The organism is Verrucosispora sp. WMMD1129, from assembly GCF_029581255.1.
Lineage (GTDB): Bacteria > Actinomycetota > Actinomycetes > Mycobacteriales > Micromonosporaceae > Micromonospora > Micromonospora sediminimaris.
In genome coordinates, this window is record NZ_CP120741.1 from 4,233,514 (window position 1) to 5,147,313 (window position 913,800).

A 913,800-nucleotide genomic window follows, 5' to 3' on the forward strand; every position below is an offset into this window, starting at 1 on the left:
TGCCCGTGGCGGCGGCCCGGGAGGTGCTCGGACCGGCGGCGGTGCTGGGCGCCACCGCGCGGGAACCGGCAACCGCGCTCGCGGCGGTAACCGCCGGGGCGAGCTACCTGGGGGTGGGGCCGTGCCGCGCCACCGCCACAAAGGACGGGCTGCCACCGCCGATCGGTGTGGCAGGTGTCCGGGCGGTGGCCGAGGCGGTCGAGGTGCCGGTGATCGCCATCGGTGGGGTGACGGCGGCGGACGTGCCCGAGTTGCGGGCCGCCGGCGCGTACGGGGTGGCGGTGGTCGGTGCGCTCTCCGGAGCCACCGATCCCGCCCGCGCCGCCGCCGAGCTGGTTCGGGCGCTGACATGACCGGCCGCCCCGCCACCACCAACGTGGTGTCGCAGCGCCGGCCCGATGTGGCCGTCGTGGGGGGCGGGCCGATCGGGTGGGCGGTCGCCTGGCGGTGCGCGGCGCGCGGGTTGCGCGTGGTCGTGCACGATCCGGCACCCGGGTCGGGCGCCTCGCACGTGGCTGCCGGCATGCTGGCACCGGTCGCCGAGGCGTACTTCGGCGAGCGGGAGCTGACCGCCCTGCTTACCGAGTCGGCCGGCCGCTGGCCCGGGTTCGCCGCCGAACTGACCGAGGTGACCGGCACCGACATCGGCTACCGGACCGAGGGCACCCTGATGGTCGGGCTGACCGTCGACGACCTGGCCGAGGCGCGTCGGCTCTGGGCGTACCAGCAGGAGCTGGGGTTGCCGGTGACGCCGCTGCGCCCGTCGCCGCTGCGCGACCGCGAGCCGGCGCTGGCGCCCCGGGTGCGCGGCGGCGCGCTCGCCGCCACCGACCATCAGGTCGACCCGCGCCGGCTGGTACCGGCGCTGCGGCTGGCGGCGGAGCGGGCGGGAGCGGTGCTGGTCACCGAGCCGGTGCGCCGGCTGTCCGACGTCACGGCCGGCGCGACGGTGGTCGCCGCCGGCTGCGGCAGCGCGGCCCTGACCGGCCTTCCGGTCCGTCCGGTCAAGGGACAGGTGCTGCGGCTGCGCGCGCCGGATGGCGGGCCGCCAGGCTTTCGGCACGTGATCCGGGGGTACGCCGATGGCGAGCACGTCTACCTGGTGCCGCGCGACAGCGGTGAGGTGGTCGTCGGCGCGACCGTCGAGGAGCGCTCCGACCTGGACGTCTCCGCCGGAGCGGTGCTGCGGCTGCTGCGGGCCGCCGTCGATCTGCTGCCCGAGATCGCCGAGTACGACCTGGTGGAGACGCTGGCGGGGCTGCGCCCAGGCACACCGGACAATGCGCCGATCCTGGGCCCGTTGCCAGGGCACCCGGACGTCCTGGTCGCCACCGGCCACCACCGGCACGGGATCGTGCTGACCCCGGTCACCGCCGACCTGATCACCGATCTGGTCACCGGGGAGGGCAACTCCGACACACTGCTGGCGCCCTTCCGGCCGGACCGGTTCGCCGACCCGCCCGGCGGCGTGGGCGCACCGGTTGCTGGCACTTTTCCGCACTCGACGGAGGACAACTCGTGGAACTGACGGTGAACGGTGCCGGGCGCAGCCTGCCGGACGGACTGACCGTGGCCGACCTGGTCCGCGACATCACCGGCCAACAGCGCGGTGTCGCGGTGGCGGTCAACGGTGAGGTGGTGCCGCGTACCGGTTGGCCGGCGACGGTGCTGCGCGGCGGCGACCGGGTCGAGGTGCTCAGCGCCGCCCAGGGCGGGTGAGTCGGATGGACAGCGAATCGAGCGCCTTCGAGCTGGGCGGTGTGCGGTTCAACTCCCGGCTGATCCTCGGTACCGGCGGAGCGGCCAACCTGCACGTGCTGGAGCAGGCGATCCGGGCGTCCGGCACCGAGCTGGTCACCCTGGCGCTGCGCCGGGTCGAAACGGTGTCCGGCGGCTCGGGCGGTCTGCTGGACCTGCTCGACCGGTGTGGGGTGCGGCTGTTGCCCAACACCGCCGGCTGCTACACGGCGGGCGAGGCGGTGAAGGTGGCCCGGCTGGCCCGGGACGCGTTCGAGACCGACTGGGTCAAGCTGGAGGTGATCGGCGACGAGCGGACGCTGCTGCCCGACGGGGTGGAACTGCTGCGCGCCGCCGAGGAACTGGTCGACGACGGGTTCACCGTGCTGCCGTACACCTCCGACGACCCGGTGCTGGCACGGCGGCTGGCCGACGTCGGTTGCGCGGCGGTGATGCCGGCCGGCGCGCCGATCGGCTCCGGCCTGGGGATCAACAATCCGCATCACATCCGGCTCATCCGGCAGGACGTGAGCGTGCCGGTGATCCTGGACGCGGGGATCGGCACCGCCTCCGACGCGGCGCTCGCCATGGAGCTGGGCTGTGACGCGGTGCTGCTGGCCAGCGCGGTGACCCGGGCCGCCGACCCGGTGGCGATGGCCACCGCGATGCGGTACGCGATCGCCGCCGGCCGCCTCGCCCACGCCGCCGGTCGCATCCCCCGCCGCTTCCACGCCCTGCCCTCCACCCAAGACGAAGGCCGCCCCCACCTGTGACCGCACAAGCTGATCTCGTGAATCTTGGCCTGGGAGCGCCCCTCCAGGGGCCGGTTCGTACCAAGATCCAAGTGCCCTCGGGGGTCGTGCTGCTGACGGATCGGCGGGTGGCGCGGGGTGGGCTGGTTCGGGTGGTGGCGGCGGCCGTGGCCGGGGGAGTGCGCTGGGTGGTGCTGCGGGAGAGGGATCTGCCGCGCGTCGAACGCCTCGCCCTCGCCGTCGAACTGCGGTCGATCCTGACCGCGGTCGGCGGAACTCTCCTCGTCGCCGGCCCCGACCCGCTGCTGGGCGACGATCCGGGCCGCCCGGCCAGCGCCGAGAGAGCCGGCTCCCGCACCCCGGCCGGCGCCACCGGCACCGGCAGCTCCCTGACCGCGCTGCATCTGTCGGCGGCCGGGCCGTATCCACCGCCCCCCGCCGACCTGGTCGGCCGCTCCTGCCATGACCCGGCGGAACTGCGCCGGCTCACCACCGAGGACTACGTGACCCTCTCACCGGTCTTCCCCACCCGCACCAAGCCCGGCTACGGCCCACCCCTGCTCGCCGCAGGGCTGGCCGAGCTGATCCGGCTGAGCCCGGTGCCCGCGCTGGCCCTCGGCGGCATCGAAACCCCCGACCAGGTACACGCCTGCGTCCACGCCGGAGCCACCGGAGTGGCAGTCCTCGGCGCCATCATGCGCGCCAACGACCCACAGCAGACAGCAAGCACCCTGACCGCCGCCTTCCACGCCACGACCGCTCCGGAACCCGCCAAGAATCCGCCAAGCTGGCACGTTCCGGCGGGCGATGACCACGACGGGGCTGCGGCCGACCGTGCCCACGCAGGGATCAAGCCTGACCGCCCGGAGTGGGCACGGTCGGCCGCAGCCCCCAACCGCAACCACAAGACAACCCCAGACCAAGAGGAACTGCCGTGACCCCCACCACCGTGCTGACCGTCGCCGGTTCCGACTCCGGTGGCGGCGCCGGCATCCAGGCCGACCTGAAGGTCTTCGCCGCGCTCGGCGCGTACGGCACGAGCGTGCTGACGGCGGTCACCGCGCAGAACACCCGGGGCGTGGACGCGGTGCTGCCGCTGCCCCCGCGACTGGTCACCGATCAGCTGGACAGCGTGCTGTCGGACTTCGCGGTACGGGCGGTCAAGACCGGGATGCTGGGCACCCCGGCCGTGGCGGCCGCGATCGCCGACGCGGCGGCGGCCGACCGGCTACCGCAACTGGTCGTCGACCCGGTGCTGGTGGCCACCAGCGGACACCAGCTCGGCGTGGTGGAGGCGGTGGAGCGGTTGCTGCCGTACGCCCGGGTGGCCACACCGAACAGCGCGGAGGCCGCCGCCCTCACCGGGGCGGCCGTGACCGACGTGGCGGAGATGACCACGGCGGCGCGGGCCCTGGCGGCTGGCGGACCGGAGTGGGTGATCGTGACCGGCGGCGACGTGGACGCCGGTGCGGAGGCGGTGGACGTGCTGCACGGCCCGGATGGGACGACGGTGCTGCGTGCCCCGCGGGTGCCGACCCGGCACACCCACGGCACCGGTTGCTCGTTCTCGGCGGCCGTGACGGTGCGGCTGGCGCTGGGCGATCCGGTGCCGGTGGCAGTCCGGGCGGCCAAGGAGTACGTGACCCGGGCGCTGACCGGCGCGCGGGACTGGGAGCTGGGCGCGGGCCGTGGACCGATGGACCACTTCGGCTGGTCCGCCTGATCAGGGAGGCTGTCATGCAGGCACGTCGCAAGGTGTACGTCGAGGGACCACGGCCGGACGTCCGGGTGCCGTTCGCGGAGGTGGAGCTGACCGGGGACAACCCGCCGGTACGGCTCTACGACACCTCCGGACCGGGCTCGGATCCAGAGGTCGGGCTGTCGCCGTTGCGGGGACCATGGATCGCCGAGCGGGCCGACGTGGCACCGGTACGCGGTGCCGGAACTCCACTGGCCGGCTCGGACGGCAAGCGGCCGACGCAGCTCGCGTACGCCCGTGCCGGTGTCGTCACGCCGGAGATGGAGTTCGTGGCGATCCGCGAGGGGTTGGCGCCGGAATTCGTCCGGGACGAGATCGCGGCCGGGCGGGCCGTGCTGCCGCTCAACGTCAACCACCCGGAGTGCGAGCCGGCGATCATCGGCAAGGCGTTCCTGGTCAAGGTCAACGCGAACATCGGCACCTCGGCGGTGTCCTCGTCGGTGGCCGAGGAGGTGGAGAAGCTGACCTGGGCCACCCGGTGGGGTGCGGACACGGTGATGGACCTGTCCACCGGCAAGCGGATCCACGAGACGCGCGAGGCGATCGTGCGTAACTCGCCGGTGCCGATCGGCACGGTGCCGATCTACCAGGCGCTTGAGAAGGTCGGCGGTGATCCGGTGAAGCTGAGCTGGGAGGTGTTCCGGGACACCGTGATCGAGCAGGCAGAGCAGGGCGTGGACTACATGACGGTGCACGCCGGGGTGCTGCTGCCGTACGTCCCGCTGGCGGTGGACCGGGTGACCGGCATCGTGTCGCGCGGTGGCTCGATCATGGCGGCCTGGTGCCTGGCGCACCACGAGGAGAACTTCCTCTACACCAACTTCCGGGAGCTGTGCGAGATCCTGGCCCGCTACGACGTGACGTTCTCCCTCGGTGACGGCCTGCGGCCCGGGTCGATCGCGGACGCCAACGACGAGGCACAGTTCGCTGAGCTGCGTACCCTCGGCGAGCTGACGAAGATCGCCTGGGAGTACGACGTGCAGGTGATGATCGAGGGTCCGGGGCACGTGCCGATGCACAAGATCAAGGAGAACGTCGATCTTCAGCAGGAGTGGTGCCACGAGGCGCCCTTCTACACGCTCGGTCCGCTGACCACCGACATCGCGCCCGCGTACGACCACATCACCTCGGCTATCGGGGCGGCGATGATCGGCATGTTCGGCACCGCGATGCTCTGTTACGTCACGCCGAAGGAGCACCTCGGACTGCCCGACCGGGATGACGTGAAGGCCGGGGTGATCGCGTACAAGATCGCGGCGCACGCGGCCGACCTGGCGAAGGGACATCCGGGAGCGCAGGCCTGGGACGACGCGTTGTCGAAGGCGCGGTTCGAGTTCCGCTGGGAGGACCAGTTCAACCTCTCGCTGGACCCGGAGACCGCGCGGTCTTACCACGACGCGACGCTGCCCGCCGAGCCGGCGAAGACCGCACACTTCTGCTCGATGTGCGGGCCGAAGTTCTGCTCCATGAAGATCACCCAGGATCTCAAGGAGTACGCGGCCCGCGGCATGCATGACAAGTCCGACGAGTTTGTCGCCTCCGGCGGACGGGTCTACCTGCCACTGGCCTGACCGGTCGCGGCGGAGAGCGGGTAAGACTTCAGCGCCTCATGTCGGTGTGACGTGATCATGTCACTCAGACATGGGGCGCTGAAGTCTTACCGCCCCGGCAGGCACCCACGGTGAACGAGCGGTGAGCGGTGGGGTCGACGGCCGCTGGGGTGCGGGCAGGTGCTCAGTGTCGGTGGTGCCGCCCGGTCGACCGCAGGGAGCGGCGTGGTCCCTTCGGCGGTGTGGACTCGTCGTCGTCATGTGGCCGGCTGAGCCCGGCGACCCAGTCGACGTACTCCTCGTCCTGCGCCGGCAGCGGTTCGTCCTGCTCGGTCGCGGCATTCTCCGCGGACCGGGGCCGGCCGCGTCGGAACAGCCCACGCCGCGTCTTCTCCGCTTCGCCATCCGGCTGGACGTCCTCGGCCCGGACGGCGGGCGGCTTCGTGAAGGCGGCCGTGAGGTCACGGGCGGTGGCCGCCGTCTCGATGGAGACCTCCGGGGTCTCCGGGAGAGCCGCGGTGATGCCGGGTGATTCGGGCGCGGCAGGCTCGGCCGGCGCGCGACCGAGGTCGGGCAGCGCGAGCCGTTGCCGAGGCCGCGGTGCCACCTCGGGCGGTGCCTCCGCCGCCGAGCGGTCTCCGGCATCATCCGCTGGGGCCTCGGTCTCCATGGTGGTCGGTGCCGCCCGGGGCAGGTCGCTGCCATCGCCCACCGGCGCCGGATCGGTCGCCGCCTCGGGCTCCGGGGTGGTGACCGCGTGCTCGGCATCGTCGCCATCCGGAGCGCTGTCCTGGGGCGCTTCGGTGTCGGTGACTTCCGGGTCGGCCGCTGGCGCGGCCGCCGGTGGTGCGGTGACGGCGACGGCCTGGCCGGGGGGGACCGCATCGCCGGCGGTCGGCGTGGCCGCGGCGGCGGCCGGGTCGGTGTGCGCGATCGGCCAGTGCCAGTGCGGCGGTGAGCCGTCGGCAGCGGCGCGGGAACCGTCGTCGGGGCGGGTACCGCAGGTCGACCGGTCGGTCTCGGTGCCGTCGTCGATAACGACGACCTGGCCCGCCGAGGTGGCCGCCGCGTCGGCCGAGGACGTGGCCGACGCGGGTAGCGCGGGGGTCGCCGGCAACGGTTGAAGGATGGCGGTCGGCTCGATGGCGGTCCCGCTGGTGGGCGCGGCCCGGTGGGCGAGCCCGCCGGTGAGCGGCCAGGGCAGCAGGGCTGCCGCTGCCGAACCGAGCGCGCCGACCAGCACCGCGATCAGCGCCGCGTAGTAGGGGGTCAACTGGTACCGGTCACCCGTGTCACCCGGGCCGGCGGCCAGGTAGGCGAAGGCCACCAGTACCGGGCCGGCGATCCCACTGGGCCCACTGACGAGTGGAGGATGCCCCCGCCACCGGGCCGCCGCCGCGGTCGCCGCGCCAGCCAGCAGGGTCACCATCGGCAGGATCAGCAGCGCCAACTGCTGCGCGGTGCCGGCGGCGAGCCAGGCCGGCTCCAGCACGCCGAGGCGCACCGGGGTCAGCGGGCCGCTCGCCCCCAGCGACGGCAGCACGGACAGCAACGCCAGTAGCCAGACCGCTGCGGCCACCGCCGCCATGTTCCAGGCGAAGGGCGGCCGGACCAGCACAGCCAGCGCGGCACCGGCGCCGACCACCGCGCCGAGCCCGGCACAGATCGCCACGGCCCAGACCGGATCGACCGAGATGAGTTCGGCGCTGCGGGCCGGCTGCATGCACAGCGGTGCCACGACCGTGGCGCCGAGAGCGGCGCTGCCCGCCACGGCCAGTTGCCGCGGGGTGCCGGTGAGTTGCCCGCCGTGCCGGGCCAGCCGCTCGGTGAGCACGGCACCGATCACGGCGGCGTTCGTGGCGAACCAGCCGGCCCAGACGAGTTGGGCCGGCCACTGGTTGATGCTCGCGCCGGTGAAGCTTCCGGTGAGCCGCACGATGCCGAAGCCGAAGGCGAGACCGAGCTGACCGGCACCGGCCAGCAGGCTGAGGCCGAAGGCGGTGAACAGTAGTCGGCTCGATGTCCGATGGGCCATGACCGGCACGTTACGGTCCGTTTCCACCAATCGCCACCGGCACGCCGTGGACGGACGTATGACCTGCTCGCAGCGGGTCTACTTGAGCTCGACCAGCCGGGCCAGGTATGTCGTGTCGCCGACGTTTGTGAGCATGTGCACGGCTCCCGGATCGCGATAGACCACCCCGCCGGTCGGTTCGTCGGCGTCGATCCGCACACCGTCGACCGTCTGCACGAGGTTCTTCGCGCCCTGGACGGCCACCACGAGATAGGGGTGGTCGTGCCGGTGCAGCGGCTGGCGCTCACCGGGCTCCAGCCGGATGTGCCAGACCCGGACCCGGTCGTTCTCGAAGACGATCTCCTGTCCGACCGGGCCGAGCACAGGCTCGGAGCCGGACGTGGCAACCTCGGGTGGCGTCTCGGTCATCGGATTCCGTCCAGTCGGGGGAGCACCTCGGCGGCGATCAGTTCCAGGTGGTCCAGGTCGCTGAGGTCGATCAGGCGTAGATGCACCCGGGTGGTGCCGATCGCTGCGAACTCGCCGATCCGGTCGATGAGTTGCTGCGGTGAGCCGACCACCGGATCCTCGGGTGGTAGAGCGCTCTTGACGTGCAGCGGCGCCGCTCGCCGGCGGGCCTCGCTGTCGGTACGCCCAATCGCCACCACGATGCCGGCGGAGAGCGTCAACGGCCGACGTCCGGTGCCGGGGCGATCGACCCGTTGACTCGCCTCCTGGACCCGCTCGTACGCCTCACGGGCCTGTTCGACGCTGGTGAAGGGGACGTTGAACTCGTCGGCGTACCGGGCGGCAAGCTCCGGGGTGCGCTTGGGGCCCCGCCCACCGACGATCACCGGAGGGCCGGGGGTCTGCACCGGTTTGGGCAGAGCCGGCGATTCGGTGAGCCGGTAGTGGTCGCCGACGTAGCTGAAGGTCCCGCCGGACGGGGTGCGCCAGAGGCCGGTGATCACTTCGAGCTGTTCGGCGAGGCGGTCGAAGCGTTCACTGGTGCTGGGGAACGGGATGCCGTACGAGACATGCTCCCGGGCGTACCAGCCGGCACCGATGCCGAGCTCGACCCGCCCGCCACTCATCTGGTCGACCTGGGCCACCATCACGGCCAGCGGGCCGGGTAGCCGGAACGTCGCCGAGGTGACCAGGGTGCCCAGCCGGATCCGGCTGGTTTCCCGGGCGAGCGCCGCCAGGGTCAGCCAGGCGTCGGTCGGGCCGGGTAGCGCCGGTTCGTCGCCCATGGCCTGGTAGTGATCGGCTCGGAGGAAGGCGTCGAAGCCGCCCTGCTCGGCGAGCCGGGCGAAGCGGAGCTGGTCGTCGTAGGTGGCACCCCGGTGCGGCTCCGTGAAGACGGCCACCCGCATGCTCATCGCGCCACCTCGCTGCGCTCGGCGGCGCGATGAGGCACCATCGCACCGAGCCGAATGATTCCCTCGCTGCGCTCGCTCATCGCGCCACCTCGCTGCGCTCGCTCATCGTCTCCGTGCCAGCTCCCGCCGGCTGGTCGCGTTCCATCAGCAGCTCGTGCAGGTCGGCACTGACCTGGGCGACTTCGGTCAGGTGCGCGTTGCGGCCCAGGGTGCGAGGGCGGGGAATGGTCACCTCGACGACCTTGCGGACGCGGCCGGGGCGCGGGCTGAGCACCACCACCCGGTCGGCGAGCAGCACCGCCTCGTCGATGGAGTGGGTGACGAAGACGACCGTCGCGCCGCTGCGCATGTGTACCCGCTGGAGTTCGCCGGCGAGTTCCTCGCGGGTGAGCGCGTCGAGCGCGGAGAAGGGTTCGTCCATCAGCATGACCCGGGGGTCGCCGATCAGAGACCGGCACAGCGAGACCCGCTGTTGCATGCCACCGGACAGTTCGTGCGGCAGCCGCTTCTCGAAGCCGGAGAGCCCGGCCACGTCGAGCAGGGCACGGGCCCGGTCACGGTGCGCGGCCCGCTTCCAGCCGAAGACCTCCACCGGCAGCAGGACGTTGTCCAGCACGGTGCGCCAGGGCAGCAGGGCCGGCCGTTGGAACAGCATGGCGATGTCCCGGCGCGGTCCGGTGACCGGCCTGCCGTCCACGGTGACCTCGCCGGAGGTGACCGGGATCAGACCGGAGATCAGCCGCAGCAGGGTGGACTTGCCGCACCCGGAGCGGCCGAGCACAGCGACGAACTCACCCTCGGCGACGTCGAGGTTGATGCCCCGCAACGCCTCGACCCGACCGGCGCGGCCGTCGAAGGTGCGGGACACCTCGGAGATTCGGATCATCGCCGACGGGCCTCCCCTGAGTGGATAGTCAGGAACTGGCAAAGGCTATCGGCCCCGGTCCTGTATCGCACCGTCCGGGGTGGACATCACTTTGTATCCGTTCCGCAACCCGGTACGCCTGGCGTCGCAAAGGTGGGGTTCTCGTACGCTGTGCCCGCGAGAGTCCCCCTCGATACGCGGTGTCGGCTTCCATCCGGCTGCCGGTGCCGCCCCGACAACTCCCTTCCGGCGGCCCGACGCCCCGGTTGGAAAGGACAAGGTGCACTGATGAGAAGGCTGACCCGTACGGTCGCCGCGGCCACGATGGCCACCGCGCTCGCCCTGGTCTCCGCGTGCAGCAGCGGCTCGGATGACGCTGACGGCAACGACGTCGGCTCGTCCCTGGAGCAGGTGACCTACCTCACCTCGTTCGGCAACTTCGGGCGCGACGCCTACGCCTGGGTGGCCAAGGAGAAGGGCTACTTCAAGGACGCCGGCTTCGACGTCGAAATCAAGCCGGGGCAGGGCACCGGCGCCGTGATTCAGACGGTCGTCGGCGGCCAGGCGCACTTCGGCCCGATCGACCTGACCGGTGGGCTGCTCCAGCTCGGCAACGGTGACGCGAAGGACTTCGTCGCGGTGGCCGCCATCCAGCAGCGCACCATGGCGGCCATCGCCACCGTCGACGACACGGGCATCACCACCCCGAAGGACCTGGAGGGCAAGACTCTCGCCGACACCCCCGGCTCGGTGGTCCGCAACCTCTTCCCGACGTACGCCCGCATGGCCGGCATCGACTACACCAAGGTGAAGTGGGTCAACGGCGAGGCGCAGACCCTGATGGGCACGCTGGCCTCCGGTTCCGTCGACGGCATCGGGCAGTTCGTGGTCGGCCAGCCGACCATCGAGGCGGTCACCAAGAAGAAGGCCGTCCTGCTGCCGTACAGCAACGTGATGCAGGACCTCTACGGCAACGTGCTGATCACCTCCAAGCAGTACGCCAGCGAGAAGCCGGAGCAGGTCAAGCGGTTCACCGAGGCGCTGCTCAAGGGTCTGGAGTACGCCCTGGCGAACCCGCAGGAAGCCGCCGAGATCCTGGCCAAGAACGCCGAGGCGGTCGTGCCCGCCGCCGCTGCCGCCGAGCTGCAGTTGATGGCCGGCTACGTCCGCTCCAGCAACTCCGGCACCGCGCTGGGCACGCTGGACAGCGGCCGGGTCGCCAAGAGCATCGCGATCCTGCGTGGTGCCGGCGCCCTGAAGTCGGACCTCACCCCCGACCAGATCATCGACTTCAACCTGGCGCCGAAGGCCTGAGCCAGTCGGTACCGCACAGAGCACGCCGCACCGCATCGCCGGTGCGGCGTGCTCTGCTCCCCGCTCACCAGAACGCGCCGAACCGCAGGAGGATCCGATGACCGACGTCCGTCCACGGCAGCCGGAGGCCACGCTCGCCCCCGAGCAGTCCCCGGCCGTACCGCGGGGCCGACGGTGGCGAGCGGGCGGCCTGCGCTCGGGTACGACGGCCACCCTGCTACCGGCCGCCGGGCTGCTGGTCGCGCTCGGTCTCTGGTGGCTGGTGGCCCGGCTGGAGCTGATCCATCCGGCCGCCCTGCCGCCCCCCGGTGACGTGCTCACGGCATTCTCCGACCGACCGGCCCGGCTGCTGGAGCACACCGTCGCCACCACCGGTGAGATCCTGCTCGGCTTCGCACTCTCCGCGGTGGCCGGGGTGCTGATCGGCCTGGCGCTGGCGGCCTCCCGGACGGTCGAGCGGATGTTCACCCCGCTGCTGGTCGCGGTCAACGCCGTTCCGAAGATCACCCTGGGCCCGCTGCTGGTGGTGGCGCTCGGTTGGGGTCAGAAGCCGATCCTCACCATGGTCTTCCTGCTCTGCTTCTTCCCGATCGTGCTCTCCACCGCCACCGGGCTGACCACCACGCCCGCCGAACTGGCCGAACTGGTGCGGTCCTGGAACGCCTCCCGTTGGCAGACGTTCCGTAAGGTCCGCTTTCCGGCCGCGCTCCCGCAGATCTTCGTGGGGCTGAAGGTCGCCATGCCGCTGGCCGCGATCGGTGCGGTGATCGGTGAGTTCCAGGCCGGTGAGGGTGGCCTGGGCTACGTGATCCAGCAGTACGCCGGCATCGGCGACACCGCCACCGCGTGGGCCGCGATCATCCTCGTCGCCCTGGTCAGCATCCTGCTCTACGCCGCGCTGGTCCTCGTCGAGCGGCGCAGCCTGCCCTGGCTGCGGGAAACCACCTCCACCCGCTGAGGCGCCGTCGGGTGCCCTGCGGCGGTTCAGCTGGCCAGACGCCAGCGGCCGTTGCGGGCGATCAGGGTCGTCAGCGCCTGCGGCATCAGCCCGGAGTGGTTGTCCGGCGTCATCCGGATCGGACCGGACAGGCCGTCCATCTGGGACGTCTCCAGCACATCGCGGAGGCGGTCCCGGTCGACCTCGCCGACGGGTCCGCCGGCCCGCAGCTCCGCGTCGGCGATCAGCTGGATCGCGTCCGCGGCGAACGAGGCGGAGCCGTGGTAGCCGCCGTACCGGGCGGTGTAGTCCTGGAACCACTGACGGCGCGCGGCCTTCGCGGGGGTGGTCGCGATGACGTCGTCGATCACCATCGTCTGGGTGAAGACCAGGGTGGCCCGTTCCGCCGACCTGGCGGCCGAGCCGAGGAAGAGGTCGCCCGCGGCGGAGGCGTCGAGGAACAGGGAGCCGGTGTAGTCGGCCCGCTTGACCGCGCTGGAGGCGAGCATCGCCTGCTCCGGAGGGGTCCAGATGATCACGGCGTCGGGGTCTGCCGCGACCAACCTGCCGGCCTGCCCGTCCAACTCCGTGTCGGTGCCGCGGGCGGAGGCCTCGGTCAGCACCTGGATGCCGACCTTGCCGAACTCGCGGCGCAGGGCCGTTGCGCCCTCCTGGCCGTAGGCGTCGTCGCTGCGCAGGAGGCCGACCGTGTCGATGTTGCGGCGGCGCAGCTCGACGGTGAGCGCCGCAGCGTTGTCGGCGGCGTTGGGGGCCAGCTTGAACATGTAGCGGCGTTCCGCGACCGGGTTGACCACGGCGCCGGCCGCCGCGAGCGCGATGGTCGGGATCCGGTTCTCATTGACCGTACGCACCGCACCGACCGCGCATTCGTTGCAGCCACCCATGACGATGGCGGTGACCCGCTTGTCGTTGCTGAAGTCGACGATGTTCCGCAGTGACTCACTGGCGTCGGAACGGTTGTCCTTCAACAATAGTTCGACCTTACGGCCGTTGAGTGCCCCCGAGGCGTTCAACTGATCCCGCTTCAGTTCCAGGGCCTGCCGGTACGCCTTGCCGACCCCGGCCGCAGCACCGGAGAGCTCCAGGTCGGCGGCGATCACAATCGGGCTTGTGTCCTGCTCCTCCCCGCCGAACTGACAGCCGCCGAGGGTGGTGGCGAGCAGGGTCGACACGAGCGCCGTGGCGGTCGCGGAGCGGAAGGGGGTCAACTCGGTCCTCCTGATGCGGCACGGGCGGGGGCCCGGTCACCGGCGGCGCATCCGTCCTCTGTGGATAATGAGACGGCTCTGCCGTACCGTGTGCGCGAAGCCTGCAAAACCTTGCCAATGCCGGGCGCTGTGGTCAAGCGGGCCAGCGAAGACGTTTCGGGACGCCGATCCCACATACTGGCGTAACCAAATGTTTTCAAATGCTCACTGTGGCGAGTCGTATGGCCACTCTGGAGTTACATGCCCTGTTCAGGGGCGCTGTGGAAATGTAGGTATTAGTTGACCGCATCACGGGTTGCGTGCCGTCCGACCGTTTCCTGCCCTCCTGCGGCTTCCCAAACACGATCTCGTCTGATGAAATCGCGGCCGTGCCGCGCGTGGCGCCGGCCGTCGCTCCGCGTACGGGTCGGCGGTCCTGGCGGGAAGAAATCGACGGAGGCGATGTCGTGAGCACCGGACCGACGACCCTGCCCGCCCGTGGTGACGCCGCGCAGAAGGACGGCGGTTGGCTGCCCCGGCTGCGCGACGCGCGGATCCGGTCCAAGCTGGCGCTGATTCTGGTCGTTCCCGTGGCGGCGGTCATCGCGCTGGCCACGGTCCGCCTGGTCTCCGTCGGTGAGGGCGCCTACGACGCGAGTCAGTCCCGCGCACTCACGGCGTTGTCCATCGATGTCTCCGCGCTGACAAACGACCTGCACGCCGAACGGATGGCGGCGGCGGCCTACCTCGCCGCACCGCAACAGCGGGCCGACGCGTACAACCTGCGGGTTCGCGAGACCCAGCAGCGGATCGACGAGTACCGCGCGGAGCGGGACCGGGTCGGCGATGCGCCGGCGGCGGTCCGTGACCGGCTCGCGGCCATCGACGCGCACCTGGACACCCTCGACGGGACCCGGCAGGAGGTGCTCGCCCGGGAGCAGATGGAGGTCGCCGAGGCGGTGCTGCGCTACGGCGTGGTCCTCAACGACCTGGTCGCCTACGGCGACGGGCTGGCCCAGTTGCCCGGCGACGAGGAACTCGGTGACAGCCGCCGAGCGGTCGCCGCCTTCGCCCGGGCGAAGGCGGCCGTCGCCGAGGAGGAGGCGGTCACCTTCACGGCACTGAGTGGCGGCCGGCTGGACAACGAGCAGTTCTCCGCCTTCGTGGCCACCCTCACCGGGCAGCAGGAGGCGCTTGTCGCCTTCTCGCTCGCGGCCGACCCGGTGCAGCGTGCCTTGGTCGAGAGCACCGTTTCCGGTGACGCGGTGGTGCTGGCCGACCGGATCGCCACCGACATCAGCCGGTCGGTCAACCAGCGTGCGCCGTTCACCGCACAGGAAGCCACGGCGGCGATCGGCGCGGTGAACGAGCTGATGCGGTGGGCCGAGATCGAGCTGCAGAGCCGCCTGCTCGCCCAGGCCGAACAGGCCCGCTCCGACGTCATCCGGCAGGCCGTCGTCGAGACCACGTTGGTGCTGCTCACGCTGATCATCGCGGTGACCCTGGCCGTGGTGCTGGCCCGCTCGCTGAACCACTCCCTGCGCCGGCTGCGGGAGGGCGCGCTCTCCGTGGCGAACCACGACCTGCCGGAGGCGGTGCGTCGGCTACAGGGGATGGGCAACGTCAGCGACGGCAGCGTCGACGAGATCGTCCGCGAGGTACGCGACCCGATCCAGCTCAGCAACCGCGACGAGGTGGGGCAGGTCGCCTCGGCCTTCAACGTCGTCCACCGGGAGGCGGTCCGGGTCGCGGCCGAACAGGCGGCCCTGCGGACCAGCGTCTCGGCGATGTTCCTGAACCTGGCCCGACGCAGTCAGACCCTGGTCGACCGCATGATCGGCGAGCTGGACGCGATCGAGCGCGGCGAGGAGGATCCGAAGCGGCTCGCGCAGCTCTTCGAGCTCGACCACCTCGCCACCCGAATGCGCCGCAACGACGAGAACCTGCTCGTGCTGGCCGGTGCGGATTCGGCCGTACCGCGCCGCGACGACGCCCTGCTGGTGGACGTGCTGCGGGCCGCGCAGTCCGAGGTGGAGCTCTACAACCGGATCGAGTTCGGCACGGTCGACACCGACGTGTCCGTGGCGGCCCACGCGGTCAACGACGTGGTGCGGCTGGTGGCCGAGCTGCTCGACAACGCCACCCGTTTCTCGCCGCCCAACACCACGGTGGTGGCCGACGGGCGGCGGATCCGGGACTACGTGCTCATCCAGATCGAGGACCGGGGCCTCGGCCTCTCCGACGAGCAGCTGGACTCACTCAACCGGCGGCTGGCCGCACCATCCGCCGTCGACGTGGCGGCGTTCCGCCTGATGGGTCTGGCGGTGGTCAGCCGGCTGGCGGCCCGCTACGGCATCCGGGTCGAGCTGCGGCGTAACGTCGAGGGCGGCACTGTCGCGCAGGTCACCCTGCCGGCCGCCACCGTGGTGCTGCCCAGCCTGCGCGGTCGCGACCAGGCGATCACCCGACCCCGGCAGCCGCTCGCGGTCGAGCAGACGTCGCTGGCGTCGGTCGGTCTTGGCGAGGGGGCCGGGGTCACCGGCCGCGGCAACACCGCCACCCTGGTCGACCGGTGGCACAACGGGACTTCCTCCGCCCCGCACTGGCCGGCGACGGAGGCGGCTCCCGCCGACCCGCCACCGGCCCGCACGCCGCCGCCGGCCTTCAACGGATTCAACGCGGGCACGCCGACGGTCGCGCAACCCACCCTCGATCCGCTGCCGAACCGGGGTGCCGGTGACCCGGGTCAGTCCGCGGGGCCCGGCCTGCCGGTGGGGCCGGTCGCGGGTGCGGGGGTCGCCGCGCCCACCAATTTCGCCCCGGCCGCCGGTCAGCAGCCCGGTGGCGGAGATTTCGACGGCTCCGGATTCCGTGGACTGGGCGCCAGCCTGGCCGCCACCGCACCGCCCCCGACGCGTCCGATCACCGTGCCACCCGAGCAGTCTTCCGAGGCGCCGATCTTCCGGGAGATGGAGGCGGTCTGGTTCCGGTCGCACGGCAACGACGTCACCACGATCTTCAGCCGGCCACAGTTCGACGAGCCACCCCCGCAGGCGGCCGCCAGTCCACCGGCGGCTCCGGTCGAGCCGACCAGGGGACGGAGTCCGTTGCCAACGCGTACGCCGGGCGCGGCCGCCGCCGCGACACCCGCCGCGCCACCGTCGTACACTTCCTCGTCCGCCAGCACGGCTGGTCCGGCGCCGAGCGCGCCGCCGACCCCGCCCGCGCCGCCACCGCCGTCCGCGCCACCGCCGTCCACCGGGCCCGAAACCGGTCCCTCGGAGGACGACGCCTGGCGCACGGCGGCCGACGAGGGCTGGTCACGGGCCAGCCGGGCGGCCGAGCCCACCCCCGCCGGTACGACCCGGTCGGGGTTGCCCAAGCGGGTGCCCCAGGCACAGCTCGTGCCCGGTGGCATCGAGCCTCGCGGCGGGCGTGAGCACGGCCGCCGAACCCCCGACGAAGTACGCGGTCTGCTGTCGGCGTATCACCGTGGCGTCCAACGTGGTCGGACGGCCGGCGCCAGTCAGATCAGCACCTCGACCAAGGAGACGAGCCGATGAACAGGCCAGCGGCCATACAGGACATGGGTTGGCTGCTCAGCAACTTCGCCGACAGCGTGGCAGGCATCGCCCACGTGGTGGCGGTGTCCGCGGACGGGCTGTTGCTCGCCTCCTCCCGGGATCTGCCGGCGGACCGGGCGGATCAGCTCGCCGCGATCACCTCCGGCGTGGTGAGCCTGACCGAGGGCGCCGCACGCATGTTCAGCGCAGGCGGCGTGTTGCAGACAGTGATCGAGATGGACAGCGGCTACCTGTTCCTGATGTCCATCAGCGACGGATCGTCGATGGCGGTGCTCGCGGCGCGTAGCTGCGACGTCGGCCAGGTGGGCTACGAGATGGCGTTGCTTGTGGAACGGGTCGGTGCGGCGCTGGTACCGCTGCCCCGGGACGCGGTGCGGTCGTAACGGGTGCGCCGGACCGGCGGGCGGAAGGCAGAGGAGGTGATCGCGGATGGAACGGCAGCGTGACCCACGGGGTGCGCTGGTTCGGCCGTACGCGGTCACCCGGGGCCGGACCGAGCCGTTGCAGGACATCGCGCTGGAAGCGGTGTTGGTGGCCAGTCCCACCCAGATCGCCGAATCACGTTTCGCCGGGCACGACAAGCATCGCATCGCCATGGTCTGCGAGGGCCGGCCCGAGTCGCTTGCGGAAATCGCCGCGTACACCCGGCTACCGCTGGGTGTCGCCCGGGTGCTGGTCGCCGACATGGTGGCCGAGGGCCTGCTGACGCTACAGACGGCCGCTCCCGCCACAGGTTACGAGGAGCGGATGGAAATGCTGGGAAGGGTGCTGAGTGGACTTCGCGAGCTATGACCCCGCCGGGGCCCGCCAGAGCCGGGGAATCATCTCCGCGAAGATCGTCGTCGCGGGTGGCTTCGGTGTCGGCAAGACCACGCTGGTCGGTGCGATCTCCGAGATCACACCGCTGACCACCGAGGCGGTGATGACCTCGGCCGGCGTCGGCATCGACGACCCGTCCAAGGTGCCGGGCAAGGAGACCACCACGGTCGCCATGGACTTCGGCCGAATCACCATGGCACAGGATCTGATCCTGTACCTCTTCGGTACGCCTGGGCAGACCCGGTTCTGGTTCATGTGGGACGAGATCATCCGAGGCGCGGTGGGCGCTGCGGTGCTGGTGGACACCCGCCGGATCACCGACGCGTTCGCCCCGCTGGACTACTTCGAGAACCGAAACCTGCCGTACGTGGTCGCGCTCAACCGGTTCGACGGCGCGCCGCAGTACGAACTGGACGAGGTCCGCGAGGCCCTGGCCATCTCGCCGGACGTGCCGTTGGTGATGACCGACGCCCGTCAGCGCGATTCGGTCAAACGGGTCCTGGTGACAGTTGTCGAACACGCCATGGCGCGACTTCAGGCCGAGCACGACCGGGGTTTCCCGACCCCGGTCGGTTAGGCCCTGTGTCGAAGTCCCGCCGGCCCGGTGACCGCCGGGCCGGCGGGGCTCAGTCGACGCGGAGGCGGTAGCCCCGTTTGACCACCGTCTGCACGACGCGTGGCGCCTTCAGGCCGGCCCGCAGCCGGGCCACCGCCATCTCCACCGCGTGCTCGTCGGCGCCCCGCGGCAGCGTCCGCAGCAGAGCGGTACGCGACAGCACCCGGCCCGGCGTCTGCGCCAGCGCCCGCAGCACCGCCATCGGCGCCGGGGCCAGCGGACGCAGCTCGCCGTCGACCACCGCGGCGTGGCCGCGCAGGGTGAGCAGGTGGCCGGCGACCTTGATGGTCACCGTGCGGCGGGGCAGTTCGTCGACGATGGTGCGGACCAGCGCGCCGAGCCGGGCCCGGGTCGGCGCGCTCACCGGCACCCCGCGCCGGAGCAGCGGCTCGGCGGTGACCTGCCCGACGCAGCTGGCCAGCACGTCAGTGCGCAGCGCGTCCAGCACCGCGTCCGTGCGATCGCCGGAGGCCCGCAGCAGCGCCTCCACCGCCGGCGCCGAGGTGAAGGTGACCGCGTCGACCAGCCGCCCCGCCACCAGGTCGACCAGCCGGTGCAGCGGCGCAGGGTCGGTCGGTGGGGCCCAGCGGTAGACCGGGATCTCGATGACCGTGGCGCCGGCCTCCTCCAGCGCGCGGGTGCACTCGGGTTGCCGCTCGCCGTGCAGCTGCATGGCGATCACCTGACCCGACACGCCTCGCCGGCGCAGGTGATCGACCACCTCGTCGCAACTCTCCGAGGCGGGCGACCACTGGTCGAACAGGCCGGCAGCGCGGATCGCCCCACGGGCCTTGGGGCCCCGGGCCACCACGTACGCGTCGCCGAGGACCCCGCGCAGCGGCTCGGCGAGCCCCCAGCCCTCGGCTGCCTCCAGCCAACCGCGCATCCCGATGCCGGTGTTGGCCATCAGGATGTCGGGCGGCCGTTCCAGGCAGGCACGAGTGGCCTCGCGCAGCTCGGTGTCGTCCGCGAGCGGCACGATCCGCAGAGCGGGAGCGAGCACCACCCGCGCACCCCGCCGTTGGAGCAGCGCGGCGAGCTCGTCCCGCCGCCGGTCGGCGGTCACCCCGATGGTGAAGCCGGCCAGTTCCTCGCGCATCAGCCCTCCTGTCGCAGCCGCACCTCGACCATGCCGTTGTGGCAACGGATCTGGTGCCGAGCGACCGAAACGCCCGGCAGGTCGAGACAGTCCCCCGTGCGCAGGTCGTACACCTGCTTGTGCAGCGGCGACGCGACCGTCGGCACCTCGCCCCGGCTGCCCACGATGCCGCGGGAGAGGACGTACGCCCCGGAGACCGGGTCGAGGTTGTCGATCGCGTACAGCCCGTCCGCGGTCCGGAAGATCGCCACCTGCACCCCGGCGACCAGGGCGGCGACGCCCCGGTCCCGGTCCAGGCGATCCAACGGGCAGACGGTGACCCAGCTCAGTGTCGTCGCGGCGGTCATTGACGCACCTCCGGCAGGCCGAGCGCGACCGGTTGGCGGCCCTGCGCGCCGGACGGATGACCGCCGACGGGTATCGGCTGTCCGCGTTCGGTGACGAAGGTGATCGACGGGTCGGGGACCTCCGGCGCGTTGACGAACGAGGTGAACCGGCGTAGCCGGTCCGCGTCGGACAGGACGTCGCGCCACTCGTCCGAGTACGACACCACGTGCCGGGCCATCGCGGCGTCGAGTTCTTCGCAGAGGCCGAGCGAATCGTCCACGATCACCGCCCGGAGGTGGTCCAGGCCCCCGTCCATCGCCTCGATCCAGGCGGCGGTGCGTTGCAGCCGGTCGGCGGTACGGATGTAGTACATCAGGAACCTGTCGATCAGCGTGACCAGCGCCTCTGTGGACAGGTCGGTGGCGAACAGATCGGCGTGCCGGGGCCGGAAGCCGCCGTTGCCGCCGACGTAGAGGTTCCAGCCGGTCTCCGTGGCGATCACACCGAAGTCCTTGCTGCGGGCCTCGGCGCATTCCCGGGCGCAGCCGGAGACCGCCGATTTGATCTTGTGTGGGGCGCGGAGTCCCCGGTAACGCAGCTCCAGGGCGACGGCCAGGCCGACCGAGTCCTGCACGCCGTAGCGGCACCAGGTTGAGCCGACGCAGGACTTCACCGTGCGCAGCGCCTTGCCGTACGCGTGCCCGGACTCGAACCCGGCGTCCACCAGCCGACGCCAGATCTGCGGTAGCTGGTCGACCCGGGCGCCGAACAGGTCGATCCGCTGCCCACCGGTGATCTTCGTGTAGAGGTTGAAGTCGCGGGCCACCTCGCCGATGACGATCAGCTTCTCCGGGGTGATCTCCCCGCCCGGGATTCTGGGCACCACCGAGTAGCTGCCGTCGCGTTGCAGGTTCGCCAGGAAGTGGTCGTTCGTGTCCTGCAACGAAGCCTGCTCGCCGTCGAGGATGTGGCCGTTGCCGAGCGAGGCGAGGATCGAGGCGACGACCGGTTTGCAGATGTCGCAGCCCTGTCCCCGACCGTGCTCGGCGATCAGCCGGGAGAACGTCCGGATGCCGCGTACCCGGATGATGTCGAACAGCTCCTGCCGGCTGACGTCGAAGTGCTCGCAGAGCGCCTTCGACTGGACGACGCCGGCCGCGTCGAGCAGTTGTTTGAGCATTGGTACGCAGGAGCCGCAGCTCGTCCCGGCCCGGGTGCACGCCTTCAGGGAGGCCACGTCGGCGCAGCCGTCCGCGATCGCCGTGTCGATGTCCGCCCGGGTGACCGCGTTGCAGGAGCAGACCTGGGCGGTCGCGGGCAGGGCGCCGGCCGTGGCGCCCACCGCTTCGTCGCCAGCCAGCAGGGCCAGCGGTGCGGCCGGCAGCGGCCCGCCGACGCTGGCGCGCAGCGTGGGGTAGGCGCTGGCGTCGCCGACCAGCACCCCGCCGAGCAGCGTGGCGGCGTCGTCGGAGAGGACCAGTTTGGCGTACACCCGGGCGGCGGGGTCGGTCCAGGTGACGTCCAGGCACCCGGGCGTCGCGCCGTGCGCGTCGCCGAAGGAGGCGACGTCGACACCGAGCAGCTTGAGCTTGGTGGCGGTGTCCGCGCCCGGGAAGGTCGCCTCGCCGCCGACCAGCCGGTCGGCCACCACCTCGGCCATCGCGTAGCCGGGGGCGACCAGGCCGTAGCAGGTGCCGTCGACCGCCGCGCACTCGCCGACCGCGTAGATCCGCTCGTCCGTGCTCCGGCAGGCGGCGTCGACCAGGACACCGCCGCGGGGACCGATGTCGAGTCCGGCGGCCCGGGCCAGCTCGTCGCGGGGTCGGATGCCGGCGGCCACCACCACCAGGTCGGCGTCGAGCACCGCGCCGTCGGCGAGTTCCAGGGCGGCCACCGCTCCGTCCGCGTCGGGCCGCAGCGCGGTGGTCGCCACGCCCAGGTGACAGGCGACGTCCAGGTCCTCGACGTAGCGGCGGAGCATCGCGCCACCGGCGGTGTCCACCTGCACCGGCATCAGCCGCGGAGCGAACTCCACCACGCTTGTGGTCAGCCCGAGCAGGCGCAGCGCGTTCGCCGCCTCCAGGCCGAGCAGTCCGCCGCCGATCACCGCGCCGGTGCGGCGGTCCTTCGCGTACCGGCGGATGGCGGCGAGGTCGTCCAGGGTCCGGTAGACGAAGACGCCGGCCAGGTCCGACCCCGGCACCGGCGGCACGAACGGGTACGACCCGGTGGCGAACACCAGCACGTCGTACGGGTGCTCGCCGGTGGTCGTGGTCACCACCCGCCGGTCCCGGTCCACGCCGGTGGCCGGCTCGCCGAGGCGTAACTGCACCCCGTCGTGCGCGGTGTGCAGGTTCAGGTCCTCCTCGTCGGCGCCGTCGAAGTACGCCGAGAGCCGCACCCGGTCGTACGCCGGCCGGCTCTCCTCGGCGAGCACCGTGACCCGCCACCGCCCCTGTGGGTCGCGGGCCCGCAGCGCGTCCACGAACCGCTGGCCGACCATGCCGTTGCCGATGACGACCACGTTGCCGCCGGTCATCGCCCCACCTCCACGGGATCCGTTCTGGACAACCAGTCGACGATGCCGGCGACCGCGTCGCGGCAGCTGCCGCAGCCGGTGCCGGCCCGGGTCCCCGCGACCACGGCGTCGACCGTGCGGGCTCCGTCCCGCCAGCAGCGCACGAGGGCGCCCTTGCTCACCGTGTTGCACTGGCAGACAGTGGCCGCGTCCGGCATCAGCGCCGGTGACGCGGCCGGTGCCGCGACCGCCCCGCCCACTGCCCGGCCGAGCAGCAGCGCCCGCCGGTCGGTGGGCACCGGGTGACCGCGGTCGAACAGTTGGATCACGGTGCCCACCGAGGGGTTGTCGCCGAGCAGGATCGCGGCGGCCAACCGATCGTCGTGAATCCGCAGCCGGGCGTACGTCCCCCGGGCCGGGTCGGCGAAGGTCAGCTCCTCGCCGGGGCCCTCCGTGGGGTCGCCCATCGCGGCGAGATCGATGCCGGCCGCCTTGAGCCGGGTGACCACCGGTCGCGCCCGGTACCGGGCCTGCGGGTCCTGCCCGGTCACCACCTGGGCCACCACCCGGGCCTGTGCCCAGGCCGGCGCCACCAGCCCGGTGAGCGTGCCGTCGTGCTGGGCACAGTCGCCGATCGCGGAGATGCGCTGGTCGCTGGTGCGCAGCCGGTCGTCGACCAGCACCCCCCGTTCCACCTTCAGGCCGGCTGCCGCGGCGAGGTCGGTGTCGGGGCGTACTCCGCAGGCAAGCACCAGCAGGTCGGCGTCGAGCGACCGGCCGTCGGACAGCTCCAGCCGCACCCCGGTGGCGTCGGCGCGCAGCGCGGTCGGCTCCACCGCCAGGTGGGTGGTCACACCGAGATCGGCGAGCGTACCGGCGAGCATCGCCCCGGCGGCCGGGTCGAGCTGACGGTCCATCAGGTACGGCACCCGGTGCACCACGCCCACGTCGAGTCCGCGTAGCGCCAGCCCCCGGGCCGCCTCCAGGCCGAGCAGCCCGCCGCCGAGCACCAGGGCGCGCCGGGCGGCACCGGAGAGGGCGACAATGCGTCGACAGTCGTCCAGGGTGCGGAACGGGATCACCCGCTCCGGCAGGCGTGCCGGGTCGAGCCCGGGCAGGGCGGGCACCACCGCCCGGCTGCCGGTGGCGAGGACCAGGTGGTCGTAGGGGATCCGGTCGCCGTCGTCGGTGCGTACCAGCCCGCTGGCACGGTCGATCGCGCTGACCGTGACCCCGGTACGCAGGTCGACGCCGCGCCCGGCGACCTCCGCGAGCTCCACCTCCGACTCGCCGATCTTGCCGGTGAGCAGGGTGGACAGCATGATCCGGTTGTACGCGGGATGCGGTTCCGCACCCAGCACGGTGACCTTCAGGTCCTCGCCCCGGGCGTGCAGTTCAGCCGCCACCCGGGCGCCGGCCATGCCGTTGCCGACCACCACGATCCGCTCGCTGCGCCCGGTCATGCCTTCTCCACCCGTACCGCGCAGATCTTGAATTCCGGCATCCCGGAGATCGGGTCAACGGCGTCGTTGGTGACGGAGTTCGCCCGTGCCCGCCCACCCCAGTGGAACGGCGCGAAGACGGTGTCCGGCCGGATGCCCGGGCTCAGCCGGGCGGGTGCCTGGAACTCGCCGCGTCTGGAGAGCACCCGTACCGGCTCGCCGTCGGCGACGCCCAGCCGCTCGGCGAGATCCGGATGCAGCTCCACGAAAGCCTCGGGGGCGGCCCGCCGCAACGCGGCCACCCGGCGTGTCTGGGTGCCGGACTGGTACTGGGCGAGCACCCGGCCGGTGGTGAAGTGCAGCGGGTAGTCGGCGCAGACCTCCTCGGCCGCCGGCCGGTGCTCCACCGGGTGGAACCGGGCCAGCCCGTCGGGAGTGGCGAAGCGGTCGGCGAAGAGTCGGGGCGAGTCGGGCCCCTCGTCGTCGGGGCACGGCCAGAAGACGCCGTCCGCGGCGTCGATCCGGTCCCAGCTGATCCCGGCGTAGTCGGCGATGCCGCCGGCCGAGGCCCGGCGCAGCTCGGTGAAGACGACCTGCGGGTCCGATGCCTCCGCTTCGCTCGGGCGTGTGCCCGGGGTCGAGCCGGGGCCGTCTCCCGGCAGCGCGCGGAGTGAAGGTGTTCCTCGTAGCCGGGCGGAGAGGGCGGCCAGGATGTCCAGGTCGGTGCGGACACCCGACGGGGGCGGACGGAGCGCCCGTCGACGCAGCACCCGCCCTTCCAGGTTTGTCATCGTGCCGTCCTCCTCGGCCCACTGGGCGGTGGGCAGCACCACGTCGGCCAGCGCCGCCGTTTCGGAGAGCAGGAAGTCGGCGACGACCAGCAGGTCCAGGTCGCGCAGGCGGCCCTCGACCCGGGCGGCGCGAGGTGCGGAGACCACCGGGTTCGAGCCGAACACCAGCAGCGCCCGTGGCCCTCCGTCGGTGCCGAGCGAGTCGAGCAGTTGGTACGCCGGCACGCCCGGCCCGGGCAGCTCGTCGGCCGGCACCCCCCAGACCCGCGCGACGTGGGCCCGGGCCTCCAGGTCGTCGATCTTGCGATACCCGGGGAGCTGGTCGGCCTTCTGCCCGTGCTCCCGGCCACCCTGCCCGTTGCCCTGCCCGGTCAGACAGCCGTAGCCGGAGCCGGGGCGACCGGGCAGTCCGAGCGCGAGGGCGAGGTTGACGAAGCCGGTCACGGTGTCGACGCCCTTGGCGTGCTGTTCGGCGCCGCGGGCGGTCAGGATGATCGCCCGTTCGGCGGTGCCGAGCGCCCGCGCGGTCTCCTCCAGGTCGGCCACGGGCACGCCGGAGAGCGCTTCGGCGCGCGCGGGCCACCAGCCCGCCACGGTGCGTCGCACGGCGGTGAATCCGGTGGTACGGGTGGCGACGTAGTCACCGTCGACGTAGCCCTCGGTCAGGGCGATGTGCAGCAGCGCGCTGGCCACCGCCAGGTCGGTGCCGGGCAGCGGTTGCAGGTGCAGATCGGCCTGCCGGGTGGTGGCGGTCACCCGTGGGTCGATCACGATCAGCTTGCCGCCCCGCTCCCGTTGCTCGGTCAACCAGCGCACCAGCGGCGGCATGGTCTCCGCCGGGTTCGCGCCGACCAGCAGCAGAGTGTCCGCCCGACCCAGGTCGGACAGCGGGAACGGCAGCCCCCGGTCCACGCCGAAGGCGCGCATGCCGGCGGCCGCGGCGGAGGACATGCAGAACCGTCCGTTGTAGTCGATGTGCCGGGTGCGCAGCGCCACCCGCGCGAACCGGCCCAGCGCGTACGCCTTTTCGTTCGTGAGCCCGCCCCCGCCGAAGACAGCGACCGCGTCGCGGCCGTGCTTCTCCTGCACCTCGCGAAGCCCGGTGGTGATCCGGTCCAGCGCGGCCTCCCAGGTGGCCGGACGCAGCTCGCCGGTGGCCGGGTCGCGGAGCAGGGGAGTGGTCAACCGTTCCGGGTGGCTGAGCAGCTCCGGCGCGGTCCAGCCCTTCTGGCAGAGGCCGCCCCGGTTGGTGGGGAACTGGCGAGGTAGCACGCTTACCGCGTCGTCCTCCTCGCGCAGGACCATCCCGCACTGGAGGGCGCAGTACGGGCAGTGGGTCGCCACCTCCCGGGGCTCGCGCCCCGGTCGCGTCGCCGGCCGTGCACCGTCTGTCATGTCGGCAAAGCGTGCCGTTGGGCAGTTTCCGGTCCGCGTCCCGTTTGTTTCGGTCCTGTCAAGAGCCGCTCACACCGCACCTCGGCAGAGGGCCAGCTCGCACCATCTACAATGTGGGACAGATATCCTGAAATATGGGAGGTCGTCATGGGTGTGGCCGAGGCGTTCGACGCGGTGGCGGATGGCTACGATGCCGCCCGCCGCAGGCTCGTGCCCTGCTTCGACGCGTTCTACACCACCGCCGTCGAGGTGGCCGCGCCGCCGTTGCGCGCCGCCCTGGCGGCCGGGCGTACGGCCGAGGTGCTCGATCTGGGCGCCGGGACCGGCCTGCTGTCGTCGCTGATCTCCGCCGTCGTGCCCGGCGTGCGGCTGACCCTGGTGGACGGCGCGCCGCAGATGCTGGCCGTCGCCGCCGAGCAGTTGACCGGCCAGGGCGTCGCGCACCGGGTGGTGGTGGCCGACCTGGCTGACCCGCTGCCCGCCGGGCGGTACGACGCGGTGGTCAGCGCGTTGGCGATCCACCACCTCGACGACTCCGCCAAACGCGACCTCTACCGCCGGGCGGCTGCGGCGCTGGTGCCCGGCGGAGTCTTCGTCAACGCCGAACAGGTAGCCGGTCCGACCCCTGAGCTGGACCGGCGCTACCACGAAGTGTGGCTGGCACAGGTCGCGGCGCTCGGCGCCGACGCCGCCGAGATCGCCGCAGCCGAGCAGCGGATGGCCTACGACCGCCCCGCCCCGGTGGCGGAACAGTGCCGTTGGTTGACCGAGGCGGGCCTGGCGGACGTCGACTGCTTCTTCAAGGCGTGGCGTTTCGCCGTGATCGGTGGTCGGGGATGACTGGAAGTCATACCGGCGGGTAGTCTGCCGGTATGACAGCCAAGGTGACTCTGTCGTTCGCCGACGAGACGATCGCGGATGCCCGGCGGTTCGCCAAGCAGGAGGGGCTCTCGCTCTCAGCCTGGATGGACCAGGCGGCCCGGGAGAAGGCGCTGCGCGAGGTCTTCGCCGCGCACGCCGCCGCGGTCGGGCGGGCCGGGCTGGATCTGGAATCCGCCTCGCTGGCCGATGCCCAGGAGGTCGGTATGGTCGACGACCTGCTCTTCGGCGGTCCGCCGCGTGCTGCGTAGGGGCGAGGTCTGGCGGATCGAGGGGGCCCGGGAGCGCCTCGGCCTGGTGATCAGTTCCGATGTCTACAACTCGACGGCGGTGCCCATCGTGATCGTGGCCGAGGTGGTGGAGGCGGCGCTGCTGCGCGACTCACCACTGGCGGTGTCGATGGGGGAGCGGGTGGTGATGCCCGACCGGATCTCCTCGCCGATGAAGAAGTGGTTCACCGAGTGCGTGGACGTCGCCGACGCGGAGACGATACGGCGGGTGGACCGGGCGTTGCGTATCCTTCAGCAGCTCTGAGCCGACGCGCTCCTCACCGCCGCCGTCGAACGGTGGTGCGATCCACGTTGCCGATCTGACCCGAACGGCGAACGCCGCGGTAACGGCGGCTCCCTAACTTCTGCGGCATGACCACCACGAGCGAGCAGCCGACGGTAATCGAAGAGGAGAGCCTGGATCGCCGACCAGGTCGGTGGATCGGGCACTGGGCACCGGAGGATCCCGCCTTCTGGCAGCGGACCGGCCGCGGCGTCGCCCGACGCAACCTCATCTGGTCGATCTTCGCCGAGCACATCGGCTTCTCGGTGTGGCTGCTCTGGAGCATCGTCGTCGTCCGGCTCGGCGACTCCGGGTGGCAGCTCACCACCAGCCAGGCACTCTGGTTGACCGCCGTGCCCAGCGGAGTCGGCGCCCTGCTGCGACTGCCGTACACCTTCGCCGTGCCGGTTTTCGGCGGCCGCAACTGGACCGTCATCTCGGCGTTGCTGCTGATCGTGCCCTGCGCCGGACTGGCCTGGGCGGTCGAGCACCCGGAGATCGGCTTCGTGTCGCTGCTGCTGATCGCCGCCACGGCCGGATTCGGTGGCGGCAACTTCGCCTCCAGCATGGCCAACATCTCGTTCTTCTACCCGGAGCGGGAGAAGGGATGGGCGTTGGGGCTCAATGCCGCCGGCGGCAACATCGGGGTGGCCGTCGTGCAGTTCGTGGTGCCCCAGGTGATCGTGCTGGGCGGCGGGCTCGCGCTGGCCCGGGCCGGTCTGATGTACATCCCGCTGGCGGTGATCGCCGCCGTCTGCGCGTACCTGTTCATGGACAACCTGGTCGAGGCGAAGGCCGACGTGCGGCCGGTCTGGTCGTCGCTGCGGCACCGCGACACCTGGATCATGTCGCTGCTGTACATCGGCACCTTCGGCTCGTTCATCGGCTACTCGGCTGCCTTTCCCACCCTGCTCAACTCGGTGTTCGGTCGGCCGGACGTCGCGTTGGCCTGGGCGTTCCTCGGTGCGGGAGTGGGCTCGCTCTGCCGGCCGTTCGGTGGCCGCCTCTCCGACGTCGTCGGTGGGGCCCGGGTCACGGTGGCCAGCTTCGTGTTGATGGCGGTCGGTGCCCTGGGCGCACTCTGGTCGGTCGAGCAGCGCAACATGGGCCTGTTCTTCGTGGCCTTCCTGCTGCTCTTCGTGGCCACCGGCGTCGGCAACGGCTCGACCTACCGCATGATCAGCAGGATCTTTCAGATCAAGGGTGAGGAGCGGGGCGGCGCGCCGGAGGTGATGCTGGCGATGCGCCGGCAGGCCGCCGGTGCCCTGGGCATCATCTCCGCGGTCGGCGCCTTCGGCGGATTCCTGGTGCCGATCTGCTACGCCTGGGCCCGGTCGACCTACGGAGGCATCCAGCCGGCGTTGCGCTTCTACGTGGGATTCTTCCTGGTGCTGCTGGTGGTCACCTGGGCGGCGTACCTGCGTCCCGGCAGCCGGATGGCCCGCGCCGGGGTGTGACGACCGTCATGTAGGAACCCGCTCAGCCTCGCCGGCCGGACCCCGTTTTGACCGGCCGGCGGGGCTGCGGGTATCGTTGCCTGCTGTTGTACGACATCTGTGGGCGTGCCGCCTGAGGTACGCTTGGTCGTTCGTGCGCGCTGGTCCGGCTGGGATGTCCTGGTCACCTCGGCGCGCTACCCCAGACCGACGACGAGACAAGGTAGACCTGTGCGTACGTACAGCCCGAAGCCGGGTGAGATCGAGCGTCAGTGGCACGTCATCGACGCCTCTGATGTCGTGCTGGGCCGCCTGGCCACCCACGCCGCCACGCTGCTGCGGGGCAAGCACAAGCCGACTTTCGCGCCGCACGTCGACACGGGCGACTTCGTCGTCGTCGTGAACGCGGGCAAGGTAGCGCTGACCGGCAACAAGCGCCAGCAGAAGATCGCTTACCGGCACTCCGGTTACCCGGGTGGCCTGAAGCAGGTCGGCTACGAGGAGCTGCTGGCCAAGCGCCCCGAGCGGGCCATCGAGCTGGCGGTGAAGGGGATGCTCCCGCACAACAAGCTCGGCCGTCAGCTGATCAAGAAGCTGAAGGTCTACGCCGGTGCCGAGCACCCGCACGGCGCGCAGCAGCCGGTGCCGTTCGAGATCAAGCAGATCGCGCAGTGAGCGCGGGCGAAGGAAGCAGCATGACCGACATCACCGCCACCGAGGTCGCCCCTGAGGCCACCGAGGCGCCGGCGCCCGTCGCGCGCGCGCCTCGTGGTGACCGCCCGATCCAGACCGTGGGTCGGCGCAAGGAGGCCATCGTCCGGGTGCGCATCGTGCCGGGCACCGGCAAGATCACCTGCAACGGGCGTGACCTGGAGGCGTACTTCCCGAGCAAGGTGCACCAGCAGCTGATCAAGGATCCGCTGGTGACCGCCGAGAAGCCCGAGGCGTTCGACGTCATCGCCAACCTGCGTGGCGGTGGCACCACCGGCCAGGCCGGTGCGCTGCGGCTGGCCATCGCTCGGGCGCTGATCGTCAGCGAGCCCGACGACCGCCCGGCCCTGAAGAAGGCCGGCTTCCTGACCCGGGACGCCCGGGTCAAGGAGAGCAAGAAGTACGGCCTCAAGAAGGCCCGTAAGGCTCCCCAGTACTCGAAGCGCTGATCTCCAGCCGCACCTTGTACTTCTGACGGACGGCCGGTTCGCCTCCCCTCGACAGGGGGAGGTGGGCCGGCCGTTTCGTCGCCTCACGACAAGGCGTTTTTCCTCTATCGGCAGTTCATCGGAGGTTGGTGGGTATGGGCCGGTTGTTCGGCACGGACGGCGTACGCGGGCGGGCGAACGCCGATCTCACCCCGGAGTTGGCGCTCTCGGTGGCCGTCGCGGCCGCCCACACCCTCGCCGAGTCGGACCGTGGCCGCGCCCCCCTGGCCGTGGTGGGTCGGGACACCCGGGCCAGCGGCGAGATGCTTGAGGCTGCCGTGGTGGCCGGGCTGACCAGCGCGGGCGCGACGGTGATCCGGGTGGGTGTGCTGCCCACCCCGGCGGTGGCGTTCCTCACCGCAGAGGCCAAGGCGGATCTCGGCGTGATGCTGTCGGCCTCGCACAACCCGATGCCGGACAACGGGATCAAGCTGTTCGCGGCCGGTGGGCACAAGCTGCCCGACGAGATCGAGATGCGGATCGAGGCGGCCATCGAGGCCAACGCCACCACCGCCTGGAAGCGCCCGGTCGGCGCGGGAGTGGGCCGGGTACACGACCTGCTCGACGGCGCGAACCACTACGTGCAGCACGTCGCCGGAACCGCGGCGCACCGCCTCGACGGGATCAAGGTCGTGGTCGACTGCGCCAACGGCGCCGCCGCCGAGGTGGCCCCGGCGGTCTACCGCGAGGCCGGTGCCGAGGTCATCGCGATCAACGCCGAGCCGGACGGGCTCAACATCAACGACGAGTGCGGCTCCAACCACATCGAGGCGCTGCGCCAGGCGGTGGTGGAGCACGGGGCGCAACTCGGCATCGCGCACGACGGCGACGCCGACCGGTGCGTGGCCGTGACCGCCGACGGCGACGAGGTCGACGGCGACCAGGTGATGGCGATCCTGGCGCTGGCCATGCGAGAGGCCGGCACGCTGACCGGGGACACCCTGGTCGCCACCGTGATGAGCAACCTCGGCCTGCGCCTGGCCATGTCCGCGGCGGGCATCCGGCTGGTCGAGACCAAGGTCGGCGACCGGTACGTGCTGGAGGAGCTGCGTGCCTCCGGGCTGGCCCTCGGCGGCGAGCAGAGCGGGCACATCGTGATGCCGGCGTACGCGACCACAGGTGACGGGGTCCTCACCGGGCTGCACCTGATGGCCCGGATGGCGGCCACCGGTCGCTCCCTGGCGGACCTCGCCAGCGTGGTCAACAAGCTTCCCCAGGTGCTGATCAATGTGCCGGTCGGCGACCGTACCGTCGGTGCCGCCGCACCGGCGGTACGCGCCGAGGTCGAGCGGGCCGAGGCCGAGCTGGGTGAGACCGGCCGCGTGCTGCTGCGCCCGTCGGGTACCGAGCCGCTGGTCCGGGTGATGGTCGAGGCCGCCACCGAGCAGAAGGCCCGTGAGGTCGCCGAGCGGATCGCCGACCACGTCCGTACCGCCAGTCCGGCCTGACCCACACCGCCGGCTGCGATCGGCTCGGCCGAGGCCGCACCCGCGTCCCCCTACTGTGTAGCGTGCCGTGGGACGATGACCGCCGGCCGCCGTACGGGCGGACGCCACATCTTCGGGGGTGACTGTGTCCCACCCAGGTTCTCCTGGTTCCCTCGGGCAGCCCGCCGGCCAGCCGCTGGCCGAGGCCCCGTCCAGCGCACCACAGAGCTGGATCGGGGCTCACTGGGGTCGCCTGCTCATGATCGTGGTGGCGCTGGGGCTGGCTGTCGGCTCCGTGGCGGCACCGTGGTCCGAGGTGACCCTCAGGGTGCTGGGCCGCACCAGGGGTGACTCGCTCGTCCATCAGGATTCGACCGCCGGGCTCGCGGTTACCGAGATCGACGGTTGGGGATGGGCGTACCTGCTCGTGCTGGTGCCGCTGGTGCTGCTGGCAGTTGCCTCGGCGGTGCTGCCGGGCACCGCGGGGCGGGCCGCAGCTGTCGCGGCGGGCGGCGCGCTGCTGGCCATGTCGACGGTCCTGGTCGGCGCCGCCTACCACCTCTCCTCAGGACCGGACGAGGCAGCTGCCCGCTGGGCCGAGGTCGTCCGCCGGCTGGCGCCGATGCTGGACGGGGACTACGGGTCCATCTCGTACGGCTACGACAGTCCCGGTCTGACGTTCGCGGTGCTCGCCGTCTCGGCCCTCGCCATCGTGGTGCTGACCAGTTGGTGGCCGGGCTCCGGCCGGATCGTCACCGCCGCGGCCGGCTCCTTGGCGCTGCTCGCCGGCCTGGCTCTGCCCTGGTTGACCGTGTACGGCGCGACCGCTGACGAACTGGACCGGCGCAACGTCTGGTGGCCCACCTTCGGCACCGCGTCGGTGCTCACCATGGTCGGCACGCTCGCGTTCGCCGCCCTGACCTGGTGGGCCGCGCTACGCCGGTCGACCCGGGGCCGGCTGCCCCTGCTGCTGGTGACGGTGCCGGCGGCCTTCGCGCTCGTCCTCATGCACGATTACCTCGGGCTGGACCCTGAGGAATGGCAGGACGCGGCCGAGCGTGCCCGCTTCCTCGCGGTCACCGACGACATCCGGTCCGCCGCCGAGCTGGCTCAGCTCGCGCCCGTACTCTTCCTCGTCGCGATGGTGCTGGCCTGGTCGGCGGCGCGGCGGCGGGCCCGGGCCGCGCGGTCGGCGGTCGGCGCGGCGCCGGTCGACACCGGTACGGCCCCCGTGCCGAACTGACGCCGGTCCGGTCACCGGAACTCGGGCAGCCGGCGCAGCCGGGTCACCGCCTCGGCCAGCACCTCCTGGCGTTTGCAGAAGGCGAACCGGATCAGCCGCCGGCCGGCCTCGGGATCGTCGTAGAAGACCTGGGTGGGCACCGCCACCACGCCGGAGCGCTCGGGCAGCGCGCGGCAGAAGTCGACCCCGTCGGTGCCGCCGAGGTCGGTGATGTCGGCGGTGACGAAGTACGTGCCCTCGGGGGTGAGCACGTCGAACCCGGCGGCGGTCAGCCCGTCGACCAGTTGGTCACGGCGGGCCTGCAGGTCGGCCCGGAAGGCGGTGAAGTAGTCGTCGGGCAGCGCGAGCGCCACCGCCACCGCTGGTTGCAGGGGCCCGGCGTTGACGTAGGTGAGGAACTGTTTGACCCGCAGCAGCGCCGACACCAGCGTCTCCGGCCCGCTGGCCCAACCCACCTTCCAGCCGGTGCAGGAGAAGGTCTTGCCGGCCGAGGAGATCCGCAGGGTGCGCTCGCGCATCCCGGGCAGCGTGGCCAGCGGCACGTGCCCGCTGGCGGCGTCGGTGAAGGCCAGGTGCTCGTACACCTCGTCGGTGACCGCGTACGTGTCGTGCTCCTGGCACAGCTGCGCGATCAGGGTCAGCTCGTCCGACGTGAACACCTTGCCGGTCGGGTTGTGCGGAGAGTTCAGCAGCACCAGCCGGGTACGCGCGCCGAACGCGGCCCGTAGCTCCGCCGGATCGAAGGCGTACCGCCCGTCGGCGTCCGGGCGGAGTGTCACCGGTCGCCGGATCGCACCGGCCAGGGCGATCGAGGCGGCGTACGAGTCGTAGTAGGGCTCGAAGCAGACCACCTCGTCGCCGGGTTCGCAGAGGGCGAGGATGGCCGCGGCGATGGCTTCGGTGGCACCGGCGGTCACCACCACCTCGCCGTCCGGGTCGTACTCCAGCCCCCAGAAGCGGCGCTGGTGCGCGGCCACCGCCGCCCGTAGTTCGGGGACGCCAGGGCCGGGCGGGTACTGGTTGCGGCCGGCGGCCAGGGCCTCCGCCGCGGCGGCGAGCATCTCGGGCGGGCCGTCGGTGTCCGGGAAACCCTGCCCGAGGTTCACCGCGCCGGTACGCACCGCGAGGGCGGACATCTCGGCGAAGATCGTCGTCCCGAACGGGCGCATCCGGGCCACCAGCGGGTCGACATCGCTGCTCGTCACGCCCGTCAGGGTACGGGTGCGACGAGCCGAACCACCCGCCACCCGAGCGCGTGCTTTGTCGCTCCGATCGCCACCATCGCCAGATCGCTCAAATTCAGTGATTGTTTACCCCGGTTTCAAGCAGACAACGTGAGCGAAACTGGTTAGGCTCCGAGCCATGTGTGGAATCGTGGGTTACGCCGGCGCCCGACCGGCGCTCGGCATCGTGCTCGACGGATTGCGGCGGCTGGAATACCGCGGCTACGACTCGGCCGGCGTCGCCGTCGTCTGCGACGGGGCGCTGCTGACCGAGAAGAAGGCCGGCAAGCTGGCCAACCTGGAGAAGGTGCTCTCCGAGCGGGCGGCCGAGGATCCGGCCGGCTGCGGCGCCAGCCCGATCGGCATCGGCGACGGCACCACCGGCATCGGACACACCCGATGGGCCACCCACGGCGGCCCCACCGACCGCAACGCCCACCCGCACCTGTCCCCCGACGGGCGGGTCGCGGTGATCCACAACGGCATCATCGAGAACTTCGCCAAGCTCCGAGCCGAGCTGGAGGACGAGGGCGTCACCTTCACCAGCGACACCGACACCGAGTGCGCCGCCCACCTGCTCTCCGCAGCCCTGACCGAGCTGCGGGCGGCGGGCCAGCCGGACGGGCCGCAACTGCTGACCGCGGCCATGCGGGTGGTCTGCCAGCGACTGGAGGGCGCCTTCACGCTGCTCGCCGTCGACTCGGCGATTCCCGGCGCGGTGGTCGGCGCACGCCGCAACTCACCCCTGGTCGTGGGCCGCGGCGACGGAGAGAACTACCTCGCCAGCGACGTCGCCGCGTTCATCGAACACACCCGGGACGCGGTCGAGCTGGGTCAGGACCAGATCGTGCTGATCACCGCCGAGAGCATCGAGATCACCGACTTCGAGGGGCAGCCGGCCAGCGGCAAGGACTTCCACATCGACTGGGACTCCTCGGCCGCCGAGAAGGGCGGCTACGACTGGTTCATGCTCAAGGAGATCGAGGAGCAGCCGCAGGCCGTCGCCGACACGCTGCTCGGACGGTTGACCGAGAGCGGCGAGATCATGCTCGACGAGGTCCGCCTCAGCGACCAGGATCTGCGCGACGTCGACAAGATCTTCATCGTCGCCTGCGGCACCTCCTACCACGCCGGGATGGTGGCCAAGTACGCCATCGAGCACTGGACCCGGATTCCCTGCGAGGTGGAGCTGGCCAGCGAGTTCCGCTACCGCGACCCGGTGCTGGACCGGTCCACCCTGATCGTGGTGATCTCGCAGTCCGGCGAGACAATGGACACCCTGATGGCGCTGCGGCACGCCAAGGAGCAGAAGGCCCGGGTGCTGGCCATCTGCAACACCAACGGCTCCACCATCCCCCGGGAGTCCGACGCGGTGCTCTACACCCACGGCGGCCCGGAGATCGCCGTCGCCTCCACCAAGGCGTTCCTCACCCAGGTGATCGCCTGCTACCTGATCGGGCTGCACCTGGCGCAGGTGCGCGGCGTCAAGTACGCCGACGAGGTGGCGGCTGTGGTCGAGCAGCTCCACCGGGTGCCGGACAAGCTGCGCGAGCTGCTCGGGCGGATCGAGCCGGTGCGCGAGCTGGCCCGCGAGCTGCGCGCCGAGTCGACGGTGCTGTTCATCGGCCGGCACGTCGGCTACCCGGTGGCGCTGGAGGGCGCGCTGAAGCTCAAGGAGTTGGCGTACATGCACGCCGAGGGCTTCGCCGCGGGGGAGCTGAAGCACGGCCCGATCTCGCTCATCGACAAGGGCACCCCGGTGATCTGCATCGTCCCCTCTCCGGTGGGCCGGGGCATGCTGCACGACAAGGTCGTCTCGAACATCCAGGAGGTACGCGCGCGGGGCGCCCGCACCATCGTCATCGCCGAGGAGGGCGACGAATCGGTGGTCCGCTACGCCGATCACCTGATCCACGTGCCGCGTACGCCGACGCTGCTCGCACCGCTGGTGACCACCGTGCCGTTGCAGGTGTTCGCGGCCGAGATCGCCGCTGCCCGGGGACACGACGTCGACCAGCCGCGCAACCTGGCCAAGTCCGTCACCGTGGAGTAGCCGCCGGGCGGCAACCGGCGGTCGACAAGGCCGCCGGTACCGACCTCAGCGCCCCAGCATCACCCGGGCCATGCCGTCCAGCGCCGGATTGTCCGGATGCCAGTAGCCGGTGTGGCCGTACCGGCCGCTGGGGAAGGTGCGGCCGCCGAAGCCCGGCTCGGCCGGGTCGTGCCCGAACCACAGTTCGTCGCTCGGCCCGGCCAGCCAGCCGGCGATGGTGCCGACCGGCGAGGCACCGAGCACCGCCCGCCGGGCCAGTTCGTCCGGCGGGCGGGTCAGCCGGATCACGTCGTCCGGTGCGGTGCTGGCCCACACCTGCCCGGGTGGCAACCCCAGGTCGGCCGCGTGCGTCACGCCGACGCCGGGTGAGCCGACGAAGACCAGCGCGTCGGCGGCGAGGCCGTGGTCGCGAGCAGCGGTGCCCACCACCAGCGACCCGTAGCTGTGCCCGAGCACGGTCTGCCGGGCCGGCGGGCCGTCGTGGGTGGCCCGGAGACCCTCCTGGAACCGGTGCAGCGCCTCCCCGGCCGCGCGGGCCTGCCCGTCCCAGGCCGCCTCGTGCAGGAAATCCGGGGCGTCGTAACCCAGCCAGAGCACCGCCGAGGTCTGCGCAGCCGGTGCCAGCTCGGCACCCCGGGCCAGCACCCGGGCCGCCCGGCCCAACTCGCCGGTGGCGTCGTCGAGCCCGGCGGTCATCCCGGGTACGTAGGTGAGCACATCCGTGGCCCGGTCGGGGTTGCCCAGCGCCACCACCGCCCGCCCCTCGCCACCGACGTCCAGGCCCAGCAGGTACGCCCGTGGCTGCTGGGGGGACTCCAGCCGGGCGACGAGCGCGTCCAGCCCGGACAGCGCGGCCTCGGCGCTTCGCAGCCCGGCCACTTCCAGCGGGCCGCGCGGCACCCGGGCCAGCAACTGCTCCCACCGTTCGACAAGCGCCGCTCGCCGGGCCGCGAGCAGTAGCCGGTTGGCCTGGTCACGGGCATCGGCGGGCACCCCGTCGAGCCGGCCGGTCAGCTCCGGCTCGTGCACCACCAACCAGCGACGCTCGGCCGGGGTCAGCCCGGCCCACCAGCGCCGCACCAGAGCCGGCTCGGCGTTCGGCGGTGGCCGGTACGACGGTGGCCGGGCCGTCCAGCCGCTACCGGCGGCCTCGGTCAGCCGCGCCAGCCGCGTCGTGGCCTCCCCGTCGGCCGTGGCGGCCAGGTCGAGGGCCTCCCGCAGGACCGTGGCCACCTGGGCCACCGTCGCGCCGGTGCGGTCGGACGGCAGCCGGGTGGGATCGGGGCGTACGCCACCCCGGCGGTCGATCAGCACACCGCTGGCGGCGGCCAACGTCACGGCCGCCGTCAGCCGAGCGCGGGCGGCCACCAACCGGGTGGCGAACTCGGCGAGCACCTGATCGGTCTCGATCGCGGCCGGTACCAGCGCGACCAGCTCGTCGCGCAGCCCGGTCAGCCGGGCACCGGCCGACTCGGCGGCACTGCCGGACCAGCCGGTGCGCAGGGCGGCGCTGCCGTCGACGAGCTCACCGGCCCGCCGCTCGGCCACCCCGGCCAGACTCGCCCAGGCCGATCCGGTGGCCCGCCACGCCGCCGGGTCGACCATGGAGAGCCGGGCGTAACCGACAGGCCCCGGTGCGCTCATCGGGGCAGGGCGGAGAGGCGGGCGGCGGCCCTGGCGTCCACCGACTCGTACGCCCCGGCGGCGGCGCGCACCCCGTCGCCGGTCTCCGCGACCCGGGCACCGAGCCGGCCGCACCAGGCGTGCACGGCCGCCTCCAGGCCGGCGAGCGCCCCCGCCGTCGACCATTCCCCCCGGACCGGTGCGGCCAGCCCTCGCCCGGCGGCCAACCCGTGCGCCAGCCGGTAGCCGGTGTCACCCAGCGACCGCCCGACCCGGTGCAGCAGTTCCGGCCGTACGGCCAGCTTCTCCTCGGCCATCGTTCCTCCCGCCTGACGTCAGCACGAGGCAGACGCTAGGCGGTGGTGGGGCCGGTGGCCGTGCCCTGTGGACAGCCGGCGGTGGGCGTACCTCCGGTTTGTCCACAGGTGTTGCCGGGCACGCCGCCGACGGCTATCTTGCCGCCTCCACGCCGGTAGGGTTGGCCGGGTGATCGGGAAACGGGGTGCGGCATGAGACCGGTCTGGCGGGTCGCGGACGTACGCGCGGCGGAGGCCGCGCTGATGGCCACGGTGCCGCCCGGCACGCTGATGCAACGCGCCGCCGCCGGGCTGGCCCGCCGCTGCGCGCTGCTGCTCGCCGAGCGGGGCGGGGTGTACGCCGCGCCGGTGCTGCTGCTCGTCGGCTCCGGTGACAACGGCGGTGACACCCTGTACGCGGGCGCCCGGCTGGCCCGGCGCGGTGCCGCCGTGTCGGCGTTGCTGCTCACCCCGGATCGGGTGCACGGCGAAGGGCTGGCTGCGCTGCGTGCCGCCGGGGGACGGATCGTGACGCGACCGCCGGCCGTGGTCGACGTGGTGCTCGACGGGATCGTCGGCATCGGCGGTCGCGGTGGCCTGCGGGAGACCGCCGAGCAGTTGGCGGCGAGTCTGCTGCGGCACCGGGGACGGGACGGTGAGCGGGCGACGGTCGTGGCGGTGGATGTGCCCAGCGGTGTCGCGGTGGACACCGGGGCGGTGCCGTTGACGCCGTCCGGCCGTCCGAACGCGGTGCGCGCCGACGTGACGGTGGCCTTCGGCGCGCTGAAGCCGGCCCTGGCGGTCGGTCCGGCCGCCGCGTTGGCCGGCGAGGTGGAACTCGTCGACATCGGGTTGGCACCGTGGCTACGCGGCAGCCCCGCATTGCACGTCGTGGAGTGGTCGGACGTGGCCGACTGGTACCCGAGGCTCGGCCCCGGCTCGGAGAAGTACACCCGCGGGGTGGTCGGGGTGGCCACCGGCTCCGCGACGTACCCGGGTGCGGCGGTGCTCTCCGTCGGCGGCGCGCTGGCCGGCCCGACCGGCCTGGTCCGTTACGCCGGGGGTGCCCGCGACGAGGTGGTCCGCCAGCATCCCTCGGTGATCGCGACCGGCCGGGTCTCCGACGCCGGCCGGGTGCAGGCCTGGGTGTGTGGGTCGGGGCTGGGCACCGACGAGCGGGCGGCCACCGAGCTACGGACCGTGCTCGCCGCCCCGGTGCCGGTGGTGCTGGACGCCGACGCGCTGACCCTGCTGGTCGACGGTTCCCTCGCCGACCGGCTGCGCCGACGGGACGCGCCGATCGTGGTCACCCCGCACGACCGGGAGTTCACCCGGCTCTGCGGGGAGGAGCCGGGCGACGACCGGATCGCCGCCACGCTTCGACTGGCCGCCTGGATGAACGCGGTGGTGCTGCTCAAGGGGGACCGCACGGTGGTCGGCACGCCGGACGGGCGGGCGTACGTCAACCCGACCGGCACCCCCGCGCTGGCCACCGGTGGCACCGGCGATGTGCTCGCCGGACTGCTCGGTTCGTTGCTCGCGGCCGGGCTGCCGGCGGAGCGGGCCGCCGCCGCGGCGGCGTACCTGCACGGGCTGGCCGGTCGGGAAGCGGCCCGGGGCGGCCCGGTGACCGCGCCGGACGTCGCCGTCGCACTGCGTCCCGTGCTGGCCCGTCTGCCCTGAGTACCCGCCGGGGTGATCAGCCCGGAAAGTAGGGTGGGGGCATGTGGCAGGCCGAGGTACGTGTCGACCTAGACGCGATCCGGGAGAACGTGGACCGGCTGCGCGCCGGCACCAGCGCGGAACTGATGGCGGTGGTGAAGGGCGACGGTTACGGCCACGGCATGGTCCCGGCCGCCCGGGCCGCGCTCGACGCCGGGGCGGACTGGCTCGGCGTCTGCACCCTGGACGAGGCGCTGACGCTGCGCGCGGCCGGCATCGACGTCCCGGTGCTGGCCTGGCTGCTCGCCCCCGGGCTGCCGCTGCACACCGGCGTGACCGCCGGCGTCGACCTGGGAGTGGCCAGCCTGCCTCAGCTCGACGAGATGCTGGCGGCGAGCCGGACGGCCGGGCGACCCGCCCGACTGCACCTGAAGATCGACACCGGGCTGGCCCGGGGTGGCGCGACGGTCGCCGACTGGCCGGCTCTGCTCGACGCCGCCGCCAAGGCACAGGCCGACGGGCTGATCGAGGTGGTGGGGGTGTGGAGCCACTTCGTCTACGCGGACCTGCCCGGTCACCCGACCACGGACCGGCAGGTGGCGGTATTCCACGAGGGGCTGGCCATGGTCGAGCGGGCCGGGCTCCGCCCGCGCTACCGGCACCTGGCCAACTCGGCGGCCACGCTGACCCGGCCGGACACCCACTTCGACCTGGTCCGTCCGGGGCTTGCCGTCTACGGCCTCTCCCCGGTGGCGGGCGAGACGTACGGGCTGCGTCCGGCGATGACCGCCCGCGCCCGGGTGATGCTGACCAAGCGGGTGCCGGCCGGTGCTGGCGTCTCCTACGGCCACACCTACACGACCGAACGCGAGGCCAACCTGGCCGTGGTGCCGCTCGGCTACGCCGACGGGGTGCCCCGGCACGCCTCGAACTGCGGACCGGTGCAGCTCGGCGGGGTCCGCCGGACCATTTCGGGGCGGGTCTGCATGGACCAGTTCGTGCTCGACTGCGGCGACGACCCGGTGGCCGCCGGCGACGTGGCGACCCTGTTCGGCAGCGGGTCCGACGGTGAGCCCACGGCCGACGACTGGGCCGAGGCGGTCGGCACCATCAACTACGAGATCGTCACCCGGTTCGGCAGCACCCGGGTCCCGCGCGTCTACGACGGCGCTCGGACATGACCGGTTGGCAGATCCCGCGGCCCCGGACCACCGCCGGAAAGGCCGCCGGTCTGGTCGGTGCGGCGCTGGGGGTGGCCGCCGCCGGGCTGGCCGCCGGGGTCGCCACGGAACGCGCCCTGGTCCGCCGGCTGAAGTCGGACCCCACCGACCCGTACGCCGACGAGGTCTTCGGTGACCAGCGGTACGACGAGGCGTACCGGCTGGAGATGCCCGACGGCACCGACATCCACGTCGAGGTGGTCGAGCCGACCCGCCCGGTCGACGGCAACCCGACCGTGCTGCTGGTGCACGGCTTCTGCCTGGACATGGGCACCTTCCACTTCCAGCGCAAACTGCTCGCTGAGCGGGGTGAGCACCGGATCGTCGCGTACGACCAACCGGGGCACGGCCAGTCGGGGCGGCTGGAGACCGGCGAGTACGACCTGACCGCGCTCGGCCGTACGCTGCGCCGGGTGATCGACGAGGCGGCCCCGGAAGGGCCACTGGTGCTCGTCGGTCACTCGATGGGTGGCATGACCATCATGGCCCTGGCCGAGCTGTACCCGGAGATGTTCGGCGACCGGGTGGTGGGGACCGTGCTGATGGCCACGTCGGGCGGGCTGCTGGCAGAGACGAAACTGGTCGCGCCCGCCCTGCTCGGCCGGGTGGGTGCGCCGGTGCTCTACATGGCGGGCAACGTCACCCGGTACGGCGGGGCGGTCATCGACCGGGCCCGCCGCTCGACGACGAACGTGGCCTGGTTGCTGACCCGCAGGTACGGCTTCGGCACCCGTCAGCCGAGCCCCGCCCTGGTCTCATACGTGGAGGAGATGAACTCCCGCACCTCCGCCGACACGGTGACCCGTTACCTGCGTACCCTGGCGACCCACTCCCGGTTCCCGGCGCTGGCCGCGTTGGCCGGCACGCCGGTGCTGGTGATCGTGGGAGACAAGGACATGATCACACCGTTGACCCACTCGGAGGAGATCGTCCGTCGGCTGCCGCACGCCGAGTTCGTCAGGATCCCCGACAGCGGTCACGTGGTGATGCTGGAGCATGCCGACGAGGTCAACGCCGCGGTGCTCCGCTTCCTCGACACCTGCGGGCGGGAGGACTCGTGACCGAGGTGGTGCTGCCGACGGTCGCGGACACGTACGCCTTCGGACGCCGGCTGGCCGGGCTGCTGCGCGCCGGCGATCTGGTGCTGCTCACCGGCCCGCTGGGTGCCGGCAAGACCGCGCTGACCCGGGGGATCGGCGCCGGCCTGGGAGTGCTCGGTGACATCACCTCCCCGACGTTCGTGATCGCCCGGGTGCACCGCCCGGACCCGACGAGCGGGCGAGGTGTGTCGCTTGTGCACGCCGACGCGTACCGGTTGGGTGACGCGGGCGACCCCCGGGCCGAGATCGACGACCTCGACCTGGACGCTTCGGTCGACGACTCGGTGACCGTGGTCGAGTGGGGCGAAGGACTGGTCGAGCAACTGGCCGATGCGCACCTGCGGGTCCGTCTGCACCGGCACGACGACGACACCCGCACGGCGGAGCTGGAGCCGGTCGGCGGCGACTGGGCGGAGCGCCTGGCGGCCCTCGCCGCCCTGGGCTGAGCGCTGTCGTACCCGCTGCCTACAGTGCCCGGAGACGATCCGACCGGTGAGAGGTTGCCGATGCCCGACGACACCCCTGCTCTCGACCTGCTGGCGCTCCTCCCCGACGAGTGGCGGGCGGTGCTGACCCCGCATCTCGACCCGGCCCGGGTGTCCGCGTTGAGCGCGTTCGTCGCCGCGGAGTACGCCGCCGGCCCGGTCTTCCCGCCGGTCGAGGATCTGTTCTCGGCCTATCGGCTCTGTGCACCGTCGGCCTGTCGGGTGTTGATCCTCGGGCAGGATCCCTACCACCGCGCCGGCCAGGCCCACGGGCTCAGCTTCAGCGTGCGCGAGGGGGTGTCGGTGCCGCCGTCGCTGCGTAACGTCTTCAAGGAGCTGGGCGAGGATCTGGGCATGCCGAAGCCGCGCAGCGGCAACCTCGACGGCTGGGCGGCGCAGGGTGTGCTGCTGCTCAACTCGGTGCTGACCGTGCGCCAGGGCACCCCCGGGTCGCACGCCAACCGGGGCTGGGAGGAGTTCACCGACGCGACCATCCGGGCACTCGACGCGCTGGAGTCGCGGGTGGTCTTTCTCCTCTGGGGCGGGTACGCGCGCAAGAAGGCGGCGCTCGTCGGCAACCCACAGCACGTGGTGCTGGAGGCGGGCCATCCGAGCCCGATGAATCCGCGTGGTTTCCTCGGCAGCCGGCCGTTCAGCGCCGCCAACAAGGCCCTCGCCGACGCCGGCCTGTCCACCATCGACTGGGAGCGCTCGGCCGGCTGAGCCGCCGTACGCTCCCTCCACGTCGTCCGCACGTACCAGGCGGTGGTACCCGCCTGGCTGGTCGGTGGGGCCGGTCGGACGAGGGTTCTTGACTGACGTCGTAGTTGCGATAACGATATCAAAATATCGATGTCGGCTTACGTCTTCAGTCCGGGGGGTCAGCGACGACGCGAAGCAGCAGTGGAGCACCCACCCGACCGACAGTTCGGCAATTCGTACAACCATGGCGCGACATCGACGTGCGGTGACCGTCCCCTCGACCGCACGCAACCCGCCGCCTTTCAGAGGAGAAGCACACCACCATGAACGAACTCCCCACACACCGCAAGAGTCGCCGACGCGGCCGCGTCAGAATGCTGGCTGCCGCCGCCTTCGCCGCAGTGTTGGCCACCACCGGCACCGTCGCGATCTCGGCCAGCCCCGCCCAGGCCGAGGCCGACCGGCAGGTCTGCTCGAACACGGAAGGTACCCACAACGGGTTCTTCTTCTCGTTCTGGAAGGACAGCGGCGACGCCTGCATGGTGTTGCGCGAGAACGGCCGCTACTCCAGTTCGTGGAGCAGGAGCACCAACAACTGGGTCGGTGGCAAGGGCTGGAACCCGGGAACCCGCCGCACGATCAGCTACTCGGGTAGCTACAACCCGGGTAACAACAACAGCTACCTCGCCCTGTACGGCTGGACCCGTAACCCGCTGGTCGAGTACTACATCGTCGAGAACTTCGGCAGCTACAACCCGAGCAGCGGGGCCACCCGGCTGGGCAGCATCACCACCGACGGTGGCACCTACGACATCCTGCGCAGCCAGCGGGTCAACGCCCCGTCGATCGACGGCACCCAGACGTTCTACCAGTACTGGAGCGTCCGGCAGCAGAAGCGCAGCAGCGGGACCATCACCACCGCCAACCACTTCGACGCCTGGGCGCGGGTTGGCCTGAACCTCGGTAACCACTACTACCAGATCATGGCCACCGAGGGTTACCAGAGCCAGGGAAGCTCGGACATCACCCTCTCGGAAGGCGGCACCCCCGGCCCCGGCCCGACCAACCCGACCACCCCGCCGCCCACTGGCGGTAGTGGCCAGATGATCGTCGGCCAGCAGTCCGGCCGGTGCCTGGACGTGCCGAACTCCAGCACCAGCAATGGCACCCAGATCCAGTTGTATGACTGCTGGGGTGGCTCGAACCAGCGGTTCACTCACACCTCGAGCAGGCAGCTCACGGTGAACGGCAAGTGCCTGGACGCCTCGAATTCGGGCACCAGCAACGGCACAGCGGTGATCATCTACGACTGCCACGGCGGTGCGAACCAGCAGTGGAACATGAACTCCAACGGCACGATCACCGGAGTGCAGTCGGGGTTGTGCCTCGACGCCGGTGGCAGCGGTAACGGCGCGAGAATCCAGCTGTACAGCTGCTGGGGTGGAGCAAACCAGCAGTGGAGCCGCCGCAACTGATCCGCCGCAACTGATCCATCGGACAGGGGCCAGGCGCTCACGGGCCTGGCCCCTGTCTCCGCTCATCGTCATGGGCGTGGTGCGCCCGAGCGCTACGACCCGCCGGCGATGGCGGGCGGGCGTTCAAGGGCCGGAGGCGATGCGGCTAGGCTGGGTCATTGTGCTCGTACTGGTGGTGGACAGCTCGACCCCGGCGGTGACCGCGGCGCTCGTCGAGGTCACCGCGAGTGGCGTCACGACCCGGGCGCACCGGTGCACCGTCGACGCGCGGGCGCACGGCGAACTGCTCGCCCCGCAGGTCGACGCGGTGCTCGCCGACGCGGACGCCCGTCCCGCCGACCTGCACGCGATCGTCGCCGGGGTCGGCCCCGGCCCGTTCACCGGGCTGCGGGTGGGCCTGGTCACCGCCGCCACCATGTCGCAGGTGCTCGGCATTCCCGCGTACGGTGTCTGCTCGCTCGACGCGATCGGGCACCCGGCGGCGGCCGGCGAGCCGGTGCTGGCGGCGAGCGACGCGCGCCGGCGGGAGATCTACTGGGCGGTCTACGACGGCGCGGGCGAGCGTCTCCTCGGGCCGGAGGTCGGCGCTCCGGCGGTGGCCGCCGATCGGGCCCGGGAACTGGGCGCGACCGCCGCCGTCGGTGACGGTGCCCATCGCTACGCCGAGGTGCTGGGCCTGCCGCTGCGGGCCGAACCCCGCTATCCGGACGCGGGCGCGCTGGCCACCCTGGCCGCCGAGCGGATCCGGGCCGGCGCGAGCGGTGACCCGCTCACCCCGCTCTACCTGCGCCGACCGGACGCGGTGGCCGCCACCGCGCGCAAGCCGGTGCTGCCGTGAGCCGGTTGCGGCCGGCCCGGTTCCGCTGGTGGCACATCGACGAGGTGCTGCCGATCGAGGCGGATCTCTTCGGTGCCGAGCAGTGGTCCGCGGCGATGTTCTGGAACGAGTTGTCCCACGGGCATTTCTACCGGGTGGTCACCGACGACGACGGCGGGGTGCTCGGCTACGCCGGGCTCGCCGTCGCACCGCCCGACGAGGCGTGGGTGCAGAACATCGCGGTCCGGCGGGAGGCGCAGCGCCGGGGCATCGGCAAACTGCTGCTGGAGGCGCTGCTCGCCGAGGCTGGTCGGCTCGGCGTACGCGCCGTGCTGCTGGAGGTCGCCGCCGACAACGCCCCGGCCCAACGGCTCTACGCGACGTACGGGTTCGAGCCGATCGGCGTACGGCGCGGCTACTACCAACCGAGCAACACCGACGCGCTGGTGATGCAGCGCACCCAGGACTGAGAAATCCATGGCTGACGAACCACTGATCCTCGGCATCGAGACCTCGTGCGACGAGACCGGCGTCGGTGTCGTACGCGGCCACACGTTGCTCGCCGACGCGCTCGCGTCCAGTGTGGACCAGCATGCCCGGTTCGGTGGGGTGGTGCCGGAGGTGGCCAGCCGGGCGCACCTGGAGGCCATCGTGCCGACCATGCAGCGGGCACTCACCGAGGCCGGGGTGACGCTCGCCGACGTGGATGCGATCGCGGTCACCGCCGGGCCGGGCCTGGCCGGGGCGCTGCTGGTCGGGGTGGCCGCCGCGAAGGGGTACGCGATCGCCGCCGAGAAACCGGTCTACGGCGTCAACCACCTGGCCGCGCACGTCGCGGTGGACACGCTGGAGCATGGTCCGCTGCCCGAACCGGCGATCGCGCTGCTGGTCTCCGGTGGTCATTCGTCGCTGCTCCTGGTCGACGACCTGGCCCGGGGCGTGACCCCGTTGGGCGCCACCATCGACGATGCGGCCGGCGAGGCGTTCGACAAGGTGGCCCGCCTGCTCGGTCTGCCGTTCCCCGGTGGGCCGTACATCGACCGGGAGGCCCGGGCCGGTGACCCGGCGGCGATCGCCTTCCCGCGTGGACTGACCGCCGCCAAGGATCTCGTCGCGCACCGCCACGACTTCTCCTTCTCCGGGTTGAAGACCGCGGTGGCGCGGTGGGTGGAGGCTCGCCAGCGGGCCGGCGAACCGGTTCCGGTCGCGGACGTCGCCGCGTCCTTTCAGGAGGCGGTCTGCGACGTGCTGGTGAACAAGGCGCTGGACGCCTGCCGTAGCCGGGGCGTGCCGACCCTGGTGATCGGTGGGGGAGTGGCGGCCAACTCACGGTTGCGGGCGATGGCCGAGCAGCGGGCGGCCCGGCACGGCATCCGGGTCCGCGTGCCCCGGCCGGGCCTCTGCACGGACAACGGCGCGATGGTGGCGGCCCTCGGCTCGCACCTGGTCGCCTCGGGTGTCGCGCCCAGCCGGCTCGATCTGCCCGCGGATTCGGCCATGCCGCTGACCACTGTCAGCGTCTGAGGAGGACGGCGACGTGATCGTACGGATGTGGGAGGCGCGGGCGGAGCCGTACGCGCTCGCCGACCTGATCACCTGGGTCTGCGACAGCGCGCTGCCTGACTTCGAGCACGACCCGCTGCACGTGTCCAGCGAGGTCTTCTCCTCCACCGACCACCGGGTCGTGGTGATCTCCAAATGGCGCAGCAGCCCTCGACCGCTGCCCGACCCGCCGGTGATGCTGCTCGCCCGGCAGCCGCACTCCTGGGACTTCACCCAGGTCGACCGCTGAGGCGTCGCCGGGCCGGCCGCTGGTTCGACGGCGGCGTGGAGCGCGCCGATCAGCGAATCGTCACCGTGGTGGTGGCGGTGGAACGGTCGATCTCGCTGGTCCGGGCGCTGACCCGCAATGTCCAGTCACCGGCGACCGGGAAGTGGATCTCGGCGCTGCCGTGGTGCGGTTCCAGCGCGAAGACGTCGACGGTGATCGGCTCGATGCCGGCCTCCGGCAGGGCGGCGGTGACCGTCCACTCCGCCACCGGCAACTCCTTCGCCTGCGGGGTGTAGACGTACGCGTGCAGGCTGTTCGCGGTGCCGGCGACCGCCGGGTAGATGTCGAACTGCAGGGTGAACAGGTCGGTGGTGAGCGACTGCGCGACACCCTCCCGGGTCACCCCGTCGGCCGCCGTACCGACGGAACGGCCCGGCGGTGTCTGCACCAGCACCGCCGTCAGCGCCAGCACCACCGCCGTCACGGCGAGTTCCACGCCGGCCGCCCGAGCGATCCAGCGGGGCCGGGTCGCCGCGACCCGCCGCCTGATCAACCGGCGTTGCCCGGCCGCCACCGCCAGCACCCCGGCCAGCAGTGCCGCCTTGGCCAGCAGCAGGCGGCCGTAGGTGCTGCCCCACAGGGCCGAGAGGCGGCCGAGTTCGATCACGGCCTGCCCGAGCCCGGCGGCGACCAGCCAGGCCACCGCGAGGGTGGCCAGCCGGGACCAGGCCGGCAGGATCCGGGCGAGCACCCGCTCGTGCGTGCCTCGCAGCAGGAACACGGTAAGCGCGAACAGTCCACCCAACCAGGCGGTCACCCCGGCGACGTGCAGGGTGCCCAGCGCGATGCTCACCGGCGGCAACGGCGAGGCGACCGGATGCCCGGCCAGTGGCCAGGTGACGAACCCCGCCACTCCGATCACCGCCAGTGCCGCACCGCGTACCCGGCTGGCGAGGCCCCGACCTGTCGACGAGCGCTCACCAGCGCCCCGCAGCACCGCCGGCAGCAGGGCCGCCGCCAGGCCGACCAGCGCCAGCCGGGCGGCCAGCACCACTCCGACGTCGCTGTCCGCCACGGCCCGCAGGTCGGCCGGGGAGAGCTGGCCGACCGGCGCGCCGACCACCTGGGCCGCCTGTCCGACCCAGGTGCCGAGCGTGCCGGCGGCGACCAGGCCGAGCCCGCACAGCGCGGTGGCCGTGGCAGCCCGACGGGAGCGACGGCGGGGCCACATGGTGGCCACGAGCAGCGGCGGGCCGACCGCCAGGAGCAGCCCGAGATACCCGAGGTACTTGGCGGCCGGCACCAGCACCCCGGCCGGTGACTCGGACTCCGCCAGGGCCGGCTCGGGCGGGGTCGCCGACGGTGCCCCGGCGGCGAAGGTGAAGCTGCCCGCGACCGGGTGACTGTCCGCCGAGATGACGCGGTAGCTGACCAGGTAGGTGCCGAGTGGACGGTCCGAGGGTCGCAGGGCGATCCGGATGGTCCGGTCCCGGACCTCGGGTTCGCCGACGTTTATCCGCTTGCCGTCCGGGGCGAGGACCTGCACCCGGCCGGGGACCACGGCGATGGTCTCGCTGAAGGTCACCAGCACCTCGCGTGGCGCGTACCCGAGCACCTCGTCGCGCTGCGGGGTGGTGGCTACCACCACGGCGTGCGCCGCCGCTGGGCCGGCGGGACCCAGGGCGGCGCACAGTGCGGTGAGGACCAGCCCGAGCAGGGCAGCGGCTCGGGTACGAACGGTCATCGAAGCGGGTGGCGGCGGTCAGCTGCGACGGAACATGCGGTACGTGAGGAAGCCGCCGGTGCCGAGGGCACCGAGGAAGATCGCCCAGATGAGCGTGTTGCTGACCCCGATCTGCGGGCCGGTGTTGGCCTGCGCGGCGGCGAGCAGTCCGTCGTTGCCGGGGGCCGGCAGCGCGGCGGGCGGCAGTTCGGCGTACCGGACCAGGCCTGTGCTCTCCAGCATCCGCATGTGGTCACCGACGAACGTGTTGGCCGAGTTGGCCAGGTCCCGGATCACCTCGTTGCGGGTGCTGGCCCGGACCGCGCCGATCACCGGGAAGATCTTGCCGTGGGCGACCCGGAGTCGGGTGACGAAGATCTGGTCGAAGCGGGCGCCACGGGCGTCCTTCATCTCGGTGAGCCAGCCCTGCTGCTCGGCGGTCGGCGCGTTGGGGATGACGGCGCTCAGCTTGTTGGCCGCCTCCACGGTGATCCGGTCGAGCTCCTCGTGCTGCCGGGCGATTTCGGCGCCCACCTCGCGGACCACCTGCGAGCTGCCCTTCTCGGCGGCCATCTGCCCGGCCGGCATCTCCCAGAGCCCGGCCAGCCGCACCCCGTCGAGCAGGGCCTGGTCGGCGGCGGCGAGTTGCTGAGCGGCGGGCGCGGCCAGGGCCACACCGGGCAGGACGACGAGGGCTGCGACGATCGTGGTGAGCAGCACCGCCAAGCGACGGGACCGGTTGCCCTGCCGGCGACGAGCGGAATCCAGCGGTGCCATGTCTGCGACGCCTCCTCGGACGAGAACGATCGTTGAGCGATGGACGTCCGCACCCCGTCGGCCGTCCGCAACCTGGTACGGATTGTTCGGCCGATCAGTTCATCGGTTGGCGAAACCGGCTCGCGAAATACGGAACTGGAGATCAGTTGACGTCGAGCGGGTCGGCCAGCAGCCGGTCGAAGGCGAGTTCGGCCGCGCCGACCAGGGGAGCGTCCTCACCGAGCTTCGGCGTACGCAACCGGACGTGCTCAAGGCAGGCCGGCAGCCCGTTGGAGTTGAGCCGGCTGCGCACCTGGGCGGCGGCGGCCAGATAGAGGTCGCGCATGGTGCCGCCGAAGATGACCATTTCCGGGTTGAAGATGTTGACCAGGTTGGCGACGCCGAAGCCGAGCCAGTCACCGGCCTGGCGTACCGCGATCTGGGCCTGGGCGTCGCCGCGGTCGGCGGCGTCGAAGACCGCCAGCATCGCCTCCCGGCCCCGTGCGTCGGAGCGACCGGCGGCCCGGAGCAGCCCGTGCTCGCCGATCTCGGTCTCCCAGCAGCCCCGGTTGCCGCACTCGCAGCGGGCCCCGTCGCGGACCACCACCATGTGCCCCACCTCGCCGCTGTAACCGCCGTGCCCGGTCAGCCGCCGGCCTGCGGCGATGATCCCGGCACCGACGCCGACGTCGCCGTAGAGGTAGATGACGTTGTCGCAGCCCGCCGCCGCGCCACGGGCGTGCTCGGCGAAGGCCGCCACGTCGGCCACGTTCCCGACCGTGACCGGCACGTCGACCCCGAGTTCGGTGCCGAGCGCGGTGCCGATCGGTTCGTCCACCCACCCGGTGGTGGGTCCGAGCCGGACCAGGCCGTCGTCGCGACGGACCATCCCGCAGACCGCCACTCCGGCACCGACGCAGACGGCGTCCTCCGGCATCGCCTGCCGCATCTCCTTGACCGCGCCGGCCAGCAGTGGAGCGGCCTCCGCGGCGGTGAGACCGCGTGGGCGGTCCAGCTCCCGGCGGTCGAGCACCGCGCCGCCGAGCCCGACCCGCGCGGCCCGCAGCCGGTCCACCTCGATGCTGTACGCGTACGCGAAGACCCGGCCCGACTCGGGCCGGACGACAAGCGACGGTCGTCCGGCCCGGCCGGTTTCCTTCGGCGCCCCCTCAGTCACCAGGCCGGCCGCGGCGAGGTCGGCGGTGAGCGCGCCGATTGTGCTCCGGTTCAACCCCAGTGCGGTGGTCAGTTCCGCACGCGTGGTGGCACCGTGCACGTGCACGTAGCGCAACAGGGCACCGAGATTCTGCCGGCGAATCTCGTCCTGGCTCGGTCCCACGCGCATCGGTTGTGACTACCTTCGGTGCAGCGGATCAGCGGCTGCCGCTGGCGGCGGCTCGTCGGCGCGACAGCGCGTCGACGCTGGCCGCCAGGAGCAGCACCACGCCGGTGACCACGTACTTGACGCCGGAGCTGTAACCCATCAGACCCATGCCGTTGTCGATCACCGCGACCACCGCGCCACCGAGCACCGCGTCCAGCACCCGGCCCTTGCCGCCGAAGAGGCTGGTGCCACCGATCACGGCCGCGCCCACGGCGTAGAGCAGCACGTTGCTGCCGCCGGTGTTCGGGTCGACGGAGTTGGCCCGGCTGGCGGCGACGATGCCGCCGACGGCGGCCATGGTGGAGCAGATGACGAAGACCGAGATGCGGATCCGGTCCACGTTGATGCCGGCCCGGCGGGCGGCTTCCTTGTTGCCGCCGACCGCGTAGATGTGCCGCCCGTAGCTGGTGCGATGGAGCACGAAGGTGCCGATGATGAGCAGCACGGCGATGATCGGCACCACGATCGGCACGCCCTTGAGCGAGCTGATCAGCACGTTGCGGCTGCGCTCCAGGTTGAGCATGTAGACCGCGAGGCCGAGGATGACGGCCAGCCCGCCGATCCGGGCGAGCACCACCGCCATCGGGTCGGTGACCAGGCCACGTGCGGCGCGGTTGCGGTAGCGCAGCAGCTGGACGGCGGCGTACCCGGCGACGGCCACGGCGGCGAGCGCCCAGCCGAGCAGCGGTGGCAGGTTGCGGTTGGCGATCGCCACCAGCACCGAGTCGCGCACCGAGATGTTGCGGCCTTCCTCCATGAGCAGCAGCACCACGCCCTGGAAGGCCAGGAAGCCGGCCAGGGTGACCACGAAGGACGGAATGCCGATCTTGGCGACCAGGAGGCCGAGGATCGTACCGATCACCATGCCGGTGAGCACGGCGGCGGCCACCGCGACGTACCAGGGATATCCGAGCACGGTGACCACGTTTGCCAGCACCGCCGCGCAGACGCCGCTGGCGAAGCCGGCCGACAGGTCGATCTCACCCAGCAGCAGGACGAAGACCAGACCCATCGCGATCAGGGTGACCGCCGCGCCCTGGGTGAACAGGTTGGCGAAGTTCCCGGCGCTGAGGAACGAGGGCCGCAGGATCGAGAAGACCGTGCAGAGGACGAGCAGGCCGAGGACGGCGGGGAGGGCGCCGATGTCGCCACCGCGTACCCGTCGCCAGTAGTCGCGGACGTGGCTGCCGACGGAGGGCGTCGACGTGACGGCGGCCGGCCCCTCCTGCTTGACGGCGGTGGTGCTCATGAGACGCCTCCCGTGGTGCTGCCGGCCGGCGCCGCGCCGTTGCCGTTGGTGGCCGGGTCGCCGGTGAGTCCGAGCCCGCCGGAGCGACCGGCGGTGATCAGCTCGACCACCTGCGCATGAGTGATGTCGGTGGTCTTCACCTGAGCGACCATCTGGCCGAGGTAGAGCGCGGCGATCCGGTCGGAGACGGCGAAGACGTCGTTCATGTTGTGCGAGATGAGCACGACGGCCAGACCGTTGTCGGCCAGCCGCCGGACCAGTTCGAGCACCTGGGCGGTCTGCGCGACGCCGAGCGCGGCGGTCGGCTCGTCCAGGATCACCAGCTTGCTGTTCCAGAGCACGGCCTTGGCGATCGCCACCGTCTGGCGCTGGCCGCCGGAGAGGCTGGAGACGAGCTGGCGCAGCGACTTGACGGTGCGTACGGAGAGCCCGGCGAGGGTGTCGGCCGCCATCTGTTCCATCGTCGGCTCGTCGAGGACGATGCCGCTGCGCTTCTCGCGGCCGAGGAACATGTTCTGCACGATGTCGAGGTTGTCGCAGAGCGCGAGGTCCTGGTAGACGACCTCGATGCCGAGCGCCGCGGCGTCGCGTGGGCTGTGGATGTTCACCGGCCGGCCGTCGAAGACGAACTGCCCGGCGTCGGTCGGGTAGATGCCGCTGATGCACTTGACCAGGGTCGACTTGCCGGCGCCGTTGTCACCGACGAGCGCGGTGACCTCGCCCGGGTAGGCGGCGAAGGCGACATCGCGTAGAACCTGGACGGGACCGAAACTCTTGTCGATCCCGCGTAGCTCCAGCAGAGGGGTCGCGGACACGGGGTTCTCCTTTGTCACGGAGGGAGATCGGGGCCCGTCCAGCGGCGGCACGCCGCCCGGCACGGGGTTACCGTGCCGGGCGGCGCCGCCTAGGCGGGTGAGGTCAGCTGATGCCCGCTTCGGTGCAGAGCGCGGCGAAGTTGCCGGTGCAGACCTCTTCCTTGGTCACGAAACCGTCGGCGATGACGTCCTTGACGTTCTCCTTGTAGATCGCCTGCGGGGTGAGCAGGACGGCGGGGACGTCACGGTTGCCCTCGGGGTCCTTGACGGTCTGGCCGGTCTCCTTGCGCTCGCCCTTGGCCAGCGCGATGGCCAGCTCGGCGGCGGCGTCGGCCTCCTGCTTGACGGCCTTGTAGACGGTCATGCACTGGTCACCGGCGAGGATGTTCTGCAGGCCCTGCGTGGTGGCGTCCTGGCCGGTCACCGGAACCTTGCCGTTGAGCTTGTTCTTCTTCAGCACCGAGATGGCGGCGTTGCCGAGGCCGTCGTTCGCGGCCAGCACACCGTCGATCTTGCCGCCGGTCTGGGTGAGCATCTGCTCGAAGATCGTGGCGGCCTGGGCGTTGTCCCAGTCCGGCACGGACTGGTCCGGGCCCTTGACGTACTCGTTGGCGTCGAACTTGGGCTTGAGGATCGAGTCGTAGCCGTTCTTGAACAGGGTGGCGTTGTTGTCGGTCGGCGACCCGTTCAGGTACGCCACGACCGGCTTCTCCGCCTTCTGGTCGGTCAGGCACTTGGCCAGGCCCTCGCCCTGGAGCTTGCCGACGGCCTCGTTGTCGAAGCTGACGTAGTACTCCGCCGAGCCGCCGAGGGTGAGGCGGTCGTAGTCGATGGTGGCGACGCCCTGCGACTTGGCCTTGTCGAGGACGGCCTTGCCGGTGCCGGAGTCCAGGTTCACGATCATCAGCGCGGTGACGCCGCTCGTGATCATCTGGTCGGCGATGGTCTGGAACTGGGTCTTGTCACCCTGGGCGTTCTGGATGTCCGCCTTAACGCCGGCAGCATCGAAGGCGGCCTGGAGGAACTTGCGGTCGGCGCCCTCCCAACGGGCGGAGGACTTGCTGTCCGGCAGGATCACGCCGATCTTCGGGGTCACGTCGGAGCCGGCCTGGTCGCCGCCGGACTCGTCGCCACAGGCCGTCAGGCTGCCGAGGGCCAGCAGGCCCACGGTGCCGACGGCGAGGAAGCCCTTGCGCATGTGCAGGGTCCTTTCGAGGGTGGGGAAGGGGTGTCGGTGTGTTGTTTTGTTGTGTCCGGCAACGTATTGCGCGCCACACGCCAGCACAAGGGTGCGCCGGTCATGAGTTTGTTGTCAGCGGTAACAATTCAGCAACGCCCTCGACATCGCGCCGCCACCGTGCGTGTTCCGGCGCCCCGTGTCCGTTCGACTCCTGACGCGCCGAGGGGATCGGACGCAAGCGCTGCTGTCGACGGGCAAATGCTGCCGCGGGCGTGCGCCAAGTCGGTCCTGTGGCAAGCGGGAGACGCGACCCACCTCAGGGTCGAGCCGACCTACCAGGTCCGCGCGGTCTTGTTAGGGCTCGGGTGAGGGGAAGCGATGGCAGCGTCTGGTCGCAAAGCGTATCGGGGGTAGCGACCAAGCCTGACGTCGAGTACAGTCCTCATCTGTCAGATGTGAATTGACCATAGTGACGGTGGCTACTGGAAACGGATTTGGCTCTGGTCGATTCATATTCCGCACCTATATGCGCTGGGTCCCTTGCTCGGAGGCTGGAGCCTCTGGTTCTTGGGGTTTGGTGCAGGGGGAGGTCAAAGTTGCGTTTACTAAAGCGGGTAGTAGTTGCTGCATCGGTGGCTGCTGCCGTCGGGGGAGGCTCGGTGCTTGCTGCTCCTCAGCCAGCCTTCGCTGCGAGTGGCATGTCGTGCAACACCTCTAAGGATGGTAATGGGTTCTGGTTCCACTGCAGCGGGACCAAGAACCTTGCCAATACTTGGGTGAAGATCAATTGTGCCCCGATAACTCCCGGTGGTGGAAGCTTTAATGTAAAGGACACCTATCCGGGCACAAGGTACGCGCCTTGGAGCTTCGGCAAGAAGTTGGATTGCCAGAGCAGTGTTCATCGAGCCGGTAGTCCCGAGTGGGGGCCGAAGTAGGATTGAGGCGCCGAGAGGATGCTCCCGATTACCTGTTGCTCTTCAAGGAATGTTACGTCGTCAGTGGTAAAAAACTAGGTACTCGGTCCTGACAGATCAGGACCGTCGGGGTGCCTGTGAGCCGGGTGAGCACCAGGCTCGCCGGCTGGTCGCCGGCCAGCCGCAGGTCGCGCCGGAGCCGTTCGGGCTCCAGCGCGGAGCCGCGCTTGAGGATCTCCACCCGGCCGACCCGCCGTTCCCGCAGCAGCGCCCGCAGCCGCTTGAGGGAGAACGGCAGCACGTCGGTCACCTCCAGGCAGCGGGCGTACGGCGTGCGCCGGGCCGTGTCGGCGTAGAGGTAGGCGATGGTCGGGTCGGCGAGGGTGGCGTCCAGGTCGGCAGCCAGCTCGGCGATCAGGTGTGCGCGCACCACCGCCGGATCGGGGTCGTACACGAAACGCCGCACCGCCCCGACCGGCGCCTCGCGGGTGCCCGACCCCGCGAGCCGGTGCACCGACTTGCCGGTCAGCACGGTCGCGCGGCGGGAGACCTCGGCCAAATCGCCGCACCAGAGGGCCGCTTCGACCAGGTCGCCGTCGACGCTCACCCACTCCGCCTCCGCGCCGGGCGGGATCAGCGCATGGTCGATCCCCGGCGCGACCTTCACCACCGTGCGCGGCACCCGTTCGGCCAGGCCGGTCACGAAGTCCCACGGCGGTGAGTACGAGTTCGGGTCGAAGATCCGGCGGCCGGTGCCGGCCCGGCGTCGGGCCGGGTCGCAGAAGACCGCCTCTACCCCTGTCACGTCGAACGCCGTCGCGTCGCCACACTCGACGGTGACCAGGTCGGCCAGCCCGGCGGCCTGGACGTTCGCCTCGGCCAGCGCAGCGGTGAGCGGGTCGGCTTCCACCGCGTACACCCGGATGCCGGTGCGGGCGGCGGCGAGCGCGTCGGCGCCCAGTCCGCAGCCCAGGTCGGCAAGCGTGCGCACCCCGGCGGCCCGCAGCCGCCGCGCCCGCCGGTCGGCGACGACCCGGCGGGTGGCCTGTTCCAGCCCCGACCGGGTGAAGAACATGCCGGCCGCCGCCGGCCCGAACTTGCCGACCGCCCGGCGGCGCAGCTCGGCCTGGGTCAGCGCCGCCGCCGCGAGCCCGCCGGGCACCCCGGCCGAGCGCAGCGCCACCGCCGCGGCCAGCGGATCACCGCCGGCCACCCCGGCCACCCCGGCCGCCGCGTCGAGCGCGGCCGACCCCTCGGGCGTACGCAACGCGGCGAACTGCTCCAGATCCACCCGCCTATTCTTCCGCCCCGCCCCCGCCTGCCCTGCCCGAGGCCCAGGCCGGCCTCTCGCGCCGGAATGCCGGCCGCGACTTGCGGCATATCGGGCCCTCCGGTGGGCTGGAGGGCGCGGGTTGCGGCATCCTGGGCTGTCAGCTCGGCGGGAGGGCGCGTCATGCCGCAACTCGCGCGTCCCCAGCGCGCGGGAGGGCGCGCGACCGCATGGCGAGCCCAGCCGGGGTGGGGCGGACCGGGTCGGCGCAAAAGGGGGAGCGCCGGGTCGGGGTTGGTCAGCGGGTGGGGGCGTGGGGGGCGATGAAGGCGCGCCAGGCAGCGGGGGTGAAGGCGAGCGCCGGGCCGGCCGGGTCTTTGCTGTCGCGTACGGCGACCACGCCGGGCAGGTTGTCGGCGACCTCGACGCAGGCGCCGCCGTTGCTGTTGCTGCGGGAGGACTTGCGCCAGGCGGCACGGGTCAGGTCCATGACTTCGCCACTTCCTCGATCAGGCGGGCGGACTGCCGGTGTGGCAGCGCCTCACCGGCCACAGTCTCCCAACGCCGCCCCAGGGCGGCAAGGTCGTTCGGGCCGTCCACTGTGTGCCCCCGGAGCTGGTTGTCCAGGTGCGCCACCTCGGTGCCGTCGGCCAGCCGGGCCAGCACGAAGGGGCCGTTGAGTCCGACGTACCACGGGGTCTCGGCCGGGATGATCCGCACCTGGACATGCGGGCGGTCACTGACGGCCAGCAGGTGTTCCAACTGCTCGCGCATGGTCGCGCGCTCGCCGACCTGCCGGCGCAGCACCTGCTCGTCGAGCACCGCGACGAGCTGCGGTGGCTCCTCGCGGGCGAGCACCTCCTGCCGGGTCATCCGGGCCAGCACCCGCTTCTCGATCTGCTCGTCGGTCAGCGGTGGACCGGCCCGGAGCATCGCCCGTGCGTACGCCTCGGTCTGGAGCAGGCCCGGCACCACCGCCGGGTCGTACCAGCGCAGCGCGACCGCCTCCCGCTCGATCTCGCCCCACGGCCGGAACCAGTCCGGCTCGGCGTGCAGCCGGATCAGCTCCAGCATCCCGACGAAGAGGCCACCGGTCTCCAGCACCTTGTCGAACCGGGCCAGGTAGTCGGCGCTGAGCTGGTTCGGGCCGATCTCCATCGCGCTCACTGCCGACGTGGAGTAGTTGATCATCTTGCTCAGCTCCTCCTGGCTGAGCCCGCGCACCTTGCGCGCCCGGCGCAACTGGTCGCGCAGGAACCCCAGGGTTGGTACGTCCGCCATGTGCCTGCCCTCCGTGACGTGGTCGCGCCGGAGAGTAAGGGGCGGTCGCCGGGCGAGGAAGAGACTGTCGGCGTGTTGCGGTAAACGCTGGCGAACGACGCCGGAAGAGTGGGTAAAAAGTGGCGGAGGGGCGGCGACACGAGGGTGGTGGATTGGCACTCTCCTTGACGGAGTGCTAGCCGAGGAATAACCTGCGATTAGCACTCTCACCCTGAGGGTGCCAACCTTCGGGCCCTGGTGTCCGGGGGTTGAACGCCAGGCGGACCGGCACCCGCGACGACGGCCCCGCCCGGTGGCATGTGGCAGATTGACGCCGGTCGGCATGCCGATCGGCAACGAAACCAAGTACCCCAGGAGGGTATGCCCGTGACTACCGCGACCAAGGTTGCGATCAAGCCGCTCGAGGACCGCATCGTGGTCCAGGCGAACGAGGCCGAGACCACCACCGCCTCGGGCATCGTGATCCCCGACACCGCCAAGGAGAAGCCGCAGGAGGGCACCGTCCTCGCTGTCGGCCCGGGCCGGATCGACGACAAGGGCAACCGCGTGCCGATCGACGTCTCCGTCGGCGACACCGTTCTCTACTCGAAGTACGGCGGCACCGAGGTCAAGTACGCCGGCGAGGAGTACCTGGTGCTCTCCGCCCGCGACGTCCTCGCGGTCATCGAGAAGTAAGTAAGACAGACCGATCAGTGTCGTTGCCCCGGTCCGGCTCGCCGGGCCGGGGCGACGTCGCTTCGAAGGGACATTCATGGCGAAGATCCTGAGCTTCTCGGACGACGCCCGGCACCTGCTGGAGCACGGTGTCAACGCGCTCGCTGACGCGGTCAAGGTCACCCTCGGGCCGCGCGGGCGCAACGTCGTCCTCGACAAGAAATTCGGTGCGCCGACGATCACCAACGATGGCGTGACCATCGCCAAGGAGATCGAGCTCACCAACCCGTACGAGAACCTCGGCGCGCAGCTGGTCAAGGAGGTGGCGACCAAGACCAACGACGTCGCCGGCGACGGGACCACCACCGCGACCGTGCTCGCCCAGGCCATGGTCCGCGAGGGCCTGCGCAACGTCACCGCGGGCGCCAACCCGGCCGGCCTCAAGCGGGGCATCGACGCCGCCGCCACCAAGGTCTCCGAGGCGCTGCTCGGCAAGGCCGTCGAGGTCTCCGACAAGAAGTCGGTCGCGCACGTCGCGACGATCTCGGCGCAGGACGCCACCATCGGCGAGCTGATCGCCGAGGCGATGGAGAAGGTCGGCCGCGACGGTGTGATCACCGTCGAGGAAGGCTCCGCCCTGCACACCGAGCTGGACGTCACCGAGGGCCTCCAGTTCGACAAGGGCTTCATCTCGCCGAACTTCGTCACCGACGCGGAGTCGCAGGAGTCCGTCCTGGAGGACGCGTACATCCTGATCACCACGCAGAAGATCTCCGCGATCGAGGAGCTGCTGCCGCTGCTGGAGAAGGTTCTCCAGAACAACAAGCCGCTGCTCATCATCGCCGAGGACGTCGAGGGTCAGGCGCTGTCCACCCTGGTGGTCAACGCCATCCGCAAGACCATCAAGGTCTGCGCGGTCAAGGCGCCCGGTTTCGGCGACCGCCGCAAGGCGATGCTCCAGGACATGGCGATCCTCACCGGCGCCGAGCTGGTCGCTCCGGAACTGGGCTACAAGCTCGACCAGGTCGGCCTGGAGGTGCTGGGCAGCGCCCGGCGCATCGTGGTCGACAAGGAGAACACCACGATCGTCGAGGGTGGCGGCCAGGCCAGCGAGGTGACCGACCGGGTCGCGCAGATCCGCAAGGAGATCGAGGCCTCGGACTCCGAGTGGGACCGGGAGAAGCTCGCCGAGCGGCTGGCCAAGCTCTCCGGCGGTGTCGCGGTGGTCAAGGTCGGCGCGGCCACCGAGGTCGAGATGAAGGAGCGCAAGCACCGCATCGAGGACGCCATCGCCGCGACCAAGGCCGCGGTCGAGGAGGGTACGGTGCCCGGCGGCGGTGCCGCCCTGGCGCAGATCCTGTCGGTGCTCGACGACGACCTCGGCTTCACCGGCGACGAGAAGGTCGGCGTGTCGATCGTGCGTAAGGCGCTTGTCGAGCCGCTGCGCTGGATCGCCCAGAACGCCGGCCACGACGGCTACGTCGTCGTGCAGAAGGTCTCCGGCAGCGACTGGGGCCACGGCCTCGACGCCGCCGTCGGCGAGTACGTCGACCTGACCAAGGCCGGCATCATCGACCCGGTCAAGGTGACCCGCAACGCGGTCACCAACGCCGCGTCGATCGCCGGTCTGCTGCTCACCACCGAGAGCCTCGTGGTGGAGAAGCCGGCTGAGCCGGAGCCCGCCGCGGGTGGCCACGGCCACTCGCACGGCCACGGTCACAGCCACCAGCACGGCCCGGGCTTCTGAGCCTGCCGTACGCCGAACGTGGGGCGCACCGTCGACGAGACGGTGCGCCCCACGCGCATGAGCGGGACCGGCCTACCGGTGACGAGAGGTTACGGAACGCCGTCGTCGACTACCGGACCGTCGGGCGGTGGGAAACACTGGGCGGGTGAGCAGCACGACACCCCGGTTCGCGGCCCTGGCCGGCATCGCCGCCGCTGCGGCGGCCATCGGCACCGCCGAAGTGGTTGCCGCCCTGACCGGCCCCCGATCGTCGCCGCTCGTCGCGGTCGGCGGTCTCGTCGTGGACACCGCCCCCGAGCCGGTCAAGCGGTTCGGCATCGAGGTCTTCGGCACGTACGACAAGATCGCCCTGCTGGTCGGCACGGCGCTGCTGCTCGGCGGCTTCGCCGCCCTGATCGGCATGCTGGCCGCCCGGCGGCTGACGGTGGGCCTGGCCGGCATCGTCGTCTTCGGTGGGATCGGCGCGGCGGCGGCCCTGACCCGGGCCGGCGCGGACGCCGCCGACGTGCTGCCGTCGCTGCTCGGAGCGGTGGTCGGCGGGGTGGCGCTCTGGGCGTTCGTCGCCGGCCCGCTGGAACTCGACCCCTGGCCGTGGGCCCCACCGACGCCGTCCGGCAGTCCGTCGGTCCCGGGAAGCCCGCCGGCCTCCGGCGGCCCATCGGACCCCGCAGGTCCGGGGCGGCGGGTCGACCCGGACTCGCGGCGGCGGTTCCTCACCGGCGTCGGGACCGTGCTCGGGGTGGCTGCCGTCGGGGGAGTGGCGGGCCGGTGGCTGGCCGGCCGTCAGGGCGTGTCGGCCGCCCGCGAGGCGATCACGCTGCCGGCCCCGGTTTCCGCCGCACCGCCGGTGCCGGCCGGCGCTGACCTGGCCCAGCCCGGGCTGGCCAGTTACGTCACGTCGAACCGTAGCTTCTACCGGATCGACACCGCGCTCGTGGTGCCGCAGGTCGATCCCGCGACCTGGCAGTTGCGCATTCACGGCCGGGTCCGCAACCCGGTCACGCTGAGCTACGCCGATCTGCTCGCCCGGCCCATGGTGGAGCGGTACGTCACGCTGGCCTGCGTCTCGAACGAGGTCGGCGGCGACCTGATCGGCAACGCGCGCTGGCTCGGCGTGCCGATCCGGGAACTGCTCGACGAGGTGGGGCCGCTGGACGGCGCCGACCAGGTGGTCGGGCGTTCGGTGGACGGTTGGACCTGTGGCACCCCGACGGCCGCGTTGCGCGACGGGCGGGACGCCCTGCTCGCGGTCGGCATGAACGGCGAGCCGCTGCCGGTGCAGCACGGCTTCCCGGTCCGGATGGTGGTGCCGGGCCTGTACGGCTACGTGTCGGCCTGCAAGTGGATCACCGAGCTGGAGCTGACCAGTTTCGCGGACTTCGACGCGTACTGGGTGCCCCGGGGGTGGTCGGCGCAGGGGCCGATCAAGACGCAGTCGCGGATCGACACACCCCGCCCGCGCAACCGCCCGGCCGCCGGCCCGGTGACTGTCGCCGGCGTCGCCTGGGCACAGCACCGGGGCATCGAGCGCGTCGAGGTACGCGTCGACGAAGGGCCCTGGCAGGAGGCCCAACTGGCGCCGACCGTCTCGGTGGACACCTGGGTGCAGTGGTCGTGGCAGTGGCCGGCGACCCCGGGCGAGCACACCCTCCAGGTGCGGGCGACGGACAGCACCGGCGAGACGCAGACCGCCCAACGGCAGGACGTCGCCCCCGACGGCGCGACCGGCTGGCATTCCGTCACCCTCACCGTCACCTGACCCCGAGGTACCGGCGCTCCGGTACCGGCCGGGAGTGGCGGGAGTGGCGGGAGTGTGCGGACAGCGCGACGCCGCGTCCCTCTGGTCGGGACGCGGCGTCGGTGGTGCGGTCTGGTCAGGCGACGTTGCGCTGGATGGGCACCGTCGACCGGTGCGAGCTGCCCAGCCGGGCCTCCAGGCGGTTGATGTCGACGCGGGTCTGGCGGCGGTCGGCGAGATCCTCCCAGCCGACCGCGAGCAGTCGCAGCCGCTCGGACTCGCTGAAGCCGCCCCAGACGCCGTACGGCTCGCGTACCGCCAGGGCGTGCGCGGCGCACTCGGCGCGGACCGGGCAGGCCCGGCAGACGGCCTTGGCGGAGGATTCCCGGCGGAGTCGGGACGAGCCGCGCTCACCGTCGGGATGGAAGAACTGGGCGCTGTCGCGGCCCCGGCAGGCGCCGAGCCGCTGCCAGTCCCAGAGGTCGATGATGGGTCCGGGCAGTCTACGTACGTTCGACATCAGCACCCCTCCTCTCGCGCGGCACCGCGAGACAGCTTGTGGCCGGTTGTCCGGGCGGCGGGCCGCGCAGGCGCACCGTTCCCGGCCTGGCCACTCCCTACCCGGGCGTCTCTCGCCTCACACGTCTTTGATCCAAAACATCTGGCAGATTGCGGCATATGCCCTATCTGTCGGAAAAGTTGGGAGGATTGCCCGGAACCTCCTCCCGACCGGGGCTGGTCATGGTCTGCTCGTCAGCGGAGAGGAGATGCCTGTGCGTACCGTTCTCGTGTGCGTTCGAACGCCGCTCGCGGCGCAGCACCTGACCTCCGCGGCAGCGCGGTTGGGATTGTCGGGTGCCGTCCGGACGGCGGTCTCCGACCCCGAGGTGATGTTGCGGTTGGCCGAACGTCCGGCCGATGTGGTGCTCGCCGACACCGCGCTCACCCGCCCCGACAGCGTCGGCTTCGTCCGCCGGGTGCTGGCCCGCGCTCCGCAGGCCGCTGTCCTGCTGCTCGGCGCCGAGGAGTCCGAGGCGGCGGCGGCGACCATCGGTGCCGGGGCCCGCGGGCTGATCCAGGGGGTCGACCAGGATCTGACCAGCGCCGTCGCCAAGGCGCTGCTGCTGCTGGCCGCGCCCGGTCGGACCAACCGGCACCGGATCGCTGATCCGGCCCGGGACGCCGCGGCGGTCGGCAGCCCGGCCCGGCCGGCCCCCGGTGGTCGTACCGGCGGCGAGGCGCCCACCGCCTGGCCGGGTTCGGACGCGGCGGGCGGCCCGGCGGTGGTGCCGGTGCAGCGTGGCGACGACCCCGCCGAACCGGGTGCCGAGCCCGAACCGGGCAAGCCCACATCGCCACCCAGAACCAACCGGTCCGCGATCGGCCTCACCGAGCGGGAACTACAGGTGCTGCTCGGCATGGCCGAGGGCAAGAGCAACGCCGAGATCGGTCGGGAACTGTTCGTCTCCGAGGACACCGTGAAGACCCACGCCCGCCGGCTGTTCCGCAAGCTCGGTGCCCGCGATCGGGCGCACGCCGTGGCCGCCGGCTTCCGGGCCGGTCTGGTCGCGTAGCAACCCGGCCGGTTCGGCCCGGCCGATTCCGCCGGCCGGACCGGCCCGGCCGGTCGAGCCGAGCGGGCCAGTCCGCCTAGCTGCGCTTCCGGTGCCGGGTCAGCGGCCCGAGCCGGGCTCGTCCTCGGTGCCTTCGCTGAGGGTGTCGTGCACGCCGTCGGCGTAACCCCGCGCGTAGTCCCAGGTGACGTAGTGGTCGGGGTCGGGATCGTAGGCCGGCTCGTGCACCCGTGGGCGCCCGGAGCTGAGCAGGTGCCGCAGGTTTCCCCGGAGCAGGTCCCAGTCGAAGTAGTGCGGTTCCCGGCAGTCCTCACACTCGATGACCAGCCCGCGTACGCCGATCGGCGCGAGCAGGGCCTGGTAGATCTCCAGGTCGGCGAGATCCTCCAGCACGTCCTGGCGCTCGACGTCGGTCAGTGGGTCCAGCGGCGCGTCGTCGTCGGGGGCCTCCAGGTCGGCCGCCGGATCGGTCGGGTCGCCGGTGAACGGGTCGATGGGATCGTCGTGCACCCCCTCACCGTAGTCCCCTGCCACCGCTGACGCGTGTCCCCCGGTCGCGCGAGCCGTCACCGGGGCGGGCACCGCGCGGTTCAGGAGGAGAAAGCTTCAGTGGGTACGATGAGGCTGACACCCTCGCCCGGCGTTCGCCGGTGCCCCCGTGCCACCTCGCTGAAGCCCGGTTCGAGCAGCTCAGGAGAGCAATCGTGGAGAATTCGCCCCGTACCGACCTTCCCGCCGGCGTCGAGGGCGGCGAGTTGGGTGGCCATCTGCCCGAGCTGCCCGCCGGTTCGGCCCGGGTGGTGCCGCTGGGGCTGACCTTCGACGACGTGCTGCTCCAGCCGGGTGAGTCCGACGTGGTGCCGAGCCGGGTGAACACGATCACTCAGTTGACCCGTAACGTCTCGCTCTCCATCCCGCTGCTGTCCAGCGCGATGGACACGGTCACCGAGGCCCGGATGGCGATCGCGATGGCCCGCCAGGGCGGCATCGGCGTGCTGCACCGCAACCTCTCGGTGGAGGACCAGGCGCTCCAGGTCGACCTGGTCAAGCGCTCCGAGTCGGGCATGATCACCAACCCGGTGACCGCGAGCCCGGACGACACCCTCCGCGAGGTCGACCAGCTCTGCGGGCGCTACCGCATCTCGGGTGTGCCGGTGGTGGACGCCCAGGGGCAGCTGGTGGGCATCGTCACCAACCGGGACATGCGCTTCGTCTCCGACCCGGCCGTGCCGGTCCGCGAGATCATGACCAAGGCGCCGCTGGTCACCGCCCCGGTCGGGGTGAGCAAGGACGAGGCGCTCGGCCTGCTGCGCCAGCACAAGGTCGAGAAGCTGCCGATCGTCGACGGCTCGGGCAAGCTGCGCGGGTTGATCACCGTGAAGGACTTCACCAAGAGCGAGCAGTACCCGAGCGCCACCAAGGACGAGGCGGGGCGGCTGCGGGTGGCGGCGGCCATCGGTGTCGGCGAGGACGCGTACAAGCGCGCCCGGGCACTTGTCGACGCCGGCGTCGACGTCATCATCGTGGACACCGCCCACGGTCACCAGCGCGCGGTGCTGGAGATGGTCAGCCGGCTCAAGAAGGACGTCGCCGTCGACATCGTCGGCGGCAACGTGGCGACCTACGCCGGTGCGCGGGCGCTTGTCGAGGCCGGCGCCGACGGGGTGAAGGTAGGTGTCGGCCCGGGCGCGATCTGCACCACCCGGATCGTGGCGGGCGTCGGTGTTCCGCAGATCACGGCGATCATGGAGGCCACCCGGGCGGCCCGTCCGGCCGGCGTGCCGGTCATCGGTGACGGTGGCATCCAGTATTCCGGCGACATCGCCAAGGCACTTGTCGCCGGCGCGGACACGGTGATGCTCGGCAGCCTGCTGGCCGGTTGCGAGGAGAGCCCCGGTGAGCTGATCTTCGTCAACGGCAAGCAGTTCAAGACGTACCGCGGCATGGGCTCGCTCGGCGCGATGCAGTCCCGTGGGCAGGCCAAGTCGTACTCCAAGGACCGCTACTTCCAGCAGGACGTGACAAGCGACGAGAAGTTGGTCCCGGAGGGCGTCGAGGGTCAGGTGCCGTACCGTGGGCCGTTGGCCCGGGTGGCCCACCAGTTGGTCGGCGGCCTGCGGTTGGCGATGGGGTACGCGGGTGCGGAGAACATCCCCGAGCTGCACCAGCGGGGTCAGCTCATCCGGATCACCGCGGCCGGGCTCAAGGAGAGCCACCCGCACGACATCCAGATGACCGTCGAAGCCCCCAACTACCACACCCGCTGACCCCTCCCCCCACCCCCGAAGACATCTGGAGTGCCCCATGCGTGACGTGGTCGAGATCGGGCTGGGCAAGACCGCGCAGCGCGGCTACCACTTGGACGACATCGCCATCGTGCCGTCCCGCCGGACGCGGGACGTCGACGACGTCTCCACCGGGTGGCAGCTGGACGCGTACCAGTTCGGCATCCCGTGCGTCGGGCACCCCTCCGACGCGACGATGAGCCCGGCCTCGGCCGTCCGGCTCGGTCAGCTCGGCGGGCTCGGCGTACTCAACGTCGAAGGGCTGTGGACCCGTTACGAGAACCCGAGCAAGGTGCTTGAGGAACTCGGCGGCCTCGACGAGGACGCCCGCGCCACCAAACGGCTCCAGGAGGTGTACGCCGAGCCGATCCGGCCGGATCTGATCACCGAGCGGGTCCGTGAGCTGCGCGACGGTGGCGGCACCGTGGCGGTGCGCGTGTCACCGCAGCACACGCTGGCGCTGGCACCTGTCATCCTCGACGCGGGCGTCGACATCCTGGTCATCCAGGGCACCATCGTCTCGGCCGAGCACGTCTCGACCACCGACGAGCCGCTCAACCTCAAGGAGTTCATCGCCGACCTCGACCTCCCGGTCATCGTCGGCGGCTGCACCGACTACAAGACGGCCCTGCACCTGATGCGCACCGGCGCAGCCGGCGTGATCATCGGTATCGGTGGGGACGAGTGGTCCACCACCGAGTCGGTGCTCGGCATCCGGGTACCGATGGCCACCGCGATCGCTGACGCCGCCGCAGCCCGCCGCGACTACCTCGACGAGACCGGCGGGCGGTACGTGCACCTCATCGCCGACGGCGACATCCGGACCTCCGGCGACATCGCCAAGGCCCTCGGCTGCGGCGCGGACGCGGTGATGCTGGGCGAGCCGTTGTCGCTGTGCGAGGAGGCGCCGGCCGGCGGGTCCTGGTGGCACTCGGCGGCCAGCCACCCGTCGCTGCCCCGCGGCGCCTTCGAGACCGCCGGTGAGCCCCTCGGCTCGATGGAGCGTCTTCTCTTCGGCCCCGCCGACGAACCGGACGGCCAGCTCAACCTCTTCGGCGGCCTGCGTCGTGCCATGGCCAAGTGCGGCTACCGCGACCTCAAGGAGTTCCAGAAGGTCGGCCTCGTCCTGGACCGCTGAGCCGATCATGCAGTTGTGGCACCCGGTTGGTTGGGTGATGCCCGGTTCGCCACGTGCCACAACTCCATGATCGACGGACCGGGCGGCAGTAGGCTCGGGCTGGTGAGCAGCAGGGTTGGCAGGTGGTGGGGGGCCGGTGCGGCGGCGCTGGTCGCGGCCGTGGTGGCGGCGGTCGTACTGGTCAGCGGCATCGGGGGTCGGGACGCGGCGACGCCGGGCGGATTCCGGGCGGGCAGCGTCGATCTCGGCGACCCGTACGTGCCGGGCAGCGGCAACGGCGGCTACGACGTGGCCCACTACCGGCTCGTGGTGCGCTACGACCCGGCTGATGACCGGCTCACCGGCAGCGCCGAGATCACCGCGACCGCCACCCATGCGCTGTCCCGATTCAACCTGGACCTGTCCGGGCTGGAGGTCAGCTCGGTGACAGTGGACGGTGCCTCGGCCGAGCACCGGCGGGACGACGGCGAACTGGTGGTCACCCCGGCCCGGGGGCTCGACTCCGGTAGCCGGTTCACCGTGGAGGTCGACTACGGCGGTGTGCCCGAGGCGGACGCCGACGGCGTGCTGGGCAGTGGCGGCTTCCAGCACACCGACGACGGCGCGATCGCCCTCGGCCAACCGCACTCGGCGGCCACCTGGTTCCCGGTCAACGACCATCCGTCGGACAAGGCAACCTACGACCTTCAGGTGACAGTCCCGGACGGGCTCGCCGCGCTCAGCAACGGGGTGCCCGGGGAGCGGACCAGCGCCGACGGCTGGACCACCTGGCGCTGGGCCGAGCGCTCGCCGATGGCGAGCTACCTCACCACGCTGGTGATCGGCGACTACCGGGTGCAGACCGGCGAGCACGCCGGCAAGCCCATCGTCACCGCCGTACCTGACGGAGCGCGGACGACCGGGCCGGCGGCGACCTCCCTGGCCCGCACCGGCGAGATCGCCGACTTCCTGACCACCCGCTTCGGGCCGTACCCCTTCGAGTCGTACGGCGGCGTGGTGGTCTCCGACGGCCGGATCGGATACGCGCTGGAGACCCAGTCCCGGCCGGTCTACGGGCCGGGGTTCTTCCGGGGCGGCGAGCCGAACTACAGCGTGGTCGCCCACGAGCTGGCCCACCAGTGGTTCGGCAACAGTGTGGCGCTGGCCCGCTGGGGCGACATCTGGCTCAACGAGGGCTTCGCCAGCTACGCCGAGTGGCTGTGGGAGGAACACGACGGCGGGCGCAGCGCCCAGCGCCACTTCGAGATCCAGTACGCGGCCACCGACTGGTCCCGGCGTACCCTCGACCCCGGCCCCGGCCAGATGTTCAGCACCGCCGTCTACAAGCGCGGGGCGCTCACCGTGCACGCGTTGCGGCGTACCGTCGGCGACGACGCCTTCTTCGAGATGCTGCGGACGTGGACCAGCGAGCGTCGGGACGGCACCGCCACCACCGACGACTTCGTCGCCCTGGCCGAACGGGTCTCCGGCCGCGACCTGGGCCCGTTCTTCGACGCCTGGCTGACCGGCACCGCCGCACCCACCCGGCCCTGACCGGCACCGCCGCACCCGCTGTCCTGATTGGGCATCGCCGTGCGCGTCCTGCCTGACGGGCGTCTCGTCCGCCCGGCCGCCGTCGGCCGGAGAACGGCTCGCGGCCACCGCCCGAACGACGTTCTTCCAGTGATCATTCGATCGGTAGGCTGCGGCCTGCGATCGGACTGTCGGTCGCGCGGGCCGGCCGTCGGCCGGTCACGTGTCACGGGGAGGAACGAGCGATGACAGGTGTGCGGACGCACCTTCGGCGGAGCGTGGCTCTGCTGCTGGTGGGGACGTTGGGGCTGACCGGCTGTGATTCGGCCGCCCCGGAGGAGGCGGAGCCGAGCACGGCGACGCCGAGCGAGTCGGCGACACCGCCACCGGACTTCCAACCGGGTGCCGCGGGAGCCGGGGATCCGTACTTCCCGAGTTACGGCAACGGCGGCTACGACGTTGCCGGCTACACGGTGAAGGTCCGCTACGACCCGGCGAAGGACCAGCTGAGCGGCGTCACCACGGTCCAGGCGAAGGCGACGGCCGATCTGTCGTCGTTCAACCTCGACCTGGCGCACCTGAAGGTCAGCCAGGTCACCGTGGACGGTGCACCTGCGCAACACCGGCAGGAGAAGAACGAACTGGTCGTCGCTCCAGCGGATGGGCTGGTGTCCGGCCGGGACTTCACCGCCGAGATCACCTACGCGGGCAAGCCGAAGTCACTGAAGAACCAGGCGGTCGGTGAGGGTGGTTGGCTGCACACCAGCGACGGCGCGATCGCACTCGGCCAGCCCGAGTCGGCAAGCACCTGGTTCCCGGTCAACGACCACCCGTCGGACAAAGCCACCTACCGGTTCGAGATCACCGTCCCGGACGGGCTGACCGCGATCAGCAACGGCGTTCCGGGCGGCAAGACCAGCACCGCCGGCTGGACCACCTGGCGCTGGGCCGAGAACACGCCGATGGCCAGCTACCTGAGCATGGTGACGATCGGAAAGTTCCGGATCAAAGAGGGCAGCCACAAGGGACGGCCGGTGTTCAACGCGGTCACCACGAAGGTGTCCAAGGGCGCGGCGGACGCCTCGATGGCCAAGACCCTCAAGGTGGCCGACTACCTGGAAACCGTCTTCGGCCCGTACCCGGTCGAGGCGTACGGCGGTGTGGTCGTCTCGGACGAGCGGATCCGGTACGCGTTGGAGACGCAGAGCCGGTCGGTCTACTCGGCCGGCTTCTTCCGGCGGGGCGAGAACACCGGAGTGGTCGCGCACGAGGTCGCCCACCAGTGGTTCGGCAACAGCGTGGCGTTGAGCCGGTGGCAGGACATCTGGCTCAACGAGGGTCTGTCGTCGTACGCCGAATGGTTGTGGGCCGAGCACACCGACGAGTTCACCGCGAAGGAGGCGTTCGACATCCGGATGGCGCGGGTGCCGGCGGAGGTCTGGCGTACGCCGCCGGGCAAGCCGGGGGTGAAGAACATGTTCAGCGAGTCGGTCTACCAGCGCGGCGCGATGACGGTGCACGCCCTGCGGGTGTCCGTCGGCGACAAGGCGTTCTTCGAGATCCTCAAGACCTGGGCGCGGGAGAAGCGCGACGCCAACGGCACCACTGAGGACTTCGTGGCGCTGGCGGAGCGGATCTCCGGTGAGAAGCTGGACAAGCTCTTCGACGCCTGGCTCTACGGCAAGAAGAAGCCGGCCGCGCCGAAGCGTCTCTAGAACCTTTCCGCCACCGGGCGAGGCGTTCCATCGCCCGGTGGCGGGGGCCCGGTCAGCTCTTCACCTTCAGTTTCGGATTGTCGGCCAGGAAGGCGTCGGCTTTGCCAGCGCGCAGCTGGGTGAGGAAACGGCGGCCGACGGCTGTCAGCTCCTCGCCCCGGTAGGCGTTGCCCCGACCCACCGATGCTCCGGGCAGCCCGACCAGCGTGACCGCCTGCGGCGACAACGAGCCCAGGGCGTACGCGAAGTCCACGATCCGCCGGCCGCCGACGTAGAGCAGCGCGTCGTCGAGCGCCGTGACCACCTGTTCGACCCGCTCGGGCTGCCGGGCCAGATCCTGGTCGAGGATCTTCCCGATCAGCGCCCGGATCAGCTGCTGGTGGTGGCGTTGCCGGGCGTAGTCACCACCGGGCAGGTAGCGCTGGCGGGCGTAGTCGAGGGCCTGCCATCCGTTGAGGTGACGCTCGCCGGGCTCGTAGACCATCTGTGGCCCGACGTAGCCGCCCACGCCCGGGCCCGGCTTTCGGTGCTTGCCGTCGGGTTGCCGGTGCCGCGACACGACCCGCTGGTCGACGCGGATGTCCACGCCACCCAGGCTGTCGACCAGCTCGTCGAAGCCGCCGAAGGTGAGCACCGCGCCCGCGTCGATGCGCAGGCCCGTGTAGTCGCTGACCGTACGGCGCAGCAATTCGTACCCCTGGGCGGCGTCGGGTCGCTTGGGGCGGCCCGGCACCCGGCTGCCGTAGCTCATCGCATGGGTGAGCTTGGTCCGCCCGCCCGGGTAGCCGGCCGGCTTGTAGGCCGGGATGTCCACCACCAGATCGCGGGGCAGGGAGAAGAGGTACGCCTGCGACAGCCCCGCCGGCACGTGCAGCACGAGTACGGCGTCGGCGTGCGGCTCCCAGTCGGGCACACTCACCCGGGTGTCCACTCCGACCAGTAGCAGGTTGAGCGGGCCGGTGATGTCGGCACCCGGCGGCGGGCTCGGGCTCGGGCTGGGGCTCGGGCTGGGCGACTCGCTCGGGCCGCCGGTGGCGGCGGTCGGTGTCCGGCGGTCGTCGCTGCCGGTACGCGCCATCACCACGCCGATCACCGCGACCACCACAAGTGTGACCAGGCCGGCCAGCACCAACGTCAACCGTTTCCGGTCTGCTCCGAGCATCATCCCCCGCCTCCTTAGGGCGTCTGTCGAATCCCTGCCCGCCTGCGACGCCGCCTGCGACCGCCTGCGACGCCGCTCGGCTCGACGGAGAACTTCGACACCCGCCCTGGGTCGATATCGGTCCAACGCGCTGAACCGGGCTCGTGGTTGCGTCCCGAACGGGCGAGACTGACGCGGTGCGGAGCATGATCGCGCGGATTCAGGTCCTGGCGCGAGAGCTACTCGCAAGTAATGATGCGTTCATGCGGTACGACGTGGTGGTCATCGGGTCGGGCTTCGGCGGCAGCGTCGCCGCGTTGCGGCTGGCCGAGAAGGGCTACTCGGTCGGCGTACTGGAGGCGGGCCGGCGGTTCGCCGACGACGAGTTCCCGCAGACGTCGTGGCGGCTGCGTCGCTTCCTCTGGGCACCGCGGCTGGGTTGTTTCGGCCTCCAGCGCATCACCCTGCTCCGGGCAGCCCACCGGCGAGCCGGCGGCGGTGTGCTGGTGCTGTCCGGAGCCGGCGTCGGTGGTGGTTCGCTGGTGTACGCCAACACTCTCTACGAGCCCCTGGACGCCTTCTACGACGACCCGCAGTGGCGGCACCTGACCGACTGGCGGGCCGAGCTGGCCCCCCACTACGAACAGGCCAAACGGATGCTCGGGGTGACCACGTACCCGATCGCCACCGGGGCGGACCAGGCGATGCGGCAGGTCGCCGAGCGGATGGGAGTGGGGCACACCTTCCACGCCACCCCGGTCGGCGTGCACCTCGGACGGCCGGGGGAGCGGGTCGCCGATCCCTACTTCGGCGGGGCCGGCCCGGAGCGTACCGGCTGCACCCACTGCGGCGCCTGCATGACCGGCTGCCGTGTCGGCGCGAAGAACACGCTTGTCAAGAACTATCTCTGGTTGGCCGAACGGCTCGGCGTGCGGGTACATCCGCTGACCACGGTGACCTCGGTCCGGCCGGTCGACGGCGGGTACCAGGTGCACGCCGAGCGCACCGGCACCTGGCTGCGCCGCAGGTCGCAGGTGATCCACGCCGACCAGGTGATCTTCGCCGCCGGTGCGCTGGGCACCCAGCGGCTGCTGCACGAGATGCGGGAACAGCGGCACCTGCCCAACCTCTCGTCCCGGCTCGGCGAGCTGACCCGGACCAACTCGGAGGCGATCCTGGGTGCCTCCGTACCGCGCCGGCGGGCCCGGGAGCGTGGGTTGGACTTCACCGAGGGAGTGGCCATCACCAGCTCGTTCCACCCGGATCCGCAGACCCACATCGAGCCGGTCCGCTACGGCCGGGGCTCCAACGCGATGGGGCTGCTCCAGTCGGTGCTTGTCGACGGCGGGCCGCACCGGCTGCGCCGGTGGCTCGGGCAGCTGCTCCGGCAGCCCCGGGTGGCCGCCCGGCTGCTCTCCGTCCGACGCTGGTCGGAGCGTACGGTGATCGCCCTGGTGATGCAGTCGACCGACAACTCGCTGACCCTTCGGCTGCGGGGCCGCCGGCTCGTCTCCCGCCCGGGCCACGGCCGCCCCAACCCGACCTGGATCCCGGCCGGCAACGAGGCGGTCCGGCTGCTCGCCGAGGAGATCGACGGTACGCCGGGCGGCGCGCTGACCGAGCCGTTCGACATCCCGGTGACCGCGCACATCCTGGGCGGTGCGGTGATCGGCGCCACCGCCGCCGATGGCGTGATCGACCCCTACCACCGGGTGCACGGTCATCCCGGCCTGCACGTCGTCGACGGTGCCGCCGTCTCGGCCAACCTGGGCGTCAACCCGTCGCTCACCATCACCGCCCAGGCCGAGCGCGCTCTGTCCCTCTGGCCCAACAAGGGCGACCCCGACCCCCGCCCCGCCCCCGGCTCCCCGTACCGCCGCCTCGCCCCGATCGCCCCACACCACCCCGCCGTCCCCCCCACACGCCCCCGCCGCCCTCCACCACCCCTGACGGGGGTGTGTCGACGGGGGGCGGTGGGCAAGGGAGGGCGGGGTGGGGGCGGGGGGAGGGGGCGTCACGCTGGGTAGGATTGCCGGCTATGAGCCTGCCGCGTCCTGTCCTCGTGGTCGACTTCGGAGCCCAGTACGCCCAGCTGATCGCCCGCCGGGTACGCGAGGCGAAGGTCTACTCCGAGATCGTTCCGCACACCACGCCCGTGGCCGAGATGCTGGCCCGCGATCCCGCCGCGATCATCCTCTCCGGTGGCCCGGCCAGCGTCTACGAGCCGGGCGCCCCGCAGGTCGACGACGGGCTGTTCACCGCAGGCGTGCCGGTCTTCGGCATCTGCTACGGGTTCCAGGCGATGGCCCGCTCCCTCGGCGGCACGGTGGCGCGCACCGGCAGCCGCGAGTACGGCGGCACCCCGCTGCGTCCCCGCCTGCTCGAACCCGGCGTACTGCTCCGTGACCTGCCGGCCGACCTGCCGGTCTGGATGAGTCACGGCGACTGCGTGACCGAGGCCCCGGAGGGCTTCACGGTGACCGCCGAGTCGGCGGGTGCGCCGGTCGCCGCGTTCGAGGACGTCACCGGCCGACGGGCGGGCGTGCAGTTCCACCCGGAGGTGGGGCACACCGCGTACGGGCAGGAGATGCTGACCCGCTTCCTCTACGAGATCGCCGGGATCGAGCCGACCTGGACAGCCGAGAACATCATCGACGAGCAGGTGACCCGGATCCGCGATCAGGTCGGCGACAAGGAGGTCATCTGCGGCCTGAGCGGCGGGGTGGACTCAGCGGTCGCCGCCGCGCTTGTGCACAAGGCCGTCGGCGACCAGCTCACCTGCGTCTTCGTCGACCACGGGCTGCTGCGGGCGGGCGAGGCCGAGCAGGTGGAGAAGGACTACGTCGCGGCGACCGGCATCAAGCTGAAGGTGGTCGACGCGGCCGACCGGTTCCTCGGCGCGCTGGCCGGGGTGACCGACCCGGAGCAGAAGCGAAAGATCATCGGGCGGGAGTTCATCCGGGTCTTCGAGGCCGCCGCCCGGGAGATCGCCTCGCACGGTGACGTCGAGTTTCTGGTGCAGGGCACCCTCTACCCCGATGTGGTCGAGTCCGGCGGGGGCACCGGTACCGCCAACATCAAGAGCCACCACAACGTCGGCGGATTGCCCGAGGATCTGAAGTTCGCCCTGGTCGAGCCGCTGCGCACGCTGTTCAAGGACGAGGTCCGTACGCTCGGCCTCCAGCTCGGGCTGCCCGAGGCAATGGTCTGGCGGCACCCGTTCCCGGGCCCCGGCCTGGCCATCCGGATCATCGGGGCGGTCGACCGGGAGCGGCTCGACGTGCTCCGCCGGGCCGACTTCATCGCCCGCCAGGAACTCAGCGCCGCCGGTCTCGACCGGGACGTCTGGCAGTTCCCGGTGGTGCTGCTGGCCGACGTCCGCAGCGTCGGGGTGCAGGGTGACGGGCGCAGCTACGGGCATCCCGTGGTGCTGCGCCCGGTTTCCAGCGAGGACGCGATGACCGCCGACTGGTCCCGGCTGCCCTACGACGTGATCGCCCGGATCTCCACCCGGATCACCAACGAGGTGGCCGAGGTGAACCGGGTGGTGCTGGACGTCACCAGCAAGCCCCCGGGCACCATCGAGTGGGAGTGACGCCGTACCCCGTCGTGGTGCGCTGACGGTGTCTCAGGCCGGCGGCTGAGGTGCCGGTCGCGGCGTCGGTTCCGGCGTCGCCCCGGCCTCTGACGTGGTGTCCGGATGCGCCGCCTCGGCGTCGGCCGTCGCCGGGCCGTCCGCGGGCTGCGTCGGCAACTCGTCGGGACGCGTGGGTGTGGCCTCCGGTCGGGCCGACGGACCTTCGGGGCGGGCCGGGCCGATGTCGGCAGGTGCCGACGGCTCGGGTCGTGCGGGCGGAGCGTCGGGGTGCGGGGTCGGCGATGCGGGCGGGTTGGCTGCCGGCGGCCAGGTGGTCGGTGCCGGCGGTCCGGCGTGTGGCCCCGGGCCGGTCGGCCCGGGGAACGGCCAGGCGGGGTGCGGTGTGGCGGTCGGCTGGGGCGGCGCGCCGGGCGTCGGGTGCGGCCAGGCGGGTGCGCCGGCCGGCTCCTCGGGCATCAGGAACCACATGATCGGGTACGCGAGGGCGGCGATCCCGCCGGTCACCAGGGTGACGACGGCGAATGCCACCCGGACCAGGGTGGGATCGACGCCGAAGTAGCGGCCGAGACCGCTGGCCACCCCGGCGATCATCCGGTCGGTGGTGGGGCGGCGCAGTTGCCGGTACGGAGCGTGAGGTGTGGAAGTCATGTCTCCACGGTCCTCGTCGCGCAGCGTATCGACCTCGGTGACCGCCCGGATCCCTACCCTGAACCCTGTCTCAGGGGCGAGGTATCAGTCAGGAATCCGACTCTTTTCCGCGTCGGTAACGGGTGGCGGGGAGAATTTGGCTCCGTGACCACCATGCTGGAGCCGCTGCGCAGGATCGCGGCATACGCAGTCTGTACTGATTCCGTAGACCGAGTGCTGCTGGTCCGCGCATCGGAGCGCTCCGGCACCCCCGGCACGTGGTCCCTGCCCGGCGGGGCGGTCGACCACGGCGAGGACCCGCACCACACCGTCGTCCGTGAGACCGCCGCCGAGACCGGCCTGTCGGTGGCCGTCGCCAGCCTGCACGACGTGCTGGCCGACATGCGGGCACTGCCCGAGCGGGGCATCACCATCCACACCGACCGGTTGGTCTACCGGGTGTCGGTCCGGGGCGGCTCGCTCACCGACCGGGTCGACCGACCCACCGACCTGGCCCGCTGGTTCACCCGGGAGGAGGCGGCGCGGTTGCCGCTCCGCTCGTTCACCGCCCGCGCGCTCGGGCTGCCCGCCTCGTCGGCGGACATCGTGCCGGACGAGCCGCCGGAGTTCCCCTCCTTCTACGCGGTGCCCGGCCCGGACGGGCTGCACCGGGCGCAGCGCTTCGCCGCGTACGCCGTGGTGACCGACCCGGAAGGTCGGGTGCTGCTGACCCGGGTTTCCGACGGCTACCCGGGTGCCGGCTGCTGGCACCTGCCCGGGGGCGGTACCGACTACGGCGAGCAGCCGGGCGCGGCGCTGATCCGGGAGCTGGTCGAGGAGACCGGGCAGACCGGGCGGCTCGTCGGGCTGCTCGGGGTGGCCAGTCACCGGGACGCTGCCTCGCTCGGCCCGGAGGGTTACCCGATCGACTGGCACGGGGTGCGGGCCTTCTACCGGGTGGTGGTGGACCAGCCGGCCCCGCCCACCGTCGGTGACGTCGGGGGCTCCACCTGCGAGGCCCGCTGGTTCGCCCGGGAGGAACTCGGCGCCCTGCCCACCGACCGCCTCACCGAGGTCACCGCCGAAGCCGTCCAAGCCGCCCAGCTGACCTGACCCACCCACGCATCGTGCCTGGGTACGTGCGCGCGTCGATCATGAAGTTATTGTTCCGACAAGCCTGGCGACGGCGATAGCTTCATGATCGACGCTGTTCCGCAGGACGCGGTGGCGCGGGCGCGGTGGTGGACGGGGGCGTGGGGTTGTGGAGCGGGTGCGGCGGGTTGGCGCGTACGGCGTGTTGCGGGACGCCGAGCGGCAGGTGTTGCTGGTGCGGGGCTCCTCGTTGGCGGACTTTCCCGGGGTGTGGTCGCTGCCCGGCGGTGGACTGGAACACGCCGAACATCCCGCGCACGCGGTGGTCCGCGAGGTCGCCGAGGAGACCGGGTTGACCGTCGAGGTGAGCGGGCTGCGCGCGGTCGTCGCTGACGTGGTGCCGTACCCGGAGCTCGGGGTCGCCCTGCACACCGATCGGATGCTGTTCGACGTGGCGACGATCGGTGGACGGTTGTGTGCCGAGCGCGACGGCAGCACCGACCTGGCCCGTTGGCTGACCCTGGACGAGGCGGCCGAGCTGCCGCTGCTGCCGTTCACCGCCGAAGCTCTCGGTCTGCCGGTCGTTCCGCTGCCCTCCGATGCCCTGCGCCGTCGAGAGCCGTTCCCCGGCCCTGGGACCAATCGCCGGCAGCGCTTCGGGGCGTACGGGATGGTCACCGACCCGGACGGACGGGTGTTGCTGACCATGATCGCCGAGGGCTACCCGGGAGCGGGCCGATGGCACCTGCCCGGTGGAGGCACCGATCACGGTGAACAACCCGTCACCGCGTTGCTACGGGAGCTGGTCGAGGAGTCCGGCCAACTGGGCCGGGTGACCGGGCTGATCGGGGTGGACAACCTGCACAATCCGGCGGCCCTGGGCCCGGAGGGATACCCCATCGACTGGCACGGCATCCGGGTCGTCTACCGGGTGGAGGTCGACCTGCCGACCGAACCGGCGGTGACCGAACTGGCCGGCGGCTCCACCGCTCGTGCCGCCTGGTTCACCCCAGTTGAGCTGCGGAATCTTCCGTTGACTGAGATCGCGGTGATGGTCCTGTAGCCGTCCAGGTGAACCCACGGTGACCATGTCGGGCCGATCTCGCCACCGAGCCGGGGCGGACGACCTCCGGTACAGTCAAGGCAGGGCAGGCGTAGAAAACGGGCGATGGTGTCCCGGATGGGAATAAGACGGCGGTTCGCGCGGTTAAGGGAGATATAAGTACCGCCGGCAGCTATCGCCATTCCCCACCCCCCTGTGCGATGGTGTACTCCGCAAAACGGCTGCCGGGCCAGGAAGGTCCGGCACGAGACAGCCGGACGCCCGCCACGTTGCGGTAAGCCGATCCGGTGATGGAGGAAACGTGCCGAGAGCCCCATGGCGCCGGCGTCGTACGACTGACAGCCCGCGTCCCGCAGGGCGAAGCTGGACGGGCCCGCTGCGCCGCAGCGGCACCCTCGCCCGCCAGGTCCTGCTGGTCCGCGTCGGCCGCCGAGGTGCGGAGATGCACGGCGCGACCGACCTGTTGCCCGAGCCCCGGTATCAGGACCGCCCGCGTCGCCGATACGGCCTCCGGCGGTCCCGCCGCACCGGGATGGAGACCATCGCCCCGGTCGGCCCACTGGCCGGCCCGGTCACGGTCAACCCACCCGTTGCGCCGGCTCCGGCGCTGGACGCGTCGACAGCGACACCGGCGCCGCTGCTGCCAGGCGAGCGGACCCCGGCCCGGCGGATGAAGTTCGCCCTGGTCAACGCCTGCACGCTGGCCAGCCTGCTGCTCGGCATCAACGCGATCTTCGTCGCCATGCAGGGTGAGGTGCGGCTGGCCGCGTTCCTCCTGATCGCCTGCGTCGCGTTCGACGGCCTGGACGGCGCGCTGGCCCGCAAGCTCGGGGTGTCCAGCCCGTTCGGTGCCCAGATGGACTCGCTGGCCGACATGTGCTCCTTCGGTCTCGCCGCACCCGTGGTGGTCTACGCGTCGCTGGCCGGTTCCGCGCCGACGGCCGCCGCCGCTGTGGCCGCCGCGCTCGTCGCCGCCTGCGCCGCCATCCGGCTGGCGAGGTTCAACGTCTCGCCGAGCGACGGACGGTTCTTCTCCGGCGTACCCACCACCATGGCCGCTGCCGTGCTCGCCCTGATGGTGGTGATCGGAATGCCGGTGCCGGGGGCGGTGCAGATCGCCGGGGTGGCCCTGCTCGCCTTCACCATGGTCAGCAGCTTCCCCTACGCCAAGCTCGCCCGCCTGGTCAAGCTGCCGCCGTGGGTCTGGCTCGCGCCGGTGATCGGCGCCCTGATCGACGTCCGGCTCACCTTCGGGCTGATCGTGGTCGGATATCTGGTCAGCGGTCCGGTGCTCTGGCTGCGCCAGCGTCGCACCATCGTCTGACCCGCTGCTGAAAAGGGGTGTCGCGGCCAAGCCGCGACACCCCTTTCTCTTCGCCCCATCTCCGCCAGGCGGCACCCAACTCGCGGCATGTCGCGGCCTCCGGGCCGGCTGGGGGCCCAGGTTGCCGCAACCCGCGTGCCGGCCCACCCGCGTGCCGGCCCAGATCCGCGTGCCGGCCGCGACCCGCGTGCGGTCGCCTACCGGGTCAGCGCCAGCGGGCGATCACGGTCGATCCACCGATCACCTTGTCACCCGGGCCGACCAGCGGCTCCGCGGCCTCTGCCGGCAGGTAGACGTCGGTACGCGAGCCGAAGCGGATCAGCCCGAACCGTTCGCCCCGGGCCAGCAACGCGCCGATCGGAGCGCGCTGCACGATCCGGCGGGCGATCAGGCCGGTCCGCTGGGCCACCACCACGGTGCCGTGGGCGGTGTCCAACACCGTGTAGGCGGCCACGTTGTGCTCCGCGTCCGGCTTCATCGCGTTGACGAACCCGCCGTCGGCGACGAAGTAGTCGACCACCTTGCCGGCCACCGGGGAGCGGTTGACGTGCACGTCCAGCACCGACAGGAAGACAGCGATCCGGAGGAACTCGCTGTCGCCGAAGCGCTCGTCCGTCAGGCGCTGCACCGACAACACCTGTCCGTCGGCGGCGGCCACCACGGCCGACGGGTCCTCCGGCACGTCCCGCTGCGGGTCCCGGAAGAAGGCCGCCACCGGCGCGGCGGCCAGCGCGGGCAGCAGCCAGAGCTTCGACTTCGGTCGGGCCAGTCGGGTCAGCGCGGCCAGCCCGAGGGCGATGCCGGCGGCGGCGACCCCGTTGGAGTCGATGTGCATGTCGCGGCTGAGCGGCACGCTCGACGGCCGGTACGCGGGAGCGAGCCGCTCGGCCGCTGCGGCCTCGGCCGGGGTGAAGCGGAGCCGGTACACGCGTACCGGCGGGTTGTTGAGCAGCACCAGGTCGTTGCCGACGCCGTACAGCGCGCCCTGCCGGTCCAACTCGGCGGCTGCGCCGGCGGTCCGGGCGACGGCGGTGGCGACGCTGAGCACCGCGCCGTCGGCCAGGTACTTGGTGAGTGTCCCGATGGTGGTGCGGGCCTCGTCAGCGGTGCCGGTGAACGCCTCGGCGGCGATGACCACCGCAGCGGCCTCCGCCTCGGCGAGGCTGTCCACGACCCGGACCCGCTCGGCGACCCAGCGGCCCTGGGCGGTGACGTGCTCCCGCAGCGCCGTGGCGCTGACCCGTTCGGCGGGTACCAGGGTGAGGGTGTCGCCGGGCAGCATCGCTTCGATCGCCGCGGTAAGCACCGCGGACTCCGGAGCCGCGCCGACCAGTAGGGCGGCCTTCGGTTCGTTGATCCGGGCAAGCTCGGAGACGAGGGTACGGGCGGCGCGCTCGCCGAGGCGGACCGGACCGGATCGGTCGGGCGTACGCACGGCGGGGGACTGGGTCATGTCGAACGGGCTCCTGACGGGTAGAGGCGACTGACGCGATGGTCACCGCCGGCGGCGAGGTCGGCCCGGCCACGGACGGCCCGCGCGCCGACGACCCGCGGGGTTGCCCTGCGGCGCGGGCCGGCCAGCGCTGGCGGGAGCACACCGGCCAGCATAGGCGGCGAGCGACAGTGGCCGCACGGTCAGGCGTCGCGCCCCTGCCGTCCGGGCGGTGGCGTCTCGTCCGCCCCGCCGAACAGATCCAGCGTGCGGTCCACCTGCGGATCCGGGTCGGCCGCCCGTGCCGAGCTGACCGGGGCCGGCTCGTCCGTCGGGGTGTCGGGACTCACCGGGCCCGGAAGCGGATCGGCGGCGCTCTCCGCGGCGTCCGGTGCGGATTCTTTCCGGCCGGTGTCGTCGGGAGTGTCGGCCGGTGCGGGCCGACCGTTGTATCGGCTGGAACGCAGGGCGCCGATCAGGCCGAGCCCGCCGACCAGGATCAGTCCGCCGGCCAGGAACCAGCCGGCCGGTGGCAGTACGAGACCGAGCACCTGGGCGAGCAGCCACCAGGCGGCGAGGGCGAGAAAGAGCAGCCCGAAGGCGAACGACACCAGGTCGGTGCGGTGGGTCCTCACCGGGTCACCTCCATGTGTCCGGCGTTGACGTGCAGGTTGAGGCGCAGTTTGCCGCCCCCGGCGCCGTCCGGACCCAGATCGACGACGTCAACGGGCCGGTTGTCCATGCCCTGCGTTCGCTGGCCGAGGACGTTCGCGTCACCGGCGGTCACCTGGGTCACCGCCGTGACGTCCACGTTCGGTGGCAGCACCACGGTGGCCTCACCGAAGTTGATGGCGACGGTTATCTCCGTCTCCTGCTGGTCGAAGTCGATCGCCCGCAGGTCGAGCACCGCGTCGCCGAAACTCTGTTCGTACCGGACGGCGAGGTCGCGGTGGCTCGTCGGTGCCCAGGTGACCGCGCCGTCCACCCCGCGTACCCGGTCGTAGGACTCGACGACCGTGACCACGGCCAGGGCGGCGGCGGTCACCAGCCCGAGCGCGATCAGCCAGCGGGCCCGCCCGAACCAGGTACCCACGAGCAGGCCGAGGCCGATCACCGCGAGTGCCGCGGCGAAGTAGGCCGACGCGCCGATCTCGAAGACGTCCAGCAGGTCGAGCACGCCGACCAGCCCCAACGCGACAAAGATCAACGAGAAGGTCACCGCGCCCAGGGCCGATCGTTCCCGTGGCTTGCGGGGCGGCTTCGACTTGGGCGGTGGCGGCGGGGCCACCTTCGGCGGCCCGGCGTAAGGGCCGTGCGGGGCGAACGGGGGACGGTAGGTCGGTGGGGTGACCGCCGGGCCCGCCGCGGCGGCGCTCGTCGGCCATGCCGACGCCGTCGGCAACTGCATGGTTGGCTCCTCAGGCCCGCCCGGCACCGACGGTGCCGAGGGAACGCCGGACGTCGGGCCGGCTGGGTGGAAGACGGGCGGCGCGACCGTCGTGGTCCGGCCGAATTCCGGGTACGCGGCCGGATAGGCGGTCGGCCCGGGATAGCTGACCGGCGGCACCGGACCGGGTGGCGGAGGTGGACTCGCGCCGACACCAGCGTCCGGCGTACCCGGTACGGCCGACTCGGGTCGGGCTTCGCGCTGCTGACGATTCAGCAGCAGCGCGCCGCCGACCAGGATGGCCGCGCCGAGCAGTACCGCGCGGAAGGCGTCGGTGACGACGAAGCCGAAGCCCACCGCCACCACCACGCCGAGGACGATCACGGTGACCGGGGACATGCTGGAACGCCCACGGCCCAGCATGGACTCGATGGGCGAGGCGGTGTCGCCCTCGCCCGGGATGATCAACCAGGCGGCGACGTAGACCAGGATGCCGACACCGCCGAAGAAGCCCAGGACCGCCAACAGCACCCGCCAGAGCACGGGGTCGGTGTTGGTGGCTCGACCGACGGCAGCACAGACGCCCGCCAGGTAGCGGCCCTCGCGTGGCCGGACCAGCCCGTACCGCGAGGTGAAGCCGGCGCCGCCGAACGGCCCGCCCGGGCCGCCTCCCGGCGGCGGCGCACCGGCCCCGCCCCACCACCCTGGCCCGCCGGGTCGGCCCGGTCCGCCCGGCCCCCCGGGTCCGCCCGACTCCCCGGGTCCGCCCGGCCCCCCGGGTCCGCCCGACTCCCCGGGTCCGCCCGGCCCTCCGGGTCCGCCCGGCCCCCCCGGCCCGGCGGACGGTGGCGCGGTGTGCCATGCCGTTCCGCCGGTGGGCGGTGGCGCGGCGGCAACGGGCGGCGGTGCGTCGTCCCACGCCGCTCCACCGGTGGGCGCCCGCCCGTCGGCCGGTGCGGCCGGGCCGTCCGCCTCGGCACCGGGGGATTCGGGTACGGCCGGCCCGGTGGCCGCCGGAGGCGTCGACTCCGGTTCGGTCGGCCCCGGCCGGTGCGGCTGGGCAGCGTCGTCGGTCATGCCTCGATCCTGCTGCGCCCGATGCCCGAGCGGCCTCCGGAAGCGACCCTGACCCCACCCTGAGATCCGACCGGCCCGAATGTCGGGGGCGTCCCCGTGGTCGGGCGGCCACGCCGCGTGTGACGATCGGATCGGCGCCGGAAATCCTCGCCTCTCGTCCGGCTCGACAGTCCTGACCAGGGAGCCCGCGATCAGCAGCATCAGTCAACCACCCCGCCTCTACCGCGCCCCGGAGCACCGGATGGCCGCCGGGGTGGCCGCCGGCATCGCCGAGCATCTCGGAGTTCCGGTGGTCCGGGTCCGGATCGCCTTCATGGTGCTGCTCGGGCTGAGCGGGTTGGGTCTGCTGCTCTATGCCGCCTTCTGGGCGGTCGTGCCGCTGCGACCCGGTGACAACGCCGTACCGCCGCGCCGCGATGTCGGCCAGCTGCTGCCCTTCGTGGCCATCGGGCTCGGCGTACTGCTGATCCAGGTGATGGTCTTCGACTCGGTCGGCGCGGCCGGCACGGCGGGCTGGTTGGTCGCCATCATCGCGGTCGGCGCGGGCGTGATCTGGCACCAGTCCGCGCCCGAGCGGCGACGGCAGTGGGGCGAGTCGATGCCGGTGCCCTGGCTCGGCGCGGTGATAGAGGAGAGCGACCGGCGGGCCTTCGTGCTGCGCTTCGTCGGGGGCGGGGTGCTGGTCGCGGTCGGCATCATCGGTGTGGCCGCGGTCTACTCCCCGGCGCAGAACCTCGACGCCGTGATCAACGGAGTGATCTTCGCGTCGGTCGGGCTGGCGGGTGTGGGGGTGGTGGCCGCGCCGGTGCTCTGGCGCACCTGGAACCAGCTCCGCTCCGAGCGCGAGGGGCGCATCCGCGAGCAGGAGCGGGCCGAACTGGCGGCCATGGTGCACGACCAGGTGCTGCACACCCTCGCGTTGATCCAGCGCAACGCCAGCGACGTCAAGACGGTGCAGCGGCTCGCCCGGGGCCAGGAGCGCTCGCTGCGCAACTGGCTCTACAAGCCCACCGCGTCACCCACCGAACGCCTCGCCGCCGCGCTGGAGCAGGCCGCGGCCGAGGTGGAGGACACCTTCGCGATCACCGTGGAGGCGGTCGTGGTGGGCGACCGGGAGACCGACGAGCGGGTCGGCGCGCTGGTGGCCGCGGCGCGCGAGGCGCTGGTGAACGCCGCCCGGCACGCCGGGGTGCAGACCGTCTCGCTCTACGCCGAGGTCGAGCCCGAACAGGTAAGTGTCTTCGTACGGGATCGGGGTGTCGGGTTCGATCCGGATACGGTGGAGGACCATCGGCACGGTGTCCGAGGCTCGATCGTCGGGCGGATGAAACGGCACGGTGGCCGGGCGGAGATCCGCTCCCGGCCTGGAGAGGGGACCGAGGTCCGGCTGATCCTGCCGATCGCCCGGGAGTCGGCCACTGCGGAGAGGGACAAATGATGGCCGAGCAGTCGACACCACCGGTCGAGCCGGAGAGCACCGGGCCCGGACGGCTGCGGGTGTTCCTGGTCGACGACCACGCCATGTTCCGAGCCGGGGTACGCGCCGAACTCGGTGCGCACGTCGAGGTGGTGGGCGAGGCGAGCACGGTGGCCGAGGCGGTCAGCCGGATCGCGGCCACCGGACCGGACGTGGTCCTGCTCGACGTGCACATGCCCGACGGTGGTGGGCGGGCGGTGCTGGAGGCGATGCGGCGCAGCCATCCCGAGGTCCGCTTCCTGGCACTCAGCGTCTCCGACGCGGCCGAGGATGTGATCGGGCTGATCCGGGCGGGTGCGCGTGGTTACGTCACCAAGACCATCTCGCCGGACGAGTTGGCCGCGGCGATCCGGCGGGTGGCCGACGGCGACGCGGTGTTCAGCCCGCGCCTGGCCGGTTTCGTACTGGACGCCTTCGCCGCCCGGCCGGACGCCCCGGTCGCCGATCCGGAACTGGACCAGCTGACCAACCGGGAACGCGAGGTGCTGCGGCTGCTCGCCCGGGGGTACGCGTACAAGGAAATCGCCCGGGAGCTTTACATCTCGATCAAGACCGTCGAGACGCACGTCTCGAACGTGCTGCGCAAACTCCAGATGTCCAACCGGTACGAGCTGTCCCGCTGGGCGGCGGACCGGCGTTTGGTATAACCGACCTTCTCGGCATAAGCGGCTAATCAGGCCGCAGGGCGTGACATGTGATCAAGTCGCGGTCAATAATGCCCCTCGCCTTTCCTTGCGTGCGGATGCCGTTCATCCCGCGGGAACGGCGACTCCGGCCACCCGCGCGTACGCGGGTCACTCCCTGCCCGAGAGGTGCACGAAAATCATGATCGGACAACGAGGACGGCGCTGGGCGCGGATCGCGCTCGCGGCCGTCACCGGCGGCGCGCTGGCGCTCGGTGCCGCCGCCCCTGCCGCCGCCGAGGACCCGGCCACCGGCGTGGCGAAGTCGGTGCCGGACAGCACCGTCAAGCTGCTGCTCGACGGCAAGGTCAAGCGGACCTCGGCACTGGCAATCAAGATCGACGGAAAGCAGCTTCCGGCCTTCTGCATCGACTACCACACGAACGTCGCGATCAACGGCAAGTACCAGGAGGGCACCTGGGACGAGTCCCAGGTGAAGAACCTCGCGAAGGTGCAGTGGGTGCTGACCCACGGGTACCCGAACGCCGACTCCGCCGCGCTGCTGGCCGCCGCCGGTGCCACCGTGCCCGCCGGGACGGACGCGAAGGTACGCCGCAACCTGCTCTACTTCGGTACCCAGACCGCCGTGTGGCACTTCAGCGACGGCATCGAACTCGGTGACTGGGCCGCCGGGCGTGGCCTGATCAACAAGCAGCGGTACGCAGTGATCAAGAAGGTCCACGACTATCTGGTCGCGAATGCCACCGACCAGCCCGAGCCGAAGGCCGAGCTGAGCATCGATCCGGCCACCGCCACCGCGAAGGTCGGGGAGAAGGCCGGTCCGTTCACCGTGACGGGGCCGGCGGGTGAGATCACGCTGGCCGTCACCGGCGGGTCGGCGGTCGACGCCGAGGGCGCGCCCGTGACCACGACCGACAACGGCGGCCAGTTCTGGCTCACGACCGAGGAAGCCGGCGAGGTCAGCGTGACCGCGTCCGCCGCCGACTCGGTCTCCTTCGGCCGGGTGTTCCTCTACACCGGGCCCAAGGCGGCGCAGAAGCTGATCCTGGGCGGCAGCACCGGCGCCACGGTGACCGCCGAGGCGAAGGCCACCTTCACGGCGCCGCAGCCGAGCCCCGAGCCGACGACGCCGGAGCCGACGCCGTCCACCCCGACGGAGTCCCCGTCGCCGGAGCCGACGCCGAGCACTCCCGAGGAGTCGCCGGCGAGTCCCGCCCCGTCCACCTCGCCGGCCTCGAACGACGGTGGTCTGCCGCTGACCGGTGCGCCGATCGTCACCGCGATCGCCGCCGGCCTGGTGCTCCTGGTCGCCGGTGCGGTCACCGTCCTGGTGCTGCGTCGTCGCAGGATCCACTTCACGGCCTGATCACCACGCCGCGACACCACGTCCGACCCCGGATTCCGCAGCAACGCGGGATTCGGGGTCGGACCGCTTTTGGGGGGCAGGAGTCCGTCAGCCGACCAAGACGATCGACCGCTGGTCTGGAATCAGACTCATACTTTCGGATAGGATTGCGGAAGGAGTGGCGGGATTCACGTCGATGCTCCGGCGGGTTCGCGGAGTCGTCGGGCCCGCGTCATCCGACGGTCGGCCGAGCGTGGAAATGTGGTTGACGAGCAGCTCATACCATGCCTCCAACGCGCCGGAGTGGTGCCTGTGGGTCGATGTCGGCACCGTCCCGGGCGGGTATCGGGTTGATAACACGCCTTCCCGCCTGGGCGCATCGGGTGTCACAGTTGCAGGCACCTCACAACCCCCTCGTGAGCCGAGCGCCCTGAGGAGGCACTCCCATGCGCGGGAAATTCCTGAAGGTGGCGGTCGCGGCGACCGCCACCGCCATGTTGGCTACCGCCTGTAGCAGCGGTGGCGACGACAACGAGCCGGCCGGCGAGTCCGGCGGCACGCTGCGGGTGTACAACGCCGAGCCGGCGTTCCTGACCCCGTCCGGCGGCGACGACGAGCCGTCGTTGTACGTGATCCGTCAGCTGTACCGCGGTCTGGTCAAGTACAACGCCGAGACCTCGGCGGTCGAGATGGACCTGGCCGAGTCGGTCGAGTCGACCGACCAGAAGCTGTGGACGATCAAGCTCAAGAGCGGCTACACCTTCGACAACGGTGAGCCGGTCAACGCCGACGCGTTCCTCCGGTCGTGGAACTACGCCGCTTACGGGCCGAACGCCCAGAACAACGGCTACTTCATGAAGCGGATCGCCGGTAAGGCGGACGTGGCGCCGGCGGACCCGGACGGCGAGGGCCCGAAGAAGGCTCCGGAGCCGACCGCCGAGACCATGTCGGGTCTCAAGAAGGTCGACGACCTGACCTTCACCGTCGAGCTCGACGCGCCGTTCTCCGGTTTCCCGACCACGATCGGTTACCCGGGCTTCTTCCCGATGGCCCAGGCCTGCGTCGACGACATCGCGAAGTGCAACGAGACGCCGATCGGCAACGGCCCCTACAAGATCGATGGCAGCTGGCAGCACAACGTCGCCATCAACCTGGTCCGTAGCGACACCTGGAAGGGTGAGCCGGGCAAGCCGGACCGCATCGAGTACCGGATCTTCGCCGACATCGACGCCGGCTACGCCGCCTTCCAGGCGGGCGAGCTGGACGTGCTCTACACGCTGCCCCCGGCCCGCTACAAGGAGGCCCAGGCGCAGTACGGCGACCGGATGTACGAGCAGCCGGGTGACAGCTTCACCTACGTCGGTATGCCGCTGTACCAGGACGCCTTCAAGGACAAGCGGATCCGTCAGGCGCTGTCGCTGTCGATCGACCGTCAGTCGATCATCGACGCGGTCTTCGACGGCCGGTTCACCCCGGCGACCGGCTACGTGGCCCCGACCTTCGAGGGTGCGCGTGAGGGCGTCTGCAAGTACTGCACCAAGGACGTCGAGAAGGCCAAGCAGCTGCTCGCCGAGGCCGGCGGCTGGCCGGCCGGTGAGAAGCTGATCCTGTGGGCCAACGCCGGTGCCGGCCACGACCTGTGGCTGCAGGCGGTTGGTGACCAGATCAAGGAGGCCCTGGGCATCGACTACGAGCTCAAGGTCAACCTGCAGTTCGCCGAGTACCTCGAGACCGCGGACCAGAAGAAGTTCACCGGTGGGTTCCGCCTCGGCTGGGGTCCGGACTACCCGTTCATGGAGACCTTCCTCTACCCGCTGTACGGCACCGGTGCCGGCAGCAACAACTCGGGCTACACCAACCCGGAGTTCGACGCTCTGATGAAGGAGGGTGACTCGGCCGACTCGATCCAGGCCGCGATCCCGTCCTACCAGAAGGCGGAGGACATCCTCGGCGAGGACCTGCCGGTCATCCCGATGTGGTTCAACAAGGTTGGCGCGGTCTACAGCGAGAACGTCGACCAGTTCGTCTGGAACGCCGTCTCGGATGCCGACTACGGTGCGATTTCGCTGAAGCAGAACTGAGCTTCAGACTCCTGATCCTGCCGTAATACGACGTGGCGGCAACGGTGACCCCAACAGGGTGATCGTTGCCGCCACGTCAGCGCCGAGAGGAGACCCCGTCATGGGGCGCTACGTCATTCGACGGTTGCTCCAGTTCATCCCCACCGTGCTGGGCACCATGTTCCTACTGCACTACATGACCTCGCTGGCGATCCAGTTCAGCGGGAACCCGGTCCGGGCGCTGTTCGGGGACCGAACGCCGGATCCCGCGCTGCTTGCGGCGATCACCGAGCGGCTCGGCTACGGCGACCCCTGCCTGGACCAGCGGGGCAACCCCTGTTTCGGGCTCTTCCTGGACCGTTTGCAGAACATCTTCTTCCACTTCGACTTCGGCATCAACCTGCGCCAGCGGGAGGTCACCGACCTGGTCGCCGATGCCATTCCGTTCACCCTCAAGCTGCTGGTCATCGCGATCGTGTTCGAGGCGGTCGTCGGCATCGCAGCGGGTGTGCTTGCCGGTCTGCGCGGCGGTAGCTTCACCGACTACCTGGTGAAGATCAGCACGGTCTTCGTCATCTCGGTGCCGATCTTCGTGTTGGGCCTGGTGGTCCGGGAGTTCGTCGGGGTCAAGTTCGGCAACGTGCTGCGGGACCAGGACTGGATTCCGGACGTGATCTCTTCCGGCATGTTCAGCCCCGGCTTCAAGCCCGACTATCCGTTCGCAAGCCTGATCATTCCCGGCATGGTGCTCGGCGCGGTCTCGCTCGCTACCACCGCCCGGCTCACCCGGACCAGCATCATGGAGAACATCCGTGCTGACTACGTCCGTACCGCCAAGGCCAAGGGGCTGACCAACAAGCGCGTCATCGGCGTGCACACGCTCCGCAACTCGCTGATCCCCGTGATCACCTTCCTCGGCGTCGACATCGGCGCCGCGATGGCCGGCGCGGTCGTCACCGAGACCATCTTCAACGTGCCGGGCATCGGCCGGCTGGTGACGATGTCGGCGCGTACCGGTGAGTCCTCGGTGGTGGTCGGGGTGGTGACCATGCTGGTGCTGGTCGTCCTGCTGGCCAACCTGCTGGTCGACCTGCTCTATGCCGTGCTCGACCCGAGGATCCGCTATGAGTGACCGAATCACGGTGGCGGACGTAGGTCTTCCGACCGTTCCTGATGGCCGGGTGGAGCGAAACGAGGTGTGGACATGAGTGACCTGACTAGCGCGGGCTCCGCCATCGGTGGTGCGCCGGTGGCCGGCGACGGCCCTACGCCTGACGCGCCGGGCGGCAAGGAGCGCAACGCGAGTCTGTGGGCGGACGCCCGGCGGCAGCTGCTGCGCGACCCGGTCTTCGTGATCGCCTTCGTCTACGTTCTCGCGGTCGGCTCGATGGCCCTCTTCCCGAAGCTCTGGACCAGCCAGGACCCGCGGGCGTGCAGCACCGACAGGTCCCGGGTCTCGCCGAGCTGGGAGCACCCCTTCGGCTTCGACGTGCTGGGCTGCGACTACTACTCGCACGCGATCTACGGTGCCCGCCCGTCGATGGTGATCGCGGTGATGGCGACCAGCGGCATCGTGGTGTTCGGTGGGGTGCTCGGCCTGCTCGCCGGCTACTACGGCGGCTGGGTCGACGCGGTCATCTCCCGGGTGATGGACATCTTCTTCTCGCTGCCGTTCCTGCTCGGCGCGATCGTGTTCCTCACGGTGATCAAGCGGCAGAACATCTGGACCATCACCGCGGTGCTGTTCCTACTGGCCTGGCCGACCATCGCCCGGATCATCCGGGGCAGCGTCATCTCGTCGAAGGACCTGGACTACGTGCACGCCGCGAAGGCGGTCGGTGCCCGCAACTCCCGGTTGATGTTCCGGCACATCCTGCCGAACGCGATCGCCCCGATGCTTGTGTACGCCACCATCGTGCTCGGCTCGTTCGTCGCCGCCGAGGCCACGTTGACCTTCCTCGGTGTGGGGCTGCAGCAGCCAGCGCAGTCCTGGGGCATCATGATCAGCACTCACCAGGTCTACTTCCTGGACGACCCGTGGCTGCTGCTCTTCCCCTGTGGTCTGCTGGTCGGCACGGTGCTGTCCTTCATTCTCATGGGTGACGCGCTGCGTGACGCCCTCGACCCGAAGTTCCGGTGAGTCCGATGAGCGAGTCTCAGCGAGCGAATCATCAGCACAGGGCGACGGTGCCTCATGAGGGCACGGAGCGAAGCGGAGTGCCGGCATGAGCGAGCTTCTGCGAGCGAATCATCAGCACAGGGCGACGGTGCCTCATGAGGGCACGGAGCGAAGCGGAGTGCCGGCATGAGCGAGCTTCTGCGAGCGAATCATCAGCACAGGGCGACGGTGCCTCATGAGGGCACGGAGCGAAGCGGAGTGCCGGCATGAGCGAGCTTCTGCGAGCGAATCATCAGCACAGGGCGACGGTGCCTCATGAGGGCACGGAGCGAAGCGGAGTGCCGGCATGAGCACTGATGTGAACGTCAAGATGGAGGCGCTGGCGGGCGTGGACCCGGATGCGCTGCCGCTGCAGGTCAAGGACCTGCACGTGGAGTTCCGCACCCGCAACGGCATCGCTCACGCCGTGAACGGCGTGAGCTTCGACCTGCGAGCGGGTGAGACCCGGGCGATCCTCGGCGAGTCCGGCTGCGGCAAGAGCGTGACCGCTCAGGCGATCATGGGCATCCTGGACACCCCACCCGGCTTCATCACCGGCGGTGAGATCCTCTACCGGGGCGTCGACCTGCTCAAGCTGCCGGAGTCGGAGCGCCGCAAGGTGCGGGCGAACCGGATCGCGATGATCTTCCAGGACGCGCTCTCCGCGTTGAACCCGGTCTTCACCGTCGGTTTCCAGCTGGCCGAGCTGTTCCGCAAGCACCGGGGCATGTCCCGGCAGGACGCCAAGGCCCGTGCCGTCGAGCTGCTGGACTTGGTGAAGATTCCGGCGGCGAAGCAGCGGGTGAACGACTACCCGCACCAGTTCTCGGGTGGTATGCGGCAGCGCGTCATGATCGCGATGGCGTTGGCGCTCGACCCCGAGGTGCTGATCGCCGACGAGCCGACCACCGCGCTGGACGTGACCGTGCAGGCGCAGATCATGGCGCTGCTCGCCGAGTTGCAGCGGGAACGGAACATGGGCCTGGTGCTGATCACCCACGACATGGGTGTGGTGGCCGACGTGGCGGACCGGATCTCGGTGATGTACGCCGGCCGGGTCATCGAGGAAGCCGGCGTGAACGACATCTACGCCAGCCCCGCCCACCCGTACACCAAGGGTCTGCTGGAGTCGATCCCGCGTCTGGACCTCAAGGGTCACGAGCTCAGTGCCATCAAGGGCCTGCCGCCGATGCTTACCAACATCCCGCCGGGCTGCGCCTTCAACCCCCGGTGCGGGTACGCGCAGGAGGTCTGCCGGAAGGACCCGGCGCCGCCGCTGTACCAGGTGTCGCCGAGCCGGACGGCCGCCTGCCACTTCTGGAAGGAGGTCAAGGGCGATGAGTGATGTGGTGCTGGAAACCCGCGACCTGGTCAAGCACTTCCCGCTGACCCGGGGCATCGTCTTCAAGAAGCAGTACGGTGCGGTGCAGGCGGTCGACGGGGTCAACCTGCAACTGCGGCGCGGCGAGACGCTGGGCATCGTGGGCGAGTCCGGCTGCGGCAAGTCGACGTTGGCCCGGCTGCTGGTGGGGCTGGAGACGCCGACCTCCGGCGACCTGTTCGTGCAGGGCAAGAACATGTCAAACGTCGGCGCCGAGGAGCGACGTCGGGGCCGACGCAACATCCAGCTGGTGATGCAGGACCCGTACACCTCGCTCAACCCGCGGATGACCGTCGGCGACATCATCGGCGAGCCCTTCGAGGTGCACCCGGACGTGCTGCCGAAGGGCAAGCGGCGGGCCAGGGTGCAGGAGCTGCTCGATCTGGTCGGTCTCAACCCGGACCACATCACCCGGTACCCGCACCAGTTCTCCGGCGGTCAGCGGCAGCGCATCGGCATCGCCCGGGCGCTGGCGCTCAACCCGGAGATCATCCTGTGTGACGAGCCGGTCTCCGCGCTGGACGTCTCCATCCAGGCCCAGGTGATCAACCTGCTGGAGAAGCTCCAGAAGGAGCTCGGGCTGTCGTACATCTTCATCGCCCACGACCTGTCGGTGGTCCGGCACATCGCCGACCGGGTCGCGGTCATGTACCTCGGCAAGATCATCGAGATCGGCACCGAGGACGAGATCTACGACAACCCGACCCACCCGTACACGCAGGCACTGCTGTCGGCGGTGCCGGTGCCGGATCCGAAGCTGCGTGGGCATCGGGATCAGATCGTGCTGACCGGTGACGTGCCGTCGCCGGCCAACCCGCCCTCGGGCTGCCGGTTCCGTACCCGGTGCTGGAAGGCCCAGGACATCTGCGCCGAGCAGGTGCCGCTGCTGGAGGTCCGCGACAGTTCGGGCCACCCGAGCGCCTGCCACTTCGCTGAGGTACGCGACGTGGTGCACGCGTCGGAGTAGCCCCACAGACGCCGCCGCTCCCGTCCATCCGTACCGGAAGCAGCGGTGAAGGTAGTGCCTCCTCAGTGATTCGGGGCGTCGGCCGTCACCAGCAGCCGGCGCCCCGGTCCACATCCTGCAACACCCACCCACCCACCCAGCCCCAGGTTGATCAAGAAGTTTGCGTCTGGAACAGCGCGAACGCAGACGCAAACTTCTTGATCAACGGGGCGGTCGGGGGGTGGGGGTGGGGGTGGGGGTGGGGGTTAGAGGGGGCCGCGGCCGGCGCGGAGCAGGAGTAGGGCGAGTTGGGTGCCGTCTGCGCCCAGGGCCGACCGGAACCGCTCCAGGATCTCCTGCTCGCGGGAGAGGACGAGCCGGGTACCGCCCGAGGCCATCCGGGTCGCACCGACCTCCCGGGAGAGCGCGGCCCGCTCCTGCCACAACTCGATCAGCGCTCGGTCGATCTCGTCGATCCGTACCCGGATCTCGGCGATCCGGCTCGCGGCGTCCGGCTCGGCGGTCCCCGTGGCGGGGGTGCCCCCCTCGGGCCCGGTGGCACCGGCGCCGTTCGAGATCGTGCCGGACCCGGTCGCGCCGCCGTTCTGCTCCATCACGTCTGTCATCTTCAGGTACCCCTCGCGGTGTGGTGCCCGTTGCCCGGATTCCGGGACGCGAAAAGCCCCGGGCTCCGAGAGCCCGGGGCTTTTCGTAGGTCTGATCGATCAGGCGCGACCTACGGCTGCCGGACTCCCGGAGCCGTAGTAAAAGTAGAAGCGCTTGTCGAACACGCTGCCGAGTATGCCGCCGGACCGGGTCGGCGCGCAAGGAAAGGCCGGGGAAGGCTCTCATCCGCTCACCTGTCGGGAAGAATCCCTCCCGCCGGTGCTGCCGGGTCACGCCACCGGGCGGTGCCGTCGGCGGGCGATGTCCGGCCGGCGGCATAGACTCGCCGTGCGATGCATCCTCTCTTCGACATCCCCGCGTCCCCGCCCGAGCCCGAGCCTGCCCGGGCGCTGCAGCCTCATCGGCCCGCGCCCGGCCGCCTCGACCCAACGCAGCTGGTGGAGGGACTCAACGGCCCGCAGCGGGACGCGGTCACCCATGCGGGCTCGCCGCTGCTGATCGTGGCCGGCGCCGGGTCCGGCAAGACCCGCGTGCTGACCCACCGGATCGCGTACCTGCTCGCGGCGCGGGACGTGCATCCCGGCGAGATCATCGCGATCACCTTCACCAACAAGGCCGCCGGCGAGATGAAGGACCGGGTCACCGCCCTGGTCGGCCCACGGGCCCGGCTGATGTGGGTCTCCACGTTCCACTCCGCCTGCGTACGGATCCTGCGTGCCGAGCACGAGCAGGCCGGCCTGAAGTCCACGTTCTCGATCTACGACGCGGACGACTCCCGCCGGCTGATGCAGCTCGTCGCCCGGGAGCTCGACCTGGACCCGAAGCGGTATCCGGCGCGGGGCCTGGCCGCCCAGGTCTCGAACCTCAAGAACGAGCTTGTCGACCCGGAGACGTTCGCCGCGCGGGCCAGCGGCCCCAACGAACGCGCCCTGGCCGAGGCGTACGCCCTCTATCAGCGGCGGCTCCGCGAGGCCCACGCGTTGGACTTCGATGACCTGATCATGACGACGGTGCATCTGCTCCAGTCGCATCCGCACGTCGCGGAGAGCTACCGCCGTCGTTTCCGGCATGTGCTGGTCGACGAGTACCAGGACACCAACCACGCGCAGTACGTCCTGATCAAGGAGTTGGTCTCCGGCACCGAGGGCCTCGACCCGGCGGAGCTGTGCGTGGTCGGCGACGCGGACCAGTCCATCTACGCCTTCCGGGGCGCGACGATCCGCAACATCCTGGAGTTCGAGCGCGACTTCACAAACGCCCGCACCATCCTGCTGGAGCAGAACTACCGCTCCACGCAGACCATCCTGAACGCCGCGAACGCGGTGATCGACCGCAACACGTCTCGCAAGCCGAAGCGATTGTGGAGCGACGCCGGCCAGGGTGAACCGATCGTCGCGTACGTCGCCGACACCGAGCACGCCGAGGCGGACTGGGTGGCCCGGGAAATCGACAGGTTGGTCGACGACGGGGAGACGCGTCCGGGCGACGTGGCGGTCTTCTACCGCACCAACGCCCAGTCCCGGGTCTTCGAGGAGGTGTTCATCCGTCTCGGTCTGCCGTACAAGGTCGTCGGCGGGGTGCGCTTCTACGAGCGCAAGGAGGTCCGGGACGCCCTGGCCTACCTGCGCTCGGTGGTCAACGACGACGACACGGTCAGCCTGCGGCGGATCCTGAACACCCCGCGCCGGGGCATCGGCGATCGCGCCGAGGCCTGTGTGGAGGCGCTGGCCAGCCGGGACCGGATCTCCTTCGGTGCCGCGTTGCGGCGCGCCGGTGACGCGCCGGGGATCTCGACCCGGGCGGCCAACGGCATCGCCGACTTCGTGGCGCTGCTCGACTCCGCCCGTGAGCTGGCCGTCGACGGCACCCCGGAGGAGGTGCTGGAGGCGGTGCTGACCCGTTCGGGTTACCTGACCGAGCTGGAGGAGAGCCTCGACCCGCAGGACGCGGGCCGGGTCGACAACCTCCAGGAACTGGTCAGCGTCGCGCGCGAGTACACCGAACGGATCGAGGCGACCGGCGCGGAGGGGGAGCGGGCCACCCTGGCCGGTTTCCTGGAGCAGGTCGCGCTGGTCGCCGACGCCGACCAGGTGCCCACCGACGACCCCGAGCATCAGGGTGTGGTCACCCTGATGACCCTGCACACCGCCAAGGGCCTGGAGTTTCCCGTGGTGTTCCTGACCGGCCTGGAGGACGGCGTCTTCCCGCACCTGCGCTCGCTGGGCGACACTCGGGAGTTGGAGGAGGAGCGTCGGCTGGCGTACGTCGGCATCACCCGCGCTCGGCAGCGGCTCTACCTCTCCCGGGCGGTGACCCGCTCGGCGTGGGGCCAGCCGTCCTACAACCCGCCGTCCCGGTTCGTCGAGGAGCTGCCGCCGGAGCTGGTCCGCTGGGAGCGGACCGAGGGCTCGTACACCTCGTGGGGCGGCGGTGGCGGCGGCGTGGGCGGTCGCGCGGAGCGGACCCCCGGCGGTCGCGGTGGGTTTGCCGGCGGCACGCCCCGGGCGGTACAACTGGCCCGCAAGCTCGGGGTGGACGGCAGCCGGCTGGCCACCGCGAGCGAGCTGCCACAGGGGCCGAAGGTCACCGCCGGGGACCGGGTGAACCACCAGCGGTACGGTCTCGGCCGGGTGGTCGCCGTGGAGGGGCACGGCCCGGGTGCCCGGGCGCAGATCGACTTCGGTGACCAGACGTTGTGGCTGGTGCTGCGACACGCCCCGATCGAGAAGATCTGACCCGGAAGGACGACCCAGCGGATGACGGTTCAGGTCATCGTGCTCAATGGCGGATCCAGCTCAGGCAAGTCGGGAATTGTCCGCTGCCTCAGACACCTGCTCCCGGGGCCCTGGATCAACCTCGGGATCGACGACCTGATCGAGCGGCTGCCACCGTCCATGGTCACCTTCGGGACGCAGGGCGAGGTCATCCTGGGGGAGGGCTTCGACGGCCTGCAGCACGCCTGGTGGGTCGGCGTTGCCGCGATGGCTAGGGCCGGTGCCCCGGTCATCGTCGACGACGTGTTTCTCGGCGGGGGTGCGTCGCAGGAGCGCGTTCGCCGGTACCTGGAGGGCCTCCGGGTGCTCTGGGTCGGAGTGCGCTGCGACCCAGACATCGCGACCGCCCGGGAGATCGCCAGAGGCGACCGGGTGCCCGGCATGGCCGCGTCGCAGGCCGCGGTCGTGCACCAGGGTGTCGCGTACGACGTCGAGGTGGACACCAGCCGCACCGAATCGCTGGACTGTGCCCGTGCGATCGTCGCGCAGATGAGCTGAACTCGTCTGCGCGACGCCCGAGCCGTGTCACCCGGCGGGTCAGCAGGCCACGTCGAGGCCGCGGGCGCGCAGGAACGGCGCCGGGTCGATCTGGTTCCACATCTGGCCCTGGTGCACCTCGAAGTGCAGATGCGGGCCGGTGGAATCGCCCGTGGAGCCCTCCAGGCCGATCGTCTGCCCGGTGCTGACCTTCGCACCCACGCTCACCCTGGCCGTGCTCAGGTGGGCGTAGTGGGTGAGGTAGCCGTTGCCGTGGTCGATGACCACCGAGATGCCGTACCCGTCGCCGACGTCGCCGGCCTTGGTCACGGTGCCGCCGAAGGCGGCCCGGACGGGGGTGCCGGCGGGCATGGCGAAGTCGATGCCGGCGTGCAGGGTGCCCCACCGGGGCCCGTAGCAGGAGGTGATGGCACTTCCGGCCATCGGCAGGACCCAGGACGACTTCGGCTTCGTACTCTTCTTCGGCTTCGCCTTGGCGGTGGCCGTTCGGCTGGCTTTCGGCTTCGGCTTCGGGCTGGGCTTCGCGGTGGGGCTGGCGCTCGGCGACTGGCTCGGTGACGGGCTGCCCGAGGCGGCGGGTTCGCGAGCCGACCGGTCGGCTCGCTCGGCGGCCTCGGCCCGGGCCTGGGCGTCCAGGGCGACCGGGCTGGTGGTCGGCCGCGCATCGCGGTCGGTCATGACGACACCGCCGACGCCCACCGCCGCCAGGGCGACCGCACCGACAGCCAGCAGCCGGGAGCGCCGGCTCAGGCGTCGCCGATGGCGGGCCGGGGCGTGGGGGATCTCGCGGGTCGGGGTGGGGCTGTCGTCCTGCACGGGTACGGACCTCATTGGTTTCGAGTGGTACGTGACCTCGAAATCCTGGTGTCGGTCCGGGCGGTGCCGGGTACCGGGGGTGTGGACGGCGCGGGCGGTGGTCGGTGCCGCTGTCCGCCTTCGTGCCGGGCTGTTCCCGACTGCCCGATGTTGATCCGCCCGGCCTTTGTGCCGCCAGTCACAATTGTGCGAGTGAGCTGGGACACTTGCGGGCGCGAGGTACCAAGCGAAACCGCCCGGATCGACAGATCCGGGCGGTCAGCAGGCGTTACGGCCGGTCAGGACGCGGCTACCTCGCTGTAGATTGCCTCGACTTGTAGCTTGATGTCCACTCCGCGCTCCTGAAGCCACGGCACCGGGTCGAGTGGCTCGCCCTTGACATGGATCTCCAGGTGCAGGTGGGAGCCGTAGGAGTGGCCCGTGTTGCCGACCAGGCCGAGCTGGTCACCCGCCTTGACCTGCTGCCCCTCGCGCACGCTGAGCGCGGAGGAGTGGCCGTAGATGGCCTCGCTGCCGTCGGCGTGCTGGACGATCACCGCGTTTCCGTAGCCGCCGAACCAGCCGGCCTTGGTGACGGTGCCCTCGTGGATGGCGACGTACGGGGTGCCCTCCGGCGCGACGAGGTCGACGCCGGTGTGCAGCTTGCCCCAGCGCATGCCGTAGGGAGAGTTGAAGTCGTAGCCCTGAAGGGGGAGCAGCCATACGCCGGTGTCCTCGGCGCTCTCCGGGCCGGTGCGACTGTCCCGGGAGGCTCGCTCGGCGGCGTCGGCCCGCTCGGCCGCGCCCTGGTTGCTGATCGACGCCTGCTTCAGCTCGTCGAGCACCGAAGGGCTGACGCTCTTGGCGTCCGGCATTGCGTTGGCACCCAGCGCCACCACACCGGCACCGACGAAGGCGGTGGTGACGACCGCGGCGTAGCGGCTGCGCGGGGGGGTGGGTACGCGGCGGCGGCCGCGATATCGATCGGGCTCAGACGACAGGCGCTGGCGCACGCATACCCTCCGTTGTCGGGGTTCCGATGCGGATCAGCCGTCGTCCGAATCTGGTGACCGTGCGTCGGCTGGTCGCGTCGTCACCCGTCCGTAGACCTGATGACAACCGTGGACACGGTAGCCAACCGTCAGTCCTGTCACAAGCCGGAGCGCCGAATTGGTTGCAACGTTCTGTCCGCTTCCGTACTGGATTGTCATGGCTCGGGGATGTAGTGGGGTGTCCTCGTTATCCTCCGTTCGTCGCACACCGTGACCGATCGGCGGAGTCGTCCCGCTTGACGCGTCCCGTATTGGTCGTGCCTGTGCGTGAGGTGTCGATGATGCCTGCGTGAGGTGGCCGGAGGCTGCGGCGAGTCCGAATGCCGAACGCCGTTTACCGCTCGCCCTGCCGGCCCCGGTTCCCCGGCCCCGGCCGGGCGGGTTACCGTTCGTTCAGGTGAAAGCCGCGGAGCCGGTGAAAGGGATGCCCAGATGAGCTCTCGTGTTCGGGTCGTCGTCGCCAAGCCGGGCCTGGACGGCCACGACCGTGGCGCCAAGGTGGTGGCGCGCGCTCTCCGTGACGCCGGCATGGAGGTCATCTACACCGGCCTGCACCAGACCCCGGAGCAGATCGTGGAGACCGCGATCCAGGAGGACGCCGACGCGGTCGGTCTCTCGGTGCTCTCCGGGGCGCACATGACGCTGTTCCGCAGGGTCCTTGAGCTGCTCGACGAGCGGGAGGCACGGGACATCGTCGTCTTCGGCGGAGGCATCATCCCGGAGGCCGACCTTCCGGAGTTGGAGCGGCTCGGCGTGGCCAAGATCTTCACCCCGGGCGCCACCACCGCATCCATCGTGGAATGGGTCCGGGACAACGTCGCCCAGCCGGTGGCCTGAGCACAGGGGAGGGGCCGGACGCACCCCTCACACGTCCGGCCCCTCTATGCACGATGCCCCGCCGCCACCCCTCGACCGACAGGGCATCGGCCGTTTCCGTCTTCGCGCTTTCCAGCGCTCCGACACCTGACTCAACGACGCCCTTCCTGCGGGGTTACGCAGGACCGCCGAGAACTGTCGCTGCCCTGACAAGATCGCTCGAACGGGTGACGTCGCCCGTACCGGGCCCTGCCGGCGGGCCGCGCATCGGCCCGGGCTGTGCATTACCGCACACCGCGCACCCGCTCGGTTGCCGGAGGTGTCGGCATCGCTAGGCTGCGCCCAATGAAACCTTTCCCACCTCCCTCTGCGAGCCGGACCGTCAGGTCGGCTGCGGCGCGTGGTCGCGGTGGCGAGGGTTCGACGGCCCACGTCAACTTCAACTGATGTCGGGCATCACACTGTTTTCTTTCCATACGCTGGTGGCGGCGCGACGGTGCGCCGCAGAGACGGGACGGGACGCGCAATCGTGGACCTGTACGAGTACCAGGGGCGGGACCTGTTCGAGCGGCACGGGCTTCCCGTGCTCGCCGGCGGCGTCGCCACGACCCCGGAGGAGGCCCGCGCGATCGCCGAACGCCTCGGCGGCCGGGTGGTCGTCAAGGCACAGGTGAAGGTCGGCGGCCGAGGCAAGGCGGGCGGCGTCAAGCTGGCCGAGGGCGCGGAGGAGACGGTGGCCCGCGCCACCGACATCCTCGGCATGGACATCAAGGGCCACACCGTCCACAAGGTCATGATCACCGTGACCGCGGACGTGGCCGAGGAGTACTACTTCTCGTACCTGCTCGATCGGGCGAACCGCACGTTCCTCTGCATCGCCAGCGTCGCCGGCGGCATGGACATCGAGCAGGTCGCCGCCGAGACCCCCGAGAAGGTCGTCAAGGCGCCGATCGACGCTGTCAAGGGCGTGGACGAGGCGAAGGCGCGGGAGATCGTCGAGGCGGCCGGCTTCCCGGCCGAGGTCGCCGACCAGGTCGTCGACGTCGCGGTCGGCCTGTGGCGGGCGTTCGTCGCCGAGGACGCCACCCTGGTCGAGGTGAACCCGCTGGCCAAGACCGCCGAGGGCAAGCTGCTGCTGCTGGACGCCAAGGTGACGCTTGACGAGAACGCCGGCTTCCGGCACCCCGACCATGAGGCGCTTGTCGACCAGGCAGCGGTGGACCCCCTGGAGCAGGCGGCCAAGGAGAAGGACCTCAACTACGTCAAGCTCGACGGCGAGGTCGGCATCATCGGCAACGGCGCGGGCCTGGTCATGTCGACCCTCGACGTGGTCGCCTACGCCGGGGAGCGGCACGGCAACGTCAAGCCGGCCAACTTCCTCGACATCGGCGGCGGCGCGAGCGCCGCGGTCATGGCCAACGGTCTGGAGATCGTCCTCTCCGACCCGTCGGTCAAGAGCGTCTTCGTCAACGTCTTCGGCGGCATCACCGCCTGCGACGCGGTCGCCAACGGCATCGTGCAGGCGTTGGGCCTGCTGGAGCAGCGGGGCGAGCAGGTCACCAAGCCGCTCGTCGTCCGCCTCGACGGCAACAACGCCGAGGCCGGTCGAGCGATCCTCGACGGCGCGAACAACCCGCTGATCGAGCGGGTCGACACCATGGACGGCGCGGCCGAGCGGGCCGCCGAGCTGGCGGCTGCGGGGGTCTGACACATGGCTATCTGGCTGACCAAGGACTCGAAGGTCATCGTCCAGGGGATGACCGGTTCCGAGGGTTCCAAGCACACCCGCCGGATGCTCGCCGCCGGTACGAATGTGGTGGGCGGCGTCAACCCGCGCAAGGCGGGCACCACCGTCGACTTCGACGGCACCGAACTGCCGGTCTTCGCCAGCGTCGCCGACGCGATGAAGGACACCGGCGCCGATGTCACAGTCATCTTCGTACCGCCGCAGTTCACCAAGGCGGCGGTCATCGAGGCGATCGACGCCGAGATCCCGCTGGCCGTGGTGATCACCGAGGGGGTGCCGGTGCACGACACCGCCGCCTTCTGGGCGTACAACGTGGCCAAGGGCGAGCGGACCCGGATCATCGGCCCGAACTGCCCCGGCATCGCCTCGCCGGGCGCCTCGAACGCCGGCATCATCCCGGCCGACATCACCGGCTCCGGCCGGATCGGTCTGGTCAGCAAGAGCGGCACCCTGACCTACCAGATGATGTACGAGCTGCGGGACATCGGCTTCTCCACCTGCGTCGGCATCGGCGGCGACCCGATCATCGGGACGACGCACATCGACGCGTTGGCCGCCTTCGAGGCCGACCCGGACACCGACGCCATCGTCATGATCGGTGAGATCGGCGGGGACGCCGAGGAGCGGGCGGCCGAGTTCATCAAGGCCAACGTCAGCAAGCCGGTGGTCGGCTACATCGCCGGTTTCACCGCCCCACCCGGCAAGACCATGGGGCACGCCGGTGCGATCATCTCCGGCTCGGCGGGCACCGCCGACGCCAAGAAGGAAGCGCTGGAGGCGGTCGGCGTGAAGGTCGGCAAGACGCCGACCGAGACCGCCAAGCTGATGCGCGAGATCATGTCCGCGGGCTGAGCGGAACACGCATCGAGGGGCCGACCGGAAGGTCGGCCCCTCAGCGGTTCCAGTACGGGTAGTTGCCGGTCGCCTGCAGGATCAGGCTGACGACGATGTTCAGCACGCCCAGCGCGATGGCCACGTAGCCCAGCACCGGCGACTGGCGGTACCGGCGCGCGTCGCGGATCGACAACCAGCCGAAGACGATGCCGAGGATGCCGCAGCAGAGCACCCCGGTCACAATGCCGAGCACGCCCCAGAGAGTCGTGCGGTCCCGGCCGGCCGGTGGTGGCGGGGGCGGTGGATACGGAGCGTTCACGACTCCCCTTCCGGTCACATGCTGCCGCGACGTCGGTCACGGCCCCTGTGCCGAGGCTAGAGGAGCCGGTGCCCGCCCACGCCGGATCAGGCGAACTGGTGCGTTCGGCGACCGGGCGTCGGACGCACCGAGCGGGTGTCGGGCAGCCAGGGCCGGCACGGCATGCCAGAGTAGAGCCGATGTCCTTCGTCACCCCTGACCAGCCTCGCCGGGCCACCGACGCCCGCGGCGTCGGCGCCCGGCCACCCGGCCGCGCCGGCCCTCCGCGCCGGGTGCCCGCTGCGCGGGCGGCACCCTCGGGGCGCAGCCACGCGCCGCTCGCGGTCGCCGCACTGGTCGCCGCCAGCGGGGCGGCCGTCACCACCTGGCTTCCCGTGGCGCTGGCGCTCTGGCTGTTCCAGCTCAGCGAGGGGGCCGGCAGTCTGCTCGACGCCGCCCGTGCCGGGGCGGCGGGCTGGCTCCTCGGTCACGGAGTTCCCCTGGCCACGGCCAGCGGCCCGCTGGGCCTGGCGCCGCTCGCGGTGACCGCGCTGGCGGTGTGGCGGCTCACCCGGGCCGGGGTGCACGCCAGTCGCGCGATCGGTGCCCGCGGCGGCCGTTCGCCGAGCCGTACGCTCGCCGCCGCGACAGCGGTAGGTGTCGCGTACGGGCTGTTGGGAACGCTTGCCGCCATCGTGGTCGGCGCGGGTGGTCCCGGTGTGTCGCCGGTACGCGCCGGGCTGACGCTGGTGACCGTCGGCACCCTCGCCGCCGGTGTCGGTGCCGCCCGCACGACCGGGGTGGCGGAGGTCTTCGCCGCGCAGGCACCGATGCCGTTGCGCGAGGGCGTGCGTGCCGGTCTGGTCGCCGCGCTTGTGCTGCTCGGCGCGGGAGCCGCCGTGGCGGGGCTGGCGGTGGCCACCGGCGGTGGTGACGCGGCCGACCTGATCGGCGCCTATCAGACCGGTGTCGCCGGTCAGGCCGGCATCACGCTGGTCAGCCTCGCGTACGCGCCAAACGTCAGCGTGTGGTCGGCCAGCTACCTGCTCGGCCCCGGCTTCGCGGTCGGCACGGACACGGCGGTACGCACCAGCGAGGTGTCGGTCGGCGCGCTACCGGCTCTGCCGTTGTTCGCCGGTCTGCCCAGCGGGCCGGTCGACGGGCTCGGCGCGGTCACCGTACTCGCCCTGCCCGTCCTCGTTGGAATGGCCACCGGCGGGCTGCTCGCGCGCCGTCTGCTGCGCCTGGCCATCGCCGAGCGCGCATCCCTGTCGTGGCGGCGGCTGCTCGTACCGGCGGCGCTCGCCGGACCGGTGGCCGGCCTGCTGCTCGGCGCGGCGGCCAAGGCGTCCGGCGGGCCGCTGGGCGGCGGCCGGCTGGCGGAGGTCGGGCCGGTCGGTTGGCAGGTGGCGCTCGCGGCGCTGTTGGTCACCGGTGCCGGCGCGCTGCTCGGTGCCGCCGCCATCCGCTGGCTCGCCCGACTCGCCACCTGAACCTCCCGCCGCGCCCCAGCCCGTGGGTGCCTCCCACGCCGGGAGACTGCAGAATCCCCGATGTTGTGGCCTGCCTGGGTGCGCAAGGCGGCAACATCCCCGATGTTGTCCGTGCATCCCGCGCCGGAGGCGGTAGGGCTGCGGTGGGTGGGGGCTCAGGGAAGGGGTGGGGCGGCTCTGATGAGGCAGGGGCGTCCCGGCTGTTCCGGGACGCCCCTGGCGGTGGGCAGCTACGTCAGGGATACATCGATCCGTCGACGTTCAGTGCCACCACGACGATCTGTAGCAGACCCAGCAACAGCCCCACCGCGCCGCAGATCAGGCCGGCGAGTGCCTGGCCGGAGTTGCCGGCCAGCCCCTGGTCGGCCTTCTGCTTGCCCAGCCAGCCGGTGACGAGTGCTGCCAGTCCCAGCGGGATACCGAGGTAGCAGCAGCTCAGCGGAATCGACGCGATACCGAGGATCATCGCGATCAGGCCGAGGGTGTTCTGCTGACCCTGCGCGCCGGTGAAGCCAGCGTGCGGGTACATCGGCGTGCCGCCGTAGGGCTGCGCAGCGTACGGGTCGGCGTAGGGCTGCCCGTAGCCCGGCTGTCCGTACGCCGGCTGCCCGTAGCCCGGCTGGCCGTACGCCGGGGGCTGGCCGGCCGCCGGTGGAGGACCGGCCGGCGGAGCGTACGGGTCGTAGGGCGCGGGCGAGGCCGGCGGCGGGGCCTCCGGCTGACCCGGGACCGGGGGATGCTGACCGTACGGATCGGCCGGTGGCTGCTGACCGTACGGATCGGTCGGCTGGGCGTACGGGTTGGCCGGCGGTGGCGCGTACGGGTTGGCCGGGGGCGGCGCGTACGGGTTGGCCGGCTGGGGTGTGGTCGGGTCCCCGTACGGCGGCTGCTGGCCGTACGGGTCCTGACCGGGGTGACCGGGCTGCATCCGGTGCTCAGTAACCGCTGGCGTTGCTGTCGCTCATCGAGCCCAGCAGGCCGCCGCCGAGGCAGCACACCAGGACGATCGCGAGCCAGGCGATACCGACGATCAGGGCCCACTTGGACCACTTCTTCGACTCGGCCGCCGCAGCCTGGGCACCGGCGTAGTCACCCTGCTGGAGCAGCGGGTTGACCTTCGAGGCGTTGATGATCGCCGGGATGGCCAGCGGCCAGAAGAGGAAGATCGCGACGATCGACATTGTCATGTTGTTGTCGACCGACTGCGGTGGCTGTGACTGGTACTCGGGCTGCATGACGACGTGCTCCTCACGGTTGTTTCGCTGACGGGTGTGGGACCGGACATGCGCCGGTCCCAAGCGACCGGCAGCGTACCCGCTTTCGGCCAGTTCGGTGGTCACGCGCGCCGCGCTGCCCAGCGGATGGGCACCGGTCGGCGGCCGGATAGGGTGTGCCGGTGACCCAGTCCGCCCGTATCGTCGTTCTTGTCTCCGGCTCCGGAAGCAACCTTCAGGCTCTGCTGGACGCGACCGCCGACCCGGCGTACGGGGCACAGGTGGTCGCGGTCGGTGCGGACCGCGACGGCATCGCGGGCCTGGACCGGGCCGTCGCCGCGGGGGTGCCCACCTTCGTGGAGCGGGTCAAGGACCATCCGGACCGCGAGCAGTGGGACGTCGCGCTCACCGCGCGGGTCGCCGAGCACCGACCCGACCTGGTCATCTCGGCCGGGTTCCTGAAGCTGGTCGGTCCCCGCTTCCTCGACGCTTTCGGCGACCGCTACCTGAACACGCACAACACCCTGTTGCCGGCGTTTCCCGGCATCCACGGCCCGCGTGACGCCCTCGCCTACGGAGTCAAGGTGACCGGGGCGACCCTCTTCTTCGTCGACGCCGGGATGGACACCGGCCCGATCGTCGCGCAGGTGGCGGTGCCGGTACGCGATGACGACGACGTCGACACGCTCACCGAGCGCATCAAGGAAGCGGAGCGGAGCCAGCTCGTCGAGCAGGTGGGCCGGCTGGTCCGTGAAGGTTGGACGATCACTGGAAGAAAGGTCATGGTCGGCGTGAACCCCATCCAGGACGGGCGTCGCCCCATCCGGCGAGCACTTGTCAGCGTCTACGACAAGACCGGCCTGGCCGGCCTGGCCCAGGCACTGCACGCCGTCGGTGTGGAGATCGTTTCCACCGGCAGCACCGCGTCGACGATCGCCGCGGCGGGGGTGCCGGTGACGCCGGTGGAGCAGGTGACCGGCTTCCCGGAGATCCTCGACGGGCGGGTCAAGACCCTGCATCCGGCCATCCACGGTGGGCTCCTCGCCGACCTGCGCAAGGACGCGCACACCGCCCAGCTCGACGAACACGGCATCGCCGGGATCGACCTGCTGGTGTCCAACCTGTACCCGTTCCAGGACACCGTCGCCTCCGGGGCCGGTCAGGACGAGTGCGTCGAGCAGATCGACATCGGCGGCCCGGCGATGGTGCGGGCGGCCGCCAAGAACCACGCCTGCGTGGCCGTGGTCACCGACCCGGGTGCGTACCCGATGCTGCTGGCCGCACTCGGCGGTGGTGGCTTCACCCTGGCGCAGCGTCGGGCGCTGGCCGCCCGCGCCTTCGCCGACATCGCCGAGTACGACGTGGCGGTCGCCGAGTGGTTCGCCACCTCGGTCGCCCCGGCGGCGGAGGGCATGCCGGAGTTCGCCGGTCTGGCGCTGCGCCGGCAGTCGGTGCTGCGCTACGGCGAGAACCCGCACCAGACCGCCGCGCTCTACGCCGACCCGGCCGGCCCGGTGGGGCTGGCTCAGGCCGAGCAGTTGCACGGCAAGGAGATGTCCTACAACAACTACGTCGACGCGGATGCCGCCTGGCGGGCCGCGAACGACTTCGCCGACCAGCCCGCGGTGGCCATCATCAAGCACGCCAACCCGTGCGGCATCGCGGTCGGCACCGATGTGGCGGAGGCGCACCGCAAGGCGCACGCCTGTGACCCGGTCTCCGCCTTCGGTGGGGTCATCGCCGTCAACCGGCCGGTCTCGGTCGAGCTCGCCGGGCAGATCGCCGAGATCTTCACCGAGGTCGTGGTGGCACCCGACTACGAACCCGGTGCGGTGGAGACACTCCAGGCCAAGAAGAACATCCGGCTGCTGCGCCCGCCCGCCTTCCAGCCGCGTCCGACCGAGTGGCGGCAGGTCAGCGGCGGCGTGCTGGTGCAGCTGCGTGACGCGGTCGACGCCAAGGGCGACGACCCGGCCAGCTGGCGGCTGGCCACCGGCGAGCCGGCCGACGAGGCGACCCTGGCCGACCTGGCCTTCGCCTGGCGGGCGGTACGCGCGGTGAAGAGCAACGCGATCCTGCTGGCCCAGGACGGCGCCACGGTGGGCGTCGGGATGGGGCAGGTCAACCGGGTCGACTCGGCCCGTCTCGCGGTCAGCCGGGCCGGCGCCGACCGGGCGCGCGGTGCGGTGGCCGCCTCGGACGCGTTCTTCCCGTTCGCCGACGGCCCGCAGATCCTCATCGACGCGGGCATCCGGGCGATCGTCCAGCCCGGCGGCTCCATCCGCGACGAAGAGGTGATCGACGCCTGCAAGCGGGCCGACGTCACCATGTACCTCACCGGCACCCGCCACTTCTTCCACTAGCTTGATCTTTAACCTTTGGCGGCTGGTCGGTGACCCCGGCTGATCATGGTGACAGCCCCTGGTCGATCATCTTCTTGTCGAGGGAAGAGGATCAATACCAGGGGCTGTCTTGGTGGTCAGTGTGCATGATGCTGGTTCTGCTGGTGCGTTCGGGGAGCTGGCGGCGTTTCGGCGGGAGTTCCATGCCTGTCTGACCGCTCGGGCGGATGCGATGTTCGAGTTGGCCGACGCGGTGTTGTGCGGCGACGGGCCGGTGCATTCGCTGGTGGAGCTGTCGCTGGTGGGCGAGCATCGTCGTGGCCATGGGTCGCTGTACGCGGCGCTGGCCCGAGGTCGGGTGGATGTCGAGCGGCTGCGCAGGAGCTTGGCGGCGCTTCCGCTGCCTCGCGCGGCCGACGGCCGGCTTGTCCTGGCGGTCGACATCACCTGCTGGCTGCGGCCCGACGCGCATACCTCCGCGGAGCGGATCCTGTGCCACACCTACGGCCGCGGCAAGGACCAGCACGTGATGATTCCTGGCTGGCCGTACTCGTTCGTCACGGCGTTGGAGCCCGGTCGCAGTTCCTGGACCGCGCCGCTGGATGCTCAGCGGCTCGCGCCGGGCGATGATGCCGCCACCGTCACCGCCGGGCAACTCCGCCACCTCGTGCAGCGACTCATCGCCGCTGGGCAGTGGCGCACCGGTGATCCCCACATCCTGGTCGTCGCCGACGCCGGCTACGACACGCCCCGATTGGCATACCTGCTGCGCGACCTGCCGGTGCAGGTGCTGGGCCGGATGCGCTCCGATCGAGTGCTGCGCCACGCGGCCCCGCCCCGACGGCCGGGCACGAACGGTCGACCACCCCGCCACGGCAGCGAGTTCATCTTCGGTGACCCCGCGAGCTGGGGCGCGCCCGAGGTGACCACGGTGACCGACACTCGCCTCTACGGCGCTGCCACCGCCCGCAGCTGGGACCGGCTACATCCCCGGCTGACGCACCGCAACGCCTGGATCGACCAGACCGGCGACCTGCCACTCATCGAAGGCACCGTGATCCGGCTGGAGGTGAATCACCTGCCTAGCGGCGCGATCCCGAAGCCGGTGTGGCTGTGGTGGTCCGAGACCGATGCCACACCCGCCGACGTTGACCGGCTCTGGCAGGCGTTCCTGCGCCGCTTCGACATCGAGCACACCTTCCGGCTGCTCAAACAGACCCTTGGCTGGACCTGCCCGAAGATCCGCACCCCACAAGCCGCCGACCGGTGGACCTGGCTCATTCTGGCCGTCTACGCGCAGCTGCGCCTGGCACGCGGCCTCACCAGTGACCTGCGCCGCCCCTGGGAGAAACCGACACCGCCCGAACGCCTCTCACCCGCCCGCGTCCGACGAGGGTTCCGGCACCTCCGCGCGAAGACCGCCTGCCTGGCCAGCGCACCGAAACCCTCCCGACCAGGTCCAGGGCGACCACCAGGCCGACCGAACAAGCAACCCGCTCAACGACACGACGTGCACATCAGCGCGAACGCAAGGAAGAAACCGAAGACCTCGAGCAGTCCCCGCCCACGCCGCACAGGTTAAAGATCAAGCTAGGCCCGGTCCTGTTTCTCAGCGGATGAGATGCGAATGCGAGATGTTGGACAGTTTCCGTTAGGCACTAACGGAAACTGTCCAAGATTTGGACCGAACCTGTAGCTGGAGACTGCATCGCCGGTGGTCATCCGGTCTGGTGGCGTCCGGCCCGGCCCGGTTCGGCTGGCACGGTTGCGATACGTCGCTCCGGTGCTTCCATTGGCTGCCTGGTCCAGCCGATGAAACGGCGGTGCAGCGCTCCGGCCGGTGCCCAGGGCATGTCCTCGGCGGCCCGGACGAGATAGCCACCGAGGTAGAGGGCCAGCGACACCGGCGCGTCGGCGTACTCCGCACGTAGCTCCCGCCGCCGCGTGGGGCAGGGCCACGGCAGGTCGCAGCCGCCGCAGCTCCAGATCGGCAGGACCGGCCCGTGGGTGGTCACCGCACACCACCCAGGAACCGGGCGACACTCGCGCGGGCCTGCCTGCTGGTCGCCCACTCCACCTGCCAGCAGGGGTACGGGGACAGCCGCGACCACCACGCCCGGCAGCCGACACACATGCCATCGAGCCCTCGTACGTGCACCACGAGGATCATCTGCTCCGGGCCGCCGATCACTGCTCGTTCTCCTGCGGCCAGTGACCCCGGTAGATCGGTTTCCGGTGCCGGGCACGACACGGAAGGTCGGCTCCGCATCGGCAGACGCGCCGCCACAGTTGCCACGACCACACAGGTCGATGCCGTCGGGCGAACGTCAACGCGGTGGCCGACAGGTACTCGTCGTACGAGACGCGTCGCACGCTCGAAGCCACCCGTCCGAATGAGTCGGACACGGATCGGCTCACCGGAGCTTCCCCGGCCGAGGTCTGCTGGCTGGCTTGCCGGGCGTGACCCACGGCCGCTCAGAGCTGCCGTCGGGCGGTAGGCGTGCTGCGTGGTCGAGCAGCCGTCGTTGCGCTGCTGCCTGCTCGACGTCCTGGTACCGCTGTCCGGTCCCCGGCGGTGGTGGCGCTGCAGGACGCCGCAGCAGCCATCGCATCAGTCCGGGCAAGTGCGATCGGAGCGTCACAGTTCCGCCTCCTCGATCAGCGTCGGGAGGGCGGATCCGATGAGAGCTTCTGGGCCTTGGAAGCAGCCTGCCCATGCCAGGTTCAGCGCGTTGGCGACATCGACGTTCATGTGCGAGACGATTCCGCTGGACTAGCTGTGGCGGCCATGTCGGCTGGTCATGTCACGGTGACATGCGCTGCCTCGACCTGTCCGGACGGCAGCCCTAGGCTCCGGATTGAGCACCATGAGTAGTCGCCCGACGACGCTGGAGTCGCTGTGCCGTTCAATCATCTCCGGATTCCTGATGACCTCTGGTCGGGCGAGGACATACGTGCGGCACTGGCTGCCCGCGATGTTGGGACGTTGTTTCGGCTGCTCTCCCGGTACACCGGGGCGAGCCAGACCCGCATCGGTGCCGCCGTCGGCTTGGAGCAGGGTTACGTCAGTCGAATCATCGCCGGCCGGAAGGTCACGTCGATCGACGTGTTGGAGCGGATCGCCGACGGCTGCGGTATGCCCGACGAGTCACGGATGACGCTCGGTCTCGCGCCGCGCCAGCGGTCATGTCGCCCTGACATGGCTCAGCGTTGGGACGGCCGGCAGAGTGACGTGCCGGTCAACCGATCCTGGCGCGAGGATGTGCGCGCTGCCGCGCAGTTGTGGGAAGGCGACGTGAACCGTCGAGAAGTGCTCCGTCAGACAGTGTTCAGCTCTGCCGCGTACACCCTGCCCGCGCTGCGCTGGTTCACCGCCACCAACCCGCAACCCGTCGCACAGGAGGGTCTACGAACGGTCGGTCAGCCCGATATCGACACCATCCGCGAGATGACCGCCACGTACCGGCGACTCGACAACCAGCACGGCGGCGGCCACGCCCGCAACAACGTCACCCGCTACCTCCACCAGGAGGTCACGCCCCTGCTGACCGAGGGCCGATACGACCCACCGACCGGCCGCAAGCTGCTCACCGCCGTCGCTGAGTTGACGCAGCTCGCCGGCTGGCAGGCGTACGACATGGCCGAACACGGCCTCGCCCAGCGATACCTCACCCATGCCCTCGACCTGGCCCGCACCGCCGACGATCCCGGCCTGGGCGCCGAGATCCTCGCCGCGATGAGTCACCAAGCCACCTACCTCGGCCACACCGCCACCGGCGTCGACGTCGCCCGCGCCGCCCGGCAGACCGCACACCGCGCCGGAATCACCGTGCTGACCGCCGAGGCGCTGGTCATGGAAGCCCATGCCCACGCCGTCGCCCGCGACGCGCCCGCCTGCGCCACCGCCTTGCACCAGGCGGAACAAGCCCTCGACCGAGCCGACCGCAGCGGCGACCCGCAGTGGCTCGGGTACTTCGACGAGGCATACCTGTCAGCCAAGTTCGGCCACTGCTTCACCGCCCTCGGCCAACACCGCCAGGCCGAACGCTTCGCCGCGCGATCCCTGCGCATGGACGAGCGCTACGTACGCGGCAAAGCCTTCAACCTCGCACTCCTGGCCACCATCCAGGTCCGCCACGGCGAGCCCGACCGCGCCAGCGTCATCGGCGGCCAAGCCCTCACCCTGACCACGCAACTGAAGTCCGCCCGCGCCGTCCGCTACGTACGTGACCTGCAAACGGACCTTATGGCGCACCGCCGGCGACCGACAGTCCGCAACCTCATCAACCGCATCGACGCGGCGCTCGGGCAGCGCCGCTGACTACAAATCGCCGTGAGCCTTACGCGCGACCAGGTCCAAAACCGCAATGACCGTACCGGCACCCACGATCTCGCCCTGGGAGACGAGATGCCGGGCCTCCTCCAGCGGGATCCAGGCGACCTGCTCGGCCTCGTTGATGTCCACCGGAGCACCGATGTGCTCCGCATCGCGGGCAAAAAACAGCAGGTTCTCCGCGTCTGCGGTCGCTACCCATGGCTGGAACGACAGCAGCGGCTCCACCGCACCCGGACGCCAACCGGTCTCCTCCTCAACCTCCCGGACCGCGCACGTTGCCGGATCTTCCCCTTCATCGACGTAACCACCGGGCAGCTCCCACACCCAACGGTCGAACACGAACCGGTGCCGCCGCATCAGCAACAGCCGCTCCCGACCGTCGAGCACCGCGACCATCGCCGACCGAGGCGCCCGAATCACGTACTGCTCGAAGCGGACCCCATCCGGCAACTCCACATCAGCGATGCTCAACCGCGCCCGCCGGCCACCATCCACCACCCGCTCACCGTGGATCGTCCACCGCGTCGATCCGGTGCCCTGTTCTTCCACCATCCGGCCAGTATCCGACCAGCGCTCCATCTGCCGCCCCACCAGATCGGCCCGCCGGTTTCGTCAGGTCGGCGGTCGGCTGGCTGTCACGGTCTGCTGCCGGGCGAGTAGGCCGGCGATGCCGTCGGCGGTCATCGGTCGGGCCAGGTGGAAGCCCTGACCACGGGTGTAGCCGAGGGCGCGGAGGACGGCGACCTGTTCGGCGCTCTCGACGCCCTCGGCAACGGTTTCCAGGCCGAGCGCGTGGGCGAGCTGGATCACCGCGCGGGCCACCGCCCGCCGGGCGTCGGCTGCCGCTGCCTGGCCGTCGTCGATCTCGATACCGTCGACGAAGGACTTGTCGAGCTTCACGATCGCGGCGGGGAAGGCGCGCAGCAGGCTCAGCGACGACTCGCCGGTGCCGAAGTCGTCAAGCGACAGGCGGATGCCCATCCGGTCGAGTTCGAAGAGGGTTCGGGAGACCTGCTGACCGCGCAGCACCGCCGATTCGGTCACCTCCAGCACCAGTCGCTCGCACGGCAGCCCGCTCTCGGCGAGCGCGGCGGTCACGTCGGAGACGAAGTCGGGATCGTGCAGTTGCCGCGCGGAGACGTTCAGGCCCGCCTCCCGGAGTGCGTCCGGCCCGAACTCCCGGGACCACGCCGCCGCCTGGCGGCACGTCTCGCGCAGCACGAACCGGCCCAGCGGCACGATCAGACCGGTCCGCTCGGCGGCCGGGATGAACTCGGCCGGGTTGACGACCCCGCGGGTGGGGTGGTGCCAGCGGACCAGCGCCTCGACCCCGACCAACCAGTTGTCGTCGAGCCGCAGGATCGGCTGGTAGACGACCCGCAGCTCGTTGTCGTCCAGGGCCCGCCGTAGCTCGCCGCCGAGCTGCATGTGCGCCAGTACCGGCTCACCCATGCCTTCGACGTACCGTACGAAGCTCGCCTTCCCACGCTGCTTGGCCGTGTACATGGCGACGTCGGCGTCCCGCAGCACCGAGTCGACGGTGGCGCCGGGCGCGGTGTCGGCGATGCCGATGCTGGCCTGCACCAGCAGGCGGTGCTGACTGATCGGCTGGTCGAGCGCGGCCAGCAGCCGGCCGGCCAGTTCCTCGGGGTCGGCGTCCGCGCCGGTGAGCAGCACGGCGAACTCGTCACCGGCGACCCGTACCGGCAGGCCGTCGTCGCCGACCTCGGCACGCAGCAGCTCGGCGACCGACACGAGCAGCCGATCACCGACGCCGTGCCCGAGCAGGTCGTTGACGGTCTTGAAGTCGTCGAGGTCGACCAGGAGCACCGACGCGGGCGTCGTGGCGGTGAGCGCGGACGCGAGCCGGTCCCGGAACAGCGCCCGGTTGGCCAGCCCGGTGAGGCCGTCGTGGCTGACCTCGTACTGGAGGCGCTCCTCCTGGACGCGGGTGTTGCGCAGCAGCCGGGCGTTTTCTCGATAGGCGATGAACTGCCGGACGCTTACCAGCGCGGTGACCACCACGGCGGCGATCAGGACCAGCCGGACCGGCAGGGTCAGGGGGGCGCCGAACGCGACGGCGAGCAGCGGCACGTCGACCGCCACCACCGCCAGGTACGGCAGCAGCACGCCGTTGGGGGTCTGGTCCCGGCGGACACCGAGGTCGGCCCGCCACTGCGCCCTGACGCCAAGCGTGAAGAACACCGGGGTCAGCGGCATCACGATCGCCTGGACGGGGATGCCGGCGACGTAGCCGTACCGGACCGCGAGCACGGCGACTATCCCGGCGGTGACGCCGCCACTGGCCGCGACGAATCGTAGGGCGACGCGATCCACCGGGCCACCGGCGACGAAGGACACCTTCGTCGCGGCGCCGATCGCGACCAGGAAGGCGAGCCCGACCAGCGCCATCGCCTGCGGGCTCCACGGCTCGTCGGCGGTGAACATCGGGGCCAGCCCGACGTAGCAGAGCAGGGCCGCGCAGCCGAGGAACGCGATTGCGCGGTCGAGCAGGATGCGCCACCGCTCGACATCGCCGGTCTCGGCGATCGGCACCCGGGCCACCGCCCAGATGGCGACGACGAACCCGATCGCCACGCAGGCCGCCGCCGGCAGCGGCATGCTTCGGGTACGGGCCTCGGCGGCGTGGGTCAGCATGTCCAGCGCCAGCCAGCCGTACCCGATCGTGATGGTGGCCGCCGCGACGAGGAGCGCACGCCAGAAACGTCGGGTGACCGGGTCGAGGCTGGCGTGGCGGAGCAGGTGTACGACGGACCCGGCAGCGAAGATCCCGCCGACGGGAACGAAGGTGTACGCGAGCGCCTCGGTGCCCGCGCCGACCGTGAAGTTCGCGACGCACCAGGCGGTGCCGAGGACGGCGACCGCGACGGTGGCCTGCACGTACCGGACGGTGATCCGGCTGTTCGTCGCGGCGGCCCCGGCCGTGGGGCCCGTCGTCGGCCATAGCGCCACCTGCGTCACGGCTGTAGACCCTAGTGAGTGAGCAGAGGATCGCCATCCGTCATCGGGTGGTTCTTCGATGCCGCAGTATCCACTAGGGAGGGATGTCGGGCGCTCACTCTCCCGGGCGCAGTTCGGCGAAGTGGCAGGCCGAGGGGTGCGGGTCGGCAGCGCGCAGCACCGCCTGCGGGTCCTGGGTGGCGCAGATGTCCTGCGCCTTCCAGCACCGGGTGCGGAAATGGCAGCCGCTCGGCGGATCCGCCGGGCTCGGGACGTCGCCGCGCAGCCGGATGATGCTGCGGTGTTCCCGGGCGTCCGGGTCCGGCACCGGGGCCGCGGAGAGCAACGCCTGGGTGTACGGGTGGGTGGCGCGATCGTAGATCTCGTCCTCGGTGCCGATCTCCACGATCCGGCCCAGGTACATCACCGCGATCCGGTCGGAGATGTGCCGCACCACCGACAGGTCGTGGGCGATGAAGATGTAGGACAGGCCCAGTTCGTCCTGAAGTTCCTCCAGCAGGTTTATCACCTGCGCCTGGATGGAGACGTCCAGCGCGGAGACCGGCTCGTCGCAGACGATCACCTCGGGGCGCAGCGCCAAGGCCCGGGCGATGCCGATGCGCTGCCGCTGGCCGCCGGAGAACTGATGCGGATAGCGGTTGATGTGCTCCGGGTTCAACCCGACGACGTCGAGCAGTTCCTGGATCCGCCGCTGGCGGCTGCCCTTCGGGGACGCCTCCGGATGGATCTCGAACGGCTCGCCGATGATGTCGCCGACGGTCATCCGTGGGTTCAGCGAGGTGTACGGGTCCTGCATGACCATCTGCATGTTGCGCCGGATCCGCCGCAGCTCGCCACCGGAGGCGGCGAACAGGTCGCGACCGGCCAGCGTGGCGCGGCCGGCGGTCGGCTTCTCCAGCCGCATCAGCAGTCGGGCCAGGGTGGACTTGCCGCAGCCCGACTCACCGACGACGCCAAGTGTCTCGCCCCGGCGCAGCTGGAAGCTCACCCCGTCGACGGCCTTGACCGCACCGGTCTTCTTCTTGAACACCACGCCCTGCGTGATCGGGAAGTGTTTGACCACGTGGTTGACGTCGAGGAGGGTCTCGCCGCGGACGGTGGTGGGACTAGCCGGCGCGGTCATCACGTACCTCCTGGGCGAAGTGGCACGCGCTGGTCCGGCCGTCGCCGAGGACCAGGTCGTGCGGCACCACGTCCACGCAGACCTGCTGCACGTACGGGCACCGGGGGTGGAAGGGGCAACCGCTGGGGATCCGCATCAGATTGGGCGGCAGGCCGCGGATCGTGGACAGCTTCCCGCCCCGCTGGTCCAGGCGCGGGATCGAGTTCAGCAACCCCTTGGTGTACGGATGGGCAGGCGCCCGGTACAGCGACCGGACATCGGCGTGCTCGACGATCCGGCCCGCGTACATGACCGCGATCCGGTCCGCGACGTCGGCCACCACACCGAGGTCGTGGGTGATCAGGATCATCGCCATGTTCAGGTCCCGCCGCAGGTCGGCGAGGAGATCCATGATCTGGGCCTGCACGGTGACGTCCAGGGCGGTGGTGGGCTCGTCGGCGATCAGCACCTTCGGCTCCATCGCCAGGGCCATCGCGATCATCACCCGCTGCCGCATGCCGCCGGAGAACTGGTGCGGGTAGTCACCGAGGCGGCTCGCCGCCCCGGGGATCTGCACCAGGTCCATCAGCTCCACCGAGCGGCGGCGGGCGTCCGCGCGGGACATGCCGAGTCGCTGGCGCAACGTCTCGCCGATCTGCCAGCCGACCGGGAAGACCGGGTTCAACGCGGAGAGGGCGTCCTGGAAGATCATCGCGATGTCCCTGCCCCGGATCTGCCGGCGCTGCTCCTCCGCCAGGCTGAGCAGGTCCTGGCCGGAGTAGCGGATCTCACCCGAGCTGATGTGCGCCGGCGGAGTGTCCAGGATGCCCATGATGGCCTGGGCGGTGACGGACTTGCCGGAGCCGGACTCGCCCAGCACGGCGAGGGTCTCGCCCGGATCGAGGTGGTAACTGACCCCGTTGATCACCTTGGCCACGCCCTCGCCGGTGCGGAACTCGACGTGCAGATCGCGTACCTCCAGCAGGTGCCCGTCGGGCGGGGTGGGCGAGGCCGGCGTCGGCCGGACGGCGTGCTGACTCATGAGGGGGTCACCGGAGCTTCGGGTCGAAGGCGTCGCGGATCGCGTCGCCGAGCATGATGAAGGCCAGCACGGTCAGCGCCAGGAAGGTCGACGGGACCACCAGCGGGGTCGCCGACTCCCGCATGTGCACCCGACCGTTGTTGATCTCGATGCCCCAGGAGATGGTCGGTTCCCGCAGCCCGATGCCGAGGAAGGAGAGCGTCGCCTCGGCGGCGATGAACGAGCCGAGCGCAATGGTCAGGACCACGATGGCCGGGGCGAGTGCGTTCGGCAGGATGTGCCGCCACATGATCCGTCCGTTGCCGGCTCCCAGCATCCGCGCCGCGGCCACGTAGTCCTGCTCCCGGGCGGTGATCACCGAGGAACGGACCACCCGGGCCGCGGTGGTCCAGCCGAGCACCGCCAGCACGAAGATGACCGCGGCGACGCGTACCGTGGCGCTGTCGCTGCCGATGCGCTTGAGCAGAACGATGGCGGCCAGCAGCAGCGGGATGCCGAGCACGATGTCGATCACTCGGGAGAGCACCGCGTCGACCCAGCCGCCGAAGTAGCCGGCGACCATCCCCACGACCAGCGCGATCAGGCCGGTGAACAGCGCGCTCAGGGCGCCGACCAGCAGCGACGCGCGCGCGCCGTAGACCGCCCGGGCGTACGTGTCGCAGCCCTGGAAGTCGTACCCGAAGATGGCGCCGCCGGAGGGCGGCGCGTGCTGTCGGGACAGCACGCAGTCGGCGGGGTCGTTGCTGGTGAACAGGCCCGGCACGGCGGCCATCGCGGTGACCAGCAGCACCAGGGTCAGGCTGATCCAGAAGATCGGCTTTCGGCGCAGGTCGCGCCAGGCGTCGCCGGCCAGGCTGCGCGGCTTGCGGGGCCGGCCGACCTGGTTCGGCGTGCCCGGTTCCCCGGAGGGCCCGCGCCGCGCGGCCTGGTTCTCCGACGCCGCCACCGTCTCGAAATCACTCATAGCGGATCCTCGGGTCCAGAACGGCGTACAGGACGTCGACCACCAGGTTGGAGACCAGGTAGACCACGACGAGCACGCTGACGATGCCCACCACCAGCGGGCCGTCCTCGGTGCGGATGCCGCGGAAGAGGTTGAAGCCGACGCCGGGGATGTTGAACACGCCCTCGGTGATGATCGCGCCGCTCATCAGGTTGCCGACCTCGACGCCGAGGAAGGTGATCACCGGGATGAGCGAGTTGCGCAACACGTGCACGCTCACCACCCGCCGATTCGGCAGGCCCTTCGACCGCGCGGTGCGCACGTAGTCGGCACGCAGGTTCTCGGCCACCGAGGTACGGGTCAGCCGGAGCGCGGTGGCCAGGGAGAGCGAGCCGAGCACGATGCCCGGCAGCAGCAGCGCGAAGAAGTCGGGGTCGGCGCCGGCGGTGGGCGGGAAGACCTGCCATTTGACGCCGAGGAAGTACTGTGCCAGCGGGGCGAGCACGATTGTCGGGATGCCGAGCACCAGCAGGGTCAGCAGCAGGGTGGCGTTGTCGAAGATGCTGGCCCGCCGGATGCCGGCGAGGACGCCTGCGGTGACGCCGAAGATGACCGCGACCGCGATGGCGATCAGGGCCAGCCTGATCGTGACCGGCCAGGCGGCGGCGAGGATGTCGCCGATCGACCGTCCGGTGAGCGACTCGCCCAGGTCGCCGCGGAGCAGATTCGAGATGTAGTCGAAGTACCTGTAGAAGAAGCCGCCGATCCCGGTGGCGTCGAGGTGGTACTTCTCCGTGAGGTACGCCCGCTGTGCGGCGGTGACCGGGCGCTCCCCGGCGAGGGCCTGGATCGGGTCGCCCTGACCGGCGAACATCAGCGCGTAGACGATCAGCGTGGTCCCGAAGAAGGCCAGGACCATCTGGAGCAGACGCCGCACGATGAAGCGGAACATACTTGGCAGTCTCCCTGAAAAGGGGCGAACCGCGTGGCGGGTCGGGTCACCTCGCGATGACCCGACCCGCCGACGTGCGCGTTACTTGATCGCTTCGATCTTGGTCAGGTTGACCCGGTCGAAGAGATCCATCTCGACGTTCTTGACCTTGGTCGAGTGGCCGAAGTTGTTCTGGCCGAACCGCAGCGGTACGACCGGCAGGTCCTCGGCCAGCAGGTCCTCGGCCTCCTGGTACTTCTTGATCGCCTCTTCCTCGCTGGGGGCGCTGGCGCCCTCGGCGAGCAGACGGTCGAAGTCCGGGTTGCTGTAGCCGTAGTAGTTCGACGAGCCGTTGGTGCTGTACAGCGGGCCCAGGTAGTTCTCCATGGACGGGTAGTCCATGATCCAGCCCATCCGGAACAGGCCCACCGGCTGCTTTGCCTTGACCTTGGTCAGCAGGTCGGCGAACTTGGGCTCGGCGCTGCCGACGCAGTCCACGCCCAGGTTGGCCTTGAGCTGGTTGCAGGTGGCGTCGATCCAGTCCTTGTGGCCACCGTCGCCGTTGTAGGACAGGGTGATCTTCGACGGGCCGCCGGCGGCCTGGTAGAGCGCCTTGGCCTTGGCCGGGTCGAACTCGCCCGCCGCGCCGACGGTGTTCTCCCGGTAGCCGGCGACGGCCGGGGAGACGAACGCGCGGGCCGGCTGCTGCGAGTCCTTGAAGATCGACCGAGTGATCTCCTCGCGGTCGATCGCCATGGAGATGGCCTTGCGCACATCCGGGTTGCTGAACTCCTCCTGGAAGGTGGGGAAAGCCAGGAAGTGCAGCGACGACGCCGGGCTCTGCACGAAGCGGTCGCCCAGATCGGTGCCGGCGGTGGAGAGGTTCTCCGTCGGGATGGTCTTGATCACGTCGAGGTTGTCCGACAGCACGTCCGCGTACGCCGCGGTCAGCTGCTGGTAGATCCGGAACTCGACGCCGGCCACCTTCGGCTGCTCGCCGGGGAAGGCGTCGTACCGCTCGACCTCGACCTTGGCGTCGTGCTGCCAGGTGCCCTTCATCTTGAACGGGCCCTGGCCGATCGGCGCCTGCTCGTAACCCTCGACCAGTTCGCCGGGTGCGCTGAACGCGGCCTCCGGCAGCGGGTAGAAGGCGGTGTAGCCGAGCATCGACTTGAACTCGCTGTACGGCTGCGCGAGCGTGACGGTGAAGGTCAGGTCGTCGACCTGCTTCAGCCCGCTGAGCGTCTCGGCCTTCGGGCTCTCACCCTGGAGGTCGTCGTAGCCGGCGATCTTCTCGAAGAAGTAGCTGGAGTTCTGCCCGTTCGGCGCGTACGCGCCGTAGTTCCAGGCGTCGATGTAGTTGTCGGCGGTCACCTTCTCGCCGTTGTGGAACGTGTAGCCGTCCTTGAGCTTGATCGTCCAGGTGGTGTTGTCCTCGGACGTGATCGACTCGGCGGCCACCTCGTACGGCTTGTGGGCCTCGTCGTAGTCGACAAGCGGGCTGAACAGGGCGGCGAGCACCTGGGAACCGCTCGTCTCGTTGGTGTTGGTCGGCACCAGGTGCTGCGGCTCGGCGATCTCGATCCGCACGGCCGCGTTGGGGTCGCTCTCGCCGGATCCGCCGTCGCCGCCCGAGCCGCAGGCCACCAGGCCCAGGGTCACCGCGAGCGGGAGGGCGGTCCAGGCGGCGAGCCTACGAACACGCATCTAGCCTCCTCATCTCCATTACGCTGCGCAGTCGGGCCCGGCTTTGGGGTAACGCTGCGCAACGACGGGCAACGGTAGGTCGTATGCCGCGAGTCGGCAACGTAGCGGTTGCGAAGGGGTAACAGAACGCCACCCCCGGTCTTGTCGGTCTCCCGGTCGCGTGCTACGCGCATCGCTGCGCTACCGGCTTGAAGTGCGGAGATATGGACCGATTGGGCGACGTTGGCGGCCCGGTGGGGCGCCTGGTCGTGGCCCGTCATGATCGTCGGATTGTGGGCCTTCGTGCCCGCACGTCCGGAACCGGGGTGTTCGGCTCCACATATTGTCACGCTAAGTGACGAATCACACCTCACGCAAAGTAGTCCGGCTGGACGGCTGGCTGGTCGGGTCGTCGAGGTCGGGGGAGCCGGTGGCGGCGGGCGTGAGACGATCTGCTCGTGACGGCGACGCTTCTGGACGGCAAGGCGACCGCGGCCGAGATCAAGGACGAGCTGCGGGCGCGGGTGAAGGCGCTGGCGGAACGGGGCACCGTGCCGGGGCTCGGCACGGTGCTGGTCGGGTCCGATCCGGGCTCCCAGGCGTACGTCAACGGCAAGCACCGGGACTGCGCCGAGGTCGGCATCGCCTCGATCCGTCGGGAGTTGCCGGCCGACGCCACCCAGGAGCAGGTCGACCAGGTTCTCGCCGAGCTGAACGCCGATCCGGCCTGCCACGGCTACATCGTCCAACTGCCGTTGCCGGCACACCTGGACACGCAGCGGGTGCTGGAGCTGATCGACCCGGACAAGGACGCGGACGGCCTGCACCCGGTCAACCTTGGTCGGCTGGTGCTCGGTTACGATGCGCCGCTGCCCTGCACCCCGCGCGGCATCGTGGAGTTGCTCCGTCGGCACGACGTGCCGCTGCGCGGCGCCAACGTGGCGGTGGTGGGTCGGGGCAACACCGTCGGACGCCCGCTGGGGCTGCTGTTGACGCGGCGGAGCGAGAACGCCACAGTCACCCTCTGCCACACCGGCACCCTGGACCTGGCCGCGCACACCCGGGCCGCCGACATCGTGATCGTGGCGGCGGGCGTACCCGGCCTGCTCACCGCGGACATGATCAACCCGGGTGCCGTCGTGGTCGACGTGGGCATCACCCGGGTGATCGGTTCCGACGGCAAGGGCCGCTACACCGGCGACGTGGACCCGGAGGTCGCCGAGGTGGCCGGCAAGCTGGTGCCGATGCCCGGCGGGGTCGGACCGATGACCCGGGCCATGTTGCTCACCAATGTCGTGGAGCGGGCCGAACGCTCATAACCGTCCGCCCCTGGCCCGATCGGTGCCAGGATGGCTGATACGGTCCGGAAAACCGACTGGTATCAGGGAGTGGGACGACCATGGGTAAGAAGGTCACTGTCGTCGGGGCCGGATTCTACGGCTCCACCACCGCGCAGCGCCTGGCCGAGTACGACGTCTTCGACACCGTCGTGATCACCGACATCATCGAGGGCAAGCCCGCGGGTATCGCCCTCGACCTCAACCAGTCGCGTGCTGTGGAGGGCTTCGAGACCACTGTCGTCGGGGTCACGACCGGCCCGAACGGTGAGGGCTACGAGGGCATCGAGGGCTCGGACGTGGTCGTCATCACCGCCGGCCTGCCGCGAAAGCCCGGGATGAGCCGGATGGACCTGCTGGAGACCAACGCCAAGATCGTCCGCCAGGTCGCCGAGAACGTGGCCAAGTACGCCCCGAACGCCGTCGTCATCGTGGTCTCCAACCCGCTCGACGAGATGACCGCGCTGGCCCAGATCGCCACCCAGTTCCCGCGCAACCGGGTGCTCGGTCAGGCCGGCATGCTGGACACCGCCCGGTTCACCAACTTCGTCGCCGAGGCGTTGCAGGTGCCGGTGAAGTCGGTGAAGACGCTGACCCTGGGCTCGCACGGCGACACCATGGTTCCGGTGCCGTCGCAGAGCAGTGTGAACGGCAAGCCGCTGCGCGAGGTGATGCCGGCCGAGCAGATCGAGGACCTGGTCGTACGTACCCGCAACGGTGGTGCCGAGGTGGTGGCCCTGCTCAAGACGGGGTCGGCGTACTACGCCCCGTCGGCGGCAGCGGCCCGGATGGCGAAGGCGGTCGCGGAGGACTCCGGCGAGGTCATGCCGGTATGTGCCTGGGTCGACGGCGAGTACGGCATCTCCGGTGTCTACCTGGGCGTCGAGGCCGAGATCGGTGCTCAGGGCGTCAAGCGCGTGGTGGAGACCGACCTCGACGCCGACGAGCTGGCCGCCCTCAAGGAGGCCGCCGAGGCCGTCCGCGCCAAGCAGGCCGACGTCGCGTCCATGTGACCGCACGAACTGAGTCGATCAAGAGGTTTGCGTCTCGGGAAAGCTGATCCGAGACGCAAACCCCTTGATCAATCTGGCGGTTCGCCGGTGGAGGCACGGGCCGACCGGTGGGCGCGGCGTTCCTTGTCCGAGCCGATCCAGTACGCTCGTACTGCTTGAGCATGTCCCCTGAGAGGAGCGCCGGCCGATGGCGAAGATCAAGGTAAACAACCCGGTCGTGGAGCTCGACGGCGACGAGATGACCCGGATCATCTGGAAGCAGATCCGGGAGCAGCTGATCCTGCCCTACCTCGACGTCGACCTGCACTACTACGACCTCTCGATCCAGCACCGCGACGCCACCGACGACCAGGTGACCGTCGACGCCGCGAACGCAATCAAGGAGCACGGCGTCGGCGTCAAGTGCGCCACCATCACCCCGGACGAGGCGCGGGTCGAGGAGTTCGGCCTGAAGAAGATGTGGCGGTCGCCGAACGGCACCATCCGTAACATCCTCGGCGGCGTCGTCTTCCGCGAGCCGATCATCATGTCCAACGTGCCGCGGCTCGTCCCCGGGTGGACCAAGCCGATCATCATTGGCCGGCATGCCCACGGCGACCAGTACAAGGCCACCGACTTCGTGGTCCCGGGCCCGGGCACGGTGACCATCACCTACACGCCCGCCGACGGCTCGCAGCCGGTCGAGATGGAGGTCGCCAACTTCCCCGGCGGCGGCATCGCGATGGGCATGTACAACTACGACGAGTCGATCCGGGACTTCGCCCGGGCCTCGTTCCGCTACGGCCTGGACCGCAACTACCCGGTCTACATGTCCACCAAGAACACCATCCTCAAGGCGTACGACGGCCGGTTCAAGGACATCTTCGCCGAGGTGTTCGAGAACGAGTTCAAGGCCGAGTTCGACGCCGCCGGCCTCACCTACGAGCACCGGCTCATCGACGACATGGTCGCCGCCGCGCTCAAGTGGGAGGGCGGCTACGTCTGGGCCTGCAAGAACTACGACGGTGACGTGCAGTCCGACACCGTCGCGCAGGGCTTCGGCTCGCTCGGCCTGATGACCTCGGTCCTGCTCTCGCCCGACGGCCGTACCGTCGAGGCCGAGGCCGCGCACGGCACCGTCACCCGGCACTACCGCCAGTGGCAGAAGGGCGAGAAGACCTCGACCAACCCGATCGCCTCGATCTACGCCTGGACCCGTGGCCTGGCCCACCGGGGCAAGCTGGACGGCACCCCGGCGGTCAGCGAGTTCGCCAACACGCTGGAGCAGGTCATCGTCGACACCGTCGAGGGCGGCCAGATGACCAAGGACCTCGCGCTGCTGATCTCGCGGGACGCCCCGTGGCAGACCACCGACGAGTTCATGAACACGCTCGACGAGAACCTGGCGCGCCGCCTGGCCGCCTGAGTCTCACCCGCAGTTCACCGAGCCCGCCGGCCCCGAGCGCCGGCGGGCTCGGTGTATCCGGTACCCGCAGCGGCGGCGTGTCGCGACCGGACGCGCCCGTCGGCGTCACTTCGTCCGGCGCGCCTCGTTGACCTGGATGGACGAGATGCCAGTCCCGTCCTGGAAGGTTGACCGTCGCCACCGCGCGACTCGCGTGCCCAGCAGCCAGCCTTCCCGGCTGTCGAGTACAGCCAGCCGTCCCTTCCCCGCGGGGGGCCCTGTCCCGGGCCCCCCGCGCCCTGCTGTCCGCAGGGCCGTAGCTCCGGCCCTGCCCGGCGCGGCGACCGAGGCGTACCGCCGTCACATCGCGCGCAGCAACTCGGCGGCCCGCTCCGGGGCGATGTCGTTGATGAAGACCCCCATCGCCGACTCCGAGCCGGCGAGGTACTTCAGCTTGTCCGCCGCCCGTCGGACGCTGAACAGTTGCAGGTGCAGATGCCCCAGCTCACGCTCGACGCGGACCGGTGCCTGGTGCCAGGCTGCGATGTAGGGCATGGGCGTGTCGAACAGCCCGTCGAAGCGGCGCAGCAGGTCCAGGTAGAGCGGCCCGAAGGCGTCGCGTTCCGCCTCGGTCAGCGCCGGCAGGTCGGGCACCGCCCGGTGCGGCGCGACGTGCACCTCGAACGGCCACCGGGCGGCTGCCGGGACGTACGCCGTCCAGTGCGGGTTCGTCGCCACCACCCGCTCGCCGGCGGCGCGTTCGGCGGCCAGCACGTCGGCGTAGAGGTTGCCGCCGCCGGTGCGCTCGGCGTGCCGGCGGGCCGCGCCCAGCAGTGACCGGGTCCGTGGGGTGACGAACGGGTACGCGTAGATCTGCCCGTGCGGGTGGTGCAGCGTCACCCCGATCTCCACCCCCCGATTCTCGAAGCAGAAGACCTGTTCGACGCCGGGCAGCCCGCCGAGCACGGTGGTCCGGTCGGCCAGCGCGTCCAGCACCGTACGCACCCGGCTCGGCGGTAGCGCGGCGAAGGAGGCGTCGTGGTCGTCGGTGAAGCAGACCACCTCACAGCGCCCCTGCCCCGGGCGGACCGGAGTGAACGGGGTGATCGCGGCCGGCTCGGCCACCACCCGCCCGCTCAGCGCCGGAAACCGGTTCTCGAAGACCGCGACCGCGTACTCCGGGGCCGGGATCTCGCTGAGCCGGTCCGACGTCGAGGGGCAGAGCGGGCACTGGTCGGCCGGGGGAAGGAAGGTCCGGGTCTGCCGGTGCACCGCCAGCGCCACCCACTCGTCGGTGAGCGGGTCGTAGCGCAGTTGGGAGGCGGGTGGGGGAGGCGGCAACGCGCGCCGGTCCGGCTGGTCCCGGACGGCGTCGTCGCGCTCGTCGAAGTAGATCAGTTCGCGGCCGTCGGCCAGGCTGATCGCCGTACGTTTCATCGCAATGTCCCGCCTTCGGTGACCGGCACGACGATCAGCTCGCCGACCCGGTCGGTGAGCAGTCGTCGGGCCTCCGGTGCCAACCGGTCGTCGGTGACCAGCACGTCGGCCGTGTCCAGTTCGGCGATGGCGGAGATGCCGACCGTGCCCCACTTGGTGTGGTCGGCGAGCACCACCAACCGGTCCGCCGCCGCGACCAGGGCCCGGTTCGTCTCGGCCTCGGTCAGATTCGGGGTGGTGAAGCCGGTCCGCTCGGTCATCCCGTGCACGCCGAGGAAGAGCAGATCCAGGTGCAGGGTCCGGACGGCGCCGACGGCCAGCGGCCCGACCAGGGCGTCGGAGGGGGTGCGAACCCCGCCGGTCAGCACCACCGTCTGGTCGGTGCGGCCCCGCTGGTGCAGGATGTCGGCCACCGGCAGCGAGTTGGTCACCACGGTCAGGGCCGGCACGGCGATCAGCTGCCGGGCCAGTTCGGCGGTGGTGGTGCCGGCGGAGAGCGCGATCGCCGCTCCGGGCCGGACCAGCTTCGTGGCACGCGCCGCGATGGCCGTCTTCTCGGCCTGCTGGCGTACCGACTTGGCCCGGAAACCCGGCTCGTCCGTGGCGCCGGTTGCGGTGGCGCCGCCGTGCACCTTGGCGAGCAGGCCACGTTCGTGCAGCAGGTCCAGGTCACGGCGGATGGTCATGTCGGAGACGCCGAACTCGGCGGCCAACTCGCCGACGCGTACGCCGCCGGTCACGCGGACCCGATCGAGGATCGCCGCATGGCGCTGCCGCGCGAGCATCGACCCCTCCCGGCCTCACATGAGCGAACAGATCCGAACAGAAACAAACATTAGCGCTCAGGGTCGACCACGGGGAAGGGAGGATGCTTCCGGGGTCAGATCGCGGGCAGGCGCGGCTCCACCCAACCGGTCTCGGTCAGATGGTGCAGGACCCGTCGTACCGCCTCGTCGACGGAGAGATCGGTGGTGTCGAGCACCAGGTCCGCGTCGGTCGGCTCCTCGTACGGGTCGTCGATGCCGGTCATCCCGGTGAGCAGTCCCGCCCGGGCGCGGGCATACAGGCCCTTACGGTCGCGCTTCTCGCAGACCTCCAGCGGAGTGGCGACGTGCACCAGCACGAACCCGGCGCCGGCCGCCATCGCCATCTCCCGGGCGGTCGCCCGGGCCTGGGCGTACGGGGCGATCGGGCAGCAGATGCCGATGCCGTGGTGCCGGGCGATCTCGGCGGCGACCCACCCGATCCGACGCACGTTGGTGTCCCGGTCGGCCTTGCTGAAGCCCAGCCCGGCGGTCAACTCGCGACGAACCACGTCACCGTCGAGCAGCGTGACCGTCCGCTCGCCCTCCTCGCGCAGCGCGTCGGCGAGCCCCCGGGCGACTGTCGACTTGCCGGAACCGGAGAGCCCGGTCAGGAACACCACCAGGCCCCGGTGCCGCCGGGGCGGCCGGGCCCGGCTCAGCTCCTTCGCCACCGCCGGGGGAGTGTGCCACTCGGGCAGCGGGAACCCGCGGTCCAGCAGGTCTTCGATCTCCGCCTGGCTCAACGCCAGCCGTCGGTTGCGGGGCGGGATGTCGTCGCGCCAGCGCCACTGGCCGTCCCGGTTGTCGTAGGCCAACTCGCGGGGCACCAGCACGCGCAGCCCGGCCCCGGAAAGCATCTCGCCGGTGGAGAGCAGGTGGGTGACGCCGTACGCGGCGGAGACCCGGGCCAGCAGCAGGGCGTCACTGATCTCGTCGCGTCGCCGGGAGAACGGCACGGCGACCAGGGTCGCCGGAGGCATTCGATCCCGGGCGGCGAACACGCTACGGACCAGCGCCTCCGGCGGTAGCCCACCGGTGCCGTCCTCGCTCACCGGAATCATGATCAGTAGGTGAGCGCTCAGGGTGCGTACGGCATGTGCGATCTGCGCCAGTTGCGGCCGGTGCAGCGGCCGGTCGGCGACCACCCCGAGCACCCGGCCGGGCGGCAGCAGCGCGCGGATCTCCTCGGGTGTACGCCGCAGCCGCTGGAACGGACCGTGAGCGCCGTCGCCCAGCCGGCGCACGGTGCCGCCGACCCCGGCCACTCCGTCGCGGATCGTCCAGGCGTCGGCCACCTCCAGGGCCGCCATCGGTGCGCCCTCGCTGTCGGTGAGCACCAGCGTCCGGCGGCCCGGGTCGGCGAGGTCGAGCTGCTGCGCCACCGTCGCGGGCACCTGGAGCGGGACGGCGACCGGCCACGGGGCGTCGTCGACGAGCCGGCCCCGGCGGCTGACCGAGACCAGGTCGGCCCGGGTCATGAACCCGGCCAACGGCGCGTACGCACCGATCAGCAGCAGCTCGAGATCCGCGAGCTCACCGGGACGCGGCGTGTACGTCGGTGCTTCCCGCAGCACCTCGTCGGGCAGCACCCACCCGTTGCTCATCAGACCCCCAACTCCGGCGACCGGCACACAGTTTCGCAGCCGGTCGCCGATCGGTCGAGAGCGCCACCGTGCCCGCCGTGCCACTGCTGTCGACGGGCCGCTTCGCGATGTCGTACGCGTTCGGTCGCTCAGCCCAGCGTGGCCGCCCCGAACGAGACCGCGAACCGCTTGCACCAGATGGAAACGCTTGTCAGGTCCGACAGCTCGACATCGTTCGGAATGGCGTAACCCTGGTCGCCGCGATTGCCCTTGAGCCGCCCCAACTCGACCCAGCGGCCGTCGTCGAACACGTGCCAGCCGTCCCGGCCCTCGATCACCGGCTGGTCGGTCAGCCACACCCGCAGGTCCGGGCCGTTGGAGGTGTCCAGACCGACCAACTCCAGCCGGTGCTGCCCATCGACGGTGCGCACGATCCGCGCGCTCCCGGAGGTGTCGTGCTCGTGGCTGATGAAGTCACCGGAGCTGACCAGGGTCGCCGCCGCGGCGTCGGGGGAGGCGGGCGGGGCGGAACTGGTCGGCGTGGCCGAACCGGTTGGTGCGGCGGAGGTCGCCGGGGTGGCGACCGTGGACAGCCGCTCGGCCACCTCGGCGTCGGTCAGCAGCTTCCACGGCTGGAACCAGTACAGGCCGAAGGCCGAACCGGCGGCCAGCACGGTGATCGCGATCCACGTGAGCGGGGTACGGAACAGGCGGCGAATGAGCATGTCCCAGTCTGTCGCGGCTGGTCGCGTGCTGTCAGCCGCGCAAATCTTACGAACTGCGAACCGACTGCCGACCGGTCGCGGCCGATCTCCCTAGGGGGAGGTGGCGTACCGGTATCAGGGGAAACGGGGGTTGCTTCCGGAGCGCGGCGCATTGTCCGACGGCTCTAGGCTGACGACGTGACACTGATCGCAACCGAGTCGTTGACGAAGGTCTACGGCGGCGGGGTCACCGCACTGTCCGATCTGACGGTCGCGGTGGAACCAGGGATCGTCGGCCTGGTCGGCGCCAACGGCGCCGGCAAGTCGACTCTGATCAAGCTGCTGCTCGGCCTGCTCACTCCCACCCGCGGCCGGATACAGGTGCTGGGCCTGGACCCGACCGCCGACACGGCGGCCGTGCGGGCCCGGGTCGGCTACATGCCCGAGCACGACTGTCTGCCGCCCGACCTTTCCGCCGCCGAACTCGTCACCCATCTGGGGCGGATCAGCGGCCTACCGCGCACGGTCGCCCGGGAACGGGCCTCCGAGGCGCTGCGCCACGTGGGTCTGCACGAGGAGCGCCACCGGCCGGTGGGCGGCTACTCCACCGGCATGAAGCAGCGGGTCAAGCTCGCTCAGGCGCTGGTGCACGATCCCGACCTGCTACTGCTCGACGAGCCCACCAACGGCCTCGACCCGGCCGGGCGGGACGCGATGCTCGCACTGGTGCAACGGATCGGCACCGAGTTCGGCATCTCCGTACTTGTCTGCTCGCACCTGCTCGGTGAGGTCGAGCGGATCTGCGACACCCTGGTCGCCATCGAGGGTGGGCGGCTGTTGCGGGCCGACCACATCGCCGCCATGACCTCGGCCACCGACGTGCTCGCGGTCGAGGTCAGCGAGGGCACCGAGGCGCTGGCCACCCGGCTGGCCGCGCTCGACCTGCCGGTGGGTCGGGAGGGAAGGCTGCTGCTGGTGCCGCTGGCCGACCAGCGCACGTACGACCTGATCCTCGGTGCGGTGGCCGAGCTGGACCTGCCCCTGCACCGGCTGGACCAGCGTCGGCACCGGGTGGCCGAACTCTTCGCCCGGAGGGAGAACAGCCATGCCTGAGCCGACCGGCGTCATCCACGACATCGGCTACCAGCGCTACACCGGTCCCCGGCTCGGCCGCCGGCACGTCTTCGGGGCGCTGTACCTGCACGGCGTGCGGACCACCTTCGGGCTGGGGCGCAGCGCCAAAGCCAAGATCTTTCCCTGGTTGGTGGTCGGCATCGTGCTGATGGTGGCCGCCGCGGTGACCGCGATCCGTAGCCAGATCGGCGAAGTGATCATGACGTACGCCCAGTTCGCCGACGCGATGAGCTGGCTGGTCATCTTCTTCGTCGCGGTGGCCGCGCCCGAGCTGGTCTCCCGGGACATGCGCAGCGGTGTCCTGCCGCTGTACTTCTCCCGGCCGCTGCCGCACGCGGACTACCCGCTGGCCAAGCTGCTTGCCCTGGTCACCGCGCTCTTCCTGCTGCTCGGCGCGCCGCAACTGCTGATGTTCCTCGGTGGCGCCTTCACCGCCGACGGCATGGGCGCGGTCTGGGACGAACTGCTCGACCTGCTGCCCGGGCTGCTCTACGCCGGGCTGTGGGCGGTGGTCTTCGCCTCGGTCGGTCTGCTGGTCGCCTCGATGACCGGAAAGCGCGCCTTCGCCGCCGGTGGGATCGTCGCCGTGTTCCTGATGACCACGCCCATCGTCGGCATCCTGTCGGTCCTGCCCTCGCAGGCGGCGAACCAGCTCGCCGGCATCGCCTCGCCGCCCACTCTGGTGCAGGGCGTCGGCCTCTGGACGATGCGCGACCTGCTGGTCACCGAGTCCAACAGCGCCGACCTCGACCTCGGGGCCTTCGGCCCGGTGTACGCGCTGGCCGCCGTCGCGCTCGTGGCGGGCTGCGTGGCCCTGCTGCTGGCCCGCTACAAGAAGGTGGCCGCACGATGACCATGACGAACACCGCACCGGCGGCCACCGCCACCACCACCAGCACCCTTGACCTCGCCGGGGTCTCCCGCTGGTACGGCAACGTGGTCGCGGTCAACAACGTGAGCATGAGCCTCGGGCCCGGGGTGACCGGGCTGCTCGGACCAAACGGGGCGGGCAAGACCACCCTGCTGCACATGATGGCCGGCTTCCTCACCCCGTCCCGGGGGCAGGTGACCCTGGACGGCCGTCCCACCTGGCGCAACCCGGAGGTCTACCGGCGACTCGGCCTGGTCAGCGAGCGGGAGGCGGTGCACAGCTTCCTCACCGCGTACGAGTTCGTGCTGGCCACCGCGAAGCTGCACAAGCTGCCGGATCCGCAGGCCGCCGCCCGCCGCGCCATCGACCTGGTGGAGATGGCCGACGCCCAGGACCGCCGCATCGGCACGTACTCCAAGGGCATGCGGCAGCGCACCCGGGTGGCGGCGGCGCTGGTGCACGACCCGCAGGTGCTGCTCCTCGACGAGCCGTTCAACGGCATGGACCCGCGCCAGCGGTTGCACATGATGGAGCTGCTGCACTCTCTCGGCGACGCGGGCCGGACGATCCTGTTCAGCTCGCACATCCTGGAGGAGGTCGAGCAGGTCTCCGGCACGGTCCAGGTGATGGTCGCCGGTCGCCTCGCCGCCTCCGGCGACTTCCGGACCATCCGGCGGCTGATGACCAACCGGCCGCACGTCTTCGCCATCCGCTCCACCGACGACCGGGCGCTGGCCGTCGCGTTGATGGCCGAGCCGTCGGTCAGCGGGGTCGAACTGGGCCGCGAGGGCCTGACCGTACGCGCCGGTGACTACGGCGCCTTCACCCGGATGCTGCCGAAGGTCGCCCTGGCCCGGGGCGTACGGGTCCAGCAACTGGTACCCGAGGACGAGTCCCTGGAGAGCGTCTTCTCCTACCTGGTGGAGGCCTGATGTCCACTGTCTCCTGGATCACGATGCGCGGTCTGTTCGGGCGTCGCCGATTCCTGCTGCTGCTTCCGCTGCCGGTACTGCTGGTGGGGCTGGCGGTGCTCTCCCGGGCGCTCGGGGTGACTCCCGCCGACTGGGGGCCGCCGGTGCTGGTCGGCCTCGGGTTGGCCGTGGTGCTGCCGGTGGTCGCCCTGATCGTCGGCACCGGCGTGCTCGGGGCCGAGATCGACGACGGCACGGTGGTGCACGTGCTCACCACGCCACTGCCGCGCTGGCAGATCGTGCTACCGAAGCTGGCCGTCGCGGCCGGGGCCACCGCGGTCACCGTCGCGGTCCCGCTGTTCGCGGCGGGCCTGCTGGCAGATTCGGTACGCCTCGGCGCGGCGCTCGCCGTCGCCGCGTCGGTAGGTGCGCTGGCCTACACCGCGCTGTTCGTGGCGGCCAGCCTGCTCACCCGGCGGCCGGTGCTGCTCGGCCTGGTCTACGTGCTGATCTGGGAAGGGCTGCTCAGCAACGTGGTCACCGGCACCCGGGTGCTGTCGATCCAGCACTACGTGATCGCCCTGGCCGACCGGCTCGCCCCGACCAACCTGCTCAGCACCACGGTCTCCGTGCCGGTGGCCGCCGTGATGACCGCGCTGATCATCGTCGCCGCCACCTTCCTCTCCATCGACCGCCTACGCTCCTTTTCAGTAGCCGGCGAAACCAGCTGACCCACCTCTAGGCGGGTGTCGGGAGGCAGCACTTTCGGGGGACGTGCTGCCTCCCCGGCTGTTGAGGCAGCACGTCCCCCGATGTTGCACGGCATCCTCAGAAGGCGCAGGCGATGACCAGGGTCGGGGTGCGGTCGGGGAGCAGGTCGAGCTTGGTGATGCGGCCGGCGGCGCGCAGGTCGTCGATTACCAGCGTGAGCTGGTCGAGTACGGCGGCCGGGCCGAGCGCCTCGGCCAGCGGCACCTCCGCCTTCATCGACAGCTTCCGTTCCGACTTGGCCCGGCGGACCTGCCCCAGCGCGTCGGCGGCGAGCCGCAGCAGGTGCGGGTCACCTTCGCCCTGGATCGCCCGGCCCACCTCGTACGTGGTCGGCCACGGCGCGCGGTGCACCGAACCGTACCGCCACCACGACCAGACCTCCTCGGTCGCGTACGGCAGCACCGGGGCGAAGAGCCGCAGCTGCACCGAGAGTGCGGTGGCCAGCGCCGCCCGGGCCGAGTCGGCCCCGGCTCCGCTGCCGTAGGCGCGTTCCTTCACCAACTCGATGTAGTCGTCGCAGAACCGCCAGAAGAACGACTCGGTGGCCTGGAGTGCGGCCGTGTGGTCGTACCCCTCGAACGCCGTCGTCGCGGTGGCCACCACCTCGGACAGTTCGGCGAGCATGGCCCGGTCGAGCGGTTCCGTCGCGGGTGCGCGCAGCGCGTCGGCGGCGCCCAGCCCGAGCGCGAACTTCGACGCGTTGAGCAGCTTGGTGGCCAACCGCCGGCCGATCCGGATCTGGGCCGGGTCGAAGGCCAGGTCGGTGCCGGGCTTGCCGCTGGCCGACCAGTACCGCACCGCGTCCGAGCCGTGCTGTTCCAGCAACGCCATCGGGGTCACCACGTTCCCCTTGGACTTCGACATCTTCTTGCGGTCCGGGTCGAGGATCCAGCCGGACAGCTCCGTCGTCCGCCAGGGCAGCACGCCGTGCTCCAGATGCGACCGGACCACTGTGGCGAACAGCCAGGTGCGGATGATGTCGTGCCCCTGCGGGCGCAGGTCCATCGGGAAGACCCGCCGGTACAGATCCGGGTCCCGTTCCCAACCGCCGACGATCTGCGGAGTCAGCGACGAGGTGGCCCAGGTGTCGAGCACGTCCGGGTCGCCGATGAAACCGCCCGGCACGCCGCGCTGCGACTCGTCGTACCCCGGTGGGGTGTCCTCGGACGGGTCGATCGGCAGCGCGGACTCCTCCGGCGTGAGAGGCTGGGCCCAGTCCGGTTCGCCAGCGTCGTCGAGCCGGTACCACACCGGCACCGGCACCCCGAAGTAGCGCTGCCGGCTGACCAGCCAGTCGCCGGTCAGGCCGCCCACCCAGTGTTCGTAGCGGTGTCGCATGTGCTCCGGCACCCAGCGCAGCTCCCGCCCGCGTGCCAGCAGATCCTCCCGCAGACCTGTGTCGCGGCCACCGTTGCGCAGATACCACTGCCGGGTCGAGACGATCTCCAGGGGCCGGTCGCCCCGCTCGTAGAACTTCACCGGGTGGGTGATCGGGCGGGGCTCGCCGACCAGGTCATCCGCCTCGGTCAGCTGCTCCACAACGGTCCGTCGGGCGCCGTTCACCGGCTGCCCGGCCAGCGCCGCGTACGGCTGCGCGGGCACCCCGGCCGGCGGCTCCGGCAACAGCCGGCCGTCCCGGCCGACGACCACCCGGGTGTCCAGGGCCAGTTCCCGCCACCAGGTCACGTCGGTCAGGTCACCGAAGGTGCAGACCATCGCGATGCCGGTGCCCTTGGCCGGGTCCGCCAGCGGATGCGCGCGCACCGGCACCTCCACCCCGAACACGGGGGTACGCACAGTCGTGCCGACCAGGTCCGCGTACCGCTGGTCGTCGGGGTGGCAGACCAGCGCGACGCAGGCCGGCAGCAGCTCCGGCCGGGTGGTGTCGATCAGCACCGCCCGCCCGCCCGGTCCGTGGAAGCGCAACCGGTGGTACGCGCCGGGGCGTTCCCGGTCCTCCAGTTCGGCCTGCGACACGGCGGTGGCGAAACCGACGTCCCACAGCGTCGGCGCCTCGGCCTGGTACGCCTCGCCCCGGGCCAGGTTGCGCAGGAAGGCCCGCTGGGAGGTGGCCCGGGCCACCGGCCCGATTGTGGTGTACATCAACGACCAGTCCACCGACAGGCCGAGCCGCCGCCACAACGCCTCGAAGACCTGCTCGTCGGCGACGGTCAACCGTTCGCACAGCTCGATGAAGTTACGCCGGGAGATCGGGGTCGGGTTCTTCCGGGCGGCGTCGTTCACCGGTTCGGTCGGTGGTGCCCAGTCCGGGTCGTACGGCAGCGAGGGGTCACATCGCACCCCGTACACGTTCTGCACCCGACGTTCGGTGGGCAGGCCGTTGTCGTCCCAGCCGATCGGGTAGAAGACCGTCCGGCCGCGCATCCGCTGGAACCGGGCGATCAGGTCGGTGTGCGTGTACGAGAAGACGTGCCCCATGTGCAGCTCGCCCGATACGGTCGGCGGCGGGGTGTCGATCGCGTACACGTCGGACCGCTGCCTGCTGCGGTCGAACGCGTACGTGCCCTCCTCCTGCCAGCGGCGCGACCAGGTCTCCTCGAGCCCGTCCAGAGTCGGACGCTCGGGGACGCCGGTGCGGGCCGTCCTCGCCGTATCAGTCATCCGTAGATCGTAGGCACCGGGACCGTGACGGGCACGCCATTACCTGATCACCAACGGGTCAGAGCAGCGAGTCGCGCCACTGGCGGTGCAGGTCGGCGTACCGGCCCCCGCCGACGATCAGTTCGGCCGGCGGCCCGTCCTCGACGATCCGGCCCCGGTCGAGGACCAGGACCCGGTCGGCGGTCTCCACCGTCGAGAGCCGGTGCGCGATCACCAGCGCGGTCCGGTCCCGCAGGATGCTGCCGAGCGCCTGCTGCACCAGACGTTCGGTCGGCACGTCCAGCGACGAGGTGGCCTCGTCGAGGATCAGCACCGCCGGGTCGGCCAGGAACGCCCGGGCGAAGGCGACCAACTGCCGCTGCCCGGCGGAGAGCCGACCACCGCGCCGGTGGACCTCGGTGGCGTACCCGTCAGGCAGCGCCGAGATGAAGTCGTGCGCGCCGATCGCCCGGGCAGCGGCCTCGACGGCGGCGTCGTCGGCGTCCGGGCGACCGAACCGGATGTTGTCCGCGACGGTGCCGCCGTACAGGTGCGTCTCCTGGGTGACCAGAACCATCGCCCGACGCAGCTCCGCGTCGGCCACCTCGCGCAGGTCCACACCGCCGAGAGTGACGGTGCCGGTGTCCGGGTCGTGGAACCGGGCGAGCAGCTTGGCGACGGTGGACTTGCCGGCGCCGGTCGGCCCGATCAGGGCCACGGTCTGCCCGGCCGGGATGGCGAGGTCCAGCTCGGTGAGGATCGGTGAGTCCGGGCGGTACCCGAACGACACCGCGTGGAAGCGGACCGCGCCGCGGGCCGGGCCGTCGGGCAGTGGCACGGGCCGGGTCGGTTCGGCGACCGAGGGCCGCTCGTCGAGCACTCCGGCGAGCTTCTCCAGCCCTGCCGTCGCCGACTGGAGCGAGTTGTAGAACTGGCTCAGCTCCTGCATCGGTTCGAAGAACCGGCGCAGGTAGAGCAGGAAGGCCGCGAGCACACCGACCCCGGTGTCGCCGCCCAGCACCCGGGCGCCGCCGTAGCAGAGCACCACCGCGACCGTGACGTTGCCGATCAGCTTGATGCCCGGTGAGTACGTCGCGATCAGGTGGAAGGCGTGCCGACTGGACCGACGGTAGTCGTCGTTGACCGAGTCGAAGATGTGTTGGTTGCGCGCCTGCCGGCGGTACGCCTGAACCGCCCGGATGCCCCGCATCGACTCGACGAAATGGACGATGACCAGTGCCATCGCCTCCCGGGTACGGCGATAGGCGGAGGCCGAGGCGCGGGCGAACCAGCGGGACAGCCAGAACAGCAGCGGGAAGGCGAGCAGGGTCACCGAGGCCAGCGGCAGGTCCAGCCAGAGCAGGATGCCGGCCACCGAGACGATCGTCAGGGCGGCCATCACCAGGCTCTCGACACCCCCGTCGGCCAGCTCGGCGATCGAGTCGATGTCACTGGTCAGGCGCGAGATCATCCGCCCTGACGTGTATCGCTCGTGGAAAGCCACCGGCAGGTGCAGGAAGTGTGCGTACACCCGGCGGCGCAGGTCGAGCAGGACGGCCTGGCCGATGCGGGCGGAGATGGTGAGGAAGCCACGCCGGGCCGCGTACTCGATGCCGGCCGCAGCGGCGAACGACACGGCCACGGCGATCAACGGGCCGGGCTCGCCGGCCCGGAGCGGCTCGATCGCCCGGTCGATGCCGATCATGACCAAATACGGCCCGGACATGGCCGCGGCGTTCTGGGTCAACAGCAGCGCGACCGCCGTGCCCAGCCGGGCCCGGTGCGGGCGCAGCACGTCCGCCAGCAGCGCCCGACTGCGGGCTCGGAGCCGGGCCACCGCCGCCGGATCGCTGTCCTCGGCGAGGCTGCGGTCGGCGTTCGGGTCCGGTGCCACCCCCCGCCAGTGCGCCGGGTCCGCCTCGGGCGGTGGCTCCGGCACGGCCGACGCGGCGGTCACGAGAGCACCAGGGGGGAACCGCCGGGCGTCGGATCGGTCGACGTCGGTGTCCCGGCGATCGACGCCGCGGCCGGCTCGGCGGAGAGCAGCCCACGATAGGTGGGAACGTCGGCGAGCAGCTCGGTGTGGGTGCCGACGGCGGTGATCCGGCCGTGCTCCAGCAACGCCACCCGGTCGGCCAGGGCGATCGTGGACGGACGGTGCACCACCAGCAGCGCGGTGGTGTTGCGCAGCACCCGCTTGAGCGCCGACTCCACCAACGCCTCGGTGTGCACGTCGAGCGCGGAAAGCGGGTCGTCGAGCACGAGCACCGCCGGTCGGATCAGCACCGCCCGGGCCAGGGCGAGTCGTTGCCGCTGGCCGCCGGAGAGCGACAGGCCCTGCTCCCCGAGCCGGGTACGCAACCCCCACGGCAGGTCGTACGCGAACTCGGCCTGGGCCAGTGCCAGCGCGGCCCGGACCTCGTCCTCGCCGGCGTCGGGCCGGCCCAGGGTGAGGTTCTCCCACACCGACATGGAGAACAGCGTCGGCTCCTCGAAGGCGACCCCGACCAGGCCGCGCAGCGACGCCAGCCGCAGGGCGCGCAGGTCGTGCCCGTCGAGGGTGATGCGGCCGGCGCTGACGTCGTGCAGTCGAGGTACCAGGGACAACAAGGTGCTCTTGCCGCTGCCGGTGGCGCCGACCACGGCCACGGTCTCGCCGGGCTCGACGGTGAGATCGAGGCCCCGCAACACCGGAACCGCGCTTCCCGGATAGCGGAAGCCCACCCCCTCGAAGCGGAGCCGACCGCGCACCGTCGAGCGCACCAGGGCGATGGCGACCGGACGATCCGCGATGGCTGGCCGGGTGTCCAGCACCTCCTGGATCCGGTCCGCGGCGGTGGCCGCCTCCTGCCCGTTGGCGATGATCCAGCCCAGCGACTGCACCGGCCAGATCAGCATCAGCTGAAGGCTGACGAAGGCGACGAGCTGACCGATGGTGAGCCGTCCGCCGGCGACCGCGGCTGCTCCGGCCACCAGGACCGTGCCCAGGGTCAGGTTCGGCACCAGGTCCAGCAGCGCCGAGGTGCGGGCGAGCAGCCTGCCCTTGCCGATCCCGGTGTCGTGCAGCGCCTCGGTGCTGGCGGCGAACCGGGCGGCCAGTTGTGGTCCCCGCCCGTACGCCTTCATCGTGCGTAGGCCCTGCGCGGTCTCCTCGACCAGCGTGGCCACGTCGCCCTGCTGGTCCTGCATGCGGCGGGACGCGACGTGGTAGTGCCGACCGAAGCGGCGGGCGATCAGGAACAGCGGGACCGCGCTGGCGGCCACCAGCATCCCCAGTGCGGGGTGCAACCGGATCAGCAGCACCACCACGACCAGGTAGGTGACCAGATTGAGTACGAGGAAGAACAGGCCGAAGGAGAGAAAGCGGCGCAGCACCGACAGGTCGCTGGTGATCCGGGAGAGCAACTGGCCGGACGGCCACCGGTCGTGGAAACTGGCCGAAAGCCCTTGCAGGTGGGCGTAGACATCGGTGCGGATGGCCGCCTCCATCGCCACCGAGGACGACGACTGCACCCATCGACGGATGAAGATCAGCAGGGCTTCGGCCAGGCCGAGCAGCAGTGCCAGCCCGGCCAGCAGGAACAGGCCGGTCAGGTCGCGCCGGGCCACCGGCCCGTCGACCACCCGTTGCGCCACCAGAGGTACGGCGATGCCGGCGCCCGTGGCGGCGAGCCCGGCCAGCATCAGCCACCCGAACTCGACGGCGTGTGGACGCAGATAGCGGCGCAGTCGCCAGAGGTTGCGCAGGGGATGTCGACGAATCTCGCCCCGGTCGGCCGGGCCGCCGCCGCTCCCCGCAGCCACTACCCGACGGTAGCCGCATCTGGCAGCAACGCCGGTGTCGGCTTGCTGTCAGCTGCCCATCCCCTCACCGTTGCCCCGCTGCTTGTGGTCCGGCTTCCGCTGCCCGCCACCACTTCTCCGACTGGTTCTTGACGCTGCGTGTGCGTCACGGCCCGCCGCCCTACTACTCCCCACCCCCTTTGCTCTGCTTCAACCCACGCAACGGTTACCCTCCGCACCGGGTGGCAACTCCGTGATCGAAGCGCTGCTGGTGCATAACCGCTGCTCAGCGTTCTGTTGCGTGGAGTGAAGCAGAGCAAAGCGTGTGGGTGGCGCACCTTTGGTCAGCGGGCGACCGGCGACTGTCGTTGCACACCGTGATGGTTACCGATTGTGAGTTACTGACCGAGTTGTTCGTGGTCGAGGAGCCAGCGTTTCACCGGCAGCCCCCAGCGGTAGCCGCCGAGCGTGCCATCGGTGCGCAGCACCCGGTGGCAGGGGACGAACAGCGCGGCGGCGTTGCGGGCGCAGGCCGCCGCGGCGGCGCGCACCGCGGAGGGACGGCCGGCCAGGGCGGCGTACCCGGTGTAGGTGAAGGGTGCGCCCGGCTTGACGTCGCGTAACACCCGCCAGGCATGGGACATGAACGCTCCGCCGGTGTGCTGTTCGACCGGGACGTCGTCGATCGCGGTCAGGTCGCCGTCGAGGTAATCGCTGACGGCTGCGGTGACCGGGCCGAGATCCGGCCGGTGTCGAGGCTCACCGCGCAGGCTCGGGTGTACGAGCGGCAGCAGGTTCGCCGGGTCCGGGGTGAAACCGGACGCCCGTACCGCGCCGTCCGGACCGACGAGAACGGTGAACGGCCCGGCGGGGGTGTCGATGACTCCGCTGTCGATCATGCTGCTCGTGGTGTTCATACTGCTCATGCGGCTCTCCAGGGTCGGATCGATGCTGGCCTGCCCAGAGGCACCCAGGCTGGGTCGAGTGGTTGGATTCGGGCGGAGCCGGCGGCGGGGCTCACGCCGATCGCCAGAGACGGATCACGGCGTACGACCGCCAGGGGCGCCAGCGGACGGCGTACTCGTCGAGGGTCTTGGGGTTGTCGGTGAGGCCGAGGGTGGCGGCGCCCCGACGTAGCGCGAGGTCGGTGGGGAGGAACGTGTCGGGGTCGCCGAGCGCGCGCATGGCCAGGTAGCCGGCCGTCCAGCCGCCGATGCCAGGGATTGCGGTCAGCCGCCGCACCGTCTCCTCCCGGTCACCACCGGGCTCCAGGTCAAGCTCGCCGGCCGCGACCGCCCGTGCCACCGCCCGGATCGTCTCGCGCCGCCCTACCGGCATCCGAAACCCCGAATCGGCCACCCGCAGGACCTCCTCCGCCGTGGCGAACCCGTGCAGCGCCCCGCCCCGAGACCCCTCCTGCTGATCAAGAGGTTTGCGTCGACCGGGAACGCTCTCGGAGTCCACAACTTCTTGATCAACGGTGCCGGTGTGGGCGAGGAGGCGAGTGAGGGTGGTGCGGGCGGAGGCCAGGGAGACCTGTTGGGTGGCGATGGCGCGGACGGCGATCTCGAAGCCGTCCACCGCACGGGGGACGCGTACCCCAGGCTCGGCCGCCACCGTCGCGGCCAGCGCGGGATCGGCGGCGAGTGTCTGGTCGACGGCGAGCGGATCCGAGTCCAGGTCGAACAGGCGCCGGCAGCGGGCCACGGCGGGGGCCAGATCGCGCAGGTCGGTCAGGCGCAGCGTCGCCGCCACATGACCGACCGCCGGGCTCAGCGTGGCCTCTCCGGGGCCGTGCGGCAACCGCAACCCCCGCCGGTACGTACCGTCGACCACCTCGTCGACCCCGGGCAGCGTGCGACGGGCGAGGAAGTCGAGCAGCGCGGCGGCGTGCAGCGGCGGCCGGTACGCCAACCGCAGGGTGACCGTGCCCGCACCACCGACGACCGTGTCGTGTCCGCTACGCAGCTGCGACGGTGGTGCGCCGTAGACCGCGCGTACCGTGTCGTTGAACTGCCGGACGCTGCCGAACCCGGCGGCGAACGCGATCTCGGCCAGGCCCAGCCCGGTCGTCTCGATCAGGGTTCGGGCGGTCTGCGCGCGCTGAGCCCTGGCCAGCGCCAGCGGCCCCGCGCCGAGTTCCGCCCGCAGCATCCGGTGCAGGTGTCGCTCGGTGTAGCCGAGCCGGGCGGCCAGCCCCGGCACCCCGTCACGGTCGACCACACCGTCGGCGATCAGTCGCATCGCCCGGCCCACCACGTCGGCCCGTACGTCCCACTGGGGTGAACCGGGGGAGGCGTCCGGGCGGCAGCGACGGCAGGCGCGCAGCCCGGCCCGTTGGGCCGCCGCCGACGACGGGAAGAAACGCACATTACGCCGCTTCGGGGTCATCGCCGGACAGGACGGCCGGCAGTAGATCCCAGTCGAGGTCACGCCGGTGTAGAACCAGCCGTCGAACCGCTGGTCACGGCTGTCGACGGCCCGGTAACACCGTTCGAAGTCCAGTTCCACGTAACCGATGATGCGCCTGCTCCCGCCCACCCGGCTCGCGGAATTCGGACCACACCGTCCGTCTCGCGGCAAGGGCGGGCGGGCAGGGCAGGGGAGGGGAAGTGTCGGTTGTGGTGGGTAGCGTGCGGCCACCAACTCCAGAAGGGTGTGGCAATGGTTAGCGTGGCGGGTCGGGCGGCGTCGGGACACGAGCACCCACCACTCGACCCGACAGCGGTCCAGCGCTTCTACCGCCGGATGCGCGCCGTGGCGCCGGCCGCGGTCGGTGCCATCGAGCGGGACCGCACCGATGATCCGGGTCGTGCCTTCGGCGACACCGCCTGCGGTCGGCTGGTCGGTTCGCTCGACCGGGACGGGGTGCGCGCGCTCGGGATGTGGGTGCATCACTGGTGCATGCGCTTCTATGACGACGACACCCGCGCCGCACTGCGGCTGCTCCGGGAGATCGCAGCTCGACCGGCCCTGGGCTGGACGGCCGACGAGGTCCACTGGATGCTCGGTGAGTCACGGCACGCCGCGCCCGCCGCCGACGCCCGTTTCACGCTGCCGCTGGCCGCCGCCGCCGAACTCGCCCCCGGCGCCCTCCGGATCGACCTGCTGGTGCCGCGCCAGGCGACACCCCGGCACGACCGGTGACACCAGCGGCGCCCTGCCACACCCTGACGGCGGGTCGGGCCTACCTGCCGGCGGCCGAGCGGTACCGGCGTAAGCTGGCTCGTCGTGAGTCTCACCATCGGCATCGTCGGCCTGCCCAACGTCGGCAAGAGCACCCTGTTCAACGCGTTGACCAAGAACGACGTGCTCGCCGCGAACTACCCGTTCGCGACCATCGAGCCCAACGTCGGTGTGGTCGGGCTGCCGGACGAGCGGCTGCACAAGCTCGCCGAGATCTTCAGCTCGCAGAAGGTGATCCCTGCGCCGGTGTCGTTCGTCGACATCGCCGGCCTGGTGCGCGGCGCCTCGAAGGGCCAGGGGCGGGGCAACGCCTTCCTGGCCAACATCCGGGACGCCTCGGCGATCTGTCAGGTGGTGCGGGCATTCTCCGACCCGAACGTGGTGCACGTCGACGGCAAGGTCTCACCGGCCGACGACATCGAGACGATCAACACCGAGCTGATCCTGGCCGACCTCCAGACGCTGGAGAAGGCGCTGCCCCGGCTGGAGAAGGAGGCCAAGCTCCGCAAGGACCGGGCCGCTGCGGTGGCCGCCGCGAAAGCCGCGGTCGAGGTGCTGGACAACGGCACCACCCTCTACGCGGGTGCGGCGGCAGCCAACATCGAGCTGGAGCACCTGCGTGAGCTGCACCTGCTCACCACCAAGCCGTTCCTCTACGTCTTCAACGTCGATGAGGCCGAGCTGAACAATGCCGAGTTCCTCGACGAACTTCGGGCGCTGGTGGCACCCGCCGAGGCCGTCTTCATGGACGCCAAGATCGAATCCGAGCTGGTGGACCTGCCCGAGGAGGAGGCACGGGAGCTGCTGGAGTCGATCGGGCAGGCCGAGCCGGGGCTGGACCAACTCGTCCGGGTGGGGTTCCGCACGCTCGGCCTCCAGACGTACCTCACCGCCGGCCCCAAGGAGGCGCGGGCCTGGACCGTGCCGATCGGCGCGACCGCTCCGGAGGCCGCCGGGGTGATCCACTCCGACTTCCAGCGCGGCTTCATCAAGGCCGAGGTGGTCTCCTACGCGGACCTGGTCGGGGCCGGTTCGATGGCTGCGGCGAAGGCGGCGGGCAAGGTCCGCATCGAGGGCAAGGAGTACGTCATGCAGGACGGCGACGTCGTCGAGTTCCGCTTCAACGTGTAGGCGGTGGCTGACGGAGTTGCCCGTCGCGGGGTACCTCCGAAGCGGACCGGAGGCGTCCTGCGCGGCGTAACCCGGATCGGGTAACGTGACGCGGTCATCGACGGATATCCACGGGGGTTTCCTTGACCACGCCTCGTTCTGCCCTGTGCGCTGTCAGCGCCGCACTGCTTGCGGCCGGTCTCGCCGCCGCGCCCGCCACTGCTGCTCCGGCCCAGCCGGCACCCGACTCGGCGAAGCTGGCGGCCGGCACCGAGCAGCTTCCGCCCACCGACGGTCGGCGCGGCTACCTGGTTGGTCAGGGCGAGGACGTGCCCGCCCTGATCGGCGTCACAAACAAGGGGGACGCACCTGTCGACGGCGTGGTCGTGCACATCCGGATCCTCAACGACCTGGACTTCACCAAGACGTACGAGAACTGCTGGTACGGCGTCGACAGCAACCAGGAGTCGGCCTGGTGCGAGTTCGATGTCGAGCTTGCCCCGGGCGCGAGCCTGGCGGCGCTGGGCGCCGGCATCTCCACCAAGCCGGACGCTCGCCCGGCGAACATCTCGTCGATCATCCACTTCTGGCGCAGCAAGGAGTACGTCGACCGGCTCGGCGGCATCCAGAAGCTGGCCGACGACTGGGCCGGGCAGGGCACCAGTGCCGTCCGGGGCACCGGTGGCCCCTTGACCCTGGCCGCCCCGTCGGCGCCACTGGTGGGTCTGGAGCCGCCGAACCCCCTCGGCTTCGTTGGCGTCGTACTCAAGACCGCCCCGACGCCGACCCCGACGGCCACGCCCACCGCGACCCCGACGGCCACGCCCACCGTGACTCCGACCGGCACGCCGACGGACGTCCCTCCGGCCAGCCCGGGTGCGCCCGGCGACGATGACGGTCAGGGCGGCGGGTTGCCGGTGACCGGCGCTCGGACCGCGACGGTGGCCGCCGTGGGGGCCCTGCTGCTGCTCCTCGGGGGTGCCGCCTACCTGATCGCCCGTCGCCGCCGTACCCGCTTCGTGGCGTAGGCCCGGCGCTGTTCGGGATGTGACGCCCTGCCGGTGCCGGTGTCAGCCGGCCCGCAGGGCGTCGTCGATACCGGTCTCCCGGTCGCCGAGATGCACCGGGTCGCGGCGGGAGAGCACGTCCAGCGCGGCCTTGAGGCCGGCACCGTACTCGCGGGCCGAGCTGATCCGCCAGGTGCGGTGGCTCAGCTCCCGCGCGGTCTCGTCGCCGACGCCGTTGGCGTCGATGCCGAGATGACGGCAGACCGTGACGGCACGGGCCAGGTGGAACTGCTGCGTCACCACCGTCGCCCGCTCCACCCCGAAGATCCGCTTCGCCCGGGCGCACGAGTCGTACGTGTCGAAGCCGGCGTGGTCGAGCACCACCTTGTCGGCCGGCACCCCCTGCTCGACCAGCCAGCGCTGCATCGCCTCGGGCTCGTTGTACTCGTGGCGCATGTTGTCGCCGGAGACCAGGATCGCCTGCACCTTGCCGGTGGCGTACAGCTCGCGGGCGATCTTCAGCCGGGCGGCGAGGAACGGCGCCGGTGTGCCGTCGGGCTGGACCCGGGTGCCCAGCACCAGGGCGACCGGTGCCTCGGGCACCGTCGCGATCGGGTAGGTGCGCCCCTCGGCCCCGGAGCGGATCCAACTCGCGCTCGCCCACACGCCGGCCGTCAACAGCACGACACCGGACACGCCGGCCAGTACCGCCCGGCGCAGCCAACGCCCGCGGTGCCGGTCCCGGATCTGACGAAGTCTGGCCGGCAGCGAAGCACGGATCGGCATGTGGGCCAGTATTTCAGCCCGGTGCGAGCCGATCAGCGAGCGCTGTGGCGCGGGTACGACGGCCGGACCGTCGTACCCGCGCCGTCAATTACCTGAGCCGGTACACGGAGATGTGCGAGGTGCTGTCCGGGCCGAAGGGCGACCGGTCCCAGTCGGCGTACCGCTCGGTGAGCCGGAGACCGGCCTGTTCCGCCAGCTCGTCGATCTGCTCCGGCCACAGGTAACGCATCGCGAACGGGTGTAGGTGCACCCCGGCGGAGTGGAACGTGATGGTCTGCCGGAGGAACGTCTGCGCCGCCCGGTCGTACTTGTGCAGACGAATGGTGGCCGACTCCTCGGTCACCTCCCGCATCTGGACCTGTTCGTCCCGGTCGAAGTCCGCCGGGTCGGGCACGAACGTCTCGATGACGAACGCGCCGCCGGGGGCCAGCACCCGCGCCACGTTTCGGAAGCAGTCCGCCTGCCGCTGCGCGCGTACCAGGTTGAACAGGGTGTTGAAGACCAGGTACGCCACGGTGTACGGGCCGGTCACCGGCACGTCCGCCATGTCGCCGATGGCCACGGGGATGGTGCTGCCACCAGGCTTGGCGCGCATCTTCGCGACCATCTCCGGCGACGCCTCGATCCCCTCCACCGCGATCCCGCGTTCGGCCAGGGGGAGGGCGACCCGACCGGTGCCGATCGCCAGTTCCAGCGCCGGGCCGCTGCCAGCCAGCTCGGCGAGGAACTCCACTGCCGGTGCCGGGTCGGGTAGGCCGCCCGGCAGGTCATAGGTGTCGGCCCAGAGCCGACCGAAGTGTCCCGGGTCGTCGAAGACCGACATCAGCGGCCTCCGTGGTTGCTACCGGCGCCGCACGGCGCCTTGTCCGTTGATTTCCACGTACGCACGAAGCCTCGATTCGATGGGGTTGACGGTGCCTACTCGCTGCCTGGGCGTCGCGGTGTGCCTCATGTCGTCGCTCCCTTCGTTCGGCTGGCTCGTGAGTCAATCGGCATTGGTGGCCGGCGGCAACTGGAATTCACCGGGCGCGCTGATCCGCTGCGCGGCCCGGGAATTGGTCAGCTGATGTAGTGCAGGATCACGTTGTGCACGTGGTGGCTCTTCTGGTCGCCCCGGAACTCCACCTCGTAGGTGTGCGTACCGACGTGGATGGCGATCGCGCCGGTGGAGAAGAACGAACCGCCCCACGACTTGTTGCTGACCACGCTCACGCTGGTGATCTTCGAGTACGGGATGCTGGTGATCGCGTACTTCTTGCCGACGAACGAGCGGTCCTGGATGATGACGCGCCGGTCGGTCAGCCCGATGAACCCGGTGCCGGTGCCGACGGCGTCGTAGACGGCGATGATCTGTTCACCGTCGAGCAGCCCGCTCTGGATCTGCTGGAACTGTTCCTTGCGGTCATAGGTCGCGTTGGCCATGGTGCCCACGGTAGGCAGCGTCCGCCAGCGGACGCACCGTCAGCCCTCGGTGACCGCGCGGTAGGCGTCCTCGATGCGGGCGGCCAGCAGGACCTCGCCCTCGGAGAGGGGCTCGTGGCCGTGCCCGACCCGGATCTGGGTGTGATCGGCGCGCCGGCTGATCTCGGGGCGCAGATGCAGCGCGTCGGCGACCACCTTCACCCGCTCGGTGAGCGCCGCGTGCTGCGTGTCGTCGATGACGAGAGTGCGCCGGATCTGCTCACCCTCACGTGTCCAACCGGACAGTAGGGTGAGGGCGTCGCTGAGGTAGTCGTGTTTCGTCCGACCGCCAAACAGCGCCCGCATCACCGCTCCTCCCAGGCTTCGTTGCCGGCCTGTGGCCAAATCGTCGCCGCCCCGTGTCTTTGTCGGTGCCTCTAGTCTTACGTCGCACGGAGGGTGTGTCCACGCCCACACTTCTGGGGATTCCTGGCCTGACGGACGACCAAGCTACCCAAACCGCCGATTGATCTGGCACTCTGGACGCCCGTGCGGACCGAACGGGCGAACGGCGGCGGACAAGCCGTACGGCGCGATCCGAAGGTGATCGTCGGCGCGGCCATCATCAGGGACGGGCGGGTGCTCGCCTGCGCCAGATCCGCCCCGCCCGAGGTGGCGGGCATGTGGGAGTTCCCCGGGGGCAAGGTGGAGCCGGGGGAGAGTGAGACGGCGGCGCTGGCCCGCGAGTGCGTCGAGGAACTGGCCGTACGCGTGGAGATCGGTGCGCGGGTCGGCCGTGACGTCCGGATGGCACACGGTCGTTCCGTTCTCAAGGTGTACGCCGCGCGCCTCCTGCACGACGACGAACCCCAGGCCCTCGAACACTCCGCTCTGCGCTGGCTCTCCGCCACCGACCTGGACACCGTCACCTGGCTCCCCGCCGACGCCCCCATAGTCGCCGCCCTCCGCCCCCTCCTCCTACCCCCGCGATGATCAAGAGGTTCTGGTCTCGGAGAACGCTCTCCGGGGACCACAACCTCTTGGTCAACAAGGTTGGGGCGGGAATGGGGCGGGGGCCGCGGCGGATGCCGCGGCCCCCGGTGTCGCGCGGGTGGTTAGTGGTTGGGCTTGTCCTGGTCGGGGTGGGCGAAGTTCAGGTGCTCAGGGGGGAGCGGGAAGGTGACGTCGTCGCCGAACGGGCTGGGGGCGGCGGCGCGGTCGAAGGTGAGCTCCGTCAGGGGGAGCTTGCCGCTGGCGTCGACCGCCGGGGCGGTCGGGTGGGGCACCTCGCGGTGCCAGTTGACGCCCTGCTGAGCCTGCACCTCGGCCTGGGCGTCATGGGAGCCGCCGGCGTGTGAGTGCACACCGCCGCCCGCGGCGCTGGAGCGCACCGCGCCCGGGGAGTGTCCGCTGGTCACGCTGGTCTGAGGCACCTGACCCCTCCGGAAGATCTTGCTACCGAGCCACACAAGTGGATCGTACCTGCGGTCGACGACCCGTTCCTTCATGGGGATGATCCCGTTGTCGGTGATCTTGATGTGCTCGGGGCAGACCTCGGTGCAGCACTTGGTGATGTTGCAGAAGCCCAGGCCCTGCTCGGTCTGCGCGTAGTCCTTGCGGTCGGTCCTGGTGTCCAGCGGATGCATGTCCAGCTCCGCGGCCCGGATGAAGTACCGGGGACCGGAGAACGCCTGCTTGTTCTCGTCGTGGTCCCGGATCACGTGGCAGACGTTCTGGCACAGGAAGCACTCGATGCACTTACGGAACTCCTGCGAGCGCTCCACGTCGACCTGCTGCATCCGGTAGTCGCCGGGGGCCAGATCGGTCGGTGGAGCGAAGGCGGGCGTCTCCCGCGCCTTCTCGTAGTTGAAGGACACGTCGGTGACCAGGTCCCGGATGATCGGGAACGTCCGCAACGGGGTCACCGTGATCGTCTCGTTCTCCTCGAACGTCGACATCCGGGTCATGCAGCCGAGCTTGGGCATCCCGTTGATCTCCATCGAGCAGGAGCCGCACTTGCCGGCCTTGCAGTTCCACCGGCAGGCCAGGTCGGGCGCGTCGGTGGCCTGCAACCGGTGGATCACGTCGAGGACCACCTCGCCCTCGTTGACCTCGACCGTGTAGTCCTGCAGGTCGCCGCCGTCGGCGTCACCCCGCCAGATCCGGAACTGGCGCTTCGTTCCCATCAGCGGTTCTCCTTCTCGGCGTCAGCGTCGGTGGCCGCAGCAGCGGCATCGGCGGCGACGAGGGCGTCGAACTCGGTGAGTTCCTCGTCGGTGAGGTACTTGGCCAACTCGGCGCGGTCGAACAGGCCGATCAACTCGGAGCGCATCTTCGGCAGCGGCTTGCGCTCCAGTCGGACGGCGTCGCCCACCAGCGAGCAGACCAGGTTGACCCGTCGCCACTGCGGATCCATGGTGGGGAAGTCCTCGCGGGTGTGGCCGCCGCGCGACTCCCGACGCTCCAGCGCCGCCTTCGCGGTGCACTCGGAGACGACAAGCATGTTGCGCAGGTCGAGCGCGAGATGCCAGCCCGGGTTGTACCGCCGGCCGCCCGCGGCGCTGACCTTCGCCACCCGTTCGCGCAACTCCGCCAGGCGGGCCAGCGCGTCCTCCAGTTCGGCCTCCCGCCGGATGATGCCGACCAGATCCCCCATCACCGCCTGGAGGTCCTGCTGGAGGGTGTACGGGTTCTCGCCGGTGTCCCGCTGCAACGGCGCCAGGGCGGTCTCCACAGCCGTCTCCACAGCCGTCACCGCCACCCGGGGTCGGCCGGTCAGCTGGTCGACGTAGGTGGCCGCGTGCCCGCCCGCCCGCTTGCCGAAGACCAGCAGGTCGGACAGGGAGTTGCCGCCCAGTCGGTTGGAGCCGTGCATGCCGCCGGAGACCTCACCGGCGGCGAACAGCCCACGCACCGAGCCGTACGCGGCGCCGCTGTCCGGGTCGACCTCCACGCCACCCATCACGTAGTGACACGTCGGGCCGACCTCCATCGGCTCCTTGGTGATGTCGACGTCGGCCAGCCCCTTGAACTGGTGGTGCATCGACGGCAGGCGACGCCGGATCTCGTCGGCCGGCAGCCGGGAGGCGATGTCCAGGTAGACGCCGCCGGCCGGCGTACCCCGACCGGCCTTGACCTCGCTGTTGATCGCCCGGGCGACCTCGTCGCGGGGCAGCAGCTCCGGCGGACGCCGGTTGTTGTCCGGGTCGTCGTACCAGCGGTCCGCCTCCTCGGGCGTCTCCGCGTACTGCTTGCGGAAGACGTCCGGGACGTAGTCGAACATGAACCGCTTGCCCTCGGAGTTCTTCAGGATGCCACCGTCGCCGCGGACCGACTCGGTGACCAGGATGCCCTTGACCGACGGCGGCCAGACCATGCCGGTCGGGTGGAACTGGAGGAACTCCATGTTGATCAGAGTGGCTCCGGCGCGCAGCGCCAGCGCGTGACCGTCTCCGGTGTACTCCCAGGAGTTCGAGGTGACCTTGTAGGACCGGCCGACGCCACCGGTGGCGAGCACCACGGCGGGTGCCTCGAAAAGGACGAACTCGCCGGACTCCCGGTAGTAGCCGAAGGCGCCGGCGATCCGGTCCCCGTCCAGCAGCAGCTCGGTGATGGTGGTCTCGGAGAAGACCTTGATCCGGGCGTCGTACGAGCCGTGCTCGCGCTTGTCCTCCTGCTGCAACGAGACGATCTTCTGCTGGAGGGTGCGGATCAGCTCCAGGCCCGTCCGGTCGCCGACGTGGGCCAGTCGGGGGTACTCGTGGCCGCCGAAGTTGCGCTGCGAGATCTTGCCGTCCTTGGTGCGGTCGAACAGCGCGCCGTACGTCTCCAGCTCCCAGATCCGCTGCGGCGACTCCTTGGCGTGCAGCTCCGCCATCCGGAAGTTGTTGAGGAACTTGCCGCCGCGCATGGTGTCCCGGAAGTGCACCTGCCAGCTGTCCCGGCTGTTCACGTTCCCCATGGCCGCGGCGGCGCCGCCCTCGGCCATCACCGTGTGCGCCTTGCCGAACAGCGACTTGGAGATGATGGCGGTCTTCTTGCCGGCCAGCCGCGCCTCGATCGCCGCGCGCAGGCCGGCGCCGCCGGCCCCGATCACGACGACGTCGTAGTGGTGTCGTTCGATGCGAGTGGTAGTGGTCGTCATGTCAGGGGCCCTCAGTTGATGAACCGCAGGTCGGAGATCCACTCAGCGGAGACGGCCATGACGTAGAAGTCGGTCAGGGCCAGTGTGCCGAGCGTGATCCAGGCGAGCTGCATGTGCCGGACGTTGAGCCAGGAGACGTAACCCCAGGCCCGGTAGCGGACGGGATGCTTGGAGAAGTTCTTCAGTCGCCCGCCGATGATGTGCCGGCAGGAGTGGCAGGAGATCGTGTACGCCCAGAGCATGACCACGTTGCCGAGCAGGATCAGGTTGCCCAGCCCGAAGCCGAAGCCCTCGGGGCTGTGGAAGGCCAGGATCGCGTCCCAGGTGTTGATCAGCGAGATGATCGCGGCGAAGTAGAAGAAGTACCGGTGCGAGTTCTGCACGATCAGCGGGAACCGGGTCTCACCGCCGTAGGAGGCGTGACCGTCGGGCACCGCGCAGGCCGGCGGCGAGAGCCAGAACGACCGGTAGTACGCCTTGCGGTAGTAGTAGCAGGTGAGCCGGAACAGCAGCAGGAACGGCAGGGTGAACGCGGCGTCCGGGATGATCCACCAACCGGGCAGGTACTGCCCGAAGTGGGAGGCCTCCGGTAGGCACCGGTCGGTCACGCACGGGGAGTAGAACGGGGTCAGGTAGTGGTAGTCCTCGACCCAGTAGAAGTCGTGCATGAAGACCCGGACCGTCGCGTACGCTACCCACGCACTGAGCCCGATTACCGTGATCAGCGGGGCAAACCACCAACGGTCCGTCCGCAACGTCTTCGCCGCGATGGCGGCGCGTGCGCGCACGCCTCGCGGTTTCGTTGCCGATGATGTCATTCGCGTCGTCTCCCTGACGGGGCCCTGTCACGGGCGGCGGAACACTTCCGGGCGGCACGCGGACGGGCGAACCCCGCACCCGCCTGCCGCGTCATGCGCACACCAACGACCGCACCGGCGTACCGGAGCAGCTAAGTGACACACGTTACGCCGATCTAGGCGGGGCGTCCGCGCAAGGCAGTGTCCCGTGTGTCCCGCTCTTTGGAAAGCCTCTCCCCATGATCAATATTCGGGTGCCCGGAAAAGATCGACAAACGGTCAACCGGAGGCGCCGCCGGTGAAGTTCCACGAGGCCAGCCGCAGCGACGGCGCCGCCCACCAGGCACCGTCCGCGCGGTCCGGCAGGCGTACCGCGCGCCGACCCAGCTCCAGCACCGCACCGGGCGCGAGCGCCCGCGGGTACGACTCGGTGAAGCGCAGGTCGCGGACCGCTCGGGTGACCCGACCGTCCTCGACCAGCCACAACCCGTTGCGGGTCAGGCCGGTGACGACCAGACTCAGCGGATCCAGGACCCGGGTGTACCAGAGGTCGCTGACCAGCAGGCCGCGCTCCATCCGGGAGACCAGGGCGGCGGTGTCCGGATCCCCGATCGCGCCGTCCACTGCCGGGCCGCCGATCCCGTGACCGCCAGCCACGAAAACGCCCGTCGGGTCGGCTGCGCCCGCCGTGCCGGCAGGGGCGAGGCGTAGGTTGCGGGGGATCGGGCCGAAGGTGGCGCTGCCGGCCCAGGCGTGCCCGGTCGAGGCGACACCCAGCTCTGCGGCGCTGCGCCGGTCGTGGACCACGGCGCTCGTGGTGCCCGCGTCGACCAGGGTCAGTGCCCGGCTCGGCGTACCTTCCAGGTCGAACGGGAGCCCCGAGGCCGCGAGTGGATCGTCGACCAGGGTCACCGCCTGATCGAACTGGGCCGTGCCGGGTGCGGCGAACGACTGACGTTCGGCGTACCGCCGGCCGTTGAAGCCGTACCAGGCCAGGTTCTCCAGCAGGTCCGCGACGGCGGGCGGCTCCAACACCACCGGATAGCGCCCGGGTGACAGCTCGACCGGGTGAGCCGCTGCTCGCGCCTTGGCGGCGGCCCGCCGCCCCAGATCGGTGCCGTCGAGATCGGCGACCCGGTCGACGTGCTGTCGGGCCGTGCCGTCCGCGCCGTCGGCCCGGGCGATGCCGTCCATCGCCGCATCTGCCGCCTGCCCCTGTGCGAAGTGGCCGGCCGAGTTGGCGAACGCCGCCACGCGGTAACCGGTGCGGCAGTAGCCCGCGGTCACCAACCCGCCGGCCGCGTCGACGAACGCCCGGACCAGGGCGGCCCGTTGATCCGGCCCGGCGTGCGCCGTGGCCGGATCCCAGGCCGGCGAGGGCGCCACCGGTGCCGCGGGTGCGAGCCCGGGCCAGGCCGGATCCGGTGGAGTGAACCGGGCCGCCGTCAGCACCCGCTCCACCAGCGCGCGCAACCCGTCGGTGGTGACCGCGTTTCCGCTGCCGGCGGCGGTACGCCCGGCCAGGTGGACCCGCAGGCGGACGTCCACGGAGGACGCGGCCACGTTCTGGTGGATCGCCGAGTTGGCGAATCTGGTCAACGCCGACTCGGCCCGGGCCACCGTCACCTCCGCCTGTGCGGCCGGCCCGGCCAGTCGGGCGACCAGGTCCACCACGCGGCCGGCGACGTCCAACTCGGTGTCGCCGGCCCGCACCTGGGTGTCACTCACGCCGCCTCCCGGTGGTCGGCGACGGCGTACGGCGTCACCACGACGTGTCGACGGGTGGCCCGCTGATGTCCGGTCACGCGCGTACCCCCACCCGGACGTTGCGGAAGCGGGCCGGTGCCGACGGGTGCCCGGTGTGCCCGATCTGGCCGGGCTGGCCCTTGCCGCAGTTCGGGGTGCCCCACGGCACCGTCTCCGAGGAGAGCATGTCCATCGAACGCCAGAACAGCGGACCGATACCTGTGTACGTCGGGTTGCGCAGCATCCGTCCGCGCCGGCCGTTGCGGATCTCCCAGCCGATCTCGCAGCCGAACTGGAAGTTCAGCCGCTTGTCGTCGATGGACCAGGACCGGTTGACGTCCATCAGCACCCCCTCGTCGGTGGCGGCGACGATCTCCTCCAGGGTGTGCGGGCCCGGTTCCAGGCCCACGTTTGTCATCCGCACCATCGGCAGTCGCGCCCAGCCGTCGGCGCGTACGCTGCCGCCGTGATCGAGGCCCGCGACGGCGGCCGAGTCCCGGCCCGCCAACACGCCCACCCAGCGGCCGTCCCGCACCGCGTCGCGCTTGACCGCCGGTGAGCCCTCGTCGTCGTAGCCGAAGCTGCCCAGGGCGCCGGGAATGGTCGGGTCGATGGTGATGCTCATCAGCTCGGAGCCGTACCGCAGCGAACCGAGCTGCGCGAGATCCAGCCATGAGGTGCCGGCGAAGGCCGCCTCCCAGCCGAGGATCCGGTCCAACTCGATGGCGTGCCCGACCGACTCGTGGATCTGCAGGGCCAACTGCTCGCCGCCGAGGATCAGGTCGGTCTCGCCGCTGGGGCAGAGCGGTGCGGTCAGCAGTGCCCGCGACTCCTCGGCGATCCGTGCCGCGTGTGCGGTCAGCTCCAGCGAGTCGACGAGCTCCCAGCCGGTGGTGCCGTACTGGCCGCGGTAGCTCGGCCAGGACCGGCGTTGGGTCTCACCGGCACCGACGGAAGTGGCCGAGATGCCACCGCCGCACTCGCGGATGCGCTGATCGATGCGGTGCCCCTCGCTGGAGACGAACCACTTGGCGGTGTCCCAGATCTGGTAGAGCCCCTCGGCGAGGTCGGCGCCGTGCTCGGTCATGGTGCGGGTGGCGGCCACCAGCAGGTCGCCCTTGACGGCGAGGGAGACGCCGAGCGGGTCGATCTCGCAGGGCGAGGACCAACTCGCCGTGACCGGGGTGGACGCGACCAGGTCGACGGGTGGGCCGGAGACCAGCGCACTGGCCGCCGCGGTCCGCGCGGCCCGGTGGCCGGCGTCGCGGGCGGCCAGGTCGGACAGCTCCGGCACGGCGTGGAAGCCCCAACTCGAACCCACCAACGCGCGTACGCCCAGACCGACGCTCTCGTCCTGGTCGAGCGACTCGATGTCGCCGTTGCGGGCGGTCATCGACTCGTAGCGCCGGTGCATCACCCGAACGTCGGCGTACCGGGCACCAGCGTCCAGCGCCGCCTGCACCGCCGCCTCGGCCATCTCGAATTCGCTCACGGCGACGCCTCATCGTGCGCGTTCACGAGACGCGTTACCCCGGTGTCCATGATGCGGTCGCTCATGGCCCGACCCTAGGCGACCCGACCGACATCCGTCAGGGGAGCAGGTCCTCAGGCCGGATGGTCGCTTTGACTGGTTCGGTGAGCACCAGAACCTGGCCCGGCTCGGTCGCACTCTCCACCACGTAGTGCCGACCGCGTTTGCGGTAGAGGTGGAGAGCGCCGCTCGCCTGCTCGATGAGCAGGTACCACTCGATGCCCGCGGCGGCGTAGTAGTGCATCTTGAGCACCTTGTCGGTGGCCGCGTTGCTCGGCGAGATGATCTCGCAGACGAGATGGACGTCGACGGCCTCCACGTTTGGCGCGTCGAAGTCGATCGGGCCGGTGATGACCAGGTCGGGGATGGGGATGCGGCCGGGTCGGAGCCGGACGTTCACCCCCTCCAGAACGTGCAGTCCGGCCTCCCTGGCCGGCCCGCGCAGTGTCGCGTGCAGCTCACCGGAAATGTTCTGGTGGCGTGGGGTGGGGGCTGGGGTCACGTGCAGGCTCCCGTCGAAGAGTTCGACGCGCTGGGAGGTCTCGCCGAGGGCGAGGTACTCCTCCTCGGTCCACGGGCCCTCGTGGTCGAACACCGCCACGGTCATGGTCACCTCCGCTCGTCTCGCCGGGATCCTGCCTGCTGGGCTGCCCCCATGGTCGCACCTTCCGTGCGACCAGCGCGGCAGTCGGTGGTGACCGGCAGTGGTGCGGTGGGGGACGGTTCGTGGGATCCTTTCGGGACGACGGGGGTGGTAGCTAATTTCGGCTGCATAAGCAGTGGTAGTTCCCTTCGTCGTGGGCGGAGGGAGGCGATCGTGGACCCCTACCTGCGGGTGACCGACCTGCGGGTGGACTTCACCAGCACCGACGGCATGGTGCGCGCGGTCGACGGGGTCTCGTTCACCGTCGAGCGCGGCCGCACCCTTTGCGTGGTCGGCGAGTCCGGCGCGGGCAAGAGTTCCCTCGCGCTGGCCCTTCTCGGCCTGCACGACCCGCGTCGGGCCACCGTGGCCGGTGAGATCACCGTCGCTGGGCACGGGCTGGTCGGTCGACCGGAGGCCGCGCTTCGCCGGCTGCGTGGCCGGGACGTGGCGATGATCTTCCAGGATCCGCTTTCGGCGCTGCACCCGTATCATCCGGTCGGCCGGCAGATCGCCGAGGCGTACCGGGTGCACCACCGGCGGGCCGGGCGCGCCGAGACACGCCGGCGGGTGGTCGAGATGCTGGACCGGGTCGGCATCTCGCAGCCGGACCGGCGGTACGACCAGTACCCGCACGAGCTCTCCGGCGGCCTGCGCCAGCGGGCGATGATCGCCATGGCGCTGGTGAACGATCCCGCCCTACTGATCGCCGACGAGCCGACGGCCGCGCTGGACGTCACCGTGCAGGCACAGATTCTGGAGCTGCTGACCGACCTGCGGGCCGAGTTCGGCACCGCGATCCTCCTGATCACGCACGACCTGGGCGTGGTCGGCCAGGCCGCCGACGACGTGCTCGTGATGTACGCCGGCCGGATCGTCGAGCAGGGTCACGTCGAGCAGGTGCTGCGGACGCCTCAGCATCCGTACACCTGGGGTCTGCTCGCCAGCGTGCCGTCGTTGTGGGGTGACCCCGAGGCCGACCTCAGGCCGATACCGGGGCTGCCGCCGAACCTGCTCGACCTGCCGGACGGTTGCGTTTTCCACCCGCGTTGCCGGCACACCGAACCCGTCGGTCACCGGTGCCGCACCGAGCCACCCCAGCTGCGTGCCGTCGGGACGGGCGGGCACCGGCTGGCGTGCCATCTCCCGACTCGGGAACGCATCCGACGCCAGGCCGAGGAGACCGCCCGGGTGGGGGTGGCGCGGTGACCGACGGGATGGTCGACCAATCCGGTCCGCTGCTGCGCGTCCGTGGCCTGACCAAGCACTTTCCGGTGCGGAGGGGCAGTGGTCGGTGCGGCCCGGTACGGGCCGTGGACGGGCTGGACTTCGAGGTGCAGGCGGGCGGAACGCTCGCTCTGGTGGGCGAGTCCGGCTGCGGCAAAAGCACCACGGCCCGGTTGCTGGTGCGGCTGCTGGAGCCGACCGGCGGCAGCATCGAGTTCGCCGGCCGCGACCTCACCCGGGCCGGGCGGCGGCAGCTGCGCCCGCTCCGCGCCCAACTCCAGATCATCTTCCAGGACCCGTACGCCTCGCTGAACCCCCGGCACCCGGTCGGCCAGATCATCGCCATGCCGTTGCGGGTCAACCGGATCAGTCCGCCGGGCGGAACCAAAGCGCGCGTCCGGGAGCTGATGGAGCTGGTCGGCCTGAATCCCGAGGACGCCAACCGCTATCCGCACGAGTTCTCCGGCGGCCAGTGCCAGCGGGTCGGCATCGCCAGAGCGTTGGCGACCGGACCCCGGCTGGTGGTGGCCGACGAACCGGTCTCGGCGCTGGACGTCTCGGTCCAGGCCCAGGTGGTCAACCTGCTCCGACGACTGCACCGCGACCTGGGGCTGGCCCTCGTCCTGATCTCCCACGACCTTGCCGTGGTACGGCACCTCTGCCAGCAGGTCGCGGTCATGTACCTCGGTCGGATCGTCGAGATCGGCGACCGGGACGACATCTACGAGCGGCCGCAGCATCCGTACACCCGGGCGCTGCTGTCGGCGGTGCCGCACGTCGGCCGGCTCGACCCGGCCGGCTGGCTCCGGCTCGCCGCGGACGCGGCCAGCCCGATCGACCCGCCCTCGGGCTGCCGGTTCCGTACCCGCTGCCCGAAGGCGCGCGACCGGTGCGCCGTCGAGGAGCCGGCCCTGACCCGGCGCGACGGCGGCGGACAGGCCACCGCCTGCCACTTCCCCGACTCGGGTCCGCTGCGTCCGGAGCGGGTGCGAGCCTCGGCATGAGCCTTTCACCTGAGGACGGCGCGGTGCGGGTCCCGATCGGGCCGGGCGGCGCGGCCGGCGGGTCCCGTGGCCGCCGGGCCGTCGGGGCGTCGCCCGGGCAACTGGTCTGGCTGCGGCTGCGTAGTGACCGGACCGCGTTGGTCAGCGGGGCGACGCTGATGCTGTTCGTGCTGGTGGCGCTGGCCGCGCCGCTGATCGAGCTGGCGTACGGGATCGGTCCGCAGGACCAGTTCCAGGGCAAGCTGGACGGATTCGGCCTGCCACTGGGCCACGCCGGTGGCGTCTCCGGGGAGCACTTCTTCGGGCTGGAGCCGGGGCTGGGCCGGGACGTGTTCATCCGGCTGGTGTACGGCCTGCGGACGTCACTTCTGGTCGCCGTCACGGCGGCGGTGCTCACCGCGGTGATCGGTGTCGTGCTCGGCACGCTGGCCGGCTATTTCGGCGGCTGGCTCGACGCGGTGGTCACCTGGATCACGGATCTGACCCTGGCGCTGCCGTTCCTGATTGTCGCCCTGGCGTTGACGCCCACGCTGACGCTGCGCCTGCACGGACAGCGGGACGCGGTGCCACCGGCCTTCGGGGTCGGCGTACTCATCGTGATCTTCGCGGTGTTCGGGTGGACCGGCACCGCCCGGTTGGTCCGGGGCCAGGTGGTCGCGCTGCGGGAGCGGGAGTTCGTGGCGGCGGCCCGGGCCAGCGGGGCAGGTCCGGGGCACATGCTGTTCCGGCAGTTGCTGCCGAACCTCTGGGCGCCGATTCTGGTGTCGTTCTCGCTCGCCGTGCCGCAGTTCATCACCGGTGAGGCGGCGCTGTCGTTCATCGGTGTCGGGCTGACCGAGGAGACACCGAGCTTCGGCCGGATGATCCACCAGAGCCTGGGCTACCTTCAGACCGACCCGGCGTTCGTCTTCTTCCCCGGCGTCCTGATCTTCGCGCTGGTGTTCGCCGTCAACCTGGTCGGGGACGCGCTGCGCGACGCGCTGGACCCGAAGTCGCCCCGATGAGGTGACCTGATGAACGCGAGAAGCACAGCGTGGCGGAGCCCTGCGGACTCGGATCGGGGCCGGCCCTGATGGCGCGCTTCCTGGTCAAGCGGATCCTGTCGGCCGTGCTCACCCTCTTCGCGGTGAGCGTACTGACCTTCCTGATGTTCTTCGCCCTGCCCCGCGACCCGGTCAGCGGCATGTGCCCGAAGAACTGCAACCCCGAGCGGCAGGAACGGGTACGCCAGGAGTTGGGGCTGAACGATCCGCTCGTCGACCAGTACGCGGGCTACATGTCGGGCATCGTCACCGGCCGGGATCTGGGCGGCGCCCAGGGCGGACGCTGTGACGCGCCCTGCCTGGGCTGGTCATACGTGAACAACGAGGCGGTCACCGACACCCTCGCCCGGGTGGTGCCGGTGACGCTGAGCATCGTCGTCCCGGCGGCCGTCCTGTGGCTGCTGCTCGGGGTGGGCCTGGGCCTGGTGTCGGCGTTGCGCCGTGGCACCTGGATCGACCGGGCCGCGATCGGCTTCACGCTCGCCGGTGCCTCCCTACAGCTGTACTTCGTCGGCGCGGTGCTGCTGCTGGTCTTCGTGTACACGCTGGGTTGGCTGCCGGTGCCGAGCTACACGTCGCTGTTCGACGACCCGGTTCGCTGGGCCGGGGGCCTGGTACTCGCCTGGCTGTCGCTGGCGCTGCTCTTCTCCGCCGGTTACGCCCGACTGTTCCGGGCCCAACTGCTGGAGACGTTGAACGAGGACTTCGTGCGTACCGCCCGGGCGAAGGGCCTGTCCGGCCCGGCGGTGTACGGCCGGCACGCGCTGCGCGCAGCGATCGCTCCGGTGGTGACCGTCGCCGGCCTCGACGTCGGCGCGGCGCTCGGCGGCACGGTGATCACCGAGACGACCTTCGGTATCCAGGGACTCGGCCGTACCGCCGTCGATGCCGTACGCGCCGGCGACCTGCCGACCATCATGGCCACCGTGCTGGTCGCGGCGGTCTTCGTGGTGCTGGCGAACCTGCTGGTGGACCTGCTCTACGCGGTCATCGACCCACGGGTCCGGTTGGGCTGAGCCGGGTCGGGACGGCACGGACTCATCGACGACTGAGGAGGCAACAGATGCGACCACGGGTGGCGGTTGCGGTGAGTGGCGCGTTTGCGCTGGTGGCGGCCTTGAGCGCCTGCCCGGCGAACACCGGCGGGAGCCCGTCGGTGGACTCCGGCCGGCAACCCACCGGGGTCATCGCCACCGACCCGAAGGACTCGACCGGCCCGGCGCCGGAGTTGGCGGGCGCGCGGCGTGGTGGCACCTTCACCGTCCTCCGCGAAACGCCGATCTCCCACCTGGATCCGCAACGGACCTACTCGTTCGCCGGCCTGATGGCCGTACCGCTGGTCGCGCGCAGCCTCACCACCTGGAAGGACGACGGTGCGGGCAACCTGACGCTGGTCGGTGATCTCGCCGAGACATCCGGCCGCGACGTCAACGACGACTGCCGGGTCTGGGAGTTCACCGTCAAGGACGGGGTGCGCTTCGAGGACGGCCGACCGGTCACGGCCAGGGAGATCGCGTACGGGATCGCCCGGTCCTTCGACCCGGACCTGGCCGGCGGCCCCACCTACCTGCAGGAGTGGCTGGCCGACACGCCGCAGTACGACACCGCGTGGGACTTCACCGCCAACCGCGGCTCGCTGCCGCCGGGGCTGACCACGCCGGACGCCCGGACGTTGCGCTTCGAGTTCGCCAGGCCCCGCTGCGACCTGCCGTTCGCGGCGTCACTGCCGTCGACCGCGCCTCTGCCACCCGACCGGGACACCGGGGTCAACCTCGGCAATGCGCCCTTCTCGTCGGGGCCGTACAAGGTCACCCGCTACCGGCCGGGCATCGAGATCGTGATGGAGCGCAACGAACACTGGGACGCCGGCACGGATCCGGTACGCCACCAGTACCCGGACCGCTTCGTGTGGAGTTTCGGCGCGACCCCGGACGCCGCTGCCAACCGGATCATCGCCGACAACGGCACCGACCGGAGCGCCCTGTCCTGGGACTACGTGCCCGCCTCGCTGGTCGCCCGGGTCGCGGGTGACGCGGCGCTGCGGTCCCGGACGCTGCTGTCGCCGACGCCGAGCGCCAACCACCTGGTCATCAACAACGAGCGGGTCACCGATCTGCGGGTGCGCCAGGCGCTGAACCACGCCATCGACCGGGAGGGTCTGGTGAAGGTGCTCGGCGGGCCGCACGTCGCGGTGCCGATGACCACGCTGATGCCACCGGCCACAATCGGGCACCGGGCGTACGACGCGTATCCGGCAGGGCCGAACGGCGACCCGGACAGGGCCCGGGAACTGCTCGGCGGGCAGCGCCCCGAACTGGTCCTCGGCGCCGCCGACAGCTCCGTCGAGCAGCAGGTGGCGACGCAGCTCAAGGGCAACCTGGAGCGCGCCGGATTCGTCATCACGATCCGGAACATCCCGGACGACGCGAAGTTCGACGAGATCAAGAAGAGAGGCAACCCGTGGGACCTCTATCTCAGCTCGTGGGCCGGCGACTGGCCCAGCGGCGCGTCGATCCTGCCGGTCCTCTACGACGGTCGCGCCATCCGAGCCACCGGCAACAGCAACGAGTCGTACTTCAACGATGCCACGATCAACGCCGAGTTCGACCGGATCCTCGCGCTGCCACCGAGCGAACAGGGCCCACACTGGGCGCGACTCGATGAGCGGATCATGAGGGAGCACGCCCCGGTGGTCCCGCTCTACGTCGACGTGGCCTACCTGGTGCACGGCTCCAGGGCCGGCGGCGCCTTCGTCTCCAGCGTCTTCGGCTACCCGTCGCTGGTCAACGCCCACGTCGAACCGTAGGCCCCGACTCACATCCCCAGGTGGGTGCGGAGGAAGTCGAGTTCCAGGCGGAGGAGGCGTTCGGCGAGGCCACCGGCGGCCATGTGGGTGCCGCTGGTCAACGGCAGCACCGAGTGCGGCCGGCCGGTGGCCAGCAACGCCGCCGACAACCGCAGCGTGTGCGCCGCCACCACGTTGTCGTCGACCATGCCGTGCACCAGCAGCAGCGGTCGGGCGTGCGCCGGATCGGTGACCGGCTCGGCGGCCAGTTCCACGAGCGAGTGGTGCGCGTAGACGTCCTCGCCGTCGGCGGGCAGACCCAGGTACCGCTCGGTGTACGCGGTGTCGTACAGGGCCCAGTCGGTGACCGGCGCACCCGCGATGCCGCACCGGAACAGCTCCGGGTGCCGCAGCACCGCCAGGCCGGCCAGCCAGCCACCGAACGACCAGCCGCGCACCGCGACCCGGTCCAGGTCCAGGTCCGGATGCTTGTCGGCGAGCGCGGTGAGCGCCTCCACCTGGTCGAGCAGGATCACGTCGGCCACCCGGCGGTGGATGGCCTTCTCGTAGGACGGGGCGATGCCCGGCGTACCCCGGTTGTCGGTGACCACCACCGCGAAGCCGGCGTCGGCCCACCACTGCCGCTCCAGCCAGGCCGAGCGCGCGGCCACCACCTCCTGGTGACCCGGGCCGCCGTAGACGTCCAGCAGTACCGGCAGCCGACGGCCGGTGACGTGGTTGTCCGGGTAGAGCACCGCCGAGGGAAGCCGACGGTCGGTCACCCGTTCCAGCAGCGGCAGCGGGGAGTAGCTGGGCGTGGCGGCCAGCGACCGCAGCGTGCCCACCTCGCGATCGCCCTGGTGCACCGTCCACCGGACGCCCGGGTGATCCAGCGAGGCGCTGCCGATGACCAGCACACCGCCACCGACCGCACCGACGTGCCAGCCGGCGTCGCTGGTCAGCCGGCGGGCGTCCACGCCGCCGCCGATGCTGGTCCGGACCCGGAACAGGTGCTGTTCGCTCGGCTCGCCGTCGCTCGCCTCGACCAGCAGGTCCGCCGGACCACTGCTGGCGGCGAGCCGGCCGACCACCCGGCGCACGTACAGCGAGGGTGGAGTGAGCAACGTGCCGTCGGCGAACAGGCAGCGTGCGTCGTACCCGTCGTGGGCCAGCTCGCCGCCGACCAGCACCCGCCCGTCGGGCAGGTGCACGGGGGTGCCCAGGATCGGCTCGACCCAGCGGGGGTCGGCCAGTTCGGCGTGCACCTGGGTCTCCCCGGTACGTGGATCGACCGCGAGCACCAGCCCGTGCTGCTGGGCGCGACGCAGCACGGTGATCAGCGGGGCGCCCTCACCCCAGTGCACCGCGGTCAGGTACGGGTACGTCTCCCGGTCCCAGTGCACGTCGACCCAGCCGCCGTCGAGGTCGAGCAGGTGCAGGCTGACCTCGGCGTTGGAACCACCCGCCACCGGGTACGCGACGCTGGTCGGCGGGCTGGCCGGCTGTGCCGGATCGTGCAGGTGCCAGCGGGGCAGCCGGGACTCGTCGACCCGGGCCGCGAGCACCGACCGGCCGTCGGGTGCCCACCAGTAGCCGCGGTGCCTGTCGAACTCCTCCGCCGCGATGTGCTCGGCCAGTCCCCAGAGCACGCCGGAGTCCTCGCCGGCCAGCATGGTGTCGGCGCCGTCGGTGTCGATCACCCGTAGCTCGCCCCGACGTACCCCTTCGGCGGCGTCGGTCACGTAGGCCAGCCGCTGCCCGCTCGGGTCCGGCCGTGGGTCGAGCACCGGCCCGACGGCGGGCACCTCGATCACGTCGCCGTGCACCAGGTCTGCCCGGAACAGCCGCCCGGCCAGCGCGAACACCGCGACCCGTCCGGCGGCGTCGAGGGCGTACGAGCCGATGCCGGAGGCGGTCAACCGCAGGCGCTCCCGCCGGGCGCGTTCCCCCGGGCTCAGTTTGTCGGGGTCGGCGTCGGTGCCGAGCAGGGTGCCCGGATCGGCGACCAGCCGTTCCGTGCCGGTCGCCACGTCCAGCAGCCAGAGCGCGTCGGCCGGGTCCTCCGGTCCGGCCGAGCGTAGGAAGACCACCCGCGCACCGTCGTCGGCCACGGAGACGGCACGCGGCGCCCCGTGGCTGAACCTGCGGGTGCGGGCGGCCAGCTCGGGAAAGTCCACAGGCCAGATCGTAGGCCGGTACCGGGCCCGATGTGAGCGACCTGCGCGGACGCGTCTGGGCCGGCAGGCGAGAACCGCCGGTTAGAGTGACCGTCGTGACGACGCTGACTGACCGCCGCCTGCTGCTGGTCCACGCGCATCCCGACGACGAGTCCATCGGCACCGGCTCGACGATGGCCCACTACGCGGCCACGGGTGCCCACGTCACCCTGGTGACCTGCACCCTGGGCGAGGAGGGTGAGATCCACGTACCGGAGCTGGCCGGGCTCGCCGCGGCCGAGGCCGACCAGCTCGGCGGGTACCGGATCGCCGAGCTGGCCACCGCCTGCGCCGAACTGGGCGTCACCGACCACCGGTTCCTCGGCGGGGCCGGCCGCTACCGGGACTCCGGGATGATGGGCCTGTCGACCAACGAGCATCCCCGGGCCTTCTGGGGCGCCGACCTCGACGAGGCCGCAGGGTATCTGCTGGAGATCATCCGGGAGGTACGCCCGCAGGTGGTCATCACGTACGACGACAACGGCTTCTACGGCCACCCCGACCACATCCAGGCACACCGGGTGACGATGCGGGCCGTCGAGCTGGCCGCCGCCGAAGGGCTCGCACCGGCGAAGGTCTACTGGACGGCGATGCCGCAAAGCGTGCTGGAGGCCGGCCTGACGCACTTCGCGGAGGCGTCGGACAACCCCTTCGCCGGCATCGCCGACGCCACCGAGCTGCCGTTCTGCACGCCGGACGAGGAGATCGCGGCCCGCATCGACGCCACCGAGCAGCATGCCGCGAAGGAGGCGGCGATGCGCGCTCATGCCACCCAGATCCCGGCCACCTCCTGGCTGTACTCGATCGCCGGCAATTTCGGCGCCGAGTTCATGGGGGTGGAGTACTTCACCCTGGCGCTGGGGGAGAAAGGGCCGGGCAGCGGCCCGTACGGCTGGGAGTCGGACCTGTTCGCCGGGTTGGCCGCCGCAGCGCCGGACGCGGCCGGTGGCCCGGACGTCGTCGGCACCTCCGGCAGTAGACCGGTCACCCCGGCCGGTCACCGGTGACCCTGCCCGCCGCGATGTCGGTCGCCCCGCAGGAGCAGCAGCCGCCCCGGCCGAGCCGGAGGTGGCGACGTCCGATGGACCTCGGCCTGCGGGTGGCCGGCGGCATGTTCGCCGTCCTGGCGGCGATGCTGAGCGCGGTGCTGGAACTGCTGCTCGCCCCGCTGCGGATCGGCGGATACCTGATCGGCGTCACGGTGCTCGTGGCCGTGGCGGCGAACATCGCGTTGAGCTGGTTGGCCGTCGAGACCGTCGGCCGTCGCTGGGCGGTGGCACTGCCGGCGCTGCCCTGGGTGGCCATCATGGTGATCGCCGCCGACCGGACCAGCGAGGGCGACGTGCTGCTCGTCGGCAACTGGGTCGGCCTCACCCTGGTGGTGGGCGGTGCGATGACCTTCACGGTGATGGCGTTCCGGTCGATCCTCGCGCCGGCCCCGGCCTCCGGTCGGTAGTCTCGCACCGGCTCCGGCCTCCGGACGGTACTGACGTCGCTCAGCGCCGGGTGGTAGATATTCCTGCCAGGAGACCCGCCATCCGGGCGGGCCGTACGGCGGGAGGCATGTGATGGGACAGCGGTGGCGTGCGGTCGGGGTGCTCGCGATCGCACTGTTCGCGGTCAACGTGGTCGCCCGGCTGGTCATCCGGTTCGGCTTCGACGGCAACGACGGTGTCGCCGACCGGGTGTCGCTCGGGATGTTCGTGGTGATCGGCCTGATGCTGGCCGGTGTCGCCTTCGTCTGGGGCGAGCGACGTCCGTTGGCCCGCTGGGCCGGCGAGGTGGCCGCCGCGATCGGAATCGCAGTCGGGTTGACCGTGCTGATCGGGCCGCTGCTGGTCGGTGACAACCCGTTCGCCGGCGGCGGCGGGACGTTCTTCGCGCAGATCGGCCTCTACCTGGTGGCGACCACCGTCGGGACGATGCTGGGCTACCTGCTGCTGGTCACGCTCGGTCGCGACTACCGTTCGCGCAGCCTGCAACGGTACGCCGAGACCACCGCGGCCAAGCCCCGCCGCGTGGTCCGCCGCTGACCGACGGAGGTCACTGCGGCGCGACGCGGGTCAGATAGGTGTGGTGGGTGGTGAAGCCCAGCTTGCGGTAGAGCGCTACCGCACCGGTGTTGCTCTGCTCGACCTGGAGGAACGCGTCGGTCGCACCGGCGTCGGCGGCCCAGTCGGCGAGTGCCCGGATCAGCCGGACGGCCAGTCCCTGCCGGCGTGCGGCGGGCAGCACCTCGATCAGGCACAACCCGAGCCAGCGCCCCTGGCCGGTGACCGTGCCCCGGCCGATCCCGACGAGCGTGCCGTCGACGTACGCGTGGGCGAAGCGGATCTGGTCCACGGCGGTGAGAACGTGTCGGGCGGCGTCCGGCAGCCCGCCCTTGCGACCGGCGGCCACGGCCAGCCAGTCCGCCGACGGTGCCGCGGCCAACTCGACCACCGGGCCGGCCGAGCCAGCCCTGCCGGTCGGGTCGCCGGGGATGCCGGCGGCGCCCGCGACCGCGTCGGGCGGTGCCGACGCGCTGAGGGCGGCGAGTGGGACCGTCTGCACCAGCACCGGTGGGCGACTACCCCAGCCTCTCCGGTCGAGTTCGCTGCCGACCGGCGCGGCCAGCGGCAGCGGCGTGTTGACCATGGCCGGCCGTCCGTGGCCGGCGTACCAGCGTTCGACCGCGTCGACAGCGGCCGGCAGCGGACGGTCCGGATCACCCACCGGAAGCGCCGAGTTGGCCCGGCCGGTCCAGCCGTCGGCGTCCCGCAGCAGCCACTCACCGAGCCGGGCCCGCACGGGGGCCGGCCACGCCTCGTCGGCGGCGAGTTCCAGCTCGACCATGGCGGCGGCGGTCGGCCGCCGGGCCGCCGGGACCCGCTTGGCCCGGTGCACCTCGGCGATCGGCACGCGCAGCCGCCCCTGTCGGGTGGTGAGCGTGAGATGCGTCTCGGTCAGCTCGACCAGCTCACCGAGGGCATCGGAGTAGACCGGCCGACCACCGCGTACGCCGACGCGACGCCGCACCACGATTCGGTGTCCCAAGTCTTGCTCTCGGAGCACGATCGACCTCCTCCCCGGCGAGATACTAGGCTCTTACCGTCGCGGGTGATCGCGGCATGTCTTGCGGAGGAGAAGACCGGTGACCTACATCATCGCCGAGCCGTGCGTGGATGTGCTCGACAAGGCGTGCATCGAGGAATGCCCGGTCGACTGCATTTACGAGGGCAATCGGATGCTCTACATCCACCCCGACGAGTGCGTCGACTGTGGTGCCTGTGAGCCTGTCTGCCCGGTGGAGGCGATCTTCTACGAGGACGACGTCCCGGAGCAGTGGAAGGACTACACCGGCGCCAACTACGAGTTCTTCGAGGAGCTCGGCTCGCCCGGCGGGGCCTCGAAGATCGGCAAGGTGGAGAAGGACGCCACCTTCGTCGCCGCTCAGCCGCCCCGCGGCGAGGGCCACTGAACCGGCCCGCCCCGGTCTCGTCGCGACTGCCCGAGTTCACCTGGGACACCCTGGACGCCGCGGCCACGCTGGCCGCGGCGCATCCGGACGGCCTGATCAACCTCTCCATGGGTACGCCGGTCGATCCGGTGCCCCAGGTGATCCGGCAGGCCCTGGCGGACGCCGCGGACGCGCCCGGCTACCCGCTGACCGCCGGTGCCCCGGCGCTGCGGGACGCGATCACGGGCTGGGTGTCGCGGGAATGTGGCGCCGGCCCGGACGGGTTCGGGGTGCTGCCGACGATCGGCTCGAAGGAACTGGTGGCCTGGCTGCCCACCCTGCTCGGGGTGGGGCCCGGCGACGTCGTGGTGGTCCCGTCGATCGCCTACCCGACCTACGAGGACGGCGCACGGCTGGCCGGCGCCACCACGGTGCGCGCCGACTCGCTGACCGCCGTCGGTCCGACGTCCCGGGTACGCCTGGTCTGGGTGAACTCGCCGGGCAACCCGACGGGCCGGGTGCTGCCGGCCGCGCACCTGCGCAAGGTGGTGGACTGGGCCCGTGAGCGCGGTGCGGTGGTGGCCAGCGACGAGTGCTACCTGCCGTTGGGCTGGGACGCCGAGCCGGTGTCGGTGCTGTCGCCCGAGGTGTGTGGCGGCTCGTACGACTCCGTGCTGGCGGTTCACTCGCTGTCCAAGCGTTCCAACCTGGCCGGCTACCGGGCCGGTTTCGTGGCCGGCGATCCGGCCCTGGTGGCCGAGCTGCTCAAGATCCGCAAGCACGCGGGCATGATCGTACCGGCGCCGGTGCAGGCGGCCATGGTGGCGGCCCTGCGCGACGAGCGGCACGCCGACGAGCAGCGGGAGCGGTACGGTGCGCGGCGCGAGACGCTGCGGGCGGCGTTCGTGGACGCCGGTTTCACCGTGGAGCACTCCGAGGCGGGGCTCTATCTGTGGCTGACCCGCGGCGAGGACTGCTGGGCCACCGTCGACTGGCTGGCCCGGCGGGGCATCCTGGTCGCCGCCGGTGTCTTCTACGGTCCCGGCGGGCGGCAGTACGTCCGGGCGGCGCTTACCGAGTCCGACGAGCGGATCGCGGCGGTCGCCGCCCGCCTGGCCTGACCACGTCCGAAGGCGGTGGCGTCCCGGCCCGGGATCCCGACCGCCGTGGAGGCCGCTCCCGATCCGCTCGGGGAGCGGCCTCGACGGCGGCTCAGTCCTCGTTGATCCGCTCGAACACCCGGAGCAGGTTGTCCCGGCTGTGCCGCTCCAGCAGCACGCTGCCGTACAACTCCTGTAGCGCCACCGTCCGGCCGCCGTGCAGCGTCACCTCGGCCTTCAGCGGGATCTGCCTGGTCACCTGCACCGACACCATCTCCTCGTACGGGAGGAACTGGTGTCGGGCGGCCAACGTCGCCACCGGCGTCGATTCGAGCAGGTTCTTGAGCCGCTTCTCGCCGTCGCCGGCCTTGCCCGGGCCGCCGACCAGGATCAGACCGCGGTCGAGGATCAGCAGGTCGTGCTGCACGCCGTCGACCTTCACGTTGCCGATGGCGCCGATGACGCCGGCGTTGTCGGCGGTGGCCCGGCTCTGCACCACGGTCGCGGTGGAGGGGTCGACGCCAAGCTCGGCGAGCCGGGCCAGGGCCTCGTCGAGGGTCTCCGCCGAGACCGCCAGCTTGGCGATCTCGGCGAGGTCCAACGGCTCACCGCCGACGCCGACGAACTGGGCCGGACCGCTCCAGGACAGCTGCCAGCGGGCCCGCTGGGCGCGGATGGCGGCGTTGACCAGCAGCATCTCCATCGGCCCGGCGAACCGGGCCGCCGCCTCCTGGCGGTCGGCATCGCTGAAGAACTGCTCGGCGAACTCGCCCAGGCGACCCGCCCGCACCAGGTCGAGGACGGTTGCCAGACCCGGTTCGGGGTCGCCGGTGAACCGGCCGGCCGCCCGGTAGATGCCGTCCGCCTGGCGCTGCCCACCGGCGGCGATCGCCGCGTGGGTGAATTCCGGCCAGGGCAGCACCTGACGGTTGCCGATGTCGATGACGAGGCTCTGCAACCGGCGGCCGGCGTCCGGGACGTCGGCGAGCAGCACGTGTGCGGGACGGTCGTCGGTGCCGGCCGTTCCGGCCGGCAGTTGTGTCATCGCCTCGATCCGGACACCGATCGGGGGGTGGGTGTCCCACCGGGACGTCTCGCGGTCCGGCACGTCCTGCTGGAGCTTGGCGATCTCGTCCCGGCGGGCCTGGAGCAGTTGTCCGAAGCCGCCGAACAGATCGTCCGGAGCGAGGCCGGCCTGCCAGCCCGACTCCACGTACCGGCCGGTGAAGAAGTTCCAGGCCGCGTCGAGCGCCGGCAGGCTGCGGAGCGCGGACGTGGCCGCCTCGTGGCCGGCGAGTTGGACGGAGGCCCGGTCGGCCTCCAGCTCCTGCCGTCGTGACGCGGCGTTGTCGACCATCAGGTACAGCTTCGCGTACCCCTTGAAGACCAGGCCGATGGGGTTGCGCGGTTTGATCCGCTCGATGGTGCCCTCGATCGCCAGCCGCCCCCGGTAGGCGACGCCACCGAGTCGGGTGTGCTTGCCGGAGTAGTGACCCAACTCGTGGGCCAGCACCGAGCGGAGCTGGTCGACCCGCATCGCCTGAAGCAGCGGCAGACCCACGTAGAGGGTGCGCCGCCCGCCGATCAGCCCGAGCAGCCGGCTCTGCTCGCCGACCGCCGCGTTCACCTCCGGCACCAGCCGGATCTCGTCCGGCGCCCGGGTGCCGACCGCGTCGGCCAGTTCCCGGACGGTGGCCCACAGCTGGGGTGCCTCCCGCACGTCGAGCACCAGGCCCGGCGCCGGCTCGTTCTTCGTCCGGATCGCCCGCCAGAGCCCGACCGCCACCGCACCCAGCGCGACGATCAGCGGCAGCAGCAGCTTTCCGGTGACCAGTCCGTTCGTGTGGCCGTACAACCAGACGCCGAGGGCGGCGACGGCCGCCAGCTGGAGCAGCGCGACAACGTAGAACCCGATCAACATGACCACCGAGGCGAGTGCCCGGTACGTCGCGGCCATGGCCGTTCCTCCCCGTTCCGTGCCCGCGCGGCTGCGGGCGGCGGAGCGGACCGTACGACGTGGAGGTTTGCCGGACAACCCCCATCCGGTCCGGTTCGGCCGGCTCTTCGATCTTGCCGGCCCGCATCCCAGGAGGACAGGCGCGCACGGGGGAGTCTGACCGCCGGGCGACGCGTACCGGTTGGACGGTGCAGCCGGCTGCCGGGCGTCGTGCCGGCCGGCGATATCCTCGGGCGCGGACGCAGGGCGTGCCGCCGGCCCTTCGGGGCAGTGCGGCGGGATCCGGCAGGCACGCCGCCGCGGGGCCGGCCGGCTCCGTGACGCAACGGGAACGCCGAGGTACGCGGATGGTGCTCAGGGCTGACGCACGGCTGCGGGCAGCGGTGGTCGGCACCGGCCTGATCGGTGGTTCGGTGCTGCTCCGGCTGCACGCCGCCGGAGTGGACGTGACCGGCTGGGATCCGGACGAGCGGACCCGCCGGCAGGCCCGACTGGCCGGCGTACCGACGGCGGACCGGCTGGCCGACGCGGTGGCCGACCGGGACGTGGTGTTCCTCGGCGGGCCGCTGCCTACGCTGCCCGCGACCCTGGTCGAGGTGGCCGCCGCCACCGCCGAGCACTGCCTGCTCACCGACGTGGGCAGCACCAAGGCCGAGCTGGCGGGGTTCGCCGCGGAACAGGGACTGACCAGCCGGTTCGTGCCGGGACACCCGATGGCGGGTACCAACCGGGCGGGGCTCGCGGCGGCGCTGCCGGAGTTGTTCACCGGCGCTGCGTGGGTGCTCTGCCCCGCACCCGACGGCTTGGCCGCGTTCCGCCGCCTCGCCACCCTGGTCACCGACGTCTTCGCCGCCCGGGTGGTGCCGATGGCGGCGGACCGGCACGACGCCGTGGTGGCGCTCGCCTCGCACGTGCCGCACCTGCTCGCCGGGGCGCTTGCCGGTGCGGCGCACCGATCGCCGTTGCGCGAGGCGGTCCTGGCGCTGGCGGCCGGAAGCTTTCGGGACGGCACCCGGGTCGCCGGCACCCCGGCGCAACGCACCGGGAACATGCTGCGCGGCAACCGCGACCAGGTGCTGGCCGCGCTGGACCAGGTCACCGCCTTCCTCGACGAACTGGCCGGCGCGTTGCGTTCCGACGACGCCGACGCCCTCACCGCCCGCTACACCGAGGCCGGTGCCGCCCGCGCCGAGCTGGCCGGCCGCCCGTACGACGAGCAGGTCAGGTCGTTTCCGCCGGGTGCGGAACCGGCCGAGGTGGCCTGGCTGCACGGCATCGGAGCGGCCGGTGGCCACCTGAGCGGGTGTCGGGACGTGGCCGGCACCGTCTCCTATGTCGCCCACCTCCCGCAGCCCTGAGCGGCTCATCGGTGGGCGCGGCGACGGGCCCGCCAGTAGGGTGAGGGCATGGTGGACGGACCAGTCGTGACCGTACGTGGCGAGGCGTACCGCGAGGTCACGCCGGAACTCGCCCGGTTCACGGTGACCGCGCTGGCCCGGGACCGGGAGCGGGAGCCGACGTTGACCCGGCTGGCCGAGCGGGCCGCGGCGATCCGGGTCCTGCTCGACTCGTACGGCCCGACGATCGACCGGCGCGAGACCGGCGAGCTGCGGGTGCGCCCCGAGACGCGCCGCTCCGGGGAACGGGTCGTGGCCTGGCACGGTTCGGTGGTCACCACCGTGACGGTCAGCGACTTCACCGCCCTCGGCGAGTTGATGTTGCGCTTGGCCGACCAGGATCAGGTCGAGGTGGCGGGCCCGTGGTGGTCGTTGCGTCCCGACAGCCCGGCCTACCGGCAGGCCCGGCACACCGCGATCAGTGACGCGTTGCAGCGGGCCCGCGAGTACGCCGAGGCGCTCGGCGCCCAGGTCACCGACCTGGTCGAGTTGTCCGACGAGGGCGGCACCGCTCAACCGATGATGGCTCGGATGGCGTTCGACGCCGGTGGCGTCGAGGCCGGTGGCACCCCGGAGCTGGAACTCGACCCGCAGCCGCAGGGCGTGCACGCGGCCGTGCGGGCCCGGTTCACGATCAGCCGGCCGGTCCTGTCCTGATGACCGTCGCGCAGGTGCTGTCGGTCGAGGCGCTGCTGGAGCGGGCCCGGGGGCTGGCCGATGCCGGCCCGAGACAACTGCTCGGCATCACCGGGGCACCTGGCGCCGGCAAGTCCACGCTGGCCGCACAGGTGGTCGAGGCGGTCGGCCCGGCGGCCCGGCTGGTGCCGATGGACGGCTTCCACCTCGCACAGGACGAGTTGCGTCGGCTCGGCCGGGAGTTGCGGAAGGGCTCGGTCGACACCTTCGACGCCAACGGCTACGTCTCCCTGCTGCGTCGGCTGCGGCGCAAGGAACCGACGTCGGTCTGGGCGCCGCAGTTCCGCCGGGATCTGGAGGAGCCGATCGCCGGTGCGATCGAGGTGCCGCCGGAGGTCCGGTTGGTGGTCACCGAGGGCAACTACCTGTTGATTCCGAACTGGCCCTGGGACGAGATACGCGCCCTGCTGCACGAGGCGTGGTTCCTGGACCTCGACGCCGACCTGCGGCGGCAGCGGCTGGTCGCCCGACACATGGCCTACGGCCGGTCGGAGCAGGACGCCCGAGCCTGGGCGCTGGGCAGCGACGAGGTCAACGCGGCGCTGGTGGCCGACACCGCCGACCGGGCCGACCTGGTGGTACGCCTAGCCGAGCCCCCGCCGGGGTGACGGGACCGCCCGCCGCAGCAGCCACGCCACCCGGGATCTCTCCCGTTGGAACTCGGCGGCCTCCGGGTAACCGCTGTGGCTGCGGATCGGCGGGTCGGCGACTTCGCCGTCGCTCGGATGCAGTGCCTCCGGGTCGGTCACCGCGATGTCCCGTTCCCCGGCGGTGACCGGCCAACCGAGCGGGTCGGTGTCCCGCCAGAAGTTCGTCCATCGGGTGCCGCCACCCGGGCGGGTCAGCGCCTCGGCCAGCACCGGTAGCCGGTCGGAGCCGAAGTAGGCGGGAAAGATCCGGCCGTAGAGGCGGGTCAGCTGGCAGCCGTAGGAGAAGAACCAGATCCGGCGCCGCCACCGGTTCGGCATCTGAAGGATGACCGCGGTGCAGATCACCGTGCCCTGGCTGTGCCCGGACAGGATGATGCCGTCCACCCGGCGCGGGTCGTGCTCGGCCAGTGCGATAAGCCCGGCCGTGCGGGTGAGCAGTTCGGGCACCGCCCGCTCGGCGTAGCTCGGTGGCGCGAGTGGGTGGGCGGCGCGCGGCCAGAAGGTGCCCACGTCCCAGACCACGCCGACGGAGCGGCGGATGGCGTTCTTGCGGTAGACGAGCAGGCCGACGGCGGCCACCGCCACCGGAAGCAACCCGAGCAGCGCGTCGCCGACGTCACCCACCGCCTTGATCACCACGGTTGTTCCGCCTGTCGTCACGTTCTGCGGGCGGGCCGCGGAGAGGACGGCCACGCAGCTCACCACGGCGACGACGGCCATCGCGCCGGCGTACCAGCCGATCAGGCGCAGCGCGTGTTCGCCGACCAGTCGGTGCAGCGCCTGGTGGGTGCTGACGTCCCGGGCGCGACGCAGGTCGTGTGCGGACAGTCGGCCGCCCCGGGCACTCAACCGGGCGTACTCCCGGCGGCGCAGCCGGTGGAACAGCACCACGGCGCGGACGGCGACCAGGGCGAGGATCAGCAGTGCGGCGGCGAAGGTCAGGCCGGCCCAGGCCACCGGTGCTGGCGTGACCACCACGGACCGGCCGGCGGAGGTGTCCCCGCCGTTGAGCCGGTTGGCGACCCAGTAGAGCACGCCGGCGCTGTACGCGAGGCTGAGCAGCCAGCCGAAGCCGGCGATGACGGCGGGCGCCCGGCCGCGCCAGGCCAGGTCGGTGTGCGGTTCGAGGGGTTGCTTGACCGTGGTGGGGCGGATCCGGGGCAGCAGCAGGCCGACCGTGGCGAGGGTGAGCAACGGCAGGGCGAACTGCCACAGCGTCACTGGGGCCGGTGGTGCGGCAGGCAGCCAACCGTGGCACCAGGCGGCGCCGAGGGCGATCAGCAGCGCGATGGCGGCCGTTGTGGCGCCGCCGCGCCGTCCGGAGCGGGCGGTCGCGCCGATCGCGATGAGCAGTAGCAGTTGGCCGGTGCCCAGCCACGCGATGACCCGGTCGAAGCCCGGCAGCGACCGGTCAGTCCGGCATCCGGGCTGGGTGGGATCAAGGTCGCAGCCGGCGGTCGGACGCAGTTCCGCAAGCGCGCTGCCTGCGGTGCCGTCGGGCAGCAGCAGCACCGCGAAGGTGCCGGCCAGGCCGAGTCCGGTGAGGAGGATGACCGCGATGCTCCATCGGCCGAGCGGGGTGGCACCGTCGCGTCGGGTCAGGAAGGGTCGGCCGATGGCCACCAGCGTGACCGTCAGGACGGCGATGAAGGCGGCCACGGCCGTCCAGGTGAGCACCGCCCGTGCGCCGTGTGGCGGGTCGAGCACCGTGACCGTGCCGAGCGGAACCGCTGCCGCCACCACCGTGCCGGTGCACAGGTGCAGGACGGCCGCCCGACGAAGCTGTCCCTCCCCCCACCAGAACGTGGGGTCCTGGAGGGGATTGGTCGGGGGGCCGGGTGGTGGCTCGGGCACGGGCGGCGGCTCCTGCGCCGGCTGGCCGACCGGCACGTCGACGTCCGCCGGCGGCGGGGTACGGCGTCCCGCAGGGTTCGTGGTGGGGTCGGCGGGCATCACCGCCTCGTACTGGTAGGTCCGCCAGGTGACCAGGCCGAGCACTCCGATCATGGCGAGTGGCACGGTCAGGCCGACGGCCAGGGCCCGCCCGCCCTGCTGCCACCAGGAACCGGCGAGGAACTCCCACGGGCCCGGAATCCGGCTCAGGCAGCCCTCGTCCACGCACTGCCAGCCGATGAGATCGACTCCTACGCCGGTCATGGCCAGCACGGGGGTGCCGGTCAGGCTCAGGCAGAACAGCCTGATCAGCCAGGCTGTCATTCCGGAGCGGCTGGCCAGCCGTTCGGTGGTGGGGTCCGCCGGTATGCCCGGACGGGCGTGCAGCGCCACGTTGGCCAGGGTGAAGGGCAGCAGCAGCGTCCACAGGGCCCGCTCCACGTCGCGTGCGGTTCGCGCGCCGGAGGTCAACTGCCCCCAGCTGTACGCCTCGACAACGATCGGGTCGAGCGGCGCGGCTGCCGCAGAGCGGTAGAAACCGGTGACCGGGCCGCCCGCGACGAGCCGTGGCTGAGGTGACTCACCCCCGGGTTCAGCCGTCAGCCCCAGGGTCTCGGCCGGCGGTGTGTTGGACACTCCGTGTACGCGTAGTTCGAGGATCCGGCCTCCCATGTGAGCCTCCCGGTGACGCATCTGTCACCTACAGTGCCCGATGCGGTGCACTGGTCGCCACTCGCCAGGGAGATGTTTGCGCAGGTAGAAGGTTAATCGAGGGTCAATTGAGTTGGCGTACCGGGCGAGCCGGGTTACCGACCGCGACGACGTTGGCGGGAAGATCACGGGTCACCACGGCACCCGCCCCGACCACTGTGTTGTCACCGACGGTGACTCCGGCAAGGACTATCGCTCCGCCGCCGAGCCAGGCGTTGTCACCGATGGTGATAGGTCGGGCCGCCTCCCACTTCGCCCGACGTGGTTCCGGATCCACCGGGTGGGTGGGGGTGAGCAGTTGCACGTTCGGGCCGATCTGGACGTCGGCGCCGATGGTGATCGGTGCGACGTCGAGGAAGACCGCGTGGTAGTTGACGAAGCTGCGGGGCCCGATCCGGATGTGGTAGCCGTAGTCGCAGTAGAAGGGTGGCCGGATGCCGGTCTCCTCGCCGAGCTCGCCGAGCAGCTCGTGCAGCGCCGCCTGACGTGCCTCCTGATCGTCGACGCCACTGTTGTTGATCCGTTCCATCAGGCGCAGGGCACGGAGGTGGTCGGCGATCAGTTCCGGGTCGTCGGCCAGGTAGGGCTCACCGGCGAGCATGCGTTCCTTCATGGACGTCATCCGTCCGATCATGCCCGGCGCCGTCGCGGCAAGGACTCAACTTCGTCGAATTCTTGACTCCCATTTGCATACTCAGTATGCAAGTGTGATGAGAGTCGATGTGTCCTACATCGATGTAGACGCTCCAGAGGAGGATTCAGTTGCGACGAAGGAGCAAACTGACCGCCACCGGACTCGTGCTGGGTCTGGTGCTCGGCGTACCGGCGGCGGCCACGGCCGCACCGGCTGCGCCGACAGCGGCCCTACCGACCCAGTCCCTGACCGACAGGCCGGACGCCGGCCGCGGTGCCACCACCGTCACCCTGGTCACCGGTGACCAGGTCACGGTCACCGCGCGCGGGGCGAGCGTACGTCCGGCCGAGGGCCGCGACGGCATCCGCTTTCTCACCCAGCGGCAGCGGGATCACCTCTGGGTGGTGCCGCAGGACGCCCTGCCGTTGATCCGCGACGGACGGGTCGACCGCCGGCTCTTCGACGTGGCCGGGCTGATCGCCGCCGGCTACGACGACGCGCACCGCGACGACCTGCCGCTGCTCATGACCTACGGGTCGAACGCCCGGCGGGCCGGCACACCCGACGGGGTGACCGTCACCCGTGACCTGACGGCCATCGGTGGTGTCGCGGCCACCGCGGACAAGCAACGCGTGGGCCAGGTCTGGGCCACGGTCGCCGGTGCCAGCGGCGCCCGGTTCGACGCGGCGGGGGGTGTCGAGCGGATCTGGCTCGACGGCCGGCGGCAGCTGACGCTGGAACACAGCGTGCCGCAGATCGGGGCGCCCGCCGCCCACCAGGCCGGCTTCACCGGTCAGGGGGTACGCGTGGCGGTGCTGGACACCGGCGTCGACGCCGCACATCCCGACCTCACCGGCCGGGTCGCCGAGTCGAGGAACTTCACCGAGGAGACGAATCCGGGCGACATCGTGGGGCACGGCACCCACGTCGCTTCGATCATCGCGGGCAGCGGCGCCGCCTCGGACGGCCGCAACCGGGGTGTGGCACCCGACGCGACAGTGCTCTCCGGCAAGGTCTGCGAGGAGTACGGGTGCACCGAGTCGGCCATCCTGGCCGGCATGCAGTGGGCCGCCACCGAGGTCGAGGCCGACGTGGTGAACCTCAGCCTGGGCGGGGCGGACACTCCGGAGGTCGATCCGCTTGAGGAGGCGGTGAACACGCTCACCGAGCAGACCGGTGCCCTCTTCGTGATCTCCGCCGGCAACGCCGGACGGACCGGCACGGTCGGCTCGCCGGCCAGCGCCGACGCCGCGCTCGCCGTCGGCGCGGTCGACCGGGACGACCAACTCGCCGACTTCTCCAGCCAGGGCCCGCGGGTCGGTGACGACGCCCTCAAGCCGGAGATCACCGCCCCGGGAGTGGACATCGTGGCCGCCCGGGGGGAGGGCACGCAGCTCGGTGATCCGGTCGGCGAGCAGTACGTCTCGCTCTCCGGCACCTCGATGTCCGCACCACACGTCGCAGGTGCGGCGGCGCTGCTCGCCCAGCAGCACACCGACGCGACGGCGGAGCGGCTCAAGGCCACCCTGATGGCCTCGGCCCTGCCGCATCCGGACCTGACCGCGTACCAGCAGGGTGCCGGCCGGGTCGACGTGGCGCGTGCCATCAACCAGTCGGTGGTCAGCGAGCCGGCGAGCGTCTCGTTCGGCCGCACGCTCTGGCCGCACGCCGACGACGAACCGATCCAGCGCGAGGTGACCTGGCGCAACACCGGCACCGCGCCGCTCACCCTGGACCTCAGCATCGAGGCCACCGGCCCGGACGGCGAACCCGCGCCGGCCGGTGTGTTCACGCTCGGTACGCAGCAGGTCCAGGTGCCGGCGGGCGGGACCGCGTCCGCCACGGTCACCGTCGACACCAGCGTCGACAGCCCGGACGGCCACTACACCGGCCGGGTGGTCGCCCGCGCCGGTGACCTGGTGGCGATCACGCCGGTGGCGGTGCACAAGGAGGTGGAGAGCTACACGCTGACCGTGCGACACCTGAGCCGCGAGGGTGCCGTGCCGGACGAGTACGCGACCTTCCTGCTCGGGCTGGACGACTTCACCGACATCTTCGTGTCCGACCCGGACGGCACCGCCGAGGTGCGGGTGCCCAAGGGGCGGTACGGGCTGGCCAGTTTCCTGTTCGACGAGGCCAGCGAGGAACTGGTGCTGATGACCCAGCCGGAACTGGTGGTGGAGTCGGACGCCGAGACCGTGGTGGACGCGCGTACGGCGAAGCCGGTGCGGATGACCGTGCCGGACCGGTCGGCGACGCCGGCGCTCGTCGCCGTCGACGCGTACTTCCTGTTCGACGAGGGGATAGCCGGGTTCGGTGCGGTCGCCGACGACTTCGGTGGGCTGTTCACCGGGCAGCTCGGCGGCCGGACTGCGGCAGACCACTTCTTCGCCGTGTTCAGCAGCCAGTTCGCCGACCTGGAGGCGGCCAGCAGCCCGTATCTCTACGCCCTCGCCGAGATGGCGCCGGGCCGGATGCCTGCCGGGTTGACCCGGCACTACCGCAGCAGTGACCTGGCCACCGTCAAGCAGACGTTCCGGGACGGCTACCCCGGCACGCTCGCCGAGCGGATGTCCTTCGCCCTGTTCGAGCCCGACCTGGGCGGCTGGGCGGTCGGGCTGCCTTCCGCGGTACCGGGTCAGCGGGTCGAGTACTACAACACCGGGGCGGTGCGTTGGAGCACCGAGCTGTGGTTCGGCACGCGCAGCGACGACGTGCCCTGGCTCGAACCGGTGGCCGTGCTCTTCTCGGAACCGACGACGTACCGGGCCGGGCGGACCTACCGGGAGGTCTGGAACGGTGCGCCCCACGGACAGTCGTTCCCGGTGCCGCGCTGGCCGGACGACGGCCTGACCCGGCAGGGTGACCTGATCACGCTGTCCGTGCCGCTGTACAGCGACGCGGCCGGACACCTGGGCAGTTCGCTTACGGAGGCCGGACGTACCGCCCTGTACCGCAACGGCAAACTGGTGAATGAGTCCGAGGATCCCGGCTGGGGTCAGTTCGAGGTGCCCGCCGGTCCCGCCAGGTACCGGCTGGAGACGTCGGCGAAACGTACGGTAAGCGACCTGAGCACGGAGGTTGCCACCACCTGGACCTTCCGGTCCCGGCACGTACGCGGCGACGACCCGGTGCGGCTGCCCGCCTCCGCGATCCGGTTCGCGCCGCGGCTGGACGAGCGGAACGCGGCACCGGCGGGCCGGTCCTTCGTGATTCCGGTCGCGGTGCAGCGCCAACCCGGCGCACCGGCGGCGAAGACGGCGTCGTTGACCGTCGAGGTCTCCTACGACGGCGGCAAGCGCTGGCAGCGCGCCAAGCTACGCAAGGTCGGTAGCGGCTGGCAGGCCACCGTGCAGCACCCACGCGGCACCGGCCACGTGTCGTTGCGGGCCACCGCCCGCGACACCGACGGCAACACCGTCACCCAGCGGATCATCCAGGCGTACCGCCTGCGGTGAGCCGCACCGGCGGGGCGGGCCCGATCAGGCCCGCCCCGCCGGGGGCCTCAGTCGTTGGCGTGCAGGGCGGCGTTCAGCTCGATGCCCCGGCCGGCGCGGGGACGGGCCTCCAGCGCGCCGGAGACCGAGTTGCGCCAGAACAGCAACCCGTCGACGCCGGACAGCTCGCGGGCCTTGACGACCCGGCCGTCCGGAAGACGGATCTTCGAGGCGGCGGTGATGTAGCAACCCGCCTCGACGACGCAGTCGTCGCCGAGCGAGATGCCGACGCCGGCGTTGGCGCCGACCAGGCTCCGCTCGCCGATGCGTACCTTGTCGGTGCCGCCGCCGGAGAGGGTGCCCATGATGGAGGCGCCGCCACCGATGTCCGAACCGTCACCCACCACCACGCCCTGCACGATGCGCCCCTCGACCATCGAGGTGCCGAGCGTGCCGGCGTTGAAGTTGACGAAGCCCTCGTGCATGACTGTGGTACCGGCGGCGAGGTGCGCGCCGAGCCGGACCCGGTCGGCGTCGGCGATCCGCACCCCGGAGGGCACCACGTAGTCGGTCATCCGCGGAAACTTGTCCACCCCGTACACCCCGAGGTGGCGGCCGGCGGCCCGCTCGATGACGCGCAGCTCGTCCACCCGCTCCGGCGGGCACGGCCCGGCGGAGGTCCAGGCCACGTTGGCCAGCTTGCCGAAGATGCCGTCGAGGTTGATCTCGTTGGGCCGCACCAGGCGGTGGGAGAGCAGGTGCAGCCGCAGGTACGCGTCCGCCGCGTCCTTGATCGGATCGTCGAGCGAGCCGATGACGGTGACCACCTGGACGGTACGCAGACCCGGCAGGGCTCGGTCGCCGATCGCGCCGGGCGGCAGGTCCAGCACGTCGGCCTCGTCCTCACCGGCGACCAGCGGCAGCTCGCCGAGGCCCAGCTTGCCGGTCGGGTACCAGGCGTCGAGCACCTGGTCCTCGGCGGTGACGGTGGCCAGGCCGATGCCCCACGCGGATTGTGTGGACGTCACTTACTCACCTCTCGTTCCCCTGCGGGCTGCTGCTGCTCGCGACTGCGGCTCTCCGGCCCACGCCTCGTGCTGCGTCGAAGGGCTCGCGTCTCACGGTCGCCGGTTGTGACGGTACCGTGCGGACCATGGAGAACCCGCTTACCCCCGAGGTCCTCGCCGATCCGGTGGCGTTGACCCGCGCGCTGGTCGACATCGAGTCCGTGTCCCTCAACGAGAAGGCCATCGCCGACTGCGTGGAGGAGGTTCTGCGGGTGGTCCCGCACCTGACCACCTACCGGTACGGCAACACCGTGATGGCCCGTACCGACCTGGGGCGGGCTTCCCGGGTGGTGCTCGCCGGCCACCTGGACACGGTGCCGCTGAACAACAACTTCCCGTCGACCCTGCGCGGCGACCTGATGTACGGCTGCGGCACCTCGGACATGAAGTCCGGGGTCGCCTATGCACTGCATCTCGCGACGAGCCTGCCCGCGCCACGCTACGACGTGACGTACTTCTTCTACGAGGCCGAGGAGATCGAGTCGAGGTACAACGGCCTGCACCTGGTCGCGCAGGCGCACCCGGACTGGCTGGAGGCCGACTTCGCGCTGCTGTTGGAGCCGACGTACGGCATCGTCGAGGCCGGCTGCCAGGGCACCATGCGAGCCGTGGTGGTGACCACCGGGGTCCGGGCCCACTCGGCCCGTTCCTGGCACGGGGTCAACGCGGTCCATGGTGCCGGTGAGGTGCTCCGCCGCCTGTCGACGTACCAGGCCCGGCGGGTGACCATCGATGGCTGTGAGTACCGGGAAGGGATGAACGCGACCCGCATCCACGGCGGGGTCGCCGGCAACGTGGTGCCGGACCGGTGCGAGATCGAGGTGAACTACCGCTTCGCGCCGGACCGTACGCCGGCCGAGGCCGAGGCGCACCTGCGTGAGGTCTTCGCGGACTACGAGCTGACCGTGACCGACTGCGCGGCCGGCGCCCTGCCCGGGCTGGAGGCGGCTCCCGCCCGCGAGTTCCTGGCGGCGGTGGGCGCCGCGCCCATCGGCAAGCTGGGTTGGACCGACGTGGCCCGGTTCGCCGCGATGGGGATTCCGGCGCTCAACTTCGGCCCGGGTGATCCGAACCTGGCCCACCACCCGGACGAGCACGTCGAGATCAGCAAGATCCGCGACGGTGCGGCGACGCTGCATCGCTGGCTTGCCGCCTGATCGTCCCGGCCCCGTCAGCGGGTGAGCGCGTCGACGGTCAGACGGCGCTCAGGTGGGACTCGGCGCCCGGATCGGCCGGCGGTTCGGGTGGCTTGTCGAGCAGGCGGGTGCGGCGGCGCTCGGCCACCACGTCGCGGATGCGTCGCTGCATCTGGCGGCGAATCCGGATCCGTTCGTTGTTGCTGATCACGCTGTCTCCTCCCCCGAAGCCTGCGCGCCGGGGCATACCCGGTATGTGAATAGTAAGACGTACGGGAAAGCGATTTGGTTGCACAAGATCACAAAGTGTTTGCCGGGTTCTCCGGCCGGACTCCACTACGGTTGCTTCCATGACCCAGAGCAACCGGCGCGAACGAGAACAGGAGCGGCATCGCGGCGCCGTCACACTACGTCGCCAGTCGATCACCAATAGCACTGCGGATCAACGCCTGCTGGACTCCCGGGCGCGGGCCGACTGGAAGACGAAGGACGCCTGGCGGGCGTTGCGGATCCTCTCCGAGTTCGTGGAGGGCTTCGACACCCTCGCCGACTTGCCGCCGGCGGTCAGCGTCTTCGGGTCGGCGCGCAGCAAGCCGGACAGCCCCGAGTGTCAGCTCGCCGAGGCGCTGGGCGCGGCGCTGGCCCGGGCCGGCTACGCGGTGATCACCGGCGGCGGTCCGGGCGTGATGGAGGCGGTCAACCGGGGGGCCAGCGAGGCCGGCGGCCACTCCGTCGGCCTCGGCATCGAACTCCCCTTCGAGCAGGGCATCAACGAGTGGGTCGACCTGGCCATCGACTTCCGCTACTTCTTCGCCCGCAAGACCATGTTCGTCAAGTACGCCCAGGCGTTCGTGGTGCTGCCCGGCGGGTTCGGCACCATGGACGAACTCTTCGAGGCGCTCACCCTGGTGCAGACCGGGAAGGTCACCCGGTTCCCGGTGGTGCTGATGGGCGCGGACTACTGGCAAGGGCTGCTCGACTGGCTGCGTGACACGATGGCCGCCGAAGGCAAGATCGGCCCGGTCGATCTGGAGCTGATCTGCGTCACCGACGATGTCGCGGCGGCGGTGCGGCACATCGTGGAGGCCGAGGCCGCCCTCAGCGTCGAGCAGGAGACCGTACGCGAGGAAGCCGTCGCCCGGGTCGCCGCCGATCAGCAGGCCGCCGCCACCGAGTCGGCCGCCGCCAACGGGCAGGCGGCTGCGCAGGGTTCGGCTGGCCTCAACCGGCAGGCGGCGGAGAGGTCGGCTGCTGCTGACGGGTCGTCGGTCGCCGCGGACGAATCCGCCGCGACCGACGACCCGGCGGGGCGCTGACGATGGCCGCGATCTGCGTGTTCTGCGCGTCCTCCCGCACGCTCGACAAGCGTTGGCTGGACCTGGCTGCCGACACCGGTGCGGAGATTGCTCGGCGTGGGCACACGCTGGTCAGCGGCGGGGGCTGCGTCGGGATGATGGGTGCGCTGGTCAACGGCGCACGCGCGGCGGGAGGTCGCACGGTGGGCGTGATCCCGCAGGCGCTTGTCGACCTGGAGGTCGCCGACCTCGCCTCCGACGAACTGCTGGTCACCGAGTCGATGGCCAGTCGGAAGATCCTGATGATCGAGAAGTCGGACGCCTTCCTCACCCTGCCCGGCGGGCTCGGCACGCTCGACGAACTCTTCGAGGTCTGGACCACCGCGACGCTCGCCCTACACCACAAGCCGATGGTGTTGGTCGACACCGACGGTTTCTACGACCCGCTGCTGGAGTGGTTGCGCAAGCTGACCGATCAGACCTTCCTCAAGCCCGCCGGCTTCGACCTGCTGCGGTCGGTCGACACCGTCCCGAGTGCGCTCGATCTGATCGAATCCCACCTCACCTGACCGCCGCCTGGCCGTGACCCGGCCCGGCCGCCCGTCGCCCCGGCCGCCCGGCTCGGGATGCGGTCGGCTCGGCATGTGATCGGCTCGGGATGCGGCGAACCGGGCCCTCCCGTCGAGCGGAAGCCCCGACTTGCCGCAAGCCGAGCGCCGGACACCAACCGGGCGGGTGTGGCGGGTCGGGCGGTGTCGCAGGGCCGTGATGGGATGGCGGGATGCAGGCGTACCGGTTGGTGCGTCGGCCCGCCGGGCCGACCGAGGGGAGCGGCCCGTCCGTCGAGCCCCCCTCGGATGCCGCTCACCCGCAGGCCGGGCAGGGTCAGGGCGTGCCGGATCAGGCCGGGCAGGGTCAGGTCAGGTCAGGTCAGGCCGCGCCGGGTCACGCCGCGTCCGGTCAGGCCGAACAGGGTCAGGCCGCGCCGGGGCAGATCGATCCGCGGCAGGCGGAGGTCGTCGCGCACACTGCCGGTCCGATGCTCGTGGTGGGCGGGCCGGGCACGGGGAAGACCCGGACCCTCATCGAGGCGGTCACCGCCCGGGTGACCGAGGGTGTCGACCCGGAGCGGATTCTGGTGCTCACCTTCAGCCGACGAGGTGCCGCCGATCTGCGGCACCGGGTCGAGGCGCGGATTGCCGCGACCGGTCAGCGGGTGCTGCGTGAGCCGCTGGTGCGCACCTTCCCCGCGTACGCCTTCGGTCTGCTGCGACGGGCCGCTGCCGAACGCGGCGAACCGTCCCCCCGGCTGCTCACCGGCCCGGAACAGGATCTGATCATTCGCGAGCTGCTCGACGTCGTCGGTGCGGAGCCCGACGCGGAGGCCGACGCGGAGCCCGGCGACGACCAGGTCGGTTGGCCGGCGGATCTGCGGCCGGCGCTGCGTACCCGGGCATTCGCCGCCCAGTTGCGCGACCTGCTGATGCGTGCCGCCGAGCGGGGGGTGGGCCCGGTCGAGCTGGCCCGGCTCGGTGAGCGGCTCGGCCGCGCCGACTGGCCGGCCGCCGCCCGGTTCCTCCGGCAGTACGTGGCCGTGCTGGCCCTGCGTGACGTGGCCAACCGGGGCTCGGTCGCCTACGACCCGGCGGAGCTGGTCCGGGCCGCCACCGGGATGCTGCGCGACGATCCGGAGCTGCTCGCCGCCGAGCGGCGCCGGCTGGCGCACGTCTACGTCGACGAGCTGGCCGACACCGACCCCGCGCAGCTGGAGCTGCTGGACACGGTGGCCGGCGGCGGCCTTTCCCTGGTCGCCTTCGCCGATCCCGACTCCTCCACGTACGCCTTCCGGGGAGCCGACCCGGGCGGAGTGACCAGCTTCCCCCACCGGTTCCGCACCGCCTCCGGCGCACCGGCCGCCCAGGTGCTGCTGACCACCAGCTACCGCGCGGGGGAGCGGCTGCTGGCCGCCACCACCCGGCTGGGCCGACGGCTGCGCGGGCCGGCCGCACACCGGCAGCTACGACCACTGCCGGACACCCCGCCGGGAACGGTGGAGGTACGCACGTTCTCCTCGACCACGAGTGAGGCGGCGTGGTTGGCGCACGCGTTACGGGAGGCGCACCTGCTCGACGGCGTCCCGTGGGCGCGGATGGCGGTGCTGGTCCGCTCCACCGCCCGGCAGCTGCCCGGGCTGCGTCGGGCGCTGCACGCGGCCGGCGTGCCGACAGTGGTGCACGGTGAGGATCTTCCGCTGCACCTGCAACCGGCGGTCGCGCCGCTGCTGCTCCTGCTGCGCTGCGCGTTGGAGCCGGAGCGACTCGACGAGGAGGCCGCGGTCGCGCTGCTGCACTCGCCGCTCGGTGGTGCCGACCCGCTGGCGGAGCGGCGCCTGCGGCAGGGCCTGCGTGCCCTCGCCCTGGCCCGGGGCGACCGCCGGCCCTCCGGAGAGCTGATCATCGAGGTGCTCCGCGACCCGGCCGAGCTGGTCGGAGTCGAGCGGCGTTGGGCCGAGCCGGCGCAGACGGTGGCCGGTTTGCTCGCCGTCGCCCGGGAGGCGGCCGACCGGCCGGCCGCCACCGCCGAGGAGGTCCTCTGGGCCGTGTGGCGGGCCAGTGGGCTGGCCGAGTTGTGGTCGGCCGCGCTGACCCGGGGCCCGACAGTGGCCGGCGAGGGTGATCTCGCCCGGCGTCGCCGGGCCGAGGCGGCCGACCGTGACTTGGACGCCGTACTTGTCCTCTTCGACGCCGCCGCCCGGTTCACCGATCGGCTGCCGGGCGCGCGTACCGAGGTCTTCCTCGACCACGTGCTCGGTCAGGAACTGCCGGCCGACACGCTCGCACCGACCGCCGACCGGGGCGACGCCGTGCGGCTGCTCACCGCGCACGCGGCCAAGGGACTCGAGTGGGACCTGGTCGCGGTGGCCGGCGTGCAGGAGGGTGTCTGGCCGGATCTGCGGCTGCGCGGCAGCCTGCTCGGCTCGGAGCGCCTGGTCGACGTGCTTGCCGGCCGAGGCGACGGCGCGGCCGCGCTCGCCACCGTGGTCGGGCAGACCTCGGCGCTGCTCGACGAGGAGCGGCGGCTGTTCCACGTCGCGGTGAGCCGTGCTCGGCGGCGGCTGCTGGTCAGCGCGGTCGCCTCCGCGTCAGTGGGCGGCGACGACCACGAGGAGCAACCCAGCCGATTCCTCTACGAGCTGGGCCCCACCGACGATCCGGCTGGCGCCGGCGGTCCGCCGCCGCGGCCCCAGCCGCCGGACGAGCCGCTCCCAGCCGGCACCCCGGCGGAAGGCATCCCGGACGATGACGGCCCGGCGGGTACCACCGGGGAAGGGCATTCCGCGCCGGCTCGGCTGCCGCTGAGTCGGCCGCCCCGGGCGCTCACACTGCCCGCGTTGGTGGCGGAGCTGCGTACCGCGGTCGCCGATCCGGCGGCACCGCTCGCCCGGCGGCGCGCGGCAGCGGCCGAACTGGCACGGCTGGCCGCCGCCGGGGTGTCCGGCGCGCATCCCGACGACTGGTGGGGGCTGCGCCCGCTCTCCGACGACCGGCCGCTTGTCGACGACGGTGAGCCGGTCCGGGTGACCCCGTCCGGGATGGAGAGCGCGTTGCGGTGCAGCCTGCGCTGGCTGTTGGAACGGCACGGCGGCAGCGCACCGGCCAGCACCGCGCAGGGCGTCGGCAACCTGGTGCACGCGGCGGCGATGCTCGCCGAGGACGCCAGGGCCGACCGCGAGACGCTGCTGGAATACGTGGCCGCCCGCTTCGACGCGATCGAGCTGGCCGCGCGGTGGATGGTCGGTCCGGAGCAGACCCGTGCCGAGGAGATGGTCGACAAGCTGCTGCGCTGGCTGGCCGCCAACCCGCGCCGGCTGCTCGCCATCGAACAGGAGTTCGCGGTACGCCTCGACGATCCGCGCCGGCCGGTCGAGCTGACCGGCCGGGTCGACCGATTGGAGATCGACGCGGACGGCCGCTTGGTGGTGGTCGACCTGAAGACCGGCAAGTCCACCGCGGTCACCGAGCGCGAGGTGGCCGAACATCCCCAGCTGGGCGCGTACCAGGCGGCGGTGGAGGCTGGCGCGTTCGCCGAGTTCGGCGACGAGCCCGGTGGCGCGGCACTGGTGCAGCTCGGCACCGGCGCGAAGGATGCCCGCGAGCAGGCCCAGCCGCCGACCACCGACGGTCCGGAGGCCGGCTGGGCGACCGCGCTGGTGCGCCGTACCGCCGACACGATGGCCGCCTCGACCTTCGCGGCGGTCGCCAACTCGAAGTGTCGGGTCTGCCCGGTGCGCAGCAGCTGTCCGGTCTCCGGTCAGGGCCGGCAGGTGGTCGAGCCGTGACGCAGCCCACCCTGTTCGAGCCGGTCCCACCGGCACCCCGCGCGGCCGACGCCGGCCCCCGGTACACGCCTGTGGAACTGGCGAAGCTGCTCCGCCTGCCGGCGCCCACCCGGGAACAGGCGGCGATCATCGCCGCGCCGGTGGAGCCGCTGCTGGTGGTCGCCGGTGCGGGCTCGGGTAAGACCGAGACGATGGCCGCCCGGGTGGTGTGGTTGGTGGCCAACTCGTACGTCCGGCCGGAGCAGGTGCTCGGCCTCACCTTCACCCGCAAGGCCGCCGGTGAGCTAACGCACCGGGTACGCGTCCGGCTCGACCAGCTGGTCCGCCGGTTGGGCCGCCGCGAGCGCAACCCGCTCGACGACCCCCTCGCCGGTGAGCCGACGGTGGCCACCTACCACTCGTACGCCGGGCGGATCGTCACCGAGCATGGTCTGCGCGCCGGCTACGAGCCCTCCACCCGGCTGCTGACCGAGGCGTCCCGCTGGCAGCTGGTCGACCTGATCGTGCGCAACTACGACGGGGACATGTCCGAGGTGGACCGGATGCCGAGCACCGTCACCGACGCGGTCCTCGCGCTCGCCGGTGAGCTGGACGAGCACCTGGTCGAGCCGGACGAGCTGGCCGCCTGGACCGGCCGGTTCTTCGCCGACGTGCAGTCACGTCCGGGGCGGATCTACGCCGGGGTACGCAAGGCCCTCGCTCTCCAGCAGGCCCGGCTGAAGCTGCTGCCGTTGGTGCGCGGGTACGCCCGCCGGAAGGACGATTTCGAGGCGATGGACTTCGCCGACCAGCTTGCTCGGGCGGCTCGGGTCGCCCGGGACCATCCCGGCGTCGGTGAGATCGAGCGTAGTCGCTACCGGGTGGTGCTGCTCGATGAGTACCAGGACACCAGTCATGCCCAGGTGGTGCTGCTCAGAGCGCTGTTCGGCGACGGCCATCCGGTGACCGCGGTGGGTGATCCCTGCCAGTCCATCTACGGCTGGCGGGGAGCCAGCGCCGGCACGCTCGACCGTTTCCCGACCGAGTTCGCCCGCACCGACGGCGGCCCGGCGCGGGTGCTCGGGCTGACCACCAGTTGGCGCAACCGACCGGAGATCCTGGCGGTGGCGAACGCGCTGGCCACGCCGCTACGCGCGGCCGGGGCGCGGGTGCCCGAGCTGCACGCCGCGCTCGCTGTCGACGAGCCGATTCCGCATCGCAGCCCGCGCGGGGCCGCCGCCGGCACGGTGCACTGCGCGCTGCTGTCGACCTACGCCGACGAGGCCGACTGGATCGCCGACAGCCTGCTGGCCGCCTGGCGTGGGGCGGCCGGCACATCGGGCGTGTCGCCCGAGCACATCCCGGTGACGCGACGCCCGACCACGGCGGTGCTGGTCCGGCTGCGCAGCCAGATCCCGGCGATCGCCGCCGCGCTGCGCGAGCGCGGCCTGCCGGTCGAGGTGGTCGGGCTCGGCGGTCTGCTGGACACCCCTGAGGTACGCGACGTGGTCTGCACGCTGCGGGTGCTGGCCGACCCGACCGACGGGGCGGCGTTGCTGCGTCTGCTGACCGGAGCACGGTGGCGGATCGGGCCGCGGGATCTGGTGGCGTTGCACCGGCGGGCCAGGGCCATCGCGGCGGCCCGCCGCCGGCTGGCCGACGACGGCGCTCCGGAGATCACCCCAGACCGCCTCGATGAGGCCACCCTCGTGGAGGCGCTTGCCGACCTGGGGCCGGCGCAGGCGTACTCGGCCGAGGGGTACGCGCGGCTGCGCGCGTACGCCCGGGAACTGGGCCTGCTGCGCTACCGGCTGGACCAGACCCTGCCGGAACTGATCGCGGACGTGGAGCGGACCATCGGGCTCGATGTGGAGGTGGCGGTGCGGGCGGGCCGCGACGGCGCCGGTGACGCCGGGCTGGCCCGGGGGCACCTGGACGCGTTGGGTGACGTGGCCGCCCGGTTCAGCGGGGAGTCGCCGGCCGCCACGCTCGCCGGGTTCCTGGCCTATCTCGCCGCCGCCGAGGATGAGGAGCGCGGTCTCGCGCCGGGCGAGGTCGAGGTGGTCGAGGGGGCGGTGCAGATTCTCACCGCACACGCCGCCAAGGGGCTGGAGTGGGACGTGGTGGCGGTGGCCGGGCTGAGTCGTGGCGTGTGGCCGGGGCCGGTCCGCAATTCTGACCATTGGCTCGGCGGCCTGGGCGTACTGCCGTTCCCGCTGCGCGGCGACGCCGACGGGCTGCCCGAGTTGGCCCTGGCCGAGGCGGACGACCAGCGTGGCGTGGCCCGGGCGGTGGAGGACTTCACCGATGCCTGGCGGGCCCACGACGAGCGGGAGGAACGACGGCTGGCGTACGTGGCGGTGACCCGGCCCCGGCGGCTGCTGCTCTGCTCCGGCCACTGGTGGGGTGAGGGCACCAAACGGCCGCGCGGACCGTCGGCGCTGCTCCGCGAGATGCACGACGCCTGCCTGGACGGCGGTGCCGGCCACCTGGTCGACGAGTGGGCGCCGGAACCCGCGCCGGACGCGGTGAACCCGACCACCGAGGTGGTGCTGCGGGCCGAGTGGCCCGCCGATCCACTCGGCCCTCGCCGTCCGGTGTTGGCCGAGGCGGCGGCGCTGGTCCGCCGTTTCCTAACCGACGGCGACGCCGGGGACCCGCCGGACGACGCGGTCGGGGAGGATCCGGACGTGGCCCGGTGGCGACGGGAGGCTGAGCTGCTGCTGGCCGAGCGGGCGGAGGTGAGCCGGCTCTCCGGCCCGATCGAGGTGTCGCTGCCCGAGCAGCTGTCGGTGACGCAACTTGTCGCGTTGCGCCGGGATCCGGCCGGGCTGGCCCGGGCACTGCGTCGCCCGATGCCGACCGAGCCCAATCCGTACGCTCGCCGGGGCACCGCGTTCCACGCCTGGCTGGAGCAGCGGTTCGGCGCGGACCGGTTGCTCGACACCGACGAGCTACCGGGGGCGGCGGACGCGGACGCGGCGCCGGACGAGGAGTTGGCCGAGCTCCAGCGGCGCTTTCTGGCGAGCGAGTGGGCCGACCGCACTCCGATCGAGGTGGAGGTGCCGTTCGCCACGGTGATCGGCGGTGTGGTGGTACGCGGCCGGATGGACGCCGTGTTCCGCCGGCCGGGCGACCGCTTCGACGTGGTCGACTGGAAGACCGGCGCGCGGCCGGAGGGCACCGCCGCCGAGGTGGCGGCGGTGCAACTGGCGGTCTACCGACTGGCCTGGGCGGAGCTGGCCGGTGTGCCGGTCGACCGGGTCGGTGCGGCGTTCCACTACGTGCGTGACGGGGAGACGGTCCGTCCGATGGACCTGCTCGACGTCGACGGGCTGACCGCGCTGATCAGCTCGGTTCCCGAGTCGACATGAAGCACTGGCGTGGTGCCGGATCCGTGGTAGGGTTCCCTCGTTGCAGTTTCGGTTACCAGCTCTGTTTGCGCCTGGCGGAATGTGGCCCCAGGCGCTCTTTGTTATGTCCGGACTTCTCCGGGCGGGGCGACCAGCAGCGACAGGCGTTCCGAGCAGGTTCGCTCGGGACATTCCTCTTTCAACTCCGCAACAGGTGCGGAGTTGACGTTCCGTCAAGGAGACGAAACAAGCATGGCTATTGGCACCGTCAAGTGGTTCAACGCTGACAAGGGCTTCGGCTTCATCACCCCGGACGGCGGCGGCGCGGACGTCTTCGCCCACTTCTCGGCGATCCAGTCCTCCGGCTACCGCAGCCTCGACGAGAACCAGCGGGTGGAGTTCGAGGTCGTGCAGGGCCAGAAGGGCCCGCAGGCGGAGAACATCCGTCCGCTCTGACCTCTCGGTCACCCGGCGTCGGCCGGGTCACCACCGTGCACTGCGCACCGGTGGTGGCCCGGCCGTCCCTGTTTCCAGCGCGGGCGCGGGGCCGGCATCCCCGGCCGGTCCTGGTCGGCGCGTCAGGCTGGCACCGAGCGGCACCGCAAGCCTGAGTCGGCAATCAGCGTACCGATCGTCGGGTGGGCGACTGTCTTCCTGAACCGGCTCGGGAAGCCTGGCTGCGGGGGGAGGGGCCGGGGGGCTCCTGATCGGGTACGGGGGAGGAAGACCATGGTGGGCTCGGCAGCGCGTGAGCTGCTTCTGGTGATCGCGGTGGCGGCAGTCGGGCTGCTGCTGGCCACGGCCGTGACGTTCGCACCCTGGCCGGTCACACCGGGCGGGTCCGCTCCGTCCGGCCTGGTGGAGCTGCACCGACCGGCATCGACCGACCGTACGGGCACCGCGTCCGGCTGACGGGACGCGGTGCTCCGGTCGGGTCTTCGCGCAGACCCGACCGCGGTGCGCTTCCTCGCACGCCGGCACCGGCGGGCGCGCCGAGACGTTAGGGTCGGATCCGTGCCGACCCGCAGAGCGAGAATCCCAGCGACGAGGTATCCGGTCGAACGGTTCACCCTCGACAACGGCCTACGGGTCGTCCTGACCCCCGATCGCAGCGCCCCGGTCATCGGTGTGGCGGTCGTCTACGACGTCGGCATCCGCTCCGAGCCGGAGGGGCGCACCGGTTTCGCCCACCTCTTCGAGCACCTGATGTTCCAGGGCTCGGAGAACCTGGAGAAGCTGGCCCACTTCCGACATGTGCAGGGGGCCGGCGGCACCTTCAACGGCTCCACCCATCTGGACTACACCGACTACTTCGAGACCCTGCCGAGCAACGCCCTGGAGCGGGCGCTGTTCCTGGAGGCCGACCGGATGCGTGGCCCTCGGTTGACCGAGGAGAACCTGCGCAACCAGGTCGACGTGGTCAAGGAGGAGATCCGGGTCAACGTGCTCAACCGGCCGTACGGTGGGTTTCCCTGGTTGACCCTGCCCCCGGTGCTGTTCGACACCTTCCCCAACGCCCATGACGGGTACGGCTCCTTCGATGATCTGGAGTCGGCCACCGTCGCCGACGCCGCGGACTTCTTCCGGCACTACTACGCCAGCGGCAATGCGGTGCTCGCGGTCAGCGGGGACATCGACACCGCCGAGGCCGTCACGCTGATCGAGCGGCACTTCGGTGACGTACCGGCCCGTCCGGCACCCGACCGGCCGGACTTCGCCGAGCCGGACCTGACCGTCGAGCGGCGCACCGCGTACACCGACAAGTTGGCGCCGCTGCCGGCGGTGGCTTCGGCGTGGCGGGTGCCCGACCCGATCGGCGACTTCGCCGCCTACCTGCCGTACGTGGTGCTGGCCGAGGTGCTCACCGACGGGGACGCGTCGCGGTTGGTGGAGCGGTTGGTGCGCCGGGACCGCGCGGTGACCAGCGTCGGCGGCTACCTGGGTTTCATGGGCGACCCGTTCGACGTACGCGATCCGACCGCGTTGCTGCTCCAGGCGCATCTGCCGCCCGGCGGCGACGTGGACAAGGTGCTGCGGACGCTGGACGAGGAACTGGACCGGCTCGCCCACGACGGGCTCGGCGACGGCGAACTCGCCCGTACCCAGGCCCGGATGGCCACCCACCTGCTGCGCGAGACCGATGCGGTGCTCGGCCGGGCGCTGGGAATGGCGGTGCTGGAGCAGCAGCGCGGCGAGCCGGGGTTGCTCGGTGAGCTACCCAGCCTGATCGGCGAGGTCACCGACGAGCAGGTCCGGGCTGCCGCAGCCACCCTGCGCCCGGAGCGCCGCGCCTCCGTCGAGGTCCTCCCCGGAGGTGGGTCCCGGTGAGTGCGAGGAGTGAGCCGGGTTTGCGAGCCCCGCAGTCACGAACGGAAGGTGGGTCTCGGTGAGTGCGAGGAGTGAGCCGGGTTTGCGAGCCCCGCAGTCACGAACGGAAGGTGGTGCACGATGACCGCGATCGCACCGCGACGACCGTTGCCGCCGCTGGGACCGACCCGCCGGCTCAAGCTGCCCCGGCAGGCCGAGCGCACGCTCGGCAACGGGCTCACCGTCATCGTGGTGCGCCGGCCGGCGGTCCCGTTGGTGGAGCTGCGGCTCTGGATGCCCTTCGGACGGGCTCACCTGGCCCGGGGTCACCTGCTCACGCAGACCCTGCTCGCCGGCACGGAGACGATGAGCAGCGTGCAGATCGCCGCCGAGTTGCAGAAGATCGGCGGCGGGCTCTCCGCCGGGCTCGACCCGGACCGGCTGATGATCTCCGGCACCGGCCTGGCCACCGGGCTGGACCGGATGCTGGAGATCCTCGCCGAGGTTCTCACCGGGGCGAACTACCCGGCCGGGTGGGTGGGCGTCGAGCGGAGTCGGCTCGTCGACGGCATCGAGGTCGCCCGGAGCCAGCCGGCGCACCTGGCCCGTACGGCACTGCTCCGGCGGATCTTCGACAGGCACCCGTACGCCGTGCAGACACCGGAGCCGGAGCAGGTCGCCGCGGTCCGCCCGGCGGCGTTGCGGTCGCTGCACGCCCAGCGGGTGCATCCGGCGGGTGCGGTGCTCGTACTGGTCGGGGATCTGCGTCCGGAACGGGCGTTGGACGCGGCGGAGAAGGCCCTCGGCGGCTGGAACGGTGCCGGGCACGCGGTCGAGGTGCCGCCCGCCCCGCCGCTGAAACCGGGTCCGCTGCTGCTTGTCGACCGACCCGGTTCGGTGCAGTCGTCGATGCGGGTGGCGTTGCCGGCGGTGCCGCGTACCCATCCCGACCACGCCGCCCTGCAACTGGCGAACTTGGTCTTCGGCGGTTACTTCTCCTCGCGTTGGGTGGAGAACATCCGGGAGGACAAGGGCTACACCTACGGCCCGCACTCGTTGATCGAGCACGCGGTGGCCGGCTCGGTGCTGGTGGCCGCCGCCGAGGTGGCCACCGAGGTGACGGCACCGGCGTTGTTGGAGACGAGTTACGAGCTGGGTCGGCTCGCCACCGTGCCGCCTGCGCCGGACGAGTTGGAACAGGCTCGGCAGTACGCACTCGGCACACTCCAGCTCGGCATCTCCACTCAGGCCGGGTTGGCTTCGCTGGTCAGCGCGTACGCCGGCAACGGGCTGCGGCTGGACTTCCTGGCCGAACACGCGGCCCGGCTGGCGAAGGTGGGTGTCGACGACGTCACCGAGGTGGCGGCTCGCTATCTCGCTCCGTCCCGAGCCGTCACGGTCGTGCTCGGCGACGCCGAGCGGGTCGCCGCGTCACTGGCCACGCTGGCCCAGGTCGAGACCGTTCCCGTCCCGTGACGAGCGTGCGTCGTCGTGGTCGCGCGACGGTGCCGCACACCGGCGTGCGTAGTCGTGGTCGAGCGACGGTGCCGCACACCGGCCGGCGTTCCGGTGGAGCGCCGTGGTGAGCGAATGCGGGAACAGCAGCCCGCCGCTGGCCCGTTCGACGCTGGATCGCGCGGCGCACCGGCGTACCGATCCGCAGTGGCTGGCCCAGGCGTGGGCCGGAGCGCGGGTGCTGGTGCTGGACGTCGAGGCGGGTGGGCGGGCCCTGGTGCGTACCGACACCGCCGTGCCGGAGCTGGTGCTGGTGGCTGCCGACGACCTGCCGCCGGCCCTCGCCACCGGCGCGATGTTCCTCGGTGTCGAGCCGGACGGAGCGCCGGTCTTCTGTGTACACGGCACCCTGCCGGTGGTGCCGGAGACCCGGTCGGCCCAACTACGCGCCATCGGGCACCTGCTCAGCGACCGGGACGCCGGACTGTTCACCACCGCGTTGGCCCTGACCAACTGGCACCTGCGGCATCTCTACCACCCGGTGACCGGTGAACCGACCCGGGCGGACGAGGCCGGCTGGACCCGGGTGGACCCGACCGGCGAGCGGGTGTGGCCGCGTACCGACCCGGCGATGATCGTGCTCGTGCACGACGGGATCGGCGGCGGCGAGGGCCGGTGCCTGCTCGGCAACAACGCCACCTGGCCCAGTACGAAGCACGGGCGAAGGTTCTCCTGCCTGGCCGGCTATCTGGAGCCGGGGGAGTCGGCCGAGGCGGCGGTACTGCGCGAGGTCCGCGAGGAGGTCGGCGTCGAGGTCTCCGGCATCACGTACGCGGGCAGCCAGGCATGGCCGTTTCCCGGCTCGCTGATGCTCGGCTTCCTGGCCATCGCCGACCCGGGGCGCCCGCTGCGGCTGGATCCGGCTGAGATCGCCGAGGCGCGCTGGTTCTCCCGGCAGGAGATCGAGGCGGCGCTCGCCGGACGGACCGTCGAGGTGGGTGACACCCGGCTGCTGCTGCCACCACCCTCGTCGATCGCGCTGTTTCTGGTGCACCGGTGGCTCGACGGGGACTGCTGAGCGGTGATCTGGAGTGCGGCCCCGGTCCGTGACCGTCGTTGCCGCGGCGGTCACGGACCGGGGACACGGGCCGTCGTGGTCGGCTGGGTGAGGAACTCGGCGGGGGAGCCGGTCGACCACGACGGACGGGTGGTGGTTCAGGTGCCGGGCCAGCCGGGGGCGGCTCGTTGGTGGTGTGCGTCGTCCAGCGGCAGCACCTTGACCCGCTGCTTACCGGAGCGTACGGAGCCCACGGTGGCGATCGCGCGGGCCAGCAGCAGTGCGGCGTCGCGGTCGTCGGCGTGGACGACCTGGCGTCGTGGCTCGGGCCGGGCGGTCTCGTCCCGCAGCCGCTGGCCTCCGGCCCAGGCAGCGGTGATGTCGGCGTCGGCGGCGGCGCGAATGTCGGTGCGAACGATCAGGAACCGCATCTGGGTCTCCGGATGTGTCGCGACGGGTGGAACCGTGGAAGTTCCACGTCACTACCCCGCCATCGTACGCCCGGCGCTCGTCCCAGCAAGTGAAACGCGCCCAACGGTCCGCAGACCCGACCGATCATCCGATCCCTGCTCAACGTCGGTGCGGGACAGACGACGACGGGGCCGCCGGCTGAGCAGCCGGCGGCCCCGCCTCGTGTTTTGACCGGTCTGTGGGCAGGGTGGTCTGGCGGTGTGGTGTGGGTGTGTTCGTGGTGGTGTGGGTGAGGGCTGTTACTTGCCCTTGTGGATGGCGTTCTTGCGGATGACGGGGTATCGGGTGCGGCGTTTGCGGCGTTTTCCGGCGGGGCGTCCGGGGCCGGGGTGGCCGGGTTTCGGGTGGCCTGGTGGTTGCCAGGCGTTGCGCAGAGCGGGCGAAACCTGGCGGCGGGTCTGGCCGGGGGTCGGTGTCGTGGTGGTGGTGGGTTCCCAGGGCAGCCGGTGGTGGGTCAGGTGGGTGCGGGCGCAGAACAGGTGCAGGTAGGCGTAGGAGTGCAGGCGGAGCCAGGTGGTCAGGGTGCCGGGCTGGCGGGGGTGGAAGTCCGGGGCGTGGGCGGTGGTCTTCAGGTATCGGAAGTAGTGCTCGATGTCGAAGCGGGCCAGGTAGGTCATGACCAGGGTGAGCAGGTCACGGCGGGTACCGGAGTACCAGAGTGCGAGGTCGCCCGCGCGGCGGCTGGGGCGCAGGTGCTGGACCCGGGCGAGTAAGACGCTGCCCTCGACGATCGGGAGGGTGGGCTGGTCTTCGAAGCCTCGGCTGGCGCGGGTGAGTTTGGGGTGGACCTGGTGCCAGGCTCGGACGGTGACGGTGCCGTAGATGTCGAGTGGTCCGCTGACACCGGCATCCGGGTGCAGGTCGGGTTGGCGCAGGGCCAGGCGGAACCCGTGGCGGCGGGGCCGGCCGCCGAGGGGGTGCGCGGCCCGGCGTTCGGGTCTGGTCCACATGGTCTGCGAGGTCGCCAGCCTGACCAGGACATCCGCGGGAATCCCGCGTTCGCGCAGCAGATGGGTGATCCGGGCCGCGGGGTAGCCGGAGTCCAGCAGGAACAGCGACGGATCGGCCGGGCAGGCGCCGTCCTGGGCGCAGACCCGAGCGATGTGGTCCACGGTGACCTCGACCAGGTCGTCGTCGGAGGCGATCCGGTCGGCCAGGACCGGCACAACCCACGAGTCCGGGGTCAGGGTCAACCGGACGACATGCTGATACCGCCACCCGGTCTTGATCTGGGCCGCGCCGCGCGGGCCGCCCGGGGTGTACTGCGGCTGCCGGTCCGGGCTGGTGGTGGCGTTCGGCCGTGGCCACGCGGTGGTGTCGACGGCGTACACCCGGGGCAGGCCGGACCGCGCGGCGATCCGGCACGCCGCCCGCAACGCCCGGCCGGTGTCGATCTCGCCGTCGCGTAACGCCCGGTACGCCGCGGCGTGCCCGGTGACGGTGCCCAGCGACAGATGCGCCGGACAGCCACACCGGCCCTGATCGGCGGCCAACTCGTCGACCAGCGTGAACAACGTCCGCGACCGGGACGCGAGGACACCCTCGTACAACTCCCGCCGCCACGAATCCAACAAGATCCGGTCCAGCTCGCCGCCACCGGCACCAGTAGCCGTTACGCTCCTCATCGAGGACCCTGCCCATTGATGATCTTTGTGTGAGAACTCAGATCATGGACAGGGTCCTCCCCATTCCGCTAGACCTCGACCACCACGAATCCCCCCGATGGTCAAAACACGAGACGGGGCCGCCGGCTGAGCAGCCGGCGGCCCCGCAGGCGTACGCGCTAGTGGTTGTCGAACTGACCGTTTCTGGCACCGGAGATGAAGCCCTGCCATCCCGCCCGGCCGAACAGCAGCACCGGACCGCCCCGGTCCTTGCTGTCGCGCAGCGCCACCGCGGCGGGACCGTCGGACAGCGGTGCGACCTCCACACAGTTGGAGGTCTGGCTGCGCGTACTGGTGCGCCAGGGCGCGCCCGCGAGTTGGGCGAGGACGGATGGTGTGTTGCGGAACTCGTTCATCGTTGCGCTCCTGAGGTGAACCGATGGAACGAGTGGCACCGCACGTCCCCACGGTGGGCCGGTGCTGGTCACCGTTCCGTCAGGCGCCCGGAGGAACTGCGGCGTTGGGCCGGCGCCGTTGCCGGACCACTCGCCACAGTGGGCGGGGTCGCCGCGACGGACAACCGTCCCGACGAGTCGATCAGCCAGGAGAGGGTGTCCGTTGCGGAGAGTGCCGCCGTGCATAGCCACTCGAACACCACTTTATAGCGATTTAGGGTGATTGCCTCGGTCGACATGACGTCGGTGAAGCCACCTTCGATGGCGAGCGTCTCCGGATCGAGGGGGTCGGCGAACCGATAGACCGAGAACGCGGTCGGCGGGAGGTACCACTGGCCGATCGGAGTGTCCCGGGGAAGCACGTGCAGCGTGACGTTCGGTAGCATGGCCAGCTCGCAGAGCTGCGCCAACTGCTCATGGAGCACGTCGGGTGGCCCGGCCCGGTGGCCGAGCGCGGACTCCTCCAGCACCGCGGTGTAGCGGGGTGGGTCGGTCTCCCGGGTCAGCGCCGACTGTCGCGCCAGTCGGGCCCTGATCTCCGTCTCGATCTCGTCCTCGGCCTCCGGGGCGCCGGCAGCCTGGTCGACCTGCCAGGCCGAGGAGATCCGCATTCGCGCGTACCCGCTGGTCTGCAACAACCCCGGCACCAGCACCGGGTTGTACTCGGAGATCTCGGCGCAACCCGCCTCCAGCTCGGCGAAGCCGCGCTGCTGTTGCGTCATCGCCGGATAACGCTTCAGCCACCCACGCATGTCGCCGGCTTCGTGGGTGATGCCGAGCAGCTCCAGCCGGAGGGCGTCGTCGACGTGGTACAGGTCGAGCAGGTCCCGGACGTCGGCCGGATCGGGGCGGCTGCGGCCGTTCTCCAGGCGGGACAGTTTGGACGCGGACGCCCAGCCGATGCGTTCGATGACCTGGTCGCCGGTGAGTCCAGCGGCTTCGCGCAAGCGGCGCAGTTCGCCGCCGAGCCGGCGGCGGCGCAGGATCGGGCTGGGTGCGGCAGGAGGCACAGTGTCCTCTTTTCCGTCGACCGCCGCGGACGCGACGGTAACTGTATGAAATTCGCCCCCCACGGTCAGTATGGACGTCGCGACCGGCGCCGGAGGTACCGGCGGAGGGCGTGTCATCAGAAATACGCAGACCCGACAGCGACTCCGGTCGGCGCGATCCGCGTCGCCGGCCCCGCCGAAACCGCCCGCCGCACCGAGTCGCGCCACCGGAGGATCAATGCGCACCGTCCTGAGTCGCCCGGACTTCCGTCTGCTCTTCGGTGGGCTGTTGGCCAGCATGACCGCCGAGTCGATCCTGCTGCTGGCGCTCGCTGTCTGGGTCAAGGACCTCACCGGATCGGACGGCCTCGCCGGTGCCACGATCTTCGTCATCCTCGCGCCACGCACGCTGGCGCCACTGGTCGGGTGGTTCGTCGACCGGTATCCACGGCGCCCCTTCTTCGTGGCCACCAACCTCGCGACGGCGCTGCTGCTCACCCCCCTATTCGCGGTCCGCGACGCGGGCGACATGTGGCTGATCTACGCGGTGGCCGCGCTGTACGGGTTGTCGAACCTGACCGTCGGGGCGGTGCTCAGCCGCCTGGTGCGGGAACTGGTGCCGCCGGACCTGCTCGGCGAGGCGAACGGGGCGTTGCAGACGGCACGGCAGGGACTGCGGTTGATCGGCCCGCTCGCCGGTGCCGGCCTCTACGTGACGCTCGGCGGCTGGCTGCTGGCCCTGGTCGGAATGCTCGGATTCCTGGTCGCGGCCGTGGTGGTCGGCGCGCCACGGGCGGTCGCGGTGCCCGGCACGTCGTCCGCGTCGCACACGCCGCCCATGTCATCCGCGTCAGGCAGGTCGTCCGCGTCGCGCACGCCGTCCGTCGCATCGGCCGGTGGCGCCGAGCACCGACCGCGCTGGCCGCAGGAACTGGCCGCCGGGCTCCGCCACCTCGCGGGCGAGCCGGCACTGCGGCGGGCGCTGCTCGGATACGGCCTCGGTTCGCTGGTGATGGGCTTCACCGAGTCGTTGATCTTCGCGTACGTGGACCGGGGGCTCGGGCGGGAACCGGCGTTCGTCGGCGTGCTCTTCACCGTGCAGGGGATCGGCGGCCTGGTGGGTGGGCTGCTCTCCGCAGCCGTGCTGCGGCGGGTCGGTGAGCTGGGTGCCCTGGCCGTCGGGGTGGCGCTGTTCGGACCTGCCGCGCTGATGTTGGCGTACCCGAATCTGTGGCTCGGCCTCGCCGCGGTGCTGGTGGCGGGTCTGTCGCTGCCGTTGACCCTGGTCGGGCTGCACACCCTGATTCAACGACGGACACCGCCGGAACTGCTCGGCCGGGTAGCCGCCGCCGCCGAGGCGGCGGTCAGGTGCCCGCAGGCGTTCTCGATCGGCATGGGCGCGCTCGTCGTCGCCCTGCTCGACTACCGGCTGGTCTTCGCGTCGGTCGGCGTGGCGACCCTGCTCGCCGGCAACTACCTCTGGCGTGGCCGCCACCTGAGCCCACCATCCGAGCCGCCGGTACGGCCCGCGGTGCCCGCGCAACGACGAGCACCCGAGGCCGAGGTCGGTGCCCGCGCTCGAACCCCCGACCCCCTCCGGCGCAGTTGACCATGAAGTTGTTGCCCAGGTAGCTGGCTACCTGGGCAACAACTTCATGATCGGCGCGGGAGAAGTGCGGAAGCGTGCTGGTGCGGTCAGGCGGCGATGCTCGCCAGGTGCTGCTTGACCTGGTTGATCGACGGGTTGGTCAGCGCGCTGCCGTCGGCGAAGCGCAGCGTGGGCACCGTCTGGTTACCGCCGTTCACCTGCATCACGAACGTGGCGGCCGCAGGATCCCGCTCGATGTCGACCACCTGGTAGGCGATCCCCTCCCGGTCGAGCTGCGACTTCAGCCGGTAGCAGTAGCCGCACCAGGGAGTGGAATACATCGTGAGCATGGTCAGATCCTCCAACGTCGCGCCCGGTGGCTTGCCGATCAAGCACAGGCTATCCGCTGCAACGTTCGGGGAAGCTGCGACAATTCCCCGCTGTGGTGGTTAACTCCGCGTCCGAACGCGTGCTCGCCGGGCTCGATCCGGAGCAACGCGCGGCGGTGACCGCCCCGGCCGGCCCGGTCTGCGTGCTCGCCGGTGCCGGTACCGGCAAGACCCGGGCCGTCACGTCCCGGATCGCGTACCGGGCACTTACCGGTGAGATATCGGCCCGGCATGTGCTCGCGGTCACCTTCACCGCTCGGGCCGCCGCGGAGCTGCGGCAGCGGCTCGCGGTGGCCGGCGTGGCCAGCGTGCAGGCACGCACCTTCCACGCCGCGGCGCTGCGCCAGGTGCGCTACTTCGCGCCTCGGCTGCTCGACGGCCGGGCCATGCCCGAGTTGCTGGACAGCAAGGTCCGGTTGGTCACGCTCGCCGCGGCGCGAGCCGGCCTACGGGCCGACCGGACTGCGGCCCGGGATCTCGCCGGTGAGATCGAATGGGCCAAGTCCTCCCTCGTCGAGCCGGGTGAGTACGTGGTGGCCGCCGCCAAGGCGCTGCGGGAGACGTCGCACGAGCCGGCGAAGGTGGCGGAGGTGTTCGCCGCGTACGAGAGGCTCAAGCGGACCGGCGGAGTGATCGACTTCGAGGACGTGCTGCGTGCCGCGGTCTGGGGGATCGAGGAGCATCCGGACGTCGCCGAGCAGGTCCGCAACCAGTACCGGCACTTCGTCGTCGACGAGTACCAGGACGTCAACCCGTTGCAGCAGCGGCTGCTGGACGCCTGGCTCGGCGGACGGGACGACCTGACCGTGGTCGGGGACGCCTCACAGACCATCTACTCGTTCACCGGGGCCACCTCGGCCTACCTTGTCGACTTCCCGCGTCGGCATCGGGCAGCCACCGTGATCCGACTGGTCCGCGACTACCGGTCGACGCCGCAGGTGGTGGGGCTCGCCAACGCGGTCATCTCGCAGGCGCGGGGCACCGAGGCGCGGCTGCGCCTGGAACTGGTCGGGCAGCAGCCGGCCGGCCCGGAGCCGGAGCGGCGGATCTTCACCGACGAGCCGGCCGAGGCCGCCGCGGTCGCCGCCCGCTGCCGGGCGATGATCGACGCCGGTACCCCGGCCCGCGAGATCGCTGTGCTGTTCCGCACCAACGCGCAGTCCGAGGCGTACGAGAAGGCGCTTGCCGAGGCCGGCGTGCCCTACCAGGTCCAGGGGGCGGAACGGTTCTTCGAACGCGCCGAGGTGCGCCAGGCGATGGTCGCGCTGCGCGCGGCGACCCGGTCGGTACCGGGTGAGACCCCGTTGCGGGCGGCGGTGGTCGAGGCGCTGGCCGGCGTGGGATGGGCACCGGATGCTCCGCCGCCGGGAGGTGCGGCCCGGGAGCGGTGGGAGGCGCTGGCCGCGCTGGTGCAGCTCGCCGAGGAGTACGCGGCCACGCCGGAGATCCTGCCGCTCGGCGTGGCCGCCGCGGTGGAGCGTCCGGTCACCCTGGCCAATTTCACCGAGGAGCTGGCCCGGCGGGCGGCCCAGCAGCACGTGCCGACCGTGGACGGCGTGACGCTGGCCTCCCTGCACTCCGCGAAAGGGCTGGAGTGGGACGCCGTCTTCCTGGTCGGCCTGGCCGAGGGCACTCTGCCCACCACCTACGCGCGCACCACCGAGCAGGTCGAGGAGGAACGCCGACTGCTCTACGTCGGTATCACCCGGGCCCGGCAGTGGCTCTGGCTGTCGTACGCCTCGGCGCGCTCACCGGGCGGCCGGCCCCGACGAGCGAGTCGATTCCTGCCGCAACTTGCGCCCGCCGGTACGACGGAGCGGGTCGACGCGGGCCGACCGGGGCGGGCCCCGCAGCGGCGGGCCGCAACCCGGATCGTGTCCTGTCGGATCTGCGGCACCACTCTGCTCGCCGGACCGGACCGCAAGCTGGGCCGGTGTGCCACCTGTCCCTCCGACATCGACGACGAGCTGCACGAACGGCTGCGCGAGTGGCGGTCCCGGGTGGCCGGGGCACAGAAGGTGCCCGCGTATGTGGTGTTCACCGACGCGACGCTTGTGGCGCTGGCCGAGCGGCGGCCGGGCCGGGCCGAGGAACTGGTCGCGATCGCCGGAATCGGGCCACGCAAACTGGGCCTCTACGGGGAGGCGGTGCTGGCGTTGGTGGGGGGCGCGACCGTCGACGAAATCTGCCCGCAGAAAACTTTCTGAATCCGACCGTTAATTCGTTTGCCCTCGCCCGGCCGGCCGGCATAACCTCAGGGCACACCTCGGAAGGGGGCCCTGTTCGGGCTGCTCACGGGGTCTGTTTCCGGGTCGACCACGAGTGAACGTCAAGGAGGTGGCACCGATGGAGAGCTACATCTACCAGCGTCCGACGGCGCTGCCCGTTGCCGTCGCTCCGCTGTCGGCTGCCCTGACGACCGCCGCTCCGCTGACGGACGTCCGGGCCACCACCGTCGCTGCGCGACCGTGGGCTCCGCAGGTGCACCGGGCCGAGATTCAGGCCGAGCTGATCCTCGCACCGGTCACGAACGGGCTCCAGGGGAGCAGTGGCTTCACGGGCAAGGGCGTCGATGGCGTCAACAAGCGGATGGACGTCCGCGGTGTTCCACCTCGAGGTAGACCGGTCTGACCACAGACCACCGGCTCACCTCGAGGCCGCGGAACCCGCACACCGGGATCCGCGGCCTCAGTTTTTTTTGCACCGCCGAAGTACGTCGGAACCGCGATCCACGAGATCGCAGTGAGAGAGAGGTGACCGGGCGATGAGTCTGGCGTTGGCCCCGCTCGACGTGAGCGTCGAGGTGGAGGCGAACCTGCCCTGCCGGAAGTTCGACCCCGACCTGTGGTTCTCCGACTCGCCCACCGAGCTGGAACTGGCCAAGTCGCTCTGCGGGGACTGCCCGCTGCGCGTCGAGTGCCTGGCCGGTGCGGTGGAGCGGGCCGAGCCGTGGGGCGTCTGGGGTGGCGAGATCTTCGAGCGTGGCGCGGTCGTTCCGCGCAAGCGGCCCCGTGGCCGCCCGCGCAAGGAGGACGTCGCCCGTGACGCCGAGTTGCGGGTCGAGGCCGAGGCGCGGCTGGCGGCCAATGGGCTCGCCGCGTCGCGCAGCGCTGTCCGGCTGGCTGCCTGACATGTTCCCGATTCAGACCGACCCCGCCGGTGTCGCACCGGCCGAGAGAAAGCTGACCACCGTGCTGCACCTTCCGAACGGAGCCGAGATGTACCTACTCCACGAAGCGTTGTCGAGGGCTCGAATGCTCCGGCCTCAGGCCGGTCGCACCACCACGAGCACTGAGGCAACCCGATCCGCCCGTACCATCGCCATGACCGGCCGTGCCCGGTCAGCCCGCGAACTGGGCGTTCTGTAGGACGAACACGCTGACGGTGGGCGGGGACCTTCGGTCCCCGCCCACCGCGTCACCACTCAACCGACCGGAGCAAATCCCGGTAGCCAGCGTTCCAGGATGCCCCGGTAGGGGGCCTTGGCCTCCAGTTGGCACAGCACCCCGATCGATCCGAGCGTCACCCGGTGGATGAGCAGGTAGGACGGCGGCAGGTTGAGCTGTCGGCTGAGCTGATAGGCCGGGGAACGAGGGCTGGCCAGCCGGGTCGCTTCGGCGCGCAGCCAGGCCCGGGTGAACCGGAACTCGTCGGCGGCGATCGGCTCCAGCATCGGCCGCAGGAATTCCAACAGGGCGTGCGCGTCGATCGGCTCCGCGCCACTGACGAAGCCCTCGGCCCGCAGTCCGGCCTCCACCCCGTCGGCGTCGCCGCGCAGGGCCAGCCCGGCGATGCGGCCGATCGGTTCCGGCGTACCCTCCGGCATCCGAGCCACCGCCCCGAAGTCGATCACGCCCAGCCGGCCGTCGGGCAGCAGCCGGAAGTTTCCCGGATGCGGGTCGGCGTGCAGCAGCCCGGCCCGAGCCGGCGCGGAGAGATGGAGAGTGGCCATCAGGCGGCCCGCCTCGTCGCGTTGCTCCTCGCTGCCGGACCGGATGATGTCGGCCAGCGGCGTGCCCTCGATCCACTCGGTCACCAGGACGCGGGACGAAGCGAAGCAGACCTCCGGCACGTAGATCTCCGGGTCGTCGGCGTATCCGGCGGCGAAGGCACGCTGTGACTCCGCCTCCAACTCGTAGTCCAGTTCCTCGGTGATCCTCTCCCGCAGCTCGGCCAGGAGGGGCTTGATGTCCAGCCCGGGCTGGATGGCCCGGAACATGGCTCCCAGCCGGGAGAGCTGCTTCAGGTCGGCGAGCAGGGCGTCACCGGCGCCGGGATACTGGATCTTCACGGCGACGCTCCGGCCGGAACCGTCCGGTAGCCGCCACACCGCCCGATGCACCTGCCCGATGCTTGCCGCCGCGGCCGGGGAATCGTCGAAGCTCACGAACCGGTCCCGCCAGGCCGGCCCCAGCTGCTCCGCCAGCACCTTGTGCACGCTGGCGGCGGGCAGCGGCGGCGCGGCCTCCTGGAGTTTCGTCAGCGCCTGCCGGTAGGGCGCGGCGATCTCCTCCGGAAGGGCGGCCTCGAACACCGACAGGGCCTGACCGAACTTCATCGCCCCGCCCTTGAGTTGGCCCAGGACGCTGAACAACTGCTCGGCCGTGCGTTGCTGGATCTCGGCGGAGATCACGTCGGAGGCGAGCCCGGTGACGCGCTTTCCCATGCCGAGGACGGTCCGTCCGGCGAAGCCGAGCGGCAGAGCGGCGAGCTTGGCGGTCCGGGACACGGCCCGGCGCGGGATGTCGGTCACTTGGTCATTGTTACCGACTCGGCTGGCCCGCTGCTGCCGTGCAGCCGCACCCGTGCTGCCGGTGCACCGGTCAGCCGCCGCATCGGCAGCGCGGGTGCGGCGGCCAGTAGCGTCGCCGGAGGCTACCGGGAGCCAGCACCTCGACCGATCCGCCGAGGGTCTCGGGTGTGCCGCCATCGAGTTGGCTCAACGCTTCGCCGACTGCGTATCCGGTCGCGGCCAGCAGGAGACTCACGGCACAGGCCGGGGCGGGCGGGGTGCTGGCGAGCTGGGCCGCGACCGTGGGCCAGCCGGGGTCCCGGTCGGCCCGGTGCAGGTCAAGACAGCTCAGGCAGGGGCCGACCGGTGGCCGTACCAGCGGGCCGACCGCCGGAATTCCCTCCCGGATGTCCACCAACAGGTGTGGTTGTCGCCGTTGGGCGTGACCGGCGGCCAGCAGCGCGGCCGGCCGGTCACAGCCGAGTTGCACGACCAGGTCGGGGCGGGGCCGACGCAGCGGGCCGGTACCGGTGCCGGGGGCGGCCCGCTGAACCGCGGCCCGGGCCGCGGCGTCGAGCGGACTGCCGATCTCGGTGGCGGCGATACCGGTGCCGACGAGATCGAGCGGACGAACCACCCCGGGCAGGTCGGGGTGGACGTGGCCGACGCCCGCCTGGGCCAGTGCCACCGCGATGGCGGGGCCGAGCGGACCGCCGCCGGTGACCGTCACCCGGGCGGCCAGGCGGCGCCGGAGTACCTGGGCGGGGGTCCCCGGCAACCGGGCGGTGGCCAGCGCCAGCGCGCCGGCCTCGGCGGCGAGCCGGGCCCGGCGCGGCCCGGTGAGGTCCCGGGGTAGAAGGGTGTGCGCTGGCACCACCAGACCGGCGGTGCGCAGGGCGTCGAGCAGCGCGCGAGCATGCTCCGGGCGGACTCCCGTGCCGGCCAGCACCTGCCGTTCGCTGCGGGTGCCGTCGAGCAGGTCGAGCAGCCGGGCCGCCCGGGGGTCGGCCACCTCGACCAGGACCGCCCGCTCCCGACCGAGCCCGAGCTGAAGGGTGTGCCGGTCGCGCCAGAGTCGGGTGAGCCCCGGCAGCAGGCGGGGGCGGGGGGAGGACGGTCGTTCGGCGGTCCGCGTCATGAGCACGAATAGTGACCGCGTCCAAGCTTTCCGTCGATCGTTGTCCACAGGTGGCCGGCCCTGGATCCAGGGCTGTCCACAGGCTTCGGCGAGTTATCCACAACCCGCGAGTACTACTGTCGGTGGTCCGACAGTCACCGCGCAGGCGAGCGGGGGGTGGTCGCAGGCCACCCCCCGCTCCAGTGCGCGTACGTCAGACCTTCGCCTTGCCCAGGATGCGGTTCACTGTTGTGCCACATACCGGACACTTGCCCTTGGCCATGTTCATGCCGGTCTTCGAGACCTCCACACGGCCTTCGAAGTCCCGCTTCTCCTTGCACTTGACGCAGTAACCGTTGTAGGTCTGGGCCTGGTCGGCCACGGTGTGCCCTCCTCGTGTCGTCCACCGGTCGATAACGACCCGGTGGGTCTCCCGGTGGCGGTCGCTCAGGGCGCCCGGCGCCGGTCCTGTCCGCTGGCCACCTACGTGACCACCGGTTGGCGGACCCTACCCAGGTGTGGGCGGTTCCATGTCAGCTGCGCATTGCCACTGTGAGCAAGGCGACGTCGAGAGTGTGCACGCCGAAATGGGTCAGATCAGTCAGTTTGCCGGGGACACGCCGACCAGCATCCCGCAATTGCGCTGGTGAGGGTGTCGAGCAGGGGTCCGACCCCCCGATTTGAGCTCCGCCGCGATGATCACTTACCGTGTTGGTCGGCCCGGGTGTGACACCTCGGCGGTCACCACGAAGGGTGACCGTGACGGCTGCCCCGGGTCCGGCAAAGAATTTTTTCGGGACTCCTGGCGACCAATCCCCATTTTCCGGACGCGTGTCGGGGGGTTGACTCTTGCGGACCCCTGGTCACAACGCATTAGCTTGCCAACGTGACAGCAAACCGAGGCTGCGCGGTCCACTGATGGCAGGGCCGCGGAAGCCGGTCGTCGAGGTACGGCGCAGCCAGCGTCGGCGACGCACGGTGTCCGCCTACCGCGACGGGGAGCGGGTCGTGGTCCTCATCCCCGACCAGTTCTCCCGGGCCGAGGAGAGCGAGTGGGTCGACCGGATGCTCGCCCGGCTGGCGGCCCGGGAGGGTCGCCTGGTCCGCTCCGACGCCGAACTGCTGGCCCGCGCCGGCCGGCTGATCAAGCTCTACCTCACCGAGTACGGCAACCAGGCCCTGCCGGCCAGCGTCCGGTGGGTGAGCAACCAGAATGGGCGGTGGGGCTCCTGCACCCCGGCGGACCGTTCGATCCGGCTGTCCCACCGGATCCAGGAGATGCCGGACTGGGTGATCGACTACGTGCTGCTGCACGAGCTGGTCCACCTCATCGTGGCCAGTCACAACGCGCAGTTCTGGGCCCTGGTAGGCAGGTACCCGAAGACTGAACGGGCGCGCGGCTATCTGGAGGGCGTGGCGGCCGTCGCCGGCGCCCCTTGACGGACCTCGGGGCCGCGGTACCGCAGCGGTAGGGTCGGTGAATGGCCCGACGTGTGGTGGTGGCGCTGCTCGCGCCGGTCGCCTGGACGCCGCCCGGTGTCGACCCGGTGGACTGGCGCAGCGCGCTCGCTGAGGATGTGGTTGACCTGCTCGCCATGCTCAACGAGGTGGACACCGCGGTCGCGGTCACGAGAGCCGACCGCTGGCTGGCCGACGCGGTGATCTGGCCCGGCACGACCGTGTACGAGGTGCCCGAGCCGAGCCCGAACGCGGTGTTCGCCGCCCTCACCGGTGCCCGCGGCCCGGCCGGAACGGATCCGTCGACCGGTGCTGGGCCGGCGGACGGGACCTCGGCGACGGTCGACAGCTACGAGCAGGTGGCGGTCGTCGCGGGCGATGCGCCCGACCTGCCCGGACTCACCGTCGGTAAGTTGCTGCGTCCGCTGACCAGCCGGCCGGTAGCGGTCGCCCCGGCCGAGGGCGGCCTGCCCGGGTTGCTCGGGGTGGCGGCCCGGCTACCCGTGCCGTCCTGGCTGCCACCGCTGGACATGGACGCCACGGTGCCCGCGGCCGTGCGGGCGGCGGCACCCCGTCCCGGCGACCTGGCGGTGACCCCCTCCTGGCACCGACTGCGCGGTCCGGCGGATCTGGCCCGGCTCGATCCGGCACTGGACGGGTGGGAGCACACCCGGTCGCTGCTGTCCGGGGCCGGCCGAAGCGGCTGATGTCGCCGCCTCGGCGCGGCCGTGCCCGGCCTTTCAGCTGCGGCTCTCGCCGCCCTCGGTGTCGTCGCGGCGCTCCGTCTCGCCCGGGGCCTTCTCCTCCGGGCCACCCGGGGCGGAGAAGTCGAAATTCTCCAACTCGGTCATCAGGTCCACGTCGGCCATGGCGAAGGCCACCGGGTCGGCGAAGTCGTCGTCGGAGGGAAGCAGGTCGGGGTGCCCCCACAGCGCGTCCCGGCCGGCGATCCCCCGGTGCTCGGTGAGCGCCGCCCAGAGCGCCGCCGCCTCGCGCAGCCGACGGGGCCGCAGCTCCAACCCGACCAGGGCCGCGAAGGTCTGCTCGGCCGGACCGCCGGCCGCCCGGCGGCGACGGAACGCCTCGCCCAGCGCCACGACGTTCGGCAACCGGCCGTCGGCCGCCCCGTCGACCACGTGGCAGACCCAGCCCTCCACCAGAGCGAGGGCGGTTTCCAGCCGGGCCAGCGACGCCTTCTGCGTCGGGCTGTCCTCCGGTGTGAAGATGCCCTCCAGGGCGATCGCCTGCATCGACTCCGGGTCGGTCGGGTCGACCCGTCCCATCGCCTCCTCGATCGCCTCCCGATTCACCCGGATGCCGGCGGCGTACGTCTCGACGGCGTTGAGGACATGCCCCCGCAGCCACGGAACGTGCTCGAAGAGCCGCTGGTGCGCCGCCTCGCGCAGGGCCACGTAGAGGCGGACCTCGTCCTCGGGGAGTTCCAGCCCATCGCCGTACGCCTTGATGTTGGCGGGGATGAGCGCGGCCGTGCCGGCCGGTCCGAGCGGCAGACCGATGTCGCCGGCGGAGAGCACCTCCGCGGCGAGCGACCCGAGGGCCTGGCCGAGCTGGCCGCCGAAGAGCGCGCCACCGAGGGTGGCGACCATCGACTGCATCGGGCCGAGCTGGGCGCGGGCCTCCGGGGGGACCAGGTCGCCCATCGCGCCGACCATCCGGCTGGCCACCGGGTCGCACAGCTTGCGCCAGACGTCGAGCGTCTTGAAGATCCACTCGTTGCGGTTCCAGGACACCGTGTTGCGGATGCCCGAGGGCAGCGCGGAGGCCGGCTCCAGCCAGAGGTCGGCGATGCGCAGCGCCTCCTCCACCGCGTGACGCTCGTAGGGGGAGACCGCCGGGTCGCCCGCCGCGGCGAGCTGACTGGCCGCCACCTGACGAGCCAGGTCCCAGTTGACCGGCCCGCTGCCCGACGCGGAGAGCAGGTGCTGCAACTGCGACATGAACTGCTGCATCTGCGCAGGGTCGTTGGGGTCGGGCGGCTGCCCACCCGGTAGCGCGAAACCGAACGGAATATCAGGCACGACGTCTACGGTACGCGCGCCGGGCCAGGAGCCGCCGCCACCACGGTTCCGCTCAGGGCGAAGTCGTTCGTCGTGCCGACCGGGAGCCGCGACCGGGATCGGTACGCTCTGCCGCATGAGACGTCGCGGCCTGACCGTCCTGCTCGGTGCCCTGCTCACCGCACTGCTCAGCATCGGGGTGCTCGGCGCGCCCGTTCCGTACGTGGTGCTCGGACCCGGCCCGACCGTCGACACGCTGGGCCAGGAGGATGGCAAGGAGGTCATCCAGGTCACCGGCCGGGAAACCTCCACCTCCGCCGGCCAACTGCGGCTGACCACGGTGGGGGTGCAGCCCGGCGTCAAGCTCCGCTCGGCCATCCAGGGCTGGCTCTCCGACGAACAGGCTGTGGTGCCGCGGGAACTGGTCTACCCGCCGGGGGAGACCCAGGAAGAGGTGGAACAGCGCAACGCCGAGGACTTCCAGGTCTCGCAGACCAGCGCGGAGACCGCCGCGCTGCGGGAACTCGGCTACGAGGTGCAGGTCGTGGTCAAGACGGTCGCGGCCGACGGGCCGTCGGCCGCGGTGCTGCGCCCCGGCGACGTGGTGACGTCGGTAGACGGTGAGCCGGTGCCGTTCGCCTCCCGGCTGACCGAACTTATCCGGGCCAAGCCGGCCGGCACGGCCCTGCGGATCGGGTACACCCGGGACGGCGCCGCGCGAACCGACACCATCACCAGCCAGGAGCACGACGGTCGGCCCCGGATCGGGATCGAGATCGAGCAGCAGCAGCCCCACCCGTTCACCCTCTCCTTCGACCTGAAGGACATCGGTGGCCCCAGCGCGGGTCTGATGTTCGCCCTGGGCATCATCGACAAGCTGACCCCGGACGACCTGACCGGCGGTCGGATCATCGCCGGCACCGGCACCATCGACGACTCCGGGCAGGTAGGCCCGATCGGTGGCATCCCGCAGAAGTTGGTCGGAGCGAAACAGGCCGGCGCCACCGCGTTCCTGGTGCCGGCGGCCAACTGCGCCGAGGCGGTCCGTAACCGGCAGCCGGACCTGCCGTTGGTGAAGGTGGGCACGCTCGACGAGGCGTTGGACGCGATGGCGACGCTGCGTTCCGGGGGCGAGCCGGCGTACTGCTGAGCCGCGCGGCATGACCTTGCGCTCACGCTTTCAGGAACACCCCGTACTCTGGGTGCCTGGTCGGAGCCGATCATAACGAGCGTGCGGAGCCAACAGTGGTCATGCGTAGCAGCAGCCCCCTGCCGAGGATGAGCCGACGCGGACGCGTCACGATCGGGGTCCTGATCGGGGTGTTCGTGCTGTTCACCCTGCTCGGCTGGGGAGTGCAGGCCTGGACGGACTGGCTCTGGTTCTCCGAGGTCGACTACACCGAGGTCTTCCGGGGGGTGCTGGTCACCCGGCTGCTGCTCTTCCTGGCCGCGGGCCTGGCGATGGCGGCGATCGTCGGCGGCAATCTCTGGCTCGCGCAACGGCTACGCCCACGGATGCGACCCCACTCACCGGAACAGGCCACCCTGGAGCGGTACCGGATGTTGCTCGGCCCCCGCCTGGGCCTGTGGATCACTGCGGCCGCCGCTGTCGTCGGCCTCTTCGCCGGACTGTCGGCGCAGAGCCGCTGGAACCAGTGGCTGCTCTTCCTGCACGGCGGCAACTTCGGTGTGGACGACCCGGAGTTCGGCGTCGATGTCGGCTTCTACGTCTTCCAGCTGCCGTTCTGGCGGTTCCTGCTGGGGCTCGGTTTCACCTCGGTGGTGCTGGCGCTGATCGGCGCGCTGGCCGTGCACTACCTGTTCGGCGGGGTACGCCTGCAGGGCGTCGGCGACCGGATGAGCAACGCCGCCCGGGCCCACCTGAGCACGCTGGTCGCGGTCTTCGTCCTGCTCAAGGCCGTCGCGTACGTGCTGGACCGGCGAGCGATGCTGTTGGAGTACAACGACGGCGTGAACGTCTACGGCGCCGGTTACGCCGACATCAACGCCCTGCTGCCGGCCAAGGAGATCCTCGCCTACATCTCCGTGGTGGTCGCGATCGCGATCATCGTGTTCTCCAACGCCTGGATGCGCAACCTGGTCTGGCCGGGCATCTCGTTGGCCCTGCTCGGCGTCTCCGCGGTGGCGATCGGCGGCATCTACCCGTGGGCGGTGCAGACCTTCGAGGTCAAGCCCAGCGCCCGGGACAAGGAGGCGCCGTACATCCAGCGCAGCATCGACGCCACCCGCGCGTCGTTCGGGTTGGACATCACCCAGAGTTCGGCGTACTCGGCCAACAACCTGAACCCGCCGGAGAGCCTGGCCACCGACACGTCAGTGGTGCCGAATGTCCGGCTGCTCGATCCGCAGCTGGTGAGCGAGACCTACACCCAGCTCCAGCAGGTCCGTGGCTTCTACGACTTCGGTCCCAAGCTCGACATCGACAGGTACACGCTGAACGGCGCCACCCAGGACTACGTGGTCGGCGTACGTGAGATCAACTACGGCGAGCTGACCGCGCAGCAGAGCAACTGGATCAACCGGCACACCGTCTACACCCACGGCTACGGGGTGGTGGCCGCGCCCGCGAACCGGGTGGTCTGCGGTGGGCAGCCGTTCTTCGTCTCCGGTTCGCTCGGCGAGCGGTCGCAGGAGTCGTGCGCCGCGCCGACCGACCTGATTCCGGCGAGCCAGCCCCGGATCTACTTCGGCGAGCGGATGGCCACCGGTGACTACGCCATCGTCGGCAAGCCGAACGCGGACGCCAACCCGGCCGAGTTCGACCGCCCGGCGGGCGAGAGCGGCGAGGACGGTGAGGGACCCGAGTCGTACTACACCTACACCGGTTCCGGCGGCGTCGAGATCGGCTCGTTCACCCGTCGCCTGCTCTACGCCATCAAGGAGCAGGAGGCGAACTTCCTGCTCTCCGAGGCGGTCAACGACAACTCCAAGCTGCTCTACGTGCGTAACCCCCGGGACCGGGTGGAGAAGGTCGCGCCGTTCCTCACGCTTGACGGTGACCCCTACCCCGCCCTGGTCGACGGCCGGGTGCAGTGGATCGTCGACGGTTACACCACCGCCGCGACCTATCCGTACGCGGAACGGGTCAACCTCCAGCAGGAAACCACCGACGAGCTGACCGGCCGGGGCACCATCCAGCTGGCCCGGGAGAACGTCAACTACATCCGCAACTCGGTGAAGGCGACCGTCGACGCGTACGACGGCACTGTGGTTCTCTACGAGTTCGACGAGAACGACCCGGTGCTCAAGGCGTGGAACAAGGCGTTCGGCGGTGACCTGATCAAACCACGCGCCGAGATCCCGCCGGCGCTGGCCGACCACTTCCGGTACCCGGCCGACCTGTTCAAGGTGCAGCGCAACCTGCTGACCCGGTTCCACGTCACCAACCCCGGCGACTTCTACTCCGGCCAGGACTTCTGGCAGGTGCCGAACGTGCCGGACGCGCCGGACAGCGGGCAGAAGCAGCCGCCGTACTACCTCTACACGCAGTTCCCGGGCCAGGATGCGCCACGCTTCCAGCTCACCAGCGCGGTCACCCCCAACGGTCGGCAGAACCTGGCCGCACTGATCTCCGGTTCGTACCAGGACGGCAGGCCGACGTTGCAGGTGTTGGAGCTGCCGGACCAGACGGCGATCTCCGGTCCGGTGCAGGTGCACCAGCGGATGACAAACACCAACGCCACCATCCGGCAGCAGCTGAACCTGCTCTCCTCCAACCAGGCCCAGGTGCAGTACGGCAACCTGCTCTCGCTGCCCTTCGGCAACGGGATGCTGTACGTCGAGCCGGTCTACGTCAAGAGCAACCAGCAGGACGCGTATCCGCTGCTGCAGAAGGTGCTGATGTCGTACGGCGACGGGGGCTCCTACGTCGTCCTGGCGGACAACGTCGCCGACGGCATCAAGCAGCTGGTCGAGCAGGGCAAGCAGGCAGCCGCCGGTAACCCGCCGCCGCCGGCCGGAGGTGAGGAGCCACCGCCCGAGGGTGAGGAGCCACCTCCGTCGCCGACAGCCACTCCGTCGCCGAGCGACGCCCCGCCGCTCACCGGCGACCTCGGTGCGGCCGCCGAGCGGGTACGGGCCGCGATCACCGAGGTGCGTGCCGCCCAGGCATCCGGGGACTTCGAACGGTACGGTCGGGCGCTGGCCGCGCTGGACGAGGCGCTCACCGCGTTCCAGCAGGCTCAGCAGGCGGCGGGCACCAACGGCACGCCGAGCCCGCCAGCCCCTTCCGGTAGTCCCTCACCGACCGGCTGACCGACTCACATGGTGAAGCCCGCGGCTCGGCGTTCCTCGCCACTGCCGCGGGCTTCACCGTGTCTGAGCGGCGACTGAGCTGAGCGCCCACCGGAAATCGGCGGTGTGGCGGCGGTGGAACCGGGCGTTCCGTGGGTCGTTTTGCGGGCAGCGGGGGTGGTGCGCTACGGTGGATCTACCGACGCGGGGTGGAGCAGCTCGGTAGCTCGCTGGGCTCATAACCCAGAGGTCGCAGGTTCAAATCCTGTCCCCGCTACTGCGAGAAGAGGTCCCGGATTCGTCCGGGGCCTCTTTCGTTCATCCGGGGCAGGCGGCGGTCCAGCGGGGCGGCACCCCGACCCCCGGGCGTTACGGGTGGGGCTGGTGATGGAGCCCGTTACGGATGGGGTAGGCTGGTCCTACCGACGCGGGGTGGAGCAGCTCGGTAGCTCGCTGGGCTCATAACCCAGAGGTCGCAGGTTCAAATCCTGTCCCCGCTACTGCGATACAGTGGCCCCGGATCCGTCCGGGGCCACTGTCGTTGTCCGGCTGTCCACGGCGTCGACCCGAGCGTGTTCGGCCGGCCGAGGTTGCGCGTCTCGGCGAGGATGGGCGCATGTCTTCCTTCGGTAGGTGGTGGGGGCGGCTCGGCACGCTCCTGGGTACGGTCGTGCTTACGGTTTTCGTTCCGGTCGCGGCGTGGGCGTCGACCGGCACCGGCGAACTGGTGGTGGAGGCGGCTCGACGGCGCGGGCGCGGTTTCGGCGTCTTCGGTTTCCTGAGTCTGCTCTGCTGCCTGGCGGTGGTGGCCGTGATCGTCCTGCTGGTGATCCGGATGACCCGCCGCCGACGCTGACCAGGCGTACCGAGGCCGTGCGCGCCCTGGCGGTCGGGCCGTGGACCGCCAGCGGCGGTACGCCCGGCACATGGTCTACTTGTCCGCGTGGAACTTCTGCACTCGGGCAAGGTGAGGGATGTCTACGCCGAGGGCGATGACCTGATCCTGGTCGCCTCCGACCGCGTCTCCGTCTACGACGTGGTGCTGCCGACCCCGATTCCGGACAAGGGCAAGCTGCTCACCGCGTTGTCGCTGTGGTGGTTCGAGCAGCTGGCCGACCTGGTACCCAACCACGTCATCTCGGCCACCGACGTGCCGCCGGAGTTCGCCGGCCGGGCGATCCGCTGCCGCCGGCTCGAAATGGTTCCGGTCGAGTGCGTCGCCCGGGGCTTCCTGACCGGTGGCGGCATGAAGGAGTACGAGAACACCGGGAGTGTCTCCGGCGTCGAGCTGCCGCGCGGGCTGGTCGAGGCGTCCATCCTGCCGGAGCCGATCTTCACCCCGTCCACCAAGGCGCCGGCGGGCGAGCACGACGAGCCGATGACCTTCGCCGAGGTGGTCGACAAGGTTGGCGCGGAGACCGCCGACCGGCTGCGGCGGCTGACCATCGACGTGTACTGCCGGGGCGCCGAACTGGCGGCCGACCGGGGCATCCTGGTCGCCGACACCAAGATCGAGCTTGGTTGGGCGCCGGACGGCACCCTGGTCCTCGGCGACGAGCTGCTCACCCCGGACTCGTCCCGGTTCTGGCCAGCGGAGTTCTACCAGCCAGGGCGCGCCCAGTTCTCCTACGACAAGCAGTACGTACGGGACTGGGCGGCGCGTAGCGGCTGGGACAAGCGGAGCCCGGCTCCGGAGTTGCCCGCCGATGTGGTCGACGCCACTCGGGCCCGTTACGTGGACGTCTACGAGAAGCTGACCGGCGAGCGCTGGTAAGAGCGACCGGCAATAGGACTGGCGGGCCGGTCCGTCGCTATTCGCCGCTGCGGTGGCGGCCGACGTGCTGCTCGGCGGGGACGGTCGCGGTGATGATGCGTACCGTGGTGCCGGCCGATCCGGTCTCGACGTCCATCGCGTCGGTCAGCTCGCGGGCCAGCCAGAGGCCCCACCCGCCGGCCGTCTCCGGCGCGGGTCGGCTGCGGTTGTCGAGATTCTGGGTGCTGATGCCGGGACCGTGGTCGGCGACCTCACACAACAGCAGGCCGGCCTCTTTCCACAGCCGCAGCCAGCCCTGTCCGCCGCCGTGCCGCACCGCGTTGGTGATCAGCTCGTTGACGGCGAGCACGAAGTCGTCCAGCCGGTCGTCGCGCAGCCCGGCGGTGCGCGCGCAGGCGGCGACCGAGTGTCGGAGCTCGGTCACCTGGGCCTGGTCGAAGGCATCGGCGATCAGGAGGGCGTGTTCGATGGGCACCACCGTACGCGGTGGGGGAGGTCCTGCGTTCGTCATGGCCCCGTCCCGACAGAGATCGCAGAGGTTTACGCGGCTTTTACCACCGTACGTCAGGGTTGGTCGAGGTGCATTGGCCGCAGGGGGCCCTGAGGGCCTGTGGCATCGTGGCGCACGTGCCTGCTGCCGGTGGTTTCGAGGTGCCGCTCTGGCGGGCCGTCGCGGTCTTCCGGGTGGCCTCCCTGGCGTACGTCTGTGTGGTGTTGATCCGCGACGCGGACCGCTACGCCCATCCCCTCGCCGCGACGGCGCTGGTGCTGTTCATGGCGTTCTGGACGGCCGTCACCGCGATCGGGTACGCGGATCCGGCGCGGCGTGGCTGGCCGCTGCTCCTGGCCGATCTGGGCGTGGTGGTGGCGATTCTGCTGGCCACCCCGTGGGTGATGGGCCGGTCGGCGCTCGACGCGGGGCTGCCGACCCTCCCGGTGGCCTGGCTGAGTGGGCCGGTGCTGGCCTGGGCCGTCTGCGGTGGGCGGCGGCGGGGCGCGGTCGCGGCGCTGGTGCTCGGCGCGACCGACCTGGCGACCAGGGGCATGGTCACCCCGAGCGCGTTCAACGGAGCGATCCTGATGCTGCTCGCCGGCGTGGTGGTCGGGCACGTCGCCCGGCTGACGGTGACCGCCGGGGAGCGGCTGCACCGGGCGGTCGAGTTGGAGGCCGCCACCCGGGAGCGGGAACGGCTGGCCCGCGACATCCACGACTCGGTGCTCCAGGTGCTCGCTCTGGTGCAGCGGCGGGGTGCCCACCTCGACGGGGAAGCCGGCGAACTGGCCCGGCTGGCCGGGGAGCAGGAGATGGCGTTGCGCTCGTTGATCTCCGGTGCCGGACCGCTTCCGGCGGGTGCCGCCGACGCACCGGTGGACCTGCGTACGCTGCTCGGCCGGCACGCTTCGGCCATCGTGTCGCTGTCCGCACCGGCGGGCCCGGTGCCGCTGCCCCCGGCGGTGGCCCGCGAACTGGCGGCGGCCGTCGCAGCGGCGCTCGACAACACGGCTCGGCACGGCGGCGGTCGAGCCTGGGTGCTGGTCGAGGACGAGGGGTCAGCCGTCACCGTGTCGATCCGGGACGAGGGGCCGGGTTTCCCGCCCGAGCGGCTGAACGAGGCGGCGGCCCAGGGACGGTTGGGTGTTGCCCAGGCCATCCGGGGGCGGCTGGCCGACCTGGGCGGTACCGCCCGGATCACCTCGGCACCGAGTGCCGGCACCGAGGTGGAACTCACCGTGCCGAGGAGGCAGTCATGAGCGGCGTACGCGTGATGGTCGTGGACGACCACCCGATGTGGCGGGAAGGGGTGGCTCGTGACCTGGCCGAGGCGGGCCACGAGGTGGTGGCCAGCTGCGGTGAGGGCCGCCAGGCGATCCGGGTGGTCGCCGCGGCCCGTCCCGACGTGGTGGTGCTCGACCTGCAACTGCCGGACATCTCCGGCGTCGAGGTGATCAACGGACTGCGGACGGCGCACCCCCCGGTGCGGATACTCATGCTCTCGGCCAGCGGTGAGCAGCAGGGCGTGCTCGACGCGGTGAAGGCCGGCGCTACCGGCTACCTGCTCAAATCCGCCGGGCTGGCGGAGTTTCTGGAGGCGGTGCGGCGCACCGCCGCGGGCGATCCGGTCTTCACACCCGGCCTGGCCGGACTGGTCCTCGGCGAGTACCGCCGACTGGCCGCCGGGGGTGATCACGCGGCGGCCGACACCCGGGACGCGGCACCCCGGCTCACCGACCGGGAAACCGAGGTGCTGCGTCTGGTGGCCAAGGGGATGTCGTACCGGCAGATCGCCGAGCGGCTCGGGCTGTCGCACCGTACGGTGCAGAACCACGTGCAGAACACGCTCGGCAAGCTCCAGTTGCACAACCGGGTGGAGCTGACCCGGTACGCGATCGAACGCGGCCTGGACGACTAGACCGAGTGCGGCGGCCGGGTCTCGTGCACGGCCAGTTCCTCGGCGCTGGCCCCGCCACCGGCGGCCCCCGCGTCGTACGCGATCGAATCGGTCTCCTGGTCGGTGTGCGCTCCTTCGTCCGGTTCGACCAGCCGGCCGACCGTGGCGTCCGCGCTGGTGCCCAACCGGTCGTGGTCGTAGAGGGAAACCGGGGACTTCGGGTCGGAGGTGGGGCCCGGATCGATCACGTCGGCGTCGAGCTGCGCCTGCGCCGCCTGCTCCCGGCTGTCCGCCTCGGCCGCGATGTCCGGGTCGACCGGTCCGGCCAGCGGGTCGTCGACCGGCAGTTCGAACCGTTCCCGGCCCAGCTTGTAGTCCAACGACTCGCCGTCGAGCTGCTCTTCGGCGGTGGTGCCGAACTCGTCGACCGCCACCGGCGTCCGGTCACCGGGCAGCTGAGCCGGTGCCGGGCCGTCCGCTTCCCGTCCGGTCAGCACGTCGTCCCCGGCCGTCGAATCGTCGTCGGCGGTGTCGGGCAGGCCGTCGGCCTCGGGATCGGACACGGGGGTCGGGTACTCGTCGTCGCGCATGACTGACCACTACCCGTTGCCCTCCCGCCGTAACCGGTCCAGGCGGGGCGGTTGGTCGGCCGGGGCCGTCACGCCGCCCGTCCGCGCTCAGCGGGCGATCCGGCGGGCCAGGGCGGCGACCGTGCCGACGGCGGTGCCGGCGGCGGCCAGCCCGAAAGCGGCGGAGATCCGGACCAGCTGGCGACGCCGGCCGTGCCAGCCGCCCTCCGCAGTCGCCGCGGCGTCGGCCCGGAAGACGTTACCGCTGGTGTCCGCGGTCGGTAGCGGCCCGAACTGGGTGTACCGCCCGTACCAGCCGAGGACCCTCTCGGCCAGCGCGGGCACCAGCCGCCACTGCATGCCGACCAGGCGAGCGGCCCCGCCGGCGTACGCCTCCCGGCGGGGCCGCTTCAGCAACCGGACGATCGTCTCCGCGACCACCTCCGGCGGATAGACCGGCGGCGGCGGCAGAACCTGACGGCCGCTGTGATTGGCGGCGTGCCGGAAGAACGGAGTGTCGATGGTGGCCGGCAGCACGGTGCAGATCGAGACGGCCCCCCGGCCGGTGACGCGCAGCTCCTGGCGGACCGTGTCGGACAGTCCCCGGACAGCGTGTTTGGCGGCGTTGTACGGGGACTGGTACGGCATCGCCACCTCGGCCAGCACCGAGGCGTTGTTGACCACGACGCCGCCACCGGCCGCGGTGAGGTGCGGCAGCGCGGCCCGGATCCCGTTCGCCGTGCCGAGCAGGTTGACGTCCAGCACCCGGCGGAACTCGGCCACCGGGATCTCGTCGAACAACCCGATGGTGCCGACCGCGGCGTTGTTGATCCAGGCATCGATCCGGCCGAACTCCGTCACCGCGGTCGCGGCGAGCCGTCGCATCGCGTCCGCGTCGGTCACGTCGGTGGGCACCACGAGGGTGCGACCGCCCAGCTCACGGCAGTGCCGGGCCACCTCCCGCAGGGCCGGCTCGGAGCGCGCGGCCAGCACCACGGTGCTGCCGTGACGGGCCAGGGCGTACGCGGTCGCGGTGCCGATGCCACTGGACGCGCCAGTGATGACGATGGTCGCGTCGGCCAGGTTTCGGGCGAGGGGCATTCCTCATCGGTACCCCGTGGTGTCCGGGTCATGCCGCCGAGCGTGCCCCGGATCTGCGAGGTTTCGGCTCGTCGGAGGCCGGTTAATGGGACGCTCTGACCGGAGACCACCGCCTCATCCGCATGGAGGTGACCCATGCGCGTCGGCCTTGTCTGTGCCCACGCCGCTGCGCCGCCGTCCGGCGACGGAACCGTCGTCGGCACCTACCAGCACATCGCACGGGTCGCGGCCGAACTGGCCGGGCGGGGTCACGACGTTCGGGTCTACACCCGTCGGGACGACCCCGAGGCGACGGAGACCGACATCGTGGACGGCTACCGCGTGGAGCGGGCACCGGTGGGCCCGGTCGCGCCGATCCCCACGGCCGAACTGGTGCCCTACGTGGCGGCGTTCGGTGCATGGCTGGCCGACCGGTGGTCCGCCGACTGGGCTCCCGAGGTGGTGCACGGCCACTACTGGATCGGGGGCCTGGCCGCCGCGCACGCCGTGCGGGAGACCGACATCCCGATGGTGCAGACGTTCCACTCGATCGGCATGGAACAGCTGCGTCACCTCGGCGCCCAGTACGACGGGCCGGGCACCCGCATTCCGCTGGAGCGGGCGCTGACCCGGGCGGTGGACATCGCGGTCGCCCAGTGCAACGACGAGGTCGACGAGTTGACCCGGATGGGCCTGCAACGCACGTCGGTCGCGATGGTTCCGACCGGGGTCGACACCGAGCGCTTCCACCCCGACGGCGAGGCCGCTCCGCGTGAGCAGCGTCCCCGGATACTTTCGGTGGGCGGGCTCGGGCGCGGCCACGGCCAGGAGGACCTGATCCGAGCGATGCGCCTGGTCGGTGACGCGGAACTGGTGATCGCCGGTGGGCCACCGACGGACCGACTGGCAAACCACGCCGAGGCCCGTCGGCTGCGGGAACTGGCCGATCGGGTCGGGGTCGGTGAGCAGGTGCACCTGGTCGGCGCGGTGCCGCACGAGCAGATGGCCACCTGGTACCGCTCGGCCGACGTGGTGGCCTGCACTCCGCACTACTCGTCGGCGGGGCGGGTGTCGCTGGAGGCGATGGCCTGTGGCGTCCCGGTGGTGGGCTACGCCATGGGTGGCATCGCCGACGCCGTGGTCGACGAGGTGACCGGCAAGCTGGTGCCACCGGGTGACGTACGGACCCTGGGGATGACGCTACGTAGGCTGCTCGCCGACAACGCCGGCCGCTTCGCGTACGGGCACGCCGCGGTCGACCGGGTGCGGTGCAGCTACACCTGGGAACGTACGGCAAGTGCGCTGGAACGGCTCTACGAGCGGGTGGTGGGCCGACGCAGGCCGGTCGAGGCGGCCTGAGGCAACGGATCAGCGATGACGCCGGCCGGGCCTGCGACACGGGCCGCGGGCGGCGTCACGAGCGGCGGCGGAACACCCACCACCGCCCGGGTGACAGCGTGCTGATGCTGCGGCTCCGCGTACCGGGTGAGCCCGACGACCGCGGCGAGGGTGACCAGAAACCCGATTCCGGCGAGCCACTCCCGGCCCGGCCAGATCTTGTCGTTGAGCAGCAGCAACCCGACGATGGCGGCGGGCACGGCGCCGGCCGCGTCCATGGCGGCCACCGCGGCCGTGGTGGAACCGCGCTGCATCGCCAGTCCGAGCAGCAGCTGGCCGACCACGGAATGGCCGACGAGCAGGTAGAGCAGCGGGTCACCGAGGAACGCGTCCCAGCTCGACGCGGAGGCCAGCGGTCGGGCCGCCACCGCGGCGGCGGAGAAGGCCAGCCCGGCCAGTGACCCGAGCGCCACCGACCCCGGCGCGCCGTGCAACCGGACCGCGAAGATGCCCAGCACCGCGATCACTGCCAGGGCCACCAGCAGGGCGAGCATGCCGGCGGTGCCGAGGGCCTTCGACGGCGCCGGCCGCGCGGCGAGGACCAGCGCGGTGATTCCGGCGAAGAGCAGCACCAGCAGCGCGACCTCGGCCACCGGCAGCCGCCACTTCAGCAGGACCACGCCGAGCAGGGCGGTGACGCCGAGCCCGGCGGCCACGCTCGCCTGCACCAGGAACAGCGGCAGGTCACGCCGGGACAGGAAGGCCAGGACGAACCCGGCAACCTGGCAGGCCAGCCCGACCAGATAGGTGCGGTGTCCGGCCAGGCGCAGCAGCAACCCGGGATCGAAGGTGTGATGCACGGTGGTGCGGGCGGCGGCGACCGACTGCAACAGGTTGGCGACGCCGTACGCGACGATCATCGCCGCCAGGAAACACCAACCGGAGGTAGCCACCTGGCGAGGATAGAGGTTACCGGGCGTCAATGCGCGGCGGGCTACCGAGCCGGTGAAGGATGTCGGGATGCAGCGCGCCGTTGCTGGCCAGAGTGCTGTTGTCGCCGCCTGCCGGGGCCGGACGGCCGGCCAGATCGGTGATCGTGCCGCCTGCTTCGGTCACGATGGGTACCAGCGCGGCCACGTCCCAGAGGGACAACTCGGGCTCGATCATCACGTCCAGCGCGCCCTCGGCCAACAGCATGTAACCGTAGAAGTCGCCGTAGGCCCGGCTGCGCCAGGTGTCCCGCATCAGTTGCAGCACCGCGTCGAGCCGGCCGGCCTTCTCCCAGCCGTCCAGCGAGGAGTAGCAGAGGCTGGCGTCGGCCAACCGGGTCACCCCGGAAACCCGGATGGGCGTTCCGTGGGCGGCGTCCGGGCCCGCGTACGCCCCGGTGCCCTGCGCCGCCCACCAGCGGCGCCCAAGGGCCGGCGCGGAGACCAGCCCGGCGACCGGGCGGCCGTCCTCCAGCAGGGCGATCAGCGTGGCCCAGATCGGTACGCCCCGGACGAAGTTCTTGGTGCCGTCGATCGGGTCCACCACCCACTGGCGGGTGCCGGCGGCGGGTGTCGCGCCGTACTCCTCGCCGAGCAGCCCGTCGTCGGGCCGGTGCTCGGCCAGCAGGGCCCGGATCTCCCGTTCCACGGCGGTGTCCGCGTCGGAGACCGGGGTCAGGTCGGGCTTCGATTCGACCCGCAGGTCCAGGGCGCGGAACCGGGCAGTCGACAGGGCGTCGGCGGCGTCGGCGAGCCGGTGGGCGAGGGTCAGGTCAGCGGCGTACCCGGTCATGCGGGACACGGTAGCGACGCCGCCACCGGCACATGGCCGGGGGCCGGCGACGCCCACGTCGGTGGCGCTACCGTCAGCACCGCGACGTCGGCGGGTCGTCCCGCCAGGGTCACTCCGGGCGCCCGTGCGGGTCGGGCTCGGTCCGGGAATCGGTCTCCCCGGCCCGGGAGGCCAGCAACCGGCGGTACGAGGCCAACCGGCGCGGGTCGGCCCGCCCTGCCGCCACCCAGGCGTCGAGTGCGCAGTCGGCCTCGTCGGCGGTGTGTGGGCAGTTCGCCGGGCAGGCGGCGGTGGCTTCGACCAGATCCGGAAAGCCGTGCAGCAGGCTCTCCGCCGAGACGTGGGCGAGCCCGAAGCTGCGTACCCCCGGGGTGTCCACGATCCAGCCCGGATCCTGCTGCGCGTCGGGTGGCGCGGGCAGCCGCAGTGCCACCGCGCTGGTCGAGGTGTGCCGCCCCCGGCCGATCGCGCTGACCGTGCCGACCGCCCGTTCGGCCTCCGGCACCAGTCGGTTGACAAGCGTCGACTTGCCCACCCCGGAGTGACCGACGAGCACCGAGACCCGGCCGGTCAGCAGGCTGCGCAGCGCGTCCAGCGGGGAGTCCGGCCGGATGAGCAGGTACGGCAGTTCGAGTTCGGTGTAGTAGTCGAGCACCTTCTCCGGCCCGGCCAGGTCCGCCTTGGTCAGGCAGAGCAGCGGTTCGATGTCCGCGTCGTACGCGGCGACCAGGCAGCGGTCGATGAAGCCGGTACGCGGCGGCGGGTCGGCCAGCGCGCTGACGATGACGAGCTGGTCGGCGTTGGCGACGACGACCCGTTCCAACCGCCCCTCGGCGGTGCTGGCGTCGTCCTCGGCGGTGCGCCGCAGCACGGACCGGCGTGCTTCGATCCGCACGATGCGGGCCAGCGCACCGGACGAACCGGAGGTGTCGCCGACCAGCCCGACCCGGTCGCCGACCACGACGGACTTACGGCCCAGCTCGCGGGCCCGCATCGCGGTGACGGTGGGGTCGTCCGGCCCGGCACCGGGCAGGACGCAGGTGTACCGTCCGCGGTCGACCGCGATGACGAAACCGTCCTTGGCGTCGGCGTGCCGGGGCCGGGTCCGGGTACGCGGGCGGGAGGACCTGCCGGGCCGGACCCGGACGTCGTCCTCGTCGTACTCCCGCCGCCTGGTCGCCAGGGCCGCCCCTTCTTCCGCTCAGCTCTTACCGGTCACCAGTGCCGACCATAGTGCCGGGAACTCGGGCATGGTCTTCGAGGTGCACGACACGTCGTCCAACTCGACGCCCGGCACCACCAGCCCGGCCACCGCCGCCGCGTGGGCCATCCGGTGATCATGGTAGGTGCGGAACACGCCACCGTGCAGCGGCCGGGGCCGGATCTCCAAGCCGTCGGCCGACTCGGTGATGTCCGCGCCGAGCCCGGTGAACTCCCGGTTCAGCGCGGCCAGCCGGTCCGTCTCGTGGCCCCGGATGTGACTGACTCCGGTGAACACCGAGGGCGAGTCGGCGAGCATGGCCAGCGCGGTCAGCGCCGGGGTCAGTTCGCTGACGTCGGACAGGTTGGCGTGCAACCCCTTCACCGGGCCGGTGCCGCGCACCGTCAACCCCTCGGTGGTGAGCGCGACCTCCGCCCCCATCTGCTGCAACAGTGAGCGCAGTCGCTCCACCGGCTGGGCGCTGCCCCGCGCCGGCCAGCCGCGCAGGGTCACCTCGCCGCCGGTGACCAGGGCGGCGGCGAAGAACGGCACCGCACCGGAGAGATCCGGCTCGATCTCCCAGCTGCGACCGGTAAGCGGCCCGGGCTCGACCGCCCAGACGTCGGGGGTGCTGTCGTCGACCGCGGCGCCGGCGGCGCGCAGCATCTGCACGGTCATCCGCAGGTGCGGTGCGGAGGGCACCGGCGGCCCGACGTGCCGGACCACCAGCCCCCGGTCGAAGCGTGGGGCGGCGAGCAGCAGACCGGAGACCAGCTGGCTGGAGGCCGAGGCGTCGATCACGACCTCGCCGCCGGTCACCCGACCGGTGCCCAGCACCACCAGTGGCAGGCTGCCCGAGGCGGGGGTGTCGACGCGTACGCCGAGCGAGCGCAGCGCCTCGATCAGTGGGCCGAGCGGGCGGGTGCGGGCGGACGGGTCACCGTCGAGGGTGACCTGCCCGTCGGCCAGCCCCGCCACCGGTGGCACGAAGCGCATGATCGTGCCGGCGAGCCCCACGTCGACCTGGGCCGGGCCGAACAACCGGTGCGGCCGGACCAGCCAGCGGTCGTCGTCGGCGATCGAGACGTGGGCACCCATCGCCCGCAGCGCGGCGGCCATCAGCTCGGTGTCCCGGGCCCGCAACGGCAGGGACAGGGTCGAGGGCCCGGCGGCCAACGCGCTCAGCACCAGAGCCCGGTTGGTCATCGACTTGGAGCCGGGCAGGCGCAGCGACGCCGACACCGGGTCACTGGCCGTCGGTGCGGTCCACGGCTGTAGCGGCCGGGTCGCGGTCACATTCCCCACAGGTACATTCTGCCGTGCCGTGGCCCGGTGGCCGCTACGGTCACCGGGCCACTCCCGGGGAACGGGACAGCCGCTCTGCGTGCCGCGCGCTAGCGTGAGCGACATGTGCGGTAGGTACGCCACGACCCGGAGCGCCGGTGACCTGAGCGGCCTGTTCGAGGCCGTCGACGAGACCGGCGACGGGCTGGTCGCCGACCACAACGTGGCGCCCACCGACCGGGTGCCGCTGGTCCGGGTCAGCGCCGAGGGGCACCGGGCGCTCTCGCTGGGCCGCTGGGGTCTGGTGCCACCGTGGTCCCGCTCGCCGGCCGGTGCGGCCCGCATGATCAACGCGCGTGCCGAGACGGTCGCCACCAGCCGGGCGTACGCTCCGGCCTTCGCCCGCCGTCGGTGCCTGATTCCCGCGGACGGCTGGTACGAGTGGGTGCGGCTGGCCGGCGGCACGAAGCAGCCGTACTACATGACCCCACGCGACGGCTCGGTGCTCGCCTTCGCCGGCATCTGGTCGCGCTGGGACGGCCCGGACGCGACGCTGCTGACCTTCAGCGTGCTGACCACCGCGGCGCTCGGCGAACTGGCCGAGGTGCACGACCGGATGCCCCTGCTGCTGCCACCCGAGCGCTGGGCGACCTGGCTGGGCGGTGGTGAGGACCGGGCCGAGTTGCTCGTACCGCCGCCGGTGGACTGGCTGGCCCGGTTGGAGGTGCGGCCGGTGGGGCGGGCCGTGGGCGATGTGCGCAACGACGGTCCGGGGCTGACCGCCCGGGTGCCGCTGACCCGTCCCGCCGAGTCGACGGAGACGACGCTCTTCTGATCCCGCCCAGCACATTGTCGGGAGTGATTTGCTGCGGTTGCGGGTGAAAGGTGACGCGCACGTTCTGCCAACTTCCCGGCGAAGTCTTGTACCCGTGCGCGCAAATGCGATACAACACAGCGCCGGTGGTGGGTGTCGTTCGCGTTGGGTGAACTATCTCCATCGATATTGCTGGTCCCACGGGGGAGGTGGGTGGATGACACGGGCGCGTATGCCCCGTCCGCACGAGGTGGCCGCCGCGCGACGTGATCCGCGACTGTTGCGGGCGTTGCGTGAGCGGCGACAGGACGAAGCCTGGCGTACCAGAGGCACCTGTCAGAGCGTCGACCCGGAAACGTTCTTTCCGGCGCCGAACGAGCCGGCCGACGCGGCGGTGGCCCTGTGCCGCAGCTGCGACGTGCAGGGCTCCTGCCTGGCGTGGGCGCTGGAGGTCGGCGACTGCCACGGTGTCTGGGGTGGCACCACCCCGCGGGAACGGCGGGCGATGCTGGTCGCCTGGCGCAGCGAGGTGCAACCCGATCCAGATGCCGCCGGTGAGCCGGGTCCGCCGGTACGCGACCGGCTGCTCACCCTGGTGCCGTTGAGCTGACCGACGGGGCCCGGGCCAGGTCGAAAAGGGTTCAATGGGACGGTGCCCGACAACGTCCTCGAAACCCCGCGCGGCCCCGCTCGGGTAGACACCGATCAGCCGTCCGGCCCGCCCCGAGCCCTGCTGGTGCTGGGGCACGGGGCCGGCGGCGGCGTCGACGCCCCGGATCTGATCGCCCTGCGCGACGCGGCGGTGACCACCGGGCTGGTCGTGGTGCGGGTGACCCAGCCGTACCGGGTCGCCGGTCGCCGTGCGCCGGCCCCGGCCGGGCACCTCGACGAGGCCTGGTCCGCCGTGTTGACGGTGCTGCGGCAGCGGCATCCGGGCGTACCGCTGGTGGTCGGTGGCCGCTCCAGCGGCGCCCGGGTGGCCTGCCGGACGGCGACCGCGGTGGGCGCTGCCGGGGTGGTGGCACTCGCCTTCCCGCTGCATCCGCCCGGTCGACCGGAGCGGAGCCGGGCAGGTGAGCTGGTGACCGGTGTGCCGACCCTGGTGGTGAACGGGGACCGGGATCCGTTCGGTGTGCCGGAGCCGGGCCCGGGGATACGGGTCACGGTCCGGCCCGGGGAGCGGCACGACCTGCGGGGCGACCCGGTCGGTACGGCCGCTCTGGTGCTGGACTGGCTGCGCGAGCACGGCTGGGCCGCAGCCTGAGGGCAGGCGGGTCGCCGCCGGGCACCGTGCCCCGGGTGCCGTGTCCGCCGGCCGCGCCGCTTCGTTGCACCCGATGGTGTCCCAGCGCCCGTCCGGGCGGCGACACCGGGCTCCCAGGCCCTTCCTGGTCCCAGCCACGGTCGCACCGCCGGGGCGGGGACCAGGAACGCCCGGGCCGAGCCGGAATGTCCCGCCCCACGGCGGGTGTTGAACACCTCGGACAACCACTGTGCGAGGGGGTGACCGGTGCCGACCGAGATCCGGAGCCGGGAACACGACGAGCGGGAGGCACGGCAGCTCAGGCAGCTGCTGGCCGGCCCGAAGTGGCCGGCGGCGGTGCCACCGGCCGAGGTGGCGACGGGCACACCCGTCGGAACCGAATCTTCCGGGAGGTCGGTGCGCGTATCCTCGGCGGGGAAGCATCCAACCCGAGGGGATGTGCGGTTGACCACGGAGAAGACGGACGAGCGCAGGGCCCGGTTCGAACGGGACGCGATGCCATTCGTCGATCAGCTGTACGCGGCCGGCCTGCGGATGACGCGTAACCCGGCGGATGCCGAGGATCTGGTCCAGGAGACCTACCTGAAGGCATATGCCGCCTTCCACCAGTTCGAGCAGGGCACGAACCTGAAGGCCTGGCTCTACCGGATCCTGACCAACACCTACATCAACTCGTACCGCAAGCGGCAGCGCCAACCGGTGCAGGCGCCCACCGACGAGATCACCGACTGGCAGCTGGCCGAGGCGGAGTCGCACACCTCCAGCGGGCTGCGGTCCGCCGAGACCGAGGCGTTGGACCGGCTGCCGGACAGCGACATCAAGGAGGCCCTCCAGCAACTGCCGGAGGAGTTCCGGCTGGCGGTCTATCTCACCGATGTCGAGGGCTTCTCCTACAAGGAGGTCGCCGACATCATGGGCACGCCGATCGGCACCGTGATGTCGCGGTTGCACCGTGGGCGTCGTAATCTGCGCAAGCTGCTTGAGGGGTACGCCGCGGAGCGGGGTTTCTCCGCGGCCCAGCCGGCCCGGAGCTCGACCGCCGCCACCGGCCGGGAGGTGTGACGTGAGCTGTGGAGATCCGCACGAGACGGACTGCCGTGAGGTGCTCGCCGAGGTCTACCTCTACCTCGACCTGGAGTGCGCGGAGGAACGACGGACGCTGATCCGGCACCATCTCGACGAGTGTGGTCCCTGCCTGCGCGAGTACGGCATCGAGCAGGAGGTCAAGGCGCTGGTGGCCCGCTGCTGCGGCAACGAGTCCGCGCCGGATGAACTGCGCGAACGACTGCGGGTACGGATCAGCGAACTCGTCGTCTTCGAGACCAGCGAGTCGCGCGAACTGGCCGACTGACAAGCGCGGGTGCCCGGGTCGATTCCGACCCGGGCACCGCTGTGTCCGTCGTCCGATCGCGGCGGGCAGCCGCCCGCCGGCTCAGGAGTTGGGGCGCTTGCCGTGGTTCGCGGCGCTCTTCTTGCGGGCCTTCTTCTTACGGGCCTTCTTCGCCATGGTGACCTCCTCGTGATGGCCGGATCAGGCAGGGTACGAAACCCCGTCAGCGAGGCGCTGGCGCCCGTGCCGGCGTCGGATCCCGACCCGTTGATGCTAGTGCCGGCGGTGCGGGTGGGCTGCTCCCGGGGCCGCACCGCGCCCACCCGCCGCCCGCTCATGATTGGATACGTCGCAGGAGCCGCGAGGAAGGGGCCGGAAGATGGCCGAGGAGATCCGCGCCGAGATGGTGGCGAACGTCTGGAAGGTCGTCGCATCGGCCGGGGACACCGTGTCCGAGGGGGACACCCTGGTGATCCTGGAGTCGATGAAGATGGAGATCCCGGTGATCGCCGAGTCCGACGGTGTCGTGCAGCAGCTCGCGGTGAACGAGGGCGACGTGGTGCAGGACGGTGACCTGATCGCGGTGATCGGTTGAGCGACCCGCTGATCCGCCTGATCGAGCCGGCCGATTTCGCTGCGGTCGCCCGGCTCACCGTCGCCGCGTACGAGGCGGACGGGCAGCTCAAGGGGGAGACCGGCTACGCCGACGTGCTGGCCGACGTGTCCGTCCGGGCGGAGCACGGTGACGTGCTGGTGGCCGTGGAGCCGGCGACCGGGCATCTGCTCGGCTCGGTCACCTTCGTGCTGCCCGGCACCCGGTACGCCGAGATGTGCGGCCCGGGGGAGGCGGAGTTCCGGATGCTGGCGGTGGACCCGAGCGCGCAGGGACGGGGCGCCGGCGGCGCGCTGGTGGAGGCGTGCGTGGCACGGGCGATCGAGCTGGGCTGCACCGCGGTGACCATCTGCGTACGCGAGGGCCTTGCCGAGCCGGCCCACCGGCTCTACCGCAGGCGTGGCTTCGTCCGCCAGCCCGAGCGGGACTGGAGCCCCTTCCCCGGCGTGAACCTGCTAGCCCTCCGACTCCCCCTGAGGTCGGCGACAGACTCATAGATCAACTTAGCTGCTGACCTCACGGTCGACGTGGGGGTGGGTGGGGGTTGGTGGGTTGGGGGGTGCGGTGATTGCGGCGAGTAGTTCGTCGGCGACCTCCAGGGCCACTCGCTTGCGCTCGGCGTCGGTGATGTCCGGCGTGCGTACGGCGAACCAGCTGCTGTGCACGGCGAACAGGGCCAGCACGGCACGGAGCTGGGCGCCGGGGGAGTCGTCGCCCTGGCAGAGAGCGGTGGCCAACCGGAACATCCGGCCGCGCAGCTCCCGGCCGGCGGAGAGACTCTTCAACGCGGTCTGGTTCTGCTCGAAGAACCGCATCACCGAGGGCTGCTCGCCACTGAACGTGGCGTCGGCGTACCGCTCGATGACGGCCTGTCGGGTGGCCAGCGTGGCCGGCTGGGTCTCGGCCCAGGCGATCAGGGCGTCCATCCGCTCCAGCCGGTCCTCCACCACGCTGGTGACGATCTCGTCCTTGCTCTTGAAGTGGTAGTAGAGCGCCGCCTTGGTCACCCCGAGCCGCTCGGCCACCTCACGCAGGGACGTGGCCTCGTAGCCCTGCTCCGTGAAGAGCTCCAGCGCCACGGCCTTGATCCGCTCCCGGGTGCCGCCTGTGCTCTGACTCACCCGTACCTGCCAATCCGGTTGACCGTCGTTCCCTGTCCAACTTACCGTCCGGCTAGTAAGGTGACTAGCCGGGCGGCAAGTAAGTGCGCCGCATCTCGGGGGGAGAGCTTACCGATGGCCCAGCAGAACCAGGCTGCCGTGCGACCCAATGTCCGGGTCGTGCTTTTCGGCCTGATGATCGCCATGATGCTGGCGATGCTCGACAACATGATCGTCAGCACCGCGCTACCGCGCATCGTGGGCGAGTTCGGCGGGCTCAACCACTTCACCTGGGTGGTGACCGCGTACGTGCTGGGGACCACCGTCTCCACCCCGATCTGGGGCAAGCTCGGTGACCTGTACGGCCGCAAGTCGGTGTTCCTCACCGCTGTGGTGATCTTTCTCGTCGGCTCCGCGCTGTGCGGCATGGCCGGCTCGGGCTTCCTCGGCGGTCCCGACGACGGCATGGTCCAGTTGATCGCCTTCCGGGCTGTCCAGGGTCTGGGTGCCGGTGGCCTGATGGTGGGCGTCATGGCGATCATCGGCGACCTGGTGCCGCCCCGTGAGCGTGGCCGCTACCAGGGCATGATCGCCGGGATCATGGCGATCGCTATGGTCGCCGGCCCGCTGGTCGGCGGCTTCATCACCGATCACCTCTCCTGGCGCTGGGCGTTCTACGTCAACCTGCCGCTGGGCGGGGTGGCGCTGGTGCTGCTGATCGCCACCATGCACCTGCCCAAGTACCGCACCGAGCACCGCATCGACTGGCTCGGCGCCGCCCTGCTGTCGGTCGGTATCACCGGGATCGTGTTGATCACCACGTGGGGCGGCAACGAGTACGCCTGGGCCTCCCCGCAGATCCTCGGTCTCGCCGTACTGGCCGTCGCGGCGCTCGTGGTGTTCGGGTTCGTCGAGCGTCGGGTCCCCGAGCCGATCCTGCCGCTGCGGCTCTTCGCCAACCGGAACTTCGCCCTCATCTCGGTGATCGGCTTCCTGCTCGGCTTCGCGATGTTCGGCGCGATGAACTTCCTGCCGCTCTACCAGCAGACCGTGCAGGGCGCGTCGGCCACCAACTCCGGCCTGCTGCTGCTGCCGTTGATGTTCGGCATGCTGCTGGTGTCGCTGGTCGTCGGCCGGGCGATCACCCGGACCGGCCGGTACCGGATCTTCCCGATCGTCGGCGGCGGGGTGATGACCGTCGGGCTCGCCCTGCTGAGCCTGCTCGACGTGGACACCAGCAAGTTCCAGTCGTCGCTCTACATGCTCGTGCTCGGTGCCGGCATGGGCTTCCTCATGCAGACCTCCATGCTGATCGCGCAGAACAGCGTCGCCCAGAAGGACCTGGGGGCGGCGAGCGGGGCGGCCACCTTCTTCCGGTCCATCGGCGGGTCCTTCGGTATCTCGTTGTTCGGTGCCATCTTCGCCAACCGGCTGGCCGGCTCGGCGGCCGGCGGCGCGTTCAGCGGCGGCGGTGAGGCCGGCGCGGCGATGAACATCGAACAACTGCGGGAACTGCCGGCGCAGGCCCGCGAGCTGGTGCTCGGTGGGCTCGCCGACGCGATCTCGCACGTGTTCCTCTGGGCGGTGCTCTTCGCCGTCGTGGTACCGGTGCTGGCCTGGTTCATCCGGGAGATCCCGTTGCGCACGAGCAACGAGCCGGAGCCGGACAGCAGCGGCCAGGAGCAGGCCGAGGCCGACCTGGCCCGGTCACCGGCCGTCTGAGGTCCCCCAGGCAGCTCAGGGCGTGCCGCGCGGGCGTGTCCGCCACGGGGGCAGAAGACGACGCAGCAGGGTACGCAGCGCGCCGCGACGCTGGCCGGTGCTCACCCCGGCCAGCGTCCGCGCGGTGGCGGTGGTCTCCGGGTCGAGGTCCGGCGTGGCCAACGCCAGGTGTGCCAGGGAGGCCGTGTTGGGCAACTGATGGCGCCGGGCCGCCGCCAGCCGCTCGGCGACCAGTTCGGCCACGTCCCGGCGGACCGACGGATCGACCCAGGCGGCGGTGACCAGGGCGAACAGGGCCGCCTCGGCGACCTCTGGCACGTCGCGCGCCAACTCCACAAGTACCCGCCGCCGGGTCGAATCCGCCCACGGCTCGTCGGTGCGGTGGTGCAGCAGACCGAGGCAGGTCCAGACCTGCACGCAGCGCAACCACAGCGCCGGGTCCTGGCCGGAGAGCACCCGCCCCAGCGCGGTCTGCGGGGTCTCCGGTGGATGGGCCAGCAGGCCGAGCAGGTCGGCCAGATCGAGCGTGGCCAGGCCGACGGCCGCGTCGTAGGCCGCCGGCGGATGCGGCCAGGCCGGGTGGGCGAGTTCACGTAGGCGGCGGGCGGCCTCCGCCGACGGCGGAGGTGGCGTGGGGCGCGCCGCCGGCTGCGATCCGTCGTTCCCGGTGCCGGGTTGCCCGCTCATCCCGCCGGCCGGCGCAGCCGGCGTCAGCTGACCCAGCCAGGGGCGGCCGCGACAGCATTCGGCCAGGTCGCCGTGCTCGTGCGAGTCGTCCGGATGGTCGCGGGTGAAGTCCGCCAGCGCCACCAGGTGACGCACCGCGCCGTCGCGTTGGAAGCGCAGGCGGTGCGCGGTGTGCACCGCGCAGTCGAAGGACGGGTTGCGGGCCAGGGCACGCTCGATCCAGCCCAGCGCCTCCTCCAGCCGGCCGTGGTCGGCCAGGGTGCCGGCGATGTCGGCGTACACCGCCAGGTCGTCCGGGTCGTGCTCGACAGCGCGGCGGAGCGCGGCAAGCGCCTCCCGGGTCCGGCCGGCGCTGCGCAGCGCGTACCCGAGCCACACCTCGCCCATCTTCGACGGTGCCGCGCGTACGCCCCGGCTGGCCCAGCGGACCGCGAGCGGAACCTCCTCCACCCGCCGGGCGAGCGCGGACGCCGTGCCCAGCAGCAGGGCATGCTCCGGGTGGACGGTGATCGCGTTGCGGGCGAGCGTGAGGTACGGCGTGAGAGCGCTCCGGTTCGGTGGCGGAACCGGATCGGGAATGGCGGCGCAGACCTGCATAAGTACCCGGGCCGCCTGCTCGGGTCCGAGACGCTCGGCCAACTCGGGCGAGGTGACCCAGGGGACCCCGGCCCAGTCCGCGCCGGGTGCGTGCGCGGTGGCGGCGACCAGCAGATCAAGACCGTCGGCCGGGCGACCGGCCGCGGCGAGCAGGTGCGCCCGGGCGACCACGGCACCGACGAAGGTGTGGTGCTGCAACGGGAACAGGTCGATCCCGCCGTCGCCGCTGGCGGCCGCCAGCCGGGCGAGGGTCTCGTGCACCTCGGGCAGCGTCGGTGCCCGGGCCAGCGCCGCCGCGACGTGGTCGGCGGCATGCGTCAGCTCGCCGGAATCCAGGGCCCGCCGGGCCAGGATCAGCTCCTCCGTCGCCGGCAGCGCCCGGTCGTCCGTTCCCTCGGCCACGTGATCCTCTCGCTCGTCGGTACCGGTTGCGCGGTGAGGTCGGGTCAGCGTAGGTGACGAGATCCAGTTTTGGTGATCCACTGCGCACTTCTGCTCGTTTGATTGCTCAGACTGGCGCAAAGGTGCAAGACTGAGCAGCAATCGCGCGGATATCGCGCAGGGGAGGAGTTTCCGTGACGCGCCCAGGTAGCGGCATGGCCGCCGACATCGACGAGCAGCCGGCCGGTTACGAGCGTCTGCTCTCCACCGAGCACGCCACCGCCATCGCCCGGGTGGCCGCGGCCGTCGCCGAGCGCCGACCCCGACACGTGGTCTTCACCGCCCGAGGCACCTCGGACCACGCCGCGCTGTACGGCGCCTACCTCAGCGAGATCCGCCTCGGCCTGCCGGCCGGCCTGGCCTCGCCGAGCGCGATCACCCTCTTCGGCGCCCGGCCCGACCTCTCCGAGGCCCTGGTCGTGGGGGTCAGCCAGAGCGGCGGATCCCCCGACCTGACGGAGGTGCTCCGGGCCGCCCGCGACTCCGGTGCGCTCACCCTCGCCGTCACCAACGCACCGGATTCCCAGTTGGCGACGACCGCAGAACTCTCCGTGGACATCGCGGCAGGACACGAGCGGGCGGTCGCCGCCACCAAGACCTACACGGCCGAACTGCTCGCCCTGCTGATGCTTGTGGAGGGAATCCGGGCCGGCGACGGCGCGCTGCCCGCGGAGGAGCGCCGGGCCCTGGCCGACCTGCCCGAACTGGCCGCCCGCACCCTCACCGACCCCGTCGCGGCTCAGCTCGCGCCGCGCTACCGCTTCGCTGCCCAGATCGTCACCACCGGCCGGGGGTACGCGTATCCGACCGCCCGGGAGGCGGCGCTGAAGCTGATGGAGACCTCCTACCTGCCGGCGCTGGCCTTCTCCGGCGCGGACCTGCTGCACGGGCCGCTGGCCATGACCGACCCGGACGTGCCGGTGCTGGCGGTGGTCGGCTCGGGGCCGGGCGGGCGGTCGATGGGCGAGGTGCTGCCCCGGCTCGGTGAGCGCCGCGCCGACGTCGTGGTGGTCGGCTCCGCCGAGATCGACGGCGCCACCCGCCTCGCCGTGCCCGAGGTCGACGAGCGGTACGCCCCGCTGCTGGACATCCTGCCGTTGCAGCGGCTGGCGCTGGCGCTCGCCCTGACCCGGGGCGAGGATCCGGACGCACCGCGCGGGTTGAAGAAGGTCACCGCGACGATGTGATGGTCGGCGTGGCACGCTGGTCGGCGTGTCAACGCTGCGTGATCTCGCCGAGGAGCACACCCGCCTACGTCGGGTCGACATCGACCACCTGCACCGCATCGCCGGTGACTGGCAGTTGCTGTCCGACCTCTCCTTCGCCGACCTGCTGCTCTGGGTTCCGGTGGACGGCGAGGGCAGCTTCCTCTGCGTGGCCCAGGTCCGCCCGACCACCGCGCCCACCGCGTACCAGGACGACCAGGTGGGGCGGATCGTCGGCGGCCCGGAGGTGGCGCACCTGGAGGTCGCCTACCGGCAGGGGCGCATCTGGCGGGAGGGCGACCCGGTCTGGTACGGCGACGTCCCCGCCCGGCACGAGGCGATCCCGGTCCGACTGCGCACGGGCGACGGCGAATCCGGCGAGGTGATCGCCGTGGTGGGCCGGGACACGAACCTCTCCACCGCGCGCACGCCAAGCCAGTTGGAGTTGAACTACCTGACCACCGCCGACGACCTGGCCCAGATGATCGCCGACGGCACCTTCCCGCCGCCCCGGCACCCGGGCGAGACCACCTCGGCGCCGCGGGTCGGTGACGGGCTGGTGCGGCTGGACGCCGGTGGCAAGGTCACCTACGCCAGCCCCAACGCACAGTCGGCGTACCGCCGCCTGGGGCATGCCTCGCTCCTGGTCGGTGAGGATCTCGCGGCGCTGCACCGGCGGCTGGCCGGTGATCCCCTGGACGGCACGGAGGCCGCGAACGGCATCCTCGCCGCGTTGCGCGGCGAGGCGCCGCCGCGGCGGGAGATCGACGCGCGCGGGGCGACCATGCTCACCCGGGCCCTGCCGCTGATGCCCGCCGGTGTGCCGATCGGCGCGCTGGTGCTGGTCCGCGACATCACCGAGGTACGCCGACGCGACCGCGCGTTGATCACCAAGGACGCCACCATCCGGGAGATCCACCACCGGGTGAAGAACAACCTCCAGACGGTGGCGGCGCTGCTGCGGCTACAGGCCCGCCGGGTGTCCATGCCGGAGGCGCGGGTGGCCCTGGAGGAGTCGGTACGCCGGGTGGCGTCGATCGCGCTGGTGCACGAGACGCTCGCCATGTCCAGCGACGAGGCGGTGGAGTTCGACGGGATCGTCGACCGGGTGGCCAACGCGGCGACCGAGGTGGCGGCGACCGAGGTGAGCGTCGCGATGCGCCGTACGGGCACCTTCGGCGTGCTCCCGGCCGAGATCGCCACCTCACTGGTGATGGTGCTCAACGAGCTGTTGCTCAACGCCGTCGAACACGGCTTCCCGCCGGCCGGTGACGACGCCCCGGTGACAGTCGGCCCGCCGAAGCCCGAGGTGGTGGTCTCGGCGCACCGGCTCCGCCGGATGCTGCATGTCACTGTCGCGGACAACGGCCGGGGCCTGCCGGCGGGATTCGAAGCCGAGGGCGGTGCGAAGCTCGGGTTGCAGATCGTCCGGGCGCTGGTCACCGGGGAGCTGCGCGGCACCATCGAGCTGCGCCCCGGCGCCGACGGCGGCACCGAGGCGTTTCTGGCCCTTCCGCTGGCGGCGCGCAGCGCCCCCGAGGGCCGCAGCGGCGGGTGACCCGTTCCGCCCACACCGCTCCGGCCAATCCGGTCAACCGCGCCGGGTGAGCAGGGCGAGGGTGACACCGGCACGCGGCCACACCTGGCTCAGCGTGAAGCGCTCGCGTAGCGCGTCCCCCTTGGCGCCGGGCACGGCGGCGAGGGGATCGGATCGCCGCCCGGCCAACACCAGCCAGACCCGGTCGACTCCGGCCAGGCACTCCGCCGGGCGGTCGCATTCGGCGGCCCATAGGTCACCTCGGCGTTCCTGCCCCTCGGCCAGCAACGCGTCCCGTGGGATTCGACCGCCCAGGTGATAGCGCAGGCCGAGGTCGAGAAAGAGCCAGCTGTCCCGGGGCGAGTAGACCACCGCGTCGCCGGGACGCCGGCCCGCCGCGATGATCTCGGCCGTGGCCCGGTAGTCCACCGTTGCGGTGCGCGGCCACTCGTGGGTACGGCGCAGGGCCGCCTGCTCGGGCAGGCCGAGCAGGCCGGTCAGCACCACCACCGCCAGCGCGGCGGGTAGCCGGGCGGAGGCGAGTGCCGCGCCGGCCAGCAGGCAACCGAACGGCACCACGAAGACCAGGTAGCGGGGCACCCACAGGGGAACGGCCAACCCGGCCAGGAACAGCAGCAGCACCGGTGCCAGGACGCAACTCAGCGGCAGCAGTGCCCGACGGCCGGCCCGGGCCGTGCCGAGCGCGGCGAGCCCGATCAGCACACCGCCGACCACGCCGCTCTGCGCCACCCCACCTGCCAGCGCCGCCAGGTCCCCAGGGCGGGCGGCGTCCACCCAGTCGAGCTGCCGTCCCCGCTGTCCGCTGGCCACCAGGGCCAGCGGCACCACCGCCATCGCCACCGGCGCCAGGGCGGCCAACCAGTACCCGAGCACGCGGCCCGGCGCTGGCGACTGCCGTTTCCCGGCGCTGCGCTGCCCGTCACTCCGGCCGGCATCCGCGCTGGCGGCGGGACCGGCGCGGATGGTCCTGGCCAGTACGGCGACCGCGTGGGCGGCGAGCAGGGTGAGCGCCACCAGGTGAGTGAGCCCGAGCGCGGTGGTCGCCGCCGCGTAGCCGATCAGGTGCCGTCGGGTGGGGCGTTGCAGCCCGGCGACCAGCAGCAGCGTGCTCAGCACGGCGAGTGCGCTGGCCAGGGCGTACGGCCGCGCCTCCTGCCCGTACCGGGAGGTGCCGGGCAGCACCGCGAACAGCAGGCCGGCGAGGGTGCCGACCCGGGCGTCCCACAGTCGGTGCCCGAGTACGGCGGTCAGGCCGGCGGTCGCGGCCATGGCCAGGGCTGAGGGCAGGCGCAGTGCGGCCACCGAGTCACCGGCCGCAGCCAACCAGGCGTGCATGAACAGGTAGTAGGGGCCGGTGGCGGCGTCGATGGTGCCGGCCAGCCGGAACAGGCCGCCCAGTTCTCTGGTGGCGGCGCTCCAGGTAGCCAACTCGTCGCGCCACGGCTGGGCGGCGTCCAGCCCCACCAGCGTGGCCAGCAGGGTGACCGTCGCCGGTGCCAGCCATACCGGTACCGAGCGCAGCCGCCCTCCGCTCAGCCGGACGCCGACCCCGGCCGCCGGAATCGACCTATCGGACAAATGCCCCACGTCGCGAGCCTGCCACACGGTGACGCTCGGGGGAGCCGGCAGCGACCGCCCGTGATGTGGGATCACGCACGTCACCATTGGCTGCCCCGCCCGAGGTGTGGCAGCATGACGTCCATGACTGCCGCTGTCGTCCGCCGCTTCGTGGCTCGCCGCCACGTCGATTACGGCCGCGTACGCAGCGCCATCTGTCCGGCTCACTGACGACGCCCGACCATCCCTGCCTCGGGCACGCAGCGCGCCGGCCGTGCAGAGACATCGCTGTCCACGGTCCCTCCGGGAACCGGTCGTCGCGCCCGCCCAGCCCCACCGAGGCGCAGCAGACAACGGAGGACGCCGCGATGGCAGTCAGCGAGATTCCGGCCCGCCCGCCGCGGGCGCCCCGGCGCCCCCGTGGTGAGGGCCAGTGGGCGCTCGGGCACCGAGAGCCCCTCAACCCCAATGAGCGGATCAAGAAGGACGACGACCCGCTCAACGTCCGGGCCCGCATCGAGAACATCTACGCCCACCGCGGGTTCGCCTCCATCGACCCGCAGGACCTGCGCGGCCGGTTCCGGTGGTGGGGCCTGTACACCCAGCGGAAGGCGGGCATCGACGGCGGGCGTACCGCCGTGCTGGAGCCGCACGAGCTTGAAGACGAGTACTTCATGCTGCGGGTACGCGTCGACGGCGGCCAGCTCGACCTGACCCAGTTGCGGACGATCGCCGAGATCTCCCGGGAGTTCGCCCGGGACACCGCGGACGTCACCGACCGGCAGAACATCCAGTACCACTGGATCCGGGTCGAGGACATGCCGGAGATCTGGCGGCGGCTGGAGTCGGTCGGGTTGCAGACCACCGAGGCGTGCGGCGACTGTCCCCGGATCGTGCTGGGCAGCCCGGTGGCCGGGGTCGCCGAGGCCGAGCGGATCGACCCCACCCCGGCCATTGACGAGATCGTCAAGCGGTACGTCGGCGACAAGCAGTTCTCCAACCTGCCGCGCAAGTTCAAGTCGTCGATCTCCTGGCTGGTGGACACCCCGTACGAGGCGAACGACATCGCCTTCCTCGGTGTCGATCACCCGGAACACGGCCCGGGCTTCGACCTCTGGGTCGGCGGGGGCCTGTCCACCAACCCGATGCTGGCCCAGCGGCTCGGCACCTGGGTACCGCTGTCCGAGGTACCCGACGTCTGGGCTGGCGTGGTGGGCATTTTCCGCGACTACGGCTACCGCCGGCTGCGTCACCGGGCCCGACTGAAGTTCCTGGTCGCCGACTGGGGGGTGGCGAAGTTCCGGGAGGTGCTGGAGAAGGAGTACCTCGGGCGGACGCTGCTCGACGGCCCCGCCCCGGCACTGCCGGAGCGGCCGATCGACCACATCGGCGTACACCGCCAGCGTGACGGCCGCAACTACGTCGGCGCCGCCCCGGTGGTCGGGCGGGTCTCCGGGAGCCAGCTCGCCCAACTCGCGGACGTCGTCGAGGCGCACGGCAGCGAGCGGGTACGACTCACCCCGTACCAGAAGCTGCTGGTGCTCGACGTGCCGCCGGAGCGGACGGAGTCGCTGGTCGCGGGCCTGCGCGAGATCGGCCTGGAGGCCCAGCCGTCGGCCTGGCGGCGCGGCACCATGGCCTGCACCGGCATCGAGTACTGCAAGCTCGCCATCGTCGAGACCAAGGCGCGCGGCGAGGAACTGGTGGCCCGGCTGGAGCAGCGACTACGCGACTTCGACGCGGACATCTCCATCCACATCAACGGCTGCCCCAACGCCTGCGCCCGCACCCAGGTGGCGGACATCGGCCTCAAGGGGCAGCTGGTGACCGGGCCGGACGGCCGTCAGGTGGAGGGCTTCCAGGTGCATCTCGGCGGTGGGCTCGGCATGGCCGAGGGGCGTACCGCCGGATTCGGGCGCAAGCTGCGTGGCCTGAAGACGACCGCCGAGGAGCTGCCCGGGTACGTCGAGCGGCTGGCCGTTCGCTACCTGGCCGGCCGGACCGAGGGTGAGACGTTCGCCAACTGGGTGATTCGGGTCGACGAGGAGGAACTGCGATGAGTGGTGAGACTCGTTCCGTGCCGCTGTACTGCCCGTACTGCGGCGAGGAGGATCTGCGGCCGAGCGAGGCCGGGCACGGCGCCTGGGAGTGCCACGCCTGCGCGCGGGTCTTCACGGTCAGGTTCAGCGGCCTGCTCTCCCAGGCGGTGAACCGGTGAGCGCCCTGGTCTCCGCCGCCGGCCTGGGCCTGGTCGGCACCAGCGCCGTGGCCACCGCCGATCCGTCCCGACGCGACCCGGACGAGCTGCGGACGCTTGCCGAACGGGCCGGGCGGGAACTGGAAGGCGCACCCGCGTCGGAGATCGCGCGGTGGGCGGCGGAGACCTTCGGGGAGCGGTTCTGCGTGACCAGCTCGATGGCCGACGCCGTCCTCGCCCACCTGGTCTCCCGGGTGGCGCCCGGGGTGGACGTGGTCTTTCTCGACACCGGGCTGCACTTCCCGGAGACCCTCGCCGTCCGCGACGAGGTGGCCCGCACCCTCCCGGTGAACGTCCGGTCCATCCGGCCGCGACTCACCGTGGGTCAACAGGACGGTGAGTACGGACCGCGGCTGTTCAACAGGTCTCCGGACGAATGCTGCCAGCTGCGCAAGGTGGAGCCGCTGGAGCGGGCGCTTACCGACTATGACGCGTGGGCCGCCGGTCTGCGTCGCGACGAGTCGCCGACCCGCGCAAACACGCCGGTGGTCACCTTCGACGCGCGTCGGGGCAAGGTGAAGGTCAACCCGATCGCGGCCTGGACGCAGGCGGACGTCGACGCGTACATCGCCCGGTGGAACGTCCCGGTCAACGAGCTGTTCCGGCGCGGCTACGGCTCGATCGGTTGCTGGCCGTGCACCCGGCGGACCGGAGCCGGTGAGGACGCCCGGGCCGGTCGCTGGGCGATGTTCGAGAAGACCGAGTGCGGGCTGCACGTCTGACCGGAGGCGTCGGCCCGACCGGCGAGCACCGGTCGGGTGACGATCCGTTGCTGCTGGTCGCCCACGGCAGTCGCGATCCCCGGGCGGCCGAGGCGACCAGGGCTCTGGCCCGGGCGGTCGCCGCCGCCCGCCCCGGTACGCCGGTGCTGCCGAGTTGGCTCGACCACACCGAGCCTGGTCCGACCGAGGCGCTGCGCGGGCTGGTTGCGGCCGGGTACTCCCGGGCGGTGCTGGTGCCGCTGCTGCTGACCGCCGCCTATCACCGTCGGGTCGACATCCCGGCAGCGGTGGCGGCGGCCCAGCGATCCGGCCCGCCGATCCAGGTGCGGGTCACCGACGTGCTCGGGCCGGTGCGGGGCGAGGTGGACCCGGCGCTGCTGGCCGGGTTGCGGCGGCGGCTCGGCGAGTCGCGGCCGGGTCGGTGCGACGCCGTGGTGCTGGCCGCTGCGGGCACCCGTGACGCCGCGGCACGGGGGTCCGTCGGGCGGGTGGCCGCCGCACTGGGCGCGGCCCTGGACGTGCCGACCCGGGTGTCGTACGCCTCGGCGGCACCGCCGGATGCCGGTGCGGCGGTGACCCGACTGCGGGCGGCCGGCGCACGACGGGTGGCCGTGGCGGCCTACTTCCTGGCCCCCGGGCTGTTTCACGACGCGGTGACGGCGGCTGCCCGGGATGCCGGCGCGGTCGCGGTGGCATCCCCGCTGACCGACGTACCGGATCTGGTGGACCTGATACTCCGCCGGGTAACCACTACGTCGATGCACACCTGACTCTCCGTACCGACGAAAAGAGCACGTGACGTCAGCCCGGGTTGCAACGGCGATATCTGCTGAGTCGGCATTTGTCGGTGACGTTGCGGAGCCATGAACGGTGGTTCAGGGCGGACAGCAGAACGCCCCGGCGGGCTGAGCCGGCCAGGGCGTTTCGCTTCGTACGTGTGTGTGGTGGTCAGGCGGAGTGAGCGCGCAGCACCCGGAGGCCGCCGCGACGCTTGACGGCGCGCCGCTCCTCCTCGCTCATCCCGCCCCAGACGCCAGCGTCCTGACCGGATTCCAGCGCCCACTGCAGGCACTGGTCGGTCACGGAGCAGCGCCGGCAGACGGCCTTGGCCTGCTCGACCTGCAGGAGAGCCGGACCGGACGTCCCAATCGGGAAGAACAGCTCCGGGTCCTCGTCGCGGCAGACAGCATGGTGACGCCAGTCCATGGCGGCAACACTCCTCATTCTGGATGGGTGGCAGATGTTGCTTGTTGGTGCTTTTCCTATATGCATCCGCATTGCCGATGGTGACGGTTCGCGTCCGTCATTTCGGCAGTGCGTTAGCAGGCTGTTAACCCCGGGGGGCTGCTGGAAAAGCTCACCTTGCCGAGCATGTCCAGGCAATGTCCCGGTAACTCAAGTTCGCTTGTGAATACTTTCACGAACTCACGCGATGTCAAGGGTGGCGCTCGGAAAAACTCCGGACGGTGAGCAAGCCCACAACCCATTTGTCCGGGTTCCGGATCTCTCCGGCTACCCGTCGTATCACAGTCGAGGATCAATATAGTACAGTCCGCCGCGCATTGCTGACATTTCCGGCATCCGTCCCGGGTGTCGCAGTCGTCGCGCGGGGGATGTCGCCGACTGCCTCACCCCGGTGGTACCGGAGACCTAACAGATTACTCTGAGTGCGGCGGGAACGCTTGTGAATCTGACTTTTTCCCGCTCGCCAAGATAGTCGCCGTCGAGCTGAAATGCCTGCGGACGGCTCGCGACCAGCGTGAACTCGGCCATGTCGTGCAGCCGCAGCACCTGGCGACCGTGTGGATCGGGCGTCGGAGAGAAGAATTGCGTCACGGTGCGTGTCGTGCTGGCGACGCCGAGCTGGCGCAGGGCCAGTACGTCGAGCCCCAGGTCGAACGACGCGGCCGGATTCGGGTTGACCTCCCGGTCCCCGACGTACGTCCACGGAGCGGTGTTCTGCACGATGATCGTGGCCAGCTCGCCCTCGGTCGTCTCGCCCGGCCGTTCCAACTGGATGGCCGGGTGTCGTCGCTCGTTGCCCAGCAGCAACTGCGCGGTGAACGCCCGAAAGTAGAGCGAGGGGGAGGAGACCCGGCCCCGGCGGCGAGCCTCCTCGACCCGGTGGATCACCGACGCGTCGAGCCCGAATCCGGCGCAGAAGGTGAAGTAGCGATCGTCGGCCCGGCCGAGGCCGATCGTGCGGCGTCGGCCCAGCCGCAGCCCCTCCATGATCATGCTGGCGCCCTCCGGCCATTCCCGGGGCAGGCCGAGCGCACGGGCGAAGACGTTAGTCGAGCCGCCGGGCACGGTGGCCAGGGCCGGCAGCCGGTCGGCGGTCGGTTCCGCACCACCCGCGGTGGTCGCCGTCATCAGCCCGTTGACCACCTCGTTCACCGTGCCGTCGCCACCTAGGGTGACCACTGCGTCGACACCCTCCTCGGCAGCCTCCCGGGCCAGCGTGGTGGCGTGGCCGCGCTGGCGGGTGTAGCGCACGGAGAGGTCGACCTCACTGCGCAGCGCTCGGACGAGCACGTCACGCGCGCGCTCACTGGTGGTGGTGGCCTTCGGATTGACCAGCAGGACGGCCCGCATGGGCGGCACTGTACTCCGCGCCGTCACCGGTATCGTGACCGCGTGACCATCGACTCCGACCCGACGCCCGTCACGCTCCGTTGGGCGGTCCGGCTGCTGCGCGGTGAGGCGGTCGCCGTCGGGCTGGTCGCCGCCTGGCTGATCTTCGCGGATCTGACCGCCGCCACCACCCATCTGACGTCGGCGCTGCTGGTGACGGCCTTCGCCGTCGGTGCCGCGGTCGCCCTCTGGGCGCTGGGCGGTGCCCTGCTCCGACGGCGGGCCGGTGCCCGCGCGCCGGCCATCGTGCTTCAGCTCATGCTGCTGCCGATCGGCTGGTTCATGATCCAGGGCGGGCTCGGCTGGCTCGGCGTGCCACTTATCACGCTCGGCGTCGGGGTCACCTGGCTGCTGGTGAGCCCGCCGACCACCCGCGCCCTGGGCTTCGAGTGAGCTGACCCGGGGGCCCGGTCACCAGCCGGAGGCGCGTCGGGTGAGCAGCGAGATGGTCGCCCGGCCGTCGCTCGCCCGTGCCCCCGCCGAGGTGGTCAGCGCGGTGAGAACCTTCCAGGCGAACGACGACTCCGCCGGCAGCCGGGCGCCCGGCATCGTCGGCACGGTCACCTCGACGGTCAGTGCGTCCTCGGTGACCGCGAAGCGGCAGTCCAGTTCGGCGTCCGCGGCGGCGATGGCGAGCAGCATCGCGCACGCCTCGTCGACCGCGATGCGCAGATCCTCGATCTCGTCCAGGGCGAACTGGAGCCGTGCCGCGAGACCGGCGGTGGCGGTGCGGAGAACGCTCAGATATCCGCCGTCCGCGGGCACGGTGAGGTGCACGATGTCGTCATCGGTCGTCGGCTGGCCGGTCAGTTGAGTCACCACTCATCCCCCCGGTCGGGGACTCTACCCGCTCGGGCCGCCACGCGGTTGACGACGGTCAGTGCGGCGGCCCGGCGGCGCGTCCGGACCGCACGGCACCGCCCGGACGGGATCCGAGGGCCACAACGCGTCGGCGGTCGGCACGTCCCCAACGGGACGCGCCGACCGCCGACGCGATGAACCAGGTTCAGGTGCCGTACGCGGGCGACCTCACGCCTGCTTGGTCTCCCAGAAGATCTTGGAAATCTCGTCGATCTTCTGAAGCAGCTCGTCCGCCTTGGTCGGATCGGTGGCGCCCTTGGCGCCGGCGGCACCGGCCAGCTTGGTGGCCTCGTTGAACAGCTGGTGCAGGTGCGGGTACTTCTCGAAGTGCGGAGGCTTGAAGTAGTCGGTCCACAGCACCCAGAGGTGGTGCTTGACCAGCTCGGCCCGCTGCTCCTTGATCAGGATGGCCCTGGTGCGGAACTCCGGGTCGGTGTTGGCCTGGTACTTCTCGCAGATCATTTTCACCGACTCGGCCTCGATGCGGGCCTGCGCGGGGTCGTAGACGCCGCAGGGCAGGTCGCAGTGGGCGCTGGCGCTCACGCGGGGCGCAAGGATGCGTGGAAGTCGCATCGGGATCCTCCATGGGAAGTTTGCGATGATCCAAGACGACATTACTCCTGGACGGTGGTCCCCGAGGGGGCTGGAGGTGAAACCCGTGCCCGCCACCCGGCTGCGGTGGCCGCTGTCGGCCGTGCTGGTGACCGGACCCTCCATGGCACCCACGCTGCGTCACGGTGACGCGGTGCTGGTGCGCCGGGGCGGCCGGGCCACCCGGCCCGGTGACGTGGTGATTGCGGTTTTCCGCACTCGACCGGACCTGCTGGTGGTCAAACGGGCCGTCCGCCCCGTCGACGGCGGCTGGTGGCTGTCCGGTGACAACGGCCTGGTCACCGACGACTCTCGCAGCTACGGCGTGGCGGACGTGCAGGGCCGGGTGGTGGCCCGGTACTGGCCCCGGCCCGGCCGGGTGCCGCCAAGACCGTTATGAACCTGCTCACATACTGGACCCCTGAGCCTGACTATGCTCGGAAGTGCCCGGGTGACCCCCCGCACCGCCGCCGCTCGCTCGCCTCACCGTGCGCCCGACCGGCCGGCCCAGTTGCTCGATCTTTCTGGAGTCACCATGTCTTCGTCCACCGTGGACCCTGCTGATCCCGTCTTCCAACTGCACCGGGGCGGCAAGATGGCCGTCGTCTCGACCGTGCCGCTGACCAGCCGGGACGATCTCTCCCTCGCGTACACCCCGGGTGTGGCCCGGGTCTGCGAGGCGATCGCCGCCGACCCGTCCCTCGCCCACGACTACACCTGGGCCTCGCGCGCAGTCGCGGTCGTCACCGACGGCTCGGCCGTACTCGGTCTCGGCAACATCGGCCCGAGCGCCGCGCTGCCGGTGATGGAGGGCAAGGCCGTGCTGTTCAAGCAGTTCGGCGGGGTCGACGCGGTACCGGTCTGCCTGGCCACCCAGGACGTCGACGAGATCGTCGCGGTGGTCACCGCGCTCGCGCCGTCGTTCGGTGGCATCAACCTGGAGGACATCAGCGCGCCGCGGTGCTTCGAGGTGGAGCGGCGGCTCGACGAGGCGTTGGACATCCCCGTCTTCCACGACGACCAGCACGGCACCGCGATCGTCGTGCTGGCCGCGTTGCGCAACGCGGCGACGCTGCTCAACCGCAAGCTCGGGGATCTGCGGGTGGCCGTCAGCGGTGCGGGAGCGGCCGGCGTGGCGGTGACCAGGATGCTGGTGGCCGGCGGCGTGGACCCGGAGCGAGTCGTGGTCTGCGACTCCCAGGGCATCATCTGTCGGCAGCGCGCCGGACTCACCGGGACGAAGGCCGAACTCGCCGAGCTGACCAACGCCGACGGCCGGCAGGGCGGCGTCGCCGAGGCGCTGCGCGACGCCGACGTGCTGATCGGGGTCTCCGGCGGGCGGATCCCCGAACGTGCGGTCGCCGGCATGGCCCCGGGCGGCATCGTGTTCGCGCTGGCCAACCCCACCCCCGAGGTGGACCCGGAGGTGGCGGCCCGACACGTCGCGGTGGTCGCCACCGGCCGCAGTGACTACCCGAATCAGATCAACAACGTGTTGGCCTTCCCGGGCGTTTTCCGAGGTGCGCTCGACGCCCGAGCCACCCGGATCACCGACGCCATGAAGGTCGCCGCGGCCGACGCGATCGCCTCGGTGGTGGCCGAGACGCTCACGCCCGAGGCCATCGTGCCCTCGCCGCTCGACCCGCGGGTGGCACCGGCGGTGGCCGACGCGGTCGCCGAGGCGGCCCGCCGGGACGGCGTGGCCCGCGCCTGAGGTGTCGAAGGGCCCTGTCCAGGCGTGGACAGGGCCCTTCTTAACGGGCGCTCAGCTTGTTACGGTGCGGATCATGCGTGCCGCCTTCGCCTCCCGTTTCGACGACGCCGACCCGCTCGCCGCGCTCACCGTCGGTGATCAGCCCGAGCCGAGCCTGCCCGACGAGGACTGGGTGACGCTGCGCGTCACGGCCAGTTCGCTGAACCACCACGACCTGTGGTCGCTACGCGGCGTCGGGCTCCGTGCCGAACAACTGCCGATGATCCTCGGCTGCGACGCGGCCGGCGTGGACCCCGACGGTAACGAGGTGGTCGTCTACCCCGTCGTACCGACGCCCGGCGACCCGCGCGGAATGTCCATCCTCTCCGAGCACTTCCCCGGGACGCTGGCGGAGCGGGTGGCCGTACCCAGGTCGAACCTGCTGCCGCTGCCGGCGGGGCTGGCGGCGGCCGACGCCGCGTGCCTGCCGACGGCCTGGCTGACGGCCTGGCGGATGCTCACCACCAAGGGCCGGGTCGCCGACGCCGACGCCGTCCTGGTCCAGGGCGCCGGGGGTGGCGTGGCCACCGCGGCCGTCGCGCTGGCCGTCGCGCTCGGCAAGCGGGTGTACGCGACCAGCCGCGACGCCGCCAAGCGCGAGCGCATCGCCGAGTTGGGCGCGACCGCCGTGGAACCGGGCGCGCGGCTGCCCGAGCGGGTCGACCTGGTGATCGAGACGGTCGGTGCGGCGACCTTCGACCACTCGTTGAAGTCGGCCGCCCTGGGTGCCCGGATCGTGGTCTCCGGCGCCACCGCCGGCCACGAGCCGACTGTCAACCTGCGCCGGGTCTTCGCCATGCAGCTGGAGATCCTGGGTACCTCGATGGGCACGCCTGACGAACTGGCCGCCCTGCTGACGTTCTGCGCCGAGCGAGGCGTGCGTCCGGTGATCGACAGCGTGGTGCCGTTCAGCCGCGTCGGCGACGCCTTCGCTCGGCTGCACTCAGGTGACGTCTTCGGCAAGGTGGTCGTCGACCACACCGCCTGATCCGTCCCCGGACCGACCGGATCGCGCACTTTCCCTGATGGTGGGGGCTGCCCGGCCGCTGAGGCAGCAACATCCCCGATGGTGCGGCGTGGATCCGGCGGTGTGCGGGTTACAGGTTGTTGTCGAGGGTGGCGACGTCGTCGCGGGAGGCGGCGGTGGGGATGCGCTTCTTGGCTTCGGCGTCGCCGTAGAGCGTCCAACGCAGGAACTCGGTGGTGGTGTCGGCGACCACCCGCAGCGCGGCCCCCTCGCCGCGGAGCAGGGCACGGCCATGGTCGCCGTCGGGCAGGCTCAGCATCGCCTTCGGCCACGGCACCTTGTCGTACACGGCCTTGCCGGCGGCGTACTGCACCACCTCGTCGGCCTGGCCGTGCACGAACAGCTGCGGCGCGGCGGCACCGGCGAACGCGGTGCCCACCCCGAGGGCGGTGCCGGCGAAGACGATTCCGGCGGCCAGCCGCTCGTCGCGGCCGGCGGTGAACAGCCCGATGGTGGTCACCGCACCCGCGGAGTGGCCGGCGGCGGCCACCCGGTCGGTGGCCAGCCGCCCGCGAAGGGGATCACCGTCCCGGGTGTCGAGGGCGAGCAACCGGGTCAGCGCGTACGACACGTCGGCCGGCTGGTTGAGCACATCGAGCACATTTGGGTCGCCGCCACCACGGGAGGTCTTCGGGAAGGTCGGCGCGGCCACCACGAAACCGGCCGAGGCCCACCGGGTCAGCAGCGACTCGTAGTCGTCGGGACGGCCACCCAGGCCGTGGCTGAACATGATCACGGGGAACTTCCCGTCCGCGGCGTCGACACCGCTGGCCGGCTGCCCACCGGCCCGGCCGGCCGCCGGGTACCAGACGGTCACCGGCAGCGGTCGGTCGCCGTCGCGGTTCAGCTTCAGCTGTCGTACGCCGAGCGCGAAGGTGCCCTCCGGGGCGTTGCCGGCAGGGACCGCCGGGGAGACCGAGGGCGCGACGGAGACAGTGGCCTGCGGAGTGGGGGCATCCGCCCGCTCGGTGGGCTCACGGTCGGTGGAACAGCCTGCCAGGGTGCTGGCGAGGAGAGCGGTGGCGGCCAGAGCGGAGGCGGCACGACGCGACATGGCTCCGATTGTGCCCGCACCATCCGCGGCGCGTACGGGCGCACCGGGCACGCCGGCTGGACAGGTTTCGCTAAGGTTCCCGGCATGGCTGAGAACTACACCGACCCGAGCGGCAACACCGAGGCGTTCCGTGCCTTCGTCGACACGGAGGCCGCTCCGGCGGAGGCCGCGTCGCGTACTGGTCTGATCATCGGGGCGGCTGTGGTCGCCGCGGTGCTGCTCGCCCTCGCCACCTGGCTCGCCTTCGGCTGACCGGGCCGGCGTCAGTCGCCGCCCCTGACCACGGCCCGGGCGGCGCGGGCGATCTCCCGCTCCTCGTCGGTACCGATCACGCAGACGGCCACCTCCGCGCCGTCCGGCGAGATGATCCGGTCGCCGCTGCCCGCGTTGCGGTCCGGGTCGACCGTGATGCCGAGCCGGTCCAGCCCGGCCAGCGCCGCTGCGCGCACCGGCGCCGCGTGCTCGCCGACCCCGGCGGTGAAGGTGACCGCGTCCATCCGGCCGAGCAGCGCGTAGTACGCCCCCACGTAGCCGGTTATCCGGCGGCAGTAGACGTCGAAGGCGAGCGCTGCGGCCTGGTCGCCGGCTGCCCGCTGGGCGAGCAGCTCTCGCATGTCGTTGACCCCGCTCAGCCCGAGCAGGCCGCTGCGATGGTTGAGCAGGTCATCGATCTCGTCGACGCCCAGTCCGCCCTCGCATCGCAGGTGGAACACGATCGTCGGATCGAGGTCGCCACTGCGGGTGCCCATCACCAGCCCCTCCAACGGCGACATGCCCATCGACGTGGCGACGCTTCGTCCGCCGGCCACCGCACAGGCGCTGGCGCCGTTGCCCAGGTGCAGTGTGATCGTGTTGATCTCCTCGTACCGGCGGTCCAGCAGTTCCGCCGTGCGCCGGGACACGTACGCGTGGGAGGTGCCGTGGAAGCCGTACCGCCGGATTCCGTACCGCTGCGCGACCTCGCGGTCTATCGCGTAGGTGGCGGCGGAGTCGGGCAGCGTGTGGTGGAACGCGGTGTCGAAGACGGCGACCTGCGGCACCTCGGGCAGGGCCTGGCGGGCCACCTCGATGCCGGCGAGGTTCGCCGGGTTGTGCAGGGGCGCCAGCGGCACCAGGTCGGTGATGGCGGCCAGCACCTCGTCGTCGACAAGCGTCGGTGCGGTGAACCGCTGGCCGCCGTGCACCACCCGGTGCCCGACGGCGGCGAGGCCGGTCAGGTCCAGCCCGTCCAGGATCTGCCGGATCGCGCCGGTGTGGTCGCTCGGCCCACCGCCGGGCTCACCGATCCGCTCGACGGTGCCCTTGTCCAGCACCCGGTCGCCGTCGTACAGCCGGTACTTGATCGACGAAGATCCGCTGTTGAGCACCAGCACCTTGCTCACGGGTGCACCTCGGCGAGCGCGGCGGCCTGGATGGCGGTGATCGCCACGGTGTTGACGATGTCCGGCACGGTGGCCCCCCGGGAGAGATCGTTGACCGGCCGGCGCAGGCCCTGCATGACCGGCCCGACGGCCACCGCTCCGGCGGAGCGCTGCACCGCCTTGTACGTGTTGTTGCCGGTGTTCAGGTCCGGGAAGATGAAGACCGTCGCGCGGCCGGCGACCGCGCTGCCGGGCAGCTTGGTGGCGGCGACGGCCGGGTCGATGGCCGCGTCGTACTGGATCGGGCCCTCGACGGCCAGTTCGGGTCGGCGTTGCCGGACCAGCGCGGTGGCCGCCGCGACCTTCTCCACGTCCTCGCCCGCGCCCGAACTCCCGGTCGAGTAGGACAGCATCGCCACCCGGGGTTCGATGCCGAACCGGGCCGCGGTGTCCGCCGAGGAGATGGCGATGTCGGCGAGCTGGGCGGCATCCGGATCGCGGTTGACCGCGCAGTCGCCGTAGACCAGCACCCGGTCGGCGAGCAGCATGAAGAAGACGCTGGAGGCGACGGAGACCTCCGGCAGGGTCTTGACGATCTCGAAGGCCGGCCGGATGGTCGCCGCCGTGGTGTGCGTGGCACCGGAGACCATGCCGTCGGCGTGGCCCGCCCACACCATCATGGTGCCGAAGTAGTTGGGTTGGGCGACGATGTCGTGCGCCAACTCGGCGGTGACCCCCCGGTGCGCGCGCAACTTCGCGTACGCCTCGGCAAACTCGTCGCGCCAAGGGCTGCTCGCCGGGTCGACCACCCGGGCCTCGCCGATGTCCACCCCCAGTTCCCGGGCCCGCCGGGCAACCTCCTCCGGCCGGCCGAGCAGGGTCAGATCGGCCACTCCCCGGCGCAACAGGATCTCGGTGGCGCGCAGGATCCGCTCCTCGGTCCCCTCCGGCAGCACCAGGTGCCGCCGCCGGGTCCGGGCCCGGTCTATCAGGTCGTACTCGAACATCAACGGGGTGACCCGGGCGGACCGGCTGACCCGTAGCCGGCCGGCCAACTCGACGGTGTCGACATGCGCCTCGAAGGCACCGAGCGCGGCCTCCACCTTTCGGGGGTTCCCGGCGCTGGGCCGACCCTCGATCCGGCTCGACGCGGCCACCGTGTGGTAGCTGTCACTGGTCACCGACAGCACCGCGAGCCGGGCGTTCAGCGCCTCCACCAGACGCATCGCCCGCGGATCGGGCGGCACGCCGAGGGTGAGCACCAACCCGGCCAGCGACACCTGGCCGGCGACGTGTGCGGCGCTCGCCGCCACCAGCAGATCGTCCCGGTCACCCGGCATGATCAGCAGCGCGCCCTCGGTCAGGTGTTCCAGCAGGGTCGGCACGTGGGCCGCACCGACGACGTAGTCGAGCACGTCGCGGGCGAGCGCGGTCTCGTCACCGGCCAGCAGCGTGGCGCCCAGCGCCCCCGCCACCTCCGCCACCGTCGGCGCGGAGACGCTCGGCACCTCCGGGATGGCGTACGCGGGGACCGGCAGCCGGGGCAGCGCCATCGCCCCGGGGACCCGGTTGGCCAGCACCGCGAGCACGGTCGCGCCGAGGTCCGCGAGGTCGTGGTACGCGCCCCGGGCGGCGGCGGCGATCGCCGCCGGCTGCTGCCCGTAGCCGTCCACCACCGGCACCACGACGCTGCCGAACTCCGTGGCCAGCCGGGCGTTGAAGGCCAGCTCGCGCGGGCCGGCGGTGTCACCGGCGGCGGCGAAGTCACTGCCGACCACGACCATCGCCGCGAACCGTCGCTCCACGTCCCGGTAGCGCTCGACGATCCGGGAGATCAACTCCTCCCGACGACCGTCGGCGACCAGGGCGGTGGCCTCGGCGTACGTGGTGCCGTTCAGGTCTGCCACCGGTAGCCCCACCCGGTAACGCTCGCTGAGCAGGGTGAGGATCGGATCGGGGCGATCCTGCGCGACCAGCGGACGGAACACGCCGATCCCGCCGACCTGCCGGGACAACAACTCGGCGAGGCCGAGGGCGATCGTCGACTTCCCCCCGCCCGAGCCGACACTGGTCAGGTACACGCTGCGGGCCACGGCACTCACGCTACAAGATCAGGGTTGTTCCCGCGTGGGTCCTCGGACCTGCCCACCCGGGCCAGCCGGGGTGGCCGCCCGGCGATCAGTCGTCGTCTTCGTCGTCGAGCCGGGCCAGCCAGGTGGCGAACCGTTCGATCGGCACCTCGAACTCCGGGTTCACGTCGACGAAGTCACGCAGCCGGGCGGCCAGCCACTCCAGGCTGACCTGCTCGTCGCCGCGCCGCTCGACCAGTTCCTCGATGCCCCGGTCGGTGAAGTACATGGTCCTACTCGCTTCCTCACCGGAGCCCCGGTGAAGCCGGCCGGTCCCGCCCCACCGTAGGGCGGGACGGGACCGGGTCAGTTCTCGTCAGGGGCGGGGAAGTGCCGCCTCGATCAACGCGTTCTGCTCGACCTCGTGCATCTTCGCCGAGCCGACGGCCGGCGCCGCGGCGGCCGGACGGGAGATGCGGCGCAGCCGGACACCGTCGAGGTGCTCCAGCAGGTTGAGCGCGACGAACGACCAGGCACCCTGGTTGGCCGGCTCCTCCTGTACCCAGGCGAAGTCCTCCGCGTTCGGGAACTGCGCGAGCGCGGCCCGGATCTCCTCCACCGGCATCGGGTAGAGCTGCTCCAGCCGGATGATCGCCGTGTTGCTGATGCCGCGCTCCTGCCGGGCCTGGAACAGGTCGTAGTAGACCTTGCCCGAGCAGAGCAGCACCCGCTTGACCCGCTCGGGGTTGCCGGCCGCCGGGTCGGCCAGCACCGGGGAGAAGGTGCCGGTGGTGAAGTCCTCCACCGACGAGACGCAGAGCTTGTGCCGCAGCAGCGACTTCGGTGTGAACACCACGAGCGGCTTGCGCTTGGGCGAGAGGGCCTGGCGGCGTAGCAGGTGGAAGTAGTTCGCCGGGGTGGTCGGGTTCGCCACCCGCATGTTGTCCTCGGCACAGAGCTGGAGGAAGCGCTCCGGGCGGCCGGAGGTGTGGTCCGGCCCCTGGCCCTCGTGGCCGTGCGGCAGCAGCAGGGTCACCGCGGACCGCTGGCCCCACTTCACCTCACCTGAGGAGATGAACTCGTCGATCACCGACTGGGAGCCGTTGACGAAGTCACCGAACTGCGCCTCCCAGCAGACCAGCGCGTCGAGGTTCTCCACCGAGTAGCCGTACTCGAAGCCCATCGCCGCGTACTCGCTCAACAGCGAGTCGTGCACGAAGAGCCGGGACCGCTCGCCGTCGGCGGTGAGCGACTGCAGCGGCAGGTAGTCGTCGCCGGTCTCCGCGTCGACGATCGAGGCGTGCCGCTGCACGAAGGTGCCGCGACGCGAGTCCTGCCCGGCGAGCCGGACGGTGACCCCGTCGTGCAGCAGCGCACCGAAAGCGATGATCTCGCCGAAGCCCCAGTCGATGTTGCCCTCGACGGCCATCCGGGCCCGCCGGTCGAGCAGCTGCCGGATCCGCTTGTGCGGGGTGAAGCCGTCCGGCAGGTTGACGTGCGCCTCACCGATGGCCTTGATGACCGACGCCTCGGTCGCCGTCTCCACCTGCGGCTCGGGCTCGTCCTGCCGGGGCGGGCGGCTCAGCTGACGTGGCGTGCTGGCCGCGTCGCGGGTGGCCTTGAAGACCCGCTCAAGCTGTGCCTGGTAGTCGCGCAGCAGCTCTTCGGCGTCTTCCAGGGTGATGTCACCCCGCCCGATCAGCTCCTCGGTGTAGAGCTTGCGGACCGAGCGCTTCGAGTCGATAATCCGGTACATCTGGGGGTTGGACATCGAGGGGTCATCGCCCTCGTTGTGCCCGCGCCGCCGGTAGCAGACCAGGTCGATGACGACGTCCTTGTTGAACGCCTGGCGGTACTCGAAGGCGAGCCGGGCGACCCGGACCACGGCCTCCGGGTCGTCGCCGTTGACGTGGAAGATCGGGGCCTGGATCATCCGGGCCACGTCGGTGCTGTAGAGGCTGGAGCGGCTGTACTCCGGGGCGGTGGTGAAGCCGACCTGGTTGTTGACCACCACGTGCACCGTCCCACCGGTGCGGTAACCACGCAGCTGGGAGAGGTTGAGCGTTTCGGCCACCACGCCCTGGCCGGCGAAGGCCGCGTCACCGTGCACCGCCAGCGGCAGCACGGTGTAGCCCTCCAGCTTGAGGTCGATGCGGTCCTGCTTGGCCCGGACGATCCCCTCCAGCACCGGGTCGACGGCCTCCAGGTGCGACGGGTTCGCCACCACCGAGACCTTCACCGCGTGGTCGCCGTCGGGGGTGGTGAACTTGCCGTTCTGGCCCAGGTGGTACTTCACGTCGCCGGAGCCCTGGGTGGAGCGTGGGTCCAGGTGCCCCTCGAACTCGGAGAAGATCTTCTCGTACGGCTTGCCGACGATGTTGGCCAGCACGTTGAGCCGACCCCGGTGGGCCATGCCGATGACAACCTCGTCCAGGTCGCCCTCGGCGGCGGCCTCCAGCACCTCACCGAGCAGCGGGATGAGCGACTCACCGCCCTCCAGCGAGAAGCGCTTCTGGCCGACGTACTTGGTCTGGAGGAAGGTCTCGAAGGCCTCGGCCGCGTTGAGCCGGTTGAGCACGTGCTTCTGCTCCCCGGCCGGCGGCTTCTCGTACTTGCGCTCGACCCGCTCCTGGATCCAGCGGCGCTCGGCCGGGTCCTGGATGTGCATGTACTCGATGCCGACCCGGCGGCAGTACGAGTCGCGCAGGACGCCGAGGATCTCCCGCAGCTTCATCCGCTGCCGGCCGGCGAAGCCGTTCACCGGGAAGGTGCGGTCCAGGTCCCACAGGGTCAGCCCGTGCTGGAGGACGTCCAGATCCGGGTGCTTGCGGATCTTGAACTCCAGCGGGTCGGTGTCAGCCATCAGGTGGCCACGAACCCGGTAGGAGTGGATCAGCTCGTGGACCCGGGCGGTCTTGTTGATCTGCCCCTCGCTGTCGACCGCGACGTCGCGCATCCAGCGCACCGGCTCGTACGGGATCCGCAGCGAGGTGAAGATCTGGTCGTAGAAGCCGTGCTCGCCGAGCATCAGCTCGTGCATGACCTTGAGGAACTCGCCGGACTGCGCGCCCTGGATGATCCGGTGGTCGTACGTGCTGGTCAGCGTGATGACCTTGCTGACCGCCAGCTCGGCCAGGGTGGCCTCGCTCATGCCCTGGTACGGCGCCGGGTACTCCATGGCACCGACCCCGATGATCGCGCTCTGGCCCTGCATCAGTCGCGGCATGGAGTGCACCGTGCCGATGCCGCCGGGGTTGGTCAGCGAGATCGTGGTGCCGGAGTAGTCCTCCATGGTCAGCTCGTTGCGCCGGGCGCGCCGGACGACGTCCTCGTACGCCTGCCAGAACTGCCGGAAGTCCATCTGCTCGCAGGCCTTGATGGAGGGGACCACCAGGTTACGGCTGCCGTCCGGCTTGGTCAGGTCGATGGCGATGCCCAGGTTGACGTGCTCGGGGCGGACCATCACCGGCTTGCCGTCGACCTCGGCGAAGGAGTTGTTCATCTCGGGGTGGGCGACGAGCGCCCGCACCAGGGCGTAGCCGATCAGGTGGGTGAAGCTGACCTTGCCGCCGCGGCCCCGGGCGAGGTGGTTGTTGATCACGATGCGGTTGTCGACCAGGAGCTTGGCCGGCACGGCTCGGACACTCGTCGCGGTCGGTACGGCCAGCGACGCATCCATGTTCTGGACGATCTTGGCGGCTACTCCGCGCAGCGGGGTGGTCTGTGGCCCGTTGGCGGTGGGCGCGGTCCGGGTCGGCTGGCTCTTCGCCGGCTCGGCCTTGGCCGGCTTCGCGGTGGTCGGCTTCGCGGCGGGCGCCGGCTTCGACGCGGCGGCTGCCGGCTTCGACGTCGCCGCCGTGGTACCGCGTTCCGCCTTGCCCGCCGGCTCGGCCTTCGCCGCCGGTTCGCTCTTCGTCGCCGGCTCGGTCCTGGCCGGGGTGGCGTCCGTGGTCGCGGCGGTGGTGGCCGGCCGCCCGTCACCGGTGCCCGCTGTGCTCTGGCCGGGACGGTAGTCGGCGAAGAAATCGTGCCAGGCCGGGTCGACGCTGCTGGGATCGGCGAGATAGCGCTGGTACATCTCCTCGACGATCCACTCGTTCGGGCCGAAACCCGCCAGTGGGTTCTCCTGCGAAGTCTGCTGGGTCGACACGGCCGGTAATCGCCTCTTTCACGCGGGTTTGTGTGTCACGCGGTGTCCGATGCGCCGGGACGGACGCAGAGGACGGTTCCAGGCTACGCCGTAGCGAACCCCGGGGCATTTCCGCCTCCGTCGCGTGGTCGGATTCACAGAAGATGCCAGAAGTTCGGTAAGCGCTGCGTATTCCCTTGATCGCTGCTATGGCCGACGGGCCCGGTGCGCCGGCTGTCGACCGGTGCACCGGGCCCGTCGGGGCGGAGGCGACCCGAGTCGGTCGCCCGGGTGTCAGGAGACGTCGCGGCGCCGGGTGATGAGGATTCCGACCACGCCGCTGACCACGGCGTACCCCACCAGCACGAGCGCGCCGACCCACCAGGCGGGCAGCATCTCGTTCTCGCCTGGCGTGATCATCACCTGGGAGGCGGCGGCCGGCCAGACCACCTGCCACTTGATCACGGCCATGTTGTCCAGCACGTTGGCCAGCAGCAGGAAGAGCAGGCCCACCACCTGGGTTCCGATCAGGTAGAGCACCGAGGCGGTGATCACCGCGCCCAACTGATTGGTGATCAGCGTGCCGATGCCCACGCCGAGCACCGTCCAGATCGCGTACGCCATCAGGTTGAGCAGCAGGGCCCGTTGCACCTCCCACTCGCCGAGCAGTGTGCCGTAGTCGTTAAGCGACAGGAACGTCGCACCGGCGGCGAGGTCGATGATCGTGGTGACCAGCCAGAACGCGAAGCCGAGCAGGCTGGCCGCGATGAGCTTGCTGACGATCACCGAGGTGCGTCGCGGGGTGGCCAGGAACGTCGTGGTCGCGGTCTGGTGGAAGAACTCGTTGGTGACCATGAGAATGCCGATGAGCATCACGAACATCAGCCCCAGGTACTGCCCCGAGGTGTAGAGGTTCGCCGCCTGAGCGGGCGCGGAGGCGGCGTCGCCGGTGTAGCCGAACTCCTCCCCGCCGCCGCTGAGCGTCTCGCTGGCCAGCCACGCGTTGAAGGCGAAGGCCAGGGCGATCGACAGGAACGCCCCGATGGCCAGCCACCACCAGGTGCTGGTCGTACGGATCTTGAGAAGTTCGGAGCGGACAAGGTTGCTCATCGGATGCCCGCCTTTCCGGCCGTCAGCTCCAGGAACACGCGTTCCAGGTCGGGTCGTTCAGTGGTCAGCTCATGCAGTTCCACCCCGGCCGCCAGGGCCGCCCGGCCCACCGTCGGGGCGTCGACCCCGCCGATCAGGAGCGCGCCCTGCCCGTCGCTCTCCACCGTGGCCGGCCCGTCCTTCAGCGCGGCGGTGAGCGCGTCGGCCTGCGGAGTGCGGACCCGGACCCGGACGCCCTGCGCCATGGAACCGATCACCTGCTCCACCGGCCCCTGCCGGACCAACTGCCCGGCCGCGATGATCACCACGTCGTCGGCCAGCAACTGCATCTCGGAGAGCAGGTGGCTGGAGACGAGCACCGTGCGGCCCTCGGTGGCCAGGCCCTTGAGGAACCCGCGCATCCACCGGATGCCCTCCGGGTCCAACCCGTTGGCCGGCTCGTCGAGGATCAGCACCCGCGGGTCGCCGAGCATCGCGGCGGCGATGCCGAGCCGCTGCTTCATGCCCAGCGAGTAGCCCTTGAACTTGCGCTTGGCGGCCGGCGTCAGCCCGACCAGCTCCAACGCCTGGTCGGCCCGCTCCCGCGGCAGCCCGGCGGCGGCGCAGATCACCCGCAGGTGGTTGATGCCGGTGCGGCCCTTGTGCGCGCTGGACGCCTCCAGGACCGCGCCGACGTGCCGCAGCGGGTCGGCCAGTTCGGGGTACCGCTGGCCACCGATGGTCGCCCCGCCGGCAGTCGGGGTGACCAGATTCAGCAGCATGCGCAGGGTGGTGGTCTTACCCGCACCGTTCGGGCCGAGGAAGCCGGTGACCCGACCCGGTTCGACCGTGAAGGACAGGTTGTTGACCGCGAGCACGTTGCGGTACCGCTTGGTCAGACCGGAAACCACGATCTGTGCGTCGTTGGTGGGGCTTGGTCGCCCGTCGGTCATCGTTCTCCTCCCGTGGCGGCGCCGGGGTGCGCCGTTGCACAGCGTGACGTTAATGGTCAAACAATTCAATCGGACTCGTTCGGGAAATCGTGGTCCGCCTCAGGCAGGAGCCGTCTCATCCCCAGGTACGAGCCGATGGACAGGCGTCTCTACACGGCGATCCAGGTTGCCCGGGCGTGGCCGAGTAGCTGGCCGTCCGGGGCGTAGAGGCTGGTGTGCACGAACGCCTTGCGGCCTTCGGTGCCGATCAACGTACCGGTCACCACGCACTCGTCGCCCGGACGGGGCAGCGCGTCGATCCGGGCCGCGATCCGGCCGAGCACGTACGGGCGGCCGGCGCCGATCACCGCCCAGCCGCCGGGGCAGTCCAGGGCCGCCCAGACCGTGGCGAGGACGACCTGCCGGGGCGCCCGCACCGGCGCGGCCGTCCGGCCGTCCGGCAGCCGACCCGGAAAGATCCGCAGGCCGTCGGCGCGTTCCGGGCCACAGACGTAGCAGCCGGGAAACGGGTGCTCCACCAGCCCCGGGTACGCCGCCGAGGCGGCCCGGGCGGTCGCCAGGTCCACCGGCGGGACGGCCTCGCCGAGATCGCCGGCCGGGCGCAGCTGCGCGATCACCTCGCCGGCCGGGTCGCGCACCTGCGCGTCCACAAGCGTCAACGGGGTGTCCAGCGGCGGCGGTCGGCGCAGGGTCACCTCGACCGGACCGTCCCCGCCGTAGGCGGCGGCGAAGACCCCGGCGCTCCAACCGCCGTTGCCTGAGCCGGACGGTCCGTTGAAGCGCCCCTCGATGATCATCAAGCCCCTCCGCCCACCCGGCATCGTCGCCGGGACACCGGCAGCCTCGCACGCCGCTGCTGACGGCTGCGGTGGCGGGTCAGCCACCGGTCGCCGACCGGCGTTCACCGGATCGACATCGCCGGCCACCATGGCCGGCAACCGACCGGGCGCTACACAGAGGGCATGGCCGTTCTGCCAGCCGCGGGCGTCGCACTGACGACCAGCGGCTACACCCTCTCGATCGCCGACAATCCCAGCCAGGTCGAGGCCGCGCAACGCCTGCGTCATCAGGTGTTCGCCGGCGAGTTGGGCGCCACCGTGTCCGCCGACGCGGCCGGCCTCGACCGCGACGTCTTCGACAGTTACTGCGATCACCTGGTGGTGCGCCAGGAGAGCAGCGGTGAGGTGGTCGGCACCTACCGGCTGCTTCCGCCGGGGCGCACCAACCGCCGCTACGCCGAGGGCGAGTTCGACCTGACCGCGCTCGACCCGTTGCGTACCCAGCTGGTCGAGGCCGGCCGCTCGTGCGTGCACCCCGCGCACCGCAGCGGAGCGGTGATCAACTTGATGTGGGCTGGCATCGCCCGCTACCTGCACCTGCGCGGGCTGCGCTGGCTCGGCGGGTGTGCCTCCGTACCGGTGGCCGACGGTGGCCTCGCCGCCGCCGAGGTCTGGGCCCAGGCGCGGGCTAAGCACCTGTCACCGCCGCCGCTGCGGGTCCGGCCGCTGCGACCCTGGTTCGCCGAACCGGGCGTGCCGACCGAGACCGTCGCCGGATCGGCCCGGCTGGTCCCGCCGCTGCTGCGCGGGTACCTGCGGCTCGGCGCCCAGCTCTGCGGGGAGCCGGCGTACGACCCGGACTTCGGGGTGGCCGACTTCTACGTGCTGCTCTCCATGGATCGGATCAACCCGCGTTACCTGCGGCACTTCCTCGGCGGGCAGCCGTGAACACGCTGTGGCGGCCCAGTTCCGGCTGCGGTCCGGACTGCCTGCCCGGCCCCGGCGATGCTCCCGCCATCTCGGCGGTCCGGCAGTTGGGTCGCGCCGCCGGCCTGCTCGGGCTGCTCGGGCTCGGCGTCGGGTTGGCGGCCCTGCTTCCGGCGCTGCCGACTCGGGAACGTCAGGCCGCGCTGCGCGGCTGGGCCCGATCCACCGCCCGCGCCTGCGGCGTACGCCTCGAAGTGCGCGGTCGGCTGCCTCGGCGGCGGGCCCTGCTGGTCGCCAACCACGTCTCCTGGTGGGACGTCCTGGCGCTGCTCGCGGTCGCGCCCGCCCGGCTGGTGGCCAAGCAGGAGGTACGGCGGTGGCCGCTGATCGGTCTGCTCGCCCGCGCGGGCGGCACCGTCTTCGTGGACCGTTCTCGCCCTCGTGGGCTGCCCGCGACGGTGGGTCGGGTCGCCTCGGCGCTGCGGGCGGGCCGCTCGGTCGCGGTGTTCCCGGAGGGCACCACCTGGTGCGGTGCGGCAGCCGGCTGCCGTCCGCCGACCGGTTTCCGGCCGGCGATGTTCCAGGCCGCGATCGACGCCGGAGCGCCCGTCGTGCCACTGCGGATCGGCTACCGCTGCGGGGTGACCGGTGAGACCACCACGGCACCGGCCTTCGTGGGCGACGAGACCCTGCTGCGGTCGGTGCGGCGGATGCTCGCCGTCCGGAGCCTGACGGTCTGCGTCGACATCGCCGCGCCGCTGCATCCGGGACGGTCCGCCGACCGGCGGGCGCTGGCTCGGGTCGCCGAGTCGGCGGTGCATCTCGTACCGTCGACGCCAGTCGCGCAGCCGACGTCGGTGGTTGCCGTGCCCGGGCAGCCGGCGCGGCCCGCAGCGACAGCGCTGCCGGGACCGACCCGTTCTCCGGCCGCGGCATCCCCCGCCGGGGTGGCGGGCGAGCGGGAGCTGCCGCTGGCCGCCTGACCGTCGGTGCCGGGTGACCCGGTGGCTGGAGCAGCGGGCCGATCCTGTCGCTCACAGGTTTTTTCCAGGGTCCGCCCAGCAGAGGCGCAGTGTCTGCGCGGATGATGGGCGGCATGGCCGCTACCCAGACCGAGGCGCGACTGCTCGTCGTCGAGGACGATCCCAACATCCTCGAACTGCTCTCCGCGAGCCTGCGCTTTGCGGGATTCGACGTGGCCACCGCCACCAGCGGCAGCGCCGCGCTCAGCGCGGCTCGGGATCATCGTCCCGACCTCGTGGTGCTCGACGTGATGCTGCCGGACCTCGACGGGTTCGAGGTGATCCGGATGATGCGCGAGGGCGGCACGCGTACCCCGGTGGTCTTCCTCACCGCCCGCGACGCGACCGACGACAAGATCCGTGGGCTCACCCTGGGCGGCGACGACTACGTGACCAAGCCGTTCAGCCTGGAGGAGCTGACCGCCCGCATCCGGGCGGTGCTGCGCCGCACCAGCACCGGCGATCAGGCACCCGCCCGGCTCACCTTCGCTGACCTGGAGTTGGACGAGGAGACCCACGAGGTGTACCGGGCCGGTCAGCGGGTGCAGCTCTCGCCTACCGAGTTCAAACTGCTGCGTTACCTGATGCTCAACGCCAACCGGGTGCTGTCGAAGGCGCAGATCCTCGACCACGTGTGGAACTACGACTTCCGGGGCGATGACAACATCGTCGAGTCGTACATCTCGTACCTGCGTCGCAAGGTCGACACGACCGATCCCCGGCTGATCCACACCCTGCGTGGCGTCGGGTACGTCCTGCGCAAGCCGGCGGCGTGAACGCCCTCCAGCAGGGCAAGCTCCGGCTCCGCGCGGTACCGCTGCGGGTCAAGCTGGTCGCGGCCGTGCTGACCCTGGTCGCCGCCGCGCTGCTGGTGATCGCCTCGCTGACCACGATCTTCCTCCGTAGCTACCTGGTCGACCAGGTGGACGCGGAACTGACGACCTCGGCCAACAACCTCGAAGCGGTGGCCGGCGCCGAGCGGTTCGGCACCGACCTGCCCACCGACTACCTGGTGGTCTTCACCGACAGCCGGACCGGCGCCGTCTCCTGGGTCTACTTCGACACCAAGCGGTTTGACATCAACGACCTGCCGCCCTGGCCGGAGAACGCCGCCGGCTTCGAGCAGGCGGCCGGGAAGCCGTTCCCCGCCCGGGCCCGGGCCAGCGACATGCGCTGGCGAGTGCTGTACACCGAGCTGCCCAACGGTCAGTGGACGGCGATCGCGCAGCACCTGACCGACGTGGACCAGGCGGTCAAACGGCTCATCTGGATCGACCTGCTGGTCGGTGGGGCCGTGCTGGTGCTGCTCGCCTCGATCGGGGCAGCGATCGTCCGGACCAGCCTCAAGCCGTTGGTGGAGATCGAACGTACCGCCGCCGCCATCGCCGGCGGAGACCTGAGCCGACGGGTGCCCGACCCGGAGGACGGTCAGCCCTGCCCGACCTCGGAGCTGGGGCGGCTCTCCCGGGCCCTGAACGCGATGCTCAGTCAGATCGAGATGGCCTTCACCGCCCGGGCGGCGTCGGAGTCCGCCGCCCGGGCCGCCGAGGTGGCCGCCCGGGAGGCCGCCGAGGGGGCCCGAGCCTCCGAAGCCCGGGCCCGCCGCTCCGAGGAACGGATGCGCCAGTTCGTGGCGGACGCCTCACACGAGCTGCGTACCCCGCTGACCACCATCCGCGGCTTCGCTGAGCTGTACCGCCAGGGTGCGGCCCGCGCCCCGGAACAGACCTCCGACCTGCTGCGCCGCATCGAGGACGAGGCGGCCCGGATGGGTCTGCTGGTGGAGGATCTGCTGCTGCTGGCTCGGCTGGATCGCGAACGACCGCTCTCGCTCGCCCCGGTGGAGCTGCCGGTGCTGGCCGCCGACGCGGTGGCGGCGGCCCGGGCGATGGCACCGGACCGGCGGATCGAGCTGGAGATCGAGCCCGGCTCCGGGCCGCTTGTGGTACGCGGCGACGACGCCCGGCTGCGGCAGGTGATCGGCAACCTGATGACCAACGCGGTGCGGCACACCCCGCCCGGTGCGGCGGTCATGTTGCGGCTGCGCGCCGAACCCGGCAACCTGGCGGTGATCGAGGTGGCCGACACCGGGCCGGGGCTCACGGCCGAGCAGGCGGAGCGGGTCTTCGAGCGCTTCTACCGGGTGGACGCCTCGCGTACCCGCCGGACCGACGGTAACACCGGCACCGGTCTCGGCCTCGCCATCGTGGCCGCGCTGGTGACCGTGCACCAGGGCACGGTCGAGGTGACCGAGACGCCGGGTGGCGGTGCCACCTTCCGGGTACGGCTGCCGCTCGCACCGGACACCGACATCGATGACTAGTGATTTTCAGCCAATCCTCAGTTCAGCCCAAGGCGGGACGCAGAGCGATGGGAGAAGGTAGGGGCATGACCGAGTACGAGTCCGACCCGCGCCGGCCGGCCCCTACCGACGCCGAGCCGTCGCATCCCGAGCTGTCCCGCGCCGAGTACGCGCGGTCCGACTCCCCGTCCCCCGCCCGTCCCGACGCCGACCCGACGGTCGAGGCGCCGACCGTACCGGTCCGGGCCGTCGACCCGTCGCCGGCCGGCCCGGACGCCGCGCCGAGCCAGCCGGCCCCGGCCCCCGCCGGCTCGACCCCGGCGGCACAGCCGGTCTCCGGTCAGCCCAGTTGGGCGCCGACCGGCGGCCACCACCACCACCAGCATCCGTACCAGCCGGGTGCCCGCTACCCCACAAACCCGTGGTATCCCGGCCAGCCCGCCTGGAGCGGCGCCCAGCCGACCGGGCCGGGTGCGGCCCAGTCCGGGTATCCCGGGCAGGCCGCCGGCACGCCGGGTGGCTACCCGGGGCAGCCCGGAACTCCGGGCGGGTACCCGGGGCAGCCGGCCACGTGGGCACCCACTCCGTCCAGCGGGCCCCGCCTCGGCAAGATCGCCAAGCTTGCCGGAGCCGGCGTGGCGGTGTTCGCATTGATGCTGGGCAGCGGCGTCGCCGGTGGGGCGCTCACCCTGGCGCTGAGCGACGGCGGCGGGGTGACCCGCACCTACAGCGCCGCGCCTGTGATCGACGGCGCCGACCTGCCGCGCATCGCCGCGTCGGTGCAGGACAGCGTCGTGTCAATCAGCACCGGCAGTGGTGAGGGCTCCGGCGTGGTGCTCAGTGCCGACGGCTACCTGCTGACCAACAACCACGTGATCGCCGGGGGCGGCGACACGGTCCGGGTCTTCTTCGCGGACGGCACCAGCACCCAGGCCGAGGTCGTCGGCACCGACCCGAAGACCGACCTCGCGGTGCTGAAGGCGAACGGGCTGACCGACCTCCAACCGGCCACCCTCGGCGACAGTGACGCCATGCAGGTCGGTGACCAGGTGCTCGCACTGGGCAGCCCGCTCGGTCTGCAGGGCTCGGTCACCGCTGGGATCCTCAGCGCCCGGGACCGCACCATCCAGGCCGGTGGCGGCCAGCAACTCCCGGGTCAGGCGGTCAGCTCGATCTCGGGGCTGTTGCAGACCGACGCCCCGATCAACCCCGGCAACTCAGGTGGCGCACTTGTCAACACCCGCGGCGAGGTGATCGGCATCAACACCGCGATCGCCACCGCGGGACAGGGCAGCACCGGAAACATCGGCGTGGGCTTCGCCATCCCGAGCAACAAGGCCAAGGACGTCGCGGAGAAGCTCCAGCGTGGCGAGAAGGTAAGCCACCCGTCGCTGGGGGTCAGCGTGAACGCGGCACCCGACGGCGGCGCGCTGATCGGCGCGGTGAACCCGGGCAGCGCGGCCGAGCGGGCGGGATTGCAACAGGGTGACGTGATCACCCGGTTCGGCGACAAGGTGATCAACGACTCCAACGACCTGGTGGCCGCCGTCCAGGCCGGCAAGGTCGGTGACCAGGTCGAGGTGACGTACCAGCGAAATGGCGCCGAGGCGACGGCAACCGTGACGCTCGCCGAAGCGTCCTAACGAACAGGACCTGCTTCCTCCCTCCGGGGCGGCGGGTGGCGTGGCCAAGGGGGTTGGCCATGGCACCCGCCGCCCTTTTTCCTTCTCCGGGCCGGTTCACCCCGACCGGGTGAGCCCTTCTCACCCCGTCGGCGGGCAGCCTCGGGGGACAAGACCCGAGGCGGATGGGGGTGCCATGACCGCGACGACGGCGACCCGCAGCGACGACCGGATCCAGCGCGACGTGCTCGACGAACTCGCCTGGGACGCGCAGGTGCGTTCGACCGACATCGGGGTGAGCGTGCGCGACGGGGTGGTTTCGCTCACCGGCGGCGTGGACAGCGCCGCCCGCCGGTGGGCGGCGGTGCGCGGGGCCCAACGGGTACGCGGGGTGCGGGCGGTCGCCGACGACATAGAGGTACGCCCCACCGGCCCGGTCGACATCACCGACGGCGACCTGGCGATCGCGGCCAGCCGGGCACTGGAGTGGAACAGTTTCGTGCCGGCCGAGCGGCTGGACCTCACCGTCGCCGACGGTTGGCTGATGCTGCGAGGTGCGGTCGAGTTCGGTTGGCAGCGGCGTACCGCCGAGCGGGAGCTGCGCCGGCTGCGGGGCGTACGCGGTGTCACCAACCTGGTCGAGGTGCAGCCCGCCGCCCCGGCCGACAGCGACCGGGTCCGCACCGACGTGCAACGGGCCCTGCTGCGGGGGATCGGCACGGAACGGGTGACCGTCCAAGTGCGCGGCGACACGGTGACCCTGAGCGGAGTGGTGCGGTCCTGGTGGGAGCGGGACCAGGCGGAGCGGATCGCGTGGTCGGCCGAGGGTGTGTGCATGGTACGGGACCAACTGCTGGTAGGTGGCTGAATCGGTGACCCGGCGACCCGGTTTGTCCCTGCCGGGACCGGGAAGACGCTCGATCCCAGCACGGCAGCCGATCGGGGCCGACGCCTCCGGACAGCGACGGGGAGGGCACGTGGCCGACAACCTTGCGCGTGAGCAGCGATTGCGGATCGCTATGGTCGTGCCGCCCTGGCTGTCGGTACCGCCGCCCGGCTACGGCGGACTGGAACAGGTGGTGGCCGGCCTGGCCGACGCCCTGGTCGCCCGGGGGCACGCGGTGACGTTGATGGGTGCCGGTGCGGTGCACGGCACCGCCGCCGATTTCCTCGCCACCCTCGACGAGTTGCAGTTCGACCGCCTCGGGGAGGCGTTGCCCGAACTGGCCCACCTGGCCCGGGTCAACCATCTGCTCAGTGCGGCCGACTTCGACATCGTGCACGACCACAGCACGATCGGCCCGCTGGTGGCCGGCCGGCGGGAGGTACCCACGGTGGCAACCGTGCACGGCAACCCGGTGGGCGAGTACGGCACGGTACTCAGCAACACCGACCGGGGGGTGGGCCTGGTGGCGATCTCACACGCCCAGCGGGGATTGAATCCGCACCTGCCCTGGGTCGGCACCGTGCACAACGCGATGAGCCTCGACGACTTTCCGCGCAAGGACACCCCCAGTCAGGGGCCGGTGTTGTGGCTCGCCCGGTTCAGCCCCGACAAGGGGCCGGAGCTGGCCATCCGCGCCTGCCGGGCGGCGGGTCTGCCGCTGGTGCTGGCCGGGAAGTGCAACGAGCCCGCCGAGCGGCGCTACTACGACGAGGTGATCCGGCCGATGCTCGGGCCGGACGTCAAGGTGATGCTCGACGCCGACCGGAAGGCCGTGCTGCGGCTGTTGGTCGAGGCGCGCTGCCTGGTCATGCCGATCCAGTGGGAGGAGCCCTTCGGCATCGTGATGCTGGAGGCGATGGCCACCGGGACACCCGTGGTGGCGCTGAACCGGGGAGCGGTGCCGGAACTCGTCCGCCCCGGGGTGAGCGGGCTGATCTGTCAACGGCCGGACGAGCTGCCGGCGGCGCTGCGCCAAGCCGCCGACCTCGACCCGAAGGACTGCGTGGCACACGTGGCCCGGACCTTCTCCACGGAACGGATGGCCGTCGGCTACGAGGACGTGTACCGCCGCTTCCTCGCCGCCGCGACCCCGCGTGCCGCGGTGCGTGAGCCGGCCCGGATCACCCCGACCTGACCTGTCGCTCTCAGACCTGTGCGGCACCGAGCGCGGTGATCGCCGCGTCCAACTGCTCTGCGTACGCCGGGCTCAGCCCGTTCTCGCGCAGTCGGATGGAGACCTTCTCCCGGAGCCGGGCGACGCCCGGCCCCAGCTCGCCCTCGCCGCCGGTCACCGCCCGGGTGAGGTTGCGCAGCTCGTTGCGCAGGTCGATGCCGACGTCGTCGCGGATGCCACCGTCGGCGAGACCGGCACCGATCACCTCGTCCAGGCGGTTCGCGGCCTCGACGAGGCTGTCGCCACCCGGTGGTGGGTTCGACGCGCCGGTCGTCGCCGCTGGCGGGGACGCGGTGCTCGACGGTGCGGAGGTCGGCGGCACGCTGGCGGTGACCTCCGGCGGGGCCGGCTCGGACGTCGCCGTCGGCCCGGTCGTGGGTAGTACGGCGGGCGGTCCGGCGTCATCGTCCGGCAGCAGCGCCGGCACCGCCAGCGCCGCAGCGATCAGCGTGACCACGGCCGCCGTGACGAGCAGCGGGCGTCGAAGTCGCCGTCCCGGTGGCGGGTCGTCCCCGGTCACCGGTGCTGGGCGCGGCAGCCGCCGTCCCCGCCCCGGGTCGGCCCCGGAGACCGGTACGAAGCCGGCATCGTCGACCACCCCGGTGCCGGTCTGCGCGTCGCGCCCATCCGGATGTCCGGCGGCGCCGTCGGCGACGCCACCGGAAGGGGCGACCGAGGTGCCCGCCAGCGCGCCGGAGACGGCCCCGGTGAGGGCGGGCTGCAAAGCGGTGGGGCCGGTGGTCGGCGGGACCCAGACAGGCGCCGGGGCGACGTCGGTCCGCCCCATCGCGGGCAGCGTGACGGTGGGCGCAAGCATCGTGTTGGCCTGCGGATCGGCGAGCAGCATCTGGTCCCGCAGCACGGTCGCCACCTGCCGGGCGGTGGGACGGTCGGCGGGATCCCGCGACAGGCAGCGCAGACAGATCTCGGCCACCGTGGCCGGTAGCCCCGGCACCCCGGCCAGCGACGGCGGTGGGCGCTCGGCGAGCGCGACGGTGAGTTCATCCCAGGTGTCCGCCGGGTACGGGACCCGGCCGGTCAGGGTCTCGTGCAGCAGCACCCCGAGCGAGTAGACGTCGGTCGCTGGTTGGGCCGGAGCACCGTCGAGCCGTTCCGGCGCCACGTACGCGGGGGTGCCGAAGGTGGCGCCGTCCTCGTCGTCGTCAGGGGCGCCGATCCGGGTGGCGATGCCGAAGTCGAGCACCTTCGCACCGACCTGCGTCATCATCACGTTGGCCGTGGTGATGTCCCGGTGCACGATGCCGAGCCGGTGGGCAGCGGCCAGCGCGTCGGCGACCTGGGCGCCGATCTCCACCGCCTGCGGCCACGGTAGTGGCCCCTCGGTGAGCCGGAACTCCAGTTCCTCGCCGGCGAGCAGCTCCATCACCACGAACGAGGTGATGGCGCCGTCCGGCGACACCGTCTCGCCGTAGTCGTGCACCGAGGTGACGTTCGGGTGCACCAGCTGTGCGGCGGCTCGGGCCTCCTCGCGGACCATGTCGCGGAATCTGGCGTCGGCGGCAAGTGACGGGGCGAGCACCTTCAGTGCGACCACCCGGTCGAGTACCTCGTCGTGGGCCCGCCAGATCACCGACATGCCGCCGGAGCCGATCTGGTCGATCAGCCGGTACCTGGTGGCCAGCAACCGGCCGGGCTGCAGTGCTGGCTTCACGGATTGCACCTGCCCTCATATGTGGGAGCGGTATCAGGTTGCGCGAATGTTGCCCCCCTGTCAACGGGCCTCGATGGACATGGGACGGGTCGAGATGACCGGCGGGCGTCGTCGCGCGGCGGTGTTCCCCGGCGCAGGGGCGTACGGGACGGGACCGTCGGGACCGGCCGTGCCAGGATGAACGGCATGGCGCGGGGACCGGTGGCTTTCGTGCTCGGCGGCGGGGGCGTCCTGGGCGCGGTCGAGGTAGGCATGTTGCGCGCCCTGTTCCGGGCCGGAATCCGACCCGACCTGGTGCTCGGCACCTCCATCGGCGCGGTAAACGGCGCCCTGGTGGCCGCCGACCCGTCCGAGGCGGTGACCGACCGGCTGGTACGGCTCTGGGCTTCCCCGGAGGCCAGCGAGGTGTACGGCGACTCGGTCGCCCGGCAGCTGCGGCGCTTCGCCGCCCGTACCCATCTGCACTCGCCCCGCCCGTTGCGGAAGCTGCTGGAGAACGAACTCGGCGCCCAGACCACCTTCGCCGATCTGAAGATTCCGTTCCGGTGCTGCGCGGCCAACATCGAGCGGGCCGCCGAGCACTGGTTCGTCAGCGGACCGGTGGTGCCGGCGGTCCTCGCCTCCGCCTCGGTGCCGGGGCTGCTGCCGCCGGCCCGCATCGGCGACCAGCACTATGTGGACGGCGGGATCGTCAACTCCATCCCGATCGGCGAGGCGGTCGCGGCCGGCGCCGGGCGAATCTTCGTACTTCAGGTGGGCCGGATCGAGCGGGCGCTGGCACCGCCCCGGCGGCCCTGGGAGATCGCCCAGGTCGCGTTCGAGATCGCCCGCCGGCACCGGTTCGCCCGGGAGATGGCCGCCCTGCCCGACGGGGTGGAGGTGCACGTCCTGCCGACCGGCGGGCTGGAACCGCGCGACGACACTCCGTGGGCGTACCGGGACATGGCGGCGGTGGGCCGGCGGATCAGCCGGGCGTACTCGGCCTCCCGGCACTACCTGGCGAACCTGGAACGTTGATGCCGTTACCGCCGCGTTGGCTGCGCCGACTGCTGCTGGCACCCGGTGTGGTGCTGCTGGCGATCCTGCTGGTGACCACGGTGCCGCTGTGGGCCCTGCTTGCCCTCGCCATGTCCCCGTTCGTCCCCGGGCACCTGCGTCCGCTGCGACTGCTCTGGCTCGGCTGTTTCTACCTGGTCTGGGACGCGGCGGCGCTGCTCAGCCTCTTCGGGCTCTGGGTCGGCTCCGGGTTCGGCTGGCGGGTGCGGGCGCCGGCCTTCCAGCGGGCCCACTACGTGCTTGCCGGCTGGTTCCTGCGGGTGTTCTTCTGGCAGGCCCGGTGGATGCTGCGGCTGCGCATCGACGTGGTCGGTACCGACCCGGACACCGCGCTGCCGGGCCGGCCGGAACTGGTGCTGTGTCGGCACGCCGGTCCGGGGGACTCGTTCATCCTGATCCACGCGTTGGTGAACTGGTTCCAGCGCGAGCCACGGATCGTCCTGAAGGACACCCTCCAGTGGGACCCGGCGATCGACGTGCTGCTCAACCGGCTGCCGAGCCGGTTCATCGCGCCGGGTCGCGACGGCCGGGGCTCGCTTACCGAGCAGGTCGGGCACCTCGCCACCGGCCTGGACGACGACGACGCCTTCGTGATCTTTCCCGAGGGCAGCAACTTCACCCCGAAACGCCGGCTGCGGGCCATCGCGCGGTTGCGGGACCGGGGGCATGAGCGGATGGCGCTGAAGGCGGAGGCGATGCGGCACGTGCTCGCCCCACAGCCGGGCGGACTGCTGGCGGCACTGGACGCGGCACCTGACGCCGGGGTGATCTTCGTGGCCCACACCGGCCTGGATCGCATGCTCACCGTGACCGACGTGTGGCGGGAGCTGCCGATGGACAAGCGGCTGGTGATGCGGTTCTGGTCGGTGCCGCCGGAGGAGGTGCCGACCGGCCGGCAGGAGCGCATCGACTGGCTCTACGAATGGTGGAGTCGGATAGACGAGTGGATCGCGACCAACCGCGACGAGGCGACGTAGGGTGCGCAGGTGGAGCAGATCAGCGTGGTGACGACGGTGGTCGACGCGCGGTCGGTCGCCGATCTGCTGGCTGCCGCCGCGGTGGCCGGGCGATTGGCGGCCTGCGCGCAGGTGGGCGGCCAGGTGGACAGCACGTACTGGTGGCGGTCGGGGGTGGAGACCAGCACCGAGTGGTCGGTGCAGTTCAAGACCGCACCCGACCGGGTCGATGCGTTGGTCGAGCAGTTACGGGCCAGCCATCCCTACGAGGTGCCGGAGATTCTGGTCACCCGGGTGGACTGCGGCCATCCCGGGTACGCCGCCTGGGTCTTCGAGCACACCCGCTCCTGAGTACGCGCACTCTGGTGCCGACGGCGCTCCGCCGTCGAGGATGACGGCGTGGACAACGCCTACCCCTGCCCGGCCTGCGGAGGCCCGGCGAACCTGAACTCCGGCTGCACCGGCTGCGGCCGGCCGCCGCATCCGGCCGCCGCCGAGGTGATCCGGCTCGACCGGGAGATCGCCGCGCTGGGCGGTGAGGTGCAGCGGGCCCGTCAGGCGTACGAGGGGTTGGTCGGGCGGCTGGACACGGTGCGGCGACGGCGGGACGAACTGGCCGCTGCGGTCCGGGCCGAGTTCCCGATGCCCACCGCACCGCCGAACCATCGCGCCGCACCGGCCGTCGGCGGGCATCCGGCGCCCGCTCCGGTGCCGATCGGTGGCCGGCCCGCTTCCGTCCCGGTTCGTCCGGGTGGCGCGGAGACGTCGACGCGGACCGTGCAGGGCCTGCTCTTCGTCCTGGGTGGACTGCTGCTCGGAACGGCGGCGACGGTCTTCACCGCAGTGGCCTGGGCGTCGGTCGGGGTGGCTGGTCGGGCAGCGATCCTGCTGGCGTTCACCGCGCTGCTGCTGGCGGTGCCGCTGATCGCACGTCGGCGAGGGCTGCGCGGCACCGCCGAGACCTTCGCCGCCGTCGGGCTGCTGCTGGTACTGCTCGACGGGTACGCCGCCTGGTCGGTCGACCTGTTCGGGGTGACCGCCTGGCCGGGCAGCCGGTACGCCGCCCTGGTGGTGGCGATCAGCGCGGCGGTGACGGTCGGTTACGCCCGGTTCAGCCGCCTGGCCGTGCCGTGGTTCGCCGCGCTGCTGGTCGTTCAGCCGCTGTTGCCGCTGCTGGCCGCCGAGGTCCGACCGGAACCGGCCGGGTGGGCGGTGGTCTTCGTCGGGGCGGCGGTGGCCGACCTGGCGGTGGTGGTGGCGCTGCGGCGGCGGGCCGGTGTCGTCGCGGACGAGGGGGCCGCGACGACACCGGCGGTACGGCTGGCCGGGACGCTCCTGGCCTGGGCGTGGTTCGCCGGTTGGCTGCTGCTCGCCGCAGGCTGCGCACTGGTGCCCCTGCTTGTCGGTCGGGCGGCTGGGGTACCGGTGCTGGCTGGCGGACCGATGCTGCTGGTGGCGCTCACCGCCTTCGGGGCGGCGTTGCTGGCCGGTGGCGGGCCGGCACGGGCGCTGGCGGCCGGTGCGCTGGTGCCGGTGCTGGCAGCGGCGATTCTCCGCCCGGTGGTGGAGTTGCGCGCCTCGGTGTGGCTGCTGGTGGCAGCGCTTGTCGCGGCCGGGCTGGCCGGCGCGGTACGGCTGCTCCCGTCCGGCTGGCGGGCCGGTCCGCGCGCGGGGGCGTTGCTGGTGGCCGGCGCCGGTGGGCTGCTGGCGGCGCTGGCGGGACTGCTGCTGGCCGGTGCCGCCGTGGGCCGGTCGTTGCCGCCGTGGCGGGGAGCCACGGCGGGCCCGTTGTTCGCCTGGGGTTGGCAACTGCCGGTGGCGACGACGCTGACGTCGGTGGCGGTGGCAGTGCTGCTGCCCCGGGCGGCGCGGTCGGCGGTGCTGGTGGCCGGTCTCGCCGCGACCGCGTTCGCCGTGCCGGTGGCCTGGGCCGCGCCGTGGCCGGCGGTGGTCGCGATCGACCTTGCGGTCGGGGTGCTGTTGCTGGTCGCGGCGGTGGTCCGACCGACGCTGCCCACCGTTGCGGTGCTGACCTCGGCCTCGGCCGGTGCGGCACTGCTCGGGCACGGGCTGCTGGTCGGGCTGGCCGACCCGATCGGTGCCGGTGCCGCCTGCGCGGTGGTCCTGGCTGCCGGGCTCGGCGTGGCGGTTGCCGGCCGAGGCGGCGACCCGGTGCGGCGGATGGTGGCCGGTTGCGGGCTGGCTGCCGCGGTGCTCGTGGTGCCGGCGGGGGCGGCGATCGGGCTGATCGGCGTCGGTGCCCCGCCGTGGTGGCAGGCCCGGGGCGCGCTGGCCGCCGTCGCGCTGCCGGCGGTGGCGCTGCTCGCGCTGCGTCGATCCTGGCCCGAACTGGCCGGGTACGCCGCGACCGGGCTCGCCGTGGTGGGGGTGCTGACCGGGCTGTCGCCCCTGGTCGTGCCGGGTGCCGAGCGGGTGGCGGTGTACGCGTCGGTGGCGGCCTCGCTGGTGGCGCTCGCTGGATTCCGGGCCCGCCCGGTGGGGCTGTTGCCGGTGGCCGGGCTGGGCCTGGCCATGGTGGCGGTGCTGGCGGCCGTGCCGGTGGTGGTGACCGCCCTGCTGACGCCGTACGGGCCGCCACCCGCCCCGTGGTCCGGCGTTCCGGCGACTCGCCTGTCACCGGACGCGCTACCGGTCGGCCTGGCACTGGTGCTGCTGTCCTTGGCGGCGGCCCTGTTCACCTGGCCGACCACCCGCACCGCCGCTGCGGGTTCCTCCGCTGTGGGGGACGGCGCTGGTACCGGCCCCGTCGGTGGTTCTGCTGGCACCGACAGCGCCGGTGGTGACCCGGCCGGTAGTGGCCGGGCTGGCGGTGGCCGGGCTCGCGGCAACGGTATCGATGGCTGGCAGGTCGCCGGAGCGATGCTGCCCTTCGTGGCCGCCGCCGGGCCGGTGCTGCTGGTCGCCGCCGCCGTGCCCTGGCCGGTGGTGCCGGCCGCAGCTCTGCTGGGTGGCGTGGTTCTGCTGCTGACCGTTACGCTGCGGCACCCGGGCGGGCCGTTCGTCGGAGTGGCCATGCCGGTCGGTCTGGTGCTGGCGGCGGCCGGGCTGCTCAACCTCCAGGCGACCCGGGCCGGCACCCTGGGCGGACTGGGCCTGTTGGTGGTGTCGGCGACGGCTGTCGGCGTGGGCGGGCGTCACCTCGCGGTACGCGTGCTCGGGTGGCTGGTCGCGGTGGCCGCGGCGACCGGGTTCGCGTTGACTGCCCCGCTGGCTGGCGGGCAGCCGCCTCACGTGGCGGCGTTCGCGGTGCTCGGCGTCGCCGTGGTCAGCCTCGCGCTCGCCACGACGCTCCCGTCGAGCCGATGGAACCGGCCGGGATCGCTGCCTCCGCAGCCGGGCGCCACGTCCGGGGCGGCGGTGGCCACCTGGACGGCTTCGGCGGTGTCCGCCCGGCCCGCCCAGGATGCGCTGGTGGGTCGGGTGCTGGACGCCGCCGCACAGGCGGTGGCGCTGCTCGCGCTGCTGCTCACCCTTGGGGCACTCCGGCATGCCGCGACGATCTGCGTGTTGTGGGGCGTCGCGATGGGCGTCCGGCTGTTGCGTCGGGACGAGTCGATCGAGCGGCGCCGGGTCTTCGCCGGCATCGGCGGGGGCAGCGAACTGCTGGCCGTCTGGCTGCTGTTGGCGGCCGGCGGAGTCAGCGTGCTGGAGGCGTACACGGTGCCGCTGGCCGCGGCGGCGCTGGGGGCTGGTGCGGTGGGGCTGCGTACCCGGCCTGGGCTGAACAGTTGGCTTGCGCTCGGCCCGGGCCTGGCCGCCCTGCTGCTGCCCAGCCTGACCGTCGTGCTGTTCGGCACCGACCCGCACCCGTGGCGACGGCTGCTGATCGGCACCGCCGCACTCGCCGTGACGCTGTTCGGCGCGGTCCGCCGCTGGCAGGCGCCGGTGCTGCTCGGTGCCGGCACACTGGCCTTGCTGGCCCTGTACGAGTTGGTGCGCAGCTGGGACCTGCTGCCCCGGTGGGCGTTCCTGGCTGCCGCCGGGCTGGCTCTGATCGGCGTGGCGACCACCTACGAGCGCCGTCGCCGGGACCTGCTCCGACTGCGATCCGCCGTCGGCCGCATGAGCTGACGCCCGGCCCACGACCCAGGCGACAACATCGGGGATTCTGCTGTAACAGGCAGCGGTGGAGGCGACCACATCCCTGATGGTGTCGCCTCCGATGAGGCGTCGCTGGTGGCGGTGGTGCCGGCCGACACCGGTAGGGTCTGGCCATGGCAGAGGTGCTCACCGCCGAGGCGGTGCGAGACGAGCTGGATGGGCTGGCGGGCTGGTCGGGAGACTCCGCCGGGATCACCCGAACCGTGGAGCTGGCCAGCTTCCCGGACGCCATCGCAGTGGTCGACCGGGTTGCCGTCGCGGCAGAGGAACTGGACCACCACCCCGACATCGACATCCGGTGGCGCACGGTGACCTTCCGTTGCGTGACCCACTCGATCGGCGGGGTCACCATGCGTGACATCCGGCTGGCGTGCCGGATCGACGAGATCGTGGAAGGTGCCCGATGAGGTTCGAGATCAGCAAGGTGCTGGACGCCATCGAGGGGCGGGTCTGCACCGACCCGCAGCTGGCCCGCGCGGTGCTCGACCTGGCCGAAATCATCCGTTACCAGGATCTCGACGGCGGGCGGCCGGCCAGTTCACTGCGCCTCGGCATGGTCATCGACGCGCTGGCGCGCAGCCTTGAGGAGGACAGCGTCCCGGTCTACGCGGTGGTGCACCGGGGGATGCTCTCCGACGCCGACCTCACCTCCAACGAGCGGATGGTGGTGCGCAGATGGGCCGACGACGGCCTGGTGGAGGTACTCGACAACCCGGGTGACCGGATGCTGGAGGTGGCCGACCTGCTCGGCCTGCCGGTGCTCAGCCGGGTCCGCTTCGACGGCCTGCGGGGACGGTTCCCCTGGCTGGTCGAGCAGCCGGGCCGGGTCCTCGCTCCGGTGCCGGGTGCTGGCGGTCCGGTCTTCATCGCCCACGTCGGCGGTGGTCACACGCCGGTCACCGGTCCGCCCTCACCGGCCGGTGCCCAGTTGCTCTCCCGCGAGTGGCGCTGCCCGGAGTCCGGCTGCACCCTGTTCGGCGGTGCCGGGGGCGGGGGCGCCTTCGCCGACCTGGCCCGGATCGACCGCGCACCGACCGGGCAGCCGCCACCGTCGCTGCGCAACGGCGTGCCCACCTGTCCCCGACACGGTGCGCGGCTGCGTGACGCCGGACCCCGGCCACGCAGCGAGGTCCTCGCGATCCGGGTCGGTGGCCTGATCCGTCGTCGCTTCGTACTCACCGAGGAACAGCCGGTGGTGATCGGCCGGGCACCGGAGGGCTCCGGCGGCATCATGCTCGGCCAGTGGCTCAACGACGAGGCGCGGCGCTGGATCAGCCGCAACCACCTGCGGCTGGAGTTGCGCGGCGGTGACGTCGTCGCCACCGACGTCAGCACCAACGGCTCCGGCGTACGGCCGGGCGGATCCCTCACGGAGGCGGACCGGATCCCGCTGGCCCCGCAGCAGTCCCGGGTGCTCGGCACCGGTGACATGGTGGAGCTGTACCCGGGGGTGCAGGTCGGCCGCCCGAACGAGTTCCCGGCGGGAGCGCCGTACAACCCGGACTCGGTGATGTCCGAGGCCCCGACGATGGCGATGCGCCTGCCGCGCTGAACGCCGGTGGGCGTCGGGACCGGGTCCCGACGCCCACCGGAGGGTACGACCGCTCAGCCGGCCAGGACTGCGGCCACCTGCGCCACCGCGTGGTCGATCTCCTCCTCGGTGATCACCAGCGGCGGGGCCAGTCGGATGGTCGAGCCGTGCGTGTCCTTGGCCAGCACACCCCGCTCCATCAGCCGCTCGCAGGCTTCCCGGCCGCTCATCAGGGCCGGGTCGATGTCCAGGCCGGCCCAGAGACCCCGACCGCGTACCGCGACCAGACCCTTGCCGATGAGGCCGCGCAGGCCGGCTTGCAGCCGCTCGCCCAGCGCGGCGGAGCGGCGCTGGAACTCTCCGGTCGCCAGCAGCCGGACCACCTCGGTCGCCACGGCGCAGGCGAGGGGGTTCCCGCCGAAGGTGGAGCCGTGCTGTCCGGGCTGGAGTACGCCGAGCACGTCGGTGTCGGCGGCCACCGCGGAAACCGGCACGATGCCGCCGCCGAGCGCCTTGCCCAGCAGGTACATGTCCGGCACGACGCCCTCGTGCTCACAAGCGAAGGTGGTGCCGGTGCGGCCCAGGCCGGACTGGATCTCGTCGGCGATGAACAGCACGTTGCGTTCGGTGCAGAGCAGCCGTACCCCGTGCAGGTAGCCCTCGGGTGGCACCACCACGCCCTGCTCGCCCTGGATCGGCTCCAGCAGCACGGCGACGGTGTGCTCGTCGATCGCCTCGGTCAGGGCGGCCAGGTCGCCGTAGGGGACGATCCGGAAACCGGGGGTGTACGGCCCGAAGTCGGCCCGGGCGTCGGAGTCGGTGGAGAAGCTGACGATTGTGGTCGTACGCCCGTGGAAGTTGCCCTCCGCGACCACGATGTTGGCCTGGCCGGCCGGTACCCCCTTGACCTGGTAGCCCCACTTGCGGGCCACCTTGATGCCGGTCTCGACCGCCTCGGCCCCGGTGTTCATCGGCAGCACCAGGTCCTTGCCGCACAGCGCCGCCAGCTCCCGGCAGAAGTCGGCGAACTGGTCGTGGAGGAACGCCCGGCTGGTCAGCGTCAGCTTGTCGAGCTGGGCGTGCGCGGCGGCGATCAACGTCGGGTGCCGGTGGCCGAAGTTCAGCGCCGAGTAGCCGGCCAGGCAGTCGAGGTAACGCTTGCCGTCCACGTCGGTCACCCAGGCGCCCTCGGCGGAGGAGATCACCACCGGCAACGGGTGGTAGTTGTGCGCGGTGTGGCGCTCCGCGTCCTGCACCGCGGCCGGGGTCCGCAGCATGTCCTCGATCATCGGTTCGCCTTTCCCTGACGGAGTCGCAACGTGCAGCACTTCGGGCCACCGCCGGCCCGACGCAGCTCGGACAGGTCGACGCCGATCGTCTCGTAGCCCCGGTCGCGCAACTTGGCGGCCAGACCGGTGGCCTGCTCGGGCAGCACCACGTGCCGGCCGTCGCTGACCGCGTTGAGCCCGAGCACCTCCGCGTCGGCCATGGTGGCGTGCACCGCGTCCGGGAAGAGCCGGCGCAGCACGGCCTGACTGCCGGGCGAGAACGCCTCCGGCAGGTACGCCACGGTCCGCTCGTCGAGCACGCTCAGCGCGGTGTCGAGGTGGTAGAAGCGCGGGTCGACCAGCTGCATGGTGATCACCGGGTAGCCGAAGACCTCCTGGAGCTGGGCGTGCGAGGCGTGCGCGGTGCGGAAACCGGTGCCGGCGAGCAGGTGGTCCCCGGCCAGCAGGACGTCGCCCTCACCCTCGTTGACGTGCTTCGGGTCGTACATCTCGAAGCCGGCGGCCTCGAACCAGGCGCGGTACGCGGGCGCCTCGTCGGCGCGCTGCGGGTCGCGGAACTGCACGGCCATCGCCTTGCCGTCGATCACGGTGCCGCCGTTGGCGGCGAAGACCATGTCGGGCAGGCCCGGCACCGGCGCGATCTCCTCGACGGTGTGGCCCAGATCCAGGTAGACCTGGCGCAACCGCTCCCACTGCCGCACTGCGAGGTCGGCATCGACCGGTGCGGTCGGATCCATCCACGGGTTGATCGCGTAGTCGACGGCGAAGTACGTCGGCCGGCACATCAGAAAGCGCTGGCGGGTGGCGTCCATCGTCATTGTCCTGCTCCAAGCCTCGGGCGCGCCCGGCCACCGTCGGCCCACGGGCTGGCGCCGTGGTTCAACGGTATGCGGGCTCGACCAGCCGGATCCACCGCGAACCCTTGCATTGGGCGGCAGATCATTGCGTATGGCACCCGGTTGGAGCAGATTCGTTGCGTGCGGCTCCCGGCCCGGCTCGCGGGTTGAGGGTCGCCAGGCAGCTGTCCGGGGACGACCGCCCCGGACATACGTCAGGGGCGGCGAACCGCCGCCCCTGACGAGCATGTGCGCCCGGCTGGTGAACCACCAGATCTGATCGGGCTACGGTCGGTTCCGCACCGACCGGCACCGGTGAACCACCGGCGGGCCGAAAGTGCCCGTTACAGGCGGTCGACAAACTGTGAATCAAGCCACTCGCGGAAGCGGACCACGACATCTCCGTCGGTGGACGGCCAGTCGTACTGGCCGGTCATCGCCAGCACGCCGAGGACCACCGCGCCGAGGCCGAAGGCGATGCCCAGCAGCGCGTCGGACTTGCCGGCGATGTGGCGCCGACGGGTGGCCATCAGACCGAGCACGGCGAGCACCGCTCCGACCGCGCCCAGCGCGATGCCGTACCCGGCGAGGGCGCCGGTGAGCACGAACAGGATGCCGCCGACGCCGACGATCAGGCCGAGCGTGGCCAGCAGACTGGCCCGGGGCCGTGGCCCGACCGGCGCCGGCGGTACGTCCCGGCCGGTTGCGCCGTCGGGGGTCCGGTCGCCGTCGACCCTGCCGTCCCGCTCGACGGTGCCGACGCTCCGGTCCCGGTCGACGTGGCGATCCGCGTCGCCGGCCCGATCCCCGTCGGCGGTGCGGTCGCGGTCTGTGGTGCGGTCGGTGGTGTGGAGGCCATCGACGGGCCGGTCCCGGCCGCTGGCGCGGTCACCGTCGAGAGTGCGGTCCACGCCGGTGACGCGGTGGCCGTCGACGGTCTCGGTGGTGGCGGCACGAGCGCGGCGGGAACCGTGAACCGTGGATCGGGCGGTGGCGGCACGGTCCTTGGCGGCGCGGTCCGTGGCGGGCTGGCCGGCGACCGGGTCCGCAGCGGTTCGGCGGGTGGTGCTGCCGTCGGTGCGACCCTCGACGCCGGACCGCTCGTCGGGGCGGGTGTCGGTGGCGACCGTCCCGGTCCTGCTGTCGTCGGCTGCCGGCGGCGCCGGTTCCTCCCGGCGCAACAGCGAAGAAAATTTCATGGGTTCACCTCCTGATCGATGCGTGGATGGCGGCATCAGCCCCGTATCGCCAACCACGCCACAACACCCAGCAGGTACCCAACCCCCACCCACCCGACACCCCACCCCGCCCGCTCCACACCGCACTCCTCGTCGATCATGCAGTTGTGGCAGGCGACGGCGAGGGCTGCGGCGGGGGCGGGGTGGGGGTGGGGTGTTAGCGGGGGCGGATCAGGGGGGCCAGGGTGGCGGTGAGGAGGGCCAGGCGGCGGGGCCGGGAGACCCGGACGGGACGCTTGCGGACGCAGCGTACGAGGATCTCCACGGCGTCATCGACTGGAATCATCAGCGGTCGGAACGAGCCCTTGGCCATCTTGGTGTCGACGAATCCGAATCGCACGGTGGTCACGTGCACGCCGTGCCGGCGCAGCGCCGCCGACAAACCCGTCAGGTACGACGACACTCCGGCCTTCGAGCCGGCGTAGCCGGGCGCCTCGCCGGAGACCAGCCGGTCGGCGAGACTGGAGATCCCGATCAGGTGCCCGTCGCCGGTGGCCAGCATTCTCGGCACCACCACGGCAGTGGTCCGTACCGCGCCCATCAGGTTGACCTCGAAGGTGCGCGTCTGCGCGTCCAGGTCGGCCGGATCGAAAGGTTCGCCGATGCCGGCGGCGTAGACGCACAGGTCCACCCCGCCGAGCTCGTCGATCGCCTTGCCCAGCACGTCCGGATAGTCCGGCGCGGTGACATCGACGGTGTGGTGGGCGTACGTGGGGACGATGATGGCGTTGTCCCGCCGCGACAGCCCGGTGACCCGCCAACCGTCGGCGAGCAGTCTGCGGGTGAACGCCAGCCCGATGCCGTCGCTGTTGCCGACCACCACCGCACGGCGTATCCGATCCGTCATGACCCCGCCCCCATCGAGTCGACGTGGTGCCCGCCGTGCCGGCGGCCCGATCGGCAATTGAACCAGACGCCGAGGGCGATCCCTTACCGTCGAGTAGCAGCGTTTCCCGGGGACGGGCGACCGGTTCGGGGCGCTTGGCACGCCCCTGCCGGCCGTCACGACCTGGCAAGGCCGGGTCCGACCGCTGCTCACCGGCGCGCTGGCTACGCTTGGCGTCGTGCCAGAGGGACACACCATTCATCGCCTGGCGGCCCGGCACGCCGAGCTGTTCGTGGGGGACAAGGTGCTCGCCGCCAGCCCGCAGGGGCGCTTCGCCGACGGTGCCGCCCGGATCTCCGGCACGGTGCTGGAGGCCACCGAGGCGTACGGCAAGCACCTGCTGCACCACTACGCCGGTGAGTTCGCGCTGCACGTGCACCTCGGCCTCTACGGAAAGGTCACCGACGGCGATGGTGAACCGCCGGAGCCGGTGGGGCAGATCCGCCTACGGCTGACCAGCGACCGGCACTGGCTCGACCTGCGTGGGCCGACCGCCTGCGAACTGCTCAGCCCGCCCGAGGTGGCCGCGCTGCGGGCTCGACTCGGACCGGATCCGCTGCGCGCCGACGCCGATCCGGAGCGGGCGCACGCGCGGATCTCGCGCAGCGTGACGCCACTGGCGGCGCTGTTGCTGGACCAGACGGTGGTGGCCGGCACAGGTCTGATCTTCGTGACGGAGGCGTTGTTTCGCGCCGGTCTGTCGCCGCGGCTGCCCGGCCGCGAGTTGACCCCGGCCGGTTGGCAGGTGCTCTGGGCAGACCTGGTCGAGCTGATGACGCTCGCGGTCACCACCGGTCGGATCGACACCGTCCGCGCCGCGCACCTGCCCGAGGCGATGGGTCGGCCGGCCCGAGTCGACCGGCACGGGGGAGAGGTCTACGTCTACCGCCGCCCCGGCCAACCCTGCCACGTCTGCCGCACCCCGATCAGCCGAGGCACCATCACCGCCCGCAACCTCTACTGGTGCCCCACCTGCCAGTCCTGACCCGACCGGCGTGGATCTTGGTCCGGAACGGCCCTTCAGGGGGCCGTGCTCGACCAAGATCTGACCGAGACGCGGATCAGTCGAGGAGCCAGCGGACCACCTCGACATGGTCGGGGAAGACCCGGACGCCGTCGATGCTCCAGGCCGTCGTCTGACCGATCGTCCAGCCCAGGACGCGGTCGCGGTCCAGCCCCAGCTCGGCGCTGAGCCGGTCCAGGCGGTGGCGGACGGCCGCCCGGGAGTGGCCCAGCTCGGTGCCGCGCACCATCGGCACCACCGAGAACTCCCGCTCGCCGACCAGCGGTTTCGGGTCGATCACCAGCCACGGCTCACGTTCGGCGCGCAGCACGTTGGCGGCATGCAGGTCCTGGTTGACCAGGACCTGCACACCCTGGCTGCCGGTGAGCCCGCCGAGCAGGTCGAGCGCGGCGTCGACCAGCCGCCGCTCGAACGGCCGCCCGGCCCGCTCCCACTTCACCGGCAGCCGGGACACCCAACCGGCGGCGGCCTCCGCCAACGAAGTGAACGGCTGACCGGCCGGTACCCAGAGGCGGGGGAGCAGCGCCACCACCGCGTCGAGCGCCGCGTCGAGCGGTAACGCGTGCAGCGGGGTCCCGGGATTGCAACGCTCCACCAGCAGTGCCCGCAGGTCGGGGTCGTGGCCGAGCAGCCGGACGGCACCGTCGCCGTCCCAACGCCGCAGCGCGGTCGCCTCGTGCTCGCTCTCCGCGTCGGGGAACTGCAACTTGAGCACCGCCCGGGTGCCGTCCGGCAGCTCGGCCGGCAAGGCCAGGGAGGCGCAGGCGTACCCGAAGGGCGGCCCGAGCCGCAGCGACCAGCGCCGGGCGCAGGTGGCCAGCCGGCCCGGCAACTCGGCCAACCACTCCGGGCCACCCGGCACGTCGCGAAGCCAGGCCAAGCCGTCGGGGAGTCGCAGCGCGCCGGTCACCGGCTCATGGTGGCCGAGGCCGAGCAGCGGCCACAACCGTGATCAGCGGAGCCGGCGGATGTCACCGTACGCCCGGTAGAAGCCGCCACGGCCGGACTCCCGGACCTCGGTGACCAGGTAGCGGGCGCCCGGCTGGCGGATGCCCTTGGGGAACTGCACCGACCAGTTCCGGTGGTAGCCGGCGGACAGCACGTGCACCCGCAGCCGACCGCCCTGCTCGACGCACTCGACGATCACCCCGTCACCGGCGTCGCCGACGACCTCGACCTCGGTGACGGCGGCTGGTTCGGGCAGCCGGGCCGGGGCCTTCACGTCGACCACGTCGGGCACGTTGCCCGCCTCCGCCGCCCGGATCGCGGGCTCGCTGGCGTCGATGCAGGCCAGGTGGCCGCTGGTGGTCACCACGTAGAGGCGTTCGTCGTGGTACTGCATGGAGTAGGCCGATCCGCAGCCGGTGCCGAGCTTCCACAGCCGGGTGCCGTCGGCGGCGAAGCAGTAGATCGACGACTGGCTGTCACCGGCGAAGACGTAACGACCGTCGGCGGCGGTGGCGCAGGAGAAGACCGGCGCATCGGCGCGGTAGGTGCGCAGTGCCGAACCGCCGTCCTTGCCGAGGCGTACCACCTCGCGGGTGGCGGTCCCGGCGAACACGGCGTCGCGTTCCTGCCAGCCGAAGAGCACCGAGCCGGTGCGGGTGTGCCACAACTCCCGCCCGGTGCGCCAGTCGTAGCCGCTGACCCCCGTCGAGTCGCCGTGGTAGACGGCGTCGGCGTCGCAGCGCACCATCCAGGCCGACCGGCCGCGCCCGGCCCGTCGCCAGAGGAACTCGTCCTCGTGGTCGATGGCGGCGACCCCGCCGTCGGCGTCGGAGACACCCAGCACGCCGTCGTGGATGTCGAGCCAGTAGATGTCGATGTCGGGAACGATCGCGTACGCCACCCGGGGGATCTTGCCGGAGAGGTCGTAGACGTTGCCGTCGTCGCAGCCGGCGTAGATCCAGGCGTCGTCGGCGACGATGCACTTGACCCCGTCGGGAAGCCGGACCTGGTCCAGCACGCGGGCGTCGTGATCGAGGGTGGTGATCACACCGCGCTCGTTGCCCACCATGCAGGTGCGCCCGTCGACGAAGATGCCGAAGGCCGGTGCGCCGGAGTCGTACCGCCAGAGGACCGGGGCGGTGCGGGCGGTCGAGCGGGTGCTGACGATCTGCCGCCGAGAGACTGCCCGCTTCTGGCGTACGCCGCGGACCGCCGGAGCGTACCCCTTGCGGATCTTCTCGCCGATCTTCTTCGCCGCGGCGGCGCGGGCCCGCGCGTTGTCGGGATAGCCGGTGGTCTTCACCTGACCCTGGTCGCCGATCCGCCCGAAGCGCACGGTCATCGTGGCGTCGTCGACCATCACCTCGTAGAACTTGTGCGCGGCACCGTCCATTTCGGACAGTTCGAGGTAGGTCGTCTCCTGCGACATGGGAATTCCTCCGAGGGGTTGGCGTCGGCCCTGACCGGGCGGCGCGCCTACGCTAACCCGCGGCACCGACAGAAACCGGCCCCGGAGCCGTCAGCCGGCGAGCGCGTCCACGGCCTTGCGGGCGGCGACCAGCACCGGATCCCAGACCGGGGCGTACGGCGGGGCGTAGCCGAGGTCGAGCGCGGTCATGTCGTCCACCGTCATCTTGTTCCAAAGCGCCACGGCGAGGGTGTCGATCCGCTTCGCCGCCTCGGACCAGCCGACGATCTGGGCGCCGAGCAGTCGCCCGCTCGGCCGCTCGGCGATCAGCTTCACCGTCATCTGCCGGGCGCCGGGGTAGTAGCCGGCGCGGTTCGTCGACTCGGCGATCACCGAGACGAACTCGAAGCCGGACGCCCGGGCCTCGCGCTCCCGCAGGCCGGTGCGTCCCACCTCCAGCTCGCACACCTTGGTGACCGCGGTGCCGATCACGCCGGCGAAGGTGGCGTACCCGCCGCCGATGTTGATGCCGGCGACCCGGCCCTGCTTGTTGGCGTGGGTGCCGAGCGGTACGTGCACCGGCATGCCGCTGACCTTGTGCAGGGTCTCCACGCAGTCCCCGGCGGCCCACACCCCGGGCACCCCGGACACCCGCATCTGACGGTCCACCCGGATGCCGCCGGTCGGCCCGAGCGGCAGGCCGGCGGCGGCGGCCAGCTCGGTGTTGGGGCGTACGCCGAGACCGAGGACCACCAGGTCGGCCGGGATCGGCCCGTCGTCGGTGACCACCTCGCTGACCCGGCCGTCGCGCTCCGCCAGGCCGGTTACCCGTACGCCGGTGCGGATGTCCACGCCCAGCCCGCGCATCGCCTCGGTGACCAGCCGGGCCATGTCGGGGTCGACTGTCGACATCGGCTGCTCGTCGCGCTCGACCAGGGTGACCGACAGGCCGCGGCGGACCAGTGCCTCGGCCATCTCGACGCCGATGTAGCCGCCGCCGACCACCACCGCCCGCCGGGGCCGCGGCTCGGTCTCCAGCCAACCGCGCAGCGCCGAACCGTCGTCGAGGGTCTGCACCCCGAACACCCCGGCGGCGTCGGTGTGCGCCCAGGCTGGCTTCTTCGGCACCGCTCCGGCGGCGTACATCAGGGTGTCGAACGGTTCCCGGACCTCACCGCCGCCGTCCAGGTCCCGGGCGACCACCTCGCGGCGGACCAGGTCGATCTCGACCACCTCGTGCCGGATCCGTACGTCGATGGCGTAGTCCTCGCGGTGCACCTTGGGTGACCGGGCCACCAGTTGCTCCCGGTCGGTGACCAGGCCGCTGATCCAGTACGGGATCCCGCAGGCCGAGTACGAGGTGAAGTGCCCCCGTTCGAACACGACGATCTCCAGGTCATCCACGCCCCGACGACGGCGCGCCTGGGCGGCGGCCGACATGCCGGCGGCGTCCCCGCCGACGACGATCAACCGTTCCGCCACGCCATCACCTCTCTCGTCAGGCCGGGTCCTCGCCCCGGGTCTGGCGTGCCACGTCCTCCACCACATCCTCCAACCGCCCGGTCCGGGCGTACACCGAACGCTGCCGTGCGGCCCCGCTGCCGTGCCGGCGCAGCCCCTCCAGTAGGCCGGTCACCTCGGCCAGGTCGCCGTGTCGGTCGAGGGCCGGACCGAGGCGTCCGACGAGCTGGTGCAGCAGATCCCAGGCCGGCCGCAGCTCACCGCTGTGCGGGTCGACCGCCTCTCCCTCCAACCCGTCGTGGGCAGCCCGCCAGTGCGCGCCGACCAGCAGGTGATGGTCGGTCGGCAGCGGTGGCCGCCCGGCCGCGATGTCGTCGAGCGCGGTCGCCACCAGCCCACGGACCAGTGCGGCGATCAGGACCGCGTCGTCGACGGTCGGGCAGACGTCACCGATGCGTAGCTCCACCGTCGGGTACTTGGCCGACAGCCGGGCGTACCAGTAGAGCATCCCCTCGTCGAGCATCACGCCGCTGGCGATTAGCTGACGGATCAGTCGTTGGTAGTGCTCGTGGTTGACCAGGTAGGGCGTCGGCGCGACCGAGGGCCAGCGTTCCCACTCGATCGATCGCCAACTGGCGTAGCCGGTGTCCTCCCCGCCTGAGAACGGCGAATTGGCGGTGACCGCGTGCAGGATCGGCAGCCACGGCCGCACATGGTTGAGCACCTGTACGCCCGTGTCCGGGTCCGGCACTCCGACGTGGACATGCATGCCGTTGTTGCCCGGCCCGGGCACCAGCAGCCGGAACCGGGCGATCATCCGGTCGAAGCGGGGCTTGTCGACCACCGGGGGGACCGGCCCGTCGATCGGCCCGGTGCCGATCGCGAGCAACCGGGCGCCGGCCCGCTCGGCGGCGTCGGCCAGCGCGGCGCGGAGCAGGCTGAGCGAGTGCCGGATCGAGCGGAGTTCCAATCCGGGTGGGCTGCCGATCTCGATCTGACTGGTCTGGAACTCCCGCTCGACCTGTCCCCGCAACTCGGCGGGGACCTCCTCCAGCACCGCCTCGACGGCGGGCGTCGCGGCCCCGGTCTCCGGGTCGACGAGTAGGAACTCCTCCTCGACACCCACGGTGAGCAGGTCGGTTGCCTCGACCGGGGGACGCGGGGCGGTTGCCACCTGCCTGACCATCGCTACCACCGTCCACTTCCTCCCGGGCGGTCCCTCCGCACCGGGTCGGCCGGCAATTACCCCCTGTGGTGGCACCGGGAAACTCCGCCCGGGTGTGGCGGGGGTGTGCGCGATCCTCGGGTCGCCCGGATCGATCGATATTGACAACTGCGCGGGAGGAACGTACAACTCGTGAGAGAGCGCTCTCTCCCGTCCCCGCAGAGAGGCACGTCATGACAACTGCCCCGGCGGCACCCGCCGCCCCGCCTGCGCGACGCCGGCTGCCGCTGGCGTTGACCCTGCTCACCGCCGTCGCCACCGTCGTGGCCGGACTCGGCACGACTGCGGACGCCGCCGTGCCGCCGCCCCCGTCGGGCTGGAACCTGGTGTGGAGCGACGACTTCACCGGCGCCGCCGGCACCCTCCCGTCCGCCGGCAACTGGATCATCGACACCGGCACCAGCTACCCGGGTGGCCCACCCAACTGGGGCACCGGCGAGATCCAGACGTACACGAACAGCACCGCCAACGTCAGCCACGACGGCGCTGGCAACCTGCGGATCACCCCGCTGCGCGACAGCGCCGGCCGCTGGACCTCGGCGCGCATCGAGACCGTCCGCAGCAACTTCAAGGCCCCGGCCGGCGGGATCCTGGCCATCGAGGGCCGCATCCAGATGCCCAACGTGACAGGCGCCGCCGCGTCGGGATACTGGCCGGCGTTCTGGGCGCTCGGTTCGCCCTACCGGGGCAACTACCAGAACTGGCCGGGCATCGGCGAGTTCGATGTGATGGAGAACGTCAACGGGCTCAACTCGGTCTGGGGCGTGCTGCACTGCGGCGTCGCGCCGGGCGGCCCGTGCGACGAGTTCAACGGCATCGGCGCCTCCCGGGCCTGCCCCGGCAGCACCTGCCAGTCGGCCTTCCACACCTACCGCTTCGAGTGGGACGCCTCGGTCAGCCCGCAGCAGCTGCGCTGGTACGTCGACGGGCAGCTCTACCACACGGTCAGCCAGAGCCGGGTCGGTGAGCCGTACTGGTCGCAGATGACCAGCCACGCCGGTTACTTCCTGCTGCTGAACGTGGCGATGGGCGGGGCCTTCCCGAACGGGGTCGCCGGCAGCGCCACGCCGACCTCGGCCACCGTGCCCGGCCGGCCGATGCTTGTCGACTACGTCGCGGTCTACAGCCGGGGTGGGGGCAGCAACCCGCCGCCCACCACGCCACCGCCGACCACCCCGCCGCCGGGCGGGATGCGGGACGCGTACGCGACCATCCAGGCCGAGTCCTTCAACGCCCAGAACGGCGTGATCGTCGAGGCGTGTTCCGAGGGCGGGCAGAACATCGGGGCACTGCGCAACGGCGACTGGGTCCGTTTCGACAACGTGGAGTTCGGCTCCGGCGGGCCGCGTGACTTCGTGGCCCGGGTCGCCTCCGGCGCGGGGGCCGGCGTCAGTGGTCTGGTGGAGGTCCGGGTGGACAGCCCGACCAGCGCACCCATCGGCAGCTTCGCCATCGCCAACACCGGTGGCTGGCAGAGCTGGCGGTCGGTGCCGGGCAACGTCTCCGGAGTGACCGGGCGACGGACCGTCTACCTCACCTTCACCAGCGGGCAGCCCAACGACTTCGTGAACGTCAACTGGTTCCACTTCCGCCGCTGAGGCGTGACGACACGGCCCCCTGGCATCGCCTCCGGCCGACAGGGGGCCGTGTCGATTCACCCGGGGCCGGCCCTGGACAGAAACAGTTAACAGTCTTAATAATAGGCGCCAGGTTGACGTCCATGGATTTCGTCCGGGCTGGAGGGGCACATGAAACGGTCCAGAACGCTGGTGCTGGCGGTGATCGGCGCGCTGGCCGCCGCGATCGGGGCGGTCGGGTTGGCGCCGGCCGCGTACGCCGCCGGAGTCACCGCGAGCTTCGTCAAGACGTCCGACTGGGGCTCGGGCTGGGAGGGGAAGTACACCATCACCAACGGGGGCGGCACCACGGTCAACGGCTGGAGTCTCGCCTTCGACCTGCCCGCCGGTACCACGGTCGGCACCTACTGGGACGCGCTGCTGACCTCCAGCGGCCAGCGGTACACCTTCACCAACCGCTCCTGGAACGGCACCATCGCACCCGGTGCCTCGGTCTCCTTCGGCTTCCTCGGCAGCGGTTCCGGCGTACCGGCGAACTGCCAGCTCAACGGCGCGGCCTGCGCCGGCGGCACCACGCCGACCACGCCGCCGCCGACCACGCCGCCACCCACCACGCCGCCACCGACGACCCCGCCGCCGCCGGTCGGCGGGCTGCCGAAACACATCCTGACCGGCTACTGGCACAACTTCGACAACCCGGCCATCGAGCTGCGGCTGCGTGACGTACCCACCGAGTACGACCTGGTGGCGGTCGCCTTCGCCGACGCGACCGGCACGCCCGGCGCGGTCGGCTTCGCCATCGACCCCGGCCTGTCCGCCGCGCTCGGCGGGTACACCGACGCCGACTTCGCCGCCGACGTGCGGACCCTCCAGAGTCGCGGCAAGAAGGTGATCATCTCGGTGGGTGGCGAGACCGGCCGGGTCGTGGTCGACAGCTCGGCGTCCGCGGCGGCCTTCGCCGACAGCGTGTACGCCCTGATCCAGCGTTACGGCTTCGACGGCGTCGACATCGACCTGGAGAACGGGTTGAACCCGACGTACATGGCGCAGGCGCTGCGGTCACTGCGGGCGAAGGTGGGCAGCGGGCTGATCATCGCGATGGCGCCGCAGACCATCGACATGCAGAACCCGGCGGGCAGCTACTTCAAGCTGGCGTTGGACATCAAGGACATCCTGACCGTGGTGAACACCCAGTTCTACAACTCCGGGGCGATGCTCGGCTGCGACAACAACGCCGCGTACGCCCAGGGGACGGTCAACTTCATCGTCGCGCTGGCCTGTATCCAGTTGGAGGCGGGGCTGCGGCCAGACCAGGTCGGGCTCGGCCTGCCGGCCGGTCCCGGCGCGGCCGGTGGCGGCATCGTCCAACCCAGTGTGGTCAACGCCGCGTTGGACTGCCTGACCCGGGGCACCAACTGCGGCAGCTTCCGCCCGCCGCGCACCTACCCCGGCCTGCGTGGCGCGATGACCTGGTCCATCAACTGGGACATCACCAACAACAACACCTTCGCCCGCACCGTCTCCCCCCACCTCCGCACCCTCCCCTGACGCTCAAGATCCGGGCAACTTCCCTGATGCTGCTGTCTCAGGCTCGGCTGAGGCAGCACCATCCCCGAAGTTGCCCGGATCTTGGGTTCGAAGCAGGGGTGCGGCGGGCTGGTCAGGGGGTGTGGGTGGGGGTGCGGCGGCGGAGTTTCTTGATCACCCAGGTGGCGACCATGAGGATGATCAAGGCGAGGATCCCGTAGTCGAACCAGGAGCTGTAGCGGTCGATCTGCTGCCAGCGGGAGCCGAGCGCGTAGCCGAGACCGATGAAGATCCCGTTCCAGATACCGCTGCCCAGCGTGGTGAGCGTGACGAACTCGACAAGCGGCATCCGGTTCGCCCCGGCCGGCACCGACACCAGGCTGCGCACCACTGGCGCCATCCGGCCGAAGAACACCGCCCAGCGGCCGTACCGCTCGAACCACCGGTCGGCCTTTTCCAGGTCGTCCATGTCGACCAGGGGTAACCGGTCGAGCCACCGTTTGAGGCGGTCCTCGCCGACCACCGCGCCGACCCAGTAGAGGAACAGCGCGCCGAGCACTGAGCCGACCGTGGCCGCGACGGTCACCAAGACCACGTTGAACCGACCCTCGCCAGCCAGGTACCCGGCCATCGCCAGGACGATCTCGCTGGGAATGGGCGGGATGATGCTCTCCAGGGCCACCAGCAGGGCCACCCCCACCTCCCCGCCCGCCTCGATCACCCCGGCGATCCAGCCGGTCAGCCCGCCGACCTGAGCGGGGTCGACGTCCTGGGCGAGCGCCATGATGAAGCCTTTCGCGGGTCGGGCGTAAAGGGGACCCTTACCCCCCGAAACCGCCCCGCACACCGGGCCCGGACAGGTCACTCCTGCGGGTGCAGCTCCTCGTCGGCCGGGCCGTGGCGCCATCCGGTGAACCGCACGAGCAGCCCGCCCCGGCTGGGCGAGCAGCAGTACGGACCGGCCGACGCCACCGCGTCGGGAGCCAACGGGGCGAGCCGGACCAGCCGCCACGGCTCACCGGCGACCCGGGCGCGTACGGTCAGCGCGTCACCGGCGCGGCTGACGCGTACGCTCACCTCCCGACCCGCCCAGTCCGGAACCGGTGCCACGGACCAGTCGGAGACGTCGCGGGTCACCACCGCGCCCACCTGGGGCTGGCCGTCGCTGACCTCCACGCCGGCCTTCACCCAGTTCCGGTCGTCCACCCGGACCAGCACGCCGGCCTGGTCGAACTGCCCGGTCCAGGCCAGCCGGAAATCAACCTCCACGGCGGTACCGGCCGGGAACGGCGCGAGCAGGGCCGGGGCATCGTCGTGCACGAAGCCGTAACTGGTGTGTCGCCACAGGTCGCTGCCCCGGCCCGGTTCGACGCTCAGCGTGCCGTCCGGTTCCTCGGTCACCCGGACCGGTCGGCCGTGCCAGTCGCCGCCCGACCATTCGATGCTCCGCATCCCGGCACCGTACCGAGTCGGGTTTGCCGACGTCCCGACTGGGAGAAGGTACCGGGGCATGTCTGACAGGTGGTATTCGGAGGCGGTCGTCTACTGCCTCGACATCGACACGTACGCGGACTCCGACGGTGACGGGGTCGGTGACATCCGGGGTCTGATCGGCCGGCTGGACTACCTCGCCCGGCTCGGGGTGACCTGCCTCTGGCTGCACCCCATCCATCCGTCGCCCAACGACGACGACGGCTACGACGTGACCGACTTCTACAACGTCGACCCACGGTTCGGCACCCTGGGCGACTTCGCCGAGCTGCTGCACCAGGCCAGCAACCGGGGGATCCGGGTGATCATCGACCTGGTGGTGAACCACACCTCCGACCAGCACCCGTGGTTCCAGTCCGCACGCTCCTCGCCGGACTCGCCGTACCGCGACTGGTACGTCTGGTCGGAGCAGGAGCCGACCGACCGGTACCAGGGCATGGTCTTCCCCGGCGAACAGCATGAGACCTGGACCCACGACCGGACCGCGAAGGCCTGGTACTACCACCGCTTCTACAAGTTCCAGCCGGACCTCAACACCAGGAACCCGGCGGTACGCGCCGAGATCAAGAAGATCATGTCGTTCTGGATCCAACTCGGCGTCGCCGGATTCCGGATGGACGCGGTGCCGTTCATCATCGAACGCACTGAGCCCGGAGACCCGAACCCGGAACTGGACTTCGAATTCCTCACCGAGCTGCGCCAGCACGTGCAGTGGCGGCGCGGCGACGCGGTCCTGCTGGCCGAGGCGAACGTCGAGCCCGACCACCTTCCCGCATTCTTCGGTGACAGCGGCGGCTCGGCGAACCGGGTCCACATGCTCTTCGACTTCATGCTCAACGGCCGGCTGATGCTGGCTCTGGCCCGGCAGGACCCGGAACCGGTGATCGAGGCGCTGCGGGACACCCCGGCGCTGCCCGAGGGCGGGCAGTGGGCGACGTTCCTGCGCAACCACGACGAGATCGACCTGTCCCGGCTCACCGCCGAACAGCGCAACGAGGTGTACGCGCAGTTCGGCCCCGAGGAACACATGCGCATCTACGACCGGGGCATCCGTCGCCGGTTGGCACCGATGCTCGGCAACGACCGCCGGCGCATCGAGTTGGCGTACTCCCTTCAGTTCGCCCTGCGCGGCACGCCGGTGCTGCGCTACGGCGAGGAGATCGGCATGGGAGAGGATCTGTCGCTGGACGGGCGGGAAGCGATCCGTACCCCGATGCAGTGGTCGAACCAGCCCAACGCCGGCTTCTCCACAGCGGAGCCGGAGAAGCTCGTCCGCCCGGTCATCGACAAGGGTGAGTTCGGGTACGAGAAGGTCAACGTCACCCTCCAGCGGCGGGATCGCACCTCGCTGCTGGCCTGGTTCGAGCGGATGATCCGTACGCTGCGGGAGGCACCGGAGATCGGCTCCGGCTCCACCACGCACATCGACGTGCCGATGCCGCCGGGGGTGCTGGCGCACCGGGCCGACGGGCCGACGGGGACGATGGTCTTCCTGCACAACCTCGGCACCGCCGACGCCGAGGTGGATCTCAGCCAGCTTCAGCCCGAGGCGGACCTGCCCATCGACGTGCTTGCCGACCGCAACTACGACGACGTCGGCAAGCTCGACAAACTGCAACTTTCCGGGCACGGCTACCGCTGGATTCGGCTCTGTCGATCCTGGTCGCACTGAGCGGCAGGCCGGGCCGACCCGTCGGGGGCCGGTGACCTCCGGGCCGGCGTGCCCGGTCCGGAGGTCGGGATCGACGGGGGTCAAGCCGCCCCGGCGTGGGTTAGGCTCCTGCCGTCGAGCCAAGTTACCGGGAGGTAGGCATGTCGGAGGGGCAGCGGGTCGCGATCGTGACCGGGGCGGCACGGGGAATCGGCGCGGCCACCGCCAGGCGGTTGGCCGCCGACGGACTGGCCGTGGCGGTGGTCGACATCGAGGAGTCGGCGACCAAGGAGACCGTGGACGCGATCGTGGCGGCCGGCGGCCGGGCACTCGGCGTCGGTGCGGACGTGGCGGACCGGGCCCAGGTGGAGGCCGCCGTGGAACGGGTGGCCGCCGAGCTGGGTGCGCCGACCGTACTGGTCAACAACGCCGGCGTGCTCCGCGACAACCTGCTGTTCAAGATGACCGACGCCGACTGGGACACCGTCCTCGGCGTACACCTGCGCGGGGCGTTCCTGTTCAGCCAGGCCACGCAGAAGCACATGGTCGAGGCGCGCTGGGGCCGCATCGTCAACCTCTCCAGCACGTCCGCGTTGGGCAACCGGGGTCAGGCCAACTACTCGGCGGCCAAGGCCGGCCTGCAGGGCTTCACCAAGACCCTCGCCATCGAGCTGGGCCCGTTCGGGGTGACCGCCAACGCGGTCGCGCCCGGATTCATCGTCACCGACATGACCGCGGCCACCGCCGCCCGGATGAAGGTGGACTTCGAGGCGATGCAGAAGCACGCCGAGGCGGAGATCCCGGTCCGCCGGGTGGGCCGGCCCGACGACGTGGCGCACACCATCTCGTTCCTGACCAGCGAGGGAGCGTCCTTCGTGTCCGGCCAGGTCATCTACGTCGCCGGCGGACCCCGGGACTGAACGGCCTCGTCAACCGGCCCCTTCCTGGACACCGAGTGTCAGGAAGGGGCCGGTGCCGTCCGGCTGCGGGTGTGCCGGAGCCAGACGAGGCCGAGGATCGGCAGCACCAGGGGAATGTAGCCGTAGCCGCTGCCGAAACCGGACCAGACCGTCTCGTCGGGGAAGAGGTGCGGGCGGGCCAGACTGAAGGCGCCGACCCCGACGACGCCGACCAGTTCCAGCGCGCAGCAGGCCAGGGCGATCCGACGGCCCGCGTGACCGGCCCGCGCCAGACCGGCCGCGGCCACGATGTAGACCACCGCGGCGAGCGCGGAGAGCAGGTACGCCAGCGGCGCCTCGTCGAACCTGGTGACGATCTGGAGGGTGGCGCGGCTGCTGGCGGCGATGGCGAAGAGCAGGTACACAGCGATCAACAACCGGCCCGGGCCGGAGTTGGTCCGGGGTCGGGCGGGGCTCGGTTCAGCCACCGAGCACCTGCCAGGTCTGCTGGAGCCGGACCACCACCACCGGCGTCACCAGGCACACCGCGCACACGATCGCCGACCCCCAGCGGGTCGGTTCCATCCGGGCCAGCACCGCCGCCAGCGGCGGCAGGCAGACCAGCGTGACCAGGTAGCCGAAGAACGAGCCGGGTTCGCCAGGTCGCTCGCCGCCGGCCAGCGCCACGGCGGTCACCAGCACCAGCCCGAGCAGCAGCAGCTCCAGCACGGCCAGCCCGATCAACTGCATCCGGTCCGGCGGCCGGTGGCGCAACGCGGCCACCAGCGCCCAGACGGCGACCAGCAGCGACAGCACGATGGCGGCGACGGCCAACGCCCCGTCGGCCGGAGATCCGGTGGTGGTCGCGGCGGTGGTCACCTGGGTCGTCCGGTGCTCGTTCCGATCACCGGCCCACTCTACTAACCCCCGTAGTAAGAGCGACCGCCGAGAGGGCCGGCCAGACACCCGCCCATCCTGGTCGGCCGGCCGAGCCCTCACCGTCGCCTGCCCGGCCTGCGGCAGCGCCGCGCCGGTCGGGCCGTGGCACGGCGGGGACGCCGGGCACGGGGGACCGCGGGGGACTAGCGTGATCAGTGTCGCGGGTCAGCTGTGGCCAGGCGAATACAGCGGAGGTACGGGGATGCGGTTCGGGTTGTTCGGCACCGGGCACTGGGCGGCGGAGACGCACGCGGCGGCACTGGAGGCGCACCCGAGGGCGGAGCTGGTCGGCGTGTGGGGGCGTAACCCCGACAAGGCCGCTGCGCTGGCCACCCGCTACGGGGTACCGGCCTTCGAGGAGGTCGACTCGCTGATCGAGGCGTGCGACGCGGTGGCCGTCGCGCTGCCGCCCGACGTCCAGGCGGACATCGCCGTCCGGGCCGCCAACGCCGGTCGGCACCTGCTGCTGGACAAGCCGCTCGCGTTGAGCGTCGCCGACGCCGACCGCGTGGTCGAGGCGGCCACCGGGACGGGTGTGGCGTCTGTGGTCTTCTTCACCGGCCGATACCAACCGGACGTCGCCGGCTTCATCGCCGCGACCGCCGCAGCCGGAGGCTGGCACACCGCAAACGTGATCCGGTTCGCCTCGATCTTCCAGCCCGGCAGCCCGTACGGGCAGTCGCCGTGGCGTCGGGAGCACGGCGCGCTGTGGGACATCGGCCCACACGCGTTGGCCGTCCTGCTGCCGGTGCTCGGCCGGGTGACCCGGGTGGCCGCCACCGACGGTCCCGGTGGCCTGGTGCACCTGCTGCTCAGCCACGCCGACGGTGCCACCAGCACGGTCTCGTTGACCCTTGACGCACCACCCCGCTCGGTCGCCGCGGAGTTCGTCTTCTACGGCGAGAGCGGCATCGAGCGGCTCCCCAACGGTGGCGCGAGCTCGGCGACGGCGTTCGGGGTGGCGATCGATCAGTTGCTGGCCGAGGTCGACGCCGGCACCCGTGACCATCGCTGCGACGTGCGTTTCGGCCGCGAGGTGGTGGCGGTCCTCGCCGCCGCCGAGACCGCCCGTGCGCAGGGCACCGTGATCGACGTGCCGGCCTGAGCGTGGGCCGGAAATCGGTCGCCACCGGCCGGGAGGGTCGGTAGGGTCGCCGACATGTGCGTGCACGCCCTGATCAACGCGGTCGCCACGTCGGCCGCGTTCGGGCCGCTGCTGGTGGCCCGCCCGCGCGTCCGGCGTCCGGCCCTGGCCGGCGCGACCCGCGACTGACGCCTCTCCCGCGTACGTCTCCGGCACCGTCTTGCATCGCGGTGCCGTTCTCCCGCGCCATCTCACCAGGGCCGTCCGAGTCCCGATCGCTCGGACAGGCCCCGTCGACGGTCGCCTGTCCGCTCTCGTCGCCACCCGGCGACAGACAAGGACGACGCCATGGCGCCCCGCCGTACCCGCACGACCGGACGCGACCGGTCCCGTCGCGTACTCTCCCAGAATTTCCTCGCCGATCCGGCCGCCGTCGCGCGGTTCGTCGACGCCGCCCGCCCCGACCCGCACGGTCTGGTGCTGGAGGTGGGTGCCGGGCGGGGTCAGCTGACCCGCCCGCTGGCCATGCGCTGCGGCCGACTGACGGCGTACGAGGTGGATCCCGTCGCCGGAACGGAACTGGCCCGGGTCTGCGCAACTTTGCCGAACGTCACCTGTCGCCAGGCGGACTTCCTCGCCGTCGCGGCACCCGTGGAGGAGTTCGCCGTGGTCGGCAACATCCCGTGGTCGCTGACCGCAGCCGTGGTGCGGTGGTGCCTGGCCGCCCCGATGCTGTGCACGGCCACCCTGCTCACCCAGCTGGAATACGCCCGGCGGCGGGCCGGTGACTACGGCCGATGGAGCCGGCTGACGGTGCTGAGCTGGCCGGAGTGCGACTGGCGGTTCGCCGGGCGGGTGCCGCGGACCGCGTTCCGCCCGGTGCCCCGGGTCGACGCGGGCATCCTGCGCATCGCGCGCCGGACGCAGCCGTTGCTGCCGCCGCGGGCGCTGCCGGCGTACCGGCGGATGGTCGAGCTGGGGTTCGGCGGGGTCGGCGGCTCGCTCGCGGCCTCGCTGGCCCGCGAGTATCCGCGGGCCCGGCTGACGGCGGCGTTGCGCGCCAGCCGGCTCGACCCGGACCTCCCGGTCGGGCAGGTCTGGCCGGAGCAGTGGCTGGTGCTGTACCGCCTGCTGCACGCCCGCTGAGCCGTCAGGGCAGTGTGCCCAGCGCCTCGGTCAACTCGGTGGGCGAGCTGAACTGGTCCACCGGGAGCGCACGTACGGCCTGCAACTGCTCGGTGCTCGCGCCGTTCTCCTGGCACCAGCGGATCAGGTCCTCGCGGGAGACGGGATAGTCCAGCCCGGCGAGGTATTCGTGCAGGGCGGCACCGCTGTCGGTCATGCTGTCCGATCTACCCGCGCAGGTGCCCCGGCACACCCCCGGCGGGCCGCTGCGTTTGCCCGTCGGGGTGCCGGGTAGCCGCAGGCATGCTGGTACAGCGGCTCGGTGCGCCGAGCGACCTCGATCCGTTGCTGGAGCGTGTCCGGGACACGCGGGTGGTGATGATCGGGGAGGCGACGCACGGCAGCTACGACTACTACCGCATCCGGGAGCAGTTGACCCGGCGGCTGGTCGCCGAGTGCGGCTTCTCCTTCGTGGCTGTCGAGGGTGACTGGCCGGACTGCGACCGGGTGCACCGTTCGGTGACCGGCGCCCCCGGCGGGGTGGCCGAGCCGCAGACCGCGCTGGAGGGCTTCGAGCGGTGGCCGACGTGGATGTGGGCAAATGCCGAGGTGGCCCGCTTCTGCCGGTGGCTGCGCGCCTGGAACATGGAGCGGGCCGAGGGGGCCCGGGTCGGCTTCCACGGTCTCGACGTCTACAGCCTCTGGGAGTCGATGCAGGCGATCTTCGACTACCTCGGCGAGGAGGAGCCGGCGTCGTTGGAGGCCGCCCAGGACGCGTACCGCTGCTTCGAGCCGTACGGCAAGCGGGTCGAGGAGTACGGCGCGGCGAGCCGGTTCGTCTCCGCCCGGTGCGAGCAGGAGGTGATCCGGCTGCTGGCCCGTACCCGCGAACACGCCGCCACCGACGGGCCGGGTGCCTTCTCGGCCTGGCAGAACGCGGAGGTGGTGGCCGGCGCGGAGCGCTACTACCGGGAGATGGTGGCCGGTGGGCCCGGGTCGTGGAACGTCCGGGACATCCACATGACCGACACCCTGGACCGGTTGCTCGACCGCTACGGGCCGGGTGCCCGGGGCGTCGTGTGGGCGCACAACACGCACGTCGGTGACGCGCGGGCGACCGACATGGCTGCCGACGGGATGGTGAACATCGGCCAGTTGGCGCGGGAACGCCACGGCGCGGACCAGGTGGCGTTGATCGGCTTCGGCAGTTGGCGGGGCACGGTGATCGCCGCGCCGCGCTGGGGCTCGCCTTCGGAGGCGATGGTGGTGCCGCCGGCCCGACCCGGTTCGCTGGAGCACCGGTTGCACGAGTTGATGCCCGAGCGCGCGGTGCTGGTCTTCGGCGGTCCGGACCAGCCGGGCTGGGTCACCGACACGCTCGACCACCGGGCGATCGGGGTGGTGTACGACCCGTCGTTCGAGTCGTGGGGCAACTACGTGCCGACCCGGCTCGGGGAACGCTACGACGCCTTCATCTGGTGCGACGAGACCACTGCGCTGCATCCGTTGCCCGCGCTGGCCGCTCCGGGCGAGATGGAGACCTACCCGGCGGGTGTCTGAGCCGGTGCCGACCCGGCCCTCCACCGGACGTTCGGTGAAGGGCCGGGTCGCCGTGCTGGTCAGGCGTCGGCGCCGACCTTGTCGTCGAGCTTGGCGCGCAGCTTCTCGCCCTCGATGTCGACGTTCGGCAGCGCCCGGTCCAGCCAGCGGGGCAGCCACCAGGCCACCTTGCCGAGCAGTGACATCACCGCCGGGACGATGGTCATCCGGACCACGAAGGCGTCGATGGCCACACCGATGGCGAGCGCGAAGCCCATCGACTTGATCACCGGGTCGTCGAGGAAGATGAAGCCGCCGAAGACCGAGGTCATGATCAGGGCGGCGGCGGTGACCACGCGTGCCCCGTGCCCCATCCCGTTGATGGTGGCCTGCTGGGCGGTGTCACCGTGGACGAAGTCCTCCCGCATCCGGGAGACCAGGAACACCTCGTAGTCCATGGCCAGGCCGAACAGGATGCCGATCAGCAGGATCGGCAGGAAGCTGATCAGCGGGCCGGGAGTGTCCAGGCCGACCAGGTCGGCGAGGTGCCCCTGCTGGAAGACCGCGACCGTGATGCCGAAGGTGGCGGCGACGGTGAGCAGGAAACCCAGCGCCGCCTTGACCGGCACCAGCACCGAGCGGAACACCAGCATCAGCAGCAGGATCGACAGGCCGACCACCAGCGCCAGATAGATCGGCAACGCGTCGGAGAGTTTCTCCGAGATGTCGATGCCGATCGCCGTGACACCGGTGAGCAGTACGTCGGCGCCCTGGATACCGCCGACGGCGGTGCGGATGTCGTGCACCATCGTCTCGGTGGCCGGGTCGGTCGGGCCGGTCTGCGGGATCACCCCGAGCAGCGCGGTCCGGCCGTCCGGGCTGAGCTGCGGCGGTGCCACGGCGAGCACGTTGTCGGTGCGCTGGACCAGCGCGGTGACCTGCGGAACGGCTGCGGCGGTGGCGGCGGCGTCGTCGCCGGCGACAACCACTGCGAGACGGCCGGTGAAGCCCGGGCCGAAGCCCTCCGTGATCAGGTCGTTGGAGACCCTGGCGGCGGAGCCGACCGGAGCGGTACCGGCGTCGGGCAGCGCCAGGCGCATGTCCGGTGCGGGCAGCGCGAGCAGCCCCAGGCCGAGCAGGCCGACGAGGATCACCGGGATCCGGAGCCGGGTGACCAGTCGGGCCCAACGGAAGCCGAACGCAGACGTGTCCTCGCTGCCGTTGGTGGCGGTTTCCGGTGCCGCGCGGTGGGTGGTCACGTCGCTGCGGCGGGCGGCGTCGTCCGGGAGGTCGTCGGCGGTCAGGGCCACCGGCACCGACGAGCGCAACCGGCGGGGCAGCACCCGGCGTCCGGCGAAACCGAGCAGCGCCGGTTGCAGGGTGATCGCCACCAGCACCGCGACGGTGACCGTGCCGGCGGCGGCCAGACCCATCACGGTCAGGAACGGGATGTTCACCACCGCGAGACCGGCCAGGGCGATGACGACAGTGGCCCCGGCGAAGGTCACCGCCGAGCCGGCCGTGCCGACCGCCCGGCCGATCGCCTCGTCCGCCGGCATGCCGTCGAGCAGGTTCTGTCGGTACCGCGAGGTGATGAAGAGCGAGTAGTCGATGCCGACGGCCAGGCCGAGCATCAACGCGAGGATGGGTGCGGTGCTGGTCAGTTCGACCACGCTGCTGAGTGCGAAGAGGCCGGCCATGCCGACGCCGACGCCGATCAGCGCGTTGAGCATCGTCATGCCCGCGGCCACCAGGGAGCCGAAGGTGACCACCAGGACCACGAGGGCCACCGCGACGCCGATCGCCTCGGTGGAGCCGACCTCGGGCTCGGTGTTGAGCACCTCACCGCCGGGTGCCACCTGCCAACCCTGGGCCTCGACCTGGGTACCGAGTTCCTCGTACGCCTCGCGCTGTTCATCGGTGATCTGGTCGGCGCCGTCGTTGAACTGCACCTGGATCAGCGCGTACTGGCCGTCGGGTGAGACCGAGCCGACCTGGAACGGGTCGATGGCGGCGAGCACACCCGGGACCGTCGTGGCCTCCTCGGTGATCGACCGGATCGCTGCCTGGCCCTCGGGTGTGCCGAGCTGCCCCGGGGCCGGTGCCTTGACCGCGATGGTGCCGGTGGCGCCGGCCGCCGCCGGGAACTGCTCGTCGAGCAGGTCGAGCGCGCGTTGCGACTCGGTTCCGGGCATGGTGAAGTTGCTGGCCGTCGGGCCGCGCAGGGTCGCTGCTGCCAGGCCGAGCCCGACGAGTACGACGAGCCAGATCGCGGCGACGAGTCGCCGCCGACGCATCGATCCCCGGCCTAGCCGGTAGAGCAGGGTCGCCATGAGGTCCTTTCCCTCGGTCGTGGATGGTGGGACGGGTCAGTGGACGGGCGGCTCAAGCGCCCGCCGCAGCAGGGCCAGCAGCGCGTCGCCCAGTTCCTGGTCGGGCACGTCGGCGAACTCGCCGCAGGTCTCGGCGATGCCGGCGAGCAGCACCAGCGCGGTGATCCGGGCGGAGGCCCGCGCGGACTGCCCGGCGAGCGCATCGATGAGCCGTTCGGAGATCTGCTGGATGTGGGCGAAGACGGGCTGTTGCAGCAGCTCCGGGAATTCGCCCCGGAGCAGGGCGATCTCACTGCGGAACCGGACCGCGAGATCGACGAAGCCCTCGGCGGCGACCCGCTGGGCGGCGGCCGGCCCGGGCTGGGCGGCGATCCGGTCGTCGAGCGACCGCAGTACCTCGATCGCGGGCGCCATCAGCGCGGTGAGGATCGCCTCCTTGTTGGCGAAGTGGTACAGCACCGCCGCCTTGGAACAGCCCACCTCGGTGGCGATGTCCTGCAACGAGGTGCCTCGGTAGCCGGTGGCGGCGAAACGTCTCGCCGCGGCTGCCAGGATCTCGCCGTGGGTCTGCGGGGTGGTGCGGGCCATGACTCTCAGCATGCCTGACCGATCGGTCAGAGGCTGACCGATCGGTCAGATCAGTGGCGTTCCCCACAGCCAGCGGTGCCGAATTGGCTCTCCGGATGGGCGTCCCGCCGGGCCGAGAATCCGATCGTGACCGACTCGACGGCGGCCCGGGCGGTCGCGCTTCGTGCCCTGCACCGCCCCGGCGACCCGCTGGTGCTCCCCAACGCCTGGGACGCCGGCTCGGCCCGGGCGGTCGTCGACGCCGGCTTTCCGGCGGTGGCCACCGGCAGCGCCGCCGTCGCCGAGTCGCTCGGGTACGCCGACGGCGAGCGCATCCCGCCGGGGGAGATGTTCGCGGCCGTGACCCGGATCGCCCGCACGGTCGCCGTGCCGGTCACCGCCGACCTGGAGCGGGGCTACGGTCTGCGCCCGGCCGAACTGGTCTCCCGGCTGCTCGACAGCGGGGCGGTCGGGCTCAACCTGGAAGACTCGGATCCGCGTACCGGCGTCCTGGTCGACGCCGAGGAACAGGCCGACCTGCTGGCCGGCGTGCGGGCGGCGGCGGACGACGCCGGGGTCGCGGTGGTCGTGAACGCCCGGGTGGACGTCTTCCTACGGCCCGGCGGCGCACCGGCCGAACGGCTCACCGAGGCGATCCGCCGGGCGCGCCGCTACCTGGCCGCCGGGGCGGACTGCGTCTACCCGATCCTGCTGGCCGACCGGACGCAACTGCCGGATTTCGTGCAGGCCGTGGCGGCACCGGTAAACGTACTGGCCCGACCCGCTGCGCCGGAGCAATCGGAACTGGCCGCCCTGGGGGTGGCCCGGATCAGCTACGGCTCCGGCCTGTACGCGGCGACCCGCGCCCACATCACCCGCCTGCTCGCCGCCGTCGCCGCCGGAGATCCCCTCGCCTGAGCGGTGGCTGGCCCGTCGGGCGGTCGCCCGCAGGTAGGTTCCGCTGACGCTGGCGAGCTGACGGCGTGGACGGATCCGGCGCGCCGTTCCGGTTGACCGCCGGGCGTCCGGCCGGGATGGTGATCGGATGAGCGGGGCTGACGACAACCGGGACGGGGTCGCGCTGACCAATCTCGACCAGCAGTTGTTCGACGGGTCGGGAGAGCGCAAGCGTGACCTGGTCGACTATCTCGACGCGGTGGCGGACCGGCTCGTCCCGCAGTTGCGTGGCCGTCCGCTGTCGGTGGTCCGGGTGCGCCCGGGACAGCCGCCGTTCATGCAGAAGAACCTGCCCCGCTACACCCCGGACTGGGTGCGTCGGGTGTCGATCTGGGCCGAGGCGTCCCGCCGGGAGATCGCGTACGCGCTCTGCGACGACCGCCGTACTTTGCTCTGGTTCGCCAACCAGCGGGCCGTCGAGTACCACCCCACCCTGGCCGTGGCCGACGACCTGAGCCGTCCCACCCACCTGGTGCTGGACCTCGATCCGCCGGAGACCGGTGGGTTCGGGGCCGCGGTGGCGGCCGCGCTGCTGGTCCGGCAGGCGCTCGCCGACGCCGGACTGGCGGGTGCGGTGAAGACCAGCGGTGCCAAGGGGGTGCACGTCTTCGTCCCGGTCGAACCCGGTCCCGACGCCGAGGAATTGGCCGCGGCCACCCGGGCTCTCGCGGCTCGGGCGGAGCGCCTGGATCCGGCGCTGGCGACCACCGCGTTCATCCGCGAGGACCGGGGTGGCAAGGTCTTCGTCGATCCCACCCGCACCGGCGGCGCGACCGTCGTGTCGGTGTACAGCCCCCGGCTGCGTCCCGGCGTGCCGGTCTCCTTCCCGGTGCCCTGGCCGGACCTGGAGTCCGTCACCGCTGCGGACTTCACCGTCCGGACGGTCCCGGCGCTGGTGGCGCAGCGGGACCCGTGGAGCGAGTTGATGCCGGCACCCCAGCGGCTCCCCGGCGAGCTGATCGAGGAGGGCCGGGCCATCCCCGTGCCGAGGGTGCAGGCCATGCACGAGGGGCGCCGCCGGGCCCGTGCCCGACGCGCCGCCACCGACTGAGGACCGCGACAACGGGCCGCGCGGGGCCGGACCGTGGTGACGGTCCGGCCCCGCAGCGGGTCGGGCTTCAGATCATCCAGCGGTGGCGCTGCACGAAGGGCAGGCGGGCCCAGAGCCGGCCCAGACCCCAGGTGTGCCCGGCGTACGCAGCGGCCAGGGCGACCAGGACCACGGCGTAGATCAGGTGGTAGTCGACCACCGGGTTGGTGGAGCCGGTCGGGTCGCCACCGGCGGTGAACCTGGCCAGCGGGAACTCGGCCAGCCACATCAGCGCCATCATCAGAGTGCCCGAGGCGGCCGCCACCCGCAGGCCGACGCCGGCGATCAGGACGAGGCCGATCGCGGCCAGGCCGACCATGAAGAGGGCGTTCGCCCACCACGTTCCGGCGATCGAATGGGCCACCGACTGCAACGGTCCCACCTCGACGTTGGCGAGGAAGCCCTTGGTCGGCGATCCGCCGTTGATCCAGGCTCGCTCGGCCGGGGTGGCGTAGCCGAGGCCGAAGGTCTTGTCGAGGAAGGCCCAGATGAAGACGAGGCCGGTGGAGATCCGCAGCACGGCAAGGGCCCGGGCGGCGGTCGTGGTCAGCATGGCGCCGGGCAGTTCGGCGTGTTCGAGCGGGCGCTCGATCGATCGGTGGGTGCCGTGGTGGATGGTCATCGTTGCCTCCGTGGTCAGCTTCTTACGTGACCACTCTCGCCCCGGTGCGGGTCGGCGCGCGCGGGCCGGAACACCCGAAGCCGGTGGGACCAAGGTCCCGACCTCGGCAGGCCCCTCGGCGCACGGACCGGGCGCCGTGCTCCCGGTCGGGAACACGGCGCCCAACGGCCCCGGGGGCTACGGCACCAGTGCCTCTGCCGCCGGGATCCAGGTGGCCTGGTCCTGGACGTCGGCCAGCGTCACCGACTCCGCGATCCTGGTCGTCTCCGCCACCGAGAGGTGCTCGGAGCTGACCTGCACCTGCACCTTGCCGTCGGGACTCCAGACGTTGCAGAACGTCGAGTCGTTCTGCTGGCATCGCGTTCGACCGGCTTCGGCCTGCTGGTTGGAGTTGGTGCTCGGCGTGACGAAGACGGTGAAGCTACCCGGGATGTTCCCTCCGTCGGATCCCCAGGGGGCGGCCAGCCCCGTCGTGGCCAGGGCCGGCTTCGTGTAGACCGCGCCGCCGTAGTTGCCGTCGCGTGCCGAGGCGACGCCGTTGACGCCGGAGGTGGCTCGGGTGCCGAGTTCCACCGGGGCGTAGCCGGAGGGCACGTGGCCCACCGTGAACGGCAGCGTGGCCGCCTCGGGCGTGCTTGGCTTCATGGCGGTGGCCAGCGCCGACAGCTCTGCGAAGGTGGGGGCGGCCTCGTGCGTGTACGCGGTGACGACCGCCCACGCGTCGTCGGCGTACTCCCAGGCAAGCTGTCGGCCGGCCGGGCTGGTGAAGGTCCACTGGACCGCGTCCCGCCCGGCCACTGTGCTGCTGGTGCCGCCCTCGGTGCCGGACGGGTCGAACGCACCCGGCCGGTAGAGCGTCAGGTAGGCGGAAACATGCTTGTCGGACGGGCCCGCAGCGGTCTTCCGCTGCTCCGAGTACCGCTTTTCTTCCTGGTCGGTGACGGCCCGGTCGTTGGTGACCATGCCATCGACGTACACCCGCGCTATCTGGTAGGCCGTGGACGCCACGATCGGATCCTGTACGCGTAGCTTGCCGGCGTCGAATGCCGTGAAGGTGAAGCTGAACGGCGCGGCGTCCGGCCACTCGGCCAACGCGTGCGGAGCGGCGTTGCTCTCGCCGGTCCCGGCTGCCACCTCGCTCGTCTGTCCCGTGGTGACCAGCGGCAGCGCGGACACGCCGGCCACCACGACAGCGACCAGCCCGGCCGCGCCGGCCGATGCGAATCCGGCCCGGCGTCGACGCTCGGCCTTCCGTCCGGCCCTGATGATGTCTTCGGTGCTGTGCGACAGCGGCGGCTCGTCCGCCGTCACCACGTCCACGACCTCACGCAACTGCACTTTCCCATTCCTCCATCCGATCCCCGGTGAGTCTGATCCGATCTGTCGCCAGCAGTTCCCGTAGCTTGGCGAGCCCGCGCGAGGTCTGGCTCTTCGCGGTACCGACGTTGCAGCCCAGGACAGCGGCGGTGTCCTCCAAGGACAGTCCCAGGTAGTGACGCAGGATCACGGCCGCCCGTTGGCGGGCCGGCACCGCGTCCAGCGCCGCCTTTATCCGCAACCGCTCGTCGGTGACGCCGTTCTGGTCCCGCATCGCCACGTCCGGCATGGCATCGCTGGACGAGCGTTCCCGACGCCAGGGTCTCCGCTGCTCGTCGATGGCGGCCCGGTAGACCATGGTCTTGACGTACAGGTCCGGTCGGTCCAGCTTCCGCCAACGCGGATAGAGCTTGACCAGCGCGTTGGCGACGGCATCCTCGGCCATGTGCCAATCCCCGCAGGTCACGTAGGCCAGCTTGCGCAGTGCTCCCATCTGGGCGTTGACGAATTCTCGGAACGCTTGCTCGTCTGCGGCTTTCAACCGGCCGTCTCCCCTCTGACGAAGGTAGAACGGTGCCCGCGACCCGAGAAGTTGCACGACGCTGCCTGCGACCGCCGGGTGAGGTTTGGGGCTCGTCGGGGAGGAAAGCCGGAACGCTCCTACGGTGTCGGCGTCCGCCGCCGTGGGGTTCGGGGATCGGGCCGGGAGGAAGCCGGCAGGGTCGGACGGGGCTCGGGCCGGGAGGAAGCCGGCAGGGTCGGACGGTACCGGCGTCCGCCGCCGTGGGGTCTGGGGCTCGGGCCCCAGGAGAAATGGCGAGCGCCCCAGGTCCGCGCTTCTCAGCGGACATGGAGCGCCAAAGCTCGTGCCCCCGGCAGGATTCGAACCTGCGCCCCCGCCTCCGGAGGGCGGTGCTCTATCCCCTGAGCTACGGGGGCTCAGCGACTGGAGAAGACTAGCAAACGCCCCACCCGATCGCCGAATCGGTATCGGCGCGTCAGGCGGCCAGCGCGCGTCCGCAGCTGGGCAGCGGGTGCGGCACGATGCGCCGGGGGAGCCGGCGCGGCCACTCGTTGCGGGCCCACGAGCCGTCGACGATCAGGTGCACGGTCCGCCGCTCGGCACCACTGAGTCGGTGCACGAACTCCCGGGGGAGCGGCGGGTCGACCGACGGGGTGGTGACCATGAACCGGACCCGCCCCCGTGAGGAGACCGCCGAGATGACGTCGGCCGCCGGCATGGTGCCCCGCAGCCGGACCCGACCCACCCAGTACACCTCGGCCAGGTGTTCCTGAGCCGCCCGGGTGATCGCCGGGTACTCGCTGCGTACCCACCGCTCGACCGCCCCGACGCAGAGCCCGCAGGCCCGCTCGCGGGGCTCGCGCGGCCCCAACCCCCAGGCCCGCAGGTACGCCCCGACCACTCCCACGTCCAGCGTCAGACCGAACTGCTGCTGGATGAGGGCGTGCAGACTCTGGCGGGTCCACAGCTCCTCGTCCAGGCCGAACGCGTCGGGGTGGACGCCCCGAAGGGTGTCGATCAGTTCCAGCTCCTGTTCGCGGCTGAGTGTTCCCGGCTCACCCTGCCGCTGTCCGCGACGGACGGCTGCCACCGCTCCGTCACCGCCGATGGTGTGGCGTCGGCACCAGCTGGTGACCGAACGCCGCGCGTCTCTGAGTGCAACCCCCACGTCCGGACAACGAGTGCACTTCGCTCCAAGTAACCCCTAGAGGGAAAATCGGTCTTATGGCCCCAAGGTGGGGCGGAGAAGACGATCCCGGTGGCACTCGGCTGCCTACGCGTCGCCGCCCCGCTCGAACAGTCGAGCGGGGCGGCGAGGGTCGGTTCGGGTACGAGCGGATCAACCGCCGGCAGGCTGCATCCGGCGCAGCTCGTTGATCTCTTTCTGCTGCGCCTGCTTCGACGCCTCGGCCAACCGGACCACCTCGGGCCGGTCCGAGACCTTGAGCACTCCGTCGGCCATGTGCACGCCGCCAAGGTGGTGATCGATCATCAGCTTGATGAAGAGTCGGTCGACCTCGACGCCCTGGGCCTCGTGCAGCTGGGTGATCTCCTCGCGGGTCGCCATGCCGGGCATCAGCCCGTCCGGGCCTACCGGCACGGCGTCGGGCATCCACTCCATCGCCGGTCGCGAGCCGGTGGGCAGCAACTCCCACTCCTGCAACCAGCGCTGCATGTGACCGATCTGAGCCTGCTGGGTCAGGGCCATGTCGTAGCCCATCTGCCGGATCGCCGGATTCTGTGCCTTGGCGTACGCGATCATGGCCATCTCCACCGCCTGGGCGTGGTGACGGGACATGTCCCGGGCGAAGCCGGCCTCGGCCGAGTCCTCACCCGGGGCCCGGTTTGACATCAGGGTCGCGGCCGTCCACCCGATGCCGAGCAGCAGCACCGCCGCCATGACCAGGGTCAGGTAGCGCAGCGTCCGGGACGGCCGGCGGAGTTCGGTGCCGTTGCGTTCCGTCGGAGGCGCCTCCTGGATCGCGCTGGGCATGTCAGCCACCCGTCGGCGGAGCCAACTCGCGCGGCTCGGTGCCGGTGCCGGTGGTGTAGTTGCCGGAGGAGCAGGGCACGCCCGGCTCGATCGAGGCGTTCTGTGCCAGCGTGGTGGCGAACTCCTTGATCCGCGGGTCGTCGGCGCTGTCGACCTTGAGCTGGTAGCCCCACGCCTGGAGCGACACGGCGGAGTCCAGCCCCTCGTACGGGCTCATCAGCATGAAGTCGTTGCCCCGGATCACGCTGGCCAGCTTCTCGACGTCGGCCGCGGGCAGGTCCGGGCGGTAGGTGAGCCAGACCGCGCCGTGCTCCATGCTGTGTACCGCGTGCTCGGCCGCGATCGGCGCGTCGTAGACATCGCCGAGGCAGCGCTGCCAGGCGTTGTTGTGCGCGCCACCGACCGGCGGGGTGTACTTGTATTCGATCTTGCCGGACTGGTGCGACTCGTAGGTGAGGCTGTCCGGGTCGCTCTCGCGGTAGTTGATGATGCCCGCGATGTCGGCGGCCTTGTCCTCCCAGGACTGGCTGCCCTTAAAGGTCGCCCAGGCCCCGAACCCGATGATCGACGTGGCGAGCACGCCGACGGCGACGAAGAGCGCGATCGGCCCCCACGACCGGCCCTGGCTCACCTTCACCGGGGTGATCGGCTTACGCGGCCCCTTGCCGCCCCCCGCGCGCTGGGCCGATCCGGACTTGTTGGGGCCAGCCTTGGCTCCGGTCGCCTTGGCGCCGGCGGCCGGCCGTCCCGCCGCCGGCTTCTTGCCGGTGCTGACCACGGTCGGGCGGCGTTCCGGGCCGCCCGGGGTGCTGATACTCATCGTGCCTCGTCAGGTCGGTCGGTCAGGGGCTCTGGCGGGCCGGGTTCGGATGCTGGGTCGCCGCCGCGGGGACCGAGTCTACCCCCGATAACATGGTTCGGTGACTCCTGCAGAACTCGCCGAAGCCGTCCTCGCCGCCGCTCACGCCGTCTTCGCCGACCGAGAGCTGGACCGCTCCGCGCTGCCGGAGCACACCACGGTCGAGCGGCCGCGCAATCCCGAGCACGGCGACTACGCTGCCACCCTGGCGCTTCAGCTGAGTAAGAAGGTCGGGCTGCCGCCCCGGGAGCTGGCTGCCGCGCTGGCCGCCGAGCTGGCCAGTACGTCGGGGATCAAATCGGTCGAGATCGCCGGCCCGGGGTTCCTCAACATCCGGCTCGACGCCGCCGCCGCGGGACAGCTCGCCCGCTCGATCGTCGAGGCGGGTGAGGAGTACGGCCGAAGCGACCGACTCGCCGGCCTGAAGATCAACCTGGAGTTCGTCTCGGCCAACCCGACCGGTCCGGTGCACATCGGTGGCGTCCGCTGGGCGGCGGTCGGCGACGCGTTGAGCCGGCTGCTGCGGGCCACCGGCGCAGACGTCGGCACCGAGTACTACTTCAACGACGCCGGCTCGCAGATCGACCGCTTCGCCCGCTCGCTGCTCGCCGCCGCCCGGAACGAGCCGGCGCCGGAGGACGGCTACGGCGGGGCGTACCTCGCGGAGATCGCCGAGCAGGTGACCGCCCGGCGGCCCGACGTGCTGACCCTGGACGACGCCGCCGCCCAGGAGGTCTTCCGGGTCGAGGGCGTCGCGTTGATGTTCACGGAGATCAAGTCCTCGCTGCGGGACTTCGGGGTCGAGTTCGACACCTACTTCAACGAGAAGGACCTGCACGATCGCGGCGAGCTGGAGCACGCCCTGACCCGGCTTCGCGAGCAGGGCCACCTCTTCGACTCCGAGGGCGCCACCTGGCTGCGCACCACCGACTTCGGCGACGACAAGGACCGGGTACTGCGCAAGTCCAACGGTGAGTGGACCTACTTCGCCGCCGACTGCGCCTACTACCTCGACAAGCGCGAGCGTGGCTTCGACCGCGTCGTGATCATGCTCGGGGCGGACCACCACGGCTACGTCGGCCGGATGAAGGCGATGGCGGCCTGCTTCGGTGACGACCCCGAGCAGACGCTGGAGATCCTCATCGGCCAGCTGGTGAACCTGGTCCGCGACGGTGCGCCGGTACGGATGAGCAAGCGGGCCGGCACCGTGGTGACCCTTGAGGATCTGGTCGACGCGATCGGGGTGGACGCCTCCCGCTACGCGCTGGCCCGCTACTCCAGCGACTCGCCGATCGACATCGACATCGAGCTGTGGACCCGGGCCACCCGGGACAACCCCGTCTACTACGTGCAGTACGTGGCGGCCCGTACGGCCAGCGTCGGCCGCAACGCCGCCGAGGTCGGCCTCACCCGGGGCGACGCGGCGTCGTTCCGGCCCGAGCTGCTCGACCATGAGAAGGAGAACGAACTACTCAAGGCGCTGGCCGAGTTCCCCGCCGTCGTGGCCGCCGCCGCCGAGCTGCGCGAGCCGCACCGGGTGGCCCGCTTCCTGGAGGACCTGGCCGGGGCGTACCACAGGTTCTACGACAACTGCCGGATCCTGCCCCGGGGCGACGAGGCCGTCACCGACCTGCACCGGGCCCGGCTCTGGCTCAACGACGCGACCCGGGTGGTCATCGCCAACGGGCTGCGCCTGCTCGGCGTCTCGGCGCCGGAGCGGATGTAGTCGTGAGCGCGAGGAGTGAGCTTGCGCGCCCCGCAGCCGCGAACCCAGGGAGGCACTGATGCGGGCTCATGAGGCAGGCGCGCTGCACGGCGACATCGGCAACCGAGGGCCGGCCTGGCTGCGTACGCCGGACGACGTAAATGCCCTGGTGCCGCAGCTGTGGCCCCGCAACGTGACGCGCGGCGCCGACGGCGCGCTCACCGTCGCGGGCCTGGGCGTACGCGACATCGCCGCCGAGTACGGCACCCCGGTGTACGTGCTCGACGAGGACGACCTCCGCTCGCGCTGCCGGGACTTCCAGGCGGCCTTCCCGGACGAGGACATCTACTACGCCGGCAAGGCCTTCCTCTGCCGGGCGGTGGTCCGGATGATCGCCGAGGAAGGCATGTTCCTCGACGTGTGCAGCGGCGGGGAACTGGCCGTGGCGCTGGCCGGTGGGATGCCGCCCGAGCGGATCGGTTTCCACGGCAACAACAAGTCGGTGGCCGAGCTGACCCGGGCCCTCGACGTCGGGGTGGGCAGGATCATCGTCGACTCGTTCCACGAGATCGACCGGCTCACCGCGCTGGCCCGTGAACGCGGCGTACGGCCCCGGGTGCTGATCCGGGTCACCGTCGGGGTGGAGGCGCACACCCACGAGTTCATCGCCACCGCCCATGAGGACCAGAAGTTCGGCTTCTCCCTCGCGGGTGGGGCGGCCCTGAGCGCGGCGCTGCGCGTGCTCGACGAGGGTGTGCTGGAGCTGCGCGGCCTGCACTCGCACATCGGCTCGCAGATCTTCGACACCAGTGGCTTCGAGGTCTCCGCCCGCCGGGTGCTGGCCCTTCAGGCGCAGATCCGCGACGCCCGCGGCGTCGAACTGCCCGAACTCGACCTCGGTGGCGGTTTCGGTATCGCGTACACCTCGCAGGACGATCCTGCGGCCCCGCACGACCTGGCCAAGCGGCTACGCAAGATCGTGGACTCGGAGTGTGCGGCGGAGCGGCTGGCCACACCGCACCTGTCCATCGAGCCGGGCCGGGCGATCGTGGGCCCGGCCGTGTTCACCCTCTACGAGGTGGGTACGGTCAAGGATGTCGATGGCATCCGGACGTACGTCAGCGTCGACGGCGGGATGAGCGACAACATCCGGACCGCCCTGTACGACGCGTCGTACTCGGCGACCCTGGCCTCCCGGGGGAGCGTCGCCGGCCCGATGCTCGCCCGCGTGGTGGGAAAGCACTGTGAGTCCGGGGACATCGTGGTGAAGGATGAATTCCTGCCCGCCGACGTGCAGCCCGGAGATCTTGTCGCGGTGCCCGGCACGGGCGCGTACTGCCGCAGCATGGCCAGCAACTACAACCACGTGCCCCGCCCCGGCGTGGTCGCGGTTCGCAACGGCCGGGCCCGGCTGATCGTTCGACCGGAGACCGAAGAGGACCTGCTCGCTTTGGATGTGGGATGACGTCACCTGTACGCCTCGCCCTGCTCGGCTGCGGCACCGTCGGTGCCGAGGTGATCCGGCTGCTGCACGAGCAGTCGGCGGACCTCGCCGCCCGCGTCGGTGCTCCGTTGGAGATCGCCGGCATCGCCGTACGCCGGATCGGACGGGACCGCGGTGACCTGCCGGTGGACCCGGCTCTGTTCACCACCGACGCGCTCGGGCTGATCAAGCGGGACGACGTCGACGTGGTGGTCGAGGTGGTCGGCGGCATCGAGCCGGCGCGCGGCTGGCTGGTGGAGGCGTTGCGGGCCGGCAAGAGCGTGGTCACCGCCAACAAGGCGCTGCTCGCCGAGGACGGCGGCACCCTGCACGACGCGGCGGCCGAGGGGGGCGGCGACCTCTACTACGAGGCGTCCGTGGCCGGGGCCATTCCGCTGCTGCGCCCGCTGCGCGAGTCGCTGCACGGCGACCGCATCACCCGGGTCACCGGCATCGTCAACGGCACCACCAACTTCATTCTCTCCGCGATGCACGCCACCGGTGCCGGGTTCGCCGAGGCGCTGGAAGAGGCGACCGAGCTGGGCTACGCCGAGGCCGATCCGACCGCCGACGTGGAGGGCTTCGACGCCGCCGCCAAGGCGGCCATCCTCGCCTCGCTCGCCTTCCACAGCCGGGTCGCCGCCGCCGACGTGCATCGCGAGGGCATCACCGAGGTCACCGCCGCGGATGTGGCCAGCGCCAAGGCGATGGGCTGCACGATCAAACTGCTCTGCATCGCCGCGCGGGGTGCCGACGGGCAGGGCCGGGAGGCGGTGAGTGTCCGGGTGCACCCGGCGATGATCCCGGTGACCCATCCCCTGGCCAGCGTGGGCGACGCGTTCAACGCGGTCTTCGTGGAGGCGGAGGCGGCCGGGCAGTTGATGTTCTACGGCCGGGGTGCCGGTGGGGCGCCGACCGCCAGCGCGGTGCTCGGGGACGTGGTGGCGGTGGCCCGCAACCGGCTCGCCGGGGTCCGCGCGGCCAGCGAGTCCGCCTACGCCGACCTGCCCGTACGGCCGATGGGGGAGGCGCTCACCCGCTACCACATCAGCCTCGACGTGGCTGACCGGCCCGGTGTGCTGGAGTCGGTGGCCGGGGTGTTCGCCCGGCACGACGTCTCGATCGCCACCGTCCGGCAGGGGCCGGCCGCCGGTGCCGCCGGCGCGGCCGGTGACGCCGTACTTGTCATCGTGACCCACGTCGCCCCGGACGCGGCGCTCGCCGCGACCGTCCAGCAGCTGCGTGGACTGGACATCGTCCGTTCGGTGGCGAGCGTGCTGCGGGTCGAGGGCGGGTTGTGAGCGGCCGGATCAATCGCAGAGGCGAGGAGAGCGAGATGTGGCGTGGCCTGATCGACGCCTACCGGGACCGGCTGCCGGTCACCGATGCCACGCCGGTGGTCACCCTGCACGAGGGGAACACGCCGCTGTTGCCGGCGCCGGTGCTCTCCGCCCGGCTCGGCTGCGACGTGTACCTCAAGGTGGAGGGCGCGAACCCCACCGGCTCCTTCAAGGACCGGGGCATGACGATGGCCGTCTCCAAGGCGGTCGAGGCCGGCAACAAGGCCATCATCTGCGCCTCCACCGGCAACACCAGCGCCTCCGCCGCCGCGTACGCGGCCCGGGCCGGGATGACCTGCGCCGTCCTCGTGCCGCAGGGGAAGATCGCGCTGGGCAAGCTGGCTCAGGCGCTCGTGCACGGTGCCAAGCTGCTCCAGGTCAACGGCAACTTCGACGACTGTCTGGCGCTGGCCGCCAAGCTCGCCCAGGACTATCCGGTGGCCCTGGTCAACTCGGTAAACATCGACCGGCTGCACGGTCAGAAGACGGCCGCCTTCGAGATCGTCGAGGCGCTCGGCGACGCACCCGACATCCACTGCCTGCCGGTGGGCAACGCCGGCAACATCTCCGCGTACTGGATGGGTTACACGGAGGACCATGACGCCGGCAACGCCAGTCGGCGACCGAAGATGTACGGCTTCCAGGCGGCCGGTGCGGCGCCGATCGTGACCGGGCAGGTGGTGGCCGAGCCGTCCACCATCGCCACGGCCATCCGGATCGGCAACCCCGCGAGCTGGACGAAGGCCCTGGACGCGCGGGACACCTCCGGCGGCCTGATCGCGGCGGTCACCGATCGGGAGATCCTGTCCGCGTACCGACTGCTGGCCCGGGAGGTCGGTGTCTTCGTGGAACTGGGCAGCGCGGCCAGCGTCGCCGGTCTGCTCCAGCAGGCCGCCGCCGGCCGGGTGCCGGCCGGGGGCACGGTTGTCTGCACGGTCACCGGGCACGGTCTGAAGGATCCGGAGTGGGCCATCTCCACAGCTCCCGCTCCCGTCACCATCGCCAACGATCCACTCGTCGCCGCCCGCTCCCTCGATCTCGCCTGAGGCCCGGTCCGCCCCGCTGCGGCTCGGCACCCCGGCCGCCCCGGAGATCGGCAGACCCTCGGGGTCGGGCACACTGCTCGTACCCCTCGACCGTCTCCCTCAGGAGTGAGCCACGCGATGTCGCTGCTCGCCAGATTCAGCCTCGCCAACCGAGGGCTGGTAGCCCTCATCGCGGTGGTGACCACGGCGTTCGGTGTGTACGCCGTGCCGTCACTGAAGCAGCAACTCCTACCGTCGCTGGAGTTTCCCGCCGCCTTCATCGTGGCCCAGTACCCCGGCGCCGCACCGGAGGTCGTCGAGTCCGAGGTCGCCGAGCCGATCGAAAACAGCCTGCGCGGCATCTCCGGTCTCGACTCGGTCATCTCGACCTCTCGTGAGGGCCTGACCACCATCCAGGTGCAGTACGAGTTCGGCACCGAACTCGACGACATGGTCAGCCGGATGCAGACCGCGATCAACCGGACCAGCCTGCCGGAGGGCGTCGACCCGCAGGTGATCGCGGGCAGCACCGACGACCTGCCGGCGGTGGTGCTGGCCGCGTCCGGCGACGACGACGAGCGGACCCTCGCCGGAAAGCTGCGGGACACCGTGGTGCCGGAACTGGCGGCGATCGACGGCGTACGTGGCGTCGAGCTGACCGGCGTCCGGGACGAACTTGTCGTCATCACACCGGATCCGGCGAAGTTGGCGAAGGCGAAGGTGCAGCCGACCGCGATCGGCACCGCGTTGCGGGCCAACGGCGTGGCGGTGCCGGCCGGCGCGGTGCTGGACGGCGAGCGCACCCTGCCGGTCCAGGTGGGCGCACCGCTGACCACCCTGGACGAGCTGCGCGGTGTGATCGTCGCTCCGCCGGTCAAGAAGGCCGGTCCGGTCCGACTCGGCGACGTCGCCACGGTCGAGGAGCAACTCGCCCCGGCCACCGCCATCACCCGTACCAACGGCCGGGAGAGTCTCGGCATCGCGGTCACCGCCGACCCGGACGGCAACGCCGTGGAGATCTCGCACGCGGTCGCCGACCGGCTCGACGATCTGCGCGCCGCCACCGGTGCCGAGCTGACCGTCGTGCTCGACCAGGCGCCGTTCGTGGAGAAATCCATCGAGACGCTGAGCACCGAAGGTCTGCTGGGTCTGATCATGGCCGTGGTGGTCATCCTGGTGTTCCTGCTGTCGGTGCGCTCCACTGTGGTCACCGCGGTCTCCATCCCGCTGTCGGTGGTGGTCGCGCTGATCGCCCTCTGGATCGGTGACTACTCGCTCAACCTGCTCACCCTCGGCGCGTTGACGGTCGCGGTCGGCCGGGTGGTGGACGACTCGATCGTCGTGCTGGAGAACATCAAGCGGCACCTGACGTACGGCGGGTCGAAGCGGCAGGCGATTCTCACGGCCGTACGCGAGGTGGCCGGTGCCGTCACCGCGTCGACGTTGACCACGGTTGCCGTCTTCGCACCCATCGCCCTGGTCGGTGGTTTCGTCGGTCAGCTCTTCGCACCCTTCGCGATCACGGTCACCGTGGCGTTGCTCGCCTCGCTGTTGGTGTCGCTGACGGTGATCCCGGTGCTCGCGTACTGGTTCCTCAAGCCGGTCAGTGGTGCGGCCGACGGGGCGGCGGTCCGTCGGGCGGCGGAGGAGCGCGAGCTGCGCAGCCCGTTGCAGCGGGCGTACCTGCCGGTGATCCGGTTCGCCACCGGGCGGCGGGCCTACCGATGGGCGACCCTGGCGGCGGGCCTGCTGGTGCTGTTCGGCACCTTCGGGCTGGCCCGGCAGCTGGAGACGAACTTCCTCGACGACTCCGGCCAGGACACTCTCAACGTCCGCCAGGAACTGCCGGTGGGCACCGGGCTGGCCGGCACCGACGCGGCGGCCCGTCGGGTCGAGGCGGTGCTGGCGGAGACTCCGGGCATCGAGTCGTACCAGGTCACCGCTGGTGGCGGCGACGCCCCCTGGGCCGGCAGCGCCGGCAACAACGTGGCCAACTACGCGTTGCGTCTCGGCGGGGAGACCGACGCGAAGGCGATGCGCGGAGTGCTGCGGGACCGGCTCGCGGCGCTCGGTACCGAGGCCGGAGAGATCACGTTCCCGGCGGGCCAGGGCGGGGCGTCCGCCAACGAGCTGGCGGTCATCGTGCGGGCCGCCGACCCCGAGGTGTTGGCCGCCGCCGCGAAGGAGGCAGAGACGGCCCTGACCGGCATCGGCGGAGTCGAGGACGTCTCGACCACCCTGGCCGACCGGGTACCTCGGGTCGACGTGACCGTCGACCGCGAGGCGGCCAGCCGGGCCGGGCTCACCGAGGCCGCCGTCGGTCAGCTGGTGTCGCAGGCGTTCCGTGGTACGCCGCTGGGTCAGGTGACCGTCGAGGGCGCCGCCCGGGACGTGGTGCTGCGCCTGTCGCCGGCACCGCCGGTGACCCTGGCGGAGCTGCGGGCTCTGCCGGTGGGCGCGGTCAAGCTGGACGACATCGCCGATGTCACGGAGACCACCGGCCCGCAGCAGGTACGGCGGATCGACGGTGAGCGCAGCGTCTCGGTGACCGGCACGGTCACCGGCTCCGATCTGGGCGCGATCAGCACCGAGCTGCAGAGCCGCCTCGACGCGATCGACGTACCGGGGGCCACGTTCTCCCTGGGCGGGGTCAGCGCCGAGCAGCGGGAGACCTTCGCCGATCTGGGCCTGGCCGTGCTCGCCGCGATCGCGATCGTCTTCCTGATCATGATGGCGACGTTCCGTAGCGTGGTCCAGGCGCTGATCCTGCTGGTCTCCATTCCGTTCGCCGCCACCGGCGCGGTCGCCCTGCTGCTGGCCAGCGGCACCGCGCTGAGCGTGCCGGCGCTGATCGGCGTGCTCATGCTGGTCGGCATCGTGGTGACAAACGCCATCGTGCTGCTGGACCTGGTCAACCAGTACCGGGCGCAGGGCATGGGGGTGCGGGAGGCGGTGGTCGAGGGCGGACGCCACCGCCTGCGGCCGATCCTGATGACCGCGATAGCCACGATCTTCGCGTTGACGCCGATGGCCTTCGGGCTCACCGGGGAGGGTGGTTTCATCTCGCGGCCATTGGCGATCGTGGTGATCGGCGGCCTGCTCACCTCCACCCTGCTCACGTTGATCCTGGTGCCGACGCTCTACGCCATGGTGGAGGACACCAAGGTGTCGGTCCGGGCGTGGCGGCGGCGACGGTACGGCGACCCGACCGAGGGATCGGGCGGTGGCGAGGTCGACGAGGCCGATGGCCCGGCGTCGGACACCACCGGCCGGGTGCCGGTGGGCGCGGGGATCGGTGCCACGGACGCGGACCGGCGGGAGAGCCGGCCGGTGCCGGCGGCGCCCTCCGGCGCGTTGATCGAGAACACCGATCAGTTCGAGGTGCTCCGGCTGCCGAAGACCCGCAACTCACCGTTCCCGCCGAACGAGTGACCGGGCGTCCCCGGAGGGTCCTCGGGCCCTCCGGGGCGCTGTCCGCGCTGCGACGCAACCGTTGACGGTGGCCGGGTATGGTCCGCTCCGTGGCGTCCACCCTCTCGGTCCTCACCCGCAACCGGAACTTCCGCAACCTCTTCCTGGCCGAGCTGGTGGTCTTCGGTGCCGACTGGTTCGTCATGGTGCCGTTGCTGGTGCTGCTGCCGAAGTTGACCGGCAGTGGCGTGTGGGGTGCCCTGGTGCTCGCGGTGGACACCGGCATCGTGGCGCTGCTGCTGCCGTACACCGGCACCATCGCGGACCGGTTCGACCGACGCACGATCATGATCGTCTCGAACGGCGCCGCGCTGGTCGGTGTCCTGCTGCTGCTCGGGGTACGCGATGCCGGCACGGCCTGGCTGGCGCTGCTCGGCATCGGCGTGGTCGCGGTGGCGAAGGCGTTCTATTCGCCGGCTGCCCAGGCGGCGCTGCCGAACGTGCTCGATCCGGATGAACTGGCCGCCGGCAACGCGGTGGCCGGTTCGGCGTGGGGCACGATGACCGTCGTCGGCGCATCACTCGGTGGGGTACTCAGCGCGGCGGCCGGACCGTACGCGTGCTTCTGGGTCGGTGCCGTCGGGTTGGTGATCGCCGCGAGTCTGGCCACGCTCATCCGCCGTCCGTTGCAGGCACCCCGCGAGCGGGGCGCGAGTCCACCGCAGACCTGGGCGGCGATCCGCGAGGCGCTTGTCTACATCGGGCGCCGTCCCCGGGTGTTGGCGCTGGTGACGGTCAAGTCGGCGGTGGGTCTCGGCAACGGTGTGCTTACCGTCTTCCCGCTGCTCGCCGGGGTGTACGGGGTCGGCGCGCTCGGTGCCGGTCTGCTGTTCGCCGTCCGGGGCGCCGGCGCGCTGGTCGGCCCGATCATGATGCGACGGGTGCTGACCAACCGCGCCTGGCTGCTGCCCGGCCTGGCACTGTCCATGTCGGCGTACGGTCTGGCCTACCTCGGCACCTCGGTGACGGCCTGGTTCCCGCTGGTGCTGGTCCTGGTCTTCGTGGCCCACTTCGCCGGTGGCAGCAACTGGGTGATGTCGAACTTCGCCCTGCAGGGCGAAGTGCCGGACCGGCTACGGGGTCGGGTCTTCGCCACCGACATGATGCTGGCGACCCTGGCGATCTCCGTCAGTCAACTGGTGGTGGCCGTGGTCGTGGACGTCGTCGACGAGCGGGTCGTACTGGCCGGCTGCGGCCTGGTGACCCTGGTCTATGCGATCGGCTGGCGGATCGCGACCCGGCGTCTGTCGCTCGCCACGTCGCCACCCGCCGTCGCGGAGAACCGGTAGCCAGGTCCGGCCCGGTGGACGTCTGTGGCCCCACTAGCATGGGCGGCGTGTCGATCAGATTCGTCGCCGAACCGGTCCGGGTCCGGGTCCCCGCCACCAGTGCGAACCTGGGGCCGGGTTTCGACGCGCTCGGGCTGGCCCTCGCGCTTCACGACGACGTCGCCGCCGAGGTGACGGCCGGGGGCGTGACGGTGGCGGTGACCGGCGAGGGTGCCGGCGACCTGCCCGTCGACGACGGGCATCTGGTGGTACGCGCCATGCGGGTGGCCTTCGACGTCCTTGGCGGGCAACCGGCCGGGCTGGCGGTGGAGTGCGTCAACCGGATCCCGCAGGCGCGCGGGCTCGGCTCCTCGTCGGCGGCGATCGTCGCCGGGGTGCTGCTGGCCCGGGCGCTGGTGGTGGAGGGGGAGAGCCGCCTCGACGACGACGCGGTGCTGCGGCTGGCCGCGGAGATCGAGGGCCATCCGGACAATGTCGCGCCGTGCCTGCTCGGTGGCTTCACCCTGGCCTGGACGGAGCCGGCCGGCGCGCGGGCGGTGTCGCTGCCGGTGGCCGACGGCGTACGCCCCACGGTGCTGGTGCCGACCGAGCGCGGGCTGACCGCCACGGCCCGCGCGGCGCTGCCGGCCACGGTGCCGCACGGCGACGCCGCTTTCAACGCCGGCCGCGCGGGACTGCTGGTGCACGCGTTGACCGCGCAGCCGGCACTGCTGCTGCCGGCGACCGCCGACCGGTTGCACCAGGATTGGCGGGCGCCGTCGATGCCGGGCACAAGTGCGCTGGTCAACGGGTTGCGTGCGGCCGGTGTGGCGGCCGTGGTCAGTGGGGCCGGCCCCAGCGTGCTCGCGCTGTCTGAGCTGCCGGTAGGATTTGACGCGGGAACAGATTGGCGGCTGCTGCGGTTGCCGGTAGATGTATGCGGGGCGCAGGTCGAGCGGGGTAGACTCGGACACGCGGAGCGGGACCCTGTTGCCGCAGGTCGCAAGAGTTGATTACGCTCTAGACTTAGCACAGCCGCGAAGCATGCGATCTCCCTGCGGGTCGGCGCACCCCCGAAGCTTTCGGCGGTAAGCCCGTCACCCCTGCCTAGGCCCACGCCGCACCGCAGTCTTCACTGGTCGCCGCAGACGGCGAAACCCCGCTCACCGCTCCATCTGGTGGGTCGGGAGACCGACCGGCTGCTGTGTTGCAGACTCCCGCGAAGCGTCATGCGAGGCGGGTGTACCGAGGCCGCCCGGCCACCTGTTTTCGATTCCGGGCAGTCCCGGCCTATCGAGGGAAGGAATCCATTGAGCGACACCACCGACGTGACGTCGGATGTTTCCAACGTCGCTGGCGATGCCACCACCGCTGCCCCCGCCCGCCGTCGGCGCAGCGGCACCGGTCTGTCGGCGATGCTGCTGCCGGAGCTGCAGAGCCTGGCCGCGTCGCTCGGCATCTCGGGGACGGCTCGCATGCGTAAGGGCGAGCTGATCAGCGCGATCACCGAGCGGCAGGGCGGCGCTGCCGGAGCCCCTCGTCCACGGGCCGAGGTCGCGGCGGCCGCCGCACCGGTCCGCGAGGAGGTGCACGCGGAGGTACGAGACACGGGTGAGCGGCCGGAGGCCGAGCGCCGTGGTGCCGAACAGCCGGCCGCAAGCGTCGAGAGCGAAGGGCGCGGCCGTACCCGGCGTAGCCGGACCGCCGTGGCGGAACCGCGTGCGGAGGAGACCGCCGCCGAGGGCGAGCGGTCCGAGGGCCGGTCCGGCCGTGACCGTGGCGCCGACCGTGCTGAACGCGCCGAGCGTGGCGAGCGGGCTGAGCGTGCCGATCGCGCAGAGCGTGCCGATCGCGGTGAGCGTGCCGATCGCGGTGAGCGTCCCGAGCGTGGCGACCGTGGCGACCGTGGTGAGCGCGGTGAGCGTGGTGAGCGTGGCGATCGCGCCGCCGAGCGCGGCGAGCGTGGCGACCGTGCCGAGCGCGGCGATCGTGGTGAGCGGGCCGAGCGTGGCGACCGTGGACAGCGAGCCGAGCGGGACAACGACGGTGACGACGACGGCGAGAGCGGCGGTCGGCGCAGCCGGCGCAGCCGTTTCCGGGATCGTCGGCGGGGCCGCGGTGACCGCAACGATTCCGGCGACGGTGGCCGTGAGCCGCAGGTCGGCGAGGACGATGTGCTCGTGCCGGTGGCCGGCATCGTGGACGTGCTCGACAACTACGCCTTCGTCCGGACCACCGGCTACCTGGCCGGCCCCAACGACGTCTACGTGTCGATGTCCCAGATCAAGAAGTACGGCCTGCGACGCGGTGACGCGATCACCGGGGCGGTCCGGGCGGCGCGCGACGGCGAGCAGCGGCGCGACAAGTACAACCCGCTGGTCCGGCTGGACACCATCAACGGGATGGAGCCGGACGAGGCCAAGCGCCGGCCGGAGTTCTACAAGCTCACCCCGCTGTACCCGCAGGAGCGGCTGCGGCTGGAGACCGAGCCGCACATCCTCACCACCCGGGTCATCGACCTGGTCATGCCGATCGGCAAGGGGCAGCGGGCGCTGATCGTCTCGCCGCCGAAGGCCGGTAAGACCATGGTGCTCCAGGCGATCGCCAACGCCATCACGCACAACAACCCGGAGTGCCACCTGATGGTGGTGCTGGTGGACGAGCGGCCCGAAGAGGTCACCGACATGCAGCGGTCGGTCAAGGGCGAGGTCATCGCGGCCACGTTCGACCGCCCGCCGCAGGACCACACCACCGTCGCCGAGCTGGCGATCGAGCGGGCCAAGCGCCTGGTCGAGCTGGGGCACGACGTGGTCGTGCTGCTCGACTCGGTGACCCGGCTCGGCCGGTCGTACAACCTGGCTGCGCCGGCCAGCGGCCGGATCATGTCGGGTGGTATCGACTCCACCGCGTTGTACCCGCCGAAGCGGTTCCTCGGTGCGGCGCGCAACATCGAGAACGGCGGCTCGTTGACCATCCTCGCCACCGCCCTGGTGGAGACCGGTTCCATGGCGGACACGGTCATCTTCGAGGAGTTCAAGGGCACCGGTAACGCGGAGCTGAAGCTGGACCGGAAGATCGCTGACAAGCGGACCTTCCCGGCCATCGACATCCACCCGTCCGGTACGCGTAAGGAGGAGATCCTGCTCGCGCCGGAGGAACTGGCCATCGTGCACAAGCTCCGCAAGGTGCTGCACTCGCTGGACTCGCAGGCGGCCCTGGATCTCCTGCTGGACCGGCTGAAGCAGTCCCGTACCAACATCGAGTTCCTGATGCAGATCGCCAAGTCGACGCCGGGGGAGTAACGTCCACCGACGAAGATCGACGTAGGGGGCGTGGCCGGCCGGCCACGCCCCCTACGCGTACCCGACTCGACCGGAGCGCGGCGGGGGGACGGCCGAGGAATGCTTCACGCGGGCGGTGGGAATGCGTACCCGAGGCCCGATGTTGCTACCGGCGACCAACGGGTGCGGCCCGATTCCAGGGCCCACCGAAGCCCATGGCAGACTGGTCAATCGGCCACCGGTTCCGGTTCACGCCCCCAACGGCAGGCAGCGGCAGGCCAGGGGCGACCCGGCGACCACAGACGAGAGGACCGAGGCGACATGAAGCCCAACATCCACCCGGAGTACGTGACCACCGAGGTCAGCTGCTCCTGCGGTAACACCTTCACCACCCGCAGCACCGCCAAGGGCGGCTCGATCCACGTCGAGACGTGCAGCGCCTGCCACCCGTTCTACACGGGCAAGCAGCGGGTGCTGGACACCGCTGGTCGGGTCGCGAAGTTCCAGCAGAAGTACGCCAAGGTTCAGGGCAAGAAGGCCAAGTAGCTCCTCGTCTGACGCCCGCGTCCGGTTCACCGCCGGGCGCGGGCGTCGGCCGTCTGTGTCCCGGTTTCCGCCGCGAAGCGACCGGCGGAACACCGCGCGGGGTTTCCGACAGTCAGCAAGGAGCCATCCCCAGCATGAGCAGTGAACGCCTCACCGGCCTCCTCGACGAGTACGCCGAGTTGGAGAAGCGGCTCGCCGATCCCGCGATCCACGCCGACCAGGGCACCGCCCGCCGGGTTGGCCGTCGCTATGCCGAGCTGGTGCCGCTGCACAAGGCCGCGGCCGAGCTGGAGCAGGCCCGGGCGGATCTCGCCGCGGCGCGGGAGCTGGCCGCCGAGGACGCCTCCTTCGCGGCCGAGGCCGAGACGATCGCGGCGACGCTGCCGGTGCTTGAGGACCGCCTCGCCGAGCTGCTCATCCCGCGCGACCCGCACGACGCCAAGGACGTCATCGTCGAGATCAAGGCGGGCGAGGGCGGTGAGGAGTCCGCGCTGTTCGCCGGTGACCTGCTGCGCATGTACACCCGGTACGCGGAGCGGCGCGGCTGGGTCACCGAGGTGATCGACGCTCAGGACTCCGACCTCGGCGGGGTGAAGGACGTCTCGCTGGCGATCAAGACAAAGGGTGTGCCCGAGGGCGGCAACGGCGTCTGGTCCCGGTTGAAGTGGGAAGGCGGCGTGCACCGGGTGCAGCGGGTCCCGGTCACCGAGTCGCAGGGGCGCATCCACACCAGCGCGGCCGGCGTACTGGTGCTGCCGGAGGCCGAGGAGGTCGACGTCACCATCGACCCGAACGAGTTGCGCATCGACGTGTTCCGCTCGTCCGGTCCCGGTGGCCAGTCGGTGAACACCACCGACTCGGCGGTGCGGATCACCCATCTGCCCACCGGCATCGTCGTCTCCTGCCAGAACGAGAAGTCCCAGCTGCAGAACCGGGAGCAGGCGATGCGGATCCTGCGCTCCCGGCTGCTGGCCGCCGCGCAGGAGCAGGCCGACGCCGCCGCATCGGACGCCCGCAAGGCCCAGGTGCGTACGGTGGACCGCTCGGAGCGGATCCGCACGTACAACTTCCCGCAGAACCGGATCACCGACCATCGGATCGGCTTCACCGCGTACAACCTTGACCTGGTGCTCGCCGGGGAACTGGACGGTGTGCTCGACGCGCTCAGCGAGGCGGACCGGGCCGCGCGCCTGGCGGGCGACGCGGAACTGACCCGGCGCTGAGCCTCAGGCGCTACGCGGCCTGGCCTTGGCCCGCAGCATCTCCCGGTCGGCGGCCTCGAAGGCCGCGCCGAGCGCGTCCCGCTGGCCGGGGCCGCCGGCGCCCACCTCGGCGAAGCCGATGCTGACGCCGACCGGGGTGCCGGGCACCAGTGACTCCCAGTCCTCGGTGCGCACGGCGGCGTCGATCCGCCGGGCCACCTCGGCCGCCTCGGCCATCCCCGCTTCGGGTAGCACCACCACGAACTCGTCGCCGCCGTAGCGGGCGACGAAGTCGCCCCGACGCATCACCCGGTTGATGACTCCGGCGACGCGTTGCAGGACCAGATCCCCCGAGTGGTGCCCGTGCCGCGTGTTGACCGCCTTGAACCCGTCCAGGTCGCAGACGCCGATCACCACCCGTTCACCCCGGGCCACCACGGCCGCGATGTAGCGCTCCAGCCGGCGTCGGTTGGGCAGCCCGGTCAGCGGGTCGGTAAGCGCCTCCCCCTCGAACCGCGCCGCCTCCCGGCGCATCTCCTCATGATCGATACGGGCGGCGATGCCGTCGATGTAGACGTCGCGGAGCCGGTCGTGGCGCTGCGCGGCGAGTCGGAACGCCAGCCGGTCGGCCCGGTGCGCGGCGGCGTGGTCGCCAGCCCGGCCCAGCGCCATGCTGCGCAGTCGGGCCGGCTCGGCCGCGCCGAGCGTCTCGGCGGACACCTGGACCGTGTCCAGCCGGGTGACCGCCTCGATCGGACGCCCACTGGCGATGGCGAGGCAGACCTGGCCGAGCTGGCGCATGTCGCGGGCCCGGGCGCTGTCCGCGCCGTAGTCGAGCAGCCGGGCCGGGGCCAGGCCCGGGGCAAGGTCGAGGTCGTCGCCGAGGGCGCACCGGCGGGCGGCGGCGTAACCGTAGGCGGCCAGGCTGCTGGGGCGCAGCCGGTCGGCCCGCCCGGCGGTCACGAACCGGCCCAGGTCGCCGCCGACGTCCCGCAGTACGCGCAGACAGCCGTCGCTGTCACCGGTGTGGTCGAGGGCGACCGCGTTGCGCAGTCGGATGCCCGGTGCGGCGAACGTCTCCTCCGGGATCCCTGCGGCGGTGCCGAGTTGCCGGGCGCGTTCGATCGCGCCCAGGGCGTAACCGTGAAAGCTGAGGTACGAGTAGGCCATCGCCAGGTCGTGCCAACCCCAGGCGGTGTCCCGGTCCGGATCCTCCACCGCCCCGAGCGCCCGAGCGGCCTTGACCAGGTGCGTCACGCAGCGGTCCAGCGCGCCCTGATGGTGGGCGGCCAACGCCGCCAGGGCGTTGAGGTGCCCGTGCAGATAGGGCTCGGCGAGGTCGCGTACCGCCGCGGACGCCTCCTCGATGGCGCGGGTGTACTCGGCGGTGCGCCCGAGATTGATCAGAGCCGAGAGCCGCTGCACGAGCGCGTCGGCTCGGGCGTTCGGGTCGCGGGTGGCACGCAGCACCCCATCCAGGAGTCCGTACGCCTCGGTGGAACGGCTCACCTCCTGCAACGCCCGCGCCTTCGTCAGGGCGTCAACCTGGTCTTCGACCCGGTCGAGCCAGCCCACCCGCGACCTCCTGTCGGTGTGCCGCTGCACCCGCTTATGCACGTGCACGGCGACGCTTCATGATTATTGCGTGACCACCGCACCGCAACACCCGTCCGAAGGGACGAGACGTAACCGTCCGGCTCCCGTACTTGCCGAAGCGGCTCGTACCCTCGCCGCGGCCGGTGTGACCTCGGCCCGTGCGGAGGCCGAGCTGCTGGCCGCGTACGTGCTTGAGATCCCGCGCGGGCGGTTGGCCCTGGCGGACGGGTTCACCGACGAGCAACTTGACGGCTACCGAGCGCTGGTGGCCCGCCGGTCGCGACGGGAACCGTTGCAGTATCTCACCGGCACCGCCGGCTTCCGGCACCTGGAGTTGGCCGTCGGGCCGGGCGTCTTCGTGCCGCGCCCGGAGACCGAACTGCTCGCCGGCTGGGGCGTCGACCAGGCCCGAACGATCGCGCGGGCCGGTGGGCGGCCGGAGCCGCTGGTGGTGGACCTGTGCAGCGGCTCGGGAGCGATCGCCCTGTCGGTGGCGTCCGAGGTGCCGCAAACCCGGGTGGTGGCGGTGGAACGCTCGCCGGAGGCGCTGTCCTGGCTGCGGCGCAACGCGGCGGCCCGGGCCGCCGCCGGTGACCGGCCGATCGAGGTGGTGGCGGCGGACGCCACCGATCCGGCCCTGCTCGACGAGTTGGCGGGCCGGGTGGACGTGCTGCTGTGCAACCCGCCGTACGTCCCGCTCGCGGTGGCGGTACCCCCGGAGGTGGCCGACCACGACCCGGCGGAGGCCGTGTTCGGTGGGGCGGACGGACTGGACGTCATCCGCCGGGTCATCGACCGTGCGGGTTTCCTGCTGCGTACCGGCGGTGTGCTCGGCATCGAACACGACGACAGTCACGGCGCGGTGTTGCCGGGTCTGCTCGCCGCCGACGGGCGGTACGTCACGATCGTCGACCATCGCGACCTCGCCGACCGGCCGCGTTTCGTCACGGCGTCCCGCCTCGCGGACCGCCCACCACCCGGTGCGGCCGCGACGTGGCAGACTGGCTCCTCGTGATGCTCTACGACTGCCGATCGCTCGCCGACCGGGACCGCGGCATCGCTGCGGCCATCGAGGCGGTCCGCAACGGCGAGCTGGTCGTCCTGCCGACTGACACGGTCTACGGGATCGGCGCCGACGCGTTCACCCCCTATGCGGTCAAGGCGCTGCTGGACGCGAAGGGTGTCCCGCACACCCCGCCACCGGTGCTGATCGGTTCCCGGCACACCCTCGACGGCCTGGCCTACACCCTGCCGACAGCGGCGCGGGACCTGGTCGAGGCGTTCTGGCCGGGTGCGCTGACCATCCTGGTCAAGCACTCGGCGAGCCTGCGGTGGGATCTCGGCGACGACAGCGGCACGGTGGCGGTGCGCATGCCGCTGCACCCGGTGGCGCTTGAGGTGCTGCGGGAGACGGGGCCGATGGCGGTCGCGTCGGCCAACAAGATCGGCCAACCGGCCGCGCTCACCGCCGACCAGGCGCGCGACCAGCTCGCCTACTCCGTCCGGGCCTACCTGGAGGCCGGGCCGGCGGTGGACCCGGTGCCCAGCACGATCGTGGATCTGACCGGCGACGAGCCGCTGCTCGTCCGGGAGGGCGCGATCGACCTGGCCCGGCTGCGTGAGGTGGTACCGGAACTGCGTGAGAGTCAGGTGGCGTAGGTGCCCCCCTTCACCGTCCTGCACGTCTGCATGGGCAACATCTGCCGGTCACCGATGGCCGAGCGGCTGCTCACCCTCGCGGTGGCCGACCGGCTGGCCCGACGAGAGGTTGACCCGGAGCGGGTCGAGGAGCTGCTGCACAGCCACAGCGCGGGCACCGGTGGTTGGCACGCCGGTGAGGAGATGAACCCGCCGGCCGCCCGTCAGGTCACCAACCGGGGTGGCGACGTCACCGGGTTCGCCGCTCGCAAGCTGCGCTCCGATCACATCGACGCCGCCGACCTGGTCCTGACCGCCACCGCCGACCAGCAGGAGTACGTGACCGCGTTGCGGCCCGACGCCGCCGCCCGCACGTTCGTGCTCGGCGAGTTCGGTCGGCTGCTGGCCGCCCTCGATCCGGCCGCGTTGCCGGCGGCCGAGGCCACCGCCGACGCGGTCCACGCCCGTGGCGTGGCGCTGGTCGAGGCGGCACACGAGGCCCGGCAGGGTGCCACCGCGTTGCCCACCGACGACCTCGACGACCCGTGGGGGCGCGGCGACCAGTGCTTCACCCGGGTGGCCGACGAGATCGAGGAGACCGTGCAGCCGCTCGCCGCGCTGCTGCTCCCCTGATCGGCGAATTTCATCCGGGTTTGAGGAAAGGCGCGGCAGAAAGGGCGATTAGCGACATCCTGAGGGAGTCCTGACGGCTCCTGCGGGGAGAGCTGATGACCCGGGCGTTCCTGCCGAAGATGTTCACCGTACTGCTGGCCGGCACGCTGGCCGGCCTGGCGCTGGCGGTGGCGGCGTTGCCGGCCGCGCTGGTGTTCGGCATCGGATTTTCGGCGCTCTCCGCGCCGTACGCGGAGTTGCCCAACACGCTGCGGACGCCGCCGACGGCCCAACGGTCCAACCTCTACGCCAACGACGGCACCACGCTGATCACCTCCTTCTACCAGGAGGACCGGGTCGATGTGCCGCTGGACGAGGTGGCGCCGGTGATGCGGCAGGCCATCATCGCCGCCGAGGACGCCCGCTTCCACGAGCACAGCGGCGTGGACCTGCGGGGCATCGTGCGGGCCTTCACCGCCAACCGGCGCGACGGCGCCACCCGTCAGGGCGCCTCCACACTGACCATGCAGTACGTCCGCAACGTGCTGAGCACCGATCCCCGGCTCAGCGAGGCGCAACGGGCGGCGGCCACCGAGGTGAGCACCGCCCGCAAGGTCCAGGAGATCCGGTACGCCCTGGCGTTGGAGCGGGAGCTGACCAAGGAGCAGATCCTGACCCGCTACCTCAACATCGCGTACTTCGGTGCCGGCGCGTACGGGATCGCCGCCGCCAGCAAACGGTACTTCTCCACCTCACCGGCGAAGCTCACGCTGGCCCAGGCGGCGTTGCTGGCCGGGCTGGTCCGCTCTCCGCACAGCGACGACCCGATCAACGGGGACGCCGACAGCGCGACCGCCCGGCGCGGCTACGTGCTGGACCGGATGGTCGAGTCGGGCGTGACCGCGCCGGAGGAGGCGGCCCGGATCGCCGCCCAGCCGTTGAACCTGCGGCCCAGCGAGACTCCGAACGACTGCACCGCGGTGCCCGAGGGACACAACGACTGGGGCTTCTTCTGCGACTGGTTCACCCGTTGGTGGAACAGCCAGAAGGCGTTCGGCGCCAGCGTCGACGAGCGGCAGCGCACCCTGCGACGGGGTGGGTTCAGCATCGTCTCCTCACTCGACCCCGGCGTCCAGCGGGCCACCACCGAACAGGTGTGGGGGGTCTACCCGGCCGAGCACCCACACGCCATGCCGACCGCGGTGATCCAACCCGGCACCGGGCGGGTGCTCGCCATGTCGGTCAACCGGGTCTACAGCGTGACCGCGAACCCGGGCGGACAGCAGAACCACCCCAACACCGTCAACCAACTCGTCGCCGGCGGCGGCACCATCGTCGGTTACCAGGCCGGTTCCACGTTCAAGCTCTTCACCATGCTGGCCGCCCTGGAGGCCGGACTACCCCTGAACACGGTCTTCAACGCGCCCCGGCGGATCGTGACGGACTTCCGGGTCAGCGGCAGCGAGGCGAACTGCGGCGGGTACTGGTGCCCGCAGAACGCCAGCGCCTCGGTGAGCGGCCGGCACGACATGTGGACCGCCTTCGGCGACTCGGTCAACACGTACTTCGCCTGGCTCACCGAGCGGGTCGGTGCGGACCGGGTGGTGGAGATGGCCGAACGGCTCGGCATCGTGTTCCGGGCCGACGACGACGCCCAACTGGCCCGGCACGGGGCACGTGAGTGGGGCCCGTTCACCCTGGGTGTGTCCGCCACCACCCCGCTCGACCTGGCCGGCGCGTACGCGACGCTGGGCGCGGAGGGCGTCTGGTGCGCGCCCACGCCGGTCAGCTCGATCACCGACGCGGACGGTCGCCGGGTGGCCGCCGGGCAGCCGGACTGCCGGCAGGTGCTCGACGTAGACGTGGCCCGGGCGGCGGCGGACGCGGCCCGCTGCCCGGTCGGCGACCAGTCCATGTACCACGGCTGCGCCGGTGGCACGGCGACCCGGCTGCGCGGTCAGCTCGGCCGGCCGGTGGTGGGAAAGACGGGCAGCTCCGAGCGGTACGCCACGGAGACGGTCGTGGCGCTCACCCCGCAGTTGGCGGTGGCGGCGATGGCCGCCAACCCCGACGAGCCGCGCGACGCCGTCGGCCGTGCGGTGCAGACCGCCATGGTGGAGGCGGTCGGCGAGATCCTCTCCTACGCCCTGCGCGACGAGCCGGTCCGCGACTTCGTGCCGCCGAGCGACATGACCGCCTGGCGGGTCACCGGGCAGCGCACCGGCAACTGACCGACGCCGACCGCAGCCCGGTCAGCGGGCCGGAGTGGCTGCCGCCAACCGCTCGGCCCCCTCGGCGATGTTGCGGGCCATCCCACCGAAGACCACCGCGTGAAACGGGGTCACCGCAGTCCAGTACGCGTGCCCGGCCAGTCCTCGGGGCAGGAACACCGCCCGCTGCCGGTAGCTGACCTGACCGGTGTCGTCCCGCTGCACCCGCATCTCCAGCCAGGCCCGGCCGGGCAGCCGCATCTCGGCGCGCAGTCGCAGCAGTTCGCCGGGGACGATCTCCTCCACCCGCCAGAAGTCCAGTGCCTCGCCGACCCGCAACTGGTGCGGGTGACGCCGGCCCCGCCGCAGCCCCACCCCGCCGACCAGCCGGTCCAGCCAGCCGCGCACGGACCAGGCGAGCGGGAACGAGTACCAACCGTTCTCTCCGCCGACCCCCTCGATCACCTGCCACAGCGCCTCCGGCGGTGCCGCCACCGTCTGCTCCCGCAGGTCGGTGTAGGCGGTGCCGCCGCTCCAGTGCGGGTCGCTGGGCAACGGCTCGGCGGGTGCGTCCGCACCGGCGGCGGTCGACCAGCGGGTCTCCACCTGGGCGTCGCGTACCTTGGCCAGCGCCAGCTCGACGGCCTGGTCGAAACCGGTGAGTCCGCCCGACGGGTCCGGCAGGTACGTCGCGATGTCGTGCTCGTGCGCGACCGCCTCGTGTACCAGGCTCTCCACCAGCGGCCGGGCGAGCGCGTTCGGCACCGGGGTGATCAACCCGACCCAGTGCGACGAGAGAGTCGGCGTCAGCAGGCGTACCGGTAGCAGCAGCCGACGGGAGAGCCCGGCCACCCGGGCGTAGCGCTGCATCATCTCGGCGAAGGTCAGCACGTCCGGACCGGCGATGTCGAAGGCCCGGTTGACCTCCGGCGGCAGTCCGGCGCTGCCGACCAGGTAGTAGAGCACGTCACGGACCGCGATCGGCTGGATCCGGTTGCTGACCCAGCGCGGGGTGACCATCACCGGCAGCCGCTCGGTCAGGTAGCGCAGCATCTCGAACGACGCCGAGCCGGAGCCGAGGATCACCGCCGCCCGCAGCACCACCGTGGGCACGCCGCTGTCCAGCAGGATCCGCGCCACCTCGGTGCGGGAACGCAGGTGCGCCGAGGCGGCGTCGTCGGGGGCCGGCTCCGGTCCGCCCAGGTAGACGATGCGGCGTACGCCTGCGGCGCGGGCCGCCTCGGCGAAGGTCGTCGCGGCCTGCCGGTCGGCGGCTTCGAAGCCGGCCTGACCGAGCGAGTGCACCAGGTAGTACGCCACGTCGACGTCGTCGAAGACCCCGGCGAGACTTTCCGGCCGGCTCAGGTCGCCCTCGACCACCTCGACCTGCGAGGCCCACGGCACGTCGCGCAGCCGGTTGGCCCGCCGTGCCAGGCAGCGCACCGCGTATCCCTCGTCCAGCAGGCGTGGCGCCAGGCGCCCGCCGATGTATCCGGTCGCTCCGGTCACCAGGCATCTCACGCCTCCAGTCTGCGGTCTCATAGACTCTGGCGCTGTGGAGACCGCCGAGGGCACCTTCTGGGGGCCGGACTTCGAGCAGCTCAGCACGGCCGACCCGGAGATCGCGGAGGTGGTGCTGGGCGAGCTGGACCGGCTGCGTGGCGGGCTGCAACTGATCGCCAGCGAGAACCTCACCTCGCCCGCGGTGCTGGCCGCGCTGGGCTCCACGCTCACCAACAAGTACGCCGAGGGCTATCCGGGCCGGCGCTACTACGGCGGCTGCGCGCAGGTGGACCGGGCCGAGGAACTCGGCATCGCCCGGGCGAAGGACCTCTTCGGCGCCGAGCACGCCAACCTCCAGCCGCACTCCGGCGCGAGCGCCAACCTGGCCGCGTACGCCGCCCTGGTGCAGCCGGGTGACACGGTGCTGGCGATGGAGCTGCCGCACGGCGGGCACCTGACCCACGGCAGCCGGGTGAACTTCTCCGGCCGGTGGTTCAAGCCGGTCGGCTACACCGTCCAACGGGACACCGAGCTGATCGACTATGACGAGGTCAGGGATCTCGCCCGTACCCACCAGCCCAAGATGATCATATGTGGGGCGACCGCCTACCCACGGCTGATCGACTTCGCCCGGTTCCGGGAGATCGCCGACGAGGTCGGCGCGTACCTGATGGTGGACGCCGCGCACTTCATCGGGCTGGTCGCCGGGCAGGCGATCCCGTCGCCGGTGCCGTACGCCGACGTGGTCTGCGCGACCACCCACAAGGTGCTGCGCGGCCCGCGCGGCGGCATGATCCTCTGCCGGGAGACGCTGGCCGAACGGATCGACAAGGCGGTCTTCCCGTTCACCCAGGGCGGCCCGCTGATGCACGCCGTGGCCGCCAAGGCGGTCGCGCTGCACGAGGCGGCGCAACCGGCGTACCGCAGTTACGCCGCGCAGGTGGTGGCCAATGCGCGGGCGCTGGCCGACGGGTTGGCGGCCGAGGGGATGCGGCCGGTCTCCGGCGGCACCGACACCCACCTGGCCCTGATCGACCTGCGGGAGACCGGGGTCACCGGGGCCGAGGCGGAGGCGCGGTGCGACGCCGCGACCATCACGTTGAACAAGAACGCGATCCCGTACGACCCGCAGAAACCGATGGTCGCCTCCGGGGTCCGGGTGGGCACGCCCAGCGTCACCACCCAGGGCATGGGGGAGGCGCAGATGCGTCAGGTCGCCGGGCTGATCGCCCGCGCGGTGCGGACCGACCCGTCCGCCCCGGGCGGCGTCGACGAACTGGCCCGGATCGCCGCCGACGTGGCCGAACTGGCCGCCGAGTTCCCGGCGTACCCCCGGTGAGCGCGTCCACGGACGGACCCGGCGTAACCCCGGCGACCGCGCCCCGGGCCGGGGAACCCGGCGCCATCCGGGCCCGACTGCCGTACCTGCGCCTGCCACTGCTCGCCTGCGCCGCGCTGGCCGTGGTCGCGGTGCCGGCCGCCGCCGTGCTGCGCGGCCCGACCGGCGCGGCCGGGGTGGCCGCCGGCATCGCCCTGGTGATCGTCAGCTACCTGATCTCAGGGCTCTCGGTGGCCTGGGCGGACGCGGTCCACCCGCGACTGATCATGTCGGTGGGGCTGGTCACCTACGCCACGAAGATCGTCATCCTGGGGGTGGCGATGGCGGCCGTGGCGGCCACCGGCTGGCCCGGACTGGCCGACATGGGCGTGGCCATCATCGCGGCCGTGGTGGTGTGGACCGGTGCCCACCTGACCTGGGCGTTGCGCTCCCCGCTGCCCAGCGTGGACCGTCCGTCGGATCACTGACCGTACGGCTGGCGTTTCCCCGGCGTTTCGTCGGCCTGTCCGGCCGGCCGGACAGGAGTAGGCTGACTCCGGCTTGACGCGCCGCACCCGCCGCCCGCACGCTGCTCGCAGTGTGGGGGGTGCCGCACACTCGCGAAACACCCGGCTGATAGTGTTCGCCTCGTCATGGCCGACAACCCACACCGCAGAAGCCCCGATGAACACTCGTCGGAAGGTGTCGCCGGAGCCGTCCTCGGCTACCTGCTCGCCGGCATCGTGGTGTGGGGATTCCTCGGCTGGTTGGCGGGGGAGTTCCTGGGCCTGCCGACCGGCGTCGGAATCGCCGTGGGCATGATGCTCGGCGCAGCCGGAGCGATCTACCTGATCATGAAGAGGCTCAGTGCCTGAGTGCCGGCACGCGCGGGTCTGTCGAGTGCGGAGGATGACACGGTGAGCGGACAGCTTGTCGCCGCAGAGGGCCTTCCCTGGCCCCCCAGCGTCGGAGACTTCTACCCGCCGGATCTCGCCGGCCCGTGGGTCACGAAGTTCACGCTGATGATCTGGCTGGCCGTCGGGCTTCTGATCATCTTCTTCATGGCCACGTACCGGAACCCGAAGCTGGTGCCGAGCAAGGGCCAGTGGATGGCCGAGTCGATCTACGGCCTGGTCCGGGACAACATCGCCCGGGAGCAGATGGGCAAGGACGGCATCCGGTTCGCGCCGTACTTCACCGTGCTGTTCTGCTTCATCGCGGTGACAAACCTCTTCGGCGTCACCCCCGGGTTGCAGATCTCCCCGAACTCGCACATCGCCTTCCCGATCGTGCTAGCCGTGATCACCTACGTGATGTACCTCTACATCGGTGTCCGCAAGCAGGGTCTGGGCCGCTACCTCAAGCAGAGCCTGATCATCCCGGGCGTGCCGTGGCCGATGCACGTCCTGCTGATCCCGATCGAGTTCCTGCAGAACTTCATCAACCGACCCGTCACGCTTGCGGTACGACTCTTCGCCAACATGTTCGCCGGCCACCTGATCCTGCTGGTGTTCACCGTCGGCGGCTTCGTGATGCTGGCCTCGGACAACATCTTCATCCAGGTGACGTCGGTCTTCTCGTTCCTGATGGCGATCCTGATGGCCTTCTTCGAGGTGCTCGTCGCGCTGTTGCAGGCATACGTGTTCGTCACCCTGACCGCCAACTACATCGGCACGTCGCTCGCCGACGGGCACTGATCCACAGACCTCGGCGGGCCGCCCGGCCCGACCAAGCTTCCGGTACGACCGCGTACGCGTGAGAACTCACGCGTCTACTAGGAGGAATACCCGCAATGGACGTTATTGCCGCCATCGAGGGCAGCGTCAACACCATCGGTTACGGTCTCGCCGCCATCGGCCCCGGCATCGGTGTCGCCCTGGTCTTCGCGGCCTACATCCAGGCCAGCGCCCGCCAGCCGGAGTCCGCCGGCTACAACCGCACCTGGCTGGTCCTGGGCTTCGCGCTGGTCGAGGCGCTCGCCCTGTTCGGCCTGGTGCTCGCGTTCGCAGTCTGACGTAGCCCGACGCGACCCGGAGGTCTGACATGTATGTCGCCGCTGAAGGTGTAGAGCACCACCCGCTCGTGCCGATCTGGCAGGAGCTCGTCATCGGGTCGATCGCCTTCGCCCTGCTCTGCTTCGTGCTGCTGAAGTTCGTGATGCCGCGCATGGAGGCGATGTACCAGGCGCGGGTCGACGCGATCGAGGGCGGTCTCAAGCGTGCCGAGGCTGCTCAGGCCGAGGCCAACCAGCTGCTTGAGCAGTACCGGGCCCAGCTCGCCGAGGTGCGTACCGAGGCGGCCCGGATCCGGGACGACGCCCGCGCCGACGCCGAGTCGATCCGTACGGAGATCCTGGCCAAGGCCCGGGAGGAGTCCGACCGGATCATCGCCGCCGGCCGGGAGTCGCTGGCCGTGGAACGCCAGACCATCGTGCGCGAGCTGCGCGCGGAGGTCGGCGGCCTCGCGGTCGACCTGGCCAGCCGGATCGTGGGTGAGTCGCTCGCCGACGAGGCCCGCCGCAAGGGCACCGTCGAGCGGTTCCTCACCGACCTCGAGAGCGCGGGGGCCCGCTGATGCAGGCCGCCAGCCGGGATTCCTACGCTGCCGCGCTCGCGCGGCTGGAGGAGTACGTCGCCGGTGCCGAGCCGTCGACCGTGGCCGGCACCGGTGCGGAGCTGCTCGCCGTCGCGGACCTGCTGCGGCGGGAGGTCCGGCTGCGCCGGGCGCTCTCCGACCCGGCCCGCGAGGGTGCGGACCGCGCCGGCCTGCTGAACTCGGTGCTCTCCGGCAAGGTCGGCGCGGACACGCTCGACCTGCTCGGGGCCCTGGTCACCGGACGCTGGTCCGCGCCGTCGGAACTGCTCGACGGCGCGGAGAGCCTCGGTGTGCAGGCGCTGCTCGCCAGCGCGGACCGCGCCGACGAGCTGGGCGAGGTGGAGGACGAGCTGTTCCGCTTCGGCCAGGTGGTCGCCGCGGACCCGCAGCTGTCCAACGCCCTGTCCGACCCGATGGCGCCGGTGGCGCAGCGGGCCGAACTGGTCGGGATGCTCCTGACGGGCAAGGCCCGGCCGGTGACGGTGCGGTTGGCGGAGGCGGCGCTGGCCGGCTTCGGTGGCCGGTCGTTCACCGCCGCGTTGTCCCGGCTGGTGGAGTTGGCGGCGGAGCGGCGGGACCGGCAGGTCGCGTACGTGACGGTCGCCGCTCCGCTCACCGAGGAGGAGGAGCGACGCCTGGGCGATCGGCTTTCCGCCATATACGATCGACAGGTTGCTGTCAAGCTTACGGTTGACCCGACGATCCTCGGTGGAGTGAGCGTACGGGTGGGTTCGGACCTCTACGACGGGACGATCCTGCGCCGCCTCAACGAGACCCGCAACGCGCTCGCGAAGCGCTGACCAGCACCCCGCGAAGCGCCCGGAAAGACAGTCGACCCGAGGACCGGTCGGTACTAGGTATCCCGGGCCCCTGATACTTAAGGAAGCAGAGGATGGCCGAGCTGACCATCTCGACGGAGGAGATTCGCGGCGCCCTGGAGCGCTACGTCTCCTCCTACTCGCCCGACGTCTCCCGTGAGGAGGTCGGCACCGTCGCCGACACCGGCGACGGCATCGCCCACGTCGAGGGCCTGCCCTCGACCATGACCAACGAGCTGCTGGAGTTCGAGGACGGCACGCTCGGCGTTGCGCTGAACCTCGACGTCCGGGAGATCGGTGTCGTCGTCCTCGGCGACTACTCCGGGCTCGAAGAGGGGCAGCGCGTCAAGCGCACCGGCCGGGTGCTCTCGGTGCCGGTGGGCGACGGCTTCCTGGGCCGCGTGGTCAACGCGCTCGGCCAGCCGATCGACGGCCTCGGCGAGATCGCCGACGAGGGCTACCGTGAGCTGGAGCTGCAGGCCCCCAACGTGATGGCCCGGCAGTCCGTCTTCGAGCCGCTGCAGACCGGCATCAAGGCCATCGACGCGATGACCCCGATCGGTCGGGGCCAGCGGCAGCTGATCATCGGTGACCGGAAGACCGGCAAGACCACTGTCGCCCTGGACGCCATCCTCAACCAGCGGGAGAACTGGGCCTCCGGCGACCCGAAGAAGCAGGTCCGCTGCATCTACGTCGCCATCGGCCAGAAGGCCTCCACCATCGCCTCGATCAAGGGGCAGCTGGAGGAGGCGGGCGCGATGGAGTACACCACCATCGTCGCCTCCCCGGCCTCGGACCCGGCCGGCTTCAAGTACCTCGCCCCCTACACCGGCTCGTCCATCGGCCAGCACTGGATGTACGGCGGCAAGCACGTCCTGATCGTCTTCGACGACCTGAGCAAGCAGGCCGAGGCGTACCGGGCCGTGTCGCTGCTGCTGCGCCGTCCGCCGGGCCGCGAGGCGTACCCGGGTGACGTCTTCTACCTGCACTCCCGGCTGCTGGAGCGCTGCGCGAAGCTCTCCGACGAGATGGGTGGCGGCTCGATGACCGGCCTGCCGATCATCGAGACCAAGGCCAACGACATCTCGGCCTTCATCCCGACCAACGTCATCTCGATCACCGACGGTCAGATCTTCCTGGAGACCGACCTGTTCAACCAGGGCGTCCGGCCGGCGATCAACGTCGGTACCTCGGTCTCCCGGGTCGGCGGCGCCGCCCAGGTGAAGCCGATGCGCAAGGTGGCCGGCTCGCTGCGGCTCAACCTGGCCCAGTTCCGTGAGCTGGAGGCGTTCGCCGCCTTCGCCTCCGACCTGGACAAGGCCTCCCGCGCCCAGCTGGACCGTGGTGCCCGCCTGGTCGAGCTGCTCAAGCAGCCGAACTACTCGCCGTACCCGGTGCAGGACGAGGTCGTCTCGGTCTGGGCCGGCACCGAGGGCAAGCTGGACGACATTCCGGTCGGCGACGTGCGGCGCTTCGAGACCCAGTTCCTGGAGCACCTGCGGCGTAAGCACAACGCCACGCTTCAGGCGATCGCCGACAACAAGTGGGACGACGAGATCATCGCCACCCTTGATTCGGCCGTCGCGGAGTTCAAGCAGGGCTTCCTCGGCCGCGAGGACGAGCGCACGATCAACGAGGCGCCGGCGGCGCCGCTGGAGGGCGAGGCCGAGCACGAGACGGTCACCCGCTACAGCGGCGAGGCTCCGGCCGAGAAGCAGTAGGGCCGGGCCATGGCGGCGCAGGTACGTGTTCTTCGTCAACGGATCCGCTCGGCGAAGGGGATGAAGAAGATCACCAAGGCGATGGAGCTCGTGGCGACGAGCCGGATCGCCAAGGCCCAGGCCCGGGTGGAGGCGTCCCTGCCGTACGCCCAGGCCGTCACCGGCGTGCTCACCGCGCTGGCGTCCAACGCCTCGGTCGACCACCCGCTGCTCACCCCGCGCGAGCGGGTGCGGCGGGCGGGCGTCCTGCTGGTGACCGCCGACCGGGGTCTGGCCGGCGGCTACAGCTCCAACGCCATCCGGACGGCGGAGTCGTTGATCGCCCGGCTCAAGGCCGACGGCAAGGAGCCGGTGCTCTACGTCATCGGACGCAAGGGCGTGTCGTTCTACCGGTTCCGCAACCGGCCGATCGAGGCCAGCTGGACGGGTTTCTCGGAGCAGCCGTCCTTCACCGACGCCCGCGAGGTCGGTGAAACCCTGATCAAGGCGTTCACCGCCGGTGCGGACGACAGCGACGGTGATCCGGGCCCGGACGGGGTACGCGGCGTGGACGAGTTGCACATCGTCTACACCGAGTTCAAGTCCCTGATGACCCAGAACCCCACCACCCGCATCATCGGGCCGTTGCAGATCGAGGAACGGCCCCGGGCGGAGGGCGTCCTGCCGGCGTACGAGTTCGAGCCGGACGCGGAGGCGCTGCTCGACGCGCTGCTGCCGAAGTACATCAACACGCGGATCTACGCGGCGTTGCTGGAGTCGGCGGCCAGCGAGTCGGCGGCCCGGCGGCGGGCGATGAAGAGCGCCACCGACAACGCCGAAGAGATGATCGACAAGTACACGCGTGAGATGAACTCGGCCCGCCAGGCCGGGATCACCCAGGAGATCAGCGAGATCGTCGGCGGCGCGAACGCGCTGGCCGCGTCGGGAAGTGAAGTGTGATGACTGCCCCAGTAGAGACCAAGACGGCCACGGGTCGCGTGGTCCGGGTCATCGGCCCGGTCGTCGACGCCGAGTTCCCGCGTGACGCCATGCCGGACCTGTTCAACGCGCTGCACGTGGACGTGAACCTGTCCGGCGGCGAGAAGACGCTGACCCTGGAGGTCGCCCAGCACCTGGGCGACAACCTGGTCCGCGCCATCTCGATGCAGCCGACCGACGGCCTGGTGCGCGGTGCCGACGTGCGGGACACCGGCTTCCCGATCCGGGTGCCGGTCGGCGACGCGGTCAAGGGCCACGTCTTCAACGCCATCGGCGAGTGCCTCAACCTCACCGAGGGCGAGACCATCCAGGCCGACGACCACTGGGGCATCCACCGCAAGGCGCCGGCCTTCGCGGACCTGGAGCCGAAGACCGAGATGCTGGAGACCGGCATCAAGGTCATCGACCTGCTCGCCCCGTACGTCAAGGGCGGCAAGATCGGCCTGTTCGGCGGTGCCGGGGTGGGCAAGACGGTGCTCATCCAGGAGATGATCACCCGAGTGGCCCGCAACTTCGGTGGTACCTCGGTCTTCGCCGGCGTGGGTGAGCGCACCCGTGAGGGCAACGACCTGATCCACGAGATGACCGACTCCGGCGTCATCGACAAGACCGCTCTGGTCTACGGCCAGATGGACGAGCCGCCGGGCACCCGGCTGCGGGTCGCGCTCTCCGCGCTGACCATGGCGGAGTACTTCCGTGACGTGAAGAAGCAGGAGGTGCTGCTCTTCATCGACAACATCTTCCGCTTCACCCAGGCCGGTTCCGAGGTCTCCACCCTGCTGGGCCGGATGCCCAGCGCGGTGGGTTACCAGCCGACCCTGGCCGACGAGATGGGTGAACTCCAGGAGCGGATCACCTCCGTCCGGGGCCAGGCCATCACCTCGATGCAAGCGATCTACGTGCCGGCGGACGACTACACCGACCCGGCCCCGGCCACCACGTTCGCCCACCTGGACGCGACCACCAACCTGGAGCGGTCCATCTCCGACAAGGGCATCTACCCGGCGGTGGACCCGCTGGCCTCCTCGTCGCGGATCCTGGCCCCCGAGTTCGTCGGCCAGGAGCACTTCCAGGTGGCCAGCGAGGTGAAGCGGATCCTCCAGCGCTACAAGGACCTGCAGGACATCATCGCCATTCTCGGTATCGAGGAACTCTCCGAGGAAGACAAGATCACGGTCCAGCGGGCCCGGCGGATCGAGCGCTTCCTGTCGCAGAACACCTACGCGGCGGAGCAGTTCACCGGTGTGCCGGGCTCGACGGTCCCGATCAAGGAGACCATCGAGGCCTTCCGCAAGATCAGCGAGGGCGAGTACGACCACTTCCCCGAGCAGGCGTTCTTCATGTGCGGTGGGCTCGACGACCTGGAGAAGAAGGCCGCCGAGCTGATGAAGGGCTGACCTTCGCGCCACACACCCCCGAAAGACACGAAAAAAGAAGGCCGCCCCGGTAACCCCGGGGCGGCCTTCTGTTCATCTTCGCGACGTACCATCGCCGCTGCCCGGTTTCCCGTGCTCGGCGATCACGCCGAGTGCGAGATACCGTCAATGCGATGTCCAGGAAGGCAACCCGCGCCGTGTCGAGACACAGCCCGGTACATGTCGTGGACACCGCACAGCCACGCTCATGTGCCGATGAGCGTTGATTGGTTAAACCATTCGGCCCCGCGCGCCCGTACTTCCCCCCGGGGGCGTGACGAACGGAGATGCTTGTGGGTAAGGCCGGCAGACGCGGCAAGCGTGGTGGGCGCTCGTCGGTGTGGCGGGGTGTGCCCCGCTGGGCGCAGCTCTGCACTATCTTCGGCGTTGTCCTGATGGTGCTCAGCGGGACCAGCCTGGTGGGCGCGGAGGCGCTGATGGCCCGCTACGAGGGCGCAGTCGGCAAGGCGGACCTCTTCGGCGACCAGGCGGCCGGCGCCACTCCCAAGAGCGACATCAAGGGTCCGCTCAACATCCTGCTGGTCGGCATCGACCCCCGCGACAAGGACACTCCGCCGCTGTCCGACGCGATCATGGTGCTGCACGTGCCGAAGGAGATGGACCGCGCGTACCTCTTCTCCCTGCCGCGTGACCTCTACGTGGAGATCCCGCCGTTCGAGAAGGCTGACTTCCCCGGCGACACAACCAAGCTGAACGCGGCGATGTCGTACGGCAGCCGGGTGCCCGGCGGGAAGCCGGACGCGGCGAAGGGCTTCGAGTTGCTCGCCATCACCGTGCAGCGGGTCACCGGCATCAAGCGGTTCGACGCGGGCGCGATCATCAACTTCTCCGGCTTCCAGAAGATCGTCGACGCCATGGGCGGCGTCACGATGAAGATCGAGCGGGAGGTCCGTTCGGAGCATCGGGAGCCGAACGGCAAGCACCGCCAGGGCAACCCCAACGGCGAGGGGTACATCGGGCCGCAGGCCGTGTACCCGAAGGGCAAGCAGCACCTGAGCGGCTGGCAGGCGCTGGACTACGTCCGCCAGCGGTACCCGGAGAACGGTGTCCCCGACGGTGACTACGGTCGGCAGCGGCACCAGCAGCAGTTCGTCAAGGCGATGGCGGGTCAGGCCCTCAGCGCCGACGTGGTGACCAACCCGGTCAAGCTGGACAAGGTGCTCCGTGCGGCCGGCGAGTCCCTGATCTTCAGCGGCCGGGGGCACAGCGTGGTCGACTTCGCCGTCGCCCTCAAGGACATCCGTCCCGGCAACATCCAGATGATCAAGCTGCCGGGTGGCGGGATCAAGGAGAACGGCAAGTACCTCGGTGAACAGTTCGCACCCGAGGTGGACGACTTCTTCGTGGCTCTGGAGCGGGGACTGTTGGACCCGTTCCTGCTCGAACATCCGAAGTTGGTGAACAGGAGCTGATCGTGGCGCGGGTCTTGGCACCCGCCTGAAGAACTGGTCCCGGGCGCGACTAGAATTTCCCCAATCCGCCGCCTCAGCAAGGAGACAGCGTGGCAGAGCAGCTTAACGTCCAGCTCGTGGCCGTCGAGGAGAAGGTCTGGTCGGGCAAGGCCGAGATGGTCATGGCCCGGACGACCGAAGGTGAGCTGGGTGTGCTGCCGGGGCACGCGCCCCTGCTCGGCCAGCTCGCCGAGCCCGGCCAGGTACGCATCAAGCTCCCCGGGGGTGAGCAGCTCAGCTACGACGTGGCCGGCGGCTTCCTCTCGGTCAGCGAGCAGGGCGTGACCGTACTGGCCGAGACCGCCACTCCGGCCTCCGCAGCTTCCGGCAACTGAGCCGACCCGCCGATGGAGATCGTCGAAGGGGCCGGAATCGGCGTCGCTGTGCTCCTCGGCGCGTTCTTGTTCCTCTTCATCCGGCGGGCTCTGGTCACCCGTAGCGGAGGCATAATCCGGCTCAGTGTCCGGACCTCCACCATGCTCGACGGCCGCGGTTGGTCGCCCGGTTTCGGTCGCTTCGTCGGCGATGAGCTTCGGTGGTACCGGATGTTCAGTTTCGCCGTACGCCCCAAGCGGGTGCTGTCCCGTGAAGGGCTGGCGGTCGAACGACGGCGACTGCCCGAGGGGCAGGAACGAATGTCCATGCCGGCCGACTGGATCATCCTCCGCTGTACCAGTCGACACGCCCCGGTCGAGATCGCCATGGCACGATCCACCGTCACCGGGTTTCTCTCCTGGCTCGAGGCCGCCCCTCCGGGGGCGGTCTCGCCACGTATGGCCTCCCAGGACTGGCCGGCCGCCTGATCCGTCGCCACTTGGGTGTGGCCCGCCGTGCCCGGCTCCGCCGGTGTCCGTTGGCGATCTTGGTGCGATTTTGCCCTTGGGTGGGCGGTTTCGGACCAAGATTGCTGGGTGGTCGGGGGCTCGGGGTGGAATGGGTGGCGGGGTGGGGGCGTTGAACACTCCCGAACGGCCGTGAACGACTGCCCGCCACGGCGGGTGGCCTGGGAATGTTGGCGGGCCGGCGGTCGTTGGACATGGTCCCGGCGGCGTGAAGCGGCGATACGCCCCGCGTGCCGGAGGACTTCCCCTTTGTTTTGAGCGCCTTTTGTGCTGGTGCTTGCGTGCGCGTGTCTGCTGTCCCCCGGCGGATTGTGTGCGTTGACCCCCGATTGGAGCTTTGTCATGAACTCGATGCTGCGGAAGAGCGTGCTGGGTATCGCGGGTGTGGCGTTCACCGGTGGTCTGTTCGCTGGTCCGGTGGCCGCTCACGCCGATGTCACCCCGGTGAAGACCGTCCCGGTCGCGGCGGTGCAGGCCGATGTGCGGGCTGACAAGCCGGACATGGGCAAGCTGTTGCCGCACGGCGCCCCGGCCAACCAGTCGATGATCGAGTTGAACGATGAGCAGGTCGGCAATGTGAAGGCGATCATCGCGGCGACGAAGAAGGCCGGGATGGACGAGCGGGCCGCGGTCGTGTCGATCGCCACGGCGTTGCAGGAGTCGAAGTTGGAGAACCTGGGTCACCTGGGTGACCGCAACGACCACGACTCGCAGGGCCTGTTCCAGCAGCGCCCGTCGTCGGGTTGGGGCACGGTGGAGCAGATCACCGACCCCGAGTACTCGACCCTGGCGTTCCTGAAGGGGTTGAAGCAGGTCGACGGCTGGCAGGACATGCCCCTCACCGAAGCAGCGCAGACGGTGCAGGTGTCGGCCTACCCCGACCACTACGCCCAGTGGGAACAGCAGGCCGCCGACCTCGTCGCCGAACACTGGACCAGCTGACCCCCACCACGGTCAGACAACAACCGAAGACATTCCTCCACTGGGGGAGCAAGAACCGCTGGCCGGCACCCGACACCCGGGTGCCGGCCAGCGGCACATCCAACAACAGCAACCAAACCCGAAGACAAGCTCAGGCCGACGCCACCAACTCCACCTCGTACCCCTGACCATCGGCCAGGTACCCGGCGTACGTGTCGGGTCCGCCGGCGTACGGGTGCCGGTCGGCGAAGAGCAGCTCCCAGCCGTACGCCGGTGCCTGCTCGACCAGCCGGTCCACGGCGGCGGCCGAGCCGGCGTGGAAGGCCAGGTGGTTGAGGCCCGGGGCGCGCCGGTCGTGGCGGCTGCCGGTCAGCGCTGGTGATGCCTCAAGCACCAGATACGTCGAGCCGAGTCGCCAGGAGTGGCCGGCCGGCCACTGCTGGAACGGCGTCCAGCCCAACTCGCCGAGCAGCCAGCCCCAGCTACGCATTGCGGCGTTCAGGTCGGGTATCCAGAGCTCCACGTGGTGCAGCGCACCGACGGTTACCGCCCTCCGCCCGGCACCCATAGCACGTCTCCGTCCGGATTTGCCGTTCTTGAGAGGATAAAGAGCAGATCCGACAGCCGGTTGAGATACTTTGCCGGGAGGTGGCTGGTCCGGTCGGGGTCGTGTGCGATGAGCGCCCACGCCGACCGCTCGGCGCGCCGGGCGATCGTCCGCGCCACGTGCAGCAGTGCCGCGCCCGCGGTGCCGCCGGGGAGGATGAAGGAGTCGAGGTTGCTCAGGCGCGCGTTGTACTCGTCGCACCAGCCCTCGAGGCGCTCGACGTACTCCTCCGTGACCCGCAGCGGCGGATACTTCGGGTCCGGTTCGACAGGCGTGGACAGGTCGGCGCCCACGTCGAACAGGTCGTTCTGGATCGACCCCAGCACCGCCCGGAGCGCGTCGGGTAGCTGGCCCAGGGCGAGTGCCACGCCGAGGGCGGCGTTGCACTCGTCGACGTCGGCGTACGCGACGATCCGTGGATCGTTCTTCGGCACCTGCTCGTTGTTGCTCAGCCTGGTCATGCCGGCGTCGCCGGCCTTGGTGTAGATGCGCGTGAGGTGGACGGCCATGACGCACAGCCTACGGATACCGGACCTGACGATCCCGGCCCGGCCGGACGCCGGCACGGGTTGGCCTGCGGGCGTCGGCCCGGGTGACGCCGGTGATCCCGCGATCGCCGATGTCGACGTCATCCGGGTACGCGGTGGCGCCCGGCTCGCCGGCACGGTGCACGTGGTCGGTGCGAAGAACTCGGCGCTCAAGCTGATGGCCGCCGCGCTGCTCGCTCCCGGCCGCACGGTGATCACCAACGTGCCCCGGATCACCGACATCGCCATCATGGGGGAGGTGCTGCGCCGCCTCGGCTGCGGCGTACGGTTCGACGCCGACGATCCGGTGGACCCGATGGTGGCGATCGGCGGGGTGGCCCGGTCCCGGTCGGTCGTCATCGACGTGCCGGAGCAGCCGGGCGTCGAGGCCGACTACGACCTGGTCCGCCGGCTGCGGGCGTCGATCTGCGTGCTGGGCCCGTTGCTGGCCCGCCGCGGGTACGTGCGGGTGGCCCATCCGGGCGGTGACGCGATCGGTTCGCGGGGTCTGGACATGCACATCTCCGGGCTGACCCGGATGGGTGCCGACATCTCCGGCGAGCACGGCTTCGTGATCGCCTCGGCCCCCGACCGGCTGCGTGGCGCGGAGATCGTGCTGGACTTTCCCAGCGTCGGGGCGACCGAGAACCTCATCATGGCGGCGGTGCTGGCCGAGGGCACCACCGTGATCGAAAACGCAGCCCGTGAGCCCGAGATCGTCGACATCTGCACGATGCTCCAGCGGATGGGTGCGCTGATCGACGGCGAGGGCACTTCGACCATCACCATCGTCGGCGTACCCCGGCTGAGCCCGGTCCGGCACGCCACGGTGGGGGACCGGATCGTCGCGGGGACCTGGGCGTTCGGCGCGGCGATGACCCGTGGCGACGTGACCGTCACCGGCCTGGATCCGGCGTTCCTGGAGGTCGCGCTCGACAAGGTGGTCACCGCCGGCGGCATGGTGGAGACCCGGGCGGACTCCTTCCGGGTACGCATGGACGAGCGACCCCGCGCGGTGGACGTGGTGACGCTGCCCTATCCGGGCTTCGCCACCGACCTGCTGCCGATGGCGATCGGGCTCGCGGCGCTCAGCGAGGGCGCCTCGCTGATCACCGAGAACATCTTCGACGGCCGGTTCATGTTCGCAAACGAGATGATGCGGCTGGGCGCGGACATCAAGACCGACGGGCACCACGCGGTGGTACGCGGCCGGGAGCGGCTCTCCGGCGCGCCGGTACGTGCGACCGACATCCGGGCCGGAGCCGGGCTCATCATCGCCGGGCTCTGTGCCGACGGGGTGACCGAGGTGTCGCACGTGCACCACGTCGACCGGGGCTATCCCGACTTCGTGGCCGACCTGCGGGCGCTCGGCATCGAGGTGGAGCGGGCGACCGCACCTGAGGAACCCGAGCTGACCATCTGAGTGACCTTAGCGTGACCGGCAACAAAACTGGCGGGGCTGCGGCTCCACCGCCCTATTGCCGGTCGCGCTTAGTCATCGTTCAGCCCCGCCGACTAGGGTGCAGACAGACACTCATTCGCAGCGAGGGAGAAGCAGCATGGCGGGTCGACTCGCGGTCGTCGGTGCCGGTCTGATGGGTTCGGGCATCGCCCAGGTGGCGGCGCAGGCGGGCTGGCAGGTGGTGCTGCGGGATCTGGACGAGACGGCGACGAAGCGCGGTCTGGACGGCATCCGGCGGTCGCTGACGAAGTTCGCGGAGAAGGGCAAGCTCACCGACGACGAGGTCGAGGCGGCACTCGGGCGGATCACCCCCACCACCGAGCTGGAGGCTGCCGGCGACGCGGACATCGTCATCGAGGCGGTCTTCGAGAAGCTGGAGATCAAGCACGAGGTGTTCCGCGCGCTGGACAAGATCTGCAAGGCAGACGCGGTGCTGGCAACCAACACCTCGGCGATTCCGGTGACCCAGATCGCGACGGCCACCGAGCGTCCGGAGGCGGTCGTCGGCACCCACTTCTTCTCGCCGGTGCCGATGATGAAGCTCTGCGAGCTGGTGCGTGGCTACAAGACCAGCGATGACACCCTGGAGCGGGCGAAGTCCTTCGCCGAGGAGATCGGCAAGACCGTCGTGGTGGTGAACCGGGACATCGCCGGCTTCGTCACCACCCGGCTGATCTGCGCGCTGGCCATGGAGGCGGTCAAACTGGTCGAGGCGGGCGTCATCTCCGCCGAGGACCTGGACACCGCCTGCCGGCTCGGCTTCGGGCACGCGATGGGCCCGCTGGCCACCGTCGACCTGACCGGTGTCGACGTGCTGCTGAACGCGACCCGCAACATCTACACCGACACGGCGGACGAGAAGTTCTTCCCGCCGGAGCTGTTGCAGCGGATGGCCACCGCAGGCGATCTGGGCCGCAAGACCGGCCAGGGCTTCTACTCGTACTGACGCCGCTGCGGGGAGGGCCCGACGGGCCCTCCCCGTGACTCAGCCGTCGCGGCGGGTGGTCCAGCGGAAGGTGGTCAGGCAGAGCACCAGACCGATCACGCACCAGACGCCCAGCACCAGGGCGACCCGGTTCAGCTCGAACGAGCCGCCGGGCTCGTCCGCACCGAAGCTCTCCGGCAGGAACACCGCCCGTAGGCCCTGGCACATCCACTTGAGCGGGAACAGCGCCGCCACCTGCTGCATCCAGGTCGGCAGGTTGGTGAAGACGAAGAAGACCCCGGAGATGAACTGGAGCACCAGCGCGACCGGGGTGACCACCGCCGAACCGCTGCGGGCGGTCCGGGCCAGCGACGAGATGGCGATGCCGCAGAGCGTGCAGGCGGTCACCCCCAGGGCGCTCACCCATCCGAAGGTCAACCAGGCTGTGGTGGTGGTCGGCAGTTCCAGGTCGAACAGCGTCACCGATACCGCGAGCAGCAGCGCGGTCATCACCACGCCGGTCACCAGCACCATGATCACTTTGCCGGCGAACCAGACCCACTTCGGCATCGGCGTACCCCGGTAGCGCTTGAGCACACCCCGGTCCCGTTCGATCGGGATCCAGATGCCGAGGTTCTGGAAGCTGACCGTCATCAGGCCGGTCGCGATCATGCCGGTGATGAAGTACTGCGTGTAGCTCACCCCGGGCGCGATCTCCTCGTCGAAGATCGACGCGAAGATCAGCACCATGATGAGGGGGAAGCCAAGCGTGAACACGACGGACTCGCGGCTGCGCAGGAACTGCCGGATCTCCAGCCGCCCCTGACGCAGGGCGAGGCCGGCCGGGCCGCTGCGCCGGGCGGGGGCTGCGGCGGTGACCGGTTCCGCCGGTCTCGTCGTGGTGGTCATCGGTGTCCGATCATCGTCAGGTAGATGTCCTCAAGGGTGGGCCGGGTGACGGTCAGGCCGGGCACCTCACCGCCGAACCGCGCGGCGAGTTCCGCCACCAGCGCCGTCGGCGTCGCGCTCTGCGCGCTGTCCGGCGTGCCATCGGGGGTACGCCAGGAGACCGTGGCCAGCGCCTCCTGCCGGTTGCCGAGCTGGTTCGGCGCGGCTACCTCGACCAGCCGGCCGGCCGCGATCACGCCCACCCGGTCGGCGAGCGCCTCGGCCTCGTCCAGGTAGTGCGTGGTCAGCACGATTGTGGTGCCGGCGGCGGCGAGATCACGGATCAGCTCCCAGAACTCCCGCCGGGCCTCCGGGTCGAAGCCGGTGGTCGGCTCGTCCAGAAAGAGCAACTCCGGGCGGCCGACGATGCCGAGTGCCACGTCGAGCCGGCGCTTCTGACCACCGGAGAGGGTGTGGGTACGGGCGCGGGCCTTGGCGGCCAGCCCAACCCGTTCGATCACCTTGTCGGGGTCGTCGGCGTCGGCGTAGAAGCCGGCGAAGTGGTGCACCACCTCGGCGACGGAGAGTTCGTCGAACTCCCCGGTGCCCTGGAACACGATGCCGACCCGCCCCCGCCAGTCGCGCGTCGGGCTGGCCGGGTCGACGTCGAGGACGCGTACCTCGCCGGCGTCGCGCTGGCGGTAGCCCTCCAGGATCTCCACGGTTGTGGTCTTGCCGGCGCCGTTCGGCCCGAGCAGGGCGAACACCTCGCCCCGGTGGACGTCCAGGTCCAGGCCGGCGACCGCGAGACTGTCGCCGTACGTCTTGCGCAGTCCCCGGACGCGGATCGCGACGTCGTCACTCATGCCGTCAAGTGTGCGGCCCGCCGGGACCCGGCGTCCGCACCGGGGGTGGTGGCGGCTGTGTGGTTTTGCACAACCCGCTCTACTGAACGGTAACTTAAACTCCGGCCATGGATGAGAAGGCACTCCCGGGCCGGCTGCCGGAGCGTGACCGCCCCTGGGTGATGCGCACGTACGCGGGGCACTCCTCCGCCACCGCGACCAACGCGCTCTTCCGCCGCAACCTGGCCAAGGGGCAGACCGGTCTGTCGGTCGCCTTCGACCTGCCCACCCAGACCGGGTACGACCCCGACCACGAACTCGCCACCGGCGAGGTCGGCCGGGTCGGCGTCCCGGTGTCGCATCTGGGCGACATGCGGGCGCTCTTCGACGGCATCCCGCTGGCCGACATGAACACCTCGATGACCATCAACGCGCCCGCGATGTGGCTGCTCGGCCTCTACGGCACGGTCGCCGCCGAGCAGGGCGCCGACCTCGCCCGCTGCGCCGGCACCACCCAGAACGACATCATCAAGGAGTACCTCTCCCGAGGCACGCACATCTTCCCGCCGGCCGCCTCGCTGCGACTGACCGCTGACGTGATCGCGTACACGCTGCGCGAGATGCCGCGCTGGAACCCGGTAAACATCTGCTCGTACCACCTCCAGGAAGCCGGGGCCACACCCGTGCAGGAAGTGGCGTTCGCGCTGGCCACGGCGGTGGCGGTGCTCGACACGGTGCGCGACGGCGGCCAGGTGCCGGCGCGCCGGATGGGCGACGTGGTCCAGCGGGTCTCGTTCTTCGTCAACGCCGGGGTGCGGTTCGTCGAGGAGATCGCCAAGATGCGCGCGTTCGGCGCGTTGTGGGACGAGATCACCCGCGACCGGTACGGCGTCGAGGATCCGAAGCGGCGCCGCTTCCGGTACGGCGTGCAGGTCAACTCCCTCGGGCTCACCGAGGCCCAGCCGGAGAACAACGTGCAGCGGATCGTGCTGGAGATGCTGGGGGTCACCCTCTCCCGTGGGGCGCGGGCGCGGGCGGTGCAACTGCCGGCCTGGAACGAGGCGCTCGGCCTGCCGCGTCCGTGGGACCAGCAGTGGTCGCTGCGCATGCAACAGGTGCTCGCGTACGAGTCGGACCTGTTGGAGTATCCGGATCTGTTCGACGGCTCGCGGGTGATGACCGCGCTTGTCGACGAGATCGTCACCGGCGCCCGGGCCGAGTTGGCGACGGTGCTGGAGATGGGTGGTGTGGTCGCCGCCGTCGAGACCGGCTACCTCAAGAGCGCCCTGGTGGCCTCCCTGGCCGGTCGGCGGCGACGGATCGAGGCCGGCAGTGACGTGGTGGTCGGCGTCAACCGGTTCACCGAGACCGAGCCGTCACCGCTGACCGCCGCCGGTGCCGACGCGGTCGTGCAGGTCGATCCCGCCGTCGAGGTGGCTGCCGCAACGGCCGTACGCGCCTGGCGGGCCGACCGCGACCCGGCGGCCGTGGACGCGGCACTGGCCCGGCTGCGCGCGGACGCCGCGACCACGACGAACCTGATGACGGCCACCCTGGAGTGCGTCCGGGCCGGGGTGACCACCGGCGAGTGGGCGGCGGCCCTGCGCCGGGTGTTCGGCGAGTACCGGGCCCCGACCGGGCTGGCGGGCGGGTCCGCCAGCGGTGGTGACGAGGGTCTGGCCGAGGTCCGCGCGCGGGTCGCCGCCACCGCCCGCGAGCTGGGCAGCGGGCGGCTGCGACTGCTTGTCGGCAAGCCCGGCCTGGATGGGCACTCCAACGGTGCCGAGCAGATCGCGGTACGCGCCCGCGACGCCGGCTTCGAGGTGATCTACCAGGGCATCCGGCTCACCGCCGGGCAGATCGTGGCCGCCGCGGTGGAGGAGGACGTGGACCTGGTGGGGCTCTCCGTGCTCTCCGGCTCACACCTGGCGGCGGTACCGGCGGTCCTCAACGGGCTACGGGCCGCCGGCCGACCGGACCTGCCGGTGGTGGTGGGCGGCATCATTCCCGCTCCGGACGCCGAGCGCCTGCGCGCGGCCGGGGTGGCGCGGGTGTTCACCCCGAAGGACTTCGCCCTCACCGACATCATCGACGAGTTGGTCACCGTCATCCGGCAGGCGAACGAGCTGTGACGTGCGGTCCCGGCACGAGGCCGGGACCGCACGGACGAGGTCTCAGCGGTGGTCGTAGGTCATGCAGTCGGCCATGTCGGCGTCGGGGCCGACCCGGATCGCCGGTGCCTGGCACTCCAACTGCTCGTTGTGCCGGCAGTCGGCGCGCTGGCACGCCCCGACCTGGGCGATCTGCCCGTCGAGGCCGGCCCGGACAGCGGGCATCTCGATGAAGGTGTGGCAGTGGGCGTGGTCCATGCTGCCGATGGTGATGGCGAAGGCGTGGCAGTCGCCGGTGTGGTTGTACGCGCAGGCGGCAACCACGCACTCCTGGACCCGGGGCATCTCCATTGCTGCGGTCATGACCCAACCTCCTCCGTTGATTGCCCCAATTTTAGGCTTTAGGGCAGGTTGGGGTGGCGTTTCGGCCGTGCCGGTGGTCCGTAGTCAGACGCGGAAGCCCGCCTCCCGTGCGGCCTGCCGCTCCCGCCGCCGGTCCGCCCGGCGGCGCAGCAGCCACGGGAGGAAGAGCACGAGGCCGACCAGGAACACGAGCACCAGCACCGGCAGGATGATCGCGACGAGTGACATCACCACGCTTGTGGCGTCCTCGGCGGTGCTCGCCACCGGCGCGCCCACGCCGGCCGTGGCCGCATTGATCACCGGACGGGCTGTCGATTTCAGCAGGTGTACGCCGAACGCGATGAGCACCCCGACCAGCACCGGCAACCACTGGCCGCCGCTGGCGAAGAAGCTGTCCGGGTCGCTCACCGTCACGGTCTCGGACGCGGATCCGGCCCCGAACGCCAACCCGCCGGCCGTCGGCCGGACGACCGTCTGCACCATGTCGTTGACGTGGTCGACCACTGGCACCTTGTCCGCCACGACCTCGACGACGAGCAGCACCGCGAGGATGCCCAGCACCCACTCGTTGCCGAGCCACTGCCACCCGCCAGGCAGGTCTATGACGCTGGTGTAGCGGGCCAGCAGCCCCATCGCCAGCAACGGAATGTAGGCGTTCAGCCCCGCCGAGGCGGCGAGGCCGGTACCGGTGAGCACTTCGAGCACCAGCACAGCATGGCACCGGCACGCCAGCGCCGCTCGGTGGCGATGCCCGGTGACTCCGCTACCCTGCTCGGGTGCGGTTGGTGATTGCGAAATGCTCGGTGGACTATGTCGGACGGCTCTCGGCCCACCTGCCGCCGGCCACCCGGCTGCTGATGGTGAAGGCGGACGGATCGGTCTCCATCCACGCCGATGACCGGGCGTACAAGCCGTTGAACTGGATGAGCCCGCCGTGCCGGCTGGAGGAGGCCCCGGGCGTCTGGCGGGTGGTCAACAAGGCCGGCGAGGAGCTGCGGATCACCCTGGAGGAGATCTTCCAGGACACCTCGTACGAGTTGGGTGTCGATCCCGGGCTGCGCAAGGACGGCGTGGAGGCTCACCTCCAGGAGTTGCTGGCGGCCAACCCCGAGGCACTGGGAGACGGCTACACCCTCATCCGTCGCGAGTACATGACCGCGATCGGCCCGGTCGACCTGCTCTGCCGGGACGCCAACCAGGGCACGGTCGCCGTCGAGGTGAAGCGCCGTGGCGAAATCGACGGCGTGGAGCAGCTCACCCGCTACCTGGAGTTGCTCAACCGGGATCCGCTGCTCGCCCCGGTCGCCGGGGTGTTCGCGGCGCAGGAGATCAAGCCGCAGGCCCGGGTGCTCGCCACCGACCGGGGGATCCGCTGCGTGGTGGTCGACTACGACCGGCTGCGCGGCATCGAGCGGGACGAGTTGACGCTCTTCTAGGCGGTGCCGCGGTCACCGGCCGTAGAGCAGCTTGACCGCCTTCACCAGCCGGGCGACGTCGGCCGGGGTGCGCTCGAACGTGGTCGAGGGCAGCAGTGAACGACCCCGGCGGCGGGTGACGGCCTTGGCCCGGGCGAATTCGCGCAGCCCGTCCTCGCCGTGGATCCGGCCGAAACCGGACTCGCCGACGCCGCCGAACGGCAGGGTGGACATGCCGGCGAAGGTGAGCGTCGAGTTGACCGAGGCCATGCCGGAGCGCAGCCGCCGGGCGATCGCGACCGCGCGCCGCTGACCGAAGACCGAACCACCCAGCCCGTACGGCAGGGCGTTGGCCCGGGCGAGCGCCTCGTCGGCGGTGCGGACCCGGTTGATGGTCAGGGTCGGCCCGAAGGTCTCCTCGCGTACGGCGGCAGCCTGCTCCGGCACCTCGACCAGCACCGTCGGGTGCGCGTACGGCGGTCGTACCGCCTCCGGCCCGCCGAGCACCGCCCGACCGCCCCGGGCCACCGCGTCCTCGATGTGTCGCCGGATGACGTCGAGCTGACTCGGCATGGTGATCGGTCCGATGTCGGCGTCCCTGGGTCCGACGGTGAGCCGCCCGGCGCGCTCGACGACCTTGTCGACGAACGCGTCGAAGACCGGCTCCACGGCGTAGGCGCGTTCGATGCCGATGCAGGTCTGCCCGGCGTTGGTCATCGCTCCCCAGACGCAGGCCTCGGCGGCGGCGTCCAGATCGGCGTCGGCGTCCACGATCATGGCGTCCTTGCCGCCGGCCTCCAGCAGCACCGGGGTCAGCGACTCCGCGCAGGCCGCCATCACCTTCTTCGCGGTTGCCGTCGAGCCGGTGAAGGCGAGCTTGTCGACGCCGGCCCGGCACAGGGCAGCGCCGACGTCGCCGAGGCCGTGCACCGCGGTGAGCACCGGATGCTCGGGCACCACCTCGGCGAAGCTGTCGACGAGCCACTGACCGACGACCGGGGTGTACTCGCTCGGCTTGAAGACCACCGCGTTGCCGGCCGCCAGTGCGTACGCGATGGAACCGATGGGGGTGAAAACGGGATAGTTCCACGGACCGATCACGCCGACCACGCCATGCGGCTGGTACTCCAGGTGCGCCGAGAATTCGGCCAGGACGAGCCGTGAGCGAACCCGCCGGGGGCCGAGCACCCGCCGGGCGTTACGGGCCGCCCAGTCGACGTGCTCCACCGCGGTCACGATCTCGACGAGTGCGTCGGCGACCGGTTTGCCGCCCTCGGCGTGCATCAGGCCGGCCAACTCCTCCATCCGCTGCGCGAGCAGCCGCCGCCAGCGCAGCAGCCGCTCCCGCCGCTCGGTGAAGCCGAGCCCTGCCCACCACTGGCCGGCGGCGCGGGCCCGCTCGACGGCACGTTCGACGTCCACCGCGGCGGCGACCGGAACGCGTCCCGCTTCGTCGCCCGTGGCCGGGCTGGTGGAGATCAGGTGGTTGCCCTGAACAGTTGGGGTGCCGGGGGGTAGCACAGCCGTCATGGCGGAAGTCTAGACGCGAGAATTACTCGCCGGTAGGGGTGGGGAAACGGGCGAATCCTCCCGGCCGTCCGGGTGGTTGAACCGGACGAACCTCGCGTCCGGCCGACAGTTCCGTTGCCGGCCGCCGTGGAAGATGTGAACACAAAGCACCCGGATGGTTGCCGGTACGCATCCGGCTGGATGGTGAAGGTGGACACCCGCTGGTGAAACCCTGATCCGGGATCGTCGCACGGGTGGAAGGACTGACTGTCCATGGAGGAACATCCGCAATTGATGCCGCTGTTGACGGTGGCCGCCGGGCCGATGCGGGGGCAGCGCTTTCGGCTGCCGCGTCGGCCACAGGTGATCGGTCGCGACCCGGCGGTCGACATCGTCGTGCACGATCCGCACCTGAGCCGTCGACACGTCGAGATCTGGCGGGCCGGGGAGGTTGCCTCTCTGGTGGATCTCGGTTCCACCAACGGCACCTGGGTGAACGACCGCCGGGTCACCGAGGTCGTCCGGCTCAGCGACGGCGACGTGATCCGGATCGGCGGTACCGAGCTGAGGTTCTTCGACCCGGGTGTGGCCCGGACGGACCCGGTGGGCCTGAGCTTCGAACTGCCCCGCCAGGAGCGGCGACCGAACCGACCGCTGCCCGCCACGGTCGCGACACCTGTGGTGCCCGGGCAGCCCGGCGCGGCAGCCGTGGTCGGCGTCCGCCGCTGACGACCGAACCTCGGTCACACGTCGGCCCGGCCGCAGATGGGTGCCGACCATATGGACCGGCGGTGTCGATCGTGGCAGCATGCCGCGGATGGAGACCCAGCAGCAGGTCGTCACCGCGAACGGCATCACCCAGGCCGTCCGGGTGGCCGGACCCGTAGGCGGCGTGCCGGTGCTGCTCGTGCACGGCAACTGTTCCTCGGCCGCCTTCTGGGAGCCGCTGGTGCGCCGCCTGCCGAAGACCGTCCGAGTGGTCGCGCCGGATCTGCGTGGCTACGGCGCCACGCAGACCGCCCCGGTAGACGCCAACCGTGGCCTGACCGACTTCGCCGACGACGTGGCGGCGTTGCTCGACGAGCCGTCGCTCTTCGCCGAGGGCGCCCGGCCCCTGGTGGTCGGTCACTCGCTCGGTGGCGGAGTGGCGATGCGCCTGCTTGTGGATCACCCGGACCGAATTGCCGGGCTGCTGCTCGCGGCACCGGTGTCCCCGTACGGCTTCGGCGCCATCCGCGACCTGGCCGGCACCCCGACCACGCCCGACCTCGCCGGCTCCGGCGCGGGCGCGACGAGCGGCGACTTCGTCGCGCGGCTGGCCGCCGGCGACCGTGGCGCCGAGGCGCGGACCAGCCCGCGCAGTGTGCTGCGGTCCGCGTACGTGGCGGACCCCGCCAGCCTCGGCGACGACGAGGAACTGCTGCTCGACAGCCTGCTCTCCACCGCCACCGGCCCGGACAACTACCCCGGCGACGCGGTGCCCTCGACGAACTGGCCGGGTAGCGCACCGGGTGGCCGTGGCGTGCTCAACGCACTCGCGCGTTTCCGGGTCGCCGAGGAACTGGTGGCCGTGACACCCAAGCCCCCGGTCACCTGGATCCGCGGTGAGTCTGACGTGATCGTCTCGGACACCTCGCTGTTCGATCTGGCGCAGCTCGGAGCGCTGGGCGTGGTGCCCGGCTGGCCCGGGGCACAGGCGTGCCCACCGCAGCCGATGATCGGGCAGATCCGTGCGGTGCTCGACAGGTACGTCGCCGCGGGCGGAAGCTACCGGGAGGTGGCGCTGCCCGGCTGCGGGCACAGCCCACACCTGGAGCGCCCGGCGGAGTTCGTCGCGGAGTTGCTCGCTCTCGCCGGGGTCGCTCCGGCCTGACCAGCCCGGAGCACCCGCCTACCCGCCAGGTGGGTAAACCGGGCATCGGTGACATGTGCCACGGCGCCTCGACAACCGTGCGTCACGTGGCAGACTCGCGCGCATAACCTTAGCGGCCGTTCATGTCGGGCCGTGTCGTTGCGGACAGGGGAGGCCGGGTCGTGGCGCGCGAGTTCACCAGCGTGGGTGTGGTGGGTCTGGGCACCATGGGTGCCGGCATCGTCGAGGTCTTCGCCCGTAACGGCATCGACGTGGTGGCCGTGGAGATCTCCGACGCCGCGCTCGACCGTGGGCGGGCGAACCTGACCGGCTCGACGGACCGGGCGGTGGCCAGGGGCAAGCTCACCGAGGCCGACCGGGACGCCCTGCTGGCCCGGGTCACCTTCGCCGTCGGTCTGGACGCGCTGCACTCGGTGGACCTGGTGATCGAGGCGGTGCCCGAGCACCTCGACCTCAAGCAGCGGCTCTTCGCCGAGCTGGATCGGGTCTGCAAGCCCGAGGCCATCCTCGCCACCAACACCTCGTCGCTGAGCGTCACCGAGATCTCCGTGGCCACCGCGCGCCCCAACCAGGTCGTCGGCATCCACTTCTTCAATCCCGCACCGGTGATGAAGCTGGTCGAGGTGGTACGCACGGTGGTCACCTCAGCCGACGTGGTGGCCGACGTGGAGGCGCTCTGCGGACGGCTCGGCAAAGTCGACGTGACCATCAGCGACCGGGCCGGGTTCATCGCCAACGCGTTGCTCTTCGGCTACCTCAACCACGCCGTCGACATGTTCGAGTCCCGGTACGCCACCCGTGAGGACATCGACGCGGCCATGAATCTCGGCTGCGGACTGCCCATGGGTCCGCTCGCGCTGATGGACCTGATCGGCCTGGACACCGCGTACGAGATCCTGGACACCATGTACCGGCGTGGTGGCCGGGACCGCCGGCACGCCCCGGTGCCGTTGCTCAAGCAGATGGTGACCGCCGGGCTGCTCGGGCGGAAGTCCGGCCGGGGCTTCTACACCTACGAGCGGCCCGGTTCGCCGAAGGTCGTACCGGACGAGCAGACGCCGACCACGACGGAACCGGCAGTGTCCGACGCGGCCGTGACCAAGATCGGCATCGTGGGTTCCGGGACGATGGCGACCGGGATCATCGAGGTCTTCGCCAACGCCGGCTACGAGGTCGTGTCGGTGACCCGGGGTGCGGAGCAGTCGGCCAAGGTCTTCGAGGCGGTGCAGACCTCGCTGAACAAGGGCGTGGTCCGGGGCCGGCTCAGCGAGGCGGACCGGGACGCCGCGCTCGGCCGGATCAACTGGTCGGCGACGCTGGACCACCTGGCCGACGTGGATCTGGTGGTCGAAGCGGTGGTGGAGGAACTCAGCGTCAAGAAGGCCCTCTTCGCCAGCCTGGACGAGATCTGCAAGCCGGGCGTGGTGCTGGCGACCACCACCTCGTCGCTGCCGGTGATCGAGGTGGCGATGGCCACCCAGCGCCCGGCCGACGTGGTCGGTCTGCACTTCTTCAACCCGGCCCCGGCGATGCCGCTTGTGGAGATCGTCCGGACGATCCGTACCTCGGCCGAGACCATCGCGACCGCTCAGGCCGTCAGTGCCACGCTGGGCAAGACCGGTGTGGTCTGCGGCGACCGGTCCGGTTTCATCGTCAACGCGCTACTCTTCCCGTATCTCAACGACGCGGTGCGGATGCTGGAGGCCAGCTACTCCACCACCGACGACATCGACCACGCGATGAAGCTGGGCTGCGGTTACCCGATGGGCCCGTTCGAGCTGCTCGACGTGGTCGGCCTGGACGTGGCGCTGGCCATCCAGCGGGAGTTGTACCTGGAACTGCGGGAGCCCGGGTTCGCCCCGGCGCCGCTGCTGGAGCACCTGGTCACCGCGGGTTACCTGGGCCGCAAGACCCGCCGCGGCTTCCGCGACCACACCCGCCGCTGACCGGGGCACGGCAGCTCGACCGTACGCTTGACGACGTGAGTCCCCGTCGCAACCGTCCCCGCCGTGACGACGCGGTGCGCCTCGACACCGAGCGCGCCCGGCACGGCGTCGCCGCGGTCCAGCAGTGGCGGGACGGCGAGTGGCAGGTACGCGGCATCAGCGGCGGCGCGTCCACCAAGACGTACCGCTGCCCCGGGTGCGACCAGGAGATCCGGCCCGGCGTGGCGCACGTGGTGGCCTGGCCGGCGGACGGCCGGGGTGACCTGACCGACCGGCGGCACTGGCACACCGGCTGCTGGCGTGCCCGCGACCGCCGGGCCCCGGTCATCCAGCGCGGGCGCAACGCGCCCCGCCACGGCTGACGACGCGGCCCGGAGTCACCTTCGCGATCTTGGTCACGTCGAGAGCGGAGCGGTGGGCGGCACGGGACAATGGGCGGGTGAGTAAAGCTATCCGTGCCTCCTCGATCCTGCCGGGGCACCGGGAGGACATCGAACTGCACACCGCGGATGAGCTGCGGTTGGTCGGCGAGTTGGCCCGCCCGGTCGACCGGGAACCGGCCGCGACGCTGGTCTGCCTGCATCCGCTGCCCACCCACGGCGGGATGATGGACAGCCACGTCTTTCGCAAGGCGGCCTGGCGACTGCCCGCCCTGGCCGACCTGGCCGTGCTCAGATTCAACACCCGGGGCACCAGCAGCGTGCGCGGCACCAGCGAGGGCAGCTTCGACTCCGCCGTCGGCGAGCGCTTCGACGTCGCCGCCGCGATCGAGTACGCCGAGTTCCACGAACTGCCGAACGTCTGGCTGCTGGGCTGGTCGTTCGGCACCGACCTGGCGCTGCGCTACGGCTGCGATCCGGCGGTGACCGGCGCGATCCTGCTCTCCCCGCCGCTGCGCTACTCCGGCCGGTCCGACCTCGACCAGTGGGCCGAGTCGGGCAAGCCACTCACCGCGCTGGTGCCGGAGTTCGACGACTACCTGCGCCCGGAGCAGGCCCGTGAGCAGTTCGCGGCGGTGCCGCAGGCCGAGGTCGTCGGCGTACCCGGTGCCAAGCACCTCTGGGTCGGCGACGCCGAGACCGTGCTGGACGAGGTGGTCCGGCGGGTCAACCCGGCGGTGCCGGTGCCGCTACCGACCACCTGGGACGGCCCGATGGAGACCGGCGACGCCAGCGCGTACGCCGACCGGACGGTCGCCGCGTTCGCCGACACGCCGGTGTCCGGCCCACCGCAGCGCCGGGCCGACTGAGCTTCACCCGAGCGCCGGGCCTGAGGCCGACGCCGGTCTGCCCTGGCCGGCGGGTCAGCGGGCATCCTGGCGGGGGAGGATCACCTCACGCAGGATGAGCTGGATGGCGGCCACCGTCGGGATGGCGATCAGCGCGCCGATCACCCCCACCAGCGACACCCCGAGCAGCGCGGCCACCAGCGCCGCGACCTCGTTGACCTGCACCGAACGTCGCATGATCTTGGGATAGATGAGGTAGTTCTCGACCTGCTGGTAGATCACGAAGAAGATCACGCAGGCGATGCCGACCGAGAGGTCGGTGGCGAAGCCGACCAGGCTGACGATCACGGCACCGAGGGTGGCGCCGATCTGTGGGATGAGGTCGGTCACCGCGACCACCACCGCCAGCGCGAACAGATATGGCAGGCCGACGATCAGCGCGAACACGAAGGTGCTCGCACCGGCCAGGACCGCGATGGCGAGCGCGCCGACCATGTACGCCCCGACCTTGGTCAGGATCTCGTCGCCGATGAGTTGCACCCGCTGGCGACGGGAGCGTGGCACCAACGCGTAGCCGAGGTCGCGGAGCCGGTCGAAGTAGACCAGGAAGTAGATGGTCAGCACCAGCACGGTCAGCACCCGGAAGACGGTGCCGAAGAGCAGTTGGGCGCCGCCGAGCACCCCGCCCAAGGCCCGGCCGACCACGTCCGCGCTGGCCGCCTCCTGCGCACGCCGCATCAGGTCGAACCGCTCGACCAGGTCGTTCACCGTCTCGTTGCGGCGCAGTGACTCAAGGTAGCTCGGCAACTGCTCGATGAACTGCCCGGACTGGGTCACGATCGGCGGCACCAGCGCCAGCACCCCGGCGGCGAGCAGCGCCAGCACGATCAGCACGACCGTCGCGACGGCCAACCCGCGCGGGAACCCCCAGGACCGCAGCCGGATCACCGCCGGGTGCAGGCCCACCGCGAGGAAGAGCGCGATCACCACCAGGACCAGGATCCCCGCGGCGTTGCGCACCCCCAGATAGACCGCGTACGCGAGCAGCACGCCGAGCGCCCCGGTGAATCCGACCAGGAAACTGTTGCGTCGCAGGGGACGCCCGGGGGTGCCGAAGCGGCCGGAGTCCACCCCTTCCGGACGCTGCGCCCCGCCGGCCGTGGCGGTCTCGCCGGCTGGCACCGCGTTCCTCGTATCCCCGCCGGGGCCTGCCGTCCGCGCGCCCTCCGGCGTCACCTCCCGGGCTCGCGTCGCGTCACCTCGACCTGCCTCGGGCCGGTCGGGTTCGGCCGGTCTCGGCTCGGCCTCGTCGGGCTCGTGCTGTGCCATCCGGTCTCCCCGTCGGTCTTCCGGCGGCCGCCGGATCGTGCTGCCCCGGCCGGCGAGCGGCCTGCGCCGACCCGAGTCGGTGGTGCGGGCGCGCTGGCGAGCTGAGGGCGTGGGTGGCTCAGTGCGGGCAGCCGCCGCGGATCATGCCTGCTTGAGCCGGTCGACGAAGGACCGCCAGGTCGACGGGGTGAACGCGAGCACCGGACCCTGCCGGTCCTTGCTGTCCCGGACGGCCACCACGCCGGGCAGGTTGTCGGCCACCTCCACGCAGTCGGTGTTACCGCTGCGGGTGGAGGTACGCCAGGTCGCGCCGTTCAGGGACATGACTTCACCATCTCGTTGAGGAGTGCGATCGACTGCTGGCGGGACAGCGCCTCGTTGCGCACCGTCTCCCAGCGCGCCAACAGGGTAGCCAGATTCGCCTCGTTGTCGGTCGGCGCGGCGGTCAGTTGGGTCTCCTGACTCGCCACCCAGCCACCGTCCACACCTCGGGCCAACGAGAACGAGCCGGAGAGGCCGATGTGCAGCCCGACGCTGAGCGGCACGACGTGGACGCTGACGTTCGGCCGCTCGGCGCAGGCGATCAGGTGCTCGATCTGGTGCGCCATGAGCGTCCGGAGACGCTCCTCCCGACGATGCAGGATGGCCTCGTCGACGACCGCGATGAGCTGCGGCGGGTCGGGCTGGTCGAGGATGGCCTGCCGGTCCAGCCGGGCGGCCACCCGCTGCTCCACCTCCTCGTCGCTGAGCAGGTCGTCGCAGCGGATCACCGCGCGGGCGTAGCCCTCGGTCTGGAGCAGCGCCGGGATCAGCGTCGGCTGGAAGACCCGGAGCTGCCGGGCCTGGCGTTCGGCGTCCAGCCAGGGCAGGAACCAGGACGGCTGTCCTTCCCGCTCGGCGATCCGCAGCAGCGACACCAGCAGCCCGCCGGAGGTCAGCACCTTGTCGGCCCGGGCCAGGAGCTGACGGTCGTACGGCCGGGCGCCGGTCTCGACGGCGGAGACCATGGACGCCGAGTAGTGCACCAGTTTCCCGAACTCCTCCTGGTTGTGCCCGGCGGCGACGCGCAGCCGGCGTAGCTGTGACCGGATCAGATCCGCCGTGGTCTGCTCCACACTGCCTCCACAATCGCCTGCCGAGAATCACTCGGCGTCCGTCGCCGGCCTCCGGGTCACGCACCAGGGCCACCACCAGCCTCGATGCCTTCCGACAGTAGCGGTCCCGTCACCAAACTGTCAGCCATGCCGGATTCGTTCGTTGCCCGGAGGGCGCGGACGGGTTCAGGCGGGGGCCGCTCGCAATCCCCCTGCGAGCGGCCCTACCCAGACCCGCTCCGGGAGCATCTGGTGCCGCTCCGGTGACACCAGATGTGTCCGGAGCCCTCCTCGCCGGAGATTGATGTGTCAAACGCGCGCGCCGCCGTGCCGGCTCGACCACCACACACCCCGCTACGGCCGACCTGGTGCTGCCGTACCGACGGGCAGCCCTGGCCCTGCGGGGAGGCGCGACTGCTGCTGCGGGCGGAGTACGAACACAACCTGACCGGCCTGTCGATCTATCTCGCCGGCCTGATGCACGAGGCCATGCGCGACCTCTACCACCTCAACCCCCACGACGCCCCCACCCCGCCAGTCCTCTTCTCCCGCTTCCTCGCCTGGACCAGACCCGGGTGCGGGTGCGGGTGCGGGTGCGGGGTGGCCTGGCCGTGCCTGGGACAGCGTCCTCGCCGACGTCAGCCGCCCTCGGCGGCGGCTCGCCGTTGGAGGTGGGCCGTAGCCGAGCCGGGCCAAGGCCCAGGGCGAGACGTCAGTCGGAGGTGACCTTGCTGGGCTTGGCGCTGCGCTCGTCGGTGGTCGGCTTGGTCGGGCGCTTGCCGTTCTCGCCGGTGCTGGTGATCTTCGTCGGGGTGGCACCTCGGCCACCCTCGCCGGGTACCGCCGCCACCGTCGGCTCGCCGTCCAGCCCTTCGCTGGCGGTGCCGCCGTCGACGCTTGTCGGCTCGGCTACCGGCTTGTTCGGCGAGGGATCCTCGACCGTGGTGACCGGTTCCGCCGCCGGCTTGGTCGCCGGCCCGGCATCGTCACCGCTCGGACGGTCACCGGCTCGGCCGCCCCCGGCCGGGGCCTCGTCGCCGGGGCGGGTGGCAGCGCCGCCGGAGGGAGCGACCGCCAGCGTGTCGCCGGAGGGTTGAGTGCCGTTTGTCGAGACGCCGGTGGGGTGTGCCCCGTTGGCGGACACTGCGGCAACCGCCGGTGGCGTCGAGCCGTCGGGCGCTGAGGTGGCCTGTAGCCGCAGGCCGAGCAACTTGCGCTCCAGATCGTCGGACTCCTGCCGGGACTTCCACGTCTCCTGACGCAGGTCGGCGAGCTGCTGCTGGGCCTTGGCGATCTCCAGCATCACCTGGGCGAGCTGCTGCCGGCCGGCTGCGGCCTCCTGCTGCGTGGCGGCGAGGTGCTGCTGGGTGGTGGCCAGATGCTGCTGGGTGGTGGCCGCGTACTCCTCGAACTGGCGGCGGGAAGCCGCGACGTGCTCGTCCGCCTCCCGGCGCACGGCGGTGACGTGCTCGTCCGCCTCCCGCCGGGTGGTCTCGGCGTACTGGTCGGCGTCGCGGTGGGTGCTGGCCGCGTACTCGTCGGCCTCACTCCGCACGGCGGTGACGTACTCGTCGGCCTCGCGTCGCTTCGCGGCCGACTCGGTTTCCGCCTGACGCAGCAGCTCACCGGCCTGCTCCTCGGCCCGCCCGCGTACCGTGGCGGCCTCCTGCTCGGCGGCCTGGCGGATCTGGTCGGCGCCCTGCTCGATCTCGTTCTTCCGCGCCGTGTACTCGGACTCCAGCTGGGACCGCCGGGTCTCGAAGCCGGACTCCAGCTCGGCGGTACGGGTGCGGATCCGATCGTCCAGCTCGGCGTTGCGGGTCTTGTACTGCTTCTCCAGCTGATCGCGGCGGGCGGTGAACTCGCGTTCGGCGGTCGCCTTGCGCTCGGTCAGCTCCCGGTCGGCCGCCTCGCGTCGGCTGTTCACCTCTTTCTCCACCCCGGCCCGCCAGGCACCCAGCTCCTGCTGCGCCTGCGCCCGGGCGTGCTGCACGTACGCCTCGGTCTCGCTGCGCATCCGCTGGGCGTACGCCTCGGTCTCGGCGCGGGTGCGCTTGGCCGCCTCGGTCGCCTGGGTGCTCAGCCGCTCGGCCTCCTGGCGGGCCTTGTTGCGGGCGGCCCGGCCGGCCTCGGCGGCGTCGTCGATGATCTGCTTGGCCTCCTGCTGGGCCTTGGCGTGCACCTCCTTGGCGGCGTCGCGAAGCTGGGTCGCCTCCTGCTGGGCGGTGGCGAGCGCCTCTCGGGCCGCGTCGCGTAGCTTGGTCGCCTCCTGCTGGGCCCGGCTGTGGATCTCCTTGGCCGCGTCCCGGAGCTGCGTCGCCTCCTGCTGGGCCCGGGCCATGGCCTCCTGAGCGGACTTGCGCAGCCGGGCGGCCTCCTCCTTCGCCGACTTCGCGGCGGCCTCCGACTCGGCCCGGCGGGTCGCGGCCTGCCGCTCCTCCTCGGCCCGCCGAGCGGCCAGGGCGATCTCGAAATCCTTGAGCGCGGTGGCCGCCGCGACGCGGGCCTCCTCGATGATGTGCTCGGCGGCGGCCCGGCGGGCTTCGATCTCCTCGTTGGCGGCGGAGAGGATGTCCTCGGCCTGTTCCTCGGCCAGCGTGAGGATCTGCTCCACCCGCGGCCCGAGGTGTCGGAAGGCGGCCCGGTCGACGACCCCGACCTGCTTGCGCACCTGGGCGAGGTCGCGTTGCAGCACCTCGACCTGACCGGCCAGCTTGTGGATCTGGGTGTACGCCTGTTCCCGTTCGGCCGCGAGCGCGGCGATCTCGTGCTCCGCACGAGCGACGTATCGGTCGACCTGTCGTTTCTCGTACCCCCGCAGAGCGGACTCGAAGCTGGGCTCCGTGGTCACGTCCCCGCCGAGCGCGAACAGTTCCTCGCCGTGCGACATGCTCCCATCCTCACACGCATCGGGCCCTCCTGGGGCGATACGGACGCCCCTGTTGGGACCTACTTCACGGCTCGGGGAAGGCGACGCTGGTAGCCGGCCCGGGCCCCGCGAAACGCAGGGCGGCGCGGGGTGTCACCGGTCGCCCGATGTCACCCCGCGCCGTGGATCATGCCCCGGGTGTGATCAGCTGGTGGTTTCCGCGGCCACCTTGTCGTCCGCCCCGTCCGCCTTCTTGGCCGCCGGCTTGTCGCCCTCGGCAGCGGCGGCCTTGTTCGGCACGCCCGGAACGATGCCGGCCAGGCCGGAGAGCATCTGCCCGAGCTGCGAGGTGACGGCGTCCTTCTGCCGGGTGAGGTCCTCGACCTCGCGGCGCGCCGCCTGGGTGGTCAGCTCGGCCTCGGTGCGCGCCTCGTTGAGCAGGCGCTGCGACTCGGCGCGCGCCTCGTTCAGCGTCCGCTCGGACAGCGCCTTGGCCTTCTCCACCGTCTCGGTGGCGGTGCGCTCCGACTCGACCCGGCGGGCCTCGGCCCGCTGCTCGATCTCCTTGGCCCGGTCCTGCGCGGCGCGGGCCCGCTGCTCGGCCTCGTTGACCAGCTTCTGGGTCTGCGCGACCTGGGCGGCGTGCCGCTCCGACTCCTCGCGCTCGGCCTTCTCCCGCCGCTCCGCGAGCTGCAGCTCCAGGGCCTGGAGGTCCTTGTCGCGCTTGTCGCGGGCGTCGGTGAGCAGCTTGGTCGCCTCGGCGCGCTTCTCCTCGGCCTCGCGGGCGGCCTTGGCCCGCTGCTGGGTGATCTCGCGCTCGGCGGTGGCCCGGAGGGTGGCCACCTCGCGTTCCACTGTGGACTTCAGCTCGGCGACCTCGTGGGCGGTCACCGTACGCAGCTGCTTGGTCTCCCGATCCGCGTCGGCGCGCAGCGTGTCGGCCTCGCGGCGGGCCTGGACGCGCACCTCGGCGGCCTCGCGCTCTGCGGCGGTGCGGACGTTGCCCGCCTCCCGCTCGGCGGTGGCCTTCATGGCCGCGGCCTCGGCGCGTGCCTTGTCGGTGATCTCGCGCGCTTCGAGGCGGGCGGCGGAGAGGATCCCCTCCGACTCGCGCTTGGCCTCGTTGCGGTGGTCGTTGGCCTGCTCCTCGGCGAGCCGGAGGATCTGCTCGACCCGGGTGCCGAGGCCGGACAGCGTGGGCCGGCTGTTCTCCTCCAGCTGCTTGCTGGTGTCGGTGAGCTTCTGCTCAAGGGCAGTCAGCCGCTGCTCGGACTGCCGGAGCCGGCGCTGCGCGTCGTTGAGCGCCTGCTCGGCGTCGGCGCGGTCCTTGTTGGCCTGGCTCAGTGCGGCGTTGAGCCGGCCGATGAAGTCGTCGACCTGACCGGTGTTGTATCCGCGCAGGCCAACCGTGAAATCTGGCTGCGAGTTCGCGTTATCGAAGAACGCGAGAGGGGAGGACTGCTGCTGGGGCATTGGGACATACTGGCAGACTCCCTGGGGTGCTTCGCAAGAGCGTGCCGCCCTTTGCCGCCCGCATTACATGGTCAACTCCGCGCGGTGGCCGACCACCGGCGCGACATGCGATCTTGCCAGCTCCGGGGCGAGCTGGATGGCACGGAGCGTGACGTGGAAAAGGGCCGTGGCGCGGTGGCGCACGGCCCTTTGTTTCCGACGTCGCCCGCCCGCACGAATGGGCGTCAGGGCACCCGTGTGGAAAGCCAATCGGTGATCACCGAATGGCCATCGACGCCTCGGCCTTCAGGTCAGCGTCCACGGAACCGGTTGATGGCCTCGGCGTGGCGGGCGCGCAGCTCGGGGTCGCGTACGCCGAGTCCGTCCTCTGGGGCCAGACAGCGGACGCCGACCTTGCCCTGGTGGGCGTTGCGGTGCACCTCGTACGCGGCCTGGCCGGTCTGCTCCAGCGCGTACGTCCTGGACACGGTGGGGTGGATCTTCCCCAGCGCCACCAGCCGGTTGGCCTCCCACGCCTCGCGGTAGTTGGCGAAGTGGCTGCCCACGATGCGCTTGAGGTGCATCCAGAGGTAGCGGTTGTCGTACTGGTGCAGGAAGCCGCTTGTGGAGGCGCAGGTGACGATGGTGCCGCCGCGCTTGGCGACGTAGACGCTGGCACCGAAGGTCTCCCGGCCGGGGTGCTCGAAGACGATGTCCGGATCCTCCCCGCCGGTGAGTTCCCGGATCCGCTCGCCGAAGCGACGCCACTCGTCCGGATCCTGGGTCTGCTCGTCGGACCAGAACCGGAAGCCCTCGGCGGAGCGGTCGATGACCAGCTCGGCACCCATCCGCCGGCACAGCTCCGCCTTTTCCGGCGAGGAGACCACGCAGACCGGGATCGCACCGCCGTTGAGCGCCATCTGGGTGGCGTAGCCGCCCAGGCCGCCCGAGGCGCCCCAGATCAGCACCACGTCGCCCTGCTTCATGTTCGCCCCGTGGTGCGACACCAGTTGCCGGTACGCGGTCGAGTTGACCAGCCCGGGGCTGGCCGCCTCCTCCCAGCTCAGGTGCGCCGGCTTGGGCATCAGCTGGTTGGCCTTGACCACGGCCAGCTCGGCCAGGCCGCCGAAGTTGGTCTCGAACCCCCAGATCCGCTGCTGCGGATCGAGCATCGTGTCGTCGTGACCGGCCGCCTCCTCCAACTCGACCGACAGGCAGTGGGCCACCACCTCGTCGCCCGGGCGCCAGCGACTCACCCCGGCACCGACCCGTAGCACCACGCCCGCCGCGTCCGAACCGACCACGTGGTACGGCAGGTCGTGCCGGCGGGCCAACTCGGAGGTGCGGCCGTAGCGCTGGAGGAACCTGAAGGTGGACAGTGGCTCGAAGATGCTGGTCCAGACGGTGTTGTAGTTGATGGCGCTGGCCATCACCGCGACCAGTGCCTCGCCCGGGCCGAGTTCGGGTGTGGGCACCTCCTGGAGGTGCAGCGCCTTGCGCGGGTCCTTGTCCCGGGTGGTCATGCCGTCGAACATCCGGGTCTCTTCGGCCCGGACCACCACGCCCCGGTAGCTCTCCGGTACCGGCAGTCCGGCGACACCGGCCAACTCGCGCGCCGGGTCGGCCGACCCGTCCGCCGCCATGATGGCTTCGAGGATGTCCTGCACGGTGACCTCCGGTTCTCGCCGCTCGGCGGCGGGCCTGGGGCTGCCATCGTCGACGCTGGTCGGCGGCGATCACCATGTCGGCCGCCGCCACATCCCGCGCCTTCGGGCTACCTGTGAGGCCGGAGGTTACTGAACGGTAGCTAGGGTCGGAAGCCTCCTGTGAAAAAGTGCATCGGCCGCTGCGCGGAGGTGCATGCTCGCTCCGGCAAGCGCACACCTCCGTGCTCGCGGCGGTCGTGCGCGGCCCTTCGGATCAGTGCGCCGCGGCCGGTTGGACCAGCTCGATCAGCACGCCGCCGGCGTCCTTCGGGTGCACGAAGTTGATCCGCGAGTCGGCGGTGCCACGCTTCGGGTTCTCGTAGAGCAGTCGTACGCCACGCTCGCGCAGCGCCGCGCAGGCCGCGTCGATGTCAGTCACCGTGTACGCCACCTGCTGAACGCCCGGGCCGTTGCGGTCCAGGAACTTCGCGATCGTCGACTCCGGGGTCAGCGGCGCGAGTAGCTGGACGCAACCGCCCTCGGTGCTCGGCCCGACCGCCAGCATCGCCTCCCGGACACCCTGCTCGGTGTTGGTCTCCGTGTGCACACAGCGCATCCCGAAGGTGCGCTGGTAGAAGTCGATGGCGGTGTCGAGGTCGGGCACCGCGATCCCGACATGGTCGATGCGGCGCAGCCCGATGTCTGTGACATAGTCGGCAGCGGGCTCGACGGGGGAGTTCTCAGGCATGACGTTAGTCTGGCCGAACAATCGTTAAGGCGTACAGGTCGGCACCCCCTCGGAGGCAGGTATGGCTTCGGTGATCGTCAGCGGCGCGCGGACCCCGATGGGGCGCCTGCTGGGCAACCTCAAGGACCTACCGGCGACGAAACTCGGCGGCATCGCGATCTCTGCCGCGCTCGAACGGGCAGGAGTCGCACCTGACCAGGTGCAGTACGTGATCATGGGCCAGGTGCTCCAGGCCGGTACCGGGCAGATTCCCGCCCGGCAGGCGGCCGTCGAGGCCGGCATCCCGATGTCCGTACCGGCCCTGACGATCAACAAGGTCTGCCTCTCCGGGCTCGACGCGATCGCCCTGGCCGACCAGCTGATCCGGGCCGGTGAGTTCGACATCGTGGTGGCCGGCGGCATGGAGTCGATGACCAACGCCCCGCACCTGCTGCTCGGCCAGCGCGCCGGCTACAAGTACGGCGATGTGGTGATCAAGGACCACATGGCGCTCGACGGGCTGACCGACGCGTGGGACTGCTGCTCGATGGGGGAGTCCACCGAGCGGCACGGCAGCACCCGGAGCATCACCCGCCGGGAACAGGACGAGTTCGCGGCCAGCAGCCACCAGCGCGCCGCCGCCGCCCAGAAGAACGGCCACTTCGCCGAGGAGATCACCCCGGTGGTCATCCCGCAGCGCAAGGGTGACCCGCTGGTGATCAGCGAGGACGAGGGCATCCGGCCGGACACCACCGCCGATTCCCTGGCCAAGCTCCGCCCGGCGTTCACCTCCGACGGCACCATCACCGCCGGCAGTTCCTCGCCGATCTCCGACGGCGCCGCCGCCGTGGTGGTGATGAGCAAGGCGAAGGCCAAGGAGCTGGGCCTGGCCTGGCTGGCCGAGGTGGGGGCGCACGGCAACGTGGCAGGCCCGGACAACTCCCTGCACTCGCAGCCCTCGAACGCCATCCAGCACGCCCTGCGCAAGGGCGGTCTGGCCGTCTCCGACCTCGACCTGATCGAGATCAACGAGGCGTTCGCGCAGGTCGGTATCCAGTCGACCCGTGACCTCGGGATCAGCCCCGACAAGGTCAACGTCAACGGCGGCGCGATCGCGCTCGGCCACCCGATCGGCATGTCCGGCGCCCGGCTGGTGCTCACCCTCGCGCTGGAACTCAAGCGGCGCGGCGGCGGCACCGGCGCGGCAGCGCTCTGCGGGGGTGGCGGACAGGGCGACGCACTGATCATCCATGTTCCCGACCCCACCGAAACCGATCTGTGAGCGAGTCGAACACCCGCGTCCCGGCGGCGGCCACCGGTTCGGTACGCCGCAGCCGGGACGTTCCGATGCTTGTCGAACGGGCCCGCGACGGTGACCCCCGCGCGGTGGCCCGACTGATCACCCTGGTCGAGTCGGGCGACGAGACCGTGCCGGCCATCGCCGCGGCGCTCGCCCCGTACACCGGACGGGCCCAGGTGGTCGGCCTGACCGGCTCGCCGGGGGTGGGCAAGTCCACCACCACCAACGAGTTGGTCCGGGCGCTGCGGGCGCACGGGCACCGGGTCGGGGTGCTGGCCATCGATCCGTCCAGCCCGTTCACCGGCGGCGCGATCCTCGGTGACCGGGTGCGGATGCAGGACCATGCCACCGACCCCGGCGTCTACATCCGCTCGATGTCCAGCCGGGGGCACCTCGGCGGGCTGTCGGCGGCCACCCCGCAGGCGGTGCGGGTGCTGGAGGGCGCCGGCTGTGACGTGGTGCTGGTGGAGACCGTCGGGGTCGGGCAGGCGGAGGTCGAGGTGGCCTCGCTCGCCGACACCACGCTGGTGCTGCTCGCGCCGGGCATGGGCGACGCGATCCAGGCGGTGAAGGCCGGCATCCTGGAGATCGCCGACGTCTTCGTGGTGAACAAGGCCGACCGGGACGGTGCCGACGCCACCGTTCGGGACATCCAGGGCATGATCGCCCTCGGCGAGCGCGGTCCGGGCCAGTGGCGTCCGCAGGTGGTTCGCGCGGTCGCCGCCCGTGGTGAGGGCATCGACGACGTCGCCGCCGCCATCGACAAGCACCGCGCCTGGCTGGTCGAGCACGACGAGTTGCGACGTCGGCGTGAGGCGCGGGCCGCCGCCGAGGTCGAGGCGATCGCGCTCGGCGTGCTCCGCGCCCGGATCGGCTCGCTGCGCGACGGTACGCAGCTGCCGGCGCTCGCCGCCGAGGTGGCGGCCGGTGCCACCGATCCGTACGCCGCGGCCGAGACGTTGCTCGCTCAGCTCGCCGGGTAACCGCGTCCACTGCGGACCGCCGGAGACGGTTAGGCTCGCACCGCCGCGCGGGTGCGCGGGTACTGCGACGGCCGCTGGGGGACGCATGGACCACGAGATGACGCAGGAGTTGGCGATGACGCCGGACGCGGTGGCGGGCGGGCGTACCCACATCTCGGACGAGGTGGTGGAGAAGATCGCGGTGGCCGCGGCGAAGGCCGTGCCCGGCGTGGTCGAGCTGGGTGGCGACGTCGCCCGGTTCTTCAACGCGGTGCTGGACCGGGTGGGGCTCGACCAGGTCGGCGACGCGCGTCGGGGCTGCTCCGCGCACGTCACCAACGGCGGTGCCGTGATCAACCTGGTCATCGTCACCGACGCCGGGCATCCGGTGCCGGAGGTGACCACGGCGGTGCGGGTCGAGGTGACCCGGGCGGTCGAGGCGTACGGACTGCGGGTCGACGAGATCAACATCCGGGTGGACGACGTGGCCATCGACGGCCCCGCCGCCTGAGTTCGGGCAGCTCACGTTACCGGTCGGTACGAACTGCCTTATCGATCGTTCAGGTAAGGGCTCTACACTCGGTTGCAGTCGAGGACTCGAGGAGGAGCCCGGGGATGAACGCCGACGACATCGCAGCCGGGCGGGCCCGCTGGCAGGCCCGCTACGACTCCGCGCGCAAGCGGGACGCCGACTTCACCACGCTCTCCGGGATGCCCGTCGACCCGGTCTACGGTCCACCGGAGGGTGCCGCGTACCCGGGGTTCGAGCGGATCGGCTGGCCCGGGGAGTTCCCCTACACGCGGGGCCTCTACCCGACCGGCTACCGGGGGCGGACCTGGACCATCCGCCAGTTCGCCGGGTTCGGCAACGCCCGGCAGACAAACGAGCGCTACAAGATGATCCTGGGCGCCGGTGGCGGCGGGCTTTCGGTCGCCTTCGACATGCCCACCCTGATGGGGCGCGACTCCGACGACCCGCAGTCGCTCGGCGAGGTGGGCCACTGCGGGGTGGCGGTGGACAGCGCCGCCGACATGGAGGCGCTCTTCGACGGCATCGACCTGGCCGGGGTCACCACGAGCATGACCATCTCCGGCCCGGCAGTGCCGGTGTTCTGCATGTACCTGGTCGCCGCCGAGCGCCAGGGCGCCGACCTGTCGAGTCTGGACGGGACGCTGCAGACCGACATCTTCAAGGAGTACATCGCGCAGAAGGAGTGGCTGTTCGACCCGGAGCCGCACCTGCGCCTGATCGGCGACCTGATGGAGTACTGCGCGGCTGAGATCCCGCGGTACAAGCCGCTGTCGGTCTCCGGCTACCACATCCGCGAGGCCGGCTCGACCGCCGCGCAGGAGCTGGCGTACACCCTGGCCGACGGCTTCGGCTACGTCGAACTGGGACTCTCGCGCGGGCTTGACGTCAACGTCTTCGCCCCCGGGCTGAGCTTCTTCTTCGACTCGCACGTCGACTTCTTCGAGGAGATCGCCAAGTTCCGGGCCGCCCGCCGGATCTGGGCCCGCTGGCTGCGCGACGTCTACGGCGCCACCAGTGAGAAGGCGCTCTGGCTGCGATTCCACACGCAGACCGCCGGCGTGTCGCTGACCGCGCAACAGCCGGTCAACAACGTGGTACGCACCGCCGTCGAGGCGCTCGCCGCCGTGCTCGGTGGCACCAACTCGCTGCACACCAACGCCCTGGACGAGACCCTCGCCCTGCCCACCGACGAGTCCGCCGAGATCGCCCTGCGTACGCAGCAGGTGCTGATGGAGGAGATCGGGGTGACGAACGTGGCCGACCCGCTGGGTGGCTCCTGGTACGTCGAGGCGCTCACCGACCGGATCGAGGCCGAGGCGGAGGAGATCTTCGCCCGGATCCGCGCGCTCGGTGGCGACGGCCCGCACCAGATCGGGCCGATGACCTCCGGCATCCTGCGGGGCATCGAGGACGGCTGGTTCACCGGACAGATCGCCGAGGCCGCGTTCGCGTACCAGCAGGCGTTGGAGAAGGGCGACAAGAAGATCGTCGGCGTCAACTGCCACACCGGAACGGTCGCCAAGGAGTTGGAGATCCTCCGCATCTCGCACGAGGTGGAGTTGGAGCAGCGCCGGATGCTGGCCGAACGCAAGCACGGTCGGGACGACTCCCGGGTACGTGCCGCGGTCGAGGCGATGGTGGCGGTGAGCCGTACCGGGGAGAACATGATCCCGGCGATGCTCGACGCCGTCCGGGCGGAGGCGACCCTCGGCGAGATCTGCGACGCGCTGCGCGCCGAATGGGGCGTTTACCGCGAGCCCGCACGGTTCTGACCTTCGCCCCATCAGGGCGGCTGGGCAGGGGTGACAGTGGCAACTGCGCGGGCCGAGGCTGATCCGAGTTCGGCGAACTGCGTGCGAGACTAGATAACCATGAGCGACCCACGGATCACCTCGTCGATCTTTACCCGCGGCGCGGTCGACCTCAGCGCGCTGCGCACCCCTGCCCCCAGTTCCACACCGGCTCCGGTTCAGGCCGGCCCGCCCGCCGGGGCGCCCGGCGGTGCCGTCGGCGGAGTCACAGTCGTCGACGTGACCGAGGCGACCTTCCAGTCGGAGGTCCTGGAGCGCTCGTTGACCACACCCGTCGTGGTCGACTTCTGGGCCGAGTGGTGCCAGCCCTGCAAGCAACTCTCTCCGGTGCTGGAACGGCTGGCGGTCGAGAGTGGCGGTGCCTGGGTGCTCGCCAAGGTCGACGTGGACGCCAACCCGAGGCTCGCGCAGATGTTCCGGGTCCAGGGCATCCCGATGGTGTACGCGGTGGTCGGCGGGCAACCCGTGGACGCCTTCTCCGGCGTGGTGCCCGAGGCACAGCTTCGTCAGTGGCTCCAGGCCGTGCTCAAGGCCGGCGGGGTGAGCGTGACCGAGCCGGAGGACCCACGGCTCGACGAGGCGGACGACGCGCTGATGAGTGGCGACCTGGACGCCGCCGAGCAGGCGTACCGCAAGATCCTCGCGGAAACCCCGGCGGACGCCGCGGCCGAGGCCGGGCTGGCTCAGGTGGGACTCGCCCGGCGGGTGGCCGGAGCCGATCCGCAGGCGGCGCTCACCGCCGCGGCGGCCGACCCCGACGACGTCGACGCCCAACTGCTCGCCGCCGACATCGAGGTGCTGAGCGGCCTAGCCGATCAGGCGTACCAGCGCCTGGTCGGGCTGGTGCGCCGCACCGCCGGCGACGATCGGGAGAAGGTCCGTCAGCACCTGATCGGCCTGTTCACCATCGCCGGGCCGGAGGATCCCGCAGTCGCCTCGGCCCGCCGGGCCCTGGCCAGCGCCCTGTTCTGAGTACCTGCCACGCCAGCGCGGGCCGGCGTGTCGCCGGCCCGCCCCCACACCACGAGGACGGGAGGCTTAGGTGAGCGCGAGGAGTGAGCTTGCGAGCCCCGCAGTCGCGAACGAAGGCGGCCCATGATGCGCCGGATCGCCGTCCTCGACGCGCCGAGCAACCTCGGTTTGCGCCCGCCGACGCCCACCTCCGTTCCCGGCTGCGGGAAGGCGCCGGGCGCGCTACGGGACCAGGGACTGCTGCCCCGGTTGCGCGCCCGTGACGCGGGCTGCCTGACCCCGCCCCGCTACGACGCCGGCGACTGGCGACCCGGGGACGGCGTCTGCCACGCGCGGGAGATCGCCGACTACTCGGCGGCGCTGGCCGACCGGATCGGCGCGATCATCGACCGGGGAGAGTTCCCGGTGGTCCTCGGTGGTGACTGCTCGATTCTGCTCGGCTCGGCGCTGGCCATGCACCGGCTGGGTGAGGCGGTCGGCGGCCGGATCGGGCTGGTCTTCGTCGACGGCCATTCCGACTTCCGACACCCCGGCAACGCCTCGTACGTGGGAGCGGCGGCCGGTGAGGATCTCGCCCTGGTGACCGGTCGGGGCCAGGCCGACCTGGCGGCGATCGAGGGCCGTCGACCCTACTTCCGGGACGTCGATGTGGTGGTGCTCGGCATCCGTGCCCAGGACGAGTACCGACTCGACCTGCAGGCCGCCGGGATCATCACCCGACCGGTGCCGGCGCTACGCGCCGAGGGCGCGGCGCGTACCGCCCAGTGGGCGCACGAGCAGCTGGCCGACTGCGCCGGCTACTGGGTGCACGTCGACGTGGACGTGCTCGACCCCGCCGTGATGCCGGCGGTCGATGCGCCCGATCCTGGCGGCATCGCCTTCGCCGAGCTGGAGATTCTGCTCGCCGGTCTGGTCGACACCCCGCACTGCCTCGGCGTCGAGCTGACCGTCTTCGACCCCGACTACGACCCGGACGGCGCGTACGCCACGGAGATCGTCAACACCGTGGTATCCGGCCTGCGCCCGGTGACCGCCCCCGGCTCGGCGCCACCTCGGCTGCGTCCCGAGGAGAGGCTCCGTCCCACCCTCGGCCCGCGCCGGGGCCTCGATCAACCCGGCCCACCGGACGCACCGGCGCCGGTCGACCGCGGTCAGGCCGACGACCATCGCCACAGCGACGGTCGCCGGAGTGGCAGTGGCGGCGGCACGGACGGCGGTGGCGCGGGCGACGGCAGTGGCGGTGTGGGTGGCGGCAGCGCGGGCGGCGGTGACCCGGTCGATGGTGGCCTGGCTGATCATGACCTGGCCGATGGTGGTGTAGCCGGTGGTGACCTGGGCGGCACCGCTTTCTCGACGGGGGTCACTCGTCCGGCGACCGCCACCGGCGGGCCGGCCGCCTGACAGAGCGCCGCCGTCTCATCCCGCCGCCGTTCCGGACACCTTCAGAGTTGTTGCTGCCTGGAGGCCCGCTGACCCAGCAACAACCCCGAAGTTGCTTACCGGCGATCGTTGCGGGGGATCAGCGGCGGTGGGGGCTGACGGGGTCAGTCGGGTAGGGCGCGGAGGAAGCGCTCGGCGATCGGTACTGCGGTGCCGCTGCCCGAGCCACCCTTCTCGACGAAGACGGCGAACGCCACATCGCCCTGCCAGCCGACGAACCAGGCGTGGGTGTTCTCCGGGTTGTCGTCGTACTCGGCGGTGCCGGTCTTGCCGTGCACCGGCTTGCCCGGCACATCCCGCAGGGCCGTGCCGGAGCCGCTGGTGACCACCTCGCGCATCATCTCCTGGACTGCCGTGACCGCCTCGGGCTTCAACTGCGGCCCCGATTCGGCTACCTGGGCCGGCGCCGGATCCAGCAACAGCTTCGGCGGGACGAACTGGCCCCTGGCCACGGCTGCGGTCGCCGCCGCCATGGCCAGCGGGCTGACCACTGTCGTACCCTGACCGATCGCTGCGGCGGCCTGTTCGGTGGCACCGCCACCGGCGGAGACCTTGCCGGTGAACGCGTCGAGGCCCAGGTCACCCCACTCGCCTTCCAGGCCCAGAGTGCGTCCGGCGGCGGCCAGACCGTCCGCGCCCAACTGGGGGGCGAGCGCGGTGAAGGCGGTGTTGCACGACTTGGCGAAGTCGGTGCGGAACGGCACCTCGCCGAGGGCGAAGTCATCGGAGTTCTTGAAGGAACGTCCGTCCACGACGAATCTCTTCGGGCAGGCGACGGTGGTGTCCGGAGTCACCGCGCCGCGTTCGATCAGCCCGAACGCGCTTACCATCTTGAAGGTGGAGCCGGGTGGCACCTGCGCGGTGAAGGCCAGGTTCTCCCCGGCGGCACCGGGGCCGTTGGCGGCGGCGAGGACGGCACCGTCGCTGATCCGCACGGCCACCAGGGCGGAGCGTCGGCGTTCGCCGCGCAGCGCCCGGTCGGCGGCGTTCTGGGTGGTCACGTCGAGCGTGGTACGAACCGGCTGGCCGGGCTGGGGCTCACGGCGGAACACCTCGGTGCCGGTCGGTTCCACGGTCCCGTCCGGCCCGGGACGGTTGATCACGACGGCCAGCCCCGGTACGCCGCGTAGCCGTTCGTCCCAGCGGCCCTGCAATCCTCCGTGACCGACGAGGTCGCCGGCGGAGTAGCGGTCGGGGTGGTTGGCGAGGTCCTCGGCGTACGCCGGATCGACGCTGCCGAGCACCGCCCGGGCGAACTCGCGAGTCGGTGCGAGGTCCAGCTTGTCGGTCGGGAACTTCGTCCCCGGCAGGGGGTAGATGCGCGACTTGATCTGCCGGTACGCCTCGTCCCGAAGGGTGACCACCTCGACGAACGCGTCCGGTTTGGCCTCCTTCAGCCGTTTGGGGAGGTCCGACAGGTCGACCGGCGGGGTGATCGCCGGCCGGATGGCGCGGAACGCGGTGTCCAGTTCGCGGACCATGGCCTTGACGTCGGTCACCTCGCTGGGCCGCAACCCCACCCGGACCACGTCGCGCGGTGCCACGATCGGCTCGCCGGCACCGTCCAGCACGGTCGCCCGCGGCGCACGGTCCCGCCGCAGCCCCAACCGGTCACCCCGAGTGAGCTGTTCCTGAACGATCTGCGGCTCCCAGATCACCTGCCACTGGTCGTCGCTGCCCTGGCTGAGTCGCAGCGGACGGTCGTACGCCCAGAGCGTCCCGCCCGGTAGCGTCCACTCGGCGCGGATGGTGGCGGTGGCGGTGTCCCGGACCACCTCCGGATCGCCCTGGCGGGTCAGCGTGAGCGGAGCATCGACGAGCTCGCCGGAGAGCTCCCGGATCTCCCGGACGACGTTGGCTGCGGGAACCTTCGCGCCGGTCGGGTCGACGAAACCGACCGCGTTCAGGTCGCCCTTGCGCCAGCCGTCGAGGAATGCGTCGACGGTGCGCTGCGGGCCGTCCTCGCCCGAGCAGGCGACCAGACCGGCCGCTACGACCAGGCAGGCGACGACGACGGTCAGTGGCGACCGGCTGCGGCGTTGTCGGCGCGGAACGTACATCTCGTGCTTCCTTCTGGTCGGCTGCTCCGCACGCTAGTACGCCGGGGCGACGGCCACTGTCCCGGATGGGTCTGGTCAGGGGAAAAGACGGTCTCGTGACGGTGTGATGAACAACATCAGGCGGGGTACTCCGAACCCGGTCGAACCTCGTACCGCAACGGGTGAAAGGACGGCGTCGGAGATTCGGACGTCCGGCCGGTGGTCCGCCGACGGAAGCACCGATCGGTCGGCCTAGGCTTGGCGGCAGAGTGACCCACAGCGTTGTGGGTCGAGGGGAGTGGCACCGATGGACCGGCGTCCGGCGATCAAACCGGAACCCGACCTCCGGCAGGTTGACACCAGCCGGGACGACAGTTTCGACACGGCGACCGACGGGGACGGTTTCGGTCGGCTAGACACAGGTGTGACCGGGATGACCGGTTCGAGCATCGACACCCTCTACGACCTGGGACTACCGCCGGAGGCGCTGACCGACGACGCGGAGGACGCCGAGTTCGACGAGCCGGTGCCCAACGCCGAGCGCCTGGTGGCCCAGGCGGTGTCGCTGGCCGCTGACGATCACGATGCGGCGACCCTGGTGGGCAGGTTCTGGCGGTTCGCGCCGGACGAGGAGCTGATCGGGTTCACCGCCGAGGAGATGCTCGACGCCGCCCGCGCGCACCGGGAACTGGCCCGGCAGCGGGTACCGGGTGAGTTGAAGCTACGGATCCACTCGCCCGACGCGGAGCAGCACCACAGCGTCATCGAGATCGTCACCGACGACATGCCGTTCCTGGTCGACTCGGTGACCGCCCTGCTCAACACCCACCATCTGGACGTCCACCTGCTGGTGCACCCGCTGGTGGTGGTCCGCCGGGAGCCGTTGGGTCGGCTGGTCGAGGTCGCCGCCGACGTGGAGCCGGACGACGCGATCTCCGGCGACCTGGTCGAGAGCTGGATGCGGATCGAGATCGACCCGGTCCGCGACCCGGAGGAGCGGGACAAGCTACGCCGGGAACTGCAACGGGTGCTGACCGACGTGCGGGAGGCCGTCGAGGACTGGCCGAAGATGCGTCAGCGCGCCCTCGCCCTCGCCGACGAACTGGCCGCCGCGCGCACCAGTGACAACCGGCCACCGGTGCCGGAGAAGGACATCACCGACTCGGTCGAGCTGCTGCGTTGGCTCGCGCACGATCACTTCACCTTCCTCGGGTACCGGGAGTACCGGCTGGTGCCGAATTCGGCCGAGGGTGGGCCGGCGCTGGAAGCGGTGCTCGGCACCGGACTGGGCATCCTGCGTCAGGACTCGCCGGACGCGCGGGCGCTGTCCTCGATGACGCCCGAGGCGCACGAGAAGGTCACCGAGAAGCGCCTGCTGATCATCACGAAGGCGAACTCGCGGGCCACCGTGCACCGCTCGGCGTACCTCGACTACATCGGCTTCAAGATCTTCGACGAGGACGGCGAGGTGGTGGGCGAGCGGCGCTTCCTGGGCCTGTTCTCCACCGCCGCGTACCGGACCAGCGTCCAGGAACTGCCGGTGGTCCGACGCAAGGTCGCCGAGGTGCTGGACCGGTCGGGCCTGAGCCTGCGCAGCCACTCGGGCAAGGATCTGATGCAGATCCTGGAGACGTACCCGCGCGACGAGCTGTTCCAGATCAAGACCGACGACCTGTACCACGCGGTCATCGGGGTACTGCGGATGGCCGGTCGCCGGCAGCTGCGGGTGTTCCTGCGCCGGGACGCGTACGGGCGGTTCATCTCCTGTCTGATCTACCTGCCCCGGGACCGGTTCACCACCCAGAACCGGCTGCGTATGCAGGACATCCTGCTGCGTGAGCTGAACGGTGTCGGGGTGGACTACACCACCCGGGTGACCGAGTCGATGCTGGCCCGGGTGCACTTCATCGTCCGTACCGACCCGACGAGCCCGCCCGGCGACATCGACGCCGACCTGCTGGCCGAGGAGTTGGCCGACGCCACCCGGTTGTGGGACGACGACTACCGGCTGGTGCTGGAACGCAAGCTCGGTGACGAGCAGGCCAAGCACCTGTTCGGTCGGTACGCCGACGCGTTCCCGGAGGGCTACAAGGACGGGCACACGCCGTACGAGGCGATGAAGGACCTGGCCAAGCTGGAGCTGCTGGAGGAGCCCGGCCAGCTGGAGATGCACCTGTTCCGCAAGCAGCTGGCGCCGCGTGCCGTCGGCCGGGGTCCGGACGTCGACGAGTCGATGGACGTGCGGTTCAAGGTGTACCGCTACGGCGAGCCGATGATGCTCTCGGCGGTGTTGCCGGTGCTGCACTCGCTCGGCGTGAAGGTGGTCGACGAGCACCCGTACGAGGTGGAGCGGGTCGACGGTCGGATCTGGCTGTACGACTTCGGGCTACGACTGCCGGAGGGGCACCAGGAACTGGCCGAGGTACGCCCGCACGTGGAGAACGCCTTCGCGGCGGCCTGGCGGGGCGAAGCCGAGGTGGACCGCTTCAACGAGCTGGTGCTGCTCGCCGGGCTGACCTGGCGTCAGGTGGTGGTGCTGCGGGCGTACGCGAAGTACCTGCGACAGACCGGCACGGTGTTCTCGCAGGACTACATGGAGTCCACCTTCATCGCGTACCCGCGCCTGGCCACGTTGCTGGTGCAGCTGTTCGAGGCGCGGTTCGAGCCGGGGCCGGTCGACGCCGAGCAGCGTCAGCGGCGGGGCGCCGAACTGGTGGCCGAGATCCGCGCCGCGCTGGACGACGTGGCCAGCCTCGACCAGGACCGGATCCTGCGGTCGTACCTGAACCTGATCCAGGCCACCCTGCGCACCAGCTTCTATCAGCGGCCGGTGGGCGGGCGACCCAAGCCGTACGTGGCGTTCAAGCTCGATCCGCAGGCGATCCCCGAGCTGCCCGCGCCCCGACCGAAGTTCGAGATCTTCGTGTACTCGCCCCGGTTCGAGGGTGTGCACCTGCGGTTCGGGCCGGTGGCCCGGGGCGGCCTGCGCTGGTCCGACCGGCGGGAGGACTTCCGCACCGAGGTGCTCGGTCTGGTCAAGGCGCAGATGGTGAAGAACGCCGTCATCGTGCCGGTCGGCGCCAAGGGCGGTTTCGTGCTCAAGCAGAAGCCGGGTGACCGCGATGAGGCGGTGACCTGCTACAAGGAGTTCGTCTCGGCGCTGCTGGACGTCACCGACAACATCGTGGCCGGCGAGATCGTGCCGCCCGACGACGTGGTCCGGCACGACGGCGACGACCCGTACATGGTGGTGGCGGCGGACAAGGGCACCGCCACCTTCTCCGACACCGCCAACGAGATCTCGACGGCACACAACTTCTGGATGGGCGACGCCTTCGCCTCCGGCGGCTCGGCCGGATACGACCACAAGAAGATGGGCATCACCGCCCGGGGCGCGTGGGAGTCGGTCAAGCGGCACTTCCGCGAGATGGGGCATGACACCCAGAGTCAGGACTTCACCGTGGCCGGGGTGGGCGACATGTCCGGTGACGTCTTCGGCAACGGCATGCTGCTGTCGGAGCACATCCGGCTAGTGGCCGCGTTCGACCACCGGCACATCTTCCTGGACCCGGACCCGGATGCGGCCACCTCGTACGCCGAACGGAAGCGGCTGTTCGACCTGCCCCGGTCCACCTGGGAGGACTACAACGCCGAGCTGATCTCGGCCGGTGGTGGGATCTACCCGCGTACGGCGAAGTCGGTGCCGGTGTCACCACAGGTCCGTGCCGTGCTCGGGCTCGACGACGACGTCGACCAGCTCAGCCCGCAGGAGTTGATGAAGGCCATCCTCACCGCGCCGGTCGATCTGTTCTGGAACGGCGGCATCGGCACCTATGTCAAGGCGTCCAGTGAGACCAACGCTCAGGTGGGCGACAAGTCCAACGACGCGATTCGGGTGGATGGGCGCAACCTGCGCTGCCGGGTGGTGGGCGAGGGCGGCAACCTGGGCTTCACCCAGCACGGCCGGATCGAGTACGCCCAGGCAGGCGGCCGGATGTACACCGACTTCATCGACAACGCGGCCGGGGTGGACTGCTCCGACCACGAGGTGAACATCAAGATCCTGCTGAACACCGCGGTCGCCGACGGTGAGCTGAGTGTCCCCGAGCGGGACGAGTTGCTCGCCCGGATGACCGACGAGGTGGCGGAGCTTGTCCTGCGGGACAACTACGACCAGGCCCGGGCGATCAACAACTCCCAGGCCCAGGCGACCTCGCTGCTTCCGGTGCACCGACGGATGATCACGGAGCTGGAGCGTGCCGGCGTCCTGGAACGGTCGCTGGAGGCGCTGCCGCCGGACGAGGAGTTGGCGGTACGCACCGAGTCCGGGTTGACCGCGCCGGAGTTCGCCGTGCTGCTGGCGTACGTGAAGATCGCCCTGGAGAAGGAGATCCTCACCGACGGGCTGCCCGACGAGGAGTGGACCGGTGAGGTGCTGGTCAACTACTTCCCGACGCCGATGCGGGAACGGTTCGCCGACCGGATGAACCGGCACCGGCTGCGCCGCGACATCGTGACCACGGTGCTGGTCAACGAGGCGATCAACCGGGGCGGGATCTCGTTCGTCTTCCGGGTGGTCGAGGAGACCGCCGCGACGGCGGCGGACGTGATCCGGGCGTACGTGGTGGTCCGCGAGGTCTTCGGATTGCGTGAGCTGTGGGACGCGGTCGAGGCCCTGGACAATCGGATCGATCCGGAATTGCAGACCAACGTCTACCTCGACACCCGGCGGCTGCTCGACCGGGCGGTGCGGTGGCTGGTGACCAACCGCCGCTCGCCGATCGACGTGCCGGCGGAGATCGCGCGACTGCGGGACGGGATCACCCGGCTGCTGCCCCAGATGGAGACGCTCTTCTACGGCAGCGAACGCGAGTCGATCGCGGCGCACATCGACTCGATGACCGAGCGTGGGGTGCCGCGTGAGCTGGCCGAGCGCAGTACCCGGCTGATGTACAGCTTCGGTCTGCTGGACGTGGTGGAGACCGCCACCGGCACCGGGCGGGACGTCGGCGAGGTCGCCTCGGTCTACTTCGTGCTCTCCGACCGGTTCCGGGTGGACTCGCTGCTGTCCAAGATCTCGCTGCTGCCGCGCGAGGACCGGTGGCAGACGCTCGCGCGGATGGCGCTGCGGTACGACCTGTACGCCGCACTCGCCGCGCTCACCGCGGAGGTGCTGGACTCCACGCCGGGTGACCTGTCGCCGCAGGAGCGGGTACAGCAGTGGGAGCAGTCGAACGCCACCTCGATCCACCGCGCCGAACGGGCGATGGGCGAGTTCGACGAGTCCCGGGCGGACCTCGCCGCACTGTCGGTACTGCTGCGCCAGATCCGTACCCTGGTCCGCACCTCCGCCGCCACCTGACCACCGGGGGCGGTGGGGTCTGGGGTGGTGGGTCAGGGGATCAGCGAGGCGAAGACGATCACGTTGTCGGGATAGTCGCCGGTCGCCTCGTCGAACTGGCCGCCGCAAGTGATCACCCGCAGGCCCGGCCGGTCGCTGGGGCCGTACACCTGCTCGGTGGGGAAGGCGTCCTTCGGGTACGACGCCACCGAGTCCACCCGGAAGGTGGCCGTCCGGCCATCGGCCCGTTCGACGCTCACGGTGTCGCCGGGTTGCAGGGCACCGAGGGAGAAGAAGACGGCGGGACCGATCGCGGCCGAGTCGACGTGTCCGACGATGACGGAGTTGCCCGGCTCGCCCGGGCTCGGGCCGGGCTCGTACCAACCGGCGAGCAGCGCCTGGTCGAGCGGGGGCACCTGGACGGTGCCGTCGGGGTTGGTGCCGAGCGCCATGATGCCGGCGCGGACTCCGATGCGGGGAATGTTGATGGTGGTGGGGGTGGCGCGGGACAACCCCGTCGGTACCTGCTGCGCGCCGTCGAGGTCGGCTTCGGCGAGTGGACCGTTCGGGGACGGATCGCTCGTCCCCGCGACGGGCTGCGGCGGGCGCGGCGAGTCGGTGGTCTTCAGCGACGCGCCGATGAGCCCGGAGCCCATCATGGCGAGCACGACGACGGCGGCGGCGCCGACGGCACGCCACGGTCCCCCGTGACGGCCGCCGGCCCGTCCCGTCGTCGCGTCAGGCCGCGAACTCATCGGCCCGACGACGGCGCATCAGCACGAGGCCACCGAGGGCGGCCGCGCCGACCAGGCTCGCCCCGGCGGCGGCCAGGCCACGGTCGGCGCCGGTGGCGATGCCACCGTCGCCACCGTCGACCCCACCGTGCGGCAGGACGACCAACTCGCCCGTGCCACAGGAGCCCTCCAACTTGTACGTGCCGGGCTTGGCGTCCCGGGCGACGTGGGCCTCGCCGTAGTAGACGAAGTCCTTCTTGTGCTCCCAGCTGTCCTTGCCCCGCGCGTCGGCCGCGTCCGCCGCCCAGTCGCGCTTGCCGGACCAGTCAGCCTCGCCGGAGCGGTCTTCGCGCTCGCCCGACCAGTCACTCTCGCCCGACTCGCCCGACCAGTCGCTCCCGCCCGACTCGCTCGACCAGTCGCCCTTGTGCGACTCACCCGACCAGTCGCCTTCGCCGGACCAGTCACGCTCGGCGGAGTCCGAGCCGCTCTCGTGCCGACCGGACCAGTCGCCGGTGGACTCCTCGTTGGCCGAGTAGCCCGCCTCGTCCTGGCCCTTCCAGTCCTTCTTGTCGTGGTCCTTGGAGTCGCGACCGCCCTCAGCGTCCTGGCCGTGCTCCTCGCCCTTCCAGTCGTCGCGGACGTCGGCGCCGCCGCCCCAACCGCCGCCGGACTCGTCCTCGGCGGGCTGCGAACGCTCGTGGCCGGACCAGCCCTCGCTGTCCATGCCGCCTTCAGCAGCGCCGTTCTCCTCGCGCCAATTCTTGTGGTCGCCGCGCGAGTCGCCGTCCCGGGCCGGTTCGAGCTTCACCTTCCCGGTGACCTTGGACCAGACGAAGGGGTGCTCCTGCTCCTCGGGGCAGATCTGCACGAGCTTGACCTCTTCGCCCGCCTTGACGGCGTGCGGCTTGGCGAAGACCTTGCCTTCTTCCGTCTGCGGTTGGCCGTCGGCGTACGCGGCCCCTGGCGCGAACACCAGCAGGGAGGCGCTGCCGAGGGCAGCACCCGCAACGACCTTCCCCAGCATCTTCTTAGCCATGACCTGTGTCACTCCATCCCTGTTGTCCTGCGGCCGGCAACAACCGAGCCAGAACCGACGTTAGACCGTTTCATGACTTATGCAGGGAAAAATTCGTGTTCTGGCATTCGTTCGGTCTGTCGAGCTTTGTCGGTATGCCTGCCCCCGGACGTGCCGGCCTGTCCGGCGCCTGGTGGGATGGGTATGGCAGGGCTTGCCAGGGCACGCCGCTCGCGTTGTAGTGGTGTTGCGGCATTTGCCCGGTAGGGTTTCGAAAATATCGAACCATTGCCATGGAAGCGCTCCCATGCAAGAATCGCAGCACGCGGTGAGCAGAGCCACACCGCGTAGGCAGGTGTCGAGGGCATCCGGTTCGCCGGACGACCACCTGACCGCCGACCGGTGACGCCGGTCGTCGCACCACCACCAACGCCCGTCCGGGTCGGGCGCTCCCGAAGAATCCCGTTGGCGCCGGCGGTCGTCCGCACAGGACGTCCCTCGGGCCACGTGCCGGGCCGTACGCGGATCCGGTCTCGCCCAAGGAGATCAGTGGCATGAATGTGTGGAGAAGGCTGTCCGGTCGACGCCGGGCCGTCGCGCTGGCCGGCGCGAGCGCGCTGGTCGCGGGCGGTTTGGTGACGCTACCGGTGACCGCGGCGCACGCGGCGACGCAGTGCGACGTGGCCTACACGACCAACGACTGGCAGGGCGGCTTCACCGCCAACGTCACCATCAGGAACGTCGGCGACGCGCTCAGCAACTGGACGCTCGGCTTCACGTTCCCCGACGCCAACCAGCGTCTCGTTCAGGGCTGGTCGGCCCGGTGGAGCCAGTCGGGCCGCAACGTGACCGCGCAGAACGAGTCGTGGAACGGCAACCTGGCCACCGGCGCCAGCACCAGCATCGGCTTCAACGGCTCGTGGAGCGGCAGCAACCCCAAGCCCACCTCGTTCACCGTCAACGGGGTGACCTGCAACGGCGGCACGCCGCCGACCAGTACGCCGCCGACCAGCACCCCGCCGACCAGCACCCCGCCGACCAGCACCCCGCCGACCAGTACGCCCCCGACCAGCACCCCGCCGACCAGCCCGCCGCCTCCCGGTACCAGGGTGGACAACCCGTACCTGAACGCCCAGGGCTACGTGAACCCGGAGTGGAAGGCCAAGGCCGAGTCGGTCGCCGGCGGTAACCGGGTGTCGAACATCTCGACGGCGGTCTGGATCGACCGGATCGCGGCGATCGAGGGCACCGACAACAGCCAGTCCAACGGCCCGATGGGGATCCGCGACCACCTGGACGAGGCACTGGAGCAGGGTGCCGACTACATCCAGTTCGTCATCTACAACCTGCCCGGCCGCGACTGCGCGGCGCTCGCCTCCAACGGTGAGCTGCAGGCGGACGAACTGCCGAAGTACAAGGCCGAGTACATCGACCCGATCGCGGCGATCCAGGGTGACGCGAAGTACCGCGACATCAGGATCATCAACATCATCGAGGTGGACTCGCTGCCGAACCTGGTGACCAACACCTCCGGCAACCCGGGTGGCACCGTCATGTGCGACACGGTCAAGGCCAACGGCGCGTACGTGCAGGGTGTCGGCTACGCCCTGGCCCAGCTGGGCGCGTTCTCGAACGTCTACAACTACGTGGACGCCGGGCACCACGGCTGGCTCGGTTGGGACAGCAACTTCACCCCGACCGCCCAGATCCTGAAGGAGGCCGCGACGGCCTCCGGCAGCACCGTCAACCACGTGCACGGGTTCATCACCAACACGGCGAACTACTCGGCCCTGATCGAGCCGTACGCGAAGGTCACCGACTCGGTGAACGGGCAGACGGTGCGGCAGTCCGACTGGATCGACTGGAACCAGTACAACGACGAGCAGAGCTTCGCCCAGGCGTTCCGTCAGGAACTGGTCCGGCAGGGCTTCCCCAGCAGCATCGGCATGTTGATCGACACCTCCCGTAACGGCTGGGGCGGCCCCAACCGGCCCACCAGCGCGGGCCCGACGACCAACGTGAACACCTACGTGGACGGTGGCCGGGTCGACCGCCGCATCCACAAGGGCAACTGGTGCAACCAGTCCGGTGCGGGTATGGGCGAGCGGCCGAAGGCCGCGCCGGCTTCCGGCATCGACGCCTACGTCTGGGCCAAGCCCCCGGGCGAGTCGGACGGCTCCAGCCGCGAGATCCCGAACAACGACGGCAAGGGCTTCGACCGGATGTGCGACCCGACCTACACCGGTAACGACCGCAACGGCAACAGCATGAGCGGTGCCCTGCCGGACGCCCCGATCTCGGGCGCCTGGTTCGCGGCCCAGTTCGCCGAGCTGATGGCCAACGCCTACCCGCCGCTGTCCTGACGGACACAGGCACACCCGCCGCCGACAGTAGGTGAGGCGCTGCGGCGGCAGGTCACCCGGGCCCCTGGTCCGACCGCACCGGTCGGACCAGGGGCCCCTCGCGCCGCCTGCGCCACGGTTGCCGTCACCCGCTCGACGGCGTTGGCATGCCGCAACCGGCTACCGCCGCCGCGGCGAGGGCGCACCGGGGCGCGGGCGGATCAGGGAACCGTCTTCTCGATCGCCGTCCGGCCGGTCTCGTCCAACTCGCGCCGGGCCCGCTCGATGTTCTCGGCGGTGAGGTCCTGCCCCCGAGCCATCACCAGGTCCTCCGGCTCCCAGGGCTGCTCCGCGCCGGTGCGGATGTTGTCCCCGCCGGCACCGGTGCCGGTCCCCGTCGCGCCGGTCCCGGCGGCGTACGGATCGGCGATGATGTCGTCGGTCGGCCCGCTTCCGGTCGGATCATCCGGTTCGGCGAACGTCGGATTGTCCCGGTCGGGACCGCCCCCGGTCATCAGCTGAGGGATGGTGCTGTCGTCGTCGACCGCCGCGGCCGCCTCGGGGCGCTCCTCCAGCGGTCGTTGCCGATCACGATCCGTCATCGCTGCTGCCCTCCTGTCCGCGGCGCTCTCCGGCCCTGTTGGGCGTACCCGCCTCGCCGGTGGCCATGCCTGCGGCGGTACGCCGAAGGCGGGTGCCCCCGGATCCGGGGGCACCCGCCTTCGGGTGAAACGTCGTGGTGCGGGCGAGTCAGCGGCCGAGCACCCGGTCGAGGAAGTCCCGGTACTCGCGTACCGCCACCCGCAGCTGCTCAGTGTCGGACGAACCGGCCTCCTGCCAGCCGCCGAGCTTGTTGCGGTGCTCGGCCAGCGCGGCCGAGAGCGCCTCCATGGCCTCCTCCACCAGCGACTGCGCCTCGACGGCAGCCGCCCGGGGGTCATCCACGAAGCGCAGTTGGACGTCGCGCCAGCGGTCCCGGAAGCCCTGTGCGGTCGTGTCGTCGAACAGCGTCGCCGCCCCGGCCGGAGCCGCCGCCCCGGGGCTGGCCGTGGCCTCGCCCGAGGTCTGCGTGTCGGGGTCGACCATCGTGGGTGTGGCGCTGCCGAAGCCGGCCCCGCCCGCCGCCGCCGTGTCGTCGTCCGCCGTCGTCCGGAGGGAGCCGTCGTCCGTCGCCCGGTCCACGTCGACGGGATTGTCGGTCAGCCGGTCGTCCGCCGCATCGTCGGCGGCGGAAGCCTCGGCGTCGTTGTCGTCGAGGTCATCGTCGTCGCCGGTCCGGTTGAACTCGGCCGTCGGGTCCGCCCGCCGTCCCTCCCGTTCCCCGTCGACCGCACCGTCACCAGGTCGGGCGGTGTCCTCCTCGCGCGGGTCGCGCTCGTCCTCGGGGCGCGGACTGGCCAGTGCGGACGCGGCGACCGCGCCACCGACCGTGGTCGCGCCGAAGGTGGTTGGCACCGGACCCGGCTCGTTGAACTCGGCCCGCTCGCTGTCGGAGCCGGGACGGCCGTCCCAGGGGCGGCCCCGGTCGGCCTCCGACCGGTCGCGATCCGTCGGCTCGTCGACGATGTCGGCCCCGTCGTCAGTCGTCCGGTCGTCCTCAGTGTCCGGCACCGCCACCGGGGCGGAGCGTACGGTCTCCGGGTGGTCGTTGTTGAGCTGCTGCTCTTCCTGCCGCATGGTGATCTCCTCAGCGGTTGGTGGCGTCGTGGGCGGCGTCGGGGTGGCGCTGTTCCGGCGCTCCGGCAGCGACCGGCGGCTCCTCGCCGAGCAGGTCGCTGAAGAGAGCGCGGTAGTGGACGACGGCCTGGCGGAGATCCTCGGTGCTGGCCTCGCCCCGGGAGTTGCGCAGATGGATCTCGTGTGCGTCGCGGTAGTGACCCAGCGTGCGCGCGTGTTCGACGGAGAGATGGGCGATCTGGTCGTCGAACTCACCGGTGGGGTATCCGCGTTCGGCGATGAGCCGGCTGACCAGTTCGTCGGCCTGCCCGACGGTCTCGGCAGGGGAGTCGACGAAACGTACCTGGAGCTCCTCCCACGCCTCGGTGTACCGGGCCCGGGACTCGGGCGTGAGCGGGACCAGTTCGAGTTCGGCGTGCCGGCGTTCCCGGTCCCGCAACTCGCGCTCGGCGGCGCTGCGACTGTCCTGCTCGGCGACGACGTGGTCGTACTCGGGGCCGAAACGCTGCCGGAGCGCCCGGCGGCGGCCGGCCACGACGACGGCGGCGGCGATGGCGGCGACCACCAGGATGACGAGGACGATGACGATTATCTGCGTGGGCGACATGGCTCCTCCTTCGCCTGCAGGTATTCCCGCCACGCAGTGATCGCCAATCCCGTTTCGGCGCACTTTCCTGGCCCGACCTGGCTGCCGGCGGGGCGGAAACCGACAGGCGGTTCGTCGCCGGGACGTTCGGCAACGTACCGGTAGTCTCGACGGACGGTAGTGCGACCGGCGCGGATTACGTATCCTGCCCAAGGCGCCCGAGCCGGCGTCCCGGCGGGACAACCGGGGTGCGCCCCGGCGACGACGCTGCCCGGCTGTGCCGGAGCCCTTCCAGCCACCCTTCCGGGCGAGGTCCGATTGAACACCCGCGACTGGCCGATCCGCTCGAAGCTGACCGCGTTGGTCGTCGTGCCGGTGACCGCGCTGCTGGCACTGTGGATCTTCGCGACCACGCTCACCTTCGGGCCGGCGCTCGACCTGCTCGCCGCCCGTACTCTCCTGTACGACCTCGGCCGGCCGGGTGAGACCGTGGTGGCCGAGTTGCAACGGGAGCGACGGCTCTCCGTGGTCCATCTCGCCTCGCCGCGCACCGAGTGTGGACAGCCGCCGGCCAACTGCGTGCTACCGGCCCTGGTGGAACAACGGGCCCGCACCGACGCGGCCATCGCCGAATTGCGTCGGCGGGTCAGTGGGGAGCAACTGCGGGACGCCGCCGGAGAGCTGCTCGAAGCTCGGCTCGATCGCTTCATCGGCGAGCTGGACGCGTTGCCGGCCGGGCGCGGCTTCATCGATCGTCGGGATCTCGACCGCGCCGGTGCGGTCGGCCTCTACAGCGGAATGATCGCCTCTGCCTTCCAGACCTTCACCGCCCTGGCCAACCTTCCGGACCACGACCTCAACCGTGAGGCGTTGGCGCTGACCAGCCTCGGTCGTTCGCGGGAACTGCTGGGCCAGACCGACGCGCTGCTGGCCGGTGTGTTGACGGCCGGCAGGTTCGCCGAGGGCGAGCACACCTTGCTCGTGCAGGGCATTGGCAATCAGCGGTTCCTGGCCGAGGCCGCGGTGGCCGACCTGCCCGAGGCGGACCGGACCGCGTACCAGCGGCTGACCGAGCAGGAGGCGTTCGGTCGGTTACGGGCGATGCAGGACGACATCGTGACCGCGGATCCGTCGGCCCGGCTGCGACTCGACCCGCAGGCGTGGCAGACGAGCTACGACACGGTGCAGCAGTCGCTGCGAGACTTCGAACTGACCCAGGCGGACGGACTGGCCGACCGGTCCGTGCCGATGGCGGTAGGAACCATGGTGCGGCTGGCCGCCGCCGGACTGCTCGGCCTGATCGCCGTCGTGCTCTCGCTGGTGGTGGCGGTCCGGGTCGGCCGCTCCCTCGCGCAACGGTTGACCCGGGTACGCGGCACCCTCGCCGACGCCGAACGGCGCCTGCCGGAGGTGGTGGACCGGCTGCGCAAGGGCGAGCAGGTCGACCTGGCGCGGGAGGCGTCGGTGGCCGATCAGGGTGCCGACGAGATCGGCCAGGTCGCGCAGGCGTTCACCGAGGTGCACCGGGTCGCCATCCGTTCGGCCATGGTCGAGGTGGGCCTGCGGCACGGCCTCAACGACGTCTTCCTGAACATCGCGCGGCGCAGCCAGGGGCTCGTGCACCGCCAGTTGGCCCTGCTCGACCGGCTGGAGCGCGATGCGGAGGACCCCGATCACCTGGCCGAGCTGTTCCGCGTCGACCACCTCGCCACCCGGCTGCGGCGGCACGCGGAGGATTTGGTCATCCTCGCCGGTGCCGCGCCGGGGCGGGGTTGGCGTAACCCGGTGGCCATGGTGGACCTGATCCGTGGGGCGATCTCCGAGGTCGAGTCGTACGACCGGGTCGACATCACCACAGTGCAGCCTGCCGGCACGGTCGGCCGGGTGGTGGGGGACATCATCCACCTGCTGGCCGAGCTGATCGAGAACGCCACCACATTCTCACCGCCCGATTCCCGGGTCGAGGTCGCCGGTGCGCATGTGGCCCATGGGTACGCCCTCTCCGTCACCGACGAGGGTCTCGGCATGAGCGAGGCGGCCATCGACGAGGCGAACCGGAAGCTCGCCCGGTCGCCGGAGTTCGATCCCAGCGAGACCGCCCGGCTGGGGCTGTTCGTGGTGGCGCGACTGGCCGCCCGGCACGACGTCCGGGTGCGGTTGCGTCGGTCGGAGGGGACCGGCCTCACCGCTGTGGTGCTCATCCCGACCGAGCTGATCACCGAGGAACCGTCGCCGTTGCCCGGCCCGGAGGCGCTGGCCGGCGACGACCGGGGTGCCACGCCGGAGCAGCGGCGGCTGGTCCGGGCGACTCGGCTGACCACGGTGCCCCGGCCGCGGACCCGCACCGCCGAACGCGGCACTGCGGTGTCGTCCGGCGGCCCAGCCTCCGGCGTTCCGACGTCCGGCGCGGCTGTCCGGGCTCCGGGCGGACGCTCGACGGTCGGGCCGGCGGAGGCCGACGGCCTGCCCCGTCGGATCCGACGCCGCGCCGCCGCCGACCCGTCAGACCCGTCGACCGCGTCGGGCACCGAGCCGGTCACCGTCCCGTCCGATACCGAGGCGGCTCCCGCCGGCCCGCGCGCCGCCAAGACCGGGACGGAACCACAACGGGCACCGACGCGGCCACCCCGGGGCGGTTCACCCGAACCTGGTGCCGGGCCAGCCCCAGCCCATCCGGACGTGCGCCGTGGGCTGGATGCGCCCACGATCCAACTGCCGGCGATGACCGCTCCGCCCGTCCGGACGGCCGCGATCGACGGTCCGACCGTCCGACAACCGTCGGTGGCAGCCCGGCCGCACCGCGATCCGACGCCCCGAAGCCCGGAGGAGGCACGGCGGGTCATGTCGGCGCTGCAGGCGGGCACCGCCCGGGGCCGGCGGGACGCCGCCCGCAGCTCGAACCCGGAACCGGGCGGACCGCCACCACCCGAGAACGCGACCGACCGGGCAGTGCCGCCTCTGGCGGCGCCGGACCACCAGTCCGGCGCAGCTGCCGTGGGCCCGACCGGCGACGCCGGGTCACCGGTGGAGGTTCCCGACCGGACCGGGGCGGGCCCGGCGGGCCAAGACCGGACCACCGCACCGCCCGGCTCTCCGCCGGGCACCACACCGGCGTCGGTGGATTCCCCGACCGCGACTGAGAGGGACGCCTGATGCAATCGACGAGGCAGAACGCAGATCTCGACTGGTTGCTGGACGATCTGCTGGAGCGGGTACCGACCGCGCGGCACGCCGTGGTGCTGTCGGCGGATGGACTCCTGCTGGGCTCCTCCGCCGGCATGGACGCCGCCGACGCCGAGCACCTCTGCGCGCTGGCGTCCGGCCTGTCCAGTCTCGCCCGGGGCGCGAGCCGGCACCTCACCGGCGGACCGGTCCGGCAGACCGTGGTGGAGATGGAGTCCGCGTACCTCTTCGTCACCGCGGCGGGGCAGGGCGCGTGCCTGGCGGTCGCCAGCGACGCCGACGCGGACATCGGCCTGGTGGCGTACGAGATGGCGATGCTGGTGACCCGGGTGGGCGAGAACCTGCAAGCGCCGGCCCGAGCGTCGGTGGGTGCCACCGATGCGGACTGAGTTAACCGAGCATCGACACGAGTGGCTCGACGACGAGGCTGGGCCGGTGGTGCGGCCGTACACCCTCACCGGTGGGCGCGTCCGTCCCAGCACGGACGGATTCGACCTGGTCGCGTACGTGTTGGCGAAGCCGGACCCGGACCTCGCCGCCTACCCGGAGCTGTATCCGGAGCACCGGCTGCTGGTGGAGTTGGCCGGCCGCGGTACCCCCGTCGTGGAACTCGCCGCGGACCTGGACCTGGCGGTCGGCGTGGTCCGGGTGCTACTTGGTGATCTGCTGTCCCGGGGACTGGTCGCCGTACACCAGCCACCGCGCGCCACGTACCTGCCCGACAACAACATCCTCAAGGCGGTGGTCGATGGACTCCGTGCGTTATAACGGCGATCAGCGGGGACATCGGGTGCCCATCGCGCTGAAGATCCTCATCGCCGGCGGCTTCGGCGCCGGCAAGACAACGCTGGTTAGCGCGTTGAGTGAGGTCCGGCCGTTGCAGACCGAGGAGATCCTGACGGGCGCGGGCATCGACACCGACGACGTCTCCGGGGTGGAGGCCAAGTCGACCACCACGGTGGCGATGGACTTCGGGCGGATCACCATCAACGACGACCTCCAGCTGTACCTCTTCGGTACCCCGGGACAGGACCGGTTCTGGTTTCTCTGGGACGAACTGGCGTTCGGTGCGCTCGGCGCGGTGGTGCTCGCCGACACCCGGCGGCTGGCCGACTGCTTCCCCTCGATCGACTATTTCGAGCAGCGGGGTATTCCGTTCGTGGTGGGGGTGAACTGCTTCGACGACTCCCGTCGGTTCAGCCTGGAGGCCGTGCGTAGGGCCCTGGATCTGGACCCGGAGGTGCCGATGGTGCTCTGCGACGCCCGGGACCGGCAGTCCGGCAAGACCGTGCTGATCTCCCTGGTCGAGCACGTCGCCCGGCATCGGGGCGAGCCGGTGCCGACGGCCTGAGTCGACCGGCCGGAGGGCGGTCCGGTGCGTCCACGGGCGGCCGGATCGCGGTGGGGAGGTCTAATCCGCCGGTGCCGGGGGAAGGCTTCAGAGATGGGTTCGACGGAAACGAGCGGAGGGCGGCAGCCGGTGGCAGGTCGAGGCGAGATCGTTCACATCGGCGGGTACACCGCGCCCAGCGGAGGGCGCGGCACCGGCATCGTCGCCGCGCGGCGGGAGCCGCGCACCGGCGAGCTGACGTCGCTGGGCACCGTCGCGGTCACCCCGTCGCCCTCCTTCCTCGCCCGCCACCCGACGCGGCCCGTGCTGTACGCGGTGAACGAGCTGCCCGACGGCCAGATCAGCGCGTGGCAGGTCGGGGCCGACGGCGACCTGTCGTCCATCGGCTCGTGGCCCACGGGTGGGGCGGAACCGTGCCACCTGGCGGTCGCGCCGGACGGCGGGCACCTGTTCGTGGCGAACTACGGTGGCGGCAGCGTGACGGTCTTCCCGCTCGATGCGGACGGTGTGCCCGGCGAGCGCACTGACGTGGTGGAGCACCAGGGGCACGGGGCCGACCCCGACCGCCAGGAGCGTGCGCACGCTCACATGGTCTCGCCGGGCCCGGGTGGGTCGCCGTTGCTGGTGGTCGATCTGGGCACCGACTCGATCTACCGGTACGACCTTGACGCCGCCAGCGGACGACTGGTGCCACGAGCGCCCCGGGTGCGAACCGCGGCCGGGGTTGGTCCTCGGCACCTGGCCCGGCATCCCGACGGGCGGCGCTGCTACGTCTCCGGTGAGCTGGATGGTTCGGTGCTGGCGTACGAGCTGATCGACGGGGCGCTGCACCAGCGGGGCCGGGTCGACGCCAGCGACCGGGGCGGGCATGTGCAGCCGTCCGAGATCGGAATCGGTCGGGACGGTCGCTTCCTCTACGTCGCCAACCGGGGAGTCGGCACGGTGACCGTCTTCGCCCTCGGTGCGGGCCTGCCGGAAATCGTGGCCGAGGTGGAGACCGGCGGCGAGTGGCCCCGCCACTTCGCGCTTGTCGGGGAACACCTGTACGTCGCAGACGAACGGGCGGACATGGTGCGCATTTTCCGGGTGGAGCCGGCCACGGGTGTGCCGGTGGCGGTCGGAGAGCCGCTGCCGATTGCGAGCCCAACTTGCGTTCTGCCCTGATCGTGGGCCTCAGACATAGATACATCCACATTGCGGCGCTGAGTCATTACTCAAAGTTACGGAATCGGGGTAAACTGTTTCTCCTCTGTAACTTTCGTCCGAACGGCCATGGCAGTCCAACGGTCGGATACGCAAGATGGTCTGCGTGTCAGCAGGCCGCCATCGCATGCGTTCAAGTATTCACGGTGCCGCCGCCGCAGCAGCGGTCGGCGTACTCGTCGTCACCGCTGGTGGGTGGGTGGGCTATCGCCAACTCGCCGGCCAGGACTGCTCGGGCAAGATCGAGCTGTCCGTCGCGGTGGCTAGCGAGCTCGCCCCGGCGGTCGACCAGGCGGCCACCGAATGGGAGGAGAAGGGCGCCGCGGTCGATGGAACCTGCATCGATGTGACAGTCGCCGCCTCCGACCCGGTAGAGGTTGCCGCCGTGGTGGCGGCCAAGCACGGCGCCATCCTGGCCGGGGTGGGGCAGGCCAGCGGCACCGCGGTCAGCCCGGACGTCTGGATCCCGGACTCCTCGACCTGGCTGCTGCGACTCAAGACCGGAGGCGCGGCGGCCTTCGAGCCCGGCAACGGCTCCTCCATCGCGAGCAGCCCGGTGGTGGTCGCCATGCCGGAACCGATCGCCACCCGGTTGGGCTGGCCGCAGCAGGAACTCGGCTGGACCGACCTGCTGACGCGCCTCAACAGTGACCGGCCGCTGAAAACCGGCATCGTGGAGCCGACCCGCGACGCCGCCGGGCTGTCCGGCCTGTTGTCGATGATGACCGCCGCGGCGTCGGCCGGCGGCGAGACCGCCGAGCAGGAGCGCGTCGGCGCGCTGCGCGCGTTGGCCTCGGGTGCCTCGGCGCTGCGCCAGGACCTGCTCGCCAAGTTCCCGACGGCCACCGACGCCACCACTCTGGCCAGCGCCCTCGGTGCGGCGGCGCTTTCCGAGGAGGACGTCATCGAGTACAACGCCCGGAAGCCTCCGGTGCCGTTGGCGGCGCTCTACCTGAAGCCGGCGCCGTTGCCGCTGGATTACCCGTACGCGGTGCTGCCCGGGATCGAGCCGGCCAAGGCGTCGGCTGCGGGGGTGCTGTTCGAGGCGCTGACCACGACGTCGTTCAAGGACAAGCTGGCCGCGCAGTCGTTGCGCGCGCCGGACGGCAACTGGGGCACCGGGTTCAACGCGCCGCAGGGCGCGCCGAGCCCGGCTGGCGGAGATGCCTCCATCGCACCTCCGGCGCAGGGCGGCATCGCCGCCGGTGGGCTGGCGCCGGACGCGGTGGAACGGGCGGTCTCCAGTTGGTCCATCGCCACGCTGTCCGGCCGGATGCTCTGCATCATCGACGTCTCCGGCTCGATGAAGAACGAGGTGCCGACGGCCAACGGCGCGACCCGACAGCAGGTCACCACGGAGGCGGCCCGGCGGGGGCTGAACCTGTTCGACGACTCCTGGTCGATCGGCCTGTGGGTCTTCTCGACCAACCTGGTGGGCTCGCGGGACCACCGGGAACTGGTACCGATCGCGCCACTGTCGCGGCAGCGCAGCGAGTTGGAGCGGGGCCTGGACCGGGTCGTCTCGTCGAGCGGTGACACCGGCTTGTACGACACCCTGCTGGCCGCGTACAAGGACGTCCAGGCGAACTGGGAACCGGGCAAGGTCAACTCGATCGTGCTGTTCACCGACGGCAAGAACGAGGACGCCGACGGCATCTCCCAGAAGGCCCTGCTCGCCGAGCTGAAGCGGATCAAGGATCCGGACCAGCCGATCCAGGTGATCATCATCGGTATCGGCACCGAGGTCAGCAAGTCGGAGCTGGACACCATCGCCAAGAGCGCCGGTGGCGGCGCGTTCGTCGCCACCGACCCCACCAAGATCGGTGACATCTTCCTGCGGGCGATCGCGCTGCGGAAGGCACCCGCCTGACCTGAGACACCCCGAAAAGGGGCCTGTGGTACCGGTTTCGCCGGTACCACAGGCTCCTTTCCTGTTGTCCTACGCCTTGGAAACTGACGGCAATACGTCGGAAGCAATTGGTAGTCATGGTTGTCAGGGCAGGATGTCGTCGTGCATCGGCAGACCCGGCCCACCCGGCCAGGCCCGTGCCGTCGGCGAGCGAAGTGGGAGGGCTGGTGACCTCGGCGACGCTGTTGACTCCGGTCAGAACGTCATCGCGACCGCACGACCACCCGTCACCGGGGCGACCGGTGCGCACCGACCAGCGGGCGTACGTCCGCACCCTGGTCGTGCTGGACGCCGCCGTGCTGGCGGTGGCGGTGCTGGTGGGATACGCGGTCCGCTTCGGTGAGGCCGCGCCCCGCGGCCCGGTGCCCTACGTCCTGGTCGCCCCGGCGCTCGTCCTGGCCTGGCTGGTCTCGCTGAAGGCGCTGCGCTGCTACGACGACCGGGTGGTGGGCTACGGCGCGGACGAGTACCGACGGGTCAGCATGGCGAGTCTGCGGCTGGCCGGCGCCACCGCGATCGCGGGTTACGTCGCCGACGTCGGTGTCTCCCGAGGTTTCCTGGCCATCACCTTCGCGGTGGGCACGATCGGTCTGGAGGTGGCCCGGTTCGCTGCCCGTAAGCGCCTGCACCGCGCCCGGTCGCAGGGGTCAGGCTGGTCACGGCGGGTGCTGGTGGTCGGTGACACCGCCCACGTGCTGGAGTTGGTGCACACGCTGCGCCGTGAGCCGTACGCCGGCTACCAGGTCGTCGGCGCCTGCATTCCGGACGCCCTGCTCGCCCCGGTCGCCCAGCGGCTCGGCGACGTGCCGGTGGTCGGCTCGTTCCGGGCCATCCCGGAGTCCGCCGCCGCGATCGGCGCGGACACGGTCGCCGTCACCGCCTGCGGGGAGCTCACCGCCACCCGGCTGCGTCGGCTCGGCTGGCAACTGGAGGGCACCGGCATCGACCTGGTGCTGGCGCCGGCGCTGACCGATGTGGCTGGCCCGCGCATCCACACCCGGCCCGTCGCCGGCCTGCCGCTGATCCACGTGGAGGCCCCCGAGTTCCGTGGCGTCCGCAAACTGGTCAAGGGGCTCGTCGACCGGTCGATGTCGCTGATCGCGCTGGCCCTGCTGCTGCCGCTGCTGGCGGTCATCGCGTTGGCCGTGAAACTGGACAGCCGGGGGCCGGTGCTGTTCCGGCAGACCCGGGTCGGGCAGGGGGGCCAGGAGTTCGGGGTCTTCAAGTTCCGCACCATGGTGGTCAACGCGGACGTGCTGCTGGCGGAGTTGACCGCCCGCAACGAGACCGACGGCCTGCTGTTCAAGATGCGCGACGACCCCCGGGTGACCCGGGTCGGCCGGCTGCTGCGCAAGTGGTCGCTGGACGAGCTGCCGCAACTGGTGAACGTCCTGCTGGGGCAGATGAGCCTGGTCGGTCCCCGGCCGCCGCTGCCCTCCGAGGTCGCCCGCTACGACGGGGACGTCGCCCGCCGGCTGCTGGTCAAACCGGGAATGACCGGGCTCTGGCAGGTCAGCGGACGGTCCGATCTGAGTTGGGAGGACGGCATCCGGCTCGATCTCTACTACGTGGAGAACTGGTCACTCGCCGCCGACCTGACGATCCTGTGGAAGACGGTCGGCGCGGTGGTCAACAGCCGCGGCGCGTACTGACTCGGCGGGCGGGGTCTCCGGCTGCGGGCCGAGCCAGTCCAGGCAGACCACGACGGCGTCGTCGGTGAGATCACCGGCAACGAACGCCCGTAGGTCGCCGAGCAGGGAGCGAACCGCGTCCAGCGCCGTCATCGGTGCGGTCCGGCGCAACATCCGGTCCAGCGCCGTCTGGCCGTACCGCTCCGCGCTCCCGGCCGCCTCGATCACCCCGTCGCTGATCATGAACAGTCGGTCCCCGCGCTGGAGCTGGACGAACTGCTCGCGGTAGTTGGTCCCCTCGAACATGCCGAGCGGGAACTGCTCCTCCAGCGGCTGGACGCTGACCTCGCCGTCGCGCAGCAGGACGAGCCGGGGCGAGCCGGCGTCGACGGCGGTGAGCAGCCCGGTGCGCAGGTCGAGTTCGAGCAACAGGGTCGCCAGGTACTGCTCGCCCCGGTGCAGGTCGTAGACGGCCTGGTCGGCCAGGGACGCCTGGTCGGCCAGGGAGATACCGGCCCGGCGGGCGTTGCGCAACGCGCAGGTGGCGAGGGTGGTGAGCATCGACGCGACGACCCCCTCACCCATCCCGTTGATCGTGGCGAGCCAGACCCGCTGACCATCGTCGGACCAGTCGAAGCTGTCGCCGCGCACCGCGTACGCCGGCTCCAGCTGACCGGCGAGGCTGAAGGAGGGACGGAGCCGGCTGCGCCCCGGCAGCAGCTCCCACTGCACCTCGGCGGCGAGGGTCAGGCGGCGGCTGCGCCGGGCCACGCGGTAGACGTCCGTGCCGGCGTCGACGGCGGCCAACTCGTGCGCCAGCGCGGTGGCGACCTCCGCCAGCTCGGCCAGTCGGGCGTCGGTGACCGGCGTCACCCGGAGTACGCCCCGCCGTTCCCCACGCATGCTCACCGGCAGGTACCCGACGCCGTCGGCGTGGGTCGGGCTCTGGTGGTCGAAGCAGCGCCACGCCGGGTGCCCGGGGGTCGTCACCGCCTCCCCACCGCCCAGCGGCAGCAGCGCCGCGAGCCGGTAGTCGACCTGGAGGAGTTCCGTGTCGGCGATGCCGTACTCCTGCTCGAACAGTTCCCCGACGCGCGTCACGAGGAGGTCCACGGGGGCGGCGGTGATGGCCGCGCGGCCCTTGTCGACCGGCTCGGTCATGGTCTCTCCTTGATCACAAGCCCATCCGCCGACGGAATCGGGGTACGCTCAGGCGCACCATGGCGGAACTGCATGGTCCACCGGGACCCGAGATGAGTATGGCTGCCGAGCTGGACGCCGCGGCAGGTGCCCTGCTGACGGTCTGGGACGGTGCGCGGGAGCGGGCAGCCAACCGCATCTCCACCGCCCAGCTTCGCGCCGTCATGCTCGTCGAACGACACGACGGGATCAACCTGCGTCGCCTCGCCACCGGCCTGGACATGCTGCTCTCCTCAGCCAGTCGACTCTGCGACCGGCTGGTGGCCGCCGGGATGCTGGAACGGGAGCCGGGTCGTGCCGATCGGCGAGAGATCTCGCTGCATCTGACCGCCGAGGCCCGCCGGTTGCTGGCCGAGCTGCGCGACGACCGTCGTCAGCACCTGGCGGCGATCCTGGCCGACATGACTCCCGAGGCCCGGGAGGCGCTGCTGCGCGGGCTGCGCGCCTTCGACGAGGCCGCCCGCGCGCGGGTCGTCCGACCGGTGTCGCCGCTGGTGCCGCAGGCCGAGGAACCACGTGTGGAACAGACCGAAGGCCGGGATGCCGTCGAGGCGGCGTCGCGGGGCTGGGCGGCGGGGGACGCCTCCGTCTTCCGGACGGCCTGACCGGGGGCACCGGACGGGGCCGCACCGTATCGGGCACCGGTGGCGCACCGCCGTCGGTGGTGCCGGCCAGCCGGATGGCCGTCGGATCAGTCCCGGGCCGCGCCGATCGCCAGCATCGCTATGTCGTCGTGTCGGTGGCCGGAACACCACGTGTCGACCTCGTGCAGCACGTGGTCGACAAGCGTGGCCGGGGGCAGCCCGACGCCGGCCGCCAGCGTCCGGCGTAGCCGCCGTTCACCGAAGATCTCTGTGCCGCGCGGGCCGCCCCGGGCCTCGGCGATTCCGTCGGTACGGGTGAACAGCAACTCACCGGGGCGCAGCCGAACGTCGGCGGTGGCGAACCGGGCGTCGGGCAACGCGCCGACCGGCATTCCGCCCACCCGAATCGCGGTCACCGTGCCATTGGCGCGGATCACGAGGGGCGCCGGGTGCCCACCGCCGGCGATCCGCACCCGCAGCCCACCCTCGGGTCCGACGCGTACGGCACCCAGCAGCAGGGTGGTGAACTGGCCGCGCCGGGCCGCGTCCGGAGTGTCGAGCAGCGCCTGGTCGAGCAGCCGGAGCAGCTCCCGCGGTTGCTGCTCGACCAGACGTAGGGTCTGCAACGACTGGCGTACCCGGCCGGTGAGCACCGCCGCACCGACGCCTTTGCCGCAGACGTCCCCGACGGCGAACAGCGCACCATCGCCGGTCGGCAGCACATCGTAGAAGTCTCCACCGATACGCAGGCTGTCCCCGGCCGCGCGGTAGCCGCCGGCCAGGCTCATCCCGGCCACCGTGGGCAGCCTCGGCGGCAGCAGGCTGTCCTGGAGCACCTGGGCGAGGTGACTCTGTGCGTCGTGCAGTTGCGCGGTGGCCAGTGCGGCACCGGCCCGGGCGGCGAGCTCCCGGACCAGCTCGACGTCGCGGCGGTCGAAGCCGGCCCGCTCAGGTCGGCGGAGCAGCACCAGGGCACCGGCCGTCCGACCGGCGCCGGGCATCGGGCTGACCAGCAGGGTCGCGGGTGCATCGAGGTCCGCCGGGAGCAACGGGTCGAGTCTCTCCGGCCCGAGCGTAGGCCAGGGGCGCGGATCGGTGGTCTCGCCGTCGAGGGCCTCGACGAGACCGGGTACGGCAGCGACCACGTCCCAGTCCACCGTGCCGGTGATCGGCGCGGTGTCGTCAGCGGCGTACCGGACCCAGTGCGGCCGGTACTCGGTCGGCGTCGGTGGCAGGTGCACCACCAGGGCAAGATCGGCCAGATAGGGCACGGGCAGGGTGGCAACGGCTTGCAGCGCCTGGTCACGCTCCAGTGCCAGGCCCAGCCGACGGCCGGCGCGGGCCAGGAACTGGGTACGTCGACGCTCGGCCAGCAGCTCCGTTACCCGGCTGTGCTCGTCGGTGACGTCCCGCACGTACCAGGCGGATCGGTTGCCGCCCAGGGCGCGGCGGACCCCCCGCAGCCGCCGGCCGTGGTGCTCACCCTCGAAATCATCCCCACCTGAGGCGCTCGCGGCCGCCAGCGTCGGCACCGGACAGCCGGCCAGGTCGGCTCCGACGACGATGTCCGGCAGCAACTGCCCAGCCATCGTGTTGACCAACAACACCAGCCCGGCGGCGTCGGTGGTCAGCACCGCCTCGTCGAGCCCGTCGAGCAGCTCACGGGCGAGATCGGTGTCCACGGGAGGCGTGGTGTGCGGTACCTCGGTGGCGGCGCGGCCCGACCGCCCGTCGTCGGCCCATTCGCCGGCCGCACCGGTGAAGGCGCCCTGTCGGGTGCTGGTCACCGGCTGACACCGGGCGCCGGGCGCTGTCGACCAGTACGCATGCCGGTGGTGCACTCCTCGGGGTGACGGTTGGTTGCCTGCGGGCAAGCGTACCGAGCTGTTCCTGAGCGGCTCCTGTCGAGAGCGTCAGAGCCGGGCCAACCATCCGCCGGGGCGGGCGATGATTCGGCGTACCACCGATCCGGCCGCTCCCACCGCGGCGGCCGTGGCACCGAGGGTGGCCGGTCGGACGGTGACCGGCGACCAGGCCGCGGTGAGCACCCGGCGTTCGATCTCGGCGAGTACGGGTGGCCGGAGCCAGCCGGTGAGCGGGGCGTAGCCGCCGCCGAGCACCACCGTGTCGAGGTCCAGCAGGTTGACCACGCTCGCCACGGTGACTCCGATCGCTGTGCCGGCCTCGGCCAGGGCGCGCAGCACGGCGGGGTGCTCGGCGGTGGCGAGCTGGGTCAGCCGGGTCGACGCCCGGTCGGCCGGCAGGTCCGCTCCGGCCAGGCCGGCGGCGGACAGGATCGCCTCCTGCCCGGCGTACAGCTCCAGACAGCCACGGCCGCCGCAGCGGCAGGGTGGCCCGTCCGGGCGGACCGGAATGTGCCCAATCTCGCCGCTCCAACCGCGGGCGCCGCGGAACAGCGCTCCGTCCAGGACGATGCCCGCGCCGATACCTACCTCGCCGGAGATGTGCAGGAAGCTGCCCGGTGCGGCACCGGCGTGCAGTTCGCCCAACGCGGCGAGGTTCGCCTCGTTGTCCACCACCAGGGGCGGCACCCCGTCGACCGTCTCGGTCAGCGGGGGATGGTCGGCCAGCAGCTCCGGCACCGGCACGTCCCGCCAGCCCAGGTTGGGTGCGAGGCGGACCCGACCGGCGTCGTCGACCAGACCGGGCACGCCCAGGGCCGCACCGGCCAGGGTCAGGCCCTGGGCGTTGGCGTCGACGCGAGCCCGGCCGGCCAGTTCGGCGAGCCGGCCGAGCGCGTCGGCCGGGGAGACGGGTCGCAGGTCGGCCCGATGCACCGTGTGGTGCCGTACCTGACCGGCAAGGTCGACGACGCACGCGGCCAGATAGTCGACGTTGATCTCCAGCCCCAGACCGGCGGGACCGTCGCCGGCCAACATCAGACCGCGTGCCGGACGACCGGCGCCGGCCCGGGGCGTCGGTTCCGCCTCGGTGACGAGGCGGCCGGCGACCAGATCCTCCACCACGGCCGAGACGGTGGCCCGGGTGAGGCCGGTGTCAGCGGCCAGCGCGGCCCGCGACGGGGGACGACGGGCGGCGGCGATGCGGCCGAGCACCAGGGCGAGATTCAGCTCACGCAGGCTGCCCTGCCGCACCGCGCCGGCCGGGGCTGCGGGTGGCTTCACCCCTTGACACTGCCACATCACAGTCATTTAATTCAACCACTGAACAAATAGCGGATGACACCACCGGAGGTCTGCCATGGCACCCCGTCCCACCCCTGCCGACAAGTTCTCCTTCGGGCTCTGGACGGTCGGCTGGCAGGGCCGAGACCCGTTCGGCCACGCCACCCGAGACGCGCTGGACCCGGTGGAGTCGGTGCACCGACTCGCCGAGCTGGGCGCGTACGGTGTCACCTTCCACGACGACGACCTGGTGCCGTTCGGCGCGGACGCCGCCACCCGGGACGCCCAGATCGCGCGGTTCCGCAAGGCGCTCGACGAGACCGGCCTGGTGGTGCCGATGGTCACCACCGACCTGTTCCAGCAGCCGGTCTTCAAGGACGGCGGCTTCACCAGCAACGACCGCGACGTCCGGCGGTACGCGTTGCGCAAGGTGCTGCGCAACATCGACCTCGCCGCCGAGCTGGGCGCGAAGACCTTCGTCATGTGGGGTGGCCGGGAGGGCGGCGAGTACGACGTCGCCAAGGACGTCCAGGCCGCGCTGGACCGCTACCGCGAAGCGGTGGACCTGCTCTGCCAGTACGTCATCGACCGCGGTTACGACCTGCGCTTCGCGCTGGAGCCGAAGCCCAACGAGCCGCGTGGCGACATCCTGCTGCCGACCGTCGGGCACGCCCTGGCGTTCATCTCCACCCTGGCCCACCCGGAGCGGGTCGGGCTGAACCCGGAGGTCGGGCACGAGCAGATGGCCGGGCTGAACTTCGTCCACGGCATCGCCCAGGCGCTCTGGCAGGGCAAGCTGTTCCACATCGACCTCAACGGTCAGCGTGGCGTCAAGTACGACCAGGACCTGGTCTTCGGCCACGGCGACCTGCTCAACGCGTTCGCGCTGGTCGACCTGCTGGAGCACGGTGGCACGGCTGGCGGTCCCGGCTACGACGGCCCCCGACACTTCGACTACAAGCCCTCCCGCACCGAGGACATCGACGGGGTCTGGGCCTCGGCAGCCGCGAACATGAGCACCTACCTGCTGCTCAAGGAGCGGGCCGCGGCGTTCCGGGCCGACCCGGAGGTCGCCGAGGCGCTGTCCGCGAGCAAGGTCGCCGAACTGGGCGTGCCGACCCTCGGCGACGGCGAGGGCTACACCGAGCTGCTCGCCGACACCAGCGCGTTCGAGGAGTTCGACGTCGACGCGGTAGCTGCCAAGGGCTTCGGCTTCGTCCGGTTGAACCAGCTCGCCGTCGAGCACCTGCTCGGCGCACGCTGAGGCGGCCGGCATGCCGCTCGTCGCCGGGGTGGACTCCTCCACCCAGTCGTGCAAGGTGGTCGTCCGGGACGCGGAGACCGGGGCCCTGGTCCGGCAGGGCCGGGCACCGCACCCGGACGGCACCGAGGTCCACCCCTCGGCCTGGTGGTCGGCTCTCCAGACGGCGATCGACGCCGCCGGTGGGCTGGCCGACGTCGCCGCAGTTTCCGTGGCCGGTCAGCAGCACGGCATGGTCTGTCTCGACGAGGCCGGCGAAGTGGTACGGCCGGCGCTGCTGTGGAACGACACCCGGTCCGCAGGTGCCGCGGCCGAGCTGATCCAGGAGGCGGGCGAGGGGCAGGCCGGGCCCCGGTTCTGGGCCGATGCGGTGGGCAGCGTGCCGGTGGCCAGCTTCACCGTCACCAAGCTGCGCTGGCTGGCCCGCAACGAGCCGGCAAACGCCGACCGGGTGGCGGCGGTCTGCCTGCCGCACGACTGGCTGACCTGGCGGCTGGCCGGTGCTCCCGGGCTGGACGCGCTGCGGACCGACCGCAGCGATGCCAGTGGCACCGGCTACTGGTCCCCGGGCACCGGCGAGTACCGCCCGGATCTGCTGGAGCGGGCGCTCGGCCGGGTGGTGCGGGTGCCGACGGTGCTCGGCCCCGCCGAGGCCGCCGGCACGCTGGCTCCGGCGGCGCTGTCCGGTGCCGTGGCCGCTGCGGACCCGGGCGCGGCGCTGCTCGGGCCGGGGGCGGGGGACAACGCCGCCGCCGGCTTTGGCGTCGGTGCGCGTCCCGGCGACGTGGTGGTGTCGATCGGCACCTCCGGCACGGTCTTCAGCGTCGCGGACACTCCGGCGGCCGACCCGAGCGGTATCGTCGCCGGCTTCGCCGACGTGACCGGCCGGTTCCTGCCGCTGGTCTGCACGCTTAACGCGGCCCGGGTGCTGGACGCCGCCGCGGCGATGCTGCGGGTCAGTCTGGACGAGCTGGCCGACCTGGCGTTGTCCGCGCCGCCCGGCGCGGACGGGCTGGTCATGGTGCCGTACCTGGAGGGTGAACGTACCCCGAACCGGCCGGACGCCACGGGGGCGGTGCACGGGCTGACCCTGCGTACCTCGACTCCGGCGCACCTGGCCCGGGCCGCCGTGGAGGGGATGCTCTGCGCCCTCGCCGACGGGCTCGACGCGCTCACCGCCCAGGGTGCGGCCGTACGCCGGGTGATCCTGGTCGGCGGCGGCGCCCGCTCGGCGGCGGTGCGTCGAATCGCGGCGCAGGTCTTCGGCTGCCCGGTGGTGGTCCCACCGCCCGGCGAGTACGTCGCCGACGGTGCCGCCCGGCAGGCCGCGTGGTTGGCTCTGGGCACGGGGGAACCGCCGTCCTGGACACCGTCCGGCACCGAGGAGCACGCCGCCGAGCCGGTGCCCGGCATCCGGGAGCGCTACGCGCAGGCCCGGGAACGCCATCTGGACCGGTTGTCCCAGGGTTGATCACGCCGGTTCCCGGGTCGGGTGGCGTCCGCGTGACGAGGAGCCACCCGATCCGGGACCGAGCACGATCTCGGCCGCGCTCGGGGGTGGCCCGGTGATCGGCTCGTTATCCCGTCCTGGTTGGCTGCCCGCATGACCTCGACCACAGGCGGACCCGCGCGGGTTTGGGGCAGCAGCGCGCCGCGCCGGCTCTACAGCGTCGTGGTCTTCGTGCTGCTCGCCTCGCTGGACAACGTGGCGATCGGTCTGGTGCCGCCGCTGTACGGCGCGATCGCCGACTCCTTCGACGTGCCGCAACGGCTGCTCGGCCTGGTCACCGCGATCAGCTTCCTGACCAGCGCGGTGGCGGCGGTCGGTTGGGCGTACTTCGGCGACCGCAGCAACCGCAAGCCGTTGCTGATGATCGGCACGCTGATCTGGGCGGCCGGAACGGGCGGGAGCGCACTGGCCGGGAACTACCCCACGTTCCTGGCGGCGCAACTGCTCGCCGCGGTGGGCCTGGGCGCGGTCGGTTCGGTCGGTTACTCGGTGGTCACCGATCTGATCACGCCGCGCCGTCGGGGCCTGGTGATGAGCTTCTGGGGGCTGTCCCAGGGCGTCGGCACCCTGGCCGGCACCCTGGTCGGCGGACTGCTCGGCGCGACCGACTGGCGTCGGCCGTTCCTGGTGCTCACCGTGGTCGGTCTGGTCGCCACGGCGGCCTACCTGTTCACGTACGACATCCGGCGCGGCCAGAGCGAGCCGGCACTGGCCGGTGCGCTCGCCACCGGTGGGGACTACGACTACCGGATCAGCCGAGCCGACCTGCCCGTCATCCTGGGCCGCAGGACCAACAGGTGGCTCATCCTCCAGGGCCTCACCGCGCAGGCCGCCTTCGGCTCGCTGGTCTGGCTGCCGTACCTGTTCATCGAGCGGGCCAAGGACCAGGGTTATTCGGAGGCGACCGCCATCGTGGTGGGCAGCGTCTTCGCCACACTGTTCCAACTCGGCGGGGCGTTCTCCATCGTCGGCGGGCTGATCGGCGACGCGCTGCAACGGCGTACGCCCTCGGGCCGGGCGATGGTCGCCTCCGTCGGCATCTTCGCCGCACTTCCGTTCTACCTGGTGTTGTTCTTTGTGCCGATGCGCATCGACGTGCCCGACGGCGCCGGCACCGGCGCGGTCGTACGGGCGGTGCTGGCCAGTGTGGTCAGCGAACCGACGGTCGGGCTGAGCCTGCTCGCCGCGTTGCTGGCCCTGGCGCTGACCTCGGCGAACTCGCCGAACTGGTTCGCGCTGATCGCCGACGTCAACCCGCCGGAGCACCGGGGCACGGTCTACAGCCTCGGCAACCTGGTCAACGGGGTGGGGCGGGCGGCCGGCAACGGCCTGGTCGGGGTGGCCTTCAACGGGCTGCGGCTGGCCTTCCCGCCGCCGCTGAACTACGCCGTCGGGCTGGCCGCCTTCCAGCTCTTCTTCATCCCCACCGGCGTCATGTACTGGCTTGCCGCCCGCACCTCTCCGAAGGACATCACCGACGTCCGCGAGCTGCTGCACACCCGCGCCGACAAGCTGTAGGCAGCCGGGGTAGGGCCCGGACGGGCCCCACCCCCGGCAGCTCAGGCGGTACGGACCCAGACGGTGACGTCGGTGGGCAGCGAGCCGTCCTCGTTCAGCGGGGCGCTGCTGTGCACCACCTCACCCACGGGCACCGGGGCGGCGGCACCGAAGTTGGTGGACACCACCAGATCGCCGTTGCGGAAGGTCAACACCTCGTCGGTGGAGGAGAGCCACTCCAGGGTGCCCCGACCGAGTCCGTACGCCCGGCGCAGCTGCAACGCCTCCCGGTACAGCTCGTACGTCGAGCCGGGCACCCCGCGCTGACGGTCCAGCGCGTACTCGGCCCAGACCGGCGGCTGCGGCAGCCAGCTCGCGTCGGTCGGCCCGAAGCCGTACGAGGGAGCGTCGGCCTCCCACGGGATCGGCACCCGGCATCCGTCGCGGCCCCGCTGGGTGTGCCCGCTGCGTTCCCAGGTCGGGTCCTGCCGTGCTTCGTCGGGCAGGGTGGTGTGCTCCGGCAACCCGAGTTCCTCACCCTGGTAGAGGTAGGCCGAGCCGGGCAGGGCCAGCATCAGCAGGGTGGCCGCCCGGGCCCGACGCAGCCCGGTGGCGGCGTCCGGCTGCTCGTCGCCGATCCCGATGCCGTTCGGTCGGGGCGCACCGATCGGCAGCCCGAGCCGGGAGGCGTGTCGCACCACATCGTGGTTGGAGAGCACCCAGGTGGTGGGGGCGCCGACCGCGTCGGTGGCCTCCAGCGATCGCGTGATAACCGCGTACTGGGCCGGGGCCGTCCAGGAGGCGAGCAGGTACTCGAAGTTGAACGCCTGGTGCATCTCGTCGGGACGTACGTAGCGGGCCAACCGCTCCGCCGGCTCCACCCACGCCTCGGCCACCAGGATCCGCTCGCCGGGGTAGCCGTCCAGCAGCCGTCGCCAGTCGCGGTAGACCTCGTGCACGCCGTCCTGGTCCCACATCGGCGGGCGGGGCTTGTCCGCCTCCTGCCCGGAGAGGATCTCCTGCGGATCCTGCCAGTCGGCCAGATCGGCCTGCTTGACCAGACCGTGCGCCACATCGACCCGGAAGCCGTCCACGCCCCGGTCCAACCAGAACCGCAGCACGTCCAGGAACTCGGTGCGCACGTCGGGGTTGTCCCAGTTCAGGTCGGGCTGGGCGGTGTCGAACAGGTGCAGGTACCACTGGCCGTCCGGCACCCGGGTCCAGGCCGGGCCACCGAAGACGCTCTGCCAGTCGTTGGGCGGCTCGGCGCCGCCCGGTCCGCGCCCCTCGCGGAAGATGTACCGCCCTCGCTCGGTGCTGTCGGGACCGGCGGCCAGGGCGGCCTGGAACCAGGCGTGGGCCGAGGAGGTGTGGTTGGGCACCAGGTCGACGATCACCCGCAACCCGTTGGCGTGGGCCTTCGCGATCAGGTCGTCGGCATCGGCGAGGGTGCCGAACAGCGGCTCGACGTCCCGGTAGTCGGCCACGTCGTAGCCGGCGTCGGCCTGCGGGGACGGATAGAACGGGGAGAGCCAGACCGCGTCGACACCCAACTCCGCCAAATGGTCGAGGCGGGCGGTGATCCCGGGCAGGTCGCCGATCCCGTCGCCACCCGAGTCGGCGAACGAGCGGGGATAGATCTGGTAGATCACCGCCTCCGTCCACCAGCCGGTCGGTGGGGTCTGCTGCGTCGCGTCGTGGTTCAGGGCGTACTCCCATGGGTCGAGCCGTCCAGACCGGCCGGCCGGACGGCGTGCTGGCTGCCGTTCAGTGTGCCCGGACGGGCGCGGTCGAATCACGCACGACCAGCCGAGTGTTCAGGATCACCGACGAATCCTGTTTGATCATGTTGGCGTCGCCGGCCCGTCCGCAGAGCGGGTCGAGCAGCAACTGCGCGGCCAGCCGACCCTGCTCCACCGCCGGTTGGGCGATGGTGCTCAACCCGAGTACCCCGGAGAGGGCGTGGTCGTCGATGCCGATCACGCTGACGTCCTGGGGAACCCGCAGGCCGGCGTCGCGCAGCGCGGTCAGCGCACCCATCGCCATCTCGTCGCAGGCGGCGAAGATGGCCGTCGGCGGGTCGCCTCGGCGGAGGAGTTCCTCGGTGGCCCGGGTGCCACCGGCGATGTCGAAACTGGATTCCACGTCGAGGCTCGGGTCCGGCTGCAACCCGGCCGCGCGCAACGCCTCCTGATGCCCCCGGCGTCGATCCAGGTGGGCGCTGAAGGCGAGTTCGTCGTCGGGATCACCGGAGATGTGCGCGATCCGCCGATGCCCGAGATCGAGCAGATGCCGGGTGGCGGTCCGCGCCGCCGCCACGTCGTCGATGCGTACGCAGGGCCAGCCGGGCACTGTGGTACCGGAGCTGATGGTGACGCCGGGCAGGTCCAGTGCCGCCAGCGCGGTCACGTCGGTGGCCCGTAGCGGAGTCGCGACCAGCATGATCGCATCCACCCGCTTGTGCAGGTGGGTGGCGTGCAGGACGCGTTGCCGATTCTGCTCCCGCCCACCCAGGTTGTGCAGCAGCAGGTCGTATCCGGCCCGGTGGAAGAAGTCCTCCGCCGCCTCGACGACCACGCCGAAGAACCACCGGGTGATCCGGGGAACCACCACCGCCACGGTGCCGGTCCGGCCGCCGGCCAGTCGCGAGGCACTGGGTGACACGGCGTACTGCAGCTGCTCGGCGGCGGCGAGCACCCGGCTGCGGGTCGCCGCCGACACAGTGGGCAGCCCGCGCAGCGCCCGGGAGACGGTGGCCGTGGAGACGCCGGCCAGCCGGGCGACGTCGTCGATCCTCGTCACGTGACACCCCGCTCACGTCCCGCCTGGTGCCGCCGCCCGCGGGCGGCGGCACCACGGCGGATCAACCCTTGACGCTGCCGGCGAGCAGCCCACGAACGAAGTAGCGCTGCAAGGACAGGAACACGATCAGCGGTACGACGATCGAGACGAACGCTCCGGCGGTCAACCGTTGCCACTCGTTGCCCCGGGTACCGGCCAGTTCGGCGAGGCGAACCGTGAGTGGCGCGGTGACGTCGCTGCCACCGGCGAAGATGAGCCCGACCAGCAGGTCGTTCCAGACCCAGAGGAACTGGAAGATGCCGAACGCGGCCAACGCCGGGGCAACCAGGGGCAGCACGATGGTGCGGAAGATCTTCGGGTGGGTGGCCCCGTCGACCCGGGCCGCCTCCATCAGATCCTTCGGTAGTTGCGAGATGAAGTTGTGCAGCAGGTACACGGCGAACGGCAGCGCGAAGCAGGTGTGCGCGAACCACACCTGGGCGAAGTTCTGTGCGCCGTCGAGGTTCCAGGCGGGCATCAGGGTGATGCCGCCCAGGCTGACTCCGCGCGAGAAGAAGCTCAGCAGCGGCACCAGGGCCATCTGCAGCGGCACGATCTGAAGCGCGAAGATGGCGATGTACACCCAGTCCCGGCCCCGGAAGTTGATCCAGGCCAGCGCGTACGCGGCCAGGGCCGCGAAGGCGAGCGGGAACAGCACCGCCGGCAGGGTGATCACCAACGAGTTGACGAAGTAGCTGGCGAGCTGCCCGGACGAGGCGGACTGCCCGAACAGCACCTCCTGGTAGTTCTGGAGGGTGAACTCCGGATCGCGGAAGAACGTCCACCAGCCGGTGGTCTTGATCTGGTTCTCCGGCCGGAACGAGGAGACCAGCAGACCGAAGGTGGGGATGGTCCAGACGACCGCGATGACGATGGCGACCATCGTCGCGGTGTGGGTGTTCAGCCGCTTGCGTACCCGCGCCGCACGGGTCGGCCGGCCGCTGGTCTCCTGTGCTCCGGCGGCGACCGGGGGAGTGGTGGTGGTCATCTCAGCCCTCCCGTCGCTGCTGACGCAGGTTGCGGATCTGGAAGATCACGATGGGGATCACCAGGACGAAGAGGAAGACCGCGAGCGCGGAACCCTGCCCGTTCTGGCCGTACCGGAACGCCTGGTTGTACATCTCGTTGGCGATCACGCTGGTGTCGTAGTTGCCGTTGGTCGAGGTGCGGACGATGTCGAAGACCTTCAGCGTGGCGATCGAGATGGTGACCACCACCACGATCAGCGCCGGCCGGATGCTCGGCAGGGTGATCTGCCAGAACATCTGCCACGGGCTCACCCCGTCGAGGCGGGCGGCCTCGACGATGTCGGCCGGGATCGCCTTGATCGCCGCAGACAGCACCACCATCGCGAAACCGGCCTGGATCCACACCATGATCACGATCAGCAGCAGCGTGTTCAGCGGCGAGTCGAGCAGCCACTGTCGGGGTTCGCCGCCGAGGCTGACCACGATCTGGTTGAGCAGACCGATCTGTTCCTGTTCCTCGCTCCGGAAGGCGTACACGAACTTCCAGATGATGCTGGCGCCGACGAACGAGATCGCCATCGGCATGAAGATCAGCGACTTGGCCACCGCCTCCAGCCGGGCCTTGTCGACAAGCACCGCGTAGATCAGGCCGATCGAGGTGGCGACAAGCGGAACCAGGGTCACCCAGACCAGGGTGTTGAGCAGCACCCGGACGATCGAGTCGTCGGCGAACATCCAGCGGTAGTTGTCCAGGCCCACGAAGTTCTGGCTGCCGCCGTCCATGAAGGACAGCAGGGTGGTCCGCAGCGCCGGTACGACCAGGCCGATCAGCAGCAGCACCACCGTCGGCAACAGGAAGAACGTGGCGAACAGCCCTTCACGGGATCTGGGCCGCCCCTGAGGCAGCGGTGCTCCGCTGGCGGAGGCGGCCACGAATCGCGCCTCGCGTCGCCGCGCGAAGACGGCCGGCACCGCGTCGAGCAGCACCAGCAGGCCGCCCACCACCACCGCGAAGGCGACCAACCCCCACAGCAGCATCATCAGTTTGGGTGCCTGCTCGGCAAAGTCGAAGTCCATCAACCCTCCCCGGGTCCTCGGTAGAGCCGGTGGGCCGGCCCGCGAACGCGGACCGGCCCACCACCGGAATTACTTCCAGCTGCTCTCGATACCCTGCAGGACGCTGGCGGTGTTCCCGCCGTTGATCCAATCGACCATGCCCTTCCAGAAGGTCCCGGCGCCGACGGCGGCGGGCATCAGGTCGGAACCGTCGAACCGGAAGACCGTGCTGTCGTCCTGGAGGATCTCCACCGACAGCTTGTCGATCGGGTTGGCGACGTTGGCCAGGTCGACCTTGTTGTTCGCGGACACCCAGTCGCCGATCTTCGCGCGGCTGTTGGCGTACTCGCCGGAGGCGAGGTACGTCTGCACCGCCTGCACCTCGGGACGGTCGGCGAAGGCCGTCACGAACTCGCCGCCGCCCAGCACCGGCTTGCCCTTGGCCGGGTCGATGGCCGGGAAGTAGAAGGCGAAGACGTCGCCGTCCTCGGCCACCCGGGTGCCCTCAGGCCACTGGTTGGCGTAGAAGGAGGCCTGCCGGTGCAGCGCGCACTTGCCCTGCGTGATCGGCACGCCCGCCTCCTGGAAGGAGGTGGTGGCGATGCTGCGCACCCCACCGAAGCCACCGTTGACGTACTTGTCGTTCTTCAGGATCGTGCCGGCCCGGTCCAGCGCCTCCGCGACCCGCGGGTCGTTGAAGGGGATCTCGTGCGTGGTCCACTGGTCGTAGACCTCGGGGGTCTGCGTCCGCAGCATCACGTCTTCGATCCAGTCGGTGGCCGGCCAGCCGGTGGCGTCACCGGACTCGATGCCGGCGCACCACGGCTTGACGTCGCTCTGGGCGATCGTGTCGCTGAGCTGGATCATCTGGTCCCAGGTGGTCGGGACGGTCCAGCCGTTCTCCTGGAACATCTTCGGCGAGTACCAGACGAACGACTTCACGTTCGACCCGAGCGGCGCGCCGTAGAAGGTGCCGTTGACGGTGCTGTACTTCAGCCAGTCCGGCGAGTAGTTCTGCTCGGCCATCGCCTTGGTCTCGGCGCTGGCCGGTTTCAGCTGGTTGCGCTCGGCGAACCGGGCGAGCAGGCCGGGCTGGGGGATGAAGGCCAGGTCGGGGGCGTTGCCGCCGTCGACCCGTACGGGGAGCTGAGCCTCGAACTCGCCGCTTCCCTCGTGATTGATCGTGATGCCGGTGCAGTCCTCGAACTGCTTCCAGGACTCCGCCAGGCGGTCGGCCTCGATGTCTCGGATCGACGAGTAGATGTTGACCGTCTTGCCTTCGTGGCCCTGGTAGTCCTCGTACGGGGCGCACTCCGCGGAATCGGCGTTGCTGCTGCCGCCGTTGCTGCTGCTTCCGGTGCCGCAAGCGGTGGCGCTGAGTGCCAGTCCGATCGCGCCAACGATCGCGAGGGCCTGGCGTGGCCTGGCAGAGACCGCCATGCCGTCCTCCTTCCTGTCCGGCGCCGGCCGGGATCGCGTCCGGTTGACCTGGCGCCGGTCCGATGGGCGTTTTCACATGTAAGCGCTTGCATCTCCCTGGGGTCCACCCCTGGAGGGACACGAGCGAGTAACAATCCGGAAACCTGGCGAGAGGCCAAGGATCCGCGCCCATCTGCGGGAAAGAGCCCTGTCTATCAGCGGATCCTCCCGCTGATGGACCGGGGCGGTGGAAATTCTCTTCGGCGGAGGTTGGCTGGCGGGCAGCGGAGCACCACTGCCGGGCCGGCGCTGCCGGCGCTGTCCCCGCCGTCGCTGGCCCGCCGTCGGACCAGGGTCGGTCAGCCGTTCAGCTGCCAGATCGAGTAGTTGAGGGCCGCAGCGAAGGTCACCCACGCCCAGTAGGGCAGCAGCAGTACCGCCGCCACCCGGTTCGCCCGGGCGAACAGCAGGACGGTCACACCGATCGCCAGCCACAGCAGGACGATTTCGGCGAACGCCAGCCCATACCGGTCGCCGGCGAAGAAAAGCGGCGTCCAGGCGGCGTTGAGGACGAGTTGGACCGCCCACGCGCCGAGGGCCGCACCGAAGCCCACCCGGCGCCAGACCAGCCAGGCGGCGACCGCGATCGTCACGTAGAGGACGGTCCAGACCGGGCCGAAGAGCCAGGACGGCGGCGACCACGCGGGCCGGTCGAGGTTCGCGTACTGGTCGGCGGCGCCCGACGCGGCCAGGTTGCCGATCACGGCAGCGGCCAGCACGGCCACCGCGAAACCGGCGAGCGCCCACCACTTGCCGGCGCCGTTCCGTCGGGTCTGTTCCGCACTCGTCCGCATGGTAGGTGGTTCTCCGCTGAGTGGCGGCGGCAAACCTGCCGGGCGTAGCTGCCCGTACCGTTTCGAACGGCCCGCCTGGGCCGGCCGCAGCGCGGGGGCGCGGTCCCCCGACCGGCTGACGACAAGCACGCCGGGGTCTCCGCGTCCGGTAACTCCTGTCGGGAGGACGGAGTACCGGGCGCGACGACCCCGGCGGGTCCGGTGAGCGGCGCCCTGCGCCGCCAGGTCAATTGAAGATGCTGACCCCACCCGGGCCGACGAGCAGCCCGACAACGATGAGGACGATGCCCCAGAGGATCTGCCGGCGGAACAGCGCGAGAATTCCGGCGACCACCAGTACGACTGCGAGAATCCAGAGAATCAGCTCCATGGTTGCTGAATACCCCCGGCGGCGACTCCGGAAACCTCACTCTGATCAAGGTGATCGCCCAGCTGGAAGACGCTGTATGCCTGCTTGATCACTGGATGGGCCACGTTGCGTACGCGTACCCCGCCCGGGGTCGTGCCGCGTTCGGAGCCGTGGTGGGCGTGCCCGTGCAGGGCGAGTGCGGTCGGCGCGGCGTCGACGGCCTGCCCCAGCTGGTAGCAGCCGAGAAACGGGTAGATCTCCAGCGGCTCTCCGGCCAGGGTGTCCGGCACCGGGGCGTAGTGGGTGAGTGCCACCAGCACGTCACAGTCCAGCGAGCGCAACGCCTCACTCAACCGGTCGGCGCTCTCGGTAGTGGTGCGTACGAACGCCTTCATCTCCGGCTCGCCGAAGTCGCTGGCGCACCGGCCGGCGAAACCGCCACCGAAGCCCTTCACCCCGGCGACGCCGAGGCGGCCACCCGGGCAGTCCAGCACCACCCCGTCGCCCTCCAGCACGGTGATGCCCGCCTCCTCCAGCGTCCCCACCACCTGGGGCACCTGGTCGCACTGATGATCGTGGTTGCCCAGTACGGCGATCACCGGTACACCCAGACCACCGAACTCCTGGGCCACGCAGCGGGCCTCGGCCTCGGTGCCGTGCCGGGTCAGGTCGCCGGCGAGCAGCAGCGCGTCGACGCTGCCCGGCAGTTGTTCCAGGGCCGGCCGAAATCGGCCGACCACGTCCTCGTCCAGATGCACGTCGCCCACGGCGGCGATCCGGATAACCATCGAACCTCCCTCAGGGCAGTTGCTCGATCTCCGTGGGCGCCTGCGCGCGGATCACCCCGATGTCACTGCTGATCGGAACGTCCGGGAAGCGATCGGCCACCCGGCGCAGGATCTCCTCCCGCCGGTGCGCGCTCTCGACCTCGCCGTGCAGCACGAGAGCGCGTTCGGTGCGGACCACGGTGATTCCCTGTTCGGCAACGGCCGGATCTTCGGTGAGCAGCCGGTGGATCTCCGCCTCGACGTACTCGTCGGGCGGACCGGCGCCGGAGTCGAGGTGCGCGGTCACGTTCTCCCCTTCCCGTCGGCCGTGCCGGAGAGCGGCACGACGTCCAGCCTGTCCAGCAGCACCAGGAACGACTCCGCGTACGGCGAGTGCTGCGTCTCCTTGCGTACCCGTTCCCAGTCGATCTGCTCACGCAGCGAGCGGGCCAGCGGCAGCCCCCGAGCGAAATCGCAGTAGTGCTGGGAGAAGCTGAGCAGCTTGTGCACCATCAGTTGGGTGGCCGACAGCACGGGCATGTGGATGGCGTCCACCGGCCGTACGACCGTGTCGGTGAAGGTCTCCTCGGTCACCGGCGTCTCGACCGGGCGGTGGATCAGGTCCACCATCCGACCGCCGTCGTAGACCTTGACCAGCCAGTCCTCCGGGGGCCGCTCGGCGGTGAAACCGGCCTGCCCCAGCGCCTCCAACGCGGCTTCGACGTCGGACTCGCGGATGAGGAAGTCGACGTCGTGCTCGCTGGAGTGCCCGCCGTGCGCGTAGACGGCGAAGCTGCCGCCGAGAGCGAACGGGATCTCGGACTGTTTGAGCACGGCGGCGACCTTCTTGAGGGTGTGTAGGAGAGTCTCGTCGTCGCGCTCGGCCATCTCGCCTCTCCCGTCGATTCGTCGGGGGTGCCACCGGTGGGATCTCCGATCGGTACCCGGCATTCCGGTCGTCCACACCTGCGCCGCGCGCGCAAGGGGACGAAAGGGGTTCAAACCGGATCTATGGTGCACCCTCGTGCGCTCGTCGGATAACCTTTCCAGGGTGGCCAGATCGATGGGAGCGCCCGCTACGACGGGAGTCCGCTGTGCCCGGGGCCGGCTTCGCACCGTGGCCCTGATCGGCATCGACGGCTCGGGCAAGACCACCCAGGCGTATCGGCTCGCCGAGTCACTCACCGCAGCCGGCTTACCGGCCACCTATCACCGCAACGCGGGTGGACGGCGCTGGCTCGGCCGGGCGGCGCACCGACTCGGTCGGCCGGATGCCCAGAGCCTCCTCGGCCGGGACGGAATGCTTTTGGCGGAGTCCGTGCTGCGCTGGTTGGCCATCGCGATGACGCTTGTCGGTGGCTTGTTCAGCGGACGGGTCGCGGTGATGGACCGCTATGCCGCCTGCCAGTACGCCAGCCTGCGGGCTCATGACGGGCACCGCTGGGAGCGGCTGGTCCGGGCCGCCTACCGACTCTTCCCCCGACCGCAGGTGACGTTCCTGCTGACCGTCGAGCCGATCGAGGCGTACCGGCGGATCGAGCGCAGGGGCACCGACCACGAGAGCCTCGGCTTCCTGGCCGCCGCTGACCTGGCCTACCGCACGCTGCCGGAGTATCCGACGTTCGTGCCGGTCAACGCGGATCTCCCGGCCGAGGAGATCGCCCGGGAGATCCGTGGGCACCTGAACGCCTGGCTGGCAGCCGGAGGCGAGCCGACCGACGTCGCGGCACCGGTGACGGAACTGGTGCCGCTTCAAGCCCGTCCGTAGACGGGTACGGCGGCACCGCTGGTGGGCGCCGACTCGTCCGACGCGAGGAAGCGGATCACCGAGGCGATCTCGGCCGGGTCCACCCATCGGCTGTGATCGGCGTCCGGCATCGCGCCGCGGTTGGTCGGGGTGTCGATGACGCTGGGCAGCACCGTGTTGCAGCGGACTCCGGCCGCCTTGTACTCCACCGCCACCGCGGCGGCGAAGCCGAGCACGGCGGCCTTCGCGGTGACGTAGCCGCCGACTCCCGGGAAGGGCGCGACCGCCGCCCGGGCAGCCACGCAGACGACCGCGCCACCACCGGCGGCGATCAGGTGGGGCAGCGCGGCCCGGGTGACCAGATGGGTCGGGCGGAGGTTGAGGGTGAGCATCCGTTCGAAGTCCTCGACCGGCGTCTCGTGCACCAGACCGCCGCTGGCGTAACCGCCGACGAGGTTGACCACGGCGCGTAGCGGTGCCTCGGGATCTCCGGCCGCCACCTCGGCCACCCGGGCGACGTCCTGCGGGTCGGTCAGGTCCGCGACCATCCGGACGGGAGCGTTGGCCTCAGGTCCGCGCAGCGGGTCCGGTTGCCGGCGTTGGGGCGCGACCACTCGCCACCCGGCCGCCACGAACGCGGCGCTGACCGCCGTGCCCAGTCCGCCCGTGGCCCCGGTGACCAACACACTGCGATTCGCCATGACCTGAGGTTAGTGCGATGCCCGATCGGCGGACCGTGAGACCCACCCGGAGGACTCCGGCCGGAAGCGGGCGTGACGGCTGAAGCCGGCGCGGCACGGGATCGCCACCCAAGGAGGCACCGGCCGGACGATCGTCCGGAACGGCCTCTCGACGGCCCTCATGGCGCGCCCGGCCACTCGCCACCCGGTTGCCACGAACGCGGCGCTGGGTCAGGAACGCGACAGCCGGCCGGAGCCCTGGCCGCGGCGGGCATAGGACCGGGGCGCGGATTGTTCATCAGGGCGTGGGGTATTACCACCGGCGTGGATGAACCGAGCGGTCCACGTACGCGTATCAGGCAGTGACCAGGATCGCAGCACGCTGGTGACCCGGGTCGCTGTGCCTATCGGCCGGGCAGTGCTGCCATGGACCGGAACGGACGGTGATCCGTCGATCCGTCGACCTCACGGGGTTCCTGCCGACGACAGCCAGGCAGGGTGCTGACAGCAAACGTGGACGCTGCTCTCAGCTGATTATCAGGCATTCGTGACACTTTCGACCCACGACATGGAATCCCCGACACGTCTCATCTGTTGTGTAGATGTCAGCACCGATGGGCACAGCGGAGGTTACGGGGGAGGGCTGATGGGCGTGGGGATGGCAAGGAACCGGGCAACCGGCGCGAGCGAGGGGACCGTGGGCACCGTGGACAAGAACATCGGAATGCGAACTGACGAGGTCGCCGAGGAACGCGACCTGGTCGGAGTCTACCTGCACGAGATCTCCCGGACGCCGCTGCTGGACGCCGCCAAGGAGGTCGACCTCTCCAAGGCCATCGAGGCCGGCCTGTACGCCGAGCACCTGCTGGGCGAGGACCGCGTCCCCGACGGGGCGACCCGGGAGGAACTGGAACGGCTGATCGCCGACGGGGAGCGGGCCAAGGACCTGTTCATCCGGGCCAACCTGCGACTGGTCGTGTCGATCGCCCGACGTTACGTCCGCTCCGGCATGCCCATGTTGGACCTCATCCAGGAGGGCAACACCGGTCTGGTCCGGGCGGTCGAGAAGTTCGACTACGAGCGTGGCTACAAGTTCTCGACCTATGCGACGTGGTGGATCCGCCAGGCGATCAGCCGGGCGATCGCCCAGCAGGAGCGCACCGTGCGGCTGCCGGTGCACCTGGTGGAGGACGTCAACCGGATGCGTAACGTGGCCCGGCAGCTCACCCGTGAGCTGGGCGGCGACCCGGAGCCGGAGCAGATCGCGGCGGCGCTGGGGGTGACCGTCGAGCGGGTCAACGAACTGGTCCGCTGGTCGCAGGACACCGTGTCGCTGGACACGCCCGTCGGCGACGACGGCGACACCAACCTCGGTGACCTGGTCGCCGACAGCGACGCACCCTCCCCGGAGGAGATCGTGCTCACCGGGTTGGAGCGGCAGCGGATCGAAGGGCTGCTCAACCACCTGGATGACCGTTCGGCCGGCATCATGCGGGCCCGGTACGGGCTGGAGGACGGCCGGGAGCACTCGCTGACCGAGGTGGCTTCGCGGTTCTCCCTGTCCCGGGAACGGATCCGGCAGTTGGAGATCCAGGCGCTCGGCCGGCTCCGCGAGCTGGCCCGAGCGGAGGGCCTGCAAGCGGCCTGAGCAGGCGACAACAACGGCGAACGGCCGGCGTCTATCGGGACGCCGGCCGTTCGCCGTTCTTCGTTGTCGGACGCCGCCGACAACGGCACCTCACGACCGGTGGCTCAACGCACCCGACCGTAACCGTACGGTGACATCAGATCCACGGGTCGCTTCTCCACGTTGCGGCCGAAGGTCGGTGCGTGGATGACCTGCCCGTCGCCCACGTAGATGGCCACGTGGCCGAGGCTGCGGTAGAAGACGAGGTCGCCGGGGCGCAACTCGCCGCGACTGATGTGGGCCACCACGCCCCACTGCATTCGGGTGTTGTGCGGCAGGGATCGGCCTGCCGCCCGCCAGGCGGCCGAGGTCAGCCCGGAGCAGTCGTAGCTGCCCGGCCCGTCCTGGCCCCAGCCGTACGGCTTGCCCAGCGCGCCGTAGGCGTACCGGACGGCGACGCCGGCCTTGCCGGAGACGGCCGGCGCGTCCTGGGCGTTGCTGGCTCGGTTCGCCGGTCGTTCGGTTGCCCGGCCGTACGCCTCCCGGCGCATCTCGTAGAGCTTGGCGAGATCGCGCTCGATCCGTTTCTTCGCCGACGACAACTCGCGCGACTGCGCCGCCTGACGGCTGAGCGTGACGTCCAGCCGGGTCTTCTCGTCGAGCAGTCGCCGCTGGTCGGCGGTGTAGCTGGCGATGGTGGCCTGCCGTTGCCGGGTCAGGTGGTCAAGCGTGCCGAGCCGGTCCAGTACGGAGGTCGAGTCACCGCCGTGCAGCAACGCGTCGACGGTGCCGAGGTTGCCGGTCTTGTACGCGGTCACCGCCAACTCGCCGACGTCCGCCCGGCTCTGTTCGGCCTGCTGCTCCAGCGGGCCGATCCGGTCCTGCAACCGCTCCACCGCGGACCGGTTCTCCTTGATCTTCTCCCGCAGCTCGTTGTGGGCCTCCACCACACGTTCCAGCTCGACGGAGGCCTTCTCGATCCGCCGGGTCAGTTCGGCGGGGGAAGGTTCGGCCCGGGCCACCGTCGCCGGCACGAGCAGCGCCAGTGCGAGAGCGGCGACCGTCAGGGCGCGCGGCGTGTGCGTCAGGGACGACAAGAGCCCGAATGCTCCTCTCCCGGTGCCGGCGCGGGCGGCTGAGGCTCCGCGACGGCGACGGCCCGGTGCCGTCCTGGTGGACAGCGGCCGGCCGAGCCGACCTGCCCAACCTAGTACGGGACGGGAGTCATCCGCAGAGAAAGCCGGGACCACTGGGAGTGCTGTGGCGGAACACGCAGTGGCAATCAGCGTCAAGCAGGTTATCGGCGACATGTCGGACTGGTCGCTCCCGGCATATGACGTCGGATGCCGGGACGTTTTGACCGACAAGCCGGACTTGGTGGTCTCTTTCCGGCGACGGCGGTTGGTCGCAAGCCTCTGACCATCGGAAACGTCGCAGCCGGAGTGGCGCGCACGGCCCACAATGAATCGCGCGACCGGGATTCCCGCCAACCGGCGTCGATGTGCAGGGCCGACGGAGGCCAACCCGGTGCCACCAGCCGTGGGAGGAGGGGGCGTGAATCCTGATGGCGCGACAACGCGGACGCCACGAACACCCCGAGGCGCCGGCGCCGGGCCGACGTTGCTCTACGCCCGGCCCGGGATCATCGTCACGGTCGACCGGTTCACGGTCGGCCGCAGCACCTGGCGCGTCGCCGAGCTGACCCATCTGCACAGCACCCGGGGGCCGCACGACCGGGCGGCGACCCGGGCCGTGCTGGTCTCGACGGTGGTGATCGGCGGGGTGGGACTGCTGCTGGGGTTCACCGGAGGGCTGCAACGACTCACCGCCGGGGCGTACCTGCTGCTCGGTGCCGTGTTCCTGGTGCCGGTGCTGCTCGCGGCGGCGGGCGACCGCTGGCGGCCACCGGCGTACGAGCTGTGGGGCCGCCGGGCCGGTACCGACGAACTGCTGTTCAGCAGCGACGACGAGCAGCAGTTCGGCCAGGTGAGCCGGGCACTGCGTCGAGCCCGTGAGATGAACAGCTACGGCGGGTGGGAGGACCCGCTGGCCGGTGCCGACCCGTGGCGACCGCGACGGTGAGGGCGGGTCGCTAACCGGCGATCGGCTCGGGCGCCTGCGCCTGTTCCCGCTCCCGCTGCTCGGCGGTGACCAGCGCGCTCACCCGCCGCTCCGCCCAGAAGGAGACGAACGGCACGGTGCCGGCCAGCATCACCAGGACCATGCGCTTGAGTGGCCAGTCGGCCCGGCGGGACAGGTCGAACGCGGCGACCAGGTAAACCATGTAGAGGAAGCCGTGTGCCTGGCCCACGGTCTCCACCACGACCGGGTTGTCGAAGCCGTACTTCAGCGGCATGCCGATCACGACCAGCAGGATCAGCACCACGCCGACGACCCAGGCGATCACGCGGTAGCGGGTGAGGGCAGCGCGCACTTCTCGTCCGTCCTTCCGGGCCCGGCTCAGCCGGGATAGTCACCGGGCTTCGCGCCCGGATTGGCGTTCAACCATGACAGGTAGCGGTTGTAGGCGGCCAGGTCGGCGTCGTCCTCGCCGGGACCGGCGGGGACCCGGGCAACCCGCACCGGACGTCGGATCCCCGTCCGTGGCTGCTCGGCGTCGATCGCGTCGGGAGCGGTCACATCGTCGGGCCCGACGGCTTCGCCCGGCTGGCCGACGGACGCCGACGCGACCGTGTCCCCGGTCGGCGGTCCCGTGCGCAGCGCATGGCGTACCTCGCGCCACCAGACGAAGACCACGAAGCCCGCGAAGATCGGCCACTCCACCGCGTAACCCCAGCTGATGGCGTTGCCCGCGGCGGCCCGGCTGACCTGCCACCAACCGAGACCGAGAAAGGTGGTCACCAGCACGACCATGGCCACGTGGCGCGCGATCCACGCCGGGGTCCAGAGCCGCTTCATGCCACGAGGGTACCGAAACCGGCCGCCTTCTCCGACGCGGTGTCGTAGTGCGTCGTGGTTTGGCGACACCCGAGGCGGGCAACCGTACAGACGCCAGCCCAGGACGGACGAGGGGGCGAGATGACGGCATCGGGACGACAGGACGGATTTCCCGCCGGCGGTACGGAGGTGAGCCCCGAGCAGCGGATTCCCGAGTGGGGCGACGACCGGACACCGGCCCCCGCGCCCGAGGCCGACATGCTCGGCATCGATCCCGCCGAGCTGGGCGAGGCGGATCTCATTCGGGAGATGCAGAGCCTGCACCGCACCCGTCTGGACACGCTGCGCCACGCCACCGACTCGGCGCTCGCCAACCACCTGCGGCGTACCGCCGAGTTGGAGACCGAGTACCTCGCTCGCCACCCGGGGCGCGAGGTCGACCCGAGCCGGCTGCGGGACGCGTGATGGCGTACGCGGAACGGGGGGTGTCCGCGCCCCCGGAGGTCGTCTTCAACACGGCCACCGACCCCGACCGGATCTCCTCGTGGTTGCCGGAGCCGCTGCTGTCGAGTGAACCGGCCCGGGAGGGCGACGCCGGGCAACTGCGGGCGCGCTGGACGGCCCGTGGCGCCGACTGGTCGGCCGAGCTACAGGTGGAGCCGGTCGACGCTGGTGGTTCCCGGCTCCGGCTGGAACTCGGTGGCGGTGGCGGGGACGTCGACCGGCTCGCCGACGAGGCGCTGAACAGCCTTGCCCGCGAGGTGGCGGACAACCTGCAGGCCGGCTGACTCGATCGAACCCCCCGCCGGACTGCGGCGGATCGTAGCGTGACCCGAAGAGGAGGCCGGGTGAGCGACTTGAAGCAGAAGGTGGCGCGGTTGCGCCAGGCGTATGCGCCGCACGAGCACCGCCCGCTCGGTGGCTACCTGGCGGCGATGGGCACCTACGCCGGGGTGACCGGCGCGATCGCCGGCCTGGTGAAGGTGACCGGGCGGAGCGTGCCCGAGCGACCCGCCACGTCGGACGTGGTGCTGCTCGCCATCGCCACCCACAAGCTCAGCCGATTGCTGTCCAAGGATGCGGTGACCAGTCCGTTGCGGGCCCCCTTCACCCGCTACGACCGGCCGATCGGCAGCGGCGAGGTGATGGAGCAGGTACGCGACTCTGGCAGCTCCACCCGCCATGCGATCGGGGAACTGCTCAGTTGCCCGTTCTGCCTGGCCGTCTGGGTGGCCACCGGTCTCACCGGCGGGCTGGTGCTCGCGCCGCGACTGACCCGGCTCGTCGCCACGGCACTGACCGCGGTGGCCGCCTCCGACTTCCTGCAGATGGGCTACGCGGTGGCCCAGCAGGCGGCCGAGGGTGGCGACGAGAAGGATTGACGGTACGTACGACGCGGCCGACCCGGGAGACGGGTCGGCCGCGTCGTTGCTGCTGTCTGACCGGATGCCGGCGGCACGGCAGGTGACCTGGGGCTGCCTGCCTGGCCTACCTCGCGGGCGTCAACCAGCGGCAGAACCGCGATTCAGCGCTGCATTCCGGACCAGCCGCGCGGCGACTCCGGCTCCCGCTCGTCCTCGTCCGCGCCGGTGATGATGTCCCGGTCGACGGCGGTGCGGTCGTGCTCGTTGGCGAAGTCGGGTTCCGGCAGGGTGTCCGTCCCCTCCGGCGGCTGGCCGAGCGCGGGCGGATGGGGGTGCTGATCTTCCTCGCGCTGCGTCATCGTGTTCCTCTCCTCGTCGCCGGTCCCGGCCGGCTGATCAGCCCGCCGAGCCACCCAGCAGGTCGGTCACCTCGTCGACCGCGTACTCGCCCTGTGGCAACGCGTTGAGCCGGGACAGCAGCTGCGCCGGCAGCTCCGCGGCGACCGCGCGGCGGTAGATGTCCACCTGACTGATTCGCTCCTGACCGTGGTAGAGGTCGTCGAGCAGTTCGTCGAGCGGACGGGTGTCCACCTCCTCGGTCTCCACCTCGTCCCCGACTGCGGCAGCCGTGCCGGGCAGGTCGGTGGTGGGCGGATCGAGCGCGGCGGTGTCGACCACGGGCACGTCGGCCAGGATGCTGTCGGGCAGCCGAGCCTGCGTGGTGGGCGCCTCGGTCACGGGCACGTCATCGGTCACCCACCTGAGCTACCCGCCCCCACCCCACCAAAACACCCCACCCCCCACCCACCCATCCGCGTTGATCATGAGGTTGGCGGCACCGTGGAGATCGAACACAGTCGCTAACCTCATGATCAACACGGGTCGGCGGGGGCGGGGGGCGGTTAGGCGGGGGTGGGGAGGGAGGTAGTGGCGCGGCGGGCGCGGACGGCGGCGGCCAGTTCGGCGAGCACCTCGTCGGTGGTGTCCCAGCCGATGCAGGCGTCGGTGACCGACTGGCCGTAGGTGAGTTCGCGGGTGGGGTCGAGGTCCTGTCGACCCGGTACCAGGAAGCTCTCCAGCATGATCCCCACGATGCCTCGCTGACCGGCGGCGATCTGTGCGGCCACGTCGGCGGCAACCACGGGCTGGTTACGGTGGTCCTTGCCGCTGTTGGCGTGGCTGGCGTCCACCACCAGCCGTTCCGGCAGCCCTGCGGCGCGCAGCAGGTCCAGCGCACCGGCCACGGACGCGGCGTCGTAGTTCGGCCGGCCGCCGCCACCCCGCAACACCAGGTGGCCGTCGGCGTTGCCCCGGGTGTGCATGATCGCCGGGGTGCCGGAGACGTCGATGCCGGGGAAGACGTGCGGTACGCCGGCGGCCCGGATCGCGTCGACCGCGGTGCCGATGCTGCCGTCCGGACGGTTCTTCATGCCGATCGGCATGGACAGCCCGGAGGCAAGCTGACGGTGCACCTGGCTCTCCACGGTGCGCGCCCCGATCGCCCCCCACGCGACGGTGTCCGCGATGTACTGCGGGGTGATCGGGTCGAGGAACTCGCAACCCACCGGCAGGCCGAGACGCAGCACGTCGAGCAGCAGCGCCCGAGCTCGACGCAGACCCGTGTTGACGTCCCCGGAACCGTCCAGCCCCGGATCGTTGATCAGCCCCTTCCAGCCAACCGTTGAACGCGGCTTCTCGAAGTAGACCCGCATCACGACGAGCAGGTCCTCATCGACCCGCTCGGCCGCCGCGCGCAGCCGCTGCGCGTAGTCGAGGGCGGCGGCAGGATCGTGCACCGAGCAGGGCCCGACCACCACCAGCAGCCGGTCGTCGGTGCGGTCGAGCACCTGACCGACCGCCCGGCGGCCGGACAGCACGGCCGCCGTCAGGTCGTCGTCCAGGGGCAGTTCGTGCAGCAGCAGAGCTGGGGTGGTCAGCGGTACGACACGGTCGATCCGCTGGTCGATGACCCGGTGGTTCTCCGGGGTCGTCACGGTGGGCATCCTTCCGCCGACCGCACCCGGGGCCGGTGCCCGGGTCGAGCCGGCTGCTCGTACGCGAAAGGGCAGGAACGAAAGCTCCTGCCCGGCCGGCTCGACAACGGTGACGTCAGATCATGGTGAAGTCACCGGCCTGCGAGCCGGCTGGCTAAACCATCGATACGAGCGCGTCACGGCGGTAAGCGTACCCGACCGCGCCCGAGCGCTCATCCTCTCGTCGACAAAGCCTCGCCTCGCGTTCATCGGCACCGATGAAACTCCCGGTAACTCCAGCGCCACCCAACGCGGATCACCCGGAGGTCATCCATGGATCGTCGTACCGTCCTGCGCGCCACCGTCGCCGGTGGCGCCGCCGCCTTCTCCGGCAGCCTGTGGGCGGGCGCCGCCGTGGCCGCACCCGCTCAGCCCGGCCCCAGCCCCTACGGCTCGCTCCGGACCGCCGACGGCAACGGCATCCAGCTGCCCACCGGATTCACCAGCCGGGTGATCGCCCGGTCCCGCCAGACCGTCTCCGGGACGTCGTACACCTGGCACGACGCCCCCGACGGCGGTGCCTGCTTCGTCGCCGGCACCGGCTGGATCTACGTCTCGAACTCCGAGATCACCCCGGGCGGTGGCGCCTCGGCGGTGCGCTTCAACGCCGACGGCAGCATCGCGTCGGCGTACCGGATCCTCTCCAACACCAACCAGAACTGTGCCGGTGGCGCCACCCCGTGGGGCACCTGGCTCTCCTGCGAGGAGGTCAGCCGCGGATACGTCTACGAGACGTACCCGCAGGGCGGCACCGCCGCGGTGCGGCGGGCGGCGATGGGACGGTTCAAGCACGAGGCCGCCGCCTGCGACCCGGACCGTCGGGTGATCTACCTGACCGAGGACGAGAGCAACGGCTGCTTCTACCGGTTCCGACCGAACAGTTGGGGCAATCTTGCCGCCGGCACCCTGGAGGTGTTGGTCGCGGGGAGCGCCACCAGCGGCCCGGTGACCTGGGCGCGAGTGCCGGACCCGGACGGGTCGCCGACGCTGACCCGCAGCCAGGTCTCCGGTGCCAAGCGGTTCAACGGTGGCGAGGGCTGCTGGTACGACGACGGCACCTGCTGGTTCACCACCAAGGGCGACAACCGGGTCTGGGCGTACGACGCGGTCAACCAGCGAATCGATCTGGCGTACGACGACTCGCTGGTCTCCGGCGCCGCGCCGCTGACCGGGGTGGACAACATCACCGGTGCCGGCTCGGGTGACCTCTACGTGGCCGAGGACGGCGGCAACATGGAGATCAACGTCATCACTCCCGCCGGGGTGGTCGCGCCGTTCCTGCGGATCACCGGGCAGTCCTCCTCGGAGATCTGTGGGCCGGCCTTCTCGCCGGACGGCACCCGGTTCTACTTCTCGTCGCAGCGCGGCACCTCCGGCTCCTCATCCGGCGGCATCACCTACGAGGTGCGTGGCCCGTTCCGCTGAGCCCAGCTTGGCGTCGTGGCAGGGCGCCTTCGTCGTTGAGGAGGAGCCCTGCCCGCCCCCGAGTGCGGGAGACGGGGGCGGGGTATGAGGAGCGGCATGACTGACGAGCGAAGCGACCAGGAGCGGGTAGAGTCCCGCGCCCACCTGCTACCGGAAGAGGCAGCGGCCGGCAGCGACGACGCGCATGCCCAGGCCGACGCGATCCTGACCGAGTCCGACGCCCGGGAAGCCGACCAGAACGCCGCCCCCGACACGGTGCTGGAGCGGCGTACGTCGGATCAGACCGTCAACCCCGTCGAACCGCCGGACTGAGCGCTGGCGCCACGCCCTCGACGGGATCCTCGGTAGGTGTGCTGGCGCAGCCAGGCCAGGGGCCCGGTCAACCGCAGTTCCTCCGGGAGGTTGCCCACCGGGTCGAAGGCCAGCGCGGCGTCCTCCCGCGCGCCGAGCTGATCGCCGATGGTGACCTGCCCGAACGGCCGCCACGGTCCGACGGCGGAGGCGACGGCGAGGACCAGCCCGGGCCGGCCGGCCGCCACCGCGGTGGACAGGCCGGACAGGTCGTGGCCCAGGTCGGGTGATTCCGGGTCGGCCAGCGCGGCCAACCAGAGCCGCCGCCGGCCGGCCCGGTACGACATGACCGAGCTGTACGTGCCGGTGAACCGACGTCGGGGCAGGGGCAGGTGTCGCAGCACCGGCGCGGCGGCGCTGGAGCTGACCAGCAGATCGAACGGTCTTCCGGCCTGGTGGTGTATCCGCACCGCCAGGCCGAGCACGTCGGGCCAGGCGTCCGGGGTGGGCGTTCCCTTGGAGAGGCGGACGGTGGCCGGGTAGTGACCGGGCCGGTCGAGCAGTCGGACGCCGGTCGGCGGGCCGGCCGTACCCCAGACCAGCACCTCGCCGGCGAAGGACCGGCCGGCCGGGTGCAGCATCCGTCCCCGGCGCAGCCGGGCCAGGGCCCGGGCCGCTCGTTCGGCGATGGCGGCGGGCTGCGGCCAGGTAATCGTCGGCATGCCTTCCGCATACCCAGGGCCGTACCGTCGATGCCGTCTTCCGGCACTGCCGCCTGACGTGCGGTCGTCGCGGCACGGGCCCGCCCGTCGGCGCGGCTCGCCGGTGGGTGTCCCGTGGCCTGCCCGGGCGAAAGATCGGATAGCGTCGGTGCCATGCCCGACAGCGGTTACCCCTGGCCGATCTCGACGACCCGACTGGACAATGGCCTGCGCGTGGTGGTCAGCGAGGACCGCACCGCCCCGGCGGTCGCGGTCAACCTCTGGTACGACGTGGGTTCCCGGCACGAGCCGGCCGGTCAGACCGGCTTCGCCCATCTCTTCGAGCACCTGATGTTCGAGGGCTCCACGCACGTTGCGAAGACCGAGCACATGAAGCTGGTCCAGGGGGCCGGCGGCTCACTCAACGCCACCACCAACCCGGACCGCACCAACTACTTCGAGACGGTCCCGGCGGAGCACCTTGAGTTGGCGCTCTGGTTGGAGGCCGACCGGATGGGCGGGCTGGTGCCGGCGCTGACCCAGGAGACGCTGGACAACCAGCGGGACGTGGTCAAGAACGAGCGGCGGCAGCGCTACGAGAACGTGCCGTACGGGGACGCCTGGCTGCGGCTGCTGCCGCTGCTCTATCCGCCGGGTCACCCGTATCATCACGCCACCATCGGGTCGATGGCCGATCTGAACGCCGCCGACCTGGCCACCTTCCAGGCGTTCCACCGGACGTACTACGCGCCGAACAACGCCGTGCTCACCGTGGTCGGTGACACCACAGTCGACGAGGTCGTCAGCCTGGCCGAGCGGTACTTCGGCGGGATCCCGCCCCGGCCGGACATCCCTCCGGCGCCCGACGGCCGGGTCGTGCCGGCCACCGGAGTGCCCGCCGAGGAGACGGTGGTCACCGAGGTGCCGGCGCCCCGCGTGTACGTCGCGCATCGCACCCACCCGTTCGGCAGCCCCGGGTACGACGTGGTGACGGTGCTGGCCACCGTGCTCGGCAGCGGTCGGGGCAGTCGGCTCTACCAGCGGCTCGCCGACGGTGAACGGATCGCCCAGCCCGATCTGGTCGGGGCGTACGGGGTGGACCTGGCGCACGCCCCGGCACCGCTGATCGCCACCGCGACCGCCCGCCCGGGGGTCAGCGGTGAGCGGTTGGCCGCCGGGCTCGCCGAGGTGGTCGACGAACTGGTGACCGTGCCGGTCACCGCCGCCGAACTGGACCGCGCCAAGGCATTGCTGACCACCGCGTGGTGGCGGCAGATGTCCACGGTGGACGGTCGGGCGGACGCGCTGAGCCGGTACACCACCCAGTTCGGTGACCCGGCCACGGTGTCCGAGCGGTTACCGGCCTGGCTCGCGGTGACCGCCGAGGAGATCGCCGAGGTGGCGGCCGACACGCTCGCCGCCGCCGACCGGGCCACCCTGACCTACCTTCCCGAGGAGAAGCTGTGAGCGCGAGCAGTGAGCGGCCCTCAGTGACCCTGATCGCTGACCGGCCCGGCCCGGGCGCGGCCCGCCCGTACCGTTTCCCCCAGGTGGTCCGCCGCACCGTCGCCGGTGGCGACGTCGTCGCCGCGCACCTGCCCGGCCAGAACCTCGCCGTGGCGATGCTGCTGCTGGACGCGGGCGCCGGCCGTGAACCGGTGGGTCGCGAGGGACTCGGCGGGGTGTTGGCCAAGGCACTGGAGGAGGGCACCACCCAGCGCGACGCCACCGCGTACGCGCTGGCCATCGAGGCGCTCGGCACCGAGTTGGTGACCGGGCTGGACTGGGACACCTTCCAGGCGAGCGTGCAGGTGCCGGTGGGCCGGCTGGGCGCGGCGGTGGAACTGCTCGCCGAGGCGGTGCGCACCCCGAGGCTGGACCCGGACGACGTCCGGCGGGTCCGCGACGACGAGGTGACCGCGCTACGGATGGACTGGGCGAATCCGGGACCTCGGGCCGACGCGGCGTTGCGCGCCGACCTGTTCGGCGCCGGCAACCGTTGGGGCCGCCCGATGTACGGCGACCCCGACTCGGTGGCCGGTCTGGACGTGGAGGACGTCACCGTCTTCCACTCGGAGTGGTTCATCCGTCCGGGCACTCTCGTCGTCGCCGGCGATCTGGACCGGCTCGACCTGGACGCCCTCGCGGCCACGGCGTTCACCGGCACCGGCGGCGGGCCGGTTGACCGGGGCGTACCGATCGACGTGCCGGTGCGTGCCGAGCGGCGGATCATCCTTGTCGACCGGCCCGGATCGGTGCAGTCCACGCTGCGGCTCGGCCATCCCGGACCACACCGGGCGCACCCGGACCATGTGCCGATCGCGCTTGCCGGCACCGTGCTCGGCGGAGCGTTCACCTCCCGGCTGAACCACCTCATCCGGGAGGTGCGCGGTTACACGTACGGCATCCGGGGCGACTTCGCCTCGTCCCGTCGGTTCGGTCGGTTCGCGGTCAGCTCCGGCGTGCAGACCGCCGTCACCGCACCGGCGCTCGTCGAGGCGGTCGGGGAGATCGCGCGTACCCAGGCCGGTGGGGTGACCGAGGACGAGCTCGCGGTGGCCCGGTCCTGGCGAGCGGGCCAGCTCTCGGTCGAGTTGCAGAGCCCACGGGCCATCGCCGGGGCGCTGAGCACGCTTGTGGTGCACGACCTGCCGGACGACTACCACGCCCGGTTGCGGGAGGAACTGCTCGGTGCCCAGGTGGCCCAGGTCTCGGCGGCTGCCGCCACGCACCTGCGTCCGGAGTCGCTGACCCTGGTGGTGGAGGGCGATGCCGCGGTGATCAGGGACGAGCTGGTGGCCACCGGTCTCGGCGAGCTGATCGACCACCCGCCGGCGGGTTGATCGACGAGCCCACCGGCCGGGATTGTGACGTCGGTCGCGGCGTCGGCGGTCCGGGCTGAGATGCTGCGGTCGGCAACGGTGGTGCGGCGGTGTTCTTCCGGCGGAACCGGCCGGCGGGTGGTGACTGTCCCGGCCCGAACGGGCTCGGCCCGGCCGGGGGGATCCCCGGCGGTGGGAAAGCATTCCCGGTACGGGCACCGGGCTGGGTAGCCTCGCGGGCATGAGGATCGGCATTGTGGGAGCCACCGGCCAGGTCGGTGGCGTGATGCGGCAGGTGCTGGCGGAGCGGAACTTCCCGGCGGAGCAGGTAAGGCTGTTCGCCTCGGCGCGCTCGGCCGGGCGTACGCTGCCCTGGCGCGGCGAGGAGATCACCGTCGAGGACGCCGCCACCGCGGACTACTCCGGGCTGGACATCGTGCTCTTCTCAGCCGGCAAGGGTTCCGCAAAGGAGTTGGCGCCTCGGGTCGCCGCCGCGGGTGCGGTCGTCATCGACAACTCCTCGGCGTTCCGGATGGACCCGCAGGTGCCGTTGGTCGTCGCCGAGGTCAACCCGCACGCCGCCACCGACCGGCCCAAGGGCATCATCGCCAACCCGAACTGCACCACCATGGCCGCCATGCCGGTGCTGCGTCCGCTGCACGCCGAGGCGGAACTGGTCGCCCTGGTCGTCGCCACCTACCAGGCGGTCTCCGGTGCCGGCCTGGCCGGCGTCGCCGAGCTGGACGAGCAGGTCCGCAAGGTGGCCGAGACCGCCACCGGGCTCACCTTCGACGGCGGCGCGGTGGACTTTCCCGCCCCCCGTTCGTTCGCTCAGCCGATCGCCTTCAACGTGCTGCCGCTGGCCGGCTCGATCGTCGACGACGGGTCGGCGGAGACCGACGAGGAGCAGAAGCTTCGCAACGAGAGCCGCAAGATCCTGGAGATCCCCGACCTGAAGGTCTCCGGCACCTGCGTACGGGTTCCGGTCTTCACCGGTCACTCGCTCCAGATCAACGCCCGGTTCGCCCGGCCGATCAGCCCGCAGCGGGCGTACGAGCTGCTCACCGACGCGCCCGGCGTCGCGCTCTCCGACGTGCCGACCCCGTTGCGGGCGGCCGGGCAGGATCCGACGTTCGTCGGCCGGATCCGCGCCGACGAGACCGCTGAGCACGGCCTGGCGCTGTTCTGCTCCAACGACAACCTGCGCAAGGGCGCGGCACTCAACGCCGTGCAGCTTGCCGAGCTGGTTGCCGCCGAGGGCTGAACCACACCGACACCGGGCCCGGCCTTCGCCGGTCGTGGCAGCCGACCGAGGCGCGGCTGAGCGTGCGACACCCGCGCGGTGACCGGCCACGTTACTGGCTGCGGCCGTCGGGTAGACCCCTGGCTGCCCGACACCCAGAGGGAGGCGCCATGACAACGGTCGGAGAGTTCATGACGACCCGGTTGGTGACCATGGACGGCAACGCCACGCTCGTCGCGGCGGCCCAGGAGATGCGCGACTCCGCGATCGGTGACGTGGTGGTGACCGACGGAGACAACGTGGTCGGCATCGTCACGGACCGGGACATCACGGTCCGAGGCGTGGCCGAGAGCATGGACCCGGACACCACCCGGCTGAACCAGATCACCACCAAGGACGTGGTTACGGTGAGTCAGTACGACGACGCCGTCGCCGCCGCCGACCTGATGCGGACGTACGCCGTGCGGCGGCTGCCCGTGGTGGAGGACGGCCGGCTGATCGGCCTGGTGTCCATGGGCGACCTGGCGGTCGAGCGGGAGCCCCAGTCGGTGCTGGCCGACATTAGCGCGGACGATCCCAACAACTGATCGCCTCCACCAACCGAAGCCGGTTCTCGAGCCATCGGGAGCCGGCTTCGCGCGGTTCGACGCCGCGCGTCCGCCCCGCACCCGGGAACTCGCCGTGGCCGCTTACCGGGTCCACCGGGCCACGCGGTCTCACCCCAAGCGGGTGAGGTTGAGCCACCGGGCGTCGGGGACCCCTCCTGCGGGACATGAGCGACCGGGAGGAGGGGCCCGATGGCGGACGCGACCACGCGGTTTTTCGAGGACCTCGACCAGCAGGGGTACGAACCTCTGCTGGCGAAGATTTCCGGAGCCCTGCGCTTCGACCTGCACGAGGGACCGCAGACCACCCACTGGCTGATGCGGATCGACCGGGGAAACATCCAGGTCAGCCGGCAGGACATGGAGGCCGACACAGTGGTCGGCACCAGCCCCGCCCTCTTCGAGGAGCTGGTCACCGGCCGGGAGAACGGGCTGGCGGCGCTGCTCCGGGGGGACATGACGGTCACCGGTGACGCCCGCCTGGTGGTGCAGGTCGAACGGATCTTCCCCAGCTCGCCGCACGCCAGGGGACCGCAGCGCTACCGGAAGGGGGTGAAGTGATGGCGCCCAGCCACACCGTGCGGATCCTCGACGGCAACAACTTCGTCGTCAGCGAGGCGACCGGGGACATCGAGGCGACACCTACCGAACCGACGGGACTGTTCTCCATCGACACCCGCTTTCTCTCCAAGTGGGTGCTCACGATCAACGGTGAGCGGCTGAACGCCCTCTCCTACGACGACCTCCAGTACTACGAGTCGCGCTTCTTCCTGGTGCCCGGGCTGGCCACGCACTACGTGGACGCGAAACTGTCGATCATCCGGGAGCGGGCGGTCGGTGGGAGCTTCCGGGAGGACATCACCATCCTCAACCACGACGAGAAGGCGGTCGACCTGGAGATCCGGATGGATGCCGGCTGCGACTTCGCCGACCTGTTCGAGGTCAAGGACGAGATCCTCAACAAAAAGGGTGAAATCTACTGTGAGGCCGAGCCGGACCGGCTGCGCCTGGGCTACCGGCGCGGCAACTTCAAGCGCGAAACGATCATCTCGTCCTCCGCGCCGGCCCGGTACGACCGCAACGGCTTCGCGTACTCCATCCACCTGGAACCGAACGAGCAGTGGGACACCCGCATCGACGTGCAGACCCTGGCGGTCGGCCCGGGCGGTCGGGACCTGCGTCTCGGATTGCAGACGCACGGCACCGAACGGCTCGCCCTGCAACACGACCTGGAGGAGTGGATCGCCAAGGCGCCGACGGTGAACAGCGAGCACGACAGTTTGTCCGCGACGTACCGCAAGTGCATCGTCGATCTGGCGGCGTTGCGCTTCTCACCGCTGTCGCTTGGCGGTCAGACCCTGCCGGCCGCCGGTCTGCCCTGGTTCATGACCATGTTCGGCCGGGACAGCATCCTGACCTGTCTGCAGACGCTGCCGTTCACACCGCAGCTGAGCGCGACGACGCTGCGGATCCTCGCGGCCCTGCAGGGCACCCGGTTCGACGACTTCCGGGAGGAGGACCCCGGCCGGATCCTGCACGAGATGCGGTACGGCGAGAGCGCCGCGTTCGAGGAGCAACCGCACTCGCCGTACTACGGAGCGGTCGACTCCACCCCGCTGTTCGTGGTGCTGCTCGACGAGTACGAGCAGTGGAGCGGCGACGGCGCGCTGGTCAAGGAGTTGGAGCAGGAGTGCCGCCGGGCCTTCAAGTGGATCGACGACTACGCCGACCTGGTCGGCAACGGCTACATCTGGTACGAGCGGCGCAACACCGACACCGGCCTGGAGAACCAGTGCTGGAAGGACTCCTGGGACTCCATCTCCTACCGCGACGGCACCCTGCCGCCGTTTCCCCGGGCCACCTGCGAGGTACAGGGGTACGCGTACGACGCGAAGATGCGCGGCGCGCGGCTGGCCCGTGAGTTCTGGGACGACCCGGCGTACGCCGACCAGCTGGAGCGGGAGGCCGCAGCCCTGAAGGAACGGTTCAACCGGGACTGGTGGGTCGAGGACGGCGGCTACTACGCGCTCGCGCTGGATCCGGACGGACGACAGTGCGACGTGCTCAGCTCCAACATCGGCCACCTGCTCTGGAGCGGCATCGTCGACGACGACCGGGCCGAGCAGATCGCCAACCACCTGGTCGGGCCGCGGCTGTTCACCGGCTGGGGGGTGCGGACCCTGGCCGAGGGCGAGGTGCGCTACAACCCCATCGGCTACCACAACGGCACCGTCTGGCCCTTCGACACCTCGTTCTGTGCCTGGGGTCTGCGCCGGTACGGCTTCGCCGAGGAGGCCGCAATGATCGCCAACGGCATCCTGGACGCCGCCCGGTACTTCGACGGCCGGTTGCCGGAGGCGTTCGGCGGTTATCCGCGTGAGCAGACGAAGTTCCCGGTTGAGTACCCGACGGCGTGCAGTCCGCAGGCGTGGTCGACGGGGGCTCCGCTGCTGTTGCTGCGTACGATGCTCGGCCTGGAGCCACACGAGGGGCACCTGGCGGTCGAGCCGCGACTGCCCGTCGGCATGGGCCGGATCGAGGTGCTGGACATCCCCGGCCGCTGGGGCCGGGTGGACGCCTTCGCCCGTGGCCGGGTCGACCTGCACTCGCTGGCCGGGTGACAGGCGTGGCCGGGTTGCCCAATCGGGCGACGGGCGACCCGGCCACGCCCCGGCAGGTCGTGGCGACCACCGTCCCTACCGGTGCGTAACCTACCCAAGGTAAAGTTCCGGGATGCCGGAACTCGTGTATCCGCCCGTCATCGCCGCAGCCAAGACGATGTTCCGGGTCCTCGACCTGAAGCTCACCGTCGAGGGCGATCATCACGTTCCCCGTGCCGGGGGAGCGGTGCTGGCCAGCAACCACGTGAGTTACCTCGACTTCATCTTCTGCGGCCTGGGCGCCCTGGAGTCCCGACGTCTCGTCCGCTTCATGGCCAAGGACTCGGTGTTCCGGCACCGGGTGTCCGGGCCCTTGATGCGAGGCATGCGACACATCCCGGTGGACCGGCGTGCCGGCGCCGACTCGTACGCCGCCGCCGTGGCGGCGCTGCGCTCGGGGGAGGTGGTCGGTGTGTTCCCCGAGGCGACGATCAGCCGCTCCTTCACCGTCAAGGAACTCAAGAGCGGGGCCACCCGGATGGCCCACGAGGCGCAGGTACCGGTGCTGCCGGTCGCGCTCTGGGGCACCCAGCGGCTGTGGACGAAGGGGCATCCGCGTACGCTCACCCGCCGGCACACCCCGATCACCATTCTGGTCGGCGAGCCGATGGATCCGGCCGCGTACCCGGACCCCGCCGCGATGACCGAGGAACTGCGTATCCGACTGACCGCGCTTGTCGACCGGGCTCAGCGGGAGTACCCGGACCAGCCCGCCACGCCAGCGGACGGGTGGTGGCTGCCGGCGCATCTCGGTGGCAGCGCGCCTACCCCACAGGAGGCCGCCGCGCTCGACGCCGACGACCGGCGCTCCACGACCCGCTGACCACCGGTCCGACCGTCGCAGGGGCCTACCGCTGGCCGGACGCCGCGTCGTACGGCGGCGCGTCGGCCTGCCTCGGCCGGTAGTAGTCGTCCCGGGAGTGGAACTCCACCGGCAGGGCGCCAGGCAGCAGCACCCGCCCCGCGCCGCTCAACGACGCGGTCCGGGTCAGGCGGGCGAGCGCGTCCCGCTCGGGCGGGGACAGGTCCACCAGCTCCGGCCGGACCAGCCGGAACGTGGCGATTGCGTGGCGCAGCTGTCGGGCGAGCGCGCCGATCCGGTCGTCGGGACCGACCAGGGCGAGTGCCGGCTGCCGGATCGTACGCAACGCGTCGCAGACCACCAGCAAGGTCGCCGGGTCGCCGCCGGCAGCAGGCAGCAATTCCAGCCGGGACGGCCACTGCCAGCGGATCTGCCCGCTGACCAGCCCGGGCGGCCGGGCCGCCCCGCGCTGTCCGGGGCCCACGAGGGCGAGCTGAGTGCCGGCGCCGACGTACGTCAGCCGGTGATCGGTGACGGTGAGGGCGACCGGGGCGGGCAGCGCCCAGGCCCGGTGGGCGTCGCTCGGACCGAGAAGGTATCCGGCCACGTCCACCCGATGGCGGTCGAGCACGTGCTCGCCGAAATCCGGCACCAACTCGTGCCGCCGGTCCAGCACCGGGCCCGTGCCGTCGTCCACCGCGTCGAACCGGTGCGGTGCGATGAAGAACGGGGAGACGTCATCGTGCATCGTCGCGACCTCCGGTGCGGACGGCATCTACCCACGAGCCTCGCCCAGGCGTCCGCCGCTGTCATGACGCCCGTTAGGGGGTCGGCTGATCGGTCGACGCACGCGACCGGTAGATACCAATTTCCTCTGGTCGGACGAGTCCGTCCTCAATCGCCCGGGCGAGCAGCGCCGCCTTCGTGGCGGCCGGTCGGCCCGCCCGCGTGTACTTGATCCTCGCCCGGTCGACGTACTGCTTCACGGTGTGCTCGCTGATTCGCATCCGCCGGGCCACCGAAGCCTTCGACATCGACTGGAACCACAGCAGCAGCGCCTCACGTTCCTTGTCGGACAGCACCGGGCGGTCCGGCCGCGGATCGCCGACCATCGCGCCGGCCAGCGCCGGCCCGACGTACGGTCGGTCGCTCGCCGCATCGAGCACCGTCGTCACACAGTGCTCCCGCCCCTCGTGCTTGGCCAGGAAAGCCACCGCCCCGGCGTCCAACGCGGCCAGCATGGTGGCCGGGTCGGAGTGCTCGGAGTAGACCACCACGCGTCGCCCGGCGGAGCTGAGCTGGGCCAACTTGTCCAGCACCAGCCGGCCGTGCAACCGCAGGTCGAGGAGGACCACGTCGGCCTGCGGTGCCGCTCGCAGAACCTCGTCCGGATCGTCGCCGGTGGCCAGCACGGTCAACCGGGGCTCGGTGGCCAACCAGGCGCGCACCCCGTCGATGACAACCGGGTGGTCGTCCACGATAGCCACACCGACAGGCCGCCCCGGCGTCACCGGTGCCAGCGCGTCTGCGTCCATCTGATCTTCCCGTCCCGTTCGTAGAGGTGCTCCACCTGCCCGTCGTCGTCCTCCGGCGGATGCCCGGTGGTGTCCGGGCCCTCCCGGTCGGGTGTGACGAGACTGACCACCACCTCGTCGGGGCCGGAGACCACGGTCAACCGGGCCCAGTCCTGTGCGTCCGCGAGGCCGGCGGTGAGCGGATCCGCCAGGCTGCGGCGAATCCGCACCGGCAACGGTGGCGGTGTACCAATTGTGACCAGGTCGATCGGGAGGCCGTTGCGCTCGGCCAGATCGGCAGCGGCCCGCAACTCGTGCAGCAGGGGGTGGGGCACGTCGTCGGACTCGGCGATCAGGCGACGCAACTGGGCGGCGGCCCGTACACAGCGGCGCTGCACCTCCGGGTCGGCCGGATCGACCCGTCCCTCGGCCAACTCGGTAAGCACCTCGCTGGCGGCGCGACCGACCAGATTCAGCCGCTCGCCCCGCTCGTGCCGGGCCCGTTCGGCGGCTTCCCGCTCGGCCACCATCGCGTTCGTGGTCGCCGCCGTGGCGGCGCGCTGTCGGGACAGCGCGGCAAGCACCGCCGCACCGGCGAAGACCGCCACCGGCAGCGACGACGTGCCGTAGAGGGCCATCGTGGCCCGGGCCAGGTCGGCGGCGCCCGTCGCACCGTGCAGCACGACGGCGGTCAGCGCGGTGGCCGCGTGCGCGGCCAGCAGTACCAGCAGCCGGCGCACCGGCCGCCCCCAGAGCACCACCAGGAAGAACCAGGCAAGGGTGCCCCACACCCAGTTCGCCGGGCTGAACAGATGTGCCCGGCCCACCGTGGCGAAGACCGCCACGTCGACTGCCAGCAGCAGGCCGGCCAGCGGCGCCGCCGGCAGCGGGGTGTCGTGTAGCAGCCGGATCCCGGCGATCACGCCGAGCGCCGCGACGAGTAACCAGCCCCCCAGCACCACCCCGGGCACGGCCAGCGTCGACCGGGCGGCGAGCACCGCGGGCAGCCCGATGGCCAGGTGCCAGACCAGCGCGATGGTGACCGCGACGATCCGGGCGCCCCGGTCGGAGGTGCGGGCCACCGCGGCGGCGGCCCGCACCGCACCGACCTCGTCGGACGCCGGCCCGGCCACGGGCTTCGGCACCGGGCCTGGCCGGGGCTGCTGCGGCAGGAACGCCGTACGGGCGACGGTGCCTTCGGCGTACATGGTCGTGCCGGCTCGGAACCCCGTCGCGCTCGCCCCCGGGTCCGTCGACAGCCGCTCAGCCGACATCGGACCACTCCAGCCGGATCCGGGTGCCCCGACCGGGCGCGGAGTCGACGTCGGCACGCCCGCCGATCGTCGCCATCCGGCCGTGTACCGACTCGCGCAGACCGTACCGGTGCGCCGGCACGGTGGCCGGGTCGAAACCGGGACCGTCGTCGATCACCTCGACCGTGACGGTGCCGGCGTACCGCCGCAGTCGCAGTGTCGCCCGTGCGCCGGGGGCATGGTTCACCACATTGGCCAGCGCGGCGTGCGCGCTTTCCGCGACGGCCTCCGCGACAGGTGCGGCCACCGTGCACGGTGGCAGGTCGGTGGCGACCGGCAGGCCGGGCAGCCGGGCGATCACGGCCCGGAGACGCTCGTCCAGTCGGGCGGTCACGTCGTGCGGCACCGCGCGCGCCTCCGCCAGAGCGGCGAGGGTACGCAGGTCGGCGGCACACCGCTCGCGCAGCGCGGTGGAGGACCTGTCCACCGCGCCCTGCCCCACCATGGTGAGCGTCGCCAGCACGGTGTCATGCAGGTCGCGGTTCTGCCGTCGTTCCGCCTCGCGCGCGATCCGGGCGACCGTGGCGTCCCGGGCGGCCCGCTGAGCGGCCACGAAGGCGGTGTCCGCCCGGGTGATGCGGCGGCGCATCACCGCGGTCATCATCGCCGTACAGGCGGTCTGGGCGAGCAGGGTGGCCGCGTGCGCCCTGGCCTCGGTCGAGTTCCCGGCCGTGTGCGCACCCGTCGCGTACGCCGCGGTGACCAGCAGCCCGGCCGGAATCGACAGGCGGGCCGGGGCGGTCGCCTGAGCGTTGATCACGGTGGTGCTGGCCAGTACCGCGATCCAACTGGCCTCACCAGGCAGCACCTCGGGTGCGACCAGGACCGGAATCGCCAGGCACGCGGCGCTGGTGAGCGCCACGTCGACGGCGACGAGTGGCGTGCCGACGCCGTCCCGCCAGGCGTGCAGCGCGTACCAGAGCGACCAGCCGGTCAGCGCCGCCACGGCGGGTAGCAGCAGCTCCGGACGTACCGGCGGGGTACGCACGGCGAGCGCCACCACGAGGCAGAACAGGCCGCAGGAGAGCCGCAGCAGCGCCGGCAGTCGGGTGAAGATGAACGCGAACGCGCTGGCGGCCGGACGGTCCACCGTGGCAGGTGACGTGATCGGGTTGGGCAGGGCCGACATCGGGAAGGCGTCCTTTGCGACAAACGACCCGATCCGGGTCCGCGCTGCGGAGATCGACGCCGGAGAATAACACACGGCAGTGGAGTCGATGACCGTGGGTTACGTCGAGGTCGACCCTTGGTCGCCTGTCCGTCACGCTCAGCCGCTGACGCCCTCGCGTAGCCCGACGCAGTCCTGCTGCCAGAACGTGGCCGAGTAGACGAACGTCCCGGTCATCCACGGCTCGTACCCGGAGAGCCTGACCACCTGGAAGGCGGGTGTCGGAATGCGCAGCGACGGCCGACGGAAGCCCAGCTCGCCGGCGGCGGCGAAGCCGAGGCGGGCGTAGTACCCGGGATCGCCCTCCAGGAAGACCGCCGGCACGCCCCGCTCGTCGAGCAGGCGCAGCCCGTGTCTGATCAGAGCGCCACCGATGCCGCGCCGCTGCCGGCCGGGCGTGACCGCGACCGGGCTGAGCACCTGCACCGGTACGAGTTGACGCGGAGCGTCGAGCAGGCTGCGGGTGAACATCACGTGCCCCACGACCTCGTCGTCCTCCTCGGCGACCAGGCTGAGGGCTTCCGGGTCGTCGTTCCGCAGCGCCCGCACCAGCGCCGCCACCACCTCCCCATGGTCACCGAAGGCGCTCCGGTGCAGCTCGTGGACGGCATCGTGATCGGATACCAGTTCGTCGCGTAGGTGCATGGCGGTGACCGTACGGCCGGCGTCGCGGCCCAGGCCAGTGATATCCGCGGAGGCACTGTCAACGTGGCGGTTCAGCCTGATTCGTGGGGTCGAGTCGGAACGTCGGGTGATTGGCCGGGTCGGGCAGGTCGTCCAGGAGACGTCGGACCTGGCCCTTGCCCATCGGTCCCGGTATGCGGCGTCGGCCGTGGTCGGCGACGCCCTTTTCCGGGCGAGTGCGAAGCGACATGCTAATTTACGGATATCGATACTTTAGGGGGTGGCATGAAGATCCGACTCGCGGTCGGGGCCGTACTCACCGCCGGTCTGGTCGTCGGCAGCGTCGGCCTCGCCGGCCTGGCCGGCGCGGTCCCGAGCGCCGAACGTCCGTCCGGTGCCCGCAACGACGCGCCACCCGCGCTGCTCGCCGTCGGCGACTTCGATTTCTCCCGGCCCGAGACGGTGGCCACCGGTCTCCAGGTGCCGTGGGGGATGGACTTCCTGCCCGACGGCAGCGCCCTGGTCGCCCAGCGACCCACCGGGCAGGTGGTGCGGGTCCGGCCCGGTCAGCCGACGGAACCCGTGGTCACCATCTCCGGTGTGACTCCGGTCAGCGAGGGCGGCCTGCTCGGCCTGGCCGTGTCGCCGACCTACGCTCAGGACGGCTGGATCTACGTCTACTTCACCACCGCGAGCGACAACCGGATAGCCCGGTTCCGGCTCACCGCACCGCAGACCCAGCAGCCGATCCTCACCGGGCTGAACCGCGCGGCCATTCACAACGGGGGTCGGATCGCGTTCGGACCCGACGGGATGCTCTACGTCGGCGTCGGCGACGCCGGACAAACCGCCTCAGCACAGGACCCGCAGAGCCGCAACGGAAAGGTCCTGCGCATCCGGCCCGACGGTACCGTCCCGTCGGACAACCCGATCGCCGGATCGCCGGTCTACAGCCTCGGCCACCGTCACGTGCAGGGACTGGCCTGGGATGCCCAGGGCAGGCTGTACGCCACCGAGTTCGGTCAGAACACCTGGGACGAGATCAACCTGATCGTCGCCGGTGGCAACTACGGTTGGCCCACCGTGGAGGGGAGGGCGAACGATCCCCGTTTCCGGGATCCGCTGCTCACCTGGACCCCTGCGGAGGCGTCACCGAGCGGTGCGACCATCGCCGGGAACCGGCTCTTCGTGGCCAGCCTGCGCGGCAACCGCCTGTGGAACGTGCCGCTGAACGGGTCCGGCGGCGTCGGCACCCCCACCGCCGAACTGGCGGGCAGCTACGGGCGGCTGCGCACCGTCGAGTACGGCCCGGACGGGTGGCTCTGGGTAACCACCAGCAACCGGGACGGCCGCGGCACCCCGGCCGCCACCGACGACCGGATCCTCCGCTTCCCGCCCCGCGACGCCACCACACCGCCTCCCACCACACCGCCGCCGACCACGCCGCCTCCCACCACCCCGCCGCCGACCGTCGGGCCGGCGGCCTGCACGGTGAGCTGGACGGCCAACCAGTGGAACACCGGCTTCACCGCGGACGTCCGGGTCACCAACCGCGGCGCCGCCCTGACCAGCTGGACCGTGACCTGGTCGTTCAGCGGCAACCAGCAGGTCACCAACGCATGGAACGCGCAGGTCACGCAGTCCGGAAGGAACGTGACCGCGCGCAACGCCGCCTGGAACGGCAGCCTGCCGACCAACGGCACGGTGAGCTTTGGTTTCCAGGCCACCTACACCGGCACCAACGACCGCCCCACCGACTTCCGTCTCAACGGCGCCCCCTGCCAAACCAGCTGACCACGCCATCCGAGGCCGCGCCTGGTGCCAGATCGAGCCAATCTTGGAAAGTTCCCGTTCTCCGGGCGAACGGGAACTTTCCAAGATTGGCAGTGACGCAGGCGGGACGGGTGATCCTCCCTGTCCGGCCGGCACAGTCGAGGTGCGTCAGGATGGGGGGATGCTGCGACCACCTCGCGCGATCCTGTTGGACTTCGGCGGTGTCCTGGCCGACGCTCCACGGCAGCCACCGGCACCACCGGAGCTGGTGCGCCGGCTGTTCGACCTGGTGGGCGGTGCCGTGTCGGCTGAGCAGATCGCCACCGACCTGACCGAGGGCGGTCGGGCCTACGCGCGGTGGCGCGACGAAGTCGGCAACTCCGACGATCCGATCGAGCTGCCACACGCGCAGGTGTGGGCAGACTTCGTCACCGTTACCTGGCCCGAAGCTGCCCGCACGGCGGTCCAGGAGGCGGCGACCCCACTGGCGTACGCGTGGGCGTGGCGACCGGAGTGGCAGGTCCGTCCCGGCATCCCGGAGGCGCTGCGAGCCGCGGCCGGGGCAGGTCTGCCGATGGCGGTGGTCAGCAACGCGCTCTGTGGGGCGGCGCATCGGGACTTCCTCGCCGCTGCCGGGCTGTCCGACCTGTTCGTGGCCGAGTTCTACAGTGACGAAGCCGGGCTCCGCAAGCCCAACCCCCGCCTGGCCTGGCTGGCAGCGGACGCTGTCGGCGTACCGATCGGCGACTGCTGGTTCGTCGGCGACAGCGTGCACCGCGACGTGGCCTGCGCTCGTCGGGCTGGTGCAGGTGCCGCGATCCTGATGCGCTCACCTCGCACCGACCGCGAGCCGTCCCGCCCCGACCTGCGGCCGGACGCCCACACCGAGGACGGCCACGGCCTACTCGCGCTCCTGAGCCGAGGCGGCTCCTCGCCCGAGGAAGACCTGCCCTAGCGTGCCGGTGGCTCCGCCCGCCGTGGTCATCCTCGGGCCGAGCCACCGGCAGCATCCAGCGTTACGACCGGCATCTCGCTGGAGATCGTCGGTCGTGGTGTATCTGTGCGGTAGTGACTACCAGTTCGGTGGCAGGTAGTTGCTCTTCGTAACCCCGCGGTTCTTGGTGATGCGGTAGTTGGACCCGCAGTTCGCCTTGGAGTACCCCCCGATACCCACACCGTTGCCGTAAGCGTGCTTCTTGTTGCCTGTGCTCACGTGCTTGCACTCGGTCCAGGCACGGTAGAAGCCGGTGCCACCCCGACACATGACCCCGTAGGTGGCGGTCCCGGGGGTGCCGTTGCAGTTCGTCGGCAGCGCCTGCGCTGGTGAGGCGGTGACCGCGACAACACCGAGGGTCGAAGTGAGCGCAAGGGTCAGGGTGACCGCTACCCGTTTGGCGGTACCGACCCTGCTTCCCGTCCCGTTATGGCTTGCTCGCACGTTGTTTCCCCCTTTGCCGGTCGGCCGGTTCCGACTTCGGCCTTCGTCGGTAGCTCTGGCGGTGCAGCATTCGCGCCGGCACGCCCGCTGAATCGAAAACCATCACTTTCGGGCGCGCCGAGATCCGCGGACTCGGCAACGCTCCCTTGTGGACGACTTCGCGGTCCACCGCCAGCGCAACCCTTTCAGCAAGCGGGCTAAAAGATCAAGTGCCGTGGACGTACCGACTTCAACCGAGGGAGTGCCAGGTCGACGTTGATCCTGGTTGTGGAGGCGGGTCACGGGCTGCCCGGGTGAGCCAACCTTCGGCCAGCCCGATGGTGCGGCGGTGGCTACCCCGGTTCGCGGCACCGGTGAAGGCGTAGCCGAACCCGGCGGTGGCAACGAGCCGCTCGACGACTCCGCCACCGCTGTATCGTCTGCGCGCCCGGCAGGATTCGAACCTGCGGCCTTGGGATTAGAAGTTGAACTCGACTCGTGATGCCAGGTGCCCGGCAGTCCGCAGGGGTACCTATCCGTCCAGTTAGATACCCCTGCGGATGCCAGACCATAGTGTTCGATAGCGCCGGATGCTGGACCGTCCGGGCTCACACCGGGCTCACTGGTGGCTTCTAGTGGAAAGCCCGTAACTTTCCGGGGGCGATGAGGGTGCCGAGCCGGGTCAGCTTCTGCCAACTCTGCCTTCTAATCTAAGTTGCCACCCCTGGTAGGGGGCGATGAGGACACCAACGCCGAGCATCTGTGCGCCGACGTCAACAACTAGTTGCGACCCCTGGTAGGGGCGATGTCGGAGTACGGGGCCGGGTGTACAGGCAGGTACGCCAGAGCGTACAGAGATCCACGTCCCTGAAGAGCCCCGTGGAACGTGCCCAACTGGTCCAGGACGAACAGCGGCGCGGTGATCCTCAACGACGGCAGCACCACGAACGTCTACGTGAACCCCTACACCTCCGAGGTCACCGGTGCGCTCAGCCAGGACCAGCTCGTCTCCACCTGGGCGGAGCGCATCCACGGTGACCTGCTCATCGGCGACGGTGGCGTAGGAGACCGGATCGTCGAGCTCGGCGCCTCGTGGGGGATCGTGCTGACGATCACCGGGTTCATCATCTTCTTCCTCGGCCGGAAGGCCCGCAGCGGCGCCCAGGCCAAGGGCAGACGCGGTGCCCGGGTCCGTGGCTGGCACGCCATCGTCGGGCTCCCCGTCGGGCTCGGCGTCCTGCTGCTCCTCGTCTCCGGCCTGCCGTGGACCGGCTTCTGGGGCGCCAAAGCGTCGGAACTCGCGGCGCACGGCAACATCTCGCTCTGGGGTGAGGATCCCGGTGCCGAGTCCACCATCCGGCAGCAGATCGAGAACAGCGACGGCCAGTCGGCGCCCGCCGGATGGGCCTCCGGCAACGCGCCGCAGGGCACCAGCACCGGCGCCGGCACACCGATCTCGATCGACAGGGCCGTCGCTACGGCGCAGGCACAGGGCGCTCCCGGGCCGTACCTGATCATGTATCCCGAAGGCGAAAAAGGCGTGTTCAGCGTGATGAGCAGCCAGTGGTACAACGTCGGCAACCCCGCCGAGTCCGACGTCACCCAGGAGACGACGGTCCACGTCGACCAGTACAGCGGCGAGAAGGTCGGCCAGTACAGCTATGCCGACTACAGCGCCATGGCCAAGGTCGTGTCCCACGGGATCGCCCTGCACGAGGGACGGCGTCTCGGCGTCGCGAACGAGATCCTGTCCACGCTGTTCTGCCTCGCCGTGATCTTCATGTGCGTCACCGGGCCGATGATGTGGTGGACCCGCCGCGGCACTGCCTCCGGGATGGCCGCTCCCCGCGGGAAACTTCCGATCTGGGGCAGCTGGCTCCTGGTCGCCGCGATGGCCGTCCTCGGCGTGTTCCTGCCCCTGTTCGGTCTGTCGCTGCTGGTGATCCTCGCGCTGGACCAGCTCCTGATTCGCCGGGTGCCGGCACTCAGGAGTTTCTTCGGCACGGTGTGAACCTCGGAGACGGCCGGGTCGACGTGGCCGCCGCACCGACCGGGGCGAGACGTCGGTCGGTGCGGCGGCCCACGAGATCGCCGCGTTGGCGATGCCGCGTGATCGGTGTGGTCCTGCCGGTCTTCACCCTGGCCTAACGCTCACTGGTGCAGGTGTGCGCGCTGCCCCTCGCGGTCGAAGACCATGACCAGCTCGGCCGGCTCGTCGAGTGCTGTCATCGAGTGGGGCGTCATCGTCGAGAACTCGGCTGCCTCGCCCTTTTCGACCTCGATCTGCCGTTCGCCGAGCCACAGCAGCACTCTGCCTTCGAGTACCAGGAACCAGTCGTAGCCCGGATGGACCCGCTGGGTCGGCATCGTCGCCTCGGGCTCCAGGCGGATCTTCATCGCCATGGTGCGCCCGTCGACGCGGTTCAGCGGCCACGTGGTGCGCGAGCCCGAACGGTGCTGCACGGGGCGGATCACCACGTCCTCGTCGCTGGTTGCCTCGAAGAGGACGTCGAGGCTGACCTGTAGCGCGTTGGCCAAGGGCACGAGCACGTCGAGGCTGAGCGTCCGATTGCCCGTCTCGACCCGGCTTATCGTCGACGGGCTGAGGTTGGTGCGTTCGGCGAGCTGGTCCAGGGAGTAGCCGAGCGTGGTGCGGATGCTTCGTAGCCGGGTGCGCGCCAGCCGCTCTACGTCGCTGCGGTCGTTCATCTCTCCAGCATGAGGATGTCTTGCGAATCCCGCAAGCCGCCTTTCAGAAGCCGCCAGGTGTTCCTACGCTTGGCGGATGACAGATCATGCCCATGGGGCCTCCGACCACACACCGCACCAGAGCATCGTCCGCCGGTGCGACGTCGCCGTCATCGGCGGATCGGCGGCGGGTCTGGCGGCCGCGCTACAGCTCGCTCGTCAGCGGCGCTCGGTCATCGTCGTCGACGACGGCACGCCGCGGAACGCGCCGGCCGCGCACATGCACGGCTACCTCGGGCGCGAGGGCACCCCGCCCGAGGCGATGCGGGCCATCGGGCGCGAGGAGGTCCGTAGCTATGGTGGCAACGTCCTCACCGGCCGTGTCCTGGCGGTGCGGAAGGAGGACGACGGGTTCCACCTCGCACTCTCGGGCGGGCACGGCCTCGTCGCTCGCCGGGTACTGGCCGCGACCGGCATCGTCGATGAGCTTCCCGAGATCGAGGGCCTCGCTGAGCGTTGGGGTGCTCAGGTGTTCAACTGTCCTTTCTGCCATGGCTGGGAGGTCCGCGACCTGCGGGTCGTGCAGATCGTCACGACGCCGATGGGACTGCACCCGACCCAGCTGATGCGGCACCTGACCGACCAGTTGACCGTGGTGCTGCATGATGCCACGGGGATCGACCCGGCCGCGGTGCAGACCCTCGTCGCCTCCGGGGTCCCGGTCGTCGAGAGTGCGGTGCGCCGGCTAGCCGACGCCGACCCTGACGGGTCACTCGCCGTCGAGCTCGCCGACGGCCGCAGCCTGCCGGCCGACGCGATCCTCACCGGCGCCCGGTTCCGTCCCCGGGTCGAGATGCTCGCCGGGCTGGGTATCGACACCACGGCCCACGCCAGCGGACTCGGCGACCTCGTCGCGGTCGACGCCACCGGACGTACCAGCGTGGCGGGCGTCTTCGCCGCCGGGAACCTGACGGACCCGAGCGCCCAGGTCCTACAGGCCGCGGCGAACGGTAGCTGGATCGGCGCTCAGATCGCCTTCAGCCTCGCGGCCGAGGACACCACGGCGGGTGCTCGCCCGTCCGGCGTCGCGATCGAGTGGGACAGCCGCTACGGGGATCAGGAACGCATGTGGAGCGCCAACCCGAACGGCACACTCATGGCGGAGGCGACGGACCTGCCCGCAGGGCGGGCGCTCGACGTCGGCGCGGGTGAAGGAGCCGACGCCCTGTGGCTGGCCGAACGGGGCTGGCAGGTGACCGCCTCCGACGTCTCCAGCAGGGCACTGGAACGCATCCGGGCCGAAGCGGACCGTCGCGGACTCGACGTTCGTACGCTGCACCGCGACGCCAACGACCCCGCCGCCTTCGCGGGCGAGACCTACGACCTGGTGTCCCTGCAGTACGGTTCGTTCCAGCGCACCCCCGAGCAGCGCGGACTGCGTAACCTGCTCGACGCCGTGGCCGTCGGTGGGACGCTGCTCGTCGTCGGCCACGACCTGACGCCGCTCCAGCAGCCGTCGGATCCCGCCGAGCAGACCCGCATGTACGACCCCCAGGCGTACGTCGGCATCGACGAGATCGCCGCCGAGATCACGGCCTCGGGTAACTGGCGCATCGACGTGCACGAAACCCGGTCGCGCCCCCCGGGAGCGATCAGCACACACCACGTCAGCGACGTCGTACTGCGCGCCGTCCGACTGGACCACCGCAAGGAGTTGTAAGGCCACGCCGAAGGGGTCAGCCGGCGGCCAGTCGTAGTCCGAGCGCGACGAACGCGACGGCGCAGACCTGGTTGACGCGCCGTGACCAGCGGCCGTCAGTTGTCCGTCGGGCGAGGCGTCCGGCGCCCGTGCCGAGGGCGATGTCGACGGTGACCTGCACTTGTATGAAAACGGCGCCGAGCAGAGCCAGTTGTGCGGTGGGGGTCACGCGAGGGCTGCCGTGGAGAGTCCGAGCATCTCAGGACTCCTCGGTGCCGTCGAGCAGGGCACGGCGCAGGGTCAGTCGGTGTTCGCGGCGGATCTGTGCCTCGCGGTAGCGGCGCCGGTCGCCGTCGGTCTGGGGTAGCAGCGGCGGCACCGGGCGGGGGTGGCCGTTGTCGTCGACGGCGACCATGACGAGGTGGGCGGTGGCCACGTCGGTCGGTGGTACGGCGCGGTCCCACCGGTCGGCGGTGACCTTGACGGTGACCTCCATGGAGCTGCGTCCGGCCCAGGTGATGCGGGCGTCGACGTGTACGACGTCGCCGACGCGGACCGCGCGGAGGAAGGCGGTCTCGTCGATGGCGGCGGTGACGGCCGGGCCGTCGGAGTGCCGGGCGGCGACCACGCCGGCGACGGAGTCGATGAGGTTGAGAATGCGGCCGCCGTGGACCGTGCCCATCAGGTTGGTGTGATGCTGGTCCATGATCTGCGACAGGGTCAGGTGGGAGGCAGCCGGTGGTCGGCCGGCGAGAGTTGTCGTGTCGTGCACGGGGCGTCCGTCCTCGGGAAGCAGGCAGGCCACCGACCCGCCAGCGCGCACGTCGAGGAACACGCCGTCACGGCGCGTCACCCGCCCGACCCGCCCGCGAGGTCGACGGCAGCGCACACACCTTGTGTACGCAGCGCGGGCAGGTCTTCGGACTCGTGGGCGCCACCGGACTCGGCCGGTCTCCTACTGGCCGTCGCTTCCCGGGCCTTGCGGCCCAGTGCGTGGTGACGGCTGTCGTTCCCACTCACCGCTGCGGGGCAGTCCCGGACTTTCACCGGGTTCCCTCTTACGACGCCCCACCAGCAACGGCCGGGCGAACCAGCGCCGTCGGTCACCCTATCCCGACCCGGCCGCTCAGCGGGGCGGCCTGGTGCTCGCTGTGAGCTGTCTCCCTCGGCGGTCCACCTGTGCCGGTGGCCGGTTCAGGGGGAGCGGGATGTGCTGGAGCGAGAGCGAGAGCGAGACCGTGGCCACGCCGCGAAGCGGCTACCCATGGTGCACGTACGGTCGCTGATTGACAGTGGCCGTGCGGCGAACGAGACTGGCGCGACAACTGAACAACCGCGTGTGCGTGCGGGGGAAGTCCGGTCGAAGTCCGGCGCTGGCCCGCAACGGTAGGCCGCCGGGAGCATCCCTGGCGGCGAGCCCGATCACCTGCCGTACTCGCGAGTCTCTGCTCCCCACCCGTCGTGGCCCACGGGTCGGAGGCCGGCCCGCCGCAGCATCACGGCGGGCCGGGTCTCGACGACCGCCGGGCCGGAAAGGCGCCAACCGATGGTCGTTCGCCTGGGCCGGCACCGCCTGCTCGCCCTGCTCTGCGGGATACTCGCCGCCCTCACTGTCAGCACATCCACGATCGCCGCACCCGCACAGGCCGGTGCCGTCCGGACGGATGCCGCCGCCGGATGGTTGGCCCGACAGTTGGTCGACGGGGAACGTTTCGAGGTCGTCTTCGACGGGGTCGCGTACCCGGACCAGGGGTTGACCCTGGACGCGGTCTTCGCGTTCGCCGCCGCAGGTGTCGCCGACGACTTCGGCGCTCGGGCGTTGGCCTGGGTGACCCGGCGGGACGTCCGCGACGGGTACATCGGCGACGGTGCCACCGAGGCGTACGCGGGCGCGACCGCCAAGCTCGCTCTCGCCGTCGCGGTTCGCGGCGGTGATCCGACCGACGTCGGCGGTGTGGATCTCATTGCCCGGCTGCGGTCGCTCCAGGACCCGGCTGGCCGGTTCACCGACCGGTCGGCGTGGGGTGACTTCAGCAACGCGTTCAGTCAGTCCTTCGCGATCCTCGCGCTGGACCGGACCGCGCAGGGCGCGCCGGCGGTCGCCGCCGGTTGGCTGGCCGGCACCCGGTGCCCGGACGGCGGCTTTCCGCTGGTGCCGGAGCAGCCGGTCTGTGTCTCCGACGTGGACGCCACCGCCGTCGCGGTGCAGGCGTTGCGGGCCGCGGGCCGCCCGGCTGACGCCGCCGCGGGACTGCGCTGGCTGGTCTCGGTGCAACGCACCGACGGCGGGTTCACCAACGCCGGTGGGGTCGCGAACGCCAACAGCACCGGGTTGGCGGCCCAGGCGTTGCGCGACGGCGGCCGGCCGCTGGCCTGGCTCCGGGCCCGCGTGTTCCTGGCCGATCTTCAGGTCGGGTGTGCCGCCCCGGTCGCCGACCGGGGCGCTGTCGACTTCGACGGTGGTGTCTTCGATCCCGGCACCGCCCCCCGCGCCACCGCCCAGGCTGTTCTCGGCCTGGCCGGCACCGGATTCGCCCGGCTCTCCACCGTCACCGCGACCACCGGCGCACCCACCCTGCCCTGCCGCTGACCGGCCGCAGATTCCGTCCCACCAGAAGGAGTGCTCATGTCCCAGGTCTACGATCCTGTCCGCCGGTGGCTGGCGAGCATCGCGGTGGCGGCTGTCGTCGCCGTCGGGTTGATCGCTGTCGAACCGTCTCCCCGAGCCGCGCAGGCTGCGGCGTGCACCGGGACGACCGGGGTCACGGTGGTGGTCGACTACGGTTCACTCGGCGGCGGCGTGCAGGTGGCGTGCGCCCTCGGTGACCCGGCCACGGGGCTGGCCGCCCTGCAGGGCGCCGGCTTCACGGTGACCGGCACGCAGCGGTGGGGGTTGGCCTTCGTCTGCCGGATCAACGGGAAGCCGACCGCCGCGACCGAACCCTGCATCAACACGCCGCCGGCCAGCGCGTACTGGTCGTACTGGCACGCCTCGGGCAGCGGAGCCGCCTGGACGTACAGCACGTTGGGGGCGACCAGCTACAACCCGGCTCCTGGCACGGTCGAGGGATGGTCCTTCGGCGCCGGCGCGGCACCTAGCATCAGCGCACCCTGACCTGCGTGTAGCCGACACGGGCCGTGGACTGCCGGGTGTCGTCCGCCACCCTGGCGCCGAAAGGCGACCGGGCGGTACGGTGGCGACACCCGGCGCGCCGGGTACCCAACTGAATACGTCCCGTACGGGGGGAAGTCGGTAGAGCCGACGCTGACCCGCAACCGTGAGCGAGACCTGTCTCGCGAGCCGGAATGCCCCGTACAGGACGAGCGGCTTCCACTGTCGAGGTCTACAGGGTGGAGTCCGGGTAACCGAGGTACGGCAACTCGTCGCGGCCACGCGAGCGGATGCCGCCCACCGGTGCCTTCCGGAGCTTTCACCGACCGCTCTGCGAAAGGCACCCCTCATGCGTACGTTCCCGCTCCGGCACGTCGCCGCCGGTCTCGGCGTCGCCACCGCCACAGCGCTCACCATCGTCGCGGCCACCCCCTTCGGCGTGGCCGCCGCGCCGTCGCCGACCCACACCGCCGCCGCTCGCGACGCCGCGACCTGGCTCGCCGGGGAGTACGTCGACGGCGTCCTGCCCGGCCCGTTCACTCCCGAGGACTGGGGGTTGAGTATCGATGGTGTGATCGCGCTCGCCGCCACCGGAGTGGCCAGCTCGACTCGGCAGGCGGCGACGGCGCAGATCGCCGCGCACGTCCGGTCCTACAACAGCTACGACGACTGGGGCATCGAGGGTTTCACCGACGGCGGTGCCACCGCGAAACTGCTCTACGTCGCCTCCGCTGCCGGTGCCGATCCTACCGACTTCGGCGGCTGGGACCTCCGTGCCGAAACCGTGGCCCTGATCGCTGCGGCCGACACCGATCACCAGCACGGCCGAATCACCAGCCGGACCACCGAGGCCACCGGCCCGGACCCCAGCAACACCTTCGATCAGTCCTTCGCCGTGCTGGGTCTGGCCCGCAGCGGCGGCGCACCGCAGGAAACCGTGAACTTCCTCGTCCGGCAGCAGTGCACGGCCGGCGGCTTCCGGCTCTATCCCGACGCCGACGGCGCGCCGTCGCCGTCCTGCGACACCCAGGCCAACGCCACCCTCGACGTCGACTCCACCGCCATGGCCGTGCAGGCACTGCTCGCGACCGACGCCGCAGGTGCGGACGAGGCCGCTCAGCGCGGCGCGGACTGGCTGGTGGCCCAGCAACGCGCCGACGGATCGTTCGGCGGGTCGGGCCCGACCAGCGGCCCGAACTCCAACAGCACCGGCCTGGCCGGGCAGGCCCTGGCCGCGGCCGGGCGCGACGCCGAAGCGGCACGGGCCGCCGAATCCCTGGCCGCGCTGCAGCTCACCACCGCCAACGGTGGTGCCGCTGCGGCCGATGCCGGCGCCATCGCCTACGCCAGCGACGCGTTGACCGAGGCGGTCGCCGACGGCATCGCCGACACCTTCCGGGACCAGTGGCGCCGCGCCACCGCCCAGGCGCTACTCGGGTTGGCCCAGGTTCCGCTGAGCCGGATCGGCCTCGACGTACCGCCCTCCGGCGAGCCCACCCCATCGGTCACCGTGCCACCCACGCCGACCGCCTCATCCAGCCCGACCGGCTCACCGTCGCCGTCCGCGTCGCCCACGCCGACCACCTCGCTCACCAGCAGCCCGACACCGAGCGCCTCCCCGAGCAGCACGCCTTCCGTGCCCACCACCGCGCCGACTCCCGCTCCCTCCGTCACCAGTCCCGCCGCCGGCGGATCGGGCCGGCTACCAACCACCGGCGCGGCGATCGGCGGGTACGTGCTCATCGCCCTGCTGCTGCTCGGTGGGGGACTAGTGCTGCTGCTGCTCGGCCGTCGGCGGGCCACGTGAGCACCCGGGCGACCCGCCTCGCCATCGCCATCGTGGTGGCCGCCGCCAGTGTCCTTCTCGGACCGTCTCCGGCAGCGGCCGCCGGCAGCGCCGGGTACTGCCCTGACGCTGCCGGCGTGACGGTGGTGGTGGACTTCAAGGAACTCGGCGGCGGTACCGTCGTCCGGTGCGCCCCCGGCGACCAGGCCACCGGCCTGGCGGCATTGAAGGCCGCCGGCTTCCAGATCGCCGGCACGCTGCGCTGGGGCGAGGGGTTCATCTGCCGGATCGAGGGCAAACCCTCGGCCAGAACGGAGAAGTGCGTCGACACGCCACCGGCCAGCGCCTACTGGTCGTACTGGCACGCACCCAACGGGGGCAGCTGGACCTACAGCGACAAGGGTGTGCTCAACCGCAAGCCGCCATCGGGCAGTTTCGAAGGCTGGTCGTTCTCACTCAACCGCAACGCCGACAGCGCACCCCGACCTGGTGTGGCCCCCGCCCGGCCCGCACCGCCGCCGCGCACCACGCCACCCGCGCCCCCGCCTGCGCCTCGCACGTCCGCACCGCCGCCGCCGCGTCCCCCGTCGGTTGCGCCACCGGTCGCCCCGCCACCGGCCGTCGGTGCACCGAACGCACCCACGATGTCGGGCGGTACCCCACCGGCCGGGGTCACCCTGACCCCACCGGTGGCCTCCGCCACCGCGACCCCGCCCGGCAGCTCACCCGTGCCGACGATTGCGGCCACCGCTCCGCCGCTCGCGGCTGCGCCCGTTGCCCCGTCGGCCGATCCGACGGACTCGTACCCGGCGACCGAGTTCAGCGCCGCGCGTGACACCGACGGCCTCCCGCTGGGCACCCTGGCGGGGCTGTTACTGCTGGTCGCACTGGCAGGTGGCGGGCTCGTAGCCGCCCGCCGCCGGCGGACCGCCGAGCCGGATGACTGACCAGGCCACCGCCCACGGGGTGGCGCGACAGACACCGCTGAGGCCGCCTGCCGGCCGGCTGACCGTGGCAGGCCGGCTACCCCGCGCGCTGCACCCGGGCGCCTGGTGGCTGTGGGCGCTCGGGCTGGCGACCGCAGCCAGCCACACCACCAACCCGCTGCCGCTGGCGCTACTCGTCGCCGCCGCCGCGCTTGTGGTTGTCCGCCGGCGCGGTGACGCCCCCTGGGCGTTCGCGTTCCGGATGTACCTGATCCTCGGCGCGGTGATCGTGGCCATGCGGGTGGTGTTCCGCCTCGTGTTCGGCGGCGGCCAGGGTGACCACGTCCTGCTTCACCTGCCGGAGATTCCGTTGCCGGCATGGGCGGCCGGCATCCGGCTGTTCGGCCCGGTCGCCGCCGAACAGCTCCTCGGCGGCTTCTACGACGGACTGCGCCTGGCGACGATGCTCATCTGCCTCGGTGCCGCCAACGCCCTGGCCAACCCGAAGCGCCTGCTGAAAGCGGTACCCGGTGCGCTGTACGCGGTCAGCACTGCCGTGGTGGTCGCGCTGTCGGTGGCCCCGCAACTTGTGGAAAGTGTGCTGCGGGTACGCCGGGCCCGTCGGCTGCGCGGCGCCACCGGTAATGGTCTGCGTGCCTTGCGGGGCATCGCCCTGCCGGTGCTGGCCGACGCCCTGGACCGATCCCTCGCCCTGGCCGCGGCCATGGACTCGCGCGGCTACGGCCGCACCGCCGCGATACCGGCCGGCCAGCGCGCCTTCACCGGCGGGCTGGTGCTCGCCGGACTGGTCGGTGTCTGCGTGGGCACGTACGGGCTGCTCGATACGACAGTGCCCGGCTACCTCGGTCTGCCGATGCTGATCGTCGGTCTGGCGACGGCCGTCGCCGGGATGCTGCTGGCCGGCCGGCAGGTCCGGCGCAGCCGCTACCGGCCGGACCGCTGGCGGATCACGGAGGTTGTCGTCGCCGGCTGTGGGGTGGCCACCGCCGTCGTGATGGCGGTGGCCGGATCCGTGGACCCGGTCCGACTCTACCCGCCGGTGAGCCCGCTCACCTGGCCCGAGCTGACCCCGCTGATGCTCCTGGTCGTCGCGGTCGCGGTCGCGCCGGCCTGGCTGGCACCGCCGCCGACGCTCGCGGCTCACCGCACCCCCCGCCCGGTGCTTATTGCACCGAACGGCACGACCCGCAGCTCGCCGAAGCGTGACACCAGCGAGTCGGAGGCCCAACGTTGATCGATTTCGGTCGGGTGACCGTCCACTACGCCGAAACCTCCGAACCGATGCTGCGCGACGTGAACCTGCACATCCCCGAGGGCGAGCTGTGCCTGGTCGCTGGCCGCACCGGCGCCGGCAAGTCGACCCTGCTGCGGGCCATTAACGGGCTGGTGCCGCACTTCACCGGCGGCACGCTCCACGGCACCGTCACCGTGCAGGGCCGCGACACCCGCAGCCACCCTCCCCGTGACCTCGCCGACGTCGTCGGAGTCGTCGGCCAGGATCCCCTCGCCGGCTTCGTCACCGACACCGTCGAAGAGGAACTCGCCTACGGCATGGAACAACTCGCCCTGCCGGCGCCGGTCATGCGTAAACGCGTCGAGGAGACCCTCGACCTGCTCGGCATCGCCGAGCTCCGGGACCGTCCGCTGCGAACTCTCTCGGGCGGGCAGCAGCAGCGGGTCGCCATCGGCGCCGTGCTCACCAGCCACCCGCAGGTGCTCGTCCTCGACGAGCCGACCTCCGCCCTGGACCCCACCGCCGCGGAAGATGTCCTGGCCGCCGTCACCCGCCTGGTCCACGACCTCGGCGTCACCGTCGTGGTGGCCGAACACCGCCTCGAACGCGTCGTGCACTACGCCGACCGGCTGCTCTACCTGCCCGGCGACGGCACCGTCATCGACGGCGAACCTGCCGCCGTGCTCGCCGACATCGACCTCGCGCCACCCCTTGTCGAGCTGGGCCGGGCTGCCGGCTGGACACCCTTGCCGCTGTCCGTACGCGACGCCCGTCGCCGCGCATCGGACCTGCGGCAGCGGCTCGCCGACGCCCCGGCGCCTCCGGCCACACCACCACCGGCCGGTCTGCCGGTACTGGCCGCCCGCAACATCGTGGTGCGCTACCCCGGCACCGTCGCCGTGGCCGGCGTCGATCTCGACCTGCATCCCGGCCGGATCATCGCGCTGATGGGCCGCAACGGCTCCGGCAAGTCCAGCCTGCTCTGGGCGGTACAGGGCAGTGGCCCCCGGCAGGGCGGAACGGTCACCGTGACCGGCCCCGACGGCGCCACCGATCCGAAGACACTGCCCGCCGGGCGGGCTCGACAGCGCGTCGGACTGGTGCCGCAGACCCCGGGCGACCTGCTCTACCTGGAGACGGTGGACGCCGAATGTGCCCAGGCCGACCGGGAGTCCGATGCACCTGCGGGCACCTGCCGGGCGCTGCTGGACCAGCTCACCCCCGCGCTGCCCGGCGACCAGCATCCCCGGGACCTGTCGGAAGGGCAGCGGCTGGCCCTCGCGCTCGCCGTCCAGCTCACCGCCGCACCACCGGTCGTGCTGCTCGACGAGCCCACCCGAGGCTTGGATTACCTCGCCAAACGGCAGTTCACCGCGATCGTCCGGCGGCTGGTCACCGAAGGTCGGACGGTCGTCGTCGCCACCCATGACGTCGAACTCGTCGCCACCCTTGCCGACCGCGTCGTCGTGATGGCGCAGGGAGAGATCGTGGCCGACGGCACCACCGCCGAGGTCATGCTCGCCTCACCCGCGTTCGCCCCGCAGGTCGCCAAGGTGATGGCACCGCAGCCCTGGCTGACCGTGGACCAGGTCACCGCCGCGCTGGCCGCCACACGGACACGAGGATGACGACGGCCCTGCGGGTCGCCCCGCGTACGGCCGTCGTGCTGGTCCTGGCCTCCGTCGCCGCGCTGGCCACCTTCAGCTGGCCGTTCTTCGTACCAGCCCAACCCGAGAGCATGGCCCGGACCACCGAGGCACCACTGGTCTTCATCGCCGTACTACCGATCCTGCTGGCCCTCGTCCTGGCCGAACTCAGCTCCGGCGGCATCGACAGCAAGGCCCTGGCGATGCTCGGCGTGCTCGCCGCCGTCAACGCCGCCTTGCGCCCGCTCGGAGCCGGCACCGCCGGCATCGAGACGGTGTTCTTCCTGCTCGTGCTCGCCGGCCGGGTCTTCGGACCCGGCTTCGGGTTCCTGCTCGGCGCCACCTCGCTGTTCGCCTCCGCCCTGCTCACCGCCGGTGTCGGCCCGTGGCTGCCGTTCCAGATGCTGGCCGCCGCGTGGATCGGCCTCGGCGCCGGGCTGCTGCCGGCCCGGTTGCGGGGCCGGGCCGAGATCGCCGTGCTGGCCGGCTACGGTGCGATCGCCGCCTACGGCTACGGGCTGCTGATGAACCTGTGGTTCTGGCCGTTCAGCATCGGCGCGGACACCCAGCTCTCCTACGTCGCCGGGGCGCCGGTGCTGGACAACCTGCACCGCTTCGCCGTGTTCACCGCCGTCACGTCCACCTTCGGGTGGGACACCGGCCGCGCCATCACCACCGTGATGGCCATCGTCCTGGTCGGACCCGCCGTCCTGGCTGCTCTGCGCCGCGCCGCCCGGCGCGCCGCCTTCGAGGCGCCGGTCACCTTCGCCACGACACCAGGGCCAGCCATCCCGCCCGGGCAAGACAGCGGTCTCGGTGTGCGGCCGCCGGGGTAGGGCAGGCCGAGCAGGCGTGTTCGTCCATGCTGGTGGCGAGGGCGTCGCCGAGCAGGACGCCGTCGGCGACGATGCCGACGCCGGTCTCGTCGCAGGAGGTTTCGATGCCCAGGACGACCGGCATCGGTCAGTCGTCCTGGCCGGTGCCCACGCCGACGCCAGGGTGTTCGGCGTTGGTGGTGAGGATGCGTTTGCGGAGTTTGCTGGGAAGTCGGTCGACGTAGGCGAGGCCGTCGAGGTGGTCGACCTCGTGTTGGAAGCAGCGGGCCAGGGTGCCGGTGCCGTCCAGCCGGACTTCCTGACCGTGCATGTCGAATCCGGTGACGGTGGCGGTGGCGCAGCGGGCCAGTTCGGCGTGCTGGCCGGGGACGGAGAGGCAGCCCTCGGTGTCGGTCACCAGGTCGCGGTGCTCGGGTAGGTGCAGGACCGGGTTGACGACGGTGGCCACGGTGCGGGCGCCGGTGGCGTCGGGGCAGTCGACGACGAAGATCCGGGCGTCGACGCCGATCTGGTTGGCGGCCAAGCCGACGCCGTGGGCGGCGTACATGCTGGCGAACATGTCGGCGACGAGCTGGGCGAGGACGTCGTCGAAGTCGGTCACCTCGGCACAGCGACGGTGCAGGACGGGCGTGCCGTAACGGGTGATGGGGCGCGGGGTGCCTGTCGAGGTCTGCACAGTGGCCTATCCTATGCAATTGCCAAAGCTTTGCAGTAAGAGCAGCAGTCCCAGAGGAGTTCTGATGGCGGTTTACACCCTGCCCGACCTGCCCTACGACTACGGCGCGTTGGAGCCGGCGATGTCGGGGCAGATCCTTGAGCTGCACCACGATAAGCACCACGCCGCGTACGTCAAGGGCGCCAACGACGGTCTGGAGCAGCTCGCCGAGGCCCGGGCCAAGGGCGACTTCTCCACTCTTGTCGGTCTGGAGAAGACGTACGCGTTCAACCTCTCCGGGCACGTGCTGCACTCGATTTTCTGGGGGAACCTCTCCCCGGATGGTGGCGACCGTCCCGACGGCGAGTTGGCGGCGGCGATCGAGGAGCACTTCGGTTCGTTTGAGGCGTTCGCCGGGCAGCTCTCGGCCGCCACCAAGGGCGTGCAGGGTTCCGGTTGGGGTGTGCTGGCCTGGGAGCCGCTCGCGCAGCGGCTGATCGTGGAGCAGGTCTACGACCACCACGGCAACGTGGGGCAGGGCTCCACGCCGCTGCTGGTGTTCGACGCCTGGGAGCACGCCTACTACCTGCAGTACAAGAACGTGCGGCCCGACTACGTGGACCGGCTGTGGAACCTGGTCAACTGGTCGGACGTGATCGCCCGGTTCGATGCCGCCCGCGCCACCACGCCGAAGCTCTGACCGCATGACGGGCCTCACCCCGGCCGCCGCGGAACTGGTGCAACGCGCTGCCGGGGTCATCGCCGCCAAACATCGCGGCGACCTCGGCGGCGCTGAGGAACTCCTCGCCGCGTTCGGCTCCGAGCAGGCCAAGACCCTCGGTTTCTACCTTCTGGCGGACCTGAGCCTCGGACTGCTCCGCGCGCAGAGCGGTCAGTCACTGGACGATCTCGTCCGAGAGTTGTCCCTGCTCGTCGCCGCCACCACCACGCAGCCGGACAACTGACACGTGGTGACCACTGGTCGGTGTCGCCGACACTGTGAAAATGCCGGCGACACCTGCCAGAACGCGACGGCGGGCGGCCCGGCGACTGTTTCGCCGCGCACGGCGCCCAGGCCGGCGACATCGTCTCCGTCGCACTGGACCGCCCCCGTTCTACGCCGAAAGCGGCGGACAGGACTCCGACGCCGGCATGCTCACCGGTCCGAACCTGCGCGCCGAGATTATCGACGTGCAACGGCCGGTCAAGAATCTGATCGCGTTCACCGTTCGGATCCTCGACGGCAGCCTCGCCGTCGGCGACGCGGTATACGCCACAGTCGACCCGGAGTGGCGCACCGGCGCCCGGCAGGCCCACTCCGGCACCCACGTCGTACACGCCGCGCTGCGCCACGTCCTCGGACCGAACGCGTTGCAATCGGGCTCGTACAACCGACCCGGCTATCTGTGCCTGGACTTCGCCTGGCGTGGTGGCCTGTCCGAGGCGACCACAGCGAGGTCGAGGAGGTCGCGAACCTCGCGATCCGTCGCGACCTGCCTGTCGACGTCCGCTACCTGCCCCTGGAACAGGCCCGCGCCGAGGGTGCCTTGGCCCTGTTCGGCGAGACCTACGACGAGACCAGTGCGGGTCGTCGAGTTCGGCGGCGAGTGGTCCTGCGAGCTGTGTGGCGGCACCCACGTCGACCACTCCGCGCAGATCGGCTCGCCCTCGCGGGTGAGCCGGACTTGCTCGTCGCCGACGAACCCACCCCCGCATTCGATGTCGCTGTGCAGGCACAACTGCTCGACCTGCTGGCCCGGCTCCGCGACGAACTGATCATGATCATGATCATGACCTGGCGGTGGTCACCCGCCTGGCCGACACAGCGGCCGTCATGTACGCCGGTCGGATCGTTGAGACAGGGCCGCTTGCCACCGTCATCGGCAAACCGGACCATCCCTACACGCGGGGCTGCTCGACGCCGTGCCCCGTCCTGGAGCGCCGCCGGGCACGCGGTTCCGCACTATGCCTGGACGCTCCGGTGCCGGTCCAGACGACACCATTCGCCTCCCGATGCCCGGTCGCCCTCCCCGCCTGTGTGCAGCGCCAACCGATACTGGTCGCGCTGGGCGGGGCGCACCGGTCCGCGTGCCTGCGCCAACCCGGCGAGCCCTCGCTGATGCCCGAGGCTGGCGTCGGGCGAAACGGAGACTGACCGGGTGTTGGAGATCGAAGGTGTTGCGGCCGGTTATGCCGTCGCGCGAGGGCGGCACCGCAACACCGTGGTGGATGCCATCACCATGCGGGTCGATGCGGGTGAAATCGTCGGCCTGGTCGGCGAGTCGGGGTGCGGCAAGACGACCCTCGCCCGCGTGATCACCGGGCTCCACCGCCCCGATTCAGGCTCGGTACGCCTCGCCGGGACGGACGTGTACAGCCTGCGCGGTCGGGCACTGCGCACCCACCGACGGCGGATACAGATGGTCTTCCAGGAGCCGTATCTCACTTTCAGCCCCCACCAGACAGTCCGGCAAGCCATCACCGAGCCGCTACATATCCACCGCCTCGGCGACTCTCGTGCCCGGTCCGCCCGCGTGGACGAATTGCTGGACCTCGTCGGGCTCGATAACCGTGTGGGTGATCGTCGGCCGCAGCAACTGTCCGTGGGCAGCAGGAGCGGTTGGCGATCGCCGGCGCACTGACCGTCGAACCACGCTTGCTTGTCTGCTACGAGCCGGTTACCGCACTCGATGTGTCGGTGCAGGCCAAGTCCTCAACCTGCTATGCGACCTGCGCGACCAGCTCGGCCTTGCGTGCCTGTTCATCTGCCATGACCTCGCCGTCGTCAGGCAACTCGCCGACCGGATTGCGGTCATGCACAACGGTCGCATCATTGAGCAGGGTCCGACCGCGCAGCTCACCACCGATCCTCGCCATCCGTACACCCAGTCGCTACTCGCGGCGACGCCAACAGTCGACCTGAAAGTGGCGTCATCCACGCACGCTCGGGAGGAAGGGGTGATCTGACTGGCTGTGAGTCGTGGCCGATGGCAAGCCGGCGAACAGGTCACTTGCCGCGCAGGATGGGCAAGGGCCGGACCCGCAGCCAGTCCTCGCCGACTACGACGATCGCTCCACTGGCCAGGTCGTCGGCGACTGCGGCGAGGTTCGCCACCAGGATCGCGACGATCTGTGTGGATCGACGACCGCTGATCCGCCGCACCAGCAACACGGACGGTTCGCCGGCCCCGGAGGAGGCCAGCAGAGTGCCGAAGTCGGTATCTGCGGATATCAACACTCGCTGTTCCTGGCGTGCCCGATCCAGCACGATCTCATCCGGCGCCGCTGCCAGGCCGTAGTCCCTGAGGTGCTCGGCGTCATGCCCCTGAGCGCGCAGACCTGCGGCAACCGCTGGCGACAGGTTGTTGTCGATCAGGAATTTCATGCCGCGTGATGTAGCGGCAGCTCCCGCTCCCGGACAGCCTCGGCGGCGAAGCGCAGCGCTTCCCAGACGTCTTCAACGGTCAGGTCCGGCAGATCTGACACGATCTCGTCCGCGCTCATGCCGTCCGCGATCATTGCCACGACCGTCGCGACCGGGATGCGTAGCCCACGGATGCACGGTGCACCGCCCATCTGGGCCGGGTTGACGGTGATCCGCTCGAAGTTCATGACGGCATGGTAACCCGTCGTGACCTAGCCCGACCCCGGGCCAGCCTGAGACCTGGCTCCCCATCGGTACCGGAGGATTCCGCAACAGGCATGAGGATTGCGTGGTTGGTCGCAGCCGGGGCGGGGTGATCGCTGTGGGACGGCGCGGGAGCGCACGGGCTGGCATCCGGCCTCCCACAATTTCTGTGCTCACACATGCTCACAGCCCAAAATCAAATAGCCATCATTGCGCGACATGCGGCGACAGGGGGTGTGATCTGACGTAGAACTGGAACTGACCCCCTGGCGACGGATTGGGATTGACCCCCCGTTACCCCCCGGGGGGGGGTGTCGTTCTGCTTGTCGCGGTCTTTTGCGAGGAGTTCTCGGCGGGCTCTGGTGCGGTAGGACTCGCCTGCGAGGGTGAGGACCTCGGCGTGGTGCACGAGGCGGTCGATCATCGCGGCGGCGACGACTTCGTCGCCGAAGACCTCGCCCCACCGCCCGAAGGGCAGGCGCGAGGTGAGGAAGTCTCTACAAGATCCGGGGCGGTTCACTGTCCGAGAGTTGGCGTTCGAAGTCACCACTCGTCTGGCGCTTGTCGTGCGAGGGCTGCACATCCGGGCTCACCTAAGGTAAGCCTAAATCAAAGAATACCATTAATGAAGATCGCGAAAACCGCTAGAAACCGCAGGTCAGAGCCATGTAGTGGAGCGCGCCCGGCAGGATTCGAACCTGCGGCCTTGGGATTAGAAGTCCCCTGCTCTATCCGCTGAGCTACGGGCGCAACGTGGTATCGCGCGAGAAGGGTACCGCCGTCCGCCCTCCGCCCGGTGAAACGGGTGGTCAGGCCGGGTCGTAGCGGCCGGGTGTCGGCGAGGCTCAGGCGTCCGCGGGGGAGTGGCTTGCGGGGTGTCCGTCCTCGGCCGAGGGCCGGGGCCGCGGCGGGGTCGGGCGGGTGGCCGTCGGTCCGGCGCAGAGGAAGGCTTCGGCCCACCGACCGACCTCGGCGAAGACCTTCTCGCGTACGGCCGGGCCGGAGAGCGTGAGATCGTGCAGGCCGCCGTCGAAGCGGGACACGGTGACGTGCTGGCCGAGCCGGGGAGCCCAGCGGACCATGTGCTCGACGTCGAGGACGGCGTCGGCCAGGGTCGCCGCATCCTGCCACTTCGTGCCTCGGAACGATCGGGTGGAGCAGGCGAGCAGCACCGGCACCGGGATGTCCAACCCGGCACGCAGTCGCCGCTGACCGGTGCGGATGGCGTCCAGCCAACCGGCCCGTACGGGGAAACCGGCAAGCGGCTTCCAGGCCAGGTCGTACGTCCACTCGCCGCGATGGTCGGCGTGCAGGCTCTCGCCGTACACGGTGCCGATCCCGAACGGGAGGATGCGGTGCGGCGCCCTGCGGCCCAGGCGCGCGACGGCGGCCGCGAGGGGTCGCCGCACGAACCAGGGAGCGTTGAGGTCGAAGAAGGGGCTGTTGAGGAAGATCCCGTCGACCAGTCCGGCGTCGCGGCGGGCGTCGGCCCACAGCGAGATGATCAGGCCGCCGGTGGAGTGACCCATGGCCAGCAGGGTGTCGTGCCCGTCCTCGTCCCGGATGATCCGTGCGGCAGCGTCCAGCTCGGGGAAGTAGTCGCCGAGGTCGCGACAGAAGTTCGGGGTCTGGTGCGGCAGCAGGCTACGACCGTACTTGCGCAGGTCGAGAGCGTAGAAGTCCCAGCCTCGCGCGGCGAAGAAGTCAGCCACGTGGGTCTGGAAGAAATAGTCGACGAAGCCGTGCACGTAGAGCACGGCACGTCCGGTGGGCCGCTCCGCCCGGCGGCGGACCAGCGTCGCCACCACCGGACCCTCGTCATCCCTGCCCAGGTCGATGATCTGCCGCTCGTAGGGCGGCCCAAGCACGTCCGGTTCCACCCACCGACGGTACTGCGGCTGGCTACCGGGCGGTAGCCCCCGCCCGCCCGCACCCGGCGGACAGGGGCTACCTCCTGGTCAATCGCCCACGGCCTCGCGCCCGGACGGCTCGTGCGAGGTCGAGGCCCGGCCACGATCCGGGCCGTACGGCGACACCTGGTCGACCGGCACCGAGCGGTGCTCCCGCCGGGCCGAGGACGAACCGCCCTCGACCGGGCCGTCGCTGTCCTGCACCAGCCGGGTTTCGCCGCTCCGGCGCATCTCGGGTTGCTGCACGTTGGGCATGTCGTTTCACCTCCACGGTGGGCGCGCCGGCCGCTCAGGTCCATCGGCCGGCTACGCGCTCACCTCTCGTCGGTCGTCCCGGCCCCGGCCAACTCGTCGGTCGGCGCGACCGGGCCGGGCGGTTCGTTGACCCGCAGGTGCTTGTTGTTGCGGGGTTCCTGCCGGGTCTTCGCGTCGTTCAGCTGACGACGCAGGTCGTCGCGGACGTCGTTGAGCGCGGCGTGCAGGTCCTCCTCGGTCGAGGTGGCGACCACCCGTTGCCGACCGGCGATCCAGCACTCCAGGGTGACCTTCTGACCCTTGGCCTCCCGATCCTTCACCGACAGCTCCATGTCGGTGGCGTCGGCGTGGAAGCCGGCCAGGCGGGCGTCGAGCGTCGTGAACTGCTCGACGATGCGGTTTCGCTCCCGGTCGGAGAAGCCCGCGCCCAGCCGGAGGCACTTGGCCACGGTGGCGGGGTCCTGCACGGCGCTCATCGCCGCACCTGCCCCGTAAGGCGGGTGGAACGGGTACTGGTCATCATCATGATCGCTGACCTTTCGTTCGACGTCGTGCTCACGGGTGCGCTTGCAGGGATCCCTACCCAGGTCGGCTCCGTCCGGAACGTGACCATTTCCGCTGCCTCTTGATCATCGCCGGGTGGCTACCGGCGGGCCAGGGACGTTCGGCCTACCACAAGGGGACCTTGATCAGGCGTTTGTCCACAGGTGGTCCGGTCGTCCACAGGTGCCGCCTCCTGGGCTGTCTGCGAAGGGCAGCGGGCGGCAGGCTCAGTGGCGAGTCGACTCGCCGAAGCCACGCCCCGGACCTCTGAAGGAGGGACGATGTTCGATACCTATATGACGATTGTCGGAAATGTGCTCACCGCGCCGGAGTGGCGCCGAACCGCCCAGAGCAACACCCTGGTGGCCAACTTCAAGGTCGCCTCGACCGCCCGACGCCTCGACCGCGACAGCGGGCGCTGGGTCGACGGCAACAGCCTGCGGGTGCGCGTCAACTGCTGGCGCAAGCTCGCCGAGGGAGTTGCCGCCTCGGTGATGGTCGGTGACCCGGTCGTGGTCTGCGGCCGCCTCTACACCCGCGACTGGGTCGACGACGCCGGCAACCACCGCACGCTGTACGAGTTGGAGGCCGTCGCAGTCGGCCACGACCTGTCCCGGGGGCGTGGGCGTTTCCTGCGTAACCGGCCCAGCCTGACCACCAGCGCGGTCTCCGACGCCGACGCGGAGCGGCGGGTGCACGGGGAGCCGACCGAGCCGGTGCCGGACGACGAGGCACCGGCCCGACCCGACGACCGCCCGGTCGACGACGACTTCGAGCTGCCCGACATGTCGGGCTACGCCGCCGGTCTCGACGGCAATCTCGACCCAGGGCGGCTCGGCGGATTCGACCCGGGTTCGGGCGGGTCCGAGTCGTCGGGCGGCGGCCGGCTGCCGGCGGGGGAGTTGGACGATTTCGCCGGCGCTGGCGTCTCCGACGAGCTTGCCCCGGTGCCCGCCGAAGCCACCGAGGTCGAGGTCGAGGTCGAGTTGGCGGTGCGCCCGGAGGAATCGGGGGCGGGCGATGCCGCGACCGGGCGCGGTCGTCGAGGGCGCGGACGGCTGCCACAGCCCGTCTGACCACGCGCGAAAGGCGGCCGGTGTGCGCCTGCCGGTGTGCGCCTCGCCAGTGGTGATCAGGTGACCGGGCCGGCGACGTGCCCGGTCGCCTGCCACCCCAGGACAGCGGTGCTCGGGGTGGCTACGGCGGGCGGATCCCGGGTGCTCAACTCGGCTAGGCTGGCCGTCCGGGGGTGACATGCCGTGCGACACGCGGGTGCGGTGGCGAACGCGACTGGCCTTGTCGCGGGCTACGCGCTGGACGCCCTGTTCGGCGACCCTCGTCGTGGTCACCCGGTGGCCGGGTTCGGCCGGGCCGCCGCCGCCCTGGAACGTCGCCTCTACCGCCCTGACCGGCTGGCTGGCGGAGTCTTCGTCGCGCTCTGCGTCGGTGCGCCGGTCGTGATGGGTGTGGCCGCCACCGTCGGCACCCGGCATCGGCCGGTGGCCCGGGCGGTGCTGGTCGCCGCTGGCACCTGGGCGGTGCTGGGCGGGCGTAGCCTGCGCCACGAGGCGAAGGCGATGGGCCGGTCACTGCGCGGTGGTGACCTGCCGGTTGCGCGACAGCGGCTCGGGCATCTCTGCGGGCGGGACCCGACGACGCTCGACGAGCCCGAGCTCGCACGTGCGACGGTGGAATCGGTGGCGGAGAACACCTCCGACGCGGTGGTCGCCCCACTGGTCTGGGGTGCGGTCGCCGGGCTGCCCGGCCTGCTCGGCTACCGCGCGGCGAACACTCTCGACGCGATGGTGGGCCACCGTAACGTGCGCTACGCGCGTTTCGGTACGCCCGCCGCGCGCCTGGACGACCTGCTCAACCTGGTGCCCGCGCGGCTGACCGGGCTGCTGACCGTGGCGCTGGCGCCGGCCGGCAAGGGAGACCGGGAACGAGCCTGGCGGGTATGGCGGCGGGACCGCGACGACCATCCCAGCCCCAACGCCGGGCAGTGCGAGGCGGCGATGGCCGGAGCCCTGGGCGTACGCCTGGGCGGACGCAACATGTACTTCGGCCGTACGGAGGTACGTCCGTTTCTCGGTGACGGTCCCCGTCCCGAGGCTCGGCACCTGACCCGGGCCGCCCGGATCTCCCGGGCGGTCGGCCTGGCGGCGCTCGGTCTCGCAGTGGCGTACCCGTTGACCGCGGGCCGACTGATCGGTGCCGCTTCCCGCCGGACGCTTCGATCCTTCCGGACGGTCCGACCGCTTCGGGCGCCTCGACCCCTGCCGCTGCGGAGCGGTCGGTGACCGGTGGGCTGCTGGTGGCCGGGACGACCTCGGACGCCGGCAAGAGTGTGCTCACCGCCGGCATCTGCCGGTGGCTGCACCGGCGAGGTGTGAAGGTCGCGCCCTTCAAGGCGCAGAACATGTCGAACAACTCCGCCGTCGTGCTCGGGCCGGACGGCCGGGGCGGCGAGATCGGGCGGGCCCAGGCGATGCAGGCGGCGGCCTGCGGGCTCGCGCCGGACCTGCGGTTCAACCCGGTGCTGCTCAAGCCCGGCAGCGACCTGGCCAGTCAGGTGGTGCTGCTCGGTCAGGCCGTCGACACGATCACCGCCGGCACCTTCCGGACCCTGCGTCCCCGGCTCGCCGAGACCGCCTACGCGGCCCTGGCCGAGTTGCGGTCGGAGTACGACGTGGTCATCTGCGAGGGCGCGGGCAGCCCGGCGGAGATCAATCTGCGCGACGGCGACTACGTGAACATGGGGCTGGCGCGGCACGCGCGGCTGCCCACCATCATCATCGGTGACATCGACCGGGGTGGCGTGTTCGCCGCCATGTTCGGCACCCTCGCCCTGCTCGACCCCGCCGACCAGGCCCTGCTCGCCGGCTTCGTGGTCAACAAGTTCCGGGGTGACCTCGGCCTGCTCGCTCCCGGGTTGGAGATGCTGCGCCAGCTCACCGGTCGCCCGACGTACGGGGTGCTGCCCTGGGCACTGGACCTGTGGCTCGACGCGGAGGACTCGCTCGCCTACGGCCGGGTCCTGGGTCGCCCGCCCGCCCCGCGCGGCACCGAGTGGCTCGACGTGGCCGTGCTGCGGCTACCCCGGATCAGCAACGCCACTGACGTCGAGGCGCTGGCGACCGAGCCGGGAGTGCGGGTGCGGCTGACCGTCGAGCCGGCCGAACTGGCCGCCGCCGACCTGGTGGTGCTACCCGGCTCGAAGTCGACCGTGGCCGACCTGGCCTGGCTGCGCGAGACGGGTCTTGCCGACGCCGTCACCGCGCACGTGGCGGCGGGCCGTCCGGTGCTCGGCATCTGCGGTGGCTACCAGATGCTGGCCCGCGCCATCCAGGACCCGGTGGAGAGCCGGCAGGGCACCGTGCCCGGCCTCGGCCTGCTGCCCATCGAGATCACTTTCGACCACACGAAGATCGTCCGGCCGGCGCGGGGCAGCGCCGCAGCCGACCTTCCGGTCCACGGCTACGAGATCCACCACGGGTACGTCTCGACCGCCGACCCGCAGCTGACCCCGCTGCTGCGGGACACCGGTGGTGCCGGCGAGGGCGCCATGCACGGCGTCGTGCACGGCACCCACTGGCACGGCGCGTTCGAGTCTGACGAGTTCCGTCGCTGGTTCCTCACCCGGGCGGCCCGACTAGCCGGGCGTACCGGCTTCCGGATCGCGCCGGACACCTCCTTCGCCGCCGCCCGGGAACGCAGTCTCGACCTGCTCGGTGACCTGGTCGAGGAGCACCTGGACACGGACGCCCTGTGGCGACTCATCGAAGACGGCCCCCCGACCGACCTGCCGTTCGTCCCACCCGGGGCGCCACCTGGCAGTTAGGGTGCTCAGCCGGCGGACATCGGACCTGTGGTCCACTGTGGCGCGACCGCAGACCCTGGACCTGACGGCCGACCGAGTCAGTTGCGGACGTCGGCGGGCTGGTCGGAGAAGGGCAGGCCGGCCGACGTCCACGCCTCCACCCCGCCGATCATGTCGGTCGCCCGGTGCAGGCCCAGCGCGCGCAGGCTCGCGGCGGCGAGGCTGGAGCTGTACCCCTGCCGGCACATCACGACGATCTCCAGGTCGTACCCGGTGGCTTCGGGTATCCGCCAGTCACTGGCCGGGTCGAGTCGCCACTCCAACACCGTCCGGTCGATCACGATGACGCCGGGTAGGTCGCCCTGTTCCCGACGCTGCGCGTCAGTGCGCGTGTCGATCAGGAGCGCACCCCGGCTCGCGGCCTGCACCGTCTCCTGCGGGGTCAACCGGGTCATGCCCGCGCGGGCCTGTTCCAGCAACGCCTCGACACCGGGACTCATCACGGAATGGGACACGCCACGAGCATGCCGTCCGGTGCGCGGCTGCGCGATCCGAAGTGGCCCGGGACAACCCGATCGGTAACGTCGGTGTCCGTGGTGGTGGTCTTCGAGGCGTACGCCGGACTGGCTCGACGGGTGCTGGCGGGGCCGGCCCGGTTGGGGCGTACCCGGCTGGTGGCCATCGACGGGCCCAGTGGCGCCGGCAAGACCGTCTTCGCCGCGCGCCTCGCCGACGCCCTCGCCGGTGTGACGCCCGATGCGGCCCGGCCGCCGGTGGTGCACACCGACGACCTGCTCGACGGGTGGGATGACCAGCTGACCTTCTGGGAGCGGTTGGAGGAGCAGGTGCTCGCGCCGGTCCGGGTCGGGCAGGCCGGCGCCTACCGGCGGTACAGCTGGGTGCGGCGGCGTTTCCTGCCCCCGCCGGTGCCGGTCCCGGTGACGCCGGTGCTGATCGTGGAGGGGGTCAGCGCGGCCCGGTCGTCCGCCGTGGCGGACCTGACCTTGGCGGTCTTCGTCACCGCCCCGCAACCACTGCGGCTGAACCGGGCGGTGGCCCGCGACGGCCCGACGATCCTGCCGGAGCTGCGACGCTGGCACGTCACCGAAAGCGCTCACTTCGCCGCCGACGGCACCGAGGCCCGCGCCGACCTGATCGTCGACGGCGCACCCACCCTGCCGCACGACCCGACGCGCTACTACTGCCGATGCGGCTGAGCACGCCGACCACACCCCGCGTGCTGGGCGGCAGGCCGCGCCGCCGGTGCGTCGTCCCGCGCCGCCGTGCCGTGTCGCCGTGTTGCGCCGCCCTGTCGCCGTGCCAGCCGTGCTGCGCCGTCCCGTTGCGGCCTGTCGTCCGGGCTGCGGTGATGGTCCGCAATCCCCCCGCGGGCCGCGCCGTGCGGTAAGGCCGGCATACGATGCCGGTCATGACCACACCGATCATGACCGAGTCCGACCTGCGGGAGGCCGTCGCGCGGGAGTTGCCTGGCGTACGCGCCGACCTGGAGCGTCTCGTCCGCATTCCCGGCATCGCCTTCGAAGGCTTCGATCACGCGCACGTGGAGCGGTCCGCCGAGGCGGTGGCCGAGTTGCTGCGCGGCTGCGGCCTTGACGTGGAGGTGGTGCGGGCCGGTGGTCAGCCCGCGGTGATCGGCCGGAAGGCGGCACCACCCGGTGCGCCAACGGTGATGCTCTACGCCCACCACGACGTCCAGCCGGTCGGCGACGCGAGTCTGTGGGAGTCCGACCCGTTCGAGCCGGTGGAGCGGGACGGCCGGTTGTACGGCCGGGGGGCCGCCGACGACAAGGCCGGCATCATGGCGCACGTCGCGGCGCTGCGCGCGTACGGTGACCGGCTGCCGGTCGGCGTGGTCGTGTTCGTCGAGGGGGAGGAGGAGTATGGCTCCGACTCGCTGGAGCGCCTGCTCGCCGAGCACCGGGACAAGCTTGCCGCCGACGTCATCGTGATCGCCGACTCGGCCAACTGGGATGTCGGCGTGCCGGCGCTGACCACGTCGTTGCGCGGCATCGTCAACTGCTTCGTCGAGGTGCGCACGCTGGACCACGCCGTGCACAGCGGCATGTTCGGCGGCGCCGTCCCGGACGCGCTCACCACCCTGGTCCGGCTGCTCGCCACGCTGCACGACGACGCCGGGAACGTGGCGGTACCCGGCCTGGTCGGCCGGGAGGCGGCCCGCGTCGACTACCCGGAGGACCGATTCCGGGCCGAGGCCGGGCTGGTTGAGGGAGTGCGGTTGTTCGGCACCGGCCGGATCACCGACCGGCTGTGGACCAAGCCGGCGCTCGCCGTGCTCGGCATCGACGCCCCGGCCACCGGCGAGGCGCCGAACGCGTTGGTTCCGGCGGCCAAGGCCAAGATCAGCGTACGGCTGGCGCCGGGCGACGAACCGAAGCGGGCGTACGCGGCGCTGCGCGCCCACCTGGAGCAGTGTGCACCGTGGGGCGCACAGGTCGAGGTGAGTTTCGAGCACGACGGCGCCCCCTGCGTCATCGACGCCACCGGCCCGATGTTCGACGCGGCTCGATCGGCCTTCCGTACCGCCTGGGACGGTACCGACGCGGTGGAGATCGGGGTCGGCGGCTCCATTCCGTTCATCGCCACCTTCCAGGAGATGTTCCCGCAGGCGGCGATCCTGGTGACCGGGGTGGAGGACCCGCACGCCCGGGCCCATGGGCCCAACGAGAGCCTGCACCTGGGCGAGTTCGCCAAGGTCTGCCTCGCCGAGGCGTTGTTGCTGGCCAGAGTGGCTGAGGCGGGTCGCGCGTGAACCCGTAACTTCCTGTCGACAATGGCCGTTTCCGGTGTGTCGGGCGCGGGGCTGTTGTAGCCTCTCGAACATGCGTACGAATGAGGTTCTGGCCCGCCTGGAGGCCGCCGTCATCGCTCTGGGGGACGTCGACGTCTCCGCGTGGCCCGAGGACACGCTCAAGGAACAGCTCGGCGAGCTGTCCGCCGCCCTGGTCGCCCTGGATGCGTCGCTGTCGCGCATCGCCGACGGTGTCCGTGCCCGCGGACTGCGCATCGAGGAGCCGGTCCCGGCTTGACGCCGCGCCGACGTCGGTGGGCGCGGTGACGTCGGCGGCCGCCGTCGGTGGTGGCGCTGCTGGCGGGTCCGTACGCGGGTCGCGTCGGTTGTCGGTGGCGGCTGGCAGGATGAGGTCGTGCGGTTCCTCGACCTGGCTGCCACCTCGGCGGCCGTCGGCGCCACCAGCGGTCGTCGGGCCAAGGTGGAGCTGCTCGCCGATGCCCTGCGGCGGCTCGACCCGCCCGAGGTGGCGGCGGGCTCCGGCTGGCTCGCCGGTGAGCTGCGCCAGCGGCAGACCGGCGTCGGCTGGGCCAGCCTGCGTGACCTGCCTCCGCCAGCGGCCCAGCCGACGCTGACGGTGTCGGCGGTCGACGCGGCGATCGACGAGATCGCGGCCGTGCACGGCACCGGCTCGCAGGCCCGCCGTCGGGCCCTGGTGCAGGCGCTCTACGCGGCCGCCACCGCCGACGAGCAGCGCCTGCTGACCGGCCTGTTCCTCGGCGAGCTGCGGCACGGCGCGCAGGCCGGGCTGCTCGCCGACGCGATCGCCCGAGCCGCCGGGGTTCCCGTCGCCGTCGTACGCCGGGCGCTGCTGCTCGCCGGTGACCTGCGGGCGGTGGCGGTGGCCGCCCTCGGCGGCGGAGCTGCGGCGTTGGCCGAGTTCGGTCTGCGGGTCGGCCGACCCCTGGCGCCGATGCTGGCGCAGAGTGCGTCCACCGTCGACGAGGCGCTCGCCGCCACCGGGGTCCCCGCGGTGGTCGACGTGAAGCTCGACGGCATCCGCATCCAGGTGCACCGCAGTGGTTCCGACATCGCCGTGTTCTCCCGCAGCCTCGACGAGATCACCGCCCGAGTGCCCGAGGTGGTGGCCGCCGTGCGAGCCCTGCCCGCGCGGGAGGTCGTCCTCGACGGGGAGGCCATCGGGCTGGACGCCACCGGTCGGCCCCTGCCGTTCCAGCAGACGTCCAGCGCCGCCGCCCGCCGGGCCGGGGCTCCGGGTCCCGGGGCGCCGGTCGCACCGGCGGTACGCGCCGCCGCCGAGCGCACCGGCGAGACCGTGCTCACGCCGTACTTCTTCGACCTGCTGCACCTCGACGGGGTGGATCTGATCGACCTGCCGGGCCGGGAGCGGTGGGCGGCGTTGCGCGGCACGGCCGACGCGTCGCTGCTGGTCGGGCGGATGGAGGTGGACGACCCGGAGCGGGCCGGCGCGGCCTTCGCCGCCGCGCTCGACGCCGGCCAGGAAGGCGTGGTGGTGAAGGCGCCCGACGCGCCCTACGACGCTGGGCGGCGCGGCGCCGCCTGGGTCAAGGTGAAGCCCCGGCACACCCTCGACCTGGTCGTGCTCGCCGTGGAGTGGGGCAGCGGCCGACGCACCGGGTGGTTGTCGAACCTGCACCTGGGCGCTCGCGACCCGGGCAGCGGCGGGTTCGTGATGCTCGGCAAGACCTTCAAGGGGCTCACCGACGAGCTGCTGCGCTGGCAGACCGAGCGCTTCCTCGGCCTGGCCGTGGATCGCGGTGACTGGGTCGTCCGGGTCCGGCCCGAGCAGGTCGTGGAGATCGCCTTCGACGGCGTGCAGAGCAGTTCCCGCTATCCCGGTGGGGTCGCCCTGCGGTTCGCCCGGGTGGTCCGCTACCGGGACGACAAGACGGCAGCCGAGGCCGACACCATCGACGCCGTCCGGGCGATCCACGCGGGCCGCCCGGCCGGCTGAGCGTCAGGTGGTGGCCGGCGTGTCGGCGTCGGCGGCCCGGTCGCGGGGGCGGACCACCCCGGCGATCCGGCGGGCCTCACGGCGGGCGATCCAGCCGTAGCCGACCACTGTCATCGCTGCGAAGATCCACCATTGGACGACGTAGCCGAGGTTCTGCCAGTTGTTGGCGTGGCCCACCGGCACCGCCCGGAACACCGGGTCGGCGGCCGGCGTCTGCTCGTCGAGGAGCAGGTACGCGCCGTGCACCGGGTACGGCAGCTCACCGGCGAGTTGGGGCACGGAGACCCGGCGGCTCTCCAACCGGCCCTCGCGGCGGGACACCTTCGCGTCGCCGCTCTCGCTGGCGTGCACCCGACCCTCGACGGTCACCTCGCCGGTCGGCGCGGGTGGCACGTCGGGCTGTGCCACCGCCCCACCCGGGGCGGGTGGGATCCAACCCCGGTCCACCAGGACGGCGGTGCCGTCGGCCAGCACCAGCGGGGTGACCACCTCGAAGCCGACCCGACTTTCGACCGTGCGGCCCCGCACCAGGACGATGTTGTCGGTGTCGTACCGGCCGGTCACGGTGACCCGGGTGAAGGTCCGCTCCGTGGCCGGTGGCGCACCGACCGTGCCGGGGCCGCCGGTCGGCGCGGGCAGCGCCTCGCGCAGCGGCACCGGGTCCATTCGAAGGCCGGCGTCGATGCGCTCGTTGATCGCGGTCCGGCCGTGGTAGCGGTCCAACTGCCAGTTGCCGAGCAGCACCATCACCGTGGCGGCGGTCAGGGCCAGCACGAGGAGGCCCAGCCAGCGCGGCGTCAGCAGGAACCGGTACACGCCACGAGATTACCCGTGTGACCGCAGCCACTGCGCCGAGCCGTCCCGGCGCGAGCGTGCGGTCGTCGCCCTGCGCTGCCGCAGGCAGTGGCGCCGGCCGGAGACGGCGCAGGCAACCTCGTCGTGGCGGAGCGTACCGGCGTCGGGGCGGTCCGCCACCGACTGCCTGACCTGCCGGGGACAGGGCGGCGGAGGGTGCGTGTACGGCGTCCGCTTCAGCTATCGTCACGCGGGCGGAGCGCGCCGACGGTCGGCACGCCGACCGCTCGCGAGGAGTCGATGATGACCGTCGTGCCGCGTCTGGTGCTCAGTGCCCCTTCCTCCGGACACGGCAAGAACGCGCTGGCGATCGGCCTGCTCGCCGCGTTCGCCGATCGGGGCCTCGACGTGGCCGGCTTCAAGATCGGGCCGGACCAGGTCGACGCGGCGTACCTCGGGCTGGCCAGCGGCCGGCCGGGGCGCACCCTGGATCCGCGGCTGGTGGGCGCCGAACGCATCGCCCCGCTGCTGCTGCACGGCGCGGCCGGCACGGACCTTGCCGTGGTGCAGGGCAGCATGGGCCTGTACGACAGCCTGACCGGCCGGAGCGAGACCGAGTCGACCGCCGCCGTCGCCACCGTGCTGCGCAGCCCGGTGGTGCTGGTGGTCGACGTCGCCGCGATGGGTCAGTCGGTGGCCGCCCTGGTGCACGGCTTCCGGGCGTACGACGAACAGTTGTGGATCGGTGGGGTGATCCTCAACCGGGTGGCCTCCGCCCGACACGAGGCGCTGCTGCGGGAGGCGCTCGACGACATCGGCATCCCGGTCTACGGCGCGCTGCGCCGCCAGGACCTGCCCTCGGTGCTGCCGCCCCGTCGGCACGGCGTGGTGCCGGTCCTTGAGGGCGCCGGCGAGGCTGCCCGGGCGGTCCGGCGGCTGGGTGAGGCGGTGACCGCCACCGTCGATCTGGAGCGGCTGCTCGGGCTGGCCCGCTCGGCACCGGCGTTGGGTGCGCAGCCATGGTCACCGCAGAGCACCGACGAGGCCGCCCCGGCCCTGCCCGGCGGTGCCGCGCCTCCGGTGGTGGCGCTGCTCGGTGGACCGGGTGGCAGCTTCAGCCACGCCGAGACGGCCGAATTGCTGCGGGCCGCCGGGGCGGAGGTGATGACGCTCGACCCGTTCGCCGACGAGGTGCTGCCGGCCGGCACCCGGGCACTTGTGGTCGGCGGGGCGCTGCCCGAGTCGTACGCGGAGCAGCTTTCCGCGAACCGGCGGCTCTGCATCGCAGTCGCCGAGCTGGCTCGCACCGGGCGTCCGGTGGTCGCCGAGGGGGCCGGCCTGCTCTGGCTGGCCCGGGAACTCGACGGGCTGCCGATGTGCGGGGTGCTCGACGCGATCGGCAGTCTGCGGGACGGGCTGGTGGTCGGCTACCGGGAGGCGACCGCCCAGGGCGACAGTGTGGTCGCCGGCCGGGGCGAGGTGGTGACCGGGCACAAGGAACACCGGGCCGTGCTCAATCCCCGGGGTGGGCAGCGTCCGGCGTGGAGCTGGCCGGGTGGCGCGCCGGAGGGGTTCATCTGGCGGGGCGTACACGCCTCCCAGCTCGTTCCGCACTGGGCCGCGTACCCGAGGATCGCGACCCGGCTGGTGGCCGCCGCTGCGGCCGAGCCGGCCACGGTCCCGGTCGGGGTCGGCGGCGGTGCCCCGGCCGGGCCGGCGGGTGTCGTGCCGGGCGACCCGGCCGGTGCGGTGGCGTCCGGGCCGGCCGCGGGCCCGCCAGCCTGATCGTCAACCGACGATCCGGTCCGACGGTGGGACGAAGTCCCGAACGGGTTTGCCCTTCAGTGCGTCGCGGAGGGTGTTCGACACCGCGACGATCGGGACCTGCGACTGCCCGTCGCCCACCGCGTTGAAGGGATTGTCGGGGTCGGAGATGAAGCTGGCCGCCGCCAGTTCCGGCGTGTAGCCGACGAACCAGGCGGATCGGGTGCTGTCCGTGGTGCCGGTCTTGCCGGCCACCGGGCGGCCCACCGTTCCGCGCACGCTGTCCGCCGTGGACCAGCCGCCGCAACTGCCCTTGGCCGGGGTGTCGCCGGTGGGACAGCGGGCGGCGTCGGTGGCGGCGCGCGCCGCGTCGGCGCTGACCACCTGGCGGCAGCGCGGCTTGGCGACCTCACGTTCGATGCCACCCGGTGTGGTGTAGGTGGCCGGGGTACCGTCCCGGTTGTAGATGGCATTTACCGGCAGCGCCTCGCAGTAGCGCCCGTCGGCGGCGACCGCGGCGTAGGCGTTGGCCATCTCCAGGGGAGTGGCGTCGGAGACGCCCAGGGTGAAGGCACCCCACTTGTTGGCCTTCGCCGGGGAGGCGTGCTCCCGGTCCACGTCGGTACGCCAGCGCAGTCCCAGCTGCTCGGCGAGCCGGACGGCCCGTTCCGCCCCGACCTGCTCCTCCAGCCAGACGAAGTAGGTGTTCACCGACTTGCCGAAACCGGACCACATGGTCTGCATGCCGCTCATCGCGCCACTGGCGTTGGAGGGTTGCCAACCGTCGTAGACCTCCGAGCGGTAGCTGTGTGGCGCGTTGAAGGTGGTGTTGAGCGGCATCCCGGCGTCGAGGGCGGCCAGCATGGGGAACATCTTGAACGTCGACCCCGCCTGATAGCCGGGCAGGCCACCGCCGCCCATCAGGGGTGCCACCGTGTTCGGGTAGTTGGCTCGCACCTTTGGGCCCGCCTCCGGGTTGGAGCTGAGCGGATTCTCGTCGACCTCAAGCGAGTACCTGCGGTTCACCGCCATCGCCTTGACCCGTCCGGTGCCCGGCTCGGAGACCACGATGCCGTTTGCGAACGGGCTGCCGGTGTTCGACTCGGTGCCGACGTTCTTCTCCGCCGCCGCCTGGATCTTCGGGTCCATGCTGAGCACGATCCGGTACCCGCCCCGGCGTAGCTTGTCCAACCGCTGGAGTCGGTTCTCACCGAACGCCGGCTGGGCGCTCCACCAGTTCTTCAGGTAGTCGCAGAGGAAGCCCCAGCTGTTCCACTTGTCGGGAACGGCGGCGCAGTCGTTTGGCGGGTAGGTCAGCCGGAGTCGGATCGGCTCGCCCTTCGCCGCCTGGGCCGAGTCCGGCGAGAGGTAACCGAGTCGGGCCATGTTGTCGAGAACGTAGTTGCGCCGGGCGGTGGCCTCCTTCTGGTCGGAACTGGCCGGGTCGTACTGGGATGGCGACTTGACCAGCCCGGCGAGGGTGGCCGCCTCGACCGCAGTCAGCTCCTTGGGGGTCTTCGAAAAGAAGATCTCGCTGGCGGCGTAGATGCCGTACGCGCGGTGCCCGAAGTATGCCGAGTTGAGGTACCGCTCCAGGATCTCCTCCTTGCTCAGCTCCTTCTCCAGGTCGACCGCCATGCGCATCTCCTTGATCTTGCGTGTCGGGGTCTGCGCCGTGGCTTCCTGCACCTCCCTCGGGTTGGTGGCGCTGTCGCGCAGCGCCATCCGGACGTACTGCATGGTGAGGGTGGAAGCTCCCTGGGAGACCCCGCTGGATCGGGCGTTGGCCACGAAGGCGCGGGCGACCCCCTTCGGGTCGACGCCGTGGTGCTGGTAGAAGCGGTTGTCCTCGGCGGCCACGATGGCCTGCTGCATGTTGGGCGAGATGTCGGACAGCTTGGTGTACTGCCGGTACTCCTCGAAGAACATGGTCAGCACGGTCTTGCCGTCGGGCGCGTACAGGTAGGAGGTCTCGGCGGGCAGGGCCGTGGTCAGCAGCCGGGTCTTGCTCTCCACGGCGTGCGCGGTGGCCTTGGCGCCGATGCCGGTCACCGCGACGACCGGGTACGCGGCAGCGGCGACGACGACGCCGGCGATCAGCCCGGCACGGAGTAGCGGAACGAGACGACCAGCGGCAGCGAGGGGTCGGTAGCTCACACCGCCAAGTTATGACATTTCCGATTCGTCCATGAGAAATACTCATGAAGTGATCGGTGGTGATGTGGCCCACCCGCCGGGTCGCTGTCCCCCGCGGCGCCTTCCCGGCAGGATCGCGGTCATGCATGGGCAGCTGACCACGAGATCCAGAGCCTCAGTGACCGAGCCGGATCTCGCCCACCACGGTGACGTCGAGGTCGCCGCGGGCCTGGTCGACCTCGCCGTCAACGTGCGACGTGCCCCGCTGCCGCCCTGGCTGGCCGAGCCGATCACCGCATCGATGGCCCACCTCGCCGCGTACCCGGACCCCCGTCCGGCCCGCGCCGCCGTCGCCGCCCGGCACCGCCGGCCACCGGAGGAGGTGCTGCTCACCGCCGGTGCCGCCGAGGGCTTCGTGCTGCTCGCTCAGGCACTGCGCGGAATCCGTCGGCCGGTGGTGGTGCACCCGCAGTTCACCGAGCCGGAGGCCGCGCTTCGGGCCGCCGGGCACACCGTGCGGCGGGTGCTGCTCGACCCGGAGGACGGTTTCCGGCTCCACCCGGAGCGGATACCCACCGACGCCGACCTGGTCGTCGTCGGCAACCCGACGAATCCCACCTCCGTGTTGCACCCCGCCGCCGACCTCGCCGCACTGGCCCGCCCCGGTCGCGTACTCGTGGTCGACGAGGCGTTCGCGGACACCGCCGCCACGCCGGGGGTACCCGGTGAACCCGAATCGCTGGCTGCCCGCCGGGACCTGCCGGGCCTGCTGGTCGTACGCAGCCTCACCAAGACGTGGGGGCTGGCCGGGCTGCGGATCGGCTACCTGCTCGGCGAGGCCGCGCTGCTGCGCCGGCTGGCCGCCGTACAGCCGCTCTGGGCGGTCTCCACCCCTGCGCTGGCCGCCGCCGAAGCCTGCGCGAGCCCTGCGGCGGCCCACGCCGAACGGGTCATCGCCGCACAGCTCGCGACCGACCGCGAACACCTGGTCGCGCGGCTTGCGGCGCTGCCCGGCGTACGCGTGGCCGGCCGCCCGGCCAGCGCCTTCGTGCTGGTGCGGATCTCCGGGGCCGACCGGATCCGGGACCGGCTGCGGGCGCGGGGCTGGGCGGTACGCCGGGGCGACACGTTTCCGGGCCTCGGCTCCGACTGGCTACGGATCGCAGTGCGGGATCGGGTGACCACCGACGCGTTCATCGACGTGCTGGCCGACATCATGGAGGCATGATGCTGGAGAACACCATCGCGGCCATCGGCCCGCTCGACGAGTCGGCGATGACCGCGGCGAGGCAGTTGCAGGCGCGTCTGACCAAGCCCGCCGGCTCGCTCGGCGCTCTGGAGGAGCTGTCCGTACGCCTCGCCGGCCTGGCGGGCAGCTGCCCGCCGCCGGTGCCCGACCGGGCGGCGGTGGCGATCTTCGCCGGTGATCACGGCGTACACGCCCAACGGGTCAGCCCCTGGCCGCAGGAGGTCACCGGGCAGATGGTCGCGAACTTCCTGGCCGGTGGGGCGGTGGTGAACGCCTTCGCCCGGCAGGCTGGTGCCTCGGTGACCGTGATCGACGTCGGGGTGGCGGCCCCGCTGCCGGTGGCCGACGTCGCTGGCCCGGACGGTGCCGGCGCCCTGCACGGCGCACCGGAACCGGCGGTGCCCCGACTGGTCAGCACACCGATCCGGGCCGGTACCCGGGACATGACCGTTACCGCCGCGATGACCCGGCAGGAGGCACGGACGGCGGTCGAGGTCGGTATCGCCAACGCCGGGAAACTGGTCGACGCCGGCGCCGGGATTCTGCTCACCGGTGACATGGGGATCGCCAACACCACCCCGGCCGCTGCCCTGATCGCCGCCTTCACCGGAGTCGACGCCGCCGAAGCGACCGGCCGGGGCACCGGCGTCGACGACCCGACCTACCAGCACAAGATCGAGGTGGTACGCGCCGCGCTGCGCCGCCACACCCCCGACCCGGCGGATCCGCTCGGTGTGCTGGCCGCCGTCGGTGGGCTGGAACACGCCGCGCTGGCCGGCTTCGTGCTCGGTGCGGCGGCGCGTCGCGTACCGGTGCTGCTGGACGGGGTGATCGCGGTCTCCGCCGCGCTCGCCGCGGCGGCCTTCGCCCCGGACTCCGTGGCGGCCATGGTCGCCGGTCACCGCTCCGCCGAGCCCGGCGCGACTGTCGCGCTGCGCCGACTGGGCCTCACCCCCCTGATCGACCTCGGCCTGCGGCTCGGTGAGGGCACTGGCGCGCTGCTGGCCCTGCCGGTGGTCACCGGCGCGGTCCGGGTGCTGCACGAGGTGGCCACCTTCGACTCCGCCGGGGTGGCCGAGAAGTGAGCCAGCGCACCCTTCGGATTCGCCGTCAGGTGCCGGGCGTCGCCGGTGCGCGGAGCGAGGCGGTATGAGCGAGTTTGCGAGTGAACCATCAGGCGCAGCAGCCGGCGGCTCGGGCGGCCCGAGCGCCAACGCGTACCCCCTCGGGCTGCGGCTGGCCGGGCTCCGCGTGGTAGTCGTCGGTGGGGGAGCGGTCGCGACGCGGCGGGTCCCGGCGCTGCTCGACGCGGGTGCGGACGTACTGCTTGTGGCACCGGACCTCACCCCGGCGCTGCGCGCACACGTCGACGCCGGGCGGCTGCACTGGGTGTCGCGCCGGTTCGCTGCCGACGATCTCGATGGTGCCTGGCTGGTGCAGGTCGCCATCGACGACCCGACCGCCGCGGCGACGGTCAGCGCCGCCGCCGCGGAACGTCGGATCTTCTGCGTACGCGCCGACGACCGGAACGCGGCGACGGCCTGGACGCCAGCGGTGACCCGGTACGGTCCGGTCACCGTGGCGGTGCTCGGCGGTGGCGACCCACGCCGCGCGGTGAGCGTCCGCGACGCCATCCGTGCCCTGCTGGTGTCGGACTCCGCCGGGCCCGGGGAACCGCTCAACGCCCCTGCCGGCGGGGGTGACCGTCGCGGCCGAGTCGCCCTGGTGGGTGCCGGACCCGGTGACCCGGAACTGATCACCCTCCGGGGCTGGCGGCTGCTCAGCGAGGCCGACGTGGTGGTCGCCGACCGGCTCGTCCCCGGACTGCTCCTGGACGAGTTGCGCACCGGCGTGGAACTGGTGGACGCCTCCAAGATCCCCTACGGTCCGTCCCGGACGCAGGAAGAGATCAACCGGATCCTGGTGGATCGGGCGTTGGCGGGAGCCTTCGTGGTCCGGCTCAAGGGTGGCGACCCGTACGTCTTCGGGCGGGGCGGAGAGGAACTGCTCGCCTGCGCGGCGGCGGGAGTGCCGGTCACGGTGGTGCCGGGGGTGACAAGCTCGATCGCCGCGCCGGCCGCGGCGGGCATCCCGGTCACCCACCGATCGGTGGCGCACGAGTTCACCGTAGTCTCCGGGCACGTCGCTCCCGAATCGCCGGACTCACTTGTCCGCTGGGAGGCGCTGGCCGGTCTGCGCGGCACCCTGGTGATCCTGATGGGCCTGAAGAACCTGCCCTCGATCGCCAGCACGCTGCTGGCCCACGGGCGGGCACCGGGGACGCCGGCTGCGGTCATCCAGGAGGCCACCACCGGTGGTCAGCGGATAGTCCGCTCGACGCTCGGCGAGGTGACTGACGCGGTGACCGCCGCCGGGCTGCGTCCACCGGCTGTGGTCGTGGTCGGGGACGTGGTCGAGGCACTCGGGGTGGCTGGGCTGACCTGAGCGTTTCGGATGGTTGCGGTTGTTGGCAGGGGCCTCCGTGCCTGGCTTCGTGGGTGGTTGCTGTTTGAGGGCTGGGGGCGACCGTGCCCGGCTTCGGGCGGTCAGGCTTGATCCCTGCGCCGGGCACGGTCGCCCCCAGCCTGACCTGGTCGGCCCTCGTCCGGGCGCAGGCCAGCGCGGGTGGGTCTGCTGTCTGTGGTCAGTGCTTCGGTGTGCGGACACGCCGCTGGCCGGCACCCGGGTTTCGGGTGCCGGCCAGCGGTTCTTGCTCCCCCTGTGGAGGAATGTCTTCGGTTGTTGTCTGACCGTGGTGGGGGTCAGCTGGTCCAGTGCTGGGCGACGAGGTCGGCGGCCTGCTGTTCCCACTGGGCGTAGTGGTCGGGGTAGGCCGACACCTGCACCGTCTGCGCTGCCTGGGTGAGGGGCATGTCCTGCCAGCCGTCGACCTGCTTCAACCCCTTCAGGAACGCCAGGGTCGAGTACTCGGGGTCGGTGATCTGCTCCACCGTGCCCCAGCCGGAGGACGGGCGCTGCTGGAACAGGCCCTGCGAGTCGTGGTCGTTGCGGTCACCCAGGTGACCCAGGTTCTCCAACTTCGACTCCTGCAACGCCGTGGCGATCGACACGACCGCGGCCCGCTCGTCCATCCCGGCCTTCTTCGTCGCCGCGATGATCGCCTTCACATTGCCGACCTGCTCATCGTTCAACTCGATCATCGACTGGTTGGCCGGGGCGCCGTGCGGCAACAGCTTGCCCATGTCCGGCTTGTCAGCCCGCACATCGGCCTGCACCGCCGCGACCGGGACGGTCTTCACCGGGGTGACATCGGCGTGAGCGGCCACCGGACCGGCGAACAGACCACCGGTGAACGCCACACCCGCGATACCCAGCACGCTCTTCCGCAGCATCGAGTTCATGACAAAGCTCCAATCGGGGGTCGACGCACGCACACCGAGGGGGACGGGCGCACGCACGCAAGCACCAGAAAGGGCGCTCAAAACAAAAAAGGGGGAAAAGATCTCCGGCACGCGGGGCGTATCGCCGCTTCACATCGCCGGGACCATGTCCAACGACCGCCGGCCCGCCAACATTCCCGGGGCCACCCGCCGTGGCGGGCAGTCGTTCACGGCCGTTCGGGAGTGTTCAACGCCCCCACCCCGCCACCCATTCCACCCCGAGCCCCCGACCGCCCAGCAATCTTGGTCCGAAACCGCCCACCCAAGGGCAAAATCGCACCAAGATCGCCAACGGACACCGGCGGAACCGGATACCCGGCACATTCGGGCGGGCCACACCCCCAACCGCACGCACCGCGCAGCGCTACAGGCCACACGCCTACAACGCGGACCCACGCCCAAAGCGGAACCGGCCGGAGATCAGATGATCTCCGGCCGGTCCGATCTGACCATTCGTTACTGCTTGAGCATGTTGTCCAGCAGCAGCGCGCAGCGGATCACCCCGAGGTGGCTGTACGCCTGCGGGTGGTTGCCCAGGCCGCGCTCGGCCAGCGGATCGTACTGCTCAGGCAACAAGCCGGTCGGACCCGCCGTGTCGATCATTTGCAGGAACAGTTCCTCGGCGTCGGTTCGCCGGCCGGTGCGCAGGTACGCCTCGATCAGCCATGCCGTGCAGATGTGGAAGCCGCCCTCGCGGCCGGGCAGGCCGTCGTCCCAGTGGTAGCGGTAGACGACCGGCCCGCTGCGCAGATCCGCCTCGATCTTCAACACGGTGGAGAGGAAGCGGGGGTCGTCGCCGGCCAGCAGTCCGGAGATCCCGATCCAGAGCGACGAGGCGTCCATGTCCTCGTCGCCGTAGGCGACGCTGTATGCCTCGGCGTGCTCGTGCCAGCCGTACTCCAGCACGTTGGCGCCGATCCGGTCGCGCAGCTCCACCCATTCCGGCCGATCCTCGCCGCCGTGCTGGCGTACCACGTGCAGCGCCCGGTCGACTGTCATCCAGCACATCACCTTGGAGAAGACGTGGTGCCGGGGTGGCAGGCGGGCCTCCCAGATGCCGTGATCCGGCTCGTGCCACCGGCGGCGGACCGCCTCGACCATGTTCTCCAGCACCCGCCACTCCTCGGCGCGTACCGAGCCGCGTACGTCGGCGGTGGCGGCGATCAGGTCGGCGATCGGGCCGAAGACGTCCAGTTGGAGCTGGTGGTTGGCGAGGTTGCCGACGCGTACCGGTCGGGATCCGGCGTAGCCGGGCAGGGTGTCGATGACCGCCTCGGCACCCAGTTCGTAGCCGTCGACCGTGTAGAGGGGGTGCAGCCGCTCGGGGTGCCCGCCGGTGCGTTCCACACAGCCGTCCACCCAGCGCAGGAATGCCTCGGCCTCGGTTATCGAGCCCAGGTCGACCAGGGCCCGGGCGGTCATCGCGGCGTCACGCAGCCAGCAGTACCGGTAGTCCCAGTTACGGACTCCGCCCAGTTCCTCCGGCAGCGAGGTGGTGGCCGCCGCCAGGATCGAGCCGCTGGCCTCGTGGCAGAGGCCGCGCAGGGTCAGTGCGCTGCGGGCGACCAGGTCCCGGGCGGTGGTCGGCAGTCGCAGCGAGGCCACCCAGTCCTTCCAGGGGCGTTCGGCTGCGGCCTGCCGTTCGTGGATGGGCAGCCGGTGGTGTTCCAGGCTGTGCGTACCGAAACGCAGCTCCAGCACCACCTGACCACCGAGCGCGGCGAGGTCCACCACCGCCTTGGCGGTGGCGTACCCGCCGTCGTTGCCGACCTCCCACTGCACCCCGGGGGAGTAGAGCGCGACAGGTTCGTTGGAGCCGAGCACCAGCAGGCCGTCACCGAGCGGCTGAAGCTGCACGGCGACCTGGGCGAACTCCGGCCGGGGCGCGAACTCAAGGCGAACCCGACCGGTGCCGGTGAGTACCCGGATCAGGGTCGAGTCACCGGAGATGATGGCCGGGCCGTCCGGCGTGGCCTTGGGGTCCGGCTTGTCCAGCCAGTCGGTGACGGTGAGACCGGACCAGCGGGTCTCCACGGTCATCGTGCCGGAGCGGTAGCGCTGGCCCAGCGGAATGCCGCCGCGTTCGGGTGCGACGCTGAAGTGCCCGGCCGGACTGCCGCCGACCAGGTCCGCGAAGATCGCCGCCGAGTCGGGCTTCGGGTTGCACAGCCAGCTCACCTTGGCGTCCGGCGTGAGCAGCGCGACCGTACGACCGTTGGCCAGCATCGAGTGCCGCTCGATCGGTACCGCCCGTTCACCGAACAGCCAGTGCCGTCGGGTCTCCAGCAGCAGCCCGAGTGCCCGGGCGGCCTCGATCGGCTCGGCCACCCGGTAACCGGCCTTGGTCTCGCCGGGGCCGATCTTGATGCCGACATCCGGACCGTGCAGGTTGCCGAAGGCGTTTTCGTCGGTCACGTCGTCGCCGATGAAGAGCACCGCACTGGCCGAGAGCTGGGTGCGCAGCTGGTCGACGGCGGTGCCCTTGTGGGTGGCCACGACGGAGAGCTCGATGACTTCCTTGCCCTGGGTGACGGTGACGTCCGGCCAGGTCGCGGGACCGCTGCGAACCGCGTCGATGGTGGCGGCGGCGATCTGGGGATCCACCCCACGGGTGTGCACGGCGACACTTGCCGGCTTGCGTTCCAGTCGGACGCCGGGGTGGGCCGCGGCGATGTCCCGCAGGGCGTCCCGCAGCCGGGTGCGTACGGCGATCAGCTCGGGGGAGAGCCGCTCGACGAAGCCGATGTCGAATTCGGAACCGTGGCTACCGACCAGGTGGACCTCGCTCGGCAGCCGGGAGAGGGCGGCCAGGTCGCGCAGCGCGCGGCCGGAGACGACCGCCACGGTGGTCTGTGGCAGCGCCGCCAGGGCCCGCACCGCGGCCACCGACTCCGGCAGCGGTACGGCCTTGCTGGGGTCCTCCACGATCGGTGCGAGCGTGCCGTCGTAGTCGCAGGCGACCAGGAGTTGGGGTACCCGGGCGATCCGCCCGATGGCGGCGCGTAGTTCCGGGTCCATCGGGCCCGCGACGGGCGTGACGTTCTCGGTGGACGCCGCGTTCACGCTGCCTCCATGTCGGGCACACCGAGCTCGGTGAGGAAGGACTTCGCCCAGTGCCCCACATCGTGGGTGCGCAGATGGCGTTGCATTGTCCGCATACGGCGACGAGCCTCCGGCTTCTCCACATGCACGGCCCGTAGCAGAGCGTCCTTGACCGCGTCGGGGTCGTGCGGGTTGCACAGGAACGCCTGACGCAGCTCGGTGGCGGCGCCGGCGAACTCACTGAGTACGAGTGCGCCCCCGTGGTCCGCCCTTGATGCGACGTACTCCTTGGCCACCAGGTTCATTCCGTCTCGGAGCGGAGTAACCATCATCACGTCGGCGGCGGCGTACATCGCAGCCAGTTCGGTCCGACTGTACGACTGATGCAGATAATGCACCGCCGGCACGCCAACCCGGCCGAATTCGCCATTAATCCGACCAACTTCGCGCTCAACCTTGACGCGAAGTGCCTGGTAGTGCTCCACCCGCTCGCGACTCGGTGTGGCGACCTGCACCATAACCGCGTCGGGGACTGTCAACTTTCCGTCAGCCAGCAACTCGCGGAAGGCCTTGAGGCGGAGTTCGATGCCCTTGGTGTAGTCGAGCCGGTCGACGCCGAGGATGATCGTCCGGGGATTGCCCAGCTCCTCGCGGATCTCCTTGGCCCGCGCCTGGATCGCCGGGTCGGCGGCCAACCGCTCCATCTCCTGCGTGTCGATCGAGATGGGGAACGCGCCGGCCTTGACCTGACGGCCGTCCACCTGGATCATCTGGCCCTCGTACCGCAGCCCCAGCAGGTGCCGGGCGAGCCGGACGAAGTTCTGCGCGGCGAGCCGCTGCTGGAACCCGACCAGGTCGGCACCGAGCAGGCCACGCAGGATCTCGGCGCGGAACGGCATCTGCATGAACAGCTCGATCGGCGGGAACGGGATGTGCAGGAAGAAGCCGATCCGCAGGTCGGGGCGCAGCTCCCGGAGCATCGCCGGTACCAGCTGTAGCTGGTAGTCCTGGACCCAGACCGTCGCCCCCTCGGCGGCGACCTCCGCAGCGGCCTCCGCGAACCGGGCGTTGACCAGGCGGTACGCCTCCCGCCAGCGGCGCTTGTAGGCGGGCGTCTCGACGGCGTCGTGGTAGAGCGGCCAGATCGTCGCGTTCGACTGTCCCTCGTAGTAGCGCTCCAGTTCCTCCGCGCTCAGCGGCACCGGGTGCAGCCGGATGCCCTCCAGGTCGAACGGTTCGGGGGCCGCGCCGGTGCCGCCTGCCCAGCCGACCCAGGTGCCCTGGTGTTCGGCGAGAACGGGATGCAGTGCGGTGACCAGCCCGCCAGGGCTGCGTCGCCACTGCCGTCCCTCGGGTGTGCTCACCTCGTCGACCGGCAGTCGGTTCGCCACTACGACAAAGGAGCTACGGACGGTCACGATCGGCCACCTCCGGGTGCTGACGGGTCCACCGCGATGAGCGTACTGAGCGTAGCTGCGGCGTCTGTTCCCCTGTGCCGGACTCACCTACCCGCCCCGAACTCGGCGAACCCTGGACGTGATCATGTTGACAGGTGAGCTGCCCCGGCCGGCCCTCGGGGCGGTGACGGGCCCCGGTGGACCTGGTCTGGCGGGGCGATGTGGGCGCAGCCCGGCGTACCTGTCAGGATTGACAACGGCGTGCGCGCGGCCGGCTCCCGGCCGACGGCGACGGACGGCGGCCCTGGCCCGCGTCCGTGGCACGCGAAATCGGCGATCGAAAGCGACGGAGGAGCCCGCACCGTGGCCCAGTTCATCTACGTCCTGGACAAGGCGCGCAAGGCGCACGGCGACAAGGTCGTGCTCGACAACGTGACGCTGAACTTCCTGCCAGGCGCCAAGATCGGGGTGGTGGGTCCGAACGGCGCCGGCAAGTCCAGCCTGCTCAAGATCATGGCGGGTTGGGATCAGCCGAGCAACGGTGAGGCCCGTCTGATGCCCGGCTTCACCGTGGGAATGCTCGCGCAGGAGCCGCCACTCAACGACGCCAAGACCGTGCTCGGCAACGTCGAGGAGGCGGTCGCGGAGACGAAGGTCAAGCTGGAGCGGTTCAACAAGATCGCCGAGCAGATGGCCACCGACTACTCCGACGAGCTGATGGAGGAGATGGGCCGGCTCCAGGAGGAGCTGGACCACGCCGACGCGTGGGACATCGACTCCAAGCTCGAACTGGCCATGGACGCGCTGCGGTGCCCGCCGCCGGACGCCGACGTCACCCAGCTTTCCGGTGGTGAGCGCCGCCGGGTCGCGCTGTGCAAACTGCTGCTGGAGGCCCCCGACCTGCTGCTGCTCGACGAGCCCACGAACCACCTGGACGCCGAGAGCGTGCAGTGGCTGGAGCAGCACCTGGCCAAGTACGCCGGCACCGTCGTCGCCATCACCCACGACCGCTACTTCCTGGACAACGTGGCCAACTGGATCCTGGAGCTGGACCGCGGTCGCGCCTACCCGTACGAGGGCAACTACTCCACCTACCTGGAGAAGAAGGCGGCCCGACTGGCGGTCGAGGGGCGCCGCGACGCCAAGATGAAGAAGCGCCTGGCCGACGAACTGGACTGGGTGCGCTCCAACGCCAAGGCTCGGCAGACCAAGTCCAAGGCTCGCCTCGACCGGTACGACGAGATGGCCGCCGAGGCGGAGAAGACCCGCAAGCTGGACTTCGAGGAGATCCAGATCCCGCCGGGTCCGCGTCTGGGCAACACCGTCATCGAGGCGAACAGCCTGACCAAGGGCTTCGGCGAGCGGGTGCTGATCGACAACCTCTCCTTCTCGCTGCCGCGCAACGGCATCGTCGGCATCATCGGCCCGAACGGCGTCGGCAAGACCACCCTGTTCAAGACCATCGTGGGGCTGGAGGAGCCGACCGGTGGCTCGGTCCGGGTCGGCGAGACCGTCTCGCTGTCCTACGTCGACCAGAACCGGCAGGGCCTCGACGGCGACAAGACCGTCTGGGAGGTCGTCTCCGACGGACTGGACCACCTCATGGTGGGCAAGGTCGAGATGCCCTCGCGGGCGTACATCGCGGCGTTCGGCTTCAAGGGCCCCGATCAGCAGAAGCCGACCAAGGTGCTCTCCGGCGGCGAGCGCAACCGGCTCAACCTGGCGCTGACGCTGAAGATCGGCGGAAACGTCATCCTGCTCGACGAGCCGACCAACGACCTGGACGTGGAAACCCTCTCCAGCCTGGAGAACGCGTTGCTGGAGTTCCCCGGCTGTGCGGTGGTGATCTCCCACGACCGGATGTTCCTGGACCGGGTCGCCACGCACATCCTGGCCTGGGAGGGCGACGACGAGGACCCGGCGAAGTGGTTCTGGTTCGAGGGCAACTTCGAGGCGTACGAGAAGAACAAGGTCGATCGCCTCGGCGCCGAGGCGGCCCGCCCGCATCGGGTGACGTACCGCAAGCTGACCCGCGACTGACCGGGCGGTCTGTCGTGGCTGACCGGTTCGTCTACCACTGCACCCTGCGCTGGTCGGACCTGGACGCGTACGGCCACGTCAACAACGCCCGCTTCCTCACCCTCTACGAGGAGGCCCGGGTGGCGTTGATGTTCGTCGGCGCCCGGGCGAACGGGGTGGGCTCGTTCGCCGAGGGCGTGGTGATCCGTCGGCACGAGGTCGACTACCTGCGCCCGGTGGACTACGCCCTCGATCGGGCCACCGTCGAGACCGCACCCACGGTGCGGATCGAGCTGTGGGTGGAACAGTTGCGCGCCGCGTCCTTCACCATCGGATACGAGATGTACGACGGCGAACTGCTCATCAGCCGGGCGCGTTCGGTGCTGGTGCCGTTCGACCTGGCTCGGCAGGTGCCCCGGCGGCTCAGCGAGCCGGAGCGGACGTTCCTGCTCGGCTACGCCCCGGGAGGTGCGTCGTGAGCGTCGGACACGGCATCGTCGACGTCGCCGACGCGGGGGCGTTCCTGGCCCGGCTCGTGCGGTTGGAGCGCGCCGCCCTGGTCCGACTGAGGCCGGCCGCTGTCGGCGCGCGTACCGCCCTCTGGGCGCGGCTGCCGTGGGAAGTGCTGGCCGTGCGTACGGTGGCCGGCGCGGGTCCTGGTGATGTGACGGTCGCCGCCGGGCAGTTGCTCGCCGAATTCGCGGCCGGCCGTGCGGACCTGCCGGCCCGCCGCGACGCGCAGTGGCGGTGGGCCTTGCCGCCAGCGGTGAGCCGGCGGGTCGAGACGATGCCGGGCGGGGAAGTGCGCCGGCTGGCCGAGGCGGCGGCCGGTACCCTGCGCGAGGCGGCCGAGCACGGCGTCGGCGGCCGGGCGGTGGGGCAGCGGGTGCTCCGCGACGCCCTGCTGGACCACGTGGCGGTCGTGGTCACCCCCGACGACGAGCCTGACCGTCCGGTGGAGGTGACTCAGCGGATGGTGCAGGGTCTGGTTCGAATGGGTTTCCTCGGTGCCTCCGAGGATTCGGCAGCTGGTGACGGCGTGCAGGTACGTGCGGCTGGCCGATGGGTCGGATTGGTGGGACCGTACGGAGCCATCTGGTCGCAGAAGGCCACCGATCTTGTCGTGCGGCCATCCGTGACTCATCCGAACGGCTGACCGCTACCCATCCTTCCGGTTTGGTGCTGGCGTTGGGGGGGTGCTTCGTTCCGGCTGTCCGGGTACCGTCCATCCTCGGATCCACCCACTGTAGGCGACCGGATCCGCTGGGGAGTGAGGTGCGCGAGCGATGCCGTGGTGGTCATGGCGTCCAGGTCCCGCCAGTGGCGGTGACCCGGAAACTCGAAGCAGGATCATGGTGGAAGGTACGGTCCGGGTCGGCCCGCCGGCGCCCCGCCAACCGGGCGACGACTGCCCGGCTGCGGAGCGTCCGTTGATCGCCGACATGCCAGCCACCGTCGAACAGGTCACCCTGCGTCGGATCTGCGACGCGCTCGACCTGCTCGACGTGCGTTACCTGGCCGACGGCGACGGCAACCTGCTGGCCATGTGGGAGCGACACGCGGTGCTGGTCACCCTGGAGGGGCCGGAGGACGAGATCCTCGTGCTGCGTGTCCGGCCACACGCGACGGTGCCGCCGGACTGGGCGGACCGGGCCTACCGGGTGGTCAACGAGTGGAACCACACCCGACGTTTCTGCAAGGCGTACGTGGGTGATCCCACCGAGCGTGGCCAGTTGCCGATCTACGCCGAGTTGCAGGTCCCGCTGGCGGCCGGTGCCCACGACGCGCTCCTGGTCGAGCTGCTCGACTGTGGTGCCGCCGTGGCCACCAGCTTCGTCGACTGGCTGCACGACGAGGGTGCCCTGCTCTGAGCGGCGGCGGCAGCCGCCCCGCCGTGGTGGCGGGGCGGTGGAGGTCAGCGGTGGGCGGCCGGGTCCGCCATGTCGTTCACCATGAAGTACGCCGCCCGTTCGAGGTAGTTCCACAGCTCCGTGGCCAGGGCCGGGGGCAGGTCGAGGCTGTCGACCGCCCGGCGCATGTGTCGCAGCCAGGCGTCGCGTTCGGCCGCGCCGATCCGGAACGGGGCGTGGCGCATCCGCAGTCGGGGATGGCCCCGCTGCGCTGAGTAGGTGTTCGGGCCGCCCCAGTACTGCATGAGGAAGAGCCGCATCCGGTCGGCGGCCGGGCCCAGATCCTCCTCCGGATACATCGGGCGCAGCAGCGGATCGGCGGCGATGCCGGCGTAGAACTCCTCGACCAGCCTGCGGAACGTGGGCTCACCACCGACGGCGTCGAAGAACGTGACCGCTTCGCCGTGGCCTTCGGACTCACCTGCGGGATTCACCGTTCCATCCTGCCAGGCCCGCCGGGGCGCTCGCCCGGTCGGCACCGGGTGAACGAGGGTGGCTCAGGTCACCGCGTGCCGAGGCCGTCCCGGACCCACGTGTCCGGGCCCGGGATCCTCGGCAGAGGTGTCCCCGGACGATCCGGCAGGGGCGGTGGCATCGGCACTCGCGACGGAGGCGGCTCGGGCGGCGTCGACGGAGGCGGCCACGGTCTGCTGGTCGGGCCAGCGCAGGGCGACGATCGACATCAACAGCACCCCGGCGACGCTCCACACCCCCACCACGAGTGGAATCGGGAAGCGCTCGGCGAGCAGCCCGGTCACCAGCACGGCCGCACCCTGGATGACCTGCATGCCGGTCGCCATGACACCGAACGCCCGGGCCCGGAAGCCGTCCGGGAGGGCCTGGACGAAGAGCCCGTTGGCCGTCGGAATCAGCCCGGCGACGGCGAATCCGCAGATGGCGGCGAGTAGCGCCACCACCACCGGCGGCGGATCCAACAATGCGGGCACCAGCGCCAGCGGGGCGCCCACGGCCAACGGCCGTAACAGGCGCAGTCGGCGGGCGGGTGCGACGGTACGGCCGATGATCAGCCCGCCGAGGATGAAGCCGGCCGGGGTGGCTGCCATGATCACGGCCTGGGCCAGCCCGGGGTCCATGCTCTGGCCGGCGTGCTCGTTGGCCCAGGCGGCGGCCAGCCCCTCCGGCACGATGGAGAAGAGCATGGCGCTGAAGACCAGGACGGCGATAGCACGCAGCACCGGCGTCCTGAAGACGATCTGAAAGCCCGCGGCGGTCTCCCGCAGCAGGTGACTGCGGTGGGCGTTGGTCATCGCCGGTGGTCGGTCGTGCACCCCGAGCCGGACGATCACGGCGGACAGCGCGAAGGCGACCGCGTTCATCAACAGCGCGGCGGTGGGGTTGACCGTCGCGATGGCGGCGCCGAGCAGGTAACCGACCACCTGGGCGGCCTGCCCCACGCTGGCGTTGACGGACAGCCCGACGACGAGTCGGTCCCCGGGCAGGATCAGCGGCAGCAAGGCCGACCGGGCGGCCTGACTCGGTGGGTTCGCCAGCGTGGTGGCGAACAGCAGCACCAGGATCAACGGCACCGGCGTCCCGGGGATGGCGACCAGCAGCATCAGCGACATCCGGATGAGGTCGCAGACCATCATCACCTGTCGGTACGAGTGCCGTTCGGCGATCGTGGCCAGCAACGGGCCGCCGACGAGCCACGGTAGATAGCTGACCGCGAAGGCGGCCGCCGACAGCGCCACGGACTCGGTTTCCCGGTAGACCAGGAGGGTGACGGCTGCCCTGGCGACGTAGTCACCGACCCAGGTCAGCGTGCTGGCCGCGAAGACGGCGCGGTACTCACGCTGGGCGAAAACCTCCCGGAAGGTGGCCGGCCCCTCCGGAGAAGGTCGCTCGTCGGACACCATCGCCTCCATCGTCCCGGTGTCTGGCCACTCGTGATGGCGGCCCGGGACCATCGTCAGGTCTGCGGATCAGCGAGGACGTGACACCGCTCGGTAAGCGCGTGCACCGGATTCTGCCCGATCGTCTGACAACTGGCTAGGGCGAACGGTTGGTTGGTCGCATCTCCGACTGAACGAACGGACGATACCCGAGGGGGCCGCTCAGTCGCGACCCCCGCCGGTCGGTTCAGGTGGCGCCGCCTTGACCGGTCTCGGAGTCCGATCGAGTAGGTATGCCGGGGTAGAGGCGGCCCGCCGCGATCCTCGCCGTGATACCCGAGTTCTCCAGCGCCTCGGCCAGTCGGCGACGCAGCTCCCGGGCGACGGTGAACTGACCGTCGGCGGTCGTCTTCACCACCGTGCGCATCACCGTGCCCTCCACCGTGACCTGCTCGACGCCGAGGACCTCCGGCGGCTCGACGATCGAGCTGGCCAGTTCCGGGTCCACCGCGATCGACGCGGCGGCGGTACGCAGCACGGCCGTCGCCTCCTCGGTGCCGGCGAAACCGATGGGCAGGTCAACCACCACCAGCGCCCACCCCTGGCTCTTGTTGCCCACCCGGATGATCTCGCCGTTGCGGATGTACCAGAGCACGCCCCGGGCGTCCCGGACGGTGGTCACCCGGAGCCCGACCGCCTCGACCACGCCGGTCGCCTCGCCGAGATCGACGTTGTCGCCCACCCCGTACTGATCCTCGATCAGCATGAACAGCCCCGCGATCAGGTCCTTGACCAGGCTCTGCGCGCCGAAGCCGAGGGCCACGCCGGCGATGCCCGCGCTGGCCAGCAGCGGGGCCAGGTCGAAGCTGAACTCCTTGAGCACCATCAGTAGGGCGATGCCGAAGATGAACGCGGTGCTCATACTCCGTAGCACCGAACCGATGGCCTCGGCACGCTGCCGGCGACGCTCCGGAACGAACTCGCCAGGCTCGGTGGCGGCGGTCGGGATGCGCTCGCGCAGCGGGCGGAGCATGGTCGGCACACCGGCGTCGCTGGTGCTGCGGACGAGTCGACGGATCGTGCGGTGCACCAGCCATCGGGCAGCCAACGCCAGCAGCAGGATCAAAATGATCCGCAGTGGCTTGACGAGGATCCAGAAGCTGCCCTCGGCGAACCACACCGAGTCGGTCCAGTTCCAGACGATCTTGCACAGCGCCTCGTCCAGGCACTCCGGGCTCGGTGTTTCGGCCGGCTCCGGACTGGACGGGGCGGGGGTGGGGCTGAGGCTGCTGACGGTCACCCTGTGTTCGTACCTCAACCGGTCGGCGGGTCCGCCGTCGACCCACCGGCCGGTGCCGCCCGGCCGGCCGAGCGCGGCCGGGGGAAGGCGCGGGCTACCCAGGATTAGTACGTGCATTCCCGGTTCCGATCAGGGACTATTGGCGCAGCGGACGTCGGTGATCCGGCCGGCGTCGACGTGGTGTGGGGCTGTGCCCGACGCCGGTCGGCGGTGGCGAGTGGTAAGCCGCTTGACCGGGAGGGTGACGCGATGCCTGACATACGACCCACGGTGGGCTCCGGCGCGCTGGTCCTCAACGCCACCTACGAGCCGCTGTGTGTCGTGTCGGTACGTCGTGCCGCGATTCTCGTACTCTCCGCCAAAGCGGTATGTGTCGCCGACGGTGAGGGCATCCTGCACAGCGCGCGCAGCGCGCTGCCGGTGCCCTCGGTCGTCCGGCTCACCCGTTTCGTCCGGGTGCCGTACCGCACCCACGTGGGTCTGTCCCGCCGGGCGATCTTCGCCCGGGACGGCTGGCGGTGTGCCTACTGCCGGGGCCCGGCGGAGACCATCGACCACGTCTTTCCCCGCAGCCGGGGCGGCCGGCACGCCTGGGAGAACGTGGTCGCCGCCTGTGCCAGGTGCAACCACACCAAGGGCGACAAGACCCCGGCCGAGCTGGGTTGGCGGCTGCACGCGTTGCCCACCGCCCCGAAGGGGATCGCCTGGCGGGTGCTCGGCCACCGCGCCCCCGACCCGCGCTGGGCCGACTGGCTGGATCTCCGCGAACCCGAAGCCGCCTGACCCAACGAACACGCGCCGCCTGCCACCGGCCTGCCCACTCAGATCCCACACCAGCCTGCGCGGACGACACTCTGCGCTGCCAGGCGGCGAGTACGCCGAACAGGTTTTCGGGGGAGCCCGACCCGCGCAGGGATCAAGCCTGACCGCCCGGAGCGGGTCGGGCTCCCCCGAAAACCCCCAACAGCAACACCTAACGAGCCTCGACCAGAGAAGCGAAGACCACCACGTTGTCCGCGTACCCGGTCTCCCCGCCGACCCAGCGCCCGCCGCAGGTGATCAGCCGCAGTTGGGGACGGCTGAAGTCACCGAAGACGTCGTCCGTCGGCAGTTGTTCCTTGTCGAACCGGTCGACCCGGTCGACCTCGAAGACCGCCACCGAGCCGTCCGAACGGGCAACCTCGACCCGGTCACCGGCCCGCAGCTGGGGCAGTTGATGGAAGACGGCCGGGCCCGTGGTGGTGTCGACGTGCCCCACGATGACAGCCGGTCCGTACTGACCGGGAGTGGGCCCCTGGTCGTACCAGCCGGCCTCCTGGGCCCGCTCGGCCGGCGGTGCGGCGATGCTGCCGTCGGGGGCGATGCCCACGTTGTGCACCGGTGCCGCCAGGTCGATCTTGTTGATCTCGATGCCGACCGGCTCGCTCGCCGCCAGCAGCGGAAACTTCTTGGGTGGTTGCGCCAGCCCGGCGATGAAGCGGTCCGGTAGCAGGCTCAGCCCGGTTAACCGTTCGACGCCGAGCATCGCGATGATCAGCAGCATCAGCGAACCGATCACCAGTACCGGTAGCCCCGGCCCGGAGCGACGACCGTGATGTCCGGTCGCCACCGCCGAGGCCCGTGGCCGCCGGGGTGGTAGCGGCGCCGCCGCCGGATCGGGCGTGGCGACGCTTGCCGAACCCATCTGCGCCGCGACCCGGACCAGCCGGCCAGCCGCCGCGACCACCCTCCGCCGGACCCGCTGGCTCCGACGGGTGGTGGTTCGCCGTGGACCGGGGCCCGGTTCCGGCGCGGGTACGCGGAAGCCGGCCATGGCGACGGTGGGTCAGGAACCGGCTCGACGCCGGCTGCTCAGCAGTCCGAAGACCACCGCCGCGGCCACTGTGGCGACGCCGCCCAGCAGCAGCATCGAGCCGGTGCCCCGGTCGGCCGTACCGCCGCCACCGGTCGCCGGCCCCTTGGTGGGCTGTTCCATGTTCAGCACGGTCAGCGTGGTGCTGGCGGTCCGGTCGTTGTCACAGCGCAGGTGCACCGGATAGTCGCCAGCCGCCTTGTTGCCGGGCACGGTGACCGAACCGGTGAGGAAGCCGTTGTCCGGCCGGAGGAAGACCCGGTTGAAGGCGTCCGAGGTCACCTCGGCCTGGCGGTCGTTGGCGTTGTCGCAGCTGGCCCGGATGTGCACCCGGGAACCGGCCTGGACGCTGTTCGGCGTCACCTCGACGAAGGTGTTCTCATTCGCGCTGGCAGGTGCGGCACCGGGCAGGGCCAGCCCGGCCAGAGCGAACGCCGCGATCAGGACGAAGGCCCCGAACAGTCGGGCGATGGTCGACGGGGCGCGGTGGACGCCTCCGTACGGTTGCAGACCTCGCATGATCCCCTCCCTCCCGGCACCGGCGTACCGGGCCTGTTGGGGCGACCCGGGTGGCTTTCCCCCTGCTCCGGCAGCTAACCCGCCTCCCGGCGACGGGGACGGCTGTCCGGAGGGGAACCTTCCCTCGGGGTGACGGGCTGCCAGGCGAGCGGGGTGGAGAGGACCATCGTGCTCGACGGCTGCCCGTAGGGGGCCAGGCGGTCGATGACCGCCTCGAAATCGCCTATCGAACCGGCCGCGACCTTCAGCACGCTGCACGCGTCACCGGTGATCCGGTGGATCTCCAGAATTTCCGGCCATCGCGCGACGTCGGGGTCGTGCAGGATGCAGCGGGCGCCGTAACAGGACATCCGGATCAGCGCGACCACGTTGCGACCGGCCCGGGCCAGGTCGACGTGGGCGTGGTACCCACTGATCACGCCGGTTTCCTCCAGTCGGCGCACCCGCTCGGCGACCGCGGGTGGGGACAGGTGCACCCGCCGGGACAACTCGCTGAAGGACAACCGTGCGTCGGCCTGCAACTCGCGGAGCAGGGCCCAGTCCATCTCGTCCATGCCCGTGACCTTACGTCCGACAGGTCGAACCCGACGAGCGGCTTCCGTTTCATAGGTCGACCACGGAAAGCGCCGTTGAACAGGCATTCCGTCCGGCCAACCTCGCAGGAGATCATGACTGGACGGGCGAGCCGGAAGGAGCGGACGCATGGAGCAGACGGATCTGCGCCCCCGAACGGAGGTGCGTCCGGTCACCGCACGGCAGCGGGTGGCGCGCGCCGCCCGCAACGGCGGCGAGCCCACCCTGGAATTCGCCGAGCGGGTGCCGTACGACGCGTACGTGCAGGCCAGTACGCTGCATCGCCTGCAACAGCCGCTCAGCGCCGACCCGGGCGAGATGTCGTTCCTGATGGTCAGCCAGATCATGGAGTTGTACTTCGGCCTGACCTGTCACGAACTGCGGGAGACGTCCCGGCTGCTGCGCGCCGACCGGGTGTGGGAGGCGTTGGCCCCGCTGCGCCGCGCCGCGCTGCACCTGGAAGGGCTCAATGCGGCCTGGCGGGGACTGCGCTGGATGACCCCGGCCGACTTCAACCGCTTCCGCAACCTGCTCGGGGAGGGGTCGGGCTTCCAGTCGGCGATGTACCGCCACCTGGAGTTCCTGCTCGGGTTGCGCGACCCGGCACTGATCCGCCCGTTCCGGCGGCAGACCGAGGTGTACGCCGAGCTCACCGACGCCCTGACCACCCCGAGCGTCTGGGACGAGGTGGTCGCCCTGCTCGCCCGGCACGGTCACGACCTGCCTGCTGACCTGCTGGAGCGGGACGTGGCCACCGAGCACGAGGCGCACCCCGCCGTCGAGGCGGCCTGGGTACGGATCTACGCCGACTCCGGCCCGGACAACCACCTGCGGCTGCTCGGCGAGGCGCTGACCGAGGTGGCCGAGCAGTTCGGTGACTGGCGGCACCACCACATCAAGGCGGTTCAGCGAACCATGGGCGCCAAGGTGGGCAGCGGCGGCTCCGCCGGGCTGGCGTGGCTGCAACGCAGCATGGCCCGGGTGGTCTTCCCGGAGCTGTGGTCGGCCCGGACGGCGATGTGAGGCGGTTGTGACGACGATGAGCAACGACACCGAGGCCGAGGCGCTCCGCCTCGACGCGGCCGAACCGGGGCATCGGCACCTGTTCCACGTGCCGCCGGCCGACGGTGGTCGCTATCCGGAGGCCGCCTACCTGGCGGGCAACTCGCTCGGCCTGCAACCGAGGGCCACCCGGGACGAACTCCTGGCCGATCTGGACGCCTGGAGCCGGCTCGGCGTGGAGGGGCATCTGGCGGCGGAACGACCCTGGCTGCCGTACCACGAGCTGTTGACGGCGCCGGCCGCCCGACTGGTCGGCGCCCTGCCCACGGAGACCGTGGTGATGAACTCGCTGACGGTCAACCTGCACCTGCTGATGGTCAGTTTCTACCGACCGGCGGGCGAGCGGACCCGGATCGTCATCGAGGACGCCGCCTTCCCGTCGGACAGTTACGCGGTGCGCAGCCAGGCACGGTTCCACGGCCTCGACCCCGACAGCACGGTCGTCCGGCTCGCGCCCCGTCCCGGTGAGGACACCCTGCGCACCGAGGACATCACCGGCTACCTGGCGGCGGAGGGCCACACCGTGGCGCTGGTGCTGCTCGGCGGCGTCAACTACCTCACCGGCGAGCTGATGGACATTCCGGCGATCACCGCGGCCGGCCGGGCCGCCGGCGCGGTCGTCGGGTGGGACCTGGCGCACGCGGCGGGCAACGTGCCGTTGTCGCTGCACGACTGGGACGTCGACTTCGCCGCCTGGTGCTCGTACAAGTACCTCAACTCGGGGCCCGGCGCGCTGGCCGGGGTCTTCGTGCACGAGCGGCACCACGGCGACGACAGCCTGCCCCGCTTCGAGGGGTGGTGGAGCACGGCGGCGCAGACCCGGTTCGAGATGGCTCCGGTGAGCCGGCCACCGGCCACCGTCGAGGCGTGGCAGATCTCCAACCCACCGATCTTCGCGATGGGGCCGGTCCGCACCTCGCTGGAACTGTTCGACTCGGTTGGCATGCCGGCGCTGCGGGCGCGCAGCCTCCGGCTCACCGGCTACCTGGAGCGGCTGCTGGACGAGGTCACCGCCGGCCGGCCGCTCACCGTGATCACTCCGCGTGAGCCGCGCCGACGCGGTTGCCAGCTGTCGGTACGCATCGGCGCGGGCAGCGCCAACGAGCTGACCAAGCGACTGCGCCACGAGCACGGGGTGATCGCCGACGCCCGGGAACCGGATGTGGTCAGGTTCGCCCCGGTGCCGCTCTACTCGACGTTCCATGACTGCTGGCGAGTCGCGGACGCGTTGGCCGCGACGGTTTCGGAGGCGGCCCGGTGACCGGGGAACGCGACGAGATCGCGGTGGTCGGTGCCGGGCTGGCCGGTTGCCTGCTGGCCTGCTTCCTGGCGCGCCGGGGTCATCAGGTGGCGCTCTACGAGCGGCGCCCGGATCCGCGCAGCGGCGCCCCCGAGCGGGGCCGGTCGATCAACCTGGCGCTCTCCGAGCGGGGGCTCGACGCGCTGCGTCGTATCGGGCTGGCCGAACAGGTGATGGCGGACGCGTTGCCGATGCGGGGCCGGATGATCCATCCGGTGGCCGGGGCACCGGGATTCCAGTCGTACAGCGTCTCCGGCGACCGGGCGATCAACTCGATCAGCCGGGGCGCGTTGAACAACGCCCTGCTGGAGGCCGCCGCCAAGCTGCCGGGGGTGCGCATCGCCTTCGAGCACCGGCTGGTCGGGCTCGACCCGGCCACCGCGACGATGACTTTCGAGACGCCGGGGGGCACGGTCACCGCGGGCGCGCGGGTGGTGCTCGGCACCGATGGCGCCGGTTCGGCGGTACGCGGGCAACTGCTCGCCCACGACCTGGTCACCGAGAGCGTCGACTTCCTCGACTACGGCTACAAGGAACTGACCATCCCGCCGCTGGGCGGCGACTTCGCCCTGGACCCGGGTGCGCTGCACATCTGGCCGCGCGGCACCTCGATGATGATCGCGTTGCCCAACCCGGACCGCTCCTTCACCTGCACCCTGTTCTGGCCCACCCACGGCACTGCCAGCTTCGCCTCGCTGGGCAGCGCGGCGGCGATCGAGCGGCATTTCGCGCAGCACTATCCGGACCTGCCGCCGATCGCTCCGAACCTGGTCGACGACTACCAGCACAACCCGGTCGGGGTGCTCGGCACGGTGCGGTGCGATCCGTGGCAGGTCGACGGCCGCGTCGCCCTGCTCGGCGACGCGGCGCACGCCATCGTGCCGTTCTACGGCCAGGGCGCGAACTGCGCCTTCGAGGACGTGGTGGAGCTGGACCGCTGCCTCGACGAATGTGCCGGGGACTGGTCGGCGGCGCTGCCGCTGTTCCAGCGGCGCCGACAGGACAATGCCGAGGCGATCGCCCGGATGGCGCTTGCCAACTTCGTGGAGATGCGCGACAAGGTCGCTTCCCCGGTCTTCCGGACCCGAAAGCGCGTCGAGCACGCGTTGGAGCGTGCTCTGCCCGGCCGGTACGTCTCCCAGTACGAACTGGTGTCGTTCTCCACCGTCCCGTACGCGCAGGTGCGGCGTCGGGTCCGCCAGCAGTACCAGGTGGTCGGCCTGGCCGCGGCCGGCCTGGCGGCGGTGGTCGGCGCGGCGGTGGCGCTCGGGCTCAGGAGACGCGGATGACGCTCTGGGATCCCCGGCTGATGGCCGGACGGGCACCTGACGGTCCCGGTCTGCTGCGGAACTTCGTGGGCGGCGAGTTCGTCGCTGCCGGAACCCGGTTCACCAAGCGCAGCCCGGTGACCGGCGAGCCGGTGTTCGAGGTGGCCGAGGCTGACCGGTCCACGGTGGACGACGCGGTGACGGCGGCCCGGGCGGCATTGCGGGGCCCGTGGGGCCGGGCGGGGGAGCGGGAACGCGCCGAGGTGCTGCGCCGCGTCGCCGACGAGCTGGAGCGTCGCTTCGACGACCTGGTGGCCGCCGAGGTCGCCGACACCGGCAAGTCCATCTCGCAGGCCCGCACCCTGGACATCCCGCGGGGCGCGGCGAACTTCCGGGCCTTCGCGGAGATCGTGGCGACCGCGCCGACCGAGTCGTTCACCACTGTCACACCGACCGGTGGTCGGGCGCTCAACTACGCGGTGCGCAAGCCGGTCGGCGTGGTCGCGGTGATCGTGCCGTGGAACCTGCCGCTGCTGCTGCTCACCTGGAAGGTCGCCCCCGCTCTGGCCTGCGGCAACGCGGTGGTGGTCAAGCCGAGCGAGGAGACGCCCGCGTCGGCCACGCTGCTCGCCGAGGTGATGGCGGCGGCCGGGGTGCCGGACGGCGTGTTCAACCTGGTGCACGGCTTCGGGCCCGGATCGGCCGGTGAGTTCCTCACCCGTCACCCGGGCGTCGACGCGATCACCTTCACCGGTGAGTCGGCCACCGGCGGTGCCATCATGCGAGCCGCCGCCGACGGGGTGAAGGCGGTCAGCTTCGAGCTTGGCGGCAAGAACGCCGGGCTGGTATTCGCCGACGCAGACCTGGACGCGGCGGTGGCCGGCTCGGTCCGGTCGAGCTTCACCAACGGCGGTCAGGTGTGCCTCTGCACCGAACGGATCTACGTGCAGCGGCCGGTGTTCGAGGAGTTCACCGCGCGGCTGGCCGAGCGCGCCGGCGAGCTGGCGTACGGCTGGCCGGCCGACGAGGCGACGGTGAACATGCCGCTGATCTCCCACGGCCACCGGGACAAGGTGCTCGGGCACTACGACCTGGCGCGGGCCGAGGGCGCGCGGGTGCTCGCCGGTGGCGGGGTGCCCCGGTTCGACGACGCCCGCGACTCTGGCGCGTACGTGCAGCCGACGGTGCTGACCGGGCTCGGCCCGGACGCGCGGACCAACCGCGAGGAGATCTTCGGCCCGGTGGTGCACGTGGCGCCGTTCGACGACGAGGACGAGGCGTACGCCCTGGCCAATTCCACCGAGTACGGCCTGGCGGCGACGGTCTGGACCCGTGACGTGGGCCGGGCGCACCGGGCCGGTGCCCGGTTGGACGCCGGCATCGTCTGGGTCAACACCTGGTTCCTACGCGACCTGCGGACCCCGTTCGGTGGGGTGAAGGCCTCCGGCATCGGTCGCGAGGGTGGCGTGCACTCGCTGGATTTCTACTCCGAGCTGACGAACGTCTGCGTGGACCTGTCATGAGCGAACGGAGTGAGCGAATCATCGGGTTCAGTGCGGTGGTGCCTCATGACGGCACGCAGCGAAGCGGAGTGCCGTCATGAGCGATCTTGATATGGCGGCCCGGGAACTGGCCGAGGCGCGCGACACGGGCAAGCCCTGCCCACCGCTGCGCGGGCGACTTCTTCCACAGGGCGACGTCGGTGCCGCGTACCGGGTGCAGCAGCGCCAGGTGGGCGAGTGGCTGGCGTCCGGCCAGCGGCGGGTCGGCGCGAAGATCGGGCTGACCTCCCGGGCGGTCCAGGAGAGCCTCGGGGTGTACGAGCCGGACTTCGGGGTGCTCACCGACGCGATGGCGGTGCCCGACGGCAGCGAGGTGACGATCGGCCGCCTGCTGCAACCCCGGGTGGAGGCGGAGGTCGCCTTCGTGCTCGGCGCCGACCTGCCCGACGACCGGGTCACCACCGCCGACCTGCTGCGCGCCGTCGACCATCTGCTCCCGGCCATCGAGATCGTCGACTCGCGGGTCGCCGGCTGGGACATCTCCATCGTGGACACGGTGGCCGACAACGCCTCCAGCGGCCTGTTCGTGCTCGGCACCACGCCCCGCCGGCCGGCCGAGGTCGACCTGCGGCTGTGCGGGATGGTCCTCGAACATGCCGGGGAGCCGGTGTCGGTGGGGGCCGGAGCGGCCTGCCTGGGCAATCCGTTGCACGCGCTGGCCTGGCTGGCCGGCACGATGGCCCTCGCCGGTGACCCGCTGCGCGCCGGTGACGTGGTGCTCTCCGGCGCGCTCGGCCCGATGGTGCCGGTGACGCCGGGTGCCGCGTACGAGGCCCGGATCTCCGGTCTCGGCTCGGTCCGGACCTGCTTCTCCTCCAGGGAGGTCGACGGATGACGGGTGTGGCGGTGATCGGGTCGGGCAACATCGGCACCGACCTGATGATCAAAGTTTTGCGGTTGTCGGAATCGCTGCGGATGGTGGCGATGGCGGGTATCGACCCGGCTTCTGACGGGCTGGCCCGGGCCCGCCGGCTCGGCGTGGCCACCACCGCGCAGGGTGTCGAGGGTCTGGTCGCGATGCCCGAGTTCGCCGACGTGGACCTGGTCTTCGACGCCACCTCGGCCGGTGCGCACCGGCACAACGACGCGGTGCTGCGCGCGCACGGGCGGACCGTGATCGACCTGACTCCGGCGGCGATCGGCCCGTACGTCGTACCGCCGGTGAACCTGGAGGAACACCTGGGCGAGACCAACCTCAACATGGTCACCTGCGGTGGGCAGGCGACCGTGCCGATCGTCGCCGCGGTGCGGCGGGTGACCCCGGTCGCGTACGGGGAGATCGTCGCGTCGATCGCCTCGCGGTCGGCCGGCCCGGGCACCCGGGCCAACATCGACGAGTTCACCGAGACCACGGCCCGGGCGATCGAGGTGGTCGGCGGCGCCGACCGAGGCAAGGCGATCATCGTGCTCAATCCCGCCGACCCGCCGCTGCTGATGCGCGACACCGTCTACTGCCTCTGCCCGGACCCCGACGCCGACCGCGCCGCCGTCGCCGCCTCCGTCGGCGACATGGTGGCCACCGTGCAGGAGTACGTGCCCGGGTACCGACTCAAGCAGGACGTGCAGTTCGACCGCGTCGACAGCTACGTACCGTCGCTGGGACGGCAGCTCACCGGGTGGCAGGTATCGGTCTTCCTGGAGGTTTCCGGCGCCGGGCACTATCTGCCCGCGTACGCCGGGAATCTGGACATCATGACCTCGGCCGCGCTGCGCACCGCGCAGCGGCTGGTCGCCCTGCGGGCGGAGGTGCTGGCCAAGTGACCGAGTTGTACATCCAGGACGTCACGTTGCGCGACGGCATGCACGCCATCGCCCACCGTTACACCGTCGACCAGGTCCGCACCATCGCCGCCGCCTTGGACGCCGCCGGGGTGGCCGCGATCGAGGTGGCCCACGGTGACGGTCTGGCCGGGTCCAGCGTCAACTACGGCCACGGTGCGGCAAGCGACGCCGACTGGATCGCGGCGGCGGCCGAGGTGATGAAGAGGGCGAAGCTGACCACCCTGCTGTTGCCCGGCATCGGCACCATCGCCGACCTGAAGGCCGCCCGCGCGCTCGGGGTGACGAGCGTCCGGATCGCCACCCACTGCACCGAGGCAGACATCTCCGCCCAGCACATCTCCTGGGCCCGGGAGAACGGCATGGACGTGGCCGGCTTCCTGATGATGTCGCACATGAACGACCCGGCCGGGCTGGCCGCCCAGGCGAAGCTGATGGAGTCGTACGGCGCGCACTGCGTCTACGTCACCGACTCCGGCGGCCGGCTGCTGATGTCCGACGTGGCGCAGCGCGTCGACGCGTACCGGCAGGTGCTTGAGCCGACCACGCAGATCGGCATCCACGCGCACCACAACCTTTCCCTCGGGGTGGCCAACAGCGTGATCGCCGTCGAACACGGCCGGATCGCCGGCGACGCCCCGCCCGGGTCGCCGGCCGGCCGGACGGTCCGGGTGGACGCCTCCCTCGCCGGCATGGGTGCCGGCGCCGGCAACGCACCGCTGGAGGTCTTCGTCGCGGTCGCCGAACTGCACGGCTGGCAGCACGGCTGCGACGTCTTCGCGTTGATGGACGCCGCCGACGACATCGTCCGCCCGTTGCAGGACCGGCCCGTCCAGGTGGACCGGGAAACCCTCTCCCTGGGGTACGCGGGGGTCTACTCCAGCTTCCTGCGCCACGCCGAACGGGCCTCGGCGCGCTACGGCGTGGACGTCCGATCGATTCTGGTGGAACTGGGCCGACGCCGGATGGTCGGCGGGCAGGAAGACATGATCGTCGACGTGGCGCTGGACCTGGCCGGCAAGGAAAAATCATGATCGGGCCGGACATCGCGGGGATTGCCGAGACGCTCGGTACGGCTGCCGACACGGCCACCGCCACCGCTCAACTCGCCGTCGAGACCGGGCTGGACGTCGACGCGGCGTACGCGGTGCAGACCGCGCTGGTGCAGCGCCGGCTGGACCGGGGAGAACGGCTCGTCGGGTTGAAGATGGGGCTGACCAGCAAGGCGAAGATGGCCCAGGTCGGCGTGGACGAGGTGATCTGGGGCCGGCTCACCGATGCGATGCGGGTCCCCGACGGCGGCACTGTCGACGTGGCCGAGTTCATCCATCCCCGGGTCGAGCCGGAGGTGGCGTTCCTGCTGGACCGGCTTCCCGAGCCCGGTGAACCAGTCGGTGACTTCACCGACGCGGTGCGGGCGGTCGCTCCGGCGATCGAGTTGATCGACTCCCGGTACGCGAACTTCACCTTCTCCCTGCCGGACGTCATCGCCGACAACACGTCGGCCGGCGCGTTCGTGATCGGCCCCTGGTCGCGGGTGCCGGACGGGCTGGACAACCTGGGCGTGTTGCTGGAGATCGATGGGCGGGTGGCACAGGTCGGCTCGACGGCGGCCATCCTCGGTGACCCGCGTCGGGCGCTCGACGAGGGCATCCGACTGGCGGGCCGACACGGCGTACGGCTGCGCTCGGGCTGGGTCTTTCTGGCCGGCGCGGCGACTGCCGCGGTGCCGTTGCGTGCTGGTGCTCGTGTCCGGGCTGTGGTCGAGAAGCTCGGTACGGCTTCCTTGCGGAGTTCGTCGTGACCGGCCTTGGGGTTCCGGGCAGCCCGACCGGCTCCGGGCGGTCAGGCTTGATCCCTGCGCCGGTCGGGCTGCCCGGAACCCTCGACGTGGTCGGGGTCCGTGCGCCGGTGCCAGGTGGATTGGATCTGGTGTGGCCGGTGCCGGTGCCGGTGCCGGTGCTGGCTGGGTGGGGGTCTGGTGCTGGCCGTCCGGGTTGTCGCGGGGGTCTGTCGTGAGTGGGGGTGACGGGGCTCGGGTGGTTGCCGGGAAGGCGGTTCCTCGGGGGGCGTTTCCGCATGTGAAGGTGGCGGGCGGGTTCGTCTTCGTGTCGGGGACGTCGTCCCGGCGGCCGGACAACACGTTCGCGGGTGTGTCGGTGGACGAGTTCGGCACGACCGACCTGGACATCCGGGCACAGACCCGGGCGGTGATCGAGAACATCGCGGACCTGCTGCGGTCGGTCGGTGCCGAGCTGACCGACCTGGTCCAGGTGACCAGCTATCTGGTCAACATGAATGACTTCGGGGGATACAACGAGGTGTGGGCGGAGTTCTTCGATGCGACCGGGCCGACCCGGACGACTGTCGCCGTGCACCAGTTGCCGCATCCGCACCTGCTGATCGAGATGCAGGCCGTCGCCCTGCTCCCAGAAGGAGGCCAGCCATGAGTGAGATCGCCGAGCCGTTCAGCTTTCCCGGCTGGATCGCCGAGAACCAGCACCTGCTGAAGCCGCCCGTGGGCAACAAGGAAATGCTGCCCGGCTCCGAGGACTTCATCGTGATGGTGGTCGGCGGCCCCAACCAGCGCACCGACTTTCACGTCGACCCGTACGAGGAGTTCTTCTACCAGGTCAAGGGCAACATGCACATCAACCTCATGCTGCCCGAGGGTCCGCGTACGGTGCACGTGCGCGAGGGCCAGATGTGGATGCTGCCCCGGAACACGCCGCACTCGCCGCAGCGACCGGAGGCCGGCTCGATCGGGATGGTGATCGAGCGGGTACGCGAGGAGGGGACGCTGGAGAAGTTCCAGTGGTACTGCCCCGAGTGCTCGCACAAGGTGCACGAGGTCGAATTGCAGGTGCGGGACATCGCCGCCGACCTGCCACCGGTCTTCGCCGCGTTCTACGGCGACGAGTCGGCGCGTACCTGCGACAACTGCGGCGCCCTGCACCCGGGCAAGGGCTGATGGTGTCTCCGGTGGTGGACGTGCACACGCACGTCGTACCGAAGGGCTGGCCGGACCTGGCCGCCGCGTGCGGCGGGTCCGGCTGGCCCTGGCTGCGGGTCGACTCGGAGCGCGCCGCCATGATCATGGTCGGCGAGACGCCGTTCCGCCCGGTCGGCGCGGAGTGCTGGGACGCCGACACCCGGCTGGCCGACATGAGCACCGACGGGGTCGACGTGCAGGTGGTCTCGCCCACCCCGGTCTTCTTCTGCTACGACCGGCCGGCCGACCAGGCGGTGAAGGTGGCCCGCATCTTCAACGACCTGACCCTGGAGGTCACCGCCGCGGGCGGGGATCGGCTGCTGCCGTTCTGCCAGGTGCCCTTGCAGGACCCGGACGCGGCCTGCGCCGAGGTGGACCGCTGCCTGGCGGCCGGCCACGTCGGCGTGGAGATCGGCAACCACGTCGGCGACCGGGACTTGGACGACGCCGGCATCGTGACGTTCCTGACCCACTGCGCCGAGGTCGGTGCGCCGGTCTTCGTCCACCCGTGGGACATGGCCGGCAGTCCCCGGCTGGACCGCTGGATGGCCCGGTGGCTCACCGGCATGCCCGCCGAGACCCACCTGTCGGTGCTGGCGATGATCCTCGGCGGGGTGTTCGACCGGGTGCCGGACACGTTGCGGATCTGCTTCGCCCACGGTGGCGGCAGTTTCCCGTTCTGGCTGGGGCGTGCCGACAACGCCTGGCACCGCCGCGGTGACCTGGTACGCGGTGCCTCCGCCGCGCCGCCCAGCTCCTACGTCGACAGGTTCTACGTCGACTCGGTGGTCTTCTCGACTCCCGCCCTGCGGCTCCTCGTGGACACCATGGGCGCGGAGCGGGTGCTGGTGGGCAGCGACTACCCGTACCCCCTGGGCGAACGCCCGGCCGGCGCGGTGGTCCGCCAGGCCGACTTCCTCACCGACGCCCAGCGCGCCAACCTGCTCTCCACCAATGCCCTCCGCTTCCTCGGGCGAGGCGATATATAAGGGTGGAATGCTCGTATATACTGGGGCCATGAAGACTGTTATTGATCTTGATGATGAGCTGCTCGAACGGGCCCGTCGTGAGCTGGGCACCAAGAGCAAGAAGGACACCATTCACGCCGCGCTCCGGATGGTCGCCGAGCGCAGCGAGCGGATGGATGGGATCCGGGAGTTGCTCTCCATCGATCGGGACTGGACCGGCTTGCTGGAGGATGACAAGACACCCGGCGGCAGGCGGGACGCAGCGTGACCCCTCCGCCCGGCCTATACCTGATCGACACCTCGGCCTGGGGCCGCCTCCGCCAGCCGATCGTCGGAAAGCGGATCCTGGCGCTGCTCGAGGAGAGGCTGGCCGCGACCTGCCTACCGTTGGACCTGGAGGACGGGCGTAGCGCCCGCGACTTCAGGAATGCGATGACGATCCGCGCCCGGCGCGCCGAGCTGATGATCGACCTTCCAATCACCCCGGCCGTGGCGACGAGAGCGCGGGACCTGCAACTCGCGTTGACCGCCCGGGGACACCACCGGGCCGCGAGTCCGGTGGATCTCATGGTCGCCGCCTCTGCCGCCGAGTACGCGGCCACCGTTCTCCACTACGACCGGGATTTCGACCTGTTGGCGGAAGTCGGTGGACCACGGTCCGAGTGGGTGTCGCCACCGGGCACCCTTGCCTGAGGCCGGACGCTCGTGTCGAGGCGGCGACGAGTGGCCTGAGCGGGCAGGATGGCGGCATGGCCGAGCCGCATGACCTGACCGCGCTGGAACAGGCCGCCGCGCTCGCCCGTGGCGAACTGTCCAGCCTGGACCTCGTCGAGCATCATCTGCGGCGGGTCGACGCGCTCGGCGACACGGTGGGCGCCTTCGTCACCGTCACCCCCGAGCTGGCGCGCGAAGCCGCCCGCGCCGCCGACGCGACGCCGGCCGCCCGGCGTGGGCCACTGCACGGGGTACCGACCGCGATAAAGGACCTGACCCTGACGGCGGGCGTCCGCACCACGTTCGGTTCGGCCGCCTTCGCGGACTTCGTACCGCCCGTCGACGCCGACGTGGTGCGCTTCATGCAGGCTGCGGGCCTGATCAGCCTCGGCAAGACCACCACCTCCGAGCTGGGCTGCTCGCTGTACTCCGAGACCCTGGTGGCGCCGCCGGCCCGCAATCCGTGGGCGTTGGCGTACACCGCCGGCGGCTCCAGTGGTGGCGCGGCGGCGGCTGTGGCGGCGGGCCTGGTGCCGGTGGCGCAGGGCTCCGACGGCGGGGGCTCCCTGCGGATTCCCGCGTCGCTGTGCGGGCTGATCGGCTACAAGCCAAGCCGCGGCGTGGTCTCCGGCGGTCCGCTCGGATTCGGCGCCTTCGGCCTGCCGACCAGCGGTCCGCTGGGCCGGACCGTCACCGACGTGGCCGCGCTGCTGGACGTGCTGGCCGAGCCGGTGCCCGGCGAGCCGTACCTGCCGCCGGCACCGCCGCCGGGCGGCTATCTCGCCGCCGCCCGGGCTGCCGAGCCCGGCCCGCTACGGGTCGGCCGGTTCACCACCCCGATGCTCGCCGACGAGCCGGTCCACCCGGACTGTGTCGCCGCGGTGGACCGGGCCGCGGAGTTGCTCGTCGCCGCCGGGCACGAGGTCGTCGAGGTGCCGGCACCGCTCGGCCCGCAGGTCTGGCCGCTGTTCGAGATCGTCTGGTACGTCCTCGCGCTCGCCCCGGTGCCGCCGCAGCGGGAGTCCGAGCTGCTGCCGCTTACCCGTTTCCTGCGGACCCAGGCCGCCGGGATCTCCGCCGGCACGCTCACCGCGACCCTCGGCGAGATCCAGGCGCAGGTACGCCTCGGCGTCCGTCGTACCGCCGGCTGTGACCTGCTGCTCTGTCCCACCCTGGCGGCCCCGCAGGCGCCGGTCGGCTGGTTCACCCAGGGGCGTACCCCGGCGGAGGATTTCGACCGGCAACGCCGGTTCTCCCCGTACTGCGCGGTCTTCAACGTCACCGGTCAGCCGTCGGTTTCGCTGCCGGTCGGCGTGACCGCCGAAGGGCTGCCGGTCGGCGTGCTGCTCACCGGCCGCTACGGCGACGACGCGAGGCTGATCGCGACCGCTGCGCAACTGGAAGCCTCCAGTGGCGGATGGGATCGGCACCCCGCAGTCTGGCGGAGCGTCGGCTCCGCTAACGTGAATGACAGCGGAGTCGGGAGGTCACCGCGGTGATCCACCACCCGACCCGATCGAAGATCTCTCTTTCCGCCTGGGGGCGTTGGGATTGTCTGTAACCGACACGTTGCTGGTTTTCGTCGGCATCCCGGCAGCCATCGTGCTGGTGATCGCCGGCCTCGTCTACGCGGGCAGCCAGGGCGGGGGTGGCGGTGCCAAGCGGTACCGGCCGGGCCGGCCGTTCACCTTCACGCCGGTGTGGTTCCTCGGCCGCCCCGAGGAACTGGCCGACTCCGCGGGCACCGCGCTGTCGGTGGGGGCACAGGCGCCCGCGCTGACCAGCCGCACGCAGGAACAGGCCGGCGTAGAGGCGCCGACCGGTGGAACCGGAGGCGCAAGTGACCGTTGGTGAGAAGCAGCACGCGGCCGGGACGGAGAACCCGCCGGACGTGCTCGACGGGCCGTTCTCGACTCGCCAGCTGCTGCGCATCGACGAGGCGCTGCGGGTGGCCGACCGGACGACCGGCCTGGTCTTCTCCGTCTTCGTCGGCGGCCTCGACGAGCCGATCCGGGAGCACGCCGAGCGGTTGCACCGGCAGCTGGCCGAGCCCGACCGGTCGGTGCTGATCGCGATCTCACCCAACCAGCGTCAGCTGGAGATCGTCACCGGCCGGTACGCCCGCAAGCGCGTCCCGGACACGTACGCCAAGATCGCCGCGTTGTCGATGGTGGCCTCGTTCGGTGGCGGTGATCTCGCCGGCGGCATCATCCAGGGCCTCGACCAGCTCTCCCGCTACGCCGGCAAGGGCTGAGCCCGACCGGTACGACAAAAGCCCGGCCCGCGTCGCGCGCGGCCGGGCTTTTGCATGGCCAGGATTTCCAGCTTCACCTGGGCCAGGCGGACGGATCCAGCCGCATCGGCCACGGCTCGGTCACCTCGACCGGATCGTCCGGCCCGACCGTGCCGAGGAGGTTGTAGTGGACCTCTTTGACCAACTCGTAGCGGTACACCACCGGGCCGAAATCACCGCGCTCGACCCGCCAGTAGAACGGGATGCCGGCCTCGGCGTAGAGCGCGGGCTTGGCGAACCGGTCGTGTCGGCGGCTGTTGGGCGACTCGACCTCGACGACGAGCGCGACGTACGCCGGTTCCGCCCACATCCGGTCCTGCGGGGCTCCAACCTTGAGCACCGTGATATCTGGAATCAGGTTGCCGGCCGGCACCTGCACCCCGATCTCCCGGATAACCCGCCACCCCTCCGGGGCCGCCTGCCGCATCGCCATCCGAATGTCATCAGCCAACTCGTGATGATATGGACCGGCGGGTGGGGTCACGTGGAGGCTCCCGTCGATGATCTCGTAGCGGCTTCCATCCGCTGGCAGGTCGGAGAGATCCTGCTCCCGCCAGCTTCGCTCGGGTGGGCGCCGCTCGTGAATCGGCTGTGCCATCACGTCCACCTCCTTCCATCACCATAACCGGCGAAGCCGGCGCGGGCGCACACCCACGCCGGCTCCAGGCTCCCGCCTTGTCAGGCCGTTCGGGCGTCCCGGGCCTGCGCGGCGAGCGCGCGGACCACGCCGTCGCGGCCCTCGGCGACCAGCCGCCGCAACGGCCCGGGGTGGCCCTCCTGCGCCAGCCAGGCGTCGGTGGCCTCGACGGTGTCGTCCTGCACCAGGTAGGCCGGGTACAGGAGCATGGCGAACTCCTGCGCCGGCTCGCTGTCCCGGGTCGCCCAGACCTGCCCGACCGCAGCGAAGTAGCGGTCCCGGTAAGGCGTCACCAGTTCCACCTGCGTGGGGTGGCTGAAGCCCTGCAACAGGGCCCGGTGCCGCCAGTTCGGCAGCGCCTCGGGGCCGGTCAACTGAGCCCAGACGGCGGCCTTGTTCGCCTCGGTCGGCACCAGCGCGTGCGCGTACGCGGCCTCCCGCTCACCGCTTGAGGTCTTGTCCCGGGCCAGCTCCGTCTCGATCTCCGACGCCCCGGCCGCACCGTTGGCCACCAGTGCCTGCAACACGCTCCACCGCAGCTCGGTGTCGATGGTCAACCCCGGGGTCACCTGGGTGCCCTCCAACCAGCCGCGCAGCACGGCCAGATCCTCGCCGGTGCGGGCTGCGGAGACGTACGCCCGGGCCCAGGCCAGCTGGAAGCCGCTGCCCGGCTCGGCCGCGGCGAGCGCGGTCTTCGCGGTACGGGCCAGGTCGGCCCAGCCGGTCGGCGCCCAGGCCGGGTCGGCGTAGAAGGTGAGCGCGCTGCTGACCTGGCGCAGCGTCGCGGTGACCAGGTTGATGTCCGTCTCCGCCGGCAGCCCGGCCAGCACCAGGGCGACGTAGTCGCGGGTGGCCAACTCGGCGTCGCGGGTCATGTCCCAGGCGGCGGTCCAGCACAGCGCCCGGGCCAGCGACGACTCGAGGCCGGCGATGTGCTGGACCACCGTCGCCATGGACCGCTCGTCCAGCCGCAGCTTGGTGTAGCTGAGGTCGTCGTCGTTGAGCAGCAGCACGTCGGCCGCGGGCACGCCGGTGAGTGCGCCGAGCTCGGTCAGCTCGCCGTCGACGTCGACCTCGTACCGCTCGCGGCGGACCAGCCGGCCGTCGGCGAGGTCGTAGAGCCCCACCCCGATCCGGTGGGTACGCAGGGTGGGGTAACCCTCGGGCGCCTCCTGACGGACCGCCACCCGCTGGTAGGTGCCGTCCGCGCCGATGGTCAGCTCCGGGCGCAGCGTGTTGACCTGGGCGGTTTCCAGCCACTGTGAGGCGAAGGTGGTCAACTTGCGACCGGAGGCGGTCTCCAACTCGGACAGCAGGTCGTCGAAGGTGGCGTTGCCCCAGGCGTGCCGGGCGAAGTAGGCGCGCAGGCCGCCCAGGAACGGCCCCTCGCCCACGTAGGCGACCAACTGCTTGAGCACGCTGGCGCCCTTGGCGTACGTGATGCCGTCGAAGTTGACCTCGACGGCCTCCAGGTCGGGCATCTCGCAGTAGACCGGGTGGGTGGAGGAGAGCTGGTCCTGCCGGTAGCCCCAGTTCTTCCGGATGGACAGGAAGGTCGTCCACGCCTCGGTGAACCGGGTGGCGTGCGTGTTGCACCAGTGGCTGGCCCACTCGGCGAACGACTCGTTCAGCCACAGGTCGTTCCACCAGCGCATGGTGACCAGGTTGCCGAACCACATGTGCGCCAGCTCGTGCAGGACGGTGTTGGCCCGCTGCTCGTACTCGAAGTCGGTGACCTGCGAGCGGAACAGGTAGTGCGACTCGGCGTGGGTCACACAGCCGAAGTTCTCCATCGCGCCGGCGTTGAAGTCCGGCACCCACAGCTGGTCGTACTTGGGCAGTGGGTACCGCACCCCGAACTGCTGGTGGAAGAAGTCGAAGCCCTGCGTGGTGACCAGGTTCAGCTCGTCGGAGTCCAGATACTGCGCCATGCTCGCCCGGCAGAAGTAGCCCAGGTCGATGCCGTCGTGGGTGTACCGGACCTCGTGGTACGGGCCGGCACACAGCGCGGTGATGTAGGTGCTCATCCGGGCGGAGGTGGCGAAGTGGACGGTCTTGTGGCCCTCGCCGGCCGCCTCCTCCCGCTCCACCGGCATGTTGGAGACCACCTTCCAGTGCTCCGGAACGGTGGCGTGCCAGGTGTAGACGCTCTTCAGGTCGGGCTGGTCGAAGCAGGCGAAGACCCGCTGCGCGTCGGCCGTCTCGAACTGGCTGTAGAGGTAGGTCTCACCGTCGACCGGGTCGACGCTGCGATGCAGCCCCTGACCGGAGTTGGAGAACGCGAAGTCCGCGTCGACGACCAACGTGTTCTCGCTGGCCAGCCCGGTCAGCGTGAGCCCTTTCTCGGCCGAGAAGTCGGCCAGGTCCACCGGGGCGCCGTTGAGCGTCGCCGAGCGTACCGAGTCGGCCGCCACCTCGATGAACGTGCTCGCCCCCGGTTCGGCGCAGCCGAACCGCACCTCGGTGGTCGACCGGAAGGTACGACCGTCAGCGGCGTGAACAGCACTGGACAGGTCCAGACTGATGTCGTACCCGGTCACGTCGAGCAGGCGGGCCCGCTCGGTCGCCTCGACCTGTGTCAGGTTGCGCACTCCCGGCACTGTTCGTCTCCATCCCACTCTCGCCGTCGTCACGGTCGCACGTTCCGTCGACCGCTCGTGACGGCCGGTCCGGGCCTGAGTCTTCCATGTACGGGTAGGCGGTGGTGGGCGAGGTCACGGCTCGATCCTCGGGCAGGTGGCAGGGGGTGGAGCAAAGATCGGAGGTACGCCGGTGCGCCGGCGAAATCATTGCGAAAGGAACTCGTCGTGAACGAGCGCGTCACCGTTGACATGTGGTTCGACCCGATTTGTCCCTGGGCGTGGCTCACGTCCAGATGGTTGCTGGAGGTGGAGCGGGTTCGTCCGGTCGACGTCCGCTTCCAGGTGATGAGCCTGTCGGTGCTCAACGAGGGTAGGGAGCTGTCCGACGACTACCGGGAGCTGATGCGGAACGGGTGGGGGCCGGTGCGGGTCTGCGTCGCCGTGCAGCAGCGGCACGGCGCCGACGCCGTGCGGGCGCTCTACACGGCCCTGGGTACGCGGATCCACCTCGGCAAGGAGCCACTTGGTCCGGAGCTGTACGTCGCCGCCCTGACCGAGGCCGGACTGGACCCGGCGCTGGCCGAGGCGGCCGGGGACAGCGACCTCGACGCGCCGCTGCGGGCCAGTCACGAGGCTGGTATGCGGCCGGTCGGCACCGACGTCGGCACCCCGGTCATCCACGCTCCCGGCCCCGACGGCCGGCAGGTCGCCTTCTTCGGGCCGGTGGTCACTCCGGCGCCCACGGGCGAGGCCGCGGGTCGTCTCTGGGACGGCGTCCTGCTGGTCGCCGGCACCCCCGGCTTCTTCGAACTCAAGCGCAGCCGCGACCTCGACCCCATCTTCGACTGAGGTGCGAGCAAGGCACCTTGGCGACGCTTGGTGACCCGCCGGCCCCGACGCCCGGCAGCGCCGCTGCCGTGGGGCCCGGCGTCACCGGTGCGGTCACGGACTCGTTTGTCCCGATGTCCGCAGCCCACCGCTCGTGGAGGTGCCTGGTGGCCAAGCATCGTGCTCCGGTCGACGATCGCTGGAGTCGGGAGGAGGGCGTCGGCGGGGGAGTGCCACGGCCGGCGCCGATCCCGGGGAACGGTCGGGCGGGCGCCTGGTCCGCGCCCCGGCAGGATCGCAGCCCGAACGCGGCCGGCCGGTTCGGGCGCAACGGCGCGGTGGGCATCGCCTCGGTCCCCGCCACCTCGCGGTTGACCCCTCCCGGCCGCGAGATCCGGAACCAGGGGCCCCGGCCGGCGCTGCCGCGCCGTCCCATCGTGGTGCCAGCGCTCGCCGGCCGGCATCGACGGGCGGCCGAGGCGGAGCGTTGAGCTGGTGCTCCGGCTTTCATCTGGTGGGCTCGGGGCGGGTCCGGCGGCGACACCCGACGCGTCGCCGGTAGCGTCAACTGTCATGACGGTCGTGCACCCGATCACCCGCGCCTGGATCACCACTGGTGGTACCGGTGCCCAGAACTACGACGAGTTCGCCGACGACGCGGAGATCACCGCGATCATCGAGGCGAATCCGCACAGCGCCCTCGGCATCGAGATGCCGCACAAGGCCCCGGAGAGCCTCGGCCGGTCGTTCGCCGACGCCCTGCCGGACGCGGTGAGCCGGCTCGCGGAGGCGAAGGCCGACGGCAGCTACACACCGGCAGAACAGGTGGTGGTGCTGTACCGGATCAGCGCGCCGGGCGAGGAGCCGGCCTACGGGCTGTTCGCCATGGTCGACACCGACCAGATCTCCACCCGGGCCGACGAACCCGGCCTGGTCATCCGCAACGAGGACGTCTTCATCGCGAAGGTGCGCGAACGGGTCGCGTTGGCCGAGGCGTTGGGGCACCTGCTCTCACCCGTACTGCTGCTGCAGACCGGGCGCGGCGACGAGCTGCATGTGGCGCTCGCGGCGGCCACCGACGCGGCCGGGGCGCCCGCCGCCACCGACACCGACCAGGCCGGACGTACCCACGCCATCTGGCTGGTCGGCCCCGGCCCGCAGCAGGACGAGCTGACCGCCCTGGCCGGTGGGGGCGAGTTGGTCGTCGCCGATGGCAACCACCGCAGCCTGGCCGCGCAGACCGGCGGGATGTCCCGGTTCCTGGCGGTCGTCACCACTCCGGCCTCGGTGGCCATTCAGCCGTACAACCGCCTGGTGAGTGAGCTGACCACCACCCCCGGGGAACTGCTGGAGCGGCTGGCCGCCGCCGGGGCGCGGATCGCCGAGCTGGACGGCCCGGCCGAGGTCCCGGCGACCGGCGGCAGCGTCGTGCTCCAGCTTCCCGATCAGGCGTACGCGGTGACGCTGCCGCACACCGGCGCGGGTCGCCTGGAGAATCTCGACCACGCCCTGGTCGAGCGGCTGCTGTTGCGCGACGCCCTCGGCCTGGATCCGGGTGACAAGCGGATCACCTACGTGGGCGGTGACTACCCGTCCAGCTGGCTGACCGGCGAGGTCCGGGCCGGTCGGGCCGAGTTGGCCATCCTCATCGCGCCGGTGACCGTCGACGATTTCGTCGCGGTGAACCTGGCCCGGGAGAAGATGCCCCGCAAGAGCACCTGGTTCACCCCGAAGGCACGCGGCGGCCTGGTGGTCGCCGAACTGCCCTGATCCGTTGCCCGTCCCATCGGGCGCCGCCCCGGCGGTGCCCGGTGGGACGGGCCTGACAGACTGCGCGTTATGCGCGTCTACCTGGGATCCGATCACGCCGGTTTCGAGTTGAAGGTGCACCTGGCCAACCACCTCGCCAAGCAGGGGTACGAGGTGGTCGACATCGGCCCGCACGCCTACGACCCGGAGGACGACTACCCGGCCTTCTGCCTGCACGCCGGCACCCGTGTGGTGGCCGACCCGGGCAGCCTGGGTGTGGTCATCGGTGGCTCTGGCAACGGCGAGCAGATCGCCTCGAACAAGGTGGCGGGGGTGCGGGCGGCGCTGGCGTGGAGCGTCGAGACCGCCCAACTGGGCCGACAGCACAACGATGCAAACGTGGTCGCCGTCGGCGCCCGTCAGCACACTCTCGACGAGGCCACCGCCATCGTCGAGGCGTTCCTGACCACCTCGTTCTCGGGCAGTGACCGGCACGCTCGTCGGATCGCCCAGGTCGCCGAGTACGAGCGCACCCGGCAGCTGCCCGACCTGCCCTGATCCGCGACTCTGGGACGATCACGCCTGATCCGGGGTGGGGCAGACCACTCGACCCCGGATCAGGACGGGTCAACGGCGGGGCAGCTCGTCGCGAGGGGTCCAGTTACGGCGTACGATCACGACCCGCTCCGCCGCCGCGGCGAGATCCTCGTCGGTGGGTCGGGCGGCGTCCCGCGCCCGCATCGCGGCGGTCACACTGACCTGCGACGACCCGGACCCGACCAGCCCGCGCAGCCCCCGTTCGCCTTCTTCGGGGGCACCGTTGCGTCGCCCACGCGGGGCCTCACCGCCGTCGTGCACCCCGGCCGTGGTGGCCGCCGCCGCACCACCGTCGATCCCGCCTCCCGGGGCGCCGTGGTGCCGATGCCGTCGTCGTCGCCGTTCCCCGCCATCCGCCACCCCCCGACCGTACCCCCACGGCCGTCACCCGACCGCCTCGCTGATCAGGCCGTCAGAAGATCTCCATGGCGGAGGGGGCTCGGTGCCAGGTGAAGGCGGGGCCGGTGGCGGTGAGCGCGCCGGGGCGTAGCTCGCGCAGCCGGCCGGTCTCCGCCAGTGCGGCCGGGGTCACGCCGCCGAGGAACAGCTCGCCGAGGCAGCGTACGTCGCAGGCCAGGTCGGCCGGCCCGCTCGCCGGTGTGCAGGTGGCCTCGGTCGGACCGCCCCGCAGCCGCCACCGGCCGGTGTTCTCCGGCAGCAGGTGGTCGGCCACCTCGATGACCACGTCGATGTCGGTGGCGTAGCGCCGGGCGGCGAGCGCGGCCGGCACGTCCACCACCCGTACCCACAGCGCGTCGACCAGCCGGCAGTTGAGCCGGCGCGGTTCGTCGAGCAGCCGCAGCAGCGGCTCGTCCACCGCCGCCCGCATCCACGCCAGCCGTCGGGTCAGGTCGAGCGAGAGCAGCATCCGCCAGATCGCCAGATACCCCGCCGGGGTGCTCGCCACCACCTCGTCGACCGTGGTGAGACTGTTCGGGCCGCCGTCGTCCCACTCGGCCTTGGTGCGGAACAGCCCGTAGCCGTCGACACCGTCCGGTCCCTCGTGCAGCACCACCCGCCGCTCGGTGGCGCCACCACGGTGCGCCTGCGGGTCGACGAGCACGTACCGCCACCACCTGTCGTCGCGCGCCGACCAGCCGGGACGATCGGCGCGTACGCGCTCGTACACCCGGGCCAGGTCGGCCTGTCGGTCGGTCGGGCGGTCCAGGCGCAGCCGGCCCTCGCCCGGCGTCGGTGCCGGTAGCCGCAGTTCGGCGGTCTCGCCGGAGACGTGGTACCGCTGCGAGGCCAGGCCGTAGCCGAAGCGCGGATAGATTCGGCCCTCGCTGGCCCAGAGCACCGCGACCGGCTCCCGGCGACTGTCGTAGATCTGACGCAGTTGGTGGTGCATCATCGCGGTGAGCAGGCCCCGCCGACGGTGGGTGGGCGCGACCCCGACCATGCTGACGTGTGCGGCGGCCAGGTCACCACCGGGCACGCCGAGCGTCCGGGTGAACGCGATGGCGGTGGCGACCAGGTCGGACCCGTCGCGGATCTGCAGGGCGCGTTCCGGTTCGAAGATCGGACGTTCGACTTCCTGGGCTTCGGTATCGAGCGTCTGATGGAACAGGGAACCGAGGAACCCGTTCATCTCGTCGAAGTCGTCGGCGGTGGCGGTCTCGATCGCCAGGGCGGAGGTGGTCACCGCTCGTGTCTAGCCGATCGGTGTGGGTGGGGCGACCTATTTGCGGGCTGGCTACCCTCGAAGTCTCCAGCAGCGTCCGGGGGCGCCGCCGGTGAAAGGGGGAGGGAACGACATGGCCGAGCAGACGCAGCCGTGGGCGGAGCGGACCGTCGAGGTGCCGCCGCAGCCCGATGGCGGGGTGCCGCCGCAGCGCGACCCGTACCGTCGGGGTGTGGCCCAGGTCGGTGCCCGGGCGCCGCGTACCGAGCCGTTCCCGACGGTGGAGCACGAGCAGACCGGCACCGGCTGGCCCGGCGAACCGGTGCCGCGTCAGCCGTTGAGTTGGCACGTGGCCCGGCTGAAGCGCGGCGGCGAGTGGAGCTTCGCGGGAGCGCTGTTCGCCTTCGTCTGCTGGGGGATCTGGGCGATCTCCGGCGGCGGCGACCTCGTCGGACCGGTGGTGATCTTCGTGCTGAGCCTGCTGGTCGCGGCCGGGTTGTTCACTCTGGCCCGGCTGCTCGGCCGAGTGGTGCTGGAACGGCAGTTGGGCCGGGTCCGGCGCACCGCCCGGGGAGCGCACCTGGTGACGGCGGTGTTCCTGACCGGCCTCGGTGTCGCGTTCCTACAACAGACGCAGTGGATCATGGACGCCTGGACCTGGCTGACGACCTGAGTGGCCGTCACCGGGCGGGCCGGCTCGGCGGCCGACCCGCCCGGTTCGTGGTCGCGTCGCACCGCGACCGAGGTCGTCACTCCACCAGGACGGCCGCCTGCTTACCCCGCCCGACGCGATTCATCCCCGCCCGCCGGGCGGTGCGGGCGACACGCCCTAGGAATCCTCGGGCCGGTTGTCTGCCGCGGCCGGGTGGCCGTCGTCTCCGTCCGGCGTCGCCTCGTTGCTCGCCGCCTGCTCCATCGCGTACGCGCACAGTTCCTCGAAGGAGACGTTGTTCTCGAGCGCGATCGCGAACAGCTTCTCGAACGAGTCCATCACCTCCACCGGGACCGAGCCGCCGCGCACCCGGTGCAGCCAGGCGGACTGCTGTTCCAGCGGGTGGGTGCCGACCGCCGGTTCACCGACGTACAGGGGAAACGGCACGCGCGCCGTGCCGAACCGGCACGGGATCATGAAGTACCTCACCGGACCGTCCCTCCATCGGCACGGATGTCCACCGCACCGATGCTGCCGGTGTTGGCGATGTTGATGCCGCCGAGATTGTGTTGTTCGACCGCGCCGGTGCGCGGCGCCGGCTCGTGGCGCGGATGATCGTCGCCGTCGCTCACCTCGGCTGCGGGCGGTGTACCCCGTTCGGTGGACAGAGACGCAGCATCCGCCCGGGTCTGCCGTCGGGTACGGCTGGCGGCGACCACGGCGCTGACCACGGTGACCAGGAAAGCGCCCAGTCCGGCCCACCAGCTCGCGCGTTCGAGACCCTCGCTGGCCAGGAAGATCACGCCGATGACCAGCAACGTGGCGCCGGCCAGCGCGTAGACCACGACCCAGCCGACGGCCCGCCAGTTACCCCACATGTCTCCATCGTGGCCCTTCACTTCCCGTGCCCCGTGGGCCGTTCGGTCAGTAATGGCCGCGCCACGTATGGTTGTGCGTCTTACCCGCGCCGGGTTTTCTGGTTCGGTGACACCGCCGCAGGATGACGTGCCATCCGTCAGTCGACCGCCACAGTCACCCGCTGATGCGCTTGCCGGGTTGCTCCGTGACCTGCCCGGTGGTGCGACCGGCGCCGCCGGGCAGGCCAACACGGGCGGTACGAACATCGCCAACAGCGGCGTCATCGAACGCCTCACGGTGGCGTTGTCGGCCGCACATCCACAACCATCGACCACCGCCTTCGTCAGCTACCCGGAGAGCGACCGGGACTGGGTGGAGCAGTCGCTGCTGGCGGCCCTCGATCCGCTGCCCATGCAGCTCTTCTACTCCGGTGGCCAACTGCACCAACCCGACGACTGGGAAATGGTGTACGCCGTCATGGACAAGGCGTCACTGCTCATCGTGGTGGGTCGGGACAGCTCGGTGGTGCGTGATCGGCGGGTCCGTGACCAGGTGGCCTATTGGCTCGACAACCATCCGGACCGCAGTGGTGTGGTGCTGGTCGGCCAGCCGGACAGCCGGCCCGAGGCGATCGATCGACGGCTCGCCGGCCTGCCCATGGTCGCGGTACCGGGCGGCGACGCGGCTGCGGTGGCCCGGGCCGCCGCGAACGACCGGCTGGTCCGGGTCATCCGCTTGACGCCGCGCGCCGAACCGGTCGCGACCCGGGACCGGGCGGCCGACGAGGACGCGCTCGCCCCGGTACGCGAGGCGTACCTGCGCTGGGTGTACCGGACGCACAGCGGTATCGACAGCGTCATCGCCGGGGTGTCGGTGACGATGCCGCTGGCCGAGTGCCCGCCACCGGGGCCGCTGGTTCGCGACGGTTCGACCGGCCGAGCGCGGACCACCGAACTCGATCATCTGCGTAGCCGGGCCCGTCAGGCGGCCGGCGGCGGCACAGTGCCGGCCAGCGAGGCCGAGTTTGCGGTGCTCGCCGATCGGCCGCTGCCGACGTACCTGTCTCCGGCACGATCGATCGACCGGCTCGACCTTTCCGGGTTGCCGAACCTGTCCCCCGGCCGACTGGCCGGCACCGTCTGGCGGGCGATCGTGCTCGGCGAGCCCGGCAGCGGAAAGAGCAGCATGGTGCGCCGGCTCGCACACGACACCGCCGCGCGGCAACTCGCCGACGACGGGGAGCATGATGAGGTGCGGCGGCTGCCGGTGCTCTGTCGGGCCGCCGATCTCGCCGTCGGGCTGGCCGGCGCCGAGGAATCGGCGGAAGGGCTGGCCGCCCTCGCCATCCAGCTCGGGTGGGCCGGTGCAGCCCCCACCGACCCGGCCAGCGGCGACCCGTTGCCGCCCGACGAACTGGCCAGACTCGCCCGGGTGGCGCTGCGTAGCCGGCGGCTGGTCCTGATCGTCGACGGTCTCGACGAGGTGCCCTCGCTGACCGATCGCCGCTCCGTCGCCGCCGCACTGGATGTCTTCGCCGCCTCCGGCGGTGTCCGGCTGGACCACCCCGCGCGGGCCCGCGGAAACCAGACGATCATCACCAGCCGGATCGCGGGCTACTACGGGGCGGCGCTCAGCGACCGGTTCGAGCAGTTGCTGATCGGGCCACTCGACGGTGACGGGGTCGCAGCGGTAATCGATTACTGGCTCGGCGGTTACTTCGCCACCGTTCACGTCCCCGAGGCCAACCAGGCACAACGACGTACCGAGATCGATCAGGTGATCACCGGTGGTGGCTCCGCCGTGTGGCAGCTCGCCGCCAACCCGTACCTGCTGGTGTCGCTGATCTCGGTGGTCCTCTCCGGACTCTTCGGTCGTCCCGGTAGCCGCGGTGACCGGTGGCTACGGGCGGACCTCTACACCGCGATGGTCGAGCACGCGGTGCGACGAGGAGGGCTGCGTTTCCCCGACGCGTCGGTCGACACCCTGATCCGGCTTCAGGCCGCGGTCGCGTACCAGATACACGACGTGTCACGAAGCGGGCTCGTCGAACGCACCACGCTCACCACCCTGTGTCACCGGGCGCTGGACCTGCTCGGCGAGCCGGTGTCGCCAGTCGTTGCCGAGCAGGCGGAACTGGTGATCGCCAGCATCGACCTGCTCACCGATCGTGGGCAGGGTTTGTACGGGTTCCGGCACCTGACGGTGCAGGAGTACTTCGCGGGCCGGTGGCTCATCGACGCCGGCACCGTGGACGCGATCGTCACCGGGATCAGCGACCGCCTCGGCGACCCGCGTTGGCTGGAGGCGGTCCGGCTCGCCCTCGGTCAGCTCAGTCGGGTCTCGGAGAACGTCTTCTCGTCGGTACTCGACGAGTTGCTCACCGGGCCCACCAGACGACTGGCCGCCGAGATGCTCAGCCACAGCCTGGCCGACATCGCCGGGCTGCGCCGGCAACACCTGCGTGCCCTGGTCCGGGTGGCGGTGGAGACCGAGGCCGAGCTGACCGGCGCCGTCGTCACGCTGTACCCGGACGGCGCCCGGATGCTGGAGCCGCTGCTGCGCTGGAGCGTCAGCGTGCAGGGCGACACCGCACCTCGACTGATCTGCGAAGCGCTCTGCGAGCACCTGCGCGATCCGTTCCCGGCGAGCATGGTCGCCGCTGCCCGGCTGATCGACGCACTACGCCTGCACGACCGATCGGTCGTGCAGGCGCTGCTGGAGGCCCAGCACCGGGACGGCGCGGACCACGGCTGGCAGGCCACCCGCGCGCTGCTCTCCGTGCTGCACCGACGGATGGCCGCGACCGGTGGCGGTGACCCCGAGGAGGTCAGGTCCAGGCTGGACGCCGAGCAGCAGGCGCTGCTGACGGCGATGGCAAGTGCCGTACCGCCGGCCGTCGGCGCGGGCAGCGGCCGACGTCGTGCCGGCATCCGCGGCACCACCACGATCGGCGTACGCAACCAGATGCGTATCGCCCTGACGACCGAAGCGGCGTTGCGCGACCGGGTCCGCAGCGACCTCGGGTGGCTCCGGGCGATCCTCTGCCTCTACGGTGGCATCCCCTTCCTCGACATGATCCACTGGCTGCGGCGGCGGGACGAGGCCATGTCGGTGTTCGCCGCGCCGACCAGCGGGCCGGCGGAACGCTACCGGGCCGCGGTCCTGCTCGACACCCTCATCCAACCGGCGATCGCAGCGCGTGGTCCGCACCCGGTGGCGCTTCGCCCGGAACAGATCGCGGTCGACAGCCCACTGACTGATCGACTGCTGACCTGGTTGCGTACCGCCGTGCCCGGCAGCGACCTGCCGGGCCTGCTCACCGACGTGTTCACCGACCGGCGCCTCGATACCGAGACACGCGGCGACGCCCTGGCGGCCTGGCTGGTGCTGGACACCGGTGAGCATCAGCCGTCCGCGACAGCGCCGTTCGTCGGGCCGGCGGCCGAGCCGGGCGACGACAGCGCGACCGTGGAAGCGGTCCGGCAGCGGGCCCGGTGGCGGCTGGGCCGCACCGACATGCTGCTCGGCGACGCGCTCGCCGGCCTCAGCCCGCTGGCGGCCGGAGCCGGGCTCGCCGGGGACGCCTCCGCCGACCAGTCCCGGGACGTGTTCGCCGATGTCGTACGCGCACTCTGGGTCGTCGGGCATCCCCGACGGGGCGGCGACTCGTCGACCGACCGGCCGTTGTCCGAGGATCTGGCGCTCGCGGTCTGCGGGGCGAACGAGGACAAGGAGTACGACGTCGCCGTCATGCTCGACGTCAGCGGCCGGGACATGGTCAACGTCGCGGGCGGCCTGGCCACAGCGCTCGCCGGGGTAGCGCGTACCGAGTCCGTCGCCGCCGCCGGCACCGACGACTGGCTACTCGACCCGCTCTCGCCGCCCACCGACGACCTGGCGGAGGCACTCACCGTGCTCGCGGGTCTGCATGCCCGGTGGGGGTTCCTGCGGTGCTGGTTCCTGGATCGGCTGGCCGAGCAGATCATCGCTGCGGGATTCCGTACCGAGGCGGCCTGCCTCGCCTTGGAGGTGCTGATCACCGATCCGACCAGCGCCCGGCGTACCCTCGAACGACTCGGCACGGCTGGCGGTGCCCGGCCGTCCGGCGATGCTCCCGCCGAGGACTCCGACCAGCACGATGAGGCTGGTGACGTCGAGCAGGCGGCGGGCGATCAACCGCTCGCCGGGAGCGGGCTGCCAGGCGATCCGATGGCGCTGGCCGCCCTCGACCGGTCGGGTGGGCAGCCCCGGCCGACGTACGCTGATCTCCGTGGGCGGATCCGGCTGGCAGCGCTGCTCGGTGACCGCTGGACGCTGCCCGCTCTCGACCGGGCGCTCAGCGGCCTCACCGACGGACACCAGCGCCTGCGGGCGATCGAACTCGCCGTGCAGGAGCGGTTGATCGCACCGGCCGCCGACCTGCTGGAGCGGGCGGTGTCGGCGACCCGGCAGATCGACGACCCTGCGGCACGTGCCAGTGCGTTCGCCCGGGTGGCCCGGTGGGCTGACCCGGACACCGAGGAGGCCCTGCTGTGCGAAGCGCTCGTCGCGCTGCGGGGCGCACCGCCCGACGAGGTCGCCCGCGTGCTGTCGGTCCTGCCACCGCCGGCAAGCGACGAGACACGGGCCCGGCACGGACGGTGCGAGACGGTGCTGACCACACGCCGCCAGCGCAGCATCGCCCGGGGCGACGCGGCAGGTGCGCTGCTCAGCCATGACAGGGTCGGCCGGGACGCGGACACGACGCAAGCCTGGGCCGCGCTCACCACGGCCGTGCTCTGCCGTCGCGGCCTCGACCTGCTCCGGGATGCTGCCGGTCGGTTCACATCGGAACGTGCCGCCTGGTCCGCCCTGTCCGACGTCGAGCGACGCCCCGCCGCACTCGCCGCTCTGCGCGCGCGGGCGGCAGCCGGTGTGACCCCGCTTCGGCTGGAGAACCAGGCCGTGGCCGGCCTCGACGCGCTGCTCGCCGCAGAGCAGGTCGACGACGCCGTCGACCTGCTGGCATCCAGCCGGGCGACCGCACGGGTGCCGAGCCTGCCCCGGTGGCGTGCGCATCCCCGGGCGGAGTTTTCGGCCGTCGCGACGCTGCTGGCGATCGAGTCCGGGGAACTGGATCCAGCCGCCGTGGCTCGCCTTCCGGAACTGCTCCGCAGCGGTGACGACCGGATCCGGCTGCGGACGCGGACCGCCATCGCCACGGTGTCCCGAGGCGGGCAGGGTCCACCGAAACTGCGGGCCAGCGCACTCGGCGCGGCAACGATTGTCGAACTCGTACGGCTGGTCGGTGACGCCCACGAGCGTCATCCGCACCTCCACGGCGACCTGTCGTGGGCGCTGGCCGACGTCGTGCACGACGCACCCGGTGTCCTGCGAACGGCGCTGGAGACGCTCTCCCCGGAGCCGGGTACCCGGCAGCGACTGCTCGCCACGCTCCATCACCTGCGTCTGCCGGTTCTCGACATGTTGCTCGCGGAGCTGCCCCGCCTCTGCGACGAGGAGCAGGCGAAGGTGCTCTGGGCGCTGCGGAGGGTGGCCTGGTCGCCGAGCCGCTTCGGCATGGAGACCACCCGGCTGCGCCGGGCGGCCGGCGCAGCCCGACGATGTGTAAACGAAAGCGGCGACGGACCTGCGGCGCACGCATTGCGCCTGCTCGGACAGATCCTGCCCGTGACCGGCCTCTCCATCGAATCGCTGCTCGGCGAGGCGCTTTCCGGGGACGGGCTCGCCGTGGCTGCCTGCGACGGCGTCGGGTTCCTGCTGAACCGGGTGCGATGGGAGGCGCCGGATCTGGACACCACGGAGGCGATTGCCGAGTTGTGGCTGCTGGCTCGCGATCCGTACGAGCCGATCGCCGTCGCCGCGTTGACCGCGTTGACCCGTGCGGGAGCGACGATCGAGGACGACGCCTCCATCGCACCCGACCTCGTGCTGCGTGGCCTCGTCGGGGCGGTGGACCCGTTCCTGGCCGGCGACGAGTGGCTGGCCGACCTACGGCGGGCCGCACGTTTCGTCCTGCACGGCTCCCCGGCCGGGCCCAGCGCTGCGCCGAACCCGCTGCTCGCGCTACTGCTGGACGAGGTTGTCGAGGAGATCGTGGACCGCGACGAGGCAGCTGACCGGGTGCGGTGGGATGCCGAGACCGACTATCTGTCCGTGCTGTGGGCGGTGGCGACGAGGCAACCGGCCGCCCTGCGGGAGGCAGTGGCCGATCAACCACACGACCTGCCCGCCCTGCTGCTGACGTTGCTCGGACGAGAGCCGGCGTGGGCGATCCGCAGTGTCGCCGGTGCGTTGCTGGTCATCCTGAGCGACGGTGACGCGCCGTCGCTGCGAACTCTGCTGGACATGGCGTGGGACACCGACGCGGTCGGCGAACGGGTCCTGAGCTCCTTTCGGTGGCTGGACCGGGTCACGGCTGCGGGCCTGGCAGAACTCGTCCGGGCCACGGCCGACCCGTTCGTCGCCCGGGCCTACTTCGCCGTGCAGATGCTCGCCGCGCTCGCGAAGCAGGGGGTACTCGGGCCCGAGGAGCAACGGACCGCGCTGGCTGCGGTGGCCGGAGCGGTTCGTCGCCCGGACGCCACCCGACACGTCCTGCTCGAACGGGACGGTCGGATCAGCAGCCTGGGCACCCTGGCGGACGCCTGTCGGCAGGCCGTCGGCTGGCTCGAATCGGATCGGCGGTCGCGCGATTCGCAGGCCGCCCATGCCGGTGTGGTGCTAGCTGCCTCGGGCGTCGGTGGCGAGCCGGTTACCTTGCGGCTCACCGGCGACGTGCCGACCAACGAGCCGATCCGCTACCAGATCGAATATCTCCAGCAGACGGAGAGCATCGAACTGCCGGGCGTCCTGACCCAGCAACTCGGCGCGGTCACCGCAGCCGCCGCCGGGGCTGCCGTACCGCTGCGTGCCCTGCTGCCGGCGACCGGCGGGCAGGCGTCGTCCGCAGTGGCCCGAGAGTGGGTGACAAGCCGACTGCCGGAGCCGGAAGCCGCGCCGAAGGTCGCGCGGGACGAGTCGTCGACGCACCCGCTGCTGCTGGTCCTCGGCGCGAACATGGTCGGTGAGGAGATATACAGCTACCTACGGGTGCCAAAGCAGCAGATCGAGGACATCCGCTCGGCGCTCGCCTCCGGTGCCCCGTTCACTCCGGCCGACTTCGGCACGGTGATCTTCAGCGGTCGGGGCAAGCCAAGCCCTGAGGTCACCGAACTCGTCGGCGTACCCGACTACCTGATCCAGTTCAACGCACCGTCAGCGGTGGTGCCCGGGCAAAGCGAACCATCGGACGAGGTGTCACCCACCGACGTACCCGGGGCCGGGTAGCGCAGGTCCGTACCAGGACCTCCAGGTCAGGCGTTCAGGTACGCCAGCACGGCCAGCACTCGGCGGTTGTGGTCGTCGGAGGGCGGCATGTCCAGCTTGGTGAGGATGTTGTTTATGTGTTTGCTCACCGCCTTCTCGGTGATCCGGAGCTTGGCGGCGATCGCGGCGTTGGAACGGCCCTCGGCCATCTCGCCGAGCACCTCCCGTTCCCGGACGGTGAGGGCTGCCAGCGGCTCCCGGCGGGCGAGGAGCTGCGTGATCACCTCGGGATCCATGGCACTGCCGCCTGCGGCGACGCGGCGCACCGCGTCGATGAACTCGCCGACGTTGGCGACCCGATCCTTGAGCAGGTAGCCGACGCCACCCTGCGGAGTGCTGAGCAACTCCCGGGCGTACAACGGCTCGACGTGCTGGGAGAGCACCAGGATCGGCAGTCCGGGGATCCGGTTCCGGGCCGCGATCGCGGCCTGCAGGCCCTCGTCGGTGAACGTCGGTGGGAGCCGGACGTCGACCACCGCCACCTCGGGCTGGTGGGTGACCAGGGCGGGTAGCAGAGCCGGGCCGTTGTCGACGGACGCGACCACGTCGAAGTCGAAGGCCTGCAAGATGCGGGTCAGTCCGTCACGAAGGAGTGCGTGGTCCTCGGCGATGACAACGCGCACGGCAGCTCCATGGTGACGACGGTGGGCCCACCGGGCGGGCTCGACAGCGCCATCGTGCCATCGAAGGCGGCGAGGCGACGCTCGATACCACGCAGACCGGTGCCGGCGGCGGAGTCGGCGCCGCCGGCACCGTCGTCGGTGACCACCATCGTCAACAGTCCCTCGACGTGGCGCAGCGACACCCACGCGTGGTGCGCGCGACTGTGCCGGACCACGTTGGTCAGGGTCTCGGCCACGGCGAAGTACGCCGCCGACTCGACCGGCGTGTCGAGCCGGCCGGGAAGCTCGGCGTCGACCGCGATCGGCACGGGCAGGCTGAGCGCCAGCGCCCGCACCGCGCCCTCCAGACCACGCTCCGCCAGTACGGGCGGATGGATGCCGCGGACCAGGTGCCGCAGCTCGACCAGCGCGGTACCGCTCGACTCACGTGCCTCAGCGAGCATCTCGTGAGCCGCGGCCGGATTACGGTCGATCAGTTCGTCGGCGAGCCCGATCATCATGCCCAGCGAGACGAGCCGCGCCTGGATGCCGTCGTGCAGGTCGCGTTCGATGCGGCGCAACTCGGCGGCCTGAGCGTCCACCGTGCCGGCCCGGGTCACGGTCAGCTGGGTGACGCGCAGCCGGAGCTCGGCGGCCCTGGTCGGCGCGAGGAGCAGCCGGTCGAACAAGGCGTCCACGCGACGCAGCGACGGTGCCGCCCACAGGCCGAGGGCCAGGATGGCCGCACCCTGCGGAACGCCGAGCAGGGCCTCACCCACCGAGTCGACGGACCAGACCGTGCCGTAGCCGTACCAGTCGGTGCCGAGCCAGATCCACACCGGCGTCAGCGTCAACCCCGCCAGCCCGTACAACGGTATGGCCAGCGCGACCACGCCGAGGGCGACCCCGACCAGGGCGCCCGGCACCAGCCAGGCGAGATCCCGCCAGGTCGCCGGGTCGGTGACGACCCACCGGAAGCGGCGCCAACCCCCGGGCACGGCCCGCTCCGGAGGCGGATGGTACGGACGGGCCACCAGGACACCGGACCGGGCGGCGACCCGCCGCTCAAGATCGGTGCGTCTCCTGACCAGCTTCGTCGTCCAGGGCACCAGCGCCATGCCGAGGAAGGGCACCGGCACCAGCGCCAACGCGACAATCGACAGGACGAGCAGCGGGAAGTTCGTGAGCGCCAGGCCGATCGCGGCCACCCCGGCCAGCACGGAACGTACGCCCCGGCGGACCCACGGGGCGATCCGTTCACCAGCTCCGGCCACGTCCACAGGTCACATTCTGCCCACGGTGGCTACCGATTGTCGGTGGTGCCAGCACCCCCTCCGCAGAGGAGGTAGAACTCCTGACGCGCAGATCGTGACGCGGTTTGCTGGTTCCATGACGACCACGACGACCGGCAGCGATTTCGCCGTACTCGCCCGCCGGATCACCGGAGCGGGCCTGATGCGGCGGCGGCCCGCGTACTACCTCGTCCGCCTCAGCGCCGTCGCGCTCATGTACGTCGGCGGTTGGACGGCCTTCTTCGTCATCGGTTCCTCCTGGTGGCAGATGATCACGGCCGTCTTTCTCGCCGTCACGTTCGCCCAGGTGGCACTGGTGGCGCACGACCTGGCGCACCGTCAGGTGTTCCGTACCAGACGACCGAGTGAACTCGCCGGACTGCTCGCCGGGAACCTCGGCGTCGGGATGAGCTACGGCTGGTGGATGGACAAGCACACCCGCCACCACAACAACCCCAACCACGACGACCTCGATCCGGACGTGGCACCCGAGGTGCTCATCTGGGCGGCCGAGGCAGCCGCCGGCCGGCGCGGGCTGAAGGGCTTCATCACCCGGCACCAGGCCGTACTCTTCTTTCCGCTCCTGACGCTGCTCGCCGTCAGCCTCAAGGTGTCAAGCGTCAAGGCCCTGCGCGACGGCACGGTGCGCCGTCGCGGTGCGGAGAGCGCCCTGCTGGTGCTGCACGCCGTCGGCTACCTCACGGCGCTCCTCGTGGTCCTCACGCCACTCCAGGCGGTCGCCTTCCTGCTGCTGCACCAGGCCCTGTTCGGCGTCTACCTGGGCATGACGTTCGCCCCGAACCACAAGGGCATGCCGCACCCGACCGGCGACGAGGACTTCCTGCGCAAGCAGGTGTTGACCTCCCGCAACGTCCGGGGCAACTGGCTCACCGACGTGGCACTCGGCGGCCTGAACTACCAGATCGAACACCACCTGTTCCCCGGCATGCCGACGCCGAACCTGCGCAAGGCGCAACCGATCGTGCAGGCGTACTGCGCCGAGATCGGCGTGGCGTACGAACAGACCGGCCTCATCGACTCCTACCGCCAGGCCCTAAGACACCTGCACGAGGTCGGCGCCCCCGCCCGCGCCGAACACGCGGCCCGCTGAGCCAGTCAAAGTCGTACGTGCCGGGTGCCCAGGTTCACGAGACATGGCCGCTCCAAGTCGCGGACGCTGGGTATCAGCGACCGCGCGCCAACTGCTCGACCTCGGCGAAGCTCACGACGCGGTCACACTCATCATCGGTCAGCTTGTTGATCAGAGCCTTGCCGGCCTGAGCCTGCCTGGTGCTGGGCAGGTCACCGGCAACAAGGTCCGGCAGCGCCAGTTCGTAGCCCACCCGAGCCCTGGCCGAATACCGATGACGGGTACGCGCCACCGCACTCGCCACCCGCACGGCATGTTCATTGCCCGGCGGAACATGCCGGCGGTCGACCTCACGGGCACCGAACCGCATCCGATGATGGAACTCGCACGTCTCGCACGCGGCCGGCCCCTGGGTCAGCCGTGACCCACACACCGGACAGCTCAACCGATCGATCGCCCCGTCGACGGTCCGCCAGTCGTACGCCGCCGGATCATCGGCCACCAGCCAGGCCAACTCGACCGCCTCGGAAGAATCAGGCTCGACATCGAGGCCGACGGCAAACCGCTCCCACGCCTGACGAATCTCCGACTCGATCTCCGCGATCACACGAGCCAGCAGCGCGCTACGCCAAGTGCGGCAGTCACCAGTCACGGCGCCAATCGTGGCAGCACCACACGCGCCACGGCGACCACTCCTCGGTGCGACGGTCAGCCGCCTGCCAGACCTGAACAACCCGGGGTAGTCAGCGACGCGGCAGCCCGATGGTCCGCCTCGTTGGTGTGACCAATTCCGCGATCGTCCGGCTGGCCTGTCGCCGTTAGCCGACGCCAAGCGGCGCAGTGGGTCCGATCGACTCAGCACGGGGACGCGGCCACAGCTTCCCCGAACTATCGTGCCGCCCATGCTGTTCGATGCGTCCATCTCGCAGATGTTCTTTGCCTCGGTCTTATGGCTGGCTGGTCAGGTCGTCCTGTACGTCGTGATCCGGACAGCCGTGCGCCACGCCATCGAGGACGCGGATCGTCGCCGAGCCGCAGAGCAACGTGGGTGAGCCGGAGAGTCTCGCTCCGCCAGCAGGCCGAGTGACACGGACCGCACCGCGCGCTCGCGCCGTGCCTAGACGGCCGGACACCACCGAATCACAGGCGGTGCCGGCAGCCACGCTGCTACGAGCGAATAGACCGCTCTGCGGGGGAGAGCTGCTGCGGCAGAACCGCAACCCGGGCCCGAGCCACGGCCACTGCCATGATCGGGAACGGCACCTGGCCGCGTCTTGGCTGGAAGTTGCTGGAGCGGGCGACGGGAATCGAACCCGCACCGTCAGTTTGGAAGACTGAAGCTCTGCCATTGAGCTACGCCCGCGTACACCCGGAGGACCGGGTGCGCCCGACAGCCTACCCAATACCCGCGGCAGCCGCGCGGCCGTATCCCCGTGCCGCGCCTGCGCGTCGATCCTCGCAACTTGCGGCATGTTGCGGTCTCACGAGGCCGGGAAACCGCAACATCCCGCAAACTGCACCCGCCGACCCGCCGACCCGCCGACCCGCCGACCCGCCGACCCGCCGACCCGCCGACCCGCCGACCCGCCGACCCGCCGACCCGCCGACCCGCCGACCCGCCGACCCGCCGACCCGCCGACCCGCGCCGACCCGCCGGCCCGCGCCGACCCGCCGACCCGCGCCGACCCGCGCTGCCCGCGCGGAGTGCTGGTGCCTGGTTTGTCCTCGTTCGGCGCGTTGGGGGACGCCCCGGCAGTCGGTTGTCGGAGGGACGGCATAGACTGCTCGTCGCCACGGGGTGTGGCGCAGCTTGGTAGCGCACTCGCTTTGGGAGCGAGGGGCCGTGGGTTCAAATCCCGCCACCCCGACTGCCGCAAGCACCGGACGGCGGCACCCGGACGACCGGCACGCGGGGCATGCCCGCAGCCGGCCCCGGGTGCTGCTGGTCCGCCGTGTCGGTTCGCCTACACTCGATGGGCCGAAAGTGTGCCCAGATTCAACCGAGATCCGTCAAGGAGTACGCCTGTGAAGAGCACCGTCGAGACTCTGAGCCCGACGCGCGTGCGGCTCGCCATCGAGGTGCCGTTCGTCGAGCTCGAGCCGAGCCTCAAGAAGGCGTACCGGGAGATCGGCCAGCAGATCCAGATCCCCGGCTTCCGTAAGGGGAAGGTGCCGCCGGCGATCATCGATCAGCGGGTCGGCCGGGGCACCGTGCTCAACGAGGCGGTGCAGGAGGCGATCCCGCAGAACATCCTCGCCGCGGTCCGGGAGCACGACCTGAAGACGCTGGGCCGTCCCGAGGTCGACATCACCGAGTTCAACGACGGTGACTCCCTCAATTTCACCGCCGAGGTGGACGTCCGGCCGGAGATCACCGTGCCCGACCTGGCCTCGATCGAGGTCACCGTCGACGAGCTGCAGATCGACGACAGCGAGATCGACGAGCAGGTGAACGGGCTGCGTGAGCGTTTCGCCACCCTGAAGACCGTCGAGCGCGCCGCGGCCGAGGGCGACTACGTCCAGATCGACCTGCGGGCGACCGTCGACGGCGAGGAGGTGCCGGGCGGTTCGGCCAGCAACATCTCGCACGAGGTGGGCAGCAAGCAGCTCCTACCGGGGCTGGACGAGGCGGTCGTGGGTCTCTCCGCCGGTGAGGACACCACCTTCACCACCCAGCTGGTGGGCGGCGACTTCGCCGGCCGCGACGCCGAGGTGCTGGTGACCGTGCGCACCGTCAAGGAGAAGGAGCTGCCCGAGCTGGACGACGAGTTCGCCCAGCTCGCCAGCGAGTTCGACACCATCGAGGAGCTGCGGGCGGACCTGCGCGAGCGGGTCACCCGGGGCAAGCGGGTCGAGCAGATCTACGCCGCTCGGGACAAGGCCCTGGAGCAGCTTGTCGCGGCCGCCGACGTGCCGGCGCCGGAAGGCGTGATTCGCGACGAGGTGGAGAGTCGCAAGGAGGCGATGGCCGACCAGCTGGAGCGCATCGGCGCCTCGATGGAGGACTACCTCGCCGCCGAGGAGAAGACCGAGGAGCAGATCGACGCCGAGCTGACCGACGCCGCCACCCAGGGCGTGAAGGTGCAGTTGCTGCTCGACACCCTCGCCGACGCCGAGGACGTGCAGGTTTCCGACGACGAGTTCGGTCACGAGATCGTCCACCGCGCCCAGCGCGCCGGTATGGCCCCCCAGCAGTACTACGACCAGCTTGTTCGCTCCGGTACTGCCGGCGCGGTCTACGGCGACGTCCGGCGGGGCAAGGCCCTCGCCTCGGTGATGGAGCGCATCACGATCAAGGACTCGGCCGGCAACGTGGTGACCATGGACGCGCTGCGTGAGGCGAGCGAGCAGGAGCACTCGCACGAGCACTGATCGCCGGGTGGGCCACCGTCCGCCGGTCGCGGTGGGTGGTGGCCCAATCCCTTTCCGGGCACGCCTTCGGCCTGCTGCGCTGAGAGCGAACAGTGCCCGGACCGGGAGTCCGGCGACCGGCCCAGCGGTTAGTGTCGGACACGACGGTACGGAGAGCGAAGGGCTGCCATGACCGACATGCACATCCCAGCGAAGCCGCTACGGGCGATCGACGCCCGCGGCGGTGACACCATTGGCAACCTCGACGACTCGGTCTACAACCGGTTGCTCAAGGAGCGGATCGTCTTCCTGGGCAGCGAGGTGACCGACCAGGTCGCCAACCGCATCTGCGCGCAGCTGCTGCTGCTCGCCGCGGAAGACCCGGACCGCGACATCAACCTATGGATCAACTCGCCCGGTGGCTCGGTCTACTCCGGCATGGCCATCTACGACACGATGCAGTTCATCGACAACGATGTGTCGACCGTGGCGATGGGCATGGCCGCGTCCATGGGCCAGCTGCTGCTCTGCGCGGGCACGAAGGGCAAGCGTTACGCCCTGCCGCACGCCCGGATCATGATGCACCAGCCCTCCGGCGGGATGGGCGGCACCGCCGCCGACATCGCGATCCAGGCCGAGCAGATGCTGTACACCAAGCGGATGTTCCAGGAGCGCGTCGCCTACCACACCGGTCAGCAGCCGGCGCAGATCGAGGCGGACTCGGACCGGGACCGCTGGTTCACCGCCCAGGAGGCCGTCGACTACGGCTTCATCGACAAGGTGATCACGGGTGCCGCTCAGGTTCCCGAGGGCGCCGGGACCCTGAGCTGATCGAGGAGCAGACGATGACCGACCTCAGCCTGCCGCCCCAGTTCGCGGCCGTGCACAACCGCTATGTTCTGCCGTCGTTCGTCGAGCGCACGTCGTACGGGGTCAAGGAGTCCAACCCGTACAACAAGCTCTTCGAGGACCGCATCATCTTCCTTGGCGTGCAGGTGGACGACGCGTCGGCCAACGACGTGATGGCCCAGCTGCTCACCCTGGAGGGGACGGACCCCGACCGGGACATCATCATGTACATCAACTCGCCGGGTGGTTCGTTCACCGCCATGACGGCGATCTACGACACCATGCAGTACGTCCGGCCAGACATTTCGACGGTCTGCCTCGGCCAGGCCGCCTCGGCTGCTGCGGTGCTGCTCTCGGCGGGCACTCCGGGCAAGCGGATGGCCCTGCCGAACTCCCGCATCATCATCCACCAGCCGGCCACCGAGGGCGGCTACGGGCAGGGCTCGGACATCGAGATCCAGGCCAAGGAGATCCTGCGGATGCGCACCCAGCTGGAGGAAATGCTCTCCCGGCACTGCAACCGCCCGGTCGACCTGGTTCGCAAGGACATCGACCGTGACAAGATCATGACGGCCGAGGAGGCCCGCGAGTACGGGCTGGTCGACACGATCCTCACCAGTCGTAAGAAGGGTCTGTTGGCCGCGAACGCGGCCAGCTGACCCCTACCGGGTCAGAGGTCGGTCGGGCTCGTTGCCGACCGACCTCTGACACACCCGTTTTGGGGGTCGGAGAAACCTCCGGCAGCGGGTAACGTCGGGTCCGTACCGCTTCGCCGGGCGACCGGCGGGCGATAGAAGACGGGCGGAGCGTCAGCGTCCGCAGGTCGTGGCCGGGGCTCCGGCCGATGAGTGCAGGGAGAACGTAGGTGGCACGGATCGGTGACGGCGGCGACCTACTGAAATGCTCCTTCTGCGGGAAGTCGCAGAAGCAGGTCAAGAAGCTCATCGCGGGCCCTGGGGTCTACATCTGCGACGAGTGCATCGATCTCTGCAACGAGATCATCGAAGAGGAGTTGGCCGAGTCCGGCGAGGTGAAGTGGGAAGAGCTTCCCAAGCCGATGGAGATCTGCCAGTTCCTCGACAACTACGTCGTGGGGCAGGAGGGGGCCAAGAAGGCCCTCGCCGTCGCGGTCTACAACCACTACAAGCGGATCCAGGCCGAGGCGGCCGGTGCGCCGGGCTCCGGCAACGACGGGGTGGAGCTGGCCAAGTCGAACATCCTCCTGCTGGGCCCGACCGGTTGTGGCAAGACCCACCTGGCGCAGACCCTGGCCCGGATGTTGAACGTGCCCTTCGCGATCGCCGATGCCACCGCCCTCACCGAGGCCGGCTACGTCGGTGAGGACGTGGAGAACATCCTCCTCAAGCTGATCCAGGCCGCGGACTACGACATCAAGCGGGCCGAGACCGGCATCATCTACATCGACGAGGTCGACAAGATCGCCCGCAAGTCGGAGAACCCGTCGATCACCCGTGACGTCTCCGGTGAAGGCGTGCAGCAGGCCCTGCTGAAGATGCTTGAGGGCACCGTCGCGAACGTGCCCCCGCAGGGCGGCCGCAAGCACCCCCACCAGGAGTTCATCCAGATCGACACCACAAACGTGCTGTTCATATGCGGTGGTGCCTTCGCCGGCCTGGATCAGATCATCGAGGCGCGTACCGGCCATGGGGGCACCGGCTTCGGTGCCCGGCTGCGCGCCGTCTCGGACCGCTCCACCGATGACATCTTCAGCCAGGTGATGCCGGAGGACATGCTCAAGTTCGGGCTGATTCCCGAGTTCATCGGTCGACTGCCGGTGATCACGAGCGTCCGGAGCCTGGACCGCACCGCGCTGGTGAGGATCCTCACCGAGCCGCGCAACGCCCTGGTCCGGCAGTACCAACGCCTCTTCGAGCTGGATGGCGTCGAGTTGGAGTTCGAGCGGCCCGCCCTCGAAGCGATCGCCGACCAGGCCATGCTGCGTGGCACCGGCGCTCGTGGGCTGCGCGCCATCATGGAGGAGGTTCTGCTCTCCGTGATGTACGAGGTGCCCAGCAATCCTGATGCCGCCCGGGTGCTGATCACTCGTGAGGCGGTACTGGAGAACGTGAACCCGACCATCGTTCCGCGTGAGTTCACGGGGCGCCGTGCCCGGCGCGAGCGCGAGGAGAAGTCCGCCTGAACTCGACCGGTGGCTCGGTCTGCCCCCTGCCAGCGACGGCGGGACGCGGGCGGCGGCGACCGCCGCGCCGCTGGACGAGTTCCCCGCGACCGCACACTGCGGCCGGCCACCGTGCACCCGTACGCTGGCAGCCATGCGCGTCGCCGTCTGCCAGCTGAACTCCCGGGATGACCGAGAGGCGAACCTCGCCGCCGCGGAATCCCTCATCGAACGCGCTGCTGGCGCCGGCGCGGACCTGGTGCTGCTGCCGGAGTATGTCGACTATCTCGGCCCAGGCGCCGGGATGCCCGCGCCGGAGTCCGCGGACGGCCGCGTGGGCGCGTTCTTCGCCGCCGCGGCGCGTCGGCTCGGGATCTGGCTGATCGCCGGCTCCTTCCACGAGGCAGGCCCCGACCCGGACCGCACCTGGAACACCACGCTGGTCTTCGACCGTTCGGGTACGCTCGCCGCCTCCTACCGCAAGATCCACCTGTACGACGTGGAGATCCCCGGCCGCGTTTCCTATCGGGAGTCGGCGACTGTGGCGCCCGGGGAGCAGCCGGTCGTGGTCGACGTCGAAGGGTTACGGGTGGGCCTGTCCATCTGCTATGACCTGCGCTTCCCGGAGCTCTACCGGCAACTGGCCACCGTTGGTGCCGCCCATCTGCTGGTGGTGCCGGCGGCTTTCATGATGCACACCGGGAGAGACCACTGGGAGGTGCTGCTGCGAGCCCGCGCGATCGAGAACCAGTGCTTCGTCGCAGCAGCCGGGCAGACCGGTGACCACGAACCCGACCGCACCTGTTACGGGCGGAGCATGGTGATTGACCCCTGGGGGACAGTGCTGTCCCAGGTACCCGACGGTCCGGGGCTCGCGGTGACCGACATCGACCTGAGCTGCCTGGACCGGATCCGTGCCGAGCTGCCGAGCCTGGCGAATCGCCGGCTCTGACGCCGCTATCCCTGAAGTAGTACGCCGACAAGTGCGAAGCCGGCGATGGCGGCTGCGGTGATCAGAAGAGCGGTGCTCATCCTGGAGGGGCCACGTCGGGCCAGACGGCCGATCGAGACCAGGACCGCGAAGAGCACGAAGGCACCGATGAGCAGTTGCCATATCGGTAACAGCAGGCCGAGCAGCGCGTCCTCGGCGAGGACCGGGCGTACGGGCCGGGACACGTCATCCATGCCTGACACTCTGGCACGTCGGAACCCCTCATGGCCGTCTGCGGGGAGACAGCAGCGGAGACTGCGCCCGTACCCGAACCGGCTTCGGTGAGCCGAGCCGTCGGCCGGGACCGAACACCGGGGTGCCACCCGACCAGCGTCCACTGCACTCAAACCTCGTATCGATGAACGATGATTTGCCTTCTCGGGGGTGTCCGCGTAACTTTCTCTCTGCACGCGGGAGGCCGGGCAAACCGGCCGAGAACGGGCGCCAGCAACGCGAAGACCAGTCAACGCGGAGCTGAGGCCGGGCGGTGTGGAGCGACTCAGCGAGATGGAGTTGCGATCGCGAAGCCGACCGGGTAGGGTTCTGGAGCCGGCAGGAGCCGGGCGGGTTGTCCTGAGTGATGATCGGCCGGTCTGCGGTTCTCCACGACAGTCGCTGACACCGCAAGGTGGGCGATGGCGTGGGCCCCGAGCGAGTTACGAGAAGCCTGATTGCTCAGGTTGACCTCGGAACACAGTTCGGATAGTTTGGAGCGGTTGCCCCGGACGCGGTTCCTCAAATGAGGGCCCGGGTTTGGTGTGTGGTTGTTCTTTGAGAACTCAACAGGGTGCTTGATATGCCAGTGCCAAGTTTTTGTTTGATTCCCGGGCTGGCCAGTTTTTCTGGTTGGTTTGGATTCCTTTGGCAACAATTTTGTTTGTTGCTGGGATGGATTTTCCTTCAGGTTTTTGTTGGAGAGTTTGATCCTGGCTCAGGACGAACGCTGGCGGCGTGCTTAACACATGCAAGTCGAGCGGAAAGGCCCTTCGGGGTACTCGAGCGGCGAACGGGTGAGTAACACGTGAGCAACCTGCCCTAGGCTTTGGGATAACCCCGGGAAACCGGGGCTAATACCGGATATTCACTTGCGGACGCATGTTTGTGGGTGGAAAGTTTTTCGGCTTGGGATGGGCTCGCGGCCTATCAGCTTGTTGGTGGGGTGATGGCCTACCAAGGCGACGACGGGTAGCCGGCCTGAGAGGGCGACCGGCCACACTGGGACTGAGACACGGCCCAGACTCCTACGGGAGGCAGCAGTGGGGAATATTGCACAATGGGCGGAAGCCTGATGCAGCGACGCCGCGTGAGGGATGACGGCCTTCGGGTTGTAAACCTCTTTCAGCAGGGACGAAGCGCGAGTGACGGTACCTGCAGAAGAAGCGCCGGCCAACTACGTGCCAGCAGCCGCGGTAAGACGTAGGGCGCGAGCGTTGTCCGGATTTATTGGGCGTAAAGAGCTCGTAGGCGGCTTGTCGCGTCGACTGTGAAAACCCGTGGCTCAACTGCGGGCCTGCAGTCGATACGGGCAGGCTAGAGTTCGGTAGGGGAGACTGGAATTCCTGGTGTAGCGGTGAAATGCGCAGATATCAGGAGGAACACCGGTGGCGAAGGCGGGTCTCTGGGCCGATACTGACGCTGAGGAGCGAAAGCGTGGGGAGCGAACAGGATTAGATACCCTGGTAGTCCACGCTGTAAACGTTGGGCGCTAGGTGTGGGGGGCCTCTCCGGTTCTCTGTGCCGCAGCTAACGCATTAAGCGCCCCGCCTGGGGAGTACGGCCGCAAGGCTAAAACTCAAAGGAATTGACGGGGGCCCGCACAAGCGGCGGAGCATGCGGATTAATTCGATGCAACGCGAAGAACCTTACCTGGGTTTGACATCGCCGGAAATCTCGCAGAGATGTGGGGTCCTTCGGGGCCGGTGACAGGTGGTGCATGGCTGTCGTCAGCTCGTGTCGTGAGATGTTGGGTTAAGTCCCGCAACGAGCGCAACCCTCGTCCCATGTTGCCAGCAATTCGGTTGGGGACTCATGGGAGACTGCCGGGGTCAACTCGGAGGAAGGTGGGGATGACGTCAAGTCATCATGCCCCTTATGTCCAGGGCTTCACGCATGCTACAATGGCCGGTACAATGGGCTGCGATACCGTGAGGTGGAGCGAATCCCAAAAAGCCGGTCTCAGTTCGGATCGGGGTCTGCAACTCGACCCCGTGAAGTCGGAGTCGCTAGTAATCGCAGATCAGCAACGCTGCGGTGAATACGTTCCCGGGCCTTGTACACACCGCCCGTCACGTCACGAAAGTCGGCAACACCCGAAGCCGGTGGCCCAACCCTTGTGGAGGGAGCCGTCGAAGGTGGGGCTGGCGATTGGGACGAAGTCGTAACAAGGTAGCCGTACCGGAAGGTGCGGCTGGATCACCTCCTTTCTAAGGAGCACCATCCAGCGAAGGCTGGTATGGAGCCCGCGGCCCGCGGATGTCGGGTCGGGGTGCTCGATTGGCGGAGACACTGGCGAGTTTTCCTCGGCAACGGCCGGAATTTCCTAGTACAGCTGCCCTGTGGGGTGGTGGGAACGGGGTTGTGGTGCGGCTGGGGGAGGCGTAGGGCACCCTGTTGGGTCCTGAAGGAACAACCCGTGGTGGTTGTCTTTCAGAGCCGATGCTTGGGACGTGGTGTCCTGAGTGGCGCCAGGCATGGCCTGGTTTCTCATACCGCCGGTGGTTGCCGGGCTGGTGGGAGACGGTGGGTTGTGGGTTGGTTGTTTGTTGAGAATTGCACAGTGGACGCGAGCATCTTTGTGGTCAAGTTGTCAAGGGCGAACGGTGGATGCCTTGGCACCAGGAGCCGATGAAGGACGTGGGAGGCCGCGATAGGCCTGGGGGAGCTGTCAACCGAGCTGTGATCCCAGGGTGTCCGAATGGGGTAACCCGGCATCAGTCATGTGATGTCACCTGCACCTGAACTCATAGGGTGTGTGGAGGGAACGCGGGGAAGTGAAACATCTCAGTACCCGTAGGAAGAGAAAACAACATGTGATTCCGTGAGTAGTGGCGAGCGAAAGCGGATTGAGGCTAAACCGGTTGCGTGTGATACCTGTCAGGGGTTGCGTGGTCGGGGTTGTGGGACCCTGCTACACGAGCTGACACTCGTGTGAGGAGTGATAAAGCCAGTGGTTAGCTGAATGGTCTGGAAAGGCCGACCGTAGACGGTGATAGTCCGGTAGGTGAAAGCTGCTGGTCTTCTGTGGGTGTTCCCGAGTAGCGGCGGACTCCTGAAATCTGCCGTGAATCTGCCAGGACCACCTGGTAAGCCTAAATACTTCCTGGTGACCGATAGCGGACGAGTACCGTGAGGGAATGGTGAAAAGTACCCCGGGAGGGGAGTGAAATAGTACCTGAAACCGTTCGCCTACAATCCGTCGGAGCCTTGCGGGGTGACGGCGTGCCTTTTGAAGAATGAGCCTGCGAGTTAGTGGCATGTGGCGAGGTTAACCCGTGTGGGGGAGCCGTAGCGAAAGCGAGTCTGAAGAGGGCGTTTGAGTCGCATGTTCTAGACCCGAAGCGGAGTGATCTAGCCATGGGCAGGCTGAAGCGCGGGTAAGACCGTGTGGAGGGCCGAACCCACCAACGTTGAAAAGTTGGGGGATGACCTGTGGTTAGGGGTGAAAGGCCAATCAAACTCCGTGATAGCTGGTTCTCCCCGAAATGCATTTAGGTGCAGCGTCGTGTGTTTCTTGCCGGAGGTAGAGCACTGGATGGTCTAGGGGGCCTACAAGCTTACCGAAATCAGCCAAACTCCGAATGCCGGTAAGTGAGAGCGCGGCAGTGAGACTGCGGGGGATAAGCTTCGTAGTCGAGAGGGAAACAGCCCAGATCACCAGCTAAGGCCCCTAAGCGTGTGCTAAGTGGAAAAGGATGTGGGGTCGCATAGACAACCAGGAGGTTGGCTTAGAAGCAGCCACCCTTTAAAGAGTGCGTAATAGCTCACTGGTCAAGTGGTTCCGCGCCGACAATGTAGCGGGGCTCAAGCACACCGCCGAAGCTGTGGCACTCACACAGAGCCCGGTGTCTGTCTTTCGAGGTGGGCATCCAGGTGTGTGGGTGGGTAGGGGAGCGTCGTGCCGGGGGTGAAGCAGCGGGGTGACCTAGTTGTGGACGCGGCACGAGTGAGAATGCAGGCATGAGTAGCGAAAGAAGGGTGAGAAACCCTTCCGCCGGATGACCAAGGGTTCCAGGGCCAGGTTAATCCGCCCTGGGTGAGTCGGGACCTAAGGCGAGGCCGAGAGGCGTAGTCGATGGACAACGGGTTGATATTCCCGTACCCGCGAAGGAGCGTCCCTGATGAACCTCGTTGTGCTAACCACCCGAGCCTGGTGCGGTCTTCGGACCAAGCTGGGGGAGCGTGGGAACCTGGCGGGTAGTAGTCAAGCGATGGGGTGACGCAGGAAGGTAGCTGAGCCCGGCCGGTGGTTGTGCCGGGGTAAGCGTGTAGGCCGACGTGTAGGCAAATCCGCACGTCATGAAGGCTGAGACGTGATGCCGAGCCGATTCAGGTGAAGTCAGTGATCCTATGCTGCCGAGAAAAGCCTCTAGCGAGTTCTGAGCGGCCCGTACCCCAAACCGACACAGGTGGTCAGGTAGAGAATACCGAGGCGATCGGGCGAACTGTGGTTAAGGAACTCGGCAAATTGCCCCCGTAACTTAGGGAGAAGGGGGGCCGGAGACGTGAAGCCCCGCGCGGGTGGAGCGTTGTATGGCCGCAGAGAGCAGGGGGAAGCGACTGTTTACTAAAAACACAGGTCCATGCGAAGAAGTAATTCGATGTATATGGACTGACGCCTGCCCGGTGCTGGAACGTTAAGGGGACCTGTTAGCTCTTCGGGGCGAAGCGGAGAACTTAAGCGCCAGTAAACGGCGGTGGTAACTATAACCATCCTAAGGTAGCGAAATTCCTTGTCGGGTAAGTTCCGACCTGCACGAATGGCGTAACGACTTCCCCACTGTCTCAACCACAGGCCCGGCGAAATTGCAGTACGAGTAAAGATGCTCGTTACGCGCGGCAGGACGGAAAGACCCCGGGACCTTTACTATAGCTTGACATTGGTATTTGAGTCGGCTTGTGTAGGATAGGTGGGAGCCGGTGAAGCTCATACGCCAGTATGGGTGGAGGCAATCTTGAAATACCACTCTGGTTGATTCGGGTATCTAACTTCGGACCGTTATCCGGTTCAGGGACAGTGTCTGGTGGGTAGTTTAACTGGGGCGGTTGCCTCCTAAAGGGTAACGGAGGCGCCCAAAGGTTCCCTCAGCCTGGTTGGCAATCAGGTGTTGAGTGCAAGTGCACAAGGGAGCTTGACTGTGAGACTGACGGGTCGAGCAGGGACGAAAGTCGGGACTAGTGATCCGGCACTTGCGTGTGGAAGCGGTGTCGCTCAACGGATAAAAGGTACCCCGGGGATAACAGGCTGATCTTCCCCAAGAGTCCATATCGACGGGATGGTTTGGCACCTCGATGTCGGCTCGTCGCATCCTGGGGCTGTAGCAGGTCCCAAGGGTTGGGCTGTTCGCCCATTAAAGCGGTACGCGAGCTGGGTTTAGAACGTCGTGAGACAGTTCGGTCCCTATCCGCCGTGCGCGTAGGATACTTGAGAAGGGCTGTCCCTAGTACGAGAGGACCGGGACGGACGAACCTCTGGTGTGCCAGTTGTCCCGCCAGGGGCACGGCTGGTTAGCTACGTTCGGAAGGGATAACCGCTGAAAGCATCTAAGCGGGAAGCCTGCTTCAAGATGAGGTATCCCACCCCACTTTGTGGGGGTAAGGCCCCCAGCTAGACGACTGGGTTGATAGGCCGGAAATGTAAGCCCGGTAACGGGTTCAGTTGACCGGTACTAATAGGCCGAGGACTTGACTATCAAAGTTGCTACGCGTCCACTGTGTAACTCACAACAAACAAACAACACCCCAACAAGCGTGTTGGTGTTGGTGTTGTTTGACATGTTGATAAGGTTACGGCGGTCATGGCGGAGGGGAAACGCCCGGTCTCATTCCGAACCCGGAAGCTAAGCCCTCCAGCGCCGATGGTACTGCACCCGGGAGGGTGTGGGAGAGTAGGACACCGCCGGACATTCTTCGATTCAGGGCCACCCCAAACGGGGTGGCCCTGAAGTCATTTCTGGGCGACCCACTACGTCTCTCGGGCCGATAGGCGCGGCCGTCGTCACCTGGGGTGTCGAGGTGTACGGCGTACTCCTGGTGTGTCTTCTCGCCGGTGGCGGAGTCGTCCTGGTGGCCCTCGCCAGGCTGGCCACGCCGGTGCGGCACGCCCGTCCGAGCTGCCCGGACGCGGTGGGTCAGTCTCAGCGTGGCCGGTCGCGCCCGAGGGAGGGCGCGGCAGCCGTCGCACGAGCATCCGAGTCAGCCCGCCCCGCAGCCGTCAGTCGCGGGTCTGCATGCTCTCCCTGATCTGCCGCAGCAGACCGGCGGAGTCGTCGACCGAACGGGCGGGGAACATGGCCAGCACCACGCTGCCGTGGTCGGCCCAGCCGCAGACCGCGAAATCGCCGCCCTCGCCGCCGGTGCTGCCGCACTTCATCACGCCGCCCAGCCGCCCCGGCGACACGCCGCGGAGCCCGGTCACGGCTGCGGTCTCGTCTGCCATCAGCTCGAACAGACTTTCCAGATCCCGCTCAGGCTGCCACAGCAGAGTGGTGCCTCCGAAGATCAGAACCGATCGCCGGGCGTCGGCCGGGTCCTGGTAGACGGCGCCGAAGCTGCTGTCGAGCTGAATGTCGGCAGCCAGCCCGCTCCGCAGGTAGTCGGCGGTGCTGGCAGCCCGATCGCTGCTGTCCAGACGAAGACCAGCGACCTGGTCGGGGATGGCGATCCGGGCGTCCTTCTGTTGCACGATCCGCCAGCCCCAGGTGCCGAACGCGCCCACCCCCACCAGCGCGATGATCGCGAGCGCCGCCACGACCAGACGTCGCCGCCGGGACCGCACGCCCGGCCGGTCGGTGGCGTCTGCCGGCTCGCGGTCGCCCAGTTCGATCGGCTCGTCGGTCAGCTCGACCGGCGGAGCGCCCTCGTCGAGCTGGCGGGCACTGAGATGTGCGTCGGACATAGCCGACACCGTACGCGAACGACAGGTGGCGCACGTCGGGTCCGTCGAAGCGCTCCGTAGACTTTCAGGGTGACCGAGAGACTGGATGCCCGACGCCCCGACGCCCCGACCCTCGCCGGCCAGTATCAGCCGAGTGAGGTAGAGCAGCGACGGTACGAGCAGTGGGTAGCCGACGGTCGATTCCGCGCCGCCGCGGACAGCGAGCGGCAGCCCTTCACCATCGTGATCCCGCCGCCGAACGTCACCGGCTCGCTGCACATGGGCCACGCGCTCGACCACACGGTGCAGGACGCGCTGGTGCGGCGCAAGCGGATGCAGGGCTACGAGGCGCTCTGGCTGCCGGGCATGGACCACGCTGGCATCGCCACCCAGAACGTGGTCGAGCGGCAGCTCGCCGCGCAGGGGCTCTCCCGTCACGACCTGGGCCGGGAGAAGTTCGTCGAGCGGGTGTGGCAGTGGAAGGCGGAGTCCGGCGGAGCGATCCTGGGCCAGATGCGCCGGCTCGGCGACTCGGTCGACTGGGACCGGGAGCGCTTCACCATGGACGAGGGCCTGTCCCGCGCCGTGCAGACCATGTTCAAGAAGCTGTACGACGACGGCCTGATCTACCGGGCGAACCGGATCATCAACTGGTGTCCGCGCTGTCTCACCGCGCTGTCCGACATCGAGGTGGAGCACACCGACGACGACGGCGAGCTGGTCTCGATCCGGTACAGCGACGAGGTGGTGGTGGCCACCACCCGGGCGGAGACGATGCTCGGCGACACGGCGGTCGCCGTGCACCCGGACGACGAGCGGTACCGCCACCTGATCGGCACCGAGGTCGAGCTGCCGTTGACCGGGCGCCGGATCCCGATCGTGGGCGACGCCCACGTCGATCCGTCGTTCGGCACCGGCATGGTGAAGGTGACCCCGGCGCACGACCCGAACGACTTCGAGATCGGGCAGCGGCACGACCTGCCCAGCCTGACGATCATGGACGAGCGGGGTGTCATCACCGCGCACGGACCGTTCGAGGGCCTGGACCGGTTCGAGGCCCGACCGGCGATCGTGGCGGCGTTGCGGGCCGAGGGACGCGTCGTCGCCGAGAAGCGGCCGTACGTGCACGCCGTCGGTCACTGCTCCCGGTGCCGTACCACCGTCGAGCCGCGGTTGTCGTTGCAGTGGTTCGTCAACACCTCGCCGCTGGCCAAGGCGGCCGGCGACGCGGTACGCGACGGTCGGGTGCGCATCGAGCCGGCGGAACTGGCCAAGCGCTACTTCGCCTGGGTCGACAACATGCACGACTGGTGCATCTCCCGGCAGCTCTGGTGGGGCCACCGGATTCCCGTCTGGTACGGCCCGGCCGGCGAGGTGGTCTGCGTCGGCCCGGACGAGCAACCGCCGGCCGGCGAGGGTTGGCACCAGGACGAGGACGTGCTTGACACCTGGTTCTCCAGCGGCCTCTGGCCGTTCTCCACGCTCGGCTGGCCGGAGCAGACCCCGGACCTGGCGAAGTTCTACCCGACCAGCGTGCTGGTCACCGGGTACGACATCCTGTTCTTCTGGGTCGCCCGGATGATGATGTTCGGCCTGTACGCGATGGACGGCCGGCAGCCGTTCGACGTGATCGCCCTGCACGGGATGGTCCGCGACGAGCACGGCAAGAAGATGTCCAAGTCGTTCGGCAACGTGGTCGACCCGCTGGACTGGATCGACAGGTACGGCGCCGACGCCACCCGGTTCACCCTGGCCCGGGGCGCCAACCCCGGCGGCGACGTGCCGGTCAGCGAGGAGTGGTGCCAGGGCTCGCGGAACTTCTGCAACAAGCTCTGGAACGCCACCCGGTTCGCGTTGCTCAACGGTGCGCACACCGACGGCCCGATGCCGGACGCCGGACGGCTGTCGACCGTCGACCGGTGGATCCTGTCCCGGCTGGCCCACGTCACCGCCGAGGTCGACGAGCAGTTCGAGTCGTACGAGTTCGCCAAGGTCTGTGACCTGCTGTACCACTTCGCCTGGGACGACGTCTGCGACTGGTACGTGGAGCTGAGCAAGCCGGTGCTGGCCGGCAGTGGCGAACCGGCCGAGGTCAGCCGCCGGGTTCTCGGTCACGTCCTGGACCAGCTGCTGCGGCTGCTGCACCCGGTGATCCCGTTCGTCACGGAGGAACTGTGGACGGCACTCACCGGCGGCGAGACGGTGCTGACGGCAGCCTGGCCCACGGCTGATCGGGCGCTTATCGACGACGCGGCCGAGACGGAGGTGGCCACCCTCCAGCGGGTGGTGACCGAGGTCCGCCGGTTCCGCTCCGACCAGGGCCTGCGCCCGACCCAGCGGGTCGCGGCCCGGCTCGACGGGCTGTCCGGTGCCGGTGTGGCGGCGCACGAGCCGTTGATCCGGTCGCTGGCGCGGCTGGATCCGGCCGGTGACGATTTCCAGGCCAGTGCGACGCTGGCCATGCCGGGTGAGGTAAGTGTCGCGTTGGACACCCGAGGCTCGATCGACGTTGCCGCCGAGCGGGCTCGGTTGACCAAGGATCGCGCGGCGGCGGAGAAGGAGGCGGCGCAGGCCCGGGCGAAGCTGGACAACCCGGCGTTCGTCGGTAAGGCCCCCGAGCACGTCGTATCCAAGATCCGCGAACGACTGTCGGTCGCCGAGGCCGACCTGGCTCGCATCGATGCCGCCCTGGAGGCACTTTCCTCGTGACCGACCCTGTCGACCGAACCGACCCTGTCCGCGCCGAACGGCCCGGTGCCGTACCCAGCGAACCGACCGACCGCGCCCGTACCGGTGATGGTGCGGGCGCGGACCGCCGGGAGCGGACCGGTCGGGCCGATCGTGCCGCCTTCGCGCAGGTGGAAGCCGAACTGGCCGCGCGTGGCTTCACCCGGATGGTCTTCGAGCTGGACCGCATCTCGTCCCTGCTGGACCTGCTGGGCAGCCCGCAGCGGGCGTACCCGTCGATCCACCTGACCGGGACCAACGGCAAGACCTCCACGGCCAGGATGATCGACTCGCTGCTGCGGGCCTTCGGGCTGCACACCGGGCGGTACACCAGCCCGCACCTGGAGACCGTGCGGGAGCGGATAAGCCTGGACGGCGAGCCGGTGGACGAGGCTCGGTTCACCGCCGTGTACCACGAGGTGAAGCCGCTGGCCGAACTGGTCGACGACCGTTCGGCCGAGCCGCTGACCTACTTCGACATGACCACGGCGCTGGCCTTCGCCACCTTCGCCGACGCCCCCGTCGACGTGGCCGTGGTCGAGGTGGGTCTCGGTGGCGCCGAGGACGCCACAAACGTCATCCAGGCGGGGGTGTGCGTACTGACCCCGGTCGGGCTCGACCACACCGAGTGGCTCGGTGACACGCTCCAGGACATCGCGGTGGCCAAGGCCGGCATCATCCACCCCGGTGCCACGGTCATCTGCGCCGCCCAGGAGGAGGAGGCCGCCCGGCCGATCCTGCAACGCTGCGCGGAGGTGGGCGCGACCGTGGCCCGGGAAGGCTCGGAGTTCGGCGTACTGCGCCGGGCTGTCGCGGTCGGCGGTCAGGTGCTCACCCTGCAAGGGCTCGGTGGGGTGTACGAAGAGGTCTTCGTCCCGCTGCACGGTGCCCACCAGGCACAGAACGCGGCGGTGGCGCTGGCCGCCGTCGAGGCGTTCCTCGGTGCGGGTGCCCGCCGGCAGCTCGACGTGGAGGCGGTGCGGGAAGGCTTCGCCGCCGCCAGCTCCCCGGGGCGGCTGGAGCGGGTGCGTAGCGCGCCGACGATCCTGCTCGACGGCGCACACAATCCGCAGGGCATGGCGGCCACTGTCACCGCGCTCCAGGAAGAGTTCGCGTTCAGCAAGCTGGTAGCCGTCATGGGAACCCTCGCCGACAAGGACGCCGCCAGCATGCTGGAGCTGCTGGAGCCGGTGGTCGACCAACTGGTGGTGACGCGGAACAGCTCGCCCCGGACCCTGCCGGTCAAGGAACTGGCCGCGCTGGCTGCGGAGGTGTTCGGCCCGGACCGGGTCGAGGTGGCCGAGGAGATGCCGGACGCCATCGAGGCGGCGGTTGCGCTGGCCGAGGAGGACGTGCCGGGCGAGCTGGCCGGCGTCGGGGTGCTCATCACCGGTTCCGTGGTGACCGTGGCCGACGCCCGCCGGCTGCTGAAGCGATGACCGGCGACGGCGACGGCCAGCCCCGCCGGTCGGGCCTGCGCGACCCGCAGCGGGCGGTACGCGGGCTCGGTGCGGCTGCCCTCGCCCTGGAGGCGTTGGTGCTGCTGCTGGCGATCCAGCCGATCCGGGCGGTCGGCGCTGACCTCGGTGGCGCGGCGATCGCCGTGGTGGTGGCGCTGGCCGTGGTCTCCGCCGTGCTCGCCGGCATGATGCGCCGGCCGTGGGCCTGGCACGCCGGCACCGTGTTGCAGGGTCTGCTGCTGTTGTCCGGCCTGCTGCACTGGTCGCTGTTCGTGCTGGGCGTGATGTTCGCGCTGGTGTGGGCGTACGCGCTGCACGTGCGCCGCGTCATCCTCGGCTGAGAGCGGCCGCGGAGGTGCGTCAGGCTACCGGCTGCTCCAGGGGCCTCGTCACGCCTCGGCGAGTTCCCGCCACTGGGTCAGCGCGATGCCGTGCCCGTCGGGGTCGCGGAACGCCGCCGCCCACACCTCCAGCTTGCTGCCACGGTTGACCACCCGGGGCGGGTAGGTGAATCGGACGCCGGACTCGCGCAGCCGCTCGTACGCCGACTGGATGTCGTCCACGTCGAGGTTCACGTGGACCAGCCGGCGGCTGATCGGCTGGGCCCCGGTCACCTCGCGTAGCACCAGGCGGGTCGCCCCCGAGGAGAGCACCGCGTTGGCGGCACCCCGGTCGACCTCGGTGAAGCCGAGTCGATCCCGGTAGAACTCCAGCGAGCGGGACAGCTCGGTGACCAGCAGGGTGATGCCCACCCCGCTGATCGGTGCTGCCGGGTCGGCGGCGTCCGGGTGGAAGCCGAAGATCGCCTCGTCCAGTTCCCCCGCGTCGACCGCCTCCGCCCGGTCCGCAGCGGACTGCGGGTGATCGTCGACAGTCCGACGGTCGCCGGGCGTCGCCCGGCTGTCGGCCGTCGGGCGTTCGGTGCTGGCGGTCTGGCGCGGTTCCGGATCGTCGAGCGGCAGGTCGAGCGGGTCGAGGGGATCCATCGGATCGGCCAGGCTCGCGGCCGGGCCGGTCGGTGGCGGCGCTGATCGATCGCCCGTCGGGTCGGCAGGTTCGTCTCCGGCGGCGGTCGCCGCCGGGCTGAACGGTTCCTCGGTGAACCGCTCCTCGGCGGGCATCCGAGGCGCGGGGGTGGCGCGGCGGGGCAACCGCTGCTCGTCGGAGCGTTCCACCACGGTTCCCTCCAGCACGACCGGTCGGCCCGGGCGCTGGCGTACCCGCACCGTCTCGTGGTGCTCCACCGGTTCGGCCGCGGCATCGTGCGGTCGGCCGTCCGACGGACCGCCGAGCGGACCTTCGGACGGATCGTCGGAGGGATCGTGGAAGTCGTCCTCCGGTGCCCGACCGGCCCACGGCGGCGCCTCCTGCCCGATCAGCACCTCGTCCGGCGGCACCGTGGCGAACTCGGGGGGCAGGTCGGCGGTGCTGCCGGCCTCGGTGTGGGTGAGCACCTCGTCCCAGAGCACCCGGACGTGTCGCGGGTCGTCCAACGCCACCCGGATCGGCAGGGTCTGCCCCAGCGACGGCCACTTCGACACCGGAACCCGCGGCTCGATGATCTTCTTCGAGCGGGGCGGCAGCCCGGGCGCGTCGATCACCAGTTGCAGCTCGCAGCGACCGAAGGCGTACTGGGTCGGCGGCTCGGATGCGCTGTGCACGTGGCCGGCGCCGACGACCCAGGTGCGGCCGCCGCTGCGCACGGTGGCCAGCGCGATCGCCAGGGCCAGCAGGGCGGCACCGAGTGCGACGATGGCCCAGCTGGTCATGCCCAGGCCGAAGAGGATGACGAAGGTGGCCACGGTGCCCAGCACCGCGGCGATCAACTTGCGTACCGGTGCGATGGGTCGGTTGCCGCCACCATTCGCCACAGTGGACCTCCCGGGGGTCAGGGCCAGGCTAGGCCGGATCGGGGGCCGGGGGAAGGCCGGCCACCGCGCCGGCGCCGGGTCCGGGTCGCTAGGCTGACCGTACCCAGCCCGACCGGCTTCCGCTCTGAGGAGGAACCCAGCGTGTCCAGCAGCAGCCCGGACGACCGCACGCTCGTCCTGATCAAGCCCGACGCGGTCCGCCGAGGACTGGTGGGCGAGATCATCTCCCGATTCGAGCGCAAGGGGCTGCGGATCGACGCGATGGTGTCCCGGACGATGGACGCCGCGCTGGCCGACGAGCACTACGTCGAGCACGTCGACAAGCCGTTCTACCCGCCGCTGAAGGCGTTCATGACCGGTGGCCCGCTGGTCGCGCTCGTGCTCTCCGGTGATCAGGTCATCGAGGTGGTGCGTGGCCTGATCGGCGCCACCGACGGGCGCAAGGCCGCCGCCGGCACGATCCGCGGCGACCTGTCCCTGTCCAACCGGGAGAACCTGGTGCACGCCTCCGACTCGGCCGACAGTGCCAAGCGCGAGCTGGCGCTCTGGTTCCCCGAGCTGGGCTGAGCCAGCCGCTCGGCTCAGGCCGCCCAGGGCAGCTTGTCCGGGTTGGCCACCAGGAAGATGTCGGTGATCCGACCGGCGGCCGTGCCGAGGGTGACCGCGTACGTGTCGCCGGCCGCGGTGACCACCACGGCGGCCGGCTGGCCGTTGAGTTCCGTGCGTCGCACGGCGTGCAGCCAGCCCTTCTCCCGGACACCCAGCACGAACCGGACGACCCGGTCCGCGCCGGTGACCGGGTTGCGGGCGGCCCGCACCCGGCCGCCGCCGTCGCTCCACGCGGTCGCGTCGGCGGCGACCAGGTCGGTCAGCGCGGCCAGGTCGCCCTCGGTCGCGGCGGCGATGAACGCCTCCAGCAGCCGTTCCTGCTCGGCCCGGTCGGCGGTGAAGCGGCGCTGGTCGCGACCGATCCGGACGCTCGCCCGGTGGTGCAGCTGGCGGCAGTCCTCGGCGGAGCGGTCCAGCAACTCGGCGATCTCCGCGTAGGGCAGCTCGAAGGCGGTGTGCAGCACGTAGACGGCGCGCTCCGGCGGGGTGAGCCGCTCCAGCAGGTGCAGCAGCGCGGTGGAGAGCGAGTCGCGCAGCTCGGCACGCTCCAGCGGCCCGAACGGCGACGGCGCGGTCGGCACCGGCTCCGGCAACCACGGCCCGACGTATGTCTCGCGGGCGGCCTGCCGGGCCCGCAGCCGGTCCATCGACAGGTGGGTCACCACCCGGGACAGGTAGCGACGCGGCTCGCTCACCTCGGCGCGGTCGACCCGTAACCAGCGCAGGTACGCCTCCTGGAGGATGTCCTCGGCGTCGTGCCGGCTACCCAGCAGCCGGTACGCCAGCCCGAGCAGCATCGGCCGGTGCGCGTCCAGCGCACCGGCCGCCTCCGCCGCGTCGACCGGACTCACACGTCCGTTGGCAGCTCGTTGCGGAAGGTCACCGCGATCCGGTTCCACACGTTGATTGTGGCAATCGCCAGAACCAGGTCGGCGAGGGCCTTCTCCGGCCAGAACTTCGCCGCGGCATCCCAGACGTCGTCGGGCACGCCGTGTTCGCCCAACTGGGTGACCGCGTCGGTCAGTGCGAGCGCGGCGCGTTCCCGCTCGTCGAAGAAGGGCGCCTCCCGCCAGGCGGCCACCGCGAACAGTCGCCGGCTCGACTCGCCGGCGCCGAGCGCCTCCCGGCTGTGCATGTCGACGCAGTACGCGCAGCCGTTCAGCATCGACGCGCGCAGCTTCACCAGTTCCAGCACGGTGTGGTCGACGTTGGCCCGGACGTACTTCTCCAGCCCCAGCACGGCGCCGAAGGCCTCCGGCGCCACCTCGGCCACGTTGATCCGTTGCATGACAACCTCCCCGATAGTGCGGTCTGACACCGCCTCGACGGATCGCGCGGCCCGTCGCGTGACACCTGGGGCATGTGACACCGGTCATGCGTCGTTTCGGCGGCGGTCACCCGGACGGACGCCGACGGCCACGTCCGGCCGGTACACCGAAGCGGTCAGTCCCCTCATTCAGGAGGAACGATGACCGAACTCGACCGACGTACCCTGCTGCGGGCCGGTCTGCTCGCCGGCACCGGTGTGGCCGGCGGTGCGCTGCTGGGTGGACCGGGCGCGCTCGCCGGGCCGGCCTGGCGGCCCGCCGGGCGGCCGGTGCTGACGCACGGAGTGCAGAGCGGGGCCGCCACGGCGGACTCGGCGGTGCTCTGGACCCGGGCTGACCGCCCGGGGCGGATGATCGTTGAGGTGTCCCGCCGGCCCGACTTCCGGGGCGCCCGCCGGGTACGTGGGCCGGTGCTGACCCCGGACACCGACCTCACCGGCAAGGTGCGGCTGCGCGGGCTGCCCGGCGCCGAGCGGCTGCACTACCGGGTGCGGGTGGAGAGCCTGGACCGGCCGGGGCTGGCCAGTGCGCCGTTGACCGGCTCGCTGACCACCGCCCCGCACCAGCGGCGCGACGTGCGGTTCGTCTGGACCGGGGACATCGCCGGACAGGGCTGGGGCATCGCACCGGACTTCGGCGGGATGGAGATCTTCCGGGCGATGCGGGCGTGCCGGCCGGACTTCTTCCTGTGCAGCGGTGACACGGTGTACGCCGACAATCCGCTCACCGAGGCGGTGACGCTGCCCGACGGGCGCGTGTGGCGCAATCTGGTGGTGCCGGAGAAGCTCAAGGTTGCCGAGTCGCTGGCCGAGTTCCGTGGGCAGTTCGCGTACAACCTGCTCGACGAGCACCTGCGGGCATTCGTAGCGGAGGTTCCGCAGGTCAACCAGTGGGACGACCATGAGGTGACAAACAACTGGTATCCGGGCGAGGTGCTCACCGACAGCCGCTACACCGAGCGCCGGGTGGATGTGCTCGCCGCGCGGGCCCGGCGGGCCTTCGACGAGTGGCTGCCCACGCCGTCGCGTGGCCCGCGCTACCGACGGCTGCCGTACGGCCCGTTGCTGGATCTCTTCGTGCTGGACATGCGGACCTACAAGGACCCCAACGACGGCAACACCTACGCCGATCCGAAGCGTGGCCTGCTCGGCGCCGAGCAGCGGGCCTGGCTGATCCGGGAACTGACCCGCTCCCGGGCCACCTGGAAGATCATCGCCATCGACCTGCCGCTGGGGCTGGTGGTGCCCGACGGAGCGGGCGCGCAGGAGGGGGTGGCGCAGGGTGACCCAGGTGCTCCAGCCGGGCGGGAGCTGGAGTTCGCGCAGGTGCTCGGTGCGGCACACCGGGCGGGGGTGACCGGGATCGTCTTCCTCACCGCGGATGTGCACTACACCGCCGCGCACCACTACGACCCGGCGCGGGCGGCGGTCGCCGACTTCACCCCGTTCTGGGAGTTCGTCTCCGGGCCGGCGCACGCCGGTGCCTTCGGCCCCAACGCGCTGGACGGCACCTTCGGTCCGAGGGCCGTCTTCGTCAACGCCCCACCGCGGGCCAACACCTCCCCGGCAGAGGGCTTCCAACACTTCGGCGAGGTCCAGATCGACGCCGAGACCCGAGCCCTCACCGTCCACCTCCGCGACCGCGCTGGACGCTCCCTCTGGACCACCACCCTCCCCACCCCCTGACTCGCCCCCACCCTCCACCGTCTCCGCGATCTTGCACTTTTCGTCGTGCATAACGGTGTGAAAGCCGCCAAGAGGGGACCGGAACTGCAAGATCGCGGAGGGCGGGAGCGTCGGGGTTATTGGGGGGAGGGGTGGAAGGTGGGGTGGGTATCATGGGCGGGCGGCGATGATCCGGCTATCACCGGGGAGCTTCCGGAAGAACGGCCGGGTGACCGGCTCAGTAGAACCGGACGGGGCGGCCCGTCACAGCCGACCTAACGAGCGGGCGGTCGAACCTGACCGCCAAGCGGGGTGGTACCGCGGGCCCCCGAGGCGCCGGTCACGGCGTACCGGAGCGGCTCGTCCTCGCAGACCCACAGGACAGTGAGCGTCAGCGAGGAGCGACCCCCGATGGCCTATCCGTTGCACGACCCGACCGCCGGCGGCGTACCGGCGAGCCCGGACCTGCCCGCGGTCGAGCGCCGGGTGCTGGAGCACTGGACGGCCGACAAGACCTTCGAGGCGTCCGTGGATGCCCGCCCGGCCGGCGACCAGGGGAAGAACGAGTACGTCTTCTACGACGGCCCGCCGTTCGCCAACGGCCTGCCCCACTACGGCCACCTGTTCACCGGGTACGTCAAGGACGTGGTGCCGCGTTACCAGACCATGCGTGGCCGGCGGGTGGAGCGGCGCTTCGGCTGGGACTGCCACGGCCTGCCCGCCGAGGTGGTCGCCGAGAAGCAGCTCGGCATCACCAGCAAGGCGGAGATCCTCGACCTCGGTGTGGCCCGGTTCAACGACGCGTGCCGCAGCTCGGTGCTGGAGTTCGCCCAGGACTGGGAGCGGTACGTCACCCGCCAGGCTCGCTGGGTGGACTTCACAAACGACTACAAGACCCTCGACCTGGACTACATGGAAAGCGTCATGTGGGCCTTCAAGACCCTGCACGACAAGGGCCTGGTCTACGAGGGGTTCCGGGTGCTGGCGTACTGCTGGCGGTGTGAGACGCCGCTGTCGAACACCGAGACCCGGATGGACGACGTCTACCGCGACCGGCACGACCCGACGCTGACGGTCTGGTTCGAGCTGACCGCCGACGACGCCGCGCCGGAACTGCTCCGCGGGCCGGTGCGGTTGGGTGTCTGGACCACCACGCCGTGGACCCTGCCGTCGAACCTGGCGCTCGCCGTCGGCCCGGACATCGAGTACGCGGTGCTGGAGCGCGACGGTGTTCGTCACCTGGTGGGCGCGGCGCGGCTCGACGCGTACGCCAAGGAACTCGACGGGTACCAGCAGGTCGGCACGGTGCGTGGCGCGGACCTGGTCGGCCGCCGTTACACTCCGCTGTTCGACTTCCTGGTGGAGCAGGCCGGGCCGAACGCGTACCAGGTGCTCGGGGCGGACTTCGTGACCACCGAGGACGGCACCGGGATCGTGCACCTGGCGCCCGCCTTCGGCGAGGACGACCAGAACGTCTGCAACGCCGCCGGCATCCCGACCATCGTCACCGTCGACGACCACACCCGCTTCACCGCGCTGGTGCCGCCCTTCGAGGGCGAGCAGGTCTTCGACGTCAACAAGCCGGTGATCCGTCAGCTCAAGGAGCGGGGGGTGGTGCTCAAGCAGGACACCTACACCCACTCGTACCCGCACTGCTGGCGCTGCGACACGCCGCTGGTCTACAAGGCGGTGTCGTCCTGGTTCGTGGCGGTGACCCGGTTCAAGGACCGGATGGTGGAGCTGAACCAGCAGATCAACTGGACGCCGGGGCACATCAAGGACGGCTCGTTCGGCAAGTGGCTGGCCAATGCCCGGGACTGGTCGATCAGCCGCAACCGGTTCTGGGGGTCGCCCATCCCGGTGTGGAAGTCCGACGATCCGAACTACCCACGGGTCGACGTGTACGGGTCGCTGGCCGAGATCGAGCGGGACTTCGGGGTACGCCTGAGCGACCTGCACCGGCCGGCGGTGGACGAGCTGGTCCGCCCCAACCCGGACGACCCGACCGGCAGGTCGATGATGCGTCGGGTGCCGGAGGTGCTGGACTGCTGGTTCGAATCCGGCTCGATGCCGTTCGCCCAGGTGCACTACCCGTTCGAGAACCGTGAGTGGTTCGAGCACCACTACCCGGGTGACTTCATCGTCGAGTACATCGGGCAGACCCGGGGCTGGTTCTACACGATGCACGTGCTGGCCACCGCGCTGTTCGACCGGCCGGCGTTCCGTAACTGCATCAGCCACGGCATCCTGCTCGGCTCCGATGGCCGCAAGATGTCCAAGAGCCTGCGCAACTACCCGGACGTCTACCACGTCTTCGACTCGTACGGCTCGGACGCCATGCGCTGGATGCTGATGTCCTCGCCGGTGCTGCGCGGCGGGGACATGCCGGTCACCGAGGCGAGCGTGCGTGACGCCGTCCGGCAGGTGCTGCTGCCGCTCTGGAACGTCTGGTACTTCTTCTCGCTCTACGCCAACGCGGACGGGTATCAGGCTCGTCGTCGTACCGACTCGGCGAACGTGCTCGACCGGTACGTGCTGGCGAAGACGAACGAGCTGGTGTCGACGGCCGGCGCGCAGATGGACGCGTACGACATCTCGGGCGCCTGCGCCACCGTCCGGTCCTACCTGGACGCGCTGACCAACTGGTACGTGCGTCGCTCCCGGGACCGCTTCTGGGCGGGCGACCCGGACGCGTTCGACACGCTGTGGACCGTGCTGGAGACGCTCTGCCGGGTGGTGGCGCCGCTGGCGCCGCTCACCGCGGAGGAGATCTGGCGCGGGCTGACCGGCGAGCGGTCGGTGCACCTGACCGACTGGCCGGTGGCCGAGGAGTTCCCGGCCGACCACGAACTGGTCGCTGCGATGGACACGGTACGGGCGGTGGCCTCGGCGACGCTGTCGCTGCGCAAGGCCAAGGGGCTGCGGGTGCGGCTGCCGCTGGCGAAGCTGACCGTCGCCAGCCCGGCGGCCGGGCAGCTGGGGCCCTTCGCCGACCTGGTGGCCGACGAGGTCAACGTCAAGGAGGTCGACTTCACCGACGCGGTGTCGGCGTACTGCCAGCAGGTGTTGACTGTGGTGCCGCGGGCGCTCGGGCCCCGGGTCGGCAAGCAGGTTCAGCAGGTGATCAAGGCGGTCAAGGCGGGGGAGTGGGAGCTGGTCGACGGCGCTCCGGTGGCCGCCGGAGTGACCCTGGCCGAGGGCGAGTACGAGCTGCGCCTGGTCGCCGCCGACGCGGAGCACTCGGCGCCGCTGCCCGGCGGCGAGGGGGTGGTGGTGCTGGACACCACGGTCACCGCCGAACTGGCCGCCGAGGGGCTGGCCCGGGACTTCGTCCGGGTGGTGCAGCAGGCCCGCCGCGACGCCGACCTCGACGTGTCCGACCGGATCGTGGTGACCGCGTCGGGCTCCGACGAGGTCCGGGCGGCGGTGGCCGGGTACCGCGACTTCGTGGCCCGGGAGGTGCTGGCCGACAGCGTCGACTTCGCCGAGGGGATCGACGGCTTCGCCGGTGAGGTCGGCGAGGGCGTGCCAGTGACGGTGGTCGTTCGCCGCGTCTGAGTTGCACCGGAGGGGCCCTTCCGACCGGAGGGGCCCCGTTCCGGCAACCCGCACTCAGCCAGCGGACCAGCCCGACCTCACGCATGCTGTTGTGGGACGGTCCGCTACGGTGACACCGCCTCTTCCCTCATTCGATCCGCCGGAGGACCAGTGCCGCTGCTCTACACCATCGGCAAGCTCACCGTGGGGCCCGCGATGCGGCTGGCGTTCCGTCCGACGGTGGAGGGGCTGGAGCACATCCCGGACAAGGGCGGCGCGATCTTCGCCGGCAATCACCTGTCGGTGGCCGACGAACTGTTCCTCGGCACGGTGGTGCCCCGGCACCTGGCGTTCTGGGCCAAGTCGGAGTACTTCACCGGCACCGGCGTCAAGGGCCGCTTCTCCAAGTTCGTCCTCACCGGCCTCGGTGCGATCCCGGTGGAGCGGGCCGGCGGGCGTGCCGCGCTCGCCGCGTTCGACGCCGCCATCCCGGCGCTGCAGGGCGGCGACCTGGTGGTCGTGTACCCGGAGGGCACCCGTTCGCCGGACGGGCGACTGTACCGGGGGCGCACCGGTGCGGTCCGGCTCGCCATCGCGGCCGGTGTGCCGATCATCCCGGTGGGCATGATCGGCACCGAGAAGGTGCAGCCGATCGGTGCCCGGGTGCCGCGCCCCTTCACCGGCAAGATCACCGTCAGGTTCGGCAAGCCGCTCGACTTCACCGGCCGGCCGGACGACCGGCTGTCGCTGCGGCAGATGACCGACGAGATGATGGGTGAGATCCAGAAGCTGACCGGCCAGGAGTACGTCTCCCGCTACGCGCCGCCGCGGGCCCACCCGCCGGCCACCGGGGAAGCCGACGCCCGCTGAGCTATCCCGCTGGCTGCGCCGCGGCGTGGCTATCCCGCCGGTGGCGCCGTGGCGTGCCGTCGTCGACTCGATCAGCCGTCTGTGGTGACGATCTGATCCCGTAGGGTGCCCAGCAGTCGGGAGCTGTCGTCCACGGAGAGCCCGGTGAAGACGCCGGTGGTGATGCTGCCGTGGTCGACCGAGGTGCACACCACCGCACCGAGGCCGTCGGTGCGTCCCACCGCGCAGCGTTCGTGGCGACCTCGGACACCGGTATCCATGATCTGCTGCTCGCCGAGTGCGTACTGGTCGGTTAGGCGCTGGATCTCGGCGTCGGCGTCCGCCGACGGGGTGAACCGGAAACCGGTGCCGCCGAAGACGGTCACCCGCTTGCCGTTGCTCGTGTGGTAGATCCCGGCGAAGGTGTCCTCGGCGAGCCAGTGCGACTGACGCATCTGGGTCTCCAACTGTCGCGCGTCACGGGCGCTGCGCGGATCCTCGCGCAGCCGTAGGTCGGCCACCTGTTGCGGCAACGCGGCGTTCGCCGGGTACTGGCTGGCCATCGGCATGCCGTAGTAGGCCGGGCAGCCGCAGCAGCAGGCCAGGGTCAGCAGCAGCAACCAGGGCCAGCGGCGCCGTCTGCGGACCGGCACCGGGACGTACCCCGCCGGCGGCTGCCAACCCGGTGGCGGTGCGACCGGTCCAGCCTTGGCCTTCTTCCTGCCCCGCCGACCGGGCGGCGGTGGTGGTGCCGGTGGGCCGGCCGGGATGGGCGGGTAGGGCCCGGGTGGTTGCGGCTGCTGTGACGCGACCGGCGGGGGTTGTGGCTGTGGCGCGACCGCCGGCGGCGGATGGGGCGAGACCGGTGCCGGGGAGACCGGGGGCCCGGAGTACGGCCGGGTCGGGGGCGGGCTCGGGTAGGACAGCGTCGGCGGCAGGGCGGGAAAATCGGTCGAGGGAAGTTCCCAGCCGCTGGTGTCGACACCGGCCCACGGATCGACAGGGGTCTGATGCTCCGGCTGCGACACCGGCGGCACCGGCGGCGGGGTGGGTTCGGCCGACTCGCCCCAGCCGCGTCGGCGCGGTGCTGCCGGCGGTACCGGCGCCGAGCCGCTCCATCGCGGGGTGGCCGCCTCCGGCGCGGACTCGGGCAGCACGCGAGTGCCCTGCGGACCGACCTGCGGCTCCACCGGCAGCGGCGGCTGACCCTCGTCGGGGACGGCCTCGGTGGGCCGCGCGTCCGCGTGGTCAACGCCGGGCGGCCGCCCGGCCCGCTCTGTGGGCGCGCCGGCCTCGGTGGGGGCCACCTTGGTCGGTTCGGCGTCGGCCGGCTCGCCGTCGGCCGGCGCGCTTCCGGCCGGTCCGGTGTCAGCTGGCCCAGCCGGCTGGTCGGCCTCGGCCGGGTCGGTGGGCAGTTCGTGGGTGACCGCCGGCTCCCCGTCCCGGTGTTGCTCCGGACGGCTCCCGTCGACCGGCCGGTCGGCTCCCGGCTGCGGCTCCGGCATCGCGGCAATCTCCTCTCGCGCCGGTCCGAGGTTAGTACCGGTGTGCCACCGGGACCGACCCGGGATGACGGGAAGGCCGATGCAAGCCGGCTCGCCGGTGCGCGCCGTTCACCGTTGGTGGCCGGATGGACACCTTTAGTCTCGGCCTATGCCCGAGTCAGCGGCGACATCCGGTGCGCCAGCGGTCAGCGAGATCGTCCGGATGACCGGATTCAGCGACGGGGTCTTCGCCATCGTGATCACCTTGTTGGTGATCGAACTCCAGGTCCCCGACCACGCCCCCGGAGAACTGCTTCACGCCCTGCTGAAGCAGGCTCCGGCGTACCTCGCCTTCCTGCTCTCCTTCGGGTACGTCGGCGTGATCTGGCTAAACCACCACACTCTGCTGCGCCTCATCCGTGGGACCACGGTCGGCCTCAACTGGATCAACCTGTGGCTGCTGCTCGGCGTGGTGATCATCCCGTTCCCGACCACCGTGCTCGCCGAAGCGTTCGCCCATGGCGGCACCGACCGTGACCGCCGGGTCGCCGTGGTGCTCTACGCCCTCGCCGCAGCCGCGATGTCCGCACCCTGGCTCGCCTTCTTCGCCTATCTCCGTCGGCATCCGATGTTGTTCCGGGAGGGGGTCGACCGGGTGTTCGTGTCCACCCAGCGGCTCCGCCCGGTGGTCGGCATGGCGCTCTATCTCACCAGTGCGGTCCTGGGCTGGTTCGTCAGCCCGGCCATCGGGCTGATCGGCATCGGTGTCATGATCTTCTTTCACGCGCTGACGAGCGAGGGTGTCCAGCGGGGGCGGGCGAGGCGGCGGAGACCCGTCTGACTGACATCGGGATCGAGTCGGCGGCCCCGGCGGTCACCTCGAACGGTGCGTGCGGCGGTGGCTCCAGGTGATCAGCGGTTGCAGCGCCGCCATCAGCTGCCGCCCCTGCTCGGTCGGGGTGTACCTGATCTGCACCGGGGTACTCGGGATCACTGAACGTTCGATCAGTCCGTCGGCTTCCAGTTCCTTGAGTCGGGCAGCCAGCAGCCGGTCGGAGATGCCGGCCACGGCGGCGCGGTATTCACCGAACCGCCGGGCACCGCGCACGGCTGCCAGCAGGATCGCGCCGGTCCACCGGCGGCCGACCAGTTCCAGGGCGTCCTGGAAGCCGCGGCAGGCCGGTTCGGGGATCTGCCGGTACGCCTCAAGATCTGTCTCGACGTCGCTCACTTACCTAAGATTAGTGACTAATCTGCGGTTTGCTCAGCCGTGGTCAACCACCGATCGTTGATGTCATGAACGATCACGGACATCCGATCACCTTCGGCGTCAGCCTGGACCCGTCCGCCGAGAGCCTGGCCGCGACCAGGCGCATCGCCCAAAGCGCGGTCGACGGCGGATTCGACCTGCTCGCCGTGCAGGACCATCCCTACCAGCCCGGCCATCTCGACAGCTGGACGATGATCAGTCATCTGGCCGCTGAGACGGACCGTGTCTCCTTCCTCACGGACGTGGCCGACCTGCAGCTACGTCCGCCAACCATGCTGGCCAAGGCCGCGGCCTCGCTGAGTGTGATGACCCGGGGCCGGGTGATCCTCGGGGTCGGCGGTGGCGCCAGCACGGACGCCATCGCCGCCATAGGGGGTGCCCGGCGCAGCGGACCGGAGATGGTCGCCTACACGGAGGAATCACTATCGATCATGCGACGGGCGTTGGCCGGCGAACCGATCCGCCACATCAGCGACCAGCACGCGGTCGAGGGATACGTGGCTGGCCCGGTGGCGCCCACTCCGGTGCCGCTCTGGGTGGGCGCACAGAAACGCCGGATGCTCACTCTCGTCGGCCGGCACGCCGACGGGTGGATCTCCCCGCTCAACATCTACGTACCGCCGACCGAGGTGCCCTCCCGTCAGGCGATCATCGACGAGGCGGCCCGCGCGGCCGGCCGCGACCCGGCGCGGCTGCGTCGGATCTACAACGTCATCGGCGCCGTTGGCCCGTACCGGGGTGCCGCCGGGCTCGTCGGCGACGTGAACCTTTGGGTGAACACGCTTACCGAGTGGGCTGTCGAGCTCGGCTTCGACACCTTCGTGTTCTGGCCGATCTCGGCCGCCGCGGCGCAGGTCGAACTCTTCGCCAACGAGGTCGCGCCGGCGGTACGCGAGCGGGTGCGCGTGGTCCGGGGGCAGCGATGAGTGGGCGCAACGCCGGACTGACACCGGCACCCGAGCAGTTGTCCGGTCGAATCGTGACACCCGGCGACCGCCGGTACGCGACGTTGCGCTCGACCTATACCCGACGGGCCACTCCGGCGGCCGTGCTACTGCCGAGAAGCACCGCCGACGTGGTGGCCGCGCTGCGGTACGCCCGGGAGCAGGGCCGGCCGATCGCAGTCCGTAGCGGCGGTCACGGCCTAGCCGGTTCGTCGTCCGTCGACGACGGGGTGGTCATTGACCTGTCGGGGCTGAACCGGATCGAGGTGCTTGATCACGCGGCCCGGCTGGTCCGGGTGCAGGCGGGGGCCCGCTGGGCCGAGGTGGCCCGGGCCCTGGCCCCCCACGGCCTGGCGATCAGCTCCGGCGACCACGGCAATGTCGGCGTCGGCGGCCTGGCCATCGGCGGTGGCGTGGGCTGGCTGGTGCGCTCGTACGGCCTGACCATTGACCACGTACGCGCCGTCGAGGTGGTGCTGGCCGACGGGACGGTGGTACGCGCCGACGCGCGCCGTGAACCCGAGCTGTTCTGGGCGGTCCGTGGGGCCGGCGCCGGGGTGGGCATCGTGGTGGCCTTCGAGATCGAGGCGGTGGAGCTGCGGCAGGTCGGGGTGGCACAGATCGCGGTGGAGGTCCGGCCAGACGGCAGCACCGTGCGGCAGTGGGCAGAGGTGCTGCGCCAATCGCCCCGGGAACTGTCGACCGCTGCCATGCTGATGCCCTATGGGCCGGTCACGGTCATGTCGATCACGGCGGTGGTCGCCGCCGAGAGCCTGCGCCGGGTGCGGCCACTGGTCGCGCCGCTACGCGAGATCGGCACGTTGCTTGACGACCGGGTCGACCTGGTGCCGTACCCCACCCTGGTGCCCACGTCCCATCTGCACGCCAACGTCGGACAGCAGCCGAACCTGACCACCAACGGCTTGTTCACCGGTATGGGCGACGAACAGGCACGGGCGGTGACGCGGGCGGCGGGTCAGGCCCTGATCCAGCTTCGCTCGGTCGGCGGCGCGGTCAACGACGTCGCGCCGACGGAGACCGCCTATCCACACCGGCACCAGGACACTCTGGTGATCGCATCGGTGTTCCCGCCGCAGGGGCCAACTGCGCTGGACGCGGCGTGGAGTGGGCTGGCCAGGCACGCCGACGGGGCGTATGTCAACTTCGAGAGCCGGCCGCGGCCGGCGGCGTTCGACCGCGTCTACCCAGGCGAGACCGGTAGGCGGGTGGCGCGTGCCTGGCGCCGGTACGACCCCGAGGGCGTTCTCCGGCCCGCCTGGGGTGCCCGGGTATGAGCGGCGGGCGGTGGGCGGGCGCGTACCCTTGGGCATCATGAGCGTCCCGCCCACGACTTCGCGTCCCGTCGCGGCCAACTCGGTGTGGCCCCGGCTGGAGCCGCTGCTGCCCCAGGTGACCAAGCCCATCCAGTACGTCGGTGGCGAGCTGGGCGCGGTGGTCAAGGAGTGGGACGCGGCGACCGTACGGTGGGCGCTGATGTATCCGGACGCGTACGAGGTGGGGCTGCCCAACCAGGGTGTGCAGATCCTCTACGAGGTGCTCAACGAGCTGCCGGACACCCTCGCCGAACGAACGTACGCGGTCTGGCCGGACCTGGAGAAGCTGATGCGCGCCCACGGCGTGCCGCAGTTCACCGTCGACGCCCACCGCCCGGTCCGCGACTTCGACCTGTTCGGCGTGTCGTTCGCCACCGAGCTGGGCTACACGAACCTGCTCACCGCGATCGACCTGGCCGGTGTCCCGCTGCTCGCCGCCGACCGCACCGACGCCGATCCGGTGATCGTGGCGGGTGGGCACGCCGCGTTCAACCCCGAGCCCATCGCCGACTTCGTCGACGCCGCCGTGCTCGGGGACGGCGAGGAGGCGGTCCTGGAGATCACCGGGATCGTCCGGGATTGGAAGGCCGAGGGCTGCCCGGGCGGCCGCGACGAGCTGCTGCTGCGGCTGGCGCGTACCGAGAGCGTCTACGTACCGCGCTTCTACGACGTGGACTACCTGCCGGACGGCCGAATCCAGCGGGTCGTGCCGAACCGGGCGGACGTGCCGTTCCGGGTGCACAAGCGCACGACGATGGATCTGGACGCCTGGCCGTACCCGAAGAAGCCGCTCGTCCCGCTGGCAGAGACGGTGCACGAGCGGTACGCGGTGGAGATCTTCCGGGGCTGTACCCGGGGTTGCCGGTTCTGCCAGGCCGGCATGATCACCCGGCCGGTGCGGGAGCGCTCGATCACCACCGTCGGGCAGATGGTGCAGCAGGGGCTGGAGTTCTCCGGCTTCCACGAGGTGGGCCTGTTGTCGCTGTCATCGGCCGACCACTCCGAGATCGGTGACATGTGTTCCGGCCTGGCCGAGCAGTACCAGGGCACAAATGTCTCGCTCTCGTTGCCGTCCACCCGGGTGGACGCGTTCAACATCGAGCTGGCGCAGGAGCTGTCCCGCAACGGCCGGCGAACCGGTCTGACCTTCGCCCCCGAGGGCGGGTCGGAGCGGATCCGCAAGGTGATCAACAAGATGGTGTCGAAGGACGACCTGATCCGTACCGTCGTCACCGCGTACACCAACGGTTGGCGGCAGGTGAAGCTCTACTTCATGTGCGGTCTGCCGACCGAGACGGACGACGACGTCCTGGAAATCGCCGACATGGCGCACGAGGTCATCCGGGCCGGTCGTGCCGCCACCGGCTCCAAGGACATCCGGTGCACCGTCTCGATCGGCGGGTTCGTGCCCAAGCCGCACACCCCGTTCCAGTGGGCGGCCATGGAGCGGCCGGAGGTCATCGATCACCGGCTGAAACTGCTCAAGCAGGCCATCAACGCCGATCGCTCGTTGGGCCGGGCGATCGGTTACCGCTACCACGACGGCGAGCCGTCGCTGATCGAGGGCCTGCTCTCCCGAGGTGACCGTCGGGTCGGCGCGGTCATCCGCCGGGTCTGGGAGAACGGCGGACGATTCGACGGCTGGAGCGAACACTTCTCGTACCAGCGCTGGGTGGACGCGGCGGCCGAGGTGCTGCCCGCTTTCGGGGTGGACCTCGACTGGTACACCACCCGGGAGCGCGACGAGCTGGAGGTCCTGCCCTGGGACCACCTGGACTCCGGCCTGGACAAGGACTGGCTCTGGCAGGACTGGCAGGACGCGCTCAGCGAGTACGAGCAGGACGACTGCCGGTGGACGCCCTGCTTCGACTGCGGCGTCTGCCCGGCGATGGACACCGAGATCCAGATCGGCCCGACCGGCCGGAAGCTGCTCCCGTTGACCCCGGTCAACGGCCTGAAGCTGTCCGCCGGCGCCCAGCAGTAGCCCGGCGCCACGGGTGGGGCCCGACACCGAGGAGCACGACGATCAGTAGGAAACCACAGCCCGAGGGGGGCCAGGCGCCGGTCGTCCAGCGCGTCCGGATCCGGTACGCCAAGCGTGGCCCGCTGCGGTTCACCTCGCACCGGGACTTCGCCCGGGCCCTCGAGCGGGCGCTGCGCCGGGCCGGCGTACCGGTCGCCTTCTCGCAGGGTTTCACCCCGCACCCGAAGATCTCGTACGCCAGCGCGGCGCCGACCGGGGTGGCGAGTGAGGCGGAGTACCTGGAGGTCGGCCTGCGTGAGCCGGTCGATCCGGAGCAGTTGCGGTTGGCGCTGGACGCAGCGCTCTCGCCCGGCCTCGACGTGCTCGACGTCGTGGTGGCCAGCGGTGCGAGCCTGCCCGACCGGATCGAGGCGTCCCGCTGGCGGATCGAGCTGCCGCAGGTGGATCCCGACGTGCTGGCCAAGGCGGTGGCCGCCTTCACCGCCGCCGACGAGGTGCTGGTCGAGCGCATGACCAAGCAGGGACGGCGCACCTTCGACGCCCGTGCCGCAGTCGTCGGCATCGATGTGATCGCGGCATCGGCGACGCCTTCCGGGGACCCGGCCGTACCGTGTGCGATACTCGAACTGGTCGTGCGGCAGGTCACCCCGTCCGTACGGCCCGATGACGTCCTTTCCGGCTTCCGCGTGGTGGCCGGCCTGGAGCCGCCGGTGGCCCCGAAGGTGATCCGGCTGGCTCAGGGCACGCTGACCGCGCAGGGTGCGATCGTGGATCCGCTGGACGCGGACCGCGACGGGGCAACCATCGGCGGGCGCTGACCGACGGTCGGCGTCCAGGCAGGCAGACTTCGCCGGCGCGCACCCTGTGCGCCCGGGGAAACACCTTTTGCGGCAACCCTGCGTGGCAGCGCTCACCCGCGCCCGGGGAAGCCAGAACTGGAGAACGTCCATGCTCGAGAACGAGCCCGAGGGCAGCGAACGGGCCGGCATCAATCCGGCCGACGAGAGCGGCACCGCCGAGGCGACCGGATCGCCCCCGCCGCAGGAGGTGGCCGAATCCGGTCCGGTCGCTGACCCGCCGGTGGAGATTGCCGGTGCCGTGAGCGGCACCGCCGACCTGGATGGCGCGACCGACGGAGAGCCGGCCCCGCGTCGTCGGGCGACTCGCCGCCGGGCCACCTCGGTCAGCCGGCCCGAGCAGACCGACGCGCCGGTGGAGGCGTCCGGTGCCGCGGCGGCAGGTAGCGGGGAAGCTCCCCAGGCCGAGGTTTTCGCGCCGGTTTCGGGTGATCTCGACCCGGCCGCGAAGACACCGCGACGCCGTCGCAAGGCGACCACCGGGCAGAAGGCGGTCGAGGAGCCGTTGGCCGTGGCCGAGGCGGAGGCTGCCGACAGCGACGTGGTGCCGCCGGTCAAGGTGACCCGTACCCGTCGTCGGAAGTCCACGCCAGCCCCCGCCGAGCCGCCGGCCGACGCCGTGATCGAACCGTCCGCCCAGGTCGAGCCGACCCAGCCCGCCGCCGGTCCCGCACCGGCGGCCGGCACCGACTTCGGCTCCGCCGCGCTGCCCGCCGAGGGCGCCGCCGATCCGGAGCAGGCGGCCGAGCCGGCCGAGAACGCTGCGCCGGAGAGTCCGGTCGAGCCGGTGGGCCCGGACGCTGTGCCGGCCGAACCCGAGGGCCGCTCCCGCCGTCGAAAGGCCGCGCTCACCGCACCGACTGTGCTGTTCATGGCGCCGGAAGAGGTGCTCGCCGCCCGGGCTGCCGCCGCGCAGCCCAGCGTGGAGGAGCCCGCCGAGGAACCGGCCGAGCCGTCCCGGCGTCGTCGTCGGGGCCGGCGGGAGGCCGAGCCGGTGGTGGCGACCGAGACCGAGGAGGAACCCGCCGCGGCGACCGAGGAGGTCGCCGAGGAGGAGGACGAGGACGAGGAGACCGCGGGCGGCCGGCGTCGCCGCCGGCGCGGTCGCCGGGGCCGGGGCCGGGGCAAGGGCGGCGCTGACGACGGCGAGGAGGCCGAGGAGAGCGAGTCTGCGGAGGCCGTGCAGGCCGAGGCGGACGAGCCCGAGGCCGAGTCGGAGGAGAGTGACGAGGCCGAGGGTGACGGGATGACCCGTCGGCGGCGTCGGCGGCGTCGCCGGGGGGCCGGTGACGCCGACGGTGCCGCCGACGACGGTGTGCCCACCGTGGTGAAGATCAGGGAGCCACGCCGAACGGTCGACGAGGTGCAGGGCGTTTCCGGCTCGACCCGGCTGGAGGCCAAGCGGCAGCGCCGTCGGGACGGCCGCGAGCAGCGCCGTACCCGCCCGCCGATCCTCAGCGAGTCGGAATTCCTGGCCCGCCGCGAGGCGGTCGACCGGGTCATGGCCGTGCGCCAGCGTGGCGACCGGACGCAGATCGCCGTGCTGGAGGACGGCGTCCTGGTCGAGCACTACGTCACCCGCAGTTCCGCCGGCACCATGGCCGGCAACGTCTACCTCGGCAAGGTGCAGAACGTCCTGCCGAGCATGGAGGCGGCGTTCGTCGACATCGGCCGAGGTCGCAACGCGGTCCTGTACGCCGGCGAGGTCAACTGGGACACCACCGGCCTGGAGGGACGGGCCCGCTCGATCGAGCAGGCGCTCAGGTCCGGTGACTCGGTGCTGGTGCAGGTCACCAAGGACCCGATCGGGCACAAGGGTGCCCGCTTGACCAGCCACATCGCGCTCTCCGGTCGGCACCTGGTCTACGTGCCCGGCGGCAACGCGTCCGGGATCAGCCGCAAGCTGCCGGACACCGAGCGTAAGCGGCTGCGTGACGTGCTGAAGAAGCTGGTGCCCGAAGGCGCCGGGGTGATCGTCCGGACCGCGGCCGAAGGTGCCAGCGAGGACGAACTGGCCCGGGATGTCAAGCGGCTTCAGGCGCAGTGGGAGGACATCCAGGCCAAGGCGGCCGAGGGCGGCGCGCCGGTGCTCCTCTACCAGGAGCCCGATCTTGTGATCAGGGTGGTCCGCGACCTGTTCAACGAAGACTTCCGCGAGCTGGTCATGGAGGGCGACGAGGCGTACGACATGGTCGAGTCGTACCTGTCGCACGTGTCGCCGGACCTGGTCGCCCGGTTGCGTCGGCACATCGGCACCACGGACGTCTTCGCCGAGTACCGCATCGACGAGCAGATCCTCAAGGGGCTCGACCGCAAGGTCTTCCTGCCCTCCGGTGGGCACCTGGTGATCGACCGGACCGAGGCGATGACGGTGGTCGACGTGAACACCGGCAAGTACACAGGTGCCGGGGGCAACCTGGAGGAGACGGTCACCCGCAACAACCTGGAGGCGGCCGAGGAGATCGTCCGGCAGTTGCGGCTGCGGGACATCGGCGGCATCGTGGTGATCGACTTCATCGACATGGTGCTGGAGTCGAACCGCGAACTGGTGCTGCGCCGGCTGACCGAGTGCCTGGGACGGGACCGCACCAAGCACCAGGTCACGGAGATCACCTCGCTGGGCCTGGTGCAGATGACCCGGAAGCGGATCGGTGCCGGGCTGCTGGAGGCGTTCAGCGAGACGTGCGAGTGCTGCAAGGGTCGGGGCCTGGTCATCCACACCGAACCGGTGCCGGAAAAGCCGCGCTCCGGGGGCGGCGACAAGGTCAAGGCGGTTGCCTCGGCAAGTGCCCCGGCGGCTGAGCAGACGACCGCTTCGTCCCGGCGCCGTGCGCGTAAGGGCACCGCCACGGCGGAGCGGACCGTGGTGGAGGTCACCGAGACCGACACCACGAGCACCGCCGACGCCGACTTCCACGACACCATGGGCTACGACCTGTCGCGTTACGAGACGGATACTCCGGCCGCGGCGGCACGGCTCGCCGCCCCGGACGACCCGGACGCGCTCGGCGACACCGACGAGGAGGAGGGCGGCACCGGTCGGCGCCGTTCCCGCCGCGGGGGCGCGCGTCGCCGTACCCGGCCCTGACCGTCGGTAGGGGCAGCACGGCCCGCTAGCGGGGCAGACGACGGTTCGACAGGTCCCGTCCGGCGGTGATGTCCGCCGGGCGGGGCCGTCCCGTATGGTCGATGAGCGGTCGCCGCGGCCCGGCCGGGGCTCACCCCGTGTCCTGGGGCACGCGGGGGTAGACGCGGCCGCCGGAGGAGGAGACGATGCGCCGACCGCTCGCCGTCGCCGTGGCCACGGCCGCACTGCTCGTCGGCACCGCCTGCTCGGCCGAGCGGCCCGACGCGGGCGAACCGTCCGCCCCGGCCTCGACGGGTGTCGACGTCACCACCGGCCCGGTGACGCCCACCCCGGAACAGCCGGTGGCGACCCCCGCATCCGGGGCGGCAGGCGGAAACGCCCCGGAGATCTGCGCCGCCGCCCAACAGGCCAGCGGTGACGCGGGGAAGAAGTACGTCGAGCAGCTCGCCGCGATGGCCACGGCAACCGGCGCGGGTGACACCGCCGACGCACAGGCCGCCGGCCGACGGGCCGAGGCGGCCCTGGCCGACTGGGAGAAGGCACTCAGAGCACAGGCGGCACGCGCCGACGACCAGCGGCTCAAGGAGCTGCTGACGGAGTTGTCGACCGAGGTCGGCCAACTCGGCACCGACATCGAGGCGCTTGAGGGGACCGCGCTCGACCGGTTGCAGCAGCGCCTCGACAAGCTCTGCGCCCGCTGACCGGCCCGGCCCGGTTTGGGCCTCGGCCCGACCATGGCGTACGCTAACCTGCGGCGCACTTTGGTGTGCCGAGTTCCCGCGTGCCCGCGCCGCCGTGCTTCTGCTGCCCGGCGAGCCGCCGTGGGGACGACCGACCGGCAACGGTGGGAAAAGACGCTAGCAGCCTCAACGACAGGGAGTCCGCCTCCGATGTACGCGATCGTCAAGACCGGCGGCAAGCAGTACAAGGTCGCCGAAGGCGACGTGATCGAGGTCGAGAAGCTCACCGGTGCCCCCGGTGACGCGGTGAAGCTCGCCGCGGTGCTCCTCGTCGACGGTGACGACCTGGTGACCGACGCGGCGAAGCTCGCTCAGGTCGAGGTGTCCGGCGAGATCGCCGCACACACCAAGGGCCCGAAGATCCGGATCCACAAGTTCAAGAACAAGACCGGCTACCACAAGCGCCAGGGTCACCGCCAGCCGCTGACCCAGGTCAAGGTGACCGGCATCTCCAGCGGGAAGTAGGTCGTCCTCCAATGGCTCACAAAAAGGGTGCGTCCAGCTCGCGTAACGGTCGTGACTCCGCGGCCCAGCGACTCGGCGTGAAGCGCTTCGGTGGTCAGGTCGTCAGCGCGGGTGAGATCCTCATCCGTCAGCGTGGCACCAAGTTCCACCCCGGTGACCTGGTCGGCCGCGGCGGAGACGACACGCTCTTCGCGCTGGCCGCCGGTGCGGTCCAGTTCGGCACCAGGCGCGGTCGCAAGACCGTCAGCATCGTGCCGCAGCAGTAGCTGTCCGGCGTAAGCGGGCCGTGGACCTGATGTCCCGGCCCGCTTCGCCTTTTCTCGCGCAGGGCCGGGCCCTGCTGGAAGGATTACGTCGTGACGACGTTCGTTGACCGGGTCGTCCTGCATCTGCAGGCCGGCGACGGCGGGCACGGCTGTGTCTCGATCCACCGGGAGAAGTTCAAGCCGTTCGGCGGCCCGGACGGGGGCAACGGCGGGCACGGTGGCAGCGTCTCCCTGGTGGTCGACCCGCAGGTGCACACGCTGCTCGACTTTCACTTCCGGCCGCACGTCAAGGCGGAGAACGGGCGGGGCGGCGCGGGATCGAACCGGGACGGCGGCAACGGTGCCGACCTGGTGCTCAAGGTGCCCGACGGCACGGTGGTGCAGACCAGCGACGGCACCGTGCTGGCCGACATGGTCGGTGCCGGCACCACCTTCGAGGTGGCCCGGGGCGGGCGCGGCGGCCGGGGTAACGCGTCGCTGGCCAACGCGCGCCGCAAGGCCCCCGGCTTTGCCGAGCTGGGTGAGCCGGGCGAGCAACTGGACGTGGTACTGGAGCTCAAGAGCGTCGCCGACGTCGGTCTGGTGGGGTTCCCGTCAGCCGGTAAGTCGTCCCTGATCTCGGTGATCTCCGCCGCCAAGCCCAAGATCGCCGACTATCCGTTCACCACACTGGTGCCGAATCTCGGCGTCGTACGGCTCGACAACCACACCTTCACCGTCGCCGACGTGCCCGGGCTGATCCCGGGCGCGGCCACCGGCAAGGGGTTGGGGCTGGAGTTCCTTCGGCACGTCGAGCGCTGTGCCGTGCTGGTGCACGTCATCGACACCGCCACTCTGGAGCCGGGGCGCGACCCGTTGGCCGACATCGACACCATCGAGGCGGAGCTGGCCGAGTACGGTGGGCTGGCCGACCGGCCCCGGCTGGTCGCGCTGAACAAGGTCGACGTGCCGGACGGCCGTGACCTCGCCGAGATCGTCCGACCCGACCTGGAAGCGCGTGGTCTGCGGGTCTTCGAGGTCTCCGCGGCCACCAGGGAAGGGCTCAAGGAACTCACGTACGCGATGGCGGAACTGGTGGAACAGTCGCGAGCGGCGGCACCACCGGCCGAACCGACGCGGATCGTGATCCGGCCGAAAGCGGTCGACGACGCCGGCTTCACCATCGAGCCCGAGGATGACGGCTCGTACACGGTGCGCGGTGTCCGCCCGGAGCGCTGGGTGCGTCAGACGAACTTCGACAACGACGAGGCGGTCGGCTACCTCGCCGACCGGCTGGCCCGTCTCGGCGTCGAGGACCAGCTGGCCAAGGCCGGTGCCCAGCCCGGTGACCTGGTCCGCATCGGCGAGCGGGAGTTCGACTGGCAGCCCACCCTCTACGCCGGTGCGGAGTTCGTCCCGGGTGCCCGGGGCCGTGACGTCCGGCTGGAGGAGAAGCCGACCCGGGCCAGTGCGGCCGAGCGGCTGGCCGCCCGCAAGGCTCGCCGGCAGCGACCGGCCGACGAGGTCGAGTCGGCACCCGCCGGCAGGGATGACGCCGAATAGCTTGATGCGCTCCGAAATGGGGACGACTGTTGGAAACCCTCGCGAAATTTCGTCGCCCTAGCGTGGAGTGATGCTGATCCAGTCCCGCCCGCTGGCGGATCCGGAGGTCGCCGCCCTTGCCGCGGCCGAGCAGCGCGAGCTGCGTGAGTTCACGGGCGACGCCGCCGGGCGGGACATCGGCCCGCACCGTGACACCTGCTGGCTGACGGTCGTGCTCGCCGGCCGGGCGGTGGCGTACGGCGGGATCCGAGTCCGCGACGACGACACCGGCGAGTTGGAGCATCTGTACGTGCGCCCCGCCTACCGGCGTCGCGGTGTCGGCCGGCAACTGCTTGCCGCGTTGGAGGAGTTGGCGTACCAGCGGGGGCACTCGCTCGTCCGGGTGGAGACCGGGCCGTACCTGTCGGTGGCTGTGACGTTCTTCCGGGCCTGCGGGTACGAGCCGGTTCCCGGAGCCGGTGGGCCAGGTGGCGGGCTGTATCGGAGGTGCTTCGCCAAGCGGCTGCCGGTACCGGCCTGAGCCCGCTCAGGGGCGGTCGAACGGGCGGTCGAGGCGGCCGTCGCTGCCGCCGGCCCTCGCCGACAGCAGCAGCCCGAGCAAGAGCATCCCGAGGCCGAGTCCCAGGTGCAGCCAGTTGTCCGCGTCGTTGAGCGGGATGAAGTTCGCGCCGCTCTCCTCGCCGACGGCCAGCCCGTAGATCCACAATCCGAGGTAGAGCGCACCGCCTGCGATGAGATAAAGGCGGGCACCGGCCACCCTGCGGGCCAGCGCGAGCCCGGCCACGGCGAAGCCGAGATGCAACAGGTTGTGCAGGACCGAGACCTGGAAGAGACCGAGGAGCCGGGCACCGGAGTGGTGTCCGGCGAAGGTCATGTCGCCGTAGCCGGTGGTGATGCCGGGCACGAACCCGAGCACCCCGAGGAGCAGGAACACTCCCGCCACGACCAGGGCGGCGAGTTGGACCCGGGTGCGCGTGGCCCCGCCGCCCACTGCCCGACGCGCCATCGATGTCACCTCCGTGGATCCGCGAGACGGAACTCCTGACAGCTGGACGCCACGCTCCGTGAGGTCGCCCCGCCGATCCTTCATCCTGTCGCTCGTCCCGGCCGATCCGCAGGGAAATTCCCGATCGAGCACGGCTGGCCGATCGCAGGGTGGGCCGATCGGCGACAGCGGCGGGCCCGGCCGCCCGGTTCAGCCGACGCGCCGCACGGCGGTGACCACGAAGCCGCTGCCGGGCAGCGCCGGCATCCGGCTCAGGTCCACCGCGAGATCCTGCGGCGGTACGTCGTAGCGGATGACCTCGGTCAGCAGCGCCACCGCCCGCTTCATCAACTCGATGGTGATCCACTCTCCGGCGCAGCGATGTCCGGTGAGGTGGCCCCCGCCGCCCTGCGGTATCAGCGTGAACGGGTCGCCCGGCCAGCCGGCGAAGCGCTCCGGCCGGAACCGCTCCGGCTCCGGCCACACCTCGGGGTGATGATCGGTGCCGTAGAGATCCAACAGCACTCGGCGGCCCTGCGGAAAGTGGTAACCCTGCCAGTCGAAATCCCGCCTGACCCGAGCCGCGGTCACCGGGAAGAACGGGTAGTAGCGGCGCACCTCCTGCACGAACTGCCCGGCGGCCTCCTCGTCGTGGCGTACCCGTTGCCGCCAGGCGGGATGGTCGTGCAGGGCCAGCGCGGCGAAGACCACGAACCGGGCCACCGCGACGGTCGGGCGGAGCACGTTGAGCAGTTCCACCGCGGCGACGCGGCGGGGCAGCCGATGCCCCGCGCCGTCGCGGTGCTCGGCGATCACGCGCAGGGCGGTGCTGTCGGGCGGGGACAGGGCGCCGCCGCGTACCCGCTCGACGAGGCCGCCGGCCCAGTGCTCGCCCCGCAGCCGGCCCAGCCGGCCACGCCAGTGCCGGGGACCGAGCGCGGCGGCACTGTCGATCATGGCCCGTAGGTCGGCGGTACGCCGGTCCAGTTCGCCGTCGCCCAGTGGCACCCCAGCCCAGGCGCAGACCGCTCGGGTCAGCATCGATGCGACCTCGGTATGCAGGGTCACCGTCCCGGCCAGTTCCCAGACGGGCAGCCGGGCCTGCCACTCGTCGGCGAAGAGCTGGCCGAGCCGCCGCACCGCCGTCGGGGTCATGAACGACATGAACATGGCCTTGCGGTCGTGGTGGGCGTCGCCGTCGAGACCCTGTACGCCGCCCCGGCCGGTAAGCGTCCGTTGACCGCGAGCCGGCATGGCACCTTCCCGCACGAACCGGTCGGTGTCGTAGAAGAGTTCGACGGCGGCCCGGCCACGCAGGCAGATCGTCGGTTCCAGCAGCAGGCGGGTCTGGAAGATGTCGGTGCCGTACCGATCGCACCGGTGACGGACGAACTGGTAGCCGGCTCGCAGGAAGGCCAGGGTGCTGTCCGGGCTGCGGTCCGTCGGGATGGTCGCCATCGGGTCCCCTGCTGCCGGGGCGCGGCCGTCGCCGACCGGCCACTCAATCGTCGCGGGTGGTATCTACCCAGGTCAGGGCGGCGCAACCGTGCCAAAGGGTGACAGTGCGGCCGAGCCGGTCAGGTAGGTGAGCTGCTGGCCCCTCCCAGGACGGGGGAAGCCTGGTTTGCTGAATTCGGCGGCGTCGTCGACCTGCCCGGCGGTGCACCGGCCGCCGGCCCGGTTGGGTGGGTACGTCGCCGGACAGGGGTTCGGCGTGCCACGGGGAGGACGGGTGTGGGACAACCGTGCGGCGTACTGGCGCTGGCGGAGGGCCGGGACGGCCGGCGAGGATCGGCTACCGCTGGTGGGGCGTCCGCGCCGGCCGTCCCGGCCTGACCGTCATTTCACCGCGCATCTCGGCTTCACCGCTGCCGACCTTGTCGCCGCCCGTGAGGTGGCCGTCGGGTACGCCGAGGCGTTGAGCGTGCTCCGGCCCGAGCTGGCGATCGGTGCCTCCGCCCTGTCGCCGGCCGACGCCTGGCACCGTGCGGAGCGGCTGTTCTGCGGTGCCCTCGGGCCGGACGCCGAATGTTGTGTCGATGTCGCCGGCCACGCCGGTTTCCACCACGCGCCCGGCCCCGGTGGCCTCGGCTGGGGCGACGGTGACTAGGCGAGCGACACCGCGTCCCCGCTCAGTCCAGATCGAACTCGCCGTCCTGGGCGCCCGCGACGAAGGCGTCCCACTCGGCCTGGGTGAACACCAGCACCGGGCCGTCCGGCTCGGCGGAGTTGCGCATGCCGATGAGATCGTCGACGAAGGCGACCTCCACCGCGGCCTCCGAGGTGTCGCCCTCGGCCCGTTGCCAGACCGCCCGGGAGAGGTCGAAGTCTCCCTTGGGGTGCGCTGTCATGGTCCCGTCCTCCAGTACCAGGGGAAATGGGGAAGCCGGTTCGTTCCCTCATCGGGCAGGATAAGCGGATGCCGAGCCTGAGCCGTGCAGAGGCGACCGCGCGTGGCGCGTCGATCACCGTCGAGTCCTACCAGGTGGACCTCGACCTGACCGGGGGCGGTGAACGGTTCCGCTCCCACGTCACGATCCGGTTCCGGGCCACCGGCACCGAGACCTTCGCCGAGGTCAAGCCGGCGAAACTGCTGGCGGTACGCCTCAACGACACCGATCTCGATCCTGCGACGCTGGACGACAACCGGCTGCCGCTGACCGGCCTGGCGACGCAGAACACGCTGACCGTCGACGCTGAGATGGCATACACGAACACCGGCGAGGGGATGCACCGCTTCGTCGACCCCGCCGACGGTGAGACCTACCTGTACGTCATGTCGTTCCTGGACGATGTGCAGCGGGTCTTCGCCGCCTTCGACCAACCGGATCTGAAGGCGCCGGTCACGCTGTCGGTGACCGCGCCGAAGCACTGGACGGTGGCGGCCAACGCGGAACTGGCGGCCAACCCGGCGCCGGGTCGCTGGGAGTTCGCTCCCACCCTGCCGATCGCGACGTACTTCTTCACCCTCATCGCCGGCCCCTGGCACGTACGCCGGGACACCCACGACGGGATTCCGCTGGGTGTGTACTGTCGGCGTTCGCTCGCCGAGCACCTCGACGCCGACGCTGCGGAGATCTTCACCGTCACGAAGCAGTGTCTCGACCGGTTCCATCAGCTGTTCGACGAGCGCTATCCGTTCGGCAAGTACGACCAGGCGTTCGTGCCCGAGTTCAACGCCGGCGCCATGGAGAATCCGGGCCTGGTCACCTTCCGCGACGACTACGTGTTCCGTTCGGCGGTCACCGACAGCCAGCGCGAGCTGCGTGCCACCACGATCGCCCACGAGATGGCGCACATGTGGTTCGGTGACCTGGTCACCATGCGTTGGTGGGACGATCTGTGGTTGAACGAGTCGTTCGCGGAATACCTGGGCACCCGGGTCACCGCCGAGGCGACCCGGTTCGACCGGGCGTGGACGACGTTCGCGTTGCGCCGCAAGGCGTGGGGATACGCCGCCGACCAGCGCCCCTCAACCCATCCGGTGGCGCCGGATCGGGTGGCCGACGCCGCCGAGGGGCTGCTCAACTTCGACGGCATCTCGTACGCCAAGGGGGCCAGCGTGCTGCGGCAGCTGGTGGCGTGGCTCGGTGACGAGGCGTTCCTGACCGGTCTCAACGACCATTTCGCCCGGCACCGCTTCGGCAACGCCACCCTCGCCGACCTGCTCCAGAGCCTGGCCGCCAGCAGTGGCCGGGAGCTGACCGACTGGGCGGAGTCCTGGCTGCGGACCGCGCAGGTCAACACGCTGCGGGCCGAGGTGACGGTGGACGCCGACGGCCGGTACGACGAGGTCGTGATCGCTCAGACCGCGCCGCCGACGCACCCGGTGCTGCGCCCGCACCGCATCGGCGTCGGCCGGTACGCCGTGGACGGCACCGCCGAGCGGTTCGAGGTCGATCTCGATCCCAAGACCGACGACGGCCGTACCCGGCTCGTCGGGTTGGCCGGGGAGCCGGCGGCTGCGGTGCTGCTGCCCAACGACGGCGACCTCACCTTCGCCAAGATCCGCCTCGACGCCGCGTCGGCCGATGCGGTGCCGCTGCTGCTGCCCCGCCTGACCGACCCGCTGGCCCGCGCCCTGCTCTGGGGCGAGGCGCTGGACGCGGCGACTGACGGAGAACGGCCGGTCACCGGTCTGGTCGACCTCATCGTCGCGGCACTGCCCGTCGAGACGGAAGTGATCATTGTCGAGGACGTCCTGTCGATGAGTCGCGCGCTTGTCGACCGCTATCTCGACCCGCTGGCCCGACGGTCCGCCCTGGCCCGGGTCGCCGAGTCCTGCCGGCGACTGCTCGACGGCGCCGCGCCGGGGGAGTCGTTGCAACTGGCCGCCGCCCGGGGGCTGATCGCTGCGAGCACCGACGCCGAGTTGCTCACCGGGTGGCTGGCCGGCCGGGCCGTACCCACCGGGTTGGCCGTGGACACCGAACTACGGTGGGCGCTGCTCGGCCGGTTGGTGGTTCTCGGTGCCGCCGGTGTGGCCGAGATCGAGGCCGAGACGGCAGCCGACCCGAGCGCCACAGGTGCCGAGCGGGCCGCCCGGTGCCGGGCAGCCCTGCCCGATGCCGCTGCCAAGCAGGCCGCGTGGGAGATCATCGTGTCGAACACGGAGCTGTCGAATCGGCTGGTCGAGGCGACCGCGGAGGGCTTCTGGCAGCCCGAGCAGGCCGACCTGACCAGCGCCTACGTGGCCAGCTACTTCGCGGACATGCCGGCCGCCGCGCGGCTGCGTACGCCCTGGGTGGCCGATGAGGTGGCGAAGCTGGCCTTTCCCCGGCACGCGGTGTCCCAGCCCACCCGGGAGGCGGCCGCGGCGTTGCTGGCCCGTGACGACCTGACACCGGGGCTGCGTCGGGTGGTCACCGACGCCGACGACGACCTTCGTCGGGCCCTGGTGGCGCGCACGGCGGTGGCCGCTACGAGCGCGTGACGACCGCGGCCGGGCCGGGCCGGAAGGGTGACGGCCCGGCCCGCCCCCGGTCTTGCACGCCCTAGGATCATGGGGTGGAGGAAGACATCCGGCGGATCGGCATCATGGGTGGAACGTTCGACCCGATCCATCACGGTCACCTCGTGGCCGCGAGCGAGGTGGCGGACCGGTTTGGCCTCGACGAAGTGATCTTCGTGCCGACCGGGCAGCCGTGGCAGAAGGCCGACGTCCCGGTCAGCTCGGCGGAGGATCGTTACCTGATGACCGTGATCGCCACCGCCTCCAACCCCCGTTTCCAGGTCAGCCGCGTCGACATCGACCGGGGTGGCCCCACCTACACCGTCGACACGCTGCGCGACCTGCGTGCCCAGTACGGTGCGAAGGCGCAGCTGTTCTTCATCACCGGCGCGGACGCCCTGGAGAAGATCCTGAGCTGGAAGGACCTCGATGAGATCTTCGAGCTGGCTCACTTCATCGGGGTCACCCGGCCGGGTTTCGCGCTGACCGCCGCGCACCTGCCCGCCGACACGGTCAGCCTGGTGCAGGTGCCGGCCATGGCGATCTCTTCCACCGACTGCCGGGCGCGGGTCGCCCGGGGCGAGCCGGTCTGGTATCTGGTGCCGGACGGTGTGGTGCAGTACATCGCGAAACGGTGCCTGTATCGGGAGTGATTCGGCCGTTTCATGCCGTTTTCCGGCTGAAACTGGCGAGTCGAGAATCCGGGCCGTGTGAGAGGCTGGAAACCTCGCACGGTTGATCGAAGGAGAACGGTGACAGTTTCCGAACGCGCTCACGAGCTGGCGATCGTCGCCGCCCAGGCGGCGGCCGACAAGAAGGCTCAGGACATCGTCATCATCGACGTGGGCGACCAACTCGCCATCACCGACGCGTTCCTGCTCGCCGCGGCCCCGAACGAGCGCCAGGTGCTGGCTATCGTCGACGCCATCGAGGAGGCCCTGCTGGACCTGCCGGAGAAGGCGAAGCCGGTGCGTCGGGAGGGCGAACGCGGCGGCCGTTGGGTGCTGCTCGACTACGTCGACGTCGTAGTGCACGTGCAGCACACCGAGGAACGCGAGTTCTACGCCCTTGACCGGCTCTGGAAGGACTGCCCGACCATTCCGTTCGTCGACCGGGACCTCGCCAGCGCAGAGGCCGCCGCCGGATCGGGCGAGTGACCAGGCTGATCATCTGGCGGCACGGCAACACCGACTGGAACGCCGCCAGCAGGGTGCAGGGACAGACCGACGTACCGCTGAACGACCTCGGCCGGGAACAGGCGCGCAGCGCAGCGCCGCTGCTGGCCGCGCTGCGCCCGGACGCCCTGGTCGCCAGCGACCTGAGCCGCGCCGCGGACACCGCCGCCGCGCTCTCCGCGCTTACCGGTCTGCCGGTACGCTCCGACGCCCGCCTGCGGGAGCGGCACTTCGGCAGCTGGCAGGGGCTGCTGTTGACCGAGGTTGCGGAGCGGTTCCCCGGGGAGTACGCCCGCTGGCGGGCCGGGGATCCCGACCCGGGAGCGGACATCGAACCGCTGGACGAGTTGGGTAAGCGCATCGGCACCGCGTTGCAGGAGGCCGCCGACCAACTGTCCGGGGGCACCGTGGTGGTGGCCACTCACGGCGGTGCCGCCCGGCAGGGCTGCGGACACCTGCTCGGCTGGGAGCACGCCGTGCTGCGTGCCGTCGGCTCGCTGCGCAACTGTCACTGGACGGAACTGCGCCACGATGTCGAGCGCGGGTGGCACCTGCGCGCCCACAACGTCGGTCCGATGGAGGCCGGCATCGCCTCGACCGGCACTGCCGCGACCGGAATTCCGGTCTCCGCCGAGCCGGTCTGAGCGGACGCGTCCAGGCAGCCGCCCAGCTTGATCCGCTACGGTGCCCGCATGCCAGTCGCGGTCGTCACCGACTCCACCGCCTACCTTCCACCCGAGCTGCTGCGGGAGCACGCGCTGACCGTGGTGCCGCTGACCGTCGTGCTGGCCGGCGTCGAAGGGCTGGAGGGCGTCGAGACCTTCCCGGCGGACGCGACCCGGGCGCTGCGCGCGCGGCGGGTGTCGGTGAGCACCTCCCGCCCGTCGCCCGAGCAGTTCGGCCGGACCTACCGGGAGCTACTGGAGGCGGGGGCGGAGGGTGTCGTCTCGGTGCACCTGTCGGCCGGACTCTCCGGCACGGTCGAGGCCGCCGAACTGGCCGCCGCCGAACTGGGCGACCGGGTCAGCGTGGTCGACAGCCGTTCCTGCGGCATGGGTCTCGGTTTCCCGGCGATCGCGGCGGCCCGGGCCGCCGCGCGGGGCGCCGACCTGGCCGGCGTACGGGCTGCGGCAGAAGCCGCCGTCGGTCGTACCAGCATCCACTTCTACGTGGACACGCTGGAGTTCCTTCGTCGCGGCGGGCGGATCAACGCGGCGGAGGCGTTGCTCGGCACCGCGCTGTCGGTCAAACCCATCCTGCACATGCCCGAGGGACGCATAGTGCTGCGGGACAAGGTCCGCACCGCCAGTCGGGGCATGGCTCGGTTGGTGGATCTCGCCGTCGAGGCGGCCGGCGACGGGCAGGTGGACCTGGCCGTACACCATCTCGACGCACCGCAGCGGGCCGAGGAACTTCTCGACACCCTGACCGTTCGGCTCGGCGACCGGTTGCGTGCGGCGTACGTCTCCGAGGCCGGTGCCGCCGTCGCGGTGCACGTCGGGCCCGGCCTCGCCTGCGTGGTGATCCACCGTAGGCCGGACAACGCCAGCTGACCAGTCGAGCCGTCAGCGCACGTCCGCGCCGTCGCGCGCGAGCCGTTGCCGGTGCCGTCGACCCGCTGACCTGTTCGCCGTTGGTGGCGTGGGTGGGCGAGGATTGGTCGCGTGGCCGGGCCTGGGGAGGTGGGGCGGATGTCCTGTGTGGTGACCGGTGGGGGACGCGGGGTCGGGCGCGGCATCGTGGAGAGGTTGCTCGCCGACGGCCGGACGGTCGTGGTGGTCGAGCGCGATCCGGGTGCGCTGTCCTGGGTGGAGGACCACGCCCGAGCCGACCGGCTCGCGGCGGTGGTCGGTGACGCCGGTGACGAGGGCGTCGCCGGGCGGGCCGCCGACCTGGCGGAGCGCTTCGGCCCGTTGACCGGATGGGTGAACAACGCCGCCGTGTTCCGCGACGCCTCGGTGCACGACGCGCCGGTCGGCGAGGTCGTCGACCTGATCACCCGTAACCTGCGCCCCGCCGTGGTCGGCGCCGCGACCGCGGTACGCCGCTACCTCGCCGCCGGCACCGCTGGCGTCGTGGTCAACGTCTCGTCCCACCAGGCGAGCCGGCCGGTGCCGGGCTGCCTGCCGTACGCCACGGCCAAGGCGGCCGTGGAGGGGCTGACCCGGGCGCTGGCCGTCGAGTACGGCCGGCACGGCATCCGTGCCAACGCGATAGCCCTCGGCTCGGTGGCCACCGAACGACACGAGGCGTTCCTCGCCGAGACCGAGCCGGACCAGGCGCAGCGGATCGAGGCGGAGCTTGCCCGGCTGCACCCGGTGGGCCGGATCGGGCAGCCGCAGGACGTGGCGGAGGCGGTGGCGTACCTGCTCTCGCCGGCGGCCGCCTTCGTCAACGGGGTGACCCTGCCGCTCGACGGCGGACGCGCCGTCCTCGGTCTGGACCCGCAGGCGCGCACCGACTGAACCGACGGATCGGCGACCTGCGTCGCACGTGTCGGGCTCGTGCGACGGTCTCGGTCACGACAGGCGGCGGCCCGGCAACGCGCGGAGGCCATAGCAGATCGGGTGCATGATCGGGCTGCTGTCCACAGAGCCTCGCGCTGTCCACAGGCGGACCGGCGCGGCGCGCTCGACCGGGCCCCACCGCCCTAACCTCGCGCCGTGTCGAAGGACGAGGACGAGGAGATGGTGGTCCGGCGGCGTCTGTGGCAACTGATGCCCAACGCGCTGGACCTGCCGGCGGGCGCTGCCGAACCACCGATGTCGGGCGGCGACCGGACGGCCCTCGCCGGGTGGCCACCGTTCGCCGAGCGGCCTCCGCCCGTCGACGTGCCCCCGCTCGCCGAGCGGCCCCCGTCCGTCGGCCTGTCCCCGCTCGCCGGGGCGTCCGGCGGGGCGCCGACGCCGGTCACGGAATGGCCGACCGTGCTGCTGCCGCTCCAAGCTGCCGGCCGGGTCGATGACTCCGGTCCCGGTCGCGCCGACGGACCGATCCGGGCCGGTGGCCCGGCCAGCAGCGGCGGCCCGGCCCGGCCCGGTGGTCCGCTTCGGGTCAGCGACGAAGGACCGGTCCACGACGAGCGAGGGCGGACGGTCGACGAGGAGTCGCCGAAGCCCCTTGCGGGGCCGAGTGCTTTCGATCCGGGGCGGCGGGGAGTGCGAGCGCTCGCCGCCGTCGCCGTCCTCGTGGTGTTGGTTGCGGCCATCTGGGCCTGGCAGTCCCGTCCTGAGGTGGAGCCGGTCGTGGCGGAGACCGGCACCGTCGTGACACCTGACCCGTCCGTCGAGACCGGCGACGAGCCGGCGAAGCCCCAGACGGAGTCGACCGGTGAGCTGGTGGTCGCCGTCGCCGGCAAGGTCCGACGGCCCGGACTGGTGCGGCTGGCGGCCGGCGCGCGGGTGGCCGACGCCCTGCACGCCGCCGGAGGGGCGTTGCCAGGGGTGGACGTGGCGATGCTCAATCCGGCCCGCCGGATCAGCGACGGCGAGTTGATCCTGGTCGGCGTACCGGCACCTCCGGGCGCTGCGGCGGGCCCCGGGTCTGGAGCCGGCCCGGTGCCGGGCGGCGGACCGGGCGCGGGCGGGCGGGTCAACCTGAACACCGCGACGTCGGCACAGCTCGAAACCCTGCCCGGGGTGGGGCCGGTGCTCGCCCAGCGGATCATCGAGTATCGCGATCAGCACGGCGGCTTCCGGTCCATCGGCGACCTGCGTCAGGTGACCGGAATCGGCGACGCACGGTACGAGCAGCTCAAGGACCTGGTGACGGTGTGAGGGCGTCGGCAGCCCCGGTCGCACCGTCGGCCGGAACACCCGGTGTCGCGACCGGCGGGCCCGCACCGGACCTCCGCCTGGCGGGGCTGGCGGTCGCGGCCTGGCTCACCGCGTTGGCGGGATTGCATCTCGATGCCCGGCGGACGCTGCTGCTGGCCGCTGTCGCGGCCGGTCTCGCCGGGGTGGCGGCGCTGCACCTGTTCGGCTTCGTCGGGCGACCCGGCCCGACCGTGCGCCGCCACGGCTGGGTCGCGGTGGCGATCCTGATCGGCGTGGTCTGTGGCGGGGCGGCCACCTCGGCGCGGCTGACCGTACGGGACGCGGGCCCACTGCGCGTCCTGGTGGACGAACGGGCCCGGGTCACCGCCGAACTTGTCGTCCGGGACGATCCCAGGCCGGTACGCGGCGGCATCGTGGGCCGTCCACCGACCCTGCTGGTGCCGGCGAGGCTGGTGACGCTGACCGGGCCGCAGGGCCAACGGATCAGCCTTCCGGCGCGGGTGCTGGTGCTCGCCGACGACCCGGCGTGGCGGGGGCTGCTGCCCGGGCAACGGCTCACTGCGGACGGGCGCCTGGCCGAGTCACGCGGCGGCGACCTCACCGGGGCGGTCCTGATGGCCGTCGGTGCACCCATTCGACTTGGTTCTCCCTCGGCGTTGCAGCGCGCGGCCGGTCGGCTGCGCGCCGGCCTCCAGCAGGCGTGCGCACCTTTGCCGGACGATCCCGGTGGCCTGCTGCCCGGCCTGGTCGTCGGGGACACCAGCCGGCTGCCTGACCCGGTGGAGGAGGATTTCCAGGCCACCGGAATGACTCACCTGAATGCTGTTTCTGGGTCGAATGTGGCAATTGTGGTGGGTGCGGTGCTGTTGCTGGCCCGCTGGGCCCGTGCCGGTCCCGCGCTGGCGGTGTGCTTCTGCGGCCTGGCCCTGGTGGGCTTCGTCATCCTGGTCCGACCGTCCCCGAGCGTGGTACGCGCGGCCACCATGGGCGCGATCGGGCTCGCCGCGTTGGCCGCCGGCCGGCCCCGGGCGGCAGTGCCCGCGCTCGCCGCCGCCGTGGCGGCGCTGGTGCTTGTCGATCCGGGCCTGGCCGGCGACCCCGGCTTCGCGCTGTCCGTGCTGGCCACCGGCGGGTTGCTGCTGCTCGCACCGAGTTGGCGGGACGGCCTGCGTCGGCGGGGCGTCCCGCCGGGGGCGGCCGAGGCGCTGGCGGTGCCGGCCGCCGCACAACTCGCCTGTTCGCCGGTGATCGCCGGACTGACGGGCACGGTCAGCCTGGTCGCGGTGCCGGCGAACCTGCTCGCGGTGCCGGCGATAGCTCCGGCGACGGTGCTCGGCGTGGCGGCCGCGGTCGTCTCGCCGATCTGGCCGGCCGGTGCCGAGGCCGTTGCCTGGCTGGCGCACTGGCCGGCGTGGTGGCTGGTGCTGGTGGCCCGGTACGGTGCCCGGCTGCCGGCGGGCAACCTGCCCTGGCCCGGCGGGATCTCCGGAGCGCTGCTGCTGACGGCGCTGACGGTGGCCTTGCTGGTGGCCGCCCGCCACCCGCTGGTACGTCGACTGGTGGCGGTCTGCGCCGTCGCGGTCGTGCTGGGTGCCCTGCCGGTGCGGGTGATCGCGCCGGGATGGCCGCCGGACGGTTGGGTCGTCACCGCCTGTGCGGTAGGTCAGGGCGACACGATGCTGCTGCCGGTGCGGGCGGGCCGGGCGGTGGTGGTGGACGCCGGTCCGGATCCGGCGGCGGCGGACGCCTGCCTGCGCCGGCTCGGCGTACGTCGGGTGTCGCTGCTGGTGGTCAGCCACTTCCACGTGGACCACACCGGCGGGGTGGCCGGAATCTTCCGGGGAAGACCTGTGGACACGGTGTTGGTTCCGCAGTGGCCGGAACCAGTGGCCGGCCGGGATCTGGTGCGCGGCACCGCCGCGGCGTACGGCACGCCGGTGGTCGCCGCAGCGGCGGGTTGGCGCTATCGGGCCGGCGCGGTCGACCTGACCGTGCTCGGCCCGCCGTACCCGATGCGCGGCACCCGCTCGGATCCGAACAACAACTCGCTGGTGCTGCTCGCCATGGTCGACCGGGTGCGGATTCTGTTGACCGGCGACGCCGAGGTGGAGGAGCAGCGGGCGCTGCGGGAGCGGCTGCCACCGGACGGGCTGCGGGCGGACGTGCTGAAGGTCGCCCACCACGGCAGCGCGTACCAGGATCCGGCCTTTCTGGACGCGGTGCGGCCGGCGGTGGCGCTGGTGCCGGTCGGAGCGGAGAACAGCTACGGCCATCCCAACGAGGCGGTGCTGGCCCGGCTGGCCCGGGGTGGCGCGCGGGTGCTGCGTACCGACGTCGGGGGTGACCTGGCGGTGGTGCGGTCGCCCCGAGGGCTGGCGGTGGTGAGCGCTGGCGTCGACCGGGTCCGTCCATAGTGATGAATCGACGGCGATTTACTGCGAAAAGCGGAAGATAAGTCTTATGTCTGGATTTGCGTTGAGTGCGGGGTCTGCCGGCAGAGTAATGACGAGCAGGCTGGACCGACCGGCCGCGCGTGCGAATATGGGCGGCGTGACCGCCGCCAGTGCCGCTCCTATTGTGCTCGTCCTCGGCGACGAGGAGCTGCTCGCCACGCGCGCGGTGTCCGAAACCGTTGCCGCCGCCCGCGCCGCTGACCCCGCCGTTGACGTGCGCGAATACCAGGCCAGCCAGCTCGCCGTCGGCGAGATCGACGAGATGCTCAGCCCGTCGCTGTTCGGCGGACGTCGCGTGCTGGTGCTCCGGTCCGGTCAGGACGCCCGCAAAGATCTGGTCGCCGCCCTGTTGGCGTACGCGAAGAACCCCGACCCCGAGGTGCAGCTCGTGGTGGCACACCTCGGGGGCGCCAAGGGCAAGGCGTTCGCCGACGGTCTGAAGTCGGCCGGTGCCCGGGTCGTGCCCGCCGCGAAGCTCAAGGGGCACCGCGACCGGGTGGCCTTCGTCCGCGACGAGATCCGCCGGGCCGGCGGACGGTGCACGGACGACGCCGCCGAGGCGCTGCTCGCCGCGGTCGGCAACGACCTACGCGAACTCGCGGCAGCCTGCTCCCAACTGATCGCCGACACCGACGGCCGGATCGACGCCGACACGGTGGCGCGCTACTACCGGGGCCGGGTGGAGGTCAGCGGGTTCACGGTGGCTGACGCCACGATGGTCGGTGACCTCCCGGGCGCCTTGGAGGCGTTGCGCTGGGCCTTGCACGTGGGGGTGGATCCGGTGCCGATCGCCGACGCCCTCGCCGACGGCATCCGTACGGTCGCCCGGGTCGCCTCGGCCGGCCGGGGCAGCCCGTACCAACTCGCCAGCAGCCTCGGCATGCCGCCGTGGAAGGTCGAACGGGCCCAACGGCAGGCCCGGGGCTGGACCCCCGACGGGCTGGTCCTGGCGATGCGGGCGGCGGCCGAGTGCAACGCGGCGGTCAAGGGCGGCTCCGACGACCGGGCGTACGCGCTGGAGAAGGCGGTCTTCTCGGTGGCGGCCGCCCGGCAGGGCGGCACCAGGTGAGCGGAGCCCTCCGTGGCTCGTGGGCCACGATCCCGGCCGACGAGGAGCGGTACCGGCCGTTCTACGCGCGGGTGCTCGGCCTGCGGTTCGTCAATCCGGGTGGGGTGCTTTGCTTCATCTTCTTCGAGGGGGCGATCGCGCTGGCGGCGCTGCTCGCGCTCGCCGAGCTGGTGACCTGGTGGGCGGTGCTCGTGCTGCCCGCCACGGTGGCCGTGATGGTCAAGCTCAACGATCTGGTGGCCGCCACGGTGGTGCGCTCCGCCGCGGCCGTACCCGAGCAGGAACGTGACCGGTTCCGTCAGCAGATGGAGCCGGTGGTCGGGCGGGCCCGGGTCGACTGGCTGCGGCACAGCGTGCCCGGGGTCGTGGTGCGATCCGAACCGGTGGAGATGGAGCGTCCCGGCGTGGTGCGGTCCGAGCCGGCGGAGGAGCGCCCTGGCGCGACGCGGCCGGCACCGCCTGCCGCCGGTGCCGGACCCGACCGGTTCCCGGGCGGCGCGGCCCGGGGGACAGCGGCGGCGGGGCGCGGCGGGGCGGCCGCGGAGCGGAGTGATGTCGGGTCTCGGCCGGAAACCACCGAACCCGGGTCCTGATCAGGGCGCGCGGCCGGACCGGAAGCGGACCGATGCCGGGCGGATGGACGTGCGGAAGCCCCGAGGCACCGCCTCGGGGCTTCCGTCAGGTCTGGGCGCTGGCTCAGGAGGCGAGCGACGCGACGCGCTTGGCGATCGCGGACTTGCGGTTCGCGGCCTGGTTGCCGTGGATGACGCCCTTGCTGACCGCCTTGTCCAGCTTGCGCGAGGCATCCTGCATGAGGGCGGCGGCCTTCTCGACGTCACCGGCCTCAGCGGCCTCGTGGAACTTGCGGATGGCGGTCTTCAGCGACGACTTGACCGACTTGTTACGCAGCCGGCGCTTCTCGTTCTGCCGGTTGCGCTTGATCTGGGACTTGATGTTCGCCACGCGACAGCCTCGTCTTGATAGCTCGGGTTGGTCAGCTTGTGCGCGCGACGAGCATGCGTCATCGCTGCGCGAAGAGCCAGGTTACCAGGTCCGGTTCGGGCGGGCCAAAACGGCACCCGCACAGGTCGCCGCACCACCCGCACCCAGGCCGGTTGCCGCCGGGACACCCGCACCCAGGCCGGTTGCCGCCGGGACACCCGCACCCAGGCCGGTCGCCGGGACACCAGCGTGTCGTCAACCGGTGGGGGCGGTGCCTCAGGCCCAGGCGCGGCGGTGCGAGAGCCAGGCGAGAGCCTGCTCGCCGGTCCACCGTTGGTGCGCCGGCAGGTGGGTCGACGCGGTCGGTGGCGCCGACGTCGAGGCGGTGAGGTGGTAGCCGGCCAGGGCGGCCAGCGTGACGTCCAGCGCGTCGTCGGGCGCGCCGGCCGCGGCCGGGTGGGCGGCGAAGCGGGAATCGACGTCCAGCCCGCCGGCGTACCCGGTGATCAGCAGGGTGACCAGGTCGAACCAGGCCGGCCCCTGGCACAGCCACGACCAGTCGCAGAACCAGGCCGCGCCGGCGGTGTCGATCAGCACGTTGTCGACCCGCAGGTCGCCGTGGGTCAGCCCGGTCGAAGCGGCGGCGTACCCGGGCAGGCGCGACTCCAGCGTGACCAGTTCGGCCAGCCGTCCCCGCGCCGGGGCGGGCAACGGCGGCACCGGTTCCCGGCCGGCGGCGACCTCGCCCCACCAGAGGATGTCGTCGCGGGCCAGGTCGCTGAGATGGGGCAGGCCGAGGGCGGTCAACTCGGCCGGTGGATCGGCGAGCGCCTCGGCGACGTCGGCGAAGGCGGTGAGGGTGGTGCTGAGTTCGACCTGCGTCCAGGGCAGCCGGGGGGTGTGACCGTCGATGGCGTCGAGGCACAGCACGTACCAGCCCGCCTCCCACAGCGACCAGTGCGGGCGGGGCACCGGCAACCCGGCCGGCAGCCGGTTGAGGATCGCGGCCTCCCGGGCGTACCAGTCGACCAGGTGTGGCTGCTCGGCGTGGGGCGCGGCCTTGACGAACGCGCGGTGCCCGTCGGCGGTGTGCAGCAGCGCGGCGAATCCCCGGGTGAAGCCGGCGCTGGCGGTCGTGGCCTGGACCACCGGGGCGCCCAGCCGGGCGGCCACTGCGGTCCGCAGTCGCGCTGGCAGGACCGACCACTCGGGCCGCTGCGCGGTCGCGTGGTACTCGGGCGGAGAGGCGGAACTCACCCGACCATGCTGCCCGGTGGCCGGTCGGGCGGCGACCTCCGGCGCGGATCCGGGCACCCGGGGTGGCGTCTGCCAGACTGCCGGACCATGAGGACCGACGACTTCTGGCAGTTGATCGACCGTGCCCGCACCGGCGGGGGAGAGCCGGACGCCATCGCCGCCCGAGCCGTCGCGCTGCTCGCCGCCCGCGACCCCGAGGAGATCGTCGGGTACGCCCACCACCAGCAACGGGTCCTCGGCGCGTCCTACCGGGTCGACCTGTGGGGTGCCGCGTACCTGATCAACGGTGGCGCCTCGGACGACGGGTTCGAGTACTTCCGGGGTTGGCTGATGACCCAGGGACGGGAGGTCTTCGCCCGGGCGGTCGCTGATCCGGACTCGCTGGCCGAGCTGCCGCAGATCCGGTCCGCCTCGCTGAGCGGTGAGGAGTTCGAGTGCGCGGACATGCTCGCGGTGCCGTGGGACGCGTACCGCAGGGCCACCGCGACCGACCTGCCGGGGGAGCGCGCGGCGGCGCCGCAGCCCGACCTGAACGACTTCTGGGACTTCGACGACGAGGAGGAGGCCCGCCGTCGACTGCCCCGGCTCGCCGCCCTCTTCGTCGAGCCGCCGCAGGAGTGACGGACGCCCGGCCGATGCCCGCCGGGGACATGGGAGCATAGAGGGGGCCGGCGCGTGCCGGCCCGCTCACGTCAGCCGACCAGAACGGACCGCTGTGCCACCGACGCTCGATCCCGGCGCGAACGCTCCTGGTGCCACCGACCCGGGGCGGATCAGGAACTTCTGCATCATCGCCCACATCGACCACGGAAAGTCGACCCTGGCCGACCGGATGTTGCAGCTCACCGGCGTGGTCGACCCGCGGCAGATGCGCGCGCAGTACCTCGACCGGATGGACATCGAGCGCGAGCGTGGCATCACCATCAAGAGCCAGGCGGTCCGGATGCCGTGGACCATCGCCGAGGGCGAGCGGGCCGGCGAGCAGGCCGTGCTCAACATGATCGACACGCCTGGCCACGTCGACTTCACCTACGAGGTGTCCCGGTCGCTGGCCGCCTGCGAGGGCGCGATCCTGCTGGTCGACGCGGCCCAGGGCATCGAGGCGCAGACGCTGGCCAACCTCTACCTCGCGCTCGAGAACGACCTGCACATCATCCCGGTGCTCAACAAGATCGACCTACCGGCGGCCCAGCCGGAGAAGTACGCCGAGGAACTGGCCCACCTGATCGGGGGCGACCCGGCGGACTGCATCAGGGTCTCCGGCAAGACCGGTGAGGGTGTCCCGTACCTGCTCGATGAGATCGTCCGGCAGTTCACCCCGCCGGTCGGCGACGCCGATGCCCCGGCCCGCGCCATGATCTTCGACTCGGTGTACGACGTCTACCGGGGCGTGGTCACCTACGTGCGGGTGGTCGACGGGCGGATCAGCGCCCGGGACCGGATCAAGATGATGTCCACCGGCGCCACCCACGAGCTGCTGGAGATCGGGGTCATCTCGCCGGAGATGGTCAAGGCCGACGCGCTCGGCGTCGGTGAGGTCGGCTATCTGATCACCGGTGTGAAGGACGTCCGGCAGTCCCGGGTCGGTGACACGGTCACCATCAACGGGCGGCCGGCGGCCGAGGCGCTCGGCGGTTACAAGGACCCGAAGCCGATGGTCTACTCCGGCCTGTATCCGATCGACGGGTCGGACTACCCCGCGTTGCGGGACGCGCTGGACAAGCTCAAGCTCAACGACGCCGCGTTGACCTACGAGCCGGAGACCTCCGGTGCGCTCGGCTTCGGGTTCCGCTGTGGGTTCCTCGGCCTGCTGCACCTGGAGATCATCCGGGAGCGACTGGAGCGGGAGTTCAACCTCGACCTCATCTCGACCGCGCCGAACGTGGTCTACCGGGCCATCCAGGAGGATGGCGAGGAGGTCGTGGTCACCAACCCCAGCGAGTACCCGACCGGCAAGATCGCCGAGGTGTACGAGCCGACGGTGCGGGCCACGGTGCTCACCCCCAACGACTACGTCGGTGCGGTGATGGAGCTGTGTCAGGGCCGGCGCGGCAGCCTGCTGGGCATGGACTACCTCTCCGCCGACCGGGTGGAACTGCGCTACACGCTGCCCCTCGCTGAGATCATCTTCGACTTCTTCGATCAATTGAAGAGCCGTACGAAGGGCTACGCGTCGTTGGACTACGAGCCCTCCGGCGAGCAGGCGTCCGACCTGGTCAAGGTCGACATCCTGCTGCACGGCGAGCCGGTGGACGCGTTCAGTGCGATCGTGCACAAGGAAAAGGCGTACGCCTACGGCACCACCATCGCGGCGAAGCTGCGCAACCTCATCCCGCGTCAGCAGTTCGAGGTGCCGATCCAGGCAGCCATCGGCAGCCGGGTGATCGCCCGGGAGACGATCCGCGCCATCCGTAAGGACGTGCTCGCCAAGTGCTACGGCGGTGACATCAGCCGTAAGCGCAAGCTGCTGGAGAAGCAGAAGGAGGGCAAGAAGCGGATGAAGATGGTGGGCCGGGTGGAGGTCCCGCAGGAGGCGTTCATCGCCGCGCTCTCCTCCGACTCCGACGGCAAGGCGAGCGGAAAGAAGTAAGCGCATCCGTCCCGACGGGCGCTCGGCCACCCGGCCGGGCGCCCGTCTGCGTGGCGCGGTCTTTCGGGGTGGTCGCGACCTCTCGGCCAGAAAAGCCGGTTTGGGATCTTCGCTCGTCGGGCATTAGGCGGTCACGACAGGAACACCACAAACGTTGAACGTCTTTCGTGAAGGAGAGCGACCATGGAGCTCACCGTCTGGGGCATCATCACCGCCCTGATCGTTGGTCTGATCGTCGGTGCGCTTGGCCGACTGGTGGTGCCGGGCCGTCAGAACATGCCGATCTGGCTGCACATGCTCATCGGTGTCGGTGCCGCGCTGCTCGGCACCGTGATCGCCCGTGCGTCCGGCTTCGCCGAGACCGCCGGTATCGACTGGCGGGAGCTGATGCTCCAGGTGCTGCTGGCCGCCGTCGCGGTGGCGCTGGTCGCCGGTGTGGGCCGCAACCGCCGGGGTGTCACCCACCGGTAACAGCTGAACCGTCGAAAGGCGCCCGACCGTCGAGGTCGGGCGCCTTTCGCATGCGTACGACAAACGTGGTGCGCGACCGACCTGACCAGCGGGCGGTGGCGCGCCGAAGCCGCTCCCCTAGGATGTGATCATGACGGGCAGGGTGGCATCGGTGAACGTCGGCATCGTGACCGAGGCGGCGTGGGCCGGTGACGCGAGCGGGCGCAGCGGCATCGACAAGCGGCCGGTCGAGGCTCCGGTGTTCTTCCGCACCGACGGGTTGGTCGGCGACTTCATCGGCGAACGGTCCCACCACGGTGGTCCGGACCAGGCCGTCTACGCGTACGCGGTGGAGGACGCGGCCTGGTGGGAGGCGGACCTCGGGCGCGCCATCCGTCCGGGGGGCTTCGGCGAGAACCTCACCACGCACGCGGTCGACGTCACCGGCGCCGTGATCGGCGAGCAGTGGGCCGTCGGCGAGGTGTTGCTCCAGGTGACCAAGCCGCGTACGCCGTGCACCACCTTTGCCGGCTTCTGGGGGGTACCGGATCTGATCAAGCGGTTCACCGCCCGTGCGACGCCCGGCGCCTACCTGCGGGTGGTGCGGGAGGGCGCGGTGGGCGTCGGCGACCCGATCGAGATCGTGCACCGGCCGGCCCACGGGGTGACCCTCGGCGAGGTGTTCCGGGCGCTCACCCTGGAGCCGGCGCTGCTGCCCCGGTTGCTGGCGGCCGACGACCTGCCCGAGCCGGTTCGCGAGAAGGCGCGTCGCCGGCTGGGCGAGTCGGCCGGCTGACGGACCGGCACGTCCCCGAGCAGACGCGAACAGGCCCCGTGGGCCACGTCCAGGCGTGGCCACGGGGCCTGTCGTCACGGTCCGGTCAGCGGAGCCAGGGGATGCTGCGGTTCAGCAGACCGCGCTGCTTGAGCTCCTTGCGCAGCGGGATCTCGTCGTCGATGTAGCCGTCCCAGTTGATGCCCCAGTAGTTCGCCGTGTGGGTGCCCTCCCCGAGCAGCTGGCGCTGCACCGGCGTGCGGTTGCGGTACCACTCGCCGTCCTTGTCGGGGTGCAGCTCGTCGAGCGGGCGGATCCACCGGTAGGTGTAACCGACGAACAGCATCTTGCGGGTGATGTTCGACAGGTTCGTCGACCGGGAGTGCCACTGGCGGCGGTCGAAGATGAAGGCGTCACCCGGGTCGGCGGTGATCTCGACGGTGCCCTCGGGGTCCGGGTTGTGCACGCTCAGATCCGACGGGCGCGGCAGCGAGTTCCACAGGTGGCTGCCAGGGATCACCTTCGTCGCGCCGCGCCCCTTCTCCGACAGGTCGGAGAGCACGTAGGCGACCTTCAGCGAGAACATCGGCCGGGGCAGATTCGGGTCCATCGTCTCCGGGTCGGAGTTCTGCCGGTACCCGTCCTGGTGCCAACCCCAGTACGGCTTCTCGGGCTCCAACGCCGGCGGCGTGACGTCGAGGTGGTTGTGGTGGGTGTAGATGTTCCAGCCCGCCAGGCCCCACATGTAGGGGAACGCGATCGGGTGGGTGAGCAGCTCGCCGAAGAGCTCGTCACGCTCAAGGAAGCCCAGCAGGTGCAGGGTGCCGTCCTTGGTGGTGTTGCCCTTGGCCTTCTCCTCCTCGTACACCCGGTCGACCGCGGCCTCGAGAGCGGCCCGGTGATCCTCGGTCAGGACGTTGCGCAGCAGGAGAAAGCCCTGCTCGTGGAACTCCTTGCGGTCGACGTCACTGATCGGTTCGTAGCCGGTCCGGTCGCCGTAGTCGAACGCCACGTAGTACCCCTCCCCAAGAGGTGAAACCATTTCTGGCACAGGCCGCCGATCGTAACGCGCGTCCAGGCGGCTCGGGGGGCACCCCGCGACCTTTCCACAGGTACGGCGACTGAAGGCGGTTGGACGACTACCGCACGTCACTCAACGTGGCGAGACGTGGCATTACGTACCAAAATGCCGAATTTTGCGGTGACTGCGGGTAAGGGCGGTCGCTCCAAGGAGATCGAGGTCGGTCAGACGTCGGCGTGGACCTCGGCGAGGACCTCCGTGTCACCCCGGTCGCTGTCCGGCAGGCGCTTCCAGTCGCCGCGCTTGGCGGTCCACTCCCGGCCGTCGTAGGTCACCCGCTTCACCCCGTGCTCCTTCGCGTGGGAGACCAGCCAGTGCGTGTACCGCCAGCCGGCCCGCACACCCTCGGCGGAGGGCGATTCGTTGATCCCCACCTTCAGCAGGGTCGGGTTGCCGGAACTGTCGACGGCAGAGGTGAAGTAACTCCTGCCCACCTGCCGGTCGTCGTCGGTGAAGGCCACCAGGCCCCAGTCGAGCGCCAGCCCCTCGGTCAGCGCGGCGATGGCGGCGGCGCCGCGCATCACCGGATCGCCGCCCACCGCGCAGGTGACCGCCGTGCTGGCGTGACCGAGCAGCGCCCGGGTGAGCACCTGCGACTCGTCGGCCCACTTCTCGTACGCCTCGGGGAAGGCCGAGCGCTGCACCTTCTGCGCGGCGTCGGTGACCCGCATGTCCTCCCAGCCGCGCACCTTCTTCAACGCCGCGTAGAACTTCCCCGCCGCGTACCGGGGGTCGCGGATCTGCTTCGGTGTGCCCCAACCCTGGCTCGGTCGCTGCTGGAACAGCCCCACGGAGTCGCGGTCACCACCGGTCAGGTTGCGCAACCCGGACTCCTGGTACGCGGTGGCCAGCGCCACCACCACCGCCCGCTCCGGCATCTCGCGTTGCACGCCGATCGCCGCGATGGTCGCCGCGTTCGCCATCTGCTGCGAGTCGAGCGTCACCTCGCCGTCGGCCTGGACCGTGCAGGCCCGGCCGGCCAGCGGCAGCCGTAGCCCCTCACCGGCCTGCCTCAACGCCACGATCGTCCCGATCGCGACGATCAGGACGAGGACCACGAAGCCCGTCGCGACAGCCCGAGTTCGCACCCGCACCTCCTGTGTCAAGGTCCGCCAAGCGTACGTCCCTCATCGACATGTTCGGGTCGTCCGACCGGTTCCCACCTCCCGCGGCACCTACGCGCAACGCGAGGTTCCCCGTCCCGGCCGTACCTCACCCACCGAGTTCCGCCACCCAGCGCGGCGGCCGCTTCTCCCGGAACGCGGTGACCCCCTCGACGCCGTCCGCCGACAGGAAGTACCCGGTGGACACCTCGGCCAGCTCGGTCAGGTCGGCGCGCAGGTCGACGGCGGCCGGTCGGCGCAGCAGTCGCTTCGCGCCGGCCAACGCCGACGGGGCCCCGCGTACCAGCGAGTCGCAGTACCGCCGCACCGCGGCATCCAGCTCCGCGGCCGGCACCGCGGCGGTGACCAGGCCGATCTCGGCGGCCCGCCGGCCGTCGAAGGTGTCGCCGGTCAGGTACAGCTCGGCTGCCGCCCGGGTGGTCAGGCGGGGCAGCACCGTCGCGGAGATCACCGCGGGGATCACCCCGATCCGCACCTCGGTGAAGGCGAACGTGGCCTCGGCCGCGCAGACCGCCAGGTCGGCTGCCGCGATCAGGCCCAGTCCGCCGGCCCGGGCCGGGCCGGCGACTCTCGCCAGCACCGGCTTCGGGCACTCCCAGACCGCCGCGAGCACGTCACCCAGCATCCCGGCGGGCACCGTGCCGCTGGCGTACGCCGCCGCGGTCTCCTTCAGGTCGGCGCCGGAGCAGAAGACCGGCCCGGTGTGGTCGAGCACGATCACCCGGACCGCGTCGTCGGCGACCGCGGCGGCCAGCCCGGCCAGCAGTTCGGTCATCAGCGGCGTGGAGAGCGCGTTGCGGTTGTGCGGACTGTCCAGGGTGAGCGTGGTCACCCCGTGGGCCGTGGCGACCCGCACGAACACGTCGGGAGAGGTCATGCCAGGGCACACTAGTGGCCATGCCCGGCGTCCTTCCAGCAGGCGAGCCCGTCCCCGCCGACGGGTCGCTGCCCGCGTCCGCCCGTGCGTCCGTAGCCGTCCGGGGTTTCGGGGTCTACGTGCATGTGCCCTTCTGCGCGAGCCGCTGCGGCTACTGCGACTTCAACACGTACACCGCCGACGAGTTGGGCGGCGGCGCGCGCCGGGAGGGCTACGCCGACGCAGTGCTGGCGGAACTGGCGCTCGCCGCCCGGGTGCTGGACGACACCCCACCGGCCCGGGTGGAGACGGTCTTCGTCGGTGGCGGCACCCCCACCCTGCTGCCCGCCGACGACCTGGCCCGCATCCTCGACGCGATCGACCGGACCTGGGGGCTGGCCACCGACGCGGAGGTGACCACCGAGGCCAACCCCGAGTCGGTGACGCCCGCCTCGCTGAAGGAGTTGCGCGCGGCCGGGTACACCCGGATCTCGCTGGGCATGCAGTCGGCCGCGCCCGGGGTGCTCGCCGTGCTCGACCGCCGGCACCACGCCGGCCGGGCCACCGCCGCCGCGCTGGAGGCCCGTGACGCCGGCTTCGACCACGTCAATCTCGACCTGATCTACGGAACGCCGGGGGAGCGGGCCGAGGACTTCGCCGCCTCGCTGGACCAGGTGGTCGCCGCAGGCGTGGACCATGTCAGCGCGTACGCCCTGATCGTCGAGGACGGCACCCGGCTGGCCGCCCGGATGCGCCGTGGCGAGCTGCCGTACCCGGACGAGGACGTCGCCGCGGACCGCTACCTGGCCGCCGAGTCCACCCTCGGCGCGGCCGGTTTCTCCTGGTACGAGGTCTCCAACTGGGCCCGTACGCCAGCCGCGCGCTGCCGGCACAACCTGCTCTACTGGACCGGCGGGAACTGGTGGGGCCTCGGGCCGGGGGCGCACAGCCACGTCGGCGGGGTGCGCTGGTGGAACGTCAAGCATCCCGCCGCGTACGCGCAACGCCTCGCCGCCGGGGCGTCACCCGGGCAGGCCCGGGAGGTGCTCACCGGCGACGAGGCGCACATGGAAGACGTCATGCTCCGGTTGCGGCTGGCCTCCGGCCTGCCGCTGGACGTGCTGACCGACGCCGGGCGGGCGGGTGCGGCGCGGGCGTTGGCCGAGGGCCTGCTCGCCGAGCCCGCCCACGCCGCCGGCCGCGCCGTGCTCACCCTGCGCGGCCGGTTGCTCGCCGACGCCGTGGTCCGCGACCTGCTGCCCTGACCCCCGTCATCCGGCCGGCCCGCGCGGTCAGCGCTTCACGAACGAGTAGCTCATCGGGTACTGGTAGAGCACCCCGTCGTTGGCCTTGACCCCGCCGATGATGCCGAAGATCACCGGCACGATCCCGGCGATGATCGGCGCGAAGAACAGGATGCCACAGGTGATCATGGTGAGCACCCAGCTCAGCACACCGACGATGGCCCAGGTGAGCTGAAAGTTCAACGCGGCCACCGAGTGGGCCCGGGCGATCGGGGACTGCTGCCCGCGGGTCATCATCGCGATCAGCGGCGCCACCCAGCCGAAGAGCCCGCCACCGACGACCACGCCGAGCGGGCCGCCGAAGTGGGCGATCAGGGACCAGGTCTTGTCCTCGTTGTTGGCGTAGCCACCGCCGGGAGCGCCGTAACCGCCGGTCGGGTAGCCGACACCGGGGGCTCCGGGTGGGGGAGGGTAACCGCCGGGCGGCGGGTAGCCCCCGGGCGGCGGGTAGCCGGCCGGCGGCGGTTGGTCGCCGGTGGGAGGTGGATAGCCGCCGGGCGGGGGATAACCGCCGGGCGGGGGATAGCCGCCCTGGCCTGGCGAACCGGACAGTGGTGTCGTGGGTTCGTCGCCGGAGTCCGGGGGACGAGGTGGTTCAGTCATGGAGGTCACGGTAGGTGCCAGCGGCAACGGCGCACCAGAGCGACACCGGCGAGTGTCAACCCGCCGATCGGTTCGATGACGAGCGGGCCGACTTGATCATCGCGTCGAGGGGGACGCCGACGTAGACTGGCACTCGCTACAGTCGAGTGCCAGAGTGTTCCTCTGGTGGCCGTGACGCTGCGGGCTGACCTGCGACAGGAGGTGGCAAGGATGGGTCTGGACGACCGGAAGCTCGCCGTGCTCCGGGCGATCGTCGAGGACTACGTCGCCACCCAGGAGCCGGTCGGCAGCAAGTCGCTGGTCGAGCGGCACCAACTTGGTGTCTCGCCGGCCACCGTCCGGAACGACATGGCCGTGCTGGAGGAAGAGGGCTACATCCGTCAGCCGCACACCAGCGCGGGGCGGGTGCCCACCGACCGTGGCTACCGACTCTTCGTGGATCGGTTGAGCCGGGTCAAGCCGCTAAGCCCGGCCGAGCGCCGAGCGATCGAGCGCTTCCTGGCCGGCGCCGTCGATCTCGACGATGTGGTGCACCGCACGGTGCGGCTGCTGGCACAGCTGACCCGGCAGGTCGCCGTCGTGCAGTACCCGAGCCTGGCCCGGTCCCGGGTGCGTCACCTGGAACTGGTGCCGATCTCCACCACCCGGCTGATGCTGGTGATGATCGCCGACACCGGTCGGGTCGAGCAACGGCTGGTCGAGCTGCCCGCACCGGTCCTCGCCGACGACGTACTGGACCTGCGCCGGCTGGTCAACGAGAAGCTCGTAGGTGTCCGCCTGTCGGAGACCCCGCCGCTGGTGCAGGCCCTCATCGACGACTCCGTGCCGCACCTGCGCCCGGCGATGACCACCCTGTCCACGGTGCTGTTGGAGACGCTCGTCGAACGGCACGAGGAGCGGCTCGCCCTGGCCGGCACCGCCAACCTCGCCCGGGGCGGTCTGCTCGACTTCCAGGGCTCGTTGCGTCCGATCCTCGAAGCTCTTGAGGAGGAGGTCGTGCTGCTCAAGCTCATCGGCGAGGTGGAACCGAGCACCCTGCGGGTGCGCATCGGCGACGAGAACGAGATCGACAACCTACGGGCGGCCTCCGTGGTCAGCACCGGGTACGGCCCGGGCGCGACCATCGTCGGGGGGATGGGCGTGCTGGGACCGACCCGGATGGACTACCCCGGAACCATCGCCACGGTGAGGGCCGTGGCACGCTACGTGGGCGAGCTGCTGGCCCAGAACTGACAAGTCAGGGCCGACGGCAGGCTGCCGCCGCCGAACGGCGTAACTCGAGACGAACACGAGGACACGGAACGCAGTGGCCAGGGACTACTACGGCATTCTCGGCGTGAGCAAGGGTGCCTCCGATGACGAGATCAAGCGCGCCTACCGCAAGCTGGCGCGCCAATTCCATCCGGACGTGAATCCGGATCCGGAGGCACAGGAGAAGTTCAAGGACATCAACGCCGCGTACGAGGTCCTCTCGGACGATCGGAAACGGCAGATCGTCGACCTGGGCGGTGACCCGCTGGCACCCGGTGGAGGCGGGCCCGGCGGTCCGGGTGGCCCCGGCGGGGCCGGCCCCTTCGTCGGCTTCCAGGACATCATGGACGCGTTCTTCGGGGGCGCCACGGGCGCCGGGCGGGGCCCGCGTCCGCGTACCCGCCCCGGCGCCGACGCGATCCTGCGACTGGAGCTGGACCTCCAGGAGACCGCCTTCGGCGTCGAGGCGCCGATCACCGTCGACACCGCAGTACTCTGCACCACCTGCTCCGGTGCCGGCACCGCCGCCGGCACCCACCTGGCCACCTGCGAGGCGTGCGGTGGCCGGGGCGAGGTGCAGTCGGTGCAGCGCACCTTCCTCGGGCAGGTGGTCTCCGCTCGCCCGTGCACGGTCTGCCAGGGCTACGGCACCACCATCCCGAGCCCCTGCCCGACCTGCGCCGGCGACGGCCGGGTACGCACCCGCCGATCGCTGACCGTCAAGATCCCCGCCGGGGTGGAGGACGGCATGCGGATCCGCCTCGCCCAGCAGGGCGAGGTCGGCCCGGGCGGCGGCACCGCCGGGGACCTCTACGTGGAGATCCACGAACGGCCACACGACGTCTTCTCCCGCAAGGGCGACGACCTGCACTGCCGGGTCACCGTGCCGATGACCGCCGCCGCACTCGGCACCCGGCTGACCATCAAGACGCTCGACAGCGAGGAACCGGTCGACGTCAAGCCGGGTACCCAGCCGGGCAGCACCCTGCGGCTGCGGGCCCGAGGCGTACCGCACCTGCGCGGCGCCGGCCGGGGTGACCTCTACGTCCACCTCGACGTGCGCACCCCGACCAAGCTCGACGCCGACCAGGAACGGATGCTGCGCGACTTCGCCAAGACCCGCGGCGAAGAGGTCGCCGAGCTGACCAAGCAGGGTGGCTTCTTCTCCCGCATGCGCGACGCCTTCAACGGCCACGCCTGACGTGTCCGCCCCGCTGTTCCTCGTCGAGTCGCTGCCGACCGCCGCCTCGATGGTGCTGGACGGGCCCGAGGGCCACCACGCCGCCACCGTGCAACGGCTGCGCGTCGGCGAGCAGGTGCTGCTCGCCGACGGGCGGGGCGGCACGGCCACCGCCATGGTCACCGCCGTCGGCCGGGGCACCCTCGATCTCGACGTGACCGACCGGGGGTACGTCGACGCGGCGAACCCGCGGCTGGTGGTGGTCCAGGGCATCGCCAAGGGCGACCGGGGCGAGCTGGCCGTGCAGGCGATGACCGAGGCGGGCGTGGACGAGCTGGTCCCCTGGGCGGCGGGGCGCTCGGTGGTGCAGTGGCGCGGCGACCGGGGCGTACGGGCCCGCAGCCGGTGGGTCGCTACCGCCCGGGAAGCGACGAAGCAGGCCCGGCGGGCGTGGCTGCCGGTGGTGGCGGGAGCGCCGGACGAGAGCACCGCATCGGTGACGCGCCGGATCGCCGGGGCGGCGGCCGGGTACGTGCTGCACGAGGAGGCGACCGACCGGCTGACCACAGTCGAGCTGCCCGAACACGGCGAAATCGTGTTGGTGGTGGGGCCGGAGGGCGGCATCACCCCGGACGAGCTGTCGGCCTTCCAGGAAGCCGGCGCCCGACCGGTACGGCTCGGCAGCTCGGTGCTGCGCACCTCCACCGCGGGCGTGGCCGCCCTGGCGGTCCTCGCCACCCGCCTGCTGCGCTGGTGAGCGTCGCGCGGACGTCGCCGCGGAACCCTTCCTTACACTGCCCGGATGGGAAGCGACTGTCTGTTCTGCCGCATCGTCGCCGGAGAGATTCCGGCCACCGTGGTCCGCGAGACGCCCACCACGCTCGCCTTCCGCGACATCGACCCGAAGGCACCGGTACACGTGCTGGTCGTACCGAAGGAGCACTACGCCGACGTGGCCACGCTCGGCCAGGGTGACCCGGCGCTGGCCGGCGAGATGCTGGCCACCGCCGCCGCGGTGGCCGAGGACGAGGGCCTGCTCGGCGACGGGTTCCGGCTGATGTTCAACACCGGGGCGTACGGCGGCCAGGAGGTCTTCCACGTGCACGCCCACGTGCTCGGCGGCGCCCCGCTCGGCCCGATGCTGGCCCGGAGTCTCGGATGACCTCCGCCGCCGGCCGCACCTCCGCCGCCGGTCGCCTGGACCGGCTGGTGCGCCAGGTCCAGGCGCAGGCCCGGGTGCCGGCGGTCTCGGCGGCGGTGCACCGCGCCGACCGGCCGCTGTGGACGTGCACCGCTGGCGGCACCGGAAACGACACGGCCCTGGACGAGCAGACCCGGTTCCGGATCGGCTCGGTGACCAAGACGTTCACCGCCGTGCTGGTCATGCAGTGCCGCGACGACGGGCTGCTCGACCTCGACGACCCGCTGCGGCGGCACCTCGACCTGCCGGCGCACGGTGAGCTGACCGTGCGCCGGCTGCTGTCGCACACCGCCGGCCTGCAACGCGAACCGTACGGCGACGTCTGGGACACCCTGCGCGCACCGGACACCGACCAGCTGATCACCGAGCTGGACCGGGCCGAGCGGGTGCTGCCGACCGGCCGCCGCTACCACTACTCGAATCTCGGCATGGCGCTGCTCGGCCACCTGGTCGGGCAGGTACGCGGCGGCACCTGGGCGGAGGTGCTGACCGAGCGGGTGCTGACCCCGCTCGGGCTGACCGCCACCACAACCACCCCGGGCCCGCGCGCCGCGACCGGGTTCCTGGTCGACGCGTACTCCGACGAGGCGCATCCGGAGCCGCCCACCGACTTCGGCGCGGTGAGCCCCGCCGCGCAGCTGTGGAGCACGGCGACCGACATGGCCCGGTGGGCCGCCTTCCTGGCCGACCCGGCGGCGTTGGACGCGGCGGGTCGGGTGCTCGCCCCGGCCACCCTGAACGAGATGCGCTGGCCGGTGACGGTCACCGACGAGGCGGTCTGGGCCGGCGGCTTCGGTCTCGGTCTGATCCTGGTACCCCAGGGGGAGCGGGTGGTGCACGTCGGGCACGACGGGGCGATGCCGGGCTTCCTCGCCGGGGCGTACGGCCGCCGGGGCGGCGAGGGCACTCCGGGGGCGTTCGGCGCCGCCGTGCTGGGCTCCTCCGGCACCGCCGTCGAGCTGCTGGAGTTGCCGCACCGACTGCTCGCCGCCGCGGTCGAGCACGATCCGGCCGACATCGACCCGTGGCGTCCCGGTGAGCCGGCGCCGCCGGACGTGCGCGGACTGCTCGGCCGCTGGTGGGGCGAGGGCTTCGAGTACGTCTTCTCGTGGCACGAGGGGGCCCTGCGGGCCCGTGGCGCAGTTGACCCGCCGGGGAAGCCACCGGCGGTCTTCGCCCCGGTGCCGGACCAGCCGGACGTGTTCCGTACCGTCTCCGGCCGGGAGAACGGCGAGCTGCTCCGGCTGACCCGGGACTCCGCCGGCGTGGTGGTCCGGATGCACTGGGCGACCTACCGGTTCACCCGCCGCCAGGAGACCTTCGACGGTTTCGACTTCCGCGTCTGACCGGGCGGTTCATCGGGGTGGAATGCCCTGCTATGTCCGGTCGTGCCGGAGCGTCACAGCGGCGGAAATGGGCAGCGTGTCCCCGCCGTTGAACCGATACGATGGGGGCAACGTCCGCACGCCGTGCCACGGGCCCGGCACCGAGATCGAGAGCAGGTGGCGCAGGGCCCTCGGGCCCGACCTATGACCGGCACCCCACCTCCCGGCCCGCCCCGGGTCCAGACCAGGATCACGGTCCCCGACTCGAAGATCATGGTCAACCTGCTCGGCGCGGGCGACGAGATCCTGCGACTGGTCGAGCGCTCGGTGAACAGTGACGTGCACGTGCGTGGCAACGAGATCACCATCACCGGCGCTCCCGCCGACAACGCCCTCGCCGAGCGGCTCTTCAGCGAGCTGCTCGAACTCATCGAGAAAGGCGAGACCCTGACCACAGATGCCGTCCGGCGTACCGTCGGCATGCTCGAACAGGGTGGCACGGAGCGGCCCGCCGAGGTCCTGACCCTCAACATCCTCTCCCGGCGCGGGCGCACCATCCGTCCCAAGACACTGGGACAGAAGCGCTACGTCGACGCGATCGACGGGCACACGATCGTCTTCGGTATCGGCCCGGCGGGTACCGGCAAGACCTACCTCGCCATGGCCAAGGCGGTGCAGTCGTTGCAGGCCAAGCAGATCAACCGGATCATCCTGACCCGGCCGGCGGTCGAGGCGGGGGAGCGGCTCGGTTTCCTGCCCGGCACGCTCAACGAGAAGATCGACCCCTACCTGCGCCCGCTCTACGACGCGCTGCACGACATGCTCGACCCGGAGACCATCCCGAAGCTGATGGCCGCCGGCACGATCGAGGTCGCCCCCCTGGCATACATGAGGGGCCGGGCGCAGCCGTACGACGCCCGCGTGCTGACACCGGAGGGCTTCAAGCGGTTCGGTTCACTCCAGGTCGGCGACCTGGTGATCGGCTCGAACGGCATGCCGACCCCGGTGATCGGGATCTACCCGCAAGGACCCAAGCAGGTCTACCGGGTGACCACGCAGGACGGGGCTTCGACCCTGTGTTGCGGTGAGCATCTCTGGACGGTCGCCACCCCCGAGGACAAGCGGCGTGGTCGCCGACGCACGCTGGAGACCCAGGAGATGATCGGGCAGGAGCGGCGGGGTCACCTCCGCCGTTACGAACTGCCGGTTGTGGCTCCGGTGCAGTTGGAGCCGCAGGACGTTCCACTCGATCCGTACGTCCTCGGCCTGCTGCTCGGTGACGGGTCGATCTCGTGCCGCACGACGCCGGGGTTCACCACGGCGGACCCTGAGCTCGCTCGCGCGATCGAGGACAACCTCATCGACATCGAGCTGCACCGCAAGAGCGAGTACGACTATGTGCTCCGGCACACCAAGGGGCACCGAGGTGGAGTGATCGTCGCCAACGCGGTGACGGTCGCGCTCCGCGAGCTGGGTCTGGCCGGGACGAAGTCGGGCACCAAGTTCGTCCCGTCCGTCTATCTCCAGAACAGCGTCGATGTCCGCCTGGCCGTCCTGCAGGGGCTGCTGGACACCGACGGCGGGCCGGTCGTCCAGGCGGGACGGACCTGCCGGGTGCAGTACTCGACGACCTCTCCCCGGCTCCGCGACGACGTCGTCCACCTGGTCCAGTCACTCGGTGGCGTGGCGACGTGGCGCGTTCGGGTGGCCGAGGGTCGTAAGCCTGGCCTGGCGAACGGTCGTCCGGTCGGCTACCGGTCGGACGCCTATGTCGTGGAGATCCGCTTGCCGGAGGGCGTAGCGCCGTTCCGGTTGGCGCGTAAGCGCCAGCGGTACGAGGAGTGCGGTGGCGGCCGGCCGATGCGCTTCATCGACTCGATCGTCCCCGCCGGTGTCCAGGAGACGATGTGCATTCAGGTGGCGGCGGAGGATTCGCTGTATGTCACCGATGACTTCCTGGTCACGCACAACACGCTCAACGACGCGTTCATCATTCTCGACGAGGCGCAGAACACCACGCCCGAGCAGATGAAGATGTTCCTCACCCGGCTCGGCTTCGGCTCCAAGATCGTGGTCACCGGCGACGTCACGCAGGTCGACCTGCCCGGTGGGACGACGAGCGGGCTGCGGGTCGTCCGGGACATCCTGGCCGGGGTCGAGGACGTGCACTTCGCGCAGCTGTCCAGCGCCGACGTGGTACGTCACCGGCTGGTCGGGGAGATCGTCGACGCGTACGCGCGGTGGGACGCCGAGAACCAGCAGGCGCAGGGCGTGCACGCGGTGTCCGGGCGCAGCGCTCAGGGCAACCGCGGCGGCCGGCGCCGCTAGACCGAGGGAAGACAGTTGTCCATCGAGATCGCCAACGAGTCCGGTGCCGAGGTCGACACCGACGCCGTGCTCGCCGTCGCCCGGCACGCGCTCGACGAGATGGGAGTCAATCCGCTCGCCGAGCTTTCCGTGTTGTTGGTGGACGTCGACTACATGACCGAGCTGAACCATCGGTGGATGGGCGGCGACGGCCCGACCGACGTGCTGGCCTTTCCCATGGACGAGGGCAGCGTCGACCACGGGCCGGGTGAGACCGCCGCCGCCGGTGGTGAGCCCGCACTGCTCGGCGACATCGTGCTCTGCCCGGAGGTGGCGGCGAAGCAGGCGGCCACCGCCGGGCACAGCACCGCCGACGAGTTGCACCTGCTCACCGTGCACGGTGTCCTGCACCTGCTCGGTTACGACCACGCGGAGCCGGAGGAGGAGCGGGAGATGTTCGGGCTCCAGGCCCGGTTGCTGGCGAGCTGGCGGTCGGCCCGCTCCCGGTGATGGACACTCCGCTGGCCGCGGCCGCCACCGGCCTACCCGACCTGCAACTACTCGTTTTCGCTGCCGGGCTGGTGGTACTTGCCGGCCTGATCGCGATGACCGAGGCGGCCCTTGCTGCGGTCTCTCCGGCCCGCGCGGCCGAGCTGGCCCGCGAGGGGATCCGAGGCGCCCGTACCCTCCAGACGGTCGCCGGTGACGTGGTCCGGCACCTCAACCTCCTGTTGTTGCTCCGGCTGCTCGCCGAGCTGACCGCCACCACACTGGTGGCGCTGGTGGCGGTGGACACCTTCGGCGCGGGCTGGCGGGCGGCGCTGGTCACCGCGGGGGCGATGACCGTTGTCAGTTTCGTCGTGGTCGGCGTGGGCCCGCGCACCCTCGGCCGGCAGCACGCGTACGCGGTGGGCCGTTCGGCCGCGCCGCTGGTGCGCTGGCTGGGCCGGGTGCTCAACCCGCTGGCCTCCCTGCTGATCCTGATCGGCAACGCGGTCACCCCGGGCCGTGGGTTCCGGGAGGGGCCGTTCGCCACTCAGGTCGAGCTGCGTGAGCTGGTCGACCTCGCCGAGCAACGGGGCGTGGTGGAGCACGGCGAGCGGCAGATGATCCATTCGGTCTTCGCCCTCGGTGACACCATCGCCCGCGAGGTGATGGTGCCGCGTACCGAGATGGTGTGGATCGAGTCGGGCAAGAACCTCTCCCAGGCGCTCGCGCTGTTCCTGCGCTCCGGTTTCTCCAGGATCCCGGTGATCGGTGAGAGCGTCGACGACGTGCTCGGCATTCTCTATCTCAAGGACCTGATCCGGCGTACCCAGGGCGGGGCCGTCGAGGACCGTCAGCTACCGGTGGCCGAGCTGATGCGGCCGGCGACCTTCGTGCCCGAGTCCAAGCCCGTGGACGATCTGCTGTCGGAGATGCAGGCCGCCCGCAACCACCTGGTCATCGTGGTGGACGAGTACGGTGGCACCGGCGGTCTGGTCACCATCGAGGACATTCTCGAGGAGATCGTCGGAGAGATCACCGACGAGTACGACGTCGAGCGCCCCCCGGTCGAGCAGTTGCCCGACGGTGCGGTGCGGGTCACCGCCCGGCTGCCGGTCGAGGATCTCGGCGAGCTGTTCGACACCGAGCTGCCGCACGACGAGGTGGAGACCGTTGGGGGTCTGCTCGCCCAGGCCTTGGGTCGGGTGCCGATTCCGGGCGCGCGGGTCGAGGTGGCTGGCCTGCGGCTGGTCGCCGAGGGCACCACCGGTCGACGCAACCGGATCGACACGGTGCTGGTGCGCCGGGTGGAGCCGACCGACACGAAGGACGCTCCGGGCGCTCCGCCGACCGCGTCCCGTTCCGACACCGACCAATCCGAGGAGAGGCAGCCCGCCGATGCCTGAGTCACCCGCCGTACCGGCCGTCCGGTCCACCGGCTCCGAATTGAGCGCCGAGGACGGCAAGCTGGTCATCCTCGCCCGTGGTGCCCGAGGCCGGGTGGGTGCCGTGGAGGGTGCCGCGGTCCGGGATCAGGATGGTCGGACGTACGCGGCGGCCAGCGTGTCGCTGCCCTCGCTGACCATCACCGCACTGCAACTGGCGGTCGCCTCGGCGGCTGCGGCGGGTGCCACCCGGTTGGAGGCCGCGGTGGTGGTGACCGAGGCGTCCACACTGGACGGCGCCGGCTACGCGGCCGTGCGTGACCTGGCCGCCGACGCGCCGGTGCACGTGGCCGGGCCAGATGGCACGGTGCTCGGCACGGTGACCGAATGAGCGAGCCTTCCTATCGGGCGGGTTTCGCGTGTTTCGTCGGGCGGCCGAACGCCGGCAAGTCCACGTTGACCAATGCCATCGTCGGGCAGAAGATCGCGATCACGTCGAACAAGCCGCAGACCACCCGGCACGTCATCCGGGCGGTGCTGCACCGGCCGGAGTCGCAGCTGGTGCTGGTCGACACTCCGGGACTGCATCGTCCCCGCACCCTGTTGGGTGAGCGGCTCAACGATCTGGTGCGGCAGACCTGGAGCGAGGTCGACGTGATCGGTCTCTGCATCCCGGCCGACGAGCCGATCGGCCGTGGCGACCGGTTCATCACCGGGGAGTTGGCCGAGCTGAAGGCGACCGTGCTGGCGGTGGTCACCAAGACCGACCTGGTCGATCGCAAGCGGCTGGCCGAGCAGTTGCTCGCCGTCAGTGAGCTGGGGGATTTCGCGGAGGTGGTGCCGGTCAGCGCGGTTTCCGGGCACCAGGTGGACACCCTGGTCGAGGTGATGACGCGCTATCTCCCCGAGTCGCCGCAGCTGTACCCGGACGACATGCTCACCGACGACCCGGAGCAGGTGCTGGTGGCGGAGCTGATCCGGGAGGCTGCGCTGGAGGGTGTGCGTGACGAGTTGCCGCACTCCATCGCCGTGGTGGTGGAGGAGATGATTCCGGAGGGCCGACTGACGAAGATCTATGCCGACGTGTATGTGGAGCGGCCCAGCCAGAAGGCGATCGTCATCGGGCATCGGGGCGCTCGGCTCAAGGGCGTCGGCACCGCCGCGCGGCGGCAGATCGAGGAGTTGCTGGGCACGAAGGTCTACCTCGATCTGCACGTACGGGTGGCCAAAGACTGGCAGCGCGACCCCAAGCAGTTGCGCAAGCTCGGGTTCTGAGCCGATCCGGCGGGCCGGTGAAATAGGGCGACCGGCACCGGACCGTCTGATCGGGGCCGGTCAGGCATATGGGAAGTTTCACTAACGCAGTGGGTCGCTGACCGGTTCGTCGGCGGGCAGCGGAGGGTAGGGGACGCAAGAGCCTCCGCACCCCCCCCGACACAGATGCAGGCTGATGCGAAACAGATACCTGGACCTGCTGCGCGCCTTGGCCATCGTGCGGGTGGTCGTGTACCACGTCACCGGCTGGGGATCGCTTACGCTGTTGTTCCCGGCCATGTCGGTGATGTTCGCGCTGGCCGGTTCGCTGATGGCCGCGTCCCTACTGCGGTCCGGGCCGATGGCGGTGGGTCGGCGACTGCGACGGCTGCTGCCGTCGCTGTGGGTGGTCGCCGTGATCTTCGTGCCGGCGATGCTGCTCACCGGGCTGCCGCTCACCCCGGCGGTGCTGCTCTGGCTCTTCCCGGTGGCCGACCCACCGGCGAACTACTGGGGTGCGCTGGCGCTGAGCCCGATCTGGTACCTGCGTGACTACCTGTGGTTCGTGCTCGCATCCCCGGTCGCGCTGTGGCTGTTCCGCCGGTTCCCGTTACCCACCCTGCTTGCCCCGTACTGCCTGCTGCTCGTCATCGAGTTGGGCATCTACCAGAACCCGCCGGTCGTGCTGCGCCATTTCGGGCTCTACTTCGGGGCGTGGCTGCTGGGTTTCGCCCACCAGAGCGGGATGCTGCGCCGCCTGAGCGCCTGGATTCTGGTGCCGACCGCGCTGGCGCTGGCGGCGGTGGGCGGCGCCTGGATCCTGACCCACCAGGGTCCGCGCGGCTACGACCTCAACGACATTCCGCTCGGCAACGCACTCTGGTCGGCCGCGTTCATCCTGGTGGCCCTGGGCCGGGCACCGGCGACCGTCGCCTGGGTGGACCGGAGCGCGCTGGTAGGCCGGGCGGTCACCGTGCTGAACCGGCGGGCGTTGACGGTCTACCTGTGGCACATGGCGTTCGTGGTCGCACTCACCCCGCTCGTCGACGTGGTCGGCTGGTCGCATCAGGACCTGCTGGGGTTGGCGATCCGGGTGGTCCTGGTCTTCCTGCTGGTGGCCCTGGTGACCGCGATGGTGGGCTGGGTCGAGGATGTGGCGGCGCAGCGTCCGCCCGAGCTGGTCCCCGGTGGCCGCCGTCCGGCGGCGCGCCCCACCCGCCTGCACGCGGAGTCGCGCACCGGCGAGGATCACGAGCCGGGTGCCGGGCCGGTGGCACCGGTCCCGGAACAGCGTGGCCGGGGCGGTGGGGTCATCGCGAGGTGACGGTGATGTCGCCGCTGCCGGTACGCAGGTCGAGCACGGACGCGGCGGAGGGATCATCCGGGACACCCAGGTCGATCTCGCCGGAGTCGGCCCTCGGCCGGATCTGGTACGCCCCGCCGGGCACGGTCAGCGTGACGTTGCCGCTCGACGCGTGCGCCCGCGCGGAGACGGGCTTGTCCAAGTCGAGGGTGACGTCGCCGGACTTGGTTTCCGCGTCCACCTCGCCGCCGAGCCGACTTCCCGTCACGTTCCCGGAGGAGGCCCGCAGCACGACAGGCTTGGCGATGTCGTACACCTCGATGTCGCCCGAGCCGGTCTCCACCCGCACCGTGTCGGTCGCCGCGGCGACCCGCACGTTGCCGGAGCCGACCTTGAGGTCCACCCGGCCGACGCGGCTGAGATCGACGTCCCCGGAGCCGGTCTCGCCGCGTACGCCCACCCCCGCGTCGACCGTCACCTCGTAGGAGACGGTGCACCGGCTGCCGCAGGAGGTGTCCAGCACCAGTTCCGTGCCCTTGATCTCGTACGTCGCGTCCGGCTGGTTGCCCTGGTAGCGCACCACGCGCTTGACGCGTACCCCGTCCGCTCCGCCGTCGGCCCGGACCACCACATCGCCGGAACCGGGCAGCACCTGGATCGCGGTGATCCGGGCGGACTCGGTGGTGTCGAAGTCCAGCTGCCGGTACGACAGGTTGTCACACCCGACCAGGACGATGAGGGCGGCGGTCGCGGCGACCGCCATGCCGGTCCGACGCACGGTGCTCGCTCGCGGCGCGGTGGTTCGGCGCGCGACGACGGGCTGATCTGCGGCGGTGGGCCGGGAGACGGTGCTGGTCCGGTACGAAGCCATGCCGAGCACGCTACGACCGGCCCCACCGGGCGCGCATCCGGGTTCGCCGGCACGGCGACCCCGAGCGGACCCTGAATTCCGACCCGGGGTCGGACCTGATTCCCGGCCGGAGGGGAGAATGGCGCGATGGCCGGATACCGCCGACAGCTCTACCGCGACGACGCGGTGGTGCTGCGTGTGCAGAAACTCGGCGAGTCCGACCGGATCATCACCCTGCTCACCCGGCGGCACGGCCGGCTCCGCGCGGTCGCCCGGGGGGTACGCCGGACCATGTCGAAGTTCGGTGCCCGGCTGGAGCCCTTCGGTCACGTCGATGTGCAGCTGGCCGGCGACCCCAAGGGGGAGCACGGCAGTTCGCTGCACAGCGTCAGCCAGGTCGAGGGGATCGATCTCTACGGCAAGCGGTTTCTCGGTGACTATCCCCGCTACACCGCCGCCAGCGCGATCGCCGAGACTGCCGAGCGGCTCACCCCGGTCGAGCGGGAACCGTCGTTGCGGCTGTTCCAGCTCACCCTGGGCGCGCTGCGCGCCCTCGCCGACGGCGGGCATGCCACCACGCTGGTGCTCGACGCGTATCTGCTGCGCGGGATGGCGTTGGCGGGCTGGGCGCCGGCGTTGACCGCCTGCGCGGTCTGCGGCACGCCGGGCCGGCACCGGGCGTTCTCGGTGCCGGCCGGGGGCGCGGTCTGTCCGGACTGCCGGCCACCGGGGGCCGCCCACCCGGCCCCGGCCACCATCGACCTGATGTCGGCGCTCACCGTCGGTGACTGGCGGATAGCCGACGCCACCGAGAATGGGGTACGCCGGGAATGCAGCGGCCTGGTCGCGGCGCACCTGCAGTGGCACCTGGAACGCGCGCTACGCTCGCTGCCGCTGGTCGACCGGGGTGGGATGCCGTCGGCGCCCGGCGCACGGCGGCCGACCGGCGAGGCCGGCACCATGGCCTCGACCGGCGACGCCGGCACCATGGCCTCGACCGGCGACGCCGGCACCGTGGCCCCGGCCGGCGCAGCGCTGCCGCCCGACCGGGCGTCACCGGACGTGAGTAGGGAGAGAACCGAGTGATCCGATCGTCCAGGGCCGGGCGGCGCGAACCGGTGCCGCCGACACCGCATCCGTCTGGAGCCCGACCGCCGGCGCTGCCACCGGGGGCGGTGCCTCGCCACGTCGCCGTGGTGATGGACGGCAACGGTCGGTGGGCCAAGGAACGCGGTCTGCCCCGCACCAAGGGCCACGAGGCGGGGGAGTTCTCCCTCTTCGACACCGTCGAGGGCGCTATCGAGCTGGGCATTCCGTACCTGTCGGCGTACGCCTTCTCCACCGAGAACTGGCGACGTTCACCCGATGAGGTGCGGTTCCTGATGGGCTTCAACCGGGACGTCATCCGCCGCCGCCGGGACCAGCTGGTCGACCTCGGGGTGCGGGTGGTGTGGTCCGGTCGGGCCGGGCGGCTGTGGAAGAGCGTCATCAGCGAGTTGCAGACCGCCGAGGAGATGTCCCGCGGCAACTCGACGCTGACCCTGCAGTTCTGTGTGAACTACGGCGGGCAGGCGGAGATCGCCGACGCTGCCGCCGCGATCGCCCGGGACGTGGCCGCCGGTCGGCTCGATCCGGCCAAGGTCACCGAGAAGACGGTCCAGCGGTACCTCTACCACCCTGAGGTGCCCGAGGTGGACCTGTTCCTGCGACCCTCCGGCGAGCAGCGGACCTCCAACTTCCTGCTGTGGCAGAGCGCGTACGCCGAGTTGATCTTCCTGGACACGCTCTGGCCGGACTTCGACCGTCGGCACCTGTGGTACGCCTGCGAGTTGTACGCCCAGCGCGATCGTCGGTTCGGTGGCGCGCTGCCCAACCCGGTGGCCCCGACCACCTCGGCGTCCGTGGTGCCGGCAGGCTGAGCGTCGGCCTTCCGGCGTGAGCGTCGGTGGTTCCGGCCACCTGAGCGCATACGCGGCGGCAACACTGGGTATCACCGCCGACAGCAGCCACTGACGGAGGTGAACCCATATGATCCGCAAGCGCATCGGGCAGTGGGCGGTGATGGCCATCGCGGTACCGGTCGCCGCCGCCGGAGCCCGGAAACTGAGCCACACGCTGGAGTCCCGCCGTGGCCCCAACCGGGCCACTCGGCTGCTCAACAAGGGCGCCGACCTGATCCGCCCCCAGCAGGCCAAGCGCCGCCGCTTCTTCTGACGCGACCGGCGCGGCCGGTAGCTCGGCAATACGGCATCTCGCGGTATCCCTCAGCAGGGATACCGCGAGATGCCGTATGTCGGGGGGGTATCGGTGTCGGCCTCGACCTGCGGGTCAGGCCTCGACCTCGGCGCGGTCGGGGGTGGCCCAGAGGGTGTGGAACGATCCGTCCCGGTCGACCCGGCGGTAGGTGTGCGCGCCGAAGTTGTCGCGCAGCCCCTGGATCAGTGCGGCCGGCAGCCGGTCTGCCCGCAGCGCGTCGAAGTACGCCAGCGACGAGGCGAAGGCGGGCGCCGGTACGCCGGCCCGGGCCGCCTCGGCCACCACCCGACGCCAGCTCGGCACGCCGTCCCGCACGGTGTCGGCGAACCACGGCGCGACCAGCAGGGTGGGCAGCTCCGGCTGCTCGTCGTACGCCTGCTTGATGCGGTCCAGGAAGCGGGCCCGGATGATGCAGCCACCGCGCCAGATCGTCGCCGTACCACCCAGGTCGATGCCCCAGTCGTACTCGGCGCTGCCGGCGCGGATCTGGTCGAAGCCCTGGGCGTACGCGACGATCTTCGAGGCCAGCAGCGCCCGCCGTACGTCCTCGATGAATGCCTCGCGGTCACTGACCTGCCACTTCTCGCCGGCCTCGGGGAAGGCCCGCAGCGCGGCCTCGCGCTGACCCACGTGCCCGGACAGCGACCGGGCGAAGGTGGCCTCGGCGATGCCGGTGATCGGGATGCCCAGGTCGAGAGCGATCTGGACGGTCCACCGGCCGGTGCCCTTCTGCTCGGCCCGGTCCTGCACCACGTCCACGAACGCCTGCCCGGTGGCGGTGTCGGTGTGCGCCAGCACGTCGGCGGTGATCTCGATCAGGAAGGACTCCAGCTCGCCGGAGTTCCACTCCCGGAAGATCTGCGCGATCTCCGCCGGCTCCGCGCCCAGCCCGGCCCGCAGCAGGTCGTACGCCTCGGCGATGAGCTGCATGTCGGCGTACTCGATGCCGTTGTGGACCATCTTGACGAAGTGCCCGGCACCGTCCGGCCCGACGTGCTGGCAGCAGGGCACGCCCTCGACCTGCGCGGCGATCTTCTCGAAGATCGGTCCGAGCTTGCGGTACGACTCGGCCGAGCCGCCCGGCATGATGCTCGGCCCCCACAGCGCTCCTTCCTCGCCGCCGGAGACACCGGTGCCGACGAAGTGCAGACCCTTGGCCCGCAGCGCCTCCTCCCGGCGTCGGGTGTCGGCGAAGTGTGCGTTGCCGCAGTCGATGATGATGTCGCCCGCTTCCAGCAACGGCACCAACTCGTCGATCACCGCGTCGGTGGGACCGCCCGCCTTGACCATGATGATCACCGCGCGGGGGCGCTCCAGCGCGGCGACGAAGTCCGCCAGGGACTCCGTCGGGACGAAGGTGCCCTCGTCGCCGTGCTCCGCCACCAGCGACCGGGTCCGCTCCGGCGAGCGGTTGTGCAACGCCACGGTGAACCCGTTGCGGGCCAGGTTCCGGGCCAGGTTACGACCCATCACCGCCAGCCCCGTCACACCGATCTGCGCCGTAGCCCGATCCGCCATCCTCGTCGCCACCTTCCGCCGTCTACCTGTAGTGCTGCGACGGTATCGCGGTACCGGTTCGGCGCGCGCCGTCCCCCCATCGCTGGTCATCAGGTGGTCGCGTAACGCACCACGATGCCCCGCGCGGACCGGTGGCGTTAATTCGGCTGCGCCCACCTCGCCGGGGCGATAACGTGCGGGCATGCGCTACTGACGCCCCTTTCCGAGCCGGGTTCGCCGCTGTCGTGCCGCGACCCCGTGTGCTCCCGGGCGTCCGCGTGTGTGTCCACCCGCCGTCGGCGGTGGCGTCCTCCGTGGCCGGTCCCGGGCAGCAGTCCGTACCGTCCCCGACCGCCTGATGGCGGTCCTCACGACGCGGTCGGCCGACCGTCCACCGGTTGCCGGCCGAGCGAGGAGGCACAGATGCCAGCCAAACGCAGCTCCCGGAAGTCCCGTCCCGACCGTCACTCGGCGGAACTCGCCGCCGTCACACCCGCGAACCTGGACGACGTCGCGATCGCTCCGGTGCCCACCCTGCCGGCCGGGCGGCCGGCCGCCCCCAAGGCGGGGCCACCGGCCACCGGCACCTCCGGTGTCGGACGTGGCCAGCGGACCGGCCAGGTCCGCCGCTACGCCTTCCGGCGTAGCTGACGGTCCACGGGGGCCGGGTGCGTGACGGCACGCGCTCCCGGCCCCCTGACCTCGCCCGTCGCGCCGGTGCCGGGGGCGACGGTCGGAGGATCACCTCAGTGGTCGGCGCAGCAGGGCGTCGGGTCGGGCACCTCGAACGGGGCCAGGCCGCCCGCGTGGTGCGGCATGGTGACCAGGACCAGCTCGCCGTCCTGCCACTGTGGCCGGACGAAGTCCCTGGTGTGTACCGGCGCGTCCGGGGCCACCGGCGTCCCACCCAGCGCCACCACCCGCTCGATCGCCCCGGCGGCGAGCAGTTCGGCGACGGTGAGGGTGCCGACCATCCGGTCCGCCCCCGGGTAGTGCACCGCGCGCCCGGAGCGGCGGGCGGCGTGCTCACCGGCTGCCCGGGCCGCTGCGGTTCGTAGCTCGGGTGGGGTGACCGCCAGCTCCGCGAGCCGCTCGGTCGCCGTGCCGGCCACACTGAGCGCCACATGCGGGTACGGCCCGGCGACCAGGTGGGTGCAGGCGACCAGATCCGGCCCGAGCCCTGTCACCTGCTTGGTGAGCCAGTGGTCGGCCTCAAGCAGGGTGCGGTGCCCCAGGCTGAGGCCGACGATCACTTCGGCAGGACCCAGATCGGGTTGGCGTAGAACCACAGGTCCTCCCACGGGTTGGCGGCACCGGCGACGTCCAACGCGGGACCGAACGGGTCGACCCCCGCGCCCATCAGACCGGGCTGGCTGCGCTTGCCGTCGGTACCCCGGATACGCAGGTAGAACGGCTGATCCACCCGGCCGAAGGAGTAGCTGAACGAGACCCGGCCGGTCTTGGCGGTGACTTCGAAGGACTTCACCACCCGGGTGTTCGGGGCGGTGAAGCTGTCCTGGTCGGCGACCGGGCCGGTCACCCGGCCGGCGATCACGTCGACGCGGGCGAGCACGGGCACGAACTGCGACCAGTTCGGGATGTCGGCGAGGTCGATGTCGATGGTCACCTCGACGGCGGTGCCACGCCGGACCCGCAGCACCCCGCCGAGCGGCGTGCCGGAGTTGGCCCGCCGGTCACCGGCGACGCGGGCGCGGACGTCCAGCCCCTTGATCAAACCGCCGTGGTCGACCCAGACCCGGCCGGCGCGCAGACCGTCCATGACCGCCCGGTAGTTGAAGCTGCTCGCCCCGACATGGGTGCGGCTGTACTGCCCCGGCCAGTAGTCACCGGCGTCCGTGATCACCGGTCCGTGGACCGGGTCGTTGTACCTGCCGTTGAGGTTGAAGTCGCTGCCCGGGCCCCGCTGCGAGGTGTCCAGGTAGTTGACGTGCGAGTCGGAGTTGGCGCTGATCCACCAGGCCCGACCCTCGGCGAGCAGGCTGTCCCAGAGCCCGCCGACCGTCGAGGTCATCCAGTCGAACCCACCCCAGGTGCGGTAGCTCTCCAGCGGGTAGCCGGGGAACGAGTTGGCCGACGGGTTGTTGTCGTAGTAGCCGCGGGCCCGGCCGCCACTGTCCCGGGGCAGGCCGGCGGCCTGGTGGCCCGGGGCACCCTCCATCCCGATGGCGACGCTCGGGTCGGCGTCGCGCCAGGCCCGGATCTCGTGCGGGGAGTCGATGCCCCGACGGGCCGGGTGGTTGGCCAGGAAGAGCGCACCCTCGACGCGGCGCTTACGGACCGCCTCGCCGAGGAACTTGATGCCGGCGACGGCCAGCGCCTCGTTCGCCGGGGTGTTGTCGCCGGCGCTGCGGACGCTGCCGTCGAAGGAGTTCTCGAACTCCTTGAGCACGGCGACCTCGTTGCGTCCGGGGTGCACGAAGACGGTGGCGTGCTCGGCGGCCGGGATGTTCCACTCCAAGCCCTGGTAGATCAGCAGATCCTTGAGCCGGGAGCGGGCGGCGACGATGTCCGGGTTGACCTTCTCCACGCCGATCTTCGCGTGCGTAGCGCTGCCGTGGTCGGTGACGACCATCCAGTCCAGGCCGTACGCCCGCGCGTGCCGGGCCTGGTCGATCACCCGGTACATGGCGTCGGAGCTGTACTGCGTGTGGATGTGGTGGTCGCCCGCGAGCCAGTGGAACCCGCCGGTCCTGCCGTGGTCCCCGCCGGGCCCGTGACCGTGGTCATGGCCACCGGCCACCGCCGGGGTGCCGGTCGCCAGCACGGTGGTGGCCGCGCCGGCACCGAGCAGGCCGGCGTTACGCAGGAAACCGCGCCGGTTCAGGTCGGCCGGCGGCAGGTCGCTGTCAGGAATGGACAGGTCGAGCGCCGGGGGCACGTCGGTACCGCTGGCGGCGTCGTGGTCGTGGTGGTGCGCGTGGCCGTGGCCCATCTGCTGCTCCAGATTGATCGAGGAGTCGTCGCAGGCCAATCTGGTCGTAGCGGGGGAACGCGGCGTGTCACCTTCGCGGCGAACATGCGAACATGCGATCCCGACCATGTGTGGTGTCGGCCGGGTCCGTCGCTGACCCGGTCCGCTTCGACGCGTGGCGGCGGGGTCAGCCGACCAGCGGGCGGAAGACGCCGAGTGCCACGCTGACGGCGAGCGCGGCCCCGGCGGTCGCCGTCGCGCCGACGACGAGCAGCCAGTCGGCCGTGACGAAACGCTGTCGGCGGGCGAAGGTGCGCGGCATGCCGCTGTCGAAGCCTCGGGCGTCCATCGCCACCGCGAGCCGGGTGCCCCGCCGGATCGCCCCGACCAGCAGCGTGAACGCCGTCGAGACGAACAGCCGTAGTCGGGCCACCGGGTTGCGCCCAGCCTCGACTCCGCGCGCCCGGCGCGCCATGGTGATCATCTGCCACTCCTGGCCGAGCAGCGGCACCAACCGGAACGCCGCCAACGCGCCGATCGCGAACCGGGCGGGTGCCCTGGCGTTCTGCACCAGCGCGTCGGCCAGGTCCGTCGGGTCGGTGGTGGCGAAGACGATCACGCCGGGCAACGCCACCGCGAACAGCCGCAGTACCAGGCCGAGCGCGGTGACCAGCACCCCCGAGGTCACCACGACCGGCCCCGCGTCGAGCAGCACCCGACCCGACCGGTCGGCGGCGAAGAGCACAAGCGTGACCAGGATGCCGCCGCCGGCGGCCAGCAGCGGCCAGGCCCGCCGGGCCAGCAGCCCGGGGTGCACCCCGAAAAGCGGCAGCACCGCCAGCTCCACGGCGATCGCGATGGCCGGCGTGACCGGGTCCAGCGTGGCCATCAGCGGAAACGCGAACAACATCGCGGCTGCCAGTTTGGCCACCGGATTTCGCCGGGCCAGCGGCGCGCCCGGCCGGGCGATCGGCTCCAGGGTGATCATGGCCGTGCCGGTCCCGTGTCGGGCGGAGCGAGGGCCAGCGTACGGTCGGCCAACGCGGCCACGAAGTCGGCGTCATGGGTGACGGTGACCAGGCCGTGTCCGGCGTCGCGCAGGTCGGCGTGGAGATCCACCAGCTCGCGCCAGGTGCGCCGGTCCTGGCCGAAGGTGGGTTCGTCGCAGATGAGCAGGCGGGGCGCGGTGGCCAGGGCGGTCGCCACGCTCAGCCGCCGCGCCTCGCCGCCGGAGAGGGTGTACGGGTTGGCGGCGGCGAGCCGATCCAGCCGCAGCCGGCTCAACAGTTCCGTCACGCGGTCGTGCACCGCCGATTCGGACGCCCCGGTCCGCCTCGGCCCCAGGGCCAGCTCGTCGAAGACCGTGCCGGTGACGAACTGGTGCTCGGGATTCTGGAACACCGAGCCGATCCGGCGGGTCAGCGCCGGTGCCCGCCATCGGTGCGGTGCGGTGCGCGAGTCCGTTCCGGCCAGTTCCGGGCTGGCCGTCAGCCGCCCGGTGCCGGGCCGGAGGAGTCCGCCGAGCAGCAGCGCCAGGGTGGACTTCCCGGCGCCGTTCGGTCCGAGCACCGCGAGCGCCTCGCCGGCTCGTACGGTCAGGTCGGTGGCGGCCAGCCGGGGTGGCTGGCCGAGGTGTTCGGCGGTGAGCAGCACCTCGCCGGCCGGGCCGGCGGCCCGGCGTGGCGGGATCTCCCGGCCGGGCACCCAGACCCCCTCGGCGGCGAGGGCGTCGCCGTGCGCGGCGAAGACCGCCTCCGGTGGGCCGTCGGCGCGGACCCCGCCGCCGGGTTCGAGCACCACCACCCGGTCTACCAGGGGCAGCGCTTCGGCGACCCGGTGCTCGACCAGGATCAGGGTGGTGTCGGCGTCCACCGCCCGGGTGAGCGCCGCGCGGATCAGGGCGGCACCCGCGGGGTCGAGGTTGGCGGTGGGTTCGTCCAGCAGCAGCAGGCCGGGACGCAGCGCCAGCACGCCGGCCAGGGCGAGGCGCTGTTGTTCGCCGCCGGAGAGCGCCGCGGTGGGTCGGTCCCTCGGGTACGGGAAGCCCACCCGGTGCAGCGCCTCGTCCACCCGCGGCCAGATCTGTCCGGCCGGCACGCCCCGGTTCTCCAGCCCGAACGCCACGTCGTCGCCGCTGCGGGCCATGACGAGCTGGGACTGTGGGTCCTGGAAGACGATGCCGACCCGGTCCCGGGCCTCGTCGACCGGCCGGCCGTCGATCTCGATGCTGCCCTCGTGTTCCCCGGAGTCCTCGGGCAGCAGGCCGGCCAGCGCCGCCAGCAACGTGCTCTTCCCGGCCCCGGACGCCCCCAACAGCAGCACCTTCTCGCCGCGCTCCACCCGCAGCTCGACCCCGCGCACCGCCCAGTCACGCCTCCCGGCATGCCGCCACCCAAACCCCCGTACCCACACCCCCTCACCCATCCCGCCTTCCTTTCTTCCTGACGGTTGCTGTGGAGATCGACACTGCCGGGGAGGTCAGACCAGGGGGCGTTCGCGGGCGGCGGGGAAGCGGTCGAGGACGCCGGTGCGGGCCAGGGCGCGGGTCAGGGCGTGCGCGCCGGCGCCGGCGATGACGGTGGCGCTGACGACGGTGAGCGCGGCATAGGGCAGGCGGTAGGTGGCGATGTCGCGTTCGGCGTTCCAGTAGACGAAGTCGAAGATTGCCGCGCTGAGGCCGGTCAGCGCACCGGCCAGCAGGGCGACCGGCAGCCGGTAGGAGCGGTACCGGAAGGCGGCGAAGGCCAACTCGGCGCCGACACCCTGCATCAGGCCCTGCAACAGGACGATGGTGCCCCACTGGCTGCCCAGCAGGGCCGAGATGATCGCGGCCAGCAGTTCGCAGTACAGCGCGGCGCCGGGCTTGCGGATGACCAGGCCGCCGAGCACGGCCGGCACCAGCCAGACACCGTAGATGAGGGTCTGTGCCGGCGGGAAGAAGCTGAAGGCGCCCTCGGTGGCGCTCCACACCACGCCCCAGGCCCAGAAGATGACGCCGAAGGCGACGGCGATGACCGATGCCACCACGATGTCGATGGTGCGCCAGCGGTTGCTGTCGGTGGTTTGCACGATGATTGCTCCCAGTCCAGATGCGAACCAGGCAAGACGCACGCCCCGGCCGGCGGCGCCGAACGGTGGCGGGCTGGAGGTGGACCGAACTCCCTGCGCTGGCATTACCCAGATCAGGTACGGAGGGTCTGCGGGCGGACCCGCACTCTCAGCGCTGTGCGCTCCCCTGTCGGAGGTGTTGTCTGTCCCGCCGACGCTAACACCACGGAAGATCCACCGGCAATGTGATCTCCCCAGGTCACGACGGTTACTCGCATCCGATTGGTCCGGTGGCCGGGGGCTCCCGGAAGTTTGGCCAATCTGTGACATCCATCGACGTCATCCGCGCCGGACGGTAATCTCAGTCCGCCGATCCGCCACGGCCGAAGGGTGACGGGTGACCACAGACACTGACCGGGCCGTGCCGGGCGAACCGGAGCCCCGATCCTCGGCCGGGGGCGTCGACATCGAAACGCGCCCACCGGAGCCTGCCGGTGGCGAGCCACCCAGGCGCCGGCTCGGTGACCGGATCGGCTCGGTGGAGATTCTCGCGGCGCTGCTGATCATCCTGATCATCTTTCGGGAGCCGATCGCCGCCGCCCTGGACGATCCCCGCATCCAGACCTGGACCACCGTCTTCGTCTCGATCATGGTGCAGGCAGTGCCGTTCCTGGCCTTCGGAGTGCTGCTCTCCGCCGTGATCGCGGTCTTCGTGCCCCGATCCTTCTGGGCGAAGGCGTTGCCCCGGCACCCGGCGTTGGCGGTGCCGGCAGCCAGCGCGGCCGGGGTGGTGCTGCCGGGCTGCGAGTGCGGTTCGGTACCGATCGCCGGGTCACTGATCCGGCGGGGCGTGACCCCGGCCGCCGCGCTGGCGTTTCTGCTCGCCGCCCCGGCTGTCAACCCGATCGTGCTCACCGCCACGGCGGTCGCCTTCCCGAACAACCCCGAGATGGTCCTTGCCCGGGGCGTCGCCAGCCTGATCGTCGCCATGATCATGGGGTGGCTCTGGCTGCGGCTCGGGCGCACCGAGTGGATCAGGATGCCGCGCCGCCCGGAGCTGGACGACGCGTCCCGGGGCCGGGCCTTCTGGGCCGCCGTCCGCCACGACGTCACTCACGCCGGTGGTTTCCTGGTACTCGGCGCGATGGCCGCCGCAAGCATCAACGTACTGGTGCCGGAGCGGTGGTTGCAGACCCTCGCCGACAACGCGTGGCTGTCGATCCTGGCGCTGGCGCTGCTCGCCGTGCTGCTCTCGCTCTGCTCGGAGGCTGACGCCTTCGTCGCTGCCTCGCTGTCCCAGTTCTCGCTCACGTCCCGACTGGTCTTCCTGGTGGTGGGGCCGATGGTCGATCTCAAGCTGATCTCGATGCAGGCCGGTGTGTTCGGCCGCCGCTTCGCCTTCCGGTTCGCGCCGACCACCTTCGCGGTGGCCGTGCTGGTCGCCGTCGGCGCCGGGGCGGTGCTGCTGTGAACCGGCAGGCGCAGGCGGTGATCCTGCTGCTGCTCGGCGGCGCGGTGATCCGGGCCAGCGTCACCGACCTCTACCTGCGCTACGTCAAGGAGGGCCTGCGTCCCTTCCTGATCGCCGCCGGCCTGCTGCTGGTCGCCGCCGCGATCATGACGCTCTGGTACGAGCTGCGCCCGCCAGCCCCCCGCGCGCTGGCCCCCGCCGACGGTCCCACCGTAGGCCCCGACCGCCCCGACGGGCACGACGGGCACGGGCACGCCCACCACGAGCCGCGGGTCGGTTGGCTGCTGATCCTGCCCGTGCTCGGCCTGCTGCTGGTCGCCCCGCCGGCCCTCGGGTCGTACGCGGCGGGTCAGGCCGGCACGGCGTTGAGCAGCCAACAGCAGTCGGACTACCCGCCGCTGCCCGAGGGGGACCCGGTGCAGGTCAGCGTCCTGGACTACGCCTCCCGGGCGCTGTTCGACCGGGGCACGTCGATCGGCGATCGGCGGGTTCAGCTCACCGGCTTCATTGCCACCGGCGCGGACGGCCAGCCGATCCTGGCCCGGATGGTGCTGTCCTGCTGCGCCGCCGACGGCCGACCGGTCAAGCTCGGGTTGACCGGCGACGTACCGGCCGGGCTGCCCGACGACAGTTGGGTCGAGGTGACCGGCCGCTACAGCGATCGACTCGGCCGGGATCCGGTGAACGACGCGGAGATCCCCTACCTTGAGGTCGAGTCCTGGCGGCAGGTGCCTGTCCCCAAGCGTCCGTACGACTGACGTCGCGCCACCCCCTGCGAGATTGGTGCCCGCTGCGGGCTTGACCCTGACGCTGCGTCAGCCCTCCATGCTGATCGGCATGACGATCCCGGCGACGACCAGTGAGCTTCAGGGGCCCGCGATCCGGGTGCGGGGCCTGGCGAAGTCGTACCAGAAGCTGCACGTGCTGCGTGGCGTGGATTTCGAGGTCGCGCGGGGGAGCATCTTCGCCCTGCTCGGCTCGAACGGCGCGGGCAAGACCACGGTGGTGAAGATCCTTTCCACGCTGCTCAAGGCCGACGCGGGCACCGCACACGTCAACGGCTTCGACGTCGCGACGCGGGCGGCCGACGTGCGCGAGTCCATCAGCCTCACCGGGCAGTTCGCGGCGGTCGACGAGATCCTCACCGGGCGCGAGAACCTCGTCCTCGTCGCCAGGCTGCGGCACCTCAAGGCACCCGGCGCGATCGCGGACGAGCTGTTGAAGCGCTTCGCATTGACCGAGGCGGGTGCCCGCAGGGTGGCGACGTACTCCGGGGGCATGCGCCGCCGGCTGGACATCGCGATGAGTCTGATCGGGAATCCGCCTGTCGTCTTCCTCGACGAGCCGACGACCGGGCTGGACCCGCAGGCGCGCCTTGAGGTGTGGCACGCCGTCAACGAACTCGCTCAGGGCGGCACGACCGTGCTGCTCACCACCCAGTATCTCGACGAGGCGGAAAACCTCGCCGACCGGATCGCGATCCTCCATGAGGGACGAATCATCGTGGACGGCACCCTCGACGAGCTGAGGCGGATCCTGCCACCCGCCGAGGTCGAGTACGTCGAAAAGCAGCGGAACCTCGAAGACATCTTCCTCACCCTCGTCGGTGCCGGCACAGACAAGGAACAGCACTGAAGCGGCAGGTGCCGATCGCCTTCATGCTGCTGTTCGTCCACGGCTTCGGTGGTGCGATCGAGACCGGGGCCGACTCGTACGTGGCCTACCGCGTTAGCCCGACTCGGCCGGGCCCGGTGTGGTGGGGGCAGGATCGGGGCATGCTGACGATCGGTCAACTGGCGGCGTACGCCGGTGTCACGGTGCGGACGGTGCGGCACTACCACCAGATCGGGCTGCTGCCCGAGCCGGAGCGGGACGCCTCGGGTTACCGGCGGTACGGCCCGACGGCGGCCGTGTCCCTCATCAAGATCCGCACTCTCGCCAACGCCGGTGTGCCGCTGTCCCGGATCAGTCAGCTACTCGAAGCCGATGCGGCGACCTTCGCGGAAGCGATCCGCGGGATCGACGGTCACCTGCGGGAAGAGATCGAACGGTTGCAGACCAGCCGTAGGCAGATCGCGCAGCTCGCGGCCGGGGACGGTCTGACACTCCCCCCGGAGGTGACCGCCTACCTCGATCGGCTCCGGGAAATCGGTGTGTCCGAGCGGGTGATGGCGGGCGAGCGGGACGGCTGGATCCTGGTGGCCGCCCGCTGGCCCGATCACATCCGCGAGTTCATGCCCGGCAAACTCGCGCAGCTCGACGACCCGCGGGTCGTCCGGCTCTACCGGGTGCTGTCGGAGATCCTCGACGGCGACGCCGACGACGACCCACGCTTGGCGGAGGCCGCCGACATCATTGCCAACCTGGCTGAGCAGGCGTACGCCGCCGGCACGTTCGAACCCTCCGATGGGGACTACCAGGACCTGATGCACGACCTGCTGGACGCGCTCGCCGTTGAAGCCGATCCCCGGATGCAACGACTGCAGGAGTTGTTGCGCGAACGAGGCTGGACCGGTTGGAACCGGATGGAGCGGCTGGCCGAGCCGCCCTGTTGATTGTCACCTTTCGGAGCCGGCGTCGGGTCGTCGGTAGGCTGCCGGCATGCGCATCGATGCCCGAGGTCTGCGGTTCGACGTCACCACCGGTGGTCCGGAGCAGGGCGAACCGGTGCTGCTGCTGCACGGTTTCCCGCAGCACTCGGGTGAGTGGGACGACGTACTGCCGGCCCTGCACGCCGCCGGTCTGCGCAGCTACGCGCTGAACCAGCGGGGCTACTCGCCACACGCCCGGCCCACCCAGGTCGAGGCGTACCGGCTGGGTGAACTGGTCGCCGACGCGGCTGCGGTGCTGGACGCCCTCGGGGTGCCCGCCGCCCACGTGGTCGGGCACGACTGGGGTGCGGTCGTCGGGTGGGCGCTGGCCGCCACCCACCCGAACCGGGTACGGACCCTGACCGCGGTCTCCGTGCCGCATCCGGCGGCCATGGCGTACGCGTTGACACACGACCCGCAGCAGAAGGCGCGCTCGGCGTACATGGTGCTGTTCCGGAAGCCGGGGGTGGCGGAGAAGACGTTGCTGGCGCTCGGTGCGGCCGGGCTGCGGCGGCTGCTGCGTGGCGTCGGCGACGCCGCCCGGGTGGCCGCGTACGCCGATCCGATGCGTGAGCCGGGTGCGCTGACCGCCGCGTTGAACTGGTACCGGGCGATGTCGAAGGCGGATCTGGCGGCGATCGGCCCGGTGCCGGTGCCGACCACTTTCGTCTGGAGTGACGGTGACGTCGCCATCGGGCGGGTCGCCGCGCAGGCGTGCGCCGCTCACGTGACCGGGGATTTTCGATTCGTCGAACTGGCCGGGGTCACCCACTGGATCCCGGACGAGGCGCCGACGCCGCTGGCCGAGGCGATCCTGGCCCGGGTACGCCCGGCGGTTTGAGTGGGCGGAGAGCGGGCACCGGGGATCCTGAACGGGTTTCGGGTCGCACCCGGTGGGGCATCAGCGTGACCGCCGGCGGCGAGGGCCGGCGGAGCCCCGGAGGTCCGCAGTGTCAAAGGAAACCGAGAAGCAGCGGTGGCAGCGCAACTTCGCCGACCTGCTACAGGAATTGCGGGTCGCGCAGACCGGCGTGCAGATCCTCTTCGCCTTCCTGCTGACCCTGCCGTTCAGCGCCGGCTTCGACGACACCACCCAGTTTCAGCGGGACGTCTACATCGTCGCGCTGCTGGCCGCAGCCGGCGCCACCGCGATGATCATCTCGCCGGTGGCGTTCCACCGGGCGCTGTTCCGGCAGGGCCGCAAACCGGAACTGGTGCGCTTCGCCCATCGGATGGCCAGTGGCGGTCTCGGCTTCATGCTTGTCGCGATGGTGAGTTCGGTGCTGCTGATCACCGACTTCGTGCTCGCCCGACCGATCGCGTTCCTGCTCAGTGCCGTTACCGGTCTGTGGTTCCTGACCCTCTGGATGATGCTGCCGTTCGCCCGCCGCAACTGGGGTGAGGACGACATCGACGACGACGAGGACCCGAGCGGCCTGAACCAGGACTGAGTCGGCCGCTGCTGCGGATATCCGTGGCTACCTTTGGGTAACAAACGCGGGTAGCCTGCTGAACAGGCGGAACAGTCCGACTGTCCGGATCGACCCCCGGGGGTTTGCCGTGGCCATCGCCGAGAACCACCGTCCGTCAGCCACCGACAGCCGTAACGCCGACCGCGCCCCAGAAGCAGCGGGCCAGGTGCCCGCGCCGGACGCGGCGGGCCAGGTGTCCGAGAAGGAGGCCCGTCAGGTCGCCGAGGCGGCCCGCCAGACCACCTGGGACCGGCCCAGCTTCGGCAAGGAACTCTTCCTGGGCCGGCTGCGGCTCGACCTGATCGATCCGTGGCCGCGACCGGATCCGGAGGAACAGGCCCGCGCCGAGGAGTTCCTCGGCCGGCTCCGCGACTACGTCGCCACCGAGGTGGACGGCGCGGCGATCGAACGCGACGCGCGGATTCCCGACGAGGTGTTCCAGGGGCTGGCCCGGCTGGGCGCCTTCGGGATGAAGATCGGCCGGGAGTACGGCGGGCTCGGCCTGAGCAACCTGCACTACTGCCGGGCGTTGATGCTCGCCGGCTCGGTCAGCCCGGCGATCGGCGCGCTGCTGTCGGCACACCAGTCGATCGGCGTACCTCAGCCGTTGAAGATGTTCGGCAGCGAGGAGCAGCGACGTCGCTTCCTGCCCCGGCTGGCCGCCGGCGAGGTCTCCGCGTTCCTGCTGACCGAGCCGGACGTGGGCTCCGACCCGGCCCGCCTGGCGACCACCGCCGAGCCGACACCCGACGGCACCGGCTACCGGATCAACGGCGTCAAGCTGTGGGCCACCAACGGCACCGTGGCCACCCAGCTCGTGGTGATGGCCCGGGTGCCGAAGGCGGAGGGACGTCGCGGCGGCATCACCGCCTTCGTGGTCGACGGCGACGCCGAGGGCATCACGGTCGAGCGGCGCAACGCCTTCCTCGGCCTGCGTGGACTGGAGAACAGCCTCACCCGATTCCACGACGTCTTCGTACCGAAGGAGAACGTCATCGGTGGCGAGGGTAAGGGGCTGCGGATCGCCCTGAGTACGCTGACCACCGGCCGGTTGTCGCTGCCGGCGATGTGCATCGGCGCCGGCAAGTGGGCGTTGAACGTGGCCCGGGAGTGGTCGGCGGAGCGGGTCCAGTGGGGCCGGCCGGTGGGTGAGCACGAGGCCGTCGCCCAGAAGCTCTCCTTCATCGCCGCGACCACGTACGGCATGGAGACCATGCTCGACCTCTGCTGCCTGCTCGCCGACGACGACCGCAACGACATCCGGATCGAGGCGGCGCTGGTGAAGCTGTACGCCAGCGAGATGGCGTGGCGGGTCGCCGACGAACTGGTCCAGATCCGCGGTGGCCGGGGGTACGAGACGGCCGAGTCGCTCACCGCCCGGGGCGAACGCCCGGCCGCGGTCGAGCAGATGCTCCGTGACCTGCGGATCAACCGGATCTTCGAAGGCTCTACGGAGATCATGCACCTACTCATCGCCCGGGAGGCGGTGGACGCGCACCTGTCGGTGGCGGGCGACATCATCGACCCCGACGCCGGGCTCGCCCGCAAGGCGAAGGCTGGTGCCCGGGCGGGCGCGTTCTACGCGCGGTGGCTGCCGACCCTCGCGGTCGGCAAGGGGCAGCAGCCCACCGGGTACGGCGAGTTCGGTCCGCTCGCCGGGCACCTGCGTCAGGTGGAACGCGCCAGTCGGAAGCTGGCCCGGTCCACCTTCTACGCGATGTCCCGCTGGCAGGGAAAGATGGAGCGCAAGCAGGCGTTCCTGGGCCGAGTGGTGGACATCGGCGCGGAGCTGTTCGCGATGAGCGCGGTCTGCGTACGCGCCCACGCCGAGCGCGACACCCGGCCGGAGAACGTCGAACTGGCCGACCTGTTCTGCCGGCAGGCCCGGGTCCGGGTAGACGCCCTGTTCACCGCCCTGTGGGAGAACACCGACTCGATCGACGTGACGGCTGCCAAGCGCATCCTCGCCGGCCGCTACACGGCTCTGGAGGACGGCGTCATCCCGCCACCCGCCGACCTGCCCTGGGTGGCCCCCTGGACCCCCGGCCCCTCCACCGCCCCCTCCACCGCCCGCCGCCACCTCCCCCCGCCCACCTGACCCCACCCCCACCCCTAACCCCAATGCCGCTCAGTTAGGGAGGGCCTGTCTCGCTAAGGGTGTTTCCGGCGATCTTGGTTAGTAGGTTTCAGCGGCTGGGAAGCGGTCGCTGAAGGTGATGGCGAAGGCGTTCAGGGCGGGTTTCCAGCGCGTCGTCCATCGGGTTCTGCCTGCTCCGGTGGGGTCCAGGGATCGGGTCACCAGGTACAGGCACTTCAACGCGGCCTGCTCGTTGGGGAAGTGGCCGCGGGCCTTGACCGCCCGCCGGTAGCGGGCGTTCAACGATTCGATCGCGTTGGTCGAGCAGATGACTGTGCGGATCTCCAGGTCGTAGTCGAGGAACGGGATGAACTCCGCCCACGCGTTGTCCCACAGCCGGATCACCGCCGGGTACCGGCCGCCCCATTTCTCGGCCAGGTCGTCGAACGCGGCCCTTGCGGCGGTGGCGTTGACGGCGGTGTAGATCGGCTTGATATCGCGCTTCAGCTCATCCCAGTAACGCCGCGAGGTGAGCCGGAAGGTGTTGCGGATCAGATGGATCACGCACGTCTGCACCACCGTCTGCGGCCACACGTTCGTGACGACATCGGGCAGGCCCTTCAACCCGTCGCAGACCAGGAAGAACACGTCCTTCACGCCCCGGTTGCGCAGGTCGGTGAGCACGCTCATCCAGAACTTCGCGCCCTCACCACCCGCGCCGGCCCACAACCCGAGGATGTCCTTGTCCCCGTCGAGGGTGACTCCGATCGCGGCATAGAACGGCCGGTTCGCCACCTGCCCATCCCGCACCTTCACCACGATGGCGTCGATGAACACCGCCGCGTAGATCTCGTCCAGGGGCCGGTGGGACCAGTCGGTCATCTCCTCGATCACCTTGTCGGTGATCCGCGAGATCGTCTCCTTGGACACCGAAGCCCCGTAAATCTCGGCGAAGTGCGCCGAGATTTCCCCGGTGGTCAAACCCTTGGCATACAACGACAACACCACCTCATCGACGCCCGACAGGCGACGCTGCCGCTTGCGCACGATCTGCGGCTCGAACGTGCCCGCCCGGTCCCGCGGCACGTCGATCTGCACCCGTCCCGACGCGTCGGTCAACACCGTCTTCGACCGAGTGCCGTTGCGGATGTTGCCCGAGCCGGCACCGTCGGGTTCGTGTTTGGCATAACCGAGATGCTCCGTCATCTCCTCGTTCAACGCGGTCTCCAGGACCGTCTTGGTCAACTGCTTCAACAGCCCGTCCGGACCCGTCAACGACAAGCCCTGCTCCTTCGCGGCCCGAACCAGCTCAGCGGCGGCTTTCGCCTCCGCCGACGGCTCAGCCCGCTTCTTCCGTCCGGTCTGGTCGTTCAGTGTCGCGGTCATCACGGCACCCTCCTCACCAGGCACAACGCCCGGCAGGTCAGGCCGGAAACACCTTTAGATCCACAGACCCGTTAGGGAGACGGGGCGTCTGTCAAGGAGCGTGTCGATAGACGAGGGCGGCGGGGTCTCGGTATAGAGGTTTGTCACTCCAAGACAGCCTCTGGACCGGGAGCCCCGCCGTTGGAACAGTGTGCCATTGCTCGGACCGTCACGGTGGCAGCCGGCCGGTTCGCGCCAGGTCATCTGGGTGAGTTGACGCAGCAGGTGCCCTTCGAGATGGTCGATGCCGTCCTGGCGCAGACGCGGGCGGTGCAGGCTCGGGTGCGGGATCTGCCGTCGCGGGTGGTGGTGTATCTGCTGCTCGCGGCGGGGTTGTTCACCGAGTTGGGTTATCGGCAAGTGTGGGCTCGGCTGGTTGCTGGTCTGGACGGGTTGCCGGTGGCGATGCCGACTTCCTCAGCCCTGTCTCAGGCTCGCCGTCGGGTTGGGGACAAACCTTTGGCAGCGTTGTTCCGGCTGGTGGCAGGTCCGCCTGCCGGGGCTGGGCGATGGCGAGGTCTGCTGGTGTGTGCAATCGACGGCACCAGCATGTTCGTGCCCGACAGCACGGCGAACCTCGCGGTCTATCCTCGTCAGGCCGGAACTCACGGCGGCTCGGGCTATCCGATGCTGCGGCTGGTCGCGGTCGTCGTGTGCGGCACGCGGACCCTCATCGATGCGGTGTTCACTTCCATCAGCACCGGCGAGTTGAGCTGCGCCGCTCGTCTGCTGGGCTGTCTGCACCCGGGCATGCTGCTGCTGGCCGATCGGGGCTTCGCTGCCCGCACGATGATCGAGCAGTTCGCCGGCACCGGCGCTGACCTACTCATCCGTGACAAGGACGACCGGCGGCTACCCGTCATCCGCCGCCATCACGACGGTTCCTGGCTGTCGGTCATCGGCACGATGAGCGTCCGGGTCGTCGACGCCGAGATCGTCGTGAGCATGAACGGCAAACGCCACATCGGCCGGTACCGGCTGATCACCACCCTCACCGACCAGCGCCGTTTCCCGGCCATGGACCTGGTCACCCTCTACCACCACCGCTGGGAGATCGAAACGGCATACCTGGAGTTGAAGTCCACCCTGCTGGGCGGACGGGTCCTGCGAGCCCGAACCCCGAACGGGATCAGTCAAGAGGTCCACGCCCTGCTCACCACCTACCAAGCGGTCCGGCTGGCGATGGCTGACGCCACCGCCAGCCGGCCCACGACCAACCCCGACCGGGCCAGCTTCACCATCGCCGTCCACGCCGCCCGAGACCAAATCACCCACGCCGCCGGTGTCATCGCCGACACCGTCATCGACCTCGTCGGAGCCATCGGCCGCGCCGTCCTGGCCGACCTGCTCCCCCCACGCCGCACCCGAATCAGCCCCCGCGTGGTCAAACGCGCGATCTCCAAACACCGCGCCAAAGGCACCATCGACCGCACCACCTACCACGCCACATTCAAGATCAACATCCTCGACGCGGCAGCATTGACAACCAACCCACCGCCCTAACTGAGCGGCGTTGCCCCTAACCCCCCACGCGGTCCCGCGCCAGCCCGTGTTGATCAAGAAGTTCTGGTCTGAATCGGCGCGATTCACGACCCAAACTTCTTGATCAACAGGGGAGTGGTGGGGAGGTCAGGGGTGGTGGGGGTCGCGGAGGCCTAGGCGGCGGAGTTCTAGGGCGGCCAGGGCGTTGACCGTCGCGTCGTCGCCACGGCGCCACGCTTCGGCGACGTCGGGGGCGATCCGGGTGAGCTTGCGCAGCGGCTGGCCGGCCAGGGCGCGCAGGGCCAGCAGGTCCCGGCCGGCGGGTGCGGCGGCCAGTGTCGCCGCCGAGCCGGCCCGGCGCATCCAGCGCACCCGCAGCGGCAGCCAGCCGAACACCACAAGTCCGAGCGGCACGATCAGCAGCCCGACGGCCAGTGCCAGCGCCAACTGGTCGACCAACTCCTGCTGGTCGCGGCCGGCCTCGGCCAGCGAGCGAGCGGCACCGGCCGCCCGCTCGAAGGGTGCGGTCAGCTCATCACCGACCAACGGCACCCGGCCGACCTTGCCGCCGGCTTCGGCGAGGTTGTCGGCAAGTCCGCCGCCCGCCCCTTCCAGCTTCTGTCCGGGTACGGCCAGTTTCTGCACCAGGTCGTGCAGCCACAGCGCGCCCCGGATCGTCGCGTACACCCAAGCGATGACGAGCAGATCGGTGAGTAGCTGTCGCAGCGCGGTCGGGAAACGATCAGCGTAGATCTTCACGCCGGACAGACTGCCACGGACCCCGCCAGCCGGCACCCCGACAGTTGCCCGTCAGATCTCGCCGATCACGTACTTCTGATCGCCAGCACGCCGACCCGGGCGGCACCCGCAGTGACGCGACGAGGAAGACCGGCGGCCGACCGGTCAGCGGGCGCAGGTCGGGCAGGTGCCGAAGATCTCCAGGGTGTGACTGACGTCGGTGAAGCCGTGCTGCGCGGCGACCCGGTCGGCCCAGGTCTCCACCGTCGGCCCGGCGACCTCGACCGTACGGCCGCAGGCCCGGCAGACCAGATGGTGGTGATGCCCCTCGCTGCACCGGCGGTACAGGTGCTCGCCGCCCGGTGGACGCATCACGTCGATCTCGCCCGCGTCAGCCAGCCCCTGCAACGTCCGGTAGACCGTGGTCAACCCGACCCGCTCGCCACGATCGCGCAGCATCGCGTGCAGTTCCTGGGCGCTGTGGAACCCGTCCGTCTCGGCGAGCAGCGCGCTCACCGCCGAACGCTGACGGGTGTTGCGAACGGCCGTATTACTCTCGCTCATGATCCCTCCCCGGCGTGGCTGACCGCGTCGGCCACGATGTGCGCGACGTGCTCGTCGACCAGGGTGTACGCGATCTCCCGCCCCCGCCGGGAGCCCCGGACCACGCCCGCCCCACGGAGCACCCGCAGGTGCTGGGAGACCAGCGGCTGGGCCACGCCGAGCTTGTCCACCAGCTCGTGCACGCAGCGCTCACCACCGGCCAGCTCGCTGACGATGGCCAGCCGGATCGGTGCCGAGAGGGCGCGCAGCAACTCGCTGGCACCCTCGTACGCGTCATAGCCGGATCCGCTGGTCACCCTGCAACGGTAACCAATACCGGCGGGCAGCTCGTGATCAGGATCCGCCGAGCACCACCTCGTGCGGCTCCGGAGCCGGCGCGGGTTGGGGTCGGGCCCGCCGGAGCCGGCGCCAACCGGCGGCCAGCAGGGTGACCACCACGAACGAGGCGATCGCGAGGACCACCACCGAGGCGCCCGGCGCGGTGTCGGCGACCGCCGCCATCCAGATGCCCGCGCCGCCGGCGAACAGACCCAACGCCATCGCCGCCGCCATCGTGCTGCGGAACCCCCGGGTGACCTGCTGCGCCGTGGCCACCGGGACGACCATCAGCGCGCTGATCAGCAGTACGCCGACCGCCCGCATGGCGATCGTCACCGTGATCGCCGTGGTGACCGCGAGCAGCAGGTTGAGCGTGCGCACCGGCAGGCCGGAGACCCGGGCGTACTCCTCGTCGTGACAGACGGCGAACAGCGCCGGCCGCAGCCCGATCATCGCGATCAGCACGGCCGTGCCCAGCACCGCGATGGTGGCGACATCCGTCCGGGACGCCGTGCTCAATGCGCCGAACAGGTACGCGTTGAGATTGGAGCTGGTGCTGTCGGAGAGCCCGACCAGCACCACCCCGCCGGCGATGCCGCCGTAGAAGAGCAGCGCGAGAGCCAGGTCGCCGGAGGTACGGCCGCGTTCCCGGATCAGCTCGATGGCGACCGCGCCGATGGTGGCCGCGATCACGGCCATGATCACGGGGGAGGTCTGGAAGAGCAGGCCGGCACCGACCCCGGTCAGCGCGACGTGCCCGATGCCGTCCCCGATCAGCGCCAGCCGCCGCTGCACCAGGTAGATGCCGAGCGCGGGCGCGGTGAGCCCGATGATCAGAGCGCTGACCAGCGCAAGCTGCATGTACTCGTACTGGAAGAGGTTCAACTCGTGCTCCACAGCCCGGCGGGCTCCTCGGGGCCGTGCGGATGCACGTGGTCGTGGTCCGGCGCCGCGTGGTGCCCGGCCGGCTCCGGCACGGCGCCGTCGTGCGCCACGAACCCCTGGTGTACGACGATCGCCCGGCCGATCACCGGGCGCAGCGGACCCAGTTCGTGGGCGACGAGCAGGACGGTGCCCCCGCTGACGGTGAAGTCGCGTAACGCACCGGCGAACGCCTCCTGGCTGGCCGCGTCCACGCCGGCCGTCGGCTCGTCGAGGATCAGCAGCTCGGGCTGCCCGGCGAGGGCCCGGGCGATGAGCGTGCGCTGCTGCTGCCCCCCGGAGAGGGTGCTGACCGGGTCCTTCGCCCGGTCGGTCAGGCCGACGGCGCGCAGCGCCTCGGCGACGGCCTCCCGGTCGGCGCGCCCGGGCGGACGCAGGACTCCCCGGCGGGCCAGCCGCCCGGCGGCGACCACCTCGGCGACGGTGGCCGGTACGCCACTGCCGGCGCCGAGGCGCTGGGGGACGTACCCGACGCGGTGCCACTGTCGGAACCGGCGGACCGGTCGGCCGAACAGGGTCACGGTGCCGGAGCTCAACGGGACCAACCCGAGAATGGCGCGGATCAGGGTGGACTTGCCGGAGCCGTTGGCACCGAGGACCGCGACCACCTCACCGGCGGTCACGGTAAGCGAAACGTCACGAAGCACGGGGCGGCCGTCGTAGCCGACCACCCCGTGCGTGACGGTGATGACGTCAGGTGTCACGAGCAGCTCAACGCCGTCCTCAGGGTCTGCAGGTTGGTACGCATCACCGAAAGGTAGTCCCCGTCGCCCTCGGCTGACAGGCCCTCGATCGGATCCAGCACCGCGGTCTGAGCGCCGACCTCACGGGCGATGGTCTCGGCCACCTTCGGGCTGACAAGCGTCTCGAAGAAGATCGTGGTGGCCTGGTGCTCCCGGGCCTCCTCGGCCACCGCCGCCAGTCGCTGCGGGGACGGCTCGTCCTCCGGGGTGAGTCCGCTGATGCCGATCTGCTCCAGCTGGTACTTCTGCGCCAGGTAGCCGAACGCGGTGTGGCTGACCACGATCTCCCGACGCTGGCAGGTCTTCAGCCCCTCGGTGAACTCGGTGTCCAGCTGTTCCAACTCGGTACGCAGGGTGGCGGCCCGCTGGGTGTACTCGTCGGCCCGGTCCGGGTCGGCCGTGCCGAGCCGCTCGGCGAGCTTGTCGCCGATGGTGGCCAGCCGGGTCGGGTCGAGCCAGACGTGCGGGTCCTTGGTGCCGTCGGACGCCTCCTCGGCGTGCTTCTCGTCGGCGTGCTCCTCGTCCTCGTGGCCGTGCTCGTCCTCCTCGCCTTCGTGGCCGTGGTCGTGGCCACCGGCGGTGGCGTCCAGCAGGGGCTCCACGGTCGCCACGTCGAAGGCGCGGTCACCGGCCTGCTGTTCGACCGCCTCGTCCACGGCGGGCTGGAAGCCGTGCAGGAAGAGGACCAGCTCCGCCTCGCTGATCTGGCCGACCTGACCCGGGTTCAGCTCCAGGTCGTGCGGCTCGGCGCCGGGGCGGGCCAGGTTGGTCACGGCCACGGCGTCGCCGCCGATCCGCTCGGCGAGGAACTGCAACGGGTAGAAACCGGCCACCACGTCGACCCGCTGCGGGTCGGCGCCGGCCGGGCTGTCGTCATTCGAACAGGCGGTGACGCCGGTCAGGGCGAGCAGGGCGGCCGTGGCGGTGGCCAGGGCGCGCGGGGCGGAGCGGAAGGTCATGTCACCGACTCTCCGCGACAACGACAATGATTGTCAAAAACGCATGATTGCATGTCAGAGCAGCTTCACCAGACCGGCTGTGACCAGCAGGGTCAGCACGACCAGCCGGATCGCCCGGGTCTGCGGCGTCTGCACCGTCCAGGTGGTCACCAGCAGGGCCGCCAGCGCGCCGGCCAGCAGCAGCGTCAACAGCCCGCCGATCACGCCCGGAGTGAAGAACGCGACCAACGCGAGGACGAGGGTGACCAGGAACACCGTCGTCGGGTTGGTCCGGGCCAGTCGGCCGGCGATGCCAGGCTGCGTACGCTGCATTCCACAGACTCTACGAGGAGGAGAAGCCGGTGCTGGTGACCAACCGGTTCGTGGTCGACGAAGACGTCGCGGAGGCGTTCACCGCCCGGGCCCACGCGGCCCTCGCCGCGCTCGCCGCCCGGCCCGGCTACCAGCGCGGACAGCTGGTCCGGGCGTTGGACGACCCGCGGCACTGGTGCCTGGTCACCGAGTGGGAGTCGGTGGGCACCTACCGCCGCGCCCTCGGCGGTTTCGACGTGAAGATCACGGCGGTGCCGCTGCTCGCCGAGAGTGTCGACGAGCCGTCCGCGTACGAGCCGTTGGCGACCGCCGCGCCGGGCGGGGACGTGGTCACGGTGGCCAGCGACCGGGCTGCGGGTCCTTACCGCTGAGTCGCCGGGCACTACGCTGGCTCCTATGACCGCTCCCGGACCGGCAGCCCCACCACCAGACCCATCGCCGCCCGGCCAGCAGGGACCCCAGGCGGCGGACGAAAGCGGCACGCCGGCCGCCGGTCCGGTGCCGCCCGGCCCGCCGCCGGGTCAGGTGCCGTCCGGTCCGGAGCGGGGCGCTCCGGTGCCGCCGCCCGGGCCCGGGGTGGCGCCGCCTTTCGCGGCACCACCGACCGAGGGCGGTCGGTCCCGGCTCTGGCTCGGTCTCGGTGCGGGGGCGCTGGCCCTGCTGCTCTGTTGCGGTGGTGGCGGCACGGCGGTCGTCGGCCTGCTGGTAAGCGGAGTGCAGGCGATCGAGGAGCAGGGACGCACGGTCTCCGGCGACTACTACCGGGCCCTCGCGGACGGCGAGTACGGCCAGGCGTACGACCAGCTCTGCGAGGACGCCCGGCGGCGCGAGTCCCGGCAGGAGTTCGAACGCCGCTCCGCCGCCGAGCCGCAGATCTCCTCCTACCGGGTCGGCGAGGTGGACACCACCACCCTCACCGTGCCGGTGGAGGTGACCTACCGCGGCGGCGGCCAGGAACGCCAGCAGGTCGTGCTCGCACAGGATCCGCAGACCGGTGGCATGGAGGTCTGCGGAGTCAACTGACCGGTCGCAGGTAATGTGCTGGGTTCGGGACCGCGCCGGTCGTACCGTGGTCCCGAACCGTCCCCGCCGACCGTGACGTCCCCGCCGACCGCCAGTCGGCGTAGGAGGAAAAATGCCAGCCGACCGTATCGACGCCGTTGTCAGCCTCGCCAAGCGCCGGGGCTTCGTCTTCCCCTCCAGCGAGATCTACGGGGGCACCCGGTCGGCGTGGGACTACGGTCCGCTCGGCGTGGAACTCAAGGAGAACGTCCGCCGGCAGTGGTGGAAGACCATGGTCCAGCAGCGCGACGACGTGGTGGGTCTGGACTCCGCGGTGATCCTCGCCCGGGACGTGTGGGCCGCCTCCGGGCACCTGGAGGCGTTCGTCGACCCGCTGACCGAGTGCCAGTCCTGCCACAAGCGGTTCCGCGCCGACCATCTTGAGGAGGCGTACGAGGCCAAGCACGGCCGCCCGCCGACCTCGTTGGCCGAGCTGAACTGCCCCAACTGCGGCAACAAGGGCACCTTCACCGAGCCGCGGATGTTCAACGGCCTGATGAAGACCTATCTCGGCCCGGTGGAGAGCGACGAGGGTCTGCACTACCTGCGGCCGGAGACCGCCCAGGGCATCTTCGTCAACTACCGCAACGTGGAGACGGTCGCCCGCAAGAAGCCGCCGTTCGGCATCGCGCAGACCGGCAAGTCGTTCCGCAACGAGATCACCCCGGGCAACTTCATCTTCCGTACACGGGAGTTCGAGCAGATGGAGATGGAGTTCTTCGTCGAGCCGGGCACCGACGAGCAGTGGCACGAGTACTGGCTCGCCGAGCGCTGGAACTGGTACCTCGACCTCGGTCTCTCCGAGACCAACCTGCGCTTCTACGAGCACCCCATGGAGAAGCTCTCCCACTACTCGAAGCGCACCGTCGACATCGAGTACCGGTTCCAGTTCGGCGGCACCGAGTTCGCCGAGTTGGAGGGCATCGCCAACCGCACCGACTTCGACCTGTCCACGCACAGCAAGCACTCCGGCGTCGACCTGTCGTACTTCGACCAGACCAAGCAGGAACGGTGGATCCCGTACGTGATCGAGCCGGCCGCCGGCCTCACCCGCGCGGTGCTGGCCTTCCTGCTGGAGGCGTACGACGAGGACGAGGCGCCGAACACCAAGGGCGGTGTGGACAAGCGCACCGTGATGCGCTTCGACCCGCGACTGGCCCCGGTCAAGGTGGCGGTGCTGCCGTTGTCGCGTAACGAGGCGCTCTCGCCGAAGGCGAAGCAGCTCGCCGCCGACCTGCGCAAGCGCTGGGTGGTCGAGTTCGACGACTCGCAGGCCATCGGTCGCCGCTACCGCCGGCAGGACGAGATCGGTACCCCGTTCTGCGTCACCGTCGACTTCGACACGCTTGACGACAACGCGGTGACCGTGCGCAACCGGGACACCATGACCCAGGAACGGATCGGCCTGGACCAGGTCGAGCGCTACCTGATCGACCACCTTCCCGGCTGCTGATCCCCGCCCCCGCCCGGGCACGCCGGTCTGAATCCGGCGGCCCGGGACGGGTGCGACGGTCGAGCCGACTGGCATCCATGGCCAATGATGTCTTCAGGCGGGCGTATCCGCACGGAGACGATGAAGGGCCAACGACGTGGAGCCGGAAGCACGCGAGGAGATCTTCGAGCGGGCGCGGGAGTACTCCACCCGGCCGACGGGCTGGGAGCAGGCGGACGCGCTCTGGGTGCGGGTCATCGAGGCGTACCGGCAGTCCGTCGCGGGCGGCCAGGTCGACCGGCACGATCAGCGTCAGCTGGCTCGTGCCCTGTGGCGGCACAGCATGGTGTTGGCCGCCATGGGTCGCCACGACCGGGCGAAGGAGTCGGGCCACCAGGCCGTCACGCTGTTCGCGGAGATCCATCAGGCGGTGGCGGCGGAGCATCCGGATCCGACCCAGCCGCGCCGGGACGAGGCGCTTGGTGAGCTGATCACCGCGATGGTGGACTCCGGCGAGTCGGCGTTCGTGGCCGGCAGCCCGGAGGTCCGGCTGAAGTTGCTGGAGAAGGCAATCGGGATCGGTCTGCACACCGCCGGTCCGCCGCCTGGCGCGGGGCCGCGCACCCGTGCGGCGATGGCCACCGCCTACCACAACTATGCGAACGCTCTGCTGCACCGCCACCAGCAGCAGGGTGCGGAGTCCGATGCTCAGGAAGCGGCGCTGGCCGGCTCCCGGGCGATGGAACTGCGGCTGAAGGCGCTCGACCCGCAGCAACCGATCACCATCTGGGAACTGGCCAACACGTACTCGATCTACGCGCACGCCCTGGTGGCCATCGGCGACGTCGAGCGTGCCAGGTTGGTGGTGAAGCAGGGCATCCTGCTGACCGACTTGCTGGGTGTGGGCGGGACGGAGATCCAGCAGAAGCTGCGGGCGGCGGAGGCGCTGGTCCGGCAGGCGTCCGGTGGCGGGGGTCGCCGGTGGCCGTGGCGGCGGCGCTGACCACGGTCCCCGTACCCTTGAGCGGTGGAAACCGCCCTCCCTCCCGCCGCCGACCGGCCGTCGCTGAGCATCGGGCCGCACCAGGTCTGGCCCCCGGTGGTGCTCGCCCCGATGGCCGGCATCACAAACGTCGGCTTTCGGCAGCTCTGTCGGGAGCAGGGCGGCGGCATCTACGTCTGCGAGATGATCACGACGGTCGCCCTGGTCGAGCGGAACCCGAAGACGCTGCGGATGATCGCGTTCGGGGCGGACGAGCGCCCACGCAGCCTCCAGCTCTACGGCACCGACCCGGAGACCACCGCCGCCGCCGTGCGGATCGTGGTCGAACGGGACCTCGCCGATCACATCGACCTCAACTTCGGCTGCCCGGTGCCGAAGGTGACCCGGCGCGGTGGTGGCGCGGCCCTGCCCTGGCGGCGGCGGCTCTTCGCCCGCCTGGTGCGCGCCGCCGTGGACGCCGCGTCACCCGCCGGGGTGCCGGTCACGGTCAAGATGCGCAAGGGCATCGACGACGAGCACCTGACGTACGTCGAGGCGGGGCTCGCCGCCCAGGAGGCTGGCGTCGCCGCGGTCGCCCTGCACGGTCGTACGGCCGCCCAGCGGTACTCGGGCACGGCGGACTGGGACGCCATCGCCACTCTCAAGCAGGCCCTCGACGTACCGGTGCTCGGTAACGGCGACATCTGGGAGGCCGACGACGCGCTGCGGATGGTGGCGCACACCGGGGTCGACGGCGTGGTGATCGGTCGCGGCTGCCTCGGCCGCCCGTGGCTCTTCGCCGACCTGGAGGCGGCGTTCAACGGCTCGTCACAGCGCCGGCTGCCCACCCTCGGCGAGGTCGCGGTGACCATGCGCCGGCACGCCGAGCTGCTGGTCGAGCAGTTCACCGCCGGTTCCCGCACCCCGGCCCGGGGTGAACGGGACGGCTGCACCGACTTCCGCAAGCACGTCGCCTGGTATCTGAAGGGCTTCCCGGTGGGCAGCGAGCTGCGCCGTTCGCTGGCGATGATCGACAGCCTGGCCCAGTTGGATGACCTGCTCGGCAAGCTCGACCCGGCGGCAGCGTTCCCGGTCGAGACGCTGGGCCAGCCGCGCGGTCGTACCAACTCACCGGGCAAGGTCTTCCTGCCCGACGGCTGGCTGGCCAGCCGCGACGACGACACCGTTCCGGAGGGCGCCGAGCTGGACGACTCCGGCGGCTGACCCCGCCCACCCGTCCGCACCCCAGCCCCATGTCCACACCCCCCGCCCGCTGCCCGCGAGCCGGGCGGGCGGTGGCGACAGCAACATCGGGGGACTGTAAGACGAACGGTGTAACTCCTGATCAAGGAGCAGCACCTGATGTCTGATGGATCGATGGCCGCCGTGGATACTGCCGCGGTGGCGAAGAACGGGCCGGGACAACCGGCGGAGGGTCTCGACGGGGAACTCGTCGCCCAGATCGTGGAGCAGGCCCGTGCGGCGGGTCTGCAGCTGACCGGCGACGGCGGTCTGTTGCAGCAGCTCACGAAGCGAGTCCTGGAATCAGCGCTTGAGGGCGAAATCACCGATCACTTGGGCTATGACAAGGGCGAGCCGGCGGGCAGGAACGGCGGGAACTCCCGCAACGGTGTGCGGGCCAAGACGGTGCTCACCGATGTCGGCCCGGTCGAGATTGACGTGCCGCGCGACCGGGATGGGTCGTTCGCGCCGCAGATCGTCCGCAAGCGGCAGCGTCGGTTGTCCGGTGTGGACGACATGGTCATCTCGCTGTCCGCCAAGGGCCTGACCACCGGGGAGATCCAGGCCCACCTCGCCGAGGTCTACGGTGCCGACGTGTCACGGCAGACGATCTCGACGATCACTGACAAGGTTGTCGAGGGCATGACCGAGTGGCAGAACCGGCCTTTGGACCCGGTCTACCCGGTGATCTTCCTGGACGCGGTGCACGTGAAGATCCGTGACGGGAAGGTCGCCAACCGGCCCATCTACCTGGCCCTGGCCGTCACCGTTGACGGCACCCGGGACATCCTCGGGCTGTGGGCCGGTGACGGCGGTGAGGGCGCCAAGTTCTGGCTGCAGGTCCTCACCGAGCTGAAGAACCGCGGTGTCGCGGACGCGTGCATGGTGGTCTGTGACGGACTCAAAGGGCTGCCCGACGCGATCGGCGAGGTGTGGCCCGAAGCGGTGGTGCAGACCTGCGTGATCCATCTGCTGCGTGCCTCGTTCCGGTATGCCGGCCGGCAGCACTGGGACGCCATCGCCAAAGCCCTGCGGCCGGTCTACACCGCGCCCACCGAGCCGGCTGCCAGGGCCCGGTTCGCCGAGTTCACCGAGGCGTGGGGCGGCAAGTATCCGGCGATCGTGCGGCTGTGGGAGCAGGCGTGGGCGGAGTTCGTGCCGTTCCTGGCCTTCGACGCCGAGATCCGCACCGTCGTCTGCTCCACCAACGCCATCGAGAGCGTCAACGCCCGCATCCGCCGCGCCGTCCGCGCCCGCGGCCACTTCCCCAACGAGGCCGCCGCGCTGAAATGCGTCTACCTGGCCGTGATGAGCCTCGACCCCACCGGGCAGGGCCGCCGGCGCTGGACCATCCGCTGGAAGCCAGCCCTCAACGCCTTCGACATCGCCTTCGAAGGACGCCTGTCCGCAGGCCGCAAGTAGCCGTCAACAACCCGAGTTACACCGTTCGTTTGACAGACCCTTAGCGAGACAGGCCCGGCTCGTTGTGGCGTGACACTGCAACTTCCCCGATGTTGTCCCCGGGTGAGTGGGATGGGGTTGGGGTGGGACGACGAAGGGCCGGCCCTGGGTGGGGTCGGCCCTTCGTGGTGTTTCGGTTGGTCAGGAGGTGGCGCTGTAGCCGCGGGTGGCGATCCAGTCGGCGAGGGTGTCGATGCTCATCCGGTAGGAGGCTTGGGTGGGGTCGGCGGAGTCGGCGATGGTGACGGTGTCGCCGCCGTCGCGGTAGCCGACGACGCTGATGTAGTGGCCGCCTTCGAAGCTGTGGGTGGTGCCGTCGGTGTCGGTGGCGGTGCCGGCGATGTTGGCGACTACGGCGCGGCCGTCGTTGACGGTGCGGACGATGTCGTCGCGCAGCTTGTCGGTCTGCTTGTCGTCGGCCTTGGGGTCGGTGATCTCGACCGAGCGGTAGACGTCCTTGCCGGTCTCCTTGTTGAGCACGGGGGTGATGTCGTTGATGGAGTTGGTGCCGGCCTCGGTGGTGCGCATCTGCTTGGCCATGGTGTCGACGTCGATGTTCTTGCCCTGCACGCTCAGGGCGTTGCGGGCGGCGGCGGGGCCGCAGTAGTAGAAGTTGGGCTGTGCTTCGTAGCGGACGCCGAGTTCGCGTTCGCCGCCGGGCTTGCGGTCGGCCTGCACGGCGCTGGCCTGGACGCCCGGGGTGGCGTGGGCGGCGATGGCGGGGCCGGCGATGCCACCGGCGGTGGCGGCGGCAGCGGCGATGGTCAGGGCGGTCTTACGCAGGATGGTGGTAGCCATGATGATCTGCACCTTTCGGTCGGGGGTGCGCGCGGCTGCGCCCGCGTGTGGGGGATGCGGGTGAGCCATGCGGAAAGGGGGGAGGTTTTGCGGCGTTCGTCCGGTGTCCCGGGAGGCGGGGTGACACCGGGGGATCGCGGCCCGGCCAGGTGTAACGCCGGGTGGGCCGGGGTCATTCCGTGGGCTCGCGGGGGATGCGTTGCCCGGAGCTGTAACGCCGGGTAGGCCGGGGCCATTCCGGGGGCCTCGCGGGGAGGCGGATGGCGCTGGCGTCGTCGTCCGGGGTGTAACGCCCGACGGCGGGGAGCCATTCCGACCCGGGCCGGGGCGGCGCTCGGAGGCGCTCGCGGTTACGCCATGTACAACCACCGGACCCGGCCCGCGATTCCGCCGCGGGGGTGGCCTCGGCCACCGGCGAACCGGACAACCCGGCCATTCGGTGATCCGGGTGTCAGGGGCGGGCCAGGAGTCGGGCGCCGGTGACGCCGAGCCAGGTGAACCCGGCATATATCGCGATCCGCTCGAACAGCCCAGCCGGCGCGCCGGGGAGGCACCCCGGCATGGTCGAGGGTGACGAGCGTGGCGCAGGTCAGGAAGGCGGAGTTGTTCCTGGACGGACTGGCGGCTCGCCGGAGCGGCTGACCGGCGGGGGCTCGGCCGGCTCGGCGCCGGGCGACGGCCTGCGCGGGGCGGGCACCGGCGGCGTCGCCGGCCATGGCAGTTCCGGACAGCGGTGGTACGCGATGCCCGCCGCGGCCCAGCGTGGGCCGTGCCCCGCCAGCCGCCCGCGGAACGCGCTCCAATCGTGCGTCGACCGGGGTGACCAGCCCAGCTCGGCGATGGCGGGCAGCCGGGGGAACAGCATGAACTCGATCTCGGCGAGGGTGGTCACCGACTCGGTCCACAGCGGCGCCTCGACACCGAGCACCGCCTCGGCCGGTACGCCCGCCAGGTGGTTGGCCGGATCCCAGTCGTAGGCCCGGCGTACGTCGATCAGGCCGGCCCAGTCGTGCCCGATCGGGGTGTCCGGGTCGTACTTCATGTCGAGGTACGCGTGGTTGCCGGGGGAGAGGATCAGCCGGGCGCCTCGGCGTACCGCCTCGGCGGTCACCGGATCCTCGCCGGTCGTGCCCCACCACTGGAGGATCCGCCGGTCGGCGTGGGCGGCGGGGGCGATCTGGTGCCAGCCGATCACGTTCCGGCCCAGCCCGGCGACGATGCGCTGCACCCGTTCGACGAAACCGGCGTACACCTCGGCGGGCACCTTGAACGCCTCGTCGCCGCCGATGTGCAGCCACCGCCCGGGGGTGAGGGCGGCGATCTCGCCGAGCACGTCGGCGACGAAATCGTAGGTGCGCTCGCTGGCCGGGTCGACGTAGCTGAAGCCCACCTCGGTGCCGGTGTACGGCGGCGGCGCGACCCGGTCGGGGGCCAGCTCGCCGTACGCGGTCAACGCCGCGTGGGTGTGGCCCGGCAAGTCGATCTCGGGGATCACGGTGATGTGCCGGTCGGCGGCGTACGCCACGATCCGTTGGTAGTCCGCCCGGGTGTAGTAGCCGCCGGGGGCTTCGCCGACCGCGCCGGCCCCGCCGACGGTGGCCAGCCGGGGCCAGGAGTCGATCGCGATCCGCCAGCCCTGGTCGTCGGTGAGGTGCAGGTGCAGCCGGTTGAGCTTGTACCGGGCCAGGTGGTCGATCACCCGCAGCACGTCGGTGACGCCGAAGAAGTGCCGCGCCACGTCGAGCATCGCTCCGCGGTGCGGGTAGCGGGGGCGGTCGAGAATCGACCCGCCGGGCAGCACCCAGCGTTCGGTGGCCGGCGTGGCGCTCTCCACGGCGGCGGGCAGCAACTGCCGCAGCGTCTGAACCCCGTGGAAGAGACCGGCGGCGGTGCCGGCGGCGATGCGTACGCCGTCGGTGGTGATGTCGAGCCGGTAGCCCTCCGCACCCAGTGCGGCCTCGTCGGTGAGGGCGAGGGCGATGCCACCGGACGGTACGGGCGTGGCGGCGTCGGTCACCGGCAGCGGGTATCCGGTCGCCGGGCGCAGCAGCGCGGCGAGTTGCCCGGCGACGGCCACTGCGGCCGGATCGGCGCTGACCCGGATCACCGCGTCGGCGGCGAGCAGGTAGTCGGCCGTCGCGTCCGGTTCGATCCGTTCCGGCGCGGGCACCACGTCGCCCAGCCGGGTCGGTGCCGGGGGTGCGAGCAGCGCCGCCGCCTTCCGCTCCGCCGCCCGGGCCAGTTCCCCAGCGGTACGTCCGGCAGCCTGGGCCGCATCGTCGGCGCGCGCGGCGGTCTCCGCCTCCGGGGCGGGTGCCGCTTCGGGCGGTGCGGGGAGGTCGGCGAGCTGGGGCGGGTCGAGTGGTTCGGGTGCGGCGGACACGAGGACTCCCGAGGGGGTGTATTCGCGGCGGTTGTGGCAATGGTGCGGGGTGGTGACGGAGCGTGCCGTCAAGGGTACGAGGAGGTCGGCAATTGCGTGAATGTGCGCGTGGAACCGTTCCCAAAAACCGTGCTGAACGCGAACAGTCGTGATTGCTGTGCCTATTGTCACCGAATGCTCCCGGGCCGCTCGTTGTTCGCTTAGCCTTCGCCCACCGATCGGCACGACTCCCTGGATTACCAGCTGGTGGATTCGGGGTACCACAAAACTTAACCTTCGTTAAGTGTCAATCCGGGCGCGTGGGAGGCTCTGGTGGCAGCGCAAGAGACGGTTGAGCACAAGTACGTCTACGACTTCGCCGAGGGCAACAAGGATCTCAAGGACCTCCTCGGCGGCAAGGGAGCGAACCTGGCCGAGATGACCAATCTCGGCCTGCCGGTGCCGCCCGGCTTCACCATCACCACCGAGGCGTGCAAGGCGTACCTCGACACGGGTGCGGAACCGGCCGGGCTGGCCGACCAGATCAGCGCGCACCTGACGGCGCTGGAGCGCGAGATGGGCCGGCGGCTCGGTGACCCGGACGACCCGCTGCTGGTCTCCGTACGCTCCGGGGCGAAGTTCTCGATGCCCGGAATGATGGAAACCGTACTCAACGTCGGTCTCAACGACCGCAGCGTCGAAGGACTGGCCCGGCAGGCCGGTGGCTCGACCGACCAGGCCGCCTCCGGCGGTGCGGACAGGTTCGCCTGGGACTCCTACCGGCGGCTGATCCAGATGTTCGGCAAGACCGTCTGCGACGTGCCGGGCGAGGAGTTCGAGCACGCGCTCGACGAGGCCAAGCGTGCCAAGGGCACCGACCTCGACCTGGACCTGGACGCGGACGACCTGCGTGGACTCGTCGACGCGTACAAGAAGATCTTCACCAAGCACACCGGGCGGGAGTTCCCGCAGGAGCCGCGCGACCAGCTGGACCTGGCGGTCCGCGCGGTGTTCGACTCGTGGAACGCCGAGCGGGCGGTGGTCTACCGCCGGCAGGAGCGCATCCCGGCCGACCTGGGCACCGCCGTCAACGTGGTGGCGATGGTCTTCGGCAACCTCGGTCCCGACTCCGGCACCGGCGTCGCCTTCACCCGCGACCCGGCCAGCGGCGCCCAGGGCATCTACGGCGACTACCTGGCCAACGCGCAGGGCGAGGACGTCGTCGCCGGCATCCGAAACACCGTGCCGTTGCAGGAGCTGGAGCGGATCGACAAGGACTCCTACGACGAACTGCTCGACTACATGGCCCGGCTGGAGCGGCACTACCGGGACCTGTGTGACATCGAGTTCACCATCGAGCGCGGCAAGCTGTGGATGCTCCAGACCCGGGTCGGCAAGCGCACCGCCGCCGCCGCGTTCGTCATCGCCGGCCAACTCGTCGACGAGGGCCTGATCGACCTCGACGAGGCCCTGCACCGGGTCAACGGCGCACAACTGGCTCAGTTGATGTTCCCGCGCTTCCAGCTCGACCACGAGTTCCAGCCGGTCGCCACCGGTATCGGCGCCTCGCCGGGCGCGGCGGTCGGGAAGGTGGTCTTCACCTCGGCCCGCGCGGTCGAGCTGGCCGCCGCGGGCGAGGCCGTCATCCTGGTCCGTCGGGAGACCAACCCGGACGACCTCAACGGCATGATCGCCGCCAAGGGCATCCTCACCTCGCGGGGCGGCAAGACCAGTCACGCCGCCGTGGTCGCCCGGGGCATGGGCAAGACCTGCGTCTCGGGCGCCGACGAACTGGACATCGACGTGCCGAAGCGGCGGTTCGCCGTGGCCGGGCACACGGTCACCGAGGGAGACGTCGTCTCCATCGACGGCACCACCGGCAAGGTGTACCTGGGCGAGGTGCCGGTCAGCCCGTCCGAGGTGGTCCGCTACTTCGAAGGTGAACTCGATCCGGCGTCCACGGACGACGCGCTGGTCAGAGCCGTACACCGGATCATGTCGCACGCGGACGGCAGCCGGCGGCTGGCGGTGCGTACCAATGCCGACACCGCCGCCGACGCGGCCCGGGCCCGGCGCTTCGGTGCCGAGGGCATCGGGTTGTGCCGCACCGAGCACATGTTCCTCGGCGACCGGCGTGAGCTGGTGGAACGGCTCATCCTGGCCCGCGATCCGGCCGAGCGGGAGGACGCGCTCGCCGCGTTGCTGCCGTTGCAGCGGGCGGATTTCGTGGAGATCTTCCGGGAGATGGACGGCCTGCCGGTCACCGTCCGGTTGATCGACCCGCCGCTGCACGAGTTCCTGCCGCCGCTGGAACAGCTCGCCGTCAACGTGGCGGTCGCCCAGGAGCGCGGCGAGGACGTCGCCAAGGAGGAGGCGCTGCTGGCGGCGGTACGCCGGATGCACGAGGAGAACCCGATGCTCGGGCTGCGCGGCGTACGCCTTGGCCTGGTCATCCCCGGCCTGTTCGCGATGCAGGTCCGGGCGATCACCGAGGCGGCCGTGGAGTGCACCCGCCAGGGCGTACGTCCCTGCCCGGAGATCATGGTCCCGCTGGTCGGCGCGGTCCAGGAACTGGAGACGGTACGCGCCGAGGCCGAGCGGATCATCGCCGAGGTGGTAGGTGGCAGCGACGTCGACGTGCTGATCGGCACGATGATCGAGGTGCCCCGGGCGGCGTTGACCGCCGGGCAGATCGCCGAGGCCGCGGAGTTCTTCTCCTTCGGCACCAATGACCTGACCCAGATGGGGTGGGGCTTCTCCCGCGACGACGTGGAGGGGGCGTTCTTCTGGCGCTACCTGGAGCTGGGCATCTTCGGCATCTCACCGTTCGAGTCCATCGACGCCGACGGGATCGGTCGGCTGGTACGCATCGCCGCCGAGGAAGGGCGGGCGGCCCGTCCGGGACTCAAGCTCGGGGTCTGCGGCGAGCACGGCGGTGATCCCGACTCGGTGCACTTCTTCCACTCCGTCGGGCTGGACTACGTCTCGTGCTCACCGTTCCGGGTGCCGGTGGCGCGGCTGGAGGCCGGCCGAGCCGCAATCGTCACCACCGGCTCCGACAGCCGCTGACCAGGCGGCTCGCCCCGCCCCGGGCGAGCCGCATACCCGCCGCCCGCCGCGCTGCGTCGTGCCGCGCCGCGCTGCGTCGTGCCGCGCCGCGTCGTGCCGCGCCGCGTCGTGCCGCGCCGCGCTGCGCGGTGAAGCACAGCAACATCGGGGATGTTGCTGTGTCGAGCGGCCGTGAGACGACAACATCCCCGATGTTGCTGCATGGCGCGGGGGGTGGCGCATGGGGGTGCGCGTGGCGTGCGGCATGCGGCGTGGCGCGGGGTGGGCGTATGGGGTGAGCGTGGCAGGCGGCGTGGCACGTGAGGTGCGCGTGGCCTGCGGGGTGCGCGTGACGATCGGGGTGAGCGTGGCCAGGCGGCGTGGCCTGCGGGGTGCGCGTGCAATGCGGGGTGCGCGTGGCCTGCGGGGCGCGCGTGACGATCGGGGTGCGCGTGGCCAGGCGGCGTGGCGTGCGGGGTGCGCGCGGGGTGCGGGGTGGCGCGGGCACGGGTAGTGCGGCGCGTGGGCGCATGACGTGGCGGGCGGCGCGTGTGGATGCCGCCCGTTGCCTGGAGCGGTCAGATCGGGGGGCGCCGCCAGGTGATGGACTGTGCGCGGCGGGGGCGTTGGTTCGGCATCGTGGCCATGGGTGTGCGTACCGCCAGCGGGGCGTGCGGATCCGGCTGGTCGGGCAGCAGCGTCGGGCGGCGGCAGGCGGCGAGGGCCGGACCGGTGCGGCGGACCACCCCACGGGCCTCTTCGCGCAGTGCCGCCAGATCCGCTCCCGGTTCGGCGACCAGGGTCAGTAGGGCATCCCGACCGGCCGGGTAGGTGACCACGCAACCGGCCGCGGTGTGCACCACGGACTCGTGGAACTCGCCTTGCCGCACGGTGGCGGCCATCCGATGCCCGAGGCCGAAGCTGGCTGCGGCCAGCGCCGCCAGGTGAGTGGCGTCGGTCGTGGGCAGGTCGCTGGAGATGAGCAGGCCGTCCGTGCCGGCGAGGACCGTGCCGGCGACCTCGGGACGGCGTCGGCGCAGCCCCCGGAGCTCGGTACCCATCATCGTTTCCGCGTTCACGAGCGTGTCTCTCCCACCGGTCGTGTCTCGCCCCAACAGGTGACGTTCCGCGATGGCGACGCTACCCGTGGATGTCGATGAGTGCGATCCCGTTACCGTCGGCAATCGGGCGACAACTCTCGTCTGATCGGAGGATGTGGGCCCGCCGCGGGCACGTCGTCGGCGCGCCGAACCGGGGCCCCGGGCGTAACCTGACTTCGCCCGTGGACAGTCGTTTCGCGAAGGGGTGGACGGATGGGATCGCGTGCCGAGTTGTCGGAGGCTGTCGGTGTCGCGGTGGCGGTGCCGGCATGACCGCCGTGTGGGAGAGCCTGACCGTCGATGCCCGTGACCCGGGGCGGCTGGCCCGCTGGTGGGCCGAGGCGCTCGGGTACCAGGTGGTCGAGGAGCGACCCGACGAGGTGGAGATCCGGCAGAGCGCGGACCGGTTGCCCGGCATCGTGTTCGTGCCGGTGACCGGCGTGAAGGAGAGCAAGAACCGGCTGCACCTCGACCTGCGCCCGACCGACCGGGAGGCCGAGGTGGAACGGCTTGTCGACATGGGTGCCCGGCACGTCGACATCGGGCAGGACGGCGACGACTGGACGGTGCTGGCCGACCCGGAGGGCAACGAGTTCTGCGTACTGCGGCAGCGTGGGGATTGAGTGCTGCCTCCGGTGAGCCGGACGCGGCGCGTCGGGTGGCGGAGCCGGTAAAGGACCCGGAGCACGGCCGGTCCCCGTACGAGCGGGACCGGGCCCGGGTGCTGCACTCGGCGGCGTTCCGCCGGCTGGCCGCGAAGACCCAGGTGCACACGGCCGGCACCGACGACTTCCTGCGTACCCGGCTGACCCACTCGCTGGAGGTGGCCCAGATCGCCCGGGAGATGGGTGCCCGGCTGGGCTGTGATCCGGACGTGGTGGACACCGCCGGGCTGGCCCACGACCTCGGGCACCCGCCGTTCGGCCACAACGGCGAGGCCGCGCTCGACGAGCTGGCCGCCGACTGCGGTGGGTTCGAGGGCAACGCCCAGACGCTGCGGGTCCTGACCCGGCTGGAGGCCAAGGTGTACGGCCCGGACGGAACGTCCGCCGGGCTCAACCTGACCCGCGCCTCGCTGGACGCGGTCGGCAAGTACCCGTGGACCCGCCGGCCTGGCCGGCGCAAGTTCGGGGTGTACGCCGACGACCTGCCCGCCTTCGCCTGGCTGCGGCAGGGTTCGCCGGCCGGCGAGCGGCAGTGCCTGGAGGCGCAGGTGATGGACTGGGCCGACGACGTGGCGTACTCGGTGCACGACGTCGAGGACGGCATCCACGGCGGCTATCTCACGCTGGAGCCGTTGCTCGTCGACTCCGACGAGCGGGCGGCGCTCTGCGCCGACGTCGCCGCCGTCTACTCGACCGAGTCGGCCGACTACCTCGACGAGACGCTGACCGGGCTGCTCGCCGACCCGGTGCTCGCCCCGTTGGCCGGCTACGACGGCAGCCATCGGGCCCAGGCCGCCCTGAAGGCGACCACCAGCGTGTTGACCGGTCAGTTCGTGGCGACCGCGGTTGCGGCCACCACCGAACGCTTCGGGCCAGGGCCACACCGACGGTACGCGGCCGACCTGGTCGTACCCCGGCCGTTGCGTGCCCGGTGCGCGCTGCTCAAGGGGATCGCCCTGCGCTACGTGATGCGTCGGCCCGGTGCGCAGGGTCGCTACCAGCGGCAGCGGGAGATAATTGCGGGGCTCGTGGCGACGCTGGCCGCGCGGGCACCTGGGGCGCTCGACCCGGTCTTCGCCCCGCTGTGGCGGGACGCACCCGATGACGAAGCCCGGCTGCGGGTGGTGATCGACCAGGTGGCCTCGCTTACCGACCCCGCCGCCCTGGCCTGGCATGATCGTCTGATCAGAAGCTGACATCCGGACCGGGGACTGAACGGCGCGTGGGAGTTAGGTTAGCCTAACCGAATGACGGATCGTTCGAAGAAGGTCACCTCCGCCCGCGTACTGCGCACGTCGCGGCCCACCCGGCACGTGGTCCGGCTGGTGCTCGGCGGGGAGGAACTGGCCGGCCTGCCGGTCGGCGAGTTCACCGACCACTACATCAAGATCGTCTTTCCGGTCGCCGGTGTCGACCACCCGCGCCCACTTGATCTCGCCGCCATTCGTCGCGACCTGCCGCGCGAGCAGTGGCCCCGGCTGCGCGCGTACACGGTCCGCGCCTGGGACGCGGCGGCCGGGGAACTGACCGTCGACGTGGTGCACCATGGCGACGAAGGGCTGGCCGGCCCGTGGGCGGCGGGGCTGCGTCCCGGTGACGAGGTGCTGTTCGTCGGCCCGGGCGGGGCGTACGCGCCGAGCCCGGCGGCCGACTGGCACCTGCTGGTCGGCGACGAGAGCGCCCTGCCGGCGATCGCCGCCTCCCTGGCCCGGCTGCCCGTCGGTGCGCCCGCGTACGTCTTCGTCGAGGTCGACGGCCCGGCCGACGAGCAGCCGCTGCCCAGCCCCGGCGCGGTCCGGCTGACCTGGCTGCACCGGGGCGTACGCCCGGTGGGTGAGGCGCTGGTGGACGCGGTGCGTGAGCTGAATTTCCCGCCCGGCACCGTGCACGCCTTCGTGCACGGTGAGGCGTCCTTCGTCCGCGAGTTGCGCCGGTTGCTGCGGGTGGAGCGGTCGGTGCCCCGCGAGTGGCTGTCCATCTCCGGCTACTGGCGAAAGGGCCTGGACGACGAGGGTTGGCGGGCCACCAAGCCGGACTGGAACCGCCAGGTCGAGGCCGACGAACAGGGCCGCGTTCCCGTGCCGCTCGGTTGACCATCCAGCCGATAACCGGCAAGGTGGCACCCCAACGCGCCCCTGAACGGCCGAAAGTCGACCCTGAGGGTGCGATTAGCCGGATTCTCGGAGCACGGCGGCAGGGGAACGGGAGGATGGTCAGGGGTGACCATGAGCGAGCAGGCAGACGAGAAGACCGCCGAATCTGGTGGTAGGGGCGGCACGATCGATCCGATCGTGCTGGGCCTGGGCGTCGGCGGGGTGCTCGCCGTGGTGCTCTGGGGGGTTCTGGCCCGTGACTCGCTGGCGAGTGTCGGCGAATCGGGTCTGGCCTGGGTCATCGACACGTTCGGCTGGTTCTTCGTGGTGGCGGCCAACGCCTTCCTGGTGCTGGCGGTGGTGCTGGCGCTGTCCCGGTTCGGCCGGATCCGGCTCGGCAAGGACGACGACGAGCCGGAGTTCAGCACGCTGGCCTGGATCGCCATGATGTTCAGCGCCGGCATGGGCATCGGTTTGGTCTTCTTCGCCGTGGCCGAGCCCATCCAGCACTACGCCACACCACCGCCGGCGACCGGCGTCGAGCCGCAGACCGGGCAGGCGGCGTCCGCGGCCATGCAGTTCACTCTCTTCCACTGGACCCTGCACCCGTGGGCGATCTACGCGGTGGTGGCGCTGGCCCTGGCGTACTCGACGTTCCGACGGGGCCGGCAGAACCGGATCTCGGCGGCGTTCCGCCCGCTCATCGGCGAGCGTGCCGACGGCGCCGTCGGTCAGGTCATCGACCTGCTGGCCGTCTTCGCCACCGTCTTCGGCTCTGCCACCAGCCTCGGCCTCGGCGCCCTCCAGGTCGCCGCCGGACTGGACCTGGTCGCCGGGGTGCCGGACTCCACAGCGGTGGAGCTGGTGGTGATCGGGGCGCTGACGCTGGCCTTCGTCATCTCCGCCTTCACCGGCCTGCACCGGGGCATCAAGTGGCTCTCCACCACGAACGTGGTGCTGGCCGTCGCGCTGATGCTCTTCGTCTTCGTGGTCGGGCCGACCATCTACACCCTTGAGGTGCTGCCGGCCTCGATCGGCGACTACCTCAGCAACCTCGTCTTCATGTCCACCCGGACCGGGGCGTTCTCCGACCCGGCCTGGCTGGGTGGCTGGACGATCTTCTACTGGGCGTGGTGGATCTCCTGGGCGCCGTTCGTCGGCACCTTCATCGCCCGCATCTCGCGGGGCCGGAGCGTGCGGCAGTTCCTGATCGGTGTCCTCCTGGTGCCCAGCGGCGCCAGCGCCGTCTGGTTCGCGATCATGGGCGGCAGCGCGCTGCGCGTGCAGGCCACCGGGGTACGTGACCTGGTGGCGGACGCCTCCGCCAGCAGCGAACAGGCGCTGTTCGGTCTGCTCGACGCGCTGCCGCTGGCGGCGTTGACCGGCGTGCTGGCCATGGTGCTCATCGCGCTGTACTTCGTCACCAGCGCCGACTCCGCCTCGCTGGTGCTCGGCTCGCTGACCTCCCGGGGCGCGCTGCGTCCGCACCGGCTGGTCGTGGGCAGCTGGGGAATCCTGATCGGCGCGGTCGCCGCCGTGCTGCTGCTCGTCGGCGGGCTGGACGCGCTGCAACAGGCCACCATCATGGTGGCGTTGCCGTTCGTGGTGGTGATGCTCGGGCTGGCCGTGGCCCTGGTCAAGGACATGGCCCGCGATCCGCTGCTGGCCGGGCCGCCGCGCACCCGCCCGCACGGGCTGGCCGACGCGGTGCGCGCCGCCCGGTCGTACGAGGAGGAGGATCCGCCACCGGTACGCCGCTACCTGCGTCGCCGCCCCCGCTGACCGGTCCTGCCCGCCCGCCGCGCCGTTCCGCCTCCGTGGCGGAACGGCGCGGCGTCGGTGTTCGCGCCCCGCGTCGATGGTGTCGGGAAGGGTGCATCCGCTGTCGGAGACGTCACCAAGGGGCCCTTCCGCGCGCCGTGGTCGGGCAGGGCAGGATGTAGGTCGAGGAGGTGGCGGGTATGGCGGGGCGGATCCGGGACGAGGACATCGCGTTGGTCCGCGAGCGTACGTCCATCGCCGAGATCATCTCCGACACCGTGACGCTCAAGTCGGCCGGTGGTGGCAACCTCAAGGGGCTCTGCCCATTCCACGACGAGAAGAGCCCGTCGTTCAACGTCTCGCCCGCCCGCAACGTCTGGTACTGCTTCGGCTGCGGTGCCGGCGGCGACGCGATCAAGTTCCTGATGGACGCCGAGCACCTCAGCTTCGTCGAGGCGGTGGAGCGGCTCGCGGCCCGCGCCGGTCTGCAACTGCGCTACGTGGAGGACGACCGGTCCGCGCCCCGACCGAACCGTCCGCAGCAGGGCCAGAAGCAGCGGCTGGTGGCCGCGCACGCCGCCGCCGTCGAGTTCTACACCGCGCAGTTGGCCACGGCCGGCGCGCGTCCCGCCCGAGAGTTCCTGGCCGAGCGCGGCTTCGACCGGGCCGCCGCGCAGCGGTACGGCTGCGGCTTCGCCCCCGACGGCTGGGACCTGCTCACCAAGCACCTGCGTCAGCGTGGCTTCAGCCACGACGAACTGGTCACCGCCGGGCTGTCCCGCCCGGCCCGCTCCGGCAGTCTGATCGACAGGTTCCGCCGCCGGCTGCTCTGGCCGATCCGGGACCTGACCGGCGACGTCATCGGCTTCGGTGCGCGCAAACTCTTCGCCGACGACGACGGCCCGAAGTACCTCAACACCCCCGAGACACCGATCTACAAGAAGTCCCACGTGCTCTACGGCATCGACCAGGCCAAACGGGAGATCGCCAAGCAGGGTCGGGTGGTGGTGGTCGAGGGTTACACCGACGTGATGGCCTGCCACCTGGCCGGCGTACCGACCGCCGTGGCGACCTGCGGCACCGCCTTCGGCGCCGACCACATCGGCGTACTGCGCCGGCTGCTGTTGGACACCGACGCCGTGGCTGGCGAGATCATCTTCACCTTCGACGGGGACGCGGCCGGGCAGAAGGCCGCGCTGCGGGCCTTCGACGACGACCAGCGCTTCGTCGGGCGTACCTTCATCGCGGTCAGCCCCGACAACATGGACCCGTGCGAGCTGCGGCTGGCAAAGGGCGACCTGGCCGTACGCGACCTGGTCGCCCGCCGCGAGCCGCTTGTCGACTTCGCGCTGCGCCACGTGATCAGCCGGTACGACCTGGACACCGTCGATGGTCGGGTCGAGGCGATGCGGCGTGCCGCGCCCCTGGTGGCGAAGCTCAAGGACCGGGAGAAGCGTCCGGAGTACGTCCGCAAGCTCGCCGGTGACCTCGGGATGGAGATCGAACCGGTGCAGCGGGCGGTGCTGACCGCCGCGTCGGGACGACCGGGGGACGAACCGGCCGCGCGTCCCGCCCGGACCGAACCGACTGTGGACAGCCCGCAGTCGATGGTCGAGCGGGAGGCGCTGAAGCTGGCCCTCCAGGAGCCGGTGCTGGCCGGTCCGATGTTCGACGCGGTCGAGGCGACCGACTACCGGCATCCGGTGCACGTGGCCGTCCGGGCGGCGGTCGCCGCGGCCGGCGGAGTCGCGTCGGCAGCCGGCGGCGCGGTGTGGATCGAAGCGGTACGCGACGCCTGCGAGGATCTCGCCGCCCAGGCCCTGGTCGGTGAGCTGGCCGTGGAACCGTTGCGGATCGACGGCGAACCGGACCCGCGCTACGTCTCGATCACCATGGCCCGGTTGCAGTGGGGGTCGGTCACCGCACGGATCCGGGAGCTGAAGTCCCGGATCCAGCGGATCAATCCGGTAAACAACAAGGACGAGTACTTCGCCGCCTTCGGTGAGCTGCTCTCGCTGGAGCAGCACGCCCGTGCCCTGCGCGAGCAGGCGGCGGGAGGGTTGTAGGGATGCCACTGTTCCGCCGCCGGCCGAAGCTGCCACCGGCCGACCGGCCGCCGCTGGAGCGCGACGAACGGGTGCTGGCCTGGGCCGCCGCCGGCAACGGGGAGGGCGACGGGGTGGTGGTCGCCACCAACCTCGGGCTCTGGCTGCCCGGCCGGGGCCACCGGATCGGCTGGCACGACGTGGTCAAGGCGGTCTGGTCGGGCCGGGAGCTGACCGTGACCCCGGGCGAACGGGTCGCCGAGCGGGACGGCTACCTGGTGGTCGCCGAGCTGCCGGCCGAGCGGTACCTGCTGCTCGATCCGGGTGAGCTGCCGCACCAGGTACGCACCCGGGTCACCCGCTCCGTCGCGTACACCCAGCACCACGCCCTGCCCGGCGGATCCGGCCGCATCGTCGGACGCCGGGTGCCCGGCAGCGACGGTCTGACCTGGATGGTCCACTACGACCCCGGCACCCCCACCGACGCCCCCGACGTCCTCGCCGAAACCGACCGCCTCGTCGCCGCCGCCCGTACCGCCACCACCCCCGCCGACCTCTGAACTCGTTAATCCGTTGGGAAGTGTCGGACCGGGTGTCTAGGGTCCGGGAGTGACCACGGGGCGACCACTCATTCAGGCACGGGGGCTGGTGAAGCGGTTCGGCGACTTCACTGCCGTCGACGGCATCGACGTGGAGGTCAGCGCCGGTGAGGCGTTCGGCTTCCTGGGGCCCAACGGTGCCGGCAAGTCGTCCACCATGCGGATGGTCGGCTGCACCTCGCCGCCCAGCGGCGGAGAGCTGCACATCCTGGGCATGGATCCGGTGCGGGACGGGCCAGCCATCCGGGCTCGGCTCGGCGTCTGTCCACAGCTCGACAACCTCGACCCCGAGCTGACCGTCCGGGAAAACCTCACGACGTACGCCCGCTACTTCGGCATTCCCCGCCGGGTGGCCCGGGCACGGGCCGCCGAGCTGCTGGATTTCGTGCAGCTCGGCGACCGGGCGGACAGCAAGGTCGAGCCGCTCTCCGGTGGCATGAAGCGCCGGCTCACCATCGCCCGCGCGTTGGTCAACGAGCCGGACATCGTGCTCCTCGACGAGCCGACCACAGGTCTCGACCCGCAGGCCCGGCACCTGGTCTGGGAACGGCTGTTCCGGCTCAAGCAGCAGGGCGTCACGCTGGTGCTCACCACGCACTACATGGACGAGGCCGAGCAGCTCTGTGACCGGTTGGTGGTGATGGACGGCGGCCGGATCGTCGCCGAGGGGTCGCCGCGCGCGCTCATCGAGCAGCATGCCACCCGCGAGGTGGTCGAGCTGCGGTTCGCCGCCGAGTCGCAGGAGACGTTCGCCGGCAAGCTCGACGCGCTGGGGGAACGCGTCGAGGTGCTGCCCGACCGGGTCCTGGTCTACGTGTCCGACGGTGACGCGGCGGTGGCCGAGGTGGCCGCGCTCGGGCTGCGACCGGCAAACGTGCTGGTCCGACGCAGCAGCCTGGAGGACGTCTTCCTGCACCTCACCGGCCGCACCCTCGTCGACTGAGCCAGGACATGCTGGAAGGGGCTGCCGTGACGGCACAACTCACCCGGGACCGACCCGCCCTGCCGCGGGTGCCGGCCCTCGCCGTACTCGAATACCACCTGGTGGGTTACCGGCGCACCTGGCGGGCCGGAGCCTTCTCGTCCTTCCTGCTGCCCACGCTCACCGTGCTCGGGTTCGGGGTGGGCGTCGGGGCGTACATCGACCAGGGCGTGGGTGGCGTCTCCTACCTGGAATGGATCGCCGGCGGGCTGCTCGCCTCGACGGCGTTGCAGGTGGCGATCAGCGAGTCGACCTGGCCGGTGTTCGGCAACCTCCAGTGGCAGAAGATCTACCTCGGGCAGCGCTCGTCGCCGCTGCGCGTGGCCGACATCCTCGCCGGTCACCTCTCGTTCGTACTGTTCCGGGTGCTGACCGCCGTCATCGCGTTTCTCCTGGTGACCGGGGTGCTGGGGGCGCTGCGCTCGCCGTGGGCGGTGCTGGCGGTGCCGGTGGCGGCGCTGCTCGCGCTGGCCGTCGCCGCGCCCACCTTCGCGTACGCCGCGTCGGTCGACTCGGACAGTTGGCTCGCCATGCTGTTCCGCTTCGCGGTAATCCCGATGACCCTGTTCGCCGGGGTGTTCTTCCCGGTCGAGTCGCTGCCGCTGGCGCTGCGCTGGCTCGCGTACGTCACGCCGCTCTGGCACGCCGTGGACCTGTGCCGCGCGGCGGTGCTCGGCGTCGCCCCGCAGTGGTCGGTGATCGGCCACCTGTGCTACCTGGCCGCCTGGGCGGCCGGAGGATGGCTGCTCGCCCGCCGCGTCTTCGCCCGCCGGCTCGTCGTCTAGGAGAGGGTCATGGTCACTCTGGTGCTGCCCCGGCTTGTCGACGTCTCGGCCGCGTCGCGGCGATCCGCGTCGGTCACCGAACGGAACGTCGCCGCCCTGAGGTCCGTCTACTGGCTGCTGCTCGTCTCCGGCTTCGTCGAGCCGCTGCTCTACCTGCTTTCCATCGGCGTCGGGGTGGGTGCGCTGATCGGCGACCTGACGCTGCCCAGCGGTGCGGTGGTGACGTACGCGGCCTTCGTCGCCCCGGCCATGCTCGCCTCGTCGGCGATGACCGGCGCGCTGGCGGAGACCACCTTCAACTTCTTCGGGAAGATGAAGTACATGAAGCTGTACGACGGGGTGATCGCCACCCCGGTGCAGCCATTCGAGATCGCCCTCGGCGAGCTGGCGTGGGCGATGCTGCGGGGCAGCGCGTACTCGGCCGCTTTCCTCGTGGTGATGGTGGTGATGGACCTGACCGCGCCCGCCCGCGCGCTCGCCGCGTTCCCGGCGGCGGTGCTGGTTGGCTTCGCGTTCGGCGCGCTCGGCATGGCCATCGCCACGTTCATGCGCAGCTGGCAGGATTTCGACCTGATGAGCTCGATGCAGTTCGTCCTGTTCCTGTTCTCCGGCACCTTCGTGCCCGCCGAGGCGTACCCGGCGGTGCTGCGGTGGCTGGTCGAGGTGACTCCGCTCTACCGGGCGGTGCACCTGATCCGTGCGCTGACCGTCGACACCGGCGGCTGGAGCTGGACGCTCGACGTGCTCTACCTGCTCGCGGTGCTGACCGCCGGCCTGCTCATCGCCTCCCGCCGGATGGGTCGCCTGCTCTACAAGTAGCTGACGCTCCTGCCGGCCCGCTGGGCGGTATGGCCCTGTGGGCGGTGCGCGCTGTGGGCGGTGCGCGCTGTGGGCGGCGCGTGCTGTGGGGCGGGGCGGCCTGTGGGCGGTGTGCGCTGTGGGGTGGGGCGGCATGTGGGGCGGTGCTGTGGGGGTGGGGCGGCCCGTGGGCGTGTGGCCTCGGGGGCGGTGCGGCTTGTGGGGGCCGGGCCTGTGAGGCGGCGCGGGTAGTGGGAAGTGTGGCACTCCAGGCACCTGCCGGCCGGCGGGTCGAGCGCAAAGACTGCCACGCTTTCGGCACCGCACCGCACCGCACCGCACCGCCTCGCCCTGCACCGCTGTGCAGTGCAGCGCACTGCACAGCGGGGCGGCGGACCGCGCCTCAGCGGGGGCGGGCCCAGGTGAGGAAGCGGTCGGCCAGGACGCCCGGCGGATGTTGGCCGGTGAGGTCGCCGGCCGCGTCGTACATCATCGTGCCGAGATAGATCAGCAGGCCGGTCCGGTTCTCCCGGTACTCGCCGAGCAGCGCCAGCCGGGCCGGCGAACACGGCCAAGCCGCCCCGCACACCCGGCACCGCCACGAGGGGCGGGCCGCGATATGCGGCCGGTAGCGGGGCATCAGCGCTGCTCCGGCTCGCCGCCAGGGGACGACGGCTCATCCCGGGGCGGTGACCAGCGGCCCCCGTTGGCCCGCCACTCCTGCGCCCGAGTGAGCCACCCCGGTCGCCCCGGGCGGTTGAGGGGGAACACCTCGGTCGGTGCCGCCGCCCAACTCGGGCGGCGGCGGTCTTGCTGCGACGGTGTCGGGCGGTCGGGGTTTTGCTGCGACGGTGTCGGGCGGCGCGGGTTTCGCTGCGACGGTATCGGCTGCGCTGGGTGGTCTGCGGCCGATGCGGGTCGCATGCCTGGTCCCGACGCGCCCCGGCGGGGCGGCTGGCCGGAGCTGCCGGGTGCCGGGTTGGTCGAGGTGGCCCGGTCGGTCATGTCCTGCCACCAGGCCGGTGGCAGGGGGCGGGCGTTCCGGGTGCGCTGGGGGAGCGGCGCGGGTGTCGCCGGGGGCCGGCATCGCCAGAACCTGATTCGCATGAAGCCTCCGTCGAGGTGGATGGGGCGCCGGCCGAATGTCGGGTGTTGCCGGCGCCCCGGCCTGGTTCCGCCCGCCGTCCGTTCCCGTGAGCGGTTCCGCTGCGTGACAGTCTGGTGAGGACGCGACTACGGTGGGAGGCCCGGCGCGGTGACGACCAGCGCGTCCATGGCCGGTCCCAGACGGTACGAGGATGTATGGAGGGTGTCCGTGGAGCGCTCGTCCATGCTGGAGCACTTCGCCGAGGAACTGCGGCTGGCCCGGGCCGGCGCCGGCATGTCACAGACCGCGCTGGCTGAGGCGCTCAGCTACTCGGCCGCCCTGGTAGCCAAGGTGGAGACCGGCGAGCGCCGGCCCAGCCTGGACTTCGCCCGCCGCAGCGACACCGTCTTCGGCGGGGACGGTCGGTTCGAGCGCATCCAGCGCCGAATCAGCCGCGAAACGGTGGTGCCATGGTTCCGCGACTGGGTCGGTGTGGAGCAGGAGGCGACCACGCTGCGCTCGTTCGAGCCGCTCTGCGTGCCGGGACTGTTGCAGACCGAGGGGTACGTCCGTGCGCTGCTCTCCGGTGGCGGCTTGTTCGCCCCTGACGAGATTGAGCAACAGGTGACAAACCGGCTGGACCGCCAGGCGGCGCTGACCCGTGACCGGCCACCGCTGTTTACCGTGGTTATCGACGAACACGTGCTGCGCCGCCGGATCGGCGACGCCGAGGTGATGCGCGAGCAACTGCGGCACCTGGTGAAGGTCGGCTCGACGCTGCCCCGGGTCCGCATCCAGGTCGTGCCGCTCTCCGCTGGGGCATACGCCGGACTTGGCGGCCCGTTCGTGATCGCCACCCCACCGCACGGGGAGGACGTCGTCTACCTGGAGGGACAGCGCCACGGGCAGGTCGTCGACCGCACCGAGTACGTCCAGCGCATGATTGACGTTTGGGAGTCGATCCGGGGTGAGGCACTATCGCAGCAGCAGTCCCTCGACCTGATGGCGGAAGTGGCGGAGACATGGAGTTGACCGACGCTCGTTGGCGCAAGAGCACCCGCAGTGGTCCTGACGGCGGCAACTGTGTGGAGGTGGCCGACAACCTGCCTGGTCTGGTGGCCGTGCGCGACTCCAAGGATCCGACCGGCCCAGTGCTGGCCTTCCCGCCCACCGCGTGGCGCAGCTTCCTCACGCACCTCCCCGTAAACCCGTAACCCCGCCACGCTCCACCGTCCTATCTGGTCAATCTTGGACAGAATCCGTTAGCGAATAACGGGAAGTGTCCAAGATCTGGTGGTGTTGGGGCCGGTGGGGCGGCCACGGTCGGTGGATGGTTCCCGATGACACGGCTGGGGCGCTGGAATGGCTGGCCTTCGAGCAGGCCGGTGTGCTCACCAGCGCGCAGGCCCGCAGCGTACTGACCGACGGCACCGTACGCGGGTTGGTGCGTTCCCGGCGGTGGCGGGCGATAAGTCGCGGGCTGCTGCTGACCGGCAACGGCCGGTTGACCCGGGATCAACAGTTGTGGGTCGCGGTGCTCGCCGCCGGAGCGGGTGCGGTGCTCGGGGGCGCCACGGCAGCCACCGAGGCGGGCGTACGCGGCCTGCGATCCGAGCCCCTGCACGTGCTCGTGCCGGCGTCCCGTCGGGCCGGGCGAACCATCCTGCGCCAGTTGCCGATCGACATGGCCGCAGTGGTGGTGCACCGGACATCGGTCCTGCCCGATGCGCATCTTCAGGTTGGTCGTCCGCCCCGCACGACCACCGCGCGGGCCCTTGTCGACGCCGCCAGCTGGGCACCCTCGCCACGGGTGGCGCAGGAGACGCTCGCCGCCGGCTGCCAGCAGCGGCGGGTGCTGCCGGAGGAACTGGCCGCCGTGCTGGACGTGCTGCCTCGCGCACCCCGACGGCTGTTGATCCGGCAGACCATCGACGACATCGCCGGTGGCGCTCAGGCGTTGAGCGAGATCGACTTCGTCCGGCTATGCCGTCGAGCCGGTCTGCCCCGGCCCGACCTGCAACAGCGACGGACCGACGCGGCGGGCCGGACGCGCTGGCTGGACGCGTACTGGCGGGAGTGGGGTGTGCACGCGGAGATCGACGGCGCGCACCACATGGACGTACGCCAGTGGACGGCGGACATGCGCCGGCAGAATGACGTCTGGACGGCGGGGGAGCGGATCCTCCGCTTCCCCGCGTGGCTGGTCCGGACCCACCCGGAACAGGTCGCCGACACCGTCCGCCGTGCCCTCCTGGCCGCCGGCTGGCAACCCGACGCCACAGATCGCGACTGCCAGCGGTGAGTGTCAGGCGCCCTGGTAGTAGCGGGCGGCGCCGGGGTGCAGGGGGATGGGGTCGGTGGTGGCGGCCGACTCGCGGTTGAAGTTGCGGGCCTCGGGGTGCGCCACGGCCAGGTCGGCCTGGTACGTGAAGAGCAGGCGGGTCAGGTCGTACGCCAGGTCGTCGGGCATCTCCGCGCTGACCAGGATCACGTTGGGGACCGTCACGGTGGGGGTGCCCGAGGGGGTGTCGTAGGCGTCGGGGGGCAGTTCGGCGGTGGTGTAGACCGAGCCGTGCGTGGCGCTCAGCGGCTCGATCAGGTCGGCGACCGGCAGCAGCCGGAACCGGTCGGGGGCGTTGGTGAGCAGGTCGGCGATGCCCGGAGTGGGTAGCCCGCCGGAGAAGAACATCGCGTCGAGCGTGCCGCTGCGCATCCGGGCCACCGTCTCCGGCAGCGAGACCCGGGCTCGGCGTATGTCCCGTTCGGGGTCCAGTCCGGCGGCGGTGAGCAGCCGAGCGGCGATGACATCGGTGCCGGACTTCGGTGAGCCTGTGGAGACCCGTCTGCCCCGCAGTCCCGCGAGGTCGGCGATCTGCGCGTCGGCGCGGACGATCACGTGGGTGTAGTTGCTGTAGACCCGGGCCAGCGCCCGAACCGGCTGCGGGCGACCATCGAAGGCGCCACGGCCGGCGGTGGCGTCGGCCGCCGTGTCGGCGAGGCTGAAAGCGATCTCCATGTCGCCGTCGACCAGCCGGGTGATGTTCTCGACGGAGGCCCCGGTCGGTTCCGCCCGAGCCTCGTAGCCGGGCAGGTGGCGGCTGATCACATCGGCGTAGCCGCCGCCGAGCTGGTAGTAGACCCCGGTGGTGTTGCCGGTGGCGAGGAAGATGCGCCCGTCGTGCCACGGCCGAGCCTCCGGGGTGCGCTCGGCGCCGCAGGCGCTGACCAGCGCGACCGCCAGCAGCGCCGCCACCAATCGCCGCCCCCGGCTCATGCCGGCACTCCGCCGGGGTGGTCCGCCCAGTTGCGGGCCGCCGGTTCGAGCGCCTCGGCGACCCGCTGGACCAGCGTCGCCGTTTCGTAGCCGATCTGGCCCAGGTCGCAGCCGGCGGCGGCCAGCACGCCGAGCAGGGCGCGGTCACCGACCGCCATAACCAGCAGTACGCCGCCGTCCATGTCCACGATCTGCTGTCGGACCCGGCCGGCGGACATCAGCCGGGCAGCGCCGACGGTCAGGCTGGCCAGGCCGCTGATCACGGCGGCGAGCTGGTCCGCCTGGTCGGTCGAGAGGTGCGGCGAGGCCGCCAGCCGCAGCCCGTCCCCGGAGACGGCGAGGGCGTGCGACACGTCCGGTACCTGCTCGGCGAAGTTCGCCAGGAGCCAGTCGAGGCCGGGGCTGCCGTTGGGCGTCATCTAGGGTCTCCCGTTCGTCTGCTGGTTACGTCGCATCGCGTGAGCCACCCCGGCGGAGAGGGCGGACAGCCGGGCCCGTACCACCTCGGGGTCGAGCAGGTCCGGCGCGGCCTGCGGCGGCGGCACGTCGTGCAGTTCGGACTGCAGGCCGCCGCCGCGTACCCGCCGGGGCAGGCCGGCCGCGGTGGCTTCCTCGGGGCGGGCGGTGCCGGGTCGCCAGGCCGACGCGCCGTTGGCCGACGCGGGCGGCCCGTTCGGCGCGAGGCCGACGGGCTGTGCGGGCGGTCGGTAGTGCGGTTGACCGGGCTGTTCGGGTGACCAGGCCGCTGCGCCGTTGCCCACCACCGGCAGCGTCATGGTGGGGGCGCGGTGCACGTCGTACCGGTCTGCTGCGGCACCGACCACCGCCGGAGCGCCCCGGTGCCGGAACCAGGCGCCGGCGGCCGGGGGCGCCGGCCGGCCGACCGCGTTCGGACGGCCGGTGAGCTGCTCCATCCGGGTCAGCAGCGACTCCGGCACGTCCACCTGGGCGACCGTTCCGGCACCGGCGCTGTGCAGCCGCACCTGGATGCCGTGCCGGGCGGCCAGGTGGGCCACCACGTGCAGGCCCATGCTGCCGGCCGCGGCGCTGGACAACGCCGCCGGGGCGCGCAGCCGCTCGTTGATTTCGGCCAGCCGGTTCTCGCCGATGCCGATGCCCTGGTCGTGTACGCGCAGGGTCAGCCCGTCGACGGTACGTCGACCGTCCACGTGCACGGGAGTGTGCGGCGGGGAGTACGAGGTGGCGTTCTCCAGCAGCTCGGCCAGCAGGTGCACCAGGTTGCCGACTGCCGAACCGTGCACACCGGCGGTGGGCACGTCGATCTCGACCCGGGCGTACTCCTCGATCTCGGAGGCGGCGCCGCGTACGACGTCGGCCACCAGATGCGGGCCGTCCTGCGAGCGTCCGGGCTCGCCGCCGGCCAGGACCAGCAGGTTCTCGCCGTTGCGCCGCATCCGGGCGGCGAGGTGGTCGAGGGCGAAGAGTCGGGCCAACGCGTCCGGATCCGTCTCCTCCTGCTCGAACTCGTCGAGCAGCCGCAGCTGCCGGGTGATCAGCGTCCGGATCCGGCGGGCCAGCGCCTCGACCATCCGGGTCACGTCCATCCGCAGTTCGGCCTGCGCACCGGCGAGCCGCAGCGCGGCCCGGTTGACGGTGTCGAACGCCTCGGCCACCTGGGCGATCTCGTCGCGTCCACGGCTGATTCCCGCGGTGAGTTGCGAGGCGGTGCCCTCCGTCGGGCCGCTGTCGCCGGCCGCGATGGCGGTGATCCGCTCGGGCAGCTCCCGATGTGCCATGGTCAGCGCCGCCACCCGTAGCCGGCGCAGCCGGCGGCTGGTGCGTACCGCCAGCAGCGCGGCGCTGGCCAGCGAGACCAGCGCCAGGCCGGCGGTGGATCCGCCGGTGACCAACGCCCGTTGTCGGGCGTCCGTGGCCAACTCGGCGGCGCGCTGGTCCAGCTCGTCGGAGAGTTCCCGGCCGAGCAGGTTGAATCGGCGGATGGCACCGCTCTGGGCGACGTACCAGGCGTCTCCGTCGGCGGGCAGCGCGGCCGGCTCGGCGTCGGCGTTCAGTGCGCTGTCGCGCATCCGCCGGGCGGTGGAGACGTCGCCGCCGGCGATCAGACGGGTGTACGCGTCGGTGGCGCGTTCCCCGGCGATCCGGGAGAACTCGGCCTGCCGCTGCTCCTGCGCGCCGCGCAGCCGGCCCAGCCGGGCGAGCTCGCCCTCGACCAGCTCACCTCGCACGAAGATTGCCCTGAGCAGGTCACGTTCCAGCGACGCCAGGTGTTCCTGGGCGGCGACGGCGGCCACCTCACGGGCGCGGTTGGCCAGCTCGGGGTCGCGTAGCTGAGCGGGCAGCGCGTCGGCGACGGCGAGCAGCGACTCGACCAGCGCCGCGTAGATCCCGTCGGCATTGTCGGTGGTGAGCGCGGCGATCCGGGCCTCGTCGAGCTGGTCGAGGTGTTCGGTCACGCCGTCGAGGTCCTGGCCGAGGTCCGGGGCGGTGCGGCGGGCGTCGGAGCTGGCGGTCCGGTAGCGTTCGCCGGCCTCGTCGACCCGGCGCCGCTGGGCGTCGACCAACTGCCGGCCGGAGGTACCGCCGCGCTGGCGGAGCGCCGCCGTCTCGCCGAGTTCCCGTTCCAGCTCGTGTACCAGCGAGACGGTGGCGGTGGCGGTGCCGGCCAGCACCCGGGCCCGTTCAGCGTCGGTGGAGGCGGCCAGGGCGTCACCGGTCTGGATGGCCCCCAGCACGAGCAGGCCGGCGGTGGCGATCAGGATCGGTGCGAGCAGTTGGGTACGCACCGACCAGAGTCGGCCGGTGTGGCCGGACGGACGGTTGTGCCGGCGTACGCGGGCCAGCGAGGACAGCGGCACGGGGGTCTCCCGAGGTAGGGGCGGCCGGGCCGGAGGGGAGGTGCCGGCCCGGCCGCCGTCGGTCAGCTCGCGCCGAGGTCCTGCAACGCCTTGGCCGCGCCCCGGTGCAGACCGACCGGGTCGGTCTTGCGGGCGGTGTCCAGGGCGATGCCCTTGGCAGCGGGATTGGCCTGGGCCAGCGCGTCCTTCTTCTCGAACACGGTCCGAGTGATCGCGCAGGCCACGTTGGCGTCGAGGTCCTTGCGGACGAGCAGCACGTTCGGGACCACGATGGTCGGGGTGTCCGCCACTGTGGAGTACACGTCCTTGCCGATCATGCCTGCCTGGTACGCGGGGTTCAGCTCGCTCATCTTAGGCAGCAACGGCGTGATGTCGATGAATTTGACCTTGTCACCAGCGGTGGTGAACAGGTCGGTGAGGCCGCCGGTGGGCAGCCCGCCGGACCAGAAGAAACCGTCTACGGTGCCGTCCTTGACGCCCTCCACGGTCTTGGTGAGGTCGAGCCGCTGGGCCTGGACGTCCGTGGCCGGGTTCAGGCCGGCGGCCTCCAGCAGCCGGTTCGCGATGACCTCGGTACCGGACTTGGGGGAGCCCGTCGAGATCTTCTTGCCGCGCATGTCGGCCACCGAGTTGATCCCCGCGTCGGCCCGGACGACCACCTGGGTGTAGTTGTCGTAGATCCGGGCCAGCGCCTCGACCGGCTGCGGTGCGCTGAAGCTGTCCTTGCCCTCCACCGCGTTGACGGCCGTGTCGAACAGCGAGAAGGCCACGTCGTACTGGCCACCGACGAGCTGTTCGATGTTCTGGACCGATGCTCCGGTCTCGGCTGCGGTGCCGGTCAACCGGCCGCCGGTGCTGTCCGCAAGCTGCCCGGCCAGGGCGTTGCCGACCACGTAGTAGACGCCGGTGGCGTTACCGGTGGCGATGCCCACCCGGGTGTTCTCGGCCACCTCACAGGTGACGGCGCTCGCGGTGTCGTCCGTGGCCGCGGCGTCCTGGCGGCCTCCGCAACCGGCGGCGCCGGCGGCGACGAGGGTGAGGACTCCCACCCCGGCGACGAGCCGCGCGTTGATCCGTCCCACAGTGTCTCCTTCCTGGGTCATGCCGGTGATCCGGCTCGCGTTCCGCCGGAGGGGCCGGCGGATCCGCGTCGTATGAACACGCCCACCGCCATGACGCCGGCCAGCACGGCACCGATCGCGACGGGCACGGGTTGCAGCCAGAGCAGCGTCAGTCCGGCGGCCCCGCCGATGACGCGTTCCGGCGCGCCCGCCGCGCCGACGCCGGGCAGCCAGCCGCCCGCCGCGACGGCCAGCACCGCGACACCGAGGGCCGTGACAACGGCCGCGACGAGGATCCGCCGGGGGCCGCCGATGCCGAGCAGGCCGAGCCCGGTCGGGGTGATCACGAATGCCAGCGGAATCAGGTACGCCGGCAGCGCGTACCGCAGGGTGTGCCACATGGTCGGCACCAGTCGTCCACCGGTGACCGCGGCGGCGGCGACGGCGGCGAGCGCGGTCGGCGGCGACACCTCGGACAGCACCGCGAAGTAGAAGACGAACATGGCGGCGGCGGGAGCGCTGACCCCGAGGTCCAGCAGCGCCGGCCCGATGATCACCCAGCCGATCACGAACGACGCGGTCACCGGGACCGCCAGGCCGAGCAGGCTGAGCGCGACGGCGGCGAGCAGCGCGGTCAGCGCGAGCACCACGGCCGGCTCGGAGCTGACCGCGCTCGCGGCGCCGACCAGGAGCGCGGCGGCCTGCGGACCGAGCCCGGTCTTGGTGGTGGTGGCGGTGATGACGCCGGCCGCCGCGCAGACGACGGTGACGGCGAGGACTCCGCGTACGCCGTTGGAAAGCGCCGCGACCAGTCGGGCGGGGGTGAGCCGGTGACTGCGGTCCAGGAAGGACAGGACGATCGCGAGGACGGTGGCCAGCACCACGGCACGGGTCGCCGACAGCCCGACGGCGAGCAGCCCGACGATGGCGAACAGCGAGGCGAAGTGATACCCGGACCGGGCCAGCAGCCGCCAGGCGGGACCGGCTGCGAGGGATGCCGCCCGCACTCCGGAGCGGCGTGCGTCGATCTCCACCGAGAGCACGATGCCGAGGTAGTAGAGGACGGTCGGCACCACCGCCCAGCCGAGTACCTGGAGGTAGGACACGCCGAGGTACTCGGCGATGATGAAGGCCGCCGCGCCGAGCGTCGGTGGGGACAGGATGGCACCGACGCCGGCTGCGGCGAGCATGCCGCCGGCCCGTTCCGCCGGGTACCCGGCACGGCGCAGGATCGGCCAGGTGACCGCGCCGATGCTGACGGTGGTCGCCGCACCGGAGCCGGAGACGGTGCCGAGCAGGAAGCCGGAGGCCACCGCCGTACGACCGGCGGCGGTGCGCGAGCGCCGGAACGCCGCGGCGGACAGGTTCACGAAGAACCGGCCGGCGCCGGAGAGATCGAGCACCGCCCCGTAGATGGTGAACAGCACGATGTACGTGGCGGCCACGTCCAGCGGGGTGCCGTAGAAGCCGCTGTCGGAGTTGTAGAAGGCGTCGACCAGTTGCCCGAAGTCCAGCCCGGCGTGCGCCACCGCCCAGGTCTGTGGCAGCAGTCCCCCGTAGTAGCCGTAGCCGAGGAAGAGCAGACAGACGGCGGGCAGGATCCAGCCGGTGGTGCGTCGGCAGCCCTCCAGCAGCAGGAACAGCAGGACGCTGCCCATCGCCACGTCCATCCCGACCAGCAGCCCCTGCCGGTCGAGGAAGGCGTCGTAGCCGCCGCCACCGCCGGCCAGGGCGATCGGCAGCACCGGGTACAGGCAGCCGGCCAGCGCCGCGGCGGCCAGTAACCAGTCGACCCGGCTGGGCCCGGACCCGGTCGGCCTGAATCCGCCGGACCCGGTCGCGTCGGGTGCCGACGCCGACGAGGCTCGACCTGCGAACAGCTCCCGCAGGCGGCGAGGCGGCCGCAGGTCGGCCGGGTAGACGAGGAAGACCAACGGGAGTACGCCGGCGAGGAAGAAGATCAGGTAGTACTTGCTGCCCTGGGCCAGCGGCCGGAACACCTGCCAGAGCGCCAGCAGGCTGATCGCCAGGGTGGCCGCGGTCAGTGCGAGAGCGATTGGTCCGGTCAGCACCCGACCCGGCTTCTCGTCCTCGAACCGCCCGGCGATGTCGACCGGATCGATCTGGACCGGACCGGTCCCGACGGCGGGTGCCTCCGCCTCCGCGACTCGGCTGTGTCCGCCGCGACGCTCAGGTCCGGAATCTTCGGTGAATCGGATAGCCGACACGAGGGGGGACGATACGCGAATTGACTCCACGTTGGGGGACATAGTCGCACATCGCTTCGCTGAGTGACTTTACATTCTTTCAAGTCATGCGTCGCGGCAATAATTAAGAATAGCGTTCATGATTGGCCCGGACGTGCCGATGGAGGTAGGGCTGGTCGCCGGAGAGGGCAACGACAGCTGTCCGTTTTATCGGGTTAGCGGGCATCTTGCGGGCGGATTTGTCGACTAGAAAATCTAGTCGAGTGATTACTCTCCGTGTATGCAACTACGGTAGGTGTCGCTCCGAACCGGCTGGATTGTCGCCTGCTCGACGTCCGCCGGAAGATCGACGCGGCCGGTCCCGGGGCGCATCGCCGGCCGGTGGACCGATCCCGGCGGGCGAGGCACGACCAATTCCCCGCAGTGATCGCATTCGTCTGAGCCGGTGGATGGGAAGCACCGTAGGCGCATTTCCCGGGTCTGCCCGAAACCGGAACCGCGCCGACCGTCTCGCACCCTGGCCCGAGGCTTCGGGCCAGCCGGGCGAGCGGCTGCCCGGGTGGGGTTACTTCACGTCGGTCGCTGGGCATGTCTCCTCAACCAGCACCGAGCGGAGCCGAGGGGAGAGGCGATGGCCTCCGAGGAGTCTTCCCGTCCAGACCGGCGTGACCCGGGGCTCGACACCGCCCCCGAGGGGCGGCGGGACGAGTCGGGTGCCGACCGCGACCAGGTGCCGGTAGGGCGCGAGGCAAGTGACCCGCCGGCACATCCGGGCCGGTTGTCGCGGGGCGAGTGGCTGGCGGCGGTGCGCCGGACGGTGCGCGAGTTCGGCGACGACAGCCTGACCGACTGGGCCGCGGCACTCACCTACTACGGGGTGCTCTCCATCTTCCCGGGCCTGCTGGTGCTGGTTTCGCTGCTGGGCCTGCTGGGCGCGGCGGCCACCCGGACGGTACGCGACACCGTCGCGGAGTCGGTGCCCGAGGAGAACATCCGCATGATCCTCGATGCCGCGATCGAGCAGGCCCAGCAGAACGGCGGGTTGGCCGGTATCGCCGCGATCATCGGTCTGCTCGCCGCCTTCTGGTCCGCCTCCGGTTACGTCGCCGCCTTCATGCGTGCCTCCAACGCGATCTACGACGTGCCGGAGGGGCGACCGATCTGGAAGACCCTGCCGATCCGGGTGGGGGTCACCGCGCTGGTCGGTGTGATGCTGTTGGCCAGTGCGGTGATCGTGGTCTTCACCGGCCGCTTCGCCGAGGAGGTCGGCGCTGCGCTGGGGGTGGGGAGCACGGCCGTGGCGGTGTGGGACATCGCCAAGTGGCCGGTGCTGCTGCTCCTGGTCAGCCTGATGTTCGCCATCCTCTACTGGGCGTCGCCGAACGCGCGCCAGGGCGGCTTCCGCTGGGTGAGCCCGGGTGGGGTGCTGGCGGTGCTGATCTGGCTGCTGGTCTCCGGCCTGTTCGCCTTCTACGTCGGCAACTTCGGCTCGTACAACAAGACCTACGGGGCGCTGGCCGGGGTGATCATCTTCCTGGTCTGGCTCTGGTTGAGCAACATCGCGATCCTGTTCGGTGCGGAACTCGATGCCGAGCTGGCGCGGGCGCGGGCGATCAGCGGCGGCCTCCGGCCGGTCGACCGGGAGCCCTACGTTGAGTTGCGCGACGATCGCAAGCTGCGCTCGAAGGAAGGTGGCGGGCGTGCCGGCTGAGGGTCGTCGCCGTGCCTCGGGAGCGCTGGGGCACGGTGACGATCTCAGCTGCGTACTGCGATTGACTGTCAGCCGCAGGCCGAGACGAGACACCAGGCGTTGAGCGTGATTTCCTGGTAGTCCCTGACCCGGTGCCAGCCGGGACGATAGGTGCTGCCAATCTTGTCGCAATAAATGTAGCCGCTCGGCACCTGGAACCCGTCGGTGTTTCGGAAATCGTAGTGGTAGCTGGAATCGGAAGCGGTGCCCTGCCCGGCCGGGAGCATCATCGTCTTTGTGTTTGAAGGCCAGTTCCCGGAGATTTTCAACTACCTGCCGAGCCAGTTCTTCACCTCTCCGCAAAAGACCCCAGCGGCGCAGTTGCCGAGCGGCGTCACGGTCTCGCTGGTGGAGGATCGCAGCAGCTCAGAGAGCTCGCCTGGGGTCGTCCTGCGGTCGGCTGACGGTGCGCTGCCCGCGGTGGTCGACGGTGCCGCATCGGCTCGGGCGGCTGGGGTGACCAGTAGCGTGGCCTACAAAGCTACAGCCGTCGCCCGATGGCCCGTGTTCGTGGATTTCCGCCCTGTGTGCGGACCCGAGGAGGGTGCGCATCGTCAACGAACGTGTCGTCGGTATTCCCCCGCGTCTGGTCGGGGCGCTACCTTCGGTGTCAATCGGTGTGACGCGACTACATTGACTGGCGTTTTGTTTATGGGTCGGGCTGGCCGGACGGATTTGCGCAATGTCCTCGCCCGGACGCATGTCATTCGACACCTGTCGTCGTGCGTCTGCTGGTGCGACGAGGGTCGATGGATTGGCTGCGGCGGGGGTGCTGGCCTGCGGCTCGGGCATGGTGTCGACCCGCGGGTAGCTTTTGCTAGATCCAGCAAAAGTTGGGCACAGATTGGTTCTAAGGTCTGGACAGGGTGCACTGAAGCCTCCTACTGTGTCGGGCACCACACGTCGGCATTTCGTCGATGTGAACACCCCCGGTGGGAGAGGTGAGCCCGTGCCCAACGCCGACCCCCTGCACGTCCGGTTGTTGCGGTTGTTACGCGACGAGGGAGCGCTGTCGCGGGCCGAACTCGCCGACCGTCTGGAGATGCCCCGGCCCCGGTTGCTCGCCGAACTGGAGCGGCTGGTCGCCCTCGGCTACGTGGCGGAGGCGGGCAAGGCGGCCTCCCGGGGCGGGCGTCGGTCGACGCTTGTCGAACTGAGCCCCGAGCTGCGTTTCGCCGCCGTCGACCTGGGTGCCAGCTCGATCGACGTCGAGGTCGTCAACGGCCGGCTGGAGCCGGTGGCAGCGTACGCGGAGGCGGCCGACATCCGGTCCGGCCCGAAGGCGATCCTCCAGCGCGTCAACGAGCTGCTGCACAAGGCCCGGGTCGACGGCGTCTACGAGCGACTCGACGCGGTCGGTATCGGTGTGCCCGGCCCGGTCAGCTTCCGCGACGGAGTGCCGGTCTCGCCGCCGATCATGCCCGGCTGGGACCGTTTCCCCGTCCGTGAACTGCTCACCCGCGAGCACGGCTGCCCGGCGGTGGTGGACAACGACGTGAACATCATGGCCATCGGCGAGCGGCACGGCGGCGTGGCCCACTCGGTCGATGATTTTCTCTTCGTCAAGATCGGCACCGGTATCGGCTGCGGGATCTACCTCAGCGGCGACGTCTACCGGGGTACCGACGGGTGCGCCGGCGACATCGGCCACATCCAGGTCGACCCGCAGGGGTCGATCTGTTCCTGCGGCAACGCCGGCTGCCTGGAGGCGCTCTTCAGCGGGGCGGCCCTCGCCAAGGACGCCACCGCCGCCGCGCGGGCCGGCACCTCACCCGCCCTGGCCGAACGGCTGGAGGCCAACGGCTCGGTCACCGCTCTCGACGTCGCCGCCGGGGCGCTCGAAGGGGACGTGACCTGCATCCAGCTCATCCGCGAGGGGGGACGGCGGGTCGGCGGCGTGCTCGCCGGGCTGGTCAGCTTCACCAACCCCTCGATGATCGTGATCGGCGGCGGACTCGCCCAACTGGGGCACATCCTGCTCGCCGAGATCCGCAGTGTCGTGTACCGCCGCTCGCTGCCGCTGGCCACCGGGAACCTGCCGGTGGTGCTCTCCGAGCTGGGCCCGCGGGCCGGTGTGGCCGGCGCCGCGGTGCTCGCCAGCGACCTGGCGTTCGGGGAGGCGGCATGACCGGGCAGGACATCGCGAGCGGGACTGGCGCGTCGCCGGACCCGGCGACCACCGGCGCGGGCGAGGTGGTGCTGCGCCTGACCGACGTGGTCAAGACCTTCCCCGGCGTACGCGCCCTGGACGGCGTGCAACTGGAGGTCCGCGCGGGCGAGGTGCACTGCCTGCTCGGGCAGAACGGTGCGGGCAAGTCCACCTTGATCAAGGTGCTCGCCGGGGTGCACCGGCCGGACTCGGGGCACATCGAGTGGCGCGGCGACCGGGTCGCCTTCGCCAACCCGCAGGCCGCGATGCGCGCCGGGATCGCCACCATCTACCAGGAACTCGACCTGGTCGATGACCTGTCGGTGGCGGAGAACGCCTTCCTGGGACACGAGCCCCGTCGGCTCGGGTTCATCCGTCGGGGCCACATGGCCAGCCGTACCCGCCAGATCCTCGGCCGGCTCGGCCACGCCGAGATCCCACCGGGCCGGATGGTGCGGGCACTGCCGGCGGCCGGCAAGCAGGTGGTCAGCATGGCCCGGGCGCTGTCCCACGAGGCGCGGCTGATCATCATGGACGAGCCGAGCGCCGTGCTCGCCCACGACGAGGTGGAGAACCTCTTCCGGATCATCCGCGAACTAACCGCGCAGGGCATCGCGGTCATCTACATCTCGCACCGGTTGGAGGAGATCCGCGAGATCGGTGACCGGGTGACCGTACTCAAGGACGGCCGGACCACGGCGGCGAACCTGCCGGCCCGCGAGACCCCGACCAGCGACCTGGTTTCCCGGATGACCGGCCGGACCATCGAGTACGTCTTCCCGGACCGCGCCGCCGACACCGTGATCGGCGACGAGCTGCTCCAGGTCAACGGGCTGACCCGCCACGGCGAGTTCGCCGACGTGACGCTGTCCGTCCGGGCCGGTGAGATCGTCGGCATTGCGGGCCTGGTCGGCTCCGGCCGCTCCGAACTGCTGGAGACGATCTACGGCGCCCGGGCGGCCGAGGCCGGTTCGGTGCGGATGGCCGGCCGGACGCTGCGGCCGGGCAGCGTCGGCGCGGCGGTGAAGGCCGGCATGGGCATGGCCCCCGAAGAGCGTAAGAGCCAGGCGCTGCTGCTCGGCGAGCCGATCTACCGCAACGTCACCCTCGCCACCTTCGGCCGCTACGCCCGCTTCGGCTTCACCGACGTGAGCCGGGAACGGGCGGAGGCCGACCGGATCGCCGAGAGCCTGGAGATGCGCCCGCGCGACGTCCGCCGGGCGGTACGCACGCTCTCCGGCGGCAACCAGCAGAAGGTGGTGGTCGGTCGCTGGCTGCTCGGCGACACGAAGCTGCTGCTGCTCGACGAGCCCACCCGAGGGGTGGACGTCGGTGCCCGGGCCGAGCTGTACCAGGTGATTCGGCAGCTCGCGGCTCAGGGGGTCGGGGTGCTGCTGGTCTCCAGCGAGGTGCCCGAGGTGCTCGGCCTGGCCGATCGGGTGCTGGTGATGCGCGAAGGGCGGGTCGTCCGGACCGCCCCCGCCGACGAACTCGACGAACCCACCGTGCTCGACCTCGTGATGGCGGGGTCCCTGATGGAAGGCGCAGCGGCATGACCGATAGTCCGCCCACGACTAAGCTGCCGGCGCAGTCGCCGCCGGTGGACCCGGCCGAGACCGAGGCGGCGGGGCACGCCACGGCGGGCCCCACCGGCGGGCTGTCCTGGTGGCACGGCGACGGCGGTGAGGGCGCCAAGCGGAATCTCGCCCTGATCGGTGTGCTGCTGGCACTCTTCGTGATCGGTGCTGCCACCCGCTGGGACCTGTACTCCAACCCGGACTGGGTCTGGGCGAACATGCTCAGCATCCTCAAGCTCGCCTCGGTGGTTGGCGTGGTCACCGTCGGGATGACCTTCGTGATCATCGGTGGTGGCATCGACCTCTCGGTCGGCGCGATCGTTGCGCTGGCCGGGGTCTGGTGCACCACGGTGGCGACCCAGAGCTTCGGCGCCGGCGGGATGATCTTCACCGCGATCGTCGTCGGGGTGGCGGTCGGCCTGGTCAACGGGACGCTCATCGCGTACGGGCGGCTGGTGCCGTTCATCGCGACGCTGGCCATGCTCGTCGCCGCGCGCGGGTTGGCCGCCGAGATCTCCCAGAAGCAGACCCAGATCTCGCAGAACAGCACCATCAACGGCATCGCCAGTACCGATCTGCTCGGTATCCCGCTGCTGGTCTACATCCTGGCGGCCGTGGTCGCCGCAGGCTGGGTGTTGCTCAACCGCACCACCTTCGGGCGGCGCACCGTCGCCGTCGGCGGCAACCCGGAGGCCGCCCGGCTGGCCGGCATCAACGTCCGGCTGCACACCCTGCTGCTGTACGCGCTGTCCGGCCTGTGCTGCGGCATCGCCGCCATCATGCTCACCGCGCAGGCCACCTCCGCCCAGGCGGCGATGGCGAACCTCTACGAGCTGGACGCGATCGCCGCTGTGATCATCGGTGGCACGCTGCTCAGCGGCGGGCGGGGCACCATCGTCGGCTCCCTGCTCGGTGTGATCATCTTCGCCACCATCACCAACCTCTTCGCCATCAACGGCCTCTCCACCGAGGCGCAGAACATGGTCAAGGGCGGCATCATCGTCGCCGCCGTCCTGATCCAGCAGATCCAGTTCGGCAGTCTCTCCCAGTTCTTCCGTCGTAACCGGCTCACCACGAGCTGAGCACCACCGCATCCGGGCCACCCGAACAACCGACGGTGGTCGGGCTTCGTACACCCAAAATCCCCACCAGTGAATAACCAGGAGGTCGTCATGACCCAGCACAGTCGCGACATGTCGCGGCGCCGGCTGCTCTTCGGCGGGGCGGCCGTCGGCGCCGGCGTACTGCTCACCGGTTGTACCAGCAACGAGCAGTCGCCGACCGAGGCACAGACCAAGGCGGCCGACGGCAACGCCAACTCCGAGCCGGGCAAGCAGGTGACCATCGGCTTCTCCGCGCCGGCCGCCGACCACGGCTGGATCGCCGCGATCACCAACAACGCCAAGTCGCAGGCCGCCGCGTACTCCGACGTGGAGTTCAAGACGGTCGAGGCCGGTGCGGACGCGGCGGCCCAGCGGGCGGCACTGTCCACCCTGATCTCGCAGAAGCCCGACGTGATCGTGCTGCTGCCGCACGACGGCAAGGAGCTGAACTCGTTCGGGCTGGAGGCGATGGCGGCCGGCATCCCGGTGGTCAACCTGGACCGGGCCTTCCCGGACGCCAAGGCGTACCGCCTGCAGATCAAGGGCGACAACTACGGCATGGGCGTCTCGGCGGCCACCTTCATCGTCGAGCAGCTCAAGGCCAAGGGCGTGAGCAACCCGGTGATCGCCGAGATCGCCGGGATGGACGAGTTGGAGCTGACCCAGGAGCGTACCCAGGGCTTCAACGACACCCTGGCCCAGCACGGCCTGAAGGTGAAAAACCGCCGGGCGGCGCGGTTCACCGCCGACTCGGGCCAGCAGGAGGCGAGCCAGCTGCTCCAGGCTGAGCCGAAGATCGACGCGATCTGGAACCACGACGACGACCAGGGCATCGGTGTACTGGCCGCGATCAGCCAGGCCAACCGCAACGAGTTCTTCATGGTCGGCGGCGCCGGCTCGAAGAAGGCGATGGAGGACATCCAGGCCGACAACACGGTGCTGAAGGCCACGGTGACCTACAGCCCGTCGATGGCGTCCTCGGCGATCTCGCTGGCCCGCCTCATCGGCCAGGGCAGGGGCATGTCCGACCTGGTGGAACTCCAGGTTCCGAAGGAGATTGTCCTCGCCTCCGAAACGATCACCAAGGAGAACGCGAGCAACTACCTCAAGCTCGGGTTCTGACACAACGGGGGGAGACCCACCTTGTCCACGACAAACAACGAACTGCGGGTCGGCATGGTCGGCTACGCGTTCATGGGAGCCGCGCACTCGCAGGCGTGGCGCACCGTGAACCGGGTGTACGACCTGCCGGCGCGGGCCCGGATGGCGCTCATCTGCGGCCGGGACGCCGGGAAGGTGGCCGACGCCGCCGACCGGCTCGGCTGGGACGAGCACACCACGGACTGGCGGGAACTGGTGAACCGCCCGGACATCGACGTGGTCGACATCTGCACACCGGGTGACAGCCATGCCGAGATCGCGCTGGCGGCGCTGGCCGCGGGCAAGCACGTGCTGTGCGAGAAGCCGTTGGCAAACACGGTCGCCGAGGCCCGGGAGATGGCCGCTGCGGCGGCCACCGCCCAGGCCGGCGGGGCGCGGTCGATGTGCGGCTTCAACTATCGGCGGGTGCCCGCGGTGGCGCTGATGCGTCAGCTCATCGCCGACGGGCGGCTCGGCGAGATCCGGCACGTCCGGGCCACCTACCTGCAGGACTGGATCGTGGACCCGCAGTTCCCCCTGGTCTGGCGGCTCCGTAAGGAGGTGTCGGGCTCCGGTGCACTGGGTGACATCGGTGCGCACATCATCGACCTGACCCAGTACGTCACCGGACAGCGGATCAGCGGGGTCAGCGCGGTGACCGAGACCTTCGTCAAGGAGCGGCCGTTGCCGGCCGAGTCGAGCGGGTTGGCGGCGCAGGCCGACGGGGCCGGCGCCGCCACCGGCCCGGTCACCGTCGACGACGCGGCGATCTTCGTGGCCCGTCTGGACGGCGGGGCACTGGCCACGTACGAGGCGACGCGGTTCGCCACCGGGCGCAAGAACGCCCTCCGTGTGGAGATCAACGGTTCGCTCGGCAGCGTCGCCTTCGACCTGGAACGCCTCAACGAACTGGAGTTCCTCGACGCCACCCGGCCCGCCGCCGAGCAGGGTTTCAACCGGATTCTGGTGACCGAGGCCGAGCACCCGTACCTGTCGGCCTGGTGGCCGCCGGGGCACATCATCGGGTACGAGCACTCCTTCACCCACCAGATGCGCGACTTCATCGAGGCGGTGGCGACCGGCGTCGACCCGTCGCCCTCGTTCGCCGAGGCGTTGCAGGTGCAACTGGTGCTGGACGCGGTGACCCGCTCGGCCGAGTTGGGCTCCTCCTGGGCCGCGGTGGAGCCGTCGATGGCGACGGCCGCCGCCTGAACCACCTCCGGAGCCGACCGGCGAGGATCGGCCACGGTTGCGCCCCGTGGCCGGTACGGGTCGGGTCCGGAGGTCGTGCCCCCGGGCGACCGGCGGCACGAGCAATGCGGCTCCTCCGGTGCGGCCGGACCGGGATTCCCCGGCAGCACCGGAGGGCCGCCGCCCACCTACCAGTCCGCTGACCACCCACCTGGAGACTCCCGCCGCAAGGCGGACCGTGTCCGACGAGTCGTCCGACCGGGACACCGTCGTCCCGGCCGGGCCGGATGCGGGGGAGGCAGGGGCGAGACGCCGACTGCCCCTGCCTGCCAGCCCCGTCCGACCGACCCACCCGGTACGCCGGCCCGACGTCGTCGCCGCCGACCTCGGCGCCGGCCGGCGAGTACCCACCGGGGGGCGGCGGACGGGGCGCATCGGCTTAACCCGTATCTTTTTCAACTTTTTCCTGATATCAAGATGCAATCGATGCTTGTCGGTTTCTGGACACCGGAAGGAGCGCCATGCGTACAGGTGTCTGGCTGGTGGGAGCGCGTGGCTCGGTCGCGACCACCAGCATCGTCGGGGCGCTCGCGCTGCGTGCCGGGCTGACCGGGCCGACCGGCTGCGTCACCGAACTGCCCGGGGTCAACAGCCCCGCCCTGCCGGGCTTCGCCGACCTGGTCTTCGGTGGCCACGACGTGGCCGTCACGCCGATCGCCAAGCGCGCCGAGGCGCTCGCTGACGCCGGTGTACTGCCGGCCCGCCTGGTCGCCGCGCTGCCCGAGGAACTGTCCGCCGTGGAACGGGAACTGCGCCCCGCGCCCACCGCCGGGACCCAGGCCGACCGGGCCGCCGCGCTCGTCCGCGATCTCACCGCCTTCCGGCAGCGACACGAGTTGGCCCGGGTGGTGGTGGTCAACGTGGCCGCGACCGAACCGGCGCCCCGCCCGCATCCCGGGCACGCCGACGCGGACGCGCTGCGGGCCGCTCTCGCCGGCCCCGACGAGGTGCTGCCCCCCAGCTCGCTCTACGCGTACGCAGCCGTCGCGGCGGACTGCCCGTACGTCGACTTCACCCCGTCGACCGGTCTACGGCTGCCGGCGCTGACCGCGTTGGCCGACCGCCACGGCGTGCCGTACGCCGGCCACGACGGCAAGACCGGGGAGACCCTGCTCAAGTCGGTGCTCGCCCCGATGTTCGCGATGCGTCACCTCACCGTCCGGTCCTGGTCCGGGCTCAACCTGCTCGGCGGCGGTGACGGCGCCACCCTCGCCGATCCCGACGCCAACGCCGCGAAGGTGCGCAGCAAGCAACGGGTGCTCGGCGAGACGCTCGGTTACCTGCCGCAGGGCGACACCCGGATCGGGTACGTCGAGGAACTCGGTGACTTCAAGACCGCCTGGGATCTGATCACCTTCGCCGGGTTCCTGGGCACCGGGATGCGGCTGGAGTTCACCTGGCACGGCTGCGACTCGGCGCTGGCCGCCCCACTCGTGCTCGACCTGGCCCGGCTCACCGCCGCCGCGCACGCCGCCGGCCGCACCGGGCCGCTTACCGATCTGGCCTTCTTCTTCAAGGATCCGCTGGGCACCGCGACGCACTCGCTGGCCGACCAGTGGACCCGGCTGTGCGCGTTCGCGGGCAGCCTGGACGCCGGAGGCATCGATGCCACGCGTGGCTGATCTGGCCGAGCTGGTCCGCGCCCCGGCCGCGCTCTCCGTACCCGGGGACGTGGTCGCCGGCGCCGCTGCGGCCGGCAGCCTCGGTCCGCGTACCCCCGCCCTCGCCGCCGCGTCGGTGCTGCTGTACTGGGCCGGCATGGCCGCCAACGACTGGGCCGACCGCGAGCTGGACGCCGTGGAACGCCCCGAGCGGCCGATACCGAGCGGCCGGGTCGGTCCCGGTCTCGCGGTCGGCCTCGCCGCCGGTCTCACCGTGGCCGGCGTCGGGCTCGCCGCCGCAGCTGGCGGACGGCGCGCCACCGCCGTCGCGTTGCCGCTCGCCGCCGCCGTCTGGGGGTACGACCTGGCGGCCAAGAACACCGCCGCCGGCCCCGCCGTGATGGCCACCTGCCGGGGGCTGGACGTGCTGCTCGGTGCCGCCGGGGGTCGGACGGCGCGGGCGTTGCCGGCGGCGGTCACCGTCGCCGCGCACACCTGGACCGTCACCGCGCTGTCCCGCCGGGAGGTCAGTGGCACCGACCGCGCCCTGCCGCTGCGTACCCTCGCCGGCACCGCCCTGGTCGCGGCGAGCGCCGCGCTCCCGCCCGGTCGCCAGCTCACCGCGAGCGGCACCCGGGCCGGTGGTCCGGCGGAATCCGGCCGGCGCGCCCCTGTGGTCCGCGCCGACGGTCAGCGAACCGGCGACGTCGGAATCGGTCGGCGTGCCCTTGACGCGGCGGCGGTGGCGCTGCCGGCCGTCCTCGCCGCCTGGTACACCGTTCGCTACGGCACCGCGCAGGCGCGGGTGGCGGCCGAGCCCACCGCCGCGCGGGTCCGCTCGGCGGTGGGCGCCGGCATCACCGGCCTGCCCGCCTTGCAGGGGGCGCTCACCGCCCGCGCCGGGTCCGGTCTGCTCGGACTGGCGGTGGCGGCGGCCGCGCCGTTGGGCCGGCGGCTGGCCCGGAAGGTCTCACCGACATGACGGCCGCCGGCACCGACACGGCCGCCGACGAACTGCGGTTCGGGTACGGGACCAACGGCTTCGCCAACCATCGCCTCGACGACGCGCTCGCGGTCATCGCCGATCTCGGTTACGCCGGTGTCGCACTCACCCTGGACCACGACCATCTCGACCCGTTCGCGCCCGGACTGGCGGGGCGCGTCGACGCCGTCGCCCGTCGGCTGGCCGAACTCGGCCTCGGCCTGGTGATCGAGACCGGCGCGCGGTTCCTGTTGGACCCCTGGCACAAGCACGCCCCGACGTTGCTGCACGACGACCCCGCGCTCCGGATCGAGTTCCTGCGCCGGGCGGTGGCGATCGGCGCGGATCTCGGCGCCGAGGCGGTCTCGTTCTGGGCCGGTGTCCGGCCGGGCACGGTCACCCCGGCGGTGGCCTGGGACCGCCTGGTCGCCGGCTGCGCCAGCGTGATCGAGGCGGCGGAGGCCGTCGGGGTGACGCTTGGATTCGAACCGGAACCGGGCATGCTGGTGGCGGACATCGCCGACTGGCGTCGCCTGCACGCGGCCCTCGGCTCGCCGGCCCGCCTCGGCATCACCCTCGACATCGGACACTGCCGTTGCCTGGAGCCGCAGTCGGTGCCCGACTGTGTCCGTGACGTCGCCGCACACCTGGTCAACGTGCAGATTGACGACATGCGGCGGGGTGTGCACGAACACCTGGAGTTCGGTGCCGGCGAGATCGACTTCCCGCCGGTGCTGGCCGCGCTGCGCGAGATCGGCTACCGGGGCCTGGTGGCGGTCGAGTTGCCCCGGCACTCGCACGCCGCTCCCGCCGTCGCCGCCCGCTCGCTGGATTTCCTGCGCACCGCCGCCGCACAGCACGCCCTTTGCTCTGCTTCAACCGGCGCACCGCCAGGCGTCCGCTATCCGGACAACGACCGACGCGTGGAGTGAAGCAGAGCAAAGGACGCACGCGGTAACACCGCCACGGCCGTCGACGGCGGCGGACGAGGGAGGAGACGCGATGACAGTGGACGAGCTGCGGGCGGCCCTGCGGGGCGTACCCGATCCGGACTGGTTGGCCACGGCCCTGGACCGCGTCGCGACCGACCCCACCGCCATCGCGCGGTTCTTCCCGGCGGCCGGTCGTCGCTGCGGGCGACACGACCTGCCCGACCTGCCCGGATGGACCGCCGACGAGGCCGCCCGGGCCGTGCTGCTGGCCAGCCTGCCCACCGACCATGCCGAGCAGGCCGAGATTCTCTACCGCACCGGGGACGCCGCCGAGAAACGGGCCGTGCTCAAGGCGCTGCCGCTGCTGCCGATCGGCGCGGCCGGAGTGGCGCTGCTGCACGACGCGATCCGCACCAACGACACCCGGTTGGTGGCCGCAGCCCTCGGCCCGTACGCCCGCCACCTCGACCCGTCGGCCTGGCGGCAGGCGGTGCTCAAGTGCGTCTTCACCGGCGTGCCGCTGGCGGTGGTGGCCGACCTCGACACCCGCGCGGACGGGGAACTGGCGGAGATGCTCGCCGCGCTGGCCGTCGAGCGCCGGGCCGCCGGTCGGAGCATGCCCGCCGACGCCACCGAACTGCTGGATCGGCTCACCGCCGCCAGCCAGCCCCAGCCCAGGGAGGTGTGATGCGGATCTTCGACCCGCACATCCACATGACGTCGCGCACCACCGACGACTACGAGCGGATGGCCGCCGCCGGCGTCCGGGCGGTGGTGGAGCCGGCGTTCTGGCTGGGCCAGCCGCGTACCAACGTCGGCTCGTTCACCGACTACTTCGACTCGTTGGTCGGGTGGGAGCCGTTCCGGGCCGGGCAGTTCGGGATCCGCCATCACGCCACGATCGCGCTGAACCCGAAGGAGGCCAACGACAGGCGTTGTCGGCCGGTGCTCGACGAGCTGCCCCGCTACCTGGAGAAGGACGGCGTGGTGGCGGTCGGCGAGATCGGGTACGACTCGATGACCCCCGAGGAGGACGACGCCTTCGCCGCCCAACTCGCCCTGGCCGTGGCGCACGACCTGCCAGCGATGGTGCACACCCCGCACCGGGACAAGGCCCGGGGTGTCGAGCGCAGCCTGGCCGTGGTCGCCGAGTCCGGCATCGCGCCGGAGCGGGTGGTGCTCGACCACCTCAACGAGACGACAGTGAAACTGGTCCGGGACACCGGATGCTGGCTCGGCTTCTCCATCTATCCGGACACCAAGATGTCGCCGCCGCGAATGGTCGAGCTGCTCAAGGCGTACGGGACCGACCGGATGCTGGTCAACTCGGCCGCCGACTGGGGACGCTCCGACCCGCTGCTCACCCGGGCCACCGGCGAGGCGATGCTGCGCGCCGGCTTCACCGACGACGACGTCGACCGGGTGCTCTGGCGTAACCCGATCGAGTTCTACGGGCAGTCCGGGCGGCTCGACCTGACCGACGACGACCTCGCCGAGCCGACCTTCGCCGGCAACTCGATCCTGCGCGGCGGCAGCTGATGCGGCTACGGCACGCCGGCGGGCGCACCGTCCACCTCGGGTACTGCACCAACGTGCACCCCGCCGAGGACCTCGCCGGCATCGTCGCCCAACTGGACACCTACGCGGTGCCGATCCGCGAGACGCTCGGCGCCGACCCGCTCGGGCTGGGCCTGTGGCTGGCCGCTCCGGTCGCCGCCGAACTGGCCGCCGACCCGGCCGCCCGTCGTCGGTTGCGCACCGAGCTGACGGTACGCGGGTTGGAGGTGGTCACCCTCAACGGCTTCCCGTACGCCGCCTTCCAGGCACCCGTGGTCAAGGGCGCGGTGTACCGGCCGGACTGGACCACGGACGACCGGCTCGGGTACACCCTCGACCTGGCCCGGGTCCTGGCCGACCTGCTGCCCGACGACGCCGCCCGTGGCTCGGTCTCCACCCTGCCGCTGGCCTGGCGCGCGCCGTGGGACCACAGCCACGCGGAGGCCGCCCGTCAACGACTCGACCGGCTCGCCACCGGACTGGCCGCCGTCGAGCGGGACACCGGCCGGCCGGTGCGGGTCGGTTTCGAGCCGGAGCCCGGCTGCGTGGTGGAGAGCACCCCGCAGGCCGTCGCCGCGCTGTCCGGAATGGACACCGATCGCCTCGGGATCTGTCTGGATCTGGCCCACCTCGCCTGCGCCTGGGAGGAGCCCGCCGCCGCTCTGGAGCGGCTGGCCGTCGCCGGCCTGCCGGTGGTCAAGGTGCAGGTGTCCGCCGCGCTGGAGGCGGCCGACCCGACCGTTGACGCCGCCGCCCTGCGCCGCTGGGTCGAGCCGCGTTTCCTGCACCAGACCCGCACCGCCGGCTGCGCCGCCGCATCGGCCGGTGGGCTGCGGGCCGCCGATCCGGCGGATCCGAGCTGGGCGGCCGACGATCTCGACGTCGCTCTGGACGCCGGGCTGCCCGGGCCGTGGCGGGTGCACTACCACGTGCCTCTGCACGCCCCACCCGAACCACCGCTGGGCTCGACCCTGCCGGTGCTGCGCGCCGCGCTGGCCGCGCTCTTCACCGGTGCGGACGCCGGCTGCGACCACCTCGACGTCGAGACGTACACCTGGGGGGTGCTGCCGGCCGCGCGGCGCCCGCGCACCGACGCGGAGCTGGCCGCCGGGATCGCGGCCGAGCTGGCCTTCACCCGGGATGAGCTGGTCGCCCTCGGGCTGACCCCGCTAGCTGAGGCGGTGAGAGCATGAGCAGGCAGTTGGTGGTGCTCGATGTGGTGGGGTTGACCCCCCGGTTGCTGGCGCACATGCCCCGGCTCCGCGCGGTCGCCGACACCGGGTTCCGCGCCGAGTTGGGCACCGTGCTGCCGGCGGTGACCTGCTCGGTGCAGTCGACCTTCCTCACCGGCGCCCTTCCGGCGGAGCACGGCATCGTCGGAAACGGCTGGTACTTCCGGGACCTCGGCGAGGTGCTGCTCTGGCGGCAGCACAACGCGCTGGTCGGCGGGGAGAAGCTGTGGCAGGCCGCGCGCCGCGCCCGACCCGGCTACACGGTGGCGAACGTCTGCTGGTGGTACGCGATGGGCGCGGACGTGAACTGGACGGTCACCCCGCGCCCGGTCTACTACGCCGATGGTCGCAAGGAGCCGGACTGCTACACGGATCCGCCGCAACTGCACGACGCGCTCACCGGCCGGCTCGGCACGTTCCCGCTGTTCACCTACTGGGGGCCGGGCGCGGGCCTGCCGTCGTCGCGTTGGATCTGCCGGGCGGCCGAGCAGATCCTCACCGAGTCCTCGCCCGATCTGACCCTGGTCTACGTGCCGCACCTGGACTACGACCTGCAACGTTTCGGCCCGTCCTCGCCCCGGTCCGCCGCCGCGGCGGCGGAGCTGGACGGCGTGCTCGCGCCGCTGCTGGACGCCGCGCAGAGCCGGGACGCGACGGTGGTGGTGCTGTCGGAGTACGGCATCACCGAGGTGTCCCGGCCGGTGGACGTCAACCGGCTGCTGCGCGCCGAGGGACTGCTGCGGGTGCACACCCAGGCGGGCATGGAGTACCTGGACCCGTGGACCTCGCGCGCCTTCGCCGTCGCCGACCACCAGGTCGCCCACGTGTACGTGCGCGATCCGGCCGACGTGCCGGCGGTGGCGAAGCTCTGCGCCAGCCTGCCCGGGGTGGCCGAGGTGCTCGACGCCGACGGCAAGGCGGCCCACGGGCTGGACCATTCGCGCGCCGGTGAGCTGGTGCTGGTGGCCGAGCCGGACGCCTGGTTCACGTACTACTACTGGCTTGACGACGCGCGTGCGCCCGACTTCGCCCGGCTGGTGGAGATCCACCGTAAGCCCGGGTACGACCCGGCGGAGCTGTTCTTCGACCCGGCCGCGCCGGGTGCGGCGAAGCGCCGCGCCGGGGTCGCCTTGGCCCGCAAGAAACTCGGGATGCGGTACCTGATGAACGTGGTCGGGTTGGATGCCGGCGCACGGGCGGTCCGGGGCTCACACGGACGGCTGCCCGCCGATCCGGCCGACGGGCCGGTGCTGCTCTGCTCCGACTCGTCGGTGGCCCGGGACCGCGTAGCGGCCACGGAGGTGAAGGGGCTGCTGCTGGAACTGGCCGGGTTGGAGGGACGGTGACGGTCGCCGAGGCAGCTGTCGAATCCGCCGGGCTGCGGGCCCGCTTCGACGCCGAGCTGACCGCGTTCCTCGACCGGCAGGATCCGGACTGGCCGGACGGCGCGCCACGGGGCGTCTTCACCACATTGCACCGGTTCGTGCTGGCCGGCGGGAAGCGCCTGCGACCACTGTTCTGCTACTGGGGCTGGCGGGGCGCGGGCGGCCCGGACGGCACACCGATCGTGGTTGCCGCCGCCGCGCTGGAGCTGTTCCACGCCTTCGCGCTGATCCACGACGACATCCTGGACGGCAGCGACCGCCGCCGGGGGGAGCCCTCGGTGCACCGGATCTTCGCCGACCTGCACGCCCGCTCGTCCTGGCGGGGCGACCCCGAGGCGTACGGGCGCAACACCGCCCTGCTCTGTGGTGACCTCTGCGCCGCCTGGTCGGATCAGATGTTCCACGAGTGCGGGTTGAGCCCCGACCAGGTGCACCAGGGGTACGCCGTGTTCGCGCTGATGCGGACCGAGGTGATCGCGGGGGAGTATCTCGACCTGGTGTCCGGGGTGGGCGACGGCTCGGTGGCGAGCGCGCTCACGGTGATCCGGATGAAGGCGGCCCGCTACACGGTCACCCGGCCGTTGCAGATCGGCGCCGCGCTGGCGGGCGCCCCCGTCGAGCTGCTCGACGCGCTGGCCGAGTTCGGTGACCCGCTCGGGGACGCCTTCCAGTTGCGCGACGACGTGCTGGGGGTCTTCGGTGACCCGGCGGTCACCGGCAAGTCCGTCCTTGACGATCTGCGCGAGGGCAAGCCGACGGTGATGATGGCGCTGGCCCGCGATGCCGCCGACCGGGCGCAGGGCGCCCGGCTGCGCGAGCTGTTCGGCAATCCCGACCTGGACGCCGACGGCGCCGCCGAGCTGCGCGAGATCATCGAGAGCACCGGCGCTCGCCGGAAGATCGAGCAGATGATCCAGGTCCGCGCCGAGGCCGGGCTCGCGGCGCTGGAGCACACCGAGGTGACCGCGGAGAGCCGGACCGCCCTGATGGAGCTGGCCGGCCAGGCCATCGACCGACAACGCTGAATGCCATCGACCGGCGGCGCTGCGCCCTGTCGCGCCGGAGCCCTCCCGCACGGCTTTTGATCGAACTGACTAAAGTCGGCATCCGGCGGGCAAAAGATATAGACACATCAACGTATGACGTTTAGTGTCGTCGCTAGGACCAACACGTTTCGTCAAAGGTAAACCGGCGTCGCGGCACCCCTCCTCGGCACCCCCGCTACGGCATTCGGCGCGACGGCGCGCGCCCCGCCCTGGCAGAGGGCGGACGGTACGAAAATCCAGTTGTGGGCGTGCAACGGGGCGTCGCGCAGGTCTGAGGAGGGGCCCCTCGTCAACGCCTAGTGTTGGTAAGGGGCCCCTCCTGACACAACGATCGTTGGGAGAGCTAGATGCGAAAACTCCTCCGAACAACCGTCGGCCTGGCCACCGCCGCCCTCGCCGTACTCGCCTGCACCACACCGGCCACCCCGGCCAGCGCCGCCGACGCCCCGTACGACGTGCTGGTCTTCTCCAAGACGGCCGGCTTCCGGCACGACTCCATCGCGGTGGGCACCCAGACCATCCGGGACCTGGGCGCGGCGAACAGCTTCACCGTCACCGCAACCGAGGACGCCGCGGTCTTCACCACCGGCAACCTCGCCCAGTACGAGGCAGTGATCTTCCTCAACACCACCGGTGACGTGCTGAACAACAGCCAGCAGAGCGCCTTCGAGTCGTACATCAGCTCCGGCGGAGGCTACGTCGGCGTGCACTCCGCCGCCGACACCGAGTACGGCTGGTCCTTCTACGGCAACCTGGTCGGCGCGTACTTCCGCTCCCACCCGGCAATCCAGCAGGCCACCGTCCGGGTGGAGAACCGCGCCCACGCAGCCACCGCCCACCTGCCGCAGAACTGGGTCCGTACCGACGAGTGGTACGACTTCCAGAGCAACCCCCGCGCCAACGCGCGGGTGCTGGCGAACCTTAACGAGTCGACGTACTCCGGCGGTGTGATGGGCGCCGACCACCCGATCGCCTGGTGCAAGACGTACAACGGCGGCCGGTCCTTCTACACCGGCGGCGGCCACACCCAGGCGTCGTACGCCGAGCCAGCCTTCCGGGCGCACCTGCTCGGCGGCATCCGGTACGCAGCCGGCCGCACCAAGGCCGACTGCCGGCCGGAGACCGGCTACACCACCCTCTACAACGGCTCGACCAGCGGCTGGTCCCAGGCCGGGCCGGGCAGCTTCAGCAACTCGGACGCCACGCTGACCTCCGTCGGCGGGATGGGGTTGTTCTGGCACAGCGCCAAGCAGTTCACCAACTACTCGCTGAAGCTGGACTGGCGACTGGCCGGCGACGACAACTCCGGCGTCTTCATCGGCTTCCCACCGTCGAGCGACCCGAACTCCGCCATCAACAACGGCTACGAGGTGCAGATCGACCCCACCGACGCCGCTGACCGGACCACCGGCGCGGTCTACGGCTTCAAGTCCGCCGACCTCGCCGCCCGGGACGCCGCGCTGAACCCGGCGGGGGAGTGGAACACCTACGAGCTGCTGGTGGAGGGGGAGCGCCTCCAGGTCTTCCTGAACGGCTCGAAGATCAACGATTTCACCAACACCGACCCGGTCCGGTCGCTCGCCGGCCACATCGGCATCCAGAACCACGGCACCGGCGACGACGTCTCGTTCCGCAACATCCGGATCAGGGAACTCGGCGGCACGAACCCGCCGCCGGACGGTGACCGGACCGGTCGGATCACCGGACTGGCCGGCAAGTGTCTGGATGTGCGTAACGGCTCGTCGGCGAACGGCACGCAGATCCAGCTCTGGTCCTGCAACGGCGGCGCGGCGCAGACCTGGACGGTGACGCCGAACTCGACGATCCGGGCGTTGGGCAAGTGCCTGGACGTCAACGGTGCCGGGTCAGCCGACGGCACGAAGATCCAGCTCTGGACCTGCAACGGCGGTGGTGCGCAGGTCTGGTCGGCGCAGTCCAACGGCACCCTGCGGAACCCGAACTCGGGCAAGTGTCTGGACGTGTCGAACAACAGCTCCGCCGACGGGCAGGCCGTGCACCTGTGGACCTGCCACACCGGCGCCAACCAGCGCTGGGTCCTTCCGTAACCGAACCAGCGGTAGTGCCCCGGTGCGACGCTCACCCGTCGCGCCGGGGCACTTTCCTACCGCGCGCCGCCCGCCTAGAGTGGGAGACGGCGACCGCGAGGTGGCCGGTGAGTCGACGGGAGGCGCAACCCGTCGGCCCCAGACGCGACAAGCGTCCACCGGTGCACCGTCGGGGCCGCCGCATCCGGCCATCCTCGCCCCGGTCCCGCAGGTAACGGAATCCCCAACACGACAGGGGAAAAGGACACATGGCGCGACCGATCACGCTGTTCACCGGCCAGTGGGCCGACCTTCCGTTCGACGAGGTGTGCCGGCTCGCCGCCGAGTGGGGCTACGACGGCCTGGAGATCGCCTGCTGGGGCGACCACTTCGAGGTCGACAAGGCCCTGGCCGACGACTCGTACGTCGAACGCAAGCGGGAGACGCTCGCCAAGCACAACCTTCAGGTCTTCACGATCTCCAACCACCTGGTCGGCCAGGCGGTCTGCGACCACCCGATCGACGAGCGGCACCAGGGCATCCTGCCCGCCCGGATCTGGGGCGACGGCGAGCCCGAAGGAGTACGCCAGCGGGCCGCCGAGGAGATCAAGGACACCGCCCGCGCGGCGGCGAAGCTCGGCGTGAACACCGTCGTCGGCTTCACCGGCTCGTCGATCTGGCACACCCTGGCGATGTTCCCGCCGGTGCCGCCGGAGATGATCGAGCGCGGCTACCAGGACTTCGCCGACCGGTGGAATCCGATCCTCGACGTCTTCGACGAGGTCGGGGTGCGTTTCGCCCACGAGGTGCACCCCAGCGAGATCGCGTACGACTACTGGACGACGAAGCGGACCTTGGAGGCGATCGGTAACCGGCCCGCGTTCGGGCTGAACTGGGACCCGTCGCACTTCGTCTGGCAGGAACTCGACCCGGTGAACTTCATCTTCGACTTCGCCGACCGGATCTACCACGTCGACTGCAAGGACGCGAAGGTGCGTACCGGCGACGGCCGTCGCGGTCGGCTGGCCTCGCACCTGCCCTGGGCGGATCTGCGCCGCGGCTGGGACTTCGTCTCCACCGGCCACGGCGACGTGCCCTGGGAGGACTGCTTCCGGGCGCTGAACGCCATCGGCTACTCCGGGCCGATCTCCGTCGAATGGGAGGACGCCGGGATGGACCGGCTGGTCGGCGCCCCGGAGGCGCTCCAGTTCGTCCGCCGGCTCGCCTTCGACGCACCGTCCGCCGCCTTCGACGCGGCGTTCAGCAGCAAGGACTGAACCGTACGGACGCCCGGGAGCCGGCCCGCGCCGGCTTCCGGGGGTCGGCGTGGTCAGCCGGCGCTGAAGACGTGCTCGCTGGCCAGGTGGGCCGCGCCCACCACGGCGGCCCGGCCGGCCAGATCCGACAGGACGATCGGCATGGCGCCGGTGGCCAGTGGCGCCGAGCGTCGGTAGACCACGCCACGGATCTCGGAGAGCAGGAGGTGACCGAGCCCGTCGGGCGCCCCACCGATCACGACGATGCCGGGGTTGAAGAAGCTGACCAGGCCGACCAGCACCCGACCGAGCCGGCGGGCGGCATCACGGACCAGCAACTGGGTGGCCGCATCCCCGGCGGTGGCGGCCGCGGCCACGTCCTCGACGGTGAGCCCGCCCGCCTCGGCCAGCCGCGCGGCCAGCGCCGGGGAGCGACCCGTCCGGGTGACCGCCAACGCCGCCCGGACCAACCCCACGTCCCCGCAGTACGCCTCAAGACAACCGGCCTCCCCACAGGCGCAGGGCGGGCCCTCCTCGCCGAGCGGTAGATGCGCGATGTCGCCGGCGCTGCTGGTCGCACCCCGGTAGAGCGACCCGCCGAGCACCAGCCCGCAGCCGATCGCCGTACCGAGCTTCAGGTAGAGAAAATCCTCGACGGTACGGCCGATGCCGGCGTGCCGCTCGCCCAGGGCGAGCACGTTCGCATCGTTGTCGACCAACACCGGGCAGCCCAGTTCTGCGGCGAACGCGTCGCGGACCGGGAAGCGCTGCCATCGGGGCAGGACGGCCGGTGCAGTGGAGGTGCCGCCGTCGACCGGCCCGGGAAGGGCGACACCGACCCCGGTGAGCTCGGTGACACCCAGCTCGGCGCGGAGTTTGTCGACCAGCTCGACGGCCCGGCCGGTCACCGGCTCCGGTCCGTCGCGCACGTCCGCCACCTCGTCGGTCTCGGCCAGCACGTTCAACTCGCCGTCAGTGATCGCAACGGTGACCCGGTCGGTGGCGACCACCACGCTGGCGAAGCGCACGCCGCCGGAAAGGCGGAGCAACGACGACCGGCGCCCGCCCCGGGAGGCCGCCGGCCCGGCGGTCTCGACCAGCCCTCGGGCGGTGAGCCGGTCCAGTTCGGTGGTGAGGGCCGTCCGGGACAGACCCAGCAGGTCACCCAACTCCACCCGGGAGCGGGGACCCTCGTCCCGCAGTAGCCGGACCAACCGTGCCTGCTGCGGATTCTCCGGCCGGACCAGGGCCATCTCGACCACCTCCGTGCGGAGTGTTCCACGGCGGTGTTTCAGGCCAGTGGCCGGCCGGGAGCGGACCCGTCAACGCCTGTCGCCGCAGCGGCCCGGCGTGACCCGCCGCCGGCCGGGCACACGGACGGGCCCGGCCACCAACATCGGTGGCCGGGCCCGTCCGGGGGTGCTCAGAGGGTGCTGCCGTTGGCTCCAGAGCCGGACGGCTTGCTGCGGGGGGTGGCGGACGTCGAGCTGGAACCCGACGAGCCGGAACCCGACTTGGTGCCGGCCGTGGCCGGCGTACCGGCGAACGCGTCGTCGGCGGGGGTGATCCCCGCCTTGCCGTTGGCGTTCAGCTTCTCGCCCAGCTTGGAGTTGCCGAGCTTGTCCCTGCCCTCGTGGTAGAGACGGTTCGCCTGGGCCTGCGCGACCCCGGCCGCCTCCTGGACGGTCGGGTGGTCGAGCACCTTGCGGCCCCGGACCACCAACTCCTCGTACTTCTCCCGGCCGGCACGGGCGCCCAGGACGAACCCTGCAGCCAGCCCGCCAAGGAACATGATCTTTCCGCGCATGGCGGCTCCTTTCGTACCTGACGCGCCGCCGTCCCGCTCCCGGATACCCGGGTGGCGGGACTGACCGATTCGCGCCTGCGTCCTGTCGTCGGCAGCTAACTACCCATCCTGCTCTCCGCTCATACCTCCTTGTGCCAGGATGACGATTTGTCCGGTAAACCGCCCCCGGGCCGCTCGGTGGTGGCCGATGAACCCCCTGGACCAACACCCCCCGCCGTCCTGTACTCTTGTGCCCGGCGCGCGGTGCGGAGCGATCCGCTCCGGGCGTTGTTGCGGTCCCCCGTAGCTCAATTGGCAGAGCAGCCGGCTGTTAACCGGCAGGTTTTTGGTTCGAGTCCAAACGGGGGAGCTTCCCTCCTCACCGCGACGCCCACCGGCCAGATCCGGTGGGCGTCACTCGTGTCCCCACCAGATCCGGCCGACCGGCGCGACGCCGGGCTTCAGCGGGCGGCACCCGGCCAACGCGTCTACGCTGGTGCGCGTCGATCCTGCGACGACAGCCGGTGGGTGGGATGTCCGGAAACTGGAAGCTCCCCGCGGCCGTGCTGCGGCCGCCCATGGCGGCCGTGCGCCCTGCCGTGGCCACGCGGCACGCCCGCCGCCAGGCCGCACCGGCACGACCAGCGCAGGGCGTACCCCATGTCCGCTGACACCGACGTTGTGATCGTGGGCGGCGGCCTCGCCGGTCTCGCCGCGGCCCGCCGCCTGCATCGCGCCGGGGTGTCCTGGCGGTTGGTGGAGGCCGCCGACCGGCTCGGTGGCCGGGTCGCCACCGACACCGTCGACGGCTTCCTGCTCGATCGTGGATTCCAGGTCCTCAACACGGCGTACCCCCGGCTCGGCGCGCTGCTCGACGTGGACCGTCTCGACCTCGGCTTCTTCGTTTCCGGGGTGCTGGTACGCAAGGGCGACCGGCTGCTGCGACTGGTCAATCCGCTACGCGATCCCGCCGGTGGGCCGGGCACCGCCCTGGCCCCCGTCGGGTCGCTGCCCGACCGGCTGCGCTTCGCCGCCCTCGCCGCGAGCTACGCCACGTTGCCCGCGGAACGTCTGCTCGCCAGACCCGAAACCACCGCCGAGACGGCGCTGCGTCGCGCGAACCTCTCCCACGCCATCATCGAGGATCTGCTGCGCCCGTTCCTGTCCGGCGTGCTGCTCGACCGGGAACTGGCAACCTCCAGCCACGTCCTGGCCATGGTGCTGCGCTCGTTCGCCCGAGGCCGGGTCGGCCTGCCCGCCGACGGCATGGTGGCGTTGCCCCGGGCCGTCGCCGCCGCGCTGCCGGCCGGGCTGCTGGACCTGAACACCACCGTCGCCGCGGTGGCGCCGGGCCGGGTCAGCACCAGCGCCGGTGAGCTGCGCTGCCGGGCCGTCGTCGTCGCCGTCGACCCGCTCACCGCCACCCGGCTGCTGGACCTGCCGCCGGTGCGCATGCACAGCTACACCACCTACTACCACGCCACCGCCGAGCCACCGGTGGGCGAGCCGATCCTGCTCGTCGACGGCGACCGCCGTGAGATGGTCGCCAACACGGTAGTGGTCAGCCGGGCCGCGCCCAGCTACGCGCCACCCGACCGGCACCTGATCGCCACCTCCGTGGTCGGCCCGTCGGTACCGTCCGAGTCGGCCGTGCGGCTGGAACTGACCCGGCTGTACGGGCGGCCCACCGCCGACTGGGAGCACCTGACCACGGTCACCATCCCTGCGGCGCTGCCCGCCGCGCCGCCGCCACAGGGCCGGCTACGAAAGCCCGTGGCGCTGGGAAACGGGCTGTTCGTCGCCGGTGACCACCGCGACAGCCCGTCGATCCAAGGGGCACTCGCCAGCGGATGGCGCACCGCCGGAGCCACCCTGCGGCACCTGCGTCAGCACTGAAATTCGGGGTCACCAGGCCCGATGATGATCACCTATGATCCTCGCCATGCCCCGACCCCTCGCCCCGCCGGTGTTCGACGCCGCGGCGGCGTACCCCCAGGTGGCCGCCGCCCGTGACGCGCTGGCCGCGGGCGACTGGCCGGCGATGCGCACCCTCGTCGACGCCCAGGACGCCCACGGCAGGACGGTCCTCGTCGGCGAGGTCGGCGACACGGCGGACGCCGAGACGTTCCTCCGGAAGGCGCTCGCCGAACAACCGGACGACCCGGTGGCCGCTGCCATGCTGGGGGCGCACCTGATCCGCGCCGGGTGGCGGATCCGGACCGCCCAACGGGCGCAGGACGTCAGCCGCGAACAGTTCGCCCGGTTCTTCGATCATCTGCGCCGGGCCGAGCAGGTCCTCATCGAGGCCACCGCCCGCCACCCGGAGGACGCGGCAGCCTGGACCCAGCGGGTCACCAGCGCCCGCGGCCTGCAACTCGGCCAGGCCGAAGCCCGCCGCCGCTACGACCGCCTCGCCGCCCGGCACCCGCACCACCTGCCGGCCCAGAGCTCCCTGTTGCAGCAGTTCTGCCCGAAGTGGAGCGGCACCTGGGAGAAGGCGCACGACTTCACCCGGGAGTGCACCGCCGCCGCACCGGCCGGCGCACCCAACGCGGTCCTCATCGTCGAGGTGCACCTGGAGCAGGCCTTCGACCACGGCACCCTGTCCGCTGCGCGGGCATTCCTGCGCGGCCAACAGGTGCGCGCCGCGATCCACGATGCGGCCCAGCGCTCCATCTGGCACCGCGAGTTCCGCCACGGCTGGGGCTGGGTCCGGGTACGCAGCACCTTCGCCCTCGCCTTCTGCCTGATGGAGGAGTGGACGTCGGCGGCGCAGCAGTTCGCCGCCCTCGGTGACCTCGGCGACGAGTCGATGTTCGGCTACTTCGGCGACGCGGTCGCGCAGTTCCAGCGGTTCCGCGACAAGGCGTACGCGAAGGGCGGCCAGCCGTGATCCAACACCTGGAAACCGACGGGGTGCCGACCCTGCTCGCCCCGACCGGCGGGCCGATGCGCGCCGGGCTGACCTTCCGGGTCGGCACCGCCGACGAGACGCTGGCCCGCCACGGCATCACGCACCTGCTCGAACACCTCGTTCTCGCCCCGCTGGGCACCGCCGACTACCACTTCAACGGCGCCACCGGACCGACCTTCACCACCTTCCACATGCAGGGCTCAGCACCGGACATCGCCACCTTCCTCACCTCCGTCTGCGCCAACCTGACCGAGCTGCCGACCGGGCGGTTGGAGGTGGAGAAGGACATCCTGCGCACCGAGTGGAGCAGCCGGGGAAGCGCGGCCATCGACGACATCCCGCTGTGGCGCCACGGCGCCCGCGACCACGGGCTCAGCAGCTACCCGGAATGGGGACTGGGCAGGCTCACCGCCGAGGAACTGCGCCAGTGGGCCGCACGCTGGTTCACCCGGGAGAACGCGGTGCTCTGGATCGCCGGCGACCGGGTTCCCGAAGGGCTGCGGCTGGACCTGCCCGCCGGCAGCCGGCAGCCGGTACCGGCCGCCTCGTCGGCGCTGCCGACCACCCCGGCGTACTTCGTGCACGGCTCGCGGGCGGTGGTGCTCGACGCGGTCGTGCGGCGCCGCACCTCGGCGAACGTCTTCGCCGAGGTGCTGGAGCGCGAACTGTTCCGGGCGCTGCGCCAGGACGCCGGACTCTCCTACACCATCGGCAGCGGCTACGAACCGCGTGGCGACGGCCAGGCCCACCTGCGGGCCCTGGCCGACTCGCTGGCCGAGAAGCAGGACGCCGTGCTCGGTGGATTCATCGACGTGCTGGCCAAGCTGCGGGTGGGCCGGATCGAGCAGAGCGACCTCGACGCCGTGGTGGCCAAGCGGATCGACATGTACGCCACCGCCGAGGCCGACGCCACCCGGCTGCCCGCGTACGCCTTCAACCTGCTCACCGGCGAGCCGAACCGCACCATCGACGAGCAGCTCGCGCAGTTGAAGGCGGTCACCCTCGCAGACCTGCACGAGGTCGCCCAGGAGGCGTACGCCTCGGCGCTGCTGATGGTGCCGAACGGGACCAGCGCCGACTGGGCCGGCTTCACCGCCGCGCCCACCTCGTCGGAGTCGACCGTCGCGGGCACCACCTACCGCGCCCGCGACGACGACAGTCGACTGCTCATCGGCACCGAGGGGGTCAGCCACCTCAGTGCCGGCGGCACCCTCACCGTCACCTACGCCGACTGCGCCGCGATGCTCGCCTGGCCCGACGGCGCCCGGCAGCTCATCGGCCATGACGCGATCGTGCTGCACATCGAGCCGACCCTGTTCGACACGCGTCCGGCGGCGATGCAGGTAATCGACAGCGGAGTACCGATCGACCGGCAGATCACCATGCCGCCCCGCGATCCGGAGAGCATCCCGCAACCGCGTACCCTCCGCGAGGCCCGCGAGCGCCTGACCCGGCCGAAGCGGGCCGGGTGGGAGGTCCTGCTGATGGTGCTCAGTGGCCTGGCCACGCTGGTGGTGGGCGGGTTCACCCTGCTGCTCACCATCGGCATGCTGATCAGTCCTACCGCCGAGGAGGACGTCGCCGTACTGTGGGGTGCGGTCGTGATCGGCTGGCTGCTCACTGTTATCCTCGCGTTGCCCATCGTGCTGCTGACGCGGGGGCGACGCCGGTGAGGAGAGGCCGTGGCCGCCGAATCCCTCCCGACCTGCACCGCACGGCGCTCACATCGAGCGTCCGACCGTGCGGTCCGGCGGACCGCAGGGAGGTCGGGAAGGTTAGTTGGCCGGTGATCGACTGGGCGGGATAAGATCCGGCCCGGTGCCGGGGCGGTAGCTCAGCCGGTTAGAGCAGGGGACTCATAATCCCTCGGTCGCGGGTTCGAGTCCCGCCCGCCCCACGCAACTTTCTGACCTGCCGTTTTGTGGCGCCGTGTGTTCACCATGCGAACCATCGGCATGGTGTCTGGAGGAACGGTGGACGCCGCAGCAGATTTTGGTCATACTTATGACCATGACGACGCTGCCGTTGGGGGAAGTGAAGACTCGGCTCTCTGAACTGGTGGGGCGGGTGCACGACCACCATGAACGGGTGACCGTGACCGTGCATGGTCGGCCGTCGGCCGTGCTGGTGTCGGTGGAGGACTTGGAGCGTCTGGAGGAAACCGTCGCGGTTCTCGGGGATGCGGGCACCCTGCGGCGGCTGGCCGACTCCGACGCCGAACTGGCCCGAGGTGAAGAGGTGTCCGCCGACCAGCTTGCGGAGACCATTCGCGCCCGTCGCGCCTCGGCCGCGTGAGCCCTCGGCTGCCGGAAGATCCGCACACGCTGCGCACCACACCGACCGTCCGTCGAGCGCTCGCCGAACGGTTGCCGGAGGCCGTCGCTGTCGCCGCGTACGAGTTCATGACCGGGCCGTTGGTGCGAGAGCCGTACCGGGTCGGAAAGCGTTTGTTGCCGCCGTTGTCGGATCGGTTCAGCGCCCGGCGAGGTACCTACCGGATTATCTACCGCATCGACGACGACAACCGCACCGTGACTGTTGTGGACATTGATCATCGAAGGGATGTGTACCGCTCCTGACGCCCCTGGCTCTCCGCGCCCGATGGCGTCGAGGCATTCAGTACGGTAGGTGCCGTGTCGATGAGTGTGGCAGACGAGGCTGCGGCCCTTGAGGCTGAGGTGGAGCAGTATCCGGACGAGCGAGGTGAGATCCTGCTCGAGGCTGCCGACGCATGGCGCCGGTCGGGGCGGTTCGACCGAGCAGCCGACCTGCTGACCAGGCTGATCACTGACGCCGGTGGGGACGGCTGCTCCGCGATGGCGCAGCTCGCTGAGGTGCGATTCGAGCAGGGCGACGTCGATGAGGCGTACGTCTTGCTGGATGCCCTGGCTCACGACGCAGCGGTGGATGACGGTCACTGCACCTTGGTCGCCGAGCTGCTCGCCGAGCGAGGCGACCTGCATGGTGCGTTGCGCTGGTACGAAGGGGTCGCAGAAGCGCAGGCCGCAGCCGGTGTCGCCGGCCGCGCTGCCGTACGGCGGCCGGACCCCGCACCAGGGTGGTGGATTCGTGGGTCAGTTCTGGCCGGGGCTTGCTACGGGTAGTCCTGCTTCCTTGGCGCATTCGAGCAGCCGCCGATCGTAGGTGACGAAGGCGGTGAGTGCCGCGCCGGACTCGTTGGTCAGCACTTGGGCGGTGGCCAGGTGGATGGCGTCGAGGCTGCGGAGCGTCGGCTCGGCGAACGCAGCTGCGGTCGCACGGATCGTGCTGTCGATCTCCAGTCGGAACAGCCGTCCGACGGCAGCCGGTACTCCGATCAAAGCTTGCGGAGCTGATCGGCGCAGCGCTCTGGGTACTTCCACCTCGACGAGAGCGGAGGAAACCAGCGGCACGTCGTCGTGCTTGTTGAGCCAGGAGACAAGGTCGGCGCTGCACATCTCCTGCCGAACCAGCTTGACGACGGCAGCTGAATCGAGATAGATCACCAGCGCTCCTCGTCACGCATCGCAGCGAGTGAGGCGGCCGCGTCCACACTCTCGTCACCGAGCTTCGGCGGAAGTGGAACAGAGCCGCCGCCGGTGGGGGCGACGGCTCGCCCTGCCGCTACCAACTTGGCCAACACCGACCTGTCGTCGCCTACCGGAACAAGTCGGGCAATCGGGTGTCCGCGATCGGTAATCTCGACGGTCTCGCCGCCACTCACCCGAGCCAGCACCTGGCTCGTGTTCTGGTTCAGTTCCCGGACACCGATGCGTTCCATGGACACAAGTGTAGAACTAAATGTTCTACGGTTCTACCTCCTGGCGTCATCCGGGCTGCCTGTTCGCCGTCCAGAGAGGTTTACGGGTCTAGACCACGGCGACTGGCCGGCGGTTCGGTGGGTGGTGTCGGAATCATCGCGCACGACCCGAGGTCCGTGGGCCGGGCAAGTTCAGGGTTAGCGGATCGCCTGCGATCGTGGCGACACGGTTCGCATGGTGGCACCTCCGGCCCACCAGTTGTTTTCCCTGGTCAGCCAGGCTACCGATGACCCGGACGCCCCGCGTCAAGATCTGGACCGATCGCCGTCAGTCCGCAATGAGTCCGCAGCAGCACAATCCGCCGCTCGCGTCACCGTCCTCGAAGGCGTGGTGTCGGAGTGAGCAGGGCACGTGCATCGGGTTCGAGTCTTTCCTGGCCAACACGAGAGCTGCATGCATAATGAATGCATGGTTGCTCTCCAGATTCGGGACGTTCCGGAGGAAGTGCGAGACGCCCTGGCGGCCCAGGCCAAGGCGCGTGGGCAGTCACTGCAGGCGTACCTGCTGGAGTTGGTGGAGACGCAGGCTCGACGGCTGCGCAACACGGCGGCCCTTGATCGCTTCGCAGGTCGATCCGACGGTGCTCGCTCTCTGCCGGGGGAGAGCGCCGCCGAGTTGGACGACCAGCGGGAGCAGCGCGGACCGTGGGGAAGCGCCGCGTGATCGTGGTGGATGCGTCGGTTCTGGCCGACGCTCTGGTCGATGATGGGCCGGTCGGGGATGCGGCGCGGGCGGAATTGACCGGAGATTTGCACTGGGCCGCGCCGAGCCACCTTCTGGTCGAGGTCATGTCCGTGATCAGAGGCAAGGTCCTCGGGGGGAAGCTCGGCCTTGCTCGGGCGCAGGAGGCGATCGACACCCTGCCTTCGTTGGTCATCGACGAGGTTGGTGCCGCGACACTGCTTGATCGGATGTGGCAGTTGCGGGGCAATGTCACGGCGAATGACGCGGCTTACGTCGCGGCGGCGGAGTTGATGGCCTGCCCACTCGTGACCGGTGATGGTCGGCTCGCCACAGCCGGCGGCGTCCGCTGTGAGATCCGACTGCTCGTGGCCTCCTGACGTTGACCGCCCGATGATCATCGGCCTGACGCCCTTGGAGCGGTCAACCTGAGTGGAAGCGGCTCACCGACGATCGTCGCACTGTGGTCGCATGGTGGTACCTCCGGCCTACCTTGTTGATCTTTGATGCGAGCCAGTCCACCGCAGCGCGTCGTGACGCTCTGCTTGGCTGCTCGACGCGGACTGTGGCTGGCCATGGATCCCCCGCGGAGGGACGGCCGGTGGGCGAGTTGGGCCTGGGCCTCGTCCGGGCACTGTCAGGCGTGGGCCGAACTGTCCGATCACACCTTGAGGAGGTCCACGTCGTACAGCGCCATCGACGCGTCGCGGGAGGCGAGGGTCAGCCCTTCGGTGATTGCCTGTGCCACCAGCATGCGGTCGAAGGGATCGCGGTGATGCGATGGCAGGCGGCCTGCGGCGATGGCGTGGGTGTGGGTCACCGGGAGTTCCCGGAAGCCCATGTCTCTTACCCGCTCTGCAAGGTCAGTGGGGCCGGCGAGTTTCCCGGTGCTCTGTTTGATGGTGATCTCCCACAGGGTGACCGGGGAGAGGAAGATGTCCGGCTCGTGGCGTAGTCGGTCGAGCAACTCGGTGCCGAGGGTCGGGTCGCCGGTGATGGCCCAGAGCGCGACGTGAGTGTCCAGCAGCAGATTCATGCGCCGATGCCGAAGTCGTCGGCGATCTCGGCGTTGGTCTGTGGTGAGTCCCAGTCACCGGAGAGGTCTAGTTGGCCGGCGAGAGAGCCGACTGCGGTGCGGTTAGCCCGCCGGACCAGCGGTACGACCTTCGCCACCGGGGTGCCCGCCCGGTCGATAATGATCTCTTCGCCGCGTTCCACCCGCTCGATGATGCGCGACAGGTGGGTCTTGGCATCATGCATGTTGTAGTGCACGGCCTCGGCCGACATGGCGCAACCTCCTCGCTTAGCTAAGGGATTAGTTTAGCCTGCTCGGTCGCATGCGTCAGTTGATGGCGTGCCCACTCGTGACCGGTGATGGTCGGCTCGCCAAGGCCAGTGGTGTCGCTGCGAGATCCGACTACTCGCTGCGTCCTGACGGTGGCCGGGCGAGTGCGCTGACGTCTACTGGATTGGATCACCGTCTGTGGCGGGGTTCAGTTCGGCGCCGAGGCCATCCAAGCGAGGTAGCGGGCGGCGTGGTTCACGGTCGCCAGCCAGGTTGTCCGGTATCTGCTCAACGACGACCGCCATCGAGCCAAAGCGGCGCATCGTCGTCCCGGCTGGCGGTTGTTGGTCTGTGATGAGCCAGACGCCCGTCGAGGTCAGTTGACTCAGGGGCGGGCCGTCGGGATCACCGCTGGTCATCTTCACATGGTGATCCGTAGTGACCTGCCAGGCGGCCTCAACGGTCAGGCCGACAAGGTCAGGCACCGTCGTTTCCCGCTCGCTCGCCGGGCCGATCCAGACCACGCCAGCCTCCATGAGAGTCCACATCGCACAAGTCGTCGCGCGAGGAGTCCCGTTCCCCGTCCGGCCAACGTTAGTGGACGCCTCAGCAGCGGTCCTCCGCCACAAGGTCGGCGTTACCTCGCCAGCGACTGGCCACCTCGACGGCGATGGACAGCGCTTTTCGTGGTCAGCGACGCGACAGGCGCGCCGCGCGACGCTTCTCAAGAGTCCGGCGACGGCGATCGCGCTCGTCCGCCGAGAGGTCGGTGATCGGCCGCTCCGACCGCCCGGTCGATTCGCCGTGGAACCGGGCGCGCCAGTGCTTGCGCAGCAGCACAGCGGACCAGCCGACCAGGCCGACGGCCGCGGCGGCGAGCAGTACGCGTACGGACGTCGGCAGGTCCTCCATGGTGGCGAGGACGGCTGCCAACCAGCCGAACCCCGCGGGGATCGCGGCGGTCATCGCTCGCAGGCTGACGGCCCAGCCCGCCACGTAGAACCGCATGAGGGTGTCCGTCCAACGGGACCGGTGGACGGGCAGCAGCGACAGGGACACCTGCGTCAACGTGACACCCATGGTGCTCCCACGCGCCCCTCGCGTCGTGAAGGACAGCGCGTCGTCGGCGTAGGAGGGGCGTAGCGACCGGACCAGAAAGGTGAACGACAGCAGCATCGGGGGCAGCGCCGCGCACGGCAGCATCCACAGCACGCCGGCGCCCCAGAGCAGCGCGAGCAGCGGGAGCGAGATCACGATCGCGATCACCTCTGCCGGGTTGTGCAGCGACTCGGCGACGCCCCCGGTGATGAGCTCGACCTTGCCGAGGGCGCCGGTGACATCGGCCCAGACCAGAAAGGCCAGCATCCCCGGTCCGAGCGCGAGGATCACCGTCGAGAGCGCCGCCCACACGAGCCCGATCAACAGGTAGCCGAAGGGCCGGAGCGCGAGCGCCACCGGACCACGATGCCGGACTGGCGGGGCCGTCTCGGACCGTACCCGCGCACTGCTCACCCCGTCGCCCATCGCTGAGTTCCCCTCGCTCGTCCGGCCCGCAGCTCGTTCAGCGTCAGCTGCACGTCAGGTGCTCGCCTCGTTCGACCGCGCCAAACGGTAACGCCGCCTCCGACGGCGTCCGGCAGCGACGTCCTCAGGATGGAGCCCGCGTCGAAATCGCTTGGTATTCAGTGTTGCTATCTACCGGTACCTAGCGCTACTGTCTACCAGTAGTCAGCGTCGCTTGGTAGCGAGGGGATGAGGACATGGGCAACCAGATGACCGAGATGCTGAAGGGCACCCTCGAAGGCATCGTCCTGGCGATCCTGGCCCGCAGGTCCGCGTACGGCTACGAGATCACCGCGTGGCTGCGCGACCGCGGGTTCTCGGACATCGCGGAGGGCACCATCTACGCACTGCTCGTCCGCGTGGAGCAACGGGGGTTCGTGGACGTGGAGAAGGTGCCCTCCGAGAAGGGGCCCCCGCGGAAGGTGTATTCGCTGAACGCGAAGGGGCGGGACCAACTCGCCGAGTTCTGGAGGACGTGGAGCGTCCTCACGGATCGCATCGAGCAACTCCGTCACAACGGCAACCAACACGACCAGGGAGCATGAGCATGGCCGCGAAGTGGATCGAGACGCTCGTCGGATCGCTGGAGCAGAAGAAGCAGTACAAGCACCACATGGCCCGGATCGAGGCCCTGCCGGAGCCCTACCGCGGCTCGGCCAAGGCGCTGCACCGGTACTTCATGTACCACGGTGGCATCCTCGACGGCGACACGATCACCACGATGCTCGGCGACTTCGTCGACCTCTGGGAGCGTGCGGTCGCCGACGGAACGCCGGTCCGTGCCGTCGTCGGCGACGACCCGGTCGAGTTCGCCGAGACGTTCCTACAGGCGTACGCCGGCCGGCAGTGGATCGACAAGGAGCGCGAGCGTCTCCGGAAGGCGATCGACGCCGCCGACGACAACAGCGGGCAGGAGGACAGGCCGTGACCACCCAGACGCGTGAACCCGCGATCAGCGTGCGGGCCGTCACCAAGTCCTACCAGGACCTGCACGTGCTGCGGGGTGTCGACTTCGACGTGGCGGCCGGGAGCATCTTCGCGCTGCTCGGCTCGAACGGCGCCGGAAAGACCACGCTGGTGCGGATTCTGTCGACGTTGCTGAAGGCGGACAGCGGCAGCGCGAGCGTCCACGGCTTCGACGTCGCCGCTGCTCCGGGCGACGTACGCGGGTCGATCAGCCTGACCGGCCAGTTCGCCGCAGTCGACGAAACGCTCACCGGTCGGGAGAATCTGATCCTGATCGCGAAGCTCCGTCACCTGAAGAATCCCGGTGCGATCGCCGACGACCTGCTCGCCCGCTTCTCGCTCACTGAAGCCGGAAACCGCCGGGCGGCGACGTACTCGGGCGGCATGCGACGGCGGCTGGACATCGCGATGAGCCTGGTCGGCAACCCGCCGGTCGTGTTCCTCGACGAGCCGACCACCGGCCTCGACCCGCAGGCCCGCATCGAGGTCTGGCAGACGGTGAAGCAACTCGCCAAGGATGGCACCACCATCCTGCTGACCACGCAGTACCTCGACGAGGCCGAGCAACTCGCCGACCGAATCGCGATCCTGCACAAAGGCACCATCATCCAGCACGGCACCCTCGCCGAGCTGCGGCAGCTTCTCCCGTCCGCCAAGGTCGAGTACGTCGAGAAGCAGCCGACCCTTGAAGACGTCTTCCTTGCCCTCGTCGGCGGCAGCAGTGACACCACCGACGAGGCGGCCATTCCTGCGGGAGAGGAATCCCGATGACCGCCCACGTCCTCAGCGACACCGGAACCCTCACCGGTCGCTCCCTGCGCCACATCCTCCGCAGCCCGGACACCATCATCACCACAGCGATCACCCCGATCGCACTGCTGCTGCTCTTCGTGTACGTGCTGGGCGGGGCCATCAACACCGGCACCGGTGAGTCATACATCAACTACATGCTGCCGGGCATCCTGCTCATCACCATCGCCTCCGGCATCGCCTACACCGCGTACCGCCTGTTCCTGGACATGCAGGGTGGCATCTTCGAGCGCTTCCAGTCGATGCCGATCTCGCGGCCCTCCGTGCTCTGGGCACATGTCCTGACCTCGCTCATCGCCAACCTGGCCTCGCTCGTGATCGTCATCGGCGTCGCGCTGATCATGGGATTCCGCACCAGTGCGTCCGTGGTCGACTGGCTCGCCGCCGCCGGCATCCTGGTCCTGTTCACCCTCGCCCTCAGCTGGGTCGCCGTGATGCCGGGTCTGACCGCCAAGACCATCGACGGCGCGAGCGGCTTCAGCTACCCGCTGATCTTCCTGCCCTTCATCAGCTCGGCGTTCGTCCCCACCGACTCGATGCCCGGCCCGGTCGCCTGGTTCGCCGAGAACCAGCCGGTGACGTCCATCGTGAACACCCTCCGTAACCTCTTCGGGCAGCAACCCGTCGGCAACGACATCTGGATCGCCCTCGCCTGGTGTGTCGGCCTGCTCGTGGTGGCCTACGTCGCCGCGACCGCGATCTACCGCAAGAAGATCAGCTAGCCGATCGTACGAAACGGCGCCGCGTCCACCCGGACGCGGCGCTGTCCCCTGTGCAGGTCCGCCCCCTGCGAGATCAGCTATCGGACTGGTGACGGCCGCCGCAGGCGAGGCCGGCTCAGGGGTACAGGGCGCGTTCGAAGACCAGGCGGTTCGCGCGTACGTACTCCGCGTCGTTGAGGTACTGGATGTGGTGTCCGTCCGCGAGATGGCCGGCGAAGGCGGTGTTGCCGGCGGCTGCCTGGGCGTGCATGAAGTCGACGAGTGCGTGCAGCCGGGCGACGGTGACGTCGACCAGGTCTGATCGGGCGCTGTCGTCCAGCCCGTAGCGGTCGCAGAACGTCCGGAGCCGAGCGGCCTGTTCCTCGGCGGTCCCGAAGCCGTCCGTGTTCTCCGGAGCGGTCATCGGCACCCATCGGTAGGCCGCGTAGGCGACATCCCAGATCCGGGGCCCGAGCTGGGCGTGGTCGAAGTCGATGATGCCCACGACACGGTTGCCGTCGAGCACGCAGTTGTGTGGCGCGTAGTCACCGTGACAGATGACCTCGACCGGCTCGGTCGCCGGCACCTGCCAGCCGTCGCGGGGCGCCCGCCGCGCGTACTCGGCGGTCGCGTCGTGATACGCCCGCAGCAGCGCGGCGGCACTCTCCAACGCCTCGACCGAGGCCGCCGCGGGGGTGGGCGGATAGTTCGACACCTCGCCCGGCAGGAAATCGAGGATCTCGAAGCCGGGCTCGCTCGTGTCGCGTAGCCGGGGCGCCGCCGGGAAGCCCTGGGCGGCGAGATGCCGCAGCAGTTCGTGGACCCGGACGGACCAGGGGCCGGTAGGTCGACGCACCGTGTCGCCGATCCGGACGACCTCGTTGACGCCGCCGCCCGTCAGGATCTCCCGCTCGACCATCCGCCCCCACTCCGTCGCGTCGACGCCCGTCCGACCGGCTGAGCGCCGGCTGACCGAACCTGACCGTACGACGGTACGAGGCCGCTCTTGAGCGTCGGCCTGGAGGGTGCAGGTGCGGTGGTCGCCGGGTACGGACCGGAAGGCGAGTGCTACTGCCGGCAGCGAACGGCAAACTACCGCTTTCGCAAATGATTGTTTGTGTTAGCGTGGGGGCATGTCCATCTCGCTGGCACCCGCCCCGGAGCTCGACTCCGCCTTCGCCGCCCTCGGTGACCCTGTCCGGCGTGCCCTGGTGGCCCGTCTCGCGCGCGGTGACGCCACGGTGGGAGAGCTGGCTGCGCCCTTCGACCTGACCCCACAGGCGATCTCGCACCACGTCGGGGTGCTGCGCCGGTGCGGCCTCATCGAGCAGCGGCGCGAGGGCACGAGGCGTCCCTGCCGGTTGAGGGCCGATCAGCTGTCGTTGCTCGGCACCTGGATCGACGAGCAACGCCGGGTCTGGAACGACCGGCTCGACGCCCTGGAGCGGCACCTCGCCGACGAGGAGGCGGCCCGATGACCGCCAGGTCGCAGCTTCGCGGCGACGAACTGATCGCCAGCCGCCACCTTCCGGCCGAACCCGATCGCGTCTGGGTGGCCTTCACCTCACCGGCGGGGATCGCAGCATTCTGGGCCGGTTCGCACGCCGTCGTGCCGCCCGAGTCCGTGGTCGTGGACCTGCGTCCCGGCGGGGAGTTCGCGCTCGACACCCGCGCGCCGGACGGCGCCACCCGTCGGCTCCGCTTCGTCTACGTGCGCGTCACCGCACCGCACGAGCTCGTGTTCGACGAGCCGTTGACCGGGCTGCGGACCACCGTGAGTCTCCACCCCGCTGGCGGCGGCACCGAGCTGACCGTGCACCAACGTCGACTGCCCGCTGAGCTTCGCACGACCCAGGCGGCCGATGGGCTCGCCTCGATCCTCGACGCGTTGGCGGCGCACCTGCAACAACCCGACGCCCCCACAGGACGGAGCACATCATGACGCAGCAGACCCAGCGCGACCTCGTCGCGGATTACCTCGAAGGTTTCCGGACGAGCGACCACCGGCGAATCCTCGCCACCCTCACCGAAGACGTTGAATGGGTCATCCACGGCCACCGGACCACCCGAGGCAAGACCGAGTTCGACAGCGAGATCGAGAATCCAGCCTTCACCGGCAGCCCCGACCTGGACGTCCAGCGCGTGTACGAGGACGGCCCGGTGGTCGTCACCACCGGCGAGGGGCGTGGGACAAGCGTCGAGCACGGACCGTTCCGGTTCGCCTTCAACGACCTGTTCACCTTCCGCGACGGACTGATCGCCCGCGTCGACTCCTACGTCGTCCCACTGCCCTGAGCCGCTTGTCGGCCTTCAGCCGAGCTGTTGAGCCAGGCCGACGACGATGCCCTCGGGGCCGCGCACGTAGCAGAGCCGATAGCTGTCCTCGTACTGCGCCAGCTCGCCGACCAGGTCGGCCCCGTGGGCGCGTAGGCGGGCGACGACGTCCTCGATGTCGTCGACGGCGAACATGATGCGCCGGATGCCCAGGGTGTTGGCCGGTGCCTCCTGCGGCTCGGGGGTGATCGCCTTCGGCGTGTGGAACGTCGCCAGTTCGATGCGGCCGTGGCCGTCGGGGGTCCGGAGCATCGCGACCTCCTGCCGGACGTCGTCGATGCCGATGACGCGTTCCACCCAACGCCCCTCGATCGGCGCCCTGCCCTCCAGTTCCATGCCGAGTTCGACGAAGAACGAGATGACCCGGTCAAGGTCGTGGACCACGATGAGGACGTTGTCCAACCGCTGGATCGCCATGCTTGTCTCCTTGAAGATGATGCGGCCACAGCGACCGATCAACCGCGTAGCAACGCGTTGAGTCGGGCGGCCTGCCGGGTGAGATGGTCGATTTCGGGAAGGCTGGGCGCCGATCGGGCGGCCTTGGCGTAGAGCCGCGCTGCGGTCGCCAGGTCGCCGTCACGCTCATGCAGGTAGGCGGCGACAGCGGCGTACCGGGGCAGGGCCGGGTCGAGATCCGCCAGGGCTGCCAGGCCGGCCCGTGGCCCGTCGGCCTCGCCGACCGCGACGGCCCGGTTGAGGCGGGCCACCGGACTGTCGGTGAGGCGCACCAGTTCGTCGTACCATTCGACGATCTGCACCCAGTCGGTCTCCTCGGCGGTGCGGGCGTCAGCGTGCAGCGCGGCGATGGCGGCCTGTGCCTGGAACTCGCCCAGGCGGTCGCGGGCCAGCGCGTTCTGGAGCACCTGCACGCCCTCGGCGATCAGGCGGGTGTCCCAGCGACTGCGGTCCTGTTCGGCCAGCGGCACCAGCCGGCCACCGGCGGCGGTCCGCGCCGTGCGGCGGGCGTGATGGAGCAGCATGAGCGCGAGCAGGCCGGCCACCTCCTCGTGTCGGATCCTGGCCGCCAACTGGCGGGTGAGTCGGATCGCCTCCGCAGCGAGGTCGACATCGCCCGAGTAGCCCTCGTTGAAGACCAGGTAGAGCACGCGCAGCACGGTGCTGACGTCACCCGGCTGGTTGAACCGGACTCCGGTGACGGTCCGCTTGGCTCGGCTGATCCGCTGCGCCATGGTCGTCTCCGGCACCAGGTAGGCCCGGGCGATCTGCCGCGTGGTCAGTCCACCCACCGCCCGCAGCGTCAGCGCCACCGCCGAGGCCGGGGTCAACGACGGATGCGCGCACAGGAAGTAGAGGGCGAGCGTGTCGTCCACCAGTTCACCCGGGCCGGGCGCGGGCTCGACCTCCGCCAGCGCCTCGCGCCGTCGCCGCGAGGTGTCCGCGCGAGCCGCGTCCAGGAATTTCCGCCAGGACACGGCGACCAGCCAGCCCTTGGGATCGCGCGGCGGGTCGGTAGGCCATGCCCGGACGGCCTCGACCAGCGCGTCCTGCACGGCATCCTCGGCCGTCGCGAAGTCGACCCCGCGACGGACGAGGATGCCGATCACGGCGGGAGTAAGGGTCCGTAGGACGGCCTCATCCACCGTGCGTCACTCCGAGATGGTCGGCGGCTCGGTCAGGAACGGCCGCACCTCGAGCCACTCGTGCAGCGGCTTCCCGCCGGCACCTGGTGCCGCGGACAGCTCACCGGCCAGTTCCAGCGCCCGGTCGTAGGTCTCGACGTCGATCACCATCCAGCCGGCGATCAGATCCTTGGTCTCGGCGAACGGGCCGTCGGTGACCGGCGGTCGCCCCTCGCCGTCGTAGCGGACGAACGTTCCCTCCGGGGAGAGCGCCTGACCCTCGACGAACTCGCCGGTGTCTTCGAGCCGAGCCGCGAAGTCGCGCATGTACTGCACGTGGGCCGAGATCTCCTCGGGCGTCCACTGGTCCATCGGCACGTCGTGCAGCGGGGTCGGGCCGCCACGGTAGTGCTTGAGCAGCAGGTACTTGGCCATCGGATGCTCCTTGTCAGGTACGGGGCCATTGTGGCCGCGTTCGCAACGAGGACGGAGCCCGACCCGGCTTCTCGACATGCCGCCGGGAAATTTCTCGCTGAGATTCGCCGTACGTCCCTCACACCGGTACCGCCGGCACCCTGGCCAGGCAGGTCAGCGCCCGCGCGGTGGCGGTCGACGTGGCGGGCAGCAGCGGAGGACGGACGAGCGGCGTCGGGATCCGCCCCTGGGCGTGCAGCACCGCCTTGACCACGGCAGGGTTGGGCTCGGCGAACAGCGCGGCCGAGAGGGCGGCGAGCCGGTGGCCGAGCGGCCGGGCCCGGGCGACGTCGCCGGACCGCCAGGCCGAGACCAGCTCGGCGTAGTCGGCGGTGGCGAGATGCGCGGAGGCGAGGATGCCACCGGCCGCGCCGAGAGCGAGCAGCGGTGCGACGTACGCGTCCTCGCCGCACAGCACCGCGAAGTCGGACGGCGGGTCGGCCAGCAGGGCGATCGTGTCGGCGTCGATGCCGCCGACCGCGTGCTTGACGCCCACCAGGCCGGGTAGCCCGGCGAGGCGGCGCAGCGTGCCGACGCCGAGCTGCTGCCCGGTGCGGTACGGGACGTGGTAGGCGACAAGCGGCACGGGGGACTCCTCGGCCAACCGGGCGTAGTGCGCGAGTACCGCCTCCTCGCCGGGGCGGAGAAACGGCGGGACCAGGCAGAGCGCCGCCCCGACCTCGGGTCGCTCGGCGAGGGCCCGCAGTTCCGGCGCGGTGTGCGCGCCGACCAGGAGACCGGCCCGGTGCTCCCGGCAGGCCGCGGCGACCGCGTCGACCACCATCCGCTGCTCGACGGCGCTGAGGGCGTGCGGCTCGGCGGTGGTGCCGAGGGCGACCAGACCGACCGCACCGGCCGCCAGCACCTCGTGGGCGAGAGCGCTCAGCGCGTCGAGGGCGACGGCACCGTTCCCGTCGAACGGCGTGATCATGGGTACGTAGAGCCCGGCAGGTGTCATGCTGCCAGCCTCCGCAAGCGGAAGATGAAGCACCAGTTCCGATTGCTCACCGAATACGTAAGCTGAGCTGATGCTTGACGTTCGCCGGCTGCGCCTGCTGCGGGACCTGTCCCACCTCGGCACCATCGCCGCCGTGGCCGAGGCGCACACGTACACGCCGTCCGCCGTCTCCCAGCAGCTCGCCGCGCTGCAACGCGAGGCCGGTGTCGCGCTCCTGGAACGCGCCGGCCGGCGGGTCACCCTGACCCCGACCGGGGAGGCGCTGGTCCGGCACGCCGAGGTGGTCCTCGCCGCGCTGGAGGCGGCCGACGCGACCCTCGCCGCCGCCCGGGGCGGGCTCTCCGGCACGGTACGCATCGGCGCGTACCCCAGTGCCGTGCGTACGCTGCTGCTGCCCGCCCTGGTCGCGCTCGGCCGTGACCATCCCGCGCTGGACCTGATGGTCACCGAGTTGGACCCGGTCGCGGTGCCCGACGCGCTGCGCGACCGCCGCCTCGACGTGGCCCTCGTGCACGACTACGACATCGTGCCCGTCGAGCCGGATCCGGCCTTGGACTCGGTGCCACTGCTCGACGAGACGGTGTTCCTGGCCGTCGGGGCGGACCGCCACCCCACCGGTGACCCGATGCGCTCGGTACGCGACGCGGACTGGATCGTCGGCAGCCCGGGCACGCTCTGTCACGCGGTGACCCTGCACGCCGGTGAGCTGGCCGGCTTCCGCCCGACCGTGCGGCACCACGCCGACGACTTCGCCGCCGTGCTCGCCCTGGTCGCCGCCGGTCAGGGCGTTGGACTGGTGCCCCAACTGGCGGTTGATCGGCCGCCCAGCGGGGTGGTCCTCGTTCCGCTCACCATCCGACGGCGGACCCGGATCGCCTACCGACAGGGCGCGGGCGGCCATCCTGCGGTCGCCGCGAGCATCGTGGCGTTGCGCGCCGCCGCCAGCGACCTGCCAGGGGCGTAGCTGGCCGGATCGTGTCGTCCGGCCAGCTCCGCCGCCGGGCAGCGGGGAAGATGACGCCGCGTGCAACTGTCGCGCCGACCGAAAGCCCCGCCCAGGTGTGCCTGGGCGGGGACCGACGGGCTCAGACGCTCGACGAGAAGGTCGAGCTGAACGGGGCGTCCTGCGGACGGCCGGCGTTGCTGAAGCAGGCGACCGGCAACACCGCGTCGCTGCCGAACTGCGCCCACAGCTCCTGGATCGTGCAGTACGAGGGGTCGTCACCGATCGCGGTCACCTGCGCGGTGGTGCTCTTCTCGTGCAGGGCCGGGAACTTGACGACGAAGGTGCCGGGGCCGGTGGGACCGAAGCCGTTGGCGCCGACGCCGAGCGGGTACGAGTAGTTCGTCGGGCCGGCGAACGGTGTCGCAAGGTACCCGAAGTGCTTCGGCGGGCCGAACGACGCGTAGACCGAACGCTCCCGATGGAACGACACGGTGAAGTCGCTGTTCATCCGCGCGCCGGTGAACGGATCATGGCAGGCGACGTAGACCACCGCGTCCAGGCCGGCCGCACCCCAGCGGAGGATCTTGCATCGGCGCGGTTGTGCGTTCGGCTGCTGGGCGGTCACCTGGACGTTTCCGGACAGCACGCCGGGTGGCGCGCCGACCGCCCGGAAGCGCACGTCGTAGATGCCCACCGCGACGTTGGCGACGGTGACGGGCGCACCTGTCGAGTTGTACGACTGGGCGAGGACGTTTGACAACACCTGCGCCGAGGCGTACGCGCCGACGCCCGCCGGGAGGATGCCGGAGCTGACCGTCCACAACACCGTGAACGGGGTGTCGGCCGGGGTGCCCCCGGGCCGGAAGCACTGCACGTCGACGATCTCGTCGGCGCCCGAACTGCCCCACCGTACGAGTTCGCAGAAGCGGCCGTCCTTCGCCACGGCGGTGACGTGTGCGTTGCCGCGCGAACCCAGGCCGATGGCCGGGAACCTCACCAGGAACCGGCCGGGGGCGACCTTGCCGCCGGTGGCCGTGGGCCCCGGCGCCCAACTGCCGAACTGGTAGGCCGCGGGCAGCGGCGTCCAGACCGGCACCGTCGGATCGTCGACGTACGCGAATCCGAAGCGGTCGGCGGTGGCGGCCGTGGCCGGTGCGCCGGTGATCGACAGCGCCGCGGCCAGCACCACGGCTAGGACGGCGGCAAGGTGACGGAGACGGAGACGGAGAGACATGGGCCACTCCAATCGGTGGTAGTCGAAGCTTGCTGCCACTGTTCCGGGCACCGGTCAAGGTCACAGTCGGCTTGCCTACACCGGCGAGGCGGGTGCCCGGCACCAGCGCGGTCGCCCTGCCGACAACCGATGGCGGCGGGACGGACGTCGGTGGACAGTCGGCAATACGGTGTTGTCGATGCCGCGTTGGTGGAGAACGTCGAGGATCCTGCCCGCCGTCCTGGTGGGGCTGTTGGTCGCGACCCTGCTCGTCGGCGACCGGGGCAGGGGCGGCGCGGCGCGCCTGCGCCTGGACGTGACGCCGGCCGTGGCGCTCGTCGACCAGCCGTTGCGGGTACGCGTGAATGGCCTGGCCGCGAGGGAACGGGCGGTGATCGCCGCCGACGCGGAGGATCACGCGGGGCGCGTGTGGCGGGCGGAGGCGACGTTCGTGGCCGACGCCAACGGCGTGGTGGACGTGTCGCGGGACGCCCCGGTGCACGGCTCCTACTCGGGTGTCGACCCGATGGGTCTGTTCTGGTCGATGGATCCGCCCGACGGCGACGCCTCCTCCTTCGCGCCCATCTGGCCGCACCTACGGCGTGACTTCCCGGTCCGGCTGTCGGCCGTGGGTGGCGGGCGCGAGCCCGCCACCGTCACCGTGCGGCGGGACTGGACGGCGGGTCAGGTCTCCTTCACCGAACTGACCCCGGCGGCCGACGGGGTTCGCGGGTTGCTCGTCCTTCCGCCGCCGGACGTGCCCCGACGGCGCGGGGTGCTGTGGTTCGGTGGCTCGGAGGGCGGCGTCGGCGGGCTGTACGACGCACCGTTGCTCGCCTCCCGGGGGCACCCGGTGCTGTGCCTGGGCTACTTCGGCGCTTCCGGACTGCCGGACAGCCTGCACGACATACCGCTGGAGTACTTCGTCACCGCAGCCGAACTGCTCGCCCCGTACTCCGGTGGCGAGCCGGCGGTGATCAGCTACTCACGCGGCACCGAGGCCGCGCTGCTGCTGGCGCAACAGCGTCCCGACCTGGTACGCGCCGTCGTCGCGTACGCCCCGAGCAGCGTCGTCCACCCGGGATACCCGTACACCGGAGCGCCCGCCTGGACCTACCGTGGCCGACCCGTCCCGAGCGGCCCGATACCTGTCGACCGGATCGACGGACCGGTACTGGCCATCGCCGGGGCGGACGACCTGCTCTGGGACGCGCCGAGCTACGCCGCCGAGCTGCTGCTGGCCCTCGGTGGCCCACCCCACCGGGTGCTGCTCTACCCGGACGCGGGCCACGGCGTGGGCACCTTCCCGTACCTGCCGTCGAAGACGGTGCACCAGGGGCGCACCGGCGAGCAGACCCACGGCGGCACCCGGGCGGGCGACGCCGCCGCCCGCCGGGACGGGTGGTCCGAGGTGCTCGCCTTCCTCGCCGCCCTCTGACGGCATGCCCTACGGGGTGCCGGTGCCACGGCCGCGGTCGTCGAGGACCAGCGGGGCGCGGCCGCGCACCGTGTACCGGATGTGGGTGACCTGCGGGCTGGAGACCACCCGGTCGGCGCTGAGCTCGATCGCCTCGAAATCGTCGAGGCCCAGGTCGTCGAAGAGCCGTAGCCCGCCGCCGAGAACGACCGGCACCACGTGCAGCTCCAACTCGTCGAGCAGCCCGGCCCGCAGCACCTGCCGGACCAGGCTCCCACCGCCGGCCACCGCGACGTTCTTTTCACCGGCCGCGGCCCGCGCCTGTGCCACCGCGCTGGCCAGCCCGTCGGTGACGTAGGTGAAGCTGGTGCCACCCTGGCGGTGCAGGGTCGGGCGGGGCCGGTGGGTCACCACGAAGACCGGAGCGCGGAACGGTGGTTCGTCGCCCCACGGCACCTCGCCGCCGTCGGCCATCCGGCGACCCATCACGTACGCGCCGGCCGCGGCGAACGACTCGGCGATGATCTCGGAGTCGGCGTCGTGCCGGCCGCCGGCGAAGCCCTGCCGCTCGCGCCACGCCATCGCCTCGGTGGCCCACCGGGTCACCCGGAAGAACCCGTGGCTCTCCGCCGACCGCAGCCAGTCGCCGTCGCCGTCGTGCTGTGGGCCGGCGTAGTAGCCGTCCAGCGACACCGACAGTTGGGCGGTCACCTTCGTCATGTCCGTTCCTCCCGAATCCGTCGGCACCCGGCGTGGGTGCCGATCCACGTGTGGATCGGAGCCGGACGGCTCGCTTCTACCGGATCCGGTGGTGACCTGGCTCACACGGACGCTGGCTCGGATCGCTCGCGGCGGCGGCGCGGCGCAGCAGGTACCGCCGTTCGGGATCGCTGCCGGCACGGTCCGCCGCCGCCCGCCACTGCGCTGCGGCGGCGGCCCGGTCGTCGGCGAGTTCCAGCAGGTGGGCGCGGACGGCGTGCAGTCGGTGGTGCCCGGCCAGCGGCCCCGACTCCACCTCGGACAGCAGGGCCAGCCCGGCGGCCGGCCCGTGGACCATGCCCACCGCCACCGCCCGGTTCAGAGTGACCACCGGATTGGGTGCGATCCGCTCCAGCAACTCGTAGAGGGCGAGCACCTGGGGCCAGTCGGTGGCCTCGGTGCTCGGCGCTTCGGCGTGCACCGCCGCGATGGCGGCCTGGATCCGGTACGGCCCGGGTGGTGTGGCGGCCAGGCTGCGTTCGACGAGCGCGCGCCCTTCGTCGATCGCCGTCCGGTCCCACCGCCCGCGGTCCTGTTCCGCCAGCGGCACCAGCTCGCCGTCGGGGCCGACCCGGGCCGCCGCTCGGGCCTCGGTCAGCACCATCAACGCGAGCAGGCCGGCCGTCTCCCCGTCGCCGGGTAGTTGCTCGTGCAGCCGGCGAGTCAACCGCAGGGCCTGCCCGGTCAGGTCGGCGCGACGTAGCTGGGGGCCGCTGCTGGCGCTGTAGCCCTCGTTGAACATCAGGTACAGCACCTGGCGTACAACGGCCAGCCGGGCCTCCCGTTCCGCCGTCGGCGGCGGTGCGAACCGGGCGCCCGCCTCCCGCAGCCGCTGTTTGGCCCGGGAGATCCGCTGCCCCATGGTCCGCTCCGACACCAGGAAGGCCGCGGCGACCTCGGCGGTGGTGAGCCCACCCACCGCGCGCAGGGTCAGTGCCAGCTGCGCGGGTGCCGGCAGAGCCGGATGGCAGCAGAGCAGGAACAACTCCAGCAGGTCGTCCCGGGGCGCCTCGGCGTCGGGTGGCGGGGTGACCAACGCGTCGCGTGGGGTGAGGTCCAGCGCCGTGCGCTCGCGGCGGGCGCGGGCGGCCTCGCTGCGTACCAGGTCGACGTAGCGGCGGGCGGCGACGGTGTGCAGCCAGCCCGACGGCTGCTCGGGTACGCCGTCGAGTGGCCACCTCTCGACGGCGGCAGCCAGGGCCTCCTGCACGGCGTCCTCGGCCCGGCCGAAGTCGCCGTACCGGCGGACGAGCGCGGCCAGCAGTTGCGGCGCGAGCCGGCGCAACAGGTCGACGGTGGCCGCGTCGAGGCTCAGTGGTCCGCTCCGGTCATCAGCGGCCAGATCTCCAAGCCGCCGCCGGCGGTGCCGAACCGCAGGCCCGGATAGTCACGGGCGATCTCCAACGCCCGCTGTTCGTCGTCGACGTCGACCACGAGGTACGAGCCCACGTACTCCTTGGCCTCCAGGTACGGCCCGTCCGTGACCACCGGAACGTCGGCGCTGATCCGCACCGACCGGGGGCGGGACACCAGCCCCTGTACGTCGACCAACTCGCCCGAGGCCCGCAGCGCCTCGGTGAAGGCGTCGACCTTCCCGATCAGGGTGGCCAGGTCACCGTCCGGAAGGCTGCCCCAGATCTCCTCGTTGCCGTAAATCAACATCAGATACTTCACGTGTCGCCTCCATAATGGTCAATATGTCCGGAAACGGACAAGACGGCGGAGCGTACCCCGACGCACTGTTGTAGCAGGTAGCGAGGCTGCGGATGGCGGGCCACATCCGATCCTCCGGCCGGGGTGGGAACCGCGACGTCCCGCCGGCCGCCAGTACGGATCCCGCCGGGGCGCGCCGCTGCGCCACCCGGCTCCGGCCCGCCGCCGTAGACCAGCCGCACCGACGGTGTTGCACCCGCTGGGCACGGCGACCAAGCCAGGAAGGAGCCGCCATGGCCGCTCCCACCGCCAACGCCTCGATGAATCCCACCACCTACTCGCCGGGCGAGCAGATGCTGCTGACCGTCAACTACGGCGACCCGGACCACCAGCGGTTGACCGTGACGGTCACGGTGGCCGACGCGCAGGGCAACCGTAGCGCCCCCGTCTCGGTGACCGCGGTGATCGATCCGCTCACCGTCACCGTCGCCGACGACTCGGGGCGCACCTGGTCCCGGGTCTCCGACAACGGCGCGGTCGCCGTGTTCCGGGCGGTGGCGTGATGCCGAGGGTGACCGTCACGGTGCGCGACTCCGCCAGCCGGACCGCCAGCGCCAGCGTCGCCTACACCGTGCTGCCGCCGGTGCTGGGCGGGTACTACCTCTCCGGCGGCGCGGACCCGACGGCCGACATGGTCGGCGGCAACTTCCGGTCGCTGACCCAGTACCGCAGCTTCGCCGACGGCTACATCTTCCCCGGCTATCAACGCCCCTGGCTGATCACGCTGGGGCGGGCCGGGGTGCAGCTCAACATGGTGCTCGAACTGAAGCACTACGGCGCGCCCGACACCGGGCCGCAGACCTTCACGGTGGACGGGGTGCGATACACCGTGCCGGCACCGGCGATGACCATCCAGCAGCGGCCCGGCGCGGTCTGGCCGAAGGCGTACGGCTACGGCCAGGTCCTCGCCGGGCAGTGCGACGGGCTGTTCGCCCGGGCGCTGTCGCAGTACCTGACGATGGGCTTCGGGGTGAACATCCAACTCGCCTCGGAGCTGGACACCGATCACGAGTTCGGCACCACGGAGGCCGGAAAGGCGTACACCTGGGCCGAGTCCGACGCCCGGGCGGTGCAGGCCGTGACGTACATCGTCAACTGGTTCCGGGCCAAGGGGCTGCCCCAGGGCAGCACCTTCTCGGTCGGGGTCGGTGGCTTCAACCGGGACTGCTTCCGGCGCACCCACCCGGAGGCGTTGATGACCCGGCTGGACTACCTCCAGTGGAACGTCTACGCGACAAGTGCCAGCCACACCGCACTGGAACGGTTCCGGCGCACCAAGGACTGGGCGGTGGCCGATCTCGGCCCGGTGGCGTTGTCCCGTCCGGTGCTCATCGCCGAGTGGGGCGTACGGGTCATCGAGTTCCCCGACCAGGCGGCCTGGATCGCCACCGTGCCGCCGGCCATCGCCCGGCTCAACGCCGAGCGTGGCCCGCTGATCGCCCGGACGAACTACTTCAACTCCGGCTGGGGCACCCTCAGTCCGAAGGCGACCGGTCTGGCCGCGCTGCGGGCCGCGTACGCCCGCCCTCCGTACGGCTGAAGCTGAACCCCGTAGGGCGGCCCGGTCCGGGGTGACTTCCGGACCGGGCCGCTCTCCGTCCGTCCGCCCCTTGACAGGGGAACCACCCTGGTTGCATGGTTAGTTACATGAGTAATGAACCAGGCAACCAGGGTGGCGTCTGGGGATGGTGGACGTGATGGAGGACGGCCGGCCGATCTTCCTCCAGATCGCGGAGCTGCTGGAGAACTCGATCCTGGACGGGACCCTCGCGGAGGAGGGGCAGGTGCCGTCGACCAACGAGCTGGCCGCCTTCCACCGGATCAACCCCGCGACCGCCGCCAAGGGGGTCAACAAGCTGGTCGACGACGGAACTCTCTACAAGAAGCGAGGAATCGGCATGTTCGTCTCTCCCGGCGCCCGCGCGAAGCTCCGCGGCCGGCGCCGCGACGAGTTCGCCCGACAGTACGTCCGGCCGCTGCTCACCGAGGCGCGCAAGCTCGGCATCGAACCGGCCGAACTCAAGAACATGATCGACACCTGGGAGGAGGGCCGATGAGCGCGGTCGTCACCGTCACCGACCTGACCAAGCGGTACCAGGGAGTCACCGCCCTGGACGGGGTCAGCTTCTCGCTTGCCGAGCATCGGATCCACGGCCTGCTGGGGCGCAACGGTGCCGGCAAGACCACCCTGATGCAGATCCTCACCGCGCAGAACTTCGCCACCAGCGGTGAGATCAGCGTCTTCGGGCAGCACCCGTACGAGAACGAACAGGTGCTCTCCCGGATCTCCTTCATCAAGGAGAGCCAGACCTACCCGTCGCACCTGCGGGTCACGCACGTCCTGCGGGCGGCCCGCCTGGTGCATCCAGGCTGGGACGAGGAACTCGCCCAGCGACTGGTCGACGTGTTCCAGTTACCGCGCGGGCGCAACGTCCGCAAGCTCTCCCGCGGCATGCTCTCCGCGCTCGGCATCGTCGTCGGGCTCGCCTCACGTGCCCCGCTGACCTTCTTCGACGAGCCCTACCTCGGGCTGGACGCCGTCTCCCGGCAGCTCTTCTACGACCACCTGCTGGCCGACTACACCGAACATCCCCGCACCATCGTGCTGTCGACCCACCTCATCGACGAGGTCAGCGACCTGATCGAGCACATCCTGCTGATCGACCGGGGTCGGCTGCTGCTCGACGTCGAGGCGGAGGCGCTGCGCGGCCAGGTGGTCACGGTCTCCGGCCCGGTCGCGGCGGTGGACGAGTTCGCCCGTACCGGCACCGAACTGCACCGGGCGTCGCTCGGCGGCACGGCCCGGGCCACCGTACGTGGCGACTTCGGCCCGGCCGCGCCCGACCGCGCCCGGTCGCTGGGCCTCGACCTCGAAGCGTCCTCGCTCCAGGACATCGTCGTACGCCTGACCACCTCGAACAACGGGCACGCGGCCGGTAGCGCCGCCGCGGCAGACAAGGAGGCTGTCCGATGAACCGCGCCCTGACCGTGGCCCGGCTCCAGTTCGTCGGCTGGCGCAGCGTCGTCGGCTGGCCGTGGGGGATCCTCGCGCTCAGCTTCCTCATCAACCTGGCCCTGTTCAGCGCGATGAACGAAGCCGACGACTTCGAGCCGACCACCGGTGGGCTGATGAGCATCTACGTGGTGATGTTCATCGCCAGCATCAACGCGATCACCCAGGACTTTCCGTTCGCCATCGGGCTGGGCGTCTCCCGCCGCAGCTTCTACCTCGGCAACGTGCTCAACTACCTCGGGCAGGCGGTCAGCTACGCGGCGGTGCTCTATCTGCTGGCCGTGATCGAGGAGGCCACCGACGGGTGGGGCGTCAACCTGCGCTTCTTCGGTATTCCCTTCCTGATGGTGGACAACCCGGTGCTGCGGTTCCTCAGCTTCGCGATCCCGTTCCTGCTGCTCGGCTTCATCGGCATCGCCATCGCGCTGGTCTTCAAGCGCTGGGGCGTCAACGGCCTGCTGATACTGAGCACCGTCGCGTTGGCCGGGATCGGTGGGCTCGTCGTGCTCGCCACCTGGCGGGGCTGGTGGTCGGCGATCGGTGGCTGGTTCGCCGACCAGCCGGGCTGGGCCCTGCTGGTCGGCTGGCCGGCTCTACTCACCCTGCTGCTCGCCGGCCTCAGCTATCTGACCATCCGACGCGCGACGCCCTGACCGTCGACGTGCCGGCGTCCGGAGTGGGTGGACGCCGGCCGCTCGGCGCACCGTGGGACGGGGGCGGCCCCTCCCGGTCGGGGATCGGGAGGGGCCGCACGGTGCGGGCGGTGCCAGGTGCGGTCAGCGCCAGGTGTCGGTGAGCGTCGGCGAACCGGAGGCGGTGGCGGTACGGTTCGCGCCCGACTCCCACACCACCTGCCCGGAGTCGGTCCGCTTGACGTACTTGTAGGCGAGAGTGGTGCCGGCGGGCAGGCGCACCGCACCGGTCCAGACCGGATACTCCGTCGGTGACAGCCGGATCCCTCGGGCCGGATCCCAGCCCCCGAGGGCGGGCAGGTCCCCAACCAGATACACGTGCTGCCCGTACGTGGTGTCGGCGGTGACCCGTACGGAGACCGTGGCGTCGCCCGGTGGGTCGCTCGCGGGCTGGTTCCAGGTGGCGGTCACGGCGGTACCGCCGAGGCCGGTGCGGTTGGGATCGTTCTCCCACTGCGTCGTGCCGTTGCCGACCTTCACCAGCTTCCACTCGAACGCGGTGCCGGCCGGAATGTCCACCGACCCGGTCCAGGTCGGGTAGCTGCCCGACGTGGTGGACAGCTTCACCCCGTTGGCCGGGTTCCAGGAGCCGAGCTGCGGAACCGAACCGACCACGTACACCTCCTGGCCCGGGTCGGTGGAGACGGTCGCGGCGAACCGGGTCGACCCGGCCGGCGGGGACGGGCTCGCGGTCGGCGTCGGCGTGGTGGTCGGCGTCGCGGTAGGCGTCGGGCTCGGGGTGACGCCGTCCAGCCGGGCCTCGACGTGCAGGGCGACCGCCTGGTCGGCCGGGATGGCGGCGGTGAAGCTGCCACCGGTGACGGTCACCGCACCACCCGGGCAGGCCCCGGTCGACCGGTCGTACGCGCCCCGGCCCACGTTGCAGTAGCGGCCGTCCGGCAGCGAGGTGGCGAAACTGCGGCTCCAGGTGCTGCCGGTGGCGTTGAAGGCGGCGTACCCCCGGTCGCCCCGGGCGAACGCCAGCCGACCGTTGCCCTCGGTGGTGACCGACCCGATGCCGGTGCCGGCGACCGCGTTACGGAAGCCCGGCATGCCGGCCACCCCGGGGTCGCGGTGCTCGCAGATCCACGCGTCGCTGGCGCAGTCGGTGGCCAGGGTGGTGCCGTTGGAACTGCTGGGCGGCCCCTGCCCGTGCACCGAGCCGTACGCGTAGCTCGACATCAGCTGGGGCCGGCCGTACGGGTGGGCCATCATGAACGTGTCCGCCAGGTAGTAGCGGGCACCGCTCTTGTAGGTGAGCGTCGGGTTTTCCCGCTGCGTGTCGTGGTTGTCGATGAACACCACCGCCTGCTGCGCGGTCAGCCCGCCGTAGTTGGGCAGGTTGCCCAGCTGGGCGATGTTGCCGTCGCGGAACGCCGACGACACGGCCCGCTGGTAGTCGAAGTTGGTCACCCCGCCGTACGGGGCGTACGCGGTGTAGGGGATGGTGCCGTCGCCGTACACCTCGTGGAACAGGTCCGGCCGGCCGCCGAAGCCGGGCACGTCCCGCAGCCGGCTGATGATGTCGGCCAGGTGCGCCTCCTGTACGTGCTTGGCGGCGTCCACCCGGAACCCGGCCACCCCGAGGTCGATCACCGCGTTCATGTACTTGGCGACCTTTCGCCGTACCTCGGGGTCGGCGGTGTTGAGGTCGGCCAGGTCGAGCAGTTCGCAGTCCTGCACCTCCTGCTTGTTGCCCCAGTTGCTGATCCGCCGGTAGCAGGGCCCGAAGTCGGCGTAGCCGTAGCTGTCGCCCGAGCCGTCGTCGAACAGGTTCGGGTAGCTGTACTTGCTGTAGACGGTGCCCGCGCTGCCCGGGCCGCTGCCGGCCGAGCCGGTGCCGCTCATGTGGTTGAGCACCATGTCCACATAGATCTTGACGCCCTGGGCGCGACAGCGCTGGACCATGTCGACGAACTCGGCCTTCGTGCCCCGCCGGGTCTGATCGAGCCGGTACGACACCGGCTGGTAGTCCTGCCACCACGGGTAGGTGGCGCCCTCGGCGCTGGGCAGCACCACGTGCTCCTGCGGCGGGGAGACCTGTACGCCGCCCCAGCCGTTGGGGCCGAGGTTGCGCTCGCACTCGTCGGCGACGGAGTTCCACCGCCACTGGAACAAATGGACAATGGCGTCGCCGTTGACGCGTACGTCGGCGGCGCTGGCAGGCCCGGTGCCGGCGGCGACGGACGTGAGACCGACCGCGACAAGTATCGCGGCCAGGGCCGCGGGGATCGCGGCGCGGGGACGGGGGATACGCACGGTGCCCTCCTCGGGGGACGGTCAGGCAGACGTCGGCGAAAGTCCGTCTTCCTGCAAGGTGTGCAAGAAGTTGCGGTGGTTGCGTGACCGTAACAGTGGCATCGATGGTTGGGAACCTATCTTTCACAACACGATGCAAGGCGAGGCTGTCCCTTGCGGCCAACTGCAAGACCTGCAAGGATTTCCGGCTATCCTTCCGGAAGCGGCCGGCGAGCGTCCCCGAGCGCCACCGCCGGTGGCTTACCTATGCTCGACCCATGGAACTGCGGATCTTCACCGAACCCCAGCAGGGCGCCAGCTACGACGACCTGCTCGCCGTGGCCCGACGTGCCGAGGAGACCGGCTTCGGCGCCTTCTTCCGCTCGGACCACTACCTGAAGATGGGGTCGGTCAGCGGCGAGCCCGGCCCCACCGACGCCTGGACGACGCTGGCCGGGCTGGCCCGGGACACCCGGTCCATCCGGCTCGGCACGCTGATGAGCGCCGCGACGTTCCGGCTGCCCGGCCCGCTCGCGATCACCGTCGCCCAGGTCGACCAGATGAGTGGCGGCCGGGTCGAGCTGGGCATCGGCACCGGCTGGTACGACGCCGAGCATCAGGCGTACGGGATTCCGTTCCCGCCGCTGGGGGAGCGGTTCGACCGGCTGGACGAGCAGCTGGCGGTGATCACCGGTCTCTGGCGCACCCCGCCGGGCGAGACGTTCGACTTCACCGGCCGGCACTACCAGGTCAGCGACTCGCCCGCGCTGCCCAAGCCGGTCCAGCGCCCGCACCCGCCGATCCTGCTCGGTGGCAAGGGCGCGAAGCGTACGCCGCAGCTAGCCGCCCGCTACGCCGACGAGTTCAACCTGCCGTTCGTCTCGATCGACGAGACGGTGGCCCAGTTCGAGCGGGTCCGTGCCGCCTGCGCCGACATCGGCCGCGACCCGGCCCAGCTGACCTGGTCCAACGCGCTGGTGCTCTGCTGCGGCAAGGACGACGCCGAGGTGGCGCGGCGGGCCGCCGCGATCGGCCGCGAACCGGACGAGCTGCGCGTCAACGGCCTCGCCGGCACCCCCGCCGAGGTCATCGACACCATCGGCCGGTACGCGGAGATCGGCAGCCAGCGCCTCTACCTCCAGGTGCTCGACCTGAGCGACCTGGATCACCTGGACCTGGTCGCCACCGAGGTGATGCGGCAGCTCTGACCGGCCGACGCCTTGCGACTCCGATTGCGGCAAGTCGGGGTATCAGCGGCCCTGGAAACCCCGGCATGCCGCAATCGGAGTCGATCTCGCCCAGATGCCGCCCGCCTGACCGGTCGAGTCGGGCCGGGCGGGCCGGGGCGGCGCGTCAGACCCGGTGCTCCTCGCGCAGCACGGTGTCGAGCTGGCCGTCCCGGTCGCGGTCGAGGTAGGTGACGTCCGGTAGCCCGTCGCCGTCAAGGTCGAACTGCACCTGGTCCGCGACGCCGTCGCCGTCGAAATCGGTGACCACCTGCACCGAACCGTCCATGTGCCGGGTCACGATCGACCGGGCGCCGGTCTCGACCCGGGGCGGCGGGCCGGGGGCGGGCGGCGGTTCCGGCACCGGCTCCGGGGTGGGGCTGGGCTGCGGATCCGGCTGGCTCGCCCACGGCCCCGCATCGGACCAGGTGACCGGGGAGCCGTCGACGGTGCCGGTGAAACCGGTGGCGGGCTCCACGCCGTTGCCGGCCGGGTCGATCTCCTCCTCGGAGGGATACACGTCGCCGCGAGGGGCGGGATCACGGTAGCTGCTCATCGGCGTAGGGTTCCCCGACGGAGCCGGCGGTAACCGCCGGCGTGCAGAGGGGGTCGGGAGTGTCGACGCACCGCAACTGGGCCGGCAACGTCGAGTACGCAGCCCGGGCGTACCGCCGGCCGTCCTCGATCGACGAGCTGCGGGAACTGGTCGCCGGCAGCGACCGGATCCGGGCGGTGGGCAGCGGACACTCGTTCAACCGACTCGGCGACACCACCGGAGACCTGGTCACGCTGGCCGGACTGCCGGCCACCCCGCGACTCGACGAGCAGCGGCGGGTGGTGCACGTGCCGGCCGCGCTGCGCTACGGCGACCTGGCCACCTGGCTGCACGAGCGCGGGTACGCGCTGGCCAACCTCGCCTCGCTGCCGCACATCTCAGTGGCCGGCGCGGTCACCACCGGCACCCACGGCTCCGGCGAGACCGTCGGCAACCTGGCCACCGCCGTCGCCGGCCTGGAACTGGTCACCGCCGCCGGTGACCTGCTCACCGTGGACCGTACCGACCCTGATTTCACCGGCATGGTGGTCTCCCTCGGCGCGCTGGGCATCGTCACCCGGCTCACCCTGGACGTGGTGCCGACCTTCGAGGTACGCCAGTACGTCCGCCTCGACCTGCCCCGCGAGGCGCTGGACGAGGCGCTCGCCTCGGCGTACAGCGTCAGTGTCTTCACCGACTGGCGCTCCACCCGCGGCACCCAGGTCTGGCGCAAGCAGCTCGCGGACCAGCCCACGCCCCCGGCGGACTGGCTCGGCACCACGGCGGCCGACCGGCCCTGGCACCCGGTGCCCGGCATGCCGGTGGCCAACTGCACCGAGCAGCTCGGCGTGCCCGGCCCCTGGCACGAGCGGCTACCGCACTTCCGGCTCGGCTTCACGCCGAGCAACGGTGACGAGTTGCAGTCCGAGTACCATCTGCCCCGCGCGGTGGCCGCCGACGCGCTCGCCGCGCTGGACGAGGTGGCGCACCTGATCGCCCCGGTCGCGCAGACCAGCGAGCTGCGCACCATCGCCGCCGACGAGCTGTGGCTCAGCCCGCAGTACGACCGCGACAGCCTCGCGGTGCACTTCACCTGGATCGCCGACGCGGCGGCGGTACTGCCGGTCCTCGCCGAGGCCGAGCGGGCACTGGCCCCGTTCGCGCCCCGGCCACACTGGGGCAAGGTCTTCACGATGCCGACCGGGACGATCGCCGCGACCTACAGCCGCTGGACCGACTTCGCCGCGCTGGTCAACCGCCTCGACCCCAACGGAAAATTCCGCACCGAGGAACTCGACCAGCTGTTTCCCCGCTGACCACGACCGGCGTACCGACGCGGCGCGGCCCGGTGGACATGCCCGGACATCGAACTAGGATTAGCCCATGAGCGCTGAGGCTGTCGGCATGCACATGCCCGCCGTCGTGACGCTCGACGACGTGGCGGCGATGAACGCCGCCGATGCGAACGGTCATCGTTACGAGACCAGCCCCGAGGGGGTTCTGTCGGTCATGCCGCCGCCCGACTCGGAGCACGCGACGATCGCGAGCCGACTGTTCGCCTGGCTGATCATGGCGGGCTGGCCCGCGGAACAGGTGCTCCAGGCGGTCGGCGTACGCATCCCCGGGCCGGACGGAAACGGTGGTCGGATTCCGGACCTGAGCGTCTGGCGCAAACCTCCCCGGCGCGGCGTGTGGTCGGCGGTGGCCGACATCGCGCTCGTGATCGAGATCGTGTCGCCCGGCTCCGAGGCGATGGACTCGGTGACGAAGGTGCGCGAGTACGCCCGGGCCGGCATCCCCCGGTACTGGGTCGTGGACCGGGACGGCGCGCAGACTGTCACGTTGCACGAACTCGGCGGCGACGGTCGGTACGTCGAGCAGGCCCGCATGCCGTTGGCCTGGCTGTTGCAGACCGCCCCGGCCGACCACCTCGACTGAGTCAGCGCGGTCGGCGGTCAGCGGCCGGTGGTGAGCTGGTCGCGCATGCTGCTGCGCTGCACGGCGCGGCTGATGTCGCTGGGGGAGACGATGCCGACCAGGCGACCGTCGGTGACCACCAGGGCCCGGCCGTCGGCACAGTCGCTGAGCCGGGGCAGCAGGTCGGTAAGCGGCTCGTCGGGAGAGGCGAGCACCAGGTCGTCGGCGCGGCAGGCCACCGCCGCCAGGGTGGTGCTGCCCCGCTCGCCGGACGGCACGCCGCGTACCCGGTCGAGGGTGACTAGCCCGACCGGCCGGCCGTCCTCGGTCAGCGGCAGCGCCGTGTGCCGGTACGCGAAGAGGTAGTTGTCCACGAAGTCGGCCACCGTCAGCTCACCCGAGGCGGTCTGCGGCTGCGGGCTCATCACGTCGGCGACCCGGATGCCGCGCAGCGCGTCGCCCACCCGGGCCTGCCGCTCCTCCATGGTGGCCGCGCCGATCAGGAACCAGCCGATCAACGCCAGCCACAACCCGCCGACACCGGTGCCGGTGAGGAACCGCCACAGGCCGAAGCCGATAAGCGCCAGGCCGAGGATCCAGCCGGCTCGGGCCGCCACCACAGTGGCTCGGGTCCGGTCGCCGGTGGCTTTCCACACCGCCGCCCGCAGCAGCCGCCCGCCGTCCAGCGGTGCCGCCGGCAGAATGTTGAACACGGCCAGCAGCAGGTTGATGCCGCCGAGCCAGGCCATCACGCCCAGCAGCAACCCCTGGACCCCGGCCAGGGCGAGCAGCGTCGCGATGGCACCGAAGAAGACGCCGATGATCAGACTGACCAGTGGGCCGATCCCGGAGATGCGCAGCTCGGCACCGGGGGAGCGGGCCTCGCCGCGCAGCTCGGCGACCCCGCCGAACAGCCACAGGGTGATCCCCTGCACGCCCAGGCCGTTGCGCTTGGCCACCACCGCATGCGACACCTCGTGGGCGAGCAGCCCGAGAAAGAAGACCACCGCGGCGGTCAGCCCGGCCAGCAGGTACGCGACCACCGACCGGTCCGGATACGACTCCGGGAACAGGTTGGCCGACAGCCCCCACCAGATCAGCGCGAAGATGACCAGGACACTCCAGTTGACCCCGACCGGTACGCCCACGATCCTGCCGAGTCGGAAACTCGCCCTCATGTGTCGGTCATACCCCCGCAGCCCGTTCCCATGCCAGGGTCGAACGTCACCGAATCGCTGCCCTGACCAATTTGTGGTGCCGGACGAACATCCGGGTCAGCTCCGTACGGCCGCGCTGCACGACGTCAACAAGGGCGGTCAGGTCAGACCCCTCCGGTACGGGCAGGTCGGTGAACAGATCACGCACGCCGAACGGTTCGCTCAGCCAGCGCTGCAACGCCCGCCGATCATCGGTCGCAGCTAGCCGGTCCGCCATCGCCCACACGTCTTTCACGTACGGCGTGTCGTCGTCTCCGAGCGCGGTGAGCAGACCGGAGTGTCGTACCAGACAGGGGTAGCAGCATCCGCAGTGTGGGTCCGGCCGATCTCTGGGCGGGCGACCACAGCTGACAGTGGCGTTGGTAAGCGTCGCGCCCTCGAGCCCTGCCCGCAACGCCCGTTGACATACCTCGCCCTTGGTGAGGTGCAGGTAGGGGTTGATGACGGTTGCCGTACCTCCGACCGTCCCGATGATTTCGTTGAGGAGGCTCAGCGTGCCGGGATGCACTGAGCGGGTCGAGCAGGCAGCCGCCCGAGCGGGGGTCAGCGCCGGGTTCAGGGCCAGCTGACCATTCTCCGGTACGGCGATGTGGGGGACGTCGTGTACCGCCGCCAGGTAGACGGCGGTCGCCATGTACAACAGCCCCCGCGTGCGTGCCGACTTCTCCAGTTCGACATTAGGGGCGCGTACCTGTTGTGACGCCTTGAACTGCTGAATTCCCCGTGAAGCTGCCGTCCGGATCGTCGCCAGTGCGACGTCCTGCTGCCTTCCCCAATGAGGTTCGTAGTAGGAGACGAGCAGGAGGTCACCCGCACCTGCCGTGGAACGCTCAACCGCGTGCGCCGTGGAATCCAGGCCACCGGAGAACAGCGCGACCTCCTGCACCTGCTGGGCCGAAAGCATTCGGCCCTGATGCGGCCACCGAACGGCCCCAGGACGAACGTTGATGGCCCAGTGGTCCGAGGACAAGGCCTCCAGCAGCCGGGACAAGAGCACGAGTGTCCGTTCAGTCCATCGATCTGGCTCCACTACCTCTACCGAGAGCTCGATGTGTCGGGTCCAGCCGTCGTCGGAGAGTGCCCGCGAGGACAGCTTGTCCGCCAGGTAGACAGCACGCGCGATCTGGACCAGGTCCTGAGCCCAGCCTGGTCGGTCGCCCGGAACTTCGGCGAGCTGCTGTAGTCGACGATCAGCAGGTAACAGCAGTTGTGGGTCAAGTCCCGTTGGTCGACCTGGACCTGAGAACCTCGTCTTGCTCGGATACTGGTAAGCGAAACTGGCGGGGCTCATGCTGCCAGCTCCAGACCGGAGTCGCCCAAGCCCAGCGCCTCCGCGACGGTTTCTGCGAGCAGGTCCCGGGCGGTATCGACGAGGTGTGGCTGTTCGGAATCGTGTGCGTTCGCCACCGCACAGGGATCAGGCAGGATCTTGACGATCTGGTCGGCGACGAAGCCGGCCACCGTGTCGGTGGGGTCGAGCGCCAGCACCGGCAGGGCGAGTTTGACGTTCTCGGCGATCAGGATGTGCACGAACTGGCCGACCAGATCTCCGAAGAAGGACTGGTAGAGGGCGCAGAACAGCTCACCGCTGATACCCCCTGGTCGCAGCGGGTCGGCGAGCGGGCCGTCGTGGTCCACCAGCCGCTCGACCACGCGGCGCGCGGCCCGGCGGGTGGCTGCGTCGACAACCAGTCGGCCGTCGCCGCCGACCTCGGCGACGAACCGACGAACGAACTCGTCCGCCGGAGCGAGGTATGGGTGATCCGCGATGCCCCGGAGCAGGGCTGGGTCCGGCTGGCGCAGGTCGTCCAACACGGTGACGAGACGGTCTCCGCTCGCCCTGGCGGAACTCTGGATGCCGAATCGCTCCGGGTCCTCGCGGAGCGCATCACGCAGCGCGTCTCGGAACTTCTCCGCCGTTCGCTCAGCCTTTCGGCGGTCGTCCTCGACGAGCGACCCGGGTTGGCTCTGCGGGCGCGGGGTCCAGCTGCTGAGGCTGCGCTTCGCGCTGGTCCAGCCGCCACCGGTCGGGCCGGGTAGTCGAGTCGATGTGCCCAATGCGACCTCCCGGAGGGGGCGGGAAAGCGCGTAGGTGCGAGTCTATGAAGCAGAAAGTGTTCGTTCAAGTGCGGAACGTGTTGCCGCTCTGACGCTGACGCCTGTTGTGCGCTGCGCGGACGTGTGACCGGTGAGGGGCGAAGGCTGAGCCGAGTGGTTGCCGGACGGGGTGGAGGAGTCGGCGCGGATGCCGACCCGTACCACGTGTGGGCGAACGTCGAGTTCGTCGGCACCGATGGTTTCCATCAATGAGGTCGACGCACTCGTACTCACCGCCGGCCAGCCAGACGCTCTACCTCGCGGAGGCTGGAACGAGGCGACCGACGCCTCCCGCACCCGAGTCGGCTGATCAGTCCACAGCGCCGAACGGGTGGCGCCGATCAGCCGAGTCGCCATGTCGACAGCCGGCGGGTCGGGTGCCGACACGGATGTCGGCGATAGTTCGAGGGTGGCGATCTCGACCGACGACAGCGATGACCCGTACCTCTGGTTGGAGGACCTGGACGGCCCGGAGGCTGCGACGTGGGTCCGGGAGCGCAATGCCGAGACCGTCGCGGCCCTGACCGGCGGTCCGGCGTTCGCCGCCCGGCAGGCCGAGGTCCGGCAGGTGCTCGACGCGGACGACCGCATCCCGTACCCGGCCTGGCGCGGCGACGGCTACTACTACGACCTGTGGCGCGACGCGACCCATCCACGCGGGCTGTGGCGGCGTACCACGCTCGATCAGTACCGCCGGCCGGAACCGGAGTGGGATGTCCTGCTCGACCTTGACGCGCTTGCCGAACGGGAGGGCGAGAACTGGGTCTGGGGTGGGGTGGCGACCCTGCCGCCGCAGCACCGGCGCTGCCTGGTCAGCCTCTCCCGGGGCGGTGCGGATGCGGTGGTGGTGCGCGAGTACGACCTGGGTGATCGGGCCTTCGTGGCGGACGGGTTCACCGTGGCGGAGGCCAAGACCGACGTCGGCTGGATCGACGCCGACCACATCTGGATCGGCACCGACCTCGGGCCAGGATCGCTTACCGACTCCGGGTATCCCCGGGTGGTGCGCCGGTGGCGGCGCGACACCCCGCTGACCGAGGCCGAGATCGTCTTCGAGGCGTCCACCACCGACATCGGGGCGTACGGCTGGCATGACCTGACGCCCGGATTCGAGCGCGACTTCGTCACGCGCACCGTGGATTTCTACCGGTCGGAGAGCTACCTGCTGACCGGGGCGGGGGAGCGGATTCGGATCCCGGTGCCCGAGGACGCCGGCTGGGACGTACACCGGGAATGGTTGCTGGTCCGGCCGCGTACGCCGTGGCAGGTGGGTGACCGGAGCCATCCGGCGGGTGCGCTGCTGGCGATCCGGTTCGCCGCCTTTCTCGCCGGTGACCGGGATTTCAACGTGCTGTTCGAGCCGGACGACCGGACCTCCCTCGACGGGTACACGTGGACCCGCAACCACCTGATCCTGACCACCCTCACCGATGTCCGCAGCCGGTTGGAACTGCTCACCCCCGGTGAGAGTGGCTGGCGGCGCGAACCGCTACCCGGGGTGCCGGCGGACGAGGAGGGTTGCGTCGTGGAGACGGATCCGGACCGGGACGACGCGTACCTGATCGCCTCGGAGGGATTCCTCCAGCCGGCCACGCTGCGGCTCGGACGGGTCGGTGGCAGCGTCGAGACACTCAAGCGGGCACCGGCGTTCTTCGACCCCGACGGCCTGGCGGTACGCCAGTTCTTCGCCACCTCCGCCGACGGCACCCGGGTGCCGTACTTCGTGGTCGGGGATCCGGCCGCGCCCGCCGGGCCGACGCTGCTGCACGGGTACGGCGGCTTCGAGGTGTCCCTGACCCCCGGCTACGACGGCATCGTCGGCCGGGGCTGGCTGGCCCACGGCGGCACCTACGTGGTGGCGAACATCCGCGGCGGCGGCGAGTACGGCCCGCGCTGGCACCGGGCCGCGCTGCGAGCCCATCGAACCCGCGCCTTCGAGGACTTCGCGGCCGTGGCGACCGACCTGGTGAGCCGGGGCATCACCACGCCGGCCATGCTGGGCATCGAGGGTGGCAGCAACGGCGGCCTGCTGATGGGCGCGATGCTCACCCGCTATCCGTCGCTCATTGGCGCCGTCGTCGCGAACGTCCCGCTGCTGGACATGCGTCGCTACCACCGGCTGCTGGCCGGTGCCTCCTGGATGGCCGAGTACGGCGACCCGGACGTCGCGGAGGACTGGGCCTTCCTGCGGGACTACTCGCCGTACCACAACGTGCGCAGTCACGAGCGGTATCCGCCGGTCCTGTTCATCACCTCCACCCGCGACGACCGGGTGCACCCCGGGCACGCCCGGAAGATGGCCGCCCGGCTGCGCGAGCACGGCCACGACGTGTCGTACTACGAGAACGTCGAGGGTGGACACGGCGCGGCGGCCAACAACGAGCAGCGCGCCTTCATCGAGACGTTGTCACTGGAGTTCCTCTGGAGAAAACTGGCCCCTTCGGCCGAAGCCGTGCCCGCCCAGCGCATCCGGCCGGAGGAATGGACACCCGCCAGCGGCGAAGCTCGCGAGATCGCGTACTGATCCCAGGGAACCTGGAGCAGCCCACCGCGCCACGCTCGTACCGGCTGCCCAGCGTCACATCGCCTCGCAGCGTGACGGACGGTGTCTGCACCGCCCTGCCACCGGCGTCCGATCATCGGCTCAGGCGGTGGCGGGTGGGGCCGGCAGCTCGTCGACGACGACCACCGGCGTGCCCGGACGTAGCTTCTCCAGCAACAGGCGCTGGCCGCTGGCCGTCAACCGGATGCAGCCGTTTGTGGTCTGCTGGCCCAGCTCACCGTCGTGGTACCAGGTGTGGATGCCGATGTGGGCGCCGCGCAGCCCGGCGGGCACCGAGTCCAGGTCGTCGGGGATCGAGCCGAGGGCGTAGATGTCCACCCCGCCGTAGACCGACTCCGGCGGTGGGGTGCGGCCCAGCACGAAGGTCCGGCCGAGTGGGGTTTCCTGGCCGCGTTGGCCGAGACTGATCTGCCAGGAGCGTTGGGCGGTGCCGTCGCGGTACCAGGTGAGCCGGAACGGGGTACGTTCCACCACGATCTGGTCGCGCAGCGCGACGGTGCGGAAACCGCCGGGCGGCAGCCAGGCCAGTTTGCGGTTGGCCGAGGGGAGCAGCACCGCCGTCCAGCCGGACTCGCGGCGGGCGACCGGCACGGTCAGCTCCACCTCGCTGATCGTCGGCATCAGGAACGCCAACGGCCGGCCACCGGGCGCGTCGTACGCGGCGAGCTTGCGGGTCGGGTGCAGGCCCTGGGTCAGCGGTGTGGTGTCGAGGGCGTCCGGGTCGTCGGGGAAGCCGGCGGGGGCCGGGTCGTAATCGATCTCCGGCAGCCCGTCCGGCGCCGGTGCGGCGGGCAGCACCCGCTCGGCGTCGGCCGACGGCGGCACCTCCGCCGTCGGAGGCGCCTCACTGGTGGGCCCGGCGACGGGAGTCGCCCCGGGCGTCGGCGTCAGCGCCCATCCCGTGTACGCGGCCCCACCCATCAGCACCGCCACGCCCACCCCGAAAGCGACCCCCCGCCGCCCCCGAGACCCCAGAACTCCCAAAACCCCCACCCACCCACCCTACCCCCCAAAACCCCCAAACAACTCCAAAACCCCAACCCCCCCGCCCCCTGCCCCCGCCCCCCGCCCGTTGATCAAGAAGTTTGCGTCGGGGTTGAGCGGGCGGGGCGACCAAAACTTCTTGATCAACGCGGGCGGTCAAGGGGGGAGGGGGGAGGGGGTGGGTGGGGTGGGGGGTTAGGGGAGGCGGGCGTTTAGGTGGAGGGCTATGGCGTCGTGGGCGGGGACGTTGGCGGCGAACCAGCCGTTGGCGTCGACGGTGACGACCGGGCCGGAGCAGGTGCCGTTGGTGAAGGTGCCGTGGATGACGTCGCAGTAGCGGCCGGCCGGGAGGCCGGTGTAGTAGGAGCGGCCGTTGATCGCCGAGCCCTCGTCGTTGATGGTGATGAAGCCCCGGCCGGTGCGGCTGAAGGCGATGTGGTTGTTGCCGTTGTCGTACCAGTTGCTGACCCCGGCGCCCTCGGTGGCGTTGCGGAAGCCGACCATGTTCGCGATCACCGGCCAGCGGTGCTCGCACTCCCAGCCGGAGTAGCAGACCGTGTCGCGAGTCTTGTTGCTGCCGTCCGAGGGTGGGCCGGCGTCGCGGCTGCTGAAGGTGTAGCTCGACATCACCGTGGGGGAGCCGTACGGCCAGGCCAGCATGAACGCGTTGGCCAGCGCGTAGATGCCCCGGTCGCGGTAGGTGAGCACCCCGCCGTCGTCGCGCTGGGTGTCGTGGTTGTCCACGAAGACCGAAGACACGGCGCTGGGCAGGTGACCCCAGCCCTCGCCGAAGTTGCGCAGGTACGCCAGCCGCTCGGAGCGGAACACCCGGGCCAGGTCCTTGCCGTAGCGGAACTCGTGCACGTCACCGTTGCCGGTGTACTCGTTCGGCGTGATCGGCTCGCCCGCGCCGTAGATGACCTCCTGCACGATGTACGCCGACCGGTTGAGCCGGCTGCGGATGTTGGCGATGTCGGCCGCCGGCATGTGCTTGCTGGCGTCCAGGCGGAAACCGTCCACCCCGAGCGACAGCAGGTCGTTGAGGTACGCGGCCAGCCGGGAGCGGACGTAGTCGGACTCCGTCTTCAGGTCGGAGAGGTTGACCAGCTCGCAGTTCTGCACCTCGTAGCGGTCGTTGTAGTTGGCGATGTCGTTGTTGCCGTTGCGCCCGCAGTAGTGGAAGTCCTGCGACTGGTAGATGCCGGGGTAGACGTGGTGCTGGTAGGTCGAGCCGGCCCAGCCGGTCCCGCCGTTGTCCTGGCCGGACATGTGGTTGATGACCGCGTCGACGATCACCTTCACGCCGGCCGCGTGGCAGGTGTCGACCATGGACTTGAACTGCGCGCGGGTGCCCTTGCGGGACTCGATCCGGTAGCTGACCGGCTGGTAGGCAACCCACCACTGGTTGCCGCGTACGTGCTCCTGCGGTGGTGACACCTGGACGTAGCCGTAGCCCCTTCGGGCCGAGGGTGCTGCTGCACTCGCTGGCGACCGAGGGCCAGTTCCACTCGAAGAGGTTGGCGATGACCTTCTTGCCACCACTCGGGGCGGCGGCGGCCGGGGGTGCGGTGACCACGCCGGGGGCGAGGAGGCCGGCGATCACGGCGAGGGCGACGATCGCCGGGCGGAGTCGACGTCGATGCATCGGGTGCTCCAGGGGTGCCGGGGGACGGGGAGGTGGTGCGGTTGCCCGGATCTTGCAATCAGGGCTGAAAATTTCGGAAAGGTTACAAGCTGATTTCAACGCCTGTCAATGTGCTGGTGTGGACGGCCGGCGGCGGGGCCGTTATACGCGCCGGGTGGCGGGGCGGTTCGACAACTCGGCGAGATTTTTTCTTACGACACTGATCCGACCGGAGCCGCGCTGCGTACTGGAGTGGGGAACAGGGTCGGCCGGCGGTGCGCCGCCGCGAGACGATCGAGGAGCAGATGGTCCGGGCTACGCAGAACGAGAAGGCAGCTGCCGTACGTACCAGCAGCAGCAGTCGAGGGATCCGCGTCCGGTCCCGCGGCCAGATCATGGCGCTCTCCGCGTCCGGGCTCGCCGCCTTGTGGGCGTTGACGATGCTCACCGGCGCGGGCCAGCAGATGTACGCGATGGGCTTCTTCTTCACCGAGTTCTTCGCCGGCGTGATCGCGCTTGTCGCGCTGAGCCTCACGGTGATGATGGGGCTGCTCGCCACCGACCGGTTGGTGCTGCTCATCCGGCACCGGGTGCTGTTGCAGTCCGCGCACCGGGCCACCGGCATCCTCGGCGTGGCCGGGCTGGCCTTCCACGTCATCACGAAGATCGCCAGTGGTCGGGCGGGGGTGACCGACGCCGCCGTGCCGTTCGTCGGTGGCCGGGGCCTCTACATCGGGTTGGGCACCATCGCCGCGCTGCTCATGGTGGGTGTGCTCTGGACCGGAATCATCCGGGCGCGGTTCGCCGACGTCGGCCCGAAGTGGGTGTGGCGTGCGCTGCACTCCATGGCGTACGTCTCCTGGCCGTTCGCCATCTTCCACGGCCTGCTCGCCGGGCGTCCGCCCGCCACCTGGGTGGGCCTGAGCTACTTCGCCTGCGTGCTGCTGGTCGTGATCGCCCTGATGGTCCGGCTCTCGGTCACCCTGCAACGGCGCAGCCGCGAGCAACAGCAGGCCGCCGTTCTGAACGAGGTCATGAGCGGGGCCAAGTCCACCGAGGAGACCCGGGGCAAGTCCCTGCTCGGCACGCTGACCGGCCGCCGCGACGAAGCCGACGACGGTCGCGAGAAGCGGGTCCGTCGCGACACCAGCTGGGCCGACAGCACCTCCGGGACCTGGGCCAGCCCCACCATCCGGCGCAACGACCCGGAACGGTTCACCGTGCCGGTGGTTCCCGAGCCGGGCACGCTGCGCGAACCGGTGCGGTCCGGTCGGGACCGTCGCGACGAGGAGTTCGAGCCGGTCGTCCGGCGCGCCTCGCGCCGCGAGGAGGAGGAACTGGAGCGGGTGGTGCGCCGCGAAACCGAGGTGCTGGAGCCGGTGGCGCGCCGCCGCCGCGATGCCGAGCCCCGGCGGTCCTCCCGCCGCGACGAGGAGTTGGAGACCACCGGGCGGCGTGCGGCGCGGGTCGACGAGGACCTGGAGCCGGTCGCCCGCCGGTCGCGGCGCGACGAGGAACCGACCGGCCGCCGGTCGCGGCGCGAGGAGGAGCGCGAGCCGGTGGGCCGTCGGGCGTCCCGTCGCGACGAGGACCTGATGGAGTACGAGGAGCCGGTGCGTCGTCGCCGTCGTGACTCCGACGACGAGGAGGAGTACGGCCGTTCCCGCCGGTCCCGGACCGACAGCCGGTACTCGGCTCCCCCGCAGCGGATGGAGGACGAGCCGGAGGAGCCCTGGGACAGCCCTCGCCGGTGGGAGTCGGCCGCCCCGATCTCGGTCGACCCGATCTCCGGTGCGCCCATCTCCGGCTCGCCGATCTCCGCCGCGCCGCGCAGCGGCGGGGGGCGGCACAGCGCCGAGGACGACCTGCCGGCGGCGGAGACCGACTACTGGCGCCCGCCGGCCCGGTACGCCCCGGACGACGACGTGGCCGACGACGACACTCCGACCCTGGTCGACCTGGCCTCCCGACGTGCCCGCCGGGCCTCGTCGACGGAGAGCCGACGTCGCCGCCGGGCCGACCCGGACTCGGTGGACGGCGCCTACTGGGCCGGGCTGCGGGGTGAGGCCAAGTGACGATGCGGACCACCGTTCCCCCGGTGGCTGCCGTGGGTGAGCCGCGGCTCACTGCGGGGTTCGCCGAGTTCGGCCGGCTCGACCTGCGTGCCCACGAGCTGGTGCACGGGCCGATCAGCCCGATGGAGCCCTCCAACCTGCTGCGTCTGGCCGAGGGCATCCAGCTCAAGGGCAAGGGCGGGGCCGGCTTCCCGTTCGCCCGGAAGCTGCGGGCGGTGCTGGAGTCCTGTGAACGCCAGGATCTGCCGCCCGTGGTGGTGGTCAACGCCACCGAGGGTGAGCCGGCGAGTTGGAAGGACAAGGTCCTGCTCACCCGGGCACCGCACCTGATTCTCGACGGTGCCGCGCTGGCCGCGTTCGCGCTGGACGCCGAGGAGATCGTGCTCTGCGTGGCCGACGACCTGGTGGGCCGGGACTCCCTCATGGAGGCCCTGGACGAGCGCCGGATGCCGGCGCCGACAAGCGTCGTGACGGTGCCGCACCGGTTCATCAGTGGTGAGGGCGGCGCCCTGGTGAACGGGATCAACGGGCTGCCGCACATCCCGCCCGGCACCAAGAAGCGGTCCAGTGACTCCGGCGTGGGCGGGATGCCGACCCTGCTGTCGAACGCCGAGACGTACGCCCAGATGGCGATTGCCGCCCGACTCGGCCCGTACGAGTACGCGGCGCTCGGCACCGACGACGAACCCGGCACGGTGCTGCTCAGCATCACCGGCGCGGCGAAGCGCCACGCGGTGGTGGAGTGCGCGGCCGGTACCCCGCTGGCCGAGATCCTCGAACTGTGCGAGGTGCCGGACGGTCCCGGCATCCTCATGGGCGGCTACCACGGCAAGTGGATCACCCGGGAGGCGGCGGAGCGGGCCGAGGTCTCCCGCAAGGGGCTCGCCGCGGTCGGCGGCACGCTCGGCGCTGGCATCATCGTCCCGCTGGCCAACGACACCTGCCCGCTCGGCGAGGCGGCGCAGGTGGTCCGTTACCTGGCCGGCGAGTCGGCCGGGCAGTGCGGCCCGTGCAAGCGGGGTCTGCCCGACCTGGCCCGCGCCGTCGACCTGGCGGTTTCCGGCAGCGCGCCGGTGGAGGTCGTCCGGGCCGCCGCCGGCGACGTCAAGGGCCGCGGCGCGTGCAGCCACCCCGACGGTACGTCCCGCTTCGCGCTCTCGGCGATGGAGGTCTTCGCCGACGACCTGAAGAAGCACATCACAGGCGAGGGCTGCGGACGGCGGGTCAAGGGCATGATGGGTCTACCCGGCGCTCCCGACCCCGACCCACAGAAGCTGGTCCTGGACTGGTCCCGTTGCGACGGTCACGGCCTCTGCGCCCACGTGGTGCCGGACTTCATCCGGCTGGACCAGAACGGATACCCCGCCTTCCCGCCCACCCCCGTGCCGACCTGGTTGCGGGAGGGCGCGGTGAAGGCGGTCAAGGTCTGCCCGGCGCTGGCGCTGCGGTTGACCGAAGCCTGAGCCGGTCGACCGGGTGGCACGGCTGCCCGGGTCGACGGGCGAGCGAACCGAAGGAGACGCCGATGGGGTCGGTTCCACGAACCGGACGGGTCACCGGGGCGGTCACCGCCGCTCTGCTCGCCGCCGTGCTGGCCACCGCCGGATGCGGCACCGGTCCGGACGCCGAGGCGGCCCCGCAGGCCGGTGGTCCGGCGTCCGCCACCGCCTCGTCCCCGTCGACCGGGCCGGCCGGCCCGGTGCCGGACACCCTGCGGTTCACCGGCACCACCCTGGACGGCGCGGCCTTCGACGCCGCCACCCTGGCGGGCCGGCCGGTGGTGCTCTGGTTCTGGGCGCCCTGGTGCGCCACCTGCGCCAGCCAGGCGTGGACGATCGCCGAGATCGAGCCCGGCTTCCGGGAGACCGTGCCGATCATCGGCGTCGCGGGGCTCGGTGAACGCAAGGCGATGACCGACTTCGTCACCGAGTTCGAACTGGGCCCGATGCCGCAGATCGAGGATCGCGAAGGGGTGATCTGGCGGCGCTTCGAGGTTGTCGAGCAGAGCACCTTCGTCATCATCGACCGGGACGGCCGGGTGATCCACCAGGGTTGGCTGGACGGCGAGGACCTCACCCGCCGCGTCACCGCGCTGGCCACCTGACGCCCCTGCCCCCTCGCCGAGGCACTGGGGTGGGGGCGGTCAGTGCGGGGTTAGGCGGTCGGTGGCCAGGCGGGGGCGGAGGACTTCGGGGACCAGGACCGAGCCGTCGGGCTGCTGGAACTGCTCCAGGATGGCGGGGAGAAGGCGGCTGGTGGCCAGGGCCGAGCCGTTGAGGGTGTGCACGAAGCGGGTCTGCTTGCCGCCCGGCTCGCGGTAGCGGATCGCCGCCCGGCGGGCCTGGTAGTCACCGCCCCAGGAGACCGACGAGACCTCCTTGTACTTGCCGGTGCTGGGCATCCACACCTCGATGTCGAGGGTCTTCCGCATCGACGCGCTGGAGTCGCCGGCCGCGAGCAGGCTGCGCTGGTAGTGCAGACCCAGCCCCTCGACCAAGCTCTCCGCGTGGCTGACCATCTGTTCCAGCGCCGCGTCGGCCTGCTCGGGCAGGGTGAACTGGAAGATCTCCACCTTGTTGAACTGGTGCCCCCGCACCGTGCCCCGCTCGTCGGAGTGCGAGCCGGCCGCCTCGCGCCGGTAGCACGGGGTGTAGGCGAAGACCTTGAGCGGCAGCTTCGCGGTCTCCAGGATCTCGTCCTGGTACGCACCGAGGATCGCCGTCTCCGCCGTCGGCAGCAGGAACTGCCCACGCGGCGCGGACTGCTTGTCCAGGTGGTAGACGTCGTCGTAGAACTTGGGGAACTGACCGGCGGCGAAACCTGCGCTGTCCAGCAGCAGATGCGGCGGCAGGAGGAACTCGTACCCGGCCTCGATGTTCCGCTCGATCAGCCAGTTGATCAGCGCCCACTCCAGCCGGGCACCCAGCCCGGTGTACATCCAGAAGCCGGAGCCGCCGAGCTTGACGCCGCGTTCGTGGTCGACCAGACCCAGCATCCGGCTCAGCTCGACGTGGTCGCGGACCTTCTCGATGGCCGGTGGCGCACCGAAGGTCTTCACCACCCGGTTGGCCTCCTTGCCGCCGGGCACCACGTCCTCGGCGGGCAGGTTGGGCAGCTCGCTCATGGTGGTACGCAGCCGCGCCTGCACCTCGTCGAGCTCGGCCTCCAGCTCGGCGACCTGCTTCCGACCGTCGTCCGAGGTGACCTGCGGCTCGACACCGGCTCGCTTCGCCTGCGCGTACGCCCGGGCCTCGGCCTTGCGGCGCTGGCGTTCCCCGTCGATCTCACTGATCAGCCGGCGACGCTCCCGGTCGAGCTGCTGGATCTCCTCCAGCACTCGGTCGACCTCGGCGGCGTCCAGCCGCTTCGCCAGCGCGGCCGCCACCGCGTCGCGATCCTTCCGGATCAACTCCATGTCGAGCATGCTGCTCCGTACGCCTCCGTCCGGGCTCGGGTGGACCTCCAGATGCTACCGTCGCGCCCGAATCGCCCCGCCTCCCGCACCCGACCCACCACGGACCGGCGGTTTCCGACGTCCGGTCCGAGCCGGACAGGTCGCCGCAGTCAGAGCCGGATCGGCATCAGGATGGAGAAGGCGGCCGGATCGTCGGGCCGGCGAATGGCCAGCGGGGTGACCGGGCCGTCCAGTTCCAGCACCAGCCGCGGACCGCCCGCCGCGTGCAGCGCGTCGAGCAGGTACCCCCCGTTGACGCCGACCCGCAGCTCGGCGTCGGCCCGACCGGCCGGGTCGTCGGTCAGTTCGTCCGGGCCGAGCAGGCGTAGCGTCTCCCGGCCGCCCAGCCCCAGCACGGTCACCGGCAGCGGGCCGCCCAGATGTTCCCGGGTCACCGTCGGTGTTCCGGACCGTAGCGCGGCGACCAGCCACGGCGCGTCCACCGGCACCCGGCGGGCCGGCCCGCCGGTCGCCGCCGGCAGCAGGGCGTGATAGTCGGGGAAGTCGTACGGCAGGGTCGTCACCCGCAACCGACGCCCGGCGACGTCGGCAACGACCTGCCTCCCGACCAGGGTCAGCCGCACCTCGTCGGTGGCCGCGGCGCCGGACAGCCGGCGCAGTCGGTCGACCGCGGCCACGGGCAGCAGCGCACGCACCGCCGGACCGCGGACCGCCGCGCCGGCCGTCGCCACCGCCAGCCGGTGCCGGTCGGTCGCCACCAGCCGTATCCCCTCGTCGGTCACGTCGAGCAGCACGCCGGCCAGCCCCGGCAGCGCCGGATCGGTGCCGACCGCGAACCGGACGGCGTCCACGGCGGCGGCCAGCGCACGCCCGGTCAGGACGAGCCGGGTGGCCGGCGGGGGTTGGTCGTCGGCGAGCAGGCGACGGATCCGGGCGGCCTCGTGCCGCGCCTCGGCCAGTCCGTCGGCCAGCCGCCCCAGGTGCGCGTCGAGCAGCCGGTGCACCACCGGGGGTTCCGCGCGTACCGCCCGGGCGATCTCGGCGACCGGCAGGCCGATCCGGCGTAGCCCGGCCACCAGCCGGGCCGGTGCCACCTGGTCGTCGGCGTACCAGCGGTAGCCGGTGACCGGATCGACCCGGGCCGGGACCAGCACCCCGGCGGCGTCGTAGAAGCGCAGCGCGCTCACCGTAAGCCCACTGGCCCGAGCCAGCTCACCGATGCTGTGCAGGTCACCGTCCACGGTCCGATCCTGCCCCCTCGACCTGGTCGAGGGTCAAGCGGCCGACTCGTCCTTCAGCACCCGGAAGGTGATGCCGGCGGCGGTGAGACGGTGCAGCAGCGCGTCGCCCATCGCGGTGACCGGCGTGACCTGACCGGCGGTGGCCGGCAGGTCGTCGCAGGCGAGACAGAGTGCCGACTCGGCGAGCATCTTCGCGGTCTCGTCGTAGCCGGGGTCGCCGCCGGCCACCTCCGTCACCACGCGTCGCCCGCCGCCGACGCCGACGAAACGGACAGTGAACCACGACTTCGCCCGCTGCTCGGCGCTCGGTCCCTGCCCGGAGGCGAGCCGGCCGAGCAGCCACCGCCGGGTCGGCGGCAGCTTCACCAGCCCGACCACGGCACCGAGTCCCGCACCGGCGGCCAGCACCGTCGGCAGCCGCCGCACCGCCGCGAAGTGCCGGTAGCGGAAATCCGGACCGTACTCGGGGCGGGCCGCCGCCGAGCGGCGGACCACCTGCGGGTCGATGGTCGGCAGCGGTACCGCCCAGACCGGCAGGTCCCTGGAGCGGGCCAGTCGGCCCGACACGGCCCGCACCCGGCGGTCGGTCGGGCGTGGCTCGGCGGCGCGGCGTTCGCGGGCCGCCCGCGACGCCTCACCGGTACGCGAGAAGGCGGTCAGTACCGAGTGGTACGTGCCGGCGGAGAACCGTCCGCCCGCCCGCACGTACCCGTCCACGGTGACGGCGGTGTCGGCGGGCAGTTGTTTGACCGTGAACCAGACGCCGAGGTCGTGCGGGACCGAGTCGAAGCCGCAGGCGTGCACCAGCCGCGCGCCGGTGCGCACCGCCTCGGCGTGGTGGCGCAGATACATCCGGTCGACGAACTCCGGTTCGCCGGTGATGTCGAGGTAGTCGGTGCCGGCGGCGGCGCAGGCGGCCACCAGCGGTTCACCGTGATGGACGTACGGGCCGACGGTGCTGGCCACCACCCGGGCGTCGGCGGCCACCGCGCGCAACGAGGCCGGGTCGGTGACGTCGGCGGTGAGCAGCGGCAGTCCGGCCAGCGCCGGGTCGATCGCGGCCAACTGCTCCCGGACCGCGGCCAGCTTGTCGGGGTTGCGGCCGGCGATCGCCCAGCGCAACCCCGGCGGCGCGTGCCGGGCCAGGTAGCGGGCGGTGAGACCACCGGTGAACCCGGTCGCCCCGAACAGCACCACGTCGTACGACCGTTGGGCAGCCATCCCGCGATCATGCCACCGCCACCGCCGATCCGCCCGTTGCCGGTCAGTGCGGGGTGAACACGGCGCGTAGACACTCCTCGGGCCGGTCCCGGAACAGGGCGTACCCCTCGGCGGCCCGCTCCAGTGGGAAATGGTGCGAGGCCAGGTGCTCGGTACGCAGCTCGTCGCGAGCCATCCGATCCAGCAGCATCGGGATGTGCCGCTGGCCGTGCTGGCGTCCCCCGCGCACGGTCAGTCCCTTGTGCACGACGATGCCGGCCGGGAACGCGTCGACGTGGCGGACGCCGCCGTTGAGGACGAAGACGCTGCCGCCCTTGCGGCAGGCGTACACCGCCTCCCGGACCGCCTCCGGCACCCGGGCACGGCCGGTGAACCGGTCGGCGAGCGAGCGGTGTTCCCCCGCCGGACCACCGACCGCCTCGACGCACACGTCCGGCCCCCGCCCACCGCTGAACTCCCGCAGCTGCGCCGCGACGTCGGTGTCCCGCCGGTCGATGGTCTCGGCGCCGACGTGCTGCCGTGCCATCAGCAGCCGCCCGGGGTGCCGGTCGACGACGACCACCCGCTCGGCGCCGAGCAGCCAGGCTGCCCGGGCGGCCAGCTGACCGACCGCGCCGGCTCCCCACACCGCCACCACGTCACCGGGGCGCACCTCGCCACCCTCCGCACCCAGCCAGCCGGCCGGTGCGGCGTCCGAGGCGAACAGGGCCCGGTCGTCGCCGACGGACTCCGGCACCGGGAACGCCCCGACATCGGCGTACGGCACCCGGACGTACTCGGCGTGACTGCCGGCGAAACCACCTGCGGCCCGGGGTTGGCCGAAGCAGCCCGCCACCGGGTGACCCCACTCCGCCTCACTCGCGGTCGGGTCGCTGCTGCCGTTGTCGCAGCACGACGGTAGCCCTCGCCGGCAGTACCAGCAGGCACCGCAGGCCACCGACGCGCAGACCACCACCCGGTCGCCGATCCGGTGCCGGCGTACGCCGGGGCCGACCTCGACCACGTCGCCGAGGAACTCGTGGCCGAGCACGTCACCGGCGGCCAGGCCCGGCGCCTGCCCGGTGAGCAGCGGCAGGTCGGCACCGCAGGTGGCGCTACGCCGCACCCGGACGATCACGTCGTGGTCGTTACGCAGCTCCGGATCGGGCACCTGGCGGACGGCCAACTCGCCACCGGTGGTCCAGCACAGCGCTCTCACCGTGGCGGCCCGTCCGCTCGCGGCGGGAAGCTGTGGGTCGGCGCCACCGGCCCGCGCTCGCCGGGTGCCCGGTCGACGCGCAGCACCTCGCCGGTCTCGGCGAGCTGTTTGACCTGCCACAACGCCTGCCGTACCAGCAGGCCGGGATCGTCGCCGAGCAGGTGCGCGGCGAGCCCGGGCCAGGCCGCGTGCGGCCGTGGCCGGGCCGCCAGTTCGGTACCCCGGCCACCCGGCGCGCGCGCCACCGCGACCTCGACGGCACCGTCAAGGCGACGGAGCGGCATCGGCCAGGCCCCGGTGGGCAACACCTGCTCCAGCGGCCGGTCGACCGTCACCACCTGCCAACCTCCGGGGTGTCGGGCACGCCGGGTGCGCTGCCGGATGACGGCGGTACGCGCGGCCCGGGCCGCCGCCACGCCGAGGGCGCCGGCCACCGCGACAACAGTCCCGACCTGTCCCACTCGTACCTCCGATCCCGCTTCCGCACCGTGTGGTCCGTCCCAACGAACGGGTCGGCGGGTGACCCGGTGGGATCCGCGACGCGTCCGCCCAGCTCAGGGCCAGCGTTGCCGCTGGCGGGGTGAACCCGGTTCCCCCGGAAGGGGTGAACCGTCGCGGGTCGGGTAACCGCCCGCCGCAGGGCCGGGGGAGGAAGCACGCGTCCGTGGGGGTGGGCCGGATGCCGGATGATCGCAGCACCGTCCGGGCCGACGCAGGGGTCCGCCCACCGGGCGGCCCACCCCTGCTGGCCTCCCGGCTGGCACCCGCCGTGCCGGGAGAGACGATGGTGCTCCGGCCCCGGCTGGCCCGGTTGCTCGACGAGGCGGTGGCCCGCCCGGTCACCCTGCTCCGGGCACCCGCCGGCTGGGGTAAGACGACGCTGCTGGCCACCTGGCGACGAATGCGGCAGGAGGCTGAACCGGAGGCCCCGGTTCCGGCCTGGGTGTCGGTCGAGGCGGGGGACGACCCGGACCGCCTCTGGTCGTACCTCGGCGCCGCGTTGCGCTCCGTCGCGGATCCGGCGGAGACGCCGATGCCCGACCGGGCGCCACGTCCGGACGAGTTGGAGATCATGGCCGCCGCCCTCGCCGTCCGGGAACGGCCGGTGGTGCTGATCGTGGACGACCTGCACCTGATCACCGAACCGGCGGCGCTGGCCGGTCTGGAGTTCCTGCTCCGCCACAGCGAGCAGCGGCTACGGCTGGTGGCGGCCGGACGGACCGGTCCGCCGTTGGCGGTGCACCGGCTGCGGCTGGCCGGGGAGTTGACCGAGATCGGCCCGGACGACCTGGCTTTCACCGGCGACGAGATCGCCGACCTGCTCACCGCGCACGGGGTGGTGGTGCCGGCCGCCGCGGTGGCCCGGCTGCGGCAGCGGACCGGGGGGTGGGCGGCCGTGCTGCGAATCGCCGCCCTCGCCCTGCGGGACCAACCAGACCCGGAGCGCTGGATCAGCGAACTCGGCGCCGACCAGCCGGAGATCGCCGGCTACCTGCGGGCGGAGCCGCTGGCCGGGCTGGAGCCGACGGACCGTGAGCTGCTGCGCCGCGCGGCGATCGTCGACGCCGTCTGCGCCGGCCTCGCCGCCGCACTCAGCGGCGACGCGGACGCCGATGAACGCCTGCGCACGCTCGCCGACGACAGCGGTCTGCTCCACCATGACGGCAGCCGGCCGGTTTGGTACCGGTGCCATCCGCTGCTGACCGACCTGCTGCACCGCGAGCTGGTCCGGCTGCCCGCAGCGGAGCTGCGCGACCTGCACCTGCGGGCGGCCGGATGGTACGCCGGCAACGGCCGACCCGCCGACGCGTTGCGCCACGCGCTCGCCGCCGGTGACTGGACCGCCGCCACCGATCTGTTCGTGATCCGCTGGCCGGAACTGGTGCCCTACGAGCGGCCGGCCGGCGTCGGGCCGGTGCCCGCGCCACCCCCGCCGGAGGCGGTGGAACGTGACCCGGAACTCGCGCTGGCCTGCGCCGCCGAACGGGCCCTCGACGGCGACACCGGGGCGGCCGAGGCTTACCTGCGGCTGGCCGGCGGGCACCTCCGGCGGCTGCCGCAACCGCGCCGGGCCCGGTTCGGTCGGCTGGTCGCCGCGGTCGAACTCACCCTGGCCCGACTCGCCGGTGACCCGCCGCCCGTACGCGCCGCCGCCGCCCGCCTGCTCGCCACCGACGGTGGACACCCGACCGGCGACCCGCGAGCCGACCATGCCATCGAGGACGCCGACGTACGGGCCGTGGCCGGCACCGCGCTCGCCCTGCTCGCGTTGGACGACGGCGACCTGACCGGGGCGGCGACCGGCTTCGCCGAAGCGCTGGCGGCCGCCCGGGAGGCGGCACGTCCGCGCACCGAACTGGTCTGCGCCAGCCGATGGTCCCTGGTGGCGGCGCTGCGTGGACAGCTGCGCGCCGCCGAGGAACTGGCCCGGGCGGCGTTGGCCCTGCCGGCCTGCCAGGGCTGGGCGGCGTTGCTCGACTGCGGGTACGCGCACCTGGCGCTGGCCGTGGTGGCGCTGCACCGGAACCAGCCGGCGGAGGCCGAGGCGCACCTGGGGCTGGCCGCGCCGGCCGGCGCGGAACCGGTGCCCGGCGCGGTGGCCGGTTGGTGCCGCGCGTACCTGCGCCTCGACGAGGGCGAGCCGAGTGTCGGCCACCGGCTGCTGGTGGAGGCCCGCACCGGGTGGGGGGCGCGCGGCGGTGAGCTGGGCACGTTGCTGCGCGCCGCCGAACTGGACCTGCACAGCGCGCGGGGCGACGTACAGACGGCCCGGGAACTGGCCGGTGAGCCGCCGGCCGAGCCGATGACCGGTGCGGCGGCGGCGCTGGCCGTCGCGGCGGCCCGGACCGAACTGCGGGCCGGTGACCCCCGTGCCGCCGACCGTCTGCTACCGGACTGGACCGCCGCACCTGCGGCCGACTGGCCGCTGCCGGTACGCCTCGACGCCGCGCTGCTGGCCACGGTGCTGGCCGTCCGGTCCGGTGACGACCGTCGGGCGGGCCGGTTGCTGGAACAGGCGCTCGACCTGGCCGCGCCGGAGGATTACCGTCGCCCGTTCCGACAGGCCGAGCCGGGACTGCGGGAACTGCTCACCGCCCACCTCGACTCCGGTACCGCCCACTGGTCGCTGGTGAGTGACCTGGTACGCGCCGTCGACGCGCCGGCCGGACAGACGGGCGGCCCAGGTGCCGCCGACGCGGCGGTGCCGTCGCTGGACGAGCCGCTCACCGAGCGGGAGCTGACGATCCTGCGGTACCTGCAGAGCATCCTGTCCAACGTGGAGATCGCCGCCGAACTGTCGGTCTCCGTCAACACGGTCAAGACCCACGTCCGCAACATCTACCGCAAGCTCGATGCAACCCGCCGTCGCGACGCCGTCCGCCGCGCCCGCCAACTCCGCCTCATCTGACTTTGAGGCCGGCCTCGTGAAAGGTCAGGCGGCGGCGTCGACGACGGTCAGGAGGCTGGCTGGGGTGAAGTCGCCGTCGTGGCGGATGTCGTTGACGAAGAGGGTGGGGGTGGCGTCCACTCCACTGCGGATGGCGCCGACGAAATCGTGCCGGATCCGGTCGCCATGGGCGTGCCGTCCGATCTCCGCCTCCACCTCGTCGACCGGCAGGCCGAGCTGTTCGACACCGAGCGTCAGGTGCACCGGATCCAGCTGGTCCTGGTGCTCGTAGAGCCAGTCGTGCATCTCCCAGAACCGACCCCGCCGTCCAGCGGCCTCGGCGACCTCGGCGGCCCGCTCGGCGTACGGGTGCATGTTGGTGATCGGGAAGTGGCGGTAGACGTGGCGGACGGTGTCGGCGCGCTGCCGCAGCACCTCCGTGAGATTGGCGTGGGCGAGGGCGCAGAAGGGGCACTGGAAGTCGCCGTACTCGACGATCGTCACCGGTGCGTTCAGCGGACCACGGACGTGGTCGTGTTCGGTGACGGGTGTGCGGAGTCGCGCAGTGACCTGTAGGGGCGTGGTCAGCTGATCGGTCATACCCCCCAGCCTCGGGCCGGGCCGGGTGAGCGCGACTCACCCGACCCGGGTGGTTCCGGGCGACTCAGCGGAGCACCGGGGCGACCGCGATGTGGTTCTGCACCTCCCGGATGCCGGGGGCGGACCAGACGACCCGTTCCACCTCGGCGCGTTCGGGCACCGAGTGCACAAGTCCGCCGAGCAGCACCGTGTCGCCGTGTACGCGTACCGTCACCTGTTCCGCGTCGGTGGCGCGGTTGCGGGCCAGCGCGTCGACGATGCGCCGGGCCAGCAGGGCGCCGTCGGGGCGTACCGACGGCCGGACGCTCATGCCGTTGCTGACCCCGCGTACGCCCTTCAGTTGGCCGACGGCCTGCTCGGCGGCGCGGCGCTGGTACTCCCACTCGACCTCGCCGTGCAGGGTGACCCAGCCCTGGGAGACCGTCACGTCGAGCGCGTCGACCGGCACGAACGCCTGCCACTGGAGGGCGTGCTGGACCGCGGCGGCGATCTCCGGGTCGGTGCGTTCCGCGCCGGTCACCAGGCGCACCGCGAGGTCGTTGGCCACCGCCCGCACCTGAGTGACCCGGTGCGCGGCGCGCTCGGCCGCCCACTTCTTGGCGTAGCTGTCCACCCGCCCGGACAGCGTCACCACGCCCTCGGTGACGGCCACCCCGATCTCGTGCGGCCGGACCCGGGGCTCCCAGTCGAGTTCGTCCAGCACCGCGGACTGGATCTCCTGGTCGGTGCGGTTGATCGTCGAGATGCTGGCCATCGGTCGCTCCCTTCTCACCAGGATGGCGCGGACCGGCGGGCCGGCACGCCAGGTTCGCCGCGACCGAGCCTGGTGACCGTCCGGGTGAATCGGCCTCACCCGGATCGGACGAGGTCGGCCGTTCCCGACCTGGGCTGCTCAGAAGGTTCCGACGGGCGAAGGACTGATGCATGACAGCACGACGGGCCCCGCCCGACCGCCTCGGTCGGTGGGGCCCGTCGTCACACAGAACCGTCAGCTGACGGGATTTGTCGGGTCGGCGGGGGAGTCGGGTCGGTCCACGTCGACGAACTCGATGTCCTCCAGGGCCCGGTCCCGGCTCCCCGCGGCGCGTGCCGCGGTGCCGGCGGCCCAGCCGACCGCGGCACCGACCAGGGCGGCGCCGATCAGCAGCGTCCAGGGCAGCGCCGGGCGGCGTCCGGCGAGCGCGTCGAAGGCGCGGCTGGCGCGGTGACGGGCCTCCTCGGCGGCCGACTCGACCAGGTCACCGGCGTCGCCGGCGAAACCGGCGGAGCCTTGGCGGGCGGTGCGGGCGGTGTCGCGGAGGCTGTCGCCGGCGTTGTTCACCGCCGAGACGAGGTGTTGCCACGCCTGGTCCGCGACCCGCTCTGGCTTGCTGCGGCGCTCCAGCAGATGTGTTCCGAACATTGTGGTTCCCTCCTCGACAGTGCCGGAGCCGGTGCACGCATCAGCTGTCGGCGGCGTTGTCCGGCCGGTGACGGTTCGCATCGGAGGCTGTGCCCACCCGACCCGGACGCAAACCACCGAAACGCTCGTCTCGACCGGAAGGGCAGGTGCGCCCCCGGTGCGGTCCGGACCACACCGGGTTCGTCGCATTGGTCAGCGGACGGCGACCGCCACCGCCGCGGCGCGGGCGAAGTCGTCGTCATCGTCATCGTCGTCGTCACCATCGCCGCCGCCGAAACCGCAGGCCAGTACGAGGGCGAGCAGGGCACTGACACCGGCGAGCGCGGCGAGTCTGCGGAGCATGATGTGGTCCTCCCGTCATAGGGGTCACTCGTGATGCTAGGCACACCGTGCCACTCTCGCGCACCCAGCGCAGGTCAGGCCGGTTGTCCGTGGGGCACGCCGGAGTGCTGGAAAACGACGGGGATGGCGTCGGCCCGCTACCCTGGTTCGGCGGCGTCGGCAGAGGCCGAACGCTGAGTGATAAGGCCAATAAAGTTCGGATATGGGTGATTTGTTGTGCCCGCATCCGTGAATTGCTCATCCCGAGGGGTGGCGACCGAGGCGGTTGAAGGAATACTGTCGGTCGCGGCCCGCGTACTGATGAGGCGCCCGTCGTACGGGCGAGTGGAGGTGCTCGCGTGAGCCTGTCGATCCTGCAGACGGTTCGGCCCGGTGGTGTCATCGAGATCGCCCCTCGGGGTGAGATCGACGTCGACACCGCGTACGAGGTGAAAGAGGCCATCGCCGAGGTGCTGGCCAAGGGGCGGCCGGCCCGGATCGAGCTCAACATGCGGCTGGTCACCTTCATCGACTCGGTGGGCATCAGCGCGATGGTCGCCGGATTCCAGACCGCCGAGGTCAGCGGGGTGAAGCTGATCGTCACCGAGCCGAGCCGGTTCGTGCACCGGCAGCTCTGGGTGACCGGCCTGCTCGGCCTCTTCGGCGCGCCGGAGCCCTACTACGCCGGGGCGGCCACGGCTCCCGAGGTGCTCCCCGGGGCCTGACCGCACCGACTACCGCAGGGGCACCTGATCACTCCCGGTCGAGGCCGGACAGGTCCACGTCGGCCACCTCGGTGACTGCCCGGACCGCGGTCACCGACGCGTAGCCGTCGGCGAGCAGAGCCAGATCCGTGCCGGGCTGTACCGCCTGTCCCGGCTCCTCCAGCGAGGTACGCACGAAGCCGTGCCCGGATTCGGCGACGGTCATCTGCACCTGGCCGAAGGTCGCCAGGGTGGCCTGGCGTACCCCACGCAGTCGAGCCAGCGGTAGATCGGGCGCATTGATGTTGAGCACGCTCTCCGCCGGCGCGGCGGTCAGCCGGGGCAGCAGATCCAGGGCGACGCGGGCGGCGGTGGCCCAGTTCCGTTCGGCGTCGCGAACCCGGGCGGCAGCCGCCACCGCGGCACCTCCGCTGGCCGCCGTCGCCTCACCCGCCGAGAGCACGTCCAGCGACACCGCCATCGCCCGGCAGCCGTTGGCCGCAGCGGTGAAGGCGGCCCCGACGGTGCCGGAGTGCAGCACCGCGCGGCCGGCGTTGGCGCCGCGGTTGATGCCCGACAGCAGCACCGACGGCGGCGGTCCGAAGGCACCGTGTACGGCGATGAGCGCGATGAACCCGGGCGAGCCACCGACGCCGAACGCCGGCACGCCGTCGAGTTCCGGTAACGGATGGTCGTGGACCACCACGTGCCCGTCCTGCTCCATGGCGCTCATCGCGGCGCTGGTGCCGCTCGCCTCCTCCAGTGGGGCAGCCACCACCACGTCCAGGCCCCGGTCGACGGCCGCCCGAGCCAGCGCCTGGATGCCCGGCGCGGCGATCCCGTCGTCGTTGGTGATCAACACCCGCAGCGTCATCGGCCACCCGCCCGTTGTGCCAGTTCGTCGGGGGTGGTCCGCTCCTGGGGACGGCTGCCCGCCGGTTCCAACCGGACCCGGTCGACGAGGCCGTTGATCGAGTCGAGGCGGCCGGTGCCGAGGCCGTGTCGGGTGACGTTGAGCGCGCCGGCCGCCGCGCCGGTACGGATCGCCGTGCGGACGTCGCCGCCCCGGGCCACCACGGCGGCCACCCCGGCGGTCATCGAGTCGCCCGCCCCGCGCGGGTCGGCGGCCTCCAGCCGCGGCATCCGCACCTCGAACACCTCGCCGTCGACAAGCGCCAACGCGGGCTTGTCGGCCCGGCTGACCACCGCGTTCTCGGCGCCGGAGGCGTGCAGGTCGTACATCGCGCGGGTGAGCGCCTCCTCGTCGTCGCCGTCGGCCCGCCCGTCGGCGATCAGCTCCTCGTGGCTGACCTTGAGAAAGAAGACACCGCTTTCCAGGACGGCGGCGAGGTGCTCGCCGCAGAGATCCACCACCACCCGGCCACCGTTGGCACCGAGATCGGCCGCGAAGCGCCGGTAGAGGTCGGCGGGGACCAGGGACGGATGGTTGGGCCCGCTCAACACGCTCACCGGCGCGCGCAGGCCCTCGCCGAGTGCGAGGTTGTAGAGCTCGTCCAACTCGTGCCGGCTCAACGGCTGGCCGATGACGTCGACGATCTCCTGGCGGGTCCCCTCACGGCGGTCGTGCACATACCCGCCGGTGCCGCCGGAGTCGCGGGCCACCACCTTGAGGTCGACTCCCTCGCTTACCAGCAACGGTTGCAGTACCTGCCCGACCTCGCCGCCGAGCGCCGCGCAGAGCACCACGTCGACGCCGAGGGACAGCACCATCCTGGCCTGCCACACCCCCTGCCCGCCCGGGTGCAGGTGCAACTCCGGTGCGTCGCTCGGCTGGTCGATGGTCACGGTCAGCAGCGGTGTCGGTGCGAAGATCATGACGCGGCCGGTCATGACCGCTCCCCGTTGTCCGTACCGCCGCCGGGTCTGGCGATTCGCTCGTTCATGGCGTTCCTCCCGTTAGCGGACAAATAACGCTTCCTGGTACGACGGTAACCAAGGAGGCGCGTCGATGCGCGCCGAAGGGACGGTGCCCCGCCGGCCAACGGTGAAACGCAGCGCCGGGTGAACCGCTCGTGAAGAGCGGTTCACCCGGCGCGAAGAGGAAGTCAGTACACCGACAGGTGGACGTGGTTGGTGTGGTCGCTGGACGGGTCACCCCGGGCGCCGCTGTACGACTTCCAGCCGCTGCTGGGCAGCCAGATCTGCCTGTACCAGATCACGTAGAGCACCGCGAGCCGGTCGGCGTTCTTGACGAAGTACGCCGCCAGGTTGTTGCCGTAGGTCCGGTCGCCTCCGGTCGCGTCCCCGCCGAAGCCGTTCTTCTGGGCGGCGAAGTCGCAGGCCCGACCCTTCGGGTGCTCGCCCGAGCCGCCGGAGCGGTAGCAGGAGACGTACCGGGTGAAGCCAGCCGACTTGGCCTGCTTCAGCGCATGCAGGGTGCGTGGGGTGATGCAGCCGTTGGCCGGGGTGGGGTCGTTGACGCTGCACGACTCCGAGGGCCACGACCCGTCGGAGTTGCGGGGAGCGGGCTTGGCGGTGGGACTCGACCCGCTGCTCCGCGACGGTGACCGGGCGGCCCGCTCGGCGGCCCTGGCCCGTTCGGCCGCCTCGTCCCGCTCGATGGCCACGGTCAACGCCCGCTCGGCCTGGTCCTTGCGCTTGGCCATCACGGCCACCTGCTTGCGCTGCTCCTGGATCTCCACGTCCAGGGCCTGCTTGGTGGCGCTGACCTCGTCCCGGGCCACCTGGAGCTCACGCAGCGCGCGATCCTCGTTGGCAGCCACCGCGTCCAGCGCTGCCGCCCGGTCCATGAAGCCGGCCGGTGAACCGCTGTTGAGCAGAGCCGACGCGGCGCCCAGCCGCCCGGTGCGGTACGCCTGTGCGGCGATCTCGGCGACCTTGGTGCCCCGCTCGGCGACCTGACTCTCGGTCGTCTTGAGCTGCTCGGCAAGCTTCTTCTGGCGCTTGACCGAGCGGTCGAGTGCGGTCTTGGCGTCGAGGTAGCCCTTGCTGGCGGCCTCCAGTTGGGCCCGCAGCGCCGGGGTGCCACCCTCGTCGTCCACGTCGCCCGGGGCAGCCGCCCGCAATGGCGGCGATGCCGCGGCGGCGGGGGTGGAGGGGGCCAGCGCGACGCCGAGAGTGAGGGCGAGCGCGGCGGCGATCAGGGCCGCCGTACGGGCGGCCGGTCTTACCGTTGCCACTGCTGGCATGCACGTTTCCTTCCGTCAGCCGCCGACCGGGTTAGCTGACGGGTTCGGGACGGAAGATCCCTACCGCTGACGCGGATACACCCCAGGAACCTGGTTCCCCGGTTCGCCCTGGCGGGCGATTAGGCGGCGGCCGCCGCCGGCACCTGTGGGTGCCGCCTGGCGGAGGCCGGGTCCGAGCCTACCGGTGCCCATGTGACCGGTGCAGCTGCTGTTACTGCTGGTGTTCAGTTGTTGACTAGTAGAACAGACCAAAAGCGGACAATAACCCCTTTTCTCTGATTCTTCCGGTCACCACTGCGCCGCCCCGCAGTGCCCGGGATCCGACCGCGGCTCGATCTGGAGGGTCGCGTGCTCGATCTGGAAGTCCTCGTGCAGCGCCGAGCGGGCCGCCGCCAGCACGGCGCCGACGTCGGCGCCCGGTCTGACGGTGAGGTGCGCCGAGGCGACCTCCATGCCGGAGGTCAACGTCCAGACGTGCAGGTCGTGGACGCCGGCCACGCCCGGCACCGCGGCCAGCCGGTCATACACCGCGGTGACCTGAAGGTGTTCCGGAGCGGCCTGGACCAGGATGCGTACCGCGGCCCGGCCCAGGCGCCACGTCCGGGGCAGGATGAACGTGGCGATCGCGGTGGCCACCAGAGGGTCGGCCCACCACCAGTCGGTCACGGTGATCAGCAGGGCGGCCGCGATCACGCCAAGCGAACCGAGCAGGTCCGCCAGCACCTCCAGATACGCCCCGCGCAGGTTGATGCTCTCCCGCGCCCCCGGACGCAGGAGGGCGAACGCGGCGACGTTGGCGAGCAGGCCGAGTGCGGCCACCACCAGGACCGGGCCGGCGAGCACCTCGGGCGGATCGCCGATTCGGCGTACCGCCTCGACCAGCACGTACACCGCGACGCCGGAGAGCAGTACGGCGTTGGCCAGGGCCGCGAGCACCTCCAGTCGGTAGAGCCCGAAGGTGCGTTGCGGGTCCGTGTCGGCCCGACGGGTGGCAGCCACGGCCGCGAGGGCCATCCCGATGCCCAACACGTCGGTGAACATGTGCCCGGCGTCGGAGAGCAGGGCCAGCGAACCGGTCCGCAGAGCGGTGCCTGCCTCGATCACCATCAGCGCGCTGAGCAGGGCGAACGCTGCCCACAGCCGGCCGGAGTGGCGGTGGGCGGCGTTCGACACCGCAGCGTGGTGGTGGTCATGGCCGGCGCCCACCCAGACACCTTGCGTCGTCCGCCGGACCGGGGACGGAGCTATGCCAACATCGCTATGTGTGCAATCGTCGGGCGGGTCGCGGTGCTCGGGTTCACCCGGCCGGGTCGACGGTGGTCAACCGCTGGGTGGCCCGGGACAGGGCGACGTAGAGGGTACGGACACCGGAGCCCGGCTCCGCCCGGATCTCCGCCGGGGCGACCAGCACCACACCGTCGTACTCCATGCCCTTGGCCTCCAGGCTGGTCACCACCTGCAACCGCTGCCCGCCCAGCGCCCCCAGCCAGGCCGCGACCTGGTCCCGTCGGGGCACCGGAGTGATCACGCCGACGGTCCCCTCGACCTCGCCGAGCAGGGCGCTGGCGGCCGTCACGACTGTGGTCTCCAGCTCGGGCGCCGGCACCTCGAGCTGGAGTGGATCGATCCCGGTGGAACGGACCGCGGTGGGCAACGCGAGATCCGGGTACGCCCGCCGGATCTCGGCCGCCGCCACCGCGAAGATCTCCGCCGAGTTGCGGTAGTTCGTGGTGAGCGTGAACCGGTGCCGGCGGCGGCGCCCCAGCGCCTGGTCGCGGGCCCGGGCCAACTCCTGCGGATCTCCCGTCCACGCGGTCTGCGCCGGATCACCCACCACCGTCCAGGACGCCAGCCGCCCGCGCCGGCCCACCATCCGCCACTGCATCGGTGAGACGTCCTGGGACTCGTCGACCACCAGGTGGGCGTAGTCGCGGTAGTCCTCGGGGCGTTCCCGGGCGGCCTGCCGGGCAGCCCGCTGCCGGTCGGCAGCGGTGCTCAGCTCACGTACCCCGCCGGCCAGCTGGAACGGGTCCCGTTTCGGGCGGGCGGGACGCATCGGCTTGCCGAGCAGCGCGTCCAACTCGTCCAGCAGCGCGACGTCGGCCACGGTCGGCCCGTCCGTGGCCAGCTCCCGGTACGCCGCACCGAGCAGCCGGATCTCGGCACCGGAGAGCAGGCCCCCGCCGTACCGGCGCAGCCGCTGCGGTTCGGCCAACCAGGCGAGCACGTGCCGCGGATGCAGCCGGGGCCACCACGCCTTGAGGAACTCGCGGAAGTCCGTCCGGTCGATCAGCTCGTCCTCGAAGGCACGCTGTTCGGGCAACCCGGCGATGCCCAGCCGGCGAGCCTGCGCCCAGAGCGCGGCGAGCACGCCGTCGAAGCCGGCCCGACGCACCTCGTTGCGGCGGGCGCCGCGGGGCAGCGCGCGGTCCCGGATGGCGTCCAGCTCGGCCCGCTCCAACCGCAGCAACGTGCCCCGGTACAGCAGGCGCAGCTCGGTCGGGGAGCCGGGGACCGCGTCCCGGGCCGCCCGTTCCAGCACCCGGCGCATTCGCAGCGAGCCCTTGATCGCCGCCACCTCGGGCGGGTCGGTGCGGGTGGCCACCACCCCGGGAAACAGGGTGCCCAGCGAGCGCAGGGTGGCGGTGTCCTCGCCCAGCGACGGCAGCACCGAGGCGATGTACTCGACGAAGACCGAGGAGGGACCGATCACCAGGATGCCGCCTCCGGCGTACCGGCTGCGGTCGGCGTAGAGCAGGTACGCCGCGCGATGCAGCGCCACCGCCGTCTTGCCGGTGCCCGGGCCGCCGGAGACGAGGGTCACTCCCGAGCCGGGGGAGCGGATCGCCTCGTCCTGCTCGCGCTGGATGGTGGCCACGATGTCCCGCATGCCCCGGCCGGTGGTCCGGGACAGGGTGGCCAGCAGCGCGCCGTCGCCGACCACCGGCATGTCCGTCGGGGCCGCGTCCGGGTCCAGCAGGTCGTCCTCGATCCGGGTGACCCGCTCCCCGCTGGACTGGATCGTCCGACGCCGGACGACGCCCAGCGGCTCGGCCGGGGTCGCCCGGTAGAAGGCGGCGGCAGCCGGGGCCCGCCAGTCCACCACAAGCGTGGTGGCGTCCTCGTCGCGGATACCGAGTCGCCCGACATACAGGGTCTGCCCGTCACGCAGGTCGAGTCGGCCGAAGACCAACCCCTCGTACTCGGCGTCGAGCACATGGCGTCGCTGCGCGGCGTGGAAGACCATCGCGTCGCGTTCGACAAGCGCACCGAAGTTGCCGACCCGGGCCAGCCGGTAGCCTTCCCGTTCCGCGCGCACTGCCGATCGGCGCAGCTCGGCCAGTCGCGCGTACACCCGGTCGAGATGCCGTTGCTCGGCGGCGATCTCCTGATCCAGGGTGCTCTGATCCACCGCTCGCTCTCCTCGTGACGCCGCCTGGCCAACCGCACGAGATTACGCCCCGCCGCCGAGCTGGGCGGAACGGCATTGGGCGGGACGGTCAGGCGTGGACGCGCCGCTGGGTCGGTAGGTCGTCCAGGACCCGGCGCAACACGCCGGCCAGGGCGGCGTTGACCTCCTCGGGACGCTCCATCATCAACATGTGTCCGGCACCGGGGCAGACGGTCAGCTCGGTGGCGGGCAGCGCGGCGGCGATGGACTGCGCACACGGCGGCGGGGTGAGCCGGTCCCGGTCGCCGACCAGCGCCGCCGCCGGCAGGTGAGCCAGCGCGGTGAGCGTGGCCAGCCGGTGCTGGGTGCCGATGGAGGCGCGGAACCCGCCGATCGACCGCAGCGAGGCGCGGGCCACCGCCGAGGTGACCAGCCGGATGTCCGTGGCGTCGCAGCTGTCCCCGAACAGCATCCACCGGATGCTCGGTCGGAGCGCGCGCAACAGGGCCCGGGGCGGTCGCCAGGCGCCGCAGCGGGCGAGAACCCCGGCGCCGGTGGTCTCGGCCAGCCGGATGATCCGGGCGATCCGGGGAGAAAGGCCGTAGACGGTGTGGGTGTGCCCTTCGGCGGTGGTGGAGACGAAGACCAGACCGGCGGTGCGTCGGGAGAAGTGGTCCGGGTGGCGGTGCGCGTACTCCATGATCGTCATGCCGCCCATCGAGTGGCCGACCAGCACCACCGGGCCGGTGGGCGCCACCGCGTCCAGCACCGCGGCCAGGTCGTCGCCCAGTTGGGCCAGGGTCGCCGTGGGCAGCGCCATGCAGCTGGACCGACCGTGCCCACGCGCGTCGTAGGTGACCACCCGGACCGAGCCGAACGTCTCGCGGAGGGCGTCCAGTTGCCGGTGCCAACTGCGCCCGTCCAGGGTCCAGCCGTGCAGCAGCACGGCTGTCACCTCGGCGTCGACCGGCCCGGCAATCTCGACGTGCAGGCGTACGTCGTCGCCCAGCCGTACCTCGGTCGGCTCCGGCATCGCCACCTCCCCACGGCGCACGGATGCGTAACACCGGGGATACCCGGTGGTAACACCGGCTACCCGTCATGACAACACGCCAACCGGGCTGTTGAGAAGATCTCGTCGATCGGCTCCGCCCGGGCAACGGCCCGGCCAGGCTGAGGACATGGCAATCACGGGGGGAGTACCCGCCGGTTCCGCGCTGGCCGGCCAGGCCCGCGGGGGCACGCCGCGCGCGGCCCTGGCCGAACTGCTCGCCGGCAACCGGCGCTTCGTCAGCGGCCAACCGGTGCACGGCCACGACGTGACCGCGGCGGCCGCGACCGCCTCCGGCGACCAGCAGCCGTACGCCGTGGTGCTGGGCTGCATCGACTCGCGGGTGCCGTTGGAGGCGATCTTCGACCAGACCTTCGGCTCGATCTGTGTCATCCGCACCGGGGCGCACGTGCTGGACCGGGCGGTGCTGGGCTCGATCGAGTACGTGGTCGAGGTGTTGGGCGTAGCGCTGGTGATGGTGTTGGGCCACGAGCGGTGCGGCGCGGTGCAGGCGACCGCCGAGTCGCTGCGTGCCGACCGGCGTCCCGCCGGCGCGCTGGCCCATCTGGTCGACCGGATCACGCCGGCTGTCACCGAGGTGGGGTTGGACGAACCGAACCTGCTGCCCCTCGCGGTCCGCCGGCACGTGGTCCGTACCGTGGCCGCGCTGCGCGCCGACCCGAGGCTGGCGCCGCCGGTGGCCGCCGGCCGGGTCGCCGTCACCGGAGCCGTCTACGACCTCGCCACCGGTGAGGTCGCCCTGCTGGATCCGCCGGACCGGGCGTGAGACGGCGAACGCCCGCCGGGGGCGACCCGACGGGCGTTCACAGGTGGTACGCAGCGGGCGCGGCGCCCTCGGCCGATCAGGCCTCGAAGACGCCGGCCTCGACCAGGCGCTTCTCGGTGGCGTCCCAGCCGTCACCCGGGTGGGCGGCGTTGAGACCGTTGAGCTCGGCCCGGATCTTGGCGGCGTGGCCGGCGGCAGCCAGCACCCGGATCTCCTCGATGAAGGCCTCGGAGTCGGTGCGCAGGTGCGCCGTCCTGCCGTTGGTGAGGTTCCGCACGTAGGCGTGCTTGCCGCCGTTGAGCGGGATCACGTACTTGAACTCGCCCAGCACGCTGAGGGCGCCACCCTGGCCAGCCTGGCCGGCCCGGACTGACGCGCGCGCGGTCTTAGAGGTGTTGCTCGCCACGGAGGTACTCCTTGCAAGACGTACGGAGGACGGAACGTCCGGGGGCTGTTGCGGGGGCCGTCAGAGGCGAGACCCGCGGAGGCTTACGCGGCACAGGCCGCCGATGGAACTGTACACGACCCACGATGCCGGCTGGTCATCGCGGCGTCACGAGGTGGAACCGCGGTCACCTGTCCGGGTATTCCGAGCGGCGGATTTTCCGATTCCCTGGCGTACCATCCGTCACACCAGTCATCATGTGTTCCACAAGCCCGGATCGGGCGAGGTCGTAGGGGAAGACGCACCTCGCACTCCGGGAGGTCACCGTGCCAACGCGTGGCGTCGTATACGTCCACTCGACCCCGCTCGCCGTGTGCTCGCACGTCGAGTGGGCGATCGCGCGCGTCCTCGCCGCGCCGGTCAACCTGCAGTGGACGGCTCAGCCCGTCGATCCCGGCGCCCGCCGGGCCGAGTGCGGGTGGTCCGGTAGCCCGGGAACGGGCGCCGAGTTGGCCGCTGCCCTCCGGCAGTGGCCCATGATCCGTTTCGAGGTCACCGAGGAGCCCAGTCCCGGGGTCGACGGCGAGCGCTTCATGCACGTGCCGGGCCGGGGCCTGTTCCGGGCGACCGTGGGGGCGGCCGGTGACATCCAGCTCGGCGAGGACCGGCTGCGCAGCATCATGGCCGGCGCGCGGGCGCCGGAGGCCCTGGCACACGCCCTCGACAAGGCGCTCGGCACCGCGTGGGACGCCGAACTGGAGCCGTACCGCCACGCCGGGGACGGTGCGCCGGTGACCCTGCTCACCCGGGTCGGATAGGCAGGTCCGGCCGTCCACCCGGGCCCCGGTCGAGTTGCCCGGTACGCGGTGAACTGGTGGGATGGTCCGCGTGTCGACTACCCCTCGGCGCGTCGCCACCGCGCTCGTCCTGGTGACCGCGCTGCTCGTCGCCGGCTGTTCCGAGGCCGGCCAACGCCCCTCGGCGGGCCCCGCCTCGACCCCGGTCACGGAGCCCGCGCCGCCGTCGAGCGTGCCGCCCGAGGACCCGGCCACCCGGGCCGCCGCCCTCGTCGCCGAACTTGCCGACGAGGACCTGGTCGGCCAGGTGCTGATGCCGTACGCGTACGGCGACCACGCGACGAAGGTGTCTTCCGGTTCGGCGGCCGGTAACCGGGCGCTGGCCGGGGTGGACACGCCCGCCGAAATGGTCGAGAAGTACCGCCTGGGTGGGCTGATCCTGGTGGGCTTCAGCGCGGACGACCCCACCCAGGGCAACCAGGAGACGACAAACGTCGACAACCCGAAGCAGGTCCGCAGGCTCACCACCGGGCTGCGCGAGGCCGCCGGGCGGCTGCCCGCCGGCGCGGCGCCCTTCCTGATCGGCACCGACCAGGAGTACGGGGTGGTCACTCGGATCACCGATGGGGTCACCATGCTGCCCAGCGCGCTCGGTGCCGGTGCCGCCGGTGACCCGGATCTGACCGAGGCCGCCTGGCGTGCCGCCGGCACCGAACTGGCCGCCATGGGCATCAACGTCGACTTCGCGCCGGTGGCCGACGTGCTGGTGAAGCGCAGCACCGTCATCGGGTCCCGCTCGTTCGGCTCGGATCCGCAGCGGGCGGCCGACCAGGTCGGCGGCGCGGTACGCGGGTTGCAGACCGCCGGGGTGGCAGCCACTCTCAAACACTTCCCGGGGCACGGCCACAGCGCCGTCGACTCGCACAAGGACCTGCCCCGGCTCCCGCAGTCCCGGGCCAAGCTGGCGGCCGAGGCGTGGCCGCCGTTCTCCGCCGGTATCGAGGCCGGCGCGCTGGCCGTGATGTCCGCCCACCTCGACGTGCGCTCGGTCGACCCGGGCGTGGCCGCCACCTTCTCGTACAAGCTGCTCACCGAGGTGCTGCGCGGGGAACTCGGCTTCCAGGGCGTGGTGATCACCGACGGGATGAACATGCCGCCGGCCCGTCGTTTCCCGCCCGGTGAGGCGGCGGTGCGGGCGCTGAAGGCCGGCAACGACCTGATCCTCATGCCGCCGCACGTCGGCCAGGCGTACGAGGGGCTGCTGACCGCGTTGCGCGACGGCACACTGCCCCGCAGCCGGCTGGTCGAGGCGGCCACCCGCGTGCTGACCATGAAATTCACCCTGGGCGACGCACCCGCACCGGAGTTGTCCACGCTGGGCGCGACGGCACATCGCGAGGCGGCCGACGCGCTGGCGGCCGGCGCGGTGACCGTGCTGCGCGGCCGGTGCGACACCACCGGCGTCCGTGGTCCGGTGACCGTCACCTCGTCGGGCGGGCGGGCGCACACCCGGGCGGCGTTGACCGAGGCGCTGACCTCGGCCGGCGTGCAGGTGGTGCCCAGCGGTGGCACTGTCGTGCATCTGGTCGGCTACGGCGACGGCGCGAAGGACCTGCGGAGCGACGCGGCCGTCACCGTGGCCATGGACACCCCGTACGTGCTGGCCGAAGCGAAGTCGGCCACGCTGCTGGCCACCTACTCGTCAAGCCGGGCCTCGATGACCGCGCTGGCCGACGTGCTTGCCGGCGAGACCCGTCCGACGGGCCGTTCCCCGGTCAAGGTGCCCGGGCTGCCCGCCACCACCTGCGCGGACTGACCCCGCCGGGCCGGGGGCCGCGCCCCTTCGGGTCAGGGTGCCGCGACGAGGGTGTCGCGGGCCAGCCGGTACGCGGGCAGCACGTCGAGCGGCTCACCGAGGCTGGTGCTGCTCGCCTCGACCAGGACCGTCCGGTCGGCCACCGTCACGGCCAACGCCCACTCCCGCACGTCGGAGTCGGTCAGCGCCCGTCGGCTGAGCCAGGTTGCCTCCACCACGTCGAGGTCGCCGGCGCGGGTCTCGCGGTACTGCTGGCCGCTCGACTCCGGTTCGGCGGTGACGAACGCCTCCAACGCCTGCCGGGCCGGGGTGCCTGCGCCGTCGGCCGTCCAGACCCGCAGGAAGCCCGGTACCACCGCACGGCCGTCCACCTCGCAGCGCACGGTCGAACCGCCGCGTCGGGTCAGCGCCTCGGCGACCGCGTCACCCAGCTCGTCGGTGGGGTCCGGTGTCTCGATCGGCTCCGCCTCCCAGCCCTCGGCCAGCTCGAAGGTGACCGGCAGCGGGCAGGGCGCACCAGCGCCGACCGTGCCGGCGGGTGCGGCGGCGGCCACCTCGTCGTGCCACGGCTCTCCGGTCGCGCCGCCGGCACCCTCCCCGGTGCCGCCGCACCCGGCGAGCAGCCCGACGGTCAGCGCCGCCGCGATCGTCCGTCGTCCCACGTACCCAACCCCCGTCAGTGATCGACAAGGGAGCCAGCAAAGCGGTGTCCCGAGTGGAAGTCAAGTCGCCGGGGCGACCACTGCTCGCCGGTCCGGGAGTGCCGGGAAACACCGCGGTCGTGGCGGGTTTCCGACACCCGCGTCGGCTCAGGGCCGGGTGAAGACCAGCGCCACGTTGTGACCGCCGAAGCCGAACGAGTTGTTCAGCGCGGCGGGCACGTCCATGTGCCGGGCCTTGTTGGCCGCCACCTCCAGGGTGAGGCCGTCGTCCGGGTCGTCCAGGTTGATCGTCGGCGGCACCACGCTGTCGCGGATGGTCAGGATGGTGGCGATCGACTCCAGTGCGCCGGCCGCGCCGAGCAGGTGACCGGACATGGACTTGGTGGCGGTGAGCACCGGATGGTCGCCCAGCGCTGCCCGCAACGCGGTGATCTCCGCCAGGTCGCCCACCGGGGTCGAGGTGGCGTGCGCGTTGACGTGGACGATGTCGGACTTGGCCACGTCCGCGTCGGAGATCGCCTTGGCGATCGCCCGGATCGCGCCGGCACCCTCCGGGTGCGGCTGGACGATGTCGAAGCCGTCGGAGGTGATGCCCGCGCCGGCGAGCCTCGCGTACACCCGGGCATTTCGGGCGGCGGCGTGATCGGCGCGCTCCAGCACGATGACGCCGGCCCCCTCGCCGAGTACGAAGCCGTCGCGGCCCTTGTCCCACGGGCGGGAGGCCCGCTCCGGCTCGTCGTTGCGGGTCGACATCGCCCGCATCGAGGAGAAGCCGGCGATCGGCAGCGGGTGGATGACCGCCTCGGTGCCACCGGCCACCACCACGTCGGCGCGGCCGGCACGGATCATGTCCAGACCGAGCGCGATCGCCTCCGCGCCGGTGGCGCAGGCGCTGGCCACGGAGTGCACGCCCGCGCGGGCACCCAGCTCCAGGCCGACCCAGGCGGCCGGACCGTTCGGCATCAGCATCGGGATGGTGTGCGGGGAGACCCGCCGCGGACCGGACGCCTCCAGGACGTCGTCCTGGGCGAGCAGGGTCAGCGCCCCGCCGATGCCCGAGCCGACGCTCACGCCGAGCCGCTCCGGGTCGAGCCCGGAGTCGGCCAGGCCGGAATCCGACCAGGCCTGGTGGGCGGCGATGAGCGCGATCGCCTCGGAACGGTCCAACCGGCGCAGCTTCACCCGGTCCAGCAGGCCAGCCGGATCGACCGCGAGCTGGGCGGCGATCCGGACCGGCAGTTGCGCGGCCCACTCCTGGGCGAGCGAACTCACCCCGGAGCGGCCGGCGAGCATGGCGTCCCAGGTCGACGCGACGTCCCCGCCCAGCGGGGTGGTCGCGCCGAGCCCGGTGACGACGACGTCGATGCGACTCATGATCAGGACTGCGCCTCGATGTAGCTCACGGCGTCCCCGACGGTCTTGAGGTTCTGCACCTCGTTGTCAGGGATCTTGACGCCGAACTTCTCCTCGGCGGCGACCACGACCTCCACCATGGAGAGCGAGTCGACGTCCAGGTCGTCGGTGAAGGACTTCCCCTCGGCCACGTCGTCCGGGTTCACCCCGGCAACCTCTTCGAGGATCTCGGCGAGGCCGGCGGTGATCTCGTCACGGGTCATTGCGGTGGGTTCCTCTCATCGGGTTCTCTCGACGGGGCGGCGACGCCACCCGTCGCTCCTCGGCGCTGCGCGCCGTGGGGGTATCAGGGGCAGCGGACGACCTGACCGGCGTAGGTCAGGCCGCCGCCGAAGCCGAACAGCAGCACCGGGGCGCCGGAGGGCACCTCGCGACGCTCCACCAGCTTGGACAGGGCCAGCGGAATGCTGGCCGCGGAGGTGTTGCCGGACTCGACGATGTCCTTCGCGATGATCGCCTGTGGGATGTTCAACCGCTTCGCGATGCCGTCGATGATCCGGGCGTTGGCCTGGTGCGGGACGAAGGCGGCCAGCTCCGACGGGTCGACACCGGCGCGTTCGCACGCCTGTAGGGCGAGCGGCGCCAGCGCCGTGGTGGCCCAGCGGAACACCGTCTGACCCTCCTGGGCGACGTACGGCCGCCAACCCTCGATGCGTACCGCGTCGCCGCGCTCCGGCACCGAGCCCCAGACCACCGGACCGACGCCCGCCGGCTCGTCCTCGGCGGCAGCGGTGACCACGGCCGCGCCCGCGCCGTCACCGAAGATGATGCAGGTGGAGCGGTCGGTCCAGTCGGTGAAGTCGGACAGCTTCTCCGCGCCGATCACCAGGGCGTTGCGGGACGCGCCGGCGCGGATCGCGTGGTCGACCGTGCCCAGCGCGTACGCGAAGCCGGAGCAGGCGGTGTTCACGTCGAACGCCCCCGGGACGTTGATCCCCAGCTTGGCGGCCACCCGGCAGGCCACGTTCGGGCTGCGGTCGATCGAGGTGCAGGTGGCGACCACCACCAGGTCGATGTCGGCAGCGGTCAGGCCGGAGTTCGCCAGCGCCTTGTCGGCTGCGGCTGCGGCCATGTCGGCGACCGTCTCGTCACCGGCGATCCGGCGGGTCGCGATGCCTACCCGGTCGCGGATCCACTCGTCGCTGGTTTCCACCAGTTGAGCGATCTCGTCGTTGGTCACCACCCGGGACGGCTGGTAGTGCCCGAGGGACAGGATCCGGCTGCCCGTCATGACGAGGCCTCCCCAGCATGGTCGCGAGACGTGAGCGAAGTGTTTTCGTTTACCGGACCGCCGGCCGTCGTGCCGTGCCGGGCGATGAGCTCCCGGGCGGCGGGCAGGTCGTCCGGGGTCTTCAAGGTGACGATCTCCGGTGCACCGGCACCGGCAAGCTCGCGCTTGACCAGGCCGGCGAGCGTGCCGGCGGGCGGCAGCTCGATCACGCCGGTCACGCCGAGGGCGGCGAGGGTGGCCATGCAGAGGTCCCAGCGGACCGGGGCGGTGACCTGGCGGACCAGCCGTTCGAGCAACTCCCGGCCGTTGTCGACCGCCGTCCCGTCGAGGTTGGACAGCAGGATGCGGTCCGGATCGCTCGGGGTGATCCCGGCGGCGACGGTGGCCAGCGCCGCTTCCGCCGGAGCCATGTACGGGGTGTGGAACGCGCCGGCCACCTGCAACCGGACGACCCGGACCCGTTCCGGGGGCTCGGCGGCCAGCTTCTCCAGCCCGTCGAGCGCGCCGGCGGCGACGACCTGGCCCTTGCCGTTGCGGTTGGCGGCTGACAGTCCGTGCGCATTTATCGCGGCGGTCACCTCGTCCGGGTCGCCGCCGAGCATGGCGGCCATGCCGGTCGGTTCCAGCGCGCAGGCGGCGGCCATCTCCCGGCCGCGTACGCCGGCGAGGGTGATCGCGTCCGTCGCCGGGAGCGCCCCGGCCAGCGCCGCCGCGCCGAGTTCACCGACACTGTGCCCGGCGGTCACCGCTACCTGGCGCATCGGCAGCTGCTCGGCGGCGAGCAGCGCGGCGGCGACCAGCAGCGGCTGGGTGCGCGCGGTGTCCCGGATTTCGTCGGCGTCGGCGGTGGTGCCCAGGCGCACCAGGTCGACGCCGGCCAGCTCGGACCACGAGCGCAGTCGAGCCTCGGCGTCGGGGAGGTCGAGCCAGGGGGTCAGAAAGCCGGGTTTCTGGGAACCCTGGCCGGGGCAGAGTACGGCGAGCACGTCTATGACTCTCCTGGATACCCATGGGTTGCGCTGTGCCGGCTGGCACCAAACCGCACTAGGTCAGTTGGAGGGATCCTACAAAGACTGACGCTGGTCATCACCATGCTGTGATCTTTTACTGACTGGTGGGGCCAATGTCTGGGTAGGTACCACCGGATCCAGCCGGCCGACCGTCAGCGCGACCCGCAGCGCGAAGGCGTCCCGGGGCGCCAGGGGGCTGAAGCCGGTCACCTCGGAGATCCGCCGCAGCCGGTAACGCACCGTGTTCGGGTGCACGTACAGCGCCCGGGCGGCGCTCTCCAGCGTGCCACCGGCGGCGAAGAAGGCGTCCAACGTCTGCAGCAGCTCACCGCCCGCGCGGACCAGCACCGCGTACACGTCATGGCGCAGCCGCCGACGGGCCTCGGCGTCGCCCGCCAGGGCCCGCTCGGGCAGCAGGTCACCGGCGTGCACCGGACGTGGTGCCGCCGGCCACGCCGGGGCGGCCCGGTAACCGGCCAACGCCGCCCGGGCCGACTCGGTCGCCTCGTCCAGGCTCGGCACCGCCGGACCGACCACCACCGGTCCCTCGCCGAAGGCGGTGAGCAGCTTGCCGGTCGCCGCGACCGGGTCGGCCGCCCCGCCGAGCACGATCACCAGGCGGTCGCCGTGCACGCCGCCGATCACCTCGACCCCGATCCGTCGGGCCTGTCGGTAGACGGTGTGCAGGACCGCGGCGACCTCGCCGCCGGGGGAGGGGCCGACCGCCACCGCCACCGGTGGCGCGTCCGTCCAGCCGAGCGCGGCGGCGCGGCTGGCCAGCACGTCCGGTGAGTCGCCGCGCAGCAGCGCGTCCACCAGCAGGGCCTGCAACCGGGCATCCCAGGAACCGCGCGATTCGGCGGCCCGGGCGTAGACCCGGGCGGCGGCGAAGGCGATCTCCCGGGAGTACCGCAGCACCGCCTCCCGCAGCTGCGGCTCCTCACCGGGGGCGGCGAGGTCGCTGACCTGCTCCTCCACCACGTCGATGGTCACCTTGATCAGGGCGACGGTCTGCTGGAGGGTGATCGAGCGGGCCAGGGCCTGCGGCGCGGTGGCGAACACCTCGTCGGAAACCTCCTGGGTGCCCTCGGCGGCCCCGCCGCCGGAGCGCAACCACTGGACCAGGGAGCGGGCGCCGGCCTGGGCCACCAGCATCACCCAGGAGCGCTGGTCGGCCGGCAGTTCCCGGAACCAGGGCAGGGTCTCGTCCATCCGGACCACGCTCGCGGTGGCCAGCGCGCCGGCCGCCCGCTCGATCCGGCGCAGCGTGGCTGACAGGTCCGTGCTGCCCGACTCGCTCACCCGCCTAGCCTGACATGCGCTGACCTGGACCTTGACGGCAGGCGTCGACACCGGTGCCGCCGACGGCCGAACCGGTACGCGCTGCGCGGCGGGTCAGAACCGGCCAGTACGGTGACAGGGCACGTCGGGTGGGCGCCGGCGGGTGAGGGCGAGCGTGAGGAGACGCCGATGGCGTACGGGGAGGCCGACCACGGCTGTGCCCAGGGGGAGCCGTGCCGACCGGGCCCGCACGAGCAGCCGGCCCTCGCCAAGCCCCACCGCAGGCCGCCCGGTCTGGCGCATCCGGTCGAGCCGGGCGCCGGTCGGATGGCGGAGCGCCCTGAGGACGATCCCGCGTCCGCCCGGCAGCGCGGCGGCGAGCCACCGGTGCCCCGTCAGCGCACCGTCGAGCCGTCCACGGCCGGGCAGACCGACCCGACGGCCAGCGGGTGCCGCAGTGACCTGCCCGGCTGGGCCGGGGCGCACCGGCACGGTCCGGTCCGCCCGGCCCAACGCAGCCTGCGGCGGGAACGCCCGCCGGGTCGTTGGTGCTGAGCGGCGGTACAGCCCAGCCAGCCAGGCTGCTGCGGGGCGTGCGCGGGCCGGACGATCGAGCGCCGGAGATGGCGTCAGTGGGTACGGCGGCGGATCAGTAGCGCGATCCCGGCGAGCCCGAGGGTGATCACCAGCACCACCGCGACGTTCAGCAGGAGCAGGCGGCGCAACTCGCTGAACGCCTCGTTGATGTCCTGCGCGGGGTTGAGCGCGTCCTCCGGGATGATGCGTTCACCACCGCCGGCACCCCCGCTGACCGCCTCGTAGGTCCGTTCCAGCGGCACACCGGCGGTGCGCAGCGTCTCGGACATGCTGACCCGTCCGAGGTACCAGGCCGCGCTGACCTTGCGGTCGGGCTGCTTCGCCGGGCGGTAGACGCGCGGCCCGCCGACCGCCTTCGGGTAGAGGTCGTAGGTCTGCTTCGGAGCGTCACCGGCCAGCACCAGGACCGTGTACTTCGGACCGAGGTCGTCCTTCTTCGGACCGCCGGACTGGCGGACCAGGCCCTTGTGATTGACCTGCTCGATGACGGCGACGACATGCGTGGGGTGGGTGTCGGCGCGCAGGCGCAACGGCTCGGCCAGCCCGTGCCCGGTGATGTCCACGCCAGCCGGTGGCGTCTTCGGCGCCGCCCCAGCCACCTCGGCAGAGGTGAGTGACAGGAGCAACGCCGCCATCGCACCCGCCGTCGCCCCGGCCAGTCGCCTCATCCGTCGGACCATGCCGCCTCCTCGCCCCGTTCGATGGGTGGCCGTGCTGCAGAGGTCACACACGTTGGAAGGCCGACGGTGGTGACCGTGCCCACAGGACAGGTACCCACTCAAAGACTCCGCGGAACGCCGATCGGTTGCAGCTGATGGAACACTAATTGGAACTATCTGCGATTGCGACCCGACCAACGACCAGCCGCGAAGCAGCGGGCGGATTTTACCTTTGCGGAGGCCATGATGGGGGGCAGGATAGCGCGTCTGACGCGTTTCGGGGCAGCGGTGTTCGGCGTGGCGTTCGGCGTGTCGTTGCTGATGCCGGCGGTGCCGGCTGCCGCACACAACCAGTTGACCGGCAGCAGCCCTCGCGACGGTGCCCGGGTGGCCGAGGCGCCGGAGCGCGTCGAGCTGCGCTTTCTGGCCCGGCTCGACGAGGACACGACGAAGGTCACGGTCACCGGGCCGGACAATGTCGACGCGGCCGGTGGAGAGCCGCGTTTCTCCGGCAACCGGGTCAGCGTGCCGTTCACTCCCGGCGCGGCGGGGCTGTACGTCGTCGGCTACCGGCTGGTGTCCGGCGACGGTCACCCGATCACCGGCGAGGTGCGGTTCACGCTGACCACCGGCACGCCCGCCGACCCGACCCCGGAACCGACCGCCGCCGATCCGACGGCGACCGGTACGGCCGCGAGTACTCCGGCACCTGTCACTCCTGAGGCAGCCACGCCCATGCCCATGTCGGACGAGTCCTCCGGCGGCGGATGGTGGTGGGCGGCCGTCGCGGTGCTGCTGTTGCTGGCCGTCCTGGCCACTGCCCGGCTGATCCGCCGCCGCGCCGCCCGCCGTGGCTGAACGCTGACAGCCCGGCCGCTCGGCCAGGGCCGGTGCAGTCAGACCAGGCGGACCCGGGCCGCGCGCATCCGGGTCAGCGCGCGCTCGCGCCCGAGCACCTCCAACGACTCGAACAGCGGCAAGCCGACGGTCCGGCCGGTGACCGCGACGCGTACCGGTGCCTGGGCCTTGCCGAGCTTGAGGCCGCGCTCCGCGCCGACCGCCTCCAGCGTTGTCTTGAGCGTCTCCGCGTCCCACGAGTCGACAGCCTCGAAGGCGGCGATGGCGGCGTCGAGCAAATCCGCCGACCCCTCCTTCATCGCCTTCGTCCAGGCCGCTTCGTCGATCAGCGGGGAGTCGACGAAGAAGAAGTCGACGTTCGGCACGATCTCGCTGAGCACCGCGATCCGGGTCTGCGCCAACGGGGCGACCGCCGCGAACACGGCCGCGTCGAACTCGGCCGGCTGCCAGGGCGGCGGCGCGATGGTGCCGGTGCCGGTCAGCCAGGGCTGGCACGCCTCGATGAACTCGGCCACGGGCAGCGCCCGGATGTACTCGCCGTTGAACGCGCGCAGCTTCTTCTCGTCGAAGAACGCGGGGGACGGGTTGACCTCCGCCAGCCGGAACTCGTCCTCGATGACCGACCAGGGCACGATCTCCCGGTCTCCGGAGGGCGCCCAGCCGAGCAGCATCAGATAGTTGCGCATGGCCTCGGCGAGGTACCCCTCGTCGCGGTACGCCTCCAGGGCGACCTTGTCGCGGCGCTTGGAGAGCTTCTGCCGCTTCTCGTTGACCACCACCGGCACGTGCGCCCAGATCGGCGGCTTCACCCCGAGCGCGTCCCAGAGCAACTGCTGTTTCGGGGTGTTCGGCAGGTGTTCCTCGGCTCGGATCACATGCGTGATCCCCATGGTCATGTCGTCCACCACGTTGGCCAGCAGGAAGACCGGCGAGCCGTCCCCCCGGGCGATGACGAAGTCCTCGATGAGCTTGTTCTCGAAGGTCGGCTCGCCCCGGATCAGGTCGGTCACCATCGTGGCACCCTCGTCTGGGGTGCGGAAGCGCAGCGCCCGGCCATCACCGGGGGGCAGCGCCCGGTCGCGGCAGTAGCCGTCGTAACCGGTGTACTGGTTGCCGGTGCGGGCCTGCACCGCCTCCCGGGTGCAGTCGCAGTAGTACGCTCGGCCCGCCTCGTACAGCCGCCGCGCGGCGGCCCGGTGCTCACCGGCGTACGAGGACTGGAAGTAGGGCCCCTCGTAGCTGCCCCGCTCGATACCGATCCAGTCCAGCGCGGAGAGGATGCCCTCGGTCCACTCCGGCTTGTTGCGGGCCGCGTCGGTGTCCTCGATGCGCAGCACGAACACCCCGCCCTGCTGCCTGGCGTAGATCCAGTTCTGAAGTGCTGAGCGGGCACCGCCGACGTGGAACATACCGGTCGGGGAAGGGGCGAAGCGCACACGTACCGTCACGACCTCCAGCCTACGGCGACATGCGACCGCACTCGGCCAAGGGGTACGCCTCAGGGCACCGAGCGGATCTTCAGGACCAGGACGCTACCGAGCAGGGTCACCGCGGCGGTGGTCGCGTAGAGCGCCGGATATCCGCCCAGGTGCACCACGATCGGGGCGGAGACGGCCGGACCGAGCACCTGGGGCGCGGAGTTGGCAATGTTGATCACGCCGAGATCCTTGGCCCGGTCGGTGGCCCTCGGCAGCACCTGGGTGATCAGCGCGGCGTCCACCGACAGGTACACGCCGTAGCCGGCGCCGAGGACCAGCGCGGCGATCACCGCCACCGGCCAGGTGGCCGCGGCGGCCAACAGCAGCGCCGCCGCGGCCATCACCACGCCCGCGGCGATCACGAAGACCTTCCGCCGGCCGGAGCGGTCCGAGAGCCGACCGGCGATGACGGTGGTGGCCATCAGACCGGCGGTGTAGAGCAGGATCAGCACCAGCAACCCGCCCTCGGGGTCGGCGACCCGGACCTCGTCGGTGAGGAAGTAGAGCAGGTAGAGCGTGCCGAAGGCGTTGCCGAGCTGGACCAGGAACCGGGTGATCCACGCCCAGCCGAAGTCCGGGTGCCGGCGCGGTGAGACCCACATCCCGGCGAGCAGGCCGCGCAGCGCCGGCCGGTGCGTGCGGGGTAGCGGATCGTCGGTGGTGCGCAGGGCGAACGGCAGGGCGAGCAGCAGGACGGCGGCGGCGACGGCCAGGTAGCCGGCGGTGTTGCCGGTGACCAGGACGGTGACCAGCACGACGCCGAGGACCAGCCCCAGCGCCTGCGGGATGCCGACCCAGCCGGAGACGCCGCCCCGCTGGGCGACCGGAACCCGGTCCGGCACCGCGGCGGTCAGGCTGGCCAGCATCGCGTTGAAGCAGACCTGGGCGGCCACCCAGCCGACGGTCACCCCGAGCACGGTGCGGGCCTGAGCCAGCAAGGCCAGCGCCAGCGCGCCGAGCACCGCCCCGCCGAGGGTCCAGACGTGCCGACGGCCGAACTCCCACCGGCCCAGGCGCAGGCAGGTGCGGTCCGACAGGGCGCCGGCGAGCGGGTTGGCGAGCACCGCCGCGAGGGCGCCGAAGCCGGTGACCACGGCCAGCATGGTCTCCTTCTCCGTCGGTGCGATCTGCCCGATCTGCTGCGGTAGCAGCACCTGGATCGGGGTGAAGAAGGCCATCCAGACGCCGAGGTTGGCGGCGAACAGCAACGCGATCCATCCGCGCCGGACCGGCACGGTCGGCTCGGCGAGCGCGGCCGGCAGCGAGGCCGGCGTGGGGTCGACGGTGGTCACCGAGGTGCCCGCCGGGCGGTCGCGATGACCTCGCGCAGCCAGGCGTACGAGGACTTGGGCGTGCGCTGCCCGGTGCGGAAGTCCACGTGCACCAGGCCGAATCGCTTGGTGAAGCCCTCGGCCCACTCCCAGTTGTCCAGCAGCGACCAGACGAAGTAGCCGGTCACGTCGACCCCGTCGTCGATGGCGGCGCGGACGGCCCGCAGGTGACCGTCCAGGTAGGCGATCCGGTCCGGGTCGGGCACCTGTCCGTCGGCGTCGGGCGCGTCGTCGTAGGCGCAGCCACTCTCGGTGACCTGGATCGGCGGCAGCGCCCTGCCGTAGCGGTCACGCAGCCAGCCGAGCAGCTCACGCAGCCCCTCCGGGACCACCGGCCAGTCGAAGGCGGTACGCGGGTATCCGGTGAGCGGCACCAGCTCGAAGGGCAGCGGCGATCCCTCCTCCGGGGCGCGTACCGCGGTGGGGTTGTAGTAGTTGACGCCGAGCACGTCGATCGGCGCGGCGATCACGTCCAGGTCGCCGTCGCGGACCGCAGCGGTGTCGAAGTTCAGTTCCGCCGGGTACCCGCGACCGAGCAGCGGGTCGGTGAAGAGCTGGTTGTGCAGGGCGTCGTAGGCCGCCCCTGCGGCGGCGTCGGCCTGGCTGCCCCCGACGACGCGCACCGGCGAGTAGTTGTTGGCGATGGCCACCGGGCTGGTGCTGCGGGCACGCAACGCGGCGACCGCGAGCCCGTGACCGAGCAGCTGGTGATGGGCGACCGGGAAGGCGTCGAAGAGCAGCATCCGGCCGGGGGCGTGGACGCCGGTGGCGTGCCCGAGGCTCATGTGGATAAAGGGTTCGTTGAGGGTGATCCAGAGCCGGACCCGGTCGCCGAGGCGCGTGGCCACCACGTCCGCGTACTCGGCGAAGCGGTGCGCGGTGTCCCGGTTCAGCCAGCCCCCGGCGTCCTCCAACGGCTGGGGCAGGTCCCAGTGGAAGAGAGTGGCGACCGGATCGATGCCGTGCGCGAGCAGCTCGTCGACCAGCCGCTCGTAGAAGTCCAGCCCCGCGGGGTTGACCTGGCCGGTGCCGCTGGGCAGCACCCGGGGCCAGGCGATCGAGAAGCGGTACGCGCTCACCCCCAGCCCGGCCATCAGGGCGACGTCCTCGGCGTACCGGTGGTAGTGGTCGCAGGCCACGTCGCCACTGCTGCCGTCGATGATCCGGCCGGGGGTGTGGGCGAAGGTGTCCCAGATGGACGGTCCCCGTCCGTCGGTGTCGGCGGCGCCTTCGATCTGGTACGCGGAGGTGGAGACGCCCCAGCGGAAGCCGGTGGGGAACTCGGGCATCGGTGCGGTCGACATACGCCCTCCCGGTCGCTCGAACGCGAAACGTGCTCGGAACTCTAGGGGGCGGCGAGGCGGTGCGCCATAGGCTCCCGAGCGGCCGAGAGCAATACCTTTCGGCGTGTCTTTTACGAACCCGTCCATATACATCCGTTTTTGCGCATAGAGTGCCGAATATTGTGGGATGTCCTCACTGGAGGAAGACGGAAATGATCCTCGTGGAACGCAGCGCGCACGTGGCGGCGCCGGTGGAAGCGGTCTGGGACGTGGTGCAGCGGGCCGAGCAGTTGCCGGCCTGGCTGGCCGGGGTCCGTGCGGCCGAGGTCCTCTCGGGGGAGGGCTTCGGTCGGCGGCAGCTGGTCCAGGCCGGACGCGGCGCCGCGCATGAGGCCGAGGTGATCGCCTATCAGGAGCCGACCCTGATCGGCTGGCGCGAACGCGCCAAGGGCGCCGGTGCCCGAGCGGAGGCGCGCACCGAGATATACGTCCAGCTCACACCCGACGAACAGGAGGGCGGCACGGTCGTGCGGCTCATCGTCGTTCGCTGGCCGGCCGGCCCGGTCAAGGCCGCCCTGCTTCGGCTCGGCCTGCGTCGGGTCGGCGCCGACCTGGAGGACTCGCTGGCCCGGCTGACCGATCTGGCCGCCGTCGGCTGACGGGCCGCGTCCCGGCGTCACCCGCGAAGGTGGCGGCCCCGGTGTCCCCTCCAGGGGCACCCGGGCCGCCACCGCTCGTCGGTACCCGGCGCGACAGGTCACACGACCACGGTGAAGGCGGCGACGCGTACCTCGTCGAGGTGCCGGAACTCGAAGAACAGCCGGTAGGTGCCGGCCGACGGCACGGTGACGCCGAACGCCACCACCGAGCTGGGCTGGCTGGCCGCCGCCGGATGCACGTGCAGGTACGCCAGATCGCCCTGGCGCAACGCCACCAGGTGCCCGTACGCGCCCAGATGCCGTTGCAGGTCATTGACTGGCTGCCCGTCGTGCCCCAGCCACACGAGCACCTGGTTGGACTCGCCCGCCCGCAGCCCACCGTCGAGGGTGACCGTGTAGCCGTCCACCAGGATCGTCTCCTCGGGCGGAGCCAGCGGACCTGAGGCGTACCGGCCGGGAACCGGCACGTCGATGCCGAGCGTGACGCCCGCCGGTGCCCCTTGCGGCCAGAAGTCCGCGATGGCCCGGAGCGGGCCGGGCGCGGTAGGTGTGACAGTGACCCGCCAGGTGCCGTCGGCCGACATCTCCGGGTGCACGTGCTGATAGCCGGAGAGATCCCGACCGACCAGGATCAGGTGCATCCGGCGCTCATGGTTCTCCTGGAAGGTGGTGAGCGCCGCGCCGGCCGCGTCGGTGATCCGGAAGGCCAGTTCACCCGGCCGGCCGGCGGTCAGGCTCGGGGTGTCCAGGGCCAGGGTCCAGCCGTCGCGGGACACCTCCAGCCCGCCCGGGCCGTGACCGAGGTGCGCGGTGGACGCCGCCTGCGGTGTCGGACCGGAGGTCGGCGCACCCGCGCGACCGGCGAAGAAGCCGACGGTCAGGGTCAGGCCGAGCACAAGCGTGGCGGCGGCGTACCGCCACGCGGTGCCGCCCGGCGGCACCGGGTCGGGGCGGGGGCGCCCCGGCTGGGACGCCCCCTCGACCTGGCCGGCGGCCGTGCCCGGCCGATGGTCGGTGGCGGTCATGACAAGCGCGGCTGGAGTACGAACAGCCCCTGCTCGATGCCGCTGACCACCACGATGCCGCTCGGGTAGTACGGGTAGGTGCTCCACGCCCCGTTCATCGAGGCGCTGTTGCTCGACGGGTAGATGTCGAAGTACCCGGCCTCGGTGGCCTGCCCGCTGGCCACGTTACGCAGGTCCAGGATGCGCAACCCGGCCCGGTAGTTGGCCTGGTAGCTGTAGCTGCCCTTGACGTACTGGTTGTGATCGGTGGCCTGGACCCCGGACGGGGCGCTGTAGGTGCCGATGTGCCGGGGCGCGTCGAGGTCGGCCAGGTCCCAGATGTAGGTCTGGGTCCGCACCCCGCGCCGGGTCTCGTCCAACTCGTCGTCGAGCAGGAAGTAACGCTGGTTGTCGGTGAACCAGCCCTGGTGGGTGTACGCCCGCCCGCTGTAGCCGATGCGGGACAGCTGCCGAGGAGCCGACTTGGTGGTCACGTCGACCACGGTCACCGTGTCCTCGTTGGAGCTGACGCAGATCTCCCGCCCGGTGTAGGTGGTGTCCGGACCGCGGTAGACCACGCACTGGGTGTCGTGGGTGTAACCGTCGTTGCTGACACAGCCGGCGTACACCGGCGACTTCGGGGTGCGGATGTCGACCATGTGCAGGCCGCCGCTACAGGTGTTCGTGCCGACCGCGTACGCGTACCCGGTCTGCTCGTTGATGGCGATGTTGTGCGAGTTGCCGAACCGGCTGTAGTGCGTGTTGGCCGTCCAGGTCTGCGGCGTGGTGACGCCACGCAACCGGGTCAGGTCGAACACCTGCATGCCGTGCCCGGAGACGTCCGCCACCACGTACGCGTGGTCCCGGTAGACCTTGATGTCCCGCCAGATCGCGGTGCGGTTCTGGTACGCGGGCAGGTTGCCCAGGTAGACCGGGGCGGTCGGGTTGGACACGTCCACGAACGAGGTGCCGTTGCGGCGACCGACCAGGGCGTACTCCTTGCCGGTCTGCGGGTCGGTCCAGCCCCAGATGTCGTTGGCCTGGCTGCCGCCGATGCTGGACAGCGGCATGAACGACAGCAGGTCCACATTGCGGCAGGGATAGCCCGCCGCCTGGCCGTTGGTGCAGGTCGCGGCGGCGGCCGCGACGAGTTGCTGAGTGGGTTCGCGCTGGGCCATGAACTCCTGCGCCGACGCACGCCCGGCCGGGGTGGCCGGGTCGTGGGCCACCGAGGGCGAACTCGCCGGGAGCATCGACACCACCAGGGCGCCGACGGCCAGGGCCAGACCGATCCGAACAGGTCGCATGTGCACTCCCTCCCGTCGCGCGCCAATGCGGCGGTGACGTCCCGGCCGGCGGTGGACGGGCGCGACGGGGTGAGTTCACCGGCCGGCCTGGTGTCCCTGGGGCAAGCTGAAACACCTATCGGCAATTGTGGATGCGTTGTGTTACACGAAAAAGATGCTCGTCGATACCGGAAGGGTCATACCTGCGGACTGGCCCGGTGGGCCCCACCGAGCCACGGCGCGGGCACCGCACGCGAAAGGGCCCGGCGCGGTGTCACACCGCGCCGGGCCCTTCGGGATGGAACTGTCAGCTGTCGCCGCCGGTTTCGCCGACCGGAGCGGCGTTCACGTCGTCGATGGCGTACTTCTTGGCCGCCTCGGCCGGCACGTGGGCCGGCACCGCCCCACGCAGCGCGAGCTGCCGCAGCGTCGCGACCGCCACCGACTCGGCGTCGACGTGGAAGTGCCGCCGCAGCGCGTGCCGGGTGTCGGAGAGCCCGAAGCCGTCGGTGCCCAGCGAGGTCCAGTCGCCCGGTACCCAGCGGGAGATCAGGTCCGGCACCGCGCGCATCCAGTCGCTGACCGCGACCTTCGGGCCGTCGGCGTCGGCCAGCTTGCGCTGGATGTACGGCACCCGCTGCTCGGCGCCCGGGTGCAGGAGGTTGTACTCCTCGCACTCCACCGCGTCGCGGCGCAGCTCCGTCCACGAGGTGACCGACCAGACGTCGGCGGCCACCCCCCAGTCCTGCGCCAGCAGCTGCTGCGCCTTGAGCGCCCACTGCATACCGGTTCCGGAGGCCAGCAGGTTCGCCCGGGGGGCGTCCCCGTCCAGCGACGGCGCGGGGGAGTAGCGGTGGATGCCCTTGACGATGCCCTCGACGTCCACGCCGTCGGGCTCCGCCGGCTGGTGGATCGGCTCGTTGTAGACGGTGAGGTAGTAGAAGACGTTCTCCGGCTCCGCGCCGTACATCCGGTGCAGGCCGCTCTCCATGATGTGCGCGATCTCGAACGCGAACGCCGGGTCGTACGCGACCACCGCCGGGTTGGTGGCGGCCAGCAGCAGGGAATGCCCGTCCTCGTGCTGGAGGCCCTCACCGTTGAGCGTGGTGCGTCCGGCGGTGGCGCCGAGCACGAAGCCCCGGGTCATCTGGTCCGCGGCCGCCCAGAAGCCGTCGCCGGTGCGCTGGAACCCGAACATCGAGTAGAAGATGTACATCGGGATCATCGGCTCGTCGTGGGTGGCGTACGACGTGCCAGCCGCGGTGAACGAGGCCACCGAGCCGGCCTCGTTGATCCCCTCGTGCAGGATCTGCCCGGCGGTCGACTCCTTGTACGACAGGAACAGCTCCCGGTCGACCGAGGTGTACCGCTGGCCGTGCGGCGAGTAGATCTTGGCGGTCGGGAAGATGGAGTCCAGACCGAAGGTGCGCGCCTCGTCGGGGATGATCGGCACCCAACGCTTGCCGAACTCCTTGTCCTTCATCAGGTCCTTGAGCAACCGGACGAAGGCCATCGTGGTGGCCACCTTCTGCTTGCCCGAACCGCGCTTGACGTCGGCGAAGCGCTCCGCGGCGGGGATGGCCAGCTGCTTGGCGCTGGTCCGCCGGGTCGGCAGGTAACCGCCGAGCTGCTTGCGCCGCTCGTGCAGGTACTGCATCTCGTCGGACTTGTCGTCCGGCCGCAGGTACGGCGGCAGGTACGGGTTCTCCTCCAGCGCCGAGTCCGGGATGTCGAGGTAGAGCCGGTCGCGGAAGGTCTTCAGGTCCTCCAGCGTCAGCTTCTTCATCTGGTGCGTGGCGTTGCGGCCCTCGAAGTGCGAGCCGAGCGTCCAGCCCTTGATCGTCTTGGCCAGGATCACTGTCGGCTGGCCGGTGTGCTCGGTCGCCGCCTTGTAGGCCGCGTAGAGCTTGCGGTAGTCGTGCCCGCCCCGCTTGAGATTCCAGATCTCGTCGTCGGTAAGCCCCTCGACCATCTTGCGGGAGCGCGGGTCACGGCCGAAGAAGTGCTCCCGCACGTACGCCCCGGACTCCGCCTTGTAGGTCTGGTAGTCACCGTCGGGCGTGGTGTTCATCAGGTTGACCAGCGCGCCGTCGGTGTCGGCGGCGAGCAGCGGATCCCACTCCCGCCCCCAGACCACCTTGATGACGTTCCAGCCGGCACCCCGGAAGAACGCCTCCAGCTCCTGCATGACCTTGCCGTTGCCGCGCACCGGCCCGTCCAGGCGCTGGAGGTTGCAGTTGATCACGAAGGTGAGGTTGTCCAGCTCCTCGCGGGCGGCCACCCCGATCGCGCCAAGCGTCTCCGGCTCGTCCATCTCGCCGTCGCCGAGGAAGGCCCAGACGTGCTGGTCGGAGGTGTCCTTGATGCCCCGGTGCTGCAGGTAACGGTTGAACCGGGCCTGGTAGATGGCGTTCAGGCCGCCCAGACCCATGGAGACCGTGGGGAACTCCCAGAAGTCCGGCATCAGCCGGGGGTGCGGGTACGAGGGGAGACCGCCGCCGGGGTGGGACAGCTCCTGCCGGAAGCCGTCGAGCTGGTTCTCGCTGAGCCGGCCCTCCAGGTACGCCCGCGCGTACATGCCGGGGGAGGCGTGCCCCTGGTAGAAGATGTGGTCGCCGCCACCCGGGTGGTCCTTGCCCCGGAAGAAGTGGTTGAAGCCGACCTCGTAGAGCGACGCCGAGCTGGCGTAGGTCGAGATGTGGCCACCGACGCCGATCTCCGGCCGCTGCGCGCGGTGCACCAGCATCGCCGCGTTCCACCGCACGTACGCCCGAATCCGGCGCTCGACGTGCTCGTCACCGGGGAACCACGGTTCGCGCTCCGGCGGAATGGTGTTGATGTAGTCGGTGGTGGTCAGCGACGGCACGCCGACCTGACGCTCCCGGGCGCGCTCCAGCAGCCGCAGCATCACGTAGCGGGCTCGCTTGGTGCCACGGTCGTCGATGACACCGTCGAGCGACTCGACCCACTCGCTGGTTTCTTCGGGGTCGATGTCCGGAAGCTGGCTCGGCAGGCCGGCCGTGATCACCGGGCGCTTGCGTTCCGTAGCCACAGGCGTTCCCTCGGTTGTGTGTGGGATAGGTCTCTAGCGCCATCCTGCCCCGTCGTGGCACTCGGCGTCACGTCCACCCGGCCGAAGGGCGACGCTCGACACAGGTACCCACCAGTAACTTTGCCGGTCGGTGGCGTTCGCGGCGGGCGCACCGGTGGGTACCGGTGGGCCGTCGCCGGGTGGGGGAGAATGCGGGTGTGCGCAGTGAGCTGATCACCGTCCGGACCGGGTCCCGGCCGACCGTCCGGGACATCACGGCCGAGGCCGAACAGTTCGTCGCCGGCTCGGGCGACGGCCTGTTGCACGTCTTCGTGCCACACGCCACCGCCGGCGTGGCCATCATCGAGACCGGGGCAGGATCGGACGACGACCTGCTGACCGCGCTGGATGCCGTGCTGCCCACGGACGGGCGCTGGCGGCACCGGCACGGCTCGCCGGGGCACGGCCGCGATCACGTGCTGCCCGCCTTCGTCGCCCCGTACGCGACGCTGCCCGTGCTCGATGGGCGGCTGGCCCTGGGCACCTGGCAGTCGATCTGCCTGGTCGACACCAACGGCGACAATCCCACCCGGCAGGTCCGCTTCTCCTTCCTGTCCGGCTGATTCCGTCCTCGCTCACCCCGTCCGTCCGGTTCGCCCGCCCCCGCCACGTCGAAGTCGGCGGTGAGCTGCGCCCCGTCGCGACCCGAGGTGATCGAGGAGCAGACCAACTCGCTGCCGACGGTGCGTGAGGTCGGATCGGCGTAGTCGAGCTTCAGGTCGCTGGCCCAGGGCGCGTGCTCGTCCGCCGCTATCGCCCGAACAGGGCCGAGCGGAACTGACCCGACGAACCTCTCGGTTGCCCGACGCCGTCAGTCAGACGAGGTCGCAGGCCGCCGCCCTAGGATGTGACCATGTCACGGCCGATCATCGCCCCGGTCGGCCCGGAACCGGCCGACCGCGCCCGGCTGGCCGGTGACGCGGTACGCCGGATCATGCACGTCGCCGCCGCCCTGCGGCACCACCAGGATCTCGACATCGCCACGCTGGGCCTGACTCCGGCCGTGGCCCGCGCCCTGTACCAGCTCGACCCGGACCGTCCGCTGCCCGCCCGCGAGCTCGCCGACCAGCTGCGCTGCGACCGGTCCAACGTCACCGCGCTGGTCGACAAGCTGGAGCAGGCCGGGCTGGTCGAGCGCCGGGTCGACCCGACAGACCGGCGGCAGAAGACGTTGGTGGTGACCGATGCCGGCCGGCGGATGCGCGAGCGGGTCCATCTCGTGCTCTCCGACTCCCGGCTGCTGACCCGGCTCGACAACGAGGAACTCGCCACACTGCGTGATCTGGTGTGGAAGGTTTCCGACGGCGGCTGCCCGGAGGACTGCGTCCAGACCGGGCCGGTGTGAGAGGCACTCGACTGTGCGAGGCGTGCCCCGGTCGGTAATGCTGTCGGACGTGACCACCCCGCAGGATCTCGACGACCGGTTCCGGGAGTCCCTGGCCGCCCTCGCCGCGCCGTCGCACCGGAGCGACCCGGCACGGCCGGTGGCCGAGGGCAGCGCACTGACCGGTGCCCAACTGCTGGACCTTTTCGACGCCCAGGTCACCAGCCGGCAACTCGACCTGGCCGGCCGCTGGCTGCGTAGCTTCGGCGAGGGCTACTACACCATCGGCTCCGCCGGTCACGAGGGCAACGCCGCGGTGGCGGCGGCGCTGCGGCCCACGGACCCGGCCCTGTTGCACTACCGCTCCGGCGCCTTCTACTGCGTCCGCGCCGCCCAGGCGGACCCGTCCGCGCCGGCTGTGCCGTCGGGTGAGCCGGCCGCTGAGACCGCTCCGCCGGCTGCATCGCCGTCCGCGCCGGCTGCATCGCCGTCCGCGCCGGCTGCATCGCCGTCCGCGCCGGCCGTGCGGTTGGGTGAGCCGGCCGCCGAGACTGCTCCGGCGGCCCGGGCCAGCCAGCCGACGGACGCTGCGCAGGCCGGCCGTACCACCGAGGCCGGCCATACCAGCGAGGCCGGCCCTTCCGGTCGGTCCGGCGCGTCGCCCGTTCCGGATCTGCCGGAGAGCAGCGAACAGGGGGCCGCCCCGGGCGAGCCGGCCGGCGGTCCGGCCACGGACGGAACCGACTCGCCGAGCGGCGCGGGTTCGCCCGACGGCGCGGGCTCGTCCGACGGCGCGGGTTCGCACGGCGGCGTGGGTTCGCCCGACGCGGCGGCGATCGACCGGAGTGACGGTGACGCTGCCGACCTGACCCGGGCCGCCGACTCCGGCGTGAACCCGGAGGGGCAGGCGGCCGCCGTCGGGGACCAACCGGCGGCCGTGCCACTGGCCCACTCCCGACCGGCCACCGTGACCGTGCCGGCTCCCGGGCCGGGCGACGACGTCGGGCCCGACGGGATCCGGATGACGGGGGTCAAGCGGCCGTTGCCCCGGGCGTACGCCGACGCTGCCCGGGACGTCCTGCGCGGCATGGTGGCCTCCAGCCAGGAGCCGATCGCCGGTGGCCGGCACAAGGTGTTCGGCCGCGCCGACCTCGCGGTGGTCCCGACGACCTCGACCGTAGCCTCGCACCTGCCCCGCGCGGTCGGGATGGGTCTTGCCGTGGAGCGGCTGCGTCGGCTGGACGCCCGAGGCGAAGCCAACCGAGCCGGCCTGGAACCCGAACCGACGCCCTGGGCAGCCGACGCCATCGTGGTCTGTTCGTTCGGGGACGCCTCGATCAACCACGCCAGCGCCACGGCCGCATTCAACACCGCCGGCTGGTACGACCACACCGGCCTGCGCATCCCGGTGCTCTTCGTCTGCGAGGACAACGGGCTGGGCATCAGTGTCCGGTCGCCGCAGGGATGGGTGGCGACAGCCCTGCGGTCCAAGCCCGGCATCCGGTACTTCGCCGCCGACGGTGCCGACCTGGTCGGCACCTACGAGGTGGCGGTCGAGGCGGCGGCCTGGGTACGCCGGCACCGCCGCCCGGCCGTGCTGCACCTGACCACGGTCCGGCTGATGGGCCATGCCGGTGCGGACGCCGAGAGCGCGTACCGCCCCGCCTCGGAGATCACCGCCGACGTGGCCCGCGATCCGGTGGTCGCCACTGCCCGGCGGCTTGTCGAAGCGGGCCTGGCCGACGGCCCGGAACTGCTGGACCGCTACGACGAGATCGGCTGGCAGGTCCGCCGGATCGCCGAGGAGGTGCTCGACGAGCCGAAGCTGGCCGACGCCGCCGAGGTGATCGCTCCGCTGGCACCGCGCCGCCCGGTGCGGGTCGCCCTGGCGGTCGCCGACGCGGGCGCCCGCGCCGCCGGGCCTGACGCCGTGACCCGGGCCGAGGCGTTCGGCGGCAAGCCGCCGGAACTGGCCGGGCCGCTCACCCTCGCGCAGAGCATCAACGCGGCGCTCACCGACGGGCTGCTCAGCCATCCGCAGATGGCGGTCTTCGGTGAGGACGTCGCCGCCAAGGGCGGGGTCTACGGGGTGACCAAGGGACTGCGTGACCGGTTCGGTGTCGCCCGGGTGTTCGACACGCTGCTCGACGAGACCTCGATCCTCGGCCTCGGCCTCGGCGCGGGGTTGGCCGGAATGCTGCCGGTGCCGGAGATCCAGTACCTGGCGTACCTGCACAACGCCGAGGACCAGCTGCGCGGCGAGGCGGCGACGATGCGCTTCTTCTCGCAGGGAGCACTGCGCAATCCGATGGTGGTGCGGGTGGCCGGGCTGGCGTACCAGGAGGGCTTCGGCGGGCACTTCCACAACGACAACTCGGTGGCCGTACTGCGGGACGTGCCGGGCCTGGTGATCGCCGTGCCGGCACGGCCGGACGACGCGGCGGCGATGCTGCGGACCTGCCTGGCGAGCGCGACGGTGGACGGCAGCGTCTGCGTGTTCCTGGAGCCGATCGCGCTCTACCACACCCGCGACCTCTACGCCGACGGTGATGGTGAGTGGCTGGCCGATTACGCCGATCCCGGCGCCTGGGCCGGCGGCCACGTGCCGGTGGGACGGGCCCGCGTGTACGGAGTCGGTTCGGCCGAGGACGTAACCATCATCACCTTCGGTAACGGCGTACGAATGTCGTTGCGGGCGGCGTCGGCGCTGGCCGACGAGGGGATCGGCACCCGGGTCGTGGACCTGCGCTGGCTTGCGCCACTGCCGGTGGCCGACCTCATCCGGGAGGCCGCCGCGACCGGCCGGGTGCTGGTGGTGGACGAGACACGCCGGTCCGGTGGGGTCGGTGAGGGGGTGATCGCCGCGCTGGTGGACGCCGGATATGTCGGCGCGGCACGCCGGGTGGCCGCAGTTGACTCTTTTGTGCCGCTGGGTCCGGCCGCCCGACAGGTCCTGGTGTCCGAGGAGGCCATCACCCAGGGTGCCCGTACGCTGCTGGCACGGTAAATTTCGTTCCACCCGGTGCGCCACTTGCGCAGGAGGGCACAACTGTGTGGACTTTGCCTGACGGCGTCGAGCAGACGCCGGCTCGGACGAGATGAGGAGGCACGCGACAGTGAGCGCGACCGCTGGTCAGGCTGCTGACGGGGTACGCAGCCTGGCGGACCGGTTCGGCATCGAGCCGGGGATGGTCGTCATGGAGATGGGCTACGACGACGACGTCGACTCCGATCTCCGAGACGCCCTGACCGACCGTTGTGGAGATCTGGTAGACGAGGACACCGACGAGGTGGTCGACGCGGTGCTGGTCTGGTACCGGGACGGCGACGGTGATCTCTTCGAGCTGCTCGTCGACGCCCTCGGCCCACTGGCCGACAACGGGGTCGTGTGGCTGCTGACGCCCAAGGCCGGCCGCGACGGCCACGTCGAACCGAGTGAGATCGCCGAGTCGGCACCCACCGCTGGTCTTCAGCAGACTTCCACGGTCAACGCCGGCAAGGACTGGAGCGGTGCCCGACTCGTGCTACGTCGCGGCGCCAAGGGCAAGAAGTAACCCCACCCACGGCGAGTGACCGAGGCCGTCCCGAACCGATCCGAGGAGTTCGCATGCCTGTCGAGGTTGGCGTCGAGGCGCCCGACTTCGAGTTGAAGGACCAGAACAACCAGCAGGTCCGGCTCTCCGACTTCCGGGGCCGGCGCACCGTCCTGCTGGTCTTCTACCCGCTGGCGTTCACCGGGGTCTGCCAGGGTGAGCTGACCGAGGTGCGGGACAACCTCGACGAGTACGTCAACGACGAGGTCCAGGTGCTGACCGTCAGCGTCGATTCGGTGTACGCCCACAAGATCTGGGCGGAACGGGAGGGCTACCAATTCCCGCTGCTGTCCGACTTCTGGCCGCACGGCGCCGTCGCTCAGGCGTACGGCGTCTTCAACGAGGCCGCCGGCATCGCCAACCGGGGCACCTTCGTCATCGACCGGTCCGGCGTGGTCCGCTTCGCCGAGATGAACATGCCCGGTGAGGCCCGCGACCAGCAGGGTTGGCGCAAGGCCCTGGCGGAGGCCGCAGCCTGACCCGGCCGCCGGTCGCGAGGCGTCCGCCGGGGCCGGCGGGTGGCAGGGTAAGCTTGCCAACCGCCGGCCCGCCGTACGGCGTCCGGGCGCGTAGCTCAGCGGGAGAGCACTCGCCTTACAAGCGAGGGGTCGCAGGTTCGAAACCTGCCGCGCCCACCACGCACCACCAGCACCGACGACGGCCCGGAGATCAATTCCCCGGGCCGTGACAGCTACGGTGACAGCAACGGCGGTCACGACAGCCGGCCGTCGAGCTTGCCGAGCGCCTGGCGCATGGCGTCAAGGTTGGCGTGCGAATAGATCTTCAGAGTCAGCTTCACGTCCGCGTGGCGGGCGATGGCCTGGACGACGTGGGGCGCTACGCCCAACTCCATCAGCAGCGACACGACCGTGTGCCGCAGGTCATGCAGCCGCACATCGGGACAGCCGGCCTTCACCCGCAGTGCCGCGAAGTGGCGATTGAGGTTGCGCGGCTCGATCGGCGTGCCGACCTCGGAGGGGAAGACCAGGCCGTGATCCTGCCAGACCTCGGCTAGCCGCTCCCGTTCCTGCTGCTGGCGCTTCTGATGGTCGAGCAGCGCAACCCAGGTCCAGTCAGGCAGGGGAAGGATGCCGTCCGATTCCTCGGTCTTGGTGTCTTGCAGGTGCAACTTCCCGCCGGCCCGCTGAACGGTCTGATCGATGGCAACGGTGCCGTTGTCGAGATCGAGATCTGACCAGCGCAGCCCGAGCAGCTCACCGCGCCGAAGCCCGAGGGTTGCTGCCACCACGTAGAGCGCGTGCAGGCGGTGCCCTTCCGTAGCGGCGATGAGCTTGCGTACCTTGTCGACCGAAAGGCCCTTGCCGACCTTGTAGCGCGGCGAGGGGACGCGAACGAGCTTGGCGACGTTGCGGGACACCAACTCCTCCCGCATGGCATGTTGCAGCGCGTTGCGCAGCACCGCGTGTACGTACTGGATCTGTCGCGCGCTGGGGTAGTGCTGGCAGCACTTGCCAACCGAGCAGCACTGCCGGTCAGGCCGGCGGGTGGCGTCGAGCCCAGCCGTACAGCAGAGGCACTTACGGCGGAACTCATCCATGAACGCCTTGACGTGCTGCACCTGCAACGTGTCGAGGCGTTTGGTGCCGAGCGCGGGGATCAGGTGCAGCCGGACGGCGCTCTCATAGCCCCGAGCGGTGGTCGGCTTGAGATCGGTGACGTAGGCCCCCAGCCAGTACGGCAGGTAGTCAGCGAGCTTCCAGGCCCGATCGGGTACGGGTATGCCGCGCTGCGAACGAGATTTCAGCTCGACGAGCTTGGCGTGAGCCTCCTCCCAGGTCACGCCGTAGACGAACTTGCGTTTACGGGTGCCGTCGGTGGTGAGGACATACGCCTGCCCGACCCAGCGGCCGTCACTTGACCGCTGATAGATGGAACCCTCCCCGTTCGGGTTTCGGCGGGCGGCGGACTGGCGGGACTTCGGCTGTTTGGGCATCAGGCGGCTTCTTCCGTGAGCGTGGCAATCGTTTCGTCGATGGCGGCGGCAGGGATGAGGCGGCGGCTACCGACCTTGAAGGAGCGCAGCCGGCCGGAACGGATTAGGTCATAGACGAGCGAGCGGCCGATGCCGAGCGCTCGGGCGGCTTCCTCCACGCGCAGCACGCGAGGAGCGATCGGGGTAGGGGTGGTGTCCAACGGGGCCTTCCTCGTGCGGCGGGGTGGGATCAAGCAGCAGCCGGCGCGGTATCGGCCGGGGTGGTGCCGAGTTCGTGGGCGAGTTCTTCGCGCCCGGTGGTGCGTCGCTCGCGGGCCATGGCGGCGGCGGTGGCGGCGAGGAGGGCGTCTCCGGTGGTGTGCCAGCCGACGCCGGCGAAGGTGAGGGTGCCGACGATCAGGGTCGTGTCGTCGTCGAGGTGGTCGACGGCGCGGAGCGCGCCGGGGTGCTCGTCGGCCTGGTCGTGGTGCTCGTGCCGCCGGAAGCTCACGCGGGTGTCGCGCAGAAGTTGGAAGGTGACCGAGTAGCGGCGGCCTTTGGTGAGGAAGTGCCCGCCAAAGCCGAGCATGTGTGCCCATCGGCGTAGCCGGGCGTACGGGTTGCCGGTGGCGGGTTTCGTGGGTTCGGTGTCAAGGGCGGCTTGACGGTGGGCGACGCAGGTGGGGCAGGCGGCGTAGCGGGTGTGGGTGCCGCAGTCGGTGCACTCCCAGCGCGGGACGAAGCCGGGCCGGGGCCGGTCGTCACGAGCCCGCTCAGACAGGGGCACGGGGGTGCCGGTGGGTCGGCCGATTCGCCAGCAGGCGTCGATGAGGCGGGCGGTGTGGTCGCCGTCAGGGTCGGCGTAGTCCCCGATCGAATCGGCGGTGAGGCGGGTGGAGGTGTGCCCGGTGGCCTCGGTGCTTTTGGTGGCGTACTTGGCTAGGTAGCCGGCGACCATGCCGTCAGTGACCTCACCAGCGCCGTCGGCGGTGATCGGTCGTACGTCGACTTGCTCGCCCCATCCGATTTGCCATCCGTCGGGTCGGTCGGGGTGGGTCGGGGTGTGGAAGGCGATCTGTTCGGCGGCGTGGTGGAGGGCGTCGACCAGGTCGCCGACGCCGAAGCCTGCCGGGGGTGGGATGACGGCGGTCGGGTCGTCGGGGTGGACGCCGTCGAGGCGGGCGATGGCGTGGAAGTGCACCGCTCCTCGCGCCTGCAACTCCGCGACCTTGCCCGGCGAGAGCCGCACGGGAGCAATCTTGCGGATGTTGCCGGAGGCGGTGACGATCTCGACGCGGGGGATCCCCCGGCGTCGGGCGAGTTTGGCGAGCCAGCGTTCCGCGGCTTGCTTGGTGCGGTGCCACAGCTCCCCGGAGAACAGGTTCCACACGACCTGGTGGCCGTGGTCGTAGCAATCCAGGCACAACGGCCGACCGAGCACCGCGTCACCAGTCTCATGACGTGCCCAGCACACAGCCGGCCGACCGTGAGGACAGAGGCCGACATCGCGACGGGCGTGGCAGGGTTCGGCCCGGCAGTCGCAGCGTCGCCGGTTGCCGCAGGTGTGCTTGCGGACGACGCGGGTGTGGACGGTGCCGAACGAGGGGGCGGTGAAGGTGGCGAACACCGCCGGATGCTGCGCGACCGTCTCCGGGACGCCCTTGCCGCCGACGAGGCCGGCGCGTAGGAGTTGGAAGGCGTCGCGTTGGTAGGTGTGCGCGCAGGACGGGCACACCGTGGCGCGGCGGTTACCGCAGGCGGTGTAGATCGCCGCGTCGGGCATGGCGTCGGTGTGCCGCTGCTCCACCACCCGGCCCGTGGATTGCTCGACGGTGAGGAGCTGGCCGGCGAGGCGGATCGGGCGGGTGCAGCCGGCGGCGGCGCGGACGTGGTCCAGCCAGCCGAAGTAGTCCGGTCCGGTGGCGCGCAGGAGGGCGGAGCCGGCGGCGGTGTAGTCGTACACGGGCGTGGTGTCGGCGTTCGAGCCCACACCCCGGGCCGAAGCACGGGGTGTGAGGTCCAGCGTCGACGCCATCAAGCCGCAATCCCGGTGTGGGGGCGGGTGGTGATGGTGCGTTCGCGCACGATGACGCGGCAGGCGCCGCACTGGCGCTTGGCCGGCTCATGCCGGTGACAGGCAATTTGCGTGGTCACGTTGCCGCAGCGGATGGTGACCGGAGCCCGGCAGGGACCGCCGGGGGTGATGTGCACGAGCGTGCGGCGGGTGTCGAACGGATGCGGCTCCGGGTCGGCGGGGCAGATGTGGGTGACGTGCTCGACGTCGACGAGAACAATGGTCATCGGGCACCACCGGCCAGGGTGGTCAGCAGGTGGCCCGCAGTGGCGGGGGTGATGTCGAGTCGGTCGGCCAGCTCGTCGGCGGTGATGGGTCGTCCGGTGGCCTGCTCGTGCTGCACGGCCGAGAAGCGGGCCATCGGCAGCAGGTGAGTGGGGACGTCGACCGGCTCGACAGCCGGCACGGTGACAGGCTTCGGCGCACGAAGCGGCTCGACCGTAGGGACCGGGGTCGGTTGAGGGGTCGGTGCTGGTGTCGGGTCGGATGCGGTGATCGCGGCCGGCGGTTCGGTGGTGGCCTGTTCGGCGGCCTGGACGTGGATGGGTTCGGCCCGCTCGACCGGCTCGACCGGCGTCGACGGCGGGGTGGTGCTGCCCTTGGTGGGGGCGAGGACGAGTTTGACCAGGGCCATGAAGGCGAGGGCGGGTACGGCGGACAGGAGCCAGCCGGAGACGCCGGGCTTGGCGACCGCGAGTTGTGCGGCGAGCGAAAGACTGGCGGCAGCGATGAGTAGGAACAGCGGGTAGCCGATGGGTGCGCCGGTGCGGCGGCGTCGGCGGATGGTCAGTAAGCAGGCGATGGGGACGAGTTCGGAGATGACGGCGTTGGCCCAGCCGAACCACTCACCCGTGCCAGCGGGGGAGTTGGCGAGGGTCCAGTCTTTGACGTGGGTGAAGGAGGCGGCTCCGGCGAAGCCGGCGACGGTGAGCAGGATGAGGACCAGGACGACACCTTCGATGCGGGTGCCGGTGGTGGGTTGAGGGTTCATCGGACACCGCCCATGTAGGCCATGGCGGCACCGATGAGCAGGATGATGGCGAAGGTGATCAGGACGTCCATCAGGAGTCTCCTTCGTGGCAGTCGAGGCAGCAGCCGTAGCGGCGGGGGATGTAGTAGGGCTTGACCTGTCCGCAGTCCCGGCAGGTCCGACGGGCACGCAACGCCTTAGCGATGGCCTGCCGCTGGGCGGGCGTGGCAACGCGCTTGGGTGCGGCGAGGTCGAGGCGGTAGAGGTAGGCGATCCGCTTGCCGCGTCGCCAGAGGATCTGGGCGACCGGGTCGTGACCGCCGGGACGAAGGCCGGCGGCGCGGAGTTGACGGCGGGTGGCCAGTCCGGTCGGGGCCATCTGGTAGGGGAATGTGGGGAACCCGTGGCGGGTGCCGAGCGGGTCGTAGAAGCGGACCCGTAGGCCGATGTGGTCGGCGAAGTCGGTCACGGCCGATCACCCCAACGCTGCTGGGCGGCCTGTCGGGAGATGCCGAGTCGGGAGCCGATCTCGGCCCAGGAGTAGCCGAAGGCCCGCAGGCCGATGACGGCTTCGGTGATGGCCTGGTCGATGACCGCCGAGAGAGCGGTCAGGTCGCGGAGCGCTTCCACGTCTCCGGTGGCGACGCGGCGGCCGTGGGCGCGGATGATGCGCCGAGCGAACGCGGCGAACTCGTCGTTCTCGACGACGTCCCGCCGCTTCTGCGCGGGGACGCGGGGTGTCAAGGACTTCTTGACGGTGTTCATCGGTTCTCACCTCCGGTGGTGTGGAGGCGGTCCCACTCGTCAGCGGCCGTTTCAAGGGCGGTGATGACCTGCTCGGCGGTACGCGCCGGGTCGTCGTTCCACGAGTAGGGGGAGGTGTGTTCGTCGATGACGAAGCCGTCGTCGTCGACGAGGAACAGCGGTTCAGTGGTGTCGAGATAGTCGACGAACGCGGCGAGTGCGGCGAGGTAGTCGCCCAGGGCGTCCGGGGCGAGTTGGGAGAAGTGCTCCACTCGGTGGCCGGCGGTGGCGATGCCGATGGCTCCGGCGGCACATGCCGGCGGGGTGGGGGTGTCGGTGGTCAGGTGGTAGTAGGTGCCCTGGTGCCAGCCGTGCCGGCGCAGGTAGAGGGCAGCCATCCGCAGCAGGTCAGCGGGTGTGACCTGGACTGCGGTGGGTGGGTTTTGGGTAGCCTTCATGGCAGCCACGTCCTTTCGGGGCTGTTGGTGGAGGTCGGCAGGACCAGCTCTGCTGCCAGGCGATGACCTGGTCCTGTCGACTGCTATCGGTTGCGGAGCCGCAGGTAGCGGCGGTGTCGGGTGTCGTCGCCACCCATCAGGTGTGGGGCGGAGACGTAGACGAGCCGACCCGTGGCACTGGCGGCCTGGATCATTACGGCCAGGTCTTCCGGATTGCCGACGACCCAGATCTCCGTGTACTGGTTGGCCCGCTGGTTACTGGCCTTCGTGTAGGCGCGTTCGCGGGTGGTCATGCCGCCATTCCCCAATCAGCGGGAGTGCCGGCCGGGGTGATGGGGGTGCCGGGTCGGCGGATCCAGGCGGCGTAGTCGGCGATGCCGGCGATCTGGGCATCGGTGAGGTAGGCGACCTTGATGCGGCGGGGGATGCCGCCTTCGGCGATGAGGTAGGCCGCGCCCTGGTTGGTGGGGGCGATGTCGGTTGCCGTGTAGCCCTGCTCGGCCCATCCGTGGCCGAGGACGATGTTGGAGCTGTTGGGGGTGGTGCAGCGGAACGCGGCCCGGTAGCCGAACAGGTCCCGCAGCGAGGTGGGGATGATGTCGAACGACGGCCGCTGCGTCGCGGCGACAACGGGGATGCCGGCGGCACGTCCCCGAGCGACCAGGTCGCGCAGGAGGGCGACGAACTCTTCCTGTTCCTGCTTGCTGCCGACGGTGGCGCTGTAGAAGGCGATTTCGTCGACCAGGACGGTGATGACGGACAGGCGGTCGGCGGCGGTGAGCTTGCGACGGTTGTGGGCACGCAGCCACGCGTACCGGTTGTTCATCACCAGCTGGAGCCGGCGGAGAACGCCGAGGGCGGCGGGCATGTCGGGGCCGATGAACGCATCGGCGGAGTCCTCCCACTGCCCCAACTCGACAAGCTTCCCGTCGAGGAGGACAAGGCGGGAGTCGACGCTGAGGGCGGCGTGGGCGGCGATGCAGTTGAGGAGGCCGGATTTGCCTCCGCCGGGTTCGCCTCCGGCGAGGAGGTTGCGGTAGGCGAGGGTGATGTAGACGGGCTGGCCGAACTCGTCGATGCCGATGAAGATCGGGTCGAACATCGACAGGCCAGGCCCCACCGGCACCGGAGCCGGTTCCGTAACGACGGACATGAGGTGCCCTCCTTGGGCGTTTGGTGGGCGCGAGAAGCCGCACGAACGAGCCGAATGGCTCCTCGCGTCCGTTGGGTGAGTGGGTGGGTTAGATCCAGTCGGAGACGTCGTCGTCGGCATCCACCGACGCAGGCTTGGTGCCGTTGGCCGTCGTGGCGGCCGGCTTGGCCGGCTTCCGATCACCCTGTTTGGGGAGGGTGATGGTGGGTGCCTGCACGTCGGGCAGGTCCAGAGCGGTTGGCACCACCGGGGGTGCCTGCTCGACGGTGGGGGTGTCCGGGTCGATCACGTCGACCAGCGGTGAACCGACGTTCGCCGTGAGGACTTCGCGGCGTTTGATGTCGAACCGCACGTAGGCGGAGTTGCCGTCCGATGCCCGTTCGATGAGCACGGTGGAGGCGTGGCAAGTCACGGCGATCTTGTCCAACCGCGATTCCAGATCCTTGACCGACAGCCCGGGTCGCAGGTAGACCCAGACGCGTTCTCCGACCGGGGTCGGGACGGCCCACAGGATCAGCGGCAGCGAACCGGACTGGTTGGCGATGATGAACTGTGCGAAGCACACCCGCAGTCGATGCCGAACGATGAGGCACCATCCCCACGCCACCAGCCGGCGGCGGATCGGAGTCACGCCGGCCGGGATGCCGACGACCAGGGCGACGACGAGCAGGGTCACCAGGGTCGGGGTGTTCGCGGCGAGTTGGACCCAGCCGGTCAGGAGTAGGCCGGCGAGGATGATTTCCGGGGTCCACCACCACAGCAGCCGGATCACCGGCCAGATCCGGACCAGCACCCACACGATGCCGCCCAGGGGGACGCCGACAGCGACGGCGACGAACAGGGCCAGGATCGGGTGCATGTAGGACGAGGCGACCACGGCCGCCAAGATGCCGGCGATGACCGCCGTCAGGACGAACGCCATCCGGGCGTTCCGAGCCCAGGAACGATGGACACGGGCCTCGATGACCGTGACCGTTCCGGTTGACTTCCCGCCGAAGGGGCGGCGAGGGCTAGACTTGGACATGACACGTCCTCCCTGGTTGGGGTGGATGGGTTGGAGAGCCCGGGGTCGGCAGGTGTAGGAGCCAGTACCGGCCCCGCGCTCGATTTCCGAGACGCTGACCGACGGTCAGCCGTTGTTGCGCAGCTTGCGGGCGAGCAGCCCGAAGCGGATGCGCTCGTCCTCGTCGAGGACGGTCGGGGTGCGCCCGGCGGCGCGTTCCTCGCGGATCTGCTTGTCGAGGTGCTTCGGGTCGACCTTGACCTCACGAACGTTGCCGTTGCTGTCCTCGCTGAACAGGTAGGTCCTCCCCACGATGGGGCTCCCTTCGGTGGTGGGGTTCAGAGGCAGGCGATGAGTAGGGACGACACCCACAGGCACGCGGCGTGGAGGGACTGATCGGCCAGGTACATCCCGCAGATGGGGGCCTGACGGTCCGCGAAGTCACCGCTTCCGGTGTGGGTCAGCAGCCACCGCACCGGCCAGCGCCGGTCGAGGATCGCGTGACTGATCACGGAGAAGCCCAACCCGGCAGCAAGACCACCGGCGGTAACGGGCAAGTCCAGGGCAGCGATGGTGATGGCCAGCATGACCACCACCACGACGTGATAGGCCACGACGTGGCCCAGCAGATGACGCCAACCATGCCATCCCGGCGCGGCCTTGTGCGCGGCCTGCTTGTCGGACTGACCGAACACGTGATCGGCCACCTGGTGACCGGCGTAGAAGGTCGCCGCGACGACGGCGAACACGACAGCGGAAATGAGCACGACAACCACTCCCCACAATTGGAGGCGAACGGGTTGGAGGGCAGGCGGGGCCGGCAGGTGTAGGAGCCAGTACCGACCCCGCGCCACATTTCGAGAACGGCAACCACGGGTTGCCAGGGCCAGGAATGTAGGAGCCAGAAACATTCCCGGACCGAGGTGGATCAGGTCAGCGGACCGTAGGCCGCTTCAGGAGACACCGCAGGCTTCACACAGCACGCTGTGCGAAGGACTTACTTGGCCGAGGAACCAGCCTTCGGCTTCAGCGAGATCGCACGGAACGCGACGCCGTTACGCCCGTTGGTCGCCCACGGGATGGCCTCCAACTGCTCGACCTCGATGAGCTGCCCCACCATCACGCCCGGCTTCTCACCCGCCGTGGTGATGGTGATGACCTCACCGCCGTTCTCGTCGAGAACGAAGACCTGGGTGGACCACATGAGCCGGCCCGTTCCCTTCTCCGACCGCTGGTTGCCGTTCTGGTCGTTCTTCGGCTCCGGGTCCTTCGACACCGTCACCTGCTTCGCCTTGGTGTCCACGTACAGCTTCACTTACAGACCTCCTGTGTCTCGGGCCAGTTTGTTTGAGCTTGTCCCCGGTGGACTCTTGCTCGTGGCCTCTGGGAAAGAGAATCCTCGATTCCAGGAGACAACCCATCAGATGAGCTGGACGACTAAAGGACGTCTTCGATAGCATGAACTTGTCCCTAGTCGTCCCTTGAGGAGGGTTCGATGGCGAACGAACGGCTACGCGATGCCATCCTGCGAAACGGCCTCACCCCGGTCGCGGTGGCCGAGCGAATCGGCGTCGACCCGAAGACGGTGGAACGGTGGATCACGCAGGATCGCACGCCGTACCCTCGTCACCAGCACGCCATCGCGGCGATAGTGCGACAAGACGTGCCCTACCTGTGGCCGAAGGCAGTGACCCCGGAGAAGGCGTCGAGAATCGGCCAGAGCGAGATGGTCCGGCTCTACTCCCGGCGTTCATCGGTGCCGTACGACCTATGGCATCAACTGATCGAACGGGCCGAGCAGCGAATCGACGTCCTGGCCTACGCCGGCTTGTTCCTCGTGGAACAGGACCCGAGACTCATCGACACCTTGCGTCAGAAGGCTGTTGATGGGGTCGAGGTGACCATCATGCTCGGTGACCCGACCAGCGCCGCGATCGAACGAAGAAGCGTCGAGGAGGGCGGCCCCGGAGTCATGGCCGCAAAAATCCGCCAGGTTGAGCAGTATTACAACCAGCTCAAAGGCGTCGACAAGGTCAAGGTGCTCTACCACGACACGACGCTGTACAACTCGATCTATCGCTTCGATGAGGAGATGCTCGTAAACATGCACGTACTCGGGATCCCGGCACCACACGCACCCGTGATGCACCTACGCAAGCTCAACGGCGGAGACCTGTTCCGCACCTACTCCGACAGCTTCGACAGAGTGGTTCGCGCATCGAAGTTGCAGCCGGTCGGGGACGTGGCAGCCTAGATCCATGGCGAGGACCGAGCACTACCACGACCCGAACGCGCCGAAGGCCAACAGCATCGTCGTGGCCGTCTCCGTCTTCGTTCGAGACGAGCAAGGGCGGGTGCTGCTCATCCAGCGCACCGACAACGGGCTGTGGTCCCTACCTGGCGGTGGGCAGGAGATCGGCGAGTCAGTCACAGAGACAGCGGTCCGGGAAACCCACGAGGAGACCGGCATCACGGTGGAGGTGACCGGCATCGTCGGTGTCTACTCCGACCCTGGCCACGTGGTCGCCTACTCAGACGGCGAAGTACGGCAGCAGTTCTCGCTCTGCTTCCGCGCCCTACCCGTCAACGGGAGCCCGACACCGAGCGACGAGTCACGCGAAGTCCGGTGGGTCGCCCGCGACGAGCTGGCCGCGTACGACATCCACCCGTCAACCCTGCTCCGCATCACCCACGGCTACGAAAACGAGGCGCAGCCCTATATCGGCTGACGCTGAACGTTGCCGGCGAGCCGGCGCTGAGTCCGCTGCACGGCGGCGACCATCTCCGGCTCTGCTCGACTAATGAACCGGGTCACCAGGTGCTCCGGCCCGTACCGCGACCGGATCTCCGCCAGCCGTTCCAGAACCTCGAAGTCCTGTCCATCCGGCCCGGTCGTCATGTCCGAGAAGCAGAGAGCGTCGGTTACCGCGGTTTCCTCCCGAGGGAACTCGGCGGCCAGGACCTCGCCGAGCCCACGTTCCTCGGCTTCCAGCCAGGCACAGGAGTGGTGAGCCACCAGAGCGGCAATCCGCTCGTCGTACCTCTCACGCCGTAGCCAGCGGCCACCATCGAGGGAGTGGAAGCCAGTGTCGACCAGGTCGGGGCTGTAGCCCACGTCATGCAGCCACGCCGAGGCGACCAGCACGTCACGATCCTCGACCGGCACGGCCACACTGATTTGGTCCGCTTTGGCAGCGACCGCCTGGACGTGACTCCACCGGCGGGGCAACGGCGTCTCAAGCAGGTGTCGCGCAACTTCCCGTGCGGCATCGACGAGGGCAGCCATGCCGCCAGGGTACGGAGCGACGCCAGGCCGCACCATCCCGTGTCCGCTCGCCCACGACACGAGACGAGGCCGGCCGGCAGCCGGCGAAGTGGTTCAAAGTTTCTGTACGTCTTCAAGGCGGCCCGCAACGGGCCGCACGCGCCGCCGCCTGGGCGCGCGTCCGTCGCTCCGCTGGCGCTCCGACTCCGGCCACGCAACACGCCCGACGGCTGGCGCGGAAGCGGAAAGCCCAAGGGGCCGCCGCAGCACGACAGCGCGGTTAACCGGGTGGTGGTGGGCCGGCAGCCGGCCAGGCCGCGCGGCCACGAGCCCGCGCGGCGTAGGGAAGCGAACGCCGACCGCGTCGGCGAGCTGGCGGCGGTCGCGGGGTTGCGGTTACTGCGCCTCCGGCGGGGGCGCTCCGGCTCCAGGATGGCCGGGGCACCGTCGGCGGGTCGCGGTCCGTGGGTGGTTGCGGCAGGCCATCCCGCCTGCCGTCGACCCGGGCAAGCCGAGCAGACCACCGCCCGACCCGCCAGCGTCCGTACGTGCGTCAAGGTCGTCTTGACGTGGCGGGCCGGGCGGCGGCCGGCTCCCCAGGAGGGCGGGTCGACGGCAGACGGGACGGCACTCCCTAACAGGGAGAGCTGTTGATCTTCCTGACGCGGCTGTTGTCGACCAAATGAGCTCTAGCCGTTCGCGCCGCATAAGCATCCTCAATACAAGTGCGCAATGCCGAGTCGGAGGATGGGTACTTCCACCATCGAGCGTAGAGCTTATCTCCATCGACATTGTCGCTTAGGCGAGGCGGAAGGGTGACGCTCGTGCCCGCAACGGAGGGAAGGGTGATTCCCATAAGGCCACTGCGTCGGTCGTTCTTATTATTTCGGAGCGTGGAATAAATTTCCCAGTCAACATAGCGTCGTGCCCACGTGCATTTCCCAACTAGCACAATCGTCACCGTTGAATCTGTCAGGTAGCGCTCCCGGATGCAATCCATGACATAATCAGTGTCTTTGCTGTCGATGAAGTCATCCTCGTCGGAAACGCCAATAATGCGTGCGATGAAGAGGTGCCCAAATGATTCGACGAACTCCTCTACCTCGGCTTGGTCGGCGTGGTGGTATGAGATAAAGCACTTTCGCCGAGTTGGATCATTGCTTTTCCTGGCGGCGGCCTCGGCGATTCTCGTTAGTCTCATCTCGCCGTACGTTGCCATTTAGCATCCTCCACAACTTTCGGGCTCCCTCGGCCAGACCGCTTCCGGCTGAGTGGCTTAGGGTTCTCTCGTGGGCGATCTTGCGAAGCTCCTCAGTAAACTGAGACATACCTTCGCTAACCTTTACGAGATCTGTGACAAGAGCTTCATATTCAGGGAATAGGCGTTGAGCTTCTTGAGGCGACATCGAGGCTGAAGATGGATCTGAGATCTTTGCGTCATACCAGCGTCGGAATTTGGCCTGCCAGCAGGTTAGGTGTGGCCGTAAGCCGTCGTTCAACGCCTTGAGTAGGATCTCTGCGAGGAGTGGGGCGCTTTCTCCTGCTCGCATGGTGTCAGGGGGTACGGTCTTCGCTAACTCTCGAAGTGCGCGAAATAGATCGTACCAAGAGTTGTACATTTCGACTATGACGTCGTGGTCCGGATCGAACGGAATGGCGGCTTTCCGAGATCGCAACTCTACCCATGCAGTGTGGGCGATCTGAGCCACTTCGTTGTTGGGGCAAATCTCGATCTGACCGATGCCAGCGAAGCGAAAGTTGGCTTTAGTGAGGCGCCAGCTGGTGCCTCGTCTTCCAAGACTGATAAGAGTGATCGCGATGGCAAATGCAATGACGAGCGCGACGATGCCAACCTGAACATTCAAACCCCAGCCCTGAATCTTGACATAGAAGACGTCGCGCCAATTCATCCGCACCCCCTCCAGATCGGCTCGTCGCCTGCCGCTGCTGCCGATGGAACTATGCCGTGAGCGCACCCGCGACGGCGAACACCAAGGCAGCGCTAGCAGCGCATCCAATCTCGTTGCCGTAGGCAGCCCGAAGAGCTTCCTGGAGAGACAAACGTACTACACGAAGATCTCGCTCTGCTGATTCTGGCTTCGCCTTCCCGGGAGTAGCGTGCTGCACAAGCCATAGGTGAATATAGACCGGGCTAAGGCCGGGTAGTGGAGCCAGTCTTCCATAATTAGTCCACTTGCCATCCCGGTACCCAGTCTCTTGCTCCAGCTCTCGCTTAGCCGCATTTTCGGCAGTCTCGCCGTCCTCGATATTTCCTCCAGGAAGTTGAAGGGTGCGACCGATTAGGTAATGGTATTGCTCTACCAGCAACAATTGGTCTTCCGTAATTACGGCAACTCGAACTTGATCAGTAGTATGGATCCAGTCGTACTGCCCAGGAGTTCCATCCGGGCGAGTCACCTCGTCTCGGTGAACCTTGAAACGGGGCGTTGAATAGACTGTCCGACTTTGAGTGGTTGTCCAGGGCCCTCGCGGCATAGCATGCAACTCTAGCGGGGGCGCGGGGCGGCCTCGCTTGGGTTGGGCGATGAATCGAGTCAGATTCCCGTCAAGACCAGCAGTACCTCAGGTAACCAGCACGCATAGTGTGCGTCTCGCTACTCAAAGGTCAAGTTCGCCGGGCTCAACAGAGCGATGCCGGATCGTGCGATCCGGAACAGGCGCGGAACGATCAAGCTCTCGCTTCCCTCTGCCCGACCTTTTGTGCCTGGTAGAGCTACCGGTCCGCAGATTGCCGCTCAACCCTTCCTAAACCGTGTGCTCGGGGCTGGTGACAGCAGCGCCGACAGCAACGAGCCGGGACCACGACAACCGCCGACGGTGGCACGCAGACGAGCGCCCGAGGTGGCAGACGTCGGCATACGCCGCCGGACACAGCGCCCAGAACTTACAAGCGAGGGGTCGCAGGTTCGAAACCTGCCGCGCCCACCACGCACCACCTACTCGTCTCGTCCGTTCAGGTTGAGCATCGCCGGCAGCAGGGTCAGCCCGAACAGGATCAGCATCACGCCCGACCCGAGGTCGAGTACGCCGATCAGGCTGCCCACCGAGTTGTGGGTGGTGAAGGGTGACTCTCCCAGGAAGGACATGCTCGACGCGGTGTGCAGGCAGGCTGCGGCAACGGCACTGGGACCGTAGCCGACCTCGTTGCCGTCGAGGTAGCGGTAGGAGCCGAAGGAGACGGCCGCCGTCAGGCAGAGCATGGAGTTGGCCAACACCATCGACGCCGCGAGGTAGATGTAGACCCGCAGTTCCGCGAGGTTCTCTCCGGTCGAGTCGACCCGGGTCCGGTGGAAGCCCGTGGTGAGGAACCGGCGGGCGTAGCCGCGTACGGTCAGATACCAGGTCAGCGCCTCGAAGAAGATCGCGATGACGATGGCGGCGGCGACAAGTGCGGCGCCGAGAGTGAGCCAGCGGGAGCCGGGTGGCCGGGGTAGGAAGAAGGCGGGACCGGCTGTGCCGAAGACGGTAAGCGCGACCAGCCCGGGCGCGGTGAAACAGACCGTGGCCCAGATCCGCAACGCGACGGCTGCCGCCCGCCACCGCCGGGACCGTCGCTGCCAACGTAGGTATCGCCGCCGGATCCGGTGATCTTTCGCGCCGAACGGGAAGAAGGTGCCGCCGCACTCGACCAGCAGGCGTAGCTTGGCCGCGTCGTCGGCGGGTGGCATCCGGTCGTACGCGAGTCGGTAGTCCCGGCCCCGTTCGCTGATCCAGCGGGTCGCGTTCGTGATGGCGGTCAGCTTCAGCAGCCCATGCAGGATGATCGTGATGTTGAGCAGGTCGACGACAACGGCCACCGCACCTCACCTCACCCGGGGCGGGTACCTACTGCGGGCATCGAGACTCGCTGATCGTATCGGTGTCGTGCTCCCGGCACCGGCGGCTCGGCATCCGGCGGGCGGCAGCGGTCCCGCGTCGGAGCCGGGAAGGAACAGCATGAGCTACGCGCAGCTCGACGGCGTTCGATTCTGGTACGAGACGGAGGGCGAAGGTCGCCCGCTGGTGCTGCTGCATGGCGGGTTCGGCACGGCGGAGACCTTCGCCGCGATCCGACCGGCGTTCGCGCGGCGCCGCCTGGTGGTCAGCGTCGATCTGCCGGGCCATGGCCGCACCGCCGACCCCGGCCGCCCGCTGCGGTACGAGTCGATGGCCGACGACGTGGCTGCGCTGATCGTTCACCTTGGTCTGGCCGAGGCCGAGGTGCTCGGCTTCTCCCTCGGCGGTGGAGTCGCCCTGCGGTTGGCAGTGCAGCACCGGCAACTGCTCCGCCGCCTGGTGGTGGTCTCCGCGCCATGTCGGCGGCAGGGCTGGTTTCCCGAGGTACTCGCCGGCATGCCCGAGCCCGACGAGGCGGCCGCCGAGCGGATGCGCGGCACCCCGCCCGAGCAGCTCTACCGGCGCGTCGCGCCCCGCCCGCAGGACTGGCCACGACTCTGGGTCCGGACCGGTGAACTGCTGCGCCGCGACTACGACTGGTCATCGGAGGTCGCGGCGATCACCACGCCGACGATGCTGGTCTTCGCCGACGCCGACTCGGTTCGCCCGGCGCACATGGTGGAGTTCTTCGGCCTGCTCGGTGGCGGCCATCGGGACGCCGGGTGGGACGGCACCGGTCGTCCGGCCGCCCGGCTGGCCGTCCTCCCGGGGCTCACCCACTACGACATCGTCGACTCACCGGCCCTGCCCACGGTGGTCCTGCCCTTCCTCACCCACGTGTCCACCCCGCCCACCTGAAACCCGGCCCCGCCACCCCCAAGGAGGTCGCCGGAGGTTCGCGGGGCTCCTCCGCCGCTGGGAGGGGAGCAACGTCGGGATTGTCGCGGGGCCACCGCTGCTCCGGGGCAGCAGTTTCGGGGATGTTGCTGGGTCGCCGCGGCTGGAGGCAGCAGTTTCGGGGATCTTGCTGCCTCCAGCGATCAGGCGCGGCGGCGGTGCGGTGCGGCGGTGTGGTGCGGGGCGGCGGGCTGCGGCGCGGGCGGGGCGGGTCAGGTGGCGACGCGTTCGGCCAGCCAGGTGAGCAGGACTTCGGCCTGGGCCTGCTGGAACGCCCGGAGGGTGGGGATGCCCGGCGGCGCTGGCAGGCGCGCCCGGTCGGTGAAGAAGCCGGCTAGGCCGGCGTAGAGACCGGTCACCGCGTCCGGGTCGGCTGCGGCGGTGAGCGGAAGCCGACGGATCAGCGCCTCGGTGTCGTGCCCGCCCTGGAGGCGTACGTCGAGCAGCAGCATCGCGGTGTCCAGCCAGTTCGGGCCGCGCGCCGCCCAGGGCCAGTCGACCACTGTGACGCGGCCGGCCGGGTCGACGAGCAGGTTGTCCGCGCGGATATCCACGTGGCACAGGGTGTCGCCAGCCAGCGAGGCGAGGCCGTGGTCCGCCCAGGAGCAGAGGTCGTGGAGATGCGTCCGGGCCCAGGCGTTCAACTCCGGCGGCGGGTCGTCGACTATTCGCCGCCAGCCGGCGAATTCGTCGGCCAGCCGCTCGGCGATGGCCGGCACCTCCGCCACCGGGCTGGGCGTGAGCGCCGTCGACATCCGTTCCAGGGCGTCAAGCACCGCGTCGAGTTCCTCGGCGCGCCACGGGGTGACCGGGTGCCGCCCGTCGACGTCGGTGAGCACCAGTGCCACCCAGTGGCCGTCGTCGTGGCAGCCGAGCAACCGGGGCGTCGGGGCGTACGCGGGCAGAGCGGCAGTGATCCGCGCCTCGGCCCGGTGCATGTCCGGGGTGTCCGGGTTCTGGGCCGGGCTGGCCGCCTTGACAAAGGCGCGACGGCCGCTGGCGGTGCGTACCCGGTCGGCGGTGCCGGGCGAGTATCCGCCGGGCTGCGACACCGCTTCGATCACCCGGTCGCCGAGGATCTCCTCCACGGCGGATCGGACATCAGGGGGCAACTGGGCCCACCGTAGCCGATTTCGTGTCTGCGCCTGCATGTCGTGCACGCTGCCGGTCGGGCACCCGTACCGGCAACCCGTTTCCCGCCGGCCTGGCACCCGGCCCACCGGCGAGGACTGTTCACCAGCGCAGCGGGGAAACGTCCGAGCGGACGCACCTGGGGAGGAGCGACGGATGACGCGTGCCGGACTGACCATCGGCGTGCTCGGCTCGTACGGCGGGCGCAACCTGGGCGACGAGGCGATCCTCACCGGTCTGCTGACCGATCTGCGGCAGCAGGAGCCACACGCCCGGATCATCGTGTTCTCGCGGAATCCCGCACACACCGCGGTCGCCCATCCGGACGTGGAGGCGGTGCCGTGGGAGGGGGTCAGCCGGACCGACTCCGCTCTCGTACTGTCTCAACTCGACCTGCTCATCCTGGGCGGCGGCGGCATCCTCTACGACAAGGAGGCCCGCCGCTACCTGCGGGTGGTCCGGGTGGCGCAGGAGCGGGGTCTGCCCCTGCTGACGTACGCCGTCGGCGTCGGGCCGCTCAACGAGATGGTGGACACCGGCATGGTCCGGGAGACGTTGGCCGGTGCCGTCCAGGTGACCGTACGCGACCAGGAGTCGCGGATGGTGCTGGAGGAGGCCGGCCTGCTCAATCCGATCACCGTGACCGGCGATCCGGCGTTCCTGCTGGAACCGGAGGACTTTCCCGCGCAGTTCCTCCGGGAGGAGGGCGTGCCGGCCGGCAAACGGCTGGTCGGCATGAGCGTGCGGGAGCCGGGCCGGGCAGCGGAGCGGCTGGACGTGGACGGATACCACCGGCTGCTGGCACAGATCGGTGACTTCCTGGTGCACCGGATCGACGCGCACGTGCTGTTCGTGCCGATGGAACGCGACGACATCCGGCACTCGCACGGGGTGCTGTCGCACATGATCGCCGCAGAGCGGGGGCGGATCCTGCACGGCACCTACTCACCGCAGCAGATCCTCGGGTTGATGCGTCACTTCGACCTGGCGGTCGGTATGCGCCTGCACTTCCTGATCTTCGCCGCGATGATGGGTACGCCGTTTCTGCCCCTGCCGTACGCCGGCAAGGTCTTCGACCTCGCCCAGCGACTGGGGGTGCCGGCGTTGCGGGGTGTGGAGCGTGAGGTGGAGGGCCCCCTGTTGGCCGAGGTGGACCAGTTGTGGGATGAGCGCGAGCAGCGGGCCGAGGTCACCGCCCAGCGGGTGGCGCGGGTGTGTGACGAGGCCAGAGGCACCTCCCAGGTCACCCGGGCGGTGCTGGAGAGCCTGCGTAACCGGTCGCTGGTCGAGGTCGGCGCCTGACCGGTGGCGGGGCCGGGTCAGACCGCCGGCCCCCGCCAGCAGTAGCGCCACTGCTGGCGGTCGGTGTCGACGGACTCCAACTCGTAGATCTCCGCTGCCGCCAGCCCTTGTGGCCCCAGGTGGTGGTGGGTCAGTGGGGGCCGGCCGTTCGGGTCCAGTTCGACGGTGACGTGCTCGCCGTCGGCCGTGCCGCCCACCAGTGGGATCTCAACCGTGGATGCCATGCGCCCATCCTGCCCCGGCCGTCGGTGACCCGCAGGGCGAAGCGGGATGATCCTGCCGTCAGCCGGACGCGTCGCACAGGGCGGCGTAGCGGTCAAGGTAGAGCGGCCATCCTCCGTCGTCGGCGACGCCGTCCCGGACGGACTCCCAGCCGGGGCCGTGCCGGTCGAGGTTGCGGTGTTCCAGTTCCACCCGGGTGCGGTGCGGGGTTTCGGCGACGAACCGCACCTCGACCTCGCTGGTGTTGTCGGGCTCGGTCTCGACCTGCCACTTGGGGTTGATGTCCCAGCTGAACACGACCCGATCCGGTGGGTCGTAGGCGAGCACCCGAGCCCAGCGGCACTCGGTGCCGTCGACGCCACGGTCGTAGATGTGGCCACCGACTCTCGGCTCGAACACGGTCTCGGCGATCGCGACACCGAGCAGGTTGTGTTCCCGTGGCTTGAAGTCGCCGAAGCGTTCGGTGAACGTGGTGAACGCCCGTTCGATCGGCGCGTTCACGATGATCTGGCGGCGCACCACCACATCCGCTGCCTGGGTCATGAGTCCTCCTCGGTGGTCTGGTCGACGACGTCCTGGTAGCTGTCCAGCGCGCGGCGCCAGAACGTGTCGAGTTGGTCGCGTAGGGCGGCCACGCCGGCCGGGTTGAGCCGGTAGACCCGTCGGGTGCCGGCCTGCTGGTCGACGACCAGTCCGGCTTCCTTGAGCACCTTCAGGTGCTGGGAGACCGCGGGCCGGCTGATCGGTAGTTCCCGGGCGAGTTCGCCGACGGCACGTGGCTGTTCCGCCAGGCACGCGACGATGGCGCGACGGGTGGGGTCGCCGAGGGCGTCCCAGCCCTCGTCAGGTTGGTAAGTGGCCACGAACGGTAAGCTACGACTTACCAAAGCGCCTGTCAAGCACCACCCGGCAGCGGTACGCCCCGATCGGTCAGTCGCGGGGGAGCAGCCCCGGCGGGTACTCCATGCCGTCGTGGGTGCAGGCCGCGGCGGCGACCCGGGACGCGTACCCGGCCGCCTCCAGCCAGGTCGCGCCGCGGGACCGGGCCGCGATGATCCCTGCCGCGAAGGCGTCCCCGGCGCCGTTGGTGTCGATCACCGGACCGGGCGGGACGGCCGCCGGAACCCGATGGACGTCCCGGCCCAGGTGCAGATCGGCACCGTCCGCGCCCCGGGTCACCAGCACCGGGCGCGGTGCCAGCGCGCCGGCCACGGCCGCCGCCCGGTCGCCGAGCGCCGCACCGCTGACCAGCACCAGCTCGGCCACATCGGCGAAGCGGCGGTGGTACGGGTTGTGCCCGTCCCAGTCGTGCAGGTCGGTCGAGGCGCCCACCCCCTCGCTGAGCACGTCAGCGAGGTCGGGCAGCAACTCCCGCACCCATCCCATGATCGACAGATGCACGTGGGTGGCGTCCTCGATCAGCTCCGCCACCCGGGGCGCCGCGAACGGTGGCGGACCGTCCGAGGCCCGGGGGTCGTACAGCGACATCCGCCGCCCGCCGGGGTCGACCAGGTTCACCGACCGTCGGGTGCCGGCCGGGTCGTCGGCCAGGACCGCCCGCACGCCGGTACGGGCCAGCGCGGCTCGCACGACGGCACCGGCCGGATCCACGCCCACCGTGTCGACCACCGTCACCCGCAGCCCGAGCGCGTGCGCGGCGAGGACCACCCCGGCGCCGGTGTTGCCGACCCGCAACTCGATCGGATCGACGGTGACCGAGTCGACCACCGGCAACGGCAGCCGGGGCACCCGCACTCGCACATCGACGCCGAGGCCGCCGATCACTAGGAGGTCGCACATGGCGCCGACGCTAGCCGGTCGGCGCCGCCTATCCTGGCCCCGGGTCGCCGCCGGTGTGGCGCGAACCCGCCCGGTTCGAGGGGGAGTGCGTGCTGGTCGTCCATGGGATGTGGCTGCCCGGCCGGGGGCTGGCGGTCTGGGCCGAGGACAGCACCCTGCCACCGGCGGCCCCGCGCCGTCCCGGCCGGGCACCGCGAGCCCGCCCACACCCGTTCGCCGCCGGGCACGCCGAACTGGTCGCACTGCTGGCCGACGTCGCCGAACCGGACGACCTCGGCACCGCGCTGCTGCGCCTGCCCACCCGCGCCGGCTCGCCGCTGGATTCACCGGAACTGGTCCGCACCACCGTCGTGGCACCGGTCCGTGGTCCGGTCACCCTCGCCGGGTGGCAGGTTCCGGTGCTGGCGTACGCCCCGGACGCCGCGCTGTCGCTGCTGCGTACCGTCGAGAAGCTGGCCGCCGCACCCGGCGCGAGCCTGCGACACCTGGCCGAACTGGCCGATTTCGCCACCGACCTGGCCACCCGTGGCCGGGTCCTGCCCAGCCTCGCCGATCCGTTCGCGGCCACCGATCCGTTCTCGGCCACCGGGGCATCCGACGCCTGGGCGGTGTGGCGACCGCTGCTGACCGGCACGGACGCCGCCTGGGCCCGGTCGTTGGCGCTGGCCCTGCCCCCCGCCGCCCGGGCCGTGGTCGAGGCGGACCTGCCCGGGCTGGCGTCCGACGGCCGACCCGGGCCCGGCAGAGCGACCCGACCGGGTGCCGACCGTCGGCGAACGACGTCGACAGGTGGCCCTGCGGACGACCCGGGCCGGCCGTCCGCGACTCAGCTGTCCGGGCGGGGGTCCGCGACCCGGGCGTCGGGCCGCGCCGACGCGTCGGCCGAGGTGCCCGGGCTGCTGGTCGCCGACGCGCTCGACGCGCTCACCGACGCGGCCGTGCGCGCCGCGCTGCCGCCGATGACGCTGTCCCGGGGGGTGCGGCCGAACGGTGCCGTGGCGGCCTGGCTGGGCGCGTTGACCGGACCGCAGCGCGGGTTCACCGCCGAGGCAGCGGCGCTGCGCACGCTCCGCTCCGAGCTGGACCAGTGGCAGCGCGACGCCGCCGGTGGCACGGTGCGGGCCAGCTTCCGGCTGGTCGAGCCGTCGGCCGACGAGCTGACCGAACCGGTGACTGTGGTGCCGGCCGGCCCCGATGCCGTGGTCGCCACCACCGGCCGGTGGCGGGTCGAGTTCGGACTGCGCGCCAACGACGAGCCGGGCCTGCACGTCGACGCCGGACAGGTGTGGCGCGGCGACGGCGAGACCGTGGCCGGTGACCATCCGCAGGAGATCCTGCTGGCCGAACTCGGCCGGGCCAGCCGACTGTGGCCGGAACTGGACGTGGCTCTGCGTACGGCCCGGCCGGAGGCGCTGGAGCTGGACACCGAGGGCGCGCACCGGTTCCTGCGCGAGGGCGCTCCGACGCTGCACGCGGCGGGCTTCACGGTGCTGCTGCCGTCGTGGTGGCGACGGCCCGCATCGCGGCTCGGCGCCCGGCTGCGGGCCAGCTCCCGCAGCGCGCCCGGCACGGTCACCGGCCCGGCCGACCGGGTGGGACTGGACGCCCTGGTCGACTACCGCTGGGAGCTGGCTCTCGGCGACGAGCCGTTGACCTCCGACGAGTTGACCCGGCTGGCGGAACTGAAGACCCCGCTGGTACGGCTGCGGGGGCGCTGGGTCGAGCTGGACCCGAAGCGACTCGCCGCCGGCCTGCGCCTGCTGCGGGCCAGCGGTGAGCTGACCGTGGCCGACCTGCTGCGGCTCGGTCTGTCCGATGCCGAGCAACCGGACGCGTTGCCGGTGCTCGAGGTGAGCGCCGACGGCGCGCTCGGTGACCTGCTCGCCGGGGCCGTGGACCGCCGGCTCGCCCCGCTGGACGAGCCGCCGTCCTTCCACGGCACGTTGCGGCCGTACCAGCGGCGAGGGCTGGCCTGGCTGGCGTTTCTCCAGTCGCTGGGGCTCGGTGGGGTGCTCGCCGACGACATGGGGCTGGGCAAGACGGTGCAGCTGCTGGCGCTGCTGGCCGCCGACCCGCCGCAGGCCGGTCCGACTCTGCTGATCTGCCCGATGTCGCTGGTGGGCAACTGGCAGCGGGAGGCCGCCCGGTTCACCCCGGACAAGCGCGTACACGTGCATCACGGCGCGCAGCGGGCTCGCGGCGCGGAGTTCACCGCCACCGTGCACGCCGCGGACCTGGTCCTCACCACGTATTCGGTGGCTGCCCGGGATGCCGCGGAGTTGGCCGGCGTCGACTGGCACCGGGTGGTCGTCGACGAGGCGCAGGCCATCAAGAACGCCGCCACCCGGCAGGCCGAGGCGGTACGCGCACTGCCCGCCCGGCACCGCATCGCGGTCACCGGCACCCCGGTGGAAAACCGGCTGGCGGACCTCTGGTCCATCATGCAGTTCGCCAACCCGGGCCTGCTCGGCCCGGCGGCGACGTTCCGCAAGCGGTTCGCCGAACCGATCGAACGGCACGGGGACACCGAGGCCGCCGAACGGCTGCGCCGAATCACCGGTCCGTTCGTGTTGCGCCGGCTCAAGACCGACTCGTCGATCATCTCGGACCTGCCCGAGAAACTGGAGATGGAGGTCGTCTGCAACCTCACCGCCGAGCAGGCGGCGCTGTACCGGGTGGTCGTCGACGACATGCTCGCCCGGATCGAATCCAGCGACGGCATCGAGCGGCGCGGGCTGGTGCTGGCCACCATGACCCGGCTCAAGCAGGTCTGCAACCACCCCGCGCAGCTGCTCCGCGACGGCTCCTCCCTGGACGGACGGTCGGGCAAGCTGGCCCGGCTGGAGGAGATCCTCGACGAGGTCCTCGCGGCGGGGGAGAAGGCCCTGCTGTTCACCCAGTACGCGGAGTTCGGCGGGATGCTGCGCGGGCACCTGTCGGCCCGGTTCGGCCGGGAGGTGCTCTTCCTGCACGGCGGGGTCGGTAAGGCCGACCGGGATGCGATGGTGACCCGCTTCCAGTCCGACGGCGGACCGGCGCTGTTCGTCCTCTCGCTCAAGGCCGGCGGCACCGGACTGACGCTTACCGCCGCCAATCACGTGGTGCACGTCGACCGGTGGTGGAACCCGGCGGTCGAGGACCAGGCCACCGACCGGGCGTTCCGGATCGGACAGCGGCGCCGGGTGCAGGTCCGTAAGTTCGTCTGCGCCGGCACGGTGGAGGAGAAGGTCGCTGCGTTGATCGCCGACAAGCGTGGCCTGGCCGCCTCGGTGGTCGGCACCGGCGAGCAGTGGGTGACCGAGCTGTCCACCGCTCAGCTACGGGAGTTGTTCACGCTGGAGGCGGGGGCGGTGGTCGAGTGAGGGCCGACGACGGCGGCAGGTTCGCCGACTACGGCCCGCCGCGCCGGGTCGACGGCGGTCTGCGGGCCCGCAGCACCCGGGGCGCGATCGGCGTCTCCTGGTGGTCCCGCCGGTTCCTGGAGGTGCTGGAGTCGTTCGCGCTCGGCACCCGGCTGACCCGGGGCCGATCGTACGCCCGCGCCGGGCAGGTGCTCCGCCTCGACGTCGCGCCAGGCGTGGTTACCGCGGTGGTGCAGGGCTCCCGGGCCCGGCCGTACCAGGTAAGCGTCGCACTCCCGCCCTTTCCGGCCCGGCTGTGGGCCCGGATCGAGGCGGAACTCGCCGCCCAGGCGTTCTTCAGCGCCCGGCTGCTCGCCGGCGACCTGCCGGCCGAGATGGAGGAGCTGTTCGCCGCGGCCGAGGCGCCGCTGTTTCCGGCGGCGATCAGCGAACTGGACCAGCGGTGTTCGTGTCCGGACGTCGCAGTGCCCTGCAAACACCTCGCGGCGACCTTCTATCTGCTCGCCGAGGCGTTCGACGCGGACCCGTTCACCCTGCTGCACTGGCGCGGGCGTAGCCGGGCGGACCTGCTCGCCCGGCTACGGCAGCTGCGCGCAGGTGCATCGGCCACCGACGCCTCGACGAGCCGGCGGCCCGGCGGCGGCGAAGCGGCGGGGCGCGCCGACGAACCGGCGCGGCGGGACGTGCCGGCACCGACGAACCCGACCGGCCACAGTGCTACCTCGGCCCCGTCGGGCACCAGGGCGGCGGACACCGGCTGGCCCGGCGACCACGAGGTGACCATGCCCGCGGCCGGGGCCGTCCGGGCCCTGGCCGACCTGCCCGTCACGCCGCTGGCCGAGGCGGTCGACCGGTTCTGGTTGCCGCCCGTGCCGCTGCCGGACCGGCCGCCGAGCCTGACCGCCCGGCCGGACCTGTTGCTGCGCCAACTGGGCGCGCCCGCGCCGGCCATCGGCGGGCCCGGACTCGTCGAACGTCTGCGCCACGCCTACCGCCAGCTCGGCGAGCAGTGAGCCACCCCGACCGGCCCGGTCACAGCCAACGTTGACGGAACCGCCACATCAGCGCCGCGTTGGTCAACAGCACCACCGCGAAGATCGCCCCGGCCAGCCGGCCGGCGAGTACGGTGGTCGCCGGCAGCGCCGCCCAGAGCACGACGGTCAACAGCAGCAGCCAGCGGCCGTGACGGCCCCGGGCACGGTGGTCGAGCCGGGCGAAGAACGCCGGATCACTCTCCCGTAGGTGGCGGGTGATCTGCTCAAATCTGCGTTGATCCTCTTTGCTGAGCATGTGCCTTCCCCTCACGCGTTCAGCAACGGTGCGACGGAATACCCGCTGCGGAGAGGGCTCACGCGCTCTTCCTGTTGCTACTTTGGCGCCCACGGCTCGGGAGCGCCGCCGGGCGACAGCTGAGCGACCCCTTATCCGAGCCTTAAATTTCTCCTGCGCGGCGGGGCGGCGCGGCGAGGGTACCGGTTGGGGGATTGTCGCCCGCCGGGCAACGGCAGGCGAGCGAAGGCCCTGCTTGTGACGTGCGTACCCGATTGGCCGGTAACCGCCCGACGCCGGCTCGCGATGAGCGCCGCCTTAAGTGCCCCGGCCTGGGGCCGTCGACCGGCCTTGTCGGGTGTCGGCCCGGTGACTACCTTCCCGGGGCAAACCCTCAGCAGCAGGCGTCGCACCACGGCAGACCGGTCACGTCCAGGGTCGACGCCCGGCAGGAATCGGAAACGGTGCATGGCCGATCAGCTCGACGAGTGCGGCGGCCGGGCGTGACGACCTACCCCCGCCCGTACGTCAGTCCCCGGCCGGCCCGGCCGGGGTCGGGCGCGTCCGCCCCACCGGCGGCCGTGCCACGGCGCGGCGCCAATGGCCGGCGGCTGCTTGTCGTGCTGTTCCTGGGCGGTCTGGTGGCCAGCGTGCTGCCGTGGTGGCGGGACACCCCGGCCGGCTCGTTGACCGGTGCCACCGCGATCACCACCGCCGCCGGGCAGATCACCGGGCTGCTCGCCGGCTACCTGCTGCTGGTCCAGGTGCTGATGATGAGCCGCCTGCCGGTGCTCGAACGGTGGGCCGGCGAGCGGATCGCCCGCTGGCACCGCGACGTCGCTGCCACGCTGCTGGTCGCGGTGCTCGCCCACACGGCGCTGATCCTGGTCGGCTACGCCGGGCTGGAAGGTCGCTCGCTGCTCGGCCAGGCCGGCGTGATGCTGCGCGAGTACCAGGACATGGTCTCCGCGTTCGCTGCTGCCGGCCTGCTGGTGCTGGTCGGGTTGGTAAGCGTGCGGGCGGCACGCCGGGTGCTGCCGTACGAGCTGTGGCACGCCACCCACCTGGCCGCGTACGCCGTGCTGCTGCTCGGCTTCGCCCACCAGTTCAGCAACGGCAGCCAGCTGTTCCGGCCCGGCCCGGCGCGTACCGGATGGATCGCCCTGTACGTGCTGGTGGTCGCCGCGTGGCTGTGGGGTCGGGTGATCAACCCGCTGCGGTTCAACCTGCGGCACCGGCTACGGGTCAGTGACGTGGTCACCGAAAGCCCCGACGCCGTCTCGCTCTACCTGACCGGGTCGGGCCTCGACCGGCTGGAGCTGCTGGGTGGGCAGTTCTTCCGCTGGCGTTTCCTGACCCGGGGCTGCTGGTGGCAGTCGCACCCGTTCTCGGTCTCCGCCGCCGCGAACGACCGCTGGCTGCGACTGACCGTCAAGGTGGTCGGTCGGCACACCCAGGATCTGCGCAACCTCGACCCAGGCGTACGGGTCTGGGCGGTCGGCCCGTCAGGCACCTGCACGGCGGCCCACCGCACCCGCGAGCGCGCGCTGCTGATCGCCGCCGGCAGCGGCATCACCCCGCTGCGGGCGATGCTGGAGGAACTGCCGCCCGGTGCCGCGCTGATCTACCGGGCCCGTACCCCGGCCGACGTGTTGTTGCAGGAGGAGTTGGACTGGCTGGTCCGCAACCGCGGTCTGCGGGTCTGGTACGTCGTCGGCTCCCGCAACGACCCGGGCCCACGGCAGGTGATGACCCCGGACGGGCTGCGCCAGCTGGTGCCGGACGTGGCTCGTCGCGACGTCTACCTGTGTGGCCCACCCGGGCTGGTCGAGCAGTATCGCCAGGTGCTCCGCCAGGCCGGCGTCCGCCGCCGTCAGATCCACCTCGCCACCTTCGAACTCTGAGAGGGCCCACCGCATGCGTCGCGCGCTCCTCGCGATCACCGGCCTGGCCGCCAGCACCACCGCGCTGGTGGTGTTCAAGGCCGCACCCGGCACCGGTCAACCCGCCCAGGAGGCACCCACCGCCGCCGAGGGGCCGGCACCAGCAGCCGGCTCGGACGAGACGACGCCGCGGGTCAGCACCGCGCCCGAATCGACGCGCAGCGCCTCCGGCGCGAGCCGGTCCGGTTCGAGCGGCGCACCGGGTACGCCCGCCGCGTCCCGGACCGGCACCGCCGCCGCGCCACCCACCGCCAGCACGCTCGTCGGGCCGGTGGTGAGCAACGAGTTCGGCGACGTGCAGGTCCGCATCACGGTGGTCGACGACCGGATCGTCAACGCCGCGGCGCAGCGGCTGCCGCGCGGGACGGCCCAGTCCGACCGGCGCAGCGACCAGGTCGACAGCCGGTACAGCGGCGCGGTGGGGATGGTTGTGGAACGGCAGAGCGCCGACCTGGACACCATCTCGGGCGCGACCGCGACCAGCGACGCCTACCGGCGGTCCTTGCAGGCCGCGATCGACCAGAGGCGGTGAGGGTGGACACCTTGATCCGACCCGGGCTGCGTCGGGTCGAACACGTGATGGGTACCCCGGTCAGCCTCGACATCGCCGACGACCGGTCCACGACCGAGCTGACCGCGCTGGCCGACGGAGTGTTCGCCTGGCTGCGCGAGGTGGACGCGAGGTTCAGCACGTACCGGCCGGACAGCGAGGTGTGCCGCTTCGACCGGGGCGAGCTGCTGCTCTCCGAGGCGTCGGCCGACCTGCGCCGGGTGCTGGAACGCTGCGCCGACCTGTGGGGCGCCACCGACGGCTTCTTCGACGCGTACGCCACCGGGCGGCTGGACCCGTCCGGGTACGTCAAGGGCTGGGCGGTCCAGGTGGCCTCGGACCGGTTGCGCGCGGCGGGTGTCGACAACCACTGCCTGAACGCCGGTGGTGACGTCCGGGTGCGGGGCCGCTCCTCGACCGGGCTGCCGTGGCGGATCGGTGTGCGGCACCCGTGGAACCCGTCGGCGGTCTGTCTGGCGCTCACCGGGACAGACCTGGCGGTCGCCACCTCGGGTGTCTACGAACGTGGCCCGCACGTGCAGGATCCCCGGCGGGGCGCGCCGGCCAGGGGGCTGCGCTCGGTGACCGTGGTCGGGCACGACCTCGGACTGGCTGACGCGTACGCCACCGCGGCGGTGGCCATGGGCGTGGCCGGGATCGGATGGCTGGATCGGCTGCCCGCGCACCAGCACGTGGTGGTCACCGACGACGCGCGCTGCCTGCACTCCACCAACCTGCCCCTGTCGGCCTAGCCCGACCGACCTCCCCGCCCCGCAGCACCCGGGGGTGTAACCCGTTCCGGTCAGGGCCAGCGGGCTGGGCGGTGGGTGATAGCTGGGCGGGACCCGGTCGGCCGGGGACGGCCGGGCCGGGCGCCCGGGGGACGGGTGGCCGCCCATCGGCGGCCGGGTCGGTGTCGCCGGGGCGGCTCTGCTCCGCCCGGATGGTGTCTGGTGTCGCCGGTGGACATCGCATCCCCGCTCCCGGCGCAGGCGCGCCGTCGAAGGATCCAACGAGCGCCGGTCGGTTCGGGTCTCGCTGCCGGTGCCGGGGAGCGCGCCGAAGGTCGCGCCGGAGCCGGTCTGGCAAAGGCCAGCGACGCGTCGCACCGCGCGCCCGGTCAGCGGCTGCGGCGAGGCAGCGGCAGATGGCCGGGTACCAGTGCCGGGGTCAGCGTCACGCCGGTCGCACGCAGCGCCTCCACCAGCGTGTTCTGCACCAGGTAGGCATCCGGTAGCTGCCAGCGGGCCTGCTCCGGTGCGACTGCCCAGCGGACCTGGCCCTCGGGCAGCCGGGTCGGTGGCGCCGGAACCCAGGAGCCGCGACCGTGCAGCACCACGTCGAAACACTGCTCCAGTTCCGGTCGCAGTGGGTCGCCCGGCCGGACCAGGAACATCCAGCGCCCCGTCGGGGTGACCAGCACCGGTCCGCGTACCCCCGGACCGACCGGGTGGACGCGCACCGCATCCAGGACCAGCCGGCCCAGGTGGGCGGGAACCTCCAGCACGTCGAAGGAGCGGCCGGTGGGCAGCAGTACGCCGTGGGGCCGGGACCGCCACCAGGTGGCCACTCGCGCCGGATCGGTGCTTGCCGCGTGCTCCCAGTCCTCCAGGGCGGGATGGCAGCCGACGGTCGGGCAGCCGGCCCGGCCGCAGACGAAGCGGCTCCGCGCCAGGCAGGCGCCCGGGGTGATCGCCCAGCCGTGCAGGGCGTAGCGCACGGCGATCCGGCGCAGCCGTACCCGTTCCAACGGCGACAGACGCGCCACGTGCGGTGCGACATTCCCCCACATTGGTGCCATCTCCCCTCGCCGCGCCTGACCGGCGTCAGCTCCTACGTCGAGACCCGTCACTGCCGTAGCCCGTCATCGTTTGTTTGACAAAGTGGCCGATGCAACTTGCACGAAAGTTACGAGGCTCGGCCAGAAGGCTGACGCACCTCCTGTGCGACCAGCGGAAACCTGGGATCCGGACGGATCGCCGCGCCCACGGAACGGCCCCCGGCCCCCGGCCAGGGCTCCAGCAAAGGGGAGGACTGGGGAGATGGACGAGCTACCCATCGGGCGGCGGGTGGCCTACTGGCGCGGCCGGCGAAAGATGTCGCAGCAGGTTTTCGCCGACCGGTTGGGCAAGTCGAAGAGCTGGGTCGACAAGATCGAGCGGGGCGTGCGGCGGCTGGACAAGTTCTCCGTGCTCTACGAGATCGCCGACATCCTCCAGATGGACGTGCAGCTGCTGCTCGGCAAGGATCCGGAACGCCGCACCGACGCGCTCAACTGCATCGACCAGTTCGAGGTCGAGGAGATCCGGGCCGCGCTGGAGCGGTACGACTCGATCAGCGCGTACTTCGACGCGGCACCGAGCCCACCGCCGCTGGCCGACATGAGCAAGGCGGTCACTCACGCCTGGCTGACCTACCAGTACGGCCGCTACGGGATGCTCACCCGGGCCCTGCCGAAGCTGCTCCGCGACGCCCAGGCGGCCGACGCCGCGTACGGCGGCGACCAGGCCCAGCGTGCCGCCCACCTGCTCGGGCAGGTCTACCAGCTCGCCTCCTCGGTGCTGCGCAAACTCGGCGAGTGTGATCTCGCCTGGCTCGCCGCCGACCGTTCCATCGCCGTCGCGCAACGCGCCGACGACCAGCTGCTCGCCGGGGTCGCCACCACCCGGGTCTGCAACGCGCTGGTGGCGATGGGCCGGCCCCGGCCGGCGCTTGAGCTGAACGTGCGGATCGCCAACCAACTCGCCCCGGGCGGCGGCAACGACAGTCGTCCCGAGCGCCTCTCCGTCTACGGGATGCTGCTGCTCCAGGGTGCGATGGCCGCCTCCCGCATCGGTGACAGCGCCACCGTGGAGGATCTGCTCGACGGAGCCCACGCGGCGGCGGTCGAGCTCGGCGGCGACCACAACCACTACTGGACCTCGTTCGGGCCGACAAATGTCGAGCTGCACCGGGCGGCGGCCGCCGTCGAGCTGGGCGACGGCGGGCGGGCCGTCGAGGTGCACCGCCAGAAGATCCAGCCCGCGCCGTTCGACGCGATGCTGCCCGAACGCCGGGCGCATCACCTGCTCGACCTGGCCCGGGGCTTCGCGCTGATCGGCGACGTGGCCAACGCCGGGGAGATGCTGCTGCGCGGTGACCGCCTGGCACCCTCCGAGATCCGCTGCCGCCCGATCGCCCACGAGGTGATGTCGGACGTCCTTCGTCGCACACGTGGTGCGCCGCCTTCTCCGATCGCAGAGTTGGCTGAGCACATGGGAGTAGGAGTATGACCTCGGAGCCGGCATGACCGGTTCGCACCGCCACGACGGGCACCGCCAGGTGCTCTACATCATCGCCTGTGGCTCGCCACTGGCCCGAGACGTGGGCCGGCTCGTCGACCTGGCCCAGCAGGACGGCTGGGACGTCTGCGTGATCACCACGCCCGACGGTGCCAAGTTCGTCGATCGCACCGCGCTGGCCCGTCAGACCGGTCATCCGGTACGCACGCACTACAAGAACCCGGGCGACCCGGACGTGCTGCCCACCGCCGATGCCATGATCGTCTGCCCGGCCACGGTCAACACCGTGAACAAGTGGGTGGCCGGCATCGCGGACACCCTCGCCCTGGGGCTGCTGGTGGAGGCCCAGGGCCGGGGGATACCGCTGGTGGCCGTGCCGTACACCAACGCGGCGATGGCCGCCCACCCCGCCTTCCGGGCGGGCCTCGCCCGGCTCTCCGAATGGGGGGTGGGGGTGCTCTTCGGTGATGACGTCTACCCCCTGCATCCGCCGGGGACGGGGGAGCGGCACCAGCACGCCTTCCCGTGGGCGCTACCGCTGACCGCCGTGCGTGACCGCCTCTGCCGGACCGGTTGACCGGCAGCCCCACAGTTGACGACGCCGGTCGGGCCCGGGTGACAGCTCGCTACCGGCCACCACAGAGTTCACGGCCCGGCCGCGGCGAGGTCCGCGGCCGGGTGACGTCCGGTAGACGTGCTGACGCCGGTAAGCTCACCGGCCGTGAGCACAACCGCAGCCTTGCCGACCGTCGCCGACGTGGTGGCCGAGGTGGCGCGGCACTACCCACCGGCCTGGGCCGAGGAGTGGGATCGGGTCGGCCTGGTGCTCGGTGAGCCGTCCGCCCCCGTACGCCGGGTCCTCTGCGTCGTGGACGTGGTTCCCGAGACGGTCGCGGAGGCGCTCGACGCGGGCGTCGACATGATCATCGCCCATCATCCGCTGCTGCTGCGCGGGGTGTCGTCGGTGGCGCCGACGACCTACAAGGGCCGCATCGTCCACCAGCTGATCAAGGCCGATGTCGCGCTGTACGTCGCACACACAAACGCCGACGTGGCCGTGCCGGGCGTGTCCGACGCGCTCGCCGCCCGGTTCGGCCTGCTCGACCTGCGCCCGCTGAAACCGGCAGGCCCGGGCACCCCCGCCCAGGGGGAGGGGCGCGGCGCCGGCCGGATCGGCCGCCTGCCGCAGCCGCTGACCCTGGCCGAGCTGGCCCGCCGGGCCGCCGCCGTACTACCGGCCACCGCCGCCGGGGTACGCGCCGCGGGCGATCCGGAGCGCCTGGTGCGTACCCTGGCGGTCTGCGGTGGTGCCGGGGACAGCTTCCTGGCCGACGCCACCGCCGCCGGGGTGGATGCCTACCTCACCTCGGACCTGCGCCACCACCCGGCCGGCGAGCACCTCGCCACCGGAGGGCCGGCGTTGCTCGACGCCACCCACTGGGCCACCGAACGGCCGTGGTTGGACGACCTCGCGGCGCTGCTTCGGGCCGCGCCCGGCGTCGAGACCCTGGTGTCCGACCTGGACACCGACCCGTGGACCGTGCACGCCGCCTCACCGCACCCGGACGAACGCGCGCCGGACGAACCCGCAGCGGACGACAAGGAGCCCGACCGTGAAGGCTGACCCCCAGGTCCAGCGCCGCCTGCTCGATCTCCAGGCGATCGACACCGCCCTCGCCCAGCTCGCCCACCGGCGTCGGTCGTTGCCCGAACGGGCCGAGCTGGAGGCCCTCGCCCGGGAGTTGTCCGCCCTGGAGGACGAGCGGGTCCGCGCCCAGGTCGCCGTCGACGACCTGGACCGCGACATCGCCCGGCTGGAAAAGGACGTGGACCAGGTCCGGGCGCGCAAGACCAAGGACGAGGACCGGCTGGCCGCCGGCACCGGCCCGGCCCGTGAGTTGGAGGCGCTCCAGCACGAGCTGGCCTCCCTCAACCGCCGGCAGAGCGACCTGGAGGACGCCGAGCTGGAGCTGATGGAGCAGCGGGAGACCGCCCAGTCGGTGCTGGACGGGGTGGAACAGCGACTGACCGAGGTGCGGGAACGGCGGGCCGCCACCGAGCAGCGGCGCGACGACAGCCTCGCCGAGATCGGTCGCGAGGAGGAGTTCAAGCGCTCCGCCCGCCAGCCCCTCGCGAACGACCTGCCCGCCGACCTGGTGCAGCTCTACGACCGGATCCGCACCGACACCGGCCTCGGCGCCGCGCTGCTGACCGCCGGTCGCTGCGGCGGATGCCGGCTGGAGCTTTCCGGCGCCGACCTGGCCCGGATCCGCAAGGCCGACCCCGACGACGTGGTCCGCTGCGAGGAGTGCCGCCGGATCATGGTCCGCACCAACGAGTCCGGGCTGTAACCGTGGCCGCGCGTACGGTCCTCGTCGAGGCCGACGGCGGATCCCGGGGCAACCCCGGGCCGGCCGGGTACGGTGCGGTGCTCCGCGACCCGGCCACCGGCGAGGTGCTGGCCGAGCGGAGCGAGGCGATCGGCACCGCCACCAACAACGTCGCCGAGTACCGGGGACTGATCGCCGGCCTGGCCGCCGCCGCCGAACTCGGTGCCGACGAGGTCGAGGTCCGGATGGACTCCAAGCTGGTCGTCGAGCAGATGTGCGGCCGCTGGCAGATCAAGCACCCCGGTCTGCGCCCGTTGGCCGCCGAGGCCGCCCAACTGGTCGGCCGGTTCACCGCCGTACGGTTCAGTTGGATCCCCCGGGACCGCAACACCCACGCCGACGCCCTCGCCAACGCCGCGATGGACGCCGCAGCCCGGGCCGAGTCACCGGGTGCCGACCTGACCAGCGCGCCGGTGTCCTGGGAGCCCCGGCCCAGCTTCACCGCCACCCGGCTCGTCCTGGTCCGGCACGGCGAGACCGAGTACACCGAGCAGGGCCGCTACTCCGGTCGCGGTGACATCCCGCTCAGCAGCAAGGGCCAGGCCCAGGTGCGGGCCACGGCCGCGCGGGTGGCCGCGCTCGCGCCGAACGCCGTGGCCGTGGTCAGCTCACCGCTGTCTCGGTGCATCGCAACCGCCGAGGCGATCGCCGCCGCCGTCGGCGACCTGCCGGTACGCCGCGACGACGAACTCATCGAATGCGACTTCGGCGCCTGGGAGGGACGCACCTTCGCCGAGGTCCGCGAGGGCTGGGCCGGCGAACTCGACGCCTGGCTCGCCTCCACCCGGGTCGCCCCGCCGGACGGCGAGTCGTTCGCCGCGGTCGCTGAACGGTGCGACCGGGCGGTGCGACGGCTGCTCGACGCGTACCCCGGTCAGACCGTCGTGGTGGTCTCGCACGTCTCGCCGATCAAGCTGATGCTGCGCGACGCGCTCGCCGCCACCGACTCCTTCCTGCACCGCCTCTATCTCGACGCGGCCGGCGTCTCGGTGCTGGACCGCTGGCCCGACGGCGGCGTCGCCGTCCGCTCGGTGAACGAAACCGCCCACCTCGCTGACCTCTGACCCGCCACCCGGCCCCGTCTCGCCGCTCTCGCACTCTGGTCGCCTGACCTCCGATTCGCGGAGCCACCGTGGGCACCATCGGCGGTTCAGAAGAGGGCGCGCCAGAGCAGGTAGCCGCCGATGACGGTGCCGAAGCTGACGATGATCGTCTTCAGCACCACCGAGGGGAGCCGGCGGACCAGGCGGGCACCGAGGTACCCGCCGACAAGCGTGGCTGGGGCTACCACCGCGACCCCGGCCCAGTTCACCGGGCCGGCGATGGCGAAGACGACCACCGTGGTCAGGCCGATCACGGCGGACAGCAGATTCTTGATCGCGCTCACCCGGGCCAGCGTCGCATCCAGCACCAGGGCCAGCCCGGCGACCAGCATCACCCCGACGGCGGCACCGAAGTAACCCCCGTACACCGCGGCCAGCGCCACCACCACCTGAACCGTCACGGCCCGGCGGCGGGGCGTCAGGTCACGCGGGTGGCCGACCAGCCGGCGCAGCGGATCCTGGAACGCCAGCAGCGCGGTCGCCCCCAGCACCAGGAAGGGTACGACCAGCTCGAACGCCCGCGCGGGGGTGACCAGCAGCAGCCCGGCACCGGCCAACGCGCCGACCACCGTGGTGGGCACCAACGCGGCCAGCAACCGCGACCGAGGTAGATCCACCCGGCTGCCCGCCACAGCGGCGAGATATCCGGGAGCGACCGACAGCGAGTTGGTGACGTTCGCCGGCACCGGCGGCAACCCGATCGCGAGCAACGCCGGAAACGTGATAAGCGAACCACCGCCGGCCACCGCGTTGACCGTACCCGCGGCGAGTCCGGCGGCGAGCAGTAACGCGGCTTCGGCGAGTTCCATGATCCGCAGGCTAGCGGTCCGGAACCTGCGCCGGTTGCCCCTCCCCGGCTACTCGCCGACCGGGCCGCCGGCCAGCTCGCTCACGATGTCGAGGTGACCGAGGTGGCGCGCGTACTCCTGCACCAGGTGAAACATGATCCGCTCCAGCGACGCCGGATCCGCGCCCTCCCACCGCGGCCCCGGCACCCCGCGGGCGGCCAGGTCGGTGCCCTCGACCACCGCCCGGGTGTGAGCGCCCTGCGACCGCAGCGCGGCCGTCAGCTCCGCGAAGCTCTCCTCCGGCGCGACGTACCACCTGTCGTCTCGCTGGTCGCCCCACGGGTCCGCGACGTCGCGCCCCTGGAATCCCCACTCGATCCAGCGAAGCTCCACGTGGCGCAGGTGCTTGAGCAACTCCAGCGGGGTCCAGCCGGACGGCAGCCGGCTGCCCCGCCGCTCCTCCTCGGTCAGCCCGGCGGCCTTCGCCAGCACGCCCTCCCGGAAATAATCGAGGTAGCGCAGGAACACCTCGGCCCGCCCGTCGGCCGGCGCGGTCGGTTCAGGGAACGGCGGCATCGTCACCGCGCCATTATCCGCCCGCCTGCCCTACGCCCCCTGCCCCCACGGCGCTGCCGCCTCCGAGCCACCTCCGAGTGCCCCCGGTGATCGCGATCCGTGACAGCGAATGCGGTCGACACGCCGGCCCGGAACCACCTCCACTGCCACGGATCGCCACTTGTCCGCATGACCCGCGTGAGCCTCGTGCCCGCCGGCACCTGACACAGGGGCGCAATAGTCGCGGACCCGGTGTCGTTAGGATGGGTACGCGACGGACGAGTCGACCGGGCGGTCGCGTCGGTGGGCTGCGGCCCGCCGCCGAGGAACGTCCGGACTCCACAGGGCAGGGTGGTTGCTAACGGCAACCCGGGGTGACCCGCGGGACAGTGCCACAGAAAACAGACCGCCGGCCCCATCGGGGACGGTAAGGGTGAAACGGTGGGGTAAGAGCCCACCAGCATCCCGGGTGACCGGGATGGCTCGGTAAACCCCACCCGGAGCAAGGCCAAGAAAGGGCTGCCATCGCAGGATGACGCCCGCGCAGACGCTTGAGGGCGGCCCGCCCGATGTCTGCGGGTAGGCCGCACGAGCCTGTCGGCAACGGCAGGCCGAGATGGATGGCCGCCGCCGGCACGCACGCAGGTGCGCGCCGCGCACAGAATCCGGCGTACAGGTCGACTCGTCCGTCGCCCACCAGCTCAGAGCCGCGATCAAGGCTCTGAGCTGGTTCTATGTTCGGGTATCGATGGTCGTCCTTGGTCAACATTGGCCGGCGTTTGACGCCCTGAAGACGCCCTGACGCCCTGGAGACGCCCTGAGTACGGGCTCAGTTGACGCCTTCTCGGGTCGGGCTGGCTGTGCCGTCGTAGGGGCATCTCCGGGGCCGGCGCTTGGTGGTTCCGCACTCGGGCCGGCGGCAGTGGGTGAGGGCCGGGCACGTCCTGGCGGTGGAGCTGGCGCCGCGACCCGGTGACTCGGTGGCAAGCCAGTCCCGGGGTTGGACTGGCGCGGCAGCCGGAAGCCCCGACGCACGACCAGGCCGACCCGCTGGCTTCCGTAGCGGTCTTGGTGGTCCCATTCGTGGATGAGGTGGGACGAGTGCGTACCGGAGCTGCTGGAGCACCTGGGGGAGATGGGCCTGGTCGGGCTGGTCAAAATTGACGGGGAGCGGGAGCGCAAGCCCTGGACCGTGGTGATTTCGGGTCAGCGGCTTGACGGCGCGTCGATCAGGGTCGACGGCCACAGCCTCGACTACTGCCTGAAGCATGCCGTCGCCGCGCTTCACGAGCGCTTCCCGGACGAACTCGCGCTGAGCTGAGATCCCACCGTGGGGCGGTGCCCCGGCAGCTGTCGGTGGCTCACCGCCCCGGCGCCGTAGGCGGCCGGGGCGGCTTGCCGCCGGCCGGGCTTGCCGCCCCGCACCGCGCGGAGCGCGGTGCCTTGATCCGAACCAGAGCAAATCGGCAATGGGCCTTGCACGGCCTCGCGCCGACCAGGGGCTGGGCACGGGGACGTCATTCGGATGGGACTGGCATCCACGCGCCGCTGCAGGAGGCTTTAACGTTGACGCTAGCTGAGGCTGCTGTAGCGTTCGCTCTCAAACGCCCCTCAAGGTGGTGAGGTGTCATGAACGACCCCGTGCTCTGCATCTGGTCCTCGTCCTCCCCGAACGGCCGTCGTAACCTGCTCTTCGGCCTCGATACTCAGACCTGGGGGTTCAAGGACGACGAGCCGCACTACTCCAGCCCGATCCGGTGGGTGTTGTTCGGACACGACCACGACAACGGCAGCCCGCGGGCTGACGCAAAGGTCTGGCAGGCAGGCACGCTGAGCCTCGTGCTCTGCGAGCTGACCACACCCCGGTACGAAGGCCATGCTCCCCACTGGCCTGACGAGGTTGAGAGCGGTCAGGTCATCTACCCCTACCGTCTCGGGATCACCCCGGTGGGGACACTCGCTGACATCTCCGCGAGCCCAGGCGACATGCTGGGCCTAGCGGGAAGCGAGGGCCTACGTATGGCCGCCATCCGCAATCGCGGCGTGCTCGTTCAACTCGACGTCGCGCCGTTGCTGCAAAGGATGGGCGTGCCCACGGCACCTGGTAGCTCGGTGCCCGACCTCGGCCGCACAGCCGGCAGCCCTCGCCCCTCACTGCCGCCTGTTCGGGGCCGCCGTGGCGCCGGCCGCTCCAACGATCCTGAGTTCACCAGCACGGTCGAGAAACACGCCGTCAAGATGGCCATCGAGCACATGGAGAAGTTGGGTTGGCACGATGTCGAAGAGTTGGGCAAACCCTTCGACTTGGTCTTCCGCAAGCCGGGAGAGGAGAAGCACGTGGAGGTCAAAGGCACCAGTGGCGCGGGTGCCGAGGTCGAGTACACGGCGAACGAAGTGGCCCACTTCCGTTCCTGCCCGTACGGCGCTGACCTCATCGTCGTACGAGACATCGCCGTCGACCGAAGCGTTCGCCCCTACGCAGCCTCAGGCGGCAAGTTGCTACATGTACAGAACTACACGGCACCGGGAGAGGACCTGCAGGCCACTCGTTGGCTCGGACGAGTGCCGGGCTGGAAGTAACCGCCGGGGAATCTCCAGATCGGGTGGCCCCGACCGACCCTGCTGGAGAGGGCCGGACATACCTTGTTGGCGGTGTCGATCGTTGCTGGTCCGGGATGGCTAGACCAATTCCGTGAGACCGGGGCGAGGGTGTGGTTAGTGGCTAGCCGTGGCCCCGGAGCCTGAAGGACTTCGAAGCTCGGATGTTCGGCCTACGGCTCTGCGTCATCCGGTTCGCCGGCAGCCGGGGCGTAGTCGGTCCTGTGGCTATCACTGGCAGACAGTCGCGGCATTACGTCGACGCGTTCGACCGTGATCGAAATGCCCTTGGCTTGGCTTGCGCGCGACGCGATCCGATCAAGGTCTACCCATCGCTTGTTCATGGCCCGACTCGTCGAATTTCGAATTGCGAGATAGATCGCCCGATTGACCTGAAGGCCCTCGGCGTAAATCGGAGTCTGGCTTTCCAGGCCACCCCAGAATTCGCCGTGATTGAGCTTCTTCGCTTCCATTATTACGCGGATTCGGCGATCGCCTGTGAATACGAAGTCAACCGGGCCGCGTCCGGTTTCAACCTCTCGATCGAACGAAACCTGTGCCGCATTGCAGTAGGCTTTCACTAGCCCGTAGATAAGGATTTGCATATTTGGTTCGGGGATCGACTTCTCGCCCTTGATCTCCCAGAACAACTCCCAGCCCCTTGCCGACTCGCAGAAGTGGCGGACGTATTCCATCGCAGTCTTCACGAACTCGATCATCTGCTCATCCGAAGTGATAACTGCAGGTGCTATCGTGGAGTCAGCAACAGCCTCACGCACGATGCGCTGCCACTGAACATAAAGCTTCGGATCAACGTCAACGTCGTAGGGTTGCGGAGTCGACTCCTCTTTCCTGGAAATCCAAGCCCTGAAACTGTCGATGTGCTGACGTGCGGCAGCGAGAATGTCGGCCTTGTTCATTTCCCGAGAGACCTTGAGGTTCCAGTCATCCCTGAGGCTCGTATCGAGGCTGTCGTACCAATCTCCGGCGTCAAGCGTTGGAAGCTCGCGCAGGAAGCGCTTCGGAGCAAGAATGATGGGCTCGTTAGTTTGCGGATCCACCGGCAGCAGCCATTTAGCCTTCATCCAACGCATGCGATCGGAGTCGAAGACGCTGTGGTCGATTTCAACTTCCTGCATTTCGACCTGGTGGCTCTTACAAATAGCCTGGGTGTACTCGATGAAGGCTGGCTTAAGTAGATTGCATATAACATCGGAGATCCGGTCGCGGTTGAAGCGCTCCACGAAGATGCCCAGCTCTTCAAAATGTCGAATGTCGTCAACGCCACGTCGAATCGCCTGCACCATGGCAGACGTCACTTGATTAGCAAGACCTTTTCCCGACCCGGACCCTCTCGTGCCGCGCCGGGTGAATCCCAGCCGGAATTCTTCTGGTTCAGGGAACTCCATGAGGGTGAGGACGCGCCGATACTTTTGGTGACTCTTTTTGAGTCCACTCTCAGCCAGCATCACGAATGCATCGTTGAAGTAATCCATCACGCGATCATGGGCGCGATTCCACTCCGGTGCCTTGTCGGCAAACAGCAGAAACGGGTCAATGAAGAGCAGAGTGTCGACTTCGAGAATGGGATCGAACCACTCAAAACTTTTTTGGTAGTCGATTCCAAACTGCTCGCTGAAATACACCACGCTCCCCGCCTTTTCAAATCAACGCATGGAGAATCGCAGCTTAGCGCTCCGTGACATGCTTGTCACCCGACTGTCGGGGTCGGAAACCGGACCCTTGCGTCCCCCCGTTTAGAGCCGAATGGCGATGAGGGAAACCGCGAGTGGCGGACTACGGCCGTGGTGGGGATGTTGCCCATGTGCCCTGGCAGGCCCTCGGCCTGCTGGTAACGCCGGCCCGAGGGGCCTAGAGGCTCCGGGGTCGTGGGCGGCCCGCAGGCCGTCGCACAGCGCCCTTGATCTCGGAGGGTGGACCCGCACGCGCCGCGCTGCATCCCCACTGCGGGTCGGCGGCGACTCGCACTATGGCGCGGTCCGCCGCGCGCGGCCCGTCTACCGGCCCATTAGCTCGTACGAACGGTCGTCGTCCTGCGGCGGCCTGCCAGGCTCCCGCTCTCCGCGCCAGTGGCGGGCATCAGGTGTGACGCATGGGGTAAGGAAGCTATGCGCTCCGTTGTTATGGGCTGGCGTTACATACGTGGTAAGCCCTGACGACTGCTTCGACGTGCTCTCCCCGCCGGATGACCTTTTCCCGTTCGATCAGCGTTGTTCCGATCTCGACCTGAAACAGCTTTGCTAAACGCGCGTCTGCTGGTATCTCTCGCTGACTTGCCTCTGGCTTGTCCGGCGGATTTTGCATTTGCGGGCTCGCATATGTACCCCTGCCATGCTCGGTGGCCGCAAAGCCGTCGTCCCGCAGAACGGCGATCGCCTTGCGGACCGTGCCGCGTGCTACCCGAAACTCGGCGGTGAGGACGCTTTCGGCTGGCAGTAGGGCGCCCGGCGGGATCGCGCCGGTCTCGATTCGCTCTCGCAGTTCGTCGGCGATGACCCGGTAGCGGGGCTGTCCGTATTGCGGGGTGGGCACCTGGTCACCGTACCTGGCACTTGTCTTACCAAGTGCCAAGCGGAAGCATCGTTTTGATGTGTAGACAACTCATCCACTTGTAGGTACATTTCCGGATGCACGGCTGGGATGGCGGCGCGTATCAGCGGTGTTGCCGCGTCGGACCTGGTCGTGTGAGGCGCGGCGTCCTAGTGGGCCGGTTGCGGTAGCCGCACGTAAAGGTGGCTCGGTGATACCCGACCCGTCCGGTGTCGGAGGGTGCGCCGAGACCTCTGTCGGGCCGGCGGCCGGCTGATTCCCCCTGGTCGGCCACCGGCTCCCCAATGTCTGGAGGTGCGATGCCTGGCTCTCATCGTCGACGTCCCTGGTTCTCATTCTGGCGGTCCCGCCGACAGCCGGACCAGTCCGGGGCCGGCAGCCGCTCCGGCGGTTCCGCTCCTGCTCGCAACGCAGGTCCGCTGCGCTGGGCAATGGAACGGACCCGTGAGCGGCCGACGCTGCGTCATGCGCCGCTGCTGACCCGTGGCCAGGTCTTCCGGGGCAACGGTGGGCGGTGGCCGCGATGAGTCAGACGAGCAGGCGGCCTGCTGTGGCGAGTCATCCCGCGTGGTGTGCGCCGGATCGGTGCGGGCATTTGGTGGCGCCTGTGCTGGCGCACATGGCCCGTCGCCATCGGGGTGTGTTGCTGCGGGTGGGTGAGGTCCGGTCGTCCGGGCTGGTCGTGTCGTACCTGATCGGCTCCGAAGGCGAACCTCCTTCGGTCGTGGTGCATGCCTCGTGCCGGGCCGGTGCCGGCTGGGCCGAACTCACCCTCCCGCAAGCAGGGCAACTCGTCGACCAGCTCCGCTCGCTCCTCACGCAAGCCGCCAGACCAGGGGAGGGCGAGCATGGGCGACAGTGACGAGCCGACCAACATCCACAGGGTCAACACTGCCGGTGAGGCGTCGTGTCCTGACTGGTGTCGGGGCTGTGGGCCGAATGATCCGATGCATCGCCGGCTGCTGGCCACGATCGGCAGCGAGGGCGGCGGCTGGGTGAGCGTGCAACTGCTCCTGGACCGCTTCCGGCGCCGCGACCCGGTCTTGAAGGTCGACGCGACCCGCTCCGGCGCGTCGCAGTCGGTGCTGCTGTCGAGGGTGCAGCTCGATCGGCTGATCTACGAACTGACCTACGCCCGGTGGCGGGTGATGACCAAGGGACAACCGTTGGAGGGACACCATGACCGCCACTGACCGTAGCTCCCGCCGTACTCCGGTGCCCGCGCGTCGACCGGGACGGCCGGTGGTGGCGGTGGATCCAGTGCCGGAGCGGCCTGCGGGTGGGACCACCTGGCAGTCGTTGGAACGTCTAGGGGGTACGGTGACCGGTGTGCATGGCCGGGACTGGCGCCCTCGTTACCTGCAACTCGCTGAAGAGTTGCGGGTCAAGATCACGAGCGGGGAACTCGCTCCCGGCACGCTGATGCCGTCCGAGACGGAGTTGGCCGACACGTCGGGCCTGTCACGTACCAGTGTCCGCAACGCCATCCGTCAGCTCCGCGAGTGGGGCTTGGTCCGCGCGGAGCAGGGGCGCGGCACCTACGTACGGGCACCCCGACAGCGGGTACGGCGTCGAAACGCTGAGCGGTACCAGTGGGAGAAGGACCGGGTCCTGCTCGACCAGGACGAGCGGCTCAAGACCGGCGCGACCGAGCATGACACCGGCCTGACCGTCGATGACCTAAAGTTCCACGCCGAGTACACCCGCGTGGAAGCCGACGAGGACATGGCGGCGGCCTTGCACGTTGAGCCGGGTACGGCGCTGCTGCGCCGGGTCTACTGGACGTCGTCCCGGCACGAGAATGCGCCGCTGACCATGTCGTACTCGTACCTGCCCTATGACCTGGTAGCTGCGAACCCGGACCTGCTCGACGCCAGCAACGAGCCTTGGCCCGGCGGCTCGCAGCACCAGCTCTACACCATCGGCGTCGAGTTGGACCGCATCGACGAAGAGGTCCGGGCGCGTCCGCCGTCGCCGGATGAGGCCGAACTGCTCGACATCGACCCCGGCGTCTCGGTGCTGACCGTGCGCAAGACCTCCATCGACACCGCCGGCCGGGTCGTCGAGGTGGCCGACGTGGTGATGCCGGGGGACCGGACGGAACTGGTCTACTCCCACAAACTGCAACGGTGGAAAACGTGACGCAGCTCGTGTCGGTCATCACCCCGGTCCACGCCCCGAGTGTCGAGTACCTGGCCGGCGCGTACGACTCGTTGGTCAAGCAGGACATGCCCGACGGGTGGGACTGGCAGTGGCTCGTCCAGGAGGACGGGCAGACCGGGACGCTGGCCCAGGTGCTGCCGGACGACCCTCGCATCAGCATCGGCGGCGGTCGTCCCGGCGGCCCAGGCGTCGCCCGCACCCTCGCTCTCTCCCGCGTCACCGGCGACCTCGTGAAGGTGCTCGACGCGGACGACCAACTCACCGCAGGCGCGCTCGCCCGGGACATCGTCGCCTTCGACGCCCACCCGGAGATCGGCTGGACGACTTCGCGGGTCCTGGATCTGATGCCCGACGGCTCGACCGTCGGATGGGACAAGGACCCGGCCGACGGAACCATCGGCCGCGGTGCCGTCCTGGCGTTCTGGCAAGCCAACGGCTACCGCGCTCAGGTCCACCCCGCAACCCTCTGCATCCGCCGGGACCTGCTTCTGGCCCTCGGCGGCTGGATGGCCCTCCCCGCCTCCGAGGACACAGGCCTACTCCTGGCCGCCAGCGCGGTCAGCGAGGGCTACTTCACCCGCGAATACGGCCTGCTCTACCGCAAGTGGCCGGGCCAGGTCACCAGTCAGGCCGCCCACCGTGAACCCGTCGAGTACGAAGGCCGCATGAAGATCATCGAGGCCAGAGCCCAAGCCCTGGCCACGATGCTTCCGAACGGGTTGTCGCTCACTCCTGCGGCGTAGCCTCATGCCCCGGCATCCCATGGGTACGCCGACGCTCCTTCATCTCCGCCTCATAGATGTGCCGCCGACCACCGGCCAGAGTCTCCCGGGCGTACCGCTCGACCTCCTGGAACGCCGCGTAGTACCCATCGTCGAACTCCTCCATGATCTGGAAGGTCCAACGACCCGGTAGGACGTTCCGGCCCAATAACTCCCGCTCAACCCGGTCGGCAACTTCGTTGTGACCGGCCTGCCGTAGTAGCTCGACCACCCGATCAAGGGTCAGGTCCGCGCCGCCGACGAGCTGGTGCGCGGAGTACAGGTGACCGCGTACGCGGTGGATTGTCTCAAGTGCCTTACTCAGCTCACCTAGGGCTTCAATCGTTGTATTGTCCACGCCTTCCGGACGTGAATTCTCCTCATTCAAGGAGCTGCCTCCCTGTCGCCCATCGCTGTTACCGCGCCGAGCCAGTGTGCCCAACTGTGCCGATCCGATGACCGTCGCCTTTCATCGTGAAAGGGCTCCGCGCGTCTCTCGGTCTTCCTGTAACTTCCCGATACGATCGCGATGGCAAACCACCGGCCAGCCGTGGGGTAGGAGTCGCCTCCATGCCCCCCAGGAGGCGAAAATCGCCCCCACAATAGGGAAGGCTGGTGTGATGCCGAAGAAGGATCGCCGGGTCTGCGCGTGTCGCAGTGCTGGCAGGCGCCGGAAGGTCGGCAGGCTGCGTCTCAGCGATTTGGGGAGCCTCGTGGCGCTCCTGTTGAGACTGTTGGTGCTGCTTGCTGCTCATCTTGGTGCAGTCCTCAACGAGGATGAGCCCGCCTGAGACGGGCTCATCGCCGGGGTTGCCCTCGCTCTCGTATGCCAGCGTGCGCGGGGGCTTCCTCCATGCCTCCCCAGAGGGGCGGCAGCATCGGGTTGTTGGTTGGGGCTATGAGTTTCCCCGCTTCGTGTTGCGCTAAGCGCCTAGCGCAACCAACCGTACAGACTTAGCTTCGGTTCCTGCTCCAAGTTACACACTTGCCGTCAACGATACTGCGATACGCGCCGTTATTGCAGTTCCAAACATCAGCCAAGTGCTACCGATCTGGCATCACCAGACTCGGCCAGCATCCCTGTAGAAGCTACAGCCCCGCCGTCGCCGCCGGCACGAGTGCCGGCAGCCTGAGGATCCGGCGGTCCGAAGGAATGAGCCCGCCTGTGCTGCCTGCTCCCTGGGACTCCAGAGCGAGGACCGGCAGCGACGGATGGGGCTGGCCCATGCCTCAGGGTCGGTTCGCCGGCTAGGCATGTGGCGGAGCCCAGTCGTGCAGGCGTCGAGCGATGGGCAGCAAACTTGTTGACTTGTCTGCCAAGTGCCGTCTACCTTGGACTGCAGCTTGGCAGACAAGTCAACAAGTTGGAGGGTGGGCGATGGCTCTGCGTGGCGGTACGAGGTTCGCCGTGCGGTTCGAGGACGTGTTCCCGGCGGGGTGCGCGTTGGTGCCCGAGTCGCTGGGTGAGGTCGAGGACTACGACGAGAAGACGGGTCGGCGGTCTCCGGCGAAGGACAAGGTGACCGGTCAGCGGGTGTGGCAGGTCCGGGTGATGGACCTTGACCCTGAGCTGGGCAAGCGGTCCCGGGAGACGACGGTGAAGATCTCGGCCGACTACCAGCCGGTGCCGCCGTCGGGTGCGCCGTTCGAGGCGGTGGAGTTCGACGGGATGACGGTGACGCCGTACGTGGCAAACAACGGGCGGATGGCGTATTCGCTGCGGGCGACCGGGCTGCGGGCTCCGGTGGTCGGCGGCAAGAAGGCGGCGGCGTAGCCGCTGTTGGTGGGGGCGGGGCTGTCTGGTCTTGGCGGACGGCAGCCCCGCCCCCTGGTGTCTCTTCCCCTGCTCTGTCGAGAGAGGTCCTGACGTGTCCAAGGGTATGCCCGTCGGTGGGCGGGTGCTGGTAGCGGTCGTGCGGGGTGTTCGATGATCCGCCGGCCGCGTGGTGAGGTCGTGATGACCACGGCCGGGGATCTGATGGTGATCCGCCCGCGTCGGCTTGAGCTGCCGCTGTGGCTGATCGCGCTCGGGATGCTGCTGCGCTGGCTGTTCCGGGCTGCTGTCTGGTGTGTGCGGCATCCGGTGATCGTGGGCCTGGTCGTGGCCGGCGGGTGGCTGTATGCCGAGTTCGGCCGGGCCGGGCTGATCGTGCCGCTGGTCCTGGCCGGTCTGGTGTCGGCGGTGTGGCGGTGGAAGCACGAAACATCGTGGTGGACCTGGTGCGCGGGGCCGGTGCTGGGCTGGTTCCGTCAGGTGTTCGTCTACCGGCGAGCGTGGCGGGAGGCCATGACGCTGTGCGGGCTGACCCGCACCTACGACCACCGACCGGTCATGCCGCAGCTCCTGCGGGTGCGCTCGGATCAGGCGCTCGACGTGCTGACGGTTCGCATGGTGCGCGGTCAGACGCCGGAGGAGTTCCAGAAGGTCACGGCCAACCTCGCGTACGCCTTCGGTCGCCGCCACGCCCGGGTCTACTCGGAGCGTCCCGGCGATCCGCCGGTTCGGACTGGCTATTGGGCGTTGGTGCTGGGCTGGGTGGATCGGCTGCGGTACCGGGATCGGCCGTCGCTGGTGTACCTGGTCGTGGTCCGTACCGATGCGCTGCGCACGGTGGTCAAGCCATTCGACGTACCTGCGGTGCCGGACCTCACCGCGCTGCCCCTGGCCCGGCGGGAAGACCTGCGGCGCTGGTCGCTGCACCTGCTCGCCACCCACGTCCTGATTGGTGGGGCGACCCGCTCCGGGAAGGGCTCGGTGCTGTGGTCCCTGGTCCGCTCCCTGGCGGGTGGGATCAGCTCGGGGCTGGTGCGGCTGTGGGTGATCGACCCCAAGGGCGGCATGGAGTTCGCCATGGGCCGACCACTGTTCGCCCGGTTCGCCGGCAAGTCCTTCGAGGCCATGGCCGACCTCCTCGACGAGGCCGTCACCGTGCTACGCGAGCGGCAGACCCGCCTTGCCGGCACGGTCCGGGTACACACGCCGACCGAGGCTGACCCCCTGGTCGTGGTCGTCATCGACGAGATGGCCGCCCTCACCGCGTACCTTCAGGACGTCGAGCTGCGCAAGCGCATCGCCTCGTCGCTTGGGTTGCTGCTGTCCCAGGGGGCCGGCGTCGGCGTCCTCGTGGTGGCAGCGTTGCAGGACCCGCGCAAGGAGGTACTGCCGTTCCGGGACCTGTTCCCGACCCGCATCGCGCTCGGCCTGACCGAGGCCGCTCAGGTCGACCTCGTCCTTGGCGAGGGTGCCCGCAACCGGGGCGCGCTGGCCGACCAGATGCCCCGATGGGCCAAGGGCGTCGGCTACGTGATCCTCGACGGCACCCCCGAACCCGCCCGGGTCCGTTTCTCCCACATCACCGACGACGACATTCGCCAGCTCGCCGCAACCCATCCGGCTCCGGCTGACGCGGCGGACATCCTCGCCCAGGTCGGCCGGGAAACCGCCCCCGAACCCACCCACCGCCCGCCGGTGCCCCGCCCACGCGGGCCGCTGCTGCCGGACTCCCTGCTCAACATCCTCCGCGACACCGACGGGGGTGAGCCGCGGTGACCACCCCGACCTTCTACCGGCTGCGCGCCCCGCACCCCAATGGGCAGAGCAGCACCGCCGTGTCCGTCCGCGTCGACCCGCACCGGCCCGACCCGTACCCGGTCTATCTCGCCGTCGGCGGCGGCCGGCGTCGCATGCACCTCACCCCCGACGAGGCGTGGGCGCTGTGGCGCTGCCTGTCCGAAGCGGTCGCCTCCCTCGGTGAACCACCCGAGCACATCCGTACCCGCGTCGCCCCGGCCCGGAGGTAACCGATGTCCCTCAAACGCTTCTTTCTCGGCACCGGCCGGATCAAGCCGCTGCACATCGAACTGGACGGCAGCCCGGACCGGCTCGCCGCCGCCCTGCACGGACTGGCGCACATGGTCAACCGCCGCCGCGACCTCGACGGCCAAAGCATCCGCATCACCCTGACCGTCCGCGACACCGGGGGCCGCCGGTGACCCGCGACCGCATCGAATCCGCCGTACGCCTGCTCATCCTGCTCGCCATCGGCACCATGGCCGGCGCCGCCGCGTTCACCCACGTCCACGACCTGTCCGTCGCCCACGGCCAACCACACTGGATCGGCTGGGCCAACGCCGTAGCCGTCGAACTCATGGCCATCTACCTTGGCCTCGAAATCCGCGCCCGTCGCCGCAACGGTCGACCGGTCGGCTTCGTCGGCGTCCTCCTGGTCGCCTTCGCCCTGCTCTCCCTCGCTGCTCAGGTGGCGGAGGCTGAGCCGTCCATGTGGGGCTGGATCGTCGCCGCCGTTCCCTCGCTGGCCTTCCTCGCCCTGGTCAAGGTCGTGCTGTCCAGCGCGCCCGCCGAACCAGTCCAGACCCAAACCCACACCGAGCGGTACGAGGTGCCAGAACCGCCCGCCGCCGACATCGAACCGGTCCGCCCGACTGAGCCGGTGGCCGTCGTCCCGGCGGTGGTGCCTCCTCGTGTCGTTCAGCCGCACCGGCCGCACGTCGTCGGGATCATCCGATGAGCGCCGTCGACGCCGGTCGCCGGCTACCGGAACTCGTGGACGACCTCGATCTCACCGACGATGTGCGCGTTGAACTCCTCCAGCTCCTCGGCGGGCACCCACAGCTCAAGGATGGTGTCGCCGCCGACCTGACGGACGGGGTAGCGGCTGAGGAAGTCCGTCTCGACGTGGAAGCGGGTCACGTACCCCACACCGGAGGCAGGCACGTTCCAGTCCCGGGCGATCTTGACCGCGTAGTCCTCGTTCAGCACCGGGTAGAAGATCGGCTGATCGGGCAGACGAGGCGGCCACTTCCGCCACCCCGAGGCGCGGACAAGCTCCAGCTCCTTCGGCCCGGTCGGGCGCCACAACACCGTCGTACCCACGCCGCCGCTCATCTCGACCCCGCTACTCCCATCGATCGTGAGCCCGGACAGTACCGATCCACCCGCAACCGTCACCACCGCTTTCACTGTCCGTCCGAGGTGCGCCGATGACGGCTCCCACCCTGCCCGGCCTCGAACCCGCCCCGACCTCGGCTGCACCACCTCGGCCGGGGTCGCGGGCGGCCCGCATGGCACTACCCCGCTCGGTCGACGTGCTCAAGGAGATCGCGGCTGAATACGGCGTCTGCGTCCGTCCCCTCGCCATGCGCCGTACCGACCTGAACACCGGCCTGACCGAGGTCATCGACCTGCCTTGCGGCGCGACCCGCGAAGACAAGTGCGCGCCCTGTGCGAAGAAGAACCGCCGGCTGCGGCAGGCCCAGATCCGCGAGGGCTGGCACCGAGACGACGAGCCGCTACCGCCACCGGAGCCGGCGACCGAGGAACAGAAGGCGCTGATCCTGCTGCGCGGGCATCTGGAGTTCTCCCGCGATGAGGCATCCCGGGCCAGTCAGTGGGACCAGGTCGCCGACCTCGATGAGGCGATCCGCGAGGTGGAAGAGGCAATCGCGGCCGAAGGGCTCCGGGGACGGGTGGCGCCGCCGCACTCGACCGACGACGAGGACCAGGCGGACGACGACAACGGCCGGCGGCGCAAGCGTTCTACCCGCCGTCGCCAGGATGCCCCGGACCTGCCTCGGCGTAAGGTCGAGCGCCGTACGGTCGGCAAGACCTACACCGCCCCCGACGGCACCAGCTATCGGCCGTCGATGTGGCTCACGCTCACCCTCGACTCGTACGGCCCGGTCCGCCCCGACGGCACCCCGCTCAACCCCGACCGGTACGACTACCGCCGGGCGGCGTGGGACGCGGTGCACTTCCCTCGGCTGCTCGATCGGTTCTGGCAGAATCTGCGCCGCTGCGAGGGATGGAACGTCCAGTACGCCGGCTGCGTCGAGCCCCAACGCCGCCTCGCCCCACACGCGCACTTCGCCATCCGGGGCACCATCCCGCGCGACGTGCTCCGGACCGTGGCGGCGGCTACCTATCACCAGGTGTGGTGGCCCAGCGTCGATGTTCAGCGGTACACCCTCGACCGGCTGCCCGTCTGGGACGAGCAGGCTTCCGTGTGGGTCGACCAGGACACCCGCGCGCCGCTGACCACCTGGTCGGAAGCACTCGACGCCATCGACGACGACCTCGACGCGGAACCGGTGCACGTCGTGCGCTTCGGCTCCCAGGTCGACGCACGCGGCGTCATGCCCGGCACCGAAGATGCCGAGCGGACCATCCGCTACGTCACGAAGTACATCACCAAGCACACCGGCGACGTCCACAAGGCGACGACTGACCGGCAACGGGCGCACCTCGACCGGCTGTGGCAGGAACTCCAGGTCACCCCGTGCACCGACCGGTGCGCGAACTGGCTGCTCTACGGCGTCCAACCGAAGCGGGCGCACGCGAAGCTCAAGCCGGGCCGCTGCAAGGGCAAGGTTCACCAGCGGGACACCCTCGGCATTGGCGGTCGGCGCATCCTCATCTCCCGCGACTGGTCCGGCAAGACCCTCTCCGACCACAAGCACGACGTCCGGGCCTGGGTGCGTGCCCTGCTCGGCGTGAGTGTCGGCCTGGAGGGCGTCGACGACCAGGGCGCCACCGTCGAACCGGTCCGCTACGCCTGGGAACTCGCCCGACCCGACGATCCCGACGTCGGCCCGATGGCGCACCGGTTGCTGCGGGCTATCGGTGAACGTGCCCGCTGGCGCTCCGAACTCCTCGCCGCCAAGGACCGCGCCGCCCAGCTCCCCGGCACCGCCTCGACGACGGAAACGGACGGCACAACGGGGGAGGGGCAGTAATGGCGGCGAACGATGGGCTCTGGACGATCCGGGACGTGGCGGCGTACCTACGTGTACCGACCGAAACGCTCTACCGCTGGCGGAAGGTCAAGTACGGTCCGCCGGCGGCTCGGGTCGGCCGACACCTGCGGTACGAGCCGGAAGCGGTCCGATCCTGGGTACGTGAGCAGGCGGCGGCCTGATGGGACACGTAGAGGATCGTTGGTACAAGACGCTTCGCCACCCCGGCGGGCGACGGGAACGGGTCAAGACAGACCTGTTCGGCAAGGGCCTGCGCTACCGGGTGCGCTACATCGGCCCGGACGGCAGGGAACGCAAGAAGTCGTTTCCGGACCGGGCCAAGCGTGAGGCTGAGGCGTTCCTTGTCTCGACCGAGTCGGACAAGCTACGCGGCTCGTACGTCGACCCGGTCGCCGGCCGGATGACCTTCGCCGAGTACGCCGAAACGTGGCTACGGACGCGCTCGTTCGACGAGTCGACCCGCGAGAGCACGGAGTTTCGGGTACGCAAGCATCTGCTGCCGTTCTTCGGCTCGCAGAAGCTGGCCGAGATCAAGCCGGGTCACATCCGGGCATGGGACGCGAACATGGTCGGCAAGCTGGCCCCGGCGACCCGGGCCGTGGTCTTCGCGCACCTGCGCACCATCCTCGGCGCGGCAGTCGACGACGAGCGGATCGCCAAGAATCCGTGTTCGGCAAAGTCGGTCAAGCCACCGCGACCAGTGCAGCGTCGGGTGGTGCCATGGCGGTACGACCAGGTTTCGGCAATCCGCGGTGGCCTCGCCCAGCGCTACCGCCCCATGGTCGACCTGGGCGCTGGCTGCGGTCTGCGGCAGGGAGAGATTCTCGGCCTCGGGGTCGACGACATCGACCTTGACACCGGCTGGGTGCACGTCTGCCGTCAGGTCAAGCTCGTCCGCTCCCGGCTGGTCTTCGGGCTACCCAAGAACGACCGGGACCGCCGGATACCGCTGCCAGACTCCGTCGCCCAGGTGCTGAAGCAGCACGTCGACGACTTCGCCCCGGTGTCGCTCACCCTGCCGTGGGAGGACCCGGCCACCGACGAGCGGGTCACGGTCCCGCTGCTGTTCACCACCACCCGGCGCGGTGCGATCAACCGGCGCACCTTCGACAACAAGAGCTGGCGTCCCGCCGTCGTGGCGGCCGGCATCACGCCGACCCGCTCCACCGGGATGCACGCCCTACGCCACTTCTACGCCTCGTCGCTGCTCGACGCGGGGGAGAGCATCAAGGCTCTCGCCTCCTACCTCGGCCACACCGACCCCGGATTCACCCTCCGCGTCTACACGCACCTGATGCCGGCCAGCGAGGAACGCACCCGGCGCGCCATCGATGACATTCTTGGGCAAGATGTGACTTCTCCAGTGGAGTGAGGCGGTTCGAGAGCTACTAATGCTTGCCTTGCCCCGTCGATTAGACCGTTGTCGAAGGGGCATTCGACAATCACCGCTTGGCGGGCTAAGTTTGATGCTTGCGGTCGTAGGTCTCACCCACTTGCGATCAACGTCTTTCTGATGGTAATTCACGGCTTCGATCTCGTTGAAAGATGATTGATGGATTCTATCCTAGGTGCCACAGATCGCCGGGCAGTCGGGTTCATAATTCCGTGGGGTTGGCTGTCCGCCATACTGGCGATGATGACGTTTTGTTCCTTGGGGACCTTAGCGGTGGTGGTTGGCACCAAGGATGTCGACACGCTTAGTACCATCGCTCTGGGATTGGCCATTCTTGCGTTTGTGGCTCAACTCATCGTCTCGCTTGCGCAGGGGATGTCGGGTGCGCAGCAAGTGATGCAAGCAGAGCGCATCAACGCCGATACTCAATCCGCGCTAGCAGCCCTTAGGGCAACCAGTGACGCCCTCTTGGTGACGCAGCGTGAACACTTTAGTAAAGTGCTAACTGCTGCTCTTGCGCGTGCGGTCCCTGAAGCTGTTGACGAAACTCTGGCTGAGGTCTCTGGTGAGAGTGGTCAAGCGGAGGCCACGCCCGAGCAACTCGATCAACTTCAGGCTGCGATCCTGGCGAGGGTAGAAGACTTGCTGGATCGTTCGCCTCGATTTCATTCTAAGAACGTCGGATCCAGATTAGGCGCACCTGATCCTCTGTACTTTGAATTTGCAAGGAAGCCGGACCCGGGCAGAGTTAGGGATTTGATGGAAATTTACCAGTCGCTGAGTCCTCGGGCGCAAAGCGTTTTCCATTCTGCGGCAAACCGGGCTATTCGTGCTGCGCGCGAAGGTTCTCGAAATGCAGCTACTCATCTGAAACTTCTTTCTTCAGGAACCATCCCGGACGCCCATGCTGAACTGCAGGAGAAGGGGTTGATCTCGTTGGGGGAAGTGCGTCAACGTGACGGCGCGGCTTCGACTTCTTATCGTATTACCCCTCTTGGTGTCGAAGTTGCACGCCTCCAATCGGGTGGCTATGGCCACGAGCCTCGTTTGTTGCCGCATCCCTAGTTGACTCCTTTGTTAGGCCCGGCGCGCCCTGGCGACGCCCTGAGCGGGTGCCAGGCGAACAAAACGCCTGCTCAGGGCGCGTCTCGCGTTCATAATCCGGCGTACAGGTCGACTCGTCCGTCGTCCACCAGGTCGCAGTCTTGATCGAGGCGGCGACCTGGTTCTGTGTTCGGTCATCGATTGGCATTGCGCTCCGCAGGGGGTGTACGACCAGCGACGCGCTGCCAGGGAACGCCCTAGGCTGACATCATGTCGGCGGAGCGGGAAGTGATCGACCTGGATGAGCACGACCGGCAGTCGAAGACGACGGGCAGCGTAATTTCCGACGGCCTCCTGACCAGACGGAAGATGAGTGTCGGGCTCGCCGCTGCCTTCGTGGTCGGCGGGGTGCTTGGTGGCTTGGGTGTGAGCGAGCTGCGGGACTCGCGGGAGGAACGGGAGCGACGCGCTTCGGTCGCGCTCGTGGCGGTCCCCGTGTCGATCACTGGCGAGGGTTCGGACGTCTCGGGTGTTCTTCAGATGGATGGGCAGCTGGCGGTGACCAACGCTGGGCAGGCGCCGATCACTGTTCGTACGGCGGCCGGGCAGGGACCGGGTGCCCAGGTCCGTGACACCGGCGAGTCTCAGGTGCTGGGCCCGGGTGATACCGGCCTGATCGATGTCGAACTGCGCTTCGAATGCGCGATCGCGTTCGAAAGCAGCATCCTGCCGATGCGATTCTCGGTCGAGACCGATGATCGCCAGGTCAGAGAGATCGACTATCCCGTGGCCCTGGTGGGCAGTGTCTGGCACGCCAGGGCTGAGCAGCCGTGCGCGCGCACATCCGTGGGCTGAAGAGGGCGCGGCTGATCCGTAACGGCATCCCGCGACCCGGAGCCAACCGGGACGCTGCGGGCGGTGGGACCGGTGCCGGGCAACTCACGTGCCGGGTGGAAACCATTGTCGAGACGATGTGGGCAGCAGCAGCAAGCCGACAACGGCAGCGAAGGCCAGCATCCGCAACACCGACAGTGGGTGGATTTCGGGGAGTTCCACAAGGCCGTACGCGATATTGAAGGCGGCGAAGCCGGCTGTCAGGATCTGGGCACGCCCGACCTGGCGCCACAAGCCGTACGCGAAGGCCAAGGAGAGAAGGATCAGCCCCACGGCGAAGATGGTCGTCCTCGGCTCGGTGGCCCCGGGCGCGGTGCTCGTCTTGACCTGGGCGGCCTGGATTGCCATGCCCAGCAGAAAGTGATCGCGGCGGCGACGACCGGGACGGGAGCCCGCCGTCGATCCTGATCGATCATCGGCACATGGTAGGTGTGGTCTGCTCGGGTCGACCAGATGTGCTCGACGGATCGAGCGGCGCAGGCGACGGACGGGGCGCCGGTGGCGGGTCGCGGGGGCAGCGGGGACGGGTGGGCTGCCACTAGGGTCCGGGTATGGAGGCTCCGCCCGACCACGTGCTCACGGCGATGATGGCGAGCACCGGCGACGAACGCGTCGTGCTCGATGCGTTTCTCGATTTTCATCGCGCGGTGGTGCTGGGGAAGCTGCGGGGCATCTCCGACGCTGAGGCGGCCCGGCGACTGGTGCCGTCGGCGACCACCCTCGCCGGCCTGGTGAAGCACCTGACGCTTGTGGAGCGGAACTGGTTCCGCTGTCTGCTCGCGCCCGGCCCGGGGGACGTCTATCTCACCTCCGAGGAGGACGCGACGGCCAGCTTCGCGTTGGCCGAGGGTGACACCGTCGAGCGGTTGTCGGCGGCGTACGAGGCGGAGTGTGCCAGGTCGCGGGAGGTGGCGGCCCGCTTCGACCTCGACCATGTGGTGCCCCACCCGCAGCTCGGGGAGGTTTCGTTGCGCTGGATCATGGTGCACCTGATCGAGGAGACGGCCCGGCACGCCGGCCACGCCGACATTCTCCGCGAACTGACCGACGGCTCGACGGGCGCCACCTGACCGACGTTCACCGCGGCTCGCGGATCAGGCGGGTTCGAGGAGTTTGGCGAGACGTTCGGCCACCGGTGGGGCGTGCAGGTGCAGGCGAGCCACGTTTATCGCGTCGGCACCGACCACCGAGAGCAGCGCGTGTGAGCCGACGGCGTACACGGAGAAGTAGCCGGCCTGGTTGCGGACGGTGGACTGGCGGAATTCGCCCTGGCCGAGGCGGAGGCTGACCTGCCGGCCGAGGCCGAAGGTCGCCGCCGCCATCGCGGCCAGGTCGTCCGGGTCCAGAGTGTCGGGCACGTCGTGCGCGATGAGCAGGCCGTCGACTCCGCCGAGGACACTTCCCTGCACCCCGGGGATCTGGAGGCGCAGCTCGTGCAGTTCGGTGCCGATCGCCGGGTACGGCAACGACGGGTCACCGGCCAGCGACGGTGGAAGCCGCACCGGTGGCGGAAGGTCCGGCTGCTTGGCGGTACGACGGGGGAGGAGGGTGTCGCCGCTGCTCACAGTTCCAGCTGCTCCTCGATGGTGCGCAGCTGGTGCCGGGCGAGCGCCAGGTTGGACCGGGCCTTGCTGAGCATCAGGTAGAGGAACAACCCCTTGCCGTTGGGGCCGTTCAGCGGCCGGATGATGTGGTACTGGCCGCCGAGGGTGATGAGCATGTCCTCGATGTCGTCGTTGAGCTTGAGCATCTCGATGGTGCGCATCTTGGCGCGTACCACGTCGGTGTTGCCAGCGGCGGCGACGGTGAGGTCGATCTCCGGAGTACCACCGGCGACGCCGAGGGTCATCCCGCTGGTGTAGTCGACGAGCGCGGCGCCGATGGCCCCGTCGATCGTCATGGCGTCCTTCAGGGCGGTGTCGAGGTTTGCCACGTGCCTCTCCAGGTTCTGCTGACAAGCTGTAGGTGCGCACCGGTACGCGGTCGTGCCGGGGTGAACAAATCTCGGATGAGACTGGCACATGCCACCTCCCATCCGCATCTTGTGCAGCGCGAACGGGCTGAGCGGGCCACGTTGGGTGACCACCGGGACGGCCGAGAATCGCCGCAGCGGCTGATGCCACACGAACGAATTCGTCTGCTACCTGCGGGGATGCTTCCCGATCCAGTTGAGGAGCCGGGCCGCGCACTGCACGAGACGACGGTCCGTTCAGGCGGGTGCGTCGGCGAGGTCGGCGAGCACACGTCGCTGGAAGGCGCGAGCGGCCGCCCCGGTCGGTGGCGGACCGCCGTCGCGAGCGGCGATCGACCGCTCGACCAGTTCGGTGGTGTCGGCGTCGACAAGCGGTCCGGCCTCGTCCAACAGCCGCCGGCCGGCAGCCACCTTGGGCAGCCACATCCCGGTGCGCAGGCGTACCCAGGAACGGCAGGCGCCGAGCACGGCGTCCTCCGCTCCGGGGGCGGGCACCTCCTCGGCGGGCACCGATCGCGCCAACCACCAGCGCAGCGCGTCCAGGACCAGTCGACGCAGATCGTCGGGGGCCAGATCGGCGAAGGCATCGGCGGCGGGCGGACCGAGCAGCGCCCGCCCGCTCTGGTGCAGGATGCTGCGGTCCAGGCCGTACCAGAAAAGGCCGTCCGCGCTCGGGCGCTGCGCCGGGCCGTACGACACCCGGAAGTCCATCCGGGCGCCGGTGTTCAGCTCGACCTCGAAATCCGGCTCCGGTGTGCCGGACCGCGCCACCTTCTGCTGGTACACGACAAGTTCCAGGCCGCGCGCCGGGCAGGGCAGCGCCTCGTGCCGCAGCCGGGCCACCAACTCCCCGGCGACCCCGTGGTCGAGCGGTCCGGCGCAGATCAGCGCCACGTCCACGTCGCTGCGTCCGGGTTGGTACGCGGCCAGACCCACCGAGCCCGCCGCGTACGCCCCGCCCAACTCGGCACCGAGCACCTCGCCGGCGACCGCGACCAGGTCGGTCAGGTACCGCCGCAGCGGTTCAGGAGTACTCCAGCTCACCGGGCTCGCCCCACTGCGTTCCGGCGGGCAGGAAGAAGGCGGAGGTCTCCCCGCCGAGGGCGTGCCGGATGACCAGCCGCGCGTGCTCGTCGAGGTCGGGCAGCCGTCCCGGCGGGAACCACCGCACGTCCAGCGACTCGTCGTCGTTGACGCGTGCCTCGCCGCCCAGGAACCGGCAGTGGAAACCGAGATTCAGGTACTCGCAACGGTCGCCGTTGGGGTACGTGTGCGGGTGCGACACGGCACTGCTCAGTCGCAGCGGTTCGACCGCCAGGCCGGTCTCCTCCAGCACCTCGCGCACGACCGCGGTGGCGGGCTGCTCACCCGGCTCGACGAAGCCGCTCACCACCGACCAGCGACCGTCGTCGGCCCGTTGGGCGAGCAGTAGCTCACTCGCGTCGTTGCGGACGATCGCGCTTACGCTGGGTAGCCAGAGTAGGTCGTGGCCGACGTGCTTGCGCATCCGCAGGATGTAGTCCGGTACGCCCATCCGGTGACCTTAGCCAATCCGCGGATCCACCTCCGCACCCGGGCTGGCGGCGACGATTTTCGCAGTTCAGGCCCGCAGGCCAGGGAGCACGTCTACTGTGGAAGGGCCCGGTGACTTGCTGTGTTCCGGTGGCGGTCGGTCGTTTCCCGGTGCACAGTGATGCCATGAGCGACAGCGGACGCGGACGTTACTACTGGTGTACGCGACACCACCGGGTCGAGTCCGGTGCCGACGTGTGCCCCGCGCGGCACGTTCTCGGCCCGTACGACTCGGCCGCCGACGCGGAGAACGCCCTGCAACAGGTGCGGGAACGCAACGAGGCGTGGGAGGCCGAGGATGCTCGCTGGACCGGGGAGGACAGGTAGACGGCGCGGGACGCCTCCCGCGCCGAGGCTCTGCGTGCGTCGCGAGGGCGGCAGCACGTCCCCATGAAGGGAACCGAGATGGCCGAAGCGCAACAGGCCACCCGCCCGGCCGCGAAGCGTACGCCCGCGAGGAAGACCGCCGCGACGGAACGCACCGCGGGCCTCGCCCGTACCCCGTCGACCCGCCGCGCGTCCGGCACCGCGCCGGCTGCCCGTAAGGCGACCGGCGGCGCAGCGCCTGCCGGCAGGTCGGCCACGCTGGCGCGGAAGACCGCCGCAGCCAAGAAGGCGGCCCCCGCGAAGAAGACGGTGTCGGCGAAGGCCGCGCCGAGCAAGGCACCCGCCGCGAGGACCAGCTCGGCGTCGGCGCGGACGGCCACCGGCCCGCGCACGACCACATCCGCGGCGAAGCGGGCGGCCGCGAAGAAGGCGACCTCCACACGGAGCACGGCGGCCAAGGCACCCGCGAAGAAGGCGGCCCCGGCCCGCAAGACGGCACCCGCGAAGAAGGCCACGTCCGCGCGGGCCACGGCGACGAAGGCGCCCGCGAAGAAGGCCACCTCCGCGCGGAAAGCGGCCCCGACGCGCAAGACCGCGCCCGCGAAGAAAGCGACCTCCGCGCGGAAGGCGGCCCCGGCCCGCAAGACCGCGCCCGCGAAGAAGGCGACGGGTACGCGGAGCACGTCGGCCGCGCGCAAGGCACCGGCGAAGACCGCGACGTCGACGGTGAAGAAGGCGGCAGCGCGGAAGACGGCGGCGAAGGCTCCGGCGAGAAAGACCGCGGCGAAGAAGGCACCCGCGAAGACGGTGGCCGCCAAGAAGGCACCGGCTCGGAAGAGTACGACGGTGGCCACCCGGACAGCGGCGAAGAAGACGTCCGCGTCGAGGGCTCCCGCGTCGACGTCGGCAGCGAAGAAGGCCCCTGCGAAGACCGCCGCCGCCCGGAGCACCGGGCGTGCCGCGTCCGGCGGGCGGACCGGCGCCACGCGCAGGACGGCCCGCTGACCCGGCGTACGCTGACGACCCGTCGCTCGGCGGAGGGCGCGGTGCGTCCGGCGCTGTCAGGATGGGCGCATGGTCATCCGACGTGTGCTGGCACCGCGCATCGACTTCGGGGCGCTGCGCCGAGAACTGGGTCTGCCCGAGACCTACCCGGAGGCGGCGCAGCGGGAGGCCGACGAGGCAGCCGCCGCACCGCCCCGGCCGGCCGTCGACTGCACGGACGTCCCGCTGGTCACGATCGACCCGCCCGGCTCGCGGGATCTTAACCAGGCGATGCACCTCAGCCGCCGCGCCGACGGCGGCTACCGGGTGCGGTACGCGATAGCCGACGTCGCCGCCCATGTGCGTCCAGGCAGTGTGCTGGAGGACGAGACCTGGCGTCGAGGGCAGACGGTCTACCTTCCCGACGGCAACGTGCCGCTGCACCCGTACTCGCTCGGCGAAGGCGCGGCAAGCCTGCTGCCGGACGTCGACCGGGCAGCCGTGCTGTGGACCATCGACCTGGACGCCGACGGTGACACCAGCGCGGTGGTGGTGCAGCGCGCCCTGGTCCGCAGCCGGGCCCAGTTGGCGTACCCGCAGGTGCAGGCCGACGCCGACGCGGGTCGGCTCCCCGCACCGATCGCCCTGCTGCCCGAGATCGGTGCGCTGCTCACCGCCCGAGGACTGCGCCGGGGCGCGGTCAACCTGCCGATTCCCGAACAGGACGTGGAGGCCGACGGCGACGGTTGGCGACTCGTGCTGCGGGCGCCGGTACCGATGGAGGAGCACAACGCGCAGATCTCCCTGCTCACCGGGATGGCCGCCGCCGACCTGATGCTGGCTGGTGGGATCGGCCTGCTGCGGACGATGCCCGCGCCGAAGCCCGAGGCGGTGCAGCGGCTGCGGGCCGCCGCCGCCCCGCTGGGCGTGCACTGGCCGGACGACGTCGGCGTGGGTGAACTGCTGCTCCGGTTGGACCCGGCCCAGCCTCGGGCCGCCGCGTTCATCGACCAGGCCGCGGAGCTGATGCGTGCGGCCGCGTACACCCCGTTCGACGGCGAGCCGCCCGAGCAGCCGGCGCACGGCGGGGTCGCGGCCGCGTACGCCCATGTCACGGCGCCGCTGCGACGACTCGCCGATCGGTACGCCACGGAGATCTGCCTGGCGCTGCACGACGGCCGTGAGGTACCCGACTGGGCCCGCGCGGCGCTGCCCCGGCTGCCGTCGGTGATGGCGGCCACGGACCGCACCGCGTCCGCGGCGAGCCGAGGCGCGATCGACCTGGCCGAGGCGGTGCTGCTGGCCAACCGGGTCGGCGAGACCTTCGACGCCGCCGTGCTCGACGTCGACGCGCCGGCCAACGGCAAGGCCCGTGAGGGCCGCCCACCCGGCGGGACGGTAGCCCTCGACGACCCGCCGGTACGCGCCCGCTGTCTCGGCGAGCTGCCACTGGGCACCCGGGTCCGGGTCCGGCTGGTCGCCGCCGATCCGGCCACCCGTTCGGTCGCCTTCGAACTCGCCTGACGGGTCGGCGTCCGACCTGCGGTCGGTGCCGCATGGTCTTTTCGCGGCCGGTCCGGGGGCCGTCGCGCCCGCCGCAGCGGGCATTGTCACAGCGTGGGGCGCTGCTGCCGGGCCAGCTGATTTGCGAGGATGACGACCATGGCATACGACCCGAGCACCCTGCCCGACGTTTCCGGGCTCACCATCGGCATCATCGGTGGCACCGGCGACCAGGGCCGGGGGCTCGCCTACCGGTTCGCCCGGGCGGGCCTGACGGTGCTGATCGGTTCCCGCTCCGCGCAGCGGGCGGCCGAGTCGGCCGCTGAGATCGCCGCGTTGCCCGGCGTGCCGGCCGGTGGCAGCGTCACCGGTGCGGACAACGACGAGGTGGCCCGGTGCAGCGATGTCGTGATAATCGCGGTGCCGTGGGACGGGCACGCCGCCACGGTCGGCGCGCTCGCCGAACCGCTCGCCGGCAAGATCGTCGTGGACTGCGTCAACCCGCTCGGCTTCGACAAGCAGGGCCCGTACGCGCTGCCGGTGCCGGAGGGCAGCGCCGTCCAGCAGGCCGCCGCGCTGCTGCCCGACTCCCGGGTCTGCGCCGCGTTCAACCACGTCAGCGCTCCGCTGCTGGCCGACCCCGAGATCGACCGCATCGAGCTGGACGTGCTGATCTGCACCGAGGAGCGGGAACTGGTCGGCATCGTCGGCGCGCTCGCCGCCCACATCCCCGGCATGCGCGGCATCTACGCCGGACGGCTGCGCAACGCGCACCAGATCGAGGCGTTCACCGCCAACCTGATCGCCATCAACAAGCGCTACAAGGCGCACGCGGGCGTCCGCGTCACCGATCTCTGAACCCGTTTGCGGTCAACCGGGTCCTGGCCGCCCACCGCGCAGGTCACCAGGCGCAGCCGGATCCGTGGCAGTGAAGGCGTCAGCCGGTCGGCGTGTCCGCTACCGCAGCTGCCACGGATCCGGATCCTTCGTAAGGGCGTCCGGCGGTCAGAAGTTGACGCTGACGCCGGCCGACTTGCAGGCCGTGCTGAGGGCGGTGCCGGCCTTCTCGAAGCCCGGGTTGTCCGCAGCCGTCGCCGGGTCCGTGGCGTTGGCGGCCTTGCCGGCCTCCGCGCCGAACTCCTCCAACGCGGCAACCACCTTGCTGTCGGTGGCGCCGGTGCCGGCCACCCGCGTCACCTCGTTCTGCAACCCGGACAGGATCTTCTGGAACAGCGCCGGCGACGGCTCGCTACCGGAACTCACCGCGGCGACGAGATCCTCCTTCATCTTGTCGCTGGCCTGCTTCGCCGACTCACAGAGCTGTTTGTCGCTCACCACGTCCGCCGCGTCGGCGGTCGGCGGCGCCGGGGCGGAGGTGGCGGTGGCGGACGGCACGGTGGCCGACGACGAGGCTCCGCCCGTCGGGGCCGCCTCCTCGCCACCGCAGGCGGCCAACGCCAGCAGTGAGGCGCAGGCCAGGACAGAGACATAAGCACGAACTCGATTCACGAGCGTGAACCGTAGCGGCTTTCGATGGATTTCGCTGGCCCTACCCGGCGTCCAGACGCGGCACCCACCAATCGCCGAGAATCCGGCCGAGTACCAGCAACTGCTACGGCCATCCGTTGCGATACGCCGTCGCCTATGCATGCTCTGCTGTGACGCTTGTCGATGACCGGCAGCCGACGGACGATCCGGCCGCGCCGATGGGGTGCGGGTCGGTGGAAGGCAGCGGTCGGGCCGGGCGTGGCAGGGCGGTGGCAGCTCTGGCCGCTACCGGTGGGCGGCGGCCAGAGCTGCCACGTTCGTCGCCCCGGCCGGCCCCGCATCGTCGCCCGGCGACTCCGACCATCAACTCACCCGGCGACCCCGACCGTCGTCCGAGTGAGTTGATGGTCGTGGCCGGGTCTGCCACAGCCCAACGGAGGTCAGAAGGTGTGTTCGGCGGCGGGGAACTGGCCGGAGCGGACCTCGTCGGCGAAGCGGCGGGTGGCCTCGTCGAGCGTGTCGGCCAGGGCGGCGTAGCGCTTCACGAAGCGTGGCGCCTTGCCGGTACGCAGGCCGGCCATGTCCTGCCAGACGAGCACCTGGGCGTCGGTGTCCGGGCCGGCGCCGATGCCCACCGTCGGGATCGGCAGCTCGGCGGTGACCCGCTTGGCGACGTCGCCGGGCACCATTTCGAGCACCACCGCGAAGGCGCCCGCCGCAGCTACCGCCCGCGCGTCGGCCAGCACCTCGTCGGCGGTCTCGCCGCGGCCCTGCACCCGGTACCCGCCGATGGTGTGCTCACGCTGCGGGGTGAAGCCGATGTGCGCCATCACCGGAATGCCGGCCCCGACGATCGCCTCGATCTGCGCGGCGCAGCGCCGGCCGCCCTCCAGTTTCACCGCGTGGCAACCGCCCTCCTTCATGAACCGGACGGCCGTCCGCAGCGCCTGGGTCGGGCCCTCCTCGTACGAGCCGAAGGGCAGATCACCGACGACCAGGGTCTGCCGGGTGGCCCGGACAACCGCCCTTACCAGCGGCAGCAGCTCCTCGGCGGTCACCGGCAGGGTCGTCTCGTAGCCGAACACGTTGTTCGCCGCCGAGTCGCCCACCAGCAGCACCGGGATGCCGGCGGCATCGAAGATCGAGGCCGTGTACTGGTCGTACGAGGTGAGCATGGACCATTTCTCGCCGCGCTCCTTGGCGGCGAGCAGGTCGCGGGTACGGACGCGACGGGTGGCCGGGCCGCCGTAGAGAGCGGTCACCTCGGCCGGAGTGGACTCCACCACGATGTTCTCCTTCCTCGAGGCCGCGTACGCGGTCCCCGGGTTCTGCCGCGATCGTCCCACCGTGCGGGCGGTCGGCGGCAGGGCGCAGTGGAGGATGTCACTCCGGCCCGACGTCACGAGCCAGCCGCTCGTGACGCCCGGTCAGCCGTCCTCCCGCCACCGGTTGGTGATCGGCAGCCGCCGGTCCCGCCCGAACGCCTTCATCGAGATCTTCGTACCCGGCGCGGACTGGCGGCGCTTGTACTCGGCGGTATCCACCAACCGCAGCACCTTGTCCACCACGGCCGGATCGTGGCCGTCGGCGATCAGCCCCTCCCGGCCGAGGTCACCGTCGATGTAGCCGATCAGGATCGGGTCGAGCACGTCGTAGTCAGGCAGCGAGTCGCTGTCGAGCTGGCCCGGGCTCAGCTCGGCGCTCGGCGGCTTGCCGATCGAGTTCTCCGGGATCGGTGGCGTCAGGCCCAGCCGGGTCGCCTCCGTGTTGCGCCACTTGGCCAGCCGCCAGACCAAGGTCTTCCACACGTCCTTGATCGGGTTGAAGCCACCGACCGAGTCGCCGTACAGGGTCGAGTAGCCGACCGCCAGCTCGCTCTTGTTGCCGGTGGTAAGCACCAGGTGGCCCTCCTGGTTCGACAACGCCATCAGGATGACGCCGCGTACCCGCGCCTGGAGGTTCTCCACCGCGACCCCGGACAGCGACATGTTCGCCAGGAAGGTGTCCACCATCGGCTGGATCGGCTCCACCCGGTAGTCCAGGCCGGTCCGCTTGGCCAGGTCGGCCGCGTCGGAGCGGCTGTGCTCCGAGGAGTGCTGGCTGGGCAGGGAGACACCGACCACCCGGTCGCCGCCGAGGGCGTCCACCGCGATGGCCGCCACCACCGCCGAGTCGATGCCGCCGGAGAGCCCGAGCACCACCGAGGGGAAGCGGTTCTTCTCGACGTAGTCCCGCAGGCCGAGCACCAGCGCCTGCCACACCTCGGCCTCGTCGGCCACCGGTTCGATGAGGCCGCCGGTGGCCGCCGGGCCCGTCGGCGAGGGCGGGATCCCTTCGACGGTACGACGCACCACCCGCAGCCCTTCGGCCACCTGCTCGCCGTCGGCGCCCGCATCGCCGGCCGCCGGTAGGTCGACGTCGTGCACGAGCAGGTGGGTGACGAACTGCGGTGCCCGGGTCAGCACCGTGCCGTCCGCCGCGACGATCATCGAGTCGCCCTCGAAGACCAATTCGTCCTGACCACCGATCATGTTGACGTACGCGATGGTGGCCCCGGCCTCGGCGGCCCGCCGCCGGACCAGCGGCAGCCGCAGGTCGTCCTTGTTCAGCTCGTACGGTGAGCCGTTGATGTTGACCACCAGGCCCACCCCGGCCCGGCGGGCGGCGGCGAACGGCCCGCCGGCCTGCCACAGGTCCTCGCAGATGGTCAGCGCCACGTTCACCCCACCGAGCCGGACCACGGTGAGCATGTCGCCGGGCACGAAGTAGCGGTCCTCGTCGAAGACGCCGTAGTTGGGCAGGTGGTGCTTGAAGTAGGTGGCGACCACCTCGCCGCGGTGCAGCAGCGCGGCGGCGTTGCGCGCTCCCCGGCCCGGCTCGGCGTCCGCGCTGACCTGCGGCGGACCGTCCGCGTCCAGATAACCCACCACGACCGGCAGGTCGCCCAGGCCGTCGGCGGCCAGATCGGCGGCGAGCCGGCCCAGCGCCGCCTGGGAGGCGGCCACGAAGGACCGCCGGAAGACCAGGTCCTCCACCGGGTAGCCGGTCAGCATCATCTCCGGAAACAGGACCAGTTGGGCACCGGAGGCGGCGGCCCGGCGGGTCCAGGCGCGGACGAGACCGGCGTTGCCGGTGAGGTCACCGACACTGGGGTTGACCTGGCACAGGGCGAGACGCAGGGTGGGCATGTCCTCATCTTGCCCCAGCGCCATGGGCTCGACACGTCGGCGTGGGGCAGTACGACCGGGCCGGACCGCCGGTCGGGACGGGACGGGACGCAACGGCCGCGGTTCGGTTAACGTCTGCGTAATCGGGTCGGTGGAGACTGGTCGGTCAGGTCGGGCAGAGTCCGACCCAAGGCGGACATAGCGTGTCGCGGAAGGTTGGGGAAGTGGACCGTCAGCAGGAGTTCGTCCTCCGTACGCTGGAAGAGCGGGACATCCGTTTCGTCCGGCTGTGGTTCACCGACGTGCTCGGCACGCTCAAGAGCGTGTCGGTCGCCCCCGCCGAACTGGAGGCCGCCTTCGAGGAGGGCATCGGGTTCGACGGCTCGGCCATCGAGGGATTCGCCCGGGTCTTCGAGTCGGACATGGTCGCCATGCCGGACCCGACCACCTTCCAGGTCTTCCCGTTCGAGGGCGGGGTCAGCGGCGAGAGCGCCCGGATGTTCTGCGACATCCTGCTGCCCGACGGCGGCCCGTCCTGGGCCGACCCCCGCCACGTGCTGCGTCGGGCGTTGTCCCGGGCGGCGGAGAAGGGCTTCACCTTCTACACCCACCCCGAGATCGAGTTCTTCCTGCTGGAGAACGGGCCGATGGACGGCACCGTGCCGGTGCCGGTGGACACCGGCGGGTACTTCGAGCACACCACCCACGCCGTGGCGCGGGACTTCCGCCGTCAGGCGGTGCTGTCGCTGGAGCGGATCGGCATCTCGGTGGAGTTCAGCCACCACGAGGTCGCCCCCGGCCAGCAGGAGATCGACCTGCGCTACGCCGACGCGCTGACCACCGCCGACAACATCATGACGTTCCGGCACGTGGTCAAGGAGGTGGCGCTCTCCACAGGCGTGCAGGCCACCTTCATGCCCAAGCCGTTCACCGACCAGCCGGGCAGCGGGATGCACACGCACCTGTCGCTGTTCGAGGGGGAACGCAACGCGTTCCACGACGCCAGCGACCCGATGAAGCTTTCCAAGGTGGCCCGGGCGTTCATCGCCGGGCTGCTGGCCCACGCCCGGGAGTACACCGCGGTCACCAACCAGTGGGTGAACTCGTACAAGCGGCTGTTCCCGCAGGCGCTGCCGGACCGGGTCACCGAGAGCCCCGCGTACGTCTGCTGGGGGCACCTGAACCGTTCCGCGCTGGTCCGGGTGCCGGCGTACGGCAAGCCCAACTCGGCCCGGGTGGAGATCCGCTCGCCCGACTCGGCCGCCAATCCGTACCTCGCCTTCGCGGTGCTGCTCGGCGCCGGGATGAAGGGCATCGAGGAGGGGTACGAGCTGCCGCCGGGCGCCGAGGACGACGTGTGGGCGCTGACCAGCGCCGAGCGGCGGGCGATGGGGTACGAACCGCTGCCGGAGAACCTGTCCGAGGCGATCGACGTGATGGCGGGTTCGGAACTTGTCGCCGAGGTGCTCGGCGAGCACGTCTTCGACTTCTTCCTGCGCAACAAGCGGGCCGAGTGGGAGCAGTACCGCCGCGAGGTCACTCCGTACGAGCGCCAGCACTACCTGTCGCTGTAGCCGCCGTTGCGGCGGGCCGCCTGTCGTTGTAGTTGCTGCTCCGGACGGGCCCGTCGGCACGGGCCCGCCTCCGGGCTGTCGAGCGTTGCCCGGTGCCGCTATCGTCTCGATCACCGTGCCGGCGGCATTCGTCGGCCGGAGACTCGTGGGAGGCAGTCGGTGCTGGAGGATCTGCTCAGCGGAGCCTGGCAGAGCGTGGTGTTCGGGGTCGTCGGAGTTGGCCTGATGGCCGCCGGCTTCGTCCTGGTCGATCTGCTCACCCCGGGCAAACTGCGGGACCTGATCTGGGTACGTCGCAACGCCAACGCCGGACTGCTGCTCGCCGCGAACCAGCTCGGCGTCGCCGGCATCGTCTTCACCGCGATCCTGACCAGCTACAGCGACTTCGCCAAGGGGCTGGCCTCGACGGTGATCTTCGGGCTGATCGGTCTCGGCATCATGGCGCTGGCCTTCTTCGTGCTGGACCTGATCACGCCGGGCAAGCTCGGCGAGGTGGTCTGTTCCGACGAGCCGCACCCGGTGGCCCGGGTCAGCGCCGCCAGCCACTTCGGCGCCGCGCTGATCGTCTGCGCCTGCATCGCCTGACCGCAGCCCGCACCGGACCCGCCGCCGGTCGGTCTGTCGGTGCCGGTCGCGGGTTGCGGCATTTCGGGGCTTCCCGGGGCTCGGAAGCCGCGACTCGCCGCATGTCGTGAGTCGGGCAGCGAGGCGGGCAGCGAGGCGGGCGTGACGGGGAAGCGCCGGACGCATCCGGTGGGCGGCCCCGCAGGAGTGGAGCGGGGCCGCCTCTGACCTGGTGCGGTAGCTCAGCCGCTGCCGGCCGCGGTGTCACTTGCCGGCGGACTCGCCCTCGCCGCCCCGCGCGCCCGGGCCACCCCAGCCGCCGAAGACGCCGGCCTCGACGGCGGCGGTGATCGCGTCGGCCTGCTCCTGGGTCAGCTTGCCGTCCTCCACCGCCTGCGCGAGCCGTTCGGTCAGTGCCTCCTTGCGCTCCTCGGCCGACGGCGGCGTCCGCCGCTCGCCCTTACGGCCCTCGGCGGCACCGTCGCCGCCCATCCGTCCCTCACCACGCCCCGGGAATCCCCGGTGGCCCTCGCGGTCCGTCCGGCTCTCCGGCTGGTGCTGCTCGCGGAGCTTCTCCAGCGCCTCGGTCACCTTCTCGGTGGGCACGCCCAGCTCCTCGGCCAGCGCCTCGGCGAACTGCGCGTGCCGTGCGGCCCGCTGTTCCTGCCGGTCGCCCTGCGGCTCGCTGCTCGCGCTGGCGCTCGGGGTGGCCTTGTCGTCGGCGAGCGCCACGGTGGGAGCGGCGATCCCCACGCCGAGCACGCCTGCCGCGGCCAGGCCGGCCAGCAGGTGCTTCTTCGAAATCGTGCGGGACATCGTTCCTCCAACTCGTCGGTGATGCGATGACGTCACCGACAGTGACGAGCCCGGCTGGGCGCGAACCATGGCGAAGCTGTCAGCGAGCTGGCAATCCGGGCCAGAAATCCGGACGTGTCCGACAAAGAGTCAGCGGACGGCGGCGACCACGCTGAGGGTGCCGGCGTCGGCGTCGAGGGTCGCCCGGGTGCCGACCGGGACGGTGAGCTGCCCGGGGCCGTGACCGATCGGCAGACCCCCCAGCACCGGTACGCCCAGGTCGCCGAGGCGTTCGACGAGCACGTCGACCACCGTGGTGTCCCAGCCGTCGGCGCAGTCGGTGAACTGCCCCACCGCCACCCCGGCCAGCCCGTCCAGCGCGCCGGCCCGGCGGAGCTGGGTCAACATCCGGTCGACCTTGTACGGCGGTTCCTGCACGTCCTCCAACAACAGCACCGCGTCGGTCAGGTCGGGCATGTCCGGGGTGCCGAGCGAGGCCACGACCAGGCAGAGGTTGCCACCCAGCAGCCGGCCGGTGGCCCGGCCCGCGACGCGTACGCCGAAGGTCTCCTCGCCCTCGACGGCGCGTACGGTCACCGGCTCGGTGCTGGTCATCGCCGCGTGCAGGGACTCGGCCGAGGACAGCGAGGTGCGCTCGTCGCGCCAGGCCGCCCCGGGACCGTGCACCCCCGCCAACCGGGCACCCCGCCAGAGCGCCAGTTGCAGCGCGGTGATGTCGGAGAACCCGGCCACCACCTTCGGGTCACGGCGTACCGCCGCCATGTCGATCGCGTCCACCACCCGCTGCGCCCCGTACCCGCCCCGGGTGCAGATCACCCCGCGCACCTGCGGATCGGCGAACGCCGTGTTCAGGTCGGCCGTCCGCAGCGCGTCCGCCCCCGCCAGGTAGCCCTGCCGGGCGTAGGCGTTGGGCGCGAGCACCGGCCGTAGTCCCCAGCCGGTGAGCAGCTCCACGCCCCGGGCCACCCGTTCCGGGCGGGTCGGTCCGGACGGCGACACCAGCATCACCGTGTCGCCGGGGCGCAGGGCGGGTGGGCGTACGACGTCGTCGGGCGTGCTGCGGTCGGACACAGCGGCAGAGCCTACTGCGGTGGCCGGCGAAACCTTCGACGTTGCCGGACACGGCGCCGATCCCTCGCGCGGGCCGGGGCGGCCGGACCGGATAGCCTCGACGATGTGGCAACCGCGTTGGTGATCGAGAACGACCCGACCGACGACCCGCGCCGGCTGGGGGAGTGGCTGACCGAAGCCGGGCTGGAGCTGGCGGTGGTCCGCCCCCACGCGGGCGAGGCCCTCCCCACCGACCTGGACGGGTACGCCGCCCTGGTGGTGCTCGGCGGTGATCAGCAGGCCTACCCGCTGGTCGACGGGGTGCCGGCGGCCCCCTGGTTCCCGGCGGTGGAGAAGCTGCTCCGCAAGGCGGTGCGGCACCGGCTGCCGACGCTGGGTGTCTGCCTCGGTGCGCAGCTGCTCGCCACCGCCCACGCCGGCACGGTCGTGCGCAGCCCGTCCGGGCCGGAGGTCGGGCCTGCCGTGGTCGGCCGGCGTGACGCGGCCGAGTCCGACCCGCTCTTCCGGTACGTTCCGCTGATCCCCGACGTGTTGCAGTGGCACGCCGACGAGATCACCGAGCTGCCCGCCGGTGCCACCCTGCTGGCCGCCTCCACCCGCTATCCGCACCAGGCGTTCCGCCTCGGCGACCGGGCCTGGGGGTTGCAGTTCCACATCGAGTGCGACACCGCGATGATCGCCGAATGGGCCACCGACTCGGCGCTGCTGGCCGAGCTGGGCTACGACCCGCAGCTGGTGATCTCCGCCTGCGACGCGGTGATGGCCGACGTCGAGGAGGTCTGGCAGCCGTTCGCGGCGCGGTTCGCCGCGCTCGCCCTCGGCGAGCTGGACGAGGGGTCGCGACGCAGCCTGCCCCTGCTCGGGCACTGATGGGCCGGCCGACAAGCGCCACGGGCCGGCTCGCCCGCTACGGCTTCGGCGTCACCGACGACGACGCGGGCGCCCGCGCCGCCGACCTGCTCGGCCCGGACGGCCTCGACCTGTGGCGCGCGCAGACGCAGGAACCCACAGGCGAGCAGGCCCAGGAGCTGCTCACCGCGCTGTCCCGGGCCGCCGACCCGGATCTGGCGCTGCGTCAGCTGCACCGGCTGGTCGAGGCGGAACACCGCGTGACGGCTGGCCCGAACCGCACCGCCGGCCCGGGCGCGGCGGTGCGGCAGCGGGGTGCGGGGCCCGGCCGGGTCACGGCGACCCCCACCGGCCAGGGCGGCGCCACCGGGAGCGGGGATGCCGGTGGCGCCGCGGGCGAGGGTGCGACCGGCAACGGCGGCAGCGCCGGAGGTGACGGCACCGCCGGCAGTCAGGGCAGCACCGCGGCCGTCGGCGGCATCGGAGCAGGTTCGGCGCTGCTCGCCGCTCTGCACGACGACCCGGGTCTGCGTCGCCGGCTGCTCGCCGTGCTGGGTGCCTCCTCCGCGCTCGGTGACCATTTGGTGGCCAACCCCGACCAGTGGCCGGTGCTGCGTACCGAACCGGACGGCCTCGCACCGACCGCCGACGGCCGGCTCGACAGGTCCGGCGAGGGCAATCCCGTCGCGGTGCTGCGGCGGGCGTACCGGCTGGCGTTGCTGCGGGTCGCGGCGGCCGACCTGACCGGCGGGCGCGGCCTGGAACAGACCATGGCCGCGCTCTCGGCACTTGCCGACGCCACGCTGTCGGCCGCCTACCAGATCGCCGTGGCGGAGCTGCCCGAGGGCACCCGGGAACCGCGACTGAGCGTGGTCGCGATGGGCAAGTGCGGCGGCGGCGAGCTGAACTACGTCTCCGACGTCGATGTGATCTTCGTGGCGGCCGAGGACGACGACCTGACCGCCGCCACCACCGTGGCCACCCGACTGATCCACATCTGCGGGCTGGTCGCCTGGCCGGTAGACGCGGCCCTGCGCCCCGAAGGCAACCGGGGGCCGCTGGTGCGGACCCTCGCCAGCCACCTGGCCTACTACCGGCGTTGGGCCCGGACGTGGGAGTTCCAGGCGCTGCTCAAGGCCCGCCCGGCCGCCGGTGACCTGGCGCTCGGCCAGGAGTGGATCGACGCGCTGGCACCGCTGCTCTGGCAGGCGGCCGAACGCCCCGAGGCGGTCGAGGATGTCCGGGCCATGCGGCGCAAGATCATCGACCACATCCCGCCGAAGGAACTGGAACGCGAGATCAAACGCGGACCCGGCGGGCTGCGCGACATCGAGTTCGCGGTGCAGTTGCTGCAACTGGTGCACGGTCGGGGCGACGAGACGTTACGCGCGCCCGGCACCATCCCCGCCCTACGCGCGCTGGTCACCGGCGGTTACGTCGGCCGGGCCGACGGCGAGGCGTTGCTGCGCGGCTACCGATTCCTGCGCAGCGTCGAGCACCGGCTGCAACTCCAGGGCCTGCGGCGTACCCACACCGTGCCGACCGAGCCCGGCGCGTTGCGCTGGCTCGCCACCGCGCTCGGCTACACCGCCGGACCCGGGCGCAGCGCCGTCGAGGAGTTCCGCGCCGAGTGGGTCACCCACGCCTCGGAGGTACGCCGACTCCACGCCAAACTGCTCTACCGGCCGCTGCTGGAGTCGGTGGCCCGGGTACCGGCCGACGGGCTGCGGCTGACCCCGCAGGCGGCCCGCAACCGCCTGGAGATCCTCGGCTTCGCCGACCCGGCCGGGGCGCTGCGTCACCTCCAGGCCCTCACCGGCGGGGTGAGCCGTACGGCCGCCATCCAGCGCACCCTGCTGCCGGTGCTGCTCAGCGAGTTCGCCGACGCCCCCGAGCCGGACCGGGGCCTGCTCAACTACCGCCAGGTCTCCGACTCCCTCGGCAGCACCCCCTGGTACCTGCGGCTGCTGCGCGACTCCGGGCCGGTGGCCCGCCGGCTGGCCCGGGTGCTCTCCTCCTCCCGGTACGTCGCGGACCTGCTGACCCGCGAGCCGGAGGCGCTGCGCCTGCTGGCCGAGGAGAGCGAGCTGAGTCCGCGCCCACGGGAGGTGCTCTTCGACGGCCTCACCGCCGCCGCGGCCCGGCACAGCGACCCGGTCGAGGCGACCCGGGCGGTACGCGCGCTGCGCCGCCGCGAACTGCTCCGCCTCGCCTGCACCGACGTGCTCAGCCGGGCCGGTTCGCTGGCCCCGGCCCGTCCCGACGGCGGCCGGACCACGCCCGCCCTGTCCGACATCACGGCGGTCGGCACCGCGCTCTCCGACGTCACCGACGCCACCCTCGCCGCCGCGCTACGGACCGCCCGGGCCGCCCAGCCGGCCATGCCGGGACTCACCTTCGCGGTGATCGGGATGGGCCGGCTCGGCGGGTACGAGTCGAACTACCTCTCCGACGCCGACGTGCTCTTCGTCTACGACCCGCCGGAGGGAGTCAGCGAGAGCGCGGCCAGCGCCGCCGCGCACGCCATCGCCGAGGAGCTACGGCGGCTGCTCGGCATGCCCGCACCCGACCCGCCGCTCGGCGTCGACGCCGACCTGCGTCCCGAGGGCCGGCAGGGGCCGCTGGTCCGCAGTCTCGCCGCCTACCAGCAGTACTACGCCCGCTGGTCGCGGGTGTGGGAGGCGCAGGCGCTGCTGCGCGCCCGCTGCGTCTGCGGCGACGCCGAACTGGGTACCCGGTTCGAGCAGATGGTCGACCCGATCCGGTACCCGGCCGACGGGCTGACCCGGGAGCAGGTCATCGAGATCCGCCGGATCAAGGTGCGGGTGGAGACCGAGCGGCTGCCCCGTGGCGCCGACCCGGCCACCCACACCAAGCTGGGCCGGGGCGGCCTGGCCGACGTGGAGTGGGCGGTGCAGCTGCTCCAACTGCGCCACGCCGGTGCGTCCCCGCAGCTGCGCGGCACGCGTACCCTCGACGCGCTCGCCGCCGCTCGGGAGGCGGGCCTGGTCGATCCGGCGGACGCCGAGGCGATGACGGCCGGCTGGACGCTCGCCGCGCAGGTCCGCAACGCGCTGATGCTGGTCCGGGGCCGCGCCGGCGACCAGCTGCCCCGGCACGGCGTGGAACTGGCCGGCGTGGTCCGGCTGCTCGGCCGCGACGACCCGGGCGAATTCCTCGACGAGTACCTGCGCACCGGCCGCCGCTCCCGCGCCGCCACCGAGCGCGTCCTGGAGATGTGACGCCGGTGTCCGGGTGACCCGCCACCCGGGCCGGTCACTGATCGTGGTAGGACTGCTCGGTGCCGACCTCGACCCACGCTGCCGTCCCGGAGGGGCAGGCCGCCGAAGCTGCGCCGGGTGCCGGTGCACCCAGGGCGGCGTGCCCGGTCCTCGGCGCGCTTGTGGTGTCGCTGCTGCTGGCTGTGGCGTTTCTGCTGGCCCCGCCCATGGGCACCGACCTCTCTGCGCAGGTGGCCCGCGCGGGTTTCGCCGAGCGCAACGGTCTCGCCCCGCTGGACTTCTCCTGGTACGGCGGGGTCAACCAGTTCGGTTACAGCCTCTACACCCAGATGCTCGGCGCGCTGGTCGGGGTGCGCCCGGTCGGTGCGGTCGCGGCGGTCGTCTCCGCCGTGGCACTGGCCTGGCTGCTGGTGCTGACGGGTGCCCGCCGTCCGCTGCTCGGCGGCGTGCTGGGTGCGATCGTCCTGGTGGGGAACCTGGCCAGTGGCCGGATCACCTTCGCCGTCGGCCTGATGTGGGCGCTGCTCGCGCTCTGCCTGGTGGCGCTGCCCCGGGGGGCGCGTTGGTGGCGGCTGGCGGCGGCCGGTGCGGCGGCTGTGCTCGCGACAGCCGCCAGCCCGGTGGCCGGCCTCTTCCTCGGCCTGGCCGGCGGTGCCCTGCTGGTCCTCGACGTCTGGCGGGACCGGCGACCCGGAACCGCCGCCCTGGTCCTGTGCCTCGCGCCGCTGGTGACTGTGGCGCCGATGGCGGCGCTCTTCGGCAACGGTGGCCGGCAGCCGTTCAGCGCCGAATCACTGCGGATCAACCTCGCCCTGGCCGTGGTGGTGCTCGCGCTCGTACCGGTCCGGGCACTGCGGGTCGGTGCCGCGCTCACCGCGCTGCTCCTGGTCGCGGCCTATCACCTGCCCAGCCCGATCGGCTCGAACGCGCTGCGCCTGCCGATGCTCTTCGCCCTGCCGGTCGTCGCGGCGTACGTCGGACTGGGCCGGCGCTGGCTGGCCGCGCTGCTGATCGCGCTGTTCTGGTGGCAGTCCCCGGTGATGACCAACGACATCGCCCGCCGGGGGTCCGCACCGGCGTACGCCGCCTTCCATGAGCCGTTGCTGGACGACCTGGAGCGGCGGGCACCGGTGGGCCGGATCGAAGTGGTGCCGCTGCGGGACCACTGGGAGAGCGCCTTCGTAGCCGCCGCCATACCACTGGTCCGGGGCTGGGAGCGGCAGGTCGACGTGGGACGTAACCCGCTCTTCTACGACGGCAGTCTCGATGCCGGGCGGTACGGCGAATGGCTGCGCCTCAACGCCGTCAGCTACGTCGCCGTCGCGCCGGACGCGGCCCTCGACCGGTACGGCCGGGACGAGGCGACGCTCGTGCTGGCCGGCCAGCCGTACCTGCGGGAGGTCGGCCGCCCCGGGCAGTGGCGCCTGTACCAGGTGCTCGACCCGGCACCACTCGTCTCTGCTCCGGCCCGGCTCGTCACCTCCGACGACGCGGGGGTGCGATTCACCGTCGACGCCCCCACCGATGTGCTCGTCCGGGTCCGTTGGTCCCGTTGGCTGTCGCTGTCCTCAGCAGGCGGGTGCCTGAGCGCCGACCCGGACGAATGGGTCATCGTACGGGCCCGAACTGCGGGAACCTTCGAGATCACGAGCAGCCTGCGGCCCTCCGGCCACTGCCCGCCCGGCTGACGGTAAGCGCTCGACGGCTGGGCTGGGCGGCCGCCGGTGCGTTGGTTGCCGGTGGGCGCGGGCGGGGGCCGGGCAGGGGCGGCGCGCGTCCGCCGCGCGATGCCCACCTCCGCAGCGGGCACACGGTACTGGCAGCATGTCGGACGTGCCCCATCACCTCGTGCGCTGGACCGGACTGGCTGGATCGATCATGCTCGCCGTGGCGGCGTTCCTCGGCGGTGCGCTGCCCGACGGTGATCTGCGACCCAACCCGGTCAAGATCTGGTTGGGCCCGAACGGGCCGCTGATCATCGGGCTGTGGCTGTTCGGCACCGCAGCCATGGCGGTGGCCTGGTGGACGCTGCGGGACCGGGTGCCGTCGGCCCGGTGGGCCCTGGTCACCGCCGGGCTGTGGGCGCTGCCGTTCCTGTTCGCGCCGCCGCTGGGCAGCCGGGACGCCTACGCGTACGCCTGCCAGGGGGCGAGCTACGCCAATGGCATCAGCCCGTACGAGTACGGCGTGTCCACGCTGCCCTGTCCGTGGCTGGACACCATGTCGTACATCTGGCGGGACACCCCGGCGCCGTACGGGCCACTGTTCGTGGTGCTCTCCGGCGCGGTGGTCGCGGCGACCGGTTCCCTGATCGGCAGCATCGCGCTGTTCCGGGTGCTTGCGGTGGCCGGCGTCGTGCTCACGGCGGCCTGCCTGCCGGTGCTGGCCCGTCGGTGCGGCGTGCCGACCGGCCGGGCCCTCTGGCTCGCCCTGGCCAGTCCGCTGGTCGGGGTGCACCTGATCTCTGGCGTACACAACGACGCGCTGATGGTCGGGCTGATGGTGGCCGGGCTGGCCGTGGTGGTCAGTCGCCCCGGGCGGCCCTGGCCGCTGCTGGCCGGCGGCGTCGTCCTCGGCCTGGCCGCCGGAATCAAGGTGACCGCGCTGGTGGTGGTGCCGTTCGCGGCGCTCGCCGCGATCACCGGCGGCTTCTCGCTGCGCGCGCTGCTGCGCCACGGTACGCCGGTGGTCGGCGGTGCCGTGGCCACGCTGTTCGGCGTGACCCTCGCCGCCGGGCTGGACCTCGGTTGGATCACCGGGCTGTCGCACGGCAACGAGGTGGTCGCCTGGACCTCGCCGCCCACCGCCGTCGGGCAGACCGTCGGTTACCTGGTGCTGCCGTTCGGCCTGCACATCGACGCGTTGCCGGTGACCCGGAGCATCGCGGTACTGGTGCTGGCGGCGTTGCTGGTGTGGCTGTGGTTCCGGGCCCGCCACCGGGAACCGCTCTGGCACGCCGCGCTGGCGTTGACCGCGACGGTGGCGCTCGCCCCGCTGTTCCACCCCTGGTACTGGTTCTGGCCGCTGGCGCTGCTCGCCGCCACCGCGCAGCGCACCTGGTGGTTCAGCGCGGTGACGGTGTACGCCGCGTTCCTGGTGCTGGCCGACGGCACCGGCCTGCCCCGGTACACCAAGACGGTGGGTGCGCCGCTGATGACGCTGTTCGTGATCGTGGTGACGGTCCGCTTGGTACGGTCGGCGAAGGAGGCCCGGACGGCGGCCCGTCAACCGGTGCCTGCCGATTAGGGCGGGCCTTCCAGGAGGGGACCCACTGGGCCAGTTCCGGCGAGGCGTCCCTGGACCCCGCACCTGAGGAGAGGTACCGCCGGTGAACGATCCCGGCGCCCGTCCCCATCCCGAGCCCCGCTCCGCGTCCGGCGACCGTAGTGCTCCGGATCTCCGGCGCGATCCGGGTCCCGGGCGCGATCGGGGACTGGGGCGGGCTCCCGATGCCCGGGCGGTGGGCACGCGGGACCGGGTCGCCCGGTACACCGGACTGGTGGGGGCACTGCTGCTGGCGGTCGTCGGGTACCTCGGCGGTGCCCTGCCCGACGCCACCACCGCCCCCGACGGTGGACCGCTGACCGTCGCGTTGTGGTTGCTCGGCACGATCGCCATGGTGGGCGCCTGGTGGGCGCTGCGCGACGGTGCGCCGTCGACCAGGTGGGCGTACGTCACCGCTGGGTGGTGGACGCTGCCGCTGCTGGTCACCGCCCCGCTGGGCAGCCGGGACGTCTATTCGTACGCCTGCCAGGGCTGGATCTACGCCGACGGTGGTGATCCGTACGCCGTCGGCGTGGCTGCGGCCGGCTGCCCCTGGGCCGAGGCGGTCGCGCCGGTCTGGCGGGACACCCCGGCCCCGTACGGGCCGTTCTTCGTGCTGCTCGCCGCGCTGGCCGTGGTGCTCGGCGGTGGGCTGGTCGGCACGGTGCTGCTGCTGCGGACGCTGGCGCTCGCGGGCGTGCTGGCGGCAGCGGCCTGCCTGCCCGGCCTGGCCCGGGCAGCCGGCGTGCCACCTCGGCGGGCGACCTGGCTGCTGCTGGCCTGCCCACTTGTCGGCGTGCACCTGGTGGCCGGGGCGCACAACGACGCGGTGATGCTCGGCCTGCTCCTGCCCGCCCTGCTGGTCCTCGTCCACCGTCCGGGCCGGCTCGGGTCGCTACGGCGGGTCGGTGTGTTGCTGGTTGCCGGGGTGCTGCTCGGACTGGCGGTGTCGGTGAAGGCGACCGCCGTGGTGGTGCTGCCGTTCGCGGCGCTGGTAACCGTGCGGGGCCGGCCCGTCGTGCGGACGCTGCTGCGCGACGGTGGCGTGCTGGCCGTTGGGGCGGTCGGCGGGCTGCTGGCTCTCTCGCGGCTGACCGGTCTCGGGCTCGGCTGGCTCGGTGGGCTGGGCCGCAGCGGCGACACCGTGCAGTGGACCTCGCCGCCGACCGCCGTCGGCATGCTCGTCGACTACGTCGGTGAACTCTTCGGCCGTCACCCCGACGCGGTCCCGGTAACCCGCACAGCCGCCCTGCTTCTCCTGACCGCCCTGCTCCCCCTCCTCTGGCTCCGCACCCTCTCCACCCTCCACCCCCCACCCAAACCCCACCCCAAAGCGTTGATCAAGAAGTTTTCGCCGCAACAAGCGCTCATCGAGGGCAAAAACCTCTTGATCAACCCGGTCGGGGGTGCGGGGGTGGGGTTGGTGGCCACTGTGGTGCTCGCGCCGGTGTTTCATCCCTGGTACGCCACCTGGCCGCTGGCGTTGCTCGCGGTGGCGGCGACCCGGACCGCCTGGTTCGTGGCGCCGTGCGCGCTGGCCTCGTTCCTCGCTCTGCCGGACGGCACCAATGTGGCCCGGCTGACCAAGGCTCCGGGCGCGATTGCGATGACGGCACTGGTCCTCGCTACGGTCCTCTGGTCCCTGTCCCGCCGCCGACCCTGGCGATCAACCCCACCCTGATCGACGGCGCTCCGCCCGTCTGCCCCTGCTCAGGCGCGCGGTTGCGCGGTTGCGCGGCCGGAGCGTGGCAGCAAAAGCTGTTCGACACGCCGGTGTGAAAGCACCTGCACTGCCACAGCCGCCGGGCGCTCCGTGCGCGGTCAAGCGGTGGCGGCGGGGCCGGTCAGCGGCGGGCGCCACAGGTGGGACAGGGTTCCCCGGGGCTGCTCCCGATGCGACGGCGCAGGGCGACGGCGGCCGGCAGCACGGCCGGGCCGAGCAACCCGACGGTGAGCGCGGCCCCGACCAGGGTCGGATAGGTCGGACGCGGAGCGCCGCCGAGGCCGTCCACCGCCCCGGCCAGGATGTGCACGCTGAGTAGACCGACCGGGGTGAGCAGGGCGACCACCGCCCAGCCACCCCGCCAGTCCCGACGCATGGCCAACCCGACGGCGAGCAGCAACGCGACCCCCAGCAACACCGCCCCGGTCGCCGGTAGCAACTGTTCGGCGCTCCACCGATACGCGTCCCAGTAGTAGGCATGCCCGAACACGTAGCCACCCGTCGCTGCCACGGTCGGCAGGGCCCGAGCCGGCAGCGGCAGGTGGCTGTCGACGGCAAGCGCCAGCAGGCCGAGGGCGACCTGTGGCACCAGCACCAGCAGTGGGGGCCGAGGCAGGCCGGCGATCGGACTGATCGAGAGAACCGCCACGGTGGCCAGCAACCCCACCGTGATGGCCACCCGGGTCGGTCGGCCGGGTGCCACGAGGGCGAGGAACGTCGCCGTCAGCCACGCCAGCCACGCGACGACCCCGGTCGACGTGAACGGGCCGAACACCGGCACACCCGCCTCCGTGGGTGGCGGGCTCTGCTCGACGAGTGCCCAGAAGCCGGACAGGAAGGCGGCGGTGGTCAGCGCGAGCAGCGCCGCGAGGCGTACCCCGGGAATCAGGTCGGTGGCGCCGGCGGCCCGCAGCCGCTGGCGGAGGCCACCGCGCACGAGGTCGGCGGCGTCCGCGGGGGAGGGCCAGCGCCGTCGCGGGTCCGCCAGGTCGAGGTACGTCCCGACGATCTCGTCGCCGCGGTCGTGGCGGTAGTCCGTCGGGTACGCCCGCAGCAGGTGCCGGTATCGGCGTTCCAGAGTGCTCATGCCAGCCCTCCGCTTCGCTGCGGGCCGGCATGAGGCACCAGCGCACTGCGTTGATGATTCGCTCGCTGACGCTCGCTCATGCCGGCCCTCCGCTTCGCTGCGTGCCGGCCTGAGGCGCCAGCGCACTGCGTTGATGATTCGCTCGCTGACGCTCGCTCATGCCAGACCTCCGGCGGTACGCGGGGCGAGTGGACGCGCCGCCCGGGCGCGCAGTCGGGCGGTGGCGGCCTCGACGTTGCGGCGCAGCCGTTCGGTCTCGGCGGCGAGAGTGGCGTCACCGGTGGGGGAGAGGCGGTAGTAGCGGCGTAACCGTCCGTCGACGGTCTCCTCCCGGTCGAGTTCGACCAGGCCGGCGTCGGTGAGTCGGTCCAACGCGCCGTAGAGGGTGCCGGGGCGCAGCGACAGTCGCCCGTCGGAGAGGACTGCGACCTCGCCGATGATCGCGTAGCCGTGCATCGGCTCGCGGGCGAGCGCGGTCAGGATGAGGAAGGTGGGTTCGCGTAGCGGAGTGTCCACTCCCTCAATATATCGGACGCGAAGGTATTGGGTTTGCCGAAACGCCGCGGGCCGGCTCCGCGTGGTGCGGAGCCGGCCCGGATGGCGCTGAGTGAGATCAGCAGTCGAAGTACATCGCGAACTCGTGCGGGGTCGGGCGCAGACGCACCGGGTCGACCTCGTTGGCCCGCTTCCAGTCGATCCAGGTGGAGATCAGGTCGGGGGTGAAGACGCCACCGTCGAGCAGGTAGTCGTGGTCGGCCTCCAGCGAGTCCAGCACGGCCGGCAGGGAGCCCGGCACCTGCTTGACGTCGCCCCACTCCTCCGGCGGGAGGTCGTAGAGGTCCTTGTCGATCGGCGCCGGCGGCTCGATCTTGCTCTTGATGCCGTCCAGGCCGGCCATCAGCATCGCCGAGAAGGCGAGGTAGACGTTTGCCGACGGGTCCGGCACCCGGAACTCGACCCGCTTGGCCTTCGGGTTGCTGCCGGTGACCGGGATACGGGTGCAGGCGGAGCGGTTGCGCTGCGAGTAGACCAGGTTGACCGGCGCCTCGAAGCCCGGGACCAGACGACGGTACGAGTTGACCGTCGGGTTGGTGAAGGCCAGCAGCGACGGCGCGTGGTGCAGCAGACCGCCGATGTACCAGCGGGCGGTGTCGGACAGGCCGGCGTAGCCGGTCTCGTCGTAGAACAGCGGCTCGCCGCCCAGCCAGAGGCTCTGGTGGGTGTGCATGCCGGAGCCGTTGTCGCCGAAGAGTGGCTTCGGCATGAAGGTGGCGGTCTTGCCGGCGGCCCAGGCGGTGTTCTTCACGATGTACTTGAAGAGCTGGAGCTGGTCACCGGCGTGCAGCAGGGTGGAGAACTTGTAGTTGATCTCCGCCTGGCCGGCGGTGCCGACCTCGTGGTGCGAGCGCTCCACGGTGAAGCCGGTGTCGATCAGCCGGCGGACGATCTGGTCACGCAGGTCGGCGTAGTGGTCGACCGGCGGCACCGGGAAGTAACCACCCTTGTACGCGGTCTTGTAGCCGCGGTTGCCGCCCTCCTCCTCACGGCCGGTGTTCCAGGCGCCCTCGATCGAGTCGATGTAGTAGTACGCCTGGTGCGCGGAGGTCTCGTGGCGGATGGAGTCGAAGATGTAGAACTCCGCCTCCGGACCGAAGTAGGCGGTGTCGGCGATGCCGCTGGCGGCCAGGAATGCCTCGGCCTTCTTCGCCACGTTACGCGGGTCACGCGAGTACGCCTCGCGGGTGAACGGGTCGTGGATGAAGAAGTTCAGCGCGAGGGTCTTCTGCGCGCGGAACGGGTCGATGAAGGCGGTGGCGACGTCCGGGAGCAGGAGCATGTCCGACTCGTGGATCGCCTGGAAGCCGCGGATCGACGACCCGTCGAAAGCGAGACCGTTGGTGAAGAAGTCGTCGTCGACGGACTCCACCGGCAGGTTGAAGTGCTGCATGACGCCGGGCAGGTCACAGAAACGAACGTCGACGAACTTCACGTCCTCGTTCTTGAGGTAACGCAGGAGTTCCTCGGGATTGGCGAACACTCGTCCTCCTGGCACGTCCACGGATAGCTAGGCTCCTGGCGACGCTATGGCCGTGCGGTTGCCCGGCCATGTCTCCAGTGTTTCCGCCGTGTTACGTCCCTCGCGTTGGGTCACCCCGAGTGCCTGACCCGGACACCTCAACCCGAGGAACGGGTCCGGCTGTGCCAGTGTAGTGAAGCTTGATGAGATTGGTCCTTTTTGGCGCTCCGCGTCGGCGCGCCCGGTGCCGGTCCGGCTCCTGCCCGCGCCGGTCCGGCTCCCGCCTGGCGCCGGGCCTGCGCGGGGCCGGCTGCCGCGCTGGCTAGGCTCATGAAGGTGACCACCCAGCCGAGCCCCTCGCCACCCCCCGCCGCGGATCCCGACTTCGTCCCGGCCGACCTGGGCCGCCGGTTCGGGGCTCTGGTCATCGACTGGATTCTCTGCCTGCTCGCGTCGGGTCTGTTCGCCAGCCCCACCCGGGACGCCTGGGCGCCCGTGCTGGTGCTGATCCTGCTGTACGGCGTGTTCCTGGGCCTGTTCGCCCAGACCCCCGGCATGTACCTGACCCGGATCCGGTGCGTCGACTGGACCGACGGCGGCCGGATCGGCCTGCTCCGGGCACTGCTGCGGGGTGTGCTGCTGGCCCTGGTCGTCCCGGCCCTCCTGATGGATCAGCACCGGCGCGGCCTGCACGACCGCCTAACCGGCTCGGTCGTCACCCCCGTACCGCGCTGACCCGCCCTCCCGCGCGAGCCCAGGGGCCCGAGCCGTGCGCTGACCGGTCCCTCCGTGCTGGGCTCAGCGGCCGCGCATCTGGCGGGACGCGCCGCGCGGCGGGCGGAGATTCTTGGGGATGGCGCCCTTGGGCATCTGGGGGCGGGAGGTGAGCGCCTTGAGGCGCTTGTCCAGGGAGTTGACGTCCTTGCCGCTGAGGTTGCGGGGCAGCCGCATCAGCGTCATCCGTAGCTTGCGGATCGGCAGCTCGCCCTCGTCCTGCCCGATGACGTAGTCGTAGAGCGGGGCGTTGCCGATCACCTTGGCCAGCCGACGCTTCTCCTGGCCCAGCAGGCCCCGGACCCGCTGCGGGTTGCCCTCCGCCAGCAGGATCACGCCGGGCCGCCCGATGACCAGGTGCACCATGTCCATCTGGGTGGTCGAGCTGACCGCCGGGGAGACCCGCCAGTCACCGCGCATGTTTTCCATGATCTGCGCGGCGGCGCCCGGTTGCCCCTCGGCCGCGTTCATCATCGCCCGGTTCGACCGAAGGTTGAGCACGATCAGCAGGCAGAGCAGGGCGAACAGGATGCCCAGCGGCAGCCAGAGCCAGCCCCAGAGCGCGACCGCGACCACGGTCAGCGCAAGCGGGATCAGCACCGCACCGGTGGCCAAGGGGGCGAACCACTTGTCCTGCTTGGCGGTGAACCGGAACACCAACCCGATCTGCTTCAGCCGCTGGCCGAACGAGACCTTCTCCTGGGGCTTTGCCATGTCGTCGAGTCTAGTGGTCGCCCGCCGCACCGTTGATCCGCGGCCGGCTGAGTACCTTACGACGCCACTATGCCGCCAGCGACCCGGCGTAAGGAGGGCGAGTGGGCACAGATCAGGCGCGGTGCCCATGCCCCGGCGGCACCTTCGCGAGCAGAGTCAGAGTCACCAGTTGACGACGATCGCAGGGAGCGCGCCATGTTCGGTCACGACGCCAACCTCATGCTCACCCTCTACCGTACGCACGCCGCGGAGCTGCGGGCCGAGGCCGCCCAGGACCGGCTGGCCCGGTCGCTACCGCACCGCTCGGCCCGCGGCTGGCTGCACCGCCGGCACCATCGGACGCGTACCGACGAGGCACGCCACTGAGCGTCGACCCGGGAGCAGCCGACCGGGAGGACGGCGGCCGGCGGGCGGACGACGGCGGGCGTGGCATGCTCGGTGCCGTGAGCGTCCGCCCCACCAGCACCATCCTCGTCGGCCGTCAGCGGGAGATGGCGCGACTACGTGCGGCGGCTGGCCGCGCCCGCGCCGGGGAGCCGGTCACCGTTCTGGTCGGTGGCGAGGCCGGGGTCGGCAAGACCCGCCTGCTGGAGGAGTTCGGCCGCTCCCTCGGCGACGACGCCCGCCTGCTGGTCGGGCAGTGCCTCGAACTCGGCGAGGCCGGCCTGCCGTTCGCTCCGTTCGCCGCGGTGCTGCGGACGGTGCTGCGCCGCGACGGCCCCGGTGTCCTCGACGGGTACGACGCCGAGTTCGCCCGCCTGCTGCCGGAGCTGGCCCGGCCGGCCGGTGCCGCCGCGCCCGCCGCCGGACCGCCCTCGGACGCCCCCCGGGGTTACCTCTTCGAACTGGTCGCCCAACTGTTCGGCCGGCTTGCCGCCGCCCAGCCGCTGATCCTGGTGATCGAGGATCTGCACTGGGCGGACCGGTCCACCCGCGACCTGATCGCTTTTCTGGTGCGAGCGGCCCGCACCGGCCGGCTGCTGCTGGTCTGCACCTACCGGACCGACGAACTGCACCGGGGACATCCGCTGCGGCCCTTCCTGGCCGAGTTGGACCGGGCCCGGGGCGTCGAGCGGATCGAGCTGTCCCGGCTGGAGCGGGACGGCACCGGGGCGGTCCTCGCCGGGCTGCTCGGTGCCGAGCCGGCCGCGCGGGCGGTCGACGACATCCACGACCGTACGCAGGGCAACCCCCTGTTCATCGAGGAGCTTGCCGCCGCTGGCAGCCCGATCGGCTGCGCCGCGCTGCCGGAGACGCTGCGTGATCTGCTGCTGGCCCGGGTGGACCGGCTATCCGAGCCAGCCCAACGGGTGCTGCGCATCGCCGCCGCCGGCGGCAACCGCCTGGCCCACCAACTGCTCGCCGAGGTCGCTGGCCTGCCCGAGGCGGAGCTGGACGACGCCCTGCCGGCCGCCGTCGCCGCTCAACTGCTGGTGGCCGACCCGGACGGCGACTACGAATTCCGCCACGCGCTGGTCCGTGAGGCGGTCCACGACGAGTTGCTGCCCGGCGAACACGCCCGGCTGCACGCCCGATTCGCCGCCGCCATCGAGGCACACCCGCACCTGGTCGCCGCCGGCCGGGCGCCGGCCGAGATCGCCCACCACTGGTACGCCGCCCACGACCATCCCCGAGCCCTGGTGACCGCCCGGGTGGCCGCCTGCGCCGCCGCCGACCGGTACGCGTACGCCGAGCAGACCCGGCTGCTGGAACGGGTGCTGGAACTCTGGGAACTGGTGCCCGACGCCGCCGACCGGCTCGGCATGGACCACCTCGCGCTGCTTGAGGAGACGCTCGGTGCGGCGACCACCGCCGGTGACTACCAGCGGGCGTTGACCCTGACCCGGGCTGCGCTGGCCGAGGTGGACACCGGTGAGCAGCCGCTGCGCGCGGCGCGGCTGCTGGATCGGCGTGGCCGGATGCTGGCCATGCTCGGCAAGAGCGACGGCGCGACCGAACTGCGGGAGGCGTACCGACTGGTGTCAGGGGTGTCGGACGGGCCCGACCGCCTGCGGCTGCTCGCCGACCTCGCCGATCACCTGGCCCGCATCGACCATGCCGACGCGGCCCGGATCGCCGCCGAGGTGGTGACCGCGGCGCAGGCGGCCGACACCGACGCAGCCCTGCTGCTGGTGCAGCTGGCGGTGCTGAAACGACGGGAGGGCGCGGCCGATCTCGGGCTGGCCGAGCTGCGCCGTTGCGAGGCGCTGGCGCGTACCGCCGGGGAGACGCCGGCACTGGTCAGCGCGTTGGTACACATCTCCGACGTGCTGTTCGAGCTGGGCCGGTACGACGAGTCGGCGCAGGCCGCCGCGGACGGGGTGAGCGAGGCACGTCGGGTCGGCATCAGCCGCTCCACCGGGGCGTACCTGCTCTCGAACCGGGCGGAGGCGCTGCTGGCGCTGGGCCGTTGGACGGAGGCTGACCAGGTCTGCGCCGAGGCGGCCCGGCTCGACCCGCCGGGCGTCTCCGGCCTGCACTGGCTGCAACTGCGGGCCGCGTTGCGCCTGGCACAGGGGCATCCCCGCGCCGACGAAACCGTCGCCCGGGCGCTGAGCTTCCTCACCAAGCCGTACCTGCATCCGCACAACCGGCTTCCGCTGTACCTGCTGCGGCTGGAGACGGCGCTGGCGGCCGACGACCGGGTCGAAGCGCTGCGGGCGGCGCAGGCGTGCCTGACCGACCCGGCGATCGTCGACTATCCCCGGTACAGCTGGCCGGTGCTGGCCGCGGCGGCCCGGGCCGCCCGACACGTCGGCGATGAGGCGGTGGCGGGCGAGGTCGCCGCGCTGGCCGGCGGCGTCGCGGCCCGGTTTCCCGCCGAGCGGGCGTACGCCGCCGAGGTGGTCGCCTGCGGAGCGTCAGGTGCCGAGACGCTCGTCGCCTGGCGGACCGCCGGTCAGCCCGGGGAACTGGCGCGGGTGCTGCTGGGCTACGCCGAGGCGGCGGCGGGTGCGGGAAAGCGCGACGAGGTCGGCGCGGCGGTGAGTGAGGCGGCGGGGCTCGCCGACGGGCTCGGCGCGGTCCGGCTCGCCGAACGCGCGGCCACCCTGGCTCGCCGGGTGGGGCTGCGTGGTGCCGGCAATGGTCGACCGGGCGCGGATCTGCTCACCGAGCGGGAGCGTGAGGTGTTGCGCCTGGTCGCCGCGGGTCACAGCAACAGCCGTATCGCCGAGCAGTTGTTCATCTCGCCCAAGACGGCGAGCGTGCACGTCTCCCGGATCATCGCGAAACTCGACGTGACCAACCGCGTCGAGGCCGCCGCCCTCGCCCACCGCCTCAACCTGCTCACCGACCCCTGACGCGGCGGGCCCGGGGCGGGTGGGTCAGCGGGTGGCCAGGGTTGCCGGTTCGCGGGCCGCGAGGGCCTGCTGGTAGAGGCGGCCGGCGCGGTAGGAGGAACGGACCAGGGGGCCGCTCATCACGCCCGCGAAGCCGATCTCCTCGGCCTCCTCCCGCAGCTCGACGAACTCCTCCGGCTTGACCCACCGTTCCACCGGGTGGTGCCGGGGGGAAGGGCGCAGGTACTGGGTGATGGTGATCAGCTCACAGCCGGCGGCGTGCAGGTCGCGCAGGGCCTGGGAGATCTCGGAGCGCTCCTCGCCCATGCCCAGGATCAGGTTGCTCTTGGTGACCAGGCCGTCGGCGCGGGCCTGCGAGATGACGTCCAGGGACCGCTCGTAGCGGAAGGCCGGCCGGATCCGCTTGAAGATCCGGGGAACCGTCTCCACGTTGTGCGCGAGCACCTCCGGTTTGGCACCGAAGACCTCGGCGAGCTGCTCGGGTACCGCGTTGAAGTCGGGGATCAGCAGCTCGACACCGCAGCCGGGCTGCAAGGCGTGGATCTGCCGCACGGTCTCGGCGTACAGCCAGGCGCCGCCGTCGGGCAGGTCGTCACGGGCGACGCCGGTGATGGTGGCGTACCGCAGCCCCATCGACACCACCGACTCGGCGACGCGACGCGGCTCGTCGGCGTCGAACTCGGCCGGCTTGCCGGTGTCGATCTGGCAGAAGTCGCAGCGGCGGGTGCACTGGTCACCGCCGATGAGGAAGGTGGCCTCGCGGTCCTCCCAACATTCGTAGATGTTGGGGCAGCCGGCCTCCTGGCACACCGTGTGCAGCCCTTCGCGGGCGACCAGCCCACGCAGCTGGGTGTACTCGGGGCCCATCTTGGCCTTGACCTTGATCCACGGCGGTTTGCGCTCGATCGGCGTCTCGGCGTTGCGTGCCTCGATCCGCAGCAGTCGCCGCCCCTCAGGGGCGGGCGTCGCGGTACTCGCGGCCTGGCCGGTCGTCGGCGCGGAGTGCTCGATCGTCACAAAACGAGCCTACGCCGGACGGCGGCGGTCGATGAACGGCGGGCGACGGCCGTCACCCCGGAAATCCTGTGACGCCGGACACCGGGCTGCAAAAAAACACGTAACAGGACGACCCGACGGGGTGTTAGCGTGCGCGGCGAGTAGCGACGACGGAGCCGAGTAGCGCACCGATCCGCCAGTTGAAGAGAGCCGCCGGTGGCTGCGAGGCGGTCTGGCACCGGGGCCGCGAAGACCCTCCCGAGCTGCGGGAAGAACAGCGTTTGGTGCCTGGACGGTCCTGAGCAGGGCGGCTCCGGCATCCGCGCCCAGTAGAGCCCGCCCGGCTGGCCCCGGTGAAAAGGCGACGAACGAGGCTCCCGTCCCCGACGGGAGCGAAGGTGTGGTGGCACCGCGAGGTTCCCGCTCGCCCACACCTCCCGGGGCTGAGGCGACGCCTCGCCACCCGAGGTGGCCAGGGCGTTGCGATCGACCGAGGAGAGCCACTGTGCAACGCATCCTGTCCGACCAGCTCGCGCCGTACACCGGGCGTACCGTCCGGATCGCCGGCTGGATTCACCGCCGCCGCCTGCTCAAGTCGGTGGCCTTCCTGATCGTCCGGGACGCCGTCGGCCTCGCCCAGGTGGTCGTCACCGACCCCGCGGTGCGCGCCGAGGTCGAGGCGTTGCCGGAGGAGACCGTCGTCGAGGTGGTGGCCACCGTGGTCACCAACGCGGCGGCGCCCGGTGGGTTGGAGCTGACCGACCCGACGGTACGGCCGCTCGGGCCGCCCGCCGTGCCGCCCCCGTTCGACCTCTACCGACCCGAGCTCGCCGCCACCCTGCCGACGCAGCTCGACCACGCCCCGGTCGCCCTGCGCCACCCGACCCGATCGGCCGCGTTGCGGATCTCGGCGGCGGCGGTGGCCGGCTTCCGGGCCGCGCTGGACGCCCGCCGCTTCGTGGAGATCCACACGCCGAAGGTGGTCGCCTCGTCCACCGAGAGCGGGGCGAACGTCTTCGCGCTGGACTGGTTCGGCCGGCCCGCGTACCTGGCCCAGTCGCCACAGTTCTACAAGCAGCTCATGGTCGGGGTCTTCGAGCGGGTCTACGAGGTCGGGCCGGTTTTCCGCGCCGAGCCGCACGACACCGTGCGACACCTGGCGCAGTACACCTCGCTCGACGTGGAGCTGGGCTTCGTCACCGACCACCGCGACGTGATGACGGTACTGCGGGACACCCTCGCCGGGATGCTCGACGCGGTCGGTGACCGGGCCGCGGGTGCGCTGGACACCCTCGGCGTCACACCCCCGCCGGTGCCGGCGCAGATCCCGGCGGTGCACTTCACGGAGGCGCTGCGGATCGCCAACGCGCCCGCCGACGAACCGGACCTGGCACCGGCGCACGAACGGACGCTGGGGGAGTGGGCCCGGCGCGAGCACGGGTCGGAGTTCCTCTTCGTCACCGGGTACCCGATGGCGAAGCGGCCGTTCTACACCCATCCGGACCCGGCGCGGCCGGGCTACTCCAACGGCTTCGACCTGCTGTTCCGGGGCCTGGAACTGGTCACCGGTGGCCAGCGGCTGCACCGGCACGCCGACTATCTGGCCGCGCTCGCCGACCGGGGTGAGCCGGTGGAACCGTACGCCGGCTACGTCGACGCGTTCCGCCACGGCATGCCCCCGCACGGCGGCTTCGCCATCGGCCTGGAACGCCTGGTCGCCCGCCTCACCCACGCCCCCAACATCCGCCAGGTAACCCCCTTCCCCCGAGACCTCCACCGCCTAACCCCCTAACCCCCCGGCGGGGTTGATCAAGAAGTTTGCGTCGGGGATCCGCACCGGAACCGACGCAAACTTCTTGATCACCGCGGGACTGGGTGGGGTGGAGCTGGAGCTGGAGCTGGAGCTGGAGCTGGGGTGGGGGAGGGGTTAGGGGGTGGGGAGGAGGGTGGGGAGGTGGCGTTCGACTGCGGGGAGGACGTCGGCGATGGTGACGGGGCGGCCGAGCTCGGCGGTCAGCGAGGTGACGCCGGCGTCGCGGATGCCACAGGGCACGATCCGGTCGAAGTACGCCAGGTCGCAGTCGCAGTTGATGGCGAAGCCGTGCAGGGTCACGCCTCGGGCTACCCGGATGCCGATCGCCGCGACCTTGCGCTCCGGACCTTTGTCGTCGGCGGGCACCCACACCCCGCTGCGCCCGTCGACCCGGCCCGCGGCCAGCCCGAACTCGGCGCACACATCGATCAGCAACTGCTCGACCCGGCGTACGTACGCAACCACGTCGACCGGGTCGGGTAGGCGCACGATCGGGTAGCCCACCAACTGGCCCGGGCCGTGCCAGGTGATCTTGCCGCCGCGGTCCACGTCGATCACCGGGGTGCCGTCGACCGGGCGGTCCCACGGCTCGGTGCGCTTGCCGGCCGTGTAGACGCTCGGGTGCTCCAGCAGCAGCACGGTATCGCCCTGCCCGCCGGTGACCACCGCCTCGTGCAGGCGCCGCTGTTCGTCCCAGGCGGCGGAGTAGTCGAGGACACCGGCGCGTACGGCCGTCAGGCCGGAGGTCGTCACGGTCACGCGTCCAGCCTAGACCCGTACCCGCTGGTCACCAGTGGTGAGCCGGCTCACCGCCCGACCGGCTGGCTCACCGCCCGACCGGCTGGCTCACCGCCCGACCGGCTGGCTCACGGCCGGACCGGCTGGCTCACCGCTGGACCTGCCATACCCAGACGTCCTCGACCCGCTCCGGCTCACCGAAGAGCAGGACCAGGGTGCGGCGGACGGCCTCCTCGTCGACCGGCCACTTGGCGCCGTGCACCTGGTCGGCGAGCACCACGGTCTCGATTCGCCAGTGCTCCAGGTCGGCCCGGACCTCTTCGCGGGTGCCCTCGGTGACGATCGGCGGCAGACCGCTGCGGGCGGCCTGGTCCAGCAGCGCGCCGAACGGGCGCGGCACCGGACCGATGCGTCCCCGGTCGTCCGGACCGCCGGGGCCGAGGAAGAAACCGGACGGGATGGCGAATTCTCCCTGTCGGTTCGCCAGCGCGTACGCCTGCCAACGCTGGCCGTCGGGGTAGACGTCGAGGGTGAGCGGTGCGGGAGTCAGCACCCCTCCCGTGGAGACGTAGTCCCGCCAGGCGCCGGAGGTGATGAAGCGGGGAATCGGCTCACGTTCGCTGGTCAGCAGCGGAGTGGGGAGCAGTGGCACCAGGGCCACCGCGAAGCCGACCGTCCAGGCCACAGCCGTGGGGCGGGAGGGCGGACGTCGACGCAACTGGTCCACCGCGTACGCCAGCAGCAGGCCGATCACCGGCGTCACCACCAGCGCGAACCGGGCGGGCAGCGCGGCGTTCACCACCGGCAGGTGCCCGAGCAGGTCGAAGGGCATCGGCAGGTCGGTTCGCCGGCCGTCGACCTTGGCCACCGGCCCGAACGAGAGCGCGGTGAACACCACCGCGACGATCCCGAGGGCCCACAGGGTGGCCCGTCGACGGGCATCACCGCCCCGCCACAACAGCACGAAACAGCCGACGGCGAGCACCAGCAGCGGCAGCCCGAAGAAGGAGTTCTCCTCGGTGGGGTTCGGCGCCAGCGAGGTGCCGAACCCGGCCTCGCCGCCCAGGGAGCGGCGCGGATAGGCGGCGTACGCGGCGATGTCCTCGGAATGGATCACCGCGTCGAAGCCGGTGCCGTGGAATCGCTGCGGCCCGGCGAAGTGCAGCCACAGTGGGTAGGCCAGCAACACCCCGGCGACCACCGCGGTCACCGCCAGCCCGCGCAGGAACGAGGGCAGTACGGCGCGGGCCTCGGTCCGGTTGGCCGGGTGCAGCGCCCAGACGGCGACGAAGAGTCCGAGCGCCAGCGCGGTGAAGAAGAGTCCCTCGGCGGCGATCGAGAAGGCGACCGCGACGAGTACGCCGAGGACGGCGCCGTCACGCAGCCAGTGGCCTGGCCGGCGCAGCGCGAACAGCCGCCATGCCAGCAGTGGCACCAGCCAGCCGGCGGTCCAGTTCAGGTGGGCGTTGGCGTGCGAGACCATCCCGGGGGAGAAGCCGATGAACAGTCCACCGACGGCCGCGGCGAGCGGGCTGCGGACCAGGTGCCGGGAGAGCAACCAGTACCAGGCGACGGCGGTGGCGGCCAGATTGAGGGTGAGGATCACCAGGAAGGTGGCCGACGGGCCGATCAGGTACGTCAGCGGGGCGAAGACCGCCGCGTACACCGTGATCGAGGTGTTGACCGCGAGGTTCACCCCGTCCGGGACGTTGATGAGATAGGTGAAGAGGGGGTTGTCCCCGTGGGTCAGCGCGTGCCCGCCGAAGGCCAGCAACCATTCGAACAGCGCCTGGTCGCTGGAGTTGACGGTGATCGCCCGCCCGTTCGGGTCGATCCACAGCCCGCTGGTCACCCAGACGGCGAGCGCCAACGCGACAAGCACCACGATCAGATCGACGCGGCGGTCGCGGGCGACCCGCGACGGCGACGGTGAGGCGGGCGCGGGAGCCACGGACGGGGAGGTGGGCACCTAGCGGACGTTACCAACCGCACCGGGACACGCCGGTCAGACCCGGCAGGTAGGCGGCGGCCCGTGCTGCCACACCCGGACATCGACGAATATGTGCACGGCCGCCATGTCATCGGTGTGACACGAGTGCGTAACGTCGCGGCAATCATTGGTGACCCAGCTCACACCCCATGGAGGCTCTCGTGCGCCGCACCCGTACCCGGCTCGCCGGTGCGCTGGCCGGGCTGGCCCTGGCCGCCACCGCGCTGGTGGCCGTCGCCGCGCCCGCCCAGGCCGCAACCCTGACCCAGGTCACCGGCTTCGGCTCCAATCCCGGCAACCTCGCCATGTACGCGTACCGGCCGGACAACCTGCCCTCCGGCGCCCCGGCCGTGGTGCTGCTGCACGGCTGCGCCCAGAACGCCAGCGGCTACTTCGCCAACTCGGGCTGGCAGAAGTACGCCGACCAGTGGCGGTTCGCGCTGATCGTCCCCGAGCAGCGTTCGGCGAACAACTCCAGCTCCTGTTTCAACTGGTTCGAGACCGGTGACACGTCCCGGGGGCAGGGCGAGGCGCTCTCCATCAAGCAGATGGTCGACCACGCCAAGTCGACGTATGGCACGGCCGCCAACCGGGTCTACGTCAGCGGGCTGTCGGCCGGTGGGGCGATGAGCGCCACCATGCTGGCGACCTACCCGGACGTCTTCGCCGGCGGCTCGATCATCGCCGGGCTGCCGCACCGCTGCGCCACCAGCATGATCAACGCCTTCTCCTGCATGAGCCCGGGTGTGGACAAGAGCCCCGCGCAGTGGGGTGATCTCGTCCGCAACGCCTACCCCGGCTACTCCGGTGCCCGCCCGAAGGTGGCCATCTGGCACGGGACCAGTGACTACACGGTGGCGACGGCTAACGCCACCGAGTCCCGCGACCAGTGGACCAACGTGCTCGGTGTCTCGCAGACGCCCACCAGCACCCGGCAACTGCCGGCCGGCACCAGCGTCGAGGTCTACGGCAACGACGTGGTCCGCGTACACCGGGTCTCCGGCATGGGGCACGGCACCCCCGTCGACCCGGGCTCGGGCGCGGACCAGTGCGGTACCGCCGCCGCGTACTTCCTGGACACCATCTGTTCGACGTACCACGACGCGGTCTTCTTCGGCCTGAACGGCGGCGTCACCCCGACCCCGACGGCGACTCCGACCACGTCGCCGAGCCCGACCGCGTCACCCACCCCGACCGCGAGCCCGACCCCCACCGGTGCCCCGACATGCGTCACCGCCAGCAACTACGCCCACGTCTCCGCCGGCCGGGCGTACCACTCCGGCGGCTACGCCTACGCCAACGGCTCCAACCAGCGGATGGGCCTCTACAACACCTTCTACACCACCACCCTGCGCCAAACCGCACCCAACCACTGGCTCATCGGCTGCTAACCACCCCCGCGACGCCTGCGTTGATCATGAGGTTGGCGGCAGTTTCAGATCAACCCTGCCGCCAACCTCATGATCAACAGGCTGGAGGGGAGGGGTCAGTCGTGGAGGGCGGCGTGGAGGGCGGTGCGGAGGTCGGGGTGGCGGAAGGTGAACTGGGCGCGGTTGAGGACGCCGGGGAGGACGCGGGTGCTGGTCAGCGCCTCCTGGGCGAAGCCGCCCAGGGCGACCTTCAGGGCCAGCGCCGGGATCGGGATGACCGCGGGACGGTTCAGTTGGCGGGCCAGCTCGCGGGTGAACTCGGCGTTGGTGACCGGGGCCGGGCCGACCACGTTGACCGGCCCGGCGAGGTCCGCCCGGGCCAGCAGAAACGTGGTGGCGTTGAGCCAGTCGGTCATCGAGATCCACGGAATCCACTGCCGGCCGCTGCCGAGCCGGCCGGCGATACCCAGCTTGAACGGCAGCAGCTGCGGCTTGAGCAGCCCACCGTCGCGGTGCAGCGGTAGCCCGGTGCGCAGCCGCACCACCCGTACCCCGGCGTCCTCGGCCGGCCGGGTGGCCGCCTCCCACACCCGGGACACGTCGGCGAGGAAACCCTCGCCGGCCGGCGCGTCCTCCTCGACCACGCGGTCGCCGGTGTTGCCGTACCAGCCGATCGCCGAGGAGTTCAGCAGCACCTCCGGCCGATCGGCAGCCGGCAGCCCGGCGATCGTGGTGGCCAGGGTGGTGGTGGTGTCCACCCGGCTGGACCGGATGAGCTGCCGGTACCTGTCGTTCCAGCGCCGGTCGCCGACACCGGCGCCGGCCAGGTTGATCACCGCGTCGGCCTCGGCGACCACCGCCGGGTCCAACTGCGCCGCCGACGGCGACCATCGTCGCTCGTCGGCGGCGCGCGGCGGTCGTCGTACCAGCCGGGTCACCTGGTGCCCGTCGGCGACGAGCAGATCGACCAGCCGGGTGCCGAGGAAGCCGGACGCGCCGGCCATGAGGATCCGCATGCCCTCCATCTTCGGGTACGCGCGGCGACCCGGCCCGGTCGAGTCGGTCACGCCCGCGTGCCGGTCCCGTCCCGACGTAGCTCCGACAGGTGCCGCTCGACCTCGTCGTAGGCGTCGGCGGGCAGCGGCCCGAGGGTGAGCACCCGGCGTTCTCCTCGACCTGCGCCACCGTGCGGAAGCCGGGGATCGGCACCGTACGCGGGCTGCGGGTCAGCAGCCAGCCGAGCGCGCCCTGGGCGAGGGTGCGGCCGTCGGCGGTGAGTGCCGCGCGTACCCGAGCCACCCGCTGCGCCCACTGCGGCGCCGGCCTGCCGTCGGTGAACCAGGGCAACCACTCCGGTGCCCGCCCCCGCACGTCGTCGTCGCCAAGCGACCGGGTCGCGGCGGTCAGCAGCCCCATCGCCAGCGGCCCCCGGTTGATGCTGGCCAGGTCGTACTTCTCGCAGACCGCCAGCATGTCGGCGTTGTCCCGCAGCACGGACTGGTCGTGCTGGATCGCCGTGCAGTGCGGGGCGGCCGGTGCGAAGGCGGTGGCCGAGTCGGGGTGGTCGGTGCTCCACCCGTACGCCCGGATCTTGCCCTGGGTGACCAGGCCCTCGAGCGTGTCGACCAGGTCGAGCGCGAGCGCCGGCGCCAGGTCGTTCAGGTGCAGTTGCAACAGGTCGACGTGATCGGTGCCGAGCCGGCGCAGCGACGCCTCCAGACTCGCCACCGCGTACTCGGGACGGTGGTCCTCGCCGGTGGCCCGGCGGGTCGCCTCGTCGGAGGTGAAGCCGAACTTGGTGGCGATCACCACCCGGTCCCGCCGCCCGGCGAGCGCCCGGCCGAGCACCCGCTCGCTGTGCCCGGCCCCGTAGTTGCTGGCCGTGTCGAAGAAGGTCACCCCGTGCTCAAGCGCCGCGTGCACGGCCCGCACCGACTCCTCGTCGTCGACCTCGCCCCAGCCCAACGGCTGCCGGTCGTCACCCCACAGCGGGCCGCCGATCGCCCAGCACCCCATGCCGATGGCGCTGACCTCGATCCCGCTTCGACCCAGTTTCCGTGTCGTCGTCATGCCGCCAAGCGTCGCGCTTGGAGCACACTCGAAGTCAAGCGCGCTCACGCGACCTCGTGGGTGGGGGTGGCGGTGGCGCGTACGGAGGTCAGGTGCCTCGGTGGCGGCCTCGCGGTCCGGACCGACCAGCGACGGCTGAACAGCCCCAGCCGGTCGACCGGTCGCCGTGCACGCTATCGGAGCCGGTCGGCCGGTGCCGTCGGGCAGGATGACAGCTGCCGACGTCGTGGCCGGCATCATTTGATGCCGTGGAGGAAGCAGGCGGCCAGGTCCCGCAGCCGGTCGAGGCTCGCGACGTAGTAGCTCTCGGGTTCTGGCCGGGGGAAGCTGGGGTGCGCGGTATGCCCGGCAACCCAGCTCGGGATCGAGCGAAAGCCCTCCACCAGCCACTGGTCGGGCGCCTCGCGGCGGTCGTACCGCTCACAGACGACCCGCATCGCCGCCGCCAGGCGGGCGAAGGCAGCGCGATCCCATGTCAGGTCGATGCGTAGTTGCAGCAGGAAGGAGCCGTCATCGGCCCCGAACTCGCTCCGCAACTCGTCGAGCGCTTCTTCGACCGTCTGCTCGCGTTGTCCGCTCACCGGCGCAGCTTAGCCAGCCGAAGCTGCTCGCACCGATGACCGTCTGGCAATCTTGGCCGGATGGATCTGACGGAAGAGTTCGAGTGGCGCGGACGTACGGTCCGATGGGGTCGGACGGGTTCCGGGCCCGCCGTCGTGTTCTGCCACGGGACGCCGTGGTCGTCGCAGTTGTGGGGCCCCTACGCCGAGGCCCTGAGCGACCAGTTCACGGTCTACCTGTGGGACATGCCCGGTTACGGGCTCTCCTCGAAGCTGTCAGAGCACCGGGTGTCGCTGGACGTCCAGGGTGAGTTGCTGGCCGACCTCCTCTCGTACTGGGAGTTGCCGTCCCCACAGGTCGTGGCGCACGACTACGGCGGCGCCGTCGCGTTGCGGGCTCGTCTCCTGCACGGCTGTTCGTTCGCGTCGCTGGCGCTTGTCGACGTGGTGGCGCTGGCTCCCTGGGGGTCGGATTTCTTCCGGCTGGTACGCGAGAATGCCGACGTTTTCAGCGCCATGCCGCCCGCCGTGCACGAAGGAGCGCTCCGGGCCTACATCGCCGGAGCCAGCCTCCGGGGTCTCACACCCGACCAGATGCAGGCGCTCGTGTCTCCGTGGCTCGGTGCGACCGGGCAGGCCGCTTTCTACCGGCAGATCGCCCAGGCGGACCAGCGCTACACCGACGAGATCCAGGACCTTTACCCCCGTCTGGACCTGCCGGTCCTGGTGGTGTGGGGTACGGACGACACCTGGATCCCGGTCGACCGTGCCCACCGACTGGCCGACCTTGTCCCGGGCGCCCAGCTGAAGCTGATCGAGGATGCAGGTCACCTGATCCAGCTCGACCAGCCTGTACAACTGGCCATGGCGCTGCACCGTTGGCTCACCGCCCAGGCCCTGCTGGAGGCCGGTGATTCGTGATCGCTGGCCAGCGGTTGCATCCGAGCCACCTCCGGCAGGGTCGGTGCTGATCGTCAATCGTCGGCCGGGGACTGCCAGCAGCTCCAGCGGGCGCCCAGCCGGCAAGGAGATCGAACTTCGGGCGGTCGGCAGCCGCCCGGGCTTCTGTCAGGGGCGGCGTACGGGTTGGATGCTGACCAGGTCCGCAAGGCCGGTGAAGTCGCCCGGGTTGGTCGTGTAGAGCGGCAGTTGGTTGACGTGAGCCACCGAGGCGATCATCAAGTCGGCGATGCGGCGGCGAGTGGTGCGGCCGGTGACCAGGACCGCGCCAGTGATCAGGCCGAAGGCGCGCGCCGCCTCGGCATCGAAGGGTAGTGGGTCGAACGTGGCCTCGGTGTGTTGCAGGACGCTGGTTCGTCGCGCCCGCTCGGCGGGGTCGTCGGTGTGGTGTGGACCGGCGGACAGTTCGGCGAGCGTGACTGCGCTGATCACCATCTCTTCGGGCAGTTCCTGCGGGTCGAGGGCACCCAGGTGGATGACGATGTTCGTGTCGATCAGCCCACGGCCGGCAGACGAGTCACCACTCACGGTCGGACAGGTCCTGGTCGACTGCCGAGTCAAGGTCGCGGCGGAACCGCTCCACGTTGAGTACGGGCGCGGTGGCGAAGGCCGCCATCACCTCGGCGCGTGGCACGTAGGTGCGTCGCCGGAGCGGTATCAGCTTGCCGATCGGCGTGCCGTTGCGCGTGATGATGAAGGAATCACCCCGCTCTACGCCGCGCATGATCGACCCGGAGTCGTTGCGCAGCTCTCGCTGCGTGATTTCCCGGTGGGCGTGCTCTGCCATAGCTCCATGCTAGACGAAGGTGCTACAAAGTGCTACATCCTGGTCGTGTCAGGTTGTGCCGGGGGGGTGGCCGTGCCAGCGGGCGCGGTAGGCGGCCTCGTTGGTCTCGTGGGTGGTGCGCTCCTCGAAGACCACCGCGCGCAGCGTGTGCCGGGCCTCGGACATCAGCACCACTTCGGCGAGGACCAGGCCGACACAGATCGCGGTGAGCAGCCCGAGAGCGACCAGCCCGGGCATCGGCATGGCGACCGGGATTGCGGCGAGCAGCACGACCAGGGTGCCGACCCGGGTCCAGCTCAGCGTGTGCAGGGTGCGTAGCTGGAACGCCATGTTCCCGAGCAGGTAGAGGAACACCCCGCCGAACAGCATCGGCACGTTCGGCCCGCGCGCCGGCTCGGTCACCGGCACGCCGGGCTCGGCGACGTCGTGCACGATGCCCTCGGCGCCGAGGGCGAACAGGATGATCCCGGCGATCATCGGCAGGTAGAGGTACGCATAGGCGTCTCGGGCCATCAGTACCCGGGCGCGACCCAGGCTGGCGTGCAGGGCGATCCGGGCGGCCGGTCCGATCAGGTCGTAGTGCACCCACCAGAGGGCGGCGGTGAAGAAGATCCCGAAGACGGCGGCGGTCACCCCGGGCCAGGTCGGAGCCTGGCCGAGCAGGTTGCTGCCGACGCCGACGGAGATCACCGACTCCCCGAGCGCGATGATCAGGATCAGGTCGTACCGTTCGGTCCAGTGCTCCGCCGAGGTCACCTGCCAGCCCCAGGTGCGGGCCAGCAGCCCGGTGCCGTACTGGAGCAGCACCACGCTCACCCAGAGCGCGTCGCGGACGAGGGCGGCCGTCCCGGCATCGGGGATGTGCGGAGGCAGCAGCGCCGCGACGAGCAGCAGCATGGTGCTCAGCGCCAACTCCGGGGCGTACCGGAGCAGTTGCCGGCGTTCCGCCGGGTTGTCGCGCACGACGTGCAGGAACAGGATCAGGTGGATGGCCCGGATGACCACGTAGCTGACCGCGACCACGACCGGCCCGGCCTCTTCCTTGTGGTCCATGAACGCCTGCGGCAGGGCGAGGGCGAAGCAGAACAGCGCGGCCATCCCGATGACCATCAGCACCGGTACGAAACCCTCGCCGATGCGGATCCGGGTGGCCACCACCGTGTGCACCACCCAGCACCACCAGAGCACGGCCAGCACCAGCGCGGCGTGCAGCAGTTGGGTCCCGTTGATGTTGGCGGCGGTGGCGCGGGTGATGATGAAGAACGAGAAGACGAAGACCAGGTCGAAGAAGATCTCGAACTTGTCGACCCGGGCGCCGGGTGCGATGCCGACGGCCGGCCCGAGCCGCCCCCGCCAGCCCATGTCGCCCACGGGCTGAGTCTGGCAGCGCCGACCTGGGCGTACGCCCGTTTCCGATCAGTCAGGCCGGCGGTACCGCAGGCCGTCCATCAGCAGGTCGAGCAGGCGTCGGGCCTGGTCGCGCTGTTCCCGGCCGCCGGTGGCGAGCGACACCCCGCTGAGCCCGGCGAGGACGTCGGCGGGCTCCACGTCCGACCTGATGGTGCCGGCCGCCGCGCCCGCCGCCAGCAGTCGGGTCAGGGCTGAGAGCAGCCGGTCCCGGCTCTGCGCGAACGGGTTGGTGCCGGCTGCGATCACCAGGCGCAGCGCGTCGGCCATTTCCCGCTTGGTGGCGAGGTAGTCGATGAAGTGGTCCATCCAGGCCCGGGTGGCCGCCTCCGGTGGCAATCGGTCGAGCAGCTCGGCGGCGGAGTCGCAGAGGCGCTCCAACTCGTTGCGGTAGGCGGCCTCGACGAGTGCCTCACGGGTGGGGAAGTGCCGGTAGAGCGTGCCGATTCCGACTCCGGCGTCGCGGGCTATCTGCTCCAGGGTTACCTCCGCGCCGGACCGGGAAAACGCCCGGACGGCCGCCTCCAGCAACCGTTGGCGGTTGCGCAGCGCGTCGGCGCGCAACGGTCGGGATGGCTGCTCCGGCACGTACTCCTCCTGACAGTCGGCCTCCGACCGGTTGGCAAACGGAGGAACCTCCGGTTAGCCTGGCGGTAACGGAGGAGCCTCCGCTTCTCATCGTAGCGGCGGACCGACCCGCCGCACATCTGAGACAAGGATGGATCATGACCATCGGCACACCTGTCAGCACCCCGTTCACCGCGGCGTCCACCGCGCTGGAGGTCGTCGCCGGCATCGACCTCACCGGGCGCCGGGTCGTCGTCACCGGCGGCGGGTCGGGCATCGGCGTGGAGACCGCCCGGGCGCTCGCGTCCGCCGGAGCCGACGTCACCCTCGCCGTCCGCAAGCCCGAGCAGGGCGACCGGGCGGCAGCGGAAATCATCGGTACGACCGGCAACGACCGGGTCACCGTGGCCCCGCTCGACCTGGCCGACCCGGCCTCGGTGGCCGCCTTCGTGGCGAACTGGGACGGCCCGCTGCACATCCTGGTCAACAACGCCGGCATGATGGCCTCGCCGGAGATGCGTACCCCGCAGGGCTGGGAGATGCAGTTCGCCACCAACCACCTGGGGCACTTCGCGCTCGCCACCGGGCTCCACCCGGCCCTCGCCGCCGCGCAGGGCGCCCGGATCGTCTCGGTCAGTTCGGCGGCGCACCTGCGCTCACCTGTCGTCTTCGACGACATCAACTTCGAGCGCCGGGCCTACGAGCCGTGGGCCGCGTACGGGCAGTCCAAGACCGCCAACATCCTCTTCGCGGTCGAGGCGAGCCGGCGCTGGGCCGACGACGGCATCCTGGTCAACGCGCTGCACCCCGGCGCGATCCGTACCAACCTCCAGCGCTACGTGACCGAGGACGACCTGGCTCGGATGCGCGCCCAGAGCGGGCCGGCCACGCCATCCTGGAAGAACCCGGAGCAGGGGGCCGCCACCTCGGTCCTGGTGGCCACCTCACCGCTGCTCGACGGGGTCGGCGGCCGCTACTTCGAGGACTGCCAACAGGCCGGCCCCAACCAGCCCGGCACTCGCACCGGCGTGGCCGACTACGCCCTCGACCCCGAAGCCGCCCACCGCCTCTGGAACCTCAGCACCCAATCAACAACGCCGCTAACCTCCTGATCAACAGGGGGCGGGCGGGGTCGGGGTACGGGTAGGGAAGGGCAGACAGCAGGGCGCCCCGGTCCGGTGGACCGGGGCGCCCTGCTGGTGCGCTGGGGGTTACAGGCCCAGTTCGGCTTCGAAGTTGCCGGCCTCCAGGCGCTCCTTGACCGCGGTCAGGAACCGGGCCGCGTCGGCACCGTCGATCAGCCGGTGATCGTAGGACAGGGCCAGGTAGACCATCTGGCGTACCGCGATGACCTCGCCCAGATCCGGGTCGTTCACCACTACCGGACGCTTGACCACGGCACCCGTACCCAGCATCGCCGACTGCGGCGACGGCACGATCGGGGTGTCGAAGAGAGCGCCCCGGCTGCCGGTGTTGGTCAGCGTGAAGGTCGCACCGGCGATCTCGTCCGGGCTGATCTTGTTGGTCCGGGTCCGCTCGGCCAGGTCGGCGACCCGCTTGGCGATACCGCCCAGGTTGAGGTCACCGGCGTTGTGGATGACCGGCACCAGCAGGCCCCGCTCGGTGTCCACCGCGATGCCGAGGTTCTCGGCGTCCGGGTAGGTGATCGTCCCGCCGTCCAGGTCCATGCTGGCGTTGACGATCGGGTACGCCTGAAGCGCCTCGATGGCCGCGAGAGCGAAGAACGGCAGGAACGACAGCTTGACACCGTGCCGCTGCTGGAACGACTCCTTGGCCTGCGCCCGCAGCTTGGCGACCTTCGTGACGTCCACCTCGACCACCGTGGTGAGCTGCGCCATCTCGTGCAGCGACGAGAGCATCCGCTTGGCGATGGCAGCGCGAATGCGCGGCAGCTTCTCGGTGGTGCCCCGCTTGGCGCTCGGCTGCGGCTTGGCGGCCGGCTTGGCCGGTGCGCCCGCCGCCGGCTGTGCTGCCGCCGGTGCCGGCGCGGCCTTGGCCGCCTTGGCCTTCTCGGCCGCTTCCAGCACGTCCTGCTTGCGGATCCGACCGCCGACACCTGTGCCATTGACCGAGGCGAGGTCCACGTTGTGCTCGCTGGCCAGCTTGCGTACCAGCGGGGTCACGTAACCGGCTGCCTGCTCGCCGCCGTTGGACGGGGCCGCCGCGCGCTGCGGGGCCGCGGCCGGCGGTTGCGCCGCCTGCTCGGCCTTGACCGGCTCCTGCGCGGTCTCGGCCTCGGCGGCCGGCTCGTTGTACGACATGCCGGGCGTCGGCTCGGAGACCTGCGGCTCCGGCTTCGCCTCGGGCTCCGGCTCGGGCTTCGCCTCCGCCGCGGGCTTCGGCTCCGGCTTCGCCTCGGCCGGCGCGGCACCGGCGGCACCAACCACGGCCAGGGTCGCGCCGACCTCTGCGGTCTCGTCCTCGGCGACCTTGATCTCCAGGACGGTACCGGCGACCGGCGAGGGAATCTCCGTGTCGACCTTGTCGGTGGAGACCTCCAGCAGCGGCTCGTCGACCTCGACGGTCTCGCCGACCTGCTTGAGCCAGCGGGTGACCGTACCCTCGGTCACGCTCTCGCCCAGTGCCGGCATCTGCACCGGAGTGCCCTCGCCCGACGGCGCCGGGGCCGCCTGCGCCGGCTGCTCGGCCGGCTCCTCGACGGCGGGCTGCTCCGCCTCGGCCTCCGGCTCCGCCGCAGCCTCGGCGGCCTGCTCGGCGGGGGCCTCCTGCTGCTTCGGGGCGGCTCCGCCGCCGGCCGACTCGCCCTCGCCGGAGATCACCGCCAGCTCGCTGCCGACCTCGGCCGTCTCGTCCTCGCCCACCACGATCCGGGTCAGCACCCCGGCCGCCGGGGACGGGATCTCGGTGTCGACCTTGTCGGTGGAAACCTCGAGCAGCGGCTCGTCGACCTCGACGGTGTCGCCCTCCTGCTTGAGCCAGCGCGTGACGGTGCCCTCGGTGACGCTCTCGCCGAGCCGGGGCATGGTGACCGATACCGGCATGTTCTCCAGACTCCTTCATTTCCCTGGTGGGGGGAGCGTCGCCCGTCGCCGGACGCCGCGGGTACGTCGTGGTCAGGCGTGCGCGTGCAGCGGCTTGCCGGCGAGCGCGAGGTGCGCTTCGCCCAGGGCCTCGTTCTGCGTCGGGTGGGCGTGCACGAGCTGCGCCACCTCGCCCGGGTACGCCTCCCAGTTGTAGATCAGCTGCGCCTCGCCGACCAGCTCGCCGACCCGCGCGCCGACCATGTGCACGCCGACCACCGGACCGTCCTCGACCCGCACCAGCTTCACGAAGCCGGCCGTCTTGAGGATCTGGCTCTTGCCGTTGCCGCCGAGGTTGTAGTTGTAGGTCTTGACCTTGTCAGCGCCGTACTGCTCCTTGGCCTTCGCCTCGGTGAGCCCGACCGACGCCAGCTCCGGGTCGCTGTAGGTGACCCGGGGGATGCCCGCCTCGTCGATCACCGCCGGGTTCTGGCCGGCGATCTCCTCGGCGACGAAGATGCCCTGCTGGAAACCGCGATGGGCGAGCTGGAGACCGGGCACGATGTCGCCCACGGCGTAGACGTTCGGCACGTTCGTGCGCAGCCGCTCGTCGGTCAGCACGTAGCCCCGGTCCATCTTCACGCCCTGCTCCTCGTAGCCGAGGTCGGCGGTGTTCGGGCCCCGGCCGACCGCGACCAGCAGCAGCTCGGCCTCGACGGTGTCGCCGCCGGCGATTGTCACCTTCACGCCGTTGTCGGTCTTCTCGACCTTCTCGAACGGCTTGCCGACCTTAAAGTTGATCTTCCGCTTGCGGAAGGCCCGCTCCAGCGCCTTCGACGACTCCTCGTCCTCGGCGGCGACCAGCCGGGGCAGCGCCTCGACGATCGTCACGTCCACTCCGAAGGACTTCCACACGCTGGCGAACTCGACGCCGATCACGCCGCCGCCGAGCACGATCGCCGAGGCGGGGACCCGGTCCAGGGTCAGGGCGTGGTCGCTGGTGATGACCCGCTCGCCGTCGATCTCCAGGCCCGGCAGGCTCTTGGCGTACGACCCGGAGGCCAGCACCACGTTGCGGCCGGTGTACCGCTTGCCGTCCACCTCGACCGCGTTCGGGGCGACAAGCTTGCCGTGCCCCTCCACGATCGTGATCGACTTGTTGCCCTTGAGCATGCCCTGCAGGCCCTTGTAGAGCCGCGAGATCACGCCGTCCTTGTACGAGTTGACCCCCGCCATGTCGATGCCGACCAGCTCGGCCTTGATACCGAACTGCTCCGACTCGCGGGTCTGGTCGGCGATCTCGGCCGCGTGCAGCAGCGCCTTGGTCGGGATGCAGCCGTTGTGCAGGCAGGTGCCGCCGAGCTTGCCCTTCTCGACCAGTGCCACGGAAAGGCCCAACTGGGTGGCGCGCAGTGCGGTCGCGTAACCGCCGCTACCACCTCCGAGGATGACGATGTCGAAGGTTGCGTCGTTCGGCTCGCTCACGTCCAACTCCCAGGTCGCTTCGCTGCATCGGGGGTCACGGCGGGGTAACACGGACACACCCCACCTCGGCCATCTTGTCACCACCGCGTCGCACCCGCGTACCGAGGTGCCCAACGACACGTTGCCGCCACGTACCCTTGGCTCTGCCTTCGATACGCCACGACTGGGGAGACGGCTCGGTGGGACTGTTCCGGCGAAGCAAGCGACCACGCGCGGCTGACCCTGACCGTACGGCCAATCGTGCCGATCTGGAGCACCTTGAGAACTTCGTCCGTACCCGTAAGGGCGTCGAGGCGTACATCGAACCGCGTACCACAGTCACCGAAACCACGGTGATCCTCATCGCCGACGACGGCGAGTGGACCCGACGCCGGATCGACGGGCCGGACGGCGCGCGGCGGTTCGCGTACCGGCTGAGCATCCCGATCTACGACGTGGCGCTGATGGGCTACCCCCAACGCATGCGCGACTACAACGAGCGCCGCAAACGCCGCCCCGAGCAGTACTGACCCGCTCCCGCGCCCCGCGCCCGCGCCGGGGAGGCAGCAGTTTCGGGGAAGTTGCTGCCTCCCGGCGCGTGGACACAACAACTTCCCCGAAACTGATCGAAACCTGCGCAGCCCGCGCGGGGCTCAGCCGTTGGCGGCCACGTCGTCGATCAGGTGCAGCAGGGTGCGGACCGGGACGCCGGTGCCGCCCTTGGTCCAGTAGCCGGTCGCCTCGCCTGCGTGGTACGAGGGGCCGGCGATGTCGATGTGCGCCCAGGCGACGTCGTCGGTGACGAACTCACGCAGGAAGACCCCGCCCTGGAGCATGTGACCGGCCCGGTCCATGCCCGCGTTCACCTGCGAGATGTCGGCGACGTCGGAGTCCATGCCCTTGCGCACGTCGTCCGGCAGCGGCATCGGCCAGGCGGGCTCGCCGACCGCGTCACCGGCACCGCGGACCCGCTCGCACAGCTCGGCGGTACCCATCACGCCGGAGATCCGCTTGCCCAGCGAGACGACCTGACCGCCGGTCAGGGTGGAGGTCTCGAACAGGTAGTCGCAGCCGTCGGCGCAGGCCCGGGCCATCGCGTCACCGAGGATCATCCGGCCCTCGGCGTCGGTGTTGAGCACCTCCACCTTCTTGCCGTTGAACATGGTGACCACATCGCCGGGCCGGTACGAGGTCCCGGACGGCATGTTCTCCGCCATCGGCACGTAACCGGTCACCGCCACGGACGGCTTCAGCTCGGCCACCGCCAGCATGGTGGCCGCCACCGCCGCCGCCCCGGCCATGTCGGACTTCATCTCCCACATGCCCTGGGCCGGCTTGATCGAGATGCCACCGGTGTCGAAGGTGATGCCCTTGCCGACCAGGGCGACCCGCTTACCGGTGCCGCCACCGTCCGGGGTGTAGGTCAGCTTGACCAGTCGCGGTGGGGCCTCCGAGCCCTGACCGACGGCGATGATGCCGCCGTACCCGCCCTCGCGCAGAGCGACCTCGTCGAGCACCTCGACGTCGAGACCGGCCGCCCGACCCGCCTCGGCGACCGCGTCGGCGAAGGCCGGCGGGCGCAGCTCGTTCGGGGCGATGTTGACCCAGTCGCGGGTACGTCGGACCGCGCCGGCCACCGTCTGGGCCCGGACCACCTCGGCCTGTGCTGCCGCGTCCGCCGCGTCCGGTACGGCCACCAGCACCTCGGCGACCGGCTCGCGGCGGGTCGGCTGCGGACGGGTCTTGTACCCGGCGAAACGGTAACCGCCCAGCAGCGCGCCCTCGGCGACCGCGCGCAGCGCGTCGGCGGCGTCGGCGTCGTCCGGCAGCGGCAGCGTCATCGCCACGCGGGCCGCGCCGGCCAGGGCACGCACGGCGCCGCCCGCCGCCCGGCGCAGCGTCTCCGGGGCGGGTGCCGCACCACTGGGCTCCGGGCCGAGGCCGACGGCGGCGAGCACCGGCGCGCTGACGGTGCCCAGCGTCGCCAACTTGATCACCTCACCCGGGCCGCCGGTCGCGCCGAGCAGTGCCAGCGTCTCGGTCAGCTTGCCGTCGAAGGCGGCGGCGATGCTCTCGGCGCCGCTGGCGAGCAGCAGGGTGCCGGCGAGGCCGCTGGTGGCGTCCTGCTCGCCGGTCGTACTGTGCACGCCGATCACGATCGCGTCGACGGCGAGCTCGGCGGGGTCGGTGTCGACCAGGCTCAGGGTGGTGCTGGGCGATGTCACGGAGGCTGCTCCCGGGCGGGCCGGGCCGGTCGCGTGGTGGCGTACCGGCGATGGAGTTCCCCGACGGATGATTACCCGCCGGACGTCATTGCTGCCCCGCCGGGTCATCCGGCGGTCCCGCCGATGCTAACCAGCCCGGTGCGTCCCGGTAAGTTGCCACCCATGACCGAGGTGACCACCGACGCCGCCGCGACCCGGCTGCGTCGTTCTCCGCTGGCCGGCCGGCACACCGCGCTCGGCGCCAAGTTCGCTCCGTTCGGCGGCTGGGAGATGCCCCTGGAGTACGCCGGCGGCGGGGTGTTGCGCGAGCACACCGCGGTGCGTACCGATGTCGGCGTGTTCGACGTGTCACACCTGGGCAAGGTGCGGGTGACCGGGCCGGGGGCGGCGGAGTTCGTCAACACCTGCCTCAGCAACGACCTGGGCCGCATCGGGCCGGGCCGGGCGCAGTACACCCTCTGCTGCGACGAGGCGACCGGTGGGGTGGTGGACGACATCATCGCCTACCTGCACGCCGACGACCACGTCTTCCTCATCCCGAACGCGGCGAACAGCGCCGAGGTGGCACGCCGGCTGCGCGCCGCCGGGCCGCCGCAGGTCACCATCACCGACGAACACGAGGGGTACGCCGTACTGGCAGTGCAGGGGCCCCGGTCGGCGGAACTGCTGAGCGATCTGGGTCTCCCCACCGAGCACGGGTACATGAGTTTCACCCGGGCGACGCTCGGCCCCGTCGAGCTGACCGTGTGCCGTACCGGCTACACCGGCGAACTGGGCTACGAGTTGGTGGTCCCGGCCGGCGACGCGGTCGCGGTGTGGGACGCGTTGTTCGCCGCCGAGCCGGCGCCGCAGGCGTGCGGGCTGGCCGCCCGGGACACGCTGCGCACCGAGATGGGGTACCCACTGCACGGGCAGGATCTCTCGCTGGAGATCACGCCGGTGCAGGCCCGCTCCGGTTGGGCGGTCGGCTGGGACAAGCCGGCCTTCTGGGGCCGCGACGTGTTGGTCGCGGAGAAGGCCGCCGGTCCGGCGCGTACGCTGCGCGGCCTGGTCGCCGTCGAGCGCGGCATTCCCCGCCCCGGCATGCCCGTGTACGCGGGCGACACCCGGGTCGGCACCGTCACCAGCGGCACCTTCAGCCCCACGCTGAAGCAGGGCATCGCCCTCGCCCTGATCGACACCGCCCCCGCCCTGCCCGACGGCGCCGAGCTGCACGTGGACATCCGCAACCGCCGCACCCCCGCCCACCTAACCCGCCCCCCCTTCATCCACCCCTCCGTCAAATAACCCCCACCCACCCACCCACCCACCCCGGCAGAACCGCGTTGATCAAGAAGTTTGCGTCGCCGTGCAGCACGGAACCTGACGTAAACTTCTTGATCAACGCGAAGGTCAGGGGGTGGGGGGTTGGCCGGCGTCTAGGACGGCTTGGGTCCAGCCGCCCTCGATGACGCCGCTGGTGCCGAGGACGGCCCAGTCGACGATGTCGGCGACCTCCACCACGACGGGGGAGCCGATTCGTACGGTGGGGTCGGTGTTGGCGTCGCTGGCGCTGGCCCCGACGATCCGGTCCGGGGTGTCCCAGTCCGTCACGCCGGCCCAGACGTACTCGGGGCCGTCGTCGCCCGGCAGCCCGTACTTGACCACCAGCTGCGTCTCCGGTGGCAGCTGACCGTCGCGGAACCGGGCCCGGATGTCCGCCAGCCCGGCGCGGGCGGTGGCGATCGCCCGGCTCATCGCGTCACCGGTGCGGGCGTACCGCACGTCGGGTTGGATCCCGGAGAAGAGGATGGCGCAGGCGTTGGCGAAGTAGCGGCCGGCCGGACCGGGATGGCCGGCCGGCGGGCGCAGGCTGAGGAAGGAGTCGGCGTCCGGGTCGGTGGCCGGGTCCAGCTCCAGGCGCAGCAGCACCGGCGCGGTCGCCCCGTGCTGCTCCGGATTGCCGTACGCCACCGCGATGTCGTGCCCGGTCACCGTGGCCAGCACCGGTAGCTGGACGAACGCCGGGACGTCGTCGCCGGCCAGCCCGTCGGTCCAGTCCCGCAGCAGGCGTCGGGCGGCACCGGTCATCACCGCGCCCCAGGCCCGGGTGAGATGGTCGGGTACCCCCTGGGTCTGCAACTCCAGCAGGCCGAAGCGGCGCAGTCCCTTGGTGGTGAACCAGAGCCCCTCGGCGTCCGACGAGTAGGGCACCAGCACCCAGTCGACCAGCCGGACCCGACCCTGCGCGTCGGGCAGCGAGCGCAGCGCCGCGGCCGGGTCCAGGAACTGCAGGCCGAAGACGTCCACCACGTCGCCACCCACTGCCTCGGCGACCGCCGCGGCCACCGCCCGGGCGGCCCACTCGTGGGCGGGCGGCCAACCCGGCCGGTACTCCGCCTGCACCACCACCAGGTGGGTCGCCGCGGCGAGCCGGTCCAGCTGCGCCTCGCTGGCCCCGAAGGCGGTGAGCAGGTCCGGCGGCAGCTCGGGAAACTCGCCGACCGGCCGGATGTCGACGCTCATCAGCGGACTGTCCAGCATCTGCCGGGCCAGCCCGTACACCGGTTCGGCGAGGCGGCCGGCCAACTTCCCGACGGCCGTGCGGGCGGTCACCGACGGCAGCCCCACCGTCGGCACCAGGTAGGTCGCGCTGAGCGACTCCGGGACCGGAACGGGCAGGAAGTCGTCGGTGATGAGCATGTCGTCCCCCGGGTGGCCGCGCCGGTGCTGTCGTCGCAGGTACGCTACCCGGCGCCGGGCCATCGACTCAGGCGGACAGCACCAGACCCAGGTAGACGAGCGTGGTGACCAGCTCGACGACGGCACCGAGCACGTCTCCGGTGATCCCGCCGAGCCGGCGTACCACGTGTCGCAGCAGCCCGGCCGCGACGGCGAGCGCCGCCAGGACGGCCAGCGGGCCCTGCCACGGCCGGTGCGGCACCGCCGCGATCGCCAGCAGCGCGACGGCGGCGGTGGCGACGCCCAGCGCCATCGGTCCGACGCTGCCGGCGACCAGCGCACCCAGCCCTTCGGGACGCGCCGCCGGCACTCCACGGCGGCAGGCCAGCGTGACTCCGAGCCGCCCCGCGGCGGTGGCCGTCAGCACGGCCGCGAACACCGCCGGACGGGACCGACCGGCCAGCTCGGCCAGCGCCGCGGCCTGCACCAGCAGGACGAGGACCAGAGCGACCACGCCGAAGGGCCCCACGTCGGGCTTCTTCATGATCTCCAGAGCGGCCGGTCCGCTCCGGTACGACCCGAGCGCGTCCACGGTGTCGGCCAGCCCGTCCAGGTGCAGCCCCCGGGTGAGCAGGGCGGCCACCGCGACGGTCACCCCGGCGGCGACCAGCGGCGCGGTGCCGGCGTCCAGCAGCAGCAGTACGCCGGCCAGCGGCACCCCGAGCAGCAGGCCGACCGCCGGGGCGAGCGTCATCGCCGTACCGGCGGTGGCCCGGTCGATCCGGCCGACGCGCAGCGGCAGGATGGTGAGGGTGGTCAGTGCCAGCCGCGCCCCGTCGCCGAGCCGGGGCTCAGCCGGCACGTGCGGCGGAGGTCTCCGCCGGCTCGGCGGCCGGCGTGGTGGTGGTCGGGCCGGGCCCCTCGGGTTCCGGCTCGTGGAAGTCGGGCTCCGCCTCCTCGACGGGGTCCACCTCGCCGCCCTCGCTGTCGTCGCCCTCGGGGCGGGCCGGCAGCGCGGCGGACAGCGCCAGCGCCGAGCGCAGCAGCGGCAGCAGGGTGAGCGCGTTCGCCCCCTCGCCGAGGTCGAGCCGCAGCTGGGTCAACGGGTCCAGGCCGAGCACGTCGGCGGCCAGCCGGACGGCCGGATGCCCGCCGTCGTCGGCCAGCAGGCACCAGTGCCGGGCCTGCCCGGCCAGGTCCCGACTGATCAGCGCGGAGGCCACCCCGACCGGCCCGTCCAGCAGCACCGGCAGCCGGCGGGCGGTCGCACCCAGCAGGATGCCGGTGGCGACGGCGATGTCCCCGCCGCCCAGCTCGGCGAGCACGTTCGCGGCGTCCCGGGAGGAACGACGGGTGCGGTGCAGGGCGTCGCGGACCGCGGCGCAGCGGGCCATCCAGGCCACGTCGTCGATCTCGCCACCCGAGGTGACCACCCGGGCGAGCACTGCGGGCGGTTCGGCGCCGGCGGTCGCGGCCAGCACCGCCGCGGCCGTGGCCTCCGCGCCGGCCCCGCACGCGGCCAGCACCAGCAGCTGTACGCCGGCATCCGCCGCCTCCTCGGCCAGCCGCCAGCCGTAGCGCAGGGCCGAGTCCACCTGCTCGGGGTCGAGCGCCGGGCCGTGCTCGATGGGTGCGGCGGCGGGCGCGTCCACCACCTGGAGGCTCGCGCCGCTCTCGGCGGCCAGCCGGGCGAGCACACCCTGACCGGCCCGGGCCTGCTCGGCCCGCCGGTCCGATTCACCGGTCACCGTGCCGGCGGCGACCCCGCCGGCGTGGTCGCCGTGCACCACCAGCACCCGCACCGACCGCCACGGCGTGGGGGTGGGGGTGCCCTGGGTGGCGGCGGCGAACGAGATCACCTGCTCCAGCGCACCGAGCCCGGTGCCCGGCACGTCCAGGCCCGCCAGCCGCTCGACGGCCTGCGGTCCGGTGTACTCGTCGGGCATGGGCAGTTCCATGCCGGGCTGGATGACCAGGCCGGTCGCGGCCGCCGGGAGCGCCATGGTGGGCGCGGTCCAGCCGGTGCCGCCAACGTCGGAGTTGGTTTCGGCGGGCACCTGCGGGGTGGTCACTGGCGGTGAGCCGGGCAGCGGCGGACCATCGGGGCCGACGGGCGACTGGCCGGTCGGACCGGCCTGTGCGGGCACCGTGGCGGCGGTCGGGCCGTTCTGGGCGGACACCGTCGCAGCAATCGGGGCGGGAGTGGCCGTCGCCGAGTCGGCCTGGGTGGGGTGGCCGACGGCGGGCTGGACGACGGCGGGCTTCAACCAGCACGGCTGACCGGCGACCACCAGGACCACCGTGTCGCAGGCGTCGGCGACGGCGCGGTTGACCGCGCCGAGGGCGTCGGTGAAGGCCCGGCCCAGCGGTGTGGTGGGTACCAGGGAGAGCCCGACCTCGGGACTGACCAGCACCAGCCGGGCGGCGCAGGACCGCACGGCCGCGGCCAGCTCGTCGACGGTGGCGGTGTCGTCGGCCGGCTGGTGAGCCGGGTCGAGCAGCACGGTCACCCAGCCACCGAGGTCGTCGACGAGCAGCGTCTCCTCCGGCCGGGCGTTGGAGATCACGTCCGCGAGACGACGCGGGTCGGTCGCGGTCTCCTCCGTGCTCCAGGTCTCGGGCCGGCGGGCGCGGTGCGCGGCGAGTCGCGCGGCCCACTCAGGGTCGTCACCCGGGTCGGCGGCAGTGGCCAGGTAGCGGACCGTGGGCGCGTCGGCTACCAGGGACTCGGCGAACTCCGACTTGCCGGACCGGATGCCACCGAGGACCAGAAGCGTGTTCCACCCGTCTTGGGACATGCTGCGTACCTTACGTCCAGCGGGGTGACCGGGGCACCGCAGGTGCGCCACCGTACCGCCGCCCCGCGACGCGGTCAGTGTCGCTCGGGGGCCTGGTACCGGAAGTCGTTGGGGTTGACGTTCGCCGGCTTCGGATCCTCCTGCCAGGCACCCTCACCGGGGCGGGCCTGCAGGGCGTCGATCAGTTCGTTCCGGTCCATCTCCCGCGCCCCTTCGATTCCGCCGCGCACCGCGATGTCGCGCAGTTCCGCCGTGTCCATCTGCGGGATCGGTGTCGTCATTGTCGCCTCCTGTGCGTCGGGTTCCCGAAGCACATACCCGGCCACGGCAGGCTCAGTCGCAGTGCTCGAAGGGGCTGCTGTAGCTGGCGCCACCGGCGGAACCGCCCCACTTGACGCAGGTGCCGGCCGCCTCGGCCCGCACCGGGCCGGCGTAGTAGCGGAACGAGCCGTCGTCGGTGGACCGCCCGCGTCCGCGAACCTCCAGGAAGGCCGAGACCGCCGTCTGCGCGCCGACCGCGCTCTCCTTCAGCGTCACCACGCAGTTCGAGCCGGTGCCCGCGTGGTAGAGCAGGTGGACGGTGGCCTGCCGGCGACCGTCCGCGGTCAACGGCGCCGAGTTGATCAGCCGGTAGCCGCTGCCGCACGCCTGGGTGGCGGTGTAGGGGTTCGCCCGCTCGCCGCTGCTGGGTGTGGCGCTCGGCCGGGGCGAAGGCGAAGCGGAACGGGTCGGTTGCGGGGTGACCGCCCCGGCGTCGTCGCGCCCCGGTGCCGGCGACGAGCCCTTCGTCGCCGGTACGGAGGCTGTCGGTGACCGGCTCGCCGACCGCTCACCCGTGCCCTGCGCGCCGGTCTCGCCGGCGGTCACCAGTCCCGCCGCGTCCGGCGCGGACGCGGCAACCGGAGGGCCGGTGCCTTCGGCGTCCGGCTGCGACACCACTGCGAGCGCCACCCCCGCCGCGGCGACGATCACGACACCGGCCACCGCGGTCACCATGGCGGGTGCGCCGAACCGCCGGCCACCGTCCGGACGTGTCGGGGCGCTCGCCACGGTGACCGCCCCGGTACCGGATCCGGCCCCGACCGGCGCGGCCATGGCCAGGCCACCCTGCCCCGGATGCGCAGCCGGCGGCGGCACCGCGAAGCCGCTCGGCCCGGGAGGTGGGGCCTGCTCCGGCGCGCTGGAGCGGGCAGCGGCGGCCAGGTCCGCCGCGCTGGCGTGCCGGTCGCCGGGCTGCCTGGCCATGGCTCTGAACACCAGTTCGGCCACCGGCGGGGGAACGTCCGGCGGGAGCGGCGGTGGCTCTTCCCGCAGTCGCCGCAGGGCCACGTCGAGCGGGTTGTCCCCGACGAACGGAGGTCGGCCGGCGAGGCAGAGGTACGCCACGGCACCGAGCGCGTAGATGTCGCTCAGCCCGGAGATCGGCTGGCCGCCGGCCTGCTCGGGGGACATGAACGAGGCGGTGCCGAGCACCGTGTGGGCGGCGGTGATCCCGGCCGTGGTGCCGGAGCGGGCGATGCCGAAGTCCACAAGCACCACCTGGCCGTCCGCCTTGACCAGGAGGTTGCCGGGTTTCACGTCCCGGTGCACGATGCCGGCGAGGTGGGCGGTGTGCAGCGCCTCGGCGGTCTGGGCCACGACGGACATGGTGGTGGCCGGGTCCAGTCGGCCCAGCCGGCGCAACCGGGCGCTCAACGGCTCGCCCTCGACGTACTCCATCACCAGGTAGTCCACCCGGCTGCCGTCGGCGAGTGTGGCCTGGCCGACGTCGTGCACCGCGACCACCCCGGGGTGCCGCAGCGCGGCAAGCATCCGTGCCTCGGCCCGGAAGCGGGTGGTGAACTCGGGTTCGACGGTCAACGCCGGCAACAGCACCTTCACCGCCACCTCGCGGCCCAGCAGCAGGTCCGTCGCCCGCCAGACCGCGCCCATCCCACCGGTCGCCACCCGCTCGCCCAGCCGGTACCGTCCGCTGAGCACGCCCCCTTGAGTCAGCACCGGGCCACGGTACCGGCCGCCGATCGACGCCCGTGGCCCGGTCGTCGGCCGTGCGGTACGACTACGCTGGCGGAGGTCCGTCCCATGGGGGCAGCAGCGGCGAGGGGAGACGCGCACATGGCGTGGAGCTGGCGGTACGAGGGCGCGAACGGCGAGTCGGTCGACGGGCCGGCCGAGTCGTTCGGCAGCCAGGCGGATGCCGAGTCCTGGATCGGTCAGACCTGGCGGGAACTCGCGGCGTCCGGCGTCACCTCGGTCGCGCTCCTGGAAGACGATCGGGTGGAGTACCGGATGAGCCTGCAGCCCGTGGCCGAGTGATGACACCCAGGGACTCCGAGCCGTTGGTGCTCGGGGTGCCCCGGGCGGCCTTCCGACCCAGCCCGGTCTTCCTGGCGCTGGTCGCCCTGCTGGTGACCAGCGCCGTATTGACCTGGCACGGGATCGGCAACGTCCGGCTCACCGTGTTCGGCTTCGTCGTCTGCGGCTGGCTGGTCTCGTTGTGCCTGCACGAGTACGCCCACGCCGTGGTCGCGTACCGCAGCGGTGACCGGGGGGTGGCCCACCGCGGCTACCTGACGTTGAACCCGTTGAAGTACAGCCACCCGTTGCTGTCCATCGCGCTGCCGGTGGTGGTGGTACTCCTCGGCGGGATCGGCCTGCCCGGTGGTGCCGTCTGGGTCGACCGGCACGTCATTCCGGGGCGGTTACGGCACACCCTGGTCAGTCTCGCCGGGCCCGCCACCAACGTGCTGTTCGCGCTCGTGCTGGTGGTGGTGCTGCGGCTCGGTGCGGGCGGCGGTGGGCCGGTGGAGTTCTGGGCGGCGGTGGCCCTGCTGGCCTTCCTGCAGGTCACCGCCAGCCTGCTCAACCTGCTGCCGGTGCCCGGCCTGGACGGCGGCAACATGATCCAGCCGTGGCTGACGCCGCAGTACCGGCGGATGTACGACCTGTTCGCGCCGTACGGGTTCATCCTGCTCTTCGCGTTGCTGTGGAACCCGACGATCGGCGGCTGGTTCTTCACCGCCGTCTTCGCCGTCGGCGACGCGCTCGGCCTGCCGCCCTGGCTGTACGCGACCGGTCTGGACCTGATCCGCTTCTGGCAGGGCTGAGCAGGCTCGGGCGGCCCGTCCGCCCGGCCGACGTGCGGTACGCCGGCCGGGCCGGGTGGGGTCAGGGCCGTTCGGCCGGCGACTCGGTGCGCGCCGGGTCCCGCTCGGTGACCGGGTCGACGATCTCGTCGATCGCCTTGAGCAGGCCGGCGTCGAGCTTCACGCCGGCCGCCTTGACGTTGTCGTGCACCTGCTCGGGGCGCGACGCCCCGATGATGGCCGAGGACACGTTGGGGTTCTGCAGCACCCAGGCGATGGCCAGCTGGGGCATGGTCAGCCCGGCCTGGTCGGCCAGCGGCTTGAGCTGCTGCACCCGGGTCAGCACGTCGTCGGTCAGCCACTTCGCGATGAAGCCCGCGCCGGACTTCTCGTCGGTGGCCCGGGAACCGGACGGCGGCGGCTGGCCGGGAAGGTACTTGCCGGAGAGCACGCCCTGGGCCATCGGCGACCAGACGATCTGCCCGAGGCCCAGCTCTTCGCTGGTGGGGATGACCTCGCTCTCGATGACCCGCCAGAGCATCGAGTACTGCGGCTGGCTGGACACCAGCGGGATGCGCAGCTCCCGGGCGAGGCCGTGCGCCTCGCGGATCTGCGATGCCTTCCACTCGGAGACGCCGATGTAGTGCGCCTTGCCGGAGTGCACGACGTCGGCGAACGCCTCCATCGTCTCCTCCAGCGGGGTGCTGTAGTCGTACCGGTGGGCCTGGTAGAGGTCCACGTAGTCGGTACGCAGCCGGCGCAGCGATCCGTTGATCGACTCCATGATGTGCTTCCGGGACAGACCCCGGTCGTTGCGGCCCGGCCCGGTGGGCCAGTACACCTTGGTGAAGATCTCCAGACCCTCGCGCCGCTCCTGCTGAAGCGCCCGGCCGAGAACGTCCTCGGCGCGGGTGCCGGCGTACACGTCGGCGGTGTCGAAGGTGGTGATGCCGGCGTCGAGGGCGGCTCGCACGCAGGCGAACGCCGCTTCCTCCTCGACCTGCGAACCGTGGGTGATCCAGTTGCCGTACGAGATCTCACTGACCATGAGGCCGGAGCGGCCCAGGTGTCGGAATTCCATGCTCTGACCCTAGCCCGCCCTGATGCGCCCGGCAGGAGACGGTGATCAGTCGGGGTCCGACAGCAGCGCATGGCGCAGGCTGCGGCCGAGCCACTGCCGGAAGGTCTCCTCGTGCCAGCCACGCTCCAGCACCAGCGCGCCGTAGTGCGCCGGGTCGTTGTAGAACCACACCTCGTCGATGGCAGCCTCGACGTCGGCGCCCTGGCGCAGCGGCCCACCCAGGGCGCACACCCGCTCGACCACCATCGTGGCGCCGAGCCGCCGGTTGCGTAGCAGCGTCTGCCAGACCTCGGCCACCTCGGGGCTGCTGTCGGCGGCGCGGCGGACGGTCTCGAACACCCGGGCGGTCCGCCCGCCGATCATGGTGCAGACCCCGGCGTACGCGTCGAGCACCTCGCCCCCGGTGGTGGCCTCCCAGACCGGCTGGTACCAGGGGCGTTGCGCCACCGGCACCGGCTCGTCGTCGCCGGCGAGCGCCTCGTCGAGCACCTGACGCAGCAGCGCCGCCTTGGCGCCGAACGTGGCGAACACGGTGGGTCTGGCCACCCCCGCTGCGGCGGCCACGTCGGCCAGCGACGTGGCCGTGTAGCCCCGCGCGACGAAGAGGTCGGTCGCCGCCGCGACCACGGCCTGCCGGGTGCGGCGGGCGTTCTCCTCGCGGATCCGGGACCGGTACGGCCGGGTCGGTTTTCCGTCCTTGACTTCATCCATGGCGTCGTCATACTAGCAATGTATTCACTAGACTCCCAGCTATCGAATAGCTGGTCGGCTATTCGATAGCTGGTTGTCCAATGAAGTCCCTGGGAGGCGCCATGTCCGTCGATCCGTTCGTCCGCCGCCCCGACGAGGGGGAGGCGTACTGGTTCCTGGGCAATCTGGTCACCGTCAAGGCGACAGGTGCGCAGACCGGCGGCCGGCTCACCGCTGTCGAGTTCGTCAACCCGCCCGGATTCGCCCCGCCACTGCACCGGCACCAGGTCGAGGACGAGATGTTCTACCTGCTGTCCGGCACCGCCACGTTCTACTGCGGCGACACGGTGCTGGCCGCCGCACCTGGTGACTTCGTGCTGCTGCCGGCGGGTCTGCCGCACACCTTCGTGGTCGGGACGGACGAACCGCTGCGGGTGCTGCAACTGACCACCCCCGCCGGCTTCGAGGAGTACGTCGCCGACGTCGGGGTGCCGGCGCTCGAACGTCGGCTGCCGGACCCGGCGCCGATCGATCCGGCCACGCTCGGTCACGCCTCCGCGCGGCACGGGATCGAGCTGCTGGGACCGCCGCCCGGTCAACAGCCGACCGGCCAAGCCGACCAACCGACCCCCCGGCCAGTGCCGTGACCACCGTCGGCGCCCGCTGGGACGAGACGCGGGGCCCCAAGACCGGTCAGGCCCGGCCCCACCACGCCGGGTGGGAGACGTCGGCCTGATCCTGGCCGACAACAGTGGTGCCCGGACGGCCCGGACGGTCGTCGTCCGGGCCGGCGCAGTCGGGCACGGCCTCCTCGAACAGGCTTTTCAGAGCACCGGGTTGGCGTCGGCGAGCAGCCCGTCGATCTCGGCGACGACCGCGCTCGGGTGATGGAACATCGGGTCGATCAACGACTCGCCCCGCCGGTCCAACGCACCCCAGTTCCCGGCGCTGTTGGTGGCCAGGAAGGCGACCGGGTGGATCAACAAGGCTGGATGCGCCGGTGCGACGATAACCTGCCCGTTACGGTCCACCACACCCTTGCGACCAGCCAGATCCACCACGGCCAGCCCCTCCTCGGTGAAGCCGTCGACGTAGTGACCGTCGGCCAGTGTGGTGTGAAAGCCGTGGTAGCGGGTCGGCACCACGATTCTTCCGGTGCGGTCGACAGCCCCCCAGCCCTCTCGGCGTACCACCGCCACGCCCTTGTGGAAGGGCCGCACGTCGGCGAAACCCGGCGGTACCGCGACCTCACCCGTGGTGTCGACGGCGTGCCAGCCGCTTTCGTCCCGTACCACCCAGGCCAGGCCGTCGGAGAACGGCCGAGCCGCCAGGTAGGTCGGCCCGAGCACCGGGTCGCCAGCCAGGTTGATCAACGACCACCGGTCGCTCTGCGGTTCGCGTACCCAGGCCAGGCCCTCCCGGAACGGCTGTGCCTCCGCGTACCGGGCGGGCACCACCATGTCGCCGTCCGCGTCCGCGTAACCCCACAGGCCCTGGCCGCCGTCGCGTGCCGGCACCGGCGCCCGGTCCCGCTCCAACACCTCGTCCCAACTACGCGGGTACGGCCCGAAGCCGCTCTCCTCGGCGCGGGCGGCCACCGCGTCGAGGCCGGTCCGGACCCGGGCCAGCAACTCGGCGTCCTGCTCGCCACGCAGGTCGAGAGCTCGCTCGAAATGATGGCACGCCTCGATCAGCCGGCCCTGGTCGTAGCAGCAGCGGGCCGAGTGCTCGTGCAGTGCGGCGCGGAGCCGGTCGGGTAGTTCGATCGAGTTGGCCTCCGCGAACAGCCGGTCGGCCTCCGCGAACTCGCCGCGCCAGCGCAGCACATGGGCCAACCGGGCCTGGGCGAGCGCGGCCCGGCGCAACTCCCCGGTCGCCTCGGCGTAGGTAAGCGCCATCCGGGCGTCGTCCAGCGCGTCGTCCAGGTCGTCGAGGACCCGCGAGGCCACCGCGCGCAGACTCAGCAGCCGAGCCCGAGACCGGTTGTCCAGCGCCGAGGCGAGCTTCTCGGTGAGCCGCTCCCGGACCTCCCGCAGTTCCTCCGGGTCGTCCACGATCTCGCGCAGAGTTGCTGGATCGAGTCGCCAGCGGAAGTTCGCCAACACCTGTTCGGGATCGGCTGGCGGTTCGGGTGCGGGCTCGTCGTCCTCCGCGTCCTCGGTGCTCTGCTCGCCGTCGGCCGGTGGGCCGGCTTCGGCGGAGGTGGCGAGCGTCGCGTCGACCGGGCCAGGACCATCACCCGGCGATCTCCCGTCACCGATGTCACTGGGCGGGGTGTCGACCGGAGGCTCGATGGTGTCAACGGATGCCTCGGTGCTCTCGGTAGTACCCGGCTCGGTGGGCGCGACCTGAGGCTGGTCCTCCGACGACGCGGAGTCGTCCGGCGGTGCCGACACCGGCACGGCGGAAACCGGCGCGTCGAGGTCGGGCTCGCCGGGGAGCACGGAGACCGACGACCCGTACGCCGGCGGCGCGGAAACCGGCGGTGTCGGGGTCGGCGACTCCGGTACGGGAGGTGCCGGGACCGGGGACGCCGAGGTTGGCTGTGTGGAGGCCGGCAGGTCGGACGGGGGTGCGGGCGGTGCGGAGACGGGAGGCGCCGAGACCGGCGGCGCGGGGGCCTCGATGTCGTCGAGCGGCGCGATCTCCGGTGACGCGGGCCGGTCCGACGCGGGGAGGTTGGGCGGTGCCGGCACGGAGTCGGCGAGCGGATCGGTGCCAGGTGCGGCGCGCTGCTCCCGTGGCGGGGTGGTGGCCGGTGCCGCGGCTGCCGGCTCGGCGGCGGGCCCGAACCAGCTCTGCGGGCCGTCGGAGGCGGGACGGGCGGGCGGGGGCGCGGACGGCTCGGGTGCTGGTGGGACGTACCGGGTGGGCCGGCGGGCGGGCGGTGTGCTCGGCAGCCCGGCGTCACCGCCGGCCCGGTCGGGTCGACCTACCGGCGGCGGTCCGACCGGTGCCGGGCCGGTGACGGCACCGGACGCCGGCCCCGACGATGCGGGCCCGGCCGGCTCGCTGGGTGGCGCGGAGACCGGTTGGTGGGTCGGTGGTGCGGAGACGGGGCGGTGGCTGGGCGGCGCGGAGACCGGTCGGGCCGGCGGCGGGGTGACGGGTGGTGCGGAGACGGGTGGCGCGGCGGCAACCGAGGGGGCCGGGGCCGGTGGTGGTGAGGCGACGACTGGCTGGTCGTGCAGGGGCGCCGGACGGACCTGGTGCTCGTGCAACGGCGCGGGACGTACCTCGTGCTGGTGCAGGGGTGCCGGCCGGACCGCGTCCCCGGTCGGGGCCCGGTCGGCGCCGGAGGCGACGGCGGGCCGGTCCCGGTCCCGGCCGGGAGGGTCGACCCGGTTCCGGTCGGGTCGCCCGGTCGGACCACGGTCCTGACCCGGCAGGTGGGTGTCGCTCCGGTCCCTGGCAGTGGCGGCGGCGGGGCGGTTCCGTTGCGGGCGGTCGATCTCCGGCTGGGGGTGCTGCGGAGCCGGGGAGACGGGCCGGGCCCGGCCGGCTGCGGGGGAGACGGGACGATCCCGTTCCGGAGCGGGGGAGACAGGGTGGTCCGGCACCACCGACAGATGCCGGCGGCGTGGATCCTGGTCGGGTGCCGCGGAGATCGGCCGTTCGGGGTCGGGCAGCGCAGCGGCCGGCCGGTCGACGAACCGCTCCGGGCCGGGACCGTCAGGTGCGCCGGTCGGTCGCCGGTCGGCCTCCGGCTCCTGCGGTTTCGGCCGCTGGTACTCGCGATGGTCCCGTCCGCTGCTCGGCCGCAGCGGTCCGGGCGCGGGCCAGGGCAGGTCGCCACGCGACGGAGCGCCGTACGGCTGCTGATCCGGCGTCGGCGGTTCCGGGCGTCTCCGACGGGGATCCGGGCGGACCCATTCGTCGGGCGCGGCCGGGATCGGTTCGTCGTCGACAAAGCCGTCCGGGTACGGAGCGGCGTCCGGATCGCCGCCGCCGACGAAGTCGGTGCGATAGCCGTCCACCAGTGGGCCGTCGGTGCGGGTCGGCTGCCCGGGATGGTGACTCCACTGGTAGCGAGGGCGCGGGGAGGCGTCTTCAGGCGCCCGGCGGTCGGCACCTTCCACCGGGCGGTGTGCGGCGGCGGGCCGGCGCGTCTCCTCGTCCACCTCGGCAGCCCAGCCGGGTTCCGGACGGGGGGCCGGGGACACCGGCGCGCCGCGCCGGTAGTCGTCGCGGCCAGCCGGCTCGGAGCGTCGGCGCGGCCGTTCCGGGTACGGCTCGGGCTCGCGCTGGCCACGTCGCTCTGGTTCGGGTCGCGGGTATCGGTTGTCGCGACGGTCCGGGTCACGCCGTTCGGGCTCCTGCCGGGCGTGCCGCTCCGGGCCGCGTCGCGCGTACCGGTCCGGGTCGCGCTGGTCGCGGCGGCGATCCGGGTCGCGTGGGTCGGGAAACCGATCGGGTTCACGCTGGTCGCGTCGATCGACATACCGGTCCGGGTCACGCTGGTCGCGTCGTGGTGGTGCGCCGGTACCGGTGCCCTGCGGGCCGAAGTCCGACCAGACGACCCCGTCGCGACCCCGGGCGGGCTCACCGTACGGCGAGCGCCGTCTGTCGGGCCTCGCCCTTTCGGACCGGGAGTCGGGCGGCACCGACCGGTCGTACGGTGACGAACCGTTGGGGCCGTCGGCGGGCCGCCGTTCAGGTGCCTCGTGTCGGCCCGGCCAACCATCCGGCTCGTCGTCCCAGGACCGGCCGACGTACGTGCCGTCGGGTCGGGTCGGCGCGAGCGGCGGCACCTCGGCGCGCCCGACGGCGCTCGCTCGACCTCGGGCGGACGGTGGCTGGTGCTCGACGCCGATGTCACCCGGATAACGCTGGCCAGGGAACTGCGGCTGCCATTCGCTCGTCGGCTCGACGACCCAGGATGGCTCCGCGGGATCGTGCCACCGGTCGGCGTAGCCGCGACTCATCCGCCGGACCTGTCGCTGCGGCCGGGACGCCGCCGGGCGGCGGCGCCAGTCACGACAGAAGACGCTTGGGCGCGTGCGGCGTAACCCCAACGATCGAGCCCGCCGTCCCGGCACGTGCCAGAACTCAGGGCCGGCGCCCGCTCGCTCACGGTCGCGCCCCGGTGGTCGGCTCGCGTCCGCTCGCTCACGGCGATGTCACCTCGTCGGAAATGGTCGCGCTGGGCACCCCGGAGACCGGTGAAATCGCTCGTCCGGGCACCGAATGGCTGCGCAAGGAGGGTAGCGGCGCGGGCTCGGTCACCGCCACTGCGGCACCCTCGTCAACCCAAACGTTATCCTATTGATCCGGACATTTATCCCTATGCCGGTATCGGACTCCCGACGATGCTGCACCCACCGTCAGTCGCCCGTTGCGGCTGCCCGGGGGGCGGGTGACGCGACCCAGGATCGCTCCGGCGCCAGCCCGGCGGAAGGGCCCGATTCGAGGATCCGACAGTGCTCGGCGTGTCTGGGTGGCGATCAGATCTGGTCGCCGATGGCGACCCGCGGCTCCGGCGAACGCAGCTTGCGGAAAGTGATCGAGCGCATGATCGCGTAGAGGTACAGCGAACCCATCCGCTGGGTGGACTTCGGGAACCGCTCGCGGACCAGCTTCTTGATCCTGCTGGAGATGAGCACCGAGTCGATCACCACGCCCAGCGCCAGCGCGCCCCAGAGCAGGTTGGAGGCCAACCGGATCACCGGCGGCATCGCCTGGTTCGAGCCGATCAGCACCACCAGGGCGCCGCCGAAGAACCAGGTGCCGACGGTGCGTCGGGAGTCGACGACGTTACGGGCCAGCAGCCGCTCCGGACCCCGGTCACGGGGACCGCCCTCACGCCGGAACTCCGCGGCCGCCTCGGCACGTCGTTGCCGGCGCAGCGCTTTCGCCTCGTCCTTGCTCAGCGGCTTCGTCGCCCCGGCGGGTCGGCGGCCGGTGACGGGCCGCTTCGGCGTCTCCCGTCCCTTGGCCGGGGTGTAGGCACGGGACCGCGCCGCCTCGGCTGCCTCCTCCTGCGCCGGGGTCAGCGGCTCGGTGGGAGGATCGGCGAGGTCGGCGGACTTGCGACGAAACAGCGACGGCACGCGGCAAGGGTAGCCAACGCCGCGCGCCCGGTGCACATCGCGGTGCAGGCGAACGCGCGGCAGGCGGCGCGTCGAGTCGACTACGGCCGTTCCACCTGCGCGCCGAGATCGGCGAGCTTGGCCTCGAAGTCCTCGTAACCCCGGTTGATCAGGTCGACGCCGTAGACCCGCGACGTGCCCTCGGCAGCCAGCGCGGCGATCAGGTGGCTGAAGCCCGCCCGCAGGTCGGGAATGACCAGGTCGGCGGCGTGCAGCTTGCTCGGGCCGGCGATCACCGCGGAGTGCTTGAAGTTGCGCCGGCCGAAACGGCACGGGGTGCCGCCCAGGCAGTCCCGGTAGACCTGGATGTTGGCGCCCATCGAGTTCAGCGCCTCGGTGTAGCCGAGCCGCTGCTCGTAGACCGTCTCGTGGACGATGGACAGCCCGCGAGCCTGAGTCAGGGCCACCACCAGCGGTTGCTGCCAGTCGGTCATGAAGCCCGGGTGCACGTCGGTCTCCAGCGCGGTGGCCTGGAGTTCACCGCCGGGGTGCCAGAAACGGATGCCGCCCTCCTGACCCGGCTGTCCGGGCCGAGGCGGACGGGTGTCGGTCACCTCGTACTCGCCGCCGACCGACCGGAAGACGTTCAGGAAGGTCATCATGTCGGCCTGCTCCGCGCCGAGCACCTCGACGTGGCCACGGGTGGCCAACGCCGCCGCCGCCCAGCTCGCCGCCTCGATCCGGTCCGGGATCGGCCGGTGGGTGTAGCCGTGCAGCTTCGGCACGCCCTGGATCTCGATGACCCGGTCGGTGTGCACCTTGATGATCGCGCCCATCTTCTGCAGCACACAGATCAGGTCGACGATCTCCGGCTCCACGGCCGCGTTGCGCAGCTCGGTGACACCCTCGGCCATGACCGCGGTCAGCAGCACCTGCTCGGTCGCGCCGACACTCGGGTAGGGCAGCGCGAACTTGGTGCCGTGCAGCCCGTTCGGCGCGGACAGGTGCAGCCCTTCGGGGGTCTTGTCGACGGTCGCACCGAACTCCCGCAGCGCCTGCAGGTGGAAGTCGATCGGCCGGGGCCCGATGTGGCAGCCGCCGAGGTCCGGAATGAAGGCGTGCCCGAGGCGGTGCAGCAGCGGCCCGCAGAACAGGATCGGGATCCGGCTGGAGCCGGCGTGCACGTTGATCTGGTCGGTGCTGGCGCTCTCCACGTTGGCCGGGTCGAAGACCAGCTCACCGTCCTCGACGCCGTCGGTGACCTTGACGCCGTGCAGCCCCAGCAGGCCCCGGACGACCTCGACGTCGCGGATCTTCGGTACGTCGAACAGCCGGCTCGGGCTGTCGCCGAGCAACGCGGCGACCATCGCCTTGGAAACCAGGTTCTTCGCGCCGCGCACGCGGATCCGCCCTTGCAGCGGCGTGCCTCCGTGTACGACCAGGACGTCGTCGGTCAACGCAACCTCCAGCGCGTGCGTGCTGCCGTTTCGATGGATGGACACCACCCGGTTCGCTACCCGGGACGCGGTCGCGCCCAAACGCCCGCACCCGCGTATGTCGTCGCCCGGCAGCATAGCCCTCCGTGATGAGAATGGATCCGGTCACACCGCCTCGGAGGGCATTTATCGGTGATCCGGCACTTTCGCGTACACCGTCCCTCACTCAGCGTGAGGGACGGTCGAGGTTAGGCCCCGGGCAGTGCGAGCATCTGGTCCAGCGCCACCCGAGCGTGGTGCGCGGTGTCCGCGTCGACCGTGATTCGGTTGACCACCCGACCGGCGACCAGCTCCTCCAGCGCCCAGACCAGGTGCGGCAGATCGATTCGGTTCATCGTCGAGCAGTAGCAGACGGCCCGGTCCAGGAACATGATCTGCTTGTCCGGGTGGGCCAGCGCCAGCCGGCGGACCAGGTTCAACTCGGTGCCGACGGCCCACGCGGAGCCGGCCGGGGCCGCCTCGATGGTCCTGATGATGTACTCCGTCGACCCGACCAGGTCGGCGGCCTGCACCACCTCGTGCCGACACTCCGGGTGCACCAGCACGTTCACTCCCGGCACCCGCTGCCGAACGTCGTTGACGCTGTCCAGCGTGAACCGGCCGTGCACCGAGCAGTGCCCGCGCCAGAGGATCATCTTCGCCTCGCGCAGCTGCTCCGCGGTGAGCCCGCCGTTCGGCTTGTGCGGGTCGTACAGGACGCAGTCGTCCAGGGAGAAACCCATCTCCAGCACGGCGGTGTTGCGGCCCAGGTGCTGGTCGGGCAGGAAGAGCACCTTCTCACCCTGCTGGTACGCCCACTCCAGGGCCCGCTTCGCGTTCGACGAGGTGCAGACCACACCGCCGTTGCGGCCGACGAAGCCCTTGATGTCAGCCGAGGAGTTCATGTAGGTGACCGGGACGGTGCGCTCGGTCAGGCCCAGCTCGGAGAGGACCTCCCAGGCGTTCTCCACCTGCGGCAGCGCGGCCATGTCCGCCATCGAGCAGCCGGCGGCCAGGTCGGGCAGCACGACCTGCTGCGTGTCGGCGGTGAGGATGTCCGCGCTCTCGGCCATAAAGTGCACACCGCAGAAGACGATGTACTCGGCCTGCGGCCGGGCGGCGGCCTCGCGGGCCAGCTTGAACGAGTCGCCTGTCACGTCGGCGAACTGGATCACCTCGTCGCGCTGGTAGTGGTGACCCAGCACGAAGACTCGGTCGCCGAGGGCGGCCTTGGCCGCGGTCGCACGGGCCACCAGGTCGGGATCGCTCGGTGCCGGCAGGTCACCCGGACACTCCACGCCACGTTCGGTGGCGGGGTCGCTGCCGCGGCCGAGGAGCAGCAGCGCAGTGGCGGTGTTGGAGGGCTCAACCCAGGTCGACGTCACGCTCTCCATGGTCCCACAGCATGACCGCCGTGCCGCCCGTGCCGGTGTGGGCTGCCACACTGCCAGGCATGCGCGTACTGCTCTGCCCGGACAAGTTCGCCGGTACGCTGCCGGCCCCGCAGGTCGCCGCTGCCGTGGCCGACGGCTGGCGGGAGGTGGCACCCGGCGACGACCTGCTGGTCAGACCACTGGCCGACGGGGGACCGGGCTTCCTCGACGTGCTCGCCGAGGCGCTGCCCGGTCGGCGGGTACCGGTGCCGACGACCGATCCGTTGGGCCGCCCGGCCACCGGTGAGATGCTGCTCACCGAAGGGGGTGCGGTCGCCTGGCTGGAGAGCGCGCAGGCCTGCGGCCTGCACCTGCTCGACGCCGCCGAGCGTGACCCGTTGACCACCACGTCGTACGGCCTGGGTCTGCTGGTCGCCGCCGCGGTGGAGGCCGGTGCGCGCACGGTGGTGGTCGGGCTCGGTGGTTCCGCGACCAACGATGGTGGCGCGGGGATGCTCGCCGCCCTGGGCGCGGTGGGCCTCGACGGCACCGGCGCGGCCCTGCCGTACGGCGGTGCGGCCCTGGCCGCCGCGGCGAAGCTCGACGGGCTGCCCCGGTTGCGTGAGGCCCGGCTGATCGCGGCCACCGACATCGACAACCCGTTGCTCGGTCTGCACGGCGCGAGCAACGTCTTCGGCCCGCAGAAGGGTGCCGACCGGGCCGACGTGCTGCTGCTCGACGCGGGGCTCGGACGGTGGGCCGAGGTGCTGGAGCGGGACCTGCCCGGCTGCCCCAGCGGGTTGGGCGCGCTGCCGGGTGGCGGTGCTGCCGGCGGCATCGGTGCCGCGCTGCTCGCCCTCGGCGGGCGGTGCGAGTCCGGCATCGGCCTGGTCAGCCGGGCCGTCGGGCTGGAAACCGTGCTCGACGAGGTGGATCTGGTGGTCACCGGGGAAGGGCGTTTCGACCACCAGTCGCTGCGCGGCAAGGTGGTGGCCGGCGTGGCCGGTGCCGCCCGCGACCGGGGCGTACCCTGCGTCGTGCTCGCCGGGCAGGTGAGCACCGGGCGGCGGGAGGCGGCGTCGGTCGGGGTGACCGACACGTACAGCCTGGTGGAGCACTTCGGCGGCGAGGAGCACGGCGGGCTGACCGCCGCGCTGGAGCGTCCGGCGGAGGGGCTGCGGGCGCTCGGCGCCCGGCTGGCCCGGCAGTGGAGCCGCTGATCCCGGTTCCCACCGAGTGCCTGGTCACGCCGCCGGGCCAGGCCGCCACCGGCGGCCTACAATCAAGAACTGGACCACTGTGGGAATCGCTGACCGGCGGCTGACGTTGGCCAGGGGAGGACCACACCGACGCGCCGCAGGGAGAATTCCACGTGACCACGCCAGCGCAGACCGAGTCGACCGAGGCCAAGGCCCCCACGTCCGTCGTCCTCACCGACGTCGCGGCGCAGAAGGTCAAGGCCCTGATCGAGCAGGAGGGCCGCGACGACCTGCGGCTCCGGGTCGCCGTGCAGCCGGGCGGCTGCTCCGGCCTGCGGTACCAGCTCTTCTTCGACGAGCGTTCGCTCGACGGTGACATCGTCACCGACTACGACGGTGTCGAGGTCGTCGTCGACCGGATGAGCGCCCCCTACCTGGCCGGCGCCACCATCGACTTCGCCGACCGGATCGACGCCCAGGGCTTCACGATCGACAACCCCAACGCGGGCAACTCCTGCGCCTGCGGAGACTCGTTCAGCTGAGTCCGGTTCTGCACGCGGACGGCGGTACGGCCCCAGCGGCCGTACCGCCGTCCGCGTCTCTGCACCCCGGCCGCCCGCGTCCACCCAGTTGACCAAGAAGTTCTGGTCGCGATATGGCCGGCGGCGCGGCCAAAACCTCTTGATCATCCGT

Annotated in this window: 830 protein-coding genes, 9 tRNA genes, 3 rRNA genes, 1 other RNA gene, 16 pseudogenes and 5 riboswitches (1 of these 864 only partly in view); of the genes and pseudogenes, 487 read left to right on the top strand and 372 right to left on the bottom strand. The window is 71.2% G+C overall.

Annotated elements, in window-relative coordinates:
- The 7 genes and pseudogenes from thiE to thiC all read left to right on the top strand — a co-directional run.
- Positions 1-353, top strand: partial view of a thiamine phosphate synthase gene (thiE, locus tag O7624_RS19780; protein ID WP_282236844.1) — the 3' portion only. The gene continues 271 nt to the left of window position 1, outside the view; only the last 353 of its 624 coding nucleotides appear in the window; the start codon falls outside the window, past its left edge; the stop codon is at positions 351-353.
- Positions 350-1,528, top strand: a complete 1,179-nt coding sequence (gene thiO, locus O7624_RS19785) for a glycine oxidase ThiO (RefSeq protein ID WP_282236845.1) — start codon at positions 350-352, stop codon at positions 1,526-1,528. The genes thiE and thiO overlap by 4 nt, the downstream gene beginning before the upstream one ends.
- A complete protein-coding gene (gene thiS / locus O7624_RS19790) occupies positions 1,519-1,719 on the top strand; it encodes a sulfur carrier protein ThiS (RefSeq protein ID WP_093403646.1) in 201 nt (66 codons plus the stop codon). Before thiO ends, thiS begins: the two co-directional genes overlap by 10 nt.
- A 5-nt stretch (positions 1,720-1,724) precedes the next feature.
- A complete protein-coding gene (locus O7624_RS19795; RefSeq protein ID WP_282236846.1) occupies positions 1,725-2,510 on the top strand; it encodes a thiazole synthase in 786 nt (261 codons plus the stop codon).
- 65 nt (positions 2,511-2,575) lie between these two features.
- Positions 2,576-3,223: pseudogene (locus O7624_RS19800) on the top strand (thiamine phosphate synthase); the annotation flags it as partial.
- A gap of 200 nt (positions 3,224-3,423) precedes the next feature.
- Positions 3,424-4,212: a bifunctional hydroxymethylpyrimidine kinase/phosphomethylpyrimidine kinase gene (thiD, locus tag O7624_RS19805; protein WP_093403649.1), complete on the top strand. Its 789-nt coding sequence runs from the start codon at positions 3,424-3,426 to the stop codon at positions 4,210-4,212.
- 14 nt (positions 4,213-4,226) lie between these two features.
- A complete protein-coding gene (thiC, locus tag O7624_RS19810) occupies positions 4,227-5,819 on the top strand; it encodes a phosphomethylpyrimidine synthase ThiC (RefSeq protein ID WP_282236847.1) in 1,593 nt (530 codons plus the stop codon).
- Between the two features lie 163 nt (positions 5,820-5,982).
- Here the strand turns inward: thiC and O7624_RS19815 are convergent, their stop codons facing one another.
- The 4 genes from O7624_RS19815 to O7624_RS19830 form a co-directional block, all read right to left on the bottom strand.
- Positions 5,983-7,833 carry a hypothetical protein gene (locus O7624_RS19815; RefSeq protein ID WP_282236848.1) on the bottom strand — a complete coding sequence of 617 codons (1,851 nt, stop codon included), beginning with the start codon at positions 7,831-7,833 and terminating at the stop codon, positions 5,983-5,985.
- 78 nt (positions 7,834-7,911) lie between these two features.
- Entirely contained in the window at positions 7,912-8,241 is a 330-nt protein-coding gene (locus O7624_RS19820) for a cupin (protein ID WP_093403652.1), read from the bottom strand.
- Positions 8,238-9,188 carry an LLM class F420-dependent oxidoreductase gene (locus O7624_RS19825; protein WP_093403742.1) on the bottom strand — a complete coding sequence of 317 codons (951 nt, stop codon included), beginning with the start codon at positions 9,186-9,188 and terminating at the stop codon, positions 8,238-8,240. The genes O7624_RS19820 and O7624_RS19825 overlap by 4 nt, the downstream gene beginning before the upstream one ends.
- Before the next feature lie 82 nt (positions 9,189-9,270).
- Positions 9,271-10,080, bottom strand: a complete 810-nt coding sequence (locus O7624_RS19830; RefSeq protein WP_282236849.1) for an ABC transporter ATP-binding protein — start codon at positions 10,078-10,080, stop codon at positions 9,271-9,273.
- Positions 10,081-10,347: 267 nt separating this feature from the next.
- On the opposite strand from O7624_RS19830, the gene O7624_RS19835 reads away from it, so the two are divergent.
- Positions 10,348-11,373 carry an ABC transporter substrate-binding protein gene (locus O7624_RS19835; protein WP_093403654.1) on the top strand — a complete coding sequence of 342 codons (1,026 nt, stop codon included), beginning with the start codon at positions 10,348-10,350 and terminating at the stop codon, positions 11,371-11,373.
- Positions 11,374-11,470: 97 nt separating this feature from the next.
- Positions 11,471-12,331, top strand: coding sequence for an ABC transporter permease (locus O7624_RS19840; protein WP_093403655.1), 861 nt, complete (start codon positions 11,471-11,473; stop codon positions 12,329-12,331).
- A gap of 26 nt (positions 12,332-12,357) precedes the next feature.
- Here O7624_RS19840 and O7624_RS19845 read toward each other — a convergent pair whose 3' ends face one another.
- The gene (locus tag O7624_RS19845; protein WP_093403657.1) at positions 12,358-13,539 is read right to left on the bottom strand and encodes an ABC transporter substrate-binding protein; all 1,182 of its coding nucleotides are present in this window, start codon (positions 13,537-13,539) and stop codon (positions 12,358-12,360) included.
- A gap of 446 nt (positions 13,540-13,985) precedes the next feature.
- Between O7624_RS19845 and O7624_RS19850 the strand changes: the two genes are divergently transcribed.
- Genes O7624_RS19850 through O7624_RS19865 form a run of 4 tightly spaced genes read left to right on the top strand, consistent with a single transcriptional unit; the run spans position 13,986 to position 18,498 of the window.
- Complete coding sequence (locus O7624_RS19850) at positions 13,986-17,081, top strand: sensor histidine kinase (RefSeq protein ID WP_282236850.1); 3,096 nt, start codon at positions 13,986-13,988, stop codon at positions 17,079-17,081.
- A complete protein-coding gene (locus O7624_RS19855) occupies positions 17,078-17,485 on the top strand; it encodes a roadblock/LC7 domain-containing protein (protein WP_093403659.1) in 408 nt (135 codons plus the stop codon). Before O7624_RS19850 ends, O7624_RS19855 begins: the two co-directional genes overlap by 4 nt.
- Positions 17,486-17,531: 46 nt before the next feature.
- Positions 17,532-17,894, top strand: a complete 363-nt coding sequence (locus O7624_RS19860; protein WP_093403660.1) for a DUF742 domain-containing protein — start codon at positions 17,532-17,534, stop codon at positions 17,892-17,894.
- On the top strand, positions 17,875-18,498 hold the full coding sequence (locus O7624_RS19865; RefSeq protein WP_093403661.1) for an ATP/GTP-binding protein: 624 nt from the start codon (positions 17,875-17,877) through the stop codon (positions 18,496-18,498). The genes O7624_RS19860 and O7624_RS19865 overlap by 20 nt, the downstream gene beginning before the upstream one ends.
- A 49-nt stretch (positions 18,499-18,547) precedes the next feature.
- Here O7624_RS19865 and O7624_RS19870 read toward each other — a convergent pair whose 3' ends face one another.
- Genes O7624_RS19870 through O7624_RS19890 form a run of 5 tightly spaced genes read right to left on the bottom strand, consistent with a single transcriptional unit; the run spans position 18,548 to position 26,109 of the window.
- Positions 18,548-19,636 carry a uroporphyrinogen-III synthase gene (locus O7624_RS19870; RefSeq protein WP_282236851.1) on the bottom strand — a complete coding sequence of 363 codons (1,089 nt, stop codon included), beginning with the start codon at positions 19,634-19,636 and terminating at the stop codon, positions 18,548-18,550.
- Positions 19,636-19,983, bottom strand: coding sequence for a nitrite reductase small subunit NirD (gene nirD / locus O7624_RS19875; RefSeq protein WP_093411477.1), 348 nt, complete (start codon positions 19,981-19,983; stop codon positions 19,636-19,638). The genes O7624_RS19870 and nirD overlap by 1 nt, the downstream gene beginning before the upstream one ends.
- Complete coding sequence (nirB, locus tag O7624_RS19880) at positions 19,980-22,502, bottom strand: nitrite reductase large subunit NirB (protein ID WP_282236852.1); 2,523 nt, start codon at positions 22,500-22,502, stop codon at positions 19,980-19,982. The genes nirD and nirB overlap by 4 nt, the downstream gene beginning before the upstream one ends.
- Positions 22,499-23,944 (bottom strand): FAD-dependent oxidoreductase, encoded by a 1,446-nt coding sequence (locus O7624_RS19885; RefSeq protein ID WP_282236853.1) that lies wholly within the window; start codon positions 23,942-23,944, stop codon positions 22,499-22,501. The genes nirB and O7624_RS19885 overlap by 4 nt, the downstream gene beginning before the upstream one ends.
- Positions 23,941-26,109, bottom strand: a complete 2,169-nt coding sequence (locus O7624_RS19890; RefSeq protein WP_282236854.1) for a molybdopterin oxidoreductase family protein — start codon at positions 26,107-26,109, stop codon at positions 23,941-23,943. The genes O7624_RS19885 and O7624_RS19890 overlap by 4 nt, the downstream gene beginning before the upstream one ends.
- Before the next feature lie 147 nt (positions 26,110-26,256).
- On the opposite strand from O7624_RS19890, the gene O7624_RS19895 reads away from it, so the two are divergent.
- The 8 genes from O7624_RS19895 to O7624_RS19930 all read left to right on the top strand — a co-directional run bounded on the left by O7624_RS19895 (position 26,257) and on the right by O7624_RS19930 (position 32,845).
- Entirely contained in the window at positions 26,257-26,949 is a 693-nt protein-coding gene (locus tag O7624_RS19895; protein WP_282236855.1) for a class I SAM-dependent methyltransferase, read from the top strand.
- A 32-nt stretch (positions 26,950-26,981) separates the two neighbouring features.
- The gene (locus O7624_RS19900) at positions 26,982-27,239 is read left to right on the top strand and encodes a DUF6364 family protein (protein ID WP_093411463.1); all 258 of its coding nucleotides are present in this window, start codon (positions 26,982-26,984) and stop codon (positions 27,237-27,239) included.
- Positions 27,178-27,522: a type II toxin-antitoxin system PemK/MazF family toxin gene (locus tag O7624_RS19905; RefSeq protein ID WP_282236856.1), complete on the top strand. Its 345-nt coding sequence runs from the start codon at positions 27,178-27,180 to the stop codon at positions 27,520-27,522. The genes O7624_RS19900 and O7624_RS19905 overlap by 62 nt, the downstream gene beginning before the upstream one ends.
- Before the next feature lie 107 nt (positions 27,523-27,629).
- Positions 27,630-28,997, top strand: a complete 1,368-nt coding sequence (locus O7624_RS19910) for a nitrate/nitrite transporter (RefSeq protein WP_093411458.1) — start codon at positions 27,630-27,632, stop codon at positions 28,995-28,997.
- 210 nt (positions 28,998-29,207) lie between these two features.
- Positions 29,208-29,651, top strand: coding sequence for a 50S ribosomal protein L13 (rplM, locus tag O7624_RS19915; RefSeq protein ID WP_093411456.1), 444 nt, complete (start codon positions 29,208-29,210; stop codon positions 29,649-29,651).
- 20 nt (positions 29,652-29,671) lie between these two features.
- Positions 29,672-30,136, top strand: a complete 465-nt coding sequence (gene rpsI, locus O7624_RS19920; RefSeq protein ID WP_018784602.1) for a 30S ribosomal protein S9 — start codon at positions 29,672-29,674, stop codon at positions 30,134-30,136.
- A 134-nt stretch (positions 30,137-30,270) separates the two neighbouring features.
- Entirely contained in the window at positions 30,271-31,623 is a 1,353-nt protein-coding gene (glmM, locus tag O7624_RS19925) for a phosphoglucosamine mutase (protein ID WP_282236857.1), read from the top strand.
- 238 nt (positions 31,624-31,861) lie between these two features.
- Positions 31,862-32,845 (top strand): hypothetical protein, encoded by a 984-nt coding sequence (locus O7624_RS19930; RefSeq protein WP_282236858.1) that lies wholly within the window; start codon positions 31,862-31,864, stop codon positions 32,843-32,845.
- 11 nt (positions 32,846-32,856) lie between these two features.
- On the opposite strand, the gene O7624_RS19935 is transcribed toward O7624_RS19930, so the two are convergent.
- A complete protein-coding gene (locus tag O7624_RS19935; RefSeq protein ID WP_282236859.1) occupies positions 32,857-34,050 on the bottom strand; it encodes a pyridoxal phosphate-dependent aminotransferase in 1,194 nt (397 codons plus the stop codon).
- A gap of 157 nt (positions 34,051-34,207) precedes the next feature.
- On the opposite strand from O7624_RS19935, the gene glmS reads away from it, so the two are divergent.
- On the top strand, positions 34,208-36,121 hold the full coding sequence (glmS, locus tag O7624_RS19940) for a glutamine--fructose-6-phosphate transaminase (isomerizing) (protein WP_093411444.1): 1,914 nt from the start codon (positions 34,208-34,210) through the stop codon (positions 36,119-36,121).
- Positions 36,122-36,166: 45 nt separating this feature from the next.
- Here glmS and O7624_RS19945 read toward each other — a convergent pair whose 3' ends face one another.
- Both O7624_RS19945 and O7624_RS19950 read right to left on the bottom strand, forming a co-directional pair.
- Positions 36,167-37,765, bottom strand: a complete 1,599-nt coding sequence (locus O7624_RS19945; RefSeq protein WP_282236860.1) for an alpha/beta hydrolase — start codon at positions 37,763-37,765, stop codon at positions 36,167-36,169.
- Positions 37,762-38,061, bottom strand: coding sequence for a type VII secretion target (locus O7624_RS19950; RefSeq protein WP_282236861.1), 300 nt, complete (start codon positions 38,059-38,061; stop codon positions 37,762-37,764). Before O7624_RS19950 ends, O7624_RS19945 begins: the two co-directional genes overlap by 4 nt.
- Before the next feature lie 192 nt (positions 38,062-38,253).
- Between O7624_RS19950 and O7624_RS19955 the strand changes: the two genes are divergently transcribed.
- From O7624_RS19955 to O7624_RS20000, 10 genes are all read left to right on the top strand, one after another.
- Complete coding sequence (locus tag O7624_RS19955; RefSeq protein WP_282236862.1) at positions 38,254-39,723, top strand: NAD(P)H-hydrate dehydratase; 1,470 nt, start codon at positions 38,254-38,256, stop codon at positions 39,721-39,723.
- Positions 39,724-39,764: 41 nt separating this feature from the next.
- Positions 39,765-40,883, top strand: coding sequence for an alanine racemase (gene alr / locus O7624_RS19960; RefSeq protein WP_282236863.1), 1,119 nt, complete (start codon positions 39,765-39,767; stop codon positions 40,881-40,883).
- Positions 40,880-41,983 (top strand): alpha/beta hydrolase, encoded by a 1,104-nt coding sequence (locus tag O7624_RS19965; RefSeq protein WP_282236864.1) that lies wholly within the window; start codon positions 40,880-40,882, stop codon positions 41,981-41,983. The genes alr and O7624_RS19965 overlap by 4 nt, the downstream gene beginning before the upstream one ends.
- 5 nt (positions 41,984-41,988) lie before the next feature.
- Positions 41,989-42,468, top strand: coding sequence for a tRNA (adenosine(37)-N6)-threonylcarbamoyltransferase complex ATPase subunit type 1 TsaE (tsaE, locus tag O7624_RS19970; RefSeq protein ID WP_093411481.1), 480 nt, complete (start codon positions 41,989-41,991; stop codon positions 42,466-42,468).
- 60 nt (positions 42,469-42,528) lie between these two features.
- A complete protein-coding gene (ung, locus tag O7624_RS19975; protein ID WP_093411429.1) occupies positions 42,529-43,230 on the top strand; it encodes a uracil-DNA glycosylase in 702 nt (233 codons plus the stop codon).
- 302 nt (positions 43,231-43,532) lie between these two features.
- Entirely contained in the window at positions 43,533-44,684 is a 1,152-nt protein-coding gene (locus O7624_RS19980; protein ID WP_282236865.1) for a glycoside hydrolase family 11 protein, read from the top strand.
- A gap of 160 nt (positions 44,685-44,844) precedes the next feature.
- Positions 44,845-45,522 carry a tRNA (adenosine(37)-N6)-threonylcarbamoyltransferase complex dimerization subunit type 1 TsaB gene (tsaB, locus tag O7624_RS19985; protein WP_282236866.1) on the top strand — a complete coding sequence of 226 codons (678 nt, stop codon included), beginning with the start codon at positions 44,845-44,847 and terminating at the stop codon, positions 45,520-45,522.
- A 5-nt stretch (positions 45,523-45,527) separates the two neighbouring features.
- On the top strand, positions 45,528-45,971 hold the full coding sequence (gene rimI, locus O7624_RS19990; protein WP_093405449.1) for a ribosomal protein S18-alanine N-acetyltransferase: 444 nt from the start codon (positions 45,528-45,530) through the stop codon (positions 45,969-45,971).
- 7 nt (positions 45,972-45,978) lie between these two features.
- A complete protein-coding gene (tsaD, locus tag O7624_RS19995; RefSeq protein ID WP_210936597.1) occupies positions 45,979-47,025 on the top strand; it encodes a tRNA (adenosine(37)-N6)-threonylcarbamoyltransferase complex transferase subunit TsaD in 1,047 nt (348 codons plus the stop codon).
- 13 nt (positions 47,026-47,038) lie between these two features.
- Positions 47,039-47,293, top strand: coding sequence for a hypothetical protein (locus O7624_RS20000; protein ID WP_282236867.1), 255 nt, complete (start codon positions 47,039-47,041; stop codon positions 47,291-47,293).
- Positions 47,294-47,342: 49 nt separating this feature from the next.
- Here O7624_RS20000 and O7624_RS20005 read toward each other — a convergent pair whose 3' ends face one another.
- The 9 genes from O7624_RS20005 to O7624_RS20045 all read right to left on the bottom strand — a co-directional run bounded on the left by O7624_RS20005 (position 47,343) and on the right by O7624_RS20045 (position 57,844).
- Entirely contained in the window at positions 47,343-49,016 is a 1,674-nt protein-coding gene (locus O7624_RS20005; protein WP_282236868.1) for a copper resistance protein CopC, read from the bottom strand.
- 18 nt (positions 49,017-49,034) lie between these two features.
- On the bottom strand, positions 49,035-49,772 hold the full coding sequence (locus O7624_RS20010) for a DUF4142 domain-containing protein (protein ID WP_093404904.1): 738 nt from the start codon (positions 49,770-49,772) through the stop codon (positions 49,035-49,037).
- Between the two features lie 142 nt (positions 49,773-49,914).
- Complete coding sequence (locus O7624_RS20015; RefSeq protein ID WP_282236869.1) at positions 49,915-51,096, bottom strand: ROK family transcriptional regulator; 1,182 nt, start codon at positions 51,094-51,096, stop codon at positions 49,915-49,917.
- Between the two features lie 28 nt (positions 51,097-51,124).
- Positions 51,125-52,384, bottom strand: coding sequence for an ABC transporter permease (locus O7624_RS20020; RefSeq protein WP_093404909.1), 1,260 nt, complete (start codon positions 52,382-52,384; stop codon positions 51,125-51,127).
- Entirely contained in the window at positions 52,381-53,199 is an 819-nt protein-coding gene (locus tag O7624_RS20025; RefSeq protein ID WP_210936605.1) for an ATP-binding cassette domain-containing protein, read from the bottom strand. The genes O7624_RS20020 and O7624_RS20025 overlap by 4 nt, the downstream gene beginning before the upstream one ends.
- A gap of 103 nt (positions 53,200-53,302) precedes the next feature.
- The gene (locus O7624_RS20030) at positions 53,303-54,397 is read right to left on the bottom strand and encodes a substrate-binding domain-containing protein (protein ID WP_282236870.1); all 1,095 of its coding nucleotides are present in this window, start codon (positions 54,395-54,397) and stop codon (positions 53,303-53,305) included.
- 969 nt (positions 54,398-55,366) lie between these two features.
- Entirely contained in the window at positions 55,367-56,584 is a 1,218-nt protein-coding gene (locus O7624_RS20035; protein WP_282236871.1) for a class I SAM-dependent methyltransferase, read from the bottom strand.
- Between the two features lie 277 nt (positions 56,585-56,861).
- Positions 56,862-57,053 carry a DUF397 domain-containing protein gene (locus tag O7624_RS20040; protein WP_093404920.1) on the bottom strand — a complete coding sequence of 64 codons (192 nt, stop codon included), beginning with the start codon at positions 57,051-57,053 and terminating at the stop codon, positions 56,862-56,864.
- Complete coding sequence (locus O7624_RS20045) at positions 57,044-57,844, bottom strand: helix-turn-helix transcriptional regulator (RefSeq protein ID WP_282236872.1); 801 nt, start codon at positions 57,842-57,844, stop codon at positions 57,044-57,046. Before O7624_RS20045 ends, O7624_RS20040 begins: the two co-directional genes overlap by 10 nt.
- Positions 57,845-58,204: 360 nt before the next feature.
- Here O7624_RS20045 and groES point away from each other — a divergent pair, with 360 nt between their 5' ends.
- The 3 genes from groES (at position 58,205) to O7624_RS20060 (ending at position 62,004) form a co-directional block, all read left to right on the top strand.
- Positions 58,205-58,519, top strand: a complete 315-nt coding sequence (gene groES / locus O7624_RS20050) for a co-chaperone GroES (protein ID WP_089155197.1) — start codon at positions 58,205-58,207, stop codon at positions 58,517-58,519.
- Between the two features lie 76 nt (positions 58,520-58,595).
- Positions 58,596-60,245: a chaperonin GroEL gene (gene groL / locus O7624_RS20055; protein ID WP_282236873.1), complete on the top strand. Its 1,650-nt coding sequence runs from the start codon at positions 58,596-58,598 to the stop codon at positions 60,243-60,245.
- A gap of 145 nt (positions 60,246-60,390) precedes the next feature.
- On the top strand, positions 60,391-62,004 hold the full coding sequence (locus tag O7624_RS20060) for a molybdopterin-dependent oxidoreductase (RefSeq protein ID WP_282236874.1): 1,614 nt from the start codon (positions 60,391-60,393) through the stop codon (positions 62,002-62,004).
- Positions 62,005-62,119: 115 nt separating this feature from the next.
- Here O7624_RS20060 and O7624_RS20065 read toward each other — a convergent pair whose 3' ends face one another.
- On the bottom strand, positions 62,120-62,503 hold the full coding sequence (locus tag O7624_RS20065; RefSeq protein WP_093405453.1) for a WhiB family transcriptional regulator: 384 nt from the start codon (positions 62,501-62,503) through the stop codon (positions 62,120-62,122).
- A gap of 253 nt (positions 62,504-62,756) precedes the next feature.
- On the opposite strand from O7624_RS20065, the gene O7624_RS20070 reads away from it, so the two are divergent.
- Entirely contained in the window at positions 62,757-63,557 is an 801-nt protein-coding gene (locus O7624_RS20070) for a response regulator transcription factor (RefSeq protein ID WP_282236875.1), read from the top strand.
- Positions 63,558-63,656: 99 nt separating this feature from the next.
- Here the strand turns inward: O7624_RS20070 and O7624_RS20075 are convergent, their stop codons facing one another.
- On the bottom strand, positions 63,657-64,067 hold the full coding sequence (locus tag O7624_RS20075; protein WP_093405456.1) for a DUF5319 domain-containing protein: 411 nt from the start codon (positions 64,065-64,067) through the stop codon (positions 63,657-63,659).
- Between the two features lie 194 nt (positions 64,068-64,261).
- Between O7624_RS20075 and guaB the strand changes: the two genes are divergently transcribed.
- From guaB to O7624_RS20095, 4 genes are all read left to right on the top strand, one after another.
- Complete coding sequence (guaB, locus tag O7624_RS20080) at positions 64,262-65,824, top strand: IMP dehydrogenase (RefSeq protein ID WP_282236876.1); 1,563 nt, start codon at positions 64,262-64,264, stop codon at positions 65,822-65,824.
- 37 nt (positions 65,825-65,861) lie between these two features.
- The gene (locus O7624_RS20085; RefSeq protein WP_093404935.1) at positions 65,862-66,980 is read left to right on the top strand and encodes a GuaB3 family IMP dehydrogenase-related protein; all 1,119 of its coding nucleotides are present in this window, start codon (positions 65,862-65,864) and stop codon (positions 66,978-66,980) included.
- Positions 66,981-67,139: 159 nt separating this feature from the next.
- Positions 67,140-68,513: a M1 family metallopeptidase gene (locus O7624_RS20090; protein WP_282240685.1), complete on the top strand. Its 1,374-nt coding sequence runs from the start codon at positions 67,140-67,142 to the stop codon at positions 68,511-68,513.
- Positions 68,514-68,737: 224 nt separating this feature from the next.
- Entirely contained in the window at positions 68,738-70,207 is a 1,470-nt protein-coding gene (locus O7624_RS20095; RefSeq protein ID WP_282236877.1) for a M1 family metallopeptidase, read from the top strand.
- Positions 70,208-70,259: 52 nt separating this feature from the next.
- On the opposite strand, the gene O7624_RS20100 is transcribed toward O7624_RS20095, so the two are convergent.
- Positions 70,260-71,372, bottom strand: a complete 1,113-nt coding sequence (locus O7624_RS20100) for an LCP family protein (protein WP_282236878.1) — start codon at positions 71,370-71,372, stop codon at positions 70,260-70,262.
- Positions 71,373-71,611: 239 nt separating this feature from the next.
- Here O7624_RS20100 and O7624_RS20105 point away from each other — a divergent pair.
- Together O7624_RS20105 and guaA are read left to right on the top strand one after the other, a co-directional pair.
- A pseudogene (locus tag O7624_RS20105) lies at positions 71,612-73,264 on the top strand (GMC family oxidoreductase); the annotation flags it as partial.
- A 122-nt stretch (positions 73,265-73,386) separates the two neighbouring features.
- A complete protein-coding gene (guaA, locus tag O7624_RS20110) occupies positions 73,387-74,943 on the top strand; it encodes a glutamine-hydrolyzing GMP synthase (RefSeq protein ID WP_282236879.1) in 1,557 nt (518 codons plus the stop codon).
- Positions 74,944-75,273: 330 nt separating this feature from the next.
- Here the strand turns inward: guaA and O7624_RS20115 are convergent.
- Positions 75,274-75,594, bottom strand: a pseudogene (locus O7624_RS20115) (PspC domain-containing protein); the annotation flags it as partial.
- A 144-nt stretch (positions 75,595-75,738) separates the two neighbouring features.
- Here O7624_RS20115 and O7624_RS20120 point away from each other — a divergent pair.
- The 3 genes from O7624_RS20120 (at position 75,739) to O7624_RS20130 (ending at position 79,052) form a co-directional block, all read left to right on the top strand.
- Positions 75,739-76,686: an NUDIX hydrolase gene (locus O7624_RS20120; protein ID WP_093404949.1), complete on the top strand. Its 948-nt coding sequence runs from the start codon at positions 75,739-75,741 to the stop codon at positions 76,684-76,686.
- 148 nt (positions 76,687-76,834) lie between these two features.
- Positions 76,835-77,728, top strand: coding sequence for an NUDIX domain-containing protein (locus O7624_RS20125; RefSeq protein ID WP_282236880.1), 894 nt, complete (start codon positions 76,835-76,837; stop codon positions 77,726-77,728).
- 376 nt (positions 77,729-78,104) lie between these two features.
- Positions 78,105-79,052: a CDP-alcohol phosphatidyltransferase family protein gene (locus tag O7624_RS20130; RefSeq protein ID WP_282240686.1), complete on the top strand. Its 948-nt coding sequence runs from the start codon at positions 78,105-78,107 to the stop codon at positions 79,050-79,052.
- A 205-nt stretch (positions 79,053-79,257) separates the two neighbouring features.
- Here O7624_RS20130 and O7624_RS20135 read toward each other — a convergent pair whose 3' ends face one another.
- From O7624_RS20135 to O7624_RS20145, 3 genes and pseudogenes are all read right to left on the bottom strand, one after another.
- Complete coding sequence (locus tag O7624_RS20135) at positions 79,258-80,505, bottom strand: phosphatidylserine decarboxylase (RefSeq protein ID WP_093404954.1); 1,248 nt, start codon at positions 80,503-80,505, stop codon at positions 79,258-79,260.
- A gap of 431 nt (positions 80,506-80,936) precedes the next feature.
- Positions 80,937-81,119, bottom strand: a pseudogene (locus O7624_RS20140) (hypothetical protein); the annotation flags it as partial.
- Positions 81,116-82,948 carry a PspC domain-containing protein gene (locus tag O7624_RS20145; protein ID WP_282236881.1) on the bottom strand — a complete coding sequence of 611 codons (1,833 nt, stop codon included), beginning with the start codon at positions 82,946-82,948 and terminating at the stop codon, positions 81,116-81,118. The pseudogene O7624_RS20140 and the gene O7624_RS20145, both read right to left, overlap by 4 nt.
- Positions 82,949-83,120: 172 nt before the next feature.
- On the opposite strand from O7624_RS20145, the gene O7624_RS20150 reads away from it, so the two are divergent.
- The 8 genes from O7624_RS20150 to O7624_RS20185 all read left to right on the top strand — a co-directional run bounded on the left by O7624_RS20150 (position 83,121) and on the right by O7624_RS20185 (position 92,980).
- Positions 83,121-84,386, top strand: coding sequence for an ATP-binding protein (locus O7624_RS20150; RefSeq protein WP_093405467.1), 1,266 nt, complete (start codon positions 83,121-83,123; stop codon positions 84,384-84,386).
- Positions 84,386-85,072 (top strand): response regulator transcription factor, encoded by a 687-nt coding sequence (locus tag O7624_RS20155; protein WP_093405465.1) that lies wholly within the window; start codon positions 84,386-84,388, stop codon positions 85,070-85,072. Before O7624_RS20150 ends, O7624_RS20155 begins: the two co-directional genes overlap by 1 nt.
- Positions 85,073-85,250: 178 nt before the next feature.
- Entirely contained in the window at positions 85,251-86,435 is a 1,185-nt protein-coding gene (locus O7624_RS20160) for a thioester domain-containing protein (RefSeq protein WP_282236882.1), read from the top strand.
- A 425-nt stretch (positions 86,436-86,860) separates the two neighbouring features.
- Positions 86,861-88,495 carry an ABC transporter substrate-binding protein gene (locus O7624_RS20165; protein WP_093404958.1) on the top strand — a complete coding sequence of 545 codons (1,635 nt, stop codon included), beginning with the start codon at positions 86,861-86,863 and terminating at the stop codon, positions 88,493-88,495.
- A 100-nt stretch (positions 88,496-88,595) separates the two neighbouring features.
- The gene (locus O7624_RS20170; RefSeq protein ID WP_282236883.1) at positions 88,596-89,606 is read left to right on the top strand and encodes an ABC transporter permease; all 1,011 of its coding nucleotides are present in this window, start codon (positions 88,596-88,598) and stop codon (positions 89,604-89,606) included.
- A 72-nt stretch (positions 89,607-89,678) separates the two neighbouring features.
- Positions 89,679-90,614, top strand: coding sequence for an ABC transporter permease (locus O7624_RS20175; protein ID WP_093405472.1), 936 nt, complete (start codon positions 89,679-89,681; stop codon positions 90,612-90,614).
- A gap of 325 nt (positions 90,615-90,939) precedes the next feature.
- On the top strand, positions 90,940-91,977 hold the full coding sequence (locus O7624_RS20180) for an ABC transporter ATP-binding protein (protein WP_093404964.1): 1,038 nt from the start codon (positions 90,940-90,942) through the stop codon (positions 91,975-91,977).
- Complete coding sequence (locus O7624_RS20185; protein ID WP_093404968.1) at positions 91,970-92,980, top strand: dipeptide ABC transporter ATP-binding protein; 1,011 nt, start codon at positions 91,970-91,972, stop codon at positions 92,978-92,980. Before O7624_RS20180 ends, O7624_RS20185 begins: the two co-directional genes overlap by 8 nt.
- Before the next feature lie 245 nt (positions 92,981-93,225).
- On the opposite strand, the gene O7624_RS20190 is transcribed toward O7624_RS20185, so the two are convergent.
- The gene (locus O7624_RS20190) at positions 93,226-93,573 is read right to left on the bottom strand and encodes a chorismate mutase (protein ID WP_210939976.1); all 348 of its coding nucleotides are present in this window, start codon (positions 93,571-93,573) and stop codon (positions 93,226-93,228) included.
- A 345-nt stretch (positions 93,574-93,918) separates the two neighbouring features.
- Here O7624_RS20190 and pcrA point away from each other — a divergent pair, with 345 nt between their 5' ends.
- Together pcrA and O7624_RS20200 are read left to right on the top strand one after the other, a co-directional pair.
- Positions 93,919-96,321 (top strand): DNA helicase PcrA, encoded by a 2,403-nt coding sequence (pcrA, locus tag O7624_RS20195; RefSeq protein ID WP_282236884.1) that lies wholly within the window; start codon positions 93,919-93,921, stop codon positions 96,319-96,321.
- A 21-nt stretch (positions 96,322-96,342) separates the two neighbouring features.
- A complete protein-coding gene (locus O7624_RS20200) occupies positions 96,343-96,858 on the top strand; it encodes a chloramphenicol phosphotransferase (RefSeq protein ID WP_282236885.1) in 516 nt (171 codons plus the stop codon).
- A gap of 39 nt (positions 96,859-96,897) precedes the next feature.
- On the opposite strand, the gene O7624_RS20205 is transcribed toward O7624_RS20200, so the two are convergent.
- Both O7624_RS20205 and O7624_RS20210 read right to left on the bottom strand, forming a co-directional pair.
- Entirely contained in the window at positions 96,898-97,689 is a 792-nt protein-coding gene (locus O7624_RS20205; RefSeq protein ID WP_282236886.1) for a M23 family metallopeptidase, read from the bottom strand.
- A gap of 263 nt (positions 97,690-97,952) precedes the next feature.
- Positions 97,953-98,666, bottom strand: a complete 714-nt coding sequence (locus tag O7624_RS20210; RefSeq protein WP_093404982.1) for a M23 family metallopeptidase — start codon at positions 98,664-98,666, stop codon at positions 97,953-97,955.
- A gap of 471 nt (positions 98,667-99,137) precedes the next feature.
- Here O7624_RS20210 and O7624_RS20215 point away from each other — a divergent pair, with 471 nt between their 5' ends.
- From O7624_RS20215 to sucD, 3 genes are all read left to right on the top strand, one after another.
- On the top strand, positions 99,138-99,542 hold the full coding sequence (locus O7624_RS20215) for a cobalamin B12-binding domain-containing protein (protein ID WP_093404985.1): 405 nt from the start codon (positions 99,138-99,140) through the stop codon (positions 99,540-99,542).
- 508 nt (positions 99,543-100,050) lie between these two features.
- On the top strand, positions 100,051-101,229 hold the full coding sequence (sucC, locus tag O7624_RS20220) for an ADP-forming succinate--CoA ligase subunit beta (RefSeq protein WP_093404988.1): 1,179 nt from the start codon (positions 100,051-100,053) through the stop codon (positions 101,227-101,229).
- Between the two features lie 3 nt (positions 101,230-101,232).
- Entirely contained in the window at positions 101,233-102,120 is an 888-nt protein-coding gene (gene sucD, locus O7624_RS20225; RefSeq protein ID WP_093404991.1) for a succinate--CoA ligase subunit alpha, read from the top strand.
- 40 nt (positions 102,121-102,160) lie between these two features.
- Here sucD and O7624_RS20230 read toward each other — a convergent pair whose 3' ends face one another.
- Positions 102,161-102,421 (bottom strand): hypothetical protein, encoded by a 261-nt coding sequence (locus tag O7624_RS20230; protein ID WP_093404994.1) that lies wholly within the window; start codon positions 102,419-102,421, stop codon positions 102,161-102,163.
- 179 nt (positions 102,422-102,600) lie between these two features.
- On the opposite strand from O7624_RS20230, the gene O7624_RS20235 reads away from it, so the two are divergent.
- The gene (locus O7624_RS20235) at positions 102,601-103,893 is read left to right on the top strand and encodes a DUF6350 family protein (RefSeq protein ID WP_282236887.1); all 1,293 of its coding nucleotides are present in this window, start codon (positions 102,601-102,603) and stop codon (positions 103,891-103,893) included.
- A gap of 235 nt (positions 103,894-104,128) precedes the next feature.
- On the opposite strand, the gene O7624_RS20240 is transcribed toward O7624_RS20235, so the two are convergent.
- Positions 104,129-104,821: a DUF4190 domain-containing protein gene (locus tag O7624_RS20240; protein ID WP_282236888.1), complete on the bottom strand. Its 693-nt coding sequence runs from the start codon at positions 104,819-104,821 to the stop codon at positions 104,129-104,131.
- 7 nt (positions 104,822-104,828) lie between these two features.
- Positions 104,829-105,128: a CD225/dispanin family protein gene (locus O7624_RS20245; protein WP_093405475.1), complete on the bottom strand. Its 300-nt coding sequence runs from the start codon at positions 105,126-105,128 to the stop codon at positions 104,829-104,831.
- 155 nt (positions 105,129-105,283) lie between these two features.
- Here O7624_RS20245 and purN point away from each other — a divergent pair.
- The 3 genes and pseudogenes from purN to O7624_RS20260 all read left to right on the top strand — a co-directional run.
- A pseudogene (gene purN, locus O7624_RS20250) lies at positions 105,284-105,889 on the top strand (phosphoribosylglycinamide formyltransferase); the annotation flags it as partial.
- A gap of 9 nt (positions 105,890-105,898) precedes the next feature.
- Entirely contained in the window at positions 105,899-107,470 is a 1,572-nt protein-coding gene (purH, locus tag O7624_RS20255) for a bifunctional phosphoribosylaminoimidazolecarboxamide formyltransferase/IMP cyclohydrolase (protein WP_282240687.1), read from the top strand.
- Positions 107,471-107,582: 112 nt separating this feature from the next.
- Positions 107,583-109,031, top strand: a complete 1,449-nt coding sequence (locus O7624_RS20260; protein WP_282236745.1) for an NF041680 family putative transposase — start codon at positions 107,583-107,585, stop codon at positions 109,029-109,031.
- 136 nt (positions 109,032-109,167) lie between these two features.
- Here O7624_RS20260 and O7624_RS20265 read toward each other — a convergent pair whose 3' ends face one another.
- Both O7624_RS20265 and O7624_RS20270 read right to left on the bottom strand, forming a co-directional pair.
- Complete coding sequence (locus O7624_RS20265; RefSeq protein WP_282236889.1) at positions 109,168-109,464, bottom strand: hypothetical protein; 297 nt, start codon at positions 109,462-109,464, stop codon at positions 109,168-109,170.
- Positions 109,461-109,844: a hypothetical protein gene (locus O7624_RS20270; RefSeq protein ID WP_282240688.1), complete on the bottom strand. Its 384-nt coding sequence runs from the start codon at positions 109,842-109,844 to the stop codon at positions 109,461-109,463. Before O7624_RS20270 ends, O7624_RS20265 begins: the two co-directional genes overlap by 4 nt.
- Before the next feature lie 504 nt (positions 109,845-110,348).
- On the opposite strand from O7624_RS20270, the gene O7624_RS20275 reads away from it, so the two are divergent.
- On the top strand, positions 110,349-111,770 hold the full coding sequence (locus O7624_RS20275) for a helix-turn-helix transcriptional regulator (RefSeq protein WP_282236890.1): 1,422 nt from the start codon (positions 110,349-110,351) through the stop codon (positions 111,768-111,770).
- Here the strand turns inward: O7624_RS20275 and O7624_RS20280 are convergent, their stop codons facing one another.
- From O7624_RS20280 to O7624_RS20310, 7 genes are all read right to left on the bottom strand, one after another.
- Positions 111,771-112,337 (bottom strand): NUDIX hydrolase, encoded by a 567-nt coding sequence (locus O7624_RS20280; protein ID WP_282236891.1) that lies wholly within the window; start codon positions 112,335-112,337, stop codon positions 111,771-111,773.
- 60 nt (positions 112,338-112,397) lie between these two features.
- Positions 112,398-114,767, bottom strand: a complete 2,370-nt coding sequence (locus O7624_RS20285; protein ID WP_282236892.1) for an EAL domain-containing protein — start codon at positions 114,765-114,767, stop codon at positions 112,398-112,400.
- A 94-nt stretch (positions 114,768-114,861) separates the two neighbouring features.
- Complete coding sequence (locus tag O7624_RS20290; protein WP_282236893.1) at positions 114,862-115,890, bottom strand: dipeptide ABC transporter ATP-binding protein; 1,029 nt, start codon at positions 115,888-115,890, stop codon at positions 114,862-114,864.
- Positions 115,874-116,911, bottom strand: a complete 1,038-nt coding sequence (locus O7624_RS20295) for an ABC transporter ATP-binding protein (protein WP_282236894.1) — start codon at positions 116,909-116,911, stop codon at positions 115,874-115,876. Before O7624_RS20295 ends, O7624_RS20290 begins: the two co-directional genes overlap by 17 nt.
- A gap of 7 nt (positions 116,912-116,918) precedes the next feature.
- Positions 116,919-117,875, bottom strand: a complete 957-nt coding sequence (locus tag O7624_RS20300; RefSeq protein WP_093405012.1) for an ABC transporter permease — start codon at positions 117,873-117,875, stop codon at positions 116,919-116,921.
- The gene (locus tag O7624_RS20305) at positions 117,868-118,806 is read right to left on the bottom strand and encodes an ABC transporter permease (protein WP_093405014.1); all 939 of its coding nucleotides are present in this window, start codon (positions 118,804-118,806) and stop codon (positions 117,868-117,870) included. The genes O7624_RS20300 and O7624_RS20305 overlap by 8 nt, the downstream gene beginning before the upstream one ends.
- Positions 118,807-118,887: 81 nt before the next feature.
- Complete coding sequence (locus O7624_RS20310; protein ID WP_093405017.1) at positions 118,888-120,492, bottom strand: ABC transporter substrate-binding protein; 1,605 nt, start codon at positions 120,490-120,492, stop codon at positions 118,888-118,890.
- A 437-nt stretch (positions 120,493-120,929) separates the two neighbouring features.
- Here O7624_RS20310 and O7624_RS20315 point away from each other — a divergent pair, with 437 nt between their 5' ends.
- The 3 genes from O7624_RS20315 to O7624_RS20325 all read left to right on the top strand — a co-directional run bounded on the left by O7624_RS20315 (position 120,930) and on the right by O7624_RS20325 (position 124,226).
- On the top strand, positions 120,930-121,790 hold the full coding sequence (locus O7624_RS20315; RefSeq protein ID WP_093405019.1) for a bifunctional methylenetetrahydrofolate dehydrogenase/methenyltetrahydrofolate cyclohydrolase: 861 nt from the start codon (positions 120,930-120,932) through the stop codon (positions 121,788-121,790).
- 80 nt (positions 121,791-121,870) lie between these two features.
- The gene (locus O7624_RS20320) at positions 121,871-122,821 is read left to right on the top strand and encodes a malate dehydrogenase (protein ID WP_282236895.1); all 951 of its coding nucleotides are present in this window, start codon (positions 121,871-121,873) and stop codon (positions 122,819-122,821) included.
- Positions 122,822-123,008: 187 nt separating this feature from the next.
- A complete protein-coding gene (locus O7624_RS20325) occupies positions 123,009-124,226 on the top strand; it encodes an NADP-dependent isocitrate dehydrogenase (RefSeq protein ID WP_093405024.1) in 1,218 nt (405 codons plus the stop codon).
- Between the two features lie 339 nt (positions 124,227-124,565).
- Here the strand turns inward: O7624_RS20325 and galT are convergent, their stop codons facing one another.
- From galT to O7624_RS20345, 4 genes are all read right to left on the bottom strand, one after another.
- A complete protein-coding gene (galT, locus tag O7624_RS20330; RefSeq protein WP_282236896.1) occupies positions 124,566-125,642 on the bottom strand; it encodes a galactose-1-phosphate uridylyltransferase in 1,077 nt (358 codons plus the stop codon).
- Positions 125,639-126,427: a DeoR/GlpR family DNA-binding transcription regulator gene (locus tag O7624_RS20335; protein WP_282236897.1), complete on the bottom strand. Its 789-nt coding sequence runs from the start codon at positions 126,425-126,427 to the stop codon at positions 125,639-125,641. The genes galT and O7624_RS20335 overlap by 4 nt, the downstream gene beginning before the upstream one ends.
- Before the next feature lie 95 nt (positions 126,428-126,522).
- A complete protein-coding gene (cysC, locus tag O7624_RS20340) occupies positions 126,523-128,052 on the bottom strand; it encodes an adenylyl-sulfate kinase (RefSeq protein WP_282236898.1) in 1,530 nt (509 codons plus the stop codon).
- Between the two features lie 128 nt (positions 128,053-128,180).
- Positions 128,181-128,756: a DM13 domain-containing protein gene (locus tag O7624_RS20345; protein WP_282236899.1), complete on the bottom strand. Its 576-nt coding sequence runs from the start codon at positions 128,754-128,756 to the stop codon at positions 128,181-128,183.
- 177 nt (positions 128,757-128,933) lie between these two features.
- Here O7624_RS20345 and O7624_RS20350 point away from each other — a divergent pair, with 177 nt between their 5' ends.
- Genes O7624_RS20350 through O7624_RS20365 form a run of 4 tightly spaced genes read left to right on the top strand, consistent with a single transcriptional unit; the run spans position 128,934 to position 132,382 of the window.
- Entirely contained in the window at positions 128,934-129,848 is a 915-nt protein-coding gene (locus O7624_RS20350; protein WP_210939949.1) for an ABC transporter ATP-binding protein, read from the top strand.
- Positions 129,841-130,722, top strand: coding sequence for an ABC transporter permease (locus tag O7624_RS20355; RefSeq protein ID WP_210939950.1), 882 nt, complete (start codon positions 129,841-129,843; stop codon positions 130,720-130,722). The genes O7624_RS20350 and O7624_RS20355 overlap by 8 nt, the downstream gene beginning before the upstream one ends.
- Positions 130,719-131,672: an ABC transporter ATP-binding protein gene (locus tag O7624_RS20360; RefSeq protein WP_282236900.1), complete on the top strand. Its 954-nt coding sequence runs from the start codon at positions 130,719-130,721 to the stop codon at positions 131,670-131,672. Before O7624_RS20355 ends, O7624_RS20360 begins: the two co-directional genes overlap by 4 nt.
- The gene (locus O7624_RS20365; RefSeq protein ID WP_282236901.1) at positions 131,672-132,382 is read left to right on the top strand and encodes an ABC transporter permease subunit; all 711 of its coding nucleotides are present in this window, start codon (positions 131,672-131,674) and stop codon (positions 132,380-132,382) included. Before O7624_RS20360 ends, O7624_RS20365 begins: the two co-directional genes overlap by 1 nt.
- Before the next feature lie 97 nt (positions 132,383-132,479).
- Here the strand turns inward: O7624_RS20365 and valS are convergent, their stop codons facing one another.
- The 5 genes from valS to O7624_RS20390 form a co-directional block, all read right to left on the bottom strand.
- Positions 132,480-135,044: a valine--tRNA ligase gene (valS, locus tag O7624_RS20370; protein WP_282236902.1), complete on the bottom strand. Its 2,565-nt coding sequence runs from the start codon at positions 135,042-135,044 to the stop codon at positions 132,480-132,482.
- 58 nt (positions 135,045-135,102) lie between these two features.
- Positions 135,103-136,980 carry an ABC transporter ATP-binding protein gene (locus O7624_RS20375; RefSeq protein WP_282236903.1) on the bottom strand — a complete coding sequence of 626 codons (1,878 nt, stop codon included), beginning with the start codon at positions 136,978-136,980 and terminating at the stop codon, positions 135,103-135,105.
- Positions 136,977-138,707, bottom strand: a complete 1,731-nt coding sequence (locus O7624_RS20380; protein ID WP_282240689.1) for an ABC transporter ATP-binding protein — start codon at positions 138,705-138,707, stop codon at positions 136,977-136,979. Before O7624_RS20380 ends, O7624_RS20375 begins: the two co-directional genes overlap by 4 nt.
- A gap of 497 nt (positions 138,708-139,204) precedes the next feature.
- Complete coding sequence (locus O7624_RS20385) at positions 139,205-139,723, bottom strand: methylated-DNA--[protein]-cysteine S-methyltransferase (RefSeq protein ID WP_282240690.1); 519 nt, start codon at positions 139,721-139,723, stop codon at positions 139,205-139,207.
- Positions 139,724-139,823: 100 nt separating this feature from the next.
- Positions 139,824-141,317 carry an AlkA N-terminal domain-containing protein gene (locus O7624_RS20390; RefSeq protein WP_282236904.1) on the bottom strand — a complete coding sequence of 498 codons (1,494 nt, stop codon included), beginning with the start codon at positions 141,315-141,317 and terminating at the stop codon, positions 139,824-139,826.
- 153 nt (positions 141,318-141,470) lie between these two features.
- On the opposite strand from O7624_RS20390, the gene O7624_RS20395 reads away from it, so the two are divergent.
- The 3 genes from O7624_RS20395 (at position 141,471) to O7624_RS20405 (ending at position 144,130) form a co-directional block, all read left to right on the top strand.
- Positions 141,471-141,953, top strand: a complete 483-nt coding sequence (locus O7624_RS20395) for a hypothetical protein (protein WP_282236905.1) — start codon at positions 141,471-141,473, stop codon at positions 141,951-141,953.
- A gap of 84 nt (positions 141,954-142,037) precedes the next feature.
- Positions 142,038-143,123, top strand: a complete 1,086-nt coding sequence (gene ychF / locus O7624_RS20400) for a redox-regulated ATPase YchF (protein ID WP_282236906.1) — start codon at positions 142,038-142,040, stop codon at positions 143,121-143,123.
- Between the two features lie 122 nt (positions 143,124-143,245).
- Complete coding sequence (locus O7624_RS20405) at positions 143,246-144,130, top strand: LPXTG cell wall anchor domain-containing protein (RefSeq protein ID WP_282236907.1); 885 nt, start codon at positions 143,246-143,248, stop codon at positions 144,128-144,130.
- Positions 144,131-144,172: 42 nt separating this feature from the next.
- Here the strand turns inward: O7624_RS20405 and O7624_RS20410 are convergent, their stop codons facing one another.
- The gene (locus O7624_RS20410; protein ID WP_282236908.1) at positions 144,173-144,895 is read right to left on the bottom strand and encodes an ElyC/SanA/YdcF family protein; all 723 of its coding nucleotides are present in this window, start codon (positions 144,893-144,895) and stop codon (positions 144,173-144,175) included.
- An 88-nt stretch (positions 144,896-144,983) separates the two neighbouring features.
- Entirely contained in the window at positions 144,984-145,718 is a 735-nt protein-coding gene (locus O7624_RS20415) for a class I SAM-dependent methyltransferase (protein WP_282236909.1), read from the bottom strand.
- A gap of 79 nt (positions 145,719-145,797) precedes the next feature.
- On the opposite strand from O7624_RS20415, the gene O7624_RS20420 reads away from it, so the two are divergent.
- Positions 145,798-145,962 (top strand): hypothetical protein, encoded by a 165-nt coding sequence (locus O7624_RS20420; protein ID WP_282236910.1) that lies wholly within the window; start codon positions 145,798-145,800, stop codon positions 145,960-145,962.
- On the opposite strand, the gene O7624_RS20425 is transcribed toward O7624_RS20420, so the two are convergent.
- The gene (locus O7624_RS20425) at positions 145,955-146,317 is read right to left on the bottom strand and encodes a PH domain-containing protein (protein WP_093405480.1); all 363 of its coding nucleotides are present in this window, start codon (positions 146,315-146,317) and stop codon (positions 145,955-145,957) included. The two genes, O7624_RS20420 and O7624_RS20425, sit on opposite strands and share 8 nt — an antisense overlap.
- Before the next feature lie 39 nt (positions 146,318-146,356).
- Positions 146,357-146,662, bottom strand: a complete 306-nt coding sequence (locus O7624_RS20430) for a 4a-hydroxytetrahydrobiopterin dehydratase (protein ID WP_282236911.1) — start codon at positions 146,660-146,662, stop codon at positions 146,357-146,359.
- Between the two features lie 183 nt (positions 146,663-146,845).
- Between O7624_RS20430 and O7624_RS20435 the strand changes: the two genes are divergently transcribed.
- Positions 146,846-147,289, top strand: coding sequence for a (deoxy)nucleoside triphosphate pyrophosphohydrolase (locus O7624_RS20435; RefSeq protein ID WP_282236912.1), 444 nt, complete (start codon positions 146,846-146,848; stop codon positions 147,287-147,289).
- 122 nt (positions 147,290-147,411) lie between these two features.
- Here the strand turns inward: O7624_RS20435 and O7624_RS20440 are convergent, their stop codons facing one another.
- From O7624_RS20440 to O7624_RS20465, 6 genes are all read right to left on the bottom strand, one after another.
- Positions 147,412-148,482, bottom strand: coding sequence for a succinate dehydrogenase/fumarate reductase iron-sulfur subunit (locus O7624_RS20440; protein WP_282236913.1), 1,071 nt, complete (start codon positions 148,480-148,482; stop codon positions 147,412-147,414).
- Positions 148,482-150,440: a fumarate reductase/succinate dehydrogenase flavoprotein subunit gene (locus O7624_RS20445; RefSeq protein WP_093405072.1), complete on the bottom strand. Its 1,959-nt coding sequence runs from the start codon at positions 150,438-150,440 to the stop codon at positions 148,482-148,484. Before O7624_RS20445 ends, O7624_RS20440 begins: the two co-directional genes overlap by 1 nt.
- 11 nt (positions 150,441-150,451) lie before the next feature.
- Positions 150,452-151,258, bottom strand: a complete 807-nt coding sequence (locus tag O7624_RS20450; RefSeq protein WP_093405074.1) for a hypothetical protein — start codon at positions 151,256-151,258, stop codon at positions 150,452-150,454.
- A gap of 258 nt (positions 151,259-151,516) precedes the next feature.
- The gene (locus O7624_RS20455) at positions 151,517-152,965 is read right to left on the bottom strand and encodes a metallopeptidase TldD-related protein (protein WP_282236914.1); all 1,449 of its coding nucleotides are present in this window, start codon (positions 152,963-152,965) and stop codon (positions 151,517-151,519) included.
- A gap of 73 nt (positions 152,966-153,038) precedes the next feature.
- Complete coding sequence (locus tag O7624_RS20460) at positions 153,039-154,475, bottom strand: TldD/PmbA family protein (RefSeq protein WP_282236915.1); 1,437 nt, start codon at positions 154,473-154,475, stop codon at positions 153,039-153,041.
- A gap of 97 nt (positions 154,476-154,572) precedes the next feature.
- The gene (locus O7624_RS20465; protein WP_093405081.1) at positions 154,573-155,121 is read right to left on the bottom strand and encodes a Uma2 family endonuclease; all 549 of its coding nucleotides are present in this window, start codon (positions 155,119-155,121) and stop codon (positions 154,573-154,575) included.
- A gap of 267 nt (positions 155,122-155,388) precedes the next feature.
- On the opposite strand from O7624_RS20465, the gene O7624_RS20470 reads away from it, so the two are divergent.
- The 5 genes from O7624_RS20470 (at position 155,389) to O7624_RS20490 (ending at position 161,237) form a co-directional block, all read left to right on the top strand.
- The gene (locus O7624_RS20470; RefSeq protein ID WP_282240691.1) at positions 155,389-156,366 is read left to right on the top strand and encodes an ABC transporter ATP-binding protein; all 978 of its coding nucleotides are present in this window, start codon (positions 155,389-155,391) and stop codon (positions 156,364-156,366) included.
- An 8-nt stretch (positions 156,367-156,374) separates the two neighbouring features.
- A complete protein-coding gene (locus O7624_RS20475; protein WP_282240692.1) occupies positions 156,375-157,388 on the top strand; it encodes an oligopeptide/dipeptide ABC transporter ATP-binding protein in 1,014 nt (337 codons plus the stop codon).
- Complete coding sequence (locus O7624_RS20480) at positions 157,385-158,392, top strand: ABC transporter permease (protein ID WP_282236916.1); 1,008 nt, start codon at positions 157,385-157,387, stop codon at positions 158,390-158,392. The genes O7624_RS20475 and O7624_RS20480 overlap by 4 nt, the downstream gene beginning before the upstream one ends.
- A 68-nt stretch (positions 158,393-158,460) precedes the next feature.
- Entirely contained in the window at positions 158,461-159,447 is a 987-nt protein-coding gene (locus O7624_RS20485; RefSeq protein ID WP_282240693.1) for an ABC transporter permease, read from the top strand.
- Positions 159,448-159,494: 47 nt separating this feature from the next.
- Entirely contained in the window at positions 159,495-161,237 is a 1,743-nt protein-coding gene (locus O7624_RS20490) for an ABC transporter substrate-binding protein (protein WP_282236917.1), read from the top strand.
- Positions 161,238-161,245: 8 nt separating this feature from the next.
- Here the strand turns inward: O7624_RS20490 and O7624_RS20495 are convergent, their stop codons facing one another.
- Positions 161,246-163,393 (bottom strand): prolyl oligopeptidase family serine peptidase, encoded by a 2,148-nt coding sequence (locus O7624_RS20495; protein WP_282236918.1) that lies wholly within the window; start codon positions 163,391-163,393, stop codon positions 161,246-161,248.
- Between the two features lie 86 nt (positions 163,394-163,479).
- On the opposite strand from O7624_RS20495, the gene mshB reads away from it, so the two are divergent.
- The 3 genes from mshB to O7624_RS20510 all read left to right on the top strand — a co-directional run bounded on the left by mshB (position 163,480) and on the right by O7624_RS20510 (position 165,465).
- On the top strand, positions 163,480-164,439 hold the full coding sequence (gene mshB, locus O7624_RS20500; protein ID WP_282236919.1) for an N-acetyl-1-D-myo-inositol-2-amino-2-deoxy-alpha-D-glucopyranoside deacetylase: 960 nt from the start codon (positions 163,480-163,482) through the stop codon (positions 164,437-164,439).
- 14 nt (positions 164,440-164,453) lie between these two features.
- Positions 164,454-164,888 (top strand): hypothetical protein, encoded by a 435-nt coding sequence (locus O7624_RS20505; RefSeq protein ID WP_282240694.1) that lies wholly within the window; start codon positions 164,454-164,456, stop codon positions 164,886-164,888.
- Positions 164,889-165,000: 112 nt separating this feature from the next.
- Complete coding sequence (locus tag O7624_RS20510) at positions 165,001-165,465, top strand: hypothetical protein (protein WP_282236920.1); 465 nt, start codon at positions 165,001-165,003, stop codon at positions 165,463-165,465.
- Positions 165,466-165,475: 10 nt separating this feature from the next.
- On the opposite strand, the gene O7624_RS20515 is transcribed toward O7624_RS20510, so the two are convergent.
- Positions 165,476-166,486: a GNAT family N-acetyltransferase gene (locus O7624_RS20515; RefSeq protein ID WP_282236921.1), complete on the bottom strand. Its 1,011-nt coding sequence runs from the start codon at positions 166,484-166,486 to the stop codon at positions 165,476-165,478.
- Between the two features lie 79 nt (positions 166,487-166,565).
- Between O7624_RS20515 and fdxA the strand changes: the two genes are divergently transcribed.
- Positions 166,566-166,892 (top strand): ferredoxin, encoded by a 327-nt coding sequence (gene fdxA, locus O7624_RS20520; RefSeq protein ID WP_091422126.1) that lies wholly within the window; start codon positions 166,566-166,568, stop codon positions 166,890-166,892.
- Entirely contained in the window at positions 166,889-167,992 is a 1,104-nt protein-coding gene (gene dapC / locus O7624_RS20525; protein WP_282240695.1) for a succinyldiaminopimelate transaminase, read from the top strand. The genes fdxA and dapC overlap by 4 nt, the downstream gene beginning before the upstream one ends.
- A gap of 91 nt (positions 167,993-168,083) precedes the next feature.
- Here the strand turns inward: dapC and O7624_RS20530 are convergent, their stop codons facing one another.
- Positions 168,084-169,928 carry a M48 family metallopeptidase gene (locus tag O7624_RS20530; RefSeq protein WP_282236922.1) on the bottom strand — a complete coding sequence of 615 codons (1,845 nt, stop codon included), beginning with the start codon at positions 169,926-169,928 and terminating at the stop codon, positions 168,084-168,086.
- A 347-nt stretch (positions 169,929-170,275) separates the two neighbouring features.
- Here O7624_RS20530 and O7624_RS20535 point away from each other — a divergent pair, with 347 nt between their 5' ends.
- Genes O7624_RS20535 through O7624_RS20545 form a run of 3 tightly spaced genes read left to right on the top strand, consistent with a single transcriptional unit; the run spans position 170,276 to position 172,629 of the window.
- Complete coding sequence (locus tag O7624_RS20535) at positions 170,276-171,286, top strand: prephenate dehydrogenase/arogenate dehydrogenase family protein (RefSeq protein ID WP_282236923.1); 1,011 nt, start codon at positions 170,276-170,278, stop codon at positions 171,284-171,286.
- Between the two features lie 48 nt (positions 171,287-171,334).
- Entirely contained in the window at positions 171,335-171,982 is a 648-nt protein-coding gene (locus O7624_RS20540; RefSeq protein ID WP_282236924.1) for an SIMPL domain-containing protein, read from the top strand.
- Complete coding sequence (locus tag O7624_RS20545; RefSeq protein ID WP_282236925.1) at positions 171,982-172,629, top strand: nucleoside/nucleotide kinase family protein; 648 nt, start codon at positions 171,982-171,984, stop codon at positions 172,627-172,629. The genes O7624_RS20540 and O7624_RS20545 overlap by 1 nt, the downstream gene beginning before the upstream one ends.
- Here the strand turns inward: O7624_RS20545 and O7624_RS20550 are convergent.
- Together O7624_RS20550 and O7624_RS20555 are read right to left on the bottom strand one after the other, a co-directional pair.
- Positions 172,606-175,236 carry a hypothetical protein gene (locus O7624_RS20550; RefSeq protein ID WP_282236926.1) on the bottom strand — a complete coding sequence of 877 codons (2,631 nt, stop codon included), beginning with the start codon at positions 175,234-175,236 and terminating at the stop codon, positions 172,606-172,608. The genes O7624_RS20545 and O7624_RS20550 overlap by 24 nt on opposite strands.
- 103 nt (positions 175,237-175,339) lie before the next feature.
- A complete protein-coding gene (locus O7624_RS20555) occupies positions 175,340-175,897 on the bottom strand; it encodes a sugar O-acetyltransferase (protein ID WP_282236927.1) in 558 nt (185 codons plus the stop codon).
- A gap of 140 nt (positions 175,898-176,037) precedes the next feature.
- Here O7624_RS20555 and O7624_RS20560 point away from each other — a divergent pair, with 140 nt between their 5' ends.
- Positions 176,038-179,367 (top strand): S8 family serine peptidase, encoded by a 3,330-nt coding sequence (locus O7624_RS20560; RefSeq protein ID WP_282236928.1) that lies wholly within the window; start codon positions 176,038-176,040, stop codon positions 179,365-179,367.
- 47 nt (positions 179,368-179,414) lie between these two features.
- On the opposite strand, the gene dapD is transcribed toward O7624_RS20560, so the two are convergent.
- Positions 179,415-180,374, bottom strand: a complete 960-nt coding sequence (dapD, locus tag O7624_RS20565) for a 2,3,4,5-tetrahydropyridine-2,6-dicarboxylate N-succinyltransferase (RefSeq protein ID WP_282236929.1) — start codon at positions 180,372-180,374, stop codon at positions 179,415-179,417.
- Positions 180,375-180,499: 125 nt separating this feature from the next.
- Between dapD and dapE the strand changes: the two genes are divergently transcribed.
- A complete protein-coding gene (gene dapE / locus O7624_RS20570) occupies positions 180,500-181,570 on the top strand; it encodes a succinyl-diaminopimelate desuccinylase (protein ID WP_210939831.1) in 1,071 nt (356 codons plus the stop codon).
- A 37-nt stretch (positions 181,571-181,607) separates the two neighbouring features.
- On the opposite strand, the gene O7624_RS20575 is transcribed toward dapE, so the two are convergent.
- Positions 181,608-181,760, bottom strand: a complete 153-nt coding sequence (locus O7624_RS20575; RefSeq protein WP_282236930.1) for a hypothetical protein — start codon at positions 181,758-181,760, stop codon at positions 181,608-181,610.
- Between the two features lie 139 nt (positions 181,761-181,899).
- Between O7624_RS20575 and O7624_RS20580 the strand changes: the two are divergent.
- The 9 genes and pseudogenes from O7624_RS20580 to nudC all read left to right on the top strand — a co-directional run.
- Positions 181,900-182,724 (top strand): annotated as a pseudogene (locus tag O7624_RS20580) (TIGR00730 family Rossman fold protein); the annotation flags it as partial.
- A gap of 143 nt (positions 182,725-182,867) precedes the next feature.
- On the top strand, positions 182,868-183,413 hold the full coding sequence (locus O7624_RS20585; protein ID WP_093405120.1) for a TIGR00730 family Rossman fold protein: 546 nt from the start codon (positions 182,868-182,870) through the stop codon (positions 183,411-183,413).
- 212 nt (positions 183,414-183,625) lie between these two features.
- Positions 183,626-187,183 (top strand): PD-(D/E)XK nuclease family protein, encoded by a 3,558-nt coding sequence (locus O7624_RS20590; RefSeq protein WP_282236931.1) that lies wholly within the window; start codon positions 183,626-183,628, stop codon positions 187,181-187,183.
- The gene (locus O7624_RS20595) at positions 187,180-190,536 is read left to right on the top strand and encodes an ATP-dependent DNA helicase (RefSeq protein WP_282236932.1); all 3,357 of its coding nucleotides are present in this window, start codon (positions 187,180-187,182) and stop codon (positions 190,534-190,536) included. The genes O7624_RS20590 and O7624_RS20595 overlap by 4 nt, the downstream gene beginning before the upstream one ends.
- 231 nt (positions 190,537-190,767) lie before the next feature.
- Positions 190,768-190,971 carry a cold-shock protein gene (locus O7624_RS20600; protein ID WP_013735772.1) on the top strand — a complete coding sequence of 68 codons (204 nt, stop codon included), beginning with the start codon at positions 190,768-190,770 and terminating at the stop codon, positions 190,969-190,971.
- 273 nt (positions 190,972-191,244) lie between these two features.
- Positions 191,245-191,427 carry a hypothetical protein gene (locus O7624_RS20605; protein WP_093405125.1) on the top strand — a complete coding sequence of 61 codons (183 nt, stop codon included), beginning with the start codon at positions 191,245-191,247 and terminating at the stop codon, positions 191,425-191,427.
- A 102-nt stretch (positions 191,428-191,529) separates the two neighbouring features.
- A complete protein-coding gene (locus O7624_RS20610; protein ID WP_093405128.1) occupies positions 191,530-192,843 on the top strand; it encodes a pitrilysin family protein in 1,314 nt (437 codons plus the stop codon).
- Between the two features lie 120 nt (positions 192,844-192,963).
- Positions 192,964-194,298: a pitrilysin family protein gene (locus O7624_RS20615; protein ID WP_282236933.1), complete on the top strand. Its 1,335-nt coding sequence runs from the start codon at positions 192,964-192,966 to the stop codon at positions 194,296-194,298.
- A 103-nt stretch (positions 194,299-194,401) separates the two neighbouring features.
- The gene (nudC, locus tag O7624_RS20620; RefSeq protein WP_282236934.1) at positions 194,402-195,355 is read left to right on the top strand and encodes an NAD(+) diphosphatase; all 954 of its coding nucleotides are present in this window, start codon (positions 194,402-194,404) and stop codon (positions 195,353-195,355) included.
- Positions 195,356-195,492: 137 nt separating this feature from the next.
- Here nudC and O7624_RS20625 read toward each other — a convergent pair whose 3' ends face one another.
- The 4 genes from O7624_RS20625 to O7624_RS20640 form a co-directional block, all read right to left on the bottom strand.
- Positions 195,493-195,765 carry a hypothetical protein gene (locus O7624_RS20625; protein WP_093405137.1) on the bottom strand — a complete coding sequence of 91 codons (273 nt, stop codon included), beginning with the start codon at positions 195,763-195,765 and terminating at the stop codon, positions 195,493-195,495.
- A 279-nt stretch (positions 195,766-196,044) separates the two neighbouring features.
- On the bottom strand, positions 196,045-197,430 hold the full coding sequence (locus tag O7624_RS20630; RefSeq protein ID WP_282236606.1) for a transposase: 1,386 nt from the start codon (positions 197,428-197,430) through the stop codon (positions 196,045-196,047).
- A gap of 158 nt (positions 197,431-197,588) precedes the next feature.
- Positions 197,589-197,825, bottom strand: coding sequence for a DUF397 domain-containing protein (locus tag O7624_RS20635; RefSeq protein ID WP_093405140.1), 237 nt, complete (start codon positions 197,823-197,825; stop codon positions 197,589-197,591).
- Positions 197,826-197,893: 68 nt separating this feature from the next.
- A complete protein-coding gene (locus O7624_RS20640) occupies positions 197,894-198,874 on the bottom strand; it encodes a helix-turn-helix transcriptional regulator (protein WP_282236935.1) in 981 nt (326 codons plus the stop codon).
- A 217-nt stretch (positions 198,875-199,091) separates the two neighbouring features.
- Here O7624_RS20640 and O7624_RS20645 point away from each other — a divergent pair, with 217 nt between their 5' ends.
- A complete protein-coding gene (locus O7624_RS20645) occupies positions 199,092-200,462 on the top strand; it encodes an MFS transporter (RefSeq protein WP_282236936.1) in 1,371 nt (456 codons plus the stop codon).
- A gap of 86 nt (positions 200,463-200,548) precedes the next feature.
- On the opposite strand, the gene O7624_RS20650 is transcribed toward O7624_RS20645, so the two are convergent.
- Positions 200,549-200,791, bottom strand: coding sequence for a mycoredoxin (locus O7624_RS20650; protein WP_093405499.1), 243 nt, complete (start codon positions 200,789-200,791; stop codon positions 200,549-200,551).
- Positions 200,792-200,883: 92 nt separating this feature from the next.
- On the opposite strand from O7624_RS20650, the gene O7624_RS20655 reads away from it, so the two are divergent.
- The 3 genes from O7624_RS20655 to O7624_RS20665 all read left to right on the top strand — a co-directional run bounded on the left by O7624_RS20655 (position 200,884) and on the right by O7624_RS20665 (position 203,960).
- Entirely contained in the window at positions 200,884-203,037 is a 2,154-nt protein-coding gene (locus O7624_RS20655; protein WP_282236937.1) for an ATP-dependent DNA helicase UvrD2, read from the top strand.
- Between the two features lie 139 nt (positions 203,038-203,176).
- The gene (locus O7624_RS20660; protein WP_093405502.1) at positions 203,177-203,461 is read left to right on the top strand and encodes a hypothetical protein; all 285 of its coding nucleotides are present in this window, start codon (positions 203,177-203,179) and stop codon (positions 203,459-203,461) included.
- 133 nt (positions 203,462-203,594) lie between these two features.
- Positions 203,595-203,960, top strand: coding sequence for a WhiB family transcriptional regulator (locus O7624_RS20665; RefSeq protein WP_093405152.1), 366 nt, complete (start codon positions 203,595-203,597; stop codon positions 203,958-203,960).
- A 294-nt stretch (positions 203,961-204,254) separates the two neighbouring features.
- Here O7624_RS20665 and O7624_RS20670 read toward each other — a convergent pair whose 3' ends face one another.
- The 3 genes from O7624_RS20670 to O7624_RS20680 form a co-directional block, all read right to left on the bottom strand.
- A complete protein-coding gene (locus tag O7624_RS20670; RefSeq protein WP_093405158.1) occupies positions 204,255-205,583 on the bottom strand; it encodes an AarF/ABC1/UbiB kinase family protein in 1,329 nt (442 codons plus the stop codon).
- A gap of 70 nt (positions 205,584-205,653) precedes the next feature.
- The gene (locus O7624_RS20675; RefSeq protein WP_093405161.1) at positions 205,654-206,700 is read right to left on the bottom strand and encodes a hypothetical protein; all 1,047 of its coding nucleotides are present in this window, start codon (positions 206,698-206,700) and stop codon (positions 205,654-205,656) included.
- A 193-nt stretch (positions 206,701-206,893) separates the two neighbouring features.
- Positions 206,894-207,061, bottom strand: a complete 168-nt coding sequence (locus tag O7624_RS20680; RefSeq protein WP_012014940.1) for a DUF5679 domain-containing protein — start codon at positions 207,059-207,061, stop codon at positions 206,894-206,896.
- A gap of 536 nt (positions 207,062-207,597) precedes the next feature.
- Here O7624_RS20680 and O7624_RS20685 point away from each other — a divergent pair.
- Positions 207,598-208,119: a M48 family metallopeptidase gene (locus tag O7624_RS20685; protein ID WP_093405162.1), complete on the top strand. Its 522-nt coding sequence runs from the start codon at positions 207,598-207,600 to the stop codon at positions 208,117-208,119.
- A gap of 41 nt (positions 208,120-208,160) precedes the next feature.
- Positions 208,161-208,844, top strand: a complete 684-nt coding sequence (locus tag O7624_RS20690) for a hypothetical protein (RefSeq protein ID WP_282236938.1) — start codon at positions 208,161-208,163, stop codon at positions 208,842-208,844.
- A gap of 33 nt (positions 208,845-208,877) precedes the next feature.
- Here the strand turns inward: O7624_RS20690 and O7624_RS20695 are convergent, their stop codons facing one another.
- Positions 208,878-210,176, bottom strand: coding sequence for a zinc-dependent metalloprotease (locus tag O7624_RS20695; protein ID WP_282236939.1), 1,299 nt, complete (start codon positions 210,174-210,176; stop codon positions 208,878-208,880).
- Positions 210,177-210,291: 115 nt separating this feature from the next.
- On the opposite strand from O7624_RS20695, the gene O7624_RS20700 reads away from it, so the two are divergent.
- From O7624_RS20700 to O7624_RS20725, 6 genes are all read left to right on the top strand, one after another.
- Positions 210,292-211,305 carry a PDZ domain-containing protein gene (locus tag O7624_RS20700; RefSeq protein ID WP_093405169.1) on the top strand — a complete coding sequence of 338 codons (1,014 nt, stop codon included), beginning with the start codon at positions 210,292-210,294 and terminating at the stop codon, positions 211,303-211,305.
- Positions 211,306-211,406: 101 nt separating this feature from the next.
- On the top strand, positions 211,407-214,430 hold the full coding sequence (locus O7624_RS20705; protein ID WP_170863443.1) for a UPF0182 family protein: 3,024 nt from the start codon (positions 211,407-211,409) through the stop codon (positions 214,428-214,430).
- 182 nt (positions 214,431-214,612) lie between these two features.
- A tRNA-Met gene (locus O7624_RS20710) sits at positions 214,613-214,686 on the top strand.
- A gap of 149 nt (positions 214,687-214,835) precedes the next feature.
- Positions 214,836-214,909: transfer RNA gene (locus tag O7624_RS20715), tRNA-Met, on the top strand.
- A 116-nt stretch (positions 214,910-215,025) separates the two neighbouring features.
- Positions 215,026-215,265 (top strand): hypothetical protein, encoded by a 240-nt coding sequence (locus O7624_RS20720; protein ID WP_139233146.1) that lies wholly within the window; start codon positions 215,026-215,028, stop codon positions 215,263-215,265.
- Positions 215,266-215,352: 87 nt separating this feature from the next.
- Positions 215,353-216,183: a phosphoribosylaminoimidazolesuccinocarboxamide synthase gene (locus O7624_RS20725; RefSeq protein WP_282236940.1), complete on the top strand. Its 831-nt coding sequence runs from the start codon at positions 215,353-215,355 to the stop codon at positions 216,181-216,183.
- Between the two features lie 37 nt (positions 216,184-216,220).
- Here O7624_RS20725 and O7624_RS20730 read toward each other — a convergent pair whose 3' ends face one another.
- A complete protein-coding gene (locus O7624_RS20730; RefSeq protein ID WP_282236941.1) occupies positions 216,221-216,694 on the bottom strand; it encodes an ATP-binding protein in 474 nt (157 codons plus the stop codon).
- A gap of 116 nt (positions 216,695-216,810) precedes the next feature.
- Between O7624_RS20730 and O7624_RS20735 the strand changes: the two genes are divergently transcribed.
- Positions 216,811-217,935 carry a DUF5931 domain-containing protein gene (locus O7624_RS20735; protein ID WP_282236942.1) on the top strand — a complete coding sequence of 375 codons (1,125 nt, stop codon included), beginning with the start codon at positions 216,811-216,813 and terminating at the stop codon, positions 217,933-217,935.
- Positions 217,932-218,594, top strand: coding sequence for a response regulator transcription factor (locus tag O7624_RS20740; protein WP_282236943.1), 663 nt, complete (start codon positions 217,932-217,934; stop codon positions 218,592-218,594). The genes O7624_RS20735 and O7624_RS20740 overlap by 4 nt, the downstream gene beginning before the upstream one ends.
- On the opposite strand, the gene O7624_RS20745 is transcribed toward O7624_RS20740, so the two are convergent.
- Positions 218,591-219,163, bottom strand: coding sequence for a DUF5709 domain-containing protein (locus O7624_RS20745; RefSeq protein WP_093405184.1), 573 nt, complete (start codon positions 219,161-219,163; stop codon positions 218,591-218,593). The genes O7624_RS20740 and O7624_RS20745 overlap by 4 nt on opposite strands.
- Positions 219,164-219,250: 87 nt before the next feature.
- A complete protein-coding gene (locus tag O7624_RS20750) occupies positions 219,251-220,243 on the bottom strand; it encodes an SDR family oxidoreductase (protein WP_282236944.1) in 993 nt (330 codons plus the stop codon).
- A gap of 135 nt (positions 220,244-220,378) precedes the next feature.
- On the opposite strand from O7624_RS20750, the gene O7624_RS20755 reads away from it, so the two are divergent.
- Positions 220,379-221,581, top strand: a complete 1,203-nt coding sequence (locus O7624_RS20755; protein WP_282236945.1) for a glycosyltransferase — start codon at positions 220,379-220,381, stop codon at positions 221,579-221,581.
- Here the strand turns inward: O7624_RS20755 and O7624_RS20760 are convergent.
- The 4 genes from O7624_RS20760 to aroA form a co-directional block, all read right to left on the bottom strand.
- Positions 221,536-222,480, bottom strand: a complete 945-nt coding sequence (locus O7624_RS20760) for a hypothetical protein (protein ID WP_282240697.1) — start codon at positions 222,478-222,480, stop codon at positions 221,536-221,538. The genes O7624_RS20755 and O7624_RS20760 overlap by 46 nt on opposite strands.
- Before the next feature lie 49 nt (positions 222,481-222,529).
- A complete protein-coding gene (hisN, locus tag O7624_RS20765) occupies positions 222,530-223,342 on the bottom strand; it encodes a histidinol-phosphatase (protein ID WP_282236946.1) in 813 nt (270 codons plus the stop codon).
- A 109-nt stretch (positions 223,343-223,451) separates the two neighbouring features.
- Positions 223,452-224,336 (bottom strand): ribosome small subunit-dependent GTPase A, encoded by an 885-nt coding sequence (rsgA, locus tag O7624_RS20770; protein ID WP_282236947.1) that lies wholly within the window; start codon positions 224,334-224,336, stop codon positions 223,452-223,454.
- A 207-nt stretch (positions 224,337-224,543) separates the two neighbouring features.
- Positions 224,544-225,848 (bottom strand): 3-phosphoshikimate 1-carboxyvinyltransferase, encoded by a 1,305-nt coding sequence (gene aroA, locus O7624_RS20775; RefSeq protein WP_093405199.1) that lies wholly within the window; start codon positions 225,846-225,848, stop codon positions 224,544-224,546.
- A 103-nt stretch (positions 225,849-225,951) separates the two neighbouring features.
- Between aroA and O7624_RS20780 the strand changes: the two genes are divergently transcribed.
- From O7624_RS20780 to O7624_RS20810, 7 genes are all read left to right on the top strand, one after another.
- Entirely contained in the window at positions 225,952-226,662 is a 711-nt protein-coding gene (locus O7624_RS20780; protein ID WP_282236948.1) for an SOS response-associated peptidase, read from the top strand.
- Between the two features lie 196 nt (positions 226,663-226,858).
- Positions 226,859-227,251 (top strand): WhiB family transcriptional regulator, encoded by a 393-nt coding sequence (locus O7624_RS20785; protein WP_093405204.1) that lies wholly within the window; start codon positions 226,859-226,861, stop codon positions 227,249-227,251.
- 42 nt (positions 227,252-227,293) lie between these two features.
- Positions 227,294-227,905 (top strand): alpha/beta family hydrolase, encoded by a 612-nt coding sequence (locus O7624_RS20790; RefSeq protein ID WP_282236949.1) that lies wholly within the window; start codon positions 227,294-227,296, stop codon positions 227,903-227,905.
- A 246-nt stretch (positions 227,906-228,151) separates the two neighbouring features.
- Complete coding sequence (locus tag O7624_RS20795; protein WP_170863445.1) at positions 228,152-228,967, top strand: sigma-70 family RNA polymerase sigma factor; 816 nt, start codon at positions 228,152-228,154, stop codon at positions 228,965-228,967.
- Between the two features lies 1 nt (position 228,968).
- Positions 228,969-229,256: a mycothiol system anti-sigma-R factor gene (rsrA, locus tag O7624_RS20800; RefSeq protein ID WP_093405211.1), complete on the top strand. Its 288-nt coding sequence runs from the start codon at positions 228,969-228,971 to the stop codon at positions 229,254-229,256.
- Positions 229,257-229,614: 358 nt separating this feature from the next.
- A complete protein-coding gene (locus O7624_RS20805; protein ID WP_093405215.1) occupies positions 229,615-229,830 on the top strand; it encodes a biotin/lipoyl-binding carrier protein in 216 nt (71 codons plus the stop codon).
- A complete protein-coding gene (locus O7624_RS20810; RefSeq protein ID WP_282236950.1) occupies positions 229,827-230,345 on the top strand; it encodes a GNAT family N-acetyltransferase in 519 nt (172 codons plus the stop codon). Before O7624_RS20805 ends, O7624_RS20810 begins: the two co-directional genes overlap by 4 nt.
- Positions 230,346-230,351: 6 nt before the next feature.
- Here the strand turns inward: O7624_RS20810 and O7624_RS20815 are convergent, their stop codons facing one another.
- Entirely contained in the window at positions 230,352-230,969 is a 618-nt protein-coding gene (locus O7624_RS20815; protein ID WP_282236951.1) for a TetR/AcrR family transcriptional regulator, read from the bottom strand.
- Between the two features lie 114 nt (positions 230,970-231,083).
- On the opposite strand from O7624_RS20815, the gene O7624_RS20820 reads away from it, so the two are divergent.
- Positions 231,084-232,670, top strand: coding sequence for an MDR family MFS transporter (locus O7624_RS20820; protein ID WP_210939897.1), 1,587 nt, complete (start codon positions 231,084-231,086; stop codon positions 232,668-232,670).
- Between the two features lie 15 nt (positions 232,671-232,685).
- On the opposite strand, the gene O7624_RS20825 is transcribed toward O7624_RS20820, so the two are convergent.
- Positions 232,686-234,356 (bottom strand): tetratricopeptide repeat protein, encoded by a 1,671-nt coding sequence (locus O7624_RS20825; protein ID WP_282236952.1) that lies wholly within the window; start codon positions 234,354-234,356, stop codon positions 232,686-232,688.
- Between the two features lie 194 nt (positions 234,357-234,550).
- Between O7624_RS20825 and O7624_RS20830 the strand changes: the two genes are divergently transcribed.
- Both O7624_RS20830 and O7624_RS20835 read left to right on the top strand, forming a co-directional pair.
- Entirely contained in the window at positions 234,551-235,582 is a 1,032-nt protein-coding gene (locus tag O7624_RS20830; protein WP_282240698.1) for an SIS domain-containing protein, read from the top strand.
- A 25-nt stretch (positions 235,583-235,607) separates the two neighbouring features.
- The gene (locus O7624_RS20835; protein ID WP_282236953.1) at positions 235,608-237,158 is read left to right on the top strand and encodes a PAS domain-containing sensor histidine kinase; all 1,551 of its coding nucleotides are present in this window, start codon (positions 235,608-235,610) and stop codon (positions 237,156-237,158) included.
- A 33-nt stretch (positions 237,159-237,191) separates the two neighbouring features.
- Here O7624_RS20835 and O7624_RS20840 read toward each other — a convergent pair whose 3' ends face one another.
- A complete protein-coding gene (locus O7624_RS20840; protein ID WP_282240699.1) occupies positions 237,192-238,694 on the bottom strand; it encodes a glycosyltransferase family 39 protein in 1,503 nt (500 codons plus the stop codon).
- Positions 238,695-239,083: 389 nt separating this feature from the next.
- On the opposite strand from O7624_RS20840, the gene O7624_RS20845 reads away from it, so the two are divergent.
- From O7624_RS20845 to O7624_RS20860, 4 genes are read left to right on the top strand one after another with little or no spacing between them, the layout of a single operon-like run.
- On the top strand, positions 239,084-240,775 hold the full coding sequence (locus tag O7624_RS20845) for a nitrite/sulfite reductase (RefSeq protein WP_093405237.1): 1,692 nt from the start codon (positions 239,084-239,086) through the stop codon (positions 240,773-240,775).
- Positions 240,772-240,933 carry an IS1 family transposase gene (locus O7624_RS20850; protein WP_139233147.1) on the top strand — a complete coding sequence of 54 codons (162 nt, stop codon included), beginning with the start codon at positions 240,772-240,774 and terminating at the stop codon, positions 240,931-240,933. Before O7624_RS20845 ends, O7624_RS20850 begins: the two co-directional genes overlap by 4 nt.
- Positions 240,930-241,694, top strand: a complete 765-nt coding sequence (locus tag O7624_RS20855) for a phosphoadenylyl-sulfate reductase (protein ID WP_282236954.1) — start codon at positions 240,930-240,932, stop codon at positions 241,692-241,694. Before O7624_RS20850 ends, O7624_RS20855 begins: the two co-directional genes overlap by 4 nt.
- Positions 241,676-242,464: a CbiX/SirB N-terminal domain-containing protein gene (locus O7624_RS20860; RefSeq protein WP_282236955.1), complete on the top strand. Its 789-nt coding sequence runs from the start codon at positions 241,676-241,678 to the stop codon at positions 242,462-242,464. Before O7624_RS20855 ends, O7624_RS20860 begins: the two co-directional genes overlap by 19 nt.
- Before the next feature lie 178 nt (positions 242,465-242,642).
- Here the strand turns inward: O7624_RS20860 and O7624_RS20865 are convergent, their stop codons facing one another.
- Positions 242,643-242,900, bottom strand: a complete 258-nt coding sequence (locus tag O7624_RS20865) for a WhiB family transcriptional regulator (RefSeq protein WP_007072794.1) — start codon at positions 242,898-242,900, stop codon at positions 242,643-242,645.
- 444 nt (positions 242,901-243,344) lie between these two features.
- Positions 243,345-244,289, bottom strand: coding sequence for a diacylglycerol kinase family protein (locus tag O7624_RS20870; protein WP_282236956.1), 945 nt, complete (start codon positions 244,287-244,289; stop codon positions 243,345-243,347).
- A gap of 42 nt (positions 244,290-244,331) precedes the next feature.
- Here O7624_RS20870 and O7624_RS20875 point away from each other — a divergent pair, with 42 nt between their 5' ends.
- Positions 244,332-244,721, top strand: coding sequence for a hypothetical protein (locus O7624_RS20875; protein ID WP_282236957.1), 390 nt, complete (start codon positions 244,332-244,334; stop codon positions 244,719-244,721).
- A gap of 18 nt (positions 244,722-244,739) precedes the next feature.
- Here O7624_RS20875 and O7624_RS20880 read toward each other — a convergent pair whose 3' ends face one another.
- Positions 244,740-245,147 (bottom strand): anti-sigma regulatory factor, encoded by a 408-nt coding sequence (locus O7624_RS20880; RefSeq protein ID WP_093405509.1) that lies wholly within the window; start codon positions 245,145-245,147, stop codon positions 244,740-244,742.
- A 210-nt stretch (positions 245,148-245,357) separates the two neighbouring features.
- Entirely contained in the window at positions 245,358-245,762 is a 405-nt protein-coding gene (gene sodN, locus O7624_RS20885; RefSeq protein ID WP_093405250.1) for a superoxide dismutase, Ni, read from the bottom strand.
- 25 nt (positions 245,763-245,787) lie between these two features.
- Here sodN and O7624_RS20890 point away from each other — a divergent pair, with 25 nt between their 5' ends.
- From O7624_RS20890 to O7624_RS20900, 3 genes are all read left to right on the top strand, one after another.
- Entirely contained in the window at positions 245,788-246,180 is a 393-nt protein-coding gene (locus O7624_RS20890; protein WP_093405253.1) for a S24/S26 family peptidase, read from the top strand.
- 135 nt (positions 246,181-246,315) lie between these two features.
- Entirely contained in the window at positions 246,316-247,494 is a 1,179-nt protein-coding gene (locus tag O7624_RS20895) for an NADP-dependent malic enzyme (protein ID WP_282236958.1), read from the top strand.
- Between the two features lie 64 nt (positions 247,495-247,558).
- Entirely contained in the window at positions 247,559-248,521 is a 963-nt protein-coding gene (locus tag O7624_RS20900) for a zinc-binding dehydrogenase (RefSeq protein ID WP_282236959.1), read from the top strand.
- A gap of 109 nt (positions 248,522-248,630) precedes the next feature.
- On the opposite strand, the gene O7624_RS20905 is transcribed toward O7624_RS20900, so the two are convergent.
- Positions 248,631-249,614 (bottom strand): chlorophyllase, encoded by a 984-nt coding sequence (locus tag O7624_RS20905; RefSeq protein WP_093405258.1) that lies wholly within the window; start codon positions 249,612-249,614, stop codon positions 248,631-248,633.
- 84 nt (positions 249,615-249,698) lie between these two features.
- Here O7624_RS20905 and O7624_RS20910 point away from each other — a divergent pair, with 84 nt between their 5' ends.
- Positions 249,699-249,866 (top strand): hypothetical protein, encoded by a 168-nt coding sequence (locus tag O7624_RS20910; RefSeq protein ID WP_170863447.1) that lies wholly within the window; start codon positions 249,699-249,701, stop codon positions 249,864-249,866.
- An 11-nt stretch (positions 249,867-249,877) separates the two neighbouring features.
- Here O7624_RS20910 and O7624_RS20915 read toward each other — a convergent pair whose 3' ends face one another.
- The 7 genes from O7624_RS20915 to O7624_RS20945 all read right to left on the bottom strand — a co-directional run bounded on the left by O7624_RS20915 (position 249,878) and on the right by O7624_RS20945 (position 260,012).
- Positions 249,878-250,996, bottom strand: coding sequence for an acetate kinase (locus O7624_RS20915; protein ID WP_282236960.1), 1,119 nt, complete (start codon positions 250,994-250,996; stop codon positions 249,878-249,880).
- Complete coding sequence (gene pta, locus O7624_RS20920) at positions 250,993-253,077, bottom strand: phosphate acetyltransferase (RefSeq protein ID WP_282236961.1); 2,085 nt, start codon at positions 253,075-253,077, stop codon at positions 250,993-250,995. The genes O7624_RS20915 and pta overlap by 4 nt, the downstream gene beginning before the upstream one ends.
- A 76-nt stretch (positions 253,078-253,153) precedes the next feature.
- Entirely contained in the window at positions 253,154-253,333 is a 180-nt protein-coding gene (locus O7624_RS20925; RefSeq protein WP_093405266.1) for a DUF6104 family protein, read from the bottom strand.
- 87 nt (positions 253,334-253,420) lie between these two features.
- The gene (locus O7624_RS20930) at positions 253,421-257,194 is read right to left on the bottom strand and encodes a multifunctional oxoglutarate decarboxylase/oxoglutarate dehydrogenase thiamine pyrophosphate-binding subunit/dihydrolipoyllysine-residue succinyltransferase subunit (protein ID WP_282236962.1); all 3,774 of its coding nucleotides are present in this window, start codon (positions 257,192-257,194) and stop codon (positions 253,421-253,423) included.
- A 273-nt stretch (positions 257,195-257,467) separates the two neighbouring features.
- A complete protein-coding gene (locus O7624_RS20935; protein WP_093405272.1) occupies positions 257,468-258,283 on the bottom strand; it encodes an ABC transporter permease in 816 nt (271 codons plus the stop codon).
- Positions 258,280-259,215, bottom strand: coding sequence for an ATP-binding cassette domain-containing protein (locus O7624_RS20940; RefSeq protein WP_282236963.1), 936 nt, complete (start codon positions 259,213-259,215; stop codon positions 258,280-258,282). Before O7624_RS20940 ends, O7624_RS20935 begins: the two co-directional genes overlap by 4 nt.
- Positions 259,216-259,364: 149 nt before the next feature.
- Positions 259,365-260,012, bottom strand: a complete 648-nt coding sequence (locus O7624_RS20945; RefSeq protein ID WP_282236964.1) for a hypothetical protein — start codon at positions 260,010-260,012, stop codon at positions 259,365-259,367.
- A gap of 165 nt (positions 260,013-260,177) precedes the next feature.
- On the opposite strand from O7624_RS20945, the gene O7624_RS20950 reads away from it, so the two are divergent.
- From O7624_RS20950 to O7624_RS20980, 7 genes are all read left to right on the top strand, one after another.
- On the top strand, positions 260,178-260,942 hold the full coding sequence (locus tag O7624_RS20950) for a GNAT family N-acyltransferase (RefSeq protein ID WP_282236965.1): 765 nt from the start codon (positions 260,178-260,180) through the stop codon (positions 260,940-260,942).
- Positions 260,939-261,904: a lysophospholipid acyltransferase family protein gene (locus O7624_RS20955; protein ID WP_282236966.1), complete on the top strand. Its 966-nt coding sequence runs from the start codon at positions 260,939-260,941 to the stop codon at positions 261,902-261,904. The genes O7624_RS20950 and O7624_RS20955 overlap by 4 nt, the downstream gene beginning before the upstream one ends.
- A 113-nt stretch (positions 261,905-262,017) precedes the next feature.
- The gene (locus O7624_RS20960) at positions 262,018-262,719 is read left to right on the top strand and encodes a response regulator transcription factor (protein ID WP_093405284.1); all 702 of its coding nucleotides are present in this window, start codon (positions 262,018-262,020) and stop codon (positions 262,717-262,719) included.
- Positions 262,716-264,266 (top strand): HAMP domain-containing sensor histidine kinase, encoded by a 1,551-nt coding sequence (locus O7624_RS20965; RefSeq protein ID WP_282236967.1) that lies wholly within the window; start codon positions 262,716-262,718, stop codon positions 264,264-264,266. The genes O7624_RS20960 and O7624_RS20965 overlap by 4 nt, the downstream gene beginning before the upstream one ends.
- 65 nt (positions 264,267-264,331) lie before the next feature.
- Positions 264,332-265,888, top strand: a complete 1,557-nt coding sequence (locus O7624_RS20970; protein ID WP_282236968.1) for a trypsin-like peptidase domain-containing protein — start codon at positions 264,332-264,334, stop codon at positions 265,886-265,888.
- 175 nt (positions 265,889-266,063) lie between these two features.
- The gene (locus O7624_RS20975) at positions 266,064-266,735 is read left to right on the top strand and encodes a BON domain-containing protein (RefSeq protein ID WP_093405292.1); all 672 of its coding nucleotides are present in this window, start codon (positions 266,064-266,066) and stop codon (positions 266,733-266,735) included.
- A 151-nt stretch (positions 266,736-266,886) separates the two neighbouring features.
- Entirely contained in the window at positions 266,887-267,948 is a 1,062-nt protein-coding gene (locus O7624_RS20980) for a glycosyltransferase family 4 protein (RefSeq protein ID WP_282240701.1), read from the top strand.
- Between the two features lie 10 nt (positions 267,949-267,958).
- Here O7624_RS20980 and O7624_RS20985 read toward each other — a convergent pair whose 3' ends face one another.
- Positions 267,959-269,659, bottom strand: a complete 1,701-nt coding sequence (locus tag O7624_RS20985; protein WP_282236969.1) for a serine/threonine protein kinase — start codon at positions 269,657-269,659, stop codon at positions 267,959-267,961.
- Positions 269,660-269,845: 186 nt separating this feature from the next.
- On the opposite strand from O7624_RS20985, the gene O7624_RS20990 reads away from it, so the two are divergent.
- The 6 genes from O7624_RS20990 (at position 269,846) to O7624_RS21015 (ending at position 277,345) form a co-directional block, all read left to right on the top strand.
- Positions 269,846-270,676: a patatin-like phospholipase family protein gene (locus tag O7624_RS20990; protein WP_093405517.1), complete on the top strand. Its 831-nt coding sequence runs from the start codon at positions 269,846-269,848 to the stop codon at positions 270,674-270,676.
- Complete coding sequence (locus O7624_RS20995) at positions 270,676-271,692, top strand: 1-acyl-sn-glycerol-3-phosphate acyltransferase (protein WP_282236970.1); 1,017 nt, start codon at positions 270,676-270,678, stop codon at positions 271,690-271,692. The genes O7624_RS20990 and O7624_RS20995 overlap by 1 nt, the downstream gene beginning before the upstream one ends.
- A 9-nt stretch (positions 271,693-271,701) precedes the next feature.
- Positions 271,702-272,022 (top strand): divalent-cation tolerance protein CutA, encoded by a 321-nt coding sequence (cutA, locus tag O7624_RS21000; protein ID WP_093405300.1) that lies wholly within the window; start codon positions 271,702-271,704, stop codon positions 272,020-272,022.
- Between the two features lie 48 nt (positions 272,023-272,070).
- The gene (locus tag O7624_RS21005) at positions 272,071-275,763 is read left to right on the top strand and encodes a hypothetical protein (RefSeq protein ID WP_282236971.1); all 3,693 of its coding nucleotides are present in this window, start codon (positions 272,071-272,073) and stop codon (positions 275,761-275,763) included.
- A gap of 143 nt (positions 275,764-275,906) precedes the next feature.
- Positions 275,907-276,200, top strand: a complete 294-nt coding sequence (locus tag O7624_RS21010; protein ID WP_282236972.1) for a 4a-hydroxytetrahydrobiopterin dehydratase — start codon at positions 275,907-275,909, stop codon at positions 276,198-276,200.
- The gene (locus O7624_RS21015) at positions 276,197-277,345 is read left to right on the top strand and encodes an FHA domain-containing protein (RefSeq protein ID WP_093405308.1); all 1,149 of its coding nucleotides are present in this window, start codon (positions 276,197-276,199) and stop codon (positions 277,343-277,345) included. The genes O7624_RS21010 and O7624_RS21015 overlap by 4 nt, the downstream gene beginning before the upstream one ends.
- 53 nt (positions 277,346-277,398) lie before the next feature.
- Here the strand turns inward: O7624_RS21015 and rocD are convergent, their stop codons facing one another.
- From rocD to O7624_RS21035, 4 genes are all read right to left on the bottom strand, one after another.
- Positions 277,399-278,613, bottom strand: coding sequence for an ornithine--oxo-acid transaminase (gene rocD / locus O7624_RS21020; RefSeq protein ID WP_282236973.1), 1,215 nt, complete (start codon positions 278,611-278,613; stop codon positions 277,399-277,401).
- Positions 278,610-279,425 (bottom strand): dimethylargininase, encoded by an 816-nt coding sequence (gene ddaH / locus O7624_RS21025; RefSeq protein ID WP_282236974.1) that lies wholly within the window; start codon positions 279,423-279,425, stop codon positions 278,610-278,612. Before ddaH ends, rocD begins: the two co-directional genes overlap by 4 nt.
- Before the next feature lie 368 nt (positions 279,426-279,793).
- Complete coding sequence (locus O7624_RS21030; protein ID WP_282236975.1) at positions 279,794-280,648, bottom strand: thrombospondin; 855 nt, start codon at positions 280,646-280,648, stop codon at positions 279,794-279,796.
- Positions 280,649-280,844: 196 nt separating this feature from the next.
- A complete protein-coding gene (locus tag O7624_RS21035; RefSeq protein ID WP_282236976.1) occupies positions 280,845-281,534 on the bottom strand; it encodes an SDR family oxidoreductase in 690 nt (229 codons plus the stop codon).
- Positions 281,535-281,751: 217 nt separating this feature from the next.
- On the opposite strand from O7624_RS21035, the gene O7624_RS21040 reads away from it, so the two are divergent.
- Positions 281,752-282,558 carry a DNA-formamidopyrimidine glycosylase family protein gene (locus O7624_RS21040; RefSeq protein WP_282236977.1) on the top strand — a complete coding sequence of 269 codons (807 nt, stop codon included), beginning with the start codon at positions 281,752-281,754 and terminating at the stop codon, positions 282,556-282,558.
- A gap of 76 nt (positions 282,559-282,634) precedes the next feature.
- On the opposite strand, the gene O7624_RS21045 is transcribed toward O7624_RS21040, so the two are convergent.
- The 4 genes from O7624_RS21045 to O7624_RS21060 all read right to left on the bottom strand — a co-directional run bounded on the left by O7624_RS21045 (position 282,635) and on the right by O7624_RS21060 (position 287,600).
- Positions 282,635-283,507 (bottom strand): aminoglycoside phosphotransferase family protein, encoded by an 873-nt coding sequence (locus tag O7624_RS21045; protein ID WP_282236978.1) that lies wholly within the window; start codon positions 283,505-283,507, stop codon positions 282,635-282,637.
- A 42-nt stretch (positions 283,508-283,549) separates the two neighbouring features.
- Complete coding sequence (locus tag O7624_RS21050; protein WP_093405318.1) at positions 283,550-284,974, bottom strand: WGR domain-containing protein; 1,425 nt, start codon at positions 284,972-284,974, stop codon at positions 283,550-283,552.
- 90 nt (positions 284,975-285,064) lie between these two features.
- Complete coding sequence (locus tag O7624_RS21055) at positions 285,065-286,435, bottom strand: FAD-dependent oxidoreductase (protein WP_093405320.1); 1,371 nt, start codon at positions 286,433-286,435, stop codon at positions 285,065-285,067.
- Between the two features lie 16 nt (positions 286,436-286,451).
- A complete protein-coding gene (locus O7624_RS21060; protein WP_282236979.1) occupies positions 286,452-287,600 on the bottom strand; it encodes a glutamate--cysteine ligase in 1,149 nt (382 codons plus the stop codon).
- 212 nt (positions 287,601-287,812) lie between these two features.
- Between O7624_RS21060 and O7624_RS21065 the strand changes: the two genes are divergently transcribed.
- Positions 287,813-289,237: a carbohydrate-binding protein gene (locus O7624_RS21065; RefSeq protein ID WP_282236980.1), complete on the top strand. Its 1,425-nt coding sequence runs from the start codon at positions 287,813-287,815 to the stop codon at positions 289,235-289,237.
- Between the two features lie 150 nt (positions 289,238-289,387).
- Positions 289,388-290,764: a cellulose binding domain-containing protein gene (locus O7624_RS21070; protein ID WP_282236981.1), complete on the top strand. Its 1,377-nt coding sequence runs from the start codon at positions 289,388-289,390 to the stop codon at positions 290,762-290,764.
- Between the two features lie 112 nt (positions 290,765-290,876).
- Here O7624_RS21070 and O7624_RS21075 read toward each other — a convergent pair whose 3' ends face one another.
- On the bottom strand, positions 290,877-291,527 hold the full coding sequence (locus tag O7624_RS21075) for a DedA family protein (protein ID WP_282236982.1): 651 nt from the start codon (positions 291,525-291,527) through the stop codon (positions 290,877-290,879).
- Positions 291,528-291,604: 77 nt separating this feature from the next.
- The gene (locus tag O7624_RS21080; protein WP_282236983.1) at positions 291,605-292,195 is read right to left on the bottom strand and encodes a DUF1349 domain-containing protein; all 591 of its coding nucleotides are present in this window, start codon (positions 292,193-292,195) and stop codon (positions 291,605-291,607) included.
- A gap of 58 nt (positions 292,196-292,253) precedes the next feature.
- Between O7624_RS21080 and O7624_RS21085 the strand changes: the two genes are divergently transcribed.
- Together O7624_RS21085 and fabG are read left to right on the top strand one after the other, a co-directional pair.
- A complete protein-coding gene (locus O7624_RS21085) occupies positions 292,254-293,906 on the top strand; it encodes an alpha-amylase family protein (protein ID WP_282236984.1) in 1,653 nt (550 codons plus the stop codon).
- Between the two features lie 140 nt (positions 293,907-294,046).
- On the top strand, positions 294,047-294,805 hold the full coding sequence (fabG, locus tag O7624_RS21090; RefSeq protein WP_282236985.1) for a 3-oxoacyl-ACP reductase FabG: 759 nt from the start codon (positions 294,047-294,049) through the stop codon (positions 294,803-294,805).
- Positions 294,806-294,843: 38 nt separating this feature from the next.
- On the opposite strand, the gene O7624_RS21095 is transcribed toward fabG, so the two are convergent.
- Entirely contained in the window at positions 294,844-295,272 is a 429-nt protein-coding gene (locus O7624_RS21095) for a hypothetical protein (protein WP_282236986.1), read from the bottom strand.
- A complete protein-coding gene (locus tag O7624_RS21100) occupies positions 295,265-295,663 on the bottom strand; it encodes a hypothetical protein (protein ID WP_093405343.1) in 399 nt (132 codons plus the stop codon). Before O7624_RS21100 ends, O7624_RS21095 begins: the two co-directional genes overlap by 8 nt.
- A 262-nt stretch (positions 295,664-295,925) precedes the next feature.
- Between O7624_RS21100 and O7624_RS21105 the strand changes: the two genes are divergently transcribed.
- Both O7624_RS21105 and erm read left to right on the top strand, forming a co-directional pair.
- The gene (locus O7624_RS21105; RefSeq protein ID WP_282236987.1) at positions 295,926-296,828 is read left to right on the top strand and encodes a Gfo/Idh/MocA family oxidoreductase; all 903 of its coding nucleotides are present in this window, start codon (positions 295,926-295,928) and stop codon (positions 296,826-296,828) included.
- Positions 296,829-297,155: 327 nt separating this feature from the next.
- The gene (erm, locus tag O7624_RS21110) at positions 297,156-297,953 is read left to right on the top strand and encodes an ErmE/ErmH/ErmO/ErmR family 23S rRNA (adenine(2058)-N(6))-methyltransferase (protein WP_282236988.1); all 798 of its coding nucleotides are present in this window, start codon (positions 297,156-297,158) and stop codon (positions 297,951-297,953) included.
- 4 nt (positions 297,954-297,957) lie between these two features.
- On the opposite strand, the gene O7624_RS21115 is transcribed toward erm, so the two are convergent.
- Positions 297,958-298,149, bottom strand: a complete 192-nt coding sequence (locus O7624_RS21115) for a DUF2795 domain-containing protein (protein ID WP_093405351.1) — start codon at positions 298,147-298,149, stop codon at positions 297,958-297,960.
- Between the two features lie 86 nt (positions 298,150-298,235).
- On the opposite strand from O7624_RS21115, the gene O7624_RS21120 reads away from it, so the two are divergent.
- A complete protein-coding gene (locus tag O7624_RS21120) occupies positions 298,236-299,492 on the top strand; it encodes an erythromycin esterase family protein (RefSeq protein WP_282236989.1) in 1,257 nt (418 codons plus the stop codon).
- A gap of 59 nt (positions 299,493-299,551) precedes the next feature.
- Here the strand turns inward: O7624_RS21120 and O7624_RS21125 are convergent, their stop codons facing one another.
- Entirely contained in the window at positions 299,552-301,804 is a 2,253-nt protein-coding gene (locus O7624_RS21125; RefSeq protein WP_282236990.1) for an MMPL family transporter, read from the bottom strand.
- A 36-nt stretch (positions 301,805-301,840) separates the two neighbouring features.
- Complete coding sequence (locus O7624_RS21130) at positions 301,841-302,392, bottom strand: TetR/AcrR family transcriptional regulator (protein ID WP_282236991.1); 552 nt, start codon at positions 302,390-302,392, stop codon at positions 301,841-301,843.
- 126 nt (positions 302,393-302,518) lie between these two features.
- Between O7624_RS21130 and O7624_RS21135 the strand changes: the two genes are divergently transcribed.
- Positions 302,519-303,289, top strand: a complete 771-nt coding sequence (locus O7624_RS21135) for an isocitrate lyase/phosphoenolpyruvate mutase family protein (protein ID WP_093405524.1) — start codon at positions 302,519-302,521, stop codon at positions 303,287-303,289.
- Positions 303,290-303,416: 127 nt separating this feature from the next.
- The gene (locus tag O7624_RS21140) at positions 303,417-304,379 is read left to right on the top strand and encodes an ATP-dependent DNA ligase (RefSeq protein WP_282236992.1); all 963 of its coding nucleotides are present in this window, start codon (positions 303,417-303,419) and stop codon (positions 304,377-304,379) included.
- A 67-nt stretch (positions 304,380-304,446) separates the two neighbouring features.
- Here O7624_RS21140 and O7624_RS21145 read toward each other — a convergent pair whose 3' ends face one another.
- The 7 genes from O7624_RS21145 to O7624_RS21175 all read right to left on the bottom strand — a co-directional run bounded on the left by O7624_RS21145 (position 304,447) and on the right by O7624_RS21175 (position 309,693).
- The gene (locus O7624_RS21145; RefSeq protein ID WP_282236993.1) at positions 304,447-305,040 is read right to left on the bottom strand and encodes a DoxX family membrane protein; all 594 of its coding nucleotides are present in this window, start codon (positions 305,038-305,040) and stop codon (positions 304,447-304,449) included.
- A 177-nt stretch (positions 305,041-305,217) separates the two neighbouring features.
- Positions 305,218-306,378, bottom strand: a complete 1,161-nt coding sequence (locus tag O7624_RS21150) for a hypothetical protein (protein WP_282236994.1) — start codon at positions 306,376-306,378, stop codon at positions 305,218-305,220.
- Positions 306,365-306,898, bottom strand: a complete 534-nt coding sequence (locus O7624_RS21155) for a SigE family RNA polymerase sigma factor (RefSeq protein ID WP_282236995.1) — start codon at positions 306,896-306,898, stop codon at positions 306,365-306,367. The genes O7624_RS21150 and O7624_RS21155 overlap by 14 nt, the downstream gene beginning before the upstream one ends.
- Positions 306,899-307,224: 326 nt before the next feature.
- A tRNA-Arg gene (locus O7624_RS21160) sits at positions 307,225-307,296 on the bottom strand.
- Positions 307,297-307,355: 59 nt separating this feature from the next.
- The gene (locus tag O7624_RS21165; protein ID WP_093405373.1) at positions 307,356-308,048 is read right to left on the bottom strand and encodes a winged helix-turn-helix domain-containing protein; all 693 of its coding nucleotides are present in this window, start codon (positions 308,046-308,048) and stop codon (positions 307,356-307,358) included.
- 171 nt (positions 308,049-308,219) lie between these two features.
- Positions 308,220-308,873 (bottom strand): DUF305 domain-containing protein, encoded by a 654-nt coding sequence (locus tag O7624_RS21170; RefSeq protein ID WP_282236996.1) that lies wholly within the window; start codon positions 308,871-308,873, stop codon positions 308,220-308,222.
- A gap of 1 nt (position 308,874) precedes the next feature.
- Entirely contained in the window at positions 308,875-309,693 is an 819-nt protein-coding gene (locus O7624_RS21175; RefSeq protein WP_282236997.1) for a DUF3105 domain-containing protein, read from the bottom strand.
- Between the two features lie 100 nt (positions 309,694-309,793).
- Here O7624_RS21175 and argS point away from each other — a divergent pair, with 100 nt between their 5' ends.
- The 10 genes from argS to prfA all read left to right on the top strand — a co-directional run bounded on the left by argS (position 309,794) and on the right by prfA (position 325,074).
- Complete coding sequence (gene argS, locus O7624_RS21180; protein WP_282236998.1) at positions 309,794-311,458, top strand: arginine--tRNA ligase; 1,665 nt, start codon at positions 309,794-309,796, stop codon at positions 311,456-311,458.
- A gap of 58 nt (positions 311,459-311,516) precedes the next feature.
- Positions 311,517-312,902: a diaminopimelate decarboxylase gene (gene lysA, locus O7624_RS21185; protein ID WP_282236999.1), complete on the top strand. Its 1,386-nt coding sequence runs from the start codon at positions 311,517-311,519 to the stop codon at positions 312,900-312,902.
- On the top strand, positions 312,899-314,221 hold the full coding sequence (locus O7624_RS21190; RefSeq protein ID WP_093405384.1) for a homoserine dehydrogenase: 1,323 nt from the start codon (positions 312,899-312,901) through the stop codon (positions 314,219-314,221). Before lysA ends, O7624_RS21190 begins: the two co-directional genes overlap by 4 nt.
- A gap of 35 nt (positions 314,222-314,256) precedes the next feature.
- Positions 314,257-315,306, top strand: a complete 1,050-nt coding sequence (thrC, locus tag O7624_RS21195) for a threonine synthase (RefSeq protein ID WP_093405528.1) — start codon at positions 314,257-314,259, stop codon at positions 315,304-315,306.
- Positions 315,307-315,423: 117 nt separating this feature from the next.
- Complete coding sequence (locus tag O7624_RS21200) at positions 315,424-318,717, top strand: efflux RND transporter permease subunit (protein WP_282237000.1); 3,294 nt, start codon at positions 315,424-315,426, stop codon at positions 318,715-318,717.
- An 89-nt stretch (positions 318,718-318,806) separates the two neighbouring features.
- Positions 318,807-320,045 (top strand): MFS transporter, encoded by a 1,239-nt coding sequence (locus O7624_RS21205; protein WP_282237001.1) that lies wholly within the window; start codon positions 318,807-318,809, stop codon positions 320,043-320,045.
- Positions 320,046-320,092: 47 nt separating this feature from the next.
- Entirely contained in the window at positions 320,093-321,037 is a 945-nt protein-coding gene (gene thrB / locus O7624_RS21210; RefSeq protein WP_282237002.1) for a homoserine kinase, read from the top strand.
- 297 nt (positions 321,038-321,334) lie between these two features.
- Positions 321,335-323,326, top strand: a complete 1,992-nt coding sequence (gene rho, locus O7624_RS21215) for a transcription termination factor Rho (RefSeq protein ID WP_282237003.1) — start codon at positions 321,335-321,337, stop codon at positions 323,324-323,326.
- Positions 323,327-323,626: 300 nt separating this feature from the next.
- Positions 323,627-323,851 carry a 50S ribosomal protein L31 gene (rpmE, locus tag O7624_RS21220; protein WP_093405395.1) on the top strand — a complete coding sequence of 75 codons (225 nt, stop codon included), beginning with the start codon at positions 323,627-323,629 and terminating at the stop codon, positions 323,849-323,851.
- 134 nt (positions 323,852-323,985) lie between these two features.
- On the top strand, positions 323,986-325,074 hold the full coding sequence (gene prfA, locus O7624_RS21225; protein ID WP_282237004.1) for a peptide chain release factor 1: 1,089 nt from the start codon (positions 323,986-323,988) through the stop codon (positions 325,072-325,074).
- Positions 325,075-325,077: 3 nt separating this feature from the next.
- Here the strand turns inward: prfA and O7624_RS21230 are convergent, their stop codons facing one another.
- Positions 325,078-326,628 carry a GGDEF domain-containing protein gene (locus tag O7624_RS21230; protein ID WP_093405400.1) on the bottom strand — a complete coding sequence of 517 codons (1,551 nt, stop codon included), beginning with the start codon at positions 326,626-326,628 and terminating at the stop codon, positions 325,078-325,080.
- A gap of 70 nt (positions 326,629-326,698) precedes the next feature.
- Between O7624_RS21230 and prmC the strand changes: the two genes are divergently transcribed.
- From prmC to O7624_RS21250, 4 genes are all read left to right on the top strand, one after another.
- Positions 326,699-327,664: a peptide chain release factor N(5)-glutamine methyltransferase gene (gene prmC, locus O7624_RS21235; protein ID WP_282237005.1), complete on the top strand. Its 966-nt coding sequence runs from the start codon at positions 326,699-326,701 to the stop codon at positions 327,662-327,664.
- Entirely contained in the window at positions 327,664-328,308 is a 645-nt protein-coding gene (locus O7624_RS21240) for an L-threonylcarbamoyladenylate synthase (protein ID WP_210941343.1), read from the top strand. The genes prmC and O7624_RS21240 overlap by 1 nt, the downstream gene beginning before the upstream one ends.
- Positions 328,309-328,920 carry a phosphotyrosine protein phosphatase gene (locus O7624_RS21245; protein WP_093405406.1) on the top strand — a complete coding sequence of 204 codons (612 nt, stop codon included), beginning with the start codon at positions 328,309-328,311 and terminating at the stop codon, positions 328,918-328,920.
- A 95-nt stretch (positions 328,921-329,015) separates the two neighbouring features.
- The gene (locus tag O7624_RS21250; RefSeq protein WP_282237006.1) at positions 329,016-331,130 is read left to right on the top strand and encodes a transglycosylase domain-containing protein; all 2,115 of its coding nucleotides are present in this window, start codon (positions 329,016-329,018) and stop codon (positions 331,128-331,130) included.
- Positions 331,131-331,151: 21 nt separating this feature from the next.
- On the opposite strand, the gene O7624_RS21255 is transcribed toward O7624_RS21250, so the two are convergent.
- Positions 331,152-332,630, bottom strand: a complete 1,479-nt coding sequence (locus tag O7624_RS21255) for an SDR family oxidoreductase (protein ID WP_282237007.1) — start codon at positions 332,628-332,630, stop codon at positions 331,152-331,154.
- Positions 332,631-332,664: 34 nt separating this feature from the next.
- On the opposite strand from O7624_RS21255, the gene glyA reads away from it, so the two are divergent.
- From glyA to O7624_RS21325, 14 genes are all read left to right on the top strand, one after another.
- The gene (glyA, locus tag O7624_RS21260) at positions 332,665-333,951 is read left to right on the top strand and encodes a serine hydroxymethyltransferase (RefSeq protein WP_282237008.1); all 1,287 of its coding nucleotides are present in this window, start codon (positions 332,665-332,667) and stop codon (positions 333,949-333,951) included.
- On the top strand, positions 333,948-334,418 hold the full coding sequence (locus tag O7624_RS21265; RefSeq protein ID WP_282237009.1) for a hypothetical protein: 471 nt from the start codon (positions 333,948-333,950) through the stop codon (positions 334,416-334,418). The genes glyA and O7624_RS21265 overlap by 4 nt, the downstream gene beginning before the upstream one ends.
- A gap of 165 nt (positions 334,419-334,583) precedes the next feature.
- On the top strand, positions 334,584-334,805 hold the full coding sequence (locus tag O7624_RS21270) for a hypothetical protein (protein WP_093405421.1): 222 nt from the start codon (positions 334,584-334,586) through the stop codon (positions 334,803-334,805).
- Entirely contained in the window at positions 334,806-335,627 is an 822-nt protein-coding gene (atpB, locus tag O7624_RS21275) for a F0F1 ATP synthase subunit A (RefSeq protein WP_093405424.1), read from the top strand. It abuts the gene before it with no gap.
- Positions 335,628-335,722: 95 nt separating this feature from the next.
- Positions 335,723-335,944 carry an ATP synthase F0 subunit C gene (gene atpE / locus O7624_RS21280; RefSeq protein ID WP_013735640.1) on the top strand — a complete coding sequence of 74 codons (222 nt, stop codon included), beginning with the start codon at positions 335,723-335,725 and terminating at the stop codon, positions 335,942-335,944.
- Positions 335,945-335,973: 29 nt separating this feature from the next.
- The gene (locus O7624_RS21285; RefSeq protein ID WP_093405427.1) at positions 335,974-336,504 is read left to right on the top strand and encodes a F0F1 ATP synthase subunit B; all 531 of its coding nucleotides are present in this window, start codon (positions 335,974-335,976) and stop codon (positions 336,502-336,504) included.
- Positions 336,504-337,325 (top strand): F0F1 ATP synthase subunit delta, encoded by an 822-nt coding sequence (locus O7624_RS21290; protein ID WP_282237010.1) that lies wholly within the window; start codon positions 336,504-336,506, stop codon positions 337,323-337,325. The genes O7624_RS21285 and O7624_RS21290 overlap by 1 nt, the downstream gene beginning before the upstream one ends.
- A gap of 92 nt (positions 337,326-337,417) precedes the next feature.
- Entirely contained in the window at positions 337,418-339,064 is a 1,647-nt protein-coding gene (gene atpA, locus O7624_RS21295; RefSeq protein ID WP_282237011.1) for a F0F1 ATP synthase subunit alpha, read from the top strand.
- 9 nt (positions 339,065-339,073) lie between these two features.
- Positions 339,074-340,003, top strand: a complete 930-nt coding sequence (locus tag O7624_RS21300) for a F0F1 ATP synthase subunit gamma (RefSeq protein WP_282237012.1) — start codon at positions 339,074-339,076, stop codon at positions 340,001-340,003.
- Complete coding sequence (gene atpD, locus O7624_RS21305; RefSeq protein WP_282237013.1) at positions 340,003-341,439, top strand: F0F1 ATP synthase subunit beta; 1,437 nt, start codon at positions 340,003-340,005, stop codon at positions 341,437-341,439. The genes O7624_RS21300 and atpD overlap by 1 nt, the downstream gene beginning before the upstream one ends.
- 305 nt (positions 341,440-341,744) lie before the next feature.
- Positions 341,745-342,890, top strand: a complete 1,146-nt coding sequence (locus O7624_RS21310; protein ID WP_282237014.1) for an LCP family protein — start codon at positions 341,745-341,747, stop codon at positions 342,888-342,890.
- Between the two features lie 89 nt (positions 342,891-342,979).
- On the top strand, positions 342,980-343,264 hold the full coding sequence (locus O7624_RS21315; RefSeq protein ID WP_093405444.1) for a F0F1 ATP synthase subunit epsilon: 285 nt from the start codon (positions 342,980-342,982) through the stop codon (positions 343,262-343,264).
- Between the two features lie 12 nt (positions 343,265-343,276).
- The gene (locus tag O7624_RS21320; protein WP_282237015.1) at positions 343,277-343,732 is read left to right on the top strand and encodes a DUF2550 domain-containing protein; all 456 of its coding nucleotides are present in this window, start codon (positions 343,277-343,279) and stop codon (positions 343,730-343,732) included.
- A gap of 381 nt (positions 343,733-344,113) precedes the next feature.
- Positions 344,114-344,713: a hypothetical protein gene (locus tag O7624_RS21325; protein WP_282237016.1), complete on the top strand. Its 600-nt coding sequence runs from the start codon at positions 344,114-344,116 to the stop codon at positions 344,711-344,713.
- Positions 344,714-344,843: 130 nt separating this feature from the next.
- Here the strand turns inward: O7624_RS21325 and O7624_RS21330 are convergent, their stop codons facing one another.
- Entirely contained in the window at positions 344,844-345,260 is a 417-nt protein-coding gene (locus O7624_RS21330) for a VOC family protein (protein ID WP_282237017.1), read from the bottom strand.
- Positions 345,236-345,808, bottom strand: coding sequence for a cob(I)yrinic acid a,c-diamide adenosyltransferase (locus tag O7624_RS21335; RefSeq protein WP_093410647.1), 573 nt, complete (start codon positions 345,806-345,808; stop codon positions 345,236-345,238). The genes O7624_RS21330 and O7624_RS21335 overlap by 25 nt, the downstream gene beginning before the upstream one ends.
- Here O7624_RS21335 and murA (O7624_RS21340) point away from each other — a divergent pair.
- Positions 345,807-347,249, top strand: coding sequence for a UDP-N-acetylglucosamine 1-carboxyvinyltransferase (gene murA, locus O7624_RS21340; protein ID WP_093410644.1), 1,443 nt, complete (start codon positions 345,807-345,809; stop codon positions 347,247-347,249). The genes O7624_RS21335 and murA (O7624_RS21340) overlap by 2 nt on opposite strands.
- Positions 347,250-347,385: 136 nt before the next feature.
- Positions 347,386-348,234: a 3-hydroxyacyl-CoA dehydrogenase family protein gene (locus O7624_RS21345; protein WP_282237018.1), complete on the top strand. Its 849-nt coding sequence runs from the start codon at positions 347,386-347,388 to the stop codon at positions 348,232-348,234.
- 39 nt (positions 348,235-348,273) lie between these two features.
- On the opposite strand, the gene O7624_RS21350 is transcribed toward O7624_RS21345, so the two are convergent.
- Together O7624_RS21350 and O7624_RS21355 are read right to left on the bottom strand one after the other, a co-directional pair.
- Positions 348,274-349,122 carry an ABC transporter permease gene (locus tag O7624_RS21350; protein ID WP_282237019.1) on the bottom strand — a complete coding sequence of 283 codons (849 nt, stop codon included), beginning with the start codon at positions 349,120-349,122 and terminating at the stop codon, positions 348,274-348,276.
- Entirely contained in the window at positions 349,119-349,967 is an 849-nt protein-coding gene (locus O7624_RS21355) for an ABC transporter ATP-binding protein (protein WP_093410636.1), read from the bottom strand. Before O7624_RS21355 ends, O7624_RS21350 begins: the two co-directional genes overlap by 4 nt.
- 107 nt (positions 349,968-350,074) lie before the next feature.
- Here O7624_RS21355 and O7624_RS21360 point away from each other — a divergent pair, with 107 nt between their 5' ends.
- Positions 350,075-352,078, top strand: coding sequence for a protein meaA (locus tag O7624_RS21360; RefSeq protein WP_282237020.1), 2,004 nt, complete (start codon positions 350,075-350,077; stop codon positions 352,076-352,078).
- Between the two features lie 42 nt (positions 352,079-352,120).
- Here O7624_RS21360 and O7624_RS21365 read toward each other — a convergent pair whose 3' ends face one another.
- Together O7624_RS21365 and O7624_RS21370 are read right to left on the bottom strand one after the other, a co-directional pair.
- Entirely contained in the window at positions 352,121-352,420 is a 300-nt protein-coding gene (locus O7624_RS21365) for a DUF1540 domain-containing protein (RefSeq protein WP_210830096.1), read from the bottom strand.
- A gap of 84 nt (positions 352,421-352,504) precedes the next feature.
- A complete protein-coding gene (locus O7624_RS21370) occupies positions 352,505-353,125 on the bottom strand; it encodes a DUF4126 domain-containing protein (RefSeq protein WP_093410677.1) in 621 nt (206 codons plus the stop codon).
- 71 nt (positions 353,126-353,196) lie between these two features.
- Between O7624_RS21370 and nucS the strand changes: the two genes are divergently transcribed.
- Positions 353,197-353,856 carry an endonuclease NucS gene (nucS, locus tag O7624_RS21375; protein ID WP_093410627.1) on the top strand — a complete coding sequence of 220 codons (660 nt, stop codon included), beginning with the start codon at positions 353,197-353,199 and terminating at the stop codon, positions 353,854-353,856.
- Between the two features lie 12 nt (positions 353,857-353,868).
- Here nucS and O7624_RS21380 read toward each other — a convergent pair whose 3' ends face one another.
- On the bottom strand, positions 353,869-355,365 hold the full coding sequence (locus tag O7624_RS21380; RefSeq protein WP_282237021.1) for an aldehyde dehydrogenase family protein: 1,497 nt from the start codon (positions 355,363-355,365) through the stop codon (positions 353,869-353,871).
- Positions 355,366-355,617: 252 nt separating this feature from the next.
- Here O7624_RS21380 and O7624_RS21385 point away from each other — a divergent pair, with 252 nt between their 5' ends.
- From O7624_RS21385 to O7624_RS21405, 5 genes are all read left to right on the top strand, one after another.
- Positions 355,618-356,073, top strand: coding sequence for an FHA domain-containing protein (locus tag O7624_RS21385; protein ID WP_282237022.1), 456 nt, complete (start codon positions 355,618-355,620; stop codon positions 356,071-356,073).
- A gap of 88 nt (positions 356,074-356,161) precedes the next feature.
- Positions 356,162-357,217, top strand: a complete 1,056-nt coding sequence (locus O7624_RS21390) for an alpha/beta hydrolase (RefSeq protein ID WP_282237023.1) — start codon at positions 356,162-356,164, stop codon at positions 357,215-357,217.
- A gap of 161 nt (positions 357,218-357,378) precedes the next feature.
- Positions 357,379-359,163: a 3-hydroxybutyryl-CoA dehydrogenase gene (locus O7624_RS21395; protein ID WP_282237024.1), complete on the top strand. Its 1,785-nt coding sequence runs from the start codon at positions 357,379-357,381 to the stop codon at positions 359,161-359,163.
- 74 nt (positions 359,164-359,237) lie between these two features.
- A complete protein-coding gene (locus tag O7624_RS21400; RefSeq protein WP_093410615.1) occupies positions 359,238-359,525 on the top strand; it encodes a hypothetical protein in 288 nt (95 codons plus the stop codon).
- A 77-nt stretch (positions 359,526-359,602) separates the two neighbouring features.
- A complete protein-coding gene (locus O7624_RS21405; RefSeq protein ID WP_282237025.1) occupies positions 359,603-360,412 on the top strand; it encodes an alpha/beta hydrolase in 810 nt (269 codons plus the stop codon).
- Positions 360,413-360,466: 54 nt separating this feature from the next.
- Here the strand turns inward: O7624_RS21405 and O7624_RS21410 are convergent, their stop codons facing one another.
- The 3 genes from O7624_RS21410 to O7624_RS21420 all read right to left on the bottom strand — a co-directional run bounded on the left by O7624_RS21410 (position 360,467) and on the right by O7624_RS21420 (position 362,835).
- Positions 360,467-361,720, bottom strand: a complete 1,254-nt coding sequence (locus tag O7624_RS21410) for an AI-2E family transporter (protein WP_282237026.1) — start codon at positions 361,718-361,720, stop codon at positions 360,467-360,469.
- Between the two features lie 141 nt (positions 361,721-361,861).
- The gene (locus O7624_RS21415; protein WP_282237027.1) at positions 361,862-362,044 is read right to left on the bottom strand and encodes a DUF397 domain-containing protein; all 183 of its coding nucleotides are present in this window, start codon (positions 362,042-362,044) and stop codon (positions 361,862-361,864) included.
- Positions 362,035-362,835, bottom strand: coding sequence for a helix-turn-helix transcriptional regulator (locus O7624_RS21420; RefSeq protein ID WP_282237028.1), 801 nt, complete (start codon positions 362,833-362,835; stop codon positions 362,035-362,037). Before O7624_RS21420 ends, O7624_RS21415 begins: the two co-directional genes overlap by 10 nt.
- A gap of 318 nt (positions 362,836-363,153) precedes the next feature.
- Here O7624_RS21420 and O7624_RS21425 point away from each other — a divergent pair.
- Positions 363,154-363,378, top strand: a pseudogene (locus O7624_RS21425) (hypothetical protein); the annotation flags it as partial.
- 148 nt (positions 363,379-363,526) lie between these two features.
- Here O7624_RS21425 and O7624_RS21430 read toward each other — a convergent pair.
- From O7624_RS21430 to mce, 4 genes are all read right to left on the bottom strand, one after another.
- Positions 363,527-365,704 carry a hypothetical protein gene (locus tag O7624_RS21430; RefSeq protein WP_282237029.1) on the bottom strand — a complete coding sequence of 726 codons (2,178 nt, stop codon included), beginning with the start codon at positions 365,702-365,704 and terminating at the stop codon, positions 363,527-363,529.
- A gap of 183 nt (positions 365,705-365,887) precedes the next feature.
- The gene (locus tag O7624_RS21435) at positions 365,888-367,156 is read right to left on the bottom strand and encodes a DivIVA domain-containing protein (protein ID WP_093410605.1); all 1,269 of its coding nucleotides are present in this window, start codon (positions 367,154-367,156) and stop codon (positions 365,888-365,890) included.
- A gap of 290 nt (positions 367,157-367,446) precedes the next feature.
- Positions 367,447-368,802 (bottom strand): crotonyl-CoA carboxylase/reductase, encoded by a 1,356-nt coding sequence (gene ccrA / locus O7624_RS21440; protein ID WP_282237030.1) that lies wholly within the window; start codon positions 368,800-368,802, stop codon positions 367,447-367,449.
- A gap of 253 nt (positions 368,803-369,055) precedes the next feature.
- Complete coding sequence (mce, locus tag O7624_RS21445) at positions 369,056-369,529, bottom strand: methylmalonyl-CoA epimerase (RefSeq protein WP_282237031.1); 474 nt, start codon at positions 369,527-369,529, stop codon at positions 369,056-369,058.
- A gap of 61 nt (positions 369,530-369,590) precedes the next feature.
- Between mce and O7624_RS21450 the strand changes: the two genes are divergently transcribed.
- From O7624_RS21450 to O7624_RS21475, 6 genes are all read left to right on the top strand, one after another.
- Positions 369,591-370,790, top strand: coding sequence for an acetyl-CoA C-acetyltransferase (locus tag O7624_RS21450; protein ID WP_282237032.1), 1,200 nt, complete (start codon positions 369,591-369,593; stop codon positions 370,788-370,790).
- Complete coding sequence (gene meaB, locus O7624_RS21455) at positions 370,787-371,791, top strand: methylmalonyl Co-A mutase-associated GTPase MeaB (protein ID WP_282237033.1); 1,005 nt, start codon at positions 370,787-370,789, stop codon at positions 371,789-371,791. The genes O7624_RS21450 and meaB overlap by 4 nt, the downstream gene beginning before the upstream one ends.
- An 85-nt stretch (positions 371,792-371,876) precedes the next feature.
- Entirely contained in the window at positions 371,877-372,281 is a 405-nt protein-coding gene (locus O7624_RS21460) for an Asp23/Gls24 family envelope stress response protein (protein WP_093410593.1), read from the top strand.
- Positions 372,282-372,385: 104 nt separating this feature from the next.
- A complete protein-coding gene (locus tag O7624_RS21465) occupies positions 372,386-374,074 on the top strand; it encodes a methylmalonyl-CoA mutase family protein (RefSeq protein WP_093410591.1) in 1,689 nt (562 codons plus the stop codon).
- Between the two features lie 99 nt (positions 374,075-374,173).
- Positions 374,174-375,085: a tetratricopeptide repeat protein gene (locus tag O7624_RS21470; protein ID WP_282237034.1), complete on the top strand. Its 912-nt coding sequence runs from the start codon at positions 374,174-374,176 to the stop codon at positions 375,083-375,085.
- A gap of 123 nt (positions 375,086-375,208) precedes the next feature.
- Positions 375,209-376,486, top strand: coding sequence for an arginase family protein (locus O7624_RS21475; RefSeq protein WP_348774958.1), 1,278 nt, complete (start codon positions 375,209-375,211; stop codon positions 376,484-376,486).
- A 143-nt stretch (positions 376,487-376,629) separates the two neighbouring features.
- Here the strand turns inward: O7624_RS21475 and O7624_RS21480 are convergent, their stop codons facing one another.
- Positions 376,630-378,585 carry a penicillin-binding transpeptidase domain-containing protein gene (locus O7624_RS21480; RefSeq protein ID WP_282237035.1) on the bottom strand — a complete coding sequence of 652 codons (1,956 nt, stop codon included), beginning with the start codon at positions 378,583-378,585 and terminating at the stop codon, positions 376,630-376,632.
- Between the two features lie 286 nt (positions 378,586-378,871).
- On the opposite strand from O7624_RS21480, the gene O7624_RS21485 reads away from it, so the two are divergent.
- Positions 378,872-383,926, top strand: coding sequence for an NAD-glutamate dehydrogenase (locus O7624_RS21485; protein ID WP_282237036.1), 5,055 nt, complete (start codon positions 378,872-378,874; stop codon positions 383,924-383,926).
- Positions 383,927-383,958: 32 nt separating this feature from the next.
- On the opposite strand, the gene O7624_RS21490 is transcribed toward O7624_RS21485, so the two are convergent.
- Entirely contained in the window at positions 383,959-384,660 is a 702-nt protein-coding gene (locus tag O7624_RS21490; protein WP_282237037.1) for a class F sortase, read from the bottom strand.
- On the bottom strand, positions 384,644-385,678 hold the full coding sequence (locus O7624_RS21495) for a hypothetical protein (protein ID WP_282237038.1): 1,035 nt from the start codon (positions 385,676-385,678) through the stop codon (positions 384,644-384,646). The genes O7624_RS21490 and O7624_RS21495 overlap by 17 nt, the downstream gene beginning before the upstream one ends.
- A 533-nt stretch (positions 385,679-386,211) precedes the next feature.
- On the opposite strand from O7624_RS21495, the gene O7624_RS21500 reads away from it, so the two are divergent.
- Entirely contained in the window at positions 386,212-388,020 is a 1,809-nt protein-coding gene (locus O7624_RS21500; protein WP_093410573.1) for a glycoside hydrolase family 6 protein, read from the top strand.
- A 200-nt stretch (positions 388,021-388,220) separates the two neighbouring features.
- Here the strand turns inward: O7624_RS21500 and O7624_RS21505 are convergent, their stop codons facing one another.
- The 3 genes from O7624_RS21505 to O7624_RS21515 all read right to left on the bottom strand — a co-directional run bounded on the left by O7624_RS21505 (position 388,221) and on the right by O7624_RS21515 (position 390,283).
- Positions 388,221-388,601, bottom strand: a complete 381-nt coding sequence (locus O7624_RS21505; protein ID WP_093410571.1) for a hypothetical protein — start codon at positions 388,599-388,601, stop codon at positions 388,221-388,223.
- 148 nt (positions 388,602-388,749) lie between these two features.
- Positions 388,750-389,676, bottom strand: coding sequence for a hypothetical protein (locus O7624_RS21510; protein WP_282237039.1), 927 nt, complete (start codon positions 389,674-389,676; stop codon positions 388,750-388,752).
- Positions 389,677-389,686: 10 nt separating this feature from the next.
- Positions 389,687-390,283 (bottom strand): hypothetical protein, encoded by a 597-nt coding sequence (locus tag O7624_RS21515; RefSeq protein ID WP_093410567.1) that lies wholly within the window; start codon positions 390,281-390,283, stop codon positions 389,687-389,689.
- Positions 390,284-390,580: 297 nt separating this feature from the next.
- Here O7624_RS21515 and O7624_RS21520 point away from each other — a divergent pair, with 297 nt between their 5' ends.
- The 7 genes from O7624_RS21520 (at position 390,581) to O7624_RS21550 (ending at position 399,560) form a co-directional block, all read left to right on the top strand.
- Positions 390,581-393,415, top strand: coding sequence for a nitrate- and nitrite sensing domain-containing protein (locus O7624_RS21520; protein ID WP_282237040.1), 2,835 nt, complete (start codon positions 390,581-390,583; stop codon positions 393,413-393,415).
- On the top strand, positions 393,415-393,834 hold the full coding sequence (locus tag O7624_RS21525; RefSeq protein ID WP_170863617.1) for a roadblock/LC7 domain-containing protein: 420 nt from the start codon (positions 393,415-393,417) through the stop codon (positions 393,832-393,834). Before O7624_RS21520 ends, O7624_RS21525 begins: the two co-directional genes overlap by 1 nt.
- Positions 393,824-394,213 (top strand): DUF742 domain-containing protein, encoded by a 390-nt coding sequence (locus O7624_RS21530; RefSeq protein ID WP_093410559.1) that lies wholly within the window; start codon positions 393,824-393,826, stop codon positions 394,211-394,213. The genes O7624_RS21525 and O7624_RS21530 overlap by 11 nt, the downstream gene beginning before the upstream one ends.
- A complete protein-coding gene (locus O7624_RS21535) occupies positions 394,194-394,796 on the top strand; it encodes an ATP/GTP-binding protein (protein WP_093410557.1) in 603 nt (200 codons plus the stop codon). The genes O7624_RS21530 and O7624_RS21535 overlap by 20 nt, the downstream gene beginning before the upstream one ends.
- Before the next feature lie 129 nt (positions 394,797-394,925).
- The gene (locus tag O7624_RS21540) at positions 394,926-395,960 is read left to right on the top strand and encodes a lactonase family protein (protein WP_282240702.1); all 1,035 of its coding nucleotides are present in this window, start codon (positions 394,926-394,928) and stop codon (positions 395,958-395,960) included.
- Between the two features lie 145 nt (positions 395,961-396,105).
- Positions 396,106-397,869 carry a substrate-binding domain-containing protein gene (locus O7624_RS21545; RefSeq protein ID WP_282237041.1) on the top strand — a complete coding sequence of 588 codons (1,764 nt, stop codon included), beginning with the start codon at positions 396,106-396,108 and terminating at the stop codon, positions 397,867-397,869.
- A gap of 206 nt (positions 397,870-398,075) precedes the next feature.
- On the top strand, positions 398,076-399,560 hold the full coding sequence (locus O7624_RS21550) for a sugar transferase (protein WP_282237042.1): 1,485 nt from the start codon (positions 398,076-398,078) through the stop codon (positions 399,558-399,560).
- Here the strand turns inward: O7624_RS21550 and O7624_RS21555 are convergent.
- Positions 399,489-400,700, bottom strand: a complete 1,212-nt coding sequence (locus tag O7624_RS21555) for a PP2C family protein-serine/threonine phosphatase (RefSeq protein WP_282237043.1) — start codon at positions 400,698-400,700, stop codon at positions 399,489-399,491. The two genes, O7624_RS21550 and O7624_RS21555, sit on opposite strands and share 72 nt — an antisense overlap.
- A gap of 92 nt (positions 400,701-400,792) precedes the next feature.
- Between O7624_RS21555 and O7624_RS21560 the strand changes: the two genes are divergently transcribed.
- Positions 400,793-401,344 (top strand): MarR family transcriptional regulator, encoded by a 552-nt coding sequence (locus O7624_RS21560; protein WP_232511450.1) that lies wholly within the window; start codon positions 400,793-400,795, stop codon positions 401,342-401,344.
- An 86-nt stretch (positions 401,345-401,430) separates the two neighbouring features.
- Here the strand turns inward: O7624_RS21560 and O7624_RS21565 are convergent, their stop codons facing one another.
- Entirely contained in the window at positions 401,431-403,110 is a 1,680-nt protein-coding gene (locus O7624_RS21565; RefSeq protein WP_282237044.1) for a PP2C family protein-serine/threonine phosphatase, read from the bottom strand.
- A gap of 126 nt (positions 403,111-403,236) precedes the next feature.
- Complete coding sequence (locus tag O7624_RS21570) at positions 403,237-404,496, bottom strand: ROK family protein (RefSeq protein ID WP_282237045.1); 1,260 nt, start codon at positions 404,494-404,496, stop codon at positions 403,237-403,239.
- 49 nt (positions 404,497-404,545) lie between these two features.
- Between O7624_RS21570 and xylA the strand changes: the two genes are divergently transcribed.
- From xylA to O7624_RS21585, 3 genes are all read left to right on the top strand, one after another.
- Positions 404,546-405,733 (top strand): xylose isomerase, encoded by a 1,188-nt coding sequence (xylA, locus tag O7624_RS21575; protein ID WP_093410547.1) that lies wholly within the window; start codon positions 404,546-404,548, stop codon positions 405,731-405,733.
- A 10-nt stretch (positions 405,734-405,743) separates the two neighbouring features.
- The gene (gene xylB, locus O7624_RS21580) at positions 405,744-407,201 is read left to right on the top strand and encodes a xylulokinase (protein ID WP_282237046.1); all 1,458 of its coding nucleotides are present in this window, start codon (positions 405,744-405,746) and stop codon (positions 407,199-407,201) included.
- A 132-nt stretch (positions 407,202-407,333) separates the two neighbouring features.
- The gene (locus O7624_RS21585; protein ID WP_093410543.1) at positions 407,334-408,758 is read left to right on the top strand and encodes an MFS transporter; all 1,425 of its coding nucleotides are present in this window, start codon (positions 407,334-407,336) and stop codon (positions 408,756-408,758) included.
- A 41-nt stretch (positions 408,759-408,799) separates the two neighbouring features.
- Here O7624_RS21585 and O7624_RS21590 read toward each other — a convergent pair whose 3' ends face one another.
- The 10 genes from O7624_RS21590 to O7624_RS21635 all read right to left on the bottom strand — a co-directional run bounded on the left by O7624_RS21590 (position 408,800) and on the right by O7624_RS21635 (position 418,125).
- Positions 408,800-410,443, bottom strand: coding sequence for a glycoside hydrolase family 13 protein (locus tag O7624_RS21590; protein ID WP_282240703.1), 1,644 nt, complete (start codon positions 410,441-410,443; stop codon positions 408,800-408,802).
- 61 nt (positions 410,444-410,504) lie between these two features.
- Positions 410,505-411,539 carry a LacI family DNA-binding transcriptional regulator gene (locus tag O7624_RS21595; RefSeq protein ID WP_282237047.1) on the bottom strand — a complete coding sequence of 345 codons (1,035 nt, stop codon included), beginning with the start codon at positions 411,537-411,539 and terminating at the stop codon, positions 410,505-410,507.
- A 61-nt stretch (positions 411,540-411,600) separates the two neighbouring features.
- Entirely contained in the window at positions 411,601-412,566 is a 966-nt protein-coding gene (locus tag O7624_RS21600; protein WP_093410538.1) for a carbohydrate ABC transporter permease, read from the bottom strand.
- Position 412,567: 1 nt separating this feature from the next.
- Positions 412,568-413,623, bottom strand: coding sequence for a sugar ABC transporter permease (locus O7624_RS21605; RefSeq protein WP_282237048.1), 1,056 nt, complete (start codon positions 413,621-413,623; stop codon positions 412,568-412,570).
- Positions 413,624-413,692: 69 nt separating this feature from the next.
- Positions 413,693-415,042 (bottom strand): ABC transporter substrate-binding protein, encoded by a 1,350-nt coding sequence (locus tag O7624_RS21610; RefSeq protein ID WP_093410534.1) that lies wholly within the window; start codon positions 415,040-415,042, stop codon positions 413,693-413,695.
- 338 nt (positions 415,043-415,380) lie between these two features.
- Complete coding sequence (locus O7624_RS21615) at positions 415,381-415,875, bottom strand: TspO/MBR family protein (protein WP_282237049.1); 495 nt, start codon at positions 415,873-415,875, stop codon at positions 415,381-415,383.
- A gap of 226 nt (positions 415,876-416,101) precedes the next feature.
- Positions 416,102-416,245, bottom strand: a complete 144-nt coding sequence (locus tag O7624_RS21620) for a GPGG-motif small membrane protein (protein ID WP_007464364.1) — start codon at positions 416,243-416,245, stop codon at positions 416,102-416,104.
- Entirely contained in the window at positions 416,236-417,012 is a 777-nt protein-coding gene (locus tag O7624_RS21625; RefSeq protein ID WP_093410530.1) for a metallophosphoesterase, read from the bottom strand. Before O7624_RS21625 ends, O7624_RS21620 begins: the two co-directional genes overlap by 10 nt.
- A gap of 10 nt (positions 417,013-417,022) precedes the next feature.
- On the bottom strand, positions 417,023-417,298 hold the full coding sequence (locus O7624_RS21630; protein ID WP_093410528.1) for a hypothetical protein: 276 nt from the start codon (positions 417,296-417,298) through the stop codon (positions 417,023-417,025).
- Positions 417,295-418,125, bottom strand: coding sequence for a nucleotidyltransferase family protein (locus tag O7624_RS21635; protein ID WP_348774959.1), 831 nt, complete (start codon positions 418,123-418,125; stop codon positions 417,295-417,297). Before O7624_RS21635 ends, O7624_RS21630 begins: the two co-directional genes overlap by 4 nt.
- Between O7624_RS21635 and O7624_RS21640 the strand changes: the two genes are divergently transcribed.
- Complete coding sequence (locus tag O7624_RS21640) at positions 418,055-418,759, top strand: thymidylate kinase (RefSeq protein ID WP_282237050.1); 705 nt, start codon at positions 418,055-418,057, stop codon at positions 418,757-418,759. The two genes, O7624_RS21635 and O7624_RS21640, sit on opposite strands and share 71 nt — an antisense overlap.
- Here O7624_RS21640 and O7624_RS21645 read toward each other — a convergent pair.
- A complete protein-coding gene (locus O7624_RS21645) occupies positions 418,744-419,439 on the bottom strand; it encodes an SDR family NAD(P)-dependent oxidoreductase (protein ID WP_282237051.1) in 696 nt (231 codons plus the stop codon). The two genes, O7624_RS21640 and O7624_RS21645, sit on opposite strands and share 16 nt — an antisense overlap.
- A 637-nt stretch (positions 419,440-420,076) precedes the next feature.
- Between O7624_RS21645 and O7624_RS21650 the strand changes: the two genes are divergently transcribed.
- The gene (locus O7624_RS21650; protein ID WP_204010848.1) at positions 420,077-421,066 is read left to right on the top strand and encodes a sigma-70 family RNA polymerase sigma factor; all 990 of its coding nucleotides are present in this window, start codon (positions 420,077-420,079) and stop codon (positions 421,064-421,066) included.
- A gap of 104 nt (positions 421,067-421,170) precedes the next feature.
- Here O7624_RS21650 and O7624_RS21655 read toward each other — a convergent pair whose 3' ends face one another.
- Positions 421,171-422,142: a C40 family peptidase gene (locus O7624_RS21655; protein ID WP_282237052.1), complete on the bottom strand. Its 972-nt coding sequence runs from the start codon at positions 422,140-422,142 to the stop codon at positions 421,171-421,173.
- A gap of 457 nt (positions 422,143-422,599) precedes the next feature.
- Here O7624_RS21655 and O7624_RS21660 point away from each other — a divergent pair, with 457 nt between their 5' ends.
- Entirely contained in the window at positions 422,600-423,127 is a 528-nt protein-coding gene (locus tag O7624_RS21660; protein WP_282237053.1) for a DUF6232 family protein, read from the top strand.
- Between the two features lie 10 nt (positions 423,128-423,137).
- Here O7624_RS21660 and O7624_RS21665 read toward each other — a convergent pair whose 3' ends face one another.
- Both O7624_RS21665 and O7624_RS21670 read right to left on the bottom strand, forming a co-directional pair.
- Positions 423,138-423,479, bottom strand: coding sequence for a DUF3817 domain-containing protein (locus O7624_RS21665; protein ID WP_282237054.1), 342 nt, complete (start codon positions 423,477-423,479; stop codon positions 423,138-423,140).
- A 26-nt stretch (positions 423,480-423,505) separates the two neighbouring features.
- The gene (locus O7624_RS21670) at positions 423,506-423,964 is read right to left on the bottom strand and encodes a hypothetical protein (protein WP_282237055.1); all 459 of its coding nucleotides are present in this window, start codon (positions 423,962-423,964) and stop codon (positions 423,506-423,508) included.
- 120 nt (positions 423,965-424,084) lie between these two features.
- Here O7624_RS21670 and O7624_RS21675 point away from each other — a divergent pair, with 120 nt between their 5' ends.
- The 3 genes from O7624_RS21675 to O7624_RS21685 are packed head-to-tail and all read left to right on the top strand — an operon-like array spanning position 424,085 to position 425,325.
- Positions 424,085-424,408 (top strand): DUF6158 family protein, encoded by a 324-nt coding sequence (locus tag O7624_RS21675; RefSeq protein WP_282237056.1) that lies wholly within the window; start codon positions 424,085-424,087, stop codon positions 424,406-424,408.
- A complete protein-coding gene (locus O7624_RS21680; RefSeq protein ID WP_093410506.1) occupies positions 424,408-424,731 on the top strand; it encodes an SRPBCC family protein in 324 nt (107 codons plus the stop codon). Before O7624_RS21675 ends, O7624_RS21680 begins: the two co-directional genes overlap by 1 nt.
- Positions 424,732-424,791: 60 nt before the next feature.
- A complete protein-coding gene (locus O7624_RS21685; protein WP_093410504.1) occupies positions 424,792-425,325 on the top strand; it encodes a DUF1360 domain-containing protein in 534 nt (177 codons plus the stop codon).
- 143 nt (positions 425,326-425,468) lie between these two features.
- Here the strand turns inward: O7624_RS21685 and O7624_RS21690 are convergent, their stop codons facing one another.
- The 3 genes from O7624_RS21690 to O7624_RS21700 form a co-directional block, all read right to left on the bottom strand.
- The gene (locus O7624_RS21690; protein ID WP_093410663.1) at positions 425,469-425,666 is read right to left on the bottom strand and encodes a hypothetical protein; all 198 of its coding nucleotides are present in this window, start codon (positions 425,664-425,666) and stop codon (positions 425,469-425,471) included.
- Positions 425,667-425,703: 37 nt separating this feature from the next.
- Complete coding sequence (locus tag O7624_RS21695; protein WP_093410661.1) at positions 425,704-425,913, bottom strand: hypothetical protein; 210 nt, start codon at positions 425,911-425,913, stop codon at positions 425,704-425,706.
- Positions 425,914-426,209: 296 nt separating this feature from the next.
- Positions 426,210-427,310, bottom strand: a complete 1,101-nt coding sequence (locus O7624_RS21700; RefSeq protein WP_093410502.1) for a 3-deoxy-7-phosphoheptulonate synthase — start codon at positions 427,308-427,310, stop codon at positions 426,210-426,212.
- Positions 427,311-427,613: 303 nt separating this feature from the next.
- Here O7624_RS21700 and O7624_RS21705 point away from each other — a divergent pair, with 303 nt between their 5' ends.
- Positions 427,614-428,765: an alkaline phosphatase PhoX gene (locus tag O7624_RS21705; RefSeq protein WP_282237057.1), complete on the top strand. Its 1,152-nt coding sequence runs from the start codon at positions 427,614-427,616 to the stop codon at positions 428,763-428,765.
- Positions 428,766-428,861: 96 nt separating this feature from the next.
- Positions 428,862-429,077 carry a hypothetical protein gene (locus tag O7624_RS21710; RefSeq protein WP_282237058.1) on the top strand — a complete coding sequence of 72 codons (216 nt, stop codon included), beginning with the start codon at positions 428,862-428,864 and terminating at the stop codon, positions 429,075-429,077.
- On the opposite strand, the gene O7624_RS21715 is transcribed toward O7624_RS21710, so the two are convergent.
- Positions 429,044-429,778 carry a phosphodiesterase gene (locus O7624_RS21715; protein WP_282237059.1) on the bottom strand — a complete coding sequence of 245 codons (735 nt, stop codon included), beginning with the start codon at positions 429,776-429,778 and terminating at the stop codon, positions 429,044-429,046. The two genes, O7624_RS21710 and O7624_RS21715, sit on opposite strands and share 34 nt — an antisense overlap.
- 153 nt (positions 429,779-429,931) lie before the next feature.
- On the opposite strand from O7624_RS21715, the gene O7624_RS21720 reads away from it, so the two are divergent.
- The 7 genes from O7624_RS21720 (at position 429,932) to O7624_RS21750 (ending at position 437,910) form a co-directional block, all read left to right on the top strand.
- Entirely contained in the window at positions 429,932-431,224 is a 1,293-nt protein-coding gene (locus tag O7624_RS21720) for a pitrilysin family protein (RefSeq protein ID WP_282237060.1), read from the top strand.
- 23 nt (positions 431,225-431,247) lie between these two features.
- Positions 431,248-432,600 carry a pitrilysin family protein gene (locus O7624_RS21725; RefSeq protein WP_093410490.1) on the top strand — a complete coding sequence of 451 codons (1,353 nt, stop codon included), beginning with the start codon at positions 431,248-431,250 and terminating at the stop codon, positions 432,598-432,600.
- 220 nt (positions 432,601-432,820) lie between these two features.
- On the top strand, positions 432,821-433,843 hold the full coding sequence (locus O7624_RS21730; RefSeq protein WP_282237061.1) for an aspartate-semialdehyde dehydrogenase: 1,023 nt from the start codon (positions 432,821-432,823) through the stop codon (positions 433,841-433,843).
- Between the two features lie 149 nt (positions 433,844-433,992).
- Positions 433,993-434,409 carry a CBS domain-containing protein gene (locus O7624_RS21735; protein ID WP_093410484.1) on the top strand — a complete coding sequence of 139 codons (417 nt, stop codon included), beginning with the start codon at positions 433,993-433,995 and terminating at the stop codon, positions 434,407-434,409.
- A 210-nt stretch (positions 434,410-434,619) separates the two neighbouring features.
- Positions 434,620-434,988 (top strand): SCP2 sterol-binding domain-containing protein, encoded by a 369-nt coding sequence (locus O7624_RS21740; protein ID WP_093410482.1) that lies wholly within the window; start codon positions 434,620-434,622, stop codon positions 434,986-434,988.
- Positions 434,988-437,048, top strand: coding sequence for a glycogen debranching N-terminal domain-containing protein (locus O7624_RS21745; protein ID WP_282237062.1), 2,061 nt, complete (start codon positions 434,988-434,990; stop codon positions 437,046-437,048). The genes O7624_RS21740 and O7624_RS21745 overlap by 1 nt, the downstream gene beginning before the upstream one ends.
- 112 nt (positions 437,049-437,160) lie before the next feature.
- Positions 437,161-437,910, top strand: a complete 750-nt coding sequence (locus O7624_RS21750) for a lysophospholipid acyltransferase family protein (RefSeq protein WP_282237063.1) — start codon at positions 437,161-437,163, stop codon at positions 437,908-437,910.
- A 25-nt stretch (positions 437,911-437,935) separates the two neighbouring features.
- On the opposite strand, the gene O7624_RS21755 is transcribed toward O7624_RS21750, so the two are convergent.
- The 5 genes from O7624_RS21755 to O7624_RS21775 all read right to left on the bottom strand — a co-directional run bounded on the left by O7624_RS21755 (position 437,936) and on the right by O7624_RS21775 (position 442,529).
- Entirely contained in the window at positions 437,936-438,637 is a 702-nt protein-coding gene (locus O7624_RS21755; RefSeq protein WP_282237064.1) for a hypothetical protein, read from the bottom strand.
- Positions 438,638-438,710: 73 nt separating this feature from the next.
- Complete coding sequence (locus O7624_RS21760) at positions 438,711-439,424, bottom strand: response regulator transcription factor (RefSeq protein WP_282237065.1); 714 nt, start codon at positions 439,422-439,424, stop codon at positions 438,711-438,713.
- Complete coding sequence (locus O7624_RS21765) at positions 439,397-440,677, bottom strand: hypothetical protein (RefSeq protein WP_282237066.1); 1,281 nt, start codon at positions 440,675-440,677, stop codon at positions 439,397-439,399. The genes O7624_RS21760 and O7624_RS21765 overlap by 28 nt, the downstream gene beginning before the upstream one ends.
- A complete protein-coding gene (locus O7624_RS21770; protein WP_282237067.1) occupies positions 440,667-441,845 on the bottom strand; it encodes an ATP-binding protein in 1,179 nt (392 codons plus the stop codon). The genes O7624_RS21765 and O7624_RS21770 overlap by 11 nt, the downstream gene beginning before the upstream one ends.
- A 138-nt stretch (positions 441,846-441,983) precedes the next feature.
- On the bottom strand, positions 441,984-442,529 hold the full coding sequence (locus O7624_RS21775) for an N-acetyltransferase (RefSeq protein ID WP_282237068.1): 546 nt from the start codon (positions 442,527-442,529) through the stop codon (positions 441,984-441,986).
- Between the two features lie 264 nt (positions 442,530-442,793).
- Between O7624_RS21775 and O7624_RS21780 the strand changes: the two genes are divergently transcribed.
- Together O7624_RS21780 and O7624_RS21785 are read left to right on the top strand one after the other, a co-directional pair.
- Entirely contained in the window at positions 442,794-444,302 is a 1,509-nt protein-coding gene (locus tag O7624_RS21780; protein WP_282237069.1) for a PQQ-dependent sugar dehydrogenase, read from the top strand.
- Between the two features lie 160 nt (positions 444,303-444,462).
- On the top strand, positions 444,463-445,236 hold the full coding sequence (locus O7624_RS21785; protein WP_282237070.1) for an HAD family hydrolase: 774 nt from the start codon (positions 444,463-444,465) through the stop codon (positions 445,234-445,236).
- A 117-nt stretch (positions 445,237-445,353) separates the two neighbouring features.
- Here O7624_RS21785 and O7624_RS21790 read toward each other — a convergent pair whose 3' ends face one another.
- On the bottom strand, positions 445,354-445,719 hold the full coding sequence (locus O7624_RS21790) for a hypothetical protein (protein ID WP_282237071.1): 366 nt from the start codon (positions 445,717-445,719) through the stop codon (positions 445,354-445,356).
- An 865-nt stretch (positions 445,720-446,584) separates the two neighbouring features.
- Here O7624_RS21790 and O7624_RS21795 point away from each other — a divergent pair.
- A complete protein-coding gene (locus tag O7624_RS21795; RefSeq protein ID WP_282237072.1) occupies positions 446,585-447,709 on the top strand; it encodes a PepSY domain-containing protein in 1,125 nt (374 codons plus the stop codon).
- 140 nt (positions 447,710-447,849) lie between these two features.
- Here O7624_RS21795 and O7624_RS21800 read toward each other — a convergent pair whose 3' ends face one another.
- A complete protein-coding gene (locus O7624_RS21800) occupies positions 447,850-448,407 on the bottom strand; it encodes an XRE family transcriptional regulator (RefSeq protein WP_282237073.1) in 558 nt (185 codons plus the stop codon).
- Positions 448,408-448,483: 76 nt separating this feature from the next.
- Between O7624_RS21800 and O7624_RS21805 the strand changes: the two genes are divergently transcribed.
- Complete coding sequence (locus O7624_RS21805; protein ID WP_282237074.1) at positions 448,484-450,106, top strand: FAD-dependent oxidoreductase; 1,623 nt, start codon at positions 448,484-448,486, stop codon at positions 450,104-450,106.
- 16 nt (positions 450,107-450,122) lie between these two features.
- On the opposite strand, the gene O7624_RS21810 is transcribed toward O7624_RS21805, so the two are convergent.
- Positions 450,123-450,314, bottom strand: coding sequence for a LysE family transporter (locus O7624_RS21810; RefSeq protein ID WP_282237075.1), 192 nt, complete (start codon positions 450,312-450,314; stop codon positions 450,123-450,125).
- A gap of 30 nt (positions 450,315-450,344) precedes the next feature.
- Positions 450,345-450,857 (bottom strand): acyl-CoA thioesterase, encoded by a 513-nt coding sequence (locus O7624_RS21815; protein ID WP_282240704.1) that lies wholly within the window; start codon positions 450,855-450,857, stop codon positions 450,345-450,347.
- Positions 450,858-450,977: 120 nt separating this feature from the next.
- Positions 450,978-451,176, bottom strand: a riboswitch (cobalamin riboswitch).
- A 193-nt stretch (positions 451,177-451,369) separates the two neighbouring features.
- A riboswitch (cobalamin riboswitch) is annotated at positions 451,370-451,534 on the top strand.
- A gap of 97 nt (positions 451,535-451,631) precedes the next feature.
- Here O7624_RS21815 and O7624_RS21820 point away from each other — a divergent pair.
- The 7 genes from O7624_RS21820 (at position 451,632) to O7624_RS21850 (ending at position 459,646) form a co-directional block, all read left to right on the top strand.
- The gene (locus O7624_RS21820) at positions 451,632-452,675 is read left to right on the top strand and encodes a prenyltransferase/squalene oxidase repeat-containing protein (protein ID WP_282237076.1); all 1,044 of its coding nucleotides are present in this window, start codon (positions 451,632-451,634) and stop codon (positions 452,673-452,675) included.
- Positions 452,676-452,705: 30 nt separating this feature from the next.
- Complete coding sequence (locus tag O7624_RS21825; RefSeq protein WP_348774960.1) at positions 452,706-453,200, top strand: hypothetical protein; 495 nt, start codon at positions 452,706-452,708, stop codon at positions 453,198-453,200.
- Between the two features lie 99 nt (positions 453,201-453,299).
- Positions 453,300-453,416: riboswitch (cobalamin riboswitch) on the top strand.
- Positions 453,417-453,546: 130 nt separating this feature from the next.
- A complete protein-coding gene (locus O7624_RS21830; protein ID WP_282237078.1) occupies positions 453,547-455,004 on the top strand; it encodes a prenyltransferase/squalene oxidase repeat-containing protein in 1,458 nt (485 codons plus the stop codon).
- Positions 455,005-455,027: 23 nt separating this feature from the next.
- Positions 455,028-455,930 (top strand): hypothetical protein, encoded by a 903-nt coding sequence (locus O7624_RS21835; RefSeq protein WP_282240706.1) that lies wholly within the window; start codon positions 455,028-455,030, stop codon positions 455,928-455,930.
- The gene (locus O7624_RS21840; protein ID WP_282237079.1) at positions 455,923-457,164 is read left to right on the top strand and encodes a CbiQ family ECF transporter T component; all 1,242 of its coding nucleotides are present in this window, start codon (positions 455,923-455,925) and stop codon (positions 457,162-457,164) included. Before O7624_RS21835 ends, O7624_RS21840 begins: the two co-directional genes overlap by 8 nt.
- Positions 457,161-458,792, top strand: coding sequence for an ABC transporter ATP-binding protein (locus O7624_RS21845; RefSeq protein ID WP_282237080.1), 1,632 nt, complete (start codon positions 457,161-457,163; stop codon positions 458,790-458,792). The genes O7624_RS21840 and O7624_RS21845 overlap by 4 nt, the downstream gene beginning before the upstream one ends.
- Positions 458,789-459,646 (top strand): ECF transporter S component, encoded by an 858-nt coding sequence (locus O7624_RS21850; RefSeq protein WP_269737921.1) that lies wholly within the window; start codon positions 458,789-458,791, stop codon positions 459,644-459,646. The genes O7624_RS21845 and O7624_RS21850 overlap by 4 nt, the downstream gene beginning before the upstream one ends.
- A 13-nt stretch (positions 459,647-459,659) precedes the next feature.
- Here O7624_RS21850 and O7624_RS21855 read toward each other — a convergent pair.
- Both O7624_RS21855 and def read right to left on the bottom strand, forming a co-directional pair.
- Positions 459,660-459,770, bottom strand: a pseudogene (locus tag O7624_RS21855) (tRNA (adenosine(37)-N6)-threonylcarbamoyltransferase complex transferase subunit TsaD); the annotation flags it as partial.
- A 3-nt stretch (positions 459,771-459,773) separates the two neighbouring features.
- Positions 459,774-460,322, bottom strand: a complete 549-nt coding sequence (gene def, locus O7624_RS21860; RefSeq protein WP_269737920.1) for a peptide deformylase — start codon at positions 460,320-460,322, stop codon at positions 459,774-459,776.
- Between the two features lie 64 nt (positions 460,323-460,386).
- On the opposite strand from def, the gene O7624_RS21865 reads away from it, so the two are divergent.
- The 4 genes from O7624_RS21865 (at position 460,387) to O7624_RS21880 (ending at position 462,943) form a co-directional block, all read left to right on the top strand.
- Positions 460,387-461,001, top strand: a complete 615-nt coding sequence (locus O7624_RS21865; protein ID WP_282237081.1) for a superoxide dismutase — start codon at positions 460,387-460,389, stop codon at positions 460,999-461,001.
- Between the two features lie 4 nt (positions 461,002-461,005).
- On the top strand, positions 461,006-461,266 hold the full coding sequence (locus O7624_RS21870; protein ID WP_269737918.1) for a superoxide dismutase: 261 nt from the start codon (positions 461,006-461,008) through the stop codon (positions 461,264-461,266).
- A gap of 187 nt (positions 461,267-461,453) precedes the next feature.
- Positions 461,454-462,077, top strand: coding sequence for a hypothetical protein (locus tag O7624_RS21875; protein WP_282237082.1), 624 nt, complete (start codon positions 461,454-461,456; stop codon positions 462,075-462,077).
- A 383-nt stretch (positions 462,078-462,460) separates the two neighbouring features.
- Positions 462,461-462,943 (top strand): ATP-binding cassette domain-containing protein, encoded by a 483-nt coding sequence (locus O7624_RS21880; RefSeq protein WP_269737916.1) that lies wholly within the window; start codon positions 462,461-462,463, stop codon positions 462,941-462,943.
- A 79-nt stretch (positions 462,944-463,022) separates the two neighbouring features.
- On the opposite strand, the gene O7624_RS21885 is transcribed toward O7624_RS21880, so the two are convergent.
- From O7624_RS21885 to O7624_RS21920, 8 genes and pseudogenes are all read right to left on the bottom strand, one after another.
- Entirely contained in the window at positions 463,023-463,178 is a 156-nt protein-coding gene (locus O7624_RS21885) for a hypothetical protein (RefSeq protein WP_269737915.1), read from the bottom strand.
- A gap of 130 nt (positions 463,179-463,308) precedes the next feature.
- Positions 463,309-463,686, bottom strand: a complete 378-nt coding sequence (locus O7624_RS21890) for a DUF5615 family PIN-like protein (RefSeq protein ID WP_269737914.1) — start codon at positions 463,684-463,686, stop codon at positions 463,309-463,311.
- Entirely contained in the window at positions 463,683-463,913 is a 231-nt protein-coding gene (locus O7624_RS21895; protein ID WP_117228534.1) for a DUF433 domain-containing protein, read from the bottom strand. Before O7624_RS21895 ends, O7624_RS21890 begins: the two co-directional genes overlap by 4 nt.
- A 212-nt stretch (positions 463,914-464,125) precedes the next feature.
- Positions 464,126-464,419, bottom strand: a pseudogene (locus O7624_RS30695) (ATP-binding protein); the annotation flags it as partial.
- Between the two features lie 187 nt (positions 464,420-464,606).
- A tRNA-Arg gene (locus O7624_RS21905) sits at positions 464,607-464,679 on the bottom strand.
- A 95-nt stretch (positions 464,680-464,774) separates the two neighbouring features.
- Positions 464,775-465,809 carry an alpha/beta hydrolase gene (locus tag O7624_RS21910; RefSeq protein ID WP_282237083.1) on the bottom strand — a complete coding sequence of 345 codons (1,035 nt, stop codon included), beginning with the start codon at positions 465,807-465,809 and terminating at the stop codon, positions 464,775-464,777.
- Positions 465,810-465,887: 78 nt separating this feature from the next.
- Positions 465,888-466,094, bottom strand: a complete 207-nt coding sequence (locus tag O7624_RS21915) for a hypothetical protein (RefSeq protein WP_139233244.1) — start codon at positions 466,092-466,094, stop codon at positions 465,888-465,890.
- A gap of 59 nt (positions 466,095-466,153) precedes the next feature.
- Positions 466,154-466,570: an HPF/RaiA family ribosome-associated protein gene (locus O7624_RS21920; protein WP_093410456.1), complete on the bottom strand. Its 417-nt coding sequence runs from the start codon at positions 466,568-466,570 to the stop codon at positions 466,154-466,156.
- 348 nt (positions 466,571-466,918) lie between these two features.
- On the opposite strand from O7624_RS21920, the gene O7624_RS21925 reads away from it, so the two are divergent.
- From O7624_RS21925 to O7624_RS21935, 3 genes are all read left to right on the top strand, one after another.
- On the top strand, positions 466,919-467,713 hold the full coding sequence (locus O7624_RS21925) for a single-stranded DNA-binding protein (RefSeq protein ID WP_282237084.1): 795 nt from the start codon (positions 466,919-466,921) through the stop codon (positions 467,711-467,713).
- A 183-nt stretch (positions 467,714-467,896) separates the two neighbouring features.
- On the top strand, positions 467,897-468,937 hold the full coding sequence (locus tag O7624_RS21930; protein ID WP_282237085.1) for a cobalamin biosynthesis protein: 1,041 nt from the start codon (positions 467,897-467,899) through the stop codon (positions 468,935-468,937).
- Positions 468,934-470,478, top strand: coding sequence for a cobyric acid synthase (locus tag O7624_RS21935; RefSeq protein ID WP_282237086.1), 1,545 nt, complete (start codon positions 468,934-468,936; stop codon positions 470,476-470,478). Before O7624_RS21930 ends, O7624_RS21935 begins: the two co-directional genes overlap by 4 nt.
- 77 nt (positions 470,479-470,555) lie before the next feature.
- Here O7624_RS21935 and O7624_RS21940 read toward each other — a convergent pair whose 3' ends face one another.
- Positions 470,556-470,957 carry a rhodanese-like domain-containing protein gene (locus O7624_RS21940; protein WP_093410450.1) on the bottom strand — a complete coding sequence of 134 codons (402 nt, stop codon included), beginning with the start codon at positions 470,955-470,957 and terminating at the stop codon, positions 470,556-470,558.
- On the opposite strand from O7624_RS21940, the gene O7624_RS21945 reads away from it, so the two are divergent.
- The 4 genes from O7624_RS21945 (at position 470,892) to O7624_RS21960 (ending at position 475,223) form a co-directional block, all read left to right on the top strand.
- Positions 470,892-471,674 carry a hypothetical protein gene (locus tag O7624_RS21945; RefSeq protein WP_282240708.1) on the top strand — a complete coding sequence of 261 codons (783 nt, stop codon included), beginning with the start codon at positions 470,892-470,894 and terminating at the stop codon, positions 471,672-471,674. The two genes, O7624_RS21940 and O7624_RS21945, sit on opposite strands and share 66 nt — an antisense overlap.
- A gap of 227 nt (positions 471,675-471,901) precedes the next feature.
- Positions 471,902-473,248, top strand: coding sequence for a dipeptidase (locus O7624_RS21950; protein WP_282240709.1), 1,347 nt, complete (start codon positions 471,902-471,904; stop codon positions 473,246-473,248).
- A gap of 70 nt (positions 473,249-473,318) precedes the next feature.
- Entirely contained in the window at positions 473,319-473,525 is a 207-nt protein-coding gene (locus O7624_RS21955) for a hypothetical protein (protein ID WP_093410448.1), read from the top strand.
- A 117-nt stretch (positions 473,526-473,642) separates the two neighbouring features.
- Entirely contained in the window at positions 473,643-475,223 is a 1,581-nt protein-coding gene (locus tag O7624_RS21960; protein WP_282237087.1) for an ATP-dependent DNA ligase, read from the top strand.
- Positions 475,224-475,226: 3 nt separating this feature from the next.
- Here O7624_RS21960 and O7624_RS21965 read toward each other — a convergent pair whose 3' ends face one another.
- Positions 475,227-476,039: an SURF1 family protein gene (locus O7624_RS21965; RefSeq protein WP_282237088.1), complete on the bottom strand. Its 813-nt coding sequence runs from the start codon at positions 476,037-476,039 to the stop codon at positions 475,227-475,229.
- Between the two features lie 282 nt (positions 476,040-476,321).
- Between O7624_RS21965 and O7624_RS21970 the strand changes: the two genes are divergently transcribed.
- On the top strand, positions 476,322-477,803 hold the full coding sequence (locus tag O7624_RS21970) for a cobyrinate a,c-diamide synthase (RefSeq protein ID WP_282237089.1): 1,482 nt from the start codon (positions 476,322-476,324) through the stop codon (positions 477,801-477,803).
- Between the two features lie 3 nt (positions 477,804-477,806).
- Here O7624_RS21970 and O7624_RS21975 read toward each other — a convergent pair whose 3' ends face one another.
- The gene (locus tag O7624_RS21975; RefSeq protein ID WP_282237090.1) at positions 477,807-479,939 is read right to left on the bottom strand and encodes a transglycosylase domain-containing protein; all 2,133 of its coding nucleotides are present in this window, start codon (positions 479,937-479,939) and stop codon (positions 477,807-477,809) included.
- A gap of 121 nt (positions 479,940-480,060) precedes the next feature.
- Between O7624_RS21975 and cobC the strand changes: the two genes are divergently transcribed.
- The 3 genes from cobC (at position 480,061) to cobA (ending at position 483,612) form a co-directional block, all read left to right on the top strand.
- A complete protein-coding gene (gene cobC / locus O7624_RS21980; protein WP_282237091.1) occupies positions 480,061-481,146 on the top strand; it encodes an Rv2231c family pyridoxal phosphate-dependent protein CobC in 1,086 nt (361 codons plus the stop codon).
- Positions 481,146-482,252: a nicotinate-nucleotide--dimethylbenzimidazole phosphoribosyltransferase gene (cobT, locus tag O7624_RS21985; protein ID WP_282240710.1), complete on the top strand. Its 1,107-nt coding sequence runs from the start codon at positions 481,146-481,148 to the stop codon at positions 482,250-482,252. The genes cobC and cobT overlap by 1 nt, the downstream gene beginning before the upstream one ends.
- A 64-nt stretch (positions 482,253-482,316) precedes the next feature.
- Positions 482,317-483,612 (top strand): uroporphyrinogen-III C-methyltransferase, encoded by a 1,296-nt coding sequence (gene cobA, locus O7624_RS21990; protein WP_282237092.1) that lies wholly within the window; start codon positions 482,317-482,319, stop codon positions 483,610-483,612.
- Between the two features lie 317 nt (positions 483,613-483,929).
- Here the strand turns inward: cobA and O7624_RS21995 are convergent, their stop codons facing one another.
- The 3 genes from O7624_RS21995 to O7624_RS22005 form a co-directional block, all read right to left on the bottom strand.
- Positions 483,930-484,529, bottom strand: coding sequence for a hypothetical protein (locus O7624_RS21995; protein WP_282237093.1), 600 nt, complete (start codon positions 484,527-484,529; stop codon positions 483,930-483,932).
- A gap of 495 nt (positions 484,530-485,024) precedes the next feature.
- Positions 485,025-487,586 carry a trehalose-phosphatase gene (gene otsB, locus O7624_RS22000; RefSeq protein WP_282240711.1) on the bottom strand — a complete coding sequence of 854 codons (2,562 nt, stop codon included), beginning with the start codon at positions 487,584-487,586 and terminating at the stop codon, positions 485,025-485,027.
- A 41-nt stretch (positions 487,587-487,627) separates the two neighbouring features.
- Positions 487,628-489,028, bottom strand: a complete 1,401-nt coding sequence (locus O7624_RS22005) for a trehalose-6-phosphate synthase (RefSeq protein ID WP_093411226.1) — start codon at positions 489,026-489,028, stop codon at positions 487,628-487,630.
- Between the two features lie 342 nt (positions 489,029-489,370).
- On the opposite strand from O7624_RS22005, the gene ettA reads away from it, so the two are divergent.
- From ettA to O7624_RS22025, 4 genes are all read left to right on the top strand, one after another.
- Entirely contained in the window at positions 489,371-491,047 is a 1,677-nt protein-coding gene (ettA, locus tag O7624_RS22010) for an energy-dependent translational throttle protein EttA (RefSeq protein ID WP_093411228.1), read from the top strand.
- 14 nt (positions 491,048-491,061) lie between these two features.
- Entirely contained in the window at positions 491,062-491,505 is a 444-nt protein-coding gene (locus tag O7624_RS22015; protein WP_093411230.1) for a thioesterase family protein, read from the top strand.
- Positions 491,502-492,182 carry a hypothetical protein gene (locus O7624_RS22020; protein WP_282237094.1) on the top strand — a complete coding sequence of 227 codons (681 nt, stop codon included), beginning with the start codon at positions 491,502-491,504 and terminating at the stop codon, positions 492,180-492,182. Before O7624_RS22015 ends, O7624_RS22020 begins: the two co-directional genes overlap by 4 nt.
- A gap of 130 nt (positions 492,183-492,312) precedes the next feature.
- Entirely contained in the window at positions 492,313-492,897 is a 585-nt protein-coding gene (locus O7624_RS22025; protein ID WP_093411235.1) for a YbjN domain-containing protein, read from the top strand.
- Between the two features lie 44 nt (positions 492,898-492,941).
- On the opposite strand, the gene O7624_RS22030 is transcribed toward O7624_RS22025, so the two are convergent.
- The 3 genes from O7624_RS22030 to O7624_RS22040 all read right to left on the bottom strand — a co-directional run bounded on the left by O7624_RS22030 (position 492,942) and on the right by O7624_RS22040 (position 496,089).
- Positions 492,942-493,370, bottom strand: coding sequence for a globin (locus O7624_RS22030; RefSeq protein WP_282237095.1), 429 nt, complete (start codon positions 493,368-493,370; stop codon positions 492,942-492,944).
- Positions 493,371-493,433: 63 nt separating this feature from the next.
- A complete protein-coding gene (locus O7624_RS22035) occupies positions 493,434-494,813 on the bottom strand; it encodes an MFS transporter (RefSeq protein WP_282237096.1) in 1,380 nt (459 codons plus the stop codon).
- Positions 494,814-495,036: 223 nt separating this feature from the next.
- Positions 495,037-496,089 carry a mechanosensitive ion channel family protein gene (locus tag O7624_RS22040; protein WP_282237097.1) on the bottom strand — a complete coding sequence of 351 codons (1,053 nt, stop codon included), beginning with the start codon at positions 496,087-496,089 and terminating at the stop codon, positions 495,037-495,039.
- Positions 496,090-496,338: 249 nt separating this feature from the next.
- Here O7624_RS22040 and O7624_RS22045 point away from each other — a divergent pair, with 249 nt between their 5' ends.
- Positions 496,339-496,872 carry an HNH endonuclease gene (locus O7624_RS22045; RefSeq protein ID WP_093411314.1) on the top strand — a complete coding sequence of 178 codons (534 nt, stop codon included), beginning with the start codon at positions 496,339-496,341 and terminating at the stop codon, positions 496,870-496,872.
- 190 nt (positions 496,873-497,062) lie between these two features.
- On the opposite strand, the gene O7624_RS22050 is transcribed toward O7624_RS22045, so the two are convergent.
- The 3 genes from O7624_RS22050 to O7624_RS22060 all read right to left on the bottom strand — a co-directional run bounded on the left by O7624_RS22050 (position 497,063) and on the right by O7624_RS22060 (position 499,014).
- A complete protein-coding gene (locus O7624_RS22050; RefSeq protein WP_282237098.1) occupies positions 497,063-497,902 on the bottom strand; it encodes a class F sortase in 840 nt (279 codons plus the stop codon).
- Between the two features lie 12 nt (positions 497,903-497,914).
- Positions 497,915-498,460: a hypothetical protein gene (locus O7624_RS22055; protein ID WP_282237099.1), complete on the bottom strand. Its 546-nt coding sequence runs from the start codon at positions 498,458-498,460 to the stop codon at positions 497,915-497,917.
- A 74-nt stretch (positions 498,461-498,534) separates the two neighbouring features.
- Positions 498,535-499,014, bottom strand: a complete 480-nt coding sequence (locus O7624_RS22060; protein WP_093411243.1) for an Lrp/AsnC family transcriptional regulator — start codon at positions 499,012-499,014, stop codon at positions 498,535-498,537.
- A gap of 148 nt (positions 499,015-499,162) precedes the next feature.
- On the opposite strand from O7624_RS22060, the gene O7624_RS22065 reads away from it, so the two are divergent.
- The 16 genes from O7624_RS22065 to O7624_RS22140 all read left to right on the top strand — a co-directional run bounded on the left by O7624_RS22065 (position 499,163) and on the right by O7624_RS22140 (position 512,932).
- A complete protein-coding gene (locus O7624_RS22065; RefSeq protein ID WP_282237100.1) occupies positions 499,163-500,056 on the top strand; it encodes a tryptophan 2,3-dioxygenase family protein in 894 nt (297 codons plus the stop codon).
- 16 nt (positions 500,057-500,072) lie between these two features.
- Entirely contained in the window at positions 500,073-501,356 is a 1,284-nt protein-coding gene (gene kynU / locus O7624_RS22070; protein WP_282237101.1) for a kynureninase, read from the top strand.
- Complete coding sequence (locus O7624_RS22075; protein WP_282237102.1) at positions 501,353-502,684, top strand: NAD(P)/FAD-dependent oxidoreductase; 1,332 nt, start codon at positions 501,353-501,355, stop codon at positions 502,682-502,684. The genes kynU and O7624_RS22075 overlap by 4 nt, the downstream gene beginning before the upstream one ends.
- Positions 502,685-502,704: 20 nt before the next feature.
- Positions 502,705-504,186 (top strand): 2-hydroxymuconic semialdehyde dehydrogenase, encoded by a 1,482-nt coding sequence (locus tag O7624_RS22080; RefSeq protein WP_282240712.1) that lies wholly within the window; start codon positions 502,705-502,707, stop codon positions 504,184-504,186.
- A gap of 76 nt (positions 504,187-504,262) precedes the next feature.
- The gene (locus O7624_RS22085; RefSeq protein ID WP_282237103.1) at positions 504,263-505,060 is read left to right on the top strand and encodes a fumarylacetoacetate hydrolase family protein; all 798 of its coding nucleotides are present in this window, start codon (positions 504,263-504,265) and stop codon (positions 505,058-505,060) included.
- The gene (locus O7624_RS22090) at positions 505,057-505,986 is read left to right on the top strand and encodes an acetaldehyde dehydrogenase (acetylating) (RefSeq protein WP_282237104.1); all 930 of its coding nucleotides are present in this window, start codon (positions 505,057-505,059) and stop codon (positions 505,984-505,986) included. The genes O7624_RS22085 and O7624_RS22090 overlap by 4 nt, the downstream gene beginning before the upstream one ends.
- Positions 505,983-507,038, top strand: coding sequence for a 4-hydroxy-2-oxovalerate aldolase (dmpG, locus tag O7624_RS22095; RefSeq protein ID WP_282237105.1), 1,056 nt, complete (start codon positions 505,983-505,985; stop codon positions 507,036-507,038). The genes O7624_RS22090 and dmpG overlap by 4 nt, the downstream gene beginning before the upstream one ends.
- The gene (locus tag O7624_RS22100; RefSeq protein WP_282237106.1) at positions 507,035-507,808 is read left to right on the top strand and encodes a fumarylacetoacetate hydrolase family protein; all 774 of its coding nucleotides are present in this window, start codon (positions 507,035-507,037) and stop codon (positions 507,806-507,808) included. The genes dmpG and O7624_RS22100 overlap by 4 nt, the downstream gene beginning before the upstream one ends.
- A 193-nt stretch (positions 507,809-508,001) precedes the next feature.
- The gene (locus O7624_RS22105; protein ID WP_282240713.1) at positions 508,002-508,454 is read left to right on the top strand and encodes a RidA family protein; all 453 of its coding nucleotides are present in this window, start codon (positions 508,002-508,004) and stop codon (positions 508,452-508,454) included.
- The gene (locus O7624_RS22110) at positions 508,451-508,975 is read left to right on the top strand and encodes a 3-hydroxyanthranilate 3,4-dioxygenase (protein WP_093411261.1); all 525 of its coding nucleotides are present in this window, start codon (positions 508,451-508,453) and stop codon (positions 508,973-508,975) included. The genes O7624_RS22105 and O7624_RS22110 overlap by 4 nt, the downstream gene beginning before the upstream one ends.
- Positions 508,975-509,985 (top strand): amidohydrolase family protein, encoded by a 1,011-nt coding sequence (locus O7624_RS22115; RefSeq protein ID WP_282237107.1) that lies wholly within the window; start codon positions 508,975-508,977, stop codon positions 509,983-509,985. The genes O7624_RS22110 and O7624_RS22115 overlap by 1 nt, the downstream gene beginning before the upstream one ends.
- 28 nt (positions 509,986-510,013) lie before the next feature.
- The gene (locus tag O7624_RS22120) at positions 510,014-510,232 is read left to right on the top strand and encodes a type II toxin-antitoxin system VapB family antitoxin (protein ID WP_093411321.1); all 219 of its coding nucleotides are present in this window, start codon (positions 510,014-510,016) and stop codon (positions 510,230-510,232) included.
- A complete protein-coding gene (locus tag O7624_RS22125; protein ID WP_093411265.1) occupies positions 510,229-510,657 on the top strand; it encodes a PIN domain-containing protein in 429 nt (142 codons plus the stop codon). Before O7624_RS22120 ends, O7624_RS22125 begins: the two co-directional genes overlap by 4 nt.
- 56 nt (positions 510,658-510,713) lie before the next feature.
- Positions 510,714-512,177: an amidase gene (locus tag O7624_RS22130; RefSeq protein ID WP_282237108.1), complete on the top strand. Its 1,464-nt coding sequence runs from the start codon at positions 510,714-510,716 to the stop codon at positions 512,175-512,177.
- A gap of 70 nt (positions 512,178-512,247) precedes the next feature.
- Positions 512,248-512,532, top strand: a complete 285-nt coding sequence (locus tag O7624_RS22135) for a hypothetical protein (protein WP_282240714.1) — start codon at positions 512,248-512,250, stop codon at positions 512,530-512,532.
- Positions 512,519-512,932, top strand: a complete 414-nt coding sequence (locus O7624_RS22140) for a DUF5130 family protein (RefSeq protein ID WP_093411273.1) — start codon at positions 512,519-512,521, stop codon at positions 512,930-512,932. Before O7624_RS22135 ends, O7624_RS22140 begins: the two co-directional genes overlap by 14 nt.
- Positions 512,933-513,005: 73 nt before the next feature.
- Here O7624_RS22140 and O7624_RS22145 read toward each other — a convergent pair whose 3' ends face one another.
- Together O7624_RS22145 and pepN (O7624_RS22150) are read right to left on the bottom strand one after the other, a co-directional pair.
- The gene (locus O7624_RS22145) at positions 513,006-513,569 is read right to left on the bottom strand and encodes a Uma2 family endonuclease (RefSeq protein ID WP_282240715.1); all 564 of its coding nucleotides are present in this window, start codon (positions 513,567-513,569) and stop codon (positions 513,006-513,008) included.
- Between the two features lie 80 nt (positions 513,570-513,649).
- Complete coding sequence (gene pepN, locus O7624_RS22150; protein ID WP_282237109.1) at positions 513,650-516,199, bottom strand: aminopeptidase N; 2,550 nt, start codon at positions 516,197-516,199, stop codon at positions 513,650-513,652.
- A gap of 216 nt (positions 516,200-516,415) precedes the next feature.
- Here pepN (O7624_RS22150) and O7624_RS22155 point away from each other — a divergent pair, with 216 nt between their 5' ends.
- From O7624_RS22155 to O7624_RS22170, 4 genes are all read left to right on the top strand, one after another.
- A complete protein-coding gene (locus tag O7624_RS22155) occupies positions 516,416-517,039 on the top strand; it encodes a disulfide bond formation protein DsbA (RefSeq protein WP_282237110.1) in 624 nt (207 codons plus the stop codon).
- A gap of 146 nt (positions 517,040-517,185) precedes the next feature.
- Positions 517,186-517,509 (top strand): hypothetical protein, encoded by a 324-nt coding sequence (locus O7624_RS22160; protein WP_093411281.1) that lies wholly within the window; start codon positions 517,186-517,188, stop codon positions 517,507-517,509.
- An 82-nt stretch (positions 517,510-517,591) separates the two neighbouring features.
- On the top strand, positions 517,592-518,788 hold the full coding sequence (locus tag O7624_RS22165; protein ID WP_282237111.1) for a DUF1015 family protein: 1,197 nt from the start codon (positions 517,592-517,594) through the stop codon (positions 518,786-518,788).
- A gap of 69 nt (positions 518,789-518,857) precedes the next feature.
- A complete protein-coding gene (locus O7624_RS22170) occupies positions 518,858-519,325 on the top strand; it encodes a ribose-5-phosphate isomerase (protein WP_282237112.1) in 468 nt (155 codons plus the stop codon).
- Between the two features lie 69 nt (positions 519,326-519,394).
- Here the strand turns inward: O7624_RS22170 and O7624_RS22175 are convergent, their stop codons facing one another.
- Together O7624_RS22175 and O7624_RS22180 are read right to left on the bottom strand one after the other, a co-directional pair.
- On the bottom strand, positions 519,395-519,661 hold the full coding sequence (locus tag O7624_RS22175; RefSeq protein WP_232511488.1) for a hypothetical protein: 267 nt from the start codon (positions 519,659-519,661) through the stop codon (positions 519,395-519,397).
- A 115-nt stretch (positions 519,662-519,776) separates the two neighbouring features.
- A complete protein-coding gene (locus O7624_RS22180; protein WP_282237113.1) occupies positions 519,777-521,009 on the bottom strand; it encodes a GNAT family N-acetyltransferase in 1,233 nt (410 codons plus the stop codon).
- Between the two features lie 112 nt (positions 521,010-521,121).
- On the opposite strand from O7624_RS22180, the gene O7624_RS22185 reads away from it, so the two are divergent.
- On the top strand, positions 521,122-521,661 hold the full coding sequence (locus tag O7624_RS22185; RefSeq protein ID WP_093411290.1) for a hypothetical protein: 540 nt from the start codon (positions 521,122-521,124) through the stop codon (positions 521,659-521,661).
- A gap of 156 nt (positions 521,662-521,817) precedes the next feature.
- On the opposite strand, the gene O7624_RS22190 is transcribed toward O7624_RS22185, so the two are convergent.
- Both O7624_RS22190 and O7624_RS22195 read right to left on the bottom strand, forming a co-directional pair.
- A complete protein-coding gene (locus O7624_RS22190; RefSeq protein ID WP_093411292.1) occupies positions 521,818-522,129 on the bottom strand; it encodes a DUF2610 domain-containing protein in 312 nt (103 codons plus the stop codon).
- Positions 522,126-522,518 carry a hypothetical protein gene (locus tag O7624_RS22195; protein ID WP_282237114.1) on the bottom strand — a complete coding sequence of 131 codons (393 nt, stop codon included), beginning with the start codon at positions 522,516-522,518 and terminating at the stop codon, positions 522,126-522,128. The genes O7624_RS22190 and O7624_RS22195 overlap by 4 nt, the downstream gene beginning before the upstream one ends.
- Before the next feature lie 178 nt (positions 522,519-522,696).
- Between O7624_RS22195 and O7624_RS22200 the strand changes: the two genes are divergently transcribed.
- Entirely contained in the window at positions 522,697-529,827 is a 7,131-nt protein-coding gene (locus tag O7624_RS22200) for a hypothetical protein (RefSeq protein ID WP_282237115.1), read from the top strand.
- Between the two features lie 26 nt (positions 529,828-529,853).
- Here O7624_RS22200 and O7624_RS22205 read toward each other — a convergent pair whose 3' ends face one another.
- Positions 529,854-530,489 (bottom strand): response regulator transcription factor, encoded by a 636-nt coding sequence (locus tag O7624_RS22205; protein ID WP_282237116.1) that lies wholly within the window; start codon positions 530,487-530,489, stop codon positions 529,854-529,856.
- Positions 530,441-531,748, bottom strand: a complete 1,308-nt coding sequence (locus tag O7624_RS22210; protein ID WP_282237117.1) for a sensor histidine kinase — start codon at positions 531,746-531,748, stop codon at positions 530,441-530,443. Before O7624_RS22210 ends, O7624_RS22205 begins: the two co-directional genes overlap by 49 nt.
- 109 nt (positions 531,749-531,857) lie before the next feature.
- Between O7624_RS22210 and O7624_RS22215 the strand changes: the two genes are divergently transcribed.
- Complete coding sequence (locus O7624_RS22215) at positions 531,858-532,871, top strand: acyl-CoA desaturase (protein WP_282237118.1); 1,014 nt, start codon at positions 531,858-531,860, stop codon at positions 532,869-532,871.
- 73 nt (positions 532,872-532,944) lie between these two features.
- Here O7624_RS22215 and O7624_RS22220 read toward each other — a convergent pair whose 3' ends face one another.
- Complete coding sequence (locus O7624_RS22220) at positions 532,945-533,502, bottom strand: hypothetical protein (RefSeq protein ID WP_282237119.1); 558 nt, start codon at positions 533,500-533,502, stop codon at positions 532,945-532,947.
- Positions 533,503-533,752: 250 nt separating this feature from the next.
- Here O7624_RS22220 and O7624_RS22225 point away from each other — a divergent pair, with 250 nt between their 5' ends.
- The gene (locus O7624_RS22225) at positions 533,753-533,902 is read left to right on the top strand and encodes a hypothetical protein (RefSeq protein WP_170863644.1); all 150 of its coding nucleotides are present in this window, start codon (positions 533,753-533,755) and stop codon (positions 533,900-533,902) included.
- Between the two features lie 237 nt (positions 533,903-534,139).
- Here O7624_RS22225 and O7624_RS22230 read toward each other — a convergent pair.
- Positions 534,140-534,213: transfer RNA gene (locus O7624_RS22230), tRNA-Gly, on the bottom strand.
- 431 nt (positions 534,214-534,644) lie between these two features.
- Between O7624_RS22230 and O7624_RS22235 the strand changes: the two genes are divergently transcribed.
- The 6 genes from O7624_RS22235 to O7624_RS22260 all read left to right on the top strand — a co-directional run bounded on the left by O7624_RS22235 (position 534,645) and on the right by O7624_RS22260 (position 540,142).
- Positions 534,645-534,718 (top strand) — tRNA-Pro (locus O7624_RS22235).
- Positions 534,719-534,875: 157 nt separating this feature from the next.
- Positions 534,876-536,222, top strand: a complete 1,347-nt coding sequence (gene tig / locus O7624_RS22240) for a trigger factor (protein ID WP_282237120.1) — start codon at positions 534,876-534,878, stop codon at positions 536,220-536,222.
- A gap of 168 nt (positions 536,223-536,390) precedes the next feature.
- Entirely contained in the window at positions 536,391-537,032 is a 642-nt protein-coding gene (locus tag O7624_RS22245) for an ATP-dependent Clp protease proteolytic subunit (RefSeq protein WP_093411495.1), read from the top strand.
- A gap of 14 nt (positions 537,033-537,046) precedes the next feature.
- Complete coding sequence (locus O7624_RS22250) at positions 537,047-537,709, top strand: ATP-dependent Clp protease proteolytic subunit (protein ID WP_093411492.1); 663 nt, start codon at positions 537,047-537,049, stop codon at positions 537,707-537,709.
- A 206-nt stretch (positions 537,710-537,915) separates the two neighbouring features.
- Entirely contained in the window at positions 537,916-539,211 is a 1,296-nt protein-coding gene (gene clpX / locus O7624_RS22255; RefSeq protein WP_210830537.1) for an ATP-dependent Clp protease ATP-binding subunit ClpX, read from the top strand.
- A 133-nt stretch (positions 539,212-539,344) separates the two neighbouring features.
- Positions 539,345-540,142 (top strand): carbon-nitrogen hydrolase family protein, encoded by a 798-nt coding sequence (locus O7624_RS22260; protein WP_282237121.1) that lies wholly within the window; start codon positions 539,345-539,347, stop codon positions 540,140-540,142.
- Positions 540,143-540,147: 5 nt separating this feature from the next.
- Here O7624_RS22260 and O7624_RS22265 read toward each other — a convergent pair whose 3' ends face one another.
- A complete protein-coding gene (locus O7624_RS22265; protein ID WP_282237122.1) occupies positions 540,148-540,375 on the bottom strand; it encodes a hypothetical protein in 228 nt (75 codons plus the stop codon).
- 714 nt (positions 540,376-541,089) lie between these two features.
- Between O7624_RS22265 and O7624_RS22270 the strand changes: the two genes are divergently transcribed.
- The 3 genes from O7624_RS22270 to rrf all read left to right on the top strand — a co-directional run bounded on the left by O7624_RS22270 (position 541,090) and on the right by rrf (position 546,302).
- Positions 541,090-542,604: ribosomal RNA gene (locus tag O7624_RS22270) — 16S ribosomal RNA — on the top strand.
- A gap of 373 nt (positions 542,605-542,977) precedes the next feature.
- A 23S ribosomal RNA gene (locus tag O7624_RS22275) occupies positions 542,978-546,090 on the top strand.
- Positions 546,091-546,185: 95 nt separating this feature from the next.
- Positions 546,186-546,302: ribosomal RNA gene (gene rrf, locus O7624_RS22280) — 5S ribosomal RNA — on the top strand.
- The 16S, 23S and 5S rRNA genes sit together here, the layout of an rRNA operon.
- Positions 546,303-546,611: 309 nt before the next feature.
- Here rrf and O7624_RS22285 read toward each other — a convergent pair.
- Positions 546,612-547,295 (bottom strand): hypothetical protein, encoded by a 684-nt coding sequence (locus O7624_RS22285; protein WP_282237123.1) that lies wholly within the window; start codon positions 547,293-547,295, stop codon positions 546,612-546,614.
- A 69-nt stretch (positions 547,296-547,364) separates the two neighbouring features.
- Between O7624_RS22285 and O7624_RS22290 the strand changes: the two genes are divergently transcribed.
- The 3 genes from O7624_RS22290 (at position 547,365) to O7624_RS22300 (ending at position 551,802) form a co-directional block, all read left to right on the top strand.
- On the top strand, positions 547,365-549,983 hold the full coding sequence (locus tag O7624_RS22290) for a valine--tRNA ligase (protein ID WP_282237124.1): 2,619 nt from the start codon (positions 547,365-547,367) through the stop codon (positions 549,981-549,983).
- 185 nt (positions 549,984-550,168) lie between these two features.
- On the top strand, positions 550,169-551,440 hold the full coding sequence (locus tag O7624_RS22295) for a folylpolyglutamate synthase/dihydrofolate synthase family protein (RefSeq protein WP_282240716.1): 1,272 nt from the start codon (positions 550,169-550,171) through the stop codon (positions 551,438-551,440).
- The gene (locus tag O7624_RS22300) at positions 551,437-551,802 is read left to right on the top strand and encodes a DUF4233 domain-containing protein (protein ID WP_282237125.1); all 366 of its coding nucleotides are present in this window, start codon (positions 551,437-551,439) and stop codon (positions 551,800-551,802) included. Before O7624_RS22295 ends, O7624_RS22300 begins: the two co-directional genes overlap by 4 nt.
- Before the next feature lie 48 nt (positions 551,803-551,850).
- On the opposite strand, the gene O7624_RS22305 is transcribed toward O7624_RS22300, so the two are convergent.
- Positions 551,851-553,332 carry a VOC family protein gene (locus tag O7624_RS22305; RefSeq protein ID WP_282237126.1) on the bottom strand — a complete coding sequence of 494 codons (1,482 nt, stop codon included), beginning with the start codon at positions 553,330-553,332 and terminating at the stop codon, positions 551,851-551,853.
- A 141-nt stretch (positions 553,333-553,473) separates the two neighbouring features.
- On the opposite strand from O7624_RS22305, the gene ndk reads away from it, so the two are divergent.
- On the top strand, positions 553,474-553,899 hold the full coding sequence (ndk, locus tag O7624_RS22310; protein ID WP_282237127.1) for a nucleoside-diphosphate kinase: 426 nt from the start codon (positions 553,474-553,476) through the stop codon (positions 553,897-553,899).
- Between the two features lie 14 nt (positions 553,900-553,913).
- Here the strand turns inward: ndk and sigJ are convergent, their stop codons facing one another.
- Both sigJ and O7624_RS22320 read right to left on the bottom strand, forming a co-directional pair.
- Positions 553,914-554,792: an RNA polymerase sigma factor SigJ gene (sigJ, locus tag O7624_RS22315; protein ID WP_093407594.1), complete on the bottom strand. Its 879-nt coding sequence runs from the start codon at positions 554,790-554,792 to the stop codon at positions 553,914-553,916.
- Positions 554,789-555,229 carry a carboxymuconolactone decarboxylase family protein gene (locus O7624_RS22320; RefSeq protein ID WP_093407591.1) on the bottom strand — a complete coding sequence of 147 codons (441 nt, stop codon included), beginning with the start codon at positions 555,227-555,229 and terminating at the stop codon, positions 554,789-554,791. The genes sigJ and O7624_RS22320 overlap by 4 nt, the downstream gene beginning before the upstream one ends.
- A gap of 180 nt (positions 555,230-555,409) precedes the next feature.
- On the opposite strand from O7624_RS22320, the gene O7624_RS22325 reads away from it, so the two are divergent.
- The 3 genes from O7624_RS22325 (at position 555,410) to O7624_RS22335 (ending at position 561,340) form a co-directional block, all read left to right on the top strand.
- Positions 555,410-556,954, top strand: coding sequence for an alkaline phosphatase D family protein (locus tag O7624_RS22325; RefSeq protein ID WP_282237128.1), 1,545 nt, complete (start codon positions 555,410-555,412; stop codon positions 556,952-556,954).
- Between the two features lie 390 nt (positions 556,955-557,344).
- Positions 557,345-560,491 (top strand): isoleucine--tRNA ligase, encoded by a 3,147-nt coding sequence (gene ileS / locus O7624_RS22330; protein ID WP_282237129.1) that lies wholly within the window; start codon positions 557,345-557,347, stop codon positions 560,489-560,491.
- Between the two features lie 150 nt (positions 560,492-560,641).
- Positions 560,642-561,340 (top strand): lysophospholipid acyltransferase family protein, encoded by a 699-nt coding sequence (locus O7624_RS22335; RefSeq protein WP_282237130.1) that lies wholly within the window; start codon positions 560,642-560,644, stop codon positions 561,338-561,340.
- A gap of 71 nt (positions 561,341-561,411) precedes the next feature.
- On the opposite strand, the gene O7624_RS22340 is transcribed toward O7624_RS22335, so the two are convergent.
- On the bottom strand, positions 561,412-562,824 hold the full coding sequence (locus O7624_RS22340; RefSeq protein ID WP_282237131.1) for a hypothetical protein: 1,413 nt from the start codon (positions 562,822-562,824) through the stop codon (positions 561,412-561,414).
- A 148-nt stretch (positions 562,825-562,972) separates the two neighbouring features.
- On the opposite strand from O7624_RS22340, the gene O7624_RS22345 reads away from it, so the two are divergent.
- Positions 562,973-563,644 (top strand): TMEM175 family protein, encoded by a 672-nt coding sequence (locus tag O7624_RS22345; protein ID WP_282237132.1) that lies wholly within the window; start codon positions 562,973-562,975, stop codon positions 563,642-563,644.
- A gap of 33 nt (positions 563,645-563,677) precedes the next feature.
- Here the strand turns inward: O7624_RS22345 and O7624_RS22350 are convergent, their stop codons facing one another.
- Positions 563,678-564,034, bottom strand: a complete 357-nt coding sequence (locus O7624_RS22350) for a helix-turn-helix domain-containing protein (RefSeq protein WP_282237133.1) — start codon at positions 564,032-564,034, stop codon at positions 563,678-563,680.
- A gap of 65 nt (positions 564,035-564,099) precedes the next feature.
- Between O7624_RS22350 and O7624_RS22355 the strand changes: the two genes are divergently transcribed.
- The 10 genes from O7624_RS22355 (at position 564,100) to O7624_RS22400 (ending at position 575,813) form a co-directional block, all read left to right on the top strand.
- A complete protein-coding gene (locus O7624_RS22355; protein WP_282237134.1) occupies positions 564,100-564,999 on the top strand; it encodes an LLM class flavin-dependent oxidoreductase in 900 nt (299 codons plus the stop codon).
- Entirely contained in the window at positions 564,996-566,312 is a 1,317-nt protein-coding gene (locus O7624_RS22360) for an FAD-dependent oxidoreductase (RefSeq protein ID WP_282237135.1), read from the top strand. The genes O7624_RS22355 and O7624_RS22360 overlap by 4 nt, the downstream gene beginning before the upstream one ends.
- A gap of 37 nt (positions 566,313-566,349) precedes the next feature.
- On the top strand, positions 566,350-568,335 hold the full coding sequence (locus O7624_RS22365; protein WP_282237136.1) for a TIGR03960 family B12-binding radical SAM protein: 1,986 nt from the start codon (positions 566,350-566,352) through the stop codon (positions 568,333-568,335).
- 98 nt (positions 568,336-568,433) lie between these two features.
- The gene (locus tag O7624_RS22370; protein ID WP_282240717.1) at positions 568,434-569,153 is read left to right on the top strand and encodes a TIGR03936 family radical SAM-associated protein; all 720 of its coding nucleotides are present in this window, start codon (positions 568,434-568,436) and stop codon (positions 569,151-569,153) included.
- Between the two features lie 130 nt (positions 569,154-569,283).
- The gene (locus O7624_RS22375; RefSeq protein ID WP_282237137.1) at positions 569,284-572,280 is read left to right on the top strand and encodes an Rne/Rng family ribonuclease; all 2,997 of its coding nucleotides are present in this window, start codon (positions 569,284-569,286) and stop codon (positions 572,278-572,280) included.
- Between the two features lie 185 nt (positions 572,281-572,465).
- A complete protein-coding gene (locus tag O7624_RS22380) occupies positions 572,466-572,981 on the top strand; it encodes a hypothetical protein (RefSeq protein ID WP_282237138.1) in 516 nt (171 codons plus the stop codon).
- A 189-nt stretch (positions 572,982-573,170) separates the two neighbouring features.
- The gene (rplU, locus tag O7624_RS22385; RefSeq protein WP_093407572.1) at positions 573,171-573,485 is read left to right on the top strand and encodes a 50S ribosomal protein L21; all 315 of its coding nucleotides are present in this window, start codon (positions 573,171-573,173) and stop codon (positions 573,483-573,485) included.
- 11 nt (positions 573,486-573,496) lie between these two features.
- Positions 573,497-573,751: a 50S ribosomal protein L27 gene (gene rpmA / locus O7624_RS22390; protein ID WP_091197044.1), complete on the top strand. Its 255-nt coding sequence runs from the start codon at positions 573,497-573,499 to the stop codon at positions 573,749-573,751.
- Positions 573,752-573,841: 90 nt separating this feature from the next.
- Complete coding sequence (gene obgE, locus O7624_RS22395) at positions 573,842-575,293, top strand: GTPase ObgE (RefSeq protein WP_282237139.1); 1,452 nt, start codon at positions 573,842-573,844, stop codon at positions 575,291-575,293.
- A gap of 70 nt (positions 575,294-575,363) precedes the next feature.
- A complete protein-coding gene (locus O7624_RS22400; RefSeq protein ID WP_282237140.1) occupies positions 575,364-575,813 on the top strand; it encodes a GNAT family N-acetyltransferase in 450 nt (149 codons plus the stop codon).
- Between the two features lie 6 nt (positions 575,814-575,819).
- Here O7624_RS22400 and O7624_RS22405 read toward each other — a convergent pair whose 3' ends face one another.
- Positions 575,820-576,299 (bottom strand): DUF4383 domain-containing protein, encoded by a 480-nt coding sequence (locus O7624_RS22405; RefSeq protein ID WP_282237141.1) that lies wholly within the window; start codon positions 576,297-576,299, stop codon positions 575,820-575,822.
- Positions 576,300-576,488: 189 nt separating this feature from the next.
- A complete protein-coding gene (locus O7624_RS22410) occupies positions 576,489-577,736 on the bottom strand; it encodes a cytochrome P450 (protein ID WP_282237142.1) in 1,248 nt (415 codons plus the stop codon).
- 274 nt (positions 577,737-578,010) lie between these two features.
- Between O7624_RS22410 and O7624_RS22415 the strand changes: the two genes are divergently transcribed.
- Positions 578,011-578,388, top strand: a complete 378-nt coding sequence (locus tag O7624_RS22415) for a hypothetical protein (RefSeq protein WP_282237143.1) — start codon at positions 578,011-578,013, stop codon at positions 578,386-578,388.
- A gap of 22 nt (positions 578,389-578,410) precedes the next feature.
- On the opposite strand, the gene O7624_RS22420 is transcribed toward O7624_RS22415, so the two are convergent.
- Positions 578,411-578,629 carry a DUF397 domain-containing protein gene (locus O7624_RS22420; protein ID WP_093407559.1) on the bottom strand — a complete coding sequence of 73 codons (219 nt, stop codon included), beginning with the start codon at positions 578,627-578,629 and terminating at the stop codon, positions 578,411-578,413.
- Positions 578,630-578,697: 68 nt separating this feature from the next.
- Here O7624_RS22420 and pepN (O7624_RS22425) point away from each other — a divergent pair, with 68 nt between their 5' ends.
- From pepN (O7624_RS22425) to O7624_RS22470, 10 genes are all read left to right on the top strand, one after another.
- Positions 578,698-581,211, top strand: coding sequence for an aminopeptidase N (pepN, locus tag O7624_RS22425; RefSeq protein ID WP_282237144.1), 2,514 nt, complete (start codon positions 578,698-578,700; stop codon positions 581,209-581,211).
- A 74-nt stretch (positions 581,212-581,285) separates the two neighbouring features.
- Positions 581,286-581,882: a nicotinate-nucleotide adenylyltransferase gene (nadD, locus tag O7624_RS22430; RefSeq protein ID WP_093407555.1), complete on the top strand. Its 597-nt coding sequence runs from the start codon at positions 581,286-581,288 to the stop codon at positions 581,880-581,882.
- A gap of 99 nt (positions 581,883-581,981) precedes the next feature.
- Complete coding sequence (gene rsfS / locus O7624_RS22435) at positions 581,982-582,386, top strand: ribosome silencing factor (RefSeq protein WP_093407553.1); 405 nt, start codon at positions 581,982-581,984, stop codon at positions 582,384-582,386.
- Positions 582,383-583,048, top strand: coding sequence for a histidine phosphatase family protein (locus O7624_RS22440; RefSeq protein WP_282237145.1), 666 nt, complete (start codon positions 582,383-582,385; stop codon positions 583,046-583,048). The genes rsfS and O7624_RS22440 overlap by 4 nt, the downstream gene beginning before the upstream one ends.
- Positions 583,049-583,096: 48 nt before the next feature.
- Positions 583,097-583,957 carry a DegV family protein gene (locus tag O7624_RS22445; protein WP_282237146.1) on the top strand — a complete coding sequence of 287 codons (861 nt, stop codon included), beginning with the start codon at positions 583,097-583,099 and terminating at the stop codon, positions 583,955-583,957.
- 138 nt (positions 583,958-584,095) lie between these two features.
- Positions 584,096-584,869 (top strand): SDR family oxidoreductase, encoded by a 774-nt coding sequence (locus tag O7624_RS22450; protein ID WP_282237147.1) that lies wholly within the window; start codon positions 584,096-584,098, stop codon positions 584,867-584,869.
- Between the two features lie 465 nt (positions 584,870-585,334).
- A complete protein-coding gene (locus O7624_RS22455) occupies positions 585,335-586,180 on the top strand; it encodes a ComEA family DNA-binding protein (RefSeq protein WP_282240718.1) in 846 nt (281 codons plus the stop codon).
- Positions 586,177-588,594: a ComEC/Rec2 family competence protein gene (locus tag O7624_RS22460; protein WP_282237148.1), complete on the top strand. Its 2,418-nt coding sequence runs from the start codon at positions 586,177-586,179 to the stop codon at positions 588,592-588,594. The genes O7624_RS22455 and O7624_RS22460 overlap by 4 nt, the downstream gene beginning before the upstream one ends.
- 127 nt (positions 588,595-588,721) lie before the next feature.
- Complete coding sequence (gene holA, locus O7624_RS22465; RefSeq protein ID WP_282237149.1) at positions 588,722-589,702, top strand: DNA polymerase III subunit delta; 981 nt, start codon at positions 588,722-588,724, stop codon at positions 589,700-589,702.
- On the top strand, positions 589,699-590,295 hold the full coding sequence (locus tag O7624_RS22470) for a hypothetical protein (RefSeq protein WP_282237150.1): 597 nt from the start codon (positions 589,699-589,701) through the stop codon (positions 590,293-590,295). Before holA ends, O7624_RS22470 begins: the two co-directional genes overlap by 4 nt.
- Positions 590,296-590,398: 103 nt before the next feature.
- On the opposite strand, the gene rpsT is transcribed toward O7624_RS22470, so the two are convergent.
- Together rpsT and O7624_RS22480 are read right to left on the bottom strand one after the other, a co-directional pair.
- Positions 590,399-590,665: a 30S ribosomal protein S20 gene (gene rpsT / locus O7624_RS22475; RefSeq protein WP_093407538.1), complete on the bottom strand. Its 267-nt coding sequence runs from the start codon at positions 590,663-590,665 to the stop codon at positions 590,399-590,401.
- 255 nt (positions 590,666-590,920) lie between these two features.
- Positions 590,921-591,901: an aminoglycoside phosphotransferase family protein gene (locus O7624_RS22480; RefSeq protein ID WP_282237151.1), complete on the bottom strand. Its 981-nt coding sequence runs from the start codon at positions 591,899-591,901 to the stop codon at positions 590,921-590,923.
- Between the two features lie 87 nt (positions 591,902-591,988).
- Between O7624_RS22480 and O7624_RS22485 the strand changes: the two genes are divergently transcribed.
- The 4 genes from O7624_RS22485 to O7624_RS22500 all read left to right on the top strand — a co-directional run bounded on the left by O7624_RS22485 (position 591,989) and on the right by O7624_RS22500 (position 595,737).
- The gene (locus O7624_RS22485) at positions 591,989-592,522 is read left to right on the top strand and encodes a DUF4240 domain-containing protein (RefSeq protein ID WP_093407536.1); all 534 of its coding nucleotides are present in this window, start codon (positions 591,989-591,991) and stop codon (positions 592,520-592,522) included.
- Positions 592,523-592,616: 94 nt separating this feature from the next.
- The gene (gene lepA / locus O7624_RS22490) at positions 592,617-594,491 is read left to right on the top strand and encodes a translation elongation factor 4 (protein ID WP_093407534.1); all 1,875 of its coding nucleotides are present in this window, start codon (positions 592,617-592,619) and stop codon (positions 594,489-594,491) included.
- A 183-nt stretch (positions 594,492-594,674) separates the two neighbouring features.
- Complete coding sequence (locus O7624_RS22495) at positions 594,675-594,962, top strand: GlsB/YeaQ/YmgE family stress response membrane protein (RefSeq protein WP_093407532.1); 288 nt, start codon at positions 594,675-594,677, stop codon at positions 594,960-594,962.
- A gap of 130 nt (positions 594,963-595,092) precedes the next feature.
- Entirely contained in the window at positions 595,093-595,737 is a 645-nt protein-coding gene (locus O7624_RS22500; RefSeq protein WP_282237152.1) for an MOSC domain-containing protein, read from the top strand.
- Between the two features lie 85 nt (positions 595,738-595,822).
- Here the strand turns inward: O7624_RS22500 and O7624_RS22505 are convergent, their stop codons facing one another.
- The 3 genes from O7624_RS22505 to O7624_RS22515 all read right to left on the bottom strand — a co-directional run bounded on the left by O7624_RS22505 (position 595,823) and on the right by O7624_RS22515 (position 598,798).
- Positions 595,823-596,728: a phytanoyl-CoA dioxygenase family protein gene (locus tag O7624_RS22505; protein WP_282237153.1), complete on the bottom strand. Its 906-nt coding sequence runs from the start codon at positions 596,726-596,728 to the stop codon at positions 595,823-595,825.
- A gap of 233 nt (positions 596,729-596,961) precedes the next feature.
- Positions 596,962-597,891, bottom strand: a complete 930-nt coding sequence (locus O7624_RS22510; protein ID WP_282240719.1) for a hypothetical protein — start codon at positions 597,889-597,891, stop codon at positions 596,962-596,964.
- A 118-nt stretch (positions 597,892-598,009) separates the two neighbouring features.
- The gene (locus O7624_RS22515; RefSeq protein ID WP_282237154.1) at positions 598,010-598,798 is read right to left on the bottom strand and encodes an enoyl-CoA hydratase-related protein; all 789 of its coding nucleotides are present in this window, start codon (positions 598,796-598,798) and stop codon (positions 598,010-598,012) included.
- Positions 598,799-598,818: 20 nt separating this feature from the next.
- Here O7624_RS22515 and hemW point away from each other — a divergent pair, with 20 nt between their 5' ends.
- A complete protein-coding gene (hemW, locus tag O7624_RS22520; protein ID WP_282237155.1) occupies positions 598,819-600,042 on the top strand; it encodes a radical SAM family heme chaperone HemW in 1,224 nt (407 codons plus the stop codon).
- A 27-nt stretch (positions 600,043-600,069) separates the two neighbouring features.
- Here hemW and O7624_RS22525 read toward each other — a convergent pair whose 3' ends face one another.
- Entirely contained in the window at positions 600,070-600,684 is a 615-nt protein-coding gene (locus O7624_RS22525; RefSeq protein WP_282237156.1) for a DUF4870 domain-containing protein, read from the bottom strand.
- A gap of 210 nt (positions 600,685-600,894) precedes the next feature.
- Here O7624_RS22525 and hrcA point away from each other — a divergent pair, with 210 nt between their 5' ends.
- From hrcA to O7624_RS22590, 13 genes and pseudogenes are all read left to right on the top strand, one after another.
- Positions 600,895-601,917, top strand: a complete 1,023-nt coding sequence (gene hrcA / locus O7624_RS22530; RefSeq protein ID WP_093407521.1) for a heat-inducible transcriptional repressor HrcA — start codon at positions 600,895-600,897, stop codon at positions 601,915-601,917.
- 73 nt (positions 601,918-601,990) lie between these two features.
- Entirely contained in the window at positions 601,991-603,136 is a 1,146-nt protein-coding gene (dnaJ, locus tag O7624_RS22535; protein WP_282237157.1) for a molecular chaperone DnaJ, read from the top strand.
- A 1-nt stretch (position 603,137) separates the two neighbouring features.
- Positions 603,138-603,872 carry a 16S rRNA (uracil(1498)-N(3))-methyltransferase gene (locus O7624_RS22540; protein ID WP_282237158.1) on the top strand — a complete coding sequence of 245 codons (735 nt, stop codon included), beginning with the start codon at positions 603,138-603,140 and terminating at the stop codon, positions 603,870-603,872.
- Positions 603,873-603,917: 45 nt separating this feature from the next.
- Positions 603,918-604,277, top strand: a complete 360-nt coding sequence (locus O7624_RS22545; RefSeq protein WP_282237159.1) for a histidine triad nucleotide-binding protein — start codon at positions 603,918-603,920, stop codon at positions 604,275-604,277.
- On the top strand, positions 604,274-605,662 hold the full coding sequence (locus O7624_RS22550) for a serine hydrolase domain-containing protein (RefSeq protein ID WP_282237160.1): 1,389 nt from the start codon (positions 604,274-604,276) through the stop codon (positions 605,660-605,662). The genes O7624_RS22545 and O7624_RS22550 overlap by 4 nt, the downstream gene beginning before the upstream one ends.
- A 183-nt stretch (positions 605,663-605,845) precedes the next feature.
- Positions 605,846-606,541 (top strand): annotated as a pseudogene (locus O7624_RS22555) (PhoH family protein); the annotation flags it as partial.
- 258 nt (positions 606,542-606,799) lie between these two features.
- Positions 606,800-607,351, top strand: a pseudogene (locus tag O7624_RS22560) (LAGLIDADG family homing endonuclease); the annotation flags it as partial.
- A 261-nt stretch (positions 607,352-607,612) separates the two neighbouring features.
- Positions 607,613-607,969: pseudogene (locus O7624_RS22565) on the top strand (PhoH family protein); the annotation flags it as partial.
- 15 nt (positions 607,970-607,984) lie between these two features.
- Entirely contained in the window at positions 607,985-608,458 is a 474-nt protein-coding gene (ybeY, locus tag O7624_RS22570; protein ID WP_093407506.1) for an rRNA maturation RNase YbeY, read from the top strand.
- On the top strand, positions 608,434-609,840 hold the full coding sequence (locus O7624_RS22575) for a hemolysin family protein (protein ID WP_282240720.1): 1,407 nt from the start codon (positions 608,434-608,436) through the stop codon (positions 609,838-609,840). Before ybeY ends, O7624_RS22575 begins: the two co-directional genes overlap by 25 nt.
- Positions 609,833-610,210 carry a cytidine deaminase gene (locus O7624_RS22580; protein ID WP_282237161.1) on the top strand — a complete coding sequence of 126 codons (378 nt, stop codon included), beginning with the start codon at positions 609,833-609,835 and terminating at the stop codon, positions 610,208-610,210. Before O7624_RS22575 ends, O7624_RS22580 begins: the two co-directional genes overlap by 8 nt.
- Positions 610,207-611,094: a GTPase Era gene (gene era, locus O7624_RS22585; protein ID WP_282237162.1), complete on the top strand. Its 888-nt coding sequence runs from the start codon at positions 610,207-610,209 to the stop codon at positions 611,092-611,094. The genes O7624_RS22580 and era overlap by 4 nt, the downstream gene beginning before the upstream one ends.
- Positions 611,095-611,269: 175 nt before the next feature.
- Positions 611,270-612,397, top strand: a complete 1,128-nt coding sequence (locus tag O7624_RS22590) for an acyltransferase (protein ID WP_282237163.1) — start codon at positions 611,270-611,272, stop codon at positions 612,395-612,397.
- On the opposite strand, the gene O7624_RS22595 is transcribed toward O7624_RS22590, so the two are convergent.
- Positions 612,384-613,247: a DUF4097 family beta strand repeat-containing protein gene (locus O7624_RS22595; RefSeq protein WP_282237164.1), complete on the bottom strand. Its 864-nt coding sequence runs from the start codon at positions 613,245-613,247 to the stop codon at positions 612,384-612,386. The genes O7624_RS22590 and O7624_RS22595 overlap by 14 nt on opposite strands.
- Positions 613,248-613,373: 126 nt before the next feature.
- Between O7624_RS22595 and recO the strand changes: the two are divergent.
- The 3 genes and pseudogenes from recO to O7624_RS22610 form a co-directional block, all read left to right on the top strand.
- A pseudogene (recO, locus tag O7624_RS22600) lies at positions 613,374-614,144 on the top strand (DNA repair protein RecO); the annotation flags it as partial.
- Positions 614,145-614,344: 200 nt separating this feature from the next.
- Positions 614,345-615,145, top strand: coding sequence for an isoprenyl transferase (locus O7624_RS22605; protein ID WP_170863518.1), 801 nt, complete (start codon positions 614,345-614,347; stop codon positions 615,143-615,145).
- A gap of 109 nt (positions 615,146-615,254) precedes the next feature.
- On the top strand, positions 615,255-615,440 hold the full coding sequence (locus tag O7624_RS22610; RefSeq protein WP_093407489.1) for a hypothetical protein: 186 nt from the start codon (positions 615,255-615,257) through the stop codon (positions 615,438-615,440).
- Positions 615,441-615,554: 114 nt separating this feature from the next.
- Here O7624_RS22610 and gndA read toward each other — a convergent pair whose 3' ends face one another.
- Positions 615,555-617,000 (bottom strand): NADP-dependent phosphogluconate dehydrogenase, encoded by a 1,446-nt coding sequence (gene gndA / locus O7624_RS22615; protein WP_282237165.1) that lies wholly within the window; start codon positions 616,998-617,000, stop codon positions 615,555-615,557.
- A 402-nt stretch (positions 617,001-617,402) separates the two neighbouring features.
- Here gndA and O7624_RS22620 point away from each other — a divergent pair, with 402 nt between their 5' ends.
- Positions 617,403-617,630 (top strand): hypothetical protein, encoded by a 228-nt coding sequence (locus tag O7624_RS22620; RefSeq protein WP_093407484.1) that lies wholly within the window; start codon positions 617,403-617,405, stop codon positions 617,628-617,630.
- Between the two features lie 95 nt (positions 617,631-617,725).
- On the opposite strand, the gene O7624_RS22625 is transcribed toward O7624_RS22620, so the two are convergent.
- The 5 genes from O7624_RS22625 to O7624_RS22645 form a co-directional block, all read right to left on the bottom strand.
- On the bottom strand, positions 617,726-618,232 hold the full coding sequence (locus tag O7624_RS22625; protein ID WP_282237166.1) for a hypothetical protein: 507 nt from the start codon (positions 618,230-618,232) through the stop codon (positions 617,726-617,728).
- Positions 618,229-619,932: a PHP domain-containing protein gene (locus O7624_RS22630; protein ID WP_282237167.1), complete on the bottom strand. Its 1,704-nt coding sequence runs from the start codon at positions 619,930-619,932 to the stop codon at positions 618,229-618,231. Before O7624_RS22630 ends, O7624_RS22625 begins: the two co-directional genes overlap by 4 nt.
- A gap of 166 nt (positions 619,933-620,098) precedes the next feature.
- On the bottom strand, positions 620,099-620,899 hold the full coding sequence (locus O7624_RS22635; protein ID WP_093407479.1) for an energy-coupling factor transporter transmembrane component T: 801 nt from the start codon (positions 620,897-620,899) through the stop codon (positions 620,099-620,101).
- A complete protein-coding gene (locus O7624_RS22640; RefSeq protein ID WP_282237168.1) occupies positions 620,896-622,335 on the bottom strand; it encodes an ABC transporter ATP-binding protein in 1,440 nt (479 codons plus the stop codon). Before O7624_RS22640 ends, O7624_RS22635 begins: the two co-directional genes overlap by 4 nt.
- Positions 622,336-622,389: 54 nt before the next feature.
- Positions 622,390-622,980 carry an ECF transporter S component gene (locus O7624_RS22645; RefSeq protein WP_282237169.1) on the bottom strand — a complete coding sequence of 197 codons (591 nt, stop codon included), beginning with the start codon at positions 622,978-622,980 and terminating at the stop codon, positions 622,390-622,392.
- Between the two features lie 72 nt (positions 622,981-623,052).
- A riboswitch (TPP riboswitch) is annotated at positions 623,053-623,158 on the bottom strand.
- Positions 623,159-623,488: 330 nt separating this feature from the next.
- Here O7624_RS22645 and O7624_RS22650 point away from each other — a divergent pair.
- The 7 genes from O7624_RS22650 to O7624_RS22680 all read left to right on the top strand — a co-directional run bounded on the left by O7624_RS22650 (position 623,489) and on the right by O7624_RS22680 (position 630,591).
- Complete coding sequence (locus tag O7624_RS22650; RefSeq protein WP_282240721.1) at positions 623,489-624,430, top strand: permease; 942 nt, start codon at positions 623,489-623,491, stop codon at positions 624,428-624,430.
- Entirely contained in the window at positions 624,427-625,188 is a 762-nt protein-coding gene (locus tag O7624_RS22655; RefSeq protein ID WP_282237170.1) for a TIGR03943 family protein, read from the top strand. The genes O7624_RS22650 and O7624_RS22655 overlap by 4 nt, the downstream gene beginning before the upstream one ends.
- A 79-nt stretch (positions 625,189-625,267) precedes the next feature.
- Positions 625,268-626,065, top strand: coding sequence for an ATP-binding cassette domain-containing protein (locus tag O7624_RS22660; RefSeq protein WP_093407668.1), 798 nt, complete (start codon positions 625,268-625,270; stop codon positions 626,063-626,065).
- 140 nt (positions 626,066-626,205) lie between these two features.
- The gene (locus O7624_RS22665) at positions 626,206-626,985 is read left to right on the top strand and encodes a MerR family transcriptional regulator (RefSeq protein WP_282240722.1); all 780 of its coding nucleotides are present in this window, start codon (positions 626,206-626,208) and stop codon (positions 626,983-626,985) included.
- A gap of 46 nt (positions 626,986-627,031) precedes the next feature.
- Positions 627,032-627,862, top strand: a complete 831-nt coding sequence (locus O7624_RS22670) for an alpha/beta hydrolase (RefSeq protein ID WP_282237171.1) — start codon at positions 627,032-627,034, stop codon at positions 627,860-627,862.
- A gap of 109 nt (positions 627,863-627,971) precedes the next feature.
- On the top strand, positions 627,972-628,472 hold the full coding sequence (locus tag O7624_RS22675) for a DUF6328 family protein (protein WP_282237172.1): 501 nt from the start codon (positions 627,972-627,974) through the stop codon (positions 628,470-628,472).
- Between the two features lie 187 nt (positions 628,473-628,659).
- Positions 628,660-630,591, top strand: coding sequence for an acyl-CoA dehydrogenase family protein (locus tag O7624_RS22680; protein WP_282240723.1), 1,932 nt, complete (start codon positions 628,660-628,662; stop codon positions 630,589-630,591).
- A gap of 78 nt (positions 630,592-630,669) precedes the next feature.
- Here the strand turns inward: O7624_RS22680 and O7624_RS22685 are convergent, their stop codons facing one another.
- Entirely contained in the window at positions 630,670-631,956 is a 1,287-nt protein-coding gene (locus tag O7624_RS22685; protein WP_282237173.1) for an IS256 family transposase, read from the bottom strand.
- A gap of 252 nt (positions 631,957-632,208) precedes the next feature.
- Between O7624_RS22685 and O7624_RS22690 the strand changes: the two genes are divergently transcribed.
- Positions 632,209-633,498 carry an IS4 family transposase gene (locus O7624_RS22690; protein WP_282236290.1) on the top strand — a complete coding sequence of 430 codons (1,290 nt, stop codon included), beginning with the start codon at positions 632,209-632,211 and terminating at the stop codon, positions 633,496-633,498.
- A gap of 126 nt (positions 633,499-633,624) precedes the next feature.
- On the opposite strand, the gene O7624_RS22695 is transcribed toward O7624_RS22690, so the two are convergent.
- From O7624_RS22695 to O7624_RS22725, 7 genes are all read right to left on the bottom strand, one after another.
- The gene (locus tag O7624_RS22695) at positions 633,625-634,236 is read right to left on the bottom strand and encodes a hypothetical protein (protein ID WP_282237174.1); all 612 of its coding nucleotides are present in this window, start codon (positions 634,234-634,236) and stop codon (positions 633,625-633,627) included.
- A 144-nt stretch (positions 634,237-634,380) separates the two neighbouring features.
- Complete coding sequence (locus O7624_RS22700; protein WP_282237175.1) at positions 634,381-634,779, bottom strand: transcriptional repressor; 399 nt, start codon at positions 634,777-634,779, stop codon at positions 634,381-634,383.
- A complete protein-coding gene (locus O7624_RS22705; RefSeq protein WP_093407467.1) occupies positions 634,776-635,075 on the bottom strand; it encodes a metalloregulator ArsR/SmtB family transcription factor in 300 nt (99 codons plus the stop codon). Before O7624_RS22705 ends, O7624_RS22700 begins: the two co-directional genes overlap by 4 nt.
- 37 nt (positions 635,076-635,112) lie before the next feature.
- Positions 635,113-635,982 (bottom strand): metal ABC transporter permease, encoded by an 870-nt coding sequence (locus O7624_RS22710; protein ID WP_282240724.1) that lies wholly within the window; start codon positions 635,980-635,982, stop codon positions 635,113-635,115.
- Positions 635,979-636,743 carry an ABC transporter ATP-binding protein gene (locus tag O7624_RS22715; RefSeq protein WP_282237176.1) on the bottom strand — a complete coding sequence of 255 codons (765 nt, stop codon included), beginning with the start codon at positions 636,741-636,743 and terminating at the stop codon, positions 635,979-635,981. The genes O7624_RS22710 and O7624_RS22715 overlap by 4 nt, the downstream gene beginning before the upstream one ends.
- Positions 636,740-637,741: a metal ABC transporter substrate-binding protein gene (locus tag O7624_RS22720; RefSeq protein ID WP_282237177.1), complete on the bottom strand. Its 1,002-nt coding sequence runs from the start codon at positions 637,739-637,741 to the stop codon at positions 636,740-636,742. Before O7624_RS22720 ends, O7624_RS22715 begins: the two co-directional genes overlap by 4 nt.
- Positions 637,742-637,795: 54 nt before the next feature.
- The gene (locus tag O7624_RS22725; protein WP_093407458.1) at positions 637,796-638,053 is read right to left on the bottom strand and encodes a hypothetical protein; all 258 of its coding nucleotides are present in this window, start codon (positions 638,051-638,053) and stop codon (positions 637,796-637,798) included.
- A gap of 29 nt (positions 638,054-638,082) precedes the next feature.
- Between O7624_RS22725 and O7624_RS22730 the strand changes: the two genes are divergently transcribed.
- From O7624_RS22730 to O7624_RS22755, 6 genes are all read left to right on the top strand, one after another.
- Positions 638,083-638,424 (top strand): antibiotic biosynthesis monooxygenase, encoded by a 342-nt coding sequence (locus O7624_RS22730; protein WP_093407456.1) that lies wholly within the window; start codon positions 638,083-638,085, stop codon positions 638,422-638,424.
- 154 nt (positions 638,425-638,578) lie between these two features.
- A complete protein-coding gene (locus tag O7624_RS22735) occupies positions 638,579-639,076 on the top strand; it encodes a hypothetical protein (RefSeq protein WP_093407654.1) in 498 nt (165 codons plus the stop codon).
- Between the two features lie 112 nt (positions 639,077-639,188).
- Positions 639,189-640,568 (top strand): glycine--tRNA ligase, encoded by a 1,380-nt coding sequence (locus O7624_RS22740; RefSeq protein WP_282237178.1) that lies wholly within the window; start codon positions 639,189-639,191, stop codon positions 640,566-640,568.
- A gap of 136 nt (positions 640,569-640,704) precedes the next feature.
- Positions 640,705-641,550: a hypothetical protein gene (locus O7624_RS22745; RefSeq protein ID WP_282237179.1), complete on the top strand. Its 846-nt coding sequence runs from the start codon at positions 640,705-640,707 to the stop codon at positions 641,548-641,550.
- Positions 641,551-641,574: 24 nt separating this feature from the next.
- Positions 641,575-642,753: a tRNA dihydrouridine synthase DusB gene (gene dusB, locus O7624_RS22750; RefSeq protein WP_282237180.1), complete on the top strand. Its 1,179-nt coding sequence runs from the start codon at positions 641,575-641,577 to the stop codon at positions 642,751-642,753.
- A gap of 138 nt (positions 642,754-642,891) precedes the next feature.
- Positions 642,892-644,193: an IS256 family transposase gene (locus tag O7624_RS22755; RefSeq protein ID WP_282236516.1), complete on the top strand. Its 1,302-nt coding sequence runs from the start codon at positions 642,892-642,894 to the stop codon at positions 644,191-644,193.
- 180 nt (positions 644,194-644,373) lie between these two features.
- Here the strand turns inward: O7624_RS22755 and O7624_RS22760 are convergent, their stop codons facing one another.
- Together O7624_RS22760 and O7624_RS22765 are read right to left on the bottom strand one after the other, a co-directional pair.
- Positions 644,374-645,030, bottom strand: a complete 657-nt coding sequence (locus tag O7624_RS22760; protein ID WP_282237181.1) for a C39 family peptidase — start codon at positions 645,028-645,030, stop codon at positions 644,374-644,376.
- A gap of 589 nt (positions 645,031-645,619) precedes the next feature.
- Entirely contained in the window at positions 645,620-647,413 is a 1,794-nt protein-coding gene (locus O7624_RS22765) for a beta-N-acetylhexosaminidase (protein WP_282237182.1), read from the bottom strand.
- A gap of 312 nt (positions 647,414-647,725) precedes the next feature.
- On the opposite strand from O7624_RS22765, the gene ppdK reads away from it, so the two are divergent.
- Positions 647,726-650,461 (top strand): pyruvate, phosphate dikinase, encoded by a 2,736-nt coding sequence (gene ppdK / locus O7624_RS22770; RefSeq protein WP_282237183.1) that lies wholly within the window; start codon positions 647,726-647,728, stop codon positions 650,459-650,461.
- Between the two features lie 557 nt (positions 650,462-651,018).
- Here ppdK and O7624_RS22775 read toward each other — a convergent pair.
- Positions 651,019-651,501 carry a roadblock/LC7 domain-containing protein gene (locus O7624_RS22775; protein WP_282237184.1) on the bottom strand — a complete coding sequence of 161 codons (483 nt, stop codon included), beginning with the start codon at positions 651,499-651,501 and terminating at the stop codon, positions 651,019-651,021.
- 308 nt (positions 651,502-651,809) lie between these two features.
- Here O7624_RS22775 and O7624_RS22780 point away from each other — a divergent pair, with 308 nt between their 5' ends.
- The 9 genes from O7624_RS22780 to O7624_RS22820 all read left to right on the top strand — a co-directional run bounded on the left by O7624_RS22780 (position 651,810) and on the right by O7624_RS22820 (position 661,289).
- Positions 651,810-652,163, top strand: a complete 354-nt coding sequence (locus O7624_RS22780; protein WP_093401411.1) for a VOC family protein — start codon at positions 651,810-651,812, stop codon at positions 652,161-652,163.
- Entirely contained in the window at positions 652,160-653,401 is a 1,242-nt protein-coding gene (locus tag O7624_RS22785) for a deoxyguanosinetriphosphate triphosphohydrolase (RefSeq protein WP_282237185.1), read from the top strand. Before O7624_RS22780 ends, O7624_RS22785 begins: the two co-directional genes overlap by 4 nt.
- Before the next feature lie 51 nt (positions 653,402-653,452).
- A complete protein-coding gene (locus O7624_RS22790; protein ID WP_282237186.1) occupies positions 653,453-654,298 on the top strand; it encodes a siderophore-interacting protein in 846 nt (281 codons plus the stop codon).
- 132 nt (positions 654,299-654,430) lie between these two features.
- Positions 654,431-656,080, top strand: coding sequence for a BCCT family transporter (locus tag O7624_RS22795; protein ID WP_282237187.1), 1,650 nt, complete (start codon positions 654,431-654,433; stop codon positions 656,078-656,080).
- Positions 656,081-656,259: 179 nt separating this feature from the next.
- Entirely contained in the window at positions 656,260-658,125 is a 1,866-nt protein-coding gene (dnaG, locus tag O7624_RS22800; protein ID WP_282237188.1) for a DNA primase, read from the top strand.
- Positions 658,126-658,127: 2 nt separating this feature from the next.
- A complete protein-coding gene (locus O7624_RS22805; protein WP_093401406.1) occupies positions 658,128-658,664 on the top strand; it encodes a hypothetical protein in 537 nt (178 codons plus the stop codon).
- A 49-nt stretch (positions 658,665-658,713) separates the two neighbouring features.
- Positions 658,714-659,646: an ABC transporter ATP-binding protein gene (locus O7624_RS22810; protein ID WP_282237189.1), complete on the top strand. Its 933-nt coding sequence runs from the start codon at positions 658,714-658,716 to the stop codon at positions 659,644-659,646.
- 26 nt (positions 659,647-659,672) lie between these two features.
- A complete protein-coding gene (locus O7624_RS22815; protein WP_093401404.1) occupies positions 659,673-660,470 on the top strand; it encodes an ABC transporter permease in 798 nt (265 codons plus the stop codon).
- Between the two features lie 9 nt (positions 660,471-660,479).
- Positions 660,480-661,289, top strand: a complete 810-nt coding sequence (locus O7624_RS22820; protein WP_282237190.1) for an ABC transporter permease — start codon at positions 660,480-660,482, stop codon at positions 661,287-661,289.
- Between the two features lie 382 nt (positions 661,290-661,671).
- Here the strand turns inward: O7624_RS22820 and O7624_RS22825 are convergent, their stop codons facing one another.
- Positions 661,672-661,908, bottom strand: coding sequence for a flavin reductase (locus tag O7624_RS22825; protein ID WP_282237191.1), 237 nt, complete (start codon positions 661,906-661,908; stop codon positions 661,672-661,674).
- A gap of 675 nt (positions 661,909-662,583) precedes the next feature.
- Here O7624_RS22825 and O7624_RS22830 point away from each other — a divergent pair.
- The 3 genes from O7624_RS22830 (at position 662,584) to O7624_RS22840 (ending at position 664,657) form a co-directional block, all read left to right on the top strand.
- Positions 662,584-663,387: a helix-turn-helix transcriptional regulator gene (locus tag O7624_RS22830; protein ID WP_282237192.1), complete on the top strand. Its 804-nt coding sequence runs from the start codon at positions 662,584-662,586 to the stop codon at positions 663,385-663,387.
- Complete coding sequence (locus O7624_RS22835; protein WP_282237193.1) at positions 663,378-663,569, top strand: DUF397 domain-containing protein; 192 nt, start codon at positions 663,378-663,380, stop codon at positions 663,567-663,569. Before O7624_RS22830 ends, O7624_RS22835 begins: the two co-directional genes overlap by 10 nt.
- Positions 663,570-663,685: 116 nt before the next feature.
- Positions 663,686-664,657, top strand: a complete 972-nt coding sequence (locus tag O7624_RS22840; RefSeq protein ID WP_282237194.1) for a hypothetical protein — start codon at positions 663,686-663,688, stop codon at positions 664,655-664,657.
- Between the two features lie 3 nt (positions 664,658-664,660).
- On the opposite strand, the gene O7624_RS22845 is transcribed toward O7624_RS22840, so the two are convergent.
- The 5 genes from O7624_RS22845 to O7624_RS22865 all read right to left on the bottom strand — a co-directional run bounded on the left by O7624_RS22845 (position 664,661) and on the right by O7624_RS22865 (position 671,650).
- Positions 664,661-665,629, bottom strand: coding sequence for a TAXI family TRAP transporter solute-binding subunit (locus tag O7624_RS22845; RefSeq protein ID WP_282237195.1), 969 nt, complete (start codon positions 665,627-665,629; stop codon positions 664,661-664,663).
- Complete coding sequence (locus O7624_RS22850) at positions 665,626-666,048, bottom strand: roadblock/LC7 domain-containing protein (RefSeq protein WP_210940733.1); 423 nt, start codon at positions 666,046-666,048, stop codon at positions 665,626-665,628. The genes O7624_RS22845 and O7624_RS22850 overlap by 4 nt, the downstream gene beginning before the upstream one ends.
- Positions 666,049-668,466 carry a nitrate- and nitrite sensing domain-containing protein gene (locus O7624_RS22855; RefSeq protein ID WP_282237196.1) on the bottom strand — a complete coding sequence of 806 codons (2,418 nt, stop codon included), beginning with the start codon at positions 668,464-668,466 and terminating at the stop codon, positions 666,049-666,051.
- A 62-nt stretch (positions 668,467-668,528) separates the two neighbouring features.
- Positions 668,529-669,548 (bottom strand): TAXI family TRAP transporter solute-binding subunit, encoded by a 1,020-nt coding sequence (locus O7624_RS22860; protein WP_282237197.1) that lies wholly within the window; start codon positions 669,546-669,548, stop codon positions 668,529-668,531.
- Positions 669,549-669,565: 17 nt separating this feature from the next.
- Entirely contained in the window at positions 669,566-671,650 is a 2,085-nt protein-coding gene (locus O7624_RS22865; protein ID WP_282240726.1) for a TRAP transporter fused permease subunit, read from the bottom strand.
- A gap of 715 nt (positions 671,651-672,365) precedes the next feature.
- Between O7624_RS22865 and O7624_RS22870 the strand changes: the two genes are divergently transcribed.
- Positions 672,366-673,445: a YihY/virulence factor BrkB family protein gene (locus O7624_RS22870; RefSeq protein ID WP_282237198.1), complete on the top strand. Its 1,080-nt coding sequence runs from the start codon at positions 672,366-672,368 to the stop codon at positions 673,443-673,445.
- Between the two features lie 68 nt (positions 673,446-673,513).
- On the opposite strand, the gene O7624_RS22875 is transcribed toward O7624_RS22870, so the two are convergent.
- On the bottom strand, positions 673,514-673,714 hold the full coding sequence (locus tag O7624_RS22875; RefSeq protein ID WP_282237199.1) for a hypothetical protein: 201 nt from the start codon (positions 673,712-673,714) through the stop codon (positions 673,514-673,516).
- Positions 673,715-674,433: 719 nt separating this feature from the next.
- On the opposite strand from O7624_RS22875, the gene O7624_RS22880 reads away from it, so the two are divergent.
- From O7624_RS22880 to O7624_RS22950, 15 genes are all read left to right on the top strand, one after another.
- Positions 674,434-675,612, top strand: coding sequence for an ROK family transcriptional regulator (locus O7624_RS22880; RefSeq protein ID WP_093401396.1), 1,179 nt, complete (start codon positions 674,434-674,436; stop codon positions 675,610-675,612).
- A complete protein-coding gene (locus O7624_RS22885) occupies positions 675,609-677,189 on the top strand; it encodes a sugar ABC transporter ATP-binding protein (RefSeq protein WP_282237200.1) in 1,581 nt (526 codons plus the stop codon). Before O7624_RS22880 ends, O7624_RS22885 begins: the two co-directional genes overlap by 4 nt.
- Positions 677,186-678,292, top strand: coding sequence for an ABC transporter permease (locus O7624_RS22890; protein ID WP_282237201.1), 1,107 nt, complete (start codon positions 677,186-677,188; stop codon positions 678,290-678,292). Before O7624_RS22885 ends, O7624_RS22890 begins: the two co-directional genes overlap by 4 nt.
- A gap of 90 nt (positions 678,293-678,382) precedes the next feature.
- Positions 678,383-679,435 carry a substrate-binding domain-containing protein gene (locus tag O7624_RS22895; RefSeq protein ID WP_282237202.1) on the top strand — a complete coding sequence of 351 codons (1,053 nt, stop codon included), beginning with the start codon at positions 678,383-678,385 and terminating at the stop codon, positions 679,433-679,435.
- 21 nt (positions 679,436-679,456) lie between these two features.
- Positions 679,457-680,665 carry a Gfo/Idh/MocA family oxidoreductase gene (locus tag O7624_RS22900; RefSeq protein WP_093401392.1) on the top strand — a complete coding sequence of 403 codons (1,209 nt, stop codon included), beginning with the start codon at positions 679,457-679,459 and terminating at the stop codon, positions 680,663-680,665.
- Positions 680,666-681,165: 500 nt separating this feature from the next.
- Positions 681,166-682,326: an inositol-3-phosphate synthase gene (locus O7624_RS22905; RefSeq protein WP_282237203.1), complete on the top strand. Its 1,161-nt coding sequence runs from the start codon at positions 681,166-681,168 to the stop codon at positions 682,324-682,326.
- Positions 682,310-683,287 (top strand): SCO3242 family prenyltransferase, encoded by a 978-nt coding sequence (locus O7624_RS22910; protein ID WP_282237204.1) that lies wholly within the window; start codon positions 682,310-682,312, stop codon positions 683,285-683,287. The genes O7624_RS22905 and O7624_RS22910 overlap by 17 nt, the downstream gene beginning before the upstream one ends.
- Positions 683,284-684,219: a sugar phosphate isomerase/epimerase family protein gene (locus O7624_RS22915; protein WP_282237205.1), complete on the top strand. Its 936-nt coding sequence runs from the start codon at positions 683,284-683,286 to the stop codon at positions 684,217-684,219. The genes O7624_RS22910 and O7624_RS22915 overlap by 4 nt, the downstream gene beginning before the upstream one ends.
- A 70-nt stretch (positions 684,220-684,289) precedes the next feature.
- Positions 684,290-684,907: an EboA domain-containing protein gene (locus tag O7624_RS22920; protein ID WP_282237206.1), complete on the top strand. Its 618-nt coding sequence runs from the start codon at positions 684,290-684,292 to the stop codon at positions 684,905-684,907.
- A complete protein-coding gene (locus O7624_RS22925; protein WP_282237207.1) occupies positions 684,907-685,758 on the top strand; it encodes a TatD family hydrolase in 852 nt (283 codons plus the stop codon). The genes O7624_RS22920 and O7624_RS22925 overlap by 1 nt, the downstream gene beginning before the upstream one ends.
- On the top strand, positions 685,758-686,969 hold the full coding sequence (eboE, locus tag O7624_RS22930) for a metabolite traffic protein EboE (protein ID WP_282237208.1): 1,212 nt from the start codon (positions 685,758-685,760) through the stop codon (positions 686,967-686,969). Before O7624_RS22925 ends, eboE begins: the two co-directional genes overlap by 1 nt.
- Positions 686,966-688,354: a nucleotide pyrophosphatase/phosphodiesterase family protein gene (locus O7624_RS22935; RefSeq protein ID WP_282237209.1), complete on the top strand. Its 1,389-nt coding sequence runs from the start codon at positions 686,966-686,968 to the stop codon at positions 688,352-688,354. The genes eboE and O7624_RS22935 overlap by 4 nt, the downstream gene beginning before the upstream one ends.
- Positions 688,351-689,418 carry a polyprenyl synthetase family protein gene (locus O7624_RS22940; RefSeq protein ID WP_282237210.1) on the top strand — a complete coding sequence of 356 codons (1,068 nt, stop codon included), beginning with the start codon at positions 688,351-688,353 and terminating at the stop codon, positions 689,416-689,418. Before O7624_RS22935 ends, O7624_RS22940 begins: the two co-directional genes overlap by 4 nt.
- A gap of 368 nt (positions 689,419-689,786) precedes the next feature.
- Entirely contained in the window at positions 689,787-691,505 is a 1,719-nt protein-coding gene (locus O7624_RS22945) for a ThuA domain-containing protein (protein ID WP_282237211.1), read from the top strand.
- A gap of 248 nt (positions 691,506-691,753) precedes the next feature.
- Entirely contained in the window at positions 691,754-692,761 is a 1,008-nt protein-coding gene (locus O7624_RS22950; RefSeq protein ID WP_093401383.1) for a sugar phosphate isomerase/epimerase family protein, read from the top strand.
- Between the two features lie 53 nt (positions 692,762-692,814).
- Here the strand turns inward: O7624_RS22950 and O7624_RS22955 are convergent, their stop codons facing one another.
- Both O7624_RS22955 and O7624_RS22960 read right to left on the bottom strand, forming a co-directional pair.
- Positions 692,815-693,993 carry an ROK family transcriptional regulator gene (locus O7624_RS22955; protein WP_282237212.1) on the bottom strand — a complete coding sequence of 393 codons (1,179 nt, stop codon included), beginning with the start codon at positions 693,991-693,993 and terminating at the stop codon, positions 692,815-692,817.
- A gap of 170 nt (positions 693,994-694,163) precedes the next feature.
- Entirely contained in the window at positions 694,164-694,547 is a 384-nt protein-coding gene (locus O7624_RS22960) for a hypothetical protein (protein ID WP_282237213.1), read from the bottom strand.
- Positions 694,548-694,823: 276 nt separating this feature from the next.
- Here O7624_RS22960 and O7624_RS22965 point away from each other — a divergent pair.
- The 8 genes from O7624_RS22965 to O7624_RS23000 all read left to right on the top strand — a co-directional run bounded on the left by O7624_RS22965 (position 694,824) and on the right by O7624_RS23000 (position 700,544).
- A tRNA-Asn gene (locus O7624_RS22965) sits at positions 694,824-694,896 on the top strand.
- Positions 694,897-695,186: 290 nt separating this feature from the next.
- Complete coding sequence (locus tag O7624_RS22970; RefSeq protein ID WP_282237214.1) at positions 695,187-696,422, top strand: FAD-dependent oxidoreductase; 1,236 nt, start codon at positions 695,187-695,189, stop codon at positions 696,420-696,422.
- Between the two features lie 46 nt (positions 696,423-696,468).
- Positions 696,469-697,419, top strand: a complete 951-nt coding sequence (locus tag O7624_RS22975) for a hypothetical protein (RefSeq protein WP_282237215.1) — start codon at positions 696,469-696,471, stop codon at positions 697,417-697,419.
- Positions 697,416-699,113 carry an insulinase family protein gene (locus O7624_RS22980; RefSeq protein WP_282237216.1) on the top strand — a complete coding sequence of 566 codons (1,698 nt, stop codon included), beginning with the start codon at positions 697,416-697,418 and terminating at the stop codon, positions 699,111-699,113. The genes O7624_RS22975 and O7624_RS22980 overlap by 4 nt, the downstream gene beginning before the upstream one ends.
- Positions 699,114-699,263: 150 nt before the next feature.
- Positions 699,264-699,337, top strand: a tRNA-Ile gene (locus O7624_RS22985).
- A 113-nt stretch (positions 699,338-699,450) separates the two neighbouring features.
- Positions 699,451-699,735 (top strand): type II toxin-antitoxin system Phd/YefM family antitoxin, encoded by a 285-nt coding sequence (locus O7624_RS22990; RefSeq protein WP_091614758.1) that lies wholly within the window; start codon positions 699,451-699,453, stop codon positions 699,733-699,735.
- Positions 699,732-700,019: a type II toxin-antitoxin system RelE/ParE family toxin gene (locus O7624_RS22995; protein WP_282237217.1), complete on the top strand. Its 288-nt coding sequence runs from the start codon at positions 699,732-699,734 to the stop codon at positions 700,017-700,019. Before O7624_RS22990 ends, O7624_RS22995 begins: the two co-directional genes overlap by 4 nt.
- 60 nt (positions 700,020-700,079) lie before the next feature.
- The gene (locus O7624_RS23000) at positions 700,080-700,544 is read left to right on the top strand and encodes a tetratricopeptide repeat protein (protein ID WP_282237218.1); all 465 of its coding nucleotides are present in this window, start codon (positions 700,080-700,082) and stop codon (positions 700,542-700,544) included.
- On the opposite strand, the gene O7624_RS23005 is transcribed toward O7624_RS23000, so the two are convergent.
- Both O7624_RS23005 and O7624_RS23010 read right to left on the bottom strand, forming a co-directional pair.
- Positions 700,515-700,925, bottom strand: coding sequence for a type II toxin-antitoxin system VapC family toxin (locus O7624_RS23005; protein ID WP_282237219.1), 411 nt, complete (start codon positions 700,923-700,925; stop codon positions 700,515-700,517). The genes O7624_RS23000 and O7624_RS23005 overlap by 30 nt on opposite strands.
- Positions 700,922-701,200 carry a type II toxin-antitoxin system prevent-host-death family antitoxin gene (locus tag O7624_RS23010; RefSeq protein WP_204005847.1) on the bottom strand — a complete coding sequence of 93 codons (279 nt, stop codon included), beginning with the start codon at positions 701,198-701,200 and terminating at the stop codon, positions 700,922-700,924. Before O7624_RS23010 ends, O7624_RS23005 begins: the two co-directional genes overlap by 4 nt.
- 448 nt (positions 701,201-701,648) lie before the next feature.
- On the opposite strand from O7624_RS23010, the gene O7624_RS23015 reads away from it, so the two are divergent.
- Together O7624_RS23015 and O7624_RS23020 are read left to right on the top strand one after the other, a co-directional pair.
- Entirely contained in the window at positions 701,649-701,903 is a 255-nt protein-coding gene (locus tag O7624_RS23015; RefSeq protein ID WP_013730933.1) for a hypothetical protein, read from the top strand.
- Positions 701,885-702,301, top strand: coding sequence for a type II toxin-antitoxin system VapC family toxin (locus O7624_RS23020; protein WP_282237220.1), 417 nt, complete (start codon positions 701,885-701,887; stop codon positions 702,299-702,301). The genes O7624_RS23015 and O7624_RS23020 overlap by 19 nt, the downstream gene beginning before the upstream one ends.
- 281 nt (positions 702,302-702,582) lie before the next feature.
- Here O7624_RS23020 and O7624_RS23025 read toward each other — a convergent pair whose 3' ends face one another.
- The gene (locus tag O7624_RS23025) at positions 702,583-702,957 is read right to left on the bottom strand and encodes a type II toxin-antitoxin system VapC family toxin (RefSeq protein ID WP_282237221.1); all 375 of its coding nucleotides are present in this window, start codon (positions 702,955-702,957) and stop codon (positions 702,583-702,585) included.
- A complete protein-coding gene (locus tag O7624_RS23030) occupies positions 702,954-703,208 on the bottom strand; it encodes a type II toxin-antitoxin system prevent-host-death family antitoxin (RefSeq protein ID WP_102659982.1) in 255 nt (84 codons plus the stop codon). Before O7624_RS23030 ends, O7624_RS23025 begins: the two co-directional genes overlap by 4 nt.
- 56 nt (positions 703,209-703,264) lie before the next feature.
- Between O7624_RS23030 and O7624_RS23035 the strand changes: the two are divergent.
- Positions 703,265-703,356 (top strand): annotated as a pseudogene (locus O7624_RS23035) (VapC toxin family PIN domain ribonuclease); the annotation flags it as partial.
- Between the two features lie 26 nt (positions 703,357-703,382).
- Here O7624_RS23035 and O7624_RS23040 read toward each other — a convergent pair.
- Both O7624_RS23040 and O7624_RS23045 read right to left on the bottom strand, forming a co-directional pair.
- Entirely contained in the window at positions 703,383-703,730 is a 348-nt protein-coding gene (locus O7624_RS23040) for a hypothetical protein (RefSeq protein ID WP_282237222.1), read from the bottom strand.
- 166 nt (positions 703,731-703,896) lie between these two features.
- The gene (locus tag O7624_RS23045) at positions 703,897-704,661 is read right to left on the bottom strand and encodes a hypothetical protein (RefSeq protein WP_282237223.1); all 765 of its coding nucleotides are present in this window, start codon (positions 704,659-704,661) and stop codon (positions 703,897-703,899) included.
- A 305-nt stretch (positions 704,662-704,966) separates the two neighbouring features.
- On the opposite strand from O7624_RS23045, the gene O7624_RS23050 reads away from it, so the two are divergent.
- The 4 genes from O7624_RS23050 to O7624_RS23065 are packed head-to-tail and all read left to right on the top strand — an operon-like array spanning position 704,967 to position 707,267.
- The gene (locus O7624_RS23050; RefSeq protein ID WP_093401365.1) at positions 704,967-705,314 is read left to right on the top strand and encodes a PadR family transcriptional regulator; all 348 of its coding nucleotides are present in this window, start codon (positions 704,967-704,969) and stop codon (positions 705,312-705,314) included.
- A 2-nt stretch (positions 705,315-705,316) separates the two neighbouring features.
- Complete coding sequence (locus tag O7624_RS23055; protein ID WP_282237224.1) at positions 705,317-705,697, top strand: DUF1048 domain-containing protein; 381 nt, start codon at positions 705,317-705,319, stop codon at positions 705,695-705,697.
- Entirely contained in the window at positions 705,694-706,506 is an 813-nt protein-coding gene (locus O7624_RS23060) for an ABC transporter ATP-binding protein (protein WP_282237225.1), read from the top strand. Before O7624_RS23055 ends, O7624_RS23060 begins: the two co-directional genes overlap by 4 nt.
- Positions 706,503-707,267 carry an ABC transporter permease gene (locus O7624_RS23065; protein ID WP_282237226.1) on the top strand — a complete coding sequence of 255 codons (765 nt, stop codon included), beginning with the start codon at positions 706,503-706,505 and terminating at the stop codon, positions 707,265-707,267. The genes O7624_RS23060 and O7624_RS23065 overlap by 4 nt, the downstream gene beginning before the upstream one ends.
- Positions 707,268-707,382: 115 nt before the next feature.
- On the opposite strand, the gene O7624_RS23070 is transcribed toward O7624_RS23065, so the two are convergent.
- A complete protein-coding gene (locus O7624_RS23070) occupies positions 707,383-708,165 on the bottom strand; it encodes an aminoglycoside phosphotransferase family protein (protein WP_282237227.1) in 783 nt (260 codons plus the stop codon).
- 214 nt (positions 708,166-708,379) lie between these two features.
- On the opposite strand from O7624_RS23070, the gene O7624_RS23075 reads away from it, so the two are divergent.
- The 3 genes from O7624_RS23075 to O7624_RS23085 are packed head-to-tail and all read left to right on the top strand — an operon-like array spanning position 708,380 to position 709,541.
- On the top strand, positions 708,380-708,724 hold the full coding sequence (locus O7624_RS23075) for a metalloregulator ArsR/SmtB family transcription factor (RefSeq protein WP_282237228.1): 345 nt from the start codon (positions 708,380-708,382) through the stop codon (positions 708,722-708,724).
- Positions 708,721-709,188: an SRPBCC domain-containing protein gene (locus O7624_RS23080; protein WP_282237229.1), complete on the top strand. Its 468-nt coding sequence runs from the start codon at positions 708,721-708,723 to the stop codon at positions 709,186-709,188. Before O7624_RS23075 ends, O7624_RS23080 begins: the two co-directional genes overlap by 4 nt.
- A complete protein-coding gene (locus tag O7624_RS23085) occupies positions 709,185-709,541 on the top strand; it encodes a nuclear transport factor 2 family protein (RefSeq protein ID WP_093401358.1) in 357 nt (118 codons plus the stop codon). The genes O7624_RS23080 and O7624_RS23085 overlap by 4 nt, the downstream gene beginning before the upstream one ends.
- Before the next feature lie 15 nt (positions 709,542-709,556).
- On the opposite strand, the gene O7624_RS23090 is transcribed toward O7624_RS23085, so the two are convergent.
- From O7624_RS23090 to O7624_RS23105, 4 genes are all read right to left on the bottom strand, one after another.
- Positions 709,557-709,997, bottom strand: coding sequence for a VOC family protein (locus O7624_RS23090; RefSeq protein WP_282237230.1), 441 nt, complete (start codon positions 709,995-709,997; stop codon positions 709,557-709,559).
- A 38-nt stretch (positions 709,998-710,035) separates the two neighbouring features.
- The gene (locus O7624_RS23095; RefSeq protein ID WP_282237231.1) at positions 710,036-711,181 is read right to left on the bottom strand and encodes a DUF6596 domain-containing protein; all 1,146 of its coding nucleotides are present in this window, start codon (positions 711,179-711,181) and stop codon (positions 710,036-710,038) included.
- Positions 711,182-711,187: 6 nt separating this feature from the next.
- Positions 711,188-711,595 carry a YciI family protein gene (locus O7624_RS23100; protein WP_093401356.1) on the bottom strand — a complete coding sequence of 136 codons (408 nt, stop codon included), beginning with the start codon at positions 711,593-711,595 and terminating at the stop codon, positions 711,188-711,190.
- Positions 711,596-711,713: 118 nt separating this feature from the next.
- A complete protein-coding gene (locus O7624_RS23105) occupies positions 711,714-712,592 on the bottom strand; it encodes a dihydrodipicolinate synthase family protein (protein ID WP_282237232.1) in 879 nt (292 codons plus the stop codon).
- Positions 712,593-712,662: 70 nt separating this feature from the next.
- Between O7624_RS23105 and O7624_RS23110 the strand changes: the two genes are divergently transcribed.
- Positions 712,663-713,556: a LysR family transcriptional regulator gene (locus O7624_RS23110; RefSeq protein WP_282237233.1), complete on the top strand. Its 894-nt coding sequence runs from the start codon at positions 712,663-712,665 to the stop codon at positions 713,554-713,556.
- A 121-nt stretch (positions 713,557-713,677) separates the two neighbouring features.
- Here O7624_RS23110 and O7624_RS23115 read toward each other — a convergent pair whose 3' ends face one another.
- The gene (locus O7624_RS23115; RefSeq protein WP_282237234.1) at positions 713,678-714,772 is read right to left on the bottom strand and encodes a hypothetical protein; all 1,095 of its coding nucleotides are present in this window, start codon (positions 714,770-714,772) and stop codon (positions 713,678-713,680) included.
- Positions 714,773-714,950: 178 nt separating this feature from the next.
- Between O7624_RS23115 and O7624_RS23120 the strand changes: the two genes are divergently transcribed.
- The gene (locus O7624_RS23120; RefSeq protein ID WP_282237235.1) at positions 714,951-716,189 is read left to right on the top strand and encodes an acyl-CoA thioesterase/bile acid-CoA:amino acid N-acyltransferase family protein; all 1,239 of its coding nucleotides are present in this window, start codon (positions 714,951-714,953) and stop codon (positions 716,187-716,189) included.
- Between the two features lie 9 nt (positions 716,190-716,198).
- Here the strand turns inward: O7624_RS23120 and O7624_RS23125 are convergent, their stop codons facing one another.
- The 3 genes from O7624_RS23125 to O7624_RS23135 form a co-directional block, all read right to left on the bottom strand.
- The gene (locus tag O7624_RS23125) at positions 716,199-716,888 is read right to left on the bottom strand and encodes a dihydrofolate reductase family protein (RefSeq protein ID WP_282237236.1); all 690 of its coding nucleotides are present in this window, start codon (positions 716,886-716,888) and stop codon (positions 716,199-716,201) included.
- Positions 716,889-716,964: 76 nt separating this feature from the next.
- A complete protein-coding gene (locus tag O7624_RS23130; RefSeq protein ID WP_282237237.1) occupies positions 716,965-718,212 on the bottom strand; it encodes a sigma-70 family RNA polymerase sigma factor in 1,248 nt (415 codons plus the stop codon).
- A gap of 26 nt (positions 718,213-718,238) precedes the next feature.
- Positions 718,239-718,601 carry a YciI family protein gene (locus O7624_RS23135; RefSeq protein WP_282237238.1) on the bottom strand — a complete coding sequence of 121 codons (363 nt, stop codon included), beginning with the start codon at positions 718,599-718,601 and terminating at the stop codon, positions 718,239-718,241.
- 272 nt (positions 718,602-718,873) lie between these two features.
- Here O7624_RS23135 and O7624_RS23140 point away from each other — a divergent pair, with 272 nt between their 5' ends.
- The 5 genes from O7624_RS23140 (at position 718,874) to O7624_RS23160 (ending at position 722,306) form a co-directional block, all read left to right on the top strand.
- Complete coding sequence (locus tag O7624_RS23140) at positions 718,874-719,143, top strand: hypothetical protein (RefSeq protein WP_093401348.1); 270 nt, start codon at positions 718,874-718,876, stop codon at positions 719,141-719,143.
- Positions 719,143-720,180 carry a hypothetical protein gene (locus O7624_RS23145; RefSeq protein WP_282237239.1) on the top strand — a complete coding sequence of 346 codons (1,038 nt, stop codon included), beginning with the start codon at positions 719,143-719,145 and terminating at the stop codon, positions 720,178-720,180. The genes O7624_RS23140 and O7624_RS23145 overlap by 1 nt, the downstream gene beginning before the upstream one ends.
- A gap of 145 nt (positions 720,181-720,325) precedes the next feature.
- Complete coding sequence (locus O7624_RS23150; protein ID WP_247674835.1) at positions 720,326-720,697, top strand: GntR family transcriptional regulator; 372 nt, start codon at positions 720,326-720,328, stop codon at positions 720,695-720,697.
- Positions 720,694-721,614 carry an ABC transporter ATP-binding protein gene (locus O7624_RS23155; protein WP_282237240.1) on the top strand — a complete coding sequence of 307 codons (921 nt, stop codon included), beginning with the start codon at positions 720,694-720,696 and terminating at the stop codon, positions 721,612-721,614. The genes O7624_RS23150 and O7624_RS23155 overlap by 4 nt, the downstream gene beginning before the upstream one ends.
- Positions 721,611-722,306 (top strand): ABC transporter permease, encoded by a 696-nt coding sequence (locus O7624_RS23160; RefSeq protein ID WP_282237241.1) that lies wholly within the window; start codon positions 721,611-721,613, stop codon positions 722,304-722,306. The genes O7624_RS23155 and O7624_RS23160 overlap by 4 nt, the downstream gene beginning before the upstream one ends.
- Before the next feature lie 123 nt (positions 722,307-722,429).
- Here the strand turns inward: O7624_RS23160 and O7624_RS23165 are convergent, their stop codons facing one another.
- Complete coding sequence (locus O7624_RS23165) at positions 722,430-724,604, bottom strand: carbohydrate-binding module family 20 domain-containing protein (protein ID WP_282237242.1); 2,175 nt, start codon at positions 724,602-724,604, stop codon at positions 722,430-722,432.
- A 257-nt stretch (positions 724,605-724,861) separates the two neighbouring features.
- Here O7624_RS23165 and O7624_RS23170 point away from each other — a divergent pair, with 257 nt between their 5' ends.
- On the top strand, positions 724,862-725,791 hold the full coding sequence (locus tag O7624_RS23170; RefSeq protein ID WP_282237243.1) for an LLM class F420-dependent oxidoreductase: 930 nt from the start codon (positions 724,862-724,864) through the stop codon (positions 725,789-725,791).
- A gap of 145 nt (positions 725,792-725,936) precedes the next feature.
- Here O7624_RS23170 and O7624_RS23175 read toward each other — a convergent pair whose 3' ends face one another.
- Positions 725,937-726,365 carry a hypothetical protein gene (locus O7624_RS23175; protein ID WP_093401342.1) on the bottom strand — a complete coding sequence of 143 codons (429 nt, stop codon included), beginning with the start codon at positions 726,363-726,365 and terminating at the stop codon, positions 725,937-725,939.
- A gap of 59 nt (positions 726,366-726,424) precedes the next feature.
- Between O7624_RS23175 and O7624_RS23180 the strand changes: the two genes are divergently transcribed.
- Both O7624_RS23180 and O7624_RS23185 read left to right on the top strand, forming a co-directional pair.
- Positions 726,425-727,660, top strand: a complete 1,236-nt coding sequence (locus tag O7624_RS23180) for a D-arabinono-1,4-lactone oxidase (protein WP_282237244.1) — start codon at positions 726,425-726,427, stop codon at positions 727,658-727,660.
- Between the two features lie 67 nt (positions 727,661-727,727).
- Positions 727,728-728,282, top strand: coding sequence for a Uma2 family endonuclease (locus O7624_RS23185; RefSeq protein ID WP_282237245.1), 555 nt, complete (start codon positions 727,728-727,730; stop codon positions 728,280-728,282).
- Positions 728,283-728,299: 17 nt separating this feature from the next.
- On the opposite strand, the gene O7624_RS23190 is transcribed toward O7624_RS23185, so the two are convergent.
- Genes O7624_RS23190 through O7624_RS23200 form a run of 3 tightly spaced genes read right to left on the bottom strand, consistent with a single transcriptional unit; the run spans position 728,300 to position 731,536 of the window.
- Positions 728,300-729,439 carry a site-2 protease family protein gene (locus O7624_RS23190; RefSeq protein WP_282237246.1) on the bottom strand — a complete coding sequence of 380 codons (1,140 nt, stop codon included), beginning with the start codon at positions 729,437-729,439 and terminating at the stop codon, positions 728,300-728,302.
- 46 nt (positions 729,440-729,485) lie between these two features.
- A complete protein-coding gene (locus tag O7624_RS23195) occupies positions 729,486-730,769 on the bottom strand; it encodes a hypothetical protein (RefSeq protein WP_282237247.1) in 1,284 nt (427 codons plus the stop codon).
- The gene (locus O7624_RS23200) at positions 730,766-731,536 is read right to left on the bottom strand and encodes a hypothetical protein (RefSeq protein ID WP_282237248.1); all 771 of its coding nucleotides are present in this window, start codon (positions 731,534-731,536) and stop codon (positions 730,766-730,768) included. Before O7624_RS23200 ends, O7624_RS23195 begins: the two co-directional genes overlap by 4 nt.
- 448 nt (positions 731,537-731,984) lie before the next feature.
- Here O7624_RS23200 and O7624_RS23205 point away from each other — a divergent pair, with 448 nt between their 5' ends.
- Positions 731,985-734,099, top strand: coding sequence for a prolyl oligopeptidase family serine peptidase (locus O7624_RS23205; RefSeq protein ID WP_282237249.1), 2,115 nt, complete (start codon positions 731,985-731,987; stop codon positions 734,097-734,099).
- Between the two features lie 120 nt (positions 734,100-734,219).
- On the opposite strand, the gene O7624_RS23210 is transcribed toward O7624_RS23205, so the two are convergent.
- Together O7624_RS23210 and O7624_RS23215 are read right to left on the bottom strand one after the other, a co-directional pair.
- Entirely contained in the window at positions 734,220-735,071 is an 852-nt protein-coding gene (locus O7624_RS23210; protein ID WP_282237250.1) for a L,D-transpeptidase family protein, read from the bottom strand.
- A gap of 246 nt (positions 735,072-735,317) precedes the next feature.
- Positions 735,318-736,559, bottom strand: a complete 1,242-nt coding sequence (locus O7624_RS23215; protein ID WP_282237251.1) for an alpha-amylase family protein — start codon at positions 736,557-736,559, stop codon at positions 735,318-735,320.
- Positions 736,560-737,021: 462 nt separating this feature from the next.
- Here O7624_RS23215 and O7624_RS23220 point away from each other — a divergent pair, with 462 nt between their 5' ends.
- The 3 genes from O7624_RS23220 to O7624_RS23230 all read left to right on the top strand — a co-directional run bounded on the left by O7624_RS23220 (position 737,022) and on the right by O7624_RS23230 (position 740,925).
- Positions 737,022-738,821, top strand: coding sequence for a ferric reductase-like transmembrane domain-containing protein (locus tag O7624_RS23220; RefSeq protein WP_282237252.1), 1,800 nt, complete (start codon positions 737,022-737,024; stop codon positions 738,819-738,821).
- A gap of 2 nt (positions 738,822-738,823) precedes the next feature.
- Positions 738,824-740,284, top strand: coding sequence for an NADH-quinone oxidoreductase subunit NuoF family protein (locus O7624_RS23225; protein WP_282240727.1), 1,461 nt, complete (start codon positions 738,824-738,826; stop codon positions 740,282-740,284).
- Between the two features lie 62 nt (positions 740,285-740,346).
- Positions 740,347-740,925 (top strand): redoxin domain-containing protein, encoded by a 579-nt coding sequence (locus tag O7624_RS23230; RefSeq protein ID WP_282237253.1) that lies wholly within the window; start codon positions 740,347-740,349, stop codon positions 740,923-740,925.
- Positions 740,926-740,964: 39 nt separating this feature from the next.
- Here O7624_RS23230 and serS read toward each other — a convergent pair whose 3' ends face one another.
- The 5 genes from serS to O7624_RS23255 form a co-directional block, all read right to left on the bottom strand.
- Positions 740,965-742,245: a serine--tRNA ligase gene (gene serS / locus O7624_RS23235; RefSeq protein ID WP_282237254.1), complete on the bottom strand. Its 1,281-nt coding sequence runs from the start codon at positions 742,243-742,245 to the stop codon at positions 740,965-740,967.
- Positions 742,246-742,385: 140 nt separating this feature from the next.
- Positions 742,386-743,465, bottom strand: a complete 1,080-nt coding sequence (locus O7624_RS23240; protein WP_282240728.1) for a MerR family transcriptional regulator — start codon at positions 743,463-743,465, stop codon at positions 742,386-742,388.
- A gap of 45 nt (positions 743,466-743,510) precedes the next feature.
- Positions 743,511-744,698 carry a saccharopine dehydrogenase NADP-binding domain-containing protein gene (locus O7624_RS23245; RefSeq protein ID WP_282237255.1) on the bottom strand — a complete coding sequence of 396 codons (1,188 nt, stop codon included), beginning with the start codon at positions 744,696-744,698 and terminating at the stop codon, positions 743,511-743,513.
- A 43-nt stretch (positions 744,699-744,741) separates the two neighbouring features.
- The gene (locus O7624_RS23250; protein WP_282237256.1) at positions 744,742-745,896 is read right to left on the bottom strand and encodes an alcohol dehydrogenase catalytic domain-containing protein; all 1,155 of its coding nucleotides are present in this window, start codon (positions 745,894-745,896) and stop codon (positions 744,742-744,744) included.
- Positions 745,893-746,279 (bottom strand): hypothetical protein, encoded by a 387-nt coding sequence (locus O7624_RS23255; RefSeq protein ID WP_282240730.1) that lies wholly within the window; start codon positions 746,277-746,279, stop codon positions 745,893-745,895. Before O7624_RS23255 ends, O7624_RS23250 begins: the two co-directional genes overlap by 4 nt.
- 296 nt (positions 746,280-746,575) lie before the next feature.
- On the opposite strand from O7624_RS23255, the gene O7624_RS23260 reads away from it, so the two are divergent.
- Positions 746,576-749,305, top strand: coding sequence for a LuxR C-terminal-related transcriptional regulator (locus O7624_RS23260; protein ID WP_282237257.1), 2,730 nt, complete (start codon positions 746,576-746,578; stop codon positions 749,303-749,305).
- A gap of 24 nt (positions 749,306-749,329) precedes the next feature.
- Here the strand turns inward: O7624_RS23260 and O7624_RS23265 are convergent, their stop codons facing one another.
- The 4 genes from O7624_RS23265 to O7624_RS23280 form a co-directional block, all read right to left on the bottom strand.
- The gene (locus O7624_RS23265) at positions 749,330-749,872 is read right to left on the bottom strand and encodes a DsbA family protein (protein WP_282240731.1); all 543 of its coding nucleotides are present in this window, start codon (positions 749,870-749,872) and stop codon (positions 749,330-749,332) included.
- Between the two features lie 76 nt (positions 749,873-749,948).
- Positions 749,949-750,638 carry a BON domain-containing protein gene (locus O7624_RS23270; RefSeq protein WP_282237258.1) on the bottom strand — a complete coding sequence of 230 codons (690 nt, stop codon included), beginning with the start codon at positions 750,636-750,638 and terminating at the stop codon, positions 749,949-749,951.
- Between the two features lie 234 nt (positions 750,639-750,872).
- Entirely contained in the window at positions 750,873-751,286 is a 414-nt protein-coding gene (locus tag O7624_RS23275) for a hypothetical protein (RefSeq protein WP_282237259.1), read from the bottom strand.
- Between the two features lie 192 nt (positions 751,287-751,478).
- Positions 751,479-751,628, bottom strand: a complete 150-nt coding sequence (locus O7624_RS23280) for a hypothetical protein (protein ID WP_170863263.1) — start codon at positions 751,626-751,628, stop codon at positions 751,479-751,481.
- A 338-nt stretch (positions 751,629-751,966) separates the two neighbouring features.
- Here O7624_RS23280 and O7624_RS23285 point away from each other — a divergent pair, with 338 nt between their 5' ends.
- On the top strand, positions 751,967-752,332 hold the full coding sequence (locus tag O7624_RS23285; protein ID WP_093401327.1) for an STAS domain-containing protein: 366 nt from the start codon (positions 751,967-751,969) through the stop codon (positions 752,330-752,332).
- Between the two features lie 28 nt (positions 752,333-752,360).
- Here the strand turns inward: O7624_RS23285 and O7624_RS23290 are convergent, their stop codons facing one another.
- The 6 genes from O7624_RS23290 to O7624_RS23315 all read right to left on the bottom strand — a co-directional run bounded on the left by O7624_RS23290 (position 752,361) and on the right by O7624_RS23315 (position 759,905).
- Positions 752,361-753,185: a 5'/3'-nucleotidase SurE gene (locus tag O7624_RS23290; RefSeq protein WP_282237260.1), complete on the bottom strand. Its 825-nt coding sequence runs from the start codon at positions 753,183-753,185 to the stop codon at positions 752,361-752,363.
- Positions 753,182-754,162: a PfkB family carbohydrate kinase gene (locus O7624_RS23295; RefSeq protein ID WP_282237261.1), complete on the bottom strand. Its 981-nt coding sequence runs from the start codon at positions 754,160-754,162 to the stop codon at positions 753,182-753,184. Before O7624_RS23295 ends, O7624_RS23290 begins: the two co-directional genes overlap by 4 nt.
- Positions 754,163-754,377: 215 nt before the next feature.
- On the bottom strand, positions 754,378-755,481 hold the full coding sequence (locus tag O7624_RS23300) for a hypothetical protein (protein ID WP_282237262.1): 1,104 nt from the start codon (positions 755,479-755,481) through the stop codon (positions 754,378-754,380).
- A gap of 4 nt (positions 755,482-755,485) precedes the next feature.
- Positions 755,486-755,617: riboswitch (cyclic di-AMP (ydaO/yuaA leader) on the bottom strand.
- A 152-nt stretch (positions 755,618-755,769) separates the two neighbouring features.
- Positions 755,770-756,687, bottom strand: a complete 918-nt coding sequence (locus tag O7624_RS23305; RefSeq protein ID WP_282237263.1) for a cation diffusion facilitator family transporter — start codon at positions 756,685-756,687, stop codon at positions 755,770-755,772.
- Positions 756,688-756,778: 91 nt separating this feature from the next.
- Positions 756,779-758,893: an AAA family ATPase gene (locus tag O7624_RS23310; protein ID WP_282237264.1), complete on the bottom strand. Its 2,115-nt coding sequence runs from the start codon at positions 758,891-758,893 to the stop codon at positions 756,779-756,781.
- 88 nt (positions 758,894-758,981) lie between these two features.
- Positions 758,982-759,905: an alpha/beta hydrolase gene (locus O7624_RS23315; RefSeq protein WP_282237265.1), complete on the bottom strand. Its 924-nt coding sequence runs from the start codon at positions 759,903-759,905 to the stop codon at positions 758,982-758,984.
- A gap of 148 nt (positions 759,906-760,053) precedes the next feature.
- On the opposite strand from O7624_RS23315, the gene O7624_RS23320 reads away from it, so the two are divergent.
- On the top strand, positions 760,054-760,710 hold the full coding sequence (locus O7624_RS23320; RefSeq protein ID WP_282237266.1) for a carbonic anhydrase: 657 nt from the start codon (positions 760,054-760,056) through the stop codon (positions 760,708-760,710).
- Positions 760,711-760,786: 76 nt separating this feature from the next.
- On the opposite strand, the gene O7624_RS23325 is transcribed toward O7624_RS23320, so the two are convergent.
- Positions 760,787-761,116 carry a hypothetical protein gene (locus tag O7624_RS23325; protein WP_093401320.1) on the bottom strand — a complete coding sequence of 110 codons (330 nt, stop codon included), beginning with the start codon at positions 761,114-761,116 and terminating at the stop codon, positions 760,787-760,789.
- A gap of 305 nt (positions 761,117-761,421) precedes the next feature.
- Between O7624_RS23325 and O7624_RS23330 the strand changes: the two genes are divergently transcribed.
- Together O7624_RS23330 and O7624_RS23335 are read left to right on the top strand one after the other, a co-directional pair.
- Positions 761,422-761,913 (top strand): DUF3145 domain-containing protein, encoded by a 492-nt coding sequence (locus O7624_RS23330; protein ID WP_210940138.1) that lies wholly within the window; start codon positions 761,422-761,424, stop codon positions 761,911-761,913.
- Positions 761,914-761,974: 61 nt separating this feature from the next.
- Positions 761,975-763,708 carry a glycoside hydrolase family 3 N-terminal domain-containing protein gene (locus O7624_RS23335; RefSeq protein ID WP_282237267.1) on the top strand — a complete coding sequence of 578 codons (1,734 nt, stop codon included), beginning with the start codon at positions 761,975-761,977 and terminating at the stop codon, positions 763,706-763,708.
- A gap of 32 nt (positions 763,709-763,740) precedes the next feature.
- Here O7624_RS23335 and O7624_RS23340 read toward each other — a convergent pair whose 3' ends face one another.
- The 6 genes from O7624_RS23340 to O7624_RS23365 all read right to left on the bottom strand — a co-directional run bounded on the left by O7624_RS23340 (position 763,741) and on the right by O7624_RS23365 (position 769,377).
- On the bottom strand, positions 763,741-764,370 hold the full coding sequence (locus O7624_RS23340; protein WP_282237268.1) for a lipoprotein: 630 nt from the start codon (positions 764,368-764,370) through the stop codon (positions 763,741-763,743).
- A 147-nt stretch (positions 764,371-764,517) separates the two neighbouring features.
- Positions 764,518-765,744 carry a beta-ketoacyl-ACP synthase II gene (fabF, locus tag O7624_RS23345; RefSeq protein WP_282237269.1) on the bottom strand — a complete coding sequence of 409 codons (1,227 nt, stop codon included), beginning with the start codon at positions 765,742-765,744 and terminating at the stop codon, positions 764,518-764,520.
- Positions 765,745-765,746: 2 nt separating this feature from the next.
- A complete protein-coding gene (locus tag O7624_RS23350; RefSeq protein WP_007072348.1) occupies positions 765,747-765,986 on the bottom strand; it encodes an acyl carrier protein in 240 nt (79 codons plus the stop codon).
- A gap of 83 nt (positions 765,987-766,069) precedes the next feature.
- Positions 766,070-767,014 (bottom strand): beta-ketoacyl-ACP synthase III, encoded by a 945-nt coding sequence (locus tag O7624_RS23355; RefSeq protein WP_093401315.1) that lies wholly within the window; start codon positions 767,012-767,014, stop codon positions 766,070-766,072.
- Positions 767,011-768,000, bottom strand: a complete 990-nt coding sequence (locus tag O7624_RS23360; protein ID WP_282237270.1) for an ACP S-malonyltransferase — start codon at positions 767,998-768,000, stop codon at positions 767,011-767,013. The genes O7624_RS23355 and O7624_RS23360 overlap by 4 nt, the downstream gene beginning before the upstream one ends.
- Positions 768,001-768,078: 78 nt before the next feature.
- The gene (locus O7624_RS23365; protein ID WP_282237271.1) at positions 768,079-769,377 is read right to left on the bottom strand and encodes a helix-turn-helix domain-containing protein; all 1,299 of its coding nucleotides are present in this window, start codon (positions 769,375-769,377) and stop codon (positions 768,079-768,081) included.
- A 117-nt stretch (positions 769,378-769,494) separates the two neighbouring features.
- On the opposite strand from O7624_RS23365, the gene O7624_RS23370 reads away from it, so the two are divergent.
- On the top strand, positions 769,495-769,860 hold the full coding sequence (locus O7624_RS23370; protein ID WP_093401312.1) for a hypothetical protein: 366 nt from the start codon (positions 769,495-769,497) through the stop codon (positions 769,858-769,860).
- A 74-nt stretch (positions 769,861-769,934) separates the two neighbouring features.
- Here O7624_RS23370 and O7624_RS23375 read toward each other — a convergent pair whose 3' ends face one another.
- A complete protein-coding gene (locus tag O7624_RS23375; protein WP_282237272.1) occupies positions 769,935-770,582 on the bottom strand; it encodes a hypothetical protein in 648 nt (215 codons plus the stop codon).
- Between the two features lie 276 nt (positions 770,583-770,858).
- On the opposite strand from O7624_RS23375, the gene O7624_RS23380 reads away from it, so the two are divergent.
- Complete coding sequence (locus O7624_RS23380) at positions 770,859-771,419, top strand: copper resistance CopC family protein (RefSeq protein WP_282237273.1); 561 nt, start codon at positions 770,859-770,861, stop codon at positions 771,417-771,419.
- A gap of 38 nt (positions 771,420-771,457) precedes the next feature.
- Here O7624_RS23380 and gltX read toward each other — a convergent pair whose 3' ends face one another.
- The 3 genes from gltX to O7624_RS23395 are packed head-to-tail and all read right to left on the bottom strand — an operon-like array spanning position 771,458 to position 775,532.
- On the bottom strand, positions 771,458-772,867 hold the full coding sequence (gltX, locus tag O7624_RS23385) for a glutamate--tRNA ligase (protein WP_282237274.1): 1,410 nt from the start codon (positions 772,865-772,867) through the stop codon (positions 771,458-771,460).
- Positions 772,868-772,917: 50 nt separating this feature from the next.
- Complete coding sequence (locus O7624_RS23390; RefSeq protein ID WP_282237275.1) at positions 772,918-774,189, bottom strand: MFS transporter; 1,272 nt, start codon at positions 774,187-774,189, stop codon at positions 772,918-772,920.
- Positions 774,186-775,532 carry a GH1 family beta-glucosidase gene (locus O7624_RS23395; protein ID WP_282237276.1) on the bottom strand — a complete coding sequence of 449 codons (1,347 nt, stop codon included), beginning with the start codon at positions 775,530-775,532 and terminating at the stop codon, positions 774,186-774,188. The genes O7624_RS23390 and O7624_RS23395 overlap by 4 nt, the downstream gene beginning before the upstream one ends.
- Positions 775,533-775,723: 191 nt before the next feature.
- Between O7624_RS23395 and O7624_RS23400 the strand changes: the two genes are divergently transcribed.
- Positions 775,724-776,170, top strand: coding sequence for an SRPBCC family protein (locus tag O7624_RS23400; protein WP_093401307.1), 447 nt, complete (start codon positions 775,724-775,726; stop codon positions 776,168-776,170).
- A 98-nt stretch (positions 776,171-776,268) separates the two neighbouring features.
- Here O7624_RS23400 and O7624_RS23405 read toward each other — a convergent pair whose 3' ends face one another.
- The 3 genes from O7624_RS23405 to aceE form a co-directional block, all read right to left on the bottom strand.
- Positions 776,269-777,195: a hypothetical protein gene (locus O7624_RS23405; protein WP_282237277.1), complete on the bottom strand. Its 927-nt coding sequence runs from the start codon at positions 777,193-777,195 to the stop codon at positions 776,269-776,271.
- Complete coding sequence (locus tag O7624_RS23410; RefSeq protein WP_093401305.1) at positions 777,192-778,481, bottom strand: choice-of-anchor B family protein; 1,290 nt, start codon at positions 778,479-778,481, stop codon at positions 777,192-777,194. Before O7624_RS23410 ends, O7624_RS23405 begins: the two co-directional genes overlap by 4 nt.
- Before the next feature lie 286 nt (positions 778,482-778,767).
- On the bottom strand, positions 778,768-781,512 hold the full coding sequence (aceE, locus tag O7624_RS23415) for a pyruvate dehydrogenase (acetyl-transferring), homodimeric type (RefSeq protein ID WP_348774961.1): 2,745 nt from the start codon (positions 781,510-781,512) through the stop codon (positions 778,768-778,770).
- Positions 781,513-781,709: 197 nt separating this feature from the next.
- Here aceE and O7624_RS23420 point away from each other — a divergent pair, with 197 nt between their 5' ends.
- A complete protein-coding gene (locus O7624_RS23420; RefSeq protein WP_093401303.1) occupies positions 781,710-782,114 on the top strand; it encodes a secondary thiamine-phosphate synthase enzyme YjbQ in 405 nt (134 codons plus the stop codon).
- Between the two features lie 71 nt (positions 782,115-782,185).
- On the opposite strand, the pseudogene O7624_RS23425 reads toward O7624_RS23420, so the two are convergent.
- Positions 782,186-782,305, bottom strand: a pseudogene (locus tag O7624_RS23425) (alkaline phosphatase D family protein); the annotation flags it as partial.
- Between the two features lie 99 nt (positions 782,306-782,404).
- Between O7624_RS23425 and O7624_RS23430 the strand changes: the two are divergent.
- The 5 genes from O7624_RS23430 to O7624_RS23450 all read left to right on the top strand — a co-directional run bounded on the left by O7624_RS23430 (position 782,405) and on the right by O7624_RS23450 (position 787,106).
- The gene (locus tag O7624_RS23430; RefSeq protein ID WP_282237278.1) at positions 782,405-782,896 is read left to right on the top strand and encodes a MarR family winged helix-turn-helix transcriptional regulator; all 492 of its coding nucleotides are present in this window, start codon (positions 782,405-782,407) and stop codon (positions 782,894-782,896) included.
- A gap of 37 nt (positions 782,897-782,933) precedes the next feature.
- Positions 782,934-785,882, top strand: coding sequence for a thiamine pyrophosphate-dependent enzyme (locus O7624_RS23435; RefSeq protein WP_282240733.1), 2,949 nt, complete (start codon positions 782,934-782,936; stop codon positions 785,880-785,882).
- 109 nt (positions 785,883-785,991) lie between these two features.
- Complete coding sequence (locus O7624_RS23440) at positions 785,992-786,429, top strand: DUF3052 domain-containing protein (RefSeq protein WP_093401300.1); 438 nt, start codon at positions 785,992-785,994, stop codon at positions 786,427-786,429.
- A 53-nt stretch (positions 786,430-786,482) separates the two neighbouring features.
- Complete coding sequence (locus O7624_RS23445) at positions 786,483-786,947, top strand: peroxiredoxin (RefSeq protein ID WP_282237279.1); 465 nt, start codon at positions 786,483-786,485, stop codon at positions 786,945-786,947.
- An 84-nt stretch (positions 786,948-787,031) separates the two neighbouring features.
- A tRNA-Val gene (locus tag O7624_RS23450) sits at positions 787,032-787,106 on the top strand.
- 74 nt (positions 787,107-787,180) lie between these two features.
- Here O7624_RS23450 and O7624_RS23455 read toward each other — a convergent pair.
- The 14 genes from O7624_RS23455 to O7624_RS23520 form a co-directional block, all read right to left on the bottom strand.
- Positions 787,181-788,422 carry a site-specific integrase gene (locus O7624_RS23455; RefSeq protein ID WP_282237280.1) on the bottom strand — a complete coding sequence of 414 codons (1,242 nt, stop codon included), beginning with the start codon at positions 788,420-788,422 and terminating at the stop codon, positions 787,181-787,183.
- The gene (locus tag O7624_RS23460) at positions 788,422-788,622 is read right to left on the bottom strand and encodes a helix-turn-helix domain-containing protein (RefSeq protein WP_282237281.1); all 201 of its coding nucleotides are present in this window, start codon (positions 788,620-788,622) and stop codon (positions 788,422-788,424) included. Before O7624_RS23460 ends, O7624_RS23455 begins: the two co-directional genes overlap by 1 nt.
- A gap of 29 nt (positions 788,623-788,651) precedes the next feature.
- Positions 788,652-790,436 carry a replication initiator gene (locus tag O7624_RS23465; RefSeq protein ID WP_282237282.1) on the bottom strand — a complete coding sequence of 595 codons (1,785 nt, stop codon included), beginning with the start codon at positions 790,434-790,436 and terminating at the stop codon, positions 788,652-788,654.
- Positions 790,436-790,702 (bottom strand): hypothetical protein, encoded by a 267-nt coding sequence (locus tag O7624_RS23470; protein WP_282237283.1) that lies wholly within the window; start codon positions 790,700-790,702, stop codon positions 790,436-790,438. The genes O7624_RS23465 and O7624_RS23470 overlap by 1 nt, the downstream gene beginning before the upstream one ends.
- The gene (locus tag O7624_RS23475) at positions 790,699-791,466 is read right to left on the bottom strand and encodes a hypothetical protein (protein WP_282237284.1); all 768 of its coding nucleotides are present in this window, start codon (positions 791,464-791,466) and stop codon (positions 790,699-790,701) included. The genes O7624_RS23470 and O7624_RS23475 overlap by 4 nt, the downstream gene beginning before the upstream one ends.
- Before the next feature lie 70 nt (positions 791,467-791,536).
- On the bottom strand, positions 791,537-791,914 hold the full coding sequence (locus O7624_RS23480; protein WP_282236818.1) for an RRQRL motif-containing zinc-binding protein: 378 nt from the start codon (positions 791,912-791,914) through the stop codon (positions 791,537-791,539).
- Positions 791,911-792,210 carry a hypothetical protein gene (locus tag O7624_RS23485; RefSeq protein WP_282236819.1) on the bottom strand — a complete coding sequence of 100 codons (300 nt, stop codon included), beginning with the start codon at positions 792,208-792,210 and terminating at the stop codon, positions 791,911-791,913. Before O7624_RS23485 ends, O7624_RS23480 begins: the two co-directional genes overlap by 4 nt.
- Positions 792,207-792,647 carry a hypothetical protein gene (locus O7624_RS23490; RefSeq protein ID WP_282236820.1) on the bottom strand — a complete coding sequence of 147 codons (441 nt, stop codon included), beginning with the start codon at positions 792,645-792,647 and terminating at the stop codon, positions 792,207-792,209. Before O7624_RS23490 ends, O7624_RS23485 begins: the two co-directional genes overlap by 4 nt.
- A gap of 83 nt (positions 792,648-792,730) precedes the next feature.
- On the bottom strand, positions 792,731-792,940 hold the full coding sequence (locus O7624_RS23495; protein ID WP_282237285.1) for a hypothetical protein: 210 nt from the start codon (positions 792,938-792,940) through the stop codon (positions 792,731-792,733).
- Positions 792,937-793,800 (bottom strand): FtsK/SpoIIIE domain-containing protein, encoded by an 864-nt coding sequence (locus O7624_RS23500; RefSeq protein ID WP_282237286.1) that lies wholly within the window; start codon positions 793,798-793,800, stop codon positions 792,937-792,939. The genes O7624_RS23495 and O7624_RS23500 overlap by 4 nt, the downstream gene beginning before the upstream one ends.
- Before the next feature lie 88 nt (positions 793,801-793,888).
- Positions 793,889-794,824, bottom strand: a complete 936-nt coding sequence (locus O7624_RS23505; protein WP_282237287.1) for a hypothetical protein — start codon at positions 794,822-794,824, stop codon at positions 793,889-793,891.
- Positions 794,825-794,929: 105 nt separating this feature from the next.
- The gene (locus O7624_RS23510) at positions 794,930-795,115 is read right to left on the bottom strand and encodes a hypothetical protein (RefSeq protein ID WP_282237288.1); all 186 of its coding nucleotides are present in this window, start codon (positions 795,113-795,115) and stop codon (positions 794,930-794,932) included.
- Positions 795,116-795,141: 26 nt separating this feature from the next.
- The gene (locus O7624_RS23515) at positions 795,142-795,570 is read right to left on the bottom strand and encodes a DUF3307 domain-containing protein (protein ID WP_282237289.1); all 429 of its coding nucleotides are present in this window, start codon (positions 795,568-795,570) and stop codon (positions 795,142-795,144) included.
- A gap of 230 nt (positions 795,571-795,800) precedes the next feature.
- Entirely contained in the window at positions 795,801-796,118 is a 318-nt protein-coding gene (locus tag O7624_RS23520) for a hypothetical protein (protein ID WP_282237290.1), read from the bottom strand.
- A gap of 180 nt (positions 796,119-796,298) precedes the next feature.
- On the opposite strand from O7624_RS23520, the gene O7624_RS23525 reads away from it, so the two are divergent.
- Both O7624_RS23525 and O7624_RS23530 read left to right on the top strand, forming a co-directional pair.
- A complete protein-coding gene (locus O7624_RS23525) occupies positions 796,299-797,057 on the top strand; it encodes an XRE family transcriptional regulator (protein WP_282237291.1) in 759 nt (252 codons plus the stop codon).
- A 4-nt stretch (positions 797,058-797,061) separates the two neighbouring features.
- Entirely contained in the window at positions 797,062-797,532 is a 471-nt protein-coding gene (locus tag O7624_RS23530) for an NUDIX domain-containing protein (RefSeq protein WP_282237292.1), read from the top strand.
- On the opposite strand, the gene O7624_RS23535 is transcribed toward O7624_RS23530, so the two are convergent.
- Both O7624_RS23535 and O7624_RS23540 read right to left on the bottom strand, forming a co-directional pair.
- Entirely contained in the window at positions 797,520-798,089 is a 570-nt protein-coding gene (locus tag O7624_RS23535) for an HD domain-containing protein (RefSeq protein ID WP_282237293.1), read from the bottom strand. The genes O7624_RS23530 and O7624_RS23535 overlap by 13 nt on opposite strands.
- 613 nt (positions 798,090-798,702) lie before the next feature.
- On the bottom strand, positions 798,703-799,287 hold the full coding sequence (locus O7624_RS23540; protein WP_282237294.1) for a TIR domain-containing protein: 585 nt from the start codon (positions 799,285-799,287) through the stop codon (positions 798,703-798,705).
- Between the two features lie 472 nt (positions 799,288-799,759).
- On the opposite strand from O7624_RS23540, the gene O7624_RS23545 reads away from it, so the two are divergent.
- Positions 799,760-800,038: a hypothetical protein gene (locus O7624_RS23545; RefSeq protein WP_282237295.1), complete on the top strand. Its 279-nt coding sequence runs from the start codon at positions 799,760-799,762 to the stop codon at positions 800,036-800,038.
- A gap of 987 nt (positions 800,039-801,025) precedes the next feature.
- Here O7624_RS23545 and O7624_RS23550 read toward each other — a convergent pair.
- Positions 801,026-801,886, bottom strand: a complete 861-nt coding sequence (locus tag O7624_RS23550) for a hypothetical protein (RefSeq protein ID WP_282237296.1) — start codon at positions 801,884-801,886, stop codon at positions 801,026-801,028.
- Positions 801,887-802,025: 139 nt separating this feature from the next.
- Between O7624_RS23550 and O7624_RS23555 the strand changes: the two genes are divergently transcribed.
- Positions 802,026-802,823 carry an alpha/beta hydrolase gene (locus O7624_RS23555; protein WP_093401297.1) on the top strand — a complete coding sequence of 266 codons (798 nt, stop codon included), beginning with the start codon at positions 802,026-802,028 and terminating at the stop codon, positions 802,821-802,823.
- A 251-nt stretch (positions 802,824-803,074) separates the two neighbouring features.
- On the opposite strand, the gene O7624_RS23560 is transcribed toward O7624_RS23555, so the two are convergent.
- Positions 803,075-804,013, bottom strand: a complete 939-nt coding sequence (locus O7624_RS23560) for a phosphotransferase (RefSeq protein WP_282237297.1) — start codon at positions 804,011-804,013, stop codon at positions 803,075-803,077.
- Positions 804,014-804,149: 136 nt separating this feature from the next.
- On the opposite strand from O7624_RS23560, the gene O7624_RS23565 reads away from it, so the two are divergent.
- The gene (locus O7624_RS23565; protein WP_093401295.1) at positions 804,150-805,295 is read left to right on the top strand and encodes a polysaccharide pyruvyl transferase family protein; all 1,146 of its coding nucleotides are present in this window, start codon (positions 804,150-804,152) and stop codon (positions 805,293-805,295) included.
- A 17-nt stretch (positions 805,296-805,312) separates the two neighbouring features.
- Here the strand turns inward: O7624_RS23565 and O7624_RS23570 are convergent, their stop codons facing one another.
- From O7624_RS23570 to O7624_RS23585, 4 genes are all read right to left on the bottom strand, one after another.
- Positions 805,313-805,519 carry a hypothetical protein gene (locus O7624_RS23570; RefSeq protein ID WP_093401294.1) on the bottom strand — a complete coding sequence of 69 codons (207 nt, stop codon included), beginning with the start codon at positions 805,517-805,519 and terminating at the stop codon, positions 805,313-805,315.
- A 58-nt stretch (positions 805,520-805,577) separates the two neighbouring features.
- Positions 805,578-806,060: an SRPBCC family protein gene (locus O7624_RS23575; RefSeq protein ID WP_282237298.1), complete on the bottom strand. Its 483-nt coding sequence runs from the start codon at positions 806,058-806,060 to the stop codon at positions 805,578-805,580.
- A complete protein-coding gene (locus tag O7624_RS23580) occupies positions 806,057-806,380 on the bottom strand; it encodes a metalloregulator ArsR/SmtB family transcription factor (RefSeq protein WP_282237299.1) in 324 nt (107 codons plus the stop codon). The genes O7624_RS23575 and O7624_RS23580 overlap by 4 nt, the downstream gene beginning before the upstream one ends.
- Before the next feature lie 67 nt (positions 806,381-806,447).
- Positions 806,448-807,317: a carbohydrate kinase family protein gene (locus O7624_RS23585; RefSeq protein WP_282237300.1), complete on the bottom strand. Its 870-nt coding sequence runs from the start codon at positions 807,315-807,317 to the stop codon at positions 806,448-806,450.
- An 89-nt stretch (positions 807,318-807,406) separates the two neighbouring features.
- On the opposite strand from O7624_RS23585, the gene O7624_RS23590 reads away from it, so the two are divergent.
- Together O7624_RS23590 and O7624_RS23595 are read left to right on the top strand one after the other, a co-directional pair.
- Positions 807,407-810,679, top strand: coding sequence for a DEAD/DEAH box helicase (locus O7624_RS23590; protein WP_282237301.1), 3,273 nt, complete (start codon positions 807,407-807,409; stop codon positions 810,677-810,679).
- Complete coding sequence (locus O7624_RS23595) at positions 810,676-811,692, top strand: SWIM zinc finger family protein (protein WP_282237302.1); 1,017 nt, start codon at positions 810,676-810,678, stop codon at positions 811,690-811,692. Before O7624_RS23590 ends, O7624_RS23595 begins: the two co-directional genes overlap by 4 nt.
- Positions 811,693-811,711: 19 nt before the next feature.
- On the opposite strand, the gene O7624_RS23600 is transcribed toward O7624_RS23595, so the two are convergent.
- Positions 811,712-811,969, bottom strand: coding sequence for a DUF3040 domain-containing protein (locus O7624_RS23600; RefSeq protein WP_093401288.1), 258 nt, complete (start codon positions 811,967-811,969; stop codon positions 811,712-811,714).
- Positions 811,970-812,451: 482 nt separating this feature from the next.
- Here O7624_RS23600 and O7624_RS23605 point away from each other — a divergent pair, with 482 nt between their 5' ends.
- The 3 genes from O7624_RS23605 to O7624_RS23615 are packed head-to-tail and all read left to right on the top strand — an operon-like array spanning position 812,452 to position 815,193.
- Positions 812,452-813,852: a ferredoxin reductase family protein gene (locus tag O7624_RS23605; RefSeq protein WP_282237303.1), complete on the top strand. Its 1,401-nt coding sequence runs from the start codon at positions 812,452-812,454 to the stop codon at positions 813,850-813,852.
- Positions 813,853-813,865: 13 nt separating this feature from the next.
- On the top strand, positions 813,866-814,423 hold the full coding sequence (locus tag O7624_RS23610; RefSeq protein WP_282237304.1) for an FMN-binding protein: 558 nt from the start codon (positions 813,866-813,868) through the stop codon (positions 814,421-814,423).
- Between the two features lie 47 nt (positions 814,424-814,470).
- A complete protein-coding gene (locus O7624_RS23615) occupies positions 814,471-815,193 on the top strand; it encodes an FAD:protein FMN transferase (protein WP_282240734.1) in 723 nt (240 codons plus the stop codon).
- Between the two features lie 368 nt (positions 815,194-815,561).
- Here O7624_RS23615 and O7624_RS23620 read toward each other — a convergent pair whose 3' ends face one another.
- Positions 815,562-816,242 carry a bifunctional DNA primase/polymerase gene (locus O7624_RS23620; protein WP_170863261.1) on the bottom strand — a complete coding sequence of 227 codons (681 nt, stop codon included), beginning with the start codon at positions 816,240-816,242 and terminating at the stop codon, positions 815,562-815,564.
- 241 nt (positions 816,243-816,483) lie between these two features.
- On the opposite strand from O7624_RS23620, the gene O7624_RS23625 reads away from it, so the two are divergent.
- The 5 genes from O7624_RS23625 (at position 816,484) to O7624_RS23645 (ending at position 821,176) form a co-directional block, all read left to right on the top strand.
- Positions 816,484-817,713 carry a helix-turn-helix domain-containing protein gene (locus O7624_RS23625; protein WP_093401285.1) on the top strand — a complete coding sequence of 410 codons (1,230 nt, stop codon included), beginning with the start codon at positions 816,484-816,486 and terminating at the stop codon, positions 817,711-817,713.
- Between the two features lie 13 nt (positions 817,714-817,726).
- A complete protein-coding gene (locus tag O7624_RS23630; RefSeq protein ID WP_093401284.1) occupies positions 817,727-818,299 on the top strand; it encodes a flavoprotein in 573 nt (190 codons plus the stop codon).
- Positions 818,300-818,443: 144 nt separating this feature from the next.
- Entirely contained in the window at positions 818,444-819,346 is a 903-nt protein-coding gene (locus tag O7624_RS23635) for a Nif3-like dinuclear metal center hexameric protein (protein ID WP_282237305.1), read from the top strand.
- On the top strand, positions 819,336-820,073 hold the full coding sequence (locus O7624_RS23640) for a C4-type zinc ribbon domain-containing protein (RefSeq protein WP_093401282.1): 738 nt from the start codon (positions 819,336-819,338) through the stop codon (positions 820,071-820,073). Before O7624_RS23635 ends, O7624_RS23640 begins: the two co-directional genes overlap by 11 nt.
- A gap of 2 nt (positions 820,074-820,075) precedes the next feature.
- On the top strand, positions 820,076-821,176 hold the full coding sequence (locus tag O7624_RS23645; RefSeq protein ID WP_282237306.1) for a bifunctional RNase H/acid phosphatase: 1,101 nt from the start codon (positions 820,076-820,078) through the stop codon (positions 821,174-821,176).
- An 86-nt stretch (positions 821,177-821,262) separates the two neighbouring features.
- Here O7624_RS23645 and O7624_RS23650 read toward each other — a convergent pair whose 3' ends face one another.
- Positions 821,263-822,024 carry a sulfite exporter TauE/SafE family protein gene (locus O7624_RS23650; RefSeq protein WP_282237307.1) on the bottom strand — a complete coding sequence of 254 codons (762 nt, stop codon included), beginning with the start codon at positions 822,022-822,024 and terminating at the stop codon, positions 821,263-821,265.
- A 48-nt stretch (positions 822,025-822,072) separates the two neighbouring features.
- On the bottom strand, positions 822,073-822,579 hold the full coding sequence (locus O7624_RS23655; RefSeq protein WP_282240735.1) for a DinB family protein: 507 nt from the start codon (positions 822,577-822,579) through the stop codon (positions 822,073-822,075).
- A 258-nt stretch (positions 822,580-822,837) separates the two neighbouring features.
- Between O7624_RS23655 and rnpB the strand changes: the two genes are divergently transcribed.
- The 3 genes from rnpB (at position 822,838) to O7624_RS23670 (ending at position 825,138) form a co-directional block, all read left to right on the top strand.
- Positions 822,838-823,247, top strand: an RNA gene (rnpB, locus tag O7624_RS23660) — RNase P RNA component class A.
- Positions 823,248-823,645: 398 nt separating this feature from the next.
- The gene (locus O7624_RS23665; protein ID WP_069088951.1) at positions 823,646-823,879 is read left to right on the top strand and encodes a hypothetical protein; all 234 of its coding nucleotides are present in this window, start codon (positions 823,646-823,648) and stop codon (positions 823,877-823,879) included.
- A 308-nt stretch (positions 823,880-824,187) separates the two neighbouring features.
- Positions 824,188-825,138: a DUF3883 domain-containing protein gene (locus tag O7624_RS23670; protein ID WP_282237308.1), complete on the top strand. Its 951-nt coding sequence runs from the start codon at positions 824,188-824,190 to the stop codon at positions 825,136-825,138.
- 191 nt (positions 825,139-825,329) lie between these two features.
- On the opposite strand, the gene O7624_RS23675 is transcribed toward O7624_RS23670, so the two are convergent.
- Together O7624_RS23675 and O7624_RS23680 are read right to left on the bottom strand one after the other, a co-directional pair.
- Complete coding sequence (locus O7624_RS23675) at positions 825,330-826,805, bottom strand: hypothetical protein (RefSeq protein ID WP_282237309.1); 1,476 nt, start codon at positions 826,803-826,805, stop codon at positions 825,330-825,332.
- A 493-nt stretch (positions 826,806-827,298) separates the two neighbouring features.
- Positions 827,299-827,709: a GntR family transcriptional regulator gene (locus O7624_RS23680; protein ID WP_282237310.1), complete on the bottom strand. Its 411-nt coding sequence runs from the start codon at positions 827,707-827,709 to the stop codon at positions 827,299-827,301.
- A gap of 965 nt (positions 827,710-828,674) precedes the next feature.
- Between O7624_RS23680 and O7624_RS23685 the strand changes: the two genes are divergently transcribed.
- The 3 genes from O7624_RS23685 to O7624_RS23695 all read left to right on the top strand — a co-directional run bounded on the left by O7624_RS23685 (position 828,675) and on the right by O7624_RS23695 (position 830,633).
- Positions 828,675-828,920: a precorrin-4 C11-methyltransferase gene (locus tag O7624_RS23685; protein WP_282237311.1), complete on the top strand. Its 246-nt coding sequence runs from the start codon at positions 828,675-828,677 to the stop codon at positions 828,918-828,920.
- Between the two features lie 127 nt (positions 828,921-829,047).
- Positions 829,048-829,869, top strand: coding sequence for a GntR family transcriptional regulator (locus tag O7624_RS23690; RefSeq protein ID WP_282237312.1), 822 nt, complete (start codon positions 829,048-829,050; stop codon positions 829,867-829,869).
- A complete protein-coding gene (locus O7624_RS23695; protein ID WP_282237313.1) occupies positions 829,866-830,633 on the top strand; it encodes a glycosyltransferase in 768 nt (255 codons plus the stop codon). Before O7624_RS23690 ends, O7624_RS23695 begins: the two co-directional genes overlap by 4 nt.
- Here the strand turns inward: O7624_RS23695 and O7624_RS23700 are convergent.
- Positions 830,617-831,039 carry a hypothetical protein gene (locus tag O7624_RS23700; RefSeq protein WP_282237314.1) on the bottom strand — a complete coding sequence of 141 codons (423 nt, stop codon included), beginning with the start codon at positions 831,037-831,039 and terminating at the stop codon, positions 830,617-830,619. The genes O7624_RS23695 and O7624_RS23700 overlap by 17 nt on opposite strands.
- Positions 831,040-832,029: 990 nt before the next feature.
- Between O7624_RS23700 and O7624_RS23705 the strand changes: the two genes are divergently transcribed.
- The 5 genes from O7624_RS23705 to O7624_RS23725 all read left to right on the top strand — a co-directional run bounded on the left by O7624_RS23705 (position 832,030) and on the right by O7624_RS23725 (position 835,180).
- A complete protein-coding gene (locus O7624_RS23705) occupies positions 832,030-832,425 on the top strand; it encodes a transcriptional regulator (RefSeq protein ID WP_126711252.1) in 396 nt (131 codons plus the stop codon).
- A 183-nt stretch (positions 832,426-832,608) separates the two neighbouring features.
- Positions 832,609-834,201 carry an FtsK/SpoIIIE domain-containing protein gene (locus tag O7624_RS23710; protein WP_282240736.1) on the top strand — a complete coding sequence of 531 codons (1,593 nt, stop codon included), beginning with the start codon at positions 832,609-832,611 and terminating at the stop codon, positions 834,199-834,201.
- Complete coding sequence (locus tag O7624_RS23715) at positions 834,198-834,452, top strand: hypothetical protein (RefSeq protein ID WP_282237315.1); 255 nt, start codon at positions 834,198-834,200, stop codon at positions 834,450-834,452. Before O7624_RS23710 ends, O7624_RS23715 begins: the two co-directional genes overlap by 4 nt.
- Before the next feature lie 3 nt (positions 834,453-834,455).
- The gene (locus tag O7624_RS23720; RefSeq protein WP_282237316.1) at positions 834,456-834,644 is read left to right on the top strand and encodes a hypothetical protein; all 189 of its coding nucleotides are present in this window, start codon (positions 834,456-834,458) and stop codon (positions 834,642-834,644) included.
- Positions 834,641-835,180 carry a DUF2637 domain-containing protein gene (locus O7624_RS23725; RefSeq protein WP_282237317.1) on the top strand — a complete coding sequence of 180 codons (540 nt, stop codon included), beginning with the start codon at positions 834,641-834,643 and terminating at the stop codon, positions 835,178-835,180. Before O7624_RS23720 ends, O7624_RS23725 begins: the two co-directional genes overlap by 4 nt.
- A 23-nt stretch (positions 835,181-835,203) precedes the next feature.
- Here the strand turns inward: O7624_RS23725 and O7624_RS23730 are convergent, their stop codons facing one another.
- Positions 835,204-835,557, bottom strand: coding sequence for a hypothetical protein (locus O7624_RS23730; RefSeq protein ID WP_282237318.1), 354 nt, complete (start codon positions 835,555-835,557; stop codon positions 835,204-835,206).
- A 95-nt stretch (positions 835,558-835,652) separates the two neighbouring features.
- On the opposite strand from O7624_RS23730, the gene O7624_RS23735 reads away from it, so the two are divergent.
- The 5 genes from O7624_RS23735 to O7624_RS23755 all read left to right on the top strand — a co-directional run bounded on the left by O7624_RS23735 (position 835,653) and on the right by O7624_RS23755 (position 840,717).
- A complete protein-coding gene (locus O7624_RS23735; protein WP_282237319.1) occupies positions 835,653-837,404 on the top strand; it encodes a replication initiator in 1,752 nt (583 codons plus the stop codon).
- Positions 837,404-837,586 carry a helix-turn-helix domain-containing protein gene (locus tag O7624_RS23740; protein WP_203220703.1) on the top strand — a complete coding sequence of 61 codons (183 nt, stop codon included), beginning with the start codon at positions 837,404-837,406 and terminating at the stop codon, positions 837,584-837,586. The genes O7624_RS23735 and O7624_RS23740 overlap by 1 nt, the downstream gene beginning before the upstream one ends.
- The gene (locus O7624_RS23745) at positions 837,586-838,797 is read left to right on the top strand and encodes a tyrosine-type recombinase/integrase (protein ID WP_282237320.1); all 1,212 of its coding nucleotides are present in this window, start codon (positions 837,586-837,588) and stop codon (positions 838,795-838,797) included. Before O7624_RS23740 ends, O7624_RS23745 begins: the two co-directional genes overlap by 1 nt.
- Before the next feature lie 297 nt (positions 838,798-839,094).
- The gene (locus O7624_RS23750; RefSeq protein WP_282237321.1) at positions 839,095-839,883 is read left to right on the top strand and encodes a hypothetical protein; all 789 of its coding nucleotides are present in this window, start codon (positions 839,095-839,097) and stop codon (positions 839,881-839,883) included.
- Positions 839,884-840,132: 249 nt separating this feature from the next.
- Positions 840,133-840,717 carry a hypothetical protein gene (locus O7624_RS23755; protein ID WP_282237322.1) on the top strand — a complete coding sequence of 195 codons (585 nt, stop codon included), beginning with the start codon at positions 840,133-840,135 and terminating at the stop codon, positions 840,715-840,717.
- A gap of 84 nt (positions 840,718-840,801) precedes the next feature.
- Here O7624_RS23755 and O7624_RS23760 read toward each other — a convergent pair whose 3' ends face one another.
- Positions 840,802-841,104: a hypothetical protein gene (locus O7624_RS23760; protein WP_282237323.1), complete on the bottom strand. Its 303-nt coding sequence runs from the start codon at positions 841,102-841,104 to the stop codon at positions 840,802-840,804.
- Positions 841,105-841,340: 236 nt separating this feature from the next.
- On the opposite strand from O7624_RS23760, the gene O7624_RS23765 reads away from it, so the two are divergent.
- A complete protein-coding gene (locus tag O7624_RS23765; protein WP_282240737.1) occupies positions 841,341-841,826 on the top strand; it encodes a DinB family protein in 486 nt (161 codons plus the stop codon).
- Positions 841,827-841,850: 24 nt separating this feature from the next.
- Here O7624_RS23765 and O7624_RS23770 read toward each other — a convergent pair whose 3' ends face one another.
- The 5 genes from O7624_RS23770 to O7624_RS23790 all read right to left on the bottom strand — a co-directional run bounded on the left by O7624_RS23770 (position 841,851) and on the right by O7624_RS23790 (position 845,613).
- The gene (locus tag O7624_RS23770; RefSeq protein ID WP_282237324.1) at positions 841,851-842,321 is read right to left on the bottom strand and encodes a roadblock/LC7 domain-containing protein; all 471 of its coding nucleotides are present in this window, start codon (positions 842,319-842,321) and stop codon (positions 841,851-841,853) included.
- Positions 842,318-842,689: a hypothetical protein gene (locus O7624_RS23775; RefSeq protein ID WP_282237325.1), complete on the bottom strand. Its 372-nt coding sequence runs from the start codon at positions 842,687-842,689 to the stop codon at positions 842,318-842,320. Before O7624_RS23775 ends, O7624_RS23770 begins: the two co-directional genes overlap by 4 nt.
- Before the next feature lie 276 nt (positions 842,690-842,965).
- The gene (locus tag O7624_RS23780) at positions 842,966-843,772 is read right to left on the bottom strand and encodes a nucleotidyltransferase domain-containing protein (RefSeq protein WP_282237326.1); all 807 of its coding nucleotides are present in this window, start codon (positions 843,770-843,772) and stop codon (positions 842,966-842,968) included.
- Entirely contained in the window at positions 843,753-844,262 is a 510-nt protein-coding gene (locus O7624_RS23785) for an NUDIX domain-containing protein (protein ID WP_093401271.1), read from the bottom strand. Before O7624_RS23785 ends, O7624_RS23780 begins: the two co-directional genes overlap by 20 nt.
- Before the next feature lie 190 nt (positions 844,263-844,452).
- Positions 844,453-845,613, bottom strand: a complete 1,161-nt coding sequence (locus O7624_RS23790) for a hypothetical protein (RefSeq protein ID WP_282237327.1) — start codon at positions 845,611-845,613, stop codon at positions 844,453-844,455.
- Positions 845,614-845,701: 88 nt separating this feature from the next.
- Between O7624_RS23790 and O7624_RS23795 the strand changes: the two genes are divergently transcribed.
- A complete protein-coding gene (locus O7624_RS23795) occupies positions 845,702-847,135 on the top strand; it encodes an RNB domain-containing ribonuclease (RefSeq protein WP_282237328.1) in 1,434 nt (477 codons plus the stop codon).
- Between the two features lie 138 nt (positions 847,136-847,273).
- Positions 847,274-847,972, top strand: coding sequence for an NADPH-dependent F420 reductase (gene npdG, locus O7624_RS23800; protein ID WP_282237329.1), 699 nt, complete (start codon positions 847,274-847,276; stop codon positions 847,970-847,972).
- A gap of 147 nt (positions 847,973-848,119) precedes the next feature.
- On the opposite strand, the gene O7624_RS23805 is transcribed toward npdG, so the two are convergent.
- The 3 genes from O7624_RS23805 to O7624_RS23815 form a co-directional block, all read right to left on the bottom strand.
- Positions 848,120-848,623 (bottom strand): hypothetical protein, encoded by a 504-nt coding sequence (locus O7624_RS23805; RefSeq protein WP_282237330.1) that lies wholly within the window; start codon positions 848,621-848,623, stop codon positions 848,120-848,122.
- Between the two features lie 419 nt (positions 848,624-849,042).
- Positions 849,043-849,888: a 3-methyl-2-oxobutanoate hydroxymethyltransferase gene (gene panB, locus O7624_RS23810; protein WP_282237331.1), complete on the bottom strand. Its 846-nt coding sequence runs from the start codon at positions 849,886-849,888 to the stop codon at positions 849,043-849,045.
- 141 nt (positions 849,889-850,029) lie between these two features.
- Positions 850,030-851,790: an NAD+ synthase gene (locus tag O7624_RS23815; protein ID WP_282237332.1), complete on the bottom strand. Its 1,761-nt coding sequence runs from the start codon at positions 851,788-851,790 to the stop codon at positions 850,030-850,032.
- 203 nt (positions 851,791-851,993) lie between these two features.
- Here O7624_RS23815 and glnA (O7624_RS23820) point away from each other — a divergent pair, with 203 nt between their 5' ends.
- Positions 851,994-853,343 (top strand): type I glutamate--ammonia ligase, encoded by a 1,350-nt coding sequence (glnA, locus tag O7624_RS23820; protein ID WP_093401577.1) that lies wholly within the window; start codon positions 851,994-851,996, stop codon positions 853,341-853,343.
- A gap of 159 nt (positions 853,344-853,502) precedes the next feature.
- Positions 853,503-853,928, top strand: coding sequence for a DUF350 domain-containing protein (locus O7624_RS23825; protein ID WP_093401266.1), 426 nt, complete (start codon positions 853,503-853,505; stop codon positions 853,926-853,928).
- A gap of 243 nt (positions 853,929-854,171) precedes the next feature.
- On the opposite strand, the gene O7624_RS23830 is transcribed toward O7624_RS23825, so the two are convergent.
- A complete protein-coding gene (locus tag O7624_RS23830; RefSeq protein ID WP_282237333.1) occupies positions 854,172-854,723 on the bottom strand; it encodes a hypothetical protein in 552 nt (183 codons plus the stop codon).
- 129 nt (positions 854,724-854,852) lie between these two features.
- Entirely contained in the window at positions 854,853-855,728 is an 876-nt protein-coding gene (locus O7624_RS23835) for an LD-carboxypeptidase (RefSeq protein ID WP_282240738.1), read from the bottom strand.
- A 171-nt stretch (positions 855,729-855,899) separates the two neighbouring features.
- On the opposite strand from O7624_RS23835, the gene O7624_RS23840 reads away from it, so the two are divergent.
- The 5 genes from O7624_RS23840 to mptB (O7624_RS23860) all read left to right on the top strand — a co-directional run bounded on the left by O7624_RS23840 (position 855,900) and on the right by mptB (O7624_RS23860) (position 864,830).
- Positions 855,900-856,664, top strand: a complete 765-nt coding sequence (locus tag O7624_RS23840; RefSeq protein ID WP_282237334.1) for a type 1 glutamine amidotransferase — start codon at positions 855,900-855,902, stop codon at positions 856,662-856,664.
- Positions 856,664-859,885, top strand: coding sequence for a bifunctional [glutamine synthetase] adenylyltransferase/[glutamine synthetase]-adenylyl-L-tyrosine phosphorylase (locus O7624_RS23845; RefSeq protein WP_282237335.1), 3,222 nt, complete (start codon positions 856,664-856,666; stop codon positions 859,883-859,885). The genes O7624_RS23840 and O7624_RS23845 overlap by 1 nt, the downstream gene beginning before the upstream one ends.
- A gap of 59 nt (positions 859,886-859,944) precedes the next feature.
- The gene (locus O7624_RS23850) at positions 859,945-861,573 is read left to right on the top strand and encodes a hypothetical protein (protein ID WP_282237336.1); all 1,629 of its coding nucleotides are present in this window, start codon (positions 859,945-859,947) and stop codon (positions 861,571-861,573) included.
- Between the two features lie 145 nt (positions 861,574-861,718).
- Positions 861,719-863,131, top strand: a complete 1,413-nt coding sequence (gene mptB, locus O7624_RS23855; RefSeq protein ID WP_282237337.1) for a polyprenol phosphomannose-dependent alpha 1,6 mannosyltransferase MptB — start codon at positions 861,719-861,721, stop codon at positions 863,129-863,131.
- 214 nt (positions 863,132-863,345) lie between these two features.
- Positions 863,346-864,830 carry a polyprenol phosphomannose-dependent alpha 1,6 mannosyltransferase MptB gene (gene mptB / locus O7624_RS23860; protein WP_282237338.1) on the top strand — a complete coding sequence of 495 codons (1,485 nt, stop codon included), beginning with the start codon at positions 863,346-863,348 and terminating at the stop codon, positions 864,828-864,830.
- A 163-nt stretch (positions 864,831-864,993) separates the two neighbouring features.
- Here the strand turns inward: mptB (O7624_RS23860) and O7624_RS23865 are convergent, their stop codons facing one another.
- From O7624_RS23865 to glnA (O7624_RS23875), 3 genes are all read right to left on the bottom strand, one after another.
- Positions 864,994-865,959, bottom strand: a complete 966-nt coding sequence (locus O7624_RS23865; protein ID WP_282237339.1) for a hypothetical protein — start codon at positions 865,957-865,959, stop codon at positions 864,994-864,996.
- Between the two features lie 156 nt (positions 865,960-866,115).
- Positions 866,116-866,475 (bottom strand): PadR family transcriptional regulator, encoded by a 360-nt coding sequence (locus tag O7624_RS23870; protein ID WP_282237340.1) that lies wholly within the window; start codon positions 866,473-866,475, stop codon positions 866,116-866,118.
- A gap of 97 nt (positions 866,476-866,572) precedes the next feature.
- The gene (gene glnA, locus O7624_RS23875) at positions 866,573-867,997 is read right to left on the bottom strand and encodes a type I glutamate--ammonia ligase (RefSeq protein WP_093401257.1); all 1,425 of its coding nucleotides are present in this window, start codon (positions 867,995-867,997) and stop codon (positions 866,573-866,575) included.
- Between the two features lie 309 nt (positions 867,998-868,306).
- On the opposite strand from glnA (O7624_RS23875), the gene O7624_RS23880 reads away from it, so the two are divergent.
- Positions 868,307-868,711 carry an RDD family protein gene (locus O7624_RS23880; RefSeq protein WP_282237341.1) on the top strand — a complete coding sequence of 135 codons (405 nt, stop codon included), beginning with the start codon at positions 868,307-868,309 and terminating at the stop codon, positions 868,709-868,711.
- Between the two features lie 63 nt (positions 868,712-868,774).
- Here the strand turns inward: O7624_RS23880 and O7624_RS23885 are convergent, their stop codons facing one another.
- A complete protein-coding gene (locus O7624_RS23885; RefSeq protein WP_093401255.1) occupies positions 868,775-869,464 on the bottom strand; it encodes a DUF4191 domain-containing protein in 690 nt (229 codons plus the stop codon).
- A gap of 195 nt (positions 869,465-869,659) precedes the next feature.
- Between O7624_RS23885 and O7624_RS23890 the strand changes: the two genes are divergently transcribed.
- Positions 869,660-869,830, top strand: a complete 171-nt coding sequence (locus O7624_RS23890) for a hypothetical protein (protein ID WP_170863258.1) — start codon at positions 869,660-869,662, stop codon at positions 869,828-869,830.
- 77 nt (positions 869,831-869,907) lie between these two features.
- Positions 869,908-872,766, top strand: a complete 2,859-nt coding sequence (locus tag O7624_RS23895) for an AAA family ATPase (RefSeq protein WP_282237342.1) — start codon at positions 869,908-869,910, stop codon at positions 872,764-872,766.
- 24 nt (positions 872,767-872,790) lie between these two features.
- On the opposite strand, the gene lipA is transcribed toward O7624_RS23895, so the two are convergent.
- Positions 872,791-873,783, bottom strand: a complete 993-nt coding sequence (lipA, locus tag O7624_RS23900) for a lipoyl synthase (protein ID WP_093401253.1) — start codon at positions 873,781-873,783, stop codon at positions 872,791-872,793.
- A 484-nt stretch (positions 873,784-874,267) separates the two neighbouring features.
- On the opposite strand from lipA, the gene aspS reads away from it, so the two are divergent.
- Positions 874,268-875,554, top strand: coding sequence for an aspartate--tRNA(Asn) ligase (gene aspS / locus O7624_RS23905; protein WP_282237343.1), 1,287 nt, complete (start codon positions 874,268-874,270; stop codon positions 875,552-875,554).
- 135 nt (positions 875,555-875,689) lie between these two features.
- On the opposite strand, the gene lipB is transcribed toward aspS, so the two are convergent.
- Together lipB and O7624_RS23915 are read right to left on the bottom strand one after the other, a co-directional pair.
- Positions 875,690-876,334, bottom strand: coding sequence for a lipoyl(octanoyl) transferase LipB (gene lipB / locus O7624_RS23910; protein ID WP_282237344.1), 645 nt, complete (start codon positions 876,332-876,334; stop codon positions 875,690-875,692).
- A 127-nt stretch (positions 876,335-876,461) separates the two neighbouring features.
- The gene (locus O7624_RS23915) at positions 876,462-878,282 is read right to left on the bottom strand and encodes a DUF2079 domain-containing protein (protein WP_282237345.1); all 1,821 of its coding nucleotides are present in this window, start codon (positions 878,280-878,282) and stop codon (positions 876,462-876,464) included.
- A 170-nt stretch (positions 878,283-878,452) separates the two neighbouring features.
- Between O7624_RS23915 and O7624_RS23920 the strand changes: the two genes are divergently transcribed.
- The gene (locus tag O7624_RS23920; protein ID WP_282237346.1) at positions 878,453-879,694 is read left to right on the top strand and encodes a PHB depolymerase family esterase; all 1,242 of its coding nucleotides are present in this window, start codon (positions 878,453-878,455) and stop codon (positions 879,692-879,694) included.
- Positions 879,695-879,789: 95 nt separating this feature from the next.
- Here the strand turns inward: O7624_RS23920 and O7624_RS23925 are convergent, their stop codons facing one another.
- From O7624_RS23925 to O7624_RS23935, 3 genes and pseudogenes are all read right to left on the bottom strand, one after another.
- Complete coding sequence (locus tag O7624_RS23925; RefSeq protein ID WP_093401575.1) at positions 879,790-880,689, bottom strand: TIGR01777 family oxidoreductase; 900 nt, start codon at positions 880,687-880,689, stop codon at positions 879,790-879,792.
- 47 nt (positions 880,690-880,736) lie between these two features.
- Positions 880,737-881,743: pseudogene (locus O7624_RS23930) on the bottom strand (aldo/keto reductase).
- A 236-nt stretch (positions 881,744-881,979) separates the two neighbouring features.
- Positions 881,980-882,324, bottom strand: coding sequence for a hypothetical protein (locus O7624_RS23935; RefSeq protein ID WP_282237347.1), 345 nt, complete (start codon positions 882,322-882,324; stop codon positions 881,980-881,982).
- 60 nt (positions 882,325-882,384) lie between these two features.
- Here O7624_RS23935 and O7624_RS23940 point away from each other — a divergent pair, with 60 nt between their 5' ends.
- Positions 882,385-883,224: an alpha/beta hydrolase gene (locus O7624_RS23940; protein WP_282237348.1), complete on the top strand. Its 840-nt coding sequence runs from the start codon at positions 882,385-882,387 to the stop codon at positions 883,222-883,224.
- A gap of 147 nt (positions 883,225-883,371) precedes the next feature.
- Here O7624_RS23940 and O7624_RS23945 read toward each other — a convergent pair whose 3' ends face one another.
- From O7624_RS23945 to O7624_RS23960, 4 genes are read right to left on the bottom strand one after another with little or no spacing between them, the layout of a single operon-like run.
- A complete protein-coding gene (locus tag O7624_RS23945) occupies positions 883,372-883,791 on the bottom strand; it encodes a type II toxin-antitoxin system VapC family toxin (protein WP_282237349.1) in 420 nt (139 codons plus the stop codon).
- The gene (locus O7624_RS23950; protein ID WP_282237350.1) at positions 883,781-884,050 is read right to left on the bottom strand and encodes a type II toxin-antitoxin system prevent-host-death family antitoxin; all 270 of its coding nucleotides are present in this window, start codon (positions 884,048-884,050) and stop codon (positions 883,781-883,783) included. The genes O7624_RS23945 and O7624_RS23950 overlap by 11 nt, the downstream gene beginning before the upstream one ends.
- 48 nt (positions 884,051-884,098) lie before the next feature.
- Positions 884,099-885,421: a low temperature requirement protein A gene (locus O7624_RS23955; protein WP_282237351.1), complete on the bottom strand. Its 1,323-nt coding sequence runs from the start codon at positions 885,419-885,421 to the stop codon at positions 884,099-884,101.
- A 45-nt stretch (positions 885,422-885,466) separates the two neighbouring features.
- Positions 885,467-886,045, bottom strand: a complete 579-nt coding sequence (locus O7624_RS23960; RefSeq protein WP_282237352.1) for a TetR/AcrR family transcriptional regulator — start codon at positions 886,043-886,045, stop codon at positions 885,467-885,469.
- Positions 886,046-886,182: 137 nt separating this feature from the next.
- Between O7624_RS23960 and O7624_RS23965 the strand changes: the two genes are divergently transcribed.
- Positions 886,183-887,136: an SDR family NAD(P)-dependent oxidoreductase gene (locus O7624_RS23965; RefSeq protein ID WP_282237353.1), complete on the top strand. Its 954-nt coding sequence runs from the start codon at positions 886,183-886,185 to the stop codon at positions 887,134-887,136.
- Positions 887,137-887,235: 99 nt separating this feature from the next.
- On the opposite strand, the gene sucB is transcribed toward O7624_RS23965, so the two are convergent.
- Both sucB and lpdA read right to left on the bottom strand, forming a co-directional pair.
- Positions 887,236-889,047 carry a 2-oxoglutarate dehydrogenase, E2 component, dihydrolipoamide succinyltransferase gene (gene sucB / locus O7624_RS23970; protein WP_093401241.1) on the bottom strand — a complete coding sequence of 604 codons (1,812 nt, stop codon included), beginning with the start codon at positions 889,045-889,047 and terminating at the stop codon, positions 887,236-887,238.
- A 72-nt stretch (positions 889,048-889,119) separates the two neighbouring features.
- A complete protein-coding gene (gene lpdA / locus O7624_RS23975) occupies positions 889,120-890,511 on the bottom strand; it encodes a dihydrolipoyl dehydrogenase (RefSeq protein ID WP_282237354.1) in 1,392 nt (463 codons plus the stop codon).
- Positions 890,512-890,690: 179 nt separating this feature from the next.
- Between lpdA and O7624_RS23980 the strand changes: the two genes are divergently transcribed.
- Positions 890,691-891,020: a hypothetical protein gene (locus O7624_RS23980; RefSeq protein WP_093401239.1), complete on the top strand. Its 330-nt coding sequence runs from the start codon at positions 890,691-890,693 to the stop codon at positions 891,018-891,020.
- 123 nt (positions 891,021-891,143) lie between these two features.
- Here O7624_RS23980 and O7624_RS23985 read toward each other — a convergent pair whose 3' ends face one another.
- Positions 891,144-892,715, bottom strand: a complete 1,572-nt coding sequence (locus O7624_RS23985; protein WP_282237355.1) for a leucyl aminopeptidase — start codon at positions 892,713-892,715, stop codon at positions 891,144-891,146.
- A gap of 162 nt (positions 892,716-892,877) precedes the next feature.
- Between O7624_RS23985 and gcvT the strand changes: the two genes are divergently transcribed.
- The gene (gene gcvT, locus O7624_RS23990) at positions 892,878-894,002 is read left to right on the top strand and encodes a glycine cleavage system aminomethyltransferase GcvT (RefSeq protein WP_282237356.1); all 1,125 of its coding nucleotides are present in this window, start codon (positions 892,878-892,880) and stop codon (positions 894,000-894,002) included.
- 105 nt (positions 894,003-894,107) lie between these two features.
- Here the strand turns inward: gcvT and O7624_RS23995 are convergent, their stop codons facing one another.
- From O7624_RS23995 to O7624_RS24015, 5 genes are all read right to left on the bottom strand, one after another.
- Entirely contained in the window at positions 894,108-895,397 is a 1,290-nt protein-coding gene (locus tag O7624_RS23995; RefSeq protein WP_282237357.1) for a DUF2314 domain-containing protein, read from the bottom strand.
- 67 nt (positions 895,398-895,464) lie between these two features.
- Positions 895,465-896,238, bottom strand: coding sequence for an adenosylcobinamide-GDP ribazoletransferase (locus O7624_RS24000; RefSeq protein WP_282237358.1), 774 nt, complete (start codon positions 896,236-896,238; stop codon positions 895,465-895,467).
- Positions 896,228-898,174: a bifunctional adenosylcobinamide kinase/adenosylcobinamide-phosphate guanylyltransferase gene (locus O7624_RS24005; protein WP_282237359.1), complete on the bottom strand. Its 1,947-nt coding sequence runs from the start codon at positions 898,172-898,174 to the stop codon at positions 896,228-896,230. The genes O7624_RS24000 and O7624_RS24005 overlap by 11 nt, the downstream gene beginning before the upstream one ends.
- A 74-nt stretch (positions 898,175-898,248) precedes the next feature.
- A complete protein-coding gene (locus O7624_RS24010) occupies positions 898,249-898,455 on the bottom strand; it encodes a hypothetical protein (RefSeq protein ID WP_093401233.1) in 207 nt (68 codons plus the stop codon).
- A 52-nt stretch (positions 898,456-898,507) separates the two neighbouring features.
- Entirely contained in the window at positions 898,508-900,172 is a 1,665-nt protein-coding gene (locus tag O7624_RS24015; RefSeq protein ID WP_282237360.1) for a serine/threonine protein kinase, read from the bottom strand.
- A gap of 117 nt (positions 900,173-900,289) precedes the next feature.
- Here O7624_RS24015 and O7624_RS24020 point away from each other — a divergent pair, with 117 nt between their 5' ends.
- Positions 900,290-900,490 (top strand): hypothetical protein, encoded by a 201-nt coding sequence (locus tag O7624_RS24020; protein ID WP_093401231.1) that lies wholly within the window; start codon positions 900,290-900,292, stop codon positions 900,488-900,490.
- A complete protein-coding gene (locus O7624_RS24025) occupies positions 900,490-901,281 on the top strand; it encodes a site-2 protease family protein (protein WP_282237361.1) in 792 nt (263 codons plus the stop codon). The genes O7624_RS24020 and O7624_RS24025 overlap by 1 nt, the downstream gene beginning before the upstream one ends.
- 61 nt (positions 901,282-901,342) lie before the next feature.
- On the opposite strand, the gene O7624_RS24030 is transcribed toward O7624_RS24025, so the two are convergent.
- Entirely contained in the window at positions 901,343-902,341 is a 999-nt protein-coding gene (locus O7624_RS24030) for an aldo/keto reductase family protein (protein ID WP_093401229.1), read from the bottom strand.
- A 45-nt stretch (positions 902,342-902,386) separates the two neighbouring features.
- A complete protein-coding gene (locus O7624_RS24035) occupies positions 902,387-903,052 on the bottom strand; it encodes a TetR/AcrR family transcriptional regulator (protein ID WP_282237362.1) in 666 nt (221 codons plus the stop codon).
- Positions 903,053-903,153: 101 nt separating this feature from the next.
- Between O7624_RS24035 and O7624_RS24040 the strand changes: the two genes are divergently transcribed.
- Positions 903,154-903,678 carry a quercetin 2,3-dioxygenase gene (locus O7624_RS24040; RefSeq protein ID WP_282237363.1) on the top strand — a complete coding sequence of 175 codons (525 nt, stop codon included), beginning with the start codon at positions 903,154-903,156 and terminating at the stop codon, positions 903,676-903,678.
- A gap of 177 nt (positions 903,679-903,855) precedes the next feature.
- Here O7624_RS24040 and O7624_RS24045 read toward each other — a convergent pair whose 3' ends face one another.
- The 4 genes from O7624_RS24045 to nadA all read right to left on the bottom strand — a co-directional run bounded on the left by O7624_RS24045 (position 903,856) and on the right by nadA (position 911,920).
- On the bottom strand, positions 903,856-907,956 hold the full coding sequence (locus O7624_RS24045; RefSeq protein WP_282237364.1) for a WG repeat-containing protein: 4,101 nt from the start codon (positions 907,954-907,956) through the stop codon (positions 903,856-903,858).
- A 519-nt stretch (positions 907,957-908,475) separates the two neighbouring features.
- Positions 908,476-909,081 (bottom strand): DUF3043 domain-containing protein, encoded by a 606-nt coding sequence (locus tag O7624_RS24050; protein ID WP_282237365.1) that lies wholly within the window; start codon positions 909,079-909,081, stop codon positions 908,476-908,478.
- Positions 909,082-909,161: 80 nt separating this feature from the next.
- Complete coding sequence (murA, locus tag O7624_RS24055) at positions 909,162-910,562, bottom strand: UDP-N-acetylglucosamine 1-carboxyvinyltransferase (RefSeq protein WP_232510992.1); 1,401 nt, start codon at positions 910,560-910,562, stop codon at positions 909,162-909,164.
- Between the two features lie 182 nt (positions 910,563-910,744).
- Entirely contained in the window at positions 910,745-911,920 is a 1,176-nt protein-coding gene (gene nadA / locus O7624_RS24060) for a quinolinate synthase NadA (RefSeq protein ID WP_282237366.1), read from the bottom strand.
- Between the two features lie 68 nt (positions 911,921-911,988).
- Here nadA and O7624_RS24065 point away from each other — a divergent pair, with 68 nt between their 5' ends.
- Positions 911,989-913,128 carry a glycerate kinase gene (locus O7624_RS24065; protein WP_282237367.1) on the top strand — a complete coding sequence of 380 codons (1,140 nt, stop codon included), beginning with the start codon at positions 911,989-911,991 and terminating at the stop codon, positions 913,126-913,128.
- A gap of 152 nt (positions 913,129-913,280) precedes the next feature.
- Complete coding sequence (erpA, locus tag O7624_RS24070) at positions 913,281-913,649, top strand: iron-sulfur cluster insertion protein ErpA (protein ID WP_093401225.1); 369 nt, start codon at positions 913,281-913,283, stop codon at positions 913,647-913,649.
- Positions 913,650-913,800 lie beyond the last annotated feature (151 nt).

What these genes read in the sequence shown, in the direction of transcription:
- rplU (WP_093407572.1), top strand. Translation starts at nt 573,171, where the DNA reads ATGTACGCGATCGTCAAGACCGGCGGCAAGCAGTACAAGGTCGCCGAA.
- O7624_RS22870 (WP_282237198.1), top strand. Translation starts at nt 672,366, where the DNA reads ATGGCCTCCGAGGAGTCTTCCCGTCCAGACCGGCGTGACCCGGGGCTC.
- O7624_RS20615 (WP_282236933.1), top strand. Translation starts at nt 192,964, where the DNA reads ATGACCGCGATCGCACCGCGACGACCGTTGCCGCCGCTGGGACCGACC.
- holA (WP_282237149.1), top strand. Translation starts at nt 588,722, where the DNA reads ATGGGCGGCGTGACCGCCGCCAGTGCCGCTCCTATTGTGCTCGTCCTC.
- O7624_RS21350 (WP_282237019.1), bottom strand. Translation starts at nt 349,122, where the DNA reads ATGACCACCACGACGAGACCGGCGGAACCGGTCACCGCCGCAGCCCCC.
- O7624_RS21635 (WP_348774959.1), bottom strand. Translation starts at nt 418,125, where the DNA reads ATGCCGATCAGGGCCACGGTGCGAAGCCGGCCCCGGGCACAGCGGACT.
- O7624_RS21640 (WP_282237050.1), top strand. Translation starts at nt 418,055, where the DNA reads ATGGGAGCGCCCGCTACGACGGGAGTCCGCTGTGCCCGGGGCCGGCTT.
- O7624_RS21865 (WP_282237081.1), top strand. Translation starts at nt 460,387, where the DNA reads ATGGCGGTTTACACCCTGCCCGACCTGCCCTACGACTACGGCGCGTTG.
- O7624_RS21360 (WP_282237020.1), top strand. Translation starts at nt 350,075, where the DNA reads ATGGATGAGAAGGCACTCCCGGGCCGGCTGCCGGAGCGTGACCGCCCC.
- O7624_RS23070 (WP_282237227.1), bottom strand. Translation starts at nt 708,165, where the DNA reads ATGGTCGAGCGGGAGATCCTGACGGGCGGCGGCGTCAACGAGGTCGTC.
- O7624_RS20530 (WP_282236922.1), bottom strand. Translation starts at nt 169,928, where the DNA reads ATGGCCGCGACGTACCGGGCACTCGCCTCGGTGGTCATGTTGATCGGG.
- O7624_RS23950 (WP_282237350.1), bottom strand. Translation starts at nt 884,050, where the DNA reads ATGGCAGAGCACGCCCACCGGGAAATCACGCAGCGAGAGCTGCGCAAC.
- O7624_RS21145 (WP_282236993.1), bottom strand. Translation starts at nt 305,040, where the DNA reads ATGACCATCCACCACGGCACCCACCGATCGATCGAGCGCCCGCTCGAA.
- O7624_RS22590 (WP_282237163.1), top strand. Translation starts at nt 611,270, where the DNA reads ATGCGAAACAGATACCTGGACCTGCTGCGCGCCTTGGCCATCGTGCGG.
- O7624_RS23555 (WP_093401297.1), top strand. Translation starts at nt 802,026, where the DNA reads ATGAGCTACGCGCAGCTCGACGGCGTTCGATTCTGGTACGAGACGGAG.
- O7624_RS22915 (WP_282237205.1), top strand. Translation starts at nt 683,284, where the DNA reads ATGACGGCCGCCGGCACCGACACGGCCGCCGACGAACTGCGGTTCGGG.
- O7624_RS23370 (WP_093401312.1), top strand. Translation starts at nt 769,495, where the DNA reads ATGGCGTACGGGGAGGCCGACCACGGCTGTGCCCAGGGGGAGCCGTGC.
- O7624_RS20180 (WP_093404964.1), top strand. Translation starts at nt 90,940, where the DNA reads ATGAGCACTGATGTGAACGTCAAGATGGAGGCGCTGGCGGGCGTGGAC.
- O7624_RS19860 (WP_093403660.1), top strand. Translation starts at nt 17,532, where the DNA reads ATGGAACGGCAGCGTGACCCACGGGGTGCGCTGGTTCGGCCGTACGCG.
- O7624_RS23100 (WP_093401356.1), bottom strand. Translation starts at nt 711,595, where the DNA reads ATGGCCAAGTACCTGCTGCTCAAGCACTACCGTGGCGGCCCGACCCCG.
- O7624_RS20155 (WP_093405465.1), top strand. Translation starts at nt 84,386, where the DNA reads ATGGCCGAGCAGTCGACACCACCGGTCGAGCCGGAGAGCACCGGGCCC.
- O7624_RS20685 (WP_093405162.1), top strand. Translation starts at nt 207,598, where the DNA reads ATGGCAGGGCCGCGGAAGCCGGTCGTCGAGGTACGGCGCAGCCAGCGT.
- O7624_RS21480 (WP_282237035.1), bottom strand. Translation starts at nt 378,585, where the DNA reads ATGTACGTTCCGCGCCGACAACGCCGCAGCCGGTCGCCACTGACCGTC.
- O7624_RS21345 (WP_282237018.1), top strand. Translation starts at nt 347,386, where the DNA reads ATGGCGGGTCGACTCGCGGTCGTCGGTGCCGGTCTGATGGGTTCGGGC.
- O7624_RS21775 (WP_282237068.1), bottom strand. Translation starts at nt 442,529, where the DNA reads ATGCACCTACGCGACGAACTGGTATCCGATCACGATGCCGTCCACGAG.
- O7624_RS20745 (WP_093405184.1), bottom strand. Translation starts at nt 219,163, where the DNA reads ATGCGCGACGACGAGTACCCGACCCCCGTGTCCGATCCCGAGGCCGAC.
- O7624_RS19895 (WP_282236855.1), top strand. Translation starts at nt 26,257, where the DNA reads ATGGGTGTGGCCGAGGCGTTCGACGCGGTGGCGGATGGCTACGATGCC.
- O7624_RS23055 (WP_282237224.1), top strand. Translation starts at nt 705,317, where the DNA reads ATGGCCGCGAAGTGGATCGAGACGCTCGTCGGATCGCTGGAGCAGAAG.
- O7624_RS20490 (WP_282236917.1), top strand. Translation starts at nt 159,495, where the DNA reads ATGCGACCACGGGTGGCGGTTGCGGTGAGTGGCGCGTTTGCGCTGGTG.
- O7624_RS21920 (WP_093410456.1), bottom strand. Translation starts at nt 466,570, where the DNA reads ATGAGCGCCGTGCAGGACCCCGCCACCGTGGCCAAGTGCCTCCGGCTG.
- O7624_RS21285 (WP_093405427.1), top strand. Translation starts at nt 335,974, where the DNA reads ATGTATGTCGCCGCTGAAGGTGTAGAGCACCACCCGCTCGTGCCGATC.
- O7624_RS20175 (WP_093405472.1), top strand. Translation starts at nt 89,679, where the DNA reads ATGAGTGACCTGACTAGCGCGGGCTCCGCCATCGGTGGTGCGCCGGTG.
- O7624_RS22320 (WP_093407591.1), bottom strand. Translation starts at nt 555,229, where the DNA reads ATGCAACGGATCAACGTGGCCGAGGTGGCGCCGGAGGCCTTCGGCGCC.
- O7624_RS23475 (WP_282237284.1), bottom strand. Translation starts at nt 791,466, where the DNA reads ATGAACCCTCAACCCACCACCGGCACCCGCATCGAAGGTGTCGTCCTG.
- guaA (WP_282236879.1), top strand. Translation starts at nt 73,387, where the DNA reads ATGAGCCTGCCGCGTCCTGTCCTCGTGGTCGACTTCGGAGCCCAGTAC.
- O7624_RS22835 (WP_282237193.1), top strand. Translation starts at nt 663,378, where the DNA reads ATGGAGTTGACCGACGCTCGTTGGCGCAAGAGCACCCGCAGTGGTCCT.
- O7624_RS20045 (WP_282236872.1), bottom strand. Translation starts at nt 57,844, where the DNA reads ATGGCGGACGTACCAACCCTGGGGTTCCTGCGCGACCAGTTGCGCCGG.
- O7624_RS21410 (WP_282237026.1), bottom strand. Translation starts at nt 361,720, where the DNA reads ATGGCACAGCACGAGCCCGACGAGGCCGAGCCGAGACCGGCCGAACCC.
- O7624_RS23280 (WP_170863263.1), bottom strand. Translation starts at nt 751,628, where the DNA reads ATGCTCCGCAGACTCGCCGCGCTCGCCGGTGTCAGTGCCCTGCTCGCC.
- O7624_RS21365 (WP_210830096.1), bottom strand. Translation starts at nt 352,420, where the DNA reads ATGACCGCAGCAATGGAGATGCCCCGGGTCCAGGAGTGCGTGGTTGCC.
- O7624_RS20650 (WP_093405499.1), bottom strand. Translation starts at nt 200,791, where the DNA reads ATGCTCACGATGTATTCCACTCCCTGGTGCGGCTACTGCTACCGGCTG.
- nirD (WP_093411477.1), bottom strand. Translation starts at nt 19,983, where the DNA reads ATGACCGCCGCGACGACACTGAGCTGGGTCACCGTCTGCCCGTTGGAT.
- O7624_RS23275 (WP_282237259.1), bottom strand. Translation starts at nt 751,286, where the DNA reads ATGTTCGGAACACATCTGCTGGAGCGCCGCAGCAAGCCAGAGCGGGTC.
- era (WP_282237162.1), top strand. Translation starts at nt 610,207, where the DNA reads ATGAGCGAGCCTTCCTATCGGGCGGGTTTCGCGTGTTTCGTCGGGCGG.
- thiO (WP_282236845.1), top strand. Translation starts at nt 350, where the DNA reads ATGACCGGCCGCCCCGCCACCACCAACGTGGTGTCGCAGCGCCGGCCC.
- O7624_RS23300 (WP_282237262.1), bottom strand. Translation starts at nt 755,481, where the DNA reads ATGCCAGCAGTGGCAACGGTAAGACCGGCCGCCCGTACGGCGGCCCTG.
- groES (WP_089155197.1), top strand. Translation starts at nt 58,205, where the DNA reads ATGCCCGTGACTACCGCGACCAAGGTTGCGATCAAGCCGCTCGAGGAC.
- O7624_RS19885 (WP_282236853.1), bottom strand. Translation starts at nt 23,944, where the DNA reads ATGACCGGGCGCAGCGAGCGGATCGTGGTGGTCGGCAACGGCATGGCC.
- O7624_RS21435 (WP_093410605.1), bottom strand. Translation starts at nt 367,156, where the DNA reads ATGCCCCAGCAGCAGTCCTCCCCTCTCGCGTTCTTCGATAACGCGAAC.
- O7624_RS21710 (WP_282237058.1), top strand. Translation starts at nt 428,862, where the DNA reads ATGACTGACGAGCGAAGCGACCAGGAGCGGGTAGAGTCCCGCGCCCAC.
- O7624_RS20630 (WP_282236606.1), bottom strand. Translation starts at nt 197,430, where the DNA reads ATGAGGAGCGTAACGGCTACTGGTGCCGGTGGCGGCGAGCTGGACCGG.
- O7624_RS23355 (WP_093401315.1), bottom strand. Translation starts at nt 767,014, where the DNA reads ATGACGGGCAGCCGGATCCTGTCCCTCGGGCACTACCAGCCGTCCCGG.
- O7624_RS23400 (WP_093401307.1), top strand. Translation starts at nt 775,724, where the DNA reads ATGATCCTCGTGGAACGCAGCGCGCACGTGGCGGCGCCGGTGGAAGCG.
- O7624_RS21085 (WP_282236984.1), top strand. Translation starts at nt 292,254, where the DNA reads ATGTCTGACAGGTGGTATTCGGAGGCGGTCGTCTACTGCCTCGACATC.
- O7624_RS23195 (WP_282237247.1), bottom strand. Translation starts at nt 730,769, where the DNA reads ATGAGCCCCGCCAGTTTCGCTTACCAGTATCCGAGCAAGACGAGGTTC.
- O7624_RS20895 (WP_282236958.1), top strand. Translation starts at nt 246,316, where the DNA reads ATGTCTTCGTCCACCGTGGACCCTGCTGATCCCGTCTTCCAACTGCAC.
- O7624_RS20645 (WP_282236936.1), top strand. Translation starts at nt 199,092, where the DNA reads ATGCGCACCGTCCTGAGTCGCCCGGACTTCCGTCTGCTCTTCGGTGGG.
- O7624_RS20480 (WP_282236916.1), top strand. Translation starts at nt 157,385, where the DNA reads ATGAGCCTTTCACCTGAGGACGGCGCGGTGCGGGTCCCGATCGGGCCG.
- O7624_RS21190 (WP_093405384.1), top strand. Translation starts at nt 312,899, where the DNA reads ATGACGTCACCTGTACGCCTCGCCCTGCTCGGCTGCGGCACCGTCGGT.
- O7624_RS20545 (WP_282236925.1), top strand. Translation starts at nt 171,982, where the DNA reads ATGACCGTCGCGCAGGTGCTGTCGGTCGAGGCGCTGCTGGAGCGGGCC.
- O7624_RS23170 (WP_282237243.1), top strand. Translation starts at nt 724,862, where the DNA reads ATGGAACTGCGGATCTTCACCGAACCCCAGCAGGGCGCCAGCTACGAC.
- O7624_RS21355 (WP_093410636.1), bottom strand. Translation starts at nt 349,967, where the DNA reads ATGAGTGACGACGTCGCGATCCGCGTCCGGGGACTGCGCAAGACGTAC.
- O7624_RS21750 (WP_282237063.1), top strand. Translation starts at nt 437,161, where the DNA reads ATGCCGGAACTCGTGTATCCGCCCGTCATCGCCGCAGCCAAGACGATG.
- O7624_RS21770 (WP_282237067.1), bottom strand. Translation starts at nt 441,845, where the DNA reads ATGTCGGCCCTGCCCAACCCGATCACGTCACCTGCCACGGTGGACCGT.
- O7624_RS22250 (WP_093411492.1), top strand. Translation starts at nt 537,047, where the DNA reads ATGACCGACCTCAGCCTGCCGCCCCAGTTCGCGGCCGTGCACAACCGC.
- O7624_RS20135 (WP_093404954.1), bottom strand. Translation starts at nt 80,505, where the DNA reads ATGACCCAGTCCCCCGCCGTGCGTACGCCCGACCGATCCGGTCCGGTC.
- O7624_RS23115 (WP_282237234.1), bottom strand. Translation starts at nt 714,772, where the DNA reads ATGTCTCTCCGTCTCCGTCTCCGTCACCTTGCCGCCGTCCTAGCCGTG.
- O7624_RS20705 (WP_170863443.1), top strand. Translation starts at nt 211,407, where the DNA reads ATGCGTAGCAGCAGCCCCCTGCCGAGGATGAGCCGACGCGGACGCGTC.
- O7624_RS21510 (WP_282237039.1), bottom strand. Translation starts at nt 389,676, where the DNA reads ATGCGGCAGGAAGAGCAGCAGCTCAACAACGACCACCCGGAGACCGTA.
- O7624_RS22670 (WP_282237171.1), top strand. Translation starts at nt 627,032, where the DNA reads ATGCGCATCGATGCCCGAGGTCTGCGGTTCGACGTCACCACCGGTGGT.
- xylA (WP_093410547.1), top strand. Translation starts at nt 404,546, where the DNA reads ATGGCACCCCGTCCCACCCCTGCCGACAAGTTCTCCTTCGGGCTCTGG.
- O7624_RS22875 (WP_282237199.1), bottom strand. Translation starts at nt 673,714, where the DNA reads ATGATGCTCCCGGCCGGGCAGGGCACCGCTTCCGATTCCAGCTACCAC.
- O7624_RS20730 (WP_282236941.1), bottom strand. Translation starts at nt 216,694, where the DNA reads ATGACGAACGCAGGACCTCCCCCACCGCGTACGGTGGTGCCCATCGAA.
- O7624_RS19795 (WP_282236846.1), top strand. Translation starts at nt 1,725, where the DNA reads ATGGACAGCGAATCGAGCGCCTTCGAGCTGGGCGGTGTGCGGTTCAAC.
- O7624_RS23125 (WP_282237236.1), bottom strand. Translation starts at nt 716,888, where the DNA reads ATGACGAAGGTGACCGCCCAACTGTCGGTGTCGCTGGACGGCTACTAC.
- O7624_RS21715 (WP_282237059.1), bottom strand. Translation starts at nt 429,778, where the DNA reads ATGCCGACGATTACCTGGCCGCAGCCCGCCGCCATCGCCGAACGAGCG.
- O7624_RS20345 (WP_282236899.1), bottom strand. Translation starts at nt 128,756, where the DNA reads ATGCTCATTCGCCGCCTGTTCCGTACCCCGCTCACGTGGATCGCGATC.
- O7624_RS20415 (WP_282236909.1), bottom strand. Translation starts at nt 145,718, where the DNA reads ATGTCGGTCTTCGACGACCCGGGACACTTCGGTCGGCTCTGGGCCGAC.
- ddaH (WP_282236974.1), bottom strand. Translation starts at nt 279,425, where the DNA reads ATGGACGCCACCCGCCAGCGCTTTCTGATGTGCCGGCCGACGTACTTC.
- rocD (WP_282236973.1), bottom strand. Translation starts at nt 278,613, where the DNA reads ATGATCGAGGACATGCTGCGGACCCCGGCCGCGGTGCAGGACGCGGAG.
- O7624_RS19830 (WP_282236849.1), bottom strand. Translation starts at nt 10,080, where the DNA reads ATGATCCGAATCTCCGAGGTGTCCCGCACCTTCGACGGCCGCGCCGGT.
- O7624_RS20675 (WP_093405161.1), bottom strand. Translation starts at nt 206,700, where the DNA reads ATGACGCGGACCGCCGAACGACCGTCCTCCCCCCGCCCCCGCCTGCTG.
- O7624_RS20805 (WP_093405215.1), top strand. Translation starts at nt 229,615, where the DNA reads ATGGCCGAGGAGATCCGCGCCGAGATGGTGGCGAACGTCTGGAAGGTC.
- tsaD (WP_210936597.1), top strand. Translation starts at nt 45,979, where the DNA reads ATGGCTGACGAACCACTGATCCTCGGCATCGAGACCTCGTGCGACGAG.
- O7624_RS22955 (WP_282237212.1), bottom strand. Translation starts at nt 693,993, where the DNA reads ATGGCCCTGGTCCGGCCGGAGAATCCGCAGCAGGCACGGTTGGTCCGG.
- prfA (WP_282237004.1), top strand. Translation starts at nt 323,986, where the DNA reads ATGAGCAGTGAACGCCTCACCGGCCTCCTCGACGAGTACGCCGAGTTG.
- O7624_RS19965 (WP_282236864.1), top strand. Translation starts at nt 40,880, where the DNA reads ATGACCGGTTGGCAGATCCCGCGGCCCCGGACCACCGCCGGAAAGGCC.
- O7624_RS22025 (WP_093411235.1), top strand. Translation starts at nt 492,313, where the DNA reads ATGCCGTGGTGGTCATGGCGTCCAGGTCCCGCCAGTGGCGGTGACCCG.
- murA (WP_093410644.1), top strand. Translation starts at nt 345,807, where the DNA reads ATGACGCACAGCCTACGGATACCGGACCTGACGATCCCGGCCCGGCCG.
- O7624_RS20700 (WP_093405169.1), top strand. Translation starts at nt 210,292, where the DNA reads ATGAGACGTCGCGGCCTGACCGTCCTGCTCGGTGCCCTGCTCACCGCA.
- O7624_RS23795 (WP_282237328.1), top strand. Translation starts at nt 845,702, where the DNA reads ATGGTCATCCGACGTGTGCTGGCACCGCGCATCGACTTCGGGGCGCTG.
- O7624_RS20980 (WP_282240701.1), top strand. Translation starts at nt 266,887, where the DNA reads ATGGTCGTGCCGCCCTGGCTGTCGGTACCGCCGCCCGGCTACGGCGGA.
- O7624_RS21765 (WP_282237066.1), bottom strand. Translation starts at nt 440,677, where the DNA reads ATGTCGGCTGAGCGGCTGTCGACGGACCCGGGGGCGAGCGCGACGGGG.
- O7624_RS21010 (WP_282236972.1), top strand. Translation starts at nt 275,907, where the DNA reads ATGGCAGAGGTGCTCACCGCCGAGGCGGTGCGAGACGAGCTGGATGGG.
- O7624_RS23495 (WP_282237285.1), bottom strand. Translation starts at nt 792,940, where the DNA reads ATGACCACCCGCGAACGCGCCTACACGAAGGCCAGTAACCAGCGGGCC.
- O7624_RS23110 (WP_282237233.1), top strand. Translation starts at nt 712,663, where the DNA reads ATGCTTGACGTTCGCCGGCTGCGCCTGCTGCGGGACCTGTCCCACCTC.
- O7624_RS21780 (WP_282237069.1), top strand. Translation starts at nt 442,794, where the DNA reads ATGAAGATCCGACTCGCGGTCGGGGCCGTACTCACCGCCGGTCTGGTC.
- O7624_RS21105 (WP_282236987.1), top strand. Translation starts at nt 295,926, where the DNA reads ATGCGGTTCGGGTTGTTCGGCACCGGGCACTGGGCGGCGGAGACGCAC.
- O7624_RS23530 (WP_282237292.1), top strand. Translation starts at nt 797,062, where the DNA reads ATGGCGAGGACCGAGCACTACCACGACCCGAACGCGCCGAAGGCCAAC.
- O7624_RS21310 (WP_282237014.1), top strand. Translation starts at nt 341,745, where the DNA reads ATGCTTGTGGGTAAGGCCGGCAGACGCGGCAAGCGTGGTGGGCGCTCG.
- O7624_RS23500 (WP_282237286.1), bottom strand. Translation starts at nt 793,800, where the DNA reads ATGTCCGTCGTTACGGAACCGGCTCCGGTGCCGGTGGGGCCTGGCCTG.
- O7624_RS21015 (WP_093405308.1), top strand. Translation starts at nt 276,197, where the DNA reads ATGAGGTTCGAGATCAGCAAGGTGCTGGACGCCATCGAGGGGCGGGTC.
- O7624_RS23320 (WP_282237266.1), top strand. Translation starts at nt 760,054, where the DNA reads ATGGCAATCACGGGGGGAGTACCCGCCGGTTCCGCGCTGGCCGGCCAG.
- O7624_RS20325 (WP_093405024.1), top strand. Translation starts at nt 123,009, where the DNA reads ATGGCGAAGATCAAGGTAAACAACCCGGTCGTGGAGCTCGACGGCGAC.
- O7624_RS23685 (WP_282237311.1), top strand. Translation starts at nt 828,675, where the DNA reads ATGCATCGCCGGCTGCTGGCCACGATCGGCAGCGAGGGCGGCGGCTGG.
- O7624_RS20755 (WP_282236945.1), top strand. Translation starts at nt 220,379, where the DNA reads ATGCGCGTCGGCCTTGTCTGTGCCCACGCCGCTGCGCCGCCGTCCGGC.
- O7624_RS20040 (WP_093404920.1), bottom strand. Translation starts at nt 57,053, where the DNA reads ATGGACCTGACCCGTGCCGCCTGGCGCAAGTCCTCCCGCAGCAACAGC.
- O7624_RS23465 (WP_282237282.1), bottom strand. Translation starts at nt 790,436, where the DNA reads ATGGCGTCGACGCTGGACCTCACACCCCGTGCTTCGGCCCGGGGTGTG.
- O7624_RS22285 (WP_282237123.1), bottom strand. Translation starts at nt 547,295, where the DNA reads ATGTCCGACGCACATCTCAGTGCCCGCCAGCTCGACGAGGGCGCTCCG.
- O7624_RS22365 (WP_282237136.1), top strand. Translation starts at nt 566,350, where the DNA reads ATGAGCGTCCCGCCCACGACTTCGCGTCCCGTCGCGGCCAACTCGGTG.
- O7624_RS22245 (WP_093411495.1), top strand. Translation starts at nt 536,391, where the DNA reads ATGACCGACATGCACATCCCAGCGAAGCCGCTACGGGCGATCGACGCC.
- O7624_RS21495 (WP_282237038.1), bottom strand. Translation starts at nt 385,678, where the DNA reads ATGGCTAAGAAGATGCTGGGGAAGGTCGTTGCGGGTGCTGCCCTCGGC.
- O7624_RS24005 (WP_282237359.1), bottom strand. Translation starts at nt 898,174, where the DNA reads ATGTCCCAAGACGGGTGGAACACGCTTCTGGTCCTCGGTGGCATCCGG.
- O7624_RS20925 (WP_093405266.1), bottom strand. Translation starts at nt 253,333, where the DNA reads ATGTACTTCACCGACCGGGGCATCGAGGAACTGGTCGAGCGGCGCGGC.
- O7624_RS20440 (WP_282236913.1), bottom strand. Translation starts at nt 148,482, where the DNA reads ATGGGAACGAAGCGCCAGTTCCGGATCTGGCGGGGTGACGCCGACGGC.
- atpA (WP_282237011.1), top strand. Translation starts at nt 337,418, where the DNA reads ATGGCCGAGCTGACCATCTCGACGGAGGAGATTCGCGGCGCCCTGGAG.
- O7624_RS21475 (WP_348774958.1), top strand. Translation starts at nt 375,209, where the DNA reads ATGATGCGCCGGATCGCCGTCCTCGACGCGCCGAGCAACCTCGGTTTG.
- O7624_RS23025 (WP_282237221.1), bottom strand. Translation starts at nt 702,957, where the DNA reads ATGAATCTGCTGCTGGACACTCACGTCGCGCTCTGGGCCATCACCGGC.
- O7624_RS23225 (WP_282240727.1), top strand. Translation starts at nt 738,824, where the DNA reads ATGCGGACCACCGTTCCCCCGGTGGCTGCCGTGGGTGAGCCGCGGCTC.
- rpsI (WP_018784602.1), top strand. Translation starts at nt 29,672, where the DNA reads ATGACCGACATCACCGCCACCGAGGTCGCCCCTGAGGCCACCGAGGCG.
- O7624_RS21820 (WP_282237076.1), top strand. Translation starts at nt 451,632, where the DNA reads ATGGTCGTTCGCCTGGGCCGGCACCGCCTGCTCGCCCTGCTCTGCGGG.
- O7624_RS19835 (WP_093403654.1), top strand. Translation starts at nt 10,348, where the DNA reads ATGAGAAGGCTGACCCGTACGGTCGCCGCGGCCACGATGGCCACCGCG.
- O7624_RS21240 (WP_210941343.1), top strand. Translation starts at nt 327,664, where the DNA reads ATGCTCTACGACTGCCGATCGCTCGCCGACCGGGACCGCGGCATCGCT.
- O7624_RS22450 (WP_282237147.1), top strand. Translation starts at nt 584,096, where the DNA reads ATGTCCTGTGTGGTGACCGGTGGGGGACGCGGGGTCGGGCGCGGCATC.
- O7624_RS19905 (WP_282236856.1), top strand. Translation starts at nt 27,178, where the DNA reads ATGCCCAGGAGGTCGGTATGGTCGACGACCTGCTCTTCGGCGGTCCGC.
- O7624_RS21320 (WP_282237015.1), top strand. Translation starts at nt 343,277, where the DNA reads ATGGAGATCGTCGAAGGGGCCGGAATCGGCGTCGCTGTGCTCCTCGGC.
- O7624_RS23940 (WP_282237348.1), top strand. Translation starts at nt 882,385, where the DNA reads ATGGATCTGACGGAAGAGTTCGAGTGGCGCGGACGTACGGTCCGATGG.
- O7624_RS21505 (WP_093410571.1), bottom strand. Translation starts at nt 388,601, where the DNA reads ATGACGGATCGTGATCGGCAACGACCGCTGGAGGAGCGCCCCGAGGCG.
- O7624_RS21060 (WP_282236979.1), bottom strand. Translation starts at nt 287,600, where the DNA reads ATGGTCAGGCAGGTGGCAACCGCCCCGCGTCCCCCGGTCGAGGCAACC.
- O7624_RS22045 (WP_093411314.1), top strand. Translation starts at nt 496,339, where the DNA reads ATGCCTGACATACGACCCACGGTGGGCTCCGGCGCGCTGGTCCTCAAC.
- O7624_RS21450 (WP_282237032.1), top strand. Translation starts at nt 369,591, where the DNA reads ATGGCTTCGGTGATCGTCAGCGGCGCGCGGACCCCGATGGGGCGCCTG.
- O7624_RS23230 (WP_282237253.1), top strand. Translation starts at nt 740,347, where the DNA reads ATGGGGTCGGTTCCACGAACCGGACGGGTCACCGGGGCGGTCACCGCC.
- O7624_RS21115 (WP_093405351.1), bottom strand. Translation starts at nt 298,149, where the DNA reads ATGACCGACAGCGGTGCCGCCCTGCACGAATACCTCGCCGGGCTGGAC.
- O7624_RS20935 (WP_093405272.1), bottom strand. Translation starts at nt 258,283, where the DNA reads ATGAGCAACCTTGTCCGCTCCGAACTTCTCAAGATCCGTACGACCAGC.
- O7624_RS21785 (WP_282237070.1), top strand. Translation starts at nt 444,463, where the DNA reads ATGCTGCGACCACCTCGCGCGATCCTGTTGGACTTCGGCGGTGTCCTG.
- O7624_RS20145 (WP_282236881.1), bottom strand. Translation starts at nt 82,948, where the DNA reads ATGACCGACGACGCTGCCCAGCCGCACCGGCCGGGGCCGACCGAACCG.
- O7624_RS20780 (WP_282236948.1), top strand. Translation starts at nt 225,952, where the DNA reads ATGTGCGGTAGGTACGCCACGACCCGGAGCGCCGGTGACCTGAGCGGC.
- O7624_RS23315 (WP_282237265.1), bottom strand. Translation starts at nt 759,905, where the DNA reads ATGCCGGAGCCGACCGAGGTACGGCTGGGCGACGACGTACGCCTGCAC.
- O7624_RS20005 (WP_282236868.1), bottom strand. Translation starts at nt 49,016, where the DNA reads ATGACCGTTCGTACCCGAGCCGCTGCCCTGCTCGGGCTGGTCCTCACC.
- O7624_RS20945 (WP_282236964.1), bottom strand. Translation starts at nt 260,012, where the DNA reads ATGATCATCGAGGGGCGCTTCAACGGACCGTCCGGCTCAGGCAACGGC.
- glmM (WP_282236857.1), top strand. Translation starts at nt 30,271, where the DNA reads ATGGGCCGGTTGTTCGGCACGGACGGCGTACGCGGGCGGGCGAACGCC.
- O7624_RS23920 (WP_282237346.1), top strand. Translation starts at nt 878,453, where the DNA reads ATGGAGGCTCTCGTGCGCCGCACCCGTACCCGGCTCGCCGGTGCGCTG.
- O7624_RS22580 (WP_282237161.1), top strand. Translation starts at nt 609,833, where the DNA reads ATGCCTGAGTCACCCGCCGTACCGGCCGTCCGGTCCACCGGCTCCGAA.
- O7624_RS20100 (WP_282236878.1), bottom strand. Translation starts at nt 71,372, where the DNA reads ATGATGCTCGGAGCAGACCGGAAACGGTTGACGTTGGTGCTGGCCGGC.
- O7624_RS22525 (WP_282237156.1), bottom strand. Translation starts at nt 600,684, where the DNA reads ATGACTGAACCACCTCGTCCCCCGGACTCCGGCGACGAACCCACGACA.
- O7624_RS21645 (WP_282237051.1), bottom strand. Translation starts at nt 419,439, where the DNA reads ATGGCGAATCGCAGTGTGTTGGTCACCGGGGCCACGGGCGGACTGGGC.
- O7624_RS23030 (WP_102659982.1), bottom strand. Translation starts at nt 703,208, where the DNA reads ATGTCGGCCGAGGCCGTGCACTACAACATGCATGATGCCAAGACCCAC.
- O7624_RS22795 (WP_282237187.1), top strand. Translation starts at nt 654,431, where the DNA reads ATGAGCGAGCAGGCAGACGAGAAGACCGCCGAATCTGGTGGTAGGGGC.
- O7624_RS20295 (WP_282236894.1), bottom strand. Translation starts at nt 116,911, where the DNA reads ATGAGTCAGCACGCCGTCCGGCCGACGCCGGCCTCGCCCACCCCGCCC.
- O7624_RS21895 (WP_117228534.1), bottom strand. Translation starts at nt 463,913, where the DNA reads ATGAACTTCGAGCGGATCACCGTCAACCCGGCCCAGATGGGCGGTGCA.
- cobT (WP_282240710.1), top strand. Translation starts at nt 481,146, where the DNA reads ATGCTGGAGAACACCATCGCGGCCATCGGCCCGCTCGACGAGTCGGCG.
- O7624_RS22130 (WP_282237108.1), top strand. Translation starts at nt 510,714, where the DNA reads ATGGCCGAGCCGCATGACCTGACCGCGCTGGAACAGGCCGCCGCGCTC.
- O7624_RS23730 (WP_282237318.1), bottom strand. Translation starts at nt 835,557, where the DNA reads ATGAGCGGCGGCGTGGGTACGACGGTGTTGTGGCGCCCGACCGGGCCG.
- O7624_RS20380 (WP_282240689.1), bottom strand. Translation starts at nt 138,707, where the DNA reads ATGCTGGCCGGGCTCGCCGCCACGGGCGCCGGCATCGCCGTACCTCTG.
- O7624_RS22885 (WP_282237200.1), top strand. Translation starts at nt 675,609, where the DNA reads ATGACCGGGCAGGACATCGCGAGCGGGACTGGCGCGTCGCCGGACCCG.
- O7624_RS22420 (WP_093407559.1), bottom strand. Translation starts at nt 578,629, where the DNA reads ATGACAGCGCACCCCAAGGGAGACTTCGACCTCTCCCGGGCGGTCTGG.
- O7624_RS22445 (WP_282237146.1), top strand. Translation starts at nt 583,097, where the DNA reads ATGCCAGTCGCGGTCGTCACCGACTCCACCGCCTACCTTCCACCCGAG.
- rsgA (WP_282236947.1), bottom strand. Translation starts at nt 224,336, where the DNA reads ATGCGGGCCCGCGAGCTGGGCCGTAAGTCCGTCGTGGTCGGCGACCGG.
- O7624_RS20830 (WP_282240698.1), top strand. Translation starts at nt 234,551, where the DNA reads ATGGCCGCCGACATCGACGAGCAGCCGGCCGGTTACGAGCGTCTGCTC.
- O7624_RS22215 (WP_282237118.1), top strand. Translation starts at nt 531,858, where the DNA reads ATGACGACCACGACGACCGGCAGCGATTTCGCCGTACTCGCCCGCCGG.
- alr (WP_282236863.1), top strand. Translation starts at nt 39,765, where the DNA reads ATGTGGCAGGCCGAGGTACGTGTCGACCTAGACGCGATCCGGGAGAAC.
- O7624_RS20600 (WP_013735772.1), top strand. Translation starts at nt 190,768, where the DNA reads ATGGCTATTGGCACCGTCAAGTGGTTCAACGCTGACAAGGGCTTCGGC.
- O7624_RS19900 (WP_093411463.1), top strand. Translation starts at nt 26,982, where the DNA reads ATGACAGCCAAGGTGACTCTGTCGTTCGCCGACGAGACGATCGCGGAT.
- O7624_RS22610 (WP_093407489.1), top strand. Translation starts at nt 615,255, where the DNA reads ATGATCCGCAAGCGCATCGGGCAGTGGGCGGTGATGGCCATCGCGGTA.
- O7624_RS20085 (WP_093404935.1), top strand. Translation starts at nt 65,862, where the DNA reads ATGCGTGACGTGGTCGAGATCGGGCTGGGCAAGACCGCGCAGCGCGGC.
- O7624_RS22080 (WP_282240712.1), top strand. Translation starts at nt 502,705, where the DNA reads ATGGCCGGACGGGCACCTGACGGTCCCGGTCTGCTGCGGAACTTCGTG.
- O7624_RS21120 (WP_282236989.1), top strand. Translation starts at nt 298,236, where the DNA reads ATGCTGGTACAGCGGCTCGGTGCGCCGAGCGACCTCGATCCGTTGCTG.
- O7624_RS19855 (WP_093403659.1), top strand. Translation starts at nt 17,078, where the DNA reads ATGAACAGGCCAGCGGCCATACAGGACATGGGTTGGCTGCTCAGCAAC.
- hisN (WP_282236946.1), bottom strand. Translation starts at nt 223,342, where the DNA reads ATGACCGGGTACGCCGCTGACCTGACCCTCGCCCACCGGCTCGCCGAC.
- cysC (WP_282236898.1), bottom strand. Translation starts at nt 128,052, where the DNA reads ATGAGCAACGGGTGGGTGCTGCCCGACGAGGTGCTGCGGGAAGCACCG.
- O7624_RS20505 (WP_282240694.1), top strand. Translation starts at nt 164,454, where the DNA reads ATGTCGGTCGCCCCGCAGGAGCAGCAGCCGCCCCGGCCGAGCCGGAGG.
- O7624_RS20335 (WP_282236897.1), bottom strand. Translation starts at nt 126,427, where the DNA reads ATGCTCGCGCGGCAGCGCCATGCGGCGATCCTCGATCGGGTCCGCGTG.
- O7624_RS20310 (WP_093405017.1), bottom strand. Translation starts at nt 120,492, where the DNA reads ATGCGTGTTCGTAGGCTCGCCGCCTGGACCGCCCTCCCGCTCGCGGTG.
- O7624_RS20235 (WP_282236887.1), top strand. Translation starts at nt 102,601, where the DNA reads ATGTCCTTCGTCACCCCTGACCAGCCTCGCCGGGCCACCGACGCCCGC.
- O7624_RS22660 (WP_093407668.1), top strand. Translation starts at nt 625,268, where the DNA reads ATGACGATCCCGGCGACGACCAGTGAGCTTCAGGGGCCCGCGATCCGG.
- O7624_RS23050 (WP_093401365.1), top strand. Translation starts at nt 704,967, where the DNA reads ATGGGCAACCAGATGACCGAGATGCTGAAGGGCACCCTCGAAGGCATC.
- O7624_RS22380 (WP_282237138.1), top strand. Translation starts at nt 572,466, where the DNA reads ATGCGCCGACCGCTCGCCGTCGCCGTGGCCACGGCCGCACTGCTCGTC.
- O7624_RS20475 (WP_282240692.1), top strand. Translation starts at nt 156,375, where the DNA reads ATGGTCGACCAATCCGGTCCGCTGCTGCGCGTCCGTGGCCTGACCAAG.
- O7624_RS22050 (WP_282237098.1), bottom strand. Translation starts at nt 497,902, where the DNA reads ATGGCCGGCTTCCGCGTACCCGCGCCGGAACCGGGCCCCGGTCCACGG.
- pepN (WP_282237144.1), top strand. Translation starts at nt 578,698, where the DNA reads ATGCCGAGCCTGAGCCGTGCAGAGGCGACCGCGCGTGGCGCGTCGATC.
- O7624_RS23485 (WP_282236819.1), bottom strand. Translation starts at nt 792,210, where the DNA reads ATGAACACCGTCAAGAAGTCCTTGACACCCCGCGTCCCCGCGCAGAAG.
- O7624_RS23665 (WP_069088951.1), top strand. Translation starts at nt 823,646, where the DNA reads ATGAGGTGGGACGAGTGCGTACCGGAGCTGCTGGAGCACCTGGGGGAG.
- O7624_RS21915 (WP_139233244.1), bottom strand. Translation starts at nt 466,094, where the DNA reads ATGCCCAACGTGCAGCAACCCGAGATGCGCCGGAGCGGCGAAACCCGG.
- sodN (WP_093405250.1), bottom strand. Translation starts at nt 245,762, where the DNA reads ATGCGACTTCCACGCATCCTTGCGCCCCGCGTGAGCGCCAGCGCCCAC.
- O7624_RS21995 (WP_282237093.1), bottom strand. Translation starts at nt 484,529, where the DNA reads ATGAACTCGATGCTGCGGAAGAGCGTGCTGGGTATCGCGGGTGTGGCG.
- O7624_RS23560 (WP_282237297.1), bottom strand. Translation starts at nt 804,013, where the DNA reads ATGCAGGCGCAGACACGAAATCGGCTACGGTGGGCCCAGTTGCCCCCT.
- O7624_RS23455 (WP_282237280.1), bottom strand. Translation starts at nt 788,422, where the DNA reads ATGCCCAAACAGCCGAAGTCCCGCCAGTCCGCCGCCCGCCGAAACCCG.
- O7624_RS20450 (WP_093405074.1), bottom strand. Translation starts at nt 151,258, where the DNA reads ATGACATCATCGGCAACGAAACCGCGAGGCGTGCGCGCACGCGCCGCC.
- O7624_RS22545 (WP_282237159.1), top strand. Translation starts at nt 603,918, where the DNA reads ATGGGAAGCGACTGTCTGTTCTGCCGCATCGTCGCCGGAGAGATTCCG.
- O7624_RS22920 (WP_282237206.1), top strand. Translation starts at nt 684,290, where the DNA reads ATGACAGTGGACGAGCTGCGGGCGGCCCTGCGGGGCGTACCCGATCCG.
- O7624_RS22760 (WP_282237181.1), bottom strand. Translation starts at nt 645,030, where the DNA reads ATGGCTACCACCATCCTGCGTAAGACCGCCCTGACCATCGCCGCTGCC.
- O7624_RS22405 (WP_282237141.1), bottom strand. Translation starts at nt 576,299, where the DNA reads ATGGCGCGTCGGGCAGTGGGCGGCGGGGCCACGCGCACCCGGGTCCAA.
- O7624_RS20555 (WP_282236927.1), bottom strand. Translation starts at nt 175,897, where the DNA reads ATGACGTCCATGAAGGAACGCATGCTCGCCGGTGAGCCCTACCTGGCC.
- O7624_RS21485 (WP_282237036.1), top strand. Translation starts at nt 378,872, where the DNA reads ATGGACCGGCGTCCGGCGATCAAACCGGAACCCGACCTCCGGCAGGTT.
- O7624_RS23430 (WP_282237278.1), top strand. Translation starts at nt 782,405, where the DNA reads ATGTCACGGCCGATCATCGCCCCGGTCGGCCCGGAACCGGCCGACCGC.
- O7624_RS22820 (WP_282237190.1), top strand. Translation starts at nt 660,480, where the DNA reads ATGGTCACTCTGGTGCTGCCCCGGCTTGTCGACGTCTCGGCCGCGTCG.
- O7624_RS21290 (WP_282237010.1), top strand. Translation starts at nt 336,504, where the DNA reads ATGCAGGCCGCCAGCCGGGATTCCTACGCTGCCGCGCTCGCGCGGCTG.
- O7624_RS20385 (WP_282240690.1), bottom strand. Translation starts at nt 139,723, where the DNA reads ATGAACACCACGAGCAGCATGATCGACAGCGGAGTCATCGACACCCCC.
- O7624_RS20205 (WP_282236886.1), bottom strand. Translation starts at nt 97,689, where the DNA reads ATGAGGTCCGTACCCGTGCAGGACGACAGCCCCACCCCGACCCGCGAG.
- O7624_RS19910 (WP_093411458.1), top strand. Translation starts at nt 27,630, where the DNA reads ATGACCACCACGAGCGAGCAGCCGACGGTAATCGAAGAGGAGAGCCTG.
- O7624_RS21325 (WP_282237016.1), top strand. Translation starts at nt 344,114, where the DNA reads ATGAACTCGATGCTGCGGAAGAGCGTGCTGGGTATCGCGGGTGTGGCG.
- O7624_RS21125 (WP_282236990.1), bottom strand. Translation starts at nt 301,804, where the DNA reads ATGGCGACCCTGCTCTACCGGCTAGGCCGGGGATCGATGCGTCGGCGG.
- O7624_RS22845 (WP_282237195.1), bottom strand. Translation starts at nt 665,629, where the DNA reads ATGAGCCGGGGGCGGCGATTGGTGGCGGCGCTGCTGGCGGTCGCGCTG.
- O7624_RS20360 (WP_282236900.1), top strand. Translation starts at nt 130,719, where the DNA reads ATGACCATGACGAACACCGCACCGGCGGCCACCGCCACCACCACCAGC.
- O7624_RS22970 (WP_282237214.1), top strand. Translation starts at nt 695,187, where the DNA reads ATGTCCGCTGACACCGACGTTGTGATCGTGGGCGGCGGCCTCGCCGGT.
- O7624_RS23890 (WP_170863258.1), top strand. Translation starts at nt 869,660, where the DNA reads ATGTTCGGTCACGACGCCAACCTCATGCTCACCCTCTACCGTACGCAC.
- O7624_RS22485 (WP_093407536.1), top strand. Translation starts at nt 591,989, where the DNA reads ATGAGGACCGACGACTTCTGGCAGTTGATCGACCGTGCCCGCACCGGC.
- O7624_RS23075 (WP_282237228.1), top strand. Translation starts at nt 708,380, where the DNA reads ATGTCCATCTCGCTGGCACCCGCCCCGGAGCTCGACTCCGCCTTCGCC.
- O7624_RS20470 (WP_282240691.1), top strand. Translation starts at nt 155,389, where the DNA reads ATGGTGCGCGCGGTCGACGGGGTCTCGTTCACCGTCGAGCGCGGCCGC.
- O7624_RS24030 (WP_093401229.1), bottom strand. Translation starts at nt 902,341, where the DNA reads ATGGAATTCCGACACCTGGGCCGCTCCGGCCTCATGGTCAGTGAGATC.
- O7624_RS22260 (WP_282237121.1), top strand. Translation starts at nt 539,345, where the DNA reads ATGCGCGTCGCCGTCTGCCAGCTGAACTCCCGGGATGACCGAGAGGCG.
- O7624_RS22685 (WP_282237173.1), bottom strand. Translation starts at nt 631,956, where the DNA reads ATGACCGCGACACTGAACGACCAGACCGGACGGAAGAAGCGGGCTGAG.
- O7624_RS23525 (WP_282237291.1), top strand. Translation starts at nt 796,299, where the DNA reads ATGGCGAACGAACGGCTACGCGATGCCATCCTGCGAAACGGCCTCACC.
- O7624_RS22840 (WP_282237194.1), top strand. Translation starts at nt 663,686, where the DNA reads ATGGTTCCCGATGACACGGCTGGGGCGCTGGAATGGCTGGCCTTCGAG.
- O7624_RS23845 (WP_282237335.1), top strand. Translation starts at nt 856,664, where the DNA reads ATGGGCCGGCCGACAAGCGCCACGGGCCGGCTCGCCCGCTACGGCTTC.
- O7624_RS21300 (WP_282237012.1), top strand. Translation starts at nt 339,074, where the DNA reads ATGGCGGCGCAGGTACGTGTTCTTCGTCAACGGATCCGCTCGGCGAAG.
- O7624_RS23570 (WP_093401294.1), bottom strand. Translation starts at nt 805,519, where the DNA reads ATGGCATCCACGGTTGAGATCCCACTGGTGGGCGGCACGGCCGACGGC.
- O7624_RS21700 (WP_093410502.1), bottom strand. Translation starts at nt 427,310, where the DNA reads ATGCCCACCGTGACGACCCCGGAGAACCACCGGGTCATCGACCAGCGG.
- O7624_RS22620 (WP_093407484.1), top strand. Translation starts at nt 617,403, where the DNA reads ATGCCAGCCAAACGCAGCTCCCGGAAGTCCCGTCCCGACCGTCACTCG.
- O7624_RS23575 (WP_282237298.1), bottom strand. Translation starts at nt 806,060, where the DNA reads ATGACCCAGGCAGCGGATGTGGTGGTGCGCCGCCAGATCATCGTGAAC.
- O7624_RS19840 (WP_093403655.1), top strand. Translation starts at nt 11,471, where the DNA reads ATGACCGACGTCCGTCCACGGCAGCCGGAGGCCACGCTCGCCCCCGAG.
- O7624_RS19820 (WP_093403652.1), bottom strand. Translation starts at nt 8,241, where the DNA reads ATGACCGAGACGCCACCCGAGGTTGCCACGTCCGGCTCCGAGCCTGTG.
- O7624_RS21615 (WP_282237049.1), bottom strand. Translation starts at nt 415,875, where the DNA reads ATGCGGACGAGTGCGGAACAGACCCGACGGAACGGCGCCGGCAAGTGG.
- O7624_RS22595 (WP_282237164.1), bottom strand. Translation starts at nt 613,247, where the DNA reads ATGGCTTCGTACCGGACCAGCACCGTCTCCCGGCCCACCGCCGCAGAT.
- O7624_RS22805 (WP_093401406.1), top strand. Translation starts at nt 658,128, where the DNA reads ATGCCACTGTTCCGCCGCCGGCCGAAGCTGCCACCGGCCGACCGGCCG.
- O7624_RS20165 (WP_093404958.1), top strand. Translation starts at nt 86,861, where the DNA reads ATGCGCGGGAAATTCCTGAAGGTGGCGGTCGCGGCGACCGCCACCGCC.
- O7624_RS24045 (WP_282237364.1), bottom strand. Translation starts at nt 907,956, where the DNA reads ATGAGTCGCGGCTACGCCGACCGGTGGCACGATCCCGCGGAGCCATCC.
- erm (WP_282236988.1), top strand. Translation starts at nt 297,156, where the DNA reads ATGGCGCCCCGCCGTACCCGCACGACCGGACGCGACCGGTCCCGTCGC.
- O7624_RS21690 (WP_093410663.1), bottom strand. Translation starts at nt 425,666, where the DNA reads ATGACGCAGCGCGAGGAAGATCAGCACCCCCATCCGCCCGCGCTCGGC.
- O7624_RS23260 (WP_282237257.1), top strand. Translation starts at nt 746,576, where the DNA reads ATGCCGGATGATCGCAGCACCGTCCGGGCCGACGCAGGGGTCCGCCCA.
- kynU (WP_282237101.1), top strand. Translation starts at nt 500,073, where the DNA reads ATGAGCAACGACACCGAGGCCGAGGCGCTCCGCCTCGACGCGGCCGAA.
- O7624_RS23410 (WP_093401305.1), bottom strand. Translation starts at nt 778,481, where the DNA reads ATGCGACCTGTTCGGATCGGTCTGGCCCTGGCCGTCGGCGCCCTGGTG.
- O7624_RS23000 (WP_282237218.1), top strand. Translation starts at nt 700,080, where the DNA reads ATGAGTGTGGCAGACGAGGCTGCGGCCCTTGAGGCTGAGGTGGAGCAG.
- O7624_RS23085 (WP_093401358.1), top strand. Translation starts at nt 709,185, where the DNA reads ATGACGCAGCAGACCCAGCGCGACCTCGTCGCGGATTACCTCGAAGGT.
- O7624_RS22185 (WP_093411290.1), top strand. Translation starts at nt 521,122, where the DNA reads ATGGCCGAGCAGACGCAGCCGTGGGCGGAGCGGACCGTCGAGGTGCCG.
- O7624_RS23565 (WP_093401295.1), top strand. Translation starts at nt 804,150, where the DNA reads ATGACGCGTGCCGGACTGACCATCGGCGTGCTCGGCTCGTACGGCGGG.
- O7624_RS20420 (WP_282236910.1), top strand. Translation starts at nt 145,798, where the DNA reads ATGGGGTTGACGGTGCCTACTCGCTGCCTGGGCGTCGCGGTGTGCCTC.
- O7624_RS23830 (WP_282237333.1), bottom strand. Translation starts at nt 854,723, where the DNA reads ATGTCCCGCACGATTTCGAAGAAGCACCTGCTGGCCGGCCTGGCCGCG.
- O7624_RS20940 (WP_282236963.1), bottom strand. Translation starts at nt 259,215, where the DNA reads ATGACCGACGGGCGACCAAGCCCCACCAACGACGCACAGATCGTGGTT.
- O7624_RS21430 (WP_282237029.1), bottom strand. Translation starts at nt 365,704, where the DNA reads ATGTCGCACGGCGAGGAACTGTTCGCGCTCGGCGGGGACGTGACCACG.
- O7624_RS19815 (WP_282236848.1), bottom strand. Translation starts at nt 7,833, where the DNA reads ATGGCCCATCGGACATCGAGCCGACTACTGTTCACCGCCTTCGGCCTC.
- O7624_RS23785 (WP_093401271.1), bottom strand. Translation starts at nt 844,262, where the DNA reads ATGGGCGTACCGGACTACATCCTGCGGATGCGCAAGCACGTCGGCCAC.
- O7624_RS21955 (WP_093410448.1), top strand. Translation starts at nt 473,319, where the DNA reads ATGCGTACGAATGAGGTTCTGGCCCGCCTGGAGGCCGCCGTCATCGCT.
- O7624_RS21075 (WP_282236982.1), bottom strand. Translation starts at nt 291,527, where the DNA reads ATGGCGCTCGCCCAGGACGTCGACCCCGCTCAGGTCGGCGGGCTGACC.
- O7624_RS21465 (WP_093410591.1), top strand. Translation starts at nt 372,386, where the DNA reads ATGAACGCCGACGACATCGCAGCCGGGCGGGCCCGCTGGCAGGCCCGC.
- groL (WP_282236873.1), top strand. Translation starts at nt 58,596, where the DNA reads ATGGCGAAGATCCTGAGCTTCTCGGACGACGCCCGGCACCTGCTGGAG.
- O7624_RS21650 (WP_204010848.1), top strand. Translation starts at nt 420,077, where the DNA reads ATGGCAAGGAACCGGGCAACCGGCGCGAGCGAGGGGACCGTGGGCACC.
- O7624_RS22905 (WP_282237203.1), top strand. Translation starts at nt 681,166, where the DNA reads ATGCGTACAGGTGTCTGGCTGGTGGGAGCGCGTGGCTCGGTCGCGACC.
- O7624_RS22410 (WP_282237142.1), bottom strand. Translation starts at nt 577,736, where the DNA reads ATGGCGACCATCCCGACGGACCGCAGCCCGGACAGCACCCTGGCCTTC.
- atpD (WP_282237013.1), top strand. Translation starts at nt 340,003, where the DNA reads ATGACTGCCCCAGTAGAGACCAAGACGGCCACGGGTCGCGTGGTCCGG.
- O7624_RS21970 (WP_282237089.1), top strand. Translation starts at nt 476,322, where the DNA reads ATGACCGTCGTGCCGCGTCTGGTGCTCAGTGCCCCTTCCTCCGGACAC.
- O7624_RS21670 (WP_282237055.1), bottom strand. Translation starts at nt 423,964, where the DNA reads ATGAAGCGGCTCTGGACCCCGGCGTGGATCGCGCGCCACGTGGCCATG.
- O7624_RS21730 (WP_282237061.1), top strand. Translation starts at nt 432,821, where the DNA reads ATGAGGATCGGCATTGTGGGAGCCACCGGCCAGGTCGGTGGCGTGATG.
- O7624_RS23150 (WP_247674835.1), top strand. Translation starts at nt 720,326, where the DNA reads ATGGTGGACGTGATGGAGGACGGCCGGCCGATCTTCCTCCAGATCGCG.
- O7624_RS22375 (WP_282237137.1), top strand. Translation starts at nt 569,284, where the DNA reads ATGCTCGAGAACGAGCCCGAGGGCAGCGAACGGGCCGGCATCAATCCG.
- O7624_RS20590 (WP_282236931.1), top strand. Translation starts at nt 183,626, where the DNA reads ATGCAGGCGTACCGGTTGGTGCGTCGGCCCGCCGGGCCGACCGAGGGG.
- O7624_RS20740 (WP_282236943.1), top strand. Translation starts at nt 217,932, where the DNA reads ATGAGCGGCGTACGCGTGATGGTCGTGGACGACCACCCGATGTGGCGG.
- O7624_RS20280 (WP_282236891.1), bottom strand. Translation starts at nt 112,337, where the DNA reads ATGGTGGAAGAACAGGGCACCGGATCGACGCGGTGGACGATCCACGGT.
- ung (WP_093411429.1), top strand. Translation starts at nt 42,529, where the DNA reads ATGCCCGACGACACCCCTGCTCTCGACCTGCTGGCGCTCCTCCCCGAC.
- O7624_RS22925 (WP_282237207.1), top strand. Translation starts at nt 684,907, where the DNA reads ATGCGGATCTTCGACCCGCACATCCACATGACGTCGCGCACCACCGAC.
- serS (WP_282237254.1), bottom strand. Translation starts at nt 742,245, where the DNA reads ATGCTCGACATGGAGTTGATCCGGAAGGATCGCGACGCGGTGGCGGCC.
- O7624_RS23120 (WP_282237235.1), top strand. Translation starts at nt 714,951, where the DNA reads ATGCCGCGTTGGTGGAGAACGTCGAGGATCCTGCCCGCCGTCCTGGTG.
- O7624_RS21270 (WP_093405421.1), top strand. Translation starts at nt 334,584, where the DNA reads ATGGCCGACAACCCACACCGCAGAAGCCCCGATGAACACTCGTCGGAA.
- O7624_RS19930 (WP_282236858.1), top strand. Translation starts at nt 31,862, where the DNA reads ATGATCGTGGTGGCGCTGGGGCTGGCTGTCGGCTCCGTGGCGGCACCG.
- O7624_RS20665 (WP_093405152.1), top strand. Translation starts at nt 203,595, where the DNA reads ATGAGTCTGGCGTTGGCCCCGCTCGACGTGAGCGTCGAGGTGGAGGCG.
- O7624_RS23140 (WP_093401348.1), top strand. Translation starts at nt 718,874, where the DNA reads ATGGCCGCTCCCACCGCCAACGCCTCGATGAATCCCACCACCTACTCG.
- O7624_RS22755 (WP_282236516.1), top strand. Translation starts at nt 642,892, where the DNA reads ATGTCTGATGGATCGATGGCCGCCGTGGATACTGCCGCGGTGGCGAAG.
- O7624_RS21070 (WP_282236981.1), top strand. Translation starts at nt 289,388, where the DNA reads ATGAAACGGTCCAGAACGCTGGTGCTGGCGGTGATCGGCGCGCTGGCC.
- O7624_RS20910 (WP_170863447.1), top strand. Translation starts at nt 249,699, where the DNA reads ATGGCTGAGAACTACACCGACCCGAGCGGCAACACCGAGGCGTTCCGT.
- O7624_RS20015 (WP_282236869.1), bottom strand. Translation starts at nt 51,096, where the DNA reads ATGCGCGTGGGACCGAGCCAGGACGAGATTCGCCGGCAGAATCTCGGT.
- O7624_RS22890 (WP_282237201.1), top strand. Translation starts at nt 677,186, where the DNA reads ATGACCGATAGTCCGCCCACGACTAAGCTGCCGGCGCAGTCGCCGCCG.
- O7624_RS22145 (WP_282240715.1), bottom strand. Translation starts at nt 513,569, where the DNA reads ATGGCACAGCCGATTCACGAGCGGCGCCCACCCGAGCGAAGCTGGCGG.
- O7624_RS21940 (WP_093410450.1), bottom strand. Translation starts at nt 470,957, where the DNA reads ATGAGTCCCGGTGTCGAGGCGTTGCTGGAACAGGCCCGCGCGGGCATG.
- O7624_RS22360 (WP_282237135.1), top strand. Translation starts at nt 564,996, where the DNA reads ATGAGTGGGCGCAACGCCGGACTGACACCGGCACCCGAGCAGTTGTCC.
- O7624_RS21610 (WP_093410534.1), bottom strand. Translation starts at nt 415,042, where the DNA reads ATGGCGGTCTCTGCCAGGCCACGCCAGGCCCTCGCGATCGTTGGCGCG.
- O7624_RS23755 (WP_282237322.1), top strand. Translation starts at nt 840,133, where the DNA reads ATGTCGGCGGAGCGGGAAGTGATCGACCTGGATGAGCACGACCGGCAG.
- eboE (WP_282237208.1), top strand. Translation starts at nt 685,758, where the DNA reads ATGCGGCTACGGCACGCCGGCGGGCGCACCGTCCACCTCGGGTACTGC.
- dnaG (WP_282237188.1), top strand. Translation starts at nt 656,260, where the DNA reads ATGGCGGGGCGGATCCGGGACGAGGACATCGCGTTGGTCCGCGAGCGT.
- rpmA (WP_091197044.1), top strand. Translation starts at nt 573,497, where the DNA reads ATGGCTCACAAAAAGGGTGCGTCCAGCTCGCGTAACGGTCGTGACTCC.
- O7624_RS19980 (WP_282236865.1), top strand. Translation starts at nt 43,533, where the DNA reads ATGAACGAACTCCCCACACACCGCAAGAGTCGCCGACGCGGCCGCGTC.
- O7624_RS22165 (WP_282237111.1), top strand. Translation starts at nt 517,592, where the DNA reads ATGACGGTCGTGCACCCGATCACCCGCGCCTGGATCACCACTGGTGGT.
- O7624_RS19950 (WP_282236861.1), bottom strand. Translation starts at nt 38,061, where the DNA reads ATGGCCGAGGAGAAGCTGGCCGTACGGCCGGAACTGCTGCACCGGGTC.
- O7624_RS22300 (WP_282237125.1), top strand. Translation starts at nt 551,437, where the DNA reads ATGACCGGCGACGGCGACGGCCAGCCCCGCCGGTCGGGCCTGCGCGAC.
- O7624_RS20030 (WP_282236870.1), bottom strand. Translation starts at nt 54,397, where the DNA reads ATGCGCAAGGGCTTCCTCGCCGTCGGCACCGTGGGCCTGCTGGCCCTC.
- sucB (WP_093401241.1), bottom strand. Translation starts at nt 889,047, where the DNA reads ATGCCGGTATCGGTCACCATGCCCCGGCTCGGCGAGAGCGTCACCGAG.
- O7624_RS19870 (WP_282236851.1), bottom strand. Translation starts at nt 19,636, where the DNA reads ATGCGCGAGGAACTGGCCGGCTTCACCATCGGGGTGACCGCCGACCGG.
- O7624_RS23815 (WP_282237332.1), bottom strand. Translation starts at nt 851,790, where the DNA reads ATGCCCACCCTGCGTCTCGCCCTGTGCCAGGTCAACCCCAGTGTCGGT.
- O7624_RS20990 (WP_093405517.1), top strand. Translation starts at nt 269,846, where the DNA reads ATGGCGCGGGGACCGGTGGCTTTCGTGCTCGGCGGCGGGGGCGTCCTG.
- O7624_RS23610 (WP_282237304.1), top strand. Translation starts at nt 813,866, where the DNA reads ATGCGTCGCGCGCTCCTCGCGATCACCGGCCTGGCCGCCAGCACCACC.
- O7624_RS20845 (WP_093405237.1), top strand. Translation starts at nt 239,084, where the DNA reads ATGGCAGTCAGCGAGATTCCGGCCCGCCCGCCGCGGGCGCCCCGGCGC.
- O7624_RS21050 (WP_093405318.1), bottom strand. Translation starts at nt 284,974, where the DNA reads ATGTCGCAGGAGACGACCTACCTCGAACTGTCCGAAATGGACGGTGCC.
- O7624_RS20160 (WP_282236882.1), top strand. Translation starts at nt 85,251, where the DNA reads ATGATCGGACAACGAGGACGGCGCTGGGCGCGGATCGCGCTCGCGGCC.
- O7624_RS21675 (WP_282237056.1), top strand. Translation starts at nt 424,085, where the DNA reads ATGACGGCATCGGGACGACAGGACGGATTTCCCGCCGGCGGTACGGAG.
- O7624_RS21620 (WP_007464364.1), bottom strand. Translation starts at nt 416,245, where the DNA reads ATGGAGCTGATTCTCTGGATTCTCGCAGTCGTACTGGTGGTCGCCGGA.
- O7624_RS21470 (WP_282237034.1), top strand. Translation starts at nt 374,174, where the DNA reads ATGAGCGACCCACGGATCACCTCGTCGATCTTTACCCGCGGCGCGGTC.
- O7624_RS21330 (WP_282237017.1), bottom strand. Translation starts at nt 345,260, where the DNA reads ATGGGTGCCGGGCGGAGGGCGGTAACCGTCGGTGCGCTGCACCACGTG.
- O7624_RS21460 (WP_093410593.1), top strand. Translation starts at nt 371,877, where the DNA reads ATGGACCACGAGATGACGCAGGAGTTGGCGATGACGCCGGACGCGGTG.
- O7624_RS23350 (WP_007072348.1), bottom strand. Translation starts at nt 765,986, where the DNA reads ATGACCCGTGACGAGATCACCGCCGGCCTCGCCGAGATCCTCGAAGAG.
- O7624_RS23965 (WP_282237353.1), top strand. Translation starts at nt 886,183, where the DNA reads ATGACCATCGGCACACCTGTCAGCACCCCGTTCACCGCGGCGTCCACC.
- O7624_RS23925 (WP_093401575.1), bottom strand. Translation starts at nt 880,689, where the DNA reads ATGCGGATCCTCATGGCCGGCGCGTCCGGCTTCCTCGGCACCCGGCTG.
- O7624_RS23185 (WP_282237245.1), top strand. Translation starts at nt 727,728, where the DNA reads ATGAGCGCTGAGGCTGTCGGCATGCACATGCCCGCCGTCGTGACGCTC.
- O7624_RS23245 (WP_282237255.1), bottom strand. Translation starts at nt 744,698, where the DNA reads ATGGCTGCCCAACGGTCGTACGACGTGGTGCTGTTCGGGGCGACCGGG.
- O7624_RS20535 (WP_282236923.1), top strand. Translation starts at nt 170,276, where the DNA reads ATGGTGCTCAGGGCTGACGCACGGCTGCGGGCAGCGGTGGTCGGCACC.
- O7624_RS22960 (WP_282237213.1), bottom strand. Translation starts at nt 694,547, where the DNA reads ATGCGCGGAAAGATCATGTTCCTTGGCGGGCTGGCTGCAGGGTTCGTC.
- O7624_RS20625 (WP_093405137.1), bottom strand. Translation starts at nt 195,765, where the DNA reads ATGCGGTTCCTGATCGTTCGCACCGACATTCGCGCCGCCGCCGACGCC.
- O7624_RS20410 (WP_282236908.1), bottom strand. Translation starts at nt 144,895, where the DNA reads ATGCCGATCCGTGCTTCGCTGCCGGCCAGACTTCGTCAGATCCGGGAC.
- O7624_RS22355 (WP_282237134.1), top strand. Translation starts at nt 564,100, where the DNA reads ATGAACGATCACGGACATCCGATCACCTTCGGCGTCAGCCTGGACCCG.
- O7624_RS22935 (WP_282237209.1), top strand. Translation starts at nt 686,966, where the DNA reads ATGAGCAGGCAGTTGGTGGTGCTCGATGTGGTGGGGTTGACCCCCCGG.
- O7624_RS23080 (WP_282237229.1), top strand. Translation starts at nt 708,721, where the DNA reads ATGACCGCCAGGTCGCAGCTTCGCGGCGACGAACTGATCGCCAGCCGC.
- sucD (WP_093404991.1), top strand. Translation starts at nt 101,233, where the DNA reads ATGGCTATCTGGCTGACCAAGGACTCGAAGGTCATCGTCCAGGGGATG.
- O7624_RS21175 (WP_282236997.1), bottom strand. Translation starts at nt 309,693, where the DNA reads ATGAGTATCAGCACCCCGGGCGGCCCGGAACGCCGCCCGACCGTGGTC.
- O7624_RS21535 (WP_093410557.1), top strand. Translation starts at nt 394,194, where the DNA reads ATGGACTCCGTGCGTTATAACGGCGATCAGCGGGGACATCGGGTGCCC.
- glmS (WP_093411444.1), top strand. Translation starts at nt 34,208, where the DNA reads ATGTGTGGAATCGTGGGTTACGCCGGCGCCCGACCGGCGCTCGGCATC.
- O7624_RS21870 (WP_269737918.1), top strand. Translation starts at nt 461,006, where the DNA reads ATGACGGGCCTCACCCCGGCCGCCGCGGAACTGGTGCAACGCGCTGCC.
- O7624_RS22910 (WP_282237204.1), top strand. Translation starts at nt 682,310, where the DNA reads ATGCCACGCGTGGCTGATCTGGCCGAGCTGGTCCGCGCCCCGGCCGCG.
- O7624_RS20690 (WP_282236938.1), top strand. Translation starts at nt 208,161, where the DNA reads ATGGCCCGACGTGTGGTGGTGGCGCTGCTCGCGCCGGTCGCCTGGACG.
- O7624_RS20425 (WP_093405480.1), bottom strand. Translation starts at nt 146,317, where the DNA reads ATGGCCAACGCGACCTATGACCGCAAGGAACAGTTCCAGCAGATCCAG.
- O7624_RS23445 (WP_282237279.1), top strand. Translation starts at nt 786,483, where the DNA reads ATGCCTGTCGAGGTTGGCGTCGAGGCGCCCGACTTCGAGTTGAAGGAC.
- O7624_RS23740 (WP_203220703.1), top strand. Translation starts at nt 837,404, where the DNA reads ATGGCGGCGAACGATGGGCTCTGGACGATCCGGGACGTGGCGGCGTAC.
- O7624_RS22090 (WP_282237104.1), top strand. Translation starts at nt 505,057, where the DNA reads ATGACGGGTGTGGCGGTGATCGGGTCGGGCAACATCGGCACCGACCTG.
- O7624_RS21585 (WP_093410543.1), top strand. Translation starts at nt 407,334, where the DNA reads ATGACCTCGACCACAGGCGGACCCGCGCGGGTTTGGGGCAGCAGCGCG.
- O7624_RS23270 (WP_282237258.1), bottom strand. Translation starts at nt 750,638, where the DNA reads ATGGCCAGCATCTCGACGATCAACCGCACCGACCAGGAGATCCAGTCC.
- O7624_RS22115 (WP_282237107.1), top strand. Translation starts at nt 508,975, where the DNA reads ATGGTGTCTCCGGTGGTGGACGTGCACACGCACGTCGTACCGAAGGGC.
- O7624_RS20365 (WP_282236901.1), top strand. Translation starts at nt 131,672, where the DNA reads ATGTCCACTGTCTCCTGGATCACGATGCGCGGTCTGTTCGGGCGTCGC.
- O7624_RS22895 (WP_282237202.1), top strand. Translation starts at nt 678,383, where the DNA reads ATGACCCAGCACAGTCGCGACATGTCGCGGCGCCGGCTGCTCTTCGGC.
- O7624_RS20395 (WP_282236905.1), top strand. Translation starts at nt 141,471, where the DNA reads ATGGTTAGCGTGGCGGGTCGGGCGGCGTCGGGACACGAGCACCCACCA.
- O7624_RS21680 (WP_093410506.1), top strand. Translation starts at nt 424,408, where the DNA reads ATGGCGTACGCGGAACGGGGGGTGTCCGCGCCCCCGGAGGTCGTCTTC.
- O7624_RS22065 (WP_282237100.1), top strand. Translation starts at nt 499,163, where the DNA reads ATGGAGCAGACGGATCTGCGCCCCCGAACGGAGGTGCGTCCGGTCACC.
- O7624_RS23620 (WP_170863261.1), bottom strand. Translation starts at nt 816,242, where the DNA reads ATGGCACCAATGTGGGGGAATGTCGCACCGCACGTGGCGCGTCTGTCG.
- O7624_RS21740 (WP_093410482.1), top strand. Translation starts at nt 434,620, where the DNA reads ATGGCGGACGCGACCACGCGGTTTTTCGAGGACCTCGACCAGCAGGGG.
- O7624_RS22170 (WP_282237112.1), top strand. Translation starts at nt 518,858, where the DNA reads ATGCGCGTCTACCTGGGATCCGATCACGCCGGTTTCGAGTTGAAGGTG.
- O7624_RS23650 (WP_282237307.1), bottom strand. Translation starts at nt 822,024, where the DNA reads ATGGAACTCGCCGAAGCCGCGTTACTGCTCGCCGCCGGACTCGCCGCG.
- O7624_RS23885 (WP_093401255.1), bottom strand. Translation starts at nt 869,464, where the DNA reads ATGGCAAAGCCCCAGGAGAAGGTCTCGTTCGGCCAGCGGCTGAAGCAG.
- O7624_RS21250 (WP_282237006.1), top strand. Translation starts at nt 329,016, where the DNA reads ATGACCCGGGCGTTCCTGCCGAAGATGTTCACCGTACTGCTGGCCGGC.
- O7624_RS21850 (WP_269737921.1), top strand. Translation starts at nt 458,789, where the DNA reads ATGACGACGGCCCTGCGGGTCGCCCCGCGTACGGCCGTCGTGCTGGTC.
- O7624_RS22990 (WP_091614758.1), top strand. Translation starts at nt 699,451, where the DNA reads ATGACGACGCTGCCGTTGGGGGAAGTGAAGACTCGGCTCTCTGAACTG.
- O7624_RS22500 (WP_282237152.1), top strand. Translation starts at nt 595,093, where the DNA reads ATGACGGGCAGGGTGGCATCGGTGAACGTCGGCATCGTGACCGAGGCG.
- galT (WP_282236896.1), bottom strand. Translation starts at nt 125,642, where the DNA reads ATGAAACGTACGGCGATCAGCCTGGCCGACGGCCGCGAACTGATCTAC.
- O7624_RS22950 (WP_093401383.1), top strand. Translation starts at nt 691,754, where the DNA reads ATGGCGCGACCGATCACGCTGTTCACCGGCCAGTGGGCCGACCTTCCG.
- O7624_RS20820 (WP_210939897.1), top strand. Translation starts at nt 231,084, where the DNA reads ATGGCCCAGCAGAACCAGGCTGCCGTGCGACCCAATGTCCGGGTCGTG.
- O7624_RS21515 (WP_093410567.1), bottom strand. Translation starts at nt 390,283, where the DNA reads ATGTCGCCCACGCAGATAATCGTCATCGTCCTCGTCATCCTGGTGGTC.
- O7624_RS23145 (WP_282237239.1), top strand. Translation starts at nt 719,143, where the DNA reads ATGCCGAGGGTGACCGTCACGGTGCGCGACTCCGCCAGCCGGACCGCC.
- O7624_RS24010 (WP_093401233.1), bottom strand. Translation starts at nt 898,455, where the DNA reads ATGACGACACCGATCCCGCAGATGGACACGGCGGAACTGCGCGACATC.
- O7624_RS21065 (WP_282236980.1), top strand. Translation starts at nt 287,813, where the DNA reads ATGACAACTGCCCCGGCGGCACCCGCCGCCCCGCCTGCGCGACGCCGG.
- O7624_RS21555 (WP_282237043.1), bottom strand. Translation starts at nt 400,700, where the DNA reads ATGACCGAGCCGGTCGACAAGGGCCGCGCGGCCATCACCGCCGCCCCC.
- O7624_RS20445 (WP_093405072.1), bottom strand. Translation starts at nt 150,440, where the DNA reads ATGACGACCACTACCACTCGCATCGAACGACACCACTACGACGTCGTC.
- O7624_RS21805 (WP_282237074.1), top strand. Translation starts at nt 448,484, where the DNA reads ATGACAGATCATGCCCATGGGGCCTCCGACCACACACCGCACCAGAGC.
- O7624_RS20960 (WP_093405284.1), top strand. Translation starts at nt 262,018, where the DNA reads ATGGCCGCTACCCAGACCGAGGCGCGACTGCTCGTCGTCGAGGACGAT.
- O7624_RS21950 (WP_282240709.1), top strand. Translation starts at nt 471,902, where the DNA reads ATGACCGAGTCCGACCTGCGGGAGGCCGTCGCGCGGGAGTTGCCTGGC.
- O7624_RS22780 (WP_093401411.1), top strand. Translation starts at nt 651,810, where the DNA reads ATGACCGCCGTGTGGGAGAGCCTGACCGTCGATGCCCGTGACCCGGGG.
- ileS (WP_282237129.1), top strand. Translation starts at nt 557,345, where the DNA reads ATGGCCTATCCGTTGCACGACCCGACCGCCGGCGGCGTACCGGCGAGC.
- O7624_RS21415 (WP_282237027.1), bottom strand. Translation starts at nt 362,044, where the DNA reads ATGTCCCTGAACGGCGCGACCTGGCGTACCTCCACCCGCAGCGGTAAC.
- O7624_RS22945 (WP_282237211.1), top strand. Translation starts at nt 689,787, where the DNA reads ATGCGAAAACTCCTCCGAACAACCGTCGGCCTGGCCACCGCCGCCCTC.
- O7624_RS19955 (WP_282236862.1), top strand. Translation starts at nt 38,254, where the DNA reads ATGAGACCGGTCTGGCGGGTCGCGGACGTACGCGCGGCGGAGGCCGCG.
- O7624_RS21875 (WP_282237082.1), top strand. Translation starts at nt 461,454, where the DNA reads ATGCTCACCGGTCCGAACCTGCGCGCCGAGATTATCGACGTGCAACGG.
- O7624_RS20850 (WP_139233147.1), top strand. Translation starts at nt 240,772, where the DNA reads ATGAGTGGTGAGACTCGTTCCGTGCCGCTGTACTGCCCGTACTGCGGC.
- O7624_RS22635 (WP_093407479.1), bottom strand. Translation starts at nt 620,899, where the DNA reads ATGATCACCCTGGAGCCGATCGCCCGGCCGGGCGCGCCGCTGGCCCGG.
- O7624_RS22850 (WP_210940733.1), bottom strand. Translation starts at nt 666,048, where the DNA reads ATGACGCCCAACGGCAGCCCCGGCCTCGACTGGCTCCTGGCGAACTTC.
- O7624_RS20750 (WP_282236944.1), bottom strand. Translation starts at nt 220,243, where the DNA reads ATGCCCCTCGCCCGAAACCTGGCCGACGCGACCATCGTCATCACTGGC.
- O7624_RS22225 (WP_170863644.1), top strand. Translation starts at nt 533,753, where the DNA reads ATGCTGTTCGATGCGTCCATCTCGCAGATGTTCTTTGCCTCGGTCTTA.
- O7624_RS21380 (WP_282237021.1), bottom strand. Translation starts at nt 355,365, where the DNA reads ATGACGGCTGTGCTACCCCCCGGCACCCCAACTGTTCAGGGCAACCAC.
- O7624_RS23295 (WP_282237261.1), bottom strand. Translation starts at nt 754,162, where the DNA reads ATGACCGGCCGCGTCATGATCTTCGCACCGACACCGCTGCTGACCGTG.
- O7624_RS20605 (WP_093405125.1), top strand. Translation starts at nt 191,245, where the DNA reads ATGGTGGGCTCGGCAGCGCGTGAGCTGCTTCTGGTGATCGCGGTGGCG.
- O7624_RS23490 (WP_282236820.1), bottom strand. Translation starts at nt 792,647, where the DNA reads ATGAAGGCTACCCAAAACCCACCCACCGCAGTCCAGGTCACACCCGCT.
- O7624_RS22825 (WP_282237191.1), bottom strand. Translation starts at nt 661,908, where the DNA reads ATGCCCCGCTACCGGCCGCATATCGCGGCCCGCCCCTCGTGGCGGTGC.
- O7624_RS21490 (WP_282237037.1), bottom strand. Translation starts at nt 384,660, where the DNA reads ATGAGTTCGCGGCCTGACGCGACGACGGGACGGGCCGGCGGCCGTCAC.
- O7624_RS21705 (WP_282237057.1), top strand. Translation starts at nt 427,614, where the DNA reads ATGGATCGTCGTACCGTCCTGCGCGCCACCGTCGCCGGTGGCGCCGCC.
- O7624_RS23335 (WP_282237267.1), top strand. Translation starts at nt 761,975, where the DNA reads ATGGTCCGCGTGTCGACTACCCCTCGGCGCGTCGCCACCGCGCTCGTC.
- O7624_RS22665 (WP_282240722.1), top strand. Translation starts at nt 626,206, where the DNA reads ATGCTGACGATCGGTCAACTGGCGGCGTACGCCGGTGTCACGGTGCGG.
- O7624_RS22725 (WP_093407458.1), bottom strand. Translation starts at nt 638,053, where the DNA reads ATGCAGCGTACGCAGCCTGGCATCGCCGGCCGACTGGCCCGGACCAAC.
- O7624_RS23010 (WP_204005847.1), bottom strand. Translation starts at nt 701,200, where the DNA reads ATGGAACGCATCGGTGTCCGGGAACTGAACCAGAACACGAGCCAGGTG.
- O7624_RS22400 (WP_282237140.1), top strand. Translation starts at nt 575,364, where the DNA reads ATGCTGATCCAGTCCCGCCCGCTGGCGGATCCGGAGGTCGCCGCCCTT.
- O7624_RS23670 (WP_282237308.1), top strand. Translation starts at nt 824,188, where the DNA reads ATGAACGACCCCGTGCTCTGCATCTGGTCCTCGTCCTCCCCGAACGGC.
- O7624_RS23625 (WP_093401285.1), top strand. Translation starts at nt 816,484, where the DNA reads ATGGACGAGCTACCCATCGGGCGGCGGGTGGCCTACTGGCGCGGCCGG.
- O7624_RS23865 (WP_282237339.1), bottom strand. Translation starts at nt 865,959, where the DNA reads ATGAGCACTCTGGAACGCCGATACCGGCACCTGCTGCGGGCGTACCCG.
- O7624_RS22345 (WP_282237132.1), top strand. Translation starts at nt 562,973, where the DNA reads ATGCCCGAGTCAGCGGCGACATCCGGTGCGCCAGCGGTCAGCGAGATC.
- O7624_RS20760 (WP_282240697.1), bottom strand. Translation starts at nt 222,480, where the DNA reads ATGATCGTCGCGTACGGCGTCGCCAACCTGTTGCAGTCGGTCGCCGCC.
- O7624_RS20585 (WP_093405120.1), top strand. Translation starts at nt 182,868, where the DNA reads ATGGCCGCGATCTGCGTGTTCTGCGCGTCCTCCCGCACGCTCGACAAG.
- O7624_RS23760 (WP_282237323.1), bottom strand. Translation starts at nt 841,104, where the DNA reads ATGGCAATCCAGGCCGCCCAGGTCAAGACGAGCACCGCGCCCGGGGCC.
- O7624_RS21760 (WP_282237065.1), bottom strand. Translation starts at nt 439,424, where the DNA reads ATGGACGCAGACGCGCTGGCACCGGTGACGCCGGGGCGGCCTGTCGGT.
- O7624_RS20240 (WP_282236888.1), bottom strand. Translation starts at nt 104,821, where the DNA reads ATGCAGCCCGGTCACCCCGGTCAGGACCCGTACGGCCAGCAGCCGCCG.
- fabG (WP_282236985.1), top strand. Translation starts at nt 294,047, where the DNA reads ATGTCGGAGGGGCAGCGGGTCGCGATCGTGACCGGGGCGGCACGGGGA.
- pcrA (WP_282236884.1), top strand. Translation starts at nt 93,919, where the DNA reads ATGCATCCTCTCTTCGACATCCCCGCGTCCCCGCCCGAGCCCGAGCCT.
- O7624_RS20320 (WP_282236895.1), top strand. Translation starts at nt 121,871, where the DNA reads ATGGGTAAGAAGGTCACTGTCGTCGGGGCCGGATTCTACGGCTCCACC.
- O7624_RS20215 (WP_093404985.1), top strand. Translation starts at nt 99,138, where the DNA reads ATGAGCTCTCGTGTTCGGGTCGTCGTCGCCAAGCCGGGCCTGGACGGC.
- gndA (WP_282237165.1), bottom strand. Translation starts at nt 617,000, where the DNA reads ATGGCGGATCGGGCTACGGCGCAGATCGGTGTGACGGGGCTGGCGGTG.
- rpmE (WP_093405395.1), top strand. Translation starts at nt 323,627, where the DNA reads ATGAAGCCCAACATCCACCCGGAGTACGTGACCACCGAGGTCAGCTGC.
- O7624_RS19945 (WP_282236860.1), bottom strand. Translation starts at nt 37,765, where the DNA reads ATGAGCGCACCGGGGCCTGTCGGTTACGCCCGGCTCTCCATGGTCGAC.
- O7624_RS21840 (WP_282237079.1), top strand. Translation starts at nt 455,923, where the DNA reads ATGACTGACCAGGCCACCGCCCACGGGGTGGCGCGACAGACACCGCTG.
- O7624_RS23765 (WP_282240737.1), top strand. Translation starts at nt 841,341, where the DNA reads ATGATGGCGAGCACCGGCGACGAACGCGTCGTGCTCGATGCGTTTCTC.
- O7624_RS21035 (WP_282236976.1), bottom strand. Translation starts at nt 281,534, where the DNA reads ATGACGGATCGGATACGCCGTGCGGTGGTGGTCGGCAACAGCGACGGC.
- O7624_RS20550 (WP_282236926.1), bottom strand. Translation starts at nt 175,236, where the DNA reads ATGGGAGGCCGGATCCTCGAACTACGCGTACACGGAGTGTCCAACACA.
- O7624_RS20200 (WP_282236885.1), top strand. Translation starts at nt 96,343, where the DNA reads ATGACGGTTCAGGTCATCGTGCTCAATGGCGGATCCAGCTCAGGCAAG.
- O7624_RS22495 (WP_093407532.1), top strand. Translation starts at nt 594,675, where the DNA reads ATGGAGCTCACCGTCTGGGGCATCATCACCGCCCTGATCGTTGGTCTG.
- O7624_RS20635 (WP_093405140.1), bottom strand. Translation starts at nt 197,825, where the DNA reads ATGAACGAGTTCCGCAACACACCATCCGTCCTCGCCCAACTCGCGGGC.
- O7624_RS23880 (WP_282237341.1), top strand. Translation starts at nt 868,307, where the DNA reads ATGAAGGTGACCACCCAGCCGAGCCCCTCGCCACCCCCCGCCGCGGAT.
- O7624_RS20095 (WP_282236877.1), top strand. Translation starts at nt 68,738, where the DNA reads ATGACAGGTGTGCGGACGCACCTTCGGCGGAGCGTGGCTCTGCTGCTG.
- O7624_RS19890 (WP_282236854.1), bottom strand. Translation starts at nt 26,109, where the DNA reads ATGACAGACGGTGCACGGCCGGCGACGCGACCGGGGCGCGAGCCCCGG.
- O7624_RS23190 (WP_282237246.1), bottom strand. Translation starts at nt 729,439, where the DNA reads ATGAGGGCGAGTTTCCGACTCGGCAGGATCGTGGGCGTACCGGTCGGG.
- thiC (WP_282236847.1), top strand. Translation starts at nt 4,227, where the DNA reads ATGCAGGCACGTCGCAAGGTGTACGTCGAGGGACCACGGCCGGACGTC.
- O7624_RS22720 (WP_282237177.1), bottom strand. Translation starts at nt 637,741, where the DNA reads ATGACCTTCCGCTCCGCCCCGCGCGCCCTGGCCACCGCCACGGCCGCC.
- O7624_RS24020 (WP_093401231.1), top strand. Translation starts at nt 900,290, where the DNA reads ATGGCGTGGAGCTGGCGGTACGAGGGCGCGAACGGCGAGTCGGTCGAC.
- O7624_RS20485 (WP_282240693.1), top strand. Translation starts at nt 158,461, where the DNA reads ATGGCGCGCTTCCTGGTCAAGCGGATCCTGTCGGCCGTGCTCACCCTC.
- O7624_RS22975 (WP_282237215.1), top strand. Translation starts at nt 696,469, where the DNA reads ATGCCCCGACCCCTCGCCCCGCCGGTGTTCGACGCCGCGGCGGCGTAC.
- O7624_RS23470 (WP_282237283.1), bottom strand. Translation starts at nt 790,702, where the DNA reads ATGACCATTGTTCTCGTCGACGTCGAGCACGTCACCCACATCTGCCCC.
- O7624_RS23720 (WP_282237316.1), top strand. Translation starts at nt 834,456, where the DNA reads ATGTCCCTCAAACGCTTCTTTCTCGGCACCGGCCGGATCAAGCCGCTG.
- O7624_RS23505 (WP_282237287.1), bottom strand. Translation starts at nt 794,824, where the DNA reads ATGTCCAAGTCTAGCCCTCGCCGCCCCTTCGGCGGGAAGTCAACCGGA.
- O7624_RS20020 (WP_093404909.1), bottom strand. Translation starts at nt 52,384, where the DNA reads ATGAGCACCACCGCCGTCAAGCAGGAGGGGCCGGCCGCCGTCACGTCG.
- O7624_RS23375 (WP_282237272.1), bottom strand. Translation starts at nt 770,582, where the DNA reads ATGGTCCGACGGATGAGGCGACTGGCCGGGGCGACGGCGGGTGCGATG.
- O7624_RS20785 (WP_093405204.1), top strand. Translation starts at nt 226,859, where the DNA reads ATGACACGGGCGCGTATGCCCCGTCCGCACGAGGTGGCCGCCGCGCGA.
- O7624_RS21530 (WP_093410559.1), top strand. Translation starts at nt 393,824, where the DNA reads ATGCGGACTGAGTTAACCGAGCATCGACACGAGTGGCTCGACGACGAG.
- O7624_RS20950 (WP_282236965.1), top strand. Translation starts at nt 260,178, where the DNA reads ATGGCCGTTCTGCCAGCCGCGGGCGTCGCACTGACGACCAGCGGCTAC.
- O7624_RS22110 (WP_093411261.1), top strand. Translation starts at nt 508,451, where the DNA reads ATGAGTGAGATCGCCGAGCCGTTCAGCTTTCCCGGCTGGATCGCCGAG.
- O7624_RS20245 (WP_093405475.1), bottom strand. Translation starts at nt 105,128, where the DNA reads ATGCAGCCCGAGTACCAGTCACAGCCACCGCAGTCGGTCGACAACAAC.
- O7624_RS21200 (WP_282237000.1), top strand. Translation starts at nt 315,424, where the DNA reads ATGTCGCTGCTCGCCAGATTCAGCCTCGCCAACCGAGGGCTGGTAGCC.
- O7624_RS23630 (WP_093401284.1), top strand. Translation starts at nt 817,727, where the DNA reads ATGACCGGTTCGCACCGCCACGACGGGCACCGCCAGGTGCTCTACATC.
- O7624_RS23105 (WP_282237232.1), bottom strand. Translation starts at nt 712,592, where the DNA reads ATGACACCTGCCGGGCTCTACGTACCCATGATCACGCCGTTCGACGGG.
- O7624_RS23290 (WP_282237260.1), bottom strand. Translation starts at nt 753,185, where the DNA reads ATGACGCTGCGGGTGTTGATCACCAACGACGACGGGATCGCCGCGCCG.
- O7624_RS21570 (WP_282237045.1), bottom strand. Translation starts at nt 404,496, where the DNA reads ATGACTGTGATGTGGCAGTGTCAAGGGGTGAAGCCACCCGCAGCCCCG.
- O7624_RS21735 (WP_093410484.1), top strand. Translation starts at nt 433,993, where the DNA reads ATGACAACGGTCGGAGAGTTCATGACGACCCGGTTGGTGACCATGGAC.
- O7624_RS19825 (WP_093403742.1), bottom strand. Translation starts at nt 9,188, where the DNA reads ATGCGGGTGGCCGTCTTCACGGAGCCGCACCGGGGTGCCACCTACGAC.
- hemW (WP_282237155.1), top strand. Translation starts at nt 598,819, where the DNA reads ATGCCCGGCGTCCTTCCAGCAGGCGAGCCCGTCCCCGCCGACGGGTCG.
- O7624_RS20995 (WP_282236970.1), top strand. Translation starts at nt 270,676, where the DNA reads ATGCCGTTACCGCCGCGTTGGCTGCGCCGACTGCTGCTGGCACCCGGT.
- O7624_RS23540 (WP_282237294.1), bottom strand. Translation starts at nt 799,287, where the DNA reads ATGGCAACGTACGGCGAGATGAGACTAACGAGAATCGCCGAGGCCGCC.
- O7624_RS20890 (WP_093405253.1), top strand. Translation starts at nt 245,788, where the DNA reads ATGATCCAAGACGACATTACTCCTGGACGGTGGTCCCCGAGGGGGCTG.
- O7624_RS20430 (WP_282236911.1), bottom strand. Translation starts at nt 146,662, where the DNA reads ATGCGGGCGCTGTTTGGCGGTCGGACGAAACACGACTACCTCAGCGAC.
- O7624_RS21130 (WP_282236991.1), bottom strand. Translation starts at nt 302,392, where the DNA reads ATGGCCCGCACCACCCCGCAGACCCACGGCGAGATCCTGGCAGCCGCG.
- O7624_RS21625 (WP_093410530.1), bottom strand. Translation starts at nt 417,012, where the DNA reads ATGGTTATCCGGATCGCCGCCGTGGGCGACGTGCATCTGGACGAGGAC.
- O7624_RS22035 (WP_282237096.1), bottom strand. Translation starts at nt 494,813, where the DNA reads ATGGTGTCCGACGAGCGACCTTCTCCGGAGGGGCCGGCCACCTTCCGG.
- fabF (WP_282237269.1), bottom strand. Translation starts at nt 765,744, where the DNA reads ATGAGTCGCATCGACGTCGTCGTCACCGGGCTCGGCGCGACCACCCCG.
- O7624_RS22120 (WP_093411321.1), top strand. Translation starts at nt 510,014, where the DNA reads ATGAAGACTGTTATTGATCTTGATGATGAGCTGCTCGAACGGGCCCGT.
- O7624_RS23995 (WP_282237357.1), bottom strand. Translation starts at nt 895,397, where the DNA reads ATGCTCATCACCGACGACTTCCTGCCCGTTCCGGTCCCGGAGTCGCTC.
- O7624_RS21755 (WP_282237064.1), bottom strand. Translation starts at nt 438,637, where the DNA reads ATGCACGATGACGTCTCCCCGTTCTTCATCGCACCGCACCGGTTCGAC.
- O7624_RS21385 (WP_282237022.1), top strand. Translation starts at nt 355,618, where the DNA reads ATGGAGGAACATCCGCAATTGATGCCGCTGTTGACGGTGGCCGCCGGG.
- O7624_RS20905 (WP_093405258.1), bottom strand. Translation starts at nt 249,614, where the DNA reads ATGTCGCGTCGTGCCGCCTCCGCTCTGGCCGCCACCGCTCTCCTCGCC.
- O7624_RS21335 (WP_093410647.1), bottom strand. Translation starts at nt 345,808, where the DNA reads ATGGCCGTCCACCTCACGCGCATCTACACCAAGGCCGGCGACGCCGGC.
- gcvT (WP_282237356.1), top strand. Translation starts at nt 892,878, where the DNA reads ATGACCGAGGTGACCACCGACGCCGCCGCGACCCGGCTGCGTCGTTCT.
- O7624_RS20355 (WP_210939950.1), top strand. Translation starts at nt 129,841, where the DNA reads ATGCCTGAGCCGACCGGCGTCATCCACGACATCGGCTACCAGCGCTAC.
- O7624_RS23600 (WP_093401288.1), bottom strand. Translation starts at nt 811,969, where the DNA reads ATGCTCAGCAAAGAGGATCAACGCAGATTTGAGCAGATCACCCGCCAC.
- O7624_RS22550 (WP_282237160.1), top strand. Translation starts at nt 604,274, where the DNA reads ATGACCTCCGCCGCCGGCCGCACCTCCGCCGCCGGTCGCCTGGACCGG.
- O7624_RS23585 (WP_282237300.1), bottom strand. Translation starts at nt 807,317, where the DNA reads ATGTGCGACCTCCTAGTGATCGGCGGCCTCGGCGTCGATGTGCGAGTG.
- O7624_RS22195 (WP_282237114.1), bottom strand. Translation starts at nt 522,518, where the DNA reads ATGTGGGGTAACTGGCGGGCCGTCGGCTGGGTCGTGGTCTACGCGCTG.
- xylB (WP_282237046.1), top strand. Translation starts at nt 405,744, where the DNA reads ATGCCGCTCGTCGCCGGGGTGGACTCCTCCACCCAGTCGTGCAAGGTG.
- O7624_RS22325 (WP_282237128.1), top strand. Translation starts at nt 555,410, where the DNA reads ATGACCGAACTCGACCGACGTACCCTGCTGCGGGCCGGTCTGCTCGCC.
- O7624_RS23705 (WP_126711252.1), top strand. Translation starts at nt 832,030, where the DNA reads ATGGCTCTGCGTGGCGGTACGAGGTTCGCCGTGCGGTTCGAGGACGTG.
- O7624_RS20065 (WP_093405453.1), bottom strand. Translation starts at nt 62,503, where the DNA reads ATGTCGAACGTACGTAGACTGCCCGGACCCATCATCGACCTCTGGGAC.
- O7624_RS22055 (WP_282237099.1), bottom strand. Translation starts at nt 498,460, where the DNA reads ATGCGAGGTCTGCAACCGTACGGAGGCGTCCACCGCGCCCCGTCGACC.
- lysA (WP_282236999.1), top strand. Translation starts at nt 311,517, where the DNA reads ATGCGGGCTCATGAGGCAGGCGCGCTGCACGGCGACATCGGCAACCGA.
- O7624_RS22295 (WP_282240716.1), top strand. Translation starts at nt 550,169, where the DNA reads ATGGTCTTCGAGCTGGACCGCATCTCGTCCCTGCTGGACCTGCTGGGC.
- hrcA (WP_093407521.1), top strand. Translation starts at nt 600,895, where the DNA reads ATGGGTCTGGACGACCGGAAGCTCGCCGTGCTCCGGGCGATCGTCGAG.
- O7624_RS22100 (WP_282237106.1), top strand. Translation starts at nt 507,035, where the DNA reads ATGATCGGGCCGGACATCGCGGGGATTGCCGAGACGCTCGGTACGGCT.
- O7624_RS22265 (WP_282237122.1), bottom strand. Translation starts at nt 540,375, where the DNA reads ATGGATGACGTGTCCCGGCCCGTACGCCCGGTCCTCGCCGAGGACGCG.
- O7624_RS20870 (WP_282236956.1), bottom strand. Translation starts at nt 244,289, where the DNA reads ATGCGGGCCGTCCTGCTGGTCAATCCGAAGGCCACCACCACCAGTGAG.
- thrC (WP_093405528.1), top strand. Translation starts at nt 314,257, where the DNA reads ATGTGGCGTGGCCTGATCGACGCCTACCGGGACCGGCTGCCGGTCACC.
- O7624_RS22640 (WP_282237168.1), bottom strand. Translation starts at nt 622,335, where the DNA reads ATGGGTGAGGGGGTGTGGGTACGGGGGTTTGGGTGGCGGCATGCCGGG.
- O7624_RS20510 (WP_282236920.1), top strand. Translation starts at nt 165,001, where the DNA reads ATGGGACAGCGGTGGCGTGCGGTCGGGGTGCTCGCGATCGCACTGTTC.
- O7624_RS23015 (WP_013730933.1), top strand. Translation starts at nt 701,649, where the DNA reads ATGGTTGCTCTCCAGATTCGGGACGTTCCGGAGGAAGTGCGAGACGCC.
- npdG (WP_282237329.1), top strand. Translation starts at nt 847,274, where the DNA reads ATGGCATACGACCCGAGCACCCTGCCCGACGTTTCCGGGCTCACCATC.
- O7624_RS22740 (WP_282237178.1), top strand. Translation starts at nt 639,189, where the DNA reads ATGCCAGCCGACCGTATCGACGCCGTTGTCAGCCTCGCCAAGCGCCGG.
- O7624_RS24040 (WP_282237363.1), top strand. Translation starts at nt 903,154, where the DNA reads ATGTCCGTCGATCCGTTCGTCCGCCGCCCCGACGAGGGGGAGGCGTAC.
- O7624_RS21745 (WP_282237062.1), top strand. Translation starts at nt 434,988, where the DNA reads ATGGCGCCCAGCCACACCGTGCGGATCCTCGACGGCAACAACTTCGTC.
- O7624_RS21560 (WP_232511450.1), top strand. Translation starts at nt 400,793, where the DNA reads ATGAGTATGGCTGCCGAGCTGGACGCCGCGGCAGGTGCCCTGCTGACG.
- O7624_RS22700 (WP_282237175.1), bottom strand. Translation starts at nt 634,779, where the DNA reads ATGAGCGAGAGTAATACGGCCGTTCGCAACACCCGTCAGCGTTCGGCG.
- O7624_RS23835 (WP_282240738.1), bottom strand. Translation starts at nt 855,728, where the DNA reads ATGCTGGTGTCGCCGTCCGGACCGACCCGCCCGGAACGGGTGGCCCGG.
- O7624_RS23155 (WP_282237240.1), top strand. Translation starts at nt 720,694, where the DNA reads ATGAGCGCGGTCGTCACCGTCACCGACCTGACCAAGCGGTACCAGGGA.
- O7624_RS23735 (WP_282237319.1), top strand. Translation starts at nt 835,653, where the DNA reads ATGACGGCTCCCACCCTGCCCGGCCTCGAACCCGCCCCGACCTCGGCT.
- O7624_RS23745 (WP_282237320.1), top strand. Translation starts at nt 837,586, where the DNA reads ATGGGACACGTAGAGGATCGTTGGTACAAGACGCTTCGCCACCCCGGC.
- O7624_RS21800 (WP_282237073.1), bottom strand. Translation starts at nt 448,407, where the DNA reads ATGAACGACCGCAGCGACGTAGAGCGGCTGGCGCGCACCCGGCTACGA.
- O7624_RS20300 (WP_093405012.1), bottom strand. Translation starts at nt 117,875, where the DNA reads ATGAGTGATTTCGAGACGGTGGCGGCGTCGGAGAACCAGGCCGCGCGG.
- O7624_RS23405 (WP_282237277.1), bottom strand. Translation starts at nt 777,195, where the DNA reads ATGACCGCCACCGACCATCGGCCGGGCACGGCCGCCGGCCAGGTCGAG.
- O7624_RS21885 (WP_269737915.1), bottom strand. Translation starts at nt 463,178, where the DNA reads ATGGCGAGGATCGGTGGTGAGCTGCGCGGTCGGACCCTGCTCAATGAT.
- cobA (WP_282237092.1), top strand. Translation starts at nt 482,317, where the DNA reads ATGAGCGAGTTTGCGAGTGAACCATCAGGCGCAGCAGCCGGCGGCTCG.
- O7624_RS22340 (WP_282237131.1), bottom strand. Translation starts at nt 562,824, where the DNA reads ATGCCGGAGCCGCAGCCGGGAGCCGACCGGCCGGTCGACGGGAGCCGT.
- O7624_RS21525 (WP_170863617.1), top strand. Translation starts at nt 393,415, where the DNA reads ATGCAATCGACGAGGCAGAACGCAGATCTCGACTGGTTGCTGGACGAT.
- O7624_RS20540 (WP_282236924.1), top strand. Translation starts at nt 171,335, where the DNA reads ATGGTGGACGGACCAGTCGTGACCGTACGTGGCGAGGCGTACCGCGAG.
- O7624_RS21140 (WP_282236992.1), top strand. Translation starts at nt 303,417, where the DNA reads ATGAGCGGGGCTGACGACAACCGGGACGGGGTCGCGCTGACCAATCTC.
- O7624_RS21605 (WP_282237048.1), bottom strand. Translation starts at nt 413,623, where the DNA reads ATGGACTTCGACTTTGCCGAGCAGGCACCCAAACTGATGATGCTGCTG.
- O7624_RS22790 (WP_282237186.1), top strand. Translation starts at nt 653,453, where the DNA reads ATGACGGATCGTTCGAAGAAGGTCACCTCCGCCCGCGTACTGCGCACG.
- valS (WP_282236902.1), bottom strand. Translation starts at nt 135,044, where the DNA reads ATGACTGATACGGCGAGGACGGCCCGCACCGGCGTCCCCGAGCGTCCG.
- O7624_RS20865 (WP_007072794.1), bottom strand. Translation starts at nt 242,900, where the DNA reads ATGGACTGGCGTCACCATGCTGTCTGCCGCGACGAGGACCCGGAGCTG.
- O7624_RS21720 (WP_282237060.1), top strand. Translation starts at nt 429,932, where the DNA reads ATGCCCGACAGCGGTTACCCCTGGCCGATCTCGACGACCCGACTGGAC.
- O7624_RS23615 (WP_282240734.1), top strand. Translation starts at nt 814,471, where the DNA reads ATGGGTACCCCGGTCAGCCTCGACATCGCCGACGACCGGTCCACGACC.
- O7624_RS20010 (WP_093404904.1), bottom strand. Translation starts at nt 49,772, where the DNA reads ATGGCACCGCTGGATTCCGCTCGTCGCCGGCAGGGCAACCGGTCCCGT.
- nirB (WP_282236852.1), bottom strand. Translation starts at nt 22,502, where the DNA reads ATGACCGGCGGCAACGTGGTCGTCATCGGCAACGGCATGGTCGGCCAG.
- O7624_RS20190 (WP_210939976.1), bottom strand. Translation starts at nt 93,573, where the DNA reads ATGGAGCAGAACGGCGGCGCGACCGGGTCCGGCACGATCTCGAACGGC.
- O7624_RS23395 (WP_282237276.1), bottom strand. Translation starts at nt 775,532, where the DNA reads ATGTCGACCGCACCGATGCCCGAGTTCCCCACCGGCTTCCGCTGGGGC.
- O7624_RS20465 (WP_093405081.1), bottom strand. Translation starts at nt 155,121, where the DNA reads ATGACCGTGGCGGTGTTCGACCACGAGGGCCCGTGGACCGAGGAGGAG.
- O7624_RS23655 (WP_282240735.1), bottom strand. Translation starts at nt 822,579, where the DNA reads ATGCCGCCGTTCCCTGAACCGACCGCGCCGGCCGACGGGCGGGCCGAG.
- O7624_RS22775 (WP_282237184.1), bottom strand. Translation starts at nt 651,501, where the DNA reads ATGGGTACCGAGCTCCGGGGGCTGCGCCGACGCCGTCCCGAGGTCGCC.
- O7624_RS22060 (WP_093411243.1), bottom strand. Translation starts at nt 499,014, where the DNA reads ATGGACGAGATGGACTGGGCCCTGCTCCGCGAGTTGCAGGCCGACGCA.
- O7624_RS21830 (WP_282237078.1), top strand. Translation starts at nt 453,547, where the DNA reads ATGCGTACGTTCCCGCTCCGGCACGTCGCCGCCGGTCTCGGCGTCGCC.
- O7624_RS22085 (WP_282237103.1), top strand. Translation starts at nt 504,263, where the DNA reads ATGAGCGATCTTGATATGGCGGCCCGGGAACTGGCCGAGGCGCGCGAC.
- O7624_RS20305 (WP_093405014.1), bottom strand. Translation starts at nt 118,806, where the DNA reads ATGTTCCGCTTCATCGTGCGGCGTCTGCTCCAGATGGTCCTGGCCTTC.
- O7624_RS21890 (WP_269737914.1), bottom strand. Translation starts at nt 463,686, where the DNA reads ATGAAATTCCTGATCGACAACAACCTGTCGCCAGCGGTTGCCGCAGGT.
- O7624_RS24025 (WP_282237361.1), top strand. Translation starts at nt 900,490, where the DNA reads ATGACACCCAGGGACTCCGAGCCGTTGGTGCTCGGGGTGCCCCGGGCG.
- O7624_RS21925 (WP_282237084.1), top strand. Translation starts at nt 466,919, where the DNA reads ATGTTCGATACCTATATGACGATTGTCGGAAATGTGCTCACCGCGCCG.
- O7624_RS20970 (WP_282236968.1), top strand. Translation starts at nt 264,332, where the DNA reads ATGACCGAGTACGAGTCCGACCCGCGCCGGCCGGCCCCTACCGACGCC.
- O7624_RS23160 (WP_282237241.1), top strand. Translation starts at nt 721,611, where the DNA reads ATGAACCGCGCCCTGACCGTGGCCCGGCTCCAGTTCGTCGGCTGGCGC.
- O7624_RS21500 (WP_093410573.1), top strand. Translation starts at nt 386,212, where the DNA reads ATGAATGTGTGGAGAAGGCTGTCCGGTCGACGCCGGGCCGTCGCGCTG.
- O7624_RS21080 (WP_282236983.1), bottom strand. Translation starts at nt 292,195, where the DNA reads ATGCGGAGCATCGAATGGTCGGGCGGCGACTGGCACGGCCGACCGGTC.
- O7624_RS20975 (WP_093405292.1), top strand. Translation starts at nt 266,064, where the DNA reads ATGACCGCGACGACGGCGACCCGCAGCGACGACCGGATCCAGCGCGAC.
- O7624_RS23065 (WP_282237226.1), top strand. Translation starts at nt 706,503, where the DNA reads ATGACCGCCCACGTCCTCAGCGACACCGGAACCCTCACCGGTCGCTCC.
- cobC (WP_282237091.1), top strand. Translation starts at nt 480,061, where the DNA reads ATGCATGGGCAGCTGACCACGAGATCCAGAGCCTCAGTGACCGAGCCG.
- otsB (WP_282240711.1), bottom strand. Translation starts at nt 487,586, where the DNA reads ATGGACCCGGAACTACGCGCCGCCATCGGGCGGATCGCCCGGGTACCC.
- O7624_RS20290 (WP_282236893.1), bottom strand. Translation starts at nt 115,890, where the DNA reads ATGACCGCGCCGGCTAGTCCCACCACCGTCCGCGGCGAGACCCTCCTC.
- O7624_RS23175 (WP_093401342.1), bottom strand. Translation starts at nt 726,365, where the DNA reads ATGAGCAGCTACCGTGATCCCGCCCCTCGCGGCGACGTGTATCCCTCC.
- O7624_RS23710 (WP_282240736.1), top strand. Translation starts at nt 832,609, where the DNA reads ATGACCACGGCCGGGGATCTGATGGTGATCCGCCCGCGTCGGCTTGAG.
- O7624_RS23535 (WP_282237293.1), bottom strand. Translation starts at nt 798,089, where the DNA reads ATGGCTGCCCTCGTCGATGCCGCACGGGAAGTTGCGCGACACCTGCTT.
- O7624_RS21170 (WP_282236996.1), bottom strand. Translation starts at nt 308,873, where the DNA reads ATGCCCAGCGCGATCCAGGAGGCGCCTCCGACGGAACGCAACGGCACC.
- mce (WP_282237031.1), bottom strand. Translation starts at nt 369,529, where the DNA reads ATGCCTGAGAACTCCCCCGTCGAGCCCGCTGCCGACTATGTCACAGAC.
- O7624_RS24035 (WP_282237362.1), bottom strand. Translation starts at nt 903,052, where the DNA reads ATGGATGAAGTCAAGGACGGAAAACCGACCCGGCCGTACCGGTCCCGG.
- O7624_RS22630 (WP_282237167.1), bottom strand. Translation starts at nt 619,932, where the DNA reads ATGGGCCACGGCCACGCGCACCACCACGACCACGACGCCGCCAGCGGT.
- O7624_RS24065 (WP_282237367.1), top strand. Translation starts at nt 911,989, where the DNA reads ATGCGCGTACTGCTCTGCCCGGACAAGTTCGCCGGTACGCTGCCGGCC.
- O7624_RS21030 (WP_282236975.1), bottom strand. Translation starts at nt 280,648, where the DNA reads ATGAAATTTTCTTCGCTGTTGCGCCGGGAGGAACCGGCGCCGCCGGCA.
- O7624_RS20720 (WP_139233146.1), top strand. Translation starts at nt 215,026, where the DNA reads ATGTCTTCCTTCGGTAGGTGGTGGGGGCGGCTCGGCACGCTCCTGGGT.
- O7624_RS23435 (WP_282240733.1), top strand. Translation starts at nt 782,934, where the DNA reads ATGCTGTCGGACGTGACCACCCCGCAGGATCTCGACGACCGGTTCCGG.
- O7624_RS20660 (WP_093405502.1), top strand. Translation starts at nt 203,177, where the DNA reads ATGGAGAGCTACATCTACCAGCGTCCGACGGCGCTGCCCGTTGCCGTC.
- dapE (WP_210939831.1), top strand. Translation starts at nt 180,500, where the DNA reads ATGGAGAACCCGCTTACCCCCGAGGTCCTCGCCGATCCGGTGGCGTTG.
- O7624_RS23090 (WP_282237230.1), bottom strand. Translation starts at nt 709,997, where the DNA reads ATGGCGATCCAGCGGTTGGACAACGTCCTCATCGTGGTCCACGACCTT.
- O7624_RS20185 (WP_093404968.1), top strand. Translation starts at nt 91,970, where the DNA reads ATGAGTGATGTGGTGCTGGAAACCCGCGACCTGGTCAAGCACTTCCCG.
- atpE (WP_013735640.1), top strand. Translation starts at nt 335,723, where the DNA reads ATGGACGTTATTGCCGCCATCGAGGGCAGCGTCAACACCATCGGTTAC.
- O7624_RS20170 (WP_282236883.1), top strand. Translation starts at nt 88,596, where the DNA reads ATGGGGCGCTACGTCATTCGACGGTTGCTCCAGTTCATCCCCACCGTG.
- O7624_RS21390 (WP_282237023.1), top strand. Translation starts at nt 356,162, where the DNA reads ATGGAGACCCAGCAGCAGGTCGTCACCGCGAACGGCATCACCCAGGCC.
- O7624_RS21600 (WP_093410538.1), bottom strand. Translation starts at nt 412,566, where the DNA reads ATGACCACCACCACTCCCCCGGTCGCCGCCGGAGCACAGGAGACCAGC.
- O7624_RS22515 (WP_282237154.1), bottom strand. Translation starts at nt 598,798, where the DNA reads ATGACCTCTCCCGACGTGTTCGTGCGGGTCGCCACGGCCCACGGGGTG.